The 746031-nt window shown below is 63.2% G+C and carries 682 protein-coding genes, 18 tRNA genes, 6 rRNA genes, 4 pseudogenes, 1 CRISPR repeat array and 1 riboswitch (1 of these 712 only partly in view); of the genes and pseudogenes, 294 read left to right on the forward strand and 416 right to left on the reverse strand.

Annotation, left to right across the window (positions count from 1 at the left end):
- Positions 1-88, forward strand: the final stretch of a protein-coding gene (locus CIMIT_RS08485) for a flavin-containing monooxygenase (RefSeq protein WP_038591730.1). 1709 nt of this gene lie to the left of the window's left edge; only the last 88 of its 1797 coding nucleotides appear in the window; the start codon falls outside the window, past its left edge; its stop codon occupies positions 86-88.
- Here CIMIT_RS08485 and CIMIT_RS08490 read toward each other — a convergent pair.
- From CIMIT_RS08490 to CIMIT_RS08515, 6 genes are read right to left on the reverse strand one after another with little or no spacing between them, the layout of a single operon-like run.
- The gene (locus CIMIT_RS08490) at positions 85-1002 is read right to left on the reverse strand and encodes a DMT family transporter (RefSeq protein WP_038591733.1); all 918 of its coding nucleotides are present in this window, start codon (positions 1000-1002) and stop codon (positions 85-87) included. The two genes, CIMIT_RS08485 and CIMIT_RS08490, sit on opposite strands and share 4 nt — an antisense overlap.
- 35 nt (positions 1003-1037) lie before the next feature.
- Complete coding sequence (gene uriH / locus CIMIT_RS08495) at positions 1038-1976, reverse strand: uridine-preferring nucleoside hydrolase UriH (protein ID WP_038591736.1); 939 nt, start codon at positions 1974-1976, stop codon at positions 1038-1040.
- Positions 1969-3423: a uridine transporter UriT gene (uriT, locus tag CIMIT_RS08500; protein WP_051904901.1), complete on the reverse strand. Its 1455-nt coding sequence runs from the start codon at positions 3421-3423 to the stop codon at positions 1969-1971. The genes uriH and uriT overlap by 8 nt, the downstream gene beginning before the upstream one ends.
- A gap of 53 nt (positions 3424-3476) precedes the next feature.
- On the reverse strand, positions 3477-3995 hold the full coding sequence (locus CIMIT_RS12160; protein ID WP_051904902.1) for a hypothetical protein: 519 nt from the start codon (positions 3993-3995) through the stop codon (positions 3477-3479).
- A gap of 3 nt (positions 3996-3998) precedes the next feature.
- Positions 3999-4451, reverse strand: coding sequence for a Panacea domain-containing protein (locus tag CIMIT_RS08510; protein ID WP_038591739.1), 453 nt, complete (start codon positions 4449-4451; stop codon positions 3999-4001).
- 39 nt (positions 4452-4490) lie between these two features.
- Positions 4491-5297: a serine hydrolase domain-containing protein gene (locus CIMIT_RS08515; protein WP_038591742.1), complete on the reverse strand. Its 807-nt coding sequence runs from the start codon at positions 5295-5297 to the stop codon at positions 4491-4493.
- A gap of 168 nt (positions 5298-5465) precedes the next feature.
- Between CIMIT_RS08515 and CIMIT_RS08520 the strand changes: the two genes are divergently transcribed.
- Positions 5466-7214: an AbgT family transporter gene (locus tag CIMIT_RS08520; RefSeq protein WP_038591745.1), complete on the forward strand. Its 1749-nt coding sequence runs from the start codon at positions 5466-5468 to the stop codon at positions 7212-7214.
- Positions 7215-7520: 306 nt separating this feature from the next.
- Positions 7521-8147 carry a hypothetical protein gene (locus tag CIMIT_RS08525; RefSeq protein ID WP_144311831.1) on the forward strand — a complete coding sequence of 209 codons (627 nt, stop codon included), beginning with the start codon at positions 7521-7523 and terminating at the stop codon, positions 8145-8147.
- Positions 8148-8222: 75 nt separating this feature from the next.
- Here CIMIT_RS08525 and CIMIT_RS12165 read toward each other — a convergent pair whose 3' ends face one another.
- The 4 genes from CIMIT_RS12165 to CIMIT_RS08545 all read right to left on the reverse strand — a co-directional run bounded on the left by CIMIT_RS12165 (position 8223) and on the right by CIMIT_RS08545 (position 10524).
- The gene (locus CIMIT_RS12165; protein ID WP_144311832.1) at positions 8223-9074 is read right to left on the reverse strand and encodes a hypothetical protein; all 852 of its coding nucleotides are present in this window, start codon (positions 9072-9074) and stop codon (positions 8223-8225) included.
- 62 nt (positions 9075-9136) lie between these two features.
- Complete coding sequence (locus tag CIMIT_RS08535; RefSeq protein WP_038591751.1) at positions 9137-9610, reverse strand: hypothetical protein; 474 nt, start codon at positions 9608-9610, stop codon at positions 9137-9139.
- A gap of 14 nt (positions 9611-9624) precedes the next feature.
- Positions 9625-10128: an ImmA/IrrE family metallo-endopeptidase gene (locus tag CIMIT_RS08540; protein ID WP_038591754.1), complete on the reverse strand. Its 504-nt coding sequence runs from the start codon at positions 10126-10128 to the stop codon at positions 9625-9627.
- A 132-nt stretch (positions 10129-10260) separates the two neighbouring features.
- Complete coding sequence (locus CIMIT_RS08545; RefSeq protein ID WP_144311833.1) at positions 10261-10524, reverse strand: hypothetical protein; 264 nt, start codon at positions 10522-10524, stop codon at positions 10261-10263.
- A 46-nt stretch (positions 10525-10570) separates the two neighbouring features.
- Between CIMIT_RS08545 and CIMIT_RS08550 the strand changes: the two genes are divergently transcribed.
- Positions 10571-11389 (forward strand): phytoene/squalene synthase family protein, encoded by an 819-nt coding sequence (locus CIMIT_RS08550; RefSeq protein WP_038591760.1) that lies wholly within the window; start codon positions 10571-10573, stop codon positions 11387-11389.
- Here CIMIT_RS08550 and CIMIT_RS08555 read toward each other — a convergent pair.
- Genes CIMIT_RS08555 through CIMIT_RS08565 form a run of 3 tightly spaced genes read right to left on the reverse strand, consistent with a single transcriptional unit; the run spans position 11386 to position 13398 of the window.
- A complete protein-coding gene (locus CIMIT_RS08555) occupies positions 11386-12021 on the reverse strand; it encodes a hypothetical protein (protein WP_038591762.1) in 636 nt (211 codons plus the stop codon). The genes CIMIT_RS08550 and CIMIT_RS08555 overlap by 4 nt on opposite strands.
- 28 nt (positions 12022-12049) lie before the next feature.
- Positions 12050-12967, reverse strand: a complete 918-nt coding sequence (locus CIMIT_RS08560) for an ornithine cyclodeaminase family protein (protein ID WP_038591765.1) — start codon at positions 12965-12967, stop codon at positions 12050-12052.
- A gap of 56 nt (positions 12968-13023) precedes the next feature.
- Complete coding sequence (locus CIMIT_RS08565; RefSeq protein WP_038591769.1) at positions 13024-13398, reverse strand: hypothetical protein; 375 nt, start codon at positions 13396-13398, stop codon at positions 13024-13026.
- 148 nt (positions 13399-13546) lie between these two features.
- Here CIMIT_RS08565 and CIMIT_RS08570 point away from each other — a divergent pair.
- Positions 13547-13619: transfer RNA gene (locus CIMIT_RS08570), tRNA-Asn, on the forward strand.
- 330 nt (positions 13620-13949) lie between these two features.
- Positions 13950-14843, forward strand: coding sequence for a DUF3800 domain-containing protein (locus CIMIT_RS12385; protein ID WP_084674420.1), 894 nt, complete (start codon positions 13950-13952; stop codon positions 14841-14843).
- 169 nt (positions 14844-15012) lie between these two features.
- Here the strand turns inward: CIMIT_RS12385 and CIMIT_RS08580 are convergent, their stop codons facing one another.
- Entirely contained in the window at positions 15013-16821 is a 1809-nt protein-coding gene (locus CIMIT_RS08580) for an ATP-binding protein (protein WP_038591775.1), read from the reverse strand.
- Complete coding sequence (locus tag CIMIT_RS08585; protein ID WP_038591778.1) at positions 16818-18056, reverse strand: hypothetical protein; 1239 nt, start codon at positions 18054-18056, stop codon at positions 16818-16820. Before CIMIT_RS08585 ends, CIMIT_RS08580 begins: the two co-directional genes overlap by 4 nt.
- Before the next feature lie 381 nt (positions 18057-18437).
- On the opposite strand from CIMIT_RS08585, the gene CIMIT_RS08590 reads away from it, so the two are divergent.
- Both CIMIT_RS08590 and CIMIT_RS08595 read left to right on the forward strand, forming a co-directional pair.
- Positions 18438-20795, forward strand: coding sequence for a DEAD/DEAH box helicase (locus CIMIT_RS08590; protein WP_051904904.1), 2358 nt, complete (start codon positions 18438-18440; stop codon positions 20793-20795).
- Positions 20796-20839: 44 nt separating this feature from the next.
- Positions 20840-21277, forward strand: a complete 438-nt coding sequence (locus CIMIT_RS08595) for a hypothetical protein (protein ID WP_038591781.1) — start codon at positions 20840-20842, stop codon at positions 21275-21277.
- Between the two features lie 63 nt (positions 21278-21340).
- On the opposite strand, the gene CIMIT_RS08600 is transcribed toward CIMIT_RS08595, so the two are convergent.
- A tRNA-Ile gene (locus CIMIT_RS08600) sits at positions 21341-21414 on the reverse strand.
- A gap of 124 nt (positions 21415-21538) precedes the next feature.
- Here CIMIT_RS08600 and CIMIT_RS08605 point away from each other — a divergent pair.
- Positions 21539-21614 (forward strand) — tRNA-Asn (locus tag CIMIT_RS08605).
- Between the two features lie 677 nt (positions 21615-22291).
- On the opposite strand, the gene CIMIT_RS08610 is transcribed toward CIMIT_RS08605, so the two are convergent.
- From CIMIT_RS08610 to wecB, 13 genes and pseudogenes are all read right to left on the reverse strand, one after another.
- On the reverse strand, positions 22292-22477 hold the full coding sequence (locus tag CIMIT_RS08610) for a helix-turn-helix domain-containing protein (RefSeq protein WP_038591784.1): 186 nt from the start codon (positions 22475-22477) through the stop codon (positions 22292-22294).
- 155 nt (positions 22478-22632) lie between these two features.
- Positions 22633-23014: pseudogene (locus CIMIT_RS12390) on the reverse strand (transposase); the annotation flags it as partial.
- 755 nt (positions 23015-23769) lie between these two features.
- On the reverse strand, positions 23770-25023 hold the full coding sequence (gene wecC, locus CIMIT_RS08620) for a UDP-N-acetyl-D-mannosamine dehydrogenase (protein ID WP_197697006.1): 1254 nt from the start codon (positions 25021-25023) through the stop codon (positions 23770-23772).
- A 114-nt stretch (positions 25024-25137) separates the two neighbouring features.
- Positions 25138-25944, reverse strand: coding sequence for an ABC transporter ATP-binding protein (locus CIMIT_RS08625; protein ID WP_084674318.1), 807 nt, complete (start codon positions 25942-25944; stop codon positions 25138-25140).
- On the reverse strand, positions 25928-26869 hold the full coding sequence (locus CIMIT_RS08630; protein WP_144311834.1) for an ABC transporter permease: 942 nt from the start codon (positions 26867-26869) through the stop codon (positions 25928-25930). Before CIMIT_RS08630 ends, CIMIT_RS08625 begins: the two co-directional genes overlap by 17 nt.
- Positions 26870-27040: 171 nt before the next feature.
- On the reverse strand, positions 27041-28684 hold the full coding sequence (locus CIMIT_RS08635) for a heparinase II/III domain-containing protein (RefSeq protein ID WP_051904907.1): 1644 nt from the start codon (positions 28682-28684) through the stop codon (positions 27041-27043).
- Positions 28677-29645: a hypothetical protein gene (locus tag CIMIT_RS08640; RefSeq protein WP_038591787.1), complete on the reverse strand. Its 969-nt coding sequence runs from the start codon at positions 29643-29645 to the stop codon at positions 28677-28679. The genes CIMIT_RS08635 and CIMIT_RS08640 overlap by 8 nt, the downstream gene beginning before the upstream one ends.
- Complete coding sequence (locus tag CIMIT_RS12605) at positions 29638-30531, reverse strand: hypothetical protein (protein WP_144311835.1); 894 nt, start codon at positions 30529-30531, stop codon at positions 29638-29640. Before CIMIT_RS12605 ends, CIMIT_RS08640 begins: the two co-directional genes overlap by 8 nt.
- Positions 30494-33139 (reverse strand): glycosyltransferase family 2 protein, encoded by a 2646-nt coding sequence (locus CIMIT_RS08645; protein ID WP_051904908.1) that lies wholly within the window; start codon positions 33137-33139, stop codon positions 30494-30496. Before CIMIT_RS08645 ends, CIMIT_RS12605 begins: the two co-directional genes overlap by 38 nt.
- An 11-nt stretch (positions 33140-33150) precedes the next feature.
- A complete protein-coding gene (locus tag CIMIT_RS08650) occupies positions 33151-33477 on the reverse strand; it encodes a hypothetical protein (RefSeq protein WP_038591790.1) in 327 nt (108 codons plus the stop codon).
- 125 nt (positions 33478-33602) lie between these two features.
- The gene (locus CIMIT_RS12395) at positions 33603-34775 is read right to left on the reverse strand and encodes a glycosyltransferase (RefSeq protein ID WP_158407427.1); all 1173 of its coding nucleotides are present in this window, start codon (positions 34773-34775) and stop codon (positions 33603-33605) included.
- A 345-nt stretch (positions 34776-35120) separates the two neighbouring features.
- Positions 35121-36434, reverse strand: a complete 1314-nt coding sequence (locus tag CIMIT_RS12400) for a glycosyltransferase family 4 protein (protein ID WP_084674320.1) — start codon at positions 36432-36434, stop codon at positions 35121-35123.
- 343 nt (positions 36435-36777) lie between these two features.
- Positions 36778-37920: a non-hydrolyzing UDP-N-acetylglucosamine 2-epimerase gene (gene wecB, locus CIMIT_RS08660; protein ID WP_038591796.1), complete on the reverse strand. Its 1143-nt coding sequence runs from the start codon at positions 37918-37920 to the stop codon at positions 36778-36780.
- A gap of 125 nt (positions 37921-38045) precedes the next feature.
- On the opposite strand from wecB, the gene CIMIT_RS08665 reads away from it, so the two are divergent.
- On the forward strand, positions 38046-38318 hold the full coding sequence (locus CIMIT_RS08665; RefSeq protein ID WP_038591799.1) for a hypothetical protein: 273 nt from the start codon (positions 38046-38048) through the stop codon (positions 38316-38318).
- On the opposite strand, the gene CIMIT_RS08670 is transcribed toward CIMIT_RS08665, so the two are convergent.
- Positions 38315-39259 carry a Ppx/GppA phosphatase family protein gene (locus tag CIMIT_RS08670; protein ID WP_038591802.1) on the reverse strand — a complete coding sequence of 315 codons (945 nt, stop codon included), beginning with the start codon at positions 39257-39259 and terminating at the stop codon, positions 38315-38317. The two genes, CIMIT_RS08665 and CIMIT_RS08670, sit on opposite strands and share 4 nt — an antisense overlap.
- Entirely contained in the window at positions 39256-39822 is a 567-nt protein-coding gene (locus tag CIMIT_RS08675; RefSeq protein WP_038591805.1) for a DUF501 domain-containing protein, read from the reverse strand. The genes CIMIT_RS08670 and CIMIT_RS08675 overlap by 4 nt, the downstream gene beginning before the upstream one ends.
- Positions 39823-39926: 104 nt before the next feature.
- Here CIMIT_RS08675 and CIMIT_RS13040 point away from each other — a divergent pair, with 104 nt between their 5' ends.
- Together CIMIT_RS13040 and CIMIT_RS13045 are read left to right on the forward strand one after the other, a co-directional pair.
- Positions 39927-40619 carry a DUF3644 domain-containing protein gene (locus CIMIT_RS13040; RefSeq protein ID WP_268870431.1) on the forward strand — a complete coding sequence of 231 codons (693 nt, stop codon included), beginning with the start codon at positions 39927-39929 and terminating at the stop codon, positions 40617-40619.
- Positions 40620-40624: 5 nt separating this feature from the next.
- Complete coding sequence (locus CIMIT_RS13045; protein WP_268870432.1) at positions 40625-40954, forward strand: hypothetical protein; 330 nt, start codon at positions 40625-40627, stop codon at positions 40952-40954.
- Between the two features lie 176 nt (positions 40955-41130).
- On the opposite strand, the gene CIMIT_RS08685 is transcribed toward CIMIT_RS13045, so the two are convergent.
- From CIMIT_RS08685 to CIMIT_RS08700, 4 genes are all read right to left on the reverse strand, one after another.
- Positions 41131-41760: an FtsB family cell division protein gene (locus CIMIT_RS08685; RefSeq protein WP_084674321.1), complete on the reverse strand. Its 630-nt coding sequence runs from the start codon at positions 41758-41760 to the stop codon at positions 41131-41133.
- Between the two features lie 82 nt (positions 41761-41842).
- The gene (locus tag CIMIT_RS08690; RefSeq protein WP_038591808.1) at positions 41843-43714 is read right to left on the reverse strand and encodes a CAP domain-containing protein; all 1872 of its coding nucleotides are present in this window, start codon (positions 43712-43714) and stop codon (positions 41843-41845) included.
- Between the two features lie 179 nt (positions 43715-43893).
- Positions 43894-45168 (reverse strand): phosphopyruvate hydratase, encoded by a 1275-nt coding sequence (gene eno, locus CIMIT_RS08695; RefSeq protein ID WP_038591811.1) that lies wholly within the window; start codon positions 45166-45168, stop codon positions 43894-43896.
- A 99-nt stretch (positions 45169-45267) separates the two neighbouring features.
- The gene (locus tag CIMIT_RS08700) at positions 45268-46071 is read right to left on the reverse strand and encodes a lytic murein transglycosylase (protein ID WP_038591814.1); all 804 of its coding nucleotides are present in this window, start codon (positions 46069-46071) and stop codon (positions 45268-45270) included.
- 179 nt (positions 46072-46250) lie between these two features.
- On the opposite strand from CIMIT_RS08700, the gene CIMIT_RS08705 reads away from it, so the two are divergent.
- On the forward strand, positions 46251-46667 hold the full coding sequence (locus tag CIMIT_RS08705) for a hypothetical protein (RefSeq protein WP_038591817.1): 417 nt from the start codon (positions 46251-46253) through the stop codon (positions 46665-46667).
- Positions 46668-46674: 7 nt separating this feature from the next.
- Here CIMIT_RS08705 and CIMIT_RS08710 read toward each other — a convergent pair whose 3' ends face one another.
- Positions 46675-47280, reverse strand: coding sequence for a MazG nucleotide pyrophosphohydrolase domain-containing protein (locus tag CIMIT_RS08710; RefSeq protein ID WP_038591820.1), 606 nt, complete (start codon positions 47278-47280; stop codon positions 46675-46677).
- A gap of 61 nt (positions 47281-47341) precedes the next feature.
- On the opposite strand from CIMIT_RS08710, the gene CIMIT_RS08715 reads away from it, so the two are divergent.
- On the forward strand, positions 47342-47977 hold the full coding sequence (locus CIMIT_RS08715; RefSeq protein WP_038591824.1) for an 8-oxoguanine DNA glycosylase OGG fold protein: 636 nt from the start codon (positions 47342-47344) through the stop codon (positions 47975-47977).
- On the opposite strand, the gene CIMIT_RS08720 is transcribed toward CIMIT_RS08715, so the two are convergent.
- Positions 47974-48447: a hypothetical protein gene (locus tag CIMIT_RS08720; RefSeq protein WP_038591827.1), complete on the reverse strand. Its 474-nt coding sequence runs from the start codon at positions 48445-48447 to the stop codon at positions 47974-47976. The genes CIMIT_RS08715 and CIMIT_RS08720 overlap by 4 nt on opposite strands.
- Positions 48448-48533: 86 nt before the next feature.
- Positions 48534-50426 carry a DNA primase gene (gene dnaG, locus CIMIT_RS08725; RefSeq protein ID WP_038591830.1) on the reverse strand — a complete coding sequence of 631 codons (1893 nt, stop codon included), beginning with the start codon at positions 50424-50426 and terminating at the stop codon, positions 48534-48536.
- A 23-nt stretch (positions 50427-50449) separates the two neighbouring features.
- Here dnaG and CIMIT_RS08730 point away from each other — a divergent pair, with 23 nt between their 5' ends.
- Together CIMIT_RS08730 and CIMIT_RS08735 are read left to right on the forward strand one after the other, a co-directional pair.
- The gene (locus CIMIT_RS08730; protein WP_084674322.1) at positions 50450-50821 is read left to right on the forward strand and encodes a guanyl-specific ribonuclease; all 372 of its coding nucleotides are present in this window, start codon (positions 50450-50452) and stop codon (positions 50819-50821) included.
- On the forward strand, positions 50814-51077 hold the full coding sequence (locus CIMIT_RS08735) for a hypothetical protein (RefSeq protein WP_144311837.1): 264 nt from the start codon (positions 50814-50816) through the stop codon (positions 51075-51077). The genes CIMIT_RS08730 and CIMIT_RS08735 overlap by 8 nt, the downstream gene beginning before the upstream one ends.
- 15 nt (positions 51078-51092) lie before the next feature.
- Here CIMIT_RS08735 and CIMIT_RS12985 read toward each other — a convergent pair whose 3' ends face one another.
- Complete coding sequence (locus CIMIT_RS12985; RefSeq protein ID WP_051904909.1) at positions 51093-51998, reverse strand: excalibur calcium-binding domain-containing protein; 906 nt, start codon at positions 51996-51998, stop codon at positions 51093-51095.
- Positions 51999-52080: 82 nt separating this feature from the next.
- A complete protein-coding gene (locus CIMIT_RS08745; protein ID WP_038591835.1) occupies positions 52081-52944 on the reverse strand; it encodes a hypothetical protein in 864 nt (287 codons plus the stop codon).
- A gap of 172 nt (positions 52945-53116) precedes the next feature.
- Between CIMIT_RS08745 and CIMIT_RS08750 the strand changes: the two genes are divergently transcribed.
- From CIMIT_RS08750 to CIMIT_RS08760, 3 genes are read left to right on the forward strand one after another with little or no spacing between them, the layout of a single operon-like run.
- A complete protein-coding gene (locus CIMIT_RS08750) occupies positions 53117-54811 on the forward strand; it encodes a carbon starvation CstA family protein (protein WP_038591839.1) in 1695 nt (564 codons plus the stop codon).
- Positions 54795-55058: a cory-CC-star protein gene (locus CIMIT_RS08755; RefSeq protein ID WP_038591842.1), complete on the forward strand. Its 264-nt coding sequence runs from the start codon at positions 54795-54797 to the stop codon at positions 55056-55058. Before CIMIT_RS08750 ends, CIMIT_RS08755 begins: the two co-directional genes overlap by 17 nt.
- Positions 55049-55978 carry an ArsA family ATPase gene (locus CIMIT_RS08760; RefSeq protein ID WP_197697007.1) on the forward strand — a complete coding sequence of 310 codons (930 nt, stop codon included), beginning with the start codon at positions 55049-55051 and terminating at the stop codon, positions 55976-55978. Before CIMIT_RS08755 ends, CIMIT_RS08760 begins: the two co-directional genes overlap by 10 nt.
- Positions 55979-55983: 5 nt before the next feature.
- On the opposite strand, the gene CIMIT_RS08765 is transcribed toward CIMIT_RS08760, so the two are convergent.
- Entirely contained in the window at positions 55984-57288 is a 1305-nt protein-coding gene (locus tag CIMIT_RS08765) for a deoxyguanosinetriphosphate triphosphohydrolase (RefSeq protein ID WP_038591845.1), read from the reverse strand.
- On the opposite strand from CIMIT_RS08765, the gene CIMIT_RS08770 reads away from it, so the two are divergent.
- Both CIMIT_RS08770 and CIMIT_RS12735 read left to right on the forward strand, forming a co-directional pair.
- The gene (locus tag CIMIT_RS08770; RefSeq protein ID WP_038594581.1) at positions 57287-59257 is read left to right on the forward strand and encodes a TPM domain-containing protein; all 1971 of its coding nucleotides are present in this window, start codon (positions 57287-57289) and stop codon (positions 59255-59257) included. The genes CIMIT_RS08765 and CIMIT_RS08770 overlap by 2 nt on opposite strands.
- An 84-nt stretch (positions 59258-59341) precedes the next feature.
- Positions 59342-59506 (forward strand): hypothetical protein, encoded by a 165-nt coding sequence (locus CIMIT_RS12735; protein ID WP_157727811.1) that lies wholly within the window; start codon positions 59342-59344, stop codon positions 59504-59506.
- On the opposite strand, the gene CIMIT_RS08775 is transcribed toward CIMIT_RS12735, so the two are convergent.
- The 3 genes from CIMIT_RS08775 to CIMIT_RS08785 are packed head-to-tail and all read right to left on the reverse strand — an operon-like array spanning position 59503 to position 61804.
- The gene (locus tag CIMIT_RS08775; protein ID WP_051904910.1) at positions 59503-59919 is read right to left on the reverse strand and encodes a hypothetical protein; all 417 of its coding nucleotides are present in this window, start codon (positions 59917-59919) and stop codon (positions 59503-59505) included. The genes CIMIT_RS12735 and CIMIT_RS08775 overlap by 4 nt on opposite strands.
- Positions 59916-60422: a hypothetical protein gene (locus CIMIT_RS08780; RefSeq protein ID WP_038591848.1), complete on the reverse strand. Its 507-nt coding sequence runs from the start codon at positions 60420-60422 to the stop codon at positions 59916-59918. The genes CIMIT_RS08775 and CIMIT_RS08780 overlap by 4 nt, the downstream gene beginning before the upstream one ends.
- Positions 60422-61804 carry a glycine--tRNA ligase gene (locus CIMIT_RS08785; protein ID WP_038591851.1) on the reverse strand — a complete coding sequence of 461 codons (1383 nt, stop codon included), beginning with the start codon at positions 61802-61804 and terminating at the stop codon, positions 60422-60424. Before CIMIT_RS08785 ends, CIMIT_RS08780 begins: the two co-directional genes overlap by 1 nt.
- A gap of 272 nt (positions 61805-62076) precedes the next feature.
- Here CIMIT_RS08785 and CIMIT_RS12405 point away from each other — a divergent pair, with 272 nt between their 5' ends.
- Together CIMIT_RS12405 and CIMIT_RS08795 are read left to right on the forward strand one after the other, a co-directional pair.
- Positions 62077-62721, forward strand: coding sequence for an ArsR/SmtB family transcription factor (locus tag CIMIT_RS12405; RefSeq protein ID WP_084674323.1), 645 nt, complete (start codon positions 62077-62079; stop codon positions 62719-62721).
- Positions 62633-63079 carry a Fur family transcriptional regulator gene (locus tag CIMIT_RS08795; RefSeq protein WP_038591854.1) on the forward strand — a complete coding sequence of 149 codons (447 nt, stop codon included), beginning with the start codon at positions 62633-62635 and terminating at the stop codon, positions 63077-63079. The genes CIMIT_RS12405 and CIMIT_RS08795 overlap by 89 nt, the downstream gene beginning before the upstream one ends.
- 2 nt (positions 63080-63081) lie before the next feature.
- Here CIMIT_RS08795 and CIMIT_RS08800 read toward each other — a convergent pair whose 3' ends face one another.
- The 5 genes from CIMIT_RS08800 to CIMIT_RS08820 form a co-directional block, all read right to left on the reverse strand.
- The gene (locus tag CIMIT_RS08800; protein ID WP_038591857.1) at positions 63082-63828 is read right to left on the reverse strand and encodes an isoprenyl transferase; all 747 of its coding nucleotides are present in this window, start codon (positions 63826-63828) and stop codon (positions 63082-63084) included.
- Positions 63829-63835: 7 nt separating this feature from the next.
- Positions 63836-64597: a DNA repair protein RecO gene (gene recO, locus CIMIT_RS08805; protein ID WP_038591861.1), complete on the reverse strand. Its 762-nt coding sequence runs from the start codon at positions 64595-64597 to the stop codon at positions 63836-63838.
- The gene (era, locus tag CIMIT_RS08810; protein WP_084674324.1) at positions 64587-65561 is read right to left on the reverse strand and encodes a GTPase Era; all 975 of its coding nucleotides are present in this window, start codon (positions 65559-65561) and stop codon (positions 64587-64589) included. Before era ends, recO begins: the two co-directional genes overlap by 11 nt.
- Positions 65562-65603: 42 nt before the next feature.
- On the reverse strand, positions 65604-66743 hold the full coding sequence (locus CIMIT_RS08815) for an HNH endonuclease (RefSeq protein ID WP_051904912.1): 1140 nt from the start codon (positions 66741-66743) through the stop codon (positions 65604-65606).
- A gap of 87 nt (positions 66744-66830) precedes the next feature.
- On the reverse strand, positions 66831-68561 hold the full coding sequence (locus tag CIMIT_RS08820; RefSeq protein ID WP_084674325.1) for an ABC-ATPase domain-containing protein: 1731 nt from the start codon (positions 68559-68561) through the stop codon (positions 66831-66833).
- Between the two features lie 140 nt (positions 68562-68701).
- Here CIMIT_RS08820 and CIMIT_RS08825 point away from each other — a divergent pair, with 140 nt between their 5' ends.
- Both CIMIT_RS08825 and fmdA read left to right on the forward strand, forming a co-directional pair.
- Positions 68702-68989 carry an FmdB family zinc ribbon protein gene (locus tag CIMIT_RS08825; RefSeq protein WP_038591867.1) on the forward strand — a complete coding sequence of 96 codons (288 nt, stop codon included), beginning with the start codon at positions 68702-68704 and terminating at the stop codon, positions 68987-68989.
- Between the two features lie 8 nt (positions 68990-68997).
- Positions 68998-70251 (forward strand): formamidase, encoded by a 1254-nt coding sequence (gene fmdA / locus CIMIT_RS08830; RefSeq protein WP_038591870.1) that lies wholly within the window; start codon positions 68998-69000, stop codon positions 70249-70251.
- Here fmdA and pdxY (CIMIT_RS08835) read toward each other — a convergent pair.
- From pdxY (CIMIT_RS08835) to CIMIT_RS08885, 11 genes are all read right to left on the reverse strand, one after another.
- A complete protein-coding gene (gene pdxY / locus CIMIT_RS08835) occupies positions 70248-71066 on the reverse strand; it encodes a pyridoxal kinase (protein WP_038591873.1) in 819 nt (272 codons plus the stop codon). The two genes, fmdA and pdxY (CIMIT_RS08835), sit on opposite strands and share 4 nt — an antisense overlap.
- A complete protein-coding gene (gene pdxY / locus CIMIT_RS08840) occupies positions 71066-71917 on the reverse strand; it encodes a pyridoxal kinase PdxY (RefSeq protein ID WP_038591876.1) in 852 nt (283 codons plus the stop codon). The genes pdxY (CIMIT_RS08835) and pdxY (CIMIT_RS08840) overlap by 1 nt, the downstream gene beginning before the upstream one ends.
- Positions 71918-71971: 54 nt before the next feature.
- On the reverse strand, positions 71972-73294 hold the full coding sequence (locus CIMIT_RS08845) for a hemolysin family protein (RefSeq protein ID WP_038591879.1): 1323 nt from the start codon (positions 73292-73294) through the stop codon (positions 71972-71974).
- A gap of 6 nt (positions 73295-73300) precedes the next feature.
- Positions 73301-73873, reverse strand: a complete 573-nt coding sequence (ybeY, locus tag CIMIT_RS08850; protein WP_038591882.1) for an rRNA maturation RNase YbeY — start codon at positions 73871-73873, stop codon at positions 73301-73303.
- Positions 73870-74916, reverse strand: coding sequence for a PhoH family protein (locus tag CIMIT_RS08855; protein ID WP_231910285.1), 1047 nt, complete (start codon positions 74914-74916; stop codon positions 73870-73872). Before CIMIT_RS08855 ends, ybeY begins: the two co-directional genes overlap by 4 nt.
- Before the next feature lie 31 nt (positions 74917-74947).
- On the reverse strand, positions 74948-75652 hold the full coding sequence (locus CIMIT_RS08860; RefSeq protein WP_038591883.1) for a 16S rRNA (uracil(1498)-N(3))-methyltransferase: 705 nt from the start codon (positions 75650-75652) through the stop codon (positions 74948-74950).
- Positions 75652-76794 (reverse strand): molecular chaperone DnaJ, encoded by a 1143-nt coding sequence (gene dnaJ, locus CIMIT_RS08865; RefSeq protein ID WP_038591889.1) that lies wholly within the window; start codon positions 76792-76794, stop codon positions 75652-75654. The genes CIMIT_RS08860 and dnaJ (CIMIT_RS08865) overlap by 1 nt, the downstream gene beginning before the upstream one ends.
- Positions 76795-76843: 49 nt before the next feature.
- Complete coding sequence (gene hrcA, locus CIMIT_RS08870; protein ID WP_038591892.1) at positions 76844-77863, reverse strand: heat-inducible transcriptional repressor HrcA; 1020 nt, start codon at positions 77861-77863, stop codon at positions 76844-76846.
- A 31-nt stretch (positions 77864-77894) separates the two neighbouring features.
- Entirely contained in the window at positions 77895-79040 is a 1146-nt protein-coding gene (hemW, locus tag CIMIT_RS08875; protein WP_038591895.1) for a radical SAM family heme chaperone HemW, read from the reverse strand.
- Between the two features lie 9 nt (positions 79041-79049).
- On the reverse strand, positions 79050-79718 hold the full coding sequence (locus tag CIMIT_RS08880) for a hypothetical protein (RefSeq protein WP_038591897.1): 669 nt from the start codon (positions 79716-79718) through the stop codon (positions 79050-79052).
- Positions 79719-79812: 94 nt separating this feature from the next.
- Positions 79813-81651: an AMP-dependent synthetase/ligase gene (locus tag CIMIT_RS08885; RefSeq protein WP_038591899.1), complete on the reverse strand. Its 1839-nt coding sequence runs from the start codon at positions 81649-81651 to the stop codon at positions 79813-79815.
- Between the two features lie 70 nt (positions 81652-81721).
- Between CIMIT_RS08885 and malQ the strand changes: the two genes are divergently transcribed.
- Entirely contained in the window at positions 81722-83872 is a 2151-nt protein-coding gene (gene malQ / locus CIMIT_RS08890) for a 4-alpha-glucanotransferase (RefSeq protein WP_038591902.1), read from the forward strand.
- On the opposite strand, the gene CIMIT_RS12820 is transcribed toward malQ, so the two are convergent.
- From CIMIT_RS12820 to CIMIT_RS08900, 3 genes are read right to left on the reverse strand one after another with little or no spacing between them, the layout of a single operon-like run.
- Positions 83869-84012: a hypothetical protein gene (locus CIMIT_RS12820; protein ID WP_038591907.1), complete on the reverse strand. Its 144-nt coding sequence runs from the start codon at positions 84010-84012 to the stop codon at positions 83869-83871. The genes malQ and CIMIT_RS12820 overlap by 4 nt on opposite strands.
- A 5-nt stretch (positions 84013-84017) precedes the next feature.
- Positions 84018-84188, reverse strand: coding sequence for a hypothetical protein (locus CIMIT_RS12740; protein ID WP_157727812.1), 171 nt, complete (start codon positions 84186-84188; stop codon positions 84018-84020).
- A 3-nt stretch (positions 84189-84191) separates the two neighbouring features.
- Entirely contained in the window at positions 84192-86171 is a 1980-nt protein-coding gene (locus tag CIMIT_RS08900) for a M3 family metallopeptidase (RefSeq protein ID WP_038591910.1), read from the reverse strand.
- Between the two features lie 31 nt (positions 86172-86202).
- On the opposite strand from CIMIT_RS08900, the gene CIMIT_RS08905 reads away from it, so the two are divergent.
- Positions 86203-87474, forward strand: a complete 1272-nt coding sequence (locus tag CIMIT_RS08905) for an alpha/beta fold hydrolase (protein WP_038591913.1) — start codon at positions 86203-86205, stop codon at positions 87472-87474.
- Here CIMIT_RS08905 and idi read toward each other — a convergent pair.
- Both idi and CIMIT_RS08915 read right to left on the reverse strand, forming a co-directional pair.
- Entirely contained in the window at positions 87471-88004 is a 534-nt protein-coding gene (gene idi / locus CIMIT_RS08910; protein WP_038591916.1) for an isopentenyl-diphosphate Delta-isomerase, read from the reverse strand. The two genes, CIMIT_RS08905 and idi, sit on opposite strands and share 4 nt — an antisense overlap.
- The gene (locus tag CIMIT_RS08915) at positions 88004-88549 is read right to left on the reverse strand and encodes a hypothetical protein (protein WP_051904914.1); all 546 of its coding nucleotides are present in this window, start codon (positions 88547-88549) and stop codon (positions 88004-88006) included. Before CIMIT_RS08915 ends, idi begins: the two co-directional genes overlap by 1 nt.
- A 79-nt stretch (positions 88550-88628) precedes the next feature.
- Between CIMIT_RS08915 and CIMIT_RS08920 the strand changes: the two genes are divergently transcribed.
- From CIMIT_RS08920 to CIMIT_RS08975, 12 genes are all read left to right on the forward strand, one after another.
- A complete protein-coding gene (locus CIMIT_RS08920) occupies positions 88629-90506 on the forward strand; it encodes an ABC transporter ATP-binding protein (RefSeq protein WP_038591919.1) in 1878 nt (625 codons plus the stop codon).
- Positions 90507-90552: 46 nt separating this feature from the next.
- Complete coding sequence (locus CIMIT_RS08925) at positions 90553-91674, forward strand: MalY/PatB family protein (protein ID WP_038591922.1); 1122 nt, start codon at positions 90553-90555, stop codon at positions 91672-91674.
- A 6-nt stretch (positions 91675-91680) separates the two neighbouring features.
- Positions 91681-93402, forward strand: a complete 1722-nt coding sequence (gene treS / locus CIMIT_RS08930; protein WP_038591925.1) for a maltose alpha-D-glucosyltransferase — start codon at positions 91681-91683, stop codon at positions 93400-93402.
- Positions 93403-93409: 7 nt separating this feature from the next.
- Positions 93410-94495: a trehalose synthase gene (locus CIMIT_RS08935; RefSeq protein ID WP_038591928.1), complete on the forward strand. Its 1086-nt coding sequence runs from the start codon at positions 93410-93412 to the stop codon at positions 94493-94495.
- A 189-nt stretch (positions 94496-94684) separates the two neighbouring features.
- Complete coding sequence (gene brnQ, locus CIMIT_RS08940; RefSeq protein ID WP_038591931.1) at positions 94685-96070, forward strand: branched-chain amino acid transport system II carrier protein; 1386 nt, start codon at positions 94685-94687, stop codon at positions 96068-96070.
- Between the two features lie 9 nt (positions 96071-96079).
- Entirely contained in the window at positions 96080-97066 is a 987-nt protein-coding gene (locus CIMIT_RS08945; RefSeq protein WP_038591934.1) for an LLM class flavin-dependent oxidoreductase, read from the forward strand.
- A gap of 8 nt (positions 97067-97074) precedes the next feature.
- On the forward strand, positions 97075-97830 hold the full coding sequence (locus tag CIMIT_RS08950; RefSeq protein WP_038591937.1) for a GntR family transcriptional regulator: 756 nt from the start codon (positions 97075-97077) through the stop codon (positions 97828-97830).
- Between the two features lie 32 nt (positions 97831-97862).
- Complete coding sequence (locus CIMIT_RS08955) at positions 97863-99323, forward strand: ABC transporter substrate-binding protein (protein ID WP_038591941.1); 1461 nt, start codon at positions 97863-97865, stop codon at positions 99321-99323.
- 2 nt (positions 99324-99325) lie between these two features.
- Positions 99326-100261, forward strand: a complete 936-nt coding sequence (locus tag CIMIT_RS08960) for an ABC transporter permease (RefSeq protein WP_038591944.1) — start codon at positions 99326-99328, stop codon at positions 100259-100261.
- On the forward strand, positions 100258-101043 hold the full coding sequence (locus CIMIT_RS08965) for an ABC transporter permease (RefSeq protein ID WP_051904915.1): 786 nt from the start codon (positions 100258-100260) through the stop codon (positions 101041-101043). The genes CIMIT_RS08960 and CIMIT_RS08965 overlap by 4 nt, the downstream gene beginning before the upstream one ends.
- Positions 101040-102413, forward strand: a complete 1374-nt coding sequence (locus CIMIT_RS08970) for an ATP-binding cassette domain-containing protein (RefSeq protein ID WP_038591948.1) — start codon at positions 101040-101042, stop codon at positions 102411-102413. Before CIMIT_RS08965 ends, CIMIT_RS08970 begins: the two co-directional genes overlap by 4 nt.
- A 2-nt stretch (positions 102414-102415) precedes the next feature.
- Positions 102416-103339 carry a ribokinase gene (locus CIMIT_RS08975; RefSeq protein WP_038591953.1) on the forward strand — a complete coding sequence of 308 codons (924 nt, stop codon included), beginning with the start codon at positions 102416-102418 and terminating at the stop codon, positions 103337-103339.
- Here CIMIT_RS08975 and CIMIT_RS12825 read toward each other — a convergent pair.
- Together CIMIT_RS12825 and CIMIT_RS08980 are read right to left on the reverse strand one after the other, a co-directional pair.
- A complete protein-coding gene (locus tag CIMIT_RS12825; protein WP_169713231.1) occupies positions 103317-103454 on the reverse strand; it encodes a hypothetical protein in 138 nt (45 codons plus the stop codon). The two genes, CIMIT_RS08975 and CIMIT_RS12825, sit on opposite strands and share 23 nt — an antisense overlap.
- A gap of 23 nt (positions 103455-103477) precedes the next feature.
- The gene (locus CIMIT_RS08980) at positions 103478-104689 is read right to left on the reverse strand and encodes an alpha/beta fold hydrolase (RefSeq protein WP_038591958.1); all 1212 of its coding nucleotides are present in this window, start codon (positions 104687-104689) and stop codon (positions 103478-103480) included.
- A gap of 25 nt (positions 104690-104714) precedes the next feature.
- Between CIMIT_RS08980 and CIMIT_RS12180 the strand changes: the two genes are divergently transcribed.
- Positions 104715-106250 (forward strand): aldose epimerase family protein, encoded by a 1536-nt coding sequence (locus CIMIT_RS12180; RefSeq protein ID WP_051904916.1) that lies wholly within the window; start codon positions 104715-104717, stop codon positions 106248-106250.
- Positions 106247-106942, forward strand: coding sequence for a CPBP family intramembrane glutamic endopeptidase (locus CIMIT_RS08990; protein WP_038591964.1), 696 nt, complete (start codon positions 106247-106249; stop codon positions 106940-106942). The genes CIMIT_RS12180 and CIMIT_RS08990 overlap by 4 nt, the downstream gene beginning before the upstream one ends.
- On the opposite strand, the gene lepA is transcribed toward CIMIT_RS08990, so the two are convergent.
- Complete coding sequence (gene lepA / locus CIMIT_RS08995) at positions 106926-108782, reverse strand: translation elongation factor 4 (RefSeq protein ID WP_038591969.1); 1857 nt, start codon at positions 108780-108782, stop codon at positions 106926-106928. The genes CIMIT_RS08990 and lepA overlap by 17 nt on opposite strands.
- 100 nt (positions 108783-108882) lie before the next feature.
- Between lepA and CIMIT_RS12990 the strand changes: the two genes are divergently transcribed.
- The 3 genes from CIMIT_RS12990 to CIMIT_RS09010 all read left to right on the forward strand — a co-directional run bounded on the left by CIMIT_RS12990 (position 108883) and on the right by CIMIT_RS09010 (position 111157).
- The gene (locus CIMIT_RS12990) at positions 108883-109488 is read left to right on the forward strand and encodes a type II toxin-antitoxin system PemK/MazF family toxin (RefSeq protein WP_231910286.1); all 606 of its coding nucleotides are present in this window, start codon (positions 108883-108885) and stop codon (positions 109486-109488) included.
- A 198-nt stretch (positions 109489-109686) separates the two neighbouring features.
- Positions 109687-109950 carry a 30S ribosomal protein S20 gene (gene rpsT / locus CIMIT_RS09005; protein ID WP_038591974.1) on the forward strand — a complete coding sequence of 88 codons (264 nt, stop codon included), beginning with the start codon at positions 109687-109689 and terminating at the stop codon, positions 109948-109950.
- Positions 109951-110086: 136 nt separating this feature from the next.
- Positions 110087-111157, forward strand: coding sequence for a CE1 family esterase (locus tag CIMIT_RS09010; protein WP_144311838.1), 1071 nt, complete (start codon positions 110087-110089; stop codon positions 111155-111157).
- Between the two features lie 24 nt (positions 111158-111181).
- Here CIMIT_RS09010 and CIMIT_RS09015 read toward each other — a convergent pair whose 3' ends face one another.
- The 15 genes from CIMIT_RS09015 to CIMIT_RS12185 all read right to left on the reverse strand — a co-directional run bounded on the left by CIMIT_RS09015 (position 111182) and on the right by CIMIT_RS12185 (position 127643).
- On the reverse strand, positions 111182-111829 hold the full coding sequence (locus CIMIT_RS09015) for a LysE family translocator (protein ID WP_038591978.1): 648 nt from the start codon (positions 111827-111829) through the stop codon (positions 111182-111184).
- Positions 111826-112224, reverse strand: coding sequence for an ankyrin repeat domain-containing protein (locus CIMIT_RS09020; RefSeq protein WP_038591983.1), 399 nt, complete (start codon positions 112222-112224; stop codon positions 111826-111828). The genes CIMIT_RS09015 and CIMIT_RS09020 overlap by 4 nt, the downstream gene beginning before the upstream one ends.
- A gap of 12 nt (positions 112225-112236) precedes the next feature.
- Positions 112237-113163, reverse strand: coding sequence for a DNA polymerase III subunit delta (holA, locus tag CIMIT_RS09025; RefSeq protein WP_038591986.1), 927 nt, complete (start codon positions 113161-113163; stop codon positions 112237-112239).
- Between the two features lie 10 nt (positions 113164-113173).
- The gene (locus CIMIT_RS09030) at positions 113174-114814 is read right to left on the reverse strand and encodes a ComEC/Rec2 family competence protein (protein ID WP_038591989.1); all 1641 of its coding nucleotides are present in this window, start codon (positions 114812-114814) and stop codon (positions 113174-113176) included.
- A 2-nt stretch (positions 114815-114816) separates the two neighbouring features.
- A complete protein-coding gene (locus CIMIT_RS09035; protein ID WP_038591992.1) occupies positions 114817-115476 on the reverse strand; it encodes a ComEA family DNA-binding protein in 660 nt (219 codons plus the stop codon).
- 122 nt (positions 115477-115598) lie between these two features.
- Positions 115599-116396 (reverse strand): DegV family protein, encoded by a 798-nt coding sequence (locus tag CIMIT_RS09040; protein ID WP_038591994.1) that lies wholly within the window; start codon positions 116394-116396, stop codon positions 115599-115601.
- Positions 116393-117046 (reverse strand): histidine phosphatase family protein, encoded by a 654-nt coding sequence (locus CIMIT_RS09045; RefSeq protein WP_038591997.1) that lies wholly within the window; start codon positions 117044-117046, stop codon positions 116393-116395. The genes CIMIT_RS09040 and CIMIT_RS09045 overlap by 4 nt, the downstream gene beginning before the upstream one ends.
- 67 nt (positions 117047-117113) lie before the next feature.
- Complete coding sequence (rsfS, locus tag CIMIT_RS09050) at positions 117114-117569, reverse strand: ribosome silencing factor (RefSeq protein ID WP_038592000.1); 456 nt, start codon at positions 117567-117569, stop codon at positions 117114-117116.
- 75 nt (positions 117570-117644) lie between these two features.
- Positions 117645-118262 carry a nicotinate-nucleotide adenylyltransferase gene (gene nadD / locus CIMIT_RS09055; protein WP_084674326.1) on the reverse strand — a complete coding sequence of 206 codons (618 nt, stop codon included), beginning with the start codon at positions 118260-118262 and terminating at the stop codon, positions 117645-117647.
- 50 nt (positions 118263-118312) lie between these two features.
- A complete protein-coding gene (locus CIMIT_RS09060; protein WP_231910287.1) occupies positions 118313-119251 on the reverse strand; it encodes a hypothetical protein in 939 nt (312 codons plus the stop codon).
- A gap of 43 nt (positions 119252-119294) precedes the next feature.
- Positions 119295-120572: a glutamate-5-semialdehyde dehydrogenase gene (locus CIMIT_RS09065; protein ID WP_038592003.1), complete on the reverse strand. Its 1278-nt coding sequence runs from the start codon at positions 120570-120572 to the stop codon at positions 119295-119297.
- A gap of 1 nt (position 120573) precedes the next feature.
- The gene (locus CIMIT_RS09070) at positions 120574-121503 is read right to left on the reverse strand and encodes a D-isomer specific 2-hydroxyacid dehydrogenase family protein (protein ID WP_038592007.1); all 930 of its coding nucleotides are present in this window, start codon (positions 121501-121503) and stop codon (positions 120574-120576) included.
- A gap of 16 nt (positions 121504-121519) precedes the next feature.
- The gene (gene proB, locus CIMIT_RS09075) at positions 121520-122665 is read right to left on the reverse strand and encodes a glutamate 5-kinase (RefSeq protein WP_038592010.1); all 1146 of its coding nucleotides are present in this window, start codon (positions 122663-122665) and stop codon (positions 121520-121522) included.
- 11 nt (positions 122666-122676) lie between these two features.
- Positions 122677-124209, reverse strand: a complete 1533-nt coding sequence (gene obgE, locus CIMIT_RS09080) for a GTPase ObgE (RefSeq protein WP_038592013.1) — start codon at positions 124207-124209, stop codon at positions 122677-122679.
- Between the two features lie 137 nt (positions 124210-124346).
- Complete coding sequence (locus CIMIT_RS12185; protein WP_051904919.1) at positions 124347-127643, reverse strand: AAA family ATPase; 3297 nt, start codon at positions 127641-127643, stop codon at positions 124347-124349.
- A 138-nt stretch (positions 127644-127781) separates the two neighbouring features.
- Between CIMIT_RS12185 and CIMIT_RS09090 the strand changes: the two genes are divergently transcribed.
- Positions 127782-128609: a hypothetical protein gene (locus tag CIMIT_RS09090; RefSeq protein ID WP_038592015.1), complete on the forward strand. Its 828-nt coding sequence runs from the start codon at positions 127782-127784 to the stop codon at positions 128607-128609.
- 24 nt (positions 128610-128633) lie between these two features.
- Here CIMIT_RS09090 and rpmA read toward each other — a convergent pair whose 3' ends face one another.
- The 6 genes from rpmA to CIMIT_RS12745 form a co-directional block, all read right to left on the reverse strand.
- Positions 128634-128960, reverse strand: a complete 327-nt coding sequence (rpmA, locus tag CIMIT_RS09095; RefSeq protein WP_038592018.1) for a 50S ribosomal protein L27 — start codon at positions 128958-128960, stop codon at positions 128634-128636.
- Between the two features lie 25 nt (positions 128961-128985).
- Positions 128986-129291: a 50S ribosomal protein L21 gene (gene rplU / locus CIMIT_RS09100; protein ID WP_038592021.1), complete on the reverse strand. Its 306-nt coding sequence runs from the start codon at positions 129289-129291 to the stop codon at positions 128986-128988.
- Between the two features lie 270 nt (positions 129292-129561).
- Positions 129562-133032 (reverse strand): translation initiation factor IF-2 N-terminal domain-containing protein, encoded by a 3471-nt coding sequence (locus CIMIT_RS09105; RefSeq protein ID WP_051904920.1) that lies wholly within the window; start codon positions 133030-133032, stop codon positions 129562-129564.
- Between the two features lie 171 nt (positions 133033-133203).
- On the reverse strand, positions 133204-133803 hold the full coding sequence (locus tag CIMIT_RS12190; protein WP_051904921.1) for a TetR/AcrR family transcriptional regulator: 600 nt from the start codon (positions 133801-133803) through the stop codon (positions 133204-133206).
- A gap of 163 nt (positions 133804-133966) precedes the next feature.
- Positions 133967-134377, reverse strand: a complete 411-nt coding sequence (gene ndk / locus CIMIT_RS09115; protein ID WP_038592025.1) for a nucleoside-diphosphate kinase — start codon at positions 134375-134377, stop codon at positions 133967-133969.
- 14 nt (positions 134378-134391) lie between these two features.
- Positions 134392-134697: a hypothetical protein gene (locus CIMIT_RS12745; protein ID WP_038592028.1), complete on the reverse strand. Its 306-nt coding sequence runs from the start codon at positions 134695-134697 to the stop codon at positions 134392-134394.
- A 28-nt stretch (positions 134698-134725) separates the two neighbouring features.
- Here CIMIT_RS12745 and CIMIT_RS09125 point away from each other — a divergent pair, with 28 nt between their 5' ends.
- Positions 134726-136186 carry a class I adenylate-forming enzyme family protein gene (locus CIMIT_RS09125; RefSeq protein WP_158407428.1) on the forward strand — a complete coding sequence of 487 codons (1461 nt, stop codon included), beginning with the start codon at positions 134726-134728 and terminating at the stop codon, positions 136184-136186.
- Here CIMIT_RS09125 and CIMIT_RS09130 read toward each other — a convergent pair.
- The 5 genes from CIMIT_RS09130 to CIMIT_RS09150 are packed head-to-tail and all read right to left on the reverse strand — an operon-like array spanning position 136146 to position 142881.
- Positions 136146-136619 carry a DUF4233 domain-containing protein gene (locus CIMIT_RS09130; protein ID WP_038592032.1) on the reverse strand — a complete coding sequence of 158 codons (474 nt, stop codon included), beginning with the start codon at positions 136617-136619 and terminating at the stop codon, positions 136146-136148. The two genes, CIMIT_RS09125 and CIMIT_RS09130, sit on opposite strands and share 41 nt — an antisense overlap.
- Before the next feature lie 5 nt (positions 136620-136624).
- Positions 136625-137521 (reverse strand): ATP-grasp domain-containing protein, encoded by an 897-nt coding sequence (locus CIMIT_RS09135; RefSeq protein WP_038592035.1) that lies wholly within the window; start codon positions 137519-137521, stop codon positions 136625-136627.
- On the reverse strand, positions 137514-139133 hold the full coding sequence (locus CIMIT_RS09140) for a bifunctional folylpolyglutamate synthase/dihydrofolate synthase (protein ID WP_051904923.1): 1620 nt from the start codon (positions 139131-139133) through the stop codon (positions 137514-137516). Before CIMIT_RS09140 ends, CIMIT_RS09135 begins: the two co-directional genes overlap by 8 nt.
- A gap of 9 nt (positions 139134-139142) precedes the next feature.
- Complete coding sequence (locus tag CIMIT_RS09145; protein ID WP_038592038.1) at positions 139143-141884, reverse strand: valine--tRNA ligase; 2742 nt, start codon at positions 141882-141884, stop codon at positions 139143-139145.
- Between the two features lie 22 nt (positions 141885-141906).
- Entirely contained in the window at positions 141907-142881 is a 975-nt protein-coding gene (locus CIMIT_RS09150; protein ID WP_038592041.1) for a malate dehydrogenase, read from the reverse strand.
- Between the two features lie 258 nt (positions 142882-143139).
- Between CIMIT_RS09150 and CIMIT_RS09155 the strand changes: the two genes are divergently transcribed.
- Positions 143140-143910 (forward strand): TetR/AcrR family transcriptional regulator, encoded by a 771-nt coding sequence (locus tag CIMIT_RS09155; RefSeq protein ID WP_157727813.1) that lies wholly within the window; start codon positions 143140-143142, stop codon positions 143908-143910.
- 7 nt (positions 143911-143917) lie between these two features.
- Here the strand turns inward: CIMIT_RS09155 and clpX are convergent, their stop codons facing one another.
- Positions 143918-145195: an ATP-dependent Clp protease ATP-binding subunit ClpX gene (clpX, locus tag CIMIT_RS09160; RefSeq protein ID WP_038592044.1), complete on the reverse strand. Its 1278-nt coding sequence runs from the start codon at positions 145193-145195 to the stop codon at positions 143918-143920.
- A gap of 220 nt (positions 145196-145415) precedes the next feature.
- On the opposite strand from clpX, the gene CIMIT_RS09165 reads away from it, so the two are divergent.
- Both CIMIT_RS09165 and CIMIT_RS12615 read left to right on the forward strand, forming a co-directional pair.
- A complete protein-coding gene (locus tag CIMIT_RS09165; protein WP_038592047.1) occupies positions 145416-146180 on the forward strand; it encodes an alpha/beta fold hydrolase in 765 nt (254 codons plus the stop codon).
- A 61-nt stretch (positions 146181-146241) separates the two neighbouring features.
- Complete coding sequence (locus CIMIT_RS12615) at positions 146242-146850, forward strand: hypothetical protein (protein WP_144311839.1); 609 nt, start codon at positions 146242-146244, stop codon at positions 146848-146850.
- Between the two features lie 81 nt (positions 146851-146931).
- Here CIMIT_RS12615 and CIMIT_RS09180 read toward each other — a convergent pair whose 3' ends face one another.
- The 4 genes from CIMIT_RS09180 to CIMIT_RS09195 form a co-directional block, all read right to left on the reverse strand.
- The gene (locus CIMIT_RS09180) at positions 146932-147552 is read right to left on the reverse strand and encodes an ATP-dependent Clp protease proteolytic subunit (protein WP_038592057.1); all 621 of its coding nucleotides are present in this window, start codon (positions 147550-147552) and stop codon (positions 146932-146934) included.
- 34 nt (positions 147553-147586) lie between these two features.
- On the reverse strand, positions 147587-148177 hold the full coding sequence (locus CIMIT_RS09185) for an ATP-dependent Clp protease proteolytic subunit (protein WP_038592060.1): 591 nt from the start codon (positions 148175-148177) through the stop codon (positions 147587-147589).
- A gap of 174 nt (positions 148178-148351) precedes the next feature.
- Positions 148352-149740 (reverse strand): trigger factor, encoded by a 1389-nt coding sequence (tig, locus tag CIMIT_RS09190; RefSeq protein WP_038592064.1) that lies wholly within the window; start codon positions 149738-149740, stop codon positions 148352-148354.
- Positions 149741-149818: 78 nt separating this feature from the next.
- Positions 149819-149892: transfer RNA gene (locus CIMIT_RS09195), tRNA-Pro, on the reverse strand.
- Positions 149893-150043: 151 nt separating this feature from the next.
- Here CIMIT_RS09195 and CIMIT_RS12995 point away from each other — a divergent pair.
- Positions 150044-150199, forward strand: coding sequence for a hypothetical protein (locus CIMIT_RS12995; protein WP_197697008.1), 156 nt, complete (start codon positions 150044-150046; stop codon positions 150197-150199).
- Between the two features lie 217 nt (positions 150200-150416).
- On the opposite strand, the gene CIMIT_RS12415 is transcribed toward CIMIT_RS12995, so the two are convergent.
- From CIMIT_RS12415 to CIMIT_RS09200, 3 genes are all read right to left on the reverse strand, one after another.
- The gene (locus CIMIT_RS12415) at positions 150417-151184 is read right to left on the reverse strand and encodes an endonuclease/exonuclease/phosphatase family protein (protein WP_157727814.1); all 768 of its coding nucleotides are present in this window, start codon (positions 151182-151184) and stop codon (positions 150417-150419) included.
- A gap of 296 nt (positions 151185-151480) precedes the next feature.
- Entirely contained in the window at positions 151481-152089 is a 609-nt protein-coding gene (locus CIMIT_RS12620) for a DUF6973 domain-containing protein (RefSeq protein ID WP_144311840.1), read from the reverse strand.
- A 234-nt stretch (positions 152090-152323) separates the two neighbouring features.
- Positions 152324-152398, reverse strand: a tRNA-Gly gene (locus tag CIMIT_RS09200).
- 139 nt (positions 152399-152537) lie between these two features.
- Between CIMIT_RS09200 and CIMIT_RS09205 the strand changes: the two genes are divergently transcribed.
- The 5 genes from CIMIT_RS09205 to CIMIT_RS09225 all read left to right on the forward strand — a co-directional run bounded on the left by CIMIT_RS09205 (position 152538) and on the right by CIMIT_RS09225 (position 157399).
- Positions 152538-153320 carry a hypothetical protein gene (locus tag CIMIT_RS09205; RefSeq protein WP_038594623.1) on the forward strand — a complete coding sequence of 261 codons (783 nt, stop codon included), beginning with the start codon at positions 152538-152540 and terminating at the stop codon, positions 153318-153320.
- 79 nt (positions 153321-153399) lie between these two features.
- On the forward strand, positions 153400-154179 hold the full coding sequence (locus CIMIT_RS09210) for an electron transfer flavoprotein subunit beta/FixA family protein (RefSeq protein WP_038592068.1): 780 nt from the start codon (positions 153400-153402) through the stop codon (positions 154177-154179).
- Positions 154180-154191: 12 nt separating this feature from the next.
- Positions 154192-155130, forward strand: coding sequence for an electron transfer flavoprotein subunit alpha/FixB family protein (locus CIMIT_RS09215; RefSeq protein ID WP_038592071.1), 939 nt, complete (start codon positions 154192-154194; stop codon positions 155128-155130).
- Positions 155131-155137: 7 nt separating this feature from the next.
- Positions 155138-156541: a cytochrome b/b6 domain-containing protein gene (locus tag CIMIT_RS09220; RefSeq protein ID WP_084674330.1), complete on the forward strand. Its 1404-nt coding sequence runs from the start codon at positions 155138-155140 to the stop codon at positions 156539-156541.
- Positions 156542-156559: 18 nt separating this feature from the next.
- Entirely contained in the window at positions 156560-157399 is an 840-nt protein-coding gene (locus CIMIT_RS09225) for an aldo/keto reductase (protein WP_038592074.1), read from the forward strand.
- Here the strand turns inward: CIMIT_RS09225 and CIMIT_RS09230 are convergent.
- Positions 157396-158595: an aminotransferase class I/II-fold pyridoxal phosphate-dependent enzyme gene (locus CIMIT_RS09230; protein ID WP_038592077.1), complete on the reverse strand. Its 1200-nt coding sequence runs from the start codon at positions 158593-158595 to the stop codon at positions 157396-157398. The genes CIMIT_RS09225 and CIMIT_RS09230 overlap by 4 nt on opposite strands.
- Positions 158592-159302: a 6-carboxyhexanoate--CoA ligase gene (locus tag CIMIT_RS09235; protein WP_038592080.1), complete on the reverse strand. Its 711-nt coding sequence runs from the start codon at positions 159300-159302 to the stop codon at positions 158592-158594. Before CIMIT_RS09235 ends, CIMIT_RS09230 begins: the two co-directional genes overlap by 4 nt.
- A 77-nt stretch (positions 159303-159379) precedes the next feature.
- Here CIMIT_RS09235 and CIMIT_RS09240 point away from each other — a divergent pair, with 77 nt between their 5' ends.
- Both CIMIT_RS09240 and bioD read left to right on the forward strand, forming a co-directional pair.
- Positions 159380-160669, forward strand: a complete 1290-nt coding sequence (locus CIMIT_RS09240; protein WP_038592084.1) for an adenosylmethionine--8-amino-7-oxononanoate transaminase — start codon at positions 159380-159382, stop codon at positions 160667-160669.
- Positions 160666-161334, forward strand: a complete 669-nt coding sequence (bioD, locus tag CIMIT_RS09245; RefSeq protein ID WP_038592087.1) for a dethiobiotin synthase — start codon at positions 160666-160668, stop codon at positions 161332-161334. The genes CIMIT_RS09240 and bioD overlap by 4 nt, the downstream gene beginning before the upstream one ends.
- 21 nt (positions 161335-161355) lie before the next feature.
- Here the strand turns inward: bioD and CIMIT_RS09250 are convergent, their stop codons facing one another.
- The 3 genes from CIMIT_RS09250 to CIMIT_RS09260 all read right to left on the reverse strand — a co-directional run bounded on the left by CIMIT_RS09250 (position 161356) and on the right by CIMIT_RS09260 (position 163845).
- Positions 161356-162564, reverse strand: coding sequence for an ATP-binding protein (locus tag CIMIT_RS09250; RefSeq protein ID WP_038592101.1), 1209 nt, complete (start codon positions 162562-162564; stop codon positions 161356-161358).
- Positions 162565-162730: 166 nt separating this feature from the next.
- Positions 162731-163204 (reverse strand): ribose-5-phosphate isomerase, encoded by a 474-nt coding sequence (locus CIMIT_RS09255; protein ID WP_038592104.1) that lies wholly within the window; start codon positions 163202-163204, stop codon positions 162731-162733.
- 20 nt (positions 163205-163224) lie between these two features.
- Complete coding sequence (locus CIMIT_RS09260; protein WP_038592107.1) at positions 163225-163845, reverse strand: DsbA family protein; 621 nt, start codon at positions 163843-163845, stop codon at positions 163225-163227.
- A gap of 73 nt (positions 163846-163918) precedes the next feature.
- On the opposite strand from CIMIT_RS09260, the gene pepN reads away from it, so the two are divergent.
- Positions 163919-166318 carry an aminopeptidase N gene (gene pepN, locus CIMIT_RS09265; RefSeq protein ID WP_038592110.1) on the forward strand — a complete coding sequence of 800 codons (2400 nt, stop codon included), beginning with the start codon at positions 163919-163921 and terminating at the stop codon, positions 166316-166318.
- Here pepN and CIMIT_RS09270 read toward each other — a convergent pair.
- Positions 166315-167451 (reverse strand): cystathionine gamma-synthase, encoded by a 1137-nt coding sequence (locus CIMIT_RS09270; protein ID WP_038592112.1) that lies wholly within the window; start codon positions 167449-167451, stop codon positions 166315-166317. The two genes, pepN and CIMIT_RS09270, sit on opposite strands and share 4 nt — an antisense overlap.
- Before the next feature lie 175 nt (positions 167452-167626).
- On the opposite strand from CIMIT_RS09270, the gene CIMIT_RS09275 reads away from it, so the two are divergent.
- Together CIMIT_RS09275 and CIMIT_RS09280 are read left to right on the forward strand one after the other, a co-directional pair.
- On the forward strand, positions 167627-168655 hold the full coding sequence (locus tag CIMIT_RS09275; RefSeq protein WP_084674331.1) for a mechanosensitive ion channel family protein: 1029 nt from the start codon (positions 167627-167629) through the stop codon (positions 168653-168655).
- Positions 168645-169058 (forward strand): globin, encoded by a 414-nt coding sequence (locus tag CIMIT_RS09280; RefSeq protein ID WP_038592114.1) that lies wholly within the window; start codon positions 168645-168647, stop codon positions 169056-169058. The genes CIMIT_RS09275 and CIMIT_RS09280 overlap by 11 nt, the downstream gene beginning before the upstream one ends.
- 7 nt (positions 169059-169065) lie before the next feature.
- Here the strand turns inward: CIMIT_RS09280 and CIMIT_RS09285 are convergent, their stop codons facing one another.
- From CIMIT_RS09285 to CIMIT_RS09305, 5 genes are all read right to left on the reverse strand, one after another.
- Positions 169066-169707: a hypothetical protein gene (locus tag CIMIT_RS09285; protein ID WP_038592116.1), complete on the reverse strand. Its 642-nt coding sequence runs from the start codon at positions 169705-169707 to the stop codon at positions 169066-169068.
- 11 nt (positions 169708-169718) lie between these two features.
- Positions 169719-170192: an acyl-CoA thioesterase gene (locus tag CIMIT_RS09290; RefSeq protein ID WP_051904925.1), complete on the reverse strand. Its 474-nt coding sequence runs from the start codon at positions 170190-170192 to the stop codon at positions 169719-169721.
- 167 nt (positions 170193-170359) lie between these two features.
- On the reverse strand, positions 170360-172030 hold the full coding sequence (gene ettA / locus CIMIT_RS09295) for an energy-dependent translational throttle protein EttA (protein ID WP_038592120.1): 1671 nt from the start codon (positions 172028-172030) through the stop codon (positions 170360-170362).
- Between the two features lie 96 nt (positions 172031-172126).
- On the reverse strand, positions 172127-172753 hold the full coding sequence (locus tag CIMIT_RS09300) for a single-stranded DNA-binding protein (protein ID WP_051904926.1): 627 nt from the start codon (positions 172751-172753) through the stop codon (positions 172127-172129).
- Positions 172754-172898: 145 nt separating this feature from the next.
- Positions 172899-174893, reverse strand: coding sequence for a cytochrome c oxidase assembly protein (locus CIMIT_RS09305; RefSeq protein ID WP_038592123.1), 1995 nt, complete (start codon positions 174891-174893; stop codon positions 172899-172901).
- A gap of 93 nt (positions 174894-174986) precedes the next feature.
- Here CIMIT_RS09305 and CIMIT_RS09310 point away from each other — a divergent pair.
- Positions 174987-175060, forward strand: a tRNA-Arg gene (locus CIMIT_RS09310).
- Between the two features lie 20 nt (positions 175061-175080).
- On the opposite strand, the gene CIMIT_RS09315 is transcribed toward CIMIT_RS09310, so the two are convergent.
- On the reverse strand, positions 175081-175629 hold the full coding sequence (locus CIMIT_RS09315; protein WP_038592126.1) for an LURP-one-related/scramblase family protein: 549 nt from the start codon (positions 175627-175629) through the stop codon (positions 175081-175083).
- Between the two features lie 50 nt (positions 175630-175679).
- On the opposite strand from CIMIT_RS09315, the gene CIMIT_RS09320 reads away from it, so the two are divergent.
- The 6 genes from CIMIT_RS09320 (at position 175680) to CIMIT_RS09345 (ending at position 179033) form a co-directional block, all read left to right on the forward strand.
- Positions 175680-176108 (forward strand): hypothetical protein, encoded by a 429-nt coding sequence (locus CIMIT_RS09320; protein WP_144311841.1) that lies wholly within the window; start codon positions 175680-175682, stop codon positions 176106-176108.
- A complete protein-coding gene (locus CIMIT_RS09325; protein WP_038592134.1) occupies positions 176101-176427 on the forward strand; it encodes a transcriptional regulator in 327 nt (108 codons plus the stop codon). Before CIMIT_RS09320 ends, CIMIT_RS09325 begins: the two co-directional genes overlap by 8 nt.
- Positions 176428-176446: 19 nt before the next feature.
- Positions 176447-177253, forward strand: a complete 807-nt coding sequence (gene cmrA, locus CIMIT_RS09330) for a mycolate reductase (RefSeq protein WP_038592139.1) — start codon at positions 176447-176449, stop codon at positions 177251-177253.
- Positions 177250-177885: an oligoribonuclease gene (gene orn, locus CIMIT_RS09335; protein WP_038594633.1), complete on the forward strand. Its 636-nt coding sequence runs from the start codon at positions 177250-177252 to the stop codon at positions 177883-177885. Before cmrA ends, orn begins: the two co-directional genes overlap by 4 nt.
- A 50-nt stretch (positions 177886-177935) precedes the next feature.
- Positions 177936-178008 (forward strand) — tRNA-His (locus CIMIT_RS09340).
- A 164-nt stretch (positions 178009-178172) separates the two neighbouring features.
- Positions 178173-179033, forward strand: a complete 861-nt coding sequence (locus tag CIMIT_RS09345) for a siderophore-interacting protein (RefSeq protein WP_038592143.1) — start codon at positions 178173-178175, stop codon at positions 179031-179033.
- Here CIMIT_RS09345 and CIMIT_RS09350 read toward each other — a convergent pair.
- The 3 genes from CIMIT_RS09350 to CIMIT_RS09360 all read right to left on the reverse strand — a co-directional run bounded on the left by CIMIT_RS09350 (position 179030) and on the right by CIMIT_RS09360 (position 182193).
- Positions 179030-179368 (reverse strand): P-II family nitrogen regulator, encoded by a 339-nt coding sequence (locus CIMIT_RS09350; protein WP_038594635.1) that lies wholly within the window; start codon positions 179366-179368, stop codon positions 179030-179032. The two genes, CIMIT_RS09345 and CIMIT_RS09350, sit on opposite strands and share 4 nt — an antisense overlap.
- Before the next feature lie 6 nt (positions 179369-179374).
- Positions 179375-180826 (reverse strand): ammonium transporter, encoded by a 1452-nt coding sequence (locus CIMIT_RS09355; protein WP_051904927.1) that lies wholly within the window; start codon positions 180824-180826, stop codon positions 179375-179377.
- A gap of 167 nt (positions 180827-180993) precedes the next feature.
- Positions 180994-182193 (reverse strand): L,D-transpeptidase, encoded by a 1200-nt coding sequence (locus CIMIT_RS09360; protein ID WP_038592146.1) that lies wholly within the window; start codon positions 182191-182193, stop codon positions 180994-180996.
- Between the two features lie 221 nt (positions 182194-182414).
- Between CIMIT_RS09360 and CIMIT_RS09365 the strand changes: the two genes are divergently transcribed.
- Positions 182415-182487: transfer RNA gene (locus CIMIT_RS09365), tRNA-Lys, on the forward strand.
- A 375-nt stretch (positions 182488-182862) separates the two neighbouring features.
- Positions 182863-183429, forward strand: coding sequence for an isochorismatase family protein (locus CIMIT_RS09370; protein WP_038592149.1), 567 nt, complete (start codon positions 182863-182865; stop codon positions 183427-183429).
- Positions 183430-183503: 74 nt separating this feature from the next.
- Here the strand turns inward: CIMIT_RS09370 and CIMIT_RS09375 are convergent, their stop codons facing one another.
- Entirely contained in the window at positions 183504-183779 is a 276-nt protein-coding gene (locus CIMIT_RS09375) for a DUF3618 domain-containing protein (protein WP_038592152.1), read from the reverse strand.
- A gap of 65 nt (positions 183780-183844) precedes the next feature.
- On the opposite strand from CIMIT_RS09375, the gene bcp reads away from it, so the two are divergent.
- Entirely contained in the window at positions 183845-184330 is a 486-nt protein-coding gene (gene bcp, locus CIMIT_RS09380; protein ID WP_038592155.1) for a thioredoxin-dependent thiol peroxidase, read from the forward strand.
- A 98-nt stretch (positions 184331-184428) separates the two neighbouring features.
- Positions 184429-185052, forward strand: coding sequence for an Ltp family lipoprotein (locus tag CIMIT_RS09385; RefSeq protein WP_038592158.1), 624 nt, complete (start codon positions 184429-184431; stop codon positions 185050-185052).
- A gap of 16 nt (positions 185053-185068) precedes the next feature.
- On the opposite strand, the gene CIMIT_RS09390 is transcribed toward CIMIT_RS09385, so the two are convergent.
- Positions 185069-185153 (reverse strand) — tRNA-Leu (locus CIMIT_RS09390).
- Positions 185154-185249: 96 nt separating this feature from the next.
- On the opposite strand from CIMIT_RS09390, the gene CIMIT_RS09395 reads away from it, so the two are divergent.
- Both CIMIT_RS09395 and CIMIT_RS09400 read left to right on the forward strand, forming a co-directional pair.
- A complete protein-coding gene (locus CIMIT_RS09395) occupies positions 185250-185711 on the forward strand; it encodes a hypothetical protein (RefSeq protein WP_051904928.1) in 462 nt (153 codons plus the stop codon).
- Positions 185708-186085: a DUF3817 domain-containing protein gene (locus CIMIT_RS09400; RefSeq protein ID WP_051904929.1), complete on the forward strand. Its 378-nt coding sequence runs from the start codon at positions 185708-185710 to the stop codon at positions 186083-186085. The genes CIMIT_RS09395 and CIMIT_RS09400 overlap by 4 nt, the downstream gene beginning before the upstream one ends.
- 3 nt (positions 186086-186088) lie before the next feature.
- On the opposite strand, the gene CIMIT_RS09405 is transcribed toward CIMIT_RS09400, so the two are convergent.
- The 9 genes from CIMIT_RS09405 to clpS are packed head-to-tail and all read right to left on the reverse strand — an operon-like array spanning position 186089 to position 192185.
- The gene (locus CIMIT_RS09405; protein WP_038592160.1) at positions 186089-186469 is read right to left on the reverse strand and encodes a hypothetical protein; all 381 of its coding nucleotides are present in this window, start codon (positions 186467-186469) and stop codon (positions 186089-186091) included.
- Positions 186470-186478: 9 nt separating this feature from the next.
- Positions 186479-187108: a non-canonical purine NTP pyrophosphatase gene (locus tag CIMIT_RS09410; RefSeq protein WP_038592163.1), complete on the reverse strand. Its 630-nt coding sequence runs from the start codon at positions 187106-187108 to the stop codon at positions 186479-186481.
- Positions 187102-187830, reverse strand: coding sequence for a ribonuclease PH (rph, locus tag CIMIT_RS09415; RefSeq protein ID WP_038592166.1), 729 nt, complete (start codon positions 187828-187830; stop codon positions 187102-187104). The genes CIMIT_RS09410 and rph overlap by 7 nt, the downstream gene beginning before the upstream one ends.
- Before the next feature lie 21 nt (positions 187831-187851).
- Positions 187852-188616, reverse strand: a complete 765-nt coding sequence (locus CIMIT_RS09420; protein WP_038592168.1) for an MBL fold metallo-hydrolase — start codon at positions 188614-188616, stop codon at positions 187852-187854.
- A gap of 54 nt (positions 188617-188670) precedes the next feature.
- Positions 188671-189489, reverse strand: a complete 819-nt coding sequence (gene murI / locus CIMIT_RS09425) for a glutamate racemase (RefSeq protein ID WP_038592171.1) — start codon at positions 189487-189489, stop codon at positions 188671-188673.
- An 8-nt stretch (positions 189490-189497) separates the two neighbouring features.
- On the reverse strand, positions 189498-190277 hold the full coding sequence (locus CIMIT_RS09430; RefSeq protein ID WP_084674332.1) for a rhomboid family intramembrane serine protease: 780 nt from the start codon (positions 190275-190277) through the stop codon (positions 189498-189500).
- 41 nt (positions 190278-190318) lie between these two features.
- Positions 190319-191293, reverse strand: a complete 975-nt coding sequence (locus tag CIMIT_RS09435) for a P1 family peptidase (RefSeq protein ID WP_051904930.1) — start codon at positions 191291-191293, stop codon at positions 190319-190321.
- Positions 191294-191297: 4 nt separating this feature from the next.
- Complete coding sequence (locus CIMIT_RS09440) at positions 191298-191837, reverse strand: DUF2017 domain-containing protein (RefSeq protein WP_038592174.1); 540 nt, start codon at positions 191835-191837, stop codon at positions 191298-191300.
- Between the two features lie 15 nt (positions 191838-191852).
- Entirely contained in the window at positions 191853-192185 is a 333-nt protein-coding gene (clpS, locus tag CIMIT_RS09445; protein WP_083316890.1) for an ATP-dependent Clp protease adapter ClpS, read from the reverse strand.
- Between the two features lie 116 nt (positions 192186-192301).
- Between clpS and CIMIT_RS09450 the strand changes: the two genes are divergently transcribed.
- Genes CIMIT_RS09450 through CIMIT_RS09460 form a run of 3 tightly spaced genes read left to right on the forward strand, consistent with a single transcriptional unit; the run spans position 192302 to position 196244 of the window.
- Positions 192302-192838 (forward strand): CAP domain-containing protein, encoded by a 537-nt coding sequence (locus tag CIMIT_RS09450; protein ID WP_038592177.1) that lies wholly within the window; start codon positions 192302-192304, stop codon positions 192836-192838.
- Between the two features lie 21 nt (positions 192839-192859).
- Positions 192860-194197, forward strand: a complete 1338-nt coding sequence (locus tag CIMIT_RS09455; RefSeq protein ID WP_038592180.1) for a nicotinate phosphoribosyltransferase — start codon at positions 192860-192862, stop codon at positions 194195-194197.
- A gap of 34 nt (positions 194198-194231) precedes the next feature.
- Positions 194232-196244: an ATP-dependent DNA helicase gene (locus CIMIT_RS09460; RefSeq protein ID WP_038592183.1), complete on the forward strand. Its 2013-nt coding sequence runs from the start codon at positions 194232-194234 to the stop codon at positions 196242-196244.
- Here CIMIT_RS09460 and CIMIT_RS09465 read toward each other — a convergent pair.
- From CIMIT_RS09465 to nrdF, 4 genes are all read right to left on the reverse strand, one after another.
- Positions 196241-196975, reverse strand: a complete 735-nt coding sequence (locus CIMIT_RS09465) for an aminoacyl-tRNA hydrolase (protein ID WP_038592185.1) — start codon at positions 196973-196975, stop codon at positions 196241-196243. The two genes, CIMIT_RS09460 and CIMIT_RS09465, sit on opposite strands and share 4 nt — an antisense overlap.
- On the reverse strand, positions 196972-198231 hold the full coding sequence (serB, locus tag CIMIT_RS09470) for a phosphoserine phosphatase SerB (protein WP_038592189.1): 1260 nt from the start codon (positions 198229-198231) through the stop codon (positions 196972-196974). Before serB ends, CIMIT_RS09465 begins: the two co-directional genes overlap by 4 nt.
- An 88-nt stretch (positions 198232-198319) precedes the next feature.
- Positions 198320-200071 (reverse strand): aa3-type cytochrome oxidase subunit I, encoded by a 1752-nt coding sequence (ctaD, locus tag CIMIT_RS09475; protein ID WP_038592192.1) that lies wholly within the window; start codon positions 200069-200071, stop codon positions 198320-198322.
- 386 nt (positions 200072-200457) lie between these two features.
- Complete coding sequence (gene nrdF, locus CIMIT_RS09480) at positions 200458-201447, reverse strand: class 1b ribonucleoside-diphosphate reductase subunit beta (protein WP_038592195.1); 990 nt, start codon at positions 201445-201447, stop codon at positions 200458-200460.
- A 139-nt stretch (positions 201448-201586) separates the two neighbouring features.
- Between nrdF and CIMIT_RS09485 the strand changes: the two genes are divergently transcribed.
- Positions 201587-202300 carry a FadR/GntR family transcriptional regulator gene (locus tag CIMIT_RS09485; protein ID WP_038592198.1) on the forward strand — a complete coding sequence of 238 codons (714 nt, stop codon included), beginning with the start codon at positions 201587-201589 and terminating at the stop codon, positions 202298-202300.
- Positions 202301-202394: 94 nt separating this feature from the next.
- Here the strand turns inward: CIMIT_RS09485 and nrdE are convergent, their stop codons facing one another.
- From nrdE to CIMIT_RS09505, 4 genes are all read right to left on the reverse strand, one after another.
- On the reverse strand, positions 202395-204548 hold the full coding sequence (nrdE, locus tag CIMIT_RS09490; protein WP_038592201.1) for a class 1b ribonucleoside-diphosphate reductase subunit alpha: 2154 nt from the start codon (positions 204546-204548) through the stop codon (positions 202395-202397).
- Between the two features lie 78 nt (positions 204549-204626).
- The gene (gene nrdI, locus CIMIT_RS09495) at positions 204627-205154 is read right to left on the reverse strand and encodes a class Ib ribonucleoside-diphosphate reductase assembly flavoprotein NrdI (RefSeq protein WP_084674335.1); all 528 of its coding nucleotides are present in this window, start codon (positions 205152-205154) and stop codon (positions 204627-204629) included.
- Between the two features lie 98 nt (positions 205155-205252).
- On the reverse strand, positions 205253-205486 hold the full coding sequence (nrdH, locus tag CIMIT_RS09500) for a glutaredoxin-like protein NrdH (RefSeq protein WP_038592204.1): 234 nt from the start codon (positions 205484-205486) through the stop codon (positions 205253-205255).
- A 366-nt stretch (positions 205487-205852) separates the two neighbouring features.
- Complete coding sequence (locus CIMIT_RS09505; protein ID WP_038592207.1) at positions 205853-206251, reverse strand: SHOCT domain-containing protein; 399 nt, start codon at positions 206249-206251, stop codon at positions 205853-205855.
- A 232-nt stretch (positions 206252-206483) separates the two neighbouring features.
- Here CIMIT_RS09505 and CIMIT_RS09510 point away from each other — a divergent pair, with 232 nt between their 5' ends.
- Positions 206484-206795, forward strand: coding sequence for a transposase family protein (locus tag CIMIT_RS09510; protein WP_007000757.1), 312 nt, complete (start codon positions 206484-206486; stop codon positions 206793-206795).
- A gap of 123 nt (positions 206796-206918) precedes the next feature.
- A pseudogene (locus CIMIT_RS12420) lies at positions 206919-207107 on the forward strand (IS1249 family transposase); the annotation flags it as partial.
- A 183-nt stretch (positions 207108-207290) separates the two neighbouring features.
- Here the strand turns inward: CIMIT_RS12420 and ykgO are convergent.
- Both ykgO and CIMIT_RS09520 read right to left on the reverse strand, forming a co-directional pair.
- Positions 207291-207413, reverse strand: coding sequence for a type B 50S ribosomal protein L36 (gene ykgO, locus CIMIT_RS09515; RefSeq protein WP_005511141.1), 123 nt, complete (start codon positions 207411-207413; stop codon positions 207291-207293).
- Positions 207414-207531: 118 nt separating this feature from the next.
- On the reverse strand, positions 207532-208935 hold the full coding sequence (locus CIMIT_RS09520; RefSeq protein WP_038592214.1) for a sugar porter family MFS transporter: 1404 nt from the start codon (positions 208933-208935) through the stop codon (positions 207532-207534).
- 35 nt (positions 208936-208970) lie between these two features.
- Between CIMIT_RS09520 and nadE the strand changes: the two genes are divergently transcribed.
- Entirely contained in the window at positions 208971-209819 is an 849-nt protein-coding gene (nadE, locus tag CIMIT_RS09525) for an ammonia-dependent NAD(+) synthetase (RefSeq protein WP_038592217.1), read from the forward strand.
- Here nadE and CIMIT_RS12425 read toward each other — a convergent pair.
- The 4 genes from CIMIT_RS12425 to CIMIT_RS09545 form a co-directional block, all read right to left on the reverse strand.
- The gene (locus tag CIMIT_RS12425; protein WP_084674337.1) at positions 209816-210217 is read right to left on the reverse strand and encodes a type II toxin-antitoxin system VapC family toxin; all 402 of its coding nucleotides are present in this window, start codon (positions 210215-210217) and stop codon (positions 209816-209818) included. The two genes, nadE and CIMIT_RS12425, sit on opposite strands and share 4 nt — an antisense overlap.
- A complete protein-coding gene (locus CIMIT_RS09535; protein WP_038592223.1) occupies positions 210214-210543 on the reverse strand; it encodes a type II toxin-antitoxin system Phd/YefM family antitoxin in 330 nt (109 codons plus the stop codon). Before CIMIT_RS09535 ends, CIMIT_RS12425 begins: the two co-directional genes overlap by 4 nt.
- A gap of 63 nt (positions 210544-210606) precedes the next feature.
- On the reverse strand, positions 210607-211380 hold the full coding sequence (locus CIMIT_RS09540; protein WP_038592225.1) for a fructosamine kinase family protein: 774 nt from the start codon (positions 211378-211380) through the stop codon (positions 210607-210609).
- Complete coding sequence (locus tag CIMIT_RS09545; protein ID WP_038592227.1) at positions 211373-211852, reverse strand: methylated-DNA--[protein]-cysteine S-methyltransferase; 480 nt, start codon at positions 211850-211852, stop codon at positions 211373-211375. Before CIMIT_RS09545 ends, CIMIT_RS09540 begins: the two co-directional genes overlap by 8 nt.
- Positions 211853-211914: 62 nt before the next feature.
- Here CIMIT_RS09545 and CIMIT_RS09550 point away from each other — a divergent pair, with 62 nt between their 5' ends.
- Positions 211915-212619: a hypothetical protein gene (locus tag CIMIT_RS09550; protein ID WP_051904933.1), complete on the forward strand. Its 705-nt coding sequence runs from the start codon at positions 211915-211917 to the stop codon at positions 212617-212619.
- A gap of 65 nt (positions 212620-212684) precedes the next feature.
- On the opposite strand, the gene CIMIT_RS09555 is transcribed toward CIMIT_RS09550, so the two are convergent.
- From CIMIT_RS09555 to CIMIT_RS09570, 4 genes are all read right to left on the reverse strand, one after another.
- A tRNA-Ala gene (locus CIMIT_RS09555) sits at positions 212685-212757 on the reverse strand.
- Positions 212758-212783: 26 nt separating this feature from the next.
- A tRNA-Ala gene (locus CIMIT_RS09560) sits at positions 212784-212856 on the reverse strand.
- 112 nt (positions 212857-212968) lie between these two features.
- Positions 212969-213709, reverse strand: a complete 741-nt coding sequence (locus tag CIMIT_RS09565; protein ID WP_038592230.1) for a DsbA family protein — start codon at positions 213707-213709, stop codon at positions 212969-212971.
- A 91-nt stretch (positions 213710-213800) separates the two neighbouring features.
- Complete coding sequence (locus tag CIMIT_RS09570) at positions 213801-214298, reverse strand: MauE/DoxX family redox-associated membrane protein (protein WP_268870435.1); 498 nt, start codon at positions 214296-214298, stop codon at positions 213801-213803.
- Between the two features lie 65 nt (positions 214299-214363).
- On the opposite strand from CIMIT_RS09570, the gene CIMIT_RS09575 reads away from it, so the two are divergent.
- Together CIMIT_RS09575 and rhuM are read left to right on the forward strand one after the other, a co-directional pair.
- Positions 214364-214963 carry a class I SAM-dependent methyltransferase gene (locus CIMIT_RS09575; protein ID WP_038592233.1) on the forward strand — a complete coding sequence of 200 codons (600 nt, stop codon included), beginning with the start codon at positions 214364-214366 and terminating at the stop codon, positions 214961-214963.
- A 290-nt stretch (positions 214964-215253) separates the two neighbouring features.
- On the forward strand, positions 215254-216324 hold the full coding sequence (gene rhuM / locus CIMIT_RS09580) for a RhuM family protein (protein WP_144311842.1): 1071 nt from the start codon (positions 215254-215256) through the stop codon (positions 216322-216324).
- Between the two features lie 91 nt (positions 216325-216415).
- Here the strand turns inward: rhuM and pgm are convergent, their stop codons facing one another.
- Positions 216416-218074, reverse strand: a complete 1659-nt coding sequence (gene pgm, locus CIMIT_RS09585; protein WP_038592236.1) for a phosphoglucomutase (alpha-D-glucose-1,6-bisphosphate-dependent) — start codon at positions 218072-218074, stop codon at positions 216416-216418.
- A gap of 276 nt (positions 218075-218350) precedes the next feature.
- Between pgm and CIMIT_RS09590 the strand changes: the two genes are divergently transcribed.
- The 3 genes from CIMIT_RS09590 to CIMIT_RS09600 are packed head-to-tail and all read left to right on the forward strand — an operon-like array spanning position 218351 to position 220496.
- Positions 218351-219769 (forward strand): alanine/glycine:cation symporter family protein, encoded by a 1419-nt coding sequence (locus CIMIT_RS09590; RefSeq protein ID WP_051904934.1) that lies wholly within the window; start codon positions 218351-218353, stop codon positions 219767-219769.
- A 23-nt stretch (positions 219770-219792) separates the two neighbouring features.
- A complete protein-coding gene (locus CIMIT_RS09595) occupies positions 219793-220143 on the forward strand; it encodes a CrcB family protein (RefSeq protein ID WP_038592242.1) in 351 nt (116 codons plus the stop codon).
- Positions 220144-220145: 2 nt separating this feature from the next.
- Positions 220146-220496: a FluC/FEX family fluoride channel gene (locus CIMIT_RS09600; protein WP_038592246.1), complete on the forward strand. Its 351-nt coding sequence runs from the start codon at positions 220146-220148 to the stop codon at positions 220494-220496.
- Positions 220497-221313: 817 nt separating this feature from the next.
- Here the strand turns inward: CIMIT_RS09600 and rrf (CIMIT_RS09605) are convergent.
- The 5 genes from rrf (CIMIT_RS09605) to ramA form a co-directional block, all read right to left on the reverse strand.
- Positions 221314-221431: ribosomal RNA gene (rrf, locus tag CIMIT_RS09605) — 5S ribosomal RNA — on the reverse strand.
- A gap of 179 nt (positions 221432-221610) precedes the next feature.
- Positions 221611-224695, reverse strand: a 23S ribosomal RNA gene (locus tag CIMIT_RS09610).
- 517 nt (positions 224696-225212) lie between these two features.
- A 16S ribosomal RNA gene (locus tag CIMIT_RS09615) occupies positions 225213-226731 on the reverse strand.
- Together the 16S, 23S and 5S rRNA genes form the textbook arrangement of a ribosomal RNA operon.
- 667 nt (positions 226732-227398) lie before the next feature.
- Positions 227399-228655, reverse strand: a complete 1257-nt coding sequence (gene murA, locus CIMIT_RS09620; protein ID WP_038594657.1) for a UDP-N-acetylglucosamine 1-carboxyvinyltransferase — start codon at positions 228653-228655, stop codon at positions 227399-227401.
- 51 nt (positions 228656-228706) lie between these two features.
- On the reverse strand, positions 228707-229546 hold the full coding sequence (gene ramA / locus CIMIT_RS09625; protein WP_038594659.1) for an acetate metabolism transcriptional regulator RamA: 840 nt from the start codon (positions 229544-229546) through the stop codon (positions 228707-228709).
- A 272-nt stretch (positions 229547-229818) separates the two neighbouring features.
- Here ramA and cysK point away from each other — a divergent pair, with 272 nt between their 5' ends.
- Together cysK and epsC are read left to right on the forward strand one after the other, a co-directional pair.
- Positions 229819-230754, forward strand: a complete 936-nt coding sequence (gene cysK, locus CIMIT_RS09630; RefSeq protein WP_038592250.1) for a cysteine synthase A — start codon at positions 229819-229821, stop codon at positions 230752-230754.
- A 172-nt stretch (positions 230755-230926) separates the two neighbouring features.
- Positions 230927-231514, forward strand: a complete 588-nt coding sequence (epsC, locus tag CIMIT_RS09635; protein WP_038592254.1) for a serine O-acetyltransferase EpsC — start codon at positions 230927-230929, stop codon at positions 231512-231514.
- An 18-nt stretch (positions 231515-231532) separates the two neighbouring features.
- On the opposite strand, the gene CIMIT_RS09640 is transcribed toward epsC, so the two are convergent.
- From CIMIT_RS09640 to CIMIT_RS12430, 10 genes are all read right to left on the reverse strand, one after another.
- Positions 231533-231829 (reverse strand): GNAT family N-acetyltransferase, encoded by a 297-nt coding sequence (locus CIMIT_RS09640; protein ID WP_038592257.1) that lies wholly within the window; start codon positions 231827-231829, stop codon positions 231533-231535.
- A gap of 125 nt (positions 231830-231954) precedes the next feature.
- Positions 231955-232027: transfer RNA gene (locus CIMIT_RS09645), tRNA-Phe, on the reverse strand.
- A gap of 22 nt (positions 232028-232049) precedes the next feature.
- A tRNA-Asp gene (locus CIMIT_RS09650) sits at positions 232050-232123 on the reverse strand.
- 118 nt (positions 232124-232241) lie between these two features.
- Positions 232242-233435 (reverse strand): imidazolonepropionase, encoded by a 1194-nt coding sequence (gene hutI / locus CIMIT_RS09655; RefSeq protein ID WP_038592260.1) that lies wholly within the window; start codon positions 233433-233435, stop codon positions 232242-232244.
- 94 nt (positions 233436-233529) lie between these two features.
- On the reverse strand, positions 233530-235221 hold the full coding sequence (gene hutU, locus CIMIT_RS09660) for a urocanate hydratase (protein ID WP_084674339.1): 1692 nt from the start codon (positions 235219-235221) through the stop codon (positions 233530-233532).
- A gap of 117 nt (positions 235222-235338) precedes the next feature.
- A complete protein-coding gene (locus tag CIMIT_RS09665; protein ID WP_144311843.1) occupies positions 235339-236736 on the reverse strand; it encodes a YjiH family protein in 1398 nt (465 codons plus the stop codon).
- A gap of 12 nt (positions 236737-236748) precedes the next feature.
- Positions 236749-237894, reverse strand: coding sequence for a CaiB/BaiF CoA transferase family protein (locus CIMIT_RS09670; RefSeq protein WP_084674340.1), 1146 nt, complete (start codon positions 237892-237894; stop codon positions 236749-236751).
- 13 nt (positions 237895-237907) lie between these two features.
- Positions 237908-239074, reverse strand: a complete 1167-nt coding sequence (locus tag CIMIT_RS09675) for an acyl-CoA dehydrogenase family protein (protein ID WP_038592263.1) — start codon at positions 239072-239074, stop codon at positions 237908-237910.
- Positions 239075-239246: 172 nt separating this feature from the next.
- Entirely contained in the window at positions 239247-240794 is a 1548-nt protein-coding gene (gene hutH, locus CIMIT_RS09680; RefSeq protein WP_038592266.1) for a histidine ammonia-lyase, read from the reverse strand.
- 33 nt (positions 240795-240827) lie between these two features.
- Complete coding sequence (locus tag CIMIT_RS12430; RefSeq protein WP_084674422.1) at positions 240828-241562, reverse strand: IclR family transcriptional regulator; 735 nt, start codon at positions 241560-241562, stop codon at positions 240828-240830.
- Between the two features lie 36 nt (positions 241563-241598).
- Between CIMIT_RS12430 and hutG the strand changes: the two genes are divergently transcribed.
- Positions 241599-242549 carry a formimidoylglutamase gene (gene hutG, locus CIMIT_RS09685; protein WP_038594667.1) on the forward strand — a complete coding sequence of 317 codons (951 nt, stop codon included), beginning with the start codon at positions 241599-241601 and terminating at the stop codon, positions 242547-242549.
- Positions 242550-242575: 26 nt separating this feature from the next.
- On the opposite strand, the gene CIMIT_RS09690 is transcribed toward hutG, so the two are convergent.
- The 6 genes from CIMIT_RS09690 to CIMIT_RS09720 all read right to left on the reverse strand — a co-directional run bounded on the left by CIMIT_RS09690 (position 242576) and on the right by CIMIT_RS09720 (position 250801).
- Entirely contained in the window at positions 242576-244012 is a 1437-nt protein-coding gene (locus CIMIT_RS09690) for a YjiH family protein (protein ID WP_084674341.1), read from the reverse strand.
- A gap of 225 nt (positions 244013-244237) precedes the next feature.
- A complete protein-coding gene (locus CIMIT_RS09695; RefSeq protein ID WP_157727815.1) occupies positions 244238-246187 on the reverse strand; it encodes a vWA domain-containing protein in 1950 nt (649 codons plus the stop codon).
- A 164-nt stretch (positions 246188-246351) separates the two neighbouring features.
- On the reverse strand, positions 246352-248340 hold the full coding sequence (locus CIMIT_RS09705; RefSeq protein WP_157727816.1) for a vWA domain-containing protein: 1989 nt from the start codon (positions 248338-248340) through the stop codon (positions 246352-246354).
- 87 nt (positions 248341-248427) lie between these two features.
- Positions 248428-250425 carry a vWA domain-containing protein gene (locus CIMIT_RS09710; protein ID WP_157727817.1) on the reverse strand — a complete coding sequence of 666 codons (1998 nt, stop codon included), beginning with the start codon at positions 250423-250425 and terminating at the stop codon, positions 248428-248430.
- Positions 250426-250613: 188 nt separating this feature from the next.
- Positions 250614-250690: transfer RNA gene (locus CIMIT_RS09715), tRNA-Asp, on the reverse strand.
- Between the two features lie 35 nt (positions 250691-250725).
- Positions 250726-250801, reverse strand: a tRNA-Glu gene (locus tag CIMIT_RS09720).
- 100 nt (positions 250802-250901) lie between these two features.
- On the opposite strand from CIMIT_RS09720, the gene CIMIT_RS09725 reads away from it, so the two are divergent.
- Complete coding sequence (locus CIMIT_RS09725; RefSeq protein ID WP_038592276.1) at positions 250902-251201, forward strand: metal-sensitive transcriptional regulator; 300 nt, start codon at positions 250902-250904, stop codon at positions 251199-251201.
- A 63-nt stretch (positions 251202-251264) separates the two neighbouring features.
- Here CIMIT_RS09725 and CIMIT_RS09730 read toward each other — a convergent pair.
- Positions 251265-251337, reverse strand: a tRNA-Lys gene (locus tag CIMIT_RS09730).
- A 126-nt stretch (positions 251338-251463) separates the two neighbouring features.
- Entirely contained in the window at positions 251464-252972 is a 1509-nt protein-coding gene (locus tag CIMIT_RS09735) for an acetyl-CoA hydrolase/transferase family protein (RefSeq protein ID WP_038592279.1), read from the reverse strand.
- Between the two features lie 300 nt (positions 252973-253272).
- Here CIMIT_RS09735 and dusB point away from each other — a divergent pair, with 300 nt between their 5' ends.
- The gene (dusB, locus tag CIMIT_RS09740) at positions 253273-254469 is read left to right on the forward strand and encodes a tRNA dihydrouridine synthase DusB (protein ID WP_169713232.1); all 1197 of its coding nucleotides are present in this window, start codon (positions 253273-253275) and stop codon (positions 254467-254469) included.
- Complete coding sequence (locus CIMIT_RS09745) at positions 254459-255283, forward strand: phosphate signaling complex PhoU family protein (protein WP_328286424.1); 825 nt, start codon at positions 254459-254461, stop codon at positions 255281-255283. The genes dusB and CIMIT_RS09745 overlap by 11 nt, the downstream gene beginning before the upstream one ends.
- 102 nt (positions 255284-255385) lie before the next feature.
- On the opposite strand, the gene pstB is transcribed toward CIMIT_RS09745, so the two are convergent.
- The 5 genes from pstB to mshD form a co-directional block, all read right to left on the reverse strand.
- Positions 255386-256159 carry a phosphate ABC transporter ATP-binding protein PstB gene (gene pstB, locus CIMIT_RS09750; RefSeq protein ID WP_038592284.1) on the reverse strand — a complete coding sequence of 258 codons (774 nt, stop codon included), beginning with the start codon at positions 256157-256159 and terminating at the stop codon, positions 255386-255388.
- A gap of 35 nt (positions 256160-256194) precedes the next feature.
- Entirely contained in the window at positions 256195-257148 is a 954-nt protein-coding gene (gene pstA, locus CIMIT_RS09755) for a phosphate ABC transporter permease PstA (RefSeq protein WP_038592287.1), read from the reverse strand.
- A 13-nt stretch (positions 257149-257161) separates the two neighbouring features.
- Entirely contained in the window at positions 257162-258235 is a 1074-nt protein-coding gene (gene pstC / locus CIMIT_RS09760) for a phosphate ABC transporter permease subunit PstC (protein WP_038592292.1), read from the reverse strand.
- 174 nt (positions 258236-258409) lie between these two features.
- Positions 258410-259537 (reverse strand): phosphate ABC transporter substrate-binding protein PstS, encoded by a 1128-nt coding sequence (gene pstS, locus CIMIT_RS09765; RefSeq protein ID WP_038592297.1) that lies wholly within the window; start codon positions 259535-259537, stop codon positions 258410-258412.
- Positions 259538-259768: 231 nt separating this feature from the next.
- Entirely contained in the window at positions 259769-260644 is an 876-nt protein-coding gene (gene mshD / locus CIMIT_RS09770) for a mycothiol synthase (RefSeq protein ID WP_038592301.1), read from the reverse strand.
- A 22-nt stretch (positions 260645-260666) separates the two neighbouring features.
- Between mshD and CIMIT_RS09775 the strand changes: the two genes are divergently transcribed.
- On the forward strand, positions 260667-261470 hold the full coding sequence (locus CIMIT_RS09775) for an LmeA family phospholipid-binding protein (protein ID WP_084674345.1): 804 nt from the start codon (positions 260667-260669) through the stop codon (positions 261468-261470).
- Positions 261471-261527: 57 nt separating this feature from the next.
- Positions 261528-262181 carry a heme-binding beta-barrel domain-containing protein gene (locus CIMIT_RS09780; RefSeq protein ID WP_051904938.1) on the forward strand — a complete coding sequence of 218 codons (654 nt, stop codon included), beginning with the start codon at positions 261528-261530 and terminating at the stop codon, positions 262179-262181.
- Here the strand turns inward: CIMIT_RS09780 and CIMIT_RS09785 are convergent.
- Positions 262178-263110 (reverse strand): aminodeoxychorismate lyase, encoded by a 933-nt coding sequence (locus tag CIMIT_RS09785; RefSeq protein ID WP_038592307.1) that lies wholly within the window; start codon positions 263108-263110, stop codon positions 262178-262180. The two genes, CIMIT_RS09780 and CIMIT_RS09785, sit on opposite strands and share 4 nt — an antisense overlap.
- 32 nt (positions 263111-263142) lie before the next feature.
- Here CIMIT_RS09785 and ygfZ point away from each other — a divergent pair, with 32 nt between their 5' ends.
- Together ygfZ and CIMIT_RS09795 are read left to right on the forward strand one after the other, a co-directional pair.
- A complete protein-coding gene (gene ygfZ / locus CIMIT_RS09790; protein WP_038592310.1) occupies positions 263143-264192 on the forward strand; it encodes a CAF17-like 4Fe-4S cluster assembly/insertion protein YgfZ in 1050 nt (349 codons plus the stop codon).
- Positions 264193-264325: 133 nt separating this feature from the next.
- Positions 264326-264532 carry a DUF3073 domain-containing protein gene (locus CIMIT_RS09795; RefSeq protein WP_038592313.1) on the forward strand — a complete coding sequence of 69 codons (207 nt, stop codon included), beginning with the start codon at positions 264326-264328 and terminating at the stop codon, positions 264530-264532.
- Positions 264533-264622: 90 nt separating this feature from the next.
- Here CIMIT_RS09795 and purM read toward each other — a convergent pair whose 3' ends face one another.
- From purM to CIMIT_RS09810, 3 genes are read right to left on the reverse strand one after another with little or no spacing between them, the layout of a single operon-like run.
- A complete protein-coding gene (purM, locus tag CIMIT_RS09800; RefSeq protein ID WP_038592316.1) occupies positions 264623-265696 on the reverse strand; it encodes a phosphoribosylformylglycinamidine cyclo-ligase in 1074 nt (357 codons plus the stop codon).
- On the reverse strand, positions 265689-267194 hold the full coding sequence (purF, locus tag CIMIT_RS09805) for an amidophosphoribosyltransferase (RefSeq protein ID WP_038592319.1): 1506 nt from the start codon (positions 267192-267194) through the stop codon (positions 265689-265691). Before purF ends, purM begins: the two co-directional genes overlap by 8 nt.
- 39 nt (positions 267195-267233) lie before the next feature.
- Positions 267234-267626, reverse strand: coding sequence for a sterol carrier family protein (locus tag CIMIT_RS09810; RefSeq protein WP_038592330.1), 393 nt, complete (start codon positions 267624-267626; stop codon positions 267234-267236).
- Between the two features lie 24 nt (positions 267627-267650).
- Here CIMIT_RS09810 and CIMIT_RS09815 point away from each other — a divergent pair, with 24 nt between their 5' ends.
- Positions 267651-268655: an acyl-CoA thioesterase gene (locus CIMIT_RS09815; RefSeq protein WP_038592333.1), complete on the forward strand. Its 1005-nt coding sequence runs from the start codon at positions 267651-267653 to the stop codon at positions 268653-268655.
- A 306-nt stretch (positions 268656-268961) separates the two neighbouring features.
- Here the strand turns inward: CIMIT_RS09815 and CIMIT_RS09820 are convergent, their stop codons facing one another.
- Genes CIMIT_RS09820 through purS form a run of 4 tightly spaced genes read right to left on the reverse strand, consistent with a single transcriptional unit; the run spans position 268962 to position 272362 of the window.
- A complete protein-coding gene (locus tag CIMIT_RS09820; RefSeq protein WP_038592336.1) occupies positions 268962-269147 on the reverse strand; it encodes a hypothetical protein in 186 nt (61 codons plus the stop codon).
- Positions 269148-269165: 18 nt separating this feature from the next.
- Positions 269166-271448 carry a phosphoribosylformylglycinamidine synthase subunit PurL gene (purL, locus tag CIMIT_RS09825; protein ID WP_038592350.1) on the reverse strand — a complete coding sequence of 761 codons (2283 nt, stop codon included), beginning with the start codon at positions 271446-271448 and terminating at the stop codon, positions 269166-269168.
- A 6-nt stretch (positions 271449-271454) separates the two neighbouring features.
- Positions 271455-272135 carry a phosphoribosylformylglycinamidine synthase subunit PurQ gene (purQ, locus tag CIMIT_RS09830; protein WP_038592353.1) on the reverse strand — a complete coding sequence of 227 codons (681 nt, stop codon included), beginning with the start codon at positions 272133-272135 and terminating at the stop codon, positions 271455-271457.
- The gene (purS, locus tag CIMIT_RS09835) at positions 272132-272362 is read right to left on the reverse strand and encodes a phosphoribosylformylglycinamidine synthase subunit PurS (protein ID WP_038592356.1); all 231 of its coding nucleotides are present in this window, start codon (positions 272360-272362) and stop codon (positions 272132-272134) included. Before purS ends, purQ begins: the two co-directional genes overlap by 4 nt.
- A gap of 194 nt (positions 272363-272556) precedes the next feature.
- Here purS and CIMIT_RS09840 point away from each other — a divergent pair, with 194 nt between their 5' ends.
- Positions 272557-276081: an ExeM/NucH family extracellular endonuclease gene (locus tag CIMIT_RS09840; RefSeq protein WP_051904939.1), complete on the forward strand. Its 3525-nt coding sequence runs from the start codon at positions 272557-272559 to the stop codon at positions 276079-276081.
- Positions 276082-276244: 163 nt separating this feature from the next.
- Here CIMIT_RS09840 and CIMIT_RS09850 read toward each other — a convergent pair whose 3' ends face one another.
- The 3 genes from CIMIT_RS09850 to CIMIT_RS09860 are packed head-to-tail and all read right to left on the reverse strand — an operon-like array spanning position 276245 to position 279965.
- Positions 276245-276928, reverse strand: a complete 684-nt coding sequence (locus CIMIT_RS09850) for a DUF2334 domain-containing protein (protein WP_038592359.1) — start codon at positions 276926-276928, stop codon at positions 276245-276247.
- Positions 276929-276933: 5 nt separating this feature from the next.
- Positions 276934-279042 (reverse strand): S9 family peptidase, encoded by a 2109-nt coding sequence (locus CIMIT_RS09855; protein WP_038592362.1) that lies wholly within the window; start codon positions 279040-279042, stop codon positions 276934-276936.
- Positions 279043-279068: 26 nt separating this feature from the next.
- Complete coding sequence (locus CIMIT_RS09860) at positions 279069-279965, reverse strand: phosphoribosylaminoimidazolesuccinocarboxamide synthase (RefSeq protein WP_038594685.1); 897 nt, start codon at positions 279963-279965, stop codon at positions 279069-279071.
- A 37-nt stretch (positions 279966-280002) separates the two neighbouring features.
- Here CIMIT_RS09860 and CIMIT_RS09865 point away from each other — a divergent pair, with 37 nt between their 5' ends.
- Positions 280003-280683, forward strand: coding sequence for a hypothetical protein (locus CIMIT_RS09865; RefSeq protein ID WP_144311844.1), 681 nt, complete (start codon positions 280003-280005; stop codon positions 280681-280683).
- 3 nt (positions 280684-280686) lie between these two features.
- On the opposite strand, the gene purB is transcribed toward CIMIT_RS09865, so the two are convergent.
- Entirely contained in the window at positions 280687-282117 is a 1431-nt protein-coding gene (purB, locus tag CIMIT_RS09870; protein WP_038592368.1) for an adenylosuccinate lyase, read from the reverse strand.
- Positions 282118-282142: 25 nt separating this feature from the next.
- On the reverse strand, positions 282143-283408 hold the full coding sequence (purD, locus tag CIMIT_RS09875) for a phosphoribosylamine--glycine ligase (RefSeq protein WP_038592371.1): 1266 nt from the start codon (positions 283406-283408) through the stop codon (positions 282143-282145).
- Positions 283409-283439: 31 nt separating this feature from the next.
- Here purD and CIMIT_RS09880 point away from each other — a divergent pair, with 31 nt between their 5' ends.
- The gene (locus tag CIMIT_RS09880) at positions 283440-283841 is read left to right on the forward strand and encodes an HIT family protein (RefSeq protein WP_038592374.1); all 402 of its coding nucleotides are present in this window, start codon (positions 283440-283442) and stop codon (positions 283839-283841) included.
- 343 nt (positions 283842-284184) lie between these two features.
- On the opposite strand, the gene CIMIT_RS09885 is transcribed toward CIMIT_RS09880, so the two are convergent.
- The 3 genes from CIMIT_RS09885 to CIMIT_RS09895 form a co-directional block, all read right to left on the reverse strand.
- On the reverse strand, positions 284185-285717 hold the full coding sequence (locus tag CIMIT_RS09885) for a sensor histidine kinase (protein ID WP_084674346.1): 1533 nt from the start codon (positions 285715-285717) through the stop codon (positions 284185-284187).
- A 12-nt stretch (positions 285718-285729) separates the two neighbouring features.
- The gene (locus CIMIT_RS09890) at positions 285730-286437 is read right to left on the reverse strand and encodes a response regulator transcription factor (RefSeq protein WP_038592377.1); all 708 of its coding nucleotides are present in this window, start codon (positions 286435-286437) and stop codon (positions 285730-285732) included.
- A 160-nt stretch (positions 286438-286597) separates the two neighbouring features.
- A tRNA-Thr gene (locus CIMIT_RS09895) sits at positions 286598-286670 on the reverse strand.
- 68 nt (positions 286671-286738) lie between these two features.
- Here CIMIT_RS09895 and thrE point away from each other — a divergent pair.
- From thrE to CIMIT_RS09920, 5 genes are read left to right on the forward strand one after another with little or no spacing between them, the layout of a single operon-like run.
- Entirely contained in the window at positions 286739-288217 is a 1479-nt protein-coding gene (thrE, locus tag CIMIT_RS09900) for a threonine/serine exporter ThrE (protein ID WP_038592380.1), read from the forward strand.
- Positions 288218-288271: 54 nt separating this feature from the next.
- Complete coding sequence (locus tag CIMIT_RS12750; protein WP_038592383.1) at positions 288272-288646, forward strand: hypothetical protein; 375 nt, start codon at positions 288272-288274, stop codon at positions 288644-288646.
- A gap of 2 nt (positions 288647-288648) precedes the next feature.
- On the forward strand, positions 288649-289914 hold the full coding sequence (locus CIMIT_RS09910; protein WP_038592386.1) for an alpha,alpha-trehalose-phosphate synthase (UDP-forming): 1266 nt from the start codon (positions 288649-288651) through the stop codon (positions 289912-289914).
- Entirely contained in the window at positions 289911-290330 is a 420-nt protein-coding gene (locus tag CIMIT_RS09915) for a hypothetical protein (RefSeq protein WP_051904940.1), read from the forward strand. The genes CIMIT_RS09910 and CIMIT_RS09915 overlap by 4 nt, the downstream gene beginning before the upstream one ends.
- Positions 290327-291085 (forward strand): trehalose-phosphatase, encoded by a 759-nt coding sequence (locus tag CIMIT_RS09920; RefSeq protein WP_051904941.1) that lies wholly within the window; start codon positions 290327-290329, stop codon positions 291083-291085. The genes CIMIT_RS09915 and CIMIT_RS09920 overlap by 4 nt, the downstream gene beginning before the upstream one ends.
- On the opposite strand, the gene CIMIT_RS09925 is transcribed toward CIMIT_RS09920, so the two are convergent.
- Entirely contained in the window at positions 291036-292055 is a 1020-nt protein-coding gene (locus CIMIT_RS09925) for a LacI family DNA-binding transcriptional regulator (protein ID WP_038592389.1), read from the reverse strand. The genes CIMIT_RS09920 and CIMIT_RS09925 overlap by 50 nt on opposite strands.
- Before the next feature lie 62 nt (positions 292056-292117).
- On the opposite strand from CIMIT_RS09925, the gene CIMIT_RS09930 reads away from it, so the two are divergent.
- Genes CIMIT_RS09930 through CIMIT_RS09940 form a run of 3 tightly spaced genes read left to right on the forward strand, consistent with a single transcriptional unit; the run spans position 292118 to position 294448 of the window.
- A complete protein-coding gene (locus CIMIT_RS09930) occupies positions 292118-292987 on the forward strand; it encodes a metal ABC transporter solute-binding protein, Zn/Mn family (RefSeq protein WP_051904942.1) in 870 nt (289 codons plus the stop codon).
- Positions 292971-293621: a metal ABC transporter ATP-binding protein gene (locus tag CIMIT_RS09935; RefSeq protein ID WP_038592392.1), complete on the forward strand. Its 651-nt coding sequence runs from the start codon at positions 292971-292973 to the stop codon at positions 293619-293621. The genes CIMIT_RS09930 and CIMIT_RS09935 overlap by 17 nt, the downstream gene beginning before the upstream one ends.
- Entirely contained in the window at positions 293621-294448 is an 828-nt protein-coding gene (locus tag CIMIT_RS09940) for a metal ABC transporter permease (RefSeq protein ID WP_038592395.1), read from the forward strand. The genes CIMIT_RS09935 and CIMIT_RS09940 overlap by 1 nt, the downstream gene beginning before the upstream one ends.
- Positions 294449-294452: 4 nt before the next feature.
- Here the strand turns inward: CIMIT_RS09940 and rlmB are convergent, their stop codons facing one another.
- From rlmB to CIMIT_RS09965, 5 genes are read right to left on the reverse strand one after another with little or no spacing between them, the layout of a single operon-like run.
- Entirely contained in the window at positions 294453-295385 is a 933-nt protein-coding gene (gene rlmB, locus CIMIT_RS09945; protein WP_038592398.1) for a 23S rRNA (guanosine(2251)-2'-O)-methyltransferase RlmB, read from the reverse strand.
- 8 nt (positions 295386-295393) lie between these two features.
- Positions 295394-296782 (reverse strand): cysteine--tRNA ligase, encoded by a 1389-nt coding sequence (gene cysS / locus CIMIT_RS09950; protein WP_038592401.1) that lies wholly within the window; start codon positions 296780-296782, stop codon positions 295394-295396.
- 5 nt (positions 296783-296787) lie between these two features.
- Positions 296788-297273, reverse strand: a complete 486-nt coding sequence (gene ispF, locus CIMIT_RS09955; RefSeq protein WP_038592404.1) for a 2-C-methyl-D-erythritol 2,4-cyclodiphosphate synthase — start codon at positions 297271-297273, stop codon at positions 296788-296790.
- 29 nt (positions 297274-297302) lie between these two features.
- The gene (ispD, locus tag CIMIT_RS09960; RefSeq protein ID WP_038592407.1) at positions 297303-298019 is read right to left on the reverse strand and encodes a 2-C-methyl-D-erythritol 4-phosphate cytidylyltransferase; all 717 of its coding nucleotides are present in this window, start codon (positions 298017-298019) and stop codon (positions 297303-297305) included.
- A 2-nt stretch (positions 298020-298021) separates the two neighbouring features.
- The gene (locus CIMIT_RS09965) at positions 298022-298606 is read right to left on the reverse strand and encodes a CarD family transcriptional regulator (RefSeq protein WP_038592411.1); all 585 of its coding nucleotides are present in this window, start codon (positions 298604-298606) and stop codon (positions 298022-298024) included.
- 221 nt (positions 298607-298827) lie between these two features.
- On the opposite strand from CIMIT_RS09965, the gene CIMIT_RS09970 reads away from it, so the two are divergent.
- Positions 298828-299370: a hypothetical protein gene (locus CIMIT_RS09970; protein ID WP_038592414.1), complete on the forward strand. Its 543-nt coding sequence runs from the start codon at positions 298828-298830 to the stop codon at positions 299368-299370.
- Positions 299363-300709 (forward strand): DNA repair protein RadA, encoded by a 1347-nt coding sequence (gene radA, locus CIMIT_RS09975; protein WP_038594695.1) that lies wholly within the window; start codon positions 299363-299365, stop codon positions 300707-300709. The genes CIMIT_RS09970 and radA overlap by 8 nt, the downstream gene beginning before the upstream one ends.
- On the opposite strand, the gene CIMIT_RS09980 is transcribed toward radA, so the two are convergent.
- A complete protein-coding gene (locus tag CIMIT_RS09980; protein WP_038592418.1) occupies positions 300702-301448 on the reverse strand; it encodes a hypothetical protein in 747 nt (248 codons plus the stop codon). The genes radA and CIMIT_RS09980 overlap by 8 nt on opposite strands.
- 9 nt (positions 301449-301457) lie before the next feature.
- Positions 301458-302087 carry a carbonic anhydrase gene (locus tag CIMIT_RS09985; RefSeq protein ID WP_038592421.1) on the reverse strand — a complete coding sequence of 210 codons (630 nt, stop codon included), beginning with the start codon at positions 302085-302087 and terminating at the stop codon, positions 301458-301460.
- Here CIMIT_RS09985 and CIMIT_RS09990 point away from each other — a divergent pair, their 5' ends adjacent.
- From CIMIT_RS09990 to CIMIT_RS10000, 3 genes are read left to right on the forward strand one after another with little or no spacing between them, the layout of a single operon-like run.
- Positions 302088-302948, forward strand: a complete 861-nt coding sequence (locus CIMIT_RS09990) for an HhH-GPD family protein (RefSeq protein WP_038592424.1) — start codon at positions 302088-302090, stop codon at positions 302946-302948.
- Positions 302949-302963: 15 nt separating this feature from the next.
- Complete coding sequence (gene zupT, locus CIMIT_RS09995) at positions 302964-303722, forward strand: zinc transporter ZupT (RefSeq protein WP_038592427.1); 759 nt, start codon at positions 302964-302966, stop codon at positions 303720-303722.
- Positions 303723-303732: 10 nt separating this feature from the next.
- Positions 303733-305043, forward strand: coding sequence for an alpha/beta fold hydrolase (locus CIMIT_RS10000; RefSeq protein ID WP_051904943.1), 1311 nt, complete (start codon positions 303733-303735; stop codon positions 305041-305043).
- An 8-nt stretch (positions 305044-305051) separates the two neighbouring features.
- Here the strand turns inward: CIMIT_RS10000 and CIMIT_RS10005 are convergent, their stop codons facing one another.
- A complete protein-coding gene (locus tag CIMIT_RS10005) occupies positions 305052-307745 on the reverse strand; it encodes an ATP-dependent Clp protease ATP-binding subunit (protein ID WP_038592430.1) in 2694 nt (897 codons plus the stop codon).
- Positions 307746-307970: 225 nt separating this feature from the next.
- Between CIMIT_RS10005 and CIMIT_RS12195 the strand changes: the two genes are divergently transcribed.
- Complete coding sequence (locus CIMIT_RS12195) at positions 307971-308999, forward strand: HNH endonuclease signature motif containing protein (protein WP_051904944.1); 1029 nt, start codon at positions 307971-307973, stop codon at positions 308997-308999.
- Between the two features lie 65 nt (positions 309000-309064).
- Here CIMIT_RS12195 and ptsP read toward each other — a convergent pair whose 3' ends face one another.
- From ptsP to dacB, 19 genes are all read right to left on the reverse strand, one after another.
- Positions 309065-310750, reverse strand: coding sequence for a phosphoenolpyruvate--protein phosphotransferase (gene ptsP / locus CIMIT_RS10015; RefSeq protein WP_038592436.1), 1686 nt, complete (start codon positions 310748-310750; stop codon positions 309065-309067).
- 31 nt (positions 310751-310781) lie between these two features.
- Entirely contained in the window at positions 310782-311594 is an 813-nt protein-coding gene (locus tag CIMIT_RS10020) for a PRD domain-containing protein (protein WP_038592439.1), read from the reverse strand.
- 17 nt (positions 311595-311611) lie between these two features.
- Positions 311612-313663: a glucose PTS transporter subunit IIA gene (locus CIMIT_RS10025; protein ID WP_038592442.1), complete on the reverse strand. Its 2052-nt coding sequence runs from the start codon at positions 313661-313663 to the stop codon at positions 311612-311614.
- A gap of 70 nt (positions 313664-313733) precedes the next feature.
- Positions 313734-314882: a glycosyltransferase family 87 protein gene (locus CIMIT_RS10030; RefSeq protein ID WP_038592446.1), complete on the reverse strand. Its 1149-nt coding sequence runs from the start codon at positions 314880-314882 to the stop codon at positions 313734-313736.
- Positions 314883-316424 carry a lysine--tRNA ligase gene (gene lysS / locus CIMIT_RS10035; RefSeq protein WP_038592449.1) on the reverse strand — a complete coding sequence of 514 codons (1542 nt, stop codon included), beginning with the start codon at positions 316422-316424 and terminating at the stop codon, positions 314883-314885. It abuts the gene before it with no gap.
- Positions 316425-316443: 19 nt separating this feature from the next.
- On the reverse strand, positions 316444-317850 hold the full coding sequence (locus CIMIT_RS10040; RefSeq protein WP_051904945.1) for a DHA2 family efflux MFS transporter permease subunit: 1407 nt from the start codon (positions 317848-317850) through the stop codon (positions 316444-316446).
- Positions 317841-319115, reverse strand: a complete 1275-nt coding sequence (locus CIMIT_RS10045; RefSeq protein ID WP_038592452.1) for a hypothetical protein — start codon at positions 319113-319115, stop codon at positions 317841-317843. The genes CIMIT_RS10040 and CIMIT_RS10045 overlap by 10 nt, the downstream gene beginning before the upstream one ends.
- Positions 319116-319136: 21 nt before the next feature.
- Entirely contained in the window at positions 319137-319928 is a 792-nt protein-coding gene (locus CIMIT_RS10050) for a pantoate--beta-alanine ligase (protein WP_038592455.1), read from the reverse strand.
- A complete protein-coding gene (locus CIMIT_RS10055) occupies positions 319925-320617 on the reverse strand; it encodes a 6PGD fold domain-containing protein (protein ID WP_051904946.1) in 693 nt (230 codons plus the stop codon). Before CIMIT_RS10055 ends, CIMIT_RS10050 begins: the two co-directional genes overlap by 4 nt.
- The gene (locus tag CIMIT_RS10060) at positions 320614-321546 is read right to left on the reverse strand and encodes a DUF6779 domain-containing protein (RefSeq protein WP_038592458.1); all 933 of its coding nucleotides are present in this window, start codon (positions 321544-321546) and stop codon (positions 320614-320616) included. Before CIMIT_RS10060 ends, CIMIT_RS10055 begins: the two co-directional genes overlap by 4 nt.
- 10 nt (positions 321547-321556) lie before the next feature.
- Positions 321557-322048 (reverse strand): DUF3180 domain-containing protein, encoded by a 492-nt coding sequence (locus CIMIT_RS10065; protein ID WP_328286425.1) that lies wholly within the window; start codon positions 322046-322048, stop codon positions 321557-321559.
- 4 nt (positions 322049-322052) lie between these two features.
- A complete protein-coding gene (gene folK / locus CIMIT_RS10070; RefSeq protein ID WP_038592461.1) occupies positions 322053-322526 on the reverse strand; it encodes a 2-amino-4-hydroxy-6-hydroxymethyldihydropteridine diphosphokinase in 474 nt (157 codons plus the stop codon).
- 1 nt (position 322527) lies between these two features.
- Complete coding sequence (gene folB, locus CIMIT_RS10075; protein ID WP_038592464.1) at positions 322528-322902, reverse strand: dihydroneopterin aldolase; 375 nt, start codon at positions 322900-322902, stop codon at positions 322528-322530.
- The gene (gene folP, locus CIMIT_RS10080) at positions 322902-323753 is read right to left on the reverse strand and encodes a dihydropteroate synthase (protein WP_038592467.1); all 852 of its coding nucleotides are present in this window, start codon (positions 323751-323753) and stop codon (positions 322902-322904) included. Before folP ends, folB begins: the two co-directional genes overlap by 1 nt.
- 3 nt (positions 323754-323756) lie before the next feature.
- The gene (gene folE / locus CIMIT_RS10085) at positions 323757-324329 is read right to left on the reverse strand and encodes a GTP cyclohydrolase I FolE (protein WP_038592470.1); all 573 of its coding nucleotides are present in this window, start codon (positions 324327-324329) and stop codon (positions 323757-323759) included.
- Entirely contained in the window at positions 324319-326715 is a 2397-nt protein-coding gene (ftsH, locus tag CIMIT_RS10090) for an ATP-dependent zinc metalloprotease FtsH (RefSeq protein WP_038592473.1), read from the reverse strand. The genes folE and ftsH overlap by 11 nt, the downstream gene beginning before the upstream one ends.
- Positions 326716-326756: 41 nt before the next feature.
- Positions 326757-327350, reverse strand: coding sequence for a hypoxanthine phosphoribosyltransferase (hpt, locus tag CIMIT_RS10095; RefSeq protein ID WP_038594703.1), 594 nt, complete (start codon positions 327348-327350; stop codon positions 326757-326759).
- A 103-nt stretch (positions 327351-327453) separates the two neighbouring features.
- Positions 327454-328359 carry a tRNA lysidine(34) synthetase TilS gene (gene tilS / locus CIMIT_RS10100; protein ID WP_051904947.1) on the reverse strand — a complete coding sequence of 302 codons (906 nt, stop codon included), beginning with the start codon at positions 328357-328359 and terminating at the stop codon, positions 327454-327456.
- A gap of 2 nt (positions 328360-328361) precedes the next feature.
- Entirely contained in the window at positions 328362-329642 is a 1281-nt protein-coding gene (dacB, locus tag CIMIT_RS10105; protein ID WP_038592476.1) for a D-alanyl-D-alanine carboxypeptidase/D-alanyl-D-alanine endopeptidase, read from the reverse strand.
- A 63-nt stretch (positions 329643-329705) separates the two neighbouring features.
- On the opposite strand from dacB, the gene CIMIT_RS10110 reads away from it, so the two are divergent.
- Positions 329706-330182 (forward strand): inorganic diphosphatase, encoded by a 477-nt coding sequence (locus tag CIMIT_RS10110; RefSeq protein WP_038592479.1) that lies wholly within the window; start codon positions 329706-329708, stop codon positions 330180-330182.
- A 359-nt stretch (positions 330183-330541) separates the two neighbouring features.
- On the opposite strand, the gene CIMIT_RS12755 is transcribed toward CIMIT_RS10110, so the two are convergent.
- From CIMIT_RS12755 to CIMIT_RS10125, 3 genes are all read right to left on the reverse strand, one after another.
- A complete protein-coding gene (locus CIMIT_RS12755; RefSeq protein ID WP_157727818.1) occupies positions 330542-332170 on the reverse strand; it encodes a hypothetical protein in 1629 nt (542 codons plus the stop codon).
- 321 nt (positions 332171-332491) lie between these two features.
- Positions 332492-333343, reverse strand: a complete 852-nt coding sequence (locus tag CIMIT_RS10120; RefSeq protein ID WP_038592485.1) for a hypothetical protein — start codon at positions 333341-333343, stop codon at positions 332492-332494.
- Positions 333344-333432: 89 nt separating this feature from the next.
- The gene (locus CIMIT_RS10125) at positions 333433-334116 is read right to left on the reverse strand and encodes a sortase family protein (RefSeq protein ID WP_051904948.1); all 684 of its coding nucleotides are present in this window, start codon (positions 334114-334116) and stop codon (positions 333433-333435) included.
- A 26-nt stretch (positions 334117-334142) separates the two neighbouring features.
- Here CIMIT_RS10125 and CIMIT_RS10130 point away from each other — a divergent pair, with 26 nt between their 5' ends.
- The gene (locus CIMIT_RS10130; RefSeq protein WP_038592488.1) at positions 334143-334439 is read left to right on the forward strand and encodes a rhodanese-like domain-containing protein; all 297 of its coding nucleotides are present in this window, start codon (positions 334143-334145) and stop codon (positions 334437-334439) included.
- 76 nt (positions 334440-334515) lie between these two features.
- The gene (locus CIMIT_RS10135; protein ID WP_038592491.1) at positions 334516-334956 is read left to right on the forward strand and encodes a MarR family transcriptional regulator; all 441 of its coding nucleotides are present in this window, start codon (positions 334516-334518) and stop codon (positions 334954-334956) included.
- 254 nt (positions 334957-335210) lie between these two features.
- On the opposite strand, the gene ppk2 is transcribed toward CIMIT_RS10135, so the two are convergent.
- From ppk2 to groL, 4 genes are all read right to left on the reverse strand, one after another.
- Positions 335211-336110: a polyphosphate kinase 2 gene (ppk2, locus tag CIMIT_RS10140; protein ID WP_038592494.1), complete on the reverse strand. Its 900-nt coding sequence runs from the start codon at positions 336108-336110 to the stop codon at positions 335211-335213.
- A gap of 121 nt (positions 336111-336231) precedes the next feature.
- Positions 336232-336360, reverse strand: a complete 129-nt coding sequence (locus tag CIMIT_RS13050; RefSeq protein ID WP_268870437.1) for a hypothetical protein — start codon at positions 336358-336360, stop codon at positions 336232-336234.
- An 89-nt stretch (positions 336361-336449) separates the two neighbouring features.
- Entirely contained in the window at positions 336450-336605 is a 156-nt protein-coding gene (locus CIMIT_RS12760; protein ID WP_157727819.1) for a hypothetical protein, read from the reverse strand.
- Positions 336606-336997: 392 nt separating this feature from the next.
- Entirely contained in the window at positions 336998-338638 is a 1641-nt protein-coding gene (gene groL / locus CIMIT_RS10145) for a chaperonin GroEL (RefSeq protein WP_038592497.1), read from the reverse strand.
- Between the two features lie 216 nt (positions 338639-338854).
- On the opposite strand from groL, the gene CIMIT_RS10150 reads away from it, so the two are divergent.
- The 7 genes from CIMIT_RS10150 (at position 338855) to CIMIT_RS10180 (ending at position 346942) form a co-directional block, all read left to right on the forward strand.
- Entirely contained in the window at positions 338855-340192 is a 1338-nt protein-coding gene (locus tag CIMIT_RS10150) for a dipeptidase (RefSeq protein ID WP_038592500.1), read from the forward strand.
- 204 nt (positions 340193-340396) lie between these two features.
- A complete protein-coding gene (locus CIMIT_RS10155) occupies positions 340397-343411 on the forward strand; it encodes a Na+/H+ antiporter subunit A (RefSeq protein WP_051904949.1) in 3015 nt (1004 codons plus the stop codon).
- A complete protein-coding gene (locus tag CIMIT_RS10160; protein WP_038592503.1) occupies positions 343412-343903 on the forward strand; it encodes a Na(+)/H(+) antiporter subunit C in 492 nt (163 codons plus the stop codon).
- Complete coding sequence (locus CIMIT_RS10165; protein WP_038592506.1) at positions 343893-345740, forward strand: Na+/H+ antiporter subunit D; 1848 nt, start codon at positions 343893-343895, stop codon at positions 345738-345740. Before CIMIT_RS10160 ends, CIMIT_RS10165 begins: the two co-directional genes overlap by 11 nt.
- A complete protein-coding gene (locus CIMIT_RS10170) occupies positions 345741-346262 on the forward strand; it encodes a Na+/H+ antiporter subunit E (RefSeq protein WP_038592509.1) in 522 nt (173 codons plus the stop codon).
- Positions 346263-346265: 3 nt separating this feature from the next.
- The gene (locus tag CIMIT_RS10175; protein ID WP_038592512.1) at positions 346266-346544 is read left to right on the forward strand and encodes a monovalent cation/H+ antiporter complex subunit F; all 279 of its coding nucleotides are present in this window, start codon (positions 346266-346268) and stop codon (positions 346542-346544) included.
- Positions 346541-346942, forward strand: a complete 402-nt coding sequence (locus CIMIT_RS10180) for a monovalent cation/H(+) antiporter subunit G (protein ID WP_038592515.1) — start codon at positions 346541-346543, stop codon at positions 346940-346942. The genes CIMIT_RS10175 and CIMIT_RS10180 overlap by 4 nt, the downstream gene beginning before the upstream one ends.
- On the opposite strand, the gene CIMIT_RS10185 is transcribed toward CIMIT_RS10180, so the two are convergent.
- The 5 genes from CIMIT_RS10185 to CIMIT_RS13000 form a co-directional block, all read right to left on the reverse strand.
- The gene (locus CIMIT_RS10185; RefSeq protein WP_038592520.1) at positions 346939-348075 is read right to left on the reverse strand and encodes a glutamate--cysteine ligase; all 1137 of its coding nucleotides are present in this window, start codon (positions 348073-348075) and stop codon (positions 346939-346941) included. The genes CIMIT_RS10180 and CIMIT_RS10185 overlap by 4 nt on opposite strands.
- A gap of 69 nt (positions 348076-348144) precedes the next feature.
- Positions 348145-349134, reverse strand: coding sequence for a LytR C-terminal domain-containing protein (locus CIMIT_RS10190; protein ID WP_144311847.1), 990 nt, complete (start codon positions 349132-349134; stop codon positions 348145-348147).
- Positions 349135-349750: 616 nt separating this feature from the next.
- Complete coding sequence (locus CIMIT_RS10195; RefSeq protein WP_038592526.1) at positions 349751-350257, reverse strand: hypothetical protein; 507 nt, start codon at positions 350255-350257, stop codon at positions 349751-349753.
- A gap of 410 nt (positions 350258-350667) precedes the next feature.
- Positions 350668-353517 (reverse strand): VWA domain-containing protein, encoded by a 2850-nt coding sequence (locus tag CIMIT_RS10200; protein WP_158407429.1) that lies wholly within the window; start codon positions 353515-353517, stop codon positions 350668-350670.
- A complete protein-coding gene (locus tag CIMIT_RS13000; protein WP_231910377.1) occupies positions 353514-353912 on the reverse strand; it encodes an LPXTG cell wall anchor domain-containing protein in 399 nt (132 codons plus the stop codon). Before CIMIT_RS13000 ends, CIMIT_RS10200 begins: the two co-directional genes overlap by 4 nt.
- Between CIMIT_RS13000 and CIMIT_RS13005 the strand changes: the two genes are divergently transcribed.
- Entirely contained in the window at positions 353865-354029 is a 165-nt protein-coding gene (locus CIMIT_RS13005; RefSeq protein WP_231910388.1) for a hypothetical protein, read from the forward strand. The genes CIMIT_RS13000 and CIMIT_RS13005 overlap by 48 nt on opposite strands.
- A gap of 367 nt (positions 354030-354396) precedes the next feature.
- On the opposite strand, the gene CIMIT_RS10210 is transcribed toward CIMIT_RS13005, so the two are convergent.
- The 3 genes from CIMIT_RS10210 to CIMIT_RS10220 all read right to left on the reverse strand — a co-directional run bounded on the left by CIMIT_RS10210 (position 354397) and on the right by CIMIT_RS10220 (position 357648).
- The gene (locus tag CIMIT_RS10210; protein ID WP_038592531.1) at positions 354397-355308 is read right to left on the reverse strand and encodes a class C sortase; all 912 of its coding nucleotides are present in this window, start codon (positions 355306-355308) and stop codon (positions 354397-354399) included.
- 130 nt (positions 355309-355438) lie between these two features.
- Positions 355439-356974, reverse strand: a complete 1536-nt coding sequence (locus CIMIT_RS10215) for a SpaH/EbpB family LPXTG-anchored major pilin (protein WP_038592534.1) — start codon at positions 356972-356974, stop codon at positions 355439-355441.
- A gap of 455 nt (positions 356975-357429) precedes the next feature.
- Positions 357430-357648, reverse strand: coding sequence for a DUF3263 domain-containing protein (locus CIMIT_RS10220; protein ID WP_038594712.1), 219 nt, complete (start codon positions 357646-357648; stop codon positions 357430-357432).
- 16 nt (positions 357649-357664) lie between these two features.
- Between CIMIT_RS10220 and CIMIT_RS10225 the strand changes: the two genes are divergently transcribed.
- From CIMIT_RS10225 to cls, 5 genes are read left to right on the forward strand one after another with little or no spacing between them, the layout of a single operon-like run.
- Entirely contained in the window at positions 357665-358237 is a 573-nt protein-coding gene (locus CIMIT_RS10225) for a peptide deformylase (protein WP_038592536.1), read from the forward strand.
- Positions 358238-358257: 20 nt separating this feature from the next.
- The gene (locus CIMIT_RS10230; RefSeq protein ID WP_038592539.1) at positions 358258-359259 is read left to right on the forward strand and encodes a hypothetical protein; all 1002 of its coding nucleotides are present in this window, start codon (positions 358258-358260) and stop codon (positions 359257-359259) included.
- Entirely contained in the window at positions 359259-360239 is a 981-nt protein-coding gene (locus tag CIMIT_RS10235; RefSeq protein ID WP_038592542.1) for an N-acetylglutamate synthase, CG3035 family, read from the forward strand. The genes CIMIT_RS10230 and CIMIT_RS10235 overlap by 1 nt, the downstream gene beginning before the upstream one ends.
- A 38-nt stretch (positions 360240-360277) precedes the next feature.
- A complete protein-coding gene (locus tag CIMIT_RS10240; protein ID WP_038592545.1) occupies positions 360278-361069 on the forward strand; it encodes an exodeoxyribonuclease III in 792 nt (263 codons plus the stop codon).
- Positions 361066-362544, forward strand: a complete 1479-nt coding sequence (gene cls, locus CIMIT_RS10245) for a cardiolipin synthase (RefSeq protein ID WP_038592548.1) — start codon at positions 361066-361068, stop codon at positions 362542-362544. The genes CIMIT_RS10240 and cls overlap by 4 nt, the downstream gene beginning before the upstream one ends.
- A 3-nt stretch (positions 362545-362547) precedes the next feature.
- Here cls and CIMIT_RS10250 read toward each other — a convergent pair whose 3' ends face one another.
- The 3 genes from CIMIT_RS10250 to CIMIT_RS10260 are packed head-to-tail and all read right to left on the reverse strand — an operon-like array spanning position 362548 to position 364649.
- Complete coding sequence (locus tag CIMIT_RS10250; protein ID WP_038592551.1) at positions 362548-363276, reverse strand: ABC transporter permease; 729 nt, start codon at positions 363274-363276, stop codon at positions 362548-362550.
- Positions 363269-364195 carry an ABC transporter ATP-binding protein gene (locus tag CIMIT_RS10255; RefSeq protein ID WP_038592554.1) on the reverse strand — a complete coding sequence of 309 codons (927 nt, stop codon included), beginning with the start codon at positions 364193-364195 and terminating at the stop codon, positions 363269-363271. Before CIMIT_RS10255 ends, CIMIT_RS10250 begins: the two co-directional genes overlap by 8 nt.
- Positions 364188-364649: an NUDIX domain-containing protein gene (locus CIMIT_RS10260; RefSeq protein WP_038594714.1), complete on the reverse strand. Its 462-nt coding sequence runs from the start codon at positions 364647-364649 to the stop codon at positions 364188-364190. The genes CIMIT_RS10255 and CIMIT_RS10260 overlap by 8 nt, the downstream gene beginning before the upstream one ends.
- Positions 364650-364685: 36 nt before the next feature.
- On the opposite strand from CIMIT_RS10260, the gene CIMIT_RS10265 reads away from it, so the two are divergent.
- The 4 genes from CIMIT_RS10265 (at position 364686) to CIMIT_RS10280 (ending at position 370723) form a co-directional block, all read left to right on the forward strand.
- Positions 364686-366161 (forward strand): hypothetical protein, encoded by a 1476-nt coding sequence (locus CIMIT_RS10265; RefSeq protein WP_051904951.1) that lies wholly within the window; start codon positions 364686-364688, stop codon positions 366159-366161.
- Entirely contained in the window at positions 366161-367147 is a 987-nt protein-coding gene (locus CIMIT_RS12640; RefSeq protein ID WP_038592557.1) for a glutamate ABC transporter substrate-binding protein, read from the forward strand. Before CIMIT_RS10265 ends, CIMIT_RS12640 begins: the two co-directional genes overlap by 1 nt.
- A complete protein-coding gene (locus tag CIMIT_RS10275; protein WP_038592560.1) occupies positions 367144-369534 on the forward strand; it encodes a serine/threonine protein kinase in 2391 nt (796 codons plus the stop codon). The genes CIMIT_RS12640 and CIMIT_RS10275 overlap by 4 nt, the downstream gene beginning before the upstream one ends.
- Before the next feature lie 541 nt (positions 369535-370075).
- Complete coding sequence (locus CIMIT_RS10280; RefSeq protein ID WP_038592563.1) at positions 370076-370723, forward strand: endonuclease domain-containing protein; 648 nt, start codon at positions 370076-370078, stop codon at positions 370721-370723.
- Here the strand turns inward: CIMIT_RS10280 and CIMIT_RS10285 are convergent.
- From CIMIT_RS10285 to CIMIT_RS10310, 6 genes are all read right to left on the reverse strand, one after another.
- Entirely contained in the window at positions 370720-371046 is a 327-nt protein-coding gene (locus CIMIT_RS10285; RefSeq protein ID WP_038592566.1) for a type II toxin-antitoxin system HicB family antitoxin, read from the reverse strand. The genes CIMIT_RS10280 and CIMIT_RS10285 overlap by 4 nt on opposite strands.
- A 332-nt stretch (positions 371047-371378) precedes the next feature.
- The gene (locus CIMIT_RS10290; RefSeq protein ID WP_038592569.1) at positions 371379-373838 is read right to left on the reverse strand and encodes a zinc metalloprotease; all 2460 of its coding nucleotides are present in this window, start codon (positions 373836-373838) and stop codon (positions 371379-371381) included.
- Between the two features lie 51 nt (positions 373839-373889).
- Positions 373890-376835, reverse strand: coding sequence for a Rib/alpha-like domain-containing protein (locus tag CIMIT_RS10295; RefSeq protein WP_038592572.1), 2946 nt, complete (start codon positions 376833-376835; stop codon positions 373890-373892).
- 189 nt (positions 376836-377024) lie between these two features.
- Positions 377025-378230, reverse strand: a complete 1206-nt coding sequence (locus CIMIT_RS10300) for an acetate kinase (protein ID WP_038592575.1) — start codon at positions 378228-378230, stop codon at positions 377025-377027.
- On the reverse strand, positions 378231-379586 hold the full coding sequence (gene pta, locus CIMIT_RS10305) for a phosphate acetyltransferase (RefSeq protein WP_038592577.1): 1356 nt from the start codon (positions 379584-379586) through the stop codon (positions 378231-378233).
- A gap of 256 nt (positions 379587-379842) precedes the next feature.
- Complete coding sequence (locus CIMIT_RS10310; RefSeq protein WP_038592581.1) at positions 379843-381522, reverse strand: hypothetical protein; 1680 nt, start codon at positions 381520-381522, stop codon at positions 379843-379845.
- 186 nt (positions 381523-381708) lie between these two features.
- Between CIMIT_RS10310 and CIMIT_RS13140 the strand changes: the two genes are divergently transcribed.
- Positions 381709-382164, forward strand: a complete 456-nt coding sequence (locus tag CIMIT_RS13140; protein WP_456236324.1) for an IS1/IS1595 family N-terminal zinc-binding domain-containing protein — start codon at positions 381709-381711, stop codon at positions 382162-382164.
- Between the two features lie 34 nt (positions 382165-382198).
- Here the strand turns inward: CIMIT_RS13140 and CIMIT_RS10315 are convergent, their stop codons facing one another.
- From CIMIT_RS10315 to CIMIT_RS10325, 3 genes are all read right to left on the reverse strand, one after another.
- A complete protein-coding gene (locus CIMIT_RS10315; RefSeq protein WP_038592584.1) occupies positions 382199-385393 on the reverse strand; it encodes a hypothetical protein in 3195 nt (1064 codons plus the stop codon).
- Between the two features lie 629 nt (positions 385394-386022).
- The gene (locus CIMIT_RS10320; protein WP_038592587.1) at positions 386023-387105 is read right to left on the reverse strand and encodes an ATP-grasp domain-containing protein; all 1083 of its coding nucleotides are present in this window, start codon (positions 387103-387105) and stop codon (positions 386023-386025) included.
- Between the two features lie 65 nt (positions 387106-387170).
- The gene (locus tag CIMIT_RS10325) at positions 387171-388460 is read right to left on the reverse strand and encodes an adenylosuccinate synthase (protein ID WP_038592590.1); all 1290 of its coding nucleotides are present in this window, start codon (positions 388458-388460) and stop codon (positions 387171-387173) included.
- 50 nt (positions 388461-388510) lie between these two features.
- Between CIMIT_RS10325 and CIMIT_RS10330 the strand changes: the two genes are divergently transcribed.
- The gene (locus CIMIT_RS10330) at positions 388511-389434 is read left to right on the forward strand and encodes a hypothetical protein (RefSeq protein ID WP_038592594.1); all 924 of its coding nucleotides are present in this window, start codon (positions 388511-388513) and stop codon (positions 389432-389434) included.
- Between the two features lie 379 nt (positions 389435-389813).
- On the forward strand, positions 389814-390668 hold the full coding sequence (locus tag CIMIT_RS10335) for a PRC and DUF2382 domain-containing protein (protein WP_038592596.1): 855 nt from the start codon (positions 389814-389816) through the stop codon (positions 390666-390668).
- 49 nt (positions 390669-390717) lie between these two features.
- Here CIMIT_RS10335 and CIMIT_RS10340 read toward each other — a convergent pair whose 3' ends face one another.
- From CIMIT_RS10340 to CIMIT_RS10375, 8 genes are all read right to left on the reverse strand, one after another.
- Positions 390718-391887: an FUSC family protein gene (locus CIMIT_RS10340; protein ID WP_038592598.1), complete on the reverse strand. Its 1170-nt coding sequence runs from the start codon at positions 391885-391887 to the stop codon at positions 390718-390720.
- Between the two features lie 99 nt (positions 391888-391986).
- A complete protein-coding gene (gene fbaA, locus CIMIT_RS10345) occupies positions 391987-393021 on the reverse strand; it encodes a class II fructose-bisphosphate aldolase (protein WP_038592603.1) in 1035 nt (344 codons plus the stop codon).
- A gap of 54 nt (positions 393022-393075) precedes the next feature.
- Positions 393076-394284: a glycoside hydrolase family 76 protein gene (locus tag CIMIT_RS10350; protein WP_038592606.1), complete on the reverse strand. Its 1209-nt coding sequence runs from the start codon at positions 394282-394284 to the stop codon at positions 393076-393078.
- Positions 394285-394371: 87 nt separating this feature from the next.
- Positions 394372-395025, reverse strand: coding sequence for a TrmH family RNA methyltransferase (locus CIMIT_RS10355; RefSeq protein ID WP_038592610.1), 654 nt, complete (start codon positions 395023-395025; stop codon positions 394372-394374).
- The gene (gene pyrE, locus CIMIT_RS10360) at positions 395018-395560 is read right to left on the reverse strand and encodes an orotate phosphoribosyltransferase (RefSeq protein WP_038592613.1); all 543 of its coding nucleotides are present in this window, start codon (positions 395558-395560) and stop codon (positions 395018-395020) included. The genes CIMIT_RS10355 and pyrE overlap by 8 nt, the downstream gene beginning before the upstream one ends.
- Positions 395561-396769 carry a type III secretion system chaperone family protein gene (locus CIMIT_RS12895; protein ID WP_038592616.1) on the reverse strand — a complete coding sequence of 403 codons (1209 nt, stop codon included), beginning with the start codon at positions 396767-396769 and terminating at the stop codon, positions 395561-395563.
- A gap of 36 nt (positions 396770-396805) precedes the next feature.
- Positions 396806-397648 carry a sulfurtransferase gene (locus tag CIMIT_RS10370; protein ID WP_038592619.1) on the reverse strand — a complete coding sequence of 281 codons (843 nt, stop codon included), beginning with the start codon at positions 397646-397648 and terminating at the stop codon, positions 396806-396808.
- A gap of 45 nt (positions 397649-397693) precedes the next feature.
- On the reverse strand, positions 397694-398107 hold the full coding sequence (locus CIMIT_RS10375) for a DUF4265 domain-containing protein (protein ID WP_038592622.1): 414 nt from the start codon (positions 398105-398107) through the stop codon (positions 397694-397696).
- 66 nt (positions 398108-398173) lie between these two features.
- On the opposite strand from CIMIT_RS10375, the gene panB reads away from it, so the two are divergent.
- Entirely contained in the window at positions 398174-398992 is an 819-nt protein-coding gene (gene panB, locus CIMIT_RS10380; RefSeq protein WP_038592625.1) for a 3-methyl-2-oxobutanoate hydroxymethyltransferase, read from the forward strand.
- Between the two features lie 2 nt (positions 398993-398994).
- Here panB and panC read toward each other — a convergent pair whose 3' ends face one another.
- From panC to CIMIT_RS10405, 5 genes are all read right to left on the reverse strand, one after another.
- Positions 398995-399792, reverse strand: a complete 798-nt coding sequence (panC, locus tag CIMIT_RS10385; protein ID WP_038592628.1) for a pantoate--beta-alanine ligase — start codon at positions 399790-399792, stop codon at positions 398995-398997.
- A gap of 28 nt (positions 399793-399820) precedes the next feature.
- Positions 399821-400315 carry a DUF4411 family protein gene (locus CIMIT_RS10390; RefSeq protein ID WP_038592638.1) on the reverse strand — a complete coding sequence of 165 codons (495 nt, stop codon included), beginning with the start codon at positions 400313-400315 and terminating at the stop codon, positions 399821-399823.
- Positions 400315-401457 (reverse strand): ImmA/IrrE family metallo-endopeptidase, encoded by a 1143-nt coding sequence (locus CIMIT_RS10395; RefSeq protein WP_236620829.1) that lies wholly within the window; start codon positions 401455-401457, stop codon positions 400315-400317. The genes CIMIT_RS10390 and CIMIT_RS10395 overlap by 1 nt, the downstream gene beginning before the upstream one ends.
- Positions 401458-401776: 319 nt before the next feature.
- On the reverse strand, positions 401777-404332 hold the full coding sequence (gene clpB / locus CIMIT_RS10400) for an ATP-dependent chaperone ClpB (protein ID WP_038592655.1): 2556 nt from the start codon (positions 404330-404332) through the stop codon (positions 401777-401779).
- Positions 404333-404459: 127 nt separating this feature from the next.
- Positions 404460-405785, reverse strand: a complete 1326-nt coding sequence (locus tag CIMIT_RS10405) for a sodium/glutamate symporter (protein WP_038592657.1) — start codon at positions 405783-405785, stop codon at positions 404460-404462.
- A gap of 73 nt (positions 405786-405858) precedes the next feature.
- On the opposite strand from CIMIT_RS10405, the gene CIMIT_RS10410 reads away from it, so the two are divergent.
- Positions 405859-407151 carry a ferredoxin reductase domain-containing protein gene (locus tag CIMIT_RS10410; RefSeq protein ID WP_038592659.1) on the forward strand — a complete coding sequence of 431 codons (1293 nt, stop codon included), beginning with the start codon at positions 405859-405861 and terminating at the stop codon, positions 407149-407151.
- On the opposite strand, the gene CIMIT_RS10415 is transcribed toward CIMIT_RS10410, so the two are convergent.
- The gene (locus CIMIT_RS10415) at positions 407148-408419 is read right to left on the reverse strand and encodes an HNH endonuclease signature motif containing protein (protein WP_231910289.1); all 1272 of its coding nucleotides are present in this window, start codon (positions 408417-408419) and stop codon (positions 407148-407150) included. The genes CIMIT_RS10410 and CIMIT_RS10415 overlap by 4 nt on opposite strands.
- A 435-nt stretch (positions 408420-408854) precedes the next feature.
- Here CIMIT_RS10415 and CIMIT_RS10420 point away from each other — a divergent pair, with 435 nt between their 5' ends.
- Positions 408855-409316 (forward strand): hypothetical protein, encoded by a 462-nt coding sequence (locus tag CIMIT_RS10420; protein WP_231910290.1) that lies wholly within the window; start codon positions 408855-408857, stop codon positions 409314-409316.
- A gap of 22 nt (positions 409317-409338) precedes the next feature.
- A complete protein-coding gene (locus CIMIT_RS10425; RefSeq protein ID WP_051904952.1) occupies positions 409339-409776 on the forward strand; it encodes a hypothetical protein in 438 nt (145 codons plus the stop codon).
- 6 nt (positions 409777-409782) lie between these two features.
- Here the strand turns inward: CIMIT_RS10425 and CIMIT_RS10430 are convergent, their stop codons facing one another.
- On the reverse strand, positions 409783-410613 hold the full coding sequence (locus CIMIT_RS10430) for a carbon-nitrogen hydrolase family protein (RefSeq protein WP_038592664.1): 831 nt from the start codon (positions 410611-410613) through the stop codon (positions 409783-409785).
- Between the two features lie 195 nt (positions 410614-410808).
- Positions 410809-410937 carry a hypothetical protein gene (locus CIMIT_RS13055; protein ID WP_268870438.1) on the reverse strand — a complete coding sequence of 43 codons (129 nt, stop codon included), beginning with the start codon at positions 410935-410937 and terminating at the stop codon, positions 410809-410811.
- Here CIMIT_RS13055 and CIMIT_RS12200 point away from each other — a divergent pair.
- On the forward strand, positions 410936-412096 hold the full coding sequence (locus CIMIT_RS12200; RefSeq protein ID WP_084674352.1) for an alpha/beta hydrolase: 1161 nt from the start codon (positions 410936-410938) through the stop codon (positions 412094-412096). The genes CIMIT_RS13055 and CIMIT_RS12200 overlap by 2 nt on opposite strands.
- Positions 412097-412140: 44 nt before the next feature.
- Positions 412141-413910 carry a pyruvate dehydrogenase gene (locus CIMIT_RS10440; RefSeq protein ID WP_038592669.1) on the forward strand — a complete coding sequence of 590 codons (1770 nt, stop codon included), beginning with the start codon at positions 412141-412143 and terminating at the stop codon, positions 413908-413910.
- On the opposite strand, the gene CIMIT_RS10445 is transcribed toward CIMIT_RS10440, so the two are convergent.
- The 7 genes from CIMIT_RS10445 to CIMIT_RS10475 form a co-directional block, all read right to left on the reverse strand.
- The gene (locus CIMIT_RS10445; RefSeq protein WP_038592672.1) at positions 413907-414308 is read right to left on the reverse strand and encodes a heat shock protein transcriptional repressor HspR; all 402 of its coding nucleotides are present in this window, start codon (positions 414306-414308) and stop codon (positions 413907-413909) included. The genes CIMIT_RS10440 and CIMIT_RS10445 overlap by 4 nt on opposite strands.
- 12 nt (positions 414309-414320) lie before the next feature.
- Entirely contained in the window at positions 414321-415499 is a 1179-nt protein-coding gene (dnaJ, locus tag CIMIT_RS10450; protein WP_038592675.1) for a molecular chaperone DnaJ, read from the reverse strand.
- Between the two features lie 134 nt (positions 415500-415633).
- Entirely contained in the window at positions 415634-416233 is a 600-nt protein-coding gene (gene grpE / locus CIMIT_RS10455) for a nucleotide exchange factor GrpE (RefSeq protein ID WP_038592678.1), read from the reverse strand.
- Positions 416234-416253: 20 nt separating this feature from the next.
- Positions 416254-418098: a molecular chaperone DnaK gene (gene dnaK, locus CIMIT_RS10460; RefSeq protein ID WP_038592688.1), complete on the reverse strand. Its 1845-nt coding sequence runs from the start codon at positions 418096-418098 to the stop codon at positions 416254-416256.
- 191 nt (positions 418099-418289) lie between these two features.
- Positions 418290-419093, reverse strand: a complete 804-nt coding sequence (locus CIMIT_RS10465; RefSeq protein WP_038592691.1) for a hypothetical protein — start codon at positions 419091-419093, stop codon at positions 418290-418292.
- Positions 419094-419192: 99 nt separating this feature from the next.
- Positions 419193-420713 carry an acetaldehyde dehydrogenase ExaC gene (gene exaC, locus CIMIT_RS10470; protein ID WP_038592695.1) on the reverse strand — a complete coding sequence of 507 codons (1521 nt, stop codon included), beginning with the start codon at positions 420711-420713 and terminating at the stop codon, positions 419193-419195.
- 90 nt (positions 420714-420803) lie between these two features.
- Positions 420804-422501: a DUF5635 domain-containing protein gene (locus tag CIMIT_RS10475; protein ID WP_038592698.1), complete on the reverse strand. Its 1698-nt coding sequence runs from the start codon at positions 422499-422501 to the stop codon at positions 420804-420806.
- A 188-nt stretch (positions 422502-422689) separates the two neighbouring features.
- Here CIMIT_RS10475 and CIMIT_RS10480 point away from each other — a divergent pair, with 188 nt between their 5' ends.
- Together CIMIT_RS10480 and CIMIT_RS10485 are read left to right on the forward strand one after the other, a co-directional pair.
- Positions 422690-424048 (forward strand): AI-2E family transporter, encoded by a 1359-nt coding sequence (locus CIMIT_RS10480; protein ID WP_051904954.1) that lies wholly within the window; start codon positions 422690-422692, stop codon positions 424046-424048.
- 67 nt (positions 424049-424115) lie between these two features.
- Positions 424116-424640 carry a type 1 glutamine amidotransferase domain-containing protein gene (locus CIMIT_RS10485; RefSeq protein ID WP_038592701.1) on the forward strand — a complete coding sequence of 175 codons (525 nt, stop codon included), beginning with the start codon at positions 424116-424118 and terminating at the stop codon, positions 424638-424640.
- On the opposite strand, the gene CIMIT_RS10490 is transcribed toward CIMIT_RS10485, so the two are convergent.
- The 7 genes from CIMIT_RS10490 to CIMIT_RS10520 are packed head-to-tail and all read right to left on the reverse strand — an operon-like array spanning position 424641 to position 431229.
- The gene (locus tag CIMIT_RS10490) at positions 424641-425579 is read right to left on the reverse strand and encodes a sulfite exporter TauE/SafE family protein (protein WP_084674354.1); all 939 of its coding nucleotides are present in this window, start codon (positions 425577-425579) and stop codon (positions 424641-424643) included. It lies immediately after the preceding gene.
- A complete protein-coding gene (locus tag CIMIT_RS10495; protein ID WP_038592705.1) occupies positions 425572-426261 on the reverse strand; it encodes a sirohydrochlorin chelatase in 690 nt (229 codons plus the stop codon). Before CIMIT_RS10495 ends, CIMIT_RS10490 begins: the two co-directional genes overlap by 8 nt.
- A gap of 10 nt (positions 426262-426271) precedes the next feature.
- Positions 426272-427561, reverse strand: a complete 1290-nt coding sequence (locus tag CIMIT_RS10500) for a sulfate adenylyltransferase subunit 1 (protein ID WP_051904955.1) — start codon at positions 427559-427561, stop codon at positions 426272-426274.
- Complete coding sequence (cysD, locus tag CIMIT_RS10505; protein WP_038592708.1) at positions 427561-428493, reverse strand: sulfate adenylyltransferase subunit CysD; 933 nt, start codon at positions 428491-428493, stop codon at positions 427561-427563. Before cysD ends, CIMIT_RS10500 begins: the two co-directional genes overlap by 1 nt.
- 20 nt (positions 428494-428513) lie before the next feature.
- Positions 428514-429296, reverse strand: a complete 783-nt coding sequence (locus CIMIT_RS10510; RefSeq protein WP_038592711.1) for a phosphoadenylyl-sulfate reductase — start codon at positions 429294-429296, stop codon at positions 428514-428516.
- Positions 429293-429559: a hypothetical protein gene (locus CIMIT_RS10515; RefSeq protein ID WP_038592714.1), complete on the reverse strand. Its 267-nt coding sequence runs from the start codon at positions 429557-429559 to the stop codon at positions 429293-429295. Before CIMIT_RS10515 ends, CIMIT_RS10510 begins: the two co-directional genes overlap by 4 nt.
- Positions 429556-431229, reverse strand: a complete 1674-nt coding sequence (locus CIMIT_RS10520; protein ID WP_038592717.1) for a nitrite/sulfite reductase — start codon at positions 431227-431229, stop codon at positions 429556-429558. The genes CIMIT_RS10515 and CIMIT_RS10520 overlap by 4 nt, the downstream gene beginning before the upstream one ends.
- Positions 431230-431610: 381 nt before the next feature.
- Here CIMIT_RS10520 and CIMIT_RS10525 point away from each other — a divergent pair, with 381 nt between their 5' ends.
- The gene (locus CIMIT_RS10525) at positions 431611-432981 is read left to right on the forward strand and encodes an FAD-dependent oxidoreductase (RefSeq protein WP_038592720.1); all 1371 of its coding nucleotides are present in this window, start codon (positions 431611-431613) and stop codon (positions 432979-432981) included.
- A gap of 297 nt (positions 432982-433278) precedes the next feature.
- Here CIMIT_RS10525 and CIMIT_RS10530 read toward each other — a convergent pair whose 3' ends face one another.
- Both CIMIT_RS10530 and CIMIT_RS10535 read right to left on the reverse strand, forming a co-directional pair.
- The gene (locus CIMIT_RS10530; protein ID WP_231910291.1) at positions 433279-433911 is read right to left on the reverse strand and encodes a response regulator; all 633 of its coding nucleotides are present in this window, start codon (positions 433909-433911) and stop codon (positions 433279-433281) included.
- 30 nt (positions 433912-433941) lie between these two features.
- Positions 433942-435030, reverse strand: a complete 1089-nt coding sequence (locus tag CIMIT_RS10535; protein ID WP_141750470.1) for a sensor histidine kinase — start codon at positions 435028-435030, stop codon at positions 433942-433944.
- Positions 435031-435347: 317 nt separating this feature from the next.
- On the opposite strand from CIMIT_RS10535, the gene CIMIT_RS10540 reads away from it, so the two are divergent.
- Positions 435348-435746, forward strand: a complete 399-nt coding sequence (locus tag CIMIT_RS10540) for a hypothetical protein (protein WP_095537492.1) — start codon at positions 435348-435350, stop codon at positions 435744-435746.
- 11 nt (positions 435747-435757) lie between these two features.
- Positions 435758-436183 (forward strand): hypothetical protein, encoded by a 426-nt coding sequence (locus tag CIMIT_RS10545; RefSeq protein ID WP_051904956.1) that lies wholly within the window; start codon positions 435758-435760, stop codon positions 436181-436183.
- 25 nt (positions 436184-436208) lie between these two features.
- On the opposite strand, the gene CIMIT_RS12650 is transcribed toward CIMIT_RS10545, so the two are convergent.
- Entirely contained in the window at positions 436209-436400 is a 192-nt protein-coding gene (locus tag CIMIT_RS12650) for a hypothetical protein (protein ID WP_144311850.1), read from the reverse strand.
- A 300-nt stretch (positions 436401-436700) separates the two neighbouring features.
- On the opposite strand from CIMIT_RS12650, the gene CIMIT_RS12450 reads away from it, so the two are divergent.
- The 9 genes from CIMIT_RS12450 to CIMIT_RS10585 all read left to right on the forward strand — a co-directional run bounded on the left by CIMIT_RS12450 (position 436701) and on the right by CIMIT_RS10585 (position 446645).
- Complete coding sequence (locus CIMIT_RS12450; protein WP_084674355.1) at positions 436701-437384, forward strand: ABC transporter ATP-binding protein; 684 nt, start codon at positions 436701-436703, stop codon at positions 437382-437384.
- A gap of 195 nt (positions 437385-437579) precedes the next feature.
- Positions 437580-438374, forward strand: a complete 795-nt coding sequence (locus tag CIMIT_RS10550) for an ABC transporter permease (RefSeq protein ID WP_038592731.1) — start codon at positions 437580-437582, stop codon at positions 438372-438374.
- A 28-nt stretch (positions 438375-438402) separates the two neighbouring features.
- The gene (locus tag CIMIT_RS10555) at positions 438403-440106 is read left to right on the forward strand and encodes an ABC transporter ATP-binding protein (protein WP_038592734.1); all 1704 of its coding nucleotides are present in this window, start codon (positions 438403-438405) and stop codon (positions 440104-440106) included.
- Entirely contained in the window at positions 440103-441989 is a 1887-nt protein-coding gene (locus tag CIMIT_RS10560) for an ABC transporter ATP-binding protein (RefSeq protein WP_084674356.1), read from the forward strand. Before CIMIT_RS10555 ends, CIMIT_RS10560 begins: the two co-directional genes overlap by 4 nt.
- A 113-nt stretch (positions 441990-442102) precedes the next feature.
- Positions 442103-443377, forward strand: a complete 1275-nt coding sequence (locus tag CIMIT_RS10565; protein ID WP_051904957.1) for a Na/Pi symporter — start codon at positions 442103-442105, stop codon at positions 443375-443377.
- 18 nt (positions 443378-443395) lie between these two features.
- The gene (locus CIMIT_RS10570; protein ID WP_038592741.1) at positions 443396-443689 is read left to right on the forward strand and encodes a hypothetical protein; all 294 of its coding nucleotides are present in this window, start codon (positions 443396-443398) and stop codon (positions 443687-443689) included.
- 10 nt (positions 443690-443699) lie between these two features.
- Positions 443700-444647 (forward strand): substrate-binding domain-containing protein, encoded by a 948-nt coding sequence (locus tag CIMIT_RS10575; RefSeq protein WP_051904958.1) that lies wholly within the window; start codon positions 443700-443702, stop codon positions 444645-444647.
- An 81-nt stretch (positions 444648-444728) separates the two neighbouring features.
- A complete protein-coding gene (locus tag CIMIT_RS10580; RefSeq protein ID WP_038592745.1) occupies positions 444729-445349 on the forward strand; it encodes a DUF1707 SHOCT-like domain-containing protein in 621 nt (206 codons plus the stop codon).
- A 9-nt stretch (positions 445350-445358) separates the two neighbouring features.
- Positions 445359-446645 (forward strand): pyridoxal phosphate-dependent aminotransferase, encoded by a 1287-nt coding sequence (locus CIMIT_RS10585; protein ID WP_038592748.1) that lies wholly within the window; start codon positions 445359-445361, stop codon positions 446643-446645.
- A 3-nt stretch (positions 446646-446648) separates the two neighbouring features.
- On the opposite strand, the gene CIMIT_RS10590 is transcribed toward CIMIT_RS10585, so the two are convergent.
- The 3 genes from CIMIT_RS10590 to dcd all read right to left on the reverse strand — a co-directional run bounded on the left by CIMIT_RS10590 (position 446649) and on the right by dcd (position 450245).
- Positions 446649-448184, reverse strand: a complete 1536-nt coding sequence (locus tag CIMIT_RS10590) for an FMN-binding glutamate synthase family protein (protein ID WP_038592751.1) — start codon at positions 448182-448184, stop codon at positions 446649-446651.
- A gap of 32 nt (positions 448185-448216) precedes the next feature.
- The gene (locus CIMIT_RS10595) at positions 448217-449536 is read right to left on the reverse strand and encodes a UDP-glucose dehydrogenase family protein (protein ID WP_038592754.1); all 1320 of its coding nucleotides are present in this window, start codon (positions 449534-449536) and stop codon (positions 448217-448219) included.
- A 145-nt stretch (positions 449537-449681) separates the two neighbouring features.
- Complete coding sequence (dcd, locus tag CIMIT_RS10600; RefSeq protein WP_038592756.1) at positions 449682-450245, reverse strand: dCTP deaminase; 564 nt, start codon at positions 450243-450245, stop codon at positions 449682-449684.
- A gap of 90 nt (positions 450246-450335) precedes the next feature.
- Here dcd and CIMIT_RS10605 point away from each other — a divergent pair.
- A tRNA-Gly gene (locus tag CIMIT_RS10605) sits at positions 450336-450409 on the forward strand.
- 334 nt (positions 450410-450743) lie between these two features.
- Here the strand turns inward: CIMIT_RS10605 and CIMIT_RS10610 are convergent.
- The gene (locus CIMIT_RS10610; protein WP_038592759.1) at positions 450744-451271 is read right to left on the reverse strand and encodes a hypothetical protein; all 528 of its coding nucleotides are present in this window, start codon (positions 451269-451271) and stop codon (positions 450744-450746) included.
- Between the two features lie 17 nt (positions 451272-451288).
- A riboswitch (SAM riboswitch) is annotated at positions 451289-451423 on the reverse strand.
- A gap of 37 nt (positions 451424-451460) precedes the next feature.
- Here CIMIT_RS10610 and CIMIT_RS10615 point away from each other — a divergent pair.
- A complete protein-coding gene (locus CIMIT_RS10615; RefSeq protein ID WP_084674426.1) occupies positions 451461-452297 on the forward strand; it encodes an esterase/lipase family protein in 837 nt (278 codons plus the stop codon).
- Here the strand turns inward: CIMIT_RS10615 and CIMIT_RS10620 are convergent.
- Both CIMIT_RS10620 and CIMIT_RS10625 read right to left on the reverse strand, forming a co-directional pair.
- Entirely contained in the window at positions 452294-453976 is a 1683-nt protein-coding gene (locus tag CIMIT_RS10620; RefSeq protein ID WP_231910292.1) for a VanW family protein, read from the reverse strand. The genes CIMIT_RS10615 and CIMIT_RS10620 overlap by 4 nt on opposite strands.
- 22 nt (positions 453977-453998) lie before the next feature.
- Entirely contained in the window at positions 453999-455207 is a 1209-nt protein-coding gene (locus CIMIT_RS10625) for a glycoside hydrolase family 3 N-terminal domain-containing protein (RefSeq protein ID WP_038594744.1), read from the reverse strand.
- Between the two features lie 67 nt (positions 455208-455274).
- On the opposite strand from CIMIT_RS10625, the gene CIMIT_RS10630 reads away from it, so the two are divergent.
- Entirely contained in the window at positions 455275-455484 is a 210-nt protein-coding gene (locus CIMIT_RS10630) for a DUF2613 family protein (protein ID WP_038592762.1), read from the forward strand.
- Between the two features lie 3 nt (positions 455485-455487).
- Positions 455488-458508, forward strand: a complete 3021-nt coding sequence (locus CIMIT_RS13080) for an alpha-(1->3)-arabinofuranosyltransferase domain-containing protein (protein WP_038592765.1) — start codon at positions 455488-455490, stop codon at positions 458506-458508.
- Between the two features lie 59 nt (positions 458509-458567).
- Here the strand turns inward: CIMIT_RS13080 and CIMIT_RS12455 are convergent.
- Positions 458568-459491 (reverse strand): annotated as a pseudogene (locus CIMIT_RS12455) (acyltransferase family protein); the annotation flags it as partial.
- On the opposite strand from CIMIT_RS12455, the gene CIMIT_RS13015 reads away from it, so the two are divergent.
- Together CIMIT_RS13015 and CIMIT_RS10650 are read left to right on the forward strand one after the other, a co-directional pair.
- Positions 459468-460193, forward strand: a complete 726-nt coding sequence (locus tag CIMIT_RS13015) for a porin PorA family protein (protein WP_038592771.1) — start codon at positions 459468-459470, stop codon at positions 460191-460193. The pseudogene CIMIT_RS12455 and the gene CIMIT_RS13015 sit on opposite strands and share 24 nt — an antisense overlap.
- Entirely contained in the window at positions 460177-461616 is a 1440-nt protein-coding gene (locus CIMIT_RS10650) for a hypothetical protein (RefSeq protein ID WP_038592774.1), read from the forward strand. The genes CIMIT_RS13015 and CIMIT_RS10650 overlap by 17 nt, the downstream gene beginning before the upstream one ends.
- On the opposite strand, the gene CIMIT_RS12660 is transcribed toward CIMIT_RS10650, so the two are convergent.
- Positions 461541-462008: a hypothetical protein gene (locus CIMIT_RS12660; RefSeq protein ID WP_144311853.1), complete on the reverse strand. Its 468-nt coding sequence runs from the start codon at positions 462006-462008 to the stop codon at positions 461541-461543. The two genes, CIMIT_RS10650 and CIMIT_RS12660, sit on opposite strands and share 76 nt — an antisense overlap.
- Before the next feature lie 233 nt (positions 462009-462241).
- Here CIMIT_RS12660 and CIMIT_RS10655 point away from each other — a divergent pair, with 233 nt between their 5' ends.
- Together CIMIT_RS10655 and CIMIT_RS10660 are read left to right on the forward strand one after the other, a co-directional pair.
- Positions 462242-462487: a three-helix bundle dimerization domain-containing protein gene (locus tag CIMIT_RS10655; RefSeq protein ID WP_038592777.1), complete on the forward strand. Its 246-nt coding sequence runs from the start codon at positions 462242-462244 to the stop codon at positions 462485-462487.
- 352 nt (positions 462488-462839) lie between these two features.
- Positions 462840-463295 carry a DIP1984 family protein gene (locus CIMIT_RS10660; RefSeq protein WP_038592780.1) on the forward strand — a complete coding sequence of 152 codons (456 nt, stop codon included), beginning with the start codon at positions 462840-462842 and terminating at the stop codon, positions 463293-463295.
- Here CIMIT_RS10660 and CIMIT_RS10665 read toward each other — a convergent pair.
- A complete protein-coding gene (locus CIMIT_RS10665) occupies positions 463292-464374 on the reverse strand; it encodes a glycosyltransferase family 4 protein (protein WP_038592783.1) in 1083 nt (360 codons plus the stop codon). The two genes, CIMIT_RS10660 and CIMIT_RS10665, sit on opposite strands and share 4 nt — an antisense overlap.
- Before the next feature lie 4 nt (positions 464375-464378).
- Between CIMIT_RS10665 and CIMIT_RS10670 the strand changes: the two genes are divergently transcribed.
- Positions 464379-465128 (forward strand): class I SAM-dependent methyltransferase, encoded by a 750-nt coding sequence (locus CIMIT_RS10670; protein WP_038592796.1) that lies wholly within the window; start codon positions 464379-464381, stop codon positions 465126-465128.
- Between the two features lie 106 nt (positions 465129-465234).
- A complete protein-coding gene (locus tag CIMIT_RS10675; RefSeq protein ID WP_038592799.1) occupies positions 465235-465654 on the forward strand; it encodes a hypothetical protein in 420 nt (139 codons plus the stop codon).
- A 294-nt stretch (positions 465655-465948) separates the two neighbouring features.
- Here the strand turns inward: CIMIT_RS10675 and CIMIT_RS10680 are convergent, their stop codons facing one another.
- Complete coding sequence (locus CIMIT_RS10680) at positions 465949-466671, reverse strand: hypothetical protein (RefSeq protein WP_231910293.1); 723 nt, start codon at positions 466669-466671, stop codon at positions 465949-465951.
- Between the two features lie 137 nt (positions 466672-466808).
- Complete coding sequence (locus tag CIMIT_RS10685) at positions 466809-468635, reverse strand: phosphoenolpyruvate carboxykinase (GTP) (protein ID WP_038592802.1); 1827 nt, start codon at positions 468633-468635, stop codon at positions 466809-466811.
- A gap of 371 nt (positions 468636-469006) precedes the next feature.
- Between CIMIT_RS10685 and trmB the strand changes: the two genes are divergently transcribed.
- The 4 genes from trmB to CIMIT_RS10705 are packed head-to-tail and all read left to right on the forward strand — an operon-like array spanning position 469007 to position 473855.
- Positions 469007-469786 (forward strand): tRNA (guanosine(46)-N7)-methyltransferase TrmB, encoded by a 780-nt coding sequence (gene trmB, locus CIMIT_RS10690; RefSeq protein WP_038592805.1) that lies wholly within the window; start codon positions 469007-469009, stop codon positions 469784-469786.
- A 3-nt stretch (positions 469787-469789) separates the two neighbouring features.
- Positions 469790-470461, forward strand: a complete 672-nt coding sequence (locus CIMIT_RS10695; RefSeq protein WP_038592808.1) for an NYN domain-containing protein — start codon at positions 469790-469792, stop codon at positions 470459-470461.
- A 12-nt stretch (positions 470462-470473) separates the two neighbouring features.
- Positions 470474-472819, forward strand: a complete 2346-nt coding sequence (locus tag CIMIT_RS10700) for an MMPL family transporter (RefSeq protein ID WP_038592811.1) — start codon at positions 470474-470476, stop codon at positions 472817-472819.
- The gene (locus tag CIMIT_RS10705) at positions 472809-473855 is read left to right on the forward strand and encodes a lysylphosphatidylglycerol synthase transmembrane domain-containing protein (protein ID WP_038592814.1); all 1047 of its coding nucleotides are present in this window, start codon (positions 472809-472811) and stop codon (positions 473853-473855) included. Before CIMIT_RS10700 ends, CIMIT_RS10705 begins: the two co-directional genes overlap by 11 nt.
- Before the next feature lie 112 nt (positions 473856-473967).
- Here the strand turns inward: CIMIT_RS10705 and CIMIT_RS10710 are convergent, their stop codons facing one another.
- Together CIMIT_RS10710 and CIMIT_RS13085 are read right to left on the reverse strand one after the other, a co-directional pair.
- Positions 473968-474402, reverse strand: a complete 435-nt coding sequence (locus CIMIT_RS10710) for a hypothetical protein (protein ID WP_144311854.1) — start codon at positions 474400-474402, stop codon at positions 473968-473970.
- Between the two features lie 499 nt (positions 474403-474901).
- Positions 474902-475027 carry a recombinase family protein gene (locus CIMIT_RS13085; RefSeq protein ID WP_328286456.1) on the reverse strand — a complete coding sequence of 42 codons (126 nt, stop codon included), beginning with the start codon at positions 475025-475027 and terminating at the stop codon, positions 474902-474904.
- Positions 475028-475624: 597 nt separating this feature from the next.
- Between CIMIT_RS13085 and CIMIT_RS10725 the strand changes: the two genes are divergently transcribed.
- Positions 475625-475978, forward strand: a complete 354-nt coding sequence (locus tag CIMIT_RS10725) for a DUF3054 domain-containing protein (RefSeq protein ID WP_231910294.1) — start codon at positions 475625-475627, stop codon at positions 475976-475978.
- 184 nt (positions 475979-476162) lie between these two features.
- Here CIMIT_RS10725 and CIMIT_RS10730 read toward each other — a convergent pair whose 3' ends face one another.
- From CIMIT_RS10730 to CIMIT_RS10780, 11 genes are all read right to left on the reverse strand, one after another.
- A complete protein-coding gene (locus tag CIMIT_RS10730; RefSeq protein WP_084674360.1) occupies positions 476163-477704 on the reverse strand; it encodes an acyl-CoA carboxylase subunit beta in 1542 nt (513 codons plus the stop codon).
- Complete coding sequence (pks13, locus tag CIMIT_RS10735; RefSeq protein WP_038594752.1) at positions 477688-482430, reverse strand: polyketide synthase Pks13; 4743 nt, start codon at positions 482428-482430, stop codon at positions 477688-477690. The genes CIMIT_RS10730 and pks13 overlap by 17 nt, the downstream gene beginning before the upstream one ends.
- A gap of 25 nt (positions 482431-482455) precedes the next feature.
- On the reverse strand, positions 482456-484291 hold the full coding sequence (locus CIMIT_RS10740) for a FadD32-like long-chain-fatty-acid--AMP ligase (protein ID WP_038592826.1): 1836 nt from the start codon (positions 484289-484291) through the stop codon (positions 482456-482458).
- A gap of 30 nt (positions 484292-484321) precedes the next feature.
- The gene (locus CIMIT_RS10745; RefSeq protein WP_038592829.1) at positions 484322-485275 is read right to left on the reverse strand and encodes a cutinase family protein; all 954 of its coding nucleotides are present in this window, start codon (positions 485273-485275) and stop codon (positions 484322-484324) included.
- Positions 485276-485287: 12 nt separating this feature from the next.
- A complete protein-coding gene (locus CIMIT_RS10750; protein WP_051904960.1) occupies positions 485288-485767 on the reverse strand; it encodes a DUF732 domain-containing protein in 480 nt (159 codons plus the stop codon).
- Positions 485764-487722 carry an alpha/beta hydrolase-fold protein gene (locus tag CIMIT_RS10755; RefSeq protein ID WP_084674361.1) on the reverse strand — a complete coding sequence of 653 codons (1959 nt, stop codon included), beginning with the start codon at positions 487720-487722 and terminating at the stop codon, positions 485764-485766. Before CIMIT_RS10755 ends, CIMIT_RS10750 begins: the two co-directional genes overlap by 4 nt.
- 246 nt (positions 487723-487968) lie before the next feature.
- Positions 487969-488979, reverse strand: coding sequence for an alpha/beta hydrolase (locus CIMIT_RS10760; RefSeq protein ID WP_038592835.1), 1011 nt, complete (start codon positions 488977-488979; stop codon positions 487969-487971).
- A 75-nt stretch (positions 488980-489054) separates the two neighbouring features.
- A complete protein-coding gene (locus CIMIT_RS10765) occupies positions 489055-490872 on the reverse strand; it encodes a hypothetical protein (protein WP_038592838.1) in 1818 nt (605 codons plus the stop codon).
- Between the two features lie 13 nt (positions 490873-490885).
- The gene (locus tag CIMIT_RS10770; protein ID WP_051904961.1) at positions 490886-491893 is read right to left on the reverse strand and encodes a decaprenyl-phosphate phosphoribosyltransferase; all 1008 of its coding nucleotides are present in this window, start codon (positions 491891-491893) and stop codon (positions 490886-490888) included.
- On the reverse strand, positions 491890-492330 hold the full coding sequence (locus tag CIMIT_RS10775; protein WP_328286426.1) for a phosphatase PAP2 family protein: 441 nt from the start codon (positions 492328-492330) through the stop codon (positions 491890-491892). The genes CIMIT_RS10770 and CIMIT_RS10775 overlap by 4 nt, the downstream gene beginning before the upstream one ends.
- 76 nt (positions 492331-492406) lie before the next feature.
- Positions 492407-494353 (reverse strand): glycosyltransferase, encoded by a 1947-nt coding sequence (locus tag CIMIT_RS10780; RefSeq protein ID WP_038592841.1) that lies wholly within the window; start codon positions 494351-494353, stop codon positions 492407-492409.
- Between the two features lie 249 nt (positions 494354-494602).
- On the opposite strand from CIMIT_RS10780, the gene CIMIT_RS10785 reads away from it, so the two are divergent.
- The gene (locus CIMIT_RS10785) at positions 494603-495754 is read left to right on the forward strand and encodes an ATP-binding protein (RefSeq protein WP_051905053.1); all 1152 of its coding nucleotides are present in this window, start codon (positions 494603-494605) and stop codon (positions 495752-495754) included.
- Between the two features lie 22 nt (positions 495755-495776).
- On the forward strand, positions 495777-496547 hold the full coding sequence (locus CIMIT_RS10790) for an alpha/beta fold hydrolase (RefSeq protein WP_038592844.1): 771 nt from the start codon (positions 495777-495779) through the stop codon (positions 496545-496547).
- Here the strand turns inward: CIMIT_RS10790 and CIMIT_RS10795 are convergent, their stop codons facing one another.
- Together CIMIT_RS10795 and catA (CIMIT_RS10800) are read right to left on the reverse strand one after the other, a co-directional pair.
- Complete coding sequence (locus CIMIT_RS10795) at positions 496548-497687, reverse strand: muconate/chloromuconate family cycloisomerase (protein WP_038592847.1); 1140 nt, start codon at positions 497685-497687, stop codon at positions 496548-496550.
- 116 nt (positions 497688-497803) lie between these two features.
- Positions 497804-498664, reverse strand: coding sequence for a catechol 1,2-dioxygenase (gene catA, locus CIMIT_RS10800; protein WP_038592850.1), 861 nt, complete (start codon positions 498662-498664; stop codon positions 497804-497806).
- A gap of 381 nt (positions 498665-499045) precedes the next feature.
- Here catA (CIMIT_RS10800) and benA point away from each other — a divergent pair, with 381 nt between their 5' ends.
- The 6 genes from benA to catC are packed head-to-tail and all read left to right on the forward strand — an operon-like array spanning position 499046 to position 505949.
- Positions 499046-500521: a benzoate 1,2-dioxygenase large subunit gene (benA, locus tag CIMIT_RS10805; RefSeq protein WP_038592853.1), complete on the forward strand. Its 1476-nt coding sequence runs from the start codon at positions 499046-499048 to the stop codon at positions 500519-500521.
- 32 nt (positions 500522-500553) lie between these two features.
- Positions 500554-501051: a benzoate 1,2-dioxygenase small subunit gene (gene benB, locus CIMIT_RS10810; protein WP_038592856.1), complete on the forward strand. Its 498-nt coding sequence runs from the start codon at positions 500554-500556 to the stop codon at positions 501049-501051.
- 10 nt (positions 501052-501061) lie between these two features.
- Positions 501062-502123: a benzoate 1,2-dioxygenase electron transfer component BenC gene (benC, locus tag CIMIT_RS10815; protein ID WP_038592859.1), complete on the forward strand. Its 1062-nt coding sequence runs from the start codon at positions 501062-501064 to the stop codon at positions 502121-502123.
- Between the two features lie 36 nt (positions 502124-502159).
- Positions 502160-502993 carry a 1,6-dihydroxycyclohexa-2,4-diene-1-carboxylate dehydrogenase gene (locus CIMIT_RS10820; protein ID WP_095066792.1) on the forward strand — a complete coding sequence of 278 codons (834 nt, stop codon included), beginning with the start codon at positions 502160-502162 and terminating at the stop codon, positions 502991-502993.
- Positions 502994-503020: 27 nt separating this feature from the next.
- Entirely contained in the window at positions 503021-505636 is a 2616-nt protein-coding gene (locus tag CIMIT_RS10825; protein WP_038592862.1) for a LuxR C-terminal-related transcriptional regulator, read from the forward strand.
- Positions 505637-505658: 22 nt separating this feature from the next.
- Positions 505659-505949 (forward strand): muconolactone Delta-isomerase, encoded by a 291-nt coding sequence (catC, locus tag CIMIT_RS10830; RefSeq protein WP_038592875.1) that lies wholly within the window; start codon positions 505659-505661, stop codon positions 505947-505949.
- Between the two features lie 257 nt (positions 505950-506206).
- Here the strand turns inward: catC and CIMIT_RS10835 are convergent, their stop codons facing one another.
- Together CIMIT_RS10835 and CIMIT_RS10840 are read right to left on the reverse strand one after the other, a co-directional pair.
- A complete protein-coding gene (locus CIMIT_RS10835; protein ID WP_038592878.1) occupies positions 506207-506845 on the reverse strand; it encodes a 3-oxoacid CoA-transferase subunit B in 639 nt (212 codons plus the stop codon).
- Complete coding sequence (locus CIMIT_RS10840; protein WP_038592881.1) at positions 506846-507589, reverse strand: CoA transferase subunit A; 744 nt, start codon at positions 507587-507589, stop codon at positions 506846-506848.
- Between the two features lie 151 nt (positions 507590-507740).
- Here CIMIT_RS10840 and CIMIT_RS10845 point away from each other — a divergent pair, with 151 nt between their 5' ends.
- The 5 genes from CIMIT_RS10845 (at position 507741) to CIMIT_RS10865 (ending at position 512569) form a co-directional block, all read left to right on the forward strand.
- Positions 507741-508508, forward strand: coding sequence for an IclR family transcriptional regulator domain-containing protein (locus CIMIT_RS10845; protein WP_231910295.1), 768 nt, complete (start codon positions 507741-507743; stop codon positions 508506-508508).
- An 18-nt stretch (positions 508509-508526) separates the two neighbouring features.
- Positions 508527-509744 (forward strand): acetyl-CoA C-acetyltransferase, encoded by a 1218-nt coding sequence (locus CIMIT_RS10850; RefSeq protein WP_038592886.1) that lies wholly within the window; start codon positions 508527-508529, stop codon positions 509742-509744.
- A gap of 28 nt (positions 509745-509772) precedes the next feature.
- The gene (locus CIMIT_RS10855) at positions 509773-511023 is read left to right on the forward strand and encodes a benzoate/H(+) symporter BenE family transporter (protein WP_038592889.1); all 1251 of its coding nucleotides are present in this window, start codon (positions 509773-509775) and stop codon (positions 511021-511023) included.
- A gap of 48 nt (positions 511024-511071) precedes the next feature.
- Positions 511072-511350: a hypothetical protein gene (locus CIMIT_RS10860; RefSeq protein WP_038592894.1), complete on the forward strand. Its 279-nt coding sequence runs from the start codon at positions 511072-511074 to the stop codon at positions 511348-511350.
- 265 nt (positions 511351-511615) lie between these two features.
- Positions 511616-512569, forward strand: a complete 954-nt coding sequence (locus CIMIT_RS10865) for an ABC transporter substrate-binding protein (protein ID WP_231910296.1) — start codon at positions 511616-511618, stop codon at positions 512567-512569.
- 20 nt (positions 512570-512589) lie between these two features.
- Here CIMIT_RS10865 and CIMIT_RS10870 read toward each other — a convergent pair whose 3' ends face one another.
- Genes CIMIT_RS10870 through CIMIT_RS10885 form a run of 4 tightly spaced genes read right to left on the reverse strand, consistent with a single transcriptional unit; the run spans position 512590 to position 516289 of the window.
- Positions 512590-513360, reverse strand: a complete 771-nt coding sequence (locus tag CIMIT_RS10870) for an ABC transporter ATP-binding protein (RefSeq protein ID WP_038592897.1) — start codon at positions 513358-513360, stop codon at positions 512590-512592.
- Positions 513357-514352, reverse strand: a complete 996-nt coding sequence (locus CIMIT_RS10875) for a FecCD family ABC transporter permease (protein ID WP_038592900.1) — start codon at positions 514350-514352, stop codon at positions 513357-513359. Before CIMIT_RS10875 ends, CIMIT_RS10870 begins: the two co-directional genes overlap by 4 nt.
- Complete coding sequence (locus CIMIT_RS10880) at positions 514352-515374, reverse strand: FecCD family ABC transporter permease (protein ID WP_038592903.1); 1023 nt, start codon at positions 515372-515374, stop codon at positions 514352-514354. The genes CIMIT_RS10875 and CIMIT_RS10880 overlap by 1 nt, the downstream gene beginning before the upstream one ends.
- Before the next feature lie 12 nt (positions 515375-515386).
- On the reverse strand, positions 515387-516289 hold the full coding sequence (locus tag CIMIT_RS10885) for a siderophore-interacting protein (RefSeq protein ID WP_038592909.1): 903 nt from the start codon (positions 516287-516289) through the stop codon (positions 515387-515389).
- A gap of 309 nt (positions 516290-516598) precedes the next feature.
- On the opposite strand from CIMIT_RS10885, the gene CIMIT_RS10890 reads away from it, so the two are divergent.
- Positions 516599-516955, forward strand: coding sequence for a CBS domain-containing protein (locus CIMIT_RS10890; protein ID WP_038592912.1), 357 nt, complete (start codon positions 516599-516601; stop codon positions 516953-516955).
- Positions 516956-517123: 168 nt separating this feature from the next.
- Here CIMIT_RS10890 and CIMIT_RS10895 read toward each other — a convergent pair whose 3' ends face one another.
- The 3 genes from CIMIT_RS10895 to glf form a co-directional block, all read right to left on the reverse strand.
- Complete coding sequence (locus CIMIT_RS10895; RefSeq protein ID WP_038592915.1) at positions 517124-518836, reverse strand: RNA-binding domain-containing protein; 1713 nt, start codon at positions 518834-518836, stop codon at positions 517124-517126.
- Positions 518837-519003: 167 nt separating this feature from the next.
- Complete coding sequence (locus tag CIMIT_RS10900) at positions 519004-519903, reverse strand: EamA family transporter (protein WP_231910298.1); 900 nt, start codon at positions 519901-519903, stop codon at positions 519004-519006.
- A gap of 10 nt (positions 519904-519913) precedes the next feature.
- Entirely contained in the window at positions 519914-521107 is a 1194-nt protein-coding gene (gene glf, locus CIMIT_RS10905; RefSeq protein ID WP_038592919.1) for a UDP-galactopyranose mutase, read from the reverse strand.
- Positions 521108-521255: 148 nt separating this feature from the next.
- Between glf and CIMIT_RS10910 the strand changes: the two genes are divergently transcribed.
- Positions 521256-523211 carry an N-acetylmuramoyl-L-alanine amidase gene (locus CIMIT_RS10910; protein WP_038592922.1) on the forward strand — a complete coding sequence of 652 codons (1956 nt, stop codon included), beginning with the start codon at positions 521256-521258 and terminating at the stop codon, positions 523209-523211.
- Positions 523212-523229: 18 nt separating this feature from the next.
- Here CIMIT_RS10910 and glpK read toward each other — a convergent pair whose 3' ends face one another.
- The 4 genes from glpK to serS are packed head-to-tail and all read right to left on the reverse strand — an operon-like array spanning position 523230 to position 527684.
- Positions 523230-524702 (reverse strand): glycerol kinase GlpK, encoded by a 1473-nt coding sequence (gene glpK / locus CIMIT_RS10915; protein WP_038592925.1) that lies wholly within the window; start codon positions 524700-524702, stop codon positions 523230-523232.
- 28 nt (positions 524703-524730) lie between these two features.
- The gene (locus CIMIT_RS10920; RefSeq protein WP_038592928.1) at positions 524731-525558 is read right to left on the reverse strand and encodes a Cof-type HAD-IIB family hydrolase; all 828 of its coding nucleotides are present in this window, start codon (positions 525556-525558) and stop codon (positions 524731-524733) included.
- A gap of 8 nt (positions 525559-525566) precedes the next feature.
- Positions 525567-526430 (reverse strand): lysophospholipid acyltransferase family protein, encoded by an 864-nt coding sequence (locus CIMIT_RS10925; protein ID WP_231910299.1) that lies wholly within the window; start codon positions 526428-526430, stop codon positions 525567-525569.
- On the reverse strand, positions 526431-527684 hold the full coding sequence (gene serS, locus CIMIT_RS10930; protein WP_038592931.1) for a serine--tRNA ligase: 1254 nt from the start codon (positions 527682-527684) through the stop codon (positions 526431-526433).
- Positions 527685-527774: 90 nt separating this feature from the next.
- On the opposite strand from serS, the gene CIMIT_RS10935 reads away from it, so the two are divergent.
- The 3 genes from CIMIT_RS10935 to CIMIT_RS10945 are packed head-to-tail and all read left to right on the forward strand — an operon-like array spanning position 527775 to position 529921.
- A complete protein-coding gene (locus tag CIMIT_RS10935) occupies positions 527775-528494 on the forward strand; it encodes a GntR family transcriptional regulator (protein WP_038592933.1) in 720 nt (239 codons plus the stop codon).
- 18 nt (positions 528495-528512) lie between these two features.
- Positions 528513-529574: a septum formation family protein gene (locus CIMIT_RS10940; RefSeq protein WP_038592936.1), complete on the forward strand. Its 1062-nt coding sequence runs from the start codon at positions 528513-528515 to the stop codon at positions 529572-529574.
- Positions 529574-529921, forward strand: coding sequence for a metallopeptidase family protein (locus tag CIMIT_RS10945; protein ID WP_038592939.1), 348 nt, complete (start codon positions 529574-529576; stop codon positions 529919-529921). Before CIMIT_RS10940 ends, CIMIT_RS10945 begins: the two co-directional genes overlap by 1 nt.
- Here the strand turns inward: CIMIT_RS10945 and pheA are convergent.
- Positions 529918-530823: a prephenate dehydratase gene (pheA, locus tag CIMIT_RS10950; protein ID WP_038592942.1), complete on the reverse strand. Its 906-nt coding sequence runs from the start codon at positions 530821-530823 to the stop codon at positions 529918-529920. The genes CIMIT_RS10945 and pheA overlap by 4 nt on opposite strands.
- 17 nt (positions 530824-530840) lie before the next feature.
- Between pheA and CIMIT_RS10955 the strand changes: the two genes are divergently transcribed.
- Together CIMIT_RS10955 and CIMIT_RS10960 are read left to right on the forward strand one after the other, a co-directional pair.
- The gene (locus tag CIMIT_RS10955; RefSeq protein ID WP_038592946.1) at positions 530841-531578 is read left to right on the forward strand and encodes a CPBP family intramembrane glutamic endopeptidase; all 738 of its coding nucleotides are present in this window, start codon (positions 530841-530843) and stop codon (positions 531576-531578) included.
- Between the two features lie 79 nt (positions 531579-531657).
- On the forward strand, positions 531658-532887 hold the full coding sequence (locus CIMIT_RS10960; protein ID WP_051904964.1) for an LCP family protein: 1230 nt from the start codon (positions 531658-531660) through the stop codon (positions 532885-532887).
- 8 nt (positions 532888-532895) lie between these two features.
- Here CIMIT_RS10960 and CIMIT_RS10965 read toward each other — a convergent pair whose 3' ends face one another.
- The 7 genes from CIMIT_RS10965 to CIMIT_RS10995 form a co-directional block, all read right to left on the reverse strand.
- Positions 532896-534026 (reverse strand): ABC transporter ATP-binding protein, encoded by a 1131-nt coding sequence (locus CIMIT_RS10965; RefSeq protein ID WP_038592949.1) that lies wholly within the window; start codon positions 534024-534026, stop codon positions 532896-532898.
- Positions 534027-534045: 19 nt separating this feature from the next.
- The gene (locus CIMIT_RS10970) at positions 534046-535368 is read right to left on the reverse strand and encodes an ABC transporter substrate-binding protein (protein WP_038592952.1); all 1323 of its coding nucleotides are present in this window, start codon (positions 535366-535368) and stop codon (positions 534046-534048) included.
- 53 nt (positions 535369-535421) lie between these two features.
- The gene (locus CIMIT_RS10975; protein ID WP_051904965.1) at positions 535422-536369 is read right to left on the reverse strand and encodes a carbohydrate ABC transporter permease; all 948 of its coding nucleotides are present in this window, start codon (positions 536367-536369) and stop codon (positions 535422-535424) included.
- Positions 536370-537335 (reverse strand): carbohydrate ABC transporter permease, encoded by a 966-nt coding sequence (locus CIMIT_RS10980; protein ID WP_038592955.1) that lies wholly within the window; start codon positions 537333-537335, stop codon positions 536370-536372.
- Between the two features lie 91 nt (positions 537336-537426).
- On the reverse strand, positions 537427-538341 hold the full coding sequence (locus CIMIT_RS10985) for a DUF5926 family protein (RefSeq protein ID WP_038592958.1): 915 nt from the start codon (positions 538339-538341) through the stop codon (positions 537427-537429).
- Complete coding sequence (locus tag CIMIT_RS10990; RefSeq protein WP_038592961.1) at positions 538334-539026, reverse strand: glycerophosphodiester phosphodiesterase; 693 nt, start codon at positions 539024-539026, stop codon at positions 538334-538336. Before CIMIT_RS10990 ends, CIMIT_RS10985 begins: the two co-directional genes overlap by 8 nt.
- Positions 539026-539793 carry a glycerophosphodiester phosphodiesterase family protein gene (locus tag CIMIT_RS10995; protein WP_231910300.1) on the reverse strand — a complete coding sequence of 256 codons (768 nt, stop codon included), beginning with the start codon at positions 539791-539793 and terminating at the stop codon, positions 539026-539028. Before CIMIT_RS10995 ends, CIMIT_RS10990 begins: the two co-directional genes overlap by 1 nt.
- Positions 539794-539858: 65 nt before the next feature.
- Here CIMIT_RS10995 and CIMIT_RS11000 point away from each other — a divergent pair, with 65 nt between their 5' ends.
- A complete protein-coding gene (locus CIMIT_RS11000) occupies positions 539859-541703 on the forward strand; it encodes an alpha/beta-hydrolase family protein (RefSeq protein ID WP_084674365.1) in 1845 nt (614 codons plus the stop codon).
- A 33-nt stretch (positions 541704-541736) separates the two neighbouring features.
- On the opposite strand, the gene msrA is transcribed toward CIMIT_RS11000, so the two are convergent.
- Entirely contained in the window at positions 541737-542378 is a 642-nt protein-coding gene (gene msrA, locus CIMIT_RS11005) for a peptide-methionine (S)-S-oxide reductase MsrA (RefSeq protein ID WP_038592964.1), read from the reverse strand.
- 116 nt (positions 542379-542494) lie between these two features.
- Between msrA and CIMIT_RS11010 the strand changes: the two genes are divergently transcribed.
- Both CIMIT_RS11010 and CIMIT_RS13020 read left to right on the forward strand, forming a co-directional pair.
- Positions 542495-543097, forward strand: a complete 603-nt coding sequence (locus CIMIT_RS11010; protein WP_038592968.1) for a superoxide dismutase — start codon at positions 542495-542497, stop codon at positions 543095-543097.
- 260 nt (positions 543098-543357) lie between these two features.
- Complete coding sequence (locus CIMIT_RS13020) at positions 543358-544536, forward strand: MFS transporter (protein ID WP_407919534.1); 1179 nt, start codon at positions 543358-543360, stop codon at positions 544534-544536.
- Positions 544537-544575: 39 nt separating this feature from the next.
- Here CIMIT_RS13020 and CIMIT_RS11020 read toward each other — a convergent pair.
- Positions 544576-545649, reverse strand: a pseudogene (locus tag CIMIT_RS11020) (TM0106 family RecB-like putative nuclease); the annotation flags it as partial.
- 455 nt (positions 545650-546104) lie between these two features.
- Between CIMIT_RS11020 and CIMIT_RS11025 the strand changes: the two are divergent.
- The gene (locus CIMIT_RS11025; RefSeq protein ID WP_038592974.1) at positions 546105-546737 is read left to right on the forward strand and encodes a DUF6474 family protein; all 633 of its coding nucleotides are present in this window, start codon (positions 546105-546107) and stop codon (positions 546735-546737) included.
- 1 nt (position 546738) lies between these two features.
- Here the strand turns inward: CIMIT_RS11025 and CIMIT_RS11030 are convergent, their stop codons facing one another.
- Positions 546739-547377 carry a LuxR C-terminal-related transcriptional regulator gene (locus tag CIMIT_RS11030; protein ID WP_038592977.1) on the reverse strand — a complete coding sequence of 213 codons (639 nt, stop codon included), beginning with the start codon at positions 547375-547377 and terminating at the stop codon, positions 546739-546741.
- On the reverse strand, positions 547352-548650 hold the full coding sequence (locus tag CIMIT_RS11035) for a sensor histidine kinase (protein ID WP_084674366.1): 1299 nt from the start codon (positions 548648-548650) through the stop codon (positions 547352-547354). Before CIMIT_RS11035 ends, CIMIT_RS11030 begins: the two co-directional genes overlap by 26 nt.
- On the opposite strand from CIMIT_RS11035, the gene CIMIT_RS11040 reads away from it, so the two are divergent.
- Entirely contained in the window at positions 548649-549206 is a 558-nt protein-coding gene (locus tag CIMIT_RS11040) for a DUF2020 domain-containing protein (RefSeq protein ID WP_038592994.1), read from the forward strand. The genes CIMIT_RS11035 and CIMIT_RS11040 overlap by 2 nt on opposite strands.
- Complete coding sequence (locus CIMIT_RS12470) at positions 549203-550207, forward strand: TIGR00730 family Rossman fold protein (protein ID WP_084674367.1); 1005 nt, start codon at positions 549203-549205, stop codon at positions 550205-550207. Before CIMIT_RS11040 ends, CIMIT_RS12470 begins: the two co-directional genes overlap by 4 nt.
- On the opposite strand, the gene CIMIT_RS12840 is transcribed toward CIMIT_RS12470, so the two are convergent.
- Complete coding sequence (locus CIMIT_RS12840; RefSeq protein WP_038592999.1) at positions 550204-550356, reverse strand: hypothetical protein; 153 nt, start codon at positions 550354-550356, stop codon at positions 550204-550206. The two genes, CIMIT_RS12470 and CIMIT_RS12840, sit on opposite strands and share 4 nt — an antisense overlap.
- 2 nt (positions 550357-550358) lie before the next feature.
- Complete coding sequence (locus CIMIT_RS11055) at positions 550359-551156, reverse strand: class E sortase (RefSeq protein WP_038593005.1); 798 nt, start codon at positions 551154-551156, stop codon at positions 550359-550361.
- Between the two features lie 66 nt (positions 551157-551222).
- Here CIMIT_RS11055 and yidC (CIMIT_RS11060) point away from each other — a divergent pair, with 66 nt between their 5' ends.
- Positions 551223-552332, forward strand: a complete 1110-nt coding sequence (gene yidC / locus CIMIT_RS11060; protein WP_038593010.1) for a membrane protein insertase YidC — start codon at positions 551223-551225, stop codon at positions 552330-552332.
- Here the strand turns inward: yidC (CIMIT_RS11060) and CIMIT_RS11065 are convergent.
- The 4 genes from CIMIT_RS11065 to CIMIT_RS12845 form a co-directional block, all read right to left on the reverse strand.
- Positions 552329-552958, reverse strand: a complete 630-nt coding sequence (locus CIMIT_RS11065) for a TetR/AcrR family transcriptional regulator (protein WP_038593014.1) — start codon at positions 552956-552958, stop codon at positions 552329-552331. The genes yidC (CIMIT_RS11060) and CIMIT_RS11065 overlap by 4 nt on opposite strands.
- 164 nt (positions 552959-553122) lie before the next feature.
- Entirely contained in the window at positions 553123-553392 is a 270-nt protein-coding gene (locus CIMIT_RS11070) for a GlsB/YeaQ/YmgE family stress response membrane protein (protein ID WP_038593018.1), read from the reverse strand.
- 99 nt (positions 553393-553491) lie between these two features.
- On the reverse strand, positions 553492-554412 hold the full coding sequence (locus CIMIT_RS11075; RefSeq protein ID WP_038593021.1) for a universal stress protein: 921 nt from the start codon (positions 554410-554412) through the stop codon (positions 553492-553494).
- 64 nt (positions 554413-554476) lie between these two features.
- Complete coding sequence (locus CIMIT_RS12845) at positions 554477-554623, reverse strand: hypothetical protein (RefSeq protein ID WP_168167124.1); 147 nt, start codon at positions 554621-554623, stop codon at positions 554477-554479.
- On the opposite strand from CIMIT_RS12845, the gene CIMIT_RS11080 reads away from it, so the two are divergent.
- Complete coding sequence (locus tag CIMIT_RS11080; RefSeq protein WP_407919546.1) at positions 554559-555626, forward strand: pseudouridine synthase; 1068 nt, start codon at positions 554559-554561, stop codon at positions 555624-555626. The two genes, CIMIT_RS12845 and CIMIT_RS11080, sit on opposite strands and share 65 nt — an antisense overlap.
- A 250-nt stretch (positions 555627-555876) precedes the next feature.
- Here CIMIT_RS11080 and rrf (CIMIT_RS11085) read toward each other — a convergent pair.
- The 6 genes from rrf (CIMIT_RS11085) to CIMIT_RS11110 all read right to left on the reverse strand — a co-directional run bounded on the left by rrf (CIMIT_RS11085) (position 555877) and on the right by CIMIT_RS11110 (position 564093).
- Positions 555877-555994 (reverse strand): 5S ribosomal RNA (rrf, locus tag CIMIT_RS11085).
- Positions 555995-556174: 180 nt separating this feature from the next.
- Positions 556175-559259: ribosomal RNA gene (locus CIMIT_RS11090) — 23S ribosomal RNA — on the reverse strand.
- A gap of 517 nt (positions 559260-559776) precedes the next feature.
- A 16S ribosomal RNA gene (locus tag CIMIT_RS11095) occupies positions 559777-561295 on the reverse strand.
- A gap of 640 nt (positions 561296-561935) precedes the next feature.
- Positions 561936-562898: a hypothetical protein gene (locus CIMIT_RS11100; protein WP_038593026.1), complete on the reverse strand. Its 963-nt coding sequence runs from the start codon at positions 562896-562898 to the stop codon at positions 561936-561938.
- Positions 562895-563722, reverse strand: coding sequence for an ATP-binding cassette domain-containing protein (locus CIMIT_RS11105; RefSeq protein WP_051904967.1), 828 nt, complete (start codon positions 563720-563722; stop codon positions 562895-562897). Before CIMIT_RS11105 ends, CIMIT_RS11100 begins: the two co-directional genes overlap by 4 nt.
- Positions 563719-564093, reverse strand: coding sequence for a GntR family transcriptional regulator (locus CIMIT_RS11110; protein WP_038593044.1), 375 nt, complete (start codon positions 564091-564093; stop codon positions 563719-563721). Before CIMIT_RS11110 ends, CIMIT_RS11105 begins: the two co-directional genes overlap by 4 nt.
- 175 nt (positions 564094-564268) lie before the next feature.
- Here CIMIT_RS11110 and CIMIT_RS11115 point away from each other — a divergent pair, with 175 nt between their 5' ends.
- Positions 564269-565390, forward strand: coding sequence for an NYN domain-containing protein (locus CIMIT_RS11115; protein WP_038593048.1), 1122 nt, complete (start codon positions 564269-564271; stop codon positions 565388-565390).
- On the opposite strand, the gene CIMIT_RS11120 is transcribed toward CIMIT_RS11115, so the two are convergent.
- Positions 565387-566142 (reverse strand): PspA/IM30 family protein, encoded by a 756-nt coding sequence (locus CIMIT_RS11120; RefSeq protein ID WP_038593050.1) that lies wholly within the window; start codon positions 566140-566142, stop codon positions 565387-565389. The two genes, CIMIT_RS11115 and CIMIT_RS11120, sit on opposite strands and share 4 nt — an antisense overlap.
- 20 nt (positions 566143-566162) lie before the next feature.
- Positions 566163-566528, reverse strand: coding sequence for a thioredoxin family protein (locus CIMIT_RS11125; protein ID WP_038593053.1), 366 nt, complete (start codon positions 566526-566528; stop codon positions 566163-566165).
- Positions 566529-566614: 86 nt separating this feature from the next.
- Here CIMIT_RS11125 and CIMIT_RS11130 point away from each other — a divergent pair, with 86 nt between their 5' ends.
- Genes CIMIT_RS11130 through CIMIT_RS11140 form a run of 3 tightly spaced genes read left to right on the forward strand, consistent with a single transcriptional unit; the run spans position 566615 to position 569207 of the window.
- A complete protein-coding gene (locus CIMIT_RS11130; RefSeq protein WP_038593056.1) occupies positions 566615-566827 on the forward strand; it encodes a hypothetical protein in 213 nt (70 codons plus the stop codon).
- Positions 566828-566877: 50 nt separating this feature from the next.
- Positions 566878-567078 carry a heavy-metal-associated domain-containing protein gene (locus tag CIMIT_RS11135; RefSeq protein ID WP_038593059.1) on the forward strand — a complete coding sequence of 67 codons (201 nt, stop codon included), beginning with the start codon at positions 566878-566880 and terminating at the stop codon, positions 567076-567078.
- A gap of 2 nt (positions 567079-567080) precedes the next feature.
- The gene (locus CIMIT_RS11140; protein WP_038593062.1) at positions 567081-569207 is read left to right on the forward strand and encodes a heavy metal translocating P-type ATPase; all 2127 of its coding nucleotides are present in this window, start codon (positions 567081-567083) and stop codon (positions 569205-569207) included.
- Here CIMIT_RS11140 and CIMIT_RS11145 read toward each other — a convergent pair.
- Both CIMIT_RS11145 and dnaB read right to left on the reverse strand, forming a co-directional pair.
- Entirely contained in the window at positions 569188-569388 is a 201-nt protein-coding gene (locus tag CIMIT_RS11145) for a hypothetical protein (protein WP_038593065.1), read from the reverse strand. The two genes, CIMIT_RS11140 and CIMIT_RS11145, sit on opposite strands and share 20 nt — an antisense overlap.
- Before the next feature lie 96 nt (positions 569389-569484).
- Positions 569485-570954 (reverse strand): replicative DNA helicase, encoded by a 1470-nt coding sequence (gene dnaB / locus CIMIT_RS11150; RefSeq protein ID WP_038593068.1) that lies wholly within the window; start codon positions 570952-570954, stop codon positions 569485-569487.
- Between the two features lie 363 nt (positions 570955-571317).
- Here dnaB and CIMIT_RS11155 point away from each other — a divergent pair, with 363 nt between their 5' ends.
- Both CIMIT_RS11155 and CIMIT_RS12210 read left to right on the forward strand, forming a co-directional pair.
- Positions 571318-573381 (forward strand): RecQ family ATP-dependent DNA helicase, encoded by a 2064-nt coding sequence (locus CIMIT_RS11155; RefSeq protein ID WP_038593071.1) that lies wholly within the window; start codon positions 571318-571320, stop codon positions 573379-573381.
- A 93-nt stretch (positions 573382-573474) separates the two neighbouring features.
- Positions 573475-574986: an HNH endonuclease signature motif containing protein gene (locus CIMIT_RS12210; RefSeq protein ID WP_051904968.1), complete on the forward strand. Its 1512-nt coding sequence runs from the start codon at positions 573475-573477 to the stop codon at positions 574984-574986.
- A 78-nt stretch (positions 574987-575064) separates the two neighbouring features.
- Here CIMIT_RS12210 and rplI read toward each other — a convergent pair whose 3' ends face one another.
- The 8 genes from rplI to CIMIT_RS11195 all read right to left on the reverse strand — a co-directional run bounded on the left by rplI (position 575065) and on the right by CIMIT_RS11195 (position 581199).
- Positions 575065-575517: a 50S ribosomal protein L9 gene (rplI, locus tag CIMIT_RS11165; protein ID WP_038593074.1), complete on the reverse strand. Its 453-nt coding sequence runs from the start codon at positions 575515-575517 to the stop codon at positions 575065-575067.
- A 53-nt stretch (positions 575518-575570) separates the two neighbouring features.
- Positions 575571-576104 carry a single-stranded DNA-binding protein gene (locus tag CIMIT_RS11170; RefSeq protein ID WP_038593077.1) on the reverse strand — a complete coding sequence of 178 codons (534 nt, stop codon included), beginning with the start codon at positions 576102-576104 and terminating at the stop codon, positions 575571-575573.
- Between the two features lie 48 nt (positions 576105-576152).
- A complete protein-coding gene (gene rpsF, locus CIMIT_RS11175; RefSeq protein ID WP_231910302.1) occupies positions 576153-576440 on the reverse strand; it encodes a 30S ribosomal protein S6 in 288 nt (95 codons plus the stop codon).
- A gap of 126 nt (positions 576441-576566) precedes the next feature.
- The gene (locus CIMIT_RS12665) at positions 576567-576809 is read right to left on the reverse strand and encodes a hypothetical protein (protein WP_144311856.1); all 243 of its coding nucleotides are present in this window, start codon (positions 576807-576809) and stop codon (positions 576567-576569) included.
- Positions 576810-576867: 58 nt separating this feature from the next.
- Positions 576868-577059, reverse strand: coding sequence for a hypothetical protein (locus CIMIT_RS12475; RefSeq protein WP_083316951.1), 192 nt, complete (start codon positions 577057-577059; stop codon positions 576868-576870).
- Entirely contained in the window at positions 577005-578513 is a 1509-nt protein-coding gene (locus CIMIT_RS11185; protein WP_038593083.1) for a glycosyltransferase family 87 protein, read from the reverse strand. The genes CIMIT_RS12475 and CIMIT_RS11185 overlap by 55 nt, the downstream gene beginning before the upstream one ends.
- A 20-nt stretch (positions 578514-578533) precedes the next feature.
- Positions 578534-580753 carry a transglycosylase domain-containing protein gene (locus CIMIT_RS11190; RefSeq protein WP_051904969.1) on the reverse strand — a complete coding sequence of 740 codons (2220 nt, stop codon included), beginning with the start codon at positions 580751-580753 and terminating at the stop codon, positions 578534-578536.
- An 83-nt stretch (positions 580754-580836) separates the two neighbouring features.
- Entirely contained in the window at positions 580837-581199 is a 363-nt protein-coding gene (locus tag CIMIT_RS11195) for a DUF5318 family protein (RefSeq protein WP_038594795.1), read from the reverse strand.
- A 66-nt stretch (positions 581200-581265) separates the two neighbouring features.
- On the opposite strand from CIMIT_RS11195, the gene CIMIT_RS11200 reads away from it, so the two are divergent.
- The 3 genes from CIMIT_RS11200 to CIMIT_RS11210 are packed head-to-tail and all read left to right on the forward strand — an operon-like array spanning position 581266 to position 583171.
- Positions 581266-581742, forward strand: coding sequence for a MarR family winged helix-turn-helix transcriptional regulator (locus tag CIMIT_RS11200; RefSeq protein WP_051904970.1), 477 nt, complete (start codon positions 581266-581268; stop codon positions 581740-581742).
- A gap of 10 nt (positions 581743-581752) precedes the next feature.
- A complete protein-coding gene (locus CIMIT_RS11205) occupies positions 581753-582733 on the forward strand; it encodes a universal stress protein (protein ID WP_051904971.1) in 981 nt (326 codons plus the stop codon).
- 30 nt (positions 582734-582763) lie between these two features.
- Entirely contained in the window at positions 582764-583171 is a 408-nt protein-coding gene (locus tag CIMIT_RS11210; protein WP_231910303.1) for a hypothetical protein, read from the forward strand.
- Positions 583172-583173: 2 nt separating this feature from the next.
- On the opposite strand, the gene trhO is transcribed toward CIMIT_RS11210, so the two are convergent.
- The 3 genes from trhO to CIMIT_RS11225 all read right to left on the reverse strand — a co-directional run bounded on the left by trhO (position 583174) and on the right by CIMIT_RS11225 (position 585960).
- Positions 583174-584058: an oxygen-dependent tRNA uridine(34) hydroxylase TrhO gene (gene trhO / locus CIMIT_RS11215; RefSeq protein ID WP_407919535.1), complete on the reverse strand. Its 885-nt coding sequence runs from the start codon at positions 584056-584058 to the stop codon at positions 583174-583176.
- On the reverse strand, positions 584045-584404 hold the full coding sequence (locus CIMIT_RS11220) for an excisionase family DNA-binding protein (RefSeq protein ID WP_197697009.1): 360 nt from the start codon (positions 584402-584404) through the stop codon (positions 584045-584047). Before CIMIT_RS11220 ends, trhO begins: the two co-directional genes overlap by 14 nt.
- Before the next feature lie 62 nt (positions 584405-584466).
- A complete protein-coding gene (locus CIMIT_RS11225) occupies positions 584467-585960 on the reverse strand; it encodes a DUF1846 domain-containing protein (RefSeq protein WP_038593089.1) in 1494 nt (497 codons plus the stop codon).
- Between the two features lie 46 nt (positions 585961-586006).
- Here CIMIT_RS11225 and CIMIT_RS11230 point away from each other — a divergent pair, with 46 nt between their 5' ends.
- From CIMIT_RS11230 to CIMIT_RS11240, 3 genes are read left to right on the forward strand one after another with little or no spacing between them, the layout of a single operon-like run.
- Positions 586007-586813 carry an Fpg/Nei family DNA glycosylase gene (locus CIMIT_RS11230; protein ID WP_038593092.1) on the forward strand — a complete coding sequence of 269 codons (807 nt, stop codon included), beginning with the start codon at positions 586007-586009 and terminating at the stop codon, positions 586811-586813.
- A 10-nt stretch (positions 586814-586823) separates the two neighbouring features.
- Positions 586824-588344 carry a bifunctional ADP-dependent NAD(P)H-hydrate dehydratase/NAD(P)H-hydrate epimerase gene (locus CIMIT_RS11235; RefSeq protein ID WP_038593098.1) on the forward strand — a complete coding sequence of 507 codons (1521 nt, stop codon included), beginning with the start codon at positions 586824-586826 and terminating at the stop codon, positions 588342-588344.
- On the forward strand, positions 588325-589278 hold the full coding sequence (locus CIMIT_RS11240; protein WP_038593102.1) for an NAD(P)-binding domain-containing protein: 954 nt from the start codon (positions 588325-588327) through the stop codon (positions 589276-589278). The genes CIMIT_RS11235 and CIMIT_RS11240 overlap by 20 nt, the downstream gene beginning before the upstream one ends.
- Here the strand turns inward: CIMIT_RS11240 and CIMIT_RS11245 are convergent.
- Both CIMIT_RS11245 and CIMIT_RS11250 read right to left on the reverse strand, forming a co-directional pair.
- Positions 589275-589907 carry a TetR/AcrR family transcriptional regulator gene (locus tag CIMIT_RS11245; protein ID WP_038593106.1) on the reverse strand — a complete coding sequence of 211 codons (633 nt, stop codon included), beginning with the start codon at positions 589905-589907 and terminating at the stop codon, positions 589275-589277. The two genes, CIMIT_RS11240 and CIMIT_RS11245, sit on opposite strands and share 4 nt — an antisense overlap.
- 9 nt (positions 589908-589916) lie before the next feature.
- The gene (locus tag CIMIT_RS11250; protein WP_231910304.1) at positions 589917-590645 is read right to left on the reverse strand and encodes a YwaF family protein; all 729 of its coding nucleotides are present in this window, start codon (positions 590643-590645) and stop codon (positions 589917-589919) included.
- Positions 590646-590899: 254 nt separating this feature from the next.
- Here CIMIT_RS11250 and CIMIT_RS11255 point away from each other — a divergent pair, with 254 nt between their 5' ends.
- From CIMIT_RS11255 to CIMIT_RS11265, 3 genes are all read left to right on the forward strand, one after another.
- On the forward strand, positions 590900-592012 hold the full coding sequence (locus CIMIT_RS11255; protein ID WP_038593110.1) for a hypothetical protein: 1113 nt from the start codon (positions 590900-590902) through the stop codon (positions 592010-592012).
- Between the two features lie 25 nt (positions 592013-592037).
- The gene (locus CIMIT_RS11260; RefSeq protein ID WP_038593115.1) at positions 592038-592844 is read left to right on the forward strand and encodes a hypothetical protein; all 807 of its coding nucleotides are present in this window, start codon (positions 592038-592040) and stop codon (positions 592842-592844) included.
- Positions 592845-592907: 63 nt separating this feature from the next.
- Positions 592908-594020 (forward strand): MFS transporter, encoded by a 1113-nt coding sequence (locus CIMIT_RS11265; RefSeq protein ID WP_051905061.1) that lies wholly within the window; start codon positions 592908-592910, stop codon positions 594018-594020.
- Here CIMIT_RS11265 and CIMIT_RS11270 read toward each other — a convergent pair.
- Both CIMIT_RS11270 and CIMIT_RS11275 read right to left on the reverse strand, forming a co-directional pair.
- Positions 593989-594648 (reverse strand): ABC transporter ATP-binding protein, encoded by a 660-nt coding sequence (locus tag CIMIT_RS11270; RefSeq protein ID WP_038593120.1) that lies wholly within the window; start codon positions 594646-594648, stop codon positions 593989-593991. The genes CIMIT_RS11265 and CIMIT_RS11270 overlap by 32 nt on opposite strands.
- Entirely contained in the window at positions 594649-595629 is a 981-nt protein-coding gene (locus tag CIMIT_RS11275; protein WP_038593124.1) for an ABC transporter permease, read from the reverse strand.
- A gap of 126 nt (positions 595630-595755) precedes the next feature.
- Between CIMIT_RS11275 and CIMIT_RS11280 the strand changes: the two genes are divergently transcribed.
- Positions 595756-596865, forward strand: a complete 1110-nt coding sequence (locus CIMIT_RS11280; RefSeq protein WP_038593129.1) for a sensor histidine kinase — start codon at positions 595756-595758, stop codon at positions 596863-596865.
- Positions 596862-597461, forward strand: a complete 600-nt coding sequence (locus tag CIMIT_RS11285; protein ID WP_038593133.1) for a response regulator — start codon at positions 596862-596864, stop codon at positions 597459-597461. The genes CIMIT_RS11280 and CIMIT_RS11285 overlap by 4 nt, the downstream gene beginning before the upstream one ends.
- Here the strand turns inward: CIMIT_RS11285 and CIMIT_RS11290 are convergent.
- Positions 597454-598632 carry a multidrug effflux MFS transporter gene (locus CIMIT_RS11290; protein ID WP_051904972.1) on the reverse strand — a complete coding sequence of 393 codons (1179 nt, stop codon included), beginning with the start codon at positions 598630-598632 and terminating at the stop codon, positions 597454-597456. The two genes, CIMIT_RS11285 and CIMIT_RS11290, sit on opposite strands and share 8 nt — an antisense overlap.
- A gap of 30 nt (positions 598633-598662) precedes the next feature.
- On the opposite strand from CIMIT_RS11290, the gene CIMIT_RS11295 reads away from it, so the two are divergent.
- Genes CIMIT_RS11295 through CIMIT_RS11305 form a run of 3 tightly spaced genes read left to right on the forward strand, consistent with a single transcriptional unit; the run spans position 598663 to position 601397 of the window.
- Complete coding sequence (locus CIMIT_RS11295; protein ID WP_144311857.1) at positions 598663-599157, forward strand: pirin family protein; 495 nt, start codon at positions 598663-598665, stop codon at positions 599155-599157.
- Positions 599154-600089 carry an SLAC1 family transporter gene (locus tag CIMIT_RS11300; protein WP_051904973.1) on the forward strand — a complete coding sequence of 312 codons (936 nt, stop codon included), beginning with the start codon at positions 599154-599156 and terminating at the stop codon, positions 600087-600089. Before CIMIT_RS11295 ends, CIMIT_RS11300 begins: the two co-directional genes overlap by 4 nt.
- A 30-nt stretch (positions 600090-600119) precedes the next feature.
- Positions 600120-601397, forward strand: a complete 1278-nt coding sequence (locus tag CIMIT_RS11305; RefSeq protein ID WP_051904974.1) for an IS1096 element passenger TnpR family protein — start codon at positions 600120-600122, stop codon at positions 601395-601397.
- 8 nt (positions 601398-601405) lie between these two features.
- Here CIMIT_RS11305 and CIMIT_RS11310 read toward each other — a convergent pair whose 3' ends face one another.
- The 9 genes from CIMIT_RS11310 to CIMIT_RS11350 form a co-directional block, all read right to left on the reverse strand.
- Positions 601406-601732 (reverse strand): DUF202 domain-containing protein, encoded by a 327-nt coding sequence (locus CIMIT_RS11310; RefSeq protein ID WP_038593144.1) that lies wholly within the window; start codon positions 601730-601732, stop codon positions 601406-601408.
- On the reverse strand, positions 601729-602115 hold the full coding sequence (locus tag CIMIT_RS11315; protein ID WP_038593148.1) for a YidH family protein: 387 nt from the start codon (positions 602113-602115) through the stop codon (positions 601729-601731). Before CIMIT_RS11315 ends, CIMIT_RS11310 begins: the two co-directional genes overlap by 4 nt.
- A gap of 14 nt (positions 602116-602129) precedes the next feature.
- Entirely contained in the window at positions 602130-602615 is a 486-nt protein-coding gene (locus CIMIT_RS11320; protein ID WP_038593151.1) for a VanZ family protein, read from the reverse strand.
- A 27-nt stretch (positions 602616-602642) separates the two neighbouring features.
- Positions 602643-603368 carry a hypothetical protein gene (locus CIMIT_RS11325; RefSeq protein WP_038593154.1) on the reverse strand — a complete coding sequence of 242 codons (726 nt, stop codon included), beginning with the start codon at positions 603366-603368 and terminating at the stop codon, positions 602643-602645.
- A gap of 49 nt (positions 603369-603417) precedes the next feature.
- Positions 603418-604137: a hypothetical protein gene (locus tag CIMIT_RS11330; protein ID WP_144311858.1), complete on the reverse strand. Its 720-nt coding sequence runs from the start codon at positions 604135-604137 to the stop codon at positions 603418-603420.
- A 15-nt stretch (positions 604138-604152) separates the two neighbouring features.
- Entirely contained in the window at positions 604153-605244 is a 1092-nt protein-coding gene (locus tag CIMIT_RS11335) for a DUF2189 domain-containing protein (protein WP_038593160.1), read from the reverse strand.
- A gap of 74 nt (positions 605245-605318) precedes the next feature.
- Positions 605319-608168, reverse strand: coding sequence for a leucine--tRNA ligase (leuS, locus tag CIMIT_RS11340; RefSeq protein ID WP_038593163.1), 2850 nt, complete (start codon positions 608166-608168; stop codon positions 605319-605321).
- Positions 608169-608379: 211 nt separating this feature from the next.
- Positions 608380-610119 carry an ATP-binding protein gene (locus CIMIT_RS11345; RefSeq protein ID WP_038593165.1) on the reverse strand — a complete coding sequence of 580 codons (1740 nt, stop codon included), beginning with the start codon at positions 610117-610119 and terminating at the stop codon, positions 608380-608382.
- 146 nt (positions 610120-610265) lie between these two features.
- The gene (locus CIMIT_RS11350) at positions 610266-610796 is read right to left on the reverse strand and encodes a flavodoxin domain-containing protein (RefSeq protein ID WP_038593168.1); all 531 of its coding nucleotides are present in this window, start codon (positions 610794-610796) and stop codon (positions 610266-610268) included.
- 335 nt (positions 610797-611131) lie between these two features.
- Between CIMIT_RS11350 and cas7g the strand changes: the two genes are divergently transcribed.
- The 8 genes from cas7g (at position 611132) to CIMIT_RS11390 (ending at position 623129) form a co-directional block, all read left to right on the forward strand.
- Entirely contained in the window at positions 611132-612331 is a 1200-nt protein-coding gene (gene cas7g / locus CIMIT_RS11355; protein ID WP_038593173.1) for a type I-G CRISPR-associated RAMP protein Csb1/Cas7g, read from the forward strand.
- Between the two features lie 5 nt (positions 612332-612336).
- Positions 612337-613866: a type I-G CRISPR-associated protein Csb2 gene (gene csb2, locus CIMIT_RS11360; RefSeq protein ID WP_038593175.1), complete on the forward strand. Its 1530-nt coding sequence runs from the start codon at positions 612337-612339 to the stop codon at positions 613864-613866.
- The gene (cas3g, locus tag CIMIT_RS12480; protein ID WP_038593178.1) at positions 613863-616550 is read left to right on the forward strand and encodes a type I-G CRISPR-associated helicase/endonuclease Cas3g; all 2688 of its coding nucleotides are present in this window, start codon (positions 613863-613865) and stop codon (positions 616548-616550) included. The genes csb2 and cas3g overlap by 4 nt, the downstream gene beginning before the upstream one ends.
- Positions 616547-617578, forward strand: a complete 1032-nt coding sequence (locus CIMIT_RS11370; protein ID WP_038593181.1) for a hypothetical protein — start codon at positions 616547-616549, stop codon at positions 617576-617578. The genes cas3g and CIMIT_RS11370 overlap by 4 nt, the downstream gene beginning before the upstream one ends.
- Positions 617575-619176 (forward strand): CRISPR-associated endonuclease Cas4/Cas1, encoded by a 1602-nt coding sequence (locus CIMIT_RS11375; protein WP_038593184.1) that lies wholly within the window; start codon positions 617575-617577, stop codon positions 619174-619176. The genes CIMIT_RS11370 and CIMIT_RS11375 overlap by 4 nt, the downstream gene beginning before the upstream one ends.
- Positions 619173-619475, forward strand: a complete 303-nt coding sequence (gene cas2, locus CIMIT_RS11380; protein WP_038593187.1) for a CRISPR-associated endonuclease Cas2 — start codon at positions 619173-619175, stop codon at positions 619473-619475. Before CIMIT_RS11375 ends, cas2 begins: the two co-directional genes overlap by 4 nt.
- A gap of 193 nt (positions 619476-619668) precedes the next feature.
- Positions 619669-621653: direct repeats of the CRISPR family, unit length 36 nt; unit sequence GTCGCCGTCCTTTACGGGACGGCCTTTCATTGAGGG.
- A 248-nt stretch (positions 621654-621901) separates the two neighbouring features.
- On the forward strand, positions 621902-622690 hold the full coding sequence (locus CIMIT_RS11385) for a nitroreductase family protein (RefSeq protein WP_051904978.1): 789 nt from the start codon (positions 621902-621904) through the stop codon (positions 622688-622690).
- 7 nt (positions 622691-622697) lie between these two features.
- Positions 622698-623129, forward strand: a complete 432-nt coding sequence (locus CIMIT_RS11390; RefSeq protein WP_038593190.1) for a DUF488 domain-containing protein — start codon at positions 622698-622700, stop codon at positions 623127-623129.
- Positions 623130-623143: 14 nt separating this feature from the next.
- On the opposite strand, the gene CIMIT_RS11395 is transcribed toward CIMIT_RS11390, so the two are convergent.
- On the reverse strand, positions 623144-623563 hold the full coding sequence (locus tag CIMIT_RS11395) for a cupin domain-containing protein (protein WP_144311859.1): 420 nt from the start codon (positions 623561-623563) through the stop codon (positions 623144-623146).
- A gap of 367 nt (positions 623564-623930) precedes the next feature.
- On the opposite strand from CIMIT_RS11395, the gene CIMIT_RS11400 reads away from it, so the two are divergent.
- The 6 genes from CIMIT_RS11400 (at position 623931) to CIMIT_RS11420 (ending at position 629328) form a co-directional block, all read left to right on the forward strand.
- A complete protein-coding gene (locus CIMIT_RS11400; protein ID WP_038593193.1) occupies positions 623931-624929 on the forward strand; it encodes a TAXI family TRAP transporter solute-binding subunit in 999 nt (332 codons plus the stop codon).
- Positions 624930-624933: 4 nt separating this feature from the next.
- The gene (locus CIMIT_RS12225) at positions 624934-625413 is read left to right on the forward strand and encodes a DUF1850 domain-containing protein (RefSeq protein ID WP_051904979.1); all 480 of its coding nucleotides are present in this window, start codon (positions 624934-624936) and stop codon (positions 625411-625413) included.
- Between the two features lie 31 nt (positions 625414-625444).
- Positions 625445-627466 carry a TRAP transporter permease gene (locus tag CIMIT_RS11410; RefSeq protein ID WP_084674369.1) on the forward strand — a complete coding sequence of 674 codons (2022 nt, stop codon included), beginning with the start codon at positions 625445-625447 and terminating at the stop codon, positions 627464-627466.
- A 74-nt stretch (positions 627467-627540) separates the two neighbouring features.
- Entirely contained in the window at positions 627541-628215 is a 675-nt protein-coding gene (locus CIMIT_RS11415; RefSeq protein ID WP_038593195.1) for a DUF4352 domain-containing protein, read from the forward strand.
- A 91-nt stretch (positions 628216-628306) separates the two neighbouring features.
- Positions 628307-628429 carry a Wadjet anti-phage system protein JetD domain-containing protein gene (locus CIMIT_RS12670; protein WP_144311867.1) on the forward strand — a complete coding sequence of 41 codons (123 nt, stop codon included), beginning with the start codon at positions 628307-628309 and terminating at the stop codon, positions 628427-628429.
- A 437-nt stretch (positions 628430-628866) separates the two neighbouring features.
- On the forward strand, positions 628867-629328 hold the full coding sequence (locus CIMIT_RS11420; protein ID WP_038593197.1) for a hypothetical protein: 462 nt from the start codon (positions 628867-628869) through the stop codon (positions 629326-629328).
- 292 nt (positions 629329-629620) lie between these two features.
- Here the strand turns inward: CIMIT_RS11420 and CIMIT_RS11425 are convergent, their stop codons facing one another.
- Both CIMIT_RS11425 and CIMIT_RS12485 read right to left on the reverse strand, forming a co-directional pair.
- Positions 629621-629812: a hypothetical protein gene (locus CIMIT_RS11425; RefSeq protein WP_144311860.1), complete on the reverse strand. Its 192-nt coding sequence runs from the start codon at positions 629810-629812 to the stop codon at positions 629621-629623.
- A 471-nt stretch (positions 629813-630283) separates the two neighbouring features.
- On the reverse strand, positions 630284-630796 hold the full coding sequence (locus tag CIMIT_RS12485) for a Fic family protein (protein ID WP_084674370.1): 513 nt from the start codon (positions 630794-630796) through the stop codon (positions 630284-630286).
- Between the two features lie 280 nt (positions 630797-631076).
- Between CIMIT_RS12485 and CIMIT_RS12490 the strand changes: the two genes are divergently transcribed.
- The gene (locus CIMIT_RS12490; protein WP_231910306.1) at positions 631077-631823 is read left to right on the forward strand and encodes a hypothetical protein; all 747 of its coding nucleotides are present in this window, start codon (positions 631077-631079) and stop codon (positions 631821-631823) included.
- Between the two features lie 173 nt (positions 631824-631996).
- Positions 631997-632215, forward strand: a complete 219-nt coding sequence (locus CIMIT_RS11430; RefSeq protein ID WP_038593201.1) for a DUF262 domain-containing protein — start codon at positions 631997-631999, stop codon at positions 632213-632215.
- A gap of 188 nt (positions 632216-632403) precedes the next feature.
- On the opposite strand, the gene CIMIT_RS13025 is transcribed toward CIMIT_RS11430, so the two are convergent.
- Positions 632404-633573 carry a Fic family protein gene (locus CIMIT_RS13025; protein ID WP_038593204.1) on the reverse strand — a complete coding sequence of 390 codons (1170 nt, stop codon included), beginning with the start codon at positions 633571-633573 and terminating at the stop codon, positions 632404-632406.
- Between the two features lie 210 nt (positions 633574-633783).
- On the opposite strand from CIMIT_RS13025, the gene CIMIT_RS11440 reads away from it, so the two are divergent.
- A complete protein-coding gene (locus CIMIT_RS11440; protein ID WP_038593207.1) occupies positions 633784-634101 on the forward strand; it encodes a hypothetical protein in 318 nt (105 codons plus the stop codon).
- A gap of 76 nt (positions 634102-634177) precedes the next feature.
- Here the strand turns inward: CIMIT_RS11440 and CIMIT_RS11445 are convergent, their stop codons facing one another.
- Both CIMIT_RS11445 and CIMIT_RS11450 read right to left on the reverse strand, forming a co-directional pair.
- The gene (locus CIMIT_RS11445) at positions 634178-635164 is read right to left on the reverse strand and encodes a GIY-YIG nuclease family protein (protein WP_144311861.1); all 987 of its coding nucleotides are present in this window, start codon (positions 635162-635164) and stop codon (positions 634178-634180) included.
- Between the two features lie 80 nt (positions 635165-635244).
- The gene (locus CIMIT_RS11450) at positions 635245-636384 is read right to left on the reverse strand and encodes an MFS transporter (RefSeq protein WP_038593211.1); all 1140 of its coding nucleotides are present in this window, start codon (positions 636382-636384) and stop codon (positions 635245-635247) included.
- Positions 636385-636553: 169 nt separating this feature from the next.
- Here CIMIT_RS11450 and CIMIT_RS11455 point away from each other — a divergent pair, with 169 nt between their 5' ends.
- The 14 genes from CIMIT_RS11455 to CIMIT_RS11520 all read left to right on the forward strand — a co-directional run bounded on the left by CIMIT_RS11455 (position 636554) and on the right by CIMIT_RS11520 (position 650047).
- Complete coding sequence (locus CIMIT_RS11455) at positions 636554-637786, forward strand: TetR/AcrR family transcriptional regulator (RefSeq protein ID WP_038593214.1); 1233 nt, start codon at positions 636554-636556, stop codon at positions 637784-637786.
- 114 nt (positions 637787-637900) lie between these two features.
- Positions 637901-639292: an aromatic ring-hydroxylating oxygenase subunit alpha gene (locus CIMIT_RS11460; RefSeq protein ID WP_051904981.1), complete on the forward strand. Its 1392-nt coding sequence runs from the start codon at positions 637901-637903 to the stop codon at positions 639290-639292.
- A 37-nt stretch (positions 639293-639329) separates the two neighbouring features.
- Positions 639330-639881: an aromatic-ring-hydroxylating dioxygenase subunit beta gene (locus CIMIT_RS11465; RefSeq protein ID WP_038593217.1), complete on the forward strand. Its 552-nt coding sequence runs from the start codon at positions 639330-639332 to the stop codon at positions 639879-639881.
- Between the two features lie 15 nt (positions 639882-639896).
- Positions 639897-640964 carry a VOC family protein gene (locus CIMIT_RS11470; RefSeq protein ID WP_038593220.1) on the forward strand — a complete coding sequence of 356 codons (1068 nt, stop codon included), beginning with the start codon at positions 639897-639899 and terminating at the stop codon, positions 640962-640964.
- Entirely contained in the window at positions 640961-641662 is a 702-nt protein-coding gene (locus CIMIT_RS12230; protein WP_051904982.1) for a putative quinol monooxygenase, read from the forward strand. Before CIMIT_RS11470 ends, CIMIT_RS12230 begins: the two co-directional genes overlap by 4 nt.
- 33 nt (positions 641663-641695) lie before the next feature.
- Entirely contained in the window at positions 641696-643093 is a 1398-nt protein-coding gene (locus CIMIT_RS11480) for an MFS transporter (protein ID WP_051904983.1), read from the forward strand.
- 277 nt (positions 643094-643370) lie between these two features.
- Positions 643371-644699, forward strand: a complete 1329-nt coding sequence (locus CIMIT_RS11485) for an aromatic ring-hydroxylating dioxygenase subunit alpha (protein WP_038593223.1) — start codon at positions 643371-643373, stop codon at positions 644697-644699.
- A 40-nt stretch (positions 644700-644739) separates the two neighbouring features.
- Positions 644740-645087, forward strand: a complete 348-nt coding sequence (locus CIMIT_RS11490; protein ID WP_038593226.1) for a non-heme iron oxygenase ferredoxin subunit — start codon at positions 644740-644742, stop codon at positions 645085-645087.
- 3 nt (positions 645088-645090) lie between these two features.
- A complete protein-coding gene (locus CIMIT_RS11495; RefSeq protein WP_038593229.1) occupies positions 645091-646299 on the forward strand; it encodes an NAD(P)/FAD-dependent oxidoreductase in 1209 nt (402 codons plus the stop codon).
- Between the two features lie 19 nt (positions 646300-646318).
- Positions 646319-646882, forward strand: a complete 564-nt coding sequence (locus CIMIT_RS11500) for an aromatic-ring-hydroxylating dioxygenase subunit beta (protein ID WP_038593232.1) — start codon at positions 646319-646321, stop codon at positions 646880-646882.
- Between the two features lie 12 nt (positions 646883-646894).
- On the forward strand, positions 646895-647713 hold the full coding sequence (locus CIMIT_RS11505) for an SDR family NAD(P)-dependent oxidoreductase (protein ID WP_038593235.1): 819 nt from the start codon (positions 646895-646897) through the stop codon (positions 647711-647713).
- A complete protein-coding gene (locus CIMIT_RS11510) occupies positions 647710-649317 on the forward strand; it encodes an AMP-binding protein (protein WP_038593238.1) in 1608 nt (535 codons plus the stop codon). The genes CIMIT_RS11505 and CIMIT_RS11510 overlap by 4 nt, the downstream gene beginning before the upstream one ends.
- Positions 649314-649634, forward strand: coding sequence for a hypothetical protein (locus CIMIT_RS11515; protein ID WP_038593241.1), 321 nt, complete (start codon positions 649314-649316; stop codon positions 649632-649634). The genes CIMIT_RS11510 and CIMIT_RS11515 overlap by 4 nt, the downstream gene beginning before the upstream one ends.
- The gene (locus CIMIT_RS11520; protein WP_038593244.1) at positions 649631-650047 is read left to right on the forward strand and encodes a PaaI family thioesterase; all 417 of its coding nucleotides are present in this window, start codon (positions 649631-649633) and stop codon (positions 650045-650047) included. The genes CIMIT_RS11515 and CIMIT_RS11520 overlap by 4 nt, the downstream gene beginning before the upstream one ends.
- Positions 650048-650108: 61 nt before the next feature.
- Here CIMIT_RS11520 and CIMIT_RS11525 read toward each other — a convergent pair whose 3' ends face one another.
- From CIMIT_RS11525 to mhpA, 4 genes are all read right to left on the reverse strand, one after another.
- Positions 650109-650693, reverse strand: a complete 585-nt coding sequence (locus CIMIT_RS11525) for a YczE/YyaS/YitT family protein (RefSeq protein WP_144311863.1) — start codon at positions 650691-650693, stop codon at positions 650109-650111.
- Between the two features lie 137 nt (positions 650694-650830).
- Positions 650831-651685, reverse strand: a complete 855-nt coding sequence (locus CIMIT_RS11530; RefSeq protein ID WP_038593247.1) for an alpha/beta fold hydrolase — start codon at positions 651683-651685, stop codon at positions 650831-650833.
- 27 nt (positions 651686-651712) lie between these two features.
- Positions 651713-652654, reverse strand: coding sequence for a 3-carboxyethylcatechol 2,3-dioxygenase (locus CIMIT_RS11535; protein WP_038593250.1), 942 nt, complete (start codon positions 652652-652654; stop codon positions 651713-651715).
- A 14-nt stretch (positions 652655-652668) separates the two neighbouring features.
- Positions 652669-654396, reverse strand: coding sequence for a bifunctional 3-(3-hydroxy-phenyl)propionate/3-hydroxycinnamic acid hydroxylase MhpA (gene mhpA, locus CIMIT_RS11540; RefSeq protein WP_038593254.1), 1728 nt, complete (start codon positions 654394-654396; stop codon positions 652669-652671).
- Between the two features lie 242 nt (positions 654397-654638).
- Between mhpA and CIMIT_RS11545 the strand changes: the two genes are divergently transcribed.
- The 4 genes from CIMIT_RS11545 to CIMIT_RS11560 all read left to right on the forward strand — a co-directional run bounded on the left by CIMIT_RS11545 (position 654639) and on the right by CIMIT_RS11560 (position 658321).
- A complete protein-coding gene (locus CIMIT_RS11545; protein ID WP_038593257.1) occupies positions 654639-655436 on the forward strand; it encodes a 2-keto-4-pentenoate hydratase in 798 nt (265 codons plus the stop codon).
- Between the two features lie 45 nt (positions 655437-655481).
- Entirely contained in the window at positions 655482-656429 is a 948-nt protein-coding gene (locus tag CIMIT_RS11550; RefSeq protein WP_169713239.1) for an acetaldehyde dehydrogenase (acetylating), read from the forward strand.
- Positions 656430-656434: 5 nt separating this feature from the next.
- The gene (dmpG, locus tag CIMIT_RS11555) at positions 656435-657478 is read left to right on the forward strand and encodes a 4-hydroxy-2-oxovalerate aldolase (RefSeq protein ID WP_051904985.1); all 1044 of its coding nucleotides are present in this window, start codon (positions 656435-656437) and stop codon (positions 657476-657478) included.
- A gap of 75 nt (positions 657479-657553) precedes the next feature.
- Entirely contained in the window at positions 657554-658321 is a 768-nt protein-coding gene (locus CIMIT_RS11560; protein ID WP_158407430.1) for an IclR family transcriptional regulator, read from the forward strand.
- On the opposite strand, the gene mgtE is transcribed toward CIMIT_RS11560, so the two are convergent.
- Complete coding sequence (gene mgtE, locus CIMIT_RS11565; protein WP_038593266.1) at positions 658318-659658, reverse strand: magnesium transporter; 1341 nt, start codon at positions 659656-659658, stop codon at positions 658318-658320. The genes CIMIT_RS11560 and mgtE overlap by 4 nt on opposite strands.
- 267 nt (positions 659659-659925) lie before the next feature.
- Here mgtE and CIMIT_RS12495 point away from each other — a divergent pair, with 267 nt between their 5' ends.
- The 5 genes from CIMIT_RS12495 (at position 659926) to CIMIT_RS11590 (ending at position 664944) form a co-directional block, all read left to right on the forward strand.
- Positions 659926-661242 (forward strand): CaiB/BaiF CoA transferase family protein, encoded by a 1317-nt coding sequence (locus tag CIMIT_RS12495; protein WP_157727824.1) that lies wholly within the window; start codon positions 659926-659928, stop codon positions 661240-661242.
- Between the two features lie 14 nt (positions 661243-661256).
- Positions 661257-662351 (forward strand): CoA transferase, encoded by a 1095-nt coding sequence (locus CIMIT_RS11575; protein ID WP_038593272.1) that lies wholly within the window; start codon positions 661257-661259, stop codon positions 662349-662351.
- A 4-nt stretch (positions 662352-662355) separates the two neighbouring features.
- Entirely contained in the window at positions 662356-663513 is a 1158-nt protein-coding gene (locus tag CIMIT_RS11580; RefSeq protein ID WP_038593274.1) for a thiolase C-terminal domain-containing protein, read from the forward strand.
- Positions 663514-663540: 27 nt separating this feature from the next.
- Positions 663541-663969: a Zn-ribbon domain-containing OB-fold protein gene (locus CIMIT_RS11585; protein ID WP_038593289.1), complete on the forward strand. Its 429-nt coding sequence runs from the start codon at positions 663541-663543 to the stop codon at positions 663967-663969.
- A gap of 87 nt (positions 663970-664056) precedes the next feature.
- Positions 664057-664944, forward strand: coding sequence for a 3-hydroxyacyl-CoA dehydrogenase NAD-binding domain-containing protein (locus CIMIT_RS11590; RefSeq protein ID WP_051904986.1), 888 nt, complete (start codon positions 664057-664059; stop codon positions 664942-664944).
- A 100-nt stretch (positions 664945-665044) separates the two neighbouring features.
- Here CIMIT_RS11590 and CIMIT_RS11595 read toward each other — a convergent pair whose 3' ends face one another.
- From CIMIT_RS11595 to CIMIT_RS11610, 4 genes are read right to left on the reverse strand one after another with little or no spacing between them, the layout of a single operon-like run.
- A complete protein-coding gene (locus tag CIMIT_RS11595) occupies positions 665045-666067 on the reverse strand; it encodes a bile acid:sodium symporter family protein (protein WP_083316937.1) in 1023 nt (340 codons plus the stop codon).
- A 2-nt stretch (positions 666068-666069) separates the two neighbouring features.
- Positions 666070-666513, reverse strand: coding sequence for an RbsD/FucU family protein (locus tag CIMIT_RS11600; protein WP_038593292.1), 444 nt, complete (start codon positions 666511-666513; stop codon positions 666070-666072).
- Positions 666506-667837, reverse strand: a complete 1332-nt coding sequence (gene fucP, locus CIMIT_RS11605) for an L-fucose:H+ symporter permease (protein WP_051904988.1) — start codon at positions 667835-667837, stop codon at positions 666506-666508. The genes CIMIT_RS11600 and fucP overlap by 8 nt, the downstream gene beginning before the upstream one ends.
- On the reverse strand, positions 667830-669128 hold the full coding sequence (locus CIMIT_RS11610; protein WP_038593295.1) for an enolase C-terminal domain-like protein: 1299 nt from the start codon (positions 669126-669128) through the stop codon (positions 667830-667832). Before CIMIT_RS11610 ends, fucP begins: the two co-directional genes overlap by 8 nt.
- Before the next feature lie 197 nt (positions 669129-669325).
- Between CIMIT_RS11610 and CIMIT_RS11615 the strand changes: the two genes are divergently transcribed.
- From CIMIT_RS11615 to aldA, 5 genes are all read left to right on the forward strand, one after another.
- Positions 669326-670072, forward strand: a complete 747-nt coding sequence (locus CIMIT_RS11615; RefSeq protein ID WP_038593298.1) for an IclR family transcriptional regulator — start codon at positions 669326-669328, stop codon at positions 670070-670072.
- 150 nt (positions 670073-670222) lie between these two features.
- A complete protein-coding gene (locus CIMIT_RS11620) occupies positions 670223-671014 on the forward strand; it encodes an SDR family oxidoreductase (protein ID WP_038593301.1) in 792 nt (263 codons plus the stop codon).
- 12 nt (positions 671015-671026) lie between these two features.
- Complete coding sequence (locus CIMIT_RS11625; RefSeq protein WP_038593303.1) at positions 671027-671821, forward strand: amidohydrolase family protein; 795 nt, start codon at positions 671027-671029, stop codon at positions 671819-671821.
- A gap of 3 nt (positions 671822-671824) precedes the next feature.
- Positions 671825-672703, forward strand: a complete 879-nt coding sequence (locus CIMIT_RS11630; protein WP_038593307.1) for a dihydrodipicolinate synthase family protein — start codon at positions 671825-671827, stop codon at positions 672701-672703.
- A gap of 19 nt (positions 672704-672722) precedes the next feature.
- A complete protein-coding gene (gene aldA, locus CIMIT_RS11635; protein WP_038593310.1) occupies positions 672723-674156 on the forward strand; it encodes an aldehyde dehydrogenase in 1434 nt (477 codons plus the stop codon).
- A gap of 473 nt (positions 674157-674629) precedes the next feature.
- On the opposite strand, the gene catA (CIMIT_RS11640) is transcribed toward aldA, so the two are convergent.
- The 3 genes from catA (CIMIT_RS11640) to CIMIT_RS11650 form a co-directional block, all read right to left on the reverse strand.
- A complete protein-coding gene (catA, locus tag CIMIT_RS11640) occupies positions 674630-675496 on the reverse strand; it encodes a catechol 1,2-dioxygenase (protein ID WP_038593313.1) in 867 nt (288 codons plus the stop codon).
- 13 nt (positions 675497-675509) lie between these two features.
- Entirely contained in the window at positions 675510-677033 is a 1524-nt protein-coding gene (locus CIMIT_RS11645; protein WP_231910384.1) for a 4-hydroxyphenylacetate 3-hydroxylase family protein, read from the reverse strand.
- Between the two features lie 150 nt (positions 677034-677183).
- A complete protein-coding gene (locus tag CIMIT_RS11650) occupies positions 677184-677762 on the reverse strand; it encodes a flavin reductase family protein (protein WP_051904989.1) in 579 nt (192 codons plus the stop codon).
- A 243-nt stretch (positions 677763-678005) separates the two neighbouring features.
- On the opposite strand from CIMIT_RS11650, the gene CIMIT_RS11655 reads away from it, so the two are divergent.
- The gene (locus tag CIMIT_RS11655; RefSeq protein WP_038593330.1) at positions 678006-680261 is read left to right on the forward strand and encodes a LuxR C-terminal-related transcriptional regulator; all 2256 of its coding nucleotides are present in this window, start codon (positions 678006-678008) and stop codon (positions 680259-680261) included.
- Between the two features lie 36 nt (positions 680262-680297).
- Here CIMIT_RS11655 and CIMIT_RS11660 read toward each other — a convergent pair whose 3' ends face one another.
- The 6 genes from CIMIT_RS11660 to CIMIT_RS11685 all read right to left on the reverse strand — a co-directional run bounded on the left by CIMIT_RS11660 (position 680298) and on the right by CIMIT_RS11685 (position 694644).
- On the reverse strand, positions 680298-682262 hold the full coding sequence (locus CIMIT_RS11660) for a DUF2075 domain-containing protein (RefSeq protein ID WP_038593333.1): 1965 nt from the start codon (positions 682260-682262) through the stop codon (positions 680298-680300).
- Between the two features lie 82 nt (positions 682263-682344).
- A complete protein-coding gene (locus CIMIT_RS11665; RefSeq protein ID WP_328286430.1) occupies positions 682345-684207 on the reverse strand; it encodes a DUF2075 domain-containing protein in 1863 nt (620 codons plus the stop codon).
- A gap of 368 nt (positions 684208-684575) precedes the next feature.
- Complete coding sequence (locus tag CIMIT_RS11670; protein WP_038593339.1) at positions 684576-686597, reverse strand: hypothetical protein; 2022 nt, start codon at positions 686595-686597, stop codon at positions 684576-684578.
- A gap of 294 nt (positions 686598-686891) precedes the next feature.
- Complete coding sequence (locus tag CIMIT_RS11675) at positions 686892-688421, reverse strand: hypothetical protein (RefSeq protein ID WP_051904990.1); 1530 nt, start codon at positions 688419-688421, stop codon at positions 686892-686894.
- A 378-nt stretch (positions 688422-688799) separates the two neighbouring features.
- Complete coding sequence (locus CIMIT_RS11680) at positions 688800-690188, reverse strand: amino acid permease (protein WP_038593342.1); 1389 nt, start codon at positions 690186-690188, stop codon at positions 688800-688802.
- A gap of 241 nt (positions 690189-690429) precedes the next feature.
- Positions 690430-694644 (reverse strand): trypsin-like serine protease, encoded by a 4215-nt coding sequence (locus CIMIT_RS11685; RefSeq protein ID WP_038593345.1) that lies wholly within the window; start codon positions 694642-694644, stop codon positions 690430-690432.
- Between the two features lie 152 nt (positions 694645-694796).
- On the opposite strand from CIMIT_RS11685, the gene CIMIT_RS11690 reads away from it, so the two are divergent.
- Entirely contained in the window at positions 694797-695738 is a 942-nt protein-coding gene (locus tag CIMIT_RS11690; protein WP_038593348.1) for an acrylyl-CoA reductase family protein, read from the forward strand.
- Between the two features lie 15 nt (positions 695739-695753).
- Here the strand turns inward: CIMIT_RS11690 and CIMIT_RS11695 are convergent, their stop codons facing one another.
- Positions 695754-697043, reverse strand: a complete 1290-nt coding sequence (locus CIMIT_RS11695) for an aromatic amino acid transport family protein (RefSeq protein WP_051904991.1) — start codon at positions 697041-697043, stop codon at positions 695754-695756.
- A gap of 134 nt (positions 697044-697177) precedes the next feature.
- Complete coding sequence (locus CIMIT_RS11700; protein ID WP_084674375.1) at positions 697178-698659, reverse strand: DUF5129 domain-containing protein; 1482 nt, start codon at positions 698657-698659, stop codon at positions 697178-697180.
- A 319-nt stretch (positions 698660-698978) separates the two neighbouring features.
- Between CIMIT_RS11700 and CIMIT_RS11705 the strand changes: the two genes are divergently transcribed.
- From CIMIT_RS11705 to CIMIT_RS11725, 5 genes are all read left to right on the forward strand, one after another.
- Complete coding sequence (locus CIMIT_RS11705; protein WP_038593354.1) at positions 698979-700100, forward strand: ABC transporter ATP-binding protein; 1122 nt, start codon at positions 698979-698981, stop codon at positions 700098-700100.
- A gap of 12 nt (positions 700101-700112) precedes the next feature.
- Entirely contained in the window at positions 700113-701366 is a 1254-nt protein-coding gene (locus CIMIT_RS11710) for a DUF4032 domain-containing protein (RefSeq protein ID WP_038593357.1), read from the forward strand.
- A 97-nt stretch (positions 701367-701463) separates the two neighbouring features.
- The gene (locus CIMIT_RS11715) at positions 701464-702819 is read left to right on the forward strand and encodes an ABC transporter substrate-binding protein (RefSeq protein WP_095066736.1); all 1356 of its coding nucleotides are present in this window, start codon (positions 701464-701466) and stop codon (positions 702817-702819) included.
- A gap of 15 nt (positions 702820-702834) precedes the next feature.
- Entirely contained in the window at positions 702835-703680 is an 846-nt protein-coding gene (locus CIMIT_RS11720) for a carbohydrate ABC transporter permease (protein ID WP_038593364.1), read from the forward strand.
- A 4-nt stretch (positions 703681-703684) separates the two neighbouring features.
- Complete coding sequence (locus CIMIT_RS11725; RefSeq protein ID WP_038593367.1) at positions 703685-704572, forward strand: carbohydrate ABC transporter permease; 888 nt, start codon at positions 703685-703687, stop codon at positions 704570-704572.
- A 186-nt stretch (positions 704573-704758) separates the two neighbouring features.
- Here CIMIT_RS11725 and CIMIT_RS12675 read toward each other — a convergent pair whose 3' ends face one another.
- Positions 704759-705031 (reverse strand): hypothetical protein, encoded by a 273-nt coding sequence (locus CIMIT_RS12675; RefSeq protein ID WP_144311864.1) that lies wholly within the window; start codon positions 705029-705031, stop codon positions 704759-704761.
- Positions 705032-705354: 323 nt separating this feature from the next.
- Between CIMIT_RS12675 and CIMIT_RS11730 the strand changes: the two genes are divergently transcribed.
- The 4 genes from CIMIT_RS11730 to CIMIT_RS11745 all read left to right on the forward strand — a co-directional run bounded on the left by CIMIT_RS11730 (position 705355) and on the right by CIMIT_RS11745 (position 708546).
- A complete protein-coding gene (locus CIMIT_RS11730) occupies positions 705355-705975 on the forward strand; it encodes a MusI family membrane protein (protein WP_038593370.1) in 621 nt (206 codons plus the stop codon).
- A 150-nt stretch (positions 705976-706125) separates the two neighbouring features.
- Entirely contained in the window at positions 706126-706545 is a 420-nt protein-coding gene (locus CIMIT_RS11735) for a hypothetical protein (protein ID WP_038593384.1), read from the forward strand.
- 613 nt (positions 706546-707158) lie between these two features.
- Positions 707159-707902: a chymotrypsin family serine protease gene (locus CIMIT_RS11740; protein ID WP_038593386.1), complete on the forward strand. Its 744-nt coding sequence runs from the start codon at positions 707159-707161 to the stop codon at positions 707900-707902.
- A 239-nt stretch (positions 707903-708141) separates the two neighbouring features.
- Positions 708142-708546 carry a DUF4118 domain-containing protein gene (locus CIMIT_RS11745; RefSeq protein ID WP_038593389.1) on the forward strand — a complete coding sequence of 135 codons (405 nt, stop codon included), beginning with the start codon at positions 708142-708144 and terminating at the stop codon, positions 708544-708546.
- Positions 708547-708663: 117 nt separating this feature from the next.
- Here CIMIT_RS11745 and CIMIT_RS11750 read toward each other — a convergent pair whose 3' ends face one another.
- Positions 708664-710049: an RNA-binding domain-containing protein gene (locus tag CIMIT_RS11750; RefSeq protein ID WP_197697023.1), complete on the reverse strand. Its 1386-nt coding sequence runs from the start codon at positions 710047-710049 to the stop codon at positions 708664-708666.
- Between the two features lie 227 nt (positions 710050-710276).
- On the opposite strand from CIMIT_RS11750, the gene CIMIT_RS11755 reads away from it, so the two are divergent.
- Positions 710277-711020, forward strand: a complete 744-nt coding sequence (locus tag CIMIT_RS11755; RefSeq protein ID WP_038593395.1) for a chymotrypsin family serine protease — start codon at positions 710277-710279, stop codon at positions 711018-711020.
- An 80-nt stretch (positions 711021-711100) separates the two neighbouring features.
- On the opposite strand, the gene CIMIT_RS11760 is transcribed toward CIMIT_RS11755, so the two are convergent.
- Positions 711101-712324, reverse strand: a complete 1224-nt coding sequence (locus CIMIT_RS11760) for a dicarboxylate/amino acid:cation symporter (protein WP_038593398.1) — start codon at positions 712322-712324, stop codon at positions 711101-711103.
- A 221-nt stretch (positions 712325-712545) separates the two neighbouring features.
- Between CIMIT_RS11760 and CIMIT_RS11765 the strand changes: the two genes are divergently transcribed.
- The 8 genes from CIMIT_RS11765 to CIMIT_RS11800 all read left to right on the forward strand — a co-directional run bounded on the left by CIMIT_RS11765 (position 712546) and on the right by CIMIT_RS11800 (position 720451).
- Positions 712546-713007 carry an SdpI family protein gene (locus CIMIT_RS11765; RefSeq protein WP_231910310.1) on the forward strand — a complete coding sequence of 154 codons (462 nt, stop codon included), beginning with the start codon at positions 712546-712548 and terminating at the stop codon, positions 713005-713007.
- Between the two features lie 297 nt (positions 713008-713304).
- Positions 713305-714885 (forward strand): anthranilate synthase component 1, encoded by a 1581-nt coding sequence (locus tag CIMIT_RS11770; protein WP_051904992.1) that lies wholly within the window; start codon positions 713305-713307, stop codon positions 714883-714885.
- Complete coding sequence (locus CIMIT_RS11775; protein WP_038593404.1) at positions 714882-715496, forward strand: glutamine amidotransferase-related protein; 615 nt, start codon at positions 714882-714884, stop codon at positions 715494-715496. Before CIMIT_RS11770 ends, CIMIT_RS11775 begins: the two co-directional genes overlap by 4 nt.
- The gene (gene trpD / locus CIMIT_RS11780) at positions 715497-716525 is read left to right on the forward strand and encodes an anthranilate phosphoribosyltransferase (RefSeq protein ID WP_038593407.1); all 1029 of its coding nucleotides are present in this window, start codon (positions 715497-715499) and stop codon (positions 716523-716525) included.
- Positions 716518-717957, forward strand: a complete 1440-nt coding sequence (trpCF, locus tag CIMIT_RS11785; protein WP_038593411.1) for a bifunctional indole-3-glycerol-phosphate synthase TrpC/phosphoribosylanthranilate isomerase TrpF — start codon at positions 716518-716520, stop codon at positions 717955-717957. The genes trpD and trpCF overlap by 8 nt, the downstream gene beginning before the upstream one ends.
- Positions 717950-719221: a tryptophan synthase subunit beta gene (gene trpB / locus CIMIT_RS11790; protein WP_038593414.1), complete on the forward strand. Its 1272-nt coding sequence runs from the start codon at positions 717950-717952 to the stop codon at positions 719219-719221. Before trpCF ends, trpB begins: the two co-directional genes overlap by 8 nt.
- A 1-nt stretch (position 719222) precedes the next feature.
- Positions 719223-720080, forward strand: coding sequence for a tryptophan synthase subunit alpha (trpA, locus tag CIMIT_RS11795; RefSeq protein WP_038593417.1), 858 nt, complete (start codon positions 719223-719225; stop codon positions 720078-720080).
- Entirely contained in the window at positions 720077-720451 is a 375-nt protein-coding gene (locus CIMIT_RS11800) for a Rieske (2Fe-2S) protein (protein ID WP_038593420.1), read from the forward strand. Before trpA ends, CIMIT_RS11800 begins: the two co-directional genes overlap by 4 nt.
- A gap of 95 nt (positions 720452-720546) precedes the next feature.
- Here the strand turns inward: CIMIT_RS11800 and CIMIT_RS11805 are convergent, their stop codons facing one another.
- On the reverse strand, positions 720547-721647 hold the full coding sequence (locus CIMIT_RS11805) for an NADH:flavin oxidoreductase/NADH oxidase (protein ID WP_038593423.1): 1101 nt from the start codon (positions 721645-721647) through the stop codon (positions 720547-720549).
- A 23-nt stretch (positions 721648-721670) separates the two neighbouring features.
- Between CIMIT_RS11805 and CIMIT_RS11810 the strand changes: the two genes are divergently transcribed.
- Together CIMIT_RS11810 and CIMIT_RS11815 are read left to right on the forward strand one after the other, a co-directional pair.
- Positions 721671-722648 (forward strand): bile acid:sodium symporter family protein, encoded by a 978-nt coding sequence (locus CIMIT_RS11810; protein WP_038593425.1) that lies wholly within the window; start codon positions 721671-721673, stop codon positions 722646-722648.
- A gap of 16 nt (positions 722649-722664) precedes the next feature.
- Positions 722665-722976: a hypothetical protein gene (locus tag CIMIT_RS11815; RefSeq protein WP_038593428.1), complete on the forward strand. Its 312-nt coding sequence runs from the start codon at positions 722665-722667 to the stop codon at positions 722974-722976.
- Between the two features lie 128 nt (positions 722977-723104).
- Here the strand turns inward: CIMIT_RS11815 and CIMIT_RS11820 are convergent, their stop codons facing one another.
- From CIMIT_RS11820 to CIMIT_RS11845, 6 genes are all read right to left on the reverse strand, one after another.
- Positions 723105-723569 carry a hypothetical protein gene (locus tag CIMIT_RS11820; protein ID WP_038593431.1) on the reverse strand — a complete coding sequence of 155 codons (465 nt, stop codon included), beginning with the start codon at positions 723567-723569 and terminating at the stop codon, positions 723105-723107.
- Positions 723570-723856: 287 nt separating this feature from the next.
- Entirely contained in the window at positions 723857-724324 is a 468-nt protein-coding gene (locus CIMIT_RS11825; protein WP_038593434.1) for a hypothetical protein, read from the reverse strand.
- A 135-nt stretch (positions 724325-724459) separates the two neighbouring features.
- Positions 724460-724798 carry a branched-chain amino acid transporter permease gene (locus tag CIMIT_RS11830; RefSeq protein ID WP_038593449.1) on the reverse strand — a complete coding sequence of 113 codons (339 nt, stop codon included), beginning with the start codon at positions 724796-724798 and terminating at the stop codon, positions 724460-724462.
- Positions 724798-725514 carry an AzlC family ABC transporter permease gene (locus tag CIMIT_RS11835; RefSeq protein ID WP_038594870.1) on the reverse strand — a complete coding sequence of 239 codons (717 nt, stop codon included), beginning with the start codon at positions 725512-725514 and terminating at the stop codon, positions 724798-724800. The genes CIMIT_RS11830 and CIMIT_RS11835 overlap by 1 nt, the downstream gene beginning before the upstream one ends.
- A gap of 6 nt (positions 725515-725520) precedes the next feature.
- Complete coding sequence (locus CIMIT_RS11840) at positions 725521-726111, reverse strand: YqgE/AlgH family protein (RefSeq protein ID WP_038593452.1); 591 nt, start codon at positions 726109-726111, stop codon at positions 725521-725523.
- Positions 726104-727522, reverse strand: coding sequence for a CCA tRNA nucleotidyltransferase (locus tag CIMIT_RS11845; RefSeq protein WP_051905065.1), 1419 nt, complete (start codon positions 727520-727522; stop codon positions 726104-726106). Before CIMIT_RS11845 ends, CIMIT_RS11840 begins: the two co-directional genes overlap by 8 nt.
- A gap of 162 nt (positions 727523-727684) precedes the next feature.
- Between CIMIT_RS11845 and CIMIT_RS13030 the strand changes: the two genes are divergently transcribed.
- The 7 genes from CIMIT_RS13030 (at position 727685) to CIMIT_RS11880 (ending at position 738348) form a co-directional block, all read left to right on the forward strand.
- The gene (locus CIMIT_RS13030; RefSeq protein WP_084674376.1) at positions 727685-728617 is read left to right on the forward strand and encodes an NUDIX hydrolase; all 933 of its coding nucleotides are present in this window, start codon (positions 727685-727687) and stop codon (positions 728615-728617) included.
- Positions 728614-731151 (forward strand): hypothetical protein, encoded by a 2538-nt coding sequence (locus tag CIMIT_RS11855; RefSeq protein ID WP_095066737.1) that lies wholly within the window; start codon positions 728614-728616, stop codon positions 731149-731151. The genes CIMIT_RS13030 and CIMIT_RS11855 overlap by 4 nt, the downstream gene beginning before the upstream one ends.
- Before the next feature lie 25 nt (positions 731152-731176).
- Positions 731177-734875, forward strand: a complete 3699-nt coding sequence (gene murJ / locus CIMIT_RS11860; protein WP_407919547.1) for a murein biosynthesis integral membrane protein MurJ — start codon at positions 731177-731179, stop codon at positions 734873-734875.
- A gap of 102 nt (positions 734876-734977) precedes the next feature.
- Positions 734978-735532, forward strand: coding sequence for an RNA polymerase sigma factor (locus tag CIMIT_RS11865; protein WP_038593461.1), 555 nt, complete (start codon positions 734978-734980; stop codon positions 735530-735532).
- Between the two features lie 65 nt (positions 735533-735597).
- Complete coding sequence (trxB, locus tag CIMIT_RS11870) at positions 735598-736608, forward strand: thioredoxin-disulfide reductase (protein WP_084674377.1); 1011 nt, start codon at positions 735598-735600, stop codon at positions 736606-736608.
- Between the two features lie 128 nt (positions 736609-736736).
- Positions 736737-737060, forward strand: a complete 324-nt coding sequence (trxA, locus tag CIMIT_RS11875; protein ID WP_038593464.1) for a thioredoxin — start codon at positions 736737-736739, stop codon at positions 737058-737060.
- 106 nt (positions 737061-737166) lie between these two features.
- Positions 737167-738348: an N-acetylmuramoyl-L-alanine amidase gene (locus CIMIT_RS11880; RefSeq protein ID WP_038593466.1), complete on the forward strand. Its 1182-nt coding sequence runs from the start codon at positions 737167-737169 to the stop codon at positions 738346-738348.
- 1 nt (position 738349) lies between these two features.
- Here CIMIT_RS11880 and CIMIT_RS11885 read toward each other — a convergent pair whose 3' ends face one another.
- From CIMIT_RS11885 to rpmH, 9 genes are all read right to left on the reverse strand, one after another.
- Positions 738350-739687, reverse strand: coding sequence for an RNA-binding domain-containing protein (locus CIMIT_RS11885; protein ID WP_084674379.1), 1338 nt, complete (start codon positions 739685-739687; stop codon positions 738350-738352).
- An 80-nt stretch (positions 739688-739767) separates the two neighbouring features.
- Positions 739768-740412, reverse strand: a complete 645-nt coding sequence (locus CIMIT_RS11890) for a hypothetical protein (RefSeq protein WP_051904995.1) — start codon at positions 740410-740412, stop codon at positions 739768-739770.
- A 4-nt stretch (positions 740413-740416) separates the two neighbouring features.
- Positions 740417-741550, reverse strand: a complete 1134-nt coding sequence (locus tag CIMIT_RS11895) for a ParB/RepB/Spo0J family partition protein (RefSeq protein WP_038593469.1) — start codon at positions 741548-741550, stop codon at positions 740417-740419.
- Positions 741551-741560: 10 nt separating this feature from the next.
- Positions 741561-742562 carry a ParA family protein gene (locus tag CIMIT_RS11900; protein ID WP_084674380.1) on the reverse strand — a complete coding sequence of 334 codons (1002 nt, stop codon included), beginning with the start codon at positions 742560-742562 and terminating at the stop codon, positions 741561-741563.
- 7 nt (positions 742563-742569) lie between these two features.
- Positions 742570-743166, reverse strand: a complete 597-nt coding sequence (rsmG, locus tag CIMIT_RS11905) for a 16S rRNA (guanine(527)-N(7))-methyltransferase RsmG (RefSeq protein WP_038594890.1) — start codon at positions 743164-743166, stop codon at positions 742570-742572.
- A 196-nt stretch (positions 743167-743362) separates the two neighbouring features.
- Positions 743363-744343, reverse strand: a complete 981-nt coding sequence (yidC, locus tag CIMIT_RS11910; protein ID WP_038593484.1) for a membrane protein insertase YidC — start codon at positions 744341-744343, stop codon at positions 743363-743365.
- A gap of 9 nt (positions 744344-744352) precedes the next feature.
- Positions 744353-744667 (reverse strand): membrane protein insertion efficiency factor YidD, encoded by a 315-nt coding sequence (gene yidD / locus CIMIT_RS11915; RefSeq protein ID WP_038593487.1) that lies wholly within the window; start codon positions 744665-744667, stop codon positions 744353-744355.
- A complete protein-coding gene (gene rnpA, locus CIMIT_RS11920) occupies positions 744668-745051 on the reverse strand; it encodes a ribonuclease P protein component (RefSeq protein ID WP_038593489.1) in 384 nt (127 codons plus the stop codon).
- A 25-nt stretch (positions 745052-745076) separates the two neighbouring features.
- Positions 745077-745214: a 50S ribosomal protein L34 gene (gene rpmH / locus CIMIT_RS11925; RefSeq protein ID WP_038593492.1), complete on the reverse strand. Its 138-nt coding sequence runs from the start codon at positions 745212-745214 to the stop codon at positions 745077-745079.
- Between the last annotated feature and the right edge of the window lie 817 nt (positions 745215-746031).

Below are 746031 nucleotides of genomic sequence, written 5' to 3' on the forward strand. Positions count from 1 at the left end.
GCGCTATCTCTCCCTGCAGCTCAAGGCGCGCTACGAGGGGATGGACACGCCGGTCTACGAGCTGGCCGAGGTCCACCACACCTCCTAGAGCAGCCGCACCGCCAACACGCCCGCGAGGATCAACACGAGCCCGGCCGCGCGGGTCGCGTTGATCTTGCGTTTGGCGGCGCCGAAAGCGCCGACTGATTCCATCACCTGGCCGCCCGCGATGGTGCCCGCGTTAAACGCGATCACGGTCGTGGCCGTGCCGAGGATGGGTACGAGTGTCGCGCCACCGATGACGAAAGTCGCGCCGACGACACCGCCCAGCCACATCCACCACGGCCCCGCCGTGGGTGTACGGGTGAGCTGGCGCGGGCTGGTCACCAGCACCGCGATGAGAAGCAGCAGCGCGCCGACCGCCAGGTTAATCTCGGCGGCGTGCAGCGAGGAGCCCGCGATCGTGCCCAGGTATCCGTTGACCGCCGCCTGGATTGCCGAGCCCATGCCGACGGCGACGCCGAGCAGGCGGTAGAGCCACAGCCCGGCCCCGTCGGCGTCGCCGCTTGCGGCATTGCGCCGCACGCCGAGCACCACCGCGATGCCGAGAAGCACTACTGCTGCGCCGAGGACGCGCAGCAGGCTCACCGACTGCTGCGGCGAGTGGAACAGGCCGAAGTAGTCGATGGTAAGCCCCATGATGACCTGTCCCAGGATCGGGAGCACCACGGTCTGTACCGCGCCGAGTTTGGGGAAGAGCAGGATGTTGCCCAGCACGAAGACTGCGCCCATGAACCCGCCGAGCCAGATCCACCAGGGCGCGTGGGTCCCCGGCGCGAACTGCGGCACGGGGTTGCCCACCAGCACGGCGGTAGCCAGGATGGACAGCAGCAGCGCGATGCTAAAGGAAAGCATTGCGGAGACCACCGGCTGGTTGCCTACGCTTAGGCGCAGGCGGGAGTTCGCGGCGGTCTGGATGGGGATCAGCGCGCCGATGGCAAGTGCGATGGGGAGGTGCAACATAGCTAGGAATGCTAACGCCTCACCCGGCGTACCCCCTACCCCAGGCGCTGAGCGGCATCGACCACCATGTCCCAGAACTTGTCCACGTCCAGCTCGGTGGCCGCAAACGTGGTGCAATCGGCAGGCGCGGGCGCGCGGAAATCCGCAACCGTGCGGCCGGTGGTCAATGCGCCGGAGAGTTCGACGTCGATGGGTACGGGCACGGTCTTTACCACTGACGGGTCGATGAGGTAGGCCACGCAGCAGGGGTCGTGCACCGGCGGGTTGTCGAAGCCCTGGTTGTCCTTGTAGTTGGAACGGAAGGCGTCGAAAAGCCCGACGACCAGATCGCCCACGTTGCTGCCGAGTGCGGCGAAGCGCTGCTCCACCTCGGGCGTGGCCAGGGCCTGGTGGGTCAGATCCAGCCCGACCATGACCACCGGCCAGGACTCGTTGAAGACGATGTGGGCGGCCTCCGGGTCGACGACGATGTTGAACTCGGCCGAGGCCGTCCAGTTGCCGGTGGCATAGGCGCCGCCCATGAGCACTACCTCGCGGACGCGCTCGACGATGCGCGGCTCCAGGCGCGCCGCGAGCGCGATGTTGGTCAAAGGCCCGGTGGGCACGAGCGTGACGGTGCCAGGTTCCTCGGCCATGATGGTGTCGATGATCGCGCGCACCGCGTGGGTTTCGCTGACCTCGACGTCCGGTTCCGGCAGCTCGAAGCCGTGGATTTCCATGCCGGTGTCGCCGTGGACGGCCTCAGCGGTTTCCACCTCGCGCACCAGCGGGCGGTGCGCGCCGCGGTAGATGGGCACGTCGGTGCGTCCGGCGACGGTAAGCACCTGGGCCGCGTTGCGTGTGACTTTGTCGATGGTGTGGTTGCCGCCCACCGTCGTTAAGCAAAGCAGCTCAATCGACGGGTCGCCGAGCGCGAGCAGAATAGCGACTGCATCATCATGGCCCGGGTCACAGTCAAGAATAATTTTACGCACGGTTGGCCTCCTCAGCGGCGATGGTGTCGGGCAGATCCTGCGGGCGCGGGATCAGGAAGGAAGTGCAGAACGCGGCAATCAGCAGCACCAGGCCCGCGATCATGCCGGCGCGGTAGCCGCCGCCCTGGTCCGCGAACGAGGTGACCACCGCGAAGATGACGGTGAACGAGATGCCGGCGCCGAGGTTGAACGCGCCCGCGTTCAGGCCCGGCAGGTAGCCCTGGTTGTACTTCGGCGCGAGCGTGACGTGCAGCGAGCCAAGCATGATGTTGGCGATGCCCGCGTACGTGATACCCGCGGCGATGGAAAGCAGCAGCAGAAGCACCGGCGTCGGGTTGCCCACGATGAAAATCCCCATGAGCACCGACAGTGCCGCCCCACCGATGCCGATCTTCAGCACCAGGTTGTAGCCCAGTCGGCCGGCGAGGAAACCGGCCAACGGCCCGACGACAAGCCCGGCGATGGCGTATGGCGTAAGCGTCCAGAAGGAGACGGTGCCGGCCGACAGGCCGGGGCCGTGCACCTGGTCCTGGGCCAGGTTGGGCACCAGGCCGTTCATCACGGCGAAGATACCGGTCATGGTGAGCGTGGTGGTGGTCAACAGCGCCCAGGTACGACGCTGCTTGATTAGGTCGGGCTGCACCAGCGGGTGGTGGGTGGAGTGCTCGGCGCGCCAGAAGACCACGAGCGCGGCCGCGCCGATGGCCAGCAGGATGATCACCATGAACCAGTTGGCCTCGGCGAGCGCGCCGGCCTCGTTGAAGGCGGTAAGGATCGTGCCGATCGCCACGACGAGCCAGGCCACCCCCTTCCAGTCCATCGGCTGCAGCTCGTTGGACTTCGTCTCCGCCACCCCGTAGCGGATGGTAAAGACCGCGGCGAGTGCGAACGCGCCGATCACCCAGAACAGGGAGCGGAACCCGAAGGCGGCGGTGAGCCAGCCGCCGAGGATGGCGTCCACGCCCGCGATGCCGCCGTTAATGGAGGTCAAAATGCCCACCAGGAACGCGAACTGCTTCTCATCGCGCACCGCCTGCCGCAGCATCACCGAGGTCAGCGCCACCGTCGGCCCGGAGACACCCTGCACCACGCGCCCGATAAACAGCATGGTCACGTTCACCGATAGCGCGGCGATGATCGAGCCGACAACGGTGACGGCCATCATGCCCACGAGCACCTTCCGGCGGCCAATCAGGTCACCCCACCGCGGCATAAACAGCGAGAACAGCGCCGCCGCGGTGAAGAACGCCGTCTGCGTCATGCCGATCTGGCTCGCGGTAGCGTCCAGCTCCACCTGCATCGTAGCCAGCGCGGGCGCGAGCATGGAGGCGTTGAGCTGGAACGCGAAAACGGCGGTGAGCAGGGCCAACATGAGTGGCCACACTTGTGAGGACGGGAGTTTCTGCCCGGGCGCGGGGACCTGGGCGTTATCGATGCCACTTGTCATGCGCCACAGTTTATTGCAAAAACGGCCGCATCACACGGGTAGAAAATGGATTTTTAGGTGTTCCGCAACGACACCGGGGAAACCTGGTGTTCCGGGTCGTACCAAAGAATCCTGAAGAGCGCCCCCGATCGGAAGCCCCACAATCTGGTTTCACCAGAGAGTCGAAAGCGAAACAGTCGTTCTTCTACGGCAGGTAGTTCGCTGAGCCTCTTTTGTGCTTCCTTGGAAAGAGATTCGATGGCTTGGTCATGGTTCCGTGCCCGTTTCTTTCTCCCTGACATGACCGTCTCAGCGAGGCAATCCTTCCACTTCTTACTGGTTACCTCGTCGAGAAACTTCAGTAGTTCCACTGATTCAGAGGCGGAGAGGTCCCAGCGTCTTCCATCGTTCCCCGGGATCGCGTCAATTTCTCTCGCGGTCCAGCGGACGAACTCTTCCCGGTACCCTTCGGATGCTAAGGCTTCACCCGGGACGCGCTTTTCTGCGTCACCGGCATCCGGGAATGGAGTTTGCTTGATCTTGGCGTTGTTCCGTTGCTTCGCAAGCTTCTTGCGAGCGCGCTTGCCACCCATTTTCTACGCCGTAGATGCGGACTGGACGGCACTGTAGAAGTCTTGCATGACTTCTTCATTGATCGTGCTCGTGGAGGGCTCGCCGTCAGCGATGCCCTCTCGTGCTTCTCGCCAAGGCCGCTCGCTGTGCGCGAGGTCGCTCAACTGCTGGCCGCTGAGGTGCCCGTACGCCTCTAGGACCACATCGATGGTTTCTTTCTCAGCGTCAGTGAGGTTGCCGGAGTCACCGGGGAACATCGCAAGCTCTGCGGTGAATTTCCCGCGGTGCTGATCGTAAAGTTCCCGCACGATTGGCCCATTGGCCCAAGCTTCTATGCGCGCGTGGAATAGCGGTTTTTCATCCCACACCAAGTTCCACGCTTGAGCGTAGTAGATCAGCTTCTGCAACTTCATAGTGCTGACGCTCCCCGATTGCCGTTCGAGGATGTAGCGCGCCACGTCATTTACTTGGGCCATAACATCTCCTCCCGCATACCCCCTGGATGTAAAAACACTCTACCCCATCAGCGCCTCCCACACAGCCGTGTTTGTCTCCTGCCACAGCGGCTTCGCCCAGTCGCCGAACTCACGGTCCGTCAGCGCCACCATCGCCTGCCCGTCGGCCACCCACAGATACGTACCCGCCATACCGAAGTGCCCGACCGTGTCCGCGGGCATCCCGTCGCCCGTCCAGTGCGGTGCCTTCTCCCCCTTAATCTCAAAGCCAAGGCCCCACGGGCAGGGCTTCTGCATGCCGTAGCCTGGCACAACACCGCGCAGGTCCCCGAATTGGTTCGAAAACGCCTCGCGCAGCGTCCCCTCTGCTAGAAGCTTCGGCTCCAGCAGCTCCTGCGCGAACAGCGCCAGGTCGCTTATCGACGCCCGCCCGCCATGGCCCGCCGACCCATACACTTCCGCCGTACGCATCCCCAGCGGCTCGAAGACCCCCTCACGCAAGTAGTCGCCGAAGCCGATCCCGGTTTCCTCCTCCAAAAAGTCCGCCAGAATCTCGTAGCCGGCGGAGGAATAGATGCGCCGCTCGCCCACTGGCTTTTGCAACTCGCGCGTATCAAAGCCCACACCACCGGCGTGCGCGAGCAGGTGCCGCACGGTCGCCCCCTCGGGCCCGCAGGGTGTGTCCAGCTCGAAGGCCCCCTCCTCCACCGCGAGCAGGATGCCGTAGGCCGAGAGCAACTTGGTCACGCTGGCCAGCTCGTAGACGCCCTCGGCATCGCCGTACGTGCCGGTGCGCGTGCCAATCAGCGCGGCGCTGACGTTGTCGGCGGGCCAGGAATCCAGAAACGGGGCTAAATCGACGTGCATGAGCTTCAAGCCTACCAATGTGTACACGACACCTGGTTTGTGTAAGCTGGCTTACACCTGAGCGCCGGAAGGGGTAAGGGTCACCGGCCGAACGGCCTTCATAACTGCACGCAGCCTGCACTTTTTTTAAAAAAGCGCGGGCCCCAACGAGCACGAGAGGGAGAATCGATGACCGGTTCCTCTAAAGTCCCGCCCGGAGACACGGGCACGAACGAAAAGGCCAAGGGCCGCGAAGACAGCCACGAGCACGAAGACGGCGAGGGCGCAGGCTTCCTCGGCTTCATCGAAAGGGTCGGCAACAAGCTGCCGGATCCTTTCTGGCTCTTCGTCATCCTCGCCGGCGTTGTTGCCGTGACCTCCTGGATCGGCCACAAAATCGGCATGAGCGCCGTCGACCCCGGCACGGGTGAGACCATCGAGGTGGAATCGCTGCTCACCGGCGAGAACATCTCGCGCATGGTCACCGACGCGGTGGAGAACTTCATCGCCTTCCCGCCGCTCGGCGTGGTGCTTTCGGTGATGCTGGGCGTGGCCGTAGCAGAGCAGACTGGCTTCCTCGGCGCCCTGGTGCGCGCGATGGTGGCCAAGGTTGGCCCGCGCATGCTCACGTTCATGGTGGCGCTGGCCGGTGTGACCGGTTCCGTGGCTTCCGACGCGATCTACGTGATCATCATCCCGCTGGGCGCGCTCGCCTTCCACGCGGTGGGGCGCTCGCCGATCGTGGGTGCGATGGTGGCGTTCGCGGCGTCGTCGGCAGGCTTTAATGCCTCGCTGATCCTCAACATCACCGACCTGCTGCTCGCCGGCATTTCTACCTCGGCGGCCAACATTGTCGACGAGGCCTACGAGGTCTCCCCGTTGGCCAACATCTACTTCGTCATCCCGTCCGCGGTGGTGCTCGCGCTGGTGATCACTGCGGTGACTGAGTTCTTCGTGGACAAGAAGGCGCAGGCGCTGGTCAACCACGATCACATCGAGACCAAGGAACTCGCTTTTGACAAGATCGAAAGCCGCGAGCACGCCAAGGCCCTCAAAGAGGCCGACTCCGGCGACCCGCTGGTAGAGGAGGCCGCTGGCAAACCTAAGGAGACTCCAGAGCCGGAATACGAGCGCCAAGAGGGCGAGCTGACCGAGGAGCAGCTCAAACTCTCCCCCATCGAGTGGAAGGGCATGCTGTGGTCCACCGTGGCGCTCGTGCTGTTCCTTATCGCCTACTTCGTTCTGCTCTTCGTCCCGGCCTCGCCGTTCGCGCGCCCGGAGGAGGGCTTCATGGAGTCCCCGCTGATCCGCGCGATTGCCGTGCCGATCGCCCTGGCGTTCTTCCTTCTGGGCCTGGTCTACGGCCTGATCGTCGGCACGATCACCTCAGCCGCGGATATCCCGGCGTTCATGGCGCGCGGCCTGCAGTCGCTGCTGCCGATGCTGGTGCTCTTCTTCGCCGTCTCCCAGTTCCTGGCCTGGTTCACCTGGTCCAACCTGGGTTCTTGGACCGCGATTAACGGCGCGGAACTGCTCCAGCGCTGGAACCTGCCAAACGTCCTGCTCTTCCTCGGCTTTGTGATCATGGTGGCGCTGGTCAACCTGTTCATCACCTCGGGCTCCGCGCAGTGGGCACTCATGGCCCCGGTGGTAGTCCCGATGATGATGTACGTGGGCATCGCGCCGGAGGTCACCCAGATGCTCTATCGCATCGGCGACTCCCCGTCGAACATCATCACCCCGATGTCGCCCTACTTCGCGCTCGCACTGACCTTCCTGCAGCGCTATTACAAGAAGGCCGGCGTGGGCACGCTCATGTCCCTGGCGCTGCCGTACACCATCGCGATGATGGCGGGCTGGTTCATCTTCTTCCTCATCTGGTACTACGTGGGCATCCCGCTCGGCCCGGGCTCGCCGATGGACTACCAGGTGGGCTAGCCCCCGCTTCTCGACGCCCCCTTCACCCCGGCCCCGCCTCCTACCCCAAGGAGCGCGGGGCCGGGGTTGTTTCAGGGCATCACACGCGAAGTACGGAAAGAGCCTCTCGCCTTGAGGCGGCAAAATACCTTTTATTCCTCGCAGGAGTTCTATTCCCGAGCCTGTCACGCAACCTGGAAACGCCGCCCCTTTCCCTGCCAAAAAGCTTGTACTAACCAGTACATTTACCCAGCAGGGGCTGGAATTTCGTGGTTAGATGTATATGTCATTATTTCCACCCTCATTCTCTTGAAAGGAATACTTCCCGTGCCAAGTGCTCGTGAACTTACCCGGATGATGAAAGACATCCAGGAACTCGTCCCCGCAGTCGTCGCTGCGATCGTTGCCATCGCTACCGCTCTCGGCGTGCTCATTCCGAGCCTGGAAGATGGCTCCAGCAGCAACGCACTCGGCGGCACCGCCGATACGAACAATAGTCGCCCAACCGACTCGAAGGGTGGGTTCTCGAAGCCGGAGGCCACCGTGAGCAACTACCTGGTCGACCAAAAGAAGTTTGACCCGCGTGCGCTCAAATCGAACGTGTCCGTGACGGTGGACGGCAAGGACTATGCGAAATCTCTGATCTCGACCGATAATAATGCACACTTGAGCAACCAGCAGTTCATCGTGCCAGCAGGATACGAAAGCCTGAATTTCACCGCTGCATGGTCAGACACTGTTCCTAATTCCGGCGGTGTAGGAATCGTCACAGTCACACTCGACGGCGGCGAACGTGGCAAGGTTTACGTCAAGCAGGGTGAGTCAAAGCCCCAAAAGATCGACGTCCGCGGCGGCGGCCGAGTTCATATCTACTTCAAAGCTGTGAACAATCTCAACGAGAACAAGCGCGCAGAGGCCAACGGCCTCGCAGCGCTTTCCCCAGTGCTGAAGTAATTCGCTCTATCTTTGTGCTTCAGGGAGCGGCCCGAGCTTTTATTCTCGGACCGCTCTTTCATATGTCAGAGCAATCTACTCGTAATCTTCCTCGACCCCATCAACCGGGCCTTCGACAGGTGCGTCAGCCTCCTGCTCCGCGATCATCGCCTCTTGTGCCGGCCACATCTGCGACGCACACTGCTGCGTCCATCCACTCGTGCCATCGGTGAAGAACGTCGTCCCCGTTTCGTGAATACTCGGATCCCCACACGACGCGATCTGCTTGTCCATCACCTGCGGCGCTTCCTGGCCGGGCGCCCCAGTAAAGCCGATCACGGGCTCCGCCTCCTCCGTCGGCGCCTCCGGAATGGTTTGCTCCGTCACCACACTCGGCTGCGTTGCCGGCGCGGCAACGGAAGTTTCCGCGGCACCCACCTTCGCCAGGTCGAACTTCGCGTCCGCAATTCCCAGCATCACTGCCGCTTCCGGGACTACAAACGCCCCGTACACGCGCACCTTCTCTCCCGCCGACGCACCAGTTGGCCACGGCTCGTACCCCGAAGGTCGCTCACACGCATCCGCAGGTTTGCCCGTGTTCTTGAAGCTTTCTTTATCCCACACCACCGGGGTATCCAGGTAGACCTCCCCGTCAGAAGCGCTCAGCACGCCGCGGACCTGCACGAGCGTCTCGCCTTCAGCCACGTCAGCCTCCCCGCCGGCCGCGCATTGCCCGCCGAGCAAGACCTCTTCAACCTCGAGGCTGCCCTCGCACTCCCCGCCGTCACACACCACGGGCACGGTATCCCCCACCGCTGCGAACTCCGGCACCGCGGTTATCGACGTCACCGTCGTCGACTCTGCCTCACCAGATCCAGTCCCAGCACCCGAACACCCCGCAAGCGCCAGCACGCACGCCGCGCCGAGCGCTACCACCACACGATTCACTTTGCACACCTCTACACAGCAAGAAACAATGACACGCTTCTCACTCTAGTGAGCTGCCTCCGCTACCCGAGTTCCTGCTCTTCCTCGGCCTGCCCTGCACCTGTGCGTTGAGGAAAGAGTCCCTTCGCCGCAACCACCACGATGCCCACGATTTGCACCACGGTAGACGACATCCACGCAATCATGACCGGCGGCTCCGGGTTGAATCCGTTTTGCCCCATATACACAAAGAAGGCGAAGTTCGTCAGACCCATTTGGATGCCAACAGCCCACATAGCAGCGTCCGCAACGCGCTTCTGTAGTTTTAAGTTCTGTCGCTTGTTGTCCAGATACGTCAATTGCCGACGAAGCTTCAACGCGTCAAGACTGGACTGAGTCCCCGCTTCGTCTTCAAGATTGTCCTCCGCGGCGTCCCGACTCGTACTCGCCAAAGCACTTGACGACGATTCACCGCGCGCATTCCGCTCCCGTGTAGCACCTTCTTCAGCTTGTTCCCTAAGCTTCCGTGCTTCAGCGGTTTCGTCATGCGCACTCATGCTGGATGACTCCTTTAGATAAATCCGAAGTGCTTCAACCTGTTGAGCATCGCCGCCTTTGACACGTCAAAGCGACGGCGCATGTCCTCAAATTTCCAGCCCTCGGCCCAGTAGCATTTCACTAGTGCCTCTGGCATCAGAAGCTCCGCAGCGAATGCGTTACAGCGACGCTCCAAGGGGTCGGTGCCTGAAGAAGCCATTTCATCACGATTATCCACGTACGCGATCTCGGCATCTTCGCGGTGCGCGATGTAGTGCCCGAGTTCATGAGCAACGGTGAACCGCTGCCATTGTGGGCCATCCTCCTCGTTGAGGTAGATAGTTGGCGTCTCTTCATCCGCTTCTTTGATAATGAACCCGGCAACGTTCTGCGGAAGTGGCGTCGACTCAACGCGAATGCCCAAGCGCTCCGCAATCTCAAAAACGTCTATAGGCAAACGCATCTTCCCATTGACGTTGTACACGTCGCGACGCAGCTGCCGCGCGTCATCCCTCGGCGATGTCACTGTCACTCCCATGGTCTCGCCACCTCCTTTCCATTAACGTCAGTCACGGGTCAGATATTTGCAATCCTATCGCGTCTCCCGAACACCGCAGTGGATCAACGATTCTCCCCCTATAAACCTCCCCCTGCGTGGGGTAATTCCCACTCACCGCTCCGGAAACAGCGCAATCCCCCACACGCCCGCCACAACGGCAACCGCCACAAGCACCCACCACGCCACCCCGCGCGGCCGTACAAACCAAATATCTGCCACCAGCCACACCAGACTGGGCACGCCGAGCGCCAGCCCCAGAAACGTCAGCGCCCGCCAGTCCGGCAGTTGCCCGGCGCTGAGCAGCATCACGATACCCAGCCCGAGCAGTCCCCCGGCGAGTGCGCGCGGGCGGGGCCATCCAACCGGAATAATCATGCGCCCGATGCTACCGGCTCCGCCGCACACGATACGCTGATACATCATGACCGGCAGCTACTTGGACACCTACGACGCCGCCTGCGACCGCGCAGCCGCGCAGGTCATGGCGCACTACTCCACCAGCTTCTCACTGGCCACCAAGTTGCTGCCGCAGCCGATGCGCACCGACATCCGCAACCTGTACGCGGTCGTGCGCATCGCCGACGAGATTGTCGACGGTGCCACCGCCCAAGCCAACGAGTGCCCCACTACCGCTCTCAACACCTACGAGGAGGCCGTCCTCCACGCACCCGCACACCGCTTCCACACCGACCCGGTCCTCCACGCCTACGCCGCCACCGCCCGCGCTTGCCAATTCCCCGACGAGGAGGTCCGCGCCTTCTTCGCCTCCATGCGCTCAGACCTTCCCGACCAGCCAGACCTGCCGCTCGACGACTACATCTACGGCTCCGCCGAGGTCATCGGCCTGCTCTGCCTGCGCGTCTTCTTCCGCGGCAACGACGCCGCGCTCACCCCGCAACTGATCAGCGGTGCCCGCGCACTCGGCTCCGCCTTCCAAAAGATCAACTTCCTACGCGACCAAGCCGAGGACTCCGCCCTCGGTCGCCACTACACCGAGCACGCTCTCAAAAGCTCCCCCGTCCACCCCTTCATCCCCGAAATCCGCACCGAACTCGCCCAGGCCAAGCAACAAATCCCCAACCTGCCACCACGAGTTCGCCCCGCGGTGCGGGCCGCGACCGCGATCTTCGAAGACCTCACCGACCGCATCGAGGCCACCCCGCCAGACGCGCTTCGCAGCACCCGCATCCGCGTGCCCAATCACCGCAAACTCGCCCTTGCCGCCCGGGCCCTGCGCTAGCAGGTCTGCAGCTTGTCGGTGAACTGCTTCGGCGCGCCCTGCCCCCGCAGCGTTGCCGTGTTGTAGCACTTGAACCCGGTGTTCGTCTCCCCATCCGGCTTCACCGCAACCCACTTCTCACCATTTGCTCGGAACGCGACGATCCAGTCGGACTGCTTCGCGCCGGCCACAGCCCACTTGCCATCGCAGTACTGCACGGCCGTTCCCGTCGGCGCAGGCCAACCCGGCACGATCGCGTCAAAGGCACCCGGCTGGCACGATGCCTTCTTCTCCTGCTTGCCCGCGCTCAGCGCCGGGATCGCCAGCCCCGCAGCACCGGCAAGCGCACCAAGCTCGCCCAGCCCCGGCACCTGCGGCAGCTCGAGCCCAGGCACGTCAATCAGGCCCTGGGACACCGCGAAGTAGCTGCCGGCACCAACCAGCGCCAGCACGCCGAGGCTAATGCCCACAATCGCGCCAGTGCTTAGCGACGACCCCGCGTCCCCCTCCTGGCTTTCATCCCCAGCCGAGCTACCAGAGCCGGATTCCTGCTCAGCGACAGGGGCATCCGGCGCCTCCTGGGCGTAGGCGGGCGTAACGGTGGTACAGGCGACGGCAGCGGCGACGCCCAGCGGCAGCAGTGTCTTCTTCATGCCCACTACCCTACCCCCGGTTTTCGCTCTACGCGTCCGCTGCGGCGGCGATCGCTTCGGCAGTGGCAAGATCCTGCCACGGCATGCCGACGGTCTTGCACACCAAACGACGATCGCGTGCGAGCTCCACCTCGCCGCGCACGACCTGCGCCATGGTGACCAGGTCCTCGCGTGCAACGGTGCCTTCCTCGGTAGCAAGCACGACGTCACCGGCCTCCCGGTAGGCCACCGTGGGGTCCTCGACTATCACCTGCGCGCCCTCGAACACATCCGCCGCAAGCTCGCGGGTATCGGCCGTGTGCGCGCCCACCGCCAGCACGATCGCTCGCTCACCAAGATCTGCAGCATGCAGGATCGGCTCGGGGGCTGTCGTCGCGGTAATGACGAGCTCAGCGTTCTTGATCGCGTCCTTGGCTGCATCCGTGCCGGACTCTACCCAGTCGTAAGAGAAGTCCGCCGGCTCAGTAAGCGAGACAAAAGTAATGCGCAGCTCACGAACGCCATCAAGCACGCTTTCCAGCGTGGCAGCATGACCGAGTCCCTGTGCGCCGGTGCCAAAGATAGCGACGTCGAGCGGTTCCTCGGAGGCGGTCAGCAACTCAACCACCGGCGCGATGGAGGCGGCCGGAGTGCGCAGCGCGGTCAGCGACGTGGCATCAATAAGCGTGTGCGGCGTGAGCGTCTTCGCCCCCATCAGCAGGTACGAGCCTTGCACGAGCGGAACGTCTTCGGTGGAGTCGGAAGGCTGGATGCCGAGGATCTTCACTCCAACCGCGCTGTCTGTAGCCGAAGGCATGAGGTGCATCTCGCCGTGTGGGAGCTGCACCTTCTCCCGCAGGGGGTCCGTTGCGGGATCAAACCCTTCGGCAAGCGTGTCGCGCAAAGCGGCGACCGCCGCAGCCGGGGTAAGTGTGGCAAAAACCTGGTCGTGGCTAATAAAACGCATAGGCCCCACCCTACGTGGCGTAAGACGAGGCCGAGTGGAAGGAAGAAATCTTGCGTTTACCTGCGGTGCTGCTGAGCAGTCGAGGGAATAACGCCGGGCAGCGGGTTCGGGATCATGCCCTGAAGCACCATGTAGTACCAGGTGGAGCCGACGGCGAAGGAGCTCAAGAGGACGGTCATGATGATGTCGAAACGGCTAGCGTGCTTGACCACTTCAGTGAAGCTGCCTGCGGCAACTGCGTCGTCGAAGCTGGAGCCGGCGGCGCGCTCGTAGCTGTTCTTGACAGAGCTCATGTCGTTCACCACGACAGTCGCGTCGCGTTGGAACGCTTCAACGTTGGAATATGGACTTGCGGCGTGTGCGCTAACTGGAGAAAAAGCGGCGCTGGCCACGGCTAATGCGGTGGCGGCGGCGAGGGTACGATTCTGCATGCCACACACAGTAACACTTTTTTGTATCGTTTGCCCTATTTGGTCTACCTGACCTGCCGATTTGTTTCTTTTTAGAAGATAAGACAGAATAAGTACTCGTTGCACAGAGCGCAGCGGGAACGCAGCAGGACGGCAACAAAGTGAATATTCCTCCATAGCTCAGTTGGCAGAGCATTCGACTGTTAATCGAAGGGTCACTGGTTCGAGCCCAGTTGGAGGAGCTGTACTTGTAAGGCCCCGCGCCCGACTGAAATGACCAGTCGGACGCGGGGTTTCGCGTTTGAGTACAAGCAAGCTTTCGCGAGTTCCATTCCTTCCTGAACCCTTAACTTAAACCAGCACCCCGCGGTTCACTAAGTCCTCACCCATTACTCCCAAGCCATAGGCAGACAGTTTTGCCGGAAAACAAGTTGCGGCGCTCCCTCGCACCCTATAGCCTTCTAGATGTAAGCCAGGCGTTGAGCTTTTGCAAGAATACCCCGGGCAACAACTCCGAGGACCTCGCCATCGCGAGGTCCTCGCGTCATTTACTCTATCGACCCGGGGGCAGCATGCTACTGGCATATATCGACGAAATTGGCTCGCCTGGGGCTTTTGTTCACCCCTCGCACTCTCGATTCGCCGACAGTCCCGCTTTCGGGTATGGAGGTTTCATTCTTCCCGAGGATAATGCTCGACAATTTGGGGCTCACTTCGCGCATAAAAAGAGGCAGTTCTTCCAGAACGATATTCCGGATGGTCGAGACCCCGGCAGGTGGGAGCGAAAAGGCGCAGATTTGCTTTTTGCTCGAGCTGCGGAGGATCGACCTCAGAACCTTAGGCTTCTGGGAAGCCTAATATCAAAGCTCCGCAGTCTCGATGGGCAACTCTTTTATTATGCGGAAGAAAAGCCAATCGGTACCCCAAGAGAAACCAACTGCTCTTCTCGTGAGTTCCTGGAACGCGAACAAACCTCAATGCGAGAAACGCTTAACCGCATCGCCCGCCACGCAGACTCTCTAGACCAATCAGTGCTTGTCATGATGGACCAAATTAACGAAAAGTCCCGCAAGCAACGGCTGCCGCAAATGTACGCGCATATTTTTGGACGGGCATCTGACTTTCCGGAAATGCGCAGAATTGTCGAGCCACCAATGCATATCGATAGTGAACTATCTTCGAATATCCAATTCGCCGACTGGTTATGTGCCCTCTACAAGCGGGCGATCGAATACCAACTTGTGCATGACTCACGCTACTCCTGGGTCCCCAGAGCAAAGCAATTTTGCGCAGCGCGTGGGGCTTTTACCCATGACTCAAAGCTGCATCTTTTCCAAAGGGCGCTAGAAGATCTTCACCACTCTGAAATTATCTACCCGAAAAGGCCCGTGATTGACAGCAACAAAACCTCGAGGATGAATCAGCTGAGACTCGAGGCGATCCGAAAAGCGACCTTCAAGGAGTGAATCATGCGGCCGACCGTTGAGTGGCGGTGTCGAGACTACCCGGTAGCGCTTCAGTGAGTGCCTGGTAGCCGCGAGGAAACCGCGGGGAATTTCCAGATTACAGTTCCCCATGTCCGTTACCGAGCGTTTGGTCAATACGCCCAGGACCCCAGATTCCCTAGCCGAGATTCTAAAGGTCCCGCCCTACCATTTTCTCAATGATGGCAACGAGCTGCGCCTCGTCCCAGTTCTCCCTCCACCGCCGCAAGAACTGGACATCAGAAGAAGAAGGCAAGTCCTCGACCGCGTTCACACGGACAAGCGTTGGGACTGCCACTGCGTCGCCGATCACTAAAGCCTCTCGCTGTGCCAGGTGCGATAATGAATCAGTGACAGCGGAGACATCATCGGGCAAAAGACGACGGACATAATTCTGGTCGATTGGGTTCGTCAATCTCATCGCGACAAAATTACTACACTGAGAGAAAATTGTTTCCGATATCTCGGACGGCCGCTGACTCACCACCATGAGTGAAAGCCCATATTTGCGCCCCTCCTTCGCAACTCGCTCTATAGACTTTCGGACTGACTTATATTTCGCGTCCTCGGTTCTTGATATGTAATTATGAGCCTCTTCGAGGACAAGCAGGAAGGGAAGATCCTGCAGACCGCGCAGGTTGCGCTGTAGTCGTTTTCTGTGCATACAAAAGGTGAATAAAAGCCTCGACACCAGCGAGATAAGGTTGCTGAGGACTTCAAAAGGCACGCCGCTCAAATCGAATATTGTGACATTTACGCCGTCGCCGTCGTAACCAAGGAGTTGCCTCAAAATGACTTCGAGATCTTCAGTCCCAGGAGACGAACCGTCCTTCAGCTTGGGATTTAATACAAAATCCAGCCGAGAATCCTCCATCTTTGTCTTAAGGCGCATAAGGAACCGGTCGAACTCGCCATTAAAGGGCCCCTTGGCGGCTTTCTGGCCTTTCGCGTTGCTGCCAGGCGCAAAATCAACTACTTCTTTAAAATAGCTCTGGAAACGATCCTTAACCGGAGACCCATCAGCGCGCTTGGGCTGATCAAAATGCTCCCCCTCCTTGAACACTACCTCCCTATTTAAGTTATCCAAGTAACTCAGAATTTCCGAAATCGAGAAATACACCGGGTCATCGTAGGAAACCGTGGCCATTTCTGGATTGTGCAGGTGCTTATTCGCAACCACGGCCGCTCTGAATTGCGAAACCTGGTTATGAGAATTCCGCTCATTGCTCTCTATAAACAACTCTTCGAGCTCTTCCGAATTCATTAGCCAATAAGGCAAGAGAATACTGTCCGCATCCAGCACGGCGGCAGCTGGAAACGCATTCGGGTATTCACCATGAAGATCGAAGATTAATATATGGGAATTATTCTTGAGTCCCGCACTGCGCTGGTCGGACGATCTCTTGATACCTTCCTGGAGAATAGCTGCTACAGTCGACGACTTGCCAGATCCTGTCGAGCCAACAACGCCGATGTGCCTACCAAAAAATCGATCTCCGTCGAGGTTGACAGACACCGATCCTTCCTGTGCAAGTTTACCGAACGCCAGCGGCGAGGTCAGGTTGTCATCGCCGTAGATAGTCTCGAGAATGTCACCAGGCGCAACTCTTATATATTTCGGCGGGATCGAGATCTCATTCGCGCCGCGGGTAAACTCCCCTTCTTTTATCGTTCCAACTGGTTGCATCCCTATGACAAACTGAGGTTCCTCAACTGCGAGCCCGGCTGAATCGTTCACAATATCAACCGTCGCATCCCGTATAACCGAGTCTTTAACCCGGAACCCCCGAACCACAGCAACAAGGGCATTCTCCCCGTCATAGTTGTTAGAGACCTGGATATAGTCCCCAACCTTTAATGGACTCGTTAACTGCCTGTATGCTTTGGTGTCAAATACCTCGAGCTCGATAAGCTGTGGCGTTACAGACACAACCTTCGATATCTCAGTCAAATCCGTCATTTCGGCAAAACCTTTCTAAAAGCGTTAGCTAGAGATTCAATGGTGCATCCAGCAACTAAAACTTGGTTGCCTGGACATGACGAATCGGAGGGTGCCTGCAGATCATACCAACATGAATACTTACCTAGCTCGGCACGGTCTTCGACCGAAAGCTTGAGGAAACTCTCAATCGAAACGATCCTAATCGAAAACGATAGATTTTGTATTAGATTCGACCTCTTTTTGGTAACGCGGATTGGGGGCTCCATGAACCGAAGCGGTGAAAAACAAATGCTCTCGTATCCGTCATTAAACATTATCGAACTCCTCATTAGGAGCTTTTTCTTTAGCTGAAAGAACGTATCCGGACTTTCGCCTTTAACTACAATTGTCCAAGGGTTGTGGCTCGTCAGAGCATATCCGTTTTCGAAATGTTTAGAGAGGTGGGTCAATAAATCCGCAGCAACGTCTATTTCGCTATCGGTGACTCTTAGTCCTAATATTCGGAGCTTTTCATGGTCTCCAAATTGCTTCTTCTTAAGTTGTTGTGCAAGCTGCTTTTCAAATTGCTCTTGAGTAAGATATTGGGCGTGCCATTTGCCGTAGTAATATTGCCGCCTGTCTATCTCAGCGATTAATGCTCGCTTACTGACAATTCGTTGGCTTTCATTCTCATTGCAGGCCAGCGCGTTTAGGTAATGAACAGCTTTTGGGACATAAAGCTCCAATGCCTCATCATTGTCACACTTCAAATTCGTCGCGATAGCTTCCGCCAGCTTTTCACGCTGGTCATCAATGCTCAGCCCTGGTTCGATACTAATCGTCTCCGCGAACTCGCTAAGCAGCTCTTCCGACACTGGAGTCATGACTGACCGAACGGAAGCGGATTCGAACGCGTTCTCTACATCTTGGCGAGTTAGTCGTGTCGGGATCGACTTGTCAGAGCCAAAGTACACATAAAGTCTAAATCTGAGAGATCGATCGGTGAGAAAGCTCTGAAACATGTCGTACAATGGTTCCGCGATTGCCTTATTTGAATATCGCGCAGTAGACTCCCAATATTTTATCTGGACTGCTGTCTGTTTTCCGCCCTCAAGGAGATCGAGGTCCTCCACCCCTTCCAACCGTGCGACATCGTCTTCACCGGCGCCTAGAATCTCGAGAGCCGATTTTTCAAACTGATATAAATAGCCCCTAATAGCTCCGTGCGCGCTTCTTCTTTTATGGCTGTCGGTCAATGGTGAGAAGGCTGTCACTTTTCCTCCTTGAGCGTTACATAGTTGAGTCCAGGCCGTAGTAGCCAGTGTTCGGACGGGACATCGCCAAGGCCTTCTCAACTAGCTCGAACATTGAATCTAATGCCCCTGATCCCATCGAGGCAGCAATTGGATTTTTACATACCCTTGTCGACCACAAGAACCTCTAATCTCGACTCACACTGTCAGCACTTATCTCGAAGCTTAGCTAAGAATTCCGAGAGAGGGTAGATCGTCATTCGGTTCCGGAACCACCCAGGCACGAAATGATTTCATCGTTCACTGGCTCTCTTTTGCGCAGGAAAGACTGTTGAAATTTCAGAATCCCACCGCAACTACACTGACCTCGTACAACTCTCTCCCCTACCCCGTGGAGCGCCCATGCCAGATGCACACAATCTCGAGGCCCGCGTGCAGCTGCTCGAACGCGCGCTCGCCAAGCTGCTCGGCACCGACGACTTTGAGGCCTTCCTCGCGCAACCAGCGCTCACAGCTGCCAGCCGCAGCACAGCTACCACCAGCAGCAAATCCCGCAGCATCAGCACCACACCACCCGACCCCACAAAGATCTCCAACGCCTCCTCCCCCGACGCGAAGCTCCGCCTGTTCGCCGAGTACTTCCGCGGCCGCGACGACGTCTACGCCACCGCCTGGCGCAACGGCGAGAAGAAAGGCTGGTCACCTGCCTCCTACGGCCGCTACGACCGGAACAACCCAAATCTCAAACCGCTCACCTCTCAGGTCCTCGAGCAGCACCTGCGCCGCGACATCAACCTCCACGTCGGCCTCTACCCGCTCTGCAAGGGCGACACATGCTTCCTCCTGGCGTGCGATTTCGACGACGCCGACTTCCGCACCGCCGCCCGCACCTACGCGAACACCTGCCGCGAGTTTGGTCTCGACCCGCTCATCGAGCTCTCCCGCTCCAGCACCGGCGCGCACGTCTGGCTCTTCTTCAACGAGCCCGTCCCGGCATCCCTCGCCCGCACCGTAGGCATCGGCTTGCTCGCCAAGGCCAGCCCAAAGCAGTACTTCGCCAAGTTCGATCGCTTCTTCCCTTCCCAGGACACGCTACCGGGCAAGCGCCGCGGATTCGGCAACTTGATCGCGCTCCCGCTCGCCGGTCAGCATCGCGCCGAGCAGCGCACCATCTTCGTCAACCACGACTTCGAGCCCGCCGACGACCAGTTCGCCGCCCTCGCCACTACAACCAAGGCCTCCAAACAACAGCTCAAACAAATCGCCGCAGCCCTCCAACCGGACCCGGAGACCCAACTACCCCAGCCGCCAACAAGGGCAGAACTCAAAGCCCTCAAACGCTCCGGCACGGTCCGAGTCACGCACAATTCCCGCGTCCACATCGACCTCGAGGGCGTCGACGCCACCACCGCCACCGCCCTTCGCCACCTCGGCGCGATCCCCAACCCGCAGTTCTACATCCGCCAGGCCCAGCGCCTGTCCACCTACCAGACTCCTCGCCTAATTATCCGCTTCGACGAGCGCGACGGCACGCTCACCCTCGACCGCGGGACCCTCGACGAAGCCATCAGCATCCTCAAAACCGCCGGCTACACCGTCACCCGCCGCAGCAAAACCCCAAAGCCGCGCACCATGCCCGCTGAGTTCACCGGCGAGCTCTACTCCGCCCAGCGCAAGGCCGTCAACGCAATGCGCAAGCACCGCACCGGGGTCCTCGTCGCCCCACCCGGCGCTGGCAAGACCGTCATGGCCTGCGCACTGATCGCGCACCGCCAAGTCTCCACCGCCATCATCGTCCCCAACGTGGAGCTCGCCGCCCAGTGGCGCGAAGCTCTCACCGCCTTCCTGAACGAGCCCACCATCGGCCAACACGGCGGCAAGTCCAAGAAACTCAGCGGCAACATCGACATCATCACCGCCCAGTCGATCAGCCGCACCGACTCCCGCACGCAGTTCCTCGCTGACTACGGCTACGTCATCATCGACGAGTGCCACCGCGTCGGCGCCGCCGGCCTCACCCGCGTACTCTCAGACCTCAACGTCCGCTTCGTCACCGGACTGACCGCCACCCCGTTCCGCTCCGACGGCCTCGATGCACTCCTCCCGCTTATATGTGGACCGATCCGCCACACCATGGAGATCGAGCGCCCCGGCCCGAAACACTACATCGTGCAGACCACCGAGTTCACATACAACGAGCCCCACCTCTACTGGCCCGACCTCGACAACGCGCTCGCCGCCGATCCTGCCCGCAACGCCCTGATCACCGAGACCATCACCCGCGCCGCCACCAGCGGCATGAACGTCCTCGTCCTGGTCAAGCGCCGCGAGCACATCACCACACTCGAATCACTCCTCGCCCGCAACCACCCCGACCTCCCGGTCCCCGTCCTCACCCTCCACGGCGCGCAGCACGCGAAAGACCGCAGCGCCACCCGCAAGGCGCTCACCACCGCGCCCCGCTTCGTCCTTATCGCCATGACGCAGATCGTCGGCGAAGGCGTGGACCTCCCGGCCCTCGACGCGCTCGTGCTTGCCGCCCCAGTCGCGTTCAAAGGCAACGTCATCCAACAGATCGGCCGCGTCACCCGCGGCACCACGACCTCCGCCACGGTTTTCGACTTCCACGACCACCTCGTCCCCGCCCTCACCGCCGCATTCCGCAAGCGCCGCACCGTCATCCACACCCAAGGCTTCACCCAGCAACCTGGCCCTTCGCTTCTCGACGCTTGCCAGATCCCCCACCCACCACTACCCTAATTGACACGTGCCATACATCATCTACCCATCCCCAGGAGCTCACCATGAAGACACGTGCGACCGCCGCGCTCTCCGGCGCCATCATCATCCTTGCAGCCCTCACGCTTAGCGCCCCCGCAGCGCATGCCGCCACGTACACCTACTCCAACCAAAACGGCGACGTGCGCTGCGAGATCTACAACACCCCACAGGGCCATACCACCCTCTGTGTTTCCGACAAGGCCCGAAAAGCTCACCCCGAGTGCAACCCGCCGGAGCACCTCATCCCCGCAGTCAAGGTCGAAGACAATTGGGCAGGCACCCTGTGCTGGAACCAGGGCTTCACCCAGCCCCCACAAAAACTCAGCCCCATGTCGGTGCGCTCCGGCGGCGGAGCCACCGTCTTCGCCGCACCGGGCGGCGACCTCTTCGTCCTCGACACCGTCAAGATGGCGCTCATCCAAGCCGGCAACGCGACCAAGGTCCTGTTCCCAGGTTTCTAGGCTGAGACAAGAGATACGAAACCGCTGCACCGAGAACTATCGTTCCCGTGCAGCGGTTTTCTGTGGGGCCAGCGGGGCTCGAACCCGCGACCAGCGGATTATGAGTCCGCGGCTCTAACCGACTGAGCTATAGCCCCATCCTTACGCCAAAGCGCTGTAAGAACTATACCCCGTGTGTCGGCCTCTTCATATTTCAGTCCCGCGCCTTGCGACGCCAAATTGCTTATCGACGACTGCGCCCCCTATACTGACTGAGCACAATCCTCCATAGCTCAGTTGGCAGAGCATTCGACTGTTAATCGAAGGGTCACTGGTTCGAGCCCAGTTGGAGGAGCCAAAGCCCGGGGCCTCCGCATCCCCGGGCTTTGCCCTGTTCACAACCTTGGTCTCAGATTCGGGTTTCTAGTACCGGTGTTCCGAAGACCCGGTACTGCCGCATTCCGAGTAGTTGGTACCTCCCGGGGCACGGCTGACTGTAGCGCCCCGGCTGTATGCTTCATTAGTCTGTTCAGAAGACTGAAATGGTAGCGGTGTGGTGAGTATCTGGTAGCGCCTAAGTGGGTATCCGGTAGCGGAGGCTCACCCGAGCTCGGCACCGGGGGCGAGCGGTCAAGGATGGCCGTGTTGCCAGGGGCGGTTTTGATACCAGCGCTCCGAAGGCTCGATATTGCCGCGTTCCTAGTAGTTGGTACCTGTACGGCCGAGCCGGGCCGACTGCACGGCCCCGGCTGCATCCATCAGTCGTGCGAGCAGCCTACTGAGGCGGTGCCTTTGCGCATGGAGAAGACTCCTATGCGGATTCGGTGGCCGCTATGTTGCAACCGGCTCTCTGTCAGCGATATTCGCAACTGCCCGCAACGGTTCAGTGAGTCTTCGGTTGCTGAGAACGCTCGGGCTCCGGGCTCCCCAGAATGTCCCACCACCACTGTTGTCGGCCTGGTATCGAGACAGCGGAGCCTCGCAGTACCGAGTACGCGGAGCACGGGTACCAACTACGCGGAATCGCAGAACCAACTACCCCGAATCGACAACAGCTTCATCATTTGGCCCAGCAATCTGGGCCGTGGTCGTGAGCTGCTCTGCTTGCAGCACTTTACGAACTTTTTGCACCGTGGAATGCGAGCATCCCATCGACGCTGTGATCTGGCGAACGGACCAGCCTTTGAGCACAAGGTCCATCACCGCCCTGTAGTCAGTCACAATCGGACTCCTTTGGCAATGCGCCGTGCCCTACAGTCACGCGGTCACCAAAGAGTTTCCCCGAAAACTGTAGTGTTACTCGATACTCACCACGGTGTTACTAAAAGCACGCGCGCAACACCGAGGTTGGCCAGATCTGCGCACACCGATGCCTAGGATGCGGCGCCTTCATTTTCAGCGATCCACAATCCCAGGATGTGCTTGATGCTGTCCATGTCGACACCAACCGCCATGTAGCAAGCCTGTTGACCACGCGGTGGCCGTCACGGATCATCAGGCGTAGGGCGTCGAGGAAGATCACCGGGTAAAACCGGCGAGCTGGCGGTTTTACCAGATCATGACCTCTTCTAAGACCGCATCGGTAATGGTGCTGATCGTATCCGGGCTCATATCCATCCCAAGAGTGGTCGCGAGATGATGGCAAATATCGCGCACTGTCATCCCGCCGGCGTAGAGCGAGACGATCATGTCGTCGAGCTCTGTGAGCCTGCGTGCGCCCTTGGGCACCATGCGGGGAGTAGACGTGCCGGCACGATCCCCGTACCAGCCGCCCCCGAGTGGAGCGGTTACCGGAAGTATCCTTCTGAGCGCTGTGAGCTGCTACCGGATATTCACTGAAGCGCTACCGGAAAGTCACGACGCTGCTACCAAATAGCCGGTCGCAACAATTAGTCGCTCGACTCTACCGGAACGGTGGACCTACGCATGGTGAGGTTCTCCTAAGCGGACGGTGTCGGCCGGGTGGCAACCGGCAATTCAACAGCAGTGTTCGTTATCGTCCGGCAACGGTTTTATGAGACTCCTGGCAGCTTAGAAGGTTGTCGGCCCCCGCACGGCCCTCATAACGTTGCAAGCCCGGTGTCCCGACAGCGCTGCGGCATCTCGCGAGCAGGTCTCCAGACCGTTACTTCAAAGCAAGAGTTGGCGCACATACAGGCGCTACCGCTCTACGGCACTTCTGCCGTCAGCCTTGAGAGAATCCTCCTGCAGTACCTTACGCGCGGAACACCCCAATCAACTACGCGGAATCGCGGTACCAACTAACCCGAATCAACCCTTGGTAGGGGTATCGGTCAGAGTCTTTGTGGCTTAAGTCGCAACCACATTGTTCCCAATTAAAGTTGAGTCGGTGGCACTTGTTGCCACTTGTCCTTCTATCGGTGTAATAGTAATGAGTTTTAGTACCGCTCATGCAGAATCCCCGGAGGATATTAACCACCGGGGATTCCCCCACATATAACGACGCAGCGATTTATGAAACTTACGGGGGATACCTACCGCTTCGATGTAGGTTAGGCCCTCCAGACGCCTTTAGTATCAATGACCCTCTTTCCTTCAAGGGTTCTTTGGTCAACTTGCTTGAACTCGTCGTGATCCACAAGCAAAACAACCACATCTGCAGTCTCCAGCGCTGCTTCCAGCTCAGACAAGGTCACATTTTTAAGGTCAGACAGCCGACCGGGAAGTTCGCCGATGTTCGGCTCTACCGCCAGAACTTCATTATTAGCAAACTCACGCGCAATGTCTTCAGCAATTTCAAGCGACGGCGACTCCCGAAGGTCATCGATATTCGCCTTGAAAGCAAGCCCCAGTACTGCCACAGAGACATCGCTACTGCCGCCGATCGCCTCCCGTACCTTATCCACAACCCAGCGCGGTTTGCCGTCGTTAACGTCACGGGCAAGCTTTATCAGCTTCGCGTTTTCTGGATCAGCTGAAACGATAAACCAAGGGTCCACTGCAATACAGTGGCCGCCCACCCCTGGACCCGGCTGCAGGATATTCACACGCGGGTGATGGTTGGCCAACTCGATTAGCTCCCAAACGTCGATCCCTAGATTATCGGCGATCAAAGAGAGTTCATTGGCGAAGGCAATGTTCACGTCTCGGAATGAATTTTCCGTGAGTTTCGCCAGCTCTGCCGTCTTAGCGTCGGATTGCAGAAGCTCCCCCTTGCAAAATGACGCGTAGATTTCAGTGGCACGCCTAGTTGCTTCGGGGCTCATACCGCCGATAATCCGGTCGTTGGTACGGAGCTCCTCCATAGCCTGTCCGGGGAGAATTCTTTCAGGACAGTGTGCAAAGTAGATAGTGGGCTTCTCATCCGAATTATCGTCTCCGTCAGCTGCAAGGTCGGGCCGGATATCCAGAATCTTTGCTGCCATCTTTTCGGTAGTCAATGGTGGAGAAGTAGATTCAAGGATAATAATCTCATCACCCTGAAGCTTGGGAGCAATGGCTTCTGCAGCAGAGTATATAAACTTCATATCTACCGAGTGGTCCGACCGGAAAGGAGTCGGTACAGCGATGATGTAGGCGTCTGCATGCGGCTGATCAGTGGTTGCAACGAACCGATCGCTTTCCAACGCTTGCTTCAGTTCTTCTTCCAGGCCAGGTTCGACAATAGTAACCTCGCCGCGGTTGATCCGCTCCACATTCGCGGCGTTCACATCAACACCAGTTACTTTGACACCGCTATTTGCCAAAACAATAGCCGTCGGTAAACCGATGTACCCTAATCCTACAAAAGCGACGTGCATCCGCATCTCCCACTAGTCAAATCCTTCAGCCCATTTGGAAACTAATGAGCCACGAAAAGGAGTTTAGCAGAAGCACATTACCGTCTTTCGAACGGCGTGGACCGAAGAGACCGCAGGTCCTCAGCCGAATTCCACATGTACAGGCGTATATTTGCGCTTTGTGTATTCAAGGATCGCACTGGCCTCTTGATCTTTACCAGCGGAGACAGCTCTACTCCATCGCCGATAAAGCGTTACTACCCAGCTTGGCTTACCATCGGTGATGAGGTCCCCTTGGTGCAACCAAATCGCACGGTCACAGTTTTTCTCAATAGTTGACGCTGCATGTGAGACCAGGAATACAGTTCCAGATGCCTCTAAAAACTCGTCCATCCGACGTTGCGCCTTGGCAGCGAAGGTACTGTCCCCTGTGGAGAGGGCTTCATCCACTAACAGAATCTCTGCCCTAACCGCTGTCGCAATGGCGAATTTCAGGCGGGCGTTCATGCCCGACGAAAACGTCCTCATTGGACGGTCGATGGCATCGGACAAATCCGCCCAGTCGATAATCTCTTGTTCTAATTCTCGTACCTGATCCGGGCCTAACCCCATCGCGAGTAGACCAAGCCGAATATTCTGCCGGCCAGATAGTTTCTGCTGTAAGGCTGCCGAAACCCCCAAAAGTGTAGGTTGAGCCGATACGAGTACCCGCCCCGTAGTTGGCTGCTCAGTACCAGCAATCAGCCGCAACAAGGTTGATTTTCCTGACCCATTCTTTCCAAGCACACCAATCGACTCACCTGAATATGCGACAAAGCTTAGCGGTTTTACCGCCTGAACCGTCCGGGTTTGCCGTTGGACCAAAATTTTATCTGAGCCCTGCGAGTTGAGCCTATAATCCTTAGACAGGCTCTGAGCAACGACCGTTGGCTTAGCTGACTGTGGCATATCTTTCTTCCGCCTTCCAAAAGAAGATGAGCCCCACGAAAAAGAGTGAGATCGTCCATCCCAGCAAGCTGCAGACGACAGACATCGATGGGACAGTACCGTAAATCGAAACGTCTCTAGCAACCGTCAAGAATTGGTATACAGGGTTAGCCTGCATAATTGATGCCATAACAGGATGTCCATCAAAGCGCTCTAGCGCGAAGAAAACCCCTGAGGTGAAAAAAAGTGCCCGATTCAGCAATCCAATAAGTGGCTTTACGTCGGGAACAAAGGCGGTGATTCTAGCAATGATTAAAGCGAGCCCGAGAATAAAGAAGTGAATTAGGAAGTAAAGTGGTATTAGAAGGATTAAAGTCCAAGTTGGCCCTTCAGGAAATTGATAAGCGAAGGCTAAGACCAAAGCCACCACCAAAGGAATCAGATTATCCATAAACTGACGGATAACAGCCGAGAATACGATAGCCGCGCGCGGAAACGTGAAAGATGCTATTAAAGAACGCGAGGCCTGAACCATCCCTCCCCCGGACGCAATTCCTTTCGATATATAGCGAAAGAAAACGACTCCAACCATTAGGTATCCTATATAGTTATCAATACCTCTTGACACGTGCAGAATCATGCCAAAAATTACGGCATATACGGATACATCAAAAAGGGGCTGAAGCACTAGCCAAGCACGCCCCAAAAACATATCTCGGCCGGATCTAAGTGCCTTACTTTTAGCATCGGCGAAAATGAAATGTCTCCAGCGATGAAGGTCACGAATGTATTGCACGAATGACGGTTTACTATTCAGCTCCCGAAGGCCTTCAGGATCAACGCGCAGCACTTGAGGCGCTCTGGCTGCTTTCGTCTCGTTCATTTCAGACACTTGTTCCTCCACACTTTCTCGAGGTATGCTTCTTTTTCGGAAGAGTTCGCCCACAGCAATATCCTCCCGCGCAACGGCAGTAGATTTCTATTTATTGCTTTTGCGCGCACAGCAAGATGAGCCTATTGCGTCACACTCATCACTCGTTGACTTTCGCGGGGAGACCTGAATTTATGTTTTCTCAGCGAACTAAATCCATCTTCCCCTGACAAACCCTCCGTTTAGTCATAGAGCGAATTTGGGGATATGAATGAGATTCCGCTCATCAGAATTCCAGACCTCAAAATGCGTGTCACAGTCAGCCATGCGCGTGGATGATTGACTCCCGAGATGGATCAAAAGGCTCTTATCTACCGAAGTTCCTCGTTTACTGGTATACACGAGATGCTTGGTTTTCGTAACACGGTTTGTAGCCGTTGAAATTACGGCTTTGACCGACGTACGTCCAATTGCTCCATTTTCAACCGTTAACGTGGGAGGCTCGGACCCTATCCATTCCAGGACTACCTCGGAATCCCCACTTTTCAGCCTAACTCGCCGAGAGTCCAACTCGCTTACCTCAACCTCGGGAGCCAGAACGAACCGGTGCACCCAATCCTCTTGAGAAGCAGCATCGCCTAAATCATGGATGACAATCGCGGAGTGATTGGGCAATAGATAAACTGACCTCCGAAGGTTGGCGTTTTCATAGCCGTAATTGTGCCCTGAAGCGAGCTTAAACTCTGGGGCGTTGAGATAATGATCCGTGGCGATCTTCCTCGTGTACCGGTTGTCCTCCTCCCGCACATACGGTCGGTTAGGGGTAAAGGAAGAGTGGGCTCGGTAGGACGCGACAAAACGGCGAAACTTGTTTTTACCGTAATTATATTTACCCGAATCGACGAAAAAGTCACGTCCACCGTAGTTCAACAGGATACTCAGATCATCAGCATGTTTGTGTGCTTTAGCCGAATACCCACAAATGAATGCAAGATAGGCGTCATTGTCCCGACTCTTCAATACCGAAAATCCACTCATGGAATCGTGGAAACTTTCCCAGCTAAATGACCCAAGCTTTCGCTGACTGCCTGAGTCGCCAATGGCAGGAACCTTTCCGTCCGGTTTAGCAATACGCTCAATATGTTGGCTGGCGAACTCAAGTTTTTTCAGGACGTCGGGCCCAAGTGTCATTTCGTTTCGCCTCAAAAAAGACTCGAGCTCCCGATACATTCTTAGAACCATGTTGTGGTATTCGGGTGAGTTCTCTTGATGCATTCCGGTTTCGCTAAAGGTCTGCCAGAAGATACTCTCCGCTCGGCCACGTCCGTGGTACACATACTCCATACGTTCAAGGCCTAACCCCATCGATATCAGTGCCATATCCATCATGAGGCCATGATTATTCATACGATGAAGGCTATCGTCCATCAAAAGGCTTGCATGACGTTCCAACAAATCGCGAAAACGCGGCTCGTCATACTCCCGCCCCGCCTCTTCCATACAGCTCAAGAACTGCATCAACACCCTTGACCGTGCACCGACCGCATGATCATACCAGGTCATTTCAGTGGAGTTTCCTGCCTCCACGTATTCTAGCCAGCTGAGTACGATTTCTTCGGACTTGTCAAGGTACGCAGTATTGTCCGAACGAGAATATTCCGCCAGGAGAGTGCCGACCACCCTTAAGTTCTGTAGATAGAGCTGGTACGAGGTCTCAATACCTGGCTCCCTATGCTCCCAGTCGAAGTTAGGCCCAAAGTGGATGTCAGCATAGTTTGGAAAAGGTTCAATAACATTATCAAGCGCCTTGTCCGCAATTCTCTTTTGGATCGGCGATGCTTTACTTCCCTGCCCGCCAATAAGTGGCATCACGCAGTTGTGGTTAAACATTCTCCTCTGTCCTGTCTACTAAAGCGTCACAGTTCGCATCGGCAACTTCCTGAAACGCGCGGTGTACCGGGAGTTTAGTCAAACGAGCAGAAGGCATTGCAATCTCGTCAAGGTACTCACTGGCTAGTTTCGTCTGAGTCGTCGGATCTTTCACCAACTCTAGCAACTTACCTGCTCGTATAAACTGAATCCGTAAGATAGCATCTTCCAAAGAGAGACGCTCGGACAGAGCGTGCGATATGGATCGGTCTCCGGCACGGCATCCGTTACCTAGGAATACTAACTTTCCGTCCTCTTTGAGGAACCAGTAAGCATTTTCGGGTTTCCGTCGGTCGACTTCAAACGCTTTAGTGATCTGATCGGTTCCTCCTAGCGCAACAATGTTTACAGGCCACAGGGCAGACGAGGCAAAGACCTCGTCGCACAAACGGTCAAATAGTCCCCCGCTACTGGAATCTAAGTCAAAAACGAGTGTCTCATTGCTGAATTTCAAGGCCTTCGGAGCGAAGATCGCCAATAACTGTGCAAGCAGGTCTTCTCCCTCGAGCGGATACTCGTCAACGCTGCCGTCGGAAAGCCTGACCCGTAAACAATCTGATGCCCCAGAAACAATGTACGTCGAAGGCTCTTCGTACGTGCCCGATGGCCTTACGGCCTTCTCAACGACCCGGAGGCGGCGCTCTTGCCAAGTCGCTCCCGAATCGGTTATACCGTGCTCGGCAAAGGGCAGCGCAGCCCATTCACAACCCTGCTGGCACAGTACGTCTGTAACGAAACGACTTCGCAACCTGGTACCGTCCAACAAGGCGTGCTGCATAAGCATCCGCTTGGCGAGGTCGGACTCCGCTTTTTCGTATAACTCCTTTGCGGTCTTTGACGAAGCCCTAATTTCTCCTGCTGCCAACCGAGAGTGGTCCCCAAAGTGTCTTGCTACTTCTGCCAAATATCGGTAATCACTCACAATTGCCCCTTCCAGGGTTAGCCAAACTAAGCTGGACCGAGAGCTCCTTTAAAGTTTGATCCTTCGGCAGCGGCAGATGCCCCGCCTTGCGATCGATGTAGTACTTCACGCTAATATCCATGCCAACGTGTGGTTGTTCCGTAGCCCGATTTGCCATAAAACGCGAAAGAACAGGAAGCTGCTTTTTCATATCCGCTGCACTGGCTACATTTAACATGTAGCACCCCGATATCGGCAGCTGTAGCGCCAAATAGCGTGAAAGCACATTACATTTCTCCGGAAACGCCGTCCGAATATTTTCAACGTCAAGCCCACCGTAAGAGTGTTCAGCAATATCTCTCACGTAAGACGGGTAGTAAAGCGTCCAATCAAACTGCGCATTGTTTACTAGGAATCGAGACCCGGGAAACCACGCATGTAAGGCTACTGCCTGAAAACCGCCAGCTGAGCTTCCGTAAAAGATGACCTGATCTTGTCTAAGTCCCAACAGGTTGCGAAAATACTCCACGCACTCCGCCATTGCGCAAAGAAGTGCATCTGTACCATTACCCTGTGCCCAGCCAATCTGAAGATCATTATCTGGATGTAGCGTGGCATCTGAGATCATCAGTACATTAGCATTCAGTGAATCTATCCAGGTACGCCTTTGGAAGATTTCGCGCGGATCTTTGCTCTCGCTCCTGTCTACAGCACCGTTGAGCGTCACTAAGAGGCGGTCGGAGAACTCCTCGCTACGTACAAAATGGCAAGGAACCACGTATCCGTTGGCCAAAAATTTGAATCGATTATTTGGACCGGCGATAGCAGCCCCGTCAGATTTACGGTGCAGACTGGGCCATTCCTGAAAACTACATGTCACCTGTTTCAGCACCTTCCAATAACGCATTGACCTCTGGATCATTCATCACTCGTTCACCATAGAAGGATGCAATCTGCCGAATGATAGAGAGACACTCTTTCCGGTCTTCCGGTGCGACACGCTTCAACTTATCGAGGTACCAGCCTTTGAGAAAGATAGTGAAGCGGGTTGCTCCATAGTCATCGTAAAGGTCTACAGACTTCAGCCACTCACTTCTTGCCTCTTCAAGGGCGATGTATTTCCGGTAGAAGCCGGGTGACACAGAATTTACAGTGGAGTTGGTAACAGCAGCGTAATAAGCGTGAATTGGCTTCATCGTGATCCAGATCGACCGGGCATAGAAGATCATCTGCTGGAAAAAGTACGAGTCTTGACCCACAGCACCTACCGGCTGCTCCAGACCAAGTCCTTTTAACCAATCAGTGCGAGCGACGAGAGCCTGAATGCTCATCGGTTGGAAATTCATCTTCTTAACAAATTCCCGGTTATAACCGGTAAGGGGGCCGCACTTAGCTTCGGTAGCCCGCAGGACTTTCGAATTATTAACCGTCGCTACATCGGTTCTAAATCGCAGCATATTGCCAATGGCAAAATCGACGTTATTCTCATCACAAGCCTCGAGTAGCCCCAAGTACGCGTCGTTCACTTGCTCGTTATCAGGGTCCAGATAGGTAACGAATGGTGTCGACGTTAGCTCTAGCCCCTTGTTCCTTGGGCGTGAAGCACTACCGGAACCACCCTCTGGGAAACGGTATACTTCAACGTTGGTAAACCGCTGCTCGAGCATGTCCACGCAGGCCTGCGTTTTCAAATCCGATGACCCATCGTCAACTATAAGTATCTTGGACTTTTCGAATGCACTTCCCCGATAAAGCGAGTTGAAACACTTGTGAACTAGATGTTTACCATTGTTATAGGTTGGAACAATGACTGTTAAGTCATACGACCTATCACGGTTAGCAGCTATATAGGTCGAGCAACTGGTCATAATGGTCAGAACCGAAGACACAGTTTTTGAAGCTGCTCTTTCCCCCGGTGCAAGCCAAAACACTTCGGCTTCTTGCGCAGCGCCTTCTTTATACTCGAGCTCATAAGCTATCTCGCCCGAATCGAAGGGCACTATCCTTAGCGAATCCGCATTGGAGTATCTGTACGCCGCAACCACATCGCTAATGATGTCTGGAGCCTGGAGGTTTAGGTGGTCCAGCATTATCACCACGTCACCACCGCTACCTCCGACCAACGTTTCCCAGTCTGCAGAATCAACGTAGGTAAGGGTCTGCTCAGTCTGCTGGCTATCACGGAAGGCCTCAAACTGCGATTGTGAATCGGCTACCACAATAAGTCGATGCTGCTCAGACGGATGTTTCATGCCTACCGCATCAAGAATCTGGTCAATCCGGTCGAATGCAGTGTCGTTGTTGAACACCTCGCGGATTCCTTCAACCTGGCAATAACGAAGGTAATCAGGCGTTAATGTATCGATGAAATTCTTTGTATCCAGTTCGGAATGTAAAAGGGCAACAGATGGATACAGCGAATTAATTCCGGCGCTGTAGTTGGAAAGCACCAGAGTTCCCATCGCGAGTAGTTCTACTACTCGGTTGGCGAACATAGTTTGACTGCCTACTACAGAGTTTAAATTAATCGCTAGTGGCAAAAGCTTTTGAAGTCGAAGAAGCTCATCGTGGTTAAGCGGCCCATGAAGATATGGCAAGAAATCCTCTGGGTACAGATACTTTTCTGGATTCGAGAACTTCTTCGCATCCAAAGCTAGGTTGCGATCAACGATGGTGAGGCTCGCCGTGGAGTCATTGACTCCGTCGAAGATTCTTTGTCCGTCCCTAGTACGCTCCTTATATTTATGGGCCATCCAAGACCCAGCAAAGACTACCTCGCGACCGTCATGGCGCATGCAACCAAGCGGGTTGTGCTTCTTAAAATTGACGCCGAAACGTATCGGAAAAACAGGCGTTGATCCTTCAAGATCTTCTCGGTAAGCTTCGATTTTCTCGATACATGAAGTAAAAACGACGTCCGCACACTTGGCCGTACTAAGAAATAGCTTGTAGTTTGGCGGGTCCTCCTTTGAGTAAAACACAACTGGAATGCCCTTCTCCCGTGCAAGAGGCATGATGGTTTGCTCGAGAAGCTTTCGCTTTGAAGAAGACTTCTGCGAAAGACCGTGCCATTCTCCCGCCAATCCTCGCCAAGTTGAAACTACCAATAGGAGATCAATTTCTTCGATCGTCTCTCGGTAATTTGTTGGAGTAACAGGAAAAAAGTTTGCAGCAGGCTCTATAGACTCGTATAAAAACTGGTCAGAGATGATTCCAATATTCACATCGCGTCTTTGATCCCACCGTTGCACCTCCGCATACGGCAAGTCGTTTGCTTCATCTAGTAGAGATGAAATCCGCTGCTCCACCAGCGGGCGGTAGTGTTCCCACCTTTGCAGGTACTCTTCCCTTCCAATAGAGGGTCGAAAGTACTCATGCTGTCCATCAACAGCGTCCCGAAACATTAAATTCGAGGTGTACCGCTTTAACTTTCTGAGGTCTTTCTTCGCTCGCTGGACTGTGACGCGTAACGCTTCGATTCGCTTCAGCTGGTTCGCAATTGCAGACTGTTTCATTTGTCTCTAGATCACTTTCTCTTGGCTTTTCGTAGACGCCAGTACAGCGTTTGCAACTTATAGCCTTTGGTATTCTTCAGCTTTTGGACCTCGGCTTCGAGCTGCATCCCTGTGGATTCAAGGCTAGAAATTTTGCGCTTAAGCCGCTCTATCTCCCGTTCGCGTTTAGCAATGCCTTTGAGCAGCTTCTCATCTCGATTTGCCTCAAAGAGCAATTGTTCATAGGTTCCATCGAGTTCATCGATAAGTTCTTGAACAAAAAGTGTGATACCCGCATAGTCAGAGTGTAGGGTTCCGTCCCGCGCTTCTCCCACTCTCAGCTGTAGGTCGTCATCCATCTTTCGCCTCTCTAAACTGGAACTAATCGAGCACTTAGTATCTGCTCCGGAAATTCCTCTTGCTCCAAGACCCATTCAACTATTTTCAATAGTACGTGATTGATTATTTTAATCCTCTGGAAACCTTACGTCAGATCTTCGAAGATTGCCGAGTAGTCAGCGGCGTTGCGACCCCAAGTATGTTTTTTCGCCCAAGCTATCAGAGATAGCGGATCCGGTGGACATGCCAGCATCGAATCCAGCTTCTGTAGATAGAGAGACGGTTTTCGTTCTTCTACGTATACACCCAAATTCCCGGTTATGTATTTAAGCGCGGGTAAGTCTGATGCCAAAATCGGGATTCCCAAGGCCATAGCGTTTAGAGGCTTCAAAGGAGGTACAGTACGACAAACTTCCCAATCTTCTCGTGGAACTACAAAGACATCTAAGCATGCGTACCACATGGAAATCTCGTGGACAGGCCTTCTTCCAACAAAATATACTCGTCCAGCGACGCCGAGTGTCTCCGAAAGCCTTTTTAACCGAGAAAGGTCTTCACCATCGCCAACTATCAGCACATTAAGGCAGGCATCTAGTTCTGCCATATGCAATAAGATTTCCAAACCCTCATATCTCACGACAGATCCGACGTAGCCAATAAACGGTTCATCCGGCAATCCACACTTTCGCCTTGCTTCATGCTTACTGATCGGGTTTTCGAATATTTTGTCATCTATTGCATTTGGGATTTCACTGATTTTACGGCCGTCTACGCCTCTCAGTTTTACTGCTTCTGTAAGGGGACTACCTATAGTGACCACCGCATCGGCATCATTCGCAAACTTGGTCTCTTGCTTTCGTACCCATTCATATTTATCTGAATGCTTGGCATCCAATCGCATTGGTTTAGGCCTCTTGCTCAGCCAAGTCTTTTCTTGCTCACCACGTATCTCGTACACCCACGGCACTCCAATTGCGGCCGCAACTCGTTGTGCAACTATCGCATTGTGAAAATCAGTAGTAGTTACGACAAGATCTGCTCTAAGGCTTTCCGCTATTTCGGCAGTCCGTTCAACTGTATAAACCAATTGTTCTTCTACCCGGAAGTGAAACCTCGGCGGAACTACGTGCCAGTATCGAATTCCATCGACAAGCCTCCCCTGCCGCGAAGGTTTATCTCCAATTACTAACGGATACCCATACCTCGTCACAACCTGTACAGTCACCCCACGCTGGGTTAATGCTTTTGCCGTCTCATGGGTTCGAATCGTATATCCAGACTGTGTATACGGTAATGCGTTCGTAGCAACGAATAGCACGCGGGGTTTCCCTTTGTTGTCCCGCCTAGCTGGCCTGGTCCGCCCCACTGGGTCTACCGTTGAGTAGAAGATCTCGCGCCGGACAAAACATAGGTTGCCAAAATTTCGCAACTTCTGCAGCGGCGAGAGTACCGTATACCAATCCAGAAACTCGGTGTAGTGGCCATTCGAGATCAAAGCATTTTCTCTACAGAATTTAGAAAGGAAACTTAAGAAACTCCGAAGCCTTCGCTTTCCGTTCCTCCTACACCACTCGCTAGCTTTGCTCAACAAGTTTGATGGGTTCATCACAAGTTGGGAAAGCAAAAAACCGATCAAGAACCGTACATTTCGCAACTCTCTGGCCTATCTCTTGATGCCGAGTACTTCCGCGAGAAACTTCTTTATTCGGCCAGGAACAACTACTTCGCGTTCGTTCTGGACCCATTCCGTCGCTTTTCTATCTAGCACCAGCAAAGAACGGTCTTGGGAAATTGATACCCACAAGTCTGCCAGTGCGGACGGGTCTTCAGGTTTCGCGACGTGTCCTGCTCCCAGCTCGCGGATAAGGTCGGCAGCCTCCCCCTCAACCACTCCGCTAATATGTTTGCCGACTTCCATGAGCTCATATGTTTTTGAAGGCACGGCGCGTCGAAGCGGCTCCCAATCGGTCAGATGCACTAGCGCGGTATCTGCCCAATCATAAAAATTTGAGAGTTCATCGGACGGATGCTGTGATACAAATTCAGCAGCGATTTCGCCATTTGCTGCATCATCAATCAGCGACTTTTTTGCGGAACCTGCACCAACGAAACGAAGGGATACCGAAAGGCCACGACTGCGCGCGATTTTAGCAGCTTCGATTGCATTTTGTAGATGCTGTGCGCGACCAAGTGTGCCAGCATAGAGAACTCTAAGCTCGTTTCCTGATCTATGCGCATTAACTTCTCTGGTAGCTGCGGAGTTCGATGGAAAGACGTTTCGGATCGTAACGATAGGCTTCTTCTTAGACGGCCCGAACTTTTTGTTTAGCTGGTTCTGTAAATACCCAGACGTTACTATGATCCCGTCGGCGTTTGCTAGAACCATGTCAAGTATCCGCCGTACGCTAAACTGCAGGACTTGGAGGGGGCCCTTACTGAAAAACAATTCCTTTACTGACTTTCTCCCTAAACCACGATTCCATTCGCTGGATTGGTCCAAGAGATCAGGCCACGCATCACGGAGATCTATCACGTAAGGCTTCCCATAGAGTTTCGAAGCGAGAAATGCCACAAGCGCAGTTGGGATCGCAGGCACAGTGCCGATGATTAAGTCTGGCCCAAACTGCGAAATCGTTTTACGAGATCGCATCATTTCCGCAACCATGCCGAATGCCACTGACGCCTGATTAAGTATCTTTTCCGTTACTGAATTTCCTGCAGGCATAAATCCGCTGCGGAGGATCTGCTCGCCCTTTGCCCCATTCTCGAGACTAGCTAATCGGCGAACTTTCCTACCCTTAGCCCAATCACGCAGCGAGATTTTGCGCAGATAATGCGGTGGCGGGGCAACTACCATCAGTTCATGACCTTCGCGAACCAGTAGTTCGGATAACCATTGCCAACGCCTTTGCGGTACCCCATTTTCAGGTGCCCAATATTGAGAAAACACAAGGATTTTCAAATCGAGCTCCTTCATTTCGTCGACTCGCTAGAAAAGTGTCCAAAATATTTGTTTCGATTCTACAGGGAGAGTGGACAACCTTTAACGTGAGTCCCTTACATAGGTTTCCCGTCAACCTACCGCGTTCGGTCTCTTTGATGCCTCGGCCCTTGTCAGCAGAATAAAGCAAGACCGAAGAGTTGCACGCTAAAAACGCGGAGAGGCTGCGAGGAAAACCAATGCAGTGATCTCACCATTCTACTTAAGTCTGACGCCGAAAAGATTTACGAAGGTGCTTGAGACCTTCTCCCATAATTGAAGCTAACGGTTTTTGGCCCCACAAATCAGAGAATGAGCACCAAGAAGCGAAAAGCACCAACTATTTCTGAAGATCGACTGGCATAAACTCTGGCAGCCGATCGCCTACGCCAACAAGCTCAGCTACTGCGGCAACCGACCTTTGAGCTGCTTGCCCATCACCGTACGGATTCACAGCATTCGCCATCGCCTCGTACGCAGCGTCTTGATCGAGCAGATTCTTCGCTTCCGCAACGATCCGGTTGCGGTCAGTGCCGACGAGCTTGACTGTCCCAGCAACAACCGCTTCAGGACGTTCTGTGTTTTCACGCATGACCAAAACAGGTTTGCCCAGGGAAGGTGCTTCTTCCTGCACGCCACCGGAGTCGGTGAGCACGAGGTAAGCACGGTTCAAGAGCGCAGTGAATTGGTCGTAAGGCAGAGGATCAGTGATGATGACATTCGGTAGGCTCTCCACCTCCGGCAGCACCGCATCGCGAACCTTCGGGTTCAGGTGAAGCGGTAGCGCGAACACAAAATCGGGATATGCCTTTGCAAGATCTTGTACGGCTCCGCCAATTTCCGCCATTGCATCGAGGTTCTCGCGACGGTGAGTCGTGACCAAGACTACCTTTTGGTCGCTATGCTGCAGCAACTGCAGTCGCTCATCATCAAAGGTGACCTCCCATTCCTTGGCGGTCAGAAGGGCGTCGATCACCGTGTTTCCCGTGACCACGATGTCCTTGCTTCGGAAGTTTTCCCGCCTGAGATTCTCCTTTGATTGCTCGGTCGGCGCGAGGTGCAGGCTTGCGAGCTGCCCGATAATCTTGCGGTTCGCCTCTTCAGGGAACGGAGAGAAGATATTGCCAGTACGCAGGCCAGCCTCCAGGTGAACGATTTTCACACCACGATGGAAACCTGCGAGCGCAGCGACCATTGCGGTAGACGTATCGCCCTGTGAGATGATCACATCCGGCTGTGCTTCCTCGATGATGGGGTCTAAGCCCTGGATGGCACGGGATACCAGCTCATTCAGGCCCTGCCCTGGTTTCATCAGCCCCATATCATGATCGGGCTCGATGCCAAAGCGCTTGTTTACCTGTTCCAACATCTCACGGTGCTGGCCGGTGGACACTACGACAGATTCAAATCTGTCGTCCCCCTCCAGTGCTTTGATGACGGGTGCGACCTTGATCGCCTCTGGGCGGGTGCCGTAGACGGTCATTACTTTGGGTTTTTGAGAAGACACGATTCCTCGCAGCCGGGTCAGATTCTAGGTACTTCTATTTAAAGTACCGCATCGACCGTGATGGCGTTGTCTCAGCATGCCTCATCAGTATTGTGGTAGCCATGTACCAATTCGTTGTCGGAGCAGCCGCCGGGTACGTGTTCGGCACGAAGGCCGGCCGCAAGCGCTACCACCAGATCGTTAACGCCACCCAGGCGGCGATGAACTCGCCGGTGACCAAGCAGGTGGTGGAGTCCACCCGCAAGGCCATTGCAAATAAAATCGACCCGGAGCCGCGCATGCGCGAGGTGAAGGACTTGCGCAAGGGGCGCAAGCTGCGGGACAGGAAGAACGCGGAGATCGAAGACCAAATCCTCGAGCCCGACGAGGACTAGTCCTCGAGCAGACTGGCGACAATCCCGTCGAGGATGTCTTTCTCACTAATGATGAAGGCGGATGCGCCGGCTTCTCTCTCGAAGGCGTCCATCATTTCCTCCACGACTGTCGAGCCGGAGCCGATTACGTCTGCTCGCCCGGGGTGCATCGGCCCGTATTCGAGGCGCTGCTTTGCGGTGCGGGAGCGCAGATCCGCCGTGACCTCTCGCATGCGGTTGAAGGGGACTTCCGACATATGGATGTGCTCCGGGTCGTAGGAGTCGAGGCCCTGGGCAAGCGCGGAGAGCGTCGTAAAGGTCCCCGCACAGCCCACGAAGGTGCGCGCCTGGTCAAAGGGGACGGCCTCAGCGGCTTCTGCGATGCGCTCGCGGATGTAGCTGCGGGCTGCTGCCGTTTCCTCCTCGGTCGGCGGGTCGGTGGGCATGAAACGCTCCGTGACGCGCACGCAGCCCATCTGGGTGGAACGTGCCCCCTGCTCCATAACGAACTCGGTGGAGCCGCCGCCTAGGTCAATAACACAGAAGGGGCCACGTGCGGGGTCGATGTCCGCGGTGGCTCCCCGGAACGACAGGTGCGCCTCTTCGTCGCCGGAGATGACCTCAGCCTGCGCGCCCTCCTGAATCTGGCCGAGGAGCTCGCGGGTCATGGCGAAGAAGTCTTCGCGGTTTTCCGCATCGCGGGTTGCTGAGGTGGCGACCATGCGTACGCGCTCCACGCCTTCGGCGCGCATTCGTTCGGTGTAGGCGGCAAGCGCCTGACGGGTGCGCTCGATCGCCTCCGGGTTGAAGCGGCCGGTTTCGTCGACGCCTTGGCCGAGACGGACGATGGTGTTCTCGCGGGTGAGCTCGGTGAGCGTGCCGTCGGCTTCTCGGCGGGTAATGAGCAGGCGGATGGAATTGGTGCCGCAGTCGACAGCAGCGACGGTCAGCGGGAGACTCATGCAAGCCCCTCCCCCGCCTCGTCGAGGGTAATGCCGAGGTCCTCGAGCGTGGGCCAGTCCGCAGGAATCGCGGCACCACGCAGGTTGCCGTGCTCGGCGGCGAGGGCGACGGCTTCGTCGCCGAAGCGGACGCGGCCGGGGCCTTCGGCGAGAGCGTAGGCGATAAGCACGTGGAGGCACTTCACACGTTCTGGCATACCGCCGCCGGAGAAGTCGGTACCCAGGTCTTCGATGGCGTTACGCTTAGCGAGGTAGTGCTCGTGCGCGGCGAGGTAGTCCTTGCGCAGGGCTTCGCCGCTGTCGGAGTCCTCGTTAAGCCGGGACTCCATCCACTTCATTACCTGGGCGACTTCGAGGCGGGACGCTTCGGCGGTGAGACGTGGGTCTGTGAGGTAGTAGAGGGTGGGGAACGGCGTGCCGTCGTCAAGCTTTGGGGCGGTCTTGAGCACGGCGGGCTGGCCGTCGGGCGTGCGGTAGGCGATCGCGAGCACGCCGCGGGGTACGCGGCCGAGCTGGTCGGCGACTGTGGCGAGATCCTCCGGGGTGGGTGATTCATGTTGCATGAGCCATATTGTGGCACAGGGCGGGGTGGGTGCTCGGACAGGAATCGGATTAGGCTTCTTGAGAGAGCAACGGAGAATGCCATGAATCACTAGGCTCTTCTCTTATGAGCGACGAAAAGGTGCACCAAGCGAGCGGCGACCATGTTGCGAAACGTTTGCTCGACAAGAGCAAGGAGGCCTTCGCACTAGCTGTCGAACTTTATAACCGCCCAACGCTGCGATACCACGCAGAAGCTTGCTCAATTTTTCTTTGTAACGCATGGGAGCTCATGCTCAAAGCGCACCTGATTGCAGAAGAGGGCCTGGAGGCAATTTACTACCCCGACAATCCCGATCGAACAATCTCGCTCGAAGACTGCCTCAAAAGGATTTTCTCCAACGACAAATCACCGCTGCGGGTGAACATGCGCGAGCTCATCAGGTTTCGAAATACGAACACTCATTTCATTACTGATGAGTACGAACTCTTCTATGGTCCTTTTCTGCAAGCAGCGGTGACAAACTACGCGGAGCAGCTGGAAAACCTCCACGGCGATTCGGTGAGCGACATCATGCCAGAAAACCATCTCACACTGGCCGTGCGAAGAGGGTCGATCGAACCCGAAGTGATCCGGGCTAAATACGACCCTGCCGTTGCCAAAAAGCTTCTCGAGAACCAGAGGGACTTGGCCGGCGTTGTGGGAGACGAAGGAAATAGTTCTGTCGCCGCCGTATATGAAACTTCTCTTCGCTTAGTGAAACGCCAGCAAGACGCTGACCTGATGTCTTTGTCACCAAAGACGCCCGCGAGGGGGTAAGCATTGTGAAAGATATTCGCGATGCCAGTAGTTATTACCCATTTCGAACTAGCGCGTGCATCGAAAAGGTTAATGCGCGCTTAAAAGGTCGAGGCGTGAAGATATTCTTCGGCGGAGAGGAGATCCCGCGATTTAACAAATTTCATTTCAACCTCTTTGTGAAGGGCCATAACTTCAAGGGCGATAGCAGGTTCAGTTACAACCGAAATAGCGCAGATGAAAACCCCTATTACGTCTATAGCCAACGAGCAATCGAGTTCATCGTGGAACGCCTCTCTAAGGAGCCGGATACGTACCTAGACAAACTAAAACACCATTCAACCAGCGCAAAGTAAAGCACACATTTTGTCGCTTACCCAAGTAAAAGACACCAACCCCCGGAGCAAAGGAATTCTCGGCCTAAAGCCTTACTCCCATTCGGGAACCCAGCTTTATCCTTCTCGGGTTGGTGCCTACGCCCAAGGCTACTGTGCCGACGCATCTCTGGCAAGAGCAAATCAGTTCATTATCGCTATTCCTCGGTGTCCTCGGTAAATCCCGCAACTTCCTCTGGAACAACTGAGGTGAGATCGGTCTCGGACACATCTGCCGGTTGCTCGGTTTGTTCCGCGGGCTCAGGAGCCGGTTTCTCCGCCTCCGGAAGCTCACGGAGTGAATCCCACATGACTTCGCTCCAGGAGCGCTCGTCGGGAACCTCGTCGGTGGTGATGGACGGACTGTGGGACATGCGCGGGTCGATGATGCGCCACGCGGACTCCCCTTCCGCCATCACGCCGAGGCGGCGGCGCGCCTCCTGCTCCACGTAGGCGGGGTCCTCGTACTTGGCGATGTCCTCTTCTAGCTCCGCCTTGCGGCGCTCGAGTTGTTCGATGGAGGACTGTGCACGCGCGATCTCGGCGCGGCCTTCGTAGTAGTTGCGCAGCGGGACGGCGATGGCAATCAGTACCGCGATCACCAGGGCGATCAGGATAGCGGTGCTGGTGATGTCCTGTTGGAACATTGCCGGGAGGCGGCGCTTCTTCGCCGTTGCCTTGGCTGCGCGTTGGTCCTTGCCGCGCTCGCGGGAGGCCACCGGAACGGTGCGGGGCGTTTTGCCTCGCCCGCGTTTCCGGTTCGGGGACTGCGATGCGCGTGGGGACATAGTGGTTGTTGAGTCTAGCCCGTCGGGTTGCCCGGGTGCGAAGGCGCGCGGGCAGGCGTACGAGTTCAGCTGGCACGCTGCGCTAAGCGATCGTGATGCCCAGCTGTGGTGCAAGCGCGATGCCGGCCGCGAGGATTGCCAGCAGCGCCACGATGACGACAACTGCGGTGCCTGCGGTGCTGCTCCCCTCTTCGGTCGCTACTTTCGTCGGAGGTGCCGGCTTTTCGCTTTGTACGCGCTTGAGCTCCGCGTTGACTTGGTCAAGCGCTGCTTGCGCGTCCACTCGCGCTGACTGGCGTGCAGCCAGTTCTTCCTCCTGACGCTCCACAGTGGCAGTGGATTCCCTGACCGCGGCGTTGGCATCAGCGACAGCCTGCTCGAAAGGCTCGCGTGGGGTGGCCTTCGCGTTTTCGAGTGCCGCGGTGGCGTCGTCGAGTGCAGTCCGCTCGCTACTCAATACTCCCTCGGCGCGACCGGCCGTGTCCTGTGCGTCTCGCAGGCGTGCGGCGGTGTCGGTTGCGTGTTGGTTGGCGGATGTGGCGACGTCGATAAGCTGCTCGAGCGTTGCCTGACGCTCAGGCAGCAGTTCGTTGATCTTTTCCGTGTAGGCATCCACCAGTGCAATGTACGCGTTGAGTGCCTTGATCTCTTCGTCATAATCAACGGGCGTGACGCGCGAGTCCAGTGCGGTGGACTTGCCCCGCGACTTGTCCAGGCCAGAAGTATTCACCAGAGCGTAGGAAGGCTTTTCGCCGGGGTTGTACTCCGGGTTAGTCAGCCGCTTGGCCCGCATCACCTCGATCGCGCCGTGAGGCAGGTAAAACGGTTCGCCACTTGCCTTCGCTTTGGTGGTCATGCCGTCTTCGGAGTAGAACGCACCATTTTTCAGGCGCGTGTCCTCGATGAAGAACATGGTGGTGGCGTAAACGCGGCCGTCGTGAGCAACCTCGATGCCAACCGCCATGCCCTGGGAGGTCGGCGAGAGCATGTTCTTGTTGTGCCCAGAGGACTCGCGCCAGCCATCGAAGAGTTTGTAAGGCATGTTGTGCCACGAATTGCGGTCCCAGGTTGCGGGGTCGGACTGCCAGTCGTCGACAAAGTTGTACATGATGTTTTCGCCCGAATGCCCCCAGGTCTCGCCATCAGAGTGGCGGAACGACTCTTTGCTGCCTGTGGTGTCATAATCCCACACCATCTGACGCGACCACGCCTCCGCCTGCGCCCGGTATACCGGGTGCGTAACAAGCTCGTGCAGACCGTGCGCACGACGGTATTGGTTAATCATCTCTTCAACTGCCTGGGCAGTGAGTCGTTTCCAGTCGTCTTGGGAGTAGTCCGCCCCAGTCTCGTCGCGACGCTTGGTCTCTGCGAGCGCATTCGTGGCGTTCTCGCGCTCCTGTGCAAACTTGCGCAGGGCATCTTCGGTGTCGTCCACGAGTTGCTGCTGCTCGTCGCGCTTGGCAACCGCCTCAGCGAGCTCGGAGTCTGCAGCATCTTGAGCGGCGCGTGCGTCGCTGACGGACTGGTTAGCTTCGCGCAGGGTGCGCTCCGCTTCCGCGACAGCGTTCTTCGCGTCCTGCTGCGCCGCCTCAAGTGCAGCTATGTCAAGCTTGGCGAGTTCGGCCTTCGCCTGCGCGTGCTGTGTTTTAGCCGCTTCGAGGTTCTCTAATGCGGTATCCACTTGCTCGCGTTGGGAGTCCTCTGCGGACTGTGCCTCTACCAGCTTCGCTTCTGCCTCGGCGACAGTCTGTTCCGCGGCCGCCAGGCGCTCTTGCCACACGGCGAGCTCATCCTCGTAGGACTGCGGGGATGTCTCCGCAGGCTCAGTGTCAGTGTTGATGCTGGCGGTGGCGGTCGCTGTTACCGGCTCTTGGGCGAGCGCCTGCGGGGCCGGGGTAAGCGCGAGGGTAAGCGACGTTGCCGTAGCAATAGCGACAAGGGTGCGGGAGTACACGGTGGTGGGCCTTTCTGGGCACGAGGAATGACACGGGAAGCGTCATACACAAGTGTATCGGACCGCACACAGAAAGCCCCAAGGGTTACCCAAGAATTCTGCAAGAAAGTGCAGGCATGCGAACGCCCCCTCCGGCCGCGGCACGGGGCCGGGCGAAGGGGGCGTCGATTAGCGAGGGCTTACTTGAAGCGTGGGAAGGCGGAGCGGCCTGCGTACACGGCAGCGTCATCCAGCTCCTGCTCGATGCGCAGCAGCTGGTTGTACTTTGCCACGCGCTCGGAGCGAGCCGGGGCACCGGTCTTGATCTGGCCGCAGCCAAGTGCCACGGCGAGGTCGGCGATGGTGGTGTCCTCAGTCTCGCCGGAACGGTGCGACATCATGGTGCGGTAGCCGTTGCGGTGCGCGAGGTCGACCGCGTCGAAGGTCTCGGTGAGCGTACCGATCTGGTTGACCTTGACCAGCAGGGCATTCGCAGCCTTCTCCTCGATGCCGCGGGCGAGGCGCTCCGGGTTGGTGACGAAGAAGTCGTCGCCGACAATCTGGACCTTGTCGCCGATGGCGGCGGTGAGCTTGGTGTAGCCCTCCCAGTCGTCCTCCTGCAGCGGGTCCTCGATGGAGACGATCGGGTACTCGTTGATCAGCTCCTCGTAGACCTTGGCCATGTCCTCGGCGGAGTGCTCGCCGCCCTCGAACTTGTACACGCCGTCCTCGAAGAACTCAGAGGATGCGACGTCGAGCGCCAGGGCGATGTCCTCGCCCGGCTTCAGGCCGGCCTTCTCGATGGCCTCGACGATGAGGTCGAGCGCAGCCTTGGTGGACTCGACGGACGGAGCAAAGCCGCCCTCGTCACCCAGGCCGGTGGACAGACCCTTGTCCTTGATGACTGCCTTGAGTGCGTGGTAGACCTCGGTGCCCTGGCGCAGCGCCTCGGAGAAGGTCTTGGCACCGATCGGGGCGATCATGAACTCCTGGACGTCCACGCCGGAGTCCGCGTGGGAGCCGCCGTTGAGGATGTTCATCATCGGCACCGGCAGAATATGGGCGTTCGGGCCGCCGATGTAGCGGTACAGCGGCAGGCCTGCGGACTCGGCGGCAGCCTTCGCCGCAGCGATGGACACGCCCAGGATGGCGTTGGCGCCCAGGCGGGACTTGTTGTCGGTGCCGTCCAGCTCAATCATGGCCTGGTCGATCAGACGCTGGTCGTCCGCCTCGATGCCGGCGATGGCGTCAGCGATCTCCTCGTTGACGTTCTCCACTGCCTTCTGCACGCCCTTGCCCAGGTAGCGGTCGCCGCCGTCGCGCAGCTCGTGCGCCTCGTGCACACCGGTCGACGCGCCAGACGGGACGCCTGCAATACCGTTGGACATGTCGTCCAGCAGCACCTCGGCCTCGACGGTGGGGTTACCGCGGGAATCAAGGATCTCGCGAGCGAAGGCGTGGATAATCATAGCCATTTTTGGACACAACTCCTTAGAAGAGTGAATGGAAGTTTCCAGCCCCCAATTGTTCCAGAACTTCGCCGAAAATGCTTGTGCGTGGTGTGATCTTTTCCGTTAGCGGCGGGCGGGCTGGTTCAGCGCGTAGTTTGCTGCGGCGTCGCGGACCTTGGCTACGTAGTCGTTGGAGTTGTTGTAGCCGAACACAGCGGCGCGCCAGCCCTGTTCGGTGGCGAGGTCGCCGCCCTTTGCGCACAGGAGGTTGGCGGCGGCGAGTGCGGCGTCGTCGATCTGCTGGGGGTTCGGGTAGCCGTCGCCATCCGCGTCGCGACCGTAGTGGTGCCAGGACTCCGGGATGAACTGCATGGGGCCCAAAGCGCGGTCGTATACGGTGTCGCCGTCGAGTGCCCCGCCGTCGGTGTCGTGGACGGTGGCGAAGTTGCCCGAGCCGTCGAGTGCGGGGCCGATGATGTGGGGATCGGCGATACCCGCGTCGTTGAGCCGGCCCGGGTCGAAGGCGTGGCCGGTATAGGTGCCGTGGCGGGTTTCAACCCAGCCGATGCCCGCGAGCGTGTTCCACGTGATGTTGCAGGTGGGCCAGGCTTCGGCGGCGATAAGCGCGGCGTTGCCATAGGCGCGCACAGCCTGGGGGTCGATGCCGGTGGCGTCTGCGATCGGGCCGGCCCATTCGGCGAGCTGGTCGGCGGTGCGGCCGGGGCCGTGGACGTCAATAAGCGGCGGCGCTTGCGCAGCGGCCGGGGGGATCGTGGTGGGGACCGGCTCGCGGGTTTGGCCGGGCAATGGTTTACCAAGGAAGGACAGGACCCACGCCACCAGGGAGATCGCCAAGATGATGGCAAGCATGACTACGAGGAGCCCGGCGCAGCCGCAGCCCCTCGCGATGCGGCGGGGGTGAGTCATGAGGACACAGCTTACCCACGCCAGATTGAGCGCTGGCAGTGGGCGGGAATCGCCTGGCGGACAGTCACATTGGTCACTCAATTCACACCTGTCACTTCAGTTACGTGTAAAGTGTTGCGCGGACGGTCACGCTTCGTGGCCGACGCTTCCCCAGAACCCATTCGAAAGGATCCAAAACCATGAAGCGCATCACCACCGCCCTCGTCGCTGGCGCACTCGCATTCGGCGCGCTCGCCGCACCTGCAAACGCGCAGACCAACTACGCCGAGCTCGTGCGCGTGCTCAACGGCAATGTGAAGACCATGGACTGCAACGCCCTGCGCACCGTTGTGCGCGGCGCTGGTCTGGCCAACGAGAACACCACCCGCTCCGAGTTCGTGGGCAACGTAAATAAGGCCGTCGGCGAGGACGCCGCGCTGCGCCTCGTTGCTGCACCGACCGTGAACACGCTGGGCGACCGCGCGCTGGAATGCGGCATCGTCAAGCCGGACGAAGTCACCCCGCTCAACCAGGCCATCGCCATGAGCTCCCAGATGTCCTCCCAGGCGGGTCTGCCGGAGATCCGCAACCTAATCCCGGCGCTGCCGACGCGCTAGTCGGGGGTTACTCGGCCTGCTCGCGGGCCTTGCCCTCTGCCCAGAGACGCTCCTGCGTCTCTACGTCTACGAGCCCCGTCGAACCATCGAAGAAATACGGGGCGCGTACACGCATCTTTTCCACGAACGCCGCCGCGACATCCGCGAAGTCGAAAGCTTCGCGCTCGGCGGCGATTTCGGCGTGGAAGAGGACTTGCAGGAGGACGTCGGAAAGCTCTTTTTTGAGCTCCTCATCGCTGGCCCCCGACTCGATGGCCTCGGCGAGCTCCGCTGTCTCCTCGCGCAGGTAGGGCACGAGCTTTTCGTGCGACATCGTGCGCTCCCACTCGCCGCGGCGGCGAGCTTGCCCCATGACGCGGACTGCCTCGGCCACCGGGTCTTGCAGCGAGGGAACGGAAAGGATCTCCTCGCCAGCTTTCTCACGCTCGCGCACCTGGGGGTCGTCGGGGTCGGTCGTGACAAGCCACGGGGTACCCACCGTGGAGGCAGGGTTGAGCGACCAGCGCACCGAAATGGGCACCTCCGCCGTAAACTCCAGCGGACCCACGAGCCTTTGCGCAACGTCCACCGGCACCATCTGCGGCCACCGAGCATCAAGCACCAACACAGTCATACACCGCATTGTAAACGCGGGGCGTTGCCACCAACGCGTGCGGACATGCAAGGATAGACGCATGACTATCGCAGAAGCGCTTGCCGCCCAGAAACCGACCGCCGAGGACGTCGCCGCAGCGTCGTCGACCTTCTCCCCCATCCGCTGGAAAACCGGCTGGCCACACCACCTGCGCCGCGTCCCGCCCTTCCGCGACGACGCGACCGCGTCGCTGACCCGCCGCGACGTCTTCCTCTTCGCACAGGACGTGGTGGACTCCGGCTACAACCGCGACCAGATCATCGACTTCCTCGGTGCCGCGTTTGCCTATGCCGCAGGCCAGAGCAACCAGGTCCTGCAGTTGCAGCAGTTCCTGCGCAACAAGCACAACGCGAACCAGCTGCTCCAGGCAATCCGTGGGATTGCAGGCAAGGACGCCGTTTCTGCCTACGGCGCGTTGGTGGCGACCGGGCTTGCGCCGAAGTTCGCCTCGCACCTGGCGTACTTCCTTGCCGGGCCGCAGGAGGCATCTGATGAGAAGCCGGTGATCATCTGCTCCAAGCGCGCGGCCGCGGCCGGGCTGGCAAAAACCGCTGACTGGACGGCAGAGGACTACGCCGAATACCTCGCCGCGTTGAAGAAGGCGCGCGATGAGTACGATGCGTCGCTGCCGCTGGATGCGGTGGAGTACGCGATCCGCAAGAACGCGGAGAACTAGCTGCTTAGGCCGCCGCCCACGGTGCCGAGGTTGTTGAACTTGTAGCCAAGCGCCAGGAAGAAGCCGATGACCGGCGCGAACGGGGCGATCTTGGAATCCGTGGTGATCGTTCTGGGGTAGCCGGAGAACTCCGTGATCTTCTGATCCTTGACGTAGCACTCCTGCTGCCCGCCCTTGTTGGCTACGCAGAGGATGCGATCGGAGGGGTAATTGCCCACCACGCGCACGCCTTGGGTGCCGTAGTCGAAGAACTTCGGGTCCCCGAACTTGATCACCTTGTAGCTGCGCCAGTAAGAGGCGTAGCCGGGATCGTAGGGGTAGTCCTTTTCGGGGACGTAGTAGCCGCCGGTCCAGTCGGGGCCATCGAAAGAGTCCGCAAGCGCGGTACCGGTGCCGACGACGGAGGTGGCGGAAAGTGCAAGAGCTGCTGAGAGGGCGGCGATACGGGCCGCGTGTGTGTTCTTGGTCATACTCTATACATCTACGCCTGTCCGACTGGCGTTACGGGCGTTGTGATTGTTTTGGTACGAAAAACTGACGCGAACGTGACGGACGCTCATGCTCGCGAGGCGCGGTCGTTGAGCTCCCGACGCGCCTGCTCGAGCGCGACCAGGTCGGAGAAGAGCGCGTTGTAGGCCTCCGGTTCCTCCGAGGGTCGCATGCGCTCGAGCTGGGATTTCAGCTGGGCGATCTGGTCGCCCACGCGAGTTTCCTGCAGGCGGGAAAGGACGGAGTCGACGTAGCGGTCGATATCGTCGGCGTGGATCGGCTCGACGGCAAGCTCGGAGACGAAATTGCGTCCGGCAAGGTCGCGCATTTCACCGGCGACGGCGGCGAGGAAGTTCGGCCCGTGCTCGGCTGCGGCGGCGAGCCCGCCGGCGTTGCCGATGGCTTCGCGGACTTGGCGGTAGGCGTCGTTGGTAAACGCGTCCGGGTTGATGCCCTCGAAGTAGGAGCCGGCCTTGTCCGGGTACTGCAGCGCGACCTTAAGCGCTTCGCGCTGTGGCCACAGGATTGGGTCCTGCGGGTTCGGCGGTTGCAGGGCGGGCGGCTGGCCCGGCGCTGCGGATTCTGCTTCACGCTTTATCGCGACGCGGCGCTGGTCCTTCTTCGGGCGTTTTGCCTCGGCGCGGACCTGGTCGAGGACCTCGTCCGGGTTGGGCCAGCCCACCCAACCGGCCAGCCTGCGTGCGTACTCCTTTTGCAGGACTTGATCTTCGATGGCGGCGACGACGGGCACGGTGCGTCGTAAAGCTTGCACTCGGCCTTCCGCCGAATCGAGTGAGTAGTCCTTGAGCAGCGACTCGATGACGAACTCGAACATGGGCACGCGGCGGGCGACGAGGTCGCGCAGCGCCGCATCGCCCTGGGCCAGGCGCAAATCGCAGGGGTCCATGCCCTCGGGCGCGACGGCGACGAAGGACTGGCCGGTGAACTGCTGGTCGCCCTCGAAGGCGCGCATCGCGGCCTTCTGGCCGGCCTCGTCGCCGTCGAAGGTGTAGATGAGCTCGCCGCGGAAGTAACTGTCATCCAACATGTGGCGGCGGATGGCGGCGAGGTGCTCCGCACCGAAGGCGGTGCCGCAGGAGGCGACCGCGGTGGTCACGCCCGCGGCGTGCATCGCCATCACGTCCGTGTAGCCCTCGACGATGACAGTCTGGTGACGCTCGGAAATGTTGCGCTTGGCCAAGTCCAGGCCGAAGAGCACCTTGGACTTGTGGTACAGCAAGGTGTCCTGGGTGTTCATGTACTTGCCCATGGGGTCGTCGTCGAAAAGCTTGCGGGCGCCGAAGCCGATCGTGTTGCCGGCGGCGTCCTTGATCGGCCAGATCAGGCGGCGGCGGAACTTGTCGATGGGGCCGCGGCGGCCCATGGAGGAAATGCCGGCGGCGATAAGCTCCTGCACCTCGAAGCCGCGGCGCAGCAGGTGCTTGGTCAGTGTGTCCCAGCCGTCGGGCGCGTAGCCGCACTCGAAGCGGTAGATGAGCTCCTTGTCGAAGCCGCGCTCCAGCAGGAAATTGCGGCCAGGCTCGGCCTCGGGAGTTTCGAGCTGCTCGCGGTAGAACTCGTGAGCTGCCTTGTTCGCCGCCAGCAGGCGCTTGCGGGTACCGGGCTTGACGTCGCGCGCGCCCGTGGAACCGCCCTGATAGTTGATGTGGTAGCCGATCGTGTCGGCGACCGCCTCGACCGCCTCCGGGAAGGTCAGCTGCTCCAACTCCATGAGGAAGTTGAAGACATCGCCGCCCTTGCCGGTAGAAAAGCAGTGGTAGTAGCCGCGGGCGGGACGAACGTGGAAACTCGGCGTCTTCTCATCCTTGAAAGGGCTTAAGCCCTTCATCGAATCGTGCCCGGCCGGCTTGAGCTGGACGTATTCGCCGACGATCTCTTCGATCGCCGCGCGCTCGCGGATCGCCTCAATATCGCTTTCCGGAATCCTGCCCCTTGCCATGCGCCCAATCGTAGTGTGCAACAATGCGTGGCGTGAAAAAGCTCGTCGTCGCCCTCGCCGGCCTCTGCAGCGCGTGCGCGTTTGTTGACGCGCCTGTTGATGCAACTGCTATTCCTGCCTGTGGGAACCTGCCCACGGAAGCGCGGGACACGATCGGGCTTGTGGAACACGGCGGGCCGTACCCCTACCCCGACAACGACGACGCCCGCTTCGGCAACTACGAGGGTGTGCTGCCCGAAGAGGAGCTCGGCTACTACCGCGAGTACACCGTGGACACGCCCGGGGTGTCACACCGCGGCGCGCGGCGTATCGTCACTGGCGGCGAGGGCGACCCAGAGGTGTGGTACTACACCGACGACCACTACGAATCCTTCTGTGAGGTGACCGATGTATAGGACAGGACACGGCCGAAGCCGAAACCCAGTACTGCTCACCGCGCCGGTGGGCAGCGTCGCTGACGTCTGCGCCGCGCTTTCCGTGGCCGTGTTTGGGCCGAAGCGGCCGGCACCGAAAAACCTCGACGGGCTCGCGGACCTGCTGCGCGAGGCGCACCCGGCGCGCGTTGTCGCCTGCGACTGGCAGCTGCCGGCGGACGAGACGCGGAAAGTCGTGGCCGTGTTCCGGGACAACCGCGTGGAGCTGGTGCGGTAGCGAGTTGCGACGTATTTAGCGCGGGTCCCGCTCGCACCCGATTCCGTCGCCGTCGCGATCCAGATGGCTGTCGTAGCCCGGCTGGCCAGCATAGATCGGACTGCCGATCGCGTTCCAGACTGCGGTGCAGTTCTTGTAGTACGCGGCCGCCGGTGCTGGCTCGGGTGCGCGGGCGGGAGCGACGAACTGGTGCTGCTGTTCCTGTTCGAGACGCTGCTGCTCTGCGATGCGCGCGCGTTCAGCTTCCTCGGCCTCGCGCTGCAGCCGTGCTGCTTCTTCGGCGCGGGCGCGCTCGGCGGCTTCACGCTCGGCTGCCTCGCGTTCCGCGGCTTCCCGCGCGGCGGCTTCGGCGCTGCGGGACGCGGCGGCTGCGCTGGCGCGCGAGGCCTCCGCTTCCGTGTTTTGAGTGGTGGACAGTGCGGCGGATGAGCGCGTGGTGCTCGTCGCGGACGAGCTGGTCGTGGTGCTTGCCACCGGCTCAGTCGGCGCGGGTGTTTCCTCTACCGGCATGAGGATGACGCTCGCTATAAATAGCACGGCGCTCAACGCGATCACGCCCGGCCAGTGGCGCGGGGTCTTGCGCGGCGGGTGGGGCGTGCCCATCCCCTGGATCACTACCTGGTCGGCCTCGGTGAGGAACTGCGAGAGGTACGCATTGGTGCGCACCGTGTCCTCGTAGTGCTGCACAGCTTTCTTATCTTTGGACGCGCAGCGCAGCCACCACAGCGAGGGGATGAGGAAGGCGAGTCCGACCAGCACCATGGCGGCCATTCCCGCGGGTTCCTGGTCGTCGAACACGCCCGCGAGAACGCACAGCACGCCCCAGGCGACGGCGAGCCACGCAACAGACTGCCCGAAGAGCCCGGGAGCGCGGGCAAGATCTTTCGGGTTGGGGGCCGCGGCCTGAAGCGACGTACTCACGTTGGCAAACCTCCTGGGCAGAGCTACTTTCTCCCCTTTAATCTAGCCAACGGGCCGCGGAAAACGTATTCGCGTATCCGGCCTAGAGCTGGAGGTTCGCCAGGTTCGAAAGATCCGGCAGCTCCGGGAGTGCAAGCCCGAACTGCGGGCCGACCGTGGCGAGCAGCGCGAGTGAAACGCCAAGCGCCGCGAGCAGGGAGAACACCACGACACCAGCTGTTGCGCCGGCCGAGGAGGCGCGCCCCTGCTCGGGCTGCGAGCTGCCCGGCGCGGGATCCTGCTGCGGCGGGGTGCTCGTGGGCAGGTCGATGTGGGCGAGTTTGGCATCGCTTGCCATAAGGTCGCGGCAGTCCCACGCGGCCTGCGCCAACACGTGCTCGTAGGCCAGGCGGGTGTTGAAGTACTCGCCGGTGCGGTCGTTTTGGATCACCGCCGCGAGCGACTCTGCCTCCTTTGTCTTCAGGCCCGGGAAGTGGCGCTGCAACGCGCTGGTCAGCGACTGCGCGTGGGCCCGGTCGCGCGCACTGGCCTGCGGGTCGGCGTAGGTGGGGCGGCTCTCCCCTTCCGCGACCGCGATGTGTGTAAGTTCCGCGATCTCGTCCCCGGTTGGCCCGAAGGGAATGTCCGCGCTCGATGCGGAATCGCGCACGTCCAAGTAGTGCTGCGCGAGGGATTCCGGCATGAGCTTTGCCAGAAGCTCCACATCCGTGTAAGTCTCCGCGCCTGGGTAGACGCGCTCGATTGCGCTCACCCATTTGCCCACCAGGAGTTTGCCGCCGAGGTCTTTCTCCTCGTCCGCGTAGGTCTTGGCAAATTCGCGCTCGGCGGCGGTGGTCACCACCGAGCAGGTCTTCTCATCCTTCGGCGCGAGGTCGGCCGCGGAAGCGGAAGTGGCGGGGACGACGAGGCCTGTCGCGACGATGACCGGTACCAAGAAACGACGCATGGCGAATTCCTTTCTGTGAAATGCATAAAACCTTTCTACTCCCTTGATCGTACAGAGCTGGGAAAACGTAACGGGGCGTCGAGAAGCAAGCTGCCCAACGTTGGGAACGGTCTGTGAGTTGTGGCATACTTTTGCCCACTGTGACACGAAACACCGACAGAAAGGTGAGCGCATGAACTCGCTCTTCCTGGTATTCATCGGCCTGGCCATGCTGAGCTCGGGATACCTCTTGTACTCCAAGTTCCTCGGCCGGCGCGTCTACCAGCTCTCGGACAGCTACGAGACGCCCGCGCACACCATGGAAGACGGCGTGGACTACGTGCCCACCAACAAGTACGTGCTGTGGGGCCACCACTTCACCTCGGTGGCGGGTGCCGCGCCGATCATCGGCCCGGCCGTCGCCGTGATCTGGGGCTGGCTGCCCGCCTTTCTGTGGGTCACGCTCGGCACGGTCTTCTTTGCCGGGCTGCATGACTTGGGGGCGCTGTGGGCGTCGCAAAGGCACAAGGGCCAGTCGATTGGTACGCTGTCCGGCCGCTACATCGGCGCGCGCGGGCGCAACCTCTTCCTCGTGGTCATCTTCCTGCTGCTGCTCATGGTCAACACTGCGTTCGCCGTGGTGATCTCCAACCTGCTCATCTCCACCCCGTCGGCCGTGATCCCGACGTGGGGCGCGATCCTCGTTGCCTTGCTCATCGGCCAGGCCATTTACCGCCTGAAGTGGAACCTGCCGCTCGTCTCGGTCGTGGGCGTGGTCGCGCTCTACGCGCTGATGGTGCTCGGCGACCGCGTGCCGGTCACGCTGCCGGAGACCGTCCTGGGCATCCCGGACCGCGGCATCTGGATTCTCCTGCTGTTCACCTACGCCTTCATCGCCTCGATGCTGCCCGTGTGGGTGCTGCTGCAGCCGCGCGACTACATCAACGGCCTCCAGCTGTTTGTCGGCCTGATCATCCTCTACGCCTCCTTCCTGGTCGTCCGCCCCGAGATCGTCGCGCCGACGCTCAATAGCGCCGTGCCGGAGGGCACCCCGAGCATCTTCCCGCTGCTATTTGTCACCATCGCCTGCGGCGCGATCTCCGGGTTCCACGGCATCGTCGCCTCCGGCACCTCGGCGAAGCAGCTGGATAAGGAAACCGACGCCCGCTTCGTTGGCTACTTCGGCGCGGTCGGTGAAGGCCTGCTCTCGCTCGGCACGATTATCGCCACCACCGCCGGCTACAAGACGCTCACCGACTGGGAGAACGTGTACAACGAGTGGAACGCCGGCGGCGTCAACGCGTTCGTCGAGGGCGGCGGCGCGCTGATGAACCAGGGCCTCGGCATCCCGACCTCCCTGTCCGCAACCATCCTGGCCACCATGGCCGTCCTGTTCGCCGCCACCACCATGGACTCCGGCATACGCCTGCAGCGCATGGTCGTCGGCGAAATCGCCGAGATCATGGGCGTGAAGCTCTCCGGCCTGGTCGCCACCATCATTGCTGTCGGCGCCGCGCTCGGCCTGACGTTCTCCACCGGCCTCGACGGCTCGGGCGGCATGATCATCTGGCCGCTGTTCGGCACCACCAACCAGCTCATGGCAGGCCTTACCCTGTCCATCCTGGTGGTCATCCTGACCAAGCTGCGCCGCCCCACCCTGCCGCTGCTCATCCCGCTGACCTTTGTCACGCTCATGTCGCTGTGGGCTGCGATTTTGCAGCTGGGCACGCTGTTTGCGGCCGGCAACTGGCTGCTGCTTGCCATCGACGTGGTCATCATCATCTGCGCGATCTGGGTCATCGTCGAAGCGATCACCGCGATCAGCAAGGCGCGCCGCGAGCCGGCGATGGAGTGGGAGGACTCGCCGGTCCATGAGCCTGCGCACTAAGCTGGCCGCGTTCGGCGCGGGGCTCAACGAGTTCTACCAAGCGCCCTACCGGCGCGAATTCGCCCGCGCCGCGCGCGAAGAGGACGACCTGTTCACCCTGCTCGTCGCCTCCGAGATGCTCGGTATCCCCAACCCCGCCAGCTCCTACACGCTCGAACTTTTGCCCCTGCTTTACGACGACTTCCACGCCTGGCACACCCGCATGGGCATGGAACGCTCACCACTCGACGGGATCTCATGCTGCTAGACGCCCCAGTCATGTTCTTCGGCGGCAAAGGTGGCGTCGGCAAGACGACCGTCTCCGCCGCCTCCGCCGTCCGCCTCGCCGCCCGAGGCCGCAGGGTTCTGCTCGTCTCGACCGACCCCGCGCACAACCTCGGCCACATCTGGAGCCAATCGCTTCTCGACGCCCCGCTCACCCTCGAGGACCACCTCGACGCCATCGAACTCGACCCCGCCGCGATCACGGCGCAGCACTTGCGCGCCGTCGGCGACTCGATGCGCGCCATGATGCCGGAGCGCCTCCACAAAGAGGTGGACAAGCACCTAGAGATGTCGCGCCACTCCCCCGGCATGCACGAGGCGGCGCTGCTCGAACGCATCGCGGATTTGGTTGGCGCTTCCGACTACGACCACCTGATCTTCGACACCGCGCCCTCCGGCCACACCTCCCGGCTGATGGCGCTGCCCGAGCTCATGGCGGCCTACACCGACGGTCTGCTGGCCCGCCGCGACAAGTCGGACAAGTTCAGCGAGCTCGTCCGCGGCATGGGCGGCGATTCTGGCGGCGGGTCGCCCGTCGACCGCCGCAACCAGCAGATCCGCTCCACCCTGCTCAAGCGGCGGAAGAAGTTCGAGCACCTACGCTCTGTCCTTACCGACCCCGCCCAGTGCGTCTTTCACATCGTGCTCACCGCCGAACGCCTGCCCGTCATGGAGTCGATGGAGTTCTACGAAGAACTCTCATCCCACGGCGTGCACGTCGGCGGCGCGGTGGTCAACCGACGCACGCCGGATGAGGCGGGCGAGTTTTTGGCGCAACGTCGCCGCGTCGAGGACGACGCGCTCGCGCTGTTGGACCTGCCGGTCCCGGTGCACGAGCTGCCGTGGCTGCCCGGCGAAATTGGTACGCGCGCCGCCCTCGAGCAGATCGCCGCGCTGCTGTAGGGCGGCTAGAAGAACCCGTCGAACGCGGCGGCCTTCTTCGCCAGCCGCTCCAGCCGCGACTCCGTCATCGACGCGATCTGGTCCACAATTACCCGCTCGCGCTCCGTATCCGTTTCCGCTGCCTCGAACCAGGTGCGGAAGATGGTGTCCAGCGTGCCCGGCGCGCCGGCGCGCAGGTACTCGTGGACGCGGAAGATCCGCTCGCGCTGCCTGTCCTGCCGCGCCAGGTGCGCGGGGATGTCCATCACGTAGAGCACGGCGACCGTCTTGAGCAGGCGGACCTCTGCTTCCACATCCGGCGGGATCACCAGGTCCCCGTGCTGGCGGCCAAGCCCGGTGGAAAGCGCCTGGTTCGCCTCGTCTGCAAGCGTTGCCTGCGTAACCCCGCCGACGTAGCGGCCCACCAACTGCGAGGTCAACGCCTTGAGCCCCGTCCAGGACTGCAGCGTGAAGTCGAAGTCCGCGGCGGCGGCGATCGCGGGCAAGGAACGCAGCCGATCGGCGGCGTCGATGAGCGAGTCCGCAGTACCGCCGAACGCCGCCGCGCCCTTTTCCGCGAGCGCCGCCAGTTCCACGAAGTCCCACAGCACCTTCAGCGACACACGCCCCGAGACGATGCCGTCTTCCACGTCGTGGACGGAATAGGCGATGTCGTCGGCGAAATCCATCACCTGCGCCTCCATCGGCGGCCGACTATCTGTGTGCCCGGCGCGCGCCCAGGCGAGCACGTCGGCGTCCTCGTCGTAGGCCGAGTACTTGCGGTTGACCGTGCCGTCAGCGTTCGTGCGGGTCCGCGGGTATTTCACGGCGGCGTCGAGGCTGGCGCGGGTGAGGTTGAGGCCGTATGAGGTGGCGTCGATAAGCACTTTGGGCTCAAGGCGGGTGAGGATGCGCAGCGTCTGCGCGTTGCCCTCAAACCCGCAGGGCGCGCACGCGTTGAGCGCGTTTTCGCCGTTATGGCCGTATGGCGGGTGGCCGATGTCGTGGGTCAGGCCGGCCATTTCGCACAGGTCGGGGTGCAGGCCGAGCCCGGCGCCGATACCGCGGGCGATCTGCGCGACCTCGAGCGAATGCGTCAGGCGCGTGCGCGGCGTGTCCCCGTCGCGGGGGCCGACGACCTGCGTTTTGTCGGCAAGCCGACGCAGCGCCGCAGAGTGCAACACGCGCGCACGGTCACGCTCGAAGGCGTCGCGCGTCTCGTGGGCGGGCGAAAGCTGCGCCTGCTTCGCGGCCTCGGGAACGCGGCGCGCCACGTCGTCGGAGTTGTAGGTGTACACGACATCTAGCGTAACGGTTACGCTGGTGGGCATGTATTCGCGCTACCTTCGCATCCTTACCGCCGCATCGCTGATCGCCGCCCCGCTGCTTCTCGACGCCCCCGCGCACGCCCAACCGGCCGCCCCCGCCGCAAGCGCGCCCGCCTTGCTCACCGCACCCGTGACCGACGACGCCGGCGTGCTCACCGACGCCGAACGCGCCGAACTCGAGCAGGCCGTGGCCAACGTGTCGAAGGAGAAGCACCTGTCGCTGCGGATCGTCTACGTGTCCTCGCTCAGCGGGATGAAAGGGCAGCAGTGGGCGGAGCAGGCCGTCGCCGCGAACGGCGCGAACACGGCCGTGGTCGTGGTCTCGCCGTCGGAGCGCGGTTACGGCGTGTTCGGCGGGGACGAGTGGCAGCAAAGCGAGATTGACGCGATGGACAGGGCCGCCTACGACAAGCTTGTCGACGACGACTGGGCCGGCGCCGGCCTCGCCGCCGCAGACGCCGCAGTTTCCGGCGGCGGCGGTTCTGGTGCTGGCTGGGCCGCAGGCGGCGTCGGCGTGCTCGCCCTTGCCGGCGGCGGCGCGTGGGCGGCCAGCCGCCGTAATTCCAAGAAGCGCGGCGCAGCCCAGCTCGAGTCCGCGAAACAGCTCGCCCCGGGTGACACGGATTCGCTCGGCCGCCTGCCCACGAGCACGCTCGAGGAGCTGGCGCGCGAACGCCTCGTCGCCGCCGACGAGTCCATCACGCAGGGCAAAAGCGAGCTGAAGCTGGCCTCCGACGAGTTCGGTGCCGACCGCGTGCGCCCCTTTACCGCCGCGATGAACAAGGCAACCTCGACGCTGCAGCGCGCCTTCCACACCCACCAGAAGCTCTACGACGCGATCCCGGAAACCGAGCCGGAAAAGCGCGCCATGCTCATCGACATCATCTCCTCTTGCGGCGAGGCCGAACAGGCCCTGCAGGCGAAGACCGAGGAGTTCAACCAGATGCGCGGCACCCTCATGCGCGCGGGCGAGGAAGTGGACAAGGTGCGCGCCCGCACGATCGACATCCGCGCCCGCCTCGAGCCCGCCGCCACGCTTCTCACGGAGCTACGCGAGCGCCACACCGAGGACATGCTGGCCTCGCTCGCCGACAACGTCGACGTCGCGCGCGAGTCACTCGACGAGGCGGAGACGCAGCTCGAACAGGCCTCGCAACTCGCCGCCAAGCCCGCCGGCCAGCAGGGCCCGCTTATCGACGTCCTCGCAACCGCCACCAACGCCATCGACGTCGCCGACCACAACCTCGCCGCCATCGAGCACGCCGAGGACAACCTCCGCAACGCGCAGACGAACCTGCCCGCCCTCATCCAGGAAATCCGCGACGAGCTCACCGAGATCGAGCAGGTCAAGGGCTCCGCCCAGCAGGGTGCCCGCATCGACGCTGACGCCCTCGACCGCGTCGCCGCCACCGCCCGCGCCGCGCTGGAGGCGATGGGCAACCGCGCCGAAACCGACCCGCTCGCGCTCTACACGGAGCTCAGCGACGTCGACGCGCGCATCGACGCCGAACTCGACCGCGCCAAAGGCACCGCCCACGACCAATCGCGCGCACTGCAACTCTTCGACCAGCAGATGCGGGTGGCCACCAGCCAAATCCAATCCTCCGAGGACCTCATCCGCTCCCGCGGCCGCATCATCGGCTCGCATGCGCGCTCGCTGCTCGCAGAGTCGCAGCGCCAGTACGCCGAAGCGCACCGGCGGCGCGTCGACGATACGCGCAACGCCATCGACTACGCCCGTGCCGCCACCGACACCGCCCGCCGCGCCTACCAGGCAGCCAAGGACGACGTGGACAACTACCGGGCGCAACGCAACCGGCAAACCGCCAGCGACGTCGCGCGCGCTGCTATGTGGGCGGCGATCTTCTCCGGCGGCGGTGGCGGCGGCCACCGCGGTGGTGGCGGCTTCGGCGGCGGAGGGTTCTCCGGCGGCGGTGGCGGTGGCAACGTGAGCCGCGGCGGCACGTTCTAGTTGCCTGTATGAAACGTTGCCGACGCTGCGGAATGGTCGTAATCTGAAACAGTAAGACCGGATTAACAGGGAGGAGGCGAAGCAATGCGCTCGTTACTAAGCCACAAGCTCACTGGTACCGAAATCAGCGAGCTCGAATCGCTCGCCCGCTGCTCCGCCTCCCCCACCATCCGCGACCTGCTGCGCGAGATCGCCCGCGCCGCGCGCCAGGGCGAAGACGTCGTCGCCGCGGATCGGCGCGGCAACTAGTAGTAGGTGCGCCGCACCGCCGCATCCACGTAGGTCAGCGCCCACGTAATGAAGACCAGATCCAGCGTGAGCGCCGCGTGCAGTTCCACCTCGAGCGAGCCGTCGTGCTTCGGCGTCGTCACGGCGCACAGTTGCCCTGCCGCGTCGCGAATTTCCCTGCACCCGCGCACACCGACCCGGGACAACGTGTAGTCGCGGTCCGCGCAGTGCGCGGTGTAGCGCGACACCGTCAGCGAACGCTTCCGCAGCACAAACTCTTCACCGCCGGCGGATACGGCGCGCAGGCGCGCCGGGTTCATGCTGCGAAAACGCAGCTCGTGGCACCCGTAGCGCAGCACGTCGCCGCCGTCGGCGACGGCGACGTCCGCGAGCGCTTCCTGCCCTCGGTACAGCGTGTGCGCGCGCCAGATCACAGGACGAAAACCAGCACGGCGACGAGCGAGAACAGCAGCAGCGTCGCAATCAGCACGTTGGAGGACACGAGCTTGCGCGCTTCGAGGATTTCTCGGGAGATCCAGGCCAGCGACGCGACGTCGATAAGCGGCAGGCTCGTCTCGCCCTCGAACTCCAAGATGGCCTTGCGCACGCCATTGTGATCGGACGTGAACTGCGCGACCTTGGTGCCGTTGGCGTCGTCGACGATCCAGTTTTGCGACGTCTCGCCCACAAACTCGTAGCGACGGCCCTCAACCTCGACGGCGATCTGGCGCGAACGCTTCAGCGAGTCATGCGCGCGCACGATCTCGACGCCGTCGCGGGTGGCCACCGCGCCGGACTCCGGCGAAACGACCAAGTCCCACTGCTCGCCGCCGACGTTCGCCCGCTCGTGCGTAAACACGCCGAGCACCTCGGGGCCTGCCTCGGCGAGCAGCTTTAGGTTGTCGCGATCCGTGCGATCCCAGCTGACGTAGTGCATTAGCAGCCGATCAGACGGGCGGCCAGGTACGCCTCGAGCTCGTCGATCTTCACGCGCTCCTGCTCCATCGTGTCGCGCTCGCGCACGGTGACCGCGCCGTCCTCGAGCGAGTCGAAGTCGTAGGTCACGCAGAACGGGGTACCGGTCTCGTCCTGGCGGCGGTAGCGGCGGCCGATCGCGCCGGAGGTGTCAAAGTCGACGTTCCAGTGCTGGCGCAGCTTGGTTGCGAGCTCTTGCGCGGGCTCGGCGAGCTCCGGCTTCTTCGACAGCGGCAGCACGGCGACCTTCACCGGCGCGAGGCGGCGGTCCAGTTTGAGCACGACGCGGGTGTCGGTGCCGCCCTTCGCGTTCGGTGCCTCCTCCTCGTGGTAGGCGTCGATGAGGAACGCCATCATGGCGCGGCCAAGACCGGCGGCGGGCTCGATGCAGTACGGGATCCAACGCTCCTCGTTCTGCTGGTCGTAGTAGGACAGGTCCTCGCCGGAGGCCTCGGCGTGCGTCTTCAGGTCGTAGTCGGTGCGGTTGGCCACGCCCTCAAGCTCGCCCCACTTGGAGCCAGCGAACTCGTAGGCGTACTCGATGTCGACGGTGCGCTTGGAGTAGTGCGACAGCTTCTCCTGCGGGTGCTCGTAAAGGCGCAGGTTATCCGGGTTAATACCGAGGTCGACGTACCAGTCGTAGCGGTTGTCGATCCAGTACTGGTGCCACTTCTCGTCCTCGCCCGGCTTAACGAAGAACTCCATCTCCATCTGCTCGAACTCACGGGTGCGGAAGATGAAGTTACCCGGGGTGATCTCGTTGCGGAAGGACTTACCAATGTTGGCGATGCCGAACGGCGGCTTCAGGCGCGCCGATGTCATCACGTTCTTGAAGTTGACGAAGATGCCCTGCGCCGTCTCCGGGCGCATGTAGTGCAGGCCTTCCTTGTCGTCGACGGGGCCGAGGTAAGTCTTCATCAGGCCGGAGAATTCCTTCGGCTCGGTCCAGTTGCCCGGCTGGCCGGTCTCCGGGTCGTTGATGTCGGCGAGCCCGTTGGCCGGCGGGTGGCCGTGCTTCTCCTCGTAGGCCTCGAGCAGGTGGTCGGCACGGTAACGCTTGTTGGTGTGCAGCGACTCGACGAGCGGGTCAGTAAACACCTCGACGTGGCCGGAGGCTTCCCACACCTGGCGCGGCAGGATGATCGAAGTATCGACGCCAACGGTGTCGGGGCGGGAGGTGACCATGTGGCGCCACCACTGGCGCTTGATGTTCTCCTTCAGCTCAACACCGAGCGGGCCGTAGTCCCAGGCAGAGCGGGTACCGCCGTAGATCTCACCGGCGGGAAACACCAGTCCGCGGCGTTTGCAAAGGTTGACGACGGTATCGATCTTGCTGGCTGCCATGCCTAGCCTCCTGTACTCGGGTTACACGTAACGCTGACAGTCTAGCCTGTCAGCGCATTTGCTTATCGACGCCCCACGCACCACCTCCCTCCCGCTCACCCAGCACAATCCCAAATCTCTGTCTACACTGAGAAAACCATGAGCGACGTCGTGTGACCGCGCACTTCCAGGCCCGTTCGGCAACTTCGGACAGCCCCGGTGGCCTGAAGCTCGGCACGGGTACCGGCTGGAGTTCACAATGCCCATTCGCAGCGAAGAGAAAGGCCCAGGCCATGTACTCGCCCGACCACCCAGCCCCGAACCTTGACCTGACCGCCGGTCTCATCAGCGCCCTCGATTCCCGAACGCGCATCGAAATCCTGCTCCTGCTGGCGGAACGCAACCATGTGGTCCGCGAAATCGTGGAGAAGCTTGGCCGGTCGCAGCCGTCGATCTCCCAACACCTGAAGGTGCTCAAAAGCCTGCGGCTCGTTGCCGCATTCCGCCGCGGCCGCGAGATCATCTATTCCCTGCCCCGGATGGAAATCATCGACGTTATCTATGCGCTCGGCAAAGTCGCAGAAGACACGCTGCCGGACCCGTCTGAAGAGCGGAAGCGGGCAAAGAAGTCGCGAAAACCCAAGAAACCGCAGCGGACCCAGAAGGCGCAGCAGACCCGAACCTCGCAGCAGCCGCACGATGAGCGCAAGCACGAACCGCCGACCAACGCGCCGCCGCGGCCGGTGTACATCAGCTCCGCAATCCCAATTGAGGAATTTGAGAAACTCCACCGTCGGAATAACGACCACGGGGCCCGCGCCTTCGACAGTAGGGCTACGGTAGACAGGTATGGCACAGCAGCGACGCACCAACAACCCCAAAGAACCGATCCCCAAACTCGGTCCGCGGATGACGCGCCAGCGGACGGCGATTGTTGAGACGCTGCGCGACGTCGACAAGTTCGCCACCGCGAAAGACATCCATGAAGAACTCCAACTGCGCGGCGAAAAGGCCGGGCTGACCACCGTCTACCGCACCTTGCAGTCGCTGGCGGAGATTAACGCCGTCGACGTGCTACAAAACTCCGAGGGCGAAACGCTCTACCGGCACTGCCTCACCGAGCACCATCACCACCACCTCGTCTGCACCAAGTGTGGGCGCAGCGAGGAAATCGACGGCGGCCCAATCGAGTCGTGGGCGAAAGACACCGCGGATGCGTTTGGCTACAAGCTCCTCGCCCACGACGCCGAGATCTACGGCGTCTGCGCGCCGTGCACGGAGAAGGGCGGCGAGTAGCGCTACTTGTCGGCGAACTTGTCTACCGCGCCGCCGAAGCGGCGATCGCGCTTCGCGTACTCGTAGACCGCGTCGAACAGGTCGTCCTTTGTGAAGTCCGGAAAGAGTTTGTCCTGGTAGACCATCTCCGCGTAGGCGGACTGCCAGAGCAGGAAGTTCGACGTGCGCTTCTCCCCGCTCGGGCGCAGAAACAGGTCCACGTCCGGCATGTCGGGGCGGTAGAGGTACTGGGAGAAAGACTTCTCGGTAATATCCTGCGGGCGGATCTTCCCCTCGCGGGCGTCGGCAGCGAGCTTGCGCACCCCGTCGATAATCTCTGCGCGGCCACCGTAGTTAATGCACATGGCCAAGGTCAGGCCGGTGTTGTCCTGCGTGAGTTCCTCCGCGGCTTCGAGTTCGCGCAGCACAGAGCGCCACAGCCGCGGCCTGCGCCCCGCCCACACAATACGGACGTTCTTCTCGTGCAGCTCGTCGCGCTGGCGGTGCAGGACGTCGCGGGAAAAGCCGAGGATGAAGCGAACCTCAGAGGCCGCGCGCCGCCAGTTCTCGGTGGAAAACGCATACGCCGACAGCCACTTGACCGTGCCTAGCTCAATGCACGCATCCACGCAGTCCATCAGCACCGCCTCGCCCTGCTTGTGGCCTTCCGTGCGTTTGAGGCCACGCTGCTGCGCCCAACGGCCGTTGCCGTCCATGACGAGCGCGATGTGGCGGGGGATGAATTCAGGGTCGATCTGGCGCGAAGTCATTCCCCTATTATGCCTGTTCCATCATCCGCAAGCTTTTCAACCCGGCCTCCAGGTGGTACTGCAGGTGCGCGGTGGTGGCGCGGTGGACTTGGGCAAGCACAGTCGCGCTCGCACCTGCGTTGAGTGCTGCAGGCGCGTAGGCGTAGCCGTTGGCGAGCAGCCACATCGCGTGCAGCGTCTCCGGGTCGACCTCGAGCGAGCCTGGCGGGCGGCAGTTGGTACATACCGCCCCTCCCACCGCCGCGTGAAACGCGCGGTGCGGGCCCAGCCGTTCGCAGTTGGCGCAGTTGTAGAGGCTAAGCCCCCAGCCGGCGTGTTCGGTGGCGCGCAGGATGAACGCGTCAAGGACCTGCGTCGGGTCGTTCGCCGTTTGCAGCTGCGCAATCGAGTTTTTGACCAAGTCGAACAGTACGGTGTCGCCTTCTTCGTAGGTGAGCTTCTCCGCCGTTTCCAGCACCGCGCAAGCCGCCGCGTAACGTTCGAAGTCCTCGATGATGTGCGCGCCGTGGTAAGCAACGGTATCGGCGGCGGTAATCGTGGACAAGCCGCGGCCCGGATACACCTGCACGTCGAGGTCGACGAAAGGCTGCAGCCGCGAACCGAACCGGGAGCGCGATTTCCGCACGCCCTTCGCCACGCCGCGGACAAGGCCGTGCGTGCGGGTGAGCAGCACGATGACGCGGTCGGCCTCACCGAAATCGTAGGTTCGCACCACGAACGCCCGGTCGCGCCACGACGGGCGCGAACCCCCTCGACGCTTAGAAGCCAAGACGCCCCAACGCCTTCGGGTCCTGCTGCCAGTTCTTCAGCACCTTGATCCGCAAATCCAGGTACACGTTGCGGCCAAGAAGTTCAATGATCTGCTTGCGCGCGCGGTGTGTAATGCCCGACAGGCGACGGCCGCCGGGACCATCGAGGATGCGCTGCTGGCCAGGCCGCTCCAGGTAGATCACCGCGTAGATCATGGTCCGTTCCGGGTTGCCGGGGTCGGGCACCATCTCATCGACTTGGACGGCGACCGAGTGTGGCAGCTCGTCGCGAAGCCCCTGCAGTGCCTCCTCGCGGATCAGTTCCGCAATGCGTGCCTCGATCCCCTCGTCGGTAACGTCGCCGACGGGATAGAACCGAGGGCCCTCGGGCAGCTGGCTAACCAGCACGTCGAGCAGCACGTCCGTTTGCACTCCGCCGGTCGCGGACACGGGCACGACCTCGCTGTCCGGGCCGAGCAGCTCGTGCAGCTCTAGCAGACGCTCCCCCACTGTGTCACGCGACGCCTTATCCAGTTTGGTCACAATGCCCACCACTGGCGTGTTTGGCTTGATACGGCGGATTTGGTCGAGGATGTAGCGGTCGCCGGGGCCGATTTTCTCGTCGGCGGGGACGGTGAAGCCGATGACGTCGACGTCGGCAAATGTGTCCTTCACCACGTCGTTGAGCCGTTCGCCGAGCAAGGTGCGGGGGCGGTGCATCCCCGGCGTGTCGACGAGGATGACCTGCGCGTCGTCGCGGTTCACGATGCCGCGAATCGGCCGCCGAGTCGTCTCCGGCTGATCCGCCATGATCGCTACCTTCTCCCCCACGAGAGCGTTCGTCAGCGTCGACTTTCCCGTATTAGGACGGCCGACGAAACTGACAAAACCCGAGCGGAACCCTTCCGGTGTGTTGGTAAACCCGGCGGCACCGGCGTTCGCGTCGTCGGGCAGGTCGGCTTCATCAGGGAAGAAAGTGCTCATAGGCCGCAATCTTACCCGGCGCTCCCCACAAACTGTGTGACGCTAGTGCGCGCCTTCTGGTTGCACCGCGTGCAGGTGTCGGGCTTTCGTCCGTTTGCGTGCAGCCTCGGCTTCGCGGTACTTGGCCAGGTCGGCGCGACGCTCGCGCCGTTCGTCCTCCACGAAGCGAGCCTTCCCAGTCGCGTCTGAGACCCACGCGAGCCTGCCGTTAATGCGCTCCATGCGCCCGAAGCCCTTCTGCCCGTTGACACCGTTGTGGTACGGGCACAGCCAACACAGGTTTTCCGGTTTGGTTTCGCCGCCACGGACGTGCTCGGTGAGGTGGTGCGCTTCGCACTCTTCGGACGGGCAGTTGCAGCCGGGCCAGCAACAGGTCTGCGATTCCGCGTCGCACGCTCGGCGTTGCTTGTAGGTGGCTATCCGTCCGTCGTAGGTGTTAATCGGCCCGAGCGTGGGGCCCGTCAGCGTGATCAGGCACTGTTCGCGCAGTTCGCGTTCGACGACTTCGGCACCGGTGAGAATGGTGCCGTCGGTAAGCTCGACGAGCACGTCGTCGCCTTCACCGTGGATGACGCGGGCGATGTCGTGCACGCTGAGCACGGCGTGCGTGGTGATATCGGTTTGCACGATCGGACGGTGCGTTCGCATCCATTCGATCGGATCAAGCGGGCGACCTTCCTCGTCCTTCGCGTTTTTCAGCGTGGTCACGAGCGGCTGGACGTCTTTCGACGGCCCGGTAATCGACATGGTGATTTTGTCGCCGACGCGGCGTGTGCGCAGGCCGTCGACAAGCGGCTTCTTCTGCTGGTACTTACCCTTGATGCGGCGCGCAGCCCGCCGCACCACTTGCGTATCCCCAGCTATCCGGCACAGCTCCTCCCGGAATCGCCAACGCGCGTTTGCATCTTTGATGTTGCGTGAGGCTTGCTTAACGACGGCCAACGTCTCCACACAGAAGCGCAACCGCCGCGCCGACTCCCGACATCGTTTTTGATATCTCGAATGTGAGACCGGGCCGTAGAAGAGTTCGGCGAGTTCTATGAGGTCAGTTGCGTAGTCGTCGGGCATGTCGAGGGCGATCAGGTCGTCGTAGGTTTTCCCCTCCTCCGCGACCCAGGCGACGAGTGCCATGCCGTCGTTGCGAAGCGAGAAGTAATTTGCGATCGTTTCGTTATTAATCATGCGAGCGACGCTAATGCATGTCGTTTGTTTCGTCAAGAGATGAACAGAAATTTCTTTTACTTCGCAGGTCATCACAGCTTGAAGGTTTTATTCGACGCGCAAGTTTCGGAAACGATTCACCGCAGCCAGTATCTCGAAACGACGCGGCAGCGTGAGGTGCCCCGGGTGCGCGCGTCCCGGCGCGAGCGTTTCGACGCCCGCGGCGAGCTCTTCACACAGGGCGTCGGCAACGTCGGCAAGCAGGGCCCCACCGTCGGCCAGCGCGTCGAACCGCCTGAGCGCGAGCGCGATCGCGGACACCTGCGCTGCCCCGGCGAGCTGCGAGAGACTCCGCAGGTCAATAGCGCTTTTCCCAACGGTGATCACCTCCTCTCCGCGCGCCTTCGGCGGCTTCGGACCGCTCGCGAATTGCGGGCCGGCCAGGCGGCGCACATCGGGCCCGAACATTTCGGCCGACACCGGCAACTGCTCCGGCGCGTGGCCCCGACCAATCTCGTGCGCACGAACGGTCACGTTGGCAGGCACATACGCATCCATCGCGATGACCGTATCCGCAAGACCCAAAAACGCACCGGAGCCACCGGCGACGAGCACCGTCGACACGCCGCGCCGAACGTAAAACCCCCGTACGCGAGCGCCCAGCGGCGTAATCGGCTCCCGGTCGTCCGCAATGAGCTGGCTCATCACGGAGTCTCTGAGCATGAAGTTGGTGGCGGAGGTGTCCTCGTCGATAAGCAACGCGCTCGCACCTGCCTGCAACGCCTCGATAACGTTCGCCGCCTGCGAGGTCGAACCTGACGCGTTTGTGGTGGAGAAACGGGTGGTATCCGCGCCGCTCGGCAGGTTGGTGATGAACGGGGAGATGTCCTGCGCCGTTACCGGCCTGCCATCCTCGGCGCGGACGGCGGTGGCGTCGGCGCGGGTGAGGGCGAACTCACGGCCGTCGCCAAGCGTGTGCGCGTAGACACCACGCTCAAGCGCGCGCAACAGCGTTGATTTGCCGTGGTAGCCACCCCCGACGATCACTGTCACCCCTTCCGGCACCCCCATGCCTTTGATGCGGCGGCCGCTGGGCAGGACGAACTTCTCGCGCAAACTTTTCGGACTGCGGAACGGCACCCCGTCCGGCAGCGGGAGATCGCTCGCCCCGGACCGCCGCGCAAGCATCGCCCCATCAGCCACAAATGCCACTAGACTGCGCTCCGGCAACGCAGCGCGCAACGCCTCCTGGTCACGCAGCAGCCACACCGCCCGCTCGAGCGCAGCGCCTTCGGTACGCATCCCCGCGGCGACGGCGGCCACCACCTTGTCCACGAGCAACGTCGCCGCCTGCCGACCCAACACCCTACGCCCACGCGCGGGCAGACCAACAAGCAGGCGAAACTCAATGCGGTCGCGTGCGACCAGGACGTTAGTCCGCTCGATAACCTCCTGACCAAGCTCGCCGATACTAATCGTGTTCGACTTTCCACTGCCTGCGCCCGCCCGATAAGTGCCAGCAAGGTAGGCGGCAACCTCGCGCGCCAACGAGTCCGACACCGCAACACGGTCGAGCCGGGATGCAGTGAACTCCGACGCCAGGTCAAGCTCCGCGCGCGGCACAATAACCCGCACCTTTGACGGCGCCGCGAAAGGGTCCGCCTGCACGTGATCCACTGCGATCTGCCACTGTCCGCCCTCGTCACGATACGAGCCAACAAGCTGCTTGTACGCGCCGTATCCTGCACCATCAAGCTCCTGGCACCGCGCGGCCAACTGCGCCCACGTGCCGCCAGTTCTCCGCTGCGCCCTCCGACGTTTCCTTCGCTGTTGTGCCATACCGCTACCGTAACGGCCGATGACCGCAGCGGCCGACGTCGCCACCCCCAGGCGAGTGCAGTCACTCCAGACTTTTATTGCAGTTCGCGTTACACTGGCACCACTTCTGTGATCGAATTAACGACCTGAAAGCGAGCGCCATGCCGTTCTACGAATTCCGCTGCCACACCGGCCACACCACGGAACGACTCCTGCCCATGTCCTCAGATACCCGCACTACCGAGTGCCAGACCTGCGGCGACGAGGCGAACCGGGTGATCAGCGCGCCGGCGGTGGCGGGCGTCGACAAGCGCAAGGCGCGCCTCGTCGAGGCAACACAGAAGAGTGCGTACGAACCCGCAGTGGTCAACTCGGTACCGAGTTCGGGTAACCGCCGCGCCACTCCGGTGTCGCACAACCCACAACACGCAAAACTGCCCAAACCTTAGGAGGAACCATGCCTCAGAATCTCTTCCCGCTCGATTCAACGAAGACGTTCCCCGAACAGGAGCACGTCGGCCACAACCGCTGGCACCCCGACATCCCACCCGTTCACACGGTGCAGCCAGGCGATTCATTCCGCATCGACTGCCGCGAATGGTTCGACGGCGACATCCACAACGACGACAGCGCCGACGACATCCGCGACGCACCGCTCAACAAGGTCCATGCACTGTCAGGCCCGTTCCGCATCGAGGGCGCAAAACCAGGCGACCTGCTCATCGTCGACATCCTCGATGTCGGCCCGATCCCGCAAGAAGAGGGACCGCTCGCAGGCCAAGGCTGGGGCTACACAGGTATCTTCGCCAAGAAGAACGGCGGCAGCTTCCTCACCGACCAATTCCCCGACGCTTACAAGGCCGTGTGGGACTTCAAGGGCCAGACTGCCACCTCCCGGCACATCCCGGGCGTGAGCTTCACCGGGATTATCCACCCCGGTCTCATGGGCACCGCGCCCTCCCACGAGCTGCTGAACACCTGGAACCAGCGCGAAGCAGCACTGATCGCCACCGACCCCGAGCGCGTCCCGCCGCTCGCGCTGCCGCCAGAGCCCGACCATGCCATCCTCGGAACGCTCACCGGTGCCGACTTCGACCGTGTCGCCAGCGAAGGTGCGCGCACCGCCCCGCCGCGCGAAAACGGCGGCAACCAGGACATCAAGAACCTGTCCAAGGGCACGCGCGTGTTCTACCCCGTCTTCGTCGACGGCGCGAACTTCTCCGTCGGCGACCTGCACTTCTCCCAAGGCGACGGCGAAATTACCTTCTGCGGTGGTATCGAGATGGGCGGCTTCATTGACGTCCACGTCGACATCATTAAAGACGGCATGGCGAAGTACGGCGTGAGCGAAAACGCCATCTTCATGCCCGGCAACGTCGAACCGAACTACAGCCAGTGGCTCGCGTTCTCCGGCACCTCCGTCACGCTCGAAGGCGAGCAGCGCTACCTGGACTCCCAACTCGCCTACCAGCGCGCATGCTTGCACGCCATCGACTACCTCACCACCTTCGGATGGTCGCCTGAGCAGGCATATCTCCTGCTGGGTGCCGCGCCTATTGAGGGGCGCTTCTCCGGCGTCGTAGACATTCCGAACGCGTGCGCCACGGTGTACCTGCCGACGGAAATCTTCGACATCGACATCCGCCCCGGTGCCGGCGAACCGCCGCGCATCGATCCGGGCATCGGCGCGCCGCGCTCGTCGTTCGCCTAAGCCCTGCGCGCAGGGTTGACGATGCAGTCCTGCAGTTCGATCAGCGGCAGCTCGTCGAGCCCGCGCTCGCGCACCGCGCGCACCATCGCCCCCATCGTCCCAGCGATGTGGGCGAGGCGCGCTTGCGGTGCGTCATCCATCAGCGCTGCGTAGAGTGCCGTTGCCAAGTCGCCGGCACCGACGACGTTTCCGCCAAGACGCGGCGCGTCGACGCGACACACATCGGTTGGCGTCACATCTACCATCCCAATCGTTGCCGGATCCCCAGTCTCCACCGACGTGACCAGCGCGTTTTCGCACAGGGAGCCCGCCGCGTCGGCGAGCGTGTCAGTGTAGGCGGTGTCAGCCGGGTCGAGGCGCTGACCTGTGAGTAGTTCGAGTTCCCACTGATTGGGCGTAATGGCGTCGGCAAGCGGGATGAGCGTATCCGTGTAGACGTCCGGGATGTCGTCGCTGACAAAGGAGCCGACCTCCGCGTTGCCGATGACCGGATCACACACGTAGCGCGCCTGCGGGTTGGTCTGTTTGATGGCCATGACCACGTCGTGGACCACCTCCGCCATTTCCGCGGTGCCCAGGTAGCCGCTAACAAACAGGTCCACCTGCGGGAACGCGAACTCCATGCCGCGCAAGATCTCGCGCACATTCTCCGCGCCGAGTACCGGGCCGCGCCACGTGGGGTACTCGGTGTGGTTGGAAAAGTTGACGGTGTGCACCGGCCACACCTCGTGGCCCAGCCGCTGCATCGGGAACACCGCGGCTGAGTTGCCGACGTGCCCATAGGCGACGGCCGACTGCAGCGAGATGATGTTCATCAGAGTTTTTCCACGCTGAACTGCAACTGCGGATTGGCGTAGTAGTCCTGCGCCTCGACCAGCTTCAGCTCCGGCGAGTCGGCCTCGAAGGTCATCCGCAGCATGTCGAAGACGGAACTGGCGGTGCGCGCGAGCGCGTCGGCCGCGTCCGCGCCGCGCAGGTAGTGGCCGGTGAACAGGGCCGCAGTCACGTCGCCGGAACCGTTGCGCTTGAACGGCAGGCGTGGGGTGCGCACGATCCACGCGCCCTTGTCGTCGACAGCGAGCATCTCGATGGTGTCTGCCGGCGCATCAGGGCGCTCGACGGAGGTGACCAGCACTGTCGACGGGCCCATGTCGCGGGCGGCGTCGACGGCGGCGAGCGTGGAATCGAGATCGCGCACGTCGCGCTCGGTGAGGTAGCCCAGTTCGAACTGGTTTGGCGTGATCAGATCTGCGACCGGCACGACCTTGTCGCGCAGCAGCGGCGGAATGTTGTCGGAGACGTGGCAGCCGGATTTCGCGTTGCCCATCACGGGGTCGCAGGCGTAGATCGCGTTCGGGTTCTTCGCCTTGACCTGGGCGACTGCGTCGATGATGACGTCAGCGATGTCGTCGCCGCCCTGGTAGCCGGACAGGACGGCGTCGACGCGCGCGAGTGCGCCACGCTCGTCCATACCGGTAATGATCTCGGCGACGTCTGAGGCCGGGATCATCGGCCCAGTCCAGTGGCCGTAGCCGGTGTGGTTGGAAAAATTGACGGTGTAGACGGGCCACACCTCGTGGCCGATGCGCTGCATGGGAAAAACGGCGGCCGAGTTGCCCACGTGCCCGTAGGCCACGGCCGACTGGATGGAGAGGATGTTGCTCATGGCACCTATTGTGCACCGCCGCTTCGCGACGCCCGCGTTAAGGGCTGACAACGTTTAGGCTTCCGCGTCGAGGGGTTCAGCGGGTGGGGCGGGGACGTCGATAAGCACGGTCCTGGTCTTGATCCGGCCGCGGCGGTCGAAGCCGCCCTCGGCGGTGTAGCGCACGCCGTCGATGACCGTTGATGAGCCCGGCAGCGGGACGCGGCCCAGCTGGTAGGACAACAGGCCGGCGACGGTGTCGACGGAGTCGGTGAGCTCGTCGTCGAACTCCACCTTGTAGTCGAAGTGGTCCTCAAGGTAGTCCACCAGATCGTCCAGCGGCAGGCGGGATTGCGCGCGGAAGCGGCGCTCGCCGACCTGCTCGATCGGGGCATCTTCGTCCTCGTCATACTCGTCGGTGATCTCGCCGACGATTTCCTCCAGCAGGTCCTCCATCGTGAGCAGGCCTGCGACGTTGCCGAACTCGTCGATGACGATCGCGATGTGCATGTTCTGCTGCTGCATCTGCCGCAACAGCTCGTCCAGCGGCTTCGACTCCGGTACGAACAGCGGCTCGCGCATGAACTCCGTGAGCACCGTAGATGCGGCGACCGGCGCGCCATTCGGACCGAACATGTCCTTCAGGTAGGCCACGCCGACGATCTCGTCGACGTTTTCGCCGATCAGCGGCACGCGCGAGTGCCCGGAGCGCACCATCAGACTGGTCGCCTGGCGCGCCGTCTTCTCGCCTTCGATCCAGATCATCTCCGGCCGCGGCACCATCACTTGGCGGGCAGGCGTCGACGCGAGGTCGAAAATGTTCTGGATCATCCGCCCCTCAGTCGTCTCCACCACGCCCTTTTCCTGCGCGATGTCAACGGCTTCCCGCAGTTCCACCTCTGTGGCGTAGGGGCCGTCGCGGAAGTCCTCGCCTGGGTGGAAGACGTTGCCCAGCTTGATCAGGCCGCGCGCGACCGGGCCGAGCACGGCGTTAAAGAGCACCAGCCACTGCGCCGCCTTCAGAGAAATCGTGTACGGGTTGCGCTTGCCCGCGGTGCGGGCGAAGACCCCGATGATGCTGAACTGCAGCAGCGCCACCGCCACCACAGCCGCCGTGATCGCCCACGCGTCTTGCTCGATGAGGTCCATCGCCGTCATCGCTGCGAACACGGCCGCGGTGATGTCCAGCACGGTGTGCAGCATGACCAGCATGTTGATGTGGTTTGCGCGCGAGTTGACCACGCGCAGCAGCGCGGGCGCGCCCGGCACCTCGTCTTTCACCATGGTTTCTACGCGGGCGCGGGACACTGGGGTGAGGGCGGATTCAACGGAGCCGAACAGGCCGGAAAGCAGCATCGCCGCAATCGCGACAACGCCATAGATGATGGTGTGATGCATAAAAGCCTAGTTTTCTTCCCGTTCGCGCATCCGGCGGTCGAGTTCTTCGCGGTCGGCGGCGGACGGGAACGCGTGCGGGCCTGTGGGCTTAGGTTGGTATTCCACGTCGCGGGCCGCCAGCGAGTCGTACCAGTCCGCGAGGATCTCGTTCTGCAGCGCGAACATCTCACGCTCGTCGGCGGGCTGGATGTGGTCGTAGCCCAGCAGGTGCAACACGCCGTGGACGGTGAGCAGCGCAAGCTCGTGGGCCAGGTCGTGGCCCGCCATCTCGGCCTGCTTGCGGTCGAAGGCCGGGCACAGGATGATGTCGCCGAGCATCGCCGCGCCCAGCGGGTTCGCGTCGGGGCGCCCGCCGCCCGGGGTCAGCTCGTCCATAGGGAAGCTCATCACATCCGTGGGGCCTTCCAGGTCCATCCAGCGCACGTGGAGATCCGCCATCGTCGCCTCGTCGACGAGCGTAATGGTCGCCTCGGTGTCGGGGTGAACGTCCATGGCTTGGAGGGCGAACGAGCAGACGTCGATAAGCATTTGCTCATTGACTTCCGCCTCGCCGGACTCGTTGAGAACCTCAATGCTCACTGCTTTGCCTCCTGTTCGCGCTCGCGCTCAAGCTCGCGCTGGCGCTTCTCGTAGCGCATGGAATTCTGGGCATCGTGCCGGTCGTAGGCGGCGACGATGCGGGAAATCAGGTGGTGGCGTACGACGTCCTCGCCGCGCATCTCCTGAAACGCGATGTCCTCAATGTTGGCGAGGATACGGCGCGCCACGCGCAGGCCAGAGACCGTGCCGCGCGGCAGATCCACCTGGGAAATATCGCCCGTGACCACCATCTTCGAGCCGAAGCCCAGGCGCGTAAGGAACATCTTCATCTGTGCGCCGGTTGTATTTTGCGCCTCGTCGAGGATCACAAACGCGTCCGAGAGCGTGCGGCCGCGCATGTACGCGAGCGGGGCGACCTCGATGATGCCGGCGTCTACCAGCTTCGGGATCGTCTCGGGGTCGATCATGTCGCGCAACGCGTCGTACAGCGGGCGCAGGTAGGGGTCGATCTTGTCGCTGAGCGTGCCGGGCAAAAAGCCCAGCTTCTCGCCCGCTTCCACTGCGGGGCGGGTCAAAATGATGCGCTTGACCTCCTTGGCCTGCAGCGCCTGCACCGCTTTCGCCACCGCGAGGTAGGTCTTGCCGGAGCCTGCCGGGCCGATGCCGAAGGTAATGGTGTGCTCGTCGATCGCGTCAACGTAGGCGCGCTGGCCCGTCGTTTTCGGGCGGATCACTTTGCCGCGCCGAGCGACGATCTCCGCGCCGAGGACGTCTGCGGCTGACTCCGGCGCCTCCGCCTCCGTGATGCGCACGGCTTGGACGACGGTGTCTTGGTCGACCGGCACGCCGCGGCGGGCCATGGACTCCAGCTCGTCGACCACGCGCGCAGCTGAGAGCACCTCGGCCTCCGTGCCGCGCACCGTCAAGGTTGTGCCACGCGCGTGTAGGTTCGCCGCGAGCTGCCGGTTAAGCACCCGCAGGTTCGCGTCGTTGACGCCGAGGACCGCCTGCGCGTAGGCCGAATCGAGGTCAAGCTTGCGGGTCACCTTCGCCGAATCGCCTGCGGTAAGTGAAGAATTCACGTCATTGTGATTGTGCATTGTGCTCCCAACGCTACCAGCGAGATGTCAACGCGCCGATGGCGCACAGTGCCGCAAACCCGGCGCTCGCTGTGCGCAGGACCTGCGGCCCCAGCCGCACGGGCTGGGCCCCGAGCAAATCTAACTCATCCTGGCCGATCCCGCCCTCTGGGCCGACCAGGACATACAGCGTTTCGTCGGTGGGGAATTCGACGTCGGTAATCGGCGTGGTCGCGTCCTCGTGCAACACGATCGCGTGCGCGCCGCGCAGGCGCTCGGCGAGCTGGTTCGTGGTGACGGTGGCGTGCACTTCCGGCCAGAACGCGCGGCGCGCCTGCTTCGCCGACGCCACCGCCTGGTTGCGCCACTTCTGCACTTGCTTGTCCTGCTTGTCCGCGCTCCAACGGGCGATGGTGCGGTGCGAGATCCACGGGATGATGCCGTCGATGCCGCCTTGGACAGCGAGGTCGACCGCCAGCTCCGCGCGCTCTGACTTCGGCACCGCCTGCACGAGTACCACCTGCGGCTGCGGCGGCTTTTCGGTGTGGCTGGCGACGACGTCGCCGGAAACGCGCTCGCGGGTGCATTCGCGGACGGTGACTTCGGCGGTGTGGCCGGCGCCGTCGACAAGCATGATGCGATCGCCGGGGTTGATGCGCTTAACGTGCGCATGTTTCGCTTCCGCGCCGGTAAGCACGCCGTCGGCGGGCCGCGACGCGTAGAAGTACGGCAGGCTCATTAGCGACGGAACCTGTCACGCATACGCGAGAAGAAGCCCTCGCCGCCGCCGTCTTCGCCGGTGTGCACGCGCGCCGTGTCCGCGTGACCCTCGCGTAGCTTCTCCAGGCTGTCGCGCTCCTCCTTCGACAGCTCGGTCGGCACGACAACCTGCACGTGCGCGACCATGTCGCCGGCGCCTTCGGCGCGCAGCTTCGGCATCCCCTCGCCGGCAAGCACGATCTGCTCGCCCGGCTGCACGCCCGCGGGCACGTCGATCGTGGTGGTCTCGCCCGCCAGGTTGTCCACGTGCAGCGCGGTGCCGAGCGCCGCGTCGTACATGGGCAGACGCAGCTCGAGGTGCAAGTCGTTGCCCTCGCGTGCGAAGACCTTGTGCGGGGTGGTGTGGACCTCGACGTACAGGTCGCCGGCCGGGCCGCCACCGTGGCCAACCTCGCCCTGATCCGCCATGCGGATGCGCATGCCGGAGGCGATGCCTGCCGGGATCTTCACCGTCAGGTCGCGGGTGGCGCGCACGCGGCCGTCGCCGGCGCACTGGCGGCAGGGATCGGTGATGATTTCGCCGTAGCCGTGACACTTCGGGCACTCGTGCGTGGTCATCACGTTGCCCAGGAAGGACTGCTGCATCTCCTGGACCGCGCCGTGGCCCTTGCAGTAATCACAGGTCTCCGGCTTCGCGCCCGACTCGGAGCCGGAGCCGTGGCACTTGTCGCACAGCACTGCGGTGTCCACGGTGACTTCCTTACGCACGCCGGAAAACGCCTCTTCCAGGGTGATCTGGGTGCGCAGCAGCGCGTCGTTGCCCGGCTGGACGCGGGAGCGCGGCTCGCGTCCACCGGTGCCGCCGCCGAAGAACGCCTCGAAGATGTCGCCGACGCCGCCAAATCCGCCGAAGCCGCCTGCACCGCCGGGTGCGCCGCCGCCCTGCTCCATCGGGTCGCCGCCGCGGTCGACGATGCTGCGTTTCTTCGGATCCAGCAGCACCTCCTGGGCGAGCGAGAGCTCCGCGAACTTCTCCGCCGCCTCCTCGGACGGGTTCACGTCCGGGTGGTATTTTCGGGCGAGCTTGCGGTACGCCTTCTTAATCTCCTGCTCGGTGGCTTCCCGGTCCACGCCGAGGATGCCGTAATAGTCACGTGCCAAAATTCATACCTTTCACAGTGTTAGACGTTCATATGCGGCGCATGCCGCGTTATTCGCCCTGCAGGATGCGGCTGATGTAGCGGGCGACGGTGGCAACCTTCTGCATGGTACCGGGGTAGTCCATGTAGGTCGGCCCCACCACCCCGAGCCCGCCGAGCGCCTCATCGCCGGATCCATACGCAGTTGTAACAATTGCTGCCTGGGAAAATTCCTCGTTCTCGTTTTCGCGCCCGATGCGTACCGAGACCCGCTCCAGATCTTGCGCGGTGGCGAGCAGCTTCAGCACCACGACTTGTTGCTCGAGCGCGTCGATGACGCTGTGCAGGTCGGCGAGTCGGTGCACGGTGAGGTTGCCTGCCCCCGCAATGAGTAGCCGGTCCGCGGTGGTGTCGACGAGCGTGTCTACCAGCACCGCGGTGCAACGCGAGACCGCGTCGGCGAGTTCGCGCGGGGCGCGCGCGTGCAGGGTGGACAGCCCGGCGGTGGCCTCGCGCATGGTGCGGCCGACGAGGATGTCGTTGAGCAGGTCGCGCAGCACCGGCACGTGCGCGTCCGCGAGCGGGCTCGCCAGCTCCACGTTGCGCTGGTCCACGCGACCGGAATCCGTGATCACGACCAGCAGCAGGCGCGTCGGCGTGAGCGCGACGACCTCGCAGTGCTTGACCCGCGAGATCTCCAGGTTGGGCAGCTGCACGACGGCGGCCTGGTTGGTCAGCTGCGCGAGCAGCTGCACGCTGCGGCGCAGCACGTCCTCGAGGTCGACGCCGTGCTCAAGGAAGTCGAGGATGGCGTGGCGTTCGGCCACCGACAGCGGCTTGACGTCGTCGTGCAGCGCGTCAACGAATGCGCGGTAGCCGGCCTGCGTGGGGATGCGCCCTGACGAGGTGTGGGTTTGGCTGATGTAGCCCTGTTGTTCCAGCACGCTCATGTCGTTGCGGATGGTCGCCGAGCTCACGCCCAGCTTGTGGCGCTCCACCAGCGCCTTGGATCCGACGGGTTCTTGCTGCGCGATGTAGTCGGCAACGATTGCGCGCAGCACCGCGCGGCGGCGGTCATCAGCAGCACTCATTAGCACTCCCTCTCATCGACTGCCAGCTATCCTACTCGGCGGCCAAAATATCGGTCACGATGCCGTCGGCAAGCAGTCGGCCCGCATCCGTGACCGCGATCCGCTCGCCGGAAGTGAGCAGCCCGCCGCGTGCATGCTTCTCGACGACCCCCCGCGCCCCCTTACCTACCCATCCGGCAGGAATACCCTCCTTGAGCCGCAGGCCGAGCATCACCTGCTCGTCGTGGCGCTCGGTGTCGGTGAGCGTTTCGGAGAAGTCCACCGGCAGCTCGCCGTCGCGCAGCAGCGCCGCGTAGCGCTCGGGGCGCTTGACGTTGGCGAAGCGTTCGCAGCCGATAAACGAGTGCGCGCCCGGGCCCGCGCCCCACCACTGGCCGCCGCGCCAGTAGAGCAGGTTGTGACGGCACTCCCCTCCTGCTTTGGCCCAGTTCGAGACCTCGTACCAGTCAAAGCCGGCGGACTCGAGCACCTCGGCGATGAGCTCGTAGCGACGGGCGTAGACCTCCTCCTGCGGCGCGGGCAGCTCACCGCGGCGGACTTTGCGCGCCATCGCCGTGCCGTCCTCCACGATCAGCGAGTAGGCGGAGACGTGGTCCACGTCTGCCGACAGGATGGCGTCGAGGGTTTTGCGCACGTCGTCGTCGGTTTCCGTCGGCGTGCCGTAGATCATGTCGAGATTGACGTGCTCAAACCCGGCGGCGCGGGCCTCCTTCGCCGCCGCGACGGCGCGGCCCGGCGTGTGCGCGCGGTCCAGCACCTTGAGCACCGGCGCGGACGCCGACTGCATGCCGAGTGAGACGCGAGTAAAGCCCGCCTCGAGAAGGCCCGCGAAGTACTCGGGGCTGGTGGACTCCGGGTTCGACTCCGTGGTCACCTCCGCCCCGTCCGCGAGTCCGAAGGTGCCGCGCACCGCGTCCAGCACCCGAGAAAGCCCCGCGGCACCGAGTAGCGAGGGCGTGCCGCCGCCGATAAACACCGTGTCGGCGCCGCCGCGCACGTCCACTCGCGCCGCAGCGAGCGTGAGCTCCCGCTCGAGCGCGTCGAAGTACTCCGCGTGGGAGGACTCGACCTCGTTGGGTGTGTACGTGTTGAAGTCGCAGTAGCCGCAGCGGGTCGCACAGAAAGGCACGTGGATGTAGACGCCGAACGCGTCTCGACCTGTCTCGGATTCAGCCATGCGGCCAGTCTAGGCACCGCGACGCGAACGCTTGGCGGCAACCTTCTCCACGATCCGGTTGATCCGGGCGCGCTCTTGAAGGAACTCGGGCGGGTTCGTCCCGCGCATCGTGCGCGCGAACGCGGGGTGGTCGACGCAGACGGTTTCCACCCAGCCGTCGGTGGCCGCCTCGACGAGCTCGGAAACGGTGGCGAACAGGTGCGGCAGGCTTACCGCGCCGAGCTCGCGGGCAACCATGTCGGTCTGCTCCAGGGTGTAGGAGACGATCTCGGTGAGGTGCTGCACCGTAAGATCGGTACGCCCGGTGAGCGCGTCCTCCATTGTCTGCACAGAGAAGGGGGCGGCGAGCGGGAAGAGGTCGGCCAAGCCCGCGGCGTCGAGAAGCTCGGGCTCCGGCACCTTCTCCTCGGGGCAGGCGGACGCCGAGAGCACGCCGGCGCGCATCCCGGAGGTCAACGCCTGGCGCAGCCCGATCAGCTCGCCGACGACCCGGCGCGCGTCCACGCGCGCGTCGTCGGCGATCTCGACGAACTCGGCGAGGCAGTCGTCGGTGAGCTCCCCGTCGTAGTCTGCGACCGCTTCGGCGATGTGCTCGATGTACTCGGCGACCTCGTCGCCGATGTTGTAAATCTCCTGCGTGAGCTCACGGTGCCGCAGCATGGCCGCTGTCTTGCGCACGGATAAGCCCCCTTCGGTTCGCTTGGATTACAACTAAAGATTTGCTGGGAGCCATGCTAAGCCACAGCAGCGGTGCGGCGGGGAAGGCGCGCCGCTACCGCTCGTAGAGCTTGTCGATGTCCTCGCTGAAGCGCTCGAAGACGACGTTGCGCTTGACCTTCATCGTCGGCGTCATCTCGTTTTCCTGCTCAGACAGGTCGCGGTCCAAAATGCGGAACTTCTTGATCGCCTCGGCGTGCGAGACGGTGGCGTTGGCCATGTTGATCGCATCCTGGACCTCGGCGCGCAGGCTCGCGTCCTGGGCGAGGTCGGTGAGCTTGCGATGCTCGGGGATGTTGCGGTTGGCCTTCCAGCGCGCGAGCTCGTCTTCGTCGAGTGTGACGAGCACGCCGATGAACGGCTTGCCGTCGCCGACGATCAGCGCGTTGGAGATCAGCGGGTCCTGGCGGATGATCTCCTCCATCGGGCCGGGCGAGACGTTCTTGCCGCCGGCGGTGACGATGAGGTCCTTCTTGCGGCCGGTGATGCGCACAAACCCCTCGTCGTCAACTTCGCCCAAGTCGCCGGTGTTGAACCATTCGCCGTCGAAGGCTTCTGCGGTGGCCTCGGGGTTGTTCCAGTACTGCTTGATCACGCCCGGCCCGGCGAATTCGATCTCGCCGTCGTCGTTGATGCGCACCGAGTAGCCGTTGACCGGCGGGCCAACGGTACCGATCTTCTGGCGCACCTTGTTGTTCACGCACGCGGCGGCACACGTTTCGGTCAGCCCGTAGCCCTCGTAGACGGGGATGCCCATGCCGCGGTAGAAGTGCGAGAGCTCGGGGCTCATCGCGGAACCGCCGGTAATCCCGTAGGACACCGCCCCGCCCATGGCCTCCTTAAGCTTGGAGTAGACAAGTTTTTCAAAGACCTTGCGCTTTGCCTTCTGCACGCGCGTCGGGCCCTCGGGCGTTTCCAGCGCCTTGGAGTACTCGATCGCGGCGCGCTCGGCTTCCAAGAAGACGCGCTTGCCCACGGCCGACCCGTCGGCGGCCTTGTTGTAGGCGGCGTTGCGCACCTTTTCAAATACGCGCGGCACACCCAGCACCATGTTCGGTCGGGCGCGCTGCAGCTCGACGGTCAGCGTGGAGGTATCCGACCAGTGCGACTGGGTCGCGCCCGCCATCGCGAGTGCGATTGCCACGGCGCGCTGCAGCACGTGTGCGAGCGGCAAGAACGTCACGACGCGCTTGCCTGGCACGGCGACTTCACCGATCTCGTTGAAGATCAGCGCGCGGGTTTGGTGGATCCAGTTGCCGTGGGTCAACTCCACGCCTTTGGGCCGTCCGGTCGTGCCCGAGGTGTAGACCAGCGAGCCGATGTGGTCGTGGGTGATGGCGGCCACGCGGGCGTCGATAAGCGACTGCTCTACGTCCCGACCCTCGAACTTGAGGGTCTCCACGCCCGAGGCGTTGAACTCGTAGATTTTTTGCAGCTTGGAGGTCGAGCCCGCGAGCCTGGGCGTGCCGTCGTCTTGCAGCAAGAACGAGCTGATCAGCTGCGTGTGCTCGCGCGTTTCCGTCAGCGCTAGCTTCGCGCCGGAGTCCTCGAGGATCCACTGGATCTGCGACATCGAGCTCGACGGGTAAATCGGCACGGAGATCGCGCCCGCGGCCCAGATGGCGAAGTCCATCAGCGCCCACTCGTAGCGTGTCGCCGATAAAATCGCCACGCGGTCGCCCGCCTCCACGCCGGAGGCGACCAGGCCTTTCGCCGCCTCGTATACTTCCTCGAGGAATTCGCCGGCCGTCACGTTGACCCAGTCGTAGTTGCGCGGCCGCGAAAACAGCACGATGTGCGGCTGTGTCGTACACAGCTCAATGAGCTGGCTGAGGCAGTTCTCTTCCGGCGGCACAGTAAAACCGAGTTCCGTGGTGTAAGCATTCTGCGACATAAGCCCTCACCCTACCGCCTGCGGCCTCACCTAGCTCCGGTCACGCGCGTTTGGCACAATATTAACTGTGATGAACGAGGAACTTTTGCTGTCCCTGGCCCAGTCCTACGGCTTTGGCACCACCTACCGAGCCTCCGACGGGCAGCTAACCACCCCACCCAACCAGTCCTTCCTCAAATTGCTGCGCGCCATCGGCGTCGACGTGCCCGACTCCCCCACCGACGACACGCTCCGCTCGCTTCTCGACGCCCGCGTGACCGAGCTCGCGACCCGCCCTCTTCCACCCACCGTGGTGGCGACCGCAGGCGAGGAGCAGCACTTCAACGTGCACGTCCATGACGGGCACTACGCGCACTGCTGGATCCGCCTCGAGGACGGCTCCTCCCGCGATGCCTACCAGGACGAAAACTGGGCGCCACCGACCACCGCCGCCGACGGCACCGTGTGGGGCGAGGCAACCTTCCACGTCCCCGGCGACCTGCCCGAGGGCTGGCACGAGCTGCACTTGGAATCCGACAACCTGCACGAGGTCTGCACGCTGATCGTCGTCCCCGCGCGCCTGCAGTCCAACGAGGCCTGCGTGCAGCGCCCCAACTTTGGTGTGATGGCGCAGCTCTACTCGGTGCGCTCGACCCAGTCCTGGGGCATTGGCGACTTCGAGGACCTCGCTCGACTGGCCGAAACCGTTGCCGCCGAAGGCGCCGACTACCTGCTGATCAACCCGGTGCACGCCGCGCAGCCGGTGCCGCCGGTGGAGGACTCACCGTACCTGCCGACCTCGCGCCGCTTTGTCAACCCCATCTACATCTCGGTCGAGGCCGTGCCCGAGTACGCGAGCCTGGACGCGGACACCCGCGCCGAGATCGACGAGCTCGCCGCGCCGGTCAAAGCCCTGAACCGCACCGCCGATCCGCTCGAGCGCGACCGTATCTTCGGCACCAAGCTCGCCGTTCTGCGCGAACTGTTCTACCTCTCCCAGCAGGATGAGGGCCGCTCCCACGACTTCGAGCTCTACACGCTCGACGAGGGCGCGGGGCTGCGCGAGTTTGCGCAGTGGTGCGCCGCACGCGCCGCGGCCGTAGACCGCGGACAGCACGCCGCAGCCGAGGCCGCCGAAGAGACGGTGCTGTTCTACATGTGGCTGCAGTTCATCGCCGACGAGCAGCGCCGCGTCGCCCAGGACCGCGCGCTTGCCGCCGGGATGCGCATCGGCATCATGACCGACCTGGCCGTGGGCATCCACCCGGACGGTGCTGACGCGCACACGCTCGCCGACGTGCTCGTGCCCGCCGCCTCCGTCGGCGCGCCGCCGGACCAGTACTCCCAGCAGGGCCAGGACTGGTCGCAGCCGCCGTGGAACCCGGAGGCGCTCGCGAACGCCGGCTACGCGCCGTGGCGCGACCTGCTGCGTACCGTACTGCGCCACTCTGGCGGCATCCGCGTCGACCACATCCTGGGCCTGTTCCGCCTGTTCTGGCTACCGCGCGAGGACACGCCGGCCGACGGGCTGTACATGAACTACGACCACCGCGCCATGCTGGGCATCCTGCTTTTGGAGGCGCAGCGCGCAGGCGCCGTCGTCGTCGGCGAGGACCTCGGCACCTTTGAGCCGTGGGTCCAGGACGTGCTGCGCGACACCGGCGTCTTCGGCACCTCCGTGCTGTGGTTTGAGTCCATCCCGCCGGCGGGCGCACCGCGGCCTGCGGACCAGTACCGCCACCTCGCGCTGTCTGCGGTCGGCACGCACGACCTGCCGCCGACGGCCGGCTACCTCGAGGGCGCGCACAACGAGCTGCGCGCCACACTGGGGCTGGTCAACCAGTCGCTAGACGAGCTCAACGCCAACGACGGCGTGTGGATCGGGCGCGTGCTCAACCAGGCCCGCGCCGAGGGCGCGTTCGCGGGTACCCCGTTCGCGGAGACGGACTTCAGCCAGTACGACTTAGGTGAGTTCGACGCTGCGGGCTCGCTCGACGACCTGCTGGTGGGGCTCACCCGCTTCATCGCCTCCACCCCGTCTGCGATGACGGTGACGAATCTGGTGGACATGGTCGGCGATCGTCGCATCCAGAATCAGCCCGGCACGAACTCGGAGCAGTACTCCAACTGGTGCATCCCGCTGACCGACGCGGCCGGCACCCCCGTGCTTATCGACGATCTCGCCGACAACCCGCTGTTCCACCGCGTCGCCGAGGCCTCTCGCCGGCCGGACGCGGTCTAGACCAGGCTGCCGACCAGCGCGGCGATGACGACGAGCGCGAGCATGACGTAGAGCGCTTGCGTCACGCGCGACTGCGGGTACTTGCGCTGCGGTTTCGGCAGCTGCTGATCCTGCTTACGCAGTTCTTCCGGGTTGGCCATGGCGCTTAGTCTACTTCGCGCGTCGGCTCGGGCGGCAACTGCCGTACGCAGGCCTGGTTGCGCTGGTACGCCAGCCAGTCTGTGACCCGCAGCATCGCCCACGCCGCAACCGACGAAAGCGGCAGCGCGACGACAAGCACGATGGGCAGCTGCAGCCAGGGGCTCAAGGCGAACATGCGCTACACCGCCGTCCCCTCGAGCCCGCGCCGCACAAGCAGCGGGCGGGTGTCCTTGTCGCGGCCGCGGAACGCGCGGTAGGCCTCGGCGTAGTCGCGGGAAGCGCCGCGCGAGAGGATCGCCTCGCGAAACTTCTCGCCGGTGTCGCGGTTAATCCCCTGCTCGCGGATGAGCTCGAAGCCGTCGGCGTCGAGCGCCTCGGCCCACAGGTAGGAGTAGTAGCCCGCCGAGTAGCCGCCGGCGAAGATGTGGTTGAACCAGGTCGAGCGGTAGCGCGGCGTGAGCCCCGGCACGTCAAGGTGGTAACGGCGCAAAACGTCGGCCTCGAAGGCGTCGATGTCCTGCGGCGGGGTGCCGTCGAGTGAGTGCCACTCCAGGTCGATCGCCGCGGCCGCGAGGTATTCCGCAGTGGCGAAGCCCTGGCCGAAGGCGCGCGAGGCACGCACGGCGTTCAACATGGCGGGCGGAAGTGGCGCGCCGGTATCGACGTGGCGGGCGTAGTTGCGCACGATCTCGGGCGCGAACGCGTAGTTCTCGTTGATCTGCGAGGGGAACTCGACCCAGTCGCGCGGGACGTTGGTGCCAGATAGCGACGGGTAGCGCACGTCCGAGAGCAGGCCGTGCAGGGCGTGGCCGAACTCGTGGAAGACGGTAGTGACCTCGTCGATGGTGAGCAGCTCGCTGTTCACGCTCATCACGTTGACCACCACCGGCTTGGTGTCGGCCAGGTGCGACTGGTCGACGAAGCTGCTCATCCAGGCACCGCCACGTTTGCTCTCGCGCGCGGCGTAGTCGGTAAGCAAAAGGCCGAGGCCCGTGCCGTCGTGGTCTTTGACCTCCCACACCTGCACGTCCTCGCGGTAGGCACGCAGGTCCTCGCGGCGGGTCACGGTGATGCCGTAGAGCAGGTTTGCCGCATAGAAGACGCCGTCCTCGAGCACCTGCCACAGCGGGAAGTACTTGCGCAGCTCCGCCTCATCGACGTCGAGCTCCTCGGCGCGGCGCTGCGCGGACCAGTACGGCCAGTCGGCACCGTCGAGGCCGTCCTCGCCGAGGTCGGCCCCGCGGGAGGCCGCGAGCTCGCCGTCGAGTTTGCGCTCGGCTGCCGCGTTCGCCGCCGCGGCCGGCGCGAGGTCCGCGAGCAGCGCCCGCGCTGCATCTGCGGTGCCCGCGGTTTCCTCGGCAATGACGTAGTCGGCGTGTGTGGCAAAGCCGAGCAGCTTCGCGCGCTCCTGGCGCAGTGTGACAGCCTCGCGCACAAGTGGGGCGTTGGATTCGGCGCCGCGTGACAAGGAGGCGTCGAAAAGCGCGCGGCGGGCGGCGGGGTCGGTAAGGTCGGCCTGGAGCGACTGGGTCGAGGGCAGTTCGATGGGGATGAGGTAGCTGTCGCCGTCGGCAAACGCGGCGAGCTGGTCCTCGCTTGCCCCCGCGAGCTCCTCGCGGGTGAAGCGGACCGCGAGGCGCTTGGTGTCGGCGAGCAGGTTGCGGCCGAAGTGCTCAGAGAGCTCGGCGAGCCGCTCGTTGAGCTCGCGCAGCCGCGCTTGACCGACGGCGTCGAGATCCGCGCCGCGGCGGCTAAAGCGGCGCAACAGCAGGTCGTGGAGGCGCTGCGACTCCTCGTCGGCGGGCACCTCGACGGCGCGCAGCCGACGGTAGAGCCCGGCATTTTGGTAGATCGCGTCCGTGTGGGCGGTAAGCCGCGGCACGATGCGATCGGCCACGGCGTCGAACTCGGCGGTGGCGTCGGTGCCCTGCAGGTTGAAAAACCAGGCAGCCACGCGATCCAGGTCAGCGCCTGCCAGTTCGAAGGCCTCGACGGTGTTTTCCCACGTGGGGGTTGCTTCCGCGCAGATTGCCGCGATTTCCGCCTCGTGGCGGGAAAGCGCCGTAGCAAACGCCTGCTCGACGTGAGCCAGCTCGATGGCGTCGAAATCGGGCAGTTGGTACGGCAGCGTCGATGGTGCAAGCAGTGGATTGGTCATGGCGGCCATCTTAGGCGTTTAAGATTGCGGCATGTCTACGCGCGAAACCCAAGTCACGTGTCCCGCTGGGGCGATCGTCGGCACCAGCGACGGCGAGGTCCGCACCTTCCACTCCATCCCCTACGCACACCTCCCGGCCCCCTTCAATCCGCCCGAGCCCGCGCCGACGGGCTTGCTTATCGACGCCACCGCCCCGGAACACGGTGGCAACCGTCTTTCCATCGCCACCCCCGAGGGCGCGCGCAGAAACGACGACCTGCCGGTGCTCGTCTACATCCACGGCGGGCGCTTCGAGGAAGGCAGCCACACCGATACCTACAGCAACGCCGAAGGCTTTGCGCGCGAGGGTTTCGTGCACGTGCGCGTGGGCTACCGGCTGAAGTTCCCCGGCATGCTGCCGTTTGCCGACGACGCGCCACACGAATACCGGGCGGTGCAGGACTGCGCCACGGCGCTCACGTGGATCCAGCGCAACATCGAGGCCTTCGGCGGGGATCCCACCAACGTGACGCTCGTCGGCCATAGCGCCGGCGCGGACATCACGCTCTGGCTTGCACGCCGCGACCACTTCAAAGGCGAATTCCGGCGCGCGGTGGCAGCCTCCCCGGTCTTCCCGCGCCGCAGTTTCGAATCTCGCAGGTGGGCTGCACGCGGCGCGCTCGGCACGCCCCTTTTGCGCGGCGAGCTCAACGCGTTGGCCGCGCGCAACCCGCAGCGCCTCGCGCGCGCCTACGGGCGCTTCCGCACCCAGTACATCACCGACATCGCGCTCGGCCCCTTCCCGTTTGACGCGGCCGCGCTTGCCGACGTCCCACTCATAGTCACCTCCACACGCGACGAATTCATGCCCACCGGCAGGCCTTTCGACCGCGCCGGGATCGGCAAACCCGCAGCCAGGGTCATGGCGCGGCACATGGGTGTGGCGAAGGGCAAAGCACGCGGCTACTTCGCACACGCGGCCGCGATGGATCCGCGTGCCGTCGGCGGCCGGCTCATCTCGGATGCGATGTGCAGGCGCTGGGTCGACGACATCGCCGAGGGCGCGCCCGGCGCGCTGTGGCAGGCCGAGCTCTACCCCACCGACACCCGGCCGGCGTACCACTCAAAGGAGCTCAGGCCAGCGTTCACGATCGGCTCAGGACTCAACGCGTGGCTTACCCACTTCGCGCGTACCGGCGAGGCCGGGTGGCGTCGATACACGGATGCCAAAACCGTCATACGCGTGCGCCTCGACGGCACGGGCGCAGCGGAAGTCACTGACCCGCTCGGCTACCTGCGCGGCGTTTTCGGGCCGGTCAGTTAGAGCGCGTCGCGCAGGCGCTCGTCAGCAAGCTCCTCGACCAGCCACGGCGAGAACGCGAACGGCGTCGCCTCCGCGGCGCGGATGAGCTGCAGCGGTTCCACCCACGCCCAGGAGTCCACCTCGTCCGGGTTGGGGTCGAGCTCCACGCCCGGGGCCATCCGCGCGCTAAAGACCGGGCAGACCTCGTTTTCCACCACGCCGGAGGAATCCACCGCGCGGTAGCGGAAGTCGGGCAGCACCTCGGTGATCGCGTCGATCGCCGGCATGCCGAGCTCCTCGGCGGCGCGGCGGCGCACCGCGTCCACCGTCGCCTCGCCGGGAGCAGGATGGCCGCAGAAGGAATTGGTCCACACGCCGGGCCAGGTCAGCTTGCCCAGCGCGCGGCGCGTGAGCAGCAGGCGGCCGTCCGCGTCCAGCAGCCAGCAGGAAAACGCCAGGTGCAGCGGCGTGGAATCGGTGTGCACTTCGGCTTTGTCGGCGGCACCGATGGGGGTCCCCGTGGCGTCGATAAGCACTACTTGCTCTCGCATTAGTTATTCAGATTCCCTTTAAACGTCACGTTACCAATGGTGAACTCGGCGTCCCACAGGTTGCCGGTGGACACGTCGAAGGCATACTTCGCGTTCGTGGTCGCGCCGGGGCCGAGCGGCAGGTCCACGCCGATGATGTCCACGTCCGCGTTTTCCGCGCTCTTCGGATCCGCCGTCTGCATCGAGGTGCCGCCCGCGTTGTAGCGCAGCTGCGGGGTGAGCGTGTCGGCCGGCATCGGCACGTCGCTCTCGTTGGTCACCGCGACCACCACGACCGTGCCGCCGTTGGGCTCGTAGCTTGTCCCCTGCCATTTGTACGACAGATCCATCGCCGGGTCCTCGACGCGGTCGCCGTTGAGCTTGTCAGTGACGACCGGGTCGACCTCATCCGCCTTGAACTCCGGGGCGGGCGCGCCGGTCGGCGTGGTGATCTCAATCTCCTCTTCCTGGGCCTCTTCGCTCTCCTTACCGCTGACGCAGCCGGACAGCGCGAAAACGGAGGTGGCGGCCAAAAATACGGCGATGAACTGCGAACGGTGTGACATACACGCCTCTTTTAACTCGTTGTAGCAGTGGACGTTTCGATTCTTCCCTACTGTACAGCGCGGGTACCCTAGCCAAACTATGCAGTCTTTGTTGCGTGTGCTCCGCAGCGCCTCTGCGCTGTGGCCGTACTACTTGGCCGTGGTCCTCATCTCCTCCGGCGTTGCGGCGCTGGGGCTGGTCTCGCCTTTCCTCATTCGGGAGGCCACCGACACCATCGTCGACTACGTCGGCTCCCCGGAAGGCCCCGCGCCCACCCGCACTGTGATCTGGCTGGCGCTGGCGCTCTTTGCCGCAGAATCCGCCGCAGCGCTGTTGCGCAACGTGTCCGGCTACCTGGGTGATGTGATGGTGGCGCGGATCCGGCAGATCCTGTCCACGCGCTACTTTGCCAAGCTGTTGTCGCTGCCGCAGCGCTACTTCGATACGCAGATCACCGGCACGATCATCGCGCGGCTGGATCGCTCGATCGCGAACGTCACGCAGTTCATCCAGTCCTTCGCCAACAATTTCCTGCCGATGCTGCTGCAAGTCGCGGCAATTCTCGCGATCACGGCCTACTATTACTGGCCGCTGACAATACTGCTCGCGCTGCTCTTCCCGCTCTACATGTGGCTGACCGCGCTGACCTCGAAGCGGTGGCAGCGCTACGAGCAGGACAAAAACGCGAACGTGGACGAGGCCAACGGCCGTTTCGCTGAGGTAGTCGGCCAGGTCAAGGTGACCAAGTCTTTCGTCGCCGAGGTGCGTGAGCTAAATAAGTTCGGCCACCACTACCAGGAGACGGTCGCGCTGACACGCCCGCAGTCGCGCTGGTGGCACAGCATGGACACAGTGCGCGGGGTTGCCATGACCGCGATCTTTTTAGGCATTTACCTCATCCTGTTCCTGCGCACGCTGCACGGCCACTTCACAATCGGCGAGATGGTCATGCTCATCCAGATGGTCACCATGGCCCGCCAGCCGGCGCAGATGATGAGCTGGATCGTGGATGCCGCGCAGCGCGCCATCGCCGGCTCGCGCGACTACTTCAAGGTCATGGACGAAGAACACGAGCCGACCGCCAACGCCCAGCTCGTCGCCGCCACCGAATCCACCGACGTGCCCGCGCTTCGCGACACGCAGCATCACCCCCTGCCCGTCAACGAGCCGGTCCTGGCCTTCGACGACGTCTCCTTTGCCTACACCCCCGGCGAGCCGGTCCTTTCTGGCCTCACCTTCTCGGCGCGCGAGGGCGAAAAGATCGCGCTCGTTGGCGAGTCCGGGGGCGGCAAGTCCACCATCGTCAATCTGCTCTTGGGGCTCTATCCGCTTGTCGACGGCACGCTCACCATCTGCGGCCGCAACCTCAAAGACTTAAGCGTAGAAGAGCTGCGGGCGTCCACCGGCGTCGTCTTCCAGGAGCCGGCCCTGTTTTCCGGCACCGTGCACGAGAACATCGCCTACGGCTTGCCGACCGCCACCCGCGAGGAGGTCATTGACGTGGCCAAGCGCGCCAGCGCCCACGACTTCATCATGCGTTTCAAGGACGGCTACGACACCGTCATCGGCGAGCGCGGCCTGCGGCTTTCCGGTGGGCAGCGCCAACGTGTGGCCGTGGCCCGCGCCATGCTGAAAGACGCGCCCATCTTGGTCCTCGACGAGGCGACCTCCGCGCTGGACACGAAGGCGGAGCGCGCCGTGCAGGCCGGCCTCGACGAGCTGATGAAGGACCGCACCACCATCATGATCGCCCACCGCCTGTCCACGATCGCGGATGTGGACACGATCATCACCTTGGATCACGGCCGCATCGACGAGATCGGCTCGCCCGCCGAGCTCGCGGTCTCGGGCGGTATTTATTCAGAGCTGCTCGCGCTGACCGCGTCCTCTTCGGCTGCGGACCGCGCACGCCTGAAGTCCTTCGGTTTCCAGCTTGATGGCGCAGACGACGAAGACGAGGACGACGCGCGGGCGTGAATGTAGCGCTGGGGTGGAAAGCGGGGCGTCGATAAGCTTGGGCCCTATGGATTTCCCTGAACTTTCAACGCTCCGCGCACGCGGAACCCGCAAATGGACCCAGTACGACGACGATGTGCTGCCGCTGTTCGTGGCGGAAAGCGACTTTCACACCGCCGAGCCGGTGCGCGCCGCCATCGCAGACGCGGTCGAGCGCGAAATGTTCGGCTACACACCCGCCCCGCAAGCGCAGCAGCTGCCGGAACTGACCGCGGACTTTTACGACGTGCGCTACGGCTGGCGGCCCGACCCGGCGCGCATCTTCCCCATCCCGGACGTGGTGCGCGGCGTACTGTTAGCCATCCAGCACTTCACGCAAGGCCCGGTGATCGTGCCGGTGCCGGCCTACCACCCGTTCTTGGAGGTCGCCGAGACCGCCGGGCGCGAGCGCATCAACGTGGCCGCGGTGCCGGGGCTGGACTTAGATGAGCTGGAGGCAGCCTTTGCGCGCGGCGCGGGCTCGCTGATCTTAACCAACCCGTATAACCCCGGCGGCTGGACATTCGACGCCGAGCGCCTCGACGAGATCTGCGCGCTGGCCCGACGCCACGGCGCGCGCGTGATCGTGGACGAGATCCACGCCCCGCTCGTCTTCGACGGCGTCCACACGTGCGCGGCCGCGAACAACCCGGACGTGTGCATCACCATTACCGCGGCCTCCAAGGCCTGGAACGTGGCGGGGCTCAAGTGCGCGCAGCTGATCTTCTCCAACGACGAGGACGTGCGCACCTGGCAGGGCTTGAGCGGTGTGGCCAAAGACGGCACCGGCACGCTCGGCATTGTTGTGGCCGAGGCCTGCTACCGCGACGGGCGCGACTTCCTCGATGAGGAGGTCGCCCAGCTGCGCAACAACCGCGATTGGTTGGCTGAGGTGCTGCCGGAGAAGATCCCCGGCATCGAGGTCAACGTCCCGGAAGCGACGTACCTGATGTTTTTGGATTTCCGCAACACCAAGCTCACCACCGACAAGCCGGCCACGTGGCTGCGCACGCACGCGAAGGTGGCTATGAACGAGGGCCTAAGCTTCGGGCCCGGTGGCGAGCACAAGGCGCGGCTGAACTTCGCCACGAGCCCGGAGATCCTGAGGGAGGCCGTCGACCGCATAGCGGAGGCGATTCGCCTACTGTAGGAGGACATGGAGCAGACACCACAGGCCTCAGATTTCTTGCCCCCCGCGCCCCCGGAGCAGCCCTGGGAGCGGCCCGAGCCCGAGTGGTACAAGGACGCGGTGTTTTACGAAGTCCTCGTCCGCGCCTTCTACGATCCGGACGACACCGGCTCGGGCACGCTGAAAGGCCTGGAGGAAAAGCTCGACTACCTGCAATGGTTGGGCGTGGATTGCCTGTGGCTGCCGCCGTTTTATGATTCGCCGCTGCGCGACGGCGGCTACGACATCCGCGACTTCCGCAAGGTGCTGCCGGAGTTCGGCACGGTGGAGGACTTCATCTCCCTGATCGACTCCGCGCACAAGCGCGGCATCCGCATCATCACCGATTTCCCCATCAACCACACCTCGGACACGCACGCCTGGTTCCAGGCCTCCCGGCAGGACCCGGACGGCGCTTACGGCGACTACTACGTGTGGAGCGACGACGACACGAAGTACGACGGCACCCGCATCATCTTCATCGACACCGAGGAGTCCAACTGGACGTGGGACCCGGTGCGCAAGCAGTACTACTGGCACCGCTTCTTCTCGCATCAGCCGGATCTGAACTACGACAACCCGGCGGTGCAGGAAGAAATCCTGGACATCATCCGCTTCTGGCTGGACCTGGGCATGGACGGCATCCGCCTCGACGCCATCCCCTACCTCTTCGAGCGCGAGGGCACCAGCTCCGAGAACCTGCAAGAAACCCACGGCTTCATCAAGCGCGTGCGCACACTTTTCGACGAGGAGTACCCCGGCCGCTTCCTGCTCGCCGAAGCCAACCAGATGCCCGATGAGGTCGTGGCCTACTTCGGCGACGGCGGCCCCGACGGGGTCGGCGACGAGTGCCAGATGGCGTTCCACTTCCCCGTCATGCCGCGCATCTTCATGGGGATTCACCAGGAATCCGCCCAGCCGATCATCGACATCTTGCGCGAGACCCCGGCGATCCCCGCGACCGCCCAGTGGGGCATCTTCCTGCGCAACCACGACGAGCTCACCTTGGAGATGGTCTCGGAGGAAGAGCGCGACTACATGTACAAGCACTACGCCTACGACCCGCGCATGCGCGCCAATGTGGGCATCCGCCGCCGGCTCGCGCCGCTGCTGGGCGGCCACCGCGACCGCTTGGAGCTCGCCCACGCCCTGCTGTTGAGCCTGCCGGGTTCGCCGTTTTTGTACTACGGCGACGAGATCGGCATGGGCGACAACATCTGGCTGCCCGACCGCGACGGCGTGCGCACCCCGATGCAGTGGTCCAACGACCGCAACGGCGGCTTTTCCAAGGCGGAGCCGGAGCGCCTCTACCTGCCGCCGGTGCGCAACGACCAGTACGGCTTCCACATCATCAACGTGGAATCGCAAATGAACCGCGAGAACTCGCTGCTGCAGTGGGTGCGCAAGCAGGTGCACATCCGCAAGCAGTACAAGGCGTTCGGCCGCGGCTCCTACATTGAGGTCGAGCACGGCAACGAGCAGGTGCTGGCGTTCATCCGCGAGTACGACGCGGGCGCGGGAGGCGTCGAGCGCATCCTGTGCGTGCACAACATGAGCTCGCGCCCGCAGGCCGTGGAGATGCAGCTCGGCCACTACGCGGGCATTACCCCGCGCGAGCTGTCCGGCGGCCTCGAATTCCCGACCATCGGCGAGCTGCCGTGGCTGGTCACCCTGGCCCCGCACGGCTTCTTCTGGTTCGACATCTCTTAGGAGCACCATGTTTGATATTGCCTCGCAGCGCTTTTACGGCGCGAAGTCCGAACCCGTCGACGCCATCAAAGTCGTCGCCTCCCGCCCCGTCGAAGACGCGCAGTGGCAGCTTCTCGACGTCACGCATGGCACCACGACCGACACCTACCAAGTGTTGCTCAACGCTGACTTGAGCACCGACGTGCTGCACACCGACGCCGGCGCTACCGCCTACCTCGCGGCGCTGCCGCAGCTAGGCGAGGTCCACGGCGAGCTGTATTGCGGCCCCACCACCGCCTTGGGCGCGGAGCAGTCCAACACCTCGCTCGTGGTCGGCGACACCATCGTGAAGGTCTTCCGCCGGCTCGAGGACGGACTCAACCCGGACGTCGAATTGCTGAGCCGGATCGGCGCGTGCCCGAATGTCGCCGCCGTCAACGCGTACGTCACCCGCGGCGAGCAAACGCTGGCGATGCAGCAGGAGCTGATTTCTGGCGGCGTGGACGGCTTCGACCTGGCCACCGGCGGCGGGCTCGGCGCTGACGCGACGCGCGCGCTCGGCGAAGCGATGCGCACCGTCCACGACGCGCTGGCCGATGAGTTCGGCGTTGCGGACGTCGAGGCTGCAGGGATTGCGCAGCGCCTTGCCGCCAACCTGGAGGACTACGTGCGCCGCGCGCCGGTGCTCGCGGACCTCGCGCCGCGCATCCGCAAGCTCTACGCGGCGCTCGACGCTCCCGGTCTGACGCCAGTGCAGCGCGTCCACGGCGACCTACACCTCGGCCAGACGCTGAAAACGCCCGAGCGCTGGTACCTCATCGACTTCGAGGGCGAGCCCGCGCGCCCGCTCGCGCAGCGCCGCCGCCCCGACCACCGGCTGCGCGACGTCGCCGGCATGGTCCGCTCGCTCGGCTACGCGCGTGCGGTCGGCGGCTTCGACGCTGACTGGGAAGAGGCGCGCACCGCGGAGTTGCTCGCCGGCTACGGCACGGACGACGACGCGCTCCTCGCGGCCTACATCGTAGACAAGGCCGCCTACGAGGTGGTCTACGAGGCGAACAACCGGCCCGACTGGGTCGATATCCCACTGCGTGCGATCAGGCAGCTGGTCTAGAGCGGGGGTAGGCGTTCCGCGCGCGGGTACTGTGCGCGCGGACTGGGTGTGAGCTGGGGGTTTGTGGGGGTGGGGAGCGTGGCGTCGAGAAGCGAAAGCCCGAAAGTTTCCCACTAGGCGGGAAACGTTTCCAAAAAATGGAATCTTCAGGGTACGCTTAAGCAACCTGATACTTACAAGGAGGTTTCAATGAGCTCCACAGCAACGCCCACCGCCAGCGGCGGGCACACCAAAACAATCGTCATCACGGCGCTCGCCCTGTTTTCCATGTTCTTCGGCGCGGGCAACCTGATTTTCCCGCCGATGCTCGCGGTGCAAGCCGGCGATAACTTCTGGCCCGCCATCCTGGGCTTTTTGGGCACCGGCGCGCTTTTGCCGGTCCTCGCCGTGATCGCGATTGCGCTGTCCGGCGCAAACGTCCGCGACCTTGCGCAGCGCGCCGGCTCCGTCTTCGGCGTGGTCTTCCCCGTGCTGGCATACCTCTCCATCGGTGCCTTTTACGCCCTGCCGCGTACCGGCGCAGTCTCGATGGAAACCGCGATTACCCCGCTGTTCGGCTGGGAGGGCCTGTTCGCCTCCGGTGCGTTTAACGTCGTCTTCTTCGGCGTGGCGCTCGCGCTGGCGTGGAACCCCACGCAGATTATGGAGACGCTGGGCAAGTTCCTCGTGCCCGCCCTGGTCATCCTGCTGATCATCATGATCACCGTGGCCGCCTTCCAGTGGACCGCCGCGCCTTCCGCCCCTGCCGAGGCCTACGCCGACGGCCCGTTCACCGCGGGCCTGCTCGAGGGCTACCTGACAATGGACTCGATCGCGGCACTCGCGTTTTCCATCGTGGTGATCTCCACCCTGCAGTTCAAGGGCTTTAGCGAAGGCAAGCAGACCGTCCGCGGCACCATCTGGGCCGGCGTCGGCGCAGGTATCATGCTCGGCGCAATCTACCTCGGCCTGGGCACGATTGGCCGCGTCATCCCGAACCCGGGCCAGTACGACAACGGTGCCGCGCTGCTTGCCGACGCCTCCAACCTGACCATGGGCACCGCAGGCCAAATCATCTTCGCCCTGATCGTGCTGCTCGCCTGCCTGACCACCGCCGTCGGCCTGATCACCGCGACCGCGGAGTACTTCTCTTCCCAGTTCCCGGGTTCCTACGCCACCTGGGCCATCATCTTCACCATCACCTCCGCACTGATTGCGACCCAGGGCCTCGAGTTCGTCATGTCGATTGCCGCACCGGTGATCGGCTTCCTCTACCCGCCGGCCATCGCGCTGATCTTCGTCACCCTGATCGAGCCCGCCTTTGCCAAGCGCACCCGCTTTACCTGGGCGTTCTTCCTGCCGATCTGGGTCGCCGTGATCTACTCCGCCATCGAGACCTTCATCGGCCTGGGCTGGGCTGCCGACGCGCTGTCGCCGCTGATCACCTGGCTGCCGCTGCAGGCCGACGGGCTGGGCTGGGTCGTCCCCGTCGCCGTAACCTTCGTCATCGGCATCGCCATCGACTTGGCTAACCCCAAGACCCCGATGGCGATCGGCACCCACGAAACAATCGACGGAGAGGTCGTCACCGCGTAGTGTGGGGGCATGCATACCCCGCTGTCGCTCATTGATTTTTGTACCCGATACCCCGACGAAACCGTTAGCGAATCACTCCAACGTTCCGTGGAGTTTGCGCAGAAGGCGGAATCGTTGGGGTATTCGCGTATCTGGTACGCAGAGCACCACAACATGAGCTCCATCGTCTCCTCCTCCCCAGCCGTGCTCATCGCGCACATCGGTGCGAAGACGAATACGATTCGCCTCGGCTCCGGCGGCGTGATGCTACCCAACCACGCACCCTACGTCGTCGCAGAGCAGTTCGGCATGCTTGAAGAGCTCTACCCCGGACGCATCGATCTCGGCCTGGGGCGTGCCCCCGGCACCGACCAGCAGACCCTCGGCCGCGCGCTGCGCCGTGACCCACGCGCCGCAGAAAACTTCCCGCAGGACGTATTGGAACTCCAAGCATGGCTGTCCAACGAGTCGCCACTGCCCGGCGTCACCGCAATGCCCGGCTTTAACACCAACGTGCCGCTGATCATCCTCGGCTCGTCGATGTTCGGTGCCTCCCTCGCCGCCAAGCTCGGCATGCCCTACGCCTTCGCGTCGCACTTCGCCCCGCAGCACTTAGAGCAGGCCACCGCGTACTACCGCGAAAACTACGAGCCTTCCGAGCGCTACCCCGAGCCCTACTGCGTCGCAGCCGTCAACGTCACCGCCGCGGAAACGGAAGAGGACGCCGAGCGTCAAACTGCGCTGGTGCACCGCAATCGCGTACGCGCCATGCTGGGCAGGAGGGGCCAGGTGCTCAATGACGAACAACTTGACGCCGTGGTCGACTCCTTCCAGGGCCGCCAGATTATTGACATGCTCCGCTACACCGCCAAGGGCACCGGCGAGCAGGTCCGCGAATACCTCGAGTGGTTCCAAGGCCACGCCGGCGCCGACGAGCTGATGATCTCGCTACAAGCCCCCAGCCACGAGGAGGTCCTGGCTTCCATGGACATCCTGTCCGAGCACTGGGACGCCTAGGCGCGCCGGTGCACCCACTTCGGCCGCCGCAACAGCACGAGGAGATTGCGGCGTACCTGCGTGATGAAATCTTCGCCGGGCGCATCCCCGCCGGCGAGCCGTTGCCCTCGGAGGCGGACCTGTGTAAGCAGTTCAACTCCTCCCGCGGGCCGGTACGCCAAGCCTTGTCGACGCTGCGCGCCGAGGGGCTGATCTCCGCAGGGCGGGGGCGACGCTCCCTCGTACTGTCAAACACGCGCACCGAGTCCTTCGAGGAGATCCTGTCGAACACGGCCTGGATCACCAACATGGGCAAAGCTCCCGGCCAGGTGCTCGAGTTTTTCGGCCGCGCCCCGCTGCCGGAACCCGCCGCGGATGCGCTGCGCGTCGCCCGTGATACGCAGGCGGTACTCGTCCGCCGCACCCGCACCGCGGACGGGGCGCCGCTCCTGTGCGAGTCGCTCTACTTCCATCCCAGCCTCGAGGAGGAGCTTGCCACGCTCGACCCGGCGCGGGATTCCATTCACCGCCACCTGAGCACCTGCGGCATCAGCTGCAACAACTTGTCCCGCCGCCTCAACGTTCGCGCCGCTACCGCGGCGCAGGCCGAAGCGCTTCGCATCGCCGCAGGTACACCGGTCATTCAGGTGCAGATGACGGTGTTTGACCACGCGGGCCAGCCCGTGGAATTCGCGGTGCAGACCTACCGCGCCGACACGCTGACCATCGGGCTGCACAACGTGCGGGGGCACGCGTCCCCCCTCTGGTTCGAAATCGATTCGTAACCCCAGCTAAGCGACAATTACACTGTGCATCCATGGCGAAACCCATGGACACTCGGCGGCGCATCGCGAGCACGGTGCTCGCCGCCTCCGGCGCGCTGTTCGGCGCGAGCGCGTGCGCGACCGATGACGGCGTACCCGCGCGCGACAGCGTGGTGGTGGCGACCCAGGCCGCGCCGGCGAGCCTAGATTTTACTTCCACTGGCGGCGCCGCGGTGCCGCAGGCGATGATGAGCAACGTCTACGAGACGCTCGTGCGCATCGACGACACCGGCACGCCGCAACCCTTCCTGGCAGAAAGCTGGGAGGAGAGCGCTGACGGCACTACCTACACCTTCCACCTGCGCGAGGACGTCACGTTTTCCGACGGCACCCCGTTTACCGCCGGCACGGCCGCGTTTTCCATCGACTACGTCAAGAATCATTGGACGAACGGGCTGAAGAAGCAGATGGACGCGGTCGAAGAGGCGCACGCGCTCGATTCGCACACGCTGGTGGTTACGCTTGCGGCACCCGACCCGGATTGGCTGTGGTCCATGGGCACGCTCACCGGCGCCATGATGGCCCCGGCGAGCATCGACCGGCTTGCCACCGACCCGCTCGGCACCGGCCCCTACCGCGTGTCCAGCTTCCGCGTCGGCGAGTCCATCGCCTTTCACGCCCGCCCCGACTACTGGGGTGGGCCCGTGAAAAGCGATGCAGCGATCCGCTATTTCGACGACTCCACCGCCGCCGTGAACGCGTTGCGCACCGGCGACGCCGACGTCGTCTGGGCGATGCAGGCCCCGCAGCTCCTCGATGCGTTGCCGGAAGACATCACCGTCGACATTGGTACCACCAACGGCGAGGTCTTGTTCTCCATGAACAACAACCGCGCCCCCTTCGACGATCCCGACGTGCGCCGCGCCGCCGCCTACGCCATCGACCGCGACGCGATCAACGCGGTCGTCTACAACGGACTGGCCACCGACACCGGCGGCGCGCCCGTCCCGCCGACCGACCCCTGGTACACCGGCGAGAACTTCTACCCCTTCGACCCCGACCGCGCACGCGCCCTGCTTGCCGGCCGCACTCCGGAAGTCACCATCACCGTGCCGAACCTCGCCTACGCGCAGACCGCCAGCGAGCTGATCTACTCCCAGCTTGCCGACGTCGGCTTCCGCGTCCGGCTTGAAACCGTCGAATTCCCCGCAGTCTGGCTCAACGACGTCCTCAACGGGCACGACTACCAGGCCTCGCTCGTCGCCCACGTGGAGCCGCGCGACTTGGGCATGCTCTTTGGCAACCCCGACTACTACTTGGGCTACGACTCCGCCGCCGTGCGCGCCGCGCTTGCCGACGGCGACCGCGAAGCCGCCGTGAAAACCATCATGGCTGATGCCGGCGCACTCACCCTGGCGAATGCGCCTAACGTGGTGCTCTACGCACCCGGCGTGGGTGGGCTGAACCCGAACGTGGTCACCGACGCACTCGAACTACGCAGGGTGGAGAAGTAGCCATGCCAACCACTTTTGCCGCGCGCGTCGGCCGCGCCCTTGCCCGCTTTGCGCTCCTGCTCGCCGCCGCCAGCCTCATCATCTTCCTGCTGCTGCGCGCGGTGCCCGGCGACCCAGCGCGCGTCGCGCTCGGCGTTGCCGCCACCGAGGACGACGTGGCCGAGCTCGCCCGCCAGCTTGGCACCGACCGCCCGCTTGTCACCCAATACTTCAGCTGGGTCACCGGAATGCTCACCGGCGACTTCGGGCTCTCCATGGCCAGCGGCACCCCGCTTGGGCCCCAACTCGCGGAGCGCGCGGGCGTCTCGCTTACGCTCACGCTTACCGCGATGGCCGTCTCCGTGTGCATCGCGGTCCCGCTGGGCGTGTACTTGGCGCGCCGCCGCGGCCACGCCGACGCCGCAATCGTCGACGGGCTGACCCAGGTCGGCATCGTCGTTCCCTCGTTTTTAGTCGGTATCCTTGCCGTCGCGCTGTTTTCGGTGCGGCTCGGTTGGCTGCCCGCCAACGGCTGGGGCACGCCCGCGCACGCAGTGCTGCCGGTGGTGGCGCTCACGTTGGTGCAGGCGTCGATTCTCACCCGGTACGTGCGCGCCGCGATTGCCGAGGAGTTGGAGAAAGACTATGTGCGTACGGCGAGGGCGAGCGGAGCGTCGATAAGCACTGCCCTTGCGCGCCACGCGCTGCGCAACGCCGCCTTACCCGTGCTTACCGTGACCGGCGTGCAGCTTTCCGCGCTGATCGTGGGGGCGGTGGTCATCGAGCGGGTTTTTGCGATTCCCGGGCTCGGGAGCATGCTTCTCGACGCCGTCGGCAACCGCGACCTCACCCAAGTCCAATCCGTCATGATGTGCATCGTCGCGTTCACCCTTCTGGTGAACCTGGCGGTGGATGTCAGCTACGCCGCGATCGACCCGCGGACTCGGAGGCGCGCATGACACGCACCAACACCTCGCGAACGCTCGGCTGGGTGCTCATCGGCACCGCAGCGTTCGCCGCGCTGCTTTCACTTGTTTGGACCCCCTACGACCCACTGCACGCCGACCCCGCCGCGCACCTGGCGGGCCCGAGCTGGCAGCACTGGATGGGCACCGACGCGCTGGGGCGCGACATCACCTCGCGCATCATGCACGGCGCACGCTTCACGCTGTCTGTCGCCTGCGCCGCGGTTGCTTGCTCCGCGCTCATCGGCGTCCCGCTCGGCGTGCTCGCAGGCATGCGGCGTGGCACCGGGCACGCCGTGATGGCGGGCGCGGACCTGTTGCTCGCCTTCCCGGCGCTGTTGCTTGCGATCGTGTTCACGGCGGTGTTCGGCGCGTCGACGTGGGTGGTCATTGCCGCCGTCGGCATCGCCGGCATCCCCGGGTTCGTGCGCGTCGCGCGAGTCGGCACCATGCAGATCATGCATCAGGACTACATCCTCGCGGCGCGGATCAGCGGCGTACCCGCTTGGCGGATCGCCACGCGCCACGTGCTGCCCAACATCGCCCCTATTATTACAGTGCAAATTTCGACTGCGCTCGCACTGGCCATCCTCGCCGAAGCTGGCCTGTCCTTCCTCGGCCTGGGCACGCCCGCTCCGTACGCATCCTGGGGGCGGATGCTGCAAGCCTCCCAGCCGTACCTGGCCACCTCCCCGCACCTGGCGCTGTGGCCTGGCTGCGCCATCGCCCTGACTGTACTGGGCTTCAACCTTCTCGGCGATCGGAGGACACCGTGACCGCACCCGTCATTACGGTAGATTCGTTAACCGTCCCCGGCATTCTCCACGACGTCTCCTTCACCGTCGCACGCGGCGAACGCGTCGGCATCATCGGCGAATCCGGCTCCGGCAAATCCGTCACCGCCTTAAGCATCATGGGGCTCGCCGACGGACCCGGGCTGCCCGCTGCGCGCGGCTCGATCACCGTCGACGGCGTCCAGATGGTTGGCACGCGCGACCGCGTGCGCCGCTCCGTGCGCGGTAGCCGCGTCGCCATGGTCTTCCAGGAGCCGATGACCGCGCTCGACCCCCTGACCAAGGTTGGCCGCCTCGTGCCGCGCGACCTGCTGCGCCAGGTGGGCGTCGACAGGCCAGACGCATACCCGCACCAGCTCTCCGGCGGACAGCGCCAACGCGTGCTCATCGCGCTCGCGCTGTCGCAAGACCCCGACGTGCTCATCTGCGACGAACCCACCACCGCCTTAGATGTGACCACGCAGGCGCAGATCCTCGACCTGCTCGACCGGCTAGTCACCGAGCGCGGCATGGGACTGCTGTTTATCTCCCACGACCTCGCCGTGGTCCGCCGCATGACCGACCGCACGCTCGTCTTCCACCAAGGCCGCATCGTCGACGGCGACAGCGAGTACGCCCGCCAGCTCGAGGCCGCCGCGCGCCCAGGCCCGCCCGCGCCGGTGCCGCGCTCCACCGCCGCTGCGGCCTCAGTTGAATTGGCCGGCGTGTGCGTCGATCGCGGCGGCACGCGCGTGCTTTCCGACATCAACCTCACCGTCCACGAAGGCGAACGCCTCGCCATCGTCGGCGGCTCGGGTTCCGGCAAAACCACCCTGCTGCACGTCATCGCGGGACTTATCGCCCCGTCGGCGGGCGAAGTGCGCGCCGAGAAACAGCTGCAGATGGTGTTCCAGGACCCGTACTCCTCGCTCGACCCGCGGATGCGGGTGCGCGACTCCATCCGCGAAACCGGTGTCACCGCCGACGGCGCCGACGCGGTCCTCGACGCCGTCGGACTCGCCGGCGCCGGCGATCGCCTCCCCCGCGCGTTTTCTGGCGGGCAGCGCCAGCGCATCTCGATCGCGCGCGCCGCCGCCCCGCGCCCGCGCCTTTTGCTTGCCGACGAGCCCGTCTCCGCCCTCGACGCCACGATCCAGCACCAGGTGCTCGAGCTACTACGCGAGACCGTCGGCACGCATACGCTCATCTTTGTCACCCACGACCTGCAAGTCGCGCGCGAGCTGTGCCCGCGGTTGGCGGTGATGGAGCGCGGCCGCATCGTCGAGCACGGTGCTACCGAGGAGATCTGGGCCAACCCGCAGCACGAATACACGCAGGCGCTGCTGGAGGCGATCATTCCGTACGATGAGTAGGCATGAGCCACTCATCTGCAGACATCGTCGTTGTCGGCTCCATTAACGCCGACCTCACCGTCACCGTGCCGCGCCACCCCAACCCCGGCGAAACCCTCCTCGGCAACGGCGGCGGGCTCACCGCAGGCGGGAAGGGTGCCAACCAGGCTTGCGCGGCGGCGAAGCTGGGTGCCAGCATCGCGCTTGTCGGCGCGGTCGGCGACGACGCGAACGCGGGCCCCGCGACCTCCGTGCTGCGCGCGTCGGGCGTCGACTTAAGCAACGTCGAAGAAATCGAAGAAGTCACCGGTCTTGCCGTGATCACGGTGGCGGCCGACGGGGAGAACACGGTGCTCGTCGTGCCCGGCGCGAACGCGTGTGTTGACGCCGCCTTCGTCCGCGCCCACAGCACTCCCGTCGAGGCCGCGCAGCTCGTCCTTCTGCAAGGCGAGATCCCGGCCGACGGCTTCGCCGAAGCGGTCGCGCTCGCGGCTGGCCGCGTCGTGGTCAACCTCGCCCCCGTCGTCGACGTCCCGCGCGAAGCCCTGCTGCAGGCCGACCCGCTGCTGGCCAACGAGCACGAGGCCGGGCTGATCCTCGCCCAGCTCGGTGCCGACGACACCGGCGAGCCGGAGACGCTCGCGCAGCGCCTGCTGGACGTGGGTTTCCCGTCCGTGGTGCTCACCCTCGGCGCGGCCGGCGCCCTGGTCGCCGACGCCAACGGTCTGCGCCCCATCCCCACCCCGCGCGTGAACGCGGTCGACACCGTCGGCGCGGGCGACGCGTTCGCGGGCGCGCTGTGCCACCGGCTGGTCGAAGGCGACTCTTTGGACGAGGCCGCAGCCTTCGCCGCGCGCGTCGGCGCGTTCGCAGTGCAGCGCCCCGGCGCGCAGCCGTCTTATCCTTCGGCGGCGGACGAACTGCCTAGTTGTAAATCTGCGGAATAAGCGCCCAGCTGAGCACGTGTTCCTCGACGCGCTCGAAACCGCTGGTTAACAGTTCAAACTCGGCGGACTCGGCCTCGCTGAGTTGCGCTTCTTCGCGGGGAAACGGTCGTTGCATGCCCTGATCATAGCCCGCTTTCGCTACTGTGCGCCCGCCGCGCGCTCCAGCAGCTGACCCAGCACCGCGGCGCCGTGTTTGCGCAGGCCGTCGTGCTGGTAGCGCGCTGTCTCCCATGCGTCGACGCCGAGTGCGCGCGCCGTTTCCAGCGAGAGTTCGCGCGGCACATAGATGTCGTCGGTGTAGACAGCGGCAACGCGCTTCCCGCCGGCGGCGTCGTGCGCGGCCACCCCGTCGACAATGCCCGCGTACTGGTTGGGCCAGTCGTCTTTCAGCGCGAGCGCGTGCGCGGCGTCCTTGAACGGCCGCAGCGCGGGGTCTTCATCGAATTGGAAGCCGAAGATGTGCTCGCCGGTGAGGTAGAACTCGTCGTCGTCAGGCGTGGCGTCGGGGCCGAAACCGGCGATCGCGCGCGAGACCCGCTCGGCGGACCAATCGGTCGCGCCCGCCACCGTGCCGCCGTAGATGGATTCGTGGATGGCGGCGTAGAGCGGGTTGGCCGCGAAGCTGACGCGCTGGCCGACAGCGGCGAGAAAATCGGTGCGCAACCGACCGTTTGGGTGGAAGGGCGCTTCCAGCAGGTTCGCGAGCGAGGCGAAACCGCCTTCCTGCCCGAGTGCGATGCCGATGGTGCGGAAGCGGCGCGGGCTGAGCCGCTCGCCGGTGGGCAACGTCTCCTCGGTCGCGGCAAGGTGGCGGCAGACCTCGCGGATCATCCGCTCCGCCTCCGGGAAAGCCAAGTTGAACGCGCGGTGGCGGGTGCGCAGTTTGTCAAAGGTCGCCTCGTAGACCGCATCGGGGCCTTCGCTTATCGACGCCAACCCGCCCGTAAACACCGCCACCCCGATCCGCTCCGGCGCGACCGCAAGGTAGTGCAGCAGGCAGAAACCGCCGAAGGATTGGCCCAACACGTCCCAACGGGTGATGCCGAGTTCTTCGCGGATCGCTTCGGCGTCCTTGATGATCTCGGGCGCGCGCAGCTGCGCCAGCGTGTCGGCGGTGATGAGCTCCGGGGTTGCGGCGTCGATGCGCGTCGAGCGGCCGGTGCCACGCTGATCGAGCAGCACGACGCGGTAGCCGCGGCGCAGCGCCTCCTGTATCCACTCGAAGCGCTCGCGCGGCGCGGGCGATCCCGGTCCGCCCTGGAGGAACAGGAGCGCTGGCGCGTCCGGCTGCCCCAGCACGCGCGCGAAGATTTTCCACTGGTTTCTGGTGATTTCGACGGTTGACTCCATATGCCCGATCGTAGACACTATCCGGGTGATCACCGCCTACCATCGTCTCGCTCGCCTTGAACGCACCCGCCCGTACCGCTGGTGGCGCCCGGCCGTCGAGCTTGCAGTTGCCGGTCTGCTCTTCGTCGTGCTGCAGGCGGTGTGGGTGGTGCCTTTCTTACTGATCAACGGCGCAGAACAACCGGGCGGCATCGCCGAGGGCAACCCCACCTCCATGCTCTTCGGCTACGGGGCGATCGCGCTGACGATCCCGGCCGCGTTTGTCGCCGCTTGGGCGTCGGGACGCGACGTGCGCGCACTCTGGTCGATCGAGCGCAGGTTCCGGTGGCGCTTCTTCCTCCCCGCGCTCGCCGCGTTCGCCGCACCGAGTGTGCTCGCGCTCGCGGTAGGTGTGCTCGCATTCGGTGCCCCACCCGCACGCCTCGATGCGGTCTTTTTCTCCTGTGTTGCCATCACTGTGTTGTTGCTACCGCTGCAGTGCTTGGCCGAAGAACTCCTCTTCCGCGGCACTCTGGTGCAAAGCGTTGGCGCATGGGCGTCGTCCCCGTGGGTTGCGTATCTCGCGCCGGTGCCACTGTTCGTCTTCGGGCACACCGGCGGTGGTGGGCAGCTCGTCACCGTCTCTATCTTCGCGCTGTTGGCCGCGCTCCTCGTGCACCGCACCGGCGGGCTCGAGCTGGCACTGGCGCTGCACATTGTCAACAACGCGAACGTCTCCTACGCCAACTTCTCCGGCATCGCTGATCTGGATTCGCTGCGCGCGTTCCTCCCGGTCGCGGGTCTGCTCGGTGCTTTCGTGCTCGCTGTGCTCGCCAACGTCGTAGTGGGCACTAAGGTGGCCCCCATGCCCACGTACGACGCCCACCTGCGCCACCTACCCCACCCGACCGGAGACTTGCTGTTCCAATCAGCCGCCAGTCCCGCCCACGGGGGTGTGCCCGTCGTTGCGCCCTGGTTCGCGCAAACCCTCGGTCCGCAGATGCACGGCTGGGCCAACCAGCTGCCCTGGGTGCGCACCGCGCAGGGCAGCGGCACCACCACGGCCCAGCTGACCAACGACCACCTGCGCCTGACCTACACCGTGCGCACCGAACCCGAAATCTCGTTCGGCCTGCGCGTCGACAACCTCGACGACGTCCCGCGCCGCATTCAGCTTGCGCTGCACCCCTACTGGGCGGTCGACGCTGCCCACGCCCGCGTCACGGGGCTTGAGGGCGCGCCCTACCTTGACAAGGTCGCCGGCGTCACGCGCACGCTCGAGGCCCCCATCGTTTTCGGCGAGGAAGTCGACCGCGTGGTGCGAACTACCGCGCAGTGCTCGCTCAGCGACGCCCACCGCACCCTCACCTTCACCCCCCACGGCACCGACCACGTCGTAGTCTGGAACCCCGGCCCCGAAGTGTGCGCCCAGGACGAAAACCTCGGTGCCGACGACTGGGCGGGGTTCGTCTGCGTCGAACCGGCGCTGCTCGGCGAAAGCCGGGACGGCGTGGTGCTCGCGCCGGGTGAATCTGCGGAAATCGGTCTCGACGTACACGTCACCGCGCCGACGCAGCCATGACGCAGTTCCACAGCGCTGCCCCCGCCTCTGTGGCCGCGCGCGCTGGCGAGCTCGTATTACTCGTCATCTTCGCGACCATCTTTGGCGTGGCTGCCGCGTTCGGTCTCCAAGAGGCAGGAGCAGTTGAACCACGGTTCGAGCCGCTATGCATCCTCGCCGCGACCCTGCCCGCGGCCCCACTCGCGCGCGCATGCACCGGGAGGCACCCCGCCACACTCATCTCCGCTGAAAAGCGCATCCGCTGGGCGTGTGTTGGCCGCGCGCTCGCGGTGACGGTGTGTGTCTACGCCGTCGCGACCGTTGCCTCCCTTGAATCACCCATGCTCGGCTGGGGCGCGTTCGTCGCGCTCTGCGGCATCGTTGCGCTGCAGACTGCTGCAGAGGAACTCGTCTTCCGGGCTGCGCTGCCGCAAATCCTCGACGGCCTGTGCGCGCCGCTCGCCTACGGCCTCCCGGCGCTGGGCTTTGTCGCCCTGCACACTGGCGGCGCGGGCACGCTTGCCGACGTCGCCGTCTTCGCCGCCTGCGCCGCCTGGCTGACCTGGCGCACTCGCGGTATCGAGGCCGCGTGGGTGTTGCACCTGGTAGGCAACGTGTGGGTGCTCGCGGCGTCGATAAGCGAAGGGCCCTGGGGCACGGTGGCGACGGTTGTGGCGACCGCCTTGATCGGGGTGTTTAGCCCTCGTCGGTAGACAGCGCCGCGACGAACGCCTCCTGCGGCACGGTGACCGAACCGATCGCCTTCATGCGCTTCTTACCCGCTTTCTGCTTCTCCAGCAGCTTGCGCTTACGCGAAATGTCACCGCCGTAGCACTTCGACAGCACGTCCTTGCGCATCGCGCGGATGTTCTCGCGCGCAATAATCTTCGAGCCAATCGCTGCCTGCACCGGCACCTCGAACTGCTGACGCGGGATGAGCTCTTTCAGCTTCTTCGTCATCTTGTTGCCGTACCACTGCGCAGAATCCCGGTGCACAATCGCCGAGAACGCATCCACCGGATCGCCCTGCAGCAGAATATCCACCTTGACCAGGTTCGACTCCTGCCACCCAGCGTCCTCGTAGTTGAGCGAGGCATACCCCTTCGTGCGCGACTTGAGCATGTCGAAGAAGTCGAAGATGATCTCGCCAAGCGGAATGAGGTAGCGCAGCTCCACGCGGTCCTCGGACAGGTATTCCATGTTCTTCATCTGGCCGCGCTTGGACTGGCACAACTCCATCGTCGAGCCGACAAATTCCTGCGGCACGATGATCGTCATGTTCACCACCGGCTCAAACACCTGCTGCAGCTTGCCACCCGGCCAGTCAGACGGGTTGTGCACCATGTGCTCGGTGCCGTCCTCGGCGATCACGCGGTAGGTCACCGACGGCGCGGTCGAAATCAAGTCCAGGTCAAACTCGCGCTCGAGGCGGTCGCGGGTGATCTCCATGTGCAAAAGGCCCAAGAAACCGCAGCGGAAACCAAAGCCAAGCGCCACCGACGTCTCCGGCTCCCACGTCAGCGACGCGTCGTTGAGCTGCAACTTCTCCAAGCTCTCGCGCAACGCCGGGAAGTCCTCCTGGCTCACCGGGAACAAGCCCGAGTACACCATGGGCTTGACCTCTTCGAAACCGTCCAGCGGGTCATCGGCGCCCTTCTGCGCCCACGTCACGGTATCGCCCACGCGGGTCTCGCGCACGTCTTTGACGCCGGTGATCAGGTAGCCGACCTCGCCCGGGCCCAGGCCCTTCGCCTTCTTCATCGTCGGCGAGACCACGCCGATCTCCAAGATCTCGTGCTGCACGCCGGTGTTCATCATCTGCACGCGCTGGTTCGGCTCCAACTTGCCGTCCATCATGCGGATGTACGTGACCACGCCACGGTAGGTGTCGTAGACCGAGTCAAAAATCAGCGCACGCGCCGGTGCGTCCGCACCGTGCTCCGACGTCGGCGCCGGAATCAGCTCGACGACCTTGTCCAGCAGCTCCGGCACACCCTCGCCTGTCTTGCCGGAAACGCGCAGCACCTCCTCGGGCTCGCAGCCGATGATGTGGGCGATTTCGTTCGCGTACTTCTCCGGATCGGCCGCCGGCAAATCAATCTTGTTCAGCACCGGGACGATCTCCAGGTCGTTTTCCATGGCCATGTACAGATTGGCAAGGGTCTGTGCCTCGATCCCCTGCGCCGCGTCGACAAGCAAAATTGCCCCCTCGCAGGCGTCGAGCGAACGCGAGACCTCGTAGGAGAAGTCGACGTGACCCGGGGTGTCAATCATCTGCAGGACGATGTCCTGGCCGGCGAACTCGCCCGACGTCGGCGTCCACGGCAAGCGCACGTTCTGCGCCTTAATGGTGATGCCGCGCTCACGCTCGATATCCATATTGTCCAGGTACTGGTCGCGCATCTCACGCGCGGCGACCACGTTGGACAGCTGCAAAATGCGATCCGCGAGCGTGGATTTACCGTGGTCAATATGAGCGATAATGCAGAAGTTTCGAATCCGCGAGGGATCAGTAAACGTCTGTTCCGCAAAATTCTTCGTCGTGGCAGCCATAGTTCCACCATCCTACCGGGGCCAACCCACCCCCAACCACTTGTCCCACCCGCACCAAGCGCCTAAAGTGGCGAGCAACACGAACGGGAGGTTCGCCAACGTGGAATCACACCGAGAAGCCGGCACCCGCGGCGATGGCCCGCGCCTGGTCAAGCGGCAAGGTAGCTTCGCGCCGCTCAACAAGCTTAAAGCGAAAACCTCCCACCTTTTCAAGCGACGCAGCCACCGAGAGCGGCGCACCGCGTCCCTCGACCAAGGACTCGCGCTGCTCAACGAACGCCTCGGCACGCGCAACCCCGCGCACGAACCGCGCACCGCCACCTACGTCACCGTCAAACCGACCGCGCTGTTGCCACGCAATATTTATTACGCTCCCGATATGGACGGGAACGCCGAACCCGGCGAAGTCGTGTGGGTCACCATGCCCTCGCACCCGCCGCGGCAACGCAGCATGCTCGTCGTCGGCCGCGAGCGCAACGAGGTGCTCGGCCTGCTCATCTCCCCCGAATCCGAGCACGCAAACGACGAGCGCTGGCTCGGCATCGGCGCAGGCGAATGGCACGAATCCGGCAAACCCTGCTGGGTGCGCCTGGACAAAACGCTCATCGTCCCCGAAAGTGACCTGCACCGCTCCGGCACGATTATCCCGCCGCGTCGCTTTGAGCGCGTCGCCAACCGGCTCCGGGACCGCTTCGACTGGGGCTAAGCAGTTTGGAGCTTGCGCCCACATCCTGCTAATTTGGAGAAGTTGTTCTCGCCCGGAAATCCACAGGGCTGTTTGACGACGCGGGCAGGACCTTGGGTCCGCGTAAACCGCGCGCCGGTTGCCACAGTCAAACGCTTACGCCCTTTCCGGTGAAGATCGACATGACCGATCCGAATACGAAAGACCAAGAGGTACATCATGGCAAACATCAAGCAGCAGAAGAAGCGCGTCCTCACCAACGAGAAGCGTCGTCAGCGCAACAAGTCCGTCCGCTCCGCCACCCGCACGGAGATCCGCAAGTTCCGCGAGGCCGTGGAGTCCGGCGACAAGGCTGCCGCTGAGGCACAGCTGCGTGTTGCGTCCCGCAAGCTGGACAAGGCCGTGACCAAGGGCGTCTTCCACCGCAACAACGCGGCAAACAAGAAGTCCAACATGGCACAGGCGCTGAACAAGATGGCGTAACGTCCGCCTTCGCGCCGACGGCGCGAGCGCGTGTCACCCCCGCCCTAGCCCTTCATGGCTAGTGGCGGGTTTTTATCTTTTTCTCTGCTTACCCCCGGGGTGTAATCAGTTCGCGGCTAGATTACGATACTCGTCCGTGAAGAAACCTCGTCGCTACCAGCGCGCTTTGTGCGCCGCTGCCATTGCAACCAGCCTGGCGCTCGGCTCCACCGCCGTTGTAGACGCCCCTTTGACCGAAGAAGCGCACGCTGCTTCGCTTTCCGACTTCATCCCGGAGATCCCCGGTGTTGACCCCGTCATCGCGCAACGTATTGGCACGCTGCTCGCGCTGCTAGTCATCCTCGGCATCGCACTTCCCGTTGTGGGCACCGAAGGGTCCTCTTATGCACCCGACGACGGCACGGGCGGCGCGGCCGACGGTGGCTACCGCGGCGGCCGGGACGCAGGGTTCGCCCCAGACGGCACGATGCGTCGCACCATCAACGTCGGTGGCCGCACCCGCTCCTACAACATGGTCCTGCCGGCCGGGCACGCAGACGGCAACTCCTACCCCATCATCTTCGGCTTCGGCGGCTGGCAGCACTCCGCGGAGCGGGCCCACGAATACCTGCGCCTGGAAGACGCCGCCACGGACACGATCATCGTCTACGGCCAGGGCGTCGACAACGCGTGGGCCGGTGCCCCGTACGCGAAGACCAGCATAAACCAGGACATCGCCTACGTGCGCGCGGTAATTGCTGATCTCGCCGAGAACTTCGGCGGCGACCGCAACCGCGTCGCCGCAATCGGTCTTTCGAACGGCGGCGGCATGGCCGCAGTGCTTGGCTGCCATGCCTCCGACACGGTCAAGGCCATCGCTTCCGCGGCTGGCGCGTACTACGACCCGACGGTCAGCAACTGCGACTTCGGCCGCGTAGCCACCTTGTTGATGCACGGCACGCGTGACGATGTCATCAACTACAACGGCGGCACCCGCCACGGCGGTGGCTACCAGCCGGTCACACGCGTGCTCGACACGTTCGGGCAGAAAAACGGCTGCTCGAGCCGCACCTTTGAATTTGGTGGTCTTTTCAGCACCACCTCCATCGAGCCAATCGGGTGCATCACACCGACGCGCCTGGTGCGGGTCAACGGCGGCGGTCACACGTGGTTTACCCGCCCCGACGCGACGAGGGACTCCGTGGACTTCGTCATGCAGCAGCTCTAGCTGCTTCTCCGCTGCGCGCGGGGGCTACGCCAACGCAAGCGCCCCACGCATGCACAGCACCGCGCCCACCACGATAAAAAAGAGGCCCGCCGCGATGTCGATAAACGGACCCGCCCCGAGCAAGCGGCGGCGCACCTTCTCCGTCGAAATCACCTGCGTGTAGACGGCGAAGAGCGCGAAGGAACTCAGCCACAGCGCAGCGATGACCACCACCGCCGTAGCCGCCGACGGATGTGCCGGAAGCAGCGGCGCAATCATCGCGGACAAGGCGAGCACGATTTTCGGATTGGCCAGATTCGTCGTCAGCCCGCGCCAATAGCTCGCACGAGGGCTGCCAAGCCGTTTCGCCGCCTCCACTGTGTTCGGCGGTGGCTTGCGGCGATCCGCCCACCCGCCACGCACGTTGCCGACGCCCATCCAGATCAAAAATGCCCCGCCGACGAGCTGCACTGCCTCGAGCGCCCAGGGAAAAGCATTTAGCAGCGCGGTCGCGCCGATGACGGTCAGCGTGCACCAGAACAACACGCCAGTCTGCACGCCGAGGGTGGTCGCCCACGCGTGCTTGCGTGAACGGGTGCCCGTGCGGGTCAGCAAAATGACATCGGGGCCGGGCGATGCCGCACCCAATACGTTGAGCCCGACAATGACGGCGAGGTCGCCGAACCCGATCATGCCTCGCGCCTCGGCGGCAGCAGCTCGATGAGCGAGACGCGTCCGAACATGGTGGCGGTCTCGCGGGCGGTGGGGTGGCCGGCGTCGGGGTCGGCGTTGGCGTCGATAAGCATGCGCACGATCGCCTCATCACCTTGAAACACCGCACCTGCCACGATGCTCTGGCCGCGCTCGTTGAGTTTGTTCACGTCAGCGCCGCGCTCGAGCAACCCCCGCACGAGCTCGGGGTGGTCGGCATAGGCGGCGAGCATCAAGAAACTATTGCCGTCCTGGTTAGTCAAATCTACGTCGACCCCACGGTCAACGTACTCCAGCAGCTGCAGCTGCCCCGATCTGGCCAGGGAAAACAGCGCAGTGGCGAACTCCTGCACGTCCTCCGGAATCTCATCGCTCATAACGAAAAAGTATCACGCGAGCTGTGCAATACGGCGCACCGCGTTCTCCACCGCGAACTCGGGCACGCCCCCGTTGCCTTTCACCTCCGCGTCCAAGTCCGCGACGATGATGACCGCTTCCGATACTGCGGCTGGCGACCAGCGGCGCGCAATCTGCATCGTCTTCTTCACGCCCCACGGTGCCATACCCAGGTCGCGGGCAAGCGCGTTCGGATTCCCTCGCATGCCCTGCAGCTTCGCGACGTCGCCAACCTTGTAAGCAAGCGCCGCCGCGATCGCGACCGGATCAGTTCCAAGTTGCAGCGCCCGGCGCGTCGACGCGAGCGCACGATCCGCGCGCCCCTGCACCGCAAGCTCGGCAATGTCGAACCCGGCGACCTCGGCCACTCCCGTGTAGTAGTCGCGCACCGCCTGGACGGTCACCTGCCCGCCCGTGTCCGCGACAAGCTGCGAGACGGCGGAGGCCAGCTCGCGCAAGTCTGAACCAACGGACTCGAGCACCGCTGCCACCACGTCCTGGTGCGGACGCACCCCGTGGCGGCGGAACTCCGCGGTCAGCCACGCCGGGCGGTCTCGCGCACTGACCGGGTCCACCGTGTGCACCTCCGCCAGCTTCTTGAACTTCGTCACCGCCGCCTTCTGGTGGCCTTTTCCGGTGTGCTCGATAACGATGGTCATACCCGGGGCAGGGTTCTTGCACGCCTCCAAAAGCACCTGCGTCGGCTCTTTGCGAGCCATCTCCGTCTTCTTCACCACCACGACGCGCTCCTCGGCAAACAGCGACGGGCTCGTCGCCATCGCAATTTCGCCCTCGGTGACGTCACCCGCACGCAGCGTCGTCACCTCGACTGCCGGGCCGAGGCTGTCGATGATTTCCTTGGTGACGCGCTCGGCGAGAAACGTCTCCTCGCCAAGCACAAGGTGAACCGGGTTGAGCATGCCCTCAAGCTTACGGGCCGAGCAGGCGCTGCGTCCCGTCGGCGTAGAGCACCACGCGCCCATCTCGGTTTGGAAACAGCACCGGAATGCCGGAGGTGGTTACCACCGGGAAGCGGTGCGGGCGGCCGCCTTCCAATACGACGACGAGTTCGGTGCCGGCGGGGATCGGCTCGACGTCTTCTTTTGTTTCGACCACGTGCGCGCGTAGCGTCGTCGGGTCGATCGGTCGTGCCGCATGAAACGACACGTTGGTACCGAGAAGCAACGCCGCCACCACCGCAAACGTGACCCGCGGCCGGTGGAGCAGAAAACCGGCAACGATCCACCCGTAGCAGACCAGCACTACCGGCGGGGACGCGTTCACCGTTGCCGAAGGAAGGTTCGCGCCGTACGCAGCCACAGCCTGCACCCACCAAGCAAGGGGCTCAACAATCCATAGCACGAGCGCCTCGAAACCGCCGGGAAGGAGTGAAAGCACACACGCGAGAAGCCCCAGCACTGTAATCAGCGGTACCACAGGGGCGACGAGCACGTTGGCGACTACTGAGACGAGCGAGACCTGCCCGGCCATGAGCGCGATAATTGGCATCGTCGCAATATCGGCGGCGATCGCCACGGCCAGTGCGCGCACCACGATGTCCGGCCACTGGGTGAATGCAAGCGCGCGATACAGCAGCGGCGAGAGTGCGACGATCCCCGCCGTTGCGGCGACCGAAAGCGCAAACCCGTAGTGCACTGCCAAGTCGGGGTCAACCAAAACGAGGCCGATGATGGAGAAGCACAGCGCGTGGATCGGCTCCGCGCGGGTCGAAGCCATGACGGCGGTCAGCCCCACCAAACCGGTGACAGACGCCCGCAGCACGCTTGGGTCCGGCCCCACCAAGCCGGCGAACAGCAGCAACGCAGCCGTGGCCGCAGCGAGCCGATAGCGAAGCCCAAGCCTCAACAGGGTCGTAGCGATTACTGCCGCGCTCGTCACGATAGCGACATTGGATCCGGACACCGCAGACAGGTGCGAAAGGCCCGTATCGATGTACATCTGCTGCTCCGCGTCGCTCTGGGAACTGGTGTCTCCGAGCACCATCCCCGGAATCAGCCCGCGGGTTGCCTCGCCGACTTGCGCTTGTACCGCCTGGTCAAAAGTCGTTCGCACATAGTCAGCAAGCCGAGCCATCCCCTGCGGCCCGGCGTGCACTGCGATGTCCCCATTGATCGTCACGGTACCGACGCCCGGCACCGTGGACTCCCCGACCCTGCCGATGGCCTCAACGTGCGCGCCGGGAACCGCGTGCGGCGGTAGGTCCTCCATAAACACCGGCATGGCCGCGGGGTAGCCGTCGACATTCATCCGGATCAAGTAACCACCGCTCGCAAGCTCGCGCGGTTGTCCGCTGATGGTTCCCACCACGCTCCCCTGTGCATGCCCGGTCTGCTCCCAACGGCTCGCGAGCACGCAGCGCAGCTGCGTCCCCAGCGTGGATGCAGCTCCCAGACCCGCGACCAGAATCGCTTGGCCGTACTCCTTGTACAGCACGCACGCGCCAGCCCCGACTGCGAGTGCTCCCCCAGCCCATACCGGGCCCCACAGCAGACAGCACAGCGCTCCCACCCAGACGCCCACTGCAGCAGGCACGAGTCGTAGTTCCTGCATCGTTACAGCCCAACGAGGTCCTTGAGCGCTTCGAACTTTGCAGGCCCGATGCCTTTCACGTCCATCAGATCCTCCGGCTTTGCAAACGGGCCGTTCGTTTCGCGGTGTTGGACGATCGCCTGCGCGGTTGCTTCGCCGACGCCCGGCAACGCAGTGAGTTCGGACGCGGTCGCCGTATTGAGCGACAGCACTCCCCCGCCGGCGTCTGCCGACGCATCGGCGTCTTGTGCGCCAGCCTCCCCACCAGCGTGCACAGAAGGCACGACCAACTGCTGCCCGTCGACTAAGAGTTGCGCTTGGTTCAGTGCGTAGATGTCTGCGTCTGGCCGGGCGGATGCGGCGTTGAGGGCATCCGCAACGCGCGCACCGTCTGGGAGCGTTACCAGTCCGGGGCGCTCCACTTCACCGACGACAGACACCACGATTTCCCCGCTTGGCGCGCTTTCCGTTTCGGTCGCCGCAGAGTCCCAGGTGGTCGGGGTCTCCGGCGGCGGCGAGGCACGGAGAAACGCCCACGCACCGAACGCTAGCAGTACAAATGCGACGGCGATGCAGGCATGTTTAGGCGACACGCTAAGTCGCGGTTTCGGGTATTCCACGTTAAGAAGGTCTTCTTCCCCAGTTGGGCGAGTGAGTTCTTTAATTCGGTCAAGAGTATCCATGCCCGCATAATACGAAACGCAAATCGAAAATGGAAGACCCTAGTGAAATCTATCAAAAACATCCAGTACAAATGAAACGGATGAGATAGAGGGGGCTACTGAGATTCCGCCCTCGCCGCGGACTACCCCTCGCGCTGCGAGGAGAACACCACCGAAAGCCCGATCGCCCCCTGACCGGTATGCACCGAAATCACATCCACCAGCGGCTCGATCAAAATCCGCGAGCCATCCGGTAACACCGCCTCCAGCGTATCCGCAAGCTGATTTGCGGCCTCAACCGCATCAGTGTGCTGGATCGCCGCGAAGACTGGCTTGTCGCCTGCTCGCTCCATCACCAGCTCCGCAAGCTTTGCAAAGGCTTTCGTCTGCGTCCGCGTTTTACCGGCGAGCTCAAGTTTGCCAGCGTTGAGCCGCAGGATCGGTTTGGTAGCGAGCAATGCGGCGGAAAGGACTGCAGTGCCCGTCGATAAGCGACCGCTCTTGCGCAAATCATCAAGCTGGCTGAGGTAAAGCCACGTCTCGGAGCGCTCGATGGTCGAGCGCGCCATCGCCTCGCACTCGTCCAAGTCAGCCCCCTCGCGCGCGAGCGTCGCCGCCGCCATCGCCGCAGCACCAATACTCATCCCCGCAGTGTCCGTCTCCACGACCCGCACGGTATCCGGGAACACCCCCGCAGCTTGGACTGCGGCCGACCACGTCGAGGAAAAGTGCTTCGACAAGTGCAACGCGACCACGCCATCGTCCCCGCCGCGCTCCAATTGCCGCGCGTAGCACGCCGCAAGCTCAATCGCGCTCAGCCCGCTTGTCGACGCCCCCTCGTCCCCCTCCATCACATGCAGCGCAGCCTCGGTGATATCAAGCTCCTGCAGCAATTCCTCAGACAAACCTGCGGCGGAATCAACCACAATGCGTACCGTCATGGGGCAACCAACCCCTGATTCCACGCCTCCAGGTACCACTGCACCTCGTCGTCGCCTCCCGAGTCCCCGGCGCGGTACGCAGGTAGCGCGTACAAGCGCGCGGTATTCGTGTTACCCAGACTCTTAAAGAGCGGGTACTGCGCGACATCGAAGCCGAGCAGACTGGCAGTCAGCGCAGAGATCGTCCCTCCGTGCGCTACTAAAAGCACCGCCGAATCGCCCCACTGCGCATAGTCCGCGAGCAGCTCGTCCACCACCGGGCGGGCCCGCTGCGCCACCTGCACGCGGCTCTCACCTTCCGGGGGTGCCCATGTCGCGTCGTTGCGCCAATGCGCACGCGCCCCCGGGTGAGCTCCGTCGACTTCCTCGTGCGACTTGCCCTGCCACGCCCCCAAGTGGGTCTCCCGCAGGCGCGGGTCCGTAGTCACAGGCACGCCGACTGCGTCAGCAATAATCTCCGCGGTGTCGGCCGCGCGCGAAAGATCGGAGGCGACAATTTTCGACACACCGAGCTGCGCCACCATGCTCGCCGCAGCGCGCGCCTGAGCAATCCCGGTCTCCGACAACTGGGTGTCCAGGTGCCCCTGCATCCTCCGGGTCGCGTTGTACACGGTTTGCCCATGCCTCAGCATGATGAGTCGGCGCTGCATCGGCGATCCTCCTTACGTAAGTGGGCGGAACTTCGGGCGACGGAAACCACACAAGCGTGGCTCGCGTTTAGTCCTCGTCTTCGGGTGCCTCGCCAGCAAGCGGCAGATCCTCGAGATCCTCAACCCCGCGGACTTCCGTGAAATCCTCCGGACGCTGATACGGCTCGATCCCTTCCACGGTGATAGCCGGGCAATCCGCGTACAGGCGGTCAAGCCCGTAGAACTCGCGCTCCTGCTCACGCTGCACGTGCACCACGAAGTCCCCGTAGTCCAGCAGCACCCAGCGGAACTCGCGGTTGCCTTCGCGACGCTTCGGCTCCAGGCCCGCCTCGGTCAGCTCAGCCTCCACCTCATCAACAATCGCGGCGACCTGACGCTCATTGTTTGCCGATACGACGACAAAAATATCCGTAATGCCCATCACCTGGGACACATCAAGCACGGCAATATTGGTGCCGAGTTTCTCATCAGCAGCCTTCGCCGCAATGGTGGCCTGTTCAATGGAGATCTGCGCTGCGCTCAAGAAGCAATTCCTTTTCAAGTACCAAGATAAAATGTAACGCCCTCATTGTCCCATGACAGGCGCGCAAAGTGCCACTTACTGATAGAGCCGATTCTTCGCGATGTACTGCACCACCCCATCCGGCACTAAGTACCACACCGGACGGCCCTCCTGCGCGCGCTTGCGACAATCCGTGGAAGAAATCGCCATCGCCGGGATCTCGATCAGGTGCACACGGCGCTGAATCTCCTCCGGAAACATCTCCTCCGTCAGCTCATAGCCTGGCCTGGTGACCCCGACGAACTCGGCGAGCTCAAACATCTCTTCCCAATGCCGCCAAGACATAATCGAACTCAGCGCGTCCGCGCCCGTAATGAAAAACAGCTTCGCGTCGGGGAACTGTTCCCGAAGATCCCGCAAAGTATCCAACGTGTACGTGGGGCCACCCCGGTCAATATCGACCCTTGAGACCGAAAAACGCGGATTAGAAGCAGTGGCCACCACGCTCATCAAATACCGATCCTCGGCCGCGGTAATCTCCCGATCCGCCTTCTGCCACGGGTTACCCGTCGGCACGAAGAGGACCTCGTCTAAGTCAAACCTGTCGGCGACCTCGCTCGCCGCCACGAGGTGGCCGTGGTGGATCGGATCAAACGTACCGCCCATGATGCCGATGCGGGAGGCACCGGCGAGCGAATCAGCAAACTCTTCCATGGTCACCAGGCTACGCGGAGCGGGTCGCGACGAAGCCTTCCCGCCCCTGCTTAGCGGTACCGGACCTGGTCCACAAACCTGCCGAAGGTGTCCGAAACCTGGTTATCCCAGCGCGAAGGCCAAATGTAGTAGCGCCCGTGGTTGCCACCGTTGCCCTGGGAGGCGCGCAACGTCTGGATCGACAGGTCGCACACACCATCCAGTGGCAAACAGTAGTTCACACGGTTGCGCGTCCCGGCAGCAGTCTTCATATTGAACGGCAAGAAGCCCAATATGCCTCCGGCGCCACCGCCTGCAACACCAACCGTAGCCGGATCCCAAGGGGCGGTGTTCGGGCTACCGAAGTAGACCACGCCCGCAAGCTGTCCACGCCGCGCCAGCTCCCGCTCATGCTCCAGCATGATCATCGTGCCCTGCGAATAGCCGGACAAAATGTACTTCGGACGGCACCCAGTGGACCGCTCATAGTTGTTGATCATGGCCATCACGCCAGTGCGGCCAATCTGCACGGAATCACGGAACTCATTGCCGGCCCGCACGGCCATGCGCAGCACCGGCATGCTGTACTGCACCGCCAGGCCGAGCGCCTGCATCACAGTCGACGGTGCAATGACATTCGGTACTTCGTACTCCGGGTAGACGGCCGGGTAGTAGCGCGGCTCAAGGCCGAGCACCTCCACGTCCTTCATCAGTGAATTGCCGCCGTGCGTCGCCCGGTAGCGACCTTCGGCGTGGTGCAAGAAGGCACGAATGGTCTGCCCCTCCCATCCGTTGGACACCCACGGTGCCTGGGAGGAGTAGCGGGTGCGGTAAATCTGGTCGTTCTGACCGGAGCCGCGGGCCGCGACAAACGCGACCGCCGGGCAGCGGTGCTGCGCTTCAGCCTGTGGGACAGGGGCAATCGGGGTAAGCACCGCAGTAACCGCGGCGACAAAGGCAATGACGAGGGCGCTCACGCGAAGGCGCCAGGAGGCATGGGATTTCAACACGCCAATGAGCATAGAGCCAGATTGCCCCAATGTCTCATTAAGGTTACGGCCTGGTGTGCCCAGCCCCCTCAACGATCCACTTTGTGCTGGTCAGCTCGGGCAGCCCCATCGGGCCACGCGCGTGCAGCTTCTGGGTAGAAATCCCAATCTCGGCACCCATGCCGTACTGCTCGCCGTCTGTGAATGCTGTGGAAGCGTTCAGCACCACTGCTGCCGCGTCAACACCATCAGCAAAACGCTGCAGTGCCCGCGCGCTATCCGAGGCGATAGCTTCTGTGTGCCCGGTGCTGTACTTCGCAATGTGCGCGATCGCGCCCTCCACACCGTCAACCTCCGCGCACGCGATATCGAACGACAGGTACTCATCTGCCCAGTCTTCCGCCGTGGCAGCCACGATGTCGCGGGCACCGCACGCCGAAAGCGTCTCCACGTCGCCATGGACGGTGACCGAGGCCTCCTGGAGCGCCTCGATGACGCGGAGCTTGTCGGCGTCGGACAACGCAGCGTCGAGAAGCACTGTCTCCGTCGCATTACACACCGAGCAGCGACGTGTCTTGCCGTTGAGCAGCATGTCAATCGCCGAATCCAGCGGGGCATCTTTGTCGATGTAGAAGTGGCAGTTGCCCGTGCCCGTCTCAATCGCTGGCACTGTCGCGTGTTGCACCACCGCGTGAATCAATGAGGCACTCCCGCGCGGGATGACCACGTCGACCAGGCCGCGAGCCGTAATCAACTCCTGCACCGTCGCGTGGCTCTCGCACGGCAGGAGCTGTACCGCCTCACGCGGAAGCTCAGCCTCAGCGAGTACGTCCTGCAGCACCGCGACCAGCGCCGCGTTCGAACGCACTGCAGATTTCGAGCCGCGCAAAAGTGCAACGTTGCCCGATTTCAGGGCGAGCCCGAAGGCATCCACCGTGACGTTCGGACGGGCCTCGTAGACCATCCCCATCACGCCCAGCGGCACGCGCACTTGCCGCAGTTTCAGCCCATTCGGCAGCGTACGACCCTGCACAACGTCACCGACCGGATCCGGCAGCCCCGCAACCTGGAGCAGACCGTCAGCGATGCCCGCGACACGATCGGTGTCAAGGGCCAGGCGGTCGATGAGCGACCCATCCATCCCGTTCTCACGTCCGGCCGCGATGTCGGCGCGGTTCGCCTCAAGGATCTCCTCTGTGCGCGCGACGAGTGCTTCAGCAGCCGTGCGAAGCACCGTGTTCTTGGCTTCGGTCGAGAGCTCTGCAAGCTGCGGCGCAACGCGCTTCGCGGCTCGCGCGAGCTGGTGGACGCTCCCAGCCGTACTCTCTGCGTGATCGTGCATGTTAGTACCCCGCGTCCACGTCGACTTCGGTGTGCATTTGCTCACCGCTGGCAAACTTCTCCCAGTTCTTCACCGCGAGCGCGCCCACGCGTCGCTCCATGAACCGCGGAATGTTGGCAGTGTGCGGCGTAATCACGACCGTGTCCATGTCCCACAGCGGGTGATCGGCAGGCAGCGGCTCGGGCTCTGTCACGTCCAAGCCCGCCCCCGCAATGGTGCCATGACGCAGCGCGTCCGTCAGCGCCTCGGTGTCGATGAGGCCGCCGCGCCCGACGTTCACGATCACCGCGTTCGACGGCATCGCCGCAAGTACCTCAGCGTTCACGAGGTGCTTCGTGTCCGGTGTCAGCGGCGCGAGCAGGACAAAGTACTCGTTGTTGGCCCACACCTGCGCCATCGCTTCAGCATCGGACATCGCGACAGTTTGCACCGCGCCCTTTACCTCGCGCCCAGAACGGTTCACCGCAGTGACCTCAACCCCGAACGGGGCGAGGAACTCGATCAGCTTCTTGCCAATGCCGCCAGCACCGATCAGTGCCAGCTTTTTATTGTCGAAGAGGAACTCAGTCTCATCGAAGAGCTGGCTTTGGTTCCATTCGCGTCGCACCGCTTTGTGCCGGTGCGACACCGCGAGCAACAGACCAAGCGTCGACTCGGCCACGGTGTCGTCGTAGATTCCTGCTGCGTTAGCAAAGCGGACTCCACGCGCCGCATGCTTGGCCAGAATCCCGGCGTCCAGGAGCATCTCAATACCGGCGTAGCCGATCTGCACGACCTTCACGCTCTCCGGCAGTGTGTCCGGAAAATCTTTCGGGCCGCCACGGAACACAAGCATGTCCGGGTTCTGCTCAAGGTCAACCATTTCGTGGCCTGCCGCTTGAAGATCAGCGACCGAGGCCTCCCACGGGGAAGGAAGAAAAGCAAACTTCATGCCCCCACCGTAGTCGTTACAATCGGCTCGCGTAATGAGATAGGTAATCCGCGTGCACAACCGGGCGCCGTTTATCTTCCGCAAGCTCTGATGTGTGCTTGCCACACATATCGGCAAGCTCAGTCGCGTCGTAGGCGACCTCACCTCGGCCAATCACTTCAGAGTCCGGGCCGAGAATCTCCACGATGTCGCCGGCATGAAATTCGCCTTCGACGCTGGTAATCCCCACCGCGAGCAGACTCGTCCCGCCGCGAGTCACCGCCTCAACAGCTCCCGCGTCCAGCCGCAGGACCCCCTCCGCATCCGCGGCGTAGAGCGCCCAAAACTTCCAGGCACGAAGCTGCGACGCCGGTCGCGTGTGAAACACGGTGCCACAGTCGGCGCTGCCCAGCGCTTGGGCAATATTGCTTGCCGACGTCAACAGCACCGGTACCCCACCACGCGTCGCCAACCGCGCCGCCGACACTTTAGCCGCCATCCCGCCGGTGCCGAACACGCCACCATCGCCGGCTGCGACCCCTTCGAGGTCGTGTCCACTGCGCACCTCGGTGAGCATGCGTGCTGTCGGGTCTGCAGGATTTCGGTCGTACAACCCGTCCACATCCGAGAGCAGCACGAGCGCATCGGCAGCAGTCAGCGTTGCCACGATTGCCGACAGTCGGTCGTTGTCCCCGAAACGCATTTCCGAAGTAGCAACCGTATCGTTCTCGTTCACAATCGGCACAGCTCCCAACTGGCGCAGCCTGTCAATCGTGCGCTGTGCGTTCCGGGCCCGTTCACGCACACCAGCATCGGCCTGTGTCAGAAGCACCTGCCCAGCCGTCCGGTCATAGCGAGCAAACGACGCACCCCACGCTTGCGCAAGGTGAACTTGGCCAGTTGCGGAAGCCGCCTGCTTCGTTGCCAAATCTCGCGGACGCTGCGACAACCCCAGCGGTGCCATACCGGCAGCGATTGAACCAGATGAGACAACGATGATGTCGGTGCCTGCGCTCATCCGTGCATGCATGGCGTCGACAAGCGCATCAATCTTTTCAGGGCTGACGGACGAGTCCGCATTGACCAGCGAGCTCGACCCGATCTTGACCACAATCCTTCGCGCGCTCGCAATGTGCGCGCGAAGCTGGGATTCGGAAAGGTCAGGCGTTAAGGCAGCAGGCATAAGGATTCAGTCTAGCCCTCCCAGCGCTTGCGCTCCGCTTCTTCTCCGTCGCCGTAATCAAACTCATCGATGAGGCCACGCCGCGCCTGCGAGGCACGCTTGCGTTCCGCGGCAGAGATTCGGTTTGTGTCGTACAGGCGGGCGTCCGCGCCGCGGCCTGCAAGCGTCGGGTCCCCGCCACGCATCGGCTCCCAATCGAAGGAAATGTCTCCGATGGTGACGGTATCGCCCTCTTGCGCGCCGATCCGCCTGAGTTCGTCCTCGACGCCGGCCCTTTCCAGACGATCCGAGAGATATCCGACCGCTTCATCGTTTTCGAAGTCGGTCTGGCGGATCCAGCGCTCTGCTTTCTCGCCAGTGACGATCCAGCCTTCGGGATACATCGGGTCGCGCTCGACCACAATGCCGCTGTCTGCCTTACCTTTACGACCCTTGCGCGACACACCGCGCGGGCGAATGATCTCTTGCTGCTCGACAGTTGCAGCGGACTTCTTCGCCTTCCGCTGCGACTTGCGGGTTTGCTCGACGACATTCCACATCGCCCATTTGAGCTCTTCCAAGCCCGCACGGGTCGCCGTCGAAATCTGGAAAACGGGCCACCCGAATCGCTCCTTAATGTCTTCGAGGAGAAACTCGGCGAGCTCTGCCGCTTCCGGGATATCCATTTTGTTCAGCACAATGATGCGCGGCCGCTCACGCAGATCCCCGAGGCCCGAGTCGTGGTCGAGTGCATCCGCGTAACTATCCAGCTCCGCTTCCAACGCCTCCACGTCAGAGATCGGGTCTCGGCCGGGTTCAATCGACGCCACATCAACAACATGGACAAGCACAGCGGTGCGCTCAATGTGCCGCAAGAAGTCGAGCCCCAGGCCCTTGCCTTGGCTTGCCCCCGGAATCAACCCGGGGACATCGGCAACCGTAAACGTGTCGTCGCCCACGTCCACAACGCCCAGGTTCGGAGCAAGCGTAGTAAATGGGTAATCCGCAATCTTCGGTTTCGCTGCAGACAGGACCGAGATGAGCGAGGACTTACCTGCCGACGGGAAACCGACGAGCCCCACGTCAGCCATAGACTTCAGCTCCAGGATGAGGTCGTGCGCCTCACCTGGCTCGCCCTTGAGCGCAAAGCCCGGGGCCTTGCGCTTTGCGGTAGCGAGCGCCGCGTTGCCCAGCCCGCCGTACCCGCCTTCGGCAGCCATAAACCTCGTACCAGGCACCGTCAGGTCCGCCAGAATCTCGCCGTCCTCATTGCGTACCACGGTGCCCACTGGCACCTCCAAGATGAGGTCCTCACCACGAGCCCCGTTGCGGTGATCACCCTCGCCGTTGCCGCCACGACCGGCCTTGACGTGCGGTCGGTACTGAAAATCGAGAAGCGTGTGCACCTGTGTCGACACTTCCAAAACAATGTCGCCGCCGTGCCCACCGTTGCCCCCGTCTGGGCCGCCGAGTGGCTTGAACTTTTCGCGGTGCACGGACACGCACCCGTGCCCACCGTCACCTGCTTGCAAATGCAGCACCGCGCGATCAACAAACTGCGCCATGGTCTTGCCCGCCTCCCTCTCGTAAATGATCCGCCTGCTCGTGCGCGTCCCACGCGTTACAACGTGTGCGGCACCTCCAACAAGGTTTCTTACATGCAGGGTACCGGGTGAACCGCAAAGCAAGTAACGGCTCCGATTTAGTCCACCGAGAGCGCGTGTTCTTCCCCGACTATACGAACCGTTTCCTCCGTAATCGTGCGCAGCGCTTCACCGCTTGGATCGGTTTGCGCGATCCAGAGCTTATGACGATGTTCCAACCGGTCTGCAAAGTTGCGCGCCCACCGTCCGTTGCTGCGCTCAGCAGACGGTAGCGCTTCGTACACCGTTACGACGGTCGCTTCCAGCAGTGCCGCATCGACGCTCCAGCCCCTTGCTCTCAAGCTTTCTGCGACAATGCGCGCAACCTCTTGCGGGGTGTAGTCGGGAAACTCGATCGCGTTTGGAATCCGGGAGCGCAATCCAGGGTTCGCGTCCATGAATGCTTCCATCTCGTTGGTGTATCCGGCGAGAATTGCGATGAATTTACCCCGGTCATTCTCCAGCCTGGGCAGAAGCGTCTCAACGGCCTGCAGGCCAAAATCGTTTGCGCTGCCAGCGCTGGTGAGTTGATACGCCTCGTCGATAAACAGCACTCCACCCATCGCCTCGTCGAGTGCCCGGGTGGTCTGTTTTTCAGTCGCGCCGATGACAGAGCCAACGAGGTCTGCTCGCGTGACCTCCTTGACGGTGGGCGACTCCAGAATCCCCAATGCGTGGAAAATTTCCGCAACGATGCGCGCAACGGTTGTCTTGCCCGTGCCGGGATTGCCAGAAAACACCATGTGGTACGTCGGCGTGGAGGCCTGTAGACCCTGCGCTTCGAGCCGCTGGTTCGCCTCCGCGACCTGCACCAGATCCGCAGCCCACTGCTTGACCTCTTCCAAGCCGATAAGGTTTTCCAGCTCATCCAAGAGGGACTCAACACGCTCAGCACTGGCCGCCCCACCCGTGACTGTGCGGATATCTGCGGCGGTCACGCTCGTGATCTCCTCGTTTGTCACTTGGGACAAGTCGCCGGCGTGAGTAAGGGCCAGTCGGGTACTGATCGCCCCGATGAGTGCATCCTCAAAATTACGCACCCACCTGCCGTTCGAACCATCGCCAGAGCGCCGGTACTGTCGACGAATCGCTGCTTGCAACGCAGTCTCGTCAAAGGTATAGCCCTTCTTCGACAGGCTCGCCGCGCCGATTGCCGCAAGTTCGTCCGCAGAATAGTCCTCAAAGTCGAAGCGGTTGGGGATACGCGACTTCAATCCCGGGTTCATCGCGAGGAAATCCTGCATCAAGTCGGGATAACCTGCGAAAATGATGACGATGTCGTCTCGGTGGTTCTCCATGAACGTCAGGATCGCAGTCACCGCTTCTTTGCCGAAGTCCTGCCCGCTTTCCGAGTGCAGGTCATAGGCCTCATCGATAAACAGCACACCGCCGCGTGCCTGCTCAAGCACCTCGTTGGTCTTTTGCGCCGTTTTCCCAATGTACTCGGAGACGAGGTCAGCCCTTCCAACCTCGACAAACGTGTCCGTTCGTACTGCGCCGGCGCTATAGAGCGCCTGCCCAAGCAAGCGCGCCACGGTAGTCTTCCCCGTCCCAGGATTACCGAGGAACATCGAATGCATCACCAGCGGCTCAGGTGCCAGCCCAAGCTCAGCCCGCCGTTGATTAAACTTCACACGGTTCATGAACGCATTGATTTGGCGCTTTACCGAGTCAAGGCCGATGAGTTCGTGAATCTGCGACATTGGATCACCGGGCGCACTTTGCGACGGTGCCGGCGCTGCCGCTTTCTCGACGCCCACGGCACCGGGAGACAGCGCAGCGTCCACAGGTTCACGCACGCATTGCCATTGCCCATCGACTTGTTCAAAGAACGACGCAGCAGGGAACTGTACTTCTCCCTGATCTACATAGACTGCTGCGCTTGCTGTCTGCACCAGCCAAGATTCACCCACAGTCAGGGAGGCGTGATCGACAAAGAACTCCGCATAGCTCGTAAGAAGCGTGAGCTGGGAGAATTCGCAACGGCTCCCACGCTGAATCACCAGCTGTCGCTGGTTTGTAAGTGAGGGATGAATGGCGAGCGAGCCAGACACCCGTGACGCCTCTGCATGCACAGCGTATGCAGACGATGCGTCGACGTCGACGACTGTCCCATCAACAAACTGTGCCCAACCGAGGAAGGATGTACTTGTGGAAACTTCTCCACCGAAAACCGCGACCGTAGGGTCTGACACCCCCGCAGGAGACTCAACAATGGTCTGATCTAGGTAGAGACGGCCACTGCGAACAAATAACGCCGGAATCTTGCCGAAGCGTTGCGCGCTAACCACCCTTGTACGCAGGAGATACGCCTCAGAGCCTTCAAAAACATTACAAGCGTTATGACCATCTGCTTGTAACAACGTCATGTCTTCGACGATGAGCCTGCCGCCATTGTCTGCATTCAGCGAGCCGGAAATCGCCAGCACTGTGGCGTCGCGCTTCGCTCCCCGAAGGGTCAAATCGCGGACGTGTTTCGGCACTGACTCAATTGAATAATTTCCCTCTTCCAGTATCACTGTTGCACCGGATGTAAGCATCGGCGCAACCACACGCTCGAAGTCTTCACTATCCGCGGTTCGCCATCGCACTTCAGATGTGATCTCGCCTTCACGGTGCACCACACACGAGCGGGGATCAACATCACAGTGAGCCTCCCCCTCTGCCTTCACCACTACGGTGGCGACGTTGTCGCTCACCACCTGCGACAAACGCAGGTTGGCGTTTCGCACAAGTATCTCAGGCTTGCCTGTTTTCACCAGCACACCTGACGAATCCAGCGTTGCGCCATCCACGACGAGCGCTAACCGAGTTAGGGTGGGCGTCTCAATGGTCACATCGTTCAAGAGGTGCATCCTTGCGCCAGTGGACACAAAAAGCGTGCCTACCACCGTCGCCTGGACGTTCCCCTCCGACCCTGACTCCAAATCCAGCCTGTCCAGCGTACTGCGCTCGATCACGCATCGCGCATGCTCGATTCCGAGCACCGCCTTCTTGTCTTTCCCGCCTCTGACTACGCTGTCCCACACTTTGAGCTGTGCACCTTTGACACCAATCGATGGAAATTCAGTCTCATCAGGCACTTCAACATGACAGTTACGCACCAGTGCATGACCGTCGTTGCAAATGATGGCGTTGCCACCACGCGGGCCGAACACCGCCACCCCGACAAGCGACGCCCCTCGAGCGAGCACAATGCGACCATAAATTCGCACCTCTGAATTCTCGGCCTGCAAAGTACGGGATTCGACCAGCAACGTTTCCACCCGATAGTCGCCCGGCGCAAGCAAAAGCGCTTCTCCCGGCGGAACCGACGCAAGCATCTGGGCGAGGTCATCGTTCGGGGTTGCGCGCATAGTGAGACTCTCCTTTTAGGGCTTCGACACGGGACCACTCTACGCGTCGCCGCCGCGTCGACCATTGCCGCCACCACAATCTAGAAATTTCGTATTTTTCTCTTGACGCGACAGTAGAATTTACGTATCTTTCGTTTTATGGACTTTACAACGCAATTGAAACAGTACTTTTCCCTACGAGACCGCGGCATGGACATTATTGCCTGGGCCGCACGTACACAGCAGAATCACGATGGACTTACTGCGCTCGGCATGCCCAACGATTACGCAACAAATGTACTCCGATTGGTCGAATTATTCTTCCACGAAGAGACACATTCGCGTTACCAAGCACGAAGCAAAAGAAAAGCAGAAGAGAACAACCACAGCGTGGAGACGCTCGCCGCGATCTGGCAGGCTTCCCGCAACATCGAAGACCCCACGAAGCGCTGGCAATTTAGGGAAGCACTCTGCGGCACGACAGGCGATACACAAAATGTCCAGCGGACAGCGCGCCGGATTAAGAAACACTACGTCCCGAAAAAGGTGCCTAAGGATGGGGTGCGAACCCGCCGCGTTGGTGACAAGATGACTGTTTCCATCACCGGATCCTCCGACTCGATGCAGCATCTTGTAGATGCTTTCAATGAAGCCCCAGCTGCAGGCGGTTCCCATACCGACCCAGTTGATTGGGTGCTCCACCACCGTCCCTCTGGTGCCGGTGACCTTACCGCACACGCAGTGATGACCATCGACGACGTCGAACACGTCTTGAGGGGTGACAGCGTCGAAGACGACGTTCTCGTCCAACTCACGGACGGCACGATACTTACCGGCATGGAAGTCGCCCGGCTCTCCCTACGAGATCGTGGGTTCATCACGCTTCTTTCTCCAGGAGCCGGGCCGATTAATGTCTACGAGGCCGCCTTCGAGCCCGCAGACGTGAAAAAGCGCCGCGGCCCCAAAGATATGGGGCACGCGGCGTAGAAGACACGCGGTGTGCGCTTCCGGCTAGGCGGTAGCTTCGTCCTCGACGACGCCTGCTGCCTCTGCCTGCTCAAGCACCTCGGAGGAAACGCCCTCACCATCAGCCGGGATAATGTTGACGATGCGACGCTTCCGCTTGATGCCGAACTGGACCGAGCCCGGCTTCAGCGCGAACAGCGTATCGTCGCCGCCGCGGCCGACGTTGTCGCCCGGGTGGAACTTGGTGCCACGCTGACGAACGAGGATTTCACCGGCCTTGACCTGCTGACCACCGAAGCGCTTCACACCGAGGCGCTTCGACTCAGAGTCACGACCGTTCGAGGAGCTGGATGCACCCTTCTTAGTTGCCATGTTTCTTTCTCCTTAGAAGTTGGTCTTACTTGATGCCAGTGATCTTGACGGTGGTCAGCTGCTGACGGTGGCCCTGGCGGACCTTGTAGCCGGTCTTGTTCTTGTACTTAAGAATGTCGACCTTCTTGCCCTTGCCGTGCTCGACGATCTCGGCCTCAACGCTTACCTTGGCCAGTGCATCTGCGCCAGCGGTCACGTCAGCGCCATCTACGAGAAGGATCGGGGTGAGTGCAACCTTGTCGCCTGCTTCACCCTCCAGCTTCTCGACCTTTACGAGGTCGCCTTCGGCAACCTTGTACTGCTTGCCGCCGGTCTTGACGATCGCGTACATAGAGGGTTACCCCTTATCTCTACTCGCACGTCCTCCGGCATGCTTCGGTGGACGTATGGAACATTAACTTTCTGCGTTTCGGGGCCCGAAAGACCCGCCGTGCCCGCATGCGTAGGCAACGAGGCGGCACGCCCCAAAACAGCGACTGCCAAAGACTACACCGAAGTGGGGCGATTCTCCAAACTGCGATGGCTTTTAAAGAATCGCCTCACCATCCATCCCCCTCCAGAGACGTCTGACCGTCCTTGGCGAGGGATACGAGGCTCGGTGCTATGCGCCGCCGCCCTTGCGAGAAGCGCGGCGCCGGCCTCGACGCCCACCACCAGCGCGCTGCTTATTGCTGGCAACCGCTGCGGTCTTTTGCGCCTTCCTCCGAGCGGCTGCACTGCCATTCCCATTCTTCTTCTCGGTGTCACTCTTTTCAGTCGATGCCTGCGCCTCTGGCTGTGGCGTCGTGGAGCGCCGCACTGCGCGACGACGACGTCGACGCGCAGACGTGCCAGAACCACCCTTACCGCGGCTACTCCGGCGCTGCTGCTTGCTTACACCACTTTCGCTGCCCGCAGCGTCACCGTCAGTCGACGTGCCTGAGTGCTTGTCGCCATTCGGGGTTTCCTTGCGACGATCATCTGTCGTTGCCAGTTTCTCCTCGACGACAAAGTCTTCTCGCTGCGGACGACGATCCGAGCGCGAATTTCCGCGCGTTGGTCGCTTCCTACGGGGAGAGTCCTCGAACTCCTTGACCGCCTGCTCGTAGTCCTGCGTCGCGTCGCGCTCGTGGCGCGCTTCTATCCCAGCGCCCTTTTCGACGTCCTCCGTCTGCGGGGCCGAGTTCGAGCGAACAGCACGTCGCGCCCTGCCACCGCGCGTGCCGCGGGCTCTCCGTTTGTTGGGAGTCGTGCGGTCACCGGCGTTCTCCTGATCGCGACCACCGGTGTCAGCGCTGTCACCGCTCGTTGCGTTTTCAGAAGCATTCCCATCGTGCTTATCGCGCGATGAGTCCTCTTCGGTCTGCGCGTTTGATGGTGCGTCTTGCGCGGAGTCAGCAGCGTGTGCGTTGGCCCCATCACGTCCGCGTCCACGTCCTCGTCCGCCACCGCGACGGCCACGTCGCCGTGACGAGCTGGGCTTTTCAGATTGCTTCGTGCGCTGCGTGTCCTCCTGTGTATCCGCGTCGTCGTCCTCGATGACGACGGACCCAGCGAGTTCTTCAATATCTTCATCAGCCATCGGTGTGCTGTGGCTGTGGCTGTGCATCGCCTTTGCAGCGGGGTGCTCGCCGACAGGACGGCGCCTCCTAGGCTTGGCGTTTTGCGGCCTAGAGCCTTGCTCGTGCACCGGCATTTGCTCAACGGGGTCGTCAAGGAGGATGAGTCCTCTGCCTTCGCAACACTCGCAGGGCTCCGAGAAGGTCTCCAAGAGACCGGTCCCCAAGCGCTTCCGCGTCATTTGGACAAGCCCCAGTGACGTCACTTCCGACACCTGGTGGCGGGTTCGATCTCGCCCAAGTGCTTCCTTAAGGCGACGCAAGACCAGGTCCTGGTTTTCCGGCAGAATCATATCGATGAAGTCGATGACAATCATGCCGCCAATATCGCGCAGGCGAATCTGACGCACGATTTCTTCGGCTGCCTCAAGGTTATTCCGCGTCACCGTTTCTTCCAGTGATCCACCCGAGCCGGTGTACTTGCCGGTATTGACGTCAATGACTGTCAACGCCTCAGTGTGCTCGATGATCAACGTGCCGCCCGAGGGCAACCAGACCTTCTGCGAGAGTGCCTTGCGCAGCTGCTCGTCTACCCGATACAGCCCAAATGCATCTGCTGCCTTGTGCTTCTCCGTGCTGAACTTTTCAACCCTGTCCAGCAGATCTGGTGCGACCGACTCCACGTACGCGTGCACCATGTTGTACGGGCGCTTGCCGTCGATAATCAGCGAGGTGAAGTCCTCATTAAAGAGGTCCCGCACAACCTTCACGAGGAGATTCGGCTCTTCATAGAGCGTGACGGGCTGTGCACCCTTCGACTCGATTTCGCGCTCGGCGTGCTCCTGAATTGCTTCCCACTGCGTGTGGAGACGGCGCACATCTGCGGCGATGGCCTCCTCACTGGCCCCCTCAGCAGCAGTGCGAATGATCGCTCCTCCCGTACCCGGGACCACATTGTGCAGGATCTCCTTGAGGCGCTTGCGCTCAGGAGCTGGGAGCTTGCGAGAAATACCTGCGCTGCGCCCGCCGGGGACGTACACCAAGTATCGGCCGGCAAGCGAGATCTGGGTGGTCAAGCGAGCACCCTTGTGCCCGACTGGGTCTTTTGTTACCTGCACGACTACCTGGTCGCCGGACTTCAACGCGTGCTCGATGCGGCGTGAGCGCCCACCAAGCCCTGCGGATTTCCAGTCAATTTCACCGGCATAGATCACGCCGTTGCGTCCCTGCCCAATGTCGATAAAGGCAGCTTCCATGCTCGGTAGGACGTTTTGCACCCGGCCAAGGTAGATGTTGCCGATCAGTGTTGTCTGTTCATCGGAAGTGACAAAGTGCTCGACAAGCAGGCCATCTTCAAGCACACCGACCTGGGTGATGCGCCCGTGGCCATCGTGGCGCTCACGTTCGCGCACCACCATGGTGCGTTCCACCGATTCCCTGCGTGCCAAGAATTCAGCTTGGCTGACGATGCGGGAGCGCTTTCTGGCCTCTGCGCTCTTCTCGCTGCGCCGACGCCGCTTCGCCTCAAGACGTGCTGAGCCCTTGATCGCTTTCGGTTCTTCGATGAGTTCAGTGGCCTCCGAGTCACCAGCGTGCTCCGTGTGCCCAGCGTCCTGCGTTTGGGCGTCATGCGCAGCTCCCCGGCTTCGGTTGTTGCGTGTCCGCTGAGCAGATCCCCCACGACGGGATTGCGGGCGGGCTTGGCGCTCCTCGGTACTCGGCGAGGATTCTTCGTCACTGCGCTCTTCGTCTGCACGAGTTGCGGTATCGCTCGTCTGGGGACGGCTTGCACGACGGCGTTGACGGGATCGGGACGGTGCCTTAAAGATCGGTGCGTAGCCTGTCGCCGGCTCATCCTCAGGGACCGGGGTGACCTCGGGCTCGATGTTGGTCAGTGGACGTGCATCATCTGGTGCCGGTGTCGCAGATGGGTCAGCGGCCTCTTCGCCCTTGCCAGAGTCGTCTTCCCGCTGTGCTTCGGCACTGTCCTCGCTAGCCGGGGGAACTTGTGCAGCGTCGTCCTCTTTGCGCTCTTGCGCATCATCGTCGGCAGGCTTGCTGCGATCGCTCGCTTCGAGTTCGGCGTCTACTTTGTCCTCGATCTGGTGAATTTCGTTTTCCACGTCCTTGCGCACGCGGTGGCGAATCTTCTCATCAGCATCTGCCGCGGCTTCCTTCTTCGTGGCAGCCCGGCTTGCTTCACCCTGCGTACCATCGGCAGTAGAGGCTGCCAACGCGTCGAGGAGCTGCTCACTTTCAGCCTTAGTGAGCGAAGACTGTGCAACCTTGACAACCCCCATCTCAGAAAGCGCTACCACCAAATCCTTCGACGGTACGTCCAGCAACTTCGCAAGCTGGAAGACGCGCTGTTTCTCTTTCAGCTGTGAGCGGTCGAACGCGGCGTAGGGATTCTGCGGCTTCGATTTCGCCGCCCGCGCGCTTGTGCTTTTGCCTGATTTCCGTGTTGACTTCTTCGTGGTCTTTTTGGTTGTCCGGCGTTGCTTCTTCGGTGTGGTTTCCTCGTTCTGAGCCACGGGCCAATTCTCCTGTTATGCGTGATCCCGCGTGGTGGCACCGGGCGCTGGCACGATTGGTGCCGCCGCCGCACAGTTCCACGCTTTCCCGCGGGCAATGTATGAAAGCTTGACAGCGTCCGTGCCTAGTTAGCCACGACGCCTGCTCTCCATTGTGGCACAGCGGAGGATTTAATCGCGCGATGGTGACGCGTTGCGCTCTGCGAGCTCAATAAACTGGACGAGACCGTCGACTGCGGTTTCAACGACCGGCTTGTCCCAACTCGTCCCGACGAGCGCCGCACCTACGAGCGCACCAAGTGCCTGTCGGCCGTTTACCTGCGTGACTCCGGAGTATTCAAGCATCTGGTCAATGCACCGCACGGCTTCTTCGACTTGCCGCCGCACCATCCTCTGCAAGACTGCCCCTTCGCGACCAGCGTCAATGGTGACGGCGATAATGCTGCGCACTTGCTCCGGGTAACCGTTGGCGGTCAGGTTCAAGATGGCAAACGCGAGCGCTTCACGGTCCTCGCGGACCTTTGGATCAGCAAGCGCATCTTCAAGGATCTGGTTTTGCCGCGCGTGCACCCGCTCGAAGCAGGTCATGATGAGTTTTTCGCGGCTGTCAAAGTAGTAGCCGATTGACCCCACTGGCACGTCCGCTATCGCAGCGACCTGCCGGTGCGTGACTGCACGCATCCCCTCGGCGAGAAGAAGACGGACTGTTGCCTCATGAATTGCGTCGCGCTTCGTTCTCGCCCGCTGCTGCTGCACCTTCCGCTCGCTCACCAGTATTGTCCTTCCCTTGCAGCTCTTTAAACCGTTTTTCCTGTTTTTAGTTTAACAAGCTAAACCAAAGCAACTGTGTGCCATCACACAAATTTTTGGGTAGCACGAAAAACGCCACCCTCGCTGTTTGCACAGCGGGGTGGCGTGAAGCCTGACGAATCGGTTACTTGTTGGGGAACCAGATCGCGATCTCGCGCTCAGCGGATTCCGGGGAGTCGGAGCCGTGGACGACGTTTTCGCCAACGGTCAGTGCGAAATCACCGCGGATGGTACCCGGGGTGGCCTTTTCGACCGGGTGGGTGCCGCCGGCCAGCTGGCGCCATGCGGCAATGGCAGACTCGCCCTCAACGATGCCTGCGACCAGCGGTGCGGACGTGATGAAATCGACGAGCTCACCGAAGAACGGCTTGTCCTTGTGCTCTGCGTAGTGCTTCTCAGCGGTTTCACGGTCAGCGGTGCGCAGGTCCATCTCAACCAGCTTGAGGCCCTTGCGCTCGATGCGGGAAATGATTTCGCCGACGTGGCCGTTGGCAACACCGTCGGGCTTGATCAGAATCAGAGTGCGTTCAGTCATGGCCCAAACTTTACCTAAAGGTCGTCCACGATGCGCATTGCGTCAGCGCGTGTGGCATCTCGTTTCCACAGCTGCACCTGCCGCACCGCAGTTTCCGTATTTCCTTCTCGTTTCATGTTCGCGATGGTCTCGCGCTGGTCGCCGCTAAGCACAAGATCAGGTGCCGCGCGCAGCCGGTATTGCAGGACAAGCCACGTCACAAGCGCAAGTGACGCGCCAACGATGGCAAGCGGGCCAACCCAGGCAGGTAGGGAAAGCATCGCCGCACCCACGGCGAGTATGGACAGCACGGCGGCAATGACGAGGAGGACGTGGCGCATGTGTTTGAAGCTACTAAGCTTTTCGTCGATGTTCCAGCATGTGCCAATTCACCAGCTCGCTTTAGGCCATGGCCGCCCCGACGCGCCCGCTTTGACAGACCTCACCGCCGGTACGACCGTGACGTATGGCCAGTTGAGTGAGCTCGCAGCGAACGTTGCACATGTGTTGGCCCGCACTCCGCTGCCCGATCGATCCGTGCTCGCCGTCCAGTTGCCCAACTCTGTAGAGTTTGCCTCCGTTATTCTGGGGATTTCTCAGGCGGGAGCCACAACAAGTCTTATCGGGCCGCTGCTGCGCGACCACGAAGCGCAACACCTCGCAGAGCTTGCCGACGCGAACGTTGAGGTAGGGATCATCCGGATGGCTCAGGCACGCGCGCTGATTCAGGGCAAGGCACCGGAGGGTTGGCCGCCGCTGTCTTCTGCGGCACGCGTCGACGATGCAGCCACCGATCGCGGCGACGCTCTCGCGTTTATCCCCTTCTCGTCAGGCACGACGGGGCTGCAGAAGGCAGTCGGGTTGCCGGGGGCGTCGGTAAGCGCGAATATGGCGCAATTCGCGGCGGCGATCGCAAAAAGTGGCGTGGGCGAGCACACGCCAACAATGTCGCCCTTGCCGTTTTCCCACATCTACGGCCTGACCGCGCTGCTGCTCACGCCACTGATGCTCGGCCACCACATCGTTACGATGCAGCGCTTCGAACCCGCGCTGTTCTCACGCGCGCACCGGGACTATGACGTAAAGCTGACGTTCATCGCTCCCCCGCTTGCGCGCGTGCTCGCGACAGCACCACCGGAGGATTTCGCTGCGCTCGAGTTGATCATCAGCGGTGCCGACCGCCTGGATCCGGCGGTAGCCCGCGCTGTAGAGCAGCGCCTGGGTGCGAGTGTAATTCAGGGCTACGGGATGACGGAGACGTCGCCCGTGACGTTCGTTGGAGTGCGCGGTGAAACACCGCCCGACTCTGTCGGTTTCCCGCTGCCGGGCACGCGCTTTCGCCTTGGGACGCATGGCGAGCTTTCGGTTGCCGGCCCGCAGCTGATGCGCGGCTACCTTGGGCACGCCCCCATTGGCGAGTGGTTTGATACCGGCGACCTCGCACGGGTTGGCGAGCACGGCGAGCTCTACCTCGTCGGGCGCGCGAAAGACACCATCAAGTACAAGGGCTACCAGGTCGCCCCCGCGGAGCTCGAGGCGGTACTCACCCAGCATGAGGCGATTGCCGACGCCGCCGTGACCGAGTTCGACCTCAATGGCACGGAGGTCCCGCGCGCGTTCGTGGTCCGAACCCCGGGTGCCGCGCTGGACGAATCCGACGTCATCGACTTCGTTGCAGCCCACGTTGCGCCGTACAAGAAAGTGCGCGTAGTCGATTTCGTCGACGAGATCCCCCGCAGCGCCGCCGGAAAGATCCTGCGCACCACGCTGCGTGACTTGCCGCGTGCGTCTACCTTTCCGGGTCCTCCGCAGTGCCCAGATGCTGAGTGACCAGGTAGCCGGCCCGCATCCGCTGCAGCATTTCGGAGCGCAGCTTAATGATGAAGAACCATACGATGCCGAAGGTAATGCCCACCACGGTGACCGACCAGTGGATGAAGAATCCGAAGATGAGCGGCACCTGGAGCGCTAAGTCCACCCAGAGCATTCCCGGACGTTTTTGGAAGAACGCAGCGATGATGTGCGCAACCCCAATCACGGTCACGTAGACCCAATTGAAGGTGGTCCACAGCGCGCCTTCTTCAACCTTGAGGATTACGGTGAGGATGAGCAGGATGGTGATCGCTTCCATGATCAGCGTGCCTGCGAGCACGCCAGTCAACCCCTCCATCGGGTCTTTGACTGGCGTTTTCCCGGGGCCAAGCGGCCCCATTTCCGGTTCGCGGCGGAAGCGTGCGCGTCGGGGGGTGTTCTGGTCAGCCATGAGACTCATCGTATCCGTGTTGCGGGTTCGGCCATAACTGCTGCGAGCAGCTCGGCGACGTGACCGGCAACGTCGACGCCGGTGACTTCCGTGAGCGAGGCAAATTGTGCGTTCGAGTTCACCTCACCCACAAGCGGCGTTGCGGCATCCAGGAAGTCGACCGAACCGACCTCCAAGCCGAGGGCGTCCATCGCTGCGCGCGCCGTGTCCACGTACTCCGTCGGTGGGGTCCACGGCTCAGCACGCCCTCCACCGGTGATGTTGGCGCGGAAGTCTCCTCCCGTGCCGTAGCGGCGCATCGCGACGACGGGCTCGCGCCCCACCATGTAGATGCGCGCGTCACGGCCGTGGGAGGCGGCGATGTATTCCTCCACGATGACGGGCGCCGGGTACGCTGCGCGCAGAAACGCAATGAGTTCTGCGCGGTCTCGCACCAGCTCCACGCCCTGGCCCCACGATCCGACGGCGCGCTTGGCCACCGCAGGGTAGCCGAGTGATTCTTCAACGGCGCCCGAAAACGCACTTGCTGCCCACTCTTCGGGCTCGAGGTTTCGGTAGACGAGTGGCGCGGTGCAGGTCCGCGGGTGCGCGATGCCTGCCGCGCTGAGCACGGCGTGCGTGTAGGCCTTGTTGTCACAGGCCGCAATCGCGGCCGCGGAGTTGATCGCGCGCACGCCCGCGGCTTCGAGTTGGGCGACGGCCGCCACGTCCTTGTCCATAATCAGCGCCGCCCGCGGCAGACTTACGTCGCGCCCTGCGAGTTGCGCCAGCGCCTCGTCGGTACTGATGCGCTGCAAGTCCACCCCCAACGCGGACGCAGCGCGTATCAGCTCCGTGAACTGCCACTCGAACTTGTCCCAGTGCAGCCAACGGTTGGTGACCAGCCACGCGTGCTTAGCCATTGCCGCCTTGCGCGTCGGCGGTGAGGAAGGCGCGCGCGTCGCCGGCGGTGGCGACGGATCCGGTGATCATCACGCCCATGCCGTCCTCGTCGGCCTCCTCCGCGATCTCGCGGGCGAGTTCGATCGCCGCGGGCAAATGCGCTTCAACACGGACCCGGTCGTCGCCGAAGATTGCGTACGCGAGCTCGGCGAGTTCGTAAGCGTCCATGGCGCGCGGCGAGGAGTTCTGCGTGATCACGACTTCGCGCAGCTCCGGCTCGAGCGCCGTGAGCATGGCGGAGGCGTCCTTGTCGGCGAAGATCGACACCACGCCGACGAGACCCGCGTAGTTGAAGTCGCGGCGGAGTGCGGCGGCGAGGGTGCGTACGCCGTGGGGATTGTGCGCGGCGTCGACAAGCAGCACGGGCGCGGTGCCGAAGCGCTCGATGCGGCCCGGGACCCGCACGCGGTCGAAGCCTTCGCGGACGGCGTCGAGGTCGAGCGGGTGCTCGCGGGTGACCCCGAAGAAGGCCTCGACCGCGGCGAGCGCAAGTGACGCGTTGGCCGCCTGGTGCGCGCCGGCGAGCGGGAGGAAGATGTCGTTGTAGTCGCCGCCCAAGCCGCGCAGGTCAAGCTGCTGCCCGCCGACGGCCACCGTGGAGGCACCGACGCTGAACTCGCTACCCGCGCGCGCGACGATGGCGTCGACCTCCACCGCGCGCTCGAGTACCGCGCGCATCGCTTCCGGCTCCTGCTCGGCGACGACGGCGATGTTTTCCGCTGGCCCGAGTCCGTCAGCACCGCGAGCTTTGATGATCCCTGCCTTCTGGGCGGCGATCTCGGTCAGCGTGTCCCCGAGGAAGCCCTGGTGGTCGAGCCCGATCGGGGTAATTGCTGCGACGTCAGCGTCGGCGACGTTGGTCGCATCCCACGTCCCGCCCATGCCGACCTCAACCACGGCGACGTCGACAGGTGCGTCGGCAAACGCGACGTACGCCATCGCCACGAGCACCTCGAAGCGGCTCAGCGGGGTGGCGAATTTCGCGTCGACCAGCTGGAGATAGGGCGCGAGCTCGTCGTAAATCTCGGCGAGCCGCCCCGGTGCGATCTCAGTGCCGTCGATCTCGATCGTCTCGGTCACACGCGTCAGCTCGGGGCTCGTGAATAGGCCAACGCGGTGGCCGAGCGCGCGCAGCAGCGACGCGGTCATGCGCGCGGTCGACGTTTTCCCGTTCGTGCCCGCGACCTGGATCACCTTCAGTGTGCGCTCGGGTGAGCCAAGCAGGTCCAGCAGCATGGCGATCCGGTCCAGGCTCGGGTTCGGGTCGGTTGCCCCGGCGCGCGCGTCGAGCTCCGCGTTGAGCCGCTCGAGCGCGGCGTGGTCGAAGGGCTCCTCGCTGACGCTTGCTTCATCGCCCGCGAGCTCGCCAACGCGCACGCCGACGAGGTCCGCGAGATGCTTCAGCTCGCCGTCCTCCGGCTCCGGCTCGATGCGCTCCTGCTCGGTCCCGCCGAGGTTGAGCGTGATGCCGCTGTCGGTCATGGAGAGGCGGCCGAACTCAGTGTCGCGCTCCGGGTGCAGCTCGCCGTACGGTCCGCGTTCGCGGGGAGTGTCCTCGTCGTGCTCAGTCATACCCGCAGTCTACTTCTGCGGCAGCGCGTCGAGACGTGCGGTGACGCGCTCGAACTCTTCCTGCGCGACCTTCTGGCGCACCTTGATCTTCTCCACCACCTGCTCCGGCGCGTTCGCCAGGAACTGCTCGTTCGCCAGCTTGGCACCAGTGGTATCCAGCTCCTTTTGGGCTGCGGCGAGTTCCTTTTCCAGGCGCTTGCGCTCGGCGGCGACGTCGACGGTGCCGGAGGTGTCCAGCGCGACATCAAGGTTCGCCTTGCTCAGTCGCATTTCAATGCTTGCCGACGCCGCGAAGTCCTCCGCCGGTGCCTCAACCCGCGCAATCTGGCGCACCATGTCTTCCTGCGCGCCGAGGTCAGCGTAGGCGAAGTCCAGCTTCGCCGGCACTTTCTGCGAGGGCTTGACCCCCTGGTCGGCGCGGAAGCGGCGCAGCTCGGTGATCAGCTTGATGGAATCCTCGATGCGGCGGCGCGCCTCCAGGTCGGCCTCTGCCCCACCGTTGGTGTCGTCGGCGGTCGGCCACGCGGCGATCGTGACCGTCTCCTCGCCGGTGAGCGCCGTCCACAGCACCTCGGTGAGAAACGGCATGGTCGGGTGCAGCAGGCGCAGCAGGACGTCGAGGACGCGCCCCAGCACGATCTGTGTGGTGCGGCCGCGCTCCTTTTCTTCCGCTGACGCGTCAGCAGCAGCGCGCGGGATCTGCGTCTTCGCGATCTCGAGGTACCAGTCGCACAGTTCGTCCCACGCGAAGTGGTAGATGGCCTCGTTGGCCTTGGCGAACTGGTAGTCGTCCAGGTAAGCGTCCACGCGGGCGCGGAGTTCTTCGGCGCGGTCGAGGATCCAGCGGTCGGCGTCGGTGAGCGTGCCGCGCTCCGGCAGCTCGCCCACGGCCGCACCGTTCATCAGGGCGAACTTCGTCGCGTTGTACAGCTTGGTGGCGAAGTTGCGGGCGGCGACGGCGTGATCGTCGCCGATCGGCAGGTCCACGCCCGGGTTCGCGCCGCGGGCGAGGGCGAAGCGCAGTGCGTCCGCGCCGAAGCGCTCGACCCAGTCCATGGGGTCGATGCCGTTGCCCAAAGACTTCGACATCTTGCGACCCTTTTCGTCGCGCACCAGGCCGTGCAGGTACAGGTCCGTGAACGGGACCTGCGGGCGGCCGTCGGTACCTTCGCCGAGCACCTCGGGCGTGGTCTCGCCAGCAAAGGTGCCGAACATCATCATGCGCGCCACCCAGAAGAACAGGATGTCGTAGGCGGTCACCAGCACCGAAGTCGGGTAGAACTTCGCCAACTCCGGGGTCTTCTCCGGCCAGCCCATGGTGGAAAACGGCCACAGGGCGGAGGAGAACCAGGTGTCCAGCACGTCCGGGTCCTGCTCGTAGCCTGCCGGCGGCTCCTCGTCAGGTCCGACGCAAACCACGTCGCGCTCGCCCTTTTCGTCTTCCGGCCCGTACCAGATCGGGATGCGGTGGCCCCACCACAGCTGCCGCGAGATGGTCCAGTCGTGCATGTTGTCCACCCAGTCGAAGTAGCGCTTCTCCATCGACTCGGGGTGGATCTTCGTATCGCCGTTACGCACCGCGTCGCCCGACATCTGGGCGAGCTTGTCCACCTTGACAAACCACTGCAGGCTCAGGCGCGGCTCGATCGGTTCCCCGGAGCGCTCCGAGTGACCCACCGAGTGCACATACGGGCGCACTTCCTTAACGATGCGGCCCTGCTCGGCCAGCGCTTCACGCACGGCGACGCGTGCCTCTTCCCGCGGCATGCCGTCGAAGCGGGTGCCGGTGTTGGCGATGCGGCCCTGCTCGTCCATGATGATGGGCATGTCCAGGTCGTGGCGCAGGCCCATCTCGTAGTCGTTCGGGTCGTGCGCAGGCGTGATCTTCACCGCGCCGGTGCCGAGTTCCATGTCGACGTAGTCGTCGGCGATGACCTTCAGCTTCAGGTCGTCGCGCAGCGGGTGTGCGAACTCCTGGCCGATCAGGTGTGCGTAGCGCTCGTCGTCCGGGTGGACCGCGATGGCGACGTCGCCCAGCATCGTCTCGACGCGGGTGGTGGCGACGACGAGGTGCGGCTCGGCGTCGTCAAGCGAGCCGTAGCGGATAGAGACGAACTCACCCTCGACGTCCTTGTACACGACCTCAATGTCGGACACCGCGGTCTCAAGCACCGGCGACCAGTTCACCAGGCGGTAGTCGCGGTAAACCATGCCCGCGTCGTACAGCTGCTTGAAGATGGTCTGCACAGCCTTCGACAGGCCCTCATCCAAGGTGAAACGCTCTCGCGACCAGTCGACGGAGTCACCGATGGCTCGCATCTGCGTGGTAATCGTGCCGCCGTACTGCTCTTTCCACTCCCAGACGCGGTCGATAAACTCCTCGCGGCCGTAGTCGTAGCGGTCCTTGCCCTCCTCGGCCTTCAGTTTCGTCTCGACTTTGGTCTGGGTAGCGATGCCGGCGTGATCCATGCCCGGCAACCACAGCACCTCGTATCCCTGCATGCGCTTGCGGCGCACCAGGGAATCCATCAGCGTGTGGTCGAGGGCGTGGCCCATGTGCAGCTGACCGGTCACGTTCGGCGGCGGCAGCATGATGGAGTAGGCGGGCTTGTCCGAGCTGGGATCCGCCTCAAAGTACCCCTTGTCCACCCATCGCTGATAGATGGTCGACTCGTGGTCGCCGGGCTCCCAGCTCTTGGGCAGAGCGTCCGCGCGGTTGTTGCCTACTTGATCATTCCTCGCATCAGTCACGCTTGCCCATCATAGTCCCCGCTTAAAAGAGGCCGTCGGCCACTGCGGCTTCCTCGCGCAGGGCGGTGACGTTCGCGTCGATGCGCTGACGCTGGGCGTCGCTGATCTCGAGGCCGTCGACGAGCTCCCACTCGCCGCCCGCACCGGTCACCGGCACGCCAAAGACCAGGCCGGCGTCGATGCCGTATTCGCCTGTCGACGGCCGCGCCACCGTCGTCCAACGCCCCTCCGTGCCCTGCACCCAGTCCCGCATGTGATCCACCGCAGCGGATGCCGCGGACGCCGCGGAGGACTTGCCGCGGACCTCGATGATCTCGCCGCCGCGCTTGGCCACGCGCGGGATGAACTCGCCGGTGTACCAGTCCTGGTCCACCTTGTCAGCCAGCGGCTCGCCACCCACGGTGGCGTAGGTGATGTCCGGGAACTGCGTGTCGGAGTGGTTGCCCCACACCACCAGGCGCTCGAACGCCGTGGACGGAACCTCAAGCTTCTGCGACAGCATCGACGCCGCGCGGTTGTGGTCCAGGCGCATCAGCGCGTTGAAGCGATCCGCAGGCAGGTCCGGTGCCGCCTTGGCAGCGATGTAGGCGTTCGTATTGGCGGGGTTGCCCACCACGAGCACGCGGACGTCGTCAGCCGCGCCGTCGTTCAGCGCGCGACCCTGCTCGATGAAAATCTTGCCGTTGGCCGCGAGCATGTCAGCACGCGACTCGCCCTTGCCGCGCGGCTTCGCGCCGACCAGGAAGGCCGCATTCGCGCCCTCGAAAGCCTTGCGCTGATCGTCGGTCACGGTGATGTCGTTGACCAGCGGCATCGCGGAATCGTTGAGCTCCATCGCGGTGCCCTCGGCAGCACGGGCAGCGGCCGGGATTTCCAGCAGCGTGAGGTTGACCGGCTGCTCCTTACCAAAAACGTCACCTGCGGCGATGCGCCACAGCAGGGAGTATGCGATGTTGCCGGCAGCGCCGGTGACCACAACGTTGACAGGACTGGACATGATGGCTCCTTGCAAGTGTTCTTCTAGGCGCGCCGACGTTTCGCCGCCAGCGCTTCGATGGCACGGCCCCAAGTATAGGAACCATCAAGCATGAGCCGGTGGGTTCGCTCCCCCCGTTTGGGCGCTTTTCCGCAGGAAAATGTGGGCTTTTTCTTCAGGCTGGGACATTGGGGGTGCCAGTAGGGCACGATGGAGGCGTATGGCCGCAACGCGGCGACCGGCGTTTGCGCCAACCGGTTGGAGAGACAAGGAGACACTGTGACGCCGCTGCCTGAAAAGCACACCGCAGACGCTTCGACCCCGCCGCTCGACGCCCCCGCTGACGCCACAGTTGATGAGGTCGTGGCCACCGCGCTGCGCATGTTCGCGGACGCGGGCTTCCACGCCACGAAGCTGGAGGACATCGCGAAGGCGTCCGGCATGTCCAAGCGGAAAATCCACTACAACTTCGGCGACAAGAAAGGCCTGTATGCTCGCGCCGTGCTGCGCGCGCTGGAGCAGCTGCGCCCGCCGGAGTCCGTCCTCAACCGCTCCTACGCGGTGCCCGTCGAGGGCATGCGCCGCTTTATCGACGCCCTGTATATGGCCATCAAGGACCACCCGGACGCGGTCGTGATCCTGCTGCGCGAGCAGCTCGACCCGGCCCTCGAGGACGCAGACTCGCTCTTTTCCCAGCGGCCTGAGGACGTCGCCCTGCACTTGGAGCGCCTGCTGCTCATCGGCCAGGATTCGGGCGCGTTCCGTCCCGGCATCTCCGCCGACGACGTACTTTTGCTGCTGATTTCGCTTTGCTTCTTCCCCGCCGGGGTGGGCGATGTCGCCCAGGGCCTGCGGGGCGTGGACTTCCGCTCGGAGCGCAACGTCACGGGGATGCGCCGCATGGTTATCGACACCGTGATCGCGTTTCTGACCACGAGCATTTCGCCCTCCGGCTACGACAGCTACCTGGAGGCTACCCCGCCGACGCCTGCTGAGGACTCCTCGGACAACCACGACTACCTCAGCGAGCCCGAGGGCGGGATCTACTAGCCAGAGACTACGCCGAGCGCTTCTCGTCGGCGCTCAAGTACTCGGGCTCGGCCTCGCCACGCACCACCGCGCCGTCGATGATGACCTGGGAGACGCCCTCCCGGTCAGGCAGTTCGTACATGACCGGCACGAGCAGCTCCTCCATGATGCCGCGCAGACCACGGGCACCGGTTTTGCGCTCTGCGGCTTTGTCGGCGATGAGTCCCAGCGCGTCGTCGCTAAGCACGAGCTCCGCGCCGTCCATGGCGAACAGGCGCTCGTACTGCTTGACCAGGGAGTTCTTCGGCTCGGTGAGCACGCGCACCATCGCTTCGCGGTCGAGGTCTTCGACAGTGGCGATCACGGGCAGGCGGCCGATGAACTCGGGGATCAGGCCGAACTTGACCAGGTCGCCGGGCTGCACGCTGGCCAGCAGGTTCGCCTCGTCGCGCTCATCCTTGGAGTCAATCTCGGCGCCGAAGCCGATGCCCTTCTTGCCCACGCGCTCCGCGATGACCTTGTCCAGGCCCGCGAACGCGCCGGCGACGATGAACAGGATGTTCGTCGTGTCCAGCTGGATGAACTCCTGGTTTGGGTGCTTGCGACCGCCCTGCGGGGGCACGGAGGCGACGGTCCCCTCCAGGATCTTCAGCAGCGCCTGCTGCACGCCTTCGCCGGAGACGTCGCGAGTAATCGAGGGGTTTTCCGACTTCCGCGAAATCTTGTCCACCTCGTCGACGTAGATGATGCCGGTCTGGGCCCGATTGACGTCAAAATCGGCGGCCTGCAGCAGCTTCAGCAGGATGTTCTCCACGTCCTCGCCCACGTAGCCGGCCTCCGTCAGGCTGGTCGCGTCCGCGATGGCGAAAGGCACGTTCAGCATTCGCGCCAGCGTCTGCGCCAGGTAGGTCTTGCCGGAACCGGTCGGGCCGAGCAGCAAGATGTTGGACTTGGAGATCTCCACGTCGTCTTCGCGGCGGCGCGCAGGCGAGACCAGTGTGTCCGCCTTGATGCGCTTGTAGTGGTTGTACACCGCGACCGCCAGCGTGCGCTTGGCCTGATCCTGGCCGATCACGTACTGGTCCAAAAACGCGGTGATCTCGGACGGGCGCGGCAGCCGCTCGGACTCGCCCGCCTGGTTCTGCTGCGAGCCTGCGAGCTCCTCCTCGATGATCTCGTTGCACAGCTCGATGCACTCGTCGCAGATGTACACTCCGCCGCCCGCGATGAGCTTGCGCACCTGCTTCTGGCTCTTGCCACAAAATGAGCACTTGAGCAGATCCGAGCTGTCGTGTGTTCCTGCCATGTGAGCTGTCTTCTCCTGAGTTCCTACGATGCACAGTCCGTGGCTGCCTGGCGGCACGCACCCCGGGCCACGGACGGGGTTGAAAGGATGAACCCCAAGTGTAGTTGCTGCGTCAAACCGGCGACGTACAGGCGCGCATGGAAGCGCCCGCTCCCCACCACGCTCTATTTTCACGCACAATGGGGCCTGAGGAGATCACCCCAACATCGAAGGAGCCGCAATGACCAACCTGCACGTCACCGAGCACGGCAACAGCAGCGCCCCCGCCGTCGTGCTGCTCAGTTCCATCGGCACCACGCACGAGGCGTGGGCTAAGCAGATCCCTGCCCTCGCGGAGCACTTCCGCGTGGTCACGGTGGATCACCGCGGCCACGGGCGCTCAGAAGCGGCGCGCGTCGCCCCGGGGACGACCACGATGGATACGCTTGCCGCCGATATCCTCCAGGCCCTAGACCAGGTCGGCGTCAACCGCTTCCGCGTCGTCGGCCTGTCGCTCGGCGGGGCGCTTGCCCAGTACCTCGCCGCGAAAAGCGGGCGGGTGGAAAAGGCCGTGTTCGCCTGCACCGCGACCTACCTCGGGGGTGAGGAGAAGTGGCGCGAGCGCTCTGCAATCGCCCGCGAGCAGGGCATGGGTGCCTTGGCGGACGGGATGATGGAGAACTGGTTCACCGAGGGCTTCCGCGCACAACACCCCGATGAGGTGCGCCGCTTGCGCGACATGGTCGCTGGCATCGACGGCGAGGCCTATGCACAAAACGGCGACGCGCTCGCCGGCTGGGATTTCGCCGGGGAACTGGCCGCAATCACGTGCCCGGTACTCACCATTGCAGGCGCTCAGGACCCGTCGACCACGCCCGCTGAACTCGCGCGCATTGCCGAGGGCGTGACGGGGCCGGTGCAGCAGGTCGTGATCGATCCCGGCTCTCACCAAGTGGCCATCGAGCGACCGGAGGAATTCAACCGGGCCTTGACACAGTTCCTCTAAGCCCGATCGGCTACGCTAGTAGCGTTATCCACTCGTGAGGGAGCCCGAAAGGAACAGCGAAGTGAAACGCAACCGCACCCAGTCCCTTCTCGTCGCCGTTATCGCCACGGTGGCGCTCGCGGGCTGCGCTGCGTCCGCCGAGGAAGAGGCGCGGTTGGCCGAGCCGGTGATTGACTTCCCGGCGACCAGCACGACGGCTACCCCCACGACGGAAAGCTCGCCGACAACTACCGCGAGCGACGACGAGGACGAAGACGAGACAGAAACCTCCTCATCGAAGACATCGTCTTCGTCGAAGAAGACGTCCACGGAGACGTCGACAAGCAAGTCCACTTCGACGCGGAAGACCAGCACCCGCAGGTCCCCGCGCGAGGAGGTGCGCGAGCAGGTCATCACAGAGACGATCGCGGTGGACGATGGCTCCAACGGCTGTGCCTGGCCCGAACAGGGCGCAGGCAGCGGCAACCAGGAGTACAGCACCTTCTGCGACGGCGCGTGGGCACGGACCGTCATGCCGGATACCGGGCAGGAGTACTTCTGGGCGTCGAAGGACGGCGGCTGGGTCAGTGTCGACCCGCACGGCACGAACGAGAACGGCGCGTGCTGGGCGCGCGAGGACTTCGCACAGGCACCTGCCGCGGTGAAGAACGCGGTACCGTTCTGTAACTAGGTCTGGAACCCGGCCCCGCAAGACACGCAAAAAGCGCCGCTCCCGCGAAACGCAGGGGCGGCGCTTTTCGCGCTCCGCTATTTAGGCGTTGAGCTTGCGGTAATCAAAGACCTGGTCGATGATCCCGTACTCGACGGCTTCTGCCGCAGTGAGGATCTTGTCGCGGTCGGTATCCTCGCGGACCTGCTCAGAGGTGCGGCCGGTGTGGTGGGACAGGGTGTCCTCCATCAGGCGGCGCATGCGCTCGATCTCGTTTGCCTGGATCTCCAGGTCAGAGACCTGCCCCTGGGTACCCTGGGTGGCAGGCTGGTGGATGAGCACGCGCGAGTTCGGCAGCGCGGCGCGCTTGCCCGGGGCACCAGCGGCGAGGATGACGGCCGCGGCGGACGCGGCCTGGCCGAGGCAGACCGTCTGCACGTCCGGGCGGACGTACTGCATGGTGTCGTAGATCGCCATGAGCGCAGTGAAAGAGCCGCCGGGCGAGTTGATGTACATGGTGATGTCGCGGTCCGGGTCCTGCGACTCCAGCACAAGCAGCTGCGCCATGATGTCGTTGGCGGAGGTGTCATCGACCTGGGTGCCGAGGAAGACGATGCGCTCCTCGAAGAGCTTGCCGTAAGGGTCGATCTGCTTGGTGCCGAAGGAGGTCTCCTCCAAGAACTGCGGCAGGACGTAGCGAGAGTTCGGCATCTGGAAAGTCATGTATTAAGTCCTTTGCGTATGTAGGTGTTCCGGGTTAGTTGCCTACTGGGCCGTCGGTCTGCGCGACGTGCTCGATGACGTGGTCAACGATGCCGTATTCCTTTGCCTGCTGGGCGGTGAACCAACGGTCGCGGTCCGAGTCCTTGGTGATCTGCTCAAAGGTCTGGCCGGTGTGTTCGGCGATCAGCTCGGCCATCTCGCGCTTGGTCTGCGCAAACTGCTCGGCTTGGATCGCGATATCAGCTGCGGTGCCGCCAACGCCTGCAGACGGCTGGTGCATCATGATGCGGGCGTGTGGCAGCGCGTAGCGCTTGCCCTTCGTGCCACCAGAGAGCAGGAACTGGCCCATGGAAGCGGCCAGGCCCATGCCGTAGGTGGCCACGTCGCACGGGGAGTACTTCATCGTGTCGTAGATCGCCATGCCCGCGGTCACCGAGCCGCCGGGCGAGTTGATGTAGAGGGAGATGTCGCGGTTCGGATCCTCCGCGGACAGAAGCAGGATCTGCGCGCAGAGCTTGTTCGCAATCTCGTCGTCGACCTGCTGGCCGAGGAAGATGATGCGTTCGCGCAGCAGACGCTCGTAGACGGAGTCCCCGAGGTTCATGCCGTTGGTTGGCGATGTCATATGACGCTCCTTGAAGTCTAATTTCGTGTTGTAATGCCCCTACCCTACTCGGGGCAGGTCCATTTGTGGCCCCTGTTCGCTACCGGCGTACACGCTTCCAAGCATGCAAAAAGCCACCGCCTATGCAAAGGCAGTGGCTTTTGGCTTTTGCTTATCGACGCCTACCGCACCGGCCTACTTCTCTTCAGCCTCGGCCTCGGTGTTCGCCTCAGCCTCGACAGCCTCGACCTCTTCGTCCTCTTCGATCTCGCCGAAGTAGTCGTTCGGGTCAACGGAGTTGCCCTTGTCGTCGGTCACGGTGGTCAGGCAGATCGCGCCAGCGAGTGCCTTGCCGCGGCGCACGTCTGCGAACAGGTTGCCGATCTGGCCGGACTGCTGCAGCTGGGCCACGAACTGGTTCGGGTCCATGCCGTAGGACTGTGCGGTGAACAGGATGTGGTCGGTCAGCTCCTGCTGGGAGACCTCAGGCTGCTCCTGCTCCGCAACCGCGTCGAGGAAGAGCTGGGTGCGCACAGACTCCTCGGCCTGCTCGCGGGACTTCTTGTCGAACTCCTCGCGGGTCGTGCCCTGCGCCTCGAGCAGCTGCGCCAGTGCAGCCTCGTCGTGCGCCATCTGGCCGAGCAGCTGGTGCAGCTGGTTGTGCACCTGCTCTTCCACAACGGACTCCGGCAGCTCGAACTTCACCTCTGCGAGCGCGGCCTTGAGCACCTCGTCGCGGATGTTCGCGGCCTGCTCCGCCTTGGTGTTCTCCTCCAGTTCGGACTTGGTTGCCTCGCGCAGCTCCTCGACCGTGTCGTACGCGGATGCTTCCTGCACGAAGTCGTCGTCGAGATCCGGCAGCTTGCGCTCCTTGGACTGCTGGACGTGGACCTTGAAGGTGGCCTCCTTGTCCTTGTGCTCGCCCTGCTGGATGGTGGAGGTGAACTCGTTGTCCTCGCCGGTCTTCATGCCGCGAAGCGCGGTGTCCAGGCCCTTGATCAGGTCGTCGCCGCCGATCTGGTAGGTCAGGCCCTCGGTAGAAGCCTCCTCGACCTTCTCGCCGTCAACGATTGCCTCGATGTCGATGATGGCGAAGTCGTCGGTCTTCATCTTGCGCTTGGTGTCCTTGAGCTCACCGAAGCGGGAGCGCAGGTTGTCCAGCTCAGCGTCGACTGCCTCGTCGTCGATCTCGATGGCCGGAACAGTGACAGCAATCTTGGAGAAGTCCGGGACCTCAATCTCCGGGCGCACGTCGACCTCAGCCACGAACTCGACGACGTCGTTGTCCTCGATCTTGGTGATCTCGATCTCAGGCTGCGCGAGCGGAGTCAGCTCATTCTCGTTGATGGCCTGCTCGTAACGCTGCGGCACCATGTCGTTGACAACCTGCTCCAGGATCGGGCCGCGGCCGAAGCGTGCGTCGATAAGCTGGCGCGGAGCCTTGCCGCGACGGAAGCCCGGGATGTTGACCTGCTGGGCGATGGACTTGTACGCCTGGTCAATCTCCTTCCCGAGCTCGTCGAAGGGGACGCTCACATTGAGCTTCACGCGGGTCTCGCTGAGCTTCTCGACGGAAGTCTTCACGGATAACTCCTGTACTAGTTGATTGCAAAATATGTCTATGTGCAGCAAGCCCGCTCACGAGGAGCGGGCTTGCCTTTGTCGGGGCGACAGGATTTGAACCTGCGACCCCCTGCTCCCAAAGCAGGTGCGCTACCAAGCTGCGCCACGCCCCGCAATTTCACGACGTGAGCTGCGATAAAGCGAAGTGTTGGGGCACTCCACAAACTCACGCCAAGCAATTGTAGCGTGCAGCACGGATAATACAGAATTCAGCCCCACGAAACGGCCCCGGCGGAGCGCGCACTTTTCGCTGATGACTGTTTTATGGAGCAGCCTGGAGGCGGGTTTGCCGGCTTCGAGCCTGTCCTTGAGGGGATCGGGTTTCGCGCCGGCGCGGACGCGTCTGCCGCCGCGGTTGGTGCCGTCCTTGGCCACGTGCCCACCTCCTTCCTGGGTTTGATAGGTCAATCCGGGTTTTGATTCGGGATTTTTGCGCGCGGAGAGCCTAGCCCGCCAGTCCATAGCCTAGGCGCTAAGGATTTCATGCCCCCCTACGGCGCCTGTAAGCCGCGCAGGGCGTCGAACGGAAAAACGACTCAAACCGCCACCGAGAATCTAAGGCGCTCAGAATCGCTTACAGCGCGTTTTATGCTGCGGAAATGATGAGAAGCATCAACTCTAAGCAGTGCTAAAACACTCATTGAACGGCTACTTGAGTTTTGTAAGCGAGGTGATCGGAGTAACCAATCTGCTGCACTTGACAGGAGTGGGCTGTTATTCCTTGTGTTACGAAGATATGGTCGATGGGTGATCTTAAGAGGTTGGGCGCACCAGCTGGCCACGTACCAATGGGGGTGGTTGAACAGAGCTCTTGCGAATCAATAAGCCTGCCACTAGTGGCAAGAGGACCGTGGCGAAGAGTGGCGTTAAAGTCGCCCGCGATTATAAGCGGTTTTTGTATCGAGTTACCAAACTCAACGACACGATTGATGTCATCCCGCCACTGATTCATAAGTCTAGGCAACGGTGGTGCTGTATGTAGCCCTAGAATCACAGGAAGCCGAGCATCGTCAAACTCGATGGCAACTGTTCCGAATGATGTTACCGGGCCTCGTGTAAAGTGCGCTGCTCCAAGCCTTTTATGCACTACGACTGACGTGGGGGCGATTTGCCCTGTATAAGTGTTCGGAAGGCCATCATTACGAGTTTCAAAGAGCTGGCCGTCATAGTTTGACGTTTCTATCGCCTCACGAAGCTCATAGCCGGACGTTTCGGGCAAAACAATGATGTCGGGATTCCATGTACTGACAAGTTGTTGGAAATCGCTGGTGGTCAGCATTGATCCCGTATTAAACGTAACGACCGTCAGGCTCCCCTCTGCAACGGTGGAATGTTGTTGGCCGCTGACCTGATGTGGGATGCCATTCGGTGCGAACAAAAATCCTGCTCCCGCGACAATCCACACCAAACAAGAAGTTAGGGCAAGTCTTGACCATCGCCTCCACCAACCGACACCGGTAGCACACCCGCCAAGGAGTAGTATCACCAGCCCCAGTGCTTGCGGGAAGGCTAACACCTGAGCGAAGGGAAGGTAGACGCTCAACGATCTGGCAACCCCAAACTGTGGGAATAGCCCCACAATACAGGAAAGGCAACCCAACACAGTCCCGCAAACAAGCAGAGCCTTACGCCAGAGTAATCCCTTAGAACCACTCTGGTGCAAGGCTTCCCGATTATCACGACTCATGGGACTCTGGTCAGCTACCGTAACGTCACCAACCAGTTGTTGCGTGCAAGCCATTCACAACGGTTGGAGGCGCTATCATAGGTGCGATAGCTTTGACCAACTGATCGACCAGTTGCGCTGTTAGCGAGATCCATCTCCTTATCACGGCCAGAAGATCCAGCTTCATGGCGATCACCGAACCCCTGAGCTTCTCCCGCGCCCATGTCGATGGTCATTCTGGCACTCCAATAGCAGTGGCGGTAAGCGTCACCTTTACCCTGATTCGGAGAATCCCTGTCGAACTTGGCCTGGGATCTTGCAAGTGCATTATCTGCTGCCGATTTAGCGGATGCGCATTTACCCCAGTTCCCGGGTTGCGCGCAGAACCTAGCTTCTGCACCGTTCAGCCCACCAGGGTAGTATCCGTAAGTTTTGAACTCATCCGGTCGGACGGGTTGCGACTCGCCGACGTCAAGAGCGTCAAGACTGAACCCCTGAAGCTGGTCTGTGGTCAAGTAGTGACTTACTGAAGTGAGCTGTGTGTTGGCATCTTGTGTTTCTTCAGTCCATGCTGGTGTTGTGCCGAGGCCGAACGTGAGGGCCAAGGCGGTGATGACAATTGAAGCTCGGAGTGTGCGTTTCAAGGTAGGCCCCTTTGCTTGAGATTGCACGATGACAAAACATTAATACAGTGTCTGTCAGATCACAACCCTATTGACAATATGTGGCGAGCCACACTTTGCTAATACGTGTAGACGCGTGGGGCTTGCCGCCACCGGTCACCCCGAACCGGCAAAACCCCGCCAGAACAGCGAAAACGCCACCCCAGATACGTCCCGGCCGGGCCAGGATTCTTTGTATCCAGAGTGACGTTCTTATGGAGGGAATGACGGGAATCGAACCCGCGTCTTCAGCTTGGAAGGCTGAGGTATTAGCCACTATACGACATTCCCAGTCGCGCAAAACGCTACCGGAAAAGTGTAGCTTAAGCGTGACACGCATTCCAAACTCGCCCCAAGCGGAACTTTTACTGCCCTTAATACGTTGGTCTGGGTAAGCAACGAAAGATAGCTAATCAAGAACGTGGGGTTCATGTTGTCGCTGATTCTTGTCCTCGCCGTGGTCGGTGTGGGCGCATATTTACTGAGCAGTAGTGGGAGTAACCGCAAGCAGCTTGACCAGCAGCAGCTGGATGATGCTGTGGCGGACGCGAAACGGTGGACAGACCGTTTGGGCTCACAGGTGCTGAGCCTAAGTGGCAGTGACGCAGCGTCGTCGCAGGCGTTAGCCGATGCTTCTGAGCGCTTCAATGCGGCAAACTCCGCGCTGGGAACTGCGCAGACGGTCAAGCAGGCGCAGCTGGCGCGCGAGTCGGCGCTGGAGGGCCTGTATTACGTCAACGCCGCCCGCGAGCTAATGGGCATGCCCGCGGGCCCTGCGCTGCCTGAGCTGGAGGGCCAACGCGGTGCGGGACGCGTGACCGAGGAGCGCACGGTCCGTCAGGAAGACGGCACGACGGTCACGGCCTCGCCTCACGCAACACCGGCCACGCCGCACTACTACCCCGGCGGCGCAGTGGCGGGCCGGCCGGTGCCGGCTGGCTGGTACTCGTCCGCATGGTGGGGCCCGGCAATGATGACTGGCGTGTGGGCGGCAAGCTCCATGATGTTTTATTCAGCCATGTTCGCGGGCATGGCGGGCACCCCCTCGGCGGATACATTTGCGGCCGGAGACTTCTCCGGCGGGGACGTCGGAGACGCTGGTGGGGACTTCGCCGCTGGTGACATGGGCGACGCGGCTGGTGGGGATGCCGGTGGCGGCCTGTTCGACGGCGGTGGCTTTGACTTTGGGGATTTTGGCGGCTTTGACCTGTGACGGGGCGTCGATAAGCACAGGCGAGAGCGCGCGCGATAGACTGCATGGCGTTCAATTGCCCCATATATAAGGAGCCGCAGTGCGCATTGCAGTGTTGCTGAAAGAAGTCCCGGACACCTACAGCGACCGCGACATGAACCTGGAGACTGGTCTGACGGACCGCACAGGTGAGGTCGCCGCCGATGAGGTCGGCGAGCGTGCGGTCGAGGCGGCACTGCTCATCGCGGAGAAGCTGGGCAAGGACGACGTGCACGTTGAGGTGCTCTCGGTCGGGCCCGAACAAGCGGCGGAGTCGGTGCGCCGCGGGATCGCGATGGGGGCGAACGACGCGACGATGGTCACGGACGACCGCCTCATTGGCGCGGACGCGACGATGACGGCGACAGTGCTCGCGGAGGTCATCCGCCGCGGCAACTACGACCTGGTGATTGCGGGCACGATGTCCTCAGATGGCGGCACTGGCGTGATCGCGCCGATGCTGGGCGAGCTGCTGAACTGGCCCACGCTGACGAATCTCACGGAGCTTGAGGTCGTGGGCAAGCAGGTCACGGCGACCCAGATGGGCGACCACGTCACTTCCAAGCTTCGCGCAGAGCTGCCTGCGGTCGTGGCGGTGTCGGACGAGTTCGCGGACGCGCGCTTCCCCAACTTCAAGGGGCTGATGGCGGCGAAGAAGAAGGAGCTGACCACGCTGAACTTGGACGATCTGGGCATTGACGCGGAGGATTACACGCCGGCACGCGCGATCATGGTGAGCATTGACCGCCGCCCGCCGCGTGAGCAGGGTGAGATCATTGACGAGTCCTCCACCTCCGCTGCACAGCTCGTCGACTTCCTCGAGTCCAAGAACCTTATCTAGTTAGGAGCCCCAATGACCAGCACAGATCCGGTTCTCGTCCTGCTCGCCGATACTCTTGATGGCTCGCCCGACCCGGCGGCCGCGGAACTCATCGGCGCCGCCAGCACGCTCGGCACGCCCGTGGTGCTCGCCACCAGCGCCGCACACGCCGAGGCGCTCGGTGCGCTCGGCGCGGCCAAGGTCGCAGTCTCCGAGCTTTCGCTTATCGACGCCGCGTTGGCCGCCGCCGAGACCTTCAACCCCGCAGCCATCCTCACCTCCCACGACGTACGTGGCCGCGACCTGGCTGCGCGCGTAGCCGTGCGCTTGGGCCGTGCCGTACTCACGGATGCCGTCGGGGTCCGCCGCGACGAGCAGGGTATTGTCACCGACCACTCCAACTACGGCGGCGCCTTTACTGCCGTGGCTGCGGCGACGCACTCCGCGCCGGTGATCACGCTGCGTTTGGGCAGCGTCGAGGCGCGCGCGGAGGCGGCAGCCGGTGAGGTCGTGGAAGTCTCCGGGGAAGCGCACGAGCGCCGCCTCGCGGAAGTACTCGAAAGCGTGAAGGACGAGCGCACCTCGACCCGCCCGGAGCTGACCACGGCTGACACGGTTGTTGCCGGTGGCGTCGCACTTGGCGATGCCGACATGTTCGAAGAACTCGTCGGCGGTCTTGCCGACGCCCTCGGTGCCGCGGTGGGCGCGACCCGTTCCGCGGTGGACGAGGATCAGGTGCCTTATGAGGCGCAGATCGGCCAGACGGGTGTGTTGGTTTCGCCGAAGCTCTACATCGGTATCGGTATTTCCGGTGCGGGCCAGCACCTGGTCGGCATGCAGACCGCGGACACCATCGTGGCGATTAACAACGACGAGGACGCCCCCATTTTTGAGGTCGCCGACTTCGGCATCATCGGCGACCTCTTCGATGTGGTGCCCGACATTATCGACGAGCTCGAGTCCAGGAAGTAGGCGCTTTATGCAGGTACCCGTACGTCAGGGCCTGCCGCGTGTGCCCGGCGGGGCACCGTGGCCCCCGGTCACCACTGCCGAGGTAGCGCAAGCACCCCGCGCAGCAGCCGCCGACGCCGAGACGGCCGACACCCAGGCAGCAGCACTGATCACCGTGCCGCTGCGCCGCGGCCTGCCGCGCACCCCGGGCGGCGCCGCCTGGCCGGAGGCCGAAACCGCACAGGTCCCCGCACCGAAACATGCGCCCGAGGAGTCCGCGGCCGCGGACTCGACACCGGAGCCAGTCACCGAGCTGGTGACCGTGCCGCTGCGCCGCGGACTGCCGCGCATACCGGGCGGTGCCGCCTGGCCGGAGACCGAGACCGCACAGATCCCCGCGCCGAAGCACGCGCCGGAGGAGTCCGCGGCCGCAGAAGCCGCGCCGGAGCCAACCGCACCAGCACCGGAACCGACGCAGCCAAAGCCGGCACCGCAGAAACCAGCACAGCAGAACCCCGCGCCGCAGAAGCGGCAGGCGGCGGGCAAGGCGGCACCGAAGGCCAAGCCAAGCAAGGCCCCGTGGCTGTGGGGCGCGGCGCTGGTCGTACTGGCTGTGATCGGCGTGCTGGCCGCGCGCTGGTTTGTCGGCACGGAGACGGGCGCGGACTTCATCACCCGCTACGACGGTCGTCAGCCGCTGCCGGACTCCGCGCCGGTCGGGCTGCCTTCGTGGCTGGCGTGGTCGCACTTCTTCAACATGTTCCTGATGGCCATGCTGGTCAAGACGGGGTTGACGCAGCGTCGAGAAGCGAAGCCCGCGGCGTATTGGGCACCGCGCACGAGGCCGCGGGAGAAGATCTCCGTGAACCTGTGGCTCCACCTGGTGCTTGACCTGGCATGGGTCGTGCTCGGCGTGATCTTCTACGTGCTGCTCTTTGCCACCGGCCAGTGGATGCGCATCGTGCCCACGAGCTGGGAGGTCTTCCCGCACGCACTCTCGGCGGGCATCCAGTACCTGAGCCTGGACTGGCCGAACGAAAACCCGTGGGTCTACTACAACGCGCTGCAGGAACTGTCGTACTTCCTCGTCGTGTTCGTCGCCTCCCCGCTGGCGATCATCTCGGGCGCGCGGATGAGCCCGGTGTGGCCGAAGCGCTGGACTTTCCCGTCCATGCGCACCGCCCGCGCGCTGCACTTCCCCACCATGATCTTCTTCGTGGTGTTCTTGCTCATCCACATCGTGCTCGTGGCGACCACGGGGCTGCGCGGCAACCTCAACGCCATGTTCGCCGCGACCGACGACCCGACTGGCTGGACCGGCACCGTCCTCTTTGTCGTCGCGGCGGCGATCATCGCCGGCGGCTGGGCGCTCGCCCGCCCCGTGCTCGTCGCGCCGCTCGCTGCAAAGACGGGCAACGTCACGCAGCGCTAACCCCACTTAAGGAACCTCATGACCTCAGCAATCCCGCGCCTGCAGCTTAACGACGCCACGTCGATCCCCCAGCTCGGCTACGGCCTCCACCGCGTGGACCCTGCGCGCGCCGAAGAACTCACGCTGGCGGCGCTCGAGGCGGGCTACCGGCACCTCGACACCGCGTACATCTACGGCAACGAAGAGGGCGTGGGCCGTGCGATCGCCGCTTCCAACATCCCACGCGACGAGCTGTATGTGACGACGAAGCTGTGGAACGACCAGCACCGCGACGCCGACGCAGCGCTTGGCGAGTCGCTCGAACGTCTTGGCTTGGACCACGTGGATATGTACCTGATCCACTGGCCGGTGCCCTCGCAGGGCGCGTACGTGGACGCGTGGAAGTCCATGATCCAGCTGCGCGATGCGGGCTTGACAACCTCGATCGGGGTGTCGAACTTCCTGCCCGCCCACATCGACGATTTGGAAATGGCCACCGACGTCACGCCCGCGGTCAACCAGGTGGAGCTGCACCCGCTGTTCCAGCGCTGGAAGGAGCTCGACGCAATGCGGGTGCACGGCGTGGCGATCGAAGGCTGGGCACCACTCGGCGGCGGCGAGCTGGACCTTGAGGACTACCCGGAGATCACCGACGCTGCTGAGGCGCACGGCAAGACGCCCGCGCAGGTCGTGCTGCGCTGGCACATTCAGAACAAGGTCATCGTCTTCCCCAAGACAACCTCACCCGCGCGGATAGCAGAGAACCTGGACGTCTTCGACTTCGAGCTGACGCAGGACGAGATGGCGGCGTTGATTTCGCTCGATGAGGAGGAGTTCGGCCGCATCGGCCCCCACCCCGCCGACTACGCAGACATCTAGAGTCCCAAGCGCTCGAGCTCTTCGCACAGCGCGTCGATCTGCGCGGGCGCGTGCGTGGCCATGTGTGTGACGCGCAGGATCGCTTCGCCCCGCGGCACCGTGGGCCAGCGGATTGCTGGCACGATGAAGCCGCGCTCGGATAGCTGCGCGGCGGCCTCCACTGCGGCCGCCTCGTCCCCGACGTGCACGGGTACGATCGGCCCGGCACCGGCGGGATCGTGCACCTCAGTGCCGCGGCGCACATGCCACCTGGCGATGTTCGCGTGCAACCGCTGCACCGGACCCGGGTCACACTCCAGGATCTCCACCGCCGCCGTGATCGCCGCGCACGTGCCGGGCGCAGGCGAGGTGGAGAAGACGAACGAACGCGCCTGCTGGCGCAACAACTCGGCGACCGGCGCGCTGGTCGCCACGGCCGCGCCCTCCGCCCCGAGCGCCTTGCTGGCGGTGATGAGCTGGATGTCTGGGCGCACGCCGAAGTGCTCCGGCAGGCCGCGGCCGGTTGCGCCGATGGTGCCGATGGCGTGGGCGTCGTCAAGCATGCTCCATGCGCCGTGGCGCTGGCAGGCGTCGATCAGTTCTGGCAGCGGCGCGCACACGCCGTCCATGGAAAACAGCCCGTCGGTGACCATGAGCGCGTGCTCGGTTGTGCGTTCGGCGAGCGCGCGATCGATCGCCGCGATGTCGCGGTGCTCCACGACGCGCACCTCGGCCCCGCTGGCTTTGGCGAGGCGGCAGCCGTCGATGATGCTGGCGTGGTTCTTCGCGTCCGAGACGATCGTCAGCCCCGGCCCCCGGCAGGCAGCGGCGAGCGCCTGGAGGGTGGACACGTTGGCCTGGTAGCCGGTGGCAAAGAGCACGGCGTCCGCGTACCCGGTGAAGCGGGCGACGGCGGACTCGGCGCGAAGGTGCAGGTCACTGGTGCCGGTGGTCAGGCGCGACCCGCCGGAGCCTGCACCGAATTCCTCGGTGGCGGCGACCGCGGCGGCCACCACGCGCGGGTCCTCGGCCAGCCCCAGGTAGTTCGAGGAGCTGAACAGGACCGCCTCGCGTGCGTCTGCCGCAGCGCTTGCACGCAGGCGGGCAGTGGGCTCCTGCCCGCTAGCGAAGACGGCGGGGCTGCGCCACAGGCCGCGCTCGCGCCACGCATCCAGGTTCGCGGCGGCGACGCGTGCTAGCGAAGACGCATCGTTCATGCCTGCGCCTCAGTCCGGATGAGCACCGGCTGACGCTCCAGGTAGTCGATCAACGCCGGGATGTCGGCACCCTCACGGACAAGGAAGGCGCGCGCCCCAGCTCGCGAGCCGGCAGGTTTGATGTGCGGGATGCGCGTGTACGTGCCTGCGTGGGCGACATACCCGGTGGTGTATTCGGGGTCGTCCGAGATACACAGCTCGGCGATCACGTCCGGGTGCGCGGCAACTTTGCTGGCCAACACGAGCGCTTCACGCGCGGCGTCCTTGCCGGTGGCCTGTGTGTACTCGAGCGTGTCCATGTGACTGACCCGCACGCCGCGCTCGCAGTCCGGCTCCAGACGCGCGCCGGTGCCTGCACACACGAGCATCGCGCCGCGCATGTCGCGGGCGGCAAACGTCTCACGGATCAGTGCGTCCACGTGCGGGGTCAGCGGCGCAAGCAGCCCGTGGATCACAGCGCGCGCGGCGTCCGGGTCCGCGCACTCAGCGACGTCGACGCGCAGGGCATCGGCGTGCGTAATCGCAGCCACGTCGAGCGCCTCCACGGTCAGGTGCGTCTGCGCTGCCTCGCCCTTCGGGTGGTCGAGCGCGCGTTGTGCGAGCTGCGCGCAGGTTTCAGCGACGTGTGCAGCATCCACGATGCGCTCGGCGCCAGAGATGTGCCGACCCTGGGTGTTGGCGCGCATGCGCACCGAAAAGTAGGTCATGTGACTCAACCTACACTCCCAGTTGTACGGTGTTCAATAAGGTTCCCTACCGCCACCAATAGCAACGAAAGGCCCCCATGACGCCCGAGACACTCGCGGCCATCGACACCGCGCACATCTGGCACCCCTACGCCGCGCCAGGCTCCGGCAACCTGCCCGTCGCCGCCACCCACGGCGTGTATCTCGAACTCGCCGATGGCCGCCTGCTTATCGACGCCATGTCGTCCTGGTGGGCCGCAGCCCATGGCCACGGACACCCCCGGCTGATCCGCGCCGCCCACGAACAGATCGATGCGATGTCCCACGTCATGTTCGGCGGACTCACCCACGAACCCGCCGCGCGGCTGACCCAAAACCTGTTAGAACTGACCAGCGGCGAGGCGGGGCCGAACTACAGCCGCGTCTTCTTGGCTGACTCCGGTTCCGTCTCAGTCGAGGTGGCCATCAAGATGACGCTGCAGTATGCCCGCGGCACCGGGCACCCCGAGCGCAACCGGCTGCTGACCTGGCGCTCCGGCTACCACGGCGACACCTTCGCTGCGATGAGCGTGTGCGACCCCGACGGCGGGATGCACTCGATGTGGCAAGGCGTGCTCGCCGAGCAGTACTTCGCCCCTGCACCGCCGGTGCGCGGCGCGAGCGATAAGGAGCGCGCGGCCTACCTCGCCGAGTTCGAAAAACTGATCACCGACGACGTCGCCGCGGTGATCATCGAGCCGGTCGTCCAGGGCGCTGGCGGCATGCGCTTCCACGACGCCGAACTCGTCCGCGGCGTGCGCGAACTGTGCACCACACACGGCGTCCTCTTGCTTGCCGACGAGATCGCCACCGGCTTCGGCCGCACCGGCCAGCTGTTTACCACCCTGGACAACGGTGTGGTCCCCGACATCCTGTGCGTGGGCAAGGCGATCACCGGCGGGTTCATGACGCTCGCCGCCGTGCTCACCACCGACGAAGTCGCCGCCGGCATGGAGCCGGCCGCGATCATGCACGGGCCCACCTTCATGGGCAATCCGCTGGCCTGCGCTGTGGCAGCCGAGGCTACCGCCATGATCAAAGAGGGCGACTGGCGCGAGCAAACCCGCAATATCGAGGGCTGGCTTACCGAGGAGCTCGCGCCCGCCCGCGAGATCCAGGGCGTTGCCGACGTCCGCATCCTCGGCGCTATCGGCGTGGTGGAAATGGCCTTCGACGTGGACATGGCCGCCACCACGCAGGCAGCGGTAGACCAAGGCGTGTGGATCAGGCCGTTCGGGCGCAACATCTACACCATGCCGCCGTTTATCTGCACCGAAGACCAGACTCGCCAAATCGGCCGCGCCGTCGTCGCCGCGGCGCAGGCAGCAAGCAAGGAGCAGTACCAATGATCGTTGTAGTCACCGGCACGAACACGGATGTGGGCAAGACCATCGCCACCGCAGCCTTTGCCGCTGCCTGGCAGGACGCGGGTTTGAGCGTCCGCGTGGCCAAGCCGCTGCAGACCGGCGAGCCTGAAGGCTCAGGCGACGCCAACACCGTCGCGCGACTGACCGGGGTGCGCACGCACGAGCTCGCCCGCTTCCCCGAGCCGCTCGCGCCGAACTTATCCGCCCGGCGCGCCGACATGCAGGTGCCGTCGCTTCAAGCAGTCTGCGAGTGGATCCTTAATCTCGACGCCTCACACGACGGCGTGACTCTCGTCGAGGGTGCGGGCGGGCTGCTCGTGCGCCTTGCCGACGAATACACAATCGCCGAGATCGCCGCGGAGCTGCGCGCGCCGCTTGTCGTCGTTACCTCGCTGGGGCTCGGTAGCCTCAACGCTGCGGAGCTCACGGTCCGCGAGGCGCAGCGCCGTGACGTGCGCGTCGCCGGGCTGATCGGCGGGTCACTGCCAGCAGAGCCGGACCTAGCCACGCGGCTCAACCTGGAGGAGCTACCCGTCGTCACCGGCGTTGACCTGTGGGCGAACATCCCCGCCGGGGCCGGCTCCTTAGGCCCGGCTGAGTTCACGGAGATGGCGCGCACGCTGGGCATCCCCGCCCCGCCGTGCTGACGCGGCGGGACCGTCTCGGCCTCAGAGCAAGGCAGCGCGGGCAAGGAAGTCGAACGCATTGCGCTGTTCGACATGTCCCGTATCTAAGTCGAGCCGGTCACCGGTAAGCAGGACGCAGCGCGCACCTGCCGGAAGCCCTTCAAAAGAAGAGAGCTCACGCGCCCGAACCTGCAAGTCTAAGGCTGTGAGTGCAACCTGGATATAGAACGTGTCGTCAGCCCGGCGCGCAAGAAAATCAATTTCACCGCCGCGTCCGACGCCTGTGCACACTTCGAATCGCTGGCGTCGCAGCTCGAGGTATACCTGGTTTTCCAAGTCGTGCCCGGCGTTGGAGTCGCGTCTGCCAGTGAGTGCGTCGCGCAGCCCCGCGTCAACCCAGTAGTACTTCGGGTTGGATTTGAGCCACCCGCGGCCGCGGGTGTCGTAGCGGTGGCAAGGATAAATGAGGTGTGCGTCCTCCATCAGCTGTAGGTACTTATCCACCGTGTCCGCACTGATTTTCGCGCCATTGGACTTCAGGGTGTTTGCGATCTTGTTGGCAGAAAGGGGCGAGCCGGAATTATCAAGGACGAACGCAGCGACGCGGAGAAACACCGCAGTATCGCGGACTTGTCCGCGAAGCGCGATGTCCCTGGTGAAGATTGAGTCGAAGAGATCCCTGTTGAGCTGGCGGGTAAGTTCCGGACCGGATGCAAGCACGCTGCGTGCGAACCCACCGGTGGTCATCCACCGCTGATATGACGCTTCCGTCGGCTCCTGCTCCGGGGTAGCGGTAAAGAGTCGGAACTCGGCCAAAGAGAGCGGGAAAACCTCGACGGTGACGTATCTGCCCGCCAGATAGGTGAGTCCCTCGCCGGAGAACATCGAGGCGTTCGAGCCGGTCGCGCAGATCTCAACCTCGCCCGACGCACGCAACGAATTGATCACGCGTGCCCACTGCTCAAGCTCTTGCACTTCGTCAACGTGAAGGTGGGAGACCCCATTGCTGATCGCTTCGCGCACGTAGTCGTGAAACACGGTCGCATCGCGAAGGTGGTCGTTTGCCATGTCTTCGAAGTTGATGGTGAGAATGTGCGACGGATCGACTCCACCGGCAACCAGCTGTTCGCGGTACAGCTGCAACAACGTGGATTTCCCGCTGCGCCGCACACCTGTGACTAGGCGGACGAGGTCATTGCCGGTGATCGCATTGAGCTCCGCCAAATATTGTGGACGAGGAAAGGTCTTCACGTTTTCCGATCATAATCGGAAAACTCCCCGTCTTGTAGAAGTTTTCCGACTATAGTCGGAAAACTTTCCAATTCAGCGCAGTTTTCCGACCATACTCGAAACTTTTAGGCGCGAAAAAGCCCGGAGACACACTCCGGGCTCGATCACGAAAACGCGAAGGCCTTCCCTAGTTCCCTGGAACCTCCGGGGCCACGCCGGTCTCCTCGTACTTGGACAGGATGTCAATGCGGCGCTGGTGGCGCTCCTCCTCGCTCCACGGCTGGGAGACAAAGGCGTCGACGATTGCGAGTGCCTCTTCCTCGGTGTGCATACGGCCACCGATGCCGATGAGCTGGGCGTTGTTGTGCTCGCGCGCCAGCTTCGCGGTCTCTACCGACCACGCAAGGGCACAGCGCGCGCCCTTGACCTTGTTCGCGGCGATCTGTTCGCCATTGCCGGACCCGCCCAGCACGATGCCGAGCGAGCCGGGGTTTGCCACCACTGCCTCGGCGGCGGCGATACAAAACGCCGGGTAGTCATCCGCGGCGTCGTACTCGTGGGCGCCGCAGTCGATCACCTCGTGGCCCGCCTTTTCCAGGTGGGCCTTGATCTGGTTCTTCCGCTCGAAACCGGCGTGGTCTGCTCCTAGATAAATACGCATGCGACTGAGCCTACCCGAGCCTATCCGCGCACCTGGGGATCTTCGGTGCGGGAGCGCTTCAGTTCGAAGAAGTAGGGGTAGGAAGCAAGGGACACGGAGGCGTCAAAAAGCTTGCCTGCCTCCTCGCCGGTGGGGACCCGAGTGATCACGGGGCCGAAGTACGCGGTGTCCCCGAGCTTGACCACGGGCGTGCCGACCTCGTCGCCGACATTATCCATCGCCTGCTGGTGGTAGGCGCGCAGCTGCTCATCCACCGCCTCGGAGTTGGCCACATCCGCGAACTGAGGCGGCAGGTCGCACGCGTCGAGCGCGGCACCGATGATCTCGTCGTAGGCACCGTAGCCCTCCTTACCGTCCTCTCCCTCGGTGTGGATCATCGTGCCCATCATGGTGTAGAGGGCGTCGAGCTTCTCCGGGGCTTCCTCCGTAACCTTAGTAAACACGCGGGCAGGCCCCCAGTTGGCCTCCATCTTGCGCGCGTAGGCCTCCGGCAGGTCGCGGCCCTGGTTCAGCACGCTCAGCGACATGGGCACCCACTCAACCTCAATATCACGGACCTTTTCTACTTCCTTGATCCAGCGAGAAGTCAGCCAGCAAAACGGGCAGGACACGTCGAACCAAAACGTCACGGACTGGGCCATAGTGTTCTCCTTCACTCCTTTAAAGCAGTTGCCCCCACAGTAGCGATTCTTGCGCGGCGAGTATGTTGGGGCCATGAAAACTAATCTCACTCGCGCCGACGCGCGCCACCGCGTCGGCCTGATTTCCAACGTCCACTACGACATCAACCTCGACGTCACCGAGGCCGAGCAGTTCCGCTCGCAGACCACGATCACCTTCGATTCCACCGCGGGCGAGACCTTCTTCGACCTGGTGGCTGACTCCTTTTCCGCCACACTCGACGGCGCGCCAATCGAGGGCGCGAAGCTCGACTTGAGCGACGGCGCGCACACCGTCGTCGTCGACGCCACGATCACCTACAACCGCACTGGTGAGGGCCTGCACAAATTCACCGACCCGGTCGATAACAAGGACTACCTGTACACCCAGTTCGAACCCGCGATGGCGATGAAGGTCTTTGCCTGCTTTGACCAGCCGGATATCAAGGCCACCTACGACATCCACGTCACCGCCCCGGAGCACTACACCGTAGTGCTCAACGAGGCCGCCACCCGCGAGGGCAACACCTGGTCGGCGAAGGTGGATTACCCGCTGTCCACCTACCTCATCGCCGTCATCGCTGGCGAGTACGAACACGTCACTGACACCTATTCCGATGCCCACGGCGAGATCCCGCTCGGCCTCTACGCCCGCGCCTCGCTCATGGAGCACCTGGACGCCGAGCGCCTGTTCCGCCAGACCAAGGACGGGTTTGCGTACTACCACGAAAACTTCGGCGTGGCCTACCCCTTCGGCAAGTACGACCAGATCTTCTGCCCCGAGTACAACATGGGCGCGATGGAAAACGCGGGCGCGGTGACCTTCCGAGACGAGTACGTCTTTACCTCCGAGCCGACCCCGTACCGTCTCGAGCGCCGCAATGACACCATCCTGCACGAGATGGCGCACATGTGGTTCGGCGACCTGGTCACCATGGAGTGGTGGGACGACCTGTGGCTCAACGAGTCCTTCGCCACCTGGTCCGCAGCGATCGCGCAGACGGAGATCGGCGAGTACCCAAATGCCTGGACCACCTTCGCCGCCGTGGAGAAGGCCTGGGCCTACCAGCAGGATCAGCTACCCACTACCCACCCGATCGCCGCGGACGCGCCGGATATTGAGACCGCGGAGCAGAACTTCGACGGCATCACCTACGCCAAGGGTGCCTCCGTTCTCAAGCAGCTGCAGGCATATGTGGGCCGCGACGAGTTCTTCGCGGGCGTGCAGCAGCACTTCCGCAACCACGCGCACGCGAATGCCACCTTCGCCGACCTGCTCTCCGCGCTTGAAAAGTCCTCCGGCCGCGACCTGTCGAGCTGGTCTGAGCAGTGGCTGCGCACCACCGGCGTATCTATCCTGCGCCCAGAAATCACTGCGGACAGCTTCGCGGTGGTGCAGGAATCCGAGGTCATGCGCACCCACCGCGTCACCGTGGGCCTCTATTCGCTTGTCGACGGCCACGTGCAACGCACCCACCACGTCACCCTCGACGTTGACGGTGCCCGCACCGAGGTGCCCGAGCTCGCTGGCGTCGACCACGACCTCGCGCTGGTCAACGACGAGGACCTCACCTACTGCAAGATGGGGCTCACCCCCGAACACCAGCGCTTCGCACTCGAGCACCTGGGCCAAATCACCAACCCGCTGGCTCGCACCCTGGTGTGGTCCTCGCTGTGGGAGTCGGTGCGCGACGGGGCCCTCCCGGCCCGCGAGTTCGTCCGCCTGGTGGCCAAGCACGGCGCCGCAGAAGACCAGCCGAGCGTGCAGGAGCGCCTGCTTGCCCAGGCCACGCTTGCGGTCAAGCAGTACGTCGACCCGTCCTGGCAGGCAGAGGGCTTCGCGCTGCTGAACGACGCCTTCCGCGGCGCCGAGCCCGCAGCGATTTTCGACCGTGCGCTGGCACGGCTGACCCCGAACGATGCAACGGTCGCCTACCTGAAGCAGCTGCTTGAGACTTCGGAGAACCAGGAGGTGCGCTGGCTGGCGCTGACCAGCCTGATTGCCGCGGACGAGGTGCCGCTTTCGGCCGCAGACGAGGAAAAGGACACCTCCTCGGAGGGTGTGATCTCCCGCCTGCGCTGCCGCGCGACAGTGGAGAAACAGTGGGCCTGGGACACGCTGGTTAACGAGGATCTAACCAACCTTGAGGCGCGCTGCATCATGGACGGGCTCACCTTCAACCCGCAGGGCACCGACGTCGACCTGGACTCGTTCACCGACGAGTACTTCCGCATCGCGCCCGCCCTGTGGGACCGCCTGACCAACGAGATGGCGCAGCGCACCCTCGAGGGCATGTACCCCACCTGGGCCGTGACCGAGGAAGCGGTGCGCAAGGCCGACGCCCTGCTTCACGACGCCTCCGTGCCCGCAGGTCTCAAGCGCATCCTCGCGGAGGGACAGGACCGGGTCGCGCGCGCGGTGCGCAACCGCGCCTGCGACGCCGCAGCGAACTAGAGCGCGGCGATCGCCTGCTCGAGATCGGCGATGAGGTCCTCGGCGTCTTCGATGCCCACCGAGATCCGCACGAGCTCGCGAGGGACCTCCAGCTCCGAGCCGTTGACGGCCAGGTGGGTCATCGTCGCCGGGTGCTCGAGCAGGCTTTCCACCCCACCGAGCGACTCCGCCAGACAGAACAGCTTCGTGGAAAGACAGAACTTCTGCGCCTGCTCCTCGGTCTGGAATTCAACAGAGACCATGCCGCCGAAACGCTTCATCTGTCGCTTCGCCACCTCGTGGCTGGGGTGGGTCTCAAGGCCCGGATAGTGAACCTTGGCCACACACTCCTGGCCTTCGAGGTACTCGGCGACCGCCTCCGCATTGTCGCAGTGGCGATCCATGCGCACGGCAAGCGTCTTCAAACCGCGGCCGGTGAGATAAGTGTCGAAGGGCGAGGGAATCGCGCCGACCCAGCCGAAGAAGAAGCGCAGGTCTTCCTCCAGCTGCGCGTCCCGGCCACAGACAATGCCGCCGACCACGTCGGAGTGGCCGCCAATGTACTTGGTGGTCGAGTGCAGCACGACATCCGCGCCCAGCTCGAAGGGCTTCTGCAGGTAGGGGGAGGCAAAGGTGTTGTCCACCACCAGCGTTGCCCCGCCCTTGACCTTGGAGATCGCGGTGATGTCGGCGATGTCCAGCAGCGGGTTCGTCGGCGTTTCCACCCACACCACCTTGGTGTTCGGCTGAATCGCCGCGGCAACCTCATCGGTATTGGTGATATCGACCACCGTATTCTCCACGCCCCACAGGCTAAAGACCTGCTGGATCAGGCGGTAGGTGCCGCCGTAGGCGTCGTTGCCAATAACAATGTGGTCCCCCGGTTTGAGCAGGATACGCAGCAGCGAGTCGATCGCAGCCATGCCCGAGGCGAACGCCACGCCGTAGTCCGCGCCCTCGAGTGCCGCGACTGTTTTCTCCAGCGCGGTCACGGTTGGGTTGCCCACGCGCGTGTACTCGTAGCCGCCGCGCAGCTTGGCCAGCCCGTCCTGGGCGAAGGTGGTCGAGGCATAAATCGGGGTGTTAATCGGTCCGTACAGACTGTCCGGTTCATAGCCGGCATGGATGGAATCTGTGGAAAAACCAGAGGTCATCGCGTTGCCTTTCGTTGCTTCGTAGTGGGGGTATCGCCCTCAGTAGAAGGAGCTTTCCCCGCAGTGTAGACCAAGCGGTTCAGTTAGTCTGGTTCCCGCGGTATTTATATGCACGCGCCTCCGACCCTCTGCGGTCACACCTCGCGCACAGCTCGGATGTCTACACTCGCTCTCGATGCATTTTTCAACGATTTCCCCCACGTACATCCTGTCCGCCGCGCCAGAGAGCACCGAAGAACGTGTGACCGAAGCGGTCTCCGGCCTCAGCGCATGGTGGAATGACCCAGAAACCCAACAAAATTTTGTTACACGCCCGTTCTGGATCCTGGTCATCATCCTGGTGGCTCTGCTCGCCCACTGGGCTTCCAGTCGCCTGATCAACCGCGCGACGAAGAAGGCCATTGACAAGCCCACCGGCAACGGCCGCTTCCGCCGCGGCGCGGCACCCGCCGACTCCCCACAGGCGCGCTCCCAGGAGCAACGCCGCATCGCCCGTTTCAAAACACTGTCGAACGTTGGCCGCTCGTTTGCCGCCATCGTTATCTGGGTGTGGGCCATCATGGCCATCCTGGATCAGATGGGTATCAACGTCGCTCCCCTGGTCGCCTCCGCCGGTATCGTCGGCGTCGCCCTCGGCTTTGGCGCGCAGTCACTAGTGAAGGACTTCCTGTCCGGCATGTTCATCCTGCTGGAGAACCAGTACGGCGTCGGCGATGTCATCGCCGTTAACGACGTCGAGGGCACCGTCGAGGACATGACAATGCGCATCACTACGCTGCGCGACATCGACGGCACCCTCTGGTACATCCGCAACGGCGACATCGAGCAGGTGGGCAACAACTCGGACCGCTATTCTGTCGCTCGCATGGAGGTGCCCGTCTCGCTGTTCGCTGACCCTTCCAAGGCCGCCGACGTGATCATCAGCGCCGCGCGCACCGCCGCGCAGGACGAGCACGTCCGCCGCGACATCATCGGCGAACCGGAGCTGCTCGGCGTGTCCAACTTCAGCACCGACCACCTCACCTACCGTGTCACAGTGGACACGATGCCGGGCGCGCAATGGGGCGTGAGCCGCTTCATGTACGAGCAAATCCTCGAAGCCATGCAGGAAGCCGACGTCCGCCTGCCGGGCTCCGAGCCAATGCTGCTGCGCAATGACCCGCGCGAAAAGATCACCGAAAGGGGCCCTTCCCATGACAAATAATCCCGCCGAGCAGGAGCACTCGCTTTACGACGCCCTGGGGCAGGACTTCTTCGACCGCCTCGTCGAAGGCTTCTACACCCAGGTCAAAAACGATGACCTGATCGGGCCGATGTACCCGGACGACGACTGGGAGGGAGCCCAGGACCGACTCCGCTGGTTCCTCGTCCAGTACTGGGGCGGCCCACGCACCTACCAGCAGGAACGCGGCAATCCCATGCTGCGCCGACGCCACTTCCCCTTCGCCATCGGCGAGCCGGAAGCAGATCGCTGGCTCAGCCTCATGGAGCACTCACTCGACCAGTTCAGCGCCGAGGAGCTGCCGGAGGCCTACCGGTTCGCACTGTGGAACCACATGCAGCGCGTCGCCTACATGATGATCAACCAGGGGCCACGCTCGTACTAGGTGCCCACTACACAAACAGGCCGAGGCCGGTTGAATGGTACACCGAGCCGAAGGGGGCGTCCATGCGCACCCACCGCCCGGCGGTGGCGATCCGCAGATGGCGCGGGACGTCGATAGGCGCGGCGAAGCCCGGAATCAGCCCGAGCGCAGTGCAGGTAAAAATCATGCGCATCGGTACCTCAACAGACTGGTCTGATTCGGCGTCCACGGTGAGCACCGTCGATTCCAGCAATGACTTCGGCGGGCCGAGTGGTCCGGAAAATTGTCGGGCGAGCTCGCGCCCCTTGTCGGCGAGCTGGCGCGCGACCGATACCGGCACCTCGTCGCGGGCGATGAAGCCATCCTTCGGCGGCAGCGCCCCCGGCCAGTTGGCATCACGCGCGGTACCGACCTCTTCGCGGCCCGCCTGCAGCGCCGCAAGTAGATCACTTGCCGCTACCACTGCACCGTCGCGCGAGGCCTCGCCCGCCACGCGGCGCGCAGCGAGGCAATCGAAGGGGGTCGTCACGAACACGTCAACGGCCGGATCATTCCCGCCCCCAGGTTGCAACACCTGAAAGCGCGCAGACGCCGTGGCATCCAACCCGGTGGCCCGCCCGACAAGGGCGGTCAGGCCCGGCGCGCCGTCAGTCACTCGAAGCGACTCCATCAATTTTCCCGTTACTCCCCGTCCGCTTCCTCGATGCTGGAGGCCACGCGGGTAAGGATGCCGATCTCTTTCTGCGTGATCTCACGCGGCGCAGTCGTCGTCGTATCGACGGTGACCTGCACGGTTTCCACAACACAGCAGATCTTGCCCTGCGCGTCCTTGATCTCCTGGCGAGTGGTAAACGAGGTGTTGCCCAGGCGGACGACCTCGGTTTCCACCCGCAGCTCGGTAGTATTCGGCAGCACCGGGCGGATGTAGTCCGCGTCCACGCGGCGAACGAAGACGACAAACTCGTGACCCTGTGCCTCGAAGAACTTCTGCGCAAACGCCAGGCGCGCTTCCTGCGCGATCTCGATGTAGGCCGAGTTGGTCACGTGCCCGTAGCGGTCAAAGTCGCCCCAGCGCAGCGGGACGGTATGGACGTGCGGGGCCTGCCCAGCGCCTTCTGCTTGGGATTGCGCCTTGCGCTCTTCTTGTTCAGCCATGGTCTCCGCTCCTTGCTCAGTGATTCGCAGTAGTTTGCACCTGCACCCGGGTCTTCCGGGTGCCATACTGCCGACATGCTACCGCAGAACCAACGCCCCGCTACGGGCCCGGCACTTGATCCAAGTGCGGTGGGGCCGGCAGCGGGGCGTCGACAAGCGGGCGAGGCTTAGCGGGTGAGCTTGCGGTGAGTGACGCGCGAGGGCTTCGCGGCCTCCTCGCCGAGGCGCTCGACCTTGTTCTTCTCGTAGTCGCCGAAGTTGCCCTCGAACCAGTACCACTTACCTTCCTCAACGTTGCCTTCCCAGGCCAGGATGTGGGTACAAGTGCGGTCCAGGAACCAGCGGTCGTGCGAAATGACCACAGCGCAGCCCGGGAACGCCTGCAGCGCGTTTTCCAGCGAGCCGAGGGTCTCCACGTCCAGGTCGTTGGTCGGCTCATCGAGCAGGATCAGGTTGCCGCCCTGCTTCAGCGTCAGCGCAAGGTTGAGGCGGTTGCGCTCACCACCGGAGAGCACCTTCGACGGCTTCTGCTGATCAGCGCCCTTGAAACCAAAGGCGGACAGGTAGGCGCGCGAGGGCATCTCGTTCTGGCCAACGTGGATGTAATCCAGCCCGTCAGAAACGACCTCCCACACGGTCTTCTCCGGGTCGATGTTTTCGCGGCCCTGGTCAACGTAGGACAGCTTCACGGTGTCGCCGACCACGACGGAACCGGCGTCCGGCTCCTCCAGACCCACGATGGTCTTGAACAGGGTGGACTTACCCACACCGTTCGGGCCAATCACGCCCACGATGCCGTTGCGCGGCAGAGTAAACGACAGATCCTTAATCAGGATGCGCTCGTCGAAGCCCTTGTCCAGGTGCTCGACCTCGACGACCTTGTTGCCCAGGCGCGGCGGGGTCGGGATCTGGATCTCCTCGAAGTCCAGCTTCTTGTACTTCTCCGCCTCTGCGGCCATCTCCTCATAGCGCTCGAGACGCGCCTTGTTCTTCGCCTGACGCGCCTTTGGCGAGGAGCGGACCCAGTCCAGTTCCTTCTTCAGGCGCTTCTGCAGCTTCTGGTCCTTCTTGCCAGCAACCTCGAGGCGCTCCGCCTTCTTCTCCAGGTAGGTGGAGTAGTTACCCTCATACGGGTAAAGCTGACCGCGGTCGACCTCGCAGATCCACTCAGCGACGTTGTCCAGGAAGTAGCGGTCGTGGGTAATAGCCAGCACGGCACCCGGGTAGTTCTGCAGGTGCTTCTCCAGCCAGAGGACACTCTCGGCGTCGAGGTGGTTCGTCGGCTCGTCGAGCAGCAGCAGATCCGGCTCGGACAGCAGCAGCTTCGCCAACGCAACGCGGCGACGCTCACCACCAGAGAGGTTGGTGACCGGCGAATCCGACGGCGGGCAGCGCAGCGCCTCCATCGCCTGCTCGATCTTGGAGTCTACCTCCCAGGCATCGGCGGCGTCGAGCTCCTCCTGGAGCTTGCCCATTTCCTCCATGAGCTCATCGGAGTAGTTGGTGGCCATCTCCTCGGCGATCTGCTCGAAGCGAGCCTTCTTCTCAAAGATGTCGCCGAGGCCCTCCTCGACGTTCTCACGCACCGTCTTCTCCTCATTCAGCGGCGGCTCCTGCAGCAGGATGCCCACCGAAGCACCGGGCTGGAGGAAAGCCTCGCCGTTGTTCGGCTGGTCAATGCCAGCCATGATCTTGAGCAACGACGACTTACCCGCGCCGTTGGGCCCCACGACACCGATCTTGGCGCCGGGGTAGAAGGCCATGGTGACATTGTCCAGAATGACCTTGTCACCGATGGCCCTGCGTACGTTTTTCATCGTGTAGATGAACTCAGCCACGTGAAGTCCCCTCTTGTGAAATTGACTGTGAGATATGCGCAAATGCTTTCCACAGACTACATCATTTCGGCGACTGCATATGGCCCGCCGTAGGTACTAAAAGGGCGGCGTGTCCGCCTCCCCCTTCCCAGCCGCCACCTTTTCACCGCCGGCGGCCGCGCCCACCTTCTCTCGCTCCTTCGCTTTATTCACTTGCTCGAGGGCATCTTCCGCGCTGACCCGGTGCTCATCCCCTCCCCCGCTAACCAGGTCCCACTTCGACTTCGGTTCCAACGGCTTCTGCCCTTGCAGTGTGTTGCCGGTCGGCACGGAGCGCACGCTGCTGACCTGGTAGTGCGAAAGATCAAAGGAGACCTGGTGCGCCTTCAGCACGATCTTGGAGCGCATCTCCTTGCCCTTCTCCGGGTCAGCAGAGTCGACCTCCCACGTCTCGGTAACGAGCTTGCCACAGACGGAAACCGGGAAACCCTTCTTCAGTGAGGCGGCGACGTTGACGGCGAGCTGGCCCCAGCACTCGACGTCGATATACAGCTGGTCTGTGTCCTCCCAGACCTGGTTGGCATTCGCGCCCGGCGCGCCGTCGGTATCGCTCTTTTGAGTGACGAGCCTGCGGCGCGAGGCAGCAAGCCGGAATTTGGTAAGTGAAGCATCCGAGTTCTCAAAGGTGCGGAACACCGGATCTTCAATAAGGTTGCCGTGCAGGTGAGTGTGCAGGTGGCTCATGGTTCAAAGTCCTTTTCTTCATGCAGATTCTGTCGTGTGTTATTGCGGGACGGCAACGAACTAAACAAAACTACCGCCCGGGACACAGATTACACGAATCTAAAGAAAAGGGAAGGGGTAGCGCGAAATATTCGTATTCCCGCAGCTACCTGTCGTTGTACTGCGCCAGCATTTCGTTATACCTGCGCCATTCCTCGTCATCCGTTTCTTCTTCACGCCTGTCAGATTCGACTGCTTCGCGCCTATCCTCCGACAGCCAAGCTCGGAACAGCTCCGCAAAGACAATCACGAGCGGGAAGGAACCGGATGCCCAACCGATGCCGCCACCGACCTTCTGGTCGTGCAGCAGGTCCGGCTCCCACGGCAACAGCAGCGAACGATAGAAATCCTCCGCCAACACGAAGTTCAGCTGCATGAGGTAGACACCCATGAACAGGTGGACCGGCATGGACACCCACAGCCAGGCCAGGCGCACCTTCGCCGAGGCGCGCCCCGGGATCTCGTCGATGCCAATCAGCTCCCAGAAGTAGAAGTACCCCGAGACCAAAAACACCACATTCATCAGGACGTGGCCCGCGTGCTCTGAAATCATCAGCGCGTATAGCGAGGGGAAGACGTACATGACGTAGAACAGCACCAGAAACTGCACCACCGATACCGGCGGGTAGGTCACAATCTGCAGGAACCTCGAGCGCTGGAAGCTCTCCGCCCACAGACGCGGATTGAACTCGCCGGCCGGGTAGGCCTCGCGCACCAGCGTTAAAGGCGCTCCCAGCACCAAAAAGACGGGCACACCCATTGACAGGATCATGTGGACGGTCATGTGCGTCGAGTAAGCGGCTGGCATGTACATCCCCAGCCCCGAGCTCATGGTCACCGCAAGCATGGCGCAGCCCGCCAGCCACCACGCCGTCCGGACGTTGTTCCACCCGTCGACGCGGCGCAGCAGGTGCAGGTAATACGCGGCAAGCCAGATGGCGATCACGCTGTAGAGCAACTCCGGACGCCAAAAGGTCAGCCAATTCGTCCAGGTCAGCGGCTCGTACAGGTTGTAGCCCAGCTTGATCTGCATCGGCGTGAGGTTCGGGTCCAGCGGCGGCGGGGGCGGCGTACGCCCCAGCGTGACGGAAATACCCGCGATCGCTGCCATCACGGCGACCTCGACCGCGGCAAACCGGGTAAACGCACCCGGACGCTTTTCCAGCTGCGGCAGCGTGATCTGGCGGTGTGCCAACCCCATCAGACCGAGCACGAGGATGCCGCCGAATTTGATCAGGATCACCCAACCATAGGCGTAGTCCAGCATGTCCGACAGGCGCACGCGGATCAGCGCATTGACCACGCCGGACACGAGCATGACCACGAGCGCGGCAAAAGCGATCATGGAGTAGCGGCGCGCGGCCATCTCCAGGTTGGGGCCAAGCCTGCGCCCGTGCGCGACCAACGCCATCAGCCCGCCGATCCACAGCAGCATGAACACCAGGTGCCAAATCAACGAGTTCGTTCCGAAGTCGTGGCTACCACCAGAGGCGGAGTGCCCGGTCAGCGCCAGCGGCATAATCGTGCAGATCGCACCAAAAAATAAAGCAACCTGCGAGAACCAGCTGCGGGCGAAAAGCGCTCCCCCACCGACCACCGCCGAAAGCGCTGCGGTAATCAGCCAGACCTTCGCCTCGGCCACTTGCTCCAGCGCGACCGACCACGCGCTGAGTTGGAAGAAGACGTCTGCGAGTGGTTGGCCGGAGACGTCGGAAAGCACCAGCGGGATCATCACCAGCGAAATCAGCGCCATCGCCAGCTGCGCCCAGCCGCCGGTACGCGACGCGATCACGCCATCGACGGTCAAACGCGCCCCGTTGAGATCCGCGTTTTCACCCTCGGGCATTCTCGGCGGGATCAACCACGCCGACAGCATGAACGAGCCAGTGGACAACGCCGCAAGCAGCCAGACCACCCCGCGCAACGCAGGCAGCCCGGCGGTCGTGAGCGCGCCTGGATCCGGGATACCCAGCGCGGCAAGGGACGCGCCCGAGAAGGACTGCGCCACCGCCCCGGCGATCAACGCGGCGAGAAGAAATGCCACGACATACACGGGCCAGGACGACCGGACGGCTCGCTTGCGAACTCCCACTTCAGACATGCCCCCTACCCTACTTTCGATTGATTGGGGTGCCTAACTGGCCATGCGCTACAATGAGCGGGCCGCAAAGCACATACACGGCTGACGCGGCATGCCCCCATAGCTCAGTGGATTAGAGCATCCGGTTTCTACCCGGCTGGTCGCGGGTTCGAATCCTGCTGGGGGCGCTTATTTCACTTAAGGCCGCCTAAGAACTGTTTCTCCGCTTTCGCCGCAACATGTCGATTGCCACGGCAGACCCCAGAATCGCGGCGTGCTGGCGCTCGTCGAGCCCGGGCGCAAAAGAGATGCGGTACGTAGTCTTGCCCATCATCATCCGGCCCATCCCTGAGTACTCGGCGGTGATGCGGGCGATTTCGCGGCCCATGCTGGTCAGCGTGAAGTCGAAGGCCATGATCTTGCCATCGACTTCCACCTCGGGAAAGCCCGCAATCTCCAAGTTAAGCTTGGTGCGGAGCCAGGCGAAACGGGTGCGCAGGGTGGCCAGCAGCATGCCAGGATTGGCAAGCCGGACCTCGTAGGAATCGTGGATCAGGTTCACCGGGTCAGTCACCCCGAGTACGAGGTTGCCTTCGACATCGCGCACCTCGGTACCGCGAGAGCTAGAGAAGAGGTCACTGAGTTTGAGGGTTTGCCGCGCGGTGCCGACAAGCGTGCCTGCAGCGTCAGTGATCTCAAACTCGTCCGTACCTAGCGCCTTGGTTTGGCTGAAGATGAGTTCGTCGCGGTCAAGCATGGCTCAATACTACCGCGACAACACCGTCCCCGCGGTCTATACTTTCCACTATGGAAAACATGGATACTGCCGAGGCCCGGGAGGCACTCGCCGCTGTACGCGCAACCGAGGCCCGCGCGACAGCTAGCGCGCAGCGCGTGCCGTGGCTGCACATCACTGCCACCAGCGTCTGCTTCGGCGCAGGCATGACGCTCACGCTGCTCGGACACGCGTGGGGGCTACTCGTCCTTCTCGTCGGCATTGTCGGCATCGTATGGATTGAGTTCTCCGCGAAACGCGGAGTACGCACCGCAATGAAGCAGGAGGTGCGCGAGGACCCGAAGCTCAATTGGAAGGCCGCCATCGCCCCGCTGCTCGCCTACCCAGTGATGATGCTCGCTCAGACCGCCGGCACCACCGCCGTCATCACCCTCGGCGTTCTCTTCACGGTCGGCTTTATCGCCGCGTACGGCCTGACCTGGAGCAAGTACCATGACTAACCCCATCATTCACCCCATCAACCGGCTCAAAATCTGCGCAGCGCTCAACGCCGCCGGCGCCTACGAGGGCGAGGTGCGCTACGAGATGCGCTTCGGCACGCTTCGCGACGCCACGCAGCTTTCCGACGCCACGCTGTCCAAACAACTCACCGCCCTGGAAGAAGCGGGCTATATCACCCGCTTCCGCGAGTACGGGTCCACGAGGCAAAAGGACACGGTGTGGGTCACGCTTACCAGGGAGGGGCGCGCCGCGTTCCTGGCTCATATGGATGCGCTGGAGGCGCTTGCGAGGGGTGAGGCGGGCGTCGAGAAGCAATAGCCCAGGTACCCTGTAAACCATGACTTTTCCAGCCCCCGAAATCGATTCTTATGCCCTGGTGACCGGCGCGTCGCAGGGGATCGGCGAGGCAATGGCACGCGACCTTGCCGCCGCAGGCTACAACCTCATCCTTGTCGCCCGGCGCGAGAACCTGCTCATGGAGCTCGCTCGCAAGCTGAGCGACGCGCACGGCATCAACGTGGAAGTGTTCGCGGCAGACCTGGCCAAGCAGCGCGACGTTGATGCGCTCATCGCGCACATTGCCACGCGCAAGGTCACGCTGTGCATCAATTCCGCGGGCATCGCCAGCTTCGGTCCGTTCATGCGGCAGGACTGGGAGTACGAGACGAACCAGTTCAACCTCAACGCCACCGCGGTCTTCCGCATCACGAAGGCCGTGCTGGACCAGATGGTGCCGCGTGGCGAGGGTGCGCTGTGCAACGTTGGCTCCGCCGCGGGCAACATCCCCATCCCCAACAACGCGACCTACGTCTTCACCAAGGCCGGGGTCAACGCCTTTACCGAGGCGCTGCACTACGAGCTCAAGGACACCGGCGTACACTGCACGCTGCTCGCCCCGGGTCCGGTGCGCGAAGCCTACGTGCCCGAGGAGGAACAATCCATCGTGGATAAGGTCGTGCCGGACTTTTTGTGGACGACGTACGAGTCCTGCTCGCGCGATACGCTGCGCGCGATGCGCACCAACAAGCGCCGCGTCGTACCTGGCCCGCTGTCCAAGGCGATGGATGTGGTGTCCACCTACGGCCCGCGCGGTGTCATTGCCCCGCTGGTGGGCAGCTTTTACGCAAAGATGGGAGAAGAATAACCGTGGAAATTCAGGCCAAAGACAACCGCATCGTCTGGATTGATCTGGAGATGACGGGCCTGGACCCAAAACGTCACGTGATTGTGGAGGTCGCAGCACTCGTCACCGACGCAGAGCTGAACATTCTCGATGAAGGCCTGGACATCGTCGTCGGCGCAAGCGCGGCGGAGCTTGCCGAGATGGACGACTTTGTCACCAAGATGCACACCGACAACGGGCTACTTGATGAGATCAAGGCCTCGACGGTTTCCGTGCGGGAGGCCGAGGACGCGGTGCTTGAACTGCTGGAAAAACACTGCGATCCGGCACACCCGGCTCCTTTGGCGGGCAACTCCATTGCCACCGACCGCGCTTTCATCCGCGAGCACATGCCCCGCCTGGACGCGGCACTACACTACCGCATGATCGACGTCTCCACCGTCAAGGAGCTCACGCGCCGCTGGTTCCCCCGCGCCTACTTCAACCAGCCCGATAAGGGCATGGCACACCGCGCGCTGGCGGACATCGTGGAGTCGATCCGGGAGCTGGATTACTACCGACGCGCCGTGTTCGTGGACACCCCGGGACCGGAAACTGCGGCAGCGGAGCAGGCGAAGCACGACGCTACCGACGCCTACCAGCAGTTTTTGTAAAACATCGTTCGCGTACTAAGGTAGATCCCGCTGCTGAAAACGCAGCGATGGTGGCTGTAGTTCAGCTGGTAGAGCACCAGGTTGTGATCCTGGGTGTCGCGGGTTCGAGTCCCGTCAGCCACCCCGAATAGTACCCCGTAACCTGCACAAACAGGTTACGGGGTACATTGCCTTTCCTGAAAACTTAAACCCCCTTCAGCATTATTGTGTTAGGCTTGCCTAACCGCAGATCCGTGAGTCTCCGCCAGTACGCGGCATACGAGAAGTGTTGAAGGACAGTGATAGCCATGGCTGCCCAACCTCAAGCAGCAGCGCCGAAGCGCAAGCCCCGTAAAGCGCATGAGGCAACCGTGACCGGTCGCCGGCAGATTTCTCCCGATCTGGTCCGATTGAGCATGCACTCCCCAGCATTGGTTGGCAAGGAACTCGAGTTCACCGACCACTACATCAAGTTATTGTTCGCACCAGAAGGTGCCGATTACGCCTGGCCGTTTGATGTCGCGCGGATTCGCGAGCAACAGCCGCGCGAGAAACACCCCATCACCCGCACCTACACCCTGATCAACCTGGATCCGGAAACCGGGGACTTCGACGTCGACTTCGTCACCCACGGCGATGCCGGATTGGCCGCCCCTTGGGCACGCGCCGCCGAGGTCGGAGAGAAGCTCGGTTTCCTCGGCCCGGGCGGCGCGTGGAGGCCTGCGGCAGACTATGAGCATTTCGTGCTGGCTGGTGATGAGTCTGCGGCACCAGCCATTAGCGCCGGCTTGAAGCACCTCCCAGCAGGTGCGACGGCGACCGCTTATATCGAGATCGAGGCCGATGATCGTACGTTCGACCTCCCTACCCGCGAGGGCGTGGAGGTCAACTGGGTGGTCCGCAACGGCGCAACCCACGGCACCGAGTTGTCTCGTGCAGTGCGCGAGGCAGGCACCCCGGAGGGAAAGAAAACCAGCTGGTTCATCCACGGTGTCGCAGAAATGATCAAGGAGATGCGCCGCTTCCTCTTCGTTGAATCTGAGGTTCCCCGAGAAGACGTTTCCATCTCCGGCTACTGGCGCCTCGGTATGACTGAAGACCAGTGGCAATCCTCCAAGCGCGAGTTCAACGCTGAGATTGAGGCCGAAGAAGCACGGGCCAAGGTCTAGAGCGCCTCCTCGTCTCGCTCGCCGGTTCGCACTCGGATGACTTCTTCGATGGGGCTGACCCAGATCTTCCCGTCGCCGACGTTCCCCGTCGATGCGGCCTGCAAGATCGCGTCCACGATCTGGTTTACTTGCCACTCGCCCGCCACGACCTCGATCTTGACCTTAGGCACAAACTCCGCCGAGAATTCGGTGCCGCGGTAGATTTCGGTGCGCCCGCGCTGCTGGCCGTAGCCCTGAGCTTCCGTCACGGTCATCCCGCGCACGCCCTCGCGCTCGAGGTTTTCACGAATCGCAGGTAGAGCGTAGACCTGCACCACTGCGGTAATGAGCTTCATCATGATTTACTCCTTTGTTGCCGCTGCCTGCGGCTGCGCTTGCGGGAAACTGGTTGTGCGGGATCTGGCTGCTGAGAACCTGATTGCTGGATACCGGGGGGCGGCCAAGAGTGCCTCCGGCAGCGGGCGCATAAGCGGCTGTGTCTTACCGCCGGCCTCGCTGATGTCGTAGGCGGACTCGCGGTGCTGGGCGAGGTCGATGCCGTCGTGTTCTTCGGCCTCGCTGACTCGCCAGCCGATCGTGGCACCGATCAGTACTGCGAGCAGCAGCGTCACAAGGCCCGAGACGAGCAGCGCCACCAGCGCGATACACACTTGCACTACCAGCAGCTTCAGTCCCTCACCGGCGTAACCGTTGAGAATCCCGCGGCCATCTGCGAACAGCGCCAGACCGACGGTACCCCACAACCCGGCGCACAGGTGCACGCCAACGACATCGAGCGAGTCGTCAAAACCGAAGCGGTACTTCAGCCCGATGGCCAAGCAAGCGATGACACCGCCGAGCGCGCCAAGCGGGATGGAGGTCACCGGCGTAAGCGTCCCGGCCGCCGGCGTGATCGTGACCAAGCCAGCGACCGCGCCGGATGCAGCGCCGAGCGAGGTTGCCGCCTTGTCGCGCACGGCTTCGACAGCCATCCAGCCCAGCATTGCGGCAGCGGTAGCCACGGTGGTGTTCATCCACGCCAGGCCTGCCATGCCATCAGCCGCAAACGCGGAACCGCCGTTGAACCCGTACCAGCCGAACCACAGCAGTGCGGTACCCAGCATCACCATCGGCAGGTTGTGCGGTTTGTCCACTTTCGTCGGGAAGCCTTTGCGCGCACCGACGTAGAGCGCGAGCACAAGCGCAGCAGCGCCAGCGGAGATGTGCACAACGGTGCCGCCCGCGAAGTCCACGGGTGCGACGCTCGCTTCCTCGCCGGTGGTACCGAAGAGCCACGCGGCAATCGAGTTTTCAGATTCAGAAAGCAGCCCGCCGTCCCACACCATGTGCGCGATGGGAAAGTACGCGAGGGTGACCCAGCCGGCGACAAAGGCCAGCCAAGCCCCGAACTTCACGCGCCCGGCCAGCGCACCGGAGATGATCGCCACTGCGATGATGGCGAAGGTGACCTGGAACCCGATATCCACAATCCGCGGGTAGCCACTATCCCCTGCGATGAAGTCGCCATTAGAGTCCATGATCTCGCCGCGCAGCCCGAAGGTCTGCAGCGGGTTACCAACGATGCCGCCGAGATCGTCTCCCCCGTAGGAGGCCGACCAACCCCACAGGACGTAGATGACGGGGACAACCGCCATCGCGCCAAAAGACATCATCATCATGTTCAGCGCACTTCGACGACCCGACATGCCGCCGTAGAACAGCGCGAGCCCCGGCGTCATCAGCAGTACGAGCGAGGCGCTGATGAGCATCCACCCGGCGTTACCCGAGGCAACTAGTAGTTGATCGTGTGTCATTTACCTACCCTTTTCTATAGCCCGATAGCTACAGGCAGGATTCTATCTATCGGCCTATAGCTTTAAAGAAGGGAGAAAAACGGTCCGGTCATCCGGGCCAAATTTGTGAATAAAAAAAGACCCCAAGCACCATCAGTGCCTGGAGCCTTTTGCTTCTCGACGCCCCCTTACGCGTTCGGGTCAGCACTCCCACCCGAGCGAGTCTCCCAATCCATATTCCAGTACCCGAGACCATCGGAACCGTTAAGCGTGCCGCCACCGGCGTTTGTCACCGTGACTACATCGCCACGCTTCACGTTTTGCTGGAACCACTGCGCATCCGCGATGGTGGCATTAATGCACCCGTGCGACTGGTTCGTATTGCCCAGCGCCCAGACAGCCCACGGCGCCCCATGCAAGTAAATGCCGGAGTAGGACAGCTGCGTCGCATACGAGACTGGCGTGACGTAGCCACCCTGCCCCAAGCCAAGGCCGAAGGTGCGCGAGTCCATCACGAGCGACTCGTGCATGTCCCCCACCACGTAGGTGCCGTTTGGCGTGTCGAAGGAGCCGTCCGTGCCCAGCGAGATCGGGAACTCCCTCTCCAGTGCGTCATTGCGGTAGAAGCGCAGCATCTTGTCGTTGTTGTCCACCACGGCTTCAACCTTGTCACCGACAGTGAAGCTGTGTTGCACGTCCTCTACACCGTAGATGCCGCCGCCCATGTCCTTGCCGTAAACATTCGCAGATACGGTCACCTCAGTGCCCGGCTCCCACATCTCCTTCGGACGCCAGCGCAGCTCCGTGGCATCGAGCCAGAAGAAGCCGCCCTCCGTATCGTTCGAAGTCTCGACATCAATGAGCTCCTCGACGGCCTTCGTATCCTGAATCGGCACATCAAACTGGAAGGTAATCGCCTGACCGACGCCAACCGTCGCACCGTCAAGCGGACCCATGTACACATTGGTCTGCGCAGCCGGCACCACGGTAGTAAACGTCTTGGTCTTCTCCTGCCCCGCCGTATCGGTTGCTACCACCGTGTAGATACGCCCATAACCAAGCGGTTCAGTCGTGTGCCACTCGGTTTTCTCATCGTTCATAGCGGCCTTGATGGTCTTCCCCTCTTCGTTGGTCATCACCACCGACTTCAGACCCGCCTCCGAACTGACAGTCACAGGGTCGCCGGGCGCAACGTCCTCGTCACCGTCAGTGAATGAAAACTCCGGAGGCTCCGGCAGCTTTTCAGTCTCTTGCTCCTCGGTGTGCGCAGCACTTTCCAGCGCCTCGCCACCATCCGTGTCCCCGATCGTGCAGGACGCCAACCCCGCCGCCAACGCGCCCACCGTCAACGCACTGGCGATTCGCCGCATCACTGCAGTTTTACGCATGAGCAAATCCTTGCCTCCACAATCCTTGCGCGCCTCCCTGCGCATTTCCGTCCTACACACCCTATCGGCACCGGGGAAGAAAATGCTACTTCAACAAGGCCAAGAAAGATCACAATTTGGACACTAAGAAAACCGTGGATGACCAGGCGATTTCACAGTTGCCACGAGATGGTGTTATTGTTTTCAACGTTGCCGAGAGCAACAGAGAAAAAACAAAATACGCGCCATTAGCTCAATTGGCAGAGCAACTGACTCTTAATCAGTGGGTTCGGGGTTCGATTCCCTGATGGCGCACAGAAAGGCCAGGCCAGAGAGTTTATCAGACTCTCTGGCCTGGCTTCTTTTCGTGAAACCCCACCCTTTACCCCACTAATTGGGCCTGCGGACCCAAATGGAGCTAGCTCCGTTTAGAACACGTTTAGAACCACACACGCAGACACCTTTCACCCAACCCCCAGTCACACCACCTTCACACCCCGGCCGCCAGATTTTATACTGCCTACACCGGGTTTTCTCTCCGTCTACCCCCTTAGATTCCTGAGAACACACAGCACCATCACCACAACCATGACCTGCACAATCGTTCAACAATCCGAATTGTTCAACACTTCCTAAGAATCCCAACCCAACTATTTGCACCGTTATTGAGCTTTTATTAAGGTTATAGACATGAAAACTGCACTCCTGCTCGTCGACGTGCAAAATGACTTCTGCCCCGGCGGGCCGCTTGCGACCGCCCGCGGGGATGAGGCCGCGTCGAAAATTGCCCAGTTCCTCGCCTCCGAGGACAACCGCACCCGTGAGTACGCCTACGTCCTGGCTAGCCAGGACTGGCACATCGACCCGGGCGAGCACTTCTCCGAGACCCCCGATTTCCGCGACACGTGGCCGCCGCACTGCGTTGCTGACACCTTCGGTGCGGAGATTCGAGGCCCCATCGACACCTCTGCCATTGATGTCTTCTTTCGCAAGGGCCAGTACTCGGCCTCCTACTCCGCCTTCGAGGGTGCTGATGCCAACGGCACCTCGCTGGCCGCCTGGCTGCGCGCCCACGAGATTGCGGCGCTAGACGTGTGCGGCATCGCCACAGACCATTGCGTCCGCGCTACCGTCCTCGACGCGCTGAAGCAGGGCTGGACGGTGCGCGTGCTGCGGTCCATGGTCGCCCCAGTCGACGACGCCACCGGCGCCCAAGCGCTGCAGGAGATGCTCGACGCCGGTGCGGAACTGGTCTAGGCGCTCGCCAAAATAAAAGAGAAGGCCGTCCACCCGATCATCAGATCCAGGTGGACGGCCTTTACTGTGCGTGCTTAGTCGCGCGAGAGCAGCTTCTGCAGCTCCTTGAGCTCCTTCTTGCGCTTGCGGCCGTTGAGCACCTTGATGCCCACGAGCGCGACGACGGCAGCGCCGATACCGGCGAGCACCTTCTGCACCGTCTCGTCCTGCAGCCACTCAGCGGCGCTCGACTTGGCACCATCCACCAAGGTTGCCGGGCTGGTGCGGTCGGCGAGCTCGTCGAGGGTAGCGGCCAGCTGGCTGCGGGTGCGGGAGATGTCGCGCTCAATATCGTGAATGTCTCGTGCCACGTTGTACTCCTACGTTTTCGTTGTTCAGCGGTTCTTTCAACAACAGTAGTGTAAAACGGGGAGGTATGACCGATCAGATCAGACTAGAAAAGGGCGACACTGCCCCCGCTTTTACCCTGCCCAACGATAAGGGCGAGCAGGTCTCGCTCGCAGACTTCGCCGACCAACGCGTCATCGTCTACTTCTACCCGCGCGCAAACACCCCCGGCTGCACCACCGAGGCGTGCGACTTCACCGAGAAGCTCGACGAGTTTTCCAACGCCAAGGTCACCGTAATCGGCATTAGCCCCGATCCGACCGAGAAGCTGGCTGACTTCCGTGCCAAGCACGACCTTGGCGTCGAGCTCCTCGGCGACGAGTCGAAGGAGACGCTCACCGCCTACGGTGCGTTCGGCGAAAAGAAGATGTACGGCAAGGTCACCCAGGGCGTCATTCGCTCGACCTTCCTGGTGGACGTGGATGCCGACGGCGTCGGCACGATCGCCCAGTGCCAGTACAATGTGCGCGCTTCCGGCCACGTCGGCCGCATCCTGCGCGACTGGGATCTCTAGGGCCCTTTTGCTTATCGACGGCACGCCGCCCCATAATGGTCATATCAGTGAACCGAGGGCGGTGCTCGCCGCCGAGACGAAGAAGCAAGTGAGGCCACATGACTTCCCCGAACGATCCAACCCCGAACCCCACTACGCCCGATAACGCGACGCATCCCTACGAGCCGCAGCCGCAGGTTGAAAACGAGCGTCCCCGCTCCACAGCAGCGCAGTGGGTCACCGTCGGCTTGCTGGCAGCCTTCGGCTTTGGGTTCCTCGGATGGCTGCTGCTCAGCAGCAACGACAGCAATGACGCCGCGCCGGAGACCCCGCAAGCGGCACAGACCACGCAGGTCACCGAAACCGTGGAGACATCCGAGCACCACGCGGCCGAGGACGGGGTAGTTGGCCTGCCCGACACGGAAAACAGCGCGCCAGAAGCCGAAGAGACGCTCCCCGCCGAGTCGCGCGACGCACTGCAGGCAGCCGAGGAGTACCTGGCCGCCCAGCCACTGTCTAAGTCCAACCTGTACAACCAGCTGCGGGACGAGGAGGGCTTCTCCACCGACGCTGCCTCCTACGCCGTCGATACGGTTGAGGCAGATTGGAATGCGCTCGCGCTCCAGGTGGCGCGGCAGATGCACGCGGATGGCACGCCGGAAGAAGAACTACTCGACGCGCTGACCAAAGGCCCGGAGCACTTTACTCGTGCCCAGGCCGAGCACGCGCTCGAAAACCTCTAGCGCGAAGCTTGAGAAGTGGTGCGCCCGGAGAGACTTGAACTCTCACGTCCGAAGACACTGGAACCTAAATCCAGCGCGTCTGCCAATTCCGCCACGGGCGCGCAATGGGAGACATCCTACATGCCAATGGGCCACAATTTGAAACCGACTCCAACTTTAGTTTGGCCACGGGGGCCACATTGGTAGACTGTTCAGGTGTGAACGAGCACCGCGACCCCCAGACCCCCGCACCGGAGAAACGCTCCCGTGTGAAGGTTCGTGCTTGGCACATTCTCTTACTCATCGCCGCGGTGATCACCACGTGCCTGCTGGCGTGGTGGCAGTGGACCCGCTACCAGTCGGGCACCGGCACGTTCCAAAACTTGGGCTACGCCTTGCAGTGGCCCTTCTTCGGCGCATTCTTCGTCTACGCGTACCGGGCCGGTATCCGGATGGAGAACGAGAAGATTGACGCCCTCAACGCCGGTGAGCAAATGGAGCACCTCTACGAGGCGGACCTGGCACGCTACGGCAACGATCCCAGCACACCGACGCAGATCGACGAGGACTTCCTTCCCACCCGCCCGCAGATGGACGTCGAGGAATACAACGATCTGTTGACCCCGCGCAGGCGAGGCGCAGGCAGCGAACACACCCCAGAGGAGAAGGACGGTCAATGACCCAGCCCCAACCCCAGCCAACCGAGCCGCAGGCACCGAACCGCATTCACCCGGAGCGCCAGCGTCGCGTCAAGCAGGCGCTGAGCCTGTTTTCCATCGCCGCCTGGGTGACCGGCGTGCTCCTTTTGCTGCTGGTGCTGCGGATGATCCTGGAGTACGGCTTCCACATGGACGTGGCCTACCTGGCCTGGGTGGCCAGGGTCCACGGGATCGCCTACATGGTCTTCCTTGTCACTTCTTTGAACCTGGGCCTCAAAGCTCGCTGGCCCGCGAGCACCTGGGTGGTCACGGCGATCTCCGGCGTGGTGCCGTTCCTCTCCTTTGTAGTGGAGGCAAAGCGCCGCAAGGAAGTCACCGCGACGTTCCAGCTGTAGCGATTAGTTTTCCTCGTCGGTGGTGCGGGTCAGCACCATCACGCCAATCTTTTCCGCCCGGTCATTATCCGGCGTCATGGTCAGCGTATCGCCGTTGATCTGGCCCTTGTACTCCAGATCCCGGCCGCTGAGCGGGTCGGCGAGCTTAAATTCCTCGTCGTCCTGCTCGCAGCGCGCGTCGTTGGTTTCCCCGGTCGGCTCCGTCAGCTCCCAGGAGCAGTCGCCCCCGTCAATGGTAAGCGTGGCCGCCCCGTGAGGCTGGCCCGACTCAGTCGGCGTCACGTCCCCGGACCAGGCACCGTCCCACTCGGAGGAGGAACCGCACCCGACGAGGGTGGCGCTAGCGAACAGGGCACTTGTGCAAAGGGCAATCGTCTTTTTCATGCCCCCACCCTAACCCAACAGCCGTGTGATGTCCGGGGCCAGCGCACGCAGCGCCTGTCCACGGTGCGAGCGCGCGTTCTTTTCCTCCGGGGAAAGCTCAGCCGAGGAAATCGCGGCACCGTTGGCTCGCTGCGGGGCATCGTCCGGGGCAAACAGCGGGTCGTAACCAAACCCGCCCTCGCCCTGTGGCGCGTGCAAAAGCTGCCCGGTCCAGCGGCCTTCGGCGGTGAACTCGTCGCCCGCCGGGGTCACGAGCGCGCAGCAGGAGACGAAGGCGCAGTCCCGCAGTGCGATGTGTCGCATCTGTGCAAGCAGCAGGCGGTTGTTCGCCTCGTCCACGTCCGGGGCATCATGATCCCCCGACCAGCGCGCCGACAGCACGCCCGGCATGCCATTTAAGGCAACGACGGCAAGCCCGGAGTCATCCGCCACGCACGGCAGGCCGGTGTGGGCGGCCCCGGCGCGCGCCTTGATCAGCGCGTTGTCCTCGAAGGTCAGCCCGTCCTCCTGCGGTTCCGGGTAGGGCTCGACGTCGCGCAAGGAGACGAGCTCGATGCCCTCGATGGAAAGCTCGCGCAGCACTTGCTCGAGCTCGCGGAGCTTGCCGGGGTTGTTCGAGGCGACGAGGACTCTTACCATCCCAGGGCCGCCTTCTGGGCGTCGATAAGCGAGTTGAGCCCCAGCTCAGCCACGTCGAGCATCTCGTTGAGTTCCTTGCGGCCGAAGAGGCCCTGCTCGCCGGTGCCCTGGATCTCCACGAAGTTGCCGCCTTCTTGCATCACCACGTTCAGGTCGACCTCGGCGCGCGAGTCCTCCTCGTACGGCAGGTCCAGGCTCACTCGGCCGTCGACGATGCCGACGGAAACCGCCGCGACCGGCTTGAGCAGCGGCTCGCCCGGCACGACGCCGCGCTCCTTGAGCACCTCAATCGCGTCCGCGAGCGCCACGTATGCGCCGGTAATCGACGCCGTGCGGGTCCCACCGTCGGCCTGCAGCACGTCGCAATCCAGCTGGATCGTGTTCTCCCCGAGCTCGGAAAGATCGACCGCGGCGCGCAGGGAACGGCCAACCAGGCGCGAAATCTCATGCGTGCGGCCCTTGACCTTGCCGCGCATCGACTCGCGCGGCATGCGATCATGCGTGGCCGAGGGCAGCATCGCGTACTCGGCGGTAAGCCACCCCTCACCCGAATCCTTCTTGAAGCGCGGCACGCCCTCCTCCACGGAGGCCGTGCACATGACGCGCGTGTTGCCGAACTCGACGAGCACGCTGCCAGCAGGGTTGGAGGTAAAACCGCGGGTGATGCGCACCGGGCGCATCTGCGTCAAACCGCGGCCATCTGCACGTGTGAAATCAGTCATGGGCACCAGCGTACCCGCACGCTAGAGCTCGAAGACATCGCCTGCTGCGCCGATGACGATCTCCCCAGAAAACTCGGTGCGGGCCGCGGCCAGCGTGTCCTGCACGCTCGACCAGGGCTGGATGTGCACGATCACTAGTGTGCGCACGCCCGCCTCGCGGGCAATACGGCCCGCCTCCCGGCCCGACATGTGCATCCCCTCCGGGTTGCCCTCCGCTGAGGCACCCCAGGCTGCCTCGCACAGGAAAAGGTCCGCGCCGCGGGCCGCATCCACGAGCGAGGGGGTATACGCGCTGTCGCCCGAATACGTCAGCACCTTGCCGTCATGCTCCAGGCGCAGCGCATGCGACTCGGCCGCGGGGTGGACGACGTCGAAGGGGGTAAGCGCCACGTCGCCAAGCGTCTCGGTGTGCCCGGCGCGCAGCGGGGAGAAGTCAAAGGTGTCGGCGATGTCGTCGACCTGGCCGGGGCCGTCGGCGCTCATTCTGCCCACGTGCTCCGGGGTGTAGCTCGGCCCCAGCATGCGGTGGCGTGTGCTCGCTGGCTTGGTGGGGTGGTAGCGGCGCCACACCAACAGCGAGGCGATGTCGGAGCAATGGTCGGCGTGCAGGTGGCTGAAGCACACGTGCGCATCGGCCGGGTCGAAGTGCTCCTGCATCGCGGCCAGTGCGCCTGGGCCGAAGTCCAGGACGATGTCGCTGTTGCCGGCAACGCTGACAACGTAGGAGGAACCAGGATTTCCGGGGGCGGCGAGGCTCCCGGAACAGCCGAGGATGGTCAACTTCATGGAATCACTGTGCCACGAATTGAGGGGGAATTCTAAACTTCCGGGTATTTTGTCTCATCTGGGTGCCTTTGCTCCAACCGCGTGCACCTGCGGTCCGAGGAAACGTTCCGCAAGCCGATCGAAGACCGCCGGGTCACCAGTAGAGGCGAACACGCGCTCCGGTGCACGGCCACCTTCCTGCGGCGCGGGCGCGAGCATGTCGCGCTCTGTGAGCACCCGCAGCACGTCCTTCGAGGTCTCCTCCGCGGAGGACACCAGCGTGACGTGCTCGCCAATCGCGAGCTGGATCACGCCCGACAGCAGCGGATAGTGGGTACACCCGAGCACCAGGGTGTCCACCCCAGCCGCCTGGAGCGGCTCCAAGTATCCCTGCGCCACCCCGAGGATTTGGCGCCCGGAGGTGATGCCGCGCTCGACGAACTCCACGAACGCGGGGCACGCCGCGGCGCTGACCTCCAGGTCGGACTTGAGCGAAAAGAGGTCCTGGTACGCGCCCGAGGTGATCGTGCCCTGGGTGCCGATCACGCCGACCTTGTTGTTGCGAGTCGCCGAGATCGCGCGGCGCACCGCCGGCTGAATGACTTCGAGCACCGGGATGTCGTAGCGCTCGCGCGCGTCGTGCAAGAAGGCTGCGGTTGCGGTGTTGCAGGCAATCACGAGCATCTTGCAGCCCTGCTCGACCAGCTCGTCGCCGATGCGCTGGGCGTGGCTGCGGACGTCGGCAATCGACTGCGGGCCGTAGGGGGCATTGGCAGTGTCACCGATGTAGCTGATCGACTCGTGCGGCAGCTGATCCATCACCGCGCGCGCCACCGTCAGCCCGCCCACGCCGGAGTCAAAAATCCCAATCGGGGCCGAATTATCCGGACGCATACGTCTTTCTACCTCCCTGCTTGCTTTCGCGCCTGCTTCGCCTCTCGTTTAGCCACCAGCTCAGGCGGGTCGTCGGAGGTAATGAACATGCCCGCGAGCAGCCCGCCAATCGCGCCGCACAGGTGGGCCTGCCAGCTCACCCCAGGAGTACCAGGCAGTACGCCCCAAATCAGACTGGAGTAGAAAAACGCCAGGACAAGTCCCAGGAGGATCTGCGGCAAGGAACGGTTAAAGATGCCGCGCAGCAGCAGGTACGTCAGCCACCCGTAAATCACACCGGAGGCACCAATGTGGTTCGTGCCGATTCCGCCGATCAACCACGTACCCAAGCCGCTGACCAGCATGGCGAAGGTAGTGACCTCCCAGAAGACGCGCTTGCCCGAGTACCCGATGAGGAAGGCGAAGATCGCGCCCGGAATCGAGTTACCCACGATGTGCTCCAGGTTCGCGTGCAGGAGTGGGGAGGTAAAGATGTGCCAGATTGTCGAAAGGTCGAGAGGCTGGATGCCGAAAACCCACAGCGTGCCGTCGAACACCAGGGCGTTTAAGGCGTACACAACCCAGATCACTGCCAGATACGTCAACGCGAAACGCCACCCTGTGCGCCGCTGCTGCTTCCGCTTCGTGCTCTTGTCCAGTGGCTGCTGGTGGTAAGAGAAGGCCGGTGGCTGGTTCTCCGGGTGAGAGAACGGGCGATTGAACGGCTTGCCGTAGCCGGGCTGGCCGGTTTGCCCGTAACCCCAGCCATCGGGGTGGTAAGGACTAGATCCGTAAGGGTTGTGAGTCATCGTTGACCCAGTGTAGCGGCGCACGCGAACCGCGGTCGCGATCAGTCACGTGCGAGATCGCGCCACGCGGTCAGACCGAAACCGCTTCCGGCCGAGCGCACCGCGTTCACAATCGCCGCCTCCACGGCGTCCGCCGCCGCGGCACTCAACTCCGCGAGCGCCTCCGGGCTACACGGTGCTACTTCCCGCGCGGGATCCTGCGGGGCAGACACCGCGAAGAGCGTGTCCCCGTCCAGCGGCGAGTGCGCCGGGCGGATCGCACGGGCCAAACCGTCGTGACCGGCAATGGCGAGCCGCTTGAGCTGGGACGGGGGCAGCGCCGCGTCGGTGGCCAGCACGCCGATGGTGGTGTTCAGCTGCGGGGCGGGGCGCTTGAGCTGGGCGAAGCGCTGCGTATCCACCGCGGGAGCGCTCGGGTCGCCGAAGAGCAGGCCGGTGCGCGTGTCCACCACCGCGCCCACAGGGTTGGCTACCACTGCCGCGGTGACCGTGCCTGCGGCCGCGGTGCGTGAGGCGGTGCCGAAACCACCGCGCAACACGCCCGCGGTTGCACCACAGCCCGCACCGACGCTGCCGGATGCCAGCTGCGCCGGGCTTTTCACCGCACCATCACACGCGGCAGCGACCGCTGCGGCGCCGTCCTCGGCGCTTGGTCGGTGCGCGGGGTCGCCGACCGCCAGATCAAAAATGACGGCCGCGGGCACGATCGGTACGCGCGGGCCCGGCGAATCCTCGCCGAAAACCGGGAAGCCCACCCCGCGGGACTCCAGCTCGCGCATCGCCCCGTCGGCTGCCGCCAGCCCGAAGGCAGAGCCGCCGCACAGCAGGATGGCGTGCACGCGCTCGACCGTATTGTGTAGGTCTAACAGGTCGGTTTCGCGGGTGCCTGGCCCGCCGCCGCGCACATCCACAGCCGCCAGCATCCCCCGCGGGTCGGCGGAGACAAACGCCGTAACACCAGTATCGCCGAGGGAGAGGTGGGCGCAGGGGAGGTGCACCGCATCGTCGACAAGCAATGGCTCACTCGCTTAAGACATCGAGCAACGAGTCCTGGCAGAAAGCGAGCCACTCCATCAGGCGCTCACGGTCCTGGGCATGGCCCTCGCCACCGCGATCATCGGCGGAAATGTAGAGGCGCATGTCATTGAGCGCGGCGACGAACTGGTGCGCCTCCTCCTCGTCGATCGTGACCTCCACACCACCATCGGGGCCAAGTGCGTCGTTGACCACGCGGATGTTCATCAGCTTCGCGCGGATGATGTCATTTTCGTGCAGGCTGCGCAACAGCCCGTTGTCGCCGTCGAACTCCTCATCGCCCTCCCGCTCAAAATCAGGCAACAGGCGCGCCAACTTCGGATCCTGCGGGGCCTCCGTATGCCCGGTGGACAGACCCATCATCTCGGCGAACTCGTCCTTCGGCGCGGACTGGGCACGCGCGATCAGCGCCTCGGACACCGTCGCGGTGAGGTCCCCAATCACCTCCCGCTCCAGCGGATCAAACTTGGTGGTGAACTTGGCACCCGAACGCATCAGGGCCTTCTTTCGCCTCCACGGCTGCATGCTCTTCTTCCCCTTCTACCCTGCCTGCTGCATGGTCGCCCACAAACCGGCGGTGTGCAGCTTCTTCACATCACCCTCGACCTTGTCCTTCTCGCCCGAGGAGACCACGGCCTTGCCCTCGGTGTGCACCTGCATCATCAGCTCGTTCGCGCGCTTGCGGTCGTAGCCCAGGACAGTCTGGAACACGTAGGTGACATAGCTCATCAGGTTGACCGGGTCGTCCCACACAATGCACATCCATGGCAGGTTCTCGCCGGTGGCAACCTCAAACTTCAGGTCTTCTTCCAGGTCCGGCGTTGCCATCGGCGAGCTCAGCTGCGGGACCTGGCTCGTGGATTCGCAATTCATGCGCCCCAGCCTACCGGTTGGCAGCCAGGCACGTTGCGCGGCCACTTGCTAGGCTGCAATGCATCCTTGCAAGTCCTTGCAAGTCCCCTCCCTTACGACGGAAAGGCGCGCGCCCCATGCAGAAACTCCCGATGAGCAACGAGCAGTTGCTGCGCACCATCCTCGGAGTGCTTGGCCTCATCGCCGCCGTCGCGGTGACCGTCAACGCCGCGCAACACCAGCCCGCGGGCGGCTCCTCCAACCCGACGGTAGATGATCGCCGGGCAGGTTACGTCGCGCCCGATTTTGAAACCGGCCAGAAGCTCGAAGAGATCCGCCAGGACTTCTTCACCGCGGTGCGCCAGCTGCGTAGCGACGACGCGTTGCCGCCCGTCAGCCTCGACCCCGAACTGCAGCGTCTCGCCCAGCAGCACGCAGAGGGCAACGCGGTGACAAAGACGCAGCCGAACTTGGAGCCAGACGATGGCCGAGACATCGGCCAGGTTTCTGCGAGCATGCCGCTGGAGAACGCGAGCGGGCACGCCTTTTTGGAGCTGATCATCCACTCGCAGAAGCACATGGACGTGCTTTTGAACCCGGAGCACCGCTACATGGGCGTCGGCGTGGCCTACGGCCATGGCGAGGTGTGGGTGGTCGTGGCCTTCTCGCACTAGCAGGGCGTAGTCTGTATCACTATGACTGACTCCGCGTATTCCACCGCATTCCTCACCGACATGTACGAGCTGACAATGCTCGACGCCGCGTTGCAGGACGGTACCGCGCACCGCGAGTGCGCTTTTGAGGTCTTTACCCGCCGGCTGCCCAGCGAGCGCCGCTATGGCGTGGTCGCCGGCACCGCGCGCGTGCTCGACGCGATCGCCAAGTTCCGCTTTACCGAGGACCAGCTCGCCGCGGCCGATTTCCTGTCCGATGAAGCGAAGCGCTACCTGGCCGACTACCGCTTCTCCGGGCAGATCGACGGCTACCGGGAGGGCGATATTTACTTCCCCTACTCCCCCATCATGACGGTGCGCGGCACCTTTGCCGAGTGCGTCATCTTGGAGACCGTGATCCTGTCCATCCTGAATGCCGACTCCGCCGTGGCCTCGGCCGCCTCACGCATGGTCTCGGCCGCGGACGGGCGCCCGATCATCGAGATGGGGTCGCGCCGCACCCACGAGCAGGCCGCCGTCAGCGCCGCCCGCGCCACCTACATCGCGGGCTTCGATGCCACCTCCAACATGGAGGCCGCACTACGCCACGGCATCCCGCCCTCAGGCACCGCCGCGCACTCCTGGACCCTGCTGCACGTGGGCGAAGACGGCGTGCCGGACGAAAAGGCAGCCTTTCAGGCACAGATCGATCGCCTGGGTGTGGATACGACCCTGCTGGTGGACACCTTCGACATCACCAAGGGCGTGGCGCACGCACTCGAGGTCGCCGGCACCGACCTGGGCGCGGTCCGCATCGACTCCGGTGACCTGGGCATCGTCTCGCGTCGCGTGCGCCAACAGCTGGACCAGGCCGGGGCCTTTAACACCCGCATCATCGTCTCCTCCGATCTGGACGAGTTCACCATCGCCGGGCTGCGCGGCGACCCGGTCGACGGCTTCGGCGTCGGCACCTCGGTGGTCACCGGCTCCGGCGCGCCCACCGCCGGGCTGGTGTACAAGCTCGTCGAGGTCGACGGCCACCCCGTGGCGAAGCGCTCCTCGGGCAAGCGCACCTACGGCGGGGCGAAGACGGCGCTGCGCGGCTACCGCGCCTCCGGCGTCGCCGTTGCCGAGATCATCTGCCCGCTGGACGGCGAGATCACCCGCAAGCCCAACCTGGATTACCAGGAGCTGGTCGTGCCGATGATGCGCGACGGCGAGCTCGTCGCCGACTACGAAGCACAGCACGGTGGCCTCGAAAAGGCCCGCGCACTGCACTCCACCGCGCGCGAGACGCTCCCCTGGGAGGGCCTGGCGCTCTCGCGCGGCGATGCGGCGATCCCAACGCGTTTCGTCGGCTTCCCCGACCCCGGCGAGTAATCCCCTCCCCCGCTTGCCGCTACACTTGCACGATGTGAGCGAACGCGACCTTGCCCCCTCCAGCACCCCCACGAGCGCCAGCGGCACCAGCGGAGACGTCCCCTTAAGCCGGGCAACCACTGAGCTATTGGACGCCGCGGTTGAAGCCCTTGGCGGCGCGCGCCGCGAGGGCCAGCACCGCATGGCGGAGGCAGTAGCGAAGGCGCTGGATTCGCAGCGCCACCTCGCCGTCCAAGCCGGCACCGGCACGGGCAAGTCGCTCGCCTACCTCGTGCCCGCGGTGCGCTACGCGCAGGCCAACGACACGACGGTGGTCGTCTCCACGGCCACGCTCGCGCTCCAGCGCCAGCTGGTGCAGCGCGACCTGCCGCGGCTGGCGGATGCGCTGGAGCCGCATCTTCCGCAGCGCCCCACGTTCGCAATCCAGAAGGGCCGCAACAACTACCTGTGCTTAAACAAGCTCGCCCATGATGAGGGCGAGGACTCGCTTATCGACGATGCCGAGCTCTCCTGGACCGGCCGCCACGTCAAGCGCGTCGCCGAGTGGGCCCAGGAGACAGAAACCGGCGACCGCGACGACCTCACGCCCGGCGTCCCGGACCTGGCGTGGCGGCAGGTCTCGGTGACCTCCAACGAATGTCTGGGGGCAGCGCGCTGTCCGCACGGCGAGGAGTGCTTCGCCGAGCTCGCGCGCGAGAAGACCCGCGACGTGGACATCGTGGTGACCAACCACGCGCTGCTGGCTATCGACGCGCTGTCGGACACCAACGTACTGCCCGAGCACGACGCCGTGATTATCGACGAGGCCCACGAGCTGGACCAGCGCATCACCTCGGTGGCCACCAACGAGATCTCTGCCCGCGCGCTCACGCTTGCCGCGCGCCGCGCCACCAAAATCGGCGGCGATGGCGAAGAGCTCGAGAACGTCAAGGACGACCTCGCAGCGGTGTTGGATCTTGAGCAGCCCGGCCGCTGGGAACGCATCTCGGAGCCGGCTCGCGGCGCTTTCGCCGCGCTGCGCGACGCGCTGTGGAAAACGCGCCTGAGCATCGCGGATAGCCCCGAGGGCGAGTCCGAGAATAACCCGGAGAAGTTCGCCGAGCGCACCAACTTGAAGAACCACCTCGGCGACCTCCACGACGCCATCGTGCGCATCCTCGGCGTGTTCGACGAGGACGACCCGGCCAAGCACACCGACGTGGTGTGGCTCACCCGCAGCGAACGCTTCGGGGATTCCGTTGCCGTGGCTCCCCTGTCCGTGGCCGCCCTTTTGCGTGACAACCTCTTCGGCGAGCAGACGGTCGTGCTCACCTCTGCCACGCTGTCCGTCGGCGGCAACTTCGACGCGATGGCCGCCGCCTGGGGCCTTCCCAACGGCTCCTGGGACAGCCTGGACGCCGGCACCCCCTTCGACCCTGCGAAGGCCGGCATCTTGTATACCGCCCGCCACCTGCCCGCACCCGGCCGCGACGGCTTAAGCACGGAAACCTTGGACGAGATCGCCACGCTGATTACCGCCGCGGGCGGGCGCACCCTCGGGCTGTTTTCCTCCCGCCGCGCTGCCGAGCAGGCCGCCGAGGCCATGCGGGCGCGCCTGCCCTTTGACATCCTCCTCCAGGGCGAGGACTCCACCGGCGCGCTGGTCACGGAGTTCAGCAACGCGGAAAACTCCTGCCTCTTCGGCACCCTTTCGCTGTGGCAGGGCGTCGACGTGCCCGGCAGCGCGCTCTCGCTCGTGCTCATCGACCGTATCCCCTTCCCTCGCCCCGACGACCCGCTGCTCCAGGCCCGCGCAAACGCCGCCGACGCTGTCGGCCGCTCCGGGTTCATGGAGGTCTCCGCCACTCACGCCGCGCTGCTCATGGCTCAAGGCGTCGGCCGCCTGCTGCGTTCCGTGGACGACCGCGGCGTCGTCGCAGTGCTGGACAACCGCCTGGTGACCAAGCGCTACGGCGCGTTCCTGCGGCGCTCCCTGCCCCCGTTTTGGCAGACCGACCGCCTGGATGTGGTCACCGGCGCGCTCGAGCGCCTGGTCAAACGGGGCTAGCCGCGCGACGAGTCGCGCGCAGCGAATACGCCCGGCGGCAGCGTGAGCACCGTCGTGGAGCCAGGCGCGACTTCGGTAAAGCCCGCGTCTCGCACCGGCACCGCGCGCGGGTCAGCCGCACACGCCGCGAACACGTCCGCGTCCACATCGCGCACGTTCAGCGGGCAGCCTGTAGCCACCCACTCGCGCACTTCTTCCTCCGGCCGTGCTGCCGCGTACAGCATCGAGGCGTGCCCTACCTGGGCGGCGGCCTTTCCTGCTGTCATCTCGAGGGAGGCGTCAACGACGATGGTGGGCGCGGTGTCGTCGAGAAGCGGCGGGTGCGTATCCGCTGGCAGGTCGGTGCCGCGGATCTGCAGCTTCGCCACCTCGTGCGGCACCTCGGACACGGCGCACGGCACAAACGCGCGCACGCACCCCACGGTGATCCCTGGCAGCGCCTGCACGTCCTCCCATGCCTTATTGCGGGCGCGCCGCGCGACCTTCCGGATGCGGCGCGAGTACCAGGCTTCGAGCCGCTCGCGCCAAAAGCCCTCGCGGCCTGCCCGCTCGTCGAGGCACACCAGGGCCACGGCCTGCGCCGCGCACACCAACATGGTGTTGCGCGCAGGAGGGTCCTGCTTCGGCAGGTTGATCACCATCTGCATGGCCTGCACCGCTGCGGGGTCGTCAGGGTCGCCCGAGCCCTTGCTTATCGACGCGGCGAGCAACCCATGTGCCGAACTCGTCACAGCGGACGTCGGTCGTCGATGCCAGCGGCCTCGTCGGAAGAGTCGATCTCTTCGCGCGGGATGCCCAGGATGTAAAGCACCTCGTCCAAAAACGGGAAGTTCACCGAGGCGTCCGCGATCTCCTTGAGCGCCGGCTTGGCGTTGAAGGCAATGCCCAGGCCAGCGCGCGAAAGCATGTCGATGTCATTGGCGCCATCGCCCACGGCCACCGTCTGCGACATGGCCAGCCCGGAGTCCGCGGCGAACTCGGCAAGGAAGTCCGCCTTCGCCTTGCGGTCAACCACCTTGCCGATGACGCGGCCGGTGAGCTTGCCGTCCTCGATCTCCAGCGTGTTCGCGCGCACGTAGTCGAGCTCCAGGTCCTCTGCAAGATCCTCGAGCACCTGGATGAACCCGCCCGAGACCACCGCGGTGCGGTACCCCAGGGAGTTCAGCGTGCGGATAGTCGTGCGCGCGCCCGGGGTGAGCTGGATGTCCGCGGCGACTTGCTGGATCACTGAGGCGTCCAACCCGGCAAGGGCCTTGACACGCTCGCGCAGCGACTCCTCGAAGTCCAGCTCGCCCCGCATCGCGCGCTCGGTCACCTCGGCGACCTCCGCCTCGCGGCCAGCGTGCGCGGCCAGCATCTCGATGACCTCGCCGGTAATCAGCGTGGAATCGCAGTCGAAGCACACCAGGCGCTTGGCGCGGCGGTGCAGGCCCGCGTGCTCCATCGCCAGGTCGATCCCCAGCTCCGCCGAGAGCTCTGCCAGGCGCTTTCGCAGTTCCTGGCCGTCGCCCGGGGTGTAGTCCGGCATCGTGATACGGAACTCAAGGCCCGTCACCGGGTACTGGGTGATCCCGCGAATGGCGTCAATGTTCGCGCCCACCTTCGCCATCTCGGTACCCACCTTCGAGATCGCCTCGGCGTTGACCGGGTTACCCAGCGCGACAAGGACGTGGGTAGAGCGTGGACGGGACACGGCGCGCGCGGCGGCGTCGGTTTCGATGTTGACGCGCTGACCGTACTCCCACAGGCCCGCGCGCAGCTCGCGCTCAATGTCGGTGAGTTCGAGCGGGTCCATGCCGACGAGCGCGGCGAGCATCATGCGCCCCCGGAAGTCGGTCTGGGTCACGTCGAGGACCTGCACGCCATGGCGCGCGAGCACGGTAAAGAATTCGGCGGACACACCGGGGCGGTCCGGGCCGGAGGTGGAGATGACTGCGGCCTTCAAACCGGGCTGCAGTTCTACTTCAAACGCTGGCTGATCAGTCACAACAGCTGACCATAGCACAGCAAAACCCCTCACCAGCCGGTGAGGGGTTCGCTGTCAGGGGGTTAGCACCTATCGCGTTACACGGCGACTACTTGGTCGCGGCTGTGGAACCGGCGGTCTCGCCCTTCCACGTTGCGGGGCCCTCTGCGCTGTGGCCGGTGTGGGCCTCGCGGCGCAGGGTCTCCACCATGTGCGGGTAGTGCAGCTCGAACGCCGGGCGTTCGGAGCGGATACGCGGCAGGGAGGTGAAGTTGTGGCGCGGCGGCGGGCAGGAGGTGGCCCACTCGAGCGAGTTGCCGTAGCCCCACGGGTCGTCCACGGTAACGACCTCGCCGTAACGCCAGGACTTGAAGACGTTCCAGATGAACGGCAGCATACCGATACCCAGGATCAGGGAGCCGACGGTGGAAACCTGGTTCAGGAAGGTGAAACCGTCGGTGTCCAGGTAGTCAGCGTAACGACGCGGCATGCCCATGTTGCCCAGCCAGTGCTGAACCAGGAAGGTCATGTTGAAGCCGATGAAGACCAGCCAGAAGGACCACTTAGCCAGACGCTCATCCAGCATGCGACCCGTCATCTTGGGGAACCAGAAGTGGACGCCAGCGATTGCGGAGAACACCACGGTACCGAACAGGGTGTAGTGGAAGTGCGCGACCACGAAGTAGGAGTCGTGCAGGTGGAAGTCCAGCGGCGGGGAGGCCAGCATAATACCGGTCAGGCCACCGAAGAGGAAGGTGAACAGGAAGCCCATCGCCCACAGCATCGGCGACTCGAAAGTGATGTGACCGTTCCACATGGTGCCGACCCAGTTGAAGAACTTCACACCGGTCGGCACGGCGATCAGGAAGGTCATGAAGGAGAAGAACGGAAGCAACACCGCGCCGGTGGCGAACATGTGGTGCGCCCACACAGCCATGGACAGACCAGCAATAGCCAGCGTTGCAAAGACCAGGCCAATATAGCCGAAGATCGGCTTGCGGGAGAAGACCGGGATGATCTCCGAGATGATGCCGAAGAACGGCAGAGCCAGGACGTACACCTCAGGGTGGCCGAAGAACCAGAACAGGTGCTGCCACAGGATGGTGCCGCCGTTCGCGGTGTCGTAGATGTGCGCGCCGAGCAGACGGTCGTACAGGACGCCGAGCGCAGCAGCGAGCAGCAGCGGGAAGATCATCAGTGCGATGATCGAGGTCACGAAGATGGTCCAGGTGAACACCGGGAGGCGGAACATGGTCATGCCCGGTGCGCGCATGGTGAGCACGGTGGTGAGCATGTTAATCGCCGAGGCGACGGTACCGATACCGGTTGCGCCCACACCGATGATCCACAGGTTTGCGGACACGGACGGGGTGTGGACCGCGTCAGCCAGCGGCATGTACATGGTCCAGCCGAAGTCGGCCGCACCGCCCGGAGTAAGGAAGCCAGCGAGCATGGCGACAACACCAACGCTGGTGAGCCAGAAACCAAAGGCGTTCAGACGCGGGAAGGCCACGTCCGGTGCGCCGATCTGCAGCGGCAGCACGTAGTTGGCAAAGCCCCACACGATCGGGGTACCAAAGGCCAGCAGCATCACCGTGCCGTGCATGGTGAACAGCTGGTTGAACTGCTCGTTGGACAGGAACTGCATGCCGGGGCTGAAAAGCTCCGCACGGATAAGCAGCGCCATGAGTCCGCCCAGGAAGAACCACAGGAAGGACATGATGATGTACATGATGCCCAGTTCTTTATGGTCGGTCGTGGTTAGCTGCATGTAAAACTTGGAGCCACGACGAGCGTTACCCGTCGGCTCCGGACGTGTCGGCGGGACGTGATTGTCCAGCCTTGGCGCCACAGCGGTCATTCGATCCTCCTGACTACGGCTCGCCCCGGTATGGAGCGAGACCTTTGCGATACCGGTTCATCATAGGTGATCGCCTTATGAAATTGCCAGCCCTCCCAGGCCAGCTACAGGTTTAACAATAGGCCCTTGTGCCCCGCTGCGCGCGCGATTGACAGTGGCGAGCAACACACAAACGCCAAGGTCGTCCACGAAGAATCCCGCGCACCCTCACGCGGCCTGCCATCGCCGCTGCAGACGCGGCATATCGGCCCCGGCTTAGGAAGAGGTGCGCGGGATTGACCCCAAACGTGGTCAACCACTACAAACGACGCCCGCAGGTACCCCGTTGGGGATCAAACTTTAGGATGATCGCGTGTCGGGGACTGCGCGGCGTCGATAAGCATGCTCTAGAAGTCCCAATCCTCATCGGCGGTATCTTCCGCCTTACCAATGACATAGGACGAGCCCGAACCCGAGAAGAAGTCGTGGTTCTCATCCGCATTCGGGGAGAGGGAAGCGAGGATGGCCGGCGATACCTTCGTCTCATCGGCCGGGAAGAGACCCTCGTAGCCGAGGTTGTTCAGCGCCTTATTGGCGTTGTAGCGCAGGAAGCGTTTCACGTCCTCGGTCCAGCCCAGCGGATCGTAAATGTCCTCGGTGTACTGCTGCTCGTTCTCGTAGAGGTCGTAGAGCAGGTCGAAGGCGTACTCCTTGAGCTCCTCCTGGCGCTGCGGCGACTCGTCACGAATGCCCACCTGGTACTTGTAGCCAATGTAGTAGCCGTGCACCGCCTCATCGCGAATGATCAGGCGGATAATGTCGGCGGTGTTGGTCAGCTTGGAGTGCACCGACCAGTTCAGCGGCAGGTAGAAGCCCGAGTAGAAGAGGAAGGACTCCAGCATCACCGAAGCGATCTTCTTCTTCAGCGGGTCGTCGCCGCGGTAGAAGGACTTAATGATCTTCGCCTTGCGCTGCACCTGGACGTTCTCCTCGGTCCAACGGAAGGCGTCGTTGATCTGCGGCGTGGACGCCAGCGTCATGTAAATATTGCTGTACGACTTCGCGTGCACCGACTCCATAAAGGCGATGTTGGTGTACACGGCCTCCTCGTGCATCGTGCGCGCATCCGGAATCAGCGACACCGCGCCGACCGTGCCCTGGATCGTGTCCAGCAGCGTCAAGTTGGCAAACACTCGCATCGTTGCGAGCTGCTCTGCGTCATTGAGGGTGTTCCAGCTCGGGATGTCGTTGGACACGGGGATCTTCTCCGGCAGCCAGAAGTTGCCGGTCAGCCGATCCCACACCTCCTGATCCTTCTCGTCCGGGATCTCGTTCCAGTTGATGGCCTTAATCGGGTTGGGGTGGCTATCCAGATACTCCTGATATTCCTCACTCATGGCTCACATCCTAGCCAATCCGGCGTGAGGTAAGCCAGGCACCCAACGGCCGTGGGCCGAGGTTTGGATTACGCCCGTCCTGGATTAAGATAATGGTAATTCTAATTCCCTTTTACCCACCATATGAGGTCGAATCGCCATGGCGGCACCCCACGAACCTTCAGCAGAGCCACTACTCACATCCATCCTCGACACCCTGGGCGAGCAAATCGTCTCCGGCGCGCTTGAGCCCGGCCACACGTTCACGCTCCAGGACCTGTCCAACCGCTTTGGCATCTCGCGGACCGTGGCGCGCGAGGTCATGCGCGCGCTCGAGCAGCTCGGCCTCGTCTCCTCCTCCCGCCGCGTCGGTATTAAGGTGTTGCCCGCAGAGCACTGGGCCGTGTTTGACCGGTCCGTGATCAACTGGCGCCTGTCGTGCGCCGAGCAGCGGCCTGCGCAGATCACCTCGCTCAACGAGCTGCGCACCGCCGTCGAGCCGATCGCGGCCTCACTCGCCGCAACCCACGCCACCCCGGCGCAGTCGCAGCGCCTGCTGGAGCTCGCCCACCTTTTGGTCGAGCTCTCCGAGGCCGGCGTCGGCAACTCGGACGAATTCCTCGACGCGGATAAGGAATTCCACACGCTGATCCTGCACGCCTCCGGCAACGAAATGTTCTCCACGCTCGCCGACCCGATCATGCACGTGCTGGAAGGCCGCACCCGCTACGGCATCATGCCGGACGAGCCGTCGGTGCCCGCGATGCGGATCCACATCGACTTGGCCCAGGCGATTATCGACGGCAACGCCGCCGACTCCGAACGCGCCTCCCGCAACCTGCTCACCGGCATCAAGGAGTTCCTGGCGATCTAACTGCATCGCTTGAGCCGCCGCAAAAGCCCCGCACACCAGAAACGGTGCGCGGGGCTTCACTGCTGCTAGGGCTGCTAGGACCTCAAGCTGCGGCCTAGAGCATGCAGGACACGCAGCCCTCGACCTCGGTGCCTTCCAGCGCCATCTGACGCAGGCGGATGTAGTACAGGGACTTAATGCCCTTGGTCCACGCGTAGATCTGGGCGCGGTTCAGGTCACGGGTGGTCACGGTGTCCTTGAAGAACATGGTCAGCGACAGCCCCTGGTCCACGTAGCGGGTGGCTACTGCGTAGGTGTCCACGATCGCCTTGTAGCCGATCTCGTAGGCGTCCTCGAAGTACTCGAGGTTCTCGTTGTCCATGTGCGGCGCCGGGTAGTAGACGCGGCCGATCTTGCCCTCCTTGCGGATCTCAATCTTGGAGGCGATCGGGTGGATCGACGAGGTGGAGTTGTTGATGTACGAGATCGAGCCGGTCGGCGGCACGGCCTGCAGGTAGCGGTTGTAGATGCCGTCGCGGGCGACGTCCTGCTTCAGCTGCTCCCACTCTTCGGCGGTGGGGGCGGCGATGTTGGAGGCGTCGAAAAGCGCCTTGACCTTGTCGGTCTTCGGCTGGAAGTCGGCCGGATCGTAGCGGTCGAAGAATTCGCCGCTGGCGTACTCGGACTTGTCAAAGTCGGCGAAGTGCTCCCCTTTCTCCACCGCGATTGTGTGCGAGGCACGGATGGCCTGGTACATCACGGCCGCGAAGTAGGCGTTGGTGAAGTCGAGGGCCTCCTCGGAGCCGTAGTGGATGTGCTCGCGGCCGAGGTAGCCGTGCAGGTTCATCTGGCCCAGGCCGATCGCGTGCGAGGCGTCGTTGCCCTCACGCACGGACGGCACGGAGTGGATGGCCGTTTTGTCCGCTACCGCGGTCAGGCCTCGGATGGCGGTCTCCACGGTGCGGGCGAAGTTGTCCGAGTCCATCGTCATGGCGATGTTGAGCGAGCCCAGGTTGCAGGAAATGTCGTGGCCAACCTCGGCGTAGGTGAGGTCCTCGTTCAGCTCGGACGGCGAGTTGACCTGGAGGATCTCGGAGCAGAGGTTGGACATGTTGATCCGGCCGGTCTTGACCGGGTTCGCGCGGTTCGCGGTGTCCTCGAACATGATGTACGGGTAGCCGGACTCGAACTGGATCTCCGCGATGGTCTGGAAGAACTGGCGGGCGTTGATCTTGGACTTGCGGATGCGCGGGTCCTCGACCATCTCCTCGTACTTCTCCGTCACCGAGATGTCGGCGAACGGCTTGCCGTAGACGCGCTCGACGTCATACGGGCTGAACAGGTACATGTCGTCGTTGCGCTTGGCCAGCTCGAAGGTGATGTCCGGGATGACCACACCGAGCGAGAGCGTCTTGATGCGGATCTTCTCGTCCGCGTTCTCGCGCTTGGTATCCAGGAACTTCATGATGTCCGGGTGGTGCGCGTTCAGGTACACCGCGCCAGCACCCTGTCGGGCACCAAGCTGGTTGGCATACGAGAAGGAGTCCTCCAGAAGCTTCATCACGGGGATCACACCAGAGGACTGGTTCTCGATATGCTTGATCGGCGCGCCGGACTCACGAATGTTGGAGAGCAGGAGCGCCACGCCGCCGCCGCGCTTGGACAGCTGCAGCGAGGAGTTGATCGCGCGGCCGATGGACTCCATGTTGTCCTCGATGCGCAGCAGGAAGCAGGACACAAGCTCGCCGCGCTGCGCCTTGCCCGCATTCAGGAAGGTCGGAGTGGCGGGCTGGAAGCGCCCGGTCATAATCTCGTCCACCAGCGCGGAGGCGAGCTCCTCGTTGCCGTCGGCGAGGAACAGCGCCGTCATGGCCACGCGGTCTTCGAAGCGCTCGAGGTAGCGACGCCCGTCGAAGGTCTTCAGCGTGTACGAGGTGTAGTACTTGTACGCGCCGAGGAAGGACTTAAAGCGGAACTTAAAAGCGTAGGCGCGCTTGAAGGTGTCCTTGACAAACTCCCAGTCGTAAGCCTCGATCACCTCGGGCTCGTAGTACTTGTTGTCCACCAGATACTTCATCTTCTCTTCCAGGTCGTGGAAGTACACGGTGTTCTGGTTGACGTGCTGGAGGAAGAACTGGTTGGCGGCCTCGCGGTCCTTGTCGAACTGGATCTTGCCGTTCTCGTCGTACAGGTTCAGCAGCGCGTTGAGAGCGTGGTAATCCAGCTGGTCAGCGGCGTTGACCGGCTCGGGGACGACTTTTCCGTGCATTTCAGAGGTAGACACAGCGGGGCCTTTCATGTTCCAAGTATGTCGGTTGTCTAGGTTACAAGTTTGTGGTTTGCCGCGTCAGGCGGTGCGGTATTTGCCCTGGTATTTGGCGCGCAGTGCAGCCAGCCGGTCGCTATTGTCTGCCGGCAGCGGGGCAAGCGCCTCGCGCGCCTTACCGCTTAAGGGGGTCAGGCCGAGGGTGTGCGCGCCGTCGAGAAGCGAGGTGCGCACACGCGCAACATCCTCTGCGGTGCCCATCAACTCGACCCGGTAGAGGTAAGGCACGCCGCACTTTTCGGAGATGATGTCGCCGGCGATGCAGTAGTCCGGCCCGAAGTTCGAGTTGCCCGCGGCAATCACCCCGCGGATCAGCCCGCGGTTGCGCGGGTTGTTCAAAAAGCGGATGACCTGCGGTGGCACGGGGCGAGAGTAGCCATTGCTTATCGACGCCCCGCCCCCGTACGTCGGGCACACCAGCACATAGGGCTCGTCCACCTCGAGCGGGGCGTCGCCGCGCCGCAGCGGGATCCGCGCGCTGGGCAACCCCACCTTGTCAACGAAGCGCTTCGTATTTTCGGTAGTGGAGGAAAAGTACACGACGAGCATGAGTGCCTACTTATTTCATTCTTGTCAAGAGCGGGTGCAGACAAACGTGAAGCCGCCAACCACAGGAATTGACGGCTCTGGGTGAAGCGTGCTGCTTTTTAAGCTGCGGACTGGATGCCGCGGATGCGGTCCGGGCGGAAGCCGGACCAGTGCTCCCCGTCGACCTCCACGATCGGGGCCTGCAGGTAGCCAAGGGCCATCACGTAGTCACGTGCCTCTTCATCCACGGAAATGTCCACGAGGGAGTACTCCAGGCCAGCCTTGTCGAGGGCCTTGGTGGTCGCCTTGCACTGCATGCAAGCGGGCTTGGTGTACACGGTGATAGAAGACATAACCTGTGGGCTCTTTCTGTAGCGTTTGCGGGAAACTGAACCAAAAATCTTGGGCGCCGACGTCCTCGGCGCGACACCAACAAACACTATACCTTGGGGGAATATATGGCAACCGCTACTACATGTAGTAGTTACAGGCATGATATTCCCAGGATGACGCCCCCTGCTTACCTACATGTAGTTCGCTATAACCACTTCCATGTAAGTACCGGGGCGAAAACCGGCTCACAACGGTGGTATTTAACCCCTTTTTGACCCTTAACCCAAAAATAACCCCGCAGGTTTCCCTGCGGGGTGTTGTCATTAGAACGGTACTTCTTCGCCCTCGGACCGCGACGCTGCGGCTGGCGAGTGAGCGGACCAGGGTCAGACCGAGGAGAGCGCCCTTGCCTTGATCTGGTCGAACTCCTGCTGGGTAATCGCTCCCGAGTCGAGAAGGGCCTTCGCCGAGGCGATCTCATCGGTCGGGCTCGATCCGGCGGAGCCGCCGGCGACGGACTTGATGTACTCCTCCTGCCGCTGCTGGAGCTCCTGGTGCGCCTCGGCCGCGCGGTCGGTCATCCCCCGACCTCGAACAAGCAGGTACGCGAGCATTCCGATGAACGGCAGCGCGACGATGAACACCACCCACAGCGCCTTCGCGAAGCCGCCGAGGTCCTTGCTGCGGAAGAGATCTCCGAAGATCCACCACAGGGACATGAACCATGCGAAGAAGATGAAGAACTCGAACATGGCGAGTAGGAATGAGCCGTTGTCGTCGAACATCTGCTGACTGCCTCCTGACTGGATGGACGCTGGCCGAGCGGTCCACGCGGACCCCAGCGCACGACGGTTAGGAACAAGGACGTGCCCGGGCCGTCGCCGAACCACGTTAGCAGATCTTCCTCACCAAGCGTGGTAGCCGGGTTGCGACGCGCTGACCGGGTTGGGCTGGTGAAGACGGACCTGGGACTCCACGATTCGTAGCGACCAAGCAACGGATCGAGAGGAGTCCCAGGTGAGTGTTGAGGCTACCGTCCTGCCCGCTGCGATGCTCGGCATCTCGGGGTTGGTGGTGCTTGCCGCCGGTGAGTACGGCGGTGAGCTGGAGCTGTTGGTGGAGACCTCCGAGTCGGTGACCGGGTGCCCGCGGTGCGGGGTGGTCGCGGTGGCCCGCGGCCGGCGTGAGCATCTGGTGCGTGACATCCCCTCGGCGGGGCGGCCGGTGCTGCTGGTGTGGCGCAAGCGGCTGTGGCGGTGCGCCGAACCGGCGTGCCCGCAACGTACCCGGTCAGTACACCTAATAAAGCGACGTCAGTACGTTCGCTAATGCTCGAGCTGATCTTTCATCGCTCGTACCTCTCGGCTGCCAGCGTGGTCACTTATTCGCAACCGCCCACCGTGCGTTCTCTACACCCCTCACCGTTGCACCCGCGTGAGACTCTTAGACGGACCTGACGATCCACTCACGATCGCCAGGCAGTGCAATTTCGGACAAGACCAACTCGCCAAAGTCAACGATCTTGCCGAAGAAGACCACAACAAAGCCGACCAAGAAACAGGACGACCAGCCTTCTACGACAACGCTATCCCAACCGAATACAACCACTCGATACGAATCAGAAAAGGCCCCATGAAATAGCACAAAAAGTGTCCGACCGACGACACGCCGACCGGACACACATTTTGCTACTTAACCCCCAGACGCCGTGAAACGGCTGCTGCCCCGCCACCGCCCGGGGTATCACGGGGCGGTGGCGGGGCAGCAAAACGGCGCACGGTATCGCACCCCTGAAGGTGCGACGCCGTGCGCCGAGTAAGGGAACTAGCCCTGGCGAGCCTTGAAGCGCGGCTCCTTCTTGTTGATCACGTAGACCTTGCCGCGGCGACGCACAACCTGGGCGCCCGGCTTGTTCTTCAGCGACCGAAGCGACTTGCGGACCTTCATCGGGCGCTCCTTTCTTCTCGAAGTTGCATTGCTCTGACGACCTGCGGACTGACCACCCCACACTCGCAGCACGTTGTGTGAGTGTTGGGCGTGCCGGGTCGCGACACGTCGGTTAAGGTTACACGCTCTTCGCCTGGTTACCAAACCCGGGATCAAAGCGCTCGCGCATCTCATCTGCCACCTCGTCCAGACTGCGCCCCATCGTCTCAGGTACCTGGCGGCGCACAAAGAGCGCGGCCACCACACCGAAGACGGCGAACAGCAGGAAGGTGAAGGTGGCGGAGGTGACGTCGACAAGCGGGAGGAAGAACTGGGCCACGATCCAGTTCATCACCCACAGCGCCAGGCCCGCCAGACCCATGCCCACGCCGCGAACCTGCGGCGGCACGAGCTCGGAGATGAGCAACCACGTCGTCGGCGAGACCGCCGCCTGCTGGGAGGCGATAAAACCGGCCATGCACGCCAGCGCCACCAGCGCCAGGCCCGCGTTATTCTCAGCTGCTCGGTACATCACAGCGAGCGCCACCAGGAAGATCACGTTGCCGGTCAGGCCGATGAGCAGGAGGCGACGCCGCCCAATCTTGTCCACCACCTGCAGACCAACCCAGCAGGCCACGACGGAGACAAGGCCGATCACGATCGAGGTGTACACCGCGTTCTCGGTGGACAGCCCCACCGTGTTCATCATCGTCGGCGCAAAGTAGACGATCGCGTTGACGCCCGTGACCTGCTGGGTAATGCCCAACAGCGCGGCGACAATCACGGTGGAGCGCAGCCACTTGGTTTTGCGCAGCGTGCGCCATTCGCCGCGGGAGGCGGCCTGGCGCGTGCGGGCGTCGTTAAGCAAAAGCTCCTCGAGCTCCGCGGCACTCATACCGATGCGTGCCGCGGTGGCCTCCGCCTTCGCGCGAGCACCGCGGCGGGCTTGCCACAGCGGCGTCTCCGGCAGAAGGAACATGCCGATAGCTAGCGCCGCGCCCGGCACGGCGGCCAGGCCGAGCATCCACTCCCAGCTGCCCGTGCGCGCGAGCAGCGAGTTGACCAGGTACGCGAGCAGCTGACCCACCACGATCATCAGCGTGTTCAGCGAGACCAGCTTGCCGCGGACCTTCGCAGGAGACATCTCCGCGATATACATCGGGGTGACGATGGACACGCCACCCACGCCCACGCCGAGGAAGGTACGCGCCGCAGCGAGCGCGCCGACCCCGTCGGCCATCGCGCACCAAATCGAACCGAGGATAAACAGCACGCCGCCGACGATGAGCGTGCGACGCCTGCCGAGCGCGTCGGCGACCGCGCCGCCGACGAGTGCGCCGACGGCCGCGCCAACGAGCAGCATGGAGGTGACCAGGCCCTCCTGGCTGGGCGTCATGCCGAACTCGGGCGTGATGTAGAGCAGCGCACCACTCATCACGCCGGTGTCGTAACCAAATAGCAGGCCGCCAAGAGCGGCGATCGCGGCGACAGTGCGCACGTAACGCTGCGTGTCGCCGGCACGGGAACGTGTGTTTTGAACCATGAAAACTCATCTTGGCGGCCGCTACGATGAATGTCATGTCTACTCATCCCGAAAACCTGCAGTCAGAGATCATAAAAGCCCTGGGTACCCGCCCCTTGATCGATACAGATGCGGAGGTGCGCACCCGCGTGGGCTTCCTTGTCGATTACCTCGAGGCCACGGGAGCGAAAGGCTTCGTGCTGGGCATTTCCGGCGGGCAGGACTCCACGCTCGCGGGCAGGCTCGCCCAGCTCGCGGTCGAACAGCGCCGAGCCGACGGCGCGGAGGCGACGTTTACCGCCGTGCGTCTGCCGTACGGGGTGCAGGCGGATGAGGACGACGCGCAGCTCGCTCTCGAATTCATCCAACCGGACAAAACGGTCACCGTGGATATCAAGCCCGCCACGGACGCGCTGGGGGCGCAAGTGGCGGACGCGCTCGAGGTGCCTGGCCTCGGCGACTTCAACAAGGGCAACGTAAAGGCCCGCGTGCGGATGGTCGCCCAGTACGCAATCGCCGGCGAGCGCGGATGCCTGGTGATTGGCACCGACCACGCGGCGGAAAACGTCACCGGGTTCTTTACCAAGTTCGGTGACGGCGCGGCCGACCTCCTACCGCTTGCCGGCCTGAACAAGCGCCAGGGTACCGCCCTCCTGCAGCACCTGGGTGCAACCCCACGGCTGTGGGAGAAGGTGCCCACCGCAGACCTGGAGGAGGATCGCCCGGCGCTGCCCGACGAGGAGGCGCTCGGCGTGAGCTATCCGCTTATCGACGACTACCTGGAAGGCAAGCCCGTCCCCGCAGAGGCCGAGGCGCGCCTAGCGCACCTGTGGCGCGTCGGCCAACACAAGCGCCACCTGCCTCCGGGCCCGCAAGAAACCTGGTGGCGCAACACCACCGACTAGAGGTTGTCGAAGGGGTGAATGACGCGCGCGCCGATGCCCTGTGCCGCCGCGGCGAGGCGCCGGTCCGCTGTGACGAAATCGCAGTCAAGCCCGAACGCGCGCGCCTGCACCCACGTGCCGAGATGGATGGCGTCGAGTGATTTCAGCCGACCGGAAACGACTTTCGCAGCTTGAATAACACCGTCGCTCACCGCAAGCGTTGTGAGGTTTGCGGATATCTCTTCGACCTTGGCATCATCCACGTCCACACGATGAGCAAAGCGAGCAAGCTCCACTTCAGTTATCGCAGAACTTATTAATGACTGCCCCGACAGCCGCCCCGTCGCCCATCCCGTATACGTTTCATTACGCGCAACTGGCACCAACACAGACGTGTCGACGTACAGCGACGGACTCATAGCTCAACGTCCTCCCGCTCCTCCTTCAGTAACTGCTCAAGCGTCAGCCCATTGTTGGGCGCAAGCTCCCACGTGATCTTGAAAGGTCCGCCGCGGCGCACGACCAAGCCGGCTTCTTCCATCAGGTCGATGGGGCTGCGCTCGCCCACCGGCCGGATCTCCGCCACAGGTTCGCCCCTATCAGTCACCGTCAAGGTCTCGCCGCCATTGCGTACCCGCGCAATCACGTCCCTGGTTTTCTGATTCAGCTCTCGCATAGACACGGTCGCTCCCGCCTTCCGCTTTTCTTGCAGAAGTTGCTCAAGACGCTTTTCTACCTCGCTCATCACCAACAACCTCCTGCACCTGCATTGATGTATTACATGTAATACATGAGAGTAATACAGGTATTACATTGCGTCAAGAGTGTCGTGCGCGGCGCGGACCAGCGCGGATGCGTAGCTGGGCCCGTGAGTGGTGGCGTGCACTGCCAGCGGGTGGAGCTGGTGGATCGGGATGCGGGCCCGCCAGGCGTCTGCGATCTCAGCACTGCCGAGCACCCCACCGGCGCGCACGTAGCCGTCCACGATCGCGTCAAAGTAGGGCGCGCCAAACAGCTCCAGCATCGCGATATCGGTGAGCGGGTGCCCGCCATGCGCAGCAGGATCAATAAAGCGTGGACCTTCCGGGCTAAACAGGAGGTTGCCGGCCCAAAGATCGCCGTGGATGCGCGCAAGCGGGGCATCCTCGTCCTCTTCTAGCAGCGCGTCGCAGGCACGGGTGACTACCTCCAACCCGCGCGCGTCCAGATTGCCAACCTCGTGCGCTGAGCGCGCGAAGGGCATCACCCGCTGATGCACGTAGAAGTCCGCCCAACGCGTCGTGGGTGCGCACGCCTGCTCGAGTCGACCAATGAAGTTTGGGCCTTCCCATCCGGTCGGCGGGGCACCGAAGGCGGAAGCACCTGCCGCGTGGATTCCTGCCAGCTCGCGTCCGGCCTGAGCCGCGGACTCAGCGGTGGGGCGTGCGGAGTTGACGATCTCGATGGTGAGGGTATTCGCGGCGTCGTCAAGCGAAAGCACCTCGACCACCGCCGACGACCCCTCGCGCAGCCAGCGAAGACCCGCGGCCTCGGCGGCGGCTGAGCCCGGCGCGCTGCCTCGCTTGAGAAAACCATCAGACATTGTTGCCCTCCAGATTCAATAGAAAACGTTTTGCCTGCTTACCGCTACGATAACCGCCGAGCGAGCCGTCGGTGCGCAGCACGCGGTGGCAGGGCACGAGCAGGGGCAGCGGGTTGCGTGCGCACGCACTGCCCACCGCTCGCACCGCCTTGGGGTTGCCGACCCGCTCCGCGAGCGCCTTATACGTCGTGGTGGCGCCGTAGGGCACCCGGGCGAGCTCCTCAAGGACCTGGCGGTGGAAATCGGTGGCGAAGCGGAAGTCAAGCGGCACCGTAAACTGCTGCCGCCTGCCCGTGAAATACTCTGTCAGCTGGTGCGCAGCGAGCGGCACCTCGGCCTGTTCTCCGATGCGGGCGCGCTGCGCTTCAATATCGTCGGCCTCAAGCAGGACCTTGGCCACTCCCCTGCTCGATATCACCAGGCCAAGGCGACCGATCGGGGAATCAATGTCGTGGAACTGCAAACCGTCCATGCGCCCCACCGTAGTGGGCAAATGACAAGCTTGCTGGGGAGGCATTGAGTAAACTCCATGCTATGTCCAAGAGAACTACAAGCTTCGCCCTTGCCGTTACCACCGCCGCTTTGGCCCTCGTCGGGTGCGGGGACTCATCCTCCGACACGATCCCTGGCACCAGCCCCGCGATTGCGGCAGCCGTGTGCGACGGGGACGCGGGCTGCGAATCCGACATGCGCACCCTGAGCCACAAGTTGGATTCCTCCGACGACGCCGACGGCAACGGTCTCATCGACCAGGAAGAACTCAACGCAGCCCTCGACCGGCTTGACCGCGAGGAAAAGGAAGCCGAAGAAGCAGCAGCGTCCTCGGCGGCCGCCGCATCCTCTTCCGCGGCCGCGGAACGTTCCTCCGAGGCAGCGGCGAAGAAGCGAGAGGCCGAAGCCTCCTCGCGCCGCGCCGCAGAGAGGGAAGCCGCTGACCGCGAACAGGCCGAGCGCGAAGCCGCCCAGCGCGAGCAGGCGGCGAGGGAGCAGGCCGCAGCCGAGCAGGCAGCGGCGGAGCAGGCGGCGGCGGAGCAGGCTGCCGCCGAACAAGCTGCCGCCGAACAGCAGCAGCAACAGCAGCAGGCAGGCCCGCAGATGGAATACGCGACCATGGGCCCCTACGGCTCACTCTTCACCTGTGAACAGGCCCGTGACAGCTGGCCGGTACAGTCCAGCCCCTGCTACACCGGCAGCGACGGCAACGCCTACTTCGAAGGCATGCGCCAGGCAATGCGCTAGCGCCCAAGCCACAGCAACGAAAAAACTGCCCAGCCTTTCTCTGGCCGGGCAGTTTTCTTGCGAAGTGGAGCTAACGGGATTCGAACCCGTGACCCCCACACTGCCAGTGTGGTGCGCTACCAACTGCGCCATAGCCCCGTAGAAACGGTATGAAGTTATACAAGTGGAGCTAACGGGATTCGAACCCGTGACCCCCACACTGCCAGTGTGGTGCGCTACCAACTGCGCCATAGCCCCAATTTGGCCCTTCTTACACCGGCATAACCGGCGTGAAGCACTTTGCTAAATATACACGCGCGCCCGCGGGCGAACCAAATCGCCTGCGGGCGCGCACGTGGCCGAAAGTGGACTAGCTGTTCTTCAGGGTCTCGACCCACTGGCCAAGGTCGCCGTCGATGTCCTCGTCGCCGACCATGACGCGCGGGGTCCAGCCCTCACCGGCGCGTTCCTCCTGGAGCTTCAGGTTCGCATCCGACATCTCCTTAGCGGCCTCCGCATACTTCTCGTCGCGGATGTCCTGCAGCGCCTCTTCCGATGCGCCGTAGCCCTCTGCCAGTTCAGCCAGGTCAGCAGCCTCGAGCTTCTTATACACGTCCTCCTGGTTTTCAAAGAGGTAGTAGCGCAGGTTCAGCGCTGGCGCAGTCTCACCGTGTGCGAACAGGGCGAGCATTGCCGAAGCCGAAGCCGTGGAGTGGCCTGGGGTGTACGCCTGCTGCTGCCCGTCCAAGAACACCATCGGGCGCAAGTCAACCGCGATCTCCCCGGCCTTCAGCGCCTCCAGCATCGGCTCACCGGTTTTAACCTCGAGTTCCGCACAGTAGGAGCAGGAGAAGTCCTCGAAGAGGTCCGCCTTCGGCACCCCCTCAGCCCCCTCGCCGGTCAGGGCGATGAAGTCATCGCCCTCGTTCCAGGTGGCGCTGATCCCCTCGGTGTCAATCATGCCCTCGGCAATCGCATCTTTGCGGTCATTCTTACCGTTGTAGACGATGATGCCGATTACCAGCACCGCAATTGCGATGACGGCTACGATGGCCCAGATAAAGCCAGCGCCGCCCTTCGAGTTCGGGTTTTGGACCTTACGGGTGGTCAATGTGGATTCTCCTCAATCTTGGTACGGGTGATGCGCAAAGCGCGCCCGCGCGCACAAAAGTACGCAGCGAATTATACGGCACGCGTCAACATCAGGGGTAGACGGCAAAGCGGTTGAATGGGCGGTAGATCATGAACGCGGTAATGGCGATAAACACTACGTCGCGCGCGACAACGAGCAGCAGGTTCGTGTCCACAACTGCACCCGCGCTCGGATCGAAGCAGCCGCAGTCAATTTCAAGCCCACGCTGCCACGCCGACAACAGGCCAATAATAAAGAGGACGAGCACGCCGATGGAAACCCAGCCAGCCGGCCGCAGCTTGATCCCCAGCAGGAGTAGCAGCCCACCAGCCAGCTCGAGCGGCCCGATGAGCTGCGCGAGAATGTAGGACCACTCCTGGGTGAAGATTTCGTAGGCGGCAATGGACTGCGTCATCTCCATCACATTGCCAATCTTGGGAACCGCAGCCCTGATCCAGACGTAAGCCATGAAGAAGCGCGCGGCGGCCGAGAGCGCGTCGAGAACCAGCGCGCGCGTGCTGCGCGCCTGGTTGTTCTCGGGCGCAGCGGCGGAAGTTTGTGTCGTCACAATAAGCAGCGTAGCGCAGCGGGTGGCCATCGACCCTACAGTTTCCGCAAGATATGATGTGATCTATGACCACCTGGAAAGACCTCACCACCGCCGACCCCGCCCACTCCGAGCGATACGCCCAGCGCTGGAAGACGTTCATCGCGCAAGGCAAGGACATCGACGGCGAGGCCAGGCTTATCGACGCCGCGTCGCCCCGCCACGCCCGCATCCTCGACGCCGGCTGCGGCACCGGGCGGGTCGGCGGCTACCTCGCTCAGCGCGGACACCAGGTGTTCGGTACCGATATAGATCCGGTGCTCATCGGCCACGCCAAGGAGGACTTCCCCGACGCCACCTGGGTCGTCGGCGACCTCTCCACTGACGAGATCCCGGCGCGCGACATCGACGTCGCCGTCTGCGCGGGAAACGTCATGGGCTTTCTCGACCCGGCGGGCCGTGAACCGGCGCTCGCGAACATCTTCCGCACGCTACGCCCCGGCGGCCGCCTCTTTGTCGGTTTCGGCGCGGGCCGCGGCTGGACGTTCGACGACTTCCTCGCTTCGGCCGAAAAGGTGGGCTTCAACGTCCAGAACTGCTACGAGAGCTGGGAACTCTTACCATTTCACCCTGGCTCCGACTTTCTCGTCGCCCAGCTCGCGCGCCCGGCCAACGCGCCGCGATAGCTCCCCGGCGCAAAGACTCCACCTCTGGGCAGGCCACCAAAAGCACTAAGACCGGCTATCCCGCCTGTAAAGGTAGGAAGTCCTCCCCTGGAGGGCTTTTCGCCGGTTTCACTCTTATTGTATCCGCCCCCAGACCGAACACCGATTTGCTCTCTGCCCGGCCTTGAGACTCGATACGATTGTCGAGGTAGAGAAGCAGCGTGTAAGCCTGGTCCTGGCGGTGATGACTACCACGACGGCCCATAAGGACCATCAACTGTCAATAAACGATTGCAAGGACCCCGGCCCTAATGAAGAACTCAAGCACACCCATCACGACGCATACAGACTCCACAGGCGAGTTCGTCATCTACAACACGGAGGACGGGCAGACCGAAGTTCACCTACGCCTCATCGATGGCTCAGTCTGGATGACCCAGGCCGAAATGGCAGAACTTTTCGACGTCACGCGCGCCAACATTAGCTCGCACCTCACAAACATTTACGTGGAAAACGAGCTGACCAGGGATCGAACTATTAAGAGATTCTTGACAGTTCGGACTGAAGGAGACCGAGACGTCAAGCGTTCCACTGACCACTACAACCTGGATGCCATCATGGCCGTAGGTTTCCGCGTACGCGGCCCACGCGGCAACCAGTTCCGCACTTGGGCGACCACCGTACTCAAGGAATATCTCGTTAAAGGCTTCGCTCTTAACGACGAAAAGTTGAAAGACCCCCGCGGCGCGGACTACTTTGACGAGCTCCTCGCACGAATCCGAGATATCCGCTCCAGCGAAAAGCGGCTCTACCTCGAGCTGCGCAACATCATTGCCCTCGCCGATGATTACGATGCCAGCAGCAAGCGCACTCACTTTCTCTTCGCGAAGATCCAGGACAAACTTCACTACGCTATCACAGGCAATACGGCCGCCGAGATCATCGCCACCCGCTGCAACCCATCGGCCGACAACCTCGGTCTAACTAACTGGAAGGGCAAAATCGTACGCAAAGGTGACGTCACTACAGCGAAGAACTATCTCACCGATGATGAACTTCGACGGCTCAATTTCCTCGTATCTGGCTTCCTCAACTACGCCCAAGACCAAGCCGACCGCCGGAAAGTGATCCACATGTCCGACTGGCTAACCAAAGCAGACCATTTCATTGAGTTCAACGACTACGAGCCGCTCGACGATCACGGCCGCATAACGCGCAAGGACGCCAACACGCTCGCTGAGGACCGCTACGGCCTGTACGACCAGGGACGTAAAGAAGTCGAGTACCGCGAAGCCGAGAGTGACCTCATCGAGGCACTTAAAGAAGCGGATCGGAAACTGATCTCCCAAAGAAAAACGTCTCCAACCTCGGAGAAAATCTGACTAAAAGATAGCGAAGGGAAGCCTCGCGCTCCCAGCTGCTGGGGTGTGAGGGATTCCGCCCCTACTGCTAGGAGCGGAATCTGCGTAGCCCTTACTCTCCAAGCACGTCGGCCACCACGGCCTTCGCCGCCTCCTGCACTTCCTTGAGGTGCGCCTCGCCCTTGAAGGACTCCGCGTAGATCTTGTACTTGTCCTCGGTGCCGGAGGGGCGTGCGGCAAACCAGGCGTTTTCGGTGGTCACCTTCAGCCCGCCAATGGCGGCACCGTTGCCAGGGGCTTCGGTGAGCTTCGCGGTGATCGGCTCGCCGGCGAGCTCGGTGGCGGTGACCTGCTCCGGGGACAGCGCCTTCAGCGTCGCCTTTTGCTCACGGTTAGCCGGGGCGTCAATGCGCGCGTAGGCGGGCGCGCCGAACTGCTCGGCCAGTTCCGCGTAGCGCTGCGACGGCGTCTTGCCGGTCACGGCTGTGATCTCTGCTGCCAGCAGATCCATGATCAGCCCGTCCTTGTCTGTCGACCAGACAGTGCCATCCTTGCGCAGGAAGGAAGCACCCGCGGATTCTTCGCCACCGAAGCCGATCTGCCCGTCGATAAGCCCTGGCACGAACCACTTGAAGCCCACCGGGACCTCAACGAGTGTGCGGCCGAGCGAGGCGACGACGCGGTCGATCATGGAAGAAGACACGAGCGTCTTGCCCACAGCGGTCCCCTCTGCCCAACCCTCGCGGTGGCTGAACAGGTACTCGATGGCCACCGCCAGGTAGTGGTTCGGGTTCATCAGGCCCGCATCCGGGGTGACGATCCCGTGGCGGTCCGCGTCCGCGTCGTTACCGGTAGCGATGCCGTACTTGTCGCGGTTATGCACGAGCGACGCCATGGAGTTCGGGCTGGAGCAGTCCATGCGAATCTTGCCGTCGGTATCCAGCGTCATGAACCGCCACGTGGCGTCCACGTTCGGGTTCACCACCTCCATGTTCAGCCCGTGACGCTCGGCGATCGCGCCCCAGTAGTCCACGGATGCCCCGCCCATCGGGTCCGCGCCAATGCTCAGGCCGGAGGTGCGAATCGCGTCGATGTCCACCACGTTCGGCAGATCATCAACGTACGTGCCGAGGAAGTCGAAGCGCTCGGCCCGCTCATCAAGCACACCGGTCACGCTTACGCGACGCACGCCCTCCAGCCCACGGGCCAGGTAGTCATTGGCCTGGTTGGCAATCCAATCGGTCGCATCCGCACCAGCCGGTCCACCACTGGGCGGGTTGTACTTAAAGCCACCGTCGCGCGGCGGGTTGTGCGAAGGCGTAATCACAATGCCGTCGGCGCGCTGCGGGTCCGTGCCGGTCACGCCGCCGGAAAGCTTCGCGTTGTGTGACAGGATCGCATGGGAGACTGCGGGCGTTGGGGTGTAGCGCCCCGCCGCGTCGACAAGCACTGGCACCTCGTTGGCAATGAGCACCTCGAGTGCGGTCACCATCGCCGGCTCGGAAAGCGCGTGCGTGTCGCGGCCGATGTAGACGGGTCCGCCGATGCTGTTCGCGCGACGGTAGTCCACGATAGCCTGCGTGGTCGCCAGAATGTGCTGCTCGTTGAACGCGTTGTCCAGCGCGGAGCCGCGGTGCCCGGAAGTACCGAAGCTGACCTGCTGATCCGGGTCCTGCGCGTCAATCTCGCGCGTGTAGTAGGCCGTGACCAGCTCCGCAATGTCGATCAGGTCGGCGGGTTGGGCGAGTTGACCGGCGCGTTCGTGTGCCATGGGGTGCTCCTTTATGTTCGGACTGCAAGGCGCGCCGCTTCTCGACGCCCCCTTCACGCCCCATCTTCCCCGCTAACCACACTTTCTGCCACGCCAAGGCCCGCGCTGACCCACCTAATTGTGGGGAACCTTGGGGAAAGTTCAAAAACCTTCGCCAAACACATGACTTTTGATAGTGCGACAGGCTACTATTACCACCAACTTCTGTGGCACCAGTCACATACGGTGCTGCGAAAGGAAGTGTTGTCCCCTAACCCGAGCATGAAATGTGGAGTTATGTCCTCATCGCTGAATGATTTTCTCGGCGGGATTGCCAGCGTCGTCTGGGGCCCGTTCGTCCTCATCCCGCTGCTCCTTGGCACCGGCTTGTTCCTGACCGTCCGCCTCGGCGGCATCCAGTTCCGCACGCTTGGTCGCGCAATGCGACACGCTTTCGTCGATAAGAACAGCGACGGAGCTGGCGATATTTCCAACTACCAGGCGCTCACCACGGCCCTGGCTGCCACCGTCGGTACCGGTAACATCGTCGGCGTCGCGACCGCACTGTCGATCGGCGGTCCGGGTGCGTTGTTCTGGATTTGGATGACCGGCCTTGTCGGTATGGCCACCAAGTACACCGAGTCCTACCTCGGTGTACGCTTCCGCACCACCGATGCGCAGGGCAAGCAACAGGGCGGACCGCACACCTACCTCCGCCGCGGCATCCCCGGCGGGCTGGGTAAGGTGCTGGCGCTGGCCTTCACGCTGTTTACCATCTTTGCTTCCTTCGGCATCGGTAACCTCACCCAGGGCAACTCCATTGCCGCAGGTATGGAGGACGCTTTCGGCCTAGACCCGCTGGTTACCGGCATCATCATCTTCTTCGGCGTTGGCGCTGCGGTCCTCGGCGGCATTGAGGGCATCGGTAAGATCACCGCTGCCTTCGTCCCGCTGATGATCATCATCTACGTCGTCGGCGGCATCGTCGTCCTCATCTTGATGGCAGACCAGGTCCCGGCCGCCTTTGCCCTCATCTTCACCGACGCATTCACCGGCACCGCTGCAACCGGCGGCTTCGTCGGCTCCGGCATCATGCTGGCGATCCAATTCGGTGTTGCCCGCGGCATCTTCTCCAACGAGTCCGGCCTCGGTTCCGCAGCAATCGCCGCGGCGGCCGCGAAGACGGAGCACCCGGTCCGCCAGGGTCTGGTCTCCATGACCCAGACGTTCATCGACACCATCATCGTCGTCACCATCACCGGCCTGGTCATCGTCACGTCCGGCACCTGGGAAATGGGCCGCGAGGAAGCAGCCGTGATGACCGCAGCCGGCTTCGCCGAGGGTCTCCCGGGCCACTGGGGTGGCACCATCGTCTCGGTCTCGCTGATCTTCTTCGCCTTCTCCACGATCCTCGGTTGGTCCTACTACGGCGAGCGCTCGATCGTGTCGCTGGTCGGCCAGTGGGCCAGCGTGCCCTACCGCATGCTCTTCACCGTCGTCGCTTTCCTGGGCGCGACCACCGAGCTCGAGCTGGTCTGGACCTTCTCCGACCTGGCAAACGGCCTCATGGCACTGCCGAACCTGGTGGGTCTGCTCATCCTCTCCGGCCTGGTTGCCCGCGAAACCAGCGAGTACCTCAAGTTCGACCCCAAGCTGAAGAAGGACCCGGACGAGGTCGCCCGATTCGTCCAGCAGCAAGGGATGAACTGGCAGTAATCCACCCTGCTACCCTGTAGAGCATGCAGGGCAACACCTTCCGCGAAGCGCTCCTCGTCGGCCTCGGCGCCGCACTAGGAGCGCTTTTGCGTGCCGCGTTGCTCGCCGTCGCCCCCGGCCCAGCCGCCGTTGCGACGCTCGCCGTGAACGGAGTGGGCGCGTTCGCCATGGGCTACTTCAAACCGGGACCGTTGTTCGGCACTGGCTTCCTCGGCGGGTTCACCACCTTCTCCGCCATGGCAGTTGCCGCCATACACTCGAGCGCCATCTGGGCCTTCGGTTTGGTTGTGGCGAGCTTTGTCGTATGCGTCGGGGCCTGGCTGCTTGCCGACGCCACCTCACCCCACCCCTACCGCCAAACCACAAAGAGCTAGCCATGGATCTTCTTGTTGTCACCGGCATCTTCATCGGCGGATTCCTGGGAGGTATCGCCCGCTGGGCGCTCGCCCGCATCCCCGCACCGCGCGTGGGCACGTGGGCCGCCAACATGGTGGCCTGCTCCGTCCTCGGCTTCGTCTACGGACAGGGCGTGCTCGTCGCTATGGCGGTGGGCACGGGATTCGCGGGGGCGCTATCCACCTGGTCGACGTTAGCGAAAGAACTCGGCCAGCTCATCAAGGACAAGGACTACTCGGAGGCGCTGCGCTACGCGTTGGCGAGCGCGCTGTTAGGTCTTGTTGCTGCTGGTTTCGGCATGCGATGGGGTGCCCGGGCATTCGGGGCGTGATGCTGCTCGAGGTTACGGCGTGTTGTTGGGGTTGGACTTGCCACTCTTAGGCGTTTCGACTCGCCTGTGAATCTTTTTACGTGATGTTTTGGCGACCTGGGGCAACAAGGGTGTGGTGTCGGGGTCGATGCGGGATCTTTCACGGTTGGCGACAGTGCGCTGCCGCGGTGTGGGACGCATCCGTGTGGGATTGCTACCACAACGCGTAGATGGAGCTCGCTCCGTTTGTCACCGAGGCAGTCATATACACCCAGGTCGAGTCTGAACAGCGTTTTGTATGGTGCTAGCTCCGTTTGGCGCCTGACCACTGGTATTTCCCCTGGTCGCTGGAAACTAGCGGTCCTATTTGGAGCTAGCTCCATGTGGCCTCACCCCGCCTGTAAAACGCCTGGTCGATCCCGACCGGTTGTTCTAAATGGAGCTAGCTCCATTTGGCACCGGGCCAGTGGTAAATCCCCTGGTCACGCGTGATCGCAACGTCTAGATGGAGCTAGCTCCGTTTGAGTCCTGCTGCTCCGGTGTACTCATGCCCCCGAGGCGTGGGCCGCGCAGGCTACGTTTTCGCCTGGTGCTCGGTGTGTGGTGCGGGAGTGTGGCGGTGTCGGCGCGGCACGCGGGGTACGGGTTTGGTGGTGGTGTGGTGGAATGATGTTGTAATCGAATTCCCGCCACCAGGGCAAACACCCCTGAACCGCGCGCTTATTACAAACTCATTCCACCCCGAGGAGTGCCGGCCCACGGCCACGCACCTCGGGGGATGACAAAAAGCACCCCGCACACCTTTGTGGTGTGCGGGGTGCTGTGTTTGAAGTTGTTGGGTCGGCGGTAACCTACTCTCCCACACCCTCCCGAGTGCAGTACCATCGGCGCGGGCGGGCTTAGCTTCCGGGTTCGGAATGGGACCGGGCGTTTCCCCGCCGCCATCAACCACCGACACACCTTTGGGGGCATGCCAGTCAACCAGTGTTGTTGGTTGTTGGTGACACAATATTCATTTTGAATCAGTGTTGACACGTTGGTGTGTTGTGTCAGTGACTGCATAGTGGACGCGAATGCTTTTGTTGTTTCACACGGTTTGATGTGTTTACCAAGACCAGTGTTTCATGGTTGGTTTGTTGTTTGATATTTGGTGGATTAGTACCAGTCACCTCCACACATTACTGTGCTTCCAGTTCCGGCCTATCAACCCAGTCGTCTACTGGGCACCTCAAATGAAACCTCATCTTAAAACAGGCTTCCCGCTTAGATGCTTTCAGCGGTTATCCCTCCCGTACGTAGCCAACCAGCAATGCTCCTGGCGGAACAACTGGCACACCAGAGGTACGTCCGTCCCGGTCCTCTCGTACTAGGGACAGCCTTCTTCAAGTTTCAACGCGCGCGGCGGATAGAGACCGAACTGTCTCACGACGTTCTGAACCCAGCTCGCGTGCCGCTTTAATGGGCGAACAGCCCAACCCTTGGGACCTACTCCAGCCCCAGGATGCGACGAGCCGACATCGAGGTGCCAAACCATCCCGTCGATATGGACTCTTGGGGAAGATCAGCCTGTTATCCCCGGGGTACCTTTTATCCGTTGAGCGACACCACATCCACAAGTAGGTGCCGGATCACTAGTCCCGACTTTCGTCCCTGCTCGACTTGTAAGTCTCGCAGTCAAGCTCCCTTGTGCACTTACACTCACCACCTGATTGCCAACCAGGCTGAGGGAACCTTTGGGCGCCTCCGTTACATTTTGGGAGGCAACCGCCCCAGTTAAACTACCCACCAGGCACTGTCCCCAACCCAGATCATGGGCCAAGGTTAGATATCCACTACGGTCAGAGTGGTATTTCAACAACGACTCCACAACCACTAGCGTRGCCGCWTCAWMGTCTCCCACCTATCCTACACAAACCGCACCGAATGCCAATACCAAGCTATAGTGAAGGTCCCGGGGTCTTTTCGTCCTGCCGCGCGAAACGAGCATCTTTACTCGTACTGCAATTTCACCGGGCCTGTGGTTGAGACAGCAGGGGAGTCGTTACGCCATTCGTGCAGGTCGGAACTTACCCGACAAGGAATTTCGCTACCTTAGGATGGTTATAGTTACCACCGCCGTTTACTGGGGCTTAAATTCTCCGCTTCGACCACAAAGGCCTAACAGGTCCTCTTAACCTTCCAGCACCGGGCAGGCGTCAGTCCGTATACATCAACTTAACCGTCTTCGCACGGACCTGTGTTTTTGATAAACAGTCGCTCCCCTCTCTTCTCTGCGACCCACACCAGCAACCACACGCAAAACATGGCAACCAGCATGGGTCCCCCTTCTCCCGAAGTTACGGGGGCATTTTGCCGAATTCCTTAACCACAGTTCACCCGACCGCTTCAGTATTTTCTACCTGACTACCTGTGTCGGTTTCGGGTACGGGCCGTATACACACATCGCTAGAGGCTTTTCTCGGCAGCATAGGATCACCAACATCACCCAAMMATGGGCTACGCATCACGCCTCACACATTTGACAGCGGCATTTCACACACTGTCGTGCCACACGCTTACACCACACACCAACCGGTGGCTTGGCTACCTTCCTGCGTCACCCCATCACTTGACTACCACGGATCAGGCCCCACGCATCACACCAACCCAGGGCAACAAAGTCACCCAATGGCCAGTGTTCAGGGTGGTTAGTCTCACCGCTTCATCACTTGGCGCGCATACACGGGTACGGGAATATCAACCCGTTMACCATCGACTACGCCTGTCGGCCTCGCCTTAGGACCCGACTCACCCTGGGAAGACGAACTTGACCCAGGAACCCTTAGTCATCCAGCGGTAAGGATTCTCACCTTACACTCGTTACTCATGCCTGCATTCTCACTCGCACACAGTCCACAACTCCTCACGGTACTGCTTCACACCATGCACGACGCTCCCCTACCCAACAATCACAAGGATTATTGCCGCGGCTTCGGCGGTGTACTTGAGCCCCACTACATTGTCGGCGCAGAACCACTCGACCAGTGAGCTATTACGCACTCTTTCAAGGATGGCTGCTTCTAAGCCAACCTCCTGGCTGTCTTCGCGATCCCACATCCTTTTCCACTTAGTACACCCTTAGGGGCCTTAACCGGCGATCTGGGCTGTTTCCCTCTCGACTATGAAGCTTATCCCCCACAGTCTCACTGCTATACACACTTACACCGGCATTCGGAGTTTGGCTGATGTTGCTAAGATGATAGTCCCGCTCAACCAACCAGTMGCTCTACCTCCGGCAAGCTAAACATATAACGCTGCACCTAAATGCATTTCGGGGAGAACCAGCTATCACGGAGTTTGATTGGCCTTTCACCCCTACCCACAACTCATCCCCGCAGTTTTCAACCTACGTGGGTTCGCGCCTCCACAACCTCTTACAGCTGCTTCACACTGGCCATGGGTAGATCACCCCGCTTCGGGTCCAGGACATGCCACTAAAMACACCCAACTAGGATTCGCTTTCGCTACGACTACCCCWYCAYWCGGGTTAACCTCGCGACATGCCGCTGACTCGCAGGCTCATTCTTCAAAAGGCACGCCATCACACACAACAAYGGTGCTCTGACGGATTGTAAGCGCACGGTTTCAGGAACTCTTTCACTCCCCTCCCGGGGTACTTTTCACCATTCCCTCACGGTACTMTTCACTATCGGTCACACTTAGTATTTAGGCTTACCGGGTGGTCCCGGCAGATTCACAGCAGATTCCACGAGCCCGCTGCTACTCGGGGMTAACAACAACGCAYATKCRACRMATATTCGCGTACGGGACTCTCACCCACTCCGGTACACCATCCCAARYRACTTCCGCTTACACGCACACACACGCACCCAGATGGCAGCCTRGRTCCATTGCACCCCACAACCCCACACACGCAACCCCTGCCAGGTCTCACACGCACATGGTTTAGCCTCATCCACGTTCGCTCGCCGCTACTAGCAGAATCACAATTGTTTTCTTCTCCTACGGGTACTGAGATGTTTCACTTCCCCGCGTCAACCCCCACACAGACTATGCATTCATCTGCGGGTAACACCACACAACCGGTGCTGGGTTTCCCCATTCGGACATCCTCGGATCAACGCTTTGTTGACAACTCCCCGAGGCATAACGCAGCCTCACACGTCCTTCATCGGCTAAGCATGCCAAGGCATCCACCGTACGCCCTGAATAACCAAACAAATTACCCAACACGATACAAACACACACCACCTCRCCACMMAAMAGCRGCAGACAGCATGCGCAGATACACAAAACACTTACAAACGATCTTGCAAACACAAAACATTGCAAAACACAAAAATAAATCAACCCACACCCCACMMAAACAATGCGGAGCATGGAAAGAAGAAAGATGCTCGCGTCCACTATACAGTTCTCACACAACACACCCACACCACAACAACCACACACCAACCAGGGCGCATGATCATTCACGTGCAGGCCAACAAGACAACCACAACCACACCAACCGGCGTAGCTCATTGTGTGCTGCCCCAGACACCCAACAGCATGCCAACATACCCAAAACAATGTTTGTGAAGCTTGGTTACCACCCAGGTCTGCTACGCAGKSMMTCYRTGYMCTGCGGRTRYGCATCCACCCGGAWTTYMAAAYAMTWWTYGGTGGCAGTCACACACTCGGCGACTCAACCACCACACGTCCCACAACCGTGGGCACATTAAAAAAGCTCCTTAGAAAGGAGGTGATCCAGCCGCACCTTCCGGTACGGCTACCTTGTTACGACTTCGTCCCAATCGCCGATCCCACCTTCGACCACTCCCTAACAMGTTTGGGCCATGGGCTTCGGGTGTTACCAACTTTCATGACGTGACGGGCGGTGTGTACAAGGCCCGGGAACGTATTCACCGCAGCGTTGCTGATCTGCGATTACTAGCGACTCCGACTTCATGGGGTCGAGTTGCAGACCCCAATCCGAACTACGACCGGCTTTCAGCGATTAGCCCACCCTCACGAGCTCGCAAACGCGTTGTACCGACCATTGTAGCATGTGTGAAGCCCTGGACATAAGGGGCATGATGATTTGACGTCATCCCCACCTTCCTCCGAGTTAACCCCGGCAGTCTCTCATGAGTCCCCAACCAAATGCTGGCAACATAAGACAAGGGTTGCGCTCGTTGCGGGACTTAACCCAACATCTCACGACACGAGCTGACGACAACCATGCACCACCTGTACACCAGCCACAAAGGGAAGCTACATCTCTGCAGCGATCCGGTGTATGTCAAGCCCAGGTAAGGTTCTTCGCGTTGCATCGAATTAATCCACATGCTCCGCCGCTTGTGCGGGCCCCCGTCAATTCCTTTGAGTTTTAGCCTTGCGGCCGTACTCCCCAGGCGGGGCGCTTAATGCGTTAGCTACGGCACGAACCCCGTGGAAGGGACTCACACCTAGCGCCCACCGTTTACGGCATGGACTACCAGGGTATCTAATCCTGTTCGCTCCCCATGCTTTCGCTCCTCAGCGTCAGTTACTGCCCAGAGACCTGCCTTCGCCATCGGTGTTCCTCCTGATATCTGCGCATTCCACCGCTACACCAGGAATTCCAGTCTCCCCTACAGCACTCAAGTTATGCCCGTATCGCCTGCAACCCCGCAGTTAAGCTGCGGTATTCCACAAACGACGCGACAAACCACCTACGAGCTCTTTACGCCCAGTAATTCCGGACAACGCTCGCACCCTACGTATTACCGCGGCTGCTGGCACGTAGTTAGCCGGTGCTTCTTCTCAACCTACCGTCACAAAAGCTTCGTCGGTTGCGAAAGGAGTTTACAACCCGAAGGCCGTCATCCCCCACGCGGCGTCGCTGCATCAGGCTTGCGCCCATTGTGCAATATTCCCCACTGCTGCCTCCCGTAGGAGTCTGGGCCGTATCTCAGTCCCAATGTGGCCGTACACCCTCTCAGGCCGGCTACCCGTCGACGCCTTGGTAGGCCATTACCCCACCAACAAGCTGATAGGCCGCGAGCTCATCCCATACCGCAAAAGCTTTCCACAACCCCATCCAAGAGATCGTCATATCCGGTATTAGACCCAGTTTCCCAAGCTTATCCCGAAGTACAGGGCAGATCACCCACGTGTTACTCACCCGTTCGCCACTCGAGTACCGAAGCAAGCTTCGGCCTTTCCGTTCGACTTGCATGTGTTAAGCACGCCGCCAGCGTTCATCCTGAGCCAGGATCAAACTCTCCACAAAAACAAATGTTTCAGCAAGAAACAAGGCCGTGAAAAGCCTGAAAACCTAACCAAAAACAAACCAACCCACACCACAAAAACTGCAATGCAGGACTGGCAAATCCTCAAATTACTGTTACAAACCGATCCTCACCCGACGAGGGAAAACAAGGACCGGCAAAACAAAAAATAGTTACAAAATAACGCGAATCAAATCACGCACCAAGCAACCAGCAAGACACCACCCAAAATTAGAGATTCAAGGGCAGCACCACCGGCACACACCAACCACACCCACACAGGGCACAGCCAGCACAACCAGGCACGCAACCAATCCACAAACAAAAGTACATTGGCACACTATCGAGTTCTCAAACAACACACGCACAATCACACACCACTAGGCGATCACCCAGCAGCTGTAAAAAGCGACTTTGTCGACACTACACACACCACAACCACAAAGTCAAAACCCTGCAAACTGTGAAGCATATTTTCTTGTGTCGGCCAGCGATCGTTTTCCTGACCGCCATCTCACCAGCCACTCTCCTTGGAGTCTGTCCGGCGGGGCGTTGTCGGTCTCGCTGACTCACATAAAGTTACACACACCCACACACCAACACAAATCCCCAGCACAACAGGCATATTCAAGCATGCTCAAAGCCCGTTATGTGCCCCCATAAGCGCGGCTATGCAAGCACACGCTCGATGCGCCCGCCGAGCTCGTTGATCTGCTCGACAAACTTCGGGTAGCCCCGATCGATGTGGTGCACCTCGTGCACGGTCGTCTCCCCGTCGGCAACCAGCCCCGCGAGCACCAGGCCCGCACCGGCGCGGATGTCGCTGGACCACACGTCGGTGGAAGATAGGTGGTCAACGCCGCGGATGACCACGTGGTGGCCGTCGACGTTGGCGTCGGCACCCAGGCGCAGCATCTCGTCGACAAAGCGGAAGCGTGCCTCGAAGACGTTCTCGGTGATCACGGTGACGCCTTCGGCGACGGCGCTGATCGCGATGGCCATCGGCTGCAGGTCCGTCGGGAAGCCGGGGAACGGCAGAGTCTGGTAATCCACCGCCTTGGGACGCTGGTCCATGCGCACGCGGAAGCCGTTGTCGTAGGTCTCTACGTTCGCGCCGGCAAGCTTGAGCTTGGATAGCGCAAGATGGAGGTGGCGCGGCGCGATGCCGGTGACGGTGATGTCGCCCTGTGTGATCGCCGCGGCGTACGCCCAGGTTCCAGCGACAATTCGGTCGCCAACCACATGGTGTTCGGTGGGGTGCAGCTCATCAACACCGTCGATAGTGATGGTCGACGTGCCTGCGCCACTGATGCGCGCGCCCATGGAGTTGAGCATGTCGCACAGGTCCACGATTTCGGGTTCGCGGGCGGCATTGTCCAGGACCGTCTGCCCGTCGGCAAGCACTGCGGCGGTGAGAATGTTCTCGGTGGCACCGACGGAAGGGAAATCCAGGTTGATCTTCGCCCCGGTGAGCTTGTCGGCCTTGGCCACCACGGCTCCGTGTTCGATGTGGGTGGTTGCGCCCAACTTCTCCAGCCCAGACTGGTGCATGTCGAGCGGGCGCGAGCCGATCGCGTCGCCGCCCGGGAGCGCAACGTAGGCCTCCGCGCAGCGCGCGACCAGCGGCCCCAGCACGGCGACGGAGGCGCGGAACTGCCTGACTGCCTCGAAGTCAGCGCGCGGCGAGACCCTCGCCGGGGTGGTAATACGCACGGTCGGCCCGTCGATCTCCACGTCACAACCAAGGCCGACGAGCACATCGCGCATCAGCGGAACGTCGAGAATCTCTGGGCAGTTGTGCAGGGTGGTCGTCCCCTCGGTAAGCAGCGCAGCGGCCATGAGTTTGAGCACGCTATTCTTCGCGCCATCAACCTTGACCACGCCTTCGAGTCGGTTACCGCCAGTTACAAGGAATCGCTCTTTCACGCGCCCCACTGTACTCAACTCCGCGCCCGCGGCGTCGGCAGTCTTGACCCCCTAGGGCAGCGCGCCGATGCGGCGGGCAGCGTTGACCGCTTCGTAGCGGGTGTGCGCACCCAATTTGCGCATCACGCTGCGCAGGTAGGACTTGACGGTTTCCGCACCGATGCCCATTTCCTCGGCAGCCTCCACGTTGGTGTGGCCGAGGGCAACGCAAGAGAGCACGTCGAGCTCGCGGGCAGACAGCTTGGTCGTCTGTTTAATGCGTACCGGCGAGACCATCTGGTCGCAGAGCTGCTCGAGCTCCTTGCGTAGTGCGTCATCGTCGACCCGGTTGGCCAGCATGCGCAGCTTCGAGTGCGTCGCGCGGATCTGCTCCCACTCCGCGCCGTTCATCACGCGGCCGGTCTTTGGGTTCGCCTTGCCGTCTCCTGCGTTCCGCAGCGCCGAGTTCACCGCAAGCTCTTGTTCCAGCGTGCGCGCGGTCATGGCGACTTCCTCAATCACCTTGTCGCCGAGGCGCACCGGCGAGTGCACACCGACATAGAGCACGCCGCGAATCTCGCGCAGCACGATAACCGGCACGGCAACCACGGAGTGCAGGCCTTCGTCCTGAATGTGCTTGTCGTACTCGTGGGAAATCACGTTGGCGCGCGTGTAATCGGACACGCCGACCGCGCGACGCGTGCTCACCACTCGACCACCCACGCCGGCACCCTGCTCGAGCACCAGGTCCTGCAGCGCCGGGGTGCGCAAGCCGATCCACTGCGTAATCTGCAGCCTGCCGTCTGGCAGCAGGGTCCCGTACATGGCCACGGGGATGCCGGTGGCCGTTTTCAGCGCGGTCAGTGCGGCGCGGATTGCATCATCATCGTCTTTAATCCGCTGTGCATCCATGGTCATTGCTGCGTGCCTTCCACCCATCCGTGTGCCCCCATTGGGGGCATTGGATCGAACTTGACGTTGAAACACCCACATCATAACGCGCAATCGGGGGTAGTGAAAGTTCAGCCCCACACCCGGAGCCTTTGCTTATCGACGCCACGCCACCCCCGCCTGGCCTCCAAACCAAGCAGTTCGCTTGCACTGTACTAGACGGTCTACTTTTTGCGTGTATAGTGAGCAACACGACGCGAAAGCATTGATGAAACATAAGGAGCTGATCTCCCATGGCAAAGATTGCCAACAACGTTCTGGACCTCATCGGCGGCACCCCGCTGGTCGAGCTGCAAGGCATTACCAAGGACTCCAAGGCTCGCGTGCTGGCCAAGCTCGAGTTCTACAACCCGGCAAACTCGGTCAAGGACCGCATTGGTAAGGCCATCATCGAGGCCGCTGAGAAGTCCGGCGACCTGAAGCCGGGCGGCACCATCGTCGAGGCAACCTCCGGCAACACCGGTATCGCACTCGCACTCGCCGGTGCGGCCAAGGGCTACAAGGTCATCCTCACCATGCCGGAGACCATGTCCACGGAGCGCCGCGTGGTACTGCGCGCATTCGGCGCAGAGATCGTGCTGACCCCGGGTGCTGCTGGCATGAAGGGCGCTGTGGAGAAGGCCGACGAGATCGTGGCCAACGACCCGGGCGCCATCCTGGCCCGCCAGTTTGAGAACGAGGCCAACCCGGCAATCCACTACGCCACCACCGGCCCGGAGATCTGGGAGGATACCGATGGTGAGGTAGACATCCTCGTCGCAGGCGTGGGCACCGGCGGCACCATCTCCGGTGCCGGCAAGTACCTCAAGGAGCAGAAGGCTGAGGTGAAGAACATTGCCGTCGAGCCGGCTGCTTCCCCGCTGCTGTCCACGGGCGAGGCCGGCCCGCACAAGATCCAGGGCCTGGGCGCCAACTTCATCCCGGGCACCTTCGACCGCAACGTGGTCGACGAGATCATCACCGTCTCCAACGAGGACGCCGTCGCTACCTCCCGCGAGCTGGCTCGCGAGGACGCAGTCCTGGCCGGTATCTCCGCTGGTGCAAACGTGAAGGCTGCGCTCGAGGTGGCTGCTCGCCCGGAGAACGAGGGCAAGACCATCGTCGTCATCATCCCGGACTTCGGTGAGCGCTACGTCTCCACCATCCTCTACGAGGACATCCGCGACTAGTCTGTCCAGCCCGTACTACTCGGTACGCGCATACAAGTGAGCACCGCCATTCCGGTGGTGCTCATTTTTTATTCCTGCTCCCCGCCGCGCTGACCTGCCGACTTTGAGACCGTCTGCGCGATACACCCTGGACCGTCTCACCGGGCAGGTAACGAAAGGTAAACTCTCCCGCATGCTCAGCATCTTTTCGCGCATTAAAGAGGACTTGGACAACGCGAGGGCCCATGACCCCGCCGCTCGCGGCGACGTGGAAAACGCCATCGTGTATTCCGGCCTCCACGCGATCTGGGTTCACCGCATCTGCCACTGGATGTGGCAGCGCGACATCAAGGGCCTCGCACGCATCCTCGCGCAGGCGAACAGGTTCTTCACCGGTATTGAGATTCACCCTGGTGCCACCATCGGCCGCCGCTTCTTTATCGACCACGGCATGGGCATCGTCATCGGAGAAACCGCGGAGATCGGCGATGGCGTCATGCTCTACCACGGGGTCACACTCGGCGGCCAGGTACTCACGCAGACCAAGCGCCACCCCACCATTGGCGACAATGTCACCATCGGCGCAGGCGCAAAGATCTTAGGCCCAGTCACCATCGGGTCCAATTCTGCTGTTGGTGCCAACGCCGTGGTCACCAAGGACATCCCGGAAAACTCCATCGCGGTGGGCATCCCCGCGAAGGCGCGCGAGCGCAAGGAGACCGAGGTCCGCAAGCTCGTGGACCCGGACTGCTACTTCGACAACGGGCACTACGTGATTTAGCCCGTTAGAGACGCTGGTTTACTCGACCAGATCCTTGTACTCCGGGTTCTGCACGATGTAGCGCGCCACCGCCGGGCAGGAGGGGATGACGGTGCGGCCGTCCACGCGAGCATCGTCAAGCGCGAACTTGATCAGCGGCTTCGACAGGCCCTGGCCCCGAAACTTGGGGTCGACGACCGTGTGGGGCAGCTCGCGTGTGCCCCCATTGTCGGTGTAGGTGGCGAAACCGGCGAGCTCTCCGCCCACGTGGATCTCGTACTGGCCCTTTTCCTCGTTCTTGGAAAGCTCCGGGTTCGTTTCTGCAGTCTCCGACATGATCGCTCCTTTTGAGAATTCCGTTAGGGTTCATTGGCTCAATTGGTGGCCCAGCCTACCGAATACTCCATGGCGGCTCGTGTGCACAACACGAAGCCCCTCCACAAAGTGGAGGGGCTGGGGTGTGGCCAGAGCCAGGATCGAACTGGCGACCCCACACTTTTCAGGCGTGTGCTCTACCAACTGAGCTATCTGGCCGGAACTACACGAGGCAGTTCTGCGACCCTGACGGGACTTGAACCCGCGACCTCCGCCGTGACAGGGCGGCGCGCTAACCAACTGCGCCACAGGGCCTTATTTATTTCTTGTGCTCTCTCGGGCACGGATTGTTACTTTACATGGCACCGGTAATAGCAACAAATCCGCACCTCAGGTGGGTTTTTCATACCCCAGAGGAGAACGAGAGCATCCTCTACCCGTAGACTTTCTTCCCCGCTACCCAGGTCTGCCACGTAATCGGCATACCGGGCCGGTATGCAAGGTTGATCGCGTTTTCTGCATCGAGGATATGCAAGTCTGCGGCGGCCCCCGGCACGAGTGTCCCCTTAGCAGGGCGTCCTTGGGGATCTTTGCCGTCGCCGACGTCATGACGGCGCAAGGCTTTTGCCCCACCCGTTGTCGCTGCCTCAATAGCTTCGTCGAGCGTGAGGTACTGCTGCAGGACCGCAGTGGTCACGCAGAAGTTCATCGAGGACGTAAACGACGTGCCCGGGTTGAGGTTCGATGCGATGGCGACGGTGGCTCCGGCGTCGATAAGTTTGCGGCCCGGCGCGAGGTCCTCGCGCGTAGACAGGTCGCAGGCGGGCAGTAGCGTGGCCACAGTGTCCGACCCTGCCAGCAGCTCGAAGTCCTCGTCCGAGAGATAGTTAACGTGGTCCACGCTGGCCGCGCCCATCTCTACTGCAAGCTTCACACCCGGGCCTTCGCCGAGTTGGTTGCCGTGCACGCGCACGCCCAGGCCCACCTTCTTGCCGGCCTCGAGCACACGGCGGGACTGCTCCTCGTTGAAAGCCCCGCGCTCGCAGAACACGTCGATCCACTGCACGTGGTCCTTCACGGCATCCAGCATCGGGCCGACGACCTCTTCGATGTATTCGTCAGCGTCCGCTCCTGGCGGTACAAGGTGTGCGCCTAGGAACGTCACCTCATCCACGTGCTGGGAGGCAACCCTCGCGGCTTCCGCCTCGGATTCGATATTCAGTCCGTAGCCAGTCTTGGTCTCAAACGTGGTGGTGCCACCCGCATGGCCTGCGGCGACGCGCTCCTCCACCAACTTGTCCAGGCGCTCCTCGCCGGCGGAGCGGGTCGCCTCCATGGTCACAGCGATGCCGCCGGCGGCGTAAGACTCGCCTGCCATGCGGGCCTCGAACTCCTCGGCGCGGTTACCGTCGAAGACCATGTGGGAATGGGAATCCACCCAACCAGGCAGGATCGCGCGCCCGCCGATGTCGACGGTTTCAGCAGCATTTGTCGCCGCCGCGGGGGCTTCTTCGGCGGGGCCGACCCAGGCGATCACGCCGTCGTCGATAAGCAATGCTGCGTTCTTAATGGTGCCCAGCTCGGAGACCGTGCGCAGCTCGGAAATGCCAGTAATAAAAGTGCTCATGGGTGCCTTTCTAGGAGGATATGCAGAGTCCAGGTTAATGAAATAGGTCAACGCTGACGCCCCGGAAAAGGTGCGTCAGCGTTGGGAGGTGCAACTAGTCGCGTGCCTGGAACTTCATTGGGATACGCACGCCGCGCTCCTTCGCCACCTCATCGGCGCGGGAGTAGCCAGCATCCACGTGGCGGATGACACCCATGCCCGGGTCATTAGTAAGCACAGCCTTGAGCTTCGCCTCAGCAAGCTCGGTGCCGTCAGCAACGGTGACCTGACCGGTGTGGATCGAACGGCCCATGCCTACACCACCACCGTGGTGAATAGACACCCAGGTGGCCCCTCCGGACACTGCGGTCATGGCATTGAGCAGCGGCCAGTCAGCCACCGCGTCGGTGCCATCGAGCATCGACTCAGTCTCGCGGTAAGGCGACGCCACGGAACCGGAGTCCAGGTGGTCACGCCCGATGACGATAGGTGCTTTGACCTTGCCTTCCTTGACGAGGTTATTAAAGATTACGCCAGCCTTGGCACGCTCGCCGTAGCCGAGCCAGCAAATACGCGCAGGCAGACCCTCGAATTCCACGTACTCCTCGGCGGCATCGAGCCAGCGGTGCAGGTGCTCGTTGTCCGGGAAGGCTTCCTTGATGGCCTGATCGGTGACCTTGATGTCCTCCGGGTCGCCGGAAAGTGCAACCCAGCGGAAGGGGCCAAGGCCCTCACAGAAGAGCGGGCGGATGTAGGCCGGGACGAAGCCCGGGAACTCAAACGCGCGGGAGTAGCCTGCCTTGCGGGCCTCGTCGCGGATGGAGTTGCCGTAGTCGAACACCTCGGCACCCTCGTCCTGGAACTCGACCATTGCCTGGACCTGCGCGGCCATGGCCTCACGGGCTTTCTTGGTAAAAGTGGTCGGGTCCTCAGCAGCTTCCGTGTGCCACGTCTCGAAAGGCACCTCGGTTGGCAGGTAGGACAGTGGATCGTGTGCGGAAGTCTGGTCGGTGACGATGTCCACGGTGAGCTCGCCCGCACGGTGGCGCCGCAACATCTCCGGGAACACCTCGGAAGCATTGCCGACGAGACCGACGGAAAGCGCGCGCTTCTCGTTCTTCGCGTCGGTGACCAGTTTGATTGCTTCCTCGAGGTCGGTGGTGACCTCGTCGAGGTAGCGCTTGCCCTGGCGACGCTTCAGACGGCCCTCGTCCACGTCGACGATGAGGCAGGCACCGCCGTTGAGGGTGACGGACAGCGGCTGCGCGCCACCCATGCCACCACAACCGCCGGTCAGCGTCAGCGTACCTGCGAGGGTGCCGTCGAAACGCTTCTTCGCCACAGCAGCAAAAGTTTCGTAGGTGCCCTGCAGGATGCCTTGGGTCGCGATGTAAATCCAGGAACCGGCCGTCATCTGGCCGTACATCATCAGGCCCTCGTCCTCGAGCTTGCGGAAGTGCTCCCAATCCGCCCAGTCGCCCACCAGGTTGGAGTTAGCGATGAGCACGCGCGGAGCCCACTCGTTGGTCTTCCACACGCCGACCGGCTTGCCCGACTGGACCAGCAGCGTCTCATCGGACTCGAGGTCCTTCAGCGTATCGACGATCGCGTCAAAGGCCTCCCAGCTACGTGCCGCACGGCCGGTGCCGCCGTAGACGACGAGGTCATCAGGGCGCTCCGCAACCTCGGGGTCAAGGTTGTTCTGCAGCATGCGCAGCGGAGCCTCAGTCTGCCAGGACTTTGCAGTGATCTCAGTGCCTCGCGGAGAGCGAACCTCGCGTGCACCTTCGGACCAGTTCTTTGCCATGTGAAAAATCCTTTCTTGTTGCCTCATCGATCTGATGACCCGATAGTAACGGCCATCACAATCGGTTTGAAGCGGGTATTACAGTGGTATGTCTCGCATACGAGACTCATTCCGGGGTTAGAAGATCAGGTACGCCAGGGGCAGGGTCAGGATGATGGAGAGCACCACACGCTGGAACCAAATGATCACCATGTGGCTAATCTTCAACGGAATCTCTGTCGCTAGTACTGCCGGAATCATGGAAGAGAAGAAAAACACTTGACTGATAGACACCACGCCTACGGTGAAGCGCAAGACATCAGATTCGCTGTCGGCTACCAGCGTCGCGGGGAGGAAAAGCTCTGAGAGCCCAATAGCGAAAGCTTCGGATGCAAGCCACGGATCAGGCAACTGCCCCGCCCATGCGAGCGGGTAGAACAGCACACCGAGGATTCGAAACACTGGGGTATAAAACGCCAGCGCGAGACCGATGATGCCGACGGACATAATGCCTGGGATGACCTGGATGGTCATAAGCACGCCATCTTTGAAGTTGCGCCAGATCGTTTTTGGCAGCGACTCCGCCTGCGCCAAGAACGCCTTTGCTTCACGCCATGCTGCAGAGACAAGTTTTCCTTCGACTTTCTCCTCTGGCTGCGGAGTAGCACCCGGATAGTATTCATCGGGGATTGTGCTCAATGGAGGGATACGCACGACAACGGCTGTCACCAAGAAACACACGATCAGCGTTACTGCGAAATACACGCCCCAAATGTGCATAAGGTCAAGGGTGCGTGCCACCACCACCATGAAAGTGGCCGATGCCGTAGAGAATCCCGCTGCAATAATGGACGCTTCCCTCGCTGTGTACCCACCGGTCCGATACACACGGTTGGTAATCAGCAGCCCCAAAGAATACGACCCTAAGAACGAGGCGACGGCGTCCACCGCAGACTTACCCGGAGTGCGATACACCGGCCGCATAAAGCGCTGCACCATCACGCCGATGAACTCCATGAGGCCAAAGCCAACGAGTAGTCCAAGAAAGACCGCGCCTACCGGGATGAGTAGGCCTACGGGAATTACGAGTTTGTTGAGGATAAACGGACCGAGGCGTTCATCGAAGAGGAAGGCCGGCCCGAAGCCAAAGACGAGCATCGCGCACAGCAGCACGGCAAACGCAGAGAGGAACGCAAAAACCATCCTTGCGACATCCTCACGCCACTTACCTGAGGCGAATTGGTAGATCGCCCCTGCCGTGATCATGACGAAAGTGATGTACGGCAGTGCACCGCTGAGCGAGCCTTGCAACCACGTGACAATGTGGTCTAGCAGGATCGTATTATTTTCGCCGACTGTAAATGGAACAAAGAAGGCGAACGACCCAATTGCGCTATAGAGGAAAAACCTCCATTTATTCTTTGGTTCAGTGCCACCCGTTTCTCGCTCAGGCGGAAGGGAAGGAACTGCGATTACTTTTGCGCCAACGATGCGACGTGTACTCCCGCCTCGGTGCTGCTCCTGAGAATTATTCATGATGCTACTCCTTTACGGGACCTGTCCAGTGCGCAGCTCTTCGCTCAGCCAGCCCTCAATACAGTCATTGTGCTGTCCAAGCGTCGGTGCTGGATTCGGCGCTTCCATCCCGTCCAGCTTGAGCGGCGTAGCAAGGGTGCGAAACCCGTCTGTCTCTTCTGCGATCACACCGCGCTCCTTGGCGAAGGGGCTGCGCAATGCCTCATCCAGTTCGTAGACCCGCGCGGTAGGTACTCCATACTCCTCGAACAATGCGATGGTTTCTGATCGGGTTTTTGTACTCAGGGCTTCTTCAATCAGCTCGCGCAACGCAACCCTGTTTTCGGAACGAGCAACTGGTTCGGCAAAGCGGTGGTCAGTGGCCAGCTCCGGCATCCCTAAAGCTGTAGCGAGCCGTTCAAACAGTCGATTCGTCGTAATCGCAATGACTACGTCGCCGTCTTTGGTGGCGTAGGTCGAGAAGGGGGCAGAAAGGCCGTGATCGTTGCCGATGCGGGTGGGCGGCGACTCGTCGTAAAGCGCGCGCATGCCCACAGATTCCATGACGGAGATCAGCGAGTCATACATGGCGAGGTCAAGATGCTGCCCCTTTCCAGAGGACTCTCGCTGGTAAAGCGCAGAAATTGTGCCGAGGGCAGCGTAGAGGCCCGGGATGATGTCACCGAGGGAGACCCCTACTCGCGTGGGCTTGCTGTTCGGCCACCCGGTGATAGACATCAGTCCACTCATCGCCTGCGCAACTAGGTCATACGCCGGTTCCTTTGCAAGCGAACCCGTTTGCCCGAAGCCGGAAATACTGGTGATCACGAGGCGCGGATTAACTTTGAGCAACTCCGCCGGTGCGAGGCCGAGCTTTTCCAGCACACCGGGACGAAAATTCTCGACGACGACATCAGCGCGCCGTACGAGATCCCGGAGGACTTCCTTATCGTCTTCATTCTTGAAGTCCAACGTAATACCCAATTTGGAGCGATTAAATAGGCGGTAGTACGCAGACTTGCCCTCAACAAACGGTCCGAATTGACGTGAATCATCACCCCACGGGGACTCAACCTTGATGACTTCCGCACCAAGATCAGCCAAGATCATCGAGCAGAATGGCCCTGCGAGCACCCGAGAAAGATCAAGAACACGGATACCAGAAAGTGGTGCGTTCATGTTTTACACTCCCCTAAACAAATGCGGATTCACCGGTGATCGAGCGGCCAACGATGAGCTGGTTGATGTCGTAGGTTCCCTCATAGGAGTAGATAGCCTCGGCATCGTTGAAGATCTTCGCCATGCGATAGTCGGAGATAAGACCGTTGCCGCCCATAATTTCGCGGCCAAGCGCCACAGTCTCGCGCATCAGCTTGGACGTGAATGCTTTCGCTAGCGCGGACTGTTCGTTGTTTGCCGACCCTCGCTCTTCCATGCGCGCCAGCTGGGCCATCATGGACTCGCTCGCGACCAAGTTGCCCTGCATCGTGGCAAGCTTGTCCTGGTTGAGCTGGAATGAAGAGATCTTCCTGCCAAACTGCATACGCTCGTCCGCGTAGCCAAGAGCGACATCGAGCGCGCCCATTTGCGTACCGACGGCCTGCCATCCCACCGTAGAGCGTGCGCTCTTAAACACTTTGTTGATGTCCTTGAAGGAATTTGCCCCCTCCAGCTTGTCGCTATCTGGCACGAACACGTTGTCAAGGGTGATGTCGGCGTTCTGCACTGCACGAATAGCAATGCGGTTTTCCATCAAGGTCGCCTTGTAGCCTTCAGCCGAGGTATCCACGATGAAGCCCTTCACCTGCTCATCCTCAGGGTCGCGGGCATATACCGCGACGTAGTCGGAGAAGGTAGCGTTCCCAATCCAACGTTTTGCGCCGTTCAGGATCCACCCGCCATCAACCTTCTTGGCAGTGGTTCGCATGCCTTGAGCGACATCGGAGCCTGCCTCCGGCTCGGTGATTGCCAGCACACCCGTCTTGCGCACGGCATACAAGTCGTCGAGCCAGCGTTCTTTCTGCTCCTCGGAGCCTAGGAGCTCAATGCTTCCCGTGAACAGTCCATCTTGCCCCGAGAAAAATGTGCCGACCGAACCGTCGGCGCGATGAATCTCCGCTGCTACTAGACCAGCGAGCAGCCGGGAGCGACCTTGGCCACGCACCAGGCTGATGATGTTGAGCTCCCCAATCGACGGGAGCAACTCATGGGGAAATTCTGAGCGGTTCCAGTAGTCCACTGCAATCGGGAGCACTTTCTCCTGCGTCCACTCGCGGACGCGGTAGAGAATCTCCTTCTCTTCTGCAGGGAGTTCGCTTTCGAAGTCGTAGAAGTCACCATTCGGGTAACGGCCAGCCATTGTGAGCCTCCAATCACATTCCTTGCTGAACTATGGTGTAGGTAACAGCCTAAGAAGTATTGCGTGGCTCACAATGGCGGAAATCAGCTATATGTCTGGGATACGAGACAGAGCTTTCCCTTGCTGATATAGCCAGCCCACGTCAGCGACTTCGCCCGAAGTGCCGTGCCCACTACCGCAGTTCACCCACTGCGGCCTCCACCGCAGCAACAATGTCTCCGCCTTTAACCAGCTCAACGGAAGAAGCAATCTCCGGGGCGAGGAAGCGATCAGTCGCCGGGCCATCAACGCGCTGACGAAGCGCGCCTAGCGCGGCAGCCGTTCCACTGGCGGGCGCTCCGGTACGCATGTCGATGGCGCGGGCAGCAGTGAGCATCTCAATCGCAAGCACCCGCTGCAGCCCATCCACACTGCGACGCAGCTTTCGACCAGCCGCCCACCCCATGGACACATGGTCCTCCTGCATTGCAGACGATGGGATCGAATCAGCAGACGCGGGTGCCGCGTTTCGCTTCAGCTCGCTGACGATGCCAGCCTGCGTGTACTGGGCAATCATATGCCCAGAATCCACCCCCGGATCGCTCGCCAAAAACGCGTTGAGCCCCCGGTTACGGGCGGGGTCAAGAAAGCGATCAGAGCGGCGTTCGCTTATCGACGCCAGGTCCGCGACCACAATGGCCAAAAAATCAAGCGCATAGGCCACCGGCGCCCCATGGAAATTTCCATTGGACGATACTCGACCATCCTTCGCCACCACCGGATTGTCAATCGCGGAAGCAAGTTCACGCTCGGCCACAGTGGTGACATGCTCAAGCGTATCGCGCAAACCGCCTGCCACCTGCGGGCTACAGCGGACTGAGTACGCATCCTGCACGCGCGTGGATTTGAACTCCTCGTGCGCGGATTCGAGAATCTGCGAGCCTGCGGCAACGGTGCGAATGTTGTATGCAGCGTCAGCTTGCCCCGGGTGAGGACGGAGCTCTTGGAGGTCCTCATCAAACACAGCGAGTGTTCCGGCGAGTCCTTCTACCGCCATGGCGGTGGCGATGTCTGATACTTTGGCAGCCTCGCGCAAATCCGTGATCGCCAAACAGAGCATGCCAAGCATCCCGTCCGTTCCGTTAATGAGTGCCAGGCCTTCCTTCTCCCGCAGGCGGAGCGGCTCGATCCCGGCAGCAGCGAGTGCTTCGCTCGCCTCGATCGCCTCACCTCCGCGGACCCGTACTTCCCCCTCGCCCAGTAGAGCAAGCGCACAGTGTGCCAGAGGTGCCAAGTCGCCTGAGCAACCGAGCGATCCGTATTCACGCACGACCGGCGTAATCCCTGCATTGAGCGCAGCCGCATAGGTTTCCGCAACAACCGGTCGCACCCCGGTGCGTCCTGTACACAGAGTAGACAGACGCAACAGCATCATCGCGCGGACGACTTCTTCTTCAACTTCGGGGCCAGAGCCAGCGGCATGAGAGCGAACAAGGGAAACTTGCAGTTGTTCGCGTCGGTCTTCGGGGATATGACGCGTCGCCAAGGCACCAAAACCAGTGGACACACCATAAACCGGGGTCGGGTCAGCAGCGAGCTCCTCAATCCTGGTCCGCGTTCTGCCTATCTCCTCCACTGCATCCGCATCAATAACGACCTCTGCACCGTAACGTGCTACGGCGACCACCTCCTCAATAGAAAGGGGGCCGATTCCAACTGAAACTTTTTGCACTGAAGTCATGTGCGCAATACTAGATCAGCGTTGTGGTCCATGTCATAACTCGCCGAAAAAGTGTGCTTGTAGGCGCGCAGCCGCATGCCGTAGTTCTAACGCAAGCTGCTCTGCATTCGCAGTACCTACAGAAAATGTGACCGCAAGCGCTGCGGCCGGTCGCTCCAGGTGATCAAGTACCGCCACCGCAACAGACTCCTGCCCTCGGGATACTTCTTCACGCTCGCTAGCCCACCCTTGGCGTCGATAAGCAGCAAGTTCTTCTTTGTAGTCTCGAAAGCGGAGTCGCTCACCCGAAGAATTGAAGACAGCTCGTAGCTCTGTCTCTGGCAAATGCGCCAACATGATTCGGCCCGAGGCGGTAGACAGCGCGGACAAGCGGACCCCTACTTCAGTCACCAGGGATACGGCGCCCGGCGAACGAACTTCGTGCAAATACACGATTTCCGAGCCAGCAAGACGCGACAAGTGAGACGAGCCACCAGCGATCGCCGCGATCCGTTCGAGCGGACTCGTCGCGAGCCGCACCAATGGCTGCTGTGTGGTGTACGCCTGCGCCATACGGTAAGACGCCAACCCCAGCCCGTACGTACCAGCCGATTCTAAGCGCACGACAAAACCAGAATCCTCCAACTCACGCAACAAGTGGTAGGTGGTCGAACGCGGCAGGTCAAGCTCCCGCTGGATGCGTGACGCGGAGATTGGAATATCAGTAGCAGACAGCAAAGCGAGAATGCGCAGAACGTTATGCGCAGCTGGGACTTGTCGTTTTTTCATCATGCCCAGTATGCATCGACGCTAGGCTTGGGACGCATGAACACTGTAACCGCTCCTCTGTTCTCCCCTGCCCCCGCTTGGACCGGACGCGACGACGGTCCTGGACCCGAGCACGCACGATGGCATAGCGTCGTTGAGACCTCTACACAGCCTTCGGCTGGCGCCGTGCACCTCATCGGGTTCGCCTCCGATGAGGGCGTTGAGCGGAATGGGGGCCGTCAAGGCGCAGCCGAAGGCCCCGCGGCCCTTCGAAGCGCACTCGGATCTCTCGCCGTCCACCAACAGTGCCAACTCATCGACGTCGGCACCGTCACCACTCAGCAAAACGACCTCGAAGTCGCCCAACGCGAACTCTCGGACCACGTACGCGAGCTGGTTAGCGCGCAAGGCGACGCAGGCATGACGGTGGTACTTGGCGGCGGACACGAAACATCGTTCGCCACGCACCGCGGCGCTTATGAAGCGATCGGGCCGATGCAGGTACTCAATTTCGACGCACACTTTGATCTCCGCGCCGCGGATCGGCCAACCTCTGGCACTCCATTCCGGCAAATCGCGGACCTCGTAGGAAGCGATTTTGACTACTCAGTGTTCGGTATCTCCCGCCCGAACAACACGTCGACGCTTTTTGATACCGCTGACCAGCTTGGGGTCAACACCGTGTTAGACACTGAGCTCGCGGAACTGAGCATCCGCGAAGCCATCGAACGCGCGCTCACGGCCGTGAGCGGGAACCGCCCGATTCATTTATCCATTGACTTGGATGTTTTACCCGCCGCAGTCGCTCCAGGTGTTTCTGCCCCCGCATCCTTTGGGGTGGAGTTCGCCGCACTTCGCGCTATGGTCTCTGCTGTCGCCGCTACCGGCCGGGTGGCACTTTTGGATGTAGTCGAGCTCAACCCTGCTTTCGATGTGGATAACCGCACCGCTAAAGCCGCAGCGCGGCTTATTAACGATGCGGTTATGGCGGCTAAAACGTCCCGCTAAAGTCCCCTCGAGTGCAAAGTCGGTGCCTAGAAAAGCAGGAGTGCTACAGGCACCGTAATGAGCACAGTGAGTACGACGCGGATGAACCAGATGATGACCATCTTCACAATGTTGAGGGGAATATCGGTAGCGAGAACCGCAGGCACCATCGCCGAGAAGAAGAAAATCTGACTCACGGAAACTACTGCGATGGTGAACTTCAACACCATATCCCCGGAACCCGCTACTAGCGTTGCGGGGAGGAACATCTCCGCAAGACCAGTTGCCAAGGCCCCGGAAGTTGCCCACGGGTCCGGTAGCTGAAGAAGCCACACGACTGGGTAGAACACAATACCCAGCGCTTTAAACACCGGAGTATAGGTAGCGAGCAAAAGCCCGATCACGCCTACAGACATGATTCCCGGCGTTACCTGTACAGCCATCGTCAGGCCGTCACGGAAGTTCGCCCACAAGACTTTGACCAAGGAATCCGCGCGCTCGAGTTCCAGCTTCGCTTCACGCCACGCGGCCTTCATACGGTTGCCAGTAATCTCCTTTTCCGGGTGAGGCTCGGCCCCCGGGTAATAGTCCTCCGGAATGCGACTGATTGGAGGGATGCGCACGATGATCGCCGTGACGATAAAAGTAATGATGAATGCGACAAGGAAATAGATGTTCCAGTACTCCATCATGTCCAGCGTTTTCGCCAGAATCACCATAAACGTGGCAGATACAGTGGAGAATCCCGATACAACAATCGCAGCTTCACGGCCGTTGTAGCTACCGTTCTTGTACATGCGGTCCGTGATCAGCAGACCGAGTGAATACGACCCAAGAAATGAAGCCACCGCGTCGACTGCGGATTTACCCGGGGTTCGGAATACCGGTCGCATAAAGGGTTGAACCATCAGGCCGATGAATTCCATCAGACCGAAGCCCACAAGTAAGCCGAGAAAAACAGCTCCAACGGGGATAAGCATCCCGACGGAAATGACGAGTTTATCCAAAACAAACGGCCCAATATCGGGATTAAGTAGCCAGGCCGGCCCCACACCAAATGTGACCATCGCGCACAACACAATTGCTACCACCGAAAGGAAAGCAAAAACCATGCGTGCATAGTCTTCTTTCCATCGTCCCGAAACGAACTGGTACACCGTGCCCACGACAATGGCGAGGAGTGCCAGATACCGAGTGCCCTGGCCGAGAGTTTCCGTGATCCAGGTGACAATGTGGTCGAGAAGAATCGTTGAGCTAGAGCCGTTGATAGAAAACGGCACGAAGAATGCAAAAAGGCCAATCGCACTGTAGAGAAAGAAGCGCCACACTGCTCTCGGCTGCGGCTCGGCTCCTCGCAGAGCACTTGCATCGTCGTCCTGCTCGGATTCGCCACCAAGCGGATACGCCGCCACCGGCAAGTCCTTCACCGGCCACGCAGATGAGAATTTACGTCGCGAATGCGGTTGTTCAGAGGCCCTATCCATCGATATCCTTTCAGCTCTTCCTCTAACTGCCTTATGCCTCAATTCCACAATTGGCCAAGCTCACTTTCCGCTCGACCTGTGTCAAATAATTATCATTTCATAAATCGTGAGACAAAACACAGGATTCAACTGCGGAATCTTGACCAAAGGAGACGTCGACCTCTGAGCCTCCCGCGTACCTGGCCCCCATCGGGATGGCCAGGTAAGCAGTAGAGCACACACCCGCTACTGCCAGCTGTCGCTCGACTTGCGGCGCAGCACCAGTGCCACCACAGCTGCAATCAGCAGAAGCACCACTGCCCCGCCGAGCAGCATCGGCACCAATCCGAAGCCGCCAGATTCGTCGTCCTTGCCCTGGGCTTCGGTGTAGACCTCATCGGCAGCCGTACTCTCCGCGGTGCTTTCGGTTTCGCTCTCGGACGCCGCGTCAAACTTGATCGGCTCGTCCGCCGGCTCCGGCCCCGGATCGCTGGTGGGCACCCAGTCCGGCCCACCTTCGGCCGGCTCGCCGTCGAGGGCGACCGCAAACTCGTAGGGTTGCTCCACGCCGGTAGGTGCTGTGTTACCGTAGACCCAATCCTGGCTGAACCAGATGTAGTAGTCGCCCTGGTAGGGTGCCTCGATCCCAGGCCAGACGCGCGCTGGCGGGGCGATCGGCCCCTCTTGGTTTTCTTCGCCGTGGAGCCCCAGCGAGGACTGGGCACGATCGTGGCGCAGTGGATCCATCACCCCGAACTTGATATTCCCAGCGGCACCCGTAAGCGATTTTCCTGACTTCACAGTCACAACGGGGCGCTGCCCGTTGGATACGGGGATCTTGTAATAGCGGTACTCACCAGGCACGATCACGCCGGAGTAGGAGCCCTCCGTGATCTCTACGGCATCGTTAAAGCTTGTGCCGCCGTTGAGCGGCTGCGGGTTTTCCACCTTCAGCTCGCCCGAATACTCGCTGGGCTGGGCGAGCGGGTTTGCTTCCCACTCCTTTTCCTGCGCCTCATCCGCGACCGGCTCGTAAAACACCTGCACCTCGACGTCTACACCTTCCGGTGCTGCATCGTCCACACCGGAAAGCTGTGTGGTCACAAGGATGTCGCTCATATCGCAATCGAGGCTCGTTCCGTGGTCCCGTTTCATTGCGAAGCCACCGGGGTGCGTCCTTCCGTGCATCTGCCTCGCGGTGACGGGTGCGGAGAGGAACCCGCAGTTTTCCTCGCCTTCATTTGTCACGTCCCCAATTTCGACCTTCGCGGCGGACCAGTCCCAGTCGCCATCTGTTTGCCACATCGGCGTCACCACAACGTGACCATGGTGGCGTGGCGGGATGGAGAGACGGAAGTATTGATTCTGCTCAGAGTTTGCATCGGCCGGGATCTTCGTCCGGTATTGCCCTTCGCCCAGCCACTTCGCGTCTTCCGGGCTGTCCGCAAACTCGAAGGGCGTTCCGTCAGCCTTATAAGTGTCCACCCCGCGCTGGGCGAGGAACTTCAGCGATTCGGCCAGGCTCCCGGCGTCAGCGGCCTCGAGGAACTGCCCGCCGCCAGCCTCGGCGATGCACTCCAGCTCCGCACGAGCCTTCTCGTCCGCCTTGAACCCAACGGTGTGGATAGCAAGGTCCACACCCTGCCCTGCCAGCTCCTTGGCCACATCGCAGACCTCCGGCGGCGCACAGGAGTCAATCCCGTCAGAGACCAGGATGATCGAGCGCTCCCCCTCATTGCCCAGCTCCTCCGCGGCCTTGCGCAGCGCGTTGCCCATCGGCGTGTAGCCCTTCGGCGTCAGCCCGTCGATAGCCGAACCGAATTCCTGCCTGTCCAGCGAGCCCACCGGCACGAGCGTCTGAATGTCCCGGCAGCCCTTTTCACGATTGTCCGGCGCGTTCGACTCCTGCGCCCCATAAGTGAGCAGGCCAATGTTGGCGGTATCCGGCAGAGAGTCGATCAGCTCGTGCGTCGCCTTCTTCGCCGCGTCGATACGCGGCCCGTCGGCGTCCTCCTCAACCATGGAGAAGGAGGCGTCGAGAATTAGCGCCGCTTTCGCGTCGACGGAGCCTTCGCTTGCCGACGCCCGCGTCGTCGCCCCCGGAACCGTCTTCGTTTCCGTACTGATCGCCGTACTCGACGTCGCCGGCGAGGTGGCCGTTTCCGTCGCGATTGCGGGTGCTACCCACATCAGCATGCACGCGACAGCAAGCACGAGCGCTGCTACGGCGTGACTCCCCCTCCGCGTGTGCGACATTGTTCAACTCCTGTCTGCATTGTTACTAGGCTCACAAGCCACACTAAAAGTGGATCCACGCTTGTGCAACAGCTGTCTTGTTCTCCCCTATACAAAACCAGCTATCAGTTACCACGCTGCTTGCGCACGGCGAAGAAGACCACGGCCGCGGCGATCAGCAGCAACACGAGCACGCCACCGAGCAGCGTCGGGACGAGACCGAAGCCGCCGTCCTGCTCGTGATTTGCGGCGTTGACCTCTTCGTCACCGTCGCTCTCTTCCCGCGAAGCGGACGTCTCGGCAGTGCCATCCGCCGCATCAAACTTGATCGGCTCGTCCGAGGGCTCCGGCCCGTCCTCATGCGTCGGCGTCCAATCCGGGCCGCCGTTGGCTGGCTCGCCGTCCATGACCACCTCGAACTCGAAGGGCTGCTCCACACCAGCGATGTCGTAGCCCTCGTTCACCCAGCCCATACCGAACCAGACGTAGTACTCGCCCTGGTAAGGGGTATGGGTGCCGTGCCACACGTACTGGCCGAGGGTTTCCGGGCCTGACTCCGCATCGTCCTGGAAGAAGTTCAGCCTGAAGCCTGCCACCTCGTTACGCAGCGGGTCATAGATGCCGTAGCCCAAGCTATCGGCGTTGTGGGCAACCGACGCCGGCGTCTTCACGTTCATTACCGGCCGCTGCCCGTAGTCCACAGGAATCTTGAAGAACCGGAACTCGCCGGGAACGATGTTGTCGGAGTACGTGCCCTCGGTAATCTCTACGGCGTTGTTGAAGCTAGTGCCACCGGAAATCGGCTGCGGATCCTTAATCGGCATCTCCCCCAGGTACTCGCCCGCACTTGTGACGCGGCCATCTACCCACTCGCTCTCCTGCTCCTCGCTGGTGACCGGTTCGTAGAACACACTGACTTCGAGCGCGATGTCCTCGGTCACCTTTTCTGCGACATCAGAGACCTGGACCTTGACCAGGATGTCGCTCATGTCGCACTCCAAGTCGTCTTTGTCGTGGCGCTCTACCGAAGCGTCCGCAGAGTCGACTCCATAGTCCGGACCAGCAGAGACAAACTCGGCGTGAGTCACCGGAAACCAGCCACACTCCTCGTCGCCCTCGTTGGTCACCTCCACCGGATCAATCTTTAGGTGGCCGTCTTCCCACATACCGTCGGTCTGCCACACCGGTGTGAAGATCATGCGCGCGTGATGGCGAGGGGGCACAGAGGTCCGGAAGTATAGGTCGGTCAAAGCACCACTGTCCGGCGTCACCGTCGTCTGATACTGCCCCTCGCCCAGCCACTTCGCGCCCTCCGGTGTTTCCGAGAACTCAAACTCTGTGCCGCCGGTCTCGTACTTCTCCACACCTCGCTGGGCCAGAAACTTCAGCGACTCCGCAAGGCTCGCCGAGTCGGCAGCCTCGAGGAACTGCCCGCCGCCAGCTTCCGCGATGCACTCTAGCTCCGCACGAGCCTCCTCGTCGGCCTTAAACCCAACCGTGTGGATCGCAAGGTCAACACCATCACCCGCCAGCTCCTTGGCCACGTCGCACACCTCCGGCGGCGCACACGTATCAATGCCGTCGGAGACCAGGATGATGGAGCGCTCCCCCTCATTGCCCAGCTCTTCTGCAGCCTCGCGCAGCGCGTTGCCCATCGGCGTGTAGCCCTTCGGCGTGAGGCCGTCGATAGCCGAACCGAACTCTTGCTTATCCACCTCGCCGATAGGAACAAGGCGCTGGATATCCCGGCAGCCCTTTTCCCTATTGTCAGGTGCGTTGGACTCCTGCGCACCGTAGGCAAACAGGCCCATCTGCGCCGTATCTGGCAGGGAATCGATCAGCTCGTGTGTCGCCTTCTTCGCCGCGTCGATACGCGGGCCATCGGCATCCTCCTCGAGCATCGAGAATGACGCATCCAGGATCAGCGCCGCCTTCGCGTCCGCGGAGCCTTCGCTTGCCGACGCCCGCACAGTCGAACTCGACAGCGTTGTCGTCTCCGTGCTCACCGCGGTGCTTGATTCCACGGGCCGATTAGTCGACGTTGCCGTCTCAGTCGCAAAAGCCGGTGCGCCCCATATCAGCATGCACGCGGCGGCAAGTACGAACACAGCCACGGCACGGCTTCTCTCCCTCACATGCGACATTGCTCATTTCCCTTTCCGGTATTCGTCCGTCGGTGTCCGGGTTTGACCGCAGGCAACCTACTGCCAGTTACCTCGCTGCTTGCGCACGATGAAGAAGACCACAGCCGCGGCGATCAGCAGCAGCACCAACAGCCCGCCGAGCAGCGTTGGCACCAGCCCGAAGCCGCCGTCCTGCTCGTCGCTCGAAGCGTTGACCTCCTGGTCATCGCCGCTCTCATCTTCTGAGGCCGACGTCGTTTCGGCGCTGTCCGCCGCATCAAACTTGATCGGCTCATCCGAAGGCTCGGGACCGTTCTCATGCGTCGGTGTCCAATCCGGGCCGCCGTTGGCAGGCTCGCCATCCAGGAGCACCTCGAACTCGAAGGGCTGATCCACGCCCGCGATGTCATAGCCTTCCGTTGCCCAGTCCATGCCAAACCAGACGTAGTAGTCACCCTGGTAGGGGGTGTCGCTGCCGTACCACACGTACTGGTTCGGGGCCTCCGGATCGGACTCTTTCGGATCATCAAAAAAGCTCATCCTTTGACTTGCTGCCTTGACGCGCAGCGGGTCGTAGATCCCCATAGCGATGGTGTCAGCGTTGCTTGCAACCGAAGGCGGCGTCTTTGCCCGTACCACCGGGCGCTGCCCATAGGTCACCGGAATCTTGAAGAACTTGAACTCACCGGGAACGATATGGTCGGAGTATGCGCCCTCGGTGATCTCCACCGCGTCGTTGAAGCCCGTACCGCCGCTGATCGGCTGCGAGTTCTCAATCGGCATCTCGCCCTGGAACTCGCCGGCACTGTACACGCGGCGATCTTCCCAGTCGTCGGCCTGCTCTTTACCGGGGATCGGCTCATAGAAGACGCCGACTTCGATGGGGACATCCTCGGCTACCTCGTCGCCCGCGTTGGAGATCTGGATCTTGACCAGGATGTCGCTCATGTCGCACTCCAAGTGGTCTTCTTCTACCCGATTCATCGCAGCGAACGCCGAGTCAATACCAAAACCTGGTCCACCCGAAGCGATCTCGTCTTTCCCACGGAACTCGCCGCAGGCCGGATCGCCCTCATTGATGCCCTCCGCCGGATCCACCTTGACCTCTGTGTGTTGCCACATGGCATCCCCCTGCAGGACCGGGGTGAACACCATCCGCGCGTTGTGACGCGGCGGCACAGAAGTGCGGAAATACCGGTCCGTAATGCCAGAGCGGTCCGGTGTCACCGTGGTCAGGTACTGGCCCTCGCCCAGCCACTTGGCATCCTCCGGGGAATCCGAGAATTCAAAAGGCGTGCCTGCCGTCTGGTACTTCACCACGCCGCGCTGGGCGAGGAACTTCAGCGACTCCGCTAGGCTGCTCGCATCAGCAGCCTCGAGGAACTGCCCGCCGCCAGCTTCCGCGATGCACTCCAGCTCCGCACGAGCCTCCTCGTCGGCCTTAAACCCAACCGTGTGGATCGCAAGGTCGACACCATCACCCGCCAGTTCCTTGGCCACGTCGCACACCTCCGGCGGCGCACACGTATCAATGCCGTCGGAGACCAGGATGATGGAGCGCTCCCCCTCATTGCCCAGCTCCTCCGCGGCCTTACGCAGGGCGTTGCCCATCGGCGTGTAGCCCTTCGGCGTGAGCCCGTCGATAGCCGAACCGAACTCCTGCTTATCCACCTCGCCGATAGGAACAAGCCGCTGAATATCCCTGCACCCCGCTTCCCTATTATCCGGCGCGTTCGACTCCTGCGCACCGTAAGCGAAAAAGCCCATCTGCGCCGTATCCGCCAGAGAATCGATCAGCTCGTGGGTCGCCTTCTTCGCCGCGTCAATACGCGGGCCATCCGCATCCTCCTCAAGCATCGAAAACGACGCATCCAAAATCAGCGCCGCCTTTGCGTCAGCAGAGCCCTGGCTTGAACGCTCTTCGGATGCCCCCGAGGTTGTCGTCGTCGAACTCGACAGCGTCTTCGTCTCAGTACTTATCGCGGTACTCGAGCTCGCAGGCTTACTCGTCTCGGTAGCAAATGCGGGCACCACCCACATCAACATGCACGCAACTGCGAGTACAAACGCAGCCACGGCACGGCTTCTCTCCCTCACGTGCGACATTGCTCAAGTCCCTTTCACCATATGGCCAAGATCACAGCCCACAGTAAAAAGCTGAACAGTTGCCCGCAACAGATGTCCGGGAAATTTAACCAAAAATTTACGGCCCGGCGAACACGCAAAAAGCCAGCCTCCGGGGTAGCGGAGACTGGCTCTGAAACTGGCGACCCTGACGGGACTTGAACCCGCGACCTCCGCCGTGACAGGGCGGCGCGCTAACCAACTGCGCCACAGGGCCATCGCACTGCAACTCCCACCGAAAGGGGGAATCACTGGTACCCCCAACGGGATTCGAACCCGTGTTGCCGCCGTGAAAGGGCGGAGTCCTAGGCCTCTAGACGATGGGGGCTAGCGACTTGACCTAATCTAATGCATCGCCTGTGAGAATAGCAAAACGCCTGTTCATTTCATCTTTCTTAGCCGTGGAACTGGTCGGTTAAGATGTCTGCATGCACGACGACGATTGTCACCACGGATACTTTGCGGAGAAGTCCCGCTACCTTGCTCGCCTCAAGCGCATCGAGGGGCAGGTGCGGGGGATTCACCGGATGGTGGATGAGGACAAGTACTGTATCGACATCCTCACACAGATTGCCGCGATTGATTCCGCGCTGGAAAACCTTGGCCTGGCGCTTCTTGAGGACCACCTCCACCACTGCGTTTCCGGCGCGCTCGCAGCGGGCGATGCGCAGGCAGATGACAAGGTGACAGAAGCAATGCAGGCGATCCGGCGGATGGTGAAGTCCTAAGGCCCACCCAGCAACGCGAAAACCTCCGGCTCCCTTTTTGAAGGAACCGGAGGTTTTCCACGGTGGGCCCTGCGGGGATCGAACCCGCGACCTGCGGATTAAAAGTCCGTAGCTCTACCAACTGAGCTAAAGGCCCATGCGCAACATAGTAGCGGGCCGCGTACGTAACGCGGTAATCACCCCACCGACGCGCGGCTACGCCCGCGCCACCTGCGCAAATATCGCGGCAGGCCACGCGGGCGCGCGCCTTACATTGAGGGGATTAGCCCTCCTTCTGCATCGTGCCCGTCTCCTGGATGCGGGTGTGGAAGTCGAAGGCGTGGCGCAGGTCGTGCGGGGTCGCCTGGTACTTGCTCTTCGACGCCAGCTCGACGTACTCCTCCAGCAGCGGACGGTAGGAGGGGTGAGCGATCGAGATCATCTTCTGAACACGATCACGCGGTGCCAGGCCGCGCAGGTCTGCCACGCCGTACTCGGTAATGAAGACCATCGCGTCGTGCTCCGTGTGATCCACGTGCGAGACCATCGGGACAATCGCGGAAATTGCGCCGTCCTTGGCCACCGACGGGGAGATGAAGGAGGAGATGTACGCGTTGCGGGTGAAGTCACCGGAGCCACCCAGCGCGTTCATCAGGCGGGAGCCGTTGATGTGCGTGGAGTTGGCGTTACCGTAGATGTCCGCCTCGATCATGCCGTTGGAGGCGATCAGGCCGGTGCGGCGGATAACCTCCGGGTGGTTGGAGATGGACTGCGGGCGCAGGATGATGGACTCGCGGTAGCGCGCAGCCTCATCGTTCATCTTCTCTGCGTACTCCGGGGACAGGGAGAAGGAGGTCGCGGAAGCGACGGTCATCTTGCCCGCGTCAATCAGGTCGACCATGCCGTCCTGAATAACCTCGGTGTAGGCCTGGATGTTCTCAAACTTGGAGTCCATCAGGCCCGCCATCACTGCGTTCGGGACGTTGCCCACGCCGGACTGCATGACGTAGCCGTCGTAGGTGAGACGGCCGGCCTTGACCTCGTTCTCCAGGAAGTCGAGGAAGTTGCCAGCGATCTGCTCCGACACCTCGTCCGGGGCCTTGAACGGTGCGTTGCGGTCCGGGGCATTGGTCTCGACGACAGCGACGACCTTCTCCGGGTCAATCTCAATGTAGGTGGTACCGATGCGGTCGCCGGACTTGGTGATCGGGATCGGGATACGGTTCGGCAGCGCCGGCACGGTCCAGATGTCGTGCATGCCTTCCAGGTCCTCGGACTGCCACTCGTTGACCTCGATGATGATCTTCTTGGCGGCGTTGAGGAACTCGACAGAGTTGCCCACGGAGGAGGACGGGACAATGTTGCCCTCCTCAGTAATGCGGACTGCCTCCACGATGGCCAGGTCAACGTCACCGAAGAAGCCCTGCTCCACCATCATGCCCGAGTGGGACAGGTGGATGTCCTGGAACTTCATCTCGCCAGCGTTGATCTTGTTACGCATCTGCGGGTCGGACTGGTACGGCATGCGGTAGCGCAGCGCGTTGGCCTCTGCGAGCACACCGTCGCACTCCGGCGCGGTGGATGCACCCGTGTAGAGGTCGATGCTGAAGTCCTGGCCCTTGGCGTGCGCAGCCTTGGCCTTTTCTGCGATGACGCCCGGCAGGGCCTTGGGGTACCCAGCCCCGGTAAAGCCGGACACGCCCACCTTGTCGCCATGGTTGACAAACTGGACCGCTTCTTCAGCGGACATGACCTTGTCACGCAGTTTTGCATTGGCGATACGGTTACCCATATTCATCCCTCACTTGGATTCGTCGGTAGGTGATAACAACACCACTGTATTGTGACCTATCTTGCATTGCCACGTCTACGAGATCCGTCCTTTCACCCCCGCCAGAGCACGCAAATGATGTGACTATCTGCAGCTTTGCAGGTAGCTGGGGGTGCGGCATCGAATTGCGCGCCCGATTGCCGGGAAACACACGTCCGGACCTCCCCAGTTTTCACCCCCACTTGGGTGTACTTGTTCGCTGGCTACCTCGCAGCAACACAAATTGCACTTTCCCGCCACAACCGGGAACAATGGGGCATTATGACAGCCCCAACTACCACTCAGCACAGTACGCCCGGCGCGCCAGACGCGCCCGCGCTGCGCATCGGCAATATGGAGCTGAACTCCCCTGTCATCCTCGCGCCGATGGCCGGGGTGACTAACATGCCTTTTCGCGTGCTGTGCCGCGAGATTGAGCAGGAACTCACCGGGACGAGCTCCGGGCTCTACGTCTGCGAGATGATCACCGCGCGCGCGATGGTGGCACGGAATCAGAAGACGCTGCACATGACCAGCTTCGCACCGCAGGAGACACCACGCTCCATGCAGCTTTACACCGTGGACCCGAAGTTCACGTACGAGGCAGTGCGCATGATCGTCGAGGAAGACATCGCCGACCACGTCGACATGAACTTTGGCTGCCCGGTACCAAAGGTCACGCGCAAGGGCGGCGGATCTGCGATCCCCTACAAGCGCCGCTTGTTTGGCAACATCGTGGGTGCTGCCGTACGCGCCGCCGAGGGCTCCGGTATCCCCATTACGGTGAAGTTCCGCATCGGTATCGACGACGAGCACCACACCCACCTCGACGCAGGCCGGATCGCCGCCGAGGAGGGCGCAGCGGCCGTGGCGCTCCACGCGCGCACTGCCGCAGAGCGCTACTCGGGCGCGGCCCACTGGGACGAGATCGCCCGGCTCGTCGAGCACATGGACGGCACCGATGTGCCGGTGATCGGCAACGGCGACATCTTCGCTGCCGAGGACGCGCAGCGGATGATGGATAAGACCGCTTGCCACGGCGTGGAGGTCGGGCGCGGCTGCCTTGGGCGCCCCTGGCTGTTCGCCCAGCTTGGTGCCCAGCTGCGCGGGGAGCCCATCCCCGCAGAGCCGACGCTGGGGGAAGTCTCGCGCATTATTTACCGTCACGCGGAACTGCTCGCCGCGCACGATGGCGAGGACCACGCGTGCCGTGACATCCGCAAGCACACCGGCTGGTACTTGCGCGGTTTCCCGGTCGGCGGCGAGTTCCGCAAGGAGCTTGCGCAAGTGACCTCGCTCGCCCAGCTGCGCGAGCGGCTGGCCCCAATCGCAGATTCTCAGCAGCTGGCGGAAGAAGCAGACAGCGCGCGCGGCCGCCAGGGAAGCTCCGCGAAAGTCGCGCTGCCGGAAGGATGGTTAGATGATCCCGAAGATGAATCGGTCCCGCAGGGCGCAGAGATCGAAAACAATGGCGGATAACCCAAGCGCCGAAACCGCTGAGCCCGCTGAGTCTGGGGACGAGGCAGGCGAGGACGACGGGGCGTCGACAAGCAACAAGGCCCCGGGCGTGCGCTTGCGCACCGTCTACCGCGAGCACCTCGAGGCCTTCAATGCTGACTTGCTCGAGCTTTGCGAGCGGGTGCAGGCGGCGATGCGGTTGGCGTCGGAAAGCTTGCTGACCCAGTCCCTGAGCAAGGCCGAGGAGGCCCTGACCGCGGTCGATGGCATGCGCGAGATCAGCACGCGCTGCGAAGAGCGCAGCGTGAGCCTCCTTGCACTCGAAAGCCCCGTGGCCTCCGACCTGCGCCAAGTGCTCTCCTCGATTTACATCGTGGAGAATCTCTCGCGCATGGCGGCGCTGTCCATGCACATCGCCACGCTCACCCGCGCCCGCCACCCGCACGCGGTCGTGCCGGAGGCGCTCATCTGCTACATCGAGGAGATGAGCCGGCTTGCCGACGCCATGGTGGAGCAGACCCGCGAACTTTTGCTGCACCCCGACGCGGACGAGGCCGTCAAGCTGCACAGCATTGACGACGGCATGGACGACATGAAGGCCTACCTGCTCAACCTGGTCTCCGAGCCGGACTGGACGTACAGCACGCGGGAGGCCGTGGACCTTGCGATGCTCGTGCGCTACTACGAGCGCTTTGCCGACCGTTGCGTGAACGTGGGCAACCGCATCGTGTTTCTCGTCACAGGGCTTCAGCCCGACGAGTACGTGCGCGAGGGCGAGTTTGATATGCAGGCGAAGTTCCGCGAGATCGAGGCGCGGTTCAAAAACGTGCGCTAACTCAGCCGCGTTAGCCCGGCTGCTAGCCCTGCCGCATGGAAAACGCCGCTGCCCTACACAAAGGCAGCGGCGAGCGCCGAGTGGTAAACGGAGCTAGAGGCTTTAGCCGAAGCGGCCAGCGATGTAGTCCTCGGTTTCCTTCTTGTCCGGGTTCTCAAAGATGGTGGTCGTGTCGTTGAACTCGACCAGGTTGCCCGGCTTGCCGGTGGCCTCGAGGGAGAAGAACGCAGTCTTGTCAGACACACGAGCAGCCTGCTGCATATTGTGGGTCACGATCACGATGGTGTAGTCGGTCTTCAGCTCGTGGATGAGGTCCTCCACGGCGAGCGTGGAGATCGGGTCGAGCGCGGAGCAGGGCTCGTCCATCAGCAGCACCTCGGGGCGCACAGCGATCGCGCGCGCGATGCAGAGACGCTGCTGCTGGCCGCCGGAGAGGCCGCCGCCCGGCTTGTCCAGGCGGTCCTTAACCTCGTCCCACAGGTTGGCACCGCGCAGCGACTGCTCGGCGACCTCCTTGAGCTTCTTCTTGTCCTTCTCGCCGGACAGCTTCAGGCCGGCGACCACGTTGTCCTCGATGGACATCGTGGGGAACGGGTTCGCTTTCTGGAACACCATGCCGATGGTGTTGCGCACGGAGACCGGGTCGACGTTCTTGCCGTAGATGTTGTGGCCGTCGAGCAGGATCTCGCCCTTGACGGAGGCCTTCGGGATGACCTCGTGCATGCGGTTGAGCGTGCGCAGCACGGTGGACTTACCGCAGCCGGAGGGGCCGATAAAGGCGGTCACGGCCTGGGCGGGGATCTTCATGTTGACGTCGCGGACGGCGTGGAAGTCGTCGTAGTAGATATTGACGTCGTTGAGTTCGAGTTTGGACATCGGGGTTTCTCCTCTAGTGGTGGTGTGGGGCGGTTTTACTTCTTCACGGAGTACTTATTGGCAATCAGGCGGGCCAGCAGGTTGAGCACCACCACGATGACTACCAGTGTCAGCGCTGCGCCCCAGAGGCGGTCGGCGGCAAAGCCGGTGGCGCCGGACTTCCACATTTCAAGCATGAACAGCGGCAGCGAGGACTGCGGTTGGCCGAAGAGTCCGAACCAGTTCAGCGCCGGGGTGGAGCCAACGAGGATCAGCACTGGTGCGGATTCGCCCATAACGCGGGCAACAGCGAGCATGATGCCGGTAACGATACCGGACAGGGCGGTCGGCAGCACGATGCGCGCAATCGTCTTCCACTTGGGCACGCCCAGTGCGTAGGACGCCTCGCGCAGGTCCATCGGCACGACGCGCAGCATCTCTTCGGTGTTGCGCACCACGAGCGGAACCATCAGCAGGATCAGCGAGAGCGACACGGCAAAGCCGGAGCGGTCCATGCCCAGGATGGTGATCCACAGGGCGTAGATGAACAGCGCGGCGACGATCGAGGGCACGCCCGACAGGATGTCCACCATGAAGGTGGTGAGTCGGCCCAGCTTGTTGCCGTTGGAGTATTCCACCAGGTAGATGGCGGTAAACACGCCAATCGGGATGGAGATGATCGAGGCGATAAGCGTCTGCATCAAGGTACCGGCAATGGCGTGGAGCGCACCGCCGCCTTCCTTGGACATGCGCACGCCGACCATGTCGTCGGTCCACCAGCCGATGTCAAAGACGGCCGGGGCACCGCGCATGATCACCGTGAGGAGCAGCCAGAGCAGCGGGATGAGCGCGATGATCATGCACAGCCACATCAACGCGCCCATGAAGGAGTTCAGCGACTTGCGGCCGGGAGCGATGTCGGTGAAGGGGGTCTGCTTTGCGCCCTTGCTTGCCGACGCCGCCTTCCCGGCCCCGCCAGCGCCCGAGGTATTGGAAACTGCAGTAGACATTCGCTTGCCTGCCTTACTTCTTGTTGACGATCGCGCGGGCGATCGAGTTGACAACAAAGGTCAGAATGAACAGGACGAGGCCTGCCGCGATGTAGGCACCAGCAGAAATCGGGTTGTTGAACTCCGCGGATGCGTTCGCGATCGCGGTGGCGAAGGTGGTGCCACCGTCAAACAGCGAACCTCGGAAATCATTGGCGGGAGCGACCACCATGTACAGCGCCATCGTCTCGCCGAGTGCGCGGCCGAGGCCGAGCATGGAACCGGCGATGAAACCGGAGAGGCCGAACGGGATGACGGTCATGCGGATGACTTCCCAGCGGGTCGCGCCGAGTGCGAGCGCGGACTCGATCTGGCCGGGAGGGGTCTGCACGAAGATCTCGCGGGCGGTTGCCGCGATGATCGGCAGGATCATAATCGCCAGCACGATGCCACCGGTAAGCATGTTGCGCGAGGTCGCGAACGGCGGGGAGTTTTGGTAGGTGGCGAACAGGAAGAAGCCGCCGCCCCAGGAGTTGATCCACTCGTAGAACTTACCCAGGGCCGGGCCGAGCACCTGCGCGCCCCACAGGCCGTAGACGATCGACGGGACCGCGGCGAGCATGTCCACCAAGGTGCCCAACGGGCGCACGAGCTTCTTCGGCGCGTAGTTAGACAGGAACAGCGCGATGCCCAGGGCGACCGGCATGGCCATGATCAGCGCGAGCAGCGAGATCATCACTGTGGAGAGGAACAGGTTCGGGATACCGAACTGCATCGCGTCCAGATTCGCGGTCTGCCAGTTGCCGGTGTAGGTGAAGAAGCCGAGCACTCCACCTTCGTTCCTGCTCAGCGGCGGAATCGCCTGGATGACCAGGAACAGGCCGATCGCGATAATAATGACCGTGATCAGCGCCGCCGAGGCGGTGGAGAGAATTTCAAAGACACGGTCGCCCGGGCGCTTCACGCCTGTGCGGGGAGTCGCGGTCCCCGGGTTTTCCTCAGTGGTGTGGGACGGGGTGCCTGTCGAAGACGGGGCGGGCGGCGCCGCAGTCGGTGCCGCTTGACCCGCGCGTGGGCCGTCGGCCGGGGTCATATCTTTGTCAGCCATAGTTACTGATCCTTCAAGCGGTTTAGAAAAAGTGGTGGGCAATCTGCCGCTACGTGACTTATCAACCTGCTGGTAACTCGGTGCACACCTGCTGTTCACCACGCCCCAACATGGGCATGCCCCCCGCGACGGCTTGCGCCGTGTTGGGGGGCACCAAAGCGGCCGTGAAGCCTGTTACTGGATGGCGTTGACTGCCTCGCGCAGGCGGTCTGCGTGTGCGCCGGTGACCGGGATGAAGCCCTCGGCGGCCAGCTCCTCGTCCTGGGAGTCCAGGGCGACGTTGAGGAAGTCCTTGACCATGTTGGAGGTCGTCTCGTCGTAGCCTGCGGAGCAGACGATCTCATAGGTGGTCAGTACGAGCGGGTAAGCACCCTCTGCGTCGGAGGCGAAGAGTGCCTCTGCATCGACGGCCATGTTGTGGCCCTCGGTGGTGAACTCCATGGAGTCCAGCGCAGCAGCGACAGCCTCGTCGGTCAGCTCGACCGGGCCGGAGCCGAAGTCGATGTTGGCCTTCTTCTCAGCGAAGCCGGCCTCGACGTAGGTGATAGCGCCCTCGGTCGCAGCGACCTCGGAAGCCACGCCGGAGGAACCGTTCGCACCGGTGCCCACCTCGGTCGGGAAGGCCTTGCCCTCGCCGGTCCACTTGCCGTCGGATGCAGCAGAGAGGAACTTCTGGAAGTTGTCGGAGGTACCGGACTCATCCGAGCGGAAGAACGGCTTGATCTCCATATCCGGCAGCTCAGCGTCCGGGTTGGACTCAGCCAGGGCCGGGTCATTCCAGTTGGTGATCTTGCCCTGGAAGATGTCAACGATGTTGTCAACGGTCAGGTTGAGCTCGTCCACACCCTCGAGGTTGTAGGCGATAGCCACCGGGCCGATAACGAACGGCAGGTGCCATGCCTCGTTGCCGCCGCAACGCTCGGCTGCCTTCTCCACCTCGTCGTCCTTCAGCGGGGAGTCAGAGCCAGCGAAAGCGACGGTGTTGCCCAGGAACTGCTTGATGCCGGAGCCGGAACCGGTGGCGTTGTACGCCAGGGTTGCTCCCGGAACTTCCTCAGAGTAACGAGACGCGAAGTAGTCCATTGCGTTCTGCTGAGAGGTTGCACCCTCGGCGACCAGCTGGCCGGTCTCGCCGGTCAGCTCAGAGCCAGTGCCCTCAGCGCCGTCGGTGGACTCCGCGGTTGCCTCAGCGGAGGTATCTGCGGAGTCGGTGGACTCAGAGTCACCACAGGCAACGAGGGCTGCGGAGGAAACTGCTACGACGCCGAAGACTGCGGCGGTGCGCTTAAAGTTACGGATCACGGGAATACCTTTCCGGTGCTTAGGTCATTTACCACTCGAGCATCGGTGCCATTCTTTGCGGCAGGCCCACCCGCTCCGAAAGCAGGCGCAATCCTTTTCCGATTACTCACGATTCATCAACCTAAGACGCGCTGGTTAATAGCCAGTGGACCGGGAGGTGAACAATCAGTGAACTTCCTAAACACGCCGCATATTGCCTGTTAGTTTCCGCATAATGCGATGAAGATCACATCACTGCCCCTTGACTCGCGCCGCATAAACCACGTGCCGCTCGGCCACTTCGAACCCGAGCTGCTCGTAGCGGCGCACCGCGGGCGCGTTGTCTGCCTCCACGTACAGGATCACCTTCGGCACCCCCACCCGGCGCAGGTGCACCAGCCCCATTTCCACCAGCGCACCACCCAGCCCCTTGCCGCGGAACGCGGAGGCCAGACCGACGACGTAGATCTCGCCCTCCCCGCCCGGGTGGACCTTCGTCCACATGAATCCGGCCAGTTCATCGCCATTTTCGCCGCCGTAGAGGAAGAGCACGCCCGCCGGGTCGAACCACTCTGTATCCATCGCACGGTGCAGGCGCGCCATATCCCAACCGCCCTGCTCGGGGTGCCAGGAGAAAGCCTCATTATTCACGCGCAGCCAATCGCGCTCGACCGCCTCGCGCCCGAACTCCTCGCTCGCTTTCACAAGCGAGAGCTCGCGCATCCCCTGTGGCAGCTCCAGCTCCGTGCCGCTCAGCGCCTCGCCGGATAAAGACATCACCAAAAGCTCTCGGGTGGATTCCAGGCCGAGCGACGTGGCGAGCGCCTGCGCAGCGGGCAGGTTGCCGTGGGCCCACAACCCCGCGTCCGGGCGCTCGGCAAGCACCCGGCGCGCCAACTCAGTGCCGAGGCCTCGGCGGCGGAAGTCCGGGTGAATGAACAGCTCCGCGGAGCCGTCGGGGGCGATGCCGGCCAGCCCCACTACCTCACCCGGGGTGTCGGGGTTTTCGGTGGTGAGGTGGGTGTGGTGCAACGTGGCGTCGACAAGCGCCTGCTCGAAGGCCTCCGAGAAGGGAGCGACGCCGTCGGCTGCGGTGGCTTGAGAAATCAGTGCGCTGTGATCTGTCATGCCCTAAGGCTACGGTAAAAGTATGCATGTGAAGCGAAGCGTGGCCGCGGTTCTTGTCGGCGCGGGCCTGGCGGCGTACCTGGCTGACACCGCCCTCGCCATGCGCGCGGAGCACGAGCTGTCGGTACATGCCGCGCAGCTCGGCGACCTGTCCACCGCGCCTGCCGCCTATGTGGGCGGGCTGCCGTTTCGCAGCACGATTCCCCGCATCAGTGTTGACGCGCTCGATGTGCCCGTCGCGAGTGTGGGCGTGGGCAATGCGGGCATCGAGCTTATCGACGTCACGCTCGACCATCCCCGCTCCAGCTCCATCACCGAAGACCTCACCGGTGCCAAGGCGAGCCTCGTGCGCCGCAGCGTGCGCCTCGACGGCGTGGCCTTTGGCCAGCTGCTCGGCATGACGGACCTGGACATCGCCAGCCCCTACGACATCTCGCCCTCCGGTGGCGGCGCGAGCGAGGCGCGGCTGACCGGGACGCTGCCCGACGCGGAGCAGCCCGTCACCGTGATCGTCACGCTGCGGCTGGAGGGCTCTGAGTTTGTGATGCGGCCCAGTGAACTTATTGACGTGCCCCCGGAGCTGACTGACCAGGCTGTAGCTGCGTTTAGCCTGCGCCGCGACACCGCGGATCTCCCGCTCGGCGGGCCCGCGGACAAGGTGCAGCTGACCGGCGGGTCGATCGAGTTTTCCCGCGATCGCATCAACACCACCATCGAGGAAGACGACCTCACTCCCCTTGCGCACGACGCGGCCGATGACGCCGCCCATCAGGAGGCGAAGGATTCGCCGCTGGCCTCGGACGCGGACGAGGCGGCCGACAACTAGCAACCAACTCGCGGGGCGCGTGCGGCGTGTTGCGGCGAGCGACTACCCTTGGGTGGCATGGCTGAGAATGAACAGACCCCCGACAACCAGCAGGCTTCGCTCAGCGGCAACGAGGCCGTGAACCTCGCCGCGGAGCAGTCGAAGAGCACCGCGCACCGCAACATCCCGGAGCTGGGTTTTCCAGACTTCCCGCTCCACGAGGACACCGCGAACCTGCGCCAGGGCCCGAGCCTGCACGATGGGCTGCTCGCCCTGCTGCCGCTCGTGGGCGTGTGGACTGGCACCGGCCAGGCCAACGACAACGGCGAGGAGTACGCCTTCGGCCAGCGCTTGGTCGTCTCCCATGACGGCGAGAACTACCTGCGCTTCGAATCCCGCATCTGGCGTCTCGACGAGAACGGGGAGGCCACCGGCGCGGACCAGCGCGAGGTCGGTTTCTGGCGCATCTCCCTCGACGACGAAATCGAGGTCACGCTGACCAACTCCCGCGGACTGGTCGAGGTGATGTACGGCGAGCCCGTCAACGAGCGCGGCTGGCAGCTGCAGAGCGCGTCCACCCTGGCTACCGAGTCCGGCCCAGAAAAGCACGGCCCGGGCAAGCGCCTCTACGGGCTCATGCCGAACAACAACTTGGGCTGGGTGGATGAGCGTCTCGTCGACGGCGAGATGGTGCCCTACATGTCCGGCGAGCTCAAGCGCATCGCGGGCTAGGCCTCACGCACGGAGGAATCCAGCGCGTCCACGATCAGCTGCTGGATCTCCTCGGCGTTGTCCGGGCGGGCAAGCTTCTTCCCGTCCAGCTTGCGCACGCGCGCGTACATGCGCGTGGAGCTGACGAGCCACACCGACTCGGCCTTGTGCAGCTCGCTAAGGTAGACGTCCTTCTGCTTGCACTTCCACCCTTGCTTCTCCGCGTGCGCGAAGAGCGCGGCCTGGGTGGTGCCGGGCAGGATGCCGGGCCCCGGCTTCGGTGTGCGCAGCCGCCCGCCCTTCTTCACAATCACCACGGTCGAGGTCGCGCCCTCAAGCACACGCTCCGTCTCCGGGTCGATGTAGATCACGTCATCGTAGCCCTCGGAGCGCGCCCAGCGCAGCGCCGCCATGGACGCCGCGTAGTTCAGCGTCTTCGCGCCGACCCGCATCCAGGGCACCTCCGCCTCGCCGTCTTTGCCGCGGTTGATGCTGTAGCCGCGCGAGGTGGTCACCGCGCTCACGCCATTCTTGCGCTGGGACAGCACCTCTTCCGAAAGCGGCCGGATAGTCAGCCAGGCGGTGGGCACGCCGGTGGTTTCCCGGCCGCGGGACATGGTCCAGCTGCATTTCGCGTCCACCTCTTCCGGTGCCACGCCGCGCTCGCGCACAAAGTCGGCGATGGCCTCGCGGGTAGCCTTGCTCCAGTGCTCCGCGCAGGGCTCCGGCAGGTCGAGCGTGGCGGCGGAGCGGCGGAAGCGCTCGATGTGTTTGTCAAGGTTCGCGGGCTCGCCCCTGCGGATGAGGATCGTTTCAAAGATCCCATCGCCGCGGGTCACCGCCGCATCGTCCCAGAAGATGTGGGGCGTGTTGGCGTTCTGCCTGCGGATGGAGCCGCCGAAGGGTTCGATGAGGTAAATGACGGGGGCGGGAGGAAGCAAGGAGACCATACTGTCCCATTATGCCCGTATGATCGGGATCTATGTCGTATTCGTCTGATCTTTTGCAACTGCCCGGTGCCACCCCCATCGAAGGCAACCCGCTCGCCGAGGGCGTGGCCTGGCACTACGGCAACCCGCTCGCCGAGCAGCAGGGCACCCGGCTGATCGACCGTTCACACCGCCGCGTCATCGCGGTCGCGGGCAAGGATGCGGCGGAGTTTTTGCACAACCTGCTTTCGCAAAAGCTTATCGACGTCCCGTCGTCCTTTTCCGCCTCAGCCCTCGACCTGGACATCCAGGGCCACATCCTGCACCACACCGACATCGCGCTTGTCGACGGGACGTTTTACCTCGACGTACCCGCCGCCCAATTCGACTCTTTTGCCGACTACCTGCGCAAGATGGTCTTCTGGTCCGAGGTCACCGTCGAGGAGGCGGACCTTGCAGTGCTGTCGCTTTTGTCGCCTAACGGCGAGTTCCCGGAAGTACCGGAAGCCACTTTTAGCCGCCGCGTCGATGCTTTCGCACCTGCACGCATGGACTTCGCCGTGCCCAGGGACCAGGCGCTCGAGGTCGCGCGGCGCCTGCGCGACGAGGCGGGGGTGGACTTTGCCGGCCTGATGGCCTTTACTGCCGCGCGTGTGCGCAACGTCGAGCCAGAACTCGGCGTTGACCTGGACGAAAAGTCGATCCCCCACGAGGTACCGCGCCTAATCAACCGTGGCGAGCACGTCGGCGCAGTCCACCTGAACAAGGGCTGCTACCGCGGCCAGGAGACGGTCGCGCGCGTCGAAAACCTCGGCCGCTCCCCTCGCCTACTCGTCATGCTGCAGCTCGACGGCTCCGCCCCCAACGAGCCGCAACCCGGCGACACAATTACCGCCAACGGCCGCAAGGTCGGTCGACTCGGCACCGTCGTCCACGACGCAGACTACGGCCCGATCGCGCTCGCGCTGGTGAAACGCTCCGCGCTCGAGGCACCCCTGGACATCGACGGGGTGGCCGCGAGCGTGGATAAAGACTCACTGCCCACCGACGAGGGTGAGAAACTTGGACGCCTCGCCGTCGAGAAGCTTCGCCGCGGACAATAAGACCTGTTCGCGGGCCGGGTGAGCATTTTTTTGACACACAGGCTATTATGTCCCCCAGGACAATAACTAATCGAAAGTATGAGGCCGCCTTCTTTGAAAGGCCGCCCTAGAACCACCTCAAGGGGGTCATGCCATGGGCCGCGGACGCGCCAAAGCAAAGCAGACCAAGGTTGCTCGCCAACTCAAGTACAACTCTCCTGAAATGGACCTCGATTCCCTGCAGCGTGAGCTGGCAGGAAAGGCTCCGCGGCGTAGTTGGGACGAGGACGAGTACGAGGTGGATGACCAGTACGCAGACTACGCGGACTGGGACTACGACGACGAAGACGACCGGAACTAAGTCCGCCCGGTCCTCCCGCACCTCTGCCGTTTGAGCGTTTGAGCAAGGCACCCGGTTGATCCGGGTGCCTTTTCTCATGCCCTCCGAGCCCTAGTACTGCGGGTGCTCGCCAACCAGGGTGGCGCGGGTGGTCTCGCCCTCCCCTGCTGCGCGGACATCGCCGAGCACCCACGCATCCACGTGGCGGGCGGTCAGGATTGCCAGCGCGCGGTCACGATCCTCCGGGGCAACAACGGCGACCATGCCCACGCCCATGTTGAAGGTCTTCTCCATCTCAGCGTCCGGCACCTGGCCGACCGTCTTGATGGTGCGGAAGATCTGCCCCGGAGTCCAGGTGGTACGGCGCATCTCCGCGACCAGGCCCTCGGGGATGATGCGCTCCATGTTGCCTGCCAGGCCACCGCCGGTGACGTGGCAGAAGGTGCGCACCTCGCACTCGGACGCCAACTCCAGGCAGTCGCGGGCGTAGATGCGAGTCGGCTCGAGCAGTTCCTCGCCGAGCGTGCGGTCGAACTCCTCGATGTGGCCATCCAGCGGCAGGCCGGCCTTCTCCAGCAGGACGTGGCGCGCCAGCGAGTAGCCGTTCGAGTGCAGACCGGAGGAGGCCATGGCGATGATCGTGTCACCCTCGCGCACGCGATCCGGGCCGAGCAGCTCATCGGCCTCGACCACGCCGACGGCAGTGGCGGAGACGTCGTAATCATCCGGGTCCATCACGCCGGGGTGCTCCGCGGTCTCGCCGCCCAGCAGGGCGCAGCCAGCCTGGACGCAACCCTCGGCGATGCCACCGACGATATCCGCGATCTTCTCCGGCACGACCTTGCCGGTAGCGATGTAGTCCTGCAAGAACAGCGGTTCCGCGCCGCAGACCACCAGGTCGTCCACGCACATGGCGACCAGGTCGATACCGATGGTGTCGTGCCTGTCCATCGCCTGGGCGACCGCCAGCTTGGTACCCACGCCGTCGGAGCCCGCCGCCAGCAGCGGTTCACGGTACTTACCCAGCGCGAACAGTCCAGCGAAGCCACCGATACCGCCCTTGACCTCCGGGCGCGTCGCGCGCTTCGCGTGGTCCTTCAGCAGCTCGACGGCGCGGTCGCCGGCCTCGATGTCCACACCCGCGGCGGCGTAAGAAACAGCAGGGTCGGAGTTCTGGTTAGTCATGGTGGGTGTCACCTTTCTGGATACGGCGGACAAGGTCGGCGTTCGGGTTGCCGTCGGGAAGGCCGAGCGGATACTTGCCATCAAAGCAAGCAGCGCAGAGGGTCTCGGCGGGGTGGTTGGAGGCGGCGATCATGTCGTCGATGGGCACGAATGCCAAGGAATCGGCACCGATCATCGTGCGGATCGACTCGGCGACCTCCTCGTCGGTGCCGCCGCGCCCGTGGTTGGCGATGAGCTCGCCCGGGCTCGCAAAGTCAATGCCGTAGAAGCACGGCCACTTCACCGGAGGCGAGGCGATACGCACGTGCACCTCGGCCGCACCGGCCTCGTGCAACATGCGGATCAGCTTGCGCTGCGTGTTTCCGCGGACAATCGAGTCATCGACGACGATCAGGCGCTTGCCCTCAATGACCGTGCGCACCGGGTTCAGCTTGAGGCGCAGCCCCAGCTGACGCAGTGTGTCGGAGGGCTGGATGAAGGTACGACCCACGTAGGCGTTCTTCATCATCCCCTGCTTGAACGGGATGCCGGATTCCTCGGCATAGCCGATCGCGGCCGGGGTACCGGATTCTGGCACCGGCATGACCAGGTCGCCCTCCACCGGCTGGACGCGCGCCAGCCTGCGGCCGATCTCCACACGGCTGGCGTTGACGGTCTGCCCGTCCAGCACGGAATCCGGGCGGGCGACGTAAACGTACTCGAAGACGCAGCGCGCCTCACGCGGCTCCTCGACAAAACGCTCGGAGCGGATGCCCGTGGCGTCGATGGCGACCAGCTCGCCGGGCTCAATATCGCGGACAAACGACGCACCCACGATGTCCAGGGCGCACGTCTCGGAAGCGACGACCCAGCCGCGCTCCAGCCGACCCAGCGACAGCGGGCGCACGCCGTGCGGGTCGCGGGCGGCGTACAAGGTGTCGCCGTCGGTGATCATGAGGCAGAAGGCGCCTTTGAGGCGTGGGAGGAGGTCCAACGCGGCGTCGAAAAGCGTGCACTCATCGCGGATCCCATCGGCCAGCAGCGCGGAAACCACCGCCGTATCCGAGGAAGAGCCCTGCCCCTGCACCCCACCGGACGGGATCAGCTTGCGGGAAATCGCCTCGGCCTGCAGCTCCTGGTAGTTGGTCAGGTTGCCGTTGTGCGCGAGCGCGACGTCGGTGCCGTTTGGCGACGTACGAAACATCGGCTGCACGTTATCCCAAGAATTGCCGCCCGCAGTGGAGTAGCGCGTATGCCCGATCGCCACATCGCCCTGCAGCGCGTCCAGGACGGACTCGTCAAAAATCTGGCTGACCAGGCCTGTGTCCTTGAACACCACGATATTGTCGTGGTCGCCCACCGCAATGCCCGCGCCCTCCTGGCCGCGGTGCTGGAGGGCGAACAAGCCGAAATAGGACAGTTTGGAGACGTCTTCGCCGGGCGCCCACACGCCGAACACGCCGCACTCATCGCGCGGTGTGTCGTCGAGCTGGGCCCGGGAGTCCCCGCAGTTTTCCATGCTCACGGTATGCACGGCCCCTACTTTAACGGACTCGGCCTAGGATCGGGCAATTACCGGCAACCCGCGCGCGATCTCTTCGGCGCGCGAACCGGAAGCGTCGATCGCGCCCGCGGCTACCTCGGCCTCAAACGTGCTGCGTCCGGTGGCCACGCGCAGCCACGTCTCCGGCCCCATCTCCACCACGTTCGGCGGGGTGCCGCGAGTATGTGCCGGGCCATCGACGCACTGCACGGCCACAAACGGGGGCACGCGTAGCTCCACCGTTTTGCCCGGCAGCTCTTCGGCGAGTGTGCGGGCGGTGCGGCGGCAGGCGTCGGCAAGCAAGGCGCGGGCAGGCTGTGGAGCTTCGCCATCCAGCCAGGCGGAGATGGCGGCGACTGCCTCGCGCGTTTTCTGCGGATCTTGCTTCGAGCTTCTGCCAGGTGCCATGCGCCCATACTAAGATGCCTACCCATGACCAACAAACCCCTGGTAGACAAGTCGCCCTCCGTCACGCTGCGTTTTATGGCATCACCTACCGATGTCCTCCACGCCGGCGCTCAAGGCGTGTCCGGCGGGCGCGTCCTCGAGTGGATTGACAAGGCCGCCTACGCCTGCGCCGCGCAATGGTCCGCAACGTACTGCGTCACGGCCTATGTGGGGCACATCCACTTCACCCGGCCCATCCCCTCCGGGCACATCGTGGAAGTGCGCTCGACCATCGCCATGACCGGGCGCAGCTCCATGCACATTGTCAACGAGGTGCTCTCCGCCGACCCCCGCGAAGGCGTGTTTACCCGCGCCTGCGACTGCCTGGTCATTTTCGTGGCAAAGGACACCAAGACCGGCAAGCCCATGGCCGTGCCGACGTTTGTGCCGGTGACCGAAGAACAGCGCCGCGTTGAAAGCGCCGCGAAGTCCCGCATCGACCTGCGCAAGGCCATCGAAACCTCGATGGAAGAGCAGACCTACACCGACGACTCCACGGCCCCGCGCCTGGTCCACCGCTTCCTGGCCAAACCGACGGACGTGAACTGGGGCGGCAACGTGCACGGCGGCACCGCCATGGAATGGATCGATGAGGCCGGCATGGCCTGCACCATGGAATGGTCCGGGGAGCGCACCGTGGCCGTCTACGCGGGCGGCATCCGCTTCTACAAGCCGATCCACATCGGCGACCTCATCGAGGTGGAAACCCGCATCACGCGTACCGACTCCCGCTCCATCCACGTCTCCACCTTCGTCCGCTCTGGTGACCCCCGCGGCGGGCGCGACCAGCTAAGTAACGCCATCCACGCCTCGTTTACCTACATCGGCATCGACATCGACGGCCACCCGCTCCCCGCACGCCAGTTTGTCCCGGTCACCGACGAGGACAAGCGCCTCTGGGAGCACACCCAGACGCTGAAGGACCTGCGCGCGCAGTACGAGCCGGAGCCGCTGGTCGAGCGGCCGGAAGCGTCGCAGCGGGTGGACTAGGGGCCGGTGTTTGCCTGGGGTTGTTGAGGGGTTGCGCCGCTGGGTTTTGCTGCGTAACCCCCTCTGTCTAAATGGAGCTAGCTCCGTTTAGGGTTCACGGTTCCGCGCGACCTGGGGATTTGCAGGCGGTTCTGGTCTAAATGGAGCTACCCCTTATTGCGTAGCCTCTAGAACGTAACCTCCAAAACGTAGCCTTTCGAGTAAAGCGGGTACGTGACTCGTCACAGACACGGCCCCGACCCGAAAGGCTACGTTTTAGGGGCTACGCTTTAGCCGCTACGTTCTACGCCCCCTCCCGCAGCCGCGTCAGCATCCGGATCTGCCCCACACCGAGCACGGCAGTAGACGCTGCAAAGAGTCGCCGACGAAGGGCGCCAGCCCGAACCCAAGCAGCGTCGCAGAAACGACAAAGCCCGCCGCGCCGGCACCTGTGGCACCGGCGACGACGGACAGGCCGAAGGCAGCAGCGAGCGTCAGCAGTACCGCAACCACGTGACGCCCGCCTGCGCGCTACACCGCCGCGTTCGGGGCGTGTGCTGCGGCAAAGTGTGACGGGAGGGTGGCGGCCCAGGCGTCGCGAAGCTGGGCGATCTCCAGCTGCTCGGCGCCGAACCGCAGGATGCCGTCGGCGTTCGTACGGCCGATTAGCGCGGCCGGGACGCCTGCGGCACCCGCGCGCTCGACCAGCGCGTCGGCACGATCCGTGGTCACGGCGACCAGGACGCGGGATGCGGACTCGGCAAACAGTGCGGTGAACGCGTCCTCGTGCACGGCCGCCAGGTCCAGGTCAGCGCCCTTGCCCGAGGCCTGCAGCATCTCGAAGACGGCCTGCGACAGGCCGCCCTCGGACAGGTCGTGCGCAGCAGTCACGCCGCCGTTGTCAGCTGCATCGGCGAAGAACTGCGCCAGGCGCTCCTCGTTGGCCAGGTCCACCTTCGGCGGCACGCCACCGAGGCCTGCGCCGGAGATGTCCTGCCATACGGAGCCGCCGAACTCGTCGAAGGTCTCGCCAAGCAGGACCAGGGAGAACTCTTCTTCGGTTGCGGGTACGTCGTGCGGGTTCGCCTTCGACACGTCTTCGATGACGCCGAGCACGCCAACCACCGGGGTCGGCAGGATCGGGGTCTCGCCGGTCTGGTTGTAGAAGGACACGTTGCCGCCGGAGACGGGGATGTTCAGCTCTGCGGCACCGTCGGCAAGCCCGTGTACTGCTTCGCGGAACTGCCACATCACGTCCGGGTTCTCGGGCGAGCCGAAGTTGAGGCAGTTGGTCACCGCGACCGGGGTTGCGCCGGTAACCGCGACGTTGCGGTATGCCTCGGCCAGTGCCAGGCGCGCGCCCATGTTCGGGTCGAGGTAGGTGTAGCGGCCGGAGGCGTCGGTAGCGATGGCGACGCCTCGGTTGGTCTCCTCGTTGATGCGCAGCACACCCGAGTCCGCGCCGTGGGCCTGCACTGTGTTGCCGCGCACGTAGCGGTCGTACTGCTGCACGATGTAGTCGCGCGAGCACAGTGCGGGCGAGGCGACCATCTTCAGCCACGCAGCAGACAGCGCCTCTTGCTTATCGACGCCCCCACGTTCCCGAACCCCGTCAATCCAGTCCGGGCGGGCGAATGGGCGCTCGTAGACCGGGCCTTCGTCAATCGACGACGGCGGGGCGTCCAGCACAACCTTGCCGCCGTGGGTGACCACGTAGCGGTCCTTTTCGTCGGTCACCTCACCGATGACGGCGGCACCGACGTCCCACTTGGCGCAGATCTCCATAAAGCGATCCACGTTTTCCGGGGTGACCACGGCGCACATGCGCTCCTGGGACTCGGAGGCGAGGATCTCCGCCGCAGACATGTTCTCGGCGCGAAGCGGCACGTTGTCCAGGTTGACGCGCATGCCGCCGTCGCCAGCCGCTGCCAGCTCGGAGGTGGCACACGCCAGACCGCCGCCGCCGAGATCCTGGATGCCCACGACCACGCCAGCGTGGTAGAGCTCCAGGCAGCACTCGATGAGGACCTTTTCCGCGAAGGGGTCGCCGACCTGGACTGCGGGCAGCTTGCGCTCCTCGCCTTCCTCGAAGGTGGCAGAGCCCAGCACGGAAACGCCACCGATGCCGTCAAGGCCGGTGCGGGAGCCGAAGAGCACCACCTTGTTGCCGGTGCCGGAAGCGAAGGCGAGCTTCAGGTCTTCGACCTTCAGGGTGCCCACGCACAGCGCATTGACCAGCGGGTTTCCGGCGTAGGCGGCGTCGAAGACGGTCTCGCCGCCGATGTTCGGCAGGCCAAGCGAGTTGCCGTAGCCGCCGATGCCGTGGACCACGCCCGGCAGGACGCGCTTGGTGTCCTCGGCGTCAGCCGGGCCGAAGCGCAGCTGGTCCATCACGGCAATCGGGCGTGCGCCCATCGCCATGATGTCGCGGACGATGCCGCCCACGCCGGTCGCGGCCCCCTGGTAGGGCTCCACAAACGACGGGTGGTTGTGGCTTTCCACGCGGAAGGTGACCGCGTCGCCGTCGCCGATGTCCACCACGCCGGCGTTCTCGCCGATGCCCGCGAGGATCTTGGATTCCATCTCCTCGGTCATCGTCTCGCCGAAGTAGCGCAGGTGCACCTTGGAGGACTTGTACGAGCAGTGCTCGGACCACATCACGGAGTAGACAGTCAGCTCCGCGTCCGTGGGGCGGCGGCCCAGGATGGACTTAATCTTTTCGTATTCCTCGTCGCGCAGACCCAGCTCCGCATACGGCTGTGCCAGGTCGGGGGTTGCTTGCGCGTTCTCGACGGTGTCGTCGTGCACAGTCATGGTCGTCTACGCTCCGATCTTCGAAATAGCGTCGATGGCGGATTCAAACAATCCCAGCCCGTCGGTGGACGGGCCGGTGAGCACCTCAATGGCGTGCTCCGGGTGCGGCATGAGACCGACGACGCGGCCGGTCTCATTGGTCACACCGGCGATCGCATTCGCGGAGCCGTTGAAGTTGTCCGTGTAGCGGAAGACCACGCGGCCCTCCTGCTCCAGCTGGTGCACCGTCTCCTTGTCGGCTTGGAAGCGGCCCTCGCCGTGCTTCGCAGGCACAAGGATCTTCTGGCCGGACTCAAACCTGGAGGTCCACGCGGTCTCCGCGTTCGCAATTTCCAGGTAGGTGTCCACGCAGTGGAAGTTCAGGTGCTGGTTGCGGGTCAGCGCGCCCGGCAGCAGGCCAGCCTCGGTGAGGATCTGGAAGCCGTTGCAAATGCCGAGTACGGGCATGCCTTTCTTCGCAGCCTCCACGACTGCACCCATCATCGGTGCCTGCGCGGCGATCGCGCCGGAGCGCAGGTAGTCGCCGTAGGAGAACCCGCCCGGCACGACGACTGCGTCCACGCCGGACAGGTCATCGTCGGCGTGCCAAAGCTGCTTCGGTTCGGCGCCAGCGAGACGCACGGCGCGCAACGCGTCGACGTCGTCAAGCGTGCCAGGAAACGTAATTACGCCAATGGTTGCCGTCATCGAATAACCTCAAAATCCTCGATCACAGTGTTTGCCAGGAGGGTCTCTGCCACGCGCTCAAGCTCCTCGTCTGTGACGGAGTCGTCCACCTCGATCTCGAAGCGCTTGCCCTGGCGGACATCCTCAACCCCGTTCACCCCGATTCGCCCCAACGCGCGCTGGACCGCTTGGCCCTGCGGATCCAAGATTTCAGCCTTCGGCATGACATTTACCACGACACGTGCCATGAGATTCCTTCATTAGTCAGAGGTCAGCAGACGTGGGCAAGTATATCCGACGCCGCGGGGGAACTTGCAGCGGTCTACAAGGTGAACACTGGCTGAACTTTGTGTTTTCCCTGGCTCCTCGCCGTGCGAAGGCGGGCATGTGACGTTAGCTTGGCTGGGAATGTACCCGCTTCTGTGCTTTTGAAGGATTGCCAATGCGTTCTGCCCACCGTCTCACCACCGCTTTTGTCATCGCGCTCGCCGCGGGCACCGTGACTGTCCCCACCGCCGATGCCGCGCCGGATGGCTCCAACGTTGTCATCAACGAGGTCTACGGAGGCGGCGGCAACTCCGGTGCCACTATCTCCAACGACTTCGTCGAGCTGTACAACCCCACCGACGCCGACATCGACGTCACCGGGTGGGTGCTCGACCAGCAGTCCGCCAGCGGCAACTCCGGAAACCAGACGACGCTTGTCGGCACCGTGCCTGCAGGCGGCTACTTCCTGATCAAGGGTGCCGCGGGCTCCAACAAGGACAACCCGCTCGAAAACGCCGACTTCGAGAGCACCTTCAACTTCGGTGGCAAGGAAGCTAGCGCCGTGCTTCACGACGCCTCCGGTGCCCAAGTCGACCTCGTCGGCTGGGGCGGGGCGAAAAACTCTGAGGGCGCGCCCGCGAAGGGCACTTCCAACAGCACGTCCGTCCAGCGCAAAGAGGTCGGCGTAGACACCGACAACAACGCCGCCGACTTCGAGGTAGCAGCGCCAACCCCGCAGGGCTCCGGTAATGCCCCAGTTGAGCCGGGCGAACCCGACGACCCGCCCGTGCAACCGCCGGCCCCGGGAGAGGTCACTCCGATCGCTGACATCCAAGGCACCGGCGTGGCCTCTCCACTCGAGGGCCAAACCGTAACCACCGAAGGCGTGGTCACCGCCGTGTTCGACGAGGGCGGGAAGAACGGCTTCTTCCTCCAGACCGCAGGCACTGGCAGCGCGAAGAAGAAAGCCGGCGAGGCTTCCGACGCCATCTTCGTCTACATGGGCCGCAACCAAGACTTCCCGCAGCGCGGCGATTCCCTGCAGGTCACCGGCAAGGTTTCCGAGTACTACAAGCAGACCCAGCTCACCCTGGCATCTAAGCAGAAGCTGGGTGAGGCGCTCGAGGCACCGAAGGCGATCGCTATCGACGAGTTGCCGGCTGGCGACGACGCCCGCGAACCCTACGAGGGCATGCTGGTCCGTCCGGGCACCCACACCGTGACCAACAATTACTCGCTGAACAACACCGGCGATCTCGGCCTGGTCGCGGGCGACAAGCCGCTCTACAACTTCACCGACATCAATGCCCCAAGCAAGAGCGGCTTTGCCACCTACGAGGCCGAGGCGGCCGCTCGCGAAGTCCACCTTGATGACGGGCGCACCCGCAACTATTTCCAAACCGACAAGGACACGCCACTGCCCTATCTGGTCACCTCTGACAAGGGCGTGAAGTCCATCCGCACCACCGACCAGGTTGAGTTCCAGACCGACGTAGTGGTGGACTACTCCTTCGATAAGTGGCGCTACCAGCCGCTGCAGCCGATCACCGGTAAAAACACCGCCGACGAACTCCCAATCACCTGGGAAGACTCGCGCGCCGCGTCCATCGACGTGCCCGGCCAGGTCGAGGGCGACTACTCCATCGGCTTCTTCAACGTGCTCAACTACTTCTCCTCCCTCGGCGAAGACGAGAAGGGCTGCAAGGCCTACGACGACAAGGAAGGCAACCCAATTACCGCGAACCGTTGCAAGGTCCGCGGCGCGTACACCTCGAAGGCATTCGGCAATCAGCAGGCAAAGATCGTCACCGCGATCAACACGCTCGACGTCGACGTACTCGGCCTGTCTGAGATTGAGAACACTGCCGCTGTCACCGGCGACGTCGCCAAGCGGGACGAGACCCTGCGCAACCTCGTCGACGCGCTGAACAAGGCCGCGGGCAAGGAGCAGTGGGAGCTCGTAGCCTCCCCGACTCAGCTCGGCACCAACGAAGACGTCATTCGCGTCGCCTTCATCTACAAGAAGGACAAGGTCCGCCCGGTTGGCGAGTCCAAGATCTTCGACGACCCCGCTTACACCGGCACCGCCCGCCAGCCGCTCGCCCAGGAATTTCAGACGGTCGCGGGCGAAGGCAACTTTGTCGCCGTGGTCAACCACTTCAAGTCCAAGGGCTCTGTCGCACGAAACGACGAGGATTCCGGCGACGGTCAGGGCAACAACGCGGACGTGCGCAAGGCGCAGTCGCAGGCTCTCCTCGATCACCTGAACAAGGAAGACGCCTGGGCTGACCTGCCGACCTTCATCATCGGTGATCTGAACTCCTACTCCCGCGAGGACGCAATCACGGAGCTGGAGCAGGGCGGCTTCACCCTGGTCCACTCCGAGAAGGACTTCGACCAGGCCTCCTACCAGTTCGGTGGCCGCCTCGGTTCGCTCGACCACGTGCTGGCCAACACCGCTGCGAGCGACCTGGTGCAGGATGCCGCAGTGTGGAACATCAACGGCGACGAGTCCGTTGCCTTCGAGTACTCCCGCCACATGGCCAACGCGCAGAACTTCCTCGGCGACGGTGCCAATCCGCTCTACGGCTACGGCAACCCCTTCCGCTCCTCCGACCACGACCCGATCAAGGTCGGCTTCAACCTGCAGGATTCCGAGGAGACGGGCGAGGAACCGGGTGACGAGCCTGGCGATGAGCCCACAGCAGATCGCAGCATCATCAAGGCAGAAGTTCGTGAAGACGGCCACCTCTGGGTCACCTACTCCGACGACGAAGACAACCCAGTCGACCTGGGCAAGGTCACCGGCGAGGACGGCAAAGATGGCGCTGACGGTGCTGACGGTAAGGACGGCGAGCGCGGTCCGAAGGGCGACAAAGGCGACGCCGGTGCTGACGGTAAGGACGGCGAGCAGGGGCCGAAGGGCGACAAGGGCGAAGCTGGTGCCGATGGTGCAGACGGCACCGATGGCAAGGATGGCAAGGACGGCAGCGACGGCCGCGGCATCGAATCCGTCTCGATCAATGAAGACGGTGAGCTGATCATCACCTACACCGATGGCAAGTCCGAAAACGCTGGCAAGGTCACCGGCACTGACGGCAAGGACGGCGAGCGCGGCCCGAAGGGCGACAAGGGCGAAGCTGGTGCCGATGGTGCAGACGGCACCGATGGCAAGGATGGCAAGGACGGCACCGCTGGCGACAAGGGCGACAAGGGCGAAGCTGGCACCGACGGCAAGGACGGTAATGACGGTGCCGCAGGCGAAACCGGCAAGGACGGTGCTGCCGGTCGCGGCGTCAAGAGCTTCGAGATCGTCGACGGTGTGCTCGTGGTTGCCTACACCGATGGCACGGTGCAGAAGGTTGGCCCGATCGCTGGCAATGACGTTGCAGCAGGAAGCGACGGCGAAGATGGCAAGGACGGCGCTGACGGCCGCGGCGTGGCGAAGGTCGAGGTGGACGACGAGGGCAACCTGGTCATCACCTTCACCGACGGCACCACCCAGAATGCTGGCCAGGTGCAGCGCCCGGCGCAGGATGGCGGTGACCAGGGGACGACGACGAGCGGTAGCTCCACCTTCGGCACGGTTTTCGGTATTATCGCCGCACTGCTCGCAGCGCTCGGCCTTGGCGGCGCGGCAGCGTACTACTTCATGCCGCAGCAGGTCAACGAGCTGCTGAAGCAGGTGGGTCTGCGCTAGCGGGTTCCACCAACACGAAACGTTGACGACTGTTTTGTCAAAAGTGCAAAACAGTCGTCAACGCATTTTTAGCTGGATTCTAAAAACCTAACCTGGGGTTTCAGCAAGCGCGATTGGCTGATGACTGTCCTCTCATAAACACAAACCAGTCAACAACCACGCCCTACAGGAACGCCCGGTAGTCCGCGGGCTCGGCACCGTTGGCCTGGGCGCACAGGATCGCGGCAGTGAAGTCGCGGCGGACTTTCTTCTTGTGCAGCTCGCGGGCCGAGATGGACAGGCGGATCGTGTTGCCTTTCTCCGCCCCGCGGACCGCGGCGGCGATGATGTTGCGGCGCCACCACTTAGCCGTGCCGTAACCCTCGCCGACGGAGAGGTTGCGGCAGCGGAGGAAGGGGGCATCGGTAGCGTCGACAAGCGAGTAGATACCACTGGTCGACACGGCAAGACGGAAACCAAACTCGGGCAACACCTTCAGAGTGCCCTCCGACATTTGCCACCGCGGGGGCGCGAACATGTCGAGGTGGAACCCGAGCGCCTCCATCTGGCGGGTCGCGCCCTTCAAGCGCAGACGGGCTTCGTGCTCGCCGAGGGTGGCGAACTCGGAACGGCGCCCCTGCACTGCCTGGTCAAACCCGTTAAGCAGCAGGGCGCGGTGCTCCGCCTGCTGAAGCAACCAATCGCGCGTTCGTCCGTCCTTGGCCAGGTGCCACCGCTTATCAATGTGCGGCGCGACAAGCAGGGACACCGGGATCCCCTTGCGGTCAAGCCCTTTGACCAGCGGGATGACATCCTCCAGGGTGTCATCAAAAATGGAGGAGATGGAGACGAGAAGACGACCGGACATACAGGTTATTCTCCCACATCCGGCACGGCTTTGCTCTTCACCAGAGTCCACGCGTATTCAAAGGCGGTCTGCTTCCATTTGGCGTAGCGGCCGGAGACCCCGCCGTGGCCCGCGGACATCTCGGTCTTGAGCAGGATCTCGCCGCCTGTGGCGTATTCGCGCAGCTTGGCCACCCATTTCGCGGGTTCGACGTAGAGCACGCGCGTGTCGTTGAGGCTGGTCACCGCAAGGATGTCCGGGTAGTCCTGCGCCGTGATGTTCTCGTACGGCGCGTAGGTGGACATGTAGTCGTAGACCTCCGGGTCGTGGTAGGGGTCGCCCCACTCCTCCCACTCGCCGACCGTGAGCGGCAGCTCCGGCTTCAGGATAGAGGTCAGCGGGTCCACGAACGGCACGATCGCCTGGATGCCTGCGAACTTCTCCGGCGCCATGTTCGCCACGGCTCCCATGAGCAGCCCGCCTGCGGAGCCGCCCTCTGCTACGAGGTGTTCGGGGTCGGTGATGCCGTGCTCGATGAGGGTGTCGGCGCAAGCGATGAAGTCGGTAAACGTGTTCTTCTTGTGCAGCATCTTGCCCTGGTCGTACCAGCTACGCCCCATCTCGCCGCCGCCGCGCACGTGCGCGCACGCCCACACCATGCCGCGGTCAAGCAGCGACAGCCGCGCGATGGAAAAGCCCGGGTCCATCGAGGCCTCGTAGGAGCCGTACCCATAAAGCAAGGTGGGTGCCACGCCCGGGGCCTGTGCTTTGCGACGCACCACCGACACCGGTACCTCTACCCCGTCCTCGGCCTTCGCCCAGATCCGCTCCGCGACGTAGTCGTCCGGGTTGTAGCCGCCCTCAACCTCCTGCTCCTTGAGCAGGGTAAACGTCCCGTCGGCGACGTGGTAGTCCAGCAGCTGCGAGGGCTGCGTGTACGAGGTGTAGCCGACGCGGACGACCGGGGCGTCCCATTCCGGGTTGCCCGCAAGGCCTGCGGTGTAGAGCTCTTCAGAAAACTCCAGTTCCGTAAACGGGGCAAAGTCGCCACCAGTCAGCGGCGCGACCGCCAACCGCGAGATGCCCCCGCGGCGGTAGGACATGAACATGAAGTCACGGTAGGTATCAATCCCCTCGATCCGCATGGTGTCCGAGTGCGGCACGATCACCGGCGCATCGCGCAGGTCCGGCAGATCCTCGGTGGCAAGCGGCGTGGCGCTGACCGCGAAGTTCGGGCCCCGGCGGTTGTGCGTGATGATCCAGTACTCGTCCTCGCCCAGCTTCACGTAATCCGGGTGGTATTCCACGCCCTCAGTGCGCGGCCACAACACCTCAAACGGCGCGGTCGGCTCTGCAAGGGGTGCGACGCGGTACTCCGTGGTCAGCGAGGACGAGGCAATGATGTACAAGAAGCGCTCCGCACGGTCGGCCCCCACACCGACGCCGAACTTCTCGTCCTGCTCCTCGTAGACCAGCACATCGTCTGCGGCAGCGGTGCCGACCTTGTGGCGCCACACCTGGTAGGGACGCCACGCCTCGTCCACGCGGATGTAAAACAAGTGGTCCTCGCCGGCCCAGGCGGCACCGTAGAAGACGCCTTCAATCACGTCCGGGAGCAGTTCGCCGGTTTCCAAGTCCTTGATGCGCAGGTCGAAGCGCTCATCACCGGTCGTGTCCACCGAGTAGGCCAGCAGCCTGCCGGACGTAGTGACTGAGGACGCGCCGAGGGAGAAGAAGTCGTGGCCTTCGGCGAGCTCGTTGGCGTCGAGAAGCACCTGCTCCCCGGCCATCTCCTCGGAGACCTCGGGCGGGGTCCACGGCTCGCCGGTGGCCGGCACGCGGCAGGATAGGGCGTAGTTCTTGCCCTCGATGGTGCGGCCGTAGTACCACCAGTCGCCCGCGCGCTGCGGGACGGACATATCGGTTTCTTTGACGCGCGATTTGATCTCGCCGTAAATCTCGTCGGCGAGCCCGCGAAAGCCCTGTGTGGCGTGCTCGGTGGCGGCGTTCTCCGCCTCCAAATACGCAATCGTTTCGGGGCTGTTTTTGTCGCGCAGCCACTCGTAATCGTCCACGAACTCGCGGCCGTGGAACGAGCGGGTAATCGGGTGCTTGGGTGCCTTCGGGAATTCCATAGGCACCTAAGCCTAGAGCACGGCGCTTAAGCGTTCGCGCCCGGCCAGTCCGCGAACTTTTTACCGCTGAGGCGCTCGTAAGCCTCGATGTAGCGATCGCGCGTGGCCTCCACCACCGAACCCGGCAGCTCCGGCGGCTGCGTGCCTTCCGAGGGACGCCAGCCCGACTTCGGGCCGGTCAGCCAGTTGCGCACGTACTGCTTGTCAAAGCTCGGCTGGCTCTGGCCCTCCTTGTACGTGTCCGCGGGCCAGTAGCGGGAGGAGTCGGGGGTGAGTACCTCGTCGGCAAGCACGAGCTCCCCGTCGGCGTCCAAGCCGAACTCGAACTTCGTGTCCGCCAGGATGATGCCCTTCGACTCCGCGTACTCGGCGGCGCGGGTGTAAACCTCGAGGGTGCGCTCACGCAGGCGCTCCGCGAGCTCCTGGCCCAGTTTGCCCGCCATGTAGTTAAACGAGACGTTCTCGTCGTGGTCGCCCTGCTCCGCCTTCGTTGCCGGGGTGAAAATCGGCTCCGGCAGCTTGGACGCTTCAACCAGGCCGTCAGGCAGCTTCACGCCGCAGACCATGCCGTGCTCGTCGTACTCCTTCTTCCCCGAGCCGGTGAGGTAGCCGCGCGCGACGCACTCGAAGGGGACCATGTCCAGCTTCTTCACCACCATCGCGCGCCCCAACACCTCCTCGGGGATGCGCGGGTCATCGATCGGGCCCGCGAGGTGGTTCGGCACCCCGGCGAGCAGGTCGAAGAAGAACATCGACGTGGCCGTGAGAATTCGACCCTTGTCCGGGATCGCCGGCTCCAGTGAGAAATCGAAGGCGGAGATGCGGTCGGTGGCCACCATCAGTAGCGTGTCCTCATCGACCTGGTAAATCTCGCGGACCTTGCCGCCGGAAAGGTGAGTGTAGTCAGAAAGCTCTGGACGCATGGCACCAAGCATATACCCCACCACTACCATGTTCCGCATGGTCAAACGCCACGCCTCACGCGCCCTTTCCGCCGCGCTCGTCACCAGCCTGTGCGCAGCCCTTGTGGCCTGCTCACACGAGCCCAGCGAGCAGGCACCGGCCGCGGCTGAGCCAGTGAGTGAGGAGCGCGTCCTCGCCTTCGGGGAAAGCACTCACACGACCACCACGGACCCCGCCACCGGCGCGCAAGTCGAGTGGGAGGTTGCCGTCGAGGCACCTCAGCGCATCTCTGGCACGGAAGCGGCCAACAACATCCGCTCCCCGGAACCGCAGCGCTACAGCGCGTTTTACTGCTACCCCGTCACGCTGACCCCCGTGCGCGTGGACGCGCCCCCTGAGCACGCGACAGTGCCGGTCCCGGGACTTAAGCTTGTCACAGCGCAGGAGTCCGTGGTGCGTGATGCCGACGGCGCGCCCGTGACCACCACGCGGCGTGCGAACTCCGTACCGGCTGCGCCCGGCTCCGCGCACCAGCCGAGCGGGGACGCGAAGGTGGCGCTGCGCTCAGCGGCCGAGGCCTACTGCGACATCGGCAGCGGCGCGCCCACCGGCTACACGCCCGATCTGGAGGAAGGCCGCGCCTACACCACCGTGCTCGCCTCCTGGGAGCGCCGCGTGGACCCGGGCGAACCGGCAACCGGCGTGGCGCTCGAAAACGTGCGCTGGGAAGATCGCTAGCAGCTACAGGATCTCTCCCGGGCGGTAGTTAGCCGCGTCCGGGTACTTCTGCACCACGGCGTCGATGCGCGCGAGGACCCGGTCCACCTGGGACTCCGCCGCACCGATGAAGGCGTGGCGGTCCGCCAGCGCCTCTTCCAGCTGGGCCAGGTCGAGCGGCAGGCGCTCATCGTTAGCCAGGCGCTCGATCAGGTTCTGCTCGGCGCCGTGCTCGCGCATGTCCAGCGCCATCGCGACCGCGTTTTCTTTGATCACCTCGTGCGCGGTCTCGCGGCCGACCCCGGCGCGCACCGCCGCCATGAGAATGCGGGTGGTGGCCAAGAACGGCAGGTAGCGGTCGAGCTCGCGGTTGATCATGGCCGGGAAGGCACCGAACTCGTCGAGCACGGTGAGGAAGGTTTCCAACTGGCCGTCGATGGCGAAGAAGGCGTCCGGCAGCGCGACGCGGCGCACCACGGAGCAGAACACGTCGCCCTCGTTCCACTGCTGGCCCGCCAGGTCGGCGACCATGGTGAGGTAGCCGCGCAGGATGACCTGGAAACCGCCGACGCGCTCGCAGGAGCGCGCATTCATCTTGTGCGGCATGGCCGAGGAGCCGACCTGGCCTTCCTTGAAGCCCTCGGTGACAACCTCGTTGCCCGCCATGAGACGGATGGTGGTGGCCAGCGAGGACGGCCCGGCGGCGAGCTGCACGAGCGCGGAGATCGCCTCAAAATCCAGCGAGCGCGGGTAGACCTGGCCCACCGAATCGAAGACGGTGTCAAAGCCGAGGTGGTGCGCGACCTTGGTTTCCAGCTCGGCGAGCTTCGCCTCGTCGCCGTCCATCAGGTCGAGCATGTCCTGGGCAGTACCCATCGGGCCCTTGATGCCGCGCAGCCGGTAGCCGTCGAGCAGCGACTCGATGCGGGCGACCGCCACCAGGATCTCGTCGGCAGCGGACGCGAAGCGCTTGCCCAGCGTGGTGGCCTGGGCGGCAACGTTGTGGGAGCGCCCAGCCATCACGAGCGACTTATATGCATCGGCGCGGTTGCCCACAGCCTTGAGCAGCGCGACCGACTTATTGCGCACGAGCTCGAGCGCGCGCACGATCTGCAGCTGCTCGACGTTCTCGGTCAGGTCGCGGCTGGTCATACCCTTGTGGATGTGCTCGTGGCCGGCGAGCGCGTTGAACTCCTCGATGCGCGCCTTCACATCGTGGCGGGTCACGCGCTCGCGATCCGCAATCGAGTCAAGATCGACTTGGTCGATGACGGCCTCGTAGGCGTCGATAGCCTCTTGCGGGATCTCCACGCCGAGCTCACGCTGCGCGCGCATGACAGCGATCCACAGCTGCCGCTCGAGGATGATCTTGTGCTCGGCGCTCCACAACTTCGCCATCTCCGGCGAAGCGTAGCGGTTGGACAGGACGTTGGGGTTTGCAGGCTTTTTAGTCACGCGCCCAATTATCGCACATCAGGGGCTATTGCTTCTCGACGCTCACCTCACCGGCCACCGCACGCCGCCCAATATCCTTGCGGTAGAAGGACCCGCGCATCTCAATCCCCTCGATGACGCGGTAGGCATCCGCCACCGCCTCCTCCAGCGTCGCACCGCGGCCGAGCACGTTGAGCACGCGCCCACCTGCGGAGACGTAGCCCGCGTCCGTGCGCTTCGTGCCAGCGTGCAGCACCTTGTCCGGGTTGTCCAGCTCCGCGCCGGTGATCGCATCGCCCTTGACCGGGCTGGCCGGGTAGTTCTCCGCAGCGAGCACGACCGTGGCGGCAAAGCCGTCCTCCCACTCGAGCGGTGCGAGATCCGCCAGCGTGCCGGTAGCCACGGCGTAGAGCACCGTGTCCAGCGGAGTCTTCAAAAGCGAGAGCACCGGTTGGGTCTCCGGGTCGCCGAAGCGAGCGTTGAACTCCACCACCGACGGGCCCTCACTCCCCCACGCCGCACCGACGTAGAGCAGGCCCTGGTACGGGATGCCGCGGGCGACCATCTCGCGTGCGACCGGGCGGGCGATCTCGTCGACGATGCGCTCCACGCCGCCTTCGGGCAGCCACGGCAGCGGGGTGTAGGCACCCATGCCGCCAGTGTTCGGGCCCTCGTCGTTGTCGTAGGCGCGCTTGTGGTCCTGGGCAGGCAACAGCGGGACGACCGTCTCGCCATCAACCAGGCAGAACAGGGACACCTCGGGGCCTTCAAGGAAGGACTCGAAGAGCACCGGGTTGCCGGCCTCAAGCACCGCGTTCGCGTGGGCTGCGGCCTCCGCCCGGTCCGTGGTGACTACGACGCCCTTACCACCGGCCAGCCCGTCGTCCTTGACCACGTAGTTCGGGCCGAACTGCTCCAGCGCAGACTCCACGCCCGCAGTGCCCTCCTCCGGGGTGACGCGGAGTGCGCGGGCCGTCGCCACGCCGGCTGCGGCCATCACGTCCTTGGCAAAGGCCTTCGACCCCTCGAGCTGGGCCGCCTCCTGCGTCGGGCCAAAGACCGGGATGCCCGCCTCACGCAGCGCGTCGGCAGCGCCTGCGACCAGAGGCACCTCCGGACCGATAACGACGAGCTCCGCGTCAACCTCTTTGGCTAGGTCGACGATGGGCTGGGGCGTTAAAGCGTCGATAGGCAGGCACTTCGCCAGCGATTCCATACCTGCATTGCCGGGCGCGACAAAGAGTTCGTTGCCGGCAAGTCCTTTGAGCAGGGCGTGTTCACGGCCGCCCGAACCGATAACAAGGATGCGCATGGCCTCAAACTTACAGGTACGGTTTGAGAGTATGAGCACAGTCTTCACAAAAATCATCAACGGCGAGATCCCCGGCCGCTTCGTGTACAAGGACGAGGACGTCGCCGCCTTCCTCACCATCGAGCCCATCGCCTACGGCCACACGCTCGTCGTGCCGGTCAAGGAGGTGGACAAGTGGACAGATATTGAGCCCGAGCTGTGGGCCAAGATGAACGCGGTGGCACAGCGCATCGGTAGCGCGATCGTGAGCGAGTTCGACTGCGAGCGCGCCGGTTACCTCATCGCCGGTTTCGAGGTCCCGCACGCGCACATCCACGTCTTCCCCGCCAACGACATGTCCGGCTACAACCTGGCCAGCGTCATGCGCGCCGACGAGACGGATCCGGCAAAGATGGACGCAGCCGCCGAGACGCTGCGTAACGCGATCGGTTAGATGGTTTTCTAAACGGAGCTAGCTCCATTTGCACGGGAGCGGCCTGGAAAACCCCAGGTCGCGCGATCCCGGTTGTGCCAAATGGAGCTAGCTCCTTTTGTTGTGCCTCGCTGGCAAACTCCCTGGTCGCGCGAAACCGAAAACTCCAAATGGAGCTAGCTCCATTTACACCCAACGCGCCACCAAAACCGCAGGTCGCCACTTGACCGCAACTCCAAACGGAGCTAGCTCCATTTACGCCAACGCCGAAACCGCCAGGAGCCAACGCCGAAACCGCCAGGAGCCAACGCCGAAACCGCCAGCAGCAGTCACCCAAAATCACCGGAAGCCGCCAGCGCCCCCCCTAACGCTCGCCCTCGTCGTTCTCCTTATTCCCCCGCTTGGCATCCTTGGACTTGCCCTTAGACTTCGTCTTCGACTTCGCCGCCTTACCCTTCGTCTTGTCCTTCGCACCCGCCGCAGGGGCATCCTCCTCCACCTTGTGGAGCAGCGGCAGGGAGATGACAAAGGTCGCGCCCTCGCCAGGGGCGGTCTGCACGGTGATGGTGCCCTCGTGTTGTTCGATGAGCGACTTGGTAATCGCCAGACCCAGGCCGGAACCGCCGCCACCGGCGCGGTTTCGGGAGGCGTCGGCGCGGTAGAAGCGGTCGAAGATACGCGCCGCGTCCTCTTCGGACATGCCCTTGCCGTTATCCGCGACCTCGAGCACGACGCGGTCAAGGTTCTCGCGCAGTCTAATCACCACGTCCACCTCGGGCCCGCCGTGTTTGAAAGCGTTGTTGATCAGGTTCATCAGCACCTGGTGGAGGCGGTCCGGGTCGCCGTTGACTTCGGCGGCACGGAGGCACTGATCATCCACCTCAATGGAGCGCTCGGGGTACGCCGCCCGTGCCGAGGAGACGGCCGCGTCGACAATCTTTTGCATCTCCACGGTCTTCCGGTCCAGGCGGGTGCCCTCCGCGCGGGTGAGTGCCAGCAGGTCTTCGACCAGCAGTTGCATGCGGCCGGATTCTTCCTCGATCTTGTCGATGACCATGTCTGCGTCCGGCGCCATCCCCTTGCGGTAGAGCTCGGCGTAGCCGCGAACACTGGTCAGCGGCGTGCGCAGCTCGTGGGAGGCGTCGCCGACAAAGCGGCGCATCTGCTCCTCCTTCGCCTGCGCGTCGTTGACGGATTCCTGCAGCTGGGTGACCATCGTGTTGACCGCGTACGACAGTTTGCCCACTTCGGTCTCCCGCGACCATGCGGGCACGCGCCGATCTACGTCGCCGTCGGCAATGGCCAGGGCGGTTTGCTCCACCTCGCGCAGCGGCGCCAGCGAGCGCCGCACCAACGTACGCGCAGCCAGGGCGATGCCGATCACCGCGGTAAGTCCCAGGGTCGCTTCCACCACTGCGAGCCAGCGCAAGATGCGCTCCTCGGATTCGAGCCGCTTGGCCACCAGCGTGATGGTGCCGTCATCGCTTTTCGACGCCAACGCCCGCCACTTCACCAGCTCCTCCGAACTATCCACGTTCTTGGAGTTGATCGTTTGCGGCGAGTCCAGCACCGTGAGCTGTTCCCAGTCCGGCGGGTTACCGCGCGGAGTGTAGCGGGAGAAGGGGTACGGGTAGCCGGGGAACCACGTGGCCTGGGCGAACTCGCTGGGCACGCCGATCGACGGGATCCAGGTCCCCTGCCCCGCCCAGGTGTCGATCCCCTCTTCGAGCTGCTCGTCCACGCGCTGCGTCAGGATGCCGCGCATGAGGAAGTAGACCGTGGCGAAGCTCAGCAGAATGCCAAGCGTTGCCACGAAGACCACCATGGAGACGAGCTGCTTCTCCAGCGGCTTGCTCGCCTGGTTGTATGACTTGGCGGTGAAGCGGTTGACCGTCATAGACCCTTGAAACTACTGGCGCGGGGTGCGCAGCACGTAGCCGACGCCGCGGACGGTCTGGATCAGCGGCACATCGCCGGTGTCGATCTTGCGGCGCAGGTAGGAAATGTAAGACTCGACCACGTTGCCGTCGCCGCCGAAGTCGTAGTGCCACACGTTGTCCAGAATCTTCGCCTTGGACAGCACAACCTCTGCGTTGAGCATGAGGTAGCGCAGCAGGTTGAACTCGGTCGGAGAGAGGTCGATAATCTCGCCGGCCTTGGTGACCTCGTGCGTCTCATCGTTGAGCGTCAGGTCGGCGTAGCGGATGGTGCCGTCCTGGTTCTCGTCGTCGGTGACGTTGCCGCGGCGCAGGATCACGCGCAGGCGGGTAATGACCTCCTCGAGGGAGAAGGGCTTGGTCACGTAGTCGTCGGCGCCGATGGTCAGGCCGTGGATTCGGTCCTCCACCGCGTCCTTGGCGGTAAGGAAGAGCACCGGGCCGTCGAGGCCTTCCTGGCGCAGCTTGCCCAGCAGCTCGAAGCCGTCCATGCCCGGCATCATCACGTCCAGGATGTAGGCGTCCGGTCGGTACTCGCGAGCAATGGTGAGCGCCTCCTGGCCGGAGTTCGCGCTTTCCACCTCGAAGCCCTGGAACTTCAGGGAGACGGTAATCAGCTCGACGATATTCGGTTCATCATCAACCACGAGGACCTTGATGCCCTGGTTGGTATCAGCCATGTCTAGTACTCCTTTTTGTGGGAACAGCAAGTGACCATTTAACTCCCCACCACTGTACGTTTCCTGAACGTTGTCTTGGGGGTGACAAGTAATAGTGGGGGTAATAACAAAGAGCGCAGACGACAAACCCCTCACCGGTAAGTGAGGGGTTTGTGGACCGAGCTGGAGACGAGACTTGAACTCGCAACCTACGCATTACAAGTGCGTTGCGCTACCGATTGCGCCACTCCAGCAGTGCCCACAAATTCTACACACCGCCCCGTAGGTGCGCGAAATAGCGTCACCAGATAGTGTTTCGGCTGTGACGAAAGTAGAGCAGCTCTGGCAGCGATTTCGGGGATCGCGCAGCCACGTCGCAACGATTGACGCGGCCCGCACCTCCCCGCCCCCATCGGTCCTCGCCCCGGTCGACCTCACCGATCCCACGCAGGTGGCCGCGGTGATGAACATCGGCGCTCGCATCGGCGAGATCCTCATTGCCAATGGCACGACGTCTTCGGATGCGATCGCCCAGATCCGCACGGTCATCTCCGCGTACGGCCTGCACTATTGCCACGTCGACATCACGGTCAACACGATCACGATGAACACGATCATCGGCATTGAGCGGCGCACGCCGGTCAATGTCTTCCGCGTGGTCACGATGATGAGCGAGAACTACCGCAAGCTGCAGGAGGCGGACCGGCTCATGCGCTCGATCCGCGCCGGCGCCACTCGCCCGGAGGTCGCGGAGAAGATCCTCGACGACATCGAGAACGAGCCCATCCCGTACCGCAACGCCCGCAACCTCGCAGGCTGGACGGTCATGGGTGCCTCAGTGTCCATCCTCTTGGGTGGAGACCTGCTGATGGCACTGGTCGGCGGGCTGACCGCCTTCCTCATCATGGGCTTTAACAAGGTCCTGTCGCACAACTCGCTGCCCTACTTCTACCACTGCGTCCTCGGCGGCTTCCTCGCCACGATCCCGGCCGCGCTCTTCTACGACTTCTCCGCATCCATCGGCCACACGATCGTGCCGAGCCAGGTCATCGCCTCGGGCATTATTGTGCTGCTCGCAGGACTCACGCTGGTGCAATCGCTTTTCGACGGCATCACGGGCTCCCCCGTCACCGCCGCCTCCCGCTTCTTCCAGACCATGCTGTCCTCCGGCGGCATCGTCGCCGGCGTGGCGATCGGCTTGTACTTCGCCGAGCGCATGGGCGTCGGGCTACCACCGCTGGAGACGATGCTGGGCAAGCCTTCCTTGGGCAGCGCAGGCTGGCGCATCCTCGGCGGGGCGCTGGCCTCGGCGTCATTCGCGGTGACGTGCTTTGCGGAGCGCCAGGCCGTCATCGTCTCAGGGCTGACCGCCGCGGCGGGTTCCACGATCTACTACGTCTTCCTCATCCCCCTGGGCACGGACGCCTTCCTCGCCACCACGGCCTGCGCGATCGTGATTGGCCTGGCCGGTGGTTTGATTTCCCGTAGCCTGCTGATCAACCCGGTGATTACCGCGGTCGCTGGCGTCACTCCTTTCTTGCCTGGTTCCGGCATCTATCGCGGGCTTTACGCGGTGCTCAACGAGCAGATGGTGGTGGGCATGTCGAACATCTTCACCGCGATCGCCACCTGTATGGCGTTGGCCGGCGGCGTGATCTTCGGCGAGTGGGTGGCACGCCGGATCCGCCGCCCCCAGCTCTACATTCCGTACCGGGCCTTTAAGCGCGCGGGCCGCCTGACTTTCCAGCAGATTCGCCGCGCGGAGGCGGCCGCCCGGCGGCCGAGGCGTCGCCGCCACTAGCTTTGGCGTAGAATCGCGGTTTGAGATTGTGTCTTATTCAAGGAGGAACCCGTAGTGCCACCGAAGATCACCGACTCCCGCCCCTCGCCAGAGGCCATCAATGAGATGGAGGAGCAGACCGCTTCCGGCGCCCGGCGAATCGTGGCAACGTACGCCGAGGACTTCTTCGACGGGGTGACCCTGATGTCCATGCTGGGCGTTGAACCGAAGGGCTTTAACTACAAGAAGTACGCCGAGGAAATCCTGGGCGACGAGGACGAGGAAGCCACCGGCTCGACCGCGAAGAAGAAGGCGACCAAGAAAAAGGCCACCAAGAAGAAGGCGACCAAGAAAAAGGCTACGAAGAAGAAAGCCACCAAGAAGAAAGCCACGAAGAAAAAGGCTACGAAGAAGAAGGCCACCAAGAAGAAGACGGCGAAGAAGTCCTAAGCGTGTACGACTTTGTGGTGGTGGCCAACCGGCTGCCCGTCGACCGCGTGGGGGGTCGCTGGCAGGCCTCCCCGGGCGGGCTCGTTGCGGCGCTCGCACCGGTGCTGCGTGCCCGCGGCGGCTGCTGGGTGGGGTGGCCCGGCGAGACCAACACCTCGCTTGCACCCTTTAGTGCGGGCGGGATCGAGCTTGTGCCCGTGCCCCTCGATGAGGCGGATTACACCGACTTCTACGAGGGGTTTTCCAACTCCACGCTGTGGCCGCTCTACCACGACCTGATTGTTGCGCCGCAGTACCACCAGGCGTGGTGGGAGCGTTACGTGGCGGTGAATGAGCGTTTTGCGTTGAGCGTCGAAAAGCAAGCGGCGCACGGTGCCACGGTGTGGGTGCAGGACTACCAGCTGCAGCTGGTTCCGGGACTTCTGCGCGAGCGCCGCCCGGACCTCAAGATCGGATTCTTCCTGCACATCCCTTTCCCCTCGCCGGACCTGTTCCGGCAGCTGCCGTGGCGCGAGGAGATCCTGAGCTCGCTTCAGGCCTGCGATTTGATCGGTTTCCAGCGAGGCACCGACGAGCAGAATTTCCGCGGGCTGCTGCCTGCCGACGCCCGCGTGCGCACCGGCACGTTCCCCATCTCCATCGACCCAGACGCCGTGGCCCCGGGCGACCCGGCGCGGGTGCGCGAGCTGGTGGGCAACCCGGAGCTACTCATGCTGGGGGTCGACCGGATGGACTACACCAAGGGCATCTTGCAGCGCCTGCTCGCCTTCGAGCGGTTCCTCGAGGCGGGTCACCAAGCCACACTGATTCAGCTGGCCACGCCCTCGCGCGAGCGGATCGAGCACTACCGCGAGACCCGCCGCGAGGTGGAGGCGGCGGTCGGGCGCATCAACGGGCGCTTCGGCAGCGTTGGCCGGCCGGTGATCCACTACGTCCACCACGGGGTGGGCAAGGAGGAGCTGGGCAGTTACTACGCTGCGGCCGACATTATGCTGGTCACGCCGTTTAAGGACGGGATGAACCTGGTGGCCAAGGAGTACGTAGCCTGCCACCCGGACGGCAGCGGCGCGCTTGTGCTTTCCGAGTTCGCAGGCGCCGCCGTCGAGCTCGACCAGGCCTACCTGTGCAACCCTTTCGACGTGGACTCGATCGTCCGCGCGATTGAAGCCGCGGCCGACCCCGACCCGCAACGCATGCGCACCATGTACGAGTGGGTGACCACGCACGATGTTGACGCCTGGGCGGCGTCATTTTTGGAGGCACTATGAAACCCGTCCGCGCCCTCGCGCTCGCCCTCGCGTTGCCGCTCGCCGCGTGCAGCGACGCTCCCACCTGGCAGGTGGTCGCCGTCCACACGGATCCCGCCGAGCCCGGGGCCCTGCTTGCCGACGCCGCGGGGCTGGCCAACTTCCACATCTCCGAAACCGAACTCGACGGCAACACCGCGTGCGCTGACCTGCAGGCGTCGATTCGCACCGAGGACGACACCTTCACCATCGAAGAGGTCGAGGTGGGCGACGCAGGCAACTGCGAGGGCGGGGCCCGACACGTCCACGAGCAGCTGACCAGCATCCTCGTCCCCGGCGCGCAATTCCGCACCGAGCAGCTCACCGACACCGAGCTGCTGTGGACTTCCACTGAGGACACGGTCGAGCCGCCGAGCGTGCGGCTGATGTCGCTGTGAGCCCGCTTGACGACCCCATCGCCCACCTCGCCCGCGCCGAGTCGCTGCTGGTCTGCCTAGATTTCGACGGCACGCTCGCCGAATTTAACACCGACCCCTACGCGGTGCGCGCCCACCCGGAGGCTCTCAACGCGATCGCGTGCCTCCTTACCCTCCCGAACACAGAAGTGGCCGTGCTTACCGGCCGCCACCTCGAGGGCCTTGCCGAGGTCCTGCCGGAGACGCCTTCGCTGCAGGGGTTGGTACGCGTCGGTTCCCACGGTGCCGAGCCCGGCCCGACGCTCGAGCCCGAAGACGCCGCTTACCTCGAGCGCATCGGCAGCGAGCTGGAGCGGATCGCGACTCCGCCCGCCTACGTGGAGGAAAAGCCGTACCAGCGCGTGCTGCACGTCGCCCCGCTCGCGGCTTGCGACCCGGAGCGCGCCCGCGAATTGCTGCGCGCAGCCCGCGCGCTGGATACCGGTTCTCGCCCGGTCACGCCCGGGCACAACGTGGTGGAGTTCTCCGCCGTCGACGTGACGAAGGGGTCGTGGCTCGCGCAGCGCAAACGCGACTTTGCCGCCACGTTTTTCGCCGGCGACGACACCACGGACGAAACCGCCATGGCAGTCCTCAACCAGGGCCCCGATGTGGGCGTGAAGGTGGGGGCCCAGGACAGCGCGGCGCGGTACCGGGTCGCGAGTGTGTCCGAGATGGCGCAGCTGCTTACCCAGCTGGCGCATGCGCGACGCTCGTACCTGGCAGAAACCTCGTAGGCAGAAGCGTCTTTTCGCGGCGTTGCGGGCGGCCCTCAATTAGCGAGCGCACCAGCATCGCCGCGACCTCCCCTTTGCGCCGGTTCGGTTGCTCCACCGTGGTCAGCCCCGGCACACCGATGCCGTCGAAGCCGGTCACCGAGAGTTCCTCTGGGATGGCGCGGCGGCCGCGGCAATATTCGATGACGCCGAGCGCCATCGAGTCCGTCGTACACAGCACCGCTGTCAGTTCCGGGTGCGTCTCGAGCAGCTCGCGGGCGCCGTCTGTGGCGGCAGCGAGGTCGTTCTGGTCACGCGTGACCACCGGGACGTCGCGGAGGCCCGCAGCTTTGAAGACCTCCAGCGCGCCGCAAATGCGGGCGCGCTGGAGGTGCAGGTCGGCGGCGTCGAGTGCCGCGGGCTCTACAAACCCGTTGGTGGGGGTGCTGAACAGGCGCTTCGCCAGGATCCCGATGCGCCTATGCCCGTTTGCGACGAGCGCCTCAGCCGCCGGCGCGATCGCGCTCGCGTCGTCGATGCCTACGAACGGTACGTCCGGGACATTCGTCGGCTGGTCGCAGATGACGAGGGGGAGGTTGCGCGTCTTTGCGTCGAGAAGCATTTGCGCGTTCTCGGGCACCGAATAGACGATGACGCCGTCCACAATCGCATCATGCACGCTCACCCCCGTCGGGATGAGTGTGAGCGCGTACTCGCTGGAGTCCGCGACGCCGGCGAGGAAATCGACCGACGCGCGGTCCTCGAAGGCGAAGCTCAAGTGCTCGGTGAGCACCACCCCAAGTGTGTCGGTGTGCTGAGTACGCAGCGAGCGCGCGTGCGGGTTGGGTCCCGCGTAGCCGCGCGATTCGGCATAGGAGAGGATCCGGCGACGCAGCGCTGGCGAGAGTTGATCCGGGTGGTTGTACGCATTCGAGACCGTCGTGCGGGAGATACCGAGGTCGGCAGCGATGGAGGCGAGCGTCGCAGGCATGCAGCCATGCTACCCCGCCTCCCATTTTGAAAATCGTTTCCATTAGTGGTTGGATGGGCTGCATGATGAAACGGATCGCAGCAGTCGCCTTCGCCCTCACCCTCACCGCCTGCGGCGCGCAGGACGCCGAGCAAGACACCGCTCAGGACACTGAGCAGGCCGGCGACGGCACCATGGTCGCCACCACCCAGGTGTGGGCCGACGTCGCCTCCGCCGCAACTGGCGACGAGGTCGAAGCGATCATCAGCAACCCCTCGACCGACCCCCACGAATACGAACCCACCGCCGCCGACCTGGCTAAGATTGCCCAGGCCGCGACCGTGGTGGCTAACGGCGGCGCCTACGACGCGCCCCTCTACACGGCCGCGAAGGGCACGCTCATCACCGCGCTACCGCCGGCCGAGGCGCACGACCATGACCACAGCGAGCACGAGCATGGCGAGCACGAGCACGGCCACGATCATGACCACGCACACGGCGAGGAAAACGAGCACATCTGGTACTCCACCGAGGCCATCCGCGACGTCGCCGAGCAGATCGGTGGCAACTCGCTCGACGACAAGCTCGCCGGCATCGACGAGTCCCTGGCCAAGCTGCCTGAGACCAACGTGATCCAGACCCACCCGATCGCCGACGCGATCGTGGAGGAGTCCGCGCTGGTAGACGCCACACCGGAGTCCTACCGCCACGCAACGCTGAACCACTCCGAGCCTTCCGCGGCCGCCGTTGCCGAGACGCTCGAGGCGATCAAGGATGCTGATATCCTGATCAATAATTCCCAGTCCCCCAACGCCGTCTCCGAGCGTCTCGTCGCCGCGGCTAAGGAAGCCGGCGTGCCGGTCGTGGACATCACCGAGACCCCGCAGGACGGCAAGAATTTCTTCGACTACTTCCAGGAAATCGTTGACCAGCTCAATGCTGCAGCTGCGTAACGCTACCACCACGCCCCTGTGGCGCGACATCACATGCGAGCTCGCCCCCGGCGAGTTTCTCGCCATTCTCGGACCCAACGGCTCCGGCAAATCCACGCTGCTGCGCGCCGCGCTCGGCATGCAGAAACTCGACTCGGGCACGATCACACTCGGCGGCCGTGTGGGCTACATCCCGCAGCAGCAGATGTTCCCCGCCCATCTCCCGGCGCGCGTGCGCGACCTCGTCTCGCTCGCCGGGGGTGAGCCCGAAAGCCTGCTCGCCTTTGTTGGGGCCCCCTCGCTTATCGACGCCCACGTCGGCCGCCTCTCCGGCGGCCAACAACAACTCGTACGCCAGGCCCAAGCTTTCGCGCAAGACCCCGAGATCATCCTGGCCGATGAGCCCTTCCTCTCTTTGGATGTCGCACGCCAGCGCCAAACCATCGCCCGCTTTCAGGAGTCGGGGGCGGCGGTGGCCATGATCACGCACTCCATCGACCCCGTCATCGACATCGTGGACAAAGTCCTCTACATCGGGCCGAACGGCCACGTCATCGGCACCGCCGACGAAGTCTTGCAATCCGACGTGCTTTCCGAGCTCTACGGCGCACCCGTCCAGGTCGTGCGCGCGGGTGGAAAGACGGTGATCATCTGATGTGGGATACCACCGTCTACCTGCTCTCCCAGGACTTCGTCATCACCTCGCTGGTGGCCTGCGCCTTCCTCGGTGTGCTCTCCGGGGTGCTCGCCCCGCTGATCGTGATGCGGCAGATGTCCTTCGCCGTCCACGCCACCTCCGAGCTCGCGCTCATGGGCGCCGCAGCCGCCCTGCTCATCGGTTTTAACGTCTCGCTCGGCGCGGTGGCAGGCTCAATCGCTGCCGCAATCGCGCTCGCGCTTTTGGGATTCAAGGGCGGCAACGACTCCGCCGTCGGCGTGGTCATGAGCTTCGGCATGGGTATTTCCGTGCTGTGTATCTACCTGTACCCGGGCAACTCCAGCATCGCGATGTCGCTGCTGACGGGGCAGGTGGTCGGCGTGGCGTCGACAAGCGTGTGGGCCCTGGCGATCACCACCGTGGTGGTAGTGGCCGCAGTGGTCGCGTTGTGGCGGCCGCTACTGTTTTCCTCCATCGACCCTGTGATGGCCGCCGCGACCGGAGTGCGCGTGCGCACCATGGCCACCGTCTTCGCTGTCCTCGTCGGCCTCGCCGCAGCGAACAGCGTGCAGATCGTCGGCGTGCTGCTGGTCATGGCGCTGCTGATCACGCCCGGCGCGAGCGCCGTCGCTGTGACCGCCAACCCGAAGCTCGCGGTCTTGCTGTCGGTCGTGTTTGCCGAGGTCTCCGCCGTCGGCGGGTTCGTCCTCTCACTCGCACCCGGCCTGCCTGTCAGCGTGCTCGTCGCGTTCGTTTCTTTCGGGATCTACGTGATCTGTCGCGGGATCGGGGCGTGGCAAGCACGCCGGATTACGGCGCGTTAGAGCTCTACTTCGCCGCGCGGCGCTGGCGGGCGAACTCGCTAAGCACCACGCCCGCCGCCACAGAGGCGTTGAGCGACTCCACCCACTCCTCGGTGGGAATCGACATGATCACGTCGCAGTTCTCGCGCACCAGGCGGGAAATACCCTTGCCCTCCGAACCAACGACGATGACCACCGGGTCGCACGCGCCATCGAAGGTATCGAGCGTGTGCTCGCCGCCAGCATCCAGGCCGACGACCATGTAGCCGTTGTCCTTGAACTGTTTGATCGTGCGGGTGAGGTTGGTGGCCTTCGCCACCGGCAGGCGTGCCGCAGTACCGGCGGAGGTGCGCCATGCCACGCCCGTGACCTGGGCGGAGCGGCGCTCGGGAATGATCACGCCGTCGCCGCCGAACGCGGCCGCCGAGCGGATCACCGCTCCCAGGTTGCGCGGGTCCGTGATGTTGTCCAGCACCACGAACATGCCGTTGCCGTCAACCCTGCTCATCAGGTCGAAAACGTCCGCGTACTTGTACGGCTGGATCTTCAGGCCGATGCCCTGGTGCATGCCGTTGCCGGTCATCTCGTCAAGCGTGCGCTTCTGCACCTCGGAGACCGGGATGCCGCGCGACTGGGCGATGGCGACCGCCTCGCTTAAACGATCGTCGTGACCGGTGCCCTGCGCCACGTAGAGCGCCTCGGCTGGCACCTTCGCGTGCAGGCACTCGATGACCGGATTGCGGCCGACCACCATGTCCGCCACTTCGCGCTCGTGGCGGCCCTGGTTACGACGGTCACGCGCCTGCTTGCGCTTGTGCGCGGCGTGGTAGACGCGATCCTCCGCCTTCGGGGTTGCGCCCTTGCCACGCAGGCCGCGGCGGCGCTGCCCACCGGAGCCCTTCGTGGCCCCCTTCTTGTGCGTCTTCTGCTTATCCGGACGCTGGTACGGCTTTGCCATCTCGTCTCCTACTCCTTGATCTGCCAGGTCGGGCCGTCGGCGGTGTCGGTGACCTCGATGCCTGCGGCTTTGAGGCGGTCGCGTACCTCGTCGGCAACCGCCCAGTCCTTGTTCGTCCGGGCCTCAGTGCGGCGAGCAAGCTCCGCCTGCACCAACGTGTCCAGCGCGTGATGCGCCTGATCGGCCGCGCCGCCAGTTGCGTCATTGTCCCACGCGCCCGGGTCCACGCCCAACACGCTCGCCATCGCGCGCACCTGGGCGGCAAGCTCGGTGGCCTTATCCGCATCGCCTGCGACGAGTGCGCTGTTGCCCGCCCGGACCGTGTTGTGGATTTCGGCAAGGGCTTTGGGGACCGCGAAGTCGTCGTCAAGCGCCTGCTCGAACGCTTCCGACCAGGTGGAAGGCTCCGGCGTGCCTGCGCGGTGCACGAAGTCCTCGATGCGGCGATACCCCGCGGCCGCCTCCTGCAGCGCCTCCGGCGAGTACTCCAGCACGCTGCGGTAGTGCGCGCTGCCCAGGTAGTAGCGCAGCTCGACCGGGCGGACGGCCTCGAGCATGTTGTCGATGGAGAGCACGTTGCCCAGCGACTTCGACATCTTCTCGCCAGCCATGGTCACCCAGTGGTTGTGCATCCAGTACTGCGCGAATCCATCGCCCGCGCCATGCGACTGGGCCTGCTCGTTCTCGTGGTGCGGGAACTGCAGGTCAAGGCCGCCGCCGTGGATGTCAAACTCGGAGCCGAGGTACCAGGTGGACATCGCCGAGCACTCCAAGTGCCAGCCCGGGCGGCCCTCACCCCACGGGGTCGGCCAGCTCGGCTCACCCGGCTTCGCTGCCTTCCACAGCGCGAAATCGAGTGGGCCGCGCTTGCCCGCACCCGCGTCCCCGCGCGCCATGTCCTCCGGGCGGTTGCCGGACAGCGAACCGTAGTCGGAACCCTCGGCAGCAACCCACGCGTCCACGTCGAAGTAGACGGAGCCGTCGGCGGCGTACGCGAAACCGCGGTCCATCAGACGCTGCATGTAGTCCACCATCTGGGTCACGTGCCCCGTGGCGCGCGGCTCCACCGACGGCGGCAGCACGCCGAGTGTGTCGTAGGCGCGGGTGAACTCGCGTTCGTAGGTGGATACCCACTCCCACCAAGGGCGATTGTGCTCGGCGGCCTTATTCAGGATCTTGTCATCAATATCGGTGACGTTGCGCACGAACGCCACGTCCTGCCCCTTGGCCAAAAACCAGCGACGCACAATGTCGAAAGCCACGCCGGAGCGCAAGTGCCCGATGTGCGGCGCGGACTGCGGCGTCGCACCACACAGGTAAATGGACACGTGCCCCTCGCGCAGGGGTTCGAAGTCTTGCAGCGTGCGGGTTTTGGTATCAAAGATGCGTTGAGTCACGCCCGCTAGCTTAGTTCAACCAGCGCCGTCGCAATCGCAGCCCTCCCCTGGCCCGCACCCGTAAATCCCATGTGGTCCGTGGTCGTGGCCGACACCGACACCGGCGCGCCCAGGGCCTCGCTCAACGCCCGCTCCGCCTCTTCGCGCACCGGGCCCATCTTCGGGCTCTGCCCGATCAGCTGAGCGGAGACGTTCACCACGCGCACTCGCTCGCGTTCCAGCAGCTCGCGCAGCTCTTTGAGCAGCTGGGTGCCCATCACCCCGTCGTACTCCGGGCGTCCTACCCCTACAAACGAGCCCAAATCGCCCAGCCCAGCGGCGGAAAGCACCGCGTCCACAACCGCGTGCGAGACAACGTCCCCGTCGGAGTGGCCCTCACAGCCGTCGACACTCTCGTGCAGGATGCCCGCAATCCAGCACGGCTTGCCCTCCTGGATCTGGTGGGCATCAAAGGCAGTTCCAACGCGCAATTTGCTGAAGTCTTGAGTCATGCACGCAAGACTACCTGCGCGATTCACCCCTAGTTGCCCGGTACCTCGAAGATCGTCGGCTCCGCCTCGTCGGTGATGCTGGTGGCCAGACGCAGATCAATCGGGGTCGTGATCTTAAAGGCCATCGGGTCGCCCTGCACGGTGACAACCTCCGCGCCAAACCACTCCATCAGCGAGGCGTCATCGGTGGCGACGAAGTCCTGCGAGCCTGCGAAGTACGCCTCGTTCGCCGCGCGCAGCTCGCGCAGGTCAAAACCCTGCGGTGTCTGTACGGCGCGCAGGCGCGAGCGGTCCGGAGTTGCCACCACCGCACCGGCGGCGGAGACTTCTTTGATCGTGTCCGCGACAGGCAGCACCGGCACTACGGCGTCCGCGCCGTCGAGGACCGCGCGGGCCACGCGCGCAATCATGCCGGGTGGGGTTAAAGCGCGGGCGGCGTCGTGGACGAGCACGCAGGCGTCGGCAAGCGGGACGGCGCGCAACGCCGCATAGATGGAGTCGGCGCGCTCGGCACCGCCGTGGACGAAGGTCACCTCGTGGCCTTGCAAAGCGCGGCGGGCCACCGGCTCCATCGCGGGGCTGACCACCACGTAAATCGCGTCGACAATCTCGGCGGTCTCCATCGCGGTCACCGAGCGCTCAAGCAGACTGCGTCCGCGCAGCGGCACATACGCCTTCGGCACATCCGCACCCAGGCGCGTGCCCTGACCCGCGGCCGCGACGACGGCGACGACCCTACGAGACACGGCTACTTCTCGTCGTCGAAGGAGAGGTCCTCCATGTCCAGGTCATCCTCATCCTCGTCCGTCGGCTCCGGCGCGATCGAGATCCCGGCCTTAACCTGCTCATCGATGATCTTGCGGATGGCCTCTTCCATCTCCTCGACCTTCTTTTCATCCACCGGCTCGGCCAGCGCGAGCTCGCCGACGAGGATGTGGCGCGCCTTACCCAGCATGCGCTTCTCGCCCGCGGACAGGCCCTTGCCCTGGTCGCGGCGCCACAGGTCGCGCACGACCTCGGCCACCTTATTAATATCGCCGGATGCGAGACGCTCCTGGTTCGCCTTGTAGCGGCGGGACCAGTTGCCCGCCTCCTCGACGTCCTCCTCGCGCAGCACGGAGAAGACCTTCTGCAGGCCCTCCTCGTTGACCACGTCGCGCACGCCGACGAGCTCGGTGTTCTTCACCGGCACGCGGACCTCCAGGTCGGATTGGAGGATCTGCAGCACCAAGTAGTCGAGGGTCTCCCCGCCGATCTCGCGCTGCTCGATATCCGCGATCTTCGCCGCACCGTGATGCGGGTAAACCACGACTTCGCCGACCTTGAATTCCATTGAAGCTCCTTCAGTCATCGTTGCCCAACCCTACCACCGTAGCGTTTTCGCACCTGCTTACTCGCGCCACGCCCACCACACCCGGGAGCCGGGCCCCAAAACCGCAACCAAAGTTTACCCCCGATTGGCCTGGGCAGCCCCGGGAAGGGCAAGGAAACTGGGAAAACCGCGGCAGCTCCGGCTAAGGTAAAGCGGAGAAAACTACGCGCTCTACATAAACGATGGAGGACACCCACGTGAAGTCCCTGAAGCCGCTCGCCGCCGTCGCAGTCGCCTCCGCACTGGCACTTACCGGCTGCTCCGCCGGCCAGATCACCCAGACCTCGAACCAGGTCGCTGCGGTCGACGGTGCCACCGCTTTCACCGAGGACAGGGAGCTCTCGGTGCAGGACGCCACCGTCGTCCTCGCCGAGGACGGCCAGGCTGCGGTCAAGTTCACCGTGACCAACCAGGACCGCAGCATGAAGGATCACACGCTGAAGTCCGTCACCGTCGACGGCACCCCGGCCACGCTCGGAGGCTCGCGTCCGATCACCTACAACGGTTCGCTGGTCGCGGATTCCGCCGAGGGCCTGAAGAACATGCCGAAGTCCAAGGACGGCTCCATCCAGTACGTGGCCACCTCTGTGGAAAACCAGGACTTCGCGTACGGCGGCGTCGTCCCGGTGAAATTCGAGTTCGATAGCACCTCGCTCGAGATTGAGGTCCCCGTGTCCGCACCGACGCGGCAGTCGGGCGAGCAGGAGCGCGAAGCAGATCGCTAAGAAGCCGCGCAGTATCCACACCTGTTCCGAGTGTGGCTACTCCTCGCCGAAGTGGCTCGGGCGCTGCCCCGAATGCGGGTCGTGGGGGACCCTGCAGGAAAGCGCGCCAGCCCCGTCGGCACCGCTGACGCCTGCGTCGAGCGCAAAGCCCATCACGCTTGTCGACGCGGCGTCGACCCACACCATCGCCTCCGGCATCACCGAACTTGATCGGGTGCTCGGCAACGGCGTGGTCCCCGGATCCGTCGTGCTTATGGCAGGCGAGCCGGGCGTGGGCAAATCCACTCTCCTGCTCGAAGTCGCCTCCCGCTGGGCCGAGCAGGGACGCAAAGCGCTCTACTGCACCGCCGAGGAGTCCGCGGGCCAGGTTCGCGGCCGGGCCGAGCGCACCGGTGCGCTGAAAGACAGCCTCTACCTCGCTGCGGAATCCAACCTGGATGTGGTCTTCGGGCACGTCGCAGAGCTCAAGCCCTCGCTCCTGATCGTCGACTCTGTGCAAACCATGCAGGCCAGCGGCGTCGAAGGCGTGGCCGGCGGGGTCGCGCAGTCCCGGGCCGTGACCGCCGCGCTGACCACCCTGGCTAAGACGACGAACATGCCGGTGCTCCTCGTGGGGCACGTGACCAAAGACGGCAACGTCGCAGGCCCGCGCGTGCTCGAACACCTCGTGGACGTCGTGCTCAACTTCGAGGGCGACCGCCACTCCTCGCTGCGCATGCTGCGCGGGATCAAAAACCGCTTCGGTGCGACCGACGAGGTCGGCTGCTTCGAGCAGACCGCCGAGGGCATCCGCGAAGTGCCGGACCCCTCCGGACTGTTTCTTTCCCATCGCGGCAACACGCCGGATGGCTCCGCGGTGACCGTGGCGATGGACGGGGTGCGCCCCATCCTGGCCGAGGTACAGTCGCTAACCGTCGATCCGGTGAACAAGAGTCCGCGGCGCGTGGTCACCGGCCTGGACTTCAACCGCGTGCCGATGGTGCTGGCCGTGCTGCAAGCGCGCTGCGGGCAGCGCACCAACGACAAGGACGCCTACGTAGCCACCGTCGGCGGGGTGCGGATCACGGAGACGGCGACGGACCTGGCGGTCGCGCTGGCCACCTGGTCCAGCCTGCACGAAACGCCACTGCCGCCGAAGACCGTGGTGATCGGCGAGGTAGGTCTTGCCGGCGAGCTGCGCCGCGTGCCCAACCTACAGCGCCGCCTGCAGGAGGCCGCCCGCTTAGGCTACGAGCGCGCCATCGTCCCCGCGGGCGCGGAGGCTTCCGTGAACGGCATGGAAATCACCGAGGCCGCAACGCTCGCCCAAGCGATTGCGGCCGTCTCCCCCGCTAGGTGATGTTAAACGGCACCGGGTCCGAGGCGTTGTCGCCGATCACCGCGTGCAGGAAGTAGGAGCCCGCCGGCACCGGCGCGCGGTTCTCGCACGCATCGGGTGCGGAGTTGGTGGCGGACCAGCGCGCCTCAAACCCGCGGGTTGCCCCCGGCGCGAAGGTTTCGGTGCCCGTGAGCATCGGCTGGTTGCAGTCCGTATCGGACCAGATGCGGTCGTTAGTGCCCATGGAGTACACCTCGAAGCGCAGCGGCGAGGCCTCCAGGTCGATCACGCAGTCCACCTCGGTGGGGTTTTCCACCTCCATGTAGAGCACCGGCTCGGTCCCCGCCGGGTAGGAGGGCTGGTTCGTCATCGCGGTGATCCGCAGGTCTTTCAGCGAGCACTCGCCGGGGTTTTCCGGCGCGGCCGCCGTGGCGGTGTCCTCCTGCTCTTCTTCGCGCGCGGGGGCGGGCGAAGAAGAGGGCGAAGAGGCGGGCGCGTCGCTGGGCTCCGGCACGGTCGGCTCGGTCACCGGCGCATCCTCGGTGGCGGTGGCGACGGTCTCCGTGGCCTCCGGGTTTTCGTCCTTGCCCGAGCCGCCGACCGCCTTGGCGAAGGCGACCATGCCCCAGATGATCAGCGCCACCACGAGCAGGAGCAGGACGAGCGCGAGGACGCGTCGTCGCATGTAGATCTCCGGCGCGTGCTTCCGCCGCGGGGGCTGGGAGGGGCGACGATTACCGGTGGGGCGCTGGTGTGTCATGCCTTCACCTTAGTTGCCAAAGTTCTCATACACGGTCTCGACGCGGCCGTCTTCGAGCCGGTAACGCGCACCAACCATGGCGACGGTGCCCTCGTCGATGCCCTTGCGCAGGGCGGGGATGCGGTCGATGAGGTGCTCGGCGGTGACCTTGGCGTGGGTACGCTCGATCTCCGCGGCGTCGACCGGGCCGTCTGCCTGGGCGCTGATTACCGACGGCGCGATCTTCTCCACAAACACGCGAGTCAGGTTCGTCGGCAGGGCCGCGCTGTTGACGCCTTGGATCGCCGCGCCGATCGCGCCGCAGCGCTCGTGCGACAAGAAGAGCACCAGCGAGACGCCCAGGTCCTCGACGGCGAACTCCACCGAGCCACTGACGGAGGAGTCGATGCAGCCGCCGGCGTTGCGGATGACGAAGACGTCGCCGAACCCGGCGTCGAAAAGCAGCTCGACGGGCACCCGCGAGTCGGAGCAGGCGATGACGGCGGCGAAAGGGTTCTGGCCGGAAGTCAGTGCGCTGCGGCGGGCGGAGTCGCGGTGCGGGGCAAGCGTGCGGTCGGTGGCGAAGCGCTCGTTGCCCGCCTTCAGTGCTGCCCACACTTCGGTGGGGGTGGACGGGTCGAGTTCTGTTTGTTCAGTCATATGTTTATTCTGTCACTCATCGTGGAAGTTTCGAAGCAATATCAGCATCTGGTCTCGTGGTATCGCCGCAACGCGCGCGACTTACCGTGGCGCAAGGCGGGCACAACCGCCTGGGGCGTGCTGCTTTCCGAGGTCATGAGCCACCAAACCCAGGTCGAGCGCGTCGCTCCGATCTGGGAGGAGTGGATCGCGCGCTGGCCCACCCCGCACGCTTTTGCGCAGGCTGGCACGGACGAGGTGCTGCGTGCCTGGGGCAGCCTCGGCTACCCACGGCGGGCGTTGCGGTTGTTGGAGTGTGCGCGGGTGATCGTCGAGAAGCATGGCGGCGAGGTGCCCGCGGATGTCGACGCGCTACTCGCGCTGCCCGGCATCGGCGACTACACCGCGCGCGCCGTGGCGAACTTCGCATTCGGCCAGGATGTGCCGGTGGTGGATACGAACGTGCGGCGCGTCCACGCGCGAGCGGTGCGCGGCGTCGCGCAGGTGCGGCCGAGCAAGCGTGAGCTGACCGAAATCCCGCACGGCCCGGTGCTCTCGGTCGCGCTCATGGAGCTCGGGGCGCTGGTGTGCACCTCGCGCGCGCCGAAATGCAGCGAATGCCCCGTGGTGGACTGCGCGTGGCTCGCCGCCGGCCAGCCACCGGCCGATTTCACCCCGCGCACGCAGAAGTTCGCCGGCACCGACCGCCAGGTACGCGGCAAAATCATGCGGGTGCTGCGCGAGGCCACAGGTCCCGTCGAGCAGTCGCTTATCGACGCCACCTGGCCCCACCCAGCCCAAACCCACCGCGCCCTGTTTTCCCTGCTCGAAGACGGCCTCGCCGTGCAAGACGCCGACGGCCGCTTCCGGCTGCCCAGCTAGCGATATACTCAGTCCATGTTCACGACCGCCCTGGCCATCACGCTGCTCGCCGGCTTATCCACCGGCCTCGGCGGCGTGCTTGTGGCGCTCAAGGGCGATATCGGGGACCGCTTCCTCGCCGGCTCGCTCGGTTTCTCGGCCGGGGTGATGATCTACATCTCGCTGGTCGAGCTTCTGCCTGAGTCGATGGAGGCGCTGGACAACGACTGGTCCGCCATCGCCGCCTTCTTTTTCGGCGTGGCGCTGATCGCCGTGATCGACCGGCTGGTTCCCGACGACATCAACCCGCACGAGCCGAGCACCTCGACCGCCCCGCAGGCAACCACGCTGCGCCGCGCGGGTCTCATGACCGGTATCGCGATCGCGCTGCACAACTTCCCCGAGGGCTTCGCCACCTTCATGGCCGCCTACACCGACCCGAAGCTCGCCATCCCGATCGCCATCGCGATTGCACTCCACAACATCCCGGAGGGCGTCGCCGTGGCGGTGCCCTTATCGCGCGCGACCGGCAACCGCTGGCGCGCCGCCGGATGGGCCACCTTGTCCGGGCTCGCGGAACCGGCAGGCGCGCTCATCGGCTTTGCGCTGATCTCGCCCTTCCTCGGCCCGCAGACCATGGGTTTTTCCTACGCGGCCGTCGCCGGCATCATGGTGTTCATCAGCGTGGACAAGCTCATGCCGAACGCGATCCAGACCGGCCACCACCACGTCTCCGTCTACTGGATGATGGGCGGCATGGGGCTCATGGCCGCCAGCCTGCTCATGTTGGCTTAGCATCCAAGGTGTGAAACACACCTTCCTGCGCGCAACCGCCCTCGCCGTCGTCCTCGCGCTCGCGCCACCGGCGGTCGCGAGCGAAGCACCCGGCACACTCCTTGCCACCAGCACCGTGCCCGCAACCAGCGGCGAACGCATCCGCTACACCAGCACCACCGAAGCCGGCGAAATCGTCGAGGTCACCGGCGCGCTCTACGACACCCCGCACGCCCGCGGCCTGATCGCGCTCGCACCCGGCACGCGCGGCATGGCGGATCATTGTGCGCCGTCGGCAGGCGCGGCGATGCTTTCCTCGATCGAGGGCGACTCCATCGGCATCAACTACGAGGCGCCGCTGGTGAGCCAGCTTACGCGCGCGGGCTACCGCGTCGTCGTCACCGACTACATCGGCCTGGGCACCCCCGGCACCCACACTTACCTCAATCGCATCGAGCAGGGCCGCGCCCTTATCGACGCCGCCCGCGCCACCGCCCACGACGACGAAGCCATCGCGTTTTGGGGCTACTCTCAAGGCGGGGCCGCCGCCGCAGCCGCCGCCGAACTCGTCGCCGACTACGCGCCCGAACTCGACGTGCGGGCCACCTTCGCCGGCGCCCCACCGGCCGACCCGCTGGCCATCATGCGGCAAGGCTCGGCGGGCATGCTGGAAACCGTCGTCGGCTACGCCACCATCAGCTACGCCTCCACCTACCCCGAATTCCGCGACGCGCTCGACGACTACCTCACCGAAGAGGGCCACCGCTGGCTCGCTGCGCTCGAAGCACACTGCATCACCGACCCTCCCATCCCCCACGGCGAGATCCTCACCGAAGGCCGCACGCTCGCAGAACTCGCAGCCGATGACGAACGCTTCACCCGCACCCTCAACCACAACAAACTCGGACAAGTCGGCGTCTCCATGCCCATCATGGTCATGACCAACCCCGACGACGACCTCGTACCCGAGCCCCAAGCCACCCAGCTAGCCGAGGACTACGCGGCGCACGGCTCGGACGTGACCCACGAACTCGTCCAGCTACGCGGCACGGTCACCAACCCGCTGTCCTCGCTCACCGCCCCCGTTTTCGAAGAGGCTGGCAAGCTTGCCCGTGCCAGCTCCTACCCCATCAGCAATATCCCGGTCGCCGGGCACGCGGCTCCCCTGCTGTTCAACTACGGCGACGCGCTGGAATGGCTCGCGCAGTACATGCCCGGAAAACAGATTAACCCCGGGCAAGTCGCGGCCACGACCGTCGTGGCGATCCTGGCTGTGATCGCCGCGCTCGTGCCCGTGCTCGCGCCGGGGTTCTGGCCCGCAGTCGGGCGGATGTTTACCTAACCGGCCATTTAGACCGGTTCGGGGCCGTTGCCGTCGTCCTTCGGCTCCGGGTTCTCGGGCGTCTCGTCCGGGAACTGCGAAGCCTCAGACTCCGGCTGCTCCTTGGCCGGGTCGATCTCGCGGACCTCTTCGGCCTCGTCCTCTGCCCCGTCACCGGTGTCAAAGGTCTCTGCCGGCAGCGGGCGCGGACGCGGCGTGAAGGTGAACTTCGCATTCTTCTCGTCGCCTTCGACATCGCCGTCGACGTCGACGGTGATGATCTCGCCGGCACCGATCTCGCCGAACAGGATCTTCTCCGACAGCACGTCCTCCACCTCGCGCTGGATGGTACGACGCAGCGGGCGCGCACCGAGCACGGGGTCGAAACCGCGCTTGGCCAGGAGGTTCTTCGCGGCGTCGCTAAGCTCGATGCCCATATCCTGGGCCGCGAGGTTGAGGTCGACTCGACCGATGAGCAGGTCGACCATCTGGACGATCTCCTCTTGCGTGAGCTGGCGGAAGACCACGATCTCGTCGATGCGGTTGAGGAACTCCGGGCGGAAGTGCTTCTTCAGCTCGTCGTGGACCTTGCCCTTCATGCGGTCGTACTGCGCGTCGGCGTCTGTTTCGGTGTTGCCCGTAAAGCCCAGGCCGACCGGCTTCGAGATGTCGCCGGTACCCAGGTTCGAGGTGAAGATGAGCACGGTGTTCTTGAAGTCCACGACGCGGCCCTGGCCGTCGGTGACGTGGCCCTCTTCGAGCACCTGGAGCAACGTGTTGTAGATCTCCTTGTGCGCCTTCTCGATCTCGTCGAAAAGCACGACCGAGAACGGCTTGCGACGCACCTTCTCCGTGAGCTGGCCGCCCTCCTCGTAACCGACGTATCCCGGAGGCGCACCGAAGAGGCGGGATGCGGTGAAGCGGTCGTGGAACTCGCCCATGTCGACCTGGATCAGCGAATCGTCATCGCCGAAGAGGAACTCCGCGAGCGCCTTCGACAGCTCCGTCTTACCCACACCTGACGGACCGGCGAAGATAAAGGAACCGGACGGACGCTTCGGGTCCTTCAGCCCCGCGCGGGTGCGGCGGATCGAGCGGGAGACGGCCTTGACGGCCTCGTCCTGGCCGATGATGCGCTTGTGCAGCTCAGACTCCATGTTGAGCAGGCGCGAGGACTCGGACTCGGTGAGCTTGAACACGGGGATGCCGGTCCAGTGTGCGAGCACGTCCGCGATCTGGTCCTCGCCCACCTCGGCGATGTCCTCGAGGTCGTCGGAGCGCCACTTCTTTTCCTTCTCCGCGCGCTCCTCGCCCAGTTTGCGCTCGGTGTCGCGCAGGCCGGCGGCCTTCTCGAAGTCCTGGGCGTCAATCGCCGCTTCCTTCTCCTTGCGGACCTCCGCAATCCGGTCGTCCACCTCGCGCAGCTCCTCCGGGGCGGTCATGCGCTTGATGCGCATGCGCGCGCCGGCCTCGTCGAGCAGGTCGACGGCCTTATCCGGCAGGAATCGGTCGTTGATGTAGCGGTCCGAGAGGTTCGCGGCGGCCTTGAGCGCGTCGTCGGTGTAGGAGACACGGTGGTGCGCCTCGTAGCGGTCGCGCAGGCCCTTGAGGATCTGGATGGTGTCCTCGATGCTCGGCTCGTCGACCTGCACCGGCTGGAAGCGGCGCTCAAGCGCGGCGTCCTTCTCGATGTGCTTGCGGTACTCGTCCAGCGTGGTTGCGCCAATGGTCTGCAGCTCGCCGCGGGCCAGCTTCGGCTTCAGCAGGGAGGCCGCGTCGATCGCGCCCTCGGCAGCGCCCGCGCCGACGAGCGTGTGAATCTCGTCGATGAACAGGATGATGTCGCCGCGCTGGTTGATCTCCTTGAGCACCTTCTTCAGGCGCTCCTCAAAGTCACCGCGGTAGCGCGAACCCGCAACGAGCGAGCCCAGATCCAGCGAGTAGACCTGCTTGTCCTTCAGCGTCTCCGGCACCTTGCCGTTGGCGATATCCAGTGCCAGGCCCTCGACTACAGCGGTCTTGCCCACGCCGGGCTCGCCGATGAGCACCGGGTTGTTCTTCGTGCGGCGCGAGAGCACCTGCATGATGCGCTCGATCTCCTTGTCGCGGCCGACCACCGGGTCCAGCTTGCCTTCCTTCGCCGCCGCCGTCAGGTTGCGGCCGAACTGATCCAGGACCAGCGAGTTGGAGCGCTCGCCCTGCTGGCCGCCGCTGCGCGGGCCCGGGCCGGGGGCGACAGCACCGGGGCCCGCCTGCGGGGTCTCGGGGTTCTGGCTATCGCCGCCCTCGTAGCCGGAGAGCAGCTGGATGACGGTTTGGCGTACCGTCGGAAGATCGGCACCAAGCTTGGTCAGCACCTGCGCGGCAACACCCTCACCCTCGCGGATCAGGCCGAGCAGCAGGAACTCGGTGCCGATGTACTTGTGTCCCATCTGCAGGCCCTCACGCAGCGAGAGCTCCAGCACCTTCTTGGCGCGCGGGGTAAACGGGATGTGCCCGGTCACCGGCTGCGAGCCGTGGCCAATAATGTCGATGACCTCGCGGCGCACATCGTCCAGGTTGATCCCCATGGACTCGAGCGCCTTGGCAGCCACGCCCTCGCCTTCCTTAATCAGGCCGAGCAGGATGTGCTCAGTACCCATGTAATTGTGGTTAAGCTCGCGCGCTTCTTCCTGCGCAAGCACGATAACGCGCCGTGCTCGGTCCGTGAACCTCTCAAACATGGTTGCCCCTTCTACTCGTGAGTTTTCATCTACTCTAACGCGCGTTTGGCCTCGGTAGTCCCGTGTTCGCCACAGGCGAACAAGGGGCCCTTTGCTTTACGACGCCAAAACGCCCAACCCTTATTAGACGTTCGTTTTGGGTCGTTGGTTCCGTTTCGGGCCAATAATGGGTGTATTCTCACATTCCCTTGTTTTGGCAGGTAAACGTGGTTTATCGTCGGGTGCATGACAGATTTGGATGCACTTGCTTTGGTTGACCGCTGCGGATACGACTTCGTCGCCGCAGCGGCCGGACTTGAGCTTGCCCAATTACAGGCACACGGCATCCAGCAAGACCGCGCGAAGCAACTCCGCGACACCGCGAGTGTGCTGTGCGGGAAAACCTCGCACACCAAATACCAGGCCCGCGCCCAGGAAGGCGCGCGCGTGCACGGGCATAGGTTGGACACGCTTGCCTACATCACCCGTTCTGCCCGCTCACTGAAGGATGTGACGAAGCGCTGGCACTACATCGAGCGCTTGTGCAACACATCCGGTGACTTAGCACGCATCCGCCGCGTCGCCGCAGAACTTAAGGCCGAACTGCAGGCACCGGAACCGCGCACCCCGAAAGCACGGGTGACCCACCACGGGGATGGGTTTGCCACCCTGCGGCTGACCGGCCCCGCGGCAGACGTCCAGGGCGTCTTCGACGCCGCCAAAAACGACGTCACCGGCTGGCTAAACGGCGGGTGCCCGAAAGCCGACTACCTGGTGCGCGTGACCGCGAACCTGGATCTTGGTGACTACCTGCGCATCATTGCCGGTGAAGGCAACGACGTTAAGGTCCACTTCGACAACGGGGTGATCGTCTCCGGTGAGGAGTTTGTGCGCATGCAGCTCGAAGCACTCGGCTCGATCATCCTCATCGGAGTGATGGACGGGCCAGTCAACGCCTACCACGCCCGGTTTGCTACCCCGAAGCACCGAGAAGTCATGCTTGCCGACTCCACCACCTGCACCTGGAAGGGATGCAACGCACCCGCCTCTGAGTGCGATGCCCACCACATGGTCGAACACCAACACGGCGGCGAGACCACACCATCCAACCTCGGGTGGTTGTGTAAGTACCACAACTCGCAGGCAGCACGCGGCACCCGGGGCCACACCGCAAGACGCGACGGAAAGATTGTCTACGTCTCACCCTATGGGAATGTCACCGCCACCGGCACCGACCACAAAGCCCGAGCCGACAACCGCAAACCACCCGACTAAAACCCCACGCAAAAAAGCCCGCGCGCCAGCAAAAACCGGCGCGCGGGCAAGCATGCCTGAAGGCGCTAGAGCAGGTCGCGCAGCACCGGATCGGCGATCTTCAGCACGTTTTCGCGCGCCTCCTTGGCAGTCGGGGCGTCGACTGCGTAGTTGGCCATCTGGCGGCAGGTATCCATGTCGTGCAGGCGCAGCGCGGCGCGAACCGCGTTGACCTTCGACGGCGCCATCGACAGCGAGGTCACACCCAGGCCGACGAGCACGAGCGCCATGAGCGGGTCGCCGCCCGCCTCACCGCACACGCCGACGGACTTGCCGGTCGCGTGCCCGCCCTTGCCGGTCGCCTTGATCATGGTGAGCACCGGCGGCTGCCACGGGCTGAGCAGCTCGGCTAGCTCGCCCTGCATGCGGTCGGCCGCCATGGTGTACTGCGACAGGTCGTTGGTGCCGATGGAGGCGAAGTCGGCGATGCTGAGCACGTGCCCGGCGCGGATCGCGGCCGCCGGTGTTTCGACCATGATGCCCACCTTGGGCAGCCCGTAGCCGCGTGCCTTGTCGCAGAACCACTGCGTTTCCTCAACGGTGGCGACCATGGGTGCCATGACCCACAGCTCCGCCTCGGGCACGTTGGCGTGCGCGTTGGCGAGCGCCTGCAGCTGGTCGTCGAGCAGGTCCTCGCGCACCATGGACAGGCGCAGGCCGCGGCGGCCGAGCGCCGGGTTCTCTTCCTCGCCGAGGTCGGCGAAGCTCAGCGGCTTATCGGCACCCGCGTCCAGGGTGCGCACGACGACGCGGCGCTTCCCGAAGGCGCGCAGCACGCGCGTGTAGGTCCCGGTCTGCTCATCCACGCTCGGCGCCGAATCGCGGTCGAGGAAGAGGAACTCGGTGCGGAAGAGTCCGGAGCCTTCCAGATCGAGCTTTGCCGCCTTCTCGGCGTCTTCTGCGGTGCCGATGTTGGCCAAGAGCTTGACCTTGTAGCCGTCGCGGGTTGCGCCCTCACCGGAGGAGCCGGCGAGCGCGTCGGCGCGGCGGCGGGAGCGCTCCTCCAGCTCGGCGACGTCGGTGTCGGCCGGGGCGACGATGACTTCGCCGACGCCGCCGTCGAGGGCGAGCGGCGGGGCGTCGGCAACCGCGCCGAGGACGCCCTTGACCTGCACGGCCGCGGGGATGCCCAGCTGGGCGGCGAGGATGGCGGTGTGCGAGGTCGCGCCGCCGCCCTCGGTGACGATGCCGAGCACCATCTCCGGGTCCAGCGTCGCCGTCTCCGCGGGCGCGAGGTCGTGGGCGACCAGGATCGACGGCGCGTCGAGGTGCGGCACGCCGGGCTCGGGCAAGCCGCGCAGGCGCGCGATGGCGCGGTCGCGGATGTCGTAGAGGTCGGTGACGCGCTCGGCCATGTAGCCGCCAAGTTTGCGCAGCTTGCCGGCGTAGACCTCCACCGCGTCGTGAACGGCGCGGGTGACGCCGGTACCTTTCTTCAGCTCCTTGTTGATCCCGCGAATCAGGCCCCGGTCGGTGGCCAGCGTCGCGGTGGCCTCGAGGACCTGCTTGGAGGTTTCGGAGTTCGCGTGTTCGGCGCGCGCGGTCAGTGAGGCCGCGACCTCGTCAAGCACCCCCGCGACGCGCTCGGCGTCGCCTTCGGCCGCGGCGGGTTCCGCCTCGTCGATGCCCACCGGCGCGGTCACCACGGCGACCGGTCCCGAGGCCGTGCCGGCGGAGACGCCAATGCCGTAAAGAACAGTGCGGTCAGTCATGTGTTTCCTTTCGCTCGTTCTCCCCTCGAGATTACTCGCCCGCACTAGCCTCCCGCAGGCGCGCGATGTGGAGGCCGAGGTAGGCCAGTTCGTCGTCGGTAAGCGACTGCCCGAAGCGCAGCTCGACGATGTGCGCGACCTTCCGCGCAACCGCCATATCCTGCGGGTATGCGCGCAACAGCTCGCGTGTGAGCAGGGAGTTGCCGTGGTCGAGCTGCGCCCCGCGCGCCAGCCGCACGAAGAGGTAGCGCGCGTGCGTGATGAAGCGGGCAGTGCTTATCGACGCCCCGTCAACCCCAATCACGTCCAACATCTGCTGAATCACGCCCGTCATCTGGTAGGTGTGCGCGAGGTTTCCCGTGTTGAACCCGGCGTTGACCAGGTGGAGGGTCAGCGCGATGGCTTCCTCCTGCGGCAGCGGCTCAGCGAGCCTGCGGTTGAGGGCGTGCAGCAGGCGCTCCCCCTGCGCGGCCTCCTCCGGGTAGAGGTGGGTGACCTCGGCGCGCAGCGGGTATTCGACCGTGGTGCCCTGGCGGGCCCGCTCGGCGGCGCCGATGATGTGGTCGGCGATCGCGGTGACCAGGGTCAACCGCGTGTGCACGCCGATTTCCTCGAGCGCTGCGGCGACCTGTTCGACGGTTTCGGCGGGCAGTCCCGCGATCATTTCGCCGGCGTGGTCGGGGTCGCGGCCGTCGAGCGGGACGAAGATGCGGGCGACCTTGGCTTCGTCGATGCGCTCGCCCTGCTTGGCTTGGAAGCCGACGCCCCGGCCGGTGACCACCACTGGGTCATCGCCGCGGCGAGCGAGCACGACATTGTTATTGAACACGCGCAGGACCTGCATGCCCTCTAAGCGTAGTGCTACTTGGTCACGCCGAGGATCGGCTGGCCCTCTGCGACCGTGTCAGCTGCCAGATCGTCGACGGCAGCAAGCGTCTTGGAGTTGACCACGGTGGTGATCACGGTCGGATCGACGCCGGCGTCGATGATCGAGGCGAAGTCCACCTCAGCCAGCGGCTCACCGGCGCGGATCTGCTGCTTCTTCTCCGCGACCGGGGCAAAGCCCTCGCCCTTCAGCTTGACGGTGTCGATGCCGATGTGGACCAGCACCTCCACGCCGTCGGCGGTCTTGATGCCGTAGGCGTGGCCTGTCTTGGCCACCGAGATGACCTTGCCGTCGACCGGGGCGACCACGGTCGCGTGATCGGCCTGCGGTGTGATGCCCACGGCGTGGCCGAGGGTGCCGGAGGCGAAGGCGGCGTCGGCAAGCTTGTCCATGGCTACCGAGGCACCAGCGAGCGGGGCGAGCACCTCCTTGGTGGCAGCGGGCGCTGCGGCAGGCACGGGCGCAGGCTCGGCTGCGGGCTCCGGTTCGGCTGCAGTCTCCGGCTCGGCCTCAGCCTGAGCCTCTTCTTCCGCGGCGGCGCGGCGTGCGAGCGCCTCCGCCTTCTCCTCCGGAGTGCGGTAGTCAGTGATGAAGATGATCGTGAACGCGGTGAAGAAGGCCACCGCGATCGCGATGACGTAGACCCACGCCGGGCTGAAGACCGGGATGGTCAGCAGCGAGGTGAACACGAACGCGCTGGTCTGCACGCCGCCGAACGGGGTGCCCAGGATCGCGATGGTCAGACCACCGGCGAAGCAGCCCACCAGCATGCGCGGGTAGATGCGCTTGAAACGCAGGTGGATGCCGTAGAGCGAAGGCTCGGAAATACCGCCGAACAGGCCGGCTGCCAGCGCGGAACCGGCGGTCTGACGCATGAGCGGGTCCTTGTCACGCAGCGAGATGGCGAACACAGCGGCGGTCGCGCCGAAGCAGGCGAAGTTCCACGCGCCCATCGGGCCCTGGATGAAGTCGTAGCCAAGCGTTTGGATGTTCACCAGCATCAGGGCGTTGAGCGGCCAGTGCAGGCCCAGCGGCACCAGGAACGGGTAGAGCATCGGGATCAGGATGGCAAAGACGAAGGGCGCGTTGCCGTTGAGCCACGCCAGGCCGACGCCGATCCACGCGCCGAGCGCGTAGCCGAGCGGCCCGATGACCAGGGCGGTAAAGGGGATCATCACCAAAAGCGTGAGGAAGGGGACAAACACCATGTGGACCGCGGACGGGATGAGCTTCTGGAAGCCCTTGTACACCAGCGCCGCGATGGCAGCCATGATCAGCGGGACAAAGACGTTGCCGCCGTACTCAGGAAGCAGCATCGGCGCGCCGAAGACGGTCACGCGCGCGACCTCGCTGCCAAGCAGCGCGTTTTGCGACACGATCGCGTCCGGGTGCTCCGCCAGCCCGGTGAACTCCGGGGTAAACAGTGCGAACATGACCGCGGCGGGGACCCAGCCGTCGATACGCAGCTTCTTGCCCGCGTTGTAGGCCACCATCACCGGCAGGAAGTAGAACACGGAGCGCCACATGGCGTCGACGAACTGCCAGGTCGGCGTCTTGACCTCGGCGCGGAAGTCGACCAGGCCGAGCGCGTCGATGACCGCGGCAGCCGCGATGACCAGCGAGGCACCCAGCAGCACGCCCAGGATCGGACGGAAGGAATCGGAAAGGTACTCGAAGAAGGCGTCCAGCCACGGCACCTTGCCCTTGGCCTTGGCGCGGTTTTGGGCTTTGACGTCGGCGTCGCTAAGCTGCTTCGCCCCGCGCATCTCGGGCAGGGCCTTGATCTCGTTGTACACGTTGGCCACATCGCCGCCGATGATGACCTGGTAGTGGCTGCCGCCCTGCGGAACCGCACCCATCACCTTGGGGTTTGCTTCGAGGCGTTCCTTGTCGGCCGCCGAGGCGTCGGCAAGCTCGAAGCGCAAGCGCGTCGCGCAGTGCGACATGCTCACGACGTTGTCGGGCCCGCCGATTCCGGCGAGGATGTCAGCGGCCTGCTCCTGCAGGCTCGCTTTTGTCTTTGCCATCAGTTCGCTCCTTATTTCAAAGAAAAAAGACCTGGGACGCGAAAACGTCCCAGGTCTTGCCCCGCTCTGTTTAGGCGGGTAACAACCCTGTTGTCTTTTTCCATCGTAGGCCCGCGTGCACCGCGATGGCAAAGGGCACCACGCCCCATCCGAGGGTTGCGAGCAAACTCGGCTCGCCGGGCAGCGCGAACAGGCCGGTGGTGGTCCAGATCGCGATGCCGGTGGCCCAGTTGCGCGCGGGTGAGCGCAGGTCGATCGCGGACATCGCCAGCGGGATCAACCAGATCGAGTAGTAGCCCTGCAGCAGGCCGCCGACGAGGAAGACGCCGCTAAACAGCGCGCCGAGGGTGCAAAACGCCCACACCGCGCCGAGCTCGTGGCGCTGCGGGAACAGCAGCGCCACCGCGGCGAACACGCCGATGAGCACGATCGCGCTGACCACGAAGGTGCCGACCGTGCCCAGCCCCATCGCGCCGATGGCCCCGTTGTCGTAGTCGCGGGTCTCCGACAGGTACGGCACGAGTCTCTCGAGGTACCAGTGCGGGTTGACCGTGGTCGCCCAGCCGATGCCGAACAGCGCCGCGTACGCCGCGACCGCCCCGACGATCACCCACCATTGCGCCAGCAGGAAGGGCACGGCCGCGAGCACGACGAACTGCGGCTTAATGGTCACCGCGTAGGCGAACAGCAGCGCCGCGACAACCTTCGAGCCGCGGTAGTCGCGCAGGCACGCGTGCACGAACGCGACCATCACCAGCAGCAGAAAACCGTTGATGTTGGTCAGGTACACGGTGGATTGGACCGGCTCGGGCGTGTTAAACGCAATCGCGATCGTCGCCAGCGTCAGCCGCACCGCCCTGTGCGGGGCGAGCATCCTCGCGGCCCAGTACACCGCGCCGCTTATCGACGCCACACTCGCCCCCACCATCGCCCACCGGCCAACCTCAAACGTGCCAAAGATCGCGAGCGGGGCCAGCACCACGTTCGCGCCCGGCCCGTAGAGGTAGTGCGGGTCGGTGGTGGAGTAATCCTCGTTGTAGACGGGGATGCCGCTGGTGTATCGCTGCACCGCCTCCCAGATCGGCACGAAGTCGGAGCCGTAGCGGGCCAGCGGCAGCGTGATCGCGACACGGATCACGCCGATGAGTGCGGCCGCGGCGAGCAGCCAGAGCGGCACGCGCCGCGGCAGAAGCGCGGTGCGTTCCGCGCTCGGCGTCACCTAGGCCTCCGGCTTGACCATCGGGAACAGGACGGTCTCGCGGATGCCCAGGCCGGTCAGCGCCATGAGCAGGCGGTCCACGCCCATGCCGCAGCCGGAGGTCGGCGGCATGCCCTGCTCCATCGCGGCGAGGAAGTCCTCGTCCAGCACCATGGCTTCCTCGTCGCCGTCGGCGGCCAGGCGGGCCTGGTCCTCGAAGCGGGCGCGCTGGATGATCGGGTCGATCAGCTCGGAGTAGCCGGTGGCCAGCTCGAAGCCGCGGATGTAGAGGTCCCACTTCTCGGTCACGCCCGGCTTGTCGCGGTGGTCGCGGGTCAGCGGGGAGGTCTCGACGGGGAAGTTGGTCACGAACACCGGCTCGTAGAGCTGATCGGCGCACAGCTCCTCCCAGATCTCCTCGACCAGCTTGCCGTGGCCCCAACCTTCGCCCTTGGGGACCTCGAGGCCGATGTGCTCGGCGATCGCGGTGAGCTCTGCAACCGTGGAGTCGATGGTGACCTCGGGCTGGCCCGGGAACTTGCGCTCCAGCGCCTCGTTGAGGCTGGGGTACATCTCCATGACTTTCCATTCGCCGGAGAAGTCGTACTCGGTGCCGTCGGCAAGCGTGACCTTCTCGGAGCCGAAGACCTCGCGGGCACAGAACTTGACCAGGCCCTCCATCAGCTTCGCGCCGTCGGCGTAGGTGCCCCACGCCTGGTAGGTCTCCAACATGGTGAACTCCGGCGAGTGCGACTTGTCCACGCCCTCGTTGCGGAAGTTCTTGTTGATCTCAAAGACGCGCTCCAGCCCGCCAACCACGGCGCGCTTGAGGTAGAGCTCCGGCGCGATGCGCAGGTACAGGTCGATGTCCAGCGCGTTCGAGCGGGTCACGAACGGGCGGGCTGCGGCGCCACCGTGCAGGGTCTGCAGCATCGGCGTCTCAATCTCCACGAAGTCCTCGCCGGTGAGGTACTTGCGCACCGCGGCGATGACCTTGATACGCGTCATCGCGTTCTCGCGTGCCTGCTCGCGCATGATCAGGTCGGTGTAGCGGTGGCGGACGCGCTGCTCCTCGTTCATCTCCGCGAAGGCAACCGGCAGCGGACGCAGCGCCTTGGAGGCCATTTGCCAGGATTGGGCCTGGACGGAGAGCTCGCCACGTCGAGAAGCGATGACCCGGCCCTTGACCGCGACGATGTCGGCCAGGTCGGTGTCGGACTTCCAGGCGGCGAGCGCGTCCTCGCCCACCTCGGCCAGCGACAGCATGACCTGCAGCTGGGTCCCGTCGCCCTCCTGCAGGGTGGCGAAGCACAGCTTGCCCGTGTTGCGCTGGAACATGATGCGGCCGGTCACGGCCACCACGTCCTGGGTCTCCTGGCCCGGCTCGAGCTGAGTTACGCCGTCACCCTCGCCTTCGGGCACGGCCTGGTACTTGCTCCGCAAGTCCTTGAGGGAGGTCGTGCGCTCGACGCTGACGGGATAGGCGTCGACGCCCGCGTCGAGGAACTTCTGCCGCTTCTCGCGGCGGATCTGCTGCTGCTCTGAAAGATCTTGCGTAGTCACGCCCGCCTATCGTAGTCGGTCAGCGCGGTGCACTCGACTCCACGGTCACCGTTTTGCGTTTGCCGCCCACAAAGCTCACCGCCGCCAGGGCAATTATCGACGCCACGATACCCACCACAAAGCTCACCGGCGCGGCCTCGGCCTGGCTCGCTCCTCCCGCAACGCCCAGCGACATGATGCCGATGAACACCGCGGTGCCGGCTGCGCCGCCCAGCTGCTGCAGCGTGTTGAGGATCGCGGAGCCGTGCGAGTACAAAGGCTGCGGCAAAGCCGACAGCGAGGCCGTCATCAGCGGCGTCATCACCATGGCCATTGCGATATTGGTGAGGATGAGTGTGGTGACGATGAGCCACTGCGGGGTGGTCTCGCCGAGTGTGAGCCACAGCGTCACCTGCGCGGCGGCGAGCAGGATCGCTCCGGGGATGGCGATGGGGCGGGTGCCGACGGCGTCGAAAATGCGACCCGCGATCGGCGAGGCAATCCCCTGCGCCACCCCTCCGGGCAGCAGGATCAGGCCGGTGACCACGGTGGACAGACCGAGCGCACCCTGCAGGTACATGGGCAGCAGGTTGACCGTGCCGAGGAAGGAGCCGAAAACCACAATGATCGCCACGAGCGAGAGCGTGAAATCGCGGTAGCGCAGCGCGTTCAGGTTCAACAGCGCCTTGTCCACCTTGGCCAGGCGGCGCTGGCGGGCCGCGAAGATGGCGGTAAAGACCACGCCGACGCCAACTGCAACCCCGGGTGCCACCGACTCGCCGGTGACCAGCTGGGTCAAGGTGGACAGGCCGTAGACCAGCCCGCCGAAGGCGAAGACGGACAGCAGCACGGAGAGGGCGTCGAGTGGAGTCTTGCGGACTTCGCCCACGTTGGGCATGACGAAGATGGCCAGGATGAGCAGCAGCGCAGGAAGCGGCACCATCACCCAGAAGATGTGGTGCCAGGTCCACCGGCTCAGCACCAGGCCCGCGAGCGTAGGCCCGAGCGCCGGCGCCACCGAGATGACCACCGCGTTGAGCCCCATCACCGTGCCGCGGCGCTGCGGCGAGACCACGTTCAGCGTGACGGTAAACAGCAGCGGGATCATCACCGCCGTGCCCGCCGCCTGGATCACGCGCGCGGCGATGAGCACCCAAAACGCCGGGGCGAGCGCGGCGATGACGCTGCCGGCGAGGAAGAGCGCCATGGACAGGAAGTACAGCGTGCGCGTGGTCAGCCGGTCGATGAGGAAGCCCGAGGTGGGGATCACCACCGCCATGGTCAAAAGGAAGCCGGTCAGCAGCCACTGGGCCACGTCCGCGCTCACGCCGAATTCCGCCATGATTGCGGGCAGGGCGACGGCGACGGTGGTCTCGTTGAAGATCATCATCATCGCGCTGAGCACGAGGATGGCAAGGAGCACCGCCGGGTTTTGGGCTACTCGCACAGCGGCAGTCCCAGGCGCTTGTCCTCAGACTCGTGCCCGTTGATCACCACGAGGTACTGTTCTTTATTCTCCGGCACCATCACGAACGCCGGCGGGTAGGCCTCGGGCACCTCGTAGGAGTCGATCATGCACTCGCCGCTGCCCAGGATCACCGCCTCATCGCGGCCCGGGACCACGTCGTCGCGCGTGTCCTGCGAAACGTACTTCGACACGGATACGCCCAGGTCCTCGTTGGCGCAGCGGATCTTGCCCTCCTGGCCAGCCTCCGGGGTGGCCGACTCGCACACCAGGTCCTCCCAGCCCTTGCCGCCAGCACGCTCAGAGACGAGTTGCGGGTATTCCTGGGCGATCTCGGCATCCGCGCCTGTCCACTCCTCGCCGCGGTTGTTGTCCCACCACCACCAGAACGCGCCGAGCGCGATGAGCAGCAGCACCAGTACGGCGATGATCCACGGCCACGGGTTCATCCTGTCTTTAACCACGGCGGGGCGCGTGTACTCCCCCGTCGGGCCGTAGGCGTAGGGCTCGGGCGGCTTGCGGTATCCGTCCTGCGGGCGCGGCGCGACCGGCGTCGAGCCATCGGTGCCCACCGCGGCGGCCGCCCCGCCGGCCAAGGCGAGGAGGTAGCCGGCGCAGGAGCCGGACTCGCGCGCGAGCTCCGTATCGACCGGGTCGCCGGTCATCTCGGAGACGAGATCGCGGAAGGCGGCGCGGTTGGCGTCGATGGTCGCGGCCGCATCGGTCTCGCCGCCACCTGCGAGCGGGCCCACCAGCGCCATCTTCACCGGCACAGAAGACCACGCGGGCTGCACCAAAAGCTGCGCCGGGTCGATCGAGCGTGAGACGAACTCGGGGTGGCCCTCACGGTTGTAGGCGTCGATCGCCTCGGCGGCGGGCAAAAGCAGGTCGCGTGCTTCGGCGTTGGTGAAGGTGGTGCCGGCGGCGCGTTTGTCGTCGATAAGCGAGCGCAACGTCGAGCCCGACGGGGCCTCGCGCAGCACGAAGAACTGGCCCTCATCGCTGATGCCGGCACCGCGCGGCTGGAAGGTGCCGGGGTGCTCGGCTTCGCTGAGTTCGCGGCCGAGTGCGTCGGTGTCGGCGGTGGCTCCGGCGTCGAAAAGCTCGACCTCCACGGCCTGGCCCTCCGCATTCGACGCGGTGAACAGCGTCGATGAGGCGGTGCGGCCCGATTGGCGAACCTGCTCGGCGGTGAAGGCGAAGCCGTAGCGCTGATTTAGCAGTGCAGCGATGTTGGACACAGACATGCCCAAGAGTTTAGCGCCTGCCTACGCCTCGATGTTTTTGAACCCAACGCCAAGCGGCACGCCCACGTTGTCGATCAAGCGCACATCCCCCAGATCCACCGCGGCGAGCAGGCGCGCATCCCCGGTCGCCGGTGCCGGGCGCATGGCCAGGTCGCGCAATTCGAGGTAGGCGGGCGTAACCCCGGCTGCCGCGAGCACGCCGCGCGCGGTCTCGAGCACCGTCTCGGCGCCGTGCTCGGCGGCGTGCGCCCCGGCGGTCAGGGCCGCGCCCACGGCAAGCGCCGCCTCACGGTGCTCCGGGGCCACGCGCTCGTTGCGCAGGCTCACCGCCAGCCCATCCGGCATGCGCACCGTGGGCACGCTGTGCAGCTTGACCTCCATCCGCAGCGCCGAGACCGCCAGCTGGGTGGCCACGAGCAGCTCGAAGTCCTTCTCGCCGAGCACGAGGTCGGTGGCATGTGTGGCGTTGCACAGGGCCAAATGCTTTGCGACGCCACGCTCCACCCCCTCCGCGTCCTCCAAACACTGCCCGCCCGTGGAGATCCGGGCGGCGGTCGGCAGGGTGCCGTGGAAGACCACGTCCACCTTCTCCTCGGCGAAGACCTCCGGGACTTCTTCGCCCTCGAAGCTGACAAAAACGTAGGCTCCAAGCAGCGACTTCGCCGCGCGGATCAGCTCGATGTGGCCGGCGTGCACCCCCGTGGACAGCGGAACGAGCACCACCGACTTGCCCACCTTGCGGAACGCGCGGCCGTAGGTGGCCAAGAGCGCCTCGTCGGTGACTACGGTGGCCTTGCCCGGTTCAAACGTCATCTGGATTGTCTCCCTTCGTACTTTTCCATTGCCCATACTTGCACGGCGGTGTCCCCGGCCTGCTCGGCGGTGCGCCGTTGCAGGTCGACAAACAGGCGGCGTATGCCCGGGTCCTCGATCGCGGCGTAAAGCTTCTCCAGGGTGTCGACACCGAGCGGCTCCGCTTCCTCGAATCCTTCTGGCGCGGGGAGGTTGGGGATGGCTTGGGTGGTGAGCGCGTGGGCGTCGGTAAGCACGGCCTGCTGGCGCGCGCGGAGCTCCTGGGCGGCGGCGAGGGTCGGGCGCACCGCATCCGCGATTGGCACGGCGGTCGCGCCGGCCTCGGCGAGCAGCATGGCGACGACGGCCTCCCCCATCTCGTCGGCCGCCGAAGTCACCCACGTCGCGGGCGCGATCTGGTGGGCGCACATGACGATCGCGCGGGCGGTCTCCACCTCGTCGAGCAGCTGCGCCCCGCCCAGCAGCGCGGTGTGGATGAACATCTGCTCCGCTCGCGCGTGCGGTGCGAACCGGGCAGCCCAGGCGCGGACGGTGGCGGGGTCGGCCGCGTCGATGAGCACGAGGTCGACGTGCGCGATCGCCCCCGGATCAGCCGGATCGAGCGCGATCACGCTGTGACCTGCGCGCTCGAGGCCCGCAGTCAGGTCTGTGGCTGGGCCAATCTTGCCGACGAGCAGCCGCGGCGTCATGAGCGCTTGCTGCGCGCGATCAGCTCGGCGACAGTCAGGGTGCCCTCGCGTCCGGCGTCGCGGCGGCGGCGCCCGCCGGTCGACTCCTTCGCGGGCTGCTCGTGACGGCCGGCGTGCTCTGGTGTCTCCGGCTCCGGCTGCGCTGGCTTTGCTGGCTCTGCGGGCTTCTCCTGTTGCGCCGGCTTTTCCGCCTCCGCCTTCGCGCGCTCGCTGATCAGCGCGGACAGCGGGTTCGGCTGTTCGCGCTGCGGCATCTGCCCGATCTTGCCCGCGACGGCGTCGCTGCTGGGTGCGCCGCTCGGGCGGGTCCGGCGGGAGCCTGCGGCGGTGTGCTCGCTGGTGACACGCGTGATCTTGGCGGTTTCGTAGGTCGAGGGGCCCTTCGGCTCGGTCTTGAGTTCGGTCTTGGGCTCCGGCTTCGGCTCCTCCACCGGGTGGACCGCCTCGCTGGGCTGCGCGGCCGTTTCCTTGGCCCAGGTGTCGGCAGCCTCCGGTGCCGCGCCCGCTTGCTCGATTTCCTGGATGCGCCGCGCCGCCGCGCGCACGGCCGCGGGCTCGTACTCGAAGACCTGCCCGCTCATCTCCTCCAGCTGGCTGCGCAGCGCCTTGATCTCGGACTGCAGTTCGCGCAGGAGTTCCTCGTCCACGGAAGGCGCGGCCGGCGCGGGGCGCGCCTCAAGTCGGGCGATCTCTTCCTTGTGCTGCGCTTCGCTGGCTTCCAAAGCGCGGGTGGCTTCGTCGCGGTCGCGGCGGGTTTTGAAGATGATGATCAGCCCGGCTGCGGCGGCCCACAGCGCGAGGATGAGCGAGATTTTCAGCGCGTTGGCCGAGTTCGTGAAGAGCATCACCACCGTGCCCACGATCGCGAGCGCGAAAGGCACGATGACCCAGATGTTTCCGTTGTCTCTGGACGAAGATTCGGCAGTCATGGTTAGTACCTTAGCTAACCGCTTCCCCGTTGGATGGTGGCGACACCTCACACGCCTTCTCCAGCAGCACCCCGGCCACCGCGAGCGCAAGCCCACCGAGCACACCGCTGGCGAGCGCGGGCAGGTCCTCGCCCGCCGCCGCCAGCACCCCAAGCCGGGGCAACACGTACACCAGCGGCCCCAGGTAGGCCCCGCCGGCGATCGCGCCACCCCACGCGCTGGCCTTGCCAAAGAGCATGAAATTCGCCGCCATCATGGGGTTAAGCTGGGAGCGGTCCAGCCCGATGCGCCCGTCCTCGCGCCGCTTCTTCACCACCACCACGAGGTAGCCACAGGTCAGTGCGAGCACCCAGAGGCTCGAGGGCACAAGAATGCTTATCGACGCCACCGCGCCGTAAAACCGGCGCATCAAAATCAACGTCGCCGCAGCACAAAACCCGGCGACCCCGACGAGCGCAGCCACGGAGGTGCGCTGCATGCCGCTGCCCGGTTGTTCTGCCATGAATCTAGTCCTCCAGCCTGCGCACGCCCTCGCGCTCTTCTGCGTCGAGGCCCGCGAGCAGGTCGGCGACGCGCTCGCCGCCCAGCGTAGCGTCCGGGTCGAGCTCCAGCCAGGGGGCCAGGACGAAGGCGCGCAGGTGGGCGCGCGGGTGCGGCACCGTCAGCACGGGATCGTCTGAGGTGAATCCTTCGATGTCGACGATGTCCACGTCGAGTGTGCGCGGGCCCCAGCGCTCGATACGCACGCGGTTGGCGGCGGCCTCTAACGCCTGGCATTGGTGAAGGAGTTGGGAGGGGGAAAGCGGGGCGTCGATAAGCAAGCTCTGATTGAGAAAGTCCGGCTGATCCGTTTTGCCCCAGGGCGCGGTGGCGTAGAGCGAGCTTGCGGCGACGAGTACGTCGGCGAAGTGCGCGCGGACGCTCGCGAGGTGGGCGCGGGAGTCTTCCATGTTGGAGCCGGCGGAGATGACGGCGCGCATGCTACCTCCTGTGCTTGCGGTTGCGTCGGCACACGACGGCCACGTCGTCGAAGACCAGCGGGATCGGAGCGTGCGGCTTGTGCACCGTGACCTCGATGGCGTGGAGCGGCATGAAGCGCTCCATGGCGGTGTCCGCGATCTCGGTGGCGACGGTCTCGATGAGCTGGCGCGGGGTGCCGGCGGCGACATCGTAGGCGAGCTGGGCGAGCTCCGCGTAGTTGATCGTCTTGGTCAGGTCGTCGCCAGCTGCGGCCTCGGCGAAATCGACCCAGCAGGTGATATCCACGGTAAACGCCTGGCCGTGCTTCGTCTCGTGCGGGAGCACGCCGTGGTGGGCGTAGCAGACAAGGCCTTTAAGTTCGATGCGGTCGGCCATTAGTTGACGCCTCCCTGCCGCCAGCGCGCGGCCACGTCGACTGCGTCGCGGGACACGGCGACCTCGTGGACGCGCACGCACCACGCGCCGTAGTGCGCCGACAGTGCGGTCACCGCAGCGGTGGCGGGGTCGGCGTCGACCGGCCCGTGTGCAAGTCCGCGGTCCTCGCGGATGCCGGTGAGGAAGCGTTTGCGGCTCGCGCCAACCAGGATGGGGAACTCGCCGGCGATAAACTCCGGCAGCGCGTGAAGCAGCGCCCAGTTGTCCGCGGCCGTCTTGGCAAAGCCCAGGCCCGGGTCGAGCGTGATCTGGTCGTGCGCCACGCCGGCGGCAAGGGCGTTGTCCACCAGCTGGGCAAGCACCTCGTGGACGTCGCGGACCACGTCGCCGCCGTGATCGGCAGCGCCAGAGGCGTTGACAAAGGCGTCGGCGCGCCAGTGCATCAGGCACACCGGCAGCTTCGTCTCCGCCATCACGCGGTACATGTCCTCGTCCGCGAGGCCGCCGGAGACATCGTTGATCAGGTCCACGCCGGCTTCTGCGGCGACGGCGGCGGTGGAGGCGCGCATCGTGTCAATGGAGGTGCGGATGCCATCGGCGTGCAGCGCCTCGATCACCGGGCGGATACGCGCGGCCTCCACCTCCGCAGGCACGCGGGTCGCTCCGGGGCGGGTGGACTCGGCGCCGACGTCGATGATGTCCGCACCCAGGCGCACCAGCTCGTGGGCGTGCGCGATCGCGTCGTCCGCGGCGAGCCAACGCCCGCCGTCCGAGAAGGAATCCTCCGTGACGTTGACAATGCCCATGACGGTGGTCCGCCCGGGCGCCGTCAGCTCTGCCACGCTGACCATTGCTTACCTCCTGATCAGGCTCAAGACCTCGGCGCGCGAGGCCGCGTTCTTCTGAAAGCCGCCGCGCACCGCCGAGGTGGTGGTGATCGCGCCGGGCTTGCGGATGCCGCGCATCGCCATGCACAGATGCTCGCACTCGACCACCACGATCACCGCGGAAGCCCCCAGTTTCTCGACGATCGCGTCAGCCACCTGGCCTGTCAACCGCTCCTGCACCTGCGGCCGCTTCGCGTACAGATCCGCCAGGCGGGCCAGCTTGGAAAGGCCAGTAACCTTGCCGTCCTTGCCCGGGATGTAGCCCACGTGCGCCTTGCCGTAGAAAGGCACGAGGTGGTGCTCGCAGGTGGAGTAGATCGGGATGTCGTGGACCAGCACGAGCTCCTGGTGGTTCTCCGCGAAGGTCTTCTCCAGGACCTCGGTGGGGTCGGTGTGCAGCCCGGCGAAGACTTCCTCGTAGGCGCGCGCCACGCGCGCAGGCGTCTCCTTCAAGCCCTCGCGGTCCGGGTCCTCCCCTACCGCGATGAGCAGCTCACGTACCGCGGCCTCGGCGCGCGCGTGGTCGAAGTTATTGGTCATTGTTGGTGTCCTCTGGGTTGCTGGTGTCCTCGTCAGCCTTGCGGTGGCGCGGCATCTGCTGGGTCGTGTCCTCGGATGGGCGGTAGTAGGAGTCGGTGGGGCGCTCGTTTTCCGGCAGGCGGAAGCCGATCTCCTCGGTCTGCTCCGGCTGCTCCGGCTTTTCCTGCTGTTTAGGCTCCTGCGGCTGCTCCGGCTTGGGCGCGTAGTTGCGCATGCCCGGGTGCTCGCTGCGCTCGGGAGCGTCGGCGGGAGCGTTGTTTGCGCCCGGGTAGGTCCAGCCCGGCGGCGGGGTCGGTCCGCCGTAGGTCGGACGGGACCCGCCCTGTGGTGGGGTCCACGCGGAGGAGCCACTGCCTGTGTGCTTGGGGCCTTTGTCGCGGGCGTCGCGCTCGCGCTGGCGGCGCTCACGGGCTGCCCGCGAGGCGTCGAGAAGCGAGAAGGGCTTCGGCGGTTCCTCGCCGCGTTCCTTCGCAAGCTCCACCGGCGTCTTCACCGGCTCGCGGCCTGGCTGCCGGCCGAAGCGGATGTCGTGGGCGGGCAGCTCGGGGCGGACCGGCTCGATGCCTTCGAAGAGTTCCTCGAGGTCCGGGCGGCGCAGCGTTTCCTTCTCCAACAGCTTGGAGGCCAGGGCGTCGAGCTGGTCGCGGTACTTCTCGAGGGTGGAGTAGGCGACGGTATGCGCGGCGTCGAGAAGCGATTGCATCTCCTCGTCGATCTTGGCGGCGACTTCCGGCGAATACTCGAGCGAGCCCCCGCCGCCGCGACCGGAGAAGGGATCGCCCTGCTCCTGGCCGTACTTCACCGCGCCGAGCGCGGAGGTCATGCCGTACTCGGTGACCATCGCGCGCGCGATCTTCGTGGCCTGCTCGATGTCGTTGGAGGCGCCGGTCGTGGGCGCGCCGAAGACGAGCTCCTCCGCGGAACGGCCGCCCATGGCGAAGACCATGCGGGCGAAGAGCTCGTCGCGGTTGTACATGCCCTTGTCGTCCTCGTCGGCGGTCATGGCGAACCCGCCGGTGCGGCCGCGGGCGAGGATGGTGACCTTGTAGACGCGCTCGATGTCTTTGAGCGCCCAAGCGGCGAGCGTGTGGCCGCCCTCGTGGTAGGCGGTGACCTTCTTCTCGTGCTCCGAGATGATCTTGGTGGAGCGGCGCGGGCCGCCGATCACGCGGTCGGTGGCCTCCTCCAGCGCGTCCGGGGTGATCACGTTGCCGCCGATGCGCGCGGTGAGCAGGGCGGCCTCGTTGAGCACGTTCGCGAGATCGGCACCGGACATACCGGCCGTGCGCTTCGCCAGTGCCTCCAGCGAGACGTCCTTGGCCAAGGGCTTGCCCTTCGCGTGCACCTTGAGGATCTGCTCGCGGCCGGCCAGATCCGGGTTGGTCACCGGGATCTGGCGGTCGAAGCGGCCCGGGCGCAACAGCGCCGGGTCCAGGATGTCCGGGCGGTTCGTCGCCGCAATCAGGATGACACCCTCGCGGTCGCCGAAGCCGTCCATCTCCACCAGCAACTGGTTGAGCGTCTGCTCGCGCTCGTCGTGGCCGCCGCCCATGCCGGAGCCGCGCTGGCGGCCGACGGCGTCGATCTCGTCGACAAAGATGATGCAGGGGCTGTTCTCGCGGGCCTGCTTGAACAGGTCGCGCACACGGGAGGCACCCACACCGACGAACATCTCGACGAAGTCGGAACCGGAGATGGAGTAGAACGGCACGCCGGCCTCGCCCGCCACCGCACGCGCGATCAGCGTCTTACCGGTGCCGGGTGGGCCGTAGAGCAGCACGCCGCGCGGGATCTTCGCGCCGAGCTTTTCATAAATGCCCGGCTCCATGAGGAAGTCGACGACCTCCTGCAGCTCGTCGACAGCCTCATCCGCGCCCGCGACGTCCTCGAAGGTGTTGGTCGGGTTGTCCTTAGTCAGCTGTTTCGCCTTGGACCCGCCGATGCCGAACATGCCGCCGCCGGCCTGCATCCGGTACATCAGGTAGAAGATCAGGCCAAAGACGATGATCATCGGCAGCATGAAGCTGATCATGGACAGCAGGAAGGACTCCTGCGTCACATTCGTCTTATAGGTGTCCGCCCCGGATTCGCGCACAGCAGCGAAGATCTCCGGGGTCGTGCGCGCCGGGTACTGGGCGGACACCGCCTCGACGCCCTCGCGCTCCTCCACTGTGATCGGCTCGCGCAGCTCGATGCGGACGCGCTGCTCGCGGTCGTCGATCTGGACGTCCTTCGCGTTGCCGTCGTGAAGCTGCTCGAGCGCGATGGAGGTGTCCACCTGCTGGTAATTGCGCGTGTCATCGCCGAAGAGGGTGAGCACGTACAGCAGGATGAGTGCGACGGCGGCGAAGATGCCCCAGCGCAAGACATTCTTATTCTTAGTCATACAGTTTTGAGATTTTGCCTTTTCTTACTAAAAAGCTGGCGTTAAGCGTCGCTGTCCGAGTACACGCGCGGGTGCAGCGTGCCCACGTACGGCAGGTCGCGGTAGCGCTCCGCGTAGTCCAGGCCGTAGCCGATCACGAACTCGTTCGGGATGTCAAAGCCCACATCCAGCAGATCAATCTGCGCCGTCTGCACCTCCGGCTTGCGCAGCAGGGTGATGACCTCGAGGCTCCTCGGGCCGCGGCCGCGCAGGTTCTTCAGCAGCCACGACAGGGTCAGGCCAGAGTCGATGATGTCCTCGACCACGAGCACGTCGCGGTCCGCGATCTCCTTGTCCAAGTCCTTAAGAATGCGGACCACGCCCGAGCTGGTGGTGGAGTTGCCGTAGGAAGACACCGCCATGAACTCCATCTCCGCCGGGATGGAAAGCTTGCGCACGAAATCGGTGAGGAAGAACACCGCGCCCTTGAGCACGCACACGAGGATGAGGTCCTGTTCCGCGTCCTTGTACTTCTCCGAGATCATGTCGGCGAGCTCCTGGATGCGGGTCTGCAGCGCCTCCTCGGTCAGGAGGACGGCCTCCACATCATCGCCGTAGCGGTTGGCGGGGACGTTGAAATCCTTCTCGGTATGCAGCTCGGTCATGGTTGGGCCCTTCCATCTCCTGTTGGCTTACAACTCCTTCATACTGCCACCTTCTCACCTTGCGCGACAACAAGGCCCAGGAACAAGGCGCAGGTCAACGGTGAGTGAGTTCGAGTGTGCCGTCCACACGACGCACGCGCACGCCGCGCGCCATATCCACGCCGACCTGGCCGCGCCAGTGGGTGACCAGCCGCTCGATGGCGTCGAGTTGAGCGCCGTTGGGGTGGACATCTTGGTCGACGAGCCAGGCGTGGATCCGCGAGCGCCGCAGTACCGTGGGCAGCGCGTTGAGCTCATCGCAGCGCATGGTGCCGGCGGGTTGGGCGAGCTCAGCGATAACGGCGTTGCTCTGCGCGATCCGGTCGGCGGTGTGCGCGAGCGCGGGGACGGCGTCGCCGCCAAGAACTTCCGTCAGCGCCGGGATGATCTGGGTGCGGATTGCGACGCGCCGGTACGCCGGGTCCTGGTTCATCGGGTCATCCCAGGTTTCGAGCCCGAGCTCGGCGCAGGCCCCGACGGTGTCCGCTCGGCGCAGCTGGAGGAAGGGGCGCACGAGCCGCCCGGCGCGCGCGCTCATGCCGGCAGGGTTGCCGCGGAGTGCCCCAAGCAGCAGGGTTTCTGCCTGGTCATCGGCGGTGTGGGCGACCCAGACCTCTTCGCTTTCGGCGAGGAGCGCGGCGTAGCGAGCCTCGCGGGCGGCGGCCTCGAGGTTGTCGCGTGTATCGACGTCCACAGCCACGACCTCGGCGGGGATACCGAGCGCGCGGGCCTGCTCGGCGGCTCGCTTTGCGACGTCCGCGGAGCCGCGCTGCAGCCCGTGGTCAACCACCACCGCGCGGGCTGGTTGCTGCTCCGCTGCCGCGGCAGCGACAAGTGCGAGCGAGTCCGGCCCGCCGGAAAGCCCGATGGTGACTTCGGCGTCGGTGTGGTGTTCGCGCACAGCGCGGCGGCAAGCAAGGAAGTGCGGCGAGGTGCGGGGCCAGAAGGGCTGCGCTGCCATGGTTAGAAGGCGCGCAGGACGGAGGCGAGCTCGTCCATCCCGCGGCGGGCCTCAAGGATGGAGGAGTCGTTGGAGATGAAGGCGAAAGTGTAGACGTTGCCTGCTTCGCTGGTCACGGTGCCGGCGAGCGCAGAGGTCTCGTCGAGCGTGCCGGTCTTCGCGCGCACCCAGCCGCGGCCCGGAAGATCATCGTAGCGGGTCTCCAGGGTGCCTTCGCCCGCGGCGACGGGCAGGGTATCGAGCAGGTCGCGCAGCGGGGCTTCGGTCGCGGCCTGCATCAGGATGGTGTCGAGGAGGGCGGGCGCGATCCGGTTGGTATCGGACAAGCCGCTGCAGTCGGCCAGCTCGGTGCCGCTGAGGTCCAGGCCGTGCTCGGCGAGCGTGTCGAGGACGGCCTGCGGCGCGTTGGTGGTGCCGCGGGCGAGCGCGACCTCGTGCCCGATGGCCTCGGCGTAGACGTTGTCCGAGTTTCGCATCATCACCCGCATCCGCTCCGTCAGCGTCGGCGACTCGACGGTGGCGAGCACCTGCGAGTCCTCCGAGACGGGCGCGTCCGCGATGCTGGCGTTGTCCGCGCCGAGGCGGTAGGCCAACGCCTGCGCCACCGCGAGCGCCGGCGTGTGCGAGCGCGGAACATCGCCCTCGGTGTTGCCGTCCATGCGGCCGCCGGAAAGCATCGCCGGCTGCAGCGGGGCTACGTAGCCAGCGTCGATGTTCTCGGGGTCCCAGGTATCAGGGAACTCGGTAAAGCCATCCCAGAGCGAGGTGTCGATGCTTACCGACGTGACCTGCCCAGCATCGGAAGCCGAAACCTGCGCCGCGAGGTCATCGAGCGCTTCGTCGTCGAGCCAGACGTCGCCGCCTGCGAGGATGGTCACCTCGCCAGGCTGCGCGCCGCGCACCACAGCCGTGGACAGCGTGTCCTCCGGCCCCAGCTGGTACAGGGCCGCGGCAGAAGTAAGGATCTTGGTTACCGACGCGGGGCGCAGCGGCTCATCCGCGTTGCGATCCAGGACCACCTCGCCGGTGTTCGCAGAGGAAATCCGGGCGTGGAAGGTGCCGAGGTCGGGGTTGGACGCGGGGGGCGTTAAAGCGTCGATAAGCAGCTGCTCGTCGATGGGGCTGCCCTGCACGGGCTCAAGCAGCGGTGGCGGGGCCGTGAGCGAGTACGCCGGGGCGTGCTCCAACGCTGCCAACTCGCGCTGTGCCGTGATACCGAACCCCGCCGCAGTGCCGACCGCGCCGAGCGCAAGCGCGCCCACTACCCAAGACCATACTTTCATCGGCACCAACAGTAGCCCACGTATGATGGGGAGCCGAACCACAACGATTAGAAGGAGCAACACATGGCTACCGAGGTCATCATCGAAATCCCCAAGGGATCGCGCAACAAGTACGAGCTCGACCACGAAACCGGACGCGTCTACCTCGACCGCTACCTGTTCACCCCGATGGCCTACCCCGCCGACTACGGCTACATCGAGCACACGCTTGCCGACGACGGCGACCCGCTCGATGCACTGGTCATCCTCCCCGAGCCGGTCTTCCCCGGTGTGACCGTGAAGGCGCGACCGCTCGGCGTCTTCAAGATGACCGACGAGGCCGGCGGCGACGACAAGCTGCTCTGCGTCATCGACGACGTCCGCTACGAGCACTACCAGGACATCGACGACGTCTCCCAGTTCCTCAAGGACGAAATCGAGCACTTCTTCGTCCACTACAAGGACCTCGAGCCGAACAAGGAAGTTTCCGGTTCCGGCTGGGGCAACAAGGCTGAGGCCGAGAAGATCCTCCAGGACGCGATCGAGGCGTACAAGAAGTAAGGCGTTTTTGGTCTGTTGGCCCGGGTCTGCCGTTGTTGGTGGGCTCGGGCTTTTTGGTGTTTTTAGGGGGGTGTTGGGGGTTTGTTCGGTGCTTGGTCGGCTAGTGCGTAGCGTCTAAAACGTAGCCTTTCGAGTAAAACGCTTGGATGGGTTGCGGGAAGGGGCGGCTCTACTCGAAAGACTACGGTTTGGGGGCTACACTTCTGCCGCTACGTTGTACTGGCTGGTTTTTCTGGGGGACGTTGGGGCCCTCAGGATGGGAACGCCAGGATGGTAATCAGCCGAGTCACTGCCTCGGGTTTACGTGACGTTACTCGGCTAATCATCATCTACTGGTTACCATCCTGGTTTTGGCGCGTTTAGAAATTCGGCGCCGGAACACCCGGGATGAGGCCGCCGGCCCAGGCCCAGCCCGCGCCGAGGATGCCGATAATTCCGAGCACTAGTGGGATCACGATCGCAGCAATAGTGCCCTTGCTGGAGCTTTCGGCCGAGCCGGTTGCACTGCCGGTGGGGTCGGATTCCTCTTCCGATGCGTCTTCTGTGGGGGTGTCGGCGGGTACCTCCAGGGTGGTGGTTACCTGCGTCATCGTTTCAGTTGGGACGCCAGCGGTTGGAATCTCGGTCTCCGGTTCAGTTGCCGCTGGGGTTTCGGTGACAGTGCTGGAGGCTGCCGCAGAAGACGTGGTTGACGTAGTTGCCGGTGTTGACGTGGTGCTGTCGGCAGGCTTTGCGGGTCGGGTCGTCCACGGCCAACGAGACTCGGACGGAGTCGGCTCTTCCGCATCGACCGGGGTGGGCGTAGTGGACGAGGTGGTGGTCAATGTGGAGGATTCGGGCGTAGTCACGCTCGTCGGTGTGGCGGGCCTTTGCGTAGACGACTTCGCCGTGGTTGCCTGCGTAGTGGGCGTGGGCTTTGCCGTTGGGGTGACGCGGTGCGTCGTCAACGTTGGCGAAGGCGTCGTGGTCGTTTTCGTCGTAGAAGTAGTAGAAGACGTTGTTGTCTGCGAAGCCAACTGCTCCCGCAATTCCGCGCGGTTGGTGTTAGCTTCGCGGAGGGCGGCGAGGTAGACGTTGGCAAGTGCCTCATCTCCCGAGGCAAGAGCGCTTTGATATTTGTCCGCGTACTCCTTAACCGCACGCTGTGCCTCTTCGAGCGTGCGCGGCTTCGGCACCGTGATTGGAGCAAGCGTTGTGCTTGTTGGTGGTGTGGACGTGGTGGGCTTCGCAGACGGGACCGGGTCGCTGCTTGTTGGCCGGGCCGAAACCGTGACCGTGACGGTCAGGTCGCTCGGACGCTCGCTCGTCGGCGAAGGCTGAGTCGTGGTTTGCTTCGATGATGTTGGCGTGCTCGCGCTCGTCGGGAGCTCCAGGGTGGGCTCTGGTTCCGGCATCGGTTCCACAGACGGCTCGGGCTCCGGAGTCGGCTCAACAGACGGCTCGGGCTTCGGTTCCGGCTCAGGCTCCGGGGCCGGAGTCGGCATCGGCTGGCCATTCAGACGGCGCAGATCCGGGTGCGTCTGGATGAGCACCTGCGCGTCGAACTTCGTCGGCAGGGTGGCGAACTTGCCGCCGCTGCCACCGCCCTTCATCAACGTTTGATCGCAAGAGTGCGCGAGGCCCATCGCGTGACCGATCTCGTGTGCAAGCGTCATGACCAAGCTTGCTTCTTGAATTTCCACGGGATTTGCATACATGCGTTGGTTCAAGATAACCCGCGGGTTGTTCCCAGGCGTTCCCAGCTGGCGTCCAATGACGTTGCCGCCAATCGGCCCGAGCTCAATGGTCACCGCCTCTGGGTCAGGCCGGTCAACGTATTCCACCCGCAAGAGGCCGCCGGTAGCGTCGATCCAGGCGTCCATCGCCTGCTTGACGTACGAGCCATAACGAGTGGTGTTGTAGATCTTGAGCGTGTTCCCACGAATGTTGCTGTGGCCAGGTCCAAAGAAGTAACGATTGACGTTGGAAATCTCTTTACCTTTGTTCACCTCTTTGATGGCCGCCCTGCACTGTGCATCCCTTGCGTTCGTGACCTCTTCATAGGCGTACACGGAAGGGGCGCTGACGATCAGCGAGGTAGCACCAAGAGCGGCGGCGCAAGCCGCGGCGAGAAAATTGCGAGACAACACGGAGCGGGAAACGACCTTTTCGTAAGAAATGACTAACTAGACTCTTAGAAACATTACAGGTTCGCGTAGGGGTTAGCCATTCGCTCCATCATGTGCCAACGCACCAAAAAGGCGCCCCCACAACCATGCGAGAGCGCCCACAAGACACCCCGTTCATCGCTGCCACACGCAGCGACACCGCTAGATCAGGTAGCGACGCCCCACCAGGAAGACGGCAGCACCCAGCCCGGAGGCGATCACCAGGGCGACGAGCGCGCGGAGGAACGTGTTCGAGCCAGTCTCGGCGGCCATACCGCGAGCTTGCACGCCCTCAGCAGCGGCACCAGCAGGTGCCGGAGCAGCCTGGTGCTGCACCTCAACAGCCGGAGCGTCGGCAGCACCTGCGTCCGGCACAGCCTCCGCATCCTTACCACCAGCACGTGCCTCTTCCAGCCCCTGCTCGCGGACCTCGCCGGAGTGCTCAGCAACCAGCTTCGCAGACGCCTCAACTTCCTCCGGCGTCGGAGTATCGGCGACGCGGGCAACATCGGTGACGTAGGTTGCACCGTCGGCATTGAGGTAGAAGGTCTCGCCATTCACGCTCAGCACAGACGGCAGAGCGACGAGCCCGCCCTGGACCGGAGCCGGATTATTCGGGTCGACAGCGTCGGCGTCGAGCACCTTCTCATTCGGTGTGCCGTCACCCTCGGGCTTGACGGGCGTGGCGACGGCGTCGCCCTTCGGAGCCTCCGCAGGCGCCTCAGCCGAAGCCGAAGCGGAAGTGTCCGCCGGAGCGTCGATAAGTCCGGCGATGGCGGCGCGGGTTACGTCGACCGCGCGCTCCTGATCGGCGGCGCTGAGCTGGGCGTAAGGCACGGCCACCTGGGCGGCATCGGCGACGTAGTAGTCGCCCGCCTCGTTAAGGAAGTAGGTCGCGCCGAAGGCGTCTTGCACCTCGGCGGGCAGGTCCTGCGCCCCGGCGAGCGGCGCGGCGGAAAGGGCGAGCGCGCCGGCAAAACCGGCGGCGGCGAGGGTAAGTGGGGTGCGGTGCATAGGGGTCTCCTGTCGTGCGAGAAAGACTCACTCTCAAGTTCACCTTTAGACTTTACACGCGCGGTCACACTTTTCACAGGGGCAACACGTCACACATTGGTAACGGTGGCGTCGTCAAGCAGCTCGGCCTCCGGCACGATGGCGACAAACTGCCAGCCGACGACGGCGTTGCGCACGGCGTCGGCAAGCAAATTCGACGGCTGAATACACGAGATGGTCAGCAGCCGCCCCGGCATCGGGCCCGTGCCCCAAATCGAGGCGTCGTCCGCGAGCCCCGCCTTCTGCGGCGCGTGCACATCTGTTGCCTCGTACTTCAGCCACGCGTCGGCGGAATCTTCGGTGCGCAGGTACAACGTGTCGCCAACCGACACCCGCGACGCGTCCGCCCCACTGTCGTAGAGCGCGTCGAACACCCCCGGCACGCCCGCACCCGTATGCCCGGCGACCACCGTCAGGTCACCCGTGTCCGGACCGGGCAGCTCGTAAGGCTTGTCCGGCGACGTGTACGCGCACGCTTTCGTCATCGATCGGGGATTAAGCGCCCCATCTTTGACCCGGCAGTCCTCCGGCTCAAACTCGGCTTCCAAGCCAATCGCGGGGATGCGCAGCTCCACCGGTCGCGACTGTCCCACATGCGCCGGCAGCTCAGGCTCCCCTCCCCCGCACCGCGACACAAGGGCCACAACACCCATCAGCAGCACCACCAGCACGCCCAGCACCGCGGCGCGCCGCACCCAAAACACCCACTGCGGCGGGCGTCGGTCAAGGTTCATGCAGGAAAGCGTATAGGATCGTGCCCATGCAGTCAGTCAACGTCACCGAAGTTCCACAGGGTGCCCAGCTTATCGACGTCCGCGAGCCCGAAGAGTACGCCGACATCCACGCCACCGGCGCCGTGAGCATGCCGATGTCCTCAATCGTCGGCAACACCGGCGACATCGACCCCGACCGGGACATCTACGTCATCTGCAAGGCCGGCGGGCGCTCCCTGCGCGTCGCCGAGTACCTCGAGCAGGCGCTCGGGTGGGACAACGTAATCAACGTCGAAGGCGGCACCGACGCCTGGGTCGCCGCAGGTCTGCCCACCGAAAAGTAGACGATCGGGGGTACGCGCATTCGTTGCGGCCACCTGTAATTGTTTGGGGCGGCCCACTAACCCTAGGATGAGGGGTATGGCAACCCACGACGAGCTCCCCAGCGCGCTGATCAAGTCCCCGTCCTTCCAGATCGAACGGGTCCGCCGCCACACCAAGGACGAGGTCGAGCGCACCTTGTGCAAGCACGAGGTGTCCATGCGCGGCTTCTGGGTGCTGACCTGCGTCGCCGAAAACGCGCTCTCCCAGTCGCAGCTGTCTAGCCTTTTGGCCGTTGACGCCTCCGATATGGTCCGCCTCGTCGATTCGTTGGAAGACCTCGGGTGGGTCAAGCGTGACCGCGACCCGAAGGACCGGCGTCGCCAAATCGTCACCGCCACCAAGAAGGGCACCAAGGCCCTGGGGATGCTCGCCGATGAAGTCGCTGACGCTGAGGACCGCGCGCTCGACGCTTCGAGCGACAAGCAGCTCAAGAGCCTGAAGAAGCTCTCCAAGGCCATCCTCGCCGACGAGGAGTAGGGGTTTCCGGGGCGCCTGTGGCGTCCGGGTGTCCAAACAGCGCAAGTTGGAGTTCGATAGTTCCGGAAATTTCAGCGACAATCGTGTTCCGATCTGCGCTGTTTAGCCTCGCTCGACCCAATTGTCGAACCCGGGTTGTCGAGAACCCTGCGATTTTTGGACGTGTTCGACAAGGCGGGTTCGACATCTAGCCCGCCCCAACGCGAAAACCCGGCTCCCCACGCGAGGGAACCGGGCTTTGCAGCGTTTGAAGGCTAGTCGCCGATCTGGTCGCGGCCGCGCTTGACGATCAGCGGGTCCGGCTCGCCAACCACATCGTGATCCTTGTTCGTGTACTCAAACTTGCTCAGGATGTAACGCATGGCGTTGAGGCGGGCACGCTTCTTGTCGTTGGACTTGATGGTGATCCACGGCGACTCGTCAGTGTCCGTGTAGCGGAACTGTTCCTCCTTGGCGCGAGTGTAGTCCTCCCACTTGTCCAGCGAGGCCAAGTCCATCGGCGACAGCTTCCACTGACGCACCGGGTCCACCTGGCGGATGGCGAAGCGGGTGCGCTGCTCCTTCTGGGTCACGGAGAACCAGAACTTGGTCAGCGAAATCCCGGAGCCCAGAATCATGTTCTCCAGCATCGGCACCTCGCGCAGGAACTCGGCGTGCTGCGACTCGGTGCAGAAGCCCATGACGCGCTCGACGCCAGAGCGGTTGTACCAGGAGCGGTCGAAGAACACGATCTCGCCAGCGGCCGGGAAGTGCTCGATGTAGCGCTGGAAGTACCAGGAGGTGGACTCGCGCGGGCTGGGCTTCTCCAGCGCGACGGTGCGGGCACCACGCGGGTTAAGGTGCTCGTTGAAGCGCTTGATGGTGCCGCCCTTACCTGCGGCGTCGCGGCCTTCGAAGATGATGATGTGACGCTGGCCCGTATCCTTGGTCCAGTTCTGCCACTTCAGCAGCTCGATCTGCAGCGCACGCTTTTCCTTCTCGTACTCGTCACGGGTCAGGCGCGCGTCGTAGGGGTAGTTCTCACGCCACGTCTGGATCGGAGTGCCGTCCGGCATCAGCAGCACCGGATCGTCTTCATCAGTGTCATCTACGACCCAGCCCTCAACCTCCGCGAGGTCGATCATCGGGAGTTCATCATCTTTGTGGTCAGCCATACTGTCGAGTTTACCGCCCACCCCCGGTTTTCGTTCAGTAACTGCGCAAGCGGGGCTAGTAAAGACCCCCGAAACGCGAAACAACCCCGCACAATGGCGGGGTTGGCGCAAGCGGCGTAGCTTATGCGACGAGGCTGAGCAGGTCGCCGAGGTTGCCAGCCAGGCCAGCGAGCTGCTTCAGAATGCCGAGCAGTGCGCCAGCGACGTGTGCGTCAGAGGACAGGAACGCCCAGTTTGCAAGTGCTTCCACGATAATCTCCTTGTGTGAGTGACCCGTCCGGGCCAAGTATTGATGTGCTTGAGTTGCGCACCATCACCCAACAGTGCGCAAGGAAACGACTACTTGGAGGTGTCGTTCGGGAGCTCCGTGGCCTTGTCGCCCAGGGAGCCGAGGCTGATGAACAGGTCCGGGATGCCACGGAACAGCTCAACGATGTTCTTGCCGAACTTGCTGAAGTCCTTCAGCATATCGACGATGGTAGAGAGGTCACCCATTGTTTTCCCCTTACGTGTAGGTGCCAGAATGTCTGGCTCGAGATTGACAGTGTCCTGACACCCTCTGTGGGGCATCACACGAAGTATTTTGCCACAGCTCCCAGCATCCGCAAGGGGTTCGCGGAAGGATTTTTCCCGCCTGAGAATTCCTTACCTGGGAGCCTCGTTCACACTTTGGCAACCTTCCTCCCAGCCTCCTGCACGACCTGCATTGTTATACAAGTGTTATGGTCCGCCTAAGTTAACGCGTCTTAAACTTCGGGCGAGGGGTGTAACGGGAGGGGGTAGGGCGTCGATAAGCACTAACTACCTTTAAGAAAACAGGCCCCCACTTCCGGGGGTGAAAAAGCCCCCCGCGGAGACATCCGCGGGGGGCTCGAAGCCGGACAGGCTTACATCATGCCCATGGCCTCCGGATCCATGCCAGCGCCTGCGGCACCAGCCGGCTCCGGCTTGTCAGCCACGACAGCCTCGGTGGTCAGGAACAGACCAGCGATGGACGCAGCGTTCTGCAGCGCGGAGCGGGTGACCTTAGCCGGGTCGTTGATGCCCTCAGCGACCATGTCGACGTACTCGCCGGTCGCCGCGTTCAGGCCCTGGCCTGCCGGGAGGTTAGCAACCTTGTCGGCAACCACGCCCGGCTCCAGGCCGGCGTTCAGCGCGATCTGCTTCAGCGGTGCGGAGAGCGCCTCGCGGACGATCTTCACGCCGGTGGCCTCGTCGCCGTCCAGGCCGAGGTCGCCCTCAAGCTCCTTGGCGGCCTGCAGGAGTGCCACGCCACCGCCGGCGACGATGCCCTCCTCCACAGCAGCCTTCGCGTTGCGCACGGCGTCCTCGATGCGCATCTTCTGCTCCTTGAGCTCCACCTCGGTGGCGGCACCGACCTTGATCACTGCCACGCCGCCGGCCAGCTTAGCCAGGCGCTCCTGCAGCTTCTCGCGGTCGTAGTCGGAGTCGGAGTGCTCGATCTCGGCGCGGATCTGCTTGACGCGGCCCTCGATCTGGGCCTGGTCGCCAGCGCCCTGGACGATGGTGGTCTCGTCCTTGGTAATAACGGCCTTGCGTGCCTGGCCGAGCAGCTCGACGCCAGCGGTCTCGAGCGAAAGCCCAACCTCCTCGGAGATGACCTGGCCGCCGGTAAGGATGGCCAGATCCTGCAGCATTGCCTTGCGTCGGTCACCGAAGCCCGGTGCCTTGACAGCCACGGACTTAAAGGTGCCGCGGATCTTGTTCACCACGAGGGTGGACAGCGCCTCGCCCTCAACGTCTTCGGCGATGATCAGCAGCGGCTTGCCGGACTGCATGACCTGCTCCAGGACCGGCACGAGCTCCTTGACGTTGGAGATCTTGGAGGAGACCAGCAGGATGTACGGGTCTTCCAGGACTGCCTCGCCGCGCTCCATGTCGGTGGCGAAGTAGGCGGAGATGAAGCCCTTGTCAAAGCGCATGCCCTCGGTGACCTCGAGGTCAACGCCGAAGGTGTTGGACTCCTCAACCGTGATGACGGAGTCCTTGTTTACAGAGCCGTTGCCGACTGCGTACATCGCCTCGGCGATCTTGGCACCAATCTCCGGGTCGGAGGCGGAGATGCCAGCGGTGGACGCGATCTGCTCCTGGGTCTCTACTTCCTTGGCGTTGTCCAGCACGTGCTTGGACACTGCCTCGGTCGCAGCCTGGATGCCGCGCTTAATACCCATCGGGTTGGAGCCAGCGGCAACGTTGCGCAGGCCCTCGCGCACGAGCGCCTGTGCGAGCACGGTTGCGGTGGTGGTGCCGTCGCCGGCGACGTCGTCCGTCTTCTTCGCAACTTCCTTGACCAGCTCGGCGCCGATCTTCTCGTACGGGTCCTCGAGCTCGATTTCCTTCGCGATGGTCACGCCATCGTTCGTAATAGTCGGTGCGCCCCAAGACTTCTCCAGGACGACGTTGCGCCCCTTCGGGCCAAGGGTGACCTTGACGGCGTCTGCCAGGGTGTTCAGGCCGGATTCGAGGCTGCGGCGTGCTTCCTCGTCGAATGCAATGGTCTTTGCCATGTGAGTTTGTTGCTCCTTATATATTGTGGAACGAGTACTCAATTCGTCGGTTCAAGCAGGCGCCCGCGACGGCACGGCTGCTGAGTGTGCAGCCTCACCCGCTTAGCACTTGGCGTCTCCGAGTGCTAGATCCCATTTTTAGCACTCACCCCCGTCGAGTGCAAGCACGCATTTGCTTATCGACGATCACGTGCCCCCACTGGTAGCGTCACCGACATGACTGACTTCACACCGGACCGCTCCCGCATCTTCTCCGACCTGGCCGCACTGGTCTCTTTCAACTCGCCCCACTCCACCCCAGAGCTGGCCGACGAGCACGAGGCCGCCTGCGCCTGGACCGTCGCCGCCTTAGAGAAGGCGGGCCTGAAGGTCACGCGCTACCCCACCGTGGACGACGCGGACACGGTCGTCGGCGTCAAGGAGCCGGTGGGCGACGCGCCCACCGTGCTGCTCTACTCCCACTACGACGTGGTTCCTGCGGGCGACCCGGCCGCGTGGACGAGCGACCCGTTCGAGCTGACCGAGCGCGACGGGCGCTGGTACGGCCGCGGCGCTGCCGACTGCAAGGGCAACCTGGCTATGCACCTCGAGGCGCTGCGCCTGCTCGAGCAAAACGGCGGCACGGACCTGGGCCTCAAGGTCGTCGTCGAGGGCTCCGAGGAGCTCGGCGGCGAGGACGGGCTGGTCAAGCTCATCGAGTCCGACCCGGAGATCTTCCGCGCCGACGTCATCCTCATCGCAGACTCCGGCAACGCCGCCGTCGGCGAGCCGACGCTGACCACCTCCCTGCGCGGCGGCGCCCAGATCAAGGTCACCGTGGAGACCCTCGAGGGCGCAATCCACTCCGGCAGCTTCGGCGGCGCGGCCCCGGACGCGGCGCACGCCCTGGTGCGCATCGCCGACTCGCTTTTCGACGAGCACGGGCGCACCACCATCGACGGCGTCGACACCACCACCAAGTGGTCCGGCGACGCGTACGAGCGCGACACCTTCCGCACCGACGCGGGCGTGCTCGACGGCGTGCAGCTGCTCGGCACCGTCGAGGACGAGCCCGCCGACATGTGCTGGGCCCGCCCCGCCGTGACCATGATCGGCTTTACCTCCACCCCGGTCGCCAAGGCGGTCAACGCGGTCAACCCGCGCGCCGAGGCCCAGTTCAACCTGCGCGTGCCCGCCGGCCAAAACGCCGCAGAGGTGGCGCAGAAGATGGTAGAGCACATCCACGCGCACACCCCGTGGGGCGCGAAGGTCGACGTGGAGGTCAGTGGCATTAATGAGCCTTTTGCTACTGATCCGGAGCGTCCAGGCGTCGCAAAGCTTGGCGAGTGCCTGCGCGAGGCCTACGGTGCCGAGACTCTGACGGTGGTCGGTTCCGGCGGCTCGATCCCGTTGACGATTACGCTGCAGGAACAGTTCCCGGAGGCCGAGATCGCGCTCTTCGGTGTCGAAGAGCCCGCCTGCGGCATCCACGGCGTGGACGAGTCGGTTGACCCCACGGAAATCGAGCGCATCGCGGTTGCCGAGGCGCGCTTCCTTCAGACCTACGGCAAATAGCAGCCAGTGGCGCACCTGTTACCTAATCGGTACAGTTGAGCCCATTGGCCGCGCCTATACATTTGACGCGCCCCTTCGCGAGCGAGCGGTGCCGAGCGCACTGCTCCAGGTGTAGTAGTTCAACGATCTTCTTACGCTGCTTTGCCGCAACGTTGGGCACGGCTTGAGAACTCGATCCGAACTGCCCAAGGAGGGGTCCGCCCTGTGCTCACACTGCTCGCCGCGCTGATCATCGCCACGGCCTGCGCTCCGCTTTTGATCCGCATCCTTGGGCGGCCAGCATTTGCACTTCTCGCTACAGTGCCCCTCGGCGGGTTTATCTGGGTGGTCAGCCTGTTCCAGCGCGGCGTGTTCGCAAACCAGGGTGAGATTGTCGCCCGGTATCCGTGGATGCCGTCGGTGAACATGAACCTGGACTTCCGGCTCGACGCACTGGCGGGCCTGTTCAGCCTGATCATCTTGGGTGTGGGCGCACTCGTCCTGTTGTACTGCTGGGGCTATTTCGACTCCAACCCGCGCCGGCTGGCCAAGTTCGGCGGCGAGCTGACCATGTTCGCCACCGTCATGTACGGGCTGGTCATCTCGGACAGCTTCCTGCTGATGTACGTGTTCTGGGAGCTGACCTCCATCCTGTCATACCTGCTCGTTTCCTATTACGGCGAGCGGGCGTCGTCACGCAGGGCGGCGATCCAGGCGCTGATGATCACCACCTTCGGCGGGCTGGCCATGCTGGTGGGCATCAACCTGCTCGGCTTCAACACCGGCATCTGGCGGCTCAGCCAAATCTCCCAGTTCGCGGACCTGGAGAACACCCCGGCGATCTCGGCGGCAATCGTCTTGATCATGCTCGGCGCCCTGACCAAGTCCGCGCAGGCCCCCTGGCACTTCTGGCTGCCCGGCGCGATGGCGGCCCCGACCCCGGTGTCGGCGTACCTGCACTCCGCCGCGATGGTCAAGGCCGGGATCTACCTGGTGGCGCGCCTGGCCCCGGATATGGCGGCGGTGAACACCTGGCACCTCGTGGTGATTACCACGGGCCTGTTCACCATGCTGCTGGGCGGCTGGATGGCGCTGAAGCAGCGCGACCTCAAGCTGATCCTGGCGTACGGCACCGTCTCCCAGCTGGGCTTCATCACCGCCGTGATCGGCGTGGGCTCGCGCGAGGCGACGATGGCTGGGCTGGCGATCACCTTTGCGCACTCCATGTTCAAGGCCACGCTGTTCATGATCGTCGGCGCGATCGACCACACCACCGGCACCCGTGACATCGGCGAGCTGTCCGGCCTGGCGCGCCGCGAGCCTTTCATCGCGGCGCTGGCAGTGGTCTCGGCGGCGTCGATGGCGGGTATCCCGCCGCTGTTTGGGTTCATCGCCAAGGAGGCTGCGCTCGAGGCGATCCTGCACGAGGAGTTGCTGCACGGCATGCCGGGGCACCTGACCCTGGTGGCGCTGGTGGTCGGCTCGATACTGACCATGGCGTACTCCCTGTACTTTTTGTGGGGCGCTTTTGCCACGAAGGAAGCGCACAAGGAGGAGGGGGTCTCGCCCGCGGTGGCACAGATGCACCACATCGGCCCGCGCCTGTCCCTATCCCCGGCGCTGCTGACGCTCGCCACTGTCACCTTCGGGCTGCTGCCCTCCTGGCTGTCAAACGCCATCAACAGCTACCTGGACGTGCGCTTCCCCACCGTGGAGGGCCACGACCTAAAACTCTGGCACGGCATCACCACGCCCTTGGTGCTCACTGTCGTCATCGTCACTGCCGGTGCAATTGTGTTCTGGCAGCGCAAACTGATCAAGCGCGCCGCTTTTCCCAAACCCGCGCTTGGCGACGCCGACGAGCTCTGGGACAACATCCTGCACGTGTTGCGCAACGCTTCGCTCAAGCTCACCGCTTCGACGCAGCGCGGCTCGCTGTCGATCAACCTGGCCGTCATCTTCGCCACGCTCATGGTTGTACCCCTCGGCGCGCTCATCCTGGGCGAGAGCAACGACATCCGCATGATCCTGTGGGATTCGCCGTGGCAGGGCATGGTGGTCTGCCTCATGTGCGCCATGGCCGTCTTCGCCACCATGCAGCGCAACCGCCTCTCCAGCGTGGTGATGGTGGGGCTAACCGGCTACTCCATGGCGTTCCTCTTCGCCCTCCACGGCGCACCAGACCTGGCGCTCACCCAGGCGCTGGTGGAGACCATCGTGATGGTGGTGTTCATGCTCGTGCTGCGCAAGATGCCTACCGAGGTGGAGCCGCGCACGGACGACAACCGGCTGCGCGCCTGGCTGTCCATCGCCACCGGCGTCTCCGTGGTCATCGTGGCGATGACGGCGATCTCCGCGCGCCAGGCCACTCCCATTTCCACCTACATGCCGGATCTGGCCTACGACATCGGGCACGGCCGCAACACCGTCAACGTGCTGCTGGTGGACCTCCGCGCCGCCGATACCTTCGGCGAGATCCTCGTGCTGGTCATCGCCGCGACCGGCGTGGCCAGCCTCATCTTCGGCACCGGCAAGTTCGGCCGTTCCTCGCGCCGCCCGACGCTGTCGACGAACAAGCCGCGCTGGCTCGCCTCGGGCGTTGACTCCGAGCGAGCACAGAACCGCTCCATCATGGTGGACGTGGTCACACGCATCTTCTTCCCGTCGATGATGCTGTTGTCCTTCTACTTCTTCTTCTCCGGCCATAACGCGCCCGGGGGCGGTTTCGCGGGCGGCCTGGTCGCCGCACTCGCGTTCACGCTGCGCTACCTGGCGGGCGGCCGCGCCGAAATTGAGGAGGCGCTGCCCGTCGACCCCGCGAAGCTTCTGGGCACCGGCATCCTGCTGTCCGCCATCTGCGTCGTCGTGCCGATGTTCTACGGCAACCCGCCGCTGATGTCCGACTACGCCACGGCCTCGCTGCCACTGATCGGCGAGTTCGACGTGCCCTCCGCGCTGCTTTTCGACGCGGGCGTGTACACCATCGTCCTCGGCCTGACCATGCACATCCTCGGCTCCATGGGCGCCTACCTCGACCGCGAAGAGGACACCCGCAAGCAGCGCGCCCGCGACCGCGCACGCCAGCTGCAAGCGAAGAACAAGCTGCGCCGCCGCCTGCAGGCCCGCCGCCGGGCGGCCCGCGCCTCCGACCGCGCTGCGGTCGGGTCGACAGGATCGAGTGCGGTGGGGGTCGACGCGGCGTCGAGAAGCAATGAGCCCAACACAGAAAGGAGCGAGTAGATGGAAGCGAACCTCTTTCTCTTGATCGGCTCCGGCGTGCTCATCGCATCCGGCGTCTACCTCATGCTTGATCGGGCGATGACCCGCATGATCATGGGCGTGCTGCTCATCGGCAACGGCGCGAACCTGTTGCTTCTGCAGTCCGGCGGGCAAGCCGGTTCCCCGCCAATCGTCGGGCGCGAGTCCACGCTTTTTGACCACAGCGCCGACCCGCTCGCGCAGGCGATGATCCTTACCGCCATCGTGATTTCCATGGCTATGAGCGCCTTCATGCTCGCGCTCGCGTACCGGCAGTACCGCTACCGCACCGACGACATCATCGAACGCGACGAGGAAGACCGCGCCATCGCAGCCCGGCCTTCGCTCCCCGCGGCCGCGCCCGACCACGACCGCTCGGACGACCCGGAGACCGGCCGGCCGAGCGAGACCGGCGATTCCTTCGGCCCCCACTCCTTTGAGACCCCGGTGAAGGAGGCGGACGATGAACGCTAGCCTCATCGAATTCGCCGACGCGGCGCTGAGCTCCATGCCGTACCTCATCGTCATGCCGCTGGTGCTGCCCGCCATCGCGGCGGCACTGATCCTGGTCACTGGCCGCCACGTGCAGGTGCAGCGCACGATCGCGTTTGTCACCCTGTTCGCGCTGGCGGTGATCGCGGGCGCGATGATCATCGTCGCCGACGTCCACGGCATCCAGACAGTGCAGATGGGCGGCTGGGATGCCCCGATCGGCATCACGCTCGTTGCCGACCGGCTGTCCACCATCATGCTGTTCGTCTCCGCGATCGTGCTGTTCGCCGTCATGTGGTACGGCATCTCGCAGGGGCTTCGCGACGGCGACGATGACGACCCGGTCGCCGTCTTCCTCCCCGTCTACATGCTGCTCTGCCTGGGCGTGAACCTGTCGTTTTTGGCTGGGGACCTGTTCAACCTCTACGTCGGCTTCGAGGTCTTCCTCGTCGCCTCCTACGTCCTGCTCACCCTCGGTGCATCCCCTGGGCGCGTGCGCAGCGGTATCGGCTACGTCATGGTCTCCATGGCCTCTTCCATGGTCTTCCTCTTCGCGCTCGCCCTGGTCTACGCCTCGGTGGGCACCGTGAACATGGCGCACGCCGGACTGCGCATGGAAGACATCCCGGAAGGCACCCGCGCCGCCATCTTCGCCACGCTGCTGGTGGCCTTCGGCATCAAGGCGGCTGTTTTCCCGCTGGATGCCTGGCTGCCGGACTCCTACCCCACTGCGGCCTCCCTGGTCACCGCCGTGTTCGCGGGCCTGTTGACCAAGGTGGGTGTGTACGCCATCATCCGCATGCGCTCCACCGTCTTTACCGACGGCTCGCTGGACACCCTGCTGATGTGGGTCGCGCTTTTGACCATGATCGTCGGCGTGATGGGCGCGCTCGCCCAAAACGACATCAAACGCCTGCTGTCCTTTACCCTGGTCTCGCACATCGGCTACATGATCTTCGGCATCGCGCTCGGCTCCATGGCGGGCCTGTCCGGCGCCATCTTCTACGCCGTTCACCACATTCTCGTGCAGACCTCGCTGTTTTTGGTTGTCGGTCTCATCGAGCGCCAGGCAGGCTCCGCGCAGCTGCGCCGACTCGGCTCCCTGCTGTACACCGCCCCGGTCATCGCGCTGCTCTACTTCATCCCGGCGCTCAACCTGGGTGGCATCCCGCCATTCTCCGGCTTCCTGGGCAAGGTCATGCTCATCCAGGCCGGCGCGGACGACGGCTCTTGGTTGGCGTGGGTCCTTATCGGCGGTGCCGTGGTCACTTCGCTGTTGACGCTCTACGCCATGATCCTCGTCTGGTCCAAGGGCTTCCTCCGCGACCGCGCCGACGCCCCCGAGGGCGACGTGGCCATGGCCCGGCCCGCCAACCTCGCGGAGCGCGGTGCCACGACCCAGTTCGCCGAGCGTGCCGACGTCGGCCGCGTACCCACCGGCATGTTTTTGTCCACCGCGCTGCTCGTCGCAGCGTCCGTCTCAATCACCTTTCTCGCCGGCCCGATCTCACACATCACCGACCGCGCCGCCGAATCCGCCCAGGACAACTCGATTTACCGCAGCGCCGTGCTGGACACCGTCCCCGGCATCGGCGTGGACGGGGAAGTCACCGAGCCGGAGAACCCGACGCGCCGCCCGGAGCGCTTTGCCACCCCGCAGGACGAGTACGGCCGCTCCGATGCGCTATACCGGCACCGCAATCAGCGAGACGGCACCACCAGTGAGCCCACCCAGGGCGTGAGCACCGAGACGGTGCCGACGCCGGTGCGTGCGAGTGAGGCGTCGACAAGCGCAAGCCCGTCCGGAGGTGAGCACTAAATGAGCCAGCTTTTCACCGGTATTAAGCACCGCTTCCGCCCCTGGTTCGTGGCATGGCTGACCGTGATGTGGATCCTGCTGATGGGCGAGCTGAGCTGGGGCAACTTCGCCGCAGGCCTTGGGCTCGGGCTCGCGGTTGTGCTGCTGTTGCCCCTGCCACGCATCCCCAACCACGGCTACCGCATCCACTGGGGCCGCCTCGTCCTCTTTATTTTCTCGTGGCTGCGCGATCTCGCGGTGGCCTCGATCAAGGTCAGCTGGCTGGCGCTGCGCCCTGCCGAGCCGCCGCGCAACGCGATCCTCAACGTGCCCATGCGCCTGAGCAGCGAGTTCGTCCTGTACTTGGCCACCTGCGCCTACAACTTGCAGCCCGGCGGCTCCGTCACGGATATCAACCTGGCCGACCGCGAGTGGACCATCCACGTCCTCGACGCCGACAACGAGCGAGCCATCGAACGCGAAATCGCCAACGTGGCCAAGCTCGAGCGCCAGATGATCGAGATCTTCGAAAGCAGGAGGTAACCCATGGATCCCACCGTGTACAACGTGTTCCTCGGCATCGCCGCGGTGCTCATCGCCGTCGGCTTCGCCCTGCTGACCTGGCGCGTCATCGTCGGCCCCGACTCGATGGACCGCGTACTGGGCAACGACGCGATCACCGCCTCACTCCAGTGCGCGCTGGCGCTCTACATCTGCTGGACGCTGGACACCACCGTAGTCAACGTGATGATGGTGATCGCCCTGCTCGGCTTCATCGCCTCCATTTCCGTTGCCCGCTTCCGCAAGAGGGATGGTTCACTATGAATTGGCACCTGCTTTTCGACGCCCTCTCGCTCCTGTTCATCCTCCCCGGTGCCTTCATGGTCTTCTCGGCCGCGGTGGGCACCGTCCGCTTCGGCTCCACCATGGCGCGCGTCCACGCGATTACGAAGCCGCAGACCACCGGCCTGCTGCTCATGTTCGTGGGCACCTTCATCCGACTGGTCAGCTCCCCCGATTTCTCCGTCCACCACCGCGGCGACTTAGGGATGCTCGTCCTTTTGGTGCTGTTCGCGCTGATGTCCAACCCGGTCACCGCGCAGCGCCTGGGCCGCGTCGCGCGCCGCGAGGGACTCTACGGCGGGCCGGGCCAACTCAGCCGCAACGATCGGCCCGCCGACTACCACCCCAAGCGCGTGGACCCGGAGGGGCCGAAGGACTAGCGCGGTGGTTGCAGCGCGAACATCTCGTCGCAGGTGGCGTCCACCACGCGCTTCCAGTCGCCGGTGGCCTGGTAGATCTTGCGCTGGCGCTGGTAGCCCGCGCCGCGATCCATGATCTCGCGGACGATCTCCATCTCTTCCACGCAGTCCAGCTCCTCGGCGATGGGGCGAAGCTCGTCCAACATGTCGTTCAGCTCGTCAGTCACCCAGCGCTCGTCGGTGTCCCGACTGGTGATCACGAGCGCGTCGATCCCGTAGCGCGCGCCGCGCCACTTGTTCTCCGCCACGTGCCAGGGCTGCAGCGTGGGCAGCTCCTCGCCGGCGTCGATCATGCGGTCGTAGTACACAACCAGACAGTGTGTGAGGGCGACGATGCCGGCGAGTTCGCGCAGGTTCGACGTGGCGTCGCTAATACGCACCTCGATGGTGCCCCACTTGGCGGCCGGGCGGACGTCGAAATGCATGCTGCCGGTGTGGCTGATCACGCCGGAGGTCTGCTGCTCGCGCATGAACTGCACCCATTCATCCCAGTCGCGGAACTGGTACGGCATGCCCGCGGTGGGAAGCTGTTGGTAGAGCATGGTGCGGTTCGACGCGTAGCCGGTGTCGATACCGTCCCAGCCCGGGCTGGAAGCGGAGATGACCAACAGGTGCGGGTACTTGGTCATGATCGCGTTAATAATCGGCCAGACGCGATCCTCGTGGCTGATGCCAACATGGCAGTGGATGCCCCACAACAGCATCTGCTGGCCCCAATACTGCGTGCGGTTAATGATCTCCTTGTAGGTGAGCTTCGGGCTTAGGGGTTGCTCACGAAAATCAGAAAACGGGTGGCCGCCGCCCGCCCACAGCTTCAGGCCCTGAGACTCGGCCGCGCTGCGGATCTTCTCCAGGTCCGTGCGCAGGGCGTCGACGGCCTCGCGCGTGTTTGTGCAGATGGGCGTGACCAGCTCGATCGTGTTTTGCAGGAACTCGCGCTCCAGGTGGGTTCCGGGATGTTCCCGCTCCACTTGCTCGATGACGCGCTCAGCGTGCGGCACCAGGTCGCGCGTGTCCGGGTCGACCACGCCGACCTCCCACTCCACGCCGAGCGTCGGCGCCGCGGATCGTGCAAAATCGCGATAAGGATCCATGCGCCCAAGTCTAGGTTGCCGGGCGCAAAACGCGGGAATTTGGTTTCACGTGCTGCTTAGTGGCTTTGCTTAGCCTGCGAGGACGACCGTGATGGCGTGGCGGTTCTGCAGCGCTTCCGACGGCAGCTGGGTGTCAGCACCCGGCAGGTCGTTCGTCGCACGCGGGGTACCGCCGACGCGCTGGGCAATATCCGCCGCAACCTGCTCCGCACCCGCGACCTGCGGGTTGTAGAAGACGAAGGTCTCCGGGAACACACCGAAGGTCTGCTCCGGCATATTCATCGCTGCAGCGTCCTGCGACTTATTCGCGACACTGTACTGACCGCCGAGCTTGCCCGCGGTCTGGTTCGCCAAATCCGGCACGCCCGAGTTGTTGTAGACGTACACCTGCGCATTCTGCGCCGTCAGATCCGGGGCCGCCGGGTTGGGCTGCGCTGGGTTGTCGGGGTTGTTGGCGTCTGGGTTCTCGGCGTTGTTCTCGCGGTCGGCGTCGGGGTTAGCTGCGTCGGGGTTGTTTTCGCGGTCGGCCGGATTCTGGGCGTCGGGCTTGTCGGCGGCGTTGTTGTCTGCGCCGTTAGCGGTCTGGTCGTTGGCGTTTGCATCGTTGTTTGCGCCAGGTGCATTGGAGTCGGCAGCACCCTTGTCCGCAGACTGCGAGGCCTGGGTTTCCTGCGCCGCGTTTTCGGAAGAGTCCTTGTTCTGCCCCAGCGCGAAGATGCCCCACAGCAGCAGGAGCAGGCCCACTGCCAGGAGGATCATTGCGAGTCCACGCTTCGGCAGCCGCGCCGCCGCGGGTGCTGCTGCGGCTGCGCCAGCGCCAGCCGCTACGGCAGTCGAACCCGCCCGCGCCTCGTCGGCGGAAACGTATCCGGCGCCCGCCTCTTCGACCGGCTCAGCCTCGACGTATTCGGGCTCATCGGCGTAATCCTCGTAGCCTTGGTAGTCCTCGTACGCCTCGTCCGGCTCGTCGGCGCGGCGGTGGGCGCCACGGTACTCGTCGCTCTCGCGCGGAAACTCGTCTCGTCCGCGATGTCCATCACCAGGGTTCACAGTATTCACATCCGCCACTCTAGACCCTCAAGTACCACTTGAGGGAATAATCGTCCCTGACACGCCGGAAGTTGGCGTCGATCTTGGCCATGCGGGGCCGCAGGGTGCCTTCCACGTCCTGAGACGGTTGACTGCGGAGCGCTTCTGACAGACAGTTCCAAATGGAGCTAGCTCCATTTAGAGAATCCGTCAACACGCGACCAGGTGTTTTCCCAACGCCGTAGACCCAAATGGCGCTAGCTCCATTTAGGAAAGTTGCCAACCCGCGACCTGGCGTTTTACGACCACCGCAGGTCCAAATGGAGCTAGCTCCGTTTAGGAAGACCGCCGACACACGACCTGGCATTTTACGACCACCGCAGGTCCAAATGGAGCTAGCTCCATTTAGACGCCAATCACTTGTCAGATGCGAGCTTTTGGTACCAACGTCCGGATAGGTGAGGACTAGTTAACGCCAGGTGGCGCTACTCCATCCAAGCTGTACGGATAGCGGCAATCAGAACTCTCAGCACGGGGACTTCCCCACCAACCCCGAAAGGCAGACAGGCAGCTGGCCGGTCCCCCAGGCCCCAAACTTCCGCCCCTGCGGAATCAGCAACAGCAGGAAACACGCCGACGCACGCACCTACGCCGTCGAGCGAGGGCCCTCCAGCAGACGATCCCTGACCGCCTGCTGCACGCGGGCATCTCCCAGCATGTAGGCGTCAGCGAGCGCTTGCATCTCACTCAAGTTCTTCTGGCGAATCAGGAACCCGTATTCTGCAAGCTCTTCAGAAATTTCGGTCACACCAGCCTTGTAAAGAGCCTCAAGACTTTCCACTTGGAACAGCTCTCGGCCTCCCGCAACGATTCCGAGGTTGCTGGAGCCTATAAGGCTCAAACCAGCAAACGCCATATTTCCCCGGTCAAAGTCAGAGTCCGTGGAATACACGAGTCCGTCCCCAAGGAAGGCAACCTCAGCACCGAACATTTCCTTGAATTCTTCCGAAATGAATCGTGAAAGTGCCTGGGCAAGCATAAGACTCAAGGTTCCAGCTGAATCGAGTTCGACGAGGCCCTGGTCGACAGCTCGTCTCACAGCGCTGAGATCTGCTCTGAACCCGCTAGCGATCTGCTCGACAGAAACTCTCATCAGCCTCACCTCCCTTTTCACTCACCAAACGATCTTGCGTAGATCATATACACTCCGCAGCGGCATTTTTGTTACCCTGCTGAGTCAACGAGGATTACTTTCATTCCGGCCCCCGATCTTGTTCAGATGGCTGACGATGGTGAGCGCGTTTCGTACGTACGGCCGCATCCTCGCGCCTACTGAATCCATCTGCACCGTACGCTTTAATGCATGAAGTCCGGGCGCATCGCCTCGCTGCAGAAGCCAATCAGTTGGCGGATCTGGTCGCTGCCGTAGTAGCACTAGCCTGCAGACGACTCGGTGTTTTGCGCCATCTACCCGTGCCCGTCACAGCAGTGCGGTGACCACGACCAGAGGCCGGGCCACCACCCTTACAGAGCTTCGCGACAGCGCAACTCAACCGCTAAAGGCTAGATGCGTACTCTCCGACCGGTAAGCGCGGCTGCGACAGTCAAGAAACCGCCAAGCAGCACCAATCCCCCGAGCCCTCGGCCGCCTGTGACCGGAAGATCGCCCTTACGAATATCAGCCACCTGCATGATGGAGTGGTTCTCGTCCTTTTCATCGATGCGAATTGAGACCTCTGGGTACTGCTCTGCACCGCCTTCAAGCTCGATGGTGGGCTTACCATCGTCAGCCGATTCGATAGAGAAGACCACCGGACGGGTCAGCAACTGATAGCCCTGAGGAGACTTCGTCTCCACGAGCTCGTATTTCGCTCCCACCTGAAGATCCTCGACACGCAGATCGGTGCCTTTGAGAATCTTTACTAACTCTTGCGTCCCGTCCGCATTCACCCTATTGAGGGTGAACTCCGCTCCTTCGAGCGCCTGCTCCTTATTGTCGAACCCAACCTTTTCTACGGAAAGATCAATTTTCACTGTTACCGTCTCGTTTGCGATAGTGCAGTTCACGATACCGCGGAAAGGCACGTCCACGCCGAAGCCAGGTTTGGTGGGGTCATCGTTAACGTTGCGGACATCTGCAGAGGAGCTAGTCCACGTTCCAATCGCAGCGTCGAACACGTTCTTTGTACACACTGCGTTCTTCTCGCCAACGGGACGCAACTTATAGCCGGCCTGCTGGTGTTCAACCACGGTAACCTTTTGGCCCTTGCCGTCCGACTGGTCAAATGAACGCCCGTAGCTTCCGTCTTCCCCGGTCACGTCAGTGACACTGGATTCGCGGCCACTACTATCGTCACCGTCGACGATGTCTTTCTCCCCGTTGTCAACGGAGGTATCGAACGTCCAGCCCTCGCCTGGGGTTGAGGTATCGCCGTCGTCATACACGAGCTTGGTCACATTAATCGAACCAAAACAGTCCTTGAGCACGAGGTCACTGAGCTCTTTCACCAAGTCGTCAAAGTTCGCAACGGTGGTGACGGCGTCTTCACTGGAAATGTCCGCACCGATGGACTTCGTGTTTCGCACAGCCGCGCGCCAGATCTCCGGTTGGTTCGTGATGTCATACTGCGTGGTGGTGCTATCGTCCGGGGTGTCCCACATCAGTACCTCGCCACCCGTGACGATCTCGCGGACAAAGTCCGCCTCACCGTAGTAGCTAGGATAACCGTAACCGTCTAGGTACGGCCACGGCTTTTCAATTCCTTCCGGTGCTTCGGGTGTCTTCGGCGTCTTCTGTTTCTGGACGGTTCCTAGTCCGAAGTAATCGTCCTTGAGGATATGCTCGTTGACCGGTTCAAAACCAACCATGACAGTCTCGATCCGGGTGCCCGATTCCTTCAGTCGATTAGCTTCGTTCACCGCGGCCGACAAGTCACTTTGGTTGATCAGAGTACCGATATCGAAACCGAGGGGATAATCCCGCTTACTTGTCGTGGGCAGGCCATCGGAGATGAAATACACCACGTCAAACTCGCCGGGTGGTACCTGATTCAGGCCGGCCTCGTAGTTGGTGCCGCCGCGGCCGTTACGGGTGAACGGCTCGGCGATAGCGTTGACGGCATCGCGCAGCTTCTGGACGTCGTCCTCGTTGTTAAGGCTCAGTGTGTCCGTCGACATACCCGGGATAGATTTAGGTGCCGAAGCGAAGTTGTAAATCGCCATCTGGCTGCCGGTCCCCTGCAGCGCGTTGATGACCCCAAGGCCAGCGTCTCGACTAGCAAAGACACCACGGCCTTGTTCCCTAGCAATGGAGTCGGATGTGTCGAAGACAAGCGCGATCTTGCCGCCGCAGCGTTGTGGCAGCGGCGGGTTTGGGGAAGAAGCAGGAAGCCAGTCCAGCAGCTGCTCGCGCGGCGTCTCTGGCGCATTGACATCGATCTTTTCCGCATCGCGGTTGAACCACTCGGGCCCTTGGTGCCACAACGTCATCTGACATCCGGACGGAGTGGTGTTCAAGGGGATGCGTGCCTCTACGTCGTAAGATACGACACTCGGATCGGCCCGCTTGTGGTCTTCGTTGAGCTTGAAATAGACGCTGTCCCCACTCACCGTAATCGTGTAGTCAATGTCCTTCTTCAGCTCGGTCCAACCCGCTTGAGTGGAGCCGAACCGCAACTGCAGGCGTGGATCAGCGGTATTAATTGCGTTGGCGAGGTCAAAGACGCCATCAACCTTTACCTCTACAACTCCGACGCTCTTGCCACCAAACTTTCGGGTGCCTTGCTTATTATCCCACCAAGTTTTCGAAAAGAGAAGGCCATTGTCGGTCTGGCACTTGTCATATTCCCTGTCATTTCCGAGGGGGCGGAAGTTCTTCGCCTCCGTGGGATTACCCTCTTCTGGCGGCTCCGGGGGTGCCAGCTCAGTTCCCTCCATGGTGGCGGTCATACTCGACAGCTTCGGGGCCTTGGCCTGACCTGCCCTCCACTGGACCACGATGGGGGTCCCAGGCTGCACCTCTACTCCGTCAGGCAAGCTGACGGTCAGGGTTTTCTGCGTCGCCGAAATCGACGATACTGGATAAGACTTCCCGTTGATGGTCAGCCTCCGATCTCCGGTATCAGTTCTGCTGGCGAACTTCTCCGTGGTATTTATAGTCAGGCGCGTCATCGACATCGCCTCGGTTGCCCCCAAATGAACCGAGAAAACATTGCTGTATTCGGAGTTTACGCTGTTGATCGTTACTGGGGCTTGGACAGTGGTTTGAGCCTCGGCTGCTGGAGTCGACAGCGTGGAGCTACCGTTCTCTACCGCAAAAGGGGCGGCGCCAAGAACTAGCATGAGCGTAAAGGCTGCCGCTACGCTCTTACGGGCGACGCTGCGCAACATCTTCATCGTTTCCATTCTCTTCATCGCTGTTCACCTTTGTTATTCCTGCGCATCACGTAGCCTCCCAGGAGCAGTAGCAGCGCTCCCACCGCAACGATTCCTAGGACCGACGCACCGGTCTGCGCCAACTGGCGGAGTGTCGACTTACCTGGCTGGTCGGAAGAGGGCCCGGTCACCGGGCTCGTGGTACTCCCGGGAGTGCCCGTAATAGAGGTCAGGGGACGATCCTGAGTGGACGTCGAGGTGGTCGTCGGCCCCGGAGCGGGAGTATCTGTAGGCGTTGTAGTGGGCGTTGGCCTGGGATCGGGAATATCGGTGGGGGGTGGGACATCGCTGGGACCGTCCTCAGGCTTGGCCTTCACGTTTAGTTCGTGAAGCCAGCTACCGTCCTCATCGGTCGCCGGGAGGATGATGAGCATCGGGCGGATATCCTCGTGCTTCTCGCCCGCGCGCGCGGGCGGTTCAACCTCTATCAAGTAGGCCCCAGCGGGAAGACCATCGAAACGAACCTTGCCCTGTTCGTCGCTGACGCGTGAGAACGCTGGGTTGGTGAAACCTCGGTCCCGGGCTTCGTCCAAGGTCAAGTGGAGAGCGCTGTCGTAGCCTTCGCGGCTCCGAATGTCAATGCCAGCGACCCGTTTGAGGCTGAAAGTGTAACCGCTCAGAGAGCCCGGTGGAAGCTCCCCCGCAGGCACCTCGTCGAAAGGGTTTCCTTTCGGCAGGGTGATAGTCAGGCTGTTGGGCGCGTCCCCGATCGTTGACGGATCTACGTGGACGGAGGCACCCGCGTATCCCGAGATCACCTTGGCATCGGCTGCCACTGGCGTAGATACCGCCAGGATTCCTCCGAGGCACAGGGCCGCCGCTGCGCGGGAAAAACTATGCAAGCTAAACATCTACAATCTATTCCTCAACCAAAGATGACGGGTGGTGAGTCTCTTTGTATTTACGCGTGGTCTTCACAATCCACAGGGCAAGCAGTACGGCGATGAGCAGCGCGGCGGCCATCAACGCCCACATCCACCAGGACCAGTGGAGCTTGCTGGGAGCGAAGGCTTCGGCGGCCTCTTCATCGAAGGGCACTCGGTCGGCCGTCACCAACAGTCGATGCGAGTTAACCCCGTAAGGCGTGCAGGTGATCAACGTGAGCTGATCCTTGTCGGGTGTGGGACGCAAACCGCTTGTCTCGTGCGGAAGCACCACCTGAATGTCCGTAACCTCGTACTTCATCTTCTGCCCGGAGACGCCCATGTATATCGGGTCACCCTTCTCCACGTCGGGGAGGTGGTCGAAGAGTGTGGCGTTCGTCAAGCCAGTGTGGGCTGTGAGGACCGCATGGCTGCCTTCTCCTCCCACTGGTAGGTCGGAGCCGTAGAGGTGCCCGACTCCCTTCTGCAGAACCGCTTCGCTCGTCCCGTGGTAGACAGGTAAGTCGATGTTCGCGCTGGGCACGACGAGGCGTGCCATTACCTCGTGGGTGTCTAGTTCGGAAAGGTACGCCTGGTAGTCAGCGTTATCTTCGGAAATTCGGGCTAGCCAAGGGTCCAAGATGGGCCCGGCCGTGCGAAACCTGTTGTACTCCTGCGCCGAGGCGAGTTTCTGGCTGATTTCCCCCTGATCGGCCGCATCCAAGTCCTTGGTATAGGAGTCAGCAACGCGCATTTGTTCCCAATTATTCAGTTGTGTAACTACCACTGGGTAGAGCAACGCGAAGATGGCGCACAACGATAAGACGACTGTAGGAAGGAGCTTCTTCGGAAGCGACTTCGACGCGCCTTTCGGCCCCGCGGCGGACGCGGTATCTTGCAGAACCATTTTCGTACCTTGCTGGACGCAGCGCGCCCTATCCGGTGGTTGTTGAAAACTAGGGTGAGTCCCGCGCCCTCCCCGTAGAGAGGGCGCGGGCTAACTGACTGAGGTCAATGCGCTCAGTCTGGCTGGGACCTTAAGCCTCAGCGTTGGCGCGGCGGGCGGTCCAAGCCGCCAGGCCAGCAATCAAGGCACCGAGTGCCGCCAAGAGTCCGATACCCATGCCACCGGTGAGCGGCAGCTTCGGCATCTCGGAGCGCTTGTTCTCAATCTTCGCGTCGTACTGAACAGGGGTGGCGGTGTTCAGCTTCTCGTCGTCAGATGCGAGCTTGAAGGAGTGAACCTCGTTGGTAGCGACGAAGCCCTTTGGAGCCTTGGTCTCCACCAGGCAGTAGGACTTGTCGATCTTCTTGGAGTCATCCTCGACGTCGGTGACGTGAATGCCGTCGATGATGACGGTGCCGTCGTCGCCGGTGGTCCAGGTCGACTTGCCACCGATGGTGATCTTGTTATCTACGTCGAGCTGATCCTTCTTGTTTTCAGTGCCAGTACAGCGGTAAAGCTCGAACTCAGCACCCTTCAGCTTGGTTTCTTTACCCTCTTCCGTCTTGACCACGTTGACCAGACCCCAGTAGGTCTTGACCTCGTTCGACGTGGTCTCGGTCTCGTTATCCTGGCCCGGGTAGTTAATGAACTGCTTCGCCTCGTTCACGGCGATACCGTCGGTGCCGGTAATTGCTTTCACCTTGGCGTCGATGGTCAGATTGACGGTCTTCCCTGCGCCAACACCAGCGAGCTTAGTCAGACCACCCTCGGTGAACTTCACCTCGACAGTGCCCGCCTCCTGGTCGATGGTAAGGGTGTAGTCAGTATTTTCGACGATGTCGGTGCCGTCGGACAGCGCAACCTGGGCGCGGATGTTCTCGAGGTTCTCGGTGTCCAGCTGGTCGGTGATGCGGAAGGACTTGAGCGTCTCGCCCTTCGGGATCACCGGGATGCTGCCCTTCACCAGGTACTGAATGTCATCGCCAACATTCTTATCGGCGTCCTTGACTTCCTTCGTGATGCCGGAAGTGGTGTTCTTGGGCTGAACGGTGACGTTGTAGTTCCAGCCGTCACGTTCTGCGTTGGTGTACGGCAGGGATACGATGAACGGGGTGGAGGGGGCGACCTCCGAGGCCTCGTAGGTCTTTTTGGTAACGGTGTCGGTGACCTTGTCGGTGATCGTCTCAGTGAACAGCCAAATGCCCTGAACCAGACCATCGTTCTTATCCAGCACCAGCTTGCCTTCCGCGCCGGTGGTGCCAGTCACAGTCGTCTGGGTCGCGGTAGCACCAAGCGCCTCGTAGTTCGAGGCCGTGAGCTTGCCCAGATCTTCCGGCTTGACGTTGTCAACGTTAAGCAAAGTACCGGTGAAGGTAGCACCTTCCAGGGGGTTACCAGTGACGTTCGGATCAGCCACGCCAGTGCCCGGGCCGCCGATGGAGGTCGGGTTGAGGCGCTTATCGATGGTCAGCGTGACATCGGCATTGTCATCAATGACAGGGCTGCTAGCGGCGGTCTCCTGCGCAACAGCGAACGGAGCTTGAGCCACACCAATGCTCCCCACCGACAGGGCCAGACCGAGGATGGCCGCAGCACCAGTGGAGCGAACGAGTGCAGAATTCTTCATGAGCGAATAGCCTTTCTTGAATCTAACACCCGGTTGGCAGAAGGCCCCTACACATGCAGGTGTTAAACGTGGGTCTTGGGGAACCTGTTTGGATTCTCCCGTAAATAAGCATAAAGGTTCTTGGCCCCCTTTCAAATGCGGGCGAGCTATACCCCACCTCCTCCCCCTTTAAGGGGCGAATCAGTCCACCCGCAGCGCTCCGAACCTGCACCGTCTAAGCAAATTTTAAGCATCTTCAGGTCTCCCCCACCTCTTTCAATGAGCTACATCACTGCGGCACATAGGCTATTTATTCAGTTTTCTCACCTTACCCCCCCAGCACCCCGCCGCTGCTACGCAAAAGTAGTGGTTACTACCCCAAATGCGGCGCGGAAAGTTTTATGATACGCCCTCGCTAACTCCCCGCATGAGCAGTACAGCCAGGCAAAACTCGCAGGTGGTCCATTCGCCCCCACTCACCCCCGCTCGCGCAAAGCCCGCAGCCGTCGCACCAACTGCGGGGCGTACGCCAGCGCATCGGGCGACTCCAGTAACAGGTTCAGCCTTTGGTAGTACCGAGTCGGCGTAAGCCCGAGTTCCTGCCGGATCGACTCTTCCTTGGCCCCGAGGCTACGCGGGGCGCGGGCTTCGAAGTCGAGGAGTGTTCGGTCGGAGTCGGAAAGGGTCGAAGGCATGCTTAATATAGTAGGCATGACGATTCGACCCATCGTGATTTACGGCGACCCTGTCCTGCACAACCCGACCCGCGAGGTGACTCAGCCTGTGGAGGAGCTGCAGGAGCTGATCGCGGACATGCACGAGACGATGGATGCCGCCAACGGCGTCGGCCTTGCCGCCAACCAGGTGGGCGTTGACCTGCGCCTTTTCGTGTACCACTGCCCGGACGGGGACGAGGTGCGCCGCGGCACGGTGATCAACCCGGTGCTGGAGACCAGCGAGATCCCGAAGACGATGCCGCGCGATGACGGCGAGGACGACGAGGGTTGCCTGTCGGTTCCGGGCGAGGGTTTCCCCACCGGCCGTGCGGATTGGGCCAAGGTCACGGGCCTCGACGAGCACGGCAACGAAATCGAGATCGAGGGCACCGGCTTCTTCGCCCGTTGCCTGCAGCACGAGGTGGGCCACCTTGACGGTAAGGTGTATACCGATGTGTTGACTGGCCGCTACAAGCGCGAGGCAAAGCGCGCGATTAAGGCGAACGGTTGGACCGAGCCCGGCCGGACCTGGTTGCCGGGCACTGATGAGGATCCGTTCGGCCACTAGGCCAGTCGGGAAAGGGTTTTATGCGTACTTCTTCAGCTCTCGCCGCCGGCACGCTCATTGTGGCGTTGTCCGCGCCTTTCGCGTGGGCGCAGGAGCCAGTGGAGCAGTTGCTTATCGACGTCCACGAGCTCCACGACTCCTACACCGACACCCTCGAGACCCAGCTGGAGGACATCGAGGCCGCCGAGGAGGCCGAGGACGAGGAGGCGCTTGTCGCCGCGCAGGACGCGTACCGCGAAACGCTAAAAGAGTGGCGCACCGAGCTCATCGACGCCGCCGACGAGCTGGAAAGCTTACGCGAGGACGCGAAGGACAACGCCCCTGACGGCGAGCTGACTAAGCAGGAGAAGAAGGCGTTCACCAAGGCCGAGGACGCGATCCGCGAGGACCGCGCGACGGTCCGTGAGCTGCGCGAGGAGGTCCTCGGCGACGACGAGGCTGTCTACCTCCCGGGCGTCATCGGCGGACTCGGCGGCCTGTTGGGCACCACCGCCTCGGACGCGATCGAGCGTTCTGAGCAGGGCGACAAGCGCATCGTCTTCGGGCTGCCGGAAGAGGAAGAAGCAGAGGAAACCTCCGAGGAAACCACCACCGAGGTGACCACGCCGGAGGAGCCGCGGCCGTACTACCGCGCCGAGGTGATGCAGGAGACCTCCACCACCAGCGAAACGACGACCAGCTCGAGCACGGAGTCCAGCACCTCCAGCAGCACCGAAACCGCATCCGCGACCACCACGGCCACCAGCTCCTCAACCTCCGCCCCGGCGGAAACGACCACGGGCACAGGCACGTCTTCGGAAACCACCTCGGCGACTGCGATCCTGCAAAACCGCACGACCTCGGCGAGCTCGAGTTCTTCGACGGTGACGCGCACGACGTCGAGCACCACCTCCACCACCGAGACTTCGGAGGAGACGCGCGACGGCGACCTGGCCGAGACGGGTACGCCGATGCGCAACCTGATCGTGCTCGCTGCCCTGCTGACTCTCGCTGGCGCGTTCCTGGTCCGCCGCCCCGCCTAATGTCGCGTATTTTCCGCTCGGATGAGGTGGCCGTCGGCGACCGCGTCGTGGTGCGCCAGCGTCGCGGCGAGATGGCCAGCGACGTCATCGGGCACGTGCTCAGCCTGGATCCGCTGGTGATCCGCCCGCAAGAGGTCGGCGGTTTCCCCTCGTTTAAGGACGCGGTGGAGATCCGGGACCTTCACATCATCAAGAAGCTGTCGCCGCGCACCGTGCGCAATTCGGACATCCGCGCCATCGAGGCTGCCACAGCCCGCGCATTCCCGGGCCAGGAGCAGCAGCTTATATGCGGCTGGCTCGCCCGCACCGGTGCCGAGATCGCCGAGCGCTCCAACTCGGCCACCCCGGTCGGGCATTCCGCTTCCCTGCAGCCGGTGCCGCTCGACGAGCTGAAAAAGTTCTACGACGCCCACGATGTGCCGCTGCAGTTGCTCGTGCCCGAGCGCATCGGCAAGCCTGCGTTGCGCCTGATCGAGCGCCACCCGGAGGCCTGGGAGCTGGGCGAGGAGATCCTCGTGATGACGGCCGACTGCGCCGCGTCCGAGACAGCCGCAGACACCGGCGCGCAGCTGCGCGTGGATACCCACCCCAGCGACGAGTGGCTCGAGATGTACCACTTCCGGGGTGCACCACTGCCGGAGGACGCGGTGCTGGATCTGGCCGCCAATATCGAGGGCAAGCTTGCGTTTGCCCAGCTTGTCAGGGACGGCCGGACGGTCGCGGTGACCCGCGCGACGCTGACTGAGTCCGACGACGGGCGCACCTGGCTCGGCTACTCGGCGGTCGAGGTCGCCGAGGACTGCCGCCGCCAGGGCCTGGGCACGCAGCTGACCCGCCAGCTTTTGGCCTGGGGTGCCTCACAGGGTGCCGAGGCGGCGTATCTGCACTGCCGCCAGAGCAACGGAATCGCGCTGGATATGTACCACAAGCTGGGCTTTATCGAGCATCATCGTCATCGTTATGCCCGGTTGTTGGGTTAGGACAACGGGGCGTCGGCAAGCATAGCTACAGTAGTGGCATGCGAATCGCCACTTGGAACGTCAACTCGGTGCGCACCCGCGCAGAGCGCATCGTCGCTTTCCTCGACCGCCAGCAGGTCGACGTGCTGGCCATGCAGGAGACCAAGGCCGCCGACGCGAAATTCCCCTACGACGTATTCCACGACGCCGGCTACGAGGTTGCGCACGTGGGATACAACCAGTGGAACGGCGTGGCGATTGCTTCGCGGGTGGGCTTAAGCGACGTGCGCGACCACTTCGAGCGCCAACCCAGCTTTGCCAAGAAGGGCGAGCCGGTGCGCGAGGCACGCGCGGTCGGCGCGAACTGCGGCGGGGTCGAGGTGTGGAGCCTGTATGTGCCCAACGGCCGCGAGATCGGCGACCCGCACTACGACTACAAGCTGCAGTTCCTCTACTCGCTGCAGGACACGGTGCGCCCGGGCGAGTTGCAGGTGCTCACCGGCGATTTCAACATCGCCCCGCGCGATGAGAACGTGTGGGACATCGACTGGTTCGACGGCAAGACACACGTGACCGAACCCGAGCGCGCCGCCTTCCAGATGCTGTGCGAGACCGGCTTGAGACAGCTCGAGCACGAGGAGCTCTACTCCTTCTGGGACTACAAGTCGGCCCGCTTCCAGCGCAACGAGGGCATGCTCATCGACTTCCAGCTCGCCACCGCCCCGCTCGCCGCGCTCGCCACCCGCGTGTGGGTCGATGTGGACGAGCGCCGCGGCACCGGTGCCTCCGACCACGCGCCCGTGATCGCAGAGTATGACACTCGCGGGCTGGACTACGATCAGGTCCGATGAGCTTCTCGTTCGACGTTTCGTACTGGCAGTTGGTGGCCATGGCCATCGACTACGCCATCAAGTTCGTCATGATCGGTATCGTGCCGGAGAACCGCCGCCCGTCTTCGGCGAACGCGTGGCTGCTGCTCATTCTGCTGCTGCCGATCGTGGGCCTGCCGCTGTACCTGCTGATGGGCTCCACCCTGGTTTCGCGCAGGCGCCACCGCATCCAGCAGCAGGCCACGGACCTGCTCAACGACGTCTTCACCACCACGCCGGACTACCCGCAGGGCGCGCGGCTTTCCCCCGACGTCACCTCGATGCTGCGCCTGAACCGCGAGCTGACGGGGTTTCCCGCCCAGTACAGCCGGGTGCGCCGGACCTGGGCGGACTATGAATTGGTGATGCAGCGGCTCGCCTCGCTTATCGACGAGGCAACCTCCTACGTCGACGTCGAAATCTACGCCGTGGCGTGGGATGAAACCACCGCTCCCGTCTTCGAGGCGATGGAGCGGGCAGTTCAGCGCGGCGTCCACGTCCGTCTGCTTTTTGACCACATCGGGTCGATGAAGTACCCGGAGTTCCGCGAACTCAAGCGCAAGCTGACCAAGGCGGGCATCGATTGGCACCTCATGCTGCCGCTGAATCTGCTGCGTGGCCGCTTCCGCAGGCCGGACCTGCGCAACCACAGAAAGCTCGTGGTCATCGACGGCCGCGTCGGCTTTCTGGGCTCGCTGAACCTGATCGACCGCAGCTACCTCATGGCGAACCACCGCCGGGCGGGCCGGCAGTGGGTGGACATCTTCATCGAGCTGGAGGGCCCCATCGTCGCCTCCATGGAGTCGCTGTTCGCCGTGGACTGGTACACGGAGTCCGGTGAGCTTATCGAGCTGAAAGCACCCGCGCCCCTGCCCGCACCACACCGCGAGGACGTCAACCTCATGCAGCTTCTGCCCTCCGGGCCCGGGTACCAGACGGAGCCGAACCTGCGCAGCTTTAACTCACTCATCCACCACGCCCGCGGGCACCTGATCCTGTGCTCGCCGTACTTCGTGCCGGAGGAATCCCTCCTCGAGGCGGTGACCACGGCTTGCTACCGCGGCATCCGGGTCGATCTCCTGGTGGGAGAAAAGGCAGATCAGTTCATGGTCAACCACGCCCAGTCCTCCTACTACCAGCAGCTTTTAGAGGCCGGCGTACACATCTGGGAGTTTCCTGCCCCCTACATCCTGCACACCAAGTTCGCCCTGGCGGACCCGCAGACGCAGGAGGCGGTAGGCGTTGTTGGTTCGTCGAACATGGATATCCGCTCGTTCTCCCTCAACTACGAGTCCAGCCTGTTTGTCACTGCCGGCTCGCTCATCCGGGATCTAGAAAAGCTCGCGGAAAACTACCTTGCAGTCTCCCGCGAGCTCACACCAGAGCGGTGGAACCGGCGGCCCTGGTATCGCCGGTATGTGGACAACGTGATGAAGCTGACGTCTGCGCTGCAATAACGCTTACACGTCGCGCTTGTGCAGCACCAACACGCCGATGCCCCACAGCGCGACGGCCCACACGCAGAAGATGCCAAACGACGCCCACAGCTCGTGCGCGCCCGGCTGGTTGAGCATGAAGCTCATCAGGTTACCGAAGGGCATGTATTCGCTGACCTTCGCACCGATTTTGGGCAGGATGCGGACAACGTTTTCCACCACCAGCAACAGGCCGAGCCCGATGACCACGGTGCCGGCGGTGTTGCGCACCAGCCAGCCCACGCCCTGGGTCAGCACGACGATCAAGGCCTGGCCCAGCGGCACGGCCCACAGCGAGCGCTGCGTAAAGCTATTCGTGGCCCAGTTGGCCGGCACGTTGGCGGTGAGGTCACCTGCGATGAGTGCGAGCACCATGCTCACCAGCCCGATGACAAAGGCAAGTACTGCGCCCAGCAGCACCTTGGCTGCCGCTAGCTGCCAGCGCTTCGGCACGATGCGGAAGTTGGTACTGGCCATCCCGAATCGGTACTCGGTGGTGACCATCATGGAAGCCTGCACCATCGTGATGATGGAAAGGGTCAGGGCGACGATCGAGACCGTCATCAGCGGCGCATACGGCATCGCGCCGAAGGTGGAGGACCACCCGACCAGGATGCCGTAGAGCAGCGAAAGCACAAGCGCCACGATCGTTAAGACCCAGAACGACTTCGTGGTGCGCAGTTTGGTCCATTCGGCGTTGATCTGGTTAAGCACGGCGTTCCTCCGGTGCGGTGTATTCAGCGTGGCCCTCGGTCGAGTGCATGTACGCATCCTCGAGCGAGGCGTGACGTTCGGTGAGCTCGGCAAGCTGGATTCCGGCCTCGAAGGCGATGCGCCCGACCTCATCACTTGACGTGTTGGGGACCTCCAGCAGCGCGCGCTGCGCCCCATCGACGCCGCGGCGCACCTCACCCAGCGATGTGGCCAGGCGCTCGAGCGCGGCCTCGTCCGCGGTGCGCACCAGGGTGGTCACCGCGGAGTTGGAAGAGATGAACTCGGCCACCGAGGTGTCGGCGACGAGCTTGCCGCGGCCGATCACCACGAGGTTGTCGGCGGTCTGCGCCATCTCGGCGAGGATGTGCGAGGACACAAACACAGTGCGCCCCTCCGCAGCCAAGCCGCGCAGCAGGCCGCGGACCCAGCGGATGCCCTCCGGGTCAAGCCCGTTGACCGGCTCGTCCAGGATCAGGTACTCCGGGTCGCCGAGCAGCGCGGCGGCAATGCCGAGGCGCTGGCCCATACCCAAAGAAAAGCCGCCGACTCGCTTGTCGGCCACATCAGTCAAGCCAACCAGGCCGAGTACTTCGTCGACGCGGTTGGCAGGCAGCCCAGCGGCCTGCGCCTGCCACAGCAGGCTGTTGCGCGCCGTGCGGTTGGGGTGCACGCCCTTGGCGTCGAGAAGCGCGCCGACGCGATGGGTGGGTTGTGGCAGGTCGCGGTAGGCGGCACCGTCGATAAGCGCGGTGCCCTGGGTGGGGGTGTCCAGGCCCAGCAACATACGCATGGTGGTGGACTTGCCCGACCCGTTGGGGCCCAGGAAGCCGGTGACCACGCCCGGTTTCACGCTGAACGTGAGGTCATCGACCGCCCGGACCGGACCGTAGTGTTTGGTCAGTCCTTGAACTTCAATCATGCGGACAAGTATGCCCGATGAGCCCCTCCAGCGCGGCAGCGAACCCCGGGTGCAAGTGCAGTTCACACACATCGTCCAGCGGAACCCAACGAAGCTCTTCGCTCTCCTCGTTCGCCTCCACGGGCAGCGGGGCCCCATCGATCGTGCGGGCCAGCACGGTGGTGTAGCTCCAGCCGGGCACGCGCATAGTCACGACCTCCTCGCACGGGGTGACGTGTGCCGGGTCGATGCCGCACTCCTCCACCGTCTCGCGCAGGGCGGCCTCGGTGGCGGTTTCGTGCGAATCGCGGGCACCGCCGGGGATTCCCCACGTATCCCCCTGGGCCGTCCACGCGGCGCGGTGCTGCAACAGAATCTTGTCCTCTGCCTGCAGGAAGAGGCCTGCGGCACCGAACTTTCCCCAGTATTTTTTGCCGTTGGGGCTTATGACCCATCCGTTTCCGTCGCCAAGCATGCCACCCACTGTAGCGAGACACGTTATTCTTGGGGAATGTCCCAGAACGTGCAGCGAGGCCCCGCGCCGACGCCCGACGACGCGTGGTTGGACGAGTTAGAGCGCACCCCAACCCGCCGCACGTTCCGTATGGTCATGCGCGACTACGTCACCGGGCCCGCCCGCCTGGCCCGGCGCGGCGCAAGTTTCGTTGCTACCACGCCCGGCAAGCTCGTCGCCATGATGCTGGTGCTCACGCTCGCCCTGCTCGCCGCGGGTATGGCGATGAGTTCCTCGATGGCAAAGCGGCAGGACTCGCTGGACACGCTGGTCACCGCGACCGAGCCGATGAGTAACTCGGCCCACCTGCTATTTACCTCGCTGTCGCAGGCGGACACCGTGGCGACCACCGGTTTTGTGCAGCCCGGCATGCTGACCAAGGAGGAGCGGATCCTGTACCTGGCCTCGCTGGACCAGGCCGTGACCGCGTCGAACGACGTCTACCGCGGCTCCGTCGAAGCCGCCAACGCGCAGGACAGCGAAGAGATCTTAAACCTGGTCTCTTCCATCCAGCGCCACATCCCTGTCTACTCGGCGCTGATGGAGCGCGCCCTGGTCAACCAGCGCATGGGCAACCCCGTCGGCGTGGCGTACATGTCGGAGGCCTCCGGCATCATGAGGGAGCAGATGCTTGACGACGCCGACCGCCTCTACACCCTGACCCAACGCCAAGTCGCCCGCGAGATGGCCCGCCTGTCCGCGCCCCAATTCGTGCCGCTGTCCGGGCTGTTCGCCGCCCTGATCTTCCTCATCGCCGCCCAATGGTGGCTCTGGCGCACCTTCCGCCGCCGCCTGAACAAGGGCTTCCTCGTTGCGACGGCATCTATGCTGGTCGCAGTGCTGTGGGTGAGCGTGTCCAACCTGCAGCTGTGGCAGTCCGGCTTCGTTGGCTTCACGCGCGCCGCCGAACCCTGGGAGCAGCTCACCGCCGCCCGCATCGACGCGCAGGAGGCCCGCACCGACGAGACCTTCGCCCTGCTGCGGCGCCAGTCTGTCGCGCAGTCCTCGCGCTCCTTCGACTCCACGCACGAGAAGATCGTCGACGCCCTGCAGGCGACAAACGTGGTGCTCGCGCAACACACGGGGCGCAACAACAGCGAGACCACCCGCGAGACCGAACGGCTGATCACCTCCGCGCACGTCGCACTGGCTAAGTGGCAGGACAACCACACCGCACTGCTGTCCGCGATTGATAACGGCCAATACCAGGAGGCCGTCGTGCTGCTGACCGGGCAGGAGCCGGGAGACGAAGGTGATGAGACACGCGCCGGTGAGGTCGGCGCGACCGCCTACCGGCAGCTGGACGCGGACCTGCAGGAACTCATCGCCATCTCGCGCGTGTCCACCCGCGAGTACATCACGGCCTCGCTCGACGCGACCCGACTGGTCTCGGGCGCGGTGGCGCTGTTGTCGCTGCTGGCGGTGCTGTGCATTTGGATTGGTATCCGACACCGGATTGCGGAGTATCTGTGATGAAAAACGTAGCTATGGCCTTGGGATGCGCGCTGCTGCTCGCGGGCTGCGCGGGTTGTGCGCCTACCGCCCCTCCCCCGCCACCAGAGGACCCTCCTTTGACCTACGAGGGCCTACCGCTGCCGCCCGGCGCGATCGTCGACCCGGCCGGCGTGCCGCCCGCTGGCGAGTTCTCCAGCGCCGACTTCGACTGGCCTGGCTCGCTCGCCCCCTTGGAGGAAGAGGACGGGATCGGCGGGGCGCTGCACAAGATCCGCGAGCGTGGCCGCCTGCTCGTGGGCATCGACCAGTCGCAGTACCTGTTGTCCTACCGCGACACCGCCGTGGGCGAGCTGCGCGGCTTCGAGGTGGATCTTGCCCACGAGATCGCCAAAGACATCCTCGGCGACCCCGAAAAGGTGGACTTCCGCTTCGTGGAGTCCGCCTCCCGCGCCGAGATGCTGCAGTCGGGCGCGGTGGACGTGGTCATCCGCACCATGTCCATTACCCAGGAGCGCGCCCAAAAGGTCGCGTTTTCCACCCCCTACATGAGCTCGTACGTGCGTGTGCTCACCCCGCGCGACCGCGGCATCGACACGATCGAACAGCTGGCGGGCAAGCGCGTGTGCATCGTCGACGGCACCAACCTGCTCAACCTGACGCGCACAGTCGCGCCCGAATCCGAGGTACTGCGCACCCGCTCCTGGTCCGACTGCCTCATGGCCACCCAGCAGTTCCAGGCCGATGCCGTGCTTGCCGACGACGCCATCCTCGCCGGCATGACCGCCCAAGACCCCCACGCCGAAATCCTGCCCGACTCGCTCGCCCGCCAGCTCTACGCAGTGGGCATCCCCAAAGGCCACGACGACCTGGTCCGCGCCGTCAACTCCACCATCGAGCGCATCCGCAACGACGGCACGTGGACCCGCATGCACCAGCAGTGGCTCGGCGACTCGCTCGCCGAACCAACCCCGCCGCCTGTGATGTACCGCGAGGAGGAGCAGTGACAGAACCCACCAAGCACCCGGACGCCGAACCCGCCACCGAGGCCGTCGCCTTCGACCCGTTCGCGGACGACGAGCCCGGCACCGAAGCGGTCCCCTTCGACCCCTTTGCGGACGAAGATTCAGACGGTACAGACTTCTCCGAGCTCGGCGAGATGGCGGGCTTGCTCAAAGACCTCGACGACCTGCGCCGCGGCTCCGTCAAGGAAGACACCTCCTCGCGCTCCCGCAGGCGGGCCCTGGATACCTTCCGCGAGCTGCGCGGCACCCGGCGCGAAAACCGGATGGTCGCCGACGGCATGGTGGAACTGCCCTGGGTGGAGCCCACCCAGCCCCGCACCGCGCTGAAAGATCCCCGCCCCGCGGAGGTGGAGAAAGGCATCCCGGCGCCCACGCTGCACCCGGGAGACATCGTCGCCGGCCAGTACGAGATCCTCGGCGTGATCGCCCACGGCGGGCTCGGCTGGATCTACCTCGCGGAAGACCACAACGTCTCCGAGCGCGTCGTCGTGCTCAAAGGCCTGCACTCGCAGGAAAACCCGGACGAGGCCGCGGCCGCCGCCGCGGAGCGCGAATTCCTGGCGGACATTACGCACCCCGGCATCGTGAAGATTTTCAACTTCATCGACGACCCCCGTGTACCCAGCGGATTCATTGTGATGGAGTACGTGGGCGGACCGTCGCTAAGAGCCCAGCGCAACGCCCAGCCAGACCACAAGCTGCCGCCGGACGTGGCGATCGGCTACATCCTGGAAATCCTGCCCGCGCTCGACTACCTGCACTCACGCGGCGTGGTCTACAACGACCTCAAGCCCGACAACATCATTGTCACCGAAGACCAGGTCAAACTCATCGACCTGGGCGCGGTCTCCGGCATCGGCGCCTTCGGCTACATCTACGGCACCCGCGGCTTCCAAGCGCCCGAGGTGGGCACCGAAGGCCCCACGATCCACTCGGATATCTACACCATCGGCCGCACGCTCGCCGCGCTTGTGATCGACCTGCCGCAAAAGGACGGCGTGTACGAGCACGGCATCCCTACCCCCACCCAGGAGCCGCTGTTCCGCCGCTACATCTCGCTCTACCGCGTCATCGCGCGCTGCTGCGACCCCGTAGCGTCCGAGCGCTACAACTCAGTGCAGGAACTACAGGCGCAGCTGCTCGGCGTGCTGCGCGAGATCCTCGCAATCCGCGACGGCCGCACCTTCCCCGCCCAGCAGTCCCAATTCTCCCCGCAGCGCACGACCTTCGGCACGAAACACCTGGTCTTCCGCACCGATCAGCTTATCGACGGCATCACGCGCACCGTCGAAATCACCCCGCAGGAAGTCGTCTCAGCGCTGCCCACCCCGCTGATCAACCGCGACGACGTCGGCGCCGGCATGCTCCAAGGCTCCTCCTACTCCGAACCGCAGGAAACGCTGGAGACGCTGCGCCAAGCCATGCAGTCCGACCAATACCAACAGTCGCTGGAAATCCCCTTCGGCGTGGTGCGCTCCATGCTCGACCTCGGACTCACCGAGCAAGCGCAAACCTGGCTCGCCAGCATGCACCAACGCCTCGACGGCAACTGGCGCTTCTACTGGTACTTCGGCGTGGTCAACACCCTGCTCGGCGACTTCCACGAAGCCCAACGCGACTTCGCCCGCGTCCTAAGCTTCCTCCCCGGCGAGTCCGCCCCCAAGCTCGCCATCGCCGCCGTCGATGAGCTGCTCCTCCAGCAAGCCGGCCTTCACGAGGAGGAGCTGCTTGACGACGCCCTTTCACGCGCCTCCGCCGGACTCCGCACCAAACTCGACGACATCGACAACGCGGTTTTCGAAGACCTCCACGACCGCGGCCTCATGACCGAAGACTGGGGCCTGGTCACCAACGACCCGGCCATGCTGCGCTTCCACTCCATGCGCCTGTACTCCCTGGTCTGGGTGACCAACCCCACCACCGTCTCCTCCGCCTTCGGACTCGCGCGCCAACTGATGAACGAAGGCGAAGTCGAACTCGCCATCGCCGCCTTAGACAAAGTCCCCAACTCCTCGCGCCACTACCGGATGGCCCAGCTCACTTCCATTCTCTGCCTCGTCTCCGGTGACCTCACCGAATCCCGCATCCGGCGCGCCGCCCGCCGCCTCGACCAGATCCCCAACACCGAGCCCCGCTTCCTCCAGATCAAGGTGTTCGTCCTGCGCGCCGCCCTGACCTACCTGCGCGCCAACGGCATGCAGCGCGCCGACTCCACCATGCCGCTGTTCGAATACACCTTCAGCCTCCGCGGACTCCGCCGCGGCCTCGCCATCACGCTGCGGGAACAGGCGCGCGTCGCCCCCTATGCGCAGCACCGCTTCGCGCTCGTTGACATGGCGAACAAGGTGCGGCCCGCGACGTGGTTCTGAGGGGGTTGGGAGTTGTTGCGGTTTTCGGAGTTTGGCGGGGGTGCGGCCCATCCGACTGCTAATTGTCGAGAGCCGCTTGTCGAGAAGTCCACGAAAAACCGGGTTCCTCGACTTCCTGGTCTCGACAATTAGCTGGAACTACCGGCCCCGCCAAGCTCCACGCCCGAACTAGTACTACACTGGCTGCAAGCCGCGATCGGGGGATCGCACACAAGAATCGGGGGATCATATGGATAGAAATGCGCTTGTCGCGCACCTTGTTCGGCCGGGCCTGGCCGACAGAGTTCCGTGCCGGAGGTTATCTGCAAACAAGTTCATTGCAACTTCCACATGGGAGCAGTTGAAACCCTACGAGCAGGAGTTCCTGCGCGCGTACGCGGTGGGAGCAGCATCACGAACAGCGGTACTCGTAGGCCGGTCTGCTGCACATATGCACGGCATTTGGACGCTGCCGGAGAAAGACGTGCCAGTGACACTGTCGTATCCGGGAAAGGCCCCGTCTAGCAAGGGAAGCTGGCGGGAAGGCGTCGAGTTCCGTCGGATGAACGTCCCTGCCACTGACTCCTACACGTTCACCTCAAGCGCAGGCGACACCATCCGCACGACGACGTCGGCGCGCACGGCCGTCGACGTCGCGCGCCTGCACGGGGTCCGTCACGGCGTCGTCGCGATGGATTCGCTGTTCTACCAGGCGAAGCCCTACGAGCACGAACGCATCCGCGCCGAGCTCGAAGACGCAGTCACCAGGCTCACGGGCAAGCGCGGCATCGCCCACGCCCGCAAGGCGCTGACCTGGTGTTCGACGAAATCCCAATCGCCGTACGAGTCGCTGTTGCGCGTGGTGCTGCGCCAGCGCGGCATCGCAGTGGAGGAGCAGATGTGGATCGGCCGGTACGCGCGCCCGGATCTGCTGTGGGGCCAGCTGGTCATCGAGGTCGACGGAGACGCGAAGTTCGCCGGCAACGGGCAGGCGGCCGCGCTCGAGCAGTTGGCGCGCGAGAACTGGATCCGCATGCAGCACTACGACGTCATCCGCGTCACGCCGCGCGAGCTGTTGCGCAATGAGGAGCGTGTGGTGCGCGAGATCCTCGATCTGAAGGAGCACTCTTCGCTTCTCGACGCCCCACTCACCCCCGCCACGCACTCCCGCCCGATTTCCGGCGAGGACTGGCGCCGCCAAGCGGGTTAGAGTGCCGCGAGTTTTTGATTGATCAGCGCGTTAAGCGAAATCCCCTCCGTTTTCGCCGCGATGGCCAAGCGGCGGTGCAGCGACGGTGAAGTGCGTACGTTGAACTTACCCGAGTACTCGCGGACCCCAAGGGGCTCCGGGATAGGTTCGCCTGCAGACTGCATATCCGCAACCACTTCCGCAACCAGGTCTATAAGTCCCGCTTCGGCCTTGCGGCGGTCCGGGTCCAGCCAAGACAGCGAGGGGAACTCCGCGACGGTCGCCACATACTCCTGATCAGTTTCTGACCAGCTCACCTGGAATGTGTATTTGTCGATGTCCATGTCAGTTACTCCTCTCTTTCTTTTTGAGTAGATGCTTCACGGTCTAAACGGTCGATGGCCTGTAGGACCTGGCTCACCTGGTATGGCTTTGCCTGCCCTTTTGCGTTTTGAATGTTGACTCGTGGATCACCAGGCCATGGTGTTTTGTACGTCTTGTGTGAGGTTTTCTTCGAGTGCCGACTTTCAAAGTAATGGTCGCACACCTTTTCCAGGTCAGAGTAACGAATGTTTTTCGTTGATCTCCTCATTCTTGCAACGATGTCTTCGATTCCAGACCCCATACAGGCATGGTACCGCATATGGTACCAAGGCGCGCAGCGCCGCCAGGCGGTCTAGAACAGCCCCATCTGGGCGGCGACGCCCGCGCCGAGGCCTAGCACCGTGAGCAGGCCCAGGATGACGCCGATGGCGATCCCGGCTGTACTCGAGCCCGGCGCAGCAGGCACAGCAGGCGTGGGCGTGGCCGAGGACGTAGGCGCAGCCGTAGGTTTCGCGGGGCCGAGGTCGGTCACGCCCGGTGCGCGGGTGGGCGTGGTCAGGGTGTCGTTGGGGCGGGTCGGCACCGGCGTGGTGGTGGGGCGGCCGTGGCCGGGGTCGGGCGAGCCGAAGACGTCTTGGGCGTGGGCGAGGAGGGGTGAATTGGTGCGCGTGAGCTCGTCGATAAGCGACTGCATCTGCGCCTTGGTGTAGGTGAGCACCGAGAATTCTTGGGTCTCGTCGGCGACGAGGCGGCCGTCCTGGTTGTAGACGCGGAACTGGATGGGCATGGTGGCTTGGGTGTAGCCGTCGGTGTTGGTGATGGGGATGGAGAGGGGCAGTTTGGAGGTGTCGGAGAGCGCGGAGGCGACTTCGACCACCTCGGACCAGGTGCCGCCCGGGTAGGTGGCCTCGACTCGGTAGCGGTGGGGGCGCAGGCCCAGGTTGGACAGCTCGACTTTGACGGTGGAGTCGGTGCGGTTGGCCACGATGACGTTGGGGTCGGTGGGGTCTTTGAGGACTCGGAAGCCGGCCTTGCCGTTGTTGAACTGGGCGGCGTTTTTCTCCAGGTCGCGGACGGTGACCTCGCTCTGGTTGGTGTGTTCCGGGTCGGCGGGGTGTTCCGGGGCCGGATCGGTGCCGGTGGAACCGCCCGCGGTGCTGGTGCCCGCGCGTCCCTCGGCGGAGCCGACGCGGCCGTTGACCAGTTCGACGTTGCGCCAGTCGGGGGCGATGTCGTAGTCGCCGTTAAAGCAGGTGATGTCGGTGTCGGTGCAGGCGCGCGGCAGCGGGACCCCGGGGCTCGGGCGCGAGGGCGAATCCGAGTAGTCGAAGTAGGCGAACTGGTAGAGGTAGTTCATCACGGACTGGTAGTTCGGCACGTAGTCCGAGTCGGGGCGCTCCACGTTATACGCGCCCGAGTGCGTCAGCCCCAGGTTGTGGCCGTACTCGTGCAGGATACTGTTGCGTACCTGCTCCTGCGAGGTCATCAGGTCGTTCTTGGACACGAAGAAGGCCCCGTCGCGCACCAGTCCGGTGCCCGAGGAGTAGTTGCCTGGCGACTGCTGCCCGCCAATGATGCCGACGCGGAAGACGTCGGCGCGCGGGCCCAGGAGGCGGTCGCGTTCCTGCAGCAGCTTGATGCCGGGCTGCACGCTCGGGGTGTCACCGCCGCCGAAGAAGTACTGCGCGTACTCCTCGGTGGGCCCGCCGTGGTGGGTGGTGTAGCCGGGGATGTTGGTGTAGTGCTCGCCGGCGTCGATGTGCAGGCGGATGCCCTGCTTCTCAAAGACCTTGACCAGCTGGTTCAGGCTCGCGCGGGAGGGCTCGTAGGTGTTCGTGTTCGCGCGCGAGCAGGCGGTAAACGCCGCGAAGTCTTCCGGGGTAGGCGCGTAGTGGGAGCGGTCGGCGCAACCGAGGGTTTCCCACTCGGGTTTCATCCAGTTCAGCTGCAAGAACAGGTCCGGTGTCTCTGGGTCTGAGCCCCACACGTTGAGGGGGAATTCGCTGCCGCCTTTGGTGGTGAAGCCTTCGAGTTCCCAGCGGTCGGGGAATCCGTCGCCGTCGGCGTCGTTAAGCGCTGCGGCCGCCGCGCCGCGCAACTTCAGGTGCGCGTGAAGACTCTCCCCCGGCGCGACTGTCTGCGCGTATTCGCCGGCCTGGTAGCGGGCGTCCTTCGGGCCCGCTTCCCATGTGCCGCGCGCCGCGTCCTGCACCGCGGCCTCCCTGTCCGCGCCCGCGCCCAGCCGGGCCGCGCCGCCGAAGTCGGCTGTGAGCGTGTAGGCGTCACCGATTGCCACGTCGAGCACGTCACCGTCGCGCGTGGCGGTGGCCTGCCGAGCCCGGTCGAGGGTGCCGTGCGCGAGCGTGACCGACAGCTCACGGGCCGTCTCCCCCAGGTTGCGCAGCTGCACGTCCACGTCCACCGCGTCGGGCGTGACGCGGAAGGTGCGCACCATCTCGACCTGCGCGTGCTCGTCGACATGCGTGAGCGTGACCGTGTCCACCCCATCCGCGGACGTCGGTTCGACCCGCGTTTCGTCGGCCGCGTATGTCACCGGGATCCCGTCGGCGGCGGCGTCGATGTAGAGCGCGTTTTGGAGCATGCTTATCGACGGGTTCGTGTGCCCAAAATACAGCCAAGACACCCGCCCCTTGCTCGCGTCCACGGTGCGGAACCCGCCCTCCGCGCCAGTGGTGACCTCCACGGAGTAGTCGCGCGGCGTAACCTCCGCCTCCGCCACGCCGGGGCCGCTAAGGCAGGCCGCGCCGAGCGTGGTGGCCGCAACGAGTGCCGTCAACGTGCGTGCGCGCATGCTCATCCCCTTTCGGCGTGCCGTGCGAAACGATTGAGTATCTACCACAGGTTAGCGCAGTGGAAAGGCGAGGAAGGTCCGGAAGAACTCCCGGTTCTGGTACAGGCCGAAACCGATGCCGCCTGTCGCGGCGAGCACGCCAAGGACAAACGCGAGGATCCGGGCGGTGATGGTCGCATCCGTCACCTGCGCCGCAGCGCCAGCGGAGCCGCCCTTGCTTGCCGACGGCAACACCGTGACCGTCGCATTCGTCACCGCCTCGGTGGAGTCAGCGAAGGTCACGCGCACCTTCACGTTGCGCACGCCGGGCTCGGCACCGTCAGTGGCCTCGACGGTCAGCGCGCCGGTGGCCTCGTCAATCCGCATGCGCAGCCCCGGCACGGCCTCGACCAGGGAAAACGCGGTGGCCTTGAATTCGGGCGTGATCGTGGCGGACTGACTCGGGCGCACCTGCGCGGCACCGAAGTCGGTGGGCACGGCCCCCGACATCGCCGCGACGACGGTCGCCTGGGTGGACAGTAGGCGCCAGGATCCGTCGCTAAACGTGGCCTTCACCTGCACGTTCGAGCTGTCGCCCGGCTTGGCTCCGGCTGGCGCGGACACGGTCAGCTCACCGGTGGACTCGTCGACGCTCGCGGGCCAAGCCAGCCCCGCGAACGTGGAGGCAAGCGCGAACCTGGTGCCCTCCGGCACGCCCTGCGCCTGCGCGGTTACCGCCACCTCACCCGTGGGGAGCACGAACGGCTCCCAGGTGATTTCCGCATGACGGGCAAGCGAATCAGTGGTGAGCACTGCGTCCAGCGAGGTCTCGGACCCGTCCGGGAACTCGGCGCGCACCCCGACCGTGTAGGAGGTATCAGGGGCGGCGTCCTCGGGCAGGCGCGCGGTGATCTCGCCGGTGGACTCGTTGACGTCCAGCGACATCGGCACGGAACCGGAAGCTGTGAACGCCACGCCCTCAGGCACTGTGCCGCTGGGCTTGATCGTGATGTTGCCCTGGGCGTCCGCGTAGGCGGCGTCGTAGTGCAGGTCGGTTTCCTGCGCCATCGACGCCTGCTCCCGCACGCCGATGACCAGCGGCGTTTCCGCCTCCGAGCCGTCCGCGTAGGTGGCGATCACCGTGACCTCCAGCGGCGCGAGGTCCTCCGGCGCGGTAGCTTCAACCTCGCCGCTTTCGCGATCCACGCGCACCTCCCAGCCCCGCAGCGCCGCGTCCTGTGCCAGGCTGAAGTCCGTGTCCGCAGGCACGTCCGCGTTGGTCTGCCGCACGGTGACGGTCTCTCCTGCGCTCGCTTGTTTCTGTGCGTACGCCGGCGCATACAGCTGCGCGGCGCGCGCCTTGAGCACCTCAAAGTGGGCGACGGTACGCTCGCTCGACCCGTCCGGGTACAGCACGTCCACGTCCACCAACTTCGGCTTACCCACCGGCGCGTCCAGCGGCGCGGCGTAGGTGACCGCGCCGTTTTCGTCCACGCTCACGTCCTCGCCCTGGACCTCGAAGCGCGTGCCCTCGGGCAACGGCTGGTTGTTGAAGGCGGAGTTGTTCACCGTGAAAGTGGCACGCGGCGGCGCTGACGTGGCCTTTCCACCCGCGCGGACGTAGGCGACCGTGTAGGTGGGAGTGAAGCGCTGCGCGTCTTCGGCTGCTTCGACCACGCGGATGCGGATCACGTCGTGCTCGCCGTTCGAGGTCGCCACCGGCACCTCGTACAGCCCGGGGGCAGTATCTATCGACGGCTGCACGTACACCTGGCCGCCACGAAACACCGTCACCCAGTCGGGCACACCATCGGTGGCATAAACGGTCACCCCCAGCTCCGCGCGCGTCGGATCGAAGGCGTCCTCCGCACCGGCAGCGACTTCCAGTTCATCCCAGCCGAACTGGTCCAGCTCTTCCGGGTCCTCGGGATCAACAGGCTCGACCGGTTTCTCCGGCTCAGGCTCCGGTTCCTCCCCTTCAACCACCAGGTCGAAGTTGTCCACGTAGCGCTCGCCGTCTTCTGTAATCACATCGACGCTGACGTGCGAGGTGCCAGACTCCGCGGGCGTGCCTTCGATCACGCGCTCCTCGCCGTTGAAGTCCAGGCCTTCCGGCAGCCCGTCGACCTCCACCGAGGCCGCGTTGTCCAGCTCCAGCGGGATCCGCACATCTTCCCCCGGGGAAAGCGGCGCGTCCGGTTTCTCGGCCAGCTCCGCCTCCTGAGTCTCCAGGCCAGCCGGGTCACGGAAGGTGATGGTGAAGCGGCTCTCCAGAGGGCCAGCCCCGTTGACCAGGGGGTTGCCGTCCCGATCCACCACGCGCAGCGTGACCGGATACTGGCCTGTCCCCTGTGGGCGGCCGTTGACGTAGTAGTACACGCTGCGCTTCACGCCGGGTGCCTGCACGGTGGTCCAGAGCCCGTCCGGCAGGCCGTCGATTTCCAGCTTCGCGCCGGAGGGCACGTTCACGGCACGCAGGTAGAGCGGCAGGATGAGCCTGCCGGACCAGTAGGTTTTGTCCCCCGGCGCGATCAGGTACGGCTCGTCGGCGAGCTGGACGTGCGCGGAGTATTCACCGACCGAGCCGTCGGCAAAGTCCACGTGCACCGGCACGTCGAACTCGTCGACCATCTCCGCGGTGAAGGGGTGCGGCGGGGTCACCTCCAGGCTGCCGTCCTCGCTCAGTGTGACATCCCACCCCTCCGGGGCAGCGAATTCTTCGCTCAACGACCACGTCTGCGGGGTACCGACCACACCAAGCGCACCGAGAATTCCCGATCCGCGCACCTCCGGCTCCGCGGAGGCAGCACCGCCGAAGGAGGGGCGCAGCGTGTCCCAGGTGATATTCGTGCGCTCGGCGTCCGAGCGTGAAAAACGCGAGGGCGCGGCCTCGGCCGCAGGCAGCGTGTGCGGGGCCGCGATCGGCTCCACGCCGACAACAACGAGCGAGGCTCCGAGGGCGCATGCCGCGAGCGTGACCCCCCGGCGTACGGTGGTGCGCCTTAATGTGTTGCCCATGCGTGGCCCTCCTTCGTTCGCGCGTGCGTTTGCAGCCCGCGGGGTGGGGTACGGGCACACCTCGGAAATTCATGCGGTTACTAGGTTTTGCCCATATATTCCTTACTCTACCGCCAGGTACCCAAAACGCAATGTCGGCCCGGACGAGTGCGTGACAGATCACATCCGGGCCGACATTCAGCGCATTAGCTAAGCAAGCTGCTTGGCAATCCTGCTCGCCTTCTGCGCGATCGCCAGCTCCTCGTTCGTCGGCACGACGAGGACCTTCACTGTGGAATCGTCCGTGGAGATGATGCGCGGGCCGTCGTTCGGCTGCGCGTTGCGCTCCGGATCAACCTTCACCCCGTACATTTCCATGTTGTCCAGCGCGTCAAGGCGAACTTGCTGGTCATTCTCGCCCACGCCTGCGGTGAACGTGATGGCGTCGACGCGACCAAGAGCGATCATGTAGGAGCCAATGTAACGGCGCAGCTGGTTGATGTAGACGTTGTAGGCCAGCCAGGCGTCACCGTTTTCCTCTTCGATCATCGCGCGCAGCTCGCGGAAATCGTTCACGCCCGACAGCCCCTTCACACCGGACTGGCGGTTGAGCAGGTTATCAATCTCATCAATAGTCATCCCGCCCTGTCGCACCAGGTGGAAGATGATGCCGGGATCAATATCGCCGGAGCGCGTCCCCATGACCAGACCGGCCAGCGGGGTCAGACCCATCGAGGTGTCAATGGCATGCCCGTTTTCCACAGCAGAGCAGGACGCACCGTTACCCAGGTGCAGCACGATTTGGCGCGTGTGCAGCGGGTCGCGTCCGATAAGCCCCGGCACCTGAGAGGAAACAAACTCGTGCGAAGTGCCGTGGAAGCCGTAGCGGCGGATCTGGTTCTTTTCTGCCACTTCCGCGTTGATCGCATAGAGCGCGGCTGCCGGCGGCAGGTGCCGGAAGAAGCCGGTATCAAACACAGCCACGTGCGGGATGCCCGGCAGCAGCTCACGGGCGACCTCAATGCCATCGATGTTGGCCGGGTTGTGCAGCGGAGCAAGCGGAATCAGGTCGCGGATCATGTCCACCACCGGGCCCAGGATCAGCTCCGGCTCGGAGAAGACCATGCCGCCGTGCACCACGCGGTGCCCGACCGCGCTGATGTCCAGCTGGGTGGGGCCGATCCCCTTGGTTTCAAGGATGCCGAAGCTTTCCTCCAGCCCAACCTTGTGGTCCGGGATGGAGCGCTGCACCACGTACTTCTGGCCGTTGTGCTTGACGGTAATGCGTCCCTGCTGCTCACCGATCTGCTCCACCAGCCCGGAGACGAAGGGGTCTTCCGAAGCGCTGGATTCCGGATCGACGATCTGGAACTTGATGGAGGATGAACCGGAGTTAATAACCAGTGCGTATGCCATTTACTTTGCTCCTGCCTGAATAGCGGTGATTGCGACGGTATTGACAATGTCCGGCACAGTCGCGCCACGAGACAGGTCATTGACGGGCTTGTTCAGCCCCTGCAGCACCGGACCAACGGCGAGCGCGCCACCAGTGCGCTGCGCGATCTTGTAGCCAGCGTTGCCGGCCTCCAGGTCGGGGAAGATAAAGACGTTGGCCTGGCCCGCGACCGGGGAGTCCGGGGCTTTCTTCGCGCCCACGCCGGGGTCGCACGCCGCGTCGAACTGCAGCGGTCCGTCGACAGCCAGCTCCGGGTTCGCGGCCTTCGCGGCCTCCAGCGCTGCGACGGCACGATCCACGTCCGGGCCCGCGCCGGAGGCACCGGTGGAGTAGGACAGCAGTGCGACCTTCGGGTCGATGCCGAACTGGGAGGCAGTCTCCGCGGAGACCACGGCGATCTCGCCGAGCTGCTCAGCGGTCGGATTCGGGTTCACGGCACAGTCGCCGAAGGCCCAGAGGCGGCCGCGCATGACCATGAGGAAGATCGAGGAGACCACGGACGCACCCGGAGCCGTCTTAATGATCTGGAACGACGGCTTAATCGTGTGCGCGGTGGTGTGCGCCGCACCGGAGACCATGCCGTCTGCCAGGCCCTTGTGCACCATCATGGTGGCGAAGTAGGAGATGTCCTGCATGGTCTCGCGTGCCTGCTCAAGCGTAATGCCCTTCTTCTTGCGCAGCTCCGCAAACTCGGCGGCGAACTCTTCCAGCAGCTCAGACTTCGCGTGGTCAATCACCTGCGCCTTGGACAGGTCCAGCCCCTGTGTCTCCGCGCGGCGAGCAATGTCATCGACGTCGCCCAGGATGGTCAGCTTGGCCACGTCCTTGGCCAGCAGCTGGTGCGCCGCCTTAAGGATGCGATCGTCCTCGCCCTCCGGCAGCACGATGTGCGCCTGGTTCTCCTTCGCGCGCCCAATCAGCCAGGATTCAAATACCTCTGCGCTCATGACGGGCTCGGCTTCGGCCTCTACCTGCAGCGCTGCCGCATCAAGGGCCCCTTGCTTCACGACGCCCGCGAGCACCGCCCCTTTCTGCCCAAACACTTCCTCCTCGTGCCCGGTATTCTCCGGCGTGGGGGTCACTAGCACGACAGGCACGCCGTATGCTGCGGCGACTTCCGCGTCGAAGGTGTAGTCGCCGCTGCCCAAGATGAGCGCGTCGCCTTGCGCGAGTAGCTCCTGGCCGTACGCCTCAGCCAGGGTCTGGCCCTCGACGCGAGCGGCGCGGACACCAAGTGCGTCTGCGAGTGCTGCAATGTCAACGTCATCGAGTGTGCACTTGGCTGCGGTGATGAGCAGTGAGCGGCTATTCGCCATGAGTCCACCTTTCGTATCCAGGCGTATCTGCGGCCTGGTTCGAGTTGCCATAAACAGTGACCAGTGTACCGACGAATCGCGACGTGCAACGCCCCAATGTGCTCTGCTGGCCTGTGCCATTCAGCATAGATCACACCAATTGCTTGAAGAATATACGTCCGGCCCGGCACCCCCGTGGTAGGGAGCGCCGGGCCGGATTTTCGCCGTTGACCGGCTGCGCACGGTACTGCGTCAGCGCAGCGCGGTCACGCTTGGCTTACTTCTGGTCCTTCTTGGAGGAGGTCCAGGTCTTACCGGAAGAACCCTTCAGGGAATCAACCTTGACCGAGCTCTTCGCGTCACCAGGTGCGCAGTTGTCGTAGATGATCGTGCCAGCCAGGATGCCAGCGGCGATCACTGCGAGACCAGCACCGACGGTAGCCAGGTCGAAGCCTGCCTTACGCAGCTGTGCGTTCATCTGGGACAGTGCCTGTGCAGTCTCCGGGTTGAACATGCCCAGGTTCTTCTGGATCTGAGCGTTTGCACGCTCGATGTCCATGGACACGTTCTCCACGAAGTCCGTCAGACCCGGGATGGTCAGCTGGGTAGCCAGGCCGATCGGGATCAGCGCCAGCAGCGGGAGACCGAAGCCAACCGCGGAAGCGATGCACTTGCCCGTATCAGCCGGACCCTGCGGGGCCGGTGCAGGCTTGCCGTCCTGCGGCTTGCTGTTCTTATCGAACGGGTTGTAGCCCTTCTCGGCTTCTTCCTTGTTCGACACACCGTCACCGTCAGCGTCGCCTTCCGGATCCAGGATGGACTTGCCGTCCTGGCCCACAAGCTTGAACTTCGCGTCCGCGCGGTCCGTGGAGCCATCCGCGTACTCGAACTCGACGTCAACGTTCGGCTCAGCAACCGGGGTCAAAGCCTCTACGACCTTGTTCCAGTCCTTCTCGCCCAACTCAGCGAACTGCTTTGCCAACTCCTCGTTGCTCGGAGCCTGACCGGTGATCACACCGTCAGCGTCGTTCGTGAACTCCCAGCCAGTAGCGTTCTCCGGTGCCTTCACGGTGATGGTGGTGTCTGCCGGAACATCCTTCTCACCGAACGGCTTCTTCGAGTCCTTGGACTCGCCCGGCTTCACGACGACTGCATCGCCGTAGTTCGGGTCCTCTTCGCTCGCGGTGGTCGTCTTGCCGTTGTCGTCGCGACCCTTCTCGTGGCCCTCGACCGGAACCTCGATCTCAACCTTGCCGTTCGGCAGATCCGGATCCTCAACAACAACCGTGATCGGACCATCAACATCCTCACCAGGCGTGACGATCACATTACCGTTCTCGTCAATCTCGGCCGGGACGTCCTTGCCATCCTCATCAGTTGCAGACACCTTCGTGTCCTCATCCGGGTTGGTGACCTTCACACCAGAATCCTGCGGATCATCCGTCGGATCAACCGGCTTCACATTGGAATCATCAACCGTGGTCTTGTCATCACCCGGAGTCTCCTCGGAACCGTTGTCATCACGATCCTTCTCGTGACCGTTGACCGGAACCTCGATCTCAACCTTGCCGTCCGGCAGATCCGGATCCTCAACAACAACCGTAATCGGACCATCAACATCCTCACCAGGCGTGACGATCACATTACCGTTCTCGTCAATCTCGGCCGGGACGTCCTTGCCATCCTCATCAGTTGCAGACACCTTCGTGTCCTCATCCGGGTTGGTGACCTTCACACCAGAATCCTGCGGATCATCCGTCGGATCAACCGGCTTCACATTGGAATCATCAACCGTGGTCTTGTCATCACCCGGAGTCTCCTCGGAACCGTTGTCATCACGATCCTTCTCGTGACCGTTGACCGGAACCTCGATCTCAACCTTGCCGTCCGGCAGATCCGGATCCTCAACAACAACCGTAATCGGACCATCAACATCCTCACCAGGCGTGACGATCACATTACCGTTCTCGTCAATCTCGGGTTAAGTGACAAAATGTGTGCTTTTTCGGCTAAGGATTCCCGGCACTGCCTGGGGATACGGCGGGATAATGCTCAATGAATCGGGATTCCCGACCATAGACCGGAAGGTCCACCACTTCAAGCGTTGGATGTGCTAGGGGCACAGGCTGTTAAACCAGCCTGCATGCCAACTCAACACAGAAAGAGAAAACGCAATAGACCCCTGTGCCCGGCATGTCAGCACTCCAGCACAAAAATGGGCACCACCTCCAGCGGAAAACAGCGATGGCGCTGCACACACTGCGGGCACACCTTCACCAACCCCAACTCGGCTAAGACCAACGCATACCGGTTTGCCATCTTCATCGACTGGATCACCGGCCAGCGCCCCCTCGATGCTGTAGCTGCTGTACGCAACGTCTCCAGGCGCACACTGATCCGCTGGTTTACCTACTTCTGGTTCAACGCGACCAAGCCAACTCACCCGACGGCCGGCCGAAAGGCTACGACACCGGCATCGACACCGACTTCAACCCCTCCTGGGCCATCCGACACGGCTGGGCAGGACGAACATAACCCCAGCACAACACCCACAAACCACCCATCCCACCCTCCAAAAAGCACACATTTTGTCACTTAAGTCGACACGCCGAGAAAAGCACACATTTTGTCGCTTAACCCTCAATCTCGGCCGGGACGTCCTTGCCATCCTCATCAGTTGCAGACACCTTCGTGTCCTCATCCGGGTTGGTGACCTTCACACCAGAATCCTGCGGATCATCCGTCGGATCAACCGGCTTCACATTGGAATCATCAACCGTGGTCTTGTCATCACCCGGAGTCTCCTCGGAACCGTTGTCATCACGATCCTTCTCGTGACCGTTGACCGGAACCTCGATCTCAACCTTGCCGTCCGGCAGATCCGGATCCTCAACAACAACCGTAATCGGACCATCAACATCCTCACCAGGCGTGACGATCACATTACCGTTCTCGTCAATCTCGGCCGGGACGTCCTTGCCATCCTCATCAGTTGCAGACACCTTCGTGTCCTCATCCGGGTTGGTGACCTTCACACCAGAATCCTGCGGATCATCCGTCGGATCAACCGGCTTCACATTGGAATCATCAACCGTGGTCTTGTCATCACCCGGAGTCTCCTCGGAACCGTTGTCATCACGATCCTTCTCGTGACCGTTGACCGGAACCTCGATCTCAACCTTGCCGTCCGGCAGATCCGGATCCTCAACAACAACCGTAATCGGACCATCAACATCCTCACCAGGCGTGACGATCACATTACCGTTCTCGTCAATCTCGGCCGGGACGTCCTTGCCATCCTCATCAGTTGCAGACACCTTCGTGTCCTCATCCGGGTTGGTGACCTTCACACCAGAATCCTGCGGATCATCCGTCGGATCAACCGGCTTCACATTGGAATCATCAACCGTGGTCTTGTCATCACCCGGAGTCTCCTCGGAACCGTTGTCATCACGATCCTTCTCGTGACCGTTGACCGGAACCTCGATCTCAACCTTGCCGTCCGGCAGATCCGGATCCTCAACAACAACCGTAATCGGACCATCAACATCCTCACCAGGCGTGACGATCACATTACCGTTCTCGTCAATCTCGGCCGGGACGTCCTTGCCATCCTCATCAGTTGCAGACACCTTCGTGTCCTCATCCGGGTTGGTGACCTTCACACCAGAATCCTGCGGATCATCCGTCGGATCAACCGGCTTCACATTGGAATCATCCACGCCGGTTGGCTTAGCCTCACCTTCAACTTTGAAGGCAGCTTCGCCACGGGCAACAACGCGGCCTTGGGTGAGCGGTTGCCCGTCGTCGCCGACGACCGGGTCGCCGTTCTCGTCGAGAACCGGAACCTCCAAATCCTCGTCGCGCATCACGACTGGGAACTTGAACGTCTTACCAGCCTGGTTAGCATTCGGGGTGAAAGTCACAACACCGGATTTAGGATCAACCTCGACCTGGTCTTCGGCCACACCCAGCGGCAGCTCGCCAAGTTCAAACTTAGCGTTTGCTGGCACCTCCTCGACTTCCTCGGTATCCGGGTTATCAAGAACCGGCTCCGATGTAGCCGCTTCGTCTTCCTTCGCATCTACCTCATTGTAAGCAAGATACTCACGAGCCACAGCGAAGGAATCCTGCGCAAGAACAAGATCGTTCTCCTTCAGCTTCAACCGCGCAGTGAACGTGTCACCAGTATGCGCATCCGCAGGGACCTTTAGCGCACAGCTCGGAATCTTGGTCGCGGAATCAGCCTTCGCCTCGCCACAGGTTTCAACAACGTTGCCGTCCTTGTCTACCCACTCAATGTAGTAAGACAAATCCTCGCTAATCGGCAAACCAGAAGTATCGGTCTCTACTGTCTCGCCAACACGTGCCCAGTTGTCGTAGGTGTTTTTCTCCACCACATCAAACTTCAACGCCTGCGGAGCTAGCGCAATGTTCCAACCCGCATAGACGTCATCGCCATGCAGAATCTTGGCACCATCACCGCCAAAGAACTGGGCGTCACCACCACCCCAGTTACCACCGAAGTTCGGCCCCATCCAGCGACCAAGCGACCACGGATGCATCACACCAATGTTATCCGGAAGCTCATTACCCTTAGCGTCATAAACGCTGACGTAGCTCCAGTCCATATTCACGTGCTTGGACTGGCTGTTACCGTTAAGCCACGACCCCTCACGCCACGAGCCTGCCAGCGTATGCAACTTGCTTGCGGGTGGGTTAATGCCCCCGCCAGTACCAGTATGGTTATTGCCGTACAAGCCCTTCCAGTACAACTTAAACGTACCGTCCGCAGCCGTGGTCGTCGTAACAGTCTCTGCAATCCAAGTATCCGGATCCGCAGCTACCTGCTCATTAATCCAGCGCTGCAAGCCCTCCTCGTCAGCAGGTGTCCACTCATTCTTGTTGCGCGAGCGAAGCTTCTTACCTGCGAAGTTATCCTTGGCATACTCCTCAATTTTGGCCACTGCCTCATCACTGAGGTAGGAACCCACCACCTTCAATCCAGCCGCAGCAACGTCCTTGCCATCTTTTGCGCTGACGGAGTTGTGATTGAGCGCGCCTTGCAACACGTCTAGGTTCCAAAACGCTTTCCCTGCATAGACGCCATGGTTATTGTTGCGTCCTTCATTTTCCGACCATTGGTTTTCCGGCAAGTGCTGCGGCAGCTTGTCCTTTTGCACATACTGGATAGTCATATTCGAAACACGGTTTCGACGCCACTGGCCGTCTCCCTGAGTATTCGGCGTAGTAACAGCACCATAACCTGGGAAGACACCTGCTGCCGGCTGGTGCATCAGACGGTACTTATCCGTCAGGTTTTCCGGGAGCTCGGTCCACACACGGATCTTCTCACGCGCGTGGTCACGCTTGCTACCTGCCCCAGTAGATGCATCGGCTTCAAATTCGCGAGTCACGCCAAGGGCGTCGACATAGGGTGCCATGTTGATAGAAAAGTTGCCGTTGGCATCGGACTCGGTGTAGTACACAGGGGACGTGTGCTCAGAGTTTCTACCCTCGTACCACTGGGCGTACACCTTGACGCCCTCAAGCGGATTGCCCTTAGCCTGAACTGTGCCAAAGCCAATGTTGGCCTCGACGATCTCCTTCACAGAACCAGAAATAGTCCCCTTCTGGCTGGCCTGGCCCGGAGAGTGGATGGCCTTTTCATCGCCTGCTGCCGGAGCGTCTCCTTCCTGCGCATTCGCAACTGCGGCGTACGGGGCCGCAGGGGCTACCGCCTGGGCGAATGGAGTCACCAGGGCGAACGAGAGCGCTGCAGCTGCAATCGTCGTACCGCGACGGCGAGTAATTTGATTCTTCTTCATGCTGTGAAATCTTCCTTCCACGAAGATGTTCTGGACAAAGAGAAAGTCCGAAGGCACGTAGGGCGAACACCCAGGTCAGCCAATAGCGGACACAGCCACACCGACTTTCACGCCTTCAAATCTAGTAAAAATCGCCTGTCACCTGTCCAGTAGTTTTTCAGCCTCAAGTACGGTCTCAGGTTCAAATTCCCCGTCAAAACCGTAGCGTCAAAAGCAGATACCCCAAGCCTGAGCTGCACTTTCGACCCACCACAACACAGAAGCTGCGTTAAATTCACACAAAAACCACCCGGCGACACAGGCACCCATTCCTCGACAGAGGCTAGGTCAACACTCAGCTTTCTCTTACCTGGGATTCGAACTGTAAGATCCTGCCCCACTCTGAATGGCCACCTCCGCAAGCCTCAAGTCACACGTTCGGTCACTCTCCAGAAGCTGAGCCCTCAAAAAAGCCACATCCGGCACTCCCCGCGATCGCCCCACACCATTATCAGTCAGTCCTGTTACGAACGTCCATGTTTTCAGAGCCGAACAAAATTAAATTGTTCTATGAATAGCCCGCACAGCCAGTTCTTACCCCCGCAGGGGGGTAAGAAAGAGGCAACCGCCCCCCCCCCCGAGCAACGGGGTTACTCCCCCGCTTCTAGGTAGCGCGCAGCCTCCGCCGAGCGCTCACGCGCTTCATCTACGGTGTCCGCAGTTGCCAGCACCATGACAGTGTCTTCATGCACCTGGACCGTGACTTCCTCGACCGCCATCGCCTGCGCGATCTGGTCGGTGGTGGGGTTCACGCCGTGGAGGAAGGTGGCGGCACCGGGGGAGGTGAGCGTGACGTCGATAGGCAGACCCGCGGTGGCCCGCGTGTGAAGATCGAACTGGTCTACGCGCTGCGTGCCGCGGGTAAGCAAGCCGTCGGCGTCGGGGCGTGGGGTGGCCTGGGAGAAGTAGACCTCGTCGCCGTCGACAAACAGCTCAATCGAGTACACGCCGCGGCCCGCAATGGCCCCGCTGATGCGCGCAGCGATCGAGCGGGCGTTATCGGCGGCCGCCTGGGAGAGCGCTGCGGGCTGCCAGGTCTCCACGAGTTTGCCGTTCGCGTGGCGGGTGCCGATGGGCTCGCAGAACCACGTGGCCAGCTCGCCGGTCGCCGGGTCGATGGAGCGAGCCGTGAGGATGGTGACCTCGTAGTCGAAGTCGATGTACTGCTCTACTGCCACCGGCTCAGTCTCGCCGGATTCGGACTCGGAGGCGGCGTGCGCCTTCGTCCACGCGGCGCGCAACTCTTTTGGCTCGCGCACAACGGATTGGCCCTCGCCCGCGGTCGAGCGGCCGGGCTTGACCACCAGTGGGTAGCCGACCTCTTCGGCGCAGGTCTCGAGGGCTTCGAGGGAGTCGGCGAACTGGTACGCCATCGTCGGCAAGCCGAGCTCCTCGGCCGCGGTGCGGCGCACGCCCTCCCGATTCCGGGTCATGCGGCAGGCCTCCACCGTGGGGAAAAGCTCGCAGCCGGTGGTCTCCACCAGCTCGCGCAGCTTGGCCAGGTCGGTGCCCTCCCCTGCCACGGTGATGTCCGGGGTCATCGCCCCCGGCGCGCCCTGGGCGAAGGTGCCCACCTGTACCTCGTAGCCCAGGCGGCGGAAGGAAGTTGCGAGCTCCTCCTCCACCTCAGACGTGCCCAGAATCAGCACCTTGGAGCGCTTCGCCGTAGTCATAGGCGCATACTCTATGCCTCGACATTGCCCTGGGCAAACAGGCGCGCTGGGAAAACGCCGCTGGGTTAGCGGGCGAGTACGTCGTTGCGCACGATGGTCTGGTCGCGGCCCGGGCCTACACCGATGTAGCTCATCGGTGCGCCCGAGAGCTCCTCGAGGCGCAACACATAGTCCTTGGCCTTCTGCGGAAGCTCGTCGAAGGAGGTGCAGCCGGTGATGTCCTCGTCCCACGCTGGCATGGTCTCGAAGATGGGCTCGGCGTGGTGGAACTGGGACTGGGTCAGCGGCATCTCGTCGAAGCGCTCGCCGTCGACGTCGTAAGCCACACAGATGGGGATCTCACCGATGCCGGTGAGCACGTCGAGCTTGGTAAGGAAGTAATCGGTGAAGCCGTTGACGCGCGCGGCGTAGCGAGCGATGACCGAGTCGTACCAGCCGCAGCGACGCTTGCGGCCGGTGTTCACACCGACCTCACCGCCGACCTCCTGCAGGTAGTCGCCCCACTTATCAAAGAGCTCGGTGGGGAAAGGACCCGCGCCCACGCGCGTGGTGTAGGCCTTCACGATGCCAAGGGATGCGGTGATCTTCGTCGGGCCGATGCCCGCACCCACGCAGGCGCCGCCGGCGGTGGGGTTGGAGGAGGTGACGAACGGGTAGGTGCCGTGGTCCACGTCCAGCATGGTGGCCTGGCCGCCCTCCATGAGCACGTGCTTGCCCTCGTCGAGTGCCTTGTTCAGCGTGTACTCCGCGTCGATGACCATCGGCTTGAGACGATCAGCGTAGGACATAAAGTAGTCCATCACCTCGTCCGGCTCGATGGCCTTGCGGTTGTACATCTTGACCAGCATCTGGTTCTTCACGTCCAGGGCAGACTCGATCTTCTGACGCAGGATCGACTCGTCGAAAATGTCCTGTACGCGCAGGCCCACGCGCGCGACCTTGTCGGCGTAGGTGGGGCCAATACCGCGGCCGGTGGTGCCAATGGCGCGCTTGCCCAGGAAGCGCTCCTGCACGCGGTCCAGGGTCTGGTGGTACGGGGCAACCATGTGCGCGTTACCGGAGATGCGCAGGCGGGAGGCGTTCGCGCCGCGAGCCTCAAGCCCGTCGATCTCCTCGAACAGCGCCTGCAGGTTCACCACCACACCGTTGCCCAGAATCGGGGTAGCGTTCTCGCTCAGCACGCCGGCAGGCAGAAGCTTCAGCTCGTACTTCTCGCCGCCGACAACCACGGTGTGCCCGGCGTTGTTGCCTCCGTTGGGCTTGACCACATAGTCGACTTTGCCGCCGAGGATGTCGGTGGCCTTCCCCTTGCCCTCGTCGCCCCACTGGGCGCCCACAATGACGATGGCGGACATGTTGACTCCTTATATAGGCAGTAATCCGCGCTTATTGTAGCGTGACCCGTATGCGGCTGATTCATTGCGCGTGCGCAACCACGATTACCCTCCCCGGTGCCGAGCACCACACGCTTGGCGAGGTGCCCTCGCGAAAGGAGCTACGCTTCCTCGACGCCGCCGCCAAGGAGATTCTGCCAGAAGACCCCACCCCCTCACTGGCAGAAATCCAAGCCTCGCCGAACGTCGCACACATGGGAGAGCCCGGCCCAGCCCCGCAACAGCCGAGCGAGCGCCTGCGCGTGGTGGTTTCAGGCTCGGACAAAGCACTGGCCGCCATACTCACCCGCATGATGCGCGGCGACTACCTGTGGGCCGAGGTGGCCTACATCCCGGTAGATACGCACTCCCCCGCCGCGGTGGGCTGGGGACTGGCCGGACTGAACACCGAGGAGTTGTGTGCGCTGGCTACCGACGGGCCGGTGACCCCGTCCCCGTGCGTTCGCACCGATACGGGTGACGTGGTGGCGGGTGCGGCCGCGATCTACCGGGGCGAGGGGGACGAGGAGTACGTGGGCGAAATCGTCGTGGATTCGCAGCGCTTGGTCTACCGCAGCGGCGAAGCGCCATCTGCTCGCTTCTACGGGCAGTTCGGCGCGCGCCTCGTTCCGACGGCTGGCGCGCCGGGGATTGCGTCCACGCCGATCGTCACGCCGCTGGTGGCTGCGGGGCCGGTATCAAGGCGCTCACCTGAGCAGCTCGAGCGAATGTCGCGGAATGCGCTGCTGCGCGGTTTGACGCGCGGGGCGGGCGTGGCACCGGGCCAGACGGACGGGTCGCGGGTGCTCACCGGGCGTGCGCTGCAGTCCGGCGGCGAAGCCATCACGGTGGAGCTGGACGGGGTACGCCGCCCGCGCACGGTTGAGCGGGTGACTTTTTACCGACACTTGCGCGACATCCAAAGCGTGAAAAAGGCCCCCACCGACGACATGTGACATATCTCACATGGTATTTTCTTTACGCTAGCAGTGAGCGAGATGTTATCTCGCTGAGACATTGGACGGGCAAGTTTCGGGCGGCACATGTCGCCCGAATCTAACATTTCCGCAGGTCACAACATTTGGCTGGTGATTGTACCGAGAGCCCGTCGACATGTCACCCGTTCACCTGTTCGATCAGCGATTTTTGACCAGCGCGAGCCCGCCAGCGCTGCACAATTGCCGCAGTCGCCTTACGTTGGATCTTGTTCGCAACGCAGCGGAGCACGCACTCCGCAAAGCACAAGCGACACCGCCCCCGCGGCACAAGCGGCGGGTGGGAGCAATTAGTTAGAACCCAAGAATGAATCCAAAGCACTAAGGAGCTTTTTAGATCATGGCTGAGATCAATCGCATTGAAGATCTTGCAAACGCAACCGCTTTTGACGTTGATGGCGACAAGGTAGGCGGCGTCCAGGACGTCTACGTCAACGACACCTCCGGCCAGCCGGACTTCGTCTCCGTCAACCACGGTCTGTTCGGTGCCGGCACTTCCATCGTCCCGCTGCGCGGCCACACCCTGCGCGACGGTGAGCTGCACCTCGCATTCCCGAAGGACCGCATCGAGGACGCACCGGATCTGGACGAGAACGGTCACCTCACCACCGAGGACCAGGATGCGTTCTACCGCCACTACGGCCTGACCGAGACCAAGGACGTCACCACCTACGACACCGGCCGCCACGCCGCAGCAGGCGCTGCAGGCGCGGGTGCCGCTGGTGCGGCGGGCGCTGGTGCGGCCGCTGGCGAGCGCCGTGACGTTAAGGACGTTGAGACCGACGCTGCCGCTGCAGGCGCTGCTGCAACCGACAAGGATGCGATCATCCGCTCCGAGGAGCAGCTGAACGTGGAGAAGGACCGCGTTGAGTCCGGCCAGGTCCGCCTGCGCAAGTACGTAGTCAACGAGACGGAAACCGTCGAGGTTCCGGTCGAGCGCGAAGAGGTGCGCGTCGTCCGCGAGCCGATCACCGACGCCGACCGCGCAAACTTCGACGGCAAGATCGGCGAGCAGGAGGCATCCGTCACCCTGCACGAGGAGCGCGTCAACGTGAACAAGGAGTCCGTCCCGGTAGAGAAGGTCTCCCTGGAGAAGGACACCGTCCAGGACACCGAGCGCGTCTCCGAGGAGCTGCGCAAGGAGCGCTTCGACACCGATGGTGTTGAGGGCGTTGTCGACGGCGACAAGAAGTAAACACGCTCCACGCTAAAAGTAACCCGGCCGGTTCACACCCGGCCGGGTTTTACTCGTCGTAAAGCTCGGGCGGGTACTTCGGGGTGTGGGAGGTCGGCGCAAGCACCGCCACGGCCGACTCGCGCGACATACCACTGGCCTCCAGCAGGTCCACGATGAGCGAACGAGTCTGCGCCAAAATGGCGTAGGCCGAGAGCACGGCATCCTCCGGCAACGCCTCCATCGAGGCGCGCTGGCCTGTCACACGCAGCTCATTGACAATGCGCGGGATCGCGATGGCCTGCGCCTTACGGGACTCGACCTCGTAGACCTCGGAGAACTCCAGGCAAATCTGCGAGAGCGTGTCGAGCAGTTCAATCTGCTCCTCCGTCACCTCGTCCTTGTCCTCGCACAGCACCAAGGCGCGACGCGCGAGCACGCGGGTCGTGCGCACAGCGTTATCCACCGGCGGGATCACACGCGACAGCGAGTTAATGTAGCGGCGCACGCCCCAGAGGAAAGGCGAGATCCGCGTCGACTCCTTGCCGGACTTGACCGCGGATGCCATCTGGTCGATGTCGGTCTGCGAACCGCGGATGGACTCGAGCGCCTCGTCGATGATCTCGGGGTCGTCGTTGGAAAGGCCCGACGCGACATCGTCAAGCACCGAGCTCAAAATGCCCATCACCTTGGAGATCTCAGCGCGCGCACCCTGCATCGGTGCCTGGGGCAGCACGGCGAGGGTGGCCATGGAGACCGCCACACCAATGATGGCGTCAACCGTGCGGTCTAAGCCGGTGACCTCCGCACCCGGCGGCATGATCGTCGCGATGAGCACTGAGCCGATCGCCACCTGGTTGTTCACCAGCTGCGACTTGGATAAGAACGACGCAATGACCAGCGCCCCGGACACAATCAGCGCGATCTGCCAGCCGCCCTCCCCTAGCCGGTAGAACAATAAATCGCCGACCAGCACGCCGAGGATGCACCCGAGCGCCAGATCCCACGCCTTGGTGAGCCGGTCGCCGCCGGTCATGCCGATCATGATGATGACTGAGATCGGGGCGAAGAACGGGCGCTGGTGGTCAAAAATTTCCGTCGCAATCCAATACGCAATGCCGGAGGCAATACCGATCTGCAAAATCGGCAGCATCCGCTTGCGCACCCGCAGCACCCGCGACTGCAGGGACTTATCCACCTGCTTCAGGCGCTCGCGCGTACTCATCCTCTCTTTGGCCATGCCCAATACCCTAGCCGCTCACCCGGTACCCGGACACGCAAAAGCGCCGCCCCTGAAGCCAGGGACGGCGCTTCGCTGACGCTCAGCAGGCCATGAGGACTACTTCGCCACAGAGCGGCCGACAGCGTGCAGATCCTGGCACGCCTCAATGACACGCTCGGTCATGGAGGCCTCCGCCTTCTTCAGGTAGGAACGCGGGTCGTAGGCCTTCTTGTTGCCCACCTCGCCGTCGATCTTCAGCACACCGTCATAGTTCTCAAACATGTGCGAAGCCACCGGGCGGGTGAACGCGTACTGGGTATCGGTGTCCACGTTCATCTTCACCACGCCGTAGCGCAGCGACTCCTCGATCTTCTCCTTCTCGGAGCCCGAGCCACCGTGGAAGACGAAGTCGAAGGGGCGAGCGCCGTCTTCCAGGCCGAGCTTCTTCGCGGCGACCTTCTGGCCCTCGTCCAGCACCTCCGGGCGCAGCTTCACGTTGCCCGGCTTGTACACGCCGTGGACGTTGCCGAAAGTGGCTGCCAGCAGGTAACGGCCGTTCTCGCCGGTGCCCAGGGCATCGATGGTCTTCTCGAAGTCCTCCGGGGTGGTGTAGAGGTTCGCGCCGGCCTTTGCCTCAACGCCGTCCTCTTCGCCGCCGACGACGCCGATCTCTGCCTCGAGGATGATGTTGGCCTTGCGTGCCTTCTCCAGCAGCTCCTGCGCGATCTCCAGGTTCTCATCGATCGGCACCGCGGAGCCATCCCACATGTGGGACTGGAACAGCGGCAGCTCGCCACGGTCCACGCGCTCCTGGGAGATAGCGATCAGCGGACGCACGTACTCGTCCAGGACCTCCTTCTGGCAGTGGTCCGTGTGCAGCGCAATGTTCACGTCGTAGTGCTGGGCGATCTCGTGTGCGAATGCGGCCAGGGCCAGGGCACCCGCCACCTTGTTCTTCACGCCCAGACCGGAACCGAACTCAGCGCCACCAAGGGAGAACTGAATGATGCCGTCAGACTCAGCCTCGGCGAAGCCCCGAATCGCCGCGTTGATGGTCTCAGAGGACGTGCAGTTGATGGCGGGGAAAGCGTAGCCGCCCTTCTTTGCACTATCCAGCATCTGGTTGTAGACCTCAGGAGTAGCAATTGGCATGGGGAAAAACCTCCAAAGTTGCGGGTAGGTAGTACGTGTTCCAGTATGCCCTTTTTATAGCCCCGGTGCATTGGAAATTCTTGCCGCTGCCTCAAGCAGCATCCAACCGGACAGCTGGACCGACAAATCGCGCTCATCAATCCGCAGAAGCCCGACCGCTTCGCTGATACTCGCCGGGCCCAGCCCGTAGTTGTGCGGCAGCTTCGCATCCTCGGTCCACTCCGCGGCAAACACCGGCAAACCGTCGACTTCGAGGCGATGCTGCCACAAGGACTCTGCCGACGCACGCACGAGGCGGGCGGCAACCCGCTTCGTGGCGATGTTTTCCCGGCTGTCCTCCGGCATCCGCACCGCGACCTCGGCCAGGTAGCGGGCCAGGATGCCTTTGAACAGGCCACCGTCGCCGTCGCCGGACTCGTACTTCGGGCTGATGATCACGCCCTGTGGGGTAGCCAGATGCAGCGCAATCGCCTGCACAATCGCGCGGATGTGCGTGATGTAGAACACGGAGGCGTCGGCGCGCTCGGAGTTAGCGAAAGAGTCGATCGGCTCGTCGTGGGCTAGCCCCACCTCGTCGCGAAGCGCAAGCGCGATCTCCAAGCTCGCGCCGAGGACTGTGCCCTGGTTGTAGGTGTAGATCTTCTCCACCACCTCCGGGCCGTGCATGCGCATGCGGATGCCGTCCTCGAGCAGGCCGTTCTCGCGCACCAGGTTGTCAAAGATCCAGTCGAGCACCTGCCGCGACTTGTCCAACCGGCCCGTGCGCGCGAACAGGATTGCCGCCGGGCCGTTCGAGGGGATGTTGTAGAAGGTCTCGCCCCGCCGCCAGGGCAGCACGCCCGTGACCGGGTCGATGCCCGCGAGCAGGTCGAACTCCAGCTGGTTCAGCGCCTTCGTCCGGCGCACCCCGTCGAGCGCAAGCGCGCGGTTCCACGCTAGTGCCAACCACGCCTTATCGTCGTAGTACTTGTTGGCCGTGAGCTTGCCGCCCGTGCGGTAACTCATCGCGCGCAGCGTGTGCTGTACCCGGTTCCGACGAGCCTTCGTCGGTTCGCGCAGCGCCGCATCCACCTGGCAGTCCAGGTAGTGCGCCTGCCACCAGTAATGCCAGTGCCAGAACAGGCGGTCCTTCGCCCCCGGGGGCCAGGTGACCACCGCCAAATTGGTCCGCGGCATCTTCCACAGCTTCTGCGAATGCCGCTTGTGGATGGCCTGCTCAGCTAAATCGGCACGCCGCGGCCACGGCGACGCGGGTTCTGACACATCTGCTCCCAACACCTACAACGAGCTCGTACGGTCTTTATATTGCCAGAGCAGGCCGGAATATTGCAGAGAAATATCCATCCGGGTTTACCAAGCCTGGCCAAGGTCCGCGTGCTGGCGCACCCACGCGTGCATCGCGATGCCCGCAGCCACGCCCGCGTTGATGGAGCGCGTCGAGCCGAACTGGGCGATCGAGCAGGTCATGCTCGCCGCGTGCTGCGTCTCGTCCGTGATGCCGGGGCCCTCCTGGCCGAAGACGAGCACGCAGCGCTCGGGCAGCTCGGCCGTCTCCAGCGGGACGCACCCGGGGGTGTTGTCGATCGCCACGACGGGGATGTCCTGTTCTTTCGCCCAGGCGGCGAAATCCGCCACGGTTTCGTGGTGGCGGATGTGCTGGTAGCGGTCCGTCACCATCGCGCCGCGGCGGTTCCACCGCTTCCGGCCAATGATGTGCACCTCTTCGGCGAGGAACGCGTTGGCGGTGCGCACCACGGTGCCGATGTTCATGTCGTTTTCAAAGTTCTCGATCGCCACATGGAACGGGTGGCGGCGGCTATCGAGCTCCGCGACGATCGCGTCCATGGACCAGTAGCGGTAGGCGTCGACCACGTTGCGGCGGTCGCCATTGGCCAGGAGTTCCGGGTCCAGGCGGGCGTCGTCAGGCAGCGGGCCCTCCCAAGGCCCGACGCCGTGACGGCCCTCATTCCATTCAGTGGGGCCTTTCGCGGGTTGCTCAGGCAAGGCCCAGATCCTCGAGGCCGAGCAGGAAGCGGTACTCCAACCCGGCGTCCTCGATCACCTTCGCCGCACCGGTCGCGCGGTCGACCACCGTGGCGACGGCGACGACCTCAGCCCCCTCGGCGCGGCATGCCTCCACTGCGGTCAGCGGGGAGTTGCCGGTCGTGGTGGTGTCCTCCACGACCAGCACCTTCTTGCCCACGATGCTCGGGCCCTCAATGCGGCGCTGCATCCCGTGCTTCTTGGCTTCCTTGCGCACCACGAAGCTGTCGATGTCGCGGCCCTGGGCGTGCATCACCGCGGTAGCGACCGGGTCCGCGCCCAGGGTCAGGCCGCCGACGGCGTCGAACTCGAGGTCTTTGGTCAGCTCGCGCAGCTGCGCGCCGATCAGGCGGGACGCCTCGTGGTGCAGTGTGGCGCGGCGCAGGTCAACGTAGTAGTCCGCCTCCTTGCCCGAAGACAGGGTGACCTTGCCGTGGACGACCGCCAGCTCCTTGACCAGGTCTGCAAGCCGTGCTTTGTCTGCTGTGTTGCTCATCTACTCTTCCTCTTTCTCTGGGTCCTTCGTCGGCGCGTCGTCGAAAATCGACGACGGTGCCTGTTCGCGCCGCACACGTGTGAGATCAGTGGACTGTTCCTCCGGCGCGCCGTCTGCAATCGCGGCGACCTCATCGCCGCCGAGGTCGCTGTAATCCACCTGGCCGCGCACCGCGCCGGTGACGCGGGTGGGCATCTCGAGCGGCTCGTCCGGGCGCTGCACGTGCGGCTCGTCCGGCTCCGGGCGCGTGACCGGACGCAGCTGTTCGTCCTGGGAAAGTTGCTGCTCGGGCATGTCGCGGGTGGCAAAACCGAACTCGATCTGGTCGGCGGTTTCGGGCGGGAGGGTACGCGCGGCGTCGGCAAGTAGGGCGAGCGGCGCGAGGGTCGCGTCCCACTCGGCCGCGGCCGAGGAACGATCCATCTCTGCGAGCACCCAATCGGACTCGAACCACGCGGCGGTCACCGCCTCCGGCAGCGAGGAGAGCGCGGTGCGCACCCGCACGTCCAGGAAGCGCTCGACCGCGCCCGCGTGCGTGCCGAGCACGGTGAAGCCTTCGGCCTCGGTCACGGTGATGAGGTCGGCGGAGGAATCCGCGTGGAAACCTTCACGGCGCATATCCACGACCACGTCGCTGATCCGGCCGGTGTCCATCGCGATGACGGTCACCCCACCCAGATCCATGACGTGGGTGGAGTGGCCGTAAATCGAGCCGGAGGCGATGTCCTTCGGCGTCGCCCCGGCAGCGGCGGCACCGCGCTGCCATTCTCCGACCAGCTCATCGCTGTGCTTGGCAAAGGCAAAGCCGTGGCCCTCCGCCCAGGCCCTGCGCTCACGGCGCGATGCGCCCGGGAACTGCAGGCCGGACTTCCGGTGCGCCCGCGGGGCGGGCTTGGGCGCTGGGGCGGGCTCGGGTTCTGGCTCGGGCTCCGGCTCAGGTTCGGGAGCCGGTTTCGGTTCTGGTTCCGGTTCGGGAGCTGGTTCCGGTTCGGGCTCGACAGGCTCGGGCGCCGGTTCGGGAACTGGTTCCGGTTCAGGCTCAGGCTCAGCCGCGCGCGCAGGCTCGACAGGCTCGGCAAGCTCAGCAGGCTCGACGGAGTCGGCGGCGACTGCGGAGTCAGAGGAGGGGCGCTCGCGGGCGTCGCTAAGCCAAAGCGCGACTCCGGCCGCTATGACGAGCAGCGCTACAACAATGAGTAAAGGTGCCATCGCGAACTGATGTTACTGCCTTGCCGGGCGCGGCCGTTACACGTCCGTGGCAATCGGGTTGGACTTCTCCGCGCTCCACTGCGACCAGCCGCCCACGTAGTGCGTGACCACGGGCAGGCCGACGTGCTCCATCACCGCGATCAGCAGTGCGGAGTGGTTGCCGGAACCGGAGTAGACGATGACCTCGGCCGGGTCGGTGTTCTGGGTGAGTCCCACTTCGGCGAGGCGGCCGCGGATTTCCTCGACCGAGCGCAGCGTGCGCGTCTCCTTATCGAACAGGTCGTAGACCGGCAGGTTCAGCGCGCCCGGGATATGGCCCGCGCGCAGGTCCAGGTTTTCTTTGCGGCCGGCGAAGCGGTCGGCGCCGCGGGCGTCGATAAGCAGGCCCTCGAACTCGCGCACCTGCGACATCTCCGCAGTCGGCATGCTGCCCGGGCGGGTGGGCACCTCGCGCCTGACTGCAGGTGAGCCGGGGCCCGCGAGTGTCTGGAAGCCGCGGCGATCCCAGTCGGCGAAACCGCCATCCAGAATGTGGATGTCCTCGATACCCATCCAGCGCAACACCCACCAGGCACGCGCGGCGTACAAGCAATTGCCCTGGTCATAGGCGATCACCGGGCGCCCAGGACCAATGCCCCACATGCGGATGGCCCGCTCGACAACCTCCGGTGCGGGCAGCGGGTTACGGCCACTGCGCGAGCCGGGCAGGCCGGCGAGGTGCGCGGCCGGGTCGCAGAACTGCGAGGTCGGGATATGTTCGGACCGGTACTTGGACACGGCCTTGCCTTCCTCAGGCTCCCACAGGGACGCGAGGATGGTGTTCTTCTCCCCGGCGCGGATACGCAGCCGGAGGTCTTCCGCGGAGACAAATACGCTCATGGCTGCCAGTGTAACCGGCGGGCGCTCACCCCACAGGCCAACCGGTTAAGCCATGTAGCCGGGAGCCTGCTGGATCACGCCATCCGCCTCAAGCCCATCGAGCCACTCGCGAATGCCCTCCATCGGGCAGTCCGGCCCAATGCTCGCCGCGAGCATCCCGCCGGGGCCGATCTCGACGCGGCACCCGAACGCCAGGAGCGTCTCCGCAATCTCGTGCGGCTGCTGCTCTTCCGGCAGGATGCGCATTGTCGACGCCCCGCCACGCACCAGCACCCGGTCAACGTGCCAATTGCCGCCAACACGGACGCACTCGACGATGTCGCCCACGGCAAGCGAGACGTCTACAAAGGGGACGCTCGCCACCACGAAGTGGTTCCCGCCCAGGTTGTGCGCGGCCAACTGCTCATTTTCCACCCCGGGCATAGCCACCCGGGTGAGAATGGTGGTGGGGTACTGCATGTCTCGCAGCCTACCGCGCGCGTCAAGTGGGCGGGGGTGTTTTGGGTTGCGCGCTAAGATGAGCGCGTGACGAGTTATCTAGCCCCTACAAAGAAGGTCCGGGTCGCTGACCTGGTACAGAAGAAAGCAGCCGGAGAAAAGTGGGCCATGCTCACCGCCTACGACTACTCCACCGCCCGCGCGTTCGCCCAGGCCGGCATCGAGTGCATGCTGGTCGGCGACTCCGCCGCGAACGTGGTCTACGGCTACGAGACCACCAACCAGGTCTCGGTCGACGAGATGGTCTATCTCGGCGCCGCCGTGGTCCGCGGAGCCGGCAACGCTCTGGTTATCCTGGATCTGCCCTTCGGCAGCTACGAGGCCAGCGACGAGCAGTGCGTCCGCACCGCCACCGACATGATCCACCGCACGGGCGCGCACATGGTCAAGCTCGAGGGCGGCGTGCGCATCGCCCCGCGCATCCGCGCGCTGAAAAACGCAGGCCTTGCGGTGTGCGCGCACGTCGGGTTCACCCCACAATCCGTCGACAGCTTAAGCGGCTTCAAGGTGCAGGGCCGCGATGAGAGCGCCGGGCAGTTGCTTGCCGACGTCAACGCCGTCACCGACGCCGGCGCAGACCTCATCGTCTTCGAAATGGTCCCCGCAGCGCTCGCTGCGGAGATTACACGCGAGTGCCCCGTCCCCACCGTCGGCATCGGGGCCGGCCCGGACACCGACGCCCAAGTGTTGGTCTGGCACGACATGGCCGATCTGCCGGAAGGCGACCACCGCGCACGCTTCGTCCACCGCTTCGGCACCATCGGCGCCGACCTCACCGCGGCGGCGGCCGCGTATAAGCGCGCCGTGCACACCGGTGAGTTCCCGGCTTCAGAGCACAGCTTCTAGCCTCAGCTGATCTGGATCGGCGCGTTGTCCAACAGGCGGGTCGAGCCGACCTTGGCAGCCACCAGTATGCGGGCCTCTCCGGTAAAGCCGGCGGGAAGTTCGCCCAGGTCGGGCGCGGTGGTGACGAGGTAGTCGAGGGTGAGGTTGGGTGTGGCGTCGAGAAGCGAGCGGGCTTGCTCGAGGCTTCCGGTTTGCAGCGCTTTGGGGAGTGCGAGCGCGGTCTGACGCTCGGCCGCGCTGAGGTAGCGGTTGCGGGAAGAAAGGGCGAGCCCGTCGGCATCGCGCACGATCGGGCAGCCATGGATGCGCACCGGCATGTGCAGATCCTCAACCATCTGCCGGATGAGCGCGAGCTGCTGGTAGTCCTTCTCCCCGAAGAACGCGTCCGCCGCGCCCGTGAGCGCGAACAGTTTTGCCACCACCGTGAGCACGCCCGCGAAGTGCGTCGGACGGCTCGCGCCCTCCAGAACCTGGCCGAGCGGGCCCGGGTGGATCGTCGTGCGCGGGCCGTGCGGGTACATCGTCTCCGGGCTGGGCGCGAACACGGCCTCGACGCCCTCCGCCTCCAGCTTTTCCACGTCCTCGGCGAGTGTGCGCGGGTACGCGTCCAAGTCCTCGCCCGGCGCGAACTGCAGCGGGTTGACGAAGATACTCACCACCACCGGGTTGCCTAGGGATTTTGCGTGTTTGACCAGGGCGAGGTGGCCATCGTGGAGCGCTCCCATCGTGGGGACCAGGGAAACGGGGGCAGCGCCGAGGATGTCTTTGAGCGCTTCGGGCGTGTGAACAAGGTGTGTCATGTAGATGATTATGGAACGTGCCAAGCAACTACGAGGATTTGCGCAGGTGCAAGGTGACGCCCGTCTCGCGCATCATCTCAAATGTGTCGGCTGTATCCACCCCCATCGCCAAACAGGCATCCGGGATAAGAATCCTTTTCCGTGAGTGTGGTTGTGAGCGCTCATGGGTTACCAACGTATGTTGATGCTCACGAGCGTAAGCAACGAGAAGATAATCAGCGTGGTTACCTACAAAAGCTTGGATGGCCTCCGCCCGGTATGACCCTGAATAGGCCCACTGAGAAAGCGGCTGGAAATGCTTCGTCGTTGGCTGATCAATCGCCCTAAAGAAACCAGGATTTGCGCGTGTCCACTCAGCGAGCTCCTCATTGCCCTGTAGGAGTTCATCCCGGACGGCTTCGATGCTGCACACTAAGTCCTGCCGATACGCATCCTCGAGCCAATCCCAGAACCCAGGCGCGAGGTCGAAAGCGTAATACCGATTCTTGGCCTCGATGAGGATGTTGGCGTCGAGCAGGAACATCACGCAACCCCCAATTCCTCTGCAAGATTCTCAAACGTTGCGTGTTTCTTCGTACCGAGCAACTGGTATGCATCCCGGTACGCGGTGGAACCCTCCAAGGCGCTCGCTATGACCGCTCGAGAGAAACTGCGACTGAGACGCAGTGGCTGGGTGTAGTAATAGTTGCCACCGCCATCGCTGCGTCGCCCGTCCAAAAAAGACATGACACGCTGCTTCTCTGCTTCATACGCCTCGATGTATTCATCCCAAGTAAGAGCCTTGGCATCAAAAAGACGTTTGAGAATGACCAGCGTACTGACGCGGTAGGTCCTAGCAAGGCGCTCCAACTCATCGACGCTCACGAGGCCCTGGAACTCCTGAACCAAAGCATGCAACGGAACAAGGACCTCTGCAGCGACCTGATTGCACCAGAGCTCAGCTTTAGGGCCGTCTTTAGCTGTCATGGCGGCATCAGAGAGTGCGCTGCCGCCTAACCAAATGTGTGCCAGCTCGTGGATGAGTGTGAAGATCTGGGCTGCCTTGGTGTCCACTCCGTTGACAAAAATCAGCGGGGCAAGAGGGTCCGCCAAAGCAAATCCTCGGAACTCGCTAGGATCTAATTTCCGATGTGGATCGGAACCAACGACACCACTCACCATGACCAAAACGCCGACAGCCTCGATCCGGTCAATCAACTGACGCAAAGCATGCTCCCAATTCGGGAAAGTGGCACGTTCATCAAGGCCAAAATCTAACGCGCCCCGAATCTCGCTCGCGACTCCTTCAACTGGCTCCTCCACTGTGGTAGCACCAACGAAAGAGACTTCGTCGAAACCGTTCATCAAGGCATGTTCGCGATACCAGTCTTGGCGCTGCTGGCACTGGTAGATCGTGTCAAGGAGATCCGCCGAGGGTTGCTGAACCCCAACGTTGCCCAACGTCCTCATATCCGGGATTGGAACCGCTTCTACCGGCGGTTCCGGAAGAAAAAGCAGCCCCAAAGGCGTATGAGTAGCGTTTGCAAATTTTTCTAATTGCTTGAGTGTGGGACGTTCCTCTTGAGAGAGCCATACGTCAAGCTTCGGAGCACGGCGAACAGTAGTGTCCTCATCCCAGCCGCTCCGTCGAACAGCCCACCGAAGAACCTCTGGAGCAACATCCACTCGCACTACCATTCCGCTCACCTCCACCGACCTTCTGGATCGACCTATGTAGACATCATCATACGTTTCTTTGACGCTCGTACACGGGGTCCGGACCGGATCTAAATGGAGCTAGCTCCGTTTGGGGTTTTGGGCGGAACGCGACCTGCAGTTTTACATACTCACCGCACGCAAATGGAGCTAGCTCCATTTGGCCGACCAGCTGAACCGCGACCTGCGGTTTCACACTGGCGTGGCATGCAAACGGAGCTAGCTCCATGTAGTCGAACGCCGGGCAACCGACCAGCACCCAACCGGCAAGCCGCCCGGACCCCCGCCCCTACGCCGCGTCGACGGTGAGGTGCTCGCCGCCTTCGGCGACGTCCACGTTGACGGTGTCGCCGTCGCGGACGTAGCCGGCGAGCAGGGCCTTCGCCAGCCGGTCGCCGATGGCCTGCTGGATCAGGCGGCGCAGTGGGCGCGCACCGTAGGCCGGGTCGTAGCCGCGCTCGGCAAGCCATGCCTTCGCTGCGTCGGAGACGTGGAGCGTGAGGCGTCGAGAAGCGAGCCGATCCGCAAGCGACCCGAGTTGGATGTCCACGATGCCCACCAGCTGCTCGGCCGACAGCGCGTCGAAGACGACCACGTCGTCGAGGCGGTTGATGAACTCGGGTTTGAAGTGGTGCTTCACCGCGTCCATGATCTGGTCGTGGCTGCCGCCGGCGCCCAGGTTGGAGGTCAGGATGACCACCGTGTTGCGGAAGTCCACCGTGCGGCCCTGGCCGTCGGTCAGGCGTCCTTCGTCGAGGACTTGCAGCAGGATGTCGAAGACGTCCTGGTGGGCCTTCTCGACCTCGTCGAAAAGCACGAGCGAGTACGGGCGACGACGGACAGCCTCGGTGAGCTGGCCGCCAGCGTCGTAGCCGACGTAGCCCGGAGGGGCACCGACCAGGCGGGAGACGGAGTGCTTCTCGCCGTACTCGGACATGTCGATGCGGACCATGGCCGTCTCATCGTCGAAGAGGAACTCCGAGAGCGCCTTCGCCAGCTCCGTCTTGCCCACGCCGGTGGGGCCGAGGAAAAGGAAGGAGCCAATCGGTCGGTTCGGGTCGGCGACACCAGCGCGGGAGCGTCGCACCGCGTCCGAAACCGCGTTGACTGCGTCCTTCTGACCGACGACACGGCCGGCCAGAATCTCCTCCATGTGCAGGAGCTTCTCGGTCTCGCCCTGCATCATCTTGCCCGCCGGAATGCCGGTCCAGGAGGAGACGACCTCGGCGATCACATCGGGAGTGACCTCCTCGGTGAGCATCGTCTTCTGCGTCTCGCTGGCGCTGGCTTCCGCGTTCGCGACCTGCGCTTCCAGCTCGGGGATCCGGCCGTAGCGCAGCTCGGAGACCTTGGCGTAGTCGCCCTCACGCTCCGCGATCTCGGACTCGTTACGCAGGCGCTCCAGTTCCTCCTTCGCAGACTGGACCTTGTCGATCTCGGCCTTCTCGTTGGACCACCGCGTCTTCAGCTCGCCGAGCTTCTCCCGCTGGTCCGCGAGCTCCTGCCGCAGATCCTTCAGGCGCTGCTGGGAGGCAGCGTCCGACTCCTTCTGCAGGGCGATCTCCTCGATCTCGAGACGACGGACGATGCGCTCGAGCTCGTCGATCTCCTGCGGGGAGGAGTCGATCTCCATGCGCAGGCGCGAACCGGCCTCGTCGACCAGGTCGATCGCCTTGTCCGGCAGGAAGCGGTTGGTGATGTAGCGGTTCGAAAGCTCGGCCGCGGACACCAGCGCAGAGTCCTGGATCCGCACGCCGTGGTGTACCTCGTAGCGCTCCTTCAGTCCGCGCAGGATACCGATCGTGTCCTCCACGGTCGGCTCTCCCACGTAGACCTGCTGGAAGCGGCGCTCCAGCGCGGCGTCCTTCTCAATGTGCTGGCGGTACTCGTTCAGCGTGGTTGCACCAACGAGGCGCAGCTCGCCGCGGGCCAGCATCGGCTTAATCATGTTGCCCGCGTCCATCGCGCCCTCGCCGCTGGCACCGGCACCGACGATCGTGTGGAGCTCATCAATAAAGGTGATGATCTCGCCTTCGGCAGAGGTGATCTCATCCAGCACGGCCTTCAGCCGCTCCTCGAACTCACCGCGGTACTTCGCGCCCGCGACCATCGAGCCCAGATCCAGCGAGATCAGCGTCTTGCCCTTCAGCGACTCCGGGACATCGCCCGCGACGATGCGGCGGGCCAAGCCCTCCACGATCGCGGTCTTGCCCACGCCGGGCTCACCAATAAGGACCGGGTTATTCTTCGTGCGGCGGCTGAGCACCTGGACCACGCGGCGGATCTCCGAGTCGCGCCCGATCACCGGGTCGATCTTGCCCTCGCGAGCACGCGCGGTGAGGTCCGTGGAGTACTTCTCCAGCGCCTGGAACTGATCCTCCGGTGCCTCGGTCGTGACCTTCTTGTTGCCGCGGACGGACTGGAAGGCGGCCTTAATCGCCTCAAAGGTGGCGCCGCGCTTGGTCAGCAGTTCCGCGGCTTCGTCCTTGCCGCGGGCGATACCGGCCAGGAGGACTTCGGTGGACACGTACTCGTCGCCAAGCTCACCGGCGAGCTCCTGCGAAGCATTGAGCGCGTTGAGCGCATCGCGGTTGAAGTTGGGGTTGGCCATGTTCTGGCCCTCCGCCTTGGGGTAACCCGCGACGAGCTCGCCCGCCTCGCGTACGACGGTATCCGGATCAACACCGGTGGCCTTGAGCACGGGTGCGGCGATGCCGTCTTCCTGCGTAAGAATTGCCTGGAGCAGGTGCGCCGGGCGAATATCCGGGTTGCCTGCCGCAGACGCCTTCTGCAGCGCCTGCTGGATTGCCTCCTGCGTCTTGGTTGTGGGGGTAAAGGATGCCATGGTGCATCCTCCTTTCCGTGTGCGTTTATCTATATGGTTTATCTACCGGTGTACCCGGTCTACTCCCTATAACGCACCGGAAGTTGAGTCTGTTCCACTCAACGTGAAAAAGTTGCGCGGACTCGACTCAAGCCCCGTTGGATCTCGCGGCCTGCTCCTTCACTGGCACCCACTTCGAGGTAAACGCCAAGATCACCACGCCCACCGCAATGGCAAAGGAGACCCAGCCGAAGCCGGTGACAAAGCCCGCGATCACCGCGATCGGCGCGAGAATGGTCATGCCGATCTCAAAGGGCGCAAAGCCCACGTACGCCACGCCGTACTCGTTGAGCGTGCCGGACTTCAGCTTGGGGTCCACCATCTTCAGCAGCGCGATACCGGTCGCCACCGCGGCGGTCGCCCAGCCCCAGCCGAAGATGCCGCGCTCCAGCCAGTGCTCGCCGAAGAACAGCGGGCCTGCCCACAGCATCCACACCACGCAGAAGATGGTGCCGAGGACGAACAGGAGCAGCAGCGCCTGCCAGTAGCCGGCCAGCGCCGCCGGGATAATCGAGGCGATACCGAAGGCGATCATGTAGTCGGTCGCCGCACCGGAGATGGTGGTGATCGTGTCGCGGTCCAGGTAGTTCGACTTGCCCGCCGCCTTCAGCAGCCCGCGGCCGATAAGCCCCACCACGAACGACATGGCGAATAGCGGGATGGACACGTTTTCCCACTGGCTCTTGATGAGGTTGTTCAGCATGTAGGCAATGAGCACCGTGAACACGACGAACCCGCCGTGCAGTGCGAGCGGCTCAATGGAGGAAGGGTTGGTGGTCGCCCGACCAATAGCGGGGCGATCATCCTCATTTTCGATGTAGCCGGTACGCAGCTCTCGCGGAAGGTCACCCTGCAGCTGGCCCGCCTTGCCATTGCGGATACCCCAGTTCGCCACAATCACGCCGCCCACGATGGCAACGAGTGTGCCCACCGTCGCCGCGGTAAAGCCAAGCGACGAGGCGTTTTCCACCCCGATGCCCTCCAGCGCGGAACCGACCGCAGCCGCGGTGCCGAAGCCGCCGATGAAGCCGACGGGCAGCATCATGCCGAACCAGGGCTCGGTACCAAACAGCGGCGCAAACAGGTACAGACCGAGCAGGATGAACAGCCCCCACTGCCCCATGAACATCGACGTGGAATACGCCCACATGTTGCGCGCGCCGGCCGCCACGGAGCCGCCAAGCTCCATCGAGTACGCCATCGATGCGAACACCACCGCGATCAGCAGCGTCGTGTACGTACCAACATGCTCGGACCAGTTGATCAGGCCGAGCACCTCTTGCCCCAGCACAAGCCCGATGAGCCCGGCGGTGATCGGTGCAGGCAGAAGCAGCGCCTGCAGCACTTTCATCCTGTTGCGCAGCACGTTGCCCACGATGAGCAGCAACGAAATCCAACCGATGTCAGTTAACATTGTGTAGGGCGTAAATTCCACCGCTACCCACCTTTCTCTTCGCTGTTTTATCAGTCACATTACCCTGTTACCTATGAGCTCTTTCCGCACCGACGCCAACGCAGCCGCGCAGGCACTGCTTGACGACGAAACGTTGTCCCGCTCCACCCTCTGGACCCATTTCGTCGCCGAGTTCACCCAAGCGCCTGGTCTGTTCCCCGTCGGCGTGACGGAAGTACCGCACGAAATGGTGTGTGTCCCCGCCAAGGCGCTCAGCCGCGCCGCCGGAAATGTTTCCGGGTGCGACGTCTCACCGTGGGTGTTCGACGCCGCTCACACTCCGGCGCCCGAAGTCCCCGCGGACGAGGACGCTACAGACGCTGTAGAGCTCGACCAGGAAGCAATCAACGAGGCCGTGCTCACTGGTCTCCGCGCCTGGGCGCTGCAGCTGCGCCGCACTGGTTTTCCTGCCACCGAGCTCCCCGGTGCAGCGGAGATCTACATTGACGTGATTACCGAGCTGATTGATCGCCCCCTCGGCGACGAGACAGCGGACGCAATCCGCCGCGGTGCCAACACCATGAAAGAGGCCATCGAGCAGGCTGACCTGGACGGTGTTCCCCCGGCTTCGGCGGCGCAAGTGATGGCGGTGACGGAGGCGTCGGCAAGCTCAGGGAGCCCCAGCGCCGCCGATACCCGCATCGTGCGCCTGGAAACGAGCACCCCGCTCGAGTACGCGGCCGGCCAGGTCATCCCCGTCATGCAGGCGGATCGCCAAGGCGTGTGGAACTCGCTCGCGCCCGCGCTGCCGCCGAACGAGCTGGGGCAGGTGGAGTTTCACGTCCGCGACGAGCTGGACGTCGAGGTCGGCGACCACGTGACCCTCGGCACCGCCTACGGCCCCGTGCCGTTTCCCGAAGACAGCACTTCCCCGAACGAGCGCGTCCTGCTGATTGCCGACGGCACCGGCCTCGCCGCCGCCAAAGCGATGGTCTTCGAACTCATGGACCGCCCGGAGCGCCCGCAGGTGGAGCTGATGATCGGCGTCGAGCACGAGGACGAATTCTACGACCTGCAGACCTTCGCCTCGCTCGCCTCCAGCGCAGCCGCCCGCGACTGGCTCACCGTGACCTGCGTAGCCGAGCAGGTCATTGACCCAGAAAGCTCGGAGGCACCCGCGGTGTGCGAGGGGCTGCGCCGCGTCTGGGCTCCCCTCGAGCACCTCGCCGCGGCGACCGGCACGTGGTGGGGCCGCCGCCTCATCCTCTGCGGGTCGACCGCGCGCTGCACGTTGCTGGCCGACGCACTCCGTGAGGCCGGCGCACCGGCACCGCTGGTCATCGCACCCGACGCCGAGCCCGACTGGTTCTGCCAGCGAGCGCTTTAGAGATCATCGAGCGCGTTGTATTCGGCGAGCGTGAGCGCGGTATCGTCGCGTTTGGGACGCTGGTAGTTCATCGAAACATGCCTTGTCCCGTCCGGGAAGACGAAATGGTAGTCCGGCCCGTCGGCTTTGATCTCGATGTACTCGTCGGAAACAAGCGAATGGCACGCCGAACACAGCGGTATGAGGTTATCCAGGTCGGTGGCCCCGCCAGTAGCCCAATCATGGACGTGATGGACCTCGATGAACTTTGTGTGATTACACCCAGGTGTCGCACACTCCCCGCCCCACATGGTCATGAGCGCGTTGACCTGCCCGTCCGTGGCAAGACGCGACGCTCGCGAGGTGTTGAGAATCAGCCCGTTCTCGTCGACCGTGTTCACCCGCACCATCGCATTCGCCACGGCATGAGCCACGCTTGCCGACGCCGCACTCCCTCCCACCGGCAGATAGGCCCCGCCATCGACGGTGGTGACGATGTTGACGTGCGCGCCCGGTGTACGCAGGGGATTCTTCGGTCGCGAGCGGACGATGTTGACCATGCCCATGAACGCGGCCAGCATCACTCTGCCGGTGGGCATGCCGAACCCCGACGAGGTCGGAATGGCGCCCAGAGTTTCATCAACGGCGTCGCGATCGATTATGTCCTGCAGGTCAACGTCGTGATAGGCCAGCTCGCCGATCTTCAACGCGGCGGCAACCTGCGCACCCTCCAGCGGGCTGAGGTCAGCCCACAGCCCGAAACGTCCGTTCTTGCGTTCAGCGATGCGCACATACGACTTCGGCTGTGCTTTCGCGGAGTCCTCATCATCGCGCTCAAGCAGCGCAAGCTCCGCTTCAAGCTGGTGGTATGTGTAGTCCCGCGCCATATCGACGAGGAGCTGCTCATCGTTCTTTGCTAGGTACGGCATGAGGAGCCGAACCTTGGAGTAGTTCACCGCCCCGTCAGCGAAGGCACCGGCGAGGAGTTGATGGCGTGTGAGCTTCCGGGCGATACGGACATATTCGTGCGCGGTAGTCTGCGAAATCCCGAGCCGACGGATCAGCCAACCGGCGGTCGTTCTCGCGCCGCATTTGGGGGCGAGACGCAAGGAGTCGAAGATGCCGATGTCATATAGGAGGCTGGCTTTATGGCGTGTGATGCCTCCGAAGGTGGCTTCGATTCGATCTGCAATGGCTTGCACAGCCTCCTGCTCGCTCATGTTTTCGTCCGCGATGGGTGAATAAGTGGCGCTTTTGTTAGCTACTTGAGTGTCGGTGGGAGTGGTCATGTTCGCGGTCTTCCTTCTAGCGGATGGGTGTTTAAAAACGAAGCGTAACAGCCCACCCAGACATGGCCACTACCTGCATAAATGCCACTTTTATAGCGAGCTATAAAACGTGCGATGCAGCCAACACATCAGACCGGCCACCACTCCATCGCGAGGCCAAAAACTGCGCATTGCGTAGTTTTCTCAGGGCACGTTCGAAGGTCGGGCACGTAGCGAACAAGCGTGCCACCCTCAAAAACTGCGCATTGCGCAGTTTTTTAAGGAAACCCCCCCTACCGCATCGTTGTCGCGGCTTCGATCTCTACCACCGGCAGTGCCTTGCGCACCTTGGCGACGCGAGCGGGATCAGTGTCCACTATGAGCGTTTCGGGCCCGTAGCCGAGCCCGACTGGTTCTACCAGCGGCCGGCGCAGTAGCGTTTTATACTCAAGCGTCGTGTCGCCTCCCAGCAATAAGAAAAATCACCGCCTGGTTGACATGAGTATGTCGCCGGAGGAAGCGACGCCCTACCCAGATCCGGACGAATCAGCCGACATCATCGAAGACAGCATCGATATGGCTGAATTCGGAACAATCTTGCACGTCCGGGAATGGCGAGGAAACGACGGAATTGTGGAGCAGTTTGCGCTCATGCTCAACGTCACCCCCGCGCACACGGCATATCGTCGCTGCCAAGAACTGAAAGGCGATATTGCGAACTTTGCGCAGGTGATACGCACCGACACCTGGCACAGCACCGTCCATAGCCACCAATACTTCATCGACTGTGAGTACTGCGAGCGGCAAGTTCACGAAGAGTTGGCTGGGGGACGGCCAGGAGAGCCAATCGCGCCGCGTGGTGAACGGGACATTCCAAAAACTACTATGAGATGTTGTATGACCCGTCCGACTATTTAGAGCGTTGGGAGGCAGGCAAACCATGAACGAAAAGCAGAAGCGGCACTATCGAGCGCGCATGGCGGTTGCACAGCTGTTCCGCTCCGCGCTGGATCAAAGTGATGAGCGTGCCCGCTTCCTAGAACGTCTAGACGTAAAGACGATGCCGGTCATCGTTCCCGCACTGGGCGACACCTTGGCATCTAATATTCGGGAAGCAGCTCGCCGCCATTTCGAAGCGGGAGAGGAACACATCGTTGTTCCGGTGTGCCTGCCAGCCCCCAACGGCATCAAACTTTCCGTGATTATTGTTTCAACACATGACGCGAAGACGTTTTGGCAGCTGGACATGAACGAGCTTCATGGCAATGTCGAAATGGCGCAAGTCGTTGAAGCGCTAGACGCAAGCAAAAAGTGGGATGTGGATGCGCTCGACTCCCCACAGCAGCAAGAGTTGAAGGACTTGGCTGCCTCGATGTAGCCCCCCCTACCGCATCGTCGTCGCGGCTTCGATCTCTACCACCGGCAGCGCCTTGCGCACTTTGGCGACGCGAGCGGGATCGATGTCCACGATGAGCGTTTCGGGCCCGTAGCCCGCCTCGGCAACCACGGTGCCATCGGGCGCAGTCACCACCGAGTGGCCGATGCCGGTCGGCCCGGACTCCTCCCCTGCCTTTTCCAAAAAGTCGGGACGCGCCTGGCCCGCTGCCGCGAGGAACACCCCGGAGTCGAGCGCGCGGGCGCGGGTGAGCAGTTGCCACTGCTCGAGTTTGCCTTCGCCGTCCGCCCAGCTCGTCGGCACGACGATCACTTCGGCACCGCGGCGTGCGAGCTCGCGGAATTGCTCGGGGAAGCGGATATCAAAGCAGACGGCCACGCCCACCTGCACCCCCTCGTGCTCGAAGAGGACGAGCTCCTCACCAGGGCGCACGGTGTCAGACTCGCGGTAATTGAATGCGTCGTAGGTGTGGATCTTGTCGTAGCCTTTGTGCACACCTCCGCCGGTAATCAGCGCGGTATTGAAGACACGGTGGATCGTCTTGCCGTCCACCTCGCGGATATCCGCCGGGCGGAAGGTCCCGGCGACGATGGTGGTGCCGGTCTCCTTTGCCAGCTCGGCGAGCTGCGTTGCGAACTCCCCGTCCAAGTCTTCTGCCTGCGTGTCCAGGCGGCCTTGCCCGAAGGCCTGGCTCGTCGCCTCGGGCAGCACGATTAGCGTCGCGCCCTCCGCGGCGGCGTCGCGGATCAGCGGGGTAACAAGCGCCACGTTGTCACGCACGGAGGGGCCGGTAGTGATCTGGATGCACGCGAGTTTCATGCCCCAACCCTGCCATAACTTGGCCCGGCGCGACAGACCCTTGCGCAACTAAACTCCATATATTACGGTTGCGACATGAACGTTTTAGTTATTTCGGAAGACACCGCAACCAAAGCTCGCAACCACATCCCCAACACCACGCACTATCCCCCAATCCCCTTAGAACCATCACATACCGCAGACGCATTAACAGGCTCACACACGGAACTTACACAGGGCATCCACCGCACCGTGCGCGCACTCGCCGCCCACCTCGAATCGGTCGCGGACTTCGCCGACACCGCCTGCCGCCTCGACGCCGAACTCGCCGGGAGGCTTGACCATGCATAGCGCGACCTACCAGCCCGCCCTCATTACAGCCCAGCTGAAAGGAGCGGTGTGGGAGCTGGGACAGGTGCGTGGGGACGTCGAGAAGCAACTGCGCAACGCCGAAAATGCAGCACACGCGTTGCATGCCACGGGTTTCGCTGGCCCCGCCGCCGACGCCGCGGTTACCCGGATCCACGCGCAGCAGACTTCCCTGCGCAGCCACCACGCCGAACTGACACGCATCCGCATCATCCTCGAAACCGCGGCCGAACTGCACGAACGTCTCGACCATCTCGCAGAACTCGCCGCGCGGTACGGGCACCACCGGATCATTCTCTGGCTCAACCAGCTTTCTTTTGCGCTGGATGAGGCGGCGGGCGACGCGCTGCGCACGAATATTCCGCATCACACGATCGACGAACTCTTCCACCACCCCGACCACACGCTCGATGAGCTGCACGCGCACCACGCCGCCACCGTGCCCGCGGCAACGCAGCGCACCATCGCCGAGCACGGCGCAACCATACTGGAGGCGGGTCCCGGCAGTACGACCGTCATGGTCGGCGATTACCACTCGCCAACCAGGATCATCACCATGGTCGCGGGCACGCACACCGGCAAACCGGAGGACCTCGGCCGCGAGCTCGACAAGGCGCAGCGCATTGCCGCCCGCACCGGGGCCGCCGTCGTGGTGTGGCAAGGCTACGGCCCGCCGGCCAACCTTCCCGACGCCGGCATCCAGACACCCGCGCGCCGCGGGGCGGGCAACCTCTCGCGCTTCCAGGCCGCGCTCGACGAGCGCTTCCCCGACGCGCAAAAGACCATCGTCGCGCACAGTTACGGCACGCTCCTACCCACCCGGGCCGCGACCGAGGGCGGTTTGCTTGTCGACGACCTGTGGCTGGTCGGCAGCGCCGGAGTCGCAGGCAACAGCGTCGACGATCTCACGCTCGCCGGGCCGGACTCCGAGGTCTACGTGGTTGACTCACCCGAGGACATCATCCTTGCGCTGCGCTCCGGGCCCGCCGCCGCGCTCGGTGCCTCGCCTTCGCACCCGAGCTACGGTGCCACCGCCGTGGAGGGAGTGGCCGGCAGTCATACCGACTACTTCACAGACCCCGCGTTCCTGTCTGCCCTTGCACAGGGCGCACACGACGCGCCAGAAAATAGGTAGCATTTATGGAGCATCAGTGACCTTACAACAAAAGGAAAGGTTCCATGGCTGAAAATTTTGCGCAAGCGTTAGTCTCCAAACTCGAAACACTCGGTATTACCCGCATCTACGGGCTGGTGGGCGACTCGCTCAACCCGCTGTCTGATGCCGTGCGTCAAAGCGACATCGAATGGGTCCACGTGCGCAACGAGGAGGCGGCCGCTTTCGCCGCCGGCGCGGACGCGCTGGCCCAGGACGAGCTCGCCGTCTGCGGCGCGTCCTGCGGGCCGGGCAATACCCACTTCGTCCAGGGCCTGTTCGAGGCACACCGCAACGGCTCGAAGCTGCTGGCTATCGCCTCGCACATCCCCACCGTGGAGATCGGCTCCTCCTTCTTCCAGGAGACTCACCCGGAGCTGCTGTTCCAGGAGTGCTCCTCCTACTGCGAGGTCGTCCACAACCCGGAGCAGGGCATGCGCGTGTTCCACAACGCCGTGCAGAACACGCTGGCCGGTAACGGCGTCTCGGTGATGGTCGTGCCGGGCGATGTCTTCGCAGCGGATGCCCCGGAGGGTCCCTTGAGCGCCGACTCCGTCTACGCCACGGGCAAGAACAAGCGCGTCTACCCGGACCCGCACGAGGCAGCCCGCCTGGTCGAGGCCATTAACAAGGCCGACAAGGTCACGCTGTTCTGCGGCTACGGCGCTCGCGACGCCCGCGAGGAAGTCTTCGCACTCGCAGAGAAGATCAAGGCACCCATCGGCCACTCCTTCCGCGGCAAGATGTACTTCGAGTACGACAACCCCTTCGACGTGGGCATGTCCGGGCTGCTCGGCTACGGCGCCTGCCTTGACGCGATGGAGGAATCCGACCTGTTCATCATGGTGGGTACGGACTTCCCCTACACCGACTGGCTGCCGGACGAGAACGTCGCGCAGATCGACATCGACGGCGCCCACATCGGCCGCCGCACCAAGGTGGACTACCCGGTCGTCGGTGATGTACAAAGCGTGATCGAAAACATCCTCCCCCATGTGGAGGAAAAGACGGACAGCTCCTTCTTGGACAAGATGCTCAAGCGGCACTACCAGCTGCTCGACCACGTGGTGAAGAGCTACACGGAAGAGGCCTTCGAATCGAAGAAGCCGATTCACCCGGAGCTGGCGGCCTCCGTGCTGGACGAACTGGCTGATGATGACGCCTACTTCACCGTGGACACCGGCATGTGCAACGTGTGGTCCTCGCGTTACCTCACCCCCAACGGCAAGCGCGAAGAGGCGGCGTCCTTCCTCCACGGCACGATGGCCAACGCACTGCCCATGGCCATTGGTGTGCAGGCCGCGCAGCCGGATCGCCAGGTCATCTCCTGGTCCGGTGATGGCGGCCTCGGTATGCTCATGGGCGAGCTGCTCACCATCAAGCTGCACCAGCTGCCGGTGAAGGTGATCTGCTTCAACAACTCCTCGCTCGGCATGGTCAAGCTGGAGATGATGGTGGCAGGCATGCCCTACTTCGGCACCGACCACGAAGAGGCCAACTACGCCGAGATCGCCAAGGGCGCTGGCATCAAGTCCTTCCGCATCGAAGAGCCCGAGGACCTCGAGCCCATGCTCAAGGAGGCCCTAGCCTACGACGGCCCGGTACTGGTGGACATCGTCACCGACCCGGAGGCCCTTTCCCTGCCACCGGGGATTACCTGGGACATGATGAAGGGCTTCACCAAGTCGGGTGCCCGCACCGCCTTTTTGGAAGGCGGCGTCGGACGCCTCTTCAACCTGGCAAAGTCCAACCTGCGCCACATCGGTGGCGCTGCGGCGATCGAGTTCGGCGGCTAGCGACGGCGGCGTCGAGCAGCGGCAGGCTCCCACGTCACCACCGCAGTTGAGCGCGGCACGTGGACCAGCTCGCCGCCGCGGGGGCGCGCCTCCAAACGCCGGCGCAGCTGGGCGTTTTCCTCGTGCTTCGCGGCGAGCTCCTCCTGCAGGTCATCGATCTGCTCGGTGAGCTCGATGATCGTCTTAATGCCCGCCAGGTTTACGCCGTCCTCCTGGGACAGCTGCTGGATCCGGCGCAGCAGCGAGATGTCGCGGCGCGAGTAGCGACGCCCGCCGCCACTCGTGCGCATCGGGGTGACCAGGCCCATCCGGTCGTAGGTACGCAGCGTCTGGGCGTGCATGCCGGTCAGCTCAGCGGCCACGGAGATCACGAAGTACTGCTCTGTCTCCTTCGCCATTTCCATCACCTCCTACTGGTTGCCGGCCCACCCGGCGCGGGGGTCGAAACCGGAGTCCCGCTCAGCCTGGTGGTAGGCGCGCAGCGCGCTGGTGGCGGCCGCGTCCAGGTCCTTCGGCACCGCCACCTCGACGGTGACGAGCAGGTCGCCTGCCTTGCCGGACTTGCGCGGCACGCCGCGGCCCTTCACGCGCAGGGTGCGTCCGTTCGGGGTGCCCGCCGGGATCTTCACCCGCACGCGCTTCTCCAGCGTCGGCACAGTCACGGTGCCCCCCAGGGCGAGCTCGCCGAAGGAGACTGGGACGGTGACCTCGAGGTCGTCACCGGAGCGGGTAAACACCGCGTCCTCGCGCACATGTACGTGCACGAACAGGTCGCCGGCCGGGGTGCCGTTCGGCCCGGCCTCGCCCTGCCCGGCGAGGCGCACCTTCTGCCCGTCGATCACGCCTGCGGGGATCCGCACCGTAATGCTGCGGGTGCGGCGCACAGTGCCGGTGCCGTGGCAGGTGGTGCAGGGGTCCTCGATAATCTCGCCGGTGCCCTGGCACTCGGCACACGGGCGCGCCATGCCGAAGGCACCGCTGTTTTCCCGCACGTAGCCCGAGCCGGAGCAGGTCCCGCACCGGTGCGTCTTCCCGTCCTTAGAGCCGGAGCCGTGGCAGGTGGTACATGGGGCCTCGCCGGTGAGCTCCACCGGGAAGGTCGTGCCCTTGGCTGCCTCGCGGAAGTCGAGCGTTATTTCCGTTTCGACGTCCGCCCCCCGCGACGGCCGAGCGTTCCTGCCAGCAGCGCCGCCGCGGTTAAAGAGGCCACCGAAGAGATCACCAAGGCCGCCGTCTCCAGCTTGTCCAGCACCGGGGTGTCCGAAGACGTCGGAGAAGTCCGTTTGCGTCGTGCGAAACCCGCCCGGAAATCCGGAACCACCTCCCCCAAATCGGCCAAAGCCGCCGGAGCCCATCATGGACTTGAACTGGTCGTACTCCTTGCGCTCCTGCTCGTTGCCAAGCACGTCGTACGCTTCAGCCACCCGCTTAAATTTCTCCTCCGCGGCCTTATTGCCGGGGTTGGAGTCGGGATGGTTTTCGCGTGCGAGCTTGCGGTACGCCTTCTTAATGTCTGCCGCCGAGGCAGACGAGGACACTCCGAGATCTCCGTAGTAGTCCTTGTTTGCCCATTCCTGTTGCATAGCCATCTCGCACCCTCCTTTCACACAACTGTAGTGCGATGTACATAGCTAAATCTTGTTTCGTTTTATAAAAATGGCCGGGGAAGAGTCCGCGTGGCTTTCGCTTCCTCGTTCCCCGGCCGGGTGCCTAAAGCTGGGCCCTAGGCTTCGTCGTCCGCCTCAGCGGATTCAGCAGGATCCGCGATGATCACCATCGCGTTGCGGATCAGTTTGTCGCCGACCGCGTACCCCTTGCGGAGCACGCTGCCGATGACCTGCTCACCGCCCGAGGACAAATCCTGGACTGCCTCGTGGATCTCCGGGTTGAAGGCCTCGCCCTCAGCACCGAAGGCTGCGACCTTCTGGACTGCGAGCACGCTGCGGAGCTTGTCCGCGAAGGCCTTCAGCGGGCCCTCCTTCAGGTCGCCGTGTTGTTCGGCCAGGTCGAGGTCGTCGAGAAGCGGCAGCAGCTCGCCCGCGAACTTCGCCTTCGCGTGCTCGGCGATCTGGCCGCGCTCGCGCTCGGTACGGCGACGGTAATTCGCGTACTCCGCGCTCACGCGCTGCAGATCCTCGGTGCGCTCCGCGAGCTGCTTCTCGACGTCGCTTTCACCCTCGTCCTCGGCAACCGCGGCCTCGATGTCGGAAAGCTCTTCATCGATGCTGGCTGCGGCTTCCGCCTCCTGCGGGGTGACGGCTTCCTCGTCGGTGTTCTCCGGCGCGCCTGGATCCTCCGGCATCTCCGGGTTCGGGTTCGTCATAACCTTCACCACTTCCTGACTTACTTGTTGTCGGAGTCCTTGGACTCCTCTGCGTCTTCCTCAACAACCTCAGCGTCAACCACGTCGTCGTCGGTCGGCGCATCGGCCTGGGTTGCGCCCTCGTTGGCCTGTGCCTCGTAGAGCACCTTGCCCAGCTCCTGGGACTCGGTGTTCAGCTTCTCCACCGCGGACTTCACAGCCTCGAGGTCATCGCCCTTGAGCGCCTCGTCCACCGCGTCTGCGGCCTCGGTCACGCGGGTCTTCAGGTCCTCCGGCAGCTTGTCCTCGTTGTCCTCCATGAACTTGCGGGTCTGGTAGGCCGCGGACTCTGCACCGTTGCGGGTCTCCTGCTCCTCGCGGCGCTTCTTGTCCTCGTCAGCGTGCTGCTCCGCATCCTTGATCATGCGGTCGATCTCCTCCTGGGACAGGCCAGAGCCGTCCTGGATCTTGATCGTGTTCTCCTTGCCGGTGGCCTTGTCCTTCGCGGACACGGACACGATGCCGTTGGCGTCGATGTCGAAGGTGACCTCGATCTGCGGCACACCACGCGGTGCCGGAGCGATGCCTGCCAGCTCGAAGGAGCCGAGCAGCTTGTTCGCCGATGCCATCTCGCGCTCGCCCTGGAAGACCTGGATCTGCACGCTCGGCTGGTTGTCCTCAGCCGTAGTGAAGGTCTCGGAACGCTTCGTCGGGATGGTGGTGTTGCGCTCGATTAGCTTGGTCATCACGCCACCCTTGGTCTCGATGCCGAGGGAGAGCGGGGTGACGTCGAGAAGCAGCACGTCCTTGACGTCGCCGCGGAGCACGCCAGCCTGCAGGGCAGCGCCCAGAGCCACGACCTCGTCCGGGTTGACGGACTTGTTCGGCTCCTTGCCGGTCATCTCCTTGACCAGGTCGGTCACGGCCGGCATACGGGTGGAGCCACCGACCAGCACGACGTGGTTGATGTCGCCCAGCGAGAGGCCAGCGTCCTTGATTACCTGGTTGAACGGCGTCTTGGTGCGGTCCAGCAGATCGGAGGTGATCTTCTGGAACTCGGTGCGCGACAGGGTCTCATCCAGGAAGAGCGGGTTCTTCTCGGAGTCAACGGTGATGTACGGCAGGTTGATGGAGGCCTGCTGGGAAGACGACAGCTCAATCTTCGCCTTCTCCGCTGCCTCGCGCAGACGCTGCATCGCCATCTTGTCCTTGGACAGGTCCACGCCCTGTGCGGACTTGAACTTGTCTACCAGCCACTCGACGATGCGGTTATCCCAGTCATCGCCGCCCAGCTCGTTGTCACCAGCGGTAGCGAGCACCTCGACCACGCCGTCGCCAATCTCCAGCAGGGAGACGTCGAAAGTACCGCCGCCCAGGTCGAAGACCAGGATGGTCTGCTCAGAGTCGTTCTTCTCCAGGCCGTAGGCCAGTGCGGCCGCGGTCGGCTCGTTCACAATACGCAGGACGTTCAGGCCTGCGATCTGGCCGGCCTCCTTGGTGGCCTGGCGCTGCGCGTCCTCGAAGTACGCCGGGACGGTAATGACCGCATCGGTCACCTCGTCGCCCAGGTAAGCCTCCGCGTCGCGCTTCAGCTTCTGCAGCGTACGAGCGGAAATCTCCTGCGGGGTGTAGTCCTTGTCATCAATGTTGACGGTCCAGTCCTCGCCCATGTGGCGCTTGACGGAGCGGATGGTGCGGTCAACGTTGGTTACCGCCTGGTTCTTCGCGGACTGACCGACGAGCACCTCGCCGTTCTTCGCAAAAGCGACGACGGACGGGGTCGTGCGGGAGCCCTCCGCGTTTGCAATAACAACCGGCTCGCCGCCCTCAAGGACGGAGACAACCGAGTTCGTCGTACCGAGGTCAATACCTACTGCGCGTGCCATGTTCTTTTCCTCCTGTATATCTGGGGTTTATCAGTAAGTTGATGTGCTGTGACTCAACTTCACGGCAACCACTGTAACAGATGATCCACCGGAGTTGAGCCTGTCGCACTCAATCCCTACAACGGCACATGCCCCAAAGTTGTTCCCACTCGGCTCAACTTTCTTTGTTCACGCAGGTCACAGGCAGTAAATTAGTTGAGTTGGCGCTGGAATTGGGCCAACGCATCGTCGATAAGCGGGCGCGCGGCGTAGCCCAAACCGACGAGTGCGAAGAGCGTCACGATCACGCCCGCGATGCCGAGCCCGGTCGTCTGGCTCGACGTCATGGAGCTGGCCGGGAGCACCGAGCTGCTGCGGGACTCCCCCTCAGCGCAAGCCGAGAACGCCTGGAAGTAGGACACGACCGGACCAGCGAACTCGGGCGCGTGGGTCTTGGCCGCGTCGATGATCCCGTCGCGAAATTCCACGAAGCTCGTACCGAAGAGGACACCGCCGACGGTGCCGCCAACCACGGGGCCGAAGTCCACGCCGTACAGCGGGCCGAGCTCGTGGGCCTTCTCCGGGGAAATGGTGATCTTCTGCTCGGTGATCACGTCGTTCTTCGACGCGTTGAGAAAGCCAACCATGCGCCAGTACTTATCTTTCTGCTTGCCAAGCGCAAGCGCGGCCTGCGCGTCCGAAACTTTCCGGTCCGCGGGCACCGGCAGGTCGCTCGCGCTCTTGACTTCCTTGCGCTGGCCGTACTCCCACACCACCTTGGCCTGGGCTTTCGCCTCCTCACCCTCGAAGCTGTCGCGGACCTGCTCGCCCAGCCGGGTAAACAGCACGGAGTAGGCACCGTTTACACGCTCGGTGTCCTTATCCGTAAAGGTGATGGTGCACTGGTTGCTCTCGGCGTCGTACCTGGTCTCGTAGGCCTGCGCCGGTAGAGCGGCAACTGCCGAAGCGGTAAGGGAGACGGCTAGTGCCGCGGCGGCAAAACGGGTGGTCTTCACGGGGAAACTCTTTTCTTTTATCTGGGAAGGAAGACAGCGGGCCCCGCCGCTTCGCGCACAAGGTACGCAAAAGCGGCGGGGCACTGAAGTGGAACGGCGCTAGAACAGGCCGGTCTCGTTCTCGTCGTAGGAGACGAGCAGGTTCTTGGTCTGCTGGTAGTGGTTCAGCATCATCAGGTGGTTCTCGCGGCCGATGCCGGACTGCTTGTAGCCGCCGAAGGCCGCGTGGGCGGGGTACGAGTGGTACTGATTCACCCACACACGGCCCGCCTGGATCGCGCGGCCCGCGCGGTAGATCGTGTTCTGGTTGCGCGACCACACGCCCGCGCCCAAGCCGTAGATCGTGTCGTTGGCAATGCGGATCGCGTCGTCGAAGTCCTTGAACGTGGTCACCGACATCACGGGACCGAAGATCTCGTCCTGGAAGATCTTCATGTCGTTGGTGCCCTTGAACACGGTCGGCTCGATGTAGAAGCCGTTCTCCAGCCCCTCGAGCTTGTTTACCCCACCGCCGATAAGGGTCTCCGCGCCTTCCTTCGGGCCGAGCTCCAGGTAGCTGACAATCTTGTCCATCTGCTCCTTTGAGGCCTGCGCGCCCATCTGGACCTCCGTGTCCAAGGGGTTACCCACCTTGATCTGCTTGACACGCTCGACACCGAGCTGAAGGAACTCATCGGCGATCGACTCGTGGACCAGCGCACGCGACGGGCAAGTGCAGACCTCGCCCTGGTTCAGCGCGAACATCGCAAAACCTTCGATTGCCTTCTGCTTGAAGTTATCGTCGCGGGCGAAGATGTCCTCAAAGTACAGCGACGGCGACTTGCCGCCCAGCTCCAGCGTGACCGGGATGACCTTGTCCGCGGCCGCCTTGTTGATGATCTTGCCCACCTGCGTCGAGCCGGTAAACGCAATCTTGGCGATGCGGTCGGAACCACTCAGCGCCGCACCCGCCTCACTACCGAAGCCGTTGACCACGTTGACCACGCCGTCCGGGATCAGATCCCCGATCAGGTCAAGCAGGTAAAGGATGGAGGCCGGGGTCTGCTCCGCGGGCTTAAGCACCACGGCGTTGCCCGCAGCCAGGGCCGGAGCGAGCTTCCACACCGCCATGAGCAGCGGGAAGTTCCACGGAATGATCTGGCCGACCACGCCGAGCGGCTCGTTGAAGTGGTAGGCCACCATATTGTCGTCGATCTGGCTTAGACGCCCTTCCTGCGCGCGGATCGCGCCCGCAAAGTAGCGGAAGTGATCAATAGCCAGCGGGATGTCGGCGGCGAGCGTCTCGCGCACGGCCTTGCCGTTCTCCCAGGTCTCGGCCACTGCAATGTCTTCGAGGTGCTCCTCCATCCGGTCCGCGATGCGGTGCAGCATCAGCGCACGCTCCGCCGGCGAAGTCTTGCCAAACGCGGGTGCCGCCTTGTGCGCTGCGTCCAGCGCCAGGGTGATGTCAGCCTCCTTGCCGCGGGCCACACGGCAGAAGGTCTCGCCGGTCACCGGGGTGATGTTGTCGAAGTATTCGCCGTCGACCGGCGCAACCCAGTCGCCACCGATGTAGTTGTCGTACTGCTCGCGGAACTTCACGGTCGAACCGGCGGTGCCGGGGTTAGGGTAGACAGTCACTTCTCTGTTTCCTTTCGCTAATTAGGGACGCAGTGTGACCTACCCTACACGCATTCTGGAACGGGAGCTAGGGCATAGCGCTTGTCGACGTCACGCCCGCTCAAAGCGCGACGCCCGCCCCTGCCCCTTCGGCACGATGTCGCCCTTTTCCGCAATCCCATCCAAGAGTCGCTTCGAGGTGCCCCGCGCAACACCGGTCAGCCGCATGAAGTCGCCAGTCGTAATGGCATCGTGGACACTCAACCAACGCTCGACGGTGCGCGCCGCCTCCAGCGGGTCGGTGGTTCGGTACGGCAGGAGCTCACGTACCGGATCCTCATTGCGGTGTCGCTCGATGCGGTCCACCGTGGTGTCCCCGAGTACCCACACATCGTTGTACTTGGCGACGATCGGGGAGGCGTCGACAAGCGTCTGCTTCGCCACGTCGAGTGCTGCCTGGGCGGACTCCGCCGAAGCCTGCAACTGCTCCGCAAGCTGTGCCGGAGTAAGAAACGGGTGGTAGAGAAGATAATAGAGCAGAATGCTCAGACGATAGTCCTCCTTGCGCTCTGCTGGACGCAGCGCGTTCATCACCTCCAGCACGGGCGTTGACGGCGTACCACCGCGCAGCGTGACTTCGACGGCAACGCCACTGACCTCTTCAATCTGCGGCGGGTTGTGTCCGAGCGCAATCATTGCGCGATACATGCGGTCAATACCGACCCCCTGCTTATCCACCAGCCCGGTCGCGCGGAACAGATCCGCGAGCGCCGGGTACCGTGCCTCGCGCTGAGTGAGAATATTCGACGCGTTCACGTGCCCCACAAACCCGCCGGGACTACGGACCTCCAACATCGCGTCTGAATCGGTCCACCGCACCTCCGTCGGCCCGGACCTGTTCCAATCCCGGTGGATGACGCCGTTGAGTACCGCCTCGCGTACCGCACTGTTCGGCAGCTGCTGGATCGGTACGTGACTAAACCCGTGCTCCACCGTGACCTGAGAGTTAAGCACATCAAGTGCGGTTTCTACCTGGTGAATTTGCTCCGCCAACGACTGCTCCGGCGATGGCGTAACCCGGTTGCGCACGCTCCCGCTCGGCACGTCGAACTGGGTCAACTCCAAGCCGGTAGCCCCAAGGCTGGTCACCAGCATCGCCGCCGCGGTAGAAAGACGGCCATCGCTGCGCAGCGCGCCAAGCGCGCGGAGGAACTCCTCATCCGTCTGCTCCTGTGGACCCACCTGACGCCACTTCCGCAGGATGGAAAGCGCCTCCGGCCGAGCGTCGGCAGCGGTGCGTTCGGAGGCAACTGCCATTGGGTCGAAAGATTGTAGCGCCGCCTGGTGCTGCCACCACTCCGAACGATCAACCGGCTTGCACGAGTCGCCGACCCGCCAGCGTAAGCGGTCGGAGGTGTCCTCAACCGGGGCCGGTGCCTGGCTGACGAGAATCACTAGCAACCGAAACCCCTCGACCTGACGCTCCGTAATATCTGGGGCTACCCCAACGCGAGAATTTATCTCCTGACGCAGCCAATCAATATTCAGCTCGGTGCCAAGCAAGCGGCCGGTGCGGTCTTCTACACCGACAATCAGGGCACCACCGCCTGGCGAATTCGCCATGCACGCAACTTCATCGGCAAGCTTTGTCGCCGCGAGTGTATTCTCCGGCTCACCAGGGAGCAGCTCGCGCCCTTGCCTTCGACCGGCCTCTTCTTTGAAGTCGATTGCCTGCGATTCCGTGGTAACGGAAAGCGACCCATCCTGCGCTGTTGCCAGGATCCGCTCGACCTCGCGCACGAGCTCCATGCCGTTATCCCCTCGGTACCAATCTCACACTGCAGCCAAAAATAACAGATCATTGTTAGATTAGGCACCCCCTTAATCTGTCAATGAATCGTCATTTCGACGCAACGTGGATGATTCCACGGCCCGAACGCAGCACCCACCTCCCACCGACCCCTGCGATTTACCGCTTCTCTGGCACAATGAGCAGGGTGACTGAGAAGAAAACGAACGACTTCGTCGGCGCGCTCGATACGACCGTCGAAGAAGTCGACATGATGCCCACCCCGGCCGACGCCGCGCAGGAGCTCTCCGACGAGCCCACCGACCGCGGCGAGGTCATTGCCGCTGATGGGCGCACCGCTGCCGCGTGGGCGCTGCGCTTCATCATCATCGTCGCCGCCACCGCGATTGTGCTCTACCTGCTCAAGTTCGTGTGGATGGGCCTGCTCCCGATCTTCCTCGCGCTGATCGTGTGCACCGTCCTGTGGCCGCCAGTGCATTGGCTGCGCTCCAAGAAGTTCCCGGCGGCGCTGGCCACGTTCACGGTAATCATCGCCTTCTTCGGCATCATTGTCGGCATCTTCGCCGCGATGGGGCCGACGGTAAAGAAGCAGGGCACGCAGCTCTACGAGCAGGCGGGCCAAGGCATTGACCAGATCTTCGCGTGGGTCAACGAACGGGTTGATCCATCCGTGCTTGACCCGAATGAGATTCGTGAGAAGCTTGCGCAGGCCACCGACGCGCTGCGCGGGCAGGCGTCGAATATCGCCTCCGGTGTGTTCTCCGGCATCGGCGCGATTGCCTCGGTCGGCACCACGCTCGTGCTCACGCTGATTCTCACCTTCTTCTTCCTCAAAGACGGCGACCGCTTCCTGCCGTGGCTGCGTAAGTATGTCGGCGTGAAGGCGGGCTGGCACCTCACCGAGGTGTGCATGCGCTCCTGGAACACACTGTCCGGCTTCATCCGCACCCAGGCGATCGTGTCCGCGGTCGACGCCATCTTCATCGGTATTGGCCTGCTCGTCCTCGGCGTGCCGCTGTGGCCGGTGTTGGCGGTAATCACCTTCTTCGCCGGCTTCGTCCCGATCGTCGGTGCGTTTACCGCCGGTGCCCTCGCCGTCATCATCGCGCTAGTGTCGAACGGCTTCATGAACGCCGTGTTCGTGCTCATCCTCATCATCGCCGTGCAGCAGCTCGAGGGCAATATCCTCCAGCCGATCCTGCAGTCCCAGGCGATGGGCCTGCACGCGGCGATCGTGCTGCTCGCAGTCGCCCTCGGCGGCACGATCTTCGGCATCGTCGGTGCGTTTTTGGCTGTGCCGGTCGCCGCGGTGGTGGCCGTCTGGTTCCGCTACTGGGCCGAGATGGTCTCACTGCGGACTGGCGAGATCACCGCGGATGACATACAGATCTCCACCTCGCAAAGCGAAACCCTGGACTCGAAGGAAGCCTTCTTTGCGGTGCGCGACCACATGGTCCGCATTGCCAAGCGGGAGAAGAAACCCGTGCAGGACACCGAGCTCGGCTCGACGAAGGTGCCGCGCGACAAAACTCCCGACGAAGACTAGGTGGCGCGCCAAGCGGGTTCGCTCCTACCCTGGGGCCCGTAAACGGACCCAAGAATGAAGGAGCATCATGGCTGACCTGAACGGCAAGACAATTGCAATCATTGCTACCGACGGTTTCGAGGATTCTGAGCTGACCTCGCCGAAGGAGGCCGTCGAGGCCGCCGGTGCTACTACCGCCGTCATCGCTCCTGAGACCGGTGAGATCGAGGGCAAGAAGGGCGCGGCGGTAAAGGTGGACACCACCACCGCCGAGGCCAACGCCGCCGACTTCGATGCGCTCATCCTGCCTGGCGGCACCTTGAACGCGGACGCGATCCGCGTCGACGCCCCGGCAGTAGCACTGGTCAAGGAGTTCAAGGCCGCGGGCAAGCCGATCGGCGTGATCTGCCACGGCGGCTGGATCCTTACCGACGCCGACGTGCTCAAAGGCGTGAAGCTCACCTCGGTGGCCAACGTGAAGACCGACCTGGTCAACGCCGGTGCCAACTGGGTCGACGAGGAAGTCGTCGTGGATTCCGGCTTCATCTCCTCGCGCACCCCGGCTGACTTGGAGGCCTTCAACGCGGCGCTCGTCGAGGAGCTTGCCAAGTAGCTAGGCTGCGTGCACCTTCGTTGTGCGGCGCTGCGGGTCCTCGGATACTGGACCCGGCGTTTTCGCCTGCGAGGTGCGCGCCCGCTGCACGCCGCGCCAGGACAGCAGCACACCTGCCACGAGCACTGCGACGCGCGCGGCCCACAGTCCCTCGCCCGGTACCCCGACAGCGGCAAGCACCTTCGGCAGATTCAAGAACACAATCAGGGTGCCCACTACCCCGCCCAGCAAAACCGGGTTGAGACGGGAGACCAGCCACGCGCCGATCGGGGCGGCGATCACGCCACCAACCAGCAGCGCTGCCACGGCGGCGAGGTTGGCCACCAGGTCGTGCCACATCCCAATGGCAAAACCTGCGGTGGCAGCGGCGGTAACCAAAAACTCCGCGGTGTTGACCGTGCCGACAATGCGGCGCGGCTCGCTGCGTCCCGCGGCCAGAAGCGTCGAGGTAGTCACCGGCCCCCAGCCGCCGCCCCCGGTGGCGTCGATAAACCCGCCGAAGAGGCCGAGTCCGCCCAAGAACTGCGTCGAGTGCGGCTTCGCCGCGAGCTTGCGCTGCGTGAGCCCCCGGGAGAACCGGATCATCAGATTCAGGCCGATCAGGGCCAGGATCAGCGACATCACCGGCTGTGCCGCCTCCGTGGACAACCGCGCCAGCACCGTCGCGCCCACGAACGCGCCGACCGCGCCCGGAACACCGATCGCGGCGACGACCTTCCAGTCCACGTTGCCGAAGCGCCAGTGCGCCACGCCCGAAGCCAGGGTCGTACCCAGCTCGGCGGTGTGCACGACTGCGGATGCGGCGGCGGGCCCCAGGCCCGCGAGCATGACCAGAATGGTGGTGGAGGTGGCCCCGAACCCCATGCCGAGGCCGCCGTCGACAAGCTGGGCAGCAAGGCCCGCGATCGCGATGAGCAAAAGCGTGTTGGGTTTATACATGAGGTACTCCTTCAAGCGCTGCGCGGTAGCGGTTGACCACGATGTCCGCGAGCGCGGTGGTGAGGGGGGCCGAGGCCGTGGCCTCAGGAAATGGTGCCAGGGCAGCCAGTGCCTTATCGAGCAGCAGGCCGTCGGAAACAAAAAGCGGCAGGAGGTGGATCGGGGTCTGGCCCGCCCGCTCGGCAAGGGCTTTCGCCCCGCCGCGCGTCGCGGCGATCACCTCTGTCGGGTGCCCGGTTCGCTTCTCGACGCCCACACGCACCTGCTCGTACCGCGCCGCCTGCGACGCATCGGACGTGCCGACAGGGTAGACGACGAGGTGGGCGTGCGGTGGCGCGTCGGCAAGCGCCTGCGCGGCCATAAGCTCGACGATCTCCTCGCCCAGTCCGAGGCTTGAGGCCTGGGTGAGCTGGAGGATTTCGCCTGCCGCCCGCATGTGTGCGGGCACGTCGTTTTTGGCGTGGAAGGCGTGGGTAAACAGCAGCGGGACCACGACTGCGCGGTCTGCGCCGCGCGAGGCAAGCTCGCGTGCGGCACCCTCCAGGTCGGGCCGGTCAAACTCGAGATGCGCATCAACCCACGGCACCCCGATTCGCTGTGCAGCGGCTTCGGTCAGCTCGCGCACACCCGCGCGGGCCCGCGGGTGGCGCGACCCGTGCGAGAGCGTAATCAGAGCAACCATGGCGGCACACCTAGCGCAGACGCTTACCCACCAGGCCCGCGGCCAGGGTGTTACCGGAGGACTGGTCGATGAGCAGGAAGTTGCCCACCGCGCCGCGGGCGGCGTAGTCCTCCACCGGCAGCTCGCCGGCGGTCTGGATGGTCACGTGCGCGATATCGTTTAAGCCCACGGCCGCCGGGTCGAGGACGTCGTTGTCAGCAGAGTCGATGTCCAGGGTGCGCTCGATCGACACCACGCGGGCGCGCTCCAGGCCAGTGCCGTAGCGCAGCTTCACAGCTTTGCCAGCGGTGAGCTCCTTTTCCGAGAGCCCAACCACGGTTGCCTCGAACTCGCGCACCGGCTCGGGGCGTGTCCCCGCGGCGAGCAGGTCGCCGCGGACAAGGTCGATCTCGTCGGCAAGCCGCAGCGCGACGGACTGACCGGCGCGCGCAGAGTCCACCTCGCCGTCGGAGGTATCGATGCCCACCACGGTGGTGGTGCGGCCGTGCGGGGCGGTAACCGTGTCGCCGACGTTAATCGTGCCGGCGTTGATCCGGCCTGCGTACGCACGGTAGTCGCTGGCGTGCTCGCGGAGGACGTACTGGATGTTGAAGCGGAAGTCCAGGTCGAGCGCGCGGCCGGAGTTCACCGGAATCTCCTCCAGCACGTCCAGGATGGTCGGGCCGGTGTACCAGTCCATGTTGGTGGAACGCTCGACCACATTGTCGCCCTTGAGGGCGGAGATCGGCACCACGATCGGCTGCTCGATGCCCAGTTCGTGGGCCTTCGCCTCGAAGGTGTCCTTGATCTGGGTGAAGGTGTCCTCGGAGTAGTCGACCAGGTCAATCTTGTTCACCGCGAGGATCACGGTGCGCACGCCGAGCAGCTTCGCCACGGTGAGGTGGCGGATGGTTTGCTCGACGACGCCGTTACGGGCGTCGACAAGCAGGACCACGACCTGGGAGGTGGACATGCCGGTGACCGTGTTGCGGGTGTACTGCACGTGCCCCGGGGTGTCGGCGAGGATGAAGGTGCGCTTGTCGGTGGCGAAGTAGCGGTAGGCCACGTCGATAGTGATGCCCTGTTCGCGTTCGGCACGTAGCCCGTCGACAAGCAAGCTCAGGTCAAGGCCCTCGAAGCCGCGGTCGGCTGAGCTGCGCTCAACAGAGGCGAGCTGGTCGGCGAGCACCGACTTCGTGTCGTGCAGCAGGCGGCCGACGAAGGTGGACTTGCCATCGTCGACGGAGCCGGCGGTGCACAGGCGCAGCGTCTGGCGCGCGGCGAGCAGGTCAGTTGCGGAAGTAGCTTGGGCGACAGTCATCAGAAGTAACCTTCCTTCTTGCGGTCCTCCATGGCGGACTCGGACAGGCGGTCGTCGGCGCGCGTAGCGCCGCGCTCGGTGAGGGTGGAATTGGCGATCTCGGCGAGTACTGCGTCGATCGTTGCTGCGTCGGACTCAACAGCGCCGGTGCAGCTCATGTCGCCCACGGTGCGGTAGCGCACGCGGCGGGTCTGAAGCTCCTCGCCCTCGCGCGGGCCACCCCACTCACCAGCGGTGAGCCACATGCCGTCGCGGTTGAACACCTCGCGGTCGTGCGCGAAGTAGATGCTGGGCAGCTCGATGCCGCAGGCACCGATGTACTCCCACACATCCGCTTCCGTCCAGTTGGAGATGGGGAACACGCGCACGTTCTCCCCCGGCAGGGTCGCACCGTTGTACAGGTCCCACAGCTCAGGGCGCTGGCGGCGCGGATCCCAGCCACCGAAGGAATCGCGCACGGAGAAGACGCGTTCCTTGGCTCGGGCGCGCTCCTCGTCGCGGCGCGCGCCGCCGAGCACGGCGTTGTAGCCCACCTCGGCGATGGTCTCTACCAGCGGCACCGTCTGCAGCGGGTTGCGCGTACCGTCGGGGCGCTCGGTGAGGTCGCCGCGGTCGATCCAGTCCTGTACCTTGGCCACGCGCAGGCGCAGCCCGTACTTCTCCACGATGCGGTCGCGGAACTCGAGAACCTCGGGGAAGTTGTGGCCGGTGTCCACGTGCAAAAGCTCGATCGGCATGGCGGCCGGGGCGAACGCGCGCAGCGCCAGTTCGAGCACCACGCAGGAGTCCTTCCCGCCGGAGAAGAGCAGGCCGATCTTGTCGAACTGGCCCGCGACCTCGCGCAGGATGTGGATAGATTCGTCTTCTAGGTCTTTCAGGTGCGGCGAGAGCGTACCGGCTGCGGTGCGCGCCTCATTCGTTGCAACAGTCATGTGGTCCTTCTACTTTCGATCTAGTCGGTGTGCAGGCCGCACTCGGTCTTTTGCGCGAACGCCCAGCGCCCGGCGCGCGGGTCTTGTCCTTCCGCCACTGGCAGCGTGCAGGTTGCGCAGCCGATTGAGGGGTAGCCGTGGGTGGTCAGCGGGTGGACGATCAAGTCGTGGTCGGCGATGTAGGTGTCCGTGTCCGCAAGCGACCAGGTCACCAGCGGCGAAATCTTGAGTCTGCCTGTGCGGTCCAGGCTCAGCGCGGGTGCCTCGGCGCGGGTCGGGCCGTCTGCGCGGCGCACGCCGGTGACCCAGCCCGCGTAAGGGCTCATGTGCACCGCCAACGGCTCCACCTTGCGCATCCGGCAGCAGGCGGTCGGGTTGCGGCGGTACAGGTTCGGCCCATAGACCTTGTCCTGCTCTTTACGGCTCAGCTGCGCGGTGGCGCGCACCAGCCGGTGTTTGGAGTAGCGCTGCTCTACTGCATCGGCGACCTCGAGGGTCTCCGGGAAGTGGTACTCGGTGTCCAGGAAGAGGAAGTCCGCGCCCGGCAGGTACTGCTCGGACAGCTCAGCGAGCACGGTGTTTTCCATCGAGAGCGTGACCGCCAGCGGGCCCGGCGCGTGTTCGTGGGCCCAACTGAGGATCTCTGCCGCGGAGGCGTCGTACAGCGAATCGGCGTACTCGTCGACAAGCTGCGCGTTGCGCGCGGCGGTCTCCGCATCCAGCGGGGCCGTGGATTTCGGGCCTTCCGGGCTGACTTCCGGGTCCTTGTACTGCGAGCTGTCGCCCTGCAAAAGGTTGATCATTTTCTGCCTCCATCATTTCGCACCACCGCGGTATGACCGTGTCGGGCGAGTGAGTCTTGCAGCGCCTGCGGCGTCGAAGGAGCCGGCGCGGGCGCGTGGTCTGGGTCGTCCTGTCCGTAGAACTTGACCTCAAAAATACGCAGGCATGCGTCACACTTCCACGCGAAATCGGTCTGCTCGTCCGGCCACAGCCCCTCGCCCGAGCAGTACGGGCAAAAGGTGGGGTGGTTGCGGTTCGGGTTCGGTTCGCGGCGAAAGCTCATCGCAGCTGCTCCTCGTCGGCGCGCAGCAAAAAGTCGCGGAAGAGCTCGCCCTCTTCGCGGTTGTCCACGTAGTTCTGCACCACGCGGGTGACGTAGTCCGTCAGCTCGGTCGAGGCGACCTTGTGGCCGCGCAGCTTACGGCCGAAGTTCGCGCCCTCGCCCACCGTGCCGCCGAGGTGCACCTGGAAGCCCTCGACGCGCTCGCCATCGGCGTTAGTCACCGTCTGGCCCTTCAGTCCGATGTCCGAGACGTGGTGGCGGGCGCAGGCGTTCGGGCAGCCATTGAGCGAGATGGTGATCGGGCTGTCCAGGTCGCCGAAGCGCTCCTCCAGCTCGTCGGCCAGCTCAATGGCACGGGACTTGGTGGTCACGTGCGCGAGCTTGCAGTACTCCAGGCCGGTGCAGGAAAGCAGGCCGCGACGGAACTCGCTGGGCTTGGCGTACAGGCCGAGTGCTTCCAGGTCCGCCTGCAGGGCGTCGACGCGCTCCGGTGCGATGTCGAGTACCAGCAGCTCCTTAAACGGAGTAAAGCGCAGGGAAGTGGAGCCGTAGCGCTCCACCACGTCGGCGACCTCGATGAGCTGCTCACCGGACATGTGGCCCAGGGTGGGCTTCACACCGACGTAGACGTTGCCGTCTTTTTGCTCGTGCACGCCGATGTGGTCGCGGTCGATGAGGTTGTTCGGGGCCTTCGGGCCGTCGGGAAGCGCATAGCCCAAGTACTCGGTCTCGAGCACCTCGCGGAATTTGGCCGCACCCCACTTGGCCACGAGGAACTTCAGGCGGGCGCGGTTGCGCAGACGGCGGTAGCCGTAGTCGCGGAAGATGCGCACCACCGCGGCCCACACCTCGGGCACCTGCTCGAGCGTGACGAAGGCGCCGAGCGACTGCGCGAGCATCGGGTTGGTGGAAAGCCCACCGCCGACGTAGCACTCAAAACCCGGGCCGAGCTCCGGGTGCTCCACGCCGATGAAGGCGAGGTCGTTGATCTCGTGGACCACGTCCTGGCGCGCATTACCGGAGATGGCGGACTTGAACTTGCGCGGCAGGTTCTGGAACTCCTCGTCGGTGACGATCTCCTGGATCTTGCGGATCGCCGGGGTCGCGTCGATGATCTCGTCCTTAGCAATGCCGGCAACCGGCGAGCCGAGCACCACGCGCGGCACATCGCCGCAGGCGTCCCAGGTGTTCAGACCAACGGCTTCGAGCTTCTCCCAGATCGTCGGCACATCCTCGATGCGCACCCAGTGCAGCTGGATGTTCTGCCGGTCGGTGAGATCCACGGTGGAGCGGGCGTAGTCGCGGGAAATTTCACCGACGACGCGCGCCTGCTCGGTGGAGCAGATCCCGCCGTCGAAGCGGATCCGCATCATGAAGTACTTGTCCTCCAACACCGAGTTGTCCTCGCCGGTGTGCTCGCCGCCGAGGTTCTGCTTGCGCTGGGTGTACAGCCCCAGCCACTTGAAGCGCGGGTAGAGGTCCTCACGGTCAATCGAGTCGAACCCACCTTTGGCGTAGGTATCAATGACGCGCTGCTTGACCTCCATGACGGGCTCGCGCTGCTTAACCTCTTCGTCGTGGTTGAGCGGGTCGGTCCCGTCGATGCGCCACTGCCCCTCGGGCTTCTTGGCGCGGGCCTTCACCTCGCGGGTAGCGGTCGATACGGTCATTTTTCCTCCTAGTGTCACAGACCGAACGGTCTATGGCGTGCGGCACGTTTTTGCTGTGCGGTCGAGTGTGCCGTACCAAGTAGTCTGTAGCAACCCCTTCTCAAATCACCGCCCTTGACCTCGTGCTTTATCGTGAATGTATTCAGGTTCAGACCGAGCAGTGCGCTAATCGACGCCACGTAAACCCCTACCAACCCAGATCAGACCACCCGGTCTGTCATTTTTTCACCTGCAGATACCGTCATTGCGCTGCGCGAATGGGCGGACGGCGGGGCGTCGAGAAGCACCGGCCTTGACACGCCCCAACTTTCAGACCAAGCTGTCTATACGCTATATTGGTTGAATATTAAACGGTTCCCAACCTCGAAAGGACACCCCTAAATGAGTCTGCGCGTCGCCGTTGTCGGCGCCGGCCCTGCCGGCATTTACGCATCCGACCTCCTTCTCCGCAACGCGGAGCACGACATCCACGTCGACCTCTTCGAGCAGATGCCCGCCCCCTTCGGGCTGATCCGCTACGGCGTCGCTCCCGACCACCCGCGCATTAAGGGCATCGTCAAGTCTCTGCACCGAGTGCTGGACAAGGACAACCTGCGCCTGATCGCCAACGTCACCGTCGGCCGCGACGTCACTATCGACGAACTGCGCGACTACTACGACGCCGTCATCCTGTCCACCGGTGCTGTGCGCGACCGCGAGCTGCTTATCCCGAACGGCGACAAATCCATCGGCGCCGGCGAGTTCGTCGGCTTCTACGATGGCAACCCCCGCTTCGAGCGCGATTGGAACCTCGAAGCCAAGGAAGTCGCCGTCATTGGTGTGGGCAACGTCGCCCTCGATATCTCGCGCGTGCTGGCCAAGACCGGCGACGAGCTCGCCGTCACCGAGATCCCGGATAACGTGTACGAGTCCTTGAAGAAGAACCAGGCCGAAACGGTCCACATGTTCGGCCGCCGCGGCCCAGCGCAGGCCAAGTTCACGCCGAAGGAACTGCGCGAGATGGACCTGTCGGATACCATCCAGGTCCTCGTCGACCCGGAGGACATCGACTACGACGCCGCTAGCGAGGAAGTCCGCCGCGCGGACAAGTCCATTGATCTGAACTGCCAGGTGCTTGAGCAGTACGCCATGCGCGAGCCGGACGATGCGCCGCACAAGATTCACATCCACTTCTTCGAGGAGCCGGTGGAGGTCCTGGTAGACGACGCCGGTAACACCACCGGCATCCGCACCGAGCGCCAAGAGCTTGACGGCAACGGCGGCATCAAGGGCACCGGCAAGTTCACCGACTGGCCGGTACAGCAGGTCTACCACGCAGTCGGCTACCGCTCCGAACCCGTCGAGGGCGTGCCCTTCGACCTTGAGCGCCACGTCATCCCGAACGACGGCGGCCGCGTGCTCGCCTCCGCCGAGGAAGGCGCCGCACCCGAGGACAAGCTGTACGTCACTGGCTGGATCAAGCGCGGCCCGGTCGGCCTGATCGGCAACACCAAGTCGGATGCGAAGGAAACCACCGACATGCTGCTCGCCGACGCCGACGCCGGCAAGCTCGCCGCACCGTCGCACACGGGCATCGACGACATCCTTGGCCTGCTGCGCGAGCGCGGCATCGACTACGCCACCTGGGCGGGCTGGTACAAGCTCGACGAGGCCGAGCGCGCCTTGGGCGAGGCGGACGAGAAGTTCCCGCGCGAGCGCAAGAAGATCGTGGAGTGGGAGGACATGCTCAGCCACTCCCGCGCTGACGACTAAACCCGACATGTACACCGAATCGACACGTCCGCGCGACGTGTCGATTTTTCGGCCCAAAAACGACATGTTGACCTGTCACGCTTGTGAAGGTGCAGGTCAATGACTTTAGGTGCTAGCATGCGCCCATGCATCTCATCCGTCTGCTCGGCAGGTATTCCAAGCAGTACTGGCCGGCTGCGCCCTTCTCAGGATCGGTTTCGGATCTCAAACCCGAGGTCAGCTACGAAAACCCAACCTGGGGGATCTGCACAAAGTAGCAGAAGTCCAGAGGCCGAGGAATGTGGATAGGGCCGCACTTCAGATAAGCTCAGCTTCCCTCACCAAGAGTGCCAGTTGAACGCGGTTATTGATTCCGAGTTCATCAAAAATCTTCGTCAAGTGGGTTTTGACCGTAGCGGTTGATAACAACATCGCTCTCGCTATCTCCTGATTAGTTAAGCTCTGTGCAACTAAGATCGCTATTTCCGTTTCCCTTTCGCTAAGGCCCGCTAGGGCCTGTTGAGCTTGAACCCGCCGATTAACCTGGCCGTCCCGGGTGTACGCGTCAAGCAGGATGCGAGTATGACGAGGGGAAAGAGTGACCTTGCCAGCGGAGGTGTCCCTAATTGCTTGGATTACGGATTCAGGAGGCGCGTCTTTCAATAGGAACCCGATAGCACCGGCCTCAAGGACCTCCATGACGGTCGATTCGTTATCGAATGCAGTCATCATCAATATTGCTTGGCTATGCCCAGTCTTGAGAATCGATTCGGCAACTTGAAGGCCTCCAACGTTTGGCATCCGGACGTCCAGAACAACCACGTCGGGACGCAGACTCGGAAGCTGATCAATAGCCTCAGCACCACTTCCTGCTTCGCCGACAACTTCGATATCGTCGGTCGCTTGGAGTATGAACTTCAAGCCCCGGCGAACCATCGGATCATCATCCACTAGGTACACACGTATCATCCGATGGTTTCCCTACGCGATCACCGATTTGGGCCAAGGGACTATAACGTGTAGTTCAAAGCGACCGGACCGTTCTCCAAACCGCACAACGCCACCGAACTTGCTTACTCGCCGTTCTACCCGTTTCAAACCCGTCCCACGGCGCTTCTTAACTAGATCTCCCGATTCAACCTCACGCACGGAGTTCTGGATATAGATTTGTAATTCGCCTCCTTCGCTGCCACTCAGTTCAACAGAAATCGGGCTTTGTGGAGCATGAACACTAGCATTGGCTAGAGCCTCTCGAACTACTTGCGAGACGAGCTGGCGCATTTCCCGTGGCATTTCATCCACCTGGCGAAGCGATCTAGTGTTCAGCGTAATGTCGGCCCCGCTTCTCCGATTTTCAGCCACGATCGCAGCTAAATCTTCGGGGGCCTGGAAAGCCGACGCATCGTCCAAGCGGTCAATAAGAACTCTGAGGTCCGCTAACGTCTCTACCGCGGTCTCTCGTATCAATTGGGCGTTCTCCTTGATCACGTCGGGGCCAGCTTCGGAGTTGACCTCGAGGCCACCCGCTTGCAGTGACAACAGCGCTAGCTTATGGCCAACATGATCGTGCGCTTCATTGGCGATCCGGGCTCGCTCCCTGAGGACGGCCTCTGTAGCCACCCTTTGCCGCTCTAGCTCTTTATGCTGCGCAATCACCCGGTACGACTCAACCAGATTTCTATTGTAGGAAATAACCAGCCCAGCCAGGAACGGCGCAATGACGAGAACCGTGCCTTCAACCAGCCAGGCAATAGTTGGATCATTGGTTTCCTTCTCACCCGCCTGAACAGTGACGATCGTTTCCTTCTCCGACCACCCGACTCGGCAGAGGACGAAGGCAGCGACCACAGCCGCGAAACTGCCCCATCCTCGCTTACGCAGTGCCAAGTTGAACACGGTCGGAAGAAAGAAGACGTTAGTTGCAAAAAGAGCACAAACTGCTGGCGGAAAAAGAACCAGAAAGGGATGTCGTTTGCGTTGAAATTGCAGCGCGATCATCAATGCGATTAGCGCTATTAACGCCACCCGACTTTGCTCGCTAGCTCCGCTCAGTGAGACGAAACCGATCAAGCAGATTGACGCAAGGTAGATGAGGTCGCTCCACGTCTGACCCTCAAAGGGACCGTCACCCGAATCTGAGACTACGCGCTCCAAAGTGACACCCCCTTTTAGTCGCAAAGATCCTTGACCAGCAAGAAACAGGCGGAATATTGCGCAATTCTAGCTCGACAACACACACTCGGGCAACTAAGGATTCATAGCTACTTGGCCAAATTTAAATGTCCAGTTGGCTGATACCCGGATCGGACCCGGTAATTCAAACTGAGGATGGCGGTCAAACGGTCGCCCTCCCCACTGAAGTCATCGGAAATAGAAAGGAGTACACGTTGGACAAGGAAAACGTTGCCCCGTTCGAAATGGAGCGGATCGACTACCCGGTAATCGAGGAAGACGCTCCAATGCCCCCATTGAGCCAGGAGATGGTCCGACAGGAAGCAAAGCAGGGGCTTCTCGAGATCAGAGATTTTGTGACCGGGGACGAGTTTGTCGCGATGCTGCAAGAACTGTATGCGCTACCGGTTCAGGAACGCGACGAGTTCGTTCGAGGCACGATCCTCGACGAAGATGAGTTAGAAGATCGAGGTATCCATGTGCCTGAGGGCCTGAAGATCCAACGTTCGCGGTTTGGCGACGGCCGACCCACTCTGTTTTGCGTGGCGAAACTCTTGTCAGACGGGGTCAGGAAAGTGACCTACACGTTCGACAGCGACGCGGCACTAGCTTAAGAGGTGCACCTGTGGAAGTGACTAAGAAATTCACGGATAGAGCCAGTTTTCACGGCGCAACTAAAACTGAGCTCGAGTCGAATGATGCTGGTCGACGACTGTTCGGGCTTGCGAATCAGGCGGCTCTTTTTCCGCACCAAGGCGAAATCTTTCTCAACGAGAAGAAATTGGTCCTTGGTGACTGGCTGACTCTGCGGCCCACTGATATCCAGGATGTTGACGTCGAGTTCACACCCGAGTATGGACGCTTCACAGCGGGCGGTAGCCGAGGCGGATTTCCCTCTCTCGGATTCGTTAGGGATCTTGGTAAGCCCCTGAACCTCTATCTCACTAACGGAGACAGAATCTCGCTTCTAGTGAACTTCAGACTCGTCAGTGGAACTAACGACAATAAGTCCTGGCTCGAGAAAATTCGCTCGTTCGCCAACATCGGATGACTCCCTTTGTTCACCCCCAAGCAAATCATTGCAATACCAGAAAGGATTCACCATGTCCGTAAATACCACGTTCGACAAGATCGACAGCGAGATCGCCGAGGTAGAGCTTCGCATCAACAAGGAAACGATCACGAAGTAAATCGATGACTTCATCGAAGTTATCGCTTCTGATGGGTTCATCGGCTACATCAACGATGTCGCTCAGCTCCCCACCCATGCGAAAAGGAAGGAGCTTACTGCAAAGACCGCCAATCTCGAGACTTTGCGAGAGCGCGGAGTGCCAGTTCCTGACGGACTGCGATTCACAACGCGCGAATTCGAGCTACCCGAAGATGGTCGTGAGGCTGAGGGTCCCCTGCTCAAGGTTCGACCGGAACTTGATCCGCGAATGGGAGGCTGCATCAGCATCGGTTTCTACGTCTGCGCCAGCTACGGCAACTAGCTAAAGTTGCGCCCTAACCACCTACGAAGTAGCCCCGATTACAAGCGGGGCTACTTGCCTACGAATGGTACTTAGATGAAAACACCTCAAGTCGCTGTAAAACTTTCTAATCTTAGCAAGAGGTATGGTTCGACTCTCGCACTCGATGACATCAATGTAGAGGTCCCCGCAGGGACAGTAGTGGGTCTTGTAGGGTCGAACGGTAGCGGAAAGTCCACACTTCTACGCCTTATTGCCGGAGTCGAACGCCCTTCCCACGGGGAAATCGAGTTCTTCGGGAAAAACCTCGCCTCCAGCGAAACTATAGGGAGCGGGACTGGAGCTGCAATCGACGCAATGGCGCTTTGGCCGCGCTGGTCAGTCAAACGAACTTTGACATACCTTGGTCAACTGACTGAGCGAACGGACGAGGAAGTCAAGGACGTGATTAAATCCCTGTCGTTGGGTGAGTATTCGTCGAGAAAAGTTCGGACGCTATCGTTTGGAAACCGTCAACGGGTGCAAATTGGTGCTGCTTTGATTAATGGTTCACTCCTGACCATTCTTGACGAACCAATGAACGGTTTAGATCCCCAGGGGCGCCTGCTTATGCGAAACCTCATAGAGCAGTTACCAACTGACGAACGCACTGTCTTAATCTCAAGCCACGACCTCAATGAAACTCAAACCCTTTGCTCCCACATCATCCACCTAGAACGCGGCAGAATGATTTTTGCTGGTGAGCTCGCTAGCTACGTGGGGAAGCGAAAACTTTCTTAGTACATTATCCGCCGGAACTGAGTGAGGCGATCAGTTCCATCATTGATCATCGACGTGTCCGAACTGGCTCGCACAACCCTGGCGTGCTGGAGGTGGACGATCAGAATGTCGAAACCCTACGAACCCTAATGGAGGAGCACTCCATTCCGGTCTTGAATCTGGAGACGAAGAAGCACACTTTGGAGGATCAGTTTCATGCACACGGCAGACCGTAAGACGGTGGTCAAAGTCGAAACCAGAAGGTGGATACTTCATCCGGGAGTCTTTGCTCTACTCGTAGTTGTGCCCTTACTAACCGCACTGTTGTCATACGCCGCAGTCATGGCATCAAGCGGGGCCTCCTCAGATGCCGGTGCGGTCTCGATCGACACCACGGCAGCACTCGGGCCCGACTCAGAAGATCCGGAGAAGCTGGATCTCGCCGCAACCTCGATCTATCTACTAGCGCCACTTGCCGCTTCACTCCACGGCGTTCTTTTCGCTGGAAGCGAGCTCTCATCGGGCGCTCTGCTCAATATTGCGGTCGCGGCGCGGCGTTTGAGAACGATCTTCGCCGTTCGGGCGCTATCTCTGGTACTTTTGTCGTTAATAACCGGAGCAATCCTAACCGCATTATCGATCGCCGGGTTGACGACAGGTTTGAGGCAAGCCGAAGTACCAAGCCTCACCCCCGAAGCGCCCCTTGGTACCGTCATCCTGGGCGGATCCATTCTCTACGCCACCGTTGCCGTGATCGCATTTGCGGCAGCAACACTGCTAAGACGGTGGGTCGTCGTTTTGGTTGCACTCGTAGCTTACTTCGTCGTTGCAGAACCCCTGCTAGCTTCAATGCTGTCCGAACGTGCTTCGAACTGGTTGCCTCACGTTTCGCTTGGAAAGTGGGTGGACCTTGAGCCCGAGAGACGATTCGCTTTCCCAACTATGGTTCTGGCGCTTTTGGCTCTGGTCACTGCCGTGGTTGGCACGCAGCGTGATCGAGCTGCGAGGTAAGACCGTTTCTGTGAATTCAGGAGATTAGATGGATCTGTTCCGCCGACTCGCTCGCTATCGTCGTGAGATTTTCGCGGTGCTCATACTCCAGCTGGTTACCACCCTCGCCACGCTGTACCTACCGGACCTCAACGCAGACATTATTGATAACGGTGTCGCGCGCGCAGACGTGCCCTACATCTGGAACGTGGGCCTGCGCATGCTCATCGTCGCACTCATCCAGATCGTGGCGGCCATCGGCGCGGTGTGGTTCGCCTCCCAGGTGGCCATGAAGACCGGCCGGGACATCAGGGCCGCCGTCTACGACCGAGTATCGGGCTTCACCAGCGAGGACATGGCCCGCTTCGGCACCGCCACCCTAGTCACCCGCGGCACCAACGACGTCCAGCAGGTGCAAATGACATTCCTGCTGTTCATGAACTTCATGGTCGCCGCACCCATCATGGCCATCGGCGGCATCATCATGGCCCTGCGCCAGGATGCGGGGATGTCCTGGCTCGTTGTCACGGCGGTGGTCGTGCTCGCCGTCGTGGTGGGCGTCATCGTGGCGATTCTTATGCCGCTGTTCAAGCAGATGCAGAAGCGGCTGGACGCAATCAACGGCCTGCTGCGCGAGCAGATCGCCGGCATCCGCGTGGTCCGCGCGTTCGCCCGCGAGGACTACGAGACCGAGCGGTTCACAGACGCGAATCAGCAGATCACTAAACTCAGCCTGAACATCGGCCGCGTGTTCGTGACCATGTTCCCGGTGATCATGCTCATTCTGAACCTCGCCACCGCCGCGGTGCTGTGGTTCGGCGGCCACCGCGTGGACGACGGCCTGGTGGAGGTCGGCTCGCTCACCGCGTTCATGCAGTACCTCATGCAGATTCTGATGGCGGTAATGATGGCGACGTTTATGCTCATGATGTTGCCGCGCGCGATCGTGTGTGCACGCCGCGTGTCGGAGGTATTAAGACACGAACCGCGGATCGTCGACCCGCGTAGCCCTGCGTCCCCGGCGTCTCGCACGGGTGAGGTGGAGTTTCGCGACGTCACCTTTAGTTACCCCGGCGCGGAGGCGCCCGTGCTGCAGTCGGTGAGTTTCACGGCGCGGCCGGGCACGACCACGGCAATCATCGGCGCGACGGGTTCAGGCAAGACGACGTTGCTCAGCCTCATTCCGCGTTTGCACAGTCCGAGCCAGGGCCAGGTGCTTCTCGACGCCACGCCCGTCGCCGACATGGCGCGTCCGGACATCGTGGAGCGCGTGTCGATGGTGCCGCAGAAACCCTGGCTGTTTAGCGGCACGGTCGCGTCAAACCTGCGGATGGGGAACCCGGATGCGACGGATGCGGAGCTGTGGAACGCGCTTCGGGTGGCGCAGGCTGACTTCGTGGACGACTTGGAAATGGAGATTTCGCAGGGCGGCACGAACGTCTCTGGCGGGCAGCGTCAGCGCCTGTCGATCGCGCGGATGCTCGTCGCCCAGCCTGACGTGTATCTCTTTGACGACTCGTTTTCCGCGCTTGATGCAGCCACGGACGCTCGCGTGCGCGCGAGTATGACCGAGTACACCGCGGGGAAAGTGGTGATTGTGGTGGGGCAACGCGTGGCGTCGATGAGCGGGGCCGACCAGATTCTGGTGATGGAGGCCGGCGAGATTGTGGCGCGCGGCACGCACGACGAGCTCATGGCATCGAGCGCAACCTACCGGGAGATCGCGCAGAGCCAGAAGGCGGTACAGGCATGAGTGAGCAAAAGCCACGCAAGGCGAAACAGTTCTGGCCCTCGGCAAAGCGGCTGGTCGGCCTGCTCGCGCCGTACAAGCTGGCGCTGACGGCGGTCTTTGCCATGAACGCCGTCGCGGTCGTGCTGGCGGTGTTTGCCCCGCGTGTCATGGGTCGGGCGATGGACGTGATCTTCTCCGGCGCGATTTCGGCGCGCATGCCGGCCGAGGTGAGCAAAGCGCAAGCGGTCGAGGGGCTGCGCGCCACAGGGCAGGAACGCTTTGCCGACATGGCTGCGGCGATGGATCTGCGCCCGGGTGAAGGCATCGATTTCGGGCACCTGCGCGAGCTCATTGTCCTGGTCCTCGCGCTGTACGTGGTCTCGTCTGTGTTGATGTGGGCGCAGGGCGCGGTACTGAACCGGCTCACCATGCGCACGGTCTTCGCGCTGCGCGAACGGGTTGAAGCGAAGCTGCACCGCCTGCCCCTGAACTACTTTGATACGCGCCAGCGTGGCGACGTGATGAGCCGCACCACGAACGATGTGGACAACGTGCAGCAGGCGTTGCAGCAGGCCCTCTCGCAGATATTCAACGCGGTGCTCACGTTGGTGGGCATCATCGTGATGATGTTCGCGATTTCCTGGCAGCTTGCACTGGTGGCGCTTTTGGCGATCCCGCTCACGGGTCTTGCGATGGGCGTGGTGGGCACGCGCTCGCAAGCCCAGTTCGCGGCGCAATGGAAGGCCACAGGCGAGGTCAACGGCCAGGTCGAGGAGGCCTTTTCGGGCCACGAGGTGGCACTCATCTTCGGCCGCACTGATGAGCTGCACCGCGAGTTCGACGAGCGCAACGAACGTCTTGCCGTTGCTGCGAGCAAGGCGCAGTTCTTGGCCAACTCGATGCATCCGCTGATGCAGTTCATCTCCTACCTCTCGTACGTGGCCATCGCCGTTTTCGGCGGCCTGCGGGTGGCCAGCGGGCACATGACGCTTGGCGACGCCACCGCGTTCATCCAGTACTCACGCCAGTTCAACCAGCCACTCGGCGAACTGGCCGGCATGATGCAAATGGTCCAATCCGGTGTCGCCTCCGCCGAGCGTATCTTCGAGTTGCTCGACGCGGAAGAAGAGGTGGCGGATGTGCGGGACGACGCGGCGTCGGCAAGCGAAAAGCCCACGGGCCAAGTGGAGTTCCGAGACGTCTCTTTCTCATACACCGACGAGCCCTTGATCCAGGACCTGAACTTGCGCGATGCACCGGGGCAGACCGCCGCGATTGTGGGGCCAACCGGCGCTGGCAAGACCACGCTGGTCAACCTGCTCATGCGCTTCTACGACGTGGACGAGGGCGCGATTTTCCTCGACGGCCGCGACATCCGCACCTTGAAGCGCGCAACACTGCGCAGCCAAGTCGGGATGGTATTGCAAGACGCGGTGCTCTTCGAAGGCACGATCATGGAAAATATTCGCTACGGGCGGCTCGACGCGACGGACGACGAGGTCATCGCTGCGGCAAAGGCCACGTACGTGGACCGGTTCGTGCGCGCCCTGCCAGATGGCTACGACACGGTGGTGGACCAGGACGGCGGTGCGCTTTCGGCAGGTGAGCGGCAACTGATCACGATTGCCCGCGCGTTTCTCTCCCAGCCCACCATCCTGGTGCTTGATGAGGCGACCTCAGCGGTTGACACGCGCACCGAGGTGCTCGTGCAGCAGGCGATGCATGCGCTGCGGGCGCAGCGGACCTCCTTTGTGATCGCGCACCGCCTTTCCACCATTCGGGACGCGGACGTGATCTTAGTCATGGAGTCCGGCCAGATTGTGGAGCAGGGCACGCACGATGAGCTGCTCAAACGCCGGGGCGCGTACTACGCACTACACCAGAGCCAGTTCGCAAATACTTAGGCAGCCTGTATTTAATTTGCTGTAAGTTAACCGAAAAGACACGGGGAATCTGCTTCACACATCTAAAGTGCGCGGTGACCGACTTTTTGTACACACGTTGATCGAGAGCGCAGATGAGCAGAGACGTCACACGCGACGCGGGGGGTAGCACCGTCGCCACCAAGCATCACCCAGACACGAAGCCGCAGGAAGCACAGAGCGAGAACAGCGGGGACGCACCGGCCGACCCGCTCGGCTGGCTCCCCTTGAGCGGGGGCGCGAAGAAGGCGGCCGAGTGGATCTCGGTCGTCGTGGCCATCTGGCTGCTGCTCAACGCCGTCGGCATGATCGGTGCCGGCTTCAAGATGGCGGCGGGCGACCAGGCCAAGGAACTGTTCTCCTTCGCAGAGAACCCCTTCGTCGGCCTGGCGGTCGGCATCCTCGCCACCGCCATCATGCAGTCGTCTTCCACCACCACCTCTATCACTGTCGGCATGATCGCCGGTGGCCTCCCACTCGAGGTGGCGGTCCCCATGCTCTTTGGTGCCAACATCGGCACCACGGTGACCTCGACCCTGGTCGCGCTTGGCCTCTCCGGCAATAAGCAGCAGTTCCACCGGGCATTTTCCATGGCCACGGTGCATGACTTCTACAACCTGCTCGCGCTGGCCATCTTCTTCCCGCTCGAAATCTTCACGGGCTTCCTCTCCAAGGTCTCTGGCGTCTTCGCCGGCTCGCTTGCGGGCGAGGGCGACGGCGTGCTCGCCGGCATCTTCGAGGTCATCGGCGACGGTGTGGACGCAATCACGGAGCCGCTGGTCAACCTGGCCAAGTTCCTCGTCGGCCCGTTGGGCGACGTGTGGGGTGGCATCGTGCTGTCCATCGGCGGCGTGGTGCTCATCCTGGTGGTCATCGGCTACATCGGCAAGATGCTCTCTGCCCTGCTCGTGGGCCGTGCCCAGGAGATGCTGCACGCGGCGCTCGGCCGCGGCCCGATCACGGGCATCCTCTCCGGTGCCATCATCACCACTGCGGTGCAGTCCTCCTCCACCACAACCTCGCTGACCGTGCCGCTTGCCGCCTCCGGCAAGTTCAAGGTCAAGGAGCTGTTCCCCTTCGTGGTGGGTGCCAACATCGGTACCACCGTCACCGGTCTCATCGCCGCCTTCTCCGCCTCCGGCGTGGAGGCAGAGGCCGCGATGCAGGGCGCGCTCGTCCACACCATGTTCAACGTGTTCGGTGCGATCGTCATTATGTCCCTGCCTTTCCTGCGTGCCCTGCCCCCGAAGGGCGCAAACTGGCTCGCCACCTTGGCGGACAAGAACAAGTGGTACGTCTTCATCTGGGTCGGCGGCGTCTTCTTCGCCCTCCCACTGCTCGCTGTTTTGATCACCAACGTCTTCTTCTAAGGACCTCAAGGAACTGCTATGCCCCACACTGATCCCGACCAGTCCGCATCCGGCAAGAGAGCGCAGAAGCTGATTGACGCCGACGCGCCGAACGCCGAACTGCAAGAGCTGATCAACGAACTCGAAGAGACCACCCACATCCTGCGCAACGAGCTCGAGGTGCGCGAGAAGACGGATCACGAGCGTCTCACCCCGGAGCAGCTCGAAGAGCTCAACCGCATCCCGCAATACCTGGAATTGACACGCCCGCGCTGGCGCGATGTGCTCAACCTCTTCCGCGAACTGCGCGACGAAGCGTCGAAGAAGAAGTAGGGGAACGCACATGAAGAAGCAGCTGCTCGCACTCACCACCGCCCTTCTCATCGGCGCTGGCGGGCTCACCGCCTGCTCCACCGAGTCCGGCTCAGACGCCCACTCGGGCACGGACGTCCCGATCCACGTCACGGGTTCCGCCACCGTCGAGCCGATCACCGCCTTTATTGCTGAGCGCTCCCAGCAGGACGTGCGCATCACCGCCGACGGCTCCACCGACGGCTTCGCCGACTTCTGCGACGGCAAGTCGGACATCAACGACTCCTCCGTGCCGATCCCGGAAGAGTTCCAAAAGCAGTGCAGCGACAACGGGGTGGAGTTTATCGAGCTGCCCATCGCACTGGATGCAGTGACCATTGTGAAGAACGCCGAGAACACGTGGGCACACGATCTCACCGTCGAGCAGCTGCACGACGTGTGGTCGCAGGATTCCCCGGTCACCACCTGGTCCGACATCGACCCGTCCTGGCCTGACGAGGAGATCTCCCTCTACGGCCGCCCGGACGGCTCCGGCACCCTTGAGGTGTTCAAGGACAAGGTGCTCGGCGGCGACACGATCCGCGAGGACTACGAGGCCACCGACGATATCGACGAGCTCTCCACCTGGATCGCAGAGGACACAAACGGCATCGGTTTCATGGGTATCGGTAACTACCTGGCCACCGAGGGCGAGGCGCGCGACCGGATCGACAACGTCACCGTCGACGGCGTCGCCCCCGCGCGCGATGCCACCCAGGAGGGCGAATACCCCTTGGCGCGTCCGCTCTTTGTCTACGTCAACGCCGATTCTGTAGAGAACAACGGCGCGCTGGAGGAGTTCATGAACGCCTACCTCAACCGCGTCGAGGGCGTGCTGCCGCGCGTGTACTTCTACCAACTGCCGGAAGAGGAATACGACGCGGCCCGCACCCGATTCACCGACCGCGTGACCGGTCCGGATTCCCGCTGGACCGCATAGGCGAGTGTTAAACTCTGAAGGGTCGGAGAGATCTCCGGCCCTTTTCTCCGCGCGTTTGAACCAAAGGAGCTCGTTTCCCTCATGACCAGTGCCCGCCAGCCAGATCACGTGCGGCTTTCTGATGCAGACCGCACCGCGGCCATGACCGCGCTCGGTAACGCGCTGGGCGAGGGCCGGCTGAGCATGCAGGAGTACGACGAGCGCTGCCAGGCCTGCACCACCGCGAAAACGCGCACGGACCTCGCTCCCCTGTTCGCCGACCTGCCGCAGCGGCCGACGTTCGGCTCGCAGGAGCTCGCCCAGCAGCAACACGACGTACCTGTCTTTAGTGCCCGCGAGGTCGTCGAGGCGCGCCGCTCGGGGCGGCGGATGCGCGCCGGCATCTTCTGGCTCGGCGCGGTCGGTAGCTTCACCGCCGCCGTCGCGATAAACGCGCCCGTCCTGCTTGCGGTGATCCCGGTGTTGTTCATCCTGCTCTACGTCATGAAGGTCGGCCCGGACAGCTGGTACAGCCCCTCGCTGCGCGACATCGAACGGGCGCAGCGCCGACTCGTTCGCGCGAAGCAGCTCGAGCTGGAGGCGGACCGTGCCTTTGACGTAGCGCAGCGCAAGGTGGAGCGCCGCGAGCAGATCGACCGGCTCACGGGCGATACCCTGAATTTTGCGCAGGAATCCCTGAACAAGTTCCGCCGCCGTGGCTAACATGGCCGTATGGCCACTAATAAGGATGAATCCGCCCCGCAGCCCACACCGGCGAAGGCAAAGAAGCCTCGCCGGCACCGCCACTTCGACCAGGCCGACAAACTGAAAAATGTCTTCTACGACATTCGCGGCCCGGTGTCTGCCACCGCGGAGGAGATGGAGCGCGACGGCCACACCATCCTCAAGCTCAACACCGGCAACCCTGCAGTCTTCGGTTTCGAGGCTCCGGACGTGATCATGCGCGACATGATCGCCAACCTGCCCACCTCGCAGGGTTACACCACCTCCAAGGGCATCACCTCGGCCCGCCGCGCCGTGGTGACGCGCTACGAAATGATCGACGACTTCCCGCCGCTCGACATCGACGATGTCTACCTGGGCAACGGTGTCTCCGAGCTCATCAGCATGGTCACCCAGGCCGCGCTGAACGACGGCGACGAGATCCTCATCCCCGCCCCCGACTACCCGCTGTGGACGGCCGCGTCCACCCTGGCAGGCGGCAAGGTTGTCCACTACACCTGCGATGAGGAGGACAATTGGAACCCCTCACTGGAGGACATTCGTTCCAAGGTCACCTCCAAGACGAAGGCGATCGTGGTGATCAACCCGAACAACCCCACCGGGGCCGTCTACTCCCGCGAAGTGCTCGAGGGCATCGCCGACATTGCGCGCGAGCACGAGCTGATGATCTTTTCCGACGAAATCTATGACCGCGTGCTTTACGACGATGCGCAGCACATCTCCATGGCCGAAGTTGCCCCCGACGTCATCACCCTGACGTTTAACGGCCTGTCCAAGGCCTACCGCGTGTGCGGCTACCGCGCAGGCTGGATGGTCATCACGGGCCCGCGCCGGCGCGCGAAGGGATTCATCGAGGGCCTCGACCTGCTCTCCGGGACGCGTCTGTGCGCGAACGTGCCCGGCCAACACGCGATCCAGGTCGCGCTCGGCGGGCGCCAATCCATCTTCGAGCTCACCGCGGAGGGCGGCCGCCTGCGCAAGCAGCGCGACGTGGCGGTACGCAAGCTGCGCGAGATCCCGGGCATCTCAGTGGTCGAGCCGAAGGGCGCGCTGTACTGCTTCCCCAAGATCGACACCGAGATGTACAACATCCACGACGACGAGCGCTTCATGCTGGACCTGCTCAAGTCGGAGAAGATCCTGATGGTGCAGGGCCGGGGCTTTAACCACCCCGCCCCGGATCACTTCCGCGTGGTCACCCTGCCGTGGGCGTCCCAGCTGGAAAACGCCCTCGAGCGGCTAGGCAACTTCCTGGCCGACTACCACCAGCACTAGCCGCTACACCGGGCGGAACGTGTCCGCGGAAGCTGCCTGCCAGTCCTCGGCCCAGGACGCCGGGGCACTATCAAGCAGCTGGCCCGGGGCGAGCCACTCGTAGAGCTCCGCGTACGAGCGCGCCTCGGTCGGCGAGACGTTACGACGCAGCATCGCCGGGGTAAGCTCCGCAGGATCGCTGACCCCCATCGACGCCATCAGCCGCACGGCCTGTGCAACCGTCGCCTTCTGGAAGTTGTAGACGGCGCGCGATTTCTCCTCCACAACGATCGCGCGGTTGCGGCGCGGGTCCTGCGTGGCCACGCCCGAGGGGCACTTGCCGGTGTGGCAGTGCTGCGCCTGGATGCAACCGAGCGCCATCATCATGGCGCGCGCGGCGTTGGTGAAGTCGGCGCCCTGGATCAGGCGCATCACGATGTCCGAGCCGCCCGCGACCTTGCCGGACGCCCCGATTTTGACCTGGTCGCGCAAACCGGTGCCGACAAGCGCGTTGTGCACCGTCATCAGCCCGTGCGTCAGTGGCATGCCCACGTGGTCCTCGAAGTCGATCGGGGCCGCGCCCGTGCCGCCCTCGGAGCCGTCAACAACGATGAAGTCCGGGGCGGTGCCCACCTCGCGCATCGCTTTACAGATCGCGAGCACTTCCCGACGACTACCCACACACAGCTTGAACCCGACCGGTTTACCGCCGGCGAGCTCGCGCATCTGCGCAATGAACTCGATCAGCTCGACAGGGGTGGAAAAGACGCGGTGGCGGGCCGGGCTGATGCAGTCCTGGCCGCGCGGAATGCCACGGATCTCAGCCACTTCGGCGGTGATCTTGTCCGCTGGCAGCACGCCACCGATACCCGGTTTCGCGCCCTGACTCAGCTTCAGCTCCACCATTTTGACCTGATCATTCGCGGCCTTCTCGCGGAACTGTACGGGGTCAAAGTCCCCATCCGGGGTGCGCGCGCAGAAGTAGCCGGTGCCCAGCTCCCAAATCAGGTCACCGTTATTTTCCATGTGGTACGGGCTCAGCCCGCCCTCGCCCGTATCGTGGGCGAAACCGCCCAGCTCAGCGCCCTTGTTCAGCGCCCGAATCGCGTTGCGCGACAGCGAGCCGAAGCTCATAGCCGACACGTTCATCAGCGACATCGAGTAGGGCTTCGCACAGTCCTTGCCACCGATCAACGTGCGGGGCGTCTGTTCCGGCTGTGCGACGGGCGCGACCGAGTGCACGAGGTACTCGTGGCCTGGTTCAGACACGTTTTGTACCGTGCCGAAGGCGGTCTCGCTCTGTATACCCTTGGCGCGCTCGTAGATCGCGTTGCGCTGATCGCGGTTGAACGGGCGGCCGTCCCAATCGCGCTCGATGAAGTACTGACGTAGCTCCGGGCCAATGTCCGTGAGCAGATAGCGCATGTGCCCCAGCACCGGGTAGTTACGCAGGACTGGGTACTTCCGCTGCGTCAGGTCGTGGACGGCGACCCCGCCGAGCGCCGCCGCAGCGGCACCGAGGGCACCTTTAACAAGGGGTGCAGATTTTTCTTCAACCATACTTCCATCATGCACCCCTTATGCGGCAAGTTCTACAGGCTGCGCCCCAGGGCCCGCATGGTCCACCCCGCTTGCTGCCACGTGGGGACGTCGAGGACGTTGCGGCCGTCGATAAGCAGCGGCTGCTCCACAAGCTTCGCCGAGGCGACTGGATCCATCTCCTTGAACTGCTTCCACTCGGTGGCGAGAATCACCAGCTCAGCGCCCTCAAGTGCCTCATCGAGTGTCTCTGCGTAGTCAAGCGTCGGGAACACGCGGCGGGCATTGTCCATCGCCTCCGGGTCAAACACGCGCACCGCGGCACCCGCGAGCGAGAGCTGGCCGGCCACCGCAAGCGCCGGCGAGTCGCGCACATCGTCAGAGTTCGGCTTAAATGCTGCGCCCAGCACCGTGATGCGGCGGCCAATCAGGCTACCCAGATCCGCGCGCGCCATGTCCACCACGCGCTCGCGGCGACGCATGTTCACCGCATCCACCTCGCGCAGGAAGGTCAGCGCCTGGTCCGCGCCCAGCTCGCCCGCGCGCGCCATGAACGCCCGGATGTCCTTCGGCAGGCAGCCACCGCCGAAGCCCAGGCCCGCGCCCAGGAACTTGCGGCCGATACGGTCGTCGTAGCCAATGGCGTCGGCCAGCTTGGTCACGTCCGCGCCCACAATCTCGCAGACCTCACTGACCGCGTTGATGAACGAGATCTTCGTGGCCAAAAAGGCGTTGGCGGACACCTTCACCAGCTCCGCGGTCTGCAAGTCGGTGGTGATGAACGGGGTGTCATTGGATAGCGGGGTCGCATACACCTCGCGCGCAATGGCTTCAGCCTGCGAATCCTCCGGGCGGGTGCCTAGCACAATGCGGTCCGGCTCAATCGTGTCCTTGACCGCGTAGCCCTCGCGCAGAAACTCCGGGTTCCACGCGATCTCCAAAGTGGTTCCCGGAGCGGCGAGGTTATTTGCGCGCTCCTGCAGCGCCGCGGCGGTACCCACCGGCACCGTCGACTTACCAAAGATGACGTGCGCACCCTCCAGGTGCGGCACCAACGAATCGATCACGGCCTCCACGTAGCGAGTATCCGCCGCGTAAGAGCCGCGCTGCTGCGGGGTCCCCACACCGATGAAGTGGACACTGCCGAAGGCCGCCGCCTCCTCGTAAGAGGTGGTGAAATCCAGGCGACCAGCGGCCATGTTGCGCTCAAGTACCTCCGGCAGGCCCGGCTCGTAGAACGGGACCTTTCCGGCCTTGAGCTGATCGATCTTTTCTTGGTCTACGTCCACGCCCAGCACCTCATGGCCAAGTTCAGCCATGCATGCCGCGTGGGTTGCACCGAGATATCCGGTGCCAATTACTGTCATCCGCATAACTGCCTATTATGCCCGGTCGGGTCGGACACGGCAGGGTGAGGGGCATGGGTGAACGAGGAACGCCGCATTTTTTCAATGTTGCAAAGAAGCAGCGCGGGACGCGAACCTATTTTGCAAAAATCGCTGTTTTTGAAAAATAGGGCTAGCGGAAGTTCAAGTACGCGCGCGACGGCGTGGGCCCGCGCTGGCCCTGGTACTTCGAGCCGAGCGCGCCCGAGCCGTACGGGACTTCCGCGGGCGAGGACATGTTGAAGATGGCGAGCTGGCCGACCTTCATGCCGGGCCACAGCGTGATCGGCAGGTTCGCCACGTTCGACAGCTCGAGGGTGATGTGGCCGGAAAAGCCCGGGTCAATGAAGCCAGCCGTGGAGTGCGTGAGCAGGCCAAGTCGGCCCAACGAACTCTTGCCTTCCAGGCGGCCGGCCAAGTCAGCGGGCAGCGTGAAATGCTCCAGCGTGGACGCCAGCACGAACTCACCCGGGTGCAGAACGAAGGCCTCACCCTCGGGTACCTCCACTGCCGTGGTCAGATCCGGCATTTCCAGCTTCGGATCGATGTGCGTGTACTTCGAGTTATTGAAGACGCGGAAGAACTTATCCATGCGCACGTCAATTGAGCTCGGCTGCACCAGCGAAGCGTCGTACGGGTCGATGCCGAGGCGGCCGGAATCAATAGCGTCACGGATGTCATGATCTGAAAGAAGCACGCCATAAGCATACGGCAGGCTCGTTTTCCGATTCAGGGAGGGACGGTGCTACAGTATCCCCATTGTCGCGCATATCATTGTGCGGCAGATGCCGGCGTAGTTTAGTGGTAGAACATCAGCTTCCCAAGCTGAGAGTGCGAGTTCGATTCTCGTCGCCGGCTCCACTACTGCCAGGGGCTTTGTTAACGGGGTGGGCCGTTGGTCATGCAGATGGTCATGCAATGATTTGCACGGAAAACGCTAAACCCCCGCGCCGACTTTGTCGAGTGCGGGGGTAGTTTTTATGCCGGTTTGGTGGGGCGGGAGCTCGGTCTTGGTGGTCGGGGCCATCGAGTGTAAATGGAGCTAGCTCCATTTAGGACAACCGCCGACACGCGACCAGGCGTTTTCCAGACGCGCCAGAGCCAAATGGAGCTAGCTCCCTTTAGATCAACGGTTTAGAACAACAGGTTTAGAGCTACCGTTTAGAGCTACCGCCCGACCCAACCAAGCCCCGCGTCACGCCCTACACTGCCCGATCACCGTGTACGAGAGCACGGCGGTGTCGCCGGATGCGAACTGGAGCACGTGCCATTTCGGGTGGAAGCGCGTCGCCGCTGCCAGCTGGCGCGGGTTGTGGAACCAGCCTTGGACCACGCCATCATCGTGTGCGAAGGTCACCTTCGTGCCTTCGACCTGCAGGACTTCGATGTCGCCCCAGCCGCCCTCCTCACGGTCGTTCAGCGCCCGCAGGATCGGGATCCAGTGGGGGCGGTGGCCGGAGGCGACGAGCTGGCAGTAAGTGTGATCGGTAGGCACCCCACCTGCCGTTTCCGCTGGGAGGGAAACGAGCTGGCCGTCGTCGTGCGAGCGCAGCTGGTTGCGTTCGGGCGAGAAGTCGAACCTCGCACCGGCCCGACGGACAGCGTCGAGGGCGTCGAAGGGGGTGGCGAAGGCGCGGACGTGCAGCTCACCGCCCGCGTGAAACGTCAGAGTTGTGTGCTGGATGTTGTCGAGTGTGGCCGGAATCCAGGAAACGGATGCCATGATGGCTCTCCTTGTAAAAGTCGCACTTTCGGCGCGCGGGTGTGCAGACGCCGACAGATCTTCTCCCGGGGGCACCGTGCGCGATCAGCGCGGTTGCCAGCCGACGGGCCGGGAGGCCTTGCCCATGAGAGGGCTCGTCGGACTTCGTGATCCGTAGCCAAGCATAGCAGCTCCCTTATGCTGGGGGCTATGAAGCTTGCGACCATGATGATTGCTGGTTCGGCCGCGATCGGTGCCGTGCAGGCTGCGCGCAACCGCCCGCCGCTGCCGTTTAATGACCCGGACTTTGCCCCCACCCACGAGTCCCCGGTGCTCTTCATCCACGGGGTGACCAGCCGCAGCCGCGCCTTCCGACCGAACGCGGAGCGGCTTCGCGACGAGGGCTTCTGGGTTTGGGGCTACGACTACGGCGACATGTTCGCCCCCGGCTTCTACGGCATGGGCAACTTGGACAGCATTATCGAGGACGTACACGCCAACGTCGACCACGTATTGGAACAGACCGGGGCCGAGCAGTTGGACATAGTCGCCCACTCGCAGGGCGGGCTGATGACCAAGCTCTTCATCGCCAACGGGGGTGCGTCGAAGGTGCGGCGCGTGGTAGCGATGGGCGCGAACTTCCACGGCACAGACGTGCGCGGGCGGGCGACTCGGTTCGCACCGCTGATTTCCCGCTACCCGCGGGCGGCCTCCACGCTCGCCTCGCCGGGCGTGATCCAGCAGTTAGCCGATTCGCCGTGGGTTCGTACCCACCTCAACGTGCCGGATACGTACCCGGAGATCGTCTATACCTCCCTCTACTCGCCTGCGGACGTGCTGGTGACGCCGAACGAGACGTCGATGCTCGCGTCGGTAAGCGGGGCGGATGTGGTCAACATCAACGTCGCCGAGGCCTACGGCGGTTACGCCCCGCGGCATGCGCTCATGGAGCGCGACCCGCTGTTTATCGAGCTCACCTTGTGGGGGCTCACCCGCGAGCGCGGCGAGCATACCCCGCCGCGCATCCCGTGGGCGGAGGAGGGCTAGCCGCACTTCACGATCGGCTCGGGGTCGTAGACCGTGGTTTGGGTTTCCTGGTCGATGAGGTTGCCCGAAAGATCGTAGATGCTGCGGGTATCCGAGGTGGTAAAGCCCGGCGCGCCACCCGACGGGATGCAACCCTCACCGGCCGCGTTGATGGTGTTGGGCTGGGTCTGCGCCCAGCGCCCGCCGTTGGAGGACTCCACGTTGACGTGTTTGACGCCCATGAGGCGCACGGTGATCTCGCCGCCGGAAACGCCCGTCTGGATGCGTACCGGGGTGGGCGAGTCATTGCGGAACTGCAGGTCGATTGCGCCCTCGTAGACGGTGGCTTCGCGGCCTGCCGGGTAGCGGGAGATGTAGTAGGAGTGCGGCGTGTGCGCGATGTCGGTCATGCCGCCGAAGTAGGCGGCGTTGTACAAGGTGGTGGCGAACTGGGAGATGCCGCCGCCGACGGCCATGCCGGAGCGACCGTTGATGATGATGCCGGATTCCACGTACCCCTGTGCTGTGCCGCGCGGGCCGGTGTAGCCGTTGAGGGAGAAGGTCTCGCCGGGGTTCACAATCGCGCCGTTGACGGTCTGGGCCACGAGCGCGATGTTGGTGCCTGAAGCTCCGGAGAAGCCGCCGGTGGAAAAGGAGCTGACCTCCTGGTCAAACGTGGCGTTCTCGGCTTCCTCAGTGGTGAAGTCCGCTGGGACCGGTTTGTAGTCTGCGTCCCAGGTGCGCTCGCCGTCGCGCAGGAGGCGATCCTCGAATCCTGCGAAGGTGGCGTCCCAGTCCACGGCGATGCCGTCGGTAGACGGCTCGACCCCGCCGCCTTCGAGTACGCGGGCGTTGTGCATCTCGACCTGGGTGGCGACGAGTGTTTCGCCCAGGATGGCGCCCGCGACGTCGCGGTGCACCTTGGGCACGATCGCGCCTTCCACGTTGGGAAATTCTACGACCTCGCCGATGCGCGCGGCTGGGATCTCGGCGGTTGCGTCCTCGCGGCCGTTGACGGTCAGCGGTCCGGACAGCGCCGTTTTCACCGGCCCATCCATCGCCTCCTTGATCACCTCGTCGTTGATCGCGGGCTGCACGGGATCTGGTGTGATCTCGACGCCCTCGGGGTCGAGCCAGTTGCTGGTCACGGCCTCGCGCAGCGTGCCCGGGTTGACCTCTTGGCCCAACTCCGGGTCCTTCACTTCGGCCTTACCGCCTTCGATGTGGATGCTGCCGTCTTTCGGGGCGAGGTAGAGCTCGTCCTGCACGCGGGCGAGCTCCGGGCGCAGCTTGGCCTCGTCAACACTGCTCTGCGCCTCTACTTCGTGCGTCCGGAACAGTCCTACCAGTCGCGGGATGGGGTTGGCGGACTGGATACCGGCGGCGTCCACCGTGCCTTGCCAGTCAATGTCTAACCCCGCGTTGGCGGGCACGAGCTGCGCGCGCTTGCCTGCGGCGCTGATCTCTACCGGCGTGCCTGCTACCCCGCCGAGCTCCTCTTTGAGGTGCTCGCTGGCCTCGTCGGGGGACATCCCGCCGATGGCGACGCCGCCCACGGTGGTCCCGCGTGGGACGTTGCCGCGGTTGAGCGCCAAGTCCGCCAGGTAGATGGCCAAGACGACTGCGAGCAGGCCGAGAACGGTGCCGAGCGCGATCGTGCCCGCGCGGCCCCGGGACTTTTGCCGATGGGAAGTACTCACCTCACACAGGGTACACAGGCCGCTATAATCCGACGTCGAGTAACTGCTGCTGGGTGCGCACCGCAGCCTCGTCGACGCGCGCCTCGGGCAGCTCCCCTGACTCCACAGCGGCGACCACCACATCAATAACGTGCGGGATATCCGCCCCGGAGGACCACAGCGCCTGGTCGGCACCAGCAGCGATGGCGAGCTTGACCGCTTCCGGGGTCGGCGCGTAGTCCAAGATTCCGCGCATGCCGGACAAATCGTCGGTGACCACCACGCCGCCGAACGGCTCCCCGCCCGGGTAGTCACCCTCGCGCAGAATGCGGTAGGCCTCAGGATTCAGCGAGCTGGGCACGCCCTCAGGCCCCATCCCGGGCACGATCATGTGCCCCATCATCACGCTGGCGTGCGGGAAGCGGGCAAGTAATGGGCCGAAGGGGCGCATGTCCAGTTCGCGTACCTGGTCCAGCGGCGGGGTGACGGCAAGTTCGTGGTGCGTGTCGCCCGAGGCGCGGCCGTGGCCGGGGAAGTGTTTGAAGGTGGGGGTGACGTGGGCGTCGATAAGCCCTTGCGCGAAGAGGGTGCCGACCCGCACGACTTCCTCGGGGTGGCCGCTGAAGGCGCGGTCGCCGACGATGGCGAGCCCGGTGACGTCGAGATCCAAAAGCGGGGCGTAATCCACGTTCACGCCGCGGGTGCGCAGGGCCCGTCCGATGTCGTAGCCGGTGCCTTGGATCACCTCGGGCGGGCGGGTGGCCAGCTCGCGCGGGGCCATGAACTGGCCGAGCACGTCGGTATGGCGCTGCACGCGCCCGCCCTCGAAGTCGATGGCGACGGAAAACGGGTAGCGGTACTCGGCGCGCAGCGCGTCGATGTTGTGGCCCTCGGCGGTCAGCAGCGCCGGGTCCGCCCAGCTGGGGATGATCAGCCCGCCGACGCCCTGATCCAAAGCTGCTCGCGCCTGCCGCTCGTTGCTCACGCCCACCACCATCAGCGAGGCCACCTTGGCGCGCAGGTCTTGTGGCACCCGCTGCTGGGCGGGGTTCGGCGCTGGCGGTGCTGGCGGCGCGGGCGGTGCAGCCGGTGGCGGCGGGGCGGGCGCTGCGACCTGGGGTGACTCCGGCTCGCTGGGCACGCGCGAGCTTAAAGAGAAGGCGAGGAGCGCCGCGACGACAAGGCCGCCGACGGTGAGCGCCACCGCCCGCCATTGGGCCGGTTTAAGCGCTGGTTGTAGTTCCCGTGCCACGGACACACCCCCTCTACTTGTTCTGCGAAAACGCTACTAGTGTAGTCCTGCTGGTAGGCTTTCGCCCATGTCCCACCGAGTATTCAACCTGCCAGCGTCGTTGCCGCGCCGTGCGGCGAACCCGGTGCTCGCCTCCGCCGTCGTCGGGGTGGTCCTGGGTGTGGCCGGGGTGCTCGGCGTGGCGGCTGTCTCCGGGCAGAGCACCGTGCCGCAGGGCGGTGCCGTCACGGCAGATGAGGCTGTGCTCGGCGGGCCGGAGTACGGCTCCCGGGAGTAGCCCTTGCGCGCGCACGTCGTCGGCTGGCTGCTGCTGGCCTGCACCGCGTTGTTCCAACCGCCAGGCGAGGTCGCCGCGGACACCAAGCTCAACCTGTTCGTCGACCCGGCGCGCTTTCTTTCCCGCGCCACCCACGCGTATACGGACGAGTTCCCCTTGGGCCAGGTGCAGAACCAGGCTTATGGGTACCTCTTCCCGCAGGGCCCCTTCTTCCTGCTGGCAAACACGCTCGGTGTGCCGGAGTGGCTCGCGCAGCGCGCGTGGTGGACGCTTTTGCTATGCCTGGCGTACTCGGGTGCGCTCATCCTCGCGCGCCGCACGGGCGTGCGCGGGACGCTGCCGCAGGTCAGCGCCGCCATGCTGTACGCGCTCTCGCCGCGCATCCTCACCACACTCACCGCGATCTCCTCGGAAGCCTGGCCGGTTGCGCTCGTGCCGTGGACGCTCATCCCACTGCCCCGGGCCCGCCCGCGCATCAGCGGTGCCGTGCTGGCGGTTGCCGCGATGGGCGCGGTCAACGCCACCGCTACCATCGCCGCCTGCCTGCCAGCACTCATCTTTCTGCTCTACCACCGCGCCTTTGCCCAGGCCACCCAGTTCGCCCTCGGCGCGGCGGCAGTCTCGGCGTGGTGGATCGGCCCACTGCTCGTACTCGGCCGCTACTCGCCACCATTTACCGAGTTCATCGAATCCGCCGCCGTCACCACCGCCTGGCTCAACCCCATCGAAGTCCTGCGCGGCACCACCAGCTGGGCCCCCTTCGTCGATACGGAGCGCACCGCCGGCGCCTTACTCGTCGGAGAGCCCGTCTTCGTGTTGGCCACCGCGCTCATCGCCGCCTTCGGCCTGGCCGGCCTTGCCTGCCGCACCCCGTGGCGCGGTGTGTGGGTGGTCATGCTCGCCTGCGGATTCGCGCTGTTGTGCTCAGCGCACTTTTTCGCCCCGCTTTTCGACGGCCCACTCGCCCCCTTCCGCAACCTCCACAAATTCGACCCGCTCGTCCGCCTTCCCTTGGTCATGGGAGTGGGTCACCTCTTTGCCCGCGTCGACCGCCCTCGGGCCGCGGGCGTGGTGCTCGCGGGTGCGGTCGCCGTGGCCCCGGCGTGGTCGCTGCGCCTGCTGCCGGAGGGCACGTGGACAGAAATCCCCCCGCAGTGGGTCGCCGCGGGCGAGTGGCTCGACGAGCACGCCGCGGGCACCCGCACCCTCGTCGTGCCGGCGTCTTCTTTTGCCCGCCAAGACTGGGGCTGGACCCGCGACGAGCCGATCCAGGCGCTGACGAGTACCCGCTTCGCCTTCCGCGACGCCGTCCCTCTCGTCGAGCCGGAAGCCATCCGCGGCCTCGACGGCCAGGTCCGCGCGGTCGATCCGGAGGCGCTACGCGCCATCGGCGTCGGCGCGGTGGTCGTCCGCCACGACCTCGAGGGCGCCGAACCCCACGCCGCCGATTATGCCGCACGCAACTTGGGTGAGCCCGCCGCCAGCTTCCGCGAAGACTCCGGCTCCGGCGTGGACATCTACCTGCTCGAACCCACCCGCGACGCCATGATCACGGACGCAGCACCAGTGACCGTTGACGGCGGCGGCGAAGTGCTCCCGCTGCTGTGGGCTGAGTACGGGTATTTTCCGGCACGGCTCGTCGATAAGCAGGCCCAACCGGACATCATCACCGACACCCCCGCACTTGCCGAGCGCAACTACGGCACACTCCACGGCGCGCAATCCGCGCACCTCGCCGAAGGTGAGGGCGGCAACGTAGGCAACCGACTGCCCGACTACCCGTCGGCAGGCACGCGCGTGGCCGTGGCTGAAGACGGCGGGCGGGCGCACGCCTCCTCCTCGGCGGCAGACGCGGGGGCGTTCGGCGGTGCGGTGCCCGGCGCGTCGCTGACCAGCGCCTTCGACGGGCTTGCCGAGACCGCGTGGTGGCCCGCGCCGGGCGATCGCGGCCCTTGGATCGAGGTCCCGCCCGTGGCTGAGCGGCTCACGATTACTGCGACGCGGGATACCGTCGTCACACTGTCCGGCGGGCCAGAGCGCCGCGTCACCCTCGTCGCGGGCGAGCCGCGCACCATTCGCGCCCCGGGCACCACGCGGATCGAGTTGACCGAGCGCGTCGGCATCGCCGAGGTGGACGCGGGCCTATCCCGCATCGTGGAGGTCGAGGGCACCGCCGATACGTATTTCTTCCAGCGCCACTTCCCCGACACGCAGGTCATCCAACGCCGCTTCACCACCGCCATCGATGCCACGTGGCGCTTAAGCGCGCCCGCCACCATCGACGGCACCCGCCACGCCGCAGGCGAAGTCGAGCTGCCCGCAGGCACCCACGAGCTGTTTACCCGCCGCGAGACGATCACGCTTTCCCGCGACCGCGTACCCACCGCCGCGTGGGAGGCGCTTCCCGCCACCATCGCACCTGCCGGCCACCCGCGCACCATCATCACCACCCGCGCCTTCAACGCCGGGCTGCGCGCCACCGTCGGCGGTCAAGCGCTCGAGCCCACGCGTATCGACGCCGCAACCCAGGCCTTCACCCTCCCCGCCGGAGCATCCGGCGAGTTCCGCATGCACTTCGCCGGCGAGGCGGCGTACCGGAACTCGCTGCTCGCCGGCGGTGCGTTTTCCGCGCTGGTCGCGCTTGCCTGCCTGATCGTCGTGTCGCGACGGCGGGATGATGAGCTCCTCGTGCCCCAGGAGCTTCCCCGCCTTGACCGTGCCGCACCACTGCTCGCCGCCATCGCCGCGGGCCCTGTCACCGGACTGATCGCCGCCGCAAGTGCGTGGGCGATCCGGCGCTTCACGCTCCTGCCTGCCAGCTGGTTGTCCTCGGGCGCGCTGGTGGTTTCAGGGCTGGTGCTGGCGCGGGCCCCGTGGCCGTCGGCAAGCTATGCGGGCTCCACGCTGCTCCCGCTCGCCGGTTGCTTCGCGGTGGCGTGCCTGGCGTGGCCGGACCGGGATACATCGCGCCGCGACAGCACTGCGCGCACTAGTCGCGCGCCGGGGACCTCCACCAACTCGTAGGAGATGTAGCCCACGACCAGGCTCGTCGCAGCAGTCACGATGAAGACTAGCGCGAAGTTGCCGCCGAAGACGGGCACCCCGAGCACGGGGAAGACCAGGTCGAGTACCGCCATGTGCCACAGGAACACGGAGTAGGACCAGCGCCCGGCCAGGAGCGCGGGCCGCGATGATAAGAGCGTGCCGTGCTCGCGGGGCCCGAGCGCGTACGGCACGACGAACAGGGCGGCAAAAAGTGTGCCGAGCAGGACGCGCACGTTGAACTCGGCCGGGGTGGGGTGGATCAGCCCCTCCGGGCCGACGACGCCGGCGAGCCACGCCACTGGCATGGCGAGCAGCGGGAAGGGCCAGCGTGGTCCGCGGTAGCGCACGCCGGCGCGCTCGAGTTCGGCGCACGCGAGCCCGACGGCGAACCAGGGGGTATAGGACGGCGGCCAGATCTGCAGGTTGACCACCTCGGGATCGGAAAACGGCTCGATTACCCACGGCCACGCCAGCCCGACGACCACCGCGAGGACGAGCACCAGCCACCGCGCCCGCCCGCTTCGCGCAAGGTAGAGCGGCAGGACCAGGTAGAACGCCACCTCCACGCACAGCGACCACAGCTGGGTCAGCCCGGCGATGAGGCCGTCTGGCACGTAGATCTGCACCATGAGCAGGTTGGCCACCGCTTGAGCAGCGCTCACCCCACTCAGCGCGGGCAGCGCGAGCAGCACGACCGCCACGCACACCACGTACGCGGGCACGATGCGGGCAACCCGGCGCGCGAAGTAGCCGGGGCGCGGCCCGCGGCGGGCGAGCACGAACGCGGAGAGTGCGTAGAAGACGGCGACGAAGTAGTCGAAACGCGCGAGCAGCGGCGAGTCGTTCGCGGTCTGGAAGGCGACGTGCGTGGTGAGGATCCCGAGGGCGGCGACGCCGCGCAGGCCCTCGAGTTCTGGCAGTAGGTTAGAGTTTCTGGTGTGGGTTTCGGTGAGCTGTTCGATGTGGACATTGTAAAGAAGCGCAAGCTGGCGTGGGCCGCCGGCATCGTGGTCGTCGCGCTGGCGTGCAACCTCGCTTCCCCCATCGTCATCGCCTTCCAGCGCCCGCTCGAGATAGGCACGCAGTCCATGCGCTTCGACGGCCCCGGGGGCGAGCAGTTCACGCGCACGACCACGCTGGAGAAATCCACTGAACAGGACCCCGACACCGGCAAGGACAAGGACGTCTACACGCTCACCACCGAGCAGGACGGCCCCGAGGCGTACACCGATTCCTTCCGCATCAACCCGACCACCGCGTTTCCGGAAAAGGATCGCCACGGCGTCGGCGTGTACCTGCCGTACCGCCCGGAGCGCCGCTCCTACCCGTACTTCGACCCGCGCTCGCAGACCACGGTGCCGCTGGATTACCTCGGCCCGGGCTCGGTCGGCGGGCTGGAGACTTACCAGTATCGCGCCACGCTTCCCGACGACGCCCAGCGCACCATCAATGTCGAGCGGCGCACCGGCATGCTTGTCGACGAATCGTGGTCCCTTTCCTCCGGCGTCTGGACACTCAGCGAGGACTCCAAAGCGGACGCGGTCGATACCACCCGCGGGAAGGTCGCCTGGCTGCGGGCCTTACAGATCATGGCGCTGGTGACCCGGCTGATCGCGGTGGTTGCCCTTATTTGGGCGTTGGTGCTCCTTGCGCGGCGCAACTAAATACCTGCTGCCTGCCTACGGCACCCTGCTGGTACTTGGCCTGACCTGGCCGTTTTTCCTGCCGGGCGAGGCGTTTGCGCTGCGCGACATGATGGTGCTGACAGACATGGCGCTCACCCGCGCCTCCCTCGGCTTTGGTGATCTGCCCGCACGCAACGTGCCCCAGGACGCGCTGCTAGGGCTGATCCCGTTCCCTGTTTTCTTTGTCCGCGTCCTCATCGTTGGCGCGGCTTGTACTGCCGCGTTTGCCGGCTACCGGCTGGGCCCCCACCCGCTGGGCAAGGCGGCGGCGATGACGGTGGCGGTGTGGAACCCCTTCGTTATCGAGCGCTTCCTGCAGGGCCAGTGGTCCCTTGCCGTAGCGGCGTGGCTTGTGCCCCTGGTCGCGCTCGGCGGGCGCGCCAGCCCCCTGGCGCAGTGGGCGGCCTCGCTGACCCCGACTGGTGCGCTCGCCGCGGCCTGCTTCGTGCGCAACCGGGCAGGCGTGGTCGTCGCGGTGCTGGCCTGCGCCCCGTGGGTGGTGGCGGGTGTGCTCGCCACCGGTGGTGGGACCGCCACGGCCGAAAGCGCCGCCGCGTTTGCGCCGCGGGCAGAGCAGTACGTGGGCACGCTCGGTGCGCTCATGGGACTGGGCGGTATTTGGAATTCGGCGGCGGTCCCGGGCTCGCGCGCGGTGGGCTTTGCGCTGTTCGGCATCCCGCTGTTTTTCCTGCTCGCGCTGGGCTGGCGCGCGGTTCCGCGGCGCTGGCTCACCTTGGCCGGGGTGGGTTTTGCGGTCGCGCTCGCGTCCTGGGCGGGTATTACCGAACCTCTGGTCACACACGTACCCGGCGGCGGGCTTATCCGCGACGCGCAGAAGTGGCTCATCCTTGCCATCCCGGCCTTCGTCGCGGCGGCGGGGGCGCTTACTCCGCGTCGCGCCGCGGCCGCGCTCGCGTGTGCGCTGTTGCAGGTGCCGGACGGTGCGGTGGTCGTCGAGAAGCTGCGGCCGGTCGCGGTGGACGCACCGGTGGTCGCGCACGCGGGCCGGGACGTCTACTTCGCCGAGCGCGCCCCGCTTACGCTCGTGCGCGGCGAGCCGACAGTGGACCCTGCGCCGAAGCAGATGAATGTCGTGGAGTCCGGGGCCTTGCTTGTCGACGGCGTACTCGTCGACCCGCCCTCTCCCCGATGGCTCGCAGCGCACGAGGCCGTTTCGCAGGAGCCGGTGAATCGGGCGCGGCTGCGAGAGCTGGAGATCGGACTCGTGGTCTACCCGGACGGGCGGGTGCTGGACACAGGCGCTCCCGCGCGCGGCCTTCCGCCGGCGGGCCTAGTGCTTTTCGCCGGTTACTTAGCTGCGCTGGGCTACGCGCTCGCTGCGTTCAGGCGCTCGCGGAGTTCGGCGGCGAAGGTCTCGGGATCAGGCACGGACACGGCGTAGTCGCCGTCTAGGGTATTAATCCGTACTGTCGGGCCGCCAACGGAGTAGCACTCAGCGCCGTCGACCTCCCGTGGGCCGCTTACGTGCGGTGGGAAGAACATCCACAACCACACGCTCGGTTGCGGACCTGCCGCTTCAACGTCGGTGACGCGCGCAAGCGGGATTGCGGTTTCGCGCCCTGCGAGGCGTAGATGCAGCGCAGCGTCGTCCACACACACGTGCAGGGTGATCCGCGCGTAGAAGAAGGCGTACCCGGCGAAGCAGGCCAGCAGAATCCAGCTGAACGGATCGGGGCGAAATCCACCTACGAGGGGCACCACCAGCACCGTGGCCACTATCAGAACGGCCAAAGGGACGCCGTTTACCCTGCGGTAACGTTCGAGCTTCGTCATACCACAAGCGTAACAACACTCACTTCTATTTTTATTCATAAAATTCGGCCGTAGCAGAAAACCTCTTTACCTGCACTATTAGCGTCATTAGTGGGCGCGTACCAATTAATGACAAAGTCCAATCATTGAAACCCTTGCACCATCCGCACGCCATGGCTAAAGTTAACTTCAGATGAACAAAAGGTTACATACCCGGTAGTCCGGGGGAACTACCTCGAAATAAGGAGCACATCATGCAGGACATCAACAACATCGACTTTTCCATCATCCGCGAGCGCGCACTGCGCAATATCCGCGAGGACCTGATCGCCGAGTGGTCTGGCGAGTTCCCCGCCGATGAGATCGGCGACGCCTTTGACTCGGTCCTCAGGGCCCACCGCCGTAGCGCCACCCTGGACCACTTCATTCCGGTCCTGGTAGAGGCAGAGATGAGCGCGCGCCTGCGCTCCGGCAATCTGTGGCCGGCCACCGCAGCCTAAGTTTTTTACCCCCCGCGGCCGCTGCTTCCCATGAAGCGGCGGCCGCGGTTTTGTTATGCTTGTGCCCATCATGCTGTCGGTAGCGGGAACACCCGGGACCCGCGGCGTGCGTCTTAGCGAACACTCACCCGCGCCAGTCCGGGCAATGGCTGGCGACTCTGATCAGGCCCTTCGCCGACGGGCTACCCCTGTACAAAGCACCCGGCCTGCATCGAGTACACGCGCACTCCCGAGAAGGGAACGCACAAATAATTGAGTATCACCGAAGTGTTGGAAGGCGCGCCCGCCCCTGGGGCCCGTGAGGGTTGGGATACGGGGACGCATACCTTTTAGCAGGAGGAAAGGGGCCACCATGTTGCTTGCAGAAGCACTCGCACAACGCGCCGAGGCGCAGCACCGCCTAGACGAGCTGCGCTCCCGCCTGGTTGAGCAGGCGCGCGTACAGGAGGGCGACGAGCCCGCCGAGGACCCAGCCGAGCTGCTCAAAGAGGCAGCGCACGTGCTGGAGCAGATTGAGGTGTTGGTGCGCCGCATCAACCACACCAACTCGGTCACGCCTTTCGAGGGCGACGCCACGCTAACCGACGCGATCGCACGCCGCGACGCGCTGGTCCGCGCGGGCCGCTTCTACTCCGCGGTCGCGGACTCGGCGACGGCGCGGATGGACCGCTACTCGCGTTCCGAGGTGCGTTACGTACCCACCGTGGATGCGGCCGCGCTGCGCAAGATGGCGGACGCCGCCTCCAAGGAGTACCGCCAGTTGGATACGAAGATTCAGCAGCTGAACTGGTCGACAGAGCTGCGCTAGCGCCCCGCCGCGTCGCCAACCACGTCATCCAGCACCGCAGCGAACTTCGCCCCGGTCGCCTCCCAGGAGTACTCGCCCGCGCGCGCTTTGGCGGCGGTGCCGAGCCGGTGGCGCAGGTTGGCGTCGGCAAGCAAACGCTCCACCGCCTGGCTGAACTGCGCCTTCGTGTCCACGAGCACGCCGGTGTCCCCATCGATGATGGAGTCATTGACGCCGCCGGCGCTGCGGTAGCCGATAGTCGGCACGCCGTGCGCTGCCGCCTCCACGACCGCGATGCCCCACCCCTCCTTCGCGCTCGGCATGAGGTGCAGCGCCGCGCGAGAGAGCAGGGCGTGCTTGTAGGCGTCGTTGACGTGCCCGTGGAAGCGGATCTCGGGCCGGTCCGCCGCGTATTCGCGCAAGCGGTCCTCCCACCAGCCGGAGCCGATGATGTCTAACACCACATCTTCGCGCCCAGCGATCGCATCGATCGCGTGCTCGATGCGCTTGTGCGGCACCAGCCGCGACAGGGTCACCACGTGCACCTTCCCGTCGTCTGGCACCACGGGCAGCGCGTCCGGGATAGGGTCCACGCCGTTTTCCACGATCGCGATGTCGCCCGCGTCCACGCCGAGCGCAACCAGATCGCTTCTCGACGCCTCCCCCACCGTCACGTACCGCGCGCCCCGATACACCCGCGGCGCGACCTTGGACTCCAAAAACCAGCCCAACCGCCCGATAATCGGGCCCGCCACCGGCCACTGATCCTTATGGCAGTGGTGCGTAAGCAGCACGACCGGCCGGCGCGTAAACAGGCGCGCGAAAAACGGAATCCCGTTCTGCGTATCCACGATCACGTCCGGCCGGTTGCGCCAAATAGACAGCGGCGCCAGAACATATACGCCGTACTTGCCCCCGGCACGCTCGAAGCGGATGCCGCCGCGCGTGCTGCGCCGTGGCGCGTCGGTGTGGCTGGAGGTGCGAAAAACGACCTCGTGGCCCTGCGCCGCGAGGTACTCGCCGACGCGCTCCAGGTAGCGTTCGCTGCCGCCGCCCTGCGGGTGGGTGGAGTCGCGCCAGCACATCAGCAGTATCTTCATTGCTATGTACCGTACCCGCCGCCTCGCCACGTTGACACGTTCGCTGCGCCTTCTGCGCTCGTTCACCTACGAGCAGTTCCGCCCCGCCGTGTTCTACTCCGGCTTGGCGCGCGACACCCGCTCACTTCTCGACGCCCTGTGGCAGGACACCACCTGTCCCAGCCCATCCGGCCTCACCGGCCGTGCTGTGCTCGACGTCGGCGGCGGGCCCGGCTACTTCGCCGACGCGTTCGCCGACACCTTCTACGTCGGCATGGAACCGGATGTCTCCGAGCTTTCCGCAGCGGGGCTTTCCGGCTACGGCGCGGTGCGCGGGGACGGGACACACTTACCTTTTGCCGATGGCTCCTTCGACCTCGTCTACTCCTCCAACGTGGCCGAACACATCCCCAACTGGCGCGCCATGGGCGAGGAGATGCTGCGCGTGGTAAAACCCGGCGGGCTGGTCGTGCTGTCTTACACCGTGTGGCTGGGCCCCTTCGGCGGCCACGAGACCGGGCTGTGGGAACACTACGTCGGCGGCGAGTTCGCCCGGCGTCGGTACGAGCGGAAACACGGAACACCACCCAAGAACGTGTGGGGCACCTCCCTGTTCGCGGTCTCCGCCCGCGAGGGGCTGACGTGGGCGGAGTCGACCGGACGGTTGCTCACCGCCTTCCCGCGCTACCACCCGCACTGGGCGTGGTGGTTCACGCGCGTGCCGGTGCTACGCGAGTTCGCGGTATCGAACCTGGTGCTCGTGCTGCGGGGGTAGGTTCGCCAGACTCCATTGCTCTTACCGGGTACTTGGTGGATAATCACCTTGATACGGCCGACAGTGGCAGCCCGTATCGATGATCCCCCTAAAGAGAAGGACAGCAATGCAACTCCCATCCCAAGTTCAAGCCGCCATGAAGCAATTGCCTTTCACCCTGCAAACTGTAGGAGCGCTTCTGGCCAGCGTGATTGCGCTGGTTTACATTGTGACAGCTATCGAGGTTGGGGGATCTTCCTCGAAGGCACCGACCGTAGAGCCCCGCGGCGAGAAGTCTGTAATCCAGGTCGTCACGGTAGATGGAAAGTCAGCAGGTGTATGCCAACTTGGAGGCCTGCGCCAGGAAAAAGTGCACTACACCGACAAGAATTCCGTCTACTACTGGGAGCTCAAGCCAGGCGAAGAACGCATTGACGCGTCCTGTTCTAACGCCGTTGCCCTTTCCTCCGGTAAGAGGCAGTTGGAAGGCCACGCGATAGTAAAGAGCTTCGAAGCACCACAAGTTGTCACCATCACTGTGCAATAGCGTCGAGCAGTAACGACGTACAAGGAGCATCGTGACACGGCAGTCCGTCTTCACTTCCGAACTTGTGGGATCTGCCAGCACGACGCGGCGATACATCACGATCGCGTGGTTTCTTAGCAGTCGACTCTTTAGGCCGCACACACCGTCTACCAGAGCGATGTTTGATCCTTGGGTAACTTGCGTTGAACCTTTCCATGGGTAAAATGGCGGTAGAGAAAGTGAGGACAAGGTCCCTCGCTATGAGTGAGGAAAGGTCTACAGGACAATTTGCGCCGGTAGGCTTTTCCTTTTTCTCTACTGGGGGCGGGCCGAGTAAATTTTCTTGACGGTGCTCGTGCCCGTGAGCCACTGCTCGAGAACTGGGTCTATGCTCCCAACCAGCGAAAAAGCGTCACCAATCACATCGAGCACGTCAACATTGAGCAAACTATCCATGTGCGACACTCGATTACGCAGCAAATGAAGGTGGGCTACTCTCCAGTACGTCGTGTGCCCGTCAGGATCTAATTCATACGGAAACGCTGCTTCTAGCGCTTCTTCCCACATCCGAACACGATTCCTGTTCTCTCTCTTCTCCGGATCAGCATCAGGGTGATGGTTAGGGAGAATGTCTTTCCACATCCCAAACATGGTGTTCACCAATGCATCATCATGCGTAATCTCAGCCCCATAGCGAGGATGATCCATCGAACGATTGCCCGCAGACTTCCTCGCTCGTCTCAACGCCTCTCGTCGCTTGCCTTGAGTAAGGCCTCTCAGCGGGGAAGCCGGAGCGTCGAGAATCCAACTAGGATTACCGGTTTCCCGACGGTTCCACTCCTGCAACTTCTCATTCATCGCGTTGCGAACAAGTACCTCAGTAATGCCCAATGTTACTTGAACCGATGCCCCCAACTCGACACTCCACCGATACAGCGCAAGAGCCCTTTTCTTGTTGCCGTCTGCAGCAGAAAGATATGGGGCCATCCGAGCTGCCCCCAGGGCACCAACTACCGCATCCCTCGTGACTGATTTCATAACTTGAATACTGCCACAGTAATGATGTAGAACAGCCCAAGTGAAGTGCCCAGGGATGTGATCAAAAGTCAACGCCCCGCCGCGAAACTCGCACAACAAAAGGCCCGCCACCTGGCGGGCCTTTTTGTATCAGCAAGTTAGGAGCGTGCTGCCTTCACGCGCTCGGAGAGCTGGTCGAGCTGGTCGAAGAGCTCCTTCGGCACGCGGGAGCCGAGGCCCTCGAGGTACTCGCGGGCGTCTTCCACATCGTGTGCCCACAGCTCCGGATCCGGGTACAGGGCTTCCTTGACGTCCTCGACTGGGGTATCCAGGCCGGTCAGGTCCAGGTCCTCCACCTTGGCGGTGTTGCCCACCGGGGTCTGGTCCGCGTCGACCTTGCCCTCGATACGGTCGACGATCCACTTCAAAACGCGGGAGTTGTCGCCGAAGCCCGGCCACAGGAAGCGGCCGTCCTCACCGCGGCGGAACCAGTTGACCAGGAAGATGGACGGCAGACGGTCGCCGCCGCGCTCGCCCATGTCCAGCCAGTTCTGGAAGTAGTCGCCGACGTTGTAGCCGATGAACGGCAGCATCGCCATCGGGTCGTGACGCAGGGAGCCAACCTTGGCCTCAGCGGAGGCGGCGGTCTGGCCGGAGGCGAGCATCGCGCCGATCAGGGTGCCGTGCTCCCAGCTCAGGGCCTGGGTGACAAGCGGGACGGTGTCCGGGCGGCGACCGCCGAACAGGATCGCGTCGAGCTTGACGCCCTTCCAATCGTCGAACTCGGGGGCTGCAGTCGGGCACTGCTCGATGGCCACGCAGTAACGGGAGTTCGGGTGTGCAGCCTTCTCGCTGGACGCCGGGGTCCAGTCGTTGCCGCGCCAGTCGATGAGGTGCTCCGGCGCCTCGCCGTCCATGTCCTCCCACCACACGTCACCATCATCGGTCAGCGCGACGTTGGTGAACAGGGTGTTGCCCGGTTCCATGGTGCGCATGGCGATCGGGTTGGACTTGTAGTTCGTACCCGGGGCGACGCCGAAGAAGCCGTTCTCCGGGTTGACGGCGTACAGGCCGTCCTCCTTCAGGTGCAGCCACGCAATATCGTCGCCGACGACCTCCGCAGTCCAGCCCTCCAGCGACGGGGTGATCATGGCCAGGTTGGTCTTGCCACATGCAGACGGGAACGCACCCGCGATGTAGTAGTTCTTGCCCTCCGGGCTGGTCAGCTTGAGGATGAGCATGTGCTCAGCCATCCAGCCCTCTTCCTTCCCCATCACGGAAGCAATGCGCAGGGCGTAGCACTTCTTGGCCAGGATGGCGTTGCCGCCGTAGCCGGAGCCGTAGGACCAGATCTCCTTGGTCTCGGGGAACTGGGAGATGTACTTCGTGTCATTGCACGGCCAGGCGACGTCCTCTTCGCCCTCAGCCAGCGGTGCACCGACGGAGTGCAGACAGTGGACGAACTTATCGCCCTGAATCTTGTCCAGAGCTTCCTGGCCCATACGGGTCATCACGCGCATGGACATGACCACGTAAGCGGAGTCTGTCAGCTGCACGCCCAGCTTCGGGTCCGGGTCGCTGATCGGGCCCATGCAGAAGGGCACGACGTACATGGTGCGGCCCTTCATGGAACCGGAGAAGTGCTCCGTCATCTCTTCCTTGAGCGCGGACGGCTTCATCCAGTTGTTGGTGGGGCCAGCGCCCTCTTCCTCCTCGGTGGCAATGAAGGTGCGGGACTCCACGCGGGCAACGTCAGACGGGTTAGAGCGGGCCAGGAAGGAGTTCGGGCGCTTCTCCTCGTTGAGCTTGATCAGGGTGCCCTTCTCCACCAGCTCTGCGGCGAGACGGTCCCATTCCTCCTGGGAACCATCGGCGAAAACCACCTTGTCGGGCTGGAAGAGTTCGACAGCCTCGTTTACCCAAGCAATAAGTTCTTCATTATCGGTCAGAGCCGGGCCTTCCAAGCGTTGTACGGCAGTGGTCATGTGCTCTCCTTCATAGTTTTCGTCCGCGTATGTTCCCGCACATATCCTCGGGATTTCCAGAGTATCTGAAATACGCCCGCCTCGAGTCCCCTCCACATCACCCCAGGTGGCAAGCGGCGATCTTGCGTGATCCACACCATAAAAATGCGTGCGTTTTTACCCTCCAAACCGCCCCATTCAGGGGTAGGTGAGGACGCCAAACCGGCAAAAGAATGGCGCTCGGTACTGGGAAAACGGGGGTCAACCGTGGGGTCAAACGGAAATCTCTGCCCGACCTCCCCACCCGCTACCCCCGAAGGTGGGGGACAAGGGGGCGTCGATAAGCACTGCCCAAACTTGCATCCGCGCACGTCATGTGGACAATAATGACAATGAATACTCCTGATTTTTCTCAAACTCCCCGCGAGGGGACTGGCGAGCTGCCCGCCGGGCGGCCGCTGCAAACCGATTTTGGCACCGGCCTCGACTACCCGCGCCTCGGCTCGGTGACCTTCCGCCGCGGCACGCTCACCGACAACCAAGAGGCCCTGTTCAACGAGCATTGGCCGCGCCTGGGCAAGGTGCTGACCAACGAGACTGACGAGCATATCGACGTCGATGCGTGGTTCGGCCGCAGCGGCCACCCCACGATCCTGGAGATCGGATCGGGCACCGGCACCTCCACTGCCGCGATGGCGCCGCTGGAGGCAGACACCAACATCATCGCCGTGGAGCTGTACAAGCCGGGGCTGGCCAAGCTGCTCGGCGCAGTTGTGCGCGGCGGGATCGACAACGTGCGCATGGTGCGCGGCGACGGTGTGGAGGTGCTGGCCCGCATGTTCGGCGAAGAATCGCTGGACGGCGTGCGCATCTTCTTCCCCGACCCCTGGCCCAAGGCCCGCCATCACAAGCGCCGCATCATCCAGTCCGGCACACTCAACCTCATCGCTACCCGCCTCAAGCCGGGCGGCGTGCTGCACGTGGCTACGGACCACGCGGACTACGCCGAGTGGATCGACGAGCTGGTCGATGTCGAGCCCATGCTCGAGTACAAGGGCTGGCCGTGGGCGGAGGCCCCGCTCCTGACGGACCGCCAGGTCATCACTAAGTTTGAGGGCAAGGGCCTCAACAAGGATCACGTGATCCGCGAATACCTCTGGGAGAAGAAGTAAGGCATGGTTTTGCAGGACAAGTCGCACCCGTACACCCCCGGCGCACCCGCCGGCCCCGAGTCTTACCTCCTCGTGTGGGACGCGCCCAACCTGGACATGGGCCTTGGTGCCATCTTGGGCAGCCGCCCCACCGCCGCTTACCGGCCGCGCTTCGACGCCATCGGCCGCTGGCTGATCGAGCTGGCGCAGGAGCGCTCCGCCGCCGTCGGCTCCGAAGTCGAGCCGGAGGCCACCGTCTTCACTAACGTCTCCCCCGCCAGCGCGGACGCCGTGCGCCCCTGGGTTGAGGCGCTGCGCAACGTCGGTTTCGCAGTCTTTGCCAAGCCGAAGGTGGACGAGGACTCGGATGTGGACCAGGACATGCTCGATCACATCCAGCGCCGCCAGGAGGAAGGCGTGCTGCGCGGTGTGGTCGTTGCTTCTGCCGACGGGCAGAACTTCCAGGAGCCGATCGAGGCACTTGCCAACGCCGGCATCCCGGTCACAGTCCTCGGCTTCCACGAACACGCGGCCTGGGCGGTGCAGTCCGAGGCCATCGATTTTGTGGACCTCGAGGACATCCCAGGCGTGTTCCGCGAGCCGCTGCCACGTATCAACCTGGACCAGCTGCCCGAAGGCGGCGCCTGGATGCAGCCCTTCCGTCCGCTGTCCGCGCTGCTGCACAACAAGGACTAGGGAGCCAACACAGTGTTTTACAAGTGGGGCCACGCGGCATACCGCTACCGCCGGATCATCCCGCTGGTGGTCATTGCGATCATCCTGGTCATGCAGGTGCTCTTCGGCTCGAAGCTGGGCGAGCGCCTTTCGCAGGAGGGTTGGGAGGATCCGGGCGCAGATTCCACCGCCGCGGCCACGATTGAGCAGGACACCTTCGGTCGCGACAATGCGGGTGATGTGATCGTGCTGGTCACTGCGCCGAACGGGGTGCAGGACGAGGAAGTGATGCGCGCCGCGAATGAGCAGATCAGCGCGCTGCAGGAGAAGTACCCTGCGCAGATCGACCACGTGACCAGCTATTTTGCCAAGCCGAACCAGCAGCAGATCAGCGAGGACGGCACCCAGGCCTTTGCTGCCATCGGGCTCAAAGGCGACGGCGAGCAGACGCTGAAGGATTTCCGCACGATCGAGCCGGACCTACGTGCGATGGAGCTGCCCGGCGACGCGAAGGTGCAGATCGCGGGCGCGACCGCCGTCGCCGATGCGCTTGACGACGGCATGGCCGACGACATCGCCCGCGCCGAAAAAGTCGGCCTCATCTTCGTTGCCCTCATCCTGCTGTTCGTCTTCGGCGGCGTCATCGCCGCGGCAATGCCACTGATTGTGGGCATCCTGTCCATCCTGGGTTCCCTGTCGCTGCTGTCGATCCTGGCGCAGTTCCAGCAGGTCAACATCTTCTCCCAGTCCGTGATCACGCTTTTGGGCCTGGGCTTGGCGATCGACTACGGCCTGTTTATGGTGTCCCGCTTCCGCGAGGAGCTCGACCGCGGCCTGGACACGCGCGAGGCCGTCGCCGTGACCACCACGACGGCGGGCAAGACGGTGTTCTTCTCCGCGCTCATGGTGGGCGTGGCCCTGTCCGGCCTGCTCATGTTCCCGCAGGCATTTTTGAAGTCGGTAGCCTACGGCGCGATCAGCGCGGTCGTGCTCGCCGCCGTCATCTCGGTCGCGGTGCTGCCCGCCCTGTTCGGCATGCTTGGCCCCCGCATCGACATGTGGTCGGTGCGCCGCACCAGCCGCAAGGCCCGCCGGCTCGAGGACACCGTGTGGTACCGCATCCCCGCCTGGGCGATGCGCAACGCGAAAAAGATGGTCGTGGGTGTCACCGCCCTGCTCATCCTCATCACCGTCCCCGCCGCCGGCATCACCTTCGGCGGCATCAACGAGTCCTACCTGCCGCCCACGCAGGAAACCCGCCAGGCGCAGGACGAGTTCAACGAGGCCTTCCCCGCCTTCCGCACCGACCCCGTCAAGCTGGTGGTCACGGGCGCGTCGAATGAGCAGCTTGTCGACGTCGTCATGCAGGCCCGCAACGTCGAAGGTCTTGCCAGCCCCTTAAAGCCCTCGCACCCGACGCAGGACGGGACGACGATCCTGTCCGCCCCGCTCGCCGACCGCAACGGCGGCCAGGCGGTCGTCGACGCCCTGCGCGCCATCGAGACTCCGGAAGGCGTGGAGACCTACGTCGCCGGCACCCCGGCCATGGAGGTCGAGTCCATCGAGGCGCTGCTTGAACGGCTGCCGTGGATGGCGCTCTACATGGTGCTCGCCACCTTCCTGCTCATGGCGCTGCTTTTCGGCTCACTCATCTTGCCCGCGAAGGCCGTGATTATGAACGTCCTGGGTATCGGCGCGACCCTGGGCTTCCTCACTGCCGTCTTCGTGGACGGTGTTGGGTCCGGCCTGCTCAACTTCACCGCCGGCCCGCTGATGAGCCCGGTGCTCGTGCTCATCGTGGCGATCCTCTACGGCCTGTCCACGGACTACGAGGTCTTTTTGGTCTCGCGCATGGTGGAGGCGCGCCACAACGGGGCGTCGACAGACGAAGCGATCAAGGACGGCACCGCCCACACCGGCGGGATCATCACCGCCGCCGCTGCCATCATGATCGTGGTCGCGGCCGCGTTCGCGATGAGCGACATCGTGATGATGAAGTACATCGCCTTCGGCATGATCTTCTCGCTCGCCCTCGACGCCACGATCATCCGCCTCCTGCTCGTCCCCGCTGTGATGCACCTGCTGCGCGAGGACAACTGGTGGGCACCACGCTGGGTCCGGCGCGCCTACGAGTCGCTTGGCGAGGGGCGTGGCACTGGGGCGGTTGCGCCGGAGCCTGTACCCGCAGCGGCTGATGCTCACGCCGCTGCTCGCGGCGGCGAGATGGCGGTCGGGGACGCGGTCGTCGATACGCAGCCCACCCGCTCTGGGGTCACCGTCACGGAGAACCGCGACCTGGTCCCTTTCGACGAGCTGATGCGCCAGCTGGAGGAGCGGCGCGCGCTCGAGTACACGAGGAAGCGCGAGCTTGAACAGTAACACCGCCCGGTGGGTGCGCTGGCTCTCACCCGTGGCGCTGCTCGCGGTGCTTGCGGTGGCGTTTCGCAGCGAGCTCGGCTTCCTGACCGAGGCGTTCGCGGCCCTGCGCCGCGCCGTTGCCACCGCGCCCGGCCCGCTCGTCAGCGCAGTCATCGGCGCTTTCGGCGCGATTTTCGCCATGGCCGCGGTGATGAAAATCCTGCTCAACGTGGACGCCCCCCGCACCGACATGAGGCGCACCGTAGCGCTCACGCTCGGCTCCAACGCGTGGTCAACCTCCGTACCAGGCGGCCCCGCGCTCTCGGCGTGGCTGACCTACCGCGTGCAGCGCAGCTGGGGCGCGTCGACCGGCCTGTGCGGCTGGTTCTTCGTCATCTCGGGAGCGCTGTCCACGGTGTGGATGATGCTGATCGGCCTGGTCGCTGTCGTCTTCCTCGGTGCCTCGCTCTCCGTGACGACACTGGTGAGCACGCTGACGCTCACCCTCGCGGTCGTCGCCGGAATGTTCTGGGCCACGCGCAACCCCGACATTCTTACGCGCTGGGCCCGCTACCTACCGACGAGTGTGCGCAACCGGGTGACAAACGTGATCCAGCAGGTCTCGCAGATCCGCATGAGCGCCGGCCAGTTCGTCACCGCGGCCTGCTTCTCCCTCTGCAACCGGCTTCTCGACCTCATCGTGCTCTTCTTCTGCGTGTGGGCGGTCCTCGGCACGCCGCCAGGCATGCAGCCGGGACTCAACGAAGCCTCGCTCATGGGGGTCACGCTCGCGTTCATCATGACCAAGCTCGCCGGCGCCGCCCAAGTCACCCCGGGAGGGGTGGGCACTGTGGAGGCCGCCGCTGCCGCCTCGCTCGTCGCAGCGGGCATGACGCTTATCGACGCCACCGCCGCCACCCTCATCTACCGCATCATCTCCTTCGCGCTCATCACCGCTATTGGCTGGGTCGTCCACGTTGTCTGCTACGCCGGTCGTGGCTACATGCTGGGCGCGCCGTCGCGGTCGGGTGTTGGTTCCGGCTCCGACGAGCAGTGACAGTTTTCGCATTCGTTGTCCTCGCATGGTTTGTCGGCGAAGCTGTCGCCGTAGTCCTCGAGTTCGTGGTGTAGGCGTGCGCGGCCGTTGCGTGACGTGATTTAGCTCTCGCTTACGCTTGTCCCTGATGATTTCTACCGTCGTTGTTGCGCATTGCAGATTGCGCTGAATCCCACGCCTCAATCAGGTTTTGGGCCGCATTATCGCCACCTGGGACAAACGTTTTTAGCATGTCCACCACTTCACTAGTCCCCATCGTCCCCTTGTCGGAGTATTCATTAAACAGCACTACGGTTTCTCTGGGGAATAGCAATAGCCCTTGGTTTATATCGACCTCGTCGCCATTATTAAAAGCATGCACTGTTCCCAATAGTTTGAGTGCGAGCGTCTCTTGTTCGAAAGTCAAGGCCATGAGCATCGCTGCTTTTCGAAAGCTTGTTAACGGCGAGGGGAATGGGCTGTGCAGTTCAACCAACCGTTCAATTTGGACAGACAGATACTCTATTCTCCGCTCCAGGGCAGCGACGTCTACTGAGTCTTCTTCCACAAAACCTCTCCCTACAAAAAGACAAACATCAATGCTTCAGCTATATCAAAAGAAAATTCAGAGAGAAATATGATCTATGTGGTTTTTGGTGCCGTGGTCGCGCTATTCATCTCCTTATGCATCATGGCAATCGGGTACCTAGTCCACCTTTCAGCTGAGCGGAAAGTGCTTTCTCCATACCGTTTCCTAGTCGTGATGGTTTTACTAGCACCCGTTTTTCTGATCTACGACATACTCAACGATGAGTTGTGTAGCGGCCTTTTCAATTATGCGGTCAGCGGTTACTTAATAACCGCAGTCACCATCAGTTCCCTGTGGCACATCGTTGCGGATGAGCCCAGCGAAGCGTGGGAGTAGGAGCGGTCACCGGGAGAGGGTGTGTATCCAGCGCTTCCCGCGAGGTATTTATACAAGGTGGCCGCCCGATCCCGAGCCGACAGGCAACCACCGCTTTGAACCACCATCAGCCATCCCCCGGGCCTGGGCAATCTGGGCTCCGTTAAGCACCTTCGCCCGACCCTTGTAGACAGACAGCGCGCGCCTTCGCTCGGACGATGCCCTCGGCCTGGCGCTCCTTAATTATGGAGCGCTCAAACTCAGCCGCACTACCCATAAGCCGCAGCATCAACTTAGCGATCGGATTCGCCTTCACCGAATACGTCTGTCCCTCGCGCAGGAACCTCACCTAGCCCCGCGACTCACGAGGTCTTCGACAATAGGCCTTGACCAGAGTGGTTCCCGGCCAAGGCCCTGAATGGGCGGAGCGCTTAGTCCTTGCTATTGCGTCTTGACGTGAGGCTCCAGTAGATGCACATTGCTCCGATTACGGCGACAGTTCCAGCAGCCGCTATAACCGTAACCTCGCCCGTGCCCCGAGAGATTGCCAAGAGCACGCTCAGCAGCGAGAGCACGATAGCGATGACGCCAGCACCAAACCCGACACGTTCTGAAACATTCATTTTCAACACCTCCTAGCTGGGATCAGTAGTGCTTAGTTGAGCGGGCCGTAGTTAACCTTGCAAGCAGCGATCTGTTGCCATGGCAGTTCCAATATAGGTCGCGGCTGCCCCTCCGATAACCAAGCTACCACCGAGTGTGAGCTGTGCCATTGCGTCTGCGGCGAGCCGGCCGGGGCGATAGCACGTCGACAGGCGATACTTCCACCCCTGCGGAATTAGTCTGGCAAAACGCTGTACAACACGGCGCTTGCTAGCATGGCGGCATGAAGAAAACGATTTCGAAGCCGTACGCCATAGCCGCTGACTACGTCGCTATCGCGGTGTTTGCGCTGCTTGCGCGCGCTGCGCACCAGACCGAGGAGATGCCGTTTAATTTCACGGGCTGGCTGTCCACCCTGTGGCCGTTCGCGCTCGGCGTGACGTTGGGGTGGCTGATTGCCCGCGATAACAAGGGCGGTATCATCTGGCCGGTCACCGTCATCACGGGCCTGGTGATTTGGGGTATTCGGAACCAGTCGATCCCCCACTGGTCCTTCATCGTCGTGGCGACGACGATGTCTGCGCTGCTCATGCTTGGCTGGCGCGGCATTGCCAAGCTGGTGAGCAAGCGCAGCTAGCAACCGTAACTAGAAGCGAATACCGAAGTTGTACAGCGGGTCGCCGGTCTGGATTCCGTTGACGAACCAGACCAGCATGCTCAGCAGGTCACCGACGATATCGAGGGTGGAAGACAACATTATTCGCGCTACCTTTCTTGCGTGATCAACGTACGCATAGCCTATCGGCTACGTAACAAAACTGTTACAGCGGGCTGATTGTGTGCTTCTTCGGCAAGTCCTGCTCCTGCTTGGTCGCAAGCTGGCGCAGGGCGCGGCGCAGCGCGATGCGCGTCTCGTTCGGCTCGATCATCTGGTCAATGTAACCGCGCTCGGCAGCGACGTACGGCGAGGTCATGTTCTCGTCGTAGAAGTCCATGAACATCTTCTTCATCGCCTCGCGCTGCGCGGGGTCCTCGATGGCGGCGAGCTGCTTGCCCTGAATCATCACCACGGCAGCCGAGGATCCCATCACGGCGATCTGGGCGGTGGGCCACGCCAGGTTGATGTCGCCGCACAGGTTCTTCGAACCCATCACCGCGTACGCGCCGCCGTAGGCCTTGCGCACGATCAGCGCGACCTTCGGCACGGTGGCCTCCACACCCGCGAAGGCAAACTTCGCGCCGCGGTGGATCAGGCCCTCGCGCTCCTGCGCCACGCCGGGCAGGTAGCCCGGGGTGTCCACCACGTAGACGATGGGAATGTTGTAGGCGTCGCAGGTACGGATGAAACGCGCGCCCTTGTCGGCGGCATCCGCATCAATGCAGCCGGCCTGGTACATCGGGTTGTTGGCCACGAACCCGACAGCGCGGCCGTCGATACGCCCGAAGGCACAGATGAGGTTCTCGGCGTAGTTCGCTTGGATTTCGACGAGGTCTTCGTCGTCGCCAAGCTGGACCAGCAGGTCCATCATGTCGTAGCCGGCGTTCGTGTCGTCCGGCATGAAGGTATCCAGCTCGCTGTCGTCGAGCTCCTCGTCCTCCGGCGCCTCGACGAGCGGGGCCGGGTCGAAGGCCGAGGTCGGCAGGTGCGAGAGCAGGTCGCGGACGTAGTCGAAGGCCTCCTCCTCGGACGCCACCACGGCCTGGATGTTGCCGGACTGCTCCTGCACGCGCGCGCCACCCAGCTCGGCGGAGGTGATGTCCTCGCCGGTCACCTCGCGGATCACGTTCGGGCCGGTCACGTACATCTCGGATTCGCCGTCGACGGCGACCACGAAGTCGGTCGTCACCGGGGCGTAGACCGCACCGCCGGCGGACTTGCCCAGCATGATGGAGATCTGCGGGCTGCGGCCTGACAGGGGAAGCTGGCGGCGTGCGATCTCCGAGTACATCGCCAACGAGGTCACCGCGTCCTGGATGCGGGCACCGCCCGAGTCCTGGATACCGATGACGGGGCAGCCGATCTTGATGGCAAACTCCATCACCTCGACCACCTTGCGGCCAAAAGTTACGCCGACGGAACCGCCGTAGACGGTCTTGTCGTGCGCGTAGATCGCCACCGGGCGGTCGTCGATGCGTCCGTAGCCGGTGACCACACCATCCGAGTAGACGGCCTTATCATCGCCCGGGGTGCGCGCGAGCGCCCCGATCTCGACGAAGGAGCCCTCGTCGAGTAGCGCGGCGATGCGCTCGCGCGGCGTCGTGCGTCCTGCGTCGTCGCGGCGTTTGCGGGAGCGCTCCGAGCCCGGGTCCTGGGCCTTTTCCAGCCGGGCGCGCAGATCTGCAAGCTTATCGGCGGTTGTCATTCTCAATCCAATCATTCATGTGCTTGCCCACGATCCCCACCGCGGGCTCGTCCACTACGGCGAGGTGGTCGCCGGGCAAGTGCACGATCGTCAGATCTTTCACGATAGCGCCCCAGCCACCGTCCTCGTCAATGTGCGCGTAGTTCGGCTCCAGGGCGATCGCGCCGTCGTGCATCCGCTCCGCGCGGAACAGCAGCACCGGCACATTGACCTCGGCCCACTGGCCAAAGTCGAGATGGTTGAGGATCTGGTTGTCCACAAACGAGGCACGCTGGTGCTCAAGCACACCCGCGGCCAGGCCGTGCTCGGAAGCGTCGGTGGTGGCCAGGAATTGCGTGAGCATTTCCAGCAGCGCTTCCTCACCGGCGGTCTCCAACAGCTCGTAGGGCACCTCGAAGTCCAGGCCGTAGGTCTCCTTGGCAAAGGCGGCGTAGCGGCCCCAGCGCGCCTTCGTCTCCTCCGGCGTATCCGGGATCGGCTCGCTCGGCTGCGTCGTATCCAGCAGCGCGATGAAGTCAATCTTGTCGTTGCCCAGCTGGTGCGCGACCTCGTAGGCCAGCGCGCCACCGAAGGACCAGCCAGCCAGCACGACCTTGCGCCCGTTGGCCAGCTTCTCAATGTCTCCCACGTACGCTGCGGCGCGCTCCTTGAGCGAGCCTTCGCGGCGCTCCACGCCATAGACCGGCACGTTGTCCTTCAGGCGGCGGGCCAGCGGCGCGTACACGCTTGAGGACCCACCTGCCGGGTGGAACACGAAGACCGGGTTGACCTCGTCCGAACCGTCTCGGAAGACACGGATATTGCCCTCCACCTCGGTCTCCAACCCCTCGCGCACGAGGTTCGCCAGCGGCTCGAGCGTCTCCGCCTCACGCACCTGCGCAGCTGTGACCTCGATGCCGGAGCGCTCAGCAAGGTGCGCCGCAATCTTTTCCGCCTGGGCTTCGCTTATCGACGCCAACGTTGACGTCACACCAGCCGCAGCCTTCCCCGCGTACTTCGCCCACGCACCGAACACGAGGCGCTCGGACGCATCGCGCGGTGCGACGCCGACGCCCTGCGATTCGGCGGGCTCAGCGGCAGGTGCAAGCTCGGCGGCAGGCTCGGACTCCGCGCTTTCGCGGCCCGCAACGGCGTCTTCGACGATGCGGATGACGTCGGCCACGGAGGCGTCGCGAAGCGTCTGCACCTGCAGCGGCGGGATTTGGAAGTCGTTTTCCACGCGGTTCTTAATCCGCATGCCCATCAGCGAGTCCAGCCCCAGGTCGATCAGGGGCAGCTCGTCGGGCAGGTCGTCCGGGTCGTAGCCCATGGACTCGGAGACGATGCCGCGCAGGCGCTGCGCGACCGTCTCGCCGGAGGCCGGGTCCCAGCGGACCGCGTCTACCTCGTCGGAGCTGGGCTCTGCGGCTGCCGCGGGGGCAGCGGCAGGCTCAGGCGCGGCGACCCCCGCGAGGTGCCCGTCCCCGCCCAGGTCGAGCGTGGTGACGAAGCCCTCGGCAAGCAGGGTGTCCTCGTGGTACACCTCGACGCTGGCACCGCCGAGGCTGCGCTTGACCACGGTGGTCACCTCGCCGTCGGCAGGCAGGTAGCCGTGCTCCTCGCTAGCCACGACCCGCGAGTTCGGCAGCACCTCGGCGGCCGCGGCCTCGATGAGCTGGTAGGGGCTAAAGACCTGGTCGGCCTGGGTGGCAAAGGCCACTTGCCCGCCGGGCAGGTTCACGCGCGACCCCAACAGCGACGCCGTCGCAGACGACGGGCGTGCCGCGGTCCAGTAGGAGTTGGCGTGGAAGACGGTGCGCGGGGCGTCGATACGCGGGCCCGGCCCGTAGAAGGGGGCGAAGTCGACCGACATTCCGCCGACGTAGAGCTTGGATGCCAGGTCGATCAGCGAGTCGACCTCGTCCACCTTGCGCTTCGCGGTAAACAGCAACTGCGCGTCCGGCTTGCCCACGGAGAAAGCGGTGTTCATCATGCCCATCACCGCAACCGGGTTCGGGGCGACCTCCACCAGCGTGGTGTGGCCGGCCGCAAACGCCTCCTCGGTGGCGTCTTGGAAGTACACCGGCTGGCGGGTCATGCGCAGGAAGTACTCCTCATCGTGCACGACCGCGCCTGCCGGGTACACCTCGCCGCGATCCACCGAGCTAAACAGCGGCACGCGCAGTGGGCGGGCGTCGATACCCGCAATGCTGGCGGCCAGATCGCCCAGGATCGGGTCCAGCGCAGAGGTGTGGCCCGCGCCGCGCACGTTGAGCTTGCGGGCGAACTTCTCCTCCGCGGTCAAGGCCTCGACGATGTAGTCGACCGCCTTGCCCGGGCCACCGACGGTGGTCATGCCGGGGCCCGCGTAGACGGCGGGCTCGACGCCCGCTGCCTCCGGGTGCGCGTCGATGAATTCGGCGAGCTGCTCGCGCGAGAGCTCGACGACCACCATCGCGCCCTCCTCGTCGGTACCGGCGATCATCGCCTCGCCCTCGCCCATGAGGCGGGCGCGTTGGCAGGCGATCAGCATGGCGTCCTTGGCAGACAAACCGCCGGCTGCATAGCCCGCGGCGATTTCACCCATGGACATGCCCATCGTCGCCGCCGGGGTGATTCCCACAGAAGCGAGCAGGTCAGTCTGCGCGATCTGGATCGCGGTGATGGTGACCTGGCCGGTCTCGGTATCGTAGGTCTGCCCGTCATCAGTGATGATGTCCAGCATGGACCAGCCGGCCTCGTAGCGGACGTACTCATCCAGCTCGCGCATCCGGGCGGCGAACAGCGGCGAAACATCCAGCAGGCGCTTGGCCATCTTGCGGTGCTGCGAGCCGAAACCGGAGTACACAAACACCGGGCCGGTGGCGGCGGGCGAATCCGCAACGGACACGCCAGGGCCTACCTTGCCGTCGGCAACGAGGCGCAGGCGCTTGATCGCCTCCTCAACGCTCGTGGCTTGCACGACGGCAGCGGAGCGGCCGTGATTTCGCTTGGCCAGCGAACGCGCCAGCGGTGCGAGCTCCTTACCCGGGTTGGCTTCCAGGTAGTCGGCGAGCTGCGCTGCCGCTTCCTTACGGCGCGAGGGCAACAGTCCCGAGACCGGCAGGGCAACCTGCTCGGCCGCGCCAACGACGAAGGCGTCTTCTGCAGGTGCCTCCGCCTCGTAGTCAGCCGCGTCAAAGTCAGTAACGACGACGTGCGCGTTCGTACCGCCGAAGCCGAAGCCGGATACCCCGGCGATGCGGCGGCCCGAGTAGCGCGGCCACTCGCGCGGGTCAGCGACGACCTCAATGCGCTCCGCGTCAAAGTCCACGAAGTGGTTCGGCGCAGTGAAGTTCGCGCTGGCGGGAACAATATCGTGCTTGAGCGCTTCGAGCACCTTAATCATCGCCACGACACCGGCGGCGGATTCGGAGTGGCCAATGCTGGACTTCGCCGACCCCAGCAGCAGCGGCGCGGAGGAGTCGCGGCCGCGGCCGAGTACCTCGCCGAGCGCGGTCGCCTCGATCGGGTCACCAAGAATGGTGCCGGTACCGTGCGCCTCGACTACGTCCACGTGGTGCGGGTCGATGCCTGCGTCCGCATACGCGCGGCGCAGCACGTCCACCTGCGCGTCCGGGTTCGGGGCGGTCAGGCCATTGGAGTGCCCGTCGGAGTTGGTCGCCGAGCCCTTAATCACGGCCAAAATCTCGTCGCCGTCAGCCATCGCGTCGGCGACGCGCTTGAGCACGACGAAGCCTGCGGCCTCGGAGCGGACGATGCCGTCAGCATCATCCGAGAACGCGTGGATACGCCCGGTCGGGCTAATCACGCCCAGCTCGGAGAACATCAGCGAAGCAAAGGGATTCGCCAGAATATTCACGCCACCAGCCAGGGCCAGGTCCGCTTCCCCGTCGCGCAACGCGCGCACCGCGTGGTGCACCGACACCAGCGAAGACGAGCAGGCAGTATCCACGTTCATCGAAGGCCCGCGGAAGTCAAAGGCATAAGAAATGCGGTTCGGAATGATCGAGCTCGCCGCACCGGTCAGCGCGTACGGGTGGGCCTGTGCCGGGTCCGCGCCCATGAGCATCCCGTAGTCGTTGGCAGAGGAGCCCACGAACACACCGACCGGGGTGCCGCGCAGCGAGTCCGCCGGGATGTGCGCATCTTCCAGCGCCTCCCACGCCACCTCGAGCATGATGCGCTGCTGCGGGTCCATGTTGGTGGCTTCCAGCGGGGAGAGACCGAAGAACTCGTTATCGAAGGAGGCAATGTCATCGAGGTAGCCGCCGTCGGTCGCTTCCTCCGCCATCTTTGTGCGCAGGTAGGGGTCGCCGGAGTACTCGCTCCACCTGCCCTCGGGCAGTGGGCCGGTGGCCACGTGCCCGTCGAGAAGCAGCTGCCAGAAGGCTGCCTGATCCTTCGCACCCGGGAAGCGGCCGGCCGAGCCCACGATCGCGATATCGCGTTCGGCCGGGGCCAATGCTTCTCGACGCCCCGTCGACCCGCGCTTTGCGCCCCCGGAAACCGGGGTCTGCGTGAGCGCCTTGGCCAGCGCCAGGATCGTCGGGTGCTGGTAGGCAATCGTGGGATCGACGCGGCGGCCGAGCGTACGCTCCAGCTCGCCGGAAAGCACCACAGCGTCCCGCGAGGACAACCCGTAGGACTCGAGCGACCGGGCCGGATCGACCTCTTCGGCGCTGGTGACGTCGGTGGTCTCGGCCACCCACTGGCTAAGCCAGCGGATCAATTCAGTCTCAGACATCTTCATAACATCCAAGACTATCGCCCTACTGCGCGCTTTCGTTAGCACGCTCCTGGTAGCGTTTCGCGTTCACGCGGCGAGCGATCTTGCCGGAGGAAGAACGGGCGATCTCGTTCGGCGCGAAGAACTCCACTGCGTCCGGGGAAATGCCGTGGTGGCTGGAGACTGCGGCGCGGATCGCGTCTACCGCAGCGGCGTCGTCGGCCTCGTCGGCGGTGTCGCCGCGCTCGACCAAAATGATCAGGCGCTCCACGTCCTCGCCCGGAACGGAGAAGGCGGCGACGGAGTCCTTGCGCACCTGCTCGGAGGCCTCCATGACGGTGGCCTCAATGTCCTGCGGGTAGTGGTTGCGCCCGGCGATGACCACCAGGTCCTTCACACGCCCGGTGATGAACAGCTCGCCGTCGACCAGCACGCCGAGGTCGCCGGTGTTGAGCCAGCCATCCTTCGGCAGGCCCTCCTGGAGCGTGGTGCCGATGGTGTTGGCAAACGTATCGGCGGTCTCCTCCTTGCGCTCGAGGTAGCCGCCCGCGACGTTCGGGCCGTGGACCCAGATCTCGCCGACGTTGTTCTCGGCCACCTCGTCCTTCGTCTCCGGGTCGACGATGGCAAAGTGCATCCAGTTGACCGGCTGGCCGTTGGCGGCGAACTCCACGCCTGCGCCGTCGGCCACCTTCGTAGCCTTGCCCGTGGCGAGCTCATCGCGGTCGAAGGTGGCAAAGCGCGGGATCTCGGCGCTCTTGCCGGCCTGCGGGGTGGTCACGATCAGGGTGGCCTCGGCCAGGCCGTAGGAAGGCCGAAGCACCTCGCGGCGCATGCCGTGTTCGCCAAAGGCGTCAAAGAAGGCGTCCACGCCCGGCTTGGTCACCGGCTCGGAGCCAATGATGATGCACTCGAGCTGGGAGAAGTCATAGTCCGGCATGTCCGGGCCCGGCGCGGCGTAGCGTGCCGCCATGTCGAGCGCGAAGTTCGGGACCACGGTGTAGACGTGCATGTCCTCCGGGTCGCCTTCGCGGCGCGAGAGGCGCTCGACCCAGCGCTTCGGCTGCTGCACGAAGGCCTGCGGGGTGAAGATCTCCATCTCGTTGCCCAGGATGATCAAAAGTGTGCTTACCACGATGCCCATGTCGTGGTGCATCGGCAGCCAGGACACCAGGCGCATCGGCTGGTGTACGCCCACGCCCGCGTAAATCTGGATGACGTTGGAGACGATGGACTCGTTGGTCAGCTCCACGCCCGCTGGGGTGCGGGTCGAGCCGGAGGTGTACTGCAGAAACGCGGTGTTCTTAGACGTATCGGTGCCCGGGGCGACCTCGAGCGGCGCCCAGCTTTCGGCAAGCGTGTCCGGCAGTGCGTCGACTGCGATGACGCGGGGGCGCTCGGCAGACGGCACATCTGCGAAGTAGGCGCGCACGGCGGGCGCGCCCTTCTTGTTGGTCAGCACCGTGGTCGCGCCCGAGTCGTAGAGCACGGCGCGCAGGTGGTCCTCGTGGCCAGGCTCGTTCGGGTCATACAGCGGGATGGGAACCTGGCCCGCGTACATGCCAGCCATGAAACCCAGGATGTACTCTGGCGAGTTTCCAGCAAGGATAGCCACGCGATCACCGGGTTTGCCCACCTGCATCAGCCGGGTCGCGATCGCCTTGATGCGGGTGTTGACCTCGCGGCGGGTGTATTCCACCGTCTCGCCCTCGGCGGACTCGGAGTAGTCCCAGAAGCGGATGTTCACCGCGTCTGCCTGGCCCGCCTGGAGGGCGGCACCGTAGAGCATCTCCGTCATGGCGGGGATGGTGAAATTTGGGGGCAGGGCGATCTGGCCCTTCTCATCAAGGAAGCGGGCGATGATTGCTTGGAGATCCATGAAGTCGGTTCCTTCTAAACTAGTTAGTTCCTACAAAGAATCTATAGTAGTGCGTGCCCACTCCACCGTCCACTGTGGAGTGGTCGTGCCCGGAATCACATCCGGGTTTGTGGCATACATCGCATGATTCCCGTTCGCCATTACCAACTCCTGGGCCCGCTCCAAAGCATTGCCCACACGCGAGGGCGCATCGCACACCGCGTCAGCAGGCGCGCAGATCTCAAAGGTACGGTCCGCCACCTCGCCGAAGCCGCCCGGCCGCGCCCCCGTCATCGTCGCCCCCGGGGTCGCCCCGTCCACCACAAATTGCAACGGCTGCAGCGCGATCTCCGCACCCACGCCCTGCAGTGGCACGCCCGGGTTGACGCCGACGCCGTTCTCACGGCGACCGTCGGCAATCATCACCGCCCCCAGCAGGCGCTCCGGCGGCACCGCGTTCGCGCCGGTGCCGATCTCATTGGCCACATCGCCGACGATCACCGCGCCCTGGCTGAAGCCCGCGATGATGAACTTCGTGCTCGGGCACGTTGTCGCCACGTGCGCGAGCTCCCCATTGAGCTTGGCCTTGCCCTCAGCGCGCGAAGCATCGTAGGTCATCTCGCGACGCCCGCGCTCAGTCTGGATATTCCGGAACTGCGCGGTGTACGGCACGGTAAAGACGCGCACGTGGTTGATGTCGTAGGCCTGCTGCAGCGGCTGCGTAATAGAGAGCATGAAGCTCTTCGGGTTGGCCTGGGGGTTGAACGGGTCATCGTCCGCCGAAGACTCCCAGGTCCCCGGCACCGAGACGAACTCCACCGCCGGGCACCAATCCGGCTCGGCCGGTGCCTGCGCGCTCGTCTCTGCCCCGTCGTCTTGCCCCGGGATCGGGGAGAGCGGGGAGCCGGAGTTCTCAGTAGTCTGCCACTGGTAGATGCCCAGCCCGATCACCCCGAGGACGACGAGCACGGCAGCAACAATAAACGCGTTGCGCCCTTTGCGCATGGAAACCCTTTCTTAACAGAGGTTCGCGCGCGCGGTGTCCGCAATCAGCGTGCCCAGGGCAGCGGGGTCCATATCGGTGCGCCGCTGCTCCACGAGCTGGCCGGCAACCGCGTCGCGCGTGACAGTATCGTCCGCGCATACGGTACGCCCCGTCGCTGTGAGTTGATCCTCAACTCCCTCAATGTTCAGCCCGCGCTCGCTGAGCTGCTGCAAGTACGCCTCTTCCTCCGGGCTAAAGCCCGAGGACTGCTCCGGCGCGACCGTCACCTCTTGCGCAGGTTGGTCGCGCGGGGCGGTGTTCGCCGGTAGAGCGGAGCTGCGTGTGCTTTCGCTTGTCGACGCCTCCGAGCCCGCATCCTTCGCTGCCGACGTCTCCGACGTCACCGATTCCGCCGGCGTGACGTCGTCACCCTCGACGGTGGTGGAGCCGGAGCAGGCGGTGAGCGTGCACGCGAGCGTCGTCAAGCAAAGCGCAGCCTTCAGGCGTTTCATCGCTTCACCACCACGCCATTGACCTGTTCCAAGGTGCCGTGCTGGAAGTCAATGGTGAGTCCGCCTGCGCGGATGTCCTTCATGTCGCTGACGGGCCAGCCCAGCTCGCCCTGCTCGTAGCCGCGCTTGCCCCACTCGTCGAAGATGTCGCCGTAGTAGATCACGTGCGCGCCGGTGCCGGCGGACCAGTAGATGTTGCCATTCTCAAAGGGCTGGAAGAACCCACCCTTGATGGCAATCTCGCCGCCCGTCGGGTAGCCCAGCGCCGAGGTGGCGGTGCCCAGCTCCCCGTACTTCTTGCCGATCGCGCCGTGCACGATGTGGTGCGAGCCGTCCGGGTTGCGGGTGAGGTAACCGCCCTGGAACTGCTGTACGTAGCCCTTGCCTACCTTGGTGGCCTCCGCGACCGGGTACTTCAGGTCACCGGTCTCGTAGCCGTTCTTACCCCAGGCCTTGAACATGTCGCCCGGGATGGCGTAGGCACCCGTCTCCGCGGTCCAATAGATCGAGCCGTGCTCGAAGTGCACGAAGCGGCCCTTGCCGTCCGGCGCGGTGATCTCACCCGTGGTGGGGAAGCCGAGCCAGCCCTGGGCACCGCCCAGGCCCGAGTACTTGGCCAGGATCGCGCCGAAGAGCGCATGCGCGCCGGTCTCCGGCGACCAGAAGGCGGTGCCGCCACGGAAGTCCTGGGCCTTGCCCTTTGTATCCTTGCCCGCGTCGTACTCGTTATTCACGCACGTGCCGATGACGCCCGACTTCGTCACCTCCGCGATCGCGCCGACCGGGGTGCAGTCCGCGCCGCGGTCTGCCTCGGCCACCTCGAGTGAGTTAGCGATGTAGGGCCACGCCTGCGTCATCTCGAACTGCCAGTACTCCCAGGAGTGCACGCCCGAGGGACGGAACTTCACGATCGGCTTGACGTTGGTGCGGCTCGCGTAGTCCACGAAGGTCTGGGTGGACAGGCGAGAGATGACCTCCAGGCCCACACCGGCCGGGTTCGCCGCGCCCTTGGCCACAGACTCCGGCTGACCAAAGTCGTCACGGCCCGAGCCGGAGGAGACGTAGACAGTCATGCCCTTCAGGTTCTCGATGCCCAGCTTCGGGTCGTGGTCGATCCAGTCCTGCGAGCCCAGCGGGCCCCACATCGCCTCGGCGTCGTAGCCACCCGCGTCCAGCTGCGCCGCCTTGATCGCGGTCGGCATGCCGGTCGTGGTGGTGTCCAGGTAACCGGAGAACGAGCCGACGAAGTTGAACAGGTGCGGGTTGCGCTCCGCCAGGTTCACCGCGGCGGTACCGCCCATGGAGATGCCGGTCAGCGCGCGCTTACCGTTGGCGCGGAAGCGGTTGTGCAGAATCGGCACGAGCTCCTTGGTCAGGAAGGTCTCCCACTTGTAGTGCTTGCCGTTGTTCGGGCGCTGCCAATCCGAGTAGAAGGAGGACTCGCCGCCCACCGGCAGGATGACGTTGACGTTCTTGTCCGCGTAGAACTGCTCGATGTTGGTCTCGATGGTCCAGCCGTTCTCGTCGTCGCGGGCACGCAGACCGTCGAGCGCCCACACCTCCGGGAACTTCGCCTCGGGGTTGGAGTGCCAGTCGCGAGCCAGGAGGATCTGCACCTGGACCAGCTCGTCCGGCATTGCTGCGGACTTGATAAAGACGGCGACGCGGCGGTTGGTCAACCACTCGATGCGGTCCACGCTCACGCCATCGGGCAGGCCCGGGATCTCGGGGTGCTCATCCACCTCGATCGGCGTGCGCTTCGGCGGGTCCTTCGGGCGGATCGCGTCCGACAGGCCGCGGGAATCGCCGAAGGTGCTGCTGCCACTGCTGCTCAGCTGTGCTTGAGCCTGCGGTGCCACGGCGGGGAGCGTCGATGCGATCATGAGCATCGCGGTGGGCACTGCCGCCGTGCGGGCGGCACGCTGCCACATCTTGGGGGAACGGTGTTCGCGCATGAAGGTGTCCTGCCTCATCTAAAAAACGGTCATGTGAGCATCGCGTCGCACGTCCGGCCAGTCCGGGGGTTCCCCTCCCCCGGCATAAGCCAGTTCGGCGACGCTGCAATAACCCAAAGGTTAAGTTTCACTTGAGACTTTACACGGTGACACGCCGGGAGCTTCCCTGACAATTGTGTTCAGCTCGCAACGCAAAACCCCGCCCCCGCAGGCGAGCGGGAACGGGGCGGTGGAAAGCAGCGGCAATTACCAGGCGTTCATCACATTCAGGATGCGCGGCTTGGTGGCCACCAGCTGGGAGCCGAACTGATCCCAGTTGTGCAGGCCGGTCGGGGTAAACACGGCGGTGTGCTTCACGCCGGTCACGTTCGCCTTCGCGCTCCACAGGCGGGTAGTGAAGCTGGCAATTTGCTCCAGCGCAATACCTGCCGCGCGGTGCTCCGGCTTGTACTTTGCATCAGCCGGGCCAGGCGTGCCGCTACCCGCGGAGACGTAGACATCGCGCCCGCGCAGGTTGCCCATGTTCAGGAACGGGTCGTTCTCGTAGCGGCGCGGGTTGAAGATGGAGCCCCACATCGCGTTGAGGTTGTACAGCCCACCGTCGAGAAGCGCGATGCGCAGCGCAGTCTGCCCACCCGGAATGGTGGTGGTGAGGTACCCCGAGAACGACAGGGTCTGGCGGAACTGCTGCGGGTGCAGCGCGGCCAGGTTGATCGCGGCGGTGCCACCCATGGACAGGCCCACGATCGAGTTGTTGGTGGGCGAGACGCCGAAGTGGCGCTGCAGGTAGGCCGGCAGTTCCTTCGACAGGAAGGTGTCCCACTTGTAGGTCACCGGGTGGTTGAAGTCGTACGTGGCCGGCGCGTTCCAGTCCGTGTAGAAGGAGGACTGGCCGCCCACCGGCATCACCAGCGTGATGTTGTTGTCCTTGAACAGGCGAGCCGCGTTGACGTCATTGACCCAGGCGTTGGTGCGCTCGGTGGCGCGCAGGCCGTCGAGCAGGTACAGGCCAGCGTTGCCACCACGCTGGGCGGGCTGGATCTGCACGGTGATGTGGCGGCCCATCGCGGGCGACCACACGGTGCATCGCTGCACCCAGTACTTCACCCGGTCCCACTCGCAGTGGCCGGTGGAATCCGGGCGCAACCAGTCACGGTTGCCTGCCTGTGCCTGCGGTGCCGCGACCACCGTAGTGATCGCCGTGAGCAGCGCCATGAGCAGCGCGAGCAGGCTCCGCTTCGATTTGGATGCGGACATGACTCTCCCAACGTCGATGTTGATTCTCAGCTTTTGGTTACAGCAACGTTACCAAGTCGACATGGGAACGGCCATTTAATTCCGCGGCCAGGCGATCTGCGTACCCGAAAGCCCTGGGTCTTCGCCCTTTTTGATCGCTTCCAGCGTGTCGTCATCAAGGTAGACCGATGGATCCGCATCGAGCTGCAGCGAGCGACCGTCTCCCAGCGAATATTTCACATTCTCCCAGAAACGCTGGCGGCTCATCGGCTCACGCGAGCTAGCCAGAAGCGCCGAGATCTCATCAGAGCGCAGCGCGGCGCGCGCCTGCCGCGCTTCTTCGCGGTCCATGCCCTTGGGCATCGACTCGATCTTGGTGGCCGAATCCGCAACCTGCCACTCCAAGTGCAGATACTTGTCGTGCCCGATGCGCCCTTCCGGGTCGCGCGGCATGCGGCCTGCCAGCGGGGTGGCCAGGCCGACGGTGTCCAGCACGCGCATCTCTAGCGGCGCGTTCATGCTCGTCATTCCGAGGTTGGTCAGGTAGGCCGTCATCGGCAGATCAGCCAAGTCGCTGCCCGCGAGCTCGTCCGCATCCATCCGGGGGCGCCAGTACCAGTTGAAGCGCCCCGGGTCCTTTTCCACCAGGGCGATATTGAGCTGGCCGGCGTTGTGCTCCATGCCGGACTCGACCGTGGGGACCCAGTTGCGCATGAGTTTGGAGCCCAAGAAATCCGTGGCATACAGCGGCGGGTCGGCCGGGCTGTTGCCGGTGGCGTAGGACCAGAACTCGCGCTCGTCGACAATATTGAGCTCCTTTTCGCCGCGATCATAGGCGAACCAGTCGATGGGGTGCGCGCGCACCACGGTCACCGTCGCCCACACCACGATTGCTGTGGCCACCGCGGCGGTGACCCGAGTAAAGGGGATCGCCATCACCGGCAGCAGCAGCGCGAACAACGGGAAGAGCCACATCCGCCCGTGCATGAAGTCGCCGCCCACGCGCAGTACGTACAGGATGTGCACGAGCGCGCAACCGCTAGTCAGCAGCACAATTGCTAATCGACGCCCCCGCTCCTGGCGCAGTAGCCACACCGCCACCGCGGCCACGGCGATGACCGGTAGCCACAGCCAGTAGTAGCCGACAAAGTCCACAAAGTAGTTCCAGCCCCGGGCCCACTCGGAATCCGAAGCCGACTTGGCCACCGCAGTGTGCGGGGTGAGCAGCCCGTAGTAGCCCATGCGGAAAATTTGGTAGGCCGCGGGCACGGGCAGCGCCGCTGCGAGAATCCCCAGCGTCTTCTTTGGGCTGTACGCAATAAGGACGATGCCGGTGACCCCGCCGTAGAGCGCCAGCTCCGGGCGCACCAGCCAGGAAAGCCCGCACCAAAATGCCAGCCAGTAACCGGTAATCGGCTTCGCGCGCTTGCCTTGTGGGCTGGCCCACTGCACCAGCAGCACCCACCACACCGCGATCCAGCTTAAGCTTAAGCCCCATTCCAGGCCGGAGGTGGCAAAGTCGCGGGCGGGCGGAAGCGCGAGGTAGACGATGATGCCAAAGGGGACGACGGGCGCGACCTGGCGCACCTGCCAGAACTTGCCCGCCCCGTAGGTGGCAGCCACGGCGGCAATCACGGTACAGGCGAGTGCAAGCCACATCGCCACGCTCTCCAACCGGGCCCCGGTGAGCCAGCCGAACACAGTAATCAGGTACTGCCACAGGGTGGAGGTGTTGGCTTCGACCCGCTCGCCGACGTTAAAGACTGGGCCGTTGCCGGCCAGCAGGTTGCGCACCGTGCGCAGGACGATGAGCCCGTCGTCGGACATCCAGCGCCGGGTGTAGCCTCCCCAAAACGCGAAGATGCCCGCAATTGCCGCTGCGACGAGCAGGGAAAGGCGGGCCTGTTTGTTCATTCCAGCGATACTACTAAGCCAGTGCGGGAATGACGTAAACAGCCATGACGATGCACAGGATCCACGCGAGCGCGAGCAGCTGCAAGACGCGGTCTTCCAGCGCGATCTCGTCCGGCGCGCCGCCGTGGCCGCCGTCGACCTCCGCGGCGTAGCGCAGGATCGCGATGACGAAAGGCACCATGGAAATCTGGTACCAGATCGCGGCCGGGCCATCGGTGGCGTTGGACAGCTGGAAGCCCCACAGCGCGTAGCTCATCACCACAGCAGTGGCCGAAAGGGTCCAGACAAAGCGCAGGTAGGTGGCGGTGTAGCCCTCCAGCGCCTTGCGGATCTTCGCGCCGGTTTCCTGCGCCAGCAGCATCTCGGCATAGCGCTTACCCGAGGCCATGAACAGGGAGCCGAAGGCAGCGACCAGCAGGAACCACTGCGACAGGTCGATATTGGCGGCCACGCCGCCAGCCATGGTGCGCAGCATGAACCCGGAAGACACCAGCGCGATATCGATCACCGGGATGTGCTTCCAGCCGAAGCAGTAGCCCAACTGCAGGGCGATGTAGATGCCAATGACCAGGGCAAGCGCCGGGCCGTCGGTCGCGAGGAAGGACAGACCGATCGCCGCGACGATCAGGGCGATCGCCATGCCGAAGGCCAGCTTGATCGGCAGCATGCCCGAAGCGATCGGACGGAAGCGCTTCGTGGGGTGCTCCCGGTCCGAGTCCACATCCAGGGCGTCGTTGACCAGGTAGATGGAAGACGCACCGAGGCAGAAAACGATGAAGGCGAGCGCGACGTCGATAAGCGTGCGGCCCGTAAAGTTGCCGGCGGCGAGCGGCGCGGCGAGCACCAAGACGTTCTTAACCCACTGCTTCGGCCGCAGCCCCTTGATCATCGCGTCCGGCAGGTTCTTCGGGGGCTGGCGCTTCGTGCTGATGTCCACCCCGGTGGTGTGCGGCTCCGGCTTAAACAGCGGCTCGTCGTACACCTTCTCTGTGCCGTGTGTGCCCTGCTGGCTCTCGGTCATCGAGTTTTCCTTTCCGCCTCAACTACAACCCTGGCCACTACCGCACCAAGCGCGGCACCCGCCAGCGTGTCCGTAGGGTAATGCACCCCGAGCACGTTACGCGAACACATCATCACCGGCACGAGCAACCACGGCCACTTCTTCCCCGTAATATCCGCCAGGTGTACCGCGGCCGCGGCCGTGTTCGTGGCATGCGAGGAAGGAAAGGACAGCTGCGAGGGCGTCTTCACGCCAATCTTGATGCCAGCATCGTGCGGGCGCGGCCTGCGCACCAAGCGCTTGAGCACCACGCTCGCCGCGTGTGCGCAGAAGGTGCCCACGCCGAGTGCGAGCCACTTGCGCCGATTTTTGCTTGTCGACGCCGCGCCCACCGCCGCAACACCCATCCAGCCCAAGTCGTGCTCACCGAAGTGGCTGAGCGTACGGGCGGTTTTCACAGTGGCAGGAGCGTACACGCGGTCCTGCAAGGCGATCAGCGCTTTTGCTTCGCGGGTATCGAGTGATGGAAAAGGACTATTGGGCATCGAAAATCTTCCCCCACTCCTCGTGGCTGGTCAGCCGCGGCAACGCCGCACGGTACTCTTCCTGCAGCTCAGTCCAGCGCTGCTTGATCTCCGCCTGCAGCTCCTTCGTCTCCTTCAGCAGCGCGTCGCTTACGGCCTTGTCACGCTTGCGGAAGGCCACACCTGTCCCGCCCGCGGTAGAGACGGTGGCCGAGTCGACGCGCGCCAGCGTGTACCAGCGGGCCTCCTCGGCGGTGAGGTTGAGCTGCGGGGCGTCCCAGTGCGCGCGGTCCTCGGCGCGCAGCTGATGCCGCAGCGCCTTGAACGCCCACGGCAGCTTCTTCACCTTGGCCAGACGACCGCCGATGTTCTTGGTCGGCACGCCCGGCGCGCCAGTGGGCGCGGGCAGCTCGGAGGCGGAGGCGACGACCTTGGCGTCCGGGTACTGTTGGCGGATCTTCTGAATGCGCGGCAGGGAGGACTCCAAGACGTCGAAGAGCTGGTCCGGGCCGGCGAGGAAGTCCTTCATCGCCTCGACCTGGATGGCCATGGTGGAGTACTCCATGCACATGATGTGCTTGTAGGTGGACTTCAGCATGTTGCGCAGGATGCCGTCGGCCGCATCCGGGCCGTACATCGCGGCGACGATGAGGCGGTTGCGCAGGTGGAAGTAGGCCTGCCAGTCGATCGCGTCGTCCTTATCCGCCCAGGCCATGTGCCAGATCGCCACGCCCGGCCACGTCACCGTGGGGTAGCCGGCCTCCTTGGCACGCAGGGCGTACTCGGTGTCGTCCCACTTGATAAACAGCGGCAAGGGCAGGCCGAGCTGCTCGGCCACGGCGCGGGGGAAGAGGTTCATCCACCAACCGTTGTAATCCACATCCACGCGGCGGTGCAGCGCGCGCGAGGTGGTCTTGCGCGGGTCCAGTTCCTCCTGCTCGGTGCCGACGTAGCCCAGCGGGTACTTGGAAAAGTCGTGGTCATAGACCGCGTGCTCGGCCGCGCCCCACATGAAGGTGGCGCGGTCCACGGCCTCGCCGGTCGTGCGCAGCTGCGCCCGGTCCTGCAAGTTAAGCATCTGGCCGCCGACCAGGATCGGGGTGCGCGCGTAGCGTGCGGCCTGCACCGCGCGCAGGATGGAGTCCGGCTCGATCGCGATGTCGTCGTCCATGTAGAGGATATACGGGGCGTCCGTATTATTGAGCCCCTCGTACATGATGCGGCTGTAGCCGCCCGAGCCGCCCAGGTTGCCCTGGGAAAAGATGCGCAGCTTCTCGCCCAGCGCCGCCTGTGCTTCGGCGAAGTCCGGCTCGTCCGCCGGGTGCTGGTTGCCCTGGTCCGGCATGAGCACGTGACTGATGTGCGCCTCAACCTCCGGGTCCTCGGCCAACGCGTGCAGCGCGTTGACGGCATCGCGCGGGCGGTTGAAGGTGGGGATGCCCACGGCGACCTGCTTGGGCTGGGGTGGGATCGACGTGCCGTCGGCAAGCTTTTGCGCCTCCGGCTTTTGCGCAGCGCACCACGCCGCGTTCGTGATGGTGGTCTCGGTCTCCGCGGTCACGTCGAACCAGAGCCAGCCGCCGTCCTCAAAGTTCTTTAGCTCCAGCGGGATCTCGACGTGCTCGTCGGCGACCTCAACGTTTTTCACGCTGATTCGCACGCCGTCGTGCTTGGAGCGGTAGAGCGAGATGGTGGCCGCGCCCTCAACGTCCATGGCGAGCACTACTCGATCCAGCTGGGACCAGCGGCGCCAGTAGGAAGCCGGGAAGGCGTTGAAGTACGTCTCGAAGCTGACCTCCTGGCCCTCCGGCACCGTCAGGCTCGTCCGGTCGGCCCACCGCAGGCGCTGCTTATTCTGCTCCGCTTCGATCAGGTAGAGCGAGCGCACGTCGTGCGGCTCCCCCTTGCGCGGCATGAGCACGCGCGCCAGCGTCTCCACGGCAATCTGCGTATCCAAGAGGTCTCACTTCCAATGTCGGTGTACTGCATGCACTTTCAAGACAGTTCCACCCCAGCGTAATGGCTTGAAGCCCAATTGCCTCGCGCGGCTCGCGCGGCGGCGAGGTTTTCGGGTGGGGAATACACGACCGGTTGTGCAGCGCCGAAATAGTAACAGTAGTAAGAATAGTAAGAATAGTAACGAGTAAAAACGAGGTGCTTCATGCCACAGCTGCCGCGACGCCCCCGCAACCCGTACACAGCCACCATGGGCAAAACCCCTCCCGTCGTGGCGGGTCGCGACTCCTATGTCCAAGACTTCGCCGAGGCGCTTTACGACGGCCCCGGTACTCACGAGCGGATTTCTATCGTCACCGGCCCACGTGGCATTGGCAAGACCGTACTCCTCAACGAGTTCGAAGAAGCCGCACGGCAGCAGTCCTGGATTGTGATCTCGGAAACCACAACCGAGCATTTCAACGAGCGCCTCCGCGACACATTGATCCGAAAGATGCGGGAGGCGCAGCCGGACAATACCCGGCTTAGCAGCATCAATCTCCCCTTCGGCTGGGGTGGCCTGAGCTTCGACCGCGCCACCGAGCAGGCCCCACCTCCGTCACTGCGTTCCACGCTAGAAGAGTGCTTTGCGCTTCTTGAACAGTTGGACCAGCAACGCGGTCAGGCACCCACCGGCATTCTGATCACGCTGGATGAGCTGCATTACGCGCACATGCGCGACATCATTGAGTTCGGCACAACGATGCAACACATGATCCGCGAAGACCGCGAAATCGCCGTCGCGATGGCGGGCATTCCCGGCGCGGTGAAGCCCCTGCTCGCCGCGAACGAAGGGCGCAACCCAGTCACCTTCCTTCGCCGAGCGAACCGGATCGAGATGGGGCTCGTGCCGCTTGCCGACGTCGCCGACGCCCTCGAAGCTCCCGCCCGCGAAGTGGACATCGCGTGGACCCCAGAAGCGCTCAAACTCGGCACCGAGGCGACCGGCGGCTACCCGTTCATGATCCAGCTCGTCGGGCAGCACGCATTCCGCAGCGCACGCGAGGGCGTTATCGACGAATCGGCAGTGCGCGCGGGCATTGTGACTGCCCGCCGCAAGCTCGGCGAGTTGGTACACGAGCCGTCGCTGGCCGATCTCTCGGATGTCGACCGCACCTTCTTGACCGCCATGTCGCAAGACGACGGCCCTTCCCGGATGGCGGACATTGCCGAGCGAATGGGCGTGGACACGCAGTACGCAGGCACGTACAGAAGACGCCTCATCGAGGCCGAGATGATCCGGCCGACCGGGCGTGGTTTTGTGGATTATGAGCTCCCCTACATCCGGGAGTATCTCCGTGACCACCCTGCCGCTGATGCGATGGAACAGCTGTCCTTTCCCTCAGAAAACCACAAGGCCTAGCGCAGGACACTAGACTGTCCGCATGACGATTTTGCACTCTGTAGACTTTGGCCCCCGCGACGCCCAGCCGGTGGTGTTCCTCGGCTCCATCGCCTCAACCACCGATATGTGGCTGCCGCAGCTGGATTCCCTGTCCAAGGACTTCCGTGTCATCGCCATCGACCACCCTGGCCACGGCCAGTCCCCCGATCCGCAGGCGCTGCCGGGTGACACCACTATTAACGACCTGGCTAACAACGTCCTCGACACGCTCGATGCGCTCGGGGTCGATGAGTTCGCCATCGTCGGGCTCTCCCTCGGCGGGGCGATCGCGCAGTACCTCACTGCGACCAGCGGGCGTGTGACCAAGGCGGTCTTTATGTGCACCGCCTCCTACTTCGGCGGCCCGGATAAGTGGGCACCGCGCGCGGAGGAAACCCGCGCTGAGGGAATGGAGACCCGTGCGCGCGGCGCGATCGAGCTGTGGCTCACGCCTGAGTACCGCGCCAGTCACCCCGCGCTTACCGACGCGCTGACCAGGATGATCATGTCCACCCGCGGCGAAGGCTACGCCGTCGGCGCCGACGCCCTGGCCGGGTGGGACTACACCGAGGAGCTCGGCAACATCACCGTGCCGGTGCTTACGATTTCCGGCGCGGTCGACCCTTCCACCCCGCCCGAGGTGGTCCACGCGATCGCGGAGCACGTCGGCGGCGAGGCGGAGTCCATCACGCTCAGCTCCGGCGGGCACGTCCCGACCGTGGAGGTGCCGGAGGAAGTCACGCGCGCGCTGCGCACCTTCTTGTCTGCGTAATTACTGCCGGGTGAAGTGCTCGATCTTGTCCCAGTCCGGTTCGAGTCCGAGTCCCGGACCTTCGGGCAGGCGCACTACGCCGTCGGAGTAGTCCAGCTGCTCGGTGGTGTAGCTCTCCTTGAGCAGCAGCGGGCCGAAGAGTTCCGAGCCGAAGGTGATTTCCGGGGTTGCGCAGGCAAAGTGCAGCGAGGCCGCCGTGCCGAATGGCCCTTCAAGTGAGGTTGCACCGTGGCAGGCCAGGCCTGCTGCACCGGCGATGGCCGCGGCTTTTTTCGATTCCAGCAGGCCGCCGAGCTTGGTGGTCTTGATTGCCACGACGTCGGCAGCTTTCGCCTGCACGACCGCGAGCGCATCCGCCGGGGAGCAGACGGACTCATCCGCCATCACGGGCACGCCGATGCGAGTGGTCAGCTCTCGCAGCGTGTCCAACTCGTGAGCTGGGGTGGGCTGCTCGAAGAGTTCCACGCCGGCGTCGGCAAGCCGCGGGAGGTAGCGCAGCGCGGTGAGGCGGTCCCAGCGCGCGTTGACGTCTATGCGCAGGCCCACCTCCTCGCCGGAGTTGCGCAGCCTCGCAGCAAGGCTGGCGATGCGACGGGTATCCCGATCCGGGTCGCCGGCCCCCATCTTCAGCTTGAAGGAGCGCGTGCCCATGGTCTCCATGCGCTCGGTGATCTCCGCGACAGCCTCCTCGAGCGGGAGCACGCCGAGCGCCCAGGTCAGGTCGATCTCGTCGCGGACGCGCCCGCCGAGCAGGTCGCGCACCGGGACGTCGAGCGTTCGCGCCCAGGCGTCGTGCATGGCGACGTCGCAAGCGGCCTTGGCAAAGCGCATGTTGGCCACTACGGCCTCGAAGTCCTGCATGATACCGGCAAGTTCGTTGACCTGGCGGCCCACCATGACGGGCGCGAGGTAGCGCTCGACGATCACCTGCATGGTTTCGGCGGATTCGCCACCCCACCATGGGCCACCGGGGACCACACCCTCGCCGTAGCCGGTCACGCCTCCGGAAAGATGCACACTGACCAGCAGGATCGGCTGCGCGGTGGCGGTGTAGGTGGCAAATCCGTGGGGACGGAAGAGAGGGATGTCGAGAAGGCGGGTCTCCACGCGCTCAATGCGCAGATCAGCATCAGTATTCATAGTTGTCACGCTGTTGTCCTTATATATGTTGTGGGGCAGAGTACGGGTCAAGGCCCCACGACAATGTATGGCGGGGGCCTTCATCCAGGTAAGGAAGCGACGAAACTAGCTTGTGACTAGCTCTTGTCCAGTGCGAAGTTGTAGGTGACCTCGTCCAGACCGGACTCGCCCGGGGTCGGATCCAAGATCAGCTCCGGCTTCACAGCGGTTGCCACGTCGTTGTCCACGTAGTCGCCACCACGGAAGTACAGCTGCGTGGTGATCTCACGGAAACCAGGCTGCTTGACACGCAGGTGCAGGTGCGCCGGACGCCACGGGTGACCACCGTAAGACGCGATGAACCAACCGGTCGGGCCATCGTGCGGAATCATGTACGGCGCAGGCTTGACCGTGGTGATCTCGTACTCGCCGTTCTCGTTGGTCACGATCGTGCCGCGCAGGTTCCACTCCGGAATCCCCGGCGCGTACTGGGAGTAGTAGCCCTCCTCATCCGCGTGCCACAACTCAACGGTCGCACCACCAAGACCATTGCCGTCAATGTCGGTGACCTGGCCCTTGAAGATCAGCTGCTCAGACTGCTTGTCCGACTCACGCATCGGCATGGTCGTCTTCCACGGCAGCTCCGGCGCATCCGGCACGTAGTACGGGCCCTCAATCGAGCCCTTGGTGCCGGTGTAGTCGTGGCGGTTGTAGTTGATCTCCTCGATCTCGTGCTCAACGAACACGTCGAGCCACAGCGGCCATTCGCCGTACTCGCCGACCTTGATCATCCAGTCCTTGAGCACGCGGTACTCGTCATAGGTCACCTGGTGCTTGTGCGCGACATCAGCAATCGCCTTGAGCAGATCCGTGTAGATCTCGTTCGCGCGCTCCTTGGACGTATCCGACTTGTAGATGTGGTTCTGGAACGCAGCAGTCGCCGCGTTACCCGAACCCTTCGCGGTCGGGTCTTCGTGCTGCAGGTTTGCCTCGGTCATGGCTCCTCCTTGGTAGGGCGTGAATCCTGATTGAGTGATTGGCACCACTCGGTGAAGTCAAGTGTGTTGCATCACACCGGCAAACACAAGGAGTTTTTGCAAATGCAGGCACCGCAAAACACCCCTTAATGTGCCTACCAGCACAAACATCATGCGCCCCTAGGTAAGAGCTAGGTGCTCCCCTAGGAGTAAGGGGTAGACCCATTCCGCAACAGCCATATCGGCCATTCGTGCAGCACATTGACCATTTTCCCAACAGCCCTGGGCCAACCCTAGAAATTTCCCTAATGCAAGCCCCCGGCACCCCGGGGCATCATTGCTGCCAACCGACTCGCAGTGAGTCAGGTCACGTTCACGACAGAGTTTGAAAGGGGCCACCCGATGACGGCCGCGACATCCGCACGAGACATCCTTTCCCGCGCACTCGACGACCGCCCGGAGGAGGGCATCGTCCGCGTCAACCGCGAGATCTTCACCGATGAGGAGATCTTTGAGCTGGAAATGAAGTACATCTTCGAGGGCAACTGGCTCTTCCTCGCCCACGAATCCCAGATCCCCAACCCAGGCGACTACTTCACCACCAACATTGGCCGCCAGCCGGTGGTGATCACCCGTTCCAAGGACGGCGAGCTCAACTGCCTGATCAACGCTTGCTCCCACCGCGGCGCGATGCTCTGCCGCAAGAAGGTGGATAACCGCCTAACCATCACCTGCCCCTTCCACGGCTGGACCTTCTCCAACGACGGCACCTTGATCAAGGTCAAGGACGAAAAGGACGGCGGCTACCCGGATAACTTCAACACCGACGGCTCCCACAACCTGCGCGTTGTACCCAAGTTCGAGTCCTACCGCGGTTTCCTCTTCGGCTCGCTGAGCGCCGACGTCGTCCCGCTCGAGGAGCACCTGGGCGACGCCAAGGTCTTCTTGGACATGCTCATCGACCAGTCGCCGGAGGGCCTCGAGGTGCTCAAGGGCGCTTCCACCTACACCTTCGACGGCAACTGGAAGCTGCAGGCAGAAAACGGTGCCGACGGCTACCACGTCTCCTCCACCCACTGGAACTACGCAGCAACCACCTCGCGCCGCACCACCGGTGATTCCAAGAACGACACCAAGGCGATGGACGCAGGCAAGTGGGGTGAGCAGGGCGGCGGCTACTTCTCCTTCCCCAACGGCCACCTTGCACTCTGGTCGACCTGGGCCAACCCGGAGGACCGCCCGCTCTTTGACCGCCTGGACGCGCTCAAGGAGCTCCACGGCGAGGCCCGCGGCGAGTTCATGGTGGGCGCTTCGCGCAACCTGTGCCTGTACCCGAATGTCTACATCATGGACCAGTTCTCCACGCAGATCCGCCGCCTGGAGCCGAAGGGCGTGGACAAGACCGAGGTGACCATCTACTGCATCGCCCCCAAGGGCGAATCGGCTGAGGCGCGCGCAAAGCGCATCCGCCAGTACGAAGACTTCTTCAACGCCACCGGTATGGCCACCCCGGACGATTTGGAGGAGTTCCGCTCCTGCCAGAAGACCTACCAGGCGTCCTCTTTCCCCTGGAACGACATGACACGCGGGCAGAAGCAGCAGGTCGAGGGCCAGAACGAGAAGGCCAAGGAGCTCGGCATGAACACGGTGCTCTCCTCCGGTGCCCGCACCGAGGACGAGGGTCTCTACCCCATCCAGCACGGCTACTGGGAAGAAGTCATGCTGAGTGCGATCGAGCGCGAAGAGTCCGGCGAGGCTAAGGAAGTAGTCAATGACCGGGACTCCTCAGCGGCGACCGTCGAAAAGGCGAAGCAGCGCGCCGCAGCCAAGGCCGCAGCCGCCTCCGAGCGCCCAGCACGTCGCCGTCGTCGTAGGTAGCCAGCCCCCTCAACTTTTCAAGGAGAACCCCCATGTCACAGACCATTTCCCGCACCGAGATTGAAGACTTCCTCTACTACGAGGCGCGCCTTCTGGACGACCGCCAGTTCGAGGAGTGGCTCGAGTGCTACCGCGAAGACGCCGAGTACTGGATGCCCGCCTGGGACGTTGACGACACGCTCACCCAGGACCCGCAGCAGGAGATCTCACTGATCTACTACCCCACCCGCGCGGGCTTGGAAGACCGCGTTTTCCGTATCCGCACAGAGCGCTCCTCCGCAACCTCGATCCCGGAGCCGCGCACCAACCACAACATCACCAACGTGGAGATCCTCGAGCGCCGCGACGGCGAGGTGGATATCCGCTTCAACTGGATCTCCTACTACTTCCGCTACAACCACACCGACCACTACTTCGGCACGACCTTCCTCACCCTGGATACCAGCGGGGAGAAACTGCGCATTGCGAAGAAGAAGATCGTGCTGAAGAACGACTACATCCACCACGTCGTGGACATCTACCAGGTCTAAGGAGCCCACCATGACTGCACCAGAAATCACCCAGTACAAGGTTGCGCTCGCCTTCGAAGACGGTGTCACCCGCTTCATCGATTGCGCCGAAGACGAGACGATCGCGGATGCCGCCTACCAGGCCAAGATCAACATCCCCTTCGACTGCCGCGACGGTGCCTGCGGTACTTGCAAGGCGTTTTGCGACGCCGGCGACTTCGAAGAAGGCGACTACGTCGACGACGCCCTGAGCGCCGATGAAGCTGCCGACGGCTACATCCTCGCCTGCCAGACCAAGCCGCTAACCGACATGGTCGTCCACATCGCCTCGACCTCCGAGATGGCTAAGACCGGCACGCAGACCTTCGAAGGCGAGATCGTGGATCTCACCCGCCTGGGCAGCTCCATCTACCGCCTCGGCGTGAAGGTGGACAATAACGAGGCGCTCAACTTCCTGGCCGGCCAGTACGTCAACATCACCGTCCCGGGCAGCGAGGACCACCGCTCCTATTCCTTCTCCTCGGATGTCTCCGACGACGTAGCGACGTTTTTGATCAAGCACACCCCGAGCGGGCTCATGTCCACCTACCTGGATGAGCAGGCCAAGGTGGGCGATCGCCTCAAGCTGGAAGGGCCGGTCGGTTCCTTCTTCCTGCGCGAGCCGCTCGACCCGATCCTGCTGCTCGCGGGCGGTACCGGACTTGCCCCCATCATGGCGATCCTGGAGAAGCTCTCCCGCGACGAGAAGCTCGACGTGCCGGTGCGTCTGATCTACGGTGCAACCTTTGCCGACGAGTTGGTGGAGCTGGAGCGTCTCGACGGCTTCAAGGACACGCTGCCGGACTTCGACTACACCACCGTGCTGGCCGACCCGGAGGCGGAGCACGAGCGCAAGGGCTACGTCACTGACCACATGGATGCTTCCGAGCACCTGCACGATGGCGAGGCCGACGTCTACCTGTGCGGCCCGCCGCCGATGGTGGAAGCCGTGCGCACCTACCTGGACGCACAAGCCACGCCGCCGCGCAACTTCTACTTCGAGAAGTTCAACCCGACCGTGCCATCCGCGCCCAAAGAGTCGCAGGAGGTGTAAGTACAAGTGGCAGGACACCACGAGACGCAAAGTGAAGTGGGCGCAGTTCCCGCCGCCGATGTGGACGACCAGGCCACCGGCCTGTTCACCCCGAATCGCTTCCGCCACCAGAGCGTACTGATTACCGGTGCCGCCCAGGGCATCGGCCGCGCGGTGGCAGAGCGAATCGCGCGCGAAAACGGCTCAGTGTTCCTAGTGGACCGCTCCGAGATTGTCCATGAAGTAGCCGAGTCGCTCTGCGAGCTCACCTGTGGCGCGGTTGGCTCGGCCACAGCGGACCTGGAGACCTTCGCCGGAGCGCAGGACGCGGTGGCGCAGGCACGGGAGGCCCTCGGCTCTCTCGACGTGTGCATCAACAACGTCGGCGGCACGATCTGGGCCAAGCCCTTCGAGCACTACTCGGAAGAGGAGATCACCAAGGAGATCAACCGCTCGCTGTTTACCACCCTGTGGTCGGTGCGCGCGGAGCTGCCGGAGCTGATTGCCAACGGCGGCGGCACGATCGTCAATGTCTCCTCCGTGGCCACGCGCGGGGTCAATCGCGTGCCGTACGCAGCCTCCAAGGGCGCGGTGAACGCGCTGACCTCGGCGCTTGCGCTGGAGGCGGCGGAGAAGAACGTCCGCGTCGTGGCCACTGCCCCGGGCGGCACGCTCGCTCCGGAGCGCCGCGTGCCACGTGGCCCGGGCCCAGAAGGCGAGCAGGAAAAGCAGTGGTACCAGCAGATCGTGGATCAGACGATCGATTCCACTGTGATGGGCCGCTACGGCACGCTCGACGAGCAGGTCGCGCCGATCGTGTTCCTCGCCTCCAAGGAGGCCAGCTACATCACTGGTTCCGTCCTCCCCGTTGCGGGCGGCGACCAGGGTTAGCGTAAGTTACACAACATGCAGGATGGGATGTTAACTGAGTCATACCTCGAGCGGGAGATCCAGCATGCACTGCTCTCCCTACCCGAGGGCGTCGGCTACGCCGCCCTAGTCTCTGGCCCAGCAGGGGCGGGCAAGTCCGACATGGTGGCACGGCTGACCACCCCGTTGACAGACTGGAAGAGGGTCCAGGTTGGCGCGCTCGAGTGGGAGCAGGACAACGAGGGCTACATCCAACGCATCGTAGAAGGCCGACTCGGCCACCCACTTGCCCCCGCCCCGGATGAGGGATACGACCCGGCGCCGCTGATTTGCGTGGATCACGCGCAGTGGGCTGATCGGGCGTCGATACGTGCCCTGCTCAGCGCGGTCCGCTCGGTGTCTGCGGGTAACGCTGCGCTACTGCTTACCGTCGATTCCGACGCGGACCCGCTCGAGCTGCGCAGTGCAGTCGACGCCGTCTTTGAGATCCCGCCAATGGACACCGGCGAGGTGCAGCGCTTCGTATCTCAAGCGGTCGGCGCGAGTATCACGGCGCAAACTGCCACGCAGATGCGCGTGATCACGGGCGGCAATCCCGCCTATGTTCGCCAGCTGCTGGGGCAATATCCGGCGGACCACTGGAGCACCGAGGCCCCACTTTTGCGCGTTCCCGACGACTGGCACGCTGCACTCTTGCGCCGCTGTCCGGAGGCGGAGCAGAGGAAGATGCGGGAGCTTCTTCTCGCCACTGCGCTGGTCAGCTACGACGATGGCCCCCAGCCGCTGACCCTTTTAGAGTCCATCCTGCCCGGGATGGAGGAGACGTTTTCCGCCGCGCTCAACGCCGGAGTACTGGGTATCCACCTGTTGGGTGGACAGCGCTTCGTCTACTTCCGCCACACCACCGATCGCGCCGCCGTGCGCGCCGGCGCCGACATCCCGTTTATGCGGGCGCTCCACGCAAAAGCCGCCACGTTCTATACCAACCGCGGTAACCTGAACGCGTCTACCTTCCACTGGGCACAGAGCCAGCCCGCGCGCGATCCGAACGTCACCCGCGCGCTGTTGGAGCGTGCCGCCGCACTCGGCAGGGCCGGGCAGTGGTTAGACGCCGCCCGTTTCCAGCTGCTCGCAGCTACCATTGCCCAGAACGTGAACTTGGAGGAACGCCACACGCTCTCGGCCGTCGAGTCCCTCATTTCTGGCTCCGATATCCGGCAGGCCAAACTGCACGCGTCCACATTGCCGGCCACGGATGTCGACCCGCACGTCGATTCGGTCCGAGGCTTCTTGGCCATCCATGAGGGCCAGCGCAACGCCGCCGACACGCTGCTGGAACGCGCCTGGAACGGGGCAGGCGAGGCAGAGGAGACAGCCCCGCTGCGGGCGTCGATAGCCGCGCGCCGCACGCTGTTCCACCTGCACGAGTGGGAGCCGGAGGAGATCATCCGGTGGGCGGAGATCACCCGCCGCGAAGCTGGCGAGGACTTCCTCACCGTCGCCGATACCCGCTACCTTTCCACGATGGCCGAAGGCGTGCTGTGCGGCACGATCCCTACTTACGAAGAGGATCCGCGTGAGACTCCGGTGCTCGCGTTTCGACGCGAGATGACCCTGGGCTGGTTCAACACAGTCCACGACAATCTCGCCGAGGCACGGCAGCGCCTTCAGGTCACCACCCGGCAGGAGGGCGCGCACCGCATCGTGGTGTGGATGGACGCGTGGCTCGCCCGCACCCTTTACTTGCTGGGCGAACCGGGCAACGCGCTGCAGGTCGTCGAGCGGGGACTCTCCCGCGCGGAGCAGCACGGGCTTGAGTTCCTCTCCCCGCTGCTGCTGTGGACGGGCACCGCCTGCGCCCAGCTACGCGGTGAACACTCCCTGGCCGCTTCCTATACCAACCGGCTCACGCTCAACGAGGACGCGTTCGTCATTCAGCGGGTTCCCGCGCTGCTCACCCAGCTGCGCAGCGCACTTGCGAAGAGCGATTACCGCACGGCAGTGCGCTTCGGCCGCGAGCTCGCCACAATTCAGGAACGCACGGACATCTCCCAGCCTGGCTTCTGGCCCTGGGAGGACCTCTACGCCCGGGCGCTTTTGGCCACCGGGGAGCACGAGAAGGCAGAGACGGTGCTCGAGACGGCCGAGGCGCGCGCTGCGACAAGCCACATCGACTCCGTCCACGCGCGCCTGGCCGTGCCACGCGCCAACCTCTTGATCCAGCGGGGCGACACCGCAGCTGGGCTGCGCACCTTCCAGGACGCGGTCGAGCGCCTGCAGTTCCGGCAACTGCCCGCTGCCGAGTCGACCTTGCTGTTCGCCTATGGGCGCGCTTTACGACGCCTCGGGCGACGCAAGCAGGCCGACGACGCACTCGCCCAGGCCTCTTCTCTCTTTCAAGCGATGGGCGCGCACGAACTCGTCGCCCTGGCGGACCGAGAGCGGCGCGCAGGCGGGCTCGGCGAGCGGGTCAATGGCTTTGCCGGGCTGACCCCGCAGGAGGAAGAGATCGCCCGGGCGGTGGCAACCGGCGCTTCAAATAAGGAGGTGGCAAACGAGTTCTACCTTTCCACCAAGACTGTGGAATACCATTTGACCAGGGTGTACCGGAAGCTTGGGATCCGTTCCCGCAACGAGCTTGCGAGCGCACTCGAACGTAAATAAGACATACCGAAAGGACACACACATGCTGTTTCTCGCACGAATGGACGTCACCTTCCCCGAGTCCCTGACCCCTGAGCAGGTGGCCGACTTCCAGGCACAAGAAAAGGAGTACTCGGGCAACCTCCAGCGCCAGGGCACCATGAAAGGTATCTGGCGGGTAGTTGGCGAGTACTCCAATTATTCGATTTACGACGTCCGTGACAACGATGAGTTGCACGCCGTGCTCTCCGGGTTCCCCATGTACCCCTACATGAAGATTAAGGTCACCCCCCTGGCCGACCACCCGAACGTGACGGACGCCGTGGCGTACTAGCTGGCGCTAGTGGGCGCTACGGCTGGCCGCTGCGATCGCACGGAGAACAGTGTTGGTCTCGTGGGTCAGGAAGATCTTCCAGAACTTCATTGCACTTCTCCTTTCAATTCGCCTGTTGTTAACTTTGTGTTAACCATAGGGAATTAGTTGGTGGATGTCAAGCATTGTGCCGCGCCTACTATCGGAGAAAACAATAAAACGCCCCGCCGACCACGGAAAACGTGGTTGACGGGGCGTCGATAAATGCGGGGCAAAAACTACACGGCGACTTCGAAAGGAGCCTCGGTTGCCTCGCGGACCGACTCGACGGTCTCGCCCGGCGCGACCTCGATCAGGGTGAGCCCCTTCATCGGATCCACCTTGAACACCGCAAGGTTGGTAATGATCAGGTCGACACACTTCGCGCCGGTCAGCGGCAGGCGGCACTCCTCGAGCACCTTGGACGCACCCTTCTTGGTGGTGTGCTCCATGAGCAGGATGATTTCCTTGGCGCCGTGGACCAGGTCCATCGCACCGCCCATGCCCTTGACCATCTTGCCCGGGATCATCCAGTTGGCCAGGTCGCCATACTGGGAAACCTCCATCGCGCCGAGGACGGCGACGTCGATCGCGCGGGAGCGAATCATGCCGAAGGAATCGGAGGATGAGAAGAAGGAGCCGCCGTTGGCCACCGTGATGGTTTCCTTGCCGGCGTTAATCAGCTCCGGGTCCACCTCGTCCTCGTGTGGGTAGGCACCGACGCCGAGGATGCCGTTCTCGGAGTGCAGCACTACCTCAATACCCTCGGGCAGAAAGCCCGGGATCAGCGTGGGCATACCGATACCCAGGTTGACGTATTGGCCGTCGCGCAGCTCCTTCGCTGCACGTGCCGCCATTTCTTCGCGGTTCCAGCTCATTTACTTGCTCACCGTCCTAAACTCGATGCCTGTTTCTTGCGGGCCGACCTCAACAACGCGGTCAACGTAAATACCTGGCAGGTCCACCTCTGCCGGGTCGATGGTGTCCACGACTTCCTCCGCCTGGACGATGGTGGTCTTGCCACAGGCGGCAACGTCGGGGTTGAAGTTGCGGGCCGTCTTGTTAAAGACGAGGTTGCCATAGCGGTCCGCCTTCTTTGCGTGCACAAACGAGAAGTCCGGGGTCAGCGCCTCTTCCAGCACGTACTGCTCACCGTTGAACTCGCGGATCTCCTTCGGCTTGGAGTACTCGGCGATCGAGCCGTCCGGGTTGTAACGCACCGGGATCTCGCCGCTAGCCAGCGGGGTGCCCACGCCCGCCTTGGTGTAGAAGGCGGGCACGCCGGCGCCGCCTGCACGCATCCGCTCGGCAAGCGTGCCCTGCGGGGTGAACTCCACGGTGAGCTCGCCCTCGAGGTACTGGCGCGCGTACTCCTTGTTAGTCCCCAGGTAGGAGCCGATGGAGCGGGCTATCTTGCCGTCCTTCAGCAGCAGGCCAAGGCCAAAGCCGTCGGTTCCCAGGTTGTTGGAGATGATGGTCAACTCACCGGCGCCCTGCTTACGCAGCGCGTCGATCAGACGGGCAGGGATGCCGACGAGACCGAAGCCGCCGACGGCAATCGAGGCGCCGTCGCCGATATCAGCCACCGCCTCGTCGATTGATGTCACAACTTTGTTCAGCATGACTCCACCCTAGCGCCCGTTCGAAGACTGCACAAGGGTTCTCAACGCGAACATTTTTGGAGTACAGTGGGATGCAGCGCACATTCCAGTGCGCAATGTGCCCCATGACATGGCGCGAAAAAACGCCCCTGAGCTGCGAAAAGGAGACCCGATGCAAGTACAAACCGTGCAGTCGTTGGTCCGTGGTCTTGCGGTCATCCGTGCCTTCGACGCCGAGCACCCCCGTCGCACCCTCGCACAGGTTGCCGACGCGACCGGGCTCGCCCGCGCGACCACGCGCCGCTTTCTGCACACGCTCATCGCCGAGGGCTACGCCGCCACCGACGGCGCAGAGTTCTGGCTCACCCCGAAAATGCTGGAACTGGGCTACGCCTACCTCTCCAGCCTCGGCCTGCCGACCATCGCGCAGCCGCACCTGGAGGCGCTCTCGCGCACGCTCAACGAGTCCTGCTCGCTGTCCGTGCTCGACGGATCTGACGTGGTTTACGTCGCGCGCTCCGCGGCCAGCCGCATCATGAGCGTGAACATCACCATCGGCACCCGCTTCCCAGCGCACGCGACCTCCATGGGGCGCGTCCTCCTGGCGGGGCTCGACGATGCACAAATTGACGAGTACCTCGCCGACCCCCTCGAGCCGATCACCCCGTCGACCATCACGGACCCGGACACGCTCCGCAGCGCGCTGCGTAACATCCGGGATGCCGGCTGGTGCGTGGTGGATCAGGAGCTCGAGGCGGGACTGCGCTCGATCGCCGCGCCCGTGCGCGACTCCACGGGCAAGACGGTCGCCGCGGTCAACGTCTCCACCCACGTGGCGGCGCACCCCTACGAACAGCTTGTGGACAACCTCTTGCCGCAGCTGCTCAACACCGCCGAGGCCATCACCCGTGACCTCATGGCCACGCACAACAACGTCTAATCCCTGAAAGGACTACTCATGAACCAGCCAGAGATCGTCATTTGCAACCCGAAGCGCACCGCAGTCGGCCGCTACGGCGGCGCGTTTGTCGGCGTGCCTGTCCAAGAGCTCGCCGCGACCGTCGTCACCGAGGTGATCAAGGAGGCGGGCATCGAAGGCTCGCTTATCGACGACATCATCCTCGGCCAGGCCTCCCCCAACGGTGCCGCGCCTGCCCTGGGCCGCGTGGTCGCCCTTGACGCGGAGCTGGGCGTAGACGTCCCCGGCATGCAGCTGGACCGCCGTTGCGGCTCCGGCCTGCAGGCAGTGGCCACTGCCGCAGCCCACATCGCCTCCGGCGCGGCCGACCTGATCATTGCCGGCGGCGCCGAGTCCATGTCGAACACCGAGTACACGGTGGACGGCAAGATCCGCTGGGGTGCCAAGGGCGGCAACCTCGAGTTCAAGGACCGCCTGCAGGAGGGCCGCGAGCAGGCCGGCGGCAAGCACCACCCGATCCCGGGCGGCATGATCGAGACCGCCGAGAACCTGCGCGATGAATACTCCATTGCCCGCGACCGCCAGGACCAGCTCGCCGTGAACTCCCACAAGCGCGCCGCCGCAGCCCAGGAGGCCGGCAAGTTCGACGAGGAGATCGTCCCCGTTTCCGTCCCGCAGCGCAAGGGCGACCCGATCGTGGTGGACAAAGACGAGCACATCCGCCCGAACACCTCCACCGAGTCCCTGGCCAAGCTGCGCCCGGTCATGGGTAAGAAGCTGGACGGTGCCACCGTGACCGCCGGCAACGCCTCCGGCCAGAACGACGGTGCCGCCGCCATGATCGTGACCACCCGCGAGAAGGCCGAAGAGCTGGGCCTGAACCCGGCTGCCGTCCTGCGCGGCTGGGCCGTCGCCGGCGTGGCCCCGGAGACCATGGGTATCGGCCCGGTCGCCGCGACCGAGAAGCTCTTTGACCGCCTCGGCATCTCCTTCGACGACATCGACCTGATCGAGCTCAACGAGGCCTTCGCCGCCCAGGCCTTGGCGGTGCTGGACGCCTGGGGCATTTCCGAGGACGACCCACGCGTCAACCCGGTCGGCTCCGGCATCTCGCTCGGCCACCCCGTCGGTGCCACCGGCGCCCGCATGCTGGTCACCGCCTCCCACGAAATGCAGCGCACCGACGCCAAGCGCGCCCTGGTGACCATGTGCATCGGCGGCGGCCAGGGCTTGGCCGCGGTGATTGAGAAGGCGTAAACCGACGAGCAAGGGACGGTGTAACCCTATGACAGCGCCCCGTTTAACAGCGCTCGGCGCGATTGAGCACCCAACGCGCCAGCGCCCGAGTCTCGGAGACATACGGCGCGACCTCGGCCCGCTTGAAATAGGCAACGGGCTGGTCGCGCTCATCTTCTCCGCCTCGGGTCCGATCGCCGTCATCCTCGCGGCGGCGACGGCCGGCAACCTCTCACCAGACGAGACCTCGTCCTGGATTCTCGGAGCCTTCCTTGGCAACGGCCTGTTGACGCTGTTTCTCACCTGGCTCTATAGAACGCCGTACGCGTTCTTCTGGACGATCCCCGGCACCGTGCTTGTCGGAGACGCGCTCACGCACCTCGCGTTCGCGGAAGTGATCGGCGCGTATATCGCCACCGCAGTGCTCGTCTTCCTCCTCGGCTGGACTGGCCTCATCGGAAGATTCATGGCGGTGCTGCCGCCCACCATCGTGCAGGCGATGGTGGCGGGTATCTTCCTGCACTTTGGGCTCGGGCTGATCGAGGTGGCTATCGACGACCCGCCGATCGTCCTGCCGATGATCCTGGTGTTTGTCCTGCTCTCCATCAACCATCCCGCGGTGAAGCGGATCGCGCGTTTTGCACCAGCCGTCGCTGTGGCAGCCATCTTCGGCACCGCGCTCGCATTCCTGCTCGGCCGGGTCTCGGAGGGCATCCTCGACAACGGGATCTTCGCCCAGCCAGAGCTGATCATGCCGCAGTTCAGCTGGGCAGCCATGGTCGAGCTGGTGCTGCCGCTGGCCATCACAGTCGTGGTGGTGCAAAACGGCCAGGGTGTCGCCGTGCTCACCGCGGCCGGGCATAGGCCGGGCGTGAACCTGGCCTCGGCAGCCGCCGGACTGGTATCACTGCCGATGGCTTTTATCGGCAACGTAACGACCTGCCTGGCCGGCCCCACTAACGCCTTGATTATCTCAGGCCCCGATCGCTCGCGGCACTACGCCGCAGCGATGGTCACGGCCATCGGCGCGATCGCCGTCGGGTTGGCGTCGCCAGCGTTCGTCGGCTTCATGCTGGCCATGCCGACGTCCTTCATCGCAGCACTCGCGGGCATTGCGATGTTGAACTCGCTGAAGAATGCCTTCCTCGCAGGCTTTTCGGGCCAGTATCCCTTCGGTGCGCTGGTGTGCTTTCTGATCACGGTCTCCGAGTTCAAGTTCCTCAGCATCACCTCTCCCTTCTGGGGCCTGATCATCGGGTGCGCGATCGCGTTTATCATGGATGATCGCGCATCGAAGTAGACTGTGCTCCCCTTGCCGGATGTGTCATCCGGCGGGATACTCGGTGCCATGAACAATTCCAAGATGGATCTTCTGCTTGGCATCCTGGCGATTGTCGTCGCCGGGCTTGCCGTCGTGTTCCTCTCCGGCTCGATCGGCGTGTTCACGGCGATCGGTGCCGCGCTCGTCGGGGTGGTGCTGCTGATTCGCACGGCTCAATCGGAAGGCGACGAAGCGCCTGCCGATCCCCTGCACCTGGAAAACAGCGAAGAGGCGGGCTTCGACTGGGACGCGCACTACCAGCGCGAGTTCGGCAACCCCGACGACAACCCGTACAGCCAGCGCTAATAGTCATATCGCTGCCAGTGCGCAGCACGAGGGTCTTCTCAAGCCGCCGATCTAGAAAACGAGACACGTTGTACGGCTTTCCCTGTGGACGGCCGCTTTCACGACGCTGTACGCGCTGCCCGCGCATAGCGACTCGACATTTGTCGCTCCCGCCCCGAGTACATAGACAGGGATTGCCCGTGAGGTAAGGCATGCCTTAAAATGCATCCTTTAGGTTAGGCAGGCCTAACTGGACATTCTTCATTTACCTACGGAAGGTGCAACCTTGGCACTCTTTACCTCTCGCCCCTTCAAAGCAATCGCCGCCACTGTCACCGCGGCATTCATGCTTGCCAGCTGCTCGAGCGAAGCAAGCGGCCCAACAGCCGCTCCCGAAGCTTCCGATGCCAACGGGTCAGACGAACGCATCGTGGCACTGGGTCTTGGCGACGTCGATACGCTCCTTGCCCTGGGCGAGCAACCGGTCGGTTACGCCACCTGGGAGCAAGAGGGCTCGGGCGATCCCTCCGGACTTGGACCGTGGGCCAAGAACAAGCTCACGGTCAACCCGAACCCAATCCGTGATACCACCACCGAATTCAGCACCGACACTGCGGAAAAGGTGGCGTCGCTCAACCCGACACAAATCATTGCAGTAAACAGCGGTCTCGAAGACGACAAGAAGGCACTGCTCGAGCAGATCGCGCCAACCACCTTCCACTCGGATGAGTACCAGGATTGGCAGGTCCCTTGGGATGCACAGGTCAAGGAGATCTCCAAGGCCGTAGACAAGGAAGACGAAGGTCAAAAGCTTATCGACGACGCCGAGCAGGCATTCGAAGACTTCCGCGAAGCACACCCAGAGCTGCAAGGGAAAACAGCGGTTATCGGCATGCCTTACGACGGGAAGTTCGGCGTGTACACCGCTGGCGACGGCCGCGGCTCCTTCATCGAAAAACTGGGCTTCAAGATCCCGGAGAAGTTCAACGGTGATGGCTCCAGCTTCTTCCTCGACTGGTCGCCCGAGAACTACGCAGATTTCAACGACGTGGACTACCTCTTCGTGTTGGACTACTACGGCGCGATCGATGCGCTGAAGAACGACGAGAACTTCATGGACCTTGACGTCAACAAGCGTGGCGGGCTCTACTGGCTCGACACCGACACCGCCAACGCAATGAGCATGCCAAACCCCCTCTCTATCCCGTACGCAGTCGAGCAAATCGAGCAACAGCTCTAGGCATTTCAGGGGGAGGGTGCCTACCGGGGGACGACCAGTGGGCCACCGCTCACTGGGTCTGACGCCACAACCGCAGGCAGATCGAAAACGCGGCTCAGCAAAGACTCCGTGACCACCTCGGCAGGCGCACCGACCGCACGAACCTCGCCACAACGCATCACGATGAGCTGATCCGAGTAGCGTGCGGCGAGGTTCAAATCATGCAACACCATGAGCACAGTTCGCCCCTCCTGATCAGCGAGGCGACGTACAAGCGACAAGACCTCGACGGAGTGGGACAAGTCGAGGTACGTCGTCGGCTCGTCCAAAAACACGAGCGGAGTGTCCTGGGCTAAAACCATCGCGATCCAGGCTCGCTGGCGCTGTCCGCCAGAAAGCCGCTCGAGCGGACGATCTGCAAACTCTGCAATATTGGTCAGCTCCATCACTGCATCAACAGCACGCGCATCCTCCGCAGAAGCCTGCCGTAGCCAGGACTGATGCGGGTGGCGTCCACGGCTGACCAAGTCACGGACCGTGAGCCCCTCGGGGGCGACAGGCGTCTGTGGCAGTACTGCCAGCTGGCGCGCAATCTCGCGGCGCTTCAGTTTCGCCGTGTCCACGCCGTTCAGCGTGACCGTGCCACTGTCGCATGCAATAAGCCCTGCTGTAGCTCGCAACAGCGTTGACTTGCCGCAACCATTCGGACCGATGATTGTGGTGACCCCACCTTGAGGCACGTCGAGATCAATGCCGTCAACGATGACGGTAGCGCCATAACTCACCTTGAGATTTCGAACTTGAAGCATCATACGGACACCTTTCGTGTTGCACGTAGCAGCGTGTAGAGCAGCGCTGTGCCACCAATCGCAGTTGTAGCTATACCTACCGGCAGGTTCCCGGGCACCAGGGTGCGCACCGCTAAGTCAGCGCCGGTCACGATCGCCGCGCCAGCGAGCATTGCTGTTCCTAAAGGCGGCGTCGCTGTTTGCGTGATCTTGCGTCCGATCTGTGGCGCAACAAACGCCACGAATGCTATCGGACCAGATGCTGCGACGGCCGTCGATGCCAGCACTACAGCCATGAGCATGAGGATGAGTTGCATATGCCGAGGCTGCACCCCGAGGCCAGCAGCCGTATCCTCGCCTAATGAGAGTGCCTGAAGATTGAAGGCTGCCCACCGCAAGAACGGAACGACGACTGCCAGCGCAATGAGTACGGCGAGTGCATCGCGCCAGTTCGAAGACCCCACCGAACCGGTGATCCACGCCTGCGCTTTGCCGACATCGCGATAGTCGGCGCGAACGAGCAGGAACGAGTTGTAGGCCATCGCTAACGCGTTGATGATGATCCCGGCGAAGACAAGTTGGAAAGACCCGAGACCCGCGCCACGGCTCAGCCACCAGATTGCCGCAGACGCTGCCAATCCACCGAGGAACGCACTGAGCGGGACCCCCAGAAGGTGCAGCAGCATTCCGGAGCTTCCACCAGCAAGTAACGCAGTCAACGCGAAAGCGGAGGCGCCCGAAGTGACGCCCAGAATGTCTGGGCTCGCCAATGGATTCCTCGTGATGGTCTGGAAGATCGCCCCCGCAAAACCCAGCGCAGCTCCTACTCCCAAAGCTGTCACTACCCGCGGCAGACGCCACTCAATAATCACCGTACGAGCCAATTCCGTGGTTTGGCCCATGAGCGCAGAAACAATATCCCGGACCGTAAGCTCGAAGTCTCCGACCATGACACCCCCAAGGGCCGCGGCGAGAGCCAACACCGCAAGGACACCATTCGTCACGAAAACCCGCATCACAGTTTCGCCCCTTTACGCAAGAGGTACAGGGCGAACGGGGCGCCAACAAAGGCGAGCGTGATACCCACCTGCAATTCGCCGGGCCGTGCGATGACGCGGCCAATGACGTCGGCAAGCAAGAGTAGCGAGGCCCCAGCCAGCGCGGAGCAAGGCAGCACCCAGCGGTAATCGGGCCCGGTGAAGGCGCGCACAAGGTGCGGAACAACCAGGCCAACGAACCCGATTGGGCCCGCCCCAGCCACCGCGGCGCCAGTAAGCAATGCAACCAGGACGATGCCCACGGCACGCGCGATGGGGACGCTCACCCCAAGTCCACTTGCCACGTCGTCTCCCAAGTTCAAGAGGTTCACCCGATTGGCCGTGGCAAAGGCCCCCACAAGCCCGAGGAGAATCACCGGGGCGAGCACCGCAACCACCTGCATGTCGCGCCCAGCGATAGCACCCGCTGTCCAAAACCGCATCTCGTTGAGGCTTTGCGTATTCGTCAGCACGATGCCACTGGTAAGCGCACTACAGACCGCGCCCAGCGCAGAACCACCGAGCACGACCATGATTGGGGTAGATCCCAGGCTCCTCATACTAAGCGCGAACACGAGCGCCACCGCGAGTATTGCGCCGAGGAAGCCCACCCCAACAGTGCCCAACACCGTCATGGAGCCGTGAAAGGAAATAGCTGCCGCCACTGCGAGCGCCGCACCGGGCCCTACGCCCAGCAGGTTTGTGTCTGCGAGCGGGTTTCGGGTGTGGCCCTGCAGCAGCGCCCCCGCTGTACCTAGCGCTGCCCCTACCAACAGGCCGAGCAGGGTGCGCGGAACTCGAAGTTGTGCGATGATCTTCGCTTCGTCGCTGGCCGCCTCGAGTTGTTCGGCGCCTCTCGAGAACGCCAGCGTGATTCCGTCGCGAACCGCGCTCACCGTTGCCGCGAACCCCATTTCGCGCGCCCCGAACAGAAGCGACACTAATGCTGCGCACACGGTGAAAGCCGCAAGGAAAGCGACAAGCCCTACACGTTTATCCACGTTGTAACCCCGTTATCGCCAGTACCCCATAAACGACACGTGGTGGCGAGGCACACTCGCCTCTTTCACCAGGAGCCGCCGCATCGCCGTCACAGTCGTGCTCTTCCCTGCGATCCAGTAGTAGGTATGCCCTGCAGTACCCGAAGCGGGGGCGATAGATTCACCGCCGCTGGAGTACGTGGGTGTCTCCCAGACCATGTCGAGGAGGGCCTCATCAACTGGCTCTAGTCTTCCAGCTCCCGAAGATACTGAGGCACAGCGGGATGCGACATCGTCTTGCAGTTGTGCACGAAGTAAATCCCCGTGGTCGACGTCGCGGTGTTCGCGGAAGTGCCAGCGGACGTCGACCTCCGCAGGGGCGTCGATGGGCAAGTGGTTGCCGGCCGGTACCTCAATGTCAGCAGACCCGGCGAGGCCCCCGGGCCAATCCTCCAAGATGCGGGCTATTGCTGGAAGCGCGGTTTCGTCACCATAGAGGCATGCCATTGCTGCAGACCCCGGATTAAATTCGATGCCAACACCGGAGTCATCGTCGCGGGTCGGCCCAATTATCAGGAGCTGCTGGCCAGGTTGCGCGCCCTCCGCCCATGCCGAGGCGGGGCCGGGGTTGTCACTGTGCAGAACAAAATCCACATCCAGCTCATCCGGTTCACCGGCGCATCGCCGGAATTCTCGAATCGAGTAGGTACGGAGGTGCCCGCGCGTGTGCTCCGGCATACCGCGCCACGCGTCCCACCACCCTTCCTCCGGAAGGGTGAGAACTCCACTGGCGGGCGGGATCAGCAGCTTGATGCGCAAATCCCTGATGGGTACGGCAGGCCCCATTGCGTCGACTCCGGTGAACGTCACTCGTTGGAAATTCGGCGCGACACGTTCACTACGGGCGACGGTTGCAAGGAAAGGCCTAAAACTCACCCTGCAGACTATATAGGATTGCCTTACCTAAAGGAAGAAGGGCGGGCTACCGGACCCTTTAATACCCATGCGCCTGGTTCAGTGCCTCGCCGTCCCCGAAGTGCGGGCGCAGGTGGTTATCAAACAGGGACAGGACCGCACCGATGGCCATCTGCATGTTCAAGCGCTGGCGGGCGCCCCCGCCTCAGCAGGACCCAACGTTCACACAAATTGTGAACATAGCTGCAACAGTCAAGCACGAAAACCACTGCTGAGCCCAGCGCACAGGAGGCCGCCTCCCCTGCCGCGGATACGCTGGTCGCCAAGCTGATGCGGGAAGACGTCTACTCTCTGTCGCCAAACGACACGATCCGCCATGCGCTGCACATGTTCGTGGACAAGCGGATTTCTGGCGTGCCGTTGCTTAGCGACGACCGCACGCTGGCCGGTTTCGTCTCAGACGGGGACGTACTCGACGTGATCGGCGACTCCGTGCCGGCCTTCACCACGCCGTACGCGCTGCTCGCACACAACGACTCGACAGAGTTCGGTACTGACGTGGCCGCTGTTCTCGACCGACCGGTCTCGTCGTTAGCAACGATGACGCCGTCGTTCGTCGTTGGCATCATCAATCGCTCCGACATCAACCGCTACCTCGTTTCGACGTTTGTGCCGGTCGCTGGGTAGCGCAACGGGCCGGAGCCTGAGAGTTGTTGGAGAGTTGTTTGAAACAACTCCAAACAACTCTCAAACAACTTCACCTCAAAACAATCCAGTAAATGCACTGTTTCTGCAGCTCAACATAGTTGTTTTGAGTTGTTCTGGGTTGTTTTGCTGACGGTCTGGCGTCTCCGGTTAAGTAGAAACCCACCGGACGCCTGGCCCCCGCTTAGGGCTATCGTGAGCGATCTTTGCTTTACCCAAATCTCTAAGGTGCCGGAGGAGCCGACTTACCGATTGCCTCTCAACACCTAATTCTTCAGCAACTTCACGAGCATTCAGAGCATTCCCTTCACGGAGCTGATCGATAATCCAGTCCTCCGTCGTTACCGCACTGACTACAGAGGATGCTTCACCGTCAAAAGCGGCTCTGGCTTGCGCGGACAATATCCATTCGGGAGCATCCCTCAGCTGCTCCAGGAAGCCCTGCCTTGCATACCATCCTAAGGTTTCCTGGGCCTGCGCCTCCGAGACTTGCATAAGCCGAGCTGCAGTAGAAGTCATCAAGATCTGATTATTTGCCAAATGGCGTGTAACCAAGAGTCCATTCACACTATCGAAAATGGCATCCCCAAATGTTGAACGCAGCTGATATAGCGCCTTGATGAAATCTTGATCCACCTCACCAGAAGGCAAAGTAACCTCAACAAACGGCCCATCAGTGTTCAGACTCGGGGTTTGCCTGCCGCTTGAGAGCATAGAGACCCACATGCGGTCGAAACCGCGCGACGATTCCTCAGCGAGACTCAACTGCCTTAAAGCCCCCATGAGCACTGGGTTCCGCGGAATAGATTGGGTGGTCAAAATTCTTTCTTTACGAACACCCACTGGAAGGCTGCCAGGAGACCACACTGTCAAGCTGGTGGGAGACTGGTCTACGACTATTGCTGCGGTAGCTCCCCAATCGCGGTGAGCAAACGCATTGGAAACAACTTCGTCAACCGCCATCGTCGGGAACGCAGGAATCGGGAACTCCTGCCCATTCGGGAGCTGGACTCGAGCGATTTCCTGAGATGTATGGTCCGTGATGAGCGCGCGGAGGCGTTCGGAAGCTGTAATTAACGGTGCCGAGATCTCGGTCACCTTTGGATCACCACTGGGCACCTCCCGAAGAAGGTGACGAACTACCGACCGGTTATTTAACGGCTGCATGAAGAGTATTTCCGCTGCGAAAGTCAGTCCTCCATCAGGCTTTAGCAGGCCTAACTCACTGCATAGTTCGAGCCCCGTCCGCGGAACCGGTGAGCTGTCACCCAAGGCTTTTTTCCGATTGGCTAGGAGAACTCTCGCCCGCTCGACGGCTTGCAGATCCAATTCTTCAGGCCCTCGCCTCGACGCCATAGCACTGAAATCTGGATTGGCGCGTGCCAGATGGATACTCCGACGCTCGTCTTCCCCGAGTGGGACACAGCTTTTCCCTACGCGCTTGCTCGCTTGACCTTTGGATCGTTGGTAGAGCGCCATCCCTCGCGGAACACGCAAGATTATCAAACGCGCATCGCACCACTGGATTTCAAAAGCTTCTACTTGGATATGTGGCTGGGTCTTACTGTAGATTTTCTCCACCAACCAGTCGCAAGCACGGTCAGTTCCAGTAAACGCAGATGGCCCCGACTTCTTGTCGTTAACACCAAGGACGATGTATGCGACTCCGCCATCCGCGTTGGAAAAGCAAATAACTTCGTCGACGAGAAATTCTATTAAGCCCGCATCGGGATTCTTGTTCATCGGATGCACAGCGGGGTCTTCCTTGAAGTCCAATATCTGCGATTCCCTACTGCTGGCGTTCTCACCAGCTTCAATCGCAGAAAGCGCTTCCCTTACAACCTCAAACTCCGCATCGACCATGCAATGAGCATAACAGGAGTAATACACGAGTTGTTTAAAACAACTCAAAACAACTCTGAAACAACTTCGCCTCACAACGACCCAGTAAATGCACTGTTTCTGCAGCTCAACATAGTTGTTCTGAGTTGTTCAGAGTTGTGTATTACTCACCGCATTACTCTGGCAACTCACGCCACGCGGGATTCTTTCGCCCCGCGCCACGTAATGATCGCGCCGGCCGCAGCAATCAACGCAATGCCTGCTGCCATGGACCACGTGATCTGGTCACCGGAGAAGGCCCAGCCCAGGAACGCCCCGATGACTGGGTCCAGCGCAAAAAGCGTGCCGACAACCGCCGCCGAAACAATGCCGGCAGCGATCGTGTCCATAACAAAAGGGACCACCGCGCCGATGAAGCCCGAGAGCACAATGGTGCCCCACATCGAGCCGTGTACATGCGGTGCTGCGGAAACAGCAAAGGGCGCGAGCACGAACGCTGCGACGACCACCGACAGCGCTAAATCCGGCATCCCACCGCTCTCAGCATTACCCATACGGGCAGCGAAGAGGGTGTAGATGCCGAAGAACGCCGCACCAACTGCGGCAAAAGCAACGCCGACGAGGTCAAGGTCGTTGGAGGGTTGCGCGATCAGGGCGACGCCCACGAACGCGGCGATGGCCCACAGACGGGAGCGCCACATCTTCAGTCCAAGAAAAGAAACGACGCAGGGGCCGAAGAAGTCGATGGTCACGGCCACACCCTGCGGAAGACGGGCAATGGCCTGGTACAGCATCACGTTCATCAACCCGATGGCGACGCCGTAAACCACGATATTGATCACCCGGGCGCGCGTCATACCCGATAACCGCGGCCGGAACAGCAGCACCATAATGACGGCGGCAGCGGCCATGCGCAGGCCCGAGACGCCCGGCGCGCCCACGGTCGGCAACATGTCGGTCACGAGCACCGCCGCGGTTTGTGCACCGATCGAGCCGATGAGTACCAGCACAACGGGGGCCGCAGAAAGCCCGAAGAAGGAGTCTACGCCCCGTCGGGAAGCGGCATGCTGTCTCTGCTCAATAGGCACGCATGCAAGATTAGTGCCCGCGCGCCTGGTTCAGCGCCTCCCCGTCCTCGAAGTGCGGACGCAGGTGGTTATCAAACAGGGAAAGGGCCGCGCCGATAGCCATGTGCATGTCCAGGTACTGGTAGGTGCCCAGGCGACCACCGAAGAGCACCTTGTTCTCGCGGGATTCTTGAGCGGCGAGCTCGCGGTACTTCTTCAGCTTCTCGCGGTCCTCGGGCGTGTTGATCGGGTAGTAGACCTCGTCGCCGTCCTCGGCGAAGCGGGAGTACTCCTTCACAATGACCGTTTTGTCGGCAGGATAGCTATCCTGCCGCTCCGGGTGGAAGTGGCGGAACTCGTGGATGCGGGTGTACGGCACGTCCGCGTCGTTGTAGTTCATCACCGGGGTGCCCTGGAAGTCGCCGGTCTCCAGCACTTCGCGCTCGAAGTCGAGGGTGCGCCAGCCGAGGTGGCCCTCGGCGTAGTTGAAGTACTGGTCGACTGGGCCGGTGTAGACCACGGGGGCGTCTGGTGATTCGGCGCGCAGCTCGTCACGGACGGCGAAGTAGTCGGTGGACAGGCGGACGTCGATAAGCTCATGCTCCGCCATCTTCTCCAACCAGGCGGCGTAGCCGTCGACCGGCAGGCCCTCGTAGGTGTCGTTGAAGTAGCGGTTGTTGAAGGTGTAGCGCACTGGCAGGCGCGAGATGATCTCCGGCGGGAGCTCGGTGGGGTCGGTCTGCCACTGCTTGGCGGTGTAGTGCTTGACAAAGGCTTCGTAGAGCGGCTTGCCAATCAGCGCGATGCCGCGCTCTTCCAGGTTGGTGGCCGCCGCAGGGTCCTTGCCTTCGCGCTGCTCCTCGATGAGCTTACGGGCCTCGTCCGGCGAGTAGTAGCGGCCGAAGAACTGGTTGATCAGGCCGAGCCCCATGGGGAACTGGTAGGCGGTGCCGTCATGCATGGCGAATACGCGGTGCTGGTAGTCGGTGAACTCGGTGAACCGGTTGACGTACTCCCACACACGCTTGTTGGAGGTGTGGAAGAGGTGCGCGCCGTACTTGTGCACCTCAATGCCGGTGTCCGGGTCCTTTTCCGAGTAGGCGTTGCCGCCGAGGTGGTCGCGCTTTTCGACGATCAGCACACGTTTGCCCAGCTCACTCGCGGCCTGCTCAGCCACGGTCAACCCAAAGAATCCGGATCCGACAACGATGAGGTCATAAGTCATGGCCTCAATCTTTCCACATGTACGCGGTCTGAGCCCGCCCCACGACACGCCGAAAGTCTCAAGACTTACTTTAAACTTGAACTTCCTCTACACTGCACAACAGATAACTTTCTTCACATTTGCCCCAGTAATATCCAGGAGTCTTCCCGTGCACCAACGTAAACGCTTGAACAGGGCGTCCACCCGGACCGCGCCCTGGCGTACCGCAATCCTGGCCGCACTTCTGACCGTGGCGATGGTCGCCACGGCCGCTTTCAGCGGCGACAACATCCTGCGAGTGCAATCCGTCGGCGGCCCGGATAAAGAGGTGTACACGGATACCGCCTCATTCGCGTCCGGTAACGACACCACCGTCGACGACGCCGCCGTCAAGTCCCAGGGCGGTGAGAAGGAAGTCCGCCGCGTGGTTAAGGAGTTCTCGCGCGATCGCGAGTTCACCATGTTTGGCCTGACCTGGAAGGGCGACCGCGACGTGGTCGCCTACGTGCGCGCGAAAAAGGCGGACGGCTCCTGGTCCGAGTGGTACGAGATGGACCACGCCGACAACACTGGTAGCGACACCTTCGGCACCGAGCCGATCTTCGTCGAGCCCACCAAGCGCATCCAGGTCTCCACTGGCAACGTCGACCTGCTCGACGGCGGGCGCACCGACTCCAACGCGCCGACCACCGCTAAGGACATCGAGGCCGTCTTCTTGGATGGCGGCACCGGCACCTCTGGCGGTATCGCCCCGGCTGCGGATTCGTACACCCGCGGCATGCCCAAGGTGGTCTCCCGCGCGCAGTGGGGCGCAGGGGCCTCATCCAACCCCACGTACACCGAGCCGGTCACCGCGGCGACGGTCCACCACACCGCGGGTTCCAACAACTACACCGAGGCGCAGGCCCCCGGCATCGTGCGCGGCATCTGGACGTACCACGCACGGAACCTGGGTTGGGGCGACATCGGCTACAACGCGCTGGTGGATAAGTACGGCAACATCTACGAGGGCCGCGCAGGCGGCCTGGATCGCGCCGTACAGGGGGCCCACGTCGGCGGGTTCAACACGAATACCTGGGGTGTGTCCATGCTGGGTAACTATGAAACCGCCACCCCCACCACCGCGAGCGTCAACGCGATGGGCGAGATCATCGGCTGGAAGGCGGCCGTGGCTGGCTTCGACCCGATGGGCTCGAACTACCACTACGCCGACTTCAACTTCCGCGGCTCCCGCTACGCTGCTGGCCAGGGCGCAATGTTCCCCAATATCAACGCGCACCGCGACTTCCACTACAACGCCTGCCCGGGCCAGAACCTCTACAACCGGATGGGCGACATCCGCCGCGTGGCCAACAACAAGTACAAAAGCCTCGGTGGTTCCCGCGGCCCCAGCGGAATCGTCGACTCCCTCCTGGGCGGCGGCAACACCGGCACTGACCCGAACAACCCGGACGTAGAAGCCACCGACACCACCGTCGGCGACCTCTCCTCCGCGCTCGGCTCCAGCGAGAGCAATACGCAGACCGAGACCGTCGTCAACGAGGACGGCACCACCACGACCGTGGTCCGTCCGGCAGAGGGCACGCAGACCAGCGGGCTTTCCCTGTCCGGGCTCGCGTCCGGTGACGCCGTCGCGATCGCGGCCGCGGCCGGTACCCTGCTCGGCCTGGTCATCCTCTACGCCAACTCCCGCGGCATGCTGCCCGGCGGCGCGAAGTCCGTCGCAGGTATGGAGCTCATGCCCGGCCTGACGGTGCAGCAGGTCACCCCGTACATCGGCCCGGCGCTGCAGACGCTTGGCAAGCAGGACCTGGCCAATGTCTGGTACCAGTTCGAGCCGACGCTTGGCGCGCTCGTCGCCGGTGTTGGCGGCCCACAGGTCGGCGGCCGCACCTACGCCTTCTACAAGGGCGGCGTGGGCATCCAGGACCGCCAAGGCCAGATCTTCACGCTGGCGGGCAAGATCGCGGACGCCTGGCTGCAGCAGGGCATGGATGCCGGCCCGCTCGGTATGCCGACGTCGCGCGAGCGCACGCTTGGCGACGGCACCGTGGTCGTCACCTTCCAGGGCGGTTCCATCACCTACAACCCGGTGCACAACGCGGTCAACATCACGACTAACTAGGCACCAATCAGGCACCAATTAGGCCAGGTCGTAGGAGCGGCGCACCGCGTCCTCCCACCGCGCCACGAGCCGGTCCCTTTCGGGGCCGGCCCACGTGTTTTTCCAGGTGGTGGTCTCGCCGAGGGACAGCGGGGCGTCGATAAGCTTGGCCCCGATGCCCGCTGCTGAAGCGGCCCCCATCACGGTGGTTTCCGTGTTGGCGGGGCGCTCGACGTCGATGCCGAGGATGTCGGCCTGCAACTGCATGAGCAAGTCGTTGGTGGTCATCCCGCCGTCGACGCGCAGCGCGGTCGGCTCGCCGCCCATCGCGCACACGACCTCGCGGGCCTGCAGGCAGGTGGCCTCGAGCGCGGCGCGGGCGATGTGGCGGCGGTCCACGAAGCGGGTCAGGCCGGTGATCACCCCGCGCGCGTCCGGGCGCCACCGCGGGGCGAACAGGCCGGAAAAGGCCGGGACGATCACCACCCCACCTGAGGTCTCCACCTGTGCCGCGAGCGTCTCGGACTCAGCCGCGGTGCGCAGCAGGCCGAGCTGGTCGCGCAGCCACTGGATCAGCGAGCCGCCCACGGCCACCGAGCCCTCCTGCGCGTACACGGGGGCCTGGCCCTCGATCTGGTAGGCGACGGTGGTGAGCAACCCGCGCTCGCTGATCTGCGGCGTTTCACCCGTGTTGAGCAGCATGAACAGGCCGGTGCCGTAGGTCATTTTCGCCTGGTTCTCCGCCAAGCATCCCTGCCCGAACAGGGCGGCCTGTTGGTCGCCCAGCACGCCGGTAATCGGCACGCCCGCGAGCGGGCCCCGGCGGCGCACGGTGCCAAAGTGGCTGACGGAGGGCCGGATCTCCGGCAGGATTTCCGGCGGTACGCCAATCTCGCGGCACAGCTCCGGGTCCCACTCGAGGGTGCCCAGATCCATGAGCAGGGTGCGCGAGGCGTTCGTGACGTCGGTGACGTGCACCGCGTTCTCTGGCTCGCGGGCACCGCCGGTGAGGTTCCAGATCAGCCAGGTATCAATCGTCCCGGCGAGCAACTCGCCCGCCTCGGCGCGCTCTCGCGCCCCTTCGACGTTGTCCAGGATCCACGCCCACTTCGGCCCCGCCGGGTATGAGTTGTACAAAAGGCCCGTGCGCGCCAAGTACACGTCCTGTGTCGTGCCCGCGTCTGGTTTCGGGTTGGTGCGCGTGTCCTGCCACACGATCGCCCGGTGGATCGGGACGCCTGTGGCCTTGTCCCAAATCACGGCCGTCTCGCGCTGGTTAGTCAGGCCGAGGGCTGCGATGTCTTCTTCCGCGATGTCGGCCTCGGCCATCGCCTCGCTCAGTGCGCGGCGGGTGTTGCGCCAGATCTCCAGCGCATCGTGCTCCACCCACCCCTCGCGCGGCAGGTGCTGGGTGTGCTCGAACTGTGCCTGGGCGACGACGTTGCCGCGCGTATCCGTAAACACCACGCGGGTAGAAGTTGTGCCCTGGTCAATGGCCGCGATGAGAGACATGCCGCCAATTGTATGGGGCCGCTTGCGCTTAGAACCAGTGCTCCAGCACCTGTGCCACCCCGTCCTCCTCGTTGGAGGCGGTGACATAGTCCGCAGCGTCCAACAGTGCGGGCGCGGAATTCGCCATGGCCACGCCCATCCCGGCCCAGGCGAGCATCTCCAGGTCGTTGGGCATATCCCCGAAGGCGATGACTTGGGAGGGCTCGATGCCGTATTCGGCCGCGAGCACCGACGCCCCGCTCGCCTTGTTGATGCCGGGGTGCGACAGCTCAATAAGACCCTCGTCCATGGAGTAGGTCAGGTGCGCGTCCTCCGGCTCGATCACCTGGGCAAGCAGGTCGAACATCTCCGCGGACTGCAGCTGCGGCGCGCGGACCAGCAATTTGGCGGCGGGCTGCGAGGTGATCTCCGCGACGGTGCCGATGCCGAAAGCGGTGTCCCAGGCGTCCCGGTTGTACTCGGGCGTGGTGAGGAAGCACTCCTCCTCCGGATCGAGCGCGCTCTGCCCCACCCGCTCCACCCCATAGCCGTGTTGGATGTTCAAGGGGCGCAGCGCCTCGTCGATTGCCTCGACGACGCGACCCATAGTCTCCGGCGCCAGCTCAAAGGAGCGCAGCACCGTGTCCTCTACGGGGTCGTAGACCACCGCGCCGTTCGCGCAGACGCACGTGGGAGCGACGGGCAGCTGGTCAAGCACCGGGAGCAGCCAGCGGTGGGGACGCCCAGTGGCCAGGGCGAACTTTGCTCCCGAACGCACCGCGCGAACCACCACGTCGCGCAGCCTTGGTGTGACCCGGCCCGCCGGGTTGATGAAGGTGCCGTCGATGTCGCTAATGATGAGCTGGGGAGCATGCATGGTCTCTCTCACGTGCCTTTCTTGGCCTGCTTCACGGCCTTCTTTGCTTTGCGCTGCGCGCGTTCGCGCTCGTAGATCTCGGCCGCCTCCTCCAGCGTCGGGGCACCGCCGCCTAAAGAGGCTGGCACCCACTTATCACCGGGAGCGAAGGGCCCGAATTCCTGCTCGTATTCGGCGCGGGACTGCTCGAGCATGTGCTGCATCGCCTGCTTCAGGCGGCGGGTGTCTTCCTCTGCGTCGCTGCTGAGCGCAACCGGGGCGCCGTAGCGCACGATCACCGGCACGCCGCGCAGCTGCTTGGGCAGGTCCTTGGTCCAGATCCGGTGCGAACCCCAGATCACGCAAGGAATCAGCGGGGCGTCGGCCTGCGCGGCGATGCGCGCCGCGCCCGTCTTGAAATCCGCGAGTTCAAAGGAGCGCGAGATCGTGCCCTCCGGGAAGATGCCCACGAGGTAGCCATCGCGCACGTTGCGCACCGCAGCGTCCACCGCCGAGGCACCGTTTTCCCGGTCCACCGGCACGTGCTTCATCGTGCGCAGGATGCGCCCGAGCACGGGCTTCTCAAACACGCTTTGCTTAGCCATAAAGCGCACGAGCCGCTGGCCGTGGACCAGGGGCCCGGTGCCGGTGAGCATGAAGTCGTAGTAGCCGGTGTGATTGCCGGCGATGACGGCCCCGCCGCGGGCGGGTATGTGCTCCGCCCCCTCGATGCGCACGCTGATGCGCTGCAGCCGCAGCAGCCACTTGAACATGTGCACTGTGAAGGGGTAGAGCCGCTCCTTGGATTCCTCCGGGTGCGCGGCAGGCTGCGTATAGGCCGCTGGTACCAGCAGACCGTGCAGCTTCTTCATGGCGCGGGAGGTCATGCTCATCTACGCCCCAAGGACTTCCTTGCCCACCCACGGCTGCAGCGCCGCGGGCACACGGACAGAGCCGTCCGCCTGCTGGTTGTTCTCCAGGATGGCCACGAGCCAGCGGGTGGTGGCCAGGGTGCCGTTGAGCGTGGCCGCGGTCTGGGTCTTGCCGTTCTCATCGCGGTAGCGGATGTTCAGGCGGCGCGCCTGGAAGGTCGTGCAGTTCGAGGTAGAAGTCAGCTCACGGTAGGTGTCCTGCGAGGGCACCCAGGCCTCAGTATCGAACTTGCGGGCTGCCGACGAGCCCAGGTCGCCCGCAGCGACGTCGATGATGCGGTAGGGCACCTCCACGGCGGCGAGCATCTCGCGCTCCAAGCCGAGCAGCTTCTGGTGCATCTCCTCAGCGTCTTCCGGCTTGCAGTAGGCAAACATCTCGAGCTTGTCGAACTGGTGGACGCGTAGAATACCCCTGGTGTCCTTGCCGTAGGAGCCAGCCTCGCGGCGGAAGCAGGAGGACCAGCCGGCGTAGAGCAGCGGGCCGTCGGACAAGTCGATGATCTCGTCCTGGTGCAGGCCGGCGAGCGCGACCTCGGAGGTGCCGACCAGGTACATGTCGTCTCGCTCGAGGTAGTAAATCTCCTCGTCGTGCTCGTCGAGGAAGCCGGTACCCTGCATGATCTCGGGGCGGACCAGCACCGGCGGGACCATGAGCTTAAACCCAGCCTCGCGCGCCTTCTGCGCGGCCAGCATCAGCATTCCCAGCTGCATCCAGGCGCCGTCACCAGCGAGGTAATAGAAACGCGCGCCGCCGATCTTGGTGCCGCGCTTCATGTCAATGATGCCCAGAGACTCACCAAGATCCAGGTGGTCTTTGACCTCAAAGTCAAACTCCGGCACCTCGCCGACGTGCTCGAGGACCACGAAGTCCTCCTCGCCACCAGCCGGTGCGCCCTGGATGGGGTTGGGGATCTTGTACTGCAGCTCGTTGACCTTCGCCTCCGCTTCAGCCTGTGCGGCCTCCGCCTCCTTCACACGCGTCTTCAGCTCGTTGGAGCCCTCCAGCAGCGCGGGGCGCTCCTCCGGGGAAGCCTGGCCGATCTTCTTGCCAAAGGCCTTCTGCTCGCCGCGCAGCTCATCGGCAGCCTGGATGGCGCTGCGGCGCTTTTCATCAGCGGCAATGAGCTGGCCTACCAGGGCTGGGTCCTCACCGCGGGCGGTTTGGGACTGGCGGACAACGTCAGGGTTTTCGCGCAGAAACTTCAGATCAATCACAAATGCATACTCTACCTTGTCCCCAACGGCCGCGGCCGCGTCTGCACAAAAGCGGTGGACTGGTCATAACCAGCGGAGTAGGGTGGAATTATGATTACCGACGGCCCGACCCCAAAGCACGCCCAGTTGCGGGCGCTTTTGGAGCGCCGCTGCGCCGAAGAACTCAGCCCCGGTGATCTACTGCCCGGGGAACGCACCCTGGAAGAGGAATACGGGGTCTCGCGGATTACGGTGCGCCGCGCCATCGGGGACCTGGTCGCTGCGGGCAAGCTGCGTCGGGTGCGCGGCAAGGGCACGTTCGTCGCCCCCGCTCCCCTGGTCAGCCGCCTGCACCTGGCGAGCTTTTCGGAGGAGATGGCCCAGCAGCGGGTGGAGGCAGCGTCGGAAATCTTGCGGGCCACCACTGCCTTAGCCCCCGCGCAGGTCGCGGCCTTCTTCGGCACGAGCCCGGACACCCCACACATCCAGCTGCGCCGCCTGCGACTGGGCGACGGCGAACCCTATGCCGTCGATAACGCCTGGTACAACGCGCATCTGGTACCCGATCTGCTGGAGCAGGACGTCAAGCAGTCTGTCTACACGCTGCTCGAGGAGCACTACCGGCTGCCCATCACGGAGGCTGAGCAGACCGTCACCGCCGCCAGCGCCACCGAGGCCACCGCCCCGCTTCTCGACGTCGCGTGTGGCACCGCCCTGCTCCACATCGCCCGCTTCGCCCGCAGCGGTTCGCACGCGGTGGAGTTCTGCGCCTCCTTGTACCGCTCGGACCGGTACTGGCTGACCACGCGCGTTGGACGCGAGTCCGCGTGACGGGAATAGTATAGGGGCATGGCTTCCAATTCCAGCGCCGTGCGCGCGTTCTTCGTCGCCCTGCTTGCCGGGACGGTCGGCATGGGTTCGTACGCCATGACCACGGGCACCGATGCTGGCGGCAACGGCACCGAAGGCGGCCAGCAGGCGCAGCACGGCGATGCAGCTCCCGCCCCATTCACCACCGCCGACCAGGGTTCCTGCCTGACGTGGACCGTGGGTGAAGGCGGGGCGATCAGCGGATTTGAGCAGACCGACTGCGCGGGCGAGCACCGCTTCGAGGTGGCCTCACGCCAGGATCTGGCGGTCTACCCCACCGCCGAGTTCGGCGAGAACGCGCCGATGCCCAACCCGACGCGCCAAGCGCAATTGCGCGAGGAGCTGTGCGGTGCCTCCACCGTCCGCTACTTAGAGGGCCGCTACGACCCGCACGGGCGTTACTCGATTGCCCCGATCCTGCCTCCAGCGAGCGCGTGGGAGGCCGGGGATCGCACAATGCTGTGCGGGCTGCAGGAAACCGACCGTGCCGGCGAGCCGATCCTGACCACCGGCCGCGTGGTCGAGCAGGACCAGGCCCGCACCTTCGAGCCGGGCGAGTGCGTGGCTATCGACGGGGCAAATAGTCTGTCCGTCGTGGACTGCGCCGCCGCTCACCAGATGGAGATCACCAGCAGAGTCGATCTCGCCCCTGTCTTCCCGGAAGGCACGCCTTCGGTGGAGGACCAGGACAAGCACCTGGGCGATGTGTGTACGAAGGCCGCCCACGACTACCTGGGCAGCGAGGAGAACCTGTACCAGATTTCGCTGCAGCCCTTCTGGACCACCCAGCAGGCGGCCGCGTGGGAGGGCGGCTCGCACAGTGTGAACTGCGCGCTGGTCTTCTCCTCGCCGGAGGGCGGGTTCGCCGAGCTGACTGGCACTGCGACGGGCGGCAAGGAGGTCTTGCGTATCGACGGCAACCCGCCGCCTGACCGCCCGAAGCGCCGCCCGCTGCGCGAGCACCAGGCTCCGCCTGCACCGGAGGCAGCGCCTGACGCGCCGGAAGCCGCACCGCCGGCACCGGAGGAAGCCCCGCAGTAATGGTGGAGGTGACCGACGAGGAGTTCGAGGCGATGATCAACGACGCGCTCGACACCATCCCGGACTCCTTCGCCCAGCACATGACCAACATGGTCATCTTGGCCCGCGACTACAACGAGGACCAGCCCGGCCTCCTCGGGCTTTTCGAGGGCGTACCGCTGCCCGAGCAGCACTCCAACCACACCGGCTTCCTCCCCGACGCAGTGTTCATCTACAAGGAACCGCTCGAAGCGATGTGCGCCACGGTGGAGCAGCTACGCCACGAGGTCAAAGTGACGGTACTGCACGAGGTGGGCCACTACTTCGGCATGGAAGAACACGAGCTGCACGAGCTCGGCTGGGGTTAGCGCGCCCTCCCGCTGCGCACGGCTTCGACCCAATCCGTGGCCGACGCAATACGGGCATCGCGCACCGGCGTGGGCTCCCCCACCACGCGCGGCCAGGAGCCGAGGAAGCGGATGCGCGAGGCCCGCAGGTACACCCCGCGCAGCGCCTCCGCCACGGGCGCGTCGTCAATGTGGCCGACGATGTCGGCAAAGAAGTTGTACGTGTTCGGCTCCTCGCGTGTTGGGCGCGACTCAATACGCGACAGGTCCACGCCGCGATAGGCGAACTCCTGCAGGATGCCGACCAGGCTGCCGGGCTCGTTGACGGTCTGGAAGACGATGGAGGTGCGGTCGTTGCCCGTGCGCTGCGGCGGGGTGTCCACAGGCCCGGCGAGCACAAAGCGGGTGCGCGCCGCCTCCAGGTCCGCCACGTTGCGGGCATGCACCTCGAGCCCGAAGAGCTCCGCGGCGCGCTCAGGGGCAGCTGCGACATCGGCGCCGCCCTCGGCCACAAGCGCAGCGGCGGCCGCGTTTGACGTCGCCGCCTGGAAGCTCGCCTGCGGGGCGTGCTCGCCCATCCACCGCTTCACTTGCTGGTAGGCGACGGGGTGGGTGGCAAACCGGTGGGCGTCGGCAAGCGTGGCCCCTGGCCGGGTCATGATGGCGAAGGCGATTTCGAGCTCGGTCTCTGCGAAGATCTGGACGCCCGGGGTGGCAAGCAGCGCATCCGAGGTGGTGGTCACCGCCCCGTCGACGGAGTTCTCAATCGCCATCACGGCGCGCTCGGCGCGGCCTTCCGCGACCGCGGCGAGCGCCTCTGCGGGCGAGTCCACGGGCAAAAGCTCCGCTTCGGGCAATTTGAAGGCGTGCACCGCCTGCTCGGTGAAGGTGCCGGCCGGTCCCAGATACGCGATTCGGGTCATGGGCTTAAAGTTATCGCATGCGCCGCCGACTCATCATCGAAATTATTCTCGTTCTCGCCGTCACCTTCGGCATGAGTGGGCTTCGCTCGTGCCTCAAGCTTATCGACGCCTACCTCACCGCCCCCTTAAACGAGCAATCCACCACCCTGGTGCAGCCCTCTTCCTCCGTCAGCTGGCTGGACCTCGCACTGCAGGTCACGTCTGCGGGCACGCTTATCGCGTGGGGCGCGCTCGCCTGGTTTCTGCTGGGAAGCCGCTGGTGCTGGCCGAAGTGGAGAGACCTCGCGCACGGGGCAGGGCTCGCCGCCGCGATCGGGTTGCCGGGTCTGGCGTTCTACGTGGCCGCTGTACACCTGGGCTTGTCGAAGGTGGTGGTGCCCGCTACCGACGCGGTGCGGATCCCGACCTCGCTTGTCTGGTCCTTTGCCAACGGGTTTGGCGAAGAGGTCGTGGTGGTGGCCTACCTGGTCACCCGGCTTCTGCAGCTGGGTTGGCTACCCTGGCAGGTGGTGGCTGCCTCTGCTGTGCTGCGCGGCTCTTACCACCTCTACCAGGGGGTTTCCGCGGGCCTGGGCAACATCGTGATGGGTGTGGTCTTCGCCGCCTACTTTCTCTGGCGGAATAAGGGCAAAGAGTCCGCGGCCGCAGACTGGATCGCGCCCGTGTGGGCGCTGGTGCTCGCCCACTTTCTCATCGACGCTGTGGCATTTATCGGCTACCCGCTTGTCGACCTCTCCTGGTTAGGCATTCAGTAGCGCACATTCCCGGCGAACTCCCAGCGCGCGGCGCTACGAACAGGTAGGCCACATGCGCCACAGCCGTTACACTAAGTGCATGTCTTCGACGCCGCGCTCCAACGACCCCCGCGACCGCGCGGGGGAATACGTGCTGGGCAAGGACGGGAAACCACTGGTCGACCGCTACGGCAGGCCGATCCGCCGCCGCCCGGTCCAGCGCCCAAGCCAGCCCCACACCCCGGAGCGCACCCACCAGGTCCCCGAGTTCACGCGCGTGGAACGGCCCCAGCCTGCGCAGCGGCCCCCGCGTCCGCGCCAGGAGTTCCCCGAGTACCAGCCGCGCCGCACACCAACGTACTCGCGGCCCGCACCCGAGCCGGTGCCGGCGCAGGTATCAAAGCGGCGTCAGCGGGGGCCGGCGCCGCGGCGTCGTAAAGCAAAAGCCCCTGGCTGCGCCACCATCCTGGCGATCTTGCTGGTGCTGCTCGTCGCGGGCACCCTGCTTACCGACGCCCGCCTCACCCGCACCCAAGCGCTACCCGAACAGCGAATCGCGAACACCGCGGGCACGAACTGGCTGCTCGTCGGCTCCGACTCGCGCACGGGCCTGAGTGAGAAGGACGTCGAAAGGCTCGGCACCGGCGGGGACCTAGGCACGACCCGCACCGACACGATCATGCTGCTGCACATCCCTCTGCGCGGCGAAGCGACACTCATCTCCATCCCACGCGACTCGTACGTGCCGATCCCCGGCTTCGGATACGACAAGATCAACGCCGCCTTCGCCTTCGGCGGGGCGCCACTACTCGCCCAGACGGTGGAGGAAAACACAGGGCTGCGCGTAGACCGCTACGCCGAAATCGGCATGGGCGGGCTGGCGAACGTGGTCGACGCCGTCGGCGGTGTGGAGATCTGCGTGTCAGAAGCCATCGATGATCCGCTGGCCAACCTCAACGTGCAGCCGGGATGCCAGAAGATGGACGGCGCGACCAGCCTGGGCTACGTGCGCACCCGCGCCACCGCCCAGGGCGACCTGGACCGCGTGATGCGGCAGCGCGAGTTCCTCGGCGCACTCCTGGATCGAGTCACCTCGCCGGCAGTGCTGGTCAACCCCTTCCGCCTCGTGCCGCTCATGTGGACCGCGCCGACCATGTTCGTGGTGGGCACAGGCGACCACATCTGGCACCTCGCGCGTATCCCGCTCGCCATGAGCAGCGGGCTCAACGCGGTGACGATCCCGCTCGGCGGGTTCCAGGACACCGAGGTGGGCAACGTGGTGCTCTGGGACGACGCCGCAGCTGAGGAGCTCTTCGCCTCGTTGAGGTAGGGGTCCCCCTACAAGTAGTCGTAGTTGATCTCCGTGTCCGGGGCGAAGAACACACAGCCGCCCTCCATCGGGCGGAGGTAGATCGTGTCACCCTGGTCCACGGTGATGCCGCGCGGCACCTTGACCGTGATCCGGTCGCCGCGCACGGCGATCTTCTCGTCGGCCTGCTCCTGGCGGTGCCCGTACACGTAGTGCTCGGAGCCCAGGTGCTCCACGATGTCGACTGCCACCGGCATCCCGTACTCTTCACCCGGCTGGTTTACGCCGATAATCTCCCAGTTCTCCGGGCGCACGCCCACGATGACTCGGTCGGATTGCACCTTCGCCATCTGGTCCGCGGGCATCCGGTAGTCCAGCGCGTGGTCCTTGCCACCGACGACGCGGCCGTCGATCACCGGCACCTGCTCAATCAGCGTCATCGCTGGCGAGCCGATGAAGCTGGCCACGAAGGTATTGCCGGGGTTCTCGTAGAGCGTCTTCGGGGAATCGACCTGCTGGATGATGCCGTTGTTCAGCACGCAGACACGATCGCCCATGGTCATCGCCTCGGTCTGGTCGTGGGTGACGTAGACGGTGGTGGCGCGCAGTTCGCGCTGCAACTGCAGGATCTGGGCGCGGGTAGACACGCGCAGCTTCGCGTCCAGGTTGGACAGCGGCTCGTCCATAAGGAAAACCTTCGGCTGGCGCACGATCGCGCGCCCCATCGCCACGCGCTGGCGCTGGCCGCCCGACATGGCGGAGGGCTTGCGGTCGAGCAGGTCCTCGAGCTCGAGCATCTTCGCGGCGAACGCGACGCGCTCGTCGATCGTCGCCTTGTCCGTTTTCGCGTTCTGTAGGGCGAACGCCATGTTCTGGCGCGCCGTCATGTTGGGGTAGAGCGCGTAGGACTGGAACACCATGGCGACGTCGCGGTCGCGTGAGCGGGTTTCGGTCACGTCCGCGCCGTCGATAAGCACCTGCCCCTCGTCCACCGGCTCGAGGCCAGCGAGCATGCGCAGGGTGGTGGACTTGCCGCAGCCGGAGGGCCCGACGAGTACCAGGAACTCGCCGTCGGCGATCCCCAAGTTGAGGCGGCTGACCGCCGGGGGCTTTTCCGGATCATAGATCCTGGAGGCCTGGCGGAATTCGACAGTAGCCATGGTGTCCTTTCAGTCCTTACTACAGCTTCGGCGTGATATCGCGGTCGATCACGTCCTGGGTTTCCTTCTGCAGATCCTCGAAGGCCTGCTCCACGTCCTGGCCGCCAACGGTGATGCGGTCGAGCACGCCGCCTATGCGCTGGCCACCGCCCGGTACGAAGACGCGGGCGTAATCCTGCGGCTTGGTGTTCTCGTTCAGCTGCTTGATTGCAGTCTCGGCGTTCGGGTTCTCCTCAAGGAACTTCTTCTCCTCCGGATCCTCCAGAGCGTCCTTGCGCACCGGCATGTAGCCCGTGGCCTGGGAGAACTTGATGGTGTTTTCGGTGTTGGTGATGAAGTCGATGAACTTCACGGCGTTCGCCTTGCGCTCATCAGAAATACCGGCCGGTACCGCCAGGCCCGCGCCACCGGTGGCTGCCGACGGGCCGGGGCCCGGCAGGTAGGTGGTGATGAACGGGATGGTCGCGGTCTCGTTCAGCCCGCCCAGGGAGCCGGTGGACTGAAGCAGCCCGGCAGCCTTGCCGGAGCCGAAGGCCACGGTCGGGTCGGTGGCGATCTCGATGTGGCCTTCCTGGACCTGCTCCTGCAGGAACTTGCCGGCCTCGATGGACTCCGGCGAGGTGAAGTTCGGCTCCCACTCATTGGAGTAGGAACCGCCGAAGGCCCAGATCATGCCCTGGAAGTACCAGTCCAGGTAGTTGGAGCCGTCCGGCACGACCACAGCGGGCTTGTCCAGCTTGTCCTTGATGGCGGTGGCCCACTCATCAAACTCCTCCCAGCTCTCCGGGCCGCGGTCGGTAGGTAGGCCGGCTGCCTCCAGGTCATCGGTGTTCCAGTACATGAGGTTGGTGGAACGGGAGTAGGGCACGCCGTAGTGCTTGTCGTTGTAGGTGTAGTCCTCACGCAGGGTGTCGACGTAGCTATCGGCGTCGATGTTGTTCATCTCCCACAGCTCGTCCAGCGGCGTGGTCGCGTCGTTGAGTGCGAAGTTGAACCAGGTCACGTCGGAGGCGATCACCACGTCCGGCAGGTCGCCGCCGGCCAGGGCGGCGTTGAAGCGCTGCGCGACCTCCTCGTAGTTGGAGCCTGCGGTAACCAGCTTCACCTTCAGGTCCGGGTTCTCCTCCTCAAACGCGGCGATGAGCTCTTCCTCCATGTCCTTAGACGAACCGGGGTGGTTGGACCAGAAGGTAATGGTGTTCGCGTCGCCGGACTCAGCGGACTCGGAGCCGCCGTTGGAGTCGTTCGAGGCGGTGGTGGACCCACCCGCGCAGGCGGTCAGGGTGATGGTGGTCAGCAGTGCGGCGCCGAGGGCGGCGAAGCGCTTGGTGTTGCGAGACATGGGAAAACTCCTTGTAATGGTGTGTGAACAGGTAGGTGGTACGGGGTCAGGGATCAGCCCTTGACCGCGCCCGCGGTCAGGCCCTTAATCATCGGCTTCTGCAGTAAGAGGAAGACGATGAGCATGGGTAGCGTGGTCAAAACGGTGCCGGCCATGACCGGGGCCCAGTTGGTCACGCCCTCCGCATCTTGCAGGCGGGTCAGGCCGACCGGCAGCGTGGCCGCCGCGGTCGTGTCCGTGATCAGGAAGGGCCAGAGGTACTGGTTCCACTCGTTGACCACGGTGATCAGTACGAACGCGGAGAGCGTGGGCCAGGACATGGGCAGCACCACGCGGAAGAGCGTGGTGAAGAATCCGGCACCGTCCATCCGCGCGGCTTCGAGAATCTCCGGCGGCAGCGACTGGAAGTGGTTGCGCATGAGGAAGGCACCGAAGGCCACGCCGGCCAGCGGGATGATCACGCCCGCGTAGGTATCGCGCCAGCCCAGCGAGGCCACCAGTGAGTAGTTCGAGATAATGGTGATCTGGTTGGGCACCATCAGCGCTGCAATAACCAGGAGGAACAGCAGGTTGCGGCCGGGGAAGCGCAGGAACGCGAAGGCATAGGCCGAGAGCACCCCGAGGACGACCTCGACCACGGTGAGCACCAGGGTGATGATCAGCGAGTTCTTCAGGTAGCTGGCAAAGCCGGAGGTCTGCCACACATACGAGTAGTTCTCCGCCATGAACGGGTCGGGCCAGAAGGTGATCGGGTCCGAGTAGACGTCCTGGAAGGACTTAAAGCTGGTGATGAAAATGAAGTACAGCGGCACCATGATCAAAAGCACGGTGCACACCAGCGCGAAGTAGCCGATTGCTTTGACCACGGGGCTCGTATGGTCCATCGGCTCGCCCTTGCGCTTGCGCTGGGCATCGGTGATCACCGGCTCGGCGTCCGACTGTGTACCGGGCACCGGCGGCAGGACCTTGGCGACTGCGGGGATGGACTGTTTTGCGGACATCTACTTCTCCATCCTTTCCTGCAGCTTGATCTGCGCCACAGTAACGACCAGCACCACCAGGAACATGATGGTGGCCACCGCGGCACCGTAGCCCGCACGGTTGTTAATGAACGTCTCCTGGTAGACCTGGAACACCATCGTGGAGGTGCCGTAACCGAAGGGCCCGCCGCCGGTCATGACGTTGATGATGTCGAAGACCTGGAAGGAGTTGAGCAGCACCGTGATCAGCAGGAAGAAGGTGGTGCCGCGCAGCTGCGGCAGCACGACGCGGAAGAAGTGACGGACCGGCGGAGTCCCGTCGATCTCCGAGGCCTCATCCAAGTCGCGGCGACGCCCCTGCAACGCGGCGAGGTAAATAACGAAGACGTAGCCGACGTTCTTCCAGATATACGTCACCGTGATCATAAACAGCGCCCAGTTCTGCTGCTGGTAGAAGTTGGGCACTTCCACCCCGATCAGTCCCAGAAAGTACTGGATAAGCCCGTAGTTAGGGTCGAAGACGAATTGGAAGGCCACGCCGATCGCGGCACCGGCGATGACGTAGGGCGCAAACACCATGGAGCGCACCGCCGAGCGCCCGAACAGCTTCTGGTCCAGCAACAGCGCGAGCGCCAGGCCCAGCACCATGGAGCCCACGACCGCGAAGAACGTAAACACGAAGGTGTTAAACACCACGCGGGAGGTATCTGATGCCTGGAACCAGTCAATGTAGTTGCGCAGGCCCACGAACTGCATCGTGGGCGAGGAGATGTTCCAGTCGTAGAAGGAGATGCGGATGTTATCTACCAGCGGACGGTAGGTAAACAGGATAAGCAGCGCAAGGTTCGGCCCGATGAGCAGGGCCGCGAGCCCAACCTGGCGCCAGTCCACCTTCAGCTTCCGCGGGGTGCGCGCAAAGTCCGCGGAGACCTCCGGGACTTCGGAGACCGCGGGAATGCGCGCGCCTAGCTGCTGTGAAGTTTGCATACGGGAGAGGCTAAGGGGGCTGGGTAAACCCTCGGTATACGGCAGGTAGTTTCTGAGAGAATTGCCGTTGAATTTCCTCTCCCGCTCGTGACTAGATGGTCACCTGACGGGACTTGATGTTGTCCAGCTGCTTGCGCTCATCCGCGTTGAGCTGCGCATCGTTGGCGTACTCCGCCTCAATCTTCGCGTTCAAGTTCTCCAGCGCGTCCTTGTAGGACTCCGGCGCAACCTCCGGGTCCAGGTCCCACACGGGCACGACCACGCCGTGCGTGCGGAAGGCACCGGCAAACTTCGTGCCCTCGCCCAGCACCAGCTCGCCCTTCGCGGCGATGCGAGCAAGCGCCGCGAGCATCTTGGCCTCGTTGTCCTCGGTGCGGATCCAACGGATGTGCGCCTTACCGCCACCCGGGTTGACCCACCACACAGCGCCCGGGACCTCTGCCTCGACCTGCGCGGAAGGCCACACCGCGTCGTTGGCCTGGGTCATCGCCTGGCGCAGCTGCGCGGGCACGTCCTCGCCCTCGGCGAACCACCAGTTGAAGTCGGGGTAGGTGGTCACCTGCGGGGTCCACGCCGCGTCGATAAGCGAGGAAAGCTCCGGCTGGCTCCCGTCAGCGGCGGTGGACTGCAGCGACTCGCCCGGCTTCGCCCCAACCACCCACTGCAGGGCGTATGCGAGGTCACGCCCCGGGTTCTGCGAGTGGGACGCGGCTTGCAGCGCCACGAGGCGCTCACCGCCCTGCGCCTCCTCGCGTACGAGCGCCGCGCCCGCACCAGGCAGCACCGTCACCAGCGTCACCTCAGTCCCATCGACCTCAAGCTTTGCGCTTGCCGACGGCACAAATTCCTGCATCGCGATCAAGTCCGCCTCAGCAGCCAGCCCGCCGAAGGGGCGCGGGTCCTTCTGCAGCGCCTCGCGCTCCTTGGCGCGCGCGGCCAGCTTCGCCTGGCGGCGGGTCATGCCCTCGGGCAGATCTTCTTGCTTCTTACGCTTCTTCTTAGCCATGCGACAAATCTACCGCAAGCTGCGGCAGGTCTGTTGCCATGAGCTCCACTCCGTGCGTAAGGCACCAGGTCATCTCGCGCGGCTGGTTCACCGTCCACACGTATGCGGGCTCACGCATCGACTCTCGCTGCGCCTGGGTGATCGAGGGACCCAGGCCAGTTGCGCCGCGAAGGTCGGTGGGCAGCGCCTCTGCAGGGTCGCAGAGCAAGAAGGAGGGCACCTGCGGCAAAAGTGTGCGGAAGCGCTCGATCGCCTCCGGGTTAAAGGAGATGCAGGCAACCTGCTCGCCGTCATCCATCCCGCGGGCGCGCACGATATCCGCTACGGCCTCATCCAACCGCGCGCCAAAGGGCGAGGGGTGCTTGGTCTCAATCAGCACCCGCTTGCCCGGGTGAGCGGCGACGAGCTCTAGCAGCTCGTCGAGCAGCATGATCTGCTCCGGGGAATCCTCCGTGCCGAAATTCAGCTCGCGCAGCTGCGTAAGCTCCAGCTCGGCCACGGCCCCCGTGCCGTTGGAGGTGCGGTCTACAGTCAGGTCGTGGATGATCACCACGTGCCCGTCTTTGGTCATGTTCACGTCGCACTCCACACCCGCGATGTCGAGCGCCAACGACTGCGCAAACGCGCCGCGCGTGTTTTCACAAGTGTCGCCGTTGTTGCCGCGATGGGCGATAATGCCGGTCATCAGGCCTGCACCGTCGCCGGGGTCTGCGTACGCACAGATTGCGCCCGTGCGAAGGTATCCAACGCGAGATTCGGCAGATCGGTGGCCAGCACGTCCACCTTGTTTTCCAGGCACCACATCATCTGCCGCGGCGTATTGACCGTCCAGGTGTACGTCTTCAAACCGCGCAGTCCCAGCAGCTGCTTCTTCGCCTGCAGGTGCTGGATGGCCGGGCCTACCCCGTAGGGACGCGAGAACATCGCGTTGCCCGGGTTCCACTTCTTCTCCCGCAGGCGGAAGAGGTAATAGGTCTCCAGCTGCGGCGCCATGCGGGTGAAGTAGCGCATGGCTTTGTGGGAGAAAGAGATGATGTGCACGCGCTCGTCGTCAAGCAGCTTGGCGTAGGCCAACGCACGCAGAGTCTGCTCGTCCACCTCGGGACCGTAGATGGTGGGGTGCTTCGTCTCGATGTAGAGGTGCTTGTCCGGGTAGTCCTGCATGAGCTCGAGCAGTTCCTCGAGCAGCATGATCTGTTGCGGATCTTCCTCGGTGCCGCAGTTGAGCTCGCGCAGCTGCGCAAAGTCGAGGCAGTCGACGCGCCCGCGCCCGTTGGTGGTGCGCGAAACATTTGTGTCGTGGAAGACCACGAGCCTGCCGTCGCGGCTCAGCCGCACATCGCATTCAATGCCATGAATAGGAAGTTTTAGCGCTTCTTCAAACGCTCGCCTGGTCAGCTCAGGGTACATGCCGGAAAATCCGCGGTGCGCAACGATGTGTGTCTGGCTCACAGTCTCCAAACCTACAACGGGTTTACGCCCCGCGCGACTTGTAAAACTTTGCCATAATGCGGTACATGCGCGTTGCCAAGCTTTTCGACGCCCGCCGTGCATTCCAACGCGCCCGGGGCCGCTACAGTTTCGACCGCCACGGCCTGCTCGCCGCCCCGCTCGCGGCGGTCGAGGTGCTCGCCGACCTCTCCCCCGTCGTGCGCATGCGCGGGCTACGCCGCCTGCCGAATTCCTTCCGCTCCGGCGTCGTTGGCGCCGAAATCGCCACCTGGGGCGCGGTGTCTCCCTCGCTGCTGCCCAGGCGGTGGTGGACGACGGCCGCGAACGTGGCGATCTGCCAGGCGGTGGGCCATATGCTCGGCACAGGTGCAGGCAGCATCGCCCGGGCCGTGGGAGCCAGCGGACCGCGGGGCAAGAACGCGAACCCGGCGCGCATCGCCATGAGCGCGCTTACTGTGGCGGCCTATGCATCCGCTGCCCGCGCGCACGCGAAGCAGAAGACACTGGTGAGCACGCCGCACCCGGTCAAAAGGGGCGAAACGCTCGTTGGTCTTTCGCTCGGCACGCTTGGCTACGGGGCGATGCTGCTTGTGGGCGAGCTCGTGCAAACCTCCGTCGACCGCGTCAATGCGGTCTTCGGTCGCAAGCTTCCACCGGTGACGTCTTGGCCGCTGGCCATTCTCGCGGTGGCGGGCGCTGCTTACGTTTTTGCGGACCGACTGGTGGTGCGCAACTTTATGTCCACCGTGTACAAGGAGGCCGAGGAGCTCAACCGCGAGTTCTTAAGCGGCGCGCCGCAGCCGCACGAGCCGCAGCGTTCCGGCTCACCTGCCTCTACGGAGCCGTGGCGCACGATGGGCAGGCAGGGCCGCGCCGTGGTGTCGGGCGGGCCGCGCGCGCACGACATCGCGCACGTAATCGAGGCACCTTTGCACGAGGTCAAGGAGCCGATCCGCATCTTCATTGGGCTGCGTGACGGCGAGCGCAGCCGCAGCTACGAGGAGATGGCCGAGGCCGCGCTACGCGAGATGGATCGCACGGGTGCCTGGGAGCGCGGGCACATCGCCGTGATGTCATCGGCCGGCACGGGCTGGATCAATGACTTCCACACCTCGGGCTTCGAGTTCGTCGCCCGCGGCGACAGCGCGATCGTGGCGATGCAGTACTCGTATGTGCCCTCGCTGTACTCCTACCTGGCGGATCGTGAGTCGGCGGTGCAGTCTTCGCGCCTGCTTATCGACGCTATCCGGAAACGCATCTCCCGCCTCGACACCTCCACCCCGCCGAAGCTGTACGTCGGCGGCGAGTCCCTTGGTGCCTACGGGGTCGCGGATGCGTTCCAGGATCCGGAGCAGCTCTTGTCGCGTACCTCGGGTGGGGTGTTTACCGGGGCACCGGGTTTTTGCAGCACGCTGACCACGCTGACCCAGCGGCGCGAGCAGGGCAGCCCGCAGCGCTTGCCGGTGGTCGACGGTGGCCGTCACTTCCGCTTCATCGCGCACCCGGACCACCTGGAGCACGATTTCGCTGGCAAGGCCTACGACGCCGAGTGGAAGTTCCCGCGCGCCGTGTTCGCGCAGCACGCCTCCGATCCGGTGGTGTGGTGGGACGCCGCGCTGCTGTGGCGGGCCCCCGACTGGTTGAAAGAGCCCGGCTCTCGCGGCGTACCGGCCCCCGCAGCGCAGCACTTGGATGTGTTGCACACGCTGCGTTGGTGGCCTTTTGTCACCTTCTGGCAGGTGGGCATCGACCAGGTCAGCTCGAACGAGTACGACGCCCCGCACGGGCACAACTACCACGCGGAAACAGTCGCTGCCTGGAACAAGGTGCTCGACGGCGGACTTACCCAAGGCGAGCTCGCACGCGTCAACCGGTGGATCCACGCGGACTCGACCAAGCTGCGCGCCTAAATACCGCCTAAATATACCGCCTAAATATACCGCCTAAATGCCGCAAGCCACCCCGGTGGAGTGGTGCGGGCAGTAGCCGTTTGGCACCTTATACAGGTACTGCTGGTGCTCGTCCTCGGCCAGGTAGTAGTCCACGCCAGCGCGGACCTCGGTGGTCATCTCCCCGTAGCCCGCCTGGCTCAGTTGCGCGCCGTAGGCATCGCACCACTGTTGTATTTGGGCCGCCTCTTCCTCGGTGTCCGGGTAGAAGGCGGAACGGTACTGCGTGCCCGTGTCGTTGCCCTGGCGGTAGCCCTGCGTCGGGTCGTGCGCTTCGAGTGCGGTGCGCACCAGCTCCTTCAGGCTGATCTTTTCCGGGTCGTAGACCACCTCAACGACTTCCGTGTGGTTGGTTTTGCCGGTGCACACTTCTCCGTAGGTGGGGTTCGGGGTCACGCCGCCGCCGTAGCCCACCGAGGTGGACTCGACGCCGTCAAGCTCCCAGAACATCTTTTCCGCGCCCCAGAAGCAGCCGATGCCCAGGCGCAGGCGGCGCTGCCCCGGTTTCCACGGGCCGGTGATCGGGGTGCCCAGTACGGCGTGCGGCTGCGGGGCAGCAAGGATCGGCTCACTGCGGCCGGGCAGGGTCTGCTCGGCGGGGAGAAGTCGTGGTGTCGGCGCAAAAAGAAAACCCATAGTTCCCACAACGTACACGTCCGGGAAGGATATTCCGCGGATAATTTCATTGCAGGAAATCAAGATTTGGCTACTATGGGCTTCGTCATCACAAGCTGACGAAAGGATTTAGCACAATGGCTGTTTACGAGCTTCCGGATCTCCCGTACGCATACGATGCACTGGAACCGCACATCTCCGAAGAGATTATGACGCTGCACCACGACAAGCACCACGCAACCTACGTTGCTGGCGCAAACGCCGCGCTCGAGGCACTCGAGGCGGAGCGCAACGGCGAGGCTAACCCGGACAAGCTGCGCGCACTGTCCAAGAACCTGGCGTTCAACCTGGGCGGCCACACCAACCACTCCATCTTCTGGAAGAACATGGCACCGAACGCTGGTGGCAACCCGACCGGCGAGATCGCTGAGGCCATCGACCGCGACTTCGGTTCCTTCGAGGCATTCCAGAAGCACTTCTCCGGTGTCGCCACCGGCCTGCAGGGCTCCGGCTGGGCTGTCCTGGGCTACGACCACATCGCTGGCCGCCTGGTCATCCAGCAGCTGACCGACCAGCAGGGCAACGTCTCCGTTGACTTCACCCCGGTCCTCATGCTGGACATGTGGGAGCACGCTTTCTACCTCCAGTACAAGAACGTCAAGGCTGACTACGTCAAGGCTTGGTGGAACGTTGTGAACTGGGACGACGTCAACGAGCGCTACGCCGCTGCGTCCAAGTAAGCCCTAGTCACACCTGGGTGAAACGCCCGCGCCAGTGGCGCGGGCGTTTTTCTATGCCTCCAAGGCTCGTAGCGCAAGCACAACGCCCGCCGCATCAGGAGGTGCATGCGGCGGGCGTTGTAGTTCACTAGATTCACGACGAGTCCTGTAAGGAACCCGCCTAATACTTTAGGTTAGGCTCACCTTATCGCGCAAGGGTTTGGGCAAAAAACTTTTCAAGTCGTTGCGCCGCCGCCCGAAATGGAGAACCATGGGACGGTATGAGAAAAGGGTCAATGGAGTACCGCCGGGCGTCGATAGGCATGCTGCTCGTGGGGCTCGCGATCTTCTCCTCCCTCTACGCCACCCAGGCGCTGCTTCCCACGCTTACCCGCGAGATGGACATCGAGCCCTCCACGGCGGCGTTGACGGTATCCGCGGCCACCGGCGCGCTGGCGATCTGCGTCGTCCCGGCCTCCATCCTGTCCGAGAAGTTCGGGCGCGGACGAGTGCTGATCATCTCCGCGCTCGCCGCCACCGCACTCGGGCTCGCCCTCCCGCTAGCGCAAACCATCGGCCAGCTCGTCGTACTCCGCGCCGTCCAGGGCGCACTGCTGGCCGGCACCCCCGCTGTCGCAATGGCGTGGCTTTCCGAAGAACTCGACGAGCGCGACCTCGCCGGCGCGATGGGACTCTACATCGCTGGCACCTCCGTCGGCGGGCTCACCGGCCGCCTCATCCCCGCCTTCATGCTGGAGCTCACCGGCTGGCGCTGGGCACTGGCCACCAGCGCGGCGGTGAGCCTCATCCTCGCGATCGCGACCGCGCTACTGCTGCCGGAGCAGCGCAACTTCCGCCCGAAGGCCTCGATCCGCCCGGCAGCCGAGTTCCGCGCCGTAGCCCGCCACCTGGGCAACCCCCGCCTCGTCGGTCTTGTGGCCACCGCGTTTATCGCCATGGGCGTGTTCGTCTCCATGTACAACTTCTTCGGCTTCCGCGCCATCAACGACTTCGGTCTGGCCCCCTCGCTCGCCGGGCTGACATACGTGATGTACCTCTCCGGCACCTGGTCCAGCGCCCGCGCCGGCACCTTCGTTTCCCGCTTCGGCCGCGGCCGCGTCGTGCTCGCCGCTGCAGTACTCATGCTCACCGGCGCGCTCGTCGGTGCCAGTGGCAACCTCTACGTCACGCTTGCCGGCCTGCTTATCTTCACCGCCAGCTTCTTCGCCCTGCACTCCACCGCCTCCGGGTGGGTCGGGCTCATCGCGGATAAGGACCGCGCGGAGGCATCGAGCCTGTACGTCTTCTGCTACTACATGGGCTCTTCGCTTTTGGGCGCGACCACTGGTTGGGCCTTCGAGGCGCTCTCCTGGGCCGGCTTCGTCGGCGTGCTCGCGGCCATGCTCGCCGTGCTCATCGCCATTGCCGCAGCTCTCGCCGTGGCGGAGAAGCGCATATAGCAGGGGCAGGCCCGGCGCGCCCGCGTCCAAGAACTCGCGCACCGCGCGGGTGGCGCGGCAGTCGTCCTCGTTGTACTGCAAAAGCGTCGCCCGCGCCTGCGCCCCCGCTTCGTCGTCGCGGCGCGCTTGCCTGCGCAAGGCTACCGACGCCTCACCATCCACATCATCGTCCTCCCAGGTAAAGCCGACGACGGGGCCGAGCACTTTCAGCCCCAGCCCGTCGGTGCCCACCAAATGTTGGCGCACGTACGCAAACACGTCGACCCACTCGTCAGAGGCGATAAACGCCTGGACCTCAGCCAGCGCCACGGTGTCGAAGCGCTTCGCCGAGGATTTGAGCCAGTGGTTCTCCCCGCCCGCGGCGTAGCAGTAGGCCGCAAAGGTCTTGCCCTCCGCGTGCGCGGCATCGCGGCGCGCCATCAGCCAGCGCCAGAACTCGGTGAAGTTGCGCTCTTCCGCCTCGCCCCCGACCTCCTCCCAGATAACGAAGGGGTGGTAGGCCTCGCCGTCAAAGGCACCCCACAGGTACGCGCCCTGGTCCAGGTAGGCCTCCATGTCCACATCGATCTCCACGTCCGCGCGCGGTACGTGCACCGGGCCGCGGCGCTTGAGCACCGGCACGCCCTCGCGCCAGGCCTGCGCGATGCGTGAGGCGTCGCCCACGTCGGCGTCGATAAGCTGGCCCACGGTGTCAATACCGCGCTCGCGCCACTGATCTCCGCGGCCGCCGGAGAACACGAGCGAGATGTCGTCCATCTCCTCGAGCTTTTCTCCGCACAGCGGCCAGAAGCGGCAGGTCGCGCACTGCTTCAGCCGACGCGGCTCGGGCGGGATCGGGGTTTCCAGCGCGCGTTTGAGCGGCGGGATGAACCGGGCAAGCTCGCCGACATAGGCGCGCTCGCGGTCCTGGCCGATCACGCCGCCGCGGCCTGAGGCCTTCTCTCCGAGCAGGAGGTGCGCCATGGCGAGCGTGTAGCCGTCGATGGTGTGGTGGCGCGGCTTCGCCTGCACCTCAAGCGGCGCGCCCAAGCCCAGCCTGCCGGTGGGCACCATCAACGCTAAAGACGCCGGATCCTTGCGCGCTACGCGATGGTTCGACACGATCACCGGCATATACCCCGCGTCAGTGCGCACCAGCACGTCGATCTTGCACACGACGCGGACGCCGTCAATCTCGCCGCATAACACCGCCCGCGTAATCAGGTGTGCGCCGCGGCGCAGCGCGGCTCGCGTCTCACCGTCGCGAAGCTCAAGCTCTTCCGAAGTATCGGCGGTGGCCAAGTCGACGCGGACGAAGGCTTTGCCCCGCCCGTCGCCCACCGCGCGCTTGACCGGCAGCGCCGCGAACACCAACGCCCGGGCGGCGGCGAGCTGTGCCTGACGCGACTGGCCCGCCGGGGTGGGGCCGACCTCCGGGTGGGCCAAACGCTGGCGCAACCGGTACCTGCAGCCCACGAGATCTGCGGGGCGGACCTGAAACGGCTCATTCACAATAGTGACCACAATACCTGCCTGGCGGGTAAGATCGGCGGCAGCGAAAAACAACACCACAAAGGAGTACCTCCCCAATGGGACTTTTTGAAGCCATCCGTAAAGCCCGCGCGCGCACCAAGGCCGAGATTAAGGCCGCCGAGGCCCGCGCCCGCAAACTGGCCAAGGAGCAGGCGAAGGCGGACCAGAAGACCGCCAAGCTTTTAGACAAGGCAGAGAAGCGCCTCCTGAAGGAGGAGAAGAAGGGGCTCAAGCGCAAGCGCAAGCACGAGGAGAAGCTGGCTAAGGCTCACCTCAAGCGCATCGAGGAGTCCGGCCTGACCCAGAAGAAGGCGAAGCAGTGGGTCAGCGCTTCCCGCGTCCTTGTGCCGGTACTGCTGCCGCTGGCGTACAAGGCCTACACCTCCTACCAGCAGAACCGCATCAACACCCGCGCCGCAGGCATTGGCGTTGACCCGCAAGACCTCGCCCGCCACTCGGGCCGCGGGGCGGAACTCAAGGCGCGTATCGACGCGCTGCGTACCACCCTCGAGCACACCGAGTCCCTGCCGTCCGGCTTCCGCGGCGACGCGAAGGTGCGCCTCAACAGCCTGGCCCGCAACGTGCGCGACGCGGAGCACCTCAACCCGGAGCAGCGCCGCCTGGCTTACGCTTCCGTGGAAAACGAGCTGGCAGAGCTCGGTGCCGAGATCACCAAGAAGGCGAACTAGTTTAGAGCACGCCCTGCTCGCGCGCCGAGGCCACGGCGGAGGTGCGCGAGCGCACGCCCAACTTGTCGTAAATGTGCACCAGGTGCGACTTCACGGTCGCCTCGGAGAGCATGAGCTGCTGGCCGATCTCCCGGTTCGAGCTGCCCTCGGCCACTAGCTGCAGCACCTGCAGCTCGCGCGGGGTCAGCGAGGAACGCGGGGCCTTTTCGCGCGTGGCCAGCTTCTCGCGCACCACCGGCGACAGCGTCGCATCCCCCTTCGCGGCAGAGCGCACGGCGGCGAGCAGCTCCTCCGGCGGGGCGTCTTTGAGCAGGTAGCCCACCGCGCCCGCCTCGATCGCGCCGAGGATGTCGGCATCCGTGTCGTAGTTGGTCACCACCAGTACCTGCGGCGGGTTGCCCATGGCGCTGCGGATCCGCGCGGTGGCCTGCGCCCCGGTGGTTACCCGCGAGCCCTCGGCACCCGCGCCGAAGCGCAGGTCCATGAGGATGACGTCGATGCCGCCAGCCAGCGCGGTCGCGATCGCAGCCTCCGCCGTGGCTACCTCGCCCACGACACGGATGTCCTCGTCGACTTCCAGCACGGAGCGCAGCCCGAGCCGCACAATCTCGTGGTCATCGGCCAGCAGCACCCGGATCATGGTCCACCTCTCCACTCCCCTCGACACCCGCCGAGGACTTGGCATCATTCTTTCGATTGACATTACCCGGTACCGCCACCGAAAGCGCCGTCGGCCCGCCGGGCGCGGACTCCACCACCAGCTTTCCGCCCAGCTCGGCGGCACGCGAGCGCATCGCGTCTAAGCCCAGGTGCCCCAGCCCCGCCGGCTTTGCCGCTTGCGCCTCCGGGTCGAAACCGCGGCCGTTGTCCACCACGTCCAGGCGCACCTCGTCCGGCCCGTACGTCAGCGTCACCCGCATCCTCGTCCCGCCCGAGTGCTTCACCGCGTTCGCCATCGCCCCTTGCGCGATGCGCAAAAGCCCGGCCTCGGTGCGCATGGGCAGCTGTGCCACCTCGCCGTCGGTCTCCACCACAATGTCCATGTCGCTCGCGGTTGCTAAGTCTTCGGCGATGCGCCCGAGCGCCTCGCTTAGCGACGTCTCCGTCAACGGCGCCGGTGCCAGCGCCGCAATCATCGCCCGCGTCTCCGCCAAGTTATTCGACGCCGCCCGGCGCGCCGTCTCCATCCGCTTCAGCGGTGCCTCCAACTGCTCCTTAGGGATCCTCGCGTTGACCAGGTCGCGCTCGGCGGCGTGCAACAGCATCTGGATGGACGAGAGGTTTTGCGCCACCGTGTCGTGGATCTCGTGGGCGAGCCGCTCGCGTTCCTGCGCCACGCCGGCGGCGCGCTCGGTGGCGACGAGCTTGTCCTGGGTGGACAACAGCTCGTCGATAAGCTGCTCCCGCTCCTTGCTCACCCGGCCGATGGTGGTAAACGCGTAGTTGATCGCCACGACCACCACCGCCGAGAGCACGGGGCCGAGCACGCCGCCGAGGGTGAGCCCGGTGGGGATCTGGATGGCGATCGAGATCGCCAGCCCGACCGCTACGAGCACCAGCCCGCGCCAGTTGTTGAAGGCGCGCAGCACGACGAAGAACAGGATGAACACCCAGTACACCGCCACCGGCGAGAACGTGATGTCGGCGACCCACAGGGCGAGAAGCGCCGCGCACCAGACCGCGCGAACAGGCCGGCCCCACCGGTGCATTTCCACCATCCCGTAGAACAGGACGAAGGTGAAGGTGGCCACAAGCACGATCTGCAGCAGCGCCAGGTTCAGCGGCATCCGGGTCGTCGCGCCCAGGGAGACCATGACGAGGCAGACCGCCAGCACTGTGATGCCGGTATCCAACGCCTTATTGTCCGGCACATCTGCGGACGTGTGGGCCAGGCTCGCTAGTCTTAAGCTCATGCGTCTGAGATTACCCACTGCCCTCGTTGCCGCGGGCCTCGCGCTCGCCGCCTGCAGCGCCGAAACGGAGACCCCGGAAGCGCCGAGCGAAACGACGGCCGCCGCCCCTGACCAGGGGCTGCCCGTCGAGACCCTGCCAGAGACGCAGCGTACCGACTGGACCGAGTGCCCCTACCTGGACACCGAGTGGGTCGCGCAGACCAACGGCCAGCGCGTGACCGGGGTGGGCATCGATTCCCGCTTCGACACACCCGCCTGCCAGTTCTGGTCCTACCCGGAGGAGCCGCAGCTGACGGTGATCGTGCGCCACATGGCTTCGCCCCAGGAGTCGATGGCGGTGGTGGACTGGGCCACCCCGGTGGAATTTACCGCCCCTGCCGACCAGCCCCCGGGGTGGAACGGCGGGCGCCACGGCGGCGGCGAAGTACCAAACCGCATCGGGGCAGCGTACTCGGTCGCGCGCGGCACGCACGCAGTGACGGTGTTTACCAACCAGGACGAGTCGGTCAAGGCACAGCGCGTGGCAGAACAGGTCATCGCTACGCTGGGACTGTGACTGAGCGCAACCCGAAACCCCGCACGACCCCGCCCACCGACACAGAGATCGCCGTCGCCGCTATCGTCTTCCGCGATGATGCAGGCCGCGTCCTGTGCGTCCGCAAGCACTCCAGCCCGCGCTTCCAGCTGCCCGGCGGCAAGCTCGAGGCTGGCGAGACCACTGTCGACGCCGCGCTGCGCGAGACCCGCGAAGAGGTCGGACTCGACGTCGACCGAAGCAACCTCAGCTACCTCGGCACCTTCAGCGCGGAGGCATCGAACGAGCCCGGGCACACGGTCACCTCCACCGTCTACGTTCATCCAATGCCTTCCCGAGCTCCGGAAGCAGCCGCCGAAATCGCCGAGACCGCCTGGATCGACCCACTCGCTCCCGCAGGACACGCACTCGCGCCCCTGCTGGCCACCCGGATCTTCCCGGCGCTCACGCAGCGCCGGATCCAGTCCGTCACCGTCTTCGCCGGTGCTAACCCCGGCACCGACCCGGCCCACCTTGAGCTGGCCCGCCGCCTCGGCCAGGCACTTGGGCAGCACCGGATGACGCTGGTGTACGGCGGCAGCAAGCTGGGGCTCATGGGCGAAGTGGCCAAGGAGGCGCACGCACACAAGGGCACCACCATCGGCGTGCTTACCACGCACCTGGCCAACTACGAGTTGAAGTACGAAGGCCTCGACCGTCTCGAGCTGGTGGGCTCCATGTCGGAGCGCAAAGCCATGATGAGCCAGCTCGGCGAGGCATTCGTGGCACTGCCGGGTGGCACGGGCACGCTCGACGAGTTCTTCGAGGAGTGGACGAACCAGCAGCTCGGCACGCACACCAAGCCAATCGGGCTGCTCGGCCGCACGTTCTGGCAGCCGCTGATAGACATGGTCGACCACATGGTGGCCCACGGGTTTGTGCGCCAAACCGACCGCGACCACCTCATCGTGGCCGACGAGCCGGAAGAGATGATCCAGAAACTGCAGGCCTGGCTGCCGCCGGTGCCGCGCTGGACTGATTAAACAGCCACATCGTTATACGGCATCTGCGCGGAGACCCACGGGAACACGACCTCCATCAGCAGGAAGAACACTGCCACGGCGATCACGAGAGCGATCAGCGTCTTCACCCAGGTGTTGCCCGGCAGCTTGCGCCATAGTGCTGCGTACATCTTTACTTCACCTCCTGCATCGCGGTGGGGAGCGTCTGCTGCTCCGGATTCTTGGGCAGCACTTCGGTACGCATCGCGTGCACGATCATGCGCTCCGCGTTGGAGAACTGCGGGTGACAGGTGGTCAGCGTGATGATGCCCTCCATGCCATCGACCACTTCCATCGAAGGCGTTTCCGGCATCGGGTTAATCACGTTGATGTCGCCCGGCAGCGTGATGTGGCGGCCCTGCACCGCGCCGTAGTCGCCGGTAGCCACGCGCTCGTTCATCTCCGTAGGCAGGCAACCCGCGGTTTCGGCGCGGCGCTCGTCCGGCTGCTGCGACATCGGCAGCACCCGGTAAGTCACCCACTGGGTCTGCGTTTCCACCACGATCGCGTCGCAAGCGTTGAGCCCGCCGAGGTCATTGAACGGCGCGCCCTTGCCCACGCGGTGCCCAGCCACGGCGAAGTTGCCGTCCTCGCCCGGCATCTGCGTGTCCGGGTAGCGCCCCGGCCCGGTGAGCAGTTCCTTTTCCTGCACGCCCTCGATGATGGCGAACTCGTAGTCTGGGCCGAAGGCGGGGATGTACATGCGCGCGAACGCGTCGCCAAGCGCCGGTGCCTTCACCTCGCGGGGGTTGACCCAGCCCTCACCCCACTGCTCGCTCAGTGAATGCTGCGCCTCGTTTTGCATCTTGCCTGCGGCGATGTTGGTCCAGAAGGATTCGTAGAAGGCAAAAAGCAAAAGGAGCGCGCCCGCGGTAAGCAGGAGCTCCCCGATCACTTGCGACGCGCGTATCCGGTGTGGCGACTGAGGCATGGCCTAACATTAACCCAGTCGTCGCCGTCACCTGTAACGCACAATCCGAGAGGAGATTCCACACGCATGCTGGAAGTCCTGGTCTACCCGGTCGCTGCGGTGATCAAAATGTGGCATTGGCTACTCGTGCACCTGCTGCACATGGACGCCTCGGCCGCCTGGGTCGCCTCGGTACTCCTACTCGTGGTGACGGTGCGCGCGCTCGTGCTGCCTTTCGCCATGGCGCAGTACCGCGTCGGCCGCACCTCCTTCCTCATGCGGCCGCACCTCGCGCGCATCGAGAAGGAGTACGGCAGCGCCACTACGCCCGAGGCCATCGCCGCGGAAAAACGGGAGCGAAAGCAGGTCCAGGAGGAGCACAATTACAGCCTCGCCGCCGGCTGCGTCCCAGCGCTCGTGCAGTTCCCCGTCTTCATCGGCCTATATCGCCTGCTCCGCTGGATGGCCGTGCCCACCGACGGCGATGGCCACCGCATCGGCATCTTAAGCGACCAGGACCTCGAGACCTTCCGCGCCGCCACGCTTTTCGACGCCCCCTTGCCCGCCTATGTGGCCATGAGCCCCGAACATCTCGCGGCGCTCGGCACGACGGAAGCGCAGGTGCGCGCCGTGGCCCTGCCAATGGTGATCGCCGCGGTGATTTTTACGTGCACCAACCTCGCCATCTCCCAGCTGCGCAACCGCTCCACTCTGGACTGGGAGACCGCGATGACGCGGAAGAGCTACCACTTTTTGTGGTGGATGATCCCGCTCGTCGCGCTCGGCCTGGCCACCGCCGGGCTCGCCGGCATCGTCCCCGTGGCGATCCTGCTGTACTGGGTAAGCAACAACCTCTGGACGATGACGCAGACCGCGGCGCTGTGGGCCTGGACGGTACGCACCATGCCCGCCGAGGAAATGCACCGCGAGTACTGGCGCGAGGCGAAGGCGCGCACCGCCGGTGCAAAACAAGAAAAGGTACAGCGCAGGCGAACCCGCCGCGCGCTGCGTCGACGAGCCGTGCTCCACCCCAGCCAGGCGGGCGACGCCTTAGCGCAGCTGCGCGCCGAAAAGCAGGAACGGAAAGCGGAAAAGCTGCGCGAGAAGCAGGAGCGTAAGGAGCTGCAGAAAGCTCGCAACGCGGCGAGCAGGCAGCTTGCGCAGCAGCGCAAGGCTGAAAAGGCTGCGGAAGACTAGATGGAGTAGTCGGCCGGTGGCGCGCCAAGCTCGGATTCAGCGAGGTCACGCGCCTTCTGCAGCGGGGAAACGTCGCGCATAAATCGCGCCCCGGTCATGCCGCCGTCGAGAAAGATGAGCAGCTCGTCCGCCTGCTTGGATGAGTCGTACCCGTTCTTAGCGGTGAGCAGCTCGGTAATGGTGCCGTGCATCCACTTCCGGTGGTTGCGACAGGTCTCCACGATGCGGTGCTCGGATTCCGTCTCCGGGCGGGGGTACTCGGTCGCGGCGTTGAGGAAGGGCGAGCCGCGAAACTCGCGCTGCGGCTCCGACTCAATGGCCATGTCGAAGAAAGCGAGCACCTTCTCGTCCGTCGTCGCGGCTTTGACGGCGCGCTCCTCCCAGCGCTGGCGATACTCTTCGTCCATGCGCTCGAGATAGGCAATGACTAGTTTGTCCTTGGAGCCGAGCAGGCTGTACAGGGAGGCCTTGGCCACGTCCGCCTCGCGCAGAATGCGGTCGATGCCGATGACGCGGATGCCTTCCTCGGTAAACAGCTTGGTGGCTGCGTCGAGGAGGCGCTGCCGCGGGCTCGGCCGGTTGCGACGCCGCGCGGTCGTCTTCTTCTTCGCCGTCCCACTGCTCACTAGGTGCTCACTCCTTGGATGCTGCTGGCTTGTCTCGTCTCAATATAGACAAACCGGTACGTACACACCAGCCGTACCGGTGAAATACATTCTCGGACACGTGTTGGCGCGCACGAAAAATGCCCCCGGTATGTACCAGGGGCATTCGCGCAGGTGGCGAGACGCTAGCCGCGTTTGTTCGTGACCAAGTTGACGATCCACAGCAGCACTACCGCGCCAAGCAGGCAGGTAAGGAAGCTAAAGATCAAGCCACCGCCGGCAACGTCAACGCCAAACAGGCCGAGCAGCCAGCCGCCGAGGAAGCCGCCGATCACGCCGACGACAATGTTCAGGCCGATGCCCATCTGCGCATCGCGGCCCTGCATCTTGGAGCCAATCCAGCCTGCGAGGCCACCGATAATAATCCAACCAATGAATCCCAGTGAGGGTGCCATAGTAAGTTCCGTCCCTTCTTAAAAAATATTTCGGTTACGGCTCCCATTATGCACACCTTTCATGTCTGCTGCCTGGGCAGACACTCACAGGCGACTGAATTACTCCTCCGGGCGCACCACCATCATCGGGCACGGCGCGGACTGCAGCAGCGCACGCGAGGTGGAACCGAGCAGCATGCCCTTGAAGCCACCGCGGCCGTGCGAGCCCGTGACCAGCAACTGGGCACCCTCGGCAGCCTCGGTCAGCGCGCGAACCGGGCGGTCGCGGGTGATGACGGTGCGTACCTGCACGTTCGGGTATTTCTCACGCAGCTCGCCGAGCGTCTCCTCCAGCAGAGCTTCCTTTTCCTTCTGAACGGCGGCCCAGTGGTCGTCGGAAACGGAGAAGCCCGCACCCGGTGCCTGCACCTGCGTATCAATCCAGGTGTGCACCGCAACCAGCTCAGCGCCACGCGCGTTGGCTTCCTCGAAGGCGTACTCGGTTGCACGCTGGGAAACCTCGGAGCCGTCCACACCAACCACGACGGGGCCATACTTGGTTTCATCCGTGACGTTGCTGTCCTCGCGGATGACCACCACCGGGCAGGATGCGTGGGAGACCACAGCGCCGGAGACCGAGCCCAGCACCATGCCGGACAGGCCACCCAGGCCGCGGGAGCCCATGACCACCATCGTGGAGTTGCGGGACATCTCCAGCAGCATGTCGATCGGGGAGCCCTCAGCCACGGCGTGCCCAATCTTGATGTCCGGTGCGACCTCGAGTGCGATCTCGCGTGCCTCGTCGATCTTCTGCAGGGTCTCGCGCTGCAGGTCATCAAAAAGCTCCTGCGGCGGAACCATGCCCTCGGCATAGAGGAACTGCGGCATGGTGTAGCTCGAGGCGAGTCGCAGCGGGATGCCGCGCTTCATCGCGGTGTTGGCTGCCCAACGGACTGCGGTTTGCGACGCCGGGCTGCCATCCACCGCGACAACGACGATGTCCTCGCGGTCTTCCAGGTTTTCTCGTTCTTCGCGGCTCATATCTCCAGCCTTTCAGTAGTTCTTACTGGTTATATCCTCTAGTGTACCCGGTAGACGGCCGTTTTTACTTGGGAATCTCCACCGGTGCAGCAGCTTCCGCGTTGGCTGGGAAGAAGAGCTCGTAGAGGAAGGTCATCACATCGGCGATCGACTTCCCGATACCGCCAGAAAAGAACTGCACCAGTGGGTCAAGCATTGCTCCAATATCCATGCCGGATACGCTACTACACACTATGGCCCGCAAGAAGAGCAAAGCTGCCCCTCCACTGCCCCCGCGCGGTGGCCTCGGTGCCTCCCGTGTGCGCGTGCCAGACACGCTTGCCCCGGTCACTGCGCTGGAATTCCTCTCCGAGGTGGTAGCAACGCAACGGCACCGCCATCCGGAAGATACCCCCGAAGCGGTAATGCAGCGCTTCGCAGAGGGCGAAGTTGTGCTTCGCGACGCCACCCCGCTCACCCCCGACACCATCCTTACACCCGGCACCGACGTCTTCTTCTACCGCCGCCCCGCCCCCGAGCGCGTTGTGCCCTACGAGGTCACCACTGTCTTCGAGGACGAAGACATCCTGGTCATCAACAAACCACCCTTCCTGGCCACCATGCCGCGGGCTGCCCACATCACCGAGACGGCCACCGTGCGCCTGCGGCGAGCCACCGGCAACGAGGAACTTACACCCGCCCACCGCCTCGATCTCATGACATCGGGATTGTTGCTCTTCACGAAGAGGCGCGAACTCCGCGGACCCTACCAGGAGCTCTTCGCCCGCAGGGAGGTGCGCAAACAGTACACCGCGGTTGCCGAGCTGCAGGATGTGGAGCTTGGGACGTGGAGGCACCGGATCAGCAAAGTTCACGGGGAGGTCGCGGCAACTCTAGTGTCGGGCGAGCCGAATGCGATTACGCATGTGCGGGGTGTGACGCCGATTGACGACTCCACGACCGCGAGTCTCGCTGCCACCTACAACGTGGAAACTCCGCTCGCGACCTATGTGTTGGAGCCGGTCACCGGTAAGACCCATCAGCTGCGCATCCAGATGTCCGCAGCCGGTGCGCCAATTCTCGGCGACCCGATCTACCCCGTCGTCCAGCCCTTCGGATCTGAGGACTTCGCACGTCCGATGTTGCTCACGTCGGTATTTCTCGGGTTTACCGATCCGCTTTCGGGCGTGCTGCGTGAGTTTCGCGCTCAGCCGTGGTTGCCGACCACCGGATAGCACTGACCTCGGCCCCAACCGATCGAGAGTTTCCTTCACTGCGTGCATGGCCGCACGCGGGGTACGGGTTTGGTGGTGGTGTGGTGGAATGATGGTGTAATCGAATTCCCGCCACCAGGGCAAACACCCCTGAACCGCGCGCTTATTACAAACTCATTCCACCCCCGACGGTGTACACGTGCCCCGGGGCATGACAAAAAGCACCCCGCACACTTTTGTGGTGTGCGGGGTGCTGTGTTTGAAGTTGTTGGGTCGGCGGTAACCTACTCTCCCACACCCTCCCGAGTGCAGTACCATCGGCGCGGGCGGGCTTAGCTTCCGGGTTCGGAATGGGACCGGGCGTTTCCCCGCCGCCATCAACCACCGACACACCTTGAGGGGCATGCCAGTCAACCAGTGTTGTTGGTTGTTGGTGACACAATATTCATTTTGATTCAGTGTTGACACTTTGGTGTGTTGTGTCAGTGACTGCATAGTGGACGCGATTGCTTTTGTTGTTTCACACGGTTTGATGTGTTTACCAAGACCACGTGTTGTTGTGGTGTTGGGTTGTTTGATATTTGGTGGATTAGTACCAGTCACCTCCACACATTACTGTGCTTCCAGTTCCGGCCTATCAACCCAGTCGTCTACTGGGCACCTCAAATGAAACCTCATCTTAAAACAGGCTTCCCGCTTAGATGCTTTCAGCGGTTATCCCTCCCGTACGTAGCCAACCAGCAATGCTCCTGGCGGAACAACTGGCACACCAGAGGTACGTCCGTCCCGGTCCTCTCGTACTAGGGACAGCCTTCTTCAAGTTTCAACGCGCGCGGCGGATAGAGACCGAACTGTCTCACGACGTTCTGAACCCAGCTCGCGTGCCGCTTTAATGGGCGAACAGCCCAACCCTTGGGACCTACTCCAGCCCCAGGATGCGACGAGCCGACATCGAGGTGCCAAACCATCCCGTCGATATGGACTCTTGGGGAAGATCAGCCTGTTATCCCCGGGGTACCTTTTATCCGTTGAGCGACACCACATCCACAAGTAGGTGCCGGATCACTAGTCCCGACTTTCGTCCCTGCTCGACTTGTAAGTCTCGCAGTCAAGCTCCCTTGTGCACTTACACTCACCACCTGATTGCCAACCAGGCTGAGGGAACCTTTGGGCGCCTCCGTTACATTTTGGGAGGCAACCGCCCCAGTTAAACTACCCACCAGGCACTGTCCCCAACCCAGATCATGGGCCAAGGTTAGATATCCACTACGGTCAGAGTGGTATTTCAACAACGACTCCACAACCACTAGCGTRGCCGCWTCAWMGTCTCCCACCTATCCTACACAAACCGCACCGAATGCCAATACCAAGCTATAGTGAAGGTCCCGGGGTCTTTTCGTCCTGCCGCGCGAAACGAGCATCTTTACTCGTACTGCAATTTCACCGGGCCTGTGGTTGAGACAGCAGGGGAGTCGTTACGCCATTCGTGCAGGTCGGAACTTACCCGACAAGGAATTTCGCTACCTTAGGATGGTTATAGTTACCACCGCCGTTTACTGGGGCTTAAATTCTCCGCTTCGACCACAAAGGCCTAACAGGTCCTCTTAACCTTCCAGCACCGGGCAGGCGTCAGTCCGTATACATCAACTTAACCGTCTTCGCACGGACCTGTGTTTTTGATAAACAGTCGCTCCCCTCTCTTCTCTGCGACCCACACCAGCAACCACACGCAAAACATGGCAACCAGCATGGGTCCCCCTTCTCCCGAAGTTACGGGGGCATTTTGCCGAATTCCTTAACCACAGTTCACCCGACCGCTTCAGTATTTTCTACCTGACTACCTGTGTCGGTTTCGGGTACGGGCCGTATACACACATCGCTAGAGGCTTTTCTCGGCAGCATAGGATCACCAACATCACCCAAMMATGGGCTACGCATCACGCCTCACACATTTGACAGCGGCATTTCACACACTGTCGTGCCACACGCTTACACCACACACCAACCGGTGGCTTGGCTACCTTCCTGCGTCACCCCATCACTTGACTACCACGGATCAGGCCCCACGCATCACACCAACCCAGGGCAACAAAGTCACCCAATGGCCAGTGTTCAGGGTGGTTAGTCTCACCGCTTCATCACTTGGCGCGCATACACGGGTACGGGAATATCAACCCGTTMACCATCGACTACGCCTGTCGGCCTCGCCTTAGGACCCGACTCACCCTGGGAAGACGAACTTGACCCAGGAACCCTTAGTCATCCAGCGGTAAGGATTCTCACCTTACACTCGTTACTCATGCCTGCATTCTCACTCGCACACAGTCCACAACTCCTCACGGTACTGCTTCACACCATGCACGACGCTCCCCTACCCAACAATCACAAGGATTATTGCCGCGGCTTCGGCGGTGTACTTGAGCCCCACTACATTGTCGGCGCAGAACCACTCGACCAGTGAGCTATTACGCACTCTTTCAAGGATGGCTGCTTCTAAGCCAACCTCCTGGCTGTCTTCGCGATCCCACATCCTTTTCCACTTAGTACACCCTTAGGGGCCTTAACCGGCGATCTGGGCTGTTTCCCTCTCGACTATGAAGCTTATCCCCCACAGTCTCACTGCTATACACACTTACACCGGCATTCGGAGTTTGGCTGATGTTGCTAAGATGATAGTCCCGCTCAACCAACCAGTMGCTCTACCTCCGGCAAGCTAAACATATAACGCTGCACCTAAATGCATTTCGGGGAGAACCAGCTATCACGGAGTTTGATTGGCCTTTCACCCCTACCCACAACTCATCCCCGCAGTTTTCAACCTACGTGGGTTCGCGCCTCCACAACCTCTTACAGCTGCTTCACACTGGCCATGGGTAGATCACCCCGCTTCGGGTCCAGGACATGCCACTAAAMACACCCAACTAGGATTCGCTTTCGCTACGACTACCCCWYCAYWCGGGTTAACCTCGCGACATGCCGCTGACTCGCAGGCTCATTCTTCAAAAGGCACGCCATCACACACAACAAYGGTGCTCTGACGGATTGTAAGCGCACGGTTTCAGGAACTCTTTCACTCCCCTCCCGGGGTACTTTTCACCATTCCCTCACGGTACTMTTCACTATCGGTCACACTTAGTATTTAGGCTTACCGGGTGGTCCCGGCAGATTCACAGCAGATTCCACGAGCCCGCTGCTACTCGGGGMTAACAACAACGCAYATKCRACRMATATTCGCGTACGGGACTCTCACCCACTCCGGTACACCATCCCAARYRACTTCCGCTTACACGCACACACACGCACCCAGATGGCAGCCTRGRTCCATTGCACCCCACAACCCCACACACGCAACCCCTGCCAGGTCTCACACGCACATGGTTTAGCCTCATCCACGTTCGCTCGCCGCTACTAGCAGAATCACAATTGTTTTCTTCTCCTACGGGTACTGAGATGTTTCACTTCCCCGCGTCAACCCCCACACAGACTATGCATTCATCTGCGGGTAACACCACACAACCGGTGCTGGGTTTCCCCATTCGGACATCCTCGGATCAACGCTTTGTTGACAACTCCCCGAGGCATAACGCAGCCTCACACGTCCTTCATCGGCTAAGCATGCCAAGGCATCCACCGTACGCCCTGAATAACCAAACAAATTACCCAACACGATACAAACACACACCACCTCRCCACMMAAMAGCRGCAGACAGCATGCGCAGATACACAAAACACTTACAAACGATCTTGCAAACACAAAACATTGCAAAACACAAAAATAAATCAACCCACACCCCACMMAAACAATGCGGAGCATGGAAAGAAGAAAGATGCTCGCGTCCACTATACAGTTCTCACACAACACACCCACACCACAACAACCACACACCAACCAGGGCGCATGATCATTCACGTGCAGGCCAACAAGACAACCACAACCACACCAACCGGCGTAGCTCATTGTGTGCTGCCCCAGACACCCAACAGCATGCCAACATACCCAAAACAATGTTTGTGAAGCTTGGTTACCACCCAGGTCTGCTACGCAGKSMMTCYRTGYMCTGCGGRTRYGCATCCACCCGGAWTTYMAAAYAMTWWTYGGTGGCAGTCACACACTCGGCGACTCAACCACCACACGTCCCACAACCGTGGGCACATTAAAAAAGCTCCTTAGAAAGGAGGTGATCCAGCCGCACCTTCCGGTACGGCTACCTTGTTACGACTTCGTCCCAATCGCCGATCCCACCTTCGACCACTCCCTAACAMGTTTGGGCCATGGGCTTCGGGTGTTACCAACTTTCATGACGTGACGGGCGGTGTGTACAAGGCCCGGGAACGTATTCACCGCAGCGTTGCTGATCTGCGATTACTAGCGACTCCGACTTCATGGGGTCGAGTTGCAGACCCCAATCCGAACTACGACCGGCTTTCAGCGATTAGCCCACCCTCACGAGCTCGCAAACGCGTTGTACCGACCATTGTAGCATGTGTGAAGCCCTGGACATAAGGGGCATGATGATTTGACGTCATCCCCACCTTCCTCCGAGTTAACCCCGGCAGTCTCTCATGAGTCCCCAACCAAATGCTGGCAACATAAGACAAGGGTTGCGCTCGTTGCGGGACTTAACCCAACATCTCACGACACGAGCTGACGACAACCATGCACCACCTGTACACCAGCCACAAAGGGAAGCTACATCTCTGCAGCGATCCGGTGTATGTCAAGCCCAGGTAAGGTTCTTCGCGTTGCATCGAATTAATCCACATGCTCCGCCGCTTGTGCGGGCCCCCGTCAATTCCTTTGAGTTTTAGCCTTGCGGCCGTACTCCCCAGGCGGGGCGCTTAATGCGTTAGCTACGGCACGAACCCCGTGGAAGGGACTCACACCTAGCGCCCACCGTTTACGGCATGGACTACCAGGGTATCTAATCCTGTTCGCTCCCCATGCTTTCGCTCCTCAGCGTCAGTTACTGCCCAGAGACCTGCCTTCGCCATCGGTGTTCCTCCTGATATCTGCGCATTCCACCGCTACACCAGGAATTCCAGTCTCCCCTACAGCACTCAAGTTATGCCCGTATCGCCTGCAACCCCGCAGTTAAGCTGCGGTATTCCACAAACGACGCGACAAACCACCTACGAGCTCTTTACGCCCAGTAATTCCGGACAACGCTCGCACCCTACGTATTACCGCGGCTGCTGGCACGTAGTTAGCCGGTGCTTCTTCTCAACCTACCGTCACAAAAGCTTCGTCGGTTGCGAAAGGAGTTTACAACCCGAAGGCCGTCATCCCCCACGCGGCGTCGCTGCATCAGGCTTGCGCCCATTGTGCAATATTCCCCACTGCTGCCTCCCGTAGGAGTCTGGGCCGTATCTCAGTCCCAATGTGGCCGTACACCCTCTCAGGCCGGCTACCCGTCGACGCCTTGGTAGGCCATTACCCCACCAACAAGCTGATAGGCCGCGAGCTCATCCCATACCGCAAAAGCTTTCCACAACCCCATCCAAGAGATCGTCATATCCGGTATTAGACCCAGTTTCCCAAGCTTATCCCGAAGTACAGGGCAGATCACCCACGTGTTACTCACCCGTTCGCCACTCGAGTACCGAAGCAAGCTTCGGCCTTTCCGTTCGACTTGCATGTGTTAAGCACGCCGCCAGCGTTCATCCTGAGCCAGGATCAAACTCTCCACAAAAACAAATGTTTCAGCAAGAAACAAGGCCGTGAAAAGCCTGAAAACCTAACCAAAAACGAACCAACCCACACCAAAAAAGCGCGGGACTGGCAAATCCTCAAATTACTGTTACAAACCGATCCTCACCCGACGAGGGAAAACAAGAACCGGCAAACAAAATAGTTACAAAATAACGCGAATCAAATCACGCACCAAGCAACCAGCAAGACACCACCCAAAATTAGAGATTCAAGGGCAGCACCACCGGCACACACCAACCACACCCAAAAACATCAGGCGCAGCCAGCACAACCAGGCACGCAACCAATCCACAAACAAAAGTACATTGGCACACTATCGAGTTCTCAAACAACACACGCACATTCACACACCACCAGGTGATCACCCAGCAGCTGTAAAAAGCGACTTTGTCGACACTACACACACCACAACCACAAAGTCAAAACCGTGCAGACTGTGAAGCATATTTTCTTGTGTCGGCCAGCGATCGTTTTCCTGACCGCCATCTCACCAGCCACTCCCCTTGGAGTCTATCCGGCGGGGCGTTGTCGGTCTCGCTGACTCACATAAAGTTACACACACCCACACACCAACACAAATCCCCAGCACAACATGCATATTTCATGCTTGTCAACACGCGCTATTGAGACCGCTTCACATTCACTGCGCCGAATAGGTATGGCACGATTATGCACCCCGCGACGACCAGCAGGATTCCGCTGAGCCCATAGACCACTACTGCACTTGCGGGGTCAAACGTTCGCGCGTTGAGCATCTCCCGCCCAGACACCCAAGCAATAAGTACCGGGAAGAAGCTGGAGTTGGGCAACAACAGCTCCATAGCCTTTGCCGCGAGCAGGGCAGCTATTCCGGCGATCGCAAAGAGGGCGAATGGAAAACGGGGCAGCGTGGCGTCGATAAGCAGCGCAGCGAGTGCACCAGATACCGCAATCAAGGCTTGAGAAATTAACACTTTCAGCACAAGGGTGCCCGCCCACCGCTTGCGGGTTCGCCCGTAAGCCTGGCTGGCAGCGGCGGAGGCAAAGCCGTCGCTAGCCGCCCAAGTCCAGTACGCGAGCAGCGGAATGGCCGGCACGATTGCAGCCACCCACTCCGGCCCCACCTTGGCGAACAGCCCATAGAGCACTCCAGCGAGGGCTCCGGCCAGCACAGCAAAGATCTCGTGCTTTCCCGGGAGATAGAGCCGTCCGATAGTCTCGCGACTTTCACGTTCCCCGCCTTGCAGGCAGGTCGCAAAGAAGACCGCGGCTCCCAAAAGCGCGCCAACGAAGGAGTTCACCGGCGGCGCTACCCACGCAAATGCTCCAGCGACCAGCACCGTGGTCGGCACGAGCGTGAAGAGCACCTGTTGGCACGCCCTGGAACGGTTCATTCCGTAGGCACGGAATGCTTGCGGTTCGGGAATAAGCAGATAGGCAATCATCACCACGCAGATCAGCGATCCGAGCAATGCCCACCCACCTGCGAATGAGAAAACGACGTAGAACAGCGGGATCAGCGGAAGCTGCAGGAAGCGCAGGCCCGGGCCCGCCTTGAATTGGAACCACAAAAAGTCGCGGTCAAGGTGTGTCATCGTGTTCACTGCTGCACCTCCAGCACTGCCTCGAGGACGTCGCCGAGGTTCGCGGCCTGGGTACGTAGCCCCATTTCGGCGGCTGTTTCTGTCGGGAGGATGGCCCGGGTGCCGGTGGCGGAGCGTCGATAAGCGAGGGCCCCTGCGGGCTCGTCGAAGTTGCCGGTGACGATGACGTAGCCGTCGGCATCCTCTGCGCGCAGATGCTTGTCGACGCTCCCCTGCCTCCCCAGCACGAGCGCCGAGTCCAGGATCTTGGCAGCGTCGTCGATGTGGTGGGTGGCCATGACGAAGCATCGCTCGGACTCGGCGTGCGCGAGGAGGTGGCGGTAGAAGACGGAGGTGTTGTGGACGTCGAGGCCGACGTAGGGCTCGTCGAGAAGTGTCAGTTCTGCGCCCGATGCAAGCCCGATGACGATGCCAACCATTGCCCGCTGGCCTCGGGAGGCCTTGCCAAACGCAGTGTGCGCTTGACTGTCGAGCCCAAAGTCGCGCATGAGTACGTTCGCCGTGTCCTGTGACCAATGCACATAGCGCTTCGCGGCACCTGCGATGACATCCTTGATCGCCCACGAGGCGGGGTACGGCGTGTCCACACCCGTGAAGCAGACGCGGTCCATCACGCTCGCACGGTCGAAGGGCTGCTCGCCGAAGACGGTGAGCTCGCCGCCGGAGGGCTTGAGTTGACCGGCGATGAGGGCGAGCAGCGTGGATTTGCCGACACCGTTGCGGCCGAGAAGGGCGTGGATCCCAGTACCGGGCAGCTCGAAGGAGATGTCTGTGAGGACTTTGTGCGACCCAAAGTCTTTTTGCAGTTCGTAAGCGTGAATCATTGGTACATTCCTCTACTTTCTGCGACGCGGTCGATGAGTGCGTGCAGGGTTGCGCGGTCGTAGCCGAGTCGGACGGCTTCGTCGATCACGGGCGCAAGATAGTCGCCGGCGTAGCGTTCGCGGCGAGCCTTTAATGCCTGCTCGCGAGCCTCGGGTGTAACGAACATGCCGAGGCCGCGACGCTTTTCCAAGATTCCGGCGTCTACAAGCAGGCCCAGCCCCTTACGTGCGGTGGCTGGGTTGATCTCGTGGAAGGCGGCGAGCTCGTTTGTGGAGGGAGCGCGCTCGCCGGGGGCCAGCGTGCCGTCCACAACAAGGTCCTCCACAAGACGGGCCACCTGTACGAAGAGTGGCTCTGCATCGGCGTTCATTGCGTCACCCCTGCACACTTAGGTGGATTGGTTAGTTACTCGAGTAACTAACACGCTAACTGCTGTATGGGATGAGCGCAAGGTTCACTGAAAGAGGTAGACCTCGCACGCTGATTCAGGCACACTGGGAGGGTAAACAACCTTTAGCAACGAAAGAATCGGAAATTTTGGAGCCATGCTTGAACGTACTTTGGTGTTCGTCGACACGTCTTACCTGCTCGCAAGCTTTTACAACTCGTGGGAAATCGGCGCACGATCCCAGTTAGAAATCGATTTGCCCGAGGTCGTGGCAAGCCTCGGCACCATGATCTGCCAACAACTCAGCCAACCCATTCACCGCCAGTTCTGGTACGACGGCATCCCGGACTCGGGCCCGCACCGCTACCAGCGCGCACTGCGCACCTGTGACGGCGTGCAACTGCGCACTGGCCAGCTGATCGAGTGGGGCGACCGCCGCACCCAGAAGGGAGTGGACACGCGACTCGTCGCCGACCTGGTGGTCAACGCCACCCGCGGTCAGTTCACCGACTTTGTGCTTGTCTCCGGCGACGCGGACATGATCCCGGGCGTTGAGGAAGCGACCGCCGGCGGCGTGCGCGTCCACCTCTACGGCTTCGGCTGGGACTCCATGTCTTCGGCGCTTCGCCACGCGTGCGACACCACCACCATTTTGGACCCGCGCGAGGACTTCGCCGACGCGATGCAACTGCAGGTCCTCGAGGGCCCGCTACCCCCGTCGATTAGGGAGCGCCCGCTTGCCGACGCCGCGCCGCTGGACGAAGCCGAAGGACCCTGCCCCGTCCCACTCGGCCCGGATCCACTGGCACCGGAGGAGCCCGAAGAGGAAGCAGAGCCTCACGTGGAGCCTGCGGAAACTGCGGAAACTGTCGAGCCCGCAGAACCAGAAAAACCCGCTGAGCCAGAAGCGCCCGCAGAGACCCCCGAAACCCCGAAGCCCGCGCCGAAGCCGTCCATGATGGCCCCGCGCCGGAAGCTGCGCTCCCGCTACGTGCCGCTGCCGGAAGAGGTGTGGACCTCCGCCGGTTTCCAGACTCCCTACGACGTGGGCCAGCAATACGCGGCGTGGTGGTACGACAACGCCGCCTCCTCCGAGCAGCGGGATAAGGCGCATATGCTCTCCGGAGGCGGGCTACCGCCGGAGATCGATCGCCCACTTCTCCAGTTCGCCTGCGAGACGCTGCACGAATACACATTGAGTGAAACCCAGCGCGTCAATCTTCGCGATGGGTTCCACTCAGGGATCCGGGGCGTGCTGATTAATATCAGCCGCGACTAATCCTCTTCCGGGGCCTCGATGGCCTTCTCGGGAGAGTTCATCGAGGCGCGGATCTCGTCGAGCTTGCTGGCGGCCTTGATATCGGTGCCAGCGGTCTCGATTTCCGCCATCCGGTCGCCCAGGGAGTCTTTGGCCAGCTCCTGCGCGCCAAGGGCGGTGGCGTAGCGCTTCTCGATCTTGTCGCGCACGCCGTCCAAGGTCGGCACGTTGTCGTTCGCGCCGAACTGGTTGATGGTGTCCATCGTCTGCGCGGTCTGCTCCTGCATTTTCGCCTGGTCGATCTGCGACTCAAGCTGCTGGGCCTGCTGCGTCTGCTCGCTCAGGCGCGCCTCGGACTGCTGCAGCTGGGCCTGCGCCTCGCGCGCGGCCTGCTCGGCACCGGCGTGCGCCTGCTTGGTCTGCTCCAGGTCCTGCTCCACGGCCACGAGCTGGGAGGCCAGCACCTCGGCGGTGTTGTTGTACTCCTGCGCCTTGGTCGCATCCCCCTCCGCGTTCGCCTTGTCGGCGGCCTGGAGCGCGATCCGCGTCTTCTCCTGGAGCTCTTCCTGGGACTTGATCAGGCGCTCGAGCTTCATCTCGAGCTGGTTGCGGTTGCCGACGATCGCGGCCGCGTGCTCGGCGATCTCCCGGTGGTTCTTCCGCGCCTGCTCCATCGCCTGCTGGAGCTGCACCTTCGGGTCAGCGTTCTCGTCGATCTTCGAGTCGAACGACTGCATCAGGTACTTCCAACCCTTGGAAAATGGGTTCGCCATGGTGGTGGTGTCCTTCCGGTCTACTCGCCCTGCTGCTGCGCGATTTGGGCGCGCACCTCGTCCATATTCAGCGCCTTGACCTGACCAATGAGGTCATCGAAAGCGGCCGGCGGCAGGGCACCCGCCTGACGGAAGACCAGGATACCGTCGCGGAAGGCCATGAGCGTGGGAATGGACGTGATCTCCAGTGCAGCCGCAAGCTGCTGGTTCGCCTCGGTGTCTAGCTTGGCGAAGGTCACGTCCGGGTGCGCCTCGGAAGCCTTCTCATAGGTCGGCGCAAACTGGCGGCAGGGCCCGCACCATGCGGCCCACGCGTCGACGAAGACGATGCCGTCCGCGCTGACTGTGGATTCGAAGGTGTCCTCAGTGACGTCAATGGTGCTCATAGTTCTACTCCTTAGAGTGGTTTGTTAACGTTGCTCCAGTTCCAACACTAACAATGGCGATTGTATTCACGAGGTACATCGAGGGCATGACGAAGAATTACAAAATTTCCGGCGAGGCTAGCGAGGTCGCGGTGGATTCGCTTATCGACGAGGTGCGGATGGTCGACGGCACCTTCGATGTCGAAATCGACGTTGCAGAGGGCCGCATGACGGTCACTGGAGAGAACTTCAGCGACGCCGATATCGAAAAGGCTGCGCAGGAGGCGGGCTTTAGTATACTTTCGCCAGATACCCCCTAGGGGTATAGTCGCGGGTGTACGTGACACTCCAAAAAGAAAGGACACTCACTATGGATACCCGCGAATTCACCGTTGAAGGCATGACCTGCGGCCACTGCGAGCTCAGCGTGAAAGAGGAGATCGGCGAGATCGCCGGTGTCACCGAAGTCACGGCCGACCACACCACTGGTGCCGTGACCGTGACCGGCGAAGGCTTTGCCGACGCTGACGTGGCCAAGGCGGTCGCCGAGGCCGGCTACACCCTGAAGTAGCCATGACAAGCCAGATCGAGCTGGGCGTGACGGGCATGACCTGCACGTCGTGCTCCTCACGCGTCCAGCGCAAGTTGAACAAGCTCGACGACGTCACCGCCGCGGTCAACTATTCCACCGAGACCGCCACCGTCGACTACGACCCGTCCAGCACCACGCCCGAGCAGCTTATCGACGTCGTCCGCACCGCCGGCTACGACGCTTTCGTGATGGGAGATGAGACCGACGAGGCAGCGTCGATAAGCGAAGCGCGCGACGAAGAGGCAGACAGCCTGAAGCGCACCACCATCTGGGCGGCGCTGCTCAGCCTGCCGGTGATGGTGCTGTCGATGGTGCCTGCGCTGCAGTTTCCCAACTGGGAGTGGGCCGCGTTTGCCGCGACCACCCTGGTCTATTTTGCCGCGGGGAAAGTGTTCCACCGCGCGACGCTGGTGAACCTGCGCCACGGCGCGGCCACGATGGACACGCTAATTACGCTGGGCACGACCGCGGCGTATGTGTGGTCAATCGTTGCGCTGTTTGTGTGGGAAGACGTCTCGGACATCTATCTGGAGACGGTCTGCGTCGTCATCACCTTCCTGCTGCTCGGCCGCTGGTTTGAGACCCGCGCGAAGGGGCAAAGCTCGGAAGCGTTGCGAGAACTGCTACAGATGGGCGCAAAAGACGCGAGCGTGCTTCGCGACGGCGTGGAGGTCCGCGTCCCCATCGCCGAGGTGAAGGTGGGCGACAAGTTCGTGGTCCGGCCCGGCGAGAAGGTTGCCACGGACGGGCGCGTCGTCTCCGGCCACTCGGCTATCGACGCCTCCATGCTCACCGGCGAATCCGTCCCCGTCGAAGTCGGCGAGGGTGATCAAGTCACCGGCGCGACGCTGAATACCTCCGGACGGCTCGTCGTGGAGGCAACCCGCGTGGGCGAAGAGACCACGCTGGCGCAGATGGGCGCACTGGTCAAGGACGCGCAGGCCGGCAAGGCCCCCGTGGAGCGCCTGGTGGACCGGATTTCGCGGGTATTCGTGCCTACCGTCATCGCGGTCGCTTTCGTGGCGCTGGTCGGCCACCTGCTGTTCGGCGACGGACTGAGCGACGCCTTCCGCGCCGCTGTCGCCGTGCTGATCATCGCGTGCCCCTGCGCGCTTGGTCTTGCCACGCCCACCGCGATTCTGGTGGGTACCGGCCGCGGCGCGCAGCTGGGACTGCTGATTAAGGGCCCCGAGGTGCTCGAGTCAACCCGGCAGGTGGACACCGTGGTGATGGACAAGACCGGCACGGTGACCAGCGGCGAGATGGAAGTCGTCGACGCCACCGACAGCGACGCGCTGCGGCTCGCCGCCGCGGTCGAGGCGGGCTCCGAGCACCCGATTGCGCGCGCCATCGTGCGCGCCGTGACTGGCGAGCTGCCGGAGGCAACCGACTTTGTCAACGAGCCCGGCCTGGGTGTCTCCGCCACTGTTGAAGGCAAGCGGGTCCGAGTCGGCCGACCAAAACACGCGACTGATAAGTTCCGCGCTGCGGAAGAGTCAGGCGCTACTGCGGTTGCCGTCGAGGTTGATGAAAAATATGTCGGCATGGTCGCCGTGCGCGATACGGTGAAGCCGGATTCGGCGCGTGCCGTCGCAAAGCTGCGCGAGCTCGGCCTGACCCCGCACCTGCTCACCGGCGATAACGCCGGGGCTGCCCGTGCGGTGGCAAAAGAGGTTGGCATCGACCCGGAGCACGTGACGGCAGGCGTGTTGCCGGAGGACAAGGTGAACGTCGTCCGCCAGCTCCAGGAGCAGGGTCACCACGTGGCGATGGTGGGCGACGGCGTGAACGACGCTGCCGCGCTCGCCCAGGCAGACCTCGGCCTGGCGATGGGTGCGGGCACCGACGTGGCCATCGAGGCCTCCGACATCACGCTGATGCACAACTCGCTGATGTCCGCCGCGGACGCGATCCGGCTCTCGCGGCGCACGCTACGCACCATCAAGGGCAACCTGTTCTGGGCTTTTGCCTACAACGTGGTGCTCGTGCCCGTAGCGGCGCTGGGGTTGCTCAACCCGATGCTGGCTGGCATCGCGATGGCGTTTTCCTCCGTGTTCGTGGTGAGCAACTCGCTGCGCCTGCGCGGGTTTAGCGCCGCGCGCGGTTAAAGATGCGCCCGAGCAGGCCGCGAATGGTCTGCTCCTCCGTGGCCTGGTCGATGGCGTCGATGCTGCGCGGCAGGTTGTACAGCCGGGTGGCGTCCCCCGACTTGGCCACGGTGATGGAGGGGTCAAGCTTGGCCATGGTGCCTGCACAGGCCCCATCGGCGTGGATGGATCGAATAGTCATGGCGCTTCCCTTTCCTTTCAGTACCGTAGGTTTGCGCTAGTACTTCAAGGATCGTAGCCACAAAACCGCAGGCTGTCACCGTTGGAAAGGCAAACCTTACCCGTGCGCCATGTTGACGAAGCGGGAGTAGTGCAGCTGGTGCGCCACCGGAATCGTGTCGATCGGGCCGCCGCGGTGCTTCGCCACGATGATGTCCGCCTCGCCTGCGCGCTCGTCGTCGCGATCCTGCGAATCCGGGCGGTACAGCAGGAAGACCATGTCGGCGTCCTGCTCCAGCGAGCCGGATTCACGCAGGTCAGCGAGCTGCGGCTTCTTGTCAGTACGCGCCTCGGGCCCACGGTTGAGCTGCGAGATGGCAATCACAGGCACCTCGAGCTCCTTCGCCAACAGCTTGAGGTGGCGGGAGAACTCCGAGACCTCCTGCTGGCGGGACTCGACCTTCTTGCCCGAGCTCATCAGCTGCAGGTAGTCCAGCACCACCAGGTCCAGGCCGTGCTGCTGCTTCAGCTTGCGCGCCTTGGAGCGGATTTCCATCATGGTGAGGTTCGGCGAATCGTCGATAAACAGCGGGGCGTCCTGGATCTCGCTGAGGCGCTGGGTGAGCTTCTCCCAATCACGCTCCTCCATGTTGCCTGAGCGCATGGAGGAGAGCTTGATCTCCGTTTCCGCTGAGAGCATGCGCATGATGATCTCGGAGGCGCTCATCTCCAGCGAAAAGATCACCGAGGTCTTGCCGTGCTGGATGGAGCAGGAGCGCATGAAGTCGAGCGCGAGCGTGGACTTACCCACGCCCGGTCGCGCCGCGATGATGACCATCTGGCCTGCGTGCAAGCCGTTCGTGAGGTTGTCCAGGTCGGTAAAGCCGGTGGGCACGCCCTGCTCGAGGCCGCCGCCAGAAGCGATCTGCGTGAGCTCGTCGATAGTCGGCTTGAGCAGGTCGGAGAGCACCTTGTAGTCCTCGCCGCCGCCGCTGCGCGCGATGTTGAAGACTTCTTGCTGCGCGCGGTCGACCAGTGCCTCGACCTCCATGCCCTCGGCACCCTCGTAGCCGTACTGCACGACGCGGGTACCGGCGTTGACGAGCTGCCGCAGGAGAGACTTTTCCTCCACAATTTCCGCGTAGTAGCGGGCGTTTGCCGACGTCGGCACCTCCGAAATCAGCGTATGCAGATACGGCGCACCGCCCACCCGCTCCAGCTGGTTGAGCCTGTCCAGGCGCCCCGCGACGATGAGGACGTCGATCTGGCTGCCGTCCGCAAAGAGATCGAGCACCGCCTGGTAGATCAGCTGGTGGGAGGGGAAGTAGAAGTCCTCCGGCTGGAGGCTCTCCACCACGTCAAGGACGACCTCCTGGTTCAGCAGCATCGCGCCGAGCACGGAGCGCTCCGCCCGCTCGTCGTGCGGGGGCTGCCGGTACTCCTGCAGGTCGCCCCGCGCCTGGCTGAAGTTGGACTTGGCTGGCTTCCGTGTGTTGGCGGCATAGTCCCCAAAATCATCGAAGTCGTCCCGCGGCTCGGGCGGCAGGACGTAGTCGTCGTCAAAACCGTCGAGTGCATCTCCAGCCATGTGTTTCCCCTTAGATGTCGTTCCGGATATTTAGCGTACCCCGCGACACCTCTCCCCGGAAGTTATCCACAACCCCCTGTGGACAACTTTGCGGTATTCCCAGGGGTTCGCCACACGGGTGTGGATAGGTTGTGGATAACCATGTTTTCCGTCCTGCGCAAACACCTTATACGTACAGCTCAGCCCTGTTATATTCATTCTCAATCCGTGGTTGAGAGTTGGGGAAAATGGCGCTCACCACCAGGTTTGACACCGGTGTGTTTACCGACTAGTAACCTGAAATTCGCCCGTGAGCAGGCTTCTTTCTCCCACTTATCCACAGCAGCCAGGGGTGTGTTCGGGTGGTGCTATAGCGTGTGTGCCATGAACGCTACCCGTGAATCCGCAAACCACCTTCTCCAGGGAATCGCTGGCCCCAACGCACAGTTGCGCGACGACCAGTGGTCCGCCATCGACGCACTTGTAAACCACCACCGCCGCATGCTGGTCGTGCAGCGCACCGGCTGGGGCAAGTCCGCCGTCTATTTCATCGCGGCGAAGCTGTTACGCGAGGCTGGCACAGGGCCGTCGATTATCGTCTCTCCCCTGCTCGCGCTCATGCGCAACCAAGTCGCGGCCGCCGAGCGCGCCGGTATTCGCGCAGCCACGATCCACTCCGCCAACGTCGCCGAGTGGGAGCAGATCGAGGCAAACCTCCATTCCCTAGACGTCCTCCTGATTAGCCCTGAGCGCCTCAACTCCCCGGGCTTCCGCGAAGAGGTGCTGCCGAACCTTCACGCGCACGTAGGCATGCTCGTGGTGGACGAGGCCCACTGCATCTCGGATTGGGGTCACGACTTCCGCCCCGATTACCGCCGCATCGCCCGCCTGATCGACGACCTCCCCACAGACACGCCCGTGCTGGCCACCACCGCGACGGCGAACAACCGTGTCGTCGAGGACATCCTCGGCCAGCTCGGCGAGCACACGGGAGTGCTGCGCGGTGGCCTCGATCGCTCTTCACTTGCACTCGGCGTCTGCCAGCTTGACGACGCCACGCAGCGCCCCGCCTGGATCGCCGAATACCTCAGGCGCACCGACGGCTCCGGCATCATCTACTGCCTCACCGTCGCCGCCGCGCACGACCTGGCCGAGGCGCTGCACGCTGCTGGCTTCGCGGTAGCCGCCTACAGCGGGCGCACCGAAGCAGAGGAGCGCGAAAGACTGGAGCAGGCGCTACTTACCAACGAGCTCAAAGCGCTCGTGGCCACGAGCGCGCTCGGCATGGGCTTTGACAAGCCAGATCTTGCCTTCGTCGTACACATGGGCGCACCCAGCTCACCGGTCTCCTACTACCAGCAGATCGGTCGCGCTGGCCGCGCCACCGACCACGCCGAGGTCGTCCTCCTCCCCGGCCCAGAGGACGAGCGGATCTGGCAGTACTTCGCATCCGTGTCCATGCCGGAGAAACACGTGGTGCGCCAGCTGCTCGCGGGGCTCGGCAACGAGCCGACCTCCACGCAGCGGTTGGAAAACGTCGTCGACCTGTCCCGCTCGCGCATTGAGCAGGCGCTCAAGGTGCTCGACGTCGAGGGCGCGGTTCGCCGCGTCAAAGGCGGCTGGGTGGCAACCGGCGCACCGTGGAGCTACGACCACGCCCGCTACGACGGACTCGCGCAGGCCCGCGAGCGGGAGCAGGCGCTCATGCTGGACTACGAGCACACGCAAGACTGCCGCATGGCGTTTCTGCGGCGCGAACTCGACGACCCAACGCTCGACGGCACCCCCTGCGGCCGCTGCGACAACTGCACCGGGAGCGCGCTGCCGACCGCGGTTGATGGGGAGCTCGTGGCGTCGATAAGCGCCCAGCTCAGCGCGCCCGGAGTGGCGCTGCCCGCGCGCAAGATGTGGCCGACTGGCTCCGCGCGGCGCGGAAAGATCAAAGGCCTGCTGCCTGGCAAGGCGCTGGGCAGGCTTAACGACGTCACACGCGGCCCCGCCCTCACCACACTTCTCCGAGACCATACGTACCGCCCCCTGCCCGCGTCGCGGTGGCGCGAGGACGAGTGGGTGCGGCAGGTCGTGGAGGTGCTGGCGGCGTGGGAGTGGAGTGAGCGGCCCAGATGCGTTGTGGTGCTCGGCGACGCAGATGCGGCGCGGACCGAGATGCTTAGCGCGCTTGGAAAGACAGTTGCGGAAGTTGGGCGGATGGCTTTCGGCGGCACGATTGCGCTAACGGGGCCCGAGGTCACTGCGAAGAACTCGGCGTTTCGGGTCAACGCGCTCGATCAGCATTTCGACTTTCGCGGTGTGGAGGTGCGCGAAGGGCCGGTCTTGCTTTTGGCCGGTGTGGTGGACTCCGGCTGGTCCTTCACTGTTGCAGGGGCTGACCTGGCCGCTACTCACGGTTTCGAGGTGCTGCCTTTCGCTATCGCAAGTATCGGCTAACTTCGTCTGTAACGATCTGGTTACAGGTGTAGCGCTCGTTTGTATGTTCGGTATAATTGTGGGCAACAGAAAGCTCAGAAAGGAGGAAACCCCATGTCCCGCACAACCACGCAGACAAGCACAGAGACGCACACGCCGGCGGCGCTACACAAGCACTTTCGCTGCCAGAACGCGAGTGATCCGCGCGCGAAGCTTTCGCAGCAGATGCGGGACACGGAGTTCGCCCTCTACAGCCCTTATACCGAGATGCCGCTGCAGGATTTCGACTTGGAGGTGGAAGAACTCGCCTCCATCACCGATCGCCCCAAGCACGAGATCAGCGCGGCGATCTTCGCGTATAACCGGCTCCGCCTCCTTCCCCTTCTGCGCAAGATGCAGGAAGAGACGCGGCTTTTGTCCGTCCACACGCTCGTCGGCATTGATTCCGCGCTGATGAAGGTGGGCGCGGAAGCGGACGAGGAGACTTGGGCCGCTTTTGACGAGATGCTGGTCAAGCTCTTCCGCCCCAAGCGCGCCAACCAGCCCCTGCCCAGCCGCGCGACCATTGTGCGCCGGATCCGCACGCTGATTGCCAAGCTGGACGTCGGCCTGAACTACGACCCGGTCAAGCGCAAGAAGCGGGAGGACGAGCACAACCACCGCTCACGCACGGTAGAGTTCAGCGATTTTGAACGCAATGGCGTCGAGCTCGGCTCGCTCCAGCTCACCACCGACAACACCACCATGGCCGTCGTGCGCGCCAGCCTGAAGGCCACCGCCCGGGAACACAAGCTCTCCCTGGCCGATACCGCGATCAAGCTGCTCACCGGCGACATCGAGCCAACCGCGAAGGTCCACCTCCACGTCTACGCCCCTGCGGGCAAGGACGGCGCGCGGGAGGAAGGCACACCCGTCTTCATCCCCGGCATCGGCTGGACCAACGCGCTCGACACCAAGGAGTTCGAGGACCTGTGCGACGCGAACCCACCCACGGTGCACAACCTGGACGAGGCAGCCAACACCGTCACGGACAGTTACACACCGACGCAGGAGATGAAGCACTACGCGCACGCCAGGGACGGGCACTGTATCTTCCCGGGATGCACGCGGCCCGCCGCGGCCTGCCAACTCGACCACCGAATCCCCTTCGACCGCGGCGGGAAAACCACACCCCACAACCTTTTCTGCCTCTGTGCACATCACCACAACATCAAGACCGACAAGCGGGCGTTCTACGTCTCCGACCCCGTCACTGGCGACATCGTCTGGCTGCTGGAGAACGGCACGTACCTGCTGTCGCGCCACGAAGGCCCGCTTTTCGACGAGATCACGCCCACCACACCCCGCTGGCGCAGCTCCCTCGAAGCGGCAGCCAAGAACCGGGACACGGTCGCTGAGTTCAACGCCCGCATCCACCGCCTCCTCGACGAGTACGACACCCACGGGGACTACTACCGCTGCCTGGCCGAGATACAAGTCCTCGAACGCCGCTTCAAGCTCGTATCCGACTTCGCCCCCGAGCCACCAGAAGTCGAACCGGTGCACATCCCCGAAGAACCGGACCCGGACCCCTTCCCCGACCCAGAACCGCTGGCCAAATACAACCCCTTTCCCCCGACCGAATAACAAAAAGCACGGACCCCCTCCTCACAAGGGGATCCGCGCTTGAAGTGCTGTTGTCGCTCGTCGAAAAGCGTAAAGCGTTTACGCTGCGACGACCTCGAAGTTAATCTTGCCTTCCACATCGTCGTGGAGGTTGACCTTGACCTGGTAGCCGCCGGTCTTCTTCACAAGACCCTTCGGTACGTTGATGCGACGCTTATCCAGGGACGGGCCGCCAGCCGCCTTCACAGCGGAAGCGATCTCCGCCGCGGTGACAGAACCGAACAGCTTGCCGCTGTCGGAAGTGCGCACGGCAACCTTCACACCAGTGAGCTGGTCGAGCTGATCGCGCAGCTCCTTCGCGTGGTCCAGATCGCGGACCTCGCGATCAGCCTGCACGCGCTTGATGTCTTCAATCTGCTTCTCTGCGCCACGGGTAGCCGGGATAGCCAGGCCGCGCGGGAGCAGGAAGTTACGTCCGTAGCCGTCCTTGACCTCGACGATTTCGCCGGGCTCGCCAAGTTTCTCAACGGCAGCGGTGAGGATCAGCTTCATGAATCCTAACCTTCCTTATGATGAAAAATGATTGTGTGGGTTAAAACAACGTTTTAGAACGGGGGCTCGTCATCCATCCCGCCGAAGCCACCAGCTGGTGGGGCGGAGTTCCACGGATCATTCGCCGGCTGCGATTGCTGCTGAGGTGCCTGCTGCTGCGGCGGTGCCGACTGCTGCTGCTGGAAGCCTTGCGACGGACGCGGCTGCCCACCACCCTCACGTGGCGTGCGGCTCACATTCGCCGTGGCAAACTTCAGCGACGGCCCGACCTCATCAACTTCAACCTCGAAAACCGTGCGGTTTTCCCCCTCGCGGGTCTGGTAAGAACGCTGCCGCAGGCGACCTTGCACGATCACGCGCATGCCCTTCGTCAGGGACTCCGCGACGTTCTCTGCCATCTGCCGCCAGCAGTTGCACGTCAGGAACAACGCCTCGCCGTCCTCGAACTGGTTGGTCTCCCGGTTGTACGAACGGGGCGTCGACGCAATGCGGAAGTTCGCCACTGCGGCGCCGCTCGGGATGAAACGCAGCTCTGGGTCAGCAACGAGGTTGCCAACGACGGTGATCGGTGTTTCGTTCTGTGCCATGCTCTTCTCCTACCAGGTGGAATACGTTCGGCTTGAGCCTACCGGTTCCTACTTGTCGGTGCGCAGCACCTTGGTACGCACAACGTTGTCGTTCAGGTTCAGCACGCGGTCGAGCTCCTTGACCGTGTCAGCCTCGCACTCGAGGTTGATAACGGCGTAGATGCCCTCTTCCTTCTTGTTGATCGGGTATGCAAGGCGCTTCTTGCCCCACACATCAACCTTTTCCACCTTGCCGTTTTCCTTACGGACAATTTCCAGGTACTTGTCCAGGGACGGGGCAACGGTGCGCTCATCCTGCTTAGAATCCAGAATGATCATTACTTCGTAGTGACGCACGGACCTCATCACCTCCTATGGTCTAGTAATTTCAATTTCGGCCGCCACGCTCTTCGCGGCGGCAGGAGGGTCGTTGCGTCAAGCAACTTGTCCAGGGTACCCCACCCAATCCCGCAGGCCAAATGGCTAGCGGTCGGCCTCGAGGACCATCCCATCAGGCGTGATGTCAACGTCGATGTCTTCAAACTCAAGCTCGAAGTGCCCGTCGTCAAACTCGACCTCGGCGCGGCCATCGTGTGCCGCGTCGAGCACCCCTTGAATGTCAGCCTCGGAGAGGTTGTCCTCTGCCATGTCAGACTTCGCCTCGTCGCTGTAGCCGCTTATCGACGCCGGCAGCTCGGCAGAGCTTTCTGTCGGCTCCGCAGTCACCGTGTCAGGGCGACGGTCGTGGTCAGAATTGTGAGTCGCTGCATAGGACCCACCGTACCTAGCTCGGTCCCGGTGCCGCCACGAATACTGCAAGAAAAACCGGGATAATTGTGATGAAGACAAACGCCGCGATGCCGAAGCCAAGAGAGAGCATCGGGCGCTGCATTTTCGCCATCGCCCAGAACGCAGCGGCGATTAGGCAGAAGCCGATTGCAATTGAGCCGATGCCGACGACTGTTGCTGTACCCACTGGGCGCCCTCCTCTTTCCACTGCTCGGGTGTGGTCAGCAGCGGGTCGTGGCCGTTGTGGGCCTCCGCGACCTTGTCGCGCCGCTTCCCAAACATCTGTTGAACCACCAGCACCATGATGGTGATGATGAAGGCGTCGCGGGTGATGATGGTGGCGTCGAGAAGCCAGCCCGGCGCGCCCAAGTTATCCTCCCCCATCATGTGCCACATCAGTATTGGCCACACCATCATGTCGACGGTCATCCAGCTCAGCAGCAGGCGCCAGTACGGCAGCGCGAGCACAGCCGGGACGATCAACCAGATCGAGTACTGGGGGCTCCACACCTTGTTGAAGAGGAGGAAGAAGCCGACGATCAGGGTGAACAACTCCGCAATGCGTGGCGTCCGCGGTGCCTTGAGCCCCATGATCAGGACCGCGGCGCAGCCTGCCAGAAACAGGATGAGCGTGACTGCGTTGAGGATCACTGGCGCGCCCTCGCCGGAATCGAACCCGCCCCAGCCGGTCACACGGGAGAAGACTGCGTAGATGGTGGTCCACTCCCAACCGCGGTCGGTGTTGAGGCGGCGGAACTCGCCCCACGCCTCCGGGCTGCGCAGGTAGATGGGCAGGTTCACCACTACCCAACTGACTATCGACGCCGCGAGCATCTTCAAAAACGGCACCAGGTCACGCTTGCGCAGCGCGACCACCAGGTAGGCGCCGAGGGCGAAAATCGGCCACATCTTGAACGCGGTGCCCAGCCCGATCATCACGCCAGCCAGGGTGAACTTGCCGTTGCGGGCGGCGAGCAGCGCCGCGACCGCGAAGAAGATGGAGGGGATGTCCCAGTTGGTAAAGGCGTGCATGATCAACAGCGGCGAGCCGACCACCAGCAGTGTGTCCCACACGCGGTTGCCGGCGAGCTCGGCGACCATGCGCGCGGTGGCGACCCAGATGATCGCCAGGAAGAACACCGTGACGTAGAAGTACCAGCCCACCTCCGGCAGGAAGCGCTGCGCCACGAAGTAGGTGTTGCGCGAGATGAAGGAGGTGAACCCCTGGAACATGCCGGCCAGGACCGGGTACTCCATGTACCGGGTCAGGCCTTCCTCAACCCACGAGTAGTCGTAGACAAAACCCGGCTGGTCCAGGCCGCGCGCGCCGTAGAGCGGCACGATGTCGTTGTAACAGAACGAGGTGAACTGACGGTTACCGTCCCAGTTCAGCTGGAGCACGCCGTTGTCGTCAGGCTTGCCGAGCGCGCAGTTCGACTTCGACAGCGCACCCATGAAGAGGAAGACGTAGGCGACCGCGAAGATGGTGCGCAGCGGTGTCCAAAACTTCGCACGGCCGATCTGCGCGTACTTGCCCATCGGTCCGCCGAGAAACTCGGTCCACCCACGGGCGATCGGTTCCGTGCGGCTGGGCTGCACGCGGTCTGCCGGGTCCGGCCACGTTGTGCTCTGCTTCGCCATCGCTTCTTTAGCCTCCACCTTTATTGCAACGCGCCTTCAATACCGTCAAAGAAATCATTTACCGCATCATTGAGCCCGAGGTCCGGCGCGGCCGGAGCCGGGGCGGGCGCGGGTGCCGGTGCCGGAGCAGGAGCCGGCTGCTGCGGTGCCGGGGGTGAATCCGGTGCCTCCGAAGGCTGCTCCTCCGACGGCTGCTCTTCCGCAGGCTGCTCGCTCTGCTGCGTGGCCTGCTGCTGGTTGTAGTAGCTCCAGGAGTTGCCGCCCAGGTTCGCGCCGCCGGAGTACGGGTTCACGCCCCAGTAGACCGGGCTCGCGTCGTGGAAGTTCTGCACTTCCTGGCCTTCTAGGACCGTGTCCAGCACGCCCTTCCAAATCCGGGTCGGCGTCTGCGCGCCCCACATCATGCCGCCGCCCTCGTTGTAGATCGGGGAGGTGTTATCCGCGGTACCCACCCACACCGCAACGGAGAGCTGCGGGGTGGAGCCGACCATCCAGGCATCCTTGTTCATGCCCGTGTCGCCCAGCTGGGCGGTACCGGTCTTGCCCGCAGCCGGACGTCCCCCGGCGAGGTTGGCGTAGGAGTAAGGAATCACCGTCTGCATCGCCTGGATGACGTTGTCCGCCACCTGGGCAGACACGCGGCGCTCCGCGTAGTCATTGTCGTTTTCGTAGAGCACCTCGCCGCGGGCGTCCTCGACGCGCTCGACAAAGTGGGTCGGGTGGTAGACACCGCGGTTGGTCAGAGTGGCCACGCCAACAGCCATGTCCAGCACGCGGGACTGGTACTGCCCCAGGACGATGCCTTCGTAGGGCTGCCCGCCGTTCTCACGCAGGGTGACCGGGATGCCCGGGATGGAGCGCGCCACGCCGAGCGCGTGCGCCATGTCGGCGGTGTCCTGCGTCGTATTATCCAGATCGTCCTGGATACGCATGTACGCGGTATTCGACGACACGCGCGTGGCCTCAGTCATGTTGATCATGCCGCCGCCACCGCCGTCGGCGTTGGTCACCACTGCGCCGTTCGGCAGCGTGACCGGGGAGGCGTCGAAGTAGGCGTTGAGCGGAATACCCTGCTGCAGCGCCGCGGCAAGGGTGAAGATCTTAAACGTCGAGCCCGTCTGCAGCCCCGCGTTGGCGTAGTCCCAGCCGGAGGCGTCGTTGCCGCCGTAGTAGGCGCGCACGGCACCCGTGCCCGGCTCCACGGCGACCACGCCGGTACGCGCGTCGTCCTGCAGGTTAGCCAGGTTCTCCTCGGCAATACGGACCGTGTCGTCCTGGGCCCTCTTATCAATCGTGGTAGTGATCTGCAGGCCGCGGTTAGTCAGGTCGTCCTCCGAGATGCCGATCGCCGCGAGTTCCGTCATGACCTGGTTCTTGATCAGGCCGTTCGGGCCGGTGGCTTCGGTGTAAGCAGAGTAGGTCGCCGGGTCGCGCGTGTCGGGGATCTGGGCCTGCGCACGGACGTTCTGGTCAAGGGCCCCCATCTCCACGAGACCGTCCATCACGTAGTTCCAGCGGTCCTGAGCGCCCTCCGGATTCGTCCACGGGTCGAGCTGGCTTGGGCGCTGGATGGACGCGGCGAGCACCGCGCCCTCCTCCACCGTCAGCTCGCTGGCGGGCTTGGAGAAGTAGGCGTGCGCGGCCGCCTCGATGCCGTAGGCGTTGCGTCCGAAGTAGACGGTATTCAGGTAGGCGCTGAGCACCTCCTCCTTGGACCAGGAGTTGGCCATCTTGATCGAGTACACCAGCTCCTTGGCCTTGCGCTGGTACGAGTGCTCATTGCCGACGATCGCGTTCTTCACGTACTGCTGCGTAATAGTAGAGCCGCCGCCGGCAGAGGGGTTGCCGGTGAGCTGGCCGATCACCGCGCGGCCAAAGCCGGTAAAGGAGAACCCGGAGTTCTCCCAGAAGTCACGGTCCTCGGCCGCCAGCACCGCGTTCTGCACCTCAACCGGCACCTTGTCCAGCGGGATCTGCTCGCGGTTCCCCTCCGGCGGGACCACGCGGGCGAGTTCAGTCTTTGCGTCGCTGAAGTAGATGTTGGAGATCTGCGCCGCTTCGATCTCGTTCGGCTCCGGCAGGTTCGCTCTGCTGTAGTTCCACGCGAACCACAGCGCGGGGATGGAGGCGATGAGTACCAACAGCAGCAACAGCGCCAGGAGCCACTGCCCGATGCGGGAGGGCTTCTTCTTCTTTGCCACGGTGCTCCCGCTCTCGGGGGCTTTCTCGTTGTTTGTCACGCGTTTTCCCTTGCAACGTCGACGACGACAGCAGTCACAATGCTCTCAATACTTACAGGACACACTACCCGCCCACCGCGAAATCACCCTACTGGGCAAGCAGTAAAAGCCTTGCACAGATAATTCCACTTGCACTCCGGGCACACCTCGACGAAATGCACCGTGATCGGCCCCACTTCAGCGACGAGCCGGTCGATCTCGTCCTCACTGCGCGCGGTGTTCGCGCGGCGACCGAGGGCGTCCCCGTAGACCCACTTCACATCCCGCATTTCCCCACCACAGATGGGGCAGGGGCGTTCGGCGGGCGAGCCGTGAAATTCGCTGGCGGTGCGGAGGAGAAAATCGGCGTCGCAGACGTCGCTAAGCAGCAGGCGTCCAGCGTGGAAATCCCGCAGGGTTTGGCGGCGGGCCCACTCGTGGGAGATCTCGTACCGGTAAGCAAACATCCCGTTTAGTATAGTCACCACAAAGCTGGTACTATTTAGTCGCCTAAAAGCGTCGAGGAGTTGGAGATGACCGTGGCACAGGAGCCCCAAGAACAACCAGACCCGTACGACATTGCGGAACGCATCCGCCCCGCAATGACCTCGCTGTACGTCACCTACTTCCGCACCGCCGAGCACTCGGACCTCACCGGCCCCCAGCTGTCCATCCTGCGCCGGCTCGCCGAGGAAGGCCCGACCCGCATCAGCCGGATCGCCGAGGCGGAGGGCGTGCGCATGCCGACCGCCTCCAATACTGTCAACCAGCTGGAAAAGCGCGGGCTGGTGCAGCGCATCCGTTCCGAGCAAGACCGCCGCGGCGTGAGCGTGGAAACCACCAAGCTGGGGCGCGATGAGCTCCAGCGAGTGGGCGATGAGCGCACCCGCTACCTGGGCGAGATGCTCGGGACACTTGACCAGGAGTCGCTGCGCAAACTCGACGGCGTCACCGACATTATTAACCTGCTCGCCAAGGCCTACGTGAATAAAGAACACCCCACCACGTAGAATCGGGGGCGTGACGGCACGTTCTTTCTCCAGCGATCTGGCGCAGCTGCCCCGCGACGAGGGGGCGCTGCGCATTGTCGTTGGCTGGGACTCGAGCAACTCGAACAACAAAGAAGCCCTCGAGTACGCGGCCTGGCTCGGCCGCTCCCTGCCGGTCAAAGTGCAAGTGATGGCCACCACGAAGAGCTCGTGGACGACCTCCATGTCCGGCAAGAAATACAAGAAGTGGCTCAAGCGCTCGCAGGAAAGCTTTCACAAGCAGGTGGAAAAGGCCCTCGACGGGGTCCTGCCCGCCTCGCAGCGCGCCCCCAAAGTCGCCCGCCTAGTCGAGCGCGCGAGCGGCACCGAGCCGCTTTACGACGTCGCGCGGACCTTCAACGCCGACATGATCATCCTCGGCTCCCGCGCCAAAACCGCCAAGAGCCGCTTCCGCCCCACCAGCGAGGCGGACCAGCTCATGCACTCCTCCACCTTGCCGTTGGGGCTCGCGCCGAAGCACCTCACGCTCTCAAAGAAGGGCGTCACCCGGGTCACCTACGCGCTGATCGACTCCGACGAGATCACCGGCGACGGCAACCGGGAACGCTTCCCCGGCCTGGCCTACGCTGCCACGATGGCCTGCATTGTTGGCGTGCCCTTACGCATCGTCGCGTTTTCTCCTGATGAGCGCGCGGGCGAATTCTCCCACGAGCTTGCGGCCTGGAACGAAACCACGCTCGGACTCCTCGACCGGGTGCGTGACCAGGCCTTTAGCGTGTGTAACCAGATCGAAGGCTGCGAAGGGCTCGACGTGGAGACACTGCTCGCCTCTGGCAAGGGGTGGAAGCGCGCGATAGATAGCGTGAAGTGGAAGAAGGGCGACCTGCTGTGCCTCGGCTCGCAGCCCTCCGGGCAGCTCAAGCGCGTGTTCGTGGGCACCCGCGAGGGCGAGTTCATCCGCTTCGCCCCCGTGCCGGTGCTGATCTACCCGCGCTCGGAGGCCGAACACTAATCACAGACAAGGGTGGTACAGATGGGGACTATGCGCGAACACCCAGAAAACGACCTCTCCTATCCTGCAGACCGCTTCAGCCGAGTACGGCCCGAGCCGCAGGACTTTGACGCGTTGGCGGATGAACCCGACCCAGCCGAGGTAGCGGAGCGCAACAAGCGCTCCACGCGGCAAGCGCTGATCTTTGCCGCCAGCTCGGTCGCGATCACGCTGCTCGTCGGCTTCGGGCTGAAGTTAGTCCCTGGGATCGGTGAGAATACCTGGGCCGTGCTCACCTCAATCCCGCCCGTGGTCGCGCTTTTGGCCTGCGCCGTGATCATGGTGCGCAAGCTCAACCGCTACGAGCGGTGGGTGCCGTGGATGGGCGTGTTCTGGCTGCCGATGGTGCCGTTTACCATGGTGGTGCTCATCATCACCATCGGCAAGCTGGCCACCTAGCCCTATGCGCACTCCCCACAGTACGGGTTACGCTCACGGCACTCGGGGCAGCTGAGGTACTGCACGCGGCATTCCGGCTCGTTGGCGCAGTTGTAGAAGCGGTTGGTCGCCTCCCCGCAGTGCACACAGTGGCCCAGCTGCACATAGTTGGGGTCTTCTGCCCCACCGCCGAACTCGGTGTGCATGCGCTTGTCAAAGACGTAGAGGGAGCCCTCCCACAACCCGGAGTTGCCGTACTTCTCGCCGTAGCGCACGATCCCGCCGTCGATCTGGTAGACGTCTTCAAACCCGCGGTTGATCATCAAGCTGGAGAGCACCTCGCAGCGGATGCCGCCGGTGCAGTAGGAGATGACCGGCTTATCCTTCATCCAGTCGTACTTGCCGCTGTCCAGCTCCCGGATGAAGTCGTGGGTGGTCTCCACGTCCGGCACGACCGCGTTTTTAAACTTGCCGATCTCAGCCTCGCGCGCATTACGCCCATCGAAGAACACAACGTCCGGATTGTTTTCCACCAGATCGTTGACTTCTTCGGGCGTCAGGTGCTTCCCACCGCCGACGACGCCGTGCTCGTCCACCTTGAGCTCGCCGGGCGCACCGAAGGACACGATCTCCTCGCGTGCCTTAACCGACAGCTTAGGGAAGTCCTCGCGGCCGCCCTCGGACCACTTGAACTCGATCCCGCGGAAGTACTCGCGCGTCTTCTTTGCGTACGTCTTACACGCATCAATCGGGCCGCCGACCGTGCCGTTGATGCCGTCCTTGGACACGATGATCCTCCCGTGCAGGCCAAGCCCCTCGCACAGGTCGCGCTGCCACAGCCGCACGGCGTCCGGGTCGGCGATGGGCTGGAACTTGTAGTACAGGAGGATTTTGTTAACGCTGGCCACGGATATTTGCCATCTGATCCTTGTAGGCCACTGCGTCGCGCGTGTACACGCGGCGGTGGGTGCCAACCTTGTGCCCGGTCAAGCGCCCCTCGTCAATCAGCTTGACCACGAAGGGGCGAGACACGCCGAGGAGATTGGCCACCTGCTGGGTGGTCATCTCGTCCTCAGGACCGGGGGCCTTCACCAGGCGGCCCTCGGCCAGGTCCTCAATAATGTCGCGGAGCCACACTGCCGTTTCCTTCGGCAGCGTCACAGTATCCGAAGCGTGCGTTCGGGCCTGTGAGAGGTTGTTGTTCAAATCTGCCAGTGCTTGCTCTACCGGTGAGAGCTTCTCTTCCGTTGCCATGCTCGACATCATACGAACAATCCGCAATGAGCGCAATAGGAGAAGCGTAAAGCGTGCAAACTCTAGCGCTTGTGGTAGAGCCCCTTCTTCCAATACTTCGGCTCAGAGGTGACCAAAACCCCCAGGTTGCGGAAGATTCCCTCGTCCACCGAACCGAGAATGGTGGTGGTGTGCGCATCGCAGCCGCGCAAGTTTCGCAGCTGGTCCAGCGCCGCGGCAGCATCCGAGTTCGTCGAAGCCGACACGGAAAGCGCGATGAGCACCTCGTCGGTGTGCAGGCGCGGGTTCACCGAGCCGAGGTGCTTCGTCTTTAAGGTTTGGATCGGCTCGATGGAGTCCGGGGAAAGCAGGTGCACGCTATCGTCGATACCCGCGAGCTGCTTGAGCGCATTGAGCAGCACCGCGGCCGAGGGGCCGAGGAGGTCGGAGGTCTTGCCCGTGACGATCGTGCCGTCCGCAAGTTCGAGTGCGGCCCCCGGCTTGCCGGTTTCCTCGGCCACCTCCAGCGCGGGCGCGACCACCGGACGATCCGCCGTGGTCACCTCTGCCTTGCGCAGCACGTTGGCGATGCGGGCGGACTCCGTGTTGTCCTGATCCGCGCGGCGCTCCTCCACGAGCGCCTTGTAGTAGCGGCGGATGATCTCCTGCTCGGCTGCGTGGCGGCAGGCCGCGTCGTCGGAAATGCAGTAGCCCGCCATGTTCACGCCCATGTCCGTGGGCGACTCATAGGGCGTTTCACCGGTGACTTCGCGCAGCAGCGTCTTCAGCAGGGGGAAAACCTCAATGTCGCGGTTGTAGGAGGTGACCTTCTCCCCGTAGGCGTCCAGGTGGTACTGGTCGATCACGTTGATGTCGTCCAGGTCGGCGGTGGCCGCCTCGTAGGCCAGGTTCACCGGGTGCGACAACGGCAGGTTCCAGATGGGGAAGGTCTCAAACTTGGCGTAACCGGCCGGAATGCCCCGCTTATGCTCGTGGTAGACCTGGCTTAAGCAGGTGGCCAGCTTGCCGGAGCCCGGCCCCGGCGCGGTCATCACGATGAGGTCGCGCGAGGTCTCCACGTAATCGTTGTGGCCAAAGCCATCCTCGGAGACCACGGTCGCCGTGTCGTTGGGGTAGCCCGGAATCATGTAGTGGCGCGAGACTTTCAGCCCCAGCCTGCCCAGGCGCTCCAGGAAGGCCTCCACGTTCTCGTTGTGGCCTTCCAGCTGCGTGACCACCACGTTTTCCACCAGGAAACCACGGTCGCGGAAGACATCGACCAGGCGCAAAACGTCGTCCTCGTAAGTGATACCGAGGTCGGCGCGTACCTTCTGACGCACCACGTCGCCCGCGTTGAAGCAGATCACAATCTCCACCTCGTCCTTGATCCGGTCCAGCATGGCGATCTTGTTGTCCGGGGTGAACCCGGGCAGGACGCGGGAGGCATGGTGGTCGTCGAAAAGCTTGCCCCCCATCTCTAGGTACAACTTGCCGCCGATCTCCCGCCTTCGCGCGGTAATGTGCTCGGACTGCATCTGGATGTATTTTTCGCGGTCAAACCCGATCGTGTACGGCATGGGAGCAATAATACAATTTTGGGCATGCAGTACAGGAAGTGCCACGATGCCTGAAGGCCACGTCATTCACCGCCTCGCCGCACGCCTCAACGAAGAATTTCGCGGCGCGCCGCTTCAAGCCTCCTCGCCGCAGGGGCGCTTCGATGCCTCGCTTATCGACGCCCACACGTTGGTCCGTGCCCAAGCCCTCGGCAAGCACCTCTTCCTGGAGTTTTCGGATATTTTTGTGCACATTCACCTGGGGCTGATCGGTTCCCTGCGCTTCGAGCCGGCCGAAGACGTCTGGGGCCAAATCCGGCTGCGGCTGGTGCCCGACGGCGGGGCAGGCGATATCGCCGCGAACCTGCGCGGGCCGCAGACCTGCGCCTACCTCAGCCCGGCGGAAGTCGCCGCCATCGTCGAGCGCGCCGGCGAGGACCCGCTCGACAGTGATTCGGACCCGGACGCGCTGTGGGCGCGGGTGCACCGCTCGAAGCGCACGATCGGCTCACTGATGATGGACCAGTCCTACTTCGCTGGGGTGGGCAACATCTACCGCGCGGAGCCGCTCTTCCGGCTTGGAATTTCGCCGTTTACACCAGGGCGTGCGCTCGACCGTGCCGAGTTCGACGCCCTGTGGGAGGACCTGGTGAAACTCATGCGCTACGGGTTCGAGCACGGGCGCATCGACACGGTGCGGGATATTCATTCGCCCGAGGCGATGGGGCGCGCGCCGCGCAAGGACGACCACGGCGGCGAGGTCTACGTCTACCGCCGCGCAGGCCAGCCCTGCTACGTGTGCGGCGAGGAGATCGCGCTGCGCAAGGTGGAGGGCCGCAACCTATTCTGGTGCCCCGGCTGCCAGCGCGACTAGCCTGGCCCGTATGTACGCCTGCACGTTTACCGCCGACCAAGTCCGCGCCGCAGAAGCGCCGCTTCTCGACGCACAAACCACCCCCGACGAGCTCATGCAGCAGGCCGCGCACGCCGTCGCCCAGGTAGCGCGCGGCATGGTTGCGCCCGGCGCGCGGGTCCTCGCAGTGGCCGGGCCCGGCGGCAACGGAGGCGACGCCCTCTACGCCGCCGCGGAACTGGCTATGTCCGGCTACCGAGTCGACGCGCTGCTGGTGGCAGGGCGCGCACAGGAGCGCGCGCTCGAAGCGCTGCGCAACGCAGGCGGGACGGTGGTTGAGGACGTTACTGGTGCGTACGACCTAGCCATCGACGGCATCACCGGCATCGGTGGTACCGCCGGTCTGCGCAAGGAGTACGCGGAGGTAGTAAGCGCGCTCAACCGGCTGCGCGTGCTTGCGGTCGACGTGCCCTCGGGCATCGACGCGGACACCGGCGAGGGCGGGGACCTGTACGTTCGCGCCGAGGCCACCGTGACATTTGGCGGTTTTCGACGCGCCCACGTGCTCTCAAGTGCGTGCGGAGTGCAGCTGCTCGCGGACATCGGCATCGGCGGCCGCCATCTGTACGAGACGCTGAGCGATACGCTGCCGGAATGGTCCGCCGACGGCCCCACGCTACTCACCGCCAACCGCGCCGTCGCCCCGGACTTTCCGGTCCCGGAGGGGATACGGGGACTCATCCCCGCGCCCGTCCCTTCGGTCGAGCCTGACGCGGCCGATGACAAGTACTCCGGCGGTGTGGTGGGTATTCGCGCAGGCAGCGGCACCTACCCGGGCGCGGCGCTGCTGTGTACCGCGGGCGCGCTCTACGCCACCCCGGCGATGGTGCGCTACGCGGGCCCGCAGGCATCCGAGGTGGTGCGCGCGCACCCGGAGGTCGTCGCAGTCGGCACGCTTAAGGAGTGTGGACGCGTCCAGGCCTGGGTTGTCGGTCCTGGGGCGGGCACTGGCGAGGCCGCCGCCGAAGAATTGGGTGCGCTGCTCGCCGCGCCGGAGCCACTGCTTCTCGATGCCGACGCCATCACCCTTCTTGCCAACTACGAAGGTCTTCTGTCTTCCCTGCGCACACGCGAAGCGTATACCGCGCTGACCCCGCACGACGGCGAGTTCGCCCGCCTGCGGGAGGCAGCGGGTTTACCCACCCGTGACCGTGTAGAGGAGACGCTGCAACTGGCGGAGTACCTCGACTGCGACGTTCTGCGCAAAGGGCGGGCCACCTTAATCTCCGACGGCCACATCGTGTACGGCCTGGACACTGGGCACTCCTGGGCCGCCACCCCGGGCTCCGGCGACGTGCTCTCCGGCATCGCCGGGGCACTGCTCGCCCGAGACGGGCAGACCTCCTCGCTTATCGCCGCCGCGACCGTGCACGCAGTGGCCGCGAAGTTGGCCGCCGCCACCAAGTACGGTGATGCCACCGCGCCCGCCAGCCGCATCGCCGAGTTCGTCCGCGAAGCCACGGCGAGGCTGAATGGAGGCAACAATGCTTGATGCCGCGATCATCGGTGGCGGTCAATCTGCACTCGCTACCGCCTACTACTTGCGTAAATATGGTGTGGACTTCACAATCTTCGGCGACCACGCCGCCGGATCCTGGCCCACCTACTGGGATCACCTCACACTCTTTTCCCACGCCGAGTTTTCCAACCTCCCCGGCTGGCCCATGCCCGCCTACGACGGCTACCCGCCGCGTGACCACGTAGTGGACTACCTGACCAGATACGAGCAGCGCTACGACTTCCCGGTTGTGCGCGAGCGGGTCGAGCGGGTGACGCAGCACGACGGGACGTTCAGACTGCTCCCCCAGGACGTCGAGGCGCGCAACGTGGTGGTGGCGACCGGGAACATCCCCTTCGTGCCGCACCTGCCGGGCGTGTTTCACGGCACGCAGATCCACTCCGCCGGCTACCGCAACCCCGCGCAGTTCGCAGGCAAAAGTGTCGCGGTGGTTGGCGGCGGAGACTCCGGTGCCCAGATCACGGCGGACCTGGCACTTCACGGCGTCGACGTGCAGTGGCTGACCCGCACACCCCCGCGCTTCATGCCTGACGACGTCGACGGCGAGGCGCTCTTCCGCCGCAACCGCGAGCGCTTCCTTGCCATCTCACAAGGCAAAGAAGATCCGGGCGGGGCCGACTTCGGCGGCGACATCGTCGCAGTTCCTGAAGTGCGCCGCGCACGCGATGCGGGTCTCCTAAAGATTCGGCACCTTCCACCTTCCTTGGACGAGATCGAAGCGCGCGGGGTGGACGTACTCATCTGGGCGACCGGCTACCGGCCTGCGCTCGGACCGGTGCGCGGGCTCGATCGAGATACGCCAGGCCTGTGGTTCGTGGGCTACAACGACATCAACGGCCCGGGCGCGGGCACGCTCGGCGGCGTGAGCCCATTTGCGCGGGATGTGGCGCGCGCGATCGCGGGCTAAAGATTGCGGTCTTTCGCGTCTGCCAAGGCCAGTGCGAGGCGGGCGTACTTCTGCGCGACCGCCTCTGGGGAATCCGGCCCGTCCGCGCGGAACCAACCGGCGATGCCTTGGATCGCGCTCAGTAGGGCGCGTGAGATGTCGGTGGGGGAAGCGTACGTCGAAAAGCAGCCCTGCTCTTGCCCGCGCTGAATGATAGAGCGCAACTTGAGCTCAATGCGATCCCTGCGCTCCTCATAGATCTGCCGGTTCTCGCCCTCGAGCGAGCGGATCTCGCTGTCCAAGAAGGCGAGCTCGCGGTAGTGGGCCATGTACAGGCTCAACGCCTCGGTGAAGTGCACGAGCTGCGCGCGAGGGTCGTCACCCGCCTCGTCTACGCTCGCCTCCACTTTCTGTTCCACGATGGTCAGGGAATAGTCCAGTAGCGCGACGAGGACGTGCTGCTTGTTGTCGTAGTGGTAGTACAGCGCGGGGATGGTCACGCCGACGTCGCGAGCCATCGCGCGGACAGTGGTTGCGTGGTACCCGCGCTCGGCAAAGTGCCGCAGGGCCACCGTCAGGATGGTGTCGAGCTCCAACGGGGGAAAGTCTCGCCAGTTGGAGGAAGATATGGGGGCAACGCTGTTAGGCACGCCAAAATTCTATCGCGACCTCCCCGCCCAGGTCATCGCGGCCCACACGGCGGGGACGCCCGGCACGACGACAAAGAGGTAGTACGGCCACTTGCCAAAAAGTTCGAGGATGGACCAGCCGCGCGGGTAGCCCGCGAGGAAGCCATAGTTGCCGCCGGTGATGCGGTTCGCGGTGGCGGCAAGACCGGCCCAGGCAATGGTGATCGCTGTGGTGATGCGCCAATCGCGCCAGGTCGGGCGGTAGCCCAGACCGAAGGTAAGCACGGTGGGGACGACGAGGGCGGCGCAGTGGAAGAACCAGTAGGCGAGCTCTTGCAAGCCGGGGCGGTTCTGCACGTACGCCATGTCGGGGAAGAGCAGCGCCATCGGGTTAAGCAGGAAGCCCCAGTAGAAGGACAGTGCCGAGACCGTCGGATTGTCCGTCAAGAGCGCGACCGGGGTGATCACGCGCAAAAAGTCGGTGATGTGGAAGGGTGCTGTCTCGTCCCAGACGATGTTGGCGGGAGCGAGTACCCAGAGGTAGTAGACGGCCACGGTAATCCCAAGTACGGCCCCAGCGACCTTGCGCGCTGCCTTCACGGTGCTGCGCGGCAGGTTGCGGGCGGCCACGACCAGGATGCCGCAGCAGAGAATAAGGACGACGAGTACTGCGAGGTGCCGGGAGTCGTACTGCGTCATCGTCCGGTAAGTGTGTCCGTTGCGCGAGGTCCAGTCCGCTGGTTGGTACGGCATAGACATCGAGGATATCGTTAATCCACTGTTTAAGAATTACACGCATGTAACTTCTAAGCTTTTTGGCCCCACCCTTACCTTTTTTACCCCCACTTTAGGGCAATTGCGGAGTCAGCAAGAGGGAGGCACCGGCCACATGGACAGACGCCAGTGCCGTGAGCTGCACATACGTTTATATTACCAGGTATTTCCGTGCATTTTACTTCGACAACAGTAAACGGAATGCATTTATTTATGCGATCCTCAGCTAGACTAAAAATATGTTCAACAATCAGAAGTTCGCAGCAGCAGCCACCGCCGTCGCCCTGGGCGTGTGCACTGTAATTGCGCCGCAAGCGCAGGGCGCTACTGTTGGTGCGAACACTGATGGTGTGTGCACGATTTCCCTCAATGACCAGGAGAAGCAGGAGTACCGCCGCATCGCACACGCATCCACACACTTCAATACGGATGACACCTGGCGCGAAGCTTTCGAGACCGCCTTCCCCGCCGCTCAGGAAATCTCCACCGAGTTCAAGGATTACTACCGGGGCGCTGAGCGCGAAGCGTTCAACAATAACCTGATGGAAAATCTTAACCTCTGGTCCAAGCGCGTCGCCGCCGAGACCGGCGTTTCTCAGGATGCTTCCTTCTGGTACTTCTCCTACGTGTGGAACGACCTCGCTACCTCGAGCGACTCGGATCTTTCCCTCGCTACCTACTGGGACTCCGTCGACCAGGCGCTGCAGGCCGGCGAGATCGTCGCCAACGAAGACCCCGCCGAGTCCGTCTTCACCCCGGTTCCGCCGCTGGCAGAACTGGAGAAGGACCGCAAGGAGCAGTTCCCGGAGCTCGCTTCGCACGACGCCGCTGCTTGGGCCGACGCCTTTGAGAACTCGCAGGCGCTCCAAGATTACCGCCTCGGTGCCTCGTTCGAGACTGCCTTTGAGCAGGCCAGCCTCGACTGCGCCAAGGGTGGCGACACCTTCGCCCTCTTCCCCACCGCAGGCGAGAACCCAGACGCGAAGCGCGCAGCAGAGCGGACCGCGGAGCGCACCGACCAGGGTGCCATCGTCGTCGCCCCGGCAGAGAAAGAAACCTACAACAAGGGAGGCACGACGACCCCCGCTCCGACCGAGGAGCGCAACGTCACGGTGAACGAGGACGGCTCGACCACCACTCGCATCGTGCGCACCGGCACCAACACCAGCGTGGATGTCACGGTGACCACCCGCGCGAACTCCGCGGACGTTGACATCAACGATAAGGAGAAGAAGCAGGCAGCCGGCAAGTCCCAGTCGAAGACTGTGGAGATGGACAACGGCCTGATCGCCGCGATCGTCCTCGCAGTCCTGGCAACTCTCGGCGGCGTCGCCGCCAGCCTCCTTGGCTAAGCGTGTAGCCCTCGCCACCGCCGTCATGTTAACGTGCGGTGGCTTTGCTGTTCCCGCAGCGCATGCAGCACCAGCAGTACAGACCGCACAAGTCTGCACCGTCGAACTGGACACCGAGGAGTTCCTCAAGGCCACCGATACCGCGCACCGCTACCTCGAGCGCGAGGAGCGGCTGTCCCAGGACCGCTACGCCTCCTTCCTCGCCGCGTTCCCCGAGCTCGCCTCCGTCGAAACCGACGTGCGGCGGCGCATCCGCGACGAAGAACTGGGCATCTACCTGGCCAATGAGCACTTCGCGGACCCCTCCACCATCGAGTACCGCTACGCGGTCGAGCGCTTCGCAGAGCTCGGCCTGCCCGAGGACGTAGCCGCCTGGTACCTCTCCCGTCACGCGCCGACGCGCACCAACGTGACCCCGCCGATGGATGAGATTGAGAAGTACCACGCGCTCGTCGCCACCAAGGGACACATCCCGGTCGGCGCAGAGGACCAAGCATGGTTCATCCACACCGGTCTAGCCACCGACACCGCCGGCATCGCCGCCGGATTGCAGGAGCGCTTCCCGCAACTTACCGCGCCACTCGCGCAGCGCTGGGCCGAGAAGCTTGCCACCACGCCGACCTACGACAACTTCCGCGCCGTCGACGCCTACGCCGAGCGCTTCGAGGCAGCCCGCCACGAGTGCAAGGCGCAGAACCTGGCCGGGGCCAAACCCCAGGTACCGGACTTGCAGCCCGCAGCAAGTCCTGGCTGGCCGCTCATCACTGGGATTGTCATGCTGCTCGGTCTCCTCGGTTACGGAGCATTCGCGTATGTCACTTTCTACGCCTAGGTTATTGGTGTGACCTCTGCGCTGAAATCTCCCCAACACTTCCCTGTCGTACCGCTTGCGGCGATGGGTTTTGCCGCCTTCGTCTACGTCACCTTTGAGATGTTCGCCGTCGGACTGATCTCGCCCATGGCGGCGGACCTCGGCGTGTCAGAGGGGCAGATCGGCCTGCTGATGAGCGTCTACGCGGGGCTCGTGGCCGTGGTAACCATCCCGCTGATGGCCGCGACCCGCAACATCAACCGGCGGCCACTGTTCATGGCCACGCTCGGCTTCTTGCTCGCGGGCATCGTGCTGCAGGCGATAGCGCAAAACTACTGGGTACTGGTTGCCGGACGCGTTGCCGCCGCATTGACGCACGGGCTGTTCTGGTCGCTGGTCAACCCGATGGCCGCACGCCTTGCCCCGCAGGGCATGACGGGCAAGGCGGTCGCCGCGGTCTCGCTTGGCTCCACACTTTCGCTGGTGGTCGGCTCGCCGTTGACCACCTCGCTCGGCGGCATGATCGGGTGGCGCGGCGCGACCTGGGTGCTCGGGGTGGCAACACTGCTCGCATTTGCGCTGCTGCTCAAAACGCTGCCGAGCATGCCAGCGATCCCGCCAGCACCGCAGGACGGGGTAAAGAAAACGCGTTCGGCGATCCCCTCGCTCGTGGTCTTCCTGGCGTTTTCGGTCACTGCGGTCTTTGCCACCTTCACCTACCTCGCACTGTTGGTGGAGGCAACCGCGGGGCACGCGCTCGTGCCGGTTGGGCTGGGTGCCTACGGCGCGTTCGGGCTTATCGGGGTACTGCTGGCGGGCAAGCGTGTGGACGCCCGCATGATCCGGCTCAACGGGTTTGCCGGCATCATGCTCATCATCGCCGCGCTCATCGGGCTGCTCGCCCTGCGCGCAGATTCGGGCGTGACGATGTTCATCATGATCGCCATCTTCGGTACTGCGGCGGGTGCCCTGCCCACCGTGGCGACCACTATTTTCTTGTTCGCTGGGAAACGCAATCAGGACCTGGCTAGCTCCATCTACGTGGTGACCTTCCAGGTCGGGATTGCTTCCGGATCCGCGCTCGGCGCTGCGGCAGTGGATGCGGGCTACCTTGGCGGCACGCTCGTGCTCACGCTGCTGCTCGCGGCCGGCGGGTTTGGCGTGCTTACGCTGCTATCGCGGCCTCGGCTGCGGTGACCTTGCCGTCCGCGACGCGGACAACCTCGTCGGAAGAGGAGATCAGCTCGGTCTCGTGAGTGACAAAGCCGCATGCAATGCCGCGGTCCTCAACGAGCGTGCGCAGCAGCGCGACGATCTCGTGGGAGCGCTCCGAGTCGAGTGCGGCGGTCGGCTCGTCCGCCAGGATCAGCGAGGGCTCGCCCATGAGCGCGCGGGCGATGCCGACGCGCTGACGCTGGCCACCGGACAGCTGCTGCATCTTCCGATCGCCCAATCCCTCCAGGCCCACGGTGGCAAGCAACTCGTCGGCGCGGTCCCGGCGCGGCTTCACCCCGCGGATGTGGTCGGTGACCAGCAGCTGGTCGCGCACGTTCAGCGCGCCGAGCAGGTTCGCCTGCTGGAAAATCATGCCGATTTTTTCGAGCCGGACGCGGGTGTCCACCGGCTCATCGTCGATAAGCACGGTGCCCGAATCGGGCGTGAGCAGTCCGGCGGCTGCCGAGAGCAGGGTGGACTTGCCCGAGCCGGACTCGCCGACGATAAAGGTGAGGTGGCCGGGGGTGGCTTCGAAAGAGACGTTGTCGAGTGCGGTGAGACGCTCCTCGCCGTCCTGGAATGTGACGGTGACGTTTTCCATGTGCAACATTTACGCGATACCTCCGAGTGCGAGTTGGGGTTCAACCTTGGTAATAGAGCGGGTGGCGAACAGGGCGCCGGCCAGGCCGAGGGCCCAGATCAGCAGCGGCGGGCCGACGGTGGTCAGCGTGGTCAGGGTGAACGGTACTGCGCCGCCGAGCAGGCGGCCCAGGCCCACGGCGACGCCTGTGCCGACGAGCACGCCGACGCCCAGTACGATCGCGGACTGGCCGAGTGCGTCCTTGCGCAGGTAGCCGTTGGAGGCACCGATGGCCTTGAGGATGGCCAGGTCGCGGGTGCGCTGCATCGTCCACACGGTGAGGAAGGCGACGATGACGAGTGCGGCGATGATGTAGAGGAAGCCTTGGATCATCAGCAGCGAGCCCTGCTCGGAGCCGTAGGCCGGCAGCGCGTTGAAGGAGTCCTCGAGCGGCATGCCGCGGCCGTCGCTGGCGAGCAGGACGGTGCCCTGAGCATCGGTGTGCATGGCGGCCTGCCAGTCGGCGGTCGGTGCCCACAGGACCGGGGAGTGCGAGTACTCCAAGTCCTCGGCGGTGCCGCCAACGGTCATCGGTGCGCCGCCGACGGTCAATTCTTCGCCGACCTCGAGGCCGAGGGAGGCAGAGGCAATCACTTCGTCGCCGAGCACGTCGCCGCTGGGCAGGGTCGTGCCCTCCGGAAGGCCCAGGATGGCCACGGATTCCTCGGTGCCGTCCTCGCGGCTCAGCAGCGTCTGGCCAGTGCCCAGCGGGACGTCGCCGGCCTGCACATCGGCGCTATCGATACGGGAGGTGGTGTACGAGGGGTCGTCCATATCCGAAAACACCACGGATTCCGGCTCGAGCGCCTCGAGTGCTGACGTGTTTTGCTTACCAAGGCCAGCCGTGAGGCCCGTGAGCATGACGACGAGGAGCGTGATCAGCCCCACGACGCCAATGATCAGGCCGAAGCGGCCCTTGGCGCTTCCAATCTCTCTCAATCCAACGAACATGGCTCAATTATGGGCCTGGCCTGCGCTTATATACATCGGGCGCGTGGTGGAACTTCCACTCAACCATTCGGTTGATTCCTGCCCGACCGGGCTGGATGGAACGCAAACGCCGTTAGGCTTGGACGCGTGCAATACACCAACCGAATCCTCGCCGTGCTGCGCGTGAGCCTGCACATCCTCGTCGCGGTCCTGCTGCTGGTAGGACTCATCGCCGACTTCGACCCGCTCGCGTTAGTCTTCGGCGCGTGCTACCTCGCCGGCACCGCGCCCTATAACCGCGGGGTGGAATTCAGCACGCGCGCAACCTGGGCGTGGCTGGCGGTCATCGTCGCGCTGTGGGGCTGGCTGGCCTACCGCTCCGAAGCTTACGTGTGGTTGGAGTTCCCCCTGGTCATGCTCGGTGTGTTCCTGCTGCCCACCGCGGCGGGCCTGGCGCTGTCCGCGGTCTTACTCGCCGCCACCCTGGCGATTACGGTGCCCCAATCGGGCGCGAGCGGGGCGATCGGCCCAGCCATCGGCACGGTGCTCGCGGTGATCATCGTCCACTCCTACACCATGCTGCGCGGGGAGGCCGAGCACTACAAGCAGCTCGCGCTCGAGCTGGAGGTGGCGGAGCGCTCCCGCGGCGCCGCGGAGGAGCGCGCCCGCCTGTCACGCGAGGTGCACGACACGATGGCGCAGGGTCTAAGCTCCATCGTGCTGCTCGGCCGGGCGCTGGACAAGCAGCTTGACCGCGACACCGCGGACGCTGCGCGCGAGATCCTCACCACCATCCGCGAGGTCGCGGCGGAGAACCTGGCGGAGGCGCGCCGCTTTGTCGCCGTCAACGCCGAGGGCGGCAGCGCGCAGCCGCCGCGGCGCACCCTGCCCGAGCAGGTCCGCGAGCTGGCGAAGGCGGCCGAGGACCGGCAGCGCGCGCTCGGCGAAACACTCGAGGTGCAGGTCAACGTGGTCGACGTGGTGGGCCCGGCCGCGGAGGTGGCCGAGCGCGTGGTGCGCGAGGGCTTGAGCAACGTGGTGCGCCACGCGCACGCCACCAAGGCGGTGGTGACGGTGGATAAGCTGGGGGAGACGATCACCGTCGACGTCTTTGATAACGGCCGCGGCATGTCCGGGCCGGAGGGCTTCGGGCTGCGCGGCCTGCGCGCCCGCGTCGAGGAAGCCGGCGGCGAGCTTTCGGTCGAGGGAAATGTGCTCGCGGCCACCATTCCCGTCCAACTCAAGGAGGCACAATGATTCGGGTCATGCTTATCGACGACCACCCGGTCGTCCGCGCCGGACTCCGCGCAGTCCTCAACTCCTTTGGGGACATCGAGGTTGTCGCGGAAGGCGCGGACGGGACGGCAGAAATCCCCGCGGGCGTGGACGTGATTGTCACCGACATCCAGATGCCAAACGTGGACGGCATCGAGGTGACCCGGCGCGCAGTCGCCGCGGGCGGGCCACCCGTGCTCATTTTGACCACCTACGACACGCAGGCCGACGTGGTGGCCGCGGTGGAGGCGGGCGCACTGGGCTACCTGCTCAAGGACGCGCCCGAGGACGAGCTGCACGACGCGGTGGTGAAGGCCGCGAACCGTGAACGCGTGCTTTCCGCACAGGTGGCGGGCGTGCTCGCGGAGCGTGTGATGCGGCCGGAGGAGGCGCTGTCAGCACGCGAGATTGAGATCCTCAAGGCGCTGCAGACCGGGGCGTCGAATAAGCAGATGGCGGCCAGCCTGTTCATCTCGGAGGCAACCGTGAAGACGCACCTGATCCACATCTACTCCAAGCTGGGCGTGGATAACCGGACCGCGGCTGTGGACAAGGCCCGGGAGCGCCGCATTATTTAAATTCGCGCTGCTTTGTCAGACCGAGCACGGCCGCCGCGGCGAGGACTGCGCAGCCGAGCGTACCCAGCGCCATGGAGAGCATGTGGTTCGCGCCCAGGGCGACGAGCGGGGGCATCGCGGCGGCGATGATGAACTGGCAAAAACCCAAGGCGCCCGAGCCCGCGCCGGTGCCGATGTCGCGGACTTCTTCCACGGCGAGCGCGGAAGCGTTCGCCATGATGAACCCGCCCATCAGCGACAGGACGGCGAAGAAGGGCAGCGCCCACAGCGTCGGGGTGGTCAGGGCGAAGGTGAGGAGGATGAGGGCTACGCAGGCGTCGATAAGCAGGGCCCCGACGAGCAGCGAGCGCGGGTGCTTGGCGCGCAGAGCGCGCATGTTCAGCGTGTTGGAGACGGGGATGAGCAGGGCCATGCCGCCGAAGATCAAGCCGTAGGCGGTGCTGCCCAGGCCCAGCTGTGACTGTAGGACCAGCGGCGAGGCCGCGATGTAGGCGAACAGCGCGCCGAAGCCCAGGCTGCCCGCGAGCATGTAGCCGACGAACGCCGGGCGGCGCAGGCACAGCCACATGCGAGGGAACATCGAGCGCAGCACGCCCGCCGAGCGCTTCTCCTCGGGCAGGGTTTCCGGCATGCGGAAAGCGAGGATGGCCTGGATGACGTTTAAGGCCACGAGCAGCCAGAACACGCCGCGCCAGCCGACGACGGGCAACATCGTGCCGCCGATGATCGGGGCGATCGCCGGGACAAAACCGGTCAGCGCCATCAGTCCGGAAAACGCGCGGGCCGCTTGCTTGCCGTGAGAGACGTCCGGTACCACCGCGCGCGAGACAGCCTCCAGGCAGCCCGCGGCCAGACCCTGGATGAAGCGGGCGACGATGAGCGGCCAGATACCCGGCGCGAGCGCACAGGCAACCGACGCCGCGAGGAAGACCGCGGAGGCCGCCACGATTGGTGACTTTCGTCCCGTGCTATCAGAGATCGCGCCAAAGACCAGGTTGCCCAGCGCCATGCCCAGCATGAACCCGGAAATGGTCAGCTGCGCGATAGCCGGAGTGGTGCCCAGCTCCTCTGTGATCGTGGGCATGGCCGGCAAGTACATGTCGATGCCGAACGGGGCGACCGAGGAGAAGAACGCGAGGGCCACCAACAGCCCGGGTGAAAGTTTTTGCACGGCAGGTACCATACCCGTATGAGCACCGAAATGAGCAACGTAGTGGGCGCATGGAGCGGCATCGCGCTGCCTTCGCGCGCAGATGCTGTGGAGGGCCGTGCTGAAGTGGCGGAGACGACCCTGCGCTTCGGCGAGCTGGAGCTGGACTACGACGGTCCGGAAGCTTCCGGTGCGTTTACCCCGGAGCCTTTCACGCTGCGCTCGGTGACCACCCGTGTCAGCGGCGAGGCCTATGTGTTGGCCGGTGCCCTGTTCGGGCAGCGCTCACCGTTGTCGCTTCCGGAGGGTTTGTGTGCGGCCATGCTGGTCGTGGAACCCGGCGCGGAGATCGCCTTTGCCTGCGACGAGGAGCTCGCGTACGCGATGGTGGCCTGCACCGAGGGGTTGCGCTTTGACAACGTCGCCGTGCCCGTCGGCTCCTTTGGGCGTACGCGAGAAGGATTTGCAACCCACGCGGTGACAAACACCTCGGAGACGCAGGCGGTGTCTGTGGTTTTGGGCGGCAGCCCGGCGCGTCGTCGATGAACCGCGGGCTCACCTTCGACACCCTGCCGCCGCCGGGGCCCGCGTGGGGCGGCAGCCTGATGGGCACATCCCTTATGGCAACGCTGATGCTCACCAGCGGGCTGCGCCTTGTGGCCTGGCCCTTTGCCATCCTGGGCGCGGCGATCTTCGTGCTGCTCTTGGTTGGCTTCGCCGTCTACCGCACCCCGCACTTCCACCAGGACCTCATGGCGCCGTGGGCGATGTGGTTTATCGGCATCATGGCGCTCGGCACCGCGTGGACCAAGCTCACGGGCGCGCACTGGTGCATCCTTGTAGGGTTTTGGGTCGGCGCACCGCTGTGCCTGGTGGCGTACGCGAATCAGCTGCGGCGCTTTAGCGGCACGCCGAACTTTGCGTGGGGGCTGCCGTTGGTCGGCCCCATTATGGCGTCGAATACCGCGGGCTCGATCGCCGAGCTGACCGGGCAGCGCGCCTACTGGGCGCTGGGAATTGGCTGCATGATCCTGGCGGTGATCGCCGCCTACCCGCTGTTTTTCCGCGTCTATCTTGCGGCTTTTCGCGGCGAGGCTGACATCCATGGCCCTGCCGCAGCGACGACGTGGATCCCGCTGGGGGTGGTGGGACAATCCACCTCCGCGATCGCGCTGCTGTTTGGCACCCGCGTGGAGGTTGTGGTGGGCAGCGCCTTGCTCATCCTGGCCATCCCCATGGCGCTGTTTGCCATGTGGCACTTCTACCCCGCCGTGCTGAAATGGGTGGACTACTCGCCCGCCTGGTGGGCGTCGACCTTCCCCACCGGGGCGATCGGGGTGGGCGGGTATTCGCTGGCCCAGGCGTGGGACTTGGACTGGCTCAGCACGGTTGCCACGGTGCTGCCCGCGCTGCTGATTTTGCACTGGTGCCTGTGCGCCGCGCGCTTTCTTTCCTGGTGGGTTGCGTTGCGGAGGTGAGCGGGCGCTCGTACACGTAGTCTGGTGGGCATGATCGTCACAATGCTGTTCACCGTGGAGGGGGCCCGACCCGAGATCAGTCGGTGCGTGAATGTGGAATCCGACTTGGACTTGAGCCGCCTGGCGCAGATTATCGACGCCTCGCTCGGGTTCTCCGGCGCTGCCGGGCACCTCTTCATCCACGAGGACGAGACGAAGCGGGAGGTGTTCGCGGAAAACCCCGGCCCGGGCGAGCGCTCCATGAGCTCGATGCAGGTCGGCGACATGCCGCCGCTGCTCTACGTCTACGACCCGACCGCGAATTGGAACGTAAGCGTGCGCCGCATCGGCCAGTCCGGCCTGGAGGGCCCTACCCCACTGTTGGTGCACGCGCAGGGGCCGGACGTGGTCGAGACCGCCAACGGCCCGGAGATGATGACGCGCCTGCACGAGGAGGCCCGCAACCTAGCCGCCGGGCTGCCGCCGAACATGGAGATCACGCCGCTGCTACTCGGGTGCCTGCCGGTGATGACCCCGGACCGGATGCTCGACCGGCTCAGCGTAGTCGACCAGGTCGCGGTGGCCACCCGCATGGGTTTCGTGGGCGAAGAGCTCGACGCCCCGGAGGCGCAGCCACCCCACTTCGACGACCTGCCGGACCAGGACCTGACCATGCTGCTTGACGCCTTCCTCGAACAGCGCCCCGACCTCAAGGAAATCCTGGACACAGACCCCGACCCGCACAGCAACCCCACGCTGATTGCGGCATTCCAGGAGTTCTTCGAGGACACCATGGTGCCCGTCGGCGACGGGGCCGTCGATATGCACGCGCCGAAGGGCTTCTCCCCAGTCCTTGCCCAATACTTAGAGGCGCTCGGGGAGAGAGCACCCCTGACCACGCGCGGCAAGCTGAAGGTCAATATTGTGCGCTCGCTTATCGACGTCCTCGACCTCCCCTCGTACCTCTCCCAGCCCCGCGAGGACACGTGGGATGCCATCGTGTTCGGGCGCTTCCTGCTGGAAAAGTTGGGCTTTCTCACCCGGGTGGGCAACTCACTGCTGCGTACCCCGGAGGGCACAGACTTCCTTGCAAGTCCGTCGATCGCGGGCCGTGAGGCGGAGTTTGCCGACGCGTGCGCCGAGTACTTCGGCGACTGGACCTGGGGCATGGTCGTGGAGTTTCTCACCGGCGACCTGCGTGGCCCCGCCTCGCCTGCGATCGACGATGCCCTGGACACCCTCATGGTCCTGGGCGGGGTATTCGAGATGGGCGATGTCAACGTGATTACCGCGGAACTGACCGCAGTGCTGAATCGGGGGCAGGTTTAAGCCAGGTTTTAGGCCGCGAGGACGACGTAGAGTCCCAGCCCGCCGAGCACGCACATCGCCAGTGTCATCGCCGCGACCGCGGGCGTGTTCGGTGCCGAACGCTCGTTGGCCAGGTGGACGGCATCGTGCCGGTACAAGCGCCGGTTCATCGCGATAATCACCACGGCCACCAGCGCCAGCAGCACGATCACGGTGAAGATCACGCCGGGATAGGCGCTCGACCAGCGCATCAGCACCGAGGAGCACACCAGCATGGCCAGCGCGGTGCGCCCCCAGGATAACGCGGTGCGCTCCGGCTGCAGGCCCGGGTCCGCGACGGGGATCTGGCGTGTCACGTCAGGCTCACCAGTACGACCACGGCCGCGATGAAGATGCCGACGCCCAGCACCGGCACGATCGCGGGCGCAGGCAGGGGGCGACCGTGACGCAGCGCGCGCTCGAGGCGCACCCAGCGGATCGCCGCGCCCAGCGAGATCGCCATGGCCAGCACCACGATCAGCGCCGCGATGACGGTGCGTGTGGCGGGCTCGATGCCGGGCAGATCGAAGGCCTCGATCGCGATCCCGCCGGCGAGGAATGCCAGGGCGGTGCGCGTCCACGCGAGGAAGGTGCGCTCGTTGGCCATGGTAAAACGCGGGTCCGGCTCCGTGCCGTCCGGGAACACCACGCGCGTAAACCAGCCGCGCGAATCTTTCGGCGGGGTCGGTGCTTGGCTCATGCCACCCACCCTACCTACCGCGGCGCAACGCCCAGCGCGAAGTAGGGAACCAGGATCACCACCGCGCACGCGATGAACATCCACACCGTGGTGGGCGACTTGTGCAGGCGCGCAGCGTACGCGCCGAAAAAGCCGCCCGCGGTGTTGAAGATGAGATCGTCCATATCGCTGTAGCCCGCGGCAAGCAGGTACTGCGCAGTCTCGACAGACAAGCTGGCGAGAAGGCAGAAGCAGGTGGTGACGGCAACGGAGCGTCGATAAGCGAGATAGCCCACAGGGAAGAAAAGGGCGAGGTTGCCGAGCAGGTTGAACCAGGGGCCCCACCAGACGCGGTAGTGCTCGAAGGAGACGAGCGGGTCGAGGCGGATCTGTTGGATCTGGTGTGCCTCGGCGTCCCACACCCCGGGGACGGAAATGTAGGCCTTACCGACGGTAAAGGCGAGCACGAACACCACGCTCACCAGCAGGGCGAGCGTGTGCAGGGCGCGAGAGATTTTCACCCACGCGACAATAGCGCCGCAAGCTGGCTACTTACTGGTAGCTTTCTCGGGAAGCGGTTGACCAGAGACTTGAAGGTAGGCGTGCGCGAAAGCGAGCGCACCGACCGGCAGGGTGAAAAGCAGACCGACGACAGCAAGCGCGAGTCCCACCAGGTTCAGCGCGGTTGCGGCGAGGCTGATGAGCAGCAGCGAGCCGTAGTTGCGCTTCGCGGCGCGGTAGCCCGGGCGGGCGGCCTCCCACACGCTCATCGCGTCGGCCGCATACAGCATCACCATAGAAAGCACCGGGGTCAGCAGGTTGATCCCCAGGATCCCGCCGACGAGCAGCCAGAACAGGGCGGTCTGGTAGAAGGGTGCGCCCTGGTTGAAAGCGGGCGCCGTGAAGAGGTCGACCAGCCCGCCGGTGATCACGGTGGACCACGCGGTGACAACCACGACGCAGGCGGCGACGACGAACAGGGAGGTCAGCAGCGTTTCTTGGTACTCGGTGGCGCGCACGTCGCCCAGCCGGAAGCGGGTCTGGCGGGCCTGCCGCAGGACGTTGACCGAGCCGAGCGGGAGGATGAGTGCGGCGATGACCAGCGGAGTAGTCACCGGCAGCACAAGAAAGCTGAGCACGACGGCGGCGAGGCCGACGGCGGTAAGTACCACCCAGGTGAGCCAGTTTTTCATCGTTGCGCGCCAGGCCCATGCGAGTGCCGCACCCGCGCTGATGGTGTTCGGGGCGTGCAGGGTGCTGGTCTCGGGGCGCATACCTTAGAAGATAGCAAGAAGAAGCTGTACGCGGGCGAAATGGTGCGTTTTACCCCGAGATTGCAGTGCTTTGCGACGCCACCTGCCGGTACCCATGCGCAAACGCAAGCGAGACAAACGCGATGATCGGCACCCAGATGAAGGCGGACAGGCGCGCGTACTCGTGTGGGATGAGGGTGCGCAGGTAGATGCCTGCCGCGGCGGGAATCGCGGCGATGAGGAGCGCAAGGAGCACCTTGTCCAGGTTTTTCGCGCTCGCGGCCAGGCCACAGGTGGCGGCCTCCGGGACCGTAAAGCGCCCGTCTGCGGCAAAAGTGAAGGTAAACGCGCAAAGCGCGAGCACCAGGGCGAACAGCCCGACAGCGACGTAGAGCGCGAAGAATTCGGGGGCCAAGAACCCTGTGCTTGCATCCTTCGGCGGGGGTGCCGGGAAGTCACGCAAGCCGACGGCGAGGAAAATCCCGAAGGTCATCAGCGCGTAGACCCCGGCGAAGATACTGAAGAGTGCCGCCATGACGATGACGCGGAAGAAGCTGGAGACGCGAACGTCGCGGAGCCGAAGGTGCGGGTTTGCCGAGTGCTGCACCGCCACGGCGAGCAGCGCGGGTGTGCAGATCCCGCCGAGAGACGGCAGGGCCGCGGTGAGCAGGCAAGTCAGCAGTATGACGGGCATCCACAGCCGCCATCCCGTCACCAGCGCGCGGGCGGCCCACGCGTAGGCCGGCAACACGGCGAAGCCGCGAATCGGCCTGGGCGGTGGGGCGTCCATGCGGTGTGGGGGTAGTTAGTACGTCTGCGGTGCGGACTCGGATGGGACCGGGCCGCCGGAGATCTGGCGGTAGGCGTGCGCCATCGCCAGGATGACCACCGGTGAGGTGACGATCAGGCCGACGAAAGCCAGCACGGTGCCGAAGCCGATCAGCAGGCCGCTAAGAATGGACAGGCCCAACAGCGGCAGGTAGTTACGCTTGCCCGCGGCAAAGCCCGCCTTCATCGCCTCGCCGAAGGAGCCGGCGTTATCAGCAGCGTAGAGGGTCTGCGTGGCGAAGAAGGGGGCGACCAGCAGGGACACCAGCATCAACACGCCAACCAGGCCAGCGATGCGGCCGAAGAGCGGGCCGAAGGCCATCGGGTCGTCTTCAATCATGGCCGGATCGGTCGGCATCGTGCTTGGGTCAATGCTGGAAAAGATGCCGATGCCAAAGATCAGGGCGAGGACGAACAGTACCGCAGTCACGAAAAGCCCGATGACCACAGACATGCCGAGCGTCTTACCGTAGGTGGGAGCCTTCACCTCGCTCAAACTGAACTTGCGGGACAGCGTCTGCTGCAGACCCGCCGACCAGACCAGCGGGTAGATGAAGATGGAGAGCAGGCCGAGCAGGCCAGTCGGCTCGAAGGTGCTCGCCGCCATAAACACTGCCGCGAGCAGGCCGAAGAGCAGCCAGGTCTGCCAGTTGCCAAACGTGGTCTTAAACGCCCAGGACAGCGCCTCCATCACGCGGAGCTTGCCCGTGCCCTTGGTGTGCGTGAAGCCATTGTTCGCCGGGTCGTTGATCGGGTGCGGGGTCGTACCATCGCCGTAGGTGCCGTCGACAAGCTGCTGGCCGTGGTAGCGCAGCGCCGTAGCACCTGCGGCACCGGCCGCGGCGTTGACGTCAAACTGGTCAAAGCTGTGCTGGTCGTAGCCGTTTTGACCGTAGGCGTTCTGGCCGTACGAGCTCTGCTCAGACCCGGGCCACGCTGAAGAGCCAGCGTTTTCCGGGTGGCTGCCCGCCGGATTGTCCGGGTAGGGCTCGAAGCCCCCGTAGGGGCTCGACCCGCCGGTGTCGCCTGCGCCGTTCGGGTTGGTGTTTCCGTCGTTCGGTGTAGTCATGCGGCCGATAATAACAGCCGATTCGCACACCCCGCCCGCCCACAGGAAGCGGACAGGGTTCGCGGAGTCCGCGCCTACTTCACCACAAGGTTGACCATGCGGCCCGGCACCACGATCGTCTTCACGATGGTTTTGCCGTCGGTGAGGTCGGCCACGCGGGCGTCGACAAGCGCAGTGGCCTCCATGTCCTCCTTGGAAGCATCGACGGCGACATCGATGCGGGCCTTGACCTTACCGTTAATTTGTACGGGGACTTCGACGGTGTCGTCGGTAAGCAGCGACTCATCGAAGGTGGGGAAGGGCTCGAAGGTGAGCGTGTCGGCGTGGCCGAGCTTCGCCCACAGCTCCTCGGCGATGTGCGGGGCGACCGGCGCAACCATCTGCACCAGCGGAGTCACCGCCGCGCGCGGGGCGCTATCCGGGTAGGTCTTGGTGAGGTAGTTGACGTACTCGATCAGCTTCGCCACCACCGTGTTATCGCGCAGGTGCTCGTAGTCCTCACGCACGCCCGCGATGGTGCGGTGCAGCTGCTTGGCGTCGTCGGTGGAAAGCTCGGCATCCGTCACCGTGGCCTCGCCGGTTTCCTCGTCGACCACCAGGCGCCACAGGCGCTGCAGGAAGCGGTGCGCACCGACGACGTCCTTCGTCGCCCACGGGCGGGAGGTATCCAGCGGGCCCATCGACATCTCGTAGACGCGCAGGGTGTCCGCGCCAAAATCGGCGGCGATGTCGTCCGGGGCCACCGCGTTCTTCAGCGACTTGCCCATCTTGCCGTACTCGCGGTTGACTTCGGCGCCGTCGAAGAAGAATCGGCCGTCCTTCTCCTCCACCTCGGCGGCCGGGACGTAGACGCCACGGGAATCGGTGTAGGCGTAGGCCTGGATGTAGCCCTGGTTAAACAGGCGGCGGTACGGCTCCTTGGAGGTGACAAAGCCCAGGTCATAGAGGACCTTGTGCCAGAAGCGCGCGTAGAGCAGGTGCAGCACGGCGTGCTCCACACCGCCGACGTACAGGTCCACGCCGCCCGAGTCGTTCTCGCCGCGCGGGCCCGTCCAGTAGCGCTCGTTCTCCAGGTCGCAAAAGGCGTCCTCGTTGGTCGGATCGATGTAGCGCAGCTGGTACCAGGAGGAACCGGCCCACTGCGGCATGACGTTGGTGTCGCGCCAGTAGGTCTTCTCGCCCTCGCCCAGGTCCATGCGCACCTCGACCCAGTCCTTCGCCTTCGCCAGCGGCGGCGAGGGCTCAGAGTCCGCATCGTCCGGGTCGAAGGACACCGGCTTGTAATCCTCCACGTCCGGCAGCTCCACCGGCAGCTGGTCCTCCGGGATCGAGTGCGCCTGGCCATTCTCGTCGTACACAATCGGGAAAGGCTCACCCCAGTAGCGCTGGCGGGCGAACAGCCAGTCGCGCAGCTTGTACTGGATCTTCTCTTTACCCTTGTGCTTCTCGACGATCCACGCCAGCGCCGCCTGAATCGCCTCCGCCTTACCCAGGCCATTCAGGTCAAGGCCGTCCGCATTGGCCGAGTTGATGTGCGCGGCGTCGCCGGTAAACGCCTCCTCGGAGACATCGCCGTCAAGCACCGGAACGATCGGCAGGCCGAAGACGGTAGCGAACTCGTAGTCGCGCTCGTCGTGCGCCGGCACTGCCATGATCGCGCCCGTGCCGTAGCCGGTGAGCACGTAGTCCGCGATGAAGATCGGCACCTGCTCGCCGTTGACCGGGTTGGTGGCGTAGGTACCGAGGAAGACACCCGTCTTCTCCTTATTCTCCTGACGCTCCACGTCCGACTTCGCGGCGATGGCGCGCTTGTAGGCGTCCACCGCCTCGCGCGGGGTGGCCTGACCGTAGGTCCAGCGCTCGTCGGTGTTTTCCGGGTACGCGTCGGCCAGCAGCACATCGACAAGCTCGTGCTCCGGCGCAAGCACCATGTAGGTCGCGCCGAAGAGGGTGTCCGGGCGGGTGGTAAACACGGTGAGGTCGCCCGCCGGGGAGGCGAAGTTGACGTCTGCACCGCGGGAGCGGCCGATCCAGTTGCGCTGCATGCTCTTGACCTTCTCCGGCCAATCCAGCAGCTCCAGGTCATCCAGCAGGCGATCCGAGTAGGCGGTAATGCGCATCATCCACTGGCGCAGACGCTTGCGGAAGACCGGGAAGTTCCCGCGCTCCGAACGCCCTTCCGCCGTGACCTCCTCGTTGGCCAGGACGGTGCCCAGGCCCGGGCACCAGTTGACCATGGACTCATCGAGGTAGACCAGCCGGAAGGCGTCGATAGCCTTGTGCTTCTCCGCCGTGGTCAGGTCGCGGAAGTTGCGGCCGTCCTTCGTCTTCCGAGCCCCCGACATCAGGTCCCGGACCAGGTCTTCGATCGGGCGTGCCTTCTGCTGCTCCTCATCAAACCAGGCGTTATAAATCTGCAGGAAGATCCACTGCGTCCACTTGTAAAACTCCGGGTCCGTCGTTGCAACCGCGCGACGCTTGTCATGCCCCAGACCCAGCTGATCCAGCTGGCGGGTCATGTTCTCAATGTTCTTCTCCGTGGTCGTACGCGGGTGCGTACCCGTCTGGATGGCGTACTGCTCCGCCGGCAGACCGAAGGCGTCGTAGCCCAGCGTGTGCAGGACGTTCTTACCCAGCATGCGGTTGTAGCGGGCGTAGACGTCGGTAGCGATGTAGCCCAGCGGGTGCCCCACGTGCAGGCCCGCGCCCGAGGGGTACGGGAACATGTCCTGGACGTTGAGCTTCTCCTTCGGCAGCTCCTCGCCGGTAGCGAGCGGGCCAACCGGGTTCGGAGCGTTAAAGGTACCGTGCTCGCGCCAGTACGCCTGCCAACGCTTTTCAATGTCATTAGCCAGCGCCGCGCCGTAACGGTATGCGGGGCCGTCAGGGTTTTGGGAGTTCGCGGGAGTATTCGCCTCAGTCATAGGTATGCAGTGTAGTAGGCCCGGCACAGTCAGGGGCCATTGCTTATCGACGGCTACGTGCCGCGCGTTTTCCCAGCGAATTCTTTTTTCGGCGTTTTGTGGGCGCGAAAAGATATAGGAAAGATATAGGGGTGGTTTTTGGGGCTCGTTTTTGGTGTTTTGGCTGGTAGGCGAATTGTTGCTATATCTTTTTTATTTGTTTTCTTGGCGGTTACGCTTTGATCCAGCGCGTGCCGCGACCGCGGGGCGGGCCTGCCGGGTCGATCTTCGCCTTGCCCTGGTCGCGCAGGTCACGCAGCATCTTTCCCGCCTCCTGCGTACTGATCCCCGCGTGAGCTGCGATCTGCGCGGACTGCAACGTCCTCCCCTCTTCGAGCTGCGACTCCACCCAGGACTGCACACCGTTGGCCATTGATTCGCCGGTTTCCGCCCCACCAAGTAGCGCTCGCGCTTCGGCAGAGAGGCCCCAATCATCCGCGCCGCCCAAACGAGCGAGCACGCCAAGCTCTTCCAAAGAATCAAGAAGCTCTCGTGCCTCATTGGTTGCCTGCTGCGTTTTCGCCTTCGCCGTTTGCAGGGAAATAAGCGGCGAGTCGTGAAGGTGCCGCAGAACAATGAGCGTTCCTACCGTGGATATGGGCTTGCCGAAGCGTTTGCTCAACGCGTGAATCCCACGGACGAATTCGGTATCCGGATTCGCCCCCGAAAAAATGACACTCACCGCCGTTTCGGTCGCAATAACTTCGGGGATGTCCCGACCGGAGCGGATCATGGCGGCCCACATACGGTCGAAACCGCGGGAACTTTCCTCTGCCAAACCCAAGGCGCGCATTGCTGCCATCAGGCGGTTGTTCCTCGGTTCGGACGTCACTGTCAGCAGTCGATCCACGGATACGCTAGGCGGCAAGGGCCCCGGCGATGTCACTTTGAGGAGGCGCTTCGACTGCTCAACGACGATCGGCTTTGAGATACGCCAATCTCGGTGGATTAACGCATTGGAAATCGCCTCGTCGATAGCCTGAGCAGGGATCGCAGGGATTGCGATTTCCTGCCCGTCGTCGAATTGCACCCGCGCGATTTCCTGCTGCACGTGAGCGTCAATAAGATCACGCAGACGAGGCAGCGCGAGGATCACCGGTGCGGAAATCTCCGTCACCTTAGGGTCTTCTCCAGGAAAGTCACGCCAAAGGTGGCGCACGGTCACGTGCGTAGGCTCCGGCTCAGCAAGCAGAATTTCTGCTGCCCGCTTCAGGCTCCCATCCTGGCGAAGCAGTCCGAGCTCGCGGAGCAGGCCGGTGCGGGTGCTCGCTATCGTGGGTTCATCGCCTAATCCTTTTCGAAATGGGGCATCCAACAGGCGGCGCGCTTCCTCTATGACGCCGAGGCTAAGGTCCTCAGGTGTCAGGTCCGTCTCGCCGTTGGAATAGTCCGGGTTACGGCGAATTGCATCAATCGCACGGCGAGTTTCCTCCGGAATCGGCTTACAAGAAAACTTGCCGCCATCGTTTTCTCTGCGCTTCGCTGCGCCGTCGTTCCGCGTGTACAGCGCCCTCGCTTCGGGGATATATACGGTCAGCAACCGCGCTCCGCGGAAAAGGAAGCTCGTCGCGGATACGTTCATGCCCGGCTTTGAAGCGTTGAAGATCCGCCTCTCGACGTCTTCTTCTTCCAGATCCGTACCCGTGAACGCGTCAGGTCCGTCAATCTTGTCATGCACTCCGACAATGATGTAGCCACCACCGACTTCGCTGTTGGCCATACAAATCGCTTCGTCAATAATCTTCTCGACGAGCTTTGGACGCGCCCGATTAGCCCCCTCGCGGTGTGAGGGGTCCTCTTTGAATTCCAGCGTCATCGATTCCTGCGAATCCGCAGTTGCACCATCCCAAATCGCCTCCAGTGCGCCTCGGATGTACGCGGGGAGGTGACTTAATCCGTCAGGTAACGTCATGCGTACAGTCTACATTTCCCCAGGGAATTCTTTTTTGCAATTCTTGTGGGCGCAAAAAGATATAGAAAAGATATAGCGGTCGTTTTTGGGGCCGGTTTTGCCGTTTTAGCTGGTAGACGAATTGTTTCTATATCTTTTATCTCTTTTTATTTGTTTTCTGACGCCTCGCACCACGCGACAATCTCGTCGAGGCGCGAAAGATCAACGCGGTCAGTGTCCTTCTTATACATCTCGATCATCGAGCGCTCATTCTCCGACTTCCGCGGCTTCAACTTGAGCGCGCCGATGATCCCTCGCATCACGCCTGCGTGGGCAGGGGTGAGCTCCGAGTAGTTCAGTCGGCCGGGCAGGTAGAAGCGTTTTATGTGGCTGGCCCGGTCGCCGAGCAGCTCCGCCGTCGGGTCTGTCTCTTGCACCACGTGGTCCAGCGTCATCCCCACCGTGACGACGCAAGTTGGGCGGGCCTGGATCGTCTGCTCAGGCAGCGCTTTTGCGAACTTGGCCGCAGCGTTCATCGGTCCGTGCGCCGGAGCGAGAACGACGATGGGACCCTCTGCGGCGGCTGCGGACACTTCGGCGGGGTCGGGAATCTCCTGCGCGGTCGTGCCGAGACGACGTGCGAGTTCCTCAGCGTACTGCCGCGTGGACCCATAGACGGAGGAGAAGTAGATGTGCATAACGCCATTGTGGCATGGATGGGGAGGGTGAGGGTGAGGAAATCTACCGGGATGCTGGCACCTAGAGCTCCCTGCCCCACAGGGGAACGATGTAGTCTGGCTCTAGCCATGCGGCCTTTCATTGAGGATCTCTCTACGCGTAGCGAAGCCAAGGGCCGAGCACTTCGCCGCATGGTCGCTTACATTTCTAAGCTACTCTCTATTCGCGTAGCGTTATGTCGAGTTTGTGCTACTGTTGTAAGCGAGCCAAGATCATTGGCCACGGCTTCAATCTAGGCGTTCGCCCGAACACCCCAAGCCGCATACGGCACACACATTCGAAAGGAAGAACTACAATGCAGCTCCAAGATCTGCTCGACGCTTGCACCCCTGGCGGCGCGTCGGTACTTACCTCTGTCACTGAACTTTCCGCAGCTGCTGGTCCGCACGCTTCGGTCACTCCCGCAAAGTTCATTGATGGCAGCACCCCCTGCTTCGGCTACGAACCACGTTTCATCGACGGCGCCCCCACGGAGACCGTGATCATCGACAGCATTCCTTCTGCAGCAAATCGCGGTGAGCAGGCCATCACGCGAGCAATCGAGGGTGGCGACCCCTTACTGTCTCGCATCCCGCGCATCCTCGTCCACTATGGGAGCGAGAGCTATACAGACATCGAACTTCCCCACCGCTTTGCCGACGGGCACATTCGCGCCAGCAGCTACGAGGGAGAGCCGGTCACCAAGGCTGACTGGTATCGCGACATGAGGAATTCGACACCGCGGGATTACCGCGCGATCCTCAACACTGCCCCAATAGCACTCCTCGCTGGCGCTTGGGACTCGACACGCCCCTCAAACCAAGTACGCGTACGGAGGTCTATCACCGGGGAAACCATTGGCATCCTCGCAGACCAGTCACGCCCAGGGAGTGAGCAGCAGGGTGCTCGAAGTGGCGCTCGCGTCGACCCTGTCGGCGCAGCTGTCCATCTTGACCCATCTTCGTTCCAGCAGATCATCGCTAGTCAGGAAGACGATCTTTCAAAGAAGAAGCTCGAAGACATCAACGCCAAAATCAAAAAGGCGAAGAAGGGCGAAACCTTCTCCGGATCGGGAGTGGGCGTGGGAGCACTTCCCCCGACTCTAGACCCTCTTGGAGGCGTGTCTTGCTCTCGCATCATCCGGTCCTGGGTGTTGAGCTTCACCGCTCTACGTCAGCTGAACTTCGGCGACAGCCCGGAGCAGACTGTCGCCGCAAGAGCCCTCATCGCAGCACTTGGCCTGGCGCTCATCGCCAGGGCAGAGCAGGAACTCTACTACCGCTCGAATTGTGACCTCGTTGAAGTTTCTGCTCCTGTGGTCAAGCTGGATCAGCGATATGGCAATTTCCAGGAGCTGCCCCCACTGAGCATCGAAGCTGCTGATGCCCTCTTGGAGGCGGCGCTCGAACACGCCGAAAAGCTGGGTGTTGCCGATTGGCACGGGCAGGTTCGAGAGGTAATCGGAAACCCTGCCATCATCGCCGGCGCGGTGGACGACGCAGAAGATAAGGAATAACCAAAATGCCCCAATTAGCGTTGACTGCAACGTTCCCGTTGGGCACCTACTACGGGCATCGAAGTGATGGTTCTGTCGAGGCTTACCCTTCCCCTCTGCGGCTACACGCAGCCCTCCTGAGCGCTGCAGCCCAGGGCCACCTCTCAGAGGATGGTGAGCCTTCCCAAGCATCGCTCGATGCTCTTCAGTGGCTTGAAAAGCACCCGCCAAACGGGATCTATCAACCGGATACTCGCCTCCTCAATAATGGGAATCAGCGAATTGGGTACCGGGACGTCGGAACCTTCGATTCGAAAAGTATGCGAAAGAAAGTAGATGCCCGTCCCATCTCAAATGGCGTAGCAGTGCAATCTCCTTACGGCTATATGTGGCACGACGTGCCGGAGGGAGTCGCCGCTACGCTTACTCAGCTCGCTGAGGACGTGCCCTACTTGGGGGAAAGCCATAGCGTTGTCGCGTTAAGTGCGCAGAGCTTTACGCCCAACCTATGGTTATCCCCAACTGCGAACTGCTTCACCAAGGAGGCTTTCGCCAGGCCGGTTGCCGCAGAGGGACGTACGGCCGCCTTGATCGCTAACCACAGAGCGCGCTTCACAGCGAAGCCACCGACGCTGGCACGCGATGCTTTTAAGAAAAGCCAAGTCCCCCACAGTGAACGCCCTACCGAGATTGGTATTGCGGAGTCATGGTACGAGCCTGCTGAGCCCCTCCCCGAGGACGCGCCATGGGGCACCGTCTACCTCTTTGAGCTAGATCGTGAGGTTGAGAAGCGCGATCGCGTTGCGTTGGCGCTAAGCATGCACAAAGCGCTCATCGCTCGCCTTGGCTACGGTGCTACGCCCCTCATCACTGGTAAGTACAACGACGGGATCAAACAGCCTCCAAATCGGCTTGCAATCCAGTACCTGCCCCCACGTCTCGCTCAATTGCTGAACAAGGATGGCCCTCTTCTTGGACTCTTCGTGCCGTCCGATGCAACACCGGAGGAGCTTCTCCAAGTCCAGCGAGCAGTGGATATTCGCGAGCTTTGGTCAAGGCGCCTCGGCAAGATCCGTATTCGGTTTTCCAATGAGACACGCTCAGGAACGCGCTTTTGGCCAGCTCCAGAACCCGGTGCCTACCGACTATGGGAAACGGAGATGCCGATCGTGCCTGAGGTACGACGCATCCGCCGCAATGGCAGCGAATGGTCGTTGGGCGATTCCGCTTTGCTTTCCGCAGCTTATGTGTGGCGGAACGACTTCACCCTTACCGGAAGCGGACCAACGCGCTACATAGATCTCCGCGATCAGGCTGCGCGCAGGGGAGTCTCTACTCTCGACACACACGCAGTGACTCGACACGTTCGTGACTTTGCGCATCATTCGCACGAAAGCGTCCCAGTGCAGCCTTACCGCGCGGTGCTCGACTTAGGTGATCTCGCAGGCCCTCAGGCCGCGGTCATGCTCGGTCAATCCAGGCACCTTGGCGGTGGCCTCCTCCGCCCATTGGATATCAACCTCAATTCGTCAGAAATCCCAGGAGAAAAGCCATGACGAAGTTAACTCTGAGTAATTTCGACGAGTTTTTCGCCGCCATGAACAACGGACACTTTCCATTTTCGTGGCAGTGTGAGCTTCTCGAATACATTGTGCGTACCGGGCGATGGCCAGACCAAATCGCGGCCCCAACTGGTGCAGGGAAATCTTCAGTTGTCGACGTCCACATTTTCGCGAATGCCCTGTTTGCGGCAGGGGAAGCTCCGCGCGTCCCACGCAGATTACACACAGTGGTGAATCGTCGCGGCCTCGTGGACAACCAGTACCAACGTGCCCTCGAGATACAACGGGCATTGACACAAAGCACTACCGATGACGGTAACCACCCAGACGTAGTACGCAAGGTTGCAGACGCATTACGTAGCCTGGTACCCGTCGGCAGTAACATGCCGTGCACCGTGTCTGTATTACGCGGCGGGCTCAGCTCACGGTCACTGCCGGTAAGTGACCTTGCGAGCTGTGCTGTCATTGCCTCAACACCAGACATGTGGGGTTCACGCGCACTCTTCCAGGGGTATGGTTCGACGAAGTACGCTCGTCCCAGAGAAACTACTCTTGTCACGAGTGACTCGGTGGTTGTGCTTGACGAGGCACACTTGAACCGTCAACTGTTAATCACTGCACGCCGAATCAGGGAAATTCAGTTAGCTGGTGCAGACACTGGTCTCCCTGCGCTCCAAGTCGTCGAGACGACAGCAACTCCCGCAAACCAGTCTGAAGATTTGTCGGTGATCGGGGTAGACCCCAATACGCTCGACGAAAGCCGAGACGCCGCCCTGCAACGCAGGCTCCATGCGACGAAGCAGTTGAAACACGTCCAAACCCCCAAGTGGAATGGCAGGAAGGCAAACCGTGGCGTAGTGGACGGTGCACTTGAGCAGATTCACGCATGGCTGGAAGAAGACAATCGCGTCGGTCCGATTGGTTGCATCGTGAACCACGTAGATACGGCGCTCAAAGTAGCCAACGCGCTCAAGAGGAAGAAAGTACGGTATATCCTCCTCGTCGGCCGCTTGCGCCCATTTGACCTCCAAAAACTCGAAGAAGACTACCCGGGCGTGCTTACTCCTACTGGAAACAAGCAGGTTGACGTCGTTGTTGCAACGCAAACTCTTGAGGTTGGAGTAGACGTTGATTTCCAATACATGGTCACAGAACTAGCTCCAGCTACTGCAATTCAACAACGCAGCGGACGTGTCAACCGCCTCGGAAAATACGATACATCTGAGCTAGCAATTCTTGAGCCGGTTGCTCCACCTGCCGCAAATAAAGAATTCGCGCCATACAAAGGGGACGATCTCAACGATGCCTTTCAATGGCTTACGGCTTTCGAAAACGGCACTGACGTAAATCCTGCGCTGCTCGCTTCGAACCCGGCCCCTCCGACAACGCCCTCACGACTGCTCTATCAGCGTTTGGAGTACCGAGATGTAGAACTCCTCGCGAAATCAGCCGAGCGTCGCGCAAACCCGATCGAGCTTGATTTCTGGCTCCGAGACTCTCTAGAGACGGAAGCCCCTAGCGCTGGCGTAGTTCTGCGCAAAAAGCTCCCGCAAACGCAGGAAGCAACCGTAGAACTGCTAGAGGCCTTGCCGCCTCGAGCTGAAGAGGTTTTTCCGGGGTCGATATCTACCGTCAGAGAACTCGCCGTCAAGCTCCAGCAAGACAGCGAGGAACGCCGAGCGGCTACGTTACTGTTGGTGTATCGCGCAGGCGATATTGAGCTCCTTGACGAGCCGAATGAGATCAAGCCAGGCGATACACTCATCGTAAGCGATCAGCTACCGTTCACTACCCAGGGCGTGCTGACGATTCCAGCTGAGGACGAGCAACTGCCAGATGAAGTTCCAGCGGACGGAGTCACCGTTTACTTGCCCGATGAGGAAGACCTTGACCTCGATCTCTTCCGAGCAGCAAGCTCGATGACCCCAGCTGAGTTTCTGGAATTTTGGTACGACCGCTTTCCTGGTGACGCCGAAGCTGGCATGAGTATCGAAGTTTCTGCATCGTCGATCGAGGACCCGCGAGGCGACCTTGCCGCTTGGATTCTCCGCCGCGATTCACAGACGCTGCGCACTGATGCCGAGACTGTGCAGGAATGGTCACCTCGTGTGGACAAAAACACCCCACCGCCCTCCCTGACTCAACACCAGACTGACGTAGCTAAGCGGGCGCGGATTATCTGTGATTCCCTGAGTGTCAATCCAGCTCTTGCAGACCGGGTGGTTACAGCGAGCTTGCTTCACGACGAGGGCAAGCGCGATCCCCGCTTTCAGCGGATGCTGGGAAACCTCGATCTTGACCAACCATGGGCCAAGAGCCGTACCCGGAGCCGACAAGAGATCCAGCGAGCAAAAGCTGGAAGTGGTTTGCCTGTTGGGTGGCGGCATGAACAGCTCTCTGCAGCTATGGCTGAAGACCTTCGTCTCCAAGGAGACGAGCGCGTCGACGAGCTGGTTGTACACATTGTTGGCGCGAGCCACGGCCGCGGACGAGACTTATTCCCCCAAGTTGGTGAAGAACTCCTTGTTGGATCTGCAACCGCACAGAAGTTGTTCACACAGGGTCAGTGGGAAAGCCAAGTACGCAAGCTCACAAGGGAATACGGTGCCTACGCCCTGGCTGCTTGCGAAGCGCTCGAGCGCGCAGCGGACGCGCAGATTTCAGGAGAAGGACGATGAAACACAGTCTCGTAGTTGCAGGGAATGTATATTCCGGTTTATCTCATTTCGCCCTTGCTGGGCTGAGTCTCCTCGCACGGTCGCTGAGTGACGGTGTAGTCACCACTCATTGGAGCAACGAACCAACGCCCCGAGGCGTCCTGGACACAGAGGACATTGCTCCTGAGGAAATCGCCATAGAGATTAAGCGCCTGAGCCAGTCGTGGTACCAGGGGTGGACAAGCATTCGAGTCCAATATGCGGCAGGCGAGTTTTCCCCGTTCAGCCCCAGGTTCAAGCAAATTGCTCCCCGCAAGAACCCAGATGATTGGCCTAAACATCAGCAAGCACGTACCTCTGCTCTCGATAAGTTGTCCGTTGATGATGACCACTTGGCGTTGCAATTAATTCACTCCCTGGGAGAAGCCGCCTACTGGAGGTTCGACGGAAAAGACCCCCGACCTGATCACGGTGCCTCCCGGTGGGAGATGAAGACCCGCAATCAAGGTGAAGAGTTCGTCTCGCAGAAGCTCTTCAAGTATGTCGAGGCCCTGAGCGATTGGGATACCAAGGATATTCTGGCCGGATTGACAGGCCAGCGCGTTAAAGATCCTTTCGGTGACGATGCTTCCAGAACGCCTTCGGGTTTTACTCCACCGGCACGGACAGACTTGGCCCTTGCATTTGCAGCGCTCATCGGTATCGGACAATTTCCAGTGAGCGCACGCGCACAGCAAATGGCGCTCACTCCGTGTGCGTATCCGGACACAGCGCTGCATACGAAGGTAGCCGTGCTTCCCGTACCAACCATTCCTTTGACCCCCGAGAGGTTCGAAAGCATTGTGCTCTCTCAGGAGTGGGCGTCCGTGGTCAACGCTTTTGGTGCCGAGGAAATCGGTCGAACTCCGGAGAGTTTGCTACACGACAGCGCGGTTACTGCGCTTCGGCAGTTCGGTGCGCCCGCAGCCGCTGTGTTCCGAGTCCATCTCGGAGGTAGCTCTTTAGCACCTGAGCGCTACTTCGAAAGCGGAAAGGTCCGCCTGTTGTGACACGGGAAGAAGATTTCTTGCCGATTAGCCTCGTCCTCCATACTGCGTTTTGCGAGAGAAGGGCTTGGCTGGAGGCAAATGGCGAGTCAACGCTGACGTATCAGATGCAGGCCGGGGATAACGCTCACGAAGCGGTCGACACCGTAGCTCACTCACGCACACACCGTTTGACGTCTTATCCCTTGCGCTCGGAGCGTCTCGGCATCGTTGGAAAAGCTGACGTAGTCGAGGTATTCGAGGGCAATGAAGTGGGACTAGTCGAGCATAAGGCAACCCCGGTTCGGCGTAAGGCCCAGGTGACCCCAGCTAATCGTCTGCAACTTGCGCTGCAACGCGAGTGTTTGCGTGATGCAGGCTTTGATGTGATCGAGCAGTCGATATATTTCACCGATCACCGTCGGCGGGTCGAGGTGGAGCTTACTGACGACGACAGCCAAGTCGCCACCGATACGATCGCACGCACTCGAGCGATCGTTGATTCCACGCATGCGCCGGTTCCGCTTCTCGACGACGAACGGTGCTCCCGGTGCTCACATTTTTCTATTTGCCTACCTGATGAGCACCACGGCGGGAACGCGAGACGACGCATCCATGCTGCTGACCCCGATGGTCAGGTATTGCACCTCACCATGCAGGGGTCTCGCGCCAGTATTCGCAAAGGAAGGGTCGTCGTAGAAAAGTCCGGTGAGAGACTTGCAGATGCTCCACTCGCCCGGATTCATGGAGTTGTAGTCCATGGCAACATCGATCTTTCTAGCGCCTTGCACCGTAATCTCCTCTGGGACAACGTACCGGTCGTGTGGTGTTCTTCAACAGGACGAGTCTACGGATTCTCAAAGCCCGCCGACGGCCCCAATGGCGGAGCTCGCGTGCAGCAACATGTCCTGAGCAGTCGAGGTTGTCTACCGATTGCGCGTGGAATGGTCCAAGCGAAGATTTGGAATCAGGCCACTCTGCTGCGAAGGAACGGCGACGCACCTGACGCAATCAGATATCTGCAGGCCGAGGCAGAGCGCGCAGCAACGGCCGCAGATATACCAGAGCTGTTTGGGATCGAGGGAGATGCCGCTGCACAGTATTTTCATGAATTCGGGTCGATGTTGCGCCCAGCACAAATGGAAACTCTTGGTTGGCAGTGGAAAGGACGGCATGGTCGTGGTGCAAGCGATCCGCTCAATATCTTGCTGAATTACTGCTACGGCTTGCTCAGGGCCGAAGTACTCCGAGCAATCCTCAGCTGTGGTTTAGACCCGCACGCGGGGTTCTTGCATAGTAGCGGCCGTAACAAGCCCGCACTCGCACTGGATCTCATGGAGGAGTTTCGAGCCCCGCTGGCTGACTCGGTAGTGCTTTCTCTTGTGAATCGGCGCGAGATTAAGGCTAGCGACTTTACCCACGTCAACGGGGCTGCTCGCCTTCGCGACCAGGCAAGAAGAAAAGTGATTGCGGCCTTCGAACGTCGAGTGCAGACAAGCATTCGCCATCCCCTTTTTGGCTACGACGCGACATGGCGTCGGGTAATAGAAATCCAGGCCAGGATGGTGCTCGGCGTCATCACCGGCTCCCAACCATCCTACGAAGGCGTGAGGGTTCGATGAGTCGGGACGATACACGTCGAACGCTTATCTGTTACGACATCATCAATGATCGTCGACGCACACGCGTCGCTGATGCACTGTCAGAATTCGGAGACCGGGTGCAGTACAGCGTCTTTGTTGTGGATATCTCACCCGCCAGACTTCTACAAGTGAAGTCCCGCCTGAGCACGATTATCGAGCCAGGCGAAGATTCCATACTTTTCTGCGACCTAGGCCGAGTAGCAGAACTGAGCGAAACAAAGTTTGGGTATCTTGGAAAGTCGCGGGAGGTCACAGACAATGACGCACTGATTCTCTAGCAGAATTGGTGGTAAAGCTACGAGCGCGCCGGTGTCACGCAAACCCTTGGCTTGCGCTCGCGCAGTGAATCGCCTGCTCAACATTGAGAACTCAACAGTGGATGACTTTTGAAGCGCAACGTCTTGTAGAATCGTCTTCGCACTCGCAAACCGCTGGATTTCCCCTGTTCACTGGTGCTGTTTTTCAGCCCCAGTCGCCGTCCTTTACGGGACGGCCTTTCATTGAGGGGAAAAGCGAGGTTTCCGGCAAATTCACCCAGTCAAGTCGCCGTCCTTTACGGGACGGCCTTTCATTGAGGGACCCAATGGGGGCACGATAGGGAGCCGGAGCTTGGTCGCCGTCCTTTACGGGACGGCCTTTCATTGAGGGAGGACATTGCCAACGGCAACGGGGAACGAGCGGAAGGTCGCCGTCCTTTACGGGACGGCCTTTCATTGAGGGTGGCCACCCAACCAGGCACACAGCCTGTTCGAGAAGGGTCGCCGTCCTTTACGGGACGGCCTTTCATTGAGGGTAATGAACAAGTTCAAGGGTCGCCGGGGGAATCCCCCGTCGCCGTCCTTTACGGGACGGCCTTTCATTGAGGGGTCACGCACCTAGACACCGTCGCGACACTCGACCAAGTCGCCGTCCTTTACGGGACGGCCTTTCATTGAGGGGCCTGCGCGGACGCGACTTCCGGCTTGTTCGGGTCGGTCGCCGTCCTTTACGGGACGGCCTTTCATTGAGGGCTCATGATCATGGCCGACGGCACCGAGACCGAGGTCGACGTCGCCGTCCTTTACGGGACGGCCTTTCATTGAGGGTTGAAAGGTCTGGTCCGCATGGCTTTCTCAATTGACGGTCGCCGTCCTTTACGGGACGGCCTTTCATTGAGGGCTCAACGCGTTCACCACCAAAAACTCCCCCTCCGGGGTCGCCGTCCTTTACGGGACGGCCTTTCATTGAGGGTGCACACCCCAGCCCCGCTGGTCTGTCAGACGCACGTCGCCGTCCTTTACGGGACGGCCTTTCATTGAGGGGGTTCTGCCGACGACATCAAGCGCAACGTCACCATGGCGTCGCCGTCCTTTACGGGACGGCCTTTCATTGAGGGATCTTCAACGGCTTCCGGGTGGGGCCATGCGGCGAAGTCGCCGTCCTTTACGGGACGGCCTTTCATTGAGGGGTCATGCACCGCGGGCGGGGGTTCTGCACGAACTGGTCGCCGTCCTTTACGGGACGGCCTTTCATTGAGGGGACATGAAAGTGCACCTTAAGGGCGCGACGCACTGGGGTCGCCGTCCTTTACGGGACGGCCTTTCATTGAGGGGTCGTCATGGGGCCGTACAGCCTCAACGGATACATCGTCGCCGTCCTTTACGGGACGGCCTTTCATTGAGGGCGGGTAAATGTGGTCGATGGTTAGGTTCTCGGTCGTGGTCGCCGTCCTTTACGGGACGGCCTTTCATTGAGGGACCGTGCCCGCTAGGAATCTCCAGCGTGCCCAACGTCGCCGTCCTTTACGGGACGGCCTTTCATTGAGGGGCCACACCTAATCCCTGCCTATCCTCTGCACGCGATCGGTCGCCGTCCTTTACGGGACGGCCTTTCATTGAGGGACAAAACGCGGGCCTGCAGAACTGATCATCACGGAGCTGTCGCCGTCCTTTACGGGACGGCCTTTCATTGAGGGAACCCCAACATGACCGCGTCGATCAACGGCCACGAGTCGCCGTCCTTTACGGGACGGCCTTTCATTGAGGGTTTTGGGGACGACCCAACGAGCAAGGCGCGAACCGGTCGCCGTCCTTTACGGGACGGCCTTTCATTGAGGGTGTTGCGCGGCGGCTTGGGGGTCGATTTCCGGGTATGGTCGCCGTCCTTTACGGGGCGGCCTTTCATTGAGGGTTCGCAAAACGCCTGGAAGACACGCGGCGCACGTTCCGTCGCCGTCCTTTACGGGACGGCCTTTCATTGAGGGGACACCGCCTCCGATCCCCCGCCGAACGCCGGCAGAGTCGCCGTCCATTACGGGACGGCCTTTCATTGTGGGTGGTCGACCTCGATCGCGCCGGGCGAAAGCAAGGTGTCGCCGTCCTTTACGGGACGGCCTTTCATTGAGGGACCTGCTCGAAGAACATGTGCCCATACGCCAGCGCGTCGCCGTCCTTTACGGGACGGCCTTTCGTTGAGGGTTCTTCGCTGTCTCCGGCACGATCTTGACGTACTGTCGCCGTCCTTTACGGGACAGGACGGCCTTTCATTGAAGGCCACACACCAAGTGCCTCTTCTTCCTTGGCCCGACGTCGCCGTCTGTTTCAGGACGGCCTTTCATTGAGATCCTTGGCATGAGTCATCCTGGTGGTAGCAATTCACGGGGCGCTGTTTCTTAAAGGACAGCGGGGCGTCGATAAGCAATGGCCCCTGCGGTAGCGTGGGCTGCATGACTGATGCACTCGCGCCCAAGCCTGAAGACCTCTCGATAGACGCGCCGCCGGAGCTGCGCGCGCAGCTGACGCACCGCACGATCCGCGAGTTCACCGATCAGCCGGTGACCGACGAGACGATGGAGACGCTGTACCGCGTGGCGATGCGGACCGCGAGCTCGCGGGGGATGCAGCACGCGAGCCTTATTCGGGTGACGGATCCGAAGCTGCGGGAGCGGCTTGCCGAGATTGGTGCGCAGGAGTACGTGGGGCGGGCACCGGTGTACTTGGTGTTTATTGTGGACTCGGCAAGGAACGCCGCCATCCTGCGGGAACAGGGCTATGACCCGGCGGCTGCGGGCAAGACGAAGGTGTTCGTCGAAGGCTTTACCGACGCCTGCCTCATGGCCCAGAACGTCGTCAACGCTGCCGAGCGGCTTGGGCTCGGTGCGAACTACCTGGGCAACATCCACAACGACACGGCCGCGGTGATTGAGACGCTGCAGCTGCCGCGCTACACGTTCCCCGTTGTCGGTCTGACGCTCGGTTGGCCGGGGCAGAACCCGCAGCTCAAGCCTCGTATGGCGCCGGAGTTCCGCGTGATGGAGAACGGTTACCAGCACCGCACTAGCTGGTCCGAGGCGCTCGCCGACTACGACAAGGAAATGACCACCTACTACGACCTGCGCAACGCCAACAGCCGCGTGGACAGCTACATCAACCAGGTGGTCAAGCAGCTTACGCCGCAGCGCGAGCTCGAAGACGAATCGCTGCAGGCTGCTCGCTGGCAGGGCTTCGTCATCTAGGAGGATCATGCGGATCTATACGCTCGGGTTTTCGCACAAGAGCGCGGAGGAGTTCTTCGACATCCTGCGCGATTTCGGCGTGCGGCGGGTGGTGGATATTCGCCGCTCCAACACGAATCAGCTCGCCGGGTTTACCAAGAAGGACGACCTGCGCTACTTCCTGCAGGTCATTCTGGGCATGCCGTACACGCACGAGCTGGCTCTCGCGCCGTCGACGGATCTGATGCGCGCGTACCGGCATGACGAGATTGGCTTCGATGAGTTTTCGAAGCAGTTACGCGAAGAGTACGACGCTGGGGAGGTTTCGTCGCTGGATCGGTCGCTTTTTAACGACGCCGTGCTGCTTTGCTCCGAAGCAGATCCCTCCACCTGTCACCGGTTGATTGCCGCCGAGTACCTCGCCGAAGTTTGGGACGACGTGGAGGTCGTGCACCTTTAGGGTTGTGTTTGGGCTTAGCTGTGCTGTTCGCCGGTGAGCATGCTGAGCAGCAAAATGTTGCCCTCCGACAGGGCATCATCCGGGCAGTAGACCGCGTGCGGCACGTAGGCGCGCAGGTGGACGACCTCGCCTGGCTTGAGCGGGAAACGCTCGCCGCCGCACTCGAACTCCAGGGCGCCGTTGAGGCACTGCACGGTGACCGGGTGGGCCGCTTTGTGGTCCGGAAGCGTCTGGCCGGGGCAGAAATTGAAGACGATGAGGTTCGCGCCGTCACCCTGCAGCAGGCGCTTGACCCCAGGCCGCGCGTTGTCTGGCCGCGGGGCGACAGCGTTGATCGTTTGGATGCAGGTGGCGTGGTCGGTTGAGTCTGCCGAGTCGGCAGCACCAAACACTTCGGGGCGGTTGACGGGTAGGTCATCTTCGGGCTGAGACATCGTTGATCCAATCTGTGGGGTCTCGGGGGTGGTGGCGTCTGGGCGTTTACGCACCATTTTATCGGCTCAGTCCGCAGCGTGTGGCATACGCAGGACTACTCTTCGGCGGACCAGTTCTCAATGGAGCTAGCTCCGTTTGGCGTTTTCGGTTTGATGCGACCTGGGGTTTTCTACCCGGTGCGCGTGCAAATGGCGCTAGCTCCGTTTGGGTCAGGCGGCAGACCGCCGCCATACGCCCACTCCCCCACCGCAAACGGTTACATTTTGGTCACTTCCAAGATTCCACCAACATGACGCATCCCATATTGCTAGCTTTATTAGGGGCAAGACACATTCAATCCCATTCCTATTTTGATTGGAGAGCACAATGCGTATTCGTTCTACCGTCGCCGCTGTCGCAGCTGCTGCGCTTCTTCTCACCGGCTGCTCTGATTCTGGTTCGGACGCAGGCGGAGACTCCAGTAACTCAGCAAGTTCCGGCGAGTCCAGCGTGGACTTCGTCACCATCGCTACCGGCGGCACCTCTGGCCCCTACTACCAGATCGGCGCGGCCATGTCCCAGGTCTTGAGCGACACACTTGGCGCAGATTCTTCCGTGCAAGCATCGGGCTCGTCGGTAGAGAACATCCAGTTGCTGACTGATGGGCGAGCAGAGGTCGCCTTCGCCATGGGCGATGCAACCCGCCAGGCTATTGAGGGCACAGGCCCCTTCGAAGGCAAGGAGGCACTGAAGGATCTCAAGGCAATCACCGCGCTGTACCCGAACTTTGTGCAGATCGTCACCACGAAGAGCTCTGGCATTACATCCGTGGAGGATCTGCGCGGCAAGCGCGTGGGCGTCGGCGACCAGAACTCGGGCGTGGAGCTCAACGCCCAGACGATCCTGGAGGCACACGGCATGAGCTACGACGATATCGACCAGGACTACCTCTCCTACGCCGACTCGATCGACCAGATCAAGAACGGTCAGACGGACGCGGCTTTCGTGACTTCTGGTCTGCCGAATAGCTCTGTGATGGACCTGGTGACCACCGACGATGTGGTCATCGTGCCGATCGAGGGCGAAGGCATGGAGAAGCTGCAGGAAAAATACCCCTTCTTCGAAAGCGATGCGATCCCGGGCGGCACCTACGACGAGGCAGAGGATGTGCCGACCGCTTCGATCACCAACCAGCTTTTGGTCTCCCCGAGCCTGGATGATGACCAGGTCTACGAGATCACCAAGGCGCTCTTTGAAAACTTGGACCAGATCCAGGGGGCGCACAACGCCGCAAAGCAGATCACGCTCGATTCCGTCGAGGATGGCCTGGCCACCGAGCTGCACCCCGGCGCGCGCCGCTACTTCGAAGAGGTAGGCGCGCTCTAAGGCAGTGCTTGTCGACGCCCACGTGCACCGGCTCTGCGCCCTCGCCCTCACCCTCCTGCTGACGCTTGGCCTTACAAGCTGCGGCAACACCCCGGAGCTGGTGGTGGAGGACGCGGAGTCCGGTGCCGAGTTCTTCCACGTTGATGCAGACGAGGTGGACTCCATTTCCCTGGCCTGGATTCACTCGATTGAAAAAACGCCGTGGGAAGAGCACTACCGCGTCGAAGACAAGCACCTTGTGCTTACCGACGTGTACCTCAAGTCTTTCGGCGCGGGCGCCCCAACCGATCTCGAGGGGCTCACCCGCAACGAGGACGGCATGGTGCACACCAGCAGCATCGATCGCGAGATTCCCCGGCTGCAGTGGGTCCACTCCCACGAAACGTCACACACCCTGACCATCACGTTTCTGAACGGAGAGCCACCGCTGGTTCTCGACGATGAAATCCCACATCACACCTTCGCCACCGTCTACGTGCGGTAGTACCCACCGAAACTGAGAGAAGGCAGTACCCATGGACAGCACTAATTCGGTCTCCCGCAAAGTTGATCTCGACACGACCGGATCCGGCAGCAACTCAACGCAGCTGAGCGACGAAACGAGCGAGCGCGACGCGCAAGAATTGCTGGAAAAGTACGACCGCGAATCTCGCCTGCGCGAATTCGCGTCTCCGCGGACGGCTTGGGTCATCACAGCATTTGCCGTTGTCGTTTCGCTGTACCACATGTATACGGCCTACTTCGGTACGCCGCCGGTGCTGGTGCACCGTGCGGTGCACGTTGCGATGATCCTGGTGCTGGCGTTTACCTTGTATCCCGCATACAAGGGAGCCAGCCGGACAAAGGTGCCAATCTACGACATCGTGCTCGCACTCGCGGCGATCGCACCGGCAGTGTATATCTTCCTCAACTTTGAGGATCTAGTGCGCCGTGCCGGCGTGCCAACCCAGATGGACCTCGTCTTTGGCATCCTGCTGATCGTGCTGGTGCTCGAGGCGGCCAGACGCATCACGGGCTGGGCTCTGCCCATCTTGGGCATCCTGTTTATGGCGTACGCGCTCTTCGGACGCGAGATGCCAGGCATGCTGCGCCACCGCGGTTACACCTGGGAAAACCTGACCAGCTTCTTGTACCTGACTACTGAAGGTATCTTCAGTACCGCCGTCGGTGTTGCCGCGTCCTACATCTTCCTCTTCGTGCTCTTCGGCGCGGTGCTGCAGAAATCCGGAATGGGCCAGTTCTTCAACGACATTGCGCTTGCACTCGCCGGCCAGTCCCGTGGCGGCCCGGCCAAGGTGGCCGTGGTGGCCTCTGGTTTCCTGGGTTCCATCAATGGCGCGGCCGTGGCCAACGTGGTGACCACCGGTGCTTTCACCATCCCGATGATGAAGCGTGTGGGTTACAAGCCGGTCTTCGCCGGCGCCGTCGAATCCTCCGCTTCTGTTGGCGGCCAGATCCTGCCTCCCGTGATGGGCGCCGCTGCGTTCATCATGGCTGAGACCCTCGGCATGCCCTACCGCGATATCGCCATCGCCGCGCTCGTGCCTGCCTTGCTGTACTACCTCGGCGTGATTGCACAGGTGCACCTGCGCGCGACGAAAGAAGGGCTACGCGGCATCTCAAAGGAAAACCTGCCTGCGGTCAAGGAAGTCATGAAAGAACGCGGCCACCTCATGCTGCCGCTGCTGTTTTTGATCTACATGCTCTTCTTCACCGGCCGCACCATCATCTTCTCCGCGCTGCTGACCATCATCGTCACCGTAGTTGTCGCGGAGCTGCGCCCCGCAACCCGCATGGGCGTTATGGAGATCGTCGAAGCGCTTGCCGACGGCGCGAAGACCGCCGTGTCCGTCTCCATTGCCTGTGCCGCCGTCGGTGTCATCGTGGGCGTGGTGACCTTGACCGGCTTCGGTGTGACGTTGGCCAACGCGATTGTCACTATCGGCGCGGGCAACCTGCTGCTCTCGCTGTTCCTTACGATGATCGCCTGCATCATCCTGGGCATGGGCCTGCCGTCCATTCCGACCTACATCATCACGGCCACCATGGCTGCACCCGCGCTGGGCCAGCTCGGCGTGGAACCGCTGGTGGCGCACCTCTTCGTCTTCTACTTCGGCCTTTTTGCCAACATCACCCCACCGGTGGCCCTGGCTTCCTTCGCGGCGGCGGGGCTCTCCGGTGCCGATCCCGTCAAGACCGGCTTCCAATCCATGCGCCTCGCGCTGGCCGGCTACATCATTCCGTTCATCTTCGTTTTCAACCCGGCGATGCTGATGCAGGACGTCAGTCTCGTGGAAGCGTTGCAAGTGACGGTCACGGGCGTCGTCGGTGTCCTCTTGCTCTCTGTGGCAGTGGAGGGCCACCTGATGGTGCGCGTGAACCCCGTACTCCGCGTGCTGTTCGCGGGTGCGGCTTTGACCATGATGGCACCCGACCTGAGCACTGACTTGATCGGTATCGCCGTTGCATTGGTCTGCATCGTGATCCAGTCTGTGCTGGCAAAGAAGGAAGGACTCCTTTCCGTGAAGAACATCTAGGCTTAAAGAGTGATGCAGCCCACACGGTTTTCTGCAACACTGGGGCCACCCAGTCCCCGACGAAAGGCCTGCCCATGGATGGTGACCTGCCACTGAAACAGTCCCTGATGATCGTAGTGGGCACCCTCGTTGTGTTTGGTGGGATATTTCTTCTGCTTCCTGATGAGGACGACGGGGCGTCGGGAAGCGAAGAGGCCCCGGTGGAGGGGACGGCGGTCTTCCCTTCGCACGGGATGGTCGACGAGAAGATTTCGGCAGCGAGGGAAGCGGGCGAGGCCCCGGCGACGTTCGGGGCCACAGGCGAAAGCGTTGAGCCGGAAGGGGCTCGGCTGCAGGATCGGGAAGCGCCGGCGAAGGAGAGTTTCGAGCTCGTCCCGCTGGAAACCGGGGAAACCGCCAACGTGGTTGGGCAGCGTGTCTACGTCGGCCCCTTGCGCAATCTGGGCAAAAGCTTCGAGGGCAAGGATCTCGTATGTCACGATGTATCCTTCCTCAACGGCATGGACCACGAAACATGGCTCTCGGCTAGCGACTTCTCGCTTATCACCCCAACTGGGCAAAAGATGGAGTACACGCAGCCTTCCGCATTTCCGCGCTGGGACAGGTCCGTTCTCCCTGGGCAAACCACCAGCGGGGTGCAGTGCTATCAGGCTCCGATTGCCGAGGGAACATACACCGTCAACTACACGCCGTTCAACGCAAAGTACCCGCTCGCAGCATGGAAATCGGGCTTGAGCAGCGCAGAATAGGCTGTCGGTTCGAAAGCGTGCAAGGCGTGTCCGGTGCTGCTGCTAGGTTCACAACTTTGCACCGACCGCCAGCCGCTTTGCCCCGGCGCGGCTGAGCGCGTCAGAAGTTGACGCCCTGGACTACCTGCGCAGCCACTCTTCCAGCGAGTGCCTGCGCATCGAGCAGGAACGCATCGTCTTCGACGACGCCGTCGAGCTGCTGCGGCGTGTGTAGGTTTTGCTGGCTCCGATGCTTTCCTTTTCACGGCAGAAATCGCGGGACAGACGGTCAGGTGTCGTGTTAATGTGCAAACGTGAGCATTTAACTGCATATTGAATGGATACTGACTGAAAGGAACCTTGTGCACTCCCTGAAAATTCCGGGCCTCGGAAAAAGTCCCGTTTGAACAAGTTGTCGGCGCACTCATCGGGGTAATTGCGATACTTGGCACCGTTGCTGGCCTTGTAGTCGCTACTGGCGACGGAGGCAGCTCTGATCCACAATCGCGAAAGGACAACGAGAGTACTCCCACTGCCCCCGCTGCAAAGCCGAAGCCGACGACGCCGCAAGCATCCCCCTCGACAACTAAGCCGTCAGCCAATCCAACTGAATCTACCTCGCCATCCGAGGCTGAATCAACCGATTCAACAGAGCCCGACGTCCCCACGGAATTGCCGCAAGAAGAAGGTACCGAGAGTAAGTTCGGGCCAGGCAAACAATACTCGTGGCAGAGCCTCTACAACCTGGACCAACGTCTTCTAAAGATCAATGCTGATCTGCTCGAAATTAGCTTTGAGCGCTATTTATTGCGCGGAGGAGCGCACACCAGGATCGCGTTGGATAATGTCGCAATCGGCCTGGCCAACGAGATTTCCACCCTAGAGTTCGATGAAACCATTGAAGGTGCTCAGTACTTCGCTACTACAAGTTTTGATCGCACTATCGACGGCGTACCTTCGTATGTGGTCGTGACTCGGATCGGTATTCCTTATGTCGAGTACAAAGACACGGAGGTTTGGGACAACATTCAAGCTCCGGACTTCAGTGGGTTAGACGCCGGGGTTCAGACCCGCTTCGACGATAACTACTACTACGTTGTCTCTGTTATGCAGAGGTCAAAATATAGTTTCTAGCCAACAGTTTGGCTTCCTCAGCCTGTGTGGCTCCAGTTGACAGCTACTGGTTGTTGGACGAGACCGCATTACCTATTTGAAGACCATCCCTGGCCTTCGAACTCGTCCAGCAGCTCAAGCACGTCAGGGGCTCGCCACGAACGCGTCCGTTATCCAGCTGCGCTCCAACAACAATTCCAGCCCGTTCGAGAGTTTCCAACGCATTTCCCGCTGAGACTAGCGACGGTCTCAGCTCGTCGACCACGATGCGTGTCGTGAGCACCGGACGTTGCAGCAGCAGGGGCAAGACCTTTCACGCCAAGGCGTCAGAGCGGGCAGGCAGCTGCTGTCGCCACTCCCCCAGCACCGAGTCCAACTCATGCGCAATCCACGCCCCATGTTCAACGGCCTCGAGCGCACTTGCTGCGAACAGCGCCACAATCTGGTCAATATCGCCTTGCCTGTACGCATCTAGGGCGGCGAAGCAGTCATCGACTCTGGACAACAACCCCGCAGAGATCGGCACCGGCCCGTTCGCGCTAAGCCTGTTATGTCTATAGAGTTTTTGGACACGGAGTCTAATGACTTATTGGACACGGAATCCATGGAGTTCTTGGACACTTTCTAGCGGATCATTCTCGTGGTCTGTGCTGCGGTCACAAGCAGGACAGTTACGGGGTGCTTCGCCGTGCTTGATCGTGCTTCGTTGCCTCGGCAAGGTGAGGTTGGCTCACCGGCCGTGCGGCCCGTGGCGTACCGCTGCCGGAGGCTGCGCACTGAAGAGCTCTCGCCGCCAGGGGCTGTGTAGATCATCTCGGGGCTGTCGGCGGCGACCAGGGCTTAAAGCACGTGCTCCTTGAGTCTTAGGGTGGTCTGCCGTCGGCGGCTATACACGCACCGCTGCTCCCGCGTAGTTGGCCTTGGACTTTCATCCGCGCTTCTGAACGACGCCATCGGAGTGATGGCTTTGTCGACATTAGGGGACTCGAGGGCAACCAGCTCGCGGCGTTTTTCTATAGCGAAAACCATTCAGCCTTTCCGCTACTGGGAATGTCCAAAATGCCCTTAGACATCCCGTCCAAAAAGTCGTTGGACTCCTTGTCCAAAAAGCCCTTAGACATGACACGTTCGCGCTAAGCCCTCGCGACTTCAGCAACACGTGTACCAGCGCACGCCCCGTGCGCCCGTTGCCGTCTGCAAAGGGGCGGATCGTTTCAAGCTGGGCGTGCGCGATAGCCGCCTGCGCCAACGCTGGGACATCGCGGCGAGCCACGAAGGCTTCCAAATCCTCCAACAGTGCTGGAACATGCTCTTGGTGTAGCGGCACAAAAAGTGCACCACCCGGATGGTGATCATCCGGGCCACCGATCCACACTGCTTGCTCGCGCAACTTCCCCGCGATCTCCGGTGCGGAGTCCTGCAGAAGCACGCTGTGCATTGCCAATAGCATCCTAGTCGTGGCTGAATCGACCTCAATCGCGCGCTGCATCTGGCGAACATTCGCCACGATCAACTTTGCGTTCGTGGTCAGCGAGGCCTGTTGAGGAAGATATAGGCTTCACGCGCGGAATCGGGATTTTGTGAACAGAATTGCGGGGGGGGCGGAGGGGACGTCGATAAATGAGAACAGCTCGGCCCCCGGATGAACGTTCAGATGAGCAATCGAGCGTATCCACTGGTCTGTGTTGTAAGTTAAATGAAAACTATTAAAGAAACGGGACGTGTTGGGGGCACTGGCACGCCTTCTCAATCGGGGTCATGGGGGACTGATGCACTTTTCTACAAACGAGGTGTCTGCCAAAGAAGCGGCGCTGATCTTAGAGGCGCTCCCGGAGCCCAGAAAGACAACTTATCTGCATTTAGCCGCACAGTACGCTGACACTGAGACAGAGGTTCTCATCTTGGCTGCTCGCCTTTACATTTGGAATGGAGATGTGGCTGCTGCTGTAGACCGCTCTGCTTGTGAAGTCGAAATCCAACTACGCAATTTCATGGATCACGGATTCTCCCAATGGAATACGAGCCCATCACGTTGCGGGTCACCAGAATGGCTCTTGTACCCGATGGGCAAACTGGCCGAAATAACCACAAACAAGAATGGCATTGCGCTTGCAAGCATGGCTGAAATTCAACCGGGCATCGAAACGCCCACGCATGATGATTACGTAGCGGGGCTGACATTCGGTCAGTGGGTGCATCTTCTCCCCAAGCCACATGCGGGCGAACGTAATGCTCGCGTTGTTCTCTGGAATGAAGCGCTTGAGCCGAATCTCTCGCCATATGGCCAAAACTTCACTAATCGCAGGCGTTTCCAAGGCCAGGCGCTAGCAGTCAAAGATTTACGAAACCGAGCTACCCATCGACGCCCGCTAGTCAAAGACCAAAACAGAATTCAGAATGCGCACCGAGACTGCATCGAATTGCTCCGCGCAATCAATCCTGAGTTAGGGGATTGGTTTAAGAACCAGAAATGGATACCAAACGTATTGGCCACGTCGCCGATACCAAGAGAATAAAAGATGGCCCTCGATTTCTCGGGGGCCAGAGCCTATTTGCCTTGCGGCTTGATGCCTCAAAGATACGTGGATTTCAACATTGAGTCAACACGACCCACCGTAAGCGATGATCGCGCTGAATTTCCCCAACTACACTGAGGCCGACCGCACCTACAACGACCAAGGTGGTTTCCATGCAGGGCGCACGCCCGATCATCCAAGTGTTTGACGGCCAGCACCGCGAGCTCATCATTCCCGTATATCAGCGCAATTACGACTGGCAGCGGAAGCATTGCGCGCAGCTCTTCGATGACTTGGAGGAGATTATTCGTGAGGGGCGGGAGGCTCACTTCTTTGGTGCGATTGTGGGCGGCGGGACGTCGTTTGAGCGGTTAGTTATCGACGGCCAGTAGCGCCTCACCACCGTCAGCATTTTGATGCTCGCGTTGGGCGCGCAAAGAAACGCGAACGCAATCGTTCCCTTTGGCTAAGCACGTCTCTTCAATCGCGGACCAAACTCTATGTGAAGTAGACGTTTTTGAAGGGTCTCCGACCCCCTGACGAGATACGGATACGCGCAAATAGAGCTAGCTCCATTTGGCTACGCCCGCCGCCTCCGCTCGGCGAACACGTCCAGCACCTCGAGCACGTCGGGTGCACGCCAGGAACGCGTCCGCTTATCCAGCTGCGCCCCGACTACAATGCCAGCCCGTTCGAGCGTGTCCAGAGCGTTTCCTGCGGATACCAGGGACGTTCCCAGCTCATCGACCACGACGCGCGTTGTCACAACGGGACGTTGCAAGAGCAGCGGCAAAACCTTCCACGCCAAGGCATCCGAGCGGGCAGTCAGCTGTTGCTGCCACTCCCCCAGCACCGAATCCAGCTCGTCGGCAATCCACGCCCCGTGGTCCACGGCCTCGAGCGCACTTGCTGCGAACAGTGCCACGATCTGGTCAATATCGCCTTGCCTGTATGCGTCTAAGGCGGCGAAGTAGTCATCAACCCTGGACAACAGCCCCGCCGAGATGGGTACCGGCCCGTTCACGCTAAGCCCTCGCAACTTTAGCAACACGTGGACCAACGCACGCCCCGTCCGCCCGTTACCGTCTGCAAAGGGGTGAATGGTTTCCAGTTGGGCGTGCGCGATCGCTGCCTGCACCAACGCCGGGACATCACGGCGGGTCATGAACGCTTCCAGGTCGGCTAGAAGTGCTGGCACGTGTTCGTGGTGCGGTGGCACGAAGAGTGCCCCGCCCGGGTGGTGATCATCCGGCCCACCGATCCACACTGCTTGTTCGCGCAACTGCCCCGCGATCTCCGGCGCAGAGTCCTGCAGAAGCACGCTGTGCATTGCCAACAACGTTTGAGTCGTCGCTGTATCCACTTCAATCGCCCGCTGCATCTGCCGGACGTTCGCCACGATCAACTTGGCATTCGCAGACCCGGTGCCGGATAGTTCCGCCTCAAAGATTTTCCTGGACGAGGAAGTCAGCTGCTCAATCCGGCTCGATGCCACCGATTCCCCACGTAGCAAGAGCGGAATGAACGGAAAAAGATCGGTGGCGTGTGTGGCGTCAAAGCGCGTCACTGCGATAGTCGCCCTATCCACGGCTGCAAGTGTTGCGGCTCGAAGCTGAACTTCCTCGCCTGCGATACGCGGCACGACGGCGCTCTCGTAGTGGCTTGGCGTGCGCAATTGAGCGCGCCGCGACAAGTTCTCCACCGCGGCGCGCCACGGCAATGTCTCAAACGAGACTCTCGGCCACACCATGAAGCAAAGTTAGCACGAGAAGTTTTGCAAATAACACAGACGTTAAATGTTAAGGCCAGAAGTTTTAACGTGTTTAAAAATGCTAAAGCTTATCTCGCTAGTTCTTTCGGCCCGAGGTGAAGTATTCTCACTGCTTGCCAGTCAAAAGCACATCCATTCGCGGTTTCCGTGAACTAACGTGGACTCCGCCTACAAGAAAGGATCGCTCCCGTGAAAAAGAAGTTCGTCGGTATCGCGACTGCTGCCGCAGTTACACTCTCATCTATCGCTGCGGTGCCTTCCGCTACTGCAGCGGCCCCATCCACCGCACTCACGCAAACGACGGGGAGCTCCGCAGCCACAAACTTCACGGCAGCGGCGAAGCAGGCACCAGCGGTGACTCCGCTTGCAAAGGGCGAGAGCACCGACTTGAGCAGCAAGATTGGCGGCGGGATCGCCTTTGTCATTTTCCTCGGTTTCATGCTGTGGTCAATCGGTTGGAATAGCCCGTACAACCCCAACGGCCGGTTCGCCGAGGCTTATAAGTAGCTTTCGCTCGAGCACTCAGCTTCTGCGGTTAGCTCCCGGTACTGGCTGACACTGTCGAGGTGGCATAGGCGGTCAATTACTCTTCTGCCTCGTCCGCTCCAAGCCACTCCGGGTTTCCCCACTTCGCGGCCGCGCCTAGTAGGTCTGCTCCCAGCTCCGCGTTGTGAAAACGTTGGTACATCGTGCCTCCGCGGCGCATCATCCGCACGTTGAGGGCATACGCCCCTTCCAGCATCACTTCAAGAGCGGGAAACTCTTCTTGCCCCATGATGACGTCATAGAGGTAAAAGGCATTGAAGATCCACCGCGTCGTTTGCGCGATCGGATACTCCCCATCACCGACTTCCCACCACCCGTTGTGGCTCCGCTGGTACTTCGCGTATTCTTCGTTTCGCTCGGTATTGATCCACACCAGGGGCAGCTCGCCGCTATGAATGTCCCCGACCATCACTTCGATATTCCCCGCACTGATGCAGAACGTGCGGAAATAATCACGTCGCTTATTTGTCGACGGCAAGCATGACACTGTCCAGAGACTGCCCTGCGTAGCTAATGGATCCGGAATGGTCTGGTGGATAAACCAGCCAGCAATCTCTCGAGTAAAGAAGTAGTCCGGACGACGCGCCAGCTGAAAGAACTTCGGTAGCGAGTCATCGGCAAGAGTTTTCCGTTCCGCGCGATCCCAGGGAAGCGACACACTGCTGCCCTCGCTGACTTCGATGACGTAGTCTTTTTCGCCGTGCGGACGCTTGGTGTCCACCACGTTACGGAGGGAACATGTGCGCTCCGTTTCTGAGATGAGGATTCTTTCCGCTGCAAGCAGTGGCTCTGGCTCAGGGATGGGGAAGAATTCAAGGCCAACGATGTCATCCCAGCGTCGCCGGTGGCTGGCGAAGCGACGGACCACGTTCTCTGCCTGTTCGACGTAGGCTTCCCCGTTAGCAAAGCTTAAACGGTATATGCCTCGCTTGTCTTTCCCGTGGAAGAGCACAGAAACCGAGTCGAGGTCATCGACCTGGTAAGCCGTTCCTCGAAACGTCGCCTGCTCAAACTCGATGCCCATGTAATAGAGCCTAATCTGCGTGAGAGCAGAGCAAATCATGCTGACAGAAAGAACCGAGGTCTTTCGCGCTTTCAGGCCAGCTACGCATCCACACCACGTCTCACACCCCCAGCCCCCGCCGCCGTCACCACGCTCATCGCCAGCAGCACCGCTGCCGCCACAGCAAACACCCACGCCCCAGCCGCGCCGTAGATCGGCAGAAACACGAGCGGAGTCAGCGCGTTGCCGTAGAAGCGGAACGCCTGGATGGTGGACAGGATCTGAGCCCCGCCCGGCGAGCGCAAAGTGAGCACGTTGATGGAAATCTGCGTGCCCTGCGCGGCGAGTACGGCCACGCCCCACAGCACGGCAACCAGGATCAGCGACGGCATAACGCCAATTCCGATGAACGCCACGGCAGCGACCACCAGCCCGCCAGCGATGACCACCCGCGCACCCAGCCGATCTGCAAGCGAGCCGACCCATCGAGCGAAGATGAAAGAGGTGAACCCGCCGGCCATCACGACCACACCGCGCAGGGCCGGGTCGGCGTCGAAGCGATCACCGACATAGAGCGCGAGCAGGAACCCAAACCCGATGACGCAGGTACCGATAGTCAGAAGCGTCAGCGACGCACGCACCACAGGCCAGCTGAGCAGGCGACCTTCGCGTGGTGCGCCAGCGCCTGCCGGCGGCGTCGAGGGCAGTCCCGTCACAACGATGGTGAGCGCAAGGAAGAACAACAGCACGTACATGACCCGCCAGCTGGCAAATTGCACACTCAACCCGGCAACCAGGGGCGCGGAAAATAGGCCGCAGGACTGCATCGCCTGGTACGTACCAAGCGCTTTGCCTAACTCTTCCTCTGGAGTCATCGACTTGAGGATCAGTTGGAGCAAGGGGGACGTAAAGGCGTTGGCAAGCGCGGCGGCTATGAACGCCACGACGAACATCCACCACTTCGGGGTCAGCGCAAGCACAACGGCCGCGAGCGCGATCACACCAAATGCGCAGCGCACCACCCTCGCCGGCTCTAGGTTGCGCACCAGGTAGGTGGAAAACAGCATGGCCGTGGCGAAAGACATTAAAAACGCAGTCATTGTCAGCGACGCTTGCCGCAGCGTAATCCCAAAGTCCGCCGCAAACTCCGGCAGCACCACCGCGATCGACTGCCCCTGAAACGGCCCGATGAACCCACCAGCCATGATCAGGAAGTTTCGAAATCGATCGAGTGCTCGCATAACGCTAAAGCATAAACGTTCAATGAATTCGGTTCAGGGGCTCGACGCTTGCCGACGCCACCCAGCTGCCTTTTCACGACGCGGTTCGGTACAATTACGTGGATTTCTCCGGCACGGCTCCGCTAAAAGCGTCGCTTGGCCCTTTAGGTGTAGGAAAGCTGCGTTACCAATGGCTCAGAGTGTGACCCCGCGAGGCGGGAAGAAGTACGACGAGATCATTGACGCCACCTACCGCCTCCTGCAACACAACGGCTACAACAACACCTCCATCGCGGCGATCAAGAAGGAAACAGGGGCCAGCGCGAGCTCGATCTATTGGATGTTCGAGAACAAGGACACACTGATCTCCACATCGCTGGAGGCGCAGTACCCGGTGCGCACCATTGCAGAAGATTGGTCTTCGTTCTCTCCGGAAATTCCGCTAATCGAGCAGCTACGCCAGCTGCTCGCCTCTGTGCTGGAATCCGAGCAGCGCGGCCGCGCTGTACGTACTGGATTACTGCTCGCCCTGGAGGGTTCCGCGCAGGCGCTCCCCGTGCAGGAGCCTTTTCGACGTCGGCGTGCCGATGCGCTGCGCGCGTTCCGTTTGTGGTGGGAGAGGGCGCTGGTGGCGTCGAGAAGCGAGAGCGGCTTGGACATCGAGCAGGCAGCGATGCGAATGAGCGCGCTGACCCAGTGGTTTTTGGACGGCCACTTCATTGGTGATGTGTACCTCAAGGACGAAGACACCGAGGCGCGGTTGGAGCTGATGGCGCAGGCGATGCTCGCTGCTGCGGCCTCGCCGTTCGTTTCAGCACCCGAGGCAGCAGGCCCGGCAGCACGCGAGGAAGACACGCCCTCGGACCTGCTGGGACATGTGCGATCCTTGGTGGCGCAGCGCGGGTACGAGGGGGCCACCTTCGCCCAGATTTGCGCAGCTGCCGGGGTTGCGCGCAGCTCGATTTACTGGAAGTACGAGGACAAGGACGCGCTGATCAAGGACGCGTTTGTGGGCCCCTACCTGGAGATGAAGGGCGAACTCGACAGCTTGCCGGACGCACGCGAGGTAGGCGTGGCCGAAGCGCTCGCGCACGAGCTCGTAGCAATGAACGGGCGGTTGCACGCATCCCCGCTTGTGGCTGCCGGCGGCTTGCTGATCGCAGCTCAACGTCGGAAGCCGACGACTCCTGCGGGTCACGCGCTGATTGCGGGTTCACGGAGCAGCGAGCAGCGGCTGGCGAGCTGGCTGAAAACGGCCGACCTCTCCAACGAGGTCAACCCAATCCACGTGGCGTGGCTGTTCAACCGGCTGCGCATCGGCATGGTGGCGGGCGTCGCGCTGCAGGATAACGCTTTACGTCTAAGCGAAGCCATGACTGTCGGGGCAATTCAGCAATTGCGAGCTCATTACGCGGCCTCCTAGCCACCCCCGATTACACCAACTGTGTTCCGTCCACTGGAACGTTGGTTCCAGCCAAATACTTCGCGGTCTAAAGTCCCTCCCGAAAGATGACCTAGATCACGAAGGAGAGTGGCTATGAGTGGGATCGCTGAGCTCATTGATCCTGTTGGCGGATATGTTTCCGGCAAAATCTTCGCCGATGAAGACATCTACCGCCAGGAGCTGGAGACTGTCTGGCAGCGCACGTGGGTGTTTCTCGCACACGAGTCGATGCTGCCGAAGCGGGGCTCCTACATCCAGACGTACATTGGCGAGGACCCCGTCATCGTTGTCCGCCAGAAGTCGGGCGAGGTCAAAGCGTTCCTGAATCAGTGCCGCCACCGCGGCATGCGCATCTGCCGCGCTGACCGCGGCCAGGCCAAGTCCTTCATGTGCTCCTTCCACGGGTGGGCGTACGACCTCGAGGGCAACCTGGTCTCCATCCCGCAGGAGGCCAACGCTTACCCGGATGGCATCGACAAGTCGAAGCTGTCTGCGATCAAGGTGCCCCGCATTGAGAACTACAAGGGCTTCATCTTCGGCTCCTGGGACGAGACCATTCCGCCGCTCGAGGAGTACCTCGGCAATGCCAAGTACTACCTGGACGGCTACATGGATCGCTACGAGGGCGGCATGGAGGCCATCGCCGTGCACAAGTGGGTGCTCCCGGCGAACTGGAAGTTCAACGTTGAGCAGCCGACCTCGGATATGCAGCACTCGGAGATCTCACACGTCTCCGCAGTGGAAGCGCTCAGCTCCGGCTCCGATACTTTCGACCGCAAGACCGGCCGCAAGAAGATCCCCGAGGGCCGTCAGTTCCTCAGCCCCTACGGCCACGGCGGTGCCTTCTTCGGCAAGCGCGACGCGGAGATCCCCAACACGGGCCCGGCGCTGATCGAGTGGGAGAACACGATCCGTGATTCCATCGTCGAGCGCCTTGGCGAGTTCCGCGAGGTCCGCGGCCACATGAACGTTTTCCCCAACTTCATGCTCCTGGGCAACTACACCTTCCGCGTCACCCACCCGCGTGGGCCGAACGAGATGGAGATCTGGTCCTGGGCCTTCGTACCGAAGGACGCACCAGAAGAGGTGAAGGAAGCCATCCGCGTCGACGTCATGCGTACCTTCTCCCCCGGCGGCATGTTCGAGCAGGACGACGCCGAGAACTGGGAGGAGATGCAGCACATTCTCCGGGGTGCGAAGTCGCGCGAGACCGGTTTTACCTACAACATGCGCCGCGTGCCTGTCTCCTACGACGATGACGGCTACCCGGGCGCATCCACCGCGCACGTCTATTCCGACAACGCGGCGCTGAACATGTACGGCTTCTACCGCGACCTGATGGAAGACAAGTCCTGGGAGCAGCTCAAACAAGAGCGCGGCGGCGTGCCGGAGGTGGATCAGCGAGACTTCACCGCGGTCATGGATCCGGAAGCGGCCAAGGCGGCCGCTGCATCCGACGGCGCGTACGAAGGCAACGTCGACTAGCGGACTTACTCGACCCAAGATTTTAAGGAGCACTCCAATGACGACTACTACCGAGCAGCCGGTCACTCAGCGCCCTGCAGACGCGGAAGACGAGCGCCGGATCGCACGCTTCCTGTATGACGAAGCCGAGATGATGGACAACATGCAGTGGGAAGACTGGCTCGACTGCATGCACGAAGACGTTGATTACTGGGCCCCGGTCCGCGAGAACCGCGTGGCCCGCGAGCGCAAGGAAGAGTTCTACCCGAAGGGGACTTCGGTCTACTTCGAGGAGTCCAAGGCGTTTCTGCGCCAGCGCGTCGTCCGCCTAAACACGCACATGGCATGGGCGGAGGAACCGCCATCGCGTTCGCGCCACATGCTCACCAACCTGCGCATTGACGAGCGAAGCGACGGGGCGTTTGCGGTGCGCTCGAACTTCATGATTTACCGCTCTCGCGGCGAGCGTTACCAGGATACGATTGCCGGCGAGCGCCGCGACGTCATCGTCCGAGACCCGGACTCGCGCTACGGATTTTTAGTGCTCGAGCGTGAGATCCGCTTCGATATGGCCACCATTCTTGTCAAGAACCTCTCCCTGTTCTACTAAGGAAAGGACCTGCATATGACTGCACAGATCGAAACTACGAACCTGCTTCGCATTGGCGTTGTCGTCTACGACCTGGACGCCAAGATGAAGGAATACTCCCGCATCTACGGCATCTCCGACTGGGATACTGCCGAGCACGCACCTACCGACGCGGTGGCGCACGGCCGACGCCTGGCAACGACCCCGGGTACGTGGCGCAGCGCCGTGGGCACCACCCCGGCCGTCAACGGCGAGCAGGGACCGGGCGGACGCCCGGCGTCGAGCCTGACCTTCGAGCTCGTCGAGCCGACCGGTGGAGAGAGTCCGTTCAACGAGTTCCTGCGCACAAAGCGCGAGGGCATCGCTTTCCTGCAGGTTCGCTCCACGGCGGCCGACGAGGCAGCGGTTGCCAAGCACTTCGAGTCCCTTGGCTACGACGTCGCCTACACCGCCACGGTGGATCGCACCACGCGCACCTTCTATGACACCCGCGAGAAGCTGGGCGGTTTCCTCGTAGAGATGCTCCCGGCCAGCGCCGAGGACCCTGCCGAGGTGAGCACCGACACGCGCCCGACCCAGCCGGTACAGGGCATGTACCACTTCGGTGTGCTCGTGCACGACGTCATGGCCGCGCTGCCCCACTACCGCGACGTCTTTGGCATCCAGCGCTACGAGATGAAGACCTGGGAGACTGGCTTCGGCCGCTTGGACAAGCCCTACTACCGCGGCAAAGACGGCGACACCGGCTACTTCACCGCGCAGGGCACCGCCGGCGACTTCGGTTTCGAGATCATCTCGGTCAACCACGGCGACTGCCACTACAACCGCGAGTTCTTCGACGAGCGCGGCCCCGGCATCCACCACTACTTCGCGTGGATGACCACCGAGGACGCCGACTGGGACGAGGTCGTGCGCTCGATGACCGAGGCCGGCCACCCGCTGTGCATGGGCTCGGGCCTGCGCGGCGGCGCCGCCGAGTTCGGCTACTTCGACACCTTCGAGGCGCTCGGCGGCTACCTCATCGAGATCGTCATCCGCCGCGAGCCCCCGAAACCCGAGTTCGCCGCGCCGGACTGGGTCGTCGACTTCGAGGAGCTCGTATGATCCGCATCATCCACCGGGGAGCGACCGACTCCCCCGAGCAGTTGCTTGCCGACGTCACCTCCCTGCGCCAGCGCGAAGGCATCAAAGAGGCCGAGGCCTACCAGACCCTCGCGGTAGAGGATGAGGACTGCGCGGTGGCGATTCTGGCGGAGCAGGTGGCTGACTATGCCGCGGTCGTCGAGAAGCTGCCCGAGCTGCCGCACTTGCACCGGTTCGTGCAAGATGGCGCGACCGAGCTCTACGAGCAGTCCAAATATGCTCTTGTCGACGGGGTTTGGGCTCCGGAGGCGGGTGCTGATTCCCGCATCATGTGGCCGGCGAGCGGACCGGTGAGCATTGTCATCCAGAACGCGTTTGTGGATAACCCCGAGATGCGGGCACTGACCGCCCAGGAGATCACCGAGACGCGTCGCGAGCCGGGCTGTGTCTACTACGCGTGGATGGAAGATTTGGAACTGCCGAACCACCTCATGCTGCTCGAGGTGTGGGCGGACCAGACTATCTACGACCACCACTGGTTCGGCCGCATGGCCACGGGCGAGTACCGCGGCGACTCCGGGCGTACAGCAACCACGCCGCAGCGCGGTGAACTCACCCGCGAGTTCTACCGGCAGCAAGCCTTCGAGTACCACTACGGTCGCCTGTTGCCTGCGGCCACCGAAAACTATTCCCACTCTGTTGTGTGGTCCGCGCGCTAGCCGACCACCCCATCCCACCCTTTGGAGACCCACATGACCAACATCACTCACGCTCCCCCACAGGATCACGCGCAGGATGAGCGCACACCGAAAGAGCGACGCCTCGCGCTCGCCTCCTCCTTCCTCGGCTCGACCGTGGAGTACTACGACTTCCTGCTCTACGCGGCGGCTGCGGGCCTCGTCTTCCCGCAACTGTTCTTCGCGAACATCGATCCTCTCTTGGGCACGACGCTCTCCTTTGTCATCCTGCTGACGGGCTACCTCGCCCGCCCGATTGGCTCAATGGCGTTCGGTCACTTCGGCGACAAGTACGGGCGGAAGAACGTCCTCGTCGTCACGCTGTTGACGATGGGGCTTGTCTCCATCTGCATCGGTCTGATGCCGTCTTCGCAGGTCATTGGCGCTGCCGCGCCGATCCTACTGGTCATCCTGCGCATCATCCAGGGCATTGCGATCGGCGGCGAATGGGCCGGCGCCACCCTCATGGCCATGGAGAACTCCACGGCGAAGAACAAGGGCTTCGGTGCCTCCGTCGCGATCGCTGGTGGCCCGGCGGGTGCGATCCTTTCCACGCTGGTGCTCGCAGTGTTCGCACGCATGTCGGGTGACAACTTTGCCAACCCGGATCAGTACTTCGTTACCGACTGGGGTTGGCGTGTCCCGTTCCTGCTTTCCGCAGCCATTGTCATCGTCGGCCTGTTCATGCGCGCCAACGTGAAGGAATCGCCCGAGTTCGAAGCCGCCCGGCGTGCGGGCAAGGTGCACACCGGTGTGCCACTGGTCCGCATGCTCAAGGAGGCTCCCCGCGAGCTCGTCCTCGGTGCACTTGCCGGTATGGCCGGACTGTTCGTCCAGGGCCTGCAGAACTCATTCATGGTGCCCTACATCGTCAACTCCACGGCGGAAACGGCATCGCCGGTCGACCGTTCAACGGCACTGATGATGGTCACTGTCGGCTCGGCGTTCGCGATCTTTGTCATGCCGGCGCTCGCTGCGTTGTCTGACCGCCTCGGCCGACGCAAGGTCATGCTGGCCGGCGGCTTGGTCTCCATCGTCGGCATCTGGATCGTCTTCGCCATGATCGACTCCGGTGACCCAACCAAGATCTGGCTGGGCATGGTGCTGCTCGTGTGCGTGGTGCAGCCCGCACAGTACGGCCCGATCGGCGCCTTCATTTCCGAGAAGTTCGTCCCCGAGCTGCGCTACACCGGCTCCGGCATCACCTACCAGGCGGCGTCGATCCTCGGCGCGGGTACCGCCCCGCTGATTGCGACCCGCATGGTTACCCCCGAGACCGGGCTGACCCCGCTGGCTATCGTCGTCTCCGGGCTCTTCGTCGTCTCCTCGCTGGCGATCTTCTTCTCCAAGGAGACCGCACAAAGCATGGGGCACGCGGAGCGTTTCACCAAGACCAACGTGTTCAAGGGCTAAGCACCGGCCATCGCGTCCACCTTCAAAAGTCCCCGCTGTCCTGTACCGGCGGGGACTTTGTCGTGGGGTGAAGTCCGCGGTACCCCTGCCTCACCATTCGGGCTACCCCCGCCGTTCCGCCAAGCGGAACCTTTTCTCTTTGTTCCCACATTTGTGGAATGCTCATTCCAGAGGTTGCGGTGAGACGCCTCACATCTCGAAGTTGCGAGCACTTACGACACATTTCGGTCAGCAGAATTGTCACCTCGCTTTCACAGCAAGTCGATTGGAGCTTTCCATGCACAACGAACGTCCCTCCCTCGGCGCTCCTTCCCTGGAACGCCCCGCGGGATTAGATACCAACCTTGATGTCAGCGGAATGGTCGATCCCGACAAGGGGCTTGTCGATCGCCGCATCTTCAGCGACGAGCAGATCTACCGCCAAGAAATGCGCCGTATCTTCGCGCGCTCCTGGCTGTTCATCGCGCACGAGTCCCAGTTCACCAAACCCGGCGACTTCTTCCAGACCTACATGGGCGAGGACCCGGTCATCGCGGTGATGAACAAGCAGAAGGAAATCCGCGTCCTGCTCAACAGCTGCCGCCACCGTGGCGCACGCGTGTGCCGCGCGGACCACGGCCGCACCAAGAACTTCACCTGCACCTACCACGGCTGGGCCTACAACCTGGACGGCGAGCTCATCTCGGTGCCGGGCGAGCACTACTACAACGACGAGTTTGATAAGGCCAAGTGGGGCCTGTCTGCTGTCCCACGCGTAGAGAGCTACAAGGGACTCATCTTTGCCAACTGGGACGCCGACGCGGAACCGCTCGAGGATTCGCTGGGCGATATGCGCTGGTACATCGACGCCTTCATGGACCGCGACCCGGAGGGCACCTACGTTGTCGAGGGTGTGACCAAGTGGGTCCTCGACGGCAACTGGAAGCTCGCCGCCGAGCAGTTCGCCACCGACTGGTACCACGTGACCATGTCGCACGCCTCGGCGCTGATGATTCTCTCCCCGTCGGGCAAGGGCCCGAAGAAGGAGATCGCAGAGCGCACCGGCCGCCAGTTCACCGACGAGCACGGCCACGGCGCAGGCTTCCCGGTCCACCCCAAGAACCGCTTCGACGCACAGCCGGTCCACGAGTACTACGACTACGAGTTCCTCAAGGAGCGCCTGTCGGAAGAGCAGGTCACCGGCCCGCTGACCAACGGCCACGCCACGGTCTTCCCGAACTTCTCCTACCTGCCCGTCAACGGTTCCATCCGCGTGTGGCACCCCAAGGGGCCAAACAAGATGGAGGTGTGGGCATGGACGGTACTGGACCGCAGCATGCCGGAGGACGTCGCGAAGGCGCAGCGCCTCTACAACCTGCGCACCTTCGGCCCGTCCGGCGTCTTCGAGCAGGACGACGGCGAGAACTGGTCTGAGTGCCAGGCCAACGCAGGTGCCTTCATGGTTGCTAACACCGCCCTGAACTACCAGATGGGCCTCGACAGGGTGGAATCCCGCGAGGGCTACCCCGGCATGACCTCGGAGCTGTACTCCGACGCCGCCGGCCGCGGCCTCTACCGCCGCTGGCGCGAGCTGATGAACACCCCTGCCTGGCACGAAGAAGCTTAAGAACCCGCCACCGCTCCCACACTGAAAGGAAACATCTTCCATGTCTGACGCCATCAAAGTAGCTGTCCTGGACGACATCGAGCAGGAAGAAGCAATCGTCATCTCCCCGGAGGACTCGGGCTACAAGGACGCCATCGCGATCTTCCGCACCGAGGATGACGAGGTCTACGCAATTAACGACGAGTGCACCCACGAGGTCACCTCGCTTGCCGACGGCTGGGTCGACGGCACTGAAGTTGAGTGCCCACTCCACGCCGCGAAGTTCTGCCTGAAGACCGGCGAGGCCCTGTGCATGCCCGCGACCGAGGACGTCAAGACCCACAAGGTCGAGCTCCGCGGCGAGGAGATCTGGCTCACGCCCGGCGTTGCTGCGGAAGGTGCTGAGTAAACCATGACGGCTTCGACCACAATCATCGGCGGCGGCATCGGTGGCTTCACCGTTGCCCGTGAGCTCCGCGCCAAAGGCGTCGACGCCCCCATCACCATCATTGATCCCGAGGGCATCCCGTACGACCGCCCGCCGCTGAGCAAGGACGTGCTCGCCGGTGCCAAGGACCACGACGCGATTCGCTTCGTGCCGGAAGACTGGTACGCCGAGAACAACGTTACCGTTGTCAAGGACAAGGTCGTGCGCATCGACGGCAAGGGCAAGACCCTGGTCCTGGAGAAGACTGAGCCGCTGTCCTACGAGAATCTGGTGTTGGCCACCGGCGGGTTCGCCCGCATCGGCAAGACCCCAGGTTTTGAGGAGCACACCACCGTGCTGCGCACCTTCGACGATGCGTGCACCCTGCGTAACGCAATGGGCGAAGGCAAGCGCCTCGGCATCGTCGGCGCCGGCCTGATCGGTGCCGAGGTTGCCGCGCAGGCCCAGGAGCTGGGCACCGAAGTTGTCCTCATCGACCCGGCCCCGGTCTCGCTGATCCCGGCGGTCGGCGAGGAGCTGGCCAAGCGACTCCACGACCTGCACGCAGCACACAACGTGAAGTTCGTCCGCGGCATGACCACCGAGATCACCGACGAAGGTGACCACAAGACCATTCACGTCGACAACGACGACTCCTACGAGGTCGACCACGTTCTGCTGTGCATCGGCCTGATCCCGGAGGTCGCCCTGGCTGAGTCCTTAGGGCTCGACATTGACAACGGCGTGATTGTCGACACACAGCAGCGCACTTCCCTGCCGGGTGTGTGGGCTGTGGGTGACTGCGCCCGCCTTCGCAACGAGGACGGCACGCTGGAGCGCCGCCACGAGCACTGGGATAGCGCAGTGCAGGACGCGAAGGTGGCAGCGGCCTCCATCGCTGGCGTCGATGCACCGAAGGGCAGTGCGCCCTGGTTCTGGTCCGATCGCTACGGCGTACACGTCGAGGGCGTGGGCGACATGTCCGCCCCAGGCGAGACCTTCATCCGCCCCGACGAAGACGGCAACCCCGCAGTCGCCTTCCGCGTCGCCGACGGCTCGAAGCTGGTGGGTGCCGCCAGCTACAACGACTCGAACTCGGTCCGCGCCGCCCGGCGCATCATCGACCGCGAGATCCCAGTAACTCCCTCCAAGCTCATTGACCCCACGATCCAGTTGAAGAAGCTGGCTCGCTAACAACGGATGTGATTTCCCCATGACTGACTATCTACGCAGAGAAGATGTCTCGCTCGGAAGCCGTGTGGACGCCGAGCAGTACTACGAACTTCTCAACTTCTACAACGACGAGGCTGCGCTTCTCGACGAGGGCCGCTACACCGACTGGCTGCAAAACTTCGACGAGGACCTGGAGTACTGGGCCCCGACGCGCACCAACCGCACGCGTCGCCAGCAGGCGCTCGCCATCGCAGACCGCGACGGGCTCGCCTTCTACGACGAGACCCACAGCTCGCTGGCGTGGCGCATCCGCCGCTTCGACTCCGGGATGGCCTGGTCCGAGGATCCGCCGTCGCGCACCCGTCACCTGATCACTAACCTCATCGCCTTCCACGGCACCGTCGCGGAGACCGAGGAGGACGTGATCGAGGCGCGGACCAACTTTATGGTCTACCGCACCCGACTCGAGCACGAGGAAGACATCTTCGTCGGCACGCGCACCGATCTGTTGCGCCGCACCGAGGATGGATACAAGGTGTTTGACCGCCGCATCCTGCTCGACATCAATGTCCTGAACTCCAAGAACATCTCCACCTTCTTCTAGGACGTGTGTAAAATGGTCGAGGGACAAAAGGTACTGATTACGGGTGGCGCCTCGGGGCTGGGCAAGGCGCTCGCCGCACGATTCGTCGACGAAGGCGCGAGCGTGAGCATCGTCGACCTCGATTTGGACCGCGCGCGCGAGACTGCTGAAGCAATCAACCCCGACAAGGTGTTGCCGCTGGCCGCGGACGTGCGCGACCCGGCGTCGCTGCACGCGGCGGTGGATGAGCACATTGCCACGTACGGCGAGCTTGACACCGTGATCCCCAACGCCGGGATCTGGGACTTCTACCGCTCCTTTACCCGACTCAGCGGCGAGGAGATCGCGGCGCTTTTCGACGAGGTCATGGCCGTCAACGTCAAGGGCTACCTGCTCACCGCGGAGGCGACGTGGCGGCACCTGTTGAAGACCAACGGGTCGATCATTTTCACGCTCTCCAACTCGGCGTTCTACGCCGCGGGCGGCGGGCCGTCCTACACCGCATCGAAGTTCGCGGCACGCGGCCTGGTGATCCAGCTCGCCTACGAACTGGCACCGAAGATCCGCGTCAACGGTGTCGCGGTGGGCGGGATGCGCACGTCGCTCTCTGGCCCAGCCAGCAGCGGCTTGGACGATCGCTCGGTCTCCGAGATCTTCGATCGCCGACCCAATGGTTCCAATCCCTACATTCCGCTCCACGATATTTCGCTTGATCCAGCGACCTTCACCGGGTCCTACGTCCTGCTTGCATCTCCGCAGGACGCGGGCAATATCACCGGGCACATTATCAACGTCGATGGCGGCATCGCCGCCCGAGGATTCGCAAAATCTGCAGGAGGCGATGACCTATGATCGTGTATGGCGTTCAGCAAGATCCCAATGATGTGGATGTCAACCCGTGTACTCAACTCTGTCGGCATGAGCGGCACTTCCGTGACCGCATTGCCCTGCACTACGAGGGCCAGACATTCACCTACGCCGAGTTCACCAAAGAGGTGCGCCGCTGGGCCGCGCACTTTGTCGACGCCGGCGTAAACAGCGGCGACCGCATCGGCTACATCGGACAGAACTCCCGTTCCTTCCTCTTCGCCATGTTCGGCGCGTGGTGGATCGGCGCAGCATTCATGCCGTTTAACTTCCGCCTCTCCGCACCGGAGACCGCGAAGCTCTTCCTCCTGGGTACCCCACACACCGTGGTGGTTGAGGGTTCGCACGTGGGCAAGGCGAAATCCGTCTTCGGTATTGAGAAGCACCACGTCGTGGTTGTCGACGATGACCCGGCAGCTCCGGTCGATGAAGAAATCCCGCTGTTCTGGTCAGTGACCTCCAAGTTCACCGACGAGGGCACAGAGAGCCTGCGCAAGCCCGGCGCTCGCACGATGCAGGACCTCGCTCTGCTGCTGTTTACCTCCGGCACAACCGGCCTGCCCAAGGGCGCTGAGCTCTCCTTCGGCAACCTGTGGTGGAACTCCATCAACGTGGACACGCTCGTGGATACCCGCCCTGGCGACACCTCGCTGGCCGTGGCACCGATGTTTCACGTCGGCGCACTGAATTCCTTTGCCATCCGTTCCTTCTTCCGCGGCAACACGCTCGTGGTCCAGCGTGCCTTCAACCCGCAGACCACGCTCGCACTGCTGGAAGAACACAGGATTGGATCGGTGTTTATGGTTCCGGCGATGCTGTCTGCCATTGCGCAAACGGAAGAATTCGGTAGCGCCGATCTTTCCAACCTGCGTGCAATTATCTGCGCTGGCGCGCCTGTGCCGCCCGCACTGATTAAGCAGTACGGTGAGAAGGACATCAACATCCAGCAGGCATGGGGTTTGACCGAAACTGCCCCGTTTGCCACCTATCTGCCGGCGGACATGACCAAGTCGAAGCTGGGATCCTGCGGCTTCCCGATGCCCCACACCCAGGTCAAGCTCATGGACCCCGACACCGGTGAGCAGATCAAGGAGCCGGGCCGCCATGGCGAGATGTGGGTGAAGGGCCCGAACGTCGCGCTGGGCTATTGGAATAACCCGGAAATGACGCAGAAGTCCTACACCGCCGGGTGGTTCCACTCGGGCGACATCGGCTACGTCGACGAGGACGGTTTTTACTACGTCGTCGACCGCCTTAAGGATCTGATCATCTCCGGTGGCGAGAATGTCTACCCCGCCGAGGTCGAGCGCATCCTAGCCGAAGACCCTTCCTTCACCCGCAGCGCCGTCGTCGGCGAGTTCGACGAGAAGTGGGGCGAGAAAATCGTCGCGGTCATCGAGCGTATCGACGACAGCGAAATCACCCTCGAGCGCGTCCGCGACCACTGCTCGCGCCATCTCGCCCGTTACAAACTGCCGTCGAAGGTGGTCATTGTGGATGAGCTGCCCCGCAACCCCGGCGGCAAGCTGGACAAGCTCTTCCTGCGCCAAGCAGTGCGCGAAGGCACGATCGGGGAGGTCGTCTCGTGAGCTTCCAATACGTAAAGGATCACCCGATTCGCCACACCTACCCGTATGGCTCTCACGATGTGATTCTGCCCTACAACAACGCAGAGGGCTTACGCGAACGGGTCCGCGAGGTCTTTGACACGGATCCGGAGTGCCGCCGAGTGATCGTGCCTGTGGAGCCGGACAACGTGGAAGAGGTCTCCGCCTGCGAAGACGCCGGCATGCGCTACGTACTCGATGTACAGCTCCGCACCGGCGAAGAGCACGCCCTCATGGTTGCAGAGCCTGACTGGGTGGCCAACCAATCCACCGATACGAAGAACCTGGAGCTGACATGAGTTTTATCGACGACTGGAACGCCATGTACGAGAAAGTGCATGACGTCAAAGAGACCCTGCAGCTGTACCCCATCGAGGGCAACAAAGAGGTAGTCAAGCTCGGCATGCCGCTGACCCAGGCGGTCTCGCAACCGGCTGGCATGTTCTCCGCGCCGGCACTGTTCGGCCTGGCCGACCTGTCCGCCACGTGGCTGGCCATGCAACAGGTGCCGAAGGGCGTCTTCCCGCTCGCGGTCGCCTCGAGCATCAACGTGGTCTCCAACGTGAACTCGGGCGATGCCATCTCCACCTCGCGCATCGTCCGCGCAGGCAGGACGATCATTGTCACCGACACGGAGATTCACTCCGCGGAGACCGGCAAGCTGCTGGCCAAGATCAGCTGCACCTACTCACTGCCGCCTCAGAAGAAATAGTACGAAAACGACAAAAGGAAGTACCCCGGACCAACTTCCGGGGTACTTCCTTTTGCGTAGCTTATTCGACCGGCTTGACCATCCGCTTAGCCAGCGGCGTACAGGCGCCGACGATGAAACCGAGAGTAAGCGCCGAGACGATCGTGGCCTCGCGGGCAGCCTCGAAATTGCCCACCCAGAGGATGGAAAGCACCACGGCGATGGCGACGCACGTGATGTCGAAAATGAGCTTGACCTTGTAGAAGGGTTTGCGCCGCAGCGTCGCAACGGTGGCCACGAACCCCTCCCCCGGCAAGAACACCGCATTTGCGGTGGCGAGGATGGACACGCCGAAGCCAAGGAATACGAGGCCCACTGCGACGAGTGCGACTTGGGCGGCGTAGTTGTCGGACGCCAAGGGGTGAAACAGGTACATCCACCCATCCAAACTCGCACTCCCAATAAATAGTGCCGGGAGCTGGAGCCAGTACCTTCGCGGAAAATCTTGACGCAGCATGAGCCACTGCGCGGCGATGAGGATGAGGTTAAGCGCAAACGTCCACCCCCCGAAGCTTAGGCCGCCGATCAGCGTCATCGCATAGACGGGCGAAGACACAGGTGGCGTACCCAATTGGCTGGTGGTGACAAGCGCTGTGCCTCCCATCATGACCATGATGGCAAAAACTGAATATGCGTAGTCTCTAGGCCGCGCGTGGCTAATCGTATTGTTCATAGCGTTTCGTCCCTACGTAAGGCACAAGGCACCCAAACCTTGATGTTTGGGTGCCTTGAGGAAGGAAGGTATTAGAAGTGGCGCTTCAGCCACTCGATGATCACCTGGTTGAACTCCTCGCTGCGCTCAACCTGGGACCAGTGACCGGTCTGGGAGAAGAGGTGCGCATCCGCGTTCGGGATGGTCTGCACCAGGTCCCACGTGCGGGAAACGGGGATGACCGCATCCTGCATGCCGTGAATCAGCAGCACCGGGATCTCCAACTCGGCGAGCTTGTCGAAGTCAAGCGGGAGCGCGTCGCGGTCGCGGTCGCGTGCGGCGACGACCTCCTTCAGGCGGTCGCTCGCGGTGTCGTTGAGTGCGGACTCGTAACGCAGCTTGACCAGCTCGTCGGTGACCAGGGACTTATCCACGACGAAGAGCTCCAGCGTGTCGCGGATGCCCTCCTCAGTCAGGGTCGGGTTCGAGTGGCCCTTCAGCGCCTTGGTCAGCTTCGCACCACCGGTCCCCATCGAAATGATGCCCGACAGACGCTCCGGGAAGTCGAGTGCGAACTGGAAGGCGAGCCAGCCGCCGAGGGAGTTACCCACGATCCAGGTCTTCTCGATGCCCAGAGCGTCCAGCACGCGCACTGCGTGGCGGACCCACTCGCGGATGCCGTACTCGGTGCCGGGAGCAGTGATGGACTGGCCGTAGCCAATGGAGTCAATGGCGATAGTACGGCCGACCTCGGAGATCTGCGGCAGGTTCAGCCACCAGTTCGCGGCAGCGGTCACGCCGGTGCCGGAGCCGTGCAGGAAGAGGATCGGCTCGCCCTCGCCGAGTTCGTGGTAGTGGGTGAGCTCGCCCGGTGCAGTTTCAATCCACTTGTCCTCCAGGCCGAAGAACGGGTCGGTGGTGTAGTCCGGAATGTTCACGGTAGACATGTCGTACTCTCCTTGTGTGGTTGGTGGTTAGTTAGCCAGCATGATGCCGAAACCGGCAATGTATTCCTTGATGGCTCGGTAATACTCGAACTCAATCTCGTAGTCGCCGCCCGTTGCCTCAGCCAAAGCCGAGAAGCCTGCAACCCAGGTGCGCACCTCGTGCGAGGAGTGGCCTGCCTCGCGGTCCATGCCCTCGACGGTGTAGGAGTCGAATGCCGTGGGGTCCCCGGACGCGCAGCGGCGCATGAACTCGCGGTCCCACTCGGGGTTCAGATCCAAGATGTTGGTCATCTCACCGGCGGCGAACTTGCGGCCGGTAGAAATGACGCGCTCCTGGCGCTCAGCACGTGCCTCCGGGGTGGGGTAGCGGCCGTTGAGCATGAGCTTACGGGCCTTCTCATCGGCAGTCACCCACTGCGGCACCGGCGGGTCGTGGGACAGGCCGCCGGAGGAGATGAGCAGAATCTTCTTGTCCTGCGCAGCCGCCCACGCACCAATCGCCTTGCCCAGCAGGCGTACGCGCTTCATCGGCACGAAAGGACGCGCGAGGCCGTTGACGTAGACAGCGATCACGGGCTTGGCCGCGATGTCGCCGTAGATGATCTCCATGGGCTGCACCGCGCCGTGGTCGATCTCCATACGGCGCGAGATCGCCACGTCGACCTCGTTGTCCATGATGAACTGGGCGAGGTCCTGCGCCAGCTCCTCCGGCGTGTCCAGGAAGCCCTCCTGCGAGTCGTAGTCGCCGACGCCGAGGGACTGGAAGCCCACGCAGAACGGCGGCATGTGGTCGTAGAAGAAGCCGTTGTAGTGGTCCGGGGCAAAGTTGATGATCAGGTCCGGGTCGTAGTCCTTGACGAACTCGCGGACCTTTTCAAAGCTGCCCTCCATCTCCTGCTTCACCTCCTCGCCAGGGTCGTTGTAACCCAGCAGTGGCGAGTGCGACATTGCCACGAGTTTGACTGCCATGTTTTTATCCTTCCTTAGTTTTCCGTGCTCTTTGGGTATGCGCGGACGCTCGCTGCACGTTTGTACGCCTCCCATGCTTGACCCGCCTGGGCATTGAGCATCGCCGCTGCAACGAAGCGGTCGGGCCTGACCAGCACGGTGCCGACTGCGCGGGTGTCAAAGAAGCCCTTGAGTGCGCCAGTGATATCCGAGACAACCTCGGTGTCTTCCGACACGTACTGCTTTGCCCACTCGACCTGCGTCGGGCTGACAGCGCAGACCAGTTTGATCTCGGCTGCAGCCAGCTCTGCAAGCTGCTCGGATGTAAACAGCCGGGCCGGGTCCACGCCCCAGCTCACCATCGCGTGGTTGAGACCCAGCGCGTCATCGAGCAGCACTTCCGCGCCGTTGTACTCCACCTTCGGCTGGATAAGCTGCAATCCCACCGGCGACATCTTGTTCACCGCAACACGCGAGGTGATAATCCGCGGGCGACGCGACGGGTCGTTCGAGCGATCCGCCTCGCCAGGCTTGAGCGTTGCCTGATCAACCACGGCACCGCGGCCGTAGCGTGGCACCGGCTTGAACTTCATATCCGCGAAGTACTCTTTGACCCGCGGCGACAGGTTCATCAGCTTCGCCGCCGTGTCGCGCGCGAAGGCTACCTTCTTGTCAGTCGGCTTAATCACCGTGCCGAAGGTCATGGACAAATCGATCATGGCCTTGGCATGGTCGCGGCGCTCGACATCGTAGGTATCAAGCAGTGCGGGGCTGAACTTGCCCTGCAGGACGCCCGCGAGCTTCCACGACAGGTTGGTGACGTCCCTGATACCGGAGTTGTAGCCCTGCCCCATCCACACGGGCATGAGGTGGGCCGCATCACCGGCGATGAGCACGTTGCCCTTGCGGAAGCTGCGCGCCATGCGGCCGTGGTGGGTGAACACGCGACGACGGATTACGTCCAGTTTGGTGCCTTCTGGGATGTGCTCGGAGAGCAGCTCCTCGATGAAGGCGTTGTCCTCGACCTTTTCGGTGGGCTCGTCGTCGAAAAGCATGAACTCCCAGCGCCGGACGCCATGTGGCAGGCCGATGGAGACGTAGGGACGGTTCGGGTCCGCGCCGAGGTAGACGTTCGGTGCGCCGAGCGGATCGTTGTTCACGTCGACGACGACCCAGCGTGTTGAGGGCGACTTTCCTTCGAACTCGGTGCCCATCCACTTGCGGGTAAACGAGCGGCCGCCCTCGCAGCCTACGAGGTACTTCGCGGTGATGGTCTCTTGCTCGCCGGTGCGCTCCTCGCCTTCCTCGCCACGTACGTGCTCGAAGGTTGCGCGCACGCCGCCGGCGACCTCTTCGATCTTGACCAGCTCGCGGCCAAAGGTGGTGGTGACGTGCGGGAAGCGGGACAGGCCCTCGAAGGATGCCTTGTCCGCGAGCGGCTGGAGGAAGCCAAACTTGCGGGGCCAGCCGTAGGGCTCGCCTTGCGGGTTGTTGGTGAGGATGACGTTGCCGGCACCGTCGACAAGCCGCATGATGTGGTGGGGAATGGTGTAGGGCAAAAATTCCTTGGCCAGCCCCATCGCCTGGATGGTGCGCATGGACTCATCATCAAGGCCCACGCCGCGCGGGTAGTCGATGAGCTGGTCACGCTTCTCCATCACCGCGACAGAGACTCCGCGGATGCCGAGCAGGTTTGCCAGAGCAAGACCGACGGGACCGGTACCAATGACCAATACATCGACGTCTGCATTCACTACACCCATGTGCGGCTCCCTTCTCTCCATCAATGTTGCGCCCCGTGAGTCACCTCACTTTGCCTGCGCCTGCCATCAGACAATCACACGCACGATTTAGCGCACCCTTAATTCCGTCTCGCGGAACGGATTTCCCCAAATGGGGGCATCAGGCGACTCCCTCGCCACTTAAATCGCCCACATTTCCTGCCGTGTTCCGCCACATGGAATACATTGCCCGGCTGTGCCGCGCTCTGCCTAGGCTTTCCGGCATGAGCAACGCAACTGAGAAGAACGAGCAGGCTGTCCGCGAGGCTGCGGCCGCGCTCATTGACGCATATGAAACCGGTAACCCGATTCCACCCCTGCGCAATTCCTTCGAGGGCATGGACATTGCGGATGCCTACCGCGTGCAGAAGGCACAGATCCCGGCGCTTACCGAAAAGTGGGGCGAGATTGTCGGCCGCAAGGTCGGACTGACTTCCCTGGCGATGCAGAAGCAGCTGGGCGTCGACTCCCCGGACTTTGGTTTCTTCACCGAGGCTCAGCTCTACCGCGATGACGCACGCATCGCCGCAGACACCTTCATCTCGCCGAAGGTGGAGCCGGAGTTCGCGTTTCTGCTGAACAAGGAGCTTTCCGGCGGCAACACGACGCGCGCCGACGTCGCGGAGGCGATCGAGTCCGTCCACGCCGCGATCGAGATCATCGATAGCCGCATCAAGGACTGGGACATCACGCTGCCGGACACGATTGCGGATAACGCCTCGTGCGGCGCGGTGGCTATCAGCGAGGCACCGCTCGAGGTCGCCATCGAGGCCCTCAATGCAACCACGTGCTCGCTGCTTATCGACGGCACCGTGACCGGCACCGGCAAGGGCGAGGACGTCCTCGGCGACCCGCTTGAAGCCGTCGCGTGGCTGGCGAACATCCTGCACGAGCAGGGCGACGTGCTCGCGGCAGGCCAGTGGGTCCTTCCCGGCAGCATCACCAGCGCAGCCCCCGTGGATGCGGGAAGCTCCGCCACCGCCGACTTTGGCAGCCTCGGTACCTTGACCATTCACTTCTAATACCCAAACCCTTAAAGACCAAGGAGTGCGCACATGACCACCCCAGTGACCGAACGCCCGTTCACCGCCGCGATCGTCGGCTCCGGCAATATCGGTTCAGACCTGCTGATCAAGCTGCTCGAGCGCAGCGAGCTGATCAACCCCACCTACATGATCGGCATCGATCCTGAGTCCGACGGGCTGAAGCGCGCCGCGGACAAGGGGCTTACCGTCTCTGCCGAGGGCGTCGACTGGCTGCTGGACCTGCCGAAGGACGAGCTTCCGGACTTCGTCTTCGAGGCGACCTCCGCTGGCGCGCACGCGGCGAACGCGCCGCGCTACCGCGAGGCGGGCATCCACGCCGTGGACCTCACCCCCGCCGCGGTCGGCCCGTACGTCTGCCCGCCGGTGAACCTGGATGCGGTGGACGATGTGTGGAACGTGAACATGATTACCTGTGGTGGTCAGGCCACTACCCCGATCGTTGCCGCTATCTCCTCGGTCGTTGACGTGGAGTACGCGGAGATCGTCGCTTCGATTTCTTCCAAGTCGGCTGGCCCCGGCACCCGCGCCAACGTGGACGAGTTCGTGGAGACCACGTCCCGCGCGCTCGAAGAGGTTGGTGGTGCCAAGAAGGGCAAGGCCATCATCATCCTCAACCCGGCCGAGCCGCCGGTGATGATGCGTAACACCGTCTACGCCGGTGTGCCCGCGGAAGCGGCCGTGCCTGGTGAACTGCGTGACAAGATTACTGCTTCCGTCGAGGCCATGGTGGCAAACGTGCAGCAGTACGTGCCCGGCTACAAGCTCACGGCTGACCTGCAGTTTGAAGAAGCCCAGGAGCGCTGGGGCGGCATGGCGCGCGTGACTGCGCTGGTGCAGGTTCGCGGTGCTGCCGACTATCTGCCGGATTTCGCCGGCAACCTGGACATCATCACCTCCGCAGCGACCAAGACTGGTGACCTGTTGGCACAGAAGATTCTTGACGGCTCCAACAACAAGGAAGGGAACTAAGACCCATGAGCTTCACCACTTTTGAGCACAAGCCTCCGTACAAGGTGCGGGTCAACGACACCACGCTTCGCGACGGCTCCCACGCAGTTACCCACCAGTTCACCGTTGAGCAGGTCCGCGATGTCACGCGCGCGCTCGATGCCGCTGGCGTCCAGGTGATTGAGGTTGCCCACGGCGATGGCTTGGGCGGTTCTACCTTCAACTACGGCTTCTCCGGCACCAACGAGATGGACCTCATCTCTGCGGCCGTCGAGGAAGCAAAGAACGCGAAGATCGCGGCACTGGCGCTGCCGGGCCTGGCCACCTTGCACGACGTCACCGAGGCCAAGGAACGCGGTATCAAGATGCTGCGTGTGGCCACCCACTGCACCGAGGCGGACATCTCCCCGGCCTACTTCGAGCACGCCCGCAACCTCGGCCTGGAGACCGCTGGCTTCCTCATGCTGTCCCACATGGCAAGCCCGCAGAAGCTGGCTGAGCAGGCTCGCATCATGGCTGACGGCGGCTGCCAGTGCGTGATGGTCGTCGATTCCGCTGGCCACCTCATCTTGGAGGAGGTCTCCGAGCGCGTTGATGCGCTGGTGCAGGAGCTTGGCGACGACGCGCAGGTCGGTTACCACGGCCACCAGAACCTTTCCGTGGGCGTGGCCAACTCCGTGCTGGCTGTTCGCGCGGGTGCGAAGCAGATCGACGGCTCGCTCGCCGCACTGGGTGCCGGTGCCGGTAACTCCCCCACTGAGATTCTCGCCGCCGTCTTCGAGCGCTTCGATATCGAGACCGGCCTTGATACCAACAAGCTGCTCGACGCAGCAGAGGACATCGTTCGTCCGCTGATGACGCGCGTGCCGATCATGGACCGTCCGTCGGTCGTGCAGGGCAAGGCTGGTGTCTACAACTCCTTCCTCATCCACGCCGAGCGCGCCGCTGAGCGCTACGGTGTTCCGGCTGCGGAGATCCTGGAAGAGGTTGGTCGCCGCAAGCTCGTCGGTGGTCAGGAAGACATGATCATCGATGTTGCCGTGGCGCTGCAGAAGGAGCGCTCCGCCTAACGCAGCGCGTAGACCAGGAGTCCACTTTCCCAGTTAGTGAGGGTGGGCTCCATTATCATGAGAAAGATGGATCCCATGTCTTCGGAAGTCCCAGCACTCGATTTGGGAGAAAAGCGCAGCTCTACTGCGAAGGTGATGGACATACTCAAGGTCCTGGCAGAGGATCCGCTCGGGGCGGTGGGAGTCACCGAGCTTGCATCCCGTGCGCAGCTTTCCAAGTCCACGGTGCACCGCATCCTCCAAGAACTGCTCGTCGCGGACTCTGTGGAGCAGGTGGAAAACCAGTACATTCTGGCACCATGGCTGGTATCCCAGCTCAACCCCCGGGACACGAACCGCTCACGCGAGCTGCGCGAGCTACTCACCCCGTTCTTGGGCCAAATCTACGCGCTCACGCAGCAGACCACGCACCTCGCGGTGCTCAACGGGCTGGAGGTCCTCTACCTGAACAAACTGACTGGCCGCGACCCGTTGGCCAGCCCGTCGCGCGCCGGTGGACGAGCACCCACCTATTGCACGGGAGTGGGCAAGGTACTGCTGGCCTACAACCCCAATGCGGCAAACGCGGTGTTAAACAGTCACCTGATTCCCTGGACGCCACACACCATTACCTCCCCGGAGCAGCTGAAGCAGGAGCTGGTGGAGATCAGGGAAACTGGCTTTGGCTACGACCGGGAGGAGATCCGTCCCGGTCTGACTTGCATCGCTGCTCCGATCCACGGCAAGCAAAGCACTGTAGCTGCGCTGTCTATCTCTGGTCAGGCTGGGAAATTCAACCACGCCGAGTACGCCGGCGTGTTGGAATCGGTCTGCGCCGCAGCGTCGCGGGCGCTGAAGATCTAGATCCCCAGCACCGACTTGGCGATGAGGAAGTAAATAATCAGGCCGGTCGCGTCCACCAGCGTGGTGATGAACGGGTTAGCAAACACGGCCGGGTCAATGCCCAGCTTCTTGCCTATCAACGGCATCACACCACCCACGGTGGCGGCGACGGTACAGATACTTACCAAAGTCAGGCCGATGACGGTGCCGATGTCCCACCCGTACACAAAGCCCGCAATCAGAAAGCCCAGACTGCCAAGCAGCACGCCCAGCAAGATACCTACTCGCGCCTCGCGGAATACGATTTTGAGTACGTCGCCGGGGCGTACGTCGCCAAGCGCAAGCGCACGCGTGACCGTGGTGGCGGCCTGGTTGCCGGTGTTACCGCCGGTACCGATCAGAAGCGGCACGAACAGGGACAGTACGACCATCGTGGCAAGGGTATCTTCGAAGCGCTCAAGCACTTGGACAGTCAGCGTCGCACCAATGGCGAGCACCAAAAGCCACACCACGCGCGACTTCACAATCTCGAGTACCGGAGTAGCAAGGTACGGGCGGCGCAGCGGCTCGGAACCACCCATGCGAGCCTGGTCCTCGGAATCCGCCTCCTCGAGGATGCGCAGCGCATCGTCGACGGTGAGCAGACCAACGAGCCGGTCCTCGGTATCCACGATCGGCAGTGCCAGCCGCTTGCGGTCCGCGCAACGACGCGCCGCTTCCTCCGCCGCCTCGTGCGCAACCGCAAGGTCAGGTTCCTGCATCAAGGTGGAAACCTCGGCTCGGCCATCGGCGCGCAGGAGATCACGGAGGCTGACCACGCCGGCCAGGCGGCGATCCTCTTCTACCACGGGCAGGGTGTAAATCGACTCCGCGTCGTCGAGATGCTTGTGGATCTCGGCGATCGCCGAAGCGACCCGCATCGTCGGACGCAGAATAATCAACTCCGGACTCATGCGGCGGCCGATGGAATCTTCCGGGTAGCCCAACACAATGCCGGTCAGCTCCCGCTCCCCCTCCGACAGGTTCGCGACCATGCGGGAGGCGACGGAGGCCGGCAGCTCGTCGAGAAGTTCGGCACGGTCGTCGGGCTCCATGCCTTCGAAGACCTCGGCGACCCCAGGCACGCGCAGCCCAGAGACGAGGTCGGCCTGCACCGCAGGGTCGAGTTCGTCAAAGGTTTCTGCCGCCACTTCCTTCGGCAGCGTGCGGTAGAACAAGGCGCGCTGCTGCAGGCCCATGCGTGCCATCAGACGGGACGCTTCCTTCGGAGTGATGTCGGCGAGCAGGCTGGACAGCTCGGCGACATCCTTACTTCGCAGCGCCGCCTCTACTTCACGCTCATACGCCACATCAAGCATGCCACCACCAGCCCTTCTCAATCGTTTCGATTACATCCGGGACTCTAGCACGGTGGGCGCTAAGCAGGGGCTTTTCGCTTGGCGACGGGGCAAGGTGGGCCCGCTGCGGCCGTACCAATCCGACTCTCCCACTAAGCGTTTACACCGCAAAAGTAGGACATCCAAACTGCCTATCTATCACATTCGGTGGACAGCAATGATCTACACCACTACCCTTATTTCACGTGTTCTAGTTCACGTTTAGTTTGTGATCCGGAAGGGGACAGAGTGACAAGCAGCAATAACAGCCTTCCGCTCGAAGGCGTTAAGATTCTCGATTTCACGTGGAGCGTCGCCGGGCCCACGATGACGCGATACCTCGCTGGGTTGGGTGCACAGATCTTCAAAGTCGAATGGCCCAAAGGCCCCGATCCGATGCGCACTGCCATGTACCGGTCCGATACGGCCGAAAAGAACCTAAACAATGGCGCCTTCTTTTCAAACCTCAATGTTGGAAAGAAGTCACTGACCATCAACGTGAAGGATCCGGACGGTCTGCAGGTTGTTAAGGACGTCATCGCTCAAGTCGATGCTGTCACTGAATCGTTTTCTGCGAGCGTCATGGAACGCTGGGGACTCGGGTTCGACACCATGCGGGAGATCAACCCACAAATCGTTTATGTTTCAGTCTCCGGATTTGGTCACTCCGGGCCACATGCGGACAAGAACACTTGGGGCCCTACCGCCCAGGCGATGAGCGGTATGACAGCCGCAGTCGGTGTCCCAGGTCGGGATCCCGCCGGATGGGGGTACTCCTATCTTGATGTGTGTGCTGGCTATATGGGTGCAATCGCGGCAGAGGCAGCAATCCTCCAAGCCCGCGAGACCGGAGTTGGCCAGCACGTCGACCTTTCACAGGTTGAAACCGGCCTCGCTCTTGTCGGACCGATGTTGAGTGAGTTTCTTTCTCACGGCACACGCCCGCCGCGTGGCTACCCAGGCGGTAATACAAGTACGGATCCGTCTGGCGAGGATGTCGGGTTTCGTGGCGACCAGTCTCCGGTGAGCGACATTTTCCCCACCAAGGGAGGCGGACCCAATGATTATGTCGCCATCACGGTCGAGAATGATGACCACTGGACGTCTCTTCGTCGTGTGTTTACCCAACTTCCAGACATAGGCTTTGATGAACTTGGGGAAGCGCAACAGTCGCTTAAAGACCACCTCACCTCTTATTTGAGCAATCTGTCGAAATACGAGGCCGCCGATCTTTTGGCGTCTGAAGGGGTTCCAGCCGCCCCACTGCAAGGAGGCGCTGACCGTGTGGACCGTGACCCACAGCTTAAGGACCGCGGTCTCTTGGAAGAACGGAATCACCCCAGACTTGGAAAGCACGGCATCCAGTCGCTTCCCTTCAGATTCGTGCTCCAAGACGAAAAGTGGCAATTCGCTGATCAATTCCCGGTTCTTGGTGAGGATACGCACGACATCCTCTCCTCTGTTCTGGGTTTGGATCAGGAAGCACTCGACAAGCTCGACCGCGATGGGGTTCTGTGGCCGGAAGGTGTTCCCCATGAAGTCTCGATTGCAAACTCACTCTGGTAGGAAGGATATTTATCTTGCATCCCAATAACCTGAGCAGCGCACTCAAAGGAGTCAAGGTCCTCTACCTTGGCGACCAATTCAGCAGTTACACCGCTCGGCTCCTCCATGATTTAGGCGCAAGCGTCACCAAACTCGTGACGGATTCCTATGTCCCAGCTGCACACGAGAAGCACTATCTCGCCGACATAGCAATTGAGCACGGCGAGGCCAAACCTTCCCGCATCGCAAGTGCTGATGTCATCATCAACTCGCCAACTTCGGGTCAGGGGTGGCCAGTGCTTAATGCGGAAGCCATCAAGGAAGCGCATCAACAGAACCCGCGGCAAGTGATTGCGACTATCACTCCGTACGGAATGACGGGCCCCTGGGCGGGACGACCTGCCTCCGATCTGACGCTGCTTGCAGCGGGCGGTTTCCTCGGTTCGTGCGGATACGACGACGGAGAGGAAGCGGGCATGCCCGTTGCACCAACGGGAGGGCAGGCGAACCATGTCGCCGGAATGCTGGCAACCATCGCAATCCTCGCCCAGTTGTCAAAACTCCAAGCAAATGACGACGCTGTCGCCGAACCGCTCGACATCTCCGTGCAGCACGCGCTCTCAGTCTCCACCGAAATGGCTATTCCTTACTGGGATTACACCGGCCGCGAGGTTGAACGCCACACAGGTCGCCACGCTATGCCCGTAAAAACTGCAAAGTGGCAGCACAAAGCCGCCGACGGCAAGTTCTTCCTTGCGCTTCCGCTGTATGTGGATGACAAGCGTTATGCTACGTTCCGCCAGTGGATGCGCGATGAAGGGTTCGCTTCAGTCGTTGAATCCGATGACTTAGCCGAGGAGTCCTACAGAAACCAGCACCAGCCGGAGATGGTGGACCAGTTCTCTGAGCTTGTCCGCAATAGAAACACTGGTTGGCTTTTCACCGAAGGACAACGCAGACGACTCCCCTGGGCTCCCATCAATACGGCAGATGAGTGCATCCAAGACTCACACTTCACAGATGCACGCACAACGATCGAAGAAATTGATGGCATTCGTCGTGCCAGATCACCATTTCTGATTCAGAGCTCACAAGGCTCACACGCCGAATCCGATGACAAGGAGAAATAGCAAGATGAATCAATTCAAAGCTGAAATCGTCGGGGTCGGTCAGACTGCATACACGCGCGGTACGGAGAATACCGAGTCCGAACAGGTTATTCACGCCGCTCTTGAGGCATGTAAGGACGCGGGTCTTGAGCCAAGCGCGGTCGACGGAATCGTGATGGCCTGGAACGATATCCCTTCGAACGAAGACTTCATTAACGCTCTCGGGATCACTGATCTCCGCTACCATTCCCACGTTCATATCGGAGGCGCTTCGGCTGCCGCCGCAGTAGGTCAGGCAGCAGCTGCTGTCACCTGCGGAATGGCAGACAATGTTTTGGTGACGTTGGGGTGGAACGCCTACTCGGGCAAGCACAGCTTCAGCTCCGCTGACCAGACCGAGTCCGCAATTTACGTTCCAGGACTAAAAATCCGGCAAAACTTGGAAATGCCGCTTGGCATCTTTGCGCCGATGCAGTGGTACAGCTTCCACGCGAATCGCTGGATGCATGAATACAACATCGACCCTGCCGGAATGCGAACCGTCTCCCTCACTACGCGACGTCACGCTAACCTCAACCCAGCTGCATACTTCCACTCTCGAACTCTGACCGAAGAGGACTACGACTCATCCAAGACTCTTGTGAAGCCGTTTCATCTCTTCGACATTTCACTAGAAACAGACGGTGCCGCCGCAGTCCTCGTAAGCCGCAGCAGCAACCACGACAAGGGAGTTTCGATCCTCTCCTCAACTGAGGGGCATGCCAATTACCCCGACGATATTCTCGGCCGACGAGACATCTTGAACATGGGGATCACCAAAGCCGGGCCACGTGCTTTGGAGCTTGCCGGTGTGACAACGGATGATATTGACTTTGCACAGTTGTATGACTGTTTCACCTTCATCGTGCTCCGGCAACTAGAAGAGCTTGGCTTCTGCGAACGCGGCGAATCGCCCGACTTTGTAGCAGATGGCCGTATCGGTCTCGGCGGAGAATTACCCGTTAATACCCACGGTGGTCTTCTCTCTGAAGCCCACGTCGCAGGAATGAACCACATCGTTGAGGCGGTCCGCCAACTCAGGGGCGACTGCGGTGAGCGACAAGTGGAAAACGCTGAAGTTGGACTGGTCACTGGCTACGGCGATTTTGGTGACGGATCCGCGCTCGTGCTGGCGAAAAACTAAAAACTAGGAACCTTAGGAGAGACAGACATGACACAAGAATTGACTGATGCTTCGGACCTGATGCCCATGCCGCAAGCCGCGTCTGACCCCCTGTACGAGAAGTTCTTCGACGGCTTGAAGCAGAAGACACTGTGGACCCGTCGATGTGCGCAGTGCGGCACATGGCAGTGGCCACCACAAACATTCTGCTTCCACTGTCAAGGTACGGATTTCGAATGGCACGAGTTGCCAACCTCGGGTGAAGTGTATTCGTTCTCCGTTATGTACAGGGCTTTCGACCGCTACCACGCCGATAAACTGCCCTACGGGGTCGTGATCGTCAAGCTCGGTGAAATTCATATCACCGGTAGATTCCTCGGCGATCCGGAAGACATCCACTGTGGGCTTCCTGTTGAAGCAGCGTGGGACGAGCTTGCAGTCGCTGGATGCAGCCCAGCATTCCAGGCTGTTTCCTAGCGTTTTGACCGTTGGGGGGCGCTAGCCCGCTTGGCGACGGGACGCTCTCCCCCTGCAGCGGTGCCAAAGTGGTGCAACAATACTTTTATGGACACCAACACCATTGCAGTCATCGGCTACGGCACGATCGGCGAGTCCTTCGCCCAGCTGTACGCCGAGCACGGATATTCCGTCAAAGTCACCGACATTCGCGACGACATCGATGAGTTGATCGCCGCTACCAACGCCCGTCTTGGCGAGGACTCCCCCGCCATCACCAAGGCGGACTCTGTCGCAGAAGCCGTCGAGGGCGCGTTCCTCGTACAGGAGAACGGGCCGGAGCGCCTGGACTTCAAGCAACAGATGGTCGGCGAGATTTTCGCCGCGAATCCGGAGGCGCTCGTCGCGTCGTCTTCCTCTGCCCTGCTGCCGACCGATATCGCTCAGGATCTTCCCGACGAGCAAGCATCTCGGCTGCTCATCGCGCACCCCTTCAACCCGCCGCGCCTGCTCCCGCTGATCGAGCTGGTCCCGGGCGAGCGCACCGCAAAGGAGTCCATGGACACCGTCCGGGCCTTCTACGAGAAGTTGGGCAAAGTGCCTGTCACGCTCAACCGGGAGATTGAGGGCTACATTGCCAACCGCCTCCAGAAGCGTGTGCTGGATGAAGCCGTCTACTTGCTCAACGAGGGAATTGCATCTGCAGCAGACATTGACGCGGCGATGAAGAACTCGCTGGGCATCCGGTGGTCCGTGGTCGGCCCGCTCGAGGCGTTGAACCAGACCACACCACGCGGGTTCGCGGCAACGCTCGAGTTTGTGAAGCCGTCTTTCCAGGACATCCCAGACATTCCAGCGATCGACTACACCGGTGAGGAGGCTAAGGCCGCGGCGGCGAAGGTTGCCAAAGACTTCGGTGAAACCGCGTCGCCGGAGTCCCTCGCCCACCGCGACGAGTACCTCGAGCGCGTGGCGAAAGCGCTCGAGGAGCGGTAGTTAAACCGCACGAAAGGGACAACAAGCGCTGGGCAGACACTCTCTGGTTGTCTGTCCAGAGCAGAGCCTGAGGTCCGCTCTGACTTCAGGGTCACGTTAATTAGACCTTTGAGCCGTCTTGGTCACGGAACTTAAGCAAGAAAGACGCAAATATTGCCCCTGCAATGTTGTGCCAAATCGTAGCAACGGCAGCCGGAAGAGCAGCCAACGGGCCAAACGACAGGCTCGATAAGGTCGCTGCTAAACCAGCATTCTGCATGCCAACTTCAATCGCAATTGAGCGTCGTTCACGCTCCTGTAACCCTGCCAGTTTCGCGGCGAGGAAGCCAAGACAAAAACCCAATGCGTTGTGGATCATTACCGCAATCACCACGATCAAACCGGATTGAAGAATCGTGTCGGAGGAGCCGGACATAATGCCGGCAATAACTACAGCAAGAGCTGCAGCTGATAACCAAGGAACAACCGGAGCAAGTCTTTCCACAACCTGGCGTAACACCAGTTGAACCACTACTCCAAGAAACACAGGGACAAGGACCATCTTCAGAATCTGAGTGACCATCGCCCCTGCATCTACCTCGACACGACTACCAACAAGCCACAGCACAAGGACGGGGCTCAGCAACGGAGCCAGGATCGTAGACACAGACGTTGCCGCGACCGACAGCGCCACATTTCCGCCAGCCAAATATGCGACAATATTGGATGATGCCCCTCCAGGTACAGAGCCCAGCACCACTAATCCTGCTACCAGTAATGGCTCGAGATTCAGACATATCGCGATGGCATAGCCAAGCAGCGGCATGATCAAATACTGAGCTACCACCGCAATAAGTACTGAATACGGAGCAGACTTTAGAACTCTTAGATCTTCCACTTTCAGTGACAGTCCCATCAGGAACATCACAACCCCTAACAGCTCAGGGATGTGCGGAGCTACGGGACTCACTGAATTGGGCCATATGACTCCGATCGCCCCGAAGACGACGATCATCAGAGGAAAGCCAATTACGGCGATGGATGTGCTTGTACTTTGTTGTTTTCCGGGTTCGGTGTTTGTCACGCTTCGCGTTCGGCTCTTCTCATGCAAGCGGCCGGATGCTGTTCTCTCCTGCGGGGTCATAGTCAGTTCCCTCCCACTTCAGAGGAGTTCACGATCACTCCTTTTTTCAGGATGATGTTTGCATATTGCGCAGTCTCACTGGTCATGATCGTCGTATGAGAGTGACTAGCGCGTCCGTAAAACTCAAATCGCTCTAGTAAGGTTGCCTCTGCAGGTTCATGCCTACCAATTATCTCGCCATACGCCTGCCAAATATCCGGGGCTGTGTCTCCCGCAACGGGCTCCATCAACGCATACTGCCATTCGTGATAGCGATCCAGAGGAAAGTACTTCATGACAGCCTCTAGAAGGTCGCATATCCGATGCCCATCCGCTCGAATGATCTGGCCACCCGCTCCCGAAAGCGGGTAGTGAGCGTCCGCAATGGTTATCTCGTCACCATGCCCCATCTCTGCCAATACCTTCAAAAGGTCAGGAGACAAGATCGGTGGAATCCCCTTAAGCATCGGTAGACTCCTTTTCCTGGGCCTGTAGATCGACGCCGTGGCGCATCGAATAGACTCCGAAAGCGCCGACAATCAAGAAGCAGACCAAGACAAAAACGAAAGCAAACTGCGGGTTTGTAGCGTCTTGCAAGCGTCCATGGACCAAAGGTGCAATGGCACCGCCCACGATGGCCATAACCAAGCCCGAGGATGCAAACTTGGTGTCTTTGCCGACACCGGTAAGAGCAACTCCGTAAATTGTCGGGAAAAGAAGCGAGATGCATCCAGAGAGTGCTGCAATACAGAGGGCACCGACGACATTCCCTAGGAGAACTCCAACCAGGGAGAACACCACCCCAGCGCCGCACATAATGGTCAAAAGCAAACGGCCGTCAAACTTGCCCATGAGCCACACCATCACAAATCGCATGAGCAAGAAGGAGATCAGCGATAACTGCAGCCACCAGCCTGCCTCTGATTTTGAAGCTCCCAGCGTGTATTGCACATAAAATGGCAAGAACGTCCAAATACAGGTCTGCGCTGCGATATTGAAGAACTGTGCGACAACGCCAAAACTGTACGTCTTATTCCGGATCAAGCGTCCGAAGACCCCAGGCTCAACTCCTGAGAAATCGGTCTCCTCCATTCGCTGGTTTTTAGGGATTTTGACCACAGCGATCGCTATCGCGAGGCTCAAATACAGAATGCCGAGAATGATGTACGGGACCATCACTTTTTCGAGCTCGCTGGAGGTTTGAGCAAGCAACTCCTCCTCGCTCATCCCCTGCTTCGTCACAGCCTCGGAGATATGAGGGGCGACCAAGAGTGTTGCCATTAGGACGCCAATGTTCGAACCGATTGGATTAAATGCTTGTGCAAAGTTCAATCGACGCGTTGCATTGTGCTCTGGTCCAAGCGACATTACAAAAGGGTTCGCTGAGGTTTCAACAATCGATAGACCGCCTGCCAAGACAAATAGAGCAAGCAGGAACGTACCAAATGTCATTAGTTCCGCTGCGGGAAAGAACAGGAAGGCGCCGGCTGCGGCTAGTGACATTCCAATAACTACGCCACCTTTGAAACCAAACTTGGAGTTAATGATTGCAGCAGGAATCGCCAGGAGGAAGTACGCACCGAAGTAGGCAAATTGCACCAACGCTGCCTGAAATGCACTCATGTCGAACACTGAGCTGAAAACGTTGACCATCGGCGCAGTGAGGTCAGTGGATATTCCCCAAGCCGCAAAACACGCAACAATCAGGGCAAAGGGTAGAAGTAGGCCGGGATAGACAAAACCGCCGCTCGCACCATCTTGATCCGATTTATTTGAAGTTACATCAGACATTTCCGTCACCCTTCTGTCCAGAGAACTCATACTGCTTGACTGCTTCCAATTTCATCTGACAACTATTTCCCGGCGAGCGCGGTGCGACGTAGTTGCCGTTTTTGATTACCACCGGGTCAATAAAGTGCTCATGTTGGTTATCGACGTACTCGATCATTCGGTTCTCTCTTGTGCCGGAGATGGCAACAAAATCAAACATTGCGAAGTGCTGAACTGCCTCGCAGAGCCCAACACCACCAGCGTGAGGGCAGACAGGCGTATCGAACTTTTTCGCCAAGAGATACTGAACAATCAGCTCCTGCGGGCCGGCAACTCGTGCTGCATCAACTTGCATGACCCCAAACGCCTCTGCCTGAAGAAACTGTTTATAGAGAATTCTGCTTTGCATCTGCTCTCCTGTCGCTACAGGGATCGGCGCAATAGCCTTAGCGATGGTGGCATGACCGAGCACGTCATCTGGACTCGTAGGTTCTTCGACCCATGTCAAGTCAAACTCGTGGAACTTATTGATCCACTCAATGGCTTCGGGAACATCCCAAACCTGATTGGCATCGACGGCGAGTTCTACGCTGGGATCGATGGCCTTACGCACCAAGGACAAGCGACGAAGGTCGTCGTCCAGGTTCTGACCGACTTTGAGCTTGATAAGCGAGAATCCCATTTCCTCCGTTTCCCGCTTAGCAAGACTGAGCATCTTTTCGTCGCTGTACCCGAGCCACCCAGCGGCGGTCGAATACCCTGGATAACCTTCCTCGAGCAGCTGCTGAATTCGAGTCTCCTTGCCTTCTTGGCCTTGCCGCAGGATTTCCAAGGCCTCCTCAGGAGTAAGAGCATCGGAGAGGTAACGGAAATCCAGCGTTTCCACTAGCTCTTCTGGCTCCATTTCTGCCAGAAGCAGCCACAATGGCTTGTTTGCCCTTTTTGCCTTCAGATCCCAAAAGGCGGAGAGTATCGCACCAATCGCCATGTGGGCAACACCTTTTTCCGGCCCCAACCAGCGGATTTGAGAATCATAAACAAGTTCCTTCCAAGCACTGCCCATATTCTCCAGGTATGGCTCGATCTCCTTGCCTAGAAACCGCTCAGCCAGTGTGTCAATAGCTTTGACAATGATGTCGTTGCCCCTTCCAATGGAAAAGACGAATCCGACACCTACTTCTCCCGCGTCTGTGTGCAATTCCAAATATGCGGATGAGTAGTCCGGATCTGGATTCATAGCGTCAGATCCCGAAAGAGTTGCCGAAGTCGGAAATCTGAAATCATACGTCTTTAGGTCAGTAATGCGACTCATCGAACGAGGCCTCCGTGTGGTTTTGACAACGCACTAGTTCCATACGGCAGAACATTGTTCTGTCGTTATGGAGAATGTAGTACCGATCACGCCAATACGCAAGGGGTAATTCATGCCACATATTGTTTTATGGCATCACGTTCCCAAATCACGTTCCCAAATTCGCCACTACCTGCGCATTTTGTACACTTGCAGATGTGAATAAATCTCTGACCGCAGCTGATAAGACACTTATCGTCCTCGAAGCAGCCATCGCGCATCCACGATTTACCGATGTAGTAAATGCCACCGGCTTGCCGAAGGCCACCGTGCACCGCCTAATCCAAACGCTCCTGGACTACGAGTACATCGGACAAAGCGAAGTCGGCGATTATTTCCCTGGTCCCGCCTTGCTAAAGCTAGGTGGCACGGCGCTCAACAGTATCGACATCTCCCAAGCTGCCGAACCGCACCTACGACGCCTAGTGGACCGCACGGGCCTTACGGTGCACCTTGGCGGGTTAGTAAAAACCGAAGCGATTTACCTTTCCAAGATTGAGGGAGTGGCACCGTATCATATCCCCTCAGGTGTTGGACAATCTCTGATGCTGCATACCACTGCGATCGGAAAGTCGATACTCGCTTTTCTACCCACGGACGATGTCGCAGAAGTAGCAGTAGCTGCCGGTTTACCGGCAAGGACGCCGAATTCAATTACCTCGCTCGCAGAGCTACAGCAAGAGCTTAAGTGCATAAAGAGCAAGGGATACTGCTTCGATAACGAAGAAAATGTCCCTGGAATCCGCTGCATTGGGGCCCCGGTTAAAGCACGAGACGGACATGTCAAATACGCAATCTCGATGACAGCCTTGGCGATGGAAAAAAGCATCGCCGACCTTGAGGAATACGCATCACTCGTCTTGGAGGCTGCAGACGGAGTATCTCACGCTATCGGCGCTTCATAGCCCGCTCCGCAAAACCTAGCTCTATTCTTGGGCATAAATCACTTATTTTTTTAAAAGGGGTTTACATCACGTAGATCTACGCTAAAGTTGACGCCACATGGAACTAGGTTCCATGTGGCGTCAACTTTGCTTACCGGAGGTAACGAGTAAATGGAGCTCAACCTAGACCGAAAGGTAGTCGCTGTTACTGGCGGCAAGAAGGGAATTGGCAAAGGCATCGTTCTTTCCTTAGCCAAGGAAGGTGCAATTCCCGTAGTTATAGACAGGAATCCAATTGATGAGGACTTCGAGTCCGCTCTCCGCGCTGCATGTGAAGATTTTTCGTACTTCACCATTGATCTCCGCGACACCGACAAAATCCAAGGTGTCGTTGATGAAGTCATCGGCAAATACGGTTCCCTATATGGAGTGGTAAATAATGCCGGCGCGAATGACAACCTGGGCCTAGAAGACACGCCATGGGAGCAGTTCGAGGAGTCGCTGCACGCAAATTTGTCTCATTATTACGAGCTGGTGCGAGCTGCTCTTCCCCATTTGAAGAAATCTTCAGGCTCGATTCTGAACATTGGATCCAAGACTGCGCTAACCGGACAGGGCCATACTTCCGCATATGCGGCTGCTAAAGGTGCCATCCTGGGCTTAACTCGAGAATGGGCAGCTGCACTTGCAAAGGATAATGTGCGAAGCAATGCGATCATTGTCGCTGAAGCCTGGACACCGCTCTATGAGAAATGGATCACTAGCTTTGGCGACGAAGACGCCCAAAGAGCGCGACTCAACGAGATCACCCAGAATATCCCGCTCGGAGCGCGGATGACTTCTGTGGAGGAGATTGCTGACACTGCAGTCTTCGTGCTCTCACCGCGTTCGTCGCACACAACCGGCCAATGGATTCATGTCGATGGCGGGTATGTTCACCTAGACCGTGCCCTACAGCAATAGGGAGATCGAGAATTGAGCACCCTTGACATTATCGACAGTCACTTTCACCAGTGGAATCTAGAGCAACAAACGCTGCCATGGCTAGAAGCTGAGCCCGCGGCCCTCAAGCGCTCTTTCTCTGTTCATGAATTGATGCACCAATATGAGCAGATCGACGACGTACGCCTGGTGGGGCTAGTCCACATCGAGGCTGACTGCGAAGATCCTCACGAGGAGCACCAACTAGTACGCCAACTAAAGACATGTGTTCCCACTTTTGGCATAGTCAGCAGGGCTCAGCTCTCTGCTGAGATGGACATACTCGCTGATTCCAATGGTGTCCGCGAAGTTCTCCACACCCCGTCAGCAAAACCAGGGCGCTGCCTCGAGGAAAGCTTCCTTGCAGGATTAGAGTTGCTCTCTAATCACGGTTTGCCATTCGATGCTGTAGTTCGGCCGCAAGAAATCCCTCACATTGCCAAAGCCTCCAGGCTGGTGTCGGACGCCTCAATTATTCTCAACCATGTCGGCAATATCGCCACCCTCAGCTCGGAAAGCATGCAAAACCTTCGCGAGTTCGCGGATACGCCAAATACCTTTTGCAAGTTGTCCGGCATTCCCGTTGATGAACCCGATCTCGCTCAAGAGATTCTGCAGTTTGTCAAAAATACCTTCGGTACTGATCGTTTATTGTTTGCTTCAAATTGGCCGGTAGGAGGAGTGAGGGAAGCAGTCACTCAGCAAGTACAGCTTGTGCGGAATGTCTTTGGGGATGATCCAGCAGTGTTCAAAAACAATGCATCCGCCATTTATCATTTAGGAGTATAAGAAATGCAATCTGGAATTTATTGTCCTTCCATCACACCGCTAACTGCAGACGGAGAGTTCGACTTTGCCGCCTGGGAAGCGCACCTTGACAATCTTACTCAGGCTGGAGTCAATGGAATTCTAATTTTCGGAAGTATTGGAGAGTTTTATAGCTTCTCCTCCGAAGAAAAAATCGAGGCGACCAAGTTTGCAAAATCATGCCTCGGCGATCGTACCCAGCTCCTTGTCGGTACTGGAACCAATAGCTTAGATGAAACCACTCAGCTGACGAGAAAAGCACGAGCTGCTGGTGCCGACGGCGCAGTTGTGGTTAGTCCATACTATTTTGGGCCCACGGAAGAGCAGGCCGAGCAGTATTTCACAGAGCTCGCTCGTGCCACTGATACACCACTAATCCTGTACAACTTTCCTGACCGCACGGGAACCGACCTGAGCCCCGCATTGGTCGGGCGACTGAGCTCTGCGAACCCGAACATTGTCGGATTGAAGGACACGGTCGACTCTATCGCTCATAATCGACAAGAGATTAAAGCGACCGGCGATAACTTCGCAGTGCTTTCTGGCTTCGACGAATACTACATCTCGAACCGCATTGCCGGAGGCGCAGGAGTTCTAAGCGGACTCACGAACGTAGTACCTGAGACTTTTGTGAAAATGCATCGCTCCTATGAAGACCAAGATTACGGTACTGCTTTGAATTGTGCATCTGCAATTTCTCGTCTGATGGCAGTCTACGAAGTCGGAGACTGGTTTATCCCCACAATTCAATACGCTACTCGGGTAAAGACCGCGCTCAATTTCGAAGTAGGTACCCGAGCCCACCACATTCCGCTATCAGATAGCAAGAAGCAATTGATTGAAACTCTCGTATCTGAAATCTAACTACCCAGAAAGGGCCATCATGAGCATCCAAAACTACATCGGTGGAGAGTTCTCCTCTGTCGAAAAGCAGATCCCTGTTCGCAACCCTTCCAATGGAGTGCTTCTCGGTGAAGCCCCAGATTCCGAAGAACACGTAGTCTCCCTTGCAATTGAAGCTGCAAAGCAGGCGCAGCCGGACTGGGCGAAGCGCACCATGATTGATCGTGCCGGATTCCTAGTTAAGCTTGCGTCACTGATCCGTAGAGACGCGGAATCACTTGCCAAGTACCTCGTTGAGGAACAAGGTAAAACACAGACCCTTGCAGCTACCGAGGTCGGTTTTTCGGCTGACTACCTCGACTACATGGCGGGCTTCGCGCGTCAGTTGGAGGGCGAAGTACTGCCATCAGATCGTCCCAACGAAGTCATTACTTTGACGTATAAACCCGTTGGCGTAGTGGGAGCAATCCTTCCTTGGAACTTCCCGTTCTTTTTGATTGTAAGAAAGCTTGCCCCCGCATTGCTCACCGGAAATACGGTTGTGATGAAGCCAAGTGAAGAGACTCCCCTCAACGCAGCTGCATTCTGCGCGCTTGTTGAAGAAGCAGGATTACCAGCTGGTGTCTTCAACATGGTTTTTGGGACTGGTGCAACTGTAGGCGCTGCGATCACATCATCTCCAGATATGAATCTGATTTCGATGACAGGGTCTGTCAATACCGGTAAAAAGATCATGGCGGCTGCCGCAGAGAATCTCACACGAGTAAACCTCGAATTAGGCGGAAAAGCTCCTGCAATTGTTCTCGAGGACGCTGATTTGGATCTAGCAGCAGACGCGATCTGGAATTCGCGGGTCATCAATACCGGTCAAGTGTGTAACTGCGCTGAAGTCGTCCTAGTCCAAAGAGACGTACACAAGGAATTCGTCTCGAAGCTGGTGGATAAATTCAATTCCACGAAGTATGGAGACACCAGTACAGATGCTGATCTTGACATGGGCCCATTGATTAACTCAACTGCGCTTTCTAGGGTTGAAAAATTCGTCGAAGAAGCAGTTCAGGAAGGCGCCGATGTTCTTTGCGGCGGCGAACGCGATCAGACACTCCCCGAAGGCTACTTCTTCAAACCAACGATTCTTGACAACGTCAAGAAAGGAAGTGCGATTACCCGACAGGAAGTGTTTGGTCCGGTACTGCCAATTGTCGTCGTAGACGACCTCGATGAAGCACTGGAATTCGCCAACACATCCGACTACGGATTAACTTCCTCGGTCTATACTGAAAACCTGCATCACGCGATGAAAGCGGCGCGAGAGCTACAGTACGGAGAGACGTACATTAACCGCGAGAATTTCGAAGCGATGCAGGGATTTCATGCGGGCCGTAGAAATTCCGGAATCGGGGGAGCGGATGGCAAGCATGGCCTCCTAGAATACGTGGAAACTCACGTTGTCTACACCGAATCGAAGTTGTAGCCCCCACACCTCCGGCAGTAACTCGGACCTCTCCCGGCGGCCGTAATCACCAGCGCGTCGCGGGCACGAGAGACGGCGACGTAGGGCAACGAACGCTCCTGCTGCAGCGCGGCCGCTTGGTCGGCTTCGGACAGCCCGGCCAGACGGAAGCGCTGCGGCAGGATATCGCGGCCCCGCCCATCAAGATGATGTGGGTAAACTCCATACCCTGCGCACCGTGCATGGTCATCACTGCCACTTACTCCCCTGACGCTTGGGCTGCTTCTTTGGTTTGGGCGGCGTCGAATTCCTGGTCCGGGGTGTCGCGAAGCACAAGTTGGGGCCGCGGTCCGCTGCGGGCGGAGCGGTAGCCGAAGGTGGTGGGGAATCTGGGATCTGAGGGGGGCACGGCCGTTTAATGCACAAGCAAAAACCGCAGCACACAGGCTCAACACCCGTATGCCGCGGCTCAATCTCGACAGACTAGCTTGTGACTAGCTCTTGTCCAGTGCGAAGTTGTAGGTGACCTCGTCCAGACCGGACTCGCCCGGCGTCGGATCCAAGATCAGCTCCGGCTTCACAGCGGTTGCCACGTCGTTGTCCACGTAGTCGCCACCACGGAAGTACAGCTGCGTGGTGATCTCACGGAAACCAGGCTGCTTGACACGCAAGTGCAGGTGCGCCGGACGCCACGGGTGACCACCGTAAGACGCGATGAACCAACCAGTCGGGCCATCGTGCGGAATCATGTACGGCGCAGGCTTGACCGTCGTGATCTCGTACTCGCCATTCTCATTGGTCACGATCGTGCCGCGCAGGTTCCACTCCGGAATACCAGGCGCGTACTGGGAGTAGTAGCCCTCCTCATCCGCGTGCCACAACTCAACGGTCGCACCACCAAGACCATTGCCGTCAATGTCGGTGACCTGGCCCTTGAAGATCAGCTGCTCAGACTGCTTGTCCGACTCACGCATCGGCATGGTCGTCTTCCACGGCAGCTCCGGCGCATCCGGCACGTAGTACGGGCCCTCGATCGAGCCCTTGGTGCCGGTGTAGTCGTGGCGGTTGTAGTTGATCTCCTCGATCTCATGCTCAACGAACACGTCGAGCCACAGCGGCCACTCGCCGTACTCGCCGACCTTGATCATCCAGTCCTTCAGCACGCGGTACTCGTCATAGGTCACCTGGTGCTTGTGCGCGACATCAGCAATCGCTTTGAGCAGATCCGTGTAGATCTCGTTCGCGCGCTCCTTGGACGTATCCGACTTGTAGATGTGGTTCTGGAACGCAGCAGTCGCCGCGTTACCCGAACCCTTCGCGGTCGGATCCTGTCCAGTTTGGGTGGTGTTCACTTCGGACATTGTTCTTCCTTACTTACTTGAGGTTCTTCATGAATACGTTGACGTCGTCAGACTGGATGAGGTCGGAGGCCTTGTCGGTCCAACCGTCCAGGTCATACTCCGCCATGCAGTCCTCGACCATGCCGAACATCTGGTCCTTCACCCCGTTGTTCATGGCGTTGAGGAGCATTTCGATGCGGACGTTCTCGTGGTTGCCTGAGTAGTTGCGCTCGTAGAGCTCGTGGCGGCCGCCGAACTCGGTGCCGATGGAGTCCCACAGAAGCTTCATGAGCTTCACGCGGTCGACGGCGGTCACGCCGTTGGAACCGCGGACGTACTTGTCCAGGTACGGACGGATCTCGGCGTTCTTGAAGTCCAGGGCTCCGGAAGGTAGGTAGATTAAGCCGGAGGCGACATCCTGCTCGATGATCTCCTTGATGCGCGGGTATCCGGTGGCCATGAACATGCGGTACGCCATGCCGTATTCCAGGTTCGGTAGCAGGCTATCGTCGGCCCCCTCGTCCGGGTTCAGCATCATGGCGTCGGTCAGCGCCCAGAAGAGGTTACGCCAGCCAATCACTTCACCTGCGCGGGCTTGCACGCCACGGAAGTCGGAGGTGCCTGCGATCTCGAGTGCCTTGAGCAGGAGACCAGCGATGAAGTCGAGCTTCACGGCGAGGCGGATGCAGCCCTGGAAGGTGAAACGGTTGATAAAGCCGGTCTTCGGCATGAAGCCGTTGATCTGGTCCGGGTCGCCGTACGCGAAGATGTTCTCCCACGGCACGAGCACCTTGTCGAACACGAAGACCGCGTCGTTCTCATCGAGGCGCGAGGACAGCGGGTAGTCGAAGGGCGTGCCCGTGATGGCTGCGTTCTGGGAGTACGACGGGCGAGAGATGAGCTTCACGCCTGGGGAGTCCATCGGCACCGTACAGATGATGGCGAACTCCGGACGCTTAATCGGCAGCCCGTAGTGCGAGATGAAGTTGAAGTTCGTAATCGCAGAGCCGGTAGCAACAACCTTTGCACCAGAGACCACGACGCCCGAGGCAGTCTCCTTCTCTACCTTCATGAAGACGTCCTTGACCTCATCCGGCGGCAGGTGACGGTCGACCGGCGGGTTGATGATGGCGTGGTTCCAGTACAGGACCTTCTCCTGGGATTCCTTGTACCAGCGCTCTGCGTTCTCCTGGTACGGGGAGTAGAACTCCGGCATTGCGCCGAGGGTGCCCAGGAATGCTGCCTTGTAGTCCGGCGAGCGACCGAGCCAGCCATAGGACATCCTCGCCCAGGTCTCGATGGCGGTACGGGATTCGCGCAGGTCATCGACGGAGCGCGGCACCTTGAAGAACGGGTGCGTCTTGCCTCCAGAGCCGGTGTCGGTGTCCGTCAGCAGCTTGTCTGCAGTTTCCGGGTTGTGGAAGCCGTCGTAAAGCCGCGCGGCCATGCGCACCGAGTTGCGGAACGCGGGATGCGTCGTCACGTCGTCGACGCGCTCGCCGTGGATGTACACTTCGCGCCCATCGCGGAGCGACTCAATATACTCGTCGCCCGTCATCGGGAGCTTGGGGTTCTTCGGCTGCGTGCGTTCCGACGCCCGCGAGGGCTCACCCGGGGTTGGCTCAACGTCAGTGTTGCGCAGGTGTTCAGTAGACATGTTGTGTTCCTTTCTCGACCCCACCGCAATACCGATGGGAGGTGTGTGTTGTTAAAAAGACCGGAAGGACGTGTTGTCCCCGAACCAGCCGATGCTGAGTCCGTCGCCGCAGCAGTCCCAGGGCAGACCGTCCAGGTAGCTTCCGGCTGACCGGAATTTGCCCGCATGGAACAGCAGCGGAGAGCGGTCAGTTACCTCGACGTCGATGACTTCGCCGATGACAATGATGTGGTCGCCGCCGTCGTAGGTTCGCCACGGCTTGCACTCAATCGTCGCGGCGTTACCTTTGAGCACCGGGATGCCGTCTTCGTTTCGCCACGCCGGTCCACCTGCCATCGGCTTACCCGCAAAGTTCATGCAGACATCGAGCTGATCTTCCGCGAGGATGTTGATGGCAAAGGGCTGCTCTTCCAGGTACTGGCTTGCCTTGTTTCCACGGATCAGCGTCACCTGCGCAAGTGGCGGGTCAAGCGACACAGCGGTAAAAGCATTCACGGTCGCTCCGTGGGGCTTGCCGTCTGGGGCCAGACAGGTCACGACAGTCACGCCAGTTGTAAAACGACCAAATGCGTTTCGCAGCTCACGTGAATCGAATTTCTGAGGGGCTTCGGACACCGCAGGCTGGTTCATATGCGTTCCTCCTTCGACACAATCGCCTAATCAGCGTTCCAACTTGGTGCAGCAGAGCTCTCAAAAGTGCTCTACAACACAAGCTATTTGCTATAGAGTCGTGGATCACGGGTAGAAATACCCAACTTTTCAGTTGCGGTGATCAGGCTGCTGAGCATCCAAATGGGTAGAACTACCCGGTTTGCGGGTCAGGAGGTTACGCATATCGTGCGCGTAGACATGCGAAGAGGAGCTCGCCTACCAATGCGCCTCGTCACCAGCTTCATCAGCCGAGAGCCTGAAATTGACCACCTCGTGTCCCTGCTGGAGAGCGCAAACCTCGTCACCATCACTGGCGCAGGCGGCATCGGGAAAACGCGTCTCTCCCTGGAAACCGGCAATAGGATCCACGATTCCTACCCGGATGGCGCGTGGTTTCTTGATTTGAGTGCAGCAGATAGCGGCGAAGCGGTGGTACCCCTTGTTGCAACTGATCTGGAGATTCCCGATCAGTCTTCCCGGCCTTCGCAAGTCCGAGTAGTGGACTACCTCAGGTCAAAGTCGATGCTGCTCATACTCGACAATTGCGAGCACGTAGTCCTTGCAGTCAGCGAGCTGGCATACCTCATTCTGACGGAATGCCCGGATGTAAAGATGATCGCTACCAGCCGCTGCCAACTCGGCGTTCCGGGGGAGAAGTTGCTGCACCTGGAGCCCTTGAGCCTTCCAAGCGCCGACGCGCTCGTAGATTCTGCCGCCCTGGCCAAAACTCCTGCGGTGGCAATGTTCGTCGAACGTGCGCACGCCGCGGACCCCGCCTTCGAGCTCACCGCTGAGAATGCCTCCGATATTGCAAGCATTTGCCGACGCCTCGACGGCATCCCACTCGCCCTCGAACTTGCCGCGGCGCGCATCCGCTCGATTGGCACAGGCGAGTTCGCGGAGCGCCTCGAGCACCAGTTCACGATCTTGCAAAACGGTCCGCACAGCGCGCCCAGCAGGCAGCAGACCCTGGAAAACGCCGTGAAGTGGAGCTACGACCTCATCGACCCGCAAGCGCGCCTGCTTTGGAACCGGATCTCTATCTTCCCCGATACCTTTGATCTGCTTGCCGCCGAGAACATCTGCGGGTTTCCGCCTTTGTCCCCTGAAGACGTCTATCCGCTGCTGGATGACCTGGTAAGAAACTCAGTCCTCCGGGTGGAGCGGGACCGCAGGCGGGTGCGCTACCGGCAGTTCGTATCCACAAAGCTCTACGGGCAACAGCAGCTGTCCGCTGAGGAAGCGGCCGACCTCCAGGCTCGTCACCGTGAGTTCTTCTCTCGTCGCGCCGCGGAGATGGCAGCACATTGGCCCGGCCCGAACCAGCTCACGATGCTCGAGATGGCACGGGAGGGACACAGCAACACCGTGCTCGCGCTCGAGCACGCCTACGACACCCGCGAGGAACCAAATGCCGCCGCGGAGCACGTCGCAGCACTGCGTTATCAGTGGGTAGCCGGCTTGTCGCTCAGTGAAGGCCGCGACCGGATCGAGCAATTTCTCGCACTGCCGGGGGTCACCGGCCCGTCGCGAGGTGAGCTGCTCTGGGTCGGTGCCTGGGTGGCCTTGATTCAAGGCGACCACGACCGTGGCGGCGAGCTCGTCCAGGAGTGCTGGGATCTCGCCGAAGAGCTAGACAATGTCCACTTGAAGGCACACGCCCGCTGCTGGATGGCCCTCTACCATTTGTTCACGGGATCACTGGAGCAGGCAATTCCACTCTTCGGCGAGGCATTGTCGCTTTTCGACGACTTGGACGACACCGCCGCCGAACTCATCGCCGGATTCCAACACGCCATGGCATTTGAGCTCAGCGGCGCCCACACCGAGGCATTGGAAGTATGCGCGCAAGCATTCACTTTTGCCGATGAGTCCGGGGAGCGCTGGAACCGCGCACACTTCCACTGGGTAGCCGGGATGGCCCACTTCTCACTCGGACAGTGGGAGAGCGGCCGTGCACATGCCCGTCAGGGTCTTGAAATTAGTGCAGACTTCCAAGACGGGATCGTCTCTTCGCTCATCGTTGAACTGCAGAGTTGGATTGAGTCAGCAGTCGGGAACCATGAACTCGCAAGCTCACTCGCTACGGCAGCCGATGATATTTGGCGAGCCCAAGGCACTTCAGTGCAAGCGTTCGGCCCGGCGATGAAAGCGCGCTCGGTGAAAGCCCGTGAGCCTTTAGTGTTCGAAACGCAACGGGTGCCAAGGTCCAAAAAGGACGCGATTGCCTATGCCTTGAGCATGTACGACAAGCTTCCCGAGCCAGCAACGGCAAACGAGCCAAAGGTTGAAAAGAACTCCCCGCTTACCCGCCGAGAGCGCGAGGTCGCGGAACTCGTCGGCTCCGGATTGACCAACCGGCAAGTTGCCGACAAGTTGGTCATCTCGACCCGGACGGTGGAAGGCCACGTAGAAAACATCTTCTCGAAGCTGCAGATCAACAACCGCTCGCAGATTGCGGTGTGGTTGCATGGGTGAGTGCTGGGATTATCCACACGCGTCCTTGCTCATCCTTTAGCTGCCAGGCATGCCCGCGGCGCGGAGGAGCTCTTCGCGTAGCTGGTCGTCAACTGCGTATATGAAGAGTCCTCTTGTCCCACGCGTCAATAGCACGTTGAGCTCATTCCTGATCATTTCTTCTGCATGTGACTTCTTTTCGAATCGCAGCTCCTCGTGGTTGGGATCTGTCTCGCGTGACTGTTGGATAAGCAGCGTCGGCGTTCGCTTGTACACCGCCTTTTTATGGGCGGATTTTGTAGGGTCGATTTGTACGCGTCCATCCCGGTAGACAATCGACGGACCGAGAATTACTCCCGCATAGTTCAGGTCGAAGCCCTGGATAGTGTATGTAGAGCCGATTTCGTTGATAGTGTGCGGAGCTTCCGACCAGGCGGTTCTGTATGCCTTCTTGCCACGCATTTCCTTTGGTTGTTCCGTCATGAGGTTCCACGGCATGGTGAACTCCCCGTTGGCGTAGGCAATATCCACGTACCAAGCGCCATCAGGCGTTTCATCGTTTGACTTCTTGGACTTAAATTCCCAGTCGTAGGTTGCCAACAATCGCGCAAGGCTGTTCTCAACCGCACTGTCTTTAGATCGAATGGCCTCTTCCAACTCGGACGGAGTCTCGTAGATCCGCAAGTCGTATCCCCTACTATCGGAGGGGACGGGCAAAATAGCCCCATCGTCTACAAAGTGCCGAATCCAGGAGATAGTCTCCGGATCCGCTTCCAGACGCATCTGGTTCTCGAGACGGATAGGCTCGCCGAATAGTTTGTCCGCAAAGTACTCCTCGATCGGTATATCCCAGTACTGAGGTGCCTCGAGAGTTTGTTTCGGGTCAAATACTGCGACGACTACCTTTGCGCGATCCAGGATGGCACCAATTTGTGGTTGGTCCTCTGTGTAGCTCTGCGACTTCTGCGTCAGTAAAAGGTGTGCCTCATCGATGAGCACAAGGTCTACCGGATCATCTGGTGAAAACGTATTGATGAAGTTAGTTGGCTTATATACCCGGGAATTTCGCACACCGTGCCGCGAATACGGTATCCCCGACTTCCGGATGATCTCCTTGTACACCTCATACTGTCCCCCATCATTCTTGTGCCCCGAGATCAGGTAGCCGTCGATGTCAGTTCCCACTGGCACTGCCTCATCCTGATCGGCCGTCTGCTCTCGATGGCTTGCATCGGTGACGCGGTTTTCCGGCGCGACTAAATGCGTGTACCGTTCGTCTTCTTCCCCAACGCCCATCATGATTCCAGCGAAAATGCTGCTGATCAGGACCGTCTTTCCCGAGCCTGCTTCACCCGAGACAAGAATTAGTCGGTGCTCATCACTGTCTTCCTCAAGTGCGCTCTCGAGCGCCTGGTAGACAAGGTCCTGAGCGCGCAGCTGCTCTTCATTAAGACGCTGGAATGGAGATGCCTTGAAAATCGCCCGCTCCTGAATCTCCTTCACCGGCTCAAACAGTTCAGGTTCCTCCCGATGGAGTACATCCCAAATTTGGCCAAAGACGGTATCTAGATGCTCAACGGTGAAGTACGCACGCTGTTCGTTCGTCCGGCGATTGTTTCTCCGCTCGACCAATTTGCAAGCCTCGAGATAGTGCAAGAGCCGATTCTCGATATCCAGAGTCAGTGATTTGTTGAAGTACGGGTGACCGACGACGTACATTTCTACGTCGTCAGCGCGAGTAAATCTTGCCCAGTCGTCGCGGTTTTTGGGATCTTGGTAAAGATGCTGCCGGGTCCTCTTCCGAATATCGTTAGTTTCGCCGACGTATATTTCAAATTGCGCAGCTCCGTACTTCCCTTCCCGACGACTTCGTACAACGTAGACAGTCGGCCAGTCCAGCTGGTAAGTACTCCATTCCTCCCGCTGGTCCAAAGGAATTTGGTTGTAGCGGGCTACGAGGGCGTCCTCGAAATGCTCGTTGTAGGGAACCCTCTGAATAAACGGTTGCGGGTGCTCGCTCACGCTTATGAATCACTTTCTTGACGAAAACGGTCGGGGTGAGGACATATCCACGTGGAAGTCCGAAGGGCCCTTGGACAAATTTTTAGGAAGCCAACTGCTTCAATGCTTCGCGGGTTTCTTTGTCTGGCGAGTAGATGACGACTCCTTTCATTCCCCTGGTCAATAGGACTTTGTAGACGTGGCGGATCAGTAGATCGAAAGTTTCGTCAGACACCTGGTTTCGCCTAGAAAAATGTGGATCGCAATTGGCGGCGCGCGCCGTTTCAAACCTGCCATCGCGCCACACAAGATCCGGCCCAAGAATCACGCCCGACCAGTCAAACTCGAACCCTTGCGCCGTGTAGATGCAACCGACCTGGCCGAACCCGCCTTCTTTGGTTGCCCACAATGCCGACGGCGGTGCATCGCCCACTCTCCTATTGCCTTTGTTGTTCCAGGGGCGCGCCCAGTCACCGATCACGACGTCGTCGATAAGCTGCCCATCCTGCGCATCTGACCACGGCCAACAGAACCCAGCAACGATCCTGGCGGTTTCATTCGTCTGGGTACGGCTTTGAAGCACTGCTTCCATTTCTTGCGGAGAATCCGCGAGCAGTACTTCGAAAGAATCTTCTGTGTCGAGCGTCGCCTCGGGCGGTTCGCCATCGGCCAGTCCCAAGATTTGCTCTACCCAGCGCACATACTCTGCAGAGCCGCCACAGCGAAATTGCTCTGTGAGGCCGACGTGGACAACCTCGTAGCCGAGGCTCGTAGCAAACTTTTTGATGTCTTCTGTTGAGCCAAGCTCACCCGCTCGGACTACTTGATTGTCATCCAGGAGGAAAACTGGCACCTTGGCTACGCTCACCAACTCATCTATCTGCAGACGGGAAGACCGATCCTTCGCACGCGTGTATCTGTTGTTCGAGGTCTGTCGAATGCGGTGAGCTTCATCCGCAATGAGTACATCCAGCACATCGGTTTCTGCGTTGATGAAGGAATTGAAATATTTAAACAGGTTCTGCGTGTCAACGTGACGATAGCCTGCGTTTTTCCGCAGGGTTTGGGTGAAGGATCGTGAACCAGTGGCGTGAAGGACAGTCTTCCCATCTCGAGCCAGTTCACCCAAAAGCGATAACGCAATCGCTGATTTCCCGCTTCCGGGACCGCCAGAAACGACGATGACCCTCTTCTTTCTCCCTCGCGATGCCAAGTTCACCTCATGCTTAATGAGATCGACAGCACGCTGCTGCTCGCCGACGAGAACAAACTGTTCTCGATTACGGACTTCTTCAGCAGCCAACTGCATGAGCTTCTTCGACGGCCGGCTGGGCGACTGGAGCACTGCCTGTATTGAGTCCTCATCTCGCGGTCCGCCAAGGACACCTTTGAGGAACTGCTGCAACGCAGACCGGGAATCAGAGGTGAAAATTTCCGCTTCGGGAGCTTGGTAGAACTCCTCCTGAAAAGCACTCTCCTCCGCATTGTGGAGATAGGCCGCAGCTTCGACCCACTCGTCTCTCCCCTCCAGCGCCGTTACGAAATCGTTGAAATAGCGGCGGTAACCGTTCACTTGCCGGGCAGGATGAAGTTGCGGGGCGTACATCCCCGGAATCTGCACCAGGTTGGTATCCCCTTCAAAAATACGTCCAGATGACCACTGCTTGAGTTCCAGAAGCACAAATGAGGGATTCCCCGTTACCGGGTGCGTTCCAGCTAGAAGCGCATCAATTCGCTGTGATGACATAGGCAAAGGGAACTCAAGAAACACGTCGACATCGAACAGCCCAGCAGCCGCAAGATCCTCCGCCAGTATCGGGAGACTGTTCCTCCAGGATCTTTGCTCAGCGGCGGCAGACCTCGGTAGTGAACTGTCTAGCTGTGTTGAAAGTAGCTGTTCCACGAGGCTTTCCGGGTCAGATGCAGCGGTGATAAACTCCCCACTCTTCATCTGCAGAGCAGACAATGCAGCCTCCAAGCACACTAAAAAGTGCGATGTGGAGGCATTTCAGCGGACAAAGCCTATGTGGAGGTAGCCGAAGCCTGTCGGGATCGCTTTACCGCAACCATCCTAACAACCGCGTTGGGTTTGAATCGGCTTTTCTGCTTCGATGTTTTCTGTCTGTCAGACCGTGAGAGAATTCTGAATGCGATTTTGATTACGCTTTTGGTTTATATTTTGAAGAATCGCACTCAGAATCGTTCAAACAGTGCGCAAATATTCCTTCTACCTGCGCGTTTTTGATTGCGATTTTGGTTTATATTTTGGTTTATATTTTGAGTTATGGTTTTGGCGCGGCGGGGGACAACGCGGCGTCGATAAGCAAAAAGCCCCTAGTCCTTGCGGCCGATGACGCCCTGGCGGCGCAGGCGGGAAGCCAGCACCGCGCCGATCGCCAGCACGACGACCAGGGAAACCCAGAACTCGGTGTGGCTGTCCTCGGCGCGCGGCCACAGGTCGATCAGTCCCGGCACAGCGAGCGCGAGACCGGCGATCGCGATGTTGATGTTCAGGGCCTCGCGGCGCTCCTGCTCCTCCGCCTCGCGGCGGCGCTCCTGGCGCTCCTGCTCCTTCTCGCGCTCCTCCTTCTCCTGCGCCTTCTGGCGGCGCACGGTGTCCAGCGCCACCTGGATCGAGTCGGCCTGCGTGGCGTAGATGTCCTTGCGAAGCTCCAGCTCAGAGACGATTTCATCGAAGTTGTCGCGGGTGCCGGTGGCGAGCAGCATGTGGCGCAGCACCGCGGTGTCGACGGGGCGGCCACTGACGGACTCGTACCAGAGGTGGTCGCGGAACACGACGAGCTCGGTCTGCAGCGCCTCGAAGTTGCGCAGGCTGCGGCGCAGGGTTGACGACGCTTTCTGGATGTCGTCGTCGCTCCACTCGTCCTTCAGGCGCAGCTGGTCAATCTCCGTGGAGCCGAAGGTCATCGCGCGCAGCTGCTTTGCCATCTGTGCGAGGTATTTGTCGGCGCGGCGGACGAGGATGGCCAGGTCCACAAGCCGGGTGCCGGTGTGGATCCAGAAGAAATTGTTGGCGTTCTCGATCGGGGCGCGGCGTACCACGGCGAGGCCGTTTTCGTCGGAGTGGACGGTCCAGTCGCGGAACAGCTGCACGCGTGATGCGTCGAGCGAGTGCTGGTCAAGGGCGGTGAGCTCTGGCTGGAAGAGATCTGCGCGGGTGGCGAGGAACCACGCCCAGGCGTCGTGCACCGTCCACGGGCCCAAGTCCTGCTCGCCACGCTGCTGCATGCGCTGCGGTAGCTCGAGACCCTCGCGGGCCGGGATCGCGGTAATCGTCGTGTACGGATTGCCCGCGGTTAGGCCGTCCTTCTCCTGCGCCCACCTCAAGCCGCCGCCGTTTCCGAATGCCAGGCTGGTGTTACCGATTGTCTCGCCGAAGCGTGCGAGCAACAGGCTCAGGAGGTTCTCCTTGCGGACCTCGGTGATGTGGGTGGGGTTTGGGGTGTACTCGGGAAGCAGCGGGACCCTATTGCGGCTGCGGAACAGCGACTTGGAAATCGCCTCGAGTGCGGCACTCGAGCAGTGCTCCGCGACGACGTGGAAGACCAGGAAGTTGTTCTGGAAGGTGGTGTTTTCTGTGTCCCCGGTGTCCTCTGTGTCCTCGGTGCCGATTCTGCGCAGCCCCGGGCCCGTGTACTGCAGGTGCTCCACGCACGCCAGCGAGATCCGCGCGTGCGGGTTGTGCAGCGCGCGGCCTTGGAAGCGCTCCAGGTTCCGCGTGCTGCCGCCAACCGCCGCGAGCACCTCCGGGTCGTCCACCAGCACAAACTCCGCGCCCGGGCGGGTCTTCTGGCGGGGATCTTCCGGCGGCGTCTTCCCGTTCTCCGGGGTGATGTCCGGGCGGAAGAGCAGGCGGCGGGCGCGCACGCTGGTTTTGTGGCGCGTGTGCTTGGGGGAACACTCTGACGCGCCGCCGACCGCGTCGACGGCTTTTGCGCCCACGGACTCATCCAGCGGCGAGCGGAAGCGGGAGTGCGCGCCTTTGAGGAACACGCGCGGGGTGTAGTGGTAGGCGGCTTTGTCGAGGAGGTGGCGAGGGATGTCGGTGGCGCGTCGATAAGCAGCGGCCTCGGCGTCCCACACTGGGACCTCGATCGACTTAATCCCGCGGAAGCGGCCCGGAGTCCATTCGGTGACATCCATGCTGGTCAGGGCGTCTGGGAACACCGGCAGGATCACCGCGAAGTGGGCGAGACGCCAATCGGGCAGGTCCTCGCGCGCGACGGTAAAGCCGTCCGGCAGCGGAAACTTTGTGCCCTGGAAGCTGTAGGCGTCGCTGTTTTTGACATCGTTGGCCTGCTCCGGGGTTAACGAAGCGGTGTCGTTCTTGGCCATGGGGTCCTTCTTCGGCGTGTGTCGGGCTTGCTCACGATGATGGTACGACAGCGCGGGTGTGCAGGTGCGGTGGTTATCTAATTTTGTCCCGTTGACCTGCTGGTTTGTGCTCTGATGAAAATTGTTTTTCCGCTGAGGTAGACACGAACTGCAAAGCGTGTCATACTTCTTCGTGCGAACCTTCTCGCCCACGGCCCAACCCCCCCGAGGCCGGAAGAGCGCTCACCACCCCCCATTTAGAGCGCGAGAGGCGAGAAGGTTCCGCTTATTTTTCCGGGAAGTGCGCGGTGTCCCCTAGAAGGAGCTGGAGCCGCCGGAGCCCGAGAACCCGGAGCTAAAGCCGGAATTCGTCCCGTTGTCGGAGCTCGGACTGTTGTTGGTCGCGTCCCAGAGGCGCAGCTCGCGGTAGCTGACGTAGCCGGGGTAGCGGAATTCCGGCTCCCACAGGCGCGGTGCCGCGTAGTCATCGACGCCGTCGCTCGCGGTGAACTGGCGGCGTTGGAGGGCCTCCATGGTGAGGCGGTAGTCGCCAAGCACACGGACGAAGGTGTCCATGAAGGCCTGGTCCTGCGGATTGACCGCAAGCGCGTCGAGACGTTGGATGATCTTTTCGACGCCATCGGCGAGCTCCTCGTCGCCGGCCTTGGCTGTGGCGGTGTGAGCGTGTGTGGCGTCCTCGCGCAGCTCGGCCAGGTGTGCTTTGCGCACTTCAACGTCGCCGCGCTCCATACGGTAGAGCTGGTCGATGTGCTCCTCGGCGCGCTGGGCGTCTTCGAGCGTCTGCGCGGCGTCCTCGAGCGCCGCGGCGTTGGCCAGCGCGTCGCTGTCGGTGTCTACGGGCAGGTCGCGCACCGCGGCATCCAGCGCAAGGAAACGCTCGCTCACCTGCGCCCACTGCGCGCGCAGCTCCCCGTGCACAAAGCGCGAATCCACGCTCCGCGCGCGCTCATCGATCTGGTCGAGTCGCATGGCCAGCGCGGTGTACTCGCGCGCCAGCAGGTCCTTGTTGCGTCTCGCCTCCCCAACACGCTGCTTTCGCTTCTCGACGCGACGCACCGGCCACGCACCAATCGCCAGCACAGCCGCGAACACGCCCAGGCCTACGGGCACCGGCAGCGCCGCGCGCAGGATGCGTACGTCGCCGACTTTGTGCTCGTAGACGAGCTCGGGATCGGTGGCGTGGCGCGCGCCGGCGAGAAGCCCGCGCGGAATGTTCCCGGCGCGCAGGCCCTCGGCCATCGCCTCGAGCGAGTCGTCCAAGTGCGAGCCGCTGCGCAAGGCGAGCTGGTCCGCGACGTCCTCGCCCGCGAAAATGAACTGGTGGCGGGTGCCCATCGCGGCGCCGACGAGCAGCGCGCCGTCGGCAAAATGGTCTGGGCCGATCTCCGCTGGGTGCGTGTCGCGCATGAAGTTTTCGACGGAGTCGTTCACGTTGTCGAGCGAATCGTCGAAGACGATGAAGCGCAGGCGCGTCACTGACGACGGGTGCGGCAGGTCGTCCGCTTCGTGTAGCAGGTCCTGTTCCTGCGCTGGGGTGAGCAGGTTGGCCGGGTCGTCGACGAAGGTGTCTGGGCTTTGGGCGACGGTTTCTACGCGGGCCTCCTCGTCCGAGGGGACGTGCCAGAGGGTAAAGATGAGCAGCGCGGGGAGCAGGGCAAGCAGGACGGCGACGGCCAGCAGGATGCCGCGGGCTCGTGGCGAGCGGAACTGCTTGCGGTACTCGCGTGCTTCCTTTTCTCGCTCGTTACGCAGCTTGCTGGCTTCCGTCTCGCGCAAGCGCCAGCGCTCGCCTGAGGTATCCAGCGTAAATTGCCTGCTCGACATGGAAGAAGTATGGCAGAGGAAAAGCCCGGCGTCTCGTGTTCTAAACGCCGGGCCCTGCCTCGATTATCTCCTGCTTCAGCTTACAAAAGCGTCACCTGTTTACCTAGCGAGATGAGTAAAATTATTTGTCCCGCATAATTTTCGTTTCCTTGCATGGCATGTTGCATACACTCGACCGCGATGACCGGCGGAATTGTTGAACACTTGCCTATCATATGGTCAGCGGTTGTTTATGGCCGCGAATAAACACGGAGAAACCCGTCGTACGCCCGGGTCGCTTTATAAAGTAGATGCTTTTCACAAAAGTTCAGCACCCCTGAACGTGGTGCATCTCACACGACCAAGGGTGCTGTGGGGGTAGGGGCGGGGGAGTGGGATCTAGAAGAGTTGGATGATCGACACGCCGACAGCCAGTACACCAACCACAAACACGAAGATGGTGTCGGGGCGGAAGGCATAGTGTCGGAACGCGGTGGCCTTCACCGCCAGCAAGGCCGGCAGGATGAACAGCAGGAACGCCATGAAGATGCCACCGACCACGGAGATCATGTCCAGGATCGAAGGGTTGGCAACCGCGGCGAGAATAGCGGTGACGAAGACGAAGGCGAGCACGAGGCGTCGAGTAGCGCGCGGGTTCAGCTTGGCGGCGGTGCGCGGCGCGGCGACGCGGACGAGATAGCTGGTGCCCTCCTCGGTGCCCAGTAGGTGGCCGAAGTAGGAAGTGATGATCGCACAGATCGCGATGACCGGGCTCACCCACGCAAGGAACGGCGTCTGCGTCTCGTTGGCCAGGTAGGACAGGACCGGGATGTTCTGCTCGCGGGCTGCGTCCATGCCGTCGGCACCCAGCGCGAGCGCGCAAGACCACACGAAGAACATGGTGAAGACCACCAGCATCGCGGCGGCGGCCAGCTCGATGCGCGAGACCGCACGCTCCGTCTCCGCGACATTGCCGTTGTGGCGCTTCTGCATATCCAGCGCAAGCTGCGACAGGGCAGCGATGTGGCTGAAGGAAAAGACCAACACCGGCATCACCAGAATGATGGCCTGCCAGAGGGGAGTGTCGGACTCGTAGCCGCGGAAGCTGGCCAGGTCCCACTTGGGGATGAGGTAGATCGAGACCGCGGCGAGCGCCACGACCAGCGGGTAGACCAGCACGTTGGCGAGCCAGAGCGTGATCTTCATACCCATCGCGTACGCGCCGGTGAGCAACGTGACGCAGATCGTGGCCAGCAGCCAGCGGTTGATCTCCGGCCCGCCCAGCTGGTTGACGATGAAACTGTCCATCGTGTTGGTAATAGAGATCGCGTAGATCAACACCACCGGGTAGATGGCCAACCAGTACATCACCGCGGTGGCGAGGCCGCGTTTGCGGCCGGTCAGGGCGGTGACGACTTGGAGGACGTCGAGGCCCTTCTCCGGGGAGGCCGCCACAATGCGGGCGTACGCGCGGTGGGAGAAGTACACCATCGGGCCGATGATCAGCGTGGCCAGTACAAGCGGCCAAAAACCGAAACTGCCCGCGTTGATCGGCAGGAAGAGGATACCCGCGCCAACGCCGGTGCCGAAGAGCGCGATCACCCAAGAGAGGAACGTGCCGTCCGGCTTGTCCCCGGCGCGCTGCTCCTTGATCTGCTCCATATCCGCTTCCGAGAGGTTCTCGGTCTGGAACTCGGCGCGGCCGAGCTCAAGGTGCTCGTCACTGTACTGCTCCGGTAACTCCCCGGCGCGCGGGGTGGCGGTGCCGCCTGTATGTGATGTGGACATCAATACCTGCCTTTCTTTGTGGTGCGCCACACACTAACACGGCATGATGATTTCTTACAGTCGCCTAAGAGAATCAAAGGTCTAGGCGCGCATGGGGGCAGGCGGGCGTACCCCCTCCTGGGGTTTCCGGGGTTTCCGGGCGGGGTCGGTGTACATGGAGCTAGCTCCGTTTGGGGTTTGCGACCGAGTGCGACCAGGCGTTTTACCGACGGGGTCGGTCCAAATGGAGCTAGCTCCGTTTCTAGAACCGCAATACCTGCGGCACCGGAGGCAGGCCGAACTGCGTCACATCCACCACCTGCGTCACCAGGAAGCCGATTCCCAGGAGCAGCAGCGGGATAAGAATCGCGGCGATAATGCCACCTGTCGAACTGCCATCTGCCGAGCCTTCGTTGTTCGCGGGATGCTCAGTCTCGGTCTGCGTGGCATTCGGTGCGCTAGTCGTCTCGGTGCTTGGCTCAGTGCTCGGCTGACCGGTCTCTGTTTCCGTCGGACTAGGTACAGTTTCCTCGGTCTCCGGGCTCGGCTTCGCGGTAGGCTCCGCCGTCGGCGTCGACGTTGCCGTGGCGTCCGGAGTCGGAGTTGGCTCCGGTTTCACTGTCGCGTCCGGAGTCGGCGTCGGAACCGGCTTCTTGGGGAACGGGACCTTTGCGCCCTTCGGCTGTGTGATTGTGAAGAAGTGCGCCGTCGCACGCTGGAAGTACTCCTCGCCGCGCTCGTACGCTTCCTGCACCGCCTTGTAGTTCGTGGGCTGGGTTCCGTGGGTGAGCATGTCGATGCGGGCCCCGGTGTGGAAGTTGCCGGTTCGGCCTGCGTCGATAGCCACAAGCCCCTTGCCGGGGACCCAGACCGGGCCGCCGTGATCGATTACATCACCGTCGAGGTCGCCGGAAAGCACGACCGCCGCGCCGTCCTGACCGTAGTAGGTGCCGCAACGCTCCCCGGCGCCAGGACCGTATGCGCAGACCTTGTCGCCCGGCTTTACCGAATCCCACGCGGCGACCTTTGAGCCGGACTTGGTATTGGTCCCCGCTTCGACATACGGCGTATCTAGCTGCACGTACCCGAAGGCGGGGCGCTTGGACGTACCCGCAGGAACGGTGAGCGCACCGAGCGGCTCGCCGAATTCGGAGTAGAGGACCGTTCCCTCTTTGGCGCAGTCGGCGGCGGTGTACAGCACCACGTCGTTGATGAAGCCGATGGTGCAGGTGGGGTGGTGGTTGGCGTCGTAAAGCAGATCGCCCTGGTTGACGCTCGGGTGCGATTCGAAGGGCACCTCGTCACCGAGCCCGGCGGGGCTCCAGAAGCGTGCGGCTGCACGCTGGTAGAACGGCACGCCCCACTCGCGTGCCCGCTTGACCTGGTCAGCGTACGAGGGGTGCTGGCCCTCGGTGACCATGTCGATGCGGCTGGCCGGCTTCCCCGCACCGCCGGAGACACCGACGAAACCGTGCTCCGGGTTCCACAGCGCGGCACCTGGCAGGTCGGGGACCGGGGCGTCGTGGATCACCTGCGCGCCGTCGAGACCCAAGAACGTGCCGCAACCCGCAGCCGAGCACAGTGTGTCGCCTGGCTGCAGCGCATCCCAGCTCGCCACGGTCTTGTGCGTGTTCGTACCAACCTCCATGCGGTGGCCGGTGACCTCGATGGTTGCAACGGTGTCACGATTGCCCGCGGCGGGAGCGGTGTCGACCTCGCCGATGTATTCGCCGGCAGCGGTGTAGGCAGCACCGGTGCCGCAGGCGGAGGAGACGTATAGGTAGGCACCGTCGGTATGGCCGATGTGGCAGGTGGGGGTCCCGTGGGTGTCGTAAAGCATGGTGCTCTCATCGAGGGAACGAGACGGGAACGGCACGCGCTCGCCGCGACCACTGCCCAGGGACCAGAAGTCTGCGTCATTGTGGGCGTAGAACCGCTCGCCCTTCGCATACGCAGCGCGGATCGCGACGGCATTGGACTCGGCAGCCCGATCCTGCTCGACCATGTCCAGGCGAGACCCGATGCCATCGCGGTGGTACATGCCAGCCACACCCTTGCCTGCAACGCGCAGGGCAGCACCGGGCAGGACGCCCGTGAGCGGTTTGTCCAGCACGAGCATGGAACCGTCGTAGCCGGCAAAAGCGGCGCACTCGCCCCCGGCGCACACCCGGTCGCCCGGAGTGAGCTCATCCCACGGCACGACGGTATCGGCACTGTCTTCGCCCGCCGTCATGGCAACGTCATCTACCTCAATGGTGGCTACCTGATCTGCCTGGCCCGTGGCTTCCTCCACATAGCCGACGTATTCGCCCAGGCGCGTGTACGCATGCAAACCGCACTCCGAGGACACGACGAGGCGGCCTGCCTCGACGCGGGTCACCTCGCAGACTTCGTTGCCGGCGGCGTCATAGAGCGTGTCCCCGGCCTGGAACTTCCGCTTCGGGAAGGACACCGGCGAGGTCGGGTTCAGCTCATCATCTGCGTACATCGTCGGAGTCCGCTGGTAGAAGGTCTCGCCCAGCTCCGAGGCGCGGACTGCTTGCTCTGTGTAGTATGCGTCTCGAGACTCATCCGGGAACACCATGTCGATGCGCATACCCCGGCCCCATTCATCCCAGGTCTCGGCATAGACTCCAGCAAACCCCTTGCCAGGGACCCACAGCGGGCCGCCGGGGAGACCGAAGGCACCCTCGAAGGTGTCTTTGAGAATCAGGCGCGGGCCGTCGAGACCAAGCAGCGTCGTGCACTTCTGTTCTTCCGGGGACGCACCCGTCGTGCAGATCTCATCTCCCGGAGAAAGTTCATCCCAGGGCACCATGCGATCTGCGACGTCGAGGTTTCCAGAGTTGTCCCAACGCCGGGAATCTACCAGCACCCCTGTGTCTGCGAGATTGGCATAGTAGCGACCCGAAGGAATTTCTACTGCCGCGCCCCCTTGATTCGTATATAGGTGCGTGGTCCTGCAGTCCGTCGAATAGTAAATGCGATTGCCCTTCACGTACCCGACGCGGCACACCGGTTTCCCTTCCCAGTCGTAGAGGAGATCCCCCTGGCCGATCGGCTGCCCGGGTGTCGGGATCTTCTCCCCGCGTACACCAAGGTAGGTCTGATACACGGCGAAGACGGAGTAGTACGGCAGGCTGCGGGCAAAGGCGCGGAGGATGCCATAGGAATCAAGGTGAATCTCGTTGTTGTTGTCGGTGATCGCGTACGGGTAGGACGCCGTCGCATATTCTCCGCTTCTCGCCCCTCCGGAGAAGATACCAACGAGACCGCTGCCGTCCTTCGCCCATACAGGCCCGCCGGAATCGCCCTTCTGGCCATCGACGCCTTCGCTCATCACAATGTCAGCGCCGTCGACGCCGAGCACTTCCCCGCAGCGCACCGCTGGCTTCGTCGTCTGGCCGTACGCACAAACCTCAAGGCCCGGCTTGATGTCCTCGAAGTGGACAACCTTGTCACCCGAGTAGACGTTGCTGCCCAGCTGCACCCAGGGACTTTCGAGCGTGATGTAGCCGTGATCGTTGCGGACTTTCGGCCGCTCATCTTCCGGGAGACTCTCGTCTTCCTTGTATTTGGTGTGGAACGTGCCGATACGCTCTACGAGGCGATCATCATCATCGTGACTCAGCCAAATCTCGTCGCCCTCATCCCCGCAGTGTCCCGCGGAGTACACCACACCGTCGCCGATGTAGCCGATGGTACAGCGCCCATTGCCTGTCACATTAACGATCTTCATGCCCTGGTCCACCGCGGCTGGTCCCGGGAGCTCGATCTTTGCACCACGGCCTGTATCGGGTGAGAACAGATACACGTCGGCGTGCTGCGCGTTACCCCGTCGCTGCACGACGTACGCCGCGTCAACCCGGCGCGGGCTGAGGGCCTGCCGGTCGGGGCGAGTAATCAGGGTGAGCCGGTCCATCTCACCGGTGTAGAGGCCAGCCAGGCCGTCGGAGCGCGACACCATCACGGGCTCGCCGAGCACGGGTGCCGACTCAGCAATGTCCTTGTCACCAACCATCGTCGTGCCGTCGAAGCCTTCGTAGTAGCTCCACGCACTTCCCCCATCTCGCCCCCAGCGATACAGAAGCGCCCGAGGGGCGATGTCGTCGAACTCGATCAGCTCGTACTCGTTCTCCCCCTCAGCGACTTCCATGTCCAGCTTGATCCAGCCGAAGTCGTTGCGGCGAGTCTCCTCGTCGTAGTCGGTTTCGAAGGTGCCAAGATAGTTATTGTCGATGTCTCGGAAAAGGTCACCATCGGCACCACACTGGCCCGCGGTGAAGGCGTAGCCGTCGTGAAGCCAGCCGACGGCGCACTCCTGGCCGGTGGCATCGTTGTAGATGAGGTCACCCTGGCTCAGCGTCGCGACGGCGGTATCCACGTACGGGGACGCTGTTGCGGTGGGGACGAGGGACAGCGGCAGCGTTGCAGCCGTGAGCAGTGCAACGGCAGGGGAGAAGGCACGAACAGACACAGGCAGACCTTTGACTCATTCAATTGTTGGCACACCAAGCATACGCCCAGGTGACACAGGTTTTCCAGTTTATTGCCAGTTTTTCAGCAGCGTATAACAACCTTCTTACAAAGCCAGTGCCACCATCGCCGCTCGTCCCTATACTGGCCCCCATGAATCGCACGCTGATTGTTACCGAGCAAGGCCCCGAGATCGTCGAGACGCAGCCCGAGTTCGCCGGCGAGGGCGACACGCTGATCAACATCAGCCACTCCTCGCTCAACTACAAGGACGCCATGGCGCTCGACGGCAACCGCGGCATCCTGCGGCACCTGCCCACTGTCCCCGGCATCGATGCGGTCGGCACGCTTGTCGACGGCACGTTGGTCACCGTCAACGGCCGCGGCATCGGCGAGCGCCGTCACGGCGGCTACACCCCCGAGATGCGCATCGAGGCCGCCGACATCACCCGCGTGCCCGCACGCTTCTCCGCCCACGAGGCAGCCGCGATCGGCACCGCCGGCTATACGGCGGCGCTGTCCGTGGCCGGTCTGGAGCGCGTCCTGTACGAGGACGCAGCAGAGGGCCCCGTCCTGGTCACGGGTGCGACCGGCGGCGTCGGCTCCATCGCGGTGCAGTTGCTCGCGGCACGAGGGTTTGAGGTGTGGGCGGTGACGGGTCGCGTCGATAAGCATGGGCCCTGGCTGCGCGAACTTGGCGCGAGCGAGGTGCTCGACCGCGCCGAATTTTCCGAGCCGGGCAAGCCGCTGCAGAAGGCGCGCCTGGGCGGTGTGGTGGACACCGTCGGCTCGACCGTGCTGGCCAACGCGCTCACGCAGCTGCGCTGGGGCGGCGTCGCCACCGCGTGCGGCATGGCGGCCGGCAACGACCTGCCCGCCAGCGTCCTGCCGTTCATCCTGCGCGGTGTGCAGCTGGTTGGTATCAACTCGGTGGACACTCCCAATTCGCTTCGCGACGCCGCGTGGCAGCTCCTCGACGAATCCCTCGACATCAACGCGATCCGCACCGAGACGGTCGGCCTCGACGGCGTGGTGGAGATGGGGCGGCGCGTGCTGGCCGGCGAGCACGCCGGGCGCACCGTGGTGGAGCTGTAGTCACGGGTTCCTGTCTTAGGCGAACATCTGCCAGATAGCCACACCCATGATGACGATGCCCAGGATGAACACACCCCAGGTCTCCGGCGTGTTGGCAAAACGCCGGTAATCCTTGGCGTAGCGGAACAGCAGCATCGGCACGATGTAGACCAAAAACGTGATGAAGATGCCGCCGACCACCGAGATTAAGTCCAGGATGGAAGGGTTAACAATGCCTGCGGCCACGGTGGTGACGAAGACGAAAACGTAAATGCTCCAGCGCAGCTTTCTTGGGTCCAGGCGCTCGGCAACACCCGGCGCGACGGCGCGCACGAGGTAGGTAGTTCCCTCCTCGGCGCCCATGACGTGGCCGAAGTACGACGAGGCAATCGCACACAGGGCAACGATCGGCGAAAGGACGGCCAAAAACGGAGTCTGGGTCTCGTTAGCCAGATAGGACAGCACGGGAATGTTCTGCTCGCGCGCCGCCTCCATACCGTCAGCGCCAAGCGCGAGCGTGCACGACCACACGAAGAACATGGTGAACACCACGAGCAGGCCGACGGTGATCGCCTCAATCTTCGACACAGTCCGCTCAGCAGCCGCGACATCGCCGCCCTCACGCTTTTGCACGTCGAGCGCAAACTGGGACACTGCCGGCATGTGGTTGAAGGAGAACACGAACACCGGCAAAATCAGCAGCATCGCCTTCCAGAACGGAGTACCCGACTCGTAGGAACGGAAGCTGGCCACATCCCACTGGGGGATGAGGTAGAACGACACTGCGGCCAGCGCAATGATGAGCGGATAGACCAGCGCGTTGGCAAAGGCTAGCGTCGCCTTCTTTCCCAACGCGTACGCGCCCGTGAGCACACCCACGCACACCGTGGCCATCAGCCAGCGCGGCACATGCGGGCCGTGGAGTTGGTTGACCACGAAACTGTCCATGGTGTTGGTCACGCTCACGCCGTAGATCAGCACGATCGGGTAAATGGACAACCAGTACATCAGACCCGTCATCAGCCCGCGGTTGCGTCCAGCCAACGCCGTGACGACCTGCAGCACGTCCAGGCCCTTCTTCGGCGACGCGGCGACGATACGCGCGTAGGTGCGGTGCGAGAAAAACACCATCGGGGCGATAAGCAGTGTAATTACAAGGAGCGGGAAGAAACCGAAGCTGCCGGCGTCGATAGGCAAAAAGAGGATGCCCGCCCCGACGGCAGTACCGAACAGTGTGATCGCCCAAGACAGGGTGCCGCCGTCGGGGACGGTGCCGGAGCTGTGCTCCGCGATCTGCCGCTTATCTGCCTCCGTGAGGTGTTCCATATTGAATTCGCGTGCGCTTGTGGGCAAGGGCTGCCTCCGTGAAACTTGCGTTGTGTGGGACACGGGGAGTCTAAAGCAGGAGTGTTGCAATCGTCACATCGTCGCACAGATGTAGGGTGGTGGCACGACACCCCCTAGAAGGAGCTCGACCCGCCCGCGCCAGAGAACCCGCTGCTAAACGACGTATTCACGCCCGAGCTCGACGACGAGGACTGCGCCGCCTGCGCCGCCTCCACATTGGAGGAGTGCCAGGAGGCCATCGCCACGTAAGGCACGTAGCCGGAGTACACGTAGCCCGGGTCCGTCAGGCGCGGGGTGTGCAGCTCGTTGTGCTCCTTGACGTCGCTGAACTCGCGGCGTTTCACGGTGTCCAGCAGCACCCGGTAGTCGCCGAGCACGCGGACGAAGGTGTCCAAGAATTTCGGCGAATCCGGGTTTTGGTCCAGCCAGTCCACCCGCTCCTGCAGCTGCGCAAGACCCTGCTTGAGCTCGTTGTCCTTGACCTCGGTGCGGGCGCGGACGATGTCTTCGCGGATATCGGTGAGCAGGTTGCGGCGCGCGGCACCGTCGCCCTGCTCCACCGCAAAGAGCCGGTTGATGTTGTCCTCGGCGTGGCTGGCGTCCTCGAAGGTCTGCGCCGCGTCGCGTAGGTTGTCGGCGCTCTCGTAGGCCTGCTGGTCGGTGGCCACGCTGTTGCTCTGGGTCGCGTCGTGCAGACGCAGGAAGCGGTCACGCACCTCCGACCACTGCTGGCGCATCTCCGCGTTGGCGAAGGCCGAAGACACCGAGTTGGCGCGCACGTCCAGCTCGTCGAGGCGCTGGCTGAGCCCCGTGTACTCGCTGGCCAGGAGGGCGTGGTCTGCGCGGGCCTGGTTGATCTTCTTGCGACGCTTGTCCCGCCTGGTCGCGGCGATACTGCCGCCGATCAGGGCCGCACCTGACGGGATTCCGCCACCGGCGATCGCCAGGCCGATGCGGTCGTCCTGGGCATCGTCCGCGCCCCACTGCTGGACCGCGTCGGCGTCCATGGCCAGGTTCGCCCCAGCAAAGACGGCCGCGGGCAGGTTATCGTCGCGCAGCCCCGGCTTCATCTCCTCCAGCACCTCGCTGAGGCGCTGGCCCTTGCGGATCTTGAGCTGGTCAGCGACGTCCTCGCCGGCGAAGACGAAGTTGTTGCGCGACTGCATGTCGGCGCCGAGGATGAGTACGCCGTCTGCGAACTTGTCGTTGCCAATCTGCTCCGGGTAGTTATCGCGCAGGAAGTTCTCCGCCGAGTCGTTCACGTTCTCACGGCCCTCGGCCAAGAAGAGGTAGTGGATGGTCTGCACCGTATCCGGGTGGGGGAGGCGCTCCGCGTCGCGCTCCATCCGCTGCTCGTCCTCGGCGCTGAGGATGTTCTGCGGGTCCGAGATCATCAGCTGCGCGGCGTGTTCCTGCGTGGACACCGCGAACTCGGAGGCGTCCGGGACATCGGCCAGGGCGTAGCCGGCTGCGCCGCCGCCGACGGCCAGCAGCACCGACGCACCGATCACTGCCGCCCAGTCCTTTACGGCGGAGCCTTTCGCGGGCTGCTGGGCGGTACTGCTTTTGTGCGTTCCGTCGGGAGTCGAAGCCATGGGGCCAAGGATAGCGGGGGAGGGGTGCGGGTGAAGGCTACAACGTAGCCCCTAGAACGTAGCCTTTCGAGTAAACCCGTTCTCAGCAGCGACCGATACGGCGCTCCACCCGAAAGACTACGTTTTGGAGGCTACGCACTAGGGGCTACGTTCTACCCGCTACGTTTTGGCAAACCGAGAACGTTTGAGCAACCAACCCCGTCTCCCACACCCGCGCCGACCGAATATGCCCACGCGCACCCGCGGCGGGGGTAACGTGGGGTACGACCCTTTTCCCCACTACGGATCGTTCGGCACGTACCTGCCGATGGAGGACACTATGGCAACAGTGACTTATGACAATGCGACACGCATCTACCCCGGCGCGGACAAGCCGAGCGTGGACAAGCTGAACCTGGAGATCGCGGACGGCGAGTTTCTGGTCCTGGTTGGCCCGTCGGGCTCGGGTAAGTCGACGGCGCTGCGCATGCTCGCGGGCCTGGAAGATACGAACGAGGGGCGCATCCTCATCGGCGACCGGGACGTGACCAACGTCAGCCCGAAGGAACGCGACATCGCGATGGTCTTCCAGAACTACGCGCTCTACCCGCACATGACTGTGCGCGAGAACATGGGTTTTGCGCTGAAGATCGCGGGCCAGGACAAGGCGGAGATCGACCGTCGCGTGGAAGAGGCGGCGAAGACGCTGGATCTGACCGAGTACCTGGACCGGAAGCCGAAGGCGCTTTCCGGTGGTCAGCGCCAGCGTGTGGCGATGGGCCGCGCGATTGTGCGCGAGCCGCAGGTGTTCCTGATGGATGAGCCGCTGTCCAACCTGGACGCGAAGCTGCGCGTGCAGACCCGCACGCAGATTGCCAACCTGCAGCGCCGCATGAAGGTGACCACGCTGTACGTCACCCACGACCAGACTGAGGCCCTGACCATGGGCGATCGGATCGCGGTGCTGAACTTCGGCGTGCTGCAGCAGGTGGGTACGCCGCGCGAGCTCTACGACCGCCCGAACAACGTCTTCGTCGCGGGCTTCATTGGCTCGCCGGCGATGAACCTGTCCACCTTCGATGTGGATGAGTCTGGCGTGGCGCGTTTGGGCCAGGCGTCGATCCCGCTGCCGCAGGACGTGCGCGCGCACCTGACCGAGGCAGATAAGGGCCAGGTCATCCTCGGTTTCCGCCCGGAGGCGCTCACGCTTGTCGACGGCAACGCGGAGCACTCGATCCCCGTGGAGATCGACTTCGTCGAGGAGCTGGGCTCCGACTCCTATCTGTATGGCCACCTCGCCGGCGGCGGCTGGAAGGAGGAGGGCATGCAGGAGGAGACCTCCGGCCAGATCGTGGTGCGCACCGCGCCGCTGTCCGGTGTGATGAAGGGCGATGTTGTCCACGCCCAGATCGCCGAGGGCGGCCTGCACGCCTTCTCCAAGACGACGGGCGAGCGCCTGTAGGAGCGTTCAAGCGTGCTGGAAAAGCTCAGCGTTGTTTCTCCCACGTACGCGCCCACGCTGCTGAAGATGCCGTGGTCCACTCCGCTCGAGGAGTGGAGCACGGACCTGCTCGCGGCGCTCCCGCGCGGCATCTCGCGGCACACCGTGCGCCTGGTTGAGGCGGATGGCCTCGTCTTCGCGGTCAAGGAGATCGGGGAGCGGGTGGCCTACCACGAGTACCGCAACCTGCGCCGACTCCAGGAGTTGGGCGTGCCGTGCGTGGTGCCTGTCGCGGTGATTACGCACCGCCGCGATGAGGACGGGGAGGAGCTGACCCCCTGCCTGGTCACGGAGCACCTGCGCTTTTCGCTGCCGTACCGCGATGTCTTTTCGCGCGACCCCGCGGCGGACGTGGTGTCCAAGCTGGTGCGCGCCCTGGCCGTGCTGCTCGTGCGCCTGCACCTGCTCGGCTTCTACTGGGGCGACGTGTCGCTGTCCAACACGCTCTTTCGCCGCGATGCGGACCAGTTCTCCGCCTACCTGGTCGATGCGGAGACCGGCGAGTTCCACGAACCACTGTCGCAGGGCCGCAGGCTTTACGACGTCGACGTGGCCCGCGTCAACATCATCGGCGAACTTATGGACCTCCAGGCCGCCGGCGCCATCGACGAGGACGCCGACGTCATCGCCCTTGGCAACGCCATCGAGGCCGTCTACCTCGAACTCTGGGACCTGGTCACCGGTGAGCTGGTGGTGGAGGGGGATGCGTTTGATGCCGTCGCAAAGCGGGTCGAAGCGATCAACGCACTCGGCTTCGACGTCGGCGAGATGGAGATTGAAAACGAAGGCAACCGCTACCGCATCATCATCGAGCCGGCCGTGTTCTCCACCGGCTTCTACCAAAAGAAACTGCTGCAGCTGACCGGCCTTCACGTCCAGGACGGGCAGGCACAGCGGCTGCTGGGCGAGATGGAGGTCTACCGGGCGGTGCGCTACGGCGGAAAGCTGCCGCTAGAAGCGGTGGCGCACCGGTGGATGGTGCGCGAGTACGAGCCGGTGGTGGCGCTGATCCCCGAGCCGCTGCGGGAGAAGCTCGAGCCGGCGCAGATCTTCCACGAGATCCTGGACCACCGGTGGTTCCTCAGCCAGAACGAGCACCGCTTCGTGCCGCTCATGGAGGCTGCCGCGTCGTACTTCCAGCGCGTACTACCGGGACACCGGGACGAGGCGATGGTGTACCGACTACCCCCGATGCCACCCCCGGACCAAACAGGTAATACCAGCTAATACCACCGTATAGGTGTTATGTATTAAAGGTATTGTTGGCCCTGCTCAACGGTTCTACGCTGGAAGTGTACGTAAAAAACAATTCGAAGGACCGCCGATGAGTACGAGAGTCAGCAAGGCTCGGCGTGTGGTGGCGAGTGTGGCGACGGTGATGCTTGCGTCGATAAGCATGGTTGCCTGCGGCACGAACAATGGGCCCAACGTGTATTACCTGAACTTCAAGCCGGAGCAGGCCGAGCAATTCAAGGCGATCGCCGAGGAGTACACGGCGGAGACCGGGATCCCCGTCAAGGTGGTCACGGCCGCATCCGGCTCCTACATGCAGACGCTGAAGGCCGAGATGGCCAAGAGCAACGCGCCCACCCTGTTCCAGATCAACGGCCAGGAAGGCTACGGCATCTGGAAGGACTACCTCGCCGACATCTCCGACTACGAGGTGGTCGAGGCGCTCAACGAGGACGCGCAGCCGATCACCGACAAGGACGGCTCAGTGCGCGGCTTCCCGTTCGCCATGGAGGGCTTTGGCATCCTCTACAACGAGGAGATCTTCGACCGCTACTTCGCACTGCCCGACCCGGCCGTGGCCTCCATGGACGAGATCAACAACTTCGGCGCGCTCAAGGCCGTCGCCGAGGATATGCAGGGCAAGAAAGAGGAGCTGGGTATCGACGGCGCGTTTGCCGTGACCAGCCTCATCGCCGGTGAAGAGTGGCGCTGGACCAACCACCTGATGAACGGGCCGTACCACTACGAGATCCTCGACCGCGACATCAACGAGTTCCAGGACATGCCCACCATCGACTTCACCTACGGCGACAACTTCAAGCAGCTGTTCGACCTGTACCTGCAGAACTCCACGACCAAACCGGCACTGGCCGCCTCCCGCGCCACCAGCGATTCCATGGCGGAGTTCGCCACCGGCAAGGCGGCGATGGTGCAGAACGGTAACTGGGCCTGGAGCCAGATTGCTGGCGACGCCTCGAACGTGGTCAAGGAAGACAAGATCAAGTTCATGCCCATGTACATGGGCCTGCCCAACGAGGAAAACGTCGGGCTGAACGTCGGCACCGAGAACTACCTCGCGGTGAACAACAAGGCCAGCGAGGAAGACCAGCAGGCCACCCGCGACTTCCTCACCTGGCTGTTCCTCTCCGAGCGCGGCAAGGAACTGGTGGTGGATGACCTGTCATTCATCGCGCCGTTTACCAACTACAGCCCCGAAGACGTGCCGGACGACCCGCTGGCCCGCCAGGTGCAGGCCGCGCTTTCTGATACCGAGACCGAAGCCATCCCCTGGGACTTCCAATTCAGCCCCAACCAGCAGTTCCGCGACCTCTACGGCCAGAACCTCGCCCAGTACGCCATTGGCAACATGAGCTGGGACGACGTGGTGGCCAAGCTCAAGGTCGACTGGGAGTACGAGATGGCCAACCAGATCGCCTTGCTGGACTAGGCAGAGGAGCACACCATGCAAGCATCACTGAAAAAGTATTTCCCCATCTTCGTCCTGCCGACGCTGGCGGCCTTTGCCATCGCCTTTTTGGTGCCGTTCATCATCGGCTTCTTCCTGTCCTTTACCAAGTTCACCACGATCACCGATGCCACCTGGGTCGGCCTAGAAAACTACGGCCGCGTCTTCCAGGAACGTGAGGGCTTCGTCTCCGCCTTCGGCTTCACCGTGGCGGTGGCGGTCGTCTCGATCATCACCGTCAACGTGATCGCCTTCGCAATCGCGTGGACGCTGACGCGCAAGCTCAAGGGCACGAACTTCTTCCGCACCGTGTTCTTCATGCCGAACCTCATCGGCGGTATCGTGCTCGGCTACACCTGGCAGTCCATGATCAACGCGGTGCTGGCCCACTACGAGACCACCATCGCCGCCGACTGGCGCTTCGGCTACGCCGGCCTGATCATCCTGATGAACTGGCAGCTGATCGGCTACATGATGATCATCTACATCGCCGGCCTGCAGAACGTGCCGCCCGAGCTCATCGAAGCGGCCGAGCTGGACGGCGTGAGCAAGTGGGAGATGCTGCGGCACGTCACCATCCCGATGATGATGCCGTCCATCACCATCTGCCTCTTCCTCACCCTGTCGAACACCTTCAAACTGTTCGACCAGAACCTCGCGCTGACCAACGGCGCACCGGGGCAGCAGACCGAGATGGTCGCCCTCAACATCGTCAACACCATGTTCAACCGCGTCGGTGCCGAGGGCGTCGGCCAGGCGAAGGCAGTGATCTTCGTTGTCGTCGTGGTTGTCATCGCAATGTTCCAGCTGCGCGCCACCCGCAGCAGGGAAGTGGAGGCATAGAACAATGACCACCAAGGTAACGAAGCCTGCCGCGAAGCCAGCCCCCAGCGAGGCGAAGGTTTCCGGCGGCGCAAAGGGCTTGATCTACGCGGTGCTGATCTTCCTCACCATCGTGTTCCTCGGCCCGATCTTCTTCATCCTGCTGAACTCCTTCAAGGACCGCTTCGCCATCTCGAACAACCCGTTCGCCCTGCCGGTTGGCGACATGTGGGCCGGCTTCAGCAACTACGTCACCGGCATCCAAGGCGAGGGCTTCGGCTGGGCAATCGTGTGGTCATTCGTGATCACGATCCTGTCCGTCGCCGCCGTCGTCTTCTTCTCATCCATGACCGCCTACTACATCACCCGTGTGAAGACCTGGTGGACGAGTACCCTGTACTACCTGTTCGTCTTCTCCATGGTCATCCCTTTCCAGATGGTCATGTTCCCCACCGTGGTCATCGCCGACCGCCTCGGCATGGCCAACCCGCTCGGCATGGTCATCCTCTACATGGGCTTCGGCTCCGGCCTGTCCGTCTTCATGTTCTCCGGGTTCATCAAGTCGATCCCGCTTGAGATCGAGGAAGCCGCAACTATCGACGGCTGCTCGCCCCTGTCCACCTTCTTCCGAGTCGTCATGCCGATGCTCAAACCCACCGCGATCACCGTGGCAATCCTCAACGCCATGTGGATCTGGAACGACTACCTCCTCCCATACCTGGTGGTCGGCCTGTCCACGCCGTACCGCACCATCCCGGTGGTCATCCAGCAGTTCATCGGCTCCCAGGGCGACCGCGACCTGGGCGCGATGATGGCCATGCTCGTGCTGGCGATCATCCCCATCATCATCTTCTACATGTCCGCGCAGAAGCACATCGTTGAAGGCGTGGCCGCAGGCGCGGTGAAGGGCTAGGTATTGCTGCTGGCTGCGGCTGGCTGTCCGTTTGGCTTGGCGTCGGGACCGGTTTTCGGTTCCGGCGCCTTTGCTTTTGGGTGGGGTTGAGGGTTGGGGTGGAAAACGGGGGTCTATCAGAAACTCGGCTACTGTTCTGACCTTGAGGAGTTTGACGTCCGTTCCACAGGCACAGAGTTGATACGACTACCGGTTCTCTTTGGTGATGCGAAGCGACAGGAGAGCGTCGACATTCTGGCGTTCACGACAGCGCATCCACCATTGTCCCAGAGCCGCAATAGCCGTATAATCTATCTTGCTCGTGAAGTTGGACTTTCTTTCCACCACCCGCGGGTCCGGCTGCGGTCCGTCCGCCTCACCGGTTCGCGCTTCTGAAATTTGCGCTTTACATACTTTGATAGCCCCTTGGTCACGAATGAACCGTGAGACCAGGGGGTTATCTTTTTTCGCGTTAGCCACCAGAGACTGCCTTCCCCCATTGAACCAGCTGACGACCAGCGACGGACACTGCGTGGATTGGACCCCCGCACCACCATTGATGTGCAAATGGAGCTAGCTCCATTTACGATTGCGGCTGGAGCACGACCTGGGCTTTTAGGAGACGGTTCGGCCCAAATGGAGCTAGCTCCATTTACGATTGCGGCTGGAGCACGACCTGGGAGTTTACGTGGCGGTTCGGCCCAAATGGAGCTAGCTCCATTTAGAGGTGTAGCCCGGCGCGGCTCCGTGGCATCTTGTCCGCTGCAGCTTGGCACCCACCAACTACGCTGGGGCAGGTGAACATGTTTAACCCGGAATCGCGCTTCATGTCCGCCTTCACGCTGCTCGCGGACATTGTCATTCTCAACATGCTCATCGTGTGCTCCAGCCTGCCGATCGTCACGGGCGGAGCTGCACTCCGCGCGGCGAACGTGGTCGTCGGCGACATGCTCCAAGGCATCGGGTCTCGGTACGGGCTGCAGTACCTGCGCGAGTTCCGCAACCAAGCACGACCGGCCACGCTGTGGTGGCTCGTCCTGCTGATTGCGGCGGCGGTGCTTGTCTATCAGCAATGGGTGCTCTTCCAGGCCGGCGTCGACGGCACCGCACTGTTCACTCTCCAGGCGCTCGCGCTCTCGGGGGCGATGATCCTCGCCGGGATCTCCGTGTGGTTCTTTGCGTTAGAGTCGCTGCCTACCGACGACGGCTTGAAAACGAGCCTGACCCGCGCGGTCGTGCTCGCCTTCAAACACCTCATGCATACTCTCGGTGCCTTGGCCGTGCTCTGGCTAGGCATCTCGCTGGTGTGGTTCCTGCCGCTTGCATGGGCGGTACCGGCCGTGTTCTTTTTCGTCCCTGCGCTGTGCGTCTACCTGGTTCGGCTTGTGTTGGCGGAACCGCTCGGGCAGAAACTGGGGGAGTAGCCGGAGTCGGAGGCCGCACGCGCGGTTGGCGAATACGACTTTTTGGTGAGTTTTAACTCAAAATGTGTTGTGGACAGGTGCCACACACTGTTTCATTGGCGTAAGGCCTGTAATTCCACTGCCTTTATCCCGACCCCCAAGCAGTTCCTCATGAAACGAATCGCTTCCGCCGCTCTCGCGGCCACCACCGCCCTGACGATGACCGTCGCACCGGCGTACGCGGCTGACGGAGCCCCCTCTTCGTCGGAATTCTATAGCGAATGCACGAACGGATATAAAGACTACGAGAAAGAGCAACGCAAACTGGGTGTCACAGACAAGGAGCTCCGAGACACGTACCGAAAGGACATAAAGGAGGATTTTGGCGTCCCTGGCTCCAGCGCAAGCGACTACTGCCTCGGTCTAATGACCAGCGACAAATCCGACTACGCTCAGGATTACAAAGCTGGCACCATTGCTTTCCTCACGCTCGTCCCGTTGGGCATCGTTGCGCTGCTCGGTGTAGCAGCCGCCGCGTCCGGCGTCATCCCGGGCGTGACCCTTCCGGCAATTCCGGGACTGCCGCGCTAAACCAAGGCCGACTAGTCCCCGATTGCCATAGTGGTTGGTCTCAGGACTCGCTGAACCTCAATTACACAATCGCCCTCTCCGGACACTTCGTGCCGAGAGGGTTTTGTTGTGGGCATTTTGATATCGATTCGCGCCGTTCCTGGCCCAACATTCTACTCGAAAGAATTTCGAGTAGACTGTTATCCGCAGGTCAGACTAGATATATTCGTTTCAAGTATCTTTCGAGTAGCTCCAACGGTGCACCAGAGACGCGGAACTACCTCCTCGCGTGGCTTGCGGGTGGAACTTCACGGGGAACAGTGGCAGCGGAGACAAACCGGCCCGCGATCTCCGTCATGCCGTCACTACGCCTCACTGACATGAGTGACCGTAGTGAGGATTTGAGCATCGAGAAAACCCTCACGCCCACTACCTGCATGTTTTAGGTTCGTGACTCTCTCACTCAGTATGAGTGACCGTAGTGAGAACCGTAGTGACAGTAGTGAGGACCGTAGTGACGGTAGTGAGGACATGAGTGAGGAAACGTCCCTCGGCCTGGCGACCCCTGGGGAGACCCACACGTGCAGCCAGATGCCACCCAGCGCGATACGATTTCTCTGAAAGGAAGGCCGTTGTGAAAAAGAAAATAGCCAGCCTCGTTGCCGCGGGGCTCATGTTGCTTGGTGGTGCCGTGAATGCTGGACCGGCGGAGGCGCTCACGCTGCCGCAAGAGGTGTCGATGGGGTCGTCGTCAATCTCTGGGGCACTTGGGGCTAATGCGCCACGTGGAACCGTCGTGAAGCAAGGCGACGAAATCCTCACGGATGAATTGCTGAGCTACGGGTCGTGCACGCTCGGCTACGTCGACCGACGCGCAGGTATTGGCTACACCGCCGGGCACTGCGGGTTTGCTGGGCAGCCCGTGCTGAATACGCGGAGGCAGATCATCGGGTACTTCGAGTCCTCGACGTTGATTACCCGGAAGGCCAACCTGTACCTGGACTACGGGGCGCAGATCTTCCCCGAGCTGGGGAAATACACCTACCGCGGGCCGATGGCTGACACGGCCAGGATCCGCTTCGTCCCCGGGGTCACGGTTGGCGGGAATTCGTTGAGCGGCGACCGGATCGTGCCGCTTCGTGAGATCCGCTCGGGAGATAAGGTCTGCGCCACTGGTGTATCAAGTAGGCGGGTGTCCTGCGGCACCGTCGACCGTGTGCATGGTCAGACAATCTTCGCGCACCACACCGGCCTCCGGAACGGTGATTCTGGCGGGCCGGCGTGGATCCCGGGCAAGGGCTTCATCGGCGTTAACTCTGCCAAGGAGTGGGGCAGCCGATCGGGTTACCGGATGACGTTCGCGCACCCGCACGGGTAGACGCACAAGAACACCGCTCGTTTGTCGAAACGGGCGGTGTTTTTTGGCGCAGCGGCAGGAGCTGTCTCCCGCCTAGCCGCGTGGTCGGCGCGTTACCCGAGATGCCGGCTGAATACTCCTAGACCAAAATTGTTATTGATTTTTGTCGCCTTAGCGCTTGCAGACATCTGCCATACATTGTTTTATGTATATGGGACTTGCATCACAGTTCTTTAACTCTATGACCCAAGGAGATACCAATGAAGCGTTTTACAACCGCGGCACTCGCCGCCACCACCGCACTGGCCATGACCATCGCTCCGGCACACGCCGCGGACGATCCTTCCAAGCCCAACTCATCAGAGTTCTACCAGGAGTGCCTGAAGGAACTTGACGAGATGGAGCAGGCAGCAAAGAAAAGAGGAAATGAAGAGGAGTTTAAGAAGCTCCGCCAGGAACGAGCTTCAGAGCGCGGCTACTCGGGATCGAGCAACGAGGGTGTGTGCATCGGGCTGGCCACCGATGACAATCCGGGTGCCGTCGCGCTGATAATCCTTCTCCCGGTGGCGATCGTCGCACTGATTGGTGGTGGCATCTACGCAGCCGCCTCCGGCATGATCCCGGGTGTCTCTCTTCCGGGTGTTCCGGGCCTCCCGAAGCTGTAGACACTGATTACTTGCCGTTACGGCTCAACATTCTACTCGAAATTATTTCGAGTAGAATGTTATCCGCAGTTCAGGCTAGATAAATTCGTTTCAAGTACCTTTCGAGTAGATTTCAAGCTAGTGAAGCAGGCTCCCGATACTCCAGGTCGCACGTGGGTCTCGGGGCCCATTGCCTCGCCATTGCACAATGCCAGCATCGCGCATTGCTTGGAGCGCTCGACGCGCCGGTGGAGCAGAAAGTCCGAGTACCTCAGCCACTTCTCCTGTAGACATGGGGCGATCCGCTGTTTCCAGCACGGACAGTACTGCTTTGGAATGCCTCGGCAAGTTGCGCAGAAGGTCATTGTCTAACCGCTGTACCGCCTTGAGCGTCAAGATCACGCTTCCGCTCGTTTGCGTGTATACCGGATCAGCAAAACCTACCCGACGCATGCTTGCAAACATGCGTCGAATGCCTTCGCCCAGCTCCTGACCAATTCGAAGCTCTGCGGTTACTCGCGCGATCAAGGGGTTTCGCGCAAATCTTGCGATGGACTCGGGCCGTGTTGGGTCCACGAGTCCCGGAAACCTACCTGGGCTTGAAATCTCGATTCTGCCGGGGAAGATCTCAAACCGAATGTGGTCGCCAGCCATGCTGTATGACCGATGGACCACGGCGTTTACGAGTCCTTCAAGCCAGACATCGTGCGGAATCAAGTTCTCGTCTTCAAACCGGCCTGCCCCCGTAAGCCGCCGAACGGATGGCAGCAGTCCACCGATGACCTTTTGAGCCTCCTGGATTTGGCGGGGGAGTGGGCCATCGAACCGATGGTCGTCGATAAGCTGCTGCATTTGCCCCGGCAAACGCTGATCCTCGCCAAAGCGAAGGACACGGATGTGGGCGTTGGGGAAAAACTCCTGCGGGTTCGTACCGAAGAGCAGGATGGCGGCAGTCCGTGGATTACCGTCCTTGTCGATGAGGTTTCGAGCTTTCAGCGCGTCGAGGGGCGTTGAAGAGCCGATCGCACCTGCGTATTTGGCGACAAGCTCCATGTCGAGATCCTGCATAGTCGCCCTTGGCGGCACCGTGGCGTCGTACTGTTGCTCGCCCTTCGTGTATCGAAGCTCCAGGATGTCGTCTGCTTTCAGCTGCCGTGACTCGTCACCGACGCGCAAGAAGCACTCGCCCGATTTCAGATAGTGAACGCGCTCGCTTGGAAGCACGTTAAAGAGGTACACTTGCGCATTCTCATCTACGTCCAGGACCTCGATTCGCACCCGCACGGTCGGATCAGTGTGATCCAAGGTGGTTTGACGCAGGTCGTTGTCCTGGCGAGCGGAAGGCCGACCATCGAAGTTGCGGTCGGTAATGCCCACCGCAATGATGCCCCCTTCAGCATTAGCCATGCCGACGATCGTCTTGGCCAGGTCTTTTGGCTTAATCCGGAACGACTTTCGCTCGAACCACTGATCCTCGGCAATCGCCACAAGCTGTGTTGGGTCCTGGTGGAAATCTCGTTGCATGCTCACGGCTCAACATTCTACTCGAAATTATTTCGAGTAGAATGTTCTCCGCAGGTCAGGCTAGATAAATTCGTTTCAAGTACCTTTCGAGTAGCTTTCAAGTAGGTTTCGAGCGCCCCACTGCAGCCGCATGTTTCACGTGAAACGGCACTGCTCGCACCAGGAGTACGCAGATTCATCCTTGCGTCCCGCGGCAGATTAAAATCAGCCTCGAAAGAGAGGCCTACATGAAGAAGAAAATAGCCAGCATCGCCGCGGCGGCGATGATGTTCGTTGGGGCAGCGGCGACGCCCGCCGAGGCGCTCACGCTGCCTCCGGGGGCGACAACAGGGTCGTCGACAATCAGCGGTGCTTTTGGTGCGAACGCACCACGCGGGACGACGGTGAACCAAGGCGACCAGATCCGCACGCCCGTGCTTGCGAATCTAACCTGCACGCTGGGCTATGTGGACCGTCGTGCTGGTGTCGCGTACACCGCTGGTCACTGTGGGTTCGCAGGCGCGGCCGTCGCTAACACGCGCGGCCAGATCATTGGCTACTTCGAGGCCTCACACATGCTCGCAAGTGTCTACACCATCCCGGTGGCGTACGCCGCCGAGTTTATGCCCTCCCTGCGGCCACAGGTCTCCGCCGGGCCGACGGCGGATATTGCGCGCATCCGCTTCGTCCCCGGCGTCGTGGCAGGCGCGAACACGTTCAGCGGCGACCGCATCGTTCCGCTGAAGGAGGTGCGGCGTGGGGACAAGCTGTGTGCGGTGGGTTCGCAAAGCAGGCGTGTGTCCTGCGGATCGGTGGACAGGGTCAACGGCGATGCCACCTTCGCGTTTCACCGCGGGCTCATCCCCGGCGACTCCGGCGGTCCTTCCTGGATTCCCGGCAAGGGGTTTGTCGGGGTAACCAGCGGGACCTACGCCAATATGGCCGGTATGGAAGGTGCCCGTGAAGTGTTCGTGCACCCGCGCGCGGTCTAGCACTGCGACTGCCTCGTCATACGCACAAAAAGAACACCGCCCGTTCATCAAAACGGGCGGTGTTTTGCTATGCCGTAGGATTAGTTGGCTGCGGGGGAGGGGGTCTGCGTGGCGTCGTCAAGCTTTTGGCTCTTGATCTTGCCCTGCGCAAACTTGTTGATCACCATCGCGATGGCGCCGTCGCCGGTGACGTTGGCGGCGGTGCCGAAGGAATCGACGACGATGTAGGCGGCGATCATCAGCGAGACCATCGACTCGTCGAAGCCGAGGTTGGCCTGCAGCAGGCCGACGGCCGCCATGATCGCGCCGCCAGGCACGCCCGGCGCGGCGATCATCATGATGCCCAGCAGCAAGATGAAGCCGAGGATCTGGCCGGGGGTGACGTCGAGGCCGCCCATGAAGACGACGGCGAGCGCGTACAGGGTGATCTTCATCATCGAGCCGGAGAGGTGGATCGTCGCGCACAGCGGCACAATGAAGCCTGCGACGTCCTCGTCCACCTTGTTCTTCAGCGTAGAGCTGTAGGTGACCGGGATGGTGGCGGCCGAAGAGGAGGTGCCGAGTGCGGTGAAGTAGGCCGGCAGCATGTTCTTCAGCGCGACGAACGGGTTCCGGCCTGCGATGACGCCGGCGATGATGTACTGCAGGAGCACGATCAGGATCGTCATCACGATGGACAGGACCAGCACGGTACCGAACGCCGCCATGGTGGAGCCGAAGTTGTCGTTCATGCCCAGGTTGAGGAAGGTGCCGAAGATGAACACCGGCAGCAGCGGCACGACGAAGCTCTTGACCACCTTCATGATGACGCCGTTGAGCTCGTCGAGCACCTCGTGCATGGTGTTCGACTTCACCGACGTCATCGCGATGCCCACGACGAAGGCCAGCAGGAGGGCCGACATGACCTCGAAGGGGGCGGGCATTTCGACCTCGAAGTAGGGGCTCAGGCCGCCCGCGTCCGGGTCATCCACGTTGGTAATCAGCTCGGAGCCTGCCAGCAGCGAGGGGTAGAGCGCGGAGGCAGTGCCCCAGGCGATCAGGCCGGAGATGATGGTGGAGCCGTAGGCCACGCCTGCGGTGATGCCGAGCCACTTGCCCGCGCCGCGGCCGAGGCCGGCGATCGCGGGCGCGATGAGCGCGAAAATCAGCACGGGCACGAAGAAGCCCAGGAAGTTGGAGAACAGGCCGTTGAACGTGACAAAGACACGCGCGAGCCAGTCGGAGAAGAACAAGCTGCACAGGAAGCCGAGGATGATAGCCACGACGACCCAGAACAGCAGTGACTTCAAAACGTTCGATTTCATTGTTGGAACCTTTTGCGGTCACGGGACCGTGGACGGACCCGAAGATGTACAGGGAAAAGACAGGAAGCTACTCCCGTCCTGTGAATGTTATTGTCCCCTATCCTGGCCCGAAAAGGCGAACTTTAGGTGAATTTTTTTTACACGCGGCCCGTCGGTTGCCGCTATACTGCCATGCCCGCCCGCACTTTGCGCTGCCACCGTTCCGGTTTATCCTGGAGAGCATGTCCCCGTTTGCAACTATGACCACGCTGAACGTGGTGCTCGGCGTCCTGTTCATCATTGGCGCGCTCCTCTTCCTCGTCCCCGGTGCGCTCGCCACCGCAGGCAAGCTCCCCGGCAATAACATCATCGGCCTGCGCCTGCCGGAGGTGCGCAAGAACGAGAGCACGTGGGTCACCGCTCACCGCGTGGTCGGCCCCTTCGCGTTGCTCGCCGGCGTGGCAATGGCGATCGGTGCCGCTTTCGCCTTCATCGCGCAGGGTTGGGTGTGGATCGCGCCCGCCGTTGCGTTGATCGCAGCCATCGCCGCCTTCGCCGTCGGCGGTAACTACGGCACCAACGCCGCCAAGCTTGCCGACGCCGCGTTGAACCAGCCCGACGAGCCCGCCGAACCCGAGCCCGCCCCGGAGGTCAACCTCGATGCGCTGCGCCGCGCCGCCGGCAAGGCGGACGGGGAGGCGTAACCGGCGGTCCTGCATCACCCGGGATGTTTCACGTGAAACATCCCGGGTTTTGCATGCGCGGGCGAATTACTTTCACATCATGAGAAAAAGGTGTCCATTTTCTTGCGGGTGTGCGCCAAGGGAGATAGGTTATTGGGTGTGACTTACATGACTTCAACCAACTGGTGGTGGCGCGCTAAGACGGCGTGCCACCGATTGTAGGTATCCACACATCACGGCCCGCCGGCTTGTACACACTCAAGCACCGCGGGTCTTTGCTCCCAGTACCCTCGGTGTCAGCACACACGAAGGACGACAATGAGCAACCCCCCGCAACAGTTCGCACCGGAGAGACCACCCCGGTTTACGCACAAGGCTGTTCGCTACCACGAGGACGCCGCGAGCCTGTTCGCCCACCTCGGCGGCACCACCGCGGACGATTCCGTACTCCTCGAGTCTGCGGACATTACGACCCGCTCCGGTCTCCAATCCCTGGCCGTGCTCCGCGCCTCCCTGCGCGTGACCTGCTACGGGCAGCGCGTGATCGTCGAGCCGCTCACCGCTTCTGGGCAGGTGCTTGCCGACGGCCTGCGCACGCAGCTGAGCGACTACGCCGCCGGAGACAACACCTATGAGTTTCCGCCGTCGGCCGCCGCGGACGAGCGCGAGCGGCTCACCGCAACCTCCACCGTCGAGGTGCTGCGCGCGCTGACCACGAGTGCCGGCTACGGCAACGAGGACTTTCCGCTGCTGGCTGGCGGCTTCGCCTACGACTTCTTGGAGACCTTCGAGGAACTCCCGGAAGTCACGGACGGGGCAAACACCTACCCGGACTACCAGTACGTGCTGGCCGAAGTCCTACTACGCATCGATCATAAGGAGCAGACCGCGTATCTCGCGGGCGTGGACGCGGCAGGCGAGGGCATCGACTTGGACGAGCTCGCCGCGCACATCGAGTCCGCCGAGCCGGGAGCTGATCACGCTTACCAACCGACGGAACCTGCATCCGACACCCTGCGCGTGCGCGCCGACATCCCCGACGCCCAGTTCTGCGCGGACGTGGACAAGCTCAAAGACAACATCTACAACGGCGACATCTACCAGGTGGTGCCCGCCCGCTCCTTCGTCACCGAGTGCGTGGACGCCTTCGCCGCATACCTCAAGCTGCGCGAGACCAATCCCTCCCCGTACATGTTCTACTTACGAGGCATGGACAAGCACGGCAAGCCGTACCAACTCTTCGGTGCCTCGCCGGAGTCCAACCTAAAGTTCTCGCACACCGATAGGGAAGTGCAGCTGTACCCGATCGCGGGCACCCGCCCCCGCGGATTGGCCGCAGACGGATCCATCGACCACGAGCTGGATACCCGCATGGAGCTGCAGCTGCGTACGGATGCAAAAGAGGTCGCGGAGCACACCATGCTGGTGGACCTGGCGCGCAACGATGTCGCCCGCGTGGCCACCCCGGGCACCCGCAAGGTGGTGGACCTGCTGCAGGTGGACCGGTACTCCCGCGTCATGCACCTGGTCTCGCGGGTCACGGCCGAGCTTGCAGAGGACCTGGACGCGCTCGACGCCTACCGGGCGTGCATGAACATGGGCACGCTCACTGGTGCACCGAAGCTGCGCGCCACTGAGCTGCTGCGCGAGCTGGAGGGCACGCGCCGCGGCTCCTACGGCGGCGCAGTCGGCTACCTGCAGGGCAACGGCGATATGGATAACTGCATTGTCATCCGCTCCGCCTTCGTCTCCGGCACCACGGCGGTGGTGCAGGCAGGTGCCGGGGTGGTGCGCGATTCCAACCCGCAATCGGAGGCCGACGAAACGCTGCACAAGGCCTACGCGGTGCTCAACGCGATCGCGCTCGCGGCCAACGCTGAATTGGAGGTGGAGAAGTGATTGTTCTTCTAGATAACCAGGATTCCTTCGTGTACAACCTGGTCGACGCGCTCGCTGAGTACGACTCAACGGTCTTCCGCAATACCGTGAGCGCGGACACTGTGCTCGCTGCTGAGCCGGACTTAATAGTGCTCTCGCCGGGCCCCGGTTATCCCACCGAGGCCGGCTGTATGGCCGAGCTCATCGAGCGTGCGCAAGGCAAGATCCCCATGCTCGGCATCTGCCTGGGATACCAGGCGCTGGTGGAGCACTTCGGGGGAGCGGTGCGGCCGTGTGGGCCGGTGCACGGGGCATCGATAAGCATGGAGCTCACCGCCGCCGGACAAGACTCGCCGCTGTTTACGGGCATGACCGTGGACGACATCCCCGGCCAGCCCGGCAAGCTCGTGCCGGTTGCGCGCTACCACTCGCTCGGCGCGACCGAGGTGCCCGCCGGGATGCACGCGCTGGCGTTCACGGACACCGATATTGGCGACGTGGTCATGGCCGCGGCTACCGACGACGGCATGTCCATTGGCCTGCAGTTTCACCCAGAATCAATCCTTACCCCCGCCGGGCCGACCATGTTGCGGCGCAGCGTGGACATGTTGATGAAGAAAGGTACAAAGTAAATGGCATCGGATAAATCTCTCGAGATTCTCAAGCGCTTCCTGGACAACCACGAGCCGACGCTGGAGGAGGCCATCGAGGCCTTTACCCCGCTGACCGTGGGCGATTACGACGACGTGCACATCGCCGCGCTGCTGGCCACCATCCGCACCCGCGGCGAGACTTTTGCCGACGTCGCGGGTGCCGCGCGCGCCTTCCTCGCCGCGGGCCGGCCGTTCCCCGTGACGGGGGAGGGGCTGATGGACACCGCAGGTACCGGCGGCGACGGCGCGAACACCATCAATATCACCACGGCCGCCTCGCTGGTGGCGGCCGCTGGCGGGGTGAAGATGGTCAAGTGCGGCAACCGCTCGGTGTCTTCCAAGTCCGGATCGGCCGACGTGCTCGAGGCGCTGAATATCCCCCTTGACCTGGACCCGGAGCGCGCGGTGCGGCAGTTCGAGTCCTCCAACTTCACCTTCCTCTTCGCGCCCGCCTACAACCCGGCGATCGCGCACGTGCAGCCGGTGCGCAAGGCGCTCGGGGTCTCCACGCTGTTTAACACGATGGGCCCGCTGCTCTCGCCGGCGCGCCCCGAGTTCCAGATCATGGGCATTGCCAACCCAGCGCAGGGCCAGCTCATCGCGGAAACCATGCGCGAGCTGGGCCGCGGCCGTGCGCTCGTAGTGCACGGCGCGGGCACCGACGAGCTCGCCGTCCACGGCGAGTCCCAGATCTGGGAGCTGGACCGCGAGGGCAACATCACCCACTACACGGTCACCCCGGAGGAGCTGGGCATTTCCCGCCACTCGCTCGAGGACCTGCGCGGCGGCGACGGCGAGGAGAACGCCGCGGCGATGCGCGCCACCTTCGCTGGCGAAGGCCCGCAGGCGCACCGCGATGCGGTCGCCGCCACCGCCGGCGCCATGTTCTACCTCTACGGCACGACCAACACCATCGCCGAGGGCGTCAGGCGCGCGCGGGCTTTGCTTGACGACGGCACCGTGCAGGCTTGGTTGGCGCGCCACGAGGAGGCTGACTACAGTGCCTAAGCATTCCGCCCTGCCCACCGTGCTGGAGGGGATCGTCGAGGGACGTAACGGTCACCTTGACGAAATTCGCCAACGCGTTGCACACGTCAATTTCGACACGTTACCTAAATCAGAACGCTCGCTCTACGACAACCTCAAGGCCCCGGGCACGAGCTTCATCATGGAGTGCAAGTCCTCCTCACCCTCCCTCGGGTTGATTCGCGCGCATTACGAGCCGGGCACCATCGCGTCGGTCTACTCCCGCTACGCCGCGGGCATCTCGGTGCTGTGCGAGCCCGACCGCTTCGGCGGCGACTACGACCACCTCGCCACCGTCGCCTCCACCACGCACCTGCCAGTGCTGTGCAAGGACTTCATCGTCGACGAGGTCCAGGTCTACGCCGCACGCTACTACGGTGCCGACGCCATCCTGCTCATGCTTTCCGTGCTCAACGACGAGGAGTACACGCACCTCTCCGACCTCGCGGAATCGCTCGGGATGGACGTGCTCACCGAGGTCATCGACGAGGATGAGGCGAAGCGCGCCGCAACACTCGGCGCGAAGATTTTCGGCGTCAATCACCGCAACCTCCACGACCTGAGTATCGATCTGACCCGCTCGGCCCGGCTTGCGAAGCTCGCCCCCGCCGACGCCGTCGTGGTCTCCGAGTCCGGGATCCGCGACGTTGAGACGGTGCGCCAACTCGGCGCACACTCGGACGGCTTCCTCGTCGGCTCGCAGCTGACCAGCCAGCCGGACATCGATCTCGCCGCGCGCGAGCTGGTCTACGGCCCGAACAAGGTCTGCGGGCTCACTTCCTTCTCCGCAGCGCAAGCGGCCAAGGCAGCGGGCGCGGTTTACGGCGGCCTCATCTTCGAAGAAGCGAGCCCCCGCAATGTTTCACGTGAAACATCGGCCGACATCATCGCCCACGAGCCCGGCCTGAAATACGTCGCGGTCTCGCGTCGCACCTCCAACTTCGCCGCGCTCGTCCAGCCCGGCATTCACGCCGTGCAGGTGCACGCACCCTACCAGGGATCGCTGGAGGCGGAGCTCGACCTCGTCGGCCGCGTGCGCGAGGATGTCGGCACCGACGCCCAGGTGTGGCGTGCCGTCTCCATGAGCGCCGCGGTTGGGGGAGCGGTGGCGGAGGGGCTGCACGCGAGCGTCGATAAGCTTGTGCTCGACGCCCACGCCGGCGGCTCGGGCGAGACCTTCGACTGGGCCGACATCCCGGAGGAGGTCAAGCCGAAAACGCTGCTCGCGGGGGGACTTAGCCCCGACAACCTCGAGGGCGCGCTGCGCGTCGGCTGCGCTGGCCTCGACCTCAACTCCGGCGTGGAGTACCCCGCTGGGGCGGGCGCGTGGGCCGGGCGCAAGGACGCCGGGGCGCTGCGCCGCGCATTCGACATCATTGGCAACTACCACTACCCAAGGACGAACAATGAGTGACAACACCCACGGCGGCAGCACCATCCTGCCCGCCTACTACGGAGAATTCGGCGGGCAATTCGTCGCGGAGTCGCTACTGCCCGCCCTCGACCAGCTGGAGCGCGCGTTTGTCGACGCCTTCGAGGACGAGGAGTTCATGACCGAGTACCGCAGCCTCCTGCGCGATTATCTCGGCCGCCCCACACCGCTCACCGAGTGCCGGAACCTGCCGCTTGATAGCGCCAACGCGCGCATCTTCCTCAAACGCGAGGACCTCGTCCACGGCGGCGCCCACAAGACGAACCAGGTCATCGGCCAGGCGCTGCTGGCAAAGAAGATGGGCAAGACCCGCATCATCGCCGAGACCGGCGCGGGACAGCACGGCACAGCCACAGCGCTCGCCTGCGCGCTGCTAGACCTCGAGTGCGTGATCTACATGGGCAAGGTCGACATGACGCGTCAGGAGCCGAACGTCTACCGCATGCGGCTGATGGGCGCGGAAGTCATCGGCGTGGACTCCGGCGCGGGCACGCTGAAAGACGCGGTGAACGAGGCGCTACGCGACTGGACTGCCACTTTCCACACCTCCCACTACCTGCTCGGCACCGCCGCCGGCCCCCACCCGTTCCCGAAGATCGTGAAGGAATTCCACCGGGTCATCTCGACGGAGGCGAAGCAGCAGATGCTGGAGCGCACCGGCGCGCTGCCCGATGTGGTGTGCGCGTGCGTCGGCGGCGGCTCCAACGCGATCGGCATGTTCGCCGACTTTATTGACGAGGACGGCGTCGAACTTATCGGTGCCGAGCCCGGGGGAGAGGGCTTCGGTGTGGGCAAGCACGGCGCGGCGATCAACGCGGGCACCGTCGGGATCCTGCACGGCACTCGCTCGTACCTCATGCGCAACCCGGACGGGCAGGTGGAAGAGTCCTATTCCATCTCCGCCGGGCTGGACTACCCGGCCGTCGGTCCGGAGCACGCGCACCTGGCCAAGTCCGGCCGCGCCTCTTACGTGGCAGTCACTGATGAGGAGGCTCTGCGCGCCTTCCAGCTCCTGTCTCGCTACGAGGGCATCATCCCCGCACTCGAGTCCTCGCACGCGCTGGCGTATGCGCTCAAGCGTGCGGCCGAGCACCCCAAGGACGCCGAGCCATTGCGCATCCTGGTGTCGCTCTCCGGTCGCGGCGACAAGGACGTCGCCCACGTGCGGGCCACGCTCGACGAACACCCCGACTGGGTCATCGAGCGCAGCCACGCAGCCCCCACCAACAATAAGGAGACGAACTAGCATGAGCGCCCCCAAATCCTCACGCTACGAGAAGGCCTTCGCCGCGCTTGCGGAGAAAGGCGAGGGCGCGTTCGTGCCCTTCATCATGCTGTCGGACCCCAGCCCAGAGGTCGCGCTGGAGATCATCGACACGGTTGTGAAGGCTGGCGCCGACGCGCTCGAGCTCGGCGTGCCTTTCTCGGATCCGGTTGCCGACGGCCCCGCGATCCAGGCCGCGCACGTCCGCGCGCTCGACGGTGGCGCGACCGTCGACCAGGCGCTCGAGCAGGTCCGCACGATCCGCAAGCGCTACCCGGACCTGCCGATCGGCATGCTGATCTACGCGAACGTGGCCTACGTGCGTGGTCTCGACGAGTTCTACGCCGCCTTCCACGACGCCGGCGCAGACAGCGTGCTGCTTCCCGACGTCCCGGTGCGCGAGTCCGCTCCGTTCAGCGCGGCCGCGGTCGAGGCCGGCATCGACCCGATCTACATCGCCCCGGCCAAGGCCTCGCCGACAACGCTCGAGGGAGTGGCGGCGCAATCCCGCGGCTACATTTACGCCATCTCGCGCGACGGTGTCACGGGTGCGGACAAGGCGGCGTCGGTAGACGGGCTCCGCGAGGTCGTGGACAACGTACGCTCCTACGGCGGCGCTCCAGTGCTGCTTGGCTTCGGTATTTCCACCCCGCAACACGTGGCCGACGCGATCGCGGCTGGTGCCACCGGAGCGATCACGGGCTCGGCAATTGCCAACATCATTGCCAAGTACACGGAGCACACGCATCCCAACCCCGCGTGCATCACCGATATGGAGGCGCTGAAAGCGGAGCTGGGCTCCTACGTTCGGTCGATGAAACAGGCTACGATCAAGGCATGACTTGTTCACGACGCCTATTCCTCCTCGGTACCGCCACGACCTTCGCCGGTGCCTTCCTCGCTGCCTGCGGCGAGCCGCCCAGCGAGGAGGTGGCCAAGACCGCCGTGCCCGTCGGTAGCGCGGTGATTTTGGACCGCTTCATCATCGCCCAGCCGAACCCCGGTGAGTACGTCGCTTACTCAGCGGTTTGCCCGCACCAGCAGCAGAAGATCACCGTGGTCGACGGCGAGAACGTCCGCTGCACGGCGCACGGCTCGGTGTTCAATACCGCGAGCGGTGAGGTCGTCTCCGGCCCTTCGCTCAACCCGCTGACTACCGCCGCGCTGGAGGAGACCGGCGACCAGCTCGTCGTGTCCAACCCGGAGGGCTAACACGCGCGAGCTCACACTCCAAAGAAGAAGCCCCAACAATGCAACACCGTTGGGGCTTTTTGCTTGCGCATCTACGCGCGCAGCCGCACGATCACCTACGCGCGCCGCTGCACACCCTTCCACCCGCGGAAGTAGGACTCCGGCCACGGCAGCTCGTCTTCGGTCGCGCCGAGTTCCTCGAGCGCGTCGATCGCCCACTCGGCGTTGCGCAGCGCGGCCCGGCCGATCAGGACCGCGTCGGCCGCACCCGAGTCAAGCACTTCCTGGGCCTGGGTGGCAGAGAGGAGCAAACCGACGGCGGCGGTGGGCAGCCCGCCGGCCTCACGCACGCGGCGAGCGAAGTCGACCTGGTAACCGAGACCGACGGGGATGTCGGCGCTGACGTTGCCTCCGGTGGAAACGTCGATGAGATCCACGCCCGCCTCGCGAAGCAGGGGAGCCAGCCGCTCGGAGTCCTCGGTACGCCAGCCTTCAGGCTCGACCCAGTCGGTGGCCGAGAGGCGAACCAGAAGCGGCATGCCTTCGGGGATTGCGGCGCGGACGGCCTCGACCACCTCGAGCAGCAAGCGCGTACGGCCTGCAAAGTCGCCACCGTACTCGTCCTCGCGCTGGTTGGACATGGGGGAGAGGAACTGGTGGAGGAGGTAGCCGTGCGCACCATGGATCTCCACACAGTCGAACCCGGCGTCGACCGCGTCCCGCGCGGCGTCGGCAAACTGCCCCGGCACAGCGCGCACCTCTTCGAGCGTCATGGCGCGCGGTGCGGCCTGACGGTCAGCGGCGATGGCACTCGGGCCGACGGTTTCCCAGCCGCCCACCGCGACGGGGATCGTGCCGCGCCCCGAATTGTCAGGCAGCATCGGGTAGGTCGAGGCTTTGCGCCCCGCGTGGTTCAGTTGGATGCCCATCGCCGCGCCCATCTGGTGCGCAAACTCCACGATCGGTGCCCACCCGCGAGCGTGCTCCGCACTCCAGATCCCGGTGCAGAACGGGGAGATCCGACCCTCAGGCACAACGCCAGACGCTTCGGCGATAATCAGGCCGAAGCCGCCGGCGGCCCGCGCTCCATAGTGTACCGCGTGCCACATCCCGGGCATCCCGTCGCGATTGCGCGCCTGATATTGGCACATCGGCGGCAGCCAGATGCGGTTGCGGATCTTGAGGTCTCTCAGTTGGATTTGCTCGCCTAAGTTCATGCCAACCAGCCTAGACTGCAACCATGCCTTCTTTCCTGAAACGATTAGATCCGCTGGTTGCGGGCATCATCGTCGCAGCAATACTCGCCTTCATCGTCCCCGCCCGCGGCAGCTTCGCCGACGGCTTCGCGGTGGCGGTCAAGCTCGCGATCGCCTTGCTCTTCTTCCTCTACGGCGCGCGCCTGTCCACCCGCGAAGCATTGCACGGCCTGACCCACTGGCGCCTGCATGCCTCGATCCTCTGTTGCACCTTCCTGATCTACCCGCTGATCGGCCTCGCCCTGCGCCCGCTCACCGCCGTCATCTCGACGGAGCTCTACCAGGGCATCCTGTACATGACGCTCGTGCCGTCGACGGTCCAATCCTCGGTCGCGCTCACGGGCATCGCGCGCGGCAACATCAGCGGCGCGGTCGTCGCGGCGAGCCTCTCCTCGCTCGTGGGGGTCGTCGCCACCCCGGTGCTCGTCATGTTGCTCATGGGTTCAGGGGAGGGCTTGCTTATCGACGCCTCCGTGTTCCTCAACATCGCCATCCAACTCCTCCTGCCTTTCCTCTTGGGACAGATCGCGCACAACCTCTCGGCCCGCGCCCGCGTGGTGGCCAAGTCCAAGGCGACGAAGATTGTGGACCGCGGTTCGATCTGGATGGTGGTCTACTCCGCCTTCTCCACGGGCGTCGTTGCCGGCGTGTGGGAGGAGCTGCCGCTGTGGGAGATCCTCTTCCTCATCGTCTTCTCCGCTGCGCTCGTTCTCGTGATGCTCTGGTTGACGCGCGTGGTGCCGAGCACGCTTGGGTTCAACCGCGCGGACACGGTGGCGATCCAGCAGTGCGGCACACAGAAGTCGCTTGCGACCGGTTTGCCGATGGCGTCGGTCATGTTCGGTGGCGCGACGCTCGGTGCGCTCATCATTCCGTTGATGGTCTACCACATGGTGCAGCTCATGGTCTGCTCTACGTACGTCTCGCGCTACGCTGGTGAAGATTACAGCGACGCAAAGTAAGAAGGAGACGTTTCACGTGAAACATTACGTGCGCATCCACTACCAGGTGCCGGAGCTCGGCGGGGAGCTCCTCAACATCGCGGAGTTGGAAGAAATCAATAGCGAACGCTGCACGATGGTCCGCATGATTGAGCTAGACCCAGAGGAGACGATTACGGGCGTGTTTGTCGACGGCCGCGTGATCGGCCAGGCGAACGAACCAATGCCCGCCGTGCCGCACCCGGACTCTTACGACGCCATCGAAGGCATTACTGCCGTGAAACTCACTCGCATGGAGTTTGAGGGCCTGTGGGGAGAAGCGAAGGTCAAGTTCCCCGAGATCGGGTAGCGGCCAGCAATGACAAGACTGAGGGCCCCTGCGAGGAAATCTCGCAGGGGCCCTCAGTGCGTCTTGCCGTAATTCTTCGGCCCTTTAGGCTTAGGGCGCTATGCGGGTCCTAAGCGCGGATGAAGGACTTAGAACGGGAGCTTGATGTTGCCCAGGCCCGGGATTGCGCCGCCGCCAGCAACGACAGCGAGGATGCCGAGCACGAGAGCGCCGATGCCGGTGCCGAGCAGAATGTTCGCGGTCTTGCCCGGCTCCCAGCCGTTGGAAGCGTCGCTCTTGATGGAGGACAGCAGTGCGGAGCTGACGTCCTCGTCCTCCTTGCCCTCCTTCGGCTTGGCGAGGCCGGTGGCCTTGCCCTTGTTCTCCTTGTAGTACTTCTGCGCATCCTCGTCAGAGATGTCGGAGGAGCTGACCTTCTTGCCGTCCTGCTTGTCGCCCTGCTTGCCGTCCTTAGAGGAGCTGCCCTGGTTGTCCTGGGAGCTAGCGTTGGTGTCGTCCTTGCCCGGGTCCTTGGCGTCCTCTGCATAAGCCGGAACGACGGCGAGGGACAGGGCGGTTGCGGCTGCGATTGCAGCGGTAGCGGTGCGCTTCATGAGGGAATCCTCTCTAATTGGGTTCGAGATACCGTATTGCACCTCGAGTGGGTTCAAACCTAAAGCCGAAGACTTAAGGCCTGCAAGCTTTTGCCTGCCTAGCGGTTGGCAACTGCTTACTATTCACCACATCGAAGTGTATGGGCGATACGTTACGCAGATGGGGTACTTTCTTCTACGTGTTTTGGGTCACAGATTGATAACGGATCCAGAGAGGCCTGTTCAACGCAAAATCCCCACCCTTCGCAGAAGCGAAAAGTGGGGAAGTTTCGAAATAGCGCGATGCCCTAGAACGGCAGGTTCGGCACGTTCGGCAGCAAGCCAGCCTGGTTTGCAACGAAGCCGACTGCGCCGATGCCAGCAGCAGCGACGGCGATCCAGGTCAGGATCCAGCCTGCCTGCGACGCCTTGTACGCCTGATCCGCGCTGGAGCCGTGATCGATGGAACCAACCATCATGTCCTTGGCACCATCGGTCTGCGGCGCGGCACCGTAACCGTCTTCTTCAAGCTTCTTATCAAGCTTGCGCTTTTCAACGCCCTTTCGGGCGCCTTCCTCGGCGCCCTCGAGCGTGTCCTCCACGAAATCCTTCGTCCCTTGAGCTGCGTCGCGCACGCCGTCGATCAACTCGGACTCTTGAGCTTTTTCGCGAACACCGTCGAAAAAGTCGTTGGTCCCCTCCGCCGCCTGCGCGGGCGCTGCAGCGAGTGAGAGGGCGGTCACGCCGGCGAGACCGGCGGCAAGAATGCGCTTCATGTTGTCTCCTTCGGTACTTGTGAAGCTCGATTGACACGTGCCTACCTTGTGGGCAGTGGTGCCAGAGTAGCGCTACTTTTTAGTATTTTCCACCCGCGGCCGCCATATATACCAAAGTTCCAGGCCAGCAGCCGCTTAGAACACTAAGTTCACCAAGGTCATGTACGCGAGGGTGCCGGTGAAGATGGAGAGGCCGGGGGAGCGTCGCCAAGCGTGAAGCCCGAGCGTCAGCGCGCTCGCGATGAGCGCGGCCGCAGCGCCACCGGGGGACTCGACCGCTCCGCCGATGGTATAGACCACGAGCACGGTCATCACGCCGACCGGCATGTAGACACCGAGAAACTCGATAAACGGGCTTCCCTTCAGCAGTTTGAGGAAGGAGAAGGGTAGGGCCCTTAACGCCACTGTGACGATACACACTGGGATGAGTACCGCCCACACCATCGCGGGGGTTACGCCTGCGGGCAGTCCCATTAACGCAACCTCCACATCAGTTTTGTATCCAGTGCCGGCACCCAGTAGCGCACGAGCAGCAGGAGGAAGTAGGCGATGAGTGCGACCATGAGCATGGATGAGGGAGCCAGGACCAAGGCGAGCACGCCCATGCCCGCAGCGATCACGACCGCTCCGAGGTCGCGCGAGGACTTGAAGGCCTCGTAGGCCAAGACGATAAAGAGGGCGTTGAGCGCGAACTCCATGCCCTGCACCGACGAAGGAATGATCTGCCCGGCGAGCGCGCCGATGATGCCCGGGACGACCCAGAGCAGCTGACACACCACCTGGATGGTCAAAAGCCGGGTGCCGGTCACTGGTGTGTTGGGGCCGCGGGCGGAGACGATGGCGTAGGTTTCGTCGGTAAGCGCGTACGCCGAATAGCGGCGGCCCCACCAGGAGCGGATGCGATGGCGCGGGTAGGTGAGCCCGTAAAAGATGTGGCGGAAGTTCACCATGAAGCCGGTGATCGCCGCGGAGAGCGGCCCGATCCCGGAGGCGACCATGTTGATAGCCAGGAACTCCATGGATCCGGCGTAGATCACAAGAGAGAAGATCGGCGTCCACCACCAGGCGTACCCGGCCTGTGTCATGAGCAGTCCGAAAGCGAGGCCAAGCGGGATTAGCCCGAGACCGACCAGCCACGTCTCCTTGATGCCGCCGCGAATTTCCTCCAATGTTTCACGTGAAACAGTCACGCTCACCTACTCCGCATTCTCGGGGTTGGCTTGCCAACGTACGGGTTCGCGCCGCATGACGTCGCTCCACAGGTCGCCGTCGATGGGGCAGAGGACGTCCTCCGGCAGGGCGTCGGCAAGCAGCCACTGCCCGGTGCCGAGGTCATCGCGGAGCATCGCCAGATCGAAGTAGGTCACGCCGATGTACATGCGCGCGTCCTCGACGTCGCGCATCAGCCGCTCCGGTTCCTTCGCTCCGTGCAGGACCGCGAGCTTGTCCGTCAGCGGGTTCATGTGCAGGTGCGCGCTGGGATCGATGCCCTCCTTGGGCACGCCGATGAAACGCGCCGAGGAGACCTCAGCGAGGCCACCGACGCGGAAGTACGCGCTGTCGCCGGTAAGGAACTTGTCCCACCCGTCGTAGTACTCGTTGACTTTCCTTTTCATCGGCAGGTGCAGCATGAGCGCCTCCGCCTCGTTCTCCTGCGGGTGCAACCCGAGGATCAAGAACACGGAACGCTCGACCAACGGCTCCTTCAACTTCGGGTTGGCCACCAACAGCATGCCTGGCTTGAGCGAACCCAGGCCACGATCCCCTGGGATCAGCGCATCAGCCATGCTGCGACTCCCACCACTTCTTCAGTTCCGTGACCGCTTCGTCGTGCTCGAGCTCGCCGCGCTCGAGCCGCAATTCCTTCATGTATTTCCATGCTTTCCCCACCTCCGGGCCCGGCTGGAGCCCGAGAATCTGCATAATCTCGTTCCCGTCCAAATCGGGGCGCACCCGGGCCAAGTCCTCCTTGGCCGCGATGTCCGCGATGCGCTCCTCCAGGTGATCATAGGTGCGCTGAAGCCTGCGCGCCTTTTTTGGATTCCTGGTGGTGCAATCGGCGCGCACGAGCTTGTGCAGGCGGGGGAGGAGCTCGCCCGCGTCCGTCACGTAGCGGCGCACGGCGGAGTCGGTCCACTGCCCCTCGCCGAAACCGTGAAAGCGCATGTGCAGGAAGACGAGCTGGCCGACGTCCTCGGTGACGTGCTTGGGGTACTTCAGCTTGCGCATACGCTTGCGCGTCATTTTCGCACCGACCACCTCGTGGTGGTGGAAGCTCACGCCGCCGCCCGGCTTCACCGCACGGGTATCCGGCTTGCCGATGTCATGCAGAAGCGCCGCCCAGCGCAGCTTGAGGTCCGGGCCCTCGTCCTCCAGCTCGGTGGCCTGGCGCAACACGGTCAGCGAGTGCCAGTACACGTCCTTGTGCTGCATGTGCTCATCCTGCTCCAACTGCAGGGCAGGAATCTCCGGCAGAATCTCGTCGGCCAAGCTGGTCCGCACGAGCACGTCGATCCCTTCCCAAGGTCGCGCGCCGAGCATGAGCTTATCCAGCTCCGCCTGGACGCGCTCCACCGTGATCCGGTTGATCTCCTCTGCCATCGCGCGCATCGCCTCGAAGACGCGGGGAGCAACGTCGAAGCCCAGCTGGGAGACAAAACGGGCGGCACGCAGCATGCGCAGCGGGTCGTCCCGGAACGACACTTCCGGAGCCTGGGGCGTATCCAGGCGGCGCGCGAGCAGATCCTCGAGTCCGCCGACGGGGTCGTGGAAGGTGGGGGCCAACGCGCCGTCGACAAGCGAAAGCTCGATCGCCATCGCATTGCAGGCGAAGTCGCGGCGGATCAGATCGCCTTCGAGCGTGTCGCCGAAGGTGACCTCCGGGTTGCGGGTCACGCCGTCGTACAAATCGGCGCGGAAGGTGGTGATCTCGACCTGTTTCCCCTGCTTGACCGCGGCGACGGTGCCGAACTCGATGCCCGCGTCCCAGGTCTTCTCGCTCCAGGCATCAAGGATCTCCTGGGTCACCTCCGGGCGCGCGGAGGTGGTGAAGTCGAGGTCGTGGCCGAGCTTGCCCAGCATCGCATCGCGCACCGGACCGCCGACCATATATAAGGTCTCGCCGCGCTCCGCGAAACACTGCGCCAGCGGGGTGAGGAAGTCGGCGAGCTCCATGACGCCTCGCTGCGCGCGCGCCATCAGCACGGCGACCGCATTGGGGTCGTCCGCGGCGGGGAGGTCGAACAGGGGCGAAGAAGATTTCGGCGTAGTCACCATGCTCACGTTACCCGGACACGTCAAAGGAGAGGAAGGGCGTTGTGAAATACCACAACCGGCGCTGGGACGGATACGATAAGGCGGATGACTGACAACACACGGCCCAACCGCACCGCCGGCAGCTCCAACAGCGCCGGCGGTGCTGGCGCGCGCGAAAAGGGCGGCGTCGTCGGGGAGAATGGTGCCGGTGGGGGCCAGCAGCGGCCGAAGCGACGCCGCCGTCGCAGGCGCGGGCGCGGCAACCGGTCGGGCAGCAACCACAGCAACCAGAACCAGCAGGGCCAGAATAAGGAACAGCACAACCAGCACTCCGGCCACGGCGCAAGCGAGGCGGGGGAGGGCCGCGGCGGCCAGGGCGGCAAGCGCCGCCGCAACCGCAACCGCTCCGGAGCAAAAGGCGGCAGCAACAGCCGCAACCAGTCGGGCAAGCACCCGGCAAGGCGGAAGCGCGGGCGCGGGCAGGGGAGTAACCGTCGCCAGTCGCAGTACAGCCACCGCTCACAGTCGGGGATGGAAACGCGAGACGAGACCTCGGCCGGCGGCCTGGTGGTCTCCGGGATGGCCGAGGCGGTCAACCCGGAGAACAATAAGGTGGACATGTCGCAGATCTACGTCGCCCTGATTGGGCGGCTCGATCGGCGCCGTCGCCTGCTGTGGTCCATGCCGAAGGGCCACGTGGAAGACGGGGAGCACCAGTGGCGGACCGCGGAGCGCGAGGTGTGGGAGGAGACCGGCATTACCGGCGAGGCCTTCGACACCCTCGGCACCATCGACTACTGGTTCGTCTCCGACGGGGTGCGCATCCATAAGACCGTGCACCATAACCTGCTGCGCTACGTCGACGGCATCCTCAACGACGAGGACCCGGAGGTCACCGAGGTCGCGTGGGTGCCCATGAGCGAACTGATCGAGCGCCTCGCGTACGCGGATGAGCGCAAGCTGGCGCGCGTGGCCTATGACAAGATGCCCAACCTGGCGCGGGCGGAGGCCGAGGCCGGAAGGGCCACTCCGCGATGAGGGGGCCCGCAGGCGCGACGCTGCCCACCCTCGCGGTTGCGGGGTTGGCACTCGCGGCGGGCGCGCAGCCTGTGGCCGCCGACACCCTGCCGGTGCCCACGAACCCGGACAACCCTGAGGTCGCCGCGCAGTGGGTCAACCCCAACGTGCGCGTGGGCGAGGGCGAGCGCGCCACCATCGAGGCGCTCGAGCTGCCCGAGTCGATCCGCGCGCACGATCCGTTTCACGTGAAACTTCGCGTTCGCAACACCTCCGACGCCCCGCTCGAGGGCCTCCAGCTCGTTCCGCGCAGGGGCCCGCTCACCGGCTCGGTCACCGACCAGCGCATGGCCACCATCGCCTCGCTCACCGACTACGGGCTCATCGGCCAGGCCCAGACGGTGCAAGCGCTCGCGCCCGGCGAGTCCACCGAGCTGGAGCTCGACTTCGACACCGACGCGCTCGCCATGGGCGACATCGGCACCTACCCGCTCGCCCTTTCGCTTCTCGACGCCACGGGCACCCCCCTCGACTCCGAACGCTTCCATCTGACGGTCCGCGGGCTTGCCGACGGCGCACGCCCGGGTACCCTCAGCGCGCTCTACCCGATCTCCGCCCCCGTCGACCTGGTGCCGGGGGAGACCGGCGAGGCCCCCGAGGACCCACAGCTCCTGTTGCAGTCCGAGCGGCTTGCCGACCAACTTAAACCTGGCGGCCGCCTGGACCGGCTGGCCACCACCTACCTTGACGCGCTCGACACCCCGCAGGTGCGCGAGGCGACGTGCGCCGCGATCGATCCAGCGCTGGTCAACGCCGTCGACCGTATGACTGGCGGCTACGCCGTGGATTCCGAGCGCGCACCCGTGGTCCAAGAGCCCCAGCGCCTGCGCGACAGCTGGGGCAGCGCCGCGAACGATACCGACGGCACCCCCGGGACCGGCGCGCAGGACGCGGCCAGATTTTTAGAGACGCTGCGCGAGATCGCGCGGACCGGCTGCACCGTCGCCCTGCCGTGGGCCAACGCGGACTTGGACGCGGTGGCGCGTACGGGGGATCCCTGGTTGATCCGGGAGACCGTCAAGCGCGGCCCCTTCGTCCTCGAGCGGGTGCTTGGTACCACCGGAGTGCAAAACCTCGTCGTCGCGGGCAACACCATCGAGCACGCGACCGCACCGGCACTGGGGTGGGCCGACCACGCGCATTCAACCGTGCCTGAAAGCGGCATGCAGGCGGCGTGGGAACTCGACCAGTCCGCGACGGAAGACACGACGGCGGGGGAGAACACCTCCCAGAGCAACCTCGACGTGCGCACGCCCGGTTCTACGCGCACCGCCGCCGCGCCGCGACCGGAGACGACCGTGCGGGTCCTGCTCCCCGCCAATACTATTCAGACAAACCCCGATGTTTCACGTGAAACATCGCCAGACGCACAGCGCTTCGCGTGGGCCGCACCCAACGTGCTTGCGGTGGGCTACCAATCTTCGCTCGCCTCGGTGCTCGCCTCAGTGGGGCCGAATCCAATCACGGCGACATACGCGCCCGAGTTCACCCGCTTCGACGCAACACAGGATTCCGTCGCGTCCCGCGCCACCAACGCGGCGAGCGCGATTCGGCTCGCCGCGCAGCAGGCCTGGACCTTCGAGGACCAACCCGACACCGAGCCCGTCTTTGTCAACCCCCCGGCGACGTGGGACGCGGACAGTGCCGCCACGCTGCTGGGCACAATCGCCGACCTGGTCACCCACGGCGGGGCAGCACCGCTGTCGCTCCAGCGCTACCTGGAGCCGCCCGCGGATACGGTCGTACCGTCGGCCCAGACGATCGGCAGTCCCTATTCCGACCCAGGCACCTACGCTGATACGGAAATCCTCGCGGCGACCCAGCAGGCCCGCTTCATCAACGACCTCACCGAGCTCCTTACCCCCGACCCCTCCATCGCGCTGACCCGCTACGGCTACACGCTACCGCTGCGGCGCGACCTCATCACCGCGCTCAGCCCCGGCCAGCGCCGCTCGCTGCACGGCTACGCGGACGCGGTATCCACCACCAGCCGGACGCTTGCCGGCTCGCGCGACACGCTCACCGAGCTGCGCAACTCGGTGGCGCTCATCCCGCCCGGCAACGTCTACACGCGGACCTCTCCGTCGAGCCCGCTTTTGATCGTCGCGCAGAACGGGATGCCGCTGCCGGTGCGCACCTCCATCCAGTACCGCGGGCCCGAGGGGGCGCGCCTCAACGTCCCTGCCGAGATGCGGATCCCAGCCCGCGGCTCCGTCACCGTCCAGATGACGGCGGACCTTCCGGAGGAGAGCAAGGAAACCAAGCTGCAGCTCTTCCTCGCCGGCCCGCACGGCGCAGCCATGTCGCAACCGGTGGACATCACCGTGCGCACCGCAGCGATGGCCATCCGCGGCTCCGTCCTTCTGCCCGCGATGGCGGCGCTGATCGCCGCCTTCGTCTTCTTCGCGATCTGGCGCCAGCGCCGCCGCGGTGCCGCCGCGCGAGGGGCCGCGACCGAGACTGGCGCCGACCCGCCAAGTGCAGCTGCACCCTAAGACACTTCGGTACAGACCACCACACCTGATTGGAGAAGCTTCCGTGACACAGCAGGATGACGCGGCGCGCGCGGCTGGCTTGCGACGTCGCATAGTCACCCCCGCCCCGCCGGCACCGGTGCCCAAGCCACCGGCCAAGCTGCAAGGCCCCGCGGAGAACCCGGAGCAGCCCGACAAGTCGATGCTGACCACCAGCCCCAAGGGCGAGCGCACGGCGCCGGCAAAAACAGCCGACGCGAAAGATAACGACGCACCGACGAAGGCGGAGACCACCGACACCATCCAGGCTGTCGACGCACCCGAGCCGGCTGCCTCCGAGCAGGCGGCACCGGCCACGCAGACCGCCGCCGTCGCGACCGCCACCCGCGAGACCGACACGGAAGAAGCGGGGGAGGAGGGCACCTCCAACGCCTCGGTCGTGCGCGCCACCGGCTCCATGGCAGTGGCCACGCTCATCTCACGCATCACCGGGTTCATCCGCACCGTGCTCATCGGCGCGGCCCTCGGCCCGGCGGTGGCCTCCGCCTTCAACACGGCGAACACGCTGCCCAACATCATCACCGAGATCGTGCTGGGCTCCGTGCTCACCGCGCTCGTGGTGCCGGTGCTCGTGCGCGCGGAAAAAGAGGACGAGGACCACGGCGCCCGGTTCATCCGGCAGCTGTTCACGCTGACGTTCACGCTCATGGCAGTCGTCTCCGTCATCGCCGTACTCGCCGCGCCGTGGCTGACCAGACTCTTCCTCAACGACGCGGGCAAGGTCAACGTGGTCCAGGCGACCTCGTTCGCCTACCTGGTGCTGCCGCAGATCTTCTTCTACGGCATGTTCTCGCTGTTTATGGCGATCCTGAATACCAAGGAACACTTCCGGCCAGGTGCCTGGGCCCCGGTGGCCAACAACCTCGTCTCCATCGCCGTGCTCCTGCTCTACATGCTGCTGCCAGGGCACTTGCATGCGGCGGCGCCGGCGTCGATAAGCAATCCGCACGTGGCGCTGCTCGGCCTGGGCACGACCCTGGGTGTAGTGGTGCAGTGTCTGATCATGGTGCCCGCGCTGCGCAAGCTGCGCATTGATCTGCGGCCGCTGTGGGGCATCGATGAGCGCCTCAAGCAGTTCGGCGGGATGGCGCTGGCGATCATCACGTACGTGGCGATCAGCCAGGCCGGCTACATCGTGACCACGCGCATCGCCTCGACGGCGAGCGAGGCCGCCCCGATTATTTACCAGCAGCACTGGATGCTGCTGCAGGTGCCCTACGGCATCATCGGCGTCACGCTGCTTACCGCGATCATGCCGCGGCTGTCGCGCAACGCCGCCGACGGCGACGACGAGGCCGTGGTCCGCGACCTCACGCTCGGTACGAAGCTGACGTTTATCGCCCTGATCCCGATCATCGTGTTCATGACGGCGCTCGGCCCCGACATTGGGCACGCACTGTTTGCCTACGGCAACTTCGACGGCGACACCGCCCGCACCCTCGGGCTGACGATCAGCTTCTCCGCGTTCACGCTCATCCCGTACGCGCTCGTCATGCTGCACCTGCGCGTCTTCTACGCCCGCGAGGAAGCATGGACGCCGACGATGATCATCGCCGGCATCACCGCCACCAAGATCGTGCTGAGCTACCTCGCGCCCATGGTGGCCGACTCCACCCAGTCCGTAGTCGTGCTGCTGGGTGCGGCCAACGGCTTCGGCTTCATCGCCGGCGCGCTCATCGGTGCCTTCCTGCTGCGCCGGAAGCTTGGCACGCTGCAGGCCGGCACCGTCATGCGGACCTCGATCTGGGCGTTCGCCGCCGCACTCGTCGGCATCGCGGCGACCTACCTGCTTCGCTGGCTCGTACGCGACCTTGCTGGTGTGGACATCCCGGGCGCACTCGGCCGCCTGATCGGGCTGCCTTCGCTCGGCTTCCTCATCGAAGTGATCATCTTGGGGATCATCTTCGTCATCGTCACCGGCCTGGTCCTGTCGCGCTCCAAGCTGCCCGAGGTGCAGAACCTCGGCCGCGCACTCGCGCGCATCCCGGGCCTGTCCCGCTTCATCACCCCGGACGAAGAGGCCGCCCTCGAGGTCGGCGAGGTCGACCCGCGGGACATGTCCACGCAGTTCCTCGCCTCCGACACCTTCAACGCAAACCCGGTTCCGCCGCCAATGTCGGCCGGCGTGGTCCGCGGCCCGCGCCTGGTGCCGGGTGCCAGCGTCTCGGACGGGCGCTTCCGCCTCATCCGAGACCACGGCGCGACCACCGGGGCACGTTTCTGGCAGGCCCGCGAGGTGGCCACCGGCGCACCAGTCGCGCTGACGTTTGTGGACACCACCGGTGCCGCGCCCATGGCGCCCGCCACCCCGCGCGAGGCCGCCCTCCAGGCCGCGGGCGTGGCGCGCCGCACGCGCAAGCTGGCCAACCTGCACCACCCGGCCGTGGCCGACAACATCGAGATCCTCTCGTACCGCACCGGCTCGCTGATCGTCGCGGACTGGATCGAGGGCTCCTCGGTCAAGGCGGTCGCCGAGAGCGGCCAGACGCTGCACACCGAGGCCGTCGCCAACGCGCTCGCCCCGCTCGCCGGGGCGCTGGCCGCCGCGCACGAGGCCGGCATCCCGCTCGGCCTGGACAACCGCCAGCGCCTGCGCGTGGATACCGACGGCCACGTCCGCCTCGCCTTCCCGGCCATCCTGCCGGACGCCTCCGGCCCCGCCGACGCCGACGCCTTCGCCTCCGCGCTCCAACTGCTCACCACGAACGTGAACTCGGACGCGCTCGAGGGCATCACGAAACGCACCCGCGCGCTTGTCGACGCCGACGCGATCGAAGACAGCGACTTCCGCGACCTCGAAGTGGCCCTGCGCGAAGAGGCGAACCTGCCCGCACCAGGCGAGGAGGTGACTGGCGTCGACGAGGATCTGGACCCGGCACCCGAGGCAGCCGCGGAGCCCACGACAGATACGACCGAGGGTGAAGGCGATTCCGGCTTCGCCGAGTACGTCGAGCCCGTCGCCGAGGACACTGACGACCCGGACGAGCTGCGCGGCGGCTTCGGCTCGCGCCGCCTCGGCACGGTCACCACCGTGCTGCTTTCCGCCATCGCGGTAGGAGCCGTGGTGCTCATCGCCGCGCTGACCACCTCGCTGATTGGCTTCCTCTCCGGCGACGACACCAACTCCCCGGTCACGCACGACTCCGTGCAGCAGGGCGAGCAACATATCGAGGAGGAGGCCACCGAGCACGTCGGCCTGCCCGTGATCATCAGCCCGCTCACCGCGCAGCCTATCGACGCCGAAGGCCAGCCCGTAGGCGAGCCCGGCACCGGCGACAGCGCCAACGACGGGGACACCGAAAAGCCGGACAAGGACGCCGAGGGCCCGGCCGCCACTGTGGACGGGGACCGCACCACCGGCTGGACCATGGCACGCGGTGGCGGCATCGCGTACACCCCACCGACCACGGCTGGCGAGGTCAGCGTGGAGCAGCTGCTCATCGACACCACCTCCGACGGCGGTCCGTACAGCGTCCACGCCATCCCGGTGGACTACGAGGGCCCACTCACCGCGGAAGCGTTGCCCACACTCGCCGAGGGCACCTTCCACCCGGGCCAGAACAGCGTGGACGTGGACGACTCCGGCCCGCTGCGCGGGGTGTTCCTCTCCCTGCCGGCGAGCGAGAAGTCCGATGAAATTCAGGTACGGGAGGTCTCGCTGATCGGGTTCACCGAACTGCGCTAACACCATCTGAATAAAAATGCCCGGCCCCCGCGCGCACCCGGCGAGGGTCGGGCATACTTGTGCCTACATCATTGAACTTGGGGGAGTTTTTGGGGGAAAACCATGCAATTTCGCACTGACCGCGAACTGTTGCGCGCGCACGCCCGCGGCGAACAGGACGCCTTTGCAGATATCGTCCGCAAGCACAGCCCGTACCTGCTGCGGGTGGCCTACAACTATTCGCACAACGAGCACGACGCCCAGGACGTCGTCCAGGAAGCCCTGCTCAAGGCCTATCGCAACCTGCGCAATTACCGCGGGGAGGCGCAGCTTTCCACCTGGCTGCACCGCACCACGGTGAATACGGCCATCGACCACAAGCGCCGCGTCTCGCGCAAGGACCGCGAGATAAGCATCGACGACGAGGACAAACTCGGCATCGAGCGCAACACCCGCCTGTCCCACGACCCGCTGCGCGGCCTCGCCTCGGCCATGGCGCTGCGCAACGAGGTCGCCAAGTTGCCGCGCGCCCAGCGCCGCGCTTTATTGCTTATCGACGTCCACGGCATGTCCGTCGAACGCGCCGCCGAAGAGCTCGGCGTGCGCCCCGGCACCGTGAAGTCCCGCCGCTACCGGGCCCGTTCCGTGGTGGCGGAAGCGATGATGGACCGGATCTAGAAGTAGGGCAGTACACTGTGGAACCGTAAATAGCGCACTGTCGTATGAAATAAAGGTGGAAGAACATGACCAACCCCGGTTTTAACCTGGTCAACGTCGATAAGCTCGGCAGCTCCGAGAAGGCTGCGCCGACAGAGGAGTCCGCGGCCGCGGACACTTTGCACGACGTGATCATCGTCGGCTCCGGGCCGGCCGGCTACACCGCCGCCCTGTACGCGGCGCGCGCCGAGCTTAAGCCCCTGGTGTTTGAGGGTTACGAGTTCGGCGGCGAGCTGATGAACACCACCGAGGTTGAGAACTTCCCGGGCTTCGCCGAAGGCGTCATGGGCCCGGATTTGATGTCGAATATGCGCGAGCAGGCCGAGAAGTTCGGCGCGGACTTGCGCCCCGAGCTCGTCGAGCGCGTTGACTTTAGCGGCGAGGAAAAGAAGGTGTACGTCGACGGTGAGGAGTACCGTGCCCGCGCTGTCATCCTGGCCACGGGTGCCGCCCCGCGCCACCTGGGCATCCCCGGCGAGGAGCAGCTCACGGGCCGCGGTGTGTCCACCTGCGCGACCTGCGATGGCTTCTTCTTTAAGGACCACCACATCGCCGTGGTCGGCGGCGGCGACTCCGCGATGGAGGAGGCCACCTTCCTCACCACCTTCGGCTCCAAGGTGAGCCTGATCCACCGCTCGGAGAACTTCCGCGCCTCCAAGATCATGCTGGAGCGCGCCCGCGCGAACGAGAAGATCGAGTTCATCACCAACACGGTCGTCGAAGAGGTCCAGGAGGCCGACGGCAAGGTCGGCGGGCTGAAGCTGCGCAACACTGTCACCGGCGAGGAGCAGCTTCTCGACGCCACCGCGCTGTTCGTCGCCATCGGGCACGACCCGCGCTCGGCCTTCCTGGAGGGCCAGGTCGCGGTGGACGAGGGCGGCTACATCCAGGTCGAGGCCCCGACCACGGCGACGAGCGTGCCGGGCGTGTTCGCGGCCGGCGATGTGGTGGATAACCTCTACCGCCAGGCCATTACCGCCGCGGGCGCGGGCTGCCGCGCCGCCCTCGATGCGCAGCACTACCTCGCCACGCTCTAGGTCGCGTTCTACGCAACCTGTGACCCATCTGTTACCGCGCTCCACGGTCGCGCCTCCCGCCGATCGTGCGCGCGGCACTAAGGTGGGAAAGCAACCGTGTAATGAATTTATCGAGGAGCGAAAACCTTATGAGCGCACCAGTTGATGTCACCCAGCAGACGTTCAAGTCCGAGGTCATCGAATCCGATATCCCGGTTATCGTGGACTTTTGGGCCACCTGGTGTGGGCCGTGCAAGAAGCTTTCTCCCATCCTCGACGAGGTTGCCCAGCAGTTCGACGGCCAGGTCAAGGTGGCCAAGATTGACGTGGACGCCGAGCGCACCCTGGCCATGATGTACCAAGTGATGTCCATGCCCACCGTCATGGTATTCAAGGGCGGCCAGAAGGTCGACGAGTTCATCGGTCTTCGCCCCAAAAACGAGATCGTTGAGCGGGTGCAGGCGCACCTTTAAGCCCGTGGCACGCGGGTTCGCTAAGCCGGGCCCGCCCCACGTAAGATAGTGCTAACTTGGTCGGCTGACCTCCTCTTACCTGCTTTCCAACACAGAAAGGCCAAAAGTGCGTGCAACTCTTCGCGTCGGCGATTCCAGCGCTCGTGTTGCTGAGGCCCGCACCACGCTCGCGCGCCTCGGCATGTTGCCGGAGTATGAGGGGTCGTTGGATGACTGGAACTCCCGGAAGTTTTCCAAGCAAGAGATGCTTTTCGACGAGGCGTTGGCTGACACCATCAAAGCCTTCCAACAGTCGCGCGGCATCATGCCGACCGGCAACATCGACGACATCACGCTGCGCGAGTTGCGCCAAGCCTCGTACAAGCTGGGCAACCGCGTCCTGAGCTACCAGCCGGGCCAGGAGCTCGTCGGCGATGACGTGGTGCAGCTGCAGACGCAGCTCCACGAGCTGGGCTTTTACTCCCACCGCATCGACGGGCGCTTCGGTGCCCGCACGCACGAGGCGCTCATGGCCTACCAGCTCAACTCTGGGCTGGAGGACGACGGCACCTGCGGGCCCGACACCCTGCACGCACTCAGCCTTTTGGGCCGCCGCATCACTGGCGGCTCCGCCACCGCGATCCGTGAGCGCGAGCACGTCCGTCAGGCTGGCCCGCAGCTGACCGGCAAGCGCGTCGTCATCGACCCGGCCCTGGGTGGCACCGAGCGCGGCCTGACGGTGGAGGGTCCCTACGGGCCAATCACCGAGGAGGAGCTCGTCTGGGACCTGGCGCAACGCGTTGAGGGCCGAATGATCGCCGCCGGGGTGGAGACCATTATTTCCCGCACCCGCGGGGATAACCCCTCCACGAAGTCGCGCGCTGACCTGGCCAACAGCTTCAGCGCTGACCTGGTCATCTCCCTGCAGCTGGATCAGTACCAGAACGAGAAGGCCAACGGTGTGGCGACCTTCTACTTCGGCAGCGAGATCGGCAGCTCGTCGATGACGGGCGAGACCCTTTCCGGCTACATCCAGCGTGAGATCGCCGCGCGCACGCGGCTGCAGAACTGCCACAACCACGCGCGCACTTGGGAAATGCTGCGCATGACCAAGATGCCCACGGTGGAGGTCGTCGCGGGCTACCTCACCAACCCGGGTGACCTGGCCGTGCTCACCGATCCGGCGCAGCGCGACGCGATCGCCGAGGCCATCGTGGTTGCGGTCAAGCGCCTCTACCTCATGGAGTCGGACACGCAGCCCACCGGCACCTACTCCTTCCAGGACCTGCTGCGCGAGGAGCGCGCTTAGGCTACTTGATGAAGTAGCGCGTGGTGCGGGTGGTGCCGATGCGGCGGAGCAACGCGGCGTCGACGCACTTGCGCAGCGCCCGGTAGGCCTGCTGCTGGCTCAGGCCCGTCTGCTCGGCGACCTCGCCGCTGGCCAGGCCGTTTCTGCCCGCGCGCTGCACAGCCCCAAAGACGAGCGCTTCGTTGCCCTTGAGCTCGTGGTCTACGGCCGCGCCGGCGTGGGTCACGGTGACGGTCACGCCGCGGCCGTGCGTGCCCGCGAAGCTCAGCGGCTCGAGACCCGCGGCGTCGAGCTGTTCGCGCAGGTCCGGCATACCCGTACCCGCCGCCCGAGTCAGCCCCGTCATCGCAACAGCGGTGGCCAGGTGCAGCGAACGCGGCGCGTAGGTGGGTGTGCCCGCTGCCAGTTCGCGCGCATCCACGCCGCGGGGCAGTCCGCCGGGGCTCGACACCGTCGAGCGTTCTTCCTCTAAGGCCACATACACCGGGCCGGGCTGGAAGTAGTCGCGGTGAGTCAGCGCATTGATGGCCAGCGGAAATGCGGGGCCAAGCGTTGTGCGTTGCTCGTTAAGGGCGTGCAAGATTGACGCGACTGGGCCGGAAGTCCGGTGCGTCTGGTGAGTGTGCCGCCGATCCGAGAACACCAGTTGGTGGTACGGCAGGTGTTTCGCAATCGCCTCGGCGCGGCCGAAGAGCGCGATGGCTCCGAGGGTCAGCGGGGTAGGGGAGTCGTCGCGGAAGCCCAGGGAGCGCACCAGGCCGTCGTCGCTGCGCTTGGCAAGTAGCGCATCGCCTCCGTGCGCGGCGGCCAGGTCGCGGAAGTGCTGGACTGCGGCCGGGTCGAGGTCGGCTGGCGTGGCTCCCTCGGCGGGCAGCAGCGCCCAGTCGATCCCATTGGCGTCGCGGTAGCGGGTGAACAGGTAGGTGGGGTCCATGCCGACGCTTTCGGCCACGCCTTGGCTGTTGAGTCGGCGGGCGAGATAGGTGCCCCACGTGGTGGCGACGGGGCTCGGGTGCGCGTCGGTACTCACCGCGACGACTTCAGCGCCGTCGAGCGTGGCCGTCTCCACCTCCACGTGGAGCGGCGGGTTCGTGTAGCGCCGAACTGCCATGGCGAGCTCTGCCGGATCGGTGCGCTCGCCGTGGAAGGGGTAGCATCCACTGATGGAACCGTCGCTATCAACGCCGATGAAAAGGGTGCCGCCATCTGTGTTGGCGAGCGATGCCATTGTTTCAATCACGCGGCGTTCATTAATAAATGCACCTGATTTGCGGCGAGCGAACACCCTGGTCAGGCCTTGTCCCTGAGCGATTGATTCGTGGATATCCGCGACAGCCATGCGGCTATCTTACATCATTGTTATTCACGTACCGCACTGGCGGAAATGATTGTATTGATTGATTGAATGAGTGAATCTGCTTAGCACGCGGGTACCGCGGCGAGCAGATCGGCGATCTCGTGGGCTGCCATGAGGTCGAACGCTGGCGGCAAGGTAAGCCGCAGGCGGGGGAGTACCGGGTGGTCGGCCACCACGCGGAAACCCGCGGATTCGAGGATCGACACCTCGCTCAGGCCGATCGAGGCGGCGTGGCGGGCGATGCGCGCAACCCCAGAATCGGCGACGTCTGCGTCGGGGCGCAGCCCAAAGACCTCGAGGGCTTGGGCATCTGCGCGGGTGGCGGCGGTGATGGTGGCGTCGAGAAGCACTGCCTCCCAGCCGCGATTCTTCGCGCTAGTGGCGATGTGCAGACTGGTGACAACCCATGCGTCGCGGCTTATAGGTGCCGTGGGCATGCGGGCAGCACCCGGGGCATGCTCCGGCGGGCAGAACAGGCAGGTCGCGAGCGCGCCGGAGGTGGTCGTGGGCTCGGCGATGGAAAAGCCGATCGGGTTCTGCGCGTAGCAGCGGGCGAGCAGCCACGCGCCTTTATCCAGCTCGGAGGTGGGGTTCTCGCTGGTGGCGGCCGGGTCCAGCTCCCAGAACACGCTGTCTGCTGCGCACGGGTGGATGCGCGCAAGCGTTGATTCCTCGAGCGCGACGAGCTGTCCCCCGGGTAGCGCCATGGTGTTAGTCTTCGCCCTGGATGAGCCCCATGATGCGCTCGAAGTCGTCCTTGTCGCCGAACTCGACGACGATCTTGCCCTTGCGCTTGCCCATGGTGACCGAAACCTTGGTGTCCCAGGCGTCCGCGAGGCTGTTCGCGGCGTTGGTGAGGTACTCCGGCTGGGGGACAGGCTCGCGCTTCTTCTTCTCGGGCAGCTTGCCGTTGTTGTTCAGCAGGGTGACGGCCTCCTCGGTCGCGCGCACGCTTAAGCCCTCGGCCACGATGCGGTTGGCCAGTTCGTTCTGCGCGGCCGACGTCGCGGCCTCGCTGTCCAACTTCACGCCCAGCAGCGCGCGGGCGTGGCCTGCGGAAAGCACGCCCGCAGCCACGCGGCGCTGCACGTCCACCGGCAGGCGGAGCAGGCGGATCGCGTTGGTGATCACGGGACGGGAGCGACCGAGCTTGTCGGCGAGCTGCTCCTGGGTCACACCGAACTCCTTGAGCAGCTGCTCGTAGGCGGCGGCCTCTTCCAGCGGGTTGAGCTGGACGCGGTGGATGTTCTCCAACAGCGCGTCGCGCAGCATGGCCTCGTCGGACGTCTCGCGCACGATCGCCGGGATGTGCTTCAGTCCGGCCTTGGAGGCAGCGCGCCAGCGGCGTTCGCCCATGATCAGCTCGAAACCGTCCTTGGTGTCGCGCACCACGATCGGCTGCAGCAGGCCGAACTCCCGGATGGAGTGGACCAGCTCGGCGAGCTCGTCCTCGTCGAAAACCTGGCGCGGCTGCTTTGGGTTGGGGATGATCTGGCCCAGCGGCACCTCTTGGTAGCGTGCGCCAACCGGCACCGGCTGCATCACGTTGTCCTTCGCCGCCTTTACCGTCGGCGCGCCCTTCACCGGCCCGCGCGGGCTCCCGCCGACGGTCGGGGCGCCCTTGACCTTCTTCTTCGACGCACCCTCGCGCTGCTTGTCCTGCGCGGCCTGCTCCTGCTTCTCATCGTCGCGACGATCGCGGGCCCCGGCGTTGTCTCCGAAAATGATGTCGGAGGCGTTGTTACCAATCGCGCCGGTCTTGCCGGTGGTATCCGTCGATGCGGGGGCGGACGGGATCAGCGCGGCGAGGCCGCGGCCAAGTCCACCTTTACGTTGTTGTGCCATGGTTTTCTCCTTAGTTTCCCTCGTCCGCGCTATCTGTGCCGTCTGTGCCGTCTGTGTCATCTATGTCATCTGTGCCGCCGTCAAGCTCCGCGTACACCGCCGGGCTCACACCAATCGGCCCGGTCGTTTCGTGCGGCTGGTAGTCCCCGCGCGTCGCCAGCTCCCGTGCCGCGTCGAAGTAGGCCAGCGCGCCGCGCGATCCCGGGTCGTACTCGATCACAGTCTGCCCATAGCCCGGTGCCTCGGAGACCTTCACCGACCGCGGGATCACGTTGTTCAGCACCACCTGCCCGAACTGGTCGCGCACCTCGGCGGCGACCTCGGCGGCGAGCTTCGTGCGCGCGTCGTACATGGTCAACAGGATCGCCGAGATGTGCAGGTTGTGGTTGAGGTGCTCGCGGATCATGCCGATGTTGCCCAGCAGCTGGCCCACGCCCTCAAGCGCGTAGTACTCGCACTGGATCGGGATGAGCACCTCGTCCACCGCGGTCATCGCGTTGATGGTGAGCAGGCCGAGCGAAGGCGGGCAGTCAATGAAGACGTAGTCAAAGCCGTACTCATCCAAAAACCCGCGCCGCAGTGCGTCGTGCAGCCGGTACTCGCGCCGCACCATCGAGACCAGCTCGATCTCCGCGCCGGCAAGATCAATCGTGGCCGGGATGCAGAACAGGTTCGGGTTGTCCGGGTTCTCCTGCACCGCGTCTTTCGCCTCGGACTCGCCGATGAGAATCTCGTAGCTGGAGACGGTCCCGGAGGTGTGCTCAGCGCCAAGTGCAGTCGAGGCATTTCCCTGGGGGTCCAGGTCAACCACCAGGACTTTCAGGCCCTGCTTGCTTAGCGACGCCGCCATATTCACCGCCGTCGTCGTCTTGCCCACCCCGCCTTTCTGGTTGGCAATGGTGAGCACCCGCGGGTGATCCGGCTTGGGCAGCGTTTTGCGCCCCGAGGTCATCTGCGCGGCCCGCTGTGCCGCGGCCATGATCGGCGTGTCGTCGTAGTTCTGCTCGTCCATGCTCGCCCTACTTTCGCACGATCCGGATCAGGGTGGTCGGCTGCGCAAGCAGCCCCTCACCAACCTGGAAGATCTCCGCGTCCACGCCGCCCGCCTTGCGGATCTGCGCCTGGTCGCGCTCGAGCTCCTCGCTTACCGACGCCCCCTTCATCGCCACCATCGCACCCCCGTGCCGCACCAGCGGCAAGGACCAGCCGGCGAGCTTGCCCAGGGGTGCCACCGCGCGCGAGGTCACCGCGTCGAACCGACCGCGCTTCTGCTCCTCGGCGCGCCCGCGCACGACCGTGACGTTATCCAGGCCCAGCTGCTCTTTGACCTCCTTGAGGTAGGTCGAGCGCTTCAACAAAGGCTCGATCAGCGTCAGCTGCAGATCCGGGCGCGCAATGGCGAGCGGGATGCCGGGCAGGCCTGCGCCAGAACCGACGTCGGCAACGGATGCGCCCTCGTCGAAAGCCTCGGCTGCGACTGCGCAATTGAGGATGTGGCGCTCCCACAAGCGGTCGACTTCCTTCGGGCCGATGAAGCCGCGCTCGGCGGCGACGGTGGCTAAAGAATCGTGGTAGGCCTGTGCCAACTTAACGCGATCACCGAAGACGGTGCGCATAAGCTCGGCATTTGGGGTTGCTTGCGGGCTGGGTTCCGACACGGCTGTGCACTCCTTTGCGGCAAGGGGAATTCTCTAGCAACCGACTCTAGTAAATGCGCCAAACTTTGGGGCAATCGTGGCGTCGACAAGCAACAAGGGCCCACACGCAAAAACCCGCCGCCTTTGCACAGGCGACGGGTTGGGGCGAAACGGGCTACTTGCCCTGCTTGCGCTGCTTCTTGGTGCGCTTATCCACGGTGCGGGCACCGACCTGGGGAGCGGAGGCGCGCTTTGCCTCGCGCTTGGCGGCCTCTTCCTCCTCCTCTTCCTGGTCCATCTTGGCGTAGACAATCCGGGTCTGGAAGAAGGTCCAAATGTTGTTGGACAGGGAGTAGAACAGCAGGCCGACGTGCCACACGAAGCCGGTGAACAGGATCATGGCCGGGAGGAACCACAGCATCATCTTGTTCATCATCTGCATCTGCTGGTCCATCATCTGCGCGTTGTCACCCTGCGGGGTGTTCGCCTTGCCGGCAGCGCGGCGGGCCTGCTGGCGCTGGATGGACATGCGCGCGTTGAGGTGCGTAAACGTCGCGGACAGGATGACCAGCGGGAGGCACACCGCAATAATGTGCGCGCGGGTGAGCTCGTCGACACCAGTAAAGGCTGCGAATGCGTCCTCCGGCATAGACATGTACGCCGAAAGCGGGACGCCGAAGATGTCGGCATCCAGGAAGGAGCGGACATCGTCAGGGGAGAAGGCGTAGTTGGCGATGTTGCGGTTTTCTTCAACCGACAGGCCCAACGCGCCCGGGCCCGTGCCGGTGCGGTTGAACGAGCGCAGCACGTGGAACAGGCCAATGAACACCGGCATCTGCACCAAGGGCACCAGGCAGGAGGCGAGCGGGTTGGTGCCCATCTCCTTGTAGAGCTTCTGGGTCTCCTCGGCCATCTTCTGCTGGTCGTTCTTGTACTTCGTGCGGATCTCCTGCATCCGCGGCTGCATCTCCTGCATCCGGCGCATAGATCGCATCTGGTTGACCATCGGCTTGACCAACAGTGCACGGATCGTCACCGTGAGCATGATGATGGACAGCGCCCAGGCCATACCCGAGTCTGGTGAGAGAATCGCGCCGAAGAGTTTGTGGTAGGCCCACAACACCCATGAAATCGGCCAATAAATGAAGTTCAGCACTTTCGGCAGTTACTCCTCATCGGTTCGTTGTGTGTTCGTTTCCGCAGCGTGCGGGATACTTCCCGGGACCGGATCGTAGCCGCCCGGATGCCAGGGCCCACACTTCGCCACCCGCGCAGCCGCAAGCCACGTGCCTTTCACGGCACCATGCCTTGCGACGGCCTCGAGCGCGTACGCGCTACACACAGGCAGAAAACGGCAGGTCCCACCCAGCTTAAGGGGTGAGAGATACTTTTGGTAGAGGCGCACCAGCTTCACCAGCGCGGATGCGGCGAATCCCCGGGGCGCGCGGATTTCACCACCCGCGAAGTTGTAGTACGCCATCTACGTTGTGCGCGTCGGTGTGTCCGCTGCCTTGTGCCGGGCTTTGTTTTGAGCTTTCGCCAGCGCGCGGCCGAAGTCGCGATCCAACTCGGCACTCGTCGCTGTTGCCGCGGTCGGCAGCGCGCGAATGACCACGTCGAACTCGCGCGGCAGCGACTCCGCGTGTGCGCGCGCGATCGCGCGCAGTTTGCGGGAGACCGCGTGCCTGGTCACGGCGTTGCCCACCTGCTTAGACACCACGAGCCCGAACCGGGGCCCGCCGTAAATAGCGGTCTCGGTTCGGGCTCGCAGGTGGACCACCAGGGTGCGTGACCCTGCACGCGAGCCGCGCATCGTGCGACGAAAATCGCGCGAGGTCGCAAGCTTCAGCGAGGAAGGCAGCACGGTGGCTTGAGGGGCTTGAAGGGCTTTACGCGCTCAGCTTTGCGCGGCCCTTCTTGCGGCGCGCGGAAACGATAGCGCGGCCGGCGCGGGTACGCATGCGGGCGCGGAAGCCGTGCTTGCGTGCGCGACGACGGTTATTGGGCTGAAAAGTCCGCTTAGACACGATGGACTCCTTGTAGTTACATCACGGCGGCCAGCGGTGCGCAGCGTACTGCGTACCTCCCGGGGCAGAGGCCGCCTCCGTTAAAAAAGTTGTGTTGAGATTGCGTATTCCAAGGTTCCGCATGCCCCACCTGCACAGACTCGCCCTTGCGGGGGCCCGGTACTCGGCGCGGGTGGCGCTCTCAAGCGCGCAAGGTGTGTCCGGGCTGCCGGATACTTGGGCCGTATCGGGTGGCAGCGCCAGGCGCAACAGGCGCGACAGACTTCACTAGGGTACGTGAGGTTTCCCCCGCGCGACAAATCGACACGCCCCGCGATACAGAGGGTGGTGGCGGGTACCCCCGGAATTACAACAGTGTGTTTTTTCGCAGGTAGGGCCGGGTTCTTAGGGCGCGTAGTGCGCGAACCCCGACTTTGTCGGCCCGTCTTACCCGACACGTGTTCGAAGTCTTCGGGTTATCCACATTCCGCGCTTCGCGCTCATCTAGACACTGCGAGGTGACAGCGGGTAACAATGTTTTATCACCACAATTTCACATCACTTTTGTTCACAGCGAGCGGCAAAGCTGTGGATAACTCTGAAGTACGGGTTGAGACTTTCGCGGAAAGCTGCGCGTTTTCGCAGCTCATCGCCGTTTCGCATCTGTGACAGAGTTATCCACAGGGTTATGCACCCGTTGTGGATAGAACCCAACCGCAAATCTATCCACAGGTGTGGATAAACTTGTGGAAGATGAGGTGAGGGCCCCGCGGGGTCCTCACAAACTTGTGGAGGCACCGCGAATTCCAGTGGATTCCGCGGTGGGTTTTTAAATTAC

The organism is Corynebacterium imitans (assembly GCF_000739455.1).
Lineage (GTDB): Bacteria > Actinomycetota > Actinomycetes > Mycobacteriales > Mycobacteriaceae > Corynebacterium > Corynebacterium imitans.

What these genes read in the sequence shown, in the direction of transcription:
- CIMIT_RS10610 (WP_038592759.1), bottom strand. Translation starts at nt 451,271, where the DNA reads ATGGCATCCGTTTCCTGGATTCCGGCCACACTCGACAACATCCAGCAC.
- clpB (WP_038592655.1), bottom strand. Translation starts at nt 404,332, where the DNA reads ATGGCATCCTTTACCCCCACAACCAAGACGCAGGAGGCAATCCAGCAG.
- CIMIT_RS12760 (WP_157727819.1), bottom strand. Translation starts at nt 336,605, where the DNA reads ATGGGTGACCTCTCTACCATCGTCGATATGCTGAAGGACTTCAGCAAG.
- panC (WP_038592628.1), bottom strand. Translation starts at nt 399,792, where the DNA reads ATGACACACCTTGTTCACACGCCCGAAGCGCTCAAAGACATCCTCGGC.
- CIMIT_RS10615 (WP_084674426.1), top strand. Translation starts at nt 451,461, where the DNA reads ATGAAGCTTGCGACCATGATGATTGCTGGTTCGGCCGCGATCGGTGCC.
- CIMIT_RS08645 (WP_051904908.1), bottom strand. Translation starts at nt 33,139, where the DNA reads ATGAAACAGTCTGCAATTGCGAACCAGCTGAAGCGAATCGAAGCGTTA.
- trpD (WP_038593407.1), top strand. Translation starts at nt 715,497, where the DNA reads ATGGCATCGGATAAATCTCTCGAGATTCTCAAGCGCTTCCTGGACAAC.
- CIMIT_RS08905 (WP_038591913.1), top strand. Translation starts at nt 86,203, where the DNA reads ATGTCTACGCGCGAAACCCAAGTCACGTGTCCCGCTGGGGCGATCGTC.
- CIMIT_RS11630 (WP_038593307.1), top strand. Translation starts at nt 671,825, where the DNA reads ATGCAATCTGGAATTTATTGTCCTTCCATCACACCGCTAACTGCAGAC.
- CIMIT_RS09360 (WP_038592146.1), bottom strand. Translation starts at nt 182,193, where the DNA reads ATGCGTAAAACTGCAGTGATGCGGCGAATCGCCAGTGCGTTGACGGTG.
- CIMIT_RS10005 (WP_038592430.1), bottom strand. Translation starts at nt 307,745, where the DNA reads ATGTTTGAGAGGTTCACGGACCGAGCACGGCGCGTTATCGTGCTTGCG.
- folP (WP_038592467.1), bottom strand. Translation starts at nt 323,753, where the DNA reads ATGGTCAGCGTGGCAGAGCTGACGGCGCCCGGGCGGACCACCGTCATG.
- CIMIT_RS11460 (WP_051904981.1), top strand. Translation starts at nt 637,901, where the DNA reads ATGAGTGGGATCGCTGAGCTCATTGATCCTGTTGGCGGATATGTTTCC.
- CIMIT_RS09220 (WP_084674330.1), top strand. Translation starts at nt 155,138, where the DNA reads ATGCAGGTACCCGTACGTCAGGGCCTGCCGCGTGTGCCCGGCGGGGCA.
- CIMIT_RS10175 (WP_038592512.1), top strand. Translation starts at nt 346,266, where the DNA reads ATGGATCCCACCGTGTACAACGTGTTCCTCGGCATCGCCGCGGTGCTC.
- CIMIT_RS10895 (WP_038592915.1), bottom strand. Translation starts at nt 518,836, where the DNA reads ATGGTCGATGCGGAGTTTGAGGTTGTAAGGGAAGCGCTTTCTGCGATT.
- CIMIT_RS08960 (WP_038591944.1), top strand. Translation starts at nt 99,326, where the DNA reads ATGCCAACCACTTTTGCCGCGCGCGTCGGCCGCGCCCTTGCCCGCTTT.
- dacB (WP_038592476.1), bottom strand. Translation starts at nt 329,642, where the DNA reads ATGAAAGTATGGTCTTGGGTAGTGGGCGCGCTTGCGCTCGGCGCGGTC.
- CIMIT_RS09370 (WP_038592149.1), top strand. Translation starts at nt 182,863, where the DNA reads ATGAAAACTGCACTCCTGCTCGTCGACGTGCAAAATGACTTCTGCCCC.
- CIMIT_RS11670 (WP_038593339.1), bottom strand. Translation starts at nt 686,597, where the DNA reads ATGGCCAAGAACGACACCGCTTCGTTAACCCCGGAGCAGGCCAACGAT.
- CIMIT_RS08980 (WP_038591958.1), bottom strand. Translation starts at nt 104,689, where the DNA reads ATGGAGTCAACCGTCGAAATCACCAGAAACCAGTGGAAAATCTTCGCG.
- rhuM (WP_144311842.1), top strand. Translation starts at nt 215,254, where the DNA reads ATGAAGAACTCAAGCACACCCATCACGACGCATACAGACTCCACAGGC.
- CIMIT_RS10135 (WP_038592491.1), top strand. Translation starts at nt 334,516, where the DNA reads ATGGCAACCCACGACGAGCTCCCCAGCGCGCTGATCAAGTCCCCGTCC.
- CIMIT_RS09860 (WP_038594685.1), bottom strand. Translation starts at nt 279,965, where the DNA reads ATGCGTCCAGAGCTTTCTGACTACACTCACCTTTCCGGCGGCAAGGTC.
- trxA (WP_038593464.1), top strand. Translation starts at nt 736,737, where the DNA reads ATGAGCGCACCAGTTGATGTCACCCAGCAGACGTTCAAGTCCGAGGTC.
- CIMIT_RS11315 (WP_038593148.1), bottom strand. Translation starts at nt 602,115, where the DNA reads ATGAGCCAAGCACCGACCCCGCCGAAAGATTCGCGCGGCTGGTTTACG.
- CIMIT_RS08750 (WP_038591839.1), top strand. Translation starts at nt 53,117, where the DNA reads ATGAACTCGCTCTTCCTGGTATTCATCGGCCTGGCCATGCTGAGCTCG.
- CIMIT_RS12605 (WP_144311835.1), bottom strand. Translation starts at nt 30,531, where the DNA reads ATGCGTTATTGGAAGGTGCTGAAACAGGTGACATGTAGTTTTCAGGAA.
- CIMIT_RS11285 (WP_038593133.1), top strand. Translation starts at nt 596,862, where the DNA reads ATGATTCGGGTCATGCTTATCGACGACCACCCGGTCGTCCGCGCCGGA.
- CIMIT_RS10325 (WP_038592590.1), bottom strand. Translation starts at nt 388,460, where the DNA reads ATGTCCGCCATCGTCATTGTGGGCGCCCAGTGGGGCGACGAGGGCAAG.
- CIMIT_RS10860 (WP_038592894.1), top strand. Translation starts at nt 511,072, where the DNA reads ATGAACAATTCCAAGATGGATCTTCTGCTTGGCATCCTGGCGATTGTC.
- CIMIT_RS09725 (WP_038592276.1), top strand. Translation starts at nt 250,902, where the DNA reads ATGCACGACGACGATTGTCACCACGGATACTTTGCGGAGAAGTCCCGC.
- CIMIT_RS11300 (WP_051904973.1), top strand. Translation starts at nt 599,154, where the DNA reads ATGAACCGCGGGCTCACCTTCGACACCCTGCCGCCGCCGGGGCCCGCG.
- CIMIT_RS08935 (WP_038591928.1), top strand. Translation starts at nt 93,410, where the DNA reads ATGTTTGATATTGCCTCGCAGCGCTTTTACGGCGCGAAGTCCGAACCC.
- hemW (WP_038591895.1), bottom strand. Translation starts at nt 79,040, where the DNA reads ATGGCTGAATCCGAGACAGGTCGAGACGCGTTCGGCGTCTACATCCAC.
- trpA (WP_038593417.1), top strand. Translation starts at nt 719,223, where the DNA reads ATGAGCGCCCCCAAATCCTCACGCTACGAGAAGGCCTTCGCCGCGCTT.
- CIMIT_RS10765 (WP_038592838.1), bottom strand. Translation starts at nt 490,872, where the DNA reads ATGAACAAACAGGCCCGCCTTTCCCTGCTCGTCGCAGCGGCAATTGCG.
- CIMIT_RS09780 (WP_051904938.1), top strand. Translation starts at nt 261,528, where the DNA reads ATGGCTGAGAATGAACAGACCCCCGACAACCAGCAGGCTTCGCTCAGC.
- CIMIT_RS11760 (WP_038593398.1), bottom strand. Translation starts at nt 712,324, where the DNA reads ATGAAATCGAACGTTTTGAAGTCACTGCTGTTCTGGGTCGTCGTGGCT.
- CIMIT_RS09970 (WP_038592414.1), top strand. Translation starts at nt 298,828, where the DNA reads ATGGAGGACACCCACGTGAAGTCCCTGAAGCCGCTCGCCGCCGTCGCA.
- CIMIT_RS09550 (WP_051904933.1), top strand. Translation starts at nt 211,915, where the DNA reads ATGTCCAAGAGAACTACAAGCTTCGCCCTTGCCGTTACCACCGCCGCT.
- CIMIT_RS08560 (WP_038591765.1), bottom strand. Translation starts at nt 12,967, where the DNA reads ATGCGTTTTATTAGCCACGACCAGGTTTTTGCCACACTTACCCCGGCT.
- CIMIT_RS11845 (WP_051905065.1), bottom strand. Translation starts at nt 727,522, where the DNA reads ATGGCGCGCGCGCAGCGAGGCGTCATGGAGCTCGCCGACTTCCTCACC.
- CIMIT_RS08825 (WP_038591867.1), top strand. Translation starts at nt 68,702, where the DNA reads ATGCCGTTCTACGAATTCCGCTGCCACACCGGCCACACCACGGAACGA.
- CIMIT_RS10215 (WP_038592534.1), bottom strand. Translation starts at nt 356,974, where the DNA reads ATGAAGAATTCTGCACTCGTTCGCTCCACTGGTGCTGCGGCCATCCTC.
- CIMIT_RS11210 (WP_231910303.1), top strand. Translation starts at nt 582,764, where the DNA reads ATGCGCGAACACCCAGAAAACGACCTCTCCTATCCTGCAGACCGCTTC.
- wecC (WP_197697006.1), bottom strand. Translation starts at nt 25,023, where the DNA reads ATGCGGATGCACGTCGCTTTTGTAGGATTAGGGTACATCGGTTTACCG.
- CIMIT_RS09455 (WP_038592180.1), top strand. Translation starts at nt 192,860, where the DNA reads ATGACTGACTCCGCGTATTCCACCGCATTCCTCACCGACATGTACGAG.
- CIMIT_RS08685 (WP_084674321.1), bottom strand. Translation starts at nt 41,760, where the DNA reads ATGTCCCCACGCGCATCGCAGTCCCCGAACCGGAAACGCGGGCGAGGC.
- cysK (WP_038592250.1), top strand. Translation starts at nt 229,819, where the DNA reads ATGGCAAAGATTGCCAACAACGTTCTGGACCTCATCGGCGGCACCCCG.
- CIMIT_RS10585 (WP_038592748.1), top strand. Translation starts at nt 445,359, where the DNA reads ATGGCCACTAATAAGGATGAATCCGCCCCGCAGCCCACACCGGCGAAG.
- CIMIT_RS10185 (WP_038592520.1), bottom strand. Translation starts at nt 348,075, where the DNA reads ATGGATCCTTATCGCGATTTTGCACGATCCGCGGCGCCGACGCTCGGC.
- CIMIT_RS10370 (WP_038592619.1), bottom strand. Translation starts at nt 397,648, where the DNA reads ATGAGCGTATTTGTCTCCGCGGAAGACCTCCGGCTGCGTATCCGCGCC.
- CIMIT_RS10430 (WP_038592664.1), bottom strand. Translation starts at nt 410,613, where the DNA reads ATGAAACTCGCGTGCATCCAGATCACTACCGGCCCCTCCGTGCGTGAC.
- CIMIT_RS09990 (WP_038592424.1), top strand. Translation starts at nt 302,088, where the DNA reads ATGTTTATTCTGTCACTCATCGTGGAAGTTTCGAAGCAATATCAGCAT.
- bcp (WP_038592155.1), top strand. Translation starts at nt 183,845, where the DNA reads ATGACCGATCAGATCAGACTAGAAAAGGGCGACACTGCCCCCGCTTTT.
- CIMIT_RS11495 (WP_038593229.1), top strand. Translation starts at nt 645,091, where the DNA reads ATGACGGCTTCGACCACAATCATCGGCGGCGGCATCGGTGGCTTCACC.
- CIMIT_RS09695 (WP_157727815.1), bottom strand. Translation starts at nt 246,187, where the DNA reads ATGCTGATGTGGGTAGCACCCGCAATCGCGACGGAAACGGCCACCTCG.
- CIMIT_RS13085 (WP_328286456.1), bottom strand. Translation starts at nt 475,027, where the DNA reads ATGCTGCGGCTTATGGGTAGTGCGGCTGAGTTTGAGCGCTCCATAATT.
- CIMIT_RS10655 (WP_038592777.1), top strand. Translation starts at nt 462,242, where the DNA reads ATGCAGGACATCAACAACATCGACTTTTCCATCATCCGCGAGCGCGCA.
- glpK (WP_038592925.1), bottom strand. Translation starts at nt 524,702, where the DNA reads ATGTCTCTCATCGCGGCCATTGACCAGGGCACAACTTCTACCCGCGTG.
- CIMIT_RS10550 (WP_038592731.1), top strand. Translation starts at nt 437,580, where the DNA reads ATGCACACGGCAGACCGTAAGACGGTGGTCAAAGTCGAAACCAGAAGG.
- grpE (WP_038592678.1), bottom strand. Translation starts at nt 416,233, where the DNA reads ATGACGAACCCGAACCCGGAGATGCCGGAGGATCCAGGCGCGCCGGAG.
- ctaD (WP_038592192.1), bottom strand. Translation starts at nt 200,071, where the DNA reads ATGACCGCTGTGGCGCCAAGGCTGGACAATCACGTCCCGCCGACACGT.
- CIMIT_RS10290 (WP_038592569.1), bottom strand. Translation starts at nt 373,838, where the DNA reads ATGCGCGCACGCACGTTGACGGCACTCGTTGCGGCCACCACGCTCGGC.
- CIMIT_RS12425 (WP_084674337.1), bottom strand. Translation starts at nt 210,217, where the DNA reads ATGAGTCCGTCGCTGTACGTCGACACGTCTGTGTTGGTGCCAGTTGCG.
- pdxY (WP_038591876.1), bottom strand. Translation starts at nt 71,917, where the DNA reads ATGAGCAACATCCTCTCCATCCAGTCGGCCGTGGCCTACGGGCACGTG.
- CIMIT_RS11415 (WP_038593195.1), top strand. Translation starts at nt 627,541, where the DNA reads ATGGATGGTGACCTGCCACTGAAACAGTCCCTGATGATCGTAGTGGGC.
- CIMIT_RS08800 (WP_038591857.1), bottom strand. Translation starts at nt 63,828, where the DNA reads ATGACTTCGCGCCAGATCGACCCTGAATTCATCCCCCGCCACATCGCG.
- CIMIT_RS10825 (WP_038592862.1), top strand. Translation starts at nt 503,021, where the DNA reads ATGTTAACTGAGTCATACCTCGAGCGGGAGATCCAGCATGCACTGCTC.
- CIMIT_RS11105 (WP_051904967.1), bottom strand. Translation starts at nt 563,722, where the DNA reads ATGATTCACGCTTACGAACTGCAAAAAGACTTTGGGTCGCACAAAGTC.
- CIMIT_RS13030 (WP_084674376.1), top strand. Translation starts at nt 727,685, where the DNA reads ATGACTGACAACACACGGCCCAACCGCACCGCCGGCAGCTCCAACAGC.
- CIMIT_RS10795 (WP_038592847.1), bottom strand. Translation starts at nt 497,687, where the DNA reads ATGAATACTGATGCTGATCTGCGCATTGAGCGCGTGGAGACCCGCCTT.
- CIMIT_RS11735 (WP_038593384.1), top strand. Translation starts at nt 706,126, where the DNA reads ATGAAACGAATCGCTTCCGCCGCTCTCGCGGCCACCACCGCCCTGACG.
- CIMIT_RS08545 (WP_144311833.1), bottom strand. Translation starts at nt 10,524, where the DNA reads ATGATTATTCCGGTTGGATGGCCCCGCCCGCGCGCACTCGCCGGGGGA.
- murI (WP_038592171.1), bottom strand. Translation starts at nt 189,489, where the DNA reads ATGCGTCCGGATAATTCGGCCCCGATTGGGATTTTTGACTCCGGCGTG.
- CIMIT_RS12995 (WP_197697008.1), top strand. Translation starts at nt 150,044, where the DNA reads ATGGAGCAGCCTGGAGGCGGGTTTGCCGGCTTCGAGCCTGTCCTTGAG.
- CIMIT_RS08765 (WP_038591845.1), bottom strand. Translation starts at nt 57,288, where the DNA reads ATGCCCACCAGCGTAACCGTTACGCTAGATGTCGTGTACACCTACAAC.
- CIMIT_RS09280 (WP_038592114.1), top strand. Translation starts at nt 168,645, where the DNA reads ATGACAAATAATCCCGCCGAGCAGGAGCACTCGCTTTACGACGCCCTG.
- CIMIT_RS10525 (WP_038592720.1), top strand. Translation starts at nt 431,611, where the DNA reads ATGAGTCTGCGCGTCGCCGTTGTCGGCGCCGGCCCTGCCGGCATTTAC.
- csb2 (WP_038593175.1), top strand. Translation starts at nt 612,337, where the DNA reads ATGCCCCAATTAGCGTTGACTGCAACGTTCCCGTTGGGCACCTACTAC.
- CIMIT_RS12660 (WP_144311853.1), bottom strand. Translation starts at nt 462,008, where the DNA reads ATGACGAAGCTCGAACGTTACCGCAGGGTAAACGGCGTCCCTTTGGCC.
- CIMIT_RS11075 (WP_038593021.1), bottom strand. Translation starts at nt 554,412, where the DNA reads ATGAGCCGCGAAGAACGAGAAAACCTGGAAGACCGCGAGGACATCGTC.
- CIMIT_RS11155 (WP_038593071.1), top strand. Translation starts at nt 571,318, where the DNA reads ATGAACGCTACCCGTGAATCCGCAAACCACCTTCTCCAGGGAATCGCT.
- CIMIT_RS09130 (WP_038592032.1), bottom strand. Translation starts at nt 136,619, where the DNA reads ATGGCTGACCAGAACACCCCCCGACGCGCACGCTTCCGCCGCGAACCG.
- dnaK (WP_038592688.1), bottom strand. Translation starts at nt 418,098, where the DNA reads ATGGCACGCGCAGTAGGTATTGACCTCGGTACGACGAACTCGGTTGTC.
- tilS (WP_051904947.1), bottom strand. Translation starts at nt 328,359, where the DNA reads ATGGCAGCGCAGCCCTTCTGGCCCCGCACCTCGCCGCACTTCCTTGCT.
- CIMIT_RS10845 (WP_231910295.1), top strand. Translation starts at nt 507,741, where the DNA reads ATGCAAGTACAAACCGTGCAGTCGTTGGTCCGTGGTCTTGCGGTCATC.
- catC (WP_038592875.1), top strand. Translation starts at nt 505,659, where the DNA reads ATGCTGTTTCTCGCACGAATGGACGTCACCTTCCCCGAGTCCCTGACC.
- CIMIT_RS10150 (WP_038592500.1), top strand. Translation starts at nt 338,855, where the DNA reads ATGACTGACTTCACACCGGACCGCTCCCGCATCTTCTCCGACCTGGCC.
- CIMIT_RS11250 (WP_231910304.1), bottom strand. Translation starts at nt 590,645, where the DNA reads ATGTCTATGCCGTACCAACCAGCGGACTGGACCTCGCGCAACGGACAC.
- CIMIT_RS10410 (WP_038592659.1), top strand. Translation starts at nt 405,859, where the DNA reads ATGAGCTCTTTCCGCACCGACGCCAACGCAGCCGCGCAGGCACTGCTT.
- CIMIT_RS11825 (WP_038593434.1), bottom strand. Translation starts at nt 724,324, where the DNA reads ATGAAGCGCATTCTTGCCGCCGGTCTCGCCGGCGTGACCGCCCTCTCA.
- CIMIT_RS11895 (WP_038593469.1), bottom strand. Translation starts at nt 741,550, where the DNA reads ATGGCACAACAACGTAAAGGTGGACTTGGCCGCGGCCTCGCCGCGCTG.
- CIMIT_RS12210 (WP_051904968.1), top strand. Translation starts at nt 573,475, where the DNA reads ATGTCCCGCACAACCACGCAGACAAGCACAGAGACGCACACGCCGGCG.
- CIMIT_RS10180 (WP_038592515.1), top strand. Translation starts at nt 346,541, where the DNA reads ATGAATTGGCACCTGCTTTTCGACGCCCTCTCGCTCCTGTTCATCCTC.
- CIMIT_RS11525 (WP_144311863.1), bottom strand. Translation starts at nt 650,693, where the DNA reads ATGATGGGAGGCACAGCGCTTGTCACCACCAGCCAATTGGGTACGCCA.
- rlmB (WP_038592398.1), bottom strand. Translation starts at nt 295,385, where the DNA reads ATGGCAAAGCCGTACCAGCGTCCGGATAAGCAGAAGACGCACAAGAAG.
- pks13 (WP_038594752.1), bottom strand. Translation starts at nt 482,430, where the DNA reads ATGTCTGAGACTGAATTGATCCGCTGGCTTAGCCAGTGGGTGGCCGAG.
- CIMIT_RS11390 (WP_038593190.1), top strand. Translation starts at nt 622,698, where the DNA reads ATGCGGATCTATACGCTCGGGTTTTCGCACAAGAGCGCGGAGGAGTTC.
- CIMIT_RS09505 (WP_038592207.1), bottom strand. Translation starts at nt 206,251, where the DNA reads ATGTTCGACGACAACGGCTCATTCCTACTCGCCATGTTCGAGTTCTTC.
- CIMIT_RS09385 (WP_038592158.1), top strand. Translation starts at nt 184,429, where the DNA reads ATGACTTCCCCGAACGATCCAACCCCGAACCCCACTACGCCCGATAAC.
- hutH (WP_038592266.1), bottom strand. Translation starts at nt 240,794, where the DNA reads ATGACTTCAGTGCAAAAAGTTTCAGTTGGAATCGGCCCCCTTTCTATT.
- CIMIT_RS11530 (WP_038593247.1), bottom strand. Translation starts at nt 651,685, where the DNA reads ATGTCTACCGTGAACATTCCGGACTACACCACCGACCCGTTCTTCGGC.
- CIMIT_RS11500 (WP_038593232.1), top strand. Translation starts at nt 646,319, where the DNA reads ATGACTGACTATCTACGCAGAGAAGATGTCTCGCTCGGAAGCCGTGTG.
- ygfZ (WP_038592310.1), top strand. Translation starts at nt 263,143, where the DNA reads ATGTCGTATTCGTCTGATCTTTTGCAACTGCCCGGTGCCACCCCCATC.
- CIMIT_RS10280 (WP_038592563.1), top strand. Translation starts at nt 370,076, where the DNA reads ATGAACGTCCCTGCCACTGACTCCTACACGTTCACCTCAAGCGCAGGC.
- CIMIT_RS08715 (WP_038591824.1), top strand. Translation starts at nt 47,342, where the DNA reads ATGACTATCGCAGAAGCGCTTGCCGCCCAGAAACCGACCGCCGAGGAC.
- CIMIT_RS11865 (WP_038593461.1), top strand. Translation starts at nt 734,978, where the DNA reads ATGCAATTTCGCACTGACCGCGAACTGTTGCGCGCGCACGCCCGCGGC.
- CIMIT_RS09345 (WP_038592143.1), top strand. Translation starts at nt 178,173, where the DNA reads ATGGCTGCCCAACCTCAAGCAGCAGCGCCGAAGCGCAAGCCCCGTAAA.
- purQ (WP_038592353.1), bottom strand. Translation starts at nt 272,135, where the DNA reads ATGACGGCAACCATTGGCGTAATTACGTTTCCTGGCACGCTTGACGAC.
- CIMIT_RS10630 (WP_038592762.1), top strand. Translation starts at nt 455,275, where the DNA reads ATGTCCCACCGAGTATTCAACCTGCCAGCGTCGTTGCCGCGCCGTGCG.
- cysD (WP_038592708.1), bottom strand. Translation starts at nt 428,493, where the DNA reads ATGACTGTTGCAACGAATGAGGCGCGCACCGCAGCCGGTACGCTCTCG.
- CIMIT_RS08990 (WP_038591964.1), top strand. Translation starts at nt 106,247, where the DNA reads ATGACGCAGTTCCACAGCGCTGCCCCCGCCTCTGTGGCCGCGCGCGCT.
- CIMIT_RS09140 (WP_051904923.1), bottom strand. Translation starts at nt 139,133, where the DNA reads ATGACTGAGCACGACGAGGACACTCCCCGCGAACGCGGACCGTACGGC.
- CIMIT_RS10975 (WP_051904965.1), bottom strand. Translation starts at nt 536,369, where the DNA reads ATGTCCGCAAAACAGTCCATCCCCGCAGTCGCCAAGGTCCTGCCGCCG.
- hutG (WP_038594667.1), top strand. Translation starts at nt 241,599, where the DNA reads ATGAACACTGTAACCGCTCCTCTGTTCTCCCCTGCCCCCGCTTGGACC.
- CIMIT_RS10390 (WP_038592638.1), bottom strand. Translation starts at nt 400,315, where the DNA reads ATGTTCCTGCTCGACGCCAACATCCTCATCGAGGCCAAGAATCGGTAT.
- catA (WP_038592850.1), bottom strand. Translation starts at nt 498,664, where the DNA reads ATGACCGAGGCAAACCTGCAGCACGAAGACCCGACCGCGAAGGGTTCG.
- yidD (WP_038593487.1), bottom strand. Translation starts at nt 744,667, where the DNA reads ATGGCGTACTACAACTTCGCGGGTGGTGAAATCCGCGCGCCCCGGGGA.
- CIMIT_RS11225 (WP_038593089.1), bottom strand. Translation starts at nt 585,960, where the DNA reads ATGCCGTACACGATCGGGTTTGACCGCGAAAAATACATCCAGATGCAG.
- CIMIT_RS09070 (WP_038592007.1), bottom strand. Translation starts at nt 121,503, where the DNA reads ATGAAGTTTGCTTTTCTTCCTTCCCCGTGGGAGGCCTCGGTCGCTGAT.
- CIMIT_RS11600 (WP_038593292.1), bottom strand. Translation starts at nt 666,513, where the DNA reads ATGCTTAAGGGGATTCCACCGATCTTGTCTCCTGACCTTTTGAAGGTA.
- CIMIT_RS11235 (WP_038593098.1), top strand. Translation starts at nt 586,824, where the DNA reads ATGTACGCCTGCACGTTTACCGCCGACCAAGTCCGCGCCGCAGAAGCG.
- CIMIT_RS09450 (WP_038592177.1), top strand. Translation starts at nt 192,302, where the DNA reads ATGCAGAAACTCCCGATGAGCAACGAGCAGTTGCTGCGCACCATCCTC.
- CIMIT_RS10565 (WP_051904957.1), top strand. Translation starts at nt 442,103, where the DNA reads ATGAGCAGAGACGTCACACGCGACGCGGGGGGTAGCACCGTCGCCACC.
- CIMIT_RS08965 (WP_051904915.1), top strand. Translation starts at nt 100,258, where the DNA reads ATGACACGCACCAACACCTCGCGAACGCTCGGCTGGGTGCTCATCGGC.
- CIMIT_RS08515 (WP_038591742.1), bottom strand. Translation starts at nt 5,297, where the DNA reads ATGCACGTCGATTTAGCCCCGTTTCTGGATTCCTGGCCCGCCGACAAC.
- era (WP_084674324.1), bottom strand. Translation starts at nt 65,561, where the DNA reads ATGAGCACTTTCTTCCCTGATGAAGCCGACCTGCCCGACGACGCGAAC.
- CIMIT_RS09405 (WP_038592160.1), bottom strand. Translation starts at nt 186,469, where the DNA reads ATGAAAAAGACGATTGCCCTTTGCACAAGTGCCCTGTTCGCTAGCGCC.
- CIMIT_RS10725 (WP_231910294.1), top strand. Translation starts at nt 475,625, where the DNA reads ATGAAGAAAACGATTTCGAAGCCGTACGCCATAGCCGCTGACTACGTC.
- CIMIT_RS09320 (WP_144311841.1), top strand. Translation starts at nt 175,680, where the DNA reads ATGGAAAACATGGATACTGCCGAGGCCCGGGAGGCACTCGCCGCTGTA.
- CIMIT_RS11590 (WP_051904986.1), top strand. Translation starts at nt 664,057, where the DNA reads ATGGACACCAACACCATTGCAGTCATCGGCTACGGCACGATCGGCGAG.
- obgE (WP_038592013.1), bottom strand. Translation starts at nt 124,209, where the DNA reads ATGGCGCAGTTTGTTGATCGCGCGGTGCTGCATTTGCAAGCAGGTGAC.
- CIMIT_RS10695 (WP_038592808.1), top strand. Translation starts at nt 469,790, where the DNA reads ATGGTTTTGCAGGACAAGTCGCACCCGTACACCCCCGGCGCACCCGCC.
- CIMIT_RS11690 (WP_038593348.1), top strand. Translation starts at nt 694,797, where the DNA reads ATGAATCGCACGCTGATTGTTACCGAGCAAGGCCCCGAGATCGTCGAG.
- pyrE (WP_038592613.1), bottom strand. Translation starts at nt 395,560, where the DNA reads ATGAGCAACACAGCAGACAAAGCACGGCTTGCAGACCTGGTCAAGGAG.
- CIMIT_RS11620 (WP_038593301.1), top strand. Translation starts at nt 670,223, where the DNA reads ATGGAGCTCAACCTAGACCGAAAGGTAGTCGCTGTTACTGGCGGCAAG.
- benC (WP_038592859.1), top strand. Translation starts at nt 501,062, where the DNA reads ATGACTGCACCAGAAATCACCCAGTACAAGGTTGCGCTCGCCTTCGAA.
- CIMIT_RS10835 (WP_038592878.1), bottom strand. Translation starts at nt 506,845, where the DNA reads ATGAGCTGGAACCGCGAAGAAATGGCGGCACGTGCAGCGAAGGAGCTG.
- rplI (WP_038593074.1), bottom strand. Translation starts at nt 575,517, where the DNA reads ATGAAGCTGATCCTCACCGCTGCCGTTGAGAAACTTGGCGAGCCCGGC.
- glf (WP_038592919.1), bottom strand. Translation starts at nt 521,107, where the DNA reads ATGACTTATGACCTCATCGTTGTCGGATCCGGATTCTTTGGGTTGACC.
- CIMIT_RS13055 (WP_268870438.1), bottom strand. Translation starts at nt 410,937, where the DNA reads ATGGTCAAGCCTCCCGGCGAGTTCGGCGTCGAGGCGGCAGGCGGTGTC.
- trpB (WP_038593414.1), top strand. Translation starts at nt 717,950, where the DNA reads ATGAGTGACAACACCCACGGCGGCAGCACCATCCTGCCCGCCTACTAC.
- CIMIT_RS08580 (WP_038591775.1), bottom strand. Translation starts at nt 16,821, where the DNA reads ATGACGGATTTGACTGAGATATCGAAGGTTGTGTCTGTAACGCCACAG.
- mshD (WP_038592301.1), bottom strand. Translation starts at nt 260,644, where the DNA reads ATGACAGATCACAGCGCACTGATTTCTCAAGCCACCGCAGCCGACGGC.
- CIMIT_RS08795 (WP_038591854.1), top strand. Translation starts at nt 62,633, where the DNA reads ATGGCACAGCAGCGACGCACCAACAACCCCAAAGAACCGATCCCCAAA.
- CIMIT_RS11110 (WP_038593044.1), bottom strand. Translation starts at nt 564,093, where the DNA reads ATGAACGCCGATGCAGAGCCACTCTTCGTACAGGTGGCCCGTCTTGTG.
- lepA (WP_038591969.1), bottom strand. Translation starts at nt 108,782, where the DNA reads ATGGCTGCCACGACGAAGAATTTTGCGGAACAGACGTTTACTGATCCC.
- CIMIT_RS10020 (WP_038592439.1), bottom strand. Translation starts at nt 311,594, where the DNA reads ATGCAGGTCCTGCGCGTGTTCAATAACAATGTCGTGCTCGCTCGCCGC.
- CIMIT_RS12895 (WP_038592616.1), bottom strand. Translation starts at nt 396,769, where the DNA reads ATGGCACCTTTACTCATTGTTGTAGCGCTGCTCGTCATAGCGGCCGGA.
- CIMIT_RS09775 (WP_084674345.1), top strand. Translation starts at nt 260,667, where the DNA reads ATGCATGTGAAGCGAAGCGTGGCCGCGGTTCTTGTCGGCGCGGGCCTG.
- CIMIT_RS09020 (WP_038591983.1), bottom strand. Translation starts at nt 112,224, where the DNA reads ATGAGCGATGAGATTCCGGAGGACGTGCAGGAGTTCGCCACTGCGCTG.
- CIMIT_RS09165 (WP_038592047.1), top strand. Translation starts at nt 145,416, where the DNA reads ATGACCAACCTGCACGTCACCGAGCACGGCAACAGCAGCGCCCCCGCC.
- CIMIT_RS11230 (WP_038593092.1), top strand. Translation starts at nt 586,007, where the DNA reads ATGCCTGAAGGCCACGTCATTCACCGCCTCGCCGCACGCCTCAACGAA.
- CIMIT_RS11260 (WP_038593115.1), top strand. Translation starts at nt 592,038, where the DNA reads ATGTTAACGTGCGGTGGCTTTGCTGTTCCCGCAGCGCATGCAGCACCA.
- CIMIT_RS10580 (WP_038592745.1), top strand. Translation starts at nt 444,729, where the DNA reads ATGACCAGTGCCCGCCAGCCAGATCACGTGCGGCTTTCTGATGCAGAC.
- CIMIT_RS08885 (WP_038591899.1), bottom strand. Translation starts at nt 81,651, where the DNA reads ATGTCGCAGAATGCTTACACCACGGAACTCGGTTTTACTGTGCCGCCG.
- CIMIT_RS10595 (WP_038592754.1), bottom strand. Translation starts at nt 449,536, where the DNA reads ATGCGGATGACAGTAATTGGCACCGGATATCTCGGTGCAACCCACGCG.
- CIMIT_RS09135 (WP_038592035.1), bottom strand. Translation starts at nt 137,521, where the DNA reads ATGGCTAAGCACGCGTGGCTGGTCACCAACCGTTGGCTGCACTGGGAC.
- ykgO (WP_005511141.1), bottom strand. Translation starts at nt 207,413, where the DNA reads ATGAAGGTCCGCAAGTCGCTTCGGTCGCTGAAGAACAAGCCGGGCGCC.
- ispF (WP_038592404.1), bottom strand. Translation starts at nt 297,273, where the DNA reads ATGACTCAAGACTTCAGCAAATTGCGCGTTGGAACTGCCTTTGATGCC.
- CIMIT_RS12740 (WP_157727812.1), bottom strand. Translation starts at nt 84,188, where the DNA reads ATGTTCGCCTTGAGCCCCTGGCTGCAGCTGCCCATCGTGCTTGTCGTC.
- CIMIT_RS09985 (WP_038592421.1), bottom strand. Translation starts at nt 302,087, where the DNA reads ATGACTGAACAAACAGAACTCGACCCGTCCACCCCCACCGAAGTGTGG.
- CIMIT_RS11140 (WP_038593062.1), top strand. Translation starts at nt 567,081, where the DNA reads ATGACAAGCCAGATCGAGCTGGGCGTGACGGGCATGACCTGCACGTCG.
- CIMIT_RS11505 (WP_038593235.1), top strand. Translation starts at nt 646,895, where the DNA reads ATGGTCGAGGGACAAAAGGTACTGATTACGGGTGGCGCCTCGGGGCTG.
- CIMIT_RS10945 (WP_038592939.1), top strand. Translation starts at nt 529,574, where the DNA reads ATGGTGGAGGTGACCGACGAGGAGTTCGAGGCGATGATCAACGACGCG.
- CIMIT_RS08975 (WP_038591953.1), top strand. Translation starts at nt 102,416, where the DNA reads ATGAGCCACTCATCTGCAGACATCGTCGTTGTCGGCTCCATTAACGCC.
- CIMIT_RS10405 (WP_038592657.1), bottom strand. Translation starts at nt 405,785, where the DNA reads ATGTTAACTGACATCGGTTGGATTTCGTTGCTGCTCATCGTGGGCAAC.
- CIMIT_RS11480 (WP_051904983.1), top strand. Translation starts at nt 641,696, where the DNA reads ATGACCAACATCACTCACGCTCCCCCACAGGATCACGCGCAGGATGAG.
- brnQ (WP_038591931.1), top strand. Translation starts at nt 94,685, where the DNA reads ATGAGCTCCACAGCAACGCCCACCGCCAGCGGCGGGCACACCAAAACA.
- CIMIT_RS09540 (WP_038592225.1), bottom strand. Translation starts at nt 211,380, where the DNA reads ATGTCTGATGGTTTTCTCAAGCGAGGCAGCGCGCCGGGCTCAGCCGCC.
- CIMIT_RS09325 (WP_038592134.1), top strand. Translation starts at nt 176,101, where the DNA reads ATGACTAACCCCATCATTCACCCCATCAACCGGCTCAAAATCTGCGCA.
- CIMIT_RS10985 (WP_038592958.1), bottom strand. Translation starts at nt 538,341, where the DNA reads ATGGCTAAGAAGAAGCGTAAGAAGCAAGAAGATCTGCCCGAGGGCATG.
- CIMIT_RS09670 (WP_084674340.1), bottom strand. Translation starts at nt 237,894, where the DNA reads ATGAACGCACCACTTTCTGGTATCCGTGTTCTTGATCTTTCTCGGGTG.
- CIMIT_RS09440 (WP_038592174.1), bottom strand. Translation starts at nt 191,837, where the DNA reads ATGCAGCCGTGGAGGCGAAAGAAGGCCCTGATGCGTTCGGGTGCCAAG.
- CIMIT_RS10320 (WP_038592587.1), bottom strand. Translation starts at nt 387,105, where the DNA reads ATGACTACGGCGAAGCGCTCCAAGGTGCTGATTCTGGGCACGTCTGAG.
- rph (WP_038592166.1), bottom strand. Translation starts at nt 187,830, where the DNA reads ATGACTGATTTCACACGTGCAGATGGCCGCGGTTTGACGCAGATGCGC.
- CIMIT_RS09485 (WP_038592198.1), top strand. Translation starts at nt 201,587, where the DNA reads ATGGCGGCACCCCACGAACCTTCAGCAGAGCCACTACTCACATCCATC.
- CIMIT_RS11135 (WP_038593059.1), top strand. Translation starts at nt 566,878, where the DNA reads ATGGATACCCGCGAATTCACCGTTGAAGGCATGACCTGCGGCCACTGC.
- CIMIT_RS11035 (WP_084674366.1), bottom strand. Translation starts at nt 548,650, where the DNA reads ATGAGCTTAAGACTAGCGAGCCTGGCCCACACGTCCGCAGATGTGCCG.
- CIMIT_RS10330 (WP_038592594.1), top strand. Translation starts at nt 388,511, where the DNA reads ATGCGGCTGATTCATTGCGCGTGCGCAACCACGATTACCCTCCCCGGT.
- CIMIT_RS10225 (WP_038592536.1), top strand. Translation starts at nt 357,665, where the DNA reads ATGACGATTCGACCCATCGTGATTTACGGCGACCCTGTCCTGCACAAC.
- CIMIT_RS10960 (WP_051904964.1), top strand. Translation starts at nt 531,658, where the DNA reads ATGTCTTCGACGCCGCGCTCCAACGACCCCCGCGACCGCGCGGGGGAA.
- benB (WP_038592856.1), top strand. Translation starts at nt 500,554, where the DNA reads ATGTCACAGACCATTTCCCGCACCGAGATTGAAGACTTCCTCTACTAC.
- CIMIT_RS10875 (WP_038592900.1), bottom strand. Translation starts at nt 514,352, where the DNA reads ATGCGGGTTTTCGTGACGAATGGTGTCCTTGCGGTGTTGGCTCTCGCC.
- CIMIT_RS11805 (WP_038593423.1), bottom strand. Translation starts at nt 721,647, where the DNA reads ATGAACTTAGGCGAGCAAATCCAACTGAGAGACCTCAAGATCCGCAAC.
- CIMIT_RS09430 (WP_084674332.1), bottom strand. Translation starts at nt 190,277, where the DNA reads ATGACTCACAACCCTTACGGATCTAGTCCTTACCACCCCGATGGCTGG.
- CIMIT_RS11820 (WP_038593431.1), bottom strand. Translation starts at nt 723,569, where the DNA reads ATGAAGCGCACCGCTACCGCTGCAATCGCAGCCGCAACCGCCCTGTCC.
- purD (WP_038592371.1), bottom strand. Translation starts at nt 283,408, where the DNA reads ATGCGCATCCTTGTTATCGGTTCGGGCGGCCGTGAACACGCCCTGCTC.
- trxB (WP_084674377.1), top strand. Translation starts at nt 735,598, where the DNA reads ATGACCAACCCCGGTTTTAACCTGGTCAACGTCGATAAGCTCGGCAGC.
- CIMIT_RS09355 (WP_051904927.1), bottom strand. Translation starts at nt 180,826, where the DNA reads ATGACACACGATCAACTACTAGTTGCCTCGGGTAACGCCGGGTGGATG.
- CIMIT_RS11890 (WP_051904995.1), bottom strand. Translation starts at nt 740,412, where the DNA reads ATGGCGCTACCCGGGGGACAGCTCGTCGCGCTCGAGGAATCAACGCTT.
- CIMIT_RS10890 (WP_038592912.1), top strand. Translation starts at nt 516,599, where the DNA reads ATGCGGGAAGACGTCTACTCTCTGTCGCCAAACGACACGATCCGCCAT.
- CIMIT_RS08760 (WP_197697007.1), top strand. Translation starts at nt 55,049, where the DNA reads ATGCTGCTAGACGCCCCAGTCATGTTCTTCGGCGGCAAAGGTGGCGTC.
- pstA (WP_038592287.1), bottom strand. Translation starts at nt 257,148, where the DNA reads ATGTCTACTGCAGTTTCCAATACCTCGGGCGCTGGCGGGGCCGGGAAG.
- malQ (WP_038591902.1), top strand. Translation starts at nt 81,722, where the DNA reads ATGAACGAGGAACTTTTGCTGTCCCTGGCCCAGTCCTACGGCTTTGGC.
- CIMIT_RS08665 (WP_038591799.1), top strand. Translation starts at nt 38,046, where the DNA reads ATGTACCAATTCGTTGTCGGAGCAGCCGCCGGGTACGTGTTCGGCACG.
- fmdA (WP_038591870.1), top strand. Translation starts at nt 68,998, where the DNA reads ATGCCTCAGAATCTCTTCCCGCTCGATTCAACGAAGACGTTCCCCGAA.
- CIMIT_RS09315 (WP_038592126.1), bottom strand. Translation starts at nt 175,629, where the DNA reads ATGCTTGACCGCGACGAACTCATCTTCAGCCAAACCAAGGCGCTAGGT.
- CIMIT_RS10195 (WP_038592526.1), bottom strand. Translation starts at nt 350,257, where the DNA reads ATGAGAGTTTCTGTCGAGCAGATCGCTAGCGGGTTCAGAGCAGATCTC.
- benA (WP_038592853.1), top strand. Translation starts at nt 499,046, where the DNA reads ATGACGGCCGCGACATCCGCACGAGACATCCTTTCCCGCGCACTCGAC.
- CIMIT_RS11115 (WP_038593048.1), top strand. Translation starts at nt 564,269, where the DNA reads ATGCTTGAACGTACTTTGGTGTTCGTCGACACGTCTTACCTGCTCGCA.
- CIMIT_RS09185 (WP_038592060.1), bottom strand. Translation starts at nt 148,177, where the DNA reads ATGACATCGCCAACCAACGGCATGAACCTCGGGGACTCCGTCTACGAG.
- CIMIT_RS10230 (WP_038592539.1), top strand. Translation starts at nt 358,258, where the DNA reads ATGCGTACTTCTTCAGCTCTCGCCGCCGGCACGCTCATTGTGGCGTTG.
- CIMIT_RS08510 (WP_038591739.1), bottom strand. Translation starts at nt 4,451, where the DNA reads ATGGCCCAAGTAAATGACGTGGCGCGCTACATCCTCGAACGGCAATCG.
- CIMIT_RS09015 (WP_038591978.1), bottom strand. Translation starts at nt 111,829, where the DNA reads ATGATCGGGTTCGGCGACCTCGCCGTCATTGTCGGGCTCAACGTATTG.
- CIMIT_RS11490 (WP_038593226.1), top strand. Translation starts at nt 644,740, where the DNA reads ATGTCTGACGCCATCAAAGTAGCTGTCCTGGACGACATCGAGCAGGAA.
- CIMIT_RS10220 (WP_038594712.1), bottom strand. Translation starts at nt 357,648, where the DNA reads ATGCCTTCGACCCTTTCCGACTCCGACCGAACACTCCTCGACTTCGAA.
- CIMIT_RS10850 (WP_038592886.1), top strand. Translation starts at nt 508,527, where the DNA reads ATGAACCAGCCAGAGATCGTCATTTGCAACCCGAAGCGCACCGCAGTC.
- fbaA (WP_038592603.1), bottom strand. Translation starts at nt 393,021, where the DNA reads ATGCCAATTGCTACTCCTGAGGTCTACAACCAGATGCTGGATAGTGCA.
- CIMIT_RS09205 (WP_038594623.1), top strand. Translation starts at nt 152,538, where the DNA reads ATGTTGTCGCTGATTCTTGTCCTCGCCGTGGTCGGTGTGGGCGCATAT.
- CIMIT_RS09815 (WP_038592333.1), top strand. Translation starts at nt 267,651, where the DNA reads ATGACCAACAAACCCCTGGTAGACAAGTCGCCCTCCGTCACGCTGCGT.
- holA (WP_038591986.1), bottom strand. Translation starts at nt 113,163, where the DNA reads ATGCTCAACCCGGTTCACCTTGTGCTTGGCGAGGAGACGTTTCTCGCC.
- CIMIT_RS08720 (WP_038591827.1), bottom strand. Translation starts at nt 48,447, where the DNA reads ATGACCAAGAACACACACGCGGCCCGTATCGCCGCCCTCTCAGCAGCT.
- CIMIT_RS10575 (WP_051904958.1), top strand. Translation starts at nt 443,700, where the DNA reads ATGAAGAAGCAGCTGCTCGCACTCACCACCGCCCTTCTCATCGGCGCT.
- CIMIT_RS08755 (WP_038591842.1), top strand. Translation starts at nt 54,795, where the DNA reads ATGAGCCTGCGCACTAAGCTGGCCGCGTTCGGCGCGGGGCTCAACGAG.
- CIMIT_RS09260 (WP_038592107.1), bottom strand. Translation starts at nt 163,845, where the DNA reads ATGGCCCAGTCCGTGACGTTTTGGTTCGACGTGTCCTGCCCGTTTTGC.
- CIMIT_RS09045 (WP_038591997.1), bottom strand. Translation starts at nt 117,046, where the DNA reads ATGCAGCGCCGACTCATCATGCTGAGGCATGGGCAAACCGTGTACAAC.
- CIMIT_RS11125 (WP_038593053.1), bottom strand. Translation starts at nt 566,528, where the DNA reads ATGAGCACCATTGACGTCACTGAGGACACCTTCGAATCCACAGTCAGC.
- CIMIT_RS10490 (WP_084674354.1), bottom strand. Translation starts at nt 425,579, where the DNA reads ATGTATAAACCCAACACGCTTTTGCTCATCGCGATCGCGGGCCTTGCT.
- CIMIT_RS08635 (WP_051904907.1), bottom strand. Translation starts at nt 28,684, where the DNA reads ATGTTTAACCACAACTGCGTGATGCCACTTATTGGCGGGCAGGGAAGT.
- CIMIT_RS11170 (WP_038593077.1), bottom strand. Translation starts at nt 576,104, where the DNA reads ATGGCACAGAACGAAACACCGATCACCGTCGTTGGCAACCTCGTTGCT.
- CIMIT_RS09575 (WP_038592233.1), top strand. Translation starts at nt 214,364, where the DNA reads ATGACCACCTGGAAAGACCTCACCACCGCCGACCCCGCCCACTCCGAG.
- CIMIT_RS10870 (WP_038592897.1), bottom strand. Translation starts at nt 513,360, where the DNA reads ATGATGCTTCAAGTTCGAAATCTCAAGGTGAGTTATGGCGCTACCGTC.
- CIMIT_RS11900 (WP_084674380.1), bottom strand. Translation starts at nt 742,562, where the DNA reads ATGGACGAGCAGAACTACGACGACACGCCGATCATGGCCGCGGCACAG.
- CIMIT_RS08540 (WP_038591754.1), bottom strand. Translation starts at nt 10,128, where the DNA reads ATGGGAGTGACAGTGACATCGCCGAGGGATGACGCGCGGCAGCTGCGT.
- CIMIT_RS11485 (WP_038593223.1), top strand. Translation starts at nt 643,371, where the DNA reads ATGCACAACGAACGTCCCTCCCTCGGCGCTCCTTCCCTGGAACGCCCC.
- CIMIT_RS10340 (WP_038592598.1), bottom strand. Translation starts at nt 391,887, where the DNA reads ATGGCCAAAGAGAGGATGAGTACGCGCGAGCGCCTGAAGCAGGTGGAT.
- CIMIT_RS11130 (WP_038593056.1), top strand. Translation starts at nt 566,615, where the DNA reads ATGACGAAGAATTACAAAATTTCCGGCGAGGCTAGCGAGGTCGCGGTG.
- folB (WP_038592464.1), bottom strand. Translation starts at nt 322,902, where the DNA reads ATGGCCGACCGCATCGAACTTAAAGGCCTTGTCTGCTACGCCCACCAC.
- CIMIT_RS13140 (WP_456236324.1), top strand. Translation starts at nt 381,709, where the DNA reads ATGCCAACTCAACACAGAAAGAGAAAACGCAATAGACCCCTGTGCCCG.
- mhpA (WP_038593254.1), bottom strand. Translation starts at nt 654,396, where the DNA reads ATGGGTGTAGTGAATGCAGACGTCGATGTATTGGTCATTGGTACCGGT.
- CIMIT_RS09930 (WP_051904942.1), top strand. Translation starts at nt 292,118, where the DNA reads ATGATGAAACGGATCGCAGCAGTCGCCTTCGCCCTCACCCTCACCGCC.
- CIMIT_RS09735 (WP_038592279.1), bottom strand. Translation starts at nt 252,972, where the DNA reads ATGGGTAACCGTATCGCCAATGCAAAACTGCGTGACAAGGTCATGTCC.
- hrcA (WP_038591892.1), bottom strand. Translation starts at nt 77,863, where the DNA reads ATGAGTGCTGCTGATGACCGCCGCCGCGCGGTGCTGCGCGCAATCGTT.
- nrdF (WP_038592195.1), bottom strand. Translation starts at nt 201,447, where the DNA reads ATGAGTGAGGAATATCAGGAGTATCTGGATAGCCACCCCAACCCGATT.
- purS (WP_038592356.1), bottom strand. Translation starts at nt 272,362, where the DNA reads ATGGCACGTGTCGTGGTAAATGTCATGCCGAAGGCTGAAATCTTGGAT.
- CIMIT_RS11445 (WP_144311861.1), bottom strand. Translation starts at nt 635,164, where the DNA reads ATGGGCATCGAGTTTGAGCAGGCGACGTTTCGAGGAACGGCTTACCAG.
- nrdE (WP_038592201.1), bottom strand. Translation starts at nt 204,548, where the DNA reads ATGCACGGAAAAGTCGTCCCCGAGCCGGTCAACGCCGCTGACCAGCTG.
- CIMIT_RS11145 (WP_038593065.1), bottom strand. Translation starts at nt 569,388, where the DNA reads ATGACTATTCGATCCATCCACGCCGATGGGGCCTGTGCAGGCACCATG.
- CIMIT_RS10840 (WP_038592881.1), bottom strand. Translation starts at nt 507,589, where the DNA reads ATGCTGAACAAAGTTGTGACATCAATCGACGAGGCGGTGGCTGATATC.
- CIMIT_RS10920 (WP_038592928.1), bottom strand. Translation starts at nt 525,558, where the DNA reads ATGCATGCTCCCCAGCTCATCATTAGCGACATCGACGGCACCTTCATC.
- CIMIT_RS11650 (WP_051904989.1), bottom strand. Translation starts at nt 677,762, where the DNA reads ATGAACCAGCCTGCGGTGTCCGAAGCCCCTCAGAAATTCGATTCACGT.
- pheA (WP_038592942.1), bottom strand. Translation starts at nt 530,823, where the DNA reads ATGACCCGAATCGCGTATCTGGGACCGGCCGGCACCTTCACCGAGCAG.
- CIMIT_RS10685 (WP_038592802.1), bottom strand. Translation starts at nt 468,635, where the DNA reads ATGACCACTGCCGTACAACGCTTGGAAGGCCCGGCTCTGACCGATAAT.
- CIMIT_RS11840 (WP_038593452.1), bottom strand. Translation starts at nt 726,111, where the DNA reads ATGGCTGATGCGCTGATCCCAGGGGATCGTGGCCTGGGTTCGCTCAAG.
- CIMIT_RS09745 (WP_328286424.1), top strand. Translation starts at nt 254,459, where the DNA reads ATGGCGGATAACCCAAGCGCCGAAACCGCTGAGCCCGCTGAGTCTGGG.
- CIMIT_RS09285 (WP_038592116.1), bottom strand. Translation starts at nt 169,707, where the DNA reads ATGGAGTCGCTTCGAGTGACTGACGGCGCGCCGGGCCTGACCGCCCTT.
- hutI (WP_038592260.1), bottom strand. Translation starts at nt 233,435, where the DNA reads ATGAGCACTTTTATTACTGGCATTTCCGAGCTGCGCACGGTCTCCGAG.
- CIMIT_RS12160 (WP_051904902.1), bottom strand. Translation starts at nt 3,995, where the DNA reads ATGGGTGGCAAGCGCGCTCGCAAGAAGCTTGCGAAGCAACGGAACAAC.
- CIMIT_RS09350 (WP_038594635.1), bottom strand. Translation starts at nt 179,368, where the DNA reads ATGAAGCTCATTACCGCAGTGGTGCAGGTCTACGCTCTACCTGCGATT.
- rpsT (WP_038591974.1), top strand. Translation starts at nt 109,687, where the DNA reads ATGGCAAACATCAAGCAGCAGAAGAAGCGCGTCCTCACCAACGAGAAG.
- dnaJ (WP_038592675.1), bottom strand. Translation starts at nt 415,499, where the DNA reads ATGGCTATGCAACAGGAATGGGCAAACAAGGACTACTACGGAGATCTC.
- CIMIT_RS09915 (WP_051904940.1), top strand. Translation starts at nt 289,911, where the DNA reads ATGAAACCCGTCCGCGCCCTCGCGCTCGCCCTCGCGTTGCCGCTCGCC.
- CIMIT_RS11325 (WP_038593154.1), bottom strand. Translation starts at nt 603,368, where the DNA reads ATGCGCCCCGAGACCAGCACCCTGCACGCCCCGAACACCATCAGCGCG.
- CIMIT_RS12745 (WP_038592028.1), bottom strand. Translation starts at nt 134,697, where the DNA reads ATGCGCCACGTCCTCCTCGTCATTGCCGCCGTGCTGTCCATACTCGCC.
- CIMIT_RS11720 (WP_038593364.1), top strand. Translation starts at nt 702,835, where the DNA reads ATGCAAGCATCACTGAAAAAGTATTTCCCCATCTTCGTCCTGCCGACG.
- CIMIT_RS09040 (WP_038591994.1), bottom strand. Translation starts at nt 116,396, where the DNA reads ATGACGGTACGCATTGTGGTTGATTCCGCCGCAGGTTTGTCTGAGGAA.
- CIMIT_RS12735 (WP_157727811.1), top strand. Translation starts at nt 59,342, where the DNA reads ATGCGCTCGTTACTAAGCCACAAGCTCACTGGTACCGAAATCAGCGAG.
- aldA (WP_038593310.1), top strand. Translation starts at nt 672,723, where the DNA reads ATGAGCATCCAAAACTACATCGGTGGAGAGTTCTCCTCTGTCGAAAAG.
- CIMIT_RS11200 (WP_051904970.1), top strand. Translation starts at nt 581,266, where the DNA reads ATGACCGTGGCACAGGAGCCCCAAGAACAACCAGACCCGTACGACATT.
- idi (WP_038591916.1), bottom strand. Translation starts at nt 88,004, where the DNA reads ATGCGAGAGCAAGTAGTGCTTATCGACGCCACGGGGACCCCCATCGGT.
- CIMIT_RS11730 (WP_038593370.1), top strand. Translation starts at nt 705,355, where the DNA reads ATGTTTAACCCGGAATCGCGCTTCATGTCCGCCTTCACGCTGCTCGCG.
- CIMIT_RS08925 (WP_038591922.1), top strand. Translation starts at nt 90,553, where the DNA reads ATGGATTTCCCTGAACTTTCAACGCTCCGCGCACGCGGAACCCGCAAA.
- CIMIT_RS10755 (WP_084674361.1), bottom strand. Translation starts at nt 487,722, where the DNA reads ATGCGCGAACACCGTTCCCCCAAGATGTGGCAGCGTGCCGCCCGCACG.
- CIMIT_RS10590 (WP_038592751.1), bottom strand. Translation starts at nt 448,184, where the DNA reads ATGGTTGAAGAAAAATCTGCACCCCTTGTTAAAGGTGCCCTCGGTGCC.
- CIMIT_RS11725 (WP_038593367.1), top strand. Translation starts at nt 703,685, where the DNA reads ATGACCACCAAGGTAACGAAGCCTGCCGCGAAGCCAGCCCCCAGCGAG.
- CIMIT_RS08535 (WP_038591751.1), bottom strand. Translation starts at nt 9,610, where the DNA reads ATGAGTGCGCATGACGAAACCGCTGAAGCACGGAAGCTTAGGGAACAA.
- CIMIT_RS09600 (WP_038592246.1), top strand. Translation starts at nt 220,146, where the DNA reads ATGGATCTTCTTGTTGTCACCGGCATCTTCATCGGCGGATTCCTGGGA.
- CIMIT_RS09640 (WP_038592257.1), bottom strand. Translation starts at nt 231,829, where the DNA reads ATGTCGGAGACTGCAGAAACGAACCCGGAGCTTTCCAAGAACGAGGAA.
- CIMIT_RS10570 (WP_038592741.1), top strand. Translation starts at nt 443,396, where the DNA reads ATGCCCCACACTGATCCCGACCAGTCCGCATCCGGCAAGAGAGCGCAG.
- CIMIT_RS10670 (WP_038592796.1), top strand. Translation starts at nt 464,379, where the DNA reads ATGTACCGTACCCGCCGCCTCGCCACGTTGACACGTTCGCTGCGCCTT.
- CIMIT_RS10675 (WP_038592799.1), top strand. Translation starts at nt 465,235, where the DNA reads ATGCAACTCCCATCCCAAGTTCAAGCCGCCATGAAGCAATTGCCTTTC.
- CIMIT_RS11385 (WP_051904978.1), top strand. Translation starts at nt 621,902, where the DNA reads ATGACTGATGCACTCGCGCCCAAGCCTGAAGACCTCTCGATAGACGCG.
- CIMIT_RS11330 (WP_144311858.1), bottom strand. Translation starts at nt 604,137, where the DNA reads ATGGACGCCCCACCGCCCAGGCCGATTCGCGGCTTCGCCGTGTTGCCG.
- CIMIT_RS09865 (WP_144311844.1), top strand. Translation starts at nt 280,003, where the DNA reads ATGGTCAAACGCCACGCCTCACGCGCCCTTTCCGCCGCGCTCGTCACC.
- CIMIT_RS10750 (WP_051904960.1), bottom strand. Translation starts at nt 485,767, where the DNA reads ATGAAACGCCTGAAGGCTGCGCTTTGCTTGACGACGCTCGCGTGCACG.
- CIMIT_RS08955 (WP_038591941.1), top strand. Translation starts at nt 97,863, where the DNA reads ATGGCGAAACCCATGGACACTCGGCGGCGCATCGCGAGCACGGTGCTC.
- folE (WP_038592470.1), bottom strand. Translation starts at nt 324,329, where the DNA reads ATGACCAATAACTTCGACCACGCGCGCGCCGAGGCCGCGGTACGTGAG.
- folK (WP_038592461.1), bottom strand. Translation starts at nt 322,526, where the DNA reads ATGCGCGCCGTCATCTCCGCCGGCTCCAACATGGAAGACTCCCGCGCC.
- rsmG (WP_038594890.1), bottom strand. Translation starts at nt 743,166, where the DNA reads ATGCGCACCGTCTTCGGTGATCGCGTTAAGTTGGCACAGGCCTACCAC.
- CIMIT_RS10940 (WP_038592936.1), top strand. Translation starts at nt 528,513, where the DNA reads ATGGCTTCCAATTCCAGCGCCGTGCGCGCGTTCTTCGTCGCCCTGCTT.
- pgm (WP_038592236.1), bottom strand. Translation starts at nt 218,074, where the DNA reads ATGGCACACGAACGCGCCGGTCAACTCGCCCAACCCGCCGACCTGATC.
- CIMIT_RS08860 (WP_038591883.1), bottom strand. Translation starts at nt 75,652, where the DNA reads ATGAGCCTGCCGTACTTCTACGCGTCGCGGCCCGCCGACGGCGTGCTT.
- CIMIT_RS11410 (WP_084674369.1), top strand. Translation starts at nt 625,445, where the DNA reads ATGGACAGCACTAATTCGGTCTCCCGCAAAGTTGATCTCGACACGACC.
- CIMIT_RS08920 (WP_038591919.1), top strand. Translation starts at nt 88,629, where the DNA reads ATGCAGTCTTTGTTGCGTGTGCTCCGCAGCGCCTCTGCGCTGTGGCCG.
- CIMIT_RS10980 (WP_038592955.1), bottom strand. Translation starts at nt 537,335, where the DNA reads ATGCAAACTTCACAGCAGCTAGGCGCGCGCATTCCCGCGGTCTCCGAA.
- CIMIT_RS10925 (WP_231910299.1), bottom strand. Translation starts at nt 526,430, where the DNA reads ATGAGCATGACCTCCCGCGCCATGAAGAAGCTGCACGGTCTGCTGGTA.
- dusB (WP_169713232.1), top strand. Translation starts at nt 253,273, where the DNA reads ATGACAGCCCCAACTACCACTCAGCACAGTACGCCCGGCGCGCCAGAC.
- wecB (WP_038591796.1), bottom strand. Translation starts at nt 37,920, where the DNA reads ATGACCGTCTACGGCACCCGCCCAGAGGCGATCAAGGTCGCACCCGTC.
- CIMIT_RS10210 (WP_038592531.1), bottom strand. Translation starts at nt 355,308, where the DNA reads ATGGTTCTGCAAGATACCGCGTCCGCCGCGGGGCCGAAAGGCGCGTCG.
- ppk2 (WP_038592494.1), bottom strand. Translation starts at nt 336,110, where the DNA reads ATGGCTGACCACAAAGATGATGAACTCCCGATGATCGACCTCGCGGAG.
- CIMIT_RS11120 (WP_038593050.1), bottom strand. Translation starts at nt 566,142, where the DNA reads ATGGCGAACCCATTTTCCAAGGGTTGGAAGTACCTGATGCAGTCGTTC.
- leuS (WP_038593163.1), bottom strand. Translation starts at nt 608,168, where the DNA reads ATGACTGAGGCGAATACTCCCGCGAACTCCCAAAACCCTGACGGCCCC.
- CIMIT_RS12195 (WP_051904944.1), top strand. Translation starts at nt 307,971, where the DNA reads ATGACAGATTTGGATGCACTTGCTTTGGTTGACCGCTGCGGATACGAC.
- CIMIT_RS09840 (WP_051904939.1), top strand. Translation starts at nt 272,557, where the DNA reads ATGCGTTCTGCCCACCGTCTCACCACCGCTTTTGTCATCGCGCTCGCC.
- CIMIT_RS08730 (WP_084674322.1), top strand. Translation starts at nt 50,450, where the DNA reads ATGCGTGGCGTGAAAAAGCTCGTCGTCGCCCTCGCCGGCCTCTGCAGC.
- CIMIT_RS10660 (WP_038592780.1), top strand. Translation starts at nt 462,840, where the DNA reads ATGTTGCTTGCAGAAGCACTCGCACAACGCGCCGAGGCGCAGCACCGC.
- CIMIT_RS08710 (WP_038591820.1), bottom strand. Translation starts at nt 47,280, where the DNA reads ATGACTGTGTTGGTGCTTGATGCTCGGTGGCCGCAGATGGTGCCGGTG.
- CIMIT_RS09940 (WP_038592395.1), top strand. Translation starts at nt 293,621, where the DNA reads ATGTGGGATACCACCGTCTACCTGCTCTCCCAGGACTTCGTCATCACC.
- groL (WP_038592497.1), bottom strand. Translation starts at nt 338,638, where the DNA reads ATGGCAAAGACCATTGCATTCGACGAGGAAGCACGCCGCAGCCTCGAA.
- CIMIT_RS11395 (WP_144311859.1), bottom strand. Translation starts at nt 623,563, where the DNA reads ATGTCTCAGCCCGAAGATGACCTACCCGTCAACCGCCCCGAAGTGTTT.
- CIMIT_RS10055 (WP_051904946.1), bottom strand. Translation starts at nt 320,617, where the DNA reads ATGACGCCGCGGCTGCTCGTCGGCAAGATTGGCCCAGCCACAGACCTG.
- ptsP (WP_038592436.1), bottom strand. Translation starts at nt 310,750, where the DNA reads ATGACTGACCGCACTGTTCTTTACGGCATTGGCGTCTCCGCCGGCACG.
- dnaG (WP_038591830.1), bottom strand. Translation starts at nt 50,426, where the DNA reads ATGGCAAGGGGCAGGATTCCGGAAAGCGATATTGAGGCGATCCGCGAG.
- mgtE (WP_038593266.1), bottom strand. Translation starts at nt 659,658, where the DNA reads ATGCTTGATGTGGCGTATGAGCGTGAAGTAGAGGCGGCGCTGCGAAGT.
- cls (WP_038592548.1), top strand. Translation starts at nt 361,066, where the DNA reads ATGAGCTTCTCGTTCGACGTTTCGTACTGGCAGTTGGTGGCCATGGCC.
- purL (WP_038592350.1), bottom strand. Translation starts at nt 271,448, where the DNA reads ATGACTGTGCACGACGACACCGTCGAGAACGCGCAAGCAACCCCCGAC.
- CIMIT_RS13025 (WP_038593204.1), bottom strand. Translation starts at nt 633,573, where the DNA reads ATGGTGTGGCCGAGAGTCTCGTTTGAGACATTGCCGTGGCGCGCCGCG.
- CIMIT_RS11520 (WP_038593244.1), top strand. Translation starts at nt 649,631, where the DNA reads ATGAGTTTTATCGACGACTGGAACGCCATGTACGAGAAAGTGCATGAC.
- CIMIT_RS10045 (WP_038592452.1), bottom strand. Translation starts at nt 319,115, where the DNA reads ATGTCTGTGTCCAACATCGCTGCACTGCTAAATCAGCGCTACGGCTTC.
- CIMIT_RS11770 (WP_051904992.1), top strand. Translation starts at nt 713,305, where the DNA reads ATGAGCAACCCCCCGCAACAGTTCGCACCGGAGAGACCACCCCGGTTT.
- CIMIT_RS10955 (WP_038592946.1), top strand. Translation starts at nt 530,841, where the DNA reads ATGCGCCGCCGACTCATCATCGAAATTATTCTCGTTCTCGCCGTCACC.
- cas7g (WP_038593173.1), top strand. Translation starts at nt 611,132, where the DNA reads ATGCAGCTCCAAGATCTGCTCGACGCTTGCACCCCTGGCGGCGCGTCG.
- treS (WP_038591925.1), top strand. Translation starts at nt 91,681, where the DNA reads ATGGAGCAGACACCACAGGCCTCAGATTTCTTGCCCCCCGCGCCCCCG.
- CIMIT_RS08705 (WP_038591817.1), top strand. Translation starts at nt 46,251, where the DNA reads ATGAAGCGCATCACCACCGCCCTCGTCGCTGGCGCACTCGCATTCGGC.
- rplU (WP_038592021.1), bottom strand. Translation starts at nt 129,291, where the DNA reads ATGTACGCGATCGTCAAGACCGGCGGCAAGCAGTACAAGGTTGCCGAA.
- dmpG (WP_051904985.1), top strand. Translation starts at nt 656,435, where the DNA reads ATGAGCTTCACCACTTTTGAGCACAAGCCTCCGTACAAGGTGCGGGTC.
- CIMIT_RS09690 (WP_084674341.1), bottom strand. Translation starts at nt 244,012, where the DNA reads ATGGATAGGGCCTCTGAACAACCGCATTCGCGACGTAAATTCTCATCT.
- zupT (WP_038592427.1), top strand. Translation starts at nt 302,964, where the DNA reads ATGTTCACGACCGCCCTGGCCATCACGCTGCTCGCCGGCTTATCCACC.
- CIMIT_RS08915 (WP_051904914.1), bottom strand. Translation starts at nt 88,549, where the DNA reads ATGTCACACCGTTCGCAGTTCATCGCCGTATTTTTGGCCGCCACCTCC.
- CIMIT_RS10200 (WP_158407429.1), bottom strand. Translation starts at nt 353,517, where the DNA reads ATGAAGAGAATGGAAACGATGAAGATGTTGCGCAGCGTCGCCCGTAAG.
- CIMIT_RS10315 (WP_038592584.1), bottom strand. Translation starts at nt 385,393, where the DNA reads ATGAAGAAGAATCAAATTACTCGCCGTCGCGGTACGACGATTGCAGCT.
- cmrA (WP_038592139.1), top strand. Translation starts at nt 176,447, where the DNA reads ATGACTTTTCCAGCCCCCGAAATCGATTCTTATGCCCTGGTGACCGGC.
- clpX (WP_038592044.1), bottom strand. Translation starts at nt 145,195, where the DNA reads ATGGCAGGAACACACGACAGCTCGGATCTGCTCAAGTGCTCATTTTGT.
- CIMIT_RS11695 (WP_051904991.1), bottom strand. Translation starts at nt 697,043, where the DNA reads ATGGAACACCTCACGGAGGCAGATAAGCGGCAGATCGCGGAGCACAGC.
- CIMIT_RS09300 (WP_051904926.1), bottom strand. Translation starts at nt 172,753, where the DNA reads ATGAGCCACCTGCACACTCACCTGCACGGCAACCTTATTGAAGATCCG.
- CIMIT_RS08820 (WP_084674325.1), bottom strand. Translation starts at nt 68,561, where the DNA reads ATGGCACAACAGCGAAGGAAACGTCGGAGGGCGCAGCGGAGAACTGGC.
- CIMIT_RS11535 (WP_038593250.1), bottom strand. Translation starts at nt 652,654, where the DNA reads ATGGCAGTCAAACTCGTGGCAATGTCGCACTCGCCACTGCTGGGTTAC.
- CIMIT_RS10440 (WP_038592669.1), top strand. Translation starts at nt 412,141, where the DNA reads ATGGCTGAAAATTTTGCGCAAGCGTTAGTCTCCAAACTCGAAACACTC.
- CIMIT_RS10760 (WP_038592835.1), bottom strand. Translation starts at nt 488,979, where the DNA reads ATGTCCGCATCCAAATCGAAGCGGAGCCTGCTCGCGCTGCTCATGGCG.
- CIMIT_RS13040 (WP_268870431.1), top strand. Translation starts at nt 39,927, where the DNA reads ATGAGCGACGAAAAGGTGCACCAAGCGAGCGGCGACCATGTTGCGAAA.
- pepN (WP_038592110.1), top strand. Translation starts at nt 163,919, where the DNA reads ATGAAAACTAATCTCACTCGCGCCGACGCGCGCCACCGCGTCGGCCTG.
- CIMIT_RS10520 (WP_038592717.1), bottom strand. Translation starts at nt 431,229, where the DNA reads ATGACCGTATCGACCGCTACCCGCGAGGTGAAGGCCCGCGCCAAGAAG.
- CIMIT_RS11195 (WP_038594795.1), bottom strand. Translation starts at nt 581,199, where the DNA reads ATGTTTGCTTACCGGTACGAGATCTCCCACGAGTGGGCCCGCCGCCAA.
- ramA (WP_038594659.1), bottom strand. Translation starts at nt 229,546, where the DNA reads ATGGATGCACAGCGGATTAAAGACGATGATGATGCAATCCGCGCCGCA.
- bioD (WP_038592087.1), top strand. Translation starts at nt 160,666, where the DNA reads ATGATCGTTGTAGTCACCGGCACGAACACGGATGTGGGCAAGACCATC.
- CIMIT_RS10165 (WP_038592506.1), top strand. Translation starts at nt 343,893, where the DNA reads ATGAACGCTAGCCTCATCGAATTCGCCGACGCGGCGCTGAGCTCCATG.
- CIMIT_RS08565 (WP_038591769.1), bottom strand. Translation starts at nt 13,398, where the DNA reads ATGCAGAATCGTACCCTCGCCGCCGCCACCGCATTAGCCGTGGCCAGC.
- CIMIT_RS11270 (WP_038593120.1), bottom strand. Translation starts at nt 594,648, where the DNA reads ATGTTGCACATGGAAAACGTCACCGTCACATTCCAGGACGGCGAGGAG.
- CIMIT_RS10025 (WP_038592442.1), bottom strand. Translation starts at nt 313,663, where the DNA reads ATGGCAAAGACAAAAGCGAGCCTGCAGGAGCAGGCCGCTGACATCCTC.
- CIMIT_RS11370 (WP_038593181.1), top strand. Translation starts at nt 616,547, where the DNA reads ATGAAACACAGTCTCGTAGTTGCAGGGAATGTATATTCCGGTTTATCT.
- CIMIT_RS10050 (WP_038592455.1), bottom strand. Translation starts at nt 319,928, where the DNA reads ATGACGTTTGAACCGGGCAAGGCCACCGTAGTCACCGACGAGGCGCTC.
- CIMIT_RS09520 (WP_038592214.1), bottom strand. Translation starts at nt 208,935, where the DNA reads ATGGTTCAAAACACACGTTCCCGTGCCGGCGACACGCAGCGTTACGTG.
- CIMIT_RS08945 (WP_038591934.1), top strand. Translation starts at nt 96,080, where the DNA reads ATGCATACCCCGCTGTCGCTCATTGATTTTTGTACCCGATACCCCGAC.
- CIMIT_RS10510 (WP_038592711.1), bottom strand. Translation starts at nt 429,296, where the DNA reads ATGATCAACCTTTTGCAGGGCGACAGCTCGCAGTACAAGGACCCGGAA.
- CIMIT_RS09305 (WP_038592123.1), bottom strand. Translation starts at nt 174,893, where the DNA reads ATGTCTGAAGTGGGAGTTCGCAAGCGAGCCGTCCGGTCGTCCTGGCCC.
- CIMIT_RS09545 (WP_038592227.1), bottom strand. Translation starts at nt 211,852, where the DNA reads ATGGACGGTTTGCAGTTCCACGACATTGATTCCCCGATCGGTCGCCTT.
- CIMIT_RS08745 (WP_038591835.1), bottom strand. Translation starts at nt 52,944, where the DNA reads ATGCGTCGTTTCTTGGTACCGGTCATCGTCGCGACAGGCCTCGTCGTC.
- CIMIT_RS11305 (WP_051904974.1), top strand. Translation starts at nt 600,120, where the DNA reads ATGATCGTCACAATGCTGTTCACCGTGGAGGGGGCCCGACCCGAGATC.
- CIMIT_RS10255 (WP_038592554.1), bottom strand. Translation starts at nt 364,195, where the DNA reads ATGATTGAAGTTCAAGGACTGACCAAACACTACGGTCCGGTCCGGGCG.
- CIMIT_RS12845 (WP_168167124.1), bottom strand. Translation starts at nt 554,623, where the DNA reads ATGGATATTGGAGCAATGCTTGACCCACTGGTGCAGTTCTTTTCTGGC.
- CIMIT_RS11510 (WP_038593238.1), top strand. Translation starts at nt 647,710, where the DNA reads ATGATCGTGTATGGCGTTCAGCAAGATCCCAATGATGTGGATGTCAAC.
- CIMIT_RS11705 (WP_038593354.1), top strand. Translation starts at nt 698,979, where the DNA reads ATGGCAACAGTGACTTATGACAATGCGACACGCATCTACCCCGGCGCG.
- CIMIT_RS10065 (WP_328286425.1), bottom strand. Translation starts at nt 322,048, where the DNA reads ATGGCAGAACAACCGGGCAGCGGCATGCAGCGCACCTCCGTGGCTGCG.
- CIMIT_RS11465 (WP_038593217.1), top strand. Translation starts at nt 639,330, where the DNA reads ATGACGACTACTACCGAGCAGCCGGTCACTCAGCGCCCTGCAGACGCG.
- CIMIT_RS10265 (WP_051904951.1), top strand. Translation starts at nt 364,686, where the DNA reads ATGTCCCAGAACGTGCAGCGAGGCCCCGCGCCGACGCCCGACGACGCG.
- CIMIT_RS10335 (WP_038592596.1), top strand. Translation starts at nt 389,814, where the DNA reads ATGGCTGAGATCAATCGCATTGAAGATCTTGCAAACGCAACCGCTTTT.
- CIMIT_RS11745 (WP_038593389.1), top strand. Translation starts at nt 708,142, where the DNA reads ATGAAGCGTTTTACAACCGCGGCACTCGCCGCCACCACCGCACTGGCC.
- CIMIT_RS11010 (WP_038592968.1), top strand. Translation starts at nt 542,495, where the DNA reads ATGGCTGTTTACGAGCTTCCGGATCTCCCGTACGCATACGATGCACTG.
- CIMIT_RS09240 (WP_038592084.1), top strand. Translation starts at nt 159,380, where the DNA reads ATGACGCCCGAGACACTCGCGGCCATCGACACCGCGCACATCTGGCAC.
- CIMIT_RS08670 (WP_038591802.1), bottom strand. Translation starts at nt 39,259, where the DNA reads ATGAGTCTCCCGCTGACCGTCGCTGCTGTCGACTGCGGCACCAATTCC.
- CIMIT_RS09090 (WP_038592015.1), top strand. Translation starts at nt 127,782, where the DNA reads ATGGACTTTACAACGCAATTGAAACAGTACTTTTCCCTACGAGACCGC.
- CIMIT_RS10120 (WP_038592485.1), bottom strand. Translation starts at nt 333,343, where the DNA reads ATGCACCGCACCCCACTTACCCTCGCCGCCGCCGGTTTTGCCGGCGCG.
- CIMIT_RS10560 (WP_084674356.1), top strand. Translation starts at nt 440,103, where the DNA reads ATGAGTGAGCAAAAGCCACGCAAGGCGAAACAGTTCTGGCCCTCGGCA.
- CIMIT_RS10060 (WP_038592458.1), bottom strand. Translation starts at nt 321,546, where the DNA reads ATGACTGCCGAATCTTCGTCCAGAGACAACGGAAACATCTGGGTCATC.
- CIMIT_RS09795 (WP_038592313.1), top strand. Translation starts at nt 264,326, where the DNA reads ATGGGCCGCGGACGCGCCAAAGCAAAGCAGACCAAGGTTGCTCGCCAA.
- CIMIT_RS12400 (WP_084674320.1), bottom strand. Translation starts at nt 36,434, where the DNA reads ATGAAGGAGCTCGATTTGAAAATCCTTGTGTTTTCTCAATATTGGGCA.
- CIMIT_RS11255 (WP_038593110.1), top strand. Translation starts at nt 590,900, where the DNA reads ATGTTCAACAATCAGAAGTTCGCAGCAGCAGCCACCGCCGTCGCCCTG.
- CIMIT_RS12200 (WP_084674352.1), top strand. Translation starts at nt 410,936, where the DNA reads ATGCATAGCGCGACCTACCAGCCCGCCCTCATTACAGCCCAGCTGAAA.
- CIMIT_RS10495 (WP_038592705.1), bottom strand. Translation starts at nt 426,261, where the DNA reads ATGGTTGCTCTGATTACGCTCTCGCACGGGTCGCGCCACCCGCGGGCC.
- CIMIT_RS08735 (WP_144311837.1), top strand. Translation starts at nt 50,814, where the DNA reads ATGTATAGGACAGGACACGGCCGAAGCCGAAACCCAGTACTGCTCACC.
- CIMIT_RS09270 (WP_038592112.1), bottom strand. Translation starts at nt 167,451, where the DNA reads ATGACCTCTGGTTTTTCCACAGATTCCATCCATGCCGGCTATGAACCG.
- CIMIT_RS12490 (WP_231910306.1), top strand. Translation starts at nt 631,077, where the DNA reads ATGCACTTTTCTACAAACGAGGTGTCTGCCAAAGAAGCGGCGCTGATC.
- CIMIT_RS09400 (WP_051904929.1), top strand. Translation starts at nt 185,708, where the DNA reads ATGACCCAGCCCCAACCCCAGCCAACCGAGCCGCAGGCACCGAACCGC.
- CIMIT_RS09065 (WP_038592003.1), bottom strand. Translation starts at nt 120,572, where the DNA reads ATGCACGATCACGCAGAGAGTACGGCTGGGAGCGTCCACCAGCTCGCG.
- pta (WP_038592577.1), bottom strand. Translation starts at nt 379,586, where the DNA reads ATGGCGAATAGCCGCTCACTGCTCATCACCGCAGCCAAGTGCACACTC.
- CIMIT_RS11265 (WP_051905061.1), top strand. Translation starts at nt 592,908, where the DNA reads ATGGGTTTTGCCGCCTTCGTCTACGTCACCTTTGAGATGTTCGCCGTC.
- CIMIT_RS11830 (WP_038593449.1), bottom strand. Translation starts at nt 724,798, where the DNA reads ATGGGACTGCCCGCAGGCGTAACCCCCGCGATGGTGTGGGCGGTACTC.
- CIMIT_RS10375 (WP_038592622.1), bottom strand. Translation starts at nt 398,107, where the DNA reads ATGCAGTACCCCACCACCATTCTCACCCGGGTGGCTATGCCCGGGGTG.
- CIMIT_RS11055 (WP_038593005.1), bottom strand. Translation starts at nt 551,156, where the DNA reads ATGCCTCAGTCGCCACACCGGATACGCGCGTCGCAAGTGATCGGGGAG.
- CIMIT_RS11000 (WP_084674365.1), top strand. Translation starts at nt 539,859, where the DNA reads ATGCGCGTTGCCAAGCTTTTCGACGCCCGCCGTGCATTCCAACGCGCC.
- CIMIT_RS10500 (WP_051904955.1), bottom strand. Translation starts at nt 427,561, where the DNA reads ATGACTGTCGCCCAAGCTACTTCCGCAACTGACCTGCTCGCCGCGCGC.
- CIMIT_RS10110 (WP_038592479.1), top strand. Translation starts at nt 329,706, where the DNA reads ATGGCTACCGAGGTCATCATCGAAATCCCCAAGGGATCGCGCAACAAG.
- proB (WP_038592010.1), bottom strand. Translation starts at nt 122,665, where the DNA reads ATGCCTGCTGCCTTAACGCCTGACCTTTCCGAATCCCAGCTTCGCGCG.
- CIMIT_RS11675 (WP_051904990.1), bottom strand. Translation starts at nt 688,421, where the DNA reads ATGTCGAGCAGGCAATTTACGCTGGATACCTCAGGCGAGCGCTGGCGC.
- CIMIT_RS11040 (WP_038592994.1), top strand. Translation starts at nt 548,649, where the DNA reads ATGCGTCTGAGATTACCCACTGCCCTCGTTGCCGCGGGCCTCGCGCTC.
- CIMIT_RS11810 (WP_038593425.1), top strand. Translation starts at nt 721,671, where the DNA reads ATGCCTTCTTTCCTGAAACGATTAGATCCGCTGGTTGCGGGCATCATC.
- CIMIT_RS08490 (WP_038591733.1), bottom strand. Translation starts at nt 1,002, where the DNA reads ATGTTGCACCTCCCCATCGCACTTGCCATCGGCGCGCTGATCCCCATC.
- CIMIT_RS12405 (WP_084674323.1), top strand. Translation starts at nt 62,077, where the DNA reads ATGTACTCGCCCGACCACCCAGCCCCGAACCTTGACCTGACCGCCGGT.
- ftsH (WP_038592473.1), bottom strand. Translation starts at nt 326,715, where the DNA reads ATGACTAAGAATAAGAATGTCTTGCGCTGGGGCATCTTCGCCGCCGTC.
- nadE (WP_038592217.1), top strand. Translation starts at nt 208,971, where the DNA reads ATGTCTACTCATCCCGAAAACCTGCAGTCAGAGATCATAAAAGCCCTG.
- CIMIT_RS10785 (WP_051905053.1), top strand. Translation starts at nt 494,603, where the DNA reads ATGGGCAAAACCCCTCCCGTCGTGGCGGGTCGCGACTCCTATGTCCAA.
- ndk (WP_038592025.1), bottom strand. Translation starts at nt 134,377, where the DNA reads ATGACTGAACGCACTCTGATTCTGATCAAGCCCGACGGTGTTGCCAAC.
- CIMIT_RS09290 (WP_051904925.1), bottom strand. Translation starts at nt 170,192, where the DNA reads ATGGCTGAACAAGAAGAGCGCAAGGCGCAATCCCAAGCAGAAGGCGCT.
- CIMIT_RS09125 (WP_158407428.1), top strand. Translation starts at nt 134,726, where the DNA reads ATGTTCCAGCATGTGCCAATTCACCAGCTCGCTTTAGGCCATGGCCGC.
- CIMIT_RS11345 (WP_038593165.1), bottom strand. Translation starts at nt 610,119, where the DNA reads ATGACGTTACCTGACGGATTAAGTCACCTCCCCGCGTACATCCGAGGC.
- CIMIT_RS10770 (WP_051904961.1), bottom strand. Translation starts at nt 491,893, where the DNA reads ATGACCGAGAGCCAGCAGGGCACACACGGCACAGAGAAGGTGTACGAC.
- CIMIT_RS08780 (WP_038591848.1), bottom strand. Translation starts at nt 60,422, where the DNA reads ATGCACTACGTCAGCTGGGATCGCACGGATCGCGACAACCTAAAGCTG.
- CIMIT_RS10260 (WP_038594714.1), bottom strand. Translation starts at nt 364,649, where the DNA reads ATGCTTGGCGACGGAAACGGATGGGTCATAAGCCCCAACGGCAAAAAA.
- fucP (WP_051904988.1), bottom strand. Translation starts at nt 667,837, where the DNA reads ATGTCTGATGTAACTTCAAATAAATCGGATCAAGATGGTGCGAGCGGC.
- CIMIT_RS09035 (WP_038591992.1), bottom strand. Translation starts at nt 115,476, where the DNA reads ATGGATACTCTTGACCGAATTAAAGAACTCACTCGCCCAACTGGGGAA.
- CIMIT_RS10240 (WP_038592545.1), top strand. Translation starts at nt 360,278, where the DNA reads ATGCGAATCGCCACTTGGAACGTCAACTCGGTGCGCACCCGCGCAGAG.
- CIMIT_RS11800 (WP_038593420.1), top strand. Translation starts at nt 720,077, where the DNA reads ATGACTTGTTCACGACGCCTATTCCTCCTCGGTACCGCCACGACCTTC.
- CIMIT_RS11240 (WP_038593102.1), top strand. Translation starts at nt 588,325, where the DNA reads ATGGAGGCAACAATGCTTGATGCCGCGATCATCGGTGGCGGTCAATCT.
- CIMIT_RS08700 (WP_038591814.1), bottom strand. Translation starts at nt 46,071, where the DNA reads ATGACTCACCCCCGCCGCATCGCGAGGGGCTGCGGCTGCGCCGGGCTC.
- CIMIT_RS12450 (WP_084674355.1), top strand. Translation starts at nt 436,701, where the DNA reads ATGAAAACACCTCAAGTCGCTGTAAAACTTTCTAATCTTAGCAAGAGG.
- CIMIT_RS11885 (WP_084674379.1), bottom strand. Translation starts at nt 739,687, where the DNA reads ATGGCTGTCGCGGATATCCACGAATCAATCGCTCAGGGACAAGGCCTG.
- CIMIT_RS10295 (WP_038592572.1), bottom strand. Translation starts at nt 376,835, where the DNA reads ATGGGCAACACATTAAGGCGCACCACCGTACGCCGGGGGGTCACGCTC.
- CIMIT_RS09275 (WP_084674331.1), top strand. Translation starts at nt 167,627, where the DNA reads ATGCATTTTTCAACGATTTCCCCCACGTACATCCTGTCCGCCGCGCCA.
- CIMIT_RS09785 (WP_038592307.1), bottom strand. Translation starts at nt 263,110, where the DNA reads ATGGTCTCCTTGCTTCCTCCCGCCCCCGTCATTTACCTCATCGAACCC.
- CIMIT_RS09235 (WP_038592080.1), bottom strand. Translation starts at nt 159,302, where the DNA reads ATGACCTACTTTTCGGTGCGCATGCGCGCCAACACCCAGGGTCGGCAC.
- CIMIT_RS09850 (WP_038592359.1), bottom strand. Translation starts at nt 276,928, where the DNA reads ATGTCCGGTCGTCTTCTCGTCTCCATCTCCTCCATTTTTGATGACACC.
- CIMIT_RS09215 (WP_038592071.1), top strand. Translation starts at nt 154,192, where the DNA reads ATGACCAGCACAGATCCGGTTCTCGTCCTGCTCGCCGATACTCTTGAT.
- CIMIT_RS10485 (WP_038592701.1), top strand. Translation starts at nt 424,116, where the DNA reads ATGGCTGACCTGAACGGCAAGACAATTGCAATCATTGCTACCGACGGT.
- CIMIT_RS13000 (WP_231910377.1), bottom strand. Translation starts at nt 353,912, where the DNA reads ATGCTCATCATCCTCCCGGCGACCGATGAGGACGGTAGCTGGCTTCAC.
- CIMIT_RS11545 (WP_038593257.1), top strand. Translation starts at nt 654,639, where the DNA reads ATGAGCAACGCAACTGAGAAGAACGAGCAGGCTGTCCGCGAGGCTGCG.
- CIMIT_RS08590 (WP_051904904.1), top strand. Translation starts at nt 18,438, where the DNA reads ATGCCAGATGCACACAATCTCGAGGCCCGCGTGCAGCTGCTCGAACGC.
- CIMIT_RS12185 (WP_051904919.1), bottom strand. Translation starts at nt 127,643, where the DNA reads ATGCGCGCAACCCCGAACGATGACCTCGCCCAGATGCTTGCGTCGGTT.
- CIMIT_RS09880 (WP_038592374.1), top strand. Translation starts at nt 283,440, where the DNA reads ATGAGCACAGTCTTCACAAAAATCATCAACGGCGAGATCCCCGGCCGC.
- CIMIT_RS11030 (WP_038592977.1), bottom strand. Translation starts at nt 547,377, where the DNA reads ATGATCCGGGTGCTGCTGGCCGATGACCACGAGATTGTGCGGCTCGGG.
- CIMIT_RS11765 (WP_231910310.1), top strand. Translation starts at nt 712,546, where the DNA reads ATGTCCCCGTTTGCAACTATGACCACGCTGAACGTGGTGCTCGGCGTC.
- CIMIT_RS10125 (WP_051904948.1), bottom strand. Translation starts at nt 334,116, where the DNA reads ATGAACCTTGACCGACGCCCGCCGCAGTGGGTGTTTTGGGTGCGGCGC.
- CIMIT_RS09665 (WP_144311843.1), bottom strand. Translation starts at nt 236,736, where the DNA reads ATGAATAATTCTCAGGAGCAGCACCGAGGCGGGAGTACACGTCGCATC.
- trmB (WP_038592805.1), top strand. Translation starts at nt 469,007, where the DNA reads ATGAATACTCCTGATTTTTCTCAAACTCCCCGCGAGGGGACTGGCGAG.
- eno (WP_038591811.1), bottom strand. Translation starts at nt 45,168, where the DNA reads ATGGCTATGATTATCCACGCCTTCGCTCGCGAGATCCTTGATTCCCGC.
- CIMIT_RS10285 (WP_038592566.1), bottom strand. Translation starts at nt 371,046, where the DNA reads ATGGACATCGACAAATACACATTCCAGGTGAGCTGGTCAGAAACTGAT.
- CIMIT_RS08845 (WP_038591879.1), bottom strand. Translation starts at nt 73,294, where the DNA reads ATGCATCACACCATCATCTATGGCGTTGTCGCGATTGCGGCGATGCTG.
- CIMIT_RS10740 (WP_038592826.1), bottom strand. Translation starts at nt 484,291, where the DNA reads ATGGATCTCCAAGCAATCATCGCCCGCTTCCTTGATGAGAAGGGCCAG.
- CIMIT_RS11430 (WP_038593201.1), top strand. Translation starts at nt 631,997, where the DNA reads ATGCAGGGCGCACGCCCGATCATCCAAGTGTTTGACGGCCAGCACCGC.
- CIMIT_RS10965 (WP_038592949.1), bottom strand. Translation starts at nt 534,026, where the DNA reads ATGGCTACTGTCGAATTCCGCCAGGCCTCCAGGATCTATGATCCGGAA.
- CIMIT_RS11350 (WP_038593168.1), bottom strand. Translation starts at nt 610,796, where the DNA reads ATGCACATCTACTTCTCCTCCGTCTATGGGTCCACGCGGCAGTACGCT.
- CIMIT_RS10160 (WP_038592503.1), top strand. Translation starts at nt 343,412, where the DNA reads ATGGAAGCGAACCTCTTTCTCTTGATCGGCTCCGGCGTGCTCATCGCA.
- CIMIT_RS10515 (WP_038592714.1), bottom strand. Translation starts at nt 429,559, where the DNA reads ATGAGCTTTCGCCGCGAACCGAACCCGAACCGCAACCACCCCACCTTT.
- CIMIT_RS09855 (WP_038592362.1), bottom strand. Translation starts at nt 279,042, where the DNA reads ATGGAATTCCCGAAGGCACCCAAGCACCCGATTACCCGCTCGTTCCAC.
- nrdI (WP_084674335.1), bottom strand. Translation starts at nt 205,154, where the DNA reads ATGCTCGTCGTGTACTTTTCCTCCACTACCGAAAATACGAAGCGCTTC.
- CIMIT_RS09810 (WP_038592330.1), bottom strand. Translation starts at nt 267,626, where the DNA reads ATGGCACCTGGCAGAAGCTCGAAGCAAGATCCGCAGAAAACGCGCGAG.
- CIMIT_RS08520 (WP_038591745.1), top strand. Translation starts at nt 5,466, where the DNA reads ATGACCGGTTCCTCTAAAGTCCCGCCCGGAGACACGGGCACGAACGAA.
- CIMIT_RS08650 (WP_038591790.1), bottom strand. Translation starts at nt 33,477, where the DNA reads ATGGATGACGACCTACAGCTGAGAGTGGGAGAAGCGCGGGACGGAACC.
- yidC (WP_038593010.1), top strand. Translation starts at nt 551,223, where the DNA reads ATGCTGGAAGTCCTGGTCTACCCGGTCGCTGCGGTGATCAAAATGTGG.
- dnaB (WP_038593068.1), bottom strand. Translation starts at nt 570,954, where the DNA reads ATGGCTGGAGATGCACTCGACGGTTTTGACGACGACTACGTCCTGCCG.
- CIMIT_RS10445 (WP_038592672.1), bottom strand. Translation starts at nt 414,308, where the DNA reads ATGGCGAAGGAGACAGAGCAGTACTTCGTGATCTCCGTGGCCGCTGAG.
- CIMIT_RS11275 (WP_038593124.1), bottom strand. Translation starts at nt 595,629, where the DNA reads ATGTTCGTTGGATTGAGAGAGATTGGAAGCGCCAAGGGCCGCTTCGGC.
- cas3g (WP_038593178.1), top strand. Translation starts at nt 613,863, where the DNA reads ATGACGAAGTTAACTCTGAGTAATTTCGACGAGTTTTTCGCCGCCATG.
- CIMIT_RS11185 (WP_038593083.1), bottom strand. Translation starts at nt 578,513, where the DNA reads ATGGCGAAGCAGAGCACAACGTGGCCGGACCCGGCAGACCGCGTGCAG.
- CIMIT_RS08770 (WP_038594581.1), top strand. Translation starts at nt 57,287, where the DNA reads ATGTATTCGCGCTACCTTCGCATCCTTACCGCCGCATCGCTGATCGCC.
- CIMIT_RS11715 (WP_095066736.1), top strand. Translation starts at nt 701,464, where the DNA reads ATGAGTACGAGAGTCAGCAAGGCTCGGCGTGTGGTGGCGAGTGTGGCG.
- clpS (WP_083316890.1), bottom strand. Translation starts at nt 192,185, where the DNA reads ATGAATTGCGAATCCACGAGCCAGGTCCCGCAGCTGAGCTCGCCGATG.
- CIMIT_RS09255 (WP_038592104.1), bottom strand. Translation starts at nt 163,204, where the DNA reads ATGCGTATTTATCTAGGAGCAGACCACGCCGGTTTCGAGCGGAAGAAC.
- CIMIT_RS10680 (WP_231910293.1), bottom strand. Translation starts at nt 466,671, where the DNA reads ATGAAATCAGTCACGAGGGATGCGGTAGTTGGTGCCCTGGGGGCAGCT.
- rpmA (WP_038592018.1), bottom strand. Translation starts at nt 128,960, where the DNA reads ATGGCAACTAAGAAGGGTGCATCCAGCTCCTCGAACGGTCGTGACTCT.
- CIMIT_RS11335 (WP_038593160.1), bottom strand. Translation starts at nt 605,244, where the DNA reads ATGACTACACCGAACGACGGAAACACCAACCCGAACGGCGCAGGCGAC.
- CIMIT_RS10990 (WP_038592961.1), bottom strand. Translation starts at nt 539,026, where the DNA reads ATGACCGGCATTATCGCCCATCGCGGCAACAACGGCGACACTTGTGAA.
- CIMIT_RS11655 (WP_038593330.1), top strand. Translation starts at nt 678,006, where the DNA reads ATGCGCCTCGTCACCAGCTTCATCAGCCGAGAGCCTGAAATTGACCAC.
- CIMIT_RS09150 (WP_038592041.1), bottom strand. Translation starts at nt 142,881, where the DNA reads ATGTCCAGTCCTGTCAACGTTGTGGTCACCGGCGCTGCCGGCAACATC.
- CIMIT_RS08815 (WP_051904912.1), bottom strand. Translation starts at nt 66,743, where the DNA reads ATGATTAATAACGAAACGATCGCAAATTACTTCTCGCTTCGCAACGAC.
- CIMIT_RS13020 (WP_407919534.1), top strand. Translation starts at nt 543,358, where the DNA reads ATGAGAAAAGGGTCAATGGAGTACCGCCGGGCGTCGATAGGCATGCTG.
- CIMIT_RS11025 (WP_038592974.1), top strand. Translation starts at nt 546,105, where the DNA reads ATGGGACTTTTTGAAGCCATCCGTAAAGCCCGCGCGCGCACCAAGGCC.
- CIMIT_RS09590 (WP_051904934.1), top strand. Translation starts at nt 218,351, where the DNA reads ATGTCCTCATCGCTGAATGATTTTCTCGGCGGGATTGCCAGCGTCGTC.
- CIMIT_RS10475 (WP_038592698.1), bottom strand. Translation starts at nt 422,501, where the DNA reads ATGGAGCTCGTGCGCGAGGTCGAGCGGATCCTGGCAACAGCGCAGGAT.
- CIMIT_RS11645 (WP_231910384.1), bottom strand. Translation starts at nt 677,033, where the DNA reads ATGACGGGCGACGAGTATATTGAGTCGCTCCGCGATGGGCGCGAAGTG.
- CIMIT_RS09890 (WP_038592377.1), bottom strand. Translation starts at nt 286,437, where the DNA reads ATGGCTGATACCAACCAGGGCATCAAGGTCCTCGTGGTTGATGATGAA.
- CIMIT_RS10665 (WP_038592783.1), bottom strand. Translation starts at nt 464,374, where the DNA reads ATGAAGATACTGCTGATGTGCTGGCGCGACTCCACCCACCCGCAGGGC.
- CIMIT_RS09980 (WP_038592418.1), bottom strand. Translation starts at nt 301,448, where the DNA reads ATGACACACCAGCGCCCCACCGGTAATCGTCGCCCCTCCCAGCCCCCG.
- cas2 (WP_038593187.1), top strand. Translation starts at nt 619,173, where the DNA reads ATGAGTCGGGACGATACACGTCGAACGCTTATCTGTTACGACATCATC.
- CIMIT_RS11610 (WP_038593295.1), bottom strand. Translation starts at nt 669,128, where the DNA reads ATGAGTCGCATTACTGACCTAAAGACGTATGATTTCAGATTTCCGACT.
- pstC (WP_038592292.1), bottom strand. Translation starts at nt 258,235, where the DNA reads ATGGCTGACAAAGATATGACCCCGGCCGACGGCCCACGCGCGGGTCAA.
- CIMIT_RS12820 (WP_038591907.1), bottom strand. Translation starts at nt 84,012, where the DNA reads ATGGCCAACCCGGAAGAACTGCGTAAGCAGGATCAGCAGCTGCCGAAA.
- CIMIT_RS12640 (WP_038592557.1), top strand. Translation starts at nt 366,161, where the DNA reads ATGAAAAACGTAGCTATGGCCTTGGGATGCGCGCTGCTGCTCGCGGGC.
- uriT (WP_051904901.1), bottom strand. Translation starts at nt 3,423, where the DNA reads ATGACAAGTGGCATCGATAACGCCCAGGTCCCCGCGCCCGGGCAGAAA.
- msrA (WP_038592964.1), bottom strand. Translation starts at nt 542,378, where the DNA reads ATGGGTTTTCTTTTTGCGCCGACACCACGACTTCTCCCCGCCGAGCAG.
- CIMIT_RS08675 (WP_038591805.1), bottom strand. Translation starts at nt 39,822, where the DNA reads ATGCAACATGAATCACCCACCCCGGAGGATCTCGCCACAGTCGCCGAC.
- CIMIT_RS09535 (WP_038592223.1), bottom strand. Translation starts at nt 210,543, where the DNA reads ATGAGCGAGGTAGAAAAGCGTCTTGAGCAACTTCTGCAAGAAAAGCGG.
- CIMIT_RS09925 (WP_038592389.1), bottom strand. Translation starts at nt 292,055, where the DNA reads ATGCCTGCGACGCTCGCCTCCATCGCTGCCGACCTCGGTATCTCCCGC.
- nrdH (WP_038592204.1), bottom strand. Translation starts at nt 205,486, where the DNA reads ATGTCTTCTATCACCGTGTACACCAAGCCCGCTTGCATGCAGTGCAAG.
- CIMIT_RS08595 (WP_038591781.1), top strand. Translation starts at nt 20,840, where the DNA reads ATGAAGACACGTGCGACCGCCGCGCTCTCCGGCGCCATCATCATCCTT.
- CIMIT_RS09410 (WP_038592163.1), bottom strand. Translation starts at nt 187,108, where the DNA reads ATGGTAAGAGTCCTCGTCGCCTCGAACAACCCCGGCAAGCTCCGCGAG.
- CIMIT_RS10935 (WP_038592933.1), top strand. Translation starts at nt 527,775, where the DNA reads ATGATTACCGACGGCCCGACCCCAAAGCACGCCCAGTTGCGGGCGCTT.
- CIMIT_RS08625 (WP_084674318.1), bottom strand. Translation starts at nt 25,944, where the DNA reads ATGCCACAGTCAGCTAAGCCAACGGTCGTTGCTCAGAGCCTGTCTAAG.
- CIMIT_RS12385 (WP_084674420.1), top strand. Translation starts at nt 13,950, where the DNA reads ATGCTACTGGCATATATCGACGAAATTGGCTCGCCTGGGGCTTTTGTT.
- CIMIT_RS09030 (WP_038591989.1), bottom strand. Translation starts at nt 114,814, where the DNA reads ATGCAGGAACTACGACTCGTGCCTGCTGCAGTGGGCGTCTGGGTGGGA.
- CIMIT_RS11220 (WP_197697009.1), bottom strand. Translation starts at nt 584,404, where the DNA reads ATGGCAACGGAAGAGAAGCTCTCACCGGTAGAGCAAGCACTGGCAGAT.
- pstB (WP_038592284.1), bottom strand. Translation starts at nt 256,159, where the DNA reads ATGTCCAAACTCGAACTCAACGACGTCAATATCTACTACGACGACTTC.
- CIMIT_RS10415 (WP_231910289.1), bottom strand. Translation starts at nt 408,419, where the DNA reads ATGACCACTCCCACCGACACTCAAGTAGCTAACAAAAGCGCCACTTAT.
- CIMIT_RS12430 (WP_084674422.1), bottom strand. Translation starts at nt 241,562, where the DNA reads ATGAAAAAACGACAAGTCCCAGCTGCGCATAACGTTCTGCGCATTCTC.
- CIMIT_RS11700 (WP_084674375.1), bottom strand. Translation starts at nt 698,659, where the DNA reads ATGGCTTCGACTCCCGACGGAACGCACAAAAGCAGTACCGCCCAGCAG.
- CIMIT_RS11450 (WP_038593211.1), bottom strand. Translation starts at nt 636,384, where the DNA reads ATGCGAGCACTCGATCGATTTCGAAACTTCCTGATCATGGCTGGTGGG.
- CIMIT_RS11855 (WP_095066737.1), top strand. Translation starts at nt 728,614, where the DNA reads ATGAGGGGGCCCGCAGGCGCGACGCTGCCCACCCTCGCGGTTGCGGGG.
- CIMIT_RS11400 (WP_038593193.1), top strand. Translation starts at nt 623,931, where the DNA reads ATGCGTATTCGTTCTACCGTCGCCGCTGTCGCAGCTGCTGCGCTTCTT.
- CIMIT_RS09230 (WP_038592077.1), bottom strand. Translation starts at nt 158,595, where the DNA reads ATGAACGATGCGTCTTCGCTAGCACGCGTCGCCGCCGCGAACCTGGAT.
- CIMIT_RS09225 (WP_038592074.1), top strand. Translation starts at nt 156,560, where the DNA reads ATGACCTCAGCAATCCCGCGCCTGCAGCTTAACGACGCCACGTCGATC.
- CIMIT_RS08555 (WP_038591762.1), bottom strand. Translation starts at nt 12,021, where the DNA reads ATGAAGAAGACACTGCTGCCGCTGGGCGTCGCCGCTGCCGTCGCCTGT.
- CIMIT_RS09595 (WP_038592242.1), top strand. Translation starts at nt 219,793, where the DNA reads ATGCAGGGCAACACCTTCCGCGAAGCGCTCCTCGTCGGCCTCGGCGCC.
- CIMIT_RS12230 (WP_051904982.1), top strand. Translation starts at nt 640,961, where the DNA reads ATGATCCGCATCATCCACCGGGGAGCGACCGACTCCCCCGAGCAGTTG.
- CIMIT_RS10170 (WP_038592509.1), top strand. Translation starts at nt 345,741, where the DNA reads ATGAGCCAGCTTTTCACCGGTATTAAGCACCGCTTCCGCCCCTGGTTC.
- CIMIT_RS11560 (WP_158407430.1), top strand. Translation starts at nt 657,554, where the DNA reads ATGTCTTCGGAAGTCCCAGCACTCGATTTGGGAGAAAAGCGCAGCTCT.
- CIMIT_RS10790 (WP_038592844.1), top strand. Translation starts at nt 495,777, where the DNA reads ATGACGATTTTGCACTCTGTAGACTTTGGCCCCCGCGACGCCCAGCCG.
- CIMIT_RS10555 (WP_038592734.1), top strand. Translation starts at nt 438,403, where the DNA reads ATGGATCTGTTCCGCCGACTCGCTCGCTATCGTCGTGAGATTTTCGCG.
- hutU (WP_084674339.1), bottom strand. Translation starts at nt 235,221, where the DNA reads ATGGCAAAGAACTGGTCCGAAGGTGCACGCGAGGTTCGCTCTCCGCGA.
- CIMIT_RS11755 (WP_038593395.1), top strand. Translation starts at nt 710,277, where the DNA reads ATGAAGAAGAAAATAGCCAGCATCGCCGCGGCGGCGATGATGTTCGTT.
- nadD (WP_084674326.1), bottom strand. Translation starts at nt 118,262, where the DNA reads ATGGAAGAGTTTGCTGATTCGCTCGCCGGTGCCTCCCGCATCGGCATC.
- purF (WP_038592319.1), bottom strand. Translation starts at nt 267,194, where the DNA reads ATGGAAAACTGCGGGGACTCCCGGGCCCAGCTCGACGACACACCGCGC.
- CIMIT_RS10855 (WP_038592889.1), top strand. Translation starts at nt 509,773, where the DNA reads ATGACAGCGCCCCGTTTAACAGCGCTCGGCGCGATTGAGCACCCAACG.
- CIMIT_RS11455 (WP_038593214.1), top strand. Translation starts at nt 636,554, where the DNA reads ATGGCTCAGAGTGTGACCCCGCGAGGCGGGAAGAAGTACGACGAGATC.
- CIMIT_RS11470 (WP_038593220.1), top strand. Translation starts at nt 639,897, where the DNA reads ATGACTGCACAGATCGAAACTACGAACCTGCTTCGCATTGGCGTTGTC.
- CIMIT_RS09965 (WP_038592411.1), bottom strand. Translation starts at nt 298,606, where the DNA reads ATGGAATTCAAGGTCGGCGAAGTCGTGGTTTACCCGCATCACGGTGCG.
- catA (WP_038593313.1), bottom strand. Translation starts at nt 675,496, where the DNA reads ATGTCCGAAGTGAACACCACCCAAACTGGACAGGATCCGACCGCGAAG.
- CIMIT_RS10730 (WP_084674360.1), bottom strand. Translation starts at nt 477,704, where the DNA reads ATGACAACCGCCGATAAGCTTGCAGATCTGCGCGCCCGGCTGGAAAAG.
- CIMIT_RS10970 (WP_038592952.1), bottom strand. Translation starts at nt 535,368, where the DNA reads ATGTCTCGCAACACCAAGCGCTTCGCCGCCCTCGGCGCCGCACTGCTG.
- CIMIT_RS10300 (WP_038592575.1), bottom strand. Translation starts at nt 378,230, where the DNA reads ATGGCATACGCACTGGTTATTAACTCCGGTTCATCCTCCATCAAGTTC.
- CIMIT_RS11070 (WP_038593018.1), bottom strand. Translation starts at nt 553,392, where the DNA reads ATGGCACCCTCACTGGGATTCATTGGTTGGATTATTATCGGTGGCCTC.
- CIMIT_RS11580 (WP_038593274.1), top strand. Translation starts at nt 662,356, where the DNA reads ATGAATCAATTCAAAGCTGAAATCGTCGGGGTCGGTCAGACTGCATAC.
- CIMIT_RS08785 (WP_038591851.1), bottom strand. Translation starts at nt 61,804, where the DNA reads ATGGCAGCCAGCAAGATCGATACCGTCGTCAACCTTTGCAAACGCCGC.
- CIMIT_RS12650 (WP_144311850.1), bottom strand. Translation starts at nt 436,400, where the DNA reads ATGGGTGGGGAGCTGAGCGACATCGTTGATGTAGCCGATGAACCCATC.
- CIMIT_RS08900 (WP_038591910.1), bottom strand. Translation starts at nt 86,171, where the DNA reads ATGACCAATCCACTGCTTGCACCATCGACGCTGCCGTACCAACTGCCC.
- pdxY (WP_038591873.1), bottom strand. Translation starts at nt 71,066, where the DNA reads ATGAACATCATCTCGCTGCAGTCGGCCGTCGCCTATGGGCACGTCGGC.
- CIMIT_RS10130 (WP_038592488.1), top strand. Translation starts at nt 334,143, where the DNA reads ATGCAGTCAGTCAACGTCACCGAAGTTCCACAGGGTGCCCAGCTTATC.
- CIMIT_RS12485 (WP_084674370.1), bottom strand. Translation starts at nt 630,796, where the DNA reads ATGCAGCGCGCGATTGAGGTCGATTCAGCCACGACTAGGATGCTATTG.
- CIMIT_RS10745 (WP_038592829.1), bottom strand. Translation starts at nt 485,275, where the DNA reads ATGCGCAAAGGGCGCAACGCGTTTATTGTTGCTGCCGTGCTCGTCGTC.
- CIMIT_RS12840 (WP_038592999.1), bottom strand. Translation starts at nt 550,356, where the DNA reads ATGTACGCAGCACTATGGCGCAAGCTGCCGGGCAACACCTGGGTGAAG.
- CIMIT_RS11295 (WP_144311857.1), top strand. Translation starts at nt 598,663, where the DNA reads ATGAGCAACGTAGTGGGCGCATGGAGCGGCATCGCGCTGCCTTCGCGC.
- epsC (WP_038592254.1), top strand. Translation starts at nt 230,927, where the DNA reads ATGCTCAGCATCTTTTCGCGCATTAAAGAGGACTTGGACAACGCGAGG.
- CIMIT_RS09180 (WP_038592057.1), bottom strand. Translation starts at nt 147,552, where the DNA reads ATGACTTTCCAGATGCCGAACTCTCGCTACGTCCTGCCGCAGTTCTTG.
- CIMIT_RS11595 (WP_083316937.1), bottom strand. Translation starts at nt 666,067, where the DNA reads ATGACCCCGCAGGAGAGAACAGCATCCGGCCGCTTGCATGAGAAGAGC.
- CIMIT_RS12825 (WP_169713231.1), bottom strand. Translation starts at nt 103,454, where the DNA reads ATGCAACGACCGTTTCCCCGCGAAGAAGCGCAACTCAGCGAGGCCGAG.
- CIMIT_RS10235 (WP_038592542.1), top strand. Translation starts at nt 359,259, where the DNA reads ATGTCGCGTATTTTCCGCTCGGATGAGGTGGCCGTCGGCGACCGCGTC.
- CIMIT_RS11750 (WP_197697023.1), bottom strand. Translation starts at nt 710,049, where the DNA reads ATGCAACGAGATTTCCACCAGGACCCAACACAGCTTGTGGCGATTGCC.
- purM (WP_038592316.1), bottom strand. Translation starts at nt 265,696, where the DNA reads ATGACTAACCAGAACTCCGACCCTGCTGTTTCTTACGCCGCCGCGGGT.
- CIMIT_RS11680 (WP_038593342.1), bottom strand. Translation starts at nt 690,188, where the DNA reads ATGTCCACATCACATACAGGCGGCACCGCCACCCCGCGCGCCGGGGAG.
- CIMIT_RS09420 (WP_038592168.1), bottom strand. Translation starts at nt 188,616, where the DNA reads ATGAAGTTGACCATCCTCGGCTGTTCCGGGAGCCTCGCCGCCCCCGGA.
- CIMIT_RS10425 (WP_051904952.1), top strand. Translation starts at nt 409,339, where the DNA reads ATGAACGAAAAGCAGAAGCGGCACTATCGAGCGCGCATGGCGGTTGCA.
- CIMIT_RS09935 (WP_038592392.1), top strand. Translation starts at nt 292,971, where the DNA reads ATGCTGCAGCTGCGTAACGCTACCACCACGCCCCTGTGGCGCGACATC.
- CIMIT_RS09885 (WP_084674346.1), bottom strand. Translation starts at nt 285,717, where the DNA reads ATGACGGTCAACCGCTTCACCGCCAAGTCATACAACCAGGCGAGCAAG.
- CIMIT_RS11585 (WP_038593289.1), top strand. Translation starts at nt 663,541, where the DNA reads ATGACACAAGAATTGACTGATGCTTCGGACCTGATGCCCATGCCGCAA.
- CIMIT_RS08550 (WP_038591760.1), top strand. Translation starts at nt 10,571, where the DNA reads ATGACCGGCAGCTACTTGGACACCTACGACGCCGCCTGCGACCGCGCA.
- CIMIT_RS09675 (WP_038592263.1), bottom strand. Translation starts at nt 239,074, where the DNA reads ATGGCTGGCCGTTACCCGAATGGTGACTTCTACGACTTCGAAAGCGAA.